Below are 922,746 nucleotides of genomic sequence, written 5' to 3'. Positions count from 1 at the left end.
GGCCGGTGTACCCCCTGTGAGTTCGAGAGAAGCTTCCGGGGGCGACGAAAGGACCGCCGAAAGGCCGTTGGTAAACTGGTTATCGGACCTGAAGAAGAGATCGTTCTGGAGCTCTATTCGTAAGGATTTTTCGCGGGCGAGGGATTCGGAGGTTCCAGCAATCAGAAAGAGCGGAATCAATAGCCCATATCTAAGGTGCGGCAAGGGATAGGCCTCTCAGGTCTCATTAATCGACGGTAATATAAAATGGCATAGATGAAATATTGGTTCAACGATCACGTGAGTGAATTATGGATTCCCGGTTTTTTCGCTCATGTTTTTCCCAGTCGATTTTCCGGAAATCAAAATTCTCAGTGAGGGACGGTTTGACTATCTGGAAATAGGGAGAGGAATCGAAATCCTTCGGTGTAAAGAGGGAGTGGTGACGAATGCTGAAGAGTTCTTTTTCGCAGCGAACACAGCGCGGGTCATCCGAGGGCAGGGTTTTGATCACCGGCAGAATCGGGTACCGGATATTCTGGAAGGCTTCCGCGATGAAAGAGGAGCAGATTGCCCGGGTCGGGTCTCCGCTGCCAAACGCAAGCATTCTGCGACGGTATCTGCCTGGAACGGGGAGGGGCACCAGATACCTGGCCAGATCGACAACATTTTTCATGTCGTACTGATGGCCGATGCGTTTTTTTGAATATTCCGCGATGCTATCAATTTCCGACTGGTCCAGACCCACCGGATGACAGACCCGGCTATGGTCATCGCGATAAAACGAAAGCGGGAGAGAGCGTATGCCATCCTCAAGGTCCGCCTCGATCAAGACGTGGGGCTCTCCGTCTTCACCGGTCGGCAGACCCGCGTCAGGCCCCAGGTAAAGGGCCGAGTGGGACCATGTTGACTGGGTCAGATACTTGATGATGCTGCTGATCCTGGTGTCGCCATCGATCAGCAGCACATCGCCAGGCGTAAGTGAGCCCCTCAGTGCCTCAAACTCCGTCGTGGTTACGGACTGGGTGCCCACCCGTTTCGTGAGAAACGCTGCGATGCGGCGGGATATCCATTCGAGGATCATCTGGTTTTCCCCTTCAGGTTTTTCCCTGGCTAAAAGATACTGAATGTAACAAACGTCTTCCCGCGAGGGCCTGATCCCCGTCTTTCATAAAACTTCTGCTGTTGCTCCCTGACAGCTAGCTTTTTCCTGCGAATTCAGGACCGATCAGGTTTTCTGCCTCTTTCATCATCGATGAAGACTCGTGAACTCTGGCAAGCCAGCTCAGCGGCACGCCGCACTCGCTTCCTGGCCTGGAGACCGCCCCCATGGCCGGCCCGATGACCCAGGCCCGGCCGCAGGAATCACCCCCGCAGTATATGTTGGCGCGGATGGCCTCGACGAAGGATCCAGCATGACTCAGGATATGAAAGATGACGGGCATTGCCTCGTGCAGGTAGCAGGTGCGACCAAACCGATCACCCGCTGATAGTGCATCAAGACGGCTGGTATTCCGGGCATCCCTCAGCTTCTCGACATCCGGGCCCTGTTCCTGGGCGAGGTCAAGCGCATCTGTCATTGGTTTGCCCTGATACAGCGCGTCCAGCAGAACCGCAACGCATCTGGCCCAGGCCACAGCCTCGTCGTTATGATTCGTCACCCGCACTGCGGCCTCGACCACCACCAGCAGGTCAGGCCTGCCGGTGTAGCAGGCAACCAGAGGCGGCAGTTTGGATACCGCGGGAAGTTGCGTATCGTCCGCTCCGCTTTCCGGCTGGAGCTGTTGATCGATGGTTTCTGCCAGAGCTACTCCGGCTTCCTGAACGCTCGACTTCTCGTAAGTCATGGCAATTGCCTTGCGCACGGGCTCGCGAAGCTGGTCGCCGCTCAGCCGGCGGGTGTAGGGCAACACCTTCTGAACCAGAATCTTCTGCTGCTTTTCGGAAAGCCCGCTTTCGTGGGCCCTTGCCCTGTCTATGGCCCCCTGCTCGTTGCGGCTGAGGTTGTCCAGCGTTATGCGGGTGGGATTGTCGATATACCCCTGCCATTGGCCACCAGGGCCGAAGAAAGCCCGGAAACGTCTCTGGTAATCACGGACCTCAAGCCGCCCTCCGTTTTCGCAGAGGCTCTGCTGCAGGACCCAAGTGGCAGCGCCATAATGGCTTATGTCACCAGACCGTTTTCCCGGGTGAGCGAAAAAGCCGAATCCACCCTCAAAATAGTCCGGGTCCGGCACCAGAAATTCCGGGCGCTCCGGGGCCACCTGCTGAATGCGGTCGCTGTCGTATAGCCAGTGCAGTCCCAGGCTGGCGGCGTCGCCAACCCAGCCGCCCGCCTGGGCAGAGACCATCCGGAAATTTGCGGCATTGGGCTGGTTGGAAGAATCATTCATCAGGTATCTCCCTGTTCTGAAAAGTGAGCAGAAAATCACCGTTTACAGCACAAGATGGCCTTTTTCTGACTCCGACATGCCTTAAGAGTCAGTCACTTAACGTCAACTCTTCATGTAGTATATTTCATTGAAACTTCCTCTCTGTCCATGGCTTTGCAGGCGGGGTCGAGCTACAACCGGCAGGTTTTTTCCTTAAGAAGTACGTTGAGAATCTCGTGATTAAGGGAATAATCTACGGGCACTTCGATCACGTGAACGCCTGGACTGGTCAGGCAGTGATCCAGGGTCTCCTGAAAATGCTCGTCCCCGGTGATCCGGTAGCCCTCGGCACCATAGCTGCGGGCGTAGGCCACAAAGTCCGGGTTGCTGTAGTCCAGACCGAACTCATCAAAACCCATGTCCTGCTGTTTCCACTTGATCATGCCAAAGGCATTGTCGTTGAGGATGATGACAACCAGATCGAGTTTGAGCCGCACTGCGGTTTCCAGTTCCTGGGAGTTCATCATGAAACCCCCATCACCGCAGATGGCCACCACCTGTGAGTCCGGGCAGACTATTCTTGCCGCCAAAGCTGAAGGCAGGCCCGCTCCCATGCTCGCCAAAGCGTTATCCAGCAGCATGGTGTTGGGCGCATAACATTTGTAGTTGCGGGCAAACCAGATTTTATAGATGCCGTTATCCAGGCTGAGCACCGCATCATCGTCAAGGGTGCTTCGAAGCAGGTGGACCAGGCGCTGAGGCAGCATTGGAAAGCGGGTATCCTCGAAATACTTTGACAGGTGGTTATCCACTTCGTCTTTCATGGTTTCGAAATAAGACAGGTCCCAGTGGGACTGTTTTCGAATACTCTGTCCCAGCTGTTCAAGGGAGGACGCTATGTCGCCAACCACATTAAGCTGGGGGAAATACACTGCATCCACCTCGGCGGGACAGAAGTTGATGTGTATGACTTGCTTGCCGCCATGCTCCATGATGAATGGCGGCTTTTCCACCACGTCATGGCCCACATTGATGACCAGATCCGCGTAGTCTATGGCGCAGTGAATAAAATCATTGCCAGAAAGAGCGGCGGTGCCCAGGTACAGGGGATGTCGTTCGTCAATGACACCCTTGCCCATCTGAGTGGTGAAAAACGGAATACCGGTCGCATTCACAAAGTCAGTCAGTGGCCCGCAGATCCGTTTGCGGTTGGCGCCGGCCCCCACCAGTAACAGGGGGTGTGTTGCCTTTTCAATCATGACCGCGGCATCGGCAAGGCTCTCGCTGTTCGCGGAAGGCCGGCGGTGATCACCTACCCCGAACACTGTGTCATCACATTCTTCCCTGGCGATATCCTCCGGTAGTTCCAGATGAACCGCGCCGGGCCTTTCTTCCAGCGATAACCGGAAAGCCTCCCGCACCAGAGGCGCTATGGTATTGCCATTCACGATCTGGCGCGTAAATCGGGTGACCGGCTGCATCAGGTCCACCACATCAAGAATCTGAAAACGCCCCTGCTTGCTTGATTTGATGGGTTTCTGGCCAGTGATCATCAGCATGGGCATGGCGCCCAGATGCGCGAATGCTGCCGGGGTTACAAGATTGGTTGCACCGGGCCCCAGGGTTGCGAGGCAGACGCCGGTCTTTTCGGTCAGGCGCCCATAAGTGGCCGCCATAAACCCGGCGCCCTGTTCGTGCCGCGTAACGACCAGGTGAATACTCGACTCCTTCAGCGAGTTCAGGAAATCGAGATTTTCTTCCCCAGGCACAGCAAAAATGTATTCGACACCTTCATTTTCGAGGGCTTTTACCAGCAGGTCTGAAGCTTTCATCGGCCTTTCCCATTTCCGGATTCACAATCATTCCTTCACGCCACCATAAACAAACAAGCGACCTGTTGTCATTCCTGGTCCATGCGGACCCGGTGCATGCATTAAAGGACGGACACAGGGATGCCTGCTCCGTTACAAAAGCAATACGCTGCCGGAGTTCCCTTGACCTCGATCAGCCGGAAGCCGAAGTTCTAAGAGCCTGCTGTGAACATCTTCTGGCCGCGGAAACAGATGATACTTACCTCGACAAAGCGCTCACCACCCTTGTGCCCCTGTGGCAGAAAGAGGCTGCAGCCGTGGCCCCGGTCCAGCGGGATTCCGGAGCCGAGGCGAAGCAACGACTGGAAACGAATGAGCAGCTGATGAGAAAACTGGGCCATTACCAGGGCGGTATGGTCTGGTTTCAGGGGGAGTGGTTCTGGGGTCTGGACCGTCTGGATCATCTGGAACAGCTGCTGATAGACACCGGGCTGGCAAATTCCGCTACTGAAACGCCAACATACACCCGGACCTGGGCCGGCCTGGCATCCAGTGCGCGCAAGCTCAAGGCGGACAACCCTGCAAGGCAGCAGCCGCTGGAGATTTTCTTTTCCATCCGTAGCCCGTATTCCCATCTGGGACTGGAGCGGGCGGTATTGCTGGCAGCGGCCTGGAAGATTCCGCTGGTCATTCGCCCGGTACTCCCGATGCTCATGCGCGGACAGCCGGTGCCAGGCAGCAAAAAGTGGTACATCTTCCACGATACGCGCCGGGAAGCGGACAAACTGGGTATTCGTTATGGCTTTGTGGCGGACCCACTGGGCGCGGGCGTTGAGCGCTGCTACGCGCTGTCCGACTACGCCAGATCGGAAGGTCGTGAGGTGCAGTACATGCTCAACTACGCCAGGGCCGTGAACGCCGAGGGCATTCGTTCAGAAACCGACAGCGGCCTGAGAATCATCGTGGAAAGAAGCGGGCTGGACTGGGAGCATGCCAGAACGCTGCCTGGTAACGAGGACTGGCGGGCCTGGGCGGAAGAAAACCGCAAAGCAATGTACGGGCTTGGTTTATGGGGCGTCCCGGGGTTTCGTTACGGTGATACCAGCTGCTGGGGCCAGGACAGACTCTGGCGCATCGAAGAGGCCATTCAAAAAAAGGGTGGAATCTGATTCCACCCAGGGTCCGAACAGGAAGTACCCCCCTCACACGGCTTCTGTGACAGGTGAGGCAGGTGCCGAATGTTTGCTCTGCGGCTATCAGCTCTCGAGAGTCTTTTTGAGTTCGCCAAGCAGATTGGCATAAATTCCATGACAGAATTCCGCCGCCTCCTTGTCCTTGCCTTGCCAGCTTGAATACCATTCCACGAAAGTTCCGCCTTCACCTTCCGTCACCGGCCGAACGAGGACGCGGCCCGTGTAATCGCTGACCTCGTCTCTGGATACCGGGGAAGGGCCGTCATCAATGCTGTAGGAAATGCTGTACTCCTGGTCATCGATATCGGTCAGTGTTTCATGGAAGGCTTCGTTGAGGATGCGTTTTGCGCCTGGCTCGTCGCCCTTCCTGTCTCCCACCGCCTCGACACTGGAAATGATATTCGGGGCCCAGCTGAGGTCATGGAAATCACGAAGCGTCGACCAGACCTTTTCAGCAGGTGCGTTGATCACGACAGACTGGTAGGTTTTTCCCATATTCGACTCCGGATTTTTCAGATGTGTGGGTTTACTCAATGCCCGATTCAGCGATCATGACGGTCAGCCAGGGCACGTTCGATCTGGCGGTCGATGCTTCGGGCATATTCTTCGCTGAGAGGCTGGCCGGAATGCCTCTCGAGCAGTTCCGTGCTGGTTCTCAGGCTTTCGATGAATGAGCGACAGCGGGGGCACATCATCAGATGCATGCGAACCGACATCCGGTTTACCCTGCCCAGTTCGTCGTCTATGTAGTCACTGGCAATGTAGGCGAGACCTCGACAGCTCAGCATTCGCCGGTCTCCTGAAAGTGTTCGACCATCAGAAAGATTCTCTGACGGGCGCGATGTATCAGCACTCTCAGGTTAGAGTGACTGATATCCAGAATGTTACAGATATCGTCAGATTTATGGTTGTGGGTCTCGTACAGCATCAGTGCCGAGCGCTGTGTCTCGGGCAATTCGGACAGGTGCTTATCCAGACAGTCCTTGAGGGCGCCGTTTTCCATCAGAACGTCTGCAGACTCATCCGTTTTCATGGCAGGAGGTTTTTGCCAGCGGCCGCTCGGGCCGTATCGGTCACTGAGTTCCGGGTCCAGGGCATCGCCGAAGTCCGTGCTTACCTCACGGTTCGTGGTTCGCAGCCGGTTCTTGGCGCGATTGGCAACAATGCGGTGTAGCCAGGTTTTCAGCCCGGACCGGCCTTCAAACTTTTTGATTGCGTCGATGACGGTTAGCCAGCATTCCTGGACTATGTCTTCGGCATTGGCGCTGGTGTGATAAAAGCGGGCGACGGCGAGCATGCCGGGTGTGTAGATCCGCACAGCGTCCTTGTAGGCAGCCTCATCGCCATTCTGCAATCGCTCAATGAGAGCCGATTCATCCCGGGAAGCCCTGGTCCGTTCCATGCTGACGTCCTTCCTTTTCAACAGCTATTCAATTCCAGCAGTCTACAAGGAAAATCGTCAAAATTGAACGACTGATCAAAAACCTGCAGCAGGATACTGAATGTCCACCAGCCTGCCATAAAGTGCCGCAGTCAGCGGACAGGTGACGCCACCACGGCTCACCTGGCATTGCTCAACCAGTATTTCGAGGGATTCTTCGATCTCCCGGAGAGTCTTTATCTTTCTCCTCACGTCTGTGAGCTTCTGTTCAGCCAGAAACTGGGCTTCCTCGCAGCCGGGACTGCCTTCAAGACGCAGGAGTTCTGAAATTTCCTCCAGGTCAAAGCCGAGCCGCTGTGCAGTTTTTATGAAGCCAAGACGCTCGATGTCGCTTTGACCATACTGCCGGATGCTTCCACGAGGGCGCTCAGGTTCCCGAAGGAGCCCTTTGCGCTGATAAAAACGGATGGTTTCAACCGTGACATCGACGGCTTGTGCGAGGGTTCCGATCGACAATTGGTTCGATCCACTTTTCATGCTATTGACTCCCTGTCAAATAGATGGATAGGAACAGCTTAGCAGCATAAAAAGCAAAGAACAGGAGTGACCATGAAATAAATCAGGTTTACTCAGCGCGGCGCAGGACCCTTTTCGCGACATGTTCGTTTCGCTTGCAGGCCGCTCTCTGAGGGGCGTCGAGCACTATCCGGACCGTCCGGTAGGATTGCGAAAGGGCTGGAGTAGCATCCGATCTATTCGCAGTTCTTCCGGGTTACGAAACGCCCCGATGCCGATAGTCATGCCGAGATGGCCGGCCTCTGGCTGATCGCGATAGGTTGAGAATATCCGGTCCCACCACGGCAGGTTAAAACCAAAATTGCTGTTGGTCTCCCGGCGAATAATCGAATGGTGCACCCGGTGCATCTCCGGGGTTACCACGATGAGCCGGAGAACCCGGTCAAGCGGGCGGGGGAGGCGGACATTCCCATGATTGAACATGCTGGTTGCGTTCAGCAGAACTTCAAAAATCAGCACTGAAATAGCCGGGGCGCCAAGCGCAGAAACCACCGCAAACTTGATGAGCATGGATATCAGAATCTCAATTGGGTGAAAACGCAAGCCGGTGGTCACATCGAATTCAAGATCTGCATGATGCATCCGGTGAAGTCGCCAGAGCCAGGGGATCGCATGAAACAGTCGATGCTGGAAATAAATGGCAAGGTCCAGAACAATCACTGAAAGCACTACTGCCAGCCATCCATTAACCCTGACCTGGTTGAAGAGTCCCCAACCCTGGTTTTCCGCGTAAAGAGCCAGGCCTACCGCAGCAAGCGGAAAAATCAGCCGCACCGAGAGAGTATCCACCAACACGATCAGAAGGTTATTGGGCCATCGGGTAAGCCGGCCAATCTGCTGGGGCCGGCGTGGCGCAACGGCCTCCCACAACATCATGGCAAGCAGCACGGCGCCAAAGACCCCCATCCGGATGACCGGTTCGGAGCTGGATATTGCCTCTGTCATTCCCGCTCCCCGCCGGTTGGGGTGTGTATCGCCGGTACAGCTATCTGCCGCTGTGCCATTTGCAGCTTCAATTTCAGCGAGGCAAGTGCCACCAGCAGAATCAGAGGCAGCATGGAAAGGTTGAGCGCATTCCAGCCGATGAAGTGGAGCAGGGCGCCTGACATCAGGGAGGCCAGGGCAACGAGGGAGAAGATGATCAGGTCGTTTACCCCCTGCACTTTCCCTCGCTCTGATTCCGAATGGACCGTGGAAAGCAGCGTGCTTCCCCCAACAAAGAGAAAATTCCAGCCGATACCCAGACATACCAGGGCGATCCAGAAATTCAGTATCCCGGCGCCCGTTGTCGCGAACAGTACCGCCCCTGCCATGAAGAGGGCTCCGGCCAGGAGTATCCAGGTAATGCCCAGTCGGGCAATCAGCGTGCCTGTAAAGAAAGAGGGCACAAACATGCCCAGAATATGCCATTGCATGACGAATGCGATCTGGGCCATCTCAAAACCCCGGGAAAGCATCGCCAGTGGGGTCGCTGTCATGATGAGAATCATCATGGCGTACCCGGCCGCCCCTGCAAACACCGCCACTCCGAATCTCGGCTGCGCGGCAATCCTTGCCATGGGCCGGCTCACGTCGCCAGGTTGGGCTTCGCCGCTGGCGGGGACCCTGAGCTGGCTGAGCAGGATCACCGCGAGCAGGGCGGCCAGGGCGATGACCAGGTAGGGGCCGCCGGAGGGAACTGAGTCAATCCAGGTAGACGCAGCGGTGGCGTTCCAGGGGCCAAGAAAAGCGGCGACCACACCTCCGGCCATGACAAAAGAAATCGCCCGGCTGCGGAACGCCGGACTCGCAACATCCACCGCAGCAAAGCGGTAGTACATGGCAAATCCCTGGTACAGACCAATAAGAAGATTGCCGATACAGAAAATCCAGAAGGATGCCATGGCGATGCCTGCAAAGCTGACCAGCCCGCCTGCCACCCCTCCAAGCGTGGCGCCGGTTATGAAGCCCCGGCGTCTGCCAACCCGCTTCATGAACAGTGAGGCGGGCAGGGTGGAAGCGACAGACCCAAGCATCATCATCGCAATGGGAAGTGTTGCAAGACCGGGCTCAGGGGTGAGCTGCTGACCAATGACACCACTCATAGTCATGACGGTGATGGAAGCCACCATGAACAGAGTCTGGCTGACAACCAGAATCAGAATGTTACGTTTTTCTCGTGGTGCTGCAGTCATGGGCGCCAACTCCGGCGTTGCTGGTCCGGGTCAGAATACCAGTACCTTGTCGGCCTGCTCGGTCGCTTCGGCAAGAGCGTCCATGGTGCTGCGTTCTGCACCGTCTGCCACTTCCTCCTCGGTAAGCCCGCGGGCATCCATACAGGTGCCACACAACAGAACCCGGCCTTTTGTGGTCACCCGTCTGATCATGCGCTCGGTATTGTAGAAGCCTTCCGGGGTTTTCTGGCCTTTTTTGGCACCGGACACTGCATCTCCCATCAGGAATACAGTAACTCGACCGTCACGTTTCATGAGGGCGTGGGCGAGACGTAGGCCGTTATACAGCCTCTCGGTTCCGTAAGGGGGGTCGTTAATAATCAGCAGGGTGTCCATGGCCTTCTCCTTCAACATTATTCTATTGAATGCTAGAATATTAAATAGTATTGGCTGCCAGGCTGTCAATGGCGCGCCTGAGCCGATTTAAAAGAGAGCATCAGAAAGAGCATTGAGGTAACCATGACAATTTCACGCCAGGATCTGTTCGATACCCTAGCGCTGGTGGGGAAAGCTCTCGGCAACGGTCACCGCCTCACGCTTCTTGAGCGACTTGCTCAGGGGGAAGCGTCGGTTGAGGCTCTGTCCAGTTGCGCCGATCTGACGATAGGCAATGCATCCCAGCATCTTCAGCACCTCCGCCGGGCCGGGCTGGTCACGGCCCGGCGTAACGGGCGGCATATTTTCTATCGCCTCACCGACCAGCGCACCACAACCCTGATCAGTCAGATGCAGCAGATAGCGGAAACCAACCTTGCTGAAATGGAGCGGCTCGTCGGCCAGCTGTTCCCGGATTCGGACGCAGCAGGTGCCCTTGAGCCGCTATCCCGGAATGCGCTGAAAACGGCTGTGGAGAATGGTGAAGTGACCCTGCTGGATGTCCGGCCGGAAGATGAGTACCGGTCAGGACACCTTCGGGGAGCCATGAATATTCCGATCGATGACCTGGAGCAGATGCTTGATCAGTTGCCAGCGGACCGGGAGATAGTGGCATACTGCCGCGGGCCATATTGCGTGCTTTCCCATGAAGCAGTACAGCTGTTACGCAATCGCGGATTCAGGGTCCGCAGGTACGAGGAAGGCTATCCCGAATGGAAGGCAGCGGGATTGCCTGTTGACTGAAATGCAGCTTCCGGAGAAACAGTCGGGACAGCTATCGCACGCTGGATGGGACGTCACACAGCGTACTTCTAAAGTGCTTGACCTTGAACCGGACTATAGAGTTATGGTGTCTGATGCGTGCAGTTCCGGTCTGGCAGACCTTGTTGCCGTTAAGGAACCGAGGTCTTCCTTCTTCCGTGATCGCTATCCTGTTTTTGTTAAAGGAGGAACGAAATCATGAAGCTCCACAGCAGCATCAGCTCAAGCGTACTGGTGGCCCTGTCTCTTGGGATGGCACCCATTGCAGTAGCGGACCTGCCCTATCAGGGGGAAGGGCACATCATGGTGCAACCTTCAGATCTGGAGTGGAAGCCGGTTGGATCCATGTCTCCCGGGGCTGAAATCACCGTCCTGGAAGGAGACCTGGGCAAAGAAGCCGCCTTTACCATGAGGCTGAAAATGCCGGCGAACTACGACCTGATGCCCCATACCCATCCAGAGTATGAAAGGGTGACGGTTCTGTCAGGTACTTTTCATTTTGCCCACGGCAAGGAATTTGATGCTGACGGCCTCAGGACTCTGCCCACAGGCAGTTTTGCCGTGATGGCGCCGGGCGAGCCCATGTACGGACGCACGGGAAAAGACGAAGTCGTCATCCAGCTTCACGGCACAGGGCCCTGGGGAATCGAATACATCGATCCCAGCCATGATCCCCGTAAATAAAACCGGTGGATCCAGCGAGCCGTTCTGACCCGGATGGGCGCCATGGCTGAAGTATGGTGTCAGGGCATCCCCCATTCGGGGTACCTCTTCGCGCTCTGCAGCCAGCGGCGAAATTGCTTGACCTTGCACCAGCCTTAACGACTAGAATCAGTATCTTAACCAGACGCATAGATACGCCAATGACCCAGATACTGGACAGAATGAGAGCACAACGCCGCCGGTCGGCGATGGTACTGCTATTCGTCTGGTTATGGTGCCTTGCTGCCGGGGTCTTCGCCCAGGGCATGGGGCCGATGAGCGAGGGGCATGCATCCGTGATTCCGGATGCAGCACAGCCTTCTTCTGTTTCCGCTCCTGAATGCTGTCCTGAAGCCAATGATCTCCTGCCTGGCAAGCTGACACAGTTCAGTCTGCTGATGGCTGCTGTGCTGTCCTGGTTTGTCCTCGCAGTCTCCGGATTACGGCCAGGTACGGGTTTCAGTTTTGGCACCCGCAGACTCATTCCCTCACCACCCCGCCGTCTTTACGTTCTTCACTGCACCTATCTGAACTGAGTTCCAGTCTCCCCGGCTGAATCTTCCGCCATTTATCCGTAATTCGATCTTTATCCGAAATAAAGGTGGCCCAGAGGCCATTTCACGGACCACGTGTGTTCTATCAATGCCATTTTGCCAGGAGTGCCCTGAATGCGTTCATGGGTTTCAGTGATCTTGATTGTTGCCGCCTTTGCGGGCGGCTGGTTTGCCAGCGGCCAAATGCCGATCCATACGATGTCCGACCTGGATAACACCTCCGGATCGGAAACCGGGAAAAAGGAGCCGCTTTACTGGGTGGCGCCCATGGATCCTGATTACCAACGGGATGCACCGGGAAAATCTCCCATGGGCATGGACCTGGTGCCAGTTTATGAGGACAGCTCCGGCGGGCCGGACGATGGGGGTGTCACCATCGCGCCCAGTGTGATTTCAAATCTGGGGGTCCGGCAGGCGGAAGTCACCCGCGGCCCCCTGGCCAAACCGATTTCCACAGTTGGCTATGTAACCTACGACGAGGACCGCCTGATGCATATACACAGCCGGGTGGCCGGTTGGGTGGAAGTCCTCAATATCAAGGCGGCGGGAGATCCGGTCAAAAAGGGAGAGACGCTGTTTGAAATCTATTCTCCCGAACTGGCGCTGGCTCAGGAAGAGTATCTGCAGGCAAGGCGAACTGGCCAGCCCGCGATGGAGCGGGGTGCCCGCCGCAAGCTGCAGTCGCTGGGTATTTCATCAGAGCAGGTGGACCAGCTCTTCGAGCGAGGGACTTCAAAAGAGACCCTTGCCATTAAAGCGCCGGTCGGCGGCCATGTGGCGGAACTTGGCATCCGCCAGGGCATGTACATCCGGCCAGACACCCAGGTAATGGCCATAGGAACCCTGGACTCTGTATGGGTCCTGGGGGAGTTCTTTGAGCGCCAGGCCGGTCTGATCGATGAAGGAAATGACGTCAGCATCACCGTTGCGGCTTTCCCGGGCCAGGAATGGGAGGGCAGCGTGGATTACCTTTATCCCCAGCTGAATCAGGATAGCCGCACCATGCAGGCACGGGTCCGGATTCTTAATAGTCCCGGTAACGAGACCCTGCGTCCGAACATGTTCGTCAATCTCGCCCTCCAGGCGCCTCTGGGAGAAGACCTGATCTCGATTCCGAAAGAAGCTCTGATTCGTGGCGGCAGGGGCGACCGGGTCATCCTGGCTGAGGGCGATGGCCGTTTCCGGCCGGTTCCAGTGAAAACAGGCACCGAGGCCGGTGACCGGGTAGTGGTGCTGGAGGGTCTTGAAGCCGGGCAACAGGTGGTGACCTCCGCCCAGTTCCTTATCGACTCGGAAAGCAATCTCGATGCAGCCTTCGCCCGCCTGAGCCCGGCTGAGGAGGCTGAAGAAGCTGAAGGAGAAAACCAGCCCATCCCCTCGACCGGACGTCTGCTGGACAAGGATCCGGAAGAGCACACGGTCACTCTCAACCACGAACCCATTCCCGCTCTTGGCTGGCCCTCCATGGAAATGGACTTCGAGCTTTCCGCAGATGTGGACATGGAGGGGCTCGAAGTGGGCTCAGAGGTCCGTTTCGAACTTCTCGAGAACACCGAAGGCGATCTGGAAATCATCTCAATACAACCCGTCAACCCTGAAAACTGAAGCAGAAGAGGAAACACACATGAAAAAATCACTCATCCAGTCCGCCATTTTGGCTTCCGCACTCCTGCTGGGCGCGCCCGCTCATGCCGAAATGAAACATGAGAAGAAAGACATGGACATGGGTAGCAGCAGCCAAAGTGCCCAGATGATCGAATCAAAAGGCACGGTCAACAAGATCATGCCCGGGAAGAACAAGGTTGTGATCACCCATGAACCGATTCCGGAACTGAAGTGGCCAACCATGAAAATGACCTTCAGCACAGCGGATGAGGTCAACCTTGATGCGCTGGATAAAGGTGATGCCGTGCGTTTTGTCATCGAAGCAAAGCAGGGCAAAAACACAATCGTCGAGATAGAACCGGCGCAGTAGCAGGCAGCCGGGCTCCACCAGGGGCCCGGCCAAATCTGACGGGATGAAACACTGAGATGATCAACGCCGTAATTCAATGGTCCCTGCACAACCGTTTTTTTGTGCTGCTAGCCACTCTGATCCTTGTGGGCTGGGGCATTTATTCCCTGCGGGAAACCCCAATCGACGCCATTCCCGACCTCTCCGATGTCCAGGTCATCGTCAAGACATCCTACCCGGGCCAGGCGCCCCAAGTGGTGGAGGATCAGGTCACCTATCCCCTGACCACAGCCATGTTGTCGGTGCCCGGCGCCCAGACAGTACGCGGCTATTCCTTCTTCGGGGACTCTTACGTCTATGTGATTTTTGAGGAGGGCACGGATCTCTACTGGGCCCGCTCACGGGTGCTGGAGTACCTCAGCCAGGTAGCGGGCAAGCTACCTGATGCCGCCAGTCCGGAGCTTGGGCCTGATGCGACCGGCGTCGGCTGGGTTTACGCCTACGCCCTGACCGACACCACCGGCAACCATGATCTGGCACAGTTGCGCTCAATTCAGGACTGGTTTCTCAAGTTTGAACTGCAGACCGTTTCCGGTGTTTCCGAAGTGGCCACCGTCGGCGGGATGGTCAAGCAGTATCAGGTGGTGGTTGATCCGAACCGCCTGCGCGCCCTGGATATCACTCTGCAGAATATTCACGCCGCCATCACCAATGCCAATCAGGAATCGGGTGCGTCGGTGATTGAAATGGCGGAAGCCGAGTACATGGTCCGGGTGACAGGTTATCTGCAGGGGGTGGACGACCTGGAGCAGGTCCCTCTGGGGGTGAGCAAAGAGGGTATCCCGATACTGCTGCGTGATGTGGCCGAAGTCCGGGTTGGACCACAGATGCGCCGTGGCATTGCGGAACTCAATGGTGAAGGAGAGGTGGTCGGCGGGATCGTCGTCATGCGCTTTGGGGAAAATGCCCTCACTACTATTGAAAACGTCAAGGAAAGGCTGGCAACACTGAAAGAAAGCCTGCCGGAGGGGGTAGAGATTGTCCCCGTGTACGATCGGTCCGAGCTGATTGAAGGCTCAATCGACAACCTGACCACCAAACTGGTGCAGGAATTCCTGGTGGTAGCGCTTATCTGCGCCGTGTTTCTTTTCCACCTGCGCTCTTCACTGGTGATCGTGCTCAGCCTTCCGGTGGGCATTCTTGGCGCCTTCATAATCATGCATTACCAGGGGCTGAACGCCAACATCATGTCGCTGGGAGGTATCGCCATTGCTATCGGTGCCATGGTGGATGGCGCTATTGTCATGGTGGAGAACGTGCACAAACACATGGAGCGAACGCCGCTCACAGATGACAACCGATGGGGCGTTATCGCACGGGCCGCGGGCGAGGTGGGGGCGCCGCTGTTCTTCTCGCTGCTGATCATCACCATGAGCTTTCTGCCGGTCTTCACCCTTGAAGCCCAGGAAGGCAAGATGTTTGCGCCCCTGGCATTCACCAAAACCTACGCCATGGCCGTGGCCGCGGGGCTTTCAATCACCCTGGTTCCCGTGCTGATGGGCTACCTGATTCGGGGCAAGGTGCTGCCGGAAAATAAAAACCCGGTCAACCGGCTGCTGATTGCGGGTTATCGGCCCATGGTGAGAGGCGTGTTGCGGGCCCCGGTTGTCGTGATCCTCGTGGGCATCCTGGTGCTTGTTGTCGGGCTCTGGCCTGCCACCAGACTGGGTAGTGAATTCATGCCACCGCTGGACGAAGGCGATCTGATGTACATGCCGACGACCTATGCCGGCATTTCTGTTGGCAAGGCCCGGCAGATCCTGCAGCAGACCGACCGCATGATTGCCACCATACCGGAAGTGGAAACCGTGTTTGGCAAAATTGGCCGGGCCGAAACCGCCACCGACCCGGCACCTCTGACCATGATTGAGACATTCATTCACTTCAAGCCCCGGGACCAGTGGCGGGAAGGCATGACGTCCGAGAAACTTCGGGAGGAGCTGGATTCGGCAGTTCAGCTGCCGGGCCTGACCAACGCCTGGGTGATGCCCATCAAGACCAGGATCGACATGCTGGCGACCGGGATAAAAACCCCGGTTGGCATCAAGGTTGCCGGACCGGATCTTGAGGTGATCGAAGAGATCGGCAAGGAGCTGGAAGAGCTTCTTCCGGCGATCCCCGGCACCGCCTCCGTCTATTCCGAAAGAGTGGCAGGAGGCCGCTACGTCAAGGTGGATATAGACCGTGAAAAGGCCGCCCGTTTCGGGCTCAACATCTCGGATGTGCAGAGAGTGGTTCAGACTGCAGTAGGTGGCGTGAATGTGACCGAAACCGTGGAGAAGCTTGAGCGCTACCCCGTTAACCTTCGCTATCCCCAGCGATACCGGGACTCTCCCGAACAGCTCAGCCTGTTGCCAATCGTGACGCCACGGGGAGACCGGATCGCTCTTGCAGACGTGGCAAGCGTCCGTGTTGAAAACGGCCCACCCATGCTCAAATCAGAAAATGCCCGCCTCAATGGCTGGACTCTGGTGGACATCGATGGCCGGGACCTGGGTTCCTGGGTCAACGAAGCCCAAGCGCTGGTGACCGATCAACTGGAACTTCCGTCTGGTTATTCACTGGCCTGGTCCGGCCAGTATGAGTACATGCTCCGGGCCAAAGACCGTCTTGCGCTGGTGGTACCCCTGACCCTGGCGATCATTGTTCTGCTGCTGTATCTGAACTTCCGGAATTTCGTGGAAGTCGGAATCATCGTCGGCACCCTTCCATTTGGCCTGCTGGGAGGCATCTGGCTGCTTTACGGGCTGGGGTACAACCTGTCCGTGGCGGTGGGTGTCGGCTTCATAGCGCTGGCCGGCGTGGCCATCGAGATAGGAGTGTTAATGCTCACCTATCTGAATCAGTCGGTAAATGAGCTTAAAAAACAGGTGGATACCGAGGACCGGAAGCTGACTGCGGAGGATCTGAAATCCGCTGTAATCGAAGGCGCGGCCCAGAGGGTGCGGCCAATCATGATGACGGTGGCCACCGTGGTTGCCGGCCTCGTACCCATCATGATGGGTGGGGGCGCAGGCTCCGAAGTAATGCAGCGCATTGCGGCGCCTATGGTGGGAGGCATGGTCAGTACCCTCATATTGACCATGCTGCTTTTGCCCGCAGTGTTTTTCCTCTGGCAGAAGCGTGTCCTTCGCCGGCAACGCGGCGAGATTCTTTCATGATTAAATTACCAGCAGTCATCATTCCTTTAATCGGTCTGTGCATGGGGGTGGGTTGATCAGCTTTGGCGCCGGGGTGGTTGACGAACCGGACTGTCAAATGCCTGCCTTCACGAGATCAGCCAGATCCTCTGCTATCAGCTCGGTTGGGAGCTCCGGGCGGAGGAGCAGTCTGATACGACCCTGGGTATCGAAGACGTAGATGGCGCTACTGTGGGAGACCTGATAATGACCGTTGCTGTCCGGCTCGCTGTATCCGAAGGTGGTACGGTATCTTTTGGCCAGCTGCCGGAGCGTGCTTTCTTCCGCAGTTAATCCAGTGATGTTGTCCCCGAAAAACGAGGCGTATTCCCCGATAAGCTCCGGAGTGTCACGCTCCGGATCAACACTTACAAACAGCACCGTCACTTTTTTCTGCAGTTCTTCGGGCATTTGACGAATCGATTTCTGGATATGGGAAAGCGCTGTCGGGCAAACGTCGGGGCAGGAGGTGAAGCCAAAAAAGAGCAGTCGCACCTGCCCGGAGTAGTCCGCGGCGGTTACCCGATCATTATTCGAGTTCACCAGTTCAAACTCCAGGTCCGGCATTACGCCGGTAATGTTTTTCCCATTCCATTCCTGCTCCCCGGAAGTACAACCGCTGATAATTGCTGCGGTCAGAACCAGGAAAAGAATCCGCCTGTTCAGCTGCTTTTTCAGATGTCGGGTAAATCCACGGTATGTCATAGCTCTCTCACTTGGGTTGGCTGAATTCGTGTTAACTGCTCAGAGAAGGTTTCTGCTCATCCAGCGGCTCGTTCTGGTTCATCAGTCGTCTGAACACTATGAACATTCCGAGAATGCTCATCATTGCCGGGGGAATCCATGTCAGCAGCCCACCCAGAACCTGGTCGGTTTCAGGGGCGATCGGCCAGGCGCGACCGCAGACTTCATAAACGTCGTATACCGCACTGCGGGAAAACACTATGTAAGCCCCGAGGACAATCTGGGGGACTGCCACCAGTGCGAGAATCAGGAGCCTTCTGCCGTAGCCGAGCACCTTTTTCGAGACTGGAGATCGGGGGTCCAGCATTAACCACCAGAAAAGCAGACCATCCAGAAGCATGCTCCAGTTCATGACCCAGTACAGATTTCGGCTGAGCATGGCGTCGAAATGCAGTGGGGGCCATAGCCAGAAGTAGATCAGCCCGACAAACAGGAAAGCCGCAAGGGCAGGCTGCTGAAGGAAGCGGTAGACAGAGCCCAGAGGGGCCAGAAGCCGTAACAGGTTATCAGGTGACCGGGAGCGCCAGTACCGGAAGACCGGCAGGGGATTGGAAAGCGCGATCAGAATTGGTCCCAGGTGGTGCAATACCAGGTGCTGGCCACGATGCACAAAGAACATGTACTGGGAGAAATAGTCGAAACGGGTCTGCATGACTGCATAACAGAGGCCAAGGCCGACCAGAAATGCTGAGACTCTCATCATTCCCGGCTTCTGGGACTTTGGGAGATACCTGAGCGCAGTTAAGTAGAGAAGCAGTACAACAAGATACGCCGTGAGCGTCAGCGGCGAGAAATCATAGGGGAGCAGCCAGGCAGACCAGGGCATCATGATCCTCCTGGATCAGGGTTGCCGGGCTGACAGCAGCCTGGGAACGGCTGGCGACCGTTGTATTGACAGAAGCTGATAGGTCTGTCGAGATCGGACTCAAGCGAAAGTTTCTTTCCTGCGGGCATTGTTCAGCTCTCTTTTCACCGGCTCAGTCCTCGGGAACGTCCTGACTTTCACGCTGCTGGTAAAGGCGCTGCTCTTCGGTCCAGAGGGTCCTGAGGTATTCGATAACCGCCCTGATTTCCTGATCGGTCAGAATGTTCTCAAAAGCTGGCATCGTAAGGCGGTCCGATTTGTTAAAAGGGTGTCGCCAGCCCTCAGCAATCATTTGAAACAGCATCCTGTCGCTGTGGCGCCAGGTATGGCCGGTCTCGTCGTGAGGCGGGGGAGGCATTTCCCCTTTTTCATCCTTCTTTTTCCAGTCGGCGGCGCCTTCGCCCTGCCATCCATGGCAGGCAGCGCAGTACTGTTCGTAGATCTTCCGCCCCTGCGCAGCCTCGCGTGACAGGTCCTCTGGCGCACCGGGTACGCCAGAGGCCGTTGCAAGCGCCGGCAGGAACATGAAGATCAGACCGCTGAGCCATTTATTCATACAGTGGAGCCCAGTCTCCGGCCGCGTTCGCTGCGAGAACCCTGCCGCTGGCGGTGCCAGCGATCAGCCCTTTTCCCGGGGAAAAGGTGAGTGCAGAGACTGCCTCCGGTGCTTTTCTGGGTTTCCAGGCCTCACCACCGTCATCACTGTGGTGAATCGCCCCGTCGATTACGACGTAGACGTTTTCCGGCTGGGCCGGATCGAAAGTGATGGCCGTTACAGTACCCCTCAAATCTCCGGCATCACCCCAGAAACAGAAACAGTCCATGGAGCGGGCCACGCCGCGGGTCGTGCCGGCGAAAAGCCAGCCGGACTCCATACTGCCAGCCATGTTCGAATGCAGGAATGCCTGAACCGGCTCCTGAGGCCCATCATCGACCCTCACCCATTTGGCACCGCCATCCTTCGACCGGAACATGCCTTTTTCCGGCATGTAGGCATAAAGGGTTTCCGGTTGGGTGGTATGGGCCGCGATTTCGCTCACCTGCAGGTCAGGCAGGGTGTCATTTAACGACTGCCAGCTCCGATTGACGCTGTCGTACACCCAGACTCCCACCCCCGGGCCGCCAAGATAGATTTTCCCGTCGGCACCGGTCACCAGGGTAGAGGGTCGCGCATCCGCTTCAAGGGCAGGCAGGGTAATAGTCTCAGGAGCGCCGGTTCCAACTGAAATCAGCGCGCCGTCACGAAGAACCAGCAGCGACTCTGCCGAAACTGCCGTCAAAGCGTTTACTGGCTGGCCCTGATCAGCCGTCTCGGCTTTTGCCAGGCTGGATGCCGCCGCAAGCAGAGCGATCAGAGGCAGGAACCAGGCTCCCGACTGAAACAGGCTAATAAAGGCTTTCATCTGGTCCGCCCTCAATAGTCTTTGTGTTCACTGAAAACGCGGGTCTGGCCATTCGAGTTGAAGGCAAGCACCTCATAGTCGTCCTTCCGGCCAGTCTCCATGCCAGGGCTGCCGTGGGGCATGCCGGGCACTGAGAGGCCCACAGTGTTGAATCGGGGATTTTCCAGGTAGGCAACAATATCGCTGGCCGGAACATGGCCTTCGATAACCAGGTCGCCAATCAGTGCCGTATGACAGGACGCTACTGAGCGAGGCACACCGTGCTCCTGCTTCACCCCGTTGAGGTTGTCGGTTTCAACAATAGTTGTTTCAAAGCCGTGGGCATCAAGGTGCTCAGCCCAGGACTGGCAGCAGCCGCAATTGGGGTTCTTGTAGATCGTGATGGCCGGTCCATCCGAGCTGACGGAGGCCAGTGGGGCTGTGGAATCAGCAGACTCGTTCGCCTGGAGGGCGAGCGTCGTTGCGCCAGCGGCGAAAACGATGGCGGCTACGCCGGTAAACAGAACGGGTTTTGTAATCTTCATGGTAATCCTCGATATTGATCAGCAATGCGCGTTTCAGGGCCCGGGTCGCCGTGGCTTCCCGGGCCATTGATGTCACTTCAGGCGAGTGTCCGAAGCATCATTGGCCGTCAGAGTTCTCGCTCTTGTCGGCGCCCATGTGGCTGTCATGGCTCTGCATCATGTTCATGCAGGCCCCCATCATGGCTTTACGATCCTCCGGAGCCATGTCGGACATCATGTTCATCATCTCCATCATGCCGCCCATGCCCTGCATGCCGTCAGAGAACATCATGCCCTTGCCTTCGCCCTCGTGGGCAAATGCAGAGAAGGTGCCAATGGTGCCGGCCAGAACAGCCGCTGTGATCGCAAGCTTGAGATTTGATTTACGCATTTGGGTTCACTCCAGTTAAAGGCCCGTGATGAATATAAGTACGGGCTTTATTTCCAATTTTTCCAGAAATCAACGTTGAAACATTTAACGTTAATGAAATCGCCGCAATGGGCAAAAATCCGGGTTGGAACTCAGGAGTGATCCTGGGGAGGGGGAGTAACGGAAACCAGGAATGGGTCCTGGTAGATCGCCGCATGGGCGTTCAATACCGGCTGGGACCCGGTATCAGTAAAAGCGGCAGGCGCTGCCAGCAGGAGAGCGAAGCTGACACCGCACTTGCTCACGCCGCCCGCGCTCGGACAGGCCATATCAGAAGCCGTGACACACCCGCCGCCGTCTGATGGGGCACTGGTGCTTTCCCCGTGATCCATCATCATGGAACCGCAATCCGCCATGGCGGACTCCGCCTGACCGCCTGGCACATCGGCGACGGCCAATACCGGCCCGCTAATCACCAGAAGCAGTGACAGCAGCACGGAAATGATTTGGCGGCTCGTTCGGGTCATTCTGATTTCTGGCACCAAACAGTGGAATTAATGGATGTGACACGCACCCGATTCTTAAGTTCACCAAAGCCTAGCAGCTTTTTATTTCAATGGCACTGCTATCTGGATATCCGAAGGTGCAAGACAGATCCCCGAATCACTGCAGGACTGTACCCGGACGGAGAGGTCCAGGGTCTCGCCATCTTCCATGGCCTTGATGGTGCCTTCGTCCGGCTCCAATCGGATCTGCGCCCCATCATCGTAGAGCTCAATCATGGTCCCGTTGAGACTCACATCGCTCTTTTTGCCCTGGGGATAGCTTGTGGGTATTTCCACTATGCGATCACCGGACCGGGCACTTACCGTGGTCGAGATCAGGAATTCCAGCGAAGCCGGTGTGGAATTAACATGCCAGCCTTCATCGATATCCAGTTCAATAACCATCGCCTGCTCTGGGCCTTCACCCTCGTAAGCAAGGTTTACCCGGACCTTGTCGGCGGAATCGGCCGGCCCTGCGGCCCCCGAAAGACTTGCCGGCGCCTCGTTCCGGGGAACTGGTGAGTCGCTTTGGAAATAGCTTTTTGCGCCAAAAGCAGCGAGAGCGATGACCAGCAATGCGGTGGCGGCCAGTGACCAGGTTGTGGTGCGCGTCATGACATTTCCTCGTGTAGATCTAATTCGTTTTTAATCTGCTGCTGTGCGCAGCGCCTGTATCAGACTTTTTTCCTCGAACAACCCCGTAAAACTGGCAACCGCCTCGCCATTCCCGTCGATGACCGCAGCAAAGGGCAATGCCTGGCCTCCTGTCTCAACCAGCAACTGGTCCTGCTCCAGCACACTTCTGGTCAGATCCACCTGAATGGGAACGACGCCCCCCTCCAAAACGGCTGCTGCAACAGCCGGAGAGCCATACACGGAGCTTTCGAGGACTTTGCAGTTGATGCACCAGTCCGCGGTAAATTCCAGAAGGTGTGGCCTGTTTTCACGACGGACTTCAGCGATCAGATCGGCCGAGTACGACTGCCACTGGATACCCTCCCCATGGTTGCCCGCCCCCCGGGGCACAGCAAGTGACAGTGGAAGCAGCAGTGCGAGAAGGCTAAAGGTGCCTGTCACCCCCCGGACCCCGCGGGTCCCCTGGTAACTTCTGATGCCAGCCCAGAGGATGACCAGCCCAAGCCAGAGCCACCAAAGAATCATGACCACTTCCTTTGGCAGAAGGCTGGTACTGAAAAACACAGCGGCTGCCAGAAGAATGAATGCCAGGACTTCACGAACGGCGCGGGTCCACGCTCCGGCCCTGGGCAACCTTGCCAGCCAGTGTGGATTGAACATCAGCAGCATATAGGGCAGGGCCAGGCCAATCCCGATGCCGGTAAACAGCATCATTATGATATGGGGTGGCTGGGTAACTGCGAAGGCCAGCACGCCGCCCAGGAACGGACCGGCGCAAGGTGCGGCAAGGACGGCACTCAACAGGCCGGAAATGTAGGCTTCCAGATATCGACGCCCCTGAGCAAGCGCCGCAAACTGCGGTACCGGAATCGAGATATCCCGCCATGTCATAAAGGCGAAGCCTGACAGCACGACCACCAGCACTGCGACAAATCCGGTTGACTGAAACAACGTGCCCCAGTTCCACTGGAGCAGGGCGGTAAGAGCCCCAAGGCCGAGGAACAGTGAGAGGGTGCCAGCGACAAAAGCCGTTGCCGCCAGGGTGCGGTGGGACCGCTGACTGCCGGACTCCCTCAGGATGGTGCGAACCTTGATGGGGATCGCTGGCAGCACACAGGGTGTCAGGTTCAGCAGGAGCCCGGCAAGTATGGCCAGTCCCATTTGCCCGGCCAGGATCAGTGACGATTCTATAAGCATCATTCAGCACTCCAGCCTGGGACCTGCTTATGAGCAGTAATTCCGGGGCTTCAGGTGATTATCGCGCTGCGTTCATGTTCGTCGGCGCGATACATTTGTCGGCAGTCGGAGTTCTTTCGGAAGCGTCAGGAGAAGGCTTTTGGAGGGTAAGGATCAGGAGCGAGGGTTACACGGAGAGCCGCGGAAGAGGGAGCGCTTCCGAATTGGGGAGACTGGGGATTGTGCTCAAATCTCTGTGTGGGAGAAACTCCATAAACAACACAGACCATGGTACAGCCGGCCATGGACAGGGACGAAACACAGCCCTTTTCGCTGGTGTGCGGATCCAGAGCAGTCGGCAATGCGGATTCGGTGCACATGAGGCTCGCCCCGGACTCCTTGCCTGGCACTTCCATCGCACCAGCCTGCGATACTGACAGAAATGCTGACAGCATCACGATGAGGCAAAAGACCTGTCTGTTAAACAAGAAGGTGCGCGTCAATCTGAAAAACCCTGTGTGAAGTCTGCCCTGGATTCAGCTGAACTGTGGTTAGAAACTATCCGAATCCTAGGTATCGCCAGGTCCTGAGTCAAGGCGCCGGCCCATGAGATTAGAGGCGCTTGCAAAAACTCTTGACCTTAAACCTTGCTTCAAGGCTATGGTTTCCAGAATGTTCAGCTTCAGGATTACTTGCCGTCAGCGGTGGGCGCAAATCCAGAACAACAATCAAGCTAAGTGAGGAGTCATACCGATGACCTGTTGTGACAAAACGAGCGGTGAAGACAGGAATAAGGCAGGTGCCGGCACTGAGCGGGGAGGCTTGATGGGTCTGTTAGCCGGACCGCGGCGCTGGTGGCTGTTTGGCGCCATCGGAGTAGCGGCTGGCCTGACCTTCGGCTGGGAACAGCTGGTTCTGTTTGGAGTCGCTCCAATACTAATCAGCCTGTTGCCCTGCCTCGTCATGTGTGGGCTTGGACTGTGCATGATGTGCAAGAGCAAGTCGAACCCGGTGAATGCAGGAGCAGAGCAGCCAGAAATCACCGCCGGGACTAACTCTGCGGCGCCTCAACCAGAGACTTCCGCTATGCCTGCCTCCACCAGAACGTTCTGAGTCCAGAAGTTTCCGGATGAGTTGGCGCCATGATAAAAACATCGAATCGTGGCGCTCAGCTGTGCACCTGAAAACACCGCATCATCACCGGGCATAACTGAAAGCGCCTTTCATCCCACTTCCGATTTGCTCCGGCCCTTTGGCAATAGCCAATGCGGGCAGGAAAAGTCCTGCGACCAATACAAAGGGAGCTTGACCTTAAATCTTACTTAAAGGTTATGGTGGCCGTGGTGATTAACAACCCCTTCGGAGGTGGGTGAATGAAAACGTTCAATATCGGTGAGCTCTCTGAGAGAAGCGGTGTGGCCAGCCAGGTGATCCGCTTTTATGAGCGGGAAAATCTGATGCCGGAGCCGGAGAGGACACAGAGCAATTACCGCCGCTATCCCGAGGATGCGATTGCGAGGCTGCAGTTCATTGTCCACGCCAAACAGTGGGGGTTCTCGCTGGATGAGATCCGTGAGCTTCTGATGCTCCAGGACGCCAATGGCGACCGGGCGGAGGCCAAACGCATCGCACGCGAGAAGCTGGAAAAAATCCGGAACCAGATCCGCAACCTGTCCCGTATCGAGGCAGTCCTGGCGAAAACCCTCGAAGAATGCTCCGGTGAGGGCGCGATGGACGGTTGCCCAATCGTCGAGGCAATCGCCCATGAGGGCTGAAACCTCCAGTTATTTTTGGGGTGAATCTCGGCATTGGCGGGGTGCATCCATGGCATGGGGAGCACTGGCAGGATGCAGAAAATAGAGATCGGTATTGAAGGAATGTCCTGCGCTTCGTGCGTAGGCCGCATCGAGCGGGCTCTGACTGCGCAGCCCGGGGTGTCGACAGCCAAAGTGAACCTGGCCACCGAAAAAGCCTCCGTGGAATTCAGCGAGCCGGCAACCCCGGCCAACCTGATCGAAGCCATCCGGGGCGCGGGATACAAGCCAAAGATACAGTCCGCGGAAGTTCCCGTTATTGGCATGACCTGCGGCTCATGTGTATCGCGGGTAGAGCGGGCACTGACCAGACAGCCCGGCATGATAAGGGCCAGTGTCAACCTGACCACCCAGAAAGCCTTTGTGGAGTTCCTCTCCGACACTTTATCGCTGCCGCGTATTCACCAGGCCATCCGGGAGACGGGCTACGAGCCCCAGGACCCAGATACCAGCGCCCAGACCGAACAGGAAGACAGTGAGGGCATCGAGCTCCGTCGAAAGGTGATCTTCGCCGCGGTTTTGACCATCCCGGTGGTTCTGATTGCCATGGGGAAGATGATTCCCGCTCTGGAGGCTCTGTACGCCGGCGTCTTGTCCCATCGGGGCTGGATGGCCATTGAGTGGCTGTTGACCACGCCTGTGATGTTTTACGCCGGGGCCCGCTTCTTCCGCTCCGGCTATGCGGAGCTACGCCATGCCAGCCCGGGCATGAACAGCCTGGTGATGATCGGCTCCAGCGCCGCCTATTTCTACTCAGTTGCGGCATTACTGATTCCCGGATTTTTCCCCGCCGGCACAGCCGAGAGCTATTTTGAGGCGGCAGCGGTGATCGTGACCCTTATTCTGCTGGGCCGCTACTTCGAGCACATCGCCAGGGGCCGGACCTCCGAAGCCATCAAAAAGCTTTTGCAGCTGCAGGCCAAAACCGCCCGGGTCATCCGGGACGGTGAGGCCGTTGAAGTGTCCATCGAAGCGGTGGTGCCCGGCGACCGCATCCAGGTGCGGCCTGGTGAGCGCATTCCGGTGGATGGCGTAGTTGCAGAAGGCCAGTCGTATGTCGACGAGTCCATGATCAGCGGCGAGCCGGTGCCTGTTGCCAAGCAGAAAGACGCCGAACTGGTGGGTGGGACCATCAACAGGAATGGCTCTCTGACTTTTCGTGCTACTCGCGTGGGGGCGGACACGGTGCTGGCGCAGATCATCAGGATGGTGGAGTCGGCCCAGGCCGAAAAGCCGCCAATTCAGGAGCTTGCAGACAGAATTGCAGGTGTTTTCGTACCCATTGTCATGGTCATCGCCAGCCTGACCTTTATCACCTGGTTCGGCTTCGGACCGGCGCCGGCCCTGTCCTTTGCTTTTGTGACGACAGTCAGCGTACTGCTGATTGCCTGCCCCTGCGCCATGGGTCTGGCCACACCGACGGCCATTATGGTGGGAACAGGGAAGGGTGCTGAAATGGGTGTGCTGTTCCGCAAAGGGGCAGCCCTCGAGACCCTGGCGCGAATGGACACCATCATCCTCGACAAAACCGGCACCCTGACACGGGGTCGGCCTGAGCTGACAGATTTTATTCCTGTCGAGGGCCAGGAGGATGAGGTGCTTGCGTGGGTCGCTGCGGGCGAGACCGAGAGCGAACACCCCATTGGGGAGGCCATCGTCAAGGGTGCCAGGGATCGAGGACTCACATTACCCTCAGTCAGTGAGTTCCAGGCGGAGCCTGGCTATGGCATTCACGCCCGGGTGGCCGGGCACAGGATCAACGTGGGGGCGGACCGCTACATGCGCCGGCTTGGTATCGACCTGAACAGTGTCCATGACAGCGCGGTGGCACTGGCGGAAAAGGCCAAAACTCCACTGTATGTTGCAGTCGATGGTCGCCTTGCGGCCTTGATCGCAGTCGCCGACCCATTGAAGGAAGGCTCGGTGGAAGCGATTGCCGCCCTCAAAGCCTCCGGGCTGAGCGTGGCCATGCTCACTGGTGACAATCGGGCCACGGCTGAGGCCATCGCGAGCCAGGTCGGTATTGAGCGGGTGCTTGCTGAGGTGCTGCCTGACCAGAAAGCGGCAGAGGTGAAGCGGCTGCAGGAGGAAGGCGCCAGGGTCGCTTTCGTGGGCGACGGCATCAATGACGCCCCGGCACTGGCCCAGGCCGACGTGGGTATTGCCATAGGCACCGGCACTGACATCGCCATCGAGGCCGGAGACGTGGTGCTGATGCGGGGCGACCTGCGGGGTATTGTCAACGCCGCCGCACTATCACGGAGTACCCGCAAGACCATCCTCGGCAATTTCGTTTGGGCTTACGGATACAACCTTGCACTTATCCCGGTGGCTGCCGGTGCGCTTTTCCCGGTCACCGGTTACTTGCTCAACCCCATGCTGGCCGCCGGTGCCATGAGCCTTTCCAGCATCTTCGTGTTGACCAACTCGCTCCGGCTGGGGCGATTCAAGCCAGAGGGGGCTGATTTTGATCAGCATCCTGGAAAATAACAGCCCCCGGAACCGAGACTGCGCGTGCTCCGGCAGGACGGCTGAAGGTGGTCCCGCTGTTCGCCCATTAACGCACTTTAGTGAGGATTTCGATGATCAAGTACCCGGACATTGATCCAGTAGCCATCTCCATAGGCCCGCTCAAGGTGCACTGGTATGGCTTGATGTACCTGGTCGGTTTCGGAGCAGCATGGTGGTTAGGACGCCGTCGGGCTCATCGAATCGGACTGAGTAAAGAGGATGTAGGGGATCTGATTTTTTATGCAGCCATAGGGGTCATGCTGGGCGGACGCTTCGGCTATGCCCTTTTTTACGGCTTTGATCAGGTTATCGAAAACCCATTTTGGCTGTTCAAGTTGTGGGAAGGGGGGATGAGCTTCCATGGTGGTCTCCTCGGCGTGCTGCTTGGAGCCTTCCTGTTCGCCCGCAAACACAATCTGACTTTTTTCCAGCTGACAGATTTTATCGCTCCACTGGTGCCAATTGGCCTGGGCGCCGGACGCATCGGAAATTTCATCAATCAGGGTTTGCCGGGCCGGGTTACAGACGTCCCCTGGGGCATGGTATTTCCCGGGGTGGGACCAGAGCCCCGCCATCCGTCTTCTCTTTATCAGTTCGCGTTAGAGGGCGTGGCGCTATTCATTATCCTGTGGTGGTTTTCTAGCAAGCCCCGGCAACGGGCAATGACGTCCGGACTTTTCCTTGTGCTGTACGGCGCATTCCGTTTCGCTGTGGAATTTGTGCGTAGGCCAGATCCGCACATCGGGTTCATCGCCTTTGACTGGTTGACCATGGGCCAGCTGTTGAGCATCCCAATGGTCCTGGCGGGACTAATCATTATTGGGTGGTCAAGCCGACTGCGGACAAGCTAGCCATGAAAGACCTCTCTTTACACTGTTTCGGCCGCAACCATTCCCACAGCAGCGTCTACTGGATGATGCGGATTAAGACCCTTTGCCCAATATCCCCCGGAGAGGGAATAAGTGACGTATCGGACCCTCGTGCTCAGGCCTGCACCACTCCCTCGCTCTTGCTGCACCATCGCAGCCGGTAAGAAGAAACCCCGGCGACAGGGCGAAGAAAACCTGTGCCCGCCATGGCCCGCAGAACAGTGCGCCGGTGGAGGCTGGTCCGGCTCATTACTTGTCCCGCAGATACTTGATCAGTGCCAGAATCGCAAGCACCAGCAGGGCGATGAGCAGAAGCCAGATAATCATCATGAATATCCCCATGATTCCCATGCCCGGCATCATGTAGCCATCCATCATGCCTTCTCCCATGCGACCGGGGCCGTCAGCAAGGGCCAAGAGGGGAAGGAAAAGTCCCACTGTCAAAATGGTCAGCGTCTCAAAAACCTTCATCGCTGTTTCTCCGATTTTCGCTTGATGAGCTAGCCTCAAAACCCTATGAAAGGCTCCTCAGATGAGTCTGAAACACCTTGTCGTATCTTGCAATCAATGAAAAACCCTTGACCTTAAAGTTAACTTCAAGGTTATGGTTGGAGTCAGTTGATAATCGGTTTGAGGTGAGTTAATGAAAACGTTCAATATCGGCGAGCTTTCTGCCAGAAGTGGCGTCGCCAGTCAGGCAATCCGCTTTTACGAGCGGGAAAATCTCATGCCCGACCCCGAGAGAACCCAGGCAAATTACCGCCGTTACCCCGAGGATGCAATTGCCAGGCTGCAGTTTATCGTGCATGCCAAGCAATGGGGTTTCACCCTTGATGAGATCCGCGAACTCCTGATGCTTCAGGATGCAAACGGTGATCGGGCCGAGGCGAAGCGTATTGCGAAAGAGAAGCTGGAAAAAATCCGGGAACAGATACGGAATCTGTCCCGGATTGAAGTCGTGGTGTCCAGGACACTGGAGGAATGTTCCGGGGAGGGATTGATGGAGGGCTGTCCAATCGTCGAAGCAATCGCTGAGAAAGCATAGGGCGGTTGTTCATATTCGCGAACAGAAACCCGACAAGCTCACATTTAAAACCAGAGAACAGAACCAGGAGATTGACAATGATGACAGGTGAAGCATGCACGTTTGGAATGGTCGGAATGGGTCTGATATCCCTTTTGCTCATTGTTGCGCTGGTACTTGGGGTTGGTGCGCTCGCCAGGTATCTGTTCGCTGGTAACAGGGCTGAAGAAGGAGCCCAGAAGCACGCGGACAACAATTATGAACGCCACGTTACAAAGTAAGAGTTGTCCAGAGCGCGGCTTGGAGACATCGGAGCGTCTTGCAGGTATGGCAATCAGGTTTGATGCGAAAGCAAAATTTATCTGGGCCCTGCTCCTGATCGTGGCACTGACGGGGGTCTACTGGCTTTTTCAGGACACCGGCGTGCTGGCCACAGTGACGAACAAGGAGGCTCTGCGGGCATGGATCGAGCAGCTGGGCCATTGGGGACCCCTGGGCATCATCGCCCTGATGATTATAGCGATCGTGCTGAGCCCTGTTCCAAGTGCCCCTATCGCCATGGTTGCCGGGGCGGCTTATGGGTCTTTCTGGGGTACGGTGACCGTTGTTATTGGCGCTGAGGCAGGCGCCCTTATAGCCTTCGCCATTGCCCGTTCCCTTGGATATGATGTTATACATCGCTGGAAACGGGTGCGGCCTGTATTGGACTGGCTTGGCAGGGATCGCTCCCAGGGCGCATTGATGCTGGTGATTTTTGCATCGCGACTGGTGCCCTTTATTTCCTTCGATGCGGTCAGCTATGGAGCGGGTCTGACCCCGCTCGCCTTCTGGCGGTTTGTGGTTGCAACCCTCGCCGGAATTATTCCAACGGCGTATCTGATCACAACGTTTGGCGGCGTGATCATGACAACCGAGTCGGGGCTTATCACTTTCGCACTGATTCTCATCAGCAGCGTCACGCTGGTGCCAATTCTGGTAAAGCTGCTTTTGGCTCAGCGCCGGAGACAAAAGGATGGTAAAGGTTAAGGGACTGAATCTCAGTTCATTGGAAGTTGGGGACTGGTTTGTCGTTCTCTGCGGTTGTTTCAGCAAACCGCGTAAACAGGACTGCAGGCCGGTCCGGAATAAACGAACAGGCAGGGAGCTATAATGACTGAACACAAGCACACTCATCATCACGATCATGACTCCGAGGATCATCAGGGGGAACACGAAGTCAAAGATCCGGTCTGCGGAATGTCGGTAGATCCCCATGAGGCGGAGCATCGCAGCCAGCATGAAGGTAAGACCTGGTACTTTTGCTCCTCACGCTGTAAGTCTCGTTTCGACGAGGATCCGGAACAGTACCTCGATGATGATGAGAAGCGCGAAGAGCCGGTAGCCCCGGGCGCCATGTACACCTGCCCAATGCATCCGGAAATCCGCCAGGAAGGTCCTGGTGACTGTCCAATCTGCGGCATGGCTCTGGAGCCGGAGCAGGTCAGCCTCGAAGAAGGACCTTCCGGGGAGCTCACGGACATGACCCGGCGATTCTGGATCGGTTTTGTGCTGGCGCTGCCAGTTGTAGTGCTCGAAATGGGCGGCCATCTTATCGGTCTTGATCAGGTTATCCCGCCCCAGGTTTCCAACTGGATTCAGCTGTTCTTCGCCACCCCTGTGGTGCTCTGGTGTGGCTGGCCATTCTTCGTCCGAGGCTGGAAATCCGTAGTCAGCCGCAACCTGAACATGTTTACGCTGATTGCTATTGGTACCGGTGTGGCGCTGATTTACAGCCTGGTGGCTACAGTGGCTCCGCAGATATTTCCGGACGCCTTCCGGCAGGCCGATGGCTCGGTCCCGGTGTATTTCGAGGCCGCCGCCGTCATCGTGGTGCTGGTGCTTCTTGGCCAGGTGCTGGAGTTGCGCGCCCGGGAAAAGACCTCTGGTGCAATAAAAGCTCTGCTGGATCTGGCGCCAGCTACCGCACGAAAACTGGACGAGGAGGGCAATGAATCCGATGTCTCCCTCGACCAGGTCACGGTGGGCGATCGCCTGAGGGTCCGCCCAGGTGACAAAGTGCCGCTGGATGGTGAAGTCCTGGAGGGCAGCTCCAATGTGGACGAGTCCATGGTAACGGGTGAGCCTCTCGCGGTCCGGAAGGAAAAGGGCGAACAGGTAATCGGTGGCAGCATCAATCAGCAGGGCAGCTTTATCATGCGGGCGGACAAGGTCGGCCGTGACACCATGCTTTCCCAGATCGTACAGATGGTGGCCAGTGCCCAGCGCAGCCGAGCGCCGATTCAGGGTCTGGCGGACAAGGTGGCCAGCTGGTTTGTGCCAGTGGTTATCGTTATCGCTGCCATTTCCTTCGTTGTCTGGTCCATTGTCGGACCAACGCCGCCGATGGCGTTCGGACTGATCGCAGCCGTCAGTGTGCTGATCATTGCCTGCCCCTGTGCTCTTGGTCTGGCAACTCCCATGTCGATCATGGTTGGTGTAGGAAGAGGCGCCCAGAGCGGCGTCCTGATCCGTGACGCGGAAGCCCTGGAGCGCATGGAAAAGGTCGACACGGTTGTGATAGACAAAACCGGTACCCTGACCGAAGGCAAACCCCAGGTAACCAGACTCGTGCCAGCTGAAGGATTCAGTGAGGAAGAGTTGATGCGTTTTGTCGGTGGCCTGGAGAAAGGCAGCGAGCATCCACTGGCCCAGGCCATTCTTGATAAAGCCAAAGCCATGGACCTGAAGCTGCCGGATGCTCAGGGATTCGACTCGCCCAACGGCAAAGGGGTGACTGGTGAAATTGATGGCCAGCAGGTGCTGGTAGGCAATCGTCTTCTGATGGAATCCGAAAATGTCGATACCTCTGACTTTGAGGAGGAGGCCGACAAGCTCCGAAAAGATGGTGCTACCGTGATTTTTGCCGCAGTGGACGGCAAAGTCTGCGGCTTGCTCGCGATTGCCGATCCGGTCAAGGAGACGACCCAGGGCGCCATTTCAGCTCTGCAAAAAGAGGGAATCCGCGTGGTAATGCTGACCGGTGACAACCGCACATCGGCCGAAGCCGTCGCCCGGAAGCTCGGTATTGATGAGGTGGAGGCCGAAATACTGCCGGAAGACAAAGGCAGAATCGTCGAGCGTCTGCAAAAAGAGGGGCGGATTGTTGCCATGGCCGGGGACGGTGTCAACGATGCGCCGGCACTGGCCACTGCCGATGTGGGCATTGCCATGGGTACAGGCACCGACGTGGCGATCGAGAGTGCGGGCATTACGCTTCTGCGGGGCGACCTGATGGGTATCGTCGAAGCCAGAAAACTGTCTCTGGCAACCATGCGGAATATACGCCAGAACCTGTTCTTTGCCTTTGTCTATAATTCAGCGGGTGTACCGATTGCGGCAGGCGTGCTTTATCCCTTCGCCGGAATTCTGCTGTCGCCCATTTTTGCAGCCGCTGCCATGTCGCTGTCGTCGGTCAGCGTTATTGGAAATGCACTAAGGTTAAGGTTGATCAAAATCTCGGGTGATTAACATCCGGCTAAACTCCATACAGAAGGAACACTATCATCAGCGTATCGGGCGGAGCCGGGCCAAGGTCAAGGCGTTATTTTGATTCACGAGGCTACTCGGCCATATGAATACCTGTTCCTCCCATTTCGGCCGGTGTGTCCTTCAGTTTCAGAACCCCGTCGTGTATAGGGAGTACCGATTCCTGGTAGTGCACATGGACTGAAGGCTGGTGTCTGAAATCAGGAATCACTGCCGCGTAGACGTCAGTCAGACCCATGGTGGGGTGGTCCGTCATCAGATGGCCACCACACTTTGTGCACCATTTACGGGAACTCCCGGGCGTCTTGTTGTACGTGCCAATGTGCTCTGAACCGGTTGTTACAGTTACGGCATCGGGCTTCCAGAGGGTGAATGCATTCACCGGCCCTGCAGACCAGTGGCGGCAGGACTCGCAATGGCAGTACCCCATGGCCTCCGGATTCCCCGTGACGGTGAACCCAACCGCTCCGCAAAAACAGCTTCCGTTATAGGACCGTTCAGTGTTCATGATGCACTCCTCCCTGTCTCGATGAATTCAACTGGCCGTTGAGGGCTGGCATTGATCTGTAAAGTGAATATGTCCGGGCGCGCATAGTGGCCGACGATGTCCAGGCTGCGTTTGGCGGCGACTGCCTCGGCAAGTTCCATATCGGCCCAGACAACACCGACTTCCTGACGCAGAGGACCTGCGACGATCTCGCCCGCCGGCGATATCACCACAGAGTCGCCCTGGTTAATCCATTCCTCGGGATCAGGATAAAGCCTTTCAATATCCGGGAAATCCGGCGGAAGATCACTGATCCTCAGGATATTGCCTGCACCCACCACCCAGCAGCCGCCTTCGCGGGCGATATGCTGGAGGCTTCGAATCCACTTGTCGCCGCTGTCGTAGGTCGGGGCTATGTAGATTTCCACGCCCTGGGCAAAAAGCGCATAGCGGGCGAGAGGCATGAAGTTTTCCCAGCACACCAGTGAGCCGACTCTTCCCAGTGGCGTGTCCACCGCTTTCAGGCCGCTGGCATCGCCAAACCCCCACACCATTCGTTCAGGGTTTGTGGGCATGAGTTTTCGGTGCCGGTTAAGCAGAGTGCCTTCCGGCCCAATGGTCAGAACCGTGTTATAGAGGGTTGCACGGCTGGTTTCGCTGTCCCGTTCATTAACACCACAAACGACTGTAACCCCCATTTCCCTGGCTGCTTCCTGCAGGGGCCGCAACTGATCAGTTTCCAACTGCACCGCATTGGCAACCAGCCGCGCATGTAACTGCTCCGACAGGCCCCAGTCCCCGCCCGGCTTCAGGCGCCATATCCAGGCGGGATAGCCGGGAATGAATGCTTCCGAAAAGACCACCAGCTCAGCGCCGTCGACGGCAGCCTTTCGGACCCAGTTGGCCGCTTTCTCAATGGTCTTTTCCCGCTCCAGAAAAACAGGGGGCTCCTGCACAATGGCTATTCTGGTCATGATACTTCTCCCAGTAGATCGAAAAGGGGCCCCGAGCGGGCCCGCCGCTCACTTAGCGGGTGCCCGCTGCCACCAGCATTTCGCAGGGCCCTTCAAACTGGCCGTCCTTTTCGAACTGACCGAGGGCCTCCTGGATTTCAGCCCAGGCGTCATCCTGTTCCGTGGCGGAGAGCCCGCCCAGCATCTGGTGCAGGGCACCGAAGGATTCCTGTTCGAACTGCATGCACTCCAGCGCCGATTCAAGTCGTAATGGCGCCTTGACCCGCGTGACCTCCACATCATGGAAGCCGGCATCTTCCAGCCGTTGGGAAAGCACGTCCGGGTCGCCCAGGCTGAAGGGACCTGGCTGACCCGGCAGGGGAGGCGGTAGCGCAGCCCTTCGACGAATAATGCTTACCGGTAACGAGAAGAAAGGATTGGCCGCTGCGCTGGCATACACCATGGCGCCAACTCGACCGCCGGGTCTCAGACGAGCACGCATGCTCTCCAGGGCTCTGTTCTGATCAGGAAAGTAAATCAGCCCAACCCGGGATATAACGGCGTCGAATGGCTCCGCCTCAAGGTCATCGAGCATTTCTCCATCCGCCACGCGGGTTTCAACATTGGTGTAGCCGGCGCGGGCTGCATTGATCGCTGCAAGAGCGAGAATCCGCTGGGACAGGTCGGTGGCAAGAACATGACCGCTGATCCCCACCCGACGGGCGGTAGCCAGGGTCTGTTCGCCGGCACCGGCAGCCACATCCAGCACCCGGCTGCCTTTTCCGACCCCGGTCATGTCCAGCATCAGTTCCGTGGCGGGGCCGAGCCACCGGGCCAGCAGAAATCCCCAGTTATCCCAGGCTGCTGCGGCGTTGTCCCACTGCAGGCGGGTGGTTTCTTTGAAGACGATGGGGTCGAAGGCTGTCGGGGTCTGAGTCTGTGCCTGAATCTGTTCCATGATGGTTCCCCTTATAAGCAGTATTTGCTTGTCTGTAGATTAAGCGGAGGCTACTGTTGACTCAATTCCCGATAAATCGACATGTGACTTGCAAAAATGCACAGCCTGAGAGGCCGTCATGCAGTGGGATGATTTGCGGATCTTTCTTGCCGTTGCCCGGGAGGGCTCCATTAGCGGTGGCGCGAAACGTCTGGGCGTTCAGCATTCAACTGTGTCCCGTCGTTTACTGGTGCTTGAGAAGAGGCTGGGCACCCGACTGCTCGAAAGAAAGACATCCGGCTATGCCCTGACCCCGGCCGGAGACGAACTGAAACGCTCGGCCATGCGCATGGAAATGGAATTTCTGGATTTCGAAAGCGCCATGGGCCAGCAGGACACCAAACTTGCAGGTGAGCTCCATGTGGCAGCGATCAATAACATGGCGTCCAGCGTGCTGATGCCGATGTTCGCCAGCTTCAGCAGAGCTTTTCCCGACATCAAGCTCCACATAGAGGTATCCAATAAGTACGTCAGCCTTGCTGATCGCCAGGCCGACATTGCGATACGCCTGACCAATGCGCCAGTGGAAACCCTGGTAGGGGTGCGGCTGACGACGGTTGCATCAACCGTTTACGGGGAAAGGGATTATGTCCGGAAACTGAGAGCATCAAGTGGCCAGCCCCAGTGGCTTGGTGTTGACTGTTGCGGTTTTCATCACGCCTGGACCAACCGGGTATGCCCGGACCACGATCACGGCTTTTTTGTGGATGACACACTGCTCACCGTCGCTGCCCTTGAGCAGGGGCTGGGGCTTGCCTATCTGCCCTGTTTCATGGGCGATGTGAATTCCGCTCTTGAACGCTTCCGTCCGCCTGAGACGGAACTCGAACTTGGTCTCTGGCTGCTTTATCACCCGGACCTGAGACACACCAGGCGTATTGTTGCGTTTCGCGAGCATATGCTGGCAGAAGTAACAGCCCAGGAAGCCCAATTTACCGGCCGGCTGGCCGGCATTCCTCATTAACTGAGACAGGCGAACCAGGTCCCTTCTGGTTTGGCTGTTTCCGCCGGGCGTTTCAGCGGACGATCATATCGAAGCGCCACCATGGTTTCTCAGATCATCCAGCCAAACAGAAGGCTGAACATATTGCCGAAAAAGCCGCCTCCGTTTTTCTGTGCCTCGGCTGGCTGTTCGGCGGTATTAACGACCGCCGCCGTTTCGACCTCCGCGACGTACTCTTCTGAAGCATCAGAGCTGGCAGTAGTATCAGCTGCAGCAAGGACATCGGAAGAGGGCGCGTTGCCTGAATTACTATCCGGTGCCGCGGACGGTTCCTGTTCAAACGCAGTAACTTCCACCTGGGGGGCTGGCGCAGTTGCTGTGTCGGTTTGAGGGGCGGACTCAAGGGCTTGCTGCGTCCGGACAGCAGGTGTTTCGACCGGCTCCCCGGCAACCGCTGGCTCCGGGGAACTGGTAACGGGTGCCTCGGTTTCCTGGCGGGCGGCAGCTGATGCACTTTCCCGGGGCTCGGGAGTCGGCTCGGTGAGCTGCCGGGCTTCTGCCGGAGCTGATGCAACTTCAACCTTTACAGGACCTGGTTCCGGTTCGGGTGCTTTCCTGATCTCCTGCTCTGGTTCAGGCTTCGGCTCGGGCGGCGCTGTCTTCACAACCTGCCGGCTGGCTCTGGGGGCCGGCGCTGCGGGTCTGAGATCCAGCGCGGCGAGGGCCGCCTTCCGGTTCGGCAGGGCGTTGTCGCTGATAACTTCTCCCGTGCTGGCTATGCCAAGCGCGGACAGAGTGTCGCCATCCAGGTTGCCAGTGTTGGAGATTCCGTCTGTTCCCGACTGGTAGCGCCTGATTGCGAGACGAAGGTCGTTGTCAAGCCAGCCATCCGCCTGACCTACATCATAACCCGCCCCATGAAGGGCATTTTCAGCAGCGAAAATAACGTTAGCCGGCGCGGCCTGAGCGGTGGCTGACAGTGAAAAGATAATGGCAGCGGCAATGCTGTCACGCTTCCAGGCGAATCGGGTGCGGCCCATGGTTAAATCCTTGCATCAAATGATTACTGAAAGTATCAGTAATCGAACAAAGGTCCCATGACCCAGTTAACACACAGGAGCCACGACGGATAGAAATGTGTAACAGTGAACAGGTTCCTGGCCCGCTCTGCGGTCAGCTTGTTTTCTTATTCCTGGTCACAATAGAGTCGATAGAGGGTCTGCAGGATTTCCAGCACCCTGGCATCGGTAATCCGGTAATAGATGTTTTTGCCCTCACGCCGCGTGGCGACGAGATTTTCCCGGCGCAGAACCCCCAGTTGCTGGGACAGGGTGGGCTGACGAATCTGCAATCGTTCTTCCATCTCGCTCACGCACAGTTCTTCCTGGGTGAGCTGGCAAAGCAGGAGCAGGCGGTCCGGGTTGCCCAGCAGCCGCAGCACTTCGGTTGCCTTGCCCGCTGAGGCCCGCATCCTCTCAACGTTCAGTTCGGTGGTATCTGGCACGGTTCGTCCTCGCGTAACTAGACGGAACATTATACAATACGACATATCATTTTACAGTATAATGACTAGCCGGTTTCAGGCCTGATGAAAGTCCGGTATGGCCGGAGCTCTCGCACTGCGCCTGGGCAGCTTTTACGATGTGTTAATCACGGGGAGGACAAGGGATGATTTTCAGGCAGCTATACGAACCCATTTCCAGCACCTATACCTATCTGCTTGGCTGCGAAGAAACCGGCCTGGCGGTCCTGGTCGATCCGGTGATTAACGCCGTGCAGCGGGATCTGGACGAAGTGCGAAAGCACGGGTTAATGCTGGCCTACACCCTGGACACGCATATCCACGCGGACCACATCACCTCCGCACTGCAACTCAAACAGAAAGTCGGGAGTAAGATTGCGGCACCAGCCATGGAAGGACTTCCCTGCACCGACGTAGGTATTGAGGAAGGAAAACTCTTTCAGGTGGGGAGTCTCAATTTCACGCCGCTTCATACCCCTGGCCACACCGATGGGCATTTTGCCTATATTTTCCAGGACCGGGTGTTCTCGGGCGATGCACTGCTGATCGATGGTTGTGGCCGTACCGACTTTCAGAACGGTGACACGGATGAGCTGTACCGCACCGTCAACGAAAAGCTTTTTGCTCTGCCAGAGGATTACCTCGTCTACCCCGCACACGATTACCACGACCGGCGGGTGTCGACAATTGCCCAGGAGAAAAATCGGAACCCGCGTCTGGGCCAGGGCAAGACCCTCGAGGAGTTCCGGGAGATCATGCGCAATCTGAATCTGGACTATCCGAAATTCATCGATTACGCAGTTCCGGGCAATCGTCAATGCGGGGTGTGTCCCCCCGATTTACCTGAACACCTGCAGGAATACTGTCAACGCATGGTGCACAGCCCCCAGGGCTAATATTTCGCTGAACTGAGACCTCTAATATGCTTCATATTGCCGGCACGCTGGTTCTCCTGATCACTCTCGCCATGCCCGTTGTGGCTCGCGCAGAAATCACATCAGAGCCTGTCCGTCGTGAGACGTTAACCGAAAGTGTACAGCTTGATGGTGTAATCGAATCAGTGCAGGGCAGCACCGTCTCTGCTCAGACCAGTGGTACCGTGCTGCGTCTTCCTTTTGATGTGGATGATTCTGTAGAGGCCGGTGAGCTGATTGTAAAACTGGAAGACAGCGAGCAACAGGCAAGGCTGAATCAGGCTGAGGGAAACCTTGAGGAAGCGAAGGCCATGCGCCGCGATGCGCGGCAGCAGTTTCAGCGAATCGAAGAGGTACATGAAAAGGGTTATGTATCACAGCAGGAGTTCGATCAGGCGCAGAACAATCTGGCTGCTGCAGAGGCCCGTCTTGAACGCGCCCGCGCTGCGGTATCGGAAGCGCAAAAACAGCTCGACTACACGACGGTGGTTGCACCATACAGCGGCATCCTGACTGAACGACACGTCGAAGTGGGGGAGTCGGTGAGTCCGGGCCAGCCGCTGCTTAGCGGAGTCTCTCTTGAGCAACTGCGGGTGGTGGTGGAGTTACCTCAGAGGTACGTTGACAGCGTCAGGACCAAACGCCGTACGCGGGTCACTCTGAATGATGGGCGGGTGCTAAGAACCGGTGAGATGACCTTTTATCCCTATGCCGATGAGCAGACCCATACGTTTCGCCTTCGACTCGCTCTGGAGGAACCCGAAGCGAGCCTGTACCCGGGAATGCTGGTGAAGGTTGAGGCGCCTGTAGCCCAGAGGCAGGCACTCTGGATACCGGCCAGCAGCCTGATTCGCCGCAGTGAGCTTCGCGCGGTATATGTGCTGGACCAGGAGGGCAGACCCCGGTTGCGGCAGATCCGGGCGGGCATCAGCCGGGATGGCCAGATCGAAATACTGGCCGGCCTGGACGAAGGCGAGCGGGTCGTAACCAATCCCGACGAGTTTCAGGGTGGGGAAGGCGTCAGGCTCAATCAGGGGCAGAATACTGCGTCCCCGGAGGCCGGCCAGTGAGCGGAGACGGCAATTCAGTCGGCCCTTCCGGTGCCATTGCGCGTGTATTCCAGGACTCAAAGCTGACACCTCTGCTTGCGTTGCTGGGCGTGATGCTTGGCATTCTGGTCATCATTATTACCCCGAAGGAAGAAGAACCACAGATAGACGTCACCATGGCGGATATCTTTGTTGCATTGCCTGGCGCCAGCGTGAGCGAGGTTGAAAGCCTGATCGCCACCCCTGCTGAACAGGTGATGAGCGAAATCAAGGGCATTGAGCACGTGTATTCCGTATCCCGCCAGGGTCAGGCGGTGATCACGGTTCAATATGAAGTGGGCATTCCCCGCCAGGAGGCTCTGGTCCGGCTTTACAACAAGGTTTACTCGAACCAGGACTGGCTGCCGGAGAATCTGGGTGCTACCCAGCCGCTGATCAAGCCCAAGGGCATAGATGATGTGCCCATCATGACCCTGACTCTCTACGACCCGGAAAATCGACACGCAGGGGAAGACCTTACCCGTCTTGCCCACATGCTGGAAGTTGAGCTGAAACGCGTCTCCGGTACCCGCGATATCTTCACCGTGGGTGGAATTCCGGACCGGGTTGATGTGCGAATAGATACCGCTCTGCTTGATGGATTCAAGCTTTCAATCGACGACCTCAGCCATGCCCTTCGGTCGGCGAATGCCAGCAGTCAGGAAGCCCGCATCACCCAGGATGGACTGTCGATACCGGTGCAGGCGGGTACTCTCCTTGAATCCGTGGAAACCGTGCGTCGGCTGGTGGTTGGCATGCAAAACGGTGCAGCGGTTTTCCTTGAGGATGTCGCCGAGGTCAGCCGTGGTGGAACAGTGGCAGACCAGAGTGTCATGATGGGGTTTGGGCCTGCTGCGGAGGGTCAGAGCGGCGTGCCCGGGGAGCTTTATCCGGCCGTCACCCTGGCCATCGCCAAAAAACCGGGTGAAAACGCGGTGGATATCACCCGCGCTATCGAATCCCGCCTCGACCTTCTGCGGAACCGGATTCTGCCAGCCAATGTCGAAGTTGTCGTTACCCGGGATTACGGGAAGACAGCCTCAGACAAGGCCAGCCAGTTAATCTCCGATCTGATATCGGCAACTGTAGCTGTCATTCTGCTGGTGCTGGCCGCCATGGGCTGGCGCCAGGCGGTGATTGTAGGCTCTGCCGTTCTCATCACGCTGCTGCTGACCCTGGTGTTTTCCTGGGCATGGGGCTTCACCCTCAACCGGGTGTCTCTCTTCGCCCTGATCTTTTCCATTGGCATTCTGGTCGACGATGGCATTGTCATTACGGAAAACATTAACCGCCGTATCCAGAACTCACGCCGGCCCCTCAGGGAGATCATCCCTCTTGCTGTAGATGAGGTGGGCACGCCAACGATCATGGCCAGCCTGACCATCATGGCCGCGCTGATTCCCATGGCTTTTGTCACGGGGCTCATGGGGCCCTACATGCAGCCCATTCCGATCAACGCCTCTGCCGGCATGGTGTTTTCCCAGATAGTTGCGTTTGTTGTTGCGCCCTGGCTTGCCCTGCGCCTTCTGCGGCATAAAAAGGGCGAGGCAGCCGAAGAGGCCGAAGAGGCCACCAATTCCGCCGAGGGTGTAAGCGCCGGGGCAATGCGGGTTTTCCGCATGGTTCTGGGTCCCTTCCTGGGTGGGCATTTCTGGCGACGCAGCTTTCTGGCCAGTGGCGTGATCGCGCTTACCCTGGTGGCGGCCTCGTTGCCGGTGTTTATGGCGGTGATTCTCAAAATGTTGCCTTTTGATAACAAGTCCGAGCTCCAGGTAGTGGTCGACATGCCAGAGCACACGCCCATGGAACAAACCCAGCGGGTACTGCTGGAAATGGGCCGCCATCTCGAGACAGTTGAGGAGGTCACTCACTGGCAGAGCTATGCAGGCACTGCCTCGCCAATTAATTTCAACGGGCTCGTCAGGCAGTATTACCTGCGTGCCGAGCCTTATCACGGAGATATCCAGATAAACCTGGCGGACAAGGAAGAGCGCACCCGCCAGTCCCACGAAATTGCACTTGACCTGCGTCCGCCGCTCCAGGAAATAGGCGAGCGTTATGGCGCCGCTGTCAAGATTGTCGAAGTGCCCCCCGGGCCCCCGGTACTGTCGCCGGTGGTTGCCGAAGTCTACGGGGTCGATGAAGCCAGGCGTGCGGAACTTGCCAGGCGTCTGGCACGGGGAATGGCTGATATCCAGGGCCTGGTGGATATTGATACCACACTCGAGGCCCCGACCCGCCGATGGGAAGTGGAGGTTGATCGCGACCGCGCCGCCCGCCTCGGCGTGTCCCAGGCCCAGGTTGTGTCTGCGTTGTCGACCCTGTTGGGCGGCCACAGCGTGAGTTATCTCCATGACGAACATGCCAAGTACGCGGTGCCGATCCGGCTTATCCTGGAGGAGGGTGACAAGGCCCAGAAATCACGGCTGCTGTCTCTCTCGGTGCGCAGCCGCAGCGGCCAACTGGTGCCCATAAGCAGCTTCGCTGAGGTCAGGGAAGCAGAATGGATGGGCGCCCGCTATCACAAGGATCTGTTGCCGGTAACCTACGTCACAGCCGATATGGCCGGGGACGTGGATTCCCCCCTTTATGGTATGTTCCGGATGGTGGAGCAGCTGGAAGAACAGGAGAACAGCCCCGGGCAATTCTTCATCAGCCAGCCTGAACTGCCCGAACTGGGCGCACTCAAGTGGGATGGCGAGTGGCAGATCACCTATGAAACCTTCCGGGACATGGGCACGGCCTATTCCGTAGGCGTGTTCATGATCTTCGTTCTGCTTGTGGCGCAATTCCGCTCCTATCTTCTGCCCCTGGTCATAATGGCGCCCATCCCGCTTACCCTGATCGGGATCATGCCAGGGCATGCCTTGCTGGGTAAAGAATTCACCGCCACCAGCATGATTGGAATGATTGCTCTGGCAGGGATTATTGTCAGAAACTCCATCCTGCTGGTCGTGTTTATCCGCCAGTTGCTGGACGAAGGTGTCGACCTTGATGAGGCTGTAATGCTGGCAGGCGCGGTACGCGTCAAACCCATTGCGCTCACCGCGATCTCGGCGATGGTGGGAGCCTGGTTCATTCTGAATGACCCAATCTTTAACGGACTGGCCATTTCACTGATTTTCGGGCTGGCCATGTCGACTCTGCTGACCCTTCTGGTAGTACCGCTCCTTTATTACGTGCTGGCCCGTAGAAACTTGCTCTAGCAAGCAGATAGAGATCGGCGCGACCTGAATACTCATCTACACGAGGGCGGCAGGTACGAACACTGATGAATAACCGTCTGATTATTTGATAAACGAGGTTCACATGGAAATTAAACAACTCGACGAACGGCTTAGCGTCACGGCGCAGCCGGGTTACGAGGATATCGAAACCCTGGCCAAGGAAGGATACCGCACCATCATTTCCAACCGGCCCCGTGGTGAAACCAGCGACCAGCCCGATATGGAGGCGCTCAAGGAGAAGGCGGAATCCCTGGGCATGACATGGCGGGAGATACCGGTTAATCCGGGAGAATATTCCGAGGCCGACATCGACGCCTTCGCAGAGGTGCTTGAATCAGCGCCTGCACCAATCATAGGCTTCTGCCGCACCGGCATGCGGGCTTCACATCTCTGGGCCTATTCCCAGGCTCCGACCTGCTCAATTGAAGATCTGCTGAAGGCCGCCGAGTCCGCTGGCCACGACCTCGAACCTCTGAAAAACGATCTGAAGCGCCATGCTGAAGATAAAAAGCGGACATAACGTTGTAACCTGCTTCTGGAAAACTGAAGACGGTGGCGATCCATTTCCGGGAGTCGCCATGTTAATTGATTCATGTCAGCGGTAGCAGGCGCAGATACGTGTAATGTTCATTTGAAATATCTGTTAATTGCTGGCCAATCTGGTTTCATTCGGTGGAATGGATGGCGCAGGTTTTCAGATGACAGAATCTGAAAAAGACGGCGGTTAACTTTCTGATTATTCGTATCCTGAATGTGCATAAGGAGATCATCATGGACCGTTTGAAAAACAAAGTGGCAATGATTACAGGTGCGGCTTTTGGCATCGGTCGGGCAGCCGCTATCCGGATGGCGGAAGAGGGCGCAGCAGTCGCCGTAACCGATGTCGACAGGGAAGAGGGTGAAGCGGTTGCTGCAAGCATCAATGACAACGGGGGGCGGGCCCGGTACTGGCACTGCGACGTTTCTGTCGAGGACGATGTGGCGAAAACCGTTGCTGCCGTGGTCGAAGAATTCGGCCATCTGGATGTCATGTTGAACAACGCAGGAATTGCGGGCACAAACAAGCCAACCCATGAAATCACCGAAGAAGAATGGGACAAAGTTCAGGCTATCAATGTCAAAGGCGTTTTCTTTTGCACCAAGCACGCCATCGCGCCCATGCGTAAGGCGGGCGGCGGCAGCATTATCAATCTTTCCTCGATTTATGGCCTGGTAAGCGCGCCGGACCTGCCGGCTTATCATGCCTCCAAGGGCGCCGTCAGTCTGATGACGAAAACAGATGCTCTGCTCTATGCTTCCGACAAGATCCGGGTCAACTCCATCCATCCCGGTTTTATCTGGACGCCTCTGGTGGACAACTTTCTCAGTGAGCAGGGCGATGTTGAGGAAGGTCGGCGCGAACTCGATAGTCGACACCCGCTCGGCCATGTTGGTGAACCGGACGATATCGCCTGGGGCGCCGTATTCCTGGCCTCGGACGAATCCAAATTCGTCACGGGCGCCCAGTTGGTGATTGATGGCGGCTACACCGCCCAATAGTCATAAAGCAGTTCAGGGCGGTCGACATGGATGATCCGAGGGGTTCAGAAAATACGGTGGGCGGGGGCAAGTCGGGCATCGCCGGAAATCCTTCGGTATCCGGAAGGCCGGGAATGGACATGGATGCTCTGTTTGGGCTCATCCGTGCGCCTTTTCTTCTGCTGGCACCTGTCTGTGTGGCGCTCGGGTGGGCGGCGGCTGATCTGGCTGGCGCTCCCGTGCAGCCGCTCGCTTTGCTGCTGGTGCTCCTTGGCGCCCTGAGTGCCCACGTGGCAGTGAATGCCTTGAATGAACACGACGACTTCCAGAGCGGGCTTGATTTTCACACCCGCCGCACCGCCTTTAGCGGGGGGAGCGGAACACTCCCTGCCAGACCCGAACTCGCTCCCTGGGCAAAACGGATCGGGCTGGGGGCCTTGCTGGTGACCGTGGTGTCAGGGCTTCTGCTGATTCCGAAGGCCGGTTACGGACTGGTGCCTCTCGGAGTCCTGGGAATAATCATCATCTACACCTACACCCGTTGGCTCAATCGCCGCCCCTGGTTGTGTCTGATTGCACCTGGGTTTGGTTTTGGGGTGTTATTTGTAATTGGAACCCACCTCGTGTTGCGGGGACAGGTGGATGCCATTGCCTTGGGGGTGTCACTGATACCCTTCCTCCTGGTCAACAATCTGCTGTTGCTGAACCAGCTCCCTGACGTGGAAGCTGACCGCAAAGCCGATCGCGTTACATTTCCAATTGCCTACGGTGTAGCGCCAACCATCATCTTGTACCTGATCTCCGGTTTACTGGCCTATGTCTGGATAATCCTGGGCTGGATGCTCGGATGGTGGCCAGCGGGTACTCTGATCGCCCTGTCGGGTTTACCGCTCATGCTGGCTGTTGCGTGGGGGGTACATGCTCACGCACCCAACATTGAGCGTTATCTGGGTATGAACGTTGTCGTGGTTCTGGGAACGCCACTTCTGTTTCTCGCAGGGATTATCGCCTGAGGCCGAATGCCCGGCACCGCCTGTACTCAGAAACGGTACCTCGCGGATAACCCCACGGCATGGATGACGTAGTCCGGGCTTTCCCGGCCGGCAGTCAGAACGTTATCCGTGGTGTCTGGCGCTACGCCGTCGATGAAAAAGTCGTCCTGCTCATAATGTTCAAGCCAGTAATCCAGACGATAGCTCCACTGGTCTGAAAGCGTATATTCCCCATAAATGCGGCTGCTGATCCTGTCAGCCTCCAGGTTGGGGAAATCCTCATCTGACGTCCGGGAGTCGATGGTTATATTTCCTCTTGACCGTGTATAAGCCAGGTCTGCGCCCAGTTCCAGATGGGGAATTATCTCCCTGGCCTGAACACCACCGCCGAATGTGTTGATGGTGTCGTCATGCTCTGCAAACCAGTCCGGGCGCCCGAAGCTTTCACTTCCAGCTATGTCCGACACGATGTTCTGGCGCGTAAAATAAACATAGGCGTTGAGGTTCTGGTCGGGAGACCAGGAGGCGTCCAGCGTGACCATCCTGTCCTCTGCTTCGGTCAGGCCAATCTCGGAGTTATGGTAGTCATCCTCGGCGTATGCAGAGTTTATTCCGAAGCTGATCTGCTCGGTCGCGTAGTAGTTGCCCGAGATTTTGATCTCGCGGCGATCGCGGTCGGCAAGATTGAATTTTCGCAGGAGCGGATTTTCCGGTGGCGATACTGCAAGCGGGTCGTAGCCGCCATCGATGTCCCGGTCTTCCCACCCCAGCCGCAGCCGGAACTCGGTTCTTTCCCAGGGTCGGGTGTGTAGTTCACCAAAATACAGATCCGTGTCTGTGGCATCCACCTCCTGGAAAGTAAACTCGGCGCGCTCTCTTCCATAACCCGTGCTTATGTCAGTGTTGCTTGTCAGCTGATATCCGGCGCTGAGTTCGCCACCGCTTTTCTCAAAACTGTATGGACGGTTCTCCCGGAGCTCTGCCACAAAAAGATCGGTATCAACCTGGCGATAACTGTCCACAGGCGTGTCGTTGTCCCGGTCATCAAAGAACCCCTCAGCCTTGAGAGTCAGCCGGCGGGTAGCGTTTCCGGTCACACGCAGGCGGGCGTTCAGCGTATTCACTTCCGCGTCCAGATCCCCGCGCGGCAGCCCGACAGGACCTATGTTCGGATTTATTGTCGCAGGAATGAAGGATTCATCCTGTTCAAGCCGGCCCACGGCAATGTGGCCCGAACCACTGAGCCATGCAGTAGGGCGGAAAGCCCCGGACAGCATCAGACGATTGAACTGATTGTCCGGCGCTGCCGCTGATCTGCCTCTCGGGGCATCACCAGGAACGATAAAGGGGTTGTCCCAGGTCAGGGACTCGTTGTCGTTGTCAAAAAACGAGCCGTGATAGGCCAGACGCAGTTGCCAGAGCTTTGCCAGATAACCGATCGAGAGGTCGAATCGGTGGGTGATGTCATCCACCGGCTCCGGTAAAATCGCGGACCGCAACAGGAAACTCCCGCCCATGAGCCGGGTGCCATCGCGCTCATCCGCAGTGTACTGAAAGTTGTAATCCCAGTTCTCTCCCTGAAAAAAACGCAGGCCAGTCGCCAGCGTCTTCCGCTCCAGCTCGATATCGATATTCCGCAAAGCGGCATCAAGCCCTGTCAGGTCTTTTGTGGTATCCCCCCGCACCCAGTTGGCGGGGAGCTCCAGGCGCTCGCTGCCGACTCCGGAAAACACGGTTTTCGTAGAGTCGTACAAGTCGTGATTCAGCTCCTGGTAGTCAAGGAAGTAATCCACTGTTCCCTGCTTGCCAGCCTGGAGCCCTGCGCTTCGGGATCCAAGACCCAGATTGTGTCCCTCCAGGGACCAGTAGCTGCCATCCTCGTTTCGATCGATCACACTTATGGCGCCGTTGAGAAAAAGGCCGTCCCGATCAAATCCCCGATAATCTGTAAACTCTGGCTCATCTTCCTCCAGCCACAGGAGACCAGCCTCAACATAACCTCGTGGTTCCCAGTCAAACGCACAGGCTTCGCATTCTTCAGCTGTATTTTCGGTTTCAGCCATCACACAGGCAGGGCTGACAGCCAGTGCCACCCCAAAAGGCAGGATCCATCGTGATTTCAGTGCCAGCATGGCTTTGACCTCCTTTGTCCCACCGCGTGTTAACGGCTCAGGTTGGCTCCCGAAGGATGATTGGAGCCGTGCACCTTGGAATGGCAATTCGCGCAGCTCCCCCCAAGAAGGAACGGCGAGGCTCGTCCGCCCGGCAGGTCGTCGGGACCGCGGGAAATACTGGGGTGGCCGATCCGGGAATGGCAACTCTGACACAACAGCGGAGGCCGCTGTTTAAGCAGTGCAGGGTGGTTGGAACCATGTGGCCTGTGACAGTTGGTGCAGTCGTCGGCTACAGGGGCGTGCTCCCAGAGAAAGGGCCCGCGCTTGTCCGCGTGACAACTGTAGCAACTGTCATTGAGTGTGGGTTCTTTCAGCATGGCCGTATTGAGTGACCCATGGGGCTGATGGCAATCCGAGCATGCCATGTCACCGAAGCGCATAGGGTGTGAGGACATCTGATGGGACTGGACCTGAACATTTCTGTGGCAGTCAGAGCAGACTTCGGCTTCGCGCTGGGCCACGGTTACCGGGTCTTCCCTGACGTGTACCTGATGGCAGTCTGCGCAAGCCACACCCTGTCGCTGATGGGTCCCGCCATCCCAGTGCATGCGCTGATCTCGCTGGTGGCAGTCGAGACAGATTCCATTCTGTTTTTCTTCCGACCAGAGCGCGTTGTCTCCGAATGCAGGAATGGGGGGGCGTTCCTGATTAAAACGGAGTCTTTTCGCGTGGTCAGCGCCTGGCCCATGGCAGGATTCGCACTGATGCTGTGCAAATGGCGTCCTTGTATCTCCCGGCACCGCATGGGGAGTCTTGAAAATGTCCATAACAGGAAATTCACCGGTTTCATCATGGCAGGCGAGGCAGGTATCGGCGCCTTCCGCTGTATATTCCAGGGACGACTCCGCTTCGTCCTGCGCCATGCCGTCAATGCCACCGGAAAACCAGCCAAATAACACCACCATGCCAGCGAGTAATAAGCGGGGGCGGTAACCCTGTTTCCGTTGGTTCCGGGCGCCGATCCTGATCACTTGTCGTTCCTTTTTAGAGCTGTTATTCCAGTGCATTGATCAGTCGTCGATATTATGAGCCTTGCGAACGTCGGCAATGCTGCCCGGGCCATGGCAAACGGCACAGCTCTCCAGATCGGCTGTATCTACCGGAACACCAAACCCAGCGCCGTTCTGCTCCATGTGGATCTGGGTAGTGCCGTCGTCATGACAGGCGGAACAGACCGATGCTGTTGGCGTTATGATCTGGTCGTCATCCTGATTGAGCGCTGCTGCAAGGGTGATGAAGTCATCAGTTCCAAAACCAGAGGCAGTGGCAACCGTCGCCTGAGTATCGATGGTTGTTCCAAGCACCGTCTCCGGGAGGGGCAACTCAAAGGTCCCCTCGGCATGGCACGCCATGCAGTCGCTGGATTCCCGGGGATAACGTACTTCACTGAAATCGTGGGGCCTGTTGCCGAAGCCATAGACAATCAAATCCCCGGTGCGCTTGTCAGCACCATGAATTGCATGGATCATCCGCTTGAAGTCGATTGGTGCCTCTTCCGCGTTATCCACCGCAGCCGTATTGATCTCGTTGTCCGTATCATCCGGGTCTGCCGGGCGCTGGGCAAGGTCAGTGGCGCGAGGGTTATGGCACATGACACACAGCTGGACATTATCGGTCCGGTTCGAGCCATGGAGCGAGAGCCCGTCATTTTCGCCATGACAGTTCTGGCAGCTGGCCAGTTCGACAACTTCACGGCGAGGCTGTGCCTGGCTGTCGGTAATCGGGAAATAGTCCACGGCGCCGGTCACCTTGACGGCTACGTCAAAGGTGCCGTCGCCATCGGGATCGGCGGCCGGGTGGCCTTCAATGGCAACTGCGCCTGAGCCGGTTACACCGTTTGCCGGTACGGCCTGGGGGGAAAGCACAGTGAAAGTGCCGTCGCCGTTGGCGGTAGAGTTGGCGAGAGCATTTATTGAAACGACCTTGGCGGGTGCATTTCCGCTTCCCTCATTGGTGTAGTCACTGGTGTCCCACGCCAGAATCACCGCCAGCCGGCTTTCGCTGCTGGTGAATTCTGGATCATTCTTCAGGTCATAAGGTTCGTCGTTGCTGGTCGGATCTGTCACGGAAAAACGGATATTTGGCTGTTCAGCCGGCCCGGTGCTGTTCACTTCAAGGATGTTGTAGCTGAACCGGCTGGCTGCGACCTTGGCAGGAATGGCATGGGATTCCAGTACCGATCCGGCAATCTTGTTCTCTGCGTGGCAGACCAGGCATTCGCTGTTGTCTGTAACGATGCCTCCGGGATGGCCGCCTGCCTCACCCGCGCTGAAGTCCACATCGTCGTGGCAGGAACCACAGGACTCAATGGTCGGGCGCATGACAATATTGCTGGCATCCGGCGTCTCGCTACTGGCGGGGTCATGGCATTTCACGCAGGTCTGCGGGCTTTGGGGGAAAGCGACATCGGAAAAGTCGTGCCTGGAATCGCGGAACCCGTAAATGACGTATTCGCCGCCGCTCTCAACACTTGGCAGCTGCTCACCCATGTGGATCTTGTGGGTAAGTACACGGAAATCCAGGCTGTTGCCACTGTTGGCATCGGTGCTTCCGGGATTATGGCAGGTGACACAGTAATCCACGTCCTGGCGGCCATTACCGTGCATGCGCAATTCTCCATGGCAGGAATCACAGGAGGCCTGGGCGACAATTTTCCGCATGGGTATGTTATCAGTCTGCCCGCTGGAGGGCTGAAAGGTGAATACTGCATTGGTTAATGGCAGAGATTCGCCGAGAAAGCTGCCCCGGATTTCGAGCCCTATGCGATGCGTCAGATCCGGTTCAAAAGGAACTGTGACAGGGTCAGTAATGGAATCCAGGTTAGCGGCAAACGTATATTCGTAGGTGCCATCGCCGTTATTGATCAGAGTCCCGTCGTTTTCCGTTCTGGCCTGGACGGCGTCCTGGGTTCCCGGCCCAACACCCGCCGGTTCTATCTCATTCAGATAGCTTTGCCAGTGGTCGCTGTCGCCACCGGTGCCCGGAACAAGCTTGGCAATTGTGAAAGATGGCTGCCCCTGGGTTAACTGGTCAAACGGGAACCCGAACTGATCCGTGGCCTCGAATCTGACAACGGGAGCGCTATTGATGGTGACATCGGTTATGCGGATCTGGAGTTCTTCGGGAACCTGGTTATAGGACCCGGGAGAGCCAGAGGGGCCGGGAGGTCCTGCCGGGCCACGATCGCCGGTATCCCCCTCGCAACCAGCGAGAACGAGAATAAAGATGAAACCCCAGATCAATCCGGCCGTCCGTGCGACGGCGCGGAACGACTGATTAATTGGCACGCAAGGTTTATGGGTTTTTATTACCCTGGCCATGCTCAATACCTCCTTGTCCGAAATGCCACCGGCCTCGGTGGTCTATTTCATGTTTTTAAAATATGCCTACTCCTGAAAAATCGCCTGGCTATTTCAACTGGGGCTGCTTACCTAATAGTGCAGCTGGCCGCACCGTTGTACAGTGTTTTTTGACAAATATGACCGGGTTTTGACTTGGGTCAAAGTCAATCCAATACTTATGATGCTAGTAATTGAATCACTTGGGACAGGCGCGTAGTTTGAAGGGAGATCCATCCCATTCACGAGTCCGGTGTGATTGGTTTCGGGCACGCGGTCACGAAGGAACCCACTCAAAAGGAGTTCGCCGATGCGTTCAGCTACTTGTCTTATTTTTGCGACCCTGGCCGCTCTCATGATGAGCGCTGGCGTTTTTGCCGAGGCACCATCAACAGCCGAAGACTGTGCCAGCTGTCATAACAAAGATGGCGTCAGTGACGACGAAGACATCCCCACCATTGCCGGTGCTTCTGCCTTCTTTCTTGAAAATCAGATGTTTGTATTCAAAGAGGGAGCCCGCCCCTGTGCGAAGGAAGAATTCGGTGAAGAGGAGCATGAAGGTATTGCGGAGGATCATTGCGACCTGGCAAAAGATCTGAGCGAGAAGGAAATTACCGAGCTCGCCGCTTACTTTTCCGATAAGCCCTTCCAGAGTGCAGATCAGAAATTCGACGCAGATCTCGCAAAAATGGGCGCACAGATCCACGAACAACGTTGCGAAAAATGCCATTCCGATGCGGGCAGCCTTGCGCTGGATGATGCGGGTATCCTGGCAGGTCAATGGAAAGCCTACCTCGTACGTACCATGAACGATTACAAGAAGGGTGACCGCTGGCAGCCGGAGAAAATGCAACCGGCGATGGAAGCGCTGAGCGAAAAGGATATCAGGGCCCTGGCCGAATACTACGCGAGAGAGGGCAAGAACTAGACTGACAGGAATTCATGCCGGATTACGGCGCCAGAACACCAGTCTGAAGGAGCGGGGCGATGGCAGTGGGAAAAGATTCGGATCCCGAAAAAAAAGGCTGGTGGCAACGTCTCTGGCAGTGGCCAAAAACGAAATACCTGCTCTGGATTCCTGCAGGAGGCTTCGTAATGCTGGCCACGGGTGCCGTGTTACTCGGCGGCTTGAATTTCACCATGGAGAAAACAAACACCCTCGAGTTTTGCACCTCCTGTCACGAAATGAGTGCCTTCGTTTATCCAGAATATAAGCAAAGCGCCCACTTCTCGAACCAGAGTGGTGTTCGCGCGGTCTGCGCAGACTGCCATGTGCCAAAAGACTGGTGGGGCAAGGTCGTTCGCAAAACAGAAGCGACGTTTAATGAAATTCCCTCCTGGATTACCGGGAAGATCGACTCGCCTGAAAAGTTCGAGGCTCATCGCCGTGAAATGGCGGAATCGGTTTGGGCGAAAATGCGCGCCAGCAACTCGGCCACCTGTCGCAGTTGTCACAGTTACGATGCCATGGCTTTGAGCATGCAGGACCGGTACGCGAAACGCAGGCATTCCCAGGAATATCGCGAGGCTACCGATAAAACCTGCATTGACTGTCATCAGGGCGTAGCCCATAACCTGCCGGAAGTAGCCGCAGAGTAGGTTTTTACACACCTTGCCATCATCTGGCAAGGTTCCAGTGCTGCAGCTCTTATCAGGCAGTGTGCAGCTTTTTTACAAAGAATTAAGGAGGATCCCATGAACAGATTTACTCGACTGATTGCATGTTCCCTGCTTGTATCCGCGCCCATGATGGCCATTGGCCAGGGCAGTCCCGGGCAGATGCCCATGAACCGGGGCGGCATGATGAATCAGGAACAGATGCAGAAAATGCAGGAAAACATGGCGCAAATGCAGGCAATGATGGAGGAGATGCGTAATGCAGAGTCCGATGCCGAGCGTCAGAGATTGAGGGAAAAGCACATGAACTCAATGCAGCAGCACATGCAGATGATGCGCGGTGGCATGATGGGCAATCGTCAGGGCATGATGAACGGCCAGGGAATGATGGGAGACGGGAAAGGAATGATGGGTGATGGAAAAGGAATGATGGGCGATGGCCAGGGAATGATGGACGGCCGGGGCAAACAGGATTCCGGTAGTGGCATGGGAAATCGGGGGGCTGACGGTGAAGGGCCTGGCACCGACCAGCGCCTGGAGATGATGGAAAGACGCATGAACCACATGCAGCTCATGATGGAGCAGATGCTGGAACAGCAGCGGCAGCAGCTGAAGTAAGTTTTGGGACTGTGTCTATGTGTAACCCGGGTTTTTGCAAATCCGGATCAGCACCGCCAACGGGAATGCTTGTGAAGCTTCCACTGAAGGGGGAGCCTGGCGCAGGTCCGGCACCGACTTTGTTGACTCAAAACCTGCGATCAGCTGGCTCACGGTTACCGGCTTGCAAAGGTAATTACTGGTGCCACGTCGCATGGTTTCTACCGCGGTGGCAATGCTGCCGTATCCGGTGAGCACCAGCAACTCGATACCGGGCTGGAGTGAAAGCAGTTCAGGCAAAAGCTGCAGGCCACTTTCCCCGCCCAGGGGCGTCCGGCTGACGCTGGACCAGACTGTTAACACTGTCTGGGACATTGCCGCCGGCGTTGATGTGAAGAGCAACACCTGGGATGCCATCATGTACAGCGGCATGGATCTGACAAAAGTCGGTTCATTCCTGTGGCCAGACGTTGAGCGGGATCGTGTCGGCGTCTTTGCTGAAACCTTCCACCGGATCCGGGAGAACATGCGTCTGGGCGGCGGCGTTCGTTATGACCGGGTGGAAATGGACGCCACCGGGCTGATGAGACATTCACCATGAAGCCCGGTGCTATGCCCATCTCGCTGGCCTCACTCTACCAAAGCGCATATGGCGTAACCGACACTGAAGCCACGGACGACAATATCAGTGGCTTCATGACTGGCGAGTGGCGGCTTTCATCAGTGACCAACCGTGAGCTGACCGCCTCCCACAGTGTCCGGTCGCCGGGTATCAACGAACGTTATGTCGCCCGGATAACAGTGAAAGATACCTGGATAGGTAACCCGGGCCTTGAGACGGAACTCGGCTGGACCAATGGCACCTGGAGCACCACCGGCAAACTGGCTCGTGGAAGGAGATCTCAGGACCCGGACTCGAGGCTCCGCCTGCTTTCCGGTACTGTGCCGCTGGTTAATTCATCAGTAAGACTGATACTGTAGCCCTGTCAAGCCAGCCTTCGTGGAGGATCAGGAATCGACGGTCACGCCAGAGTCAGGCACCGCTTTGCACCTTATCCCATTCCCTACAGCCAGTAGCATCATCATTACCAGGTTTTGTTGCGCTGGTGTGCGGTCCAGATCAAGGAAGTCGGCAAGTCATGGGCATAGGTGCATTTTTCAGGAGTTTACCCGGCATCGCAACTGGCTTGCGGTCAGCGCTGAGCGAAGGGTACGGGCTGGCCGACCTTCGCAAAGATGTCATGGCGGGGCTGACGATAGGAACAGTGGCCGTGCCGCTGTCGATGGCCCTGGCGATCGCCACCGGCGTACCCCCGCAGCACGGCCTCTACACGGCTATTGTGGCGGGCACCATAATCGCGTTGACCGGTGGGGCCCGCTTCAATGTGTCGGGGCCAACAGCCGCGTTTGTTGTCATCCTTTTCCCTATTGTTCAGCAGTACGGACTGGGCGGCCTGCTCATCGCATCAATGATGGCCGGCGTTATCCTCGTGATGCTTGGGCTTACCCGTATGGGCCGCCTTATACAGTTTGTGCCTTATCCGGTAGTACTCGGGTTTACTGCCGGTATTGCGGTGGTTATTGCCGTGTTACAGGTTCCGGATTTTCTGGGGCTGCAGACAGGGCAACTGGGACAGCACTTTGTTGAAAATGTGTCGGTTATCATCATCTCCCTGCCTACCATTAACCCACTGGAGCTGGGGGTGGGAGCCTTCGTGCTGACGGTCATGTTGCTCTGGCCACGATTTCACATACCGGTGCCTGCGCCGCTGATTGGGCTGGTCGCGGGAGCGCTTGCAGCTTATCTCATCAATCAGTGGCTGGGAGGGCAGGGGGAAACCGGGGCCGTGGAAACCATAGCGTCCCGTTTTACGTGGGAAATAAACGGAGAAACAGGCAACGGAATCCCGCCTATTCCGCCGGCGTTCATGGCTCCATGGTTATTACCCGGAGCGGACGGTAAACCCCTTCAACTCAGCTTTGAACTGATACGGGCACTTTCAGGGCCGGCATTTGCAATCGCTATGCTGGGGGCTATTGAGTCACTTTTATGCGCTGTTGTGGCAGACGGTTTAACAAAGACAAAGCATGATCCCGATGCTGAGCTGATCGGTCAGGGCCTGGGGAACATGGTTACGCCATTTTTTGGTGGAATTACCGCAACGGCAGCTCTTGCACGAACTGCAACCAATATCCGAAGTGGCGCAAGGTCGCCTGTTTCCGCGGTCATCCATTCCCTGGTTGTGCTGCTCGCGGTAGTAGCCCTTGCCGGATTACTTGGCCTGGTGCCAATGGCCGCACTGGCCGCTCTGCTCTTTATCATTGCCTGGAACATGAGTGAGGCAAGACATTTCCTGCACACCCTCCGTTCAGCCCCTGCCGGTGATGTAGCTATCCTGCTTATATGCTTTGGGCTGACGGTGATTTTCGATATGGTTCTGGCCGTAGCCGTCGGTGTTGGACTGGCCGCCGTGCTGTTTATTCGGCGGATGTCGCTGCTGACCCAGACGGTTAAGCTAGAAGCTGACAGCCATCCCGGAATAAAAAGACTTCCGGCTGGAGTGGCGGTGTATGACATCAATGGGCCGCTGTTTTTCGGAGCTGCAGAAAAAGCACTCACATCGCTTCACCTGGTCGATCCAGAAATCAGGACTGTTATTGTTGATATGTGCGATGTGCCAAGCATGGATGGCACGGCCATTGTGGCCCTTCAATCACTGACTAATGAAATGAAGCGCAATGGGGTCAGGTTGATCCTCGCAGGCCTGCATCCGAGGATGATAGTCAAACTGCGACGTGCCGGCATCCACAGGGTAGCTGGTTCACTGACCCACTGCAGAACCCTTGAACAGGCAAGAACTGTGGCCCTGCGCTGGCACGAAGAAGCAGACAAAACCCCAGCGGCAAGCAGTAGATCAGCGAATTAACCAGACGCGACACTAGACAGGGATATCAACTGCCACCCGCAATCCCCCGGCAGATCCTGTCGAGAAACTCGTCTGTCCTCCATACCGGCCGACTATATCCCGAACGATAGCGAGACCCAGTCCGTGGCCGGGGGTTTGCTCGTCAAGCCGCAGCCCCCTCTGGCCCAGGTTGGCCATCTCGGTCTCATCAACGCCAGGGCCGTCGTCAGTGACAGCTATTTGCAGAGAGCTGTAGTCCTGGTTCAGGGAGAGTTCAACGCATCGGGTGGACCATTTACCCGCGTTATCCAGCAGGTTTCCCAGTATTTCGTTCAGATCATGCTCTTCAATCGGCCACCGACTTTCCTCGGGGAGTGTGGTCGAGAGTTCGAATGATTTTTCCGTATACAGCCTGCCCAGCATCCATAAAAGGTCACGGGCCTGTTTTACCGGGTAAGCGCTTTTGCCGACCTGAGGGCCTGCAAACCGGCTCCGACGCATTTCCGCTTCAAGCTGCTTGTCGATTTCACCAAGCCGGGCGGCCATCTGATGTCGCAGACGCGTGTCCAGAGGGCGACTGGTGTCTTCCAGGATCTGTCGGACAGCGGCTATGGGAGTCTTCACTGAATGGGACAGGTTGGCCAGCGCATCCCGGGAACGCTCCAGCCGCTGGTCAAGTGAGTCGAGCAGTTGGTTGAGCTGCTGAACAAGGGGCCGGAATTCCTCGGGAGCCTGCACATCGATTCTTGATATTTCACCGCCCTGGAGTCTCTTCAATGCCGCCTGAAGTGACACCACCGGCCTCATGGAAAAATTGATACCAAACCAGATTACGGCAACCAGAAGCAGGATCAGCAGGACGGACACAACGGCAGTCCAGGCGTGAAGTTCTGCCTGGCTACGATTCAGGGCGCCCAGGTCCTCGGAAACGATCACTGTGATTGGCGTATCACCCACGCGGAAGGATTTCCTGTAGGCAAGAATATCGGTAGGCGCGCCTTCTGATTCGGCCCCCTCTACCCGGATGCTTCCCTCCCGATCGGAGCGGGTCAGGGGCGAAAGCAGGGGCGTCCAGGAAACCGGGGAGATAATCGTTCCGGAAGGTGAGTGAATGGCAAAGGCGTGATGGAATACCTCCTGAAAGTAATCACCTGTCTGCAGTGTATCTATTCTCCCGTCTGATTCCCGGATCTGGTGTTCCAGGAAAGCAACTTCATCTACCAGCCGGCTTTCCACAAACTCCCTCGACATCCGGTCCAGCAGCGACCCGTGCACCAGCCACGCCAGGCCCATCAGGCCAATGCCTGCCGGTAACAGCAGGGCGAACAGGGCGCCCTTGACGGACGTCGGCTTTCTAAACACTGTCATTGAACAGATACCCCTGACCGCGCCGTGTTGAGATGGTATCTGTGCCCACCAGCTTTCGCAGCCTTCGGATGTAGGCTTCAATAACGTTTTCACTGGGGCTGTCATTCAGGTTGTAGAGCTGCTCCATGAGCTGTTCCTTGGAGAATACCTGTCCTGGCCGACTCATGAGACAGCGAAGCAGGCGGAATTCAGTGCCAGTCAGGCTGTGCTCGGTACCATCATCGAGTTTCAGACTCTGGCGGTTTTCGTCCAGCTCAAAGCCACCGGCTTTTACCGTGGAATGGACCCTTCCTTCACTTCGCCGGACAATGGCATTGAGCCTGGCAATGAGTTCCTCTGTCTGGAATGGCTTGGCGAGGTAGTCATCGGCACCTGCCTTGAGGCCATTCACCTTGTCCTGCCAGTCACCCCTGGCGGTCAGAATCAGCACCGGGAACCGGATGTTGTTCGCGCGCCACTTTCTCAGCACGTCAAGACCGTTGCCATCGGGCAGGCCCAGGTCCAGCACCGCCGCCCGGTAGTCTTCCTGATCACCGAGAGCCATTGCCCCTTTGGCGGTATGGGTGGTGTCAACACTGAAGCCGGCTTTCTCGAGCTGGCCGGCAAGACCTTCAGCCAGAAGGTGGTCATCTTCAACGAGCAGTAAACGCATGGGTCGCTTCCATGGAAGGGAGTACACAGCCTATCAGTGTCGCTGTTCAACCTGAATCCAGGCTGAACGATAAAGAGTCTGTTATTTTCAGAAAGAATTCAGGTTGGTGAGCGATGCTGGCGTCACGCAGTAGATCAGCGAATGACCCAGACAGGACACCAGTGTTCCGACCATGGTATCCAGCTGTCAGCTTGAGCGTATCGGCGTCCCTGCCGGAAAAGTTCACAGGAGAAGTTTCAATGAATGCAGCAAAACTCGTAATCACCGCAGCCGCCCTTTCCATGTCTGCGGGGGCTTTTGCCGCCGGCGCCCATGGCGGGGGACACGGGCATGGTTCCAGCATTGGTGAACCAGGAAAGGCCTCGGAAGTCGATCGGACCGTCACCGTCGAAATGTATGACAACTACTACGAGCCGGAAACGATCGAGGTGAAGCCTGGCGAAACCGTTCGATTCGTGGTGAGCAATGAAGGCAAGCTCGTGCATGAGTTCAACATTGGCACGCCTTCCATGCATGAAGCCCATCAGAAGGAAATGATGATGATGGTCGAGCATGGGGTTATTAATGGCGGCAACATCAACCACGACATGATGGAAATGGATATGGGGAACGGCCATTCCATGAAACACGATGACCCGAACAGCGTGTTGCTGGAGCCAGGCCAGACTCAGGACATCGTCTGGACCTTCTCTGACAAGGGCAACATCGAATTTGCCTGTAACGTGCCCGGACATTATCAGGCCGGAATGTACGGTGACATGAAGGTCGGTGGCCACTGAGCCCCAGGTAAACGAGAAGCTTCCGGGCTGGCGCAACGATCCGCCCGGTTGTTTTTGCTGTTCAGTTTGGAGTTAATGCTATGAATAAAACCCTCCTGTTGGGTTTTTTGGGTCTGTTAATGCCGGCTTTGGCGCTGGCTGGCGAATATAATCTGACCGTGGACCGGGTCAGTATCGATACCGGAGATTTCGTGAAAGAGGGGATTGGCTACAACGGAGCTTCCCCCGGTCCTGTGATGCGCTTCAGGGAAGGTGAGAACGTCAGGATCAACGTGACCAACAACCTGGATGAAACCACCTCCATCCACTGGCATGGCCTCATTCTGCCTTTCACCCAGGACGGCGTACCCGGATTCAGTTTTCCTGGCATAAAGGCCGGAGAAACCTTCACCTACGAATTTCCGATTGTCCAGGCGGGAACCTACTGGTACCACAGTCATTCCGGATTTCAGGAACCCGACGGGGCATTTGGCGCCATCGTGATCGAGCCGGAGGGCCGCGAGCCATTCCGGTACGATCGCGAGTACGTGGTGCAACTGACCGACAAGCACCCTCATTCGGGGGATCGCATCATGCGGAACCTGAAAATCATGCCCGATTATTACAATCGTGAGCAGCAGACGGTCGGCGAGTTTTTCTCGGACATTTCGGAAAATGGTTTGATGAATACCGTTTCGGACCGGCTTGCCTGGGGCGACATGCGGATGATGAAGGCGGATGTCGAGGACGTTCAGGGCTTTACCGGCATGGTCAACGGCAAGGGGCCGGACCAGAACTGGACCGGTCTGTTCGAACCTGGTGAGCGAATCCGCCTGAGGTTCATCAATTCTTCCGCCATGACATATTTCGACGTGCGTATCCCGGGGCTCAATATGACCGTGGTGCAGGCGGACGGCAACAATGTCCAGCCGGTGAACGTGGATGAGTTCCGCATCGGGGTAGCGGAAACCTACGATGTGATTGTCCGGCCGAAGGATGCGCAGGCCTATACCATCTTCGCCGAGTCCATGGGACGTTCAGGCTATGCCAGGGCAACACTGGCTCCCGAAGAAGGCATGGAAGCGCCTGTTCCCGATCTGCGCAAGCCTGCACGGCTGACCATGGCCGATATGAGCGGGATGCCCGGCATGGATCATGGCGGCATGGATCATGGTGATATGGCAGCGCAGGGCGACATGGCTGGCATGGACCACTCCAGTATGTCCGGAATGGACGATTCCAGCATGGAAGGGATGGATCACAGCGCCATGACGACAGGCGGGAGCGGGGCAAGTGATCCATTTTATGCGGCGGGAAGCGGACTCACGCCAACGGCAGCGAATGGCGGCAAATTCCTTTCCTATGCGGACCTCAAAGCCCAGAATCCGCTGTACGAAGAACGCGAGCCAACCCGGGAAATTGAGCTGCGCCTGACGGGCAATATGGAGCGCTACATCTGGAGCATCAATGGCGTCAAATATCAGGATGCAGATCCCATCCGTCTGCAATATGGTGAGCGGGTTCGATTCAAATTCGTCAATGAAACCATGATGACGCACCCCATGCACCTTCACGGCATGTGGTCGATTCTCGACGTAGGCGCGGGTGAATGGAATCCCATCAAGCACACTGTCAGCGTTCAGCCGGGCACGACCGTCTATATGGAGACTGAGGTGGATGCGCCCGGCCAATGGGCATTCCACTGTCATCTGTCTTACCACGCGGCGGCCGGTATGTTCCGCAAGGTGATCGTTGAGGGCGCGCCCGAAGCATCCCGTGCCAGCACCGGGGTCGAAACTGAACTGGGAGGTGGCGCATGAGTTCTATCCGATCATTTGTCGCCATCAGCCTGCTCGGCACACTTGTTCTGCCAGCTGTCGTTCAGAGTCAGGAGAGAATCCCGGACATCACTCAGCGAAAGGAGCTTCTCAAGGTGTGGGGTGTCCAGTTCGAGGAGCTGGAATACCGCTACAGCGACGACGATGAGGAACTTGTCGCCTGGGATGCGGACATCTTCTATGGCACCGATGAGCTCAAAGCCAGATGGCTGACCAAGGGCGAGTATGCCATCGAGGAGCAGGCCTACGAGGGGCTTGAGAACCAGCTGGTCGGACAGATACCCATCTCGAAGTTCTTCGACGCCAAGGCCGGCGTACGGTTCGACACACCGGAGGGGCCGGACCGGACCTATGCGGTTCTCGGCGTTGCCGGCCTCGCCCCCCAGTGGTTTGAGATTGATGCGAACCTGTATCTGAGTGACGAGGGTGATACGTCCGCCGATCTGGACGCGGAGTACGAGCTGCTGTTTACCAATTACTGGATTCTCGCCGCCTCGCTGGATGCCACCGTGGCTTTCAGCGAAGACCGGGATATTGGTGTCGGAAAAGGTCTGGTTTCCACGGAGGCCGGCCTCAGGTTGAGCTATGACCTGGTCGATCGCGCTGTCTCACCCTACGTGGGCGTGGTGCATGAACGAAAGTACGGTGATACCGCCGATCTGGCCGAAGCCGAGGGAGGCAGTACCGAAGACTGGTTTGCGGTTATCGGGGCAAGACTCCTCTTTTAACTGCGTTAACAGCGCCTCTGAGGGCCCGGGATCATCTCTCGGGCCATTTTGAGTGCAGTCCATTCCCTTCGTCGGAGATTTCCCCCGCAGCTTTCGTTACCGGCTCGAGCGCCCGTCCAAAACTTCTCTGGCTGTTTCAGTCTTGCTGCACTGCAGCTTTTTAAACCAAAACTGTTGGATTCATTATGTTGTCAACTTTGCCTGACGGTCATTGGCGCGGGCGCACAGTCGCCAGCGGACACCGTCTGTTCTGGATTTTTCTGACGCTCGCACTGCTCGGGATGAGCGCCGATGTGCTGGCCCACGCCGTCGCCCAGGGTGACAAGGGATATATTCAGGAAATCACCGGCGTAAACCTCATTTCGTTCGTGTATCTGGGGGCCAAGCATATGGTCACCGGCTATGACCATCTCCTGTTCCTGCTGGGGGTGGTCTTCTTCCTTTACCGCATGCAGCACATCGCGATCTACGTGAGCCTGTTCGCGCTGGGCCATTCCACCACCATGCTGCTGGGCGTGTATTTCAATATCGGCATCAACAGCTACATCATCGACGCTATCATTGGTCTTTCGGTGGTCTACAAGGCACTGGACAACCTGGGGGCGTATCAGCGCTGGTTTGGCTTCCAACCCAACACCAGGGCTGCCACATTAATCTTCGGCTTCTTCCACGGCTTTGGCCTGTCTTCGAAAATCATCGAGTACGACATCTCCCCTGATGGTTTGATACCGAATCTGCTCGCATTCAACGTGGGTGTGGAAATCGGACAGCTCATTGCGCTGGCCATGATCCTGATTGTAATGAGCTTCTGGCGTAAGACCGACGGCTTTTTCCGCCATGCCTACACCGCCAATGTTGCCATGATGGGGGCAGGCTTTCTGCTCATCGGTTATCAGCTCACCGGCTACTTTATCGCTTAGTTCTGGAGATTTTTGATGTACAACAACGATATGCCCTCACGTAACGAGCTGCCCAGCTCCGCAAAGCTGGTCCGCTCTACTATCATCGCAGCCACGGTTGCACTCGTGCTCCTGGTAACCGTGGTCATGCCCGCCGAGTATGCATTGGATCCCACAGGCGCAGGCCGTGTGCTTGGCCTGATGGAAATGGGTGAAATCAAGGAACAGCTGAAGGAAGAAGCCGTGGCCGATGACGCCGCACAAATGGTAACCGTGCAGCCCTCCAGCGAGGAAACCGCTCCAGAGCCCGCCGCGCCTGCTCCGGAACCCCACTGGCAGGACGAAGTGCGAGTCGTCCTTACCCCGGGTGAAGGTACCGAATACAAACTCACCATGAAAGAAGGCGCCGTTGCTCGCTATTCCTGGGTGTCCGAGGGCGGCCCCATCAACTACGACACCCACGGTGACGGCAGTGGCCAGTCCATCTCCTACGAGAAAGGCCGGGGCGTTCCGGACGATGAAGGCGACTTGAAAGCGGCATTCACCGGCAATCACGGCTGGTTTTTCCGCAATCGTAATGATAATGACATCACTTTGGTGCTTCGCACCGATGGTGACTATGGTGAGCTGAAGAAGGCCATGTGATCGATGAAGCCTGAATAGTCAGGATCCGACCTCTCTCCAGGCGATAGGCCTGGTTGAGATGATCCACAGGTTCCCGTTCCCCGGCTGGCTTTACAGTTTTCGGTAACGTCTACACATTGATATTTGATATGGGTCAAACCTGCCGCAGTGCCTCAATTATTTTCAGGCGCAGTTCAGGTTGGAATGGTGTGATAGAGATAAAGCAACAGGGCTGAGAGGTGCAACACCATGATCAAGGCTCATAAAGCGACAAATCAGGAACAGTTTCTGCTGCGTCGGAAACTGACGATTCAGGGCCTGGGTGAGACCCAGTGGCACGATTTCATCGATGAGCTTAATCATCATCCCTGCGTCGATTCTGCTGAGCGCAAGCCTAATGGCGACCTGTGGGTCACATACGATGGCACTCACTGGTCCATTGACCAGTTGCTGGAAATGATTGACTCCCTGGGAGGCCGGTTAAAGGACGGCTGGTGGATCCGGCGCAAACTGGGGTGGTATCGATTTACGGACGACAATGTCCGTGCCAATGCGAAACATGAACCGTTTTGCTGTTCAAAAATCCCTCCCATGAAAAAATGAAAGGAGCTTCAATGAGTGGGGAGCAGGACAGAACAACACGCTACAGGGAAGGGAGTCTGACCTTACCCGGGACTGTCATGCTGGGAACCGGCGTCATGATCGGCGCCGGTATCTTTGCGCTTACCGGGCAAATGGCGCAGATGACCGGCGCTCTTTTCCCTCTGGCCTTTGTTGCTGCAGCTGTAATCGTGAGTTTCAGTGCTTACTCCTATATCAAGATCTCCGATGCTTACCCCTCCGCCGGTGGCATAGGTATGTATCTGCACAAGGCTTACGGAAACCGGCTACCTACAGCGTTTAACGCGCTGCTGATGTACTTTTCGATGGTGATCGCACAGAGCTTTCTCGCTCGCACGTTCGGGGCCTACACCATGCAGCTTTTTGGGGGCGACGAAAGCGGCCGCATGGTTCCCATTCTGGGGGTGTCACTCATCCTGCTGGCTTTCATAATCAACCTGTTGAGTAACCGAATGATTCAGGGTGTGGCCTCTGTGCTGGGCATTCTGAAAATCGGGGGCATCCTGATCTTCGGACTGGTAGGGGTCTGGCTTGCCGACAGCCTTTCGATAGACTTTTCGGAAACAGGAGAAACCGGGAGTGTGGGTAATTTCCTTGGCGCAACCGCCCTCGGCATACTGGCGTTCAAGGGCTTCACAACGATCACCAACAGCGGCTCCGAGATAAAAGACCCCCATCGTAACGTGGGTCGTGCCATCGTGATTTCCATCGCCGCCTGTGTGGTGATCTATACCCTGGTCGGGTTTGCCGTTGCCAGCAATCTTTCACTTCCGGAAATTATCGAGACACGGAACTACTCACTGGCGGCCGCTGCACGGCCCGCCCTGGGTGATTATGGTGTCTGGTTTACTGTGGGCATTGCCATGATGGCGACTGCCGGGGGTATTCTGGCTAGCATATTTGCCGTCTCCCGCATGTTGGCCATGCTGACGGAAATGAAACTGGTTCCCCACAGACACTTCAGGATGCCAGGCAGTATCCAGAAACATACGCTGGTCTACACTGTGGTTCTGGGCCTGGCTTTGACTGCATTCTTTGATCTGTCGCGGATTGCAGCCCTGGGCATCGTGTTTTACCTGATCATGGACATCGCCATCCATTGGGGTGTTCTTCGCTATCTCCGGGAGGACGTGAAGGCCAAAGCCTGGGTGCCGGCCACGGCCATTCTGCTGGATTTGCTGGCGCTCGGGGGCTTTGTCTGGGTCAAGCTGAATTCCGACCCCTTTGTCATCGGTGTGGCCATCGTCACGATGCTCGTCATTGCAGTTGCCGAACAGGTTTTCCTGAAGACCTCTGTAGCATTGCGGGAGCCAGATGTTGAGAAACCTGAAGCTCACCACCATTGATATTCTGAAATCCACACGGAGGGTAACACCATGATGGGAGATCAAATGTTCGGCCAACCCATGGGGGGAGGGCACTGGCTATGGATGCTGGTCATTGCCATCCTGGCGGTCATTCCAGCCTGGCGAATTTGCCAGCGCACCGGATACCCGGGCTGGTTGGGGCTACTGATACTGATTCCCCTGGTCAATCTGGGTTTGCTCTATTTTATTGCGTTTTCGGATTGGCCGGTGGAAAAAACCAGGAGCCAGAATGGCTGAGCGGCAGGCATAACCCTGTTTAAGGGAAACAAAAGGAGCGTGTATGGAGTCTGTTGACCCTACCTTCTGGCAGCTTTATGGCGAGGCGGCCAAGACCGCTTTGGGCTTTTTCTGGAAAGCCGGCTGGGCTTTTGTATTGGGTTACGCGATATCCTCGATGATTCAGGTGTTCGTGCCAAAACATCGGCTGGTACGTCACATGGGTGAGTTTTCCCTGCGGAGTACCGGCCTGGCAACTGCGTTCGGCACTATTTCCTCCAGCTGTTCCTTCGCCGCATTGGCGGCGGCGCGGGCCCTCTTTGCCAAGGGCGCCCACTTTATCCTTGCAGTGGCCTTTATGTTTGCCTCCACCAATCTGGTGATCGAGCTGGGCATCCTGATCCTGATTTTTCTCGGCTGGCAGTTTCTGGTGGCTGAAATTATTGGCGGCCTGATACTCATTCTGATCAGTTCCATGCTCATTCGGGCCACCTACCCCGATCGCTGGATCAAGCAGGCCCGTGACCGGGCAGAAGGCGATACGCCCGAAGAAGAAGATTTTTCGCCGCTTGACCGTATGCGCAGCGTCAAAGGCTGGCAGATGGTGGGCCATCAGTTTGTCATGGAGTGGCAGATGGTGTGGAAAGAGATCCTGATCGGCTTCACCGTCGCCGGTTTCATGAAGGTCTTTGTACCGGAGGCGTTCTGGAAAGCACTTTTCCTCCACGGCTATCAGGATAGGCTCCCGGAAATTCTGATCGTTCTGGAAAATGCCATCGTTGGCCCCTTTGTTGCGGCGCTGACCTTCATAGGTTCCATGGGCAATATCCCTCTTGCAACCGTATTGGCGGGATCGGGAGTAACTTTTGCCGGCGTGATGGCCTTCATCTATTCGGATCTGATGGTTCCGCCGCTCGTGCGGGTCAATGCCAAATACTACGGTTGGCGGGTTGCCCTGTACATTGCCGGGATCATGCTGGTTTCAATTGTCGCCACCGCGTTGATCCTGCATTTTGGGTTCGCTGCCCTTGGCCTGACACCTGATGCAGTGACGAGCACAGTGATGCACGAACAATTTGCCCTGGACTACACATTCTTTCTGAACATTGTTTTCCTTGCTTTGACTGGCGGTATGATCTTTCTGCATCGTCGGCACCAGGCTGAGGGAAAACACGGCCACCACCACGACCATGATCACGGTGGCGGGCTCTCTTTTCAGGACTGGGTAGCCATCATTTTTATTACCGGACTGATCCTGGGGGTGATCGCTTTCGGTATAACCGGTGGGGTAAGAGCCGGGGCCCAGTAAAGGGGCTCTGAACCTTATTGATACCAGGGCAGTCCTCCCTGGTCATACCTGCTTCATACCTGAAAGATGGGGGCAAATCCGCCTCCCGGCGTGCGAAAGTTGGTGGTCTGCCCTTTGTAGATGCGGGCAGCGGTAAGCAGTGTTTTGCCACCGTAGGTGTACAGGCGAATATCGACCTTTCCGGTGGTTACCGTGTCATCAATTCTGAGGCCTCGCTCCCCCCGGGGGAACGAGGTCCTGCGCAATGTAATCGCCCTCGAGAATGTTTTCAAAAACGCGGCAGGTCAGTTTGCGTCGAGATACGCACGTCTTAACGTTGCATGATGCGGGGCCTCCAGCGCGAAATCCACCAGCCTGTTGTACACCATGTCAATGCGTTGTCCTCCAGCCGTAAGCTCGCCATTGGCGTATGTGAGCTCGCCAGGGTCAAGGATCAGCGGTTGATCTCGATCAGCTGCGGACCTTCGGGCCCCAGGTGAAAGTCATAGCCCATAAATGCTCCGAGAGGGCCGGGGTCAAACTGTGCAGTGTCTGGGGCCCACGAGAGGGCTTCTGTCAGGTAAGAAGGCATCTTGCTCGCTGACTCAATCGCCTGGACAGTTCTCTCCATCGTCATAATGTCAGTTATGGGGACGAAAACGGCTGTATCAGAGAAGAAGTGGTCGAGTTCCGGGAGTGCTGTGGTCGGGAAACCGATGCCGGTGCCCGAAAATTGGTCGCGGAGGTTTGAGTTGAGGGCGTCCTGATCAAGGGTAATGCAGTAACAATGGCGATTGAGTCGAGCTGCATCGGTATTGGCTGTTTGCTGGGTATTTCTGGTTTCATTGTGCATTCGGGCATCACCACCAGGCGTTTAGCTGAAACTAAGTTTCGGTCTGATAGCCGGGCTTCTGTTAGTCAGATTGATCCACATCAAATAGATAAATCTTTGGTGATGGTTTTCAGTTCTGTTTCAGCCTGGCGTGTTCAACTCAGATTGAAGCATTTTTATGTTGGCAAGCGTGTAAACGTCGCTTATCCGACGATAAATAACCATTCCGCCGTTCCGAACACAAGGTGAGCTTATGAAATGCCAGTTACGCAAGCAGTGGTTTGCAGGTCTTACCGCCGCGCTCTTGATGAGCCTACCACTGGCAGTGTCGGCGGGAAGTAGCCGCGCCTTTATTCCCATGGGGACGACAGATTCCATAGGTGTTATGGATCTGGAAAGCCGTCGTCTGACGTCGACGATTTCCGGCACAATTAACACCCATGGTTCCGCACTGACTCCGGATGGTCGCTACCTTATTGTGGGCAGTTTGACGGCCCATGACAATCAGGAACCGCCCGTTCGTCCAGAGGGTGTCACGGAAGACGAGCATGCTGCCCACCATGGGGCACAGGGCGGCGCGGTTCCGAAACAGGCGGGTACGGGGCGTATCTACGTGGTGGATACCAGTACCAACGAAATTGACAGCGTGTTTGAAGTGCCGGGGCCTGTGCATCACGTTCTGGTAACACGGGATGGCCGTTACGCGGTCTCCACACATCCGATGGATGGCGGTATCAGTGTTGTGGATCTGGATTCCGGAGAAGTCGTTGAAGTCATCGCGACTGGCCCTTCTCCCAACTACATAGCGACGACGGGCGACGGCCAGACATTGTTCGTCAGCAATACCGGTAATGGCACCGTTAGCGAGGTGGATACGCGGAACTGGTTTGTTAAGCGAAATGTACGCATAGGCGGGGCACCCGAGCATATGGCGCTCGCCCCCGACGAGGATCATCTTTACATCAATGACGCTGCCGCCGGTGAAGCGGTTGCTCTCATGTTGTCTGAAGGTGCTGTCACGGCACGTTACGAAATCGGGGAGGCGCCTCATGGTCTGGGCCTGAGTGCCGATGGGCAGGTTCTTTTTGCGACCAGTCAGGGCGATGAAAGACTCGTTCGCATAGAGCTCCAGCCTAATTCCCGAACAAGTGTGCAACTGACACCGGCTCCCTACCACGTGGCAGTTTCTCCTGTGGATGGCCAGATTCTGGTAACCAGTCGCGGGGAGGCAAAGCTCTGGATACTGGACCCGGTTTCTCTTGCTACGGTAGATGAGATTCCACTGGACGGGATAGGTCATCAGATATCGATTGAGACCCAGTGACGTTACGGGAAACGCGACGCCAGGCCCGAAGATTACTGAGTAAGGACTTGGACGATGAGATTCTGGATAAGCGCTCTTCTTGTTTTTGCCATATCCGGTCGTCTTTTCGCGGCTACTCCCTCGGCTGTTTCTTTGATCGAAGATATGGAGCAGACCCTTTGGTCAGACAGCAGTCACGGTCGCTCCACCATGCGAATAGAGAGTGAATACTGGACCCGGGAGCTACAGCTCGAAGCCTGGATGGATCGGCCGGACCACACCCTGATCCGGATTCACTCGCCGAAAAAAGAGGCTGGCGTTGGCTCGCTGAGAATCGGTGATGCCATGTGGAATTACCTTCCCAAGGTTGATCGCACCATCAAGATTCCCCCGTCGATGATGCTGCAGCCATGGATGGGTTCCAACTTCAGCAACGATGATCTGGTCAAGGAAAGCTCCTTTGTCGACGACTACACCCATGAGGTTGCCGGGGTAGATGATTCTGGCGAGGTGCCGGTGTACCGGGTCATCTCAACGCCACGGCCCGATGCACCGGTGGTCTGGAGCCAGCTTGAATTTGAGATTCGCGCGGACGGTATTCCCGTGTCGGTGGCCTACTACGGGGAGCGGGATCAGGTCGTCAAACGGTTGACCTATGACCAGATCAAAACCATGGACGGGCGCCGGATCCCTACCCGCTGGACGATGGTTGACGCGGATAATCCCGAGTCCCGCACGGTCATCCTGATTGAATCCATTGAATTCGACATTCCTGTAGACGAAGCGCTTTTCTCATTGCGTCGCCTGCGCAACCCGGAATGAGGCTCCGCTATGAGCATCGTCAATGTCCAGCATGTGTCACGGATTTATCAGCAGGACTCAATCGCCGTCAAGGCGCTGAACGATGTATCCGTGGCGATCGAGCCCGGTGAGTTCACAACGCTGGTGGGGCCGTCGGGTTCGGGCAAGACCACCCTATTAAACCAGATCGGGGCCCTGGACGAACCGGATGCGGGGCGCATCCAGGTGGCGGGTGAGGAAATTACCGGGCTCAGCCGCAAGAAGCGCACCATGCTGCGATTATGGAAAATCGGCTTTGTGTTTCAGGAATACAACCTGATCGGCGTCTTGTCGGCTCAGGAGAATGTGGAGTACGTGCTGATGCTTCGCGGCGTTCCGTTTCGGGAGCGACGGGCAGAGGCGCGGCGTATTCTCGCGGAGGTCGGGCTGCAGGGGATGGAACAGCGTCTGCCTCACGAACTCTCCGGCGGCCAGCAACAACGGGTTGCGGTGGCCAGGGCCATCGTCAGCAAACCCGCCATTGTCCTGGCCGATGAGCCAACCGCCAATCTCGACTCCGCCACCGGTGCGGCCCTGCTGGACCTGATGCGGGGGCTGAATGCGGAGCACGGTATTACCTTTGTGTTTTCCACTCACGATCCGATGGTGATGGAGCGCGCCCGGCGGGTAATCCATCTCCGGGATGGTGGCGTTGAGCGTGAGGAGCGACGATCGTGATCGCATGGCTGCGCCTGGCGTTTGGCAACCTTCGGGTCAATCGTCGGCGTACCGGCATTACGCTGTTGTCGGTGGCCGTCGGTGTGGGTGGGCTGGTGTTTCTCTGGGCTTTTATCGATGGCATCAATGCCCAGATGATCAACAACATGACCGGTTATGTGACCGGCGACCTGAAAGTGCACCAGCGCGGATTTCACGACGACCGGGAAATGAATATTGCCGTTGCCGAGCGCTGGAACCTTGCTGAGGAAATGTCCTCCGTAACCGGTGTCGCGGCGACCACTCCCAGGGTGACGGGCAATGCGCTGGCCAGCCATGCCGACGAGTCACGGGCCTTGCAGGTAATGGGGGTCGACAGCACAACAGAGCCGCAGGTCACCCGGCTTGATCGGTCGATCATCCGCGGCCGCTATCTGGAGGGGGGCAATGAGATCGTTATGGGCGTGGACGCCGCCAGTGCCCTGAGTACCTCCCCGGGAGACGAGCTGGTGTTGGTGGTCCAGGCAGCGGACGGCTCCATTGGCGCAGACCGGTTCGAGGTGGTGGGTGTTTTCGAAACCGGCATCAAACGTATTGATGGCTTTGTAGCCCAGATGCCCCTGGCATCCGCCCAGACACTGTATGCCTTCCAGGGTCGGTTTACCGAGATTGCTGCCCGCGTAGAGCATTCAGGCCAGCTCGAGGCGGTGGTTGGAAGCCTGCGGAATCAGCTGCAGGACCACAGCGTGGAGGTTCTTGGCTGGCCGGCGCTGATGCCATCGCTGGTGCAAATGGTCACGTTTCATGACGCCGTCGCCTACATCGTCATCTTCGTGGTGTTTGTGGTGGTGGCGGCCGGCATCGTCAATACCATTCTGATGTCGGTGCTGGAGCGCGGCCGGGAATTCGGCGTAATGATGGCTCTGGGTACGCCCAGCAGCCGCATTGTCTGGCTGGTGCTTCTGGAAACAGCGATTCTGGCCGGCCTGGGCTACCTGTTGGGGCTGGTGCTGGGGCTGTCACTGACCGGCTACTTCGGTACCCAGGGGCTGGACTTCAGTGCCTATATCAAGGCCATGGATACCATGCCGGGGCTGAGCAGCATCGTCTATCCCACCATCGAAATCTCACGCCTGGTGGTGATCGGTGTCGTAGTGGTAACGGTAGCACTGCTGGCAGCGCTCCTTCCCGCCTGGAAAGCCAGCCGCAACAGCCCGCTGGAGGCGATGGGCGCACGTCGCAATGTGACCAATCGTATCCGCCGAATTCACTGGCAGGTGACGTCTGATCATCGGCTGCTGATTTTTGCGCAAATGGCATTACGTTCGGTATTCCGCAATCCAAAGCGATCAGTGATTACCGCATCTGCCACCGCGTTCGGGCTGGCCGCCTATCTGTTCCTGTACGCCTTTGCCGATGGGTTCTTCGAGCAGATGATCCACAACTCGACCCAGCAGCTTAGCGGACATGTGCAGGTGATGGAGCAGGGGCACGATGTCGATCTGTCGCCGGCCCTGCGCATTTCCGACGCTCAGGCGCTGGGTCAGCGCTTGCAGGAGCGGCCAGAAGTCGAAGCCGCCGCACCCCGGGTGGTGGTCAGAGCCATGGTGGCAAACCCGGGCAAAAGCCTGCCGGTAGAACTGGTGGGTATCGCACCGGAGCGGGAGAGGGCTGTTACGGAGCTTTCCAGGTACATGAAGCAGGGCACGTACGTTCAGTCAGGGGAGAAGGGGATTGTGATCGGCCAAAAACTTGCCGACGAGTTGAATGCTCGCCTGGGGGATAAGCTGGTCATCACGGTTCAGCAGGCTGGTGGAGATCTTGCCTCCAGCGCCCAGGCCATTCGTGGTATCTACCGCACCGGCAGTGACCTGTTCGACACAGAGTATGCATTCATCGATATCAATGCTGCCCGCAGCCTGGGAGGCCTGCAGGATGACGAAGTCTCGCGGATTGTGCTGAGACTGTCGGATCGCTCAGACAGTGCGGCCCTGGCGAATACCCTGAACGAATCGTCGCCTCTGACCAACCACGGGCTGGTGGCCCAGGACTGGGAAACCTTGCTCCCTGTGGTTGTACAGATGGTAGAGATGAGCAAGGTGGATTTCTATCTCATACTGTCGGTGGTCTTTGTGGTGGTCGCCATTGGCGTCATGAACACCATGGTGATGTCGGTGATGGAGCGCACCCGGGAACTGGGCGTCATGCTGGCATTGGGCACGAAAGGGGGACAGCTGCAACTGACGATTCTGTTTGAGGCATTCTTTCTTGCGGTACTGGGTATGGTGGCAGGAACAGTAGTTGGCAGCCTGCTCGCCTACTGGCTTGGCCAGACCGGCATTGATCTTTCCTCGATCAGCGGCGCGCTGGAGGCCATCCCGGGCATTACCGACCGGATCTATCCGGTGTTGATTTTCGATCATGTCTGGTTGCCCAGCCTGTTGTTATTCCTGTGCTCGGTGCTGGTGGCGCTGTATCCGGCGTGGCGGGCCTCACGACTGGATCCGGTGGAGGCCATTCGGCATGGTTAGTCGCGCTTCATTGGTGTTGGTGTCCATAGCCGGACTGATGCTGGCTTCAAACGCGAACGCGGAATTCAGCCATGCGGGCTCACTCAAGAATCTTAGCGTTGGCTCACGCTCGCTGGTTGACGACGATCGTTACTTCTCGAACCTTACCCGCCTGCGTCTGGAGCCCCGCTATCGATATGAAGACTGGGTTCTGGATGCTGCCTACGACCTGGAGCTGGTGACAGGCAGTTTTCTGGACAGCCCGGAATTCGCCCTGCTCAGAGATGTTCCCGACCCACGCTACTGGGATCTTCAGGGCGACGTGTATGAGTCAGGGGATGTGTTGGCGCGTCATCAACTCTACCGTGGCACGATACAGTGGCGCTCGCCAGCCGGGGATTTCCGTTTTGGGCGCCAACAGGTGAACTGGTCCACCGCCCTGATCTGGAACCCCATGGACATCCTCAATCCTGTAAGCCCCCTTCAACTGGAGCCCGATGAACGCATAGGCGTAGACGCGCTGTTGTGGGACAGCTCCTGGGGGGCGACTGGTCGAGTCAGCGCAGTTCATGCACCGCAACACAGTGACAAAGATGCCAGCACGGCGGCGAGGGCCAAGCGTTTTGTTGCCGGGGTCGATGCAGGCGTGATGGTAGGTGAGTTCGCCGGCGCTACCAAAGCGGCTGTGAGCGGCAGTGGCTCGGTGGCTGGCACCGGTTGGCGTACCGAAATCGTCTGGAGTGAGCCAGATACCGGGGACAGCTACTGGCAGGGGGTGGCAGATGTGAACTGGGCATTTCGCAACGGTTTCAACCTGGCACTGGAGTATTTCTACAACGGTCAGCCCGCCCCACCGGGAAACCTGGACCTCTTGAGGCTGGTTTCCACACAACCACTGTATACCGGGCGACATTATGGCGGGCTGCTGGCATGGCAGGATATCAATCCGTTCTGGCAGTATCGGGTGGTGGCTATTCGCAATGCGGATGATGCCAGCTGGGTGCTTTACCCGCGGTCCACATGGACACTTCCACTTAAACGGGAAATCTACCTGACTGCAGGAGCCCAGTGGTTCGGAGGTGACGACGACAGCGAATACGGGAGTTTAGAGCCGCTAGGGCTGATCGAGGTGCAGTGGTTTTTCTGATCGGTCGGGCTCTTTCCCGTGATCGTTTTGGTCTACACCTGGCTTGCCAGGCGCGAGGAGAAGCAGATGATCAGGCGGTTCGGCGATGCCTATCGAGCCTATGAACGGCGACTGCCCATGTTCATCCCGCGCTGGGGCCAATGGCGGCGACTTGCGAACGCTTCACAGGCCCGAAATCGATAACCGGGATTTCAGCTAATGCTGGGGATTGTCTTTTCACGACTGGGTGGTACGCATTTTATCATCGCTCTGGTCCTCGGCTGACTGCCTTGGCTGCGACCAGTGGAATTGGCGCTGGAGCGTAATAATATATGCTTCTTTTCTCCCCGAGCTGTCCCGCTATTGACTTGAGACAAAGTTAACCATGTATGTTTAATGCTGGTAATTGAGTCACTGAGGTTAAATGAGTAGGCTGAAAATTCAAGGTTCATCACAGGGAAATGGCGGAGCCGGGCCAGGCAAAGATGCGCGCCGAGGAAACAGGAGATTTTTTCGAATTCCGGAACCCCATTGGCTGACCCTCGATAGCGCCTGCTTTTCTCGTAACACAAAAGAAAAGGAGATTTGAATGGACTCTTCCGGGAACGAGCATAAGGGCGCTGACAGTCAGGAAGAAGGGGTGCGCGACACAAAGAGCCATGAGCATGACAAAGGGCATGAGCATGGAGATCACGACAAACATGCCGGTCATAGTGTGGCCATGTTTCGAAGCAAATTCTGGGTCTGCCTGATTCTGACTCTCCCTATCCTTTTCTTCAGCGAGAGAATCCAGAGCTGGTTTGGCTATTCAGCGCCTGATTTTACCGGTTCATGGCTGATAGCGCCGGTTCTCGGCACCGTCGTGTTTGTGTACGGCGGAATGGTTTTTCTCAAAAGCGCATGGCATGAATTTCAGGGCCGCGAGCCGGGCATGATGACGCTGATCTCTCTGGCGATCACAGTCGCCTTTGTGTTCAGTCTGGCCGTGACTCTGGGGTTTCCTGGTAAAGACCTGTGGTGGGAGCTGGCCACGCTTGTCACCATCATGCTGCTCGGCCACTGGATCGAGATGCGTTCTGTGAGCCAGGCCCAGGGCGCCCTGAAAGAATTGGCCAAGCTGATACCCGACACTGCTTTGCGGCTGGTGGATGGGAAAACGGAGGAAGTACCGGCCGACCAGCTCAGGGAAGGGGATCTCATCCTGGTAAAGCCGGGCGCGAGCGCACCTGTGGATGGCGTGGTAAAAGAAGGCCAGAGTTCCATGGACGAGTCCATGATTACGGGCGAATCCAGGCCGGTTGAAAAACGGGAAGGCGATGAGGTAGTCGGTGGTACCGTAAATGGCGAGGGCTCCCTGCGAGTTGAAGTGACCAAAGCCGGCGACGAGATGGCGCTTGCGGGCATCATGCGAATGGTGGAAGAAGCTCAGAGTTCCCGCTCACGTTCCCAGGCCCTGGCTGACCGTGCCGCTTTCTGGTTGACGATAGCGGCAGTGAGCGCGGGCGTGTTGACCTTTGCGGCCTGGCTGTTTGCCGGCGCCACCTGGGATTTCACCATCAGCCGGGTGGTGACCGTTCTGGTCATTGCCTGCCCCCACGCGCTTGGCCTGGCGGTGCCTCTGGTCACCGCAATTTCCACCACACTCGGCGCCAATAATGGCCTGCTGGTCCGGGACCGTCGCGGCCTTGAGCAGGCGCGCAATCTTCATACCGTGGTATTCGACAAGACCGGCACCTTGACCCTGGGCGAGCACCGGGTCATCGACACGGTTGCGGCAGAAGGAGAGGACCCTGATGAAGTCCTGAAGCTGGCTGCCGCGGTGGAGCAGGATTCAGAACATCCCATTGGCAAGGCGCTGTACATGAGCGCCGAAGAGCGAGAGCTTGAGATTCCCGAGGCCCGACATTTCAAGGCAAAGGCGGGAGAGGGAGTTGAGGCTGAGGTCGATTCCCGGAAGCTTCAGGTAGGGGGCCCCGCCTTGCTGGAGCAACTTGGTGTTGATGTCGCCGAGTCGCTTCAGAAGGCAGCTGAGGATTTTGGCAAGGAAGGGCAGGCTGCAATTTACCTGATCGAAGACAGGAAGGTGCTCGCGGTCTTCGCCATTGCTGATGCGATTAAAGATGAATCTTACGATGCAATCCGTGAGTTGCACGATCAAGGTATTGAGGTCGCCATGCTTACCGGAGACTCGACGGCCGTTGCCAACTCAGTTGCCCGTGAGCTGGGTATCGATACGGTATTTGCCGAGGTCCTGCCGGATCAAAAAGCGGACAAGATCAGGCAGCTGCAAAAAGAGGGCAAAATCGTTGCTATGGTCGGCGACGGTGTCAATGACGCTCCGGCATTGGCCACTGCGGATGTGGGCATCGCCATAGGTGCAGGAACAGATGTGGCGGTGGAGGCCGGCGATGTGGTTCTTGTGCGGTCCGATCCAAGAGACGTTGCAAGGATCGTTGGCCTGAGTCGCGCCAGCCACACAAAAATGGTGCAGAACCTGTGGTGGGCGGCGGGTTATAACATTGTTGCCATTCCGCTTGCGGCAGGCGTCCTTTTCTGGATGGGCATCCTTCTCTCGCCTGCGGTCGGTGCGATTTTGATGTCTGCCAGCACAGTCATTGTGGCGATTAACGCGCAACTTCTGCGCCGGGCGAAGATTTGATCAGACCCGCTGGCAGCAACACTCAGCCCTGCCTCCAGGAGGTTTTCAATGACCGAGCATAATTTTGACAAGGAAAGAAGGCGACTGCTCCAGGCGCTGGTCAGCATCGGTCTGGTCGCGGGTCTGGACACGTTATTGCCAACCTACGCACGCGCCGGCAATGCCGGAGCCATATCCCCGGCCGCGGGGCGCGTCCCGGGAGGGCCAGCGCGGGACGTGGTGATGGATCTACACATCCGGCGCCAGGCCATTGATATCGCCGGTGGCCGTGCATCGGCCATCACCGTCAATAACTCACTTCCCGGGCCGCTTGTGGAACTCTGGGAAGGGAGAAATGCGCTGTTACGCGTGCATAACCACCTGGACGAGTCGACTTCAGTTCACTGGCACGGCATTTTGCTGCCATTCACGATGGATGGGGTTCCCGGCGTCGCCTACCCCGGCATCGACCCGGGCGAGACCTTCGAAGCGCATTTTCCGGTGCGCCAGTACGGCACCTACTGGTATCACAGCCATACCGGTATACAGGAGCAGCTCGGGCAGTATGGCCCGCTTGTCATCCATCCACAGAGCCGCGAGGACCACATCCCTGCCGACCGGCAGTATGTGCTTGTGCTCAGCGACTGGACCTTCGAAGACCCGCACCATGTGCTGGCCCGGCTCAAGAAAATGAGCGATTACTACAACTTCAGCAAACGCACCGTCGAGGACCTTGCCGAAGATATTTCCCAGGCGGGGTTGCAGGCAACTGTTCGCGACAGGCTGGCATGGGGATCTATGCGCATGTCGCCACGTGATATCGCCGATGTCACCGGCTACACCTATACCTACCTGATGAATGGTATGCATCCGGAGGGTAACTGGACCGGGCTGTTCAGGCCCGGCGAACGGGTGCACCTGAGGGTGATTAATGCCTCAGCCATGAGCTACTTCAATGTACGCATTCCAGGCCTCTCCATGAGTGTAGTAGCCTCCGATGGCCAGAATGTGGAGCCGGTCGAGACGGATGAGTTTCAGATCGGTGTTGCGGAACGCTTCGATGTCGTTGTAGAACCACGGGAAGACCGGGCCTACACCATCATGGCCGAATCCATGGATCGTAGCGGCTATGCTCGAGGCACCCTGGCGCCGCGAGCTGGCATGAGCGCGGCAGTCCCATCCCTGAGAGATCAGCCTAATCGCACCATGATCGACATGGGCATGGCCATGGATAACATGAATGCCATGAAGCAGGACGGTCACGCCACATCAGGTAAGAGCGAGGACGATAGCCTCGCTCTTATGGAGCCTGCGGGCCCGATTATCGCCCACCATGGGCCGGACCAGCACGGTCCCGGCAACGTCACTGTGGCCAATGTGCAGCGCAATCGCCTGGCCGAGCGCGGCACCGGTCTGAAGGACGCTCCGCACCGGGTTCTTACATACAGCCAGCTGCGCAATACCAGGCGCATGGCGGACCGGCGCGAGCCTGGCTATACCGTCGAGATCCACCTGACCGGCAATATGGAGCGGTACATGTGGTCTTTTGATGGCGAGAAGTACACCAACGCCGACAGCCCCATTGACTTCCCCTACAGGGAGCGCGTTCGGCTGGTTCTGGTCAACGACACCATGATGGAGCACCCCATTCATCTGCATGGGATGTTCATGGAGTTGGAGAATGACCAGGGAGAGTATTTGCCCTTCAAGGACACCATCAGCGTGTTACCAGGCTCGCGGGTCTCACTCCTGATCACTGCCAACGAGCCCGGCCGCTGGGCCTTTCATTGCCACTTCCTCTACCATATGGACATGGGCATGTTTCGGGTGGTTCGCATCATCCCAACCGACAGCGAAGGAGCGCGTGATGCCTGAAACAATGTTTAAATACGCCGTTGCTGTTGCGCTGCTGAGCTTCATATCGGGCACCATCGGAGCTATGCCAGACGACAGCGGGCCAGCCGGCACTTCTGAACAGGAGGCCGGGGAAAAGGCCGACACCTTACCCGGCAGGATTATGGATCCGACCATCGTCCTGCCGCCGGGCGATCGAACTGCGTACAGCGGTGCACCGGCCGACTGGGAGAACTTCATCCCGGACTCAGAGGTTTACACTTTTACCATTTTCGATCGGCTTGAGTATGGTACGAGCGGCGAGGGTGAATCTTATCTGTGGGATATCCAGGGCTGGATCGGCGGTGATTACAACAAGTTCTGGTGGAAAACAGAAGGTGAGGGCCCAACTTCCGGCGATCCGGAAAAAGCGGAGTTCCAGGCCCTGTACAATCGTACGATCGCACCCTTCTGGGGCGTGCAGGTGGGTCTTCGTCATGACACCAGACCCGGCCCCGGTCCCGATAGAACCTACGCCGTTTTTGGGCTGCAGGGGCTCGCCCCCTACTGGTTTGAAACGGATACCTCCCTGTACGTCAGCGAAGAAACCGACCTGAGTTTCCGTGGCGAGGTCGAGTACGACTTTCTGCTGACCCAGCGTCTCATTCTTCAGCCACGGCTTGGGTTTAACCTCAGCGCCAGCGACACTCCCGAGTTGGGGCTGGCAAGCGGACTCAACAACACCGAGGCCGGACTAAGGTTGCGCTATGAGATCGTTCGGCAGTTCGCGCCGTACATCGGCGTGCGATGGAATCAGCTTTATGGCGATACCCGTGACCTCGCAGAAGACGCTGACGAGCCAACTTCGGAAACGTCGCTCGTGGCTGGTTTCCGGATCTGGTTCTGATTGGGCAACCGGGGAAACATGTTAGTGTGACCAGACGCGGTCAATAACCTCTGAATCATTGGAGACAGTCATGTCATACACGATTAACCGAATTATCAAAGATGCCGATTTCGAGGACGTGGACGAAAGAGCGCGCAAGGCGCTTGCAGATCACGGCTTCGGGATACTGACGGAAATAGACGTCAAAGCCACCATGAAGAAAAAGCTGGATAAGGATATGCCGGCCTATCGGATTCTCGGGGCCTGCAATCCCGGCATGGCCTGGGAAGCTATCGGTCTGGAACCCCGTGTAGGCGCCATGTTGCCCTGCAATGTCATTCTTCGTGAGGTTTCCGAGGGTGTAGAGGTCAGCGCGGTAGACCCCGTGGCTTCCATGTCCGCCATTGATAATGACGAACTCAAGCAGGTTGCCGGAAAAGTCAGGGACAGCCTTTCGAAGGTCGTGCAGGCAATCTGAAGCTTACAGGGAGTTCCGACCACGAGCCCTCGAGGTACACCTGCCTTAACGGTGCATGGAGCAGGTGCTGCGGCGGAACGAAAGGTATTGTGGCTAAAATTCAAACTACTATTATAAGCTCAACAGGGGCGAAAAATTCGAGGGCGGAGTCCGGATTCAGGGTGGTGGCGCGTTTTGTTGGCGAGTAAGCTCAAAGCTTGCAGTTAACATCAGCCCAAGCCCCCGACCACATGATGATGGGAGAGATTCATGATCAACCTGACCATAAACGGAGAACAGCACGAACTGGACGTCCCGGACAACATGCCCCTGCTCTGGGTTATTCGTGACGTTGTTGGGATGAAAGGAACCAAGTTCGGATGTGGTATCGCACAGTGCGGTGCCTGCATGGTTCATATGGATGGGGCGGCAGTATTATCCTGTGTAACGCCGGTTTCTGCCGCAAGAGGTGAAATCAAAACCATTGAGGCCATGGCCGACGACCCGGTTGGCAGCAAAGTCCAGCAGGCGTGGCTGGACCTGGGCGTGGCTCAGTGCGGTTTTTGCCAGGGCGGGCAGATCATGAATGCCACGGCTCTTCTGAAAAAAACACCGAAGCCGGAGACCCAGGAAATTGTCGACGGCATGGCCGGTAACCTCTGTCGCTGCGGTACCTACAATCGCATCCTGGCCGCTGTTGAGCGGGCCACAGACGAGGAGGCCAGCTCATGAGCCGATCTGACGATAAACTGCTGCTTGCCAACGTCAGCCGCCGCGGCCTTCTTAAGGGGATGGCCGGGGCCTCTGCGCTACTGCTGGCCGCGCGCTGGGATCTGGGGCTGGCCAATGAGATGGCCCAGTTCGGGGCCGGCGCCATGCCCGGTGGCTGGGTAGATAATCCAAACGTATTTATTCACATAGAGTCTGATGGCATTGTCACCATCATCAACAATCGCGCGGAGATGGGGCAGGGAATCCGTACCAGTCTGGTCATGGTAGCTGCCGATGAGCTGGGCGCGGACTGGGACCAGGTCCGTGCGGAACAGGCGGACGCAGACCAGGACAAGTACGGCAACCAGAATACCGATGGCTCCCGCAGCATGCGTCACTGGTACCAGCCCATGCGTCGTGCGGCCGCTGCCGCAAGGCTGATGCTTGAGCAAGCCGCAGCCAACGAGTGGGATGTTCCTGTGCATGAGGTGAAGGCCGGGATCCACAAAGTGGTTCACCAGCCATCGGGCAGGGAACTCGGTTTTGGCGATCTGGCAAAAGCGGCAAGGGAACTGGAGGTTCCCGGCCGGGATGCCCTGGTGCTGAAGTCCGACAGCGAACTGCGTTTCATCGGCAGGGAATCCGGGCTGATCAACGGCGAGCTGAAATCCGCGCATCCCAGGGCCATTGATGGTGAAGACATTGTCACCGGCAAGGCGGTTTTTGGTGCCGATGTGGATCTGGAGGACACCCTTTACGCGGTGGTGGCCCGTCCGCCTGTTTACGGCGCCAAGGTAAAAAGCGTCGATGACAGCGAGGCCCTCAAAGTGCCTGGCGTCAAGAAGACTGTCCGCATTGAAGGCACCGGACAGCCGGCCGCGTTCAACCCTCTCGGTGGCGTTGCCGTGGTGGCCACCAACACCTGGGCTGCCATGGAGGGTCGCAAGGCCCTCAACATTGAATGGGACATGGGCCCGGCCGGGGACAATGCCGATTACACCTCCGATGCTTACCGGGAGTCGCTGGAAAAGGCTGCGCAGTCCCCCGGAAAGGTCATCCGGCAGAGGGGCGATGTCGAGAAGGCGCTCAAAGATGCGGACCAGCGGGTTTCGGCAACCTACTACATGCCCCACATGGCGCAGGCTCCCATGGAGCCGCCGGTGGCAGTGGTGAGGGTCCAGGACGGCAAGGCTGAGGCCTGGGCGCCGGTCCAGAACCCGAGAGCGACCCGGGAGGGAATTGCAGGAGTACTGGGAGTGGACAAGGAAAATGTCACAGTTCACCAGACCCTGCTCGGGGGCGCCTTCGGACGCAAATCGAAACCGGATTTCGTCAACGAGGCGGCCCAGGTGGCGAAGGAATTCGAGGGACAACCCATCAAGCTGCAGTGGTCCCGGGAAGACGATATCCAGCACAGCTACTTCCACGCGGTATCCGTCGATCACCTGGAAGCAGGTCTGGACGGGGAAGGAAAGGCCACCAGCTGGCGACACAGGACTCTGTCTCCGAGCATCTCCTCCCTGTTTTCTCCGGATCCAAAGCACAAGGCCGAATTCGAGCTTGGCATGGGCTTCAACACCATGCCCTTCAGCATTCCCGCCATCCGACTGGAAAACCCGCCAGCGCCGGCCCATGTTCGCATCGGCTGGTTCCGCTCAGTCTACAATCTGCCTCATGCATGGGCGATCCAGAGCTTTGCCCATGAGATGGCCGTGGCGGCCGGGAAAGATCACCGGGACTATGTGCTGGATCTGCTCGGATCCGGACGTGAAATTCACAATCTGACCGTCGGCGATGGCTGGAATTACGGCGAGGATCCGGACCTGTATCCGATCGACACCGCTCGCATGCGCAGGGTAATCGAGCGCGCCACGGAAGAAGCTGGCTGGGGGCGCGAGACAACGAAGGGGCGTGGCCTTGGGCTGGCCTTTCACCACAGCTTTGTGTCCTACACTGCGATTGTCTTTGACGTGGAAGTGGACGACGGGGGCGAGCTGACCATCCACCGGGCGGACATTGCCTTCGACTGTGGACCCCAGGCCAATCCGGAGCGGATCCGGTCGCAGCTTGAAGGCTCCTGCGTGATGGGTATTGGCGTGGCCCTGAAAAGTGAGGTGACCTTCAAGGATGGCGTAGCCCAGCAGGGTAACTTCGATAGCTATCTGATTCCGAGAATGTCAGACGCACCAAAAGTGGTCCGGGTGCACCTGATCGACAATCCGGACGACGCCATGGGTGGAGCGGGTGAGCCCGGCCTTCCGCCGGTTGCTCCAGCCCTTTGCAATGCTATCTATGCCGCCAGCGGGAAACGCATACGGCGTCTTCCTGTCGGGAATCAACTGGGCGGATAGTCATGCAAAGCCTGGATTATCAGGTAGTTCAACGGGCCATCGAATGGCTGTCAAACGGCAGAACCATCTGGTTCTGCACCGTTCTGTCCACCTTTGGCTCATCGCCGAGAGAGCCGGGCTCGCTCATGGTTGCCACCTCCGAGGGGAACCACGTGGGCTCGCTCTCGGGCGGCTGCGTTGAAGAGGATTTTCTGGAGCGCCTGGCTGCTGGTGACTATGAATTACCGACAGTAATCGTACGCTACGGCGCGCCGGGCGATAGCCCCGAAAATTCCCGCATCCGCTTGCCTTGCGGTGGACTTCTGGAGGTTCTGGTAGAGCGGATGGTCGCCGACCCGGCAAACCTGTCTCACCTGGAGCAGGTCAGGGAAGCTTTGTGTGGGGAGAAGGAGCTCGCGCGCCGGGTCAGCCTTACGGATGGCAGCAGCTGGCTGGAAGAAACTGAACGGAATGGGCCCCGGGTTATCCGCGAGGAGGGCGCAGAGACCGTCCGGATTCGTGTTGGTCCCATCGCCAGACTGATTCTTGCCGGGTACTCAACAGTAGCTGACGCCTGTGCCAGATTTGCCCTCAGCCTGGGTTACCAGGTCGTACTCTGCGACCCGCGGGACGAGATCACCAGGGATCTCGAGTTGCCCGAGGGAGTTGAGTTCATCCCTCAGCTGCCTTCGCTTTACATCGGCTCAGAAGGCGCATGCACCCAGTCGACGGCGGTGGTTGCAGTCACTCACGACCCCCGCATTGATGATCTGGCCATGATGGCTGCCGTCAGAACTCCCGCCAGTTATATCGGTGTCATGGGCTCCATGCGGACGTCTCAGGCCCGCGCCGAGCGGCTCCGCCGCACGGGAGGTCTGAGCGAGGCCGAAATCGAACGCATTCACATGCCTATCGGCCTCAATCTTGGCAGCAAAACACCAGCTGAGATTGCCCTGGCCATTGTCGCGGACATGGTTCGCGTGAGGCGGGGGCGGAGTCCTGTCGACCTTTGACCTGGTGGCAGGGGACCTCGGACAAGAGACAGATACTATTATGGTGAGCGCGTATTTTCCCGCCTCCTGGCTGTGATGATATGCTCCATTCGCGGGCGAAACCCTCCACATCTCTGCTGTGTTGCGATTTCTTCCGGCAGGAGCTTCATCCAGGGCCCGCGACAGGTTTTCATGATATGGCAAAGTCCGGGTTTTTTATAACCTGGGGATTTGTTAACCGATATCACAACATTCAGACTGACGAGCAGACTTTATGAACGTAATTATCATCGGCGCGGGGATTATGGGCACCACTTTTGCCACTTTGGCAAAAGAGATGGCACCCGACCTGGATATCACCATTCTGGAGAGACTGGACGGTCCCGGGGAAGGAAACTCCTCGGCATTCTGGAACGCCGGCACGGGCCACGAAGCGAACTGCGAGCTTAACTATACCCCCGTGGATGAAGAGGTTATTTCGGTTGAGAAAGCCTTGAAGATCCATGCCCAGTTCAACGTTGCCAAGCAGTTCTGGGCCCATCTGGTTAAAAAAGGCGCTGTCAAAGAACCTGAAACGTTTATTAATCAAACCCGGCACTGCACCATTGTTTCCGAATCTGCAATTGAAGAACTCAAATTGCGATTCAGCGAAATGTCTGCTCATCACTTTTTTGAGCAGATGCGTTACTCCGAAGACTTTGATGAAATAAAAAGCTGGATCCCCTACGTCATGGAGGAACGCCCTCGCCATGAAAAAATGGCTGCCACCCTCGTTGAGACCGGCACGGACGTTAACTTTGGTGCTTTAACCGAGCAGATGGCAGAGCATGCGGTACGGGACCTGGGTGTCAGCATTAAATACGGCACTCATGTGAAGCGGGTGCACAGGAGCCCCACCGGACGCTGGGTTATTGAAGCGGACACCAGTGGTGAACCAGTCCAGTACAAGGCGGATGTGCTCTTTGTAGGCGCAGGTGGCGGTGCATTTCCATTGTTGAAAAAAAGCCACCTGCCGTTTCGGAGGCGATTTGCCGGCTTCCCTGTGGGGGGGCGATTTTTGCAGGCTCCTGTCAGCAAAGAAGAGGCCGACCATTACCGGGCCAAAACCTATGGCAAAGCGAAAGTTGGCGCGCCGCCCATGTCAGTTCCGCATCTGGACCTGCGGGTTGTGAATGGAAGACACTACTTGCTCTTTGGTCCTTTCGCGTCGTTTAAGCCGCGTCTCGAAAGGGGGCGTGGTTTCTTTGATTACCTTGCATCAATCCGTCCCCATGATATCCCTGGCTTGCTGAATGTCGCTCTGGAGCATTTCCCCCTGGTTAAATATCTTGTCTCAGAGACCTTCAAGGGTGAAAAGAGCATGTTTGAGGAACTTGACAGCTTTGCCCCTGGCCTGAGTAAAAGGTTTGACTGGAAACCGATTCAGGCCGGCCAGCGGGTGCAGATAATAAAAGACGGAGATTTGCAGATGGGTACGGAAATCCTCGTCTCCTCAGACAAAACCTACGGAACTCTGCTTGGCGCATCCCCGGGGGCTTCAGTTTCGCCCGAGGTCATGCTGCGGTGTCTGGAGCAATTATTACCGGCCATTTTTACAAAAGAGGAAGCCCGGAAAAAGAAGAATGAGATTTTTCCCGAGGATGACCTGGACCGGTTAATCAATGATCCTGATCATTACCGGGAGATTCGTGATGCAGTCAACGAACAGTTGGGGATAACCCGGTCCAGGGCGTAATGACACGACGCATGGATCCCCGCCTTTGGTCATCGGACCAGCTGCCAGGTGGCGCTTTTGCCGGGGAGAACTCAGGTTGGGCGCCTAATGGACACCTCAGCTCCGCCCAGCACGGGGCATGGTTATCAGCTGAAGCGGGCATGCTTTGTCGCGTTCGGTGACCTGCTGAAGCTGGCGCTGCAGGGCGCTTAGATCGAGAATCTCGACTTCCCGGCTACTGAATTTCACCAGGCCCGCTTTTTGAAGACGGCCGAAAATGCGGCTGACGGTTTCGACAGCGAGGCCCAGGAAATTGGCGATGTCACTCCGCGACATGGGCAGGCGAAACTTCAGGTGGGGCATCCTCCGCCTTGCGTGCCGTGATGACAGGGTCAGAACCAGGGAGACGATACGCTCCTCCGCTGTATTTACGCTTAGCAGCATACCCAGATCCTCAGCAGCGGCGATTTCCTGGCTCATGATCCGCAGCAGATAATGCTGGAGGTGGGGCAGCTCCGACATGAGTTTTTCCAGTCGCTCAAAAGGGATCTCACAAACCGAAGAACGCTCAAGAGCGTAGGCGGAGCAGGCATAGGAGCCCGCATTGACTCCATCAAGCCCAAACATTTCGCCGGGCAGATAAAACCCCAGTATTTTTTCGTCGCCACGTTTACTGGTCATAACGGTTTTTATGGCACCGCTCTTGACCACAAAACATGATGTGAACGACGCACCCTGAGAGAAAATCCTTTGTCCGCGGTCGAAAAAAACAGCTTTCCTGACGACTGCACTCAGGTATTTCATGTCGTCAGGGTGCAGTGCCAAGGGCAGGCACACGCTACTCAGACTGCAAACGTCGCACCCTGGCAAACGGGCCGGCGTGGGTGGGGTAGGAATCGATTCCATTTAAACCTCAGCGCTCGATGGCTGTCTGCCGGGTTTGTCGGAACACCTGTGTCGCCTGGTCAATCAGCTGGTTCGGGAACGGTGATGGTCCGTCCGGCGATAAAGCTTGACTAACAGAGTAGGGCATTTAGCCGGGAAAAAACATGACTGAAATTCGTACAAGGCTCTAAAGTTTCTGGAGCTGAATCAAGAAATGGTCGCACCGCTCCATTACCATGATCTGGGTCAAAAGATCCGGTTTCCGACAGGATTAGAGTATCTGTATACCCGGCATCCAGCCGGACTGGCAGAGGAGAAGGTAACGATGAATACGTTAAGCAGATACAGGGGGTCAGCGCTCGCTGCGTTTCAGGATGACCTGAACAGGCTGATGGGTCTCCGGGGCCTGCCTTTTCAAACAGAGGCAGGGGAAGAGAAGGATCTTGTAGCCTGGACGCCGGCAGTCGACATTAAAGAGGAAGAGGATTCTTATGTAATAACCGCCGATGTTCCCGGGGTCGACCCCAAGGAGATTGAGGTCACCCTGGACGCAGGCATGTTAACAATCCGGGGTAGCAGGCAAGAAGAGAAGAAAACGGAGGAAGAAGGCTATCAGCGGCTGGAACGCTTCAGCGGCAGTTTCTATCGCAGGTTTGCATTGCCTGACGCCACGGATCCCGAGAACGTGAAAGCCAAGGCGACTCATGGTGTGCTGGAAATTCGGGTTCCACGTGAGCCGGCCAAAGCTCCGAAGAGGATCAATGTCGAATCCTAGGCCCTCAGCGGTGGCCCTCGAGGGTCACCGCTTCTGCGGCATTCCCGGAATTGATAGAGGCCGGGAGCAGGCCAGGGAATTCATCCAGCATTAAGTCAGGATCCTTTCCAAAGCTGTGAATCCGCTATCCATCTCTTGTTCTGGAGTTTGCAATCATGGCTCACAAACGTCTCCTGTTTCACACCGAAGCCCGGCAGAAAATTCTGAAAGGCGTTAACGATCTGGCAAACACGATCGGGATTACTCTGGGTCCGAAGTCCAAATCGGTACTTATCCAGCGAGGCTTCGGCCCACCACTGGTTTGCAATGACGGCGTCACTATCGCCAAAGAGGCCAGTTGGGAGGATCCGGTTGAAAACCTCGGCGCCCAGATGCTCAAGCAGGCAGCGGAGAAAACAAGCGAGGCGGTTGGCGACGGAACCAGCACGGCTACTGTGCTGGCCCATGCAATTTTTGCTGACGGGGTTCGAAATGTCGTGGCTGGCGCTAGTGCAATCGACCTGAAACGGGGTCTGGATAGGGGCCTGAAAGTCTGCATTGACACCCTCAGGCAAATGTCCAGGCCGGTTCAGACCCGTCAGGAGAAAGCCCAGGTAGCCACCATATCGGCCCATAATGATACCGAAGTGGGCGAGTTGGTTGCAGAAGCCATCGAACGGGTGGGGGATGAAGGCGTTATAACTGTTGAGGAGGCCAAGACCACGGAGACCGTTCTCGACGTGGTGGAAGGAATGCAGTTTGATCGGGGTTATCTCTCACATTATTTCGTGAGTGATCCGGAAAAGATGGAATCGATTCTGGAAGAGCCTTATGTGCTGCTGAGCGATCGCAAAATAACCTCTCTGGCAGATCTGGTGCCGCTACTGGAGCAGATCGCAAAAAGTGCCAAGCCTGTTTTGATTGTCGCTGAAGATGTCGAGGGGGAGGCGCTGGCGACTCTGGTGGTCAATCAGATGAGGGGAATTCTGCACAGTGTCGCGGTTAAAGCGCCTGGGTATGGTGATCGCCGCAAGGCTATGCTGCAGGACCTCGCAGTTCTTACCGGCGGTGAGGTCGTCTCGGAAGAGGTTGGGTTGCGGCTCCAGGACACCAACCTTGACCAGTTGGGTTTCGCAAGTCGCGTGATCGTGAATCGGGAATCCACGACCATAATTGGCGGCGGAGGCGAGAGAGTCGCTCTGGATAATCGCATTGCGCAGATCCGTGCGGAGATGGATCGGACCACGAGCGATTACGACAGGGAAAAACTTCAGGAACGTCTGGCAAAACTCGCCGGGGGCGTTGGCGTGATCAGAGTGGGCGCGCCGGCGGAAGCCGAGATGAGAGCCAAAAAAGACGCACTGGATGATGCAATAGCGGCAACGAAGGCGGCTGTCGCCGAAGGCATCGTCCCCGGCGGCGGTCTGGCCTTGCTGAGATGCACCAAAGCGCTGGAGAAAGAGGAGAAGTCAGCAGGCGGCGACGAAAAAACGGGATTGCAGATCCTCCGGCGGGCGTTGGGTGCGCCCGCTCGAAAGATTGCAGAGAACTCGGAAGTCGACGCGGGCGTGGTGGTCGCCCGGATGCTTGAAAGTAAAGGCAACATCGGCTTTGACGCATCGACCAATCAGTACGTCGATCTGATGGCGACAGGTATTGTCGATCCTACCAAAGTGGTCCGTATTGCACTGGAAAATGCAGTTTCGGTCGCCAGCGTTCTGCTGCTGACTGAAGCCACAATGACAGACGTGCCTGATGACACGAAAAAGGATGACCTGCCAGAGTTCTGATAACGGGCAGGGCAGACCCTTCACTCCCCGCAGCCATGGGTCTGAAGGTAATTGACGAGGTCCTGAACGGATTGGAGTCTGGCGAATTCCGAGTCAGGAATGCTGACGCCGAGCCGCCGGTGTATGGCTATGGCAAGATTCACCGAGTCCATGGAATCCAGGTCGTATTCGTCCCGCAGGCTTTTTTCATCTTCTACTTCTGCCCGATCGATGTCTGGCGCAACATTGACCAGTTCGTCGATCACGGCGTCTCGGATTTCCTGTCTGTTCATCAGAGTTGCTCCGGGTGTTGCAACAGTTGGTCTATGTGGTCCAGGAATAACGCGCCGCGGTGGCCATCGCTGACGCGGTGGTCTGCCGCCAGGGTTGCCCTTATCACGGGTCGAACTGCAATGGCATCGTTTACAGCCCAGGGCTGCCGCAAGAGTTTGCCATAGCCGAGAATGGCGACCTGGGGAGGGTAAATAACCCCAAAAACCTCTTCCACCCCCCGTTCTCCCAGGGCGGTGACCGTTATCGTGGCACTGGTCATCTCAGAGCTGCGCAGGCCACCGGCCCGGGCCCGCCGAACCAGGTCCTGGAGGCGCTGCATCAGTTGAGGTAGCGGTAACCGGTCAGCCTCGAGAATGGCAGGTGTGATGAGACCACCTCCCCTGAGATTAATTGCCATCCCCACGTGAACCTGCTCGCTCGGCTGATACTGGTCGTTCTCATAGTAGCCGTTCATCTCGGGGTACTCACGCAGGGCCAGGGCGGAGGCTCGTATCAATAGTGTTGAAAGGAGAAGCCGCTGTTCGGGAGTCCGGCTCTCATTATATGACTCCAGCCAGCGACTGGCAGCCGTCATCTCTATTGTCGTGGCCAGGTAATAATGAGGTATCTCTCGCTTTGATTTGGCCATCGCTGCCGCGATAGCACGTCGCATACCCGCGGTGTCGAACCCTGCCCGGGGCTTTTTCTGTGCCTCTGATGGTCTGTCGGGCTGCGTCTGCTCTGGCACCCTGCCTGAAATCTGTTCCTGCGCGGCTCGATCCGTTCTGCCGAGATCCGGGGCAAGGATAGCGCCGGCTGGACCGCTCCCCTGAAGGGAGTTCAGGTCAATGCCCTGTTCCTTTGCCAGCCGGCGTGCGAAAGGAGATGCAGCCTTGCGCGTGACAGATGACACGCTGTCGCCGGACGGTTTTGCTGCCTCTCTGGCGGGTTGTTCCGGGATGACTGGAGGCGCAGAGCCGGTGGCGGGTGGGGCTTCTGTCTGTCTGACTGGTTCGGGGCGGGGCGTCTTTGCATCATCCCCGGGGACGGTTCCAATCCTGGCCATTGCCGTGCCAACCGGAACCTGGGTGTTTACGGGAGTGTAGAGTTCCTCTACCACCCCATCTTCAAAGACTTCGACCTCAATCGCGCCCTTGGCGGTTTCCACAACCGCTATGACATCGCCCTTATGTACCTGGTCCCCCGGCTTCACCGACCACTCAATGAGGTTTGCGGCGTCCATGTCTGCACCCAGGGATGGCATTACAAAATCGCTCACAGGCCACCTCTCATTACCTGCCGGCAGCTTTCCACTATCGTTTCGGTCTGGGGTAATGCTGCTGCTTCCAGATGGCCTGCGTAAGGGATGGGCACCTCCTCGCTGCAGACGCGGCTTACCGCTGCGTCCAATTCCCAGAAGGCTTCTTCCATCAGGATGGCGCTGATTTCTCCGGCCAGACTACCGGTTTTCCAGGCTTCGTCTATCACAACCGCCCGGTGAGTGCGGGCTAAAGAAGCAATCAGGGTCGGCCTGTCCAGAGGGCGCAGTACCCGCAGGTCGATCACCTCAACGTCAATACCTTCGCCGGCAAGGCCCTCTGCTGCTTCCAGCGCTTTATGGACACCGCTGCCATAGGCGATCAGGGTGACATCTGTGCCTGGGCGGCGGATGGCGGCGGTGCTTATATCCACACCCTGAGGCTGAGGGCGCAGAGTGCCAGTCATGTTGTAGAGCCGCACATGTTCGAAAATCAGGACGGGATTGGCATCCTGAAGTGCCGACCACAACATGTAGCGAGCATCCTCCAGGGTTGCCGGGGCCAGTACCTTGAGCCCGGGTACATGGGCATACCAGTTTTCAAGGCTGTGGGAGTGCTGGGCGCCGAGTTGCCGGCCCGCGCCGGTGGCCACTCGAATTACCAGAGGAACGTTGAACTGGCCACCGGACATGTGCAGCAGAGCCGCCGCCGTATTGACAATCTGGTCCATGGCCAGAAGGCTGAAATTGACCGTCATGATTTCTACGATCGGCCGCAGGCCGCCCAGGGCGGCCCCGATGCCTGCGCCGGTAAAGGCATTTTCGGATAAGGGTGTGTCCCGGACCCGGTCGGCGCCAAACTGGTCGAGTAGTCCGCGGCTCACGGCAAAACAGCCACCGTAATGGCCCACATCCTCGCCCATGAGAAATACCCGTGGGTCATACTGCAGGGCTTCCTCCAGAGCCAGCCGGCATGCCTCCCGATAGGTACTCTCAAAGGGCTCAAGATTGGCCGTGGATGGTGGCGGTGGAGGCGCAGAATTCGGGTCGGACAACTGATAGACGTGGGCGCCTAATTGCTCAACCGGCTCCCATGGTCCCTTTTCTGCAAACTCGATCGCCTGCGCAACCTCTGCTGCAATATCGTTTTCAAGATTGCTCAACTCGTCTTCGTGCAACTGGCCATTGTCAGACATCCACTGGACAAGAAGAGCAATTGGATCGCGTTTTTTCCAGCGCTCAACCTCACTTTTCTCCCGGTATAATTGAGGATCAAACATCGAGTGGGCACGGAATCGGTAAGTACGACATTCCAGAAAGCGAGGTCCTTCACCGGCCCGGATGGCATTGACTGCCTGTCTGGCCGCCGACTCGACATCCACCACGTTCATCCCATCAACCCCTTCCGAGCCCATTCCATGAGCCGCCGCCATCAGATGGACATCGGTCTGATGCTGGGAAAGCCCCAGGGCCGTTCCCATGGCATAGAGATTATTTTCGCAGACAAAAAGCACGGGGAGTTGCCACAGAGCTGCAAGATTGAGGCTCTCGTGAAAAACGCCTTCGGCAGCAGCGCCTTCGCCAAAGAAACAGGCGGTGACCCGATTCCGGCCATTGAGCTTGTCCGCCAATGCCAGGCCAACAGCCAGAGGTAGCCCACCCCCGACAATGGCGTTGCCGCCAAAAAAACGGGTCGCAGCATCAAACAGGTGCATGGAGCCGCCGCGGCCTCCGCTACAGCCTGACTGCTTGCCGAACATTTCAGCCAGAATCTTATCCATGGGTGTCCCATGGAGCAGCGCATGGCCGTGCTCGCGATAGGTTGCCACTACAGCGTCGTCCGGTTCCAGGTTGCTTAAAACGCCAGTGCCAACTGCCTCCTCGCCGATGTAAAGATGCAGAAACCCCCGTATCTTTTCCTGGGTATACAGCTCGGCGCATTTCTCTTCCATTCGGCGCACCCGCATCATCTGTCGCAGAAGTTTCATCAGATGCTCGCGGGAAACCCTTAATTTTCCTGGGTAAGTTGCCGCGGCCGCTTGCTGCAGACTTGTCATTTGCCGCTCTCCTCCAGAGTTGAAATGTCTCCTTCCGGAAGGCCCAGTTCCCGTGCCTTCAGGAGCCGGCGCATAATTTTTCCGCTGCGGGTTTTCGGCAACGTTGGTCGGAATTCCAGGGTTTTCGGCGCTACTGCCGGTCCGAGTCTCTTGCGCGCCAGACCGAGTAATTCCTTCTGTAAGACTTCAGTGCCTTCGAAACCCGGTTTCAGGGCAACAAAGGCCTTTACCGCCTCCCCACTGACTTCGTCCGGAACGCCGATAACGCCCGCTTCGGCGACAGCAGGGTGCTCCATGAAAATGCTTTCGACCTCAAAAGGTCCAATGAGATGGCCGGATGACTTGATCACGTCGTCGGCCCGGCCGACAAACCAGAAATAGCCGTCTGCGTCGCAGCGTGCCAGGTCGCCCGAAAGATACCAGTCGCCAACGAAGCATTTCCGGTAACGTTCCTCCTCATTCAAATAACCGCGGAACATCGATGGCCAGCCGGTTTTGAGCACCAGCTCTCCGGTTTCATCAGGGGTCTCGATGAACTCAATGCCGTCCGGGGTTCGATGAGCGATAGCGGCCTGGATGCCGGGCAGGGGCTTGCCCATGGAGCCGGGTTTGATGTCCATGGCTGAAATGTTGGCGATCATGATGCCGCCGGTTTCGGTTTGCCACCAGTTGTCGTGGAAGGGCAACCCGAAGGTCTCCATCCCCCATTTAACTGCTTCGGGATTCAGGGGCTCGCCCACGCTGGCCAGGAAACGTAAATCTGAAAGGTCGAACCGGTCCGCCATCTGTTTGCCATATTTCATCAGCATCCGGATGGCGGTCGGTGCGGTATACCAGACACTGACGTGCTGATCCTGGAGTATTCGGTACCACCGCTCGGCATCGAAATCCGCCTCGTCGACGATCATCGTAACGCCGTGGATCAGGGGCGCAATGATGCCGTAGGACGTCCCGGTTACCCAGCCCGGGTCGGCCGTACACCAATAGATATCCCCGGGTTGCAGATCCAGCGCAAACTCAGCCGTGATGTAATGGGCCAGAACGGCCTGGTGGACATGCAGGGCGCCTTTGGGTTTACCCGTGGTGCCGCTCGTGAAGTGAAGCAGGGCGGGCTCGTCAGGGGCCATGGCCTGGGTCGAATATTCCGGGCTGGCACCGTTCATCAGGTCGCTGAACCCGACCGTCTTGCCAGACGGTGCGGGTGGCTCGTCGTCAAGCAGGATGACGTGATTCAGATAAGGCAATTCAGGAGCCCAGTCCGCAAGTTTTTTCCGGTACAGTTTCGCCGTGGTAACCAGCACCGATGGCTGGCCAATGTCCATGCGGGATCTGATAGGCTCCGGCCCGAATGCCGAGAACAGGGGTGTGAAGGTGCAGCCGTGCTTGAGGGTTCCCAGTGCCGCAATATAGAGTCCTGGGGTCCGGCCTGAAAGGCAGTAGACCCGGTCGCCCCGCTTGACTCCAAGGGTGGCCAGAACATTGGCGAAACGGTTGGCATCTGCCAGCAACTGACCGTAACTGATGTCCTGTGGCTCCGCCTTGTCATCTTTTGAAAGGAACCTCAGGGCAACATGGCTTTCAGTTTCGGTTCCCCGGTGGCGATCCACTGCTTCAAAGCCAATGTTCAGTTTCCCCTCACCCATGCCGGCAAGCTTTTCCCTGGCCTGCTCCCAGCTGAACGTGGAATGAACGAGGTCATAGTCCTGTAGATTGGGCGGTAACGGGGAGGGATGCTCCCGCTTGGAGACGATTGGATAAGGCATTTCGGACTCCCTGTCGGCCCTGTCGGAAGACTGCGGACAGGTTGTTTAATTTACATCCTGATTTATCTTAGCGCAGAGGGAAAAGGGCGAACTTGACTCTGGTCAATCTATGTGCCGGGACACGCATTCTCGGCCAGGGTGCCAAAGCATGACAGCCCTCGCCCTGTCAGCAGATCCGTGGTAATGGATCATCCTCCAGCTCTTCCAGAATTCGCTCTCCCCCATAGTCTGTTCTTAACACGACCCGGGAATGAGTTGACTGGATTTCACCGACGATCGCAGCGCCTGAACCAGCCGACAGTCCCCGCCAGCGTTCCAGCGCCGCCGGGGCATCGGTGGCTGAAACGATGGCCATCACGCGGCCCTCGCAGGCCAGGTAGTAGGGATCGTACCCCAGCAATTCGCAAACCCCCTGAACCTGATCGCTGACTGGAATCGCGTCCTGCCAGAGTGTTATCCCAAGGCCGGTGGCTTGACAGACCTCGTGTGCAACGGTCGCCAGTCCGCCCCGCGTGGGGTCCCGCATGAAGCGAACGCCAGGCAGACCTTGCAGGGCGCGAGTCAGGGGAAGCACGCTGGCAGAATCAGAGAGCAGGCTACCGGACAGCCCGAACTGTTCCCGCGCCAGCATGACCGCGGTGCCGTGGTCGCCAATGGCGCCACTCACCAGGACCTTATCTCCCGGCCGGGAATAATTCATGCCCAGGGGCGTCGTGAAAGTCCTGGTCCCGACTCCAGTGGTGGCCAGGTAGAGGCCGCCGCACTGACCGCGGGGCAGTACTTTTGTATCACCGGCCACAACCATCACGCCCGCGAGCTTTGCAGCCTGACCGAGGCTTACCATCAGCCTGCCCAGGCGGCTTATTTCGAACCCCTCTTCGATAAACAGGTTGAGGGCAAGGTAAAGCGGTTCCGCCCCCGCGACCGCCAGATCGTTAATGGTGCCGTGAACTGCCAGTGAGCCGATGTCGCCTCCGGGGAACTCAAGGGGCTGAACCGTAAAACCATCAGTGGTAATGACCGGCAGGCCTGTAAATGCCGGAAGCATGGCGGCATCAAGCTGTGTATCCAGCATTGGATTGGCCAGAGCGGGAACGATGACCTCTTCAATTAACCAGCGCATCAGCCGGCCACCGTTGCCGTGGCATAACTGGATCAAACCGGCATCAGGAGCACTCATACAACGCCTCCAGAACCTGGCCGAACGAGATGCCCGCGTCGTTGCAGGGTACCTGTCTGTTGAGCCGGACCGTAAAGCCCTGTTCCGTGAGCAGTCGACTGGTTTGTTCGACCAGCAGGCTGTTCTGGAAAACGCCGCCGGCCAGCCCCACGTTGTTTACCCCGTGTTCCTCGCGGATCCGCAGCGCCTGCTGGACCAATGCCAGGCTCATGCTGGCATGGAACAGACCAGCCCGCGCAGCAGCACTTCGGGTGCTATCCAGGAGCAGTGGGACCAATGGCGCCCAGTCCGTGCGCCAGACACCCTGATCGTCCGGATCCATGGGCAGGGACAGGCCCGGCAGATCCGGATCGGCAATGGCTTCCAGCGCCATGGGAGCCTGGCCTTCATAGCTTGACGAATGCATCAGTCCGATCATCGCCGCGGCGGCATCAAAAAGACGCCCGCAGGAGGATGTCTCATGGCAGTTGAAGCCTTTTTGCCAGGCTTCTTTTGCCAAAGGAGGAGTGCTCCATTCAGAATTCAGGGTCCAGCACAGAGCCGCCGCACTACGCCAGGGCTCCCGTCCAGCCTGACCTGCGCCGGCGAGACGGAAAGGCCGAAACGAAGCCATTCGCCGCCACTGGCCGGGTGTGCCCCAGAGTGCTTCACCGCCCCAGAGGGTGCCATCGGGGCCCAGACCCAGTCCGTCCCAGGTGAACACCAGCCAGTTTCCCCTGCAATCAGCCCACTCCCCAACCAGCGCTGACGCGTGGGCATGATGATGCCAAACGCTCTGTACCGGCAGCCCACATCTCTTTGCCCAGCGGGTACTGGCGTAATCGGGGTGGGCATCGCAGAGAATTTTAACCGCGCTCACGTTATAAAGCCTCTGTAAAGAGGCAGCTGTCTGGGCGAAAAGAGCCTGGGAGCGCCGGGCGTCGAGATCGCCAATGTGCGGTGAAATCACCGCCCGGTTGCCCCATGCCAGAGCCAGGGTGTTTTTCAGGTGGGCGCCGGTGGCCAATACAGGGGAGGGCAGAGACCAGGGCAGCTCCAGCTCCAGCGGGGCCTGCCCTCTCCCCGTACGCATGACACGGGTGTGCTTTACGTCGGCGTGAACGACAGTGTCATCGACCGGATGCAAAATTGGCCGGTCATGGTGCAAAAAGCCATCCGCGACTGGCCCCAGGAGTGTTTCAGCCTCTTCAGGCTCGGTAACTACCGGCTCGCCGCTTGTATTGCCGGAGGTGGCGACCAGGGGACCACCAAAGTCCCGGGTTAACAACTGGTGCAGAGGACTGAAAGGCAACAGGGCGCCAATTTTTGCCAGGTCGGGCGCAATTGCATCTGCAAGGTCTGACAGTGGCCGCTTCGGCAACAGAACAATGGGCCTGTCCGGCGCCGAAAGGGCCAGCAGCGCAACCTGATCGGCGATCACCGCCTGGTGTAGCGCGGCCAGGTTGTCTGTCAGGGGAAAGAGGACTGCGAGCGGCTTATGGGGGCGGTGCTTGCGGAGCCTGAGTCTCGCCACGGCTGTTTCGTTTCGGGCATCGACCATCAGGTGGTAGCCGCCGACGCCTTTGACCGCAACGATCAGGCCAGCATGCAACTGCGCCACCGCGGCTGCAAGTGATGTGTCGTTGCCGCTGAGCGGCGCGAGTTCCGGCCCGTTAAACCGCAGCGACGGACCACAATCCGCACAGGCGATGGGCTCGGCATGGAAGCGGCGGTCATTCGGATTTTCATACTCCGCCTTGCAGGCGACGCACAGCTGAAACCTCGCCATGGAGGTGTGGGCGCGATCATAGGGCATGGCTTCGATCAGGCTGGAACGTGGTCCGCATTGGGTGCAGTTGATAAAGGGATAGCGATAGCGTCTGTTGCTGGGATCCTGCAATTCTTCAGAGCAGCTATCGCAGGGGGAGCAGTCCGGCGGCAGGTGGATGTCGGCAGTACTGGAGCGGCTCGCGACGATGCGAAAGTCCGGCCAGGGGCTGGCAGGGATCTTTTCCCACACGACCCTGGTCGGTCGTGCCGACCAGGGTGCCTGCTGCTGAATCGCTTTGGCAAAGGCATCAAGCTGGCAGGCTTTGCCCAGGGTTACGACCTCCACCGTGCCGGAGCAGTTCCGAACATAGCCCCTGAGCCCCAGCTCCCGGGCAAGGCGATACACGAACGGCCGGAATCCCACCCCCTGAACCCGGCCGCTAATCAGCCAGTGGCAGGCGACGGATTCTTCCGCGATGGTCATACCGGCGTAGCTTCCCGGTCACGGACACCACTGGCCCACCAGATCCGGCAGGCACCCTCGTCGGAAACCATGCAGGGACCAACCGGGTTTTTCGGGGTGCAGCCCCGGCCATACAGAGGGCACTGGTTGGGAGAAATCTTCCCCATTACAACCTGGGCGCAGGCGCAACCCGCCGGCATTTGTCCCATGCGACGGCGGGACGCATTCGGCTGGTCGGGAAAACGATGCCGGGCATCATGTGCGACATGGGTCTCGCGCAGATTGAACCCGGAGCAGGGGATGACACCGATGCCGCGCCAATTTGCATCAACAACGTCGAAGACATCTTTCAGTATGCGTTGCGCTGTTGTATTGCCGCCAGGCTGAGCTACCTCACCGTAGCAATTATCCAGAAAACTCCGTTTTTCCAGCGTCTGCCGGAGGGTCGAATAAATGGCCGCCAGCAGCGATTCGGGCGTGAATCCAGCCACGGCTGCCGGCAGAGCATGGCGGTGGGGCACGAATTGCCATTCTTCCGGCCCCATGATGGTAGCGACGTGGCCGGGCGCGATTAGCGCGTCAAAGCAGGGGTTCTCCGACTCGAGCAGCATCGCCACGGCAGGCCATGTCAGGCGCCCTGACAGCAGCAGTGAAAGGTTGTCGGGAAGACCTTGTGCAACCATCGCCGCGACCGGCGCCATGGTTGTCTCAAAGCCGGCCGCGAAGAAAACGACTTCGCGCTCCGGGTGCTGCCGCGCAAGTACAAGGGCATCCATGGGGCTGGCTATCGGAAGAACATCAGCGCCGGCGGCCCGGGCTGCATCCAGGGAGCGTGGCTCTGTGCGCGGCAGGTTAACCGGAACCCGCAGCATGTCACCAAACGCCACTAACAGGACATGTTCATCAAGGGCCAGCCGCATCGCGCGATAGATATCTTCCTCAGGGCAGATGCAGACTGGGCAACCCGGCCCTGGAATCAGTGCAATTTCGGGAGGCAGGACGGTTCGCAGCCCTGCCAGGCTGATGGCTCGTTCGTGGCCACCGCAGACATTCATGACCCTGACACTGTGAGGCAGAGCAAGCCCCTGAATCAGATCCAGCCAGTGTCTGGCTTCGGGAGTCATCGCCGGCCTCCATTCTCTGCCGGGATGTGTGTATCAGCGAGAAACCGCGCTCTCTCGGCATTCAGCCAGGCCAGCCACTCGTCGAGGCCGATTCCGTTGCGTGCCGACAGGGACAGGATTGGGGCCTGGCTGGCAAGGTCACGGAAAAAGTCTTCGGCCCGCTCAATCCGGAAGTCACCCACATGGGGAAGCAGGTCCAGCTTGCTGATAACCAGCAGATCTGCCGTTCTGAACATGACCGGATACTTCGCTGGTTTATCGTCGCCTTCGGTCACTGATAGCAGAACAACGTTCAGGTGCTGGCCCAGATCAAAGCTGGCAGGACAAACCAGATTGCCGACATTTTCAATAAACAGAATGTCGGTTTTGGCGAGTTCTATCTCATCCAGAGCGCGATGTATCAGCTGAGCATCCAGATGACAGGCACTGCCAGTGGTGATCTGCACCACTGGAATACCCAGGGCACGAATTCGCTGCGCGTCCAGTTCGGTCTCCAGGTCCCCCTCCAGAACTGCACAGCGGCAGCTTTCCTGGAGCACCGGAAGCGTGGCTTCCAGCAGGGCGGTTTTGCCGGCGCCGGGTGAAGACATCAGATTCAGTACCAGGGTGCGGCTTGATCGGAAATGTTCCCGATTATGGGCTGCAAGGTCCTGATTCTGCTGGTGCAGATTTCTGAACAGGGGGATGGAGGTAGTCTGTTGCGGGTTCAAAACACTTGTGGGCTGCCCGCAGCCGCAATCTACACACATGATCTGCTCCTTGAATTATCAGCACTGTATGGATCCTCCAGGCTTAACTCGACACTCTGCAGGATCAATTCGTCACCGCTGGTCAATTGTGTCGAACAGCTTCCGCAACCGGGACAGCAGAGTTGATTCGCCGCCCCCCGAAATTCCTTTTCACAGCCCGGACAATAGATCTGAACATGTGTTTTCGTCAGCTTGAGTTCCGCTGATTCTGCAATGGTGCCCGCGGCTGCCAGAGTAAAGGCGGTCTTGAGCAGTTCAGGCTCGACCCCGGCCAAAGGGCCGATTTGCAGATGCACGGCGTTTATCGCCCGGGCCCGATGCTGTTCCGCCACCTCAAGAGTCTGGCGAAGGAGCGCCCGACACAGGCTGAGTTCATGCATCTCCAGCGCGCGCCATCGCATCATGGAGTTCCCAGGCCGTGCGCGCTTCGGCCTTTGCGATCTTCTGGATGGCATACCCTACATGCACCATCACAAAGTCCCCGGGGCTCAGATCCATGCCCTCCATGAGCATCAGATTTACCTCGCGAAAGATACCCCGGGCCGTGCAGCGGGCAGTGATGCCGTCAATGGTTTCGATCTGCATTGGTACGCCTAGACACATGTTTTCACCTCCTTGGTGAGCCCCGGCTGTTCACTGCGCCATGCGCTCAATACGGTCGTCACCCGGCTGCAAAGCGCCGGAAGGGCTGCAGCAACTGCTGGCGAAATACCATCTGCAAGCGGGCCTTCCGACATCTCGACGCCCAGTATCATGAAATGCGGTGGCAGCAGCCCCAGTTCAACGGCAAGGCCCAGGGCCTCGGCTACGCCAAAGCCGTGACTGGAAAAGCGGTTATCGCATTGCATTAAATCGTCTACCGACAAGGAGTGGATGCATCCAGGTTTCCCCCTGTTCTCCAGGGCATCAACGAGAATAACCCCCTGGGCGCCCGCCATCGCGTGGATCAGGCCTGTCCCGGGCCTGTCGAGAGCCAGAGCGGTGCAGTCCCAGCCGGTGGCAACCCCAAGGGCTCCGAGATCCGCGACCAGTCGCCAACCCACCTGGTCGTCGCCAAACGGCGAGCCGATACCCAACACCCGCCAGGCCATCACAGACGCTCCGTCGATAATGTCAGGAAGTGTGTGGCGCAGGAGATACAGGGGTCATAATTGCGAATCACCTGCTCGCAATGCAGTTGCAGTTCCTGGTCTGGCCGATCCAGACCGAAGGCCGTCAGGGATTGCTGCAGGTCCTGCTGGATGCGGGCCTGGTTCTGGCTAGTGGGAGGTATGATGCGCGCCTTCAGGATCAAGCCCTGGCCATCCAGTTCATAGCGGTGCCAGAGCAGGCCGCGTGGCGCCTCGGTGGCGCCATAACCGACCCCTGCCCGGAGCTGAACCGGCACCGACGCCCTCGCGGGCTCTCCGTAATTCTCAAGAATCCGGATGGCTTCAGTCATGGCGTAAAGGATTTCAATCGAACGGGCCGTCATGCTGTGAAACATGTTGCCGCTGGGCCAATCTATCCCGGTCTTTACGGCCTGTGCCCGGACCGACTCCGGCAAAAGGTCCAGATTCTGGTTCAGGCGGGCAAGAGGGCCAACCAGATAAGGCTGTCCATCCAACAGACTGAACAGCGCCGTAGAGCCGGGAACCTGGTCCTCGACGATGTGTTGGTCATATTCCGATACGGCAAACGACTGCCCGCTGTTGCAGGCTATGTCGCCGGTGAGGATGGGATAGGTCTCCGGTTCCCGAAGGGATAGCAGGCTCATGTCATGGTTCTGCTCTGGAACCGTAATTCCTGCGCACCAGGTCACAAGGTCTTCCGCATCCTGCAGGGCGTCCTCGATTTCCACTTTCAAAGCTGTTGCGTCCCGAACGGAAGGTGCCCGATGAAAGCCCCCCATCCTGACGCCCACCGGGTTGACGGAACGGGCGCCCAGCAGGCGAATCATTTCATTACCGAGGCCCTGGAGACGCATGCCCCGCCTGATAATGTGGGGATGGTCCTTTGCCATGGCGATAGCGCTGTCATAGCCGAAGAAATCCGGCGCGGCGAGCAGATGAATATGCAGGGCATGGCTTTCGATCCATTCACCGCAGTACATGAGCCTGCGCATGGCCCGCACCCAGGGACCGGGGTCCGTCCCCGTCAGACTTTCCACGGCATTAACGGCACTCATCTGATAGGCAACCGGACAGATCCCGCAGATGCGCGCCACCAGGTCCGGCAACTCCTGATAGGACCGGCCTTCCAGAAACTTCTCAAAGAGACGGGGGGGTTCGTATATCTGCAGACGCAAGTCCTCGATCTGACCATCGCGGATACGCAAATGCAGAGCTCCCTCGCCCTCTACCCGGGCCAGCACGGGAACATGCAGGGCGACGGTCCGGTTGCTAGTGGCCATGGTTCGCATCCGTAGCGATGATTTTCCGGGCAGCGTCGCGAAACTCGGGCGCGCTATTACTCATATGACGAAAACGACGGGTGATTTCTTCCGGCAAGAGGCCAAGACCTTCAAACCAGCCCGCCAGCGAGGCGGTATTTAGCGCTTCGGCCGGGCCATAACAGGTATAGCAGTCACGTCCGAAACTCGGGCAGAGGGCGCCGCAACCGGTCCGCGTGACTGGGCCCATACAGGGCAGGCCCCTGGCCACCAGCACGCAGACCACCTGTTGGCGCTTGCACTCCAGGCAAACCTTGTCCCGGCTTTGCTGCGGCACTGTGCCGTAGAGGAACGCCCGGATGGCGCCGAGCACCTGATGACTGTTGGGTGGGCAGCCCCAGATCTCCAGGTCGACCTTGACGTGATCCGACATCGGCGTGGAGCTTGCGAGACTATCGATATACTCCGGTTTTGCGTAGACCGCACTGAGCCATTCACCGGCGTCGGAAAAATTCCGCAGGGCCTGGATACCTCCGGCCGTCGCGCAGGCGCCAAAGGCAACCATAAAACGACTGTGCGACCGAATCTGTTTGATGCGCTCCAGATCATGGGCCGTGGTGATGGAACCTTCAATAAAGGCGATATCCACCTCTGCCTCAGGAGCCACAGGACCAGCTTCCGGGAAATGCACGATGTCGACCATGTCGTTCAGCAGCAGTAGTGTCTCACCCAGGTTGAGGAAGGTGAGCTGGCAACCATCACAGGAGGCGAACTTGTGCACGGCCATCCGGGGTCTGGATTCAGGTTTCGTCAGTGCCATCAGAACCCCCTGGTGCCCAGCAGGGCTTTGAGATCGGGATAGTTGAAGATGGGCCCCTGTCGGCAGACGAACTGAGCACCAAACATGCAGTGCCCGCAATGGCCGACGGCGCACTGCATGTTGCGCTCCATGCTCAGATAAATACTTTGTTCGGATAAGCCCAGTTTCAACAGATCATTGACGCCGGCGATCATCATTGGCTCCGGGCCGCACATCATGACCGTCGTATCGGCGGGGTCGATGTGGGCCTTGTCGAACACCTCAGTCACCATGCCGACGTGGAATGGCCAAAGTGGGCCACCGTGGTCAGCCGCCAGCAGAACCTGGGTATTCGGCATGGTGCGCCAATGGTTGTATTGATCCTGCCAGATCAAATCTTCCGCATGTTTTACGCCCTGGATAATGGTCAGCTTTCCATAGAGTTGCCGGTGTTTTAGAACGTAATTTATCACCCCGACGACCGGGGCGCAGCCAAGGCCGCCGGTGATCACCAGTACATCAGAGCCTTCTGCCTGACTGAGTGGCCAGGGCCGTCCGAACGGTCCCCGAAGTCCAACCCGCCCCCCAGCAGGCAATCTGGCCATGGCCTCGGTTACCCGGCCAGCCCTCCTGATGGTATGCCCCAGCAGACCGGGCCTGCTGGGGTCCGAGGCAATGGAAATCGCCACTTCCCCGACACCGTGCAGATAAAGCATGTTGAATTGGCCCGGCTCAAAACGGTAGGCGTGTCGTTGCTCCGGGTTGGAGAGCCGAAGGCGCAGTGTGAAGACCTTGCCGGACTCCTCGATGCGGTCGATAACCTCCGCGGACATCGGCATGCGACTGCCAGCCGCGGAAAAATCTGATTTCTCTTTGCTGCCAGCCGGGGCGGAACTAACCATTACCGGCATCCTTGCAGATCGCTGCAACTTCTTCCGTCAGGTCAATCCCGACCGGACACCATGCGATACAGCGGCCGCACCCGACACAGCCACTGCGGCCATACTGGTCAATCCAACTGCCGAGTTTATGAGTAAGCCATTGCCGATAGCGCGTCCGGATATCCGGACGGATCGTGAGACCGTGGATATAGGAATGTCCCTGGCTAAAGCAGGAGCTCCACTCGCGGCTGTGGTCGCTGACCTGACCGTCCAAGCTGGGAACCTCGTTTTCGCTGGCACAGAAACAGGTGGGGCACACAGATGTACAGTTACCACAGGCCAGACAGCGCTCGGCGACGTCATCCCAGCGCGGATGATCCAGATTCTCGAAAAGGATCCGATTGAGAGGGAGATCGGGCAGGGCGCGTGTCTGGACTTCTATCGCTGTCTCTGTCTGATGACGCGCCTCATCAAGCTGATCCTGGCTGGGCTTTGATAATGTAAGCCCGCTCAGGATCTGCTCTCCACGCTCGCTGCCGGCGTCGACAATGAATCCCTCATCCAGTTCGGCCAGAGCAATGTCATAGCCGGAGGTGGCGGACGGACCGTCTCCGGTAGAGGCGCAGAAACAGGTTGATGCAGGATGGCTGCAATGGACGGCAACGATAAATATCTGTTCGCGGCGGCGCGCGTAATGTTCGTCCGGACAAGGGGGTTTGAGAAAATGCGCATCATGAATCGCAAGGGCGGCCAGATCACAGGCCCGCACGCCCAGTACCGCTATGGGTTTCGGGTCGGTGTTCTTTTCGGTAAAGCAGAGGGTGCCATCTTCTTTTTCGGTGGCCTGCCAGAGCACCTCGCGGGGGGGGAACAGGTAAGGTTTCAACGCCTGCGGACCATTGGCCCATGAAAACCACCGGGCACCGCCGTCTTCTTTCAGCCGGTAGTGCCCGGGCCCTTGCTGATCGCGAACGCCTTGCGGCAGCTCGCTAACCTTCTGGAGCCGGTCAAAGACTATGGCGCCGTCCCGGATGACTGGTCCGACGCAGCTGAACCCCTGCAAGGTCAATCCATCGATAAGCTCCTGGAAGCAGTGGCGTGGAAAGAATTGATGATCTTGAGCGTTAAGGACATCCATGTTGGGCTCCCCCGGCTCGAATCCTCGAGCTTTTGTTTGCTCTGGTCCGTCCCATGAGGCTAGTGGTTTCATTGCTGAAATGCATGCCCCAAGTGAAAAAGAGTTTCCAGCACAGCCTAACCTATGGCCCGCTGGAACCGATTCCAGTGGCCCGGGAAGGCAGGGGACGATCGGGTCTGGATTTTTGATAATTGTGCAACTGACTACTTGTGCGGCCAGGATCCATTATGTTTTTTGGAAACGACCGTCGCCGAGCGGGGGATTCGCCTCCCTGCAGGGGGTAACCACACCGCCAGACGCGGGAAGTAGCGCTGAAGGTGATAAATCAGAAATGTCAGGAACCAGTTGAGCATTGTCCGGTGCCGGACCCAGGACTGGCTGATCCGCTTTACGTCACTTTGGAATATCAAGCCTTCTATGTGCTCCCGGATATCCTGGTTAAAGCCCGGGTCCTTCACAAAGATATTGGCCTCCAGGTTGAGGGACAGGCTGATTGGATCGAGATTGCTTGATCCAATGGTGGCCCAGTCGTCGTCAAAGGCAGCTACTTTCCCGTGATAGAGATGGTCGCAGTATTCGTACACTTCGATTCCGGATTGCACGAGGAAGTCATATAGTAGTTTTTCTCCTCGCTGAGCCAGCGGTGTATCAGTGATTCCCGGGATCAGAAGGCGAACATTGACTCCGCGTCTCGCAGCGTCACGGAGCGCTTTAAGCATCCTGTAGCCCGGGTAGAAGTACGCGTTTGCAATCAGTATGTTACTGCGGGATCGTTCAATCCTTTCGAGATATTCTTTTTCAATCTCCGCGCGGAGTTTTTCATTATCCCGGGTCAGAAAAATAACGCGGGCACTGCCAGCCGCCGATGCCGGCTCAGGGGGCAGCGATGGAAGCGTAACCTCCGGGTCTAGATGTGCTGCTATCGCCTGATGCGCAAATTGCCGTATTACAGCTACGGCCGGTCCTTTCAACTCTGCGGCATAATCCACCATAAAGCTGGGTCCGGAGTCCGAAACATGGTCGTAAGTCAGGTTTATTCCGCCGATAAAGGCAATCAGGCCATCAACGACCGCTATCTTTCGGTGCAGTCTGCGAAATATATTGGTTCTGACCAGAAGCCATCTCGGCTGCGGGTGATAGACGGTATAGTGAATGCCCGCGCTCTTCAGCTCGTCGGTAACGTCTTGCGGGAGATGATAGGAGCCGAATCCATCCACCATGAGGGAAATCCAGACGCCGCGGCTGGCGGCCCCGATCAGCGCCTTGTGTATCTCCCTGCCGGATGGGTCGTCCCGAAAGATAAACGTCTCAATGAGTATTTCGCTTTTCGCCCTGTCAATCGCTTCTATCAGACGGGGAAAGAACTCATCCCCGTTTTCCAGCAGGGAGATCGAGTTGCCGGTTGTCTGTTCTGGCATCATGGCAAAGTCTCAGCGGGCAGGATGGTCTGAACCTACGGAGACAATACACGACTGCAGCAGTCTCGAAGACCCGGCAGAAAAGAGCGTGGCCAAAGTCGTCCGCTGAAGTCTGCTCAGCCCCCGCCCAGAGCCGCTTTTTCCATTTCCAGGTATACGCGATAGGCGTTGGCCCTGTTGGACGCGTCAAAGGCTGGCAGCGCTTCGTAGGGAGACCAGTCCGTTTGGGCGTAGGCATCTTCGAACTCAACCCATCCCTCAACCGCAGCGCCCATCTGATCCCGCACGTAAGCGAGATAGTCATAGGTGAAATTGAGGGCTTCCATGGCATTTTCCGATGCTCTGCCGTGGCCCGGTATCAGGATTTTCGGATTCATGCCTCTGACTCTGTCGATGGCCCTCATCCAGTTTCCGGTATCTACATCGGAACTGGCAAGGAATGGAATCCGGTCATTCTGGATAATGTCTCCGGAAAACAGAACACTGACAGGCTCCACCATCATCAGAGTGTCATCCGGGGAGTGGGCGGGGCCCGCATGCACGATACTGAACCGGTAGTCGCCAGACTCCAGCATTATTTCTTCGTCAAAGGTAACATCCGGGGTGATCAGCCTGGTGTTGTCATCTACCCAGGGTGAGAGAGCCTCCTTGCGCTGTTCCAGGCGTTGGGCTGCATCCGCGCTGTTGATGTAGACATGGGATGCCTCCTGGGCAATCACCTCCGCTTTCGTCAAGTCCCGGAAGGCCTGAAGCCCGTAAACGTGATCCGCATGATAATGGCTGATCACAACGTGAGTTATGGGCAGTTCCGTCAGTTCACGTATGTTATCGACCATTGCTGCACCCAGGCTTGGGGTTCCCAGTGCGTCGAAAACCACCACGCCTTCCTCGGTGATGACGAATCCGGCGTTGGCTGTGAAGCCTTCGTTCTGCTTATCCGGGACCCCGGACTGGCCGGAAAAATAGTAAACGTTCTCCACGCTCACAGGCTCTGCCTCAAAGGGAATCGAGAGCTGGGGATAACCGGGAGAGGATTCGGCGGCCAGCACTCCTGACCAGCCCAGCAGGGCAGCAGCCATTCCCGCGGTTCTGATACTGATTCTAATTTTTTTTGCCTCCATTTCAGCCTCTCCTTTTATGTTACGTAAGTCATAAACGCAGTATTCGACATTGATTTATATCAGGTTTCGGAAATTCAGAGCTTAGCTTTGCCAACGAAGGTCGTATGAATCCGCATTCAAAACTTACTTGTATCCTGCTCACAAGCGGTCTATAAATAAGTTATATCCTTATAACATAAACAACAAGTCCGCCGACCAGTTACGCACCGGCTGCCGGCCGAATGCCCCAGAGAGGGCATCGAAGGAGGAGAAAAATAATATGCTCGGCAAACTCCGTCGACTTAACCGGGACCTGTCAAAAGTGGCCCTGGAAGAGTCCGAACGCTTACCCTCAGAAGAACGCAGACGTTTTCTCAGAAGCGGCCTGTTTACTGCCGGTGGTGCCATGGTAGGGGGCGCTCTCGCAGGCCTGGCCCCAAAGGCTCTTGCAGCGACGCAGTATCCTCCCGGGATTCCGCCATGGACCCGATCACTGGGTGCGGGTGTGGTCGCCGATCCGTACGGTGTTCCCTCGCCCTTTGAAAAGGAGGTTATCCGGCGGAACGTACCCTGGCTGACCGCGGACAAAATTTCATCAATCAGCTTTAGCCCACTTCAGCACCTTAAAGGCATCATCACGCCCAACGGTCTTTTCTTCGAGCGCCATCATGCGGGTCGCCCGGAAATCGACCCTCAGCAGCATCGCCTGATGATTCATGGCCTTGTGGATCGCCCGATCATTCTCTCCATGGAGGATCTGCAGCGGTTTCCCAGTGTTTCCCAGATCAATTTCATCGAGTGTCCCGCTAACGGCGGCATGGAATGGCGTGGTGCCCAGCTCAATTCCCTTCAGTTCCTGCACGGTATGGTGAGTTGCGCCGAGTGGACTGGCGTTCGGCTTTCCACGCTACTGCAGGAAGTCGGTATCAAACCGGAGGGCAAATGGTTGCTGGCAGAAGGCGCAGACGGTGCCGCCATGACCAGAAGCATCCCACTCGAGAAAGCCCTTGACGATGTGATAGTGGCTTACGCCCAGAACGGCGAAGCACTTCGTCGTGAGCAGGGCTACCCGGTCCGCCTGGTGGTGCCCGGCTGGGAAGGCAATACCCATGTGAAGTGGCTGCGCCGGCTGGAAGTGGGCGACAAGCCCTGGATGCAGCGCGAGGAAACCTCCAAGTACACGGATCTGATGCCCGACGGCACAGCCCATGGCTTCACCTGGGTGATGGAAGCCAAATCAGTCATCACATCGCCGTGCCCGGAGATGCCACTGCGGGGCAAAGGTGTCTGCCAGATTGAAGGGATCGCCTGGAGTGGCCGCGGCAAGGTAAAGGCGGTCGATGTTTCGGTCGACGGTGGTCAGAACTGGCAGCAGGCGCAACTAAGGGAGCCGGTGATGTCCAAATCCCTGACGCGATTTTCCCTCGAGTGGAAGTGGGACGGCAATCCCGCACTCCTGCAATCCCGGGTTATTGATGAAACCGGGTATGTCCAGCCTACGCTGGCTCAGCTCAAGCAGGCTCGTGGCACCAACTCGATCTATCACAAGAACTCGATCCAGACCTGGCAAGTCAACGCAGACGGGAGTGTGGTCAATGTCCAGCTTTGATAAATCCCCACGCCTGCTTTCCGGATTGTGTTGCGGGGTAATGCTCGCCTCGATGTCCCTGGTTGTTGCGGCCGAGCAATCCGGCCACTACGGATATGGCGAGCCGCCAACAGAAGAACAGATTGCGGCCTGGGACATTGATGTCCGCCCTGACGGCATGGGATTGCCCGAAGGCAGCGGTTCCGTCGACGAAGGCATGGGCGTTTATGAGACTTATTGTGCATCCTGCCATGGGGCCTTCGGCGAAGGCATGGGCCGCTATCCCAAGCTTTCGGGCGGGGAGGGCAGCCTTGATCAGGACCGTCCCGAAAAAACGGTCGGTAGCTACTGGCCCTATGCCTCCACTCTCTGGGATTACATCCACAGAGCCATGCCCTTCTTTGCGCCCCAGTCGCTGACAGACGATCAGGTTTACGCCGTGACTGCCTATGTCCTGAATCTCAATTACATCGTGGAGGGCGATTTTGTCGCTAACAGGGAAACCCTGCCTGAGGTGGTGATGCCCAATCACGATGGCTTTATCTGGGAAGACCCGCGGCCGGTCGTGGACAACGATCGCTGCATGAAAGATTGCAAAGAGGAGGTAACCGTATCCGACTCGGCAGAAGGCAAAAACCTGACGCCAAGCACAACCGGCCCCCTCGATGAGGGGATAACAGAGTGAAGGCTGACCAGGAGCACAAGGCTCCACAATGCGTGCCGAGGAGGACTGCGTGATGCGAAAAGCGTTAATTTCCGTGTGCTTGACCACACTCGCACTGAGTGCCACTGCACCGGTGTTTGCCGAAACTGCCCAGGCTGATATTGACCGGGGAAAGGAGTTGGCTTTCAGCCGGAAGGATGGTAACTGCCTGGCCTGCCACCAGATGGATGATGGCAAACTGACTGGCAATATCGGCCCGGAACTGGTGGACATGAGATCCCGCTACCCCAACCGGGAGATTCTGTTCAAACGCATCTGGGACGAGACCCAGTTTAACCCGGTGACGGTAATGCCGCCATTCGGACGACACTTGATCCTGAGCAAACAGGAAATAAACCGAATCGTTGATTACCTGTATACGCTCTAAATGTGGAGGAGAAGTTACCGTGACTGACCAAAGGCGAAGAGGCTTTTTGAAGGGGATGCTCGGTGTGGGAGTTGCCGGCTTTGCGCTGGGTTCCGGCATTGTGCCACTTAGGGTCGAGGCCGCCACTGCCCCCGACGCGTCCGACTGGCCGGAGAATGCATTCAGGACTCCGGGGGTGGATGAAACTATTGCTGAACTGTACGGGATGGAAGCGACCGAATCCGATCAGATCACCATGGATCTGCCAACCATCGCCCAGAACGGCGCCGTAGTGCCCGTGACCGTCGAAACCACACTGCCGAAGGTGACCAGCATCGCATTGCTGGTGGCCAAAAATCCGAATGCTCTGGCCGCCTATTTTGATATTTCTGAGGGCGCGATGCCATTCGTATCGAATCGCCTGAAGATGGCGGAGACGACGGATGTTGTTGCAGTCGTTATTTCTGATGGCAAGGCCTACAAGGCCGCCCAGAACGTGAAAGTGACCGTTGGCGGCTGCGGCGGCTGACAGCTAACCGGACAGGAGAACAGCAATGGCGTCCAGTATCAGAGTTCGAGCAGTAGAGAATGGCGGTGTGACATCACTGAAAGCCCTGGTTCGACACCCTATGGATTCGGGGTTTGTAAAGGATTCGGCGGGTAATGTTATCCCGGCCCATTTCATCAAGGTTCTGACCATTTCCCATGGTGGCAAGGAGGTATTTGTCGCCAACTGGGGGCCGGCGGTATCCAAGGATCCGTTCCTGGAGTGTCGGTTCAAGGGAGCGAAAAAGGGTGACGATGTCACCATCAGCTGGATCGATAACGAGGGCGAGAGCGATTCAACCACTGCAACGATCACCTGAGGATTGTCGGCGGACCAGGTGCACCCTGGATCGCCGAAGAGGAGGATTGAACATGCTTAAAGCGAAAATCATTCTGATCGCTCTCGGAGCGGCACTGGTGGTGCCCCAGGCGCTGGCAGGGTCGACCCCTGAAGAAGACCGGAAAGAAACGGTTGAATACTTCAAGCAGATGTTTCCGGACGTGCCTTTCGAGGATTTCGTGAACGGCCAGTACGCGCTGAATGAAGATCGCCGCAAACAGTGGGAATCCATGCAGGATTTTCCACCCTACGAATTTGCGGTTGTCGAAGGTCAGGAGATGTTCGAGACGCCGTTTGCCAATGGCAGGACCTACGCCAACTGCTTCGAGAACGATGGCATCGGCATTCGTCAGAACTACCCCTTCTTCGACACCGAAAAGAACGAAGTTATCACGCTTGAACTCGCCATAAACCGCTGCCGTGAAGCCAATGGTGAGAAGCCGCTCGGATGGAAGAAGGGGCCGATCGCTTCGGTTTCCGCTTACATGGCGTCCACCTCCCAGGGCAAGCCCATCAACATCAAGGTCCCGGATGATCCCGATGCGATGGCTGCCTACCAGGATGGCAAGGAATTTTATTACAGCCGGCGGGGACAGCTGAATTTTTCCTGCGCAAGTTGCCATGTCCAGAATCCGGGCAAGTGGATTCGGGCCGACTTTCTGTCACCGACAGTGGGGCAGCCGGCAAACTTCCCGGTGCACCGTTCGAAGTGGGGTGAGCTGGGCACGTTGCACCGCCGGTTTGCGGGCTGCAATAACAATGTTCGGGCAGAACCACTTGCAGCGCAGAGTGAGGAATACCGCAATCTCGAGTATTTCCTGACCTACATGAGCAATGGTCTGCCAGTCGTCGGACCGGCAACCCGGCCATAGTCATGAACGGAAAGGGAGAATCGCAATGAACAGGCTTTTACTGACAATCGGTATCTCGCTTGCGCTGTCTGTGCCGCTGACCGCACAGGCGGGCCCCAAAGAGGACTTCAAAGAGGTCTACTCGAAAGCCCAGAGTATGCATCAGGATGCTGGTACCTTTCAGTGGACCGTCACCTCGGACCGCCTGAAGGCGGCACAGTCTGCTGCTGACAGCGGAGACTATGGAAAAGCCGAGTCCATGGCCCGCGAGGCCCTGAAGCTTGCTGAAGAATCCGTCGCCCAGCGTCAGCAGCAGCAGAAAGAGGATGCCTGGCGCAAAGTCGCCATAGGTGGCTGACACCGTGCGCGGCACTGGCCAGTCTGCCCGGTAAGGAATCGGATAGACTGGTTACCTCCAATAAATACAAAAGACTGCAATAACTACAAAAGAGAGGAGAGTGCAGTGACAATTTCCCGCAGAGACTTCCTCATGGCCATGCAGGCGGCAGCCCTTGCCGGGCTTGCCCCGAAGCTTGCTTTGGCACAAGGCGGCGAGGGACTGTACGACGCACCGAAGTTCGGCAACGCCCGATTGCTTCATCTCACCGATATTCATGGCCAGTTATTACCTGTTCATTTCCGTGAACCCAACGTGAACCTGGGAATTGGCCCCAGTAAGGGCAGGGTTCCGCACCTGGTCGGGAAGCACTTCCTGGACCATTTCGGAATTCCGGCAGATACCCGGCGCTCCCATGCATTCACCTATCTCAATTACACTGAGACAGCCCGGGAATACGGCAAACTCGGTGGTTTCGCACATCTGAAAACCCTCGTTGATCAACTGCGGGAGCAAGCCGGTGCGGGTAACTCGCTGCTGCTCGACGGTGGCGACCTCTGGCAGGGTTCCGGTACCGCATTCTGGACCCAGGGCGAGGATATGGTGGAAGCCAGTAACCTGCTTGGCATCGATATCCTGACGGCACACTGGGAATTCACCTATCCGGAAGAGCAGATTCGCAAGAATCTGAGCACCTTCAAGGGAGAGTTTCTCGCCCAGAACGTTTTCCTCTCTGACGAAGCCATGTTCATGGGTGCGCAAGCGTACGACGAAGCCAGTGGACGGGTCTTCAAGCCCTATACCATCCGCGAACTGGGGGGCAAGCGCGTTGCGATCATCGGCCAGGCCTTTCCCTATACCCCGATCGCCAATCCGTCTTATTTCATTCCTGACTGGCGCATGGGAATCCGCGAAGCCGAGATGCAGGCGCTGGTTAACGAGATCCGTGAGAATGAAAAGGTCAACGCGGTTGTGGTCCTTTCCCACAATGGCATGGATGTGGATCTTAAAATGGCAAGCCGCGTTACCGGCATCGATGCCATCCTGGGTGGCCACACTCACGATGCAGTCCCGCAACCTACAGAAGTCAGCAATCCCGGTGGCAAGACCCTGGTGAGCAACGCCGGCACCAACGGCAAATACATTGCTGTGCTGGATCTTGATATCGGCAATGACGGCGTTCGGGGCTACGAATACAAGCTTTTGCCGGTCTTCTCCGACCTGATCAAGGCGGACCCTGCCATGACCAGCTTCATTCAGGAAGTCCGGGCCCCCTATATGGACAAGCTCGGAGAGAAACTGGCTGTCGCCGACGAGTTGCTCTACCGGCGCGGCAACTTCAACGGCACCATGGACCAGGTGATCTGCGACGCGCAGCGCAAGGTTCTCGATGCACAGATCTCCCTCTCACCCGGGTTTCGCTGGGGTACCACCGTGCTACCGGGTGACCACATCACCATGGACGATGTGATGAACGCCACAGCCATTACCTATCCGGAAACCTATGTCCGGGAAATGTCGGGCGCCGACCTGATGCTCATCATGGAGGATGTGGCTGACAACCTGTTCAACAAGGACCCTTATTACCAGCAGGGTGGTGACATGGTACGTGTCGGTGGCATGGACTACACCTGTGATCCAACAGCCAGTATGAACAATCGAATCTCGGACATGCGCCTGGATAACGGCGAGCAGATCGAAGCCACAAAAATGTACAAAGTGGCTGGTTGGGCCACCGTGAACTCACGGGCACCGGGCCCGCCAATCTGGGACGTTGTTGCTGAGTACCTGAAATCAGAGAAGACAGTCAGGATAGACAAATTTAATAAACCAACTCTCAAGAATGTGGCCGGCAATCCCGGGATCGAAGACTACGCAGGATAAATGATGAACAGGAATTTCCTTGCAAAATCCAGCGCAGCGCTAATGGGTCTGGCGCTCCTGTTAGCGGCGGGCACGCTTCACGGGGAACCGCTGAACGAGAGCAAGCCATTTGCCGAGAAATTCCTGCTCCTTCAACTGAGCGACGATGAGGCGGAGCAGCAGAGCAGGGTGCTCAGTGTTGCCGCCAACCTGCTGGAACACTATGGGCCAGATACGATTGACATCGAGGTAACCACCTTCGGACCAGGCGTGCGCCTGATGTACGCGGACAACAGCCGGCGGGAGAGGATCAGCAGTCTCATGGCCCAGGGCGTCAGGTTCAGCGTCTGCATGAACACCATCAATACCATCGAGAGAGACACCGGAAACCGTCCGGAGCTCCACCCTGAAAGCATCCCGGTCGACGTGGGGGTTGCGCATATCCTGGATGAGGTTGAAAAAGGCTATGTTCTCGTTCGCCCATGATCGTCTGGCTCTGAAAAGGAAACCTGCCATGAAAACCAGCCTGTTGAAGCCCCTGATATTTGCATCAGCCCTTGCTGCTACCGGTATTGCCGGGGCCCAGGAGAGCGAGCAGCCAGTGATGGTGGAGATCAAAAGGCTGTCCATGGATACCGCTCTGACCATCGCGAAAACCGCAATCGACACATGCCGCGAGCAGGGCGTTCAGGTCTCCGTGACTGTGGTGGACAGGGGAGGGCACCCTCAGGTGGTACTGCGGGATGTACTCGCCATGGACCTCTCTCTTGAGGTCAGCTACCGGAAGGCATACACCGCCATGACGTTCACCTCCCCGACCTCGGCTCTGGAAGATCGCTTTACCGGGCCGTTTTCCGTTGGCAAGCTAGAGAAGGTACTGCTCTCAGCGGGGGGAGTGCCCATCCAGGCGAGCGGTGAAACCATTGGGGGCGTTGGCGTGAGTGGCGCGCCTTCTGGCGAGACAGATGAAAACTGCGCCCTGGCGGGTGTTGCCGCGGTGGAGATGGATCTGGAAATGGCGTCCTTTTGATCGTTTTATTTTAAATATAAATCGGAATCAATATGTTAAGGCACATTTTGAAGGTAGTTTCCCTGTTATTTCTGCTTCCCTCCATGGCTTTGGCAGCGTATCCGGATGCTGTCCAGGTACTGGTTGATGAGGGTCTTAAAGTGGAAGCCAGCTTCGACGCACCGGGGGGAGTGAAAGGCTTTGTCGGCCGCAGGAACGGCCATCCGGTCTCCGTTTACCTCATGCCGGACGGCGAGCACGTCGTCGTCGGCAGAATGGTCGACGGCTTTGGCCAGGATCTCAGTGCCGAGCACATCCGAAACCACCTCCCCACACCGGATTTGAGCGGAGCCTGGCAAAAACTGGCGGATGCGGCCTGGGTGTCGGAAGGGCCTGGCGATGCCAAACGTATTGTCTATGCCTTTACAGACGCCAATTGCGGCTACTGCTTGATCTTCCGGGAGAAGGCCCAGCGCTATCTGGAGCGGGGAATCGAGCTGCGGCATGTCATGGTCGGCATCATTCAACCCTCCAGCCTGGCCAAGGCGGCCAGCGTGCTCGGGGCGGATGACCCAGTCAGCAAGCTCGATTTCCACGACAGCCAGTTCCCGAGAGACTGGCTGGAATCCGAAGAAAATGTACCGCCGGAGCTTCGGAAACTGGTCCAGAGCAATAACCGGCTGATGGAAAGTCTGGCCGTAGCAGTAACGCCATCGGTGTTTTATAAAGATCCGGATGGAGACATACGCAAGATCATTGGGCTACCGGATGACTCGGCATTGTCCGAGGCAGTTTTCAGGCATCCTGAATAGCTTCGCCGTTCGCTCCGATGTGCTCTACAGGGAGAACAATTATGGGTTTTCGAGGGCTTTTTCTGGCTGTATTGATCCTTCCCGGGTCTGTCGCTGCAGATAATGATATTCCGGAGCAACTGGAACTCACCAAAGTAACGGATCGGGTCTATTCAGCCATAGGTGCGACTGCTCCTCCCACATACGAGAACCACGGCCTTAACAACAATCTCAGTTTCATCATCACGGACAAAGGTGTGGTTGTGTTCAATGGTGGTGACAACTACCTGCTTGCGGAAGCCTTCCACAACTCAATTCGAAGCATTACCGACAAAGACGTCAAATATGTGGTGAATGAAAATTCTCAGGGCCATTCCATGCTGGGCAATAGTTACTGGCGGGACCAGGGCGTTCCGGCCATTGCCCAGAACGAGGCGATTGATGAGTTCAAACACCAGGGTGAAGCCAAACTGGCCTCCATGCAGCGCAGAAATGGGGAAAAGGCCAAAGGAACCTACGTCGCGGTGCCCGATATCGGGTTCGAAGACCGGCTTGAACTCAACATGGGAGACCTGAAAATTGAGCTGCATTATTTCGGCCCCGGGCATGCGCCGGGGGATATCGTTCTGTGGATCCCTGATGAAAAGCTGCTGATAACCGGAGATCTCGGCTTCCACCAGCGCTTACTCGCCGTGTTCCCAGACACCGACACCGGTTCCTGGATTGAGTCTTTCGACAGGATGACAGCCCAGCTGGACCCGGACATTGTGATTCCGGGTCACGGTGAGCCCACCACCATTGACGTGGTTACCCGGGAAACCCGTGGCTATCTCGTGTTCCTGCGTGACGCTGTGATCGAAATTCTGGAGCGTGGGGGTGGCCTGGATGACGCCTATAACATCGACCAGTCGCAATGGTCCTACCTGGATACCTTCGAAGAGCTTGCTGCCAAGAATGCGGGGCGCGTCTACCAGGATCTGGAGTTTGAGTATTTCTGATGGGGAGTTTACCGCTCAAGCCGTCCCTTTCCTGATGTCTGCAGATGTTCCGTGCATCTTTTTGATCCTGATCAACCAGGATTTCTCCCGAGTCGTTATTCTGGATTTTAATAGCCGCAACCCCGTGATTCTCCGATGCCTACAGCCGACAGGAAGTCCCTGCTGTATCCCCGTTCTGCGCTAATTGCCAGCCTTATCTTTGTTGCCGTGGTCCTCTGGATGTTTTCCGGGGTGCTCCATGATTCAGAACCCCCAGAGATCGGAGAGGAGGTCGCGGCGAAGCAAGCTGATGAAGCAGTATCAGTGCGGGTTCTGGAGTCGCACCACCAGGTAATTCAGGATCGAATCATTATTAATGGTCGCACCCTGGCAGATCGCAGCGTGACGGTGAAAGCGGAGACGGATGGGGTAGTCGAGCAACTGTATCTGGAGCAGGGGGACCGGGTAGACCAGGGGGATCTACTGGTAGAGCTGGCGGTGGAGAGCCGGCAGGCGAGGGTACAGGAGGCCCGCTCACTGGTGGAGCAGCGCGAGATCGAGTTTCGCGCGGCGCAGCAGTTGCGCGAACGGGACTCGATTTCGGAAACCATGCTCGCCAATGCCCAGGCGCTTCTGGAATCGGCCCGGGCGCAGTTTAAGATGGCGGTATCGGAGGTCGAACGCACACAGATCAGGGCGCCCATAGAGGGTTTAATCGAGACCCGCTATGTGGAGCAGGGCGATTTTCTGAGCCGGGGCGCATCGGTGGCTACAGTAGTTGATCTGAGTCCCATCCGGGTAAGGGGGTCTCTGTCCGAGCGCCACCTGAACAGGATCGACGAGGGCGACTCGGCCGAGGTAAGACTGATTAACGATTCCGTTCATGAGGGCAAAGTGGTCTTTGTGGGTCGGGTGGCTGAGGTGGCAACCCGCACCTTTCCCGTCGAGGTGGTGATTGACAATGAGGACGGCGACATCATCGAGGGACTGACCGCTGAGGTTGCCCTCTTTGCCGACGAGCTCGTCGCCCACCGCCTGCCTGCATCGATACTGACACTGGCCGATGACGGCACCCTGGGCGTCAAAGGCGTGAGCGGGACTGGCAAGGTGCTTTTTTATCCGGTGGAGGTGGTGCGGGACACACCTGATGGTGTGTGGCTGACCGGACTTCCGGAGTCGGCGCGTGTGATCGCCGTGGGCCACGAGTTCGTGAGCGCCGGCCAGCAGGTCGAAACAGTTCCCTTTGAACGACTTGAAATTCCCGGAGTAAGGCAGTGACGGCCTGGATCGAGTGGCTGTTCAACCGCCATCGGGCCGTGTTGTCCGTTCTGGCGCTGTTACTGATCGCCGGCACCTGGGCCTATCTGGACATCGCCAAGGAAGCGGAACCAGATGTGGACATTCCCTTTGTGTTTATAAAGGTGGGCCTGGAAGGAGTGTCGCCGGAAGACGCTGAGCGTTTGCTGATCCGCCCGATGGAGGTGGAACTCCGCGGAATCGATGGACTGAAGGAGATGCGGGCCAGCGCCTCTGAGGGTGGCGGCGAGATCGTGCTGGAATTTGATGCCGGGTTTGATGCCGACGCGGTACTCCAGGACGTGAAAGACGCGGTCGACAAGGCGGAACCGGAGCTGCCGGCCGGCGCTGACGCCCCCGTGGTGCAGGAGATCAACACAAGCATTTTTCCGGTTTTGCTGGTGACACTGGCCGGAAACGTGCCCGAGCGCACCTTGCAGCATTTGGCGCGGACCACCCGTGATGAGATCGAATCGGTGCCCAGTGTGCTGGACGTGACGATCGCCGGGGAACGCGAGGAGGTGGTGGAAATCATCGTTGATCCTTTGAGGATCGAAAGCTACGGCCTGCAGGCTGGAGAGATCATCCAGTACCTGAGCCGCTCCAATCGGTTAGTGGCCACGGGCAACCTGGATACCGGCGAGGGGCGCTTTGCGATCAAGGTGCCCGGACTGGTCGAGACCACCGAAGATGTGCTCAATATGCCGGTGAAGGTCAAGGGCGAGGCCATCGTGCGCGTCCGTGACATCGCCACTGTCAACCGCACCTTCAAGGATGCCGAGGGCTACGCCAGGGTGAATGGGCTCCCGGCGGTGACCCTGGAAATCACCAAGCGCACGGGGGAGAACGTGATCGACACGGTCGCGGCGGTGCGCTCCGCAGTTGATGCTTTGAAAGCTGGCTGGCCGTCCAATCTGATAGTGAGCTACAGCCAGGATCAGTCTGAGTTCATCGAGATGATGCTCACGGATCTGGAAAACCACGTGGTAAGCGCCGTGGTGCTGGTAATGATTGTAGTGGTCGGCGTTCTTGGGTTGCGCTCTGGGCTGCTGGTCGGCATTTCCATTCCAGGTTCCTTTCTGGCCAGTATCCTCGTGCTGCACCTCCTGGGCTATACCGTGAACATGGTGGTGCTGTTCGCTCTCATCCTGGCAATCGGGGTTCTGGTAGACGGTGCCATTATGGTGGTGGAATACGCCGAGCGCCACATGGCGGCGGGTGAAGATCGTTATCGGGCCTACGCCCTTGCCGTCCGGCGCATGGGCGGCCCCATTATCTCAGCTACCCTCACCACCATGGCAGCGTTTCTGCCGATGCTGTTCTGGCCCGGCATCGTGGGCGAATTCATGCGATATTTCCCCATTACGCTCATGACCACCCTGGCCGCGTCGCTTCTGATGGCGCTGATTTTTGTACCCACCCTGGGCGCCCATCTGGGGAAGACCGGGGCCGAGGCTGAATGGCAGCGACGCAATCTCAGCGCCGCCGAATACGGCAATCTGGAAGAGATCACCGGGGCTGCCAGCTATTATCTGCGCGGGCTCAACAAGGCCCTGGATTACCCGGGCCGAGTGCTGGGGGTTACGGCGGTCGCCCTGTTCGCAGCCTGGATATTGTACGGGGCGTTCGGCAAGGGCGTTGAGTTCTTCCCCAAGGTGGAACCGGATTTCGCCACTCTGCTGGTCCACGCCCGGGGCAATCTTTCGTTAGAGCAGAAGGATGCGCTGGTCCGCGAAGTGGAGCAGGAAGTGCTGGCGTACCGGGATTCTTTTGAGAGCGTCTATGCACGCACGGCCGGCGGTGGCGGCTTAAGCTTTATGGGAGATATGGCCGAGGATGTTGTGGGTCGGATCTCGGTGGAATTCGAGGACTGGGATAAGCGCCCACCTGCCAATGAGATCTTACAGGCAATCCGCGAACGCACAGATGAGCTGGCCGGTATCCAGGTCGAGGTTCGCAGGATGGAGGCAGGCCCGCCCGTGGGTAAACCGGTGCAGCTGTTACTGAGCGCCCGCGATCCTGACAAACTGCCCGAGGCAGTGGAGATAGTGCGTCAGCGTTTTCAATCCATGGAGGGACTCACGGATATCGAAGATGACCGCCCGCTGCCCGGTATCGAGTGGGAGCTCAGGGTGGATCGGGCCCTGGCAGCAAGGTTTGGACTGGATGTCACCACTATCGGCAACGCTGCCCAACTTGTAACCAACGGTCTACGCCTGGACAGTTACCGGCCTGATGACACCGACGAGGAAATTGATATTGTTGTGCGGTATCCGGAGCGCTGGCGCACCCTGGCCCAGCTTGATCAACTACGGGTGAACACGCCTGCGGGTGCGGTGCCGATCAGTAACTTCATTGAACGCCGAGCCGAACCCAGGGTGGCCAATCTACGCCGGGTTGACTCAGCCCGAGCGATGGCGGTGCGCGCGAATACCGCCCCCGGCGTGCTGGCTGACGACAAGGTGCAGGAGCTGCGCAGTTGGCTGGCCACCGATCCTCTGCCCTCCGGGGTCAATTACGAATTCAAGGGCGAAGACGAAGAGCAGCGCGCCGCAGAGGCGTTTCTGATGCGCGCCCTGTTTGTCGCACTCTTTCTGATGGCGGTGATCCTGGTAACCCAGTTCAACAGCTTTTTCAGCGCCGCGCTGGTACTTTCGGCCGTGGTGGTGTCGACCATCGGCGCCGTGCTGGGCCTGCTGCTGACCAACCAGGCCTTCTCCATTGTGGTGACCGGTACCGGAATCATTGCGCTCGCCGGCGTCGTCGTCAACGACAACATTGTACTGATCGACACCCACGACCGGTTGCAGAAGCGCATCGCCGATCCTCGGGAAGTGATTCTGCGCACGGGCCTGTTGCGCCTGCGCCCCGTTGTGCTGACCACCGTGACCACCGTTCTGGGGCTGATGCCCATGATGCTGCGGATGAACATTGATCTGTTCAATCGGGAAATCGCGTTTGGCGCACCCATCACCCAGTGGTGGTTGAGCCTGGCAACGGCCATTGTGTTCGGTCTGGGATTTGCGACGGTGCTGACGCTGATCATTACCCCCTGTGCCTTGATGGCGCGCGTGAAGGTGCGTGAACGATTGCAGGGAAAAAGCACGGGCGTGATTCCATTACCAGAGAACAATTAAACAGAGAGGACAGGTCACCTGTTCCTGCGGTCGACTCTGGGGCCTATACTCCGGATATTTCTGGTTAATGGTGCAAGCCCTCATGCGTTTGATGTTTATCCTGATGCTGCTGACAGCGGTGGCCGGCTGTTCGCCATTCGCTGCGTCACCACCGCGTGACCAGAGCAATATCTGCGAGATTTTCCGCGAACAGCCCCAGTGGTATGACTATGCCAGGGCAAGTCAGGAGAAATGGGGCACACCCATTGCCACCCAGATGGCATTCATTCGCCAGGAATCGTCGTTCCGAAGCCATGTCCGTCCGCCACGACCCCGGCTCTGGGGCTTTATCCCCTGGTTCCGTTCGTCGTCGGCTTACGGTTACCCGCAGGCCCAGGACGCGGTCTGGGGTGAGTATCTGGACGATGAGGGTGGTTTGTTTTCACGCCGTACCCACATGAAATATGCGACGGACTTCATTGGCTGGTACAACTGGCGCAGCCATGAGCGGATCGGCATTGGGTTGTCCAACCCGAAGCACCTTTATTATGCCTACCATGAAGGGCCGACCGGCTACCGGCGCGGAACCTACGGCAACAAGCCCGGCCTGCAGCGCGTTGCTCTGAGCGTCCGCGACCGGGCCTGGGCCTACGACAATCAGCTCAAGCAGTGCGAAGCTGAATTCAAGTGCTGGCGCTTCTACCAGTTCTGGCCGTTCTGTCAGAAGTGAGAGTGTGTGACAGGTGCAGGATTATTGCCACGGTCGAACGAGGGCGTATTTCAGCATCCTTGCCGGGGAAATGATATTTTGCTCCGGACGACCGCAGAAAGTGCTAAATTTCCATATACACACGACATTCGGCTAAAGGAAAGTCAGAGATGAAACGAACACAGTTTCTGCAGGATTTGATCAGGCAGCTCTCACCGAAACTGGACTCGACGACTTATGTTTACTGCACAGTGGCTAACGCAAAGTATGGCGAGCTGGAAAGGCTCAAGCCCATTGCCAGCATTGCCGAACTGGAAGGACTAACCCTGGTGATTCCTCTGGAGCAGGCCAAAGCCGAGGGCCTGGACTACTACAGAATCTTTTGCCGTATCACGCTCGAAGGACACTCCAGTCTTGAAGCTCTGGGACTCACATCCGTGGTAACAAGCCTGCTTGCAGAGCGGGGCATTACCACCAACGTCATCGCAGGGTTTTATCACGACCACATGTTCGTACCCAGCGACCGAGCCGATGAGGCCATGGCAGCGCTGAAGGAGCTTGCCAGCCACCCCGGCGGCTGAGGGAGTATGCAGCAACGATGTCCAGGCGCCCGGGAATGACCCCAAAATTCTGGATATTATTTGCCGGCCGCCAATAGAACCTCCCGACTGGCCCGTATGCCTGACTGAAGGGCCCCGTCTAAATAGCCTGTCCACTCGGTGGCTGTTTCCGTGCCGGCCCAGTGAATGCGGCCGCAGGGTTGCCGAATTGTTTCGCCAAATGAGGTGATCGTGCCCGGGGCAGCGTGTGCTACATAGCATCCCTGGCTCCATTCCTCTTTGGTCCAGTCCTGTTCCACATAGGCTATCGGGTTGGAAGCTTCAGGCCCGAAATAATGGACCAGATCACTGATTACTTGTTTGCGGCGCGTGGACTCGTCCTTTCCGCTCATCTTGATGGCATTATCCCCGTCGATAAAACCAACAAGGATGCCGATGCCGCCGTCGCTTTGTGACTGGTCAAAAACCACGTTGAATATGCGGTCGCTACTGGCAACAGAGCCGTTCAGACCGCGTTTTCGCCAGCCGCCCAGGTCAATTTTCTGGCCACATATTTCCCCGGCATGGAGCGCCCGCCAACTCGATCCCGCGCCTCCAGAACCAGGATGCGTTTTCCAGTGTTTTTCAGTTCCAGCGCTGCTTTCAGTCCTGCGAGACCTGCGCCAATAATTATGACATCGAGCTCAGCATCAGTATGATTCATGTAAGATCGCCAACCGATTTAAAGGTTTGTGTTGGGAACTTAAAGGCGAAAAGAGTCTCATACAAATGCCGCCATAACGAGCGATGAGCGGGCCTTTGGCTTGCCACTGATCAAAACCACGCATAAGGAGCCTGCATGCGAAAGCGAGTAGCTCGCGAAACACCCACTGTCGTCGCAACCCTCGACGATCTCGCAACTCTGGCAGACTATTCGCTCGTCGATACCCTCAACTGCGATCCTGAGGGCAACGTAACCGGCGCGGATCACGCACCGCGACAGGTCTTCTCCGGCCATTATGTTCCGGTTAGTCCGACGCCCATCGAAAGTCCCGAGTACGTCGCGCACGGGAAAACCCTGTTTCGCGAACTTGGCCTCGCCGACAGCATGGCGCAGTCAGAGAACTTCGTCCGCATCTTTTCCGGTGACCTGTCGCGCGCTCCGGAGCCCATGCGCAAAGTCGGGTGGGCGTGTGGCTACGCACTTTCCATCTATGGCACAGAATTTATTCAGCAATGCCCGTTCGGGACCGGTAACGGCTACGGCGACGGTCGCGCTGTTTCCGTGTTTGAAGCCGTCATTAACGGTCAGCGCTGGGAAATGCAGCTAAAAGGAGGAGGGCGCACACCCTATTGCCGCGGCGCAGACGGCCGGGCCGTTCTGCGGTCCAGTGTCCGGGAGTTCCTTGCGCAGGAACACATGCATGCGCTCGGTGTGCCAACGTCACGGTCTTTGAGCCTGTATGTTTCGAAAACCGAAAAAGTCAGGCGCCCATGGTATTCGGAGGGCTCACGGTCCCTGGATCCAGATGTGCTCATATCCGAGCCGGTTGCCATCTCTACCCGTGTTGCACCGTCGTTTATTCGGGTAGGGCAGCTCGAGCTCTTTAGTCGTCGCGCCCGCAAGAACGAGCATCCGCAGGCGATGGAGGAGCTCGAGCAGATAGTGTTGCACCTGATTGATCGCGAGTACGATGACGTTATCGACAAAACACTGCCGACCGCCGAGAAAGCAGTGTTACTTGCCCGCGCGTTTCGCGGCCGACTGACATCCCTTATGGCGAACTGGATCCGTGTGGGCTACTGCCAGGGGAACTTCAACAGCGACAACTGTGCGGCCGGCGGCTTCACGCTCGACTATGGACCTTTTGGATTCTGCGATGTGTTTGATCCGCAGTTCCAACCCTGGACGGGTGGCGGACATCACTTCTCCTTCCTCAACCAGCCGTTGGCGGCAGAGCGCAACTTTCACTCGTTCTGTTCCGCGTTACGGCCTTTGCTGACATCACACAGGGATTGTCTGCGGCAACTCGAAGAGATTCAGAATGATTTCCCGAATGTGATGCAAGCGCAGATGGAGAAAATGTGGAGTGCCAAGCTCGGACTTGACGCTTTTGACCCAGGGTTATTCAGCGAGCTCGCAACACTGATGATGCAAACCACGGTTGATTACACCATCTTCTTCCGGGAGCTTTCATCGGTGCCCGACAACATAGAGCCACTCAGGAAAAGCTTCTACAAGGGTCGGTCTTATGCGGCCGACGCCGAAGGCATGGACAACCGCTGGGCAGCGTGGCTCTCAAAATGGCAATCGCTGACCCAGTCCCGCTCTCATGAGGAGCTTTCCGAGCAGATGAAGCTCGTCAATCCGAAGTACAGTTTGAGAGAGTGGCTGGTTGTGCCGGCCTATCAGCAAGCTGCTGCGGGGGACTACTCTTTGCTGCGGGAATTGCAGGAAGTCATGACCGAGCCATACGCCGAGCAATCGAAGAGCGTGGAGCAGAAATACTACAGGCTGAAGCCGCCGGAACTCTTTGAGGTTGGAGGATCGTCGCACTATAGCTGCTCGTCGTGAGTAAGCGCCCGGTAATCCCATCTTGAGTGTAGCGCTGCCGTCGTCAAGATAGTGTCCACTTATCTGTAGTGGACACTTGATAGGAGCAGCCTAAGCGTAACCAAGCCCTCCCAGCGTCCCGACGCAGAAGAATAACTCCATCGCCGAACTATTGCCCCACCACTGGAAGCCTGCCGCAGCTAAAAAACTCAAATCATCAGTTACCTAGTAACCCTTTTGCGAAATAGCCGGTAGCAAAAGCTAATCCGGCCGCTGCGGTACCCATTAACAATGTACGTAGTCCTGAACGCCAAACTGGCACACCATATACCGCGCTCTTAAGCATGCCGATGCCTAAAAACACCAATCCTGCAAGAGCAAGACTGGCCAGGAATTGAGTTGTGATACTGAACCCTGGCAGAGCATAGGGCAAGAGGGGCAAAGTTCCGATCAAAAGGAATGCAGCGAAGGTAGTCAGAGCCGATCGCAAAGGACTCATTCCAGCAGCAGAGAACCCATATTCTTCTCGTAACATGGTAGAGACCCATACTTCCGGATCATGACATAGAGCCTCGACTACCTTTTCAAGCAGCTCTCCCTCAAAGCCCTTCGCCTGGAACAGTTGGCGAATCTCTTCTCGCTCACCTTCTGGCACCAAGGCGATATGTTGATGTTCGATCTGTTCAGCGCTAGCAATCTGAGCCAATTGTGCCTGGCCAGCCTCGTAGTTGCTCACCGCCATGCTGAAGCCATCAGCAGCCAGGTTGGCGAAACCCAGGACTAGTGCTACTTGCGGGGAGAAGCCCGCACCGAAAGCACCGGATATCACCGCAAAGGTAGTGACACAACCATCAATACCTCCGAGTACAGCATCAGGTAACGTTGATGCTCTCATTGGCTTTGCTAGCCGGACTCGCACCGCATCAGGCTGGTGCTCATCCAGAAGCTCCTCGCGGCTGGGAGTCGGCATGTCCAAACCTCCTGGGGTCAGAATGGATAACCATAAGAGTATATCCTCAACCAGGATATCGGGCTGACCAGAAGTGTAATGTGGACTTCCCCCCTGACCATCATACATTCGGGCCCTTTGATTCATCGGTGCGGGTGGGGGTTAGGTCGTTTTCAGTCACGGGATCGGGTACGGTCCGGGGCTCCAGTTCAAACACCTTCGGGGTTGAGGAAGGCAGGTTGGTGTAAGCGCCCTTATCGACGATGTCGACCCGGGCATGGCGGTGAACATCGAGCAGGATGTAGGAGCCAGTCAGCGCCAGAGCTACCATGGCCACCAGGAAGCCCGATTCAGGTCCCATGGCGAGGGCTGCGCCGCCGGCAACGGCTGGTCCCGCCGCCGCACCTATGCCATAGCCCAACAGTAGTCCGGCACCGATATCAGCGGTATCGGTGGGCGTCCCGACTCGGTCGTTGGCATGAGCGAGGGCGAGGGGGTAAAGCGCGTACAGAATACCGTGGAGACCCGCCAGCAGGCAGTAAATCGCGACCAATCCCAGGCTCTGGCCCCAGATGAGCGTGAGTGCGAAACTGGCGCTGACCAGTATTGCGCCCGACATTACCCGGCGGCGCTCGTAACGGTCGGATAGGCTTCCCACGGGCCATTGCAGAATCAGGCCGAGAATAACGGGCACGCTCATCATAAGCGCGACGCCGGACGTATCCAGGCCCAACGAGAGCGCGTAGATCGGCCCCAGTGCGGTAAGGGCGCCCCCCGAAAAGCCGGCCGCAGTGGCCGTTGCCAGACTGACTGGCGAGACGTTTATGATGCGTCGCCAGCTGGCGGGGGCACGGGTGGGTATTGCCGGCGCATCGGTGCGCCAGAACAGTACCGGCACCGCTGCCAGGCACAGGGCGATTGCCGCAACGCTGAATGGTTGCCAGAGCGTGTCTGGCAAGAAGGTCAGAAACAGTGGCCCGATGCCAATACCTCCGTAAACTGCGAGGGTGTAGACTGCAAGCACCCGTCCGCGTGCCTCGGGGCCGGAGGCACTGACCAACCAGGCTTCAACCACAACGGCTACGGCGGCAATACTTGCGCCATGCAGTAGTCGGATCATTGCCCAGAACCAGAGGGCGTCGATCAGCGCAAGAGAAAGCACGGCAAAGATGACAATACCCAACAGGCCGCCAAATGCGCGGATATGGCCGACGCGCCGGATAAGCAGCGGGCCCAGAAAAGCACCCAGGCCGAACCCCACGAAATAACAGGCCGTGACAAAACCTGAGGCGGAGCCACTCGCGAGCCGAAGCGGAACCAGCGTATGAGTTAACCCCTGGCTTACGTACATCACCACGGTTGCCAGTAATAGAACCGCCAACGATGCGAGTTTTGGAGCGACTCGGTGGTGTGTTCTGTTGTCCTGGTGCATGGGCAATTCGCTGTTCCTTAGCAGCTGCCGCCAAGCTCTGGCTTCAGTTGGTACGGGACTCTGTCTTGAAAGACATCATAAGGGATTAGTATGGTCTATTGACTCTGGCTGGCTAATAGGTGTCCCAGTTTCTACGAGAAGCTTTTATCCAGGCACTCACGTCCAACAACATGCTCAAGCCGACAGTTCCTTCCTCTAGCACTTCGGGGCCAGCGGCTTCCCTTCGCGCGGGGCTCAGTCCTCGTGTTGTGGGCTTGACTATCCTGACGGCAGACAGCGCCGGGCTCAAAATGGGATTACCGATTTCCTCAGAAAGTACCAGACTTCGCGTCCAGGTCTTTGTCCGATTGCCGGATCAGATCGCCTTCGCTGATGATTTCGCGAAGCACTCCGGTGCAAGCCGTGATGGCCGGAGTGCCCATTGCCGCCTCAAGTTCATTCGCACGTCCCGTCCTGGTCGCCAGAAGGTTTTGTGACCATCTCCGGCTGAATCAGGGCTGCTGAAACCTGGAATCCGTCGCTACTCCTCGACTACGAACGGCCGCATCATCTCGTGGTCCTCATGCGAGAGGATGTGGCAGTGCCAGACGTAGCGTCCCGGCCGGTTGAAGGTGGCCACAATCCGTACCACCTCGCCCGGGCGAACTTGCACCGTGTCCTTCCAGCCGGCCTCGGTGGCAGCGGGAGGCTTCGGCTGGCCCCGAAGCCTTACCGTGGCCGCCCCGCCGGCACCTGGCATAAACCGGCGCACATCAAAGCCCTGGCGATTCACCACGAGGAAACGCACCAGATGTAGGTGGATGGGATGCGTGTCGGGTGTGGTGTTGTGAATCTCCCAGATCTCGGTGCTGCCGAGCACCGGTGTCTCGGTTACCGGGGCCGAGAAGTCCAGCGGGCCTTCGGCCGTGCCCAGCAGCGGCTTGAGTCGGCCCAAGCCGTCCAGGCCCTCGTAGAGGAATACCTGGCGGGTGTTCGAAACCAGGGCCAGTTCGTTGGCGAGCGAAATCGATGCTGGCTGGTCCAGACCGCCGCGCAACGTCGCCGGCAGGGCCGGGTCTGGCAGGTTCGGGTCGAGCGGGAGCGAGACCTCGAAGGCCATGATCCTGCCGGTCGTTTCCGGATCGATCACCAGCGGGCGGCGGAAGGTCCCTGGCGCATTGTTCCGCATGATGATGGTCTGGCCGGCGAGTGCAGAAAAGTCTACGACGACGTCGAAACGCTCGCCCGGCGCGACCGAGATCTGTAGTGTCGGCACTGGTGAATTCAGGAGGCCCTGATCTGTGCCGATCTGGAGGAACGGCACGCTGAAGTCGAGGAAGAGATTGTAGAAGCGAGTGTCCGAGCCGTTGAGAATACGGAAGCGGTACTTGCGTGGCTCGACCTGGAGCTTTGGCCAAGCTTTGCCGTTGACGATGATCACATCACCATAGACCTCGGCGAAGACCGTAGGGTCCGGGTAGGGTCCGGGTACTGCGGGGCCGAACAGTTGTTCGGCCAGGGCCGGGCTCGATGGATAGAATAACTGGTTGTCGAGATCGAAAATCCGGTCCTGGATCGCCAGCGGAATGTCGTAAGGGGAGGGCGGGAGACTGAGCGGGTTGCCCAGCTGCCCCGTGTCATAGTCATCACGGATGATATAGAAGCCCGCGAGGCCGGCGTAGACGTTGAGCCGGGTGATGCCCACCGCATGGTCGTGATACCAGATGGTGGCCGCTTCCTGGGAGTTGTCGTAGTCGTACAGGCTCTTGTCGAAGCCTGACCCTACCTTGGCTTCGTTGGGCGTCCACCACTGCTCCGGCAGGCCGTCGCTGTCCGATTCCGTGTCGCCCCCGTGCAGGTGCGGCACGACCCGTGGTCCTAGCTCTGCGTCAAACTCGGTCCCGTGCAAGGTCGTGTCGACCGGTAACAAATGATGAGCTCCCGGCTTTGGATAGACCGGCAGGTTGTTTTGCCACTGTACCTGAAGCGGCTCTCCGGCCTGGACTTCAAAGGTCCGACCGGGGAAGGTGGTTGCAGGAAAACCGGCGGCCTGTGCCGTCCCAGAGTAGCCCCAAACCGTGGTCGCCGGGCCGGTTGGGAGTATCTGCGCGGTCGTCTGCGACATGCCGATCGTCGGCGAGCCCGAGAGATCGAACTTGAACGCGGTTGCCAGTGGGTTCGGCAGTGGATTGAGAAACTGCGGGATGGTTGAGGGGTCAAGGGTAATTCCGGGTAGGTAAGCCGCGGCGTTTGCTGTTCGGCTGGTCAAGACCCATGGGCCAAAGGCGGCTGCCGCGCCGGCAACTACCCCTGCTTTCAGAACCCTGCGACGCGATGGATTGGCAAGCTTTTTGTCTGACATGGTTAAACCCTCCTGGTTGGTTTCCTTGTCGTCAGTTTTCGTTTTATCACCAAGTACACGAACCGTGAATCGAGTCTCTCGAGACAGGCGGGGTCTGAAAATGCGGCTGTTTATGCTTCAGGCTCAGTCGGAGAGATAGATCAGGACTGCAATTAAAAAGTTATGATCAATTATGGTCGCAGTCAATATAGCCAGAGCAATTGGTTAGACTGTTCAAGAGCTATGGGCGAAGTGCTAGCTGTGGCGGCTCTCTAGCCGTAAACACTGGACGACCACAAAAAGTACTAAACCCGCCTAACGGTAAATCAGACACTTAAAGGCCCGTGTCCACACATAGTGCTAAAGAAACTTAAAGTAATTTCTAGAATACGCGGTCGAACCGATTCTCCACACAAAGTACTAAATTCGGCGTCCAGCTCAGGAGTGCGGTCTGTCCCTGTGGTGATAATACCGAATGCGGGGGCTCTTCGGGACGTTTAAGCGAGAGCGAATTCCACCGGCGCTACCGCACTCAGAACGAAGCGCGAGCTGATCTATTCGGCTATATTGAGCGGTCCCATAACTCAAGGATGCGACGTAGAGTTGCCGATCAGGATCGGAAGTTATCCCGCCGTTTTAAAACCGTCTGTAGAATTGGAGTAGAACCCGATTCTCTTGAATGTGATTTCAACCAGTTAAACCAATTGGAGCCGTTAATGAGCCTTTCTCCCTTTCATCTTGCAATCCCAGTTTACGAGTTGTCAGCTGCTCGCGCTTTCTATAACGAAGTTCTCGGACTGGAAGAAGGCCGCTCGTCCGATCAATGGGTCGATTTCAATTTTTATGGCCATCAACTCGTAATTCACGAACATCCCAAAACCGCTTTGCAGGAAGATGTTAAGTGCAACGCAGTGGATGGGCACGATGTGCCGGTGCCGCACTTTGGTATCGTTTTGCAATGGGAACAGTGGGAGGCTCTTGCGGAACGTCTGAAATCGCTCAGTACGGAATTTGCGATTGAGCCATACATCCGTTTCGAAGGAGAAGTTGGCGAGCAGGCCACCATGTTTCTTTTCGATCCTTGTGGGAATGCGCTTGAGTTCAAAGCCTTCAAGGATATTGGGCAGTTGTTTGCGAAATGAGCAGTGGGCGGTGAGGGTGCAAAATTACCTTGTTAATTGAAAATGCATCTTGGTTGAGATACCTCGAATAACTGCCGCTGGAGGGGTGAATGAATCCAGCTACATCATTGCTTTTTGAGCAATATATTAAGGCTTATCGTGATCATATGATTTCAGATTTTCAAGATATTTTCCGCTAGGCCCTTCTATATATGTACGACCCTGGCCGACCTACCCAGCTCGGCCAGCTCCAGGGCGAATGCTATCTGTTTTCAGTGCAACGGGATCACTTAGTAATTTCTTAGTATTTGTTTAGGCAAGATTTAGCATCGCCTCTCCCAAGGACGAAGTAATCTGAACCCACTTGATCGACATCAGCAAGAGGAGTTCAGGAATGATTTCTCCAACATCTCTAAATTTCCGTCCTGCGTTTCACGCCATACTATTGGGTTCAGTGTTATTCGCCTCCGCCCCGGCCCTTGCCGCCGGGAGTGAAGTCAGCAATGACTTCATTAAGCGAGGGGAGTACCTGGCACGGGTGGCCGGGTGCAATGATTGCCACACCGCCGGCTATCCGGAATCGGGCGGCAATATTCCTCGGGACCAGTGGTTGACCGGAGTGGACGTCGGGTTTCAGGGCCCCTGGGGCACCACCTACCCCGCCAATCTGCGGCTGTACTTTGCCGATATAGACGAAGAACAGTGGCTGGCCCGGGCCCGTGCACCCATGATGCCACCCATGCCGTGGTTCGCTCTGCGGGACATGGAAGATGACGACCTGCTGGCCCTTTACCATTTCATAAGGTCCCTTGGGCCGGCAGGTGAAACGGTACCGACCGCCGTTGCCCCGAATCAACCGGTCAACACGCCATACATCGAGTTCTTTCCCAAGAATCTGCCGCTGCAAGCAGCGACGCCCTGACCCCCTTTTAGGTTGAAGACTTTGCTATGAAACGTTTGAGAGATACACCAATAACCGACCGTCAACCCCGGCTACGTGGCCTGGACACCATGATGCTGATCCGGGCATACGAAGAGCGGCTCGCTTCGCTGCAGCAGAACAACGGGGCGCCTGGTACCTGCACCAGCGTCGGGCAGGAGGCTTGCGCTGTCGGAGTGGTTGGCGCTCTGGACAGTCGCGACAGAATTATCACCAATCATCGCAGCGCTGCACACCTGCTTGCACGAGGGGCCGACCCGGGCCGCCTGATGGCGGAGGTGCTGGGACGTGTTGACGGGTATTGCGGTGGACACAGTGGCAGCCTCCATATCTCTGCGCGGGAACTGGGCGTGGTTCTGACCTCCACTATTGTGGGCGGAGGCCTGTCGCTGGCCCCGGGCGTGGCGTTAGCACAGAAGATGGGGCAGGGAGAGGAGGGCGGCGTGGTGGTTGTATTCTTTGGCGACGGTGCAGCCTGCGAAGGCATTCTGCATGAGTCGCTCAATCTGGCCGTGCAGTGGCAGCTTCCTTTGCTGTTTATCTGCGAGAACAACCAGTGGCAGGCCTATGTGCACCGGCTGGAAACCATGGCCGATGAAGCCATCTACCGCTGGGCCTGTGGCCATGGGCTCGATACCCAGCGCCTTGATGGTAACGATGCAGACCTGGTTCTTGAAGCTGCAGGGCAAGCGGTTGGAGCAATCCGCGCCGATGGCCGACCACGATTCCTGGAATTGCTGACCTATCGCCAACGCGGACACCTGGAGCCGGATGATATTGCCTACGTGGACCAGGTCGAGCGCCAGCGGTGGCTGAAACGCGACCCAATTGCGTTAATGCAGGCACGTTTGAAGGCCGAAGGCCTGTTGCAGGATAACGAGTTCAGGGCCATCGAGGAACGGATCCACCGGCAGATCGATACCGCTCAGGCCTTTGCCGAGGCAAGCCCCTGGCCTGACCCACAAAAGCTGCTTCAGCATGTATATGCCGGATAAGGAATGAAAAACATGTCGATATTGAATGTAGAACAGGCAATAAACCAGGCGCTGCAGGAAGAAATGCAGCGCGACCCCTGCGTTATGGTGATGGGTGAGGGCGTGGTTAAGTCCCGCGCTGGGCTGCTGGAGTCTTTCGGCCCGCAGCGTGTGCGCAATACACCGTTGGCAGAGGCAGTGATCAGCGGTACCGCCGTGGGAGCCGCCGCCAGTGGTTTGCGTCCTGTCGTCGACCTGCTGTTCGCGCCGTTTCTGACCTACGCCATGGACGCGCTGGTCAACAGTGCCGGCAAGTTGCGCTATCTTTCCGGCGGCCAGCACGAATTTCCGTTGGTTACCCTCAGCATGACCGGCGCTGGCTGGTGCGTTGGCGCCCAGCACAACCACAACCTGGAAGCGATGTTCGTTCATGCGCCAGGACTGAAGGTCGTCATGCCGTCTACCCCGGCGGACTTTAAAGGGCTCATAAAGACGGCCATCCGTGATAACAACCCGGTGCTCGTATTTACTGATCTGAGCCTGTTGCAATCAACTGGCGAAGTTCCCGAGGATACGGAGTGCCTAGTGCCCCTGGGCAAGGCTGTGGTGTCGCGCGACGGCACTGATGTCACCCTGGTTAGCTACGCCAAAACGGTAAATATCTGCCTGGAGTCGGCTAAACAGTTGGAGAAGCTCGGCATCAGCGCTGAGGTAATCGACCTGCGCAGCCTCAAGCCCCTGGACGAGGAAACAGTGTTGGGCTCAGTGCGCAAAACCGGGCGGCTGGTCATTGTCCAGGAAGCCAGTGGGCTGTGTGGCATGGCGGCGGAGATTGGTGCACTGGCCGTGACCCGAGCGTTTGAAGCGCTGCGGGCTCCGGTGGTGCGGTTGACCGGCCCCGACGCGCCTGCCGCAGCGTCCTGGGTGCTGGAGCAGGCGACAGTCCCAACAGCTGCAAACATTGTCCAGGCAGTGCGGGAAATGGTGCCCGACGCTGTGCCGGTGGTCAGGCATCAGATTGTGGAGCAGGCCTGATTATCCAGCGGCTTCGCGAAGTTGTAATGGGCCGGCTACCCGCAGGCGAAAGCGCCCACGACCTATTTTTTCGATTGCCAGGGCATTGCAGCGTTCAGCCAACCGACGCTGCAAAAGGATCAGCCGCGCCTCAAGATTATCGACAATATCCGGCAAGTGGAGGCTGTTATCACGACGTAACTCGCGGTTGGTGAACTCGTCGCGGCCCAACGCGCTGTGGTCCCGGACCAGCTTCCACAGGATGGCCCCGGCGACGCCTTTTATCATGTACTCGTTGTTGATAAACACGCTCTGGTCGGTCCGGTAGAAACATACGTCAACCGTCTTACTGCCGGATTTCGACATGGGCTTCCTGGTCGCGGGCTCAACGGCGAGATCGCTGCAGCGTTCCAGCGATTTGATTGCCAATGCCAGATAGTGTGAAAGCGCCACCAGCGCATCCTCGTCATCCCAGCTAAAGCGCATCTCCTCTGGACTTTCCGCATAAAGTACGGCGATCAGCTGCTTGCCGTGAAGGATGGGAACCGCTATCTGGCTGCCAGATTTAGCCAGTCCGGGCAGGGGAATGCTCCTCTCGAGATCACTAGAGGCATTATTCTGCAGATAACTTTCGCGAACCGCACAGCTATACAGATATTCGGTAGCGCAGTGGCCGATTCGAATGGGAACACCTTCACACGCCGCTACGCCGATAATTCCTTCTCCAAGGCCAATCTCTGAACCCACACCGGAATGAAGATAGCCGCGACTGGCCACGGTATAGAGTTTGTGGCCAGCGGCGTCCAGCATCAGAACCATGGCATGCTGGATGTCGAACTCCTGTGCCAGGCAGGCCAGGGCATCTGCCAGCAAGGAAGAGAGGTCCTGGCAGGCCCCAAGTCGCTCAATACTGCGCCGCAACACCGGCAAAAGGCTGGGCGCCAGCGGTTCAGCACATGGCGGCGAGGTACCCGGTACCTGCTCGATACTCTGTACCCGGTAGATATCAGAGCCTTTCAGCCGGAATACGTCACTCATGCCGCTATGGGAGGCGATGCCCGCCAGTCGCGCCTTCATCGATTCGAACAACGGGCCTTCCGAGATGGTGCGGAGATAGGAAATGTGAAGGTGATAATGCTCCGCCGTCACCGGATCCACCAGCAGAATGGTCGCAGTCGGATTTATCAGAATATTCTTGCGCGTTGTATTGAAAAACTGGAACGACAGGGCGACGTGTTCTTCGTCTATGTAATGCACCTGTGAGAGGTAAGCCACGTTGGGCATGGCGTTCTCGTCACAGGTAGCGATGACGGCAGGAACGGCGCCTTCAAAGCAGCGCCGAAGACTGCTCAGAAGCGGTTTCATGCCCCGGCTCCGAGGGGTTGGCCTGCACCAGCTCCGGGCGTCTGATCAAAACCGGCAACGGGCGTAAAACAGACACAGACAGAATCGGTAACATCAGGCGCCATCAACGCCTGAGAAAACGCAGGTACGTAACCCAGGGAAATCAGCTCGCCAGCAGCGCGCAGACCATGTCGTTCAATAAGCACCTGGTCGCCAGGCTCAAGTGGCTGAATACGCACCGCAGGAGTCTTAAGCTGCACAGTTCTGTGAGTCGCCGGGCGACTGAAGACCGCAGAGAAAGCGCCTCCGGCACGGAGGTCACGTAACACATCGGTAGAGCGTGATTCAGACAGGAACACGCAAACTTCGCCAGTGGCCCGGGATATGCGGCAACCGTAAGCCTGAGACACAGACGGCACTCGGGCTAAGCTACAGGAGCCAACTTTTATGACAATGGGGCCGAGAAGGAAATCAATGAGTTCCTGATTGAAAAGCAAAGCACCAATGGTGTTGGAGCTCATGCAATAGTTCATCCAGTCAATAAATAGACCGCGTGCCCAAGTTGAACGCAAGAGGGGTTTGAGCTCTCAAAACATTATTTCAGATTGCGATTTCCGTCAATTGGACGACCAAGCAAAGTGCTAAACCCACCTAACCACAGATCAGATACTTGTGGCTATTCTTTAGCACTTTCTGTGGTCGTCCACCAAGGGGGGCGGAAACGGCGGTAAAGTTGTCCACAACTTCGCATAATGTATATTATGTTAAATGGACTATCAGGTATGCAGAACGATCATCTGCATTTCCTCTTGCCTCGGCTACCCAATCAATGTCAAATATTCTCATTAAGACTGATGATCCCCTCGCGGATTGCATACCGGACCAGCGTCGGTATATCCCGGATCTCCAGGCGTTCCATCAGCTGGGTGCGGTGGGACTCCACGGTTTTGCTGCTCACCCCCAGGTCGTAGGCGATTTCCTTGGCACTCTTGCCAAGGGCGATCAGCCGCAGGATTTCAAGCTGACGCTGGGTCAATGTGCTCTTTTCGCTGACCGATGCTTCTCCGGCCCGTCGTGCCATCATCGCGTCGAAAACTTCCTTGGACACTCTCGGGCTCAGATACTGATGCCCTTCGACTACTGCATTCAATGCCAGCTCAAGTTCTGCTTCAGCAGCGTCTTTCACCAGATAACCCGAAGCGCCAGCTTTCAGAGCGCTAATGACAATCTCTTTGGACGCGTGCATTGAAAGCACGATAACCGGCAGGTCCGGGAAACGTTCGCGCACCTCAGGCAGGATATCAAGACCGGAAACCCGGGGCATGGCGATATCCGTCATCAGGATGTCAGGATCTTCTCTTTCCAGCAGCGCCATGGCTTCGCTGCCATCGCTACCCTCGGCAACCACTTCATAGCCCGGAATGCACTCGATCAGTGAACGCAGGCCTGCCCGCACCAGGTGGTGGTCGTCAATCAATACGATACGCTTCGTCATTACTGTTTCCACATGTTTCTTCCAGGCTGACAGGCAGCTGCACCCTCACGGATGTACCTGTCCCGGGAACAGAATGAATCCTGATACTGCCATCGGCAAGCTCCACACGCTCGCGCATGTAAACAAGCCCCATGTGTTCCGTCCGGTTTTCCAGGTCAAATCCTTCGCCATTGTCCTGAATTTCCACGTTCAGGCATAACCCACGGACTGAAAATCTTATTTGCACGTCACTGGCCCCGGAATGACGCACCGCGTTGGTCAGGCTCTCCTGTATTACCCGGAATGCCACGATTTCACTACTGGGATCCAGCTTTGGGAGATCTCTTTCGGCGCTCAGGGTCCAGTTAAGGCCGGCAGGCTCGAGCAGACGGGACGCCTGCCACTGGGTTGCCGCCACCAGACCCAGCTCGTCCAGCTGGGGTGGGCGCAACATCAGTGAGAGGTCTCTCACTTTTTCAATGATATCCGACGCAATGCTGGTTACGGTGTGGACTTTCTCGAGCGCATCCGGGGCCTCGAGTTTCCTGGAGAGCCAGCCGGAGGACAGTTTGATGGCCGTCAGGCTCTGGCCGATCTCGTCGTGAAGAGCATGAGCGATCTGCTTGCGCTCGAGCTCCAGGTCCGTGATCGTGCGGTTGGCCAACTCTCTCATCCGCTGGTTGGCTGCAACCAGGGCTTTTTTGATCCTTACCCGCTCACTGACATCGGCGACGAGCACCTGAACGAACGCCCTGCCCTCCAGATGAACTGTCCGTGTTACCAGCATTCCATCAAAGGTTTCTCCGCCAGGCGTTCTGAACCTGAGGTTCGGAATTCTGAGCGCACAGTTCACGCCATTTGCCTGCTCGACGGCGTCTATACTCTGATTATGTTCGGCTTCCGCCACCAGGCTTCTCAAGGATTGGCCTATCAGTTCATCAGTTGAGGAAACTCTGAAAATTCTGGCAGCAGCCGGGTTTGCAAACGTTATGAGTCCTTCGTAACAGAGAAGGACACCATCGGGAAGCATCTCCACCAGCTTCCGATACTGGCGCTCGCTCTCTGACAGCCTCTTTAAAGAAATGTACCGTTCAGTGAGATCGATGCAGGAACCAATCCAGAGAATGTCGTCTTCGGATTCTGCGTCCGGATCCTCTCCGTTTTCCAGCCTCTCTCCGCGCACCAGCAGGTGTCGCATTTCGTTGTTCGGCCAGTGGACCCGGTACCGTATTTCGAAGGGATCCCGGAGGTTACGGTCCCAGATCAGTTCAAGAAGATACTTTCTGTCCTTCTCGTAAACCACGCTGGATAACTGCTCTATGGTCACGGTATTGTCAGTCATGACCTGCGACAGGCCAAGTATGTAAGCCGCCCCGTCAGAGAGGTAGATCTTGTCGGATCCTCGACGGAACTCCCAGTGGCCCAGTTGACCCACCCGCTGGGCAGAATTGAGGTGTCGGAGCGCTTTCCGGCGTTCCCGACCGGCTTTTCGCCAGCCAGTCTGATCATGTATCAGAAGCAGATAAGATGCCTCACCATGAAATTCGGTAACAAGGCCATTTAACTCCACCTTCAGAGTGGAGCCGGACCGATCCCGGTGATCCATCGGGAGCCTGGCCCCTTTGCTTTCAGGAGTAGCTGAAGGTAGTTTGCTCCTGTCAAAATCCGGGGCGAGCATGGTGATGGGCCTGCTCTCAAGCTCTTCAGGTTTATAGCCATAAAGGTCACCCGCTGCTGGATTGGCCCGGAGGATATCGCCGGACTCCCGGCTGACCACCACCGAGGGAACAGGGTTTGCTTCAAACAGAATCCGATAGCTCCGCTCCGAGCGCTCCGATTCCTCGGTCAGGGATATAAGGCGGTGTTTCAGCCGGGTCAGAAGCCCATAAAGAAGTAGGGCAGTGACCAGGACAAACCCGAGGCCTTTTATCGTCGCCAGAGGTATGGCTGCTCCGGCAATAGCCGGGCCACTCTGGGGCCCGAAAACATAGTCGCTAACCAGAATCCAGATCAGTCCGAAGGCCAGATACAGAAAACTTATTTTTCCGGCAAAAGAATAGACCTTCTTTGTGTCGCTCATTGTGCCCTCCATCGGAACGAGGATAACGGATAGCACCGGATAACTCACATCCGAATGATCTGAGGTGGCACAAAAGGTTATAGTCGAAAAACCGGAGCCCGGTTCCAGCAATCAGGGGTAGCACTATGGATGACCCAGCGCTCAATGTCCGACTCATTTACTACAGTTATCGTGTGTCGGGCGCTGACAGCCGCGAAATAGAAGATATTCTGACCATCTCACTGGAGCGGAATGCGAAAGAAGGAATCACGGGGATGCTCGCCTACAGCGAAGACTTCTTCATGCAGCTGCTCGAAGGTACGGCAGGTCCGGTCAACGATTTGTACGCAGGGATTATGGGAGATCACAGGCACAACAGACTGCGCCTGATCGAATATGGACCAGCGCCGCAAAAGCGATTCACCAACTGGGCGATGGGTGTAGCGAAGTTGCCGGGTTTTCTGGGAACTTACATAAACCGGCTCCATGGTGGTTTTTATCCCCCCGCATTCTCCCCTCGGGAGGCACGGGAGTTTCTGGAAATCATCCGTGATTTTCAGGAACAGGCTTACCCGGCAGACTGATCTGCAGTGAACATTGGTTCATCAGCCGTTCGCACAGCTGAAGAACCCCACTTTGGCGTCATCACAGCCTTCGAAATCACGGGCCCAGGTCAGGGCATTCGACAGGCTTACCGGCCTGCTATAGAGATATCCCTGCCCGATGTCACACCCCAGGCGCCGTAGTTCGTCCGCCAGTTCCTGTGTTTCTATCCCCTCAGCAACCACCCTGCGACCAAATTGCCGGGAAAGGCTGATGATGGATTGCACGATCATGGCATCGTCCCGGTCCTTCATCATGTCCATGATGAAGGATTTGTCGATCTTGATTTCGTCCAGTGGCAGCTTGCGGAAATAACTCAGGGATGAGAATCCGGTCCCAAAATCATCAAGGGACACGGATACCCCCGCCTGCTGACAGGCCTTGACGGCCTCCACGGCGGCTGCCGAATCGTCCAGCGCAGTGGTTTCCAGAATTTCCAGAGTCAGACGCCGGCCCACCCGCGCCGGATAAGCCGCCAGGGTTGTCCTGAGCTCGTCAAGAAAACACTCGCTCAGAAAGTGCGACGGGCTCAGGTTGACGCTCAGGGTGTAATCAAGCCTCTGGCGGTCAAAGACCATCAGTGTCTTCATGGCCTGGCCAATAACAAAGCGGCCAAGCGTGACATCGAGATCAGAAAGTTCGATCTGGGGCAGAAACTGGTCAGGGGCAAGCAGGCCGCGGGCGGGGTGGTTCCAGCGAATCAGTGCCTCAAAGCCCTTGATGCTGTTGTCAGCAAGGTTCACTTTCGGCTGATAGAACAGCTCAAATTCGCCTGCTGGCAGCCCGCGTCTGGCTTCGTCAAGAATCTGAAGCCTCTCGGTCCGGTGCTGATGGCTGTTTACGTCAAAAACCCGGAAGTCGTTGCCGCCCTCCTCCTTCGCCTGATACATGGTCTGTTCGGCGTGCCGCAGAAGAGTGTCGGCGTCGGAAGAATCGTTCGGGTAGATGGCGATACCCATGCTGCCGGACATCTCAATAACCCCGGCTTTTGTGTGAATGGGCCTGGCTATGGCATTCAGCAGCCGCTGATAGGAGCTGTCGCTTCCTACATCCCGTTGCAATACCACGAATTCATCACCGCCTGGCCCGGCCACTACGCCTTTTTCTCCCACCTCCGCCTCAAGACGACGGGCTATGGTGCGCAGAACCTCGTCACCAGTGGCGCTGCCATGAGCATCGTTGATGGCTTTGAACTGGTCCAGATCGATGAAACAGGTGGAAACCGAGCCGCCGCGGCGCTCACAAAGTCGCAGCTCGGCCTCGAGAAGCGTGTTAAGGCGACGACGGTTGGGTAGATTGGTGACCTCGTCGCGTCCATCCTTTCTGGTGACCGCGGTCTGAATACTCTGTTTTTCACGTTCAAGACGGCGACGTTCAATAAGCGTTGCCACAATCTGAATAAGAGATGCCAGCTCAGAGTGGAGGCTTCGCGGGTATTTTTCTGACCGGCGGGCAAGCATTACCAGCCCCTCCAGATGTCCCCTGATAACCACCGGAAAACCGATAAATGAAGGGGTGTCAGGCTGTTCCAGGTCCGCCGGTACAGGACCGGCCGGATGCCCCAGCCCTGCAAGATCGAGCACCGAATCCAGCTGGCCGTCCGTGAGCGTCTCACCCAGTGGGCAGTTCCTGAAAACCGGGTGATCAGCCAGGGATTCAAACCCGGCAACCGAAGCTATTTCAAGCTGCGAGTGGGTATTCACGGAGGCCAGTTCGCCGATCATCCCAAAATCACTGCCAGTGAGGGCCATGAGCTCACGTAAAACAGGATCGAAGGATCCTTCTTCACCGGCATCGGTACTTAGTCTTATCTGACAGTGGCGAAGCGCGCGGGCAATGGCTGAGGGTGTGACCACGGAATCACCCGGTGGCTGGTCGAAACCACGTTCAAGTTCGGTCTCCGCCATGGCGGCCAACCCCCTGAGTGCCTCCATCTGGCCGTCGGTGACCTTGCGGGCAGAGGAATCAATGACACAGAGGGTGCCAATCTTGAAGCCATGGGGCTCACGAATGGGCACCCCCGCGTAGAAACGGATGTGAGGTTGACCGGTAACCAGTGAGTTACCGCTGAATCGCGGGTCCCGGCTGGCGTCCTCAACAATGAAGACATCATCCTGAAGGATCGCATGACTGCAGAACGACACTTCCCGTGGCGTCTCTTGCACATCAAGCCCCCGGCTGGATTTAAACCACTGGCGGTCGCTGTCGACCAGGCTAAGGAGGGCAATCTCCGTGCGATACACTTCCTGAGCGACCCGGGTAATACGATCGAAGCGCGACTCCCGGGGGGTGTCAAGAATCTCCATGTGTCGCAGCATCGAAATCCGGTACTTCTCATAAAGGGAGCTGTGCATGGAGTTGGCCTGATGCTGATGCTGATGCTGAGGTGCTCTCCTGTGCGTCTGGAGCGCTTATATTCCCTGACGATGTATAGTTAGTTTCAAGTCTAACCAACACCTTCACCGGCTTAAATAGGTGACTTCCGGAGGGCGAGTGAGGAAATTCCCTGGTACACAATCACCTCGGGGCATGCTCTGCCATCGTCACTTCTGCCGCCCGGAAAGCATGCCATTCAAACGCATCTGTTTTGCCTGTTTAAGTAGCCATCTCCACGGAAAAATGGTTTTCACGGTTGATACTTTGGAAATCGTCAACAATTATGTATGTAAGGCGTATCAATTCAGGCGTCCAAAAACCGCTGTAAAATAACAGGAGAAAGAATGATGAGTAAGCGCATTCTCGGCACTCTTTTTATCATATCGGGCTTTATCTTATCGGCTCTCGTGGCAACACCGACGATGGCGGCCAATGAAGCTTCCCAGAGGCAGCATGGTTCCTGGATTGTATTGAGCGGCACCGTGGCCAGTGCTGAAGCCCCGGACTCCTTCGTGCTGGATTACGGAGAAGACACGGTTCGCGTTGAGCTGGATAACTGGAACTGGGCGGAACAGCCAGGTCAGGTTGCCGAAGGTGACAAGGTCAAGGTTTACGGCAAGGTGGACCAGGACACCTATGAAACGGCCACCATTGAAGCCGACAGCGTGTACGTGGAAAACCTTGGAATACATTTTCACGGCAGCCCCGGCGACGAAGAGGCCCTCAGCGGTGCCGACCTGGAGCCCCAGCCTCCGGTGACAACTGGCGAGGTGTCTTTCACCGGCCGGGTGGAAAGCATTGATAATCGTATGTTCACAATAGATACAGGTTCACGGGAACTGACCGTGGACACCTCAGCAATGGACTACGATCCGCTGAAAAGACCCGGCCTGAGAAACCGTTCCGTCCAGGTGGAGGATCTGGTGACGGTCAGCGGCACCATGACTTCAGGTGTTTTTGAACTGCGTAACATCAAGGCCGATTCCGTCATCATCCGCAGCCGCGCCCCCATTGGCATGGAAAGGCGGGAAATGAAAGAAGGTCAACCTAAGCCAGGTGCTCCGGCAACCCAGCCGAAGCCAGTCGAGCCCTGAGGTAAGCCCTAGACGCCGCAGCCGTCGCGGGATCGGCAAAACCGGAGGAGATCGGGAAAGAACGAGAGGAAATGAGCTTCCAGGACCGGGTCCAAAAGTTCTATTTCCTCAATCATTCCGGAGAACCGGTTTTGAAAGCGGATTCTGCCGGCAATCCGGTCCAGCGCATAACCTATATTTTCAAGATCCCGGTAGGCGTTCAGCCAGTCGTTTCTGATCATCTGCCGGGTAACCTCGACCATTCGGTCAGGCATCAGGTCCTCCCCTCGCTGAAGATCTGCATATACCTCCCGGATAAACATGTGCCGTGGGGTGCTGGCAAAATCCTGCCAGTGGCGTAGCAGGTAATGATCGAAAAGAACGTCCAGCGCAACACCGGCAAAGCGCCGTCGCTGCCCCGAAAACAGCCGCTTTGCAGCAAGCACGTCGGGATGCTGATCTGTATAGGCATCCACCGCCCGGTGATTCTCCAGGCCCTCCCTCACTTCAGCTGGCAAGTCTCTGGTGACCACTCCACGGGCAAAGTCGCCCAGCAGATTCCCCACCCGGGCTTCCACGGTTGGCGGGGACAGATAGAGATGTGCGAGATGGTTCACAGTGAAAGTCTCCGGTTTTTGCGGCCTTGCTGTCGATTTTAGGCTTTCGTGAGAGTAACCTACCGGTCTTTTCAGGCTGACCGAGCACGAGTGACGCTGTTCGAATGAAAGATCTTTCGCCCGTAACCTACATTGTTAGCATCATGCTCGTGATACTGAGCATTTTTCTGTCTCTCCCCGTCATCCTGATGGGGTTTTCGGGCAGCCCCAACGCCATGGCTTTTGTTCAGTCTGCCGCTGGGTCACTGACCCTGGGTGTGCTGGGGTTGCTGGTTACCCGCGGCCAGTCACGCTACCTCAAACCACGTTACATGTTTATCCTGACCATCAGTAGCTGGTTTCTCATATCGGTTCTTGGCGCCGTCCCACTCTATCTGAGCGACCTCAACCTGTCGGCCACCGATGCCCTGTTCGAGGGTGTATCCGGAATCACCACCACGGGCTCCACCATCCTGACAGGCCTTGATGTCATGGCGCCGGATATTCTGCTGTGGCGATCCATGCTTCAATGGATAGGTGGAATCGGGATTATCGGCATGTTCGTGGCTGTTCTTCCGTTTCTGGGCATTGGCGGCATGCGCCTGTTTACCACCGAATCCTCCGAGTGGACGGACAAGGCGCTGCCCCGGATGAAAACTCTTGGCCGGGGGCTGCTCTTTGTCTATGTGTTCTTTTCCCTGCTCTGCATCCTCGTGTACTGGAGTTCGGGAATGTCATGGTTTGATGCAGTGAATCATGGCTTTACCACCGTCGCAACCGGGGGGTTTTCAACCTCGGACATGTCCATGGGCAAGTTCGCAGGCTCCAACCTGATTCTCCTGGAAGCGTCTTTTTTCATGATGGTGGGCGCCCTGCCCTTTTTCCTGTACGTCCGTGAGCTGAACGGCCAGCACGGCGTATTATGGCGGGATCAGCAGGTACGGGTATTTCTGTTTCTCATCCTCGTTGTTGCGGTGAGTATGACAACCTACCGGCTATGGAATGAAGGCGGCGACCCGCTGTCGGTATTCTCCACCAGTCTGTTTAACCTCACGTCTGTTGTGACCACGACGGGCTATGCCTCGGAGGATTACCAGCTCTGGGGTCCCTTTGCATTTGCCTCGTTCTTTTTCCTGATGTTCGTTGGCGGCTGCTCGGGCTCCACCAGCGGTGGCATGAAGATTTTCCGGTTTCAGCTTTCGATGATGGTACTCCGGGAGCAGTTCAAGCGGCTGCTTCATCCCCGCGCCGTGCTAACCCGGAAGTACAATGGCCGCCCGGTGAGCGATGAAATAATCGCTTCCATGATTGCCTATGCCTTCGTTTTCCTGGTGTGCCTGCTGGTCGGCACCCTCGCGCTGTCCATGCTGGGGATCGACTTTATCACCAGTATTAGCGGCACTTTGACAGCGCTCACGAACGTTGGTCCGGGCCTGGGAGAGATCATCGGTCCGGCAGGCAATTTTCAAAGCCTGCCGGATATCGCCAAGTGGATTCTCTGCGTTGGCATGATCGCCGGGCGCCTTGAACTGCTAAGCGTACTGGTAGTCCTGTCTCCCGGCTTCTGGCGGGGCTGACCTGACTTCAGACCAGTTTCAGGTGAGTCCTGAGAAATTCACCAATATCGATGATTTCCTCCAGGCAGACACTGTGGTCCATGGGGTAGGTTTTGTACTCGGGGCTGTAACCCATGTCCTTCAGGGTTGTTACGCTCTGGCGTCCCAGAACCTCCGGAACCATCGGGTCATGTACGCCATGGTAGATCCTGATGGGAATCTGCCGGTTGGCCTCTGAAGGGCTGATGTCTCCGGCTGAAGGGAAATAGGTGGAAAGCCCGATAATGCCAGCAAGACGCTCCGGCCACGTGAGGCCGACCTGATAGGCAACCGCGCCACCCTGGGAAAAGCCTGCAAGCACAATGCGCTCGCTCGCGATGCCTCTTTCCCGCTCCCGCTTGATGAGCTTGCCGATTTCGGCCGCGGAATGCATCAGCTCATCGGTACTGATGGAACGCTCTGTGTCGATGGCTTTTATGTCATACCAGGAAGGCATGCTCATGCCGCCGTTGATGGTTACAGGCCGCACCGGAGCGTGGGGAAATATAAATCGCACGGCAGCTTCCGGCGGCAGCTGGAGCTCCGGTACCACCGGTTCGAAGTCGTGGCCGCTGGCTCCCAGGCCATGAAGCCAGATAACCGCGGCATCCGGGGAGGGGCGGGTTTCTTTTTCGATATACTTGAGGTCGCTCACGGATAGCCTCTCTCGACTGGTTGGATTTCAGGTTCGGAACATACAATGGCAGAGGATTGTACTGTATAGCTCAGCTATCTGCAGTGGATGGGGCTGAGCCTGGTCGAAGAAATGATTATAAAGGATTACCATTAAAGTTCCGGGCAGCGTACGGGTTGCATCGGGCGAGCAGATTGACAGGAGATCCAGATGACGAATCCCACTCAGATGGCCGATGCGGGCCTGCAGGACAAGGCAACGACCGGGGGCGCCGCGCCTGCGGCAACTACCCGCAGGGAAGGTAACAACTGGCCCCTGGATTCGGTTATCCACGGCCTCCGGGAGGCCCGCTACCAATGGCGCGAAAAACATGGGCGGGAACTGGAGCTGGGCGCCCGGGAACTGCCCTCTCACGCAGCGGTTCATCAGGCCATGGAAACCCTATGCGGAATTCTTTTCCCCATGCGGCTCGGGCCGCCTGAACTGAGCAAGGAAGGGGAAGATCACTACGTGGGCTACATGCTTAACAGCGTGCTCAATGTTTTTCATGCCCAGGTAGGCCTTGAGCTTGGCTACAAGAACAATGGAAAGAGCGATAAGGATTGCGAACAGATCGTCCGGGATTTCGCCACCCAGTTGCCTCGCATCCGCAGAGCGCTGGATATGGATGTCACCGCGGCCTTCCGGGGGGACCCAGCGGCTACCTGCGTCGATGAGGTTCTGATCTCCTACCCGGGGGTTTTTGCCATCATTTATCATCGCGTAGCCCATGAATTCTACCAGCTTGGCCTGCCCCTGATCGCACGGATCATTTCGGAGAAGGCTCATTCGGCGACGGGGATCGACATCCACCCTGGCGCCACAATCGGTCAGGAGTTCTTTATCGATCACGGTACCGGTGTGGTTATCGGGGAAACAGCCATTATCGGCAAGCGCGTCCGGCTCTACCAGGCTGTCACTTTAGGTGCTGTGCGCTTTCCCGAAGATGAGAGTGGCTCCCTGAAGAAAGGGGAACCACGGCATCCCATCGTCGAGGACGACGTGGTGATTTACGCGGGGGCAACCATTCTCGGCCGGATCACCATTGGCAGGGGTACGGTTATTGGTGGCAACGTATGGCTCACCCGCAGCCTGCCTGCCAACAGCCAGATCTCCCAGGCGTCGTCCCGCAGTTCCACCGACTGTGTGACGGATGACTGTCTTGAGATGAACGGCAAAAGCAGGAAATAGGCCTGGCCTGCGGTACAGGTTTCGTCCCTTGTCGTCCGCTCAAGTCACTGTAGCCCGGCACGGATGATCCGTACCGGGCCGGAAAGGCCTCTATCGCGCCTTCAGTGAGTTGATCACCGGGTTGGCGTACATGGCCAGCAGAAAAGGCCTCAGGGCCGGGTCGCAGGCGTCCAGACGGCGCTCCATCTCCGCTTCGGCGGCTTCCATTTCCGGCTGGGACAGAGCTTCCGCCAGTTCCACCGTGTCATGGGCGACTCCCTGGAACTCTGTCGTTCGTATCTGATCGTAAGCCACCAGGTTTGACGCGTGCAGGTGATAGTTCCTGTGCATCTCCTGGTCAATGACCGCAGCCATTTCCTTCGCAGTTTCCGGAACCTCTTCAATGATCGGGCTGCCAAAGTGGACATGAACATGCCCCTTGAATCCCGTCATCCCCCTGATAATCTGATCTGAATCCTCACCTGGCTGCTTTTCATAGGTTCCAGTGCGGGCCCTGGTTTCCAGTTCCCGGGCCTTGTCCACGTCGCAGGGGTCATACTCATAGGCAATGGATACAGGTACAACCCGCAAATGCTTCATGGCTTCTGCAAAGCCCTGCCCTGCCTTTTTCTGGCTCATGTAGAACATCTTGACGATGGCCGGATCGGTCTGGTCCACGCCATTTTTGGCCCTTCCCTCCCGCTGGGCAATCCAGACGCTGTGATTCTCTGCAATCGAGTGATGGATAAACGACGACAGAGTCATGTAGCTGTCCCGCATCTCCCGCGGGCTGGTAATGCTTCTCTTGACCACGAAGCTCTTGTTGAGCCACATCATCTCGGCGAATACCCGGTTCTGCAGAAGATTGTCTCCAATGGCTATCCGGGTCGTCTGGAAGCCGTTGCCAAACAGCAGATAGTTAACCACCATTGGATCAAATACTATGTCCCGATGGTTCGAGACGAAGAGGTACGATTCGCTGCGATCAAGCGCGTCCAGGCCGGTGCATGTGACCTTCGAGGTGGTTTTCTGCACCAGTTCGTCCACAAAATGATAAAGGCGGGCCTGGAGGGCGTCGATCCGGTCAATACCGCCAAATTCCCGCTGTAGCCAGCGCCGGACCATGAGGCGGGTCAGCCCCGGAGCCCAGCGTGTCAGGCGGGGCGACTTGAAGCGACCCACCATTTCAAGGAACTCCGGATCTTTGGTCAGCCGGTCAATCGCAGCCCGGGTTTCGTCGTCCCGGTAAGGTCGAATTCCATCAAATTCCTGCATGAAAGTCCTGTTATTGTCGTAGCCTGGGCGCAAACGTACGTGAAAATCCGTTCATTGTAACCCTTTCTGGTGCTATCTGCCCATGCATCCCCGGACCCAATACTGCCCCGATTCTGGTACCATTGCCTACCCGCCGGGCACTTACCCGGATACCCCGTTTTACTGCAGGATGGAACATCATCGTCATGGATTTTGAGCAACTCAGCACCCAGCGACCGGACGCCGGTGAAACCTCTCCGGAAGCGGTGCTCAGTCAGGTTTTTGGCTATCAGAGCTTTCGCCCCCTGCAGGGTGAAGTCATCCGGGAAATTGTTGCTGGCAACAATGCCCTGGTGCTTATGCCCACCGGCGGTGGTAAATCTCTCTGTTATCAGGTTCCCGCCCTGGTCAGGCCAGGTACGGGGATTATAATTTCACCCCTGATCGCCCTGATGCAGGACCAGGTGGCAGCGCTGCAGCAGCTTGGCGTGAAAGCCGCGTTTCTTAACTCCACCATGGATCATCAGCAGGCGCGGGATACCGAAAATGCCCTGCTGACCGGTGAGCTTGATCTGCTTTATTGCGCCCCGGAGCGCCTGCTTCAGCCCCGGACACTGGATCTTCTCCATCAGGCCTCGGTGTCACTGTTTGCGATAGATGAAGCCCACTGTGTTTCCCAGTGGGGACATGATTTCCGGTCTGACTACCTCGGGCTGGATATCCTTGCGAGGGAGTTTTCCAGCGTCCCCCGTATCGCCCTCACAGCCACGGCTGATGAACGCACCCGGGTGGAAATAGCCGAGCGTCTCTCGCTGGTGGAGGCCCGGCATTTCATCAGCGGATTTGATCGCCCTAATATTCAGTACAGAATTGCACCGAAAACCAACGGTAACAGCCAGTTGGTGAGCTTTATTAAAGCGGAACATCATGAAGATTCGGGCATCGTCTACTGCCTTTCCCGCAACAAGGTGGAGGCAACCGCCAGACTGCTTGAAAGCAAAGGCTACACGGCGCTCCCCTACCACGCGGGACTGCCTGCTGAGCAGCGGGCGCGGAACCAGGAACGGTTCCTGCGGGAAGATGGCGTGATTATCGTCGCGACAATTGCATTTGGTATGGGCATCGACAAACCGGATGTAAGATTTGTCGCCCACCTGGATCTGCCCAAAAGCCTCGAAGCCTATTACCAGGAGACCGGTCGCGCCGGTCGCGACGGCAATCCCTCGACCGCCTGGATGGTCTACGGCCTGCAGGACGTCATCAAGCTGCGCCAGATGCTGGAGGGATCCACCGCCAATGATCATTTCAAGCGGGTGGAGCGCCAGAAAATGGACGCCATGCTGGGGCTCTGCGAAATCACCACCTGCCGTCGCCAGGCCCTGTTGCGCTATTTTGGGGACACTCTCGAGAAACCATGCGGAAACTGCGATACCTGCATCACGCCACCCCAGACATGGGATGGCACGGTTGCGGTGCAAAAGGCGCTCTCCTGTGTCTACCGCACAGGGCAGAGGTTCGGCGTGAACTATCTGATCGATGTGCTGCGGGGCTCGGACAACGAGCGGATTCGGCAATCCGGCCACCAGGCTGTTTCCACTTTCGGCATAGGAGCCGACCTCAGCGCTGGTGACTGGAAGTCGGTGTTCCGCCAGCTGGTCGCCAATGGCCATCTCAGAGCGGACCCGGAGGGCTATGGGGCACTGCAACTGACTGAAACCTGCCGGCCACTGCTCAAGGGAGCCGTTAAGGTGGATCTGCGCAAGGACCCTGTGCCGAAAAAGGCCGCCTCGGGACGTAGCAATGTCCGCGACCGGATAACAGATCCTTCAGGCTGGGATGCGCTGAGAGCCTGCCGCAAGGCCCTGGCGGACGAGCAGGGAGTGCCACCTTACGTGATCTTTCACGACACCACCCTGTTCGACATTCTCGAACGCCGGCCGGCCACACTGGCGGAGCTGGCAGAGATCAACGGCGTTGGCACGGCCAAGCTGGAGCGGTATGGGGAGGCTTTTCTCAAAGCCATCGCAGACCTGGATTCCGCCCCGGCCTGAACCGCAGTCAGGCGCTTTGGTTTTCAGCCCTGAAGCCCTTGCGGCGCACCCGGTAATGAGCCACGGAGGTGGCCACCAGGTCGCCCTCCGCATCGTATAACTGCCCTTCAAGGGAAAAAGCCGCCCGGCCTGTGACATCTGCCTCGGCCTTGATGGCCTCGAGAGCGTCACTGCCAATGCGGAACTCGACCGTTACGTCGGAGTTGGCAGCCTTCAGAAACTGCAGCGTCATTTCTTTGAGGATGGGCGTGTAGGCAGGGCCCAGATCGAACAGCGCCAGCACCCCTCCGGGGATTTCCGCCACCAGAAAGTAGGCCCCCGCGTACATGCTGCCAAAGTGGTTTTTGTTCCCTTTGAGGGGAATCGACGCCCGGACATGGCCCGGGCTCACCTCTTCCACGGAAAAACCATTCCGCGTGGCAAATGGAATGGACAGACCAATCACCCGGTTAAGCGCAGCGTAACCGCCCTTCTTGCGGGCCCATGCCAGGGGGTTCATCAGGGTTGCATTCGGGTCTACCCCTGCAAGCCACTGCCCTGTGGCTCCGATCACTTTGTCCATTAACGCCATCTGTTCACCTCTGAGGTAACATTCAAAAGAAGTGCACATGATTACAGCGGTGGCATGAGCGCTCAAGCACTTCGTGACATTCTGGCCGGTTTCAGACCCTGAACCGCTCCACGTTCTGCTTCAGGGACTCGCCCACAGTGCTGATCTGGCCGCTGTATACATCATTCTCAGAGGCGGCAGCCGCTGCTTCCTGGCCCTGGTCGGCAATGCGGGTGATCGACGCATTAAGCTCTTCGGTCACCGACGTCTGCTCTTCAGAGGCCGTGGCAATCTGAGTGGTCATCTGGCTGATGGAGCTGATCGCCTCGGCAATGCGACTGAGTGTCTCCATGGCATCCTGGGCTTTCTCCATGCTGACGTTCGATACGGCGGTGGAGGCCTGCATCACTTCCACAGCATCGTTGGCACCTTTCTGGAGTTTTTCGATCATCCGGTTGATCTCCCCGGTGCTCGTCTGGGTGCGCTGTGCGAGGTTGCGGACCTCATCTGCAACCACGGCAAAGCCGCGTCCGGCATCTCCTGCCCGGGCTGCTTCGATCGCAGCATTCAGAGCCAGAAGATTGGTCTGCTCCGCTATGCCCTGAATCACTTCCAGTACTGAGGTGATTTCAGATACATCCTTGCCCAGCTTGTGGATTACGGTTGTGGCGGAACCAATTTCCGCAGACAGCCGCTGGACCGCATCTTTTGAAGCTTCAACCGTGACAAGGGACTCCCGTGAGTCGCTGTCGGCCGTATTGGCCGCGTCCGCTGTCTGCTGTGCGCTCTGGGCAATTTCAGCGGCGGCGGCCGACATTTCGTTGATTGCGGCGGCGATCATGTCTATCTCGCTCTGCTGGCCCTCAACGCTGCTGCGGCTGGCACTGGCTGTCCGGCGCAGCGAAACCACGCTCTCGCCAAGTTCCGCGGCGCCCTGCTGAACATCGTTAACCACCTCGTGAATCTGGCTTACGAAGGTATTGAAGTTTTCCGCGAGCTTTCCGAACTCGTCCCGGGTCTCCACCTCCAGGCGGCGTGTCAGATCTGCATCACCCGTGCCGATGTCTGCCATGGCCGTTCCCAGTCGCCGCAGAGGAGTCATCAGCGTCCGGAGGATGAAGTGCAGCAGCACCAGGGTGATCACCAGCGCCAGAGCGGCCACTATCAGACCTGTCATCCGTGCCTCACGAACTGGCGCGCTGATCAGGCTTTCGTTGGCAAAGGTTGCCAGGTACCAGTCAACTCCGCGGGCCTGGGTGATCTCATGAAAACTTACACGCCATTGGTCGTCTTCGATGGTAAGGGCACTGGGGGTACCTGAAAGGTCCGGATTTCCTCCGATCAGTTTGTTCACTGGTTTCCCAACCAGCGTCTTGTCGGGATGGTAAAGAACGGTGCCGGACTTGCTTACAAGAGCCGCGTAACCGGTATCCGCAAGAGTAAGGGTGGACAGGATTTTCTGGATGGCCTGCAAAGTGATGTCACCACCGGCGACACCGGCGTATTCGCCATGACGGACCGGGGCAAGGGTGGAGATGATTGTTTCACCAGATGCCGCGTCGAGATAAGGCTCGGTAAAGGATCCCCGCCCCAGGGATTTGGCGAGTTTGAACCATGGGCGGGTTCTCGGGTCATAGCCGTCCGGAAGGGTTGCCGCTGATGCAGCGGTGGGCATGAGCATGCTGCCTTCATCCGTGCCGACGTAGACATCCTTGAATCCACCCCCCTGAGTGGCGGATTGCAGGATTGCCTGGGCCTGGTCATCGGTTTCTGCCGATTCCAGAGCCTTTGCCACAGCTTCGGTCATACTCAGGCGTGTGTTGAGCCATTCCGCGATGCTTGACGTACTCTGAGCGACCGCGTCGTCGATCAGCGCGTCAACATAGGTGTCGGTGGTGCGGGTGAGACGATAGTCGCCCATGATGGCGTAAGTGCCCATAACCAGCACCAGCAGTATACCGACGGCGAACAGGAGTTTCTGTCCGAATGATAGGCTTGTCATTATTTTCACTCTCCGGATGGCTTTTCGGCACTCGCAATGGCTGCCTGAACTGAATGTCGGCGGCAGCGGCGAAGTCTTTAAGGGCTTCTGTTAAAATAGGTGCAAAAGATACACCGTCCCGCAGAGGATGAGGTGTGTGAAACTGTTACGATTTGTCTTACGAATCCACATCCAGCCCTGGAACTTCTTCCGGAGGCTGATCAGGCGTTATATAGGAGTTGGCCTTTTATGCCGCACGAAGAGTTGCACCTGAATCTCAGAAACCTGACGGTGGATGATTACCCCCAGCTAAAAAACTTGATGGATCGGATTTACAACGATATTGGCGGTGCCTGGCCTGAATCCACCATCAAGGGGCTGGTCGAGCAGTTTCCGGACGGTCAGATCTGCATTGAGGATTCCGGTGAACTGATTGCAGTCGCGCTGACCGTCCTGGTCAAATATGAACGCTTCAGCAACCCGCACACCTATGACGACCTGATCCTCAAGAATGAGAAGATCTGGCATAACGACAAGGGCGATTCACTGTACGGCCTGGACGTGTTCATCGACCCGGAGTACCGGGGCTACCGTCTGGGCCGCCGACTTTACGAAGCGCGGAAGGAACTCTGTCGCTCCATGAATCTGCGAGCCATTCTCGCAGGTGGCCGTATTCCGAATTACCACAAGTACGCAGACCAGTACACGCCGGCTGAGTACATTGAGCGGGTGGACAGGAAGGACATCTACGATCCCATCCTGACCTTCCAGCTTTCCAATGATTTTCAGGTCACCCGGCTCATGCACAAGTACATGCCGGAAGATGAAAAATCACTGGGTTACGCAACTCTGCTGGAATGGAACAACATACTTTACACGCCGCCTTCTTCCGTTATCGACGTCCGGAAGACCCAGGTTCGAATGGGCGCAGTGCAGTGGCAGATGCGGGAATTCACCTCAGTGGAAGAAGTGCTGGAACAGGTGGAATATTTTGTTGACGCTCTGTCCAGCTACAAAAGTGACTTCGCCCTCTTCCCCGAGTTTTTCAACGCGCCATTGATGGGTCTGACTGACCAGTTGGACCAGAGCCGGGCTGTGCGTTTCCTGGCCGGGTTTACGGAACAGTTTCGCAATGAGATGTCGGAAATGGCCGTGAGTTACAACATCAACATCATCACCGGCTCCATGCCGCTGATAGAAGATGACCGCGTCTACAACATCTCCTATCTGTGCCATCGGGATGGCCGGGTGGATGAGCAGCGGAAGATACACATCACTCCCCACGAGCGCCGGGACTGGGTCATTGAGGGCGGCGACCGGTTCGAAGTCTTCGAAACAGATGCCGGCCGGGTGGCCATCATGATCTGCTACGACATCGAGTTTCCCGAGCTGGGCCGGATAGCAGCCAGCCAGGGCGTGGATATCATCTGCGTACCCTTCTGGACAGACACCAAAAATGGCTATCTGCGGGTGCGCCACTGCGCCCAGGCACGTGCCATCGAAAATGAATGCTATGTAGCCATCACCGGCAGCGTCGGCAATCTTCCCAAGGTCGAGAATCTGGACCTGCAGTATGCCCAGTCTTCGGTTTTCTCGCCGTCCGATTTTGCCTTCCCTCATGACGCAGTCATGGCGGAAACCACGCCGAACACGGAAATGATCATGTTTTCGGACCTGGATCTGGAAAAACTGACCCTGGTCAGGAGCGAGGGGTCGGTCAACAACCTCAAAGACAGGCGCGCTGACATGTATGAAGTTGCACCAAAGTTCACACTCCCTCCACGCAAGAAGACCTGAGCCTCTGGATGAGCGACCCGATGTATCAGCCTGAGATCATTGCCAAATGAGAGGCGGCTGGCTATTGTTTAGGCATTACGCCTGCGCCCCCGGCAGCCACTCCGCTCCCGGGCTCCGCCGGAATGCCCAGGAACCGGGGCCGGGATTGGTCCGTCAAATTTCGTGAAATCAATATGTTGAAAGACATGGAGCCGATGAAAGAACCATTGCCCGACCTGCTGGCCCGCTTCCGCGTGAAGCTGGGTCTGTTCAGGAAAGAATACATCGAGGCTGAGATTTTTGATCTTGATCAGTACGGGTGTGTGCTCAAGACGGATAAAATTTTCAATCCCGGAGACACCCTGCTGCTTGATCTGGTAATGACCATGCCCTTCGAGAATATTGAAGCCGAGGGCCTGAACGGCTTGATAACAGAGCGGAGAAAGCACTGCAGCAACTTCTTCTATTCGGTTGATTTTTCAGGACTTGATTCCAGGCCACAGAGTTCAGAGTCAGACAAGCTTCGGCGGATTCGGGATGTTGTCAACAAAAAACAGATGCTGCGTTCACGACGGAGTGGACCGGCCAGCAATCTGCGCCAGACCGGGTAAAGCAGCCTGCACCCCGCCCAGTGGGCTTTAAACCCGGATTCAGAGAAATTTCAGAAAATCCCTGCCAACAGTCATCCGATGTGCTTCTGCATCTGTATCTGTCTGTCAGGTTTCAAGGTAACCCCAGATCAGAAAGGGAGAAAGCGATCATGGCGAAGAAAGAAGCAAAAAAAGACGTGAAGAAAGATGTGAAGAAGGACGTGAAAAAGAGCAGGTCCGGCGAAGACAAAATCATCAAAAAGATGAACAAGCAGTACGAGAAGACCTCCGCTCAGGTGGAAAAAATGATAAGCGAGGCGATGAAGCAGTTTGACTCGTTGCAGTCGCAGATTCAGGAACCTGTCCGGAAAATGATCGGCGATCTTGACCAGATGCGCGACCGGGAGATGAAGCGCTTCAATGAGGAGCTGGACCGTCGCCTGAAAGAACTGCATGAGCTGCAGGAAAGCCTGATGGAGCGCCTCGGCGGCGTCACCGGCAAAGCCCGGAAGGATGCCGAGAAGACAGTTGAAAAAGCGGGTGAAACCATCGAAGAAGCCGAATCCCAGCTCCGTGAAGCTGAAACCGAAGTCAAAAAGAAGGCAGGCACTGCCAGCGGTGCAAAAACCACACGCCGGGACGCAGGCAAGATCGACAGATCCGATCTCAAGCAGGTCAAGGGAATTGGTCCGGCCACAGAAAAGAAACTTAAAAACGCCGGCATCACGTCAATCGATCAGATTGCCCACCCATCCGACGCAGACAAGGAAAAGCTGCAGGCCTTCACCAACATCAGGAATTTCGGCAACTGGTCCAATGAAGCCCGGAAACTGGTTTAATGCAGGTATCCGAACAGCCCGTCCTGCGTGACATAGTCCTTGTTGGTGGTGGACACAGTCACGTAGGCGTCCTCAAACGCTTTGCCATGAACCCCGTGCCAGGGGTCCGCCTCACCCTCATCTGCCGCGACACCCACACCCCCTATTCCGGAATGCTCCCAGGCTATGTGGCTGGGCACTACAGCTATGATGAGGTCCATATAGATCTCAGCCGGCTGGCGGAATTTGCGGGGGCGCGCTTCTACCGCGATGAAGCCGTGGGGCTTGACCGAACGAACCAGCGGGTACTCTGCCGCAACCGTCCGGCGGTTCCCTATGATCTGCTCTCTATCAATATCGGCTCCTCCCCCAGGGTTCAGGATGTTCCCGGGGCCCGTGATCACGCCGTGCCGGTGAAACCCATTCGTGGTTTTAATGACCGCTGGGTCAGTCTGCTGGAGCGCCTGGAAAACCGGTCCGGGGCAATGAACGTGGCGGTTGTGGGAGCGGGAGCCGGCGGGGTTGAGCTCACCCTCGCCATGCAGTACCGCCTCCACCGTGAAATCAAGGCACGTGGTGGCGATCCGGAAAAGTTAACCTTCCACCTGTTTGATTCAGAGCCCAGGGTGCTGCCTACCCATAACGAAAAGGTGCGGAAAATCTTTGAGAAAACCCTGAAAGCCCGCGGGGTGAAATTGCACCTGGGCACGCCAGTGAGCCAGGTGGAGGCCAACCGCCTCGTGACGGGTTCCGGAGATGCTTTTGAGGTGGACGAAGTGCTCTGGGTTACCTGGGCTGGCGGACCGGAATGGCTTAAAGACACAGGGCTGGCACTCGATGAGGGCGGGTTTATCCGGGTTCGCGATACCCTGCAGACCGAGACGGATGACAAAATCTTCGCCGCAGGTGATATCGCCAATGTGGTGAATTATCCCCGGGAAAAGGCCGGCGTGTTCGCCGTGCGCCAGGGGCCGCCGCTGGCGGACAATCTCAAAAGAGCCGCTACCGGAAAATCGCCAAAGGCCTTCCAGCCCCAGAAAAAATGGCTGGCCCTGATCAGTACCGGCGACAGATACGCGGTTGCCTCCCGCGGGGAGATGGCGCTCGCAGGGCCTCTGGTCTGGCGCTGGAAGGACTGGATCGATCATCGCTTCATGGCGAAATTCAACGATCTTCCCGATATGGAAGACACCTCTGCCCTGCCCGACACCTCTGCCGCACAGAACCCGGAAGAGGCATCCCAGGCCATTTCCGCTGTGGCCATGCGCTGTGGCGGCTGTGGGGCAAAGGTCGGCAGCACGGTGCTCTCCCGTGCGCTGGGCGAGCTCAGGCCCATTGAGCGGGATGACATTCTCGTCGGCCTTCATGCGCCGGACGATGCAGCAGTGCTCCGTGTGCCCCCTGGCAAAGCCGTGGTTCATACCGTGGACTTTTTCCGGGCCTTTATTGACGACCCCTATGTGTTCGGTCGTGTGGCCGCGAATCACAGCCTGGGCGATGTGTTTGCCATGGGTGCCGAGGCCCAGAGTGCCACGGCGGTGGCTACCGTACCCTACGGCATTGAATCCAAGGTTGAGGATATCGTTTTCCAGATGATGTCCGGAGCGGTGGATGTGCTGAATGAAGCAGGCTGTGCCCTGGTAGGCGGTCATACCGGGGAAGGCCGGGAGCTGGCGCTGGGCTTTGCGGTAAATGGCCTCATAGACCCGGACAAGGTCATGAGCAAGGGCGGCCTGAAAGCCGGCGATGTTCTCATACTGACCAAACCCATCGGAACCGGCACCCTGTTTGCCGCCCATGCAAAGCTCAAGGCCCGTGGCCGGTGGATCGATTACGCCCTCACCTCCATGATGCAGTCCAACAAGGCTGCGGCGGAGTGCCTCAGCCGGTTTGGATCAAGAGCCTGCACCGATGTTACCGGCTTTGGTCTGCTTGGCCACCTGGTGGAGATGACCCGTCCATCCGGGGTTGACGCTGAGCTCTCCCTTTCTGCAATTCCGGTGCTCCCGGGGGCAGAAGAAACCGCGGCAGCCGGAATTCTCAGCTCACTGCAGCCGGCCAATATCCGCCTGCGCCGCGGCATTCGCAATCAGGAGGAATGGGTCAAACACGAACGTTACCCCCTGATCTTCGATCCCCAGACGGCAGGCGGGCTTCTGGCCAGCATCCCGGCGGACAGGGCGGAAGCCTGCGTTGCCGAGCTGCGGGCGCTTGGCTACCCGGAAACCGCCGTCATTGGCCGGGTGCTGCCCCAGGGCGAAGCGCTGGAGCCTATTTTGATAAAGGCCTGATAAATGCCCGACCAATCGCCGCCAGCAGAGCTTTCTGCTCGGCGGCAGGGGTAAAGGCCGGGGCCTGCCGCTCGACACCCGCCTGAAGTGCAGCAAGAAACAGCGGATCAGTCTCTGCCCTGCGCAGCATCTCAGCCAGTGCAGTCTCATCACGGGCAGGGAAATAACCCGGGTAGTCGCCACCCAGCAGCCCCCGGTTGCCCGGTATGTCCGAGGCGATGACGGGCAGGCCCGCCCTGCAGGCCTCAGACACCACGTTGGCACCGCCCTCCATGATGGAACTGATCACCATAACTCTTGAGCGGCTCATCAGATCCTGGGTGGCCTCGCGTTCAAGTTCTCCCAGATATTCAAACCGGGGGTTGTCCTGCTTTTCCTGCTCAGCCGCAACCGCCCATTCTTCATTGTGGGGTTTGCCGGCCTGCAGAATGCGGATGCGGGAATTCTGTGGCAGCAGACGTGCGGCCATGGCCGCACGCAGGGAATCCTTTTCTTCCCTCAGGTGCCCGGCAACACAGACATCAAAGTGGCTGCTGTCCTTCGGCAAGGCGGCGGAAGGTTCGGGCGCCGACTGGAGAACGATGGCAAGGCGCCGGTGGAAACACTCAGGGATATCTGCAGCCACCTGTCGGTGAAGGCCGACAAGCACGTCAGCAAGCGCCATCGAATGTAACGTAGCGTCCGGATGTGTGTCCTGAAAGCGATAGACGTCCGTGCCGGTCAGCACGACTGCCAGGGGTCCCCGCGGGTAATGTTGGCGATAGGTCGCCACCGCCTCCCTGCTCCGCCAGGCATGAAGTGCGATGAGCAGGTCAGTGGGCTCGCCCTGGTACTCGGTCACTACCCGCACTCGCAACCCGGCCTCTTCGAGAAGGCGGGCCCAGCGCTCGGCAGTGGCACGATTACCGGCCTTCGAGCCTGGTGGCGCCGGGGTAATGAGAGTGACGGCGGCGGCGGCGGGAACAGCGTTCATAATAATGACTCATCCTGGCGGGTGGTGGAGCATCCGGGTGTCGATGGTGGCCGGAGACCTGAACATAAAAACAAAAATAAAGCTGTCAGGCCAGAACCGTATGTGAATGCGCGTCGTAACACAGTTCATCCTGACAATGTTTGACGGTATGCTGGTCGCCGTCCTGACTGCCAGGAAGCGTAAGAATTCAGCTGATCAATGAAAAGGAATCGTTCAATGATACATTCTGTCGTGCGGACCGCAGTGATGGGGATTGCCCTCATGTTCACTGCGACCGTCACCCTCGCCCAGGAAACGTTCATATTTACTGCCATCCCTGACGAAGATGAAACAAAACTCATGGAGCGCTTCCAGGGTGTCGCAGATTATCTCTCTGAAGAACTTGATGTTGATGTTCGTTACATTCCGGTCAAATCCTACGCCGCAGCCGTGTCTGCTTTCAGGAACAATCAGGTTCAACTCGCGTGGTTCGGTGCATTGTCCGGTGTTCAGGCCCGACGCCTGGTACCCGGTTCTGAGGCCATCGCCCAGGGCGTTGAAGATGAAACCTTCCACACCTATTTCATTGCTCACAGGGATTCAGGTCTTGAGCCCATGGACGAGCTGAATGAATCCCTGAAAGGGAAAACATTCACCTTCGGCTCAAAGGGCTCCACTTCCGGCCGCCTGATTCCGGAATTCTACGTCCGTGAAGCTTTCAACCAGTCGCCGGATGAGGTGTTCTCACGGGTTGGCTTCAGCGGCAACCACACCCGCAGCCTCCGGCTCGTTGAGGCCGGCACCTACCAGGTCGGTGTCGTCAATTTCAAGGTCTGGGACAAAGAGCTTGCAGATGGCAATATCGACGAGGACCAGGTACAGGTGATCTGGTCAACTCCCCCCTACCCGAATTACCAGTGGACCATTCGCGGCGACGTTAACGACCGTTTCGGTGAAGGGTTCAAGGACCGCGTAACCAAAGCACTGCTCACCCTTGAGGACGAGGAACTACTGAACAGTTTCCCGCGGTCAGGCTTTATTCCGGCCTCCAATGAAGGCTATGAGCCCATCCGCAAGGTCGCGGAACAGCTTGGAATCATGGATTGATGGGAGCAGCATTTAAACTGCAGGGTATAACCGCATCCTTCGGAGGAGAGCGTGTCCTTGGCCCGCTCTCACTGACGGTGAACGAGGGTGAGCGGGTCGCTCTGGTTGGCAGGAGTGGTGCGGGGAAATCCACTCTCATGCGGCTGATGTATCAGCGTGCACCGGACAGGACAGCGCTTATACCCCAGGAACTGGGCCTGGTTCAGGCCCTGTCGGTTTTTCACAATGTGTTTATGGGGCGGCTCAACGAGCATCCCACCTGGTACAATCTTGTGACTCTGGTCAAACCTTTCCAGCGGGAGAGAAGCGAGATCGAACCCCTGCTTGACCAGCTTGCAATGAAGGAAAAGCAGTGGTCACCTGTGGCCAGCGTATCCGGGGGCCAGCGCCAGCGGGTTGCAATCGCGCGAGCCGTGTACAGCCGAGCGCCTCTTCTGCTGGCAGATGAGCCGGTATCGGCACTGGACGGGCCCCTCGCCCATGCAGTCATGGCCATGCTCAAGGACTCATTCGGAACCTCGATCATTGCGTTGCACGATGTCGAGCTGGCGCTGAAATACTCCGACCGCATTGTGGGAATACTGAACGGGCAGATTGCACTGGATGAGCCAAGTTCACGGTTAAGCCCGACCGACATTCTGCCCCTGTACTGAGCGAACCATGCCCTCATCACCAACAGTGCGCGCCAGTCTGCTTTTCGTCCTTGTGGCGGTGGTGTGCCTGTTTTTCGCGGATATCGCCATTACCACGGCCAATCCCTGGCGGGATCTGGGCCGGTTTTTCATGGGCATTGCCACCCCGGACTTTTTCAGCACCGAAGGCCTCTATATTGCCATTCTGCGCACGGTCGCTTTTGCCTTTACGGGCGTGGCTCTGGGCAGCATCAGTGGTTTTCTGCTGGCGCTGGTCTACCGCTTTCGGGTTGTGCGGCTGTTCTGCGCCTTCATCCGCTCCATTCACGAGCTTTTCTGGGCACTGATTTTTCTTCAGTTTTTTGGCTTCCACCCGCTCACTGGTGTGCTTGCCATTGCCATACCCTATGCCGGCATCTTCGCCAAGGTGTACTCAGAGATACTGGACGAGGCAGATCCCGAGCCCAGAAAACTGCTGCCCTTCGGGACCGGCGTCATCTCCACTTTTCTGTACGCCAGAGTCCCGGATTGCTGGGAGCAGATCCGTACCTACACAGCTTACCGCCTTGAGTGCGGACTGCGCTCCAGTGCCATTCTGGGCTTTGTGGGCCTGCCAACCATCGGCTTTTACCTCGAGGCCTCTTTTTCCCAGGGCCAGTACTCGGAAGCCGGTGCCCTGCTTATCCTTTTCTACGTCCTGATTGCCACCATCCCCTGGTGGGTCAGACCAAAGCTGCTGCCATTCTATATCGGGGCGGCGCCCTTCTTTCTGGGCGATGGGCTCCCGATTGTGTGGGGCAATGTTGCGCGCTTTTTTACCGAGGACATAGTGCCGGCGCCTATCCGGAACAACGAGGGTCTGGGTAGTCTGGCAAGCTGGTTCAGTGACCTCATGATCACCGAAGCCCTCCCGGGCATCTGGAACACACTTGTCCTGACCCAGATTGCCCTGGTCTTCACGGGGGTACTTGCGCTGCTGGCCTTCCCGCTTATCTCAACCCATTTTGGTGGTCCAGTCAGGCGCACCACAGGCCATGTGTTTCTCGTTATCGCCCGGTCAACCCCGGAGTATATTCTGGCCTACATACTTCTGCAGCTCTGGGGGCCCTCCATGCTCCCCGCTGCGGTGGCGCTGGCGCTCCATAACGGAGGCATCATCGGACATCTGATTGGCCGTCAGAGCAGCGGCATCCGATTACGCACCGACGCTTCTTCCGGGATCAATCGCTACGCATTTGAGCTGGTGCCCAGGGTTTACCGCTCTTTTCTCGCATTTCTGTTTTATCGGTGGGAAATCATCATGCGGGAGACCGCAATACTCGGCATTCTGGGCATTGCGACTCTTGGCTTCTATGTGGATAGCGCCATCCAGAGCATCCGGTTCGACAGGGCGATGGTACTGATTCTGATCACTGCCCTGCTCAATATCGGCATTGATGCCCTTTCCCGCTACATCCGTCGGCGTCTTGCATTACAGACCATGCCAACCTGCTAGCCAGATCACGGTAACAAACTGTTACACACTCTATACTATTCCCGAATAGACCAGGCTAAAGGAAGAGAAGGGAATGAGCGGGATTGTTATCGTCACGGGATTGATGCTTGCAGGGCTGCTGACGCTGCTTGCGGTGAGAGTTCTGTCCCTGTCCAGCGGATCCCTCGCCCTGGCAGGGGAAGCACTGTCGGATACGAACCCTGGTCCATCCGTCTCGCCGGCGCCGCGGACCGGGTTGCATCGCACGGGTACCCCCGGGACCCTGAGCGGCCGCCCCGAGCTGCTTGCACGGCTTCATATTCTGTTCAGCCTGCAGGAACGGGACACAAGGGATCAGGGGCTGGATATCAGAGGTTCACGCCGGGAAGTCCGGGAATATGCGATTGCCTGGTTTTACGGTGCGGCCTGTGCTCTCGCTGCGCCCGGACAGCGCCACACGGAAGAGCTTGTGGATACCATGGCGTCACTGATGGCCAGGAAGCTTGAGATGACTGAGATGTCCACCCTGCAGGCGATCACCACATTGACGGACTGCAGCACGAGGCTTGCGTGTTTTCGCAGCGGACTGGAAGGCGCGGAAAGCTGGCTGGAAAGACGTTATGTCCCATCTCCCCATTCCCTTTACACAGTGATAACCAGCAACGCCCTTGTCTGATTCACGGGCAGGCGCTTTCTGCGGTGGGTGGAAGGGTCAGGCCCGGGCAGCTGCGTCACCATCACTGGCGAGCAGCGTCCAGTCACGGCCCAGAGGCTGTATTTCGGCAGCTTCTTCGCTACCAGCGGGAATTCCCATCAGTTCCGGCCTGTCAAAGCTGCCATCCTCAAGACGAGTCATGCTTTCAACATTGACGGACCGAACCTGCCAGACCCTGCCATCAGCCTGAACCTTTGAGCGGTGAGTCAGGCCGAAAATGAAGCGGCAATAATCAAGCTTGAGCTGCAGGAGATCCTGCTCGGCCCGGTTAATCTTCCGTATCAATACCTGTTGAACACTATCGGCATACTGCATGCTGTCTTCCGTGAAGGTTGTCTATCAGTGTCCGGTGATTTTACACCCTTGAGAGAGAGTGTCATCCTTTTGCCGGAGCTGTGAAAACGAGCTTTTCCGGCGAACCATCCAGCGGCACCAGTTCGCTGCCCTGATGAAAATCCACCCGCCAGGTCATCATCGGGTCCACTGCGCACAGAGGAACCGTAAAACTTCCGGTCCAGCCGCTGTCCGGCCCATTTCGCACAAGGGGAATCGGATATTCGCCGAGGTACATGGACTCGCCACGCAGAACCGCCGTCATCCTCCTGCTGGTTGGCGGGCCCTGGAGCCTCAGTTGCAGGCGGTCATCAACGCCGGTGGTGGTCAGCGAAGCCACCCACTGGTCGCCGGCCCATTGCCACTCACAGTAACCAGCCAACAGGTCGCAGGCCTGACTCCCGGATGATGACTCGTTGGTGCCGCTGTCCGACATGAGCCAACGCGGTCCCAGCACGGCCCCTGCCAGCAAGCCGGTAATCAGCAGAACCACGGCGATTGCCCTGAAATACATAATGAAAATCCCGGTTTTAACCTGACTGAACGCCTCTGGCGCAGAACAGGCATTATGCCGCGGCGACAACATGAAACAAAGCTTTCGCGCCGATGCACTGGCCCGGACACTACAAACCCTGCGGTCATGCGTATAATACGGGCTTTCGAAAATCCGCTCTTCGTCAATGGGATAACACCGTGCAACCGGACATTTCCGTACAGAATGTCAGCAAGACCTACTCAGGTGGTTTTCACGCCCTGAAGAATATCAGTCTCGATATCCAGCCAGGCGAGATCTTTGCCCTTCTTGGCCCCAACGGCGCGGGCAAAACAACCCTCATCAGCATGATCTGCGGCATTGTGAATGTCAGTGAAGGCCGGATTCTGGCTGCGGGGCACGACGTGGTCAGAAACTACCGGGAGGCCCGCAAAAAGATAGGACTGGTTCCCCAGGAGCTCAGTACCGATGCCTTTGAAACCGTCTGGAACACTGTGTGTTTCAGTCGTGGCCTGTTCGGCAGGCCCCCTGCTCCGGATCATCTGGAAAAAATTCTGCGGGATCTTTCGCTCTGGGACAAAAGACACAGCCGCATCATGACGCTGTCGGGAGGAATGAAGCGCCGGGTGATGATTGCCAAGGCGCTTTCCCACGAACCCGGCATTCTGTTTCTTGACGAACCAACCGCGGGGGTGGATGTAGAGCTGCGCCGGGACATGTGGGAAATGGTCCGCAAGCTCCGGGAAACCGGTGTCACCATCATACTGACCACTCATTACATCGAAGAGGCCGAAGAGATGGCTGATCGTATCGGCGTGATACGCAACGGCGAAATCATTCTGGTTGAAGAAAAAGACCGGTTAATGGCGAAACTGGGGAAGAAAGAACTGCGCCTGCATCTGAATAACCCCCTGGACTTCATCCCCGGCAGCCTGGCAAACGAGCCCATTGAGCTCTCGAAGGACGGCTATGAACTGGTGTACACCTTCGATGCGCAGCAGGAACAGGCAGGCGTGGCCCGGCTGTTGCGGCGACTGGTGGAACAGGGCATTGAATTTCGCGACCTGCAGACGCGGGAAAGCTCACTGGAGGACATTTTTGTAGGCCTTGTTCACGAGGACGCACCATGAACATTTACGGCATCCGCGCAATCTACAAATTTGAAATGGCCCGCATGTGGCGAACTCTCATGCAGAGCATCGCCTCTCCAGTGATTTCCACATCCCTGTATTTCGTGGTGTTTGGCTCCGCCATCGGCTCCCGCATGGGAGACATTGACGGCATCAGTTATGGTGCTTTCATTATTCCCGGGCTGGTCATGCTTACACTGCTGATGCAGAGCATTTCCAATGCGTCCTTCGGCATCTACATGCCCAGGTTCTCGGGCACCATATATGAAGTGCTGTCCGCACCCGTGTCCTATGTGGAGGTCGTCATTGGCTATGTGGGTGCGGCGGCGACCAAATCGATTCTGCTCGGCATCATCATACTGATCACGGCCAGGCTGTTTGTCTCCTACGAAATCCTGCACCCCTTCTGGATGTTCGCCTTCCTGGTGCTCACCTCCATTACATTCAGCCTGTTCGGCTTCATCATTGGCATCTGGGCCGACGGTTTCGAAAAGCTGCAGATTGTTCCCCTGATGATCGTCACACCACTGGTGTTCCTGGGCGGAACCTTCTACTCCATCGACATGCTGCCGGAAATCTGGCAGACCATTACCCTCTTTAACCCGGTGGTTTACCTGATCAGCGGTTTCAGGTGGGCGTTTTATGGGGTGTCCGATATCCATGTGGGGGTCAGCGTGGGCATGATCATGCTTTTTCTGATTGCCTGCATGACGGCGATCTGGTGGATTTTCAAAACCGGTTACCGCCTCAGGACCTAGTTGATCCAGAATTGGGGAGCATGAGATGACAGAAAGGTCACAGGGGGGCGTCTGGCTTAAAGCGCTCAGCTGCATGGTCCTCGGCGCCCTGCTGGCCGGTCCGGTAGCGGCGACGTACAACACAGACGGCTCAAACCAGCACCAGGCCTGCCTGTTCAGTGACACCGGGGCAGTACCCATTACTGTTGAATTGGCTGTAACGAGCGAGGAAAAGCAGCAGGGCCTGATGGAGCGCACCAGCCTCGCCGAGGATGCGGGCATGCTGTTCGTCTATGACGAGCTACGCCCGCCATCCCACGCTTTCTGGATGTACAAAACCCTCATTCCTCTGGATATAGCCTTCATTGCTCCAGAGGGCACTATTCGCGCCATCCGCTCCATGGTGCCCTGTACCAGCGGACCGAACAGCTGCGCCAGCTATCCCGCCGGCGTCTCCTTCAACCGGGCGCTGGAAATGAATGCCGGATTTTTCGGGCGCAATGACATAGGGGTGGGAGACAGGTTCGCCAGGAAGGACCACCGGGACTGTCAGGGCTGACCTGTCATGATCGGCACTGCCCGCCAGGGCCCCTGAACTGATACTCAGGGGCCCTGGCGGGGCCAGTCTCTGCTTCCTACTGATACCGATCGTGCGCGAACACGAAGTCTTCTCCCGGAGCGTTCGCATGGCAGGCGATACAGCCCGCTTTCATGTTTTTACCAACCCGGCCAGCGAGTTTCATGTCTTTGGGATTGGTATCAATACTGCCGTCAGGCTTGTATTTGGCATAGAACCAGTTGTTGTTGTCCGGGTCATAGCCCTCGCGCTGGTACATGACGGTGACGGCCTGAAGGTATTCGTCCGGGCTGTCCCAGACCTTTTCTTTGGACAGCTCTTCCCCACCGTAATTACGCTTCACGATTACGGGACCGGTATTGCCCTCCACCTTGAATGATCGCTCAATGGTGTCGAGGAAGGCTCCATGAGGATGAACGCCCTCATAGGGCGCAGACATGGTGCGGTTCTCCCCGATGAGGTTGTGCTTTTCCAGCTGTTTCCAGAGCTTCTCTGCGTAGGCTATGTCCTTTTCCCCGCCAAAAGGGGCTTCAGCCACCGCTGAAAAGCTGGTAAAAATCAATCCGATTCCAATAGCACGAAAAAAAAATTTGCGCTTCATGGCTCGTCTCCCTTTGATTATGGTCCTGAAGATACAATTGGTACTTCGATCAACCAATACATAAAACCTAGCAGCAAGGGCGGGTATGTTGCCAGGTGGAATCAGCCCTTGTGGAATCTGTGACCTGGCTTATCGGGACAAACAACAGCCGGCATATGCCGAAGATGCACAGAAAGGCTACACTTGGGCTCTATCTGTCGCGGAGTCCTCCATGAGTCAGACATCTTCTTCTGCCGCCCCGTCGATTGTCATTATCGGCACCGGCTTTGGTGGCCTTGGCATGGCCATACAGCTGAAAAAAGCCGGGATTGAATCCTTCACTCTGCTGGAAAAAGCCAGCGGAGTCGGCGGCACCTGGCGTGACAATACCTATCCCGGCGCCGCCTGCGATGTACAGTCCCATCTTTACTCATACTCGTTTGAGCCAAAACATGACTGGTCGCGAAAGTTCGGACCCCAGCAGGAAATCCAGGGGTATATGGAAAGCTGCGTGGAGAAATATGGGCTTCGCCCTCACATCCATTTCAACAGGGAAGTCACAGAAGCCAGATTCGATACCCCTGAGAACCAGTGGATCATCTCCACCGCTGATGGCGAAACCCTGGCCGCCAATGTCCTGATTACCGCCACCGGCCAGCTCAATCAGCCCGCATGGCCCAGCTTCAAAGGGATGGAATCGTTCAGGGGCAAGGTCTTTCACTCTGCCCGCTGGGATCATGAGTACGATCTCGAGGGAAAATCCGTGGCCGTCATTGGAACCGGAGCCAGCGCCATCCAGTTTGTTCCGGAGATAATTTCAAAGGTGAAACGGCTGACCCTTTTCCAGCGCTCTGCCGCCTGGGTCATCCCCAAGCCGGACCGCGCTTTCAAACCATGGGAGCAATGGCTCTTTCAGCACCTGCCCTTCCACGACCGGGTCTATCGCAACCTGATTTACTGGAAGAATGAGAGTCGCGGACTGGCGTTTACCCGCTTCAATTTCCTGCTGGAAATCTTTGCCTGGCTGGCCAAACGGGAGGTCCGAAAAAAAGTGCGGGATCCGCTAAAACGTGAAAAGCTGATCCCCGATTACCAGATTGGCTGCAAACGGATACTCATTTCGAATGACTGGGCCCCGGCCATGGACCAGGATCACCTCCACATTGAAACCTCTGCTATAGAGCGCGTATCGGAAAATGGGATAGTCACGCGCGACGGTCAGGAACATGAGGTCGACACCATCATCTTTGGCACCGGCTTCCGGGCGACAGATTTCCTCTCACCCATGAAGATCATCGGCCGGAACGGCCAGGACCTCAACCAGGTCTGGCAGGAAGGCGCGGAAGCTTTCAAGGGCATCACCGTCTCCGGTTTTCCCAACCTCTTCATGTTGTATGGACCGAACACAAACCTGGCCCATAATTCGATTCTGTTCATGCTGGAATCCCAGTTTCGCTATGTCCTTTCCTGCGTGCAGACCCTGCGCAAACAGGGGCGCGGAGCTGCCATGGACGTCCTCCCGGATCGCCAGAAAACCTATGTGGGTGACATACAGTCCCGCCTGGAAGGCACCGTGTGGGATTCCGGATGTACCTCCTGGTATCGCAACGAGCACGGCAAGAATACGGCCAACTGGCCGGGGTTCACGTTTACCTATCGCAGATCCACACGCCACCTGGACCCCGAGGACTACGAGTTCTTCCGAGCAAAAGGTTAATTTGGCGTACCGGTAATTTCCGCCAGGTTGAATTCTGATCCTCCTGACTCAACCGACCGTAAATCCACAGGGTAATCGATAGGACAAACGGAGCCGGATATGAGCGCAGGAATGAAAAGAGCAGCGAAAATTACCCTGAGTGAGCTGAAGACACGGCAAAACAGCGATATTGACCTGCTCGAAATTGTGTCCCTGGAGGGGCGCTATTATCTTGGCAGGCTGCACTTTGGCGACGAGATCCGAATTTTAACGGACAAGGCCGGAGCGCCGCTTCTTTATTACGGCACCGCAGCCCTTCAGGAGGCACTGAGTGATTTTCCCGTCAAGCGCACTGAGGTGATGCCGCCTTCGGGTTATGACGAGATGGTGGGGCTGTCCGATGAAGGAGAGCCCTTCATGAGGGTTCCCGTACAGGGCCACTAGAGCCAGGCCTGGGCCTCGCCTCAGCGGTTGGTCAGCTTAAGCTCAATACGCCGGTTTTTCCTGAGCGCCTCTTCAGTCATGCCCTCGGCCACCGGGTAAAACTCGCCGAAACCTGCTGCCGCCATGCGGTCCTGGGGCACGCCCTCCTGGGCCAGGTAGCGCACCACCGCCACAGCTCTTGCGGTGGAAAGCTCCCAGTTGGATGGAAATGCCGGCGTATTGATGGGAATCCGGTCTGTATGCCCGTCAATGCGCAGGATCCAGTCAATGTCATCTGGAATGGCTTCCGCTACGTTCAGCAGCACGTCCGCCAGCTTGTCCAGTTCTTCCATGCCGGTGAGGCCCAGACGCGCCGACCCGGAAGCGAAAAGCAGCTCTGACGGAAGCAGAAAGCGGTCACCAACCACCCGGATATTCTCGTTGTCTTCCAGAATTTCCCGCAGACGCCCGAAAAACTCGGACTGGTAGCGCTCAAGCCGGTCGACCCTTTCCGCCAGCAGAGTGTTCAGGCGCTGGCCGACTTTCGCAAGTTCAGCCTCTTTCTCCTCTGTCAGGTCTTCCTGCAGCCTGAGTGCCGCGGCGATTTTGCCCAGTTGGTTCTGCAGCGCCGCGATCTGATCGGATAGCCGCTGGATAAGGGCTCTCTGGGAAGCGCTCAGCAGTTCCTCGTCCTCCAGTTCCCGCCGGGTTTCCTCCACCGCCGACTCCATGTCCTCTATGCGCATGGCCTGGGCCTGGAGATCGTACTGCCGGGCAAGGAGGAGCTCTTCCTGTTCGTCCAGATCCTCTTTCAGCTCTTCATTTACCGCAATGCTCGCCCCCAGGCTGTTCTGAACGGACACCATGGCATCCTCCAGGGCGGCGGTTTTCTGCTCTTCCAGCCCAAGTAGCGTGGATATCTCGCTGAGCCGGTCATTGAGCCGCGCAAGTTCCGTGTTTCTGTCAGACAGTGTCTGGGAGAGGTACAGCTGACTGACGACGTATACCAGCAGCATAAAGATGACCAGCATCAGCAGTGCGGACAGGGCATCTACATACCCCGGCCAGACATTGATACTGCTTTTGGTCCTTCGCCTTGAACCAATCATGACAAGGCCTTTTTGATGCCCGGGGTCAGACTAACCATAATTTCAGTCCCTGTCCGCGAGCTGGTCTTTAAGGCGCTGGTTTTCAGCCCGCAGGTTATCCATGGCAGCCTCGCCCTCCTGCGCCGGCCCGGCCACGGTGTCGACCAGGTTGGTTACGCCTGTCAGCCATTCCTCCAGGCCATCGTAGAAGCGGTTCTGCGCCTGGCCTGCCTGAATATCCAGAAAGCCCAGAATCAGAGAGCCACCAAGACCAAGAAGCGACGAACTGAAAGCGGTGCCCATGCCCTCCAGAGGTGTGAGCAGACCCGCCTGCAGCTCCGCAAAAACAGCGCCGAAATCCCCCTGCCCCATATCCAGACCGGCGATCACGCCCCCCACAGCATTGATTGTACCCAGCAGACCCCAGAAAGTGCCGAGCAGCCCCAGGAAAACCAGCAGGCTGATGAAATACCGTGTGATCTCCCGCTGCTCGTCCATGCGGCTGTGAATACCATCAAGAACCGTGCGCAGGGACAGCGTGGACAGCGAAAACTGGTCCCGCTTGTAATCGTCTCCGAGCTGTCTTGCCAGTGGCTTCAGGAGCCGGGGCTCCTGAAGCACTGAAAGGCCTGCATGGCCCGTCCTGAACTGGGATATCCAGCGCAACTCGGGAAAAAGCACAAAGACCTGCCGGTAGCACAGCACAATGCCGATCAGCAGCACGCAGACAATCAGCAGATTGAAAACCCAGTTGGCCATAAAGGCCGTGGCCAGTGGCGCGTGGATCAGCGCACTGACAACCAGCACGACACCAAGAAAAAGGGTCATCCAGAAGAGGGTGTGTTTGGGATTACTCATCGATATCACCGGTTTTTTTCAGGATTCAGGATAAAAGCCTGGCACACTTCCAGAGTAGTAGCGTGCGGTTTCAAACAATAGGGTGCAGTAGTTCCGGAGCACGAAATTGCAATATTGCGTCCAGGGGAGATCAGACCGTCAATCCGGGCCAGAAGTTCCATAACATTTTCGCCGGATCCCGGTTCAGGACGAGACATATCGAGTAACTTTGTGTGACAATTTAAAGATATACATTCAATCCGGGTTAACCGGTCCCTGTCAGATCGGGGAAAACCGGGCAGGAAGTACCCGCAAAGCCGATTTTGCTGACGGGCCATCGCAATGGATAGCGAGCAGATACCACTTATTCACGACACCGCCATTGTCGACCCTTCCGCCCGGCTCGCCGGCGGCGTCGTCATCGGTGCCTACGCCGTTATCGGTGCTGGCGTGGATATTCAGCCCGGAACCACCGTCGGCCCCCACTCTGTCATCTACGGACCCACCCGGCTGGGCCGCAACAACCGGATCCATCCCCATGTCTGCCTTGGCGGCGCACCCCAGGACCTCGGCTACCTTGAGGAAAGCACGCGCCTGGAAATAGGCGACGGCAATACCATCCGCGAATTTGTAACCATACACAGAGGCACCCCGAAAGACCGGGCGCTGACCACCATAGGCAATGACAACCTGTTGATGGCCTACGCCCATGTCGGCCATGACTGCGTGCTGGGCAACAATATCGTCATGGCCAATGGCGCGACCCTGGCGGGCCATGTGTCCGTCGGCGACAGAGCCAACATCGCCGGCCTGGTGGCGGTGCATCAGTTTGCCCGTATCGGTCAGATTGCGATGGTGGGAGGTGGCAGCATTGTGGTCAAGGATATTCCCCCGTTCATGCTTGCCGCGGGCAACACCGCCCGGCTTTACGGTCTCAACCACCGGGGCCTGAAACGTGCCGGCCTGGATGCAGCCGGTCTGGCTGCCCTGAAGTCTGCCTATCGCACGCTCTACCGTTCCGGTCTGGGCCTGAAGCACGCCATTCGCGAGCTTGAAAGTCAGTCGCTCACACCGGAAGTCCAGCAACTGCTGGACTTCCTGAAGCAGTCAAAAAGAGGGTTAAGCCGATGAAACAGCTGAAGGCTGCAGTAGTAGGTGTTGGACATCTGGGCAAGTTCCACGCCCGGAAATACGCTGCCCTGGACAAGACCAGTCTGGAATTTGTTGTGGATGCGGACAACGAACGGGCCCGCGCCATTGCAAAGGAAAACGGGGCCCGCGTGTGCAACAGTCATCTGGAACTGACAGGAAAGGTGGATATTGCCAGCGTTGTGGTCCCCACCTCTCACCACTACCAGGTGGTGCGCGACCTTCTTGAGGCAAAAATACACGTGCTGGTGGAAAAACCGATTACCACCACGCCGGGGGAAGCGCGGGACCTCATACGAATCGCCCGGAACAAGGGATGCCTGCTGCAGGTCGGTCACCTGGAGAGATTCAATCCGGTCATGCAGGCCCTGGCGAGCCGGATCGAAACACCCATGTTCATCGAATCCCATCGCATCGCACCTTTCAAGCCACGAGCGCTGGATGTGGATGTAGTGCTTGATCTGATGATTCACGATATCGATCTCATTCTTGATCTGGTGAAATCCCCCGTCGAACGTCTCGATGCCAGCGGCAGCCGCGTTCTGTCCCAGGCGACCGATATTGCCAACGCCCGGATCCAGTTTGCCAATGGCTGCGTTGCCAATGTGACGGCAAGCCGGATCAGCCTCAAGCAGGAACGTCGCATGCGGCTGTTCCAGAGTAACGCCTATTTTTCCGCCGACCTTGCAGGCCACCGGCTGGAAATCCGCCGCAAATCGGACCGCGAGATGTTTCCCGGCATTCCGGATATCGACAGCGAAATTCCAGAGCTTGAGCCGGTGGATGCCCTTGAGAGCGAAATACGTGCCTTCGCAACCAGCGTTCTTGCGGGCCTTCCTCCCGCTGTCAGTGGCGAAGACGGCCTGCGGGCGCTGGAAATGGCCACAGCCGTGATTGCCCAGGTAGGCAGGACAACGCCGCCAGCCGGACCGGACGAACATCAACCTCACCTGATCTGGAGAAAGCACGGATGATTCCAATGGTGGACATTGCCGCTGGCCACGAATCCCTGCAGGCAGACATTGAAAACGCAGTGAGTGATGTTGTGCGGTCCGGCTCGTTCATCGGCGGACCCAATGTCCGGGCCTTCGAGAAAGAAGTGGCTGATTTTCTGGGCGTAAACCATGCCATAAGCTGCGCCTCGGGAACCGACGCGCTTCACCTGGCACTGCTGGCTGCGGGGGTTGGCCCGGCAGATGAGGTGATCACCACACCCTTCACCTTCTTTGCCACCATCGAGGCCATCCGGTATGTGGGGGCCAGGCCGGTATTCGTGGACATTGATCCCCGGACATTCAATCTCGACGTGAAAAGAGTTGAAGCGGCGATAACGCCGGCGACCAGGGCCATTCTGCCCGTTCATATATTTGGCCAGCCAGTGACCATGGAGCCCCTGACCCGACTGGCGAGAACCCATGATCTGCAGCTGATTGAAGACTGTGCCCAGTCCTTTGGCGCGCGACGGGGGCCCGGGTTTACCGGCACCCTGGGAAATGCGGGCTGCTTCAGTTTTTTTCCCACCAAGAACCTTGGCGCCTGTGGCGATGGAGGCATGATAACCACAAACTCGGCGGCAATGGCAGAGAAGCTCCAGCCCCTGTGCAATCATGGGAGCTCAAAGCGGAATCACCACAGCCAGATTGGATACAACAGCCGTCTGGACGAAATGCAGGCAGCCATTCTTCGTATCAAGCTCCGCCGCGTCAATGAAGCGAATGCGGCAAGGGCAAGAGTGGCGGAATGGTATCGGGCGGGTCTGAGCGGGCTGCCCGGCGTCGAGACGCCATTTGTCGACCCGCAGGGAGATCACGTCTACCACCAGTTTACCCTGCTGGTTCCGGAGGCTCTCCGGGAAAACCTGATAAAAAGCCTCGCCCAGGCAGGCGTTTCGACGGCAATTCATTATGCCCTCCCCGCCTACAGGCAACCCGCCCTGGGCATGGGGTATCAGGATGTCTACCTGCCCGTGGTGGAATCAGTCACCCGGCGCTGTCTATCACTGCCAATGTACCCCGAACTGGAACAGAACAAGGTGGACACTATTGTTGAGGCTGTGCGCCGGAGCCTTTGAGCTACGCTGCTGTTTTTCCGGCGTCCCCATAGCCGACATTCGACCTTCCGACCGGGTCGGGAGTTCCTGGACATTCCCGTTTTTACTGGAGGCCGCCATGACTTCCTACGAAGAAATTTTCGACGAGAGCTACGAGCGGGTCGTTCGGGAAACGCGGGGCGACGTCGACTTTTTCGAAGCATTTTACGAGCGATTTCTCGACGCAGATCCGGCAGTACGGGAAAAGTTCAGATGGACGGACATGACAGACCAGCGAAGAATACTGAAAAAGTCCTTCTACAGCCTGGTGGTCTTTTACGTCAGCGGGACCCCCGACCTGCCGCTTGAAAACATCGCCCGCTCCCACAGCGCCCGTGGTCTTGATATCAGGCCGGAGTTGTATGACCTCTGGCTGGAGTGCCTCGTGGACACCGTCCGGGAATATGACCCGCAAGCCGACGATGAGATTGAGCTGGCATGGCGCCTGGTGCTGAGCTCCGGAATAACCTACATGAAGTTCCAATACAATCGCTGCTGAACTGAACTGAACTGAAGTGCAGTTGCCAAAGGCTATAAAGGCTCGTCCGTCAGAAACCGCGAGATGCTGCCAAGAATCTCCTGGCCCTCGTCGCTGGCCATCACCTGGGCCAGTTCGCGATTGAAACTTGCCATCAACTCATCGGCCCTCTCCAGCCCTTTGGGAATGAGCAGATGATGGGTTACGTTCTCTTCCATCACCGTGAGCACCGGGAAATCCGGTGATTCGCCGAAGGTCTCTTCAATAATGTACCGCCCGGTCGCCTGATTGATCGGGATCATATCAACACGCCCCCTGGCCATCATCCGGAAACAGGACTGCATGGAGCTGGGCCTGATCCACTCAAAAAAATCGAATATCAGGTAGGGGCGCACATCCTCGTTCAGGGCATAGCCGTTTGGCCGGCAGAGGGTAACCGGCTTTTCCAGGGTTCCGGCCCGGAACCCTGCACCCGCAACCTGGGAAGCGAAAAAGCTCAGATTTACTTCAAACATCCCATCAGAATACAGAAACTCTTCTTCACGCTCCGGGGTACGGACATAGGGGAAAATGGCATCGAGCCTCAGGCCCCTCGCATCACGGATCAGACGATTCCAGGGCCTGTTTTCCAGTTCCACCGGTCGGCCCATGCGCTCAAAAACAAGCTTCACCAGCTGGGTTGCTATGCCACCGCCTTCCATGTCCCGGTCCGCGAAGGGTGGATAATCCGGCCCGGTTCCAAGCCTTATGCTGCCCTCTTCCGCAGCGGCACTGCCTGCAAAAAGCAGGATAAAACAGAAAATACATCCATACTGCCGAAATTCCATGGCGATTCCTTTGCCTGGTGACTATCTTTCGCGGGGTCCCAAGGGTTCCAAACCCGGTCTGATGTTAGTAGATTTTCACAAGAGATACATTACTCACGTTGTCCGGATCTTCGGGCGAAACCGGGGGAGCTTCCACGACCAGGCGCTCGAACCTGTCCAGATCTCTTGAAAATGCCTCATGGGCATCTGCGATCAGTTGGCGAATCTCCTCCGATACCTGGGGCTCCGGAATGATCCGCCTGTTCACAATGCCCATACCGATACGGACCAGAAAGTTATCGAGTCCTTCAAAAGCAGCGGATAAACTGAGCTGGCCCGGACCATTCAGGTCAGGCTGCACTAATGCCACCTGTGCACTCATGCCCTGCCCATTGTTCCCCTCGCAGGCCACTTTCAGAAAATCCGTAACCAGCTGATCGATGCGCTTTGGCAGGAAGCGGTTGATCAGGCCGGTTGGCACCATACCAAGTGCCCTGCCCCCTACTGTGACCCGGGGAGTTTGCCGGACCGCGGCATCGAATCTGGCCCCTGCAGTTTCGGGCAGGTATTGGATACGCGCCTGCATCCCGTGAACCCGGGCAATAACCCCCAGTATGTTCATCCGGATATCCATATCAGCTCTGAAACGGCGGCTGGTGTTGCCTTCGAGGGGCACTGCGTTCGGCACCGGCAGCCCATGGCGCACCGGAATAATCCGGCCATCCCCCACCAGCATGGACACTTCTGCCCGAAGGGTCTGGCTGTCCAGCCTCATCCGCAGCAGGCGGCCATTCCTGTCGCTGAGATCCAGCTGAACTTCCAGCAGTGAATCAATCCTTTCCAGATGGCCTGCCAGTGTGGGATACGCCTTTTCCAGACGTTCAGTATCAATGGTGAACGAGGCCTGGACTTCACGGTACGAGGCCGCGGGCAGAGGTTTGACAAAAAGGCTGTCGATCCGGCCGAGGCCCGCCATCAGGTGCCACATATCCGGAAAGGCGGCCCACAGGGGCGCAAGGGCCTCGATGTCGGAGGGAGAAAGGTCCGGGTTCATGGCACGTGCCCTCGCCCGGTAGTCGGCGGCCGCCCCGGAGACATCACCGCTGAATGCTCCGTCATCCCCTGACACCAGGCGCAGAGCCTCCTCGCTGGCCTCGAGTACGGAAGACCAGCTGACGTCGCCCACGCCAACCGCAAGTTCTCCTGTGAGAAGGTAATGGGTTGCAACTTTCGCCTCAATCCGACTGGCCCGCACACGGGCCGTGAGGTCACCAAGTTCGGGGGAGGCAGGACTGGCACTGGAGCTGAGGGGCCTGGGTCCCAGTCGATAGCGGCCGTTTTGGGCCTGCCCATATATCCGCAGCAGGCGTCCTCCGTCGTCTTCCTCTGGTAAAAGACCATGGAAGCGGTTCAGATCAAAAGCTTCCAACGAGTCCCAGAGGCCGTCGACAAAACGCCGGGTATCCTGGTCAAAATCCGTCCGGTTCATGATCAGGCGCTGAAGCGCCACATATTCCCGCAGTTGGGTCACGGCAAGCTCGCTGTCACCTGACCCCATCAGCTGGACTGGCGGCTGCCAGGCACGATCCAGCACCCCGGGCGGGACTGCCAGAGCCTGAGAAGAAAAAGCCCAGGCCAGCGCCAAAAGCCAGACTGACAATGTAAGCCTCATGCATCTCCCCAAAAATTGAACAGAAATCATCATCGATCAGAGAAAGAATCGGGTCATTATAGGCAAATGGCATCAGGGGGTTGCGTGGCGGAGCGCTCAAAGCAGAGAATGTTTGAGAAATGCGAGGTGGAGCACGCAAATGAAAGGAGTGAAAATGGCAACGGTGAAAATGAGAGGGATCACACAGCAGGCCGGCCAGAGCCGCACCATAGCATTGATCATTCTGGCAATGATCATAGCGCTGGGCGCCACATTCGCCCTCATGCAAAATGATCCAGCGACCCCAAGCGGCGGGACAACCGTTGTTGAGCCCACGCCGGAAGAACGTAGGGAAGCAGACGACTGAACTGGCTGAACTGAGAAGGGTCCCGATGCTGCTTTTCAGTGCAGGCTTTCCGCTTCTGCCAGTGTCTGTTTGATGCTGAGAAAGCGGTCCGGGGTCACGGCAATCGAGTCGACCCCGGCCTCAACCAGAAAGCGCGCGAATTCCGGATAGTCGCCCGGCGCCTGGCCACAACATCCTACCGTCCGTCCGTGGCGATGAGCAGTGGTAATCAGATCTTCTATCGCCCGGCGCACGGCGCGGTGCCGCTCATCGAAGAGCCCGCTCAGGTGTTCGGCGTCCCGGTCCACACCAAGGATCAGCTGGGTGAGGTCATTACTGCCGATGGAAAACCCATCGAAATACTCACAGAACTCCTCCGCCAGAATGATCGCGGAAGGAAGCTCTGCCATCATGTGAATTTCAAGTCCTTTGTCACCGCGTTTCAGACCGTTTCGCGCCAATTCAGCGATGACCTTTTGCGCCTCCTCCGGAGTCCGGCAAAAAGGAATCATAATCATGATGTTATCCAGCCCCATCTCATTCCTTGCCTTGAGGATGGCCCCGCACTCGAGAGCAAAACCCTCGCGATAATGCTCGCTGTAGTAGCGGCTCGCGCCCCGCCATCCCAGCATCGGGTTGGACTCTTGCGGCTCAAAGCTCTCGCCGCCGATCAGATCGGCGTATTCATTGGTTTTAAGGTCACTCATCCGGACAATGACTGGCCTGGGATACTGCGAGGCTGCAATGGTTGCCGCGCCACAGGCCAGATTGTCGATAAAATACTGGGCTTTGGACTGCCACGGCGAGGTCAGTTCTTCAATGCTGTCCCGGCTGCCCGCGCCCTCCACCTCGTCAGGACGGGCAAGGGCCATGGGGTGAATGCCAATACTCGCGCTGATAATGAACTCCATCCGCGCCGGCCCAACACCATCAGCGGGCAGGCGCCACCACCTCAAGGCAGCTTCCGGCTCAGCAAGGCTGAGCATTACCGCCGTAGTGGTTTCGGGAATGTCCTCCGGGGCATGGCTGTGGCTCTCAAAATCCGCGACCCCTTCATACACAAAGCCCTGTGCGCCTTCTGAACAGCACACGGTAACCTGTCTGCCACTGCTGAGGGTCCGGGTTGCTGTGTCTGTGCCGACAACCACGGGCAAACCCAGTTCCCGCCCCACTATGGCTGCGTGGGAGGTGTGCCCGCCTTTGTCCGTGATCAGGGCGACGGCTTTTTTCATCAGGGGAACCCACTCCTGGTCGGTCATGGTTGTAACCAGAACACCCCCTTCCCTGAACTTGCCAGCCTGATGAATGGATTCCAGAACGCAGGCGTCTCCTGCGGCAATGCCGCTGCCGGCACCCCGGCCCGTTAGAAGAAGCTCGCCCCTGTTCCGGATAGACCAGGTTTTAAGGGATCCGACTTCCTGCTGCTGTTCCCCCGCCTTGCCGCGAATCCACAGGATGAACAGTTCGCCTGCAACATCGTCCCGAAACCAGTCCAGGGTGACCGGATGAGCGAAATGCTCCTCCATGGTAACCGCCCACTGGGCAAGGCAGCAGGCTTCCTGGTCTTTCAGCACCAGACCCGGATGCTCTTGTATTCCGGGTGAATCACCGCCGGAAAAAGACGCAGATTGCCGGATACCCGATCTCTTTTCGATGACGGGAACAGTCCGTGGTTTATTCAGTAACGGCTTGAATACCCGGTAGCTATCCGGACTTCCATTTCCGGCGGTTCGAGGGAAAACTGGAGACCTTCTGGCGGTGATGAGCACGGCGCGGGGAAAGCCGGTTTCCACGTCCACTGAAAACACCTCCCCGGCGCTGGCATGATCTGTTTTCAGTCCACGCGGCTTCGTCACGTTGATGGGCACGCCCTGGTCCAGCAAATCGGGCCCATTGTTCTGCCGGGAGCCAATAACCTCGGTAGTGAGGGCCTCGACATACAGAGCCCTGCAGGCATTCACCAGGTCTTCTCCACTCCGAATTACCCGAATCGCCAGGGGCCTGACATCGGCCGGAGCAGCATTGAATGCCAACGCCGTTTCCTCGCCGCAATCCGGCTCTGCCAGTTCTCCCCAGACATCCAGAACGGCGTTTTTCAGGTCCTCTGGAAAATCAGCCTCCCGAATCAGCCTGTCAATCTCCGACGCCGCTGAATCACGATCCCCCTGCTCATTGCCCAACTGGCTCACCAGAGTCTTCAGCCTGCTCCGGATCCCCGTTCTGTCCAGAAAATGGCCGAAGGCCTGAGCTGTAATAATGAATCCATTGGGCACAGGTATTTCAGGCAGGTGCCGCCTCGCATGCGCCACAAAGCGGGCATCCGGGCCGACATGATTTGCAGCCGCATCTGCGGCCGACCGGAGGCTGGTCACAAATTCCTGTTTCAGAGTCATGGTCAACCCCGCTTCATTGACAGAATGACGGCTTGTGCCCTGGCTGGTTCCCGCGACACGGATCGGTAGATCCCGGATCCGGGATTTTTACAGAGTGCCATATTTCGAAATCAACCTCACAGGCCACCCTGAAGAAGCTTCTTATTTGTTGGTTTAAACATGGTGAGGTAACCTCAGGATTTTCGACCATAAGAAGCGCCCCTCCATGACCGTGGAAATTGCCCTCGTTTTCCTGATCACAGCCTGCGCGCTTTCGCTGTTCGCCACCCAGAAACTGCCGATAGATGTCACCGCTCTGGGGATTCTGGTGACCGTCATGGCCGTTCCACTGGTGTTCCACTCCGAGTGGCTTGTTGATCGGGGCGTGAACCTGAAAGCTGCCTTCCCAACGGTATCTGAAAGCCTCTCGGGGCTGTCAAATCCTGCAACGGTCACGGTGCTATGTATGTTTATCCTCTCCGGCGGCATACAGCGCTCCGGGATGATTCATCTGGCAGCAAAAAAGCTGATGCCAGTAGTTGGAGATTCCGAGATCCGGGAACTGGTCATCATCGGCGGGCTGATCGGGCTGATCTCCGGGTTCATCAACAATACCGCAGCTGTGGCAATCGCTATTCCCCTGATGCTCGATATGTCCAGACGCAGGGATTATACGGCGTCCAGGGTTCTGATTCCGCTCAGTTTTTTCGGAATGATGGGGGGAACCCTGACGGTGATTGGAACATCCACCAACATACTGACGTCTTCCATTCTCGCCGACAGCCCCGAGTTCGGCCGTTCCCTCTCAATGTTTGAATTTACCCATATCGGGGTGATTATTCTTTCCGTCGGGCTTCTGTATTTTCTGACCATTGGCCGGATTCTTCTGCCCAAAGAGGATGCCCGACCCGTCGCCAACGAAAAGGAGGAAGAATTTGTTGTCGAACTGTCTGTGGCTCATGACAGCGAACTGATCGGCAAAGAGCTTGATGAGACTGAATTTGAGGACAAGTCTGGCGCCAGCGTCCTGAAGCTGGTTCGGGGTGGAAGGTCCTGGATAGACAAGGCGAAAAAGACGGAGATCAAGGCTGGCGACGTGATCATCGTACATGCCACCGTCCGCCAGATCATGGATCTGGTCACTGATGACCAGGTTGAAGTACTCTCGGATTTCGATGGCACCAGGCACGCCCGGTCGGAGAGTCATGTGGTGCCGGTCCTGTTGCGAAGCCGCCAGGTTTTTGATGGCCGGAAGCCTCCCCAGGTGAACTTCTGGAAACGATACCAGGCGCGCCTCATCGGACTGGATACCCGCAGAATCCGGTCCCGGCGTCTCGCCGACGAGGAGCTTCGCGTTGGCGAAGTTGTACTGCTGGACATTTCCAGAACCGCTTTGAGCCAGTTGCATCGCAGTTTCGACGTGGTGGTGCTGGATGAATTTCGGGACTATTTCGGCCGCGGGCGGATGATAACCGCAGGGAGTATCGTCGCACTGGTGGTGCTGCTGGCTGCGCTAACACCCCTTCCCATCGTGCTCACAGCTCTTGCCGGTGTCATCGCCATGGTTGTAACCGGCTGTGTGGCCAGCAGCGACATGTACGATGACGTAGCCTGGGATGTCATTTTCCTCCTTGCCGGCGTGATTCCGCTGGGTATTGCGATGACCAAATCCGGCGGTGCGGAATGGGTAGGTTCGCTGATCGCCGTTTATACACTGGGCTGGCACCCGGTACTCGTCCTCATGGCTCTTTATGTGGTGACCACGCTACTGACCGAGATGGTAAGCAACAACGCCTCAGCCGTCATCCTGGTTCCCATCGCCATCTCGCTGTCAGAGAAGCTACCCCTGGAACCCCTGACTCTGGTTCTCACGATCATGTTTGCCGCATCCACCACCTTCCTTTCCCCCATCGGCTACCAGACCAATACGATGATCTATGGCACTGGCGCGGTGAAATTCACGGATTTTGCCCGAGTGGGGGCTCCGCTAAATGTCATCCTCATGATTGTGACCAGCTCTGCCCTTTACTGGATAGGTGTGTAGCCTCTCTACACCGGAACTATTTGCACAACACCGCCAAATGACCCACAGTTAAGCAAAAGAAGCATTTCACTTCCATTAATGAACCACACCAATCACCCGGGACTCTCAATCATGAAACTGGCGGATTATATCCGTACACACCTGGAAGACATTTTAAGGGTCTGGGAACATGACGCCGCGTCTATTCTCTCCGGCCGGAATCTGACCAGGGATGAGTTGCGCAATCACGTAAAACAGATACTGCTTGGTGTTGCGGCGGAGCTTGAGCGGCCCGAGACTGGCGAGGACCGTTCCGGCCTGTTCAATGCCAACCACCCGGACAGTGAAGCTCATGCATCCATTCACGGGGCTTCACGGCACGAACTGGGCGCCAATATTGTTCATCTTGCCAGAGAGTTTCGCGCTCTGCGCAAGACCGTAGTGCAATCATGGTTGCAGATGGACGGGCTCCCGTCCCGGGCCGACCTGGATGAAGTTGTCCGGTTCAACAACGAAATTGACAAGGCCCTCACCCGCTCAGTCGAACGCTACGCCCTGGAAACACAGAAGCAGAGCCGTCTCCTCGAGACCATGCTCTCGTCCCTCCCGGACCCCTGCTACGTCCTCAGTGCTGACGGCGAGTTCCTCTATGCCAACAGAGCCATGGCAGAGCTCTGCGACCTGTCCACGGATGAGATGTCCGGCAGGAGCCTTTCCAGCATGCCACTTCCCGCGCATTACCTGGACGACAGGCAGTTACAGCGAATCACCTCCCAGGGGGAACAGTGTCGCGGCGAGGTAGAGATTATCCGGGCTTCCGGAAATTTACACTGCTTTGAGTATGTGCATGCTCCGGTTACCGGCGAAGAAGGCCGGATTGAGGCCATCTCCGGCATAGCCCATGACGTCACAGCACGAAAGGAAACAGAGGGCCAGGTCTGGCGCCATGCCAATTATGATTTACTGACAGGCATCCCCAACCGCCGGTTGTTCCGGGACCGGCTGGATCAGCACACGGCCCATTCCGATCGGACGGGGTCTCCCTTTGCCCTGTTCTTTATTGATCTGGACAGGTTCAAGGAGATCAACGACAGGCTGGGTCATGACTCAGGTGACCAACTGCTGAAACAGGCCGCAAGCCGCATCAGTGGCTGTACCCGGCAATCGGATACTGTGGCACGCCTCGGTGGTGACGAATTCACGGTCATCCTGCTGGATACCGCCGATCTCGATCTGGTGAAGGGCATCGCCAACAAGATTCTGGCCGATCTGGAACGCCCATTCCACGTGAAGGGGGAACAGGTGATGGTATCCGGCAGTATTGGCATCACAATGTTCCCGGCAGATGCCACCTCTTCCCAGGAGATGCTGAGCAATGCCGACCAGGCGATGTATCTTGCAAAACAATCTGGCCGCAACCAGGTGTGTTTTTTCACTGAAATCATGCGGCAGGCACACAGCGCCCGACAGGCACTTATCAGGGAGCTACGCGACGCCCCCCGGGATGGACAGCTCAAGCTCTATTATCAGCCAATTGTAGAGCTCTCGAGCGGCCGCATCGCCAAGGCAGAAGCGCTGTTGCGCTGGGAACATCCCAGACAGGAACTGCTCAGGCCCGATGCTTTCCTGCCACTGGCAGAGGAAACCGGGCTGATGCCCTCCATCGAACATTGGGTTTTCGCCGAGGCGCTCTTTTATGCCGAGCGCTGGACAGATATGACGGATGGCCCCTTCCAGCTCACCATCAATGCCTCGCCGATGCAGTTTCAGCACAACGGGGATGCCACGTCCTGGGATTCACTCCTGAAAAATCTGGTCCATTCAGGAGTTAATCTGGCCATAGAACTCACAGAAAATGTCTTCCTGCATGAGTCGACCTGCCTCCGGCAGCGCCTCGAGGCCCTCAAGGAAGCAGGCGTGGAGCTGGCCCTCGACGATTTTGGGACGGGCTACTCTTCCCTTGCGTACCTGAAGCGATTCGATATCAACTACCTGAAAATTGATAAAACCATCATCCGCGATACCGAAGCCGGATCAACCAACCGGGAAATAGCCGAAGTGATAATCGTGATGGCCCATAAACTGGGGCTCAAGGTAATCGCGGAAGGGGTGGAAACAGCGGCACAGAGAGACTGGCTCCGAGAGGCTGGCTGTGACTTCGCCCAGGGGTATTTCTTTTCGCACCCTCTGGCGGCGGAGGCGTTTGGGGATTTACTCAAATCCGGAAGTTCCCGTAGCGCCCTGGCGATCGTGCCTTCGAAGCCAGCCAGTCTTGGCTAAAAAGGCCGCCCTATGAACCTTGCCCAATTTATCGAGACGGAGATGGAGCGGCTGCTGGAGGACTGGGAGGCGGCCGCCCTCGAAATCGCCCCGGAGCTGAAGGGCGAAGACACTGCTGCTCTCAGGGACCATGCCCGGGAGATGCTCGATTTTGTTGCACGGGACGTGCTAAGGCCCCAGACCAGTCAGGAAACCATCCGCAAGTCCGTTGGAAAGTTCGAGACTCCCGCTTCTGCCGCCGGCAAGCACGGCCATGGCCGCCTGGAACTGGGGCTGTCCCTGACGCAGGTCCTGCAGGAACTGCGTGCTCTGCGGGCAAGCGTTACCAGGCTCTGGACCGACGAGCAGCAGGGTCTGGCCACAAAGGATATTGCTGAGCTTGTCCGCTTCAACGAGGCCATAGACCAGCTCATCACCAACTCTGTGGCGAGCTATTCCTCCCGTAAAGAGCAGGAAACACGCCTGTTCGAAGCCATGCTGGAGGTCTCGCCTGACCCCTCTGCCATATTTGATCCTGCCGGAAGACTGCTGTATCTGAACGGTCCCATGGCGGAGCTCGTCAGTACGCCAGCCGGGGACGCCGAAGGCAAAACTCCGCTTGAGCTGGGCCTTGGCTTTGCCACCGGATTGCTTGATGCAATTGCCGATACCGTCAACACCGGCCAGGCCCAGCGCCGCGAGTTTCATTGCCACTTACCGTTGGGCCGGGATCTGTATTTTGACTCCCAGCTTGCGCCGGTCTACGACGAGCAGCACGAGATTGAAGCTGTCGTCAAGACGTCACGGGACATAACCGAGCGTAAACACGCCGAGCACCAGATCTGGAAAAGTGCCAATCTTGACTCACTCACCGGCGTCCCGAACCGCCGGCTGTTCCTCGACCGGCTTGAGCAGAACCTGCGGGAGGCCGAGCGCAAGGACAACTCCTTTGCCCTGCTGTTCATTGACCTGGACCGCTTCAAACAGGCCAATGACCAGCTTGGTCACAAGGCTGGCGACCGCTTGCTGAAACAGGTGGCCGAGCGGATAAGCGGCAGCGTCCGGGCCATGGATACGGTAGCCCGTCTTGGCGGGGATGAGTTTACTGTGATCCTGAAGGACACTTCCGGGAAGGACGCCCAAAAGGCGGCCGGTGCGGTGCTCGACAGTCTTGAACAGCCTTTTGAAATTGATTCCCGCCGGGTGAATATTTCCGGCAGCATTGGTATAACGCTCTTTCCCGACGACGGCACAGATGCCGACGAGCTGATGCATCATGCCGATCAGGCCATGTATGCCGCCAAGGAAAGCGGGGGCCACCAGCTCCAGCTCTACCAGCCTTCGATGGAAAAGAGCGAATCAGAGCATATGCGGCTGAGCAGGGAACTGGATGACGCAATGCGTGAGCACCAGTTGGAGATGTACTACCAGCCCATTGTGGACACCCACACCGGACGTATTTGCAGGGCGGAAGCCCTACTCCGATGGAATCATCCAGAGAGGGGACTGCTGTCCCCGGCCGCTTTTCTCACCATCGCCGAGCAGAGCGGCATGGCAGAAAGCATCAGCGCCTGGGTGCTCGAGCAGGCAGCGGCCTGTTCGCTCAAGTGGGGCAATGACCGGGAGGGAGCCTTTCCGGTCAACATCAACGAATCACCTGCCTCCTTTTTCACCCCCTCCCTCGTGGACCAGTGGGGGCTGCGGCTGACCGAAAGTGACCTCGGTCGGAGCCGGATCACCATGGAACTGGCTCCGGAGTGTCTGGCCAATCTCCATGCTTCCGGTTTCAGTCCGGTCAACAGTTTTGGTCAGGAAGGCTGGCAGTTCAAACTGGCGATTGACGAGTTCGGTATCGAGCCGTTCTCCATGGTTGCCCTCAGAGAATGCAAAGTGAGCATTATCAAGGTAGACAGGGCGCTCGTCAGCGACGCAGGCCAGAATCGCGAAGCCGGTCCCATACTCTCGGCCATCATGAATATGGCGCACGCCATGAATATCCGGGTGGTCGCCGAAGGTGTTGAAAAGGATGAGCAGTTGCAGTTCCTCAAGCGTATCGACTGCGATTATGCCCAGGGCTTTCTGTTCTCCCCACCCCTGCCCCGGAGTGACTTCGAGAAGCTTCTCACGCAACGTCAGTGAATGTTTTCTGATGAAGTTTGAGAGATTTACGCACTAAATCTGTTCATTTAATGCTCGACAGGCATACTTATAAGGCGTATTCTGGATACATGTTCTTACATTATCGAACATAAAGATTCATTTCCCTCGCCATCAGTGCCCCGCCCCGGCACTGTCTGCACCTCTATCACAGGCATTAACTACATGACGTTAGGTGAAGCTATCAAATGCTTCCGTAGAGCGAGAGGCCTCACGCTCGTTGAACTGGCAAAGAAGGTGAAGTCCCACGAAGGCAACCTTTCCCGCATAGAACGGAATAACGCCAACCCCAGCCTGGACCTTCTGTACCGGCTGGCGGAAACGCTGGAAACCTCAGTTGGTGACCTCTTTCAGTTCGCCGAAGGGCACATGGACGAAAGTCAGGTCTTCCTGACCGCCAATTTCAGCCGGCTGGCGCGTCCCGAGCAGCAGCTGCTGGTGGAAATTTCCAACCTGTTCGTAAGTGCGCAGGGGACGCGTAAAAAGCCGTAACTCAGCGTTCAGTATAGCGCGACAATTAACTTGGCCGGTCCGGCGACAACTATCCTGGCCGGTTGATCTGATAGGGTCCGACACAGCAGAACGGAGGAGTCGCTGTGTCGGGCAAACACATTACAGATCAACAGGTCAGGTTATTCATGCATCACCGCAAAAGCCAGACACAGACCGTCGCTGCGGCCAGGGCGGGCATCTCGGAGCGCTCCGCCCGGCGCATAGATCAGCAATTGCACCAGCCCCAGAAGCGAGAGCGCAATTGGCGTACCCGTAAAGACCCGTTGGCAGAGGTCTGGGACAGCATCGTGTTGCCGCTGCTGGAGTCATCGTCCGACCTCACGCCAGTGGGTATTTTTGACCACCTCTGTGAGTACCATACAGATCAGTTCGATCCCCGTGCGCGGCGCACATTGGAACGGCGTATTGGCCGCTGGCGACAATTACACGGGCCAGCCCAGCCGGTCATGTTCGTTCAGACCCACGAGCCTGGAGAACTGGGCATTGCTGACTTCACCTGGGTTAAAGAGCCGGTGACCATTGCGGGTGAGGCCTTGCCGCACAAGCTGTTCCATTACCGTCTGGTTGCCAGCGGCTGGGCCTACGCCCAGGTCATCTACGGTGGGGAGAGCTTCAGTGCACTGTCAGATGGCTTGCAAAAAGCCTTCCGGAACAGTGGCGGAGTGCCGCGACAATTACGCACGGACAGTCTGAGCGCCGCCTATAAGAACCGCCAGGAGCAGGAAGACTTTACCGAGCGATTTGCCGGGTTCTGTCACCACTACAACGTTCAGGCTACCCGCAACAACCGGGGCGTGGCTCATGAGAACGGTGCCATCGAATCGCCCAACAACCATATCAAGCAGCAACTCAAACAGGCCCTGCTGCTGCGCGGAAGCCATGACTTTACCACCCGTGATGCCTACGAAAACTTCGTGGAGACGGTGGTGGCACGGCGCAACCGCCGGGTCAGCACTGCGTTCAAGGCAGAGCAGCAACGTCTCCAACCACTGCCTGTTCATGACAGCAGCACCTACACTGAGCACACCTTGCGGGTCAGTCGCACCAGCACCATCGTGCTCAAGCGGGTGACCTACACGGTGCCATCACGACTGATCGGCAGCCGGCTGACGGTACGCCTGTTCGATGCCCGCCTGGAACTGTGGTGCGCTGGGGTGCAAACACTGACACTGCCCCGCATCCACGCCCGGGGACAGCAACGGCGGCGCAGCGTCAATTACCACCATGTGATCGAATCCCTGGTTAAAAAGCCCCGCGCCTTCCGCCACGCTCAGTGGCGGGATGACCTGCTACCCGGCGACGATTACCGGCGTATCTGGCAGCACGTCGATGAGGCCTTGAGTGCCGACAAGGCCTGTCACTACATCGTGAGACTGTTGCACCTGGCCAAGAAGAGCGACCGCGAAAGCGCCCTGGGTCGTTACGTGCTGGCCGGCATTGAGCGCGGCAAACTCCCCAGCCTGCTGGAATGCGAAGACCGCTTCCTGAGCCTCAAACCGGCTCTGCCGGCGATGGTGGTTCATCAGCATGCACTGGGTGACTACCAGGCGCTGCTGCACATGGGAGGCTGCCATGAGTGACGTGACGGCCTCACTACCCTTGATGCTGAAACACCTGCGCCTGGGCAGCATCAAGGATCACTGGCAACCCCTGGCGGATAAGGCCGTGACGGAACACTGGCGTCCGGAACAGTACCTGAGCGAGCTGTGTGCTCTGGAGCTTGCCTCACGGGAAGACAAGCGCTTACAGCGCTATCTGAAAGACGCCGCATTACCACCGGGCAAGCAGTTGGGCAGCTTTAACTTCGACGCGGTGACCGGGGTGACCAGGCCTCACATCAGCCAGCTGATTAACCAGCCTGACTGGGTGAAGCGCGGCGACAACCTGTTGCTGTTCGGTGCCAGCGGGATCGGCAAAACCCACCTGGCCACCAGCATCGGTTACGGCCTGATCGACGCTGGCATCCGGGTCAAGTTCATGGCCGCCACGGCGCTCGTACAAAGCCTGCAACGCGCCAAGGAAGCCCTGCGTCTTAGCGATGCTCTGGCCCGTCTCGACAAGTACGCTGTGCTCATCATCGACGACCTGGGCTATGTTCGAAAAACCGAGCAGGAAAGCAGCGTGTTGTTCGAGCTGATCGCTCATCGTTACGAGCGCCACAGCCTGATCATCACTTCCAATCAGGACTTCGAGCACTGGGACAAGCTGTTCGAAGACACCATCATGACCGTCGCAGCCATCGACCGGCTGGTTCATCACGCCACCATCCTTCAATGCGTGGGGGAAAGCTACCGGAGGAAAGCCTCACTTAAGAAGCAGACAACATAGGTTCACCGTCAACCGGCCAACTTAATTGACGCTGGACCGGCCAAGATAGTTGACGCTGCATAGTTCAGGCACTGAACGAGCGGATCTGCAATTTCTCGCTAATGGAGTGGACTGAGCCTTCTGTTCAGCAGGCGCTTAAAAAATGCCTGTGGATCGGACTGTGCAACATAGTGCCGGTAGGCCTTCACCGCGAAGACTTCCGGGGCCAGTTGAAGAAAAACCCGGCTGATCTGCCTCTCATGCTGGAACGCCGGATTATCAAATGCTGCAAGCAACTGCTGCCGAAGTGCCTCCGGGAGGGTCGCGAGTTGCACTACATAGGCGATGTATTCATGTGCCTCAAGTGACGGCTTCGACACCCGGAAGTTGGCTTGTGCCACCGCGTGAGCTACCTCATGTGCCACGAAGCTTTGCCACATCCTATGGCACATGCTCATCCGAAAGGGCGGATAGCGTTGCGCCATCAATTGCGCCTGGGGGAAGCTGGGAACCTTGATATGAAAACTCCTGGAATCGTAGGTGCCCTTCACTTCCGTGCCATGCAGGCTCAGGGGGCGATCCACCAGATCGATGGTAAACTCAGTATCGACAAGAAAACCCTGGCTTCCCATGAATTCCAGTGTTTTACCAACCGCCTGGCACGCCAGCTCACCATCGTCTGCCCGGTCGCTGAACAAGGTGACGCCTGGAACAGGGCACGCAACTCTGGTAGCGGAGTAGCCCGGAGCACTTACCAGCAACGATAGGATAAATAACAGCAACCGCATGTTTATTACCCCGCATCCCTTGACCACATCCATTGTGAAAACTCCAGGTTCTATACCTTTCAGCATTTCTCAGGCGAATTACATTGCTCGTGCAATTCTGTTGCAAAGGTCTTTCAGACTGCTTCACTGAACCAACAACTGCAAGATGGAAAAACACTGGACGTTACCGTTAAGGCATGAATTATCAGAGCAAGCATTTTTTACCTTCGGGTTTTCTACAATCACCATGCTTCCTGGTCTATATTTATTGAAGGGATGGCAGTATTGGTTAAGACCATTGGCAGTAATCTCGAACGATAAATCGATAATCCAATGAAAGGATGCTGCCATGAGAAGGATAATCGTACCGACCGCGCTCGCAAGCTGCCTCTGCCTTGGCTCTGTAACGGCATTGGCAGACTCCCACGGTAAAGACACGATGAAGCTGGCTGAAGAAAAACAGTGCACCGTTTGCCACACAAGGAGTGACGATGTACCTCGGTCGCCATCTTTTAAGAGCATCGCGCAGAAATATACGAAGGATGATGCAGACAGACTGGTTCAGGTCGTTCTGTCAGGCGGCGAAGAGCACTGGGGTTCAGCAAAGATGCCCGAAATGGGTGAACGAGCTGAAGTCAGTGAGAAAGAGGCAAGAAAGCTGGTGAACTGGATCCTGGACATGCGTTCAGGAACAATGTAAATAAACCGGAAATTAACAACTGAATCAGGCCGGTGGCAATTGAACTGCCCCGGCCGGCACTTGCTCTCAGCACATTCGACCAAGGATAAAAAATACTCAAACCCATGATCCTGGGTGAGTGATTGGGGGCAGGTCAATCATGCCACTTCCCAGGCGTCGCCCCTGGACTCGGCTATGTCGCGCTCCGCAATGTCCCCGTTTCGCGGGAAAGCCAGAATTACAACGACAGGCCGCTCAAGCTATTTGGCAGCCTGCCGTCGCATACCCGAGAATCTCGGAATTCAAGAAAATGAGAGGCCTGTCATGAGCACTAAAATCACGGAAGAGCATTTTAAACAGGAAGTTGAAGATCTGATGGCGCGTATCGATGCATCCAGGGAAAAGCGTGACTCGGTCGATAAAAGCACGGTCGTCAGAAATATTTCTTCCTTCTATTATCTGGATTATCCATCCCTTGAAAGTAACGCAGTGCCGTCCGTATCCGGCCTCTCCGTTGTGGCGGAATGCCAGGACAAATGACCTGAATATGAGCCGGATTTTTTGACAATGAGCGGTACTAAAAACGGATGAAGGTTACATTCCCTTAAGTCGCTGTTTTAAATGGTGCCCGGAGCCGGACTTAAAGCCTCCTTTATAAACAGCTAGTTACGAGACTTTGTCCAATTTGGTGTACAGGTTGGTGTACATGCTGGCGAATGCTTAAAGAATGACCAGACACGCAGGCCGTAACATGCAGGTGTTTCTTTTATCTAGGGTTGGCCCTCGCTGTCAACCAAGTTTGGACTTTTCCTGTGTGATCCACTTGGGCAAAACAGGGCTGAATAAAATCCGGGGATATTGGGTCATTTAACGCAGTCCAGCCTCGGACTGCGTGAGGTGGCTGGCAAGGCGCCTTAGACAGGCGGCCACCACATCCCTGATGAACCAGAACAGCCCGGCCTCCTAAGCGTCCCAGAGCCCTTCCGAGGCATCTTCAGAACCCTATGCAGGACATCTGCTGTCTACAACAAGACTAAGTGCCTACCCGAAATCGAGCCATGATCCGATGGTTCGTAAGCTATCCTAATGGCCTTCAACAGGGTATAACGCAGACGCAGGTGGAAGAATCCGCTGCTCAGGGCGTCCCTGGCTTTGACACCAGATTTAAGATAACTCGATGTTGGACAATAAGACACGCACTTTGTAAACCATAAAAGGTAGTAGTTTATGAAAGCAGTAGGATTCATGTTGGCGGTTTCAGTGTTTCTAGCTGCCTGTGGAGGCGGCAGCGACTCCTCAAGCGAGAAGCCCGCATCAGAGGAAGTTAATCTTTCGGATTCCACGTCCGAGTTAGTTCCGTTACGAACCTATTCTGCACCCCAAGACACATTCGGGAGTGTATCGATGACCATGCCCATGGATGGAAACATCACATTTATCGGTGCAGGAGTTGACGTATACATCTACGATTCCGGACTCAATTTTGTTGAGCGAAATTCCACACCCTTTTCGCGCTTTCAAGCTGACCTGACCGCAGGTGAGTATTTAATAGAATTCAGTTTCTGGAGTAGTAACGCCCGCCACGTGACCGCGTACTCACCGCAACTTATGCCCTTCAACGAGTTGCTGCCGTTGGAGAATAAAGTCTACTCATCTGATGTGAATAAAGCAGAATACTACCGTTTTACACCAACGACAGACACAACACTCAACCATAGTGGTAGCGGCGTTAATATCGCCATCTACGATAGCAACATGACGCTGATAGAACCGCTGCTCAACCAAAAGGCATCTCCTTACGGGATAAATGCTGGCAATTATGTTGTCGAGCTGAATTATTTTAGCAGCAATACGAAAGCGATCAGCATAAGCTCCCCGGCAATCTGAACCCCCATGCAGCACTTGGCAAGCCAACTATTGCCAACGACTGTGAGCCGGCTATCACTGAGAAGATGTGATAGTCGGGCAGTTCTGGCAAGGAGAGACTGATGCCACTCACACCCCTGCACTTTGGCGTACTGGCACCGGTGAACTACCTATTCCCGGGCAAGGTCAGTCTGGTCTCATTCACTCTGGTCAATGCCTGGATCGACATGAAGTTCATTGAGGCGGCTCTCACAGGCCAGCCACTGCCAGCCCATGGAGACATCCACAGCCTTGCTGGGGTGTTGATCGTGGGGACACTGGTGGCCATGCCAGGGGTGAGGTATGCCAAATGGGTGATCGGTGCCTATCTTGCGGCACTGTCTCACCTGCTACTGGATGGCCTGATCCATGCGGATATGCAGCCCTTCGGCTGGATTGAGGGCAACCCCTTGAGGGTGATGGACATGCAGACGCTCTCCCTGATCCTGCTGCCTTTCATGCTCTGGTTTATCGTACAGACCGTGTCATCCTCCTATGCTTGGGTGCGTATGCGCTGGGCAGCGTTGCCATTCAGAAACCATCCGCCAAAGCCTTGAAATCCACTGCCAGCTCTGTCTGGGCCTACGATACCAGCTTGCTCCATTTGCCAATGCCGGCGTAGAGTGAGACTCGATCTAACTAACCAGAACAAGAAGAGGATCAGTCATGAAAGCATTTATCACCGTCATCGGGACCTCGCTGCTACTTCTGAGTACGACAGCCGCCGCTGTATGTACTGGCTCCGGCTCGTTTAAAACCTGCACGGACAACCAGGGCAATAACTACACGGTCCAGAAGTTCGGCAACCAAACCTATACAACTGGGCACAATGGCCGCACTGGATCAAACTGGTCCTCGAATTCTACAACTATTGGTACCACCACCTTCCAGAATGGCCAGTCAGCCGACGGAAACACCTGGAACCAGACGATCCAGAACATTGGGGATACCCAATTTCGCAGCGGGACCGATAGCAACGGCAATAGCTTTAACAGCACCTGTAATCAATATGGGTGTTATTAGCAGCGCCAATAGGATCATTGTCGCTTGTTCCGGTGGTTGAGATTGCACTTACCTGACATCGCTGGACAGGGACGTTTATGAGCATCACATACACTGAAGCGGTTGAATTTCTAGGGTTGAAGAAAACCTGGAACTCAAATTCATTCCCCTGGAAGTCAAAGAATCGGGAGGGAATGGCACCCACACTGGAGAGTATTTTTACACTCAAGGACAACCACGGCGTTATGGAGGATGTGCTTGTTATTTTAAGGCATAAATCCAGTTCGATACCAGGCATCCCAAATTCCTTCAATGCTGTCTTATTGTTGAATAAGCAACGTTTGGTAAGCCTTGACGAAAATGGGTCGAGAAAACATACCAACCGGGTCGGTGTTGGAATGCCCTACTTTGGCCATACGCTCACCCATCCCCATCTTCACGTTCCAGTTCCGGATAGCATGGACGGTTATGCTGAACCGATTGATACCCGGAATGTCCAAGAAATGTGGCAGATTTTTTTAACCAGATCGGGAATTATTGGGGCTCCTGCTCTACAATTACCGACATCTGAACAGCTGGAACTTTCGTTCTGAGGCAAAATTCATGGACTGCGATCTATTACAACGACAGTGGGGATACACGTGCCAGCCTGTAGCCGATGGTGTTCTGTATGCTGAGTCTCCCTTTGTTCTTGTGGGTGACGGTTCTCATCTGGGCGCGTACATTCAGGATATCGGCTCCAACAAGGTGCGTCTGTCAGACAACGCAGACATTTTGTTCAACGCCCTGACTTACGAAGTCCAACTCCGCAAAAGCACGTTGAAAATGCTGCGGTCTATCGCCGTCAGCCGGGGGCTAGAGCTTGGCGACAATGGCGAACTGCATACGGTTTGTTCTCAGTCCCAACTGGGAGATTCTTTTGCCCGCTTCTTGGAAGCTGCCTTTATGTTCGGTGAAGTCCTTCAAAGCAAACGCCCTGAGCCAGCATCTGGGTTTGAGCGAACTATTGCTAAGATCCTCTCCAGCAAATATGGACCTAGGCTGTCACGCGCCGCCACCGTTACAGGTGCCAGTGGGCATGAGCTGCAGTTCCCGTTCGGACTGGATATCGGCCGGCCTGAGCAACAGTTCATTCAGACCATTGCTGCTAAATCTGATGGCTCCGTAAATTGGAGAAGTGTGTACCAGGCTACCGGCAAGTTTTTGGATCTTAAGAATAACGAAATTCCGGGGGGCCGTGTTGTTGTGATTGAGCCAGCAACCAATATTGAATCTATCCATCAGGCAGAAGTAATTCTCCAGAACGCCGCGAGAGTCATCGAATACACAGGACCGGATCATCTTCTGAGGGAAATCGACCTAGCGGCTTAACCTCTGGCCAGACGGCCGGTACGTAGGCTTTTTCATCTTAACCGCAATACTTCGACAGCTGCCGTTTGTATCGGTTGAACTGCCCTTCTGAGGGCTTCAGCTCGTAGACCTTCACGATCCTGACAAATCTGCTCACGTACTGACATTTGCCAGCTGGCGGAAGCCATTCCTCCGGGCCTCTAGCACCCTTCTGCCTGTTTAGCGACAACTCCGCACTCCATAGATTTACCGGGTCATTCGCGAATTTCTCACGCTTTGCCCTGGACCAGTTATCGGCTCCGTGATCCCAGGCCCACTTGAGCGGAACCACATGATCAATGTCGATCTCGCTGCTGTTCTGGATCACGTTGCCCGTGAATGGGCTGATCCAACGTCCGGTCACGACACGGCACCGTCGCTCTGAGGCAAACCGAACAGGTGTGGTAGACAGGGCTATCAGAGCCTCTGCACGGCTATCCTGGCAATCCCCATCGGTATCACTCCAACCATGGCCAAATGCCGCCCGCTCGTAGGACTGAGAGCTGGCCTGTGGTGACTGGGCCGCCTGTTTAACGGCCAACCTTGCGGGCAACCGTCCGCCACTCGCCAAGCAAGCCTCAATGGAATCAAAGGGTCTGAAGTTCCTGGTTCGCTCATAATAGGAACTGACCGGGGGATGGCAGATGCCGGAGGAGGTCTTCTTGACCGTGTCGGCGCCAACCAGTCCCGGTACTATGAGTAGCGTTAGAGCCAGTAGTAAATGCTGGAAATAGCCCAAATGCCTATTCTCTCCTTCAAGTGGTAACCGTTTAAGGGCACGGCGTCATTTCAAAGCCTGCAGCCGGCTGCAGCCTGTGTAAGACAAATCCTACACGCCTTACAGAGATGTCCGCTTACCCGGCTTAGTCGGGAAAGGGAAAATACTGGTGAGTCGTTTGATCAGGATGATCAGGACTCACCGCCGGCAGGGATGCCTGGCAACCGCGACACCTGCCCAGTGGTGTGACTGCCGGAGAGAGTTCCGGACCATCTATCCTGTCTTGCTCAATCATCAAAGCCAAGATTCTGCCTTGCGGTTAATACCGCTCGTCCTGTGGTGTTTGTGATTACTGTCCTCGAACTCTGAATCTTGAGCCTGCGTCCCTTCCCTGCTGCCACCTGATCCAGTCGGATCAAATCAAACTCAAGATGGGAGTGACGGGTCAATTGAAATAATTAGACTTTCAGCCGCTTTATTTTATCCGTCCCTGACAAATCCGGGCTAGCATGTCGAGAGGTTAGTGGTCGATGCTGGCCAAATAAGAATTTGTGTGGCGGACTATTTGAAAATCGACCAAAGCAACAAAATGAACAAGCCAACGAACACCAGTGTGTACGGATTCTCTGTTCCGGCATCGGCGGCCAAGATGATGCCAAGAGTCGCTAGTGTCCCGTCCGGGTAATCCATTTATTTATTATCAATAATGCTCAGTTTTGCTCGTGCCACTGAAGTCATAATCGATTCTGCACTTTTGTGCCACCGGAAAGGCTTGGCCAGTTTCTCATTATGGGTCTTTATATAACGGCGAATCGCCGTCTTGAGTTCGCCCACACTGGTAAAGATTCCACGGTACAAAGCGCGGCGTTCCAGCTGACCAAACCAGCCCTCCACGGCATTCAGCCAGGAGGCGCTGGTTGGTGTGAAGTGGAGCTTGAACCGGGGATGTTTCTCCAGCCAGGCTTTCACCTCTGGTGTTTTATGAGTCGAGCTGTTGTCCAGAATCAGATGAAGATCCTGCTCTTTCGGTGTTTCTCGATCAATTTGTCGCAGAAAGTCGAGAAACTCTTTGGCGCGGTGGCGTTGTGTGATGCGCCCAATCACTTCGCCGTTCAGGATATTCAGAGCCGCGTATAAACTGGTCGTACCGTGCCTCTTGTAATCGTGGGTGCGGCGCTCGATCTGGCCCGGTTTCAGTTGGAGCTTAGGCTGCGTTCGGTCCAGTGCCTGGATCTGCGTTTTCTCATCAACAGACAGTACCAGGGCGTTATCTGGCGGATTCAAGTACAGGCCAACGACATCGAAAACCTTTTCAGCAAAGTCCGGATCATTGCTTATTTTGAAGGTTTTCAGCCGGTGCGGTTTCAGGTCAGCGGCTTTCCATATCTGGTGCACTTGCCAGCGACTGACGCCGGCATATTCGGCCATTAGCCGCACGCTCCAGTGGGTTGATTCCTTGGGCAGCTTTTTTACCGTGTCATCGAGAATTGCTTTAACCTTCTTCTGGTCCAGCTTTCTGGGTTGTCCAGGTCTTGGAGCGTCCTGAAGACCGGCCAGGCCTTGTTCGATGTAACGATTGCGCCACTTGAATACAGTAGCCGTCGTGGTTTCCAGTCGCTCAGCCACGTTTTTGGGAGATTCACCGGCATTCAGAGCCAAAACGATCCGTGCTCGCTGGACGAGATTCTGGCTCAGCGTGCTTGTTCGCAACCAGCTTTCCAGTTCCAGTTGATCGTTTACCGTAAGGTCAAAGGGTGCTGGTTTCCGGGCCAAAATTGAGTCTCCAAGCTCGTGAATAACAGCTTGAATTATAGCACATTTCCGCTTAGGAATTACCCGGACGGAACACTAGCGCACCTGCTATGAGGATTCTCATTTGGTCGATTCCTCCTGACCATCAGAATTAAGAAAGTTGCCATTCCCATCGATATGACTCAGGACCTTCCCGTTCAATGTGTAACCACCGCTTTTTTCTAGTCGCAGTTCAAGTTCCCACTTCACCGATGTTAAACGCCCTGCCTGTTGTATCAGGGGCCAAGGGATGTGAAGAACCTCGAAAACACCACACTCCCGACTTACGGCACATAGATGAAAGGCCGTCGCAAGGTTCGAGGCAGAAGTTATGTACACATTTTTTGATTTGGGCCTGGCACAAGCTGTGGACACCAAAAAATGCCGGCCATGCTTGATCGCATGAAAATCGAAGGGCTCCGTAATGTCAGCAAAAGCACAGGCGTACCCGGCTGCCTTGAACAGGCCAAAGCAGATATAGGCGACGCCCTCGGCCTTATCGCTATAGGCACGCTGTTCGGTGGACTTGGGGGCGTCCGTAATGCCAAGCGCGAGCCAGCTCTCATCCACTTCCAGCAGTGCAGCCAGCTGTGAAAGGAGCTGGGGCCGCGGCCTGCTCTCGCCGGTAAACCACCGCCGCACTGCCTCCTGACTGATGCCCAAGCGCGTTGAGAGCCATGTCTGCTGTCCCTTCCCTTGGGACGGGACATGTACATTATTCTCGCAGGCAGTTTGAAGCCTCTTCGCGAAATCGCTGTGGTCTGCCATCAAACTACCTCAATATTAACGATTGTTGACCACTGAGCCTGATTTATCCCCAGCCAACAATCTCAGTATCAACATGGCAAAGGCTTTCTGGCTCTTCTCATTTTCAAGGACTTCCATCGACAGCTTTTCGTTGTCATTCATCGAATCCAGAACCAAGTCTGTCAGGCGCTTCGGAAACAGGCCATGCATCACCTGTTCAGTTGAGTGATTATCTACCTGAGCCATGACAGCCTCATCCCGGCGAACACGGTCGGCAATACCCTTCGCAAAGTAAAGCTGGTCCTCGTCACTGACCTCAGCACCAAAGATGTCATTCAACTTCTCGATGATCTCAGACAGCCGCTTCTTCTCGGGATCATACGGCTTACCCGTTCCAACCCCGGTGATCGGATCCAGTCCTTCTGGATCGTCTTCACCTTCCAGTCTGAGTTCATGTTCTTTGCGCTTCGTAATGCGGTAATGGGTCAGCTCCAGTTCGGATATGTCGATCTCCTCGTCATCCTGAATCTCCTGTCTCAGCTGGGGTACCAGGTGCTTGGCAAATACACAGAGCTGTTCCAGTTCCGGATCCTCAAAGAATACGATCTGGGACAGGAACTCGTAGGCACGGACGAAACTCGTAAGGTTCTTCTTGAACAGGTCGAGGCGATCCAGCCCTTCCCCAATCTCCTTCAGTGTTGCATCTGCCTGCTTGAGACCTACCGTGTTGCCTTCAGCTTCCGCCTGCTTCCGGGTGGCCCTCACTTCATTCCGTTCATCACGCAGGAGCTTGTAGCGTTTGTTGAAACGTTCCCGGGCCGGCTGACAGTAGTAGCTGAGTTTGGATGACTCCGCCTTGGGATCAAAAAAGGCCCGGGCGAAGGCCACGACTTCATCCCAGTGGTAAATCTGCTCGTCGTCCAGGGCTTCCTGCAGGTCGAAGACCACCCGGGCATCGGAGACACCGGTCAGTTCCGCCTTGTTGTAGTAGGGCCGGAATGACTCCAAGACCTCCTCGGAATCATTGACGAAATCCAGAATGAAGGTTTCCTTGCCCGGGAACAGGCGGTTCAGTCGGGATAGCGTCTGGACGCACTCAACGCCCTTCAGCTTTTTGTCCACATACATGGCACACAGCTTAGGCTGGTCAAACCCCGTCTGAAACTTGTTGGCCACCAGCATCACGTTGTACTCACTGGTATCGAACGCTTTGGCATGGTCGCGGCCATTCAGCCCGGGGTTCAGCAGAGAACTGGTTTCGGTGACTTCTTCCGGGATCTGGTCATCCGGCGGCAGGCTGCCAGAGAAGGCAACCAGCGGATGCACGTCCTGATAGCCCTGTTCCTTGATAAAGGCCTGCATGGCGAGCTGGTAGCGGGCCGCTTCCTGCCGGCTGCTGGTCACCACCATAGCCTTGGCCTGACCATCCAGCAGATGCCTCACGTTCGCCCTGAAGTGTTCGACGATGATCTCAACCTTCTGGCTGATGTTGTGAGGATGCAGGCGTACCCACCGGGCCAAGGTTGTTCGAGCCTTTTTGGAGTCTACCTCCTCATCTTCCGCCTCCCCGTGAGCCAGCTTCCAGGCCACCGAGTAGGTGGTGTACCGCTTCAGTACATCCAGAATAAAGCCTTCCTCGATGGCTTGGCGCATGGAGTACACATGGAACGCTTCGGGCTTGTTGGTCTCACTCCGGGGCTGCGATGGATCCGGCTCACGGCCAAATAGCTCCAGGGTCTTGGCCTTGGGTGTCGCCGTGAAGGCGTAGTAACTGATCTGCTGACTAGGCTTACGGGCTGCTACCGCTGCATCCAGCATCTCCTCGGCACTGATCTCCTCGCCTTCTGGCATCTCACCACCGAGGATGGCCTTGAGCTTGGTCGCTGAGGACCCGGTCTGGGAAGAGTGAGCCTCATCCGCTATGACGGCATACCTTCCGGCGGCCAGCCTGGGGTGTTTATCCAGGGCATCGAACAGCGCCGGGAATGTCTGGATCGTGACGATGATGATTCGGGTCTGTTCAGCCAGGGCCTCAGCCAGCTGTTCGGATTTGCTCTGATTGCCCAGATCCCGGGAAATCGGCCTTACCACGCCCTGTGCGTGCTCAAACTGGTAGATGGTGTCCTGGAGCTGACTATCCAGCACCGTACGATCAGTGACCACGATGATTGAGCTGAACAGCTTCTGGCCCTCCTCATCGTACAACTGAGCCAGCTGATGGGCGGTCCATGCAATGGAGTTGGACTTGCCGGAACCCGCGCTGTGCTGGATCAGGTAGCGTTTGCCAGCGCCCTCTTCCCGAGTGGTCTGAATGAGCTGATTCACTACATCCCACTGGTGATACCTGGGGAAGACCAGTGTTTCCTTCGTTTTCCGGTTACCGAAGAAGTCCTCCTCGGTTTTCCTCTCCAGATGCAGGAAACGACCAATCACCCTGAGCCAGGCATCCGACTGGAACAGTTGTTCCCACAGATAGGCCACCGCGTAGCTGTTTTCATCCTCGGCTCTGGGGTTCCCTGCACCCCCGTCGGCGGTACCCTTGTTGAATGGCAGGAAGAAGGTGTCCTTGCCGTTGAGCTTGGTGGTCATGGCCACCTCATCCTGGCTCACCGCAAAGTGAACCAGAGCCCCACGCTTGAACGTCAGCAGCGGTTCGGGTTTGCGCGTCAGTGGATCTTTGACCGGGCGGTCTTTCTTGTACTGGCGCTTGGCATGGTCGACCGTCTGCTTGAACTCACTTTTCAGTTCCAGTGTGGCCGTGGGAATCCCGTTCACAAACAGAACCAGATCCAGCCGGGGGTTGTACTCCCCTTCCCTGGCATGGGGTGAATAGGACACCTCCTCTACCACACGCAGCCGATTGGCCTGGTACCGGCGTTCGGTATCGGGGTTCATGCCATGATCGGGCTTAAAGCTGCACAGATCGATCTTGACCCCCGGCAGTTTGAAGCCGTGACGCAGAACATCGAGTGTGCCCTTCTTCTCCAGTTCCCGGACGGTTTTCTGAGTCAGCACCTTCTCAGGGTTCTGGGGGTTACTCTTGCATAGCTTCTCCCACCGATCCGGCCACGCTTCCTGGAAATAGCCCACCAGGTCTTCCGTGTAGACGGCATTGACCCTGTCGTACTCCGAAGCCTTGCCCACCAGCCAACCCTGGGCACTCAGGGCCGTGATGATGTCGTTCTGGAAGACTCTTTCGCGGCTGTCCGCCATGACTAACTGCTCCATGTCGCAGTCGGGATACACCCAACTTGCTTATTGTTCTGTGGTTCCAGCGGTGGTTTTCAGATCCACCTGATCACTCTGCCAAGCCCCATAGGTAACCTGGCTGTCCTTCAGCCGCCATTTCTTTCGGCCGTTCGTGTTGCGGCCAGCCACAACAGCAGCGGCTGCACTGGGACTGTTGAACTCATAGTCCTTGGTGAACAGGCGCTTCCCGTCAACTTCGTCGCCTAGCACACCATCTTTTACCAATTGATCGAACAGGTTGCCGTAGCCATTGTTTTTGGCTGTCCATTTTGGACGAGTAGTTGAACCTTTCAGTACCACAAAGCTGCCGTCGATCTCTTGGGCCTGAGCTTTGACACCAAACGTAGGAAGCTCCATCTCAAACAACGTTTTCCCTTCTTGGGAAGACGTAGAGTGCGAAGCTGTCGGATCTCTCAAGAAATCGAAACCCAATACGGGAAGAATGATTCGGACCTGTTCGATGAAGAAAGCCATATCCGCCAAGTCAGACTCTGGAAGCACCGAGTAATCGTGGGCAGTGCCGTTCATCAAACCACATCGGCCAGATTGCTTGGCGATCGCGATAAGTTGGCTTTCCAGATACTTAACATGGGATTTGGTGAGGTTCTGGTCCTTGCTGGTGATGAGGCAGACACGCTCCCAGAAGTCCTTTCCCCCTTGGTCCTCGGGGCGGTTGTGCTGTTTCAGACGCTTGGCTACGTCATCAGACTCACCAATGTAGACCAAGGGACGCATGGCGTTGTCCGGGTCTGGCCCCACGAGGAAGTAAATCCCCGTTCGACCACACTCTGGGCGCTGCACCAACTCTGTCAGCTTCGTGCGAGGCCCCGTCAGGGCATGGCCTGTCCAGTTCATGATCTCGGCGGTCAGCAGTCCATTGGGTGAGCCATCCACCAGAAACAACCGGATGCCGCGGCCATGACTCACGCGGTGGTCTCCAGCCCAGCGTGACGAACTTCTTCATCAAAAGCGCTTTCATCCGCAGGTGGCTGCCAATCTCGCACATCAATCTTGCCGGTGACCGCTGCAGAGATCAGGGCGGAGCGGCGCTCTCTTAGAATTCCAGCCATGGCAGACGCTTGCTCGGTTAAGCTCTGAAAAGAAGTTAATTCACTCTGAAGTTGATCAACAATTCTTCGCTGTTCATCAATTGGTGGCAGGGGTATCCAAACATCTTTAACGTAACCACAGTTCAAGTGAGGGTGGAGCGCCCCCGTTTGGATAGACAAGAGAGTGTTCTTACCATATGGCGAGTTCAACACCCACGATAGGTAATTACCGTCCAGAATTGGCTGAATTGCAGAGACAACAATGAGTGCGTGGCAATTACTGCCAGCGAACTCCCTCGTCACAACAGCAGATTGTCCGATATCACCAGTTTGTACAATTAGGACGTCACCCTCTTTAAGGATGGATTTTGAGTGATCATTACTCCATTCTACCGGCACGAAGTATGGCTGATTAAACCGGATTTCATTGTTTTTTATGTGGAGAGACTGGAGATAACGAACTCCCTCATCAGTAAATAGCCCCCTCGTCGGACCTACGTAGCCATTTGTGATTTTGTCAGTAATTGTAGATAGCTTCCGGATCTCCCAATGCGCCGGCACCTCACCAAGCCACTCCACCCCTGAGTCCTTCATGGGCACATCCGGATCCAGACCCTTGGTCACCGCATGTGAAATAACCGCCTGACGCTTTTCCTGAAGCAGCTCAATCAGGCGTTCCTGTTCACGGATCAGGGCGTCGATTTTGGCGGTTTCGTGGTTCAGGAAGCGGGCAATTTGTCTACGCTCCTCGCATGGCGGAACACAAATCAGAAAATCTGAGACCTGCTCAAAGTTGAGGCCCTCACGAGCTGCGCCTGTCTGATTGATGTCCACTTGACTCTTTGTGGCTGCTGACGTCATCGCCAAAGAAACCCATTTTGCATGTGATTCCGGCTGCTCTAGCCGAATAACACAAACGTGTTGGTTTACATTTGCAGGTAAGAAGCCTGCAGGAACAAGGCATGTCCTACCAATTGAGGCCCCAGTAATGTTCAAGAGAACATCCAATGGCTTCACACGAGACCAAGCCATTTCCTTATCCATTGACTCACTAATGAACACAACATCATCTAGCCTAAGCCCATCATCGTGAACATTTTGGCTTCTGATAAACACAACGCCACTCGGCACATAGGTCTCAGCCCCTCCGGTCGGAGTTTTCCCGCTTCCTATTCGACTGGAAATATAACTGAGTTTCGTAACCTCCCAGTGCGCAGGAACGTGCCCAAGCCATTCGCTGCCTGAATCCTGATATCGCGGATAGCTAGGAAAACTCACGCCGACAACTCCTCAATCATCTGCTTGATCCGGTCGGTACACTGCTTCAGATCGGCATCAATCTCCTCCAGCGGCCGGGGAGGCGTGAATTCATAGAAGTGACGATTGAACGGTATCTCAAAACCAACGATACCCACTTCTCCGTCCTTGTCATCCCGCTTGGATTCGTCGATCCAGGCATCCGGCACATGGGGCTTCACTTCCCGTTCGAAGTAGTCATACACAGACTCGCCCAGCGGCACGTTCTCATTATCCCGCAATCCAGCATCCGGCTCTGGGTTACCTTTGCTATCGGTGCAGACTTCCGCATCCGGGTCACGTTCACTCAGGGCACTAAGCAGAACCTTCAGCTGCGGGGCACTCAGGTAAACCTGGCGGTCGGTTAATGAGGACTTCAGGGCCTTCTGAAACTGCTTACGGTGACGGTATACCGTGTCAGCACCCACGGCCCGGCAGGCGGCTAAGACCTTGTCCTGGCCGTCCTGAGCCATCTTCTGGAGCGCCTTCTCCTCCAGCACACGCTCCAGGCGTTCTTCTGAGGCCTGGAAGTTCAGCCTCAGCGGACGTTCCACGGTAATTCGGCGGTAGCCGAAGGCATCCACCGGGAAGATCTTGCTCTTCTTGGTTTCCTGGAAGTCCCCGTACATGCGGACGATCTCATCCTGATCGGGCTCACTGACCAACTGGCGCTTGCTTCCCAGTGACTTCCGCATTTTGCTGGCTCGGTCAGTGGCATCAATCAGCTGAACCAGTCCCTTACGTTTGGCCGGCTTGTTGTTCGACAGGATCCAGATGTAGGTGGAAATGCCCGTGTTGTAGAACATATCCGTAGGCAAGGCGACGATGGCTTCCACCATGTCGTTTTGCAGCAGGTAACGCCGGATCTCGGACTCACCACTGCCCGCACCACCGGTAAAAAGGGGACTACCATTTAGGATGATACCAATGCGTGAACCACCCTCACGGGGATCCCGCATCTTGCTTACCAGGTGCATCAGGAAGAGAAGCGAACCATCAGAAACCCTCGGGAGGCCCGGCCCAAAGCGCCCGTCAAAGCCCCTGTGCTTATGCTCGTCGGTCACCTGCTTCTGAACCTTCTTCCACTCCACACCAAAAGGAGGATTGGATAGCATGACATCAAAAGTCTTTCCGGCCAGTTGGTCATCGGAGAGCGTGTTGCCCAACTTGATATTGGTGATGCCCTGCCCCTTGATCAGCATATCCGCCTTACAGATCGCGTAGGACTCAGGGTTCAGCTCCTGGCCATGCAGCGAGACGGTGACGCCTTGGCTGATCTGCTGGATGTACTCGTCACCTTCCGACAGGAAACCACCGGTGCCAGCGGTAGGATCGTAAATGGTGACAATGTTATTTGGCTTGAGCTTGTCATCCTGTCCAGTAAGAACCAGGGATGTAGTCAGGTGAACGATGTCCCGGGGTGTGAAGTGTTCCCCTGCTGTCTCATTGGAGCTCTCAGCAAACTTCCGGATCAACTCCTCAAAGATGATACCCATACCGAAATTACTGATGCGCTTTGGATTGAGGTCAAAGCTGGCGAACCTCTGCACCACCTGGTAGAGAAGGTCCTCAGAATTCAGCTGCTGTACAAACTCATCAAAATGGAAGTGTTCGAAGATCTCCCGGGCATCTTTGCTGAATGACTGAACGTAGCTCATCAGATCTTCTGCGGTCTGGCTGTCCGACAGTGTTGCCAGGGTAAGTGGAGATGCGTTGAAGAACTCATGACCACTGGCCCGCAACAACAGCTGTTCCCGCACTGCATCAGGCTTTGTCTGATGCTCAGTGGTGGCTGCCAGCACCTTGTCCTTCGTCGGAGCCAGTACACACTCAAGGCGCCGCAGGATCGTGAACGGCAGGATCACCCGACCGTACTGGCTCTGCTTGAAGTTGCCGCGTAACAGATCAGCCACTGACCAGATAAAAGCAGCGGTCTGTGAGTGTGTGATTTTATCTTCGGTCATCCAGGGGAAACTCCGTTGATTCAGCGGTTCTCCGGGCTCGCAAGAGGATTGGTTCCAGAGGCCACGGAGAACTGGTCAGGATAGTTTAGTACAGAGCCAAAGAACAGGTGCTGGCCCCAACCGTCATTAGGCGTGCGAATCCTGAGACTCCGGTTGGATTCAATGGTGGCAACCACTGAGTAGAATAGGACGCCGGGACCGTGTTCTCTTCTGTGACCTACAGTTTGCATATTCAAGCCGGGCAGAGTTGAGACTGACTATTACTTGAATTGCCCTTTTATAACGCACTTCCATTTGGTAAAGACATTAATTTAACTTGTCACTGTAGGGGTCGATCAATTACAGGCTCGGAGCATACAATTGATTTACCAATTAAAGGGAGTTTAGATTAACTATTAAAGAGTACTAAAGTGGCATTAAAATAATCCCCTAGCACTCTCTTATTTATTTTATGTAAATTATATTAATTAGACATAGGGCAGTTTCGGTTACCGTAAATAACTTTCACCTCGCCATCACCATACTTACAAAAAATTTTATCAGCATCCATACCTGTACCAGACCACTGATCCATTAAAGGTGATGCAAATGCTAATGCTGACCAAAAAATCAGTAATGATGTGAATAAAATTACGATTTTTTTCATTTAAATCTCCGTGCCCAGTTAAATGACAGGCTACGCGCTGGGGCAATAACGCATAACAGTGATCAGACCGATTTTTGGGGTATAGCAGAAAAGCACGATCCATATACCACTGTGTATTGCTTCCCATAGGCCCAAAGCTTGTAAATCCAGAGCAGCGTAGCCTATTCCGCCTTACGTGACCATGCGATCGGCCTGTCATCTCACAGTACACATCCAGCTGCTCGAGCACTCCCGACCAGAAAGCCTTGAGCTGGCCTTGGGGCGCGTGACTGTCCTTGCCTGCCGATCCACCCTGCAATTCCAGAAAGTCCGTGACCGATAGGCTACCTGTCCCCTCAGCGAAACCGATACACAGCCGATACACTGACCGTCACAGCATACAAAGTTGTAGGCCCGTCATGAGCGTCGTCCAGAGAAAGTCGAGAAGTTCCACAGACTTCTACAGCCGGGATACTAACTTATTGAAAATAGGGAATGACGACGATATGTACCCGATACTCTAGCGCCTTGAGTTGCCAATGACCCAAACAGTATGGCTAGCAGGTTTGTCCTCATCCGTAAGTCAACCCAGAAAGCCCACCACGGGTTGTCAGGGCCACATCGCCGACTGATCTGATGAACCATGAAGGGCTATACAATACGCAAGTGTAGGAGGCCTCAGCCCCTCGCACGAGGCACGCTTCTTGGATAGGCCTTAAACCAGTAAGATCAATACGGATTTACTCGGAATATCAGAGCCAGGGAACCGGTAACCGATGGTTGATCTTGTGGAGCTCCTGAAATGATGACCCATGAAGAATTACTGAACAACCGACGCTCGTGCAGGTTACGTATAAGAATACCCCACACAGGAGAAGGGTCAGCACCCCGTAGCGTCAGCGGCAGGGGTGCTGACATTCTGTAACAGAAATAAAACCCTTATATAATTTTTTTCACCCCTTAGCTTACCGTCTGCCACGCCCGCGCTTCGTCGGGGCCAGGCTCGCTACGCTCACGTGGCCCTCCTAACGCTACGTGGCATCGGGTAAGCGATCCATCCCCACACACAACAGACCACCGATAAAAAGGCTCATTTTCCCTTAAGACTTATTAAGGAATTTTGACACCTTTTTACCCTCACTCATTTTTATACCCCACCGATCCGGACTCTGACGCCACCTCCACTTCGCTGCAGTGTCTTGGGTCCTGCCGGTGGGGTACGAACGGATCAAACTTTACCGTTTAGCGGGAATTCAGGAAGCTGATGAAAAAAATCAGCACAACTCAATAAACCCTGAAACAATGAGCCTAAATTTAACGGAAAAGGTTCATCTTATGATTAACGAAATTTATCACGTGACCAGTCGATGTGGCGCTGGCAAAAGCCGTGCAACCATTAAAGAATTGATACGGCACATACTCGCTGAGGCGGATAGTAATCGCACCTATCTGCTAGCGTCTAAGACGAACCCACTCACCGAACAGAACTTTGAGTATGCGAAAGAGATTATTCAAGAGCATGTGAACGGAAGCGAACTGGCAATTAAGCGAGTTGATTCCACCAATGTCAAAGGAAGTGTAGTTCGAGGTCTGCTTGACTTACTAGCATCTGGTTTCAAAGGTGTAATTTTCGTTTCCCATAAAGCTCTCGCGTCTATGCCCGCTGAGAAGTTAACTGGTGTCCGCATCGTCACAGACGAAGTTCCCCAAGACTTTGCAGGCACCCTAATGGTCCAGTATGCTGCCAAGGATTCCGGCTACCCATGGGACGACTACCTCATTGAAGTGCCATCGAACCATAAAGGATATACCTGCGTTGACATCCATCCGGATGCGGACAGAAAGGACATCCGCCGCTACATCAACGCTATCAACCAAAACAGAGACACGGCTTCCTCACAGAACGTTGCAGATCTTTTGACTTTCCTAATGGAGGGTTATGAGGCAGCCTATACAACCACCACCCAGTCCGACGGATCCATCTCTCGCGTTTATCAGGCAGTCCACTATCACCGCATTAAGGAGTTGGTCGATCATGTTGATTTCCTTGCCATTCTCGCTGCCCAGTTAGACGAGACTTTGTTAGGGTTTATTACCCAGCAACGTCTTGGCTTGTCCATTGTTGAAAAAGACGTAAGTGACAGCGTAAATCTGGATCAAAAACACAAAAACCGAGTCCGTATCATTCCTTTTCTGGAAAATGGACGATGGTCTACCACCCTTAGAAGAAAGCCAGCACATGATTCTTTGACCATCGGTGATAAGCCAGTTGGCTCAAAAATCTCCGTGTGTAGTGGTCAACTAACCCCGAACAGTATTTTAAGTTTTTCTTCCGCAACCACCGGCGGCATGCCGTCATTGAACGTATGAGGGCGCTGCCGGTTGTAGTAGTCCATCAGGTAGTCGCCAATATCCTTCCTGGCATCGGGAATCGACCGATATCCAAGTGAAGGGATCCATTCGCTCTTCAAGCTTCGGAAGACCCGTTCCATCGGGGCATTGTCCCAGCAATTTCCCCGGCGACTCATGCTTTGCTCCATGCGGTAGCGCCAGAGTCTCTGACGGAATAATCGACTGGCATACTGACTGCCCTGGTCGGAGTGGAACAGAACTCCAGTGGGCTTCCCTCGTTGCTCATACGCATGATCCAGGGCTTTCACTACCAACTCAGCATCAGGCCGGTCTGATAGCGCCCAGCCGACAATCCGGCGGGCATAGAGATCGAGAACGACCGCCAGATAGCTCCATCGCTGACCAGCCCACACATAGGTGATGTCACCGCACCATGCCTGGTCCGGGTGGCTGACGCTGAACTCACGATTCAGCCGGTTTGGAATGTCCGGCCTTTCCACAGTGGCCTGCTTGTAAGCGTGAGGACCAGGTTGTTTGCAGATCAGCCCCAGCTCACTCATCAGGCGGCGAACCTTGAAGCGCCCGATCACAACGCCTTCATCATTAAGCATGGTGGTGATCATACGGCTTCCCGCTGAGCTTCGGCTCTTGCGAAAGATCCGGTTCACATCGGCCCGCAGAACCACTCGTTCGGCATCCACTACGGACCGCCTGCGGCGATACTCGTAATAGCTGGACCGCGATACTTCAAACGCTTTACAGACCATCTCAACCGGCTCCTGCTCACTCAACTGGTCTATCAGCGCGTACGATTCATCTCGTCCGACATCAAGAGAGCGGTAGCCTTTTTTAGTATCGATTTCTCCCGTTCCAGGCGCTCGCAACGCGCTTCCAGTTCCTGGATCCGCTGCTGCTCCGGCGTCAGCGCTTTGGACTTGGGTGTAAGCCCGCCACGTTCCTCTGAAAGCTGTTTTACCCATCGCCTGAGGGCGTTCTCGCCGACATTCAAAGAGCGGCCGGCCTCGGCAACAGTGTAGCCCTGGTCAAGCACCAGACAGGCGGCTTCCTGCTTGAACTCCGGCGTAAAAGATCGTCGTTTCCTGGTCATCAGACACCTCGCTTATGGTGGCGATATTACCACCTACGTTGGTGTCCGGAATCATTGAACCACTACAGTAGGCCAGTTTGCCCAAGAATTTGCAGCCCAACTTTTAGGCCAGGAAGATGCCCTAATAACGCTGAACAAAGACGAGAACCTGCACCCCAACTTGGCGCATCTTGCCGATAACCTGACATCCACTCAGGTGCATGGTATGAACCATTTCAGCCACCTTGACCATGCGATATACCTCGCTTCCAGCAACCCTACCCCTTTCGTGATCAAAACCTTTCAGATGTTCGCTGATGATCACGGGCTGGATCGGGATAAACTTATCCGCGCCGTTATGGTCGAACGTTGCTATGAAGCTGCATATCAATGCGTTGCCCGAACCAGTATCCGAAATGAACAAGTTGATCCAGACAAAGAACATCTCATCATTGTTCCCGATATGGCCTACGCAGAGTACATCCAGAGCTGGTTTGAACCAGGTTGTGCCGCCATCGACACCCAGCACTCATATCAAATTCAACGCAGCAGCAATAAGAAAGATCTGGAAAAAACAGACCGCTTTAACCTGGCCCTTCAAATCATCACACAACAGAGTCAAAAACAGCGAAAGCTTCCCGATTTGGTGAAGGCCGCCGGCACTTCCATGTCGACGTTCAAGAGATGCAGAGAAGAATTTCGGCCAGAATTTGAGCAAGCCGGCCTGATTAAGCCCAAGCGTAGGCATACTATCAAACAGATGGCCTGAACCTCTTTTGTTTCCTGTTAACAACGGCTGCACAAGGGACATGAATCAGATACTTATTAAAACTTTCTCGCAAATTCATAAGATGCCTACGCCGGCATTAATGACTGACTAAACGCCGAAAACCAAAGTACCCCCCCGGGGGTCTTCCAGGCTCTCATGTCTATGAAGCCCAGCCCCCTTCTTTTAACTGTCCGCCTGTCAGCACACCATAGATCTTGCACCACGCGTCGGTAGCCAGCGCTCCTACACCCATGCCTACACAAGCATAGCCAGTCAGATAGCGGGGCTTGTACCCGACCGGACTGACCAGATAGGCAGCTTCAGGATCACGGTCAGGGGCTTGGTCTCTGCCTCACCTTCTGACAGAAGCGTCCTCACGCATACATCAGTTCAATGACATCTACATGGGTTACAGGCGTCCTCCGGACGCTTTTGTGAGACTGTCAGGGATGACTGTGCTCGGGCTTTCTGGCTTCCGCCAAAGACGGCTCGGTACCGGAGAGCTGATGGGAATATAGGCAGGACGCCACAGGGTGGGCAATGGCACAGGAAGTGCCGACATCGCTCACCCACGCAACCCGCAGATGACAGTCAGTCATCTGTGTAACCCACACCTCCTTCTCGTTCACCTGCCGGAGCCGGTCTGACACAACGTCACCCGAGACTTCCGGCGTCGGCGTGTCGAAGAAGGGGCGCCAAGTAGTTTCATCAGGGCGCTTCGGACCCTGATGAAACCTTCACATATAGCTCGTTAACAGGCGTAAAGAAATGAACGAACAAGATAAGCGGAATGGCCATCTGCCAGCCTGCTTCCACCCAACACCACTACCCCACACAGGAACCACGATGAACCACTCAAGATTCAACCCAGCCTACGTCCAGATCTCAGCAGCTGAAGCAGCGCAGATACTCGGCATAAGTATTGAAGAACTTAATCACCGTCGGCGGACCGATAGCCAATGCCCTGCAGGGTTCGTCGAGCGTGAACACTGGATGGCATCAATGAGGTTCCGGCTGTCCGACATCTACGTCTACAGTGACGCCATCATGAAGGCTTCGATTCCCGCTTCCACACACCCGAATGTCGACAAGGCGCATGAGATAAGGGCTGTCCTTGAAAAAGTCAGGATAGGCGATGCAGAGAGGAACTCAACGTGAACGCCCATTTACCAGGGCAACAACAGCTCGGCTTTAACTCTGGTGTCCGGAAGCAGTCCGATATCCCATAAGGTTGCCAGCGAGACTGGATCGCCCTAAAGGTGGCTCTCGTTGTCCTGCTGGCTTCCACGAACGGGGTCATCCGATGGCTTCTGTACATTTCCTTCTTTGGATATTCACACGTACAACGAAGCCATCAGGCCGTTCCTATGCAGGCAGCTGCAGAACCGGATCTTTCGGTTGATCGCCTGTGCCAGCTTCCAGCGAATCCAGGTAATCCGCGTACCACTGCATCATTTCCCGGCGCTTCTCCAGGTACTGGGCCTTGTTGTAAACCCCAGCCACACCAGATTCAACATGGGCCAGCTGCACTTCCACGTAATCTCGTGGCCAGCCATGTTCCCGGAGAAGCGTGGATGCTGTGTGACGGAAACCATGGCTTACTATTCGCCCTTCGTATCCAATCTGTGCGATCACCTTTTTGATCGTGTTCTCGCTCATGGTGGGATTCTTGGGGCCAAAGCCAGGGAAGACATAACGACCAAGGCCGGTCATCTCTTTCAGCTCACGCAGATCGTCTATCGACTGCTGAGCCAATGGGACGACATGATCCCGGCGCATTTTCATCTTGTCAGCTGGTATTACCCACTCCCCTTTATCCAGGTCTATCTCAGACCATTCCGCAAAACGCGCCATCCCCGGGCGACTGGCCGTCCGCATGACCAAGCGCAGAAGAACAAGGCTGTTGAACCTGGCCACGGAATCATTCATTGCTTTTAGAAAGTCTGGCAACTCTGGTTCAAGTAAGTGCGGGTATTGTTTCTGAGCTGGCTTGTCTACGGCAATACCACGTAGCTCACTGGCTGGATTGAGTTCACATTTGCCCTGGCCGATGGCCAACGAGTATATCTGTCTGAGCCAGCCACCGACCTTACCTGCCATTACATAGGCATCACGCTTCTCCAGACGCGCCTGTATCGCCGCACAGTCCGAGCGCGTGACCTCATCCAGGGCTTTGTCACCTATGAACGGCAGTACGTCTTTATCGAGGTATATCCTCATCTGACGTGTGGTGCCTGTAGCTCGACCAGCGGCCAACTTCCGGTCGTACCACTCTTCAGCGGCTTCTCTGAATGTGGGTTTACCTTGTACACCGTTCTTGTATTCCCGCAGGTCGATGCCATCAGAAGCCAGAGCGAGCCATTCAGCAGCATCCTTACGGGCTTTCTTTGCAGACACAGCCGGGAAGCCGCCTAAACCCATCCAGGCCCATTTACCATTCGGTCGCTTGTATCGCAGCACCCAGGATTTGTGCCCGGTTTTCTTAACGGTTAAGTACAGACCACGGCTATCCCGTTCCCGATAATCTGAAGTTTCTGGCTCCAATGCTTTGATCACGCTGTCAGCCAGTGGACGACGCTTAATAGCAGTGCGTTTCATGCCCGTTCCCTTCATTTGATGTACACCGAGATTACGTGGGTACAGTCAGAGGTACAAGCCAGGGGTTGGTAACATGGGCACACTTGGGGACACTTTGTGAAGTTAAATTCCTGAATTTACAGTATTAACGATTTTATTATTTAAGTTTGGGGAGCTTAGGTTATATAAGAATGGTGCCCGGAGCCGGACTTGAACCGGCACAGCCTAACGGCCGAGGGATTTTAAGTCCCTTGTGTCTACCAATTTCACCATCCGGGCTTTTGGAGGGAATTGCCGGCAGGATTGTATAAGGCCATGCCGGTGAACGCAATTCGCATGAGCCTGTGGGCCGCGCCAGCTGCTTTAAGCTGGCTTTACCGCCCTTCCCTTGTAGATGTAGCCGGCGATTTTCGGGGCCTTGGGCACGTAAAGGTTTTCCAGCGAGCTGATTTCAAAACCCGCGGCTTCGATCAGCTCCGAGATGGGCCGGTTCAGATGGCAGCCGCCGGCGAATTTTTTCCAGGCTGGGGTGATTCTGTCCTGCCACTTGCGGACGCCACGATCCGGAGACTGGCCGTGTTCGAGAAACAGGAGTGTCCCGCCCGGCCTGAGGACTCTGTCCATCTGCTCCAGCGCTTTACCTGCATCCGGGATGGTGCACAGTGTGAAGGTCAGGACCACCGTATCAACCGAGTTGTCTGCCAGAGGTATCTTCTCACCTGGCAGGTCCAGCCATTCTACCGGAACCGGGGATTTTGCAAGATTTGAGCGGGCCTTGCGCAGCATGCCTTCCGAAGGTTCCAGGCCGTATACGAGACTGACCTTCGCGGGATCATAAAAGGAAAGATTGATCCCTGAGCCCATGCCGACTTCAAGCACTTCGCCGGCGGCCTCGGGGACTACCTGGGCCCGTAGCTTCATGATTTGCCCAAGGGAACAGGACTTGTCGATCAGATGTGGGAGTATCCGGTCATCGTAAAATCCCATTGTTCACTCCATCATGCAAAATGTGTAAGGTAATCGAGAATGCAGGAAATCGCGGGCTTGTGCAGCCTTCCCCCTGTTTTTTTGCATTCACCGTGATCACCACCGGTCAGGGGCCCCTGAGCATTTCCCCGGAACAATTACAAAAAAACGAAGTAAACAGTGCGGTGGCACAAAGTTGATTTCGTCCTTTTGTCAGGTTACCGGAGGCTCCAGTGGATCTCGATCCCATACTTCTGTCCCGTATCCAGTTCGCATTCGTAGTGTCCTTTCACGCCATTTTCCCCGTGTTCACGATCGGGCTGGCGTCGTTTATTACCCTGCTGGAAGCCCTCGCATTCAAAACCGGCAGTCCGATGTGGCAGAGCCTGTCCGGCTTCTGGACCAGGGTGTTTGCCGTGGTGTTTGGGATGGGGGTGGTGTCCGGGATTGTGATGTCGTTCCAGTTTGGCACTAACTGGAGCAACTTCTCACAGGCAACCGCCAATTTCATGGGTCCCCTGCTCAGTTACGAGGTTATCACGGCGTTTTTCCTTGAAGCCTCGTTCCTGGGCGTCCTGCTGTTTGGCCGGGACAAGGTGCCGCCCTGGATGCATCTGGTTGCGGCTCTGCTGGTGGCCCTGGGCACGCTGGCGTCTTCTTTCTGGATTCTCTCAGCGAGTAGCTGGATGCATACGCCGGCCGGCACGGCGCTGCAGGATGGCATATTCCAGGTAACCTCATGGAACGAGGCGATTTTCAATCCCTCCTTCCCCTTCCGCCTCGGCCACATGGTGCTGGCTTCCTTCCTTACAGGGGCCTTTGTGGTCGCAGGCGTGAGCGCGTGGTATCTGCTAAGGGAACGCCAGACTGAAATGCACAGCCGGGCCCTGTCGATGTGCCTCTGGCTGATTCTCATCGTTGCCCCGGCCCAAGCTGTGCTGGGAGACTTTCATGGCCTCAATACTCTGGAACATCAGCCAATGAAAGTGGCAGCCATGGAGGCCAACTGGGAGACATCCAGCCATGTTCCCCTGGTGCTTTTTGCCTGGCCGGATCAGGAGAATCAGACCAATCTCTATGAACTGAGTGTGCCAGGGCTGGCCAGTCTCATTCTTACCCATGAATGGGACGGGGTGGTGCCTGGCCTGAACGAAGTACCGCGGGCAGAGCAGCCACCGGTGGCGATTGTGTTCTGGTCTTTCCGGGTGATGGTGGGCATTGGCATTGTGATGATCCTCGTTGCCCTCACCGGCCTGGTTCTTCGGGCCGGAGGGCGTTACTGGCGCACACCCTGGTTTTTGCAGACCCTCAGAGTCATGAGTATAACGCCATTCATTGCGGTTCTGGCGGGCTGGTTCGTGACTGAAATGGGGCGTTCACCCTGGCTGGTGCAAGGCCTGATGAATCATCAGGCGGGGGTAACCCCTTCCCTGACGGGAGGCATGGCCCTGTTTACCCTGATTGGGTATATCGTCGTTTATTCGCTGGTTTTCACTGCGGGGCTCTATTATCTGATGCGGGTACTCTATGCAGGCCCGGAGGATCCGCACAACACCGAAGAATACGAGAGTGACCGGCCGAAAAGGCCGTTTTCCGCAGCCCATGTGCCTTTTGAAATCGAGGAAAAAAGCGAATTCGCCGGAAGCCCGGAACGTCGAAACACACCAGACAGCGGAGGACACTGATTATGCAGGACATTGATCTGGTCATTGTGTGGTCGTTCATCATCGGGTTCGGGGTGATCATGTATGTACTCATGGACGGTTTTGACCTCGGCGTGGGCATTCTTTTTCCGTTTGCGCCGGACGAGGAGTCCAGGGACGTTATGATGAACTCGGTCGCACCTGTGTGGGATGGCAACGAAACCTGGCTGGTGCTGGGTGGCGCGGGGCTCCTGGCCGCCTTTCCCCTGGTGTACTCGATACTGCTTCCGGCCCTTTATATTGGCGTTTTCCTCCTGCTTACCGGCCTTATATTCCGGGGCGTGGCCTTCGAGTTCCGCTTCAAGGCCAGCAGGTCCCGTTATCTGTGGAACTGGGCCTTCGCCGGTGGGTCTGCACTGGCAGCCTTTGCTCAGGGAGCGGTAGTGGGCGCTTATGTTCAGGGTTTTGACACAGCCAACCGTGTATTCGTGGGAGGCGCTCTTGACTGGCTGACTCCGTTTACCGTGTTCACCGGTTTGGGACTGCTTGTCGGCTATGCCCTGCTGGGCTCGACCTGGCTGATCCTCAAAACCGAAGGCGATCTGCAAGCCTGGGCCTACCGGGTGACCACTCCCCTGCTGGTAGCCATCCTGGTGGTGTTTGCAGTCATTGGCATCTGGACACCGTTGATCAACGAGAGCATCCGGGAACGCTGGTTTGGTGCCCTCAGTGCTCTGTGGATCCTGCCTGTTCTCACATTCCTGTGCGGGTTTCTGATTTACCGGGCAGTCCGCAAGCGCCAGGAAGCTATCCCCTTCCTCGCCACTCTTGGACTTTTCATCTTTACCTACCTTGCCCTTCTTGGCGCCCGCTGGCCCTATGTAGTGCCGCCTGACTACACGGTATGGGACGCAGCATCCGCCTATAATTCCCAGCTGTTTCTTCTGATCGGTGTGATATTCGTGGTGCCGGTTGTGCTGGCTTACACCGCCTGGACCTATTGGGTGTTTCGCGGCAAGGTCCGCCCCGGTGAGGGCTATCACTGAGTGACTCTCAGGCCCTCCGAACTGCCCCCCGATGCGGGAGCCTGGCTGAAGAGTCTCGCCGGCGAGGCCAGGGGTGAGATCCGTGCAGCGGTTGGTCTTGGTGTTGTCGCCGGTTTCGCCACCATGGCCCAGATGGCCTGCCTTGCGTACATCATTCATGACGCGGTGGTACTGGAGTATTCGGCCGAGGCACTGGCACCCTGGTTTGTCGGACTGACGACGGCACTTGGGGCACGTTTCAGCGCCCAGGCTGCTCAGGCAGGCTATATGGCCAGAAGCAGCGGTGCGGCCCGGAGCGCTGCCCGGCAGCAGCTCATGGCTGCCTGGCGGCAGGCCGGGCCGGTCAGATTGATGGACGAGTCCGCAGCCAGCCTCTCCCGGGAATGGCTGGACCATGTCGAAGCCCTGCACGGCTATTATGCCCGTTATCTACCCCAGCTCCAGCTGGCACTGCTGGTGCCCCTCGTCATTCTTTCCACCCTGGCCTGGACCGACTGGCTGGCAGCCGTCTTCCTGCTGCTTGCAGCGCCCCTGATTCCCCTTTTCATGGCCCTCGTGGGAATGGGTGCCCAGAACCTGAACCGTCGGCATTTCGAGACTATTGGCCGGCTTTCCGGGCAGTTTCTGGACCGGGTCCGGGGGCTGCCAACTCTGCAGCTGTTTGGCCAGGCCGCAGCTGAAGCCGAGGTTCTCAGGGAGAGATCTGAGGATTACAGACAAATAACCATGAAGACGCTGCGCATCGCCTTTCTGTCCTCCGCCGTGCTGGAATTCTTTGCCTCGGTGAGCATTGCCGTGGTGGCCATTTATATCGGCTTCGGGCTGCTTGGCTATATTGAATTCGGGCCTGCTCCCTCGCTGACTCTGTTCAGCGGCCTGTTTGTCCTGCTGCTGGCGCCGGAGTTTTTCCAGCCCTTGCGGCAACTGGCCCAGCACTACCATGACCGGGCAGCAGCGCTGGGCGCAGCGGAGCTGATTCTGGCGCGCCTCACCTCTGCGGCGCGACTTGCGGCTGCGCCAGCAGGAAAAGCGCCATCAGTCTCTGCGACAGCCGCCAGAGATGAAATTCTCCTTGATCATGTCTGCGTTGACTTCCCCGACGGCCGGCAGGGACTGAAGGATGTTTTTCTGCGAGTGAACCCTGGCGAACGGATCGCCATCACCGGGCCATCCGGGGCCGGTAAAAGCACCCTTCTCAACGTCCTGGCGGGGTTTATAACACCCACTCAGGGCTCTGTGAGCGTGTCTGGAAGGCCTCCCGGCGAGTGCCCATTCGGCTGGCTGGGGCAGTCACCCCACGTGGTTCATGGCACCTGGGCGGACCACCTCCGGCTGGTCGCGCCTGATGCCACCGACAGCCAGATGATCAGGGCTCTTGAATGGGCAGGTCTGGCTGAGCTTCTGGGATCCCGCTCCGAGGGATTGGCCAGCCGGATATCCGAGCTTGGTGTTGGGCTTTCTGGCGGCCAGGCCCGACGGCTCAGCCTGGCCCGGCTGTTTCTGTCTGATGCGAATCTGATTCTTCTGGACGAGCCAACCGCCGGGCTGGATGCCCACACCGAACAGCTGGTGCTGCAGGCCCTCCGGAAGCTGGCTGAAAATGGCCGCACACTGGTGTTTGTCACCCATCACGAGTCCCTGCTTGGGCTGGCAACAAGGGTGGTCCGGATGGAACAGGGAACTGTCTGTGATGGGTGAGCTGCTGCCCTGGATCCGGCTGATTGCAGGACGCAGAAATCGCCTGGTAATCGGTGCCCTGCTGATTGGCCTGACCATGCTCGCGGGGCTAGCGCTGCTCTCGCTTTCAGGCTGGTTTATCACGGCCTCCGCCGTGACTGGAATTCTTCTGGCTGCGGGCACCCAGGTCGCCTTCGATGTATACGTGCCCGGCGGCGGTATCCGCCTGTTTGCCCTCACCCGCACTCTGGCCCGATACGGCGAACGTGTGTATAACCACAACACCGTTCTGGGTCTTCTGGCGGATCTGCGGGTGTGGCTGTTTCGCAGGCTGGCCGACTCCTCTCCGGCCGGCGCCTCTGGCAGAAAGAGTTCAGAATGGCTGTCCCGGCTCACAAAGGACCTGGATGCCCTGGACACCCTGTACCTGCGACTCATGGCGCCGGCAGGCCTGGCACTGCTCATCACTCTGGCCTTTGTAGTGCTGATTGCAGGTATTTACAGCCTGCGAGCAGCTCTGGCCGTTGGTTTCCTGCTGGCGCTGGCGCTGATTACTGCAAGCGGGGGTGTTTTCAGCCGCACACAGGCCCTGTCGCGAAATCAGGCAGAGAAGCTGGAGGAACTGCGGGGCGAGGTCATTGAGCACATCGAGGCCCAGGCTGAGCTGGTCGCGGCGGGCGCTCGCGACAGACAGCAGGACAAACTTGCCAGCAACGCCCATGAGCTGGCTGAGGAGCAGGCACTGATCGACAGGCGAGTTGGCTGGCACGGCGCCCTCTCCGCTTTTTTCATGCATGCCAGCCTGGTGGCAGGGCTCTGGCTCGGCATCAGCCTGCTTCAGGCCGGGCAGATCAGCGGGCCGGTACTCGCGATCCTGCCGCTGGCACTGCTCGGGCTAAACGAAATCTATTCGGTGCTTCCGGACACCTTCGGACGTCTGGGGGGCACCCTGGGCGCGGCAAGGCGTCTGAACCGGGATATCAGTCAGCAGACGTTGCCGGAGCATCAGGCCCGCACTCAGCGCCTTCCTGAACCAGCCCCTTCCGTCTTCTGGGTGAAGGCCTCCTTTGATCACGGGGAGGCACCAGAGGTTATCAGGAACTTCTCACTTTCTGTCAGGCCGGGGGATCGGGTGGGCATAGTCGGGCGTTCCGGCAGTGGCAAATCCACTCTGGCCGATATGGCTGCAGGCCTGGTCCAGCCGACAAGGGGTCACTGCTGGCTGGGGGAGATCGAAAGCCCCCAACCGGATACCCCAACATGGCTATCCCAGGTCAGTTACCTCACCCAGTCGACGCAGCTGTTCGATGACACGCTTCGGCAGAACCTGCTGCTGGCGCGACCGGCGGCCACGGATGAACAGTTGTGGGAAGTTCTAAGTGTGGTATGTCTTGAGGGGATGGTGGCGTCCCTGCCCCGGAAGCTCGATACCTGGCTTGGTGCCTACGGGCGCCAGCTATCCGGCGGAGAAGCCCGACGCCTGGCGCTGGCCCGGGTGCTGCTGAAACCGGCCAGGCTCATCATACTCGACGAGCCATTCACCGGCCTGGATGCAGAGACCAGGGGCGCTGTCCGGCGGAACATTGAGCCCTGGATCGCGGGCCGAACCCTGCTGGCACTCGCCCACTCGACAAGAGCACTTCCGGAGGTCAGGCGGGTAGTGGTTCTGTGACTCAGCGTTCTTCAAGAAGCTCGAAGGTGAGTCCGGAATGTTCCCGCAGCCTTGTCAGCAACTGGTCGCCAAAGATTGCCGCTGGCGTCCAGAACCCGCCGGGCCGATCTTCCCGCGACACATCAAATGCCAGACAGGCACCGGCCTGTCCCAGCATCTTGCTGGTGGAGCCATAGCCCGGGTCCTGGTCCCCGGTCACCTTCGTGCGGATGGTCTGGCCATCATCGGTGCGGCCGATAAAGCGCAGGTCATAAAAGCCCTTTTCCTGCGCCATCTGGCTCGGACCCTCACCCGGCTTGGGTACTACAAACCGCTCCAGCAACCACCGGCTGGGCTTGATGGCGGAGGCCACAAGAAATCCGCCCATGGCCGCTGTAACGCCGTAGGCCGCGAGCCTGCCTTTGATTCCCTTGCCGGTCATCATGGCTTCGTCGTACAGGAACTCCCGCCCCCAGGGCGCACCCTGAATGGCATTCGTGCGGTGCACGATACGGGTATTGATGGCTGCCATGACGAAAGGCGCCAGCCAGACATCAAAATCCGGGTCATATTCGGCGGATTTCACATTGGGTTGACGCGTCTGTGACCGGTGCTCTGGCGGACACAGGGAAAACGGATTGGCCAGTTCCTTGCGCAGGGCCGGGTCCGAAGCCGCTTCTTTTGCTACGTTCATCAGACTGGCAACGGTGCCCCCGGAAAACTCGCCCTTGGCGGTGCGCACCCGCATTTTTACCTGATAACACGGCTTGCCGAGGGTTTCCTGTGCCTGCTGCTGCAGGAAAAACACACCCATGTCCGAGGGAATCGAATCAAACCCGCAGCAATGGACAATGCGAGCGCCGGATTTTTTGGCCTGGTCTTCGTATTTCTGGATCATTCTGCGGATCCATTGCACTTCGCCGGTCAGGTCGCAGTAATCGGTTCCCAGTTCAACGCAGGCTTTCACCAGTGGCTCCCCGAACAGCGCGTAGGGCCCAACGGTGGATATGACCACCCGGGTCTGCTTGCACATGTCCCTGAGCGCCTTGTCATCGTTGGCGTCTGCAATCACCACATCAAGGTTTTTGGCGGCGGCTCCCAGGTCGGTTTTCAGATTCACCAGCTTGGTTTCAGAACGCCCGGCGATGGCCCATTTCATTTTGTCGCCAGTGCCAAAGGTCTCCACCAGGTAACGGGACAGAATCTGGCCCACAAAGCTGGTGGCGCCAAATACAATCAGATCATAGCGTTGCTCGGTCATCCGGATTTCCTTTTCGAATGTCAGAATGAAAAAATAAACATATTACCGGAAAGCGTCTGGTGCTCTGCGGGCTCCCATCAGAGCGAGGAAAACAGCGAGACCCAGGCCCCAGAACCCGTTCAGGATAAGCCCCCCAATCCAGTGCTGCCCGGTAACCTCGAGGCCTTTCATCGGGAAAACCACGAGCATGGCTACCACGGTCGGGCCAATGGCGCCCAGGATAATTGAGAGCGACCAGAAGCCCAGTGCTGCCATCCGGCCGATAATTGCCCAGATAACCATGCCCCAGAGGCCCCCGAAAAAGGCGAGCGAGAGCACCGCCGGAACACCCAGTGGCGGAACCGGCGAAAGATTGAAAGGGGCCGATGGCACAACGCCAGCGTAATAAAAAACCGCAAACAGTCCCTGATGGAAGATCAGGGTTGCCAGGAAGCCGCTCACAAATGCCTTGAACCAGACCATGGTGAAAATCCTGTAAAGTTATGGGATTAGTGTTGGATTGTGAGGGAGAGAGGATTTTTCCGCAAACAATCGACGATTTTAATGAGCTTTTCCCCTTTTTCGGCTGATTTTCGGCAATTCGGCCAATCGGTTGGCCGCCCGGCTGTTCCACACTGATGCCTCTGGCTGCCATGCATCGCTTTTATTCACTTTTATCCGGAGGAACTCCAGGTGGATTACATGTTTGCATTTCTTTTTCTGGCTCTGGCGGTCGCTCTCGGGCTGCTCTATCACCAGTTTCGGATCCAGAGCCGGATGCTTCAGGAAGCACGATCCGAACTTCAGAGGCTTGACCCGGGTGCGCCGCCGGCCCGGCCACCGGAGATGTTTCTTACGGTGAAGGTAGTGGATCCGATTGCCCTGGCCAAGCGGGAGTCGAAGTCTGCCCGACTTCTTGCCGACCGGCTGCCTGTGATGGTGAAGAAAATGGTCTATCAGCAGGTAATGAAAGAGATTCGGGAAGAACTGGCGGAACGGGACATCGAGGTGGAGATCAACATCGACTATCGTTGATGTTCCGGAGCCGGATGATGAATCACGATCAACACGAGGTCTGAACATGCTGGCAGCGACTCTGACACTGCTTTTACTTTGCACAGGACTGACCCTGGCGTCTGTCTGGCAGTGCCGCCGTAACAGGCGGGTTGGCCTTGAGGTCAGATGCCAGCTGGTCCGTATTGTGGGCCGGAAGCGAAAAAGGGAACTGGAACTTCTGGAACTCAGAAACCGCAGGCGACTGCTGGAGGACACGGTGAATGGGAGTACAGCTGCAGTGGAAATGATCCACCGCACGATCAGTTCCACAACCTTCGAGATGTTTGAACGTTTTTCCAGCAGCGAAAGGACTCGCGAGAATGCCAGACAGACGCGGCTGGCCCACGATCGGGCTAGCAGTGGCATTTACCGCACGCTGCGCTCAACCAACAGGGCATTGCATGCGCTTGCCAACGTGGTAATTGACAGCAGAGCGGGCAAAAAGAGGGACAACGAGGGGAAGCCAGCGGACCGGGAGTGATGAATACCTCCCGGCCCGCAAAACTCAATCAGTCTTTGCGGGACGTTACTTCCAGCAGGTGGTAACCGAACTGGGTCTTCACCGGCCCCTGAACTTCGTTGACCGGCGCGCTGAACACCACCTTGTCAAATTCCGGAACCATCTGGCCTGGGCCAAATTCGCCCAGATCGCCGCCGTTACGGCCGGAAGGACAGGTTGAATATTCTTTTGCCAGCGCGGCGAATTCTTCCCCACCTTCGATGCGGGTTTTCAGTTCTTTGCATTTCGCTTCATCAGCCACCAGCAGGTGACGGGCAGATGCACGTGCCATCAGGACATACTCCAGTTTGAGTGAAGGGGCATAATACCCTTTTGAGCCAATTTTAAAAAGCCACAAAAAAAGGCACCCTAAGGTGCCTTTTTTTACGTTGAATCAGTGCGTTAAACCACCTTCTTCAACTCTTCCTCAAGCTGGGGAACAGCTTCAAAAAGATCAGCTACAAGCCCGTAGTCGGCAACACCAAAGATGGGAGCTTCCTCATCCTTGTTGATAGCGACGATCACCTTGGAGTCACCCATGCCTGCCAGGTGCTGGATGGCGCCGGAGATGCCCACAGCGATGTACAGCTGGGGTGCTACGATCTTGCCAGTCTGGCCAACCTGCATGTCGTTCGGCACGAAGCCGGCATCGACAGCGGCACGGGAGGCGCCAACGGCAGCGCCCAGAACATCAGCAAGGCTTTCCAGCATTTTGAAGTTCTCACCGTTCTGCATGCCGCGGCCGCCGGATACAACAATCTTCGCGCCGGCCAGCTCAGGACGGTCTGACTTGGCGATTTCTTCCTTCACAAAGGTAGAAAGGCCTGCGTCCTTGACCACATCCAGAGACTCAACAGAGGCCGAACCACCCTCGGCAGCTACCGGATCGAAACCAGTCGGGCGCACGGTGATTACCTTGATGCTGTCATTGCTCTTGACCGTCGCAATGGCATTACCGGCATAGATCGGACGAACAAAGGTGTCTTCGGATTCAACCCGCATGATGTCAGACACCTGGGCAACATCCAGCAGGGCTGCAACACGCGGCATGAAGTCTTTGCCAGTGGTTCCGGCCGAAGTCAGAATGTGGCTGTAGTTCTTGCCCACTTCTGCAACCAGTTCACCCAGGTTCTCTGCCAGAAAATGGCCGTATGCAGCATTGTCTGCGACCAGAACCCTGTTCACACCTGCGGCCTTGGCGGCTGCCTCAGCTACGGCGCCTACATTTTCACCGGCGACCAGCACATCCACATCACCGCCAATCTGCTTTGCTGCAGCCAGGACGTTCAGGGTTGCCTGCCTCAGGCTGCTATTGTCGTGCTCAGCAATTACAAGGATGCTCATTTAGATCACCTTCGCTTCGTTCTTCAGTTTATCAACCAGCTCTGCAACATCTGCCACCTTCACACCGCCCTTGCGGGCTGACGGGGCTTCAACTTTCAGAGTTGACAGGCGGGCCGCAATATCGACACCCAGGTCGGCCGGGCTCATGGACTCCAGCGGCTTTTTCTTCGCCTTCATGATATTTGGCAGGGAAGCGTAGCGGGGCTCGTTAAGACGCAGATCTGTTGTAACAACAGCTGGCAGCCCCAGCTCCACCGTCACCAGGCCGCCGTCCACTTCACGGGTAACCTTGACTTTGTCGCCCTCAACCACAACTTCGGAGGCAAAAGTGCCCTGCCCCATTCCGGTCAATGCTGCCAGCATCTGCCCAGTCTGGTTGTTGTCGGAATCGATGGACTGCTTGCCCAGAATAACGAGCTTCGGCTCTTCTTTCTCTACCACGGCCTTGAGCAGCTTGGCGGCTTCGAGTGACTGAACCTGTTCGTCAGTCTCTATGTGAATACCACGGTCTGCGCCCAGAGCCAGAGCTGTACGGATCTGCTCCTGACTGGCCTTGGGACCAATGGAAACCACGACAATCTCGGTCGCGACGCCTTTCTCTTTGAGGCGGACCGCTTCTTCAACTGCGATCTCACAGAAAGGATTCATTGCCATCTTCACGTTGGCAAGATCAACACCGGTGTTGTCCGGCTTGACGCGTACCTTGACGTTGTAGTCGATTACTCGTTTTACAGCGACCAGAACCTTCATAGATTCCTCGTTCTTCTACGATGGGTTTAATGACTCGCATCCGGCGTCGATGCCCGCTGGACTCCTGGTTGAGGGTCCAGCAGCGTTCCAGATGCCTGTCGCATCGATTCGTCCAGTGACCAATCGACCGTTAAATCAGCCTGTTTCCCGCCCCACCCCTGTGTTGGGTAAAAGGGGCGCGTGTCTCCAGAGCGCCATAATACTGACGCCAAAGGCCAAACGGGTCAATAGTCCCGCCTGCCTGCAAAACCCTGCGCAACGACCAGTGGCTTACCCGGCTCGTTGCCAGCCGGGGAAATGCTCCCTTCAGGCAGTCAGTTCACTGTGCCGGATTCGCCCCCCTGACAGGCTTGAACAGGGAGCGTCCGCCACGCCCATCAACATAAGCGCTGTGGGGGACCGTGTAACTGAAGGGTGGAGACAGTGATTCGCCTTTACAATGCCAAAGCAGGAGGCAAATTTCAAACAAACGTTTGTTTGATTCTTTAAATATTATATCCTTCCATGTATCGGCTCGGCGATTTGTCGCCCGCGAAAGTCGTTTGGGAGCGTTAATTTCGGTATCATTGCGCCCTTCATTAAAAGAGAGAACAGGATCTTTCAGCGCAGCGATATGTTTGCCAGGCGGCCATCCACAACGGCCACTGTTAGTGCAAAGAGCGTCGAAGTCCTTATATCCACTGCAAAGCTTGAGGAGACCAACGTGGAACGCGAATCGATGGAATTTGATGTTCTGATCGTCGGCGGTGGGCCCGCTGGCCTTTCGGCTGCCTGTCGTATCATGCAAATGGCTGAAGAGGCCGGCGAAGAAAAGACCGTCTGTGTTGTGGAGAAAGGCTCTGAAATCGGCGCCCACATCCTGGCAGGAACGGTATTTGAGCCCACAGCCCTGAACGAACTCTTCCCTGACTGGAAGGAAAGGGGCGCCCCCCTGAATACACCGGTCACCCGCGACGATATCTTCCTGCTGCGTAACGGTGAAAAAGCCACGAAAGTGCCTGGTGCCTTTGTTCCCAGGAGCATGCATAACCATGGCAACTATATCATCAGTCTGGGTAACCTTTGCCGATGGCTCGCCGAGCAGGCGGAGGCAATGGGCGTTGAAGTGTATCCCGGCTTCGCGGCGGCGGAAACCATCATGGAAGACGGCCAGGTCAAGGGCATCATTACCGGCGACATGGGCGTGGCCCGTGATGGAAGCGAGAAAGACAGCTATATGCCGGGCATGGAGCTCCGCGCGAAATATACCCTGTTTACCGAGGGTACCCGCGGGCACCTGACCAAACAGCTTATTCAGGATCTGAAGCTCGATGAAGGCAAGGATGCCCAGCATTATGGCATCGGCATCAAGGAACTCTGGGACATTGACCCGGAGAAGCACGAGCCGGGCCTGGTAGTGCATACTACTGGCTGGCCCCTCAGCGAAACCGGCACGACAGGGGGCTCGTTCCTTTACCATCTGGAAAACGGCCAGGCCTATGTAGGACTGATCACTGATCTGTCCTACAGCAACCCCCACCTGTCGCCATTCCACGAGTTCCAGCGGCTGAAGCTCCACCCGGAGATCCGCAAGCACCTTGAAGGCGGCAAGCGCGTGTCCTACGGCGCTCGTGCTCTCACCAAGGGTGGCTTCAACTCGCTGCCAAAAATGAGCTTTGCCGGAGGTCTGATCCTGGGCTGCTGCGCAGGAACACTGAACAGCTCCAAGATCAAGGGCTCGCACACGGCCATGAAGTCCGGCCTTCTGGGTGCGGAAGCCGTGTTCGAAGCGCTGAAGGAAGGTAAAACCGGTGAGGAAATCACCAGCTTCGAAGACAGGTTCAAGGAAAGCTGGCTCTATCGGGAGCTTTACAATGAGCGCAACTTCAGCCCGGCCATGCACAAGTTTGGCAACATCATTGGCGGTAGCATCGCGTTCCTGGAGCAGAACATCCTGCACCGCAGCCTGCCCTTCACGTTTCATGACACAGTGCCGGATTACGCCACCCTCAAGCCTGCGGACCAGTCAAAGAAAATTGACTACCCCAAGCCTGATGGCAAGCTGACTTTCGACAAACTGTCCTCGGTATTTATCTCCAACACCAACCATGAGGAAGATCAGCCGGTTCACCTGAAGCTCAGGGATCCGGAGATTCCCATAAAGGAAAACCTGCCGAAGTACGACGAACCGGCACAGCGCTACTGCCCTGCTGGCGTATACGAAGTGGTGGAGAAGGACGATGACAGTGGGAAACGGTTCCAGATAAATGCCCAGAACTGCGTTCACTGCAAGACCTGCGACATCAAGGACCCGGCCCAGAACATCACCTGGGTAACGCCGGAAGGCGGTGGCGGCCCGAACTACCCGAACATGTAACCATGTAAGAGTAAAAAAAAAGCGGCCTCAAGGAGGCCGCTTTTTTGAACCGGAGGGGTCACATCAATGAACGTGACCGTGCTCGGCTTCTTCTTCAGTGGCTTCACGGGCGTCAACAACTTCCACATCAAAGTGCAGAGTCTCTCCCGCCAGCGGGTGGTTGGCGTCAATGGTGACAGTTTCGTCGCCCACTTCAACAACGCGAACAACCTGAGGGCCGCCCGGTGTCTGCGCCTGAAACTGCATACCAGGCTCGATGGTTTCTACACCTTCGAAAGCGGTGAGCGGAACCGGCTGAACCAGTTCTTCGTTCACTTCGCCATAGCCTTCGGCCGGCTCGATGGAAACTTTCAGTTCGTCACCTGGGCCTTTTTCGACCAGGGCGTTTTCAAGTCCACCAATAATGTTCTGTGCACCTTCCAGATACGTCAACGGCTCACGGCCTTCCTCGCGGGAGGTGTCGAGCTGCTCTCCCTGGTCGTTTGTGAGTGTGTAATGGATGGTGACAACACGAGGTTGGGCCATGTGATCTCCTTGCGTGTCGCAATGACTGTGTATTTAAAGTTACGGCAATCGAAAGTGATCATGAACAGCCGGACTGCACAGAGGGACTCACGACCACCAGGCCCTTTTAAATGAGGCCGGGCTCCGAATCTACTCAGAAGCGACAGTCTAACAAGGGTCAGACTGCGTTTTCTACCGTAACAATAAGGTCGGGACAGAAGAATTCAACCCTGGCTTCCCAGTTCAAAGAAAACACCGTCACTCCAGACCCCGAGGTTATTGGGAGCCCTGTCCGGATTTTCAGTAACATATTCAACCAGATGATAAAAAGCGGTGGTCACAAGCCTGGCTTCGAGACCATGCCAGGCATAGACCAGAGGGCGCGGCTCCTCCGAGTCGGGGTAGGTATCAACACTGATGGGGTGTTTCTGCCCTATTCTGATGACCTCACCGGTATTGGTGGTCACTTCAATAATCTGTGAGGGCCCCTGGCCGGTAATGCTGGGGCTGTGGGCAATCAGCGGCGTGTCCTCCACCTCAATGCGCCATTTCTCAACCGGGGTCACCAGATAGTACTCGCCGTCTTTTTCCCGGCGAAGAATGCTGGCGAAGAGCCTGACCAGTGCTTCGCGCTGCATTTTTTCACCCTGATAGAACCATTCGCCATTACGGGCGATTCGGATATCAATGTCGCCGGAAAAATCAGGATTCCACTTTTCCAGGGGAGGACGTCCCCCGCCTTCCTTGCTGGCGTCGGCAACCTGCTCTTCGATTCTGCTGGGGTCCTGATTCATTCCCTGGCTCCTGAATGTCACTGTATTTTAAGAACTCTGTGTGCCGATTATTCTATGTCCGGCAGGAACTGGGCCTTCAGATCGGCACAACCCGGCCCCACGATGGGCATGTCCAGCAATACGGCCTGACTGGTCATGAACGGGATGCCACGCCGGTGGCCATCCACCAGGAGCGTGGACAGGCTTCCTACAAACGGCATGTGGGAAATCAGCATGAGTTTTTCAAGGTGAGTATCGAGCAGTGCCTCAAGGCATTCGGCCGGGTCATCGTCTGGCGTGATGAACAGCTTCTCTTCAACAGGGCAGTTCAGCGCTTCCGAAACAATAGCGGCGGTCTGCCGGGCCCGCACCAGCGGGCTTGCCCAGATCAGTTCGGGTCGCCAGGGCGATGCTGCAATCATACGGGCCACCGAGCCTGCTGCGAAGCGGCCCGCCTCCGTCAGTTCCCGGGCCTGATCCCTGCTGTGCCAGCCGGCTTCGCCATGACGCATAACCAGAAGATACATGGAACCTCCGGCAATTTAATGAGTGAGGGTGCGGGGAAGGATAAACTCAACGTCTGAGTTCTGCACCGCCATCATAAGGCCACTGATTACAGCGTTGATGGAGGCCCCACCATACAGAATCTGGTGCAGCCCCTTGACCAGGGGCATGTAGATACCTATTTCGTCCGCCTTTTCCTTGACCAGCAACAGAGTGTAGATACCTTCAGCGACCTGGCCGAGTTCGGCCACCGCCTCATCCAGATCCCTGCCCTTGCCCACTTCGTAGCCAATACGGAAGTTGCGACTTTTCGGAGAGGTGCAGGTCACTACCAGGTCACCGATGCCGGCAAGCCCCATGAAGGTCATTGGGTTTGCCCCAAGGCTGACGGCAAAACGGCTCATTTCAGCGAGACTGCGGGTAATCAGCATGGCTCTGGCATTTTCACCCAGTTGCATAGCCTCGGCGAGCCCGGCCACTATGGCATAGATGTTCTTGAGCGCTCCTGCCAGTTCAACCCCATACATATCCACATTGGCGTAGACCCGGAAATACTCACATCCCAGCACCGCCTGCACCGTGTGTCGCACATCCGGGTCCTTGGCGGCGATCACGGTTGCCGTCAGGTCACGATTGACGATTTCCGCCGCCAGGTTGGGGCCGCTGAGCACGCCTATGCGGGCTTTTGGAAGCTCTTCCTGGAGTATCTCGCTCATGAGCTTGAAACCCTGCTTCTCCACGCCCTTGGTCAGGCTGACGACAATCTGATCAGCGCGAAAATCGGCAACATGCTCCAGGATAACGGCACGGAAGGCTTTGCTGGGTATGGCCACGAAAACAATTTCAGCCTCGCCAACAGCCGTGGCAAAGTCCGTGGTGGGGCGTATATCCCCTGCCAGTTCAACGTTCGGCATATAACGGCTGTTGCGACGAGTGCGGGCAATCTCACTGACCTGCTCCGGGTCGCGCATCCAGAAATGGGTCGTGTGGCCGTTTTCCGCCAGTACCTTGACCATGGCGGTACCGAAGCTGCCACCGCCGAGCACCGCAACCTGACGGGCTGCTGGCGATTCCCCCTGCTTTTGTGCTCCATTTTTTTCAGACATGGAATTCCCGTCCAGACGTCAAATACGACTTGATTGAATTTAAACGGTGATGATTGCGGGGCGGTGACAGGTCCGGTTTTAGCCCGGCTCCTCGCATTCCAGCGCCCTTACCAGATTCTTGAACTCCTCCCGATTGCGGCTGTTCAGACCCATCAACACACGATGAGCGTCCAGTACCTTGTCCCGGACCTGTTGTTCGCTGGCCCTGAGAACGGGGATTTCTTCAAGTTCTTCAATGCGTGAGGCGGGCTCTTTGACAATGATGAATATCTTGTCGAATCCCATGGAAGTGATAATCCGGGTCACGTCGGGATTGGTGGAAATCAGCGTGGGCAGGAAATGGCTCTGCTTTTCGGCAGCCATGGCAATCTTGGCAAGAAGACCAAGTGTCGTGCTGTCGATGATTTCGGTTTCGGTGAGATCGATGACCACAGTCCGAAACTGGGGATCCTGGGTTATGGTTTCAACAAGATGATCCAGGGTCGAACAGAGATTCAGCCGGATCTCCCCAATGAACTTGAGAAGATATATGCCCTGTTTTTCAGCCTGCAGGATTTTATAGCCAGCCATGTTATCTGCCATTATTTCGAAACGACATCCGTTACCGATACGATAGCAATGTCATCTGGTAACTCGACGATCTGTTCAAGGTTCAGAGCATCGTTCAGAGATGCAATAGTGTGACTACCTCCCGACACGAGTTCAAGTAGCCGCTTCTCCTTTTCATCAAGCCCCTGAGCCCGGATTACCTCAAGGATGCCATCCGAGAACAGAATCAGCCGGAATGGTGAAGAAAGCGATACCTCATAGACGTCCCACTTCGGCTCCTCAAACAGGCCCACCGGCAGCCCGTTACCTTCCAGGAAGGCTGTTTTCCCTCCTTCAAAAGAGAGAATTGGCATGGGGAAATGGGCGCCAACGGCGTATCGAAGGGTTCGTTCACGCTCGGAAATTATCCCTACAAACACGGTAACATGCTTGCCCAGCCCTGTATCCAGCAACTCCGAGTTAATTCGCTCGAGAAAGCGTTCCGGGAAAAGGATGTCGTCGCTGGAGCCCCGACGCATGTTCCGCTGCAGGCGATTGGTGAGGTTCTTCAGCAGAACCGTAACAAAGGCAGAACTGGCGCCATGCCCTGAAACGTCTGCAATGTAGACAAGGGTTTTGTCGCTATCAATCCGGAAGTAATCAAGGAAATCACCACTCAGGAAAAGGGAGGGCTTGATCAGGTGATCAACAGCGCAAATACCCAGTACCTGTTCATGATCCGGCAACATGCGCAACTGAACCTTGCGCCCCGCCCTCTGGTCGGCCCTCAGTTCAGCAATGCCTGCCCGGAGATCGCGATTGGCTTCCTCCAGTTCCTGCCGGTAGAGCTGATTAAGCCGGGTTACCCGCACCCGGTCAAAGAGCTTGCTCAGCACGTCATCCAGGGCAAGTTTGTCCGAGCAGGGTTTGAGGACAAAATCCGACGCCCCGGCCCGGAGCGCAGCCACGACTTCAGAGGCTTCACGGGCATCAGAGTATGCAATGATGGGGGTCAGCGTATTCTCGTTCTCGAGGCGCTCCCTTAGCTCGCTGATGGCAGCAGGCGTCATATCGGCGAAGATGGCATCCGGGGGGTTTTCGTCAAACAGGCTGCGAGCGCCTTCCAGATCTGCGTGGCCATTGACATAAAACCCCTTGGACTCGAGGTGTCGGTCAAGTTCGGCCCGCGCCTTTTCGTCCGGGTCAATTATCAGGATGCGCTCGGTGCGCGACGTCATGGGATTCACCCTAAGCCACCAGCTTTAAACAATAAAACGGCCATTTCGCACCGTTCACAGGGCTATTCTGGCACGACCCTGTGATATAACAAGGTAAGATTGACCTTTCACTGCCGATTCTGGAGATGTTTGACTGTGCGAAGTGCTGTAAATGATCTGCTCGGGGCCTACGACAAACTGATCATGGATCCGGTGCATGGGGGCATTCCTCTTTACCGGCATGAAATCCAGGTGATCGATCACCCGCTTTTCCAGCGCCTCAGAAATATCTGCCAGAACGATATCCTCAGCCTTGTTTTCCCCGGGGCCACCCACTCCAGGTTCCTGCACAGCATCGGAGTCATGCACGTTGGGGGCCGTATGTTCCGGGCGATGATCGACGCCTACCTGCGGGAGCGTCAGCTGAGCGAACAGGTTGATCTGAGCATGAGCCAGCTGGATGCCATCGACTACTTTGCGAAAACCATCCGTCTGGCCTGCCTGCTGCATGACAGCGGCCACTCCAGCTTTTCCCACCAGTTTACCCAGGCCCGCCGGATCCACGAGCTGATGGCCAGGCCCGGCCGCTTCGAGGATCTCTGGGAAGGTGTCGATTACTCGCGATTCTACCCGGAGCAACCCGCCGAGCTTGAGCATGAGCACTATTCAGTGCGCGTCGCCTGGGATGTTCTGGAGTCCATAGACCTGGAGGCTGCGGGACTGCATCCGGAGGACATTCTGGGCATCATGGAGACCACGGACGTCATGCCCAGCGAGGCCTTTTGCCGCCACGCCCGGACTTTCTGGGGCTTTATTGCCGGGCCGGATGCGGAATCCGGCGTTCTCAGCGAAACCTCCACTCCCCGCCTGGTGATGGACCTTCTGTCTTCCGTGGTATCGGGAGAAATCGATGCGGACCGGGCGGATTACATGCTGCGGGACGGATTCCATTCTTCGGTGACTATTGGCGGCTTCAATCTTGACCATCTGCTCAGCAACCTGAGATTTGGCTGGGATGTGGAGCAGCCCTGGCTGGGCCTGGCAATCACGCACAAGGGCCTTGGCGCACTGGAAGATTTTGTTTACAGCCGGCACCAGATGTACCGCAAGGTCTACGCCCACAAAACCGCGCTGGGTTTTGACTGGCTGCTCCGGGAAGCCATCAACGAAGTGCTGGAAGACCCGGAGACCTTTGAATGGGTGGATACCTGCCTGAGCAACATGCACTACTTTGCCGAACTCACCGACAACTTTTTCTGGGAGGCTTTCCGCCGGGTGGCGCGCAGGGACAGGGGCAGCTATTCCAGGTGTATAGTTGATCGCATCAAGCTTGATCATCTTGATACCCGGGACAATCTGACAGCGCATGCCATCCAGGGACACAGTGAATGGCTGGCGGCGGCGCTGGATCTGAATCCCCGGGACGTGGTGTCCTGCTCCATGAAGGCCAGGTTCTCGAATATTCAGGACAATTTCAGCGGCATCAAGGTCCTGATCAGAGATCCTATTACCCGGGCGCGCCGGCTGCGGGGCATTACCGAAGTGAGCGCATTTTTCACCAAATTCGCGGATGACACCATCACCCACTTCTATCACCGCCCGGAACCGGTCCGGGGGAAACCTATCGAGGGCCCCGTCACCGATGTTTCAGCCGACAGCTCCTGTTAGCGTTCGAGCATGTCCTCACACTGCCAGTGGTTGATCAGGCTCTCTGCGCTGTCGAAAGCGCCCTCGACCCTACCGCCAGCCAGCCAGTCACCAAGAACCGCAATCCTGTTTTCACCGAACCACACGTGGCCGGGGCCGCCACTGGCGGAGGAGCGGGCGTAAAGCCACCGGTGACTCAGGGTCTGTTCCGGTTTCCGGTGGATGCCGGTCGCCGCTTCAAAGGCTTCAAGCAGTGCCTCTGTGATTTTCTCGGGGGCGTCATCCTGATGTTCGTCAGACCAGTCCGGCCGGCCGTGCAGTACCCACCATTCCCCCTGCTCTTTCCGTCCGGGTTTGCTGGAGTTGTTCCCGGCCCACTGAAGCACATCGCTCCGGGGCTGCAGGCCATCGTAGTCCAGCTCCAGCGCTGGCTCGTAGCGGGCGGCCAGGGTCCAGCAGGCATGCATCTGCTTCTCATCATCAGAAAACATATTAACAAGAGCCTTCAGGCCACTGTTTTTTATGATCTCTCTTGTCTGGGCCGGCGGAGCGGTGATGATTACCGCATCGAAGGGGCCGGAAGTTTCCCCACCGGTATCCAGCAATTGCCACTGGCCGCTATCCATTGCCACGAGGCGTTCGATACGAACCTGGGTCTGAATCCTGAGGGATTCAGACAGCCGACGGGAGATGGCAGTCATTCTGGGCACACCCACGTAGCGGGTGCTTTCCCTGAATGACTCCCATTTACCCTCGCTGTCCTGGTATCTCAGCCTGGCTGGCCACTGCTGGTAGCTGTCCTCGCCGGCCTTCTGGTCAAGGAAGGCGCTGAAGGCGGGATTGCGGACGGTGAAAAACTGGGCGCCGATATCCACGGAACCGTCGGAAAGTCGCTTCGAGGCCAGCCGGCCTCCGGGTCCCCGGCTCTTTTCAAAGAGTGTCACTGCCACCCCGGCGTCCTGCAGCAGGTGGCCCGCAGCCAGCCCGGCCATACCTGAACCGATGATGGCGACCTGGCGTATATGGGTTGGTGTGAAAGAATTGTCAGGCATGGTTTGTCGTGCATCCATTTTAGGGTGTGTGTACGTACACTCAGGCACCTTACCGCACAGCGGTTATCTCCATTAAATCATGAGTATGGTCACAAAAGGCAAGCAGGGTATGACCCGAGTGAAGAATTGTGTAGAAAATATCCGGAGATGGTTCGACTCAGACGCGAATCTGGACCACCTGGATACCAGGTCCCGTTCATTCAACCTCATTCGGGTGCTGCCGTTCATTGCGCTACACCTTGCCTGTCTGCTGGTGGTTTTCACAGGCGTTAGTGCATTTGCGGTGGGCTTCGCCGTGGTGTTCTTTTTTCTCCGCATGTTTGCTATCACCGGTTTCTACCATCGCTATTTCTCCCACAAGACGTTCAAAACAAATCGCTTCTGGCAGTTTCTTTTTGGTGTGCTCGGAGCCAGCGCGGCCCAGCGCGGCCCGCTCTGGTGGGCCGCCCACCACAGACACCACCACCAGCACTCCGACGGCCCGGAAGACCTGCACTCGCCGCGGCAGAGCGGATTCTGGTGGTCCCACATGGGCTGGTTCACCTGCGATGCCGGGTTCGCCATGGATGAGCGCAGGGTGCGGGACTGGCTGAAGTTTCCCGAACTCAGGTTCCTCAACCGCTTTGATGCCCTTGTTCCGGCACTGGCGGTCGCGGTCATATTCATTGGGGGAGAAGCCCTGTCAGTCTGGACCCCGGGGCTCGGCACCAACGGCTTTCAGCTGGTGGTGTGGGGTTTCTTTATTTCCACGGTTGCACTTTTCCATGCCACGGTTTCGATCAACTCTCTGGCCCACGTGTGGGGCAGCCGACGCTTTGAAACCAGCGATGACAGCCGTAACAATTTCTGGCTGGCGCTGGTCACACTCGGTGAAGGCTGGCACAACAACCATCACCGCTGGCCGCAATCCGCAAGGCAGGGATTCCGCTGGTACGAGATCGACATAACCTGGTACCTGTTGTGGTGCCTGGAAAAGCTGGGAATTATCCGGGGTCTGAATCCCCTGCCCCGTCACATCCGGGAAGAAACACTGCACCTGGACAGACTTCGGAGAAACCGAACATGAATGAGACTCTGACCGAAACCCCAGCAACGCCCAAAACGGACGTACAGTCCACGGTCGACCGTTTCAGGGACCTGTTCAACCAGATGAGCCGCGTGGAGCAGCGGGATCTGGGCACGGTGTACGGTGCCGACATCGAGTTCACCGATCCCTTTACTTCCGTGCGCGGCCTGCCGGATCTCAGGGAATATTTCAGCGGCGCCTACGCCAATGTCATTCAGTGCCACTTTGAATTTGGCGACACGCTTATTGATGACCAGGACGTCTGCCTGAGCTGGGTAATGAAGCTCAGGCACAGACGCATTCGCCGGGGTCAGGAGATCCGGGTGGATGGCATAAGTCGTCTGCGGATAGGGAACGACCGGGTTATTCTGCACCGGGACTATTTTGATGCAGGCCAGCTGCTCTACGAGAACCTGCCACTGCTTGGTGGCGCGGTGCGATGGATCAGGAGGCACGCAGCATGAGCGAACTCATGTCATCACCGATAAAGATATGGCTTACCGGGGCAACGTCGGGGATCGGTTATGCCCTGGCACAGGCGCTGCTGGACGAAGGTCATCACCTTGTTGTCACCGGGCGCAATCAGGACGCCCTGGACGAGCTTGCCAGCAAGGCGAAAGATCAGGTAACCACAGCACCCGCAGATACCACCAGCAGGGATGATCTGGCCGTTGTGCGGGGCCAGCTCCAGCAACTCGAACCCCTGCAGCTGGCAATTCTCAATGCCGGTACCTGCGAGTACCTGGATGTAGCCGAATACAGCAGTGATGTGATCGAAAAGAACATTGTGACCAACGTGATCGGCACCGCCCGCAGTGTCGAAGCTGTGCTGCCCTCTCTTCGTGCGGCCAGGGCAAAGGGCCTGCCCGCACGACTGGTGATCGTAAGTTCTTCGGCCTGGTGGTTTCCTTTCGGCCGGGCTGAAGGATATGGCGCCTCCAAGGCGGCTCTTACCTATTTCGCCCATTCACTGCGGGCCGATCTGGCTGCGGAAGGTATCGGCGTGACCGTGGTCTCCCCGGGCTTTGTAAAGACACCGCTGACCGACCGGAACGATTTCCCCATGCCTTTTCTGATCAGCGCAGAGGACGCTGCTGACCGGATTGTGAAGGGTCTGAAAAAGGACAGGGCGGAGATCCGGTTCCCGAAACGTTTTACCTGGATGCTGAGATGTTTTGGCGCTCTGCCCCAACCGCTGATTGACCGTATGGCCGCATCCATGGCCGGAAACCAGAACAGAAAGCAGGAAGAAAAGGAATGACCAGTAACCGTCAGAGTGTAGCCATCGTAGGAGCCGGGGTTTCCGGACTCACCACGGCGTGGCTTCTGGCCCAGCACCACGACGTGACTCTCTATGAGGCCAGCAGCTATGCCGGGGGTCACACCAACACCCGGACCGTGTCAGCTGGCGGCCGCTCCTGGCCTGTGAACACCGGCTTCATTGTTTTCAACGACTGGACCTATCCCAACTTCATCAGGTTGATGGACCGGCTCGGCGTGAAATCCGAAGTCAGCGACATGAGTTTCAGCGTGGACTGCGGAAAAACAGGCCTTCAGTACAACGGCACCAGTCTGAACACTCTGTTCGCCCAGCGCCGGAACCTGGCCAACCTGCCCTTTTTGAAAATGATCCGCGAGATTTTGCGGTTCAACAAAGAAGCCCGTGCCGATCTCGCGGCGGGAACCATTCCCAACGAAGAAACCCTCGGTGAGTACCTGAACCGGAATGGCTATTCCCGCTTTTTCCGGAATTTTTACATCGTGCCCATGGGCTCGGCTATCTGGTCAGCCCCGGAGCTGGTGCTGGAACGTTTTCCCATTCGATTCTTTCTTCAGTTTTTCAACAATCACGGCATGCTCTCGGTGGATGACAGGCCGACCTGGCGGGTGATCAGCGGTGGTTCTGCCAGCTATGTGGACCGCATGATGGAGTCGCTGGCTCCCCATACCCACCTCAACAGCCCGGTCACCTCGGTAACCCGGAAACCAGACGGCGTTCTGCTTGAAGTCAACGGCAGGCAGCGCAGCTTCGACCAGGTGGTGTTTGCATGTCACAGTGATCAGGCTCTGGCCATGTTGTCAGATGCCAGCAGCGCCGAGCGGGAGGTACTCGGTGCCATCCCCTACCAGAACAACGACGTGGTGCTGCATACCGACGCCTCGGTTCTGCCCTCGGAGCGCCGGGCCTGGGCCGCCTGGAATTATTTCATGCCGGAACACCGGACTGAGCCAGTGTCTGTCACCTACAACATGAATATATTGCAGAACTTCCACGACGCTCCAGAAACCTTCTGCGTCACACTCAATCGCAGTCAGGATATAGATCCGGCAAAGATCATCGAAAAATACCAGTACGCCCATCCTGCCTTCACTCTGGAGGCAGTGGCCGCCCAGCAGCGCTATCACGAAATCGGCGGTGCTAACCGGACCCACTTCTGCGGCGCCTACTGGTTCAACGGCTTCCACGAAGACGGCGTGCGCAGTGCCCTTCGGGTCACGGAAGCTTTCGGCGTGAGGCTTTGAGCGTGAAACAGCAGGAAAGGCCATTGGCCAGCCAGTTTCTCAAAGGCACCATTCGCCACCGGCGCATGCAGCCGGTCAGCCATGCATTCAAGTACAGTACAGGCATGCTGGCCCTTGATCTCGACGACTGGTCAAGGCTGGGCCGGCTGAGCCGCTTCTTTTCCCTGGAGAGGTTCAACTGGATCTCTCTGAGAAGGAGGGACTATTTCCAGCCTTCAGAGCCTGACCTGAAAAAAGCCATATCCGACCAGGTGGAGAAAGCCACTGGCTGGCGGCCGGACGGCCCTGTAGAGCTGATTACTCATCCCCGCTATTTCGGCCATGTGTTCAATCCGGTGAGCTTCTATTTCTGCCATGAGGCCGGGCAGCACCCGGCATCCGGCGCCGTGCCCAGGGTTATCGTGGCGCAGATTACCAATACTCCCTGGCTTGAGAAGCACGTTTACTGTCTTGAGCGCGGGGAAGGCTCGACCACCTCCGCTGGCTGGCACAACCAGTCCTTCAGCTTTCGCAAGCGCTTCCATGTTTCTCCCTACAACCCCATGAATCAGGATTATCAGTGGCTGTTCAGCTTCCGGGAAGACCAGCTGCGAATCCACATGAATGTCTATCAGGAGGATCAGAAGATTTTTGACGCCACTCTGGCCCTCCAGCGCACCCCCCTGACCCGTAAAGTGCTCCACCAGAGCCTGCGGCAGTTTCCGGTGGAATCCTTCAAGGTGGTATTCGGCATCTACTGGCACGCGCTGCGCCTCAAACTCAAGGGTGCCGTGTTTCATGATCACCCGGACAAGCTCGACCAGCAGAATCCCAACCACCGGCTGGGCGCGGACGACAGCGGAGAGCAGATTGATGGAGAGCCCCGCGACCGGCTCTCTGAACCAGTAACAGGCAATGCAGCAAAGGTGAGCTCATGGAGAACCTGAATTTTTCTCAAGACCAGATAACACGTCCGCAGTCTCCTTCCGCCATGACCGGCCTCGCCCGAAAGCTGGTCTGTCAGCAACTGGCCATGCTGGCAGACGGCATTCTTACGGTTCGCGAGACGGGTTTTGAAGAGCGCGTCTTTGGCGACGGTGACGCCAGCCACCCCCGGGCCGAATTGATCATTCACGATGCAAGCACATGGCGGGACCTGTTAACTGGGGGCAGTGTCGGCGCTGCAGAGTCTTTTGTGGCCGGTGACTGGTCCACCCCGGACCTGGTCGCCCTGCTTCGGTTTTTCACCCGCAATGTGGACCGGATGAACGCCTTCGAAGACAGATTCAGCTGGGTTACCAAACCCGCGCTCAAAGGCCTGCACTGGCTTAACCGGAATACACCGGCAGGCTCCCGCAAGAACATAGAAGCCCATTACGACCTGGGCAACGACCTGTTTGAAACCTTCCTCGACCCCACCATGATGTACTCAGCGGCCATTTACCCCAGGCCGGACGCCACTCTGGAAGAGGCAGCGGTGCACAAGCTGGATACCATCTGCCGCAAGCTGGATCTGCAGCCGCAAGATCAGGTCATGGAAATAGGTACTGGTTGGGGTGGGTTTGCCATTCACGCAGCCAGACATTACGGCTGCCATGTGACCACGACCACCATCAGCCAGGAGCAGTTTGATCTGGCCAGGAAACGGGTCGAGTCAGAGGGTCTGTCAGACAGAATTACCCTGCTGTTTGACGACTACCGGGACCTCACCGGCCAGTATGACAAGCTGGTTTCCATCGAAATGATCGAGGCCGTCGGCCCCCAGTATCTGGACAGCTACCTGGCTCAGATCGATAGCCTGCTCAAGCCAGACGGGCTCGCCCTGATCCAGGCTATCAACATGCCCGAACAGCGTTACCGGCGGGCACTGAAAAACGTGGATTTCATCCAGCGATTCATATTTCCCGGCAGCTTCATTCCCTCTTTTGGTGCCATCCTTGAGTCCGTGCGGCGGAAGAGTCATCTGGTTCTCAGCCACGCTGAAGATCTTGGCTTTCACTACGCCCGGACCCTCAGGGACTGGCACGAGCGGTTCACTGCCAACGAGGAGCACATTGCCGGGCTTGGCTACGGTCCTGAGTTTCAGCGCCTCTGGCATTTCTATTTTGCCTACTGCGAGGCGGGCTTCAGCGAGAGGGCCATAGGCGTTGCCCAGATTCTGCTGGCAAAACCAGGCAACAAACGTGGAAACATTCTGAGCCTATGATTCAGTCCAGCGGTCTGCGCAATCTGACCAACTTTCTGATATTTCAGGCCGGCTGGTTGGCCTGCGTGATCTGGCCGGGCATGGAGACCGCGGCGCTCGCCCTGGCCATTGTGGCAGTGCACCTGTTACTGATCAGTCAGAAGCCGGCAAGGGAGTGGCAGTTCATTCTCCTCGGCACGGTCCTTGGGTCACTGCTTGACGGAATCTGGTTCCAGACAGGTGTCATGAAAGACGCCAGCGGAACTCTGGTCTGGACACCCGTCTGGCTGATTGGGGTATGGGCTGTATTTCTGACCACCCTTTCCCATTCACTGTCCTGGATGGGCAAGCGCGCGTGGCTGCCGTTTGTGCTGGCGCCGATTGCAGGGCCTTTCGCGTACTGGAGTGCCAGCCAGCTGGGGGCCGTTGTGCTGCCGGAGCTGGTACCCTCATTACTTGCGCTGGCCCTGGGGTGGCTTGTTATCTTTCCCCTTCTGATGCATATCAAGCACCGTTTCTTTCCGGAGATTACGCCATGATGGCCAACGACTTCTCTCCAGCCAGGGCATGTTCCGGCTCACCAGAGTCTGCCTCGCTGGTTCCACGGTTATTTTTCTGGTCGCTTTTTTGCCTGCCGGTAACGTTTGCCCTGCCCGCCACCGCGGACATCTGGTCCTTTACGGGAACTGCGGTATCCCTTGATGGGGAGGAATTATACCAGGAGCGCCACACCGTCGAGGGGGAGTGCAGAGACGGACGCTGGCATTCCGAATCCCAGGAGGTTCTGTATCTGCGGCCCGGTGAAGATGAACACTTTGCCAGAAAGACGCTGGACTACCGGGAGTCCGCATTGCGGCCGAGCTTCGTGCTTGAACAACCTGAGTGGGACGAGCGCATGGAGGTCACCAACCACGACGATGAGTACCTCACCATCGACTGGCAGACGAATGAAGGTGGCAGGGAAAACTATCGGGTACCACTGGAAGGGAAAGTCGTGGTGGACTCGGGCTTCGACACTCTCGTGCGTTATGAGTGGGCCAGCATGAAAAATGAAGAGCCCGTCGATTTCCAGTTTCTGGCGCCTACCCGGGGTGAGCACTATCCGTTTGTTCTGGAGACAGGCGGGGACAATCGTGTTGCGGGAGATCAGGTTCTCCGTATACGTCCTACTGGCCTGATAATGGGCTTCCTCGTCGATCCTCTGCATCTTGCCTACAATGACAGGGGAATGCTGAAAGAGTACTTCGGTCTCACCAATATCCGGCGGGATGCAGACAACAACTACAAGGCCCGCATTGAATACAGCCACGGCCAGACCCCGGAATGCAGCCTGATTCCGTAGGCCCGGTCACCCTGTTAGCCGTTCATTCTGTGGTAAGCTTTCCGGCCCTGAGATTCTGTTCCGGATGAGACCTGTTCCATGATGTTCGTGTCATTTAACGTCAATAGCATACGTACCCGTCTGCACCAGCTTGAAGCAGTTATTGAAGCCCACCAGCCCGACATTATCGGATTGCAGGAAACCAAGGTGAATGACCCGGACTTCCCGGTCGCTGCCATAAACGCTCTGGGTTACCACGTCCACTTCCACGGCCAGAAAACCCATTACGGCGTGGCCCTGCTCTCGCGCATGGCTCCGAAACGCATATCGATGGGATTTCCCGGCGACGATGAGTTCGCCCAGAAACGCCTGATCACAGGACATTTTGATGTCAACGGCCAGCCACTGGTTGTGATCAACGGCTACTTTCCCCAGGGAGAAAGCCGCAAACATCCGGTCAAATTTCCGGCCAAGGAAAAGTTCTACGCCGACCTGATGAGCTACCTGGACGAACTGCGACAGGAGCACCCGAACATCATCGTGATGGGGGACATGAACATCTCTCCCACTGACATGGACATAGGCATTGGCGAGGACAACGCCAAACGCTGGCTACGCACCGGCAAATGCAGCTTTCTTCCGGAGGAGCGTGAATGGCTGGCCCAGGTGGAAGGCCGTGGCCTGACCGACACCTTCCGCTATCTGTATCCGGCGGATGCCAGCACCTTCAGCTGGTTTGATTACCGGAGCGGCGGATTCGACCGGGAGCCGAAGCGGGGCTTGCGTATTGACCTGATCATGGCCAGCGAGGCCCTGCTTCCAAAAGCAAAGGCGGCCGGCGTTTCCTATGAAATCCGCGCCATGGAACGCCCTTCCGATCATTGCCCGGTATGGGCCGAGTTTGATCTGTAATGGATGAATGCCGCAGGATGCGCCCATGAAAGTCAAAACACGCGACCGTATTCTTGATGCCAGCCTGTCGCTGTTTAACAGCATTGGCGAACCCAATGTGACGACTCTGCTGATTTCAGACGAAATTGATATCAGCCCCGGTAATCTCTATTACCACTTCAAAAGCAAGGGCGACATTGTTTCGGAGCTTTTCGACCGGTATGAGGCAGAACTGCTCGAGCTGGTGAGCGTTCCCGAAGATGCGGATATTTCCCTCGATCAGCAGGGGTTTTTCCTGCACATGCTGTTTGAAGCCATTGCCCGCTACCGCTTCCTGTATCAGGACCTGGTCAACGTGCTATCACGGTACGACAGCCTGCAGAACCGCTTCCGCCGTCTTCTGCGGAAAAAACAGCATGCCTTCCGGGTTATCTGCGCCAGCATGAAGCGTCAGGAAATCATGACAATTGATGAAAGAGAACTTGATGCATTGTGTGAACAGCTGACTCTAACCCTTTGTTATTGGGTCAGTTATGACAGCCTGTCCCATCTGAATGACCGGGATTCGATTGATCCCGGCCGGGGCGTCTTCCAGATGATGAACCTTCTGGCGCCCTACCTTCGCGAAGAGGAACGTCAGCAGGCCCGGGCCATGAGCATGGACTATTTCTGACCGGAACTGCCCCCTGACCTGTCTTTCTTTTTAAGCTCCTGAATCTCTGCTTCCAGGGTGTTGATGCGCTGCTCCAGGGATTCAATTTCATCCCTGCGGTGAATACCGAGACGTCTCAGGGCGCCCGACACCCTCTGGTCAAACATGTGTTCCAGCTTGTCCCAGGTTCCGTTGGCCCGGTCCCTGACATCCTCAACCCGGTGCTCCACGGACTTGACCCGCTTCTCCACCAGCCCCCGGGTTTTATTTTCCAGCTCTTCGCCTTCATTCACCAGGCGGTCGAACAAGCGACCTGCATCCTCTTCCGCCTTGGTATACGCACCCAGACCCGCCAGCCAGATCTGACGTGCAGAATCCTTTATTTTGCCGGCCAGTTGCACATCGTTGTCCGGTTTTTTGTCCTGCTGATCTGACATAAGTACACCTTTAACCCTGCAGAATAAGTTGGGCAGCCAACCTGCCCTCGCTGCATTGTATTACACCAATGGCCTGAATTCAGTGGTTTGAACCCTGGAGAAAACCGAAATGCGGCTGCGCACTGTCTATGGGCTATAAGCGCCAAATCAATATGAAAAAATGTGATCAAAGAAAGTCGGGTAAAACTTGAAGTAACCGGCAAATGATCAATACTTGATCATACCGGTGTTCTGCTGACGCCGGTTGTCTGGAAGTCTTTCATGGATACTACTCGCACGCCTCTGCCCGGCCATTGAGCCGGGCTTTTTTTGACCTGTATTTGAATCCTGACACCCGTAAGGGCATGATCCACCTCAACGATTCCTCTAAACCCAGTTGCGGGAGAATGCACACCCATGGATATCCGTAAACTCGACGACGACATCGCGGTTGCACCACAGATCAGCGTCGAAGATGTGGCAGAAGCTGCACGGCTGGGTTTTCGGACCATTGTCGCCAACCGCCCGGACCGGGAAGAGCCCGGCCAGCCGGCCATGGCCGACATTGAAGCCGCAGCCAGGAAGCATGGGCTGGAATGGGTCTACCTGCCGGTGGAATCCGGCAATATCCGGGACAGTGACATAGACCGCTTCGCGCCGGTACTGGAAGAGGCAGCCAGGCCGATCCTGGCCTTCTGTCGTTCCGGCACCCGCTGCACCGTTCTCTGGGCGCTCAGCAGCGCCCGGAAACACCCGATCGAGCCCCTCCTCATGAAAGCCGCCAATGCCGGTTACAATCTGGCCGGGGCCAAACCCAGAATGGAGCAGCAGGCCCAAGAGCACCGCGGGGAAGCCTGACCTCATGGGCAAGCTTGTACAGCGCTACTTCCCACCGGCGACCTGGCTCCGGCAGTATGACCGCCATTCGCTGACCAGCGACCTGACGGCGGCCCTGCTGGTCACCGTTATTGTCATTCCCCAGTCCCTGGCTTTTGCCCTTCTCGCCGGGCTGCCGCCGCAGGCGGGACTTTATGCGAGCATCCTGCCCTGCATCGCCTACGCGGCCTTCGGCTCCAGCAACACCCTTGCGGTGGGGCCAGTGGCTCTTATCTCGCTGATGAGTGCCGCGACAGTCAGTGAAGTGGCCACCGAGGGCACCGGCGGCTATCTGGTGGCTTCGGTTTACCTCGCCCTGCTGTCCGGAGGCATTCTCCTGCTGATGGGGGTATTTCGCCTCGGGTTTCTTTCCAATTTCATCAGCCACCCGGTCATTTCCGGTTTCATTACTGCCTCCGGCATTCTAATCGCGGCCAGTCAGCTCAAACACATACTGGGCATAGACGCGTCCGGAGATAACATGATTGAGCTGGCCTGGTCATTCCAGCAGAACATCGATGGAATGAATCCATCCACTCTCACAATCGGGGTTCCCGCCCTGGTATTTCTGTATCTTATCCGCCGTCACCTGGGGCATGTGCTGGCCTGGCTCCGGGCCAGCAACCAGGTCATCGTCATTGTGGTTCGGATGGGGCCGGTTATCGCCGTCATCCTTGCTACCGGCGCGGTTACTGTTTTTGGCCTGGAACAGCAGGGCGTAGCTGTGGTTGGCCATGTCCCGGCAGGGCTGCCCGCGCTTTCCCTGCCCCTGGGTTCGGCGGCCCTGATTCAGCAACTGCTCATTCCGGCGCTGCTGATCAGCATCGTCACTTTTGTTGAATCCGTATCCCTGGCACACAAACTGGCTGCCCGGCGCCGGGAACGAATCAGCCCGGATCAGGAGCTGCTGGGCCTGGGCATGGCCAATGTCGCCTCGGCGTTTTCCGGCGGCTTTGCCGTTGCCGGCGGCTTTTCCCGCTCCATCATCAATTACGATGCTGGTGCGAGAACCCCTGCGGCCGGTATTTTCACCGCTGCCGGCATCGGCCTGGTCACCATATTTTTCACTCCGTTTTTCGACGGCCTGCCCCAGGCCGCGCTGGCGGCCATTATCATCGTCTCGGTGCTGACCCTGGTGGATCTCACCACCATAAGGGAAACCTGGCAATATTCCCGTCACGACGGCGCCGCCCTGACGGGCACCATCGCGGTGACCCTGATATTTGGTGTTATCGCCGGAATCCTGACCGGCATTTCGCTGTCACTCGTGCTTTACCTGTGGCGCACCAGCCGTCCCCACAGTGCTCTGGTCGGCCGTATCCGGGGCTCGGAGTCCTTCCGGAACATAGAGCGCCACGACGTGGAAACCGACCCGGAGCTGATGATCCTCCGGGTGGACGAAAGCCTGTATTTCGCCAATGCCCGGCACCTGGAAGACCGTATCTACACCCTCCTGAAAGAGCAGCCGCAGCTGAAGGAATTCGTGCTCATGTGTCCCGCAGTCAACTATATCGACGCCTCAGCCCTGGAAAGCCTGGACGCAATCAACGGCCGCCTGCACGACGCCGGCATCCGGCTTCACCTGTCCGACGTCAAAGGGCCGGTGATGGACAAACTGAACCGCAGCACCTTCCTCCAGGGCCTCAACGGCGAGGTATTCATGACCACCTACCAGGCATGGTGCAAACTGCACAGAAAACGGGATAATGCGGACCCGGACAGCAGCGGGCCCCGATAAAAATCAACTCTTATTCAGGGTTGCGCCAATCTTTCAGCCTGAGCGATTCGTAGACCTGTTCACTTACCGCTGCACGAATTAATTACCCACGGATTAATAACTATGCGCTACAAAGGTGAAACCAGTTTCCGCCACAATCAGCCTGAGAGGCTAGGCATTCTGGTAACCAATCTCGGCACTCCGGATGCGCCCACGCCATCCGCTCTAAGGCGTTACCTTGGCGAATTTCTGGCGGATCCCAGAGTGGTGGAGGTGCCAAGACTGATCTGGTGGTTCATTCTCCACGGCGTCATTCTGCGTATCCGGCCCCGCAAGTCTGCCGCCGCCTACCGCACGGTCTGGGAGTCAGCTGGTTCGCCACTGCTTACCAATACCGCCGCCCAGTGCGAGGGAATCCGCAAAGCCCTGCAGAAGAAGCATGGCAAAAATGTTGTAGTGGCATTTGCCATGCGGTACGGAAATCCGTCCATTTCGAAGGTTCTGGATGAACTCAGGACCCAGGGTGCGCGCAAACTTCTGGTTCTACCCCTTTACCCCCAGTATTCGGCATCCACCTCAGCCTCCACATTTGACGCCATCGCAAAAGACTTCATGACCCGGCGCTGGATTCCCGATTTCAGGTTCATCAGCCACTATCCGGATTTTCCGCCCTACATAGAAGCCATGGCCACCCACATAGAATCCCACTGGCAGGAACACGGCCGAAAAGAGCTTCTTGTGCTCTCCTACCACGGTGTGCCACTGAAATATCTCATGAAGGGAGACCCCTACCACTGTGAATGCCACAAAACGTCCCGGCTTCTGGCTGAACGCCTTGGGCTGGAAAGCGATCAGTACATGACCACCTTCCAGTCCCGTTTTGGAGCTGAGGAATGGCTCAAGCCATACACCGATGAAACCCTGAAGTCCCTCCCCGACAAGGGCGTCCGCTCCATCGACGTATTCTGTCCCGGCTTTTCGTCAGACTGTCTGGAGACCATCGAGGAAATCAACGTGGAAAACCGCGGTTATTTCATGGAAGCCGGCGGCGCGGCATTCAGCTATATACCCTGTCTGAACGCCACCCCGGGCCACATTGATGCACTGGTAAAACTGCTTGAGCAAAACCTCCAGGGCTGGACAGTGCCGGAAAATGACCCTGACACACTGGCCAAAAGGGACCAGAGGGCTCAGGCCATCGGTGCCGAAGTCTGACACCGTCTACCCGGGTGGGTAAAAGTTGAGGTAGCATCAGAACACTGATATCAGGCTTCGGAGACACAATGAAACTGAACTGCGACCTGGGAGAAAGCTACGGCAGCTGGACCATGGGCCAGGACGAGGCGGTCATGCCGCTGATCGACATGGCCAACGTGGCCTGTGGTTTCCATGCCTCGGATCCATCCATCATGCACGACACGGTGGTGCTCGCCGCAAAATACGGCGTCATGATAGGCGCCCACCCGTCCTATCAGGATATTATTGGCTTTGGACGTCGCTCCATTCTTCATACGCCTGCAGAGGTGCGGGCGCTGATCTGGTACCAGCTCGGGGCACTGTCCGGCATTTGCGGAGCCGAGGGCCAGCAGATCGCCTATGTAAAACCCCACGGGGCTCTCAACAACGACATGATGCGGGACCCGGAGCTGCTTCAGACAGTCATGGAGGCCATGGCTACCTGGCGGCCCGGCCTTCCCCTGATGATTCCCGTCTCCCTGGATTACCCCGCCCAGCAGGAGTTTGCGGATCGCTGCGGCGTACCCCTGATTCTGGAGGCCTTTGCCGACAGGGCCTACGACGACACAGGGCAACTCGTGCCACGCAGCCAGGCGAGCGCTGTCCATGACGACCTGACCGCCATCGTTGATCAGGCACTTTCCTTCGCCTGCCGGGGCGGCGTTCACAGCCTGAGCGGCCGCTGGCTCGAACTGCCGGCCGACAGCATCTGTGTTCACGGCGACAGCGCCCACGCTCTGGCAGCGATCCGCGCCATCCGGGAAGCACTGACCAGCCCCGGCCCATGACCCTATGCGTTCCACGCTGGCACAGCGTTCTGACTCCCCCTGTCGGCAACGGAAAAACCCTGCCTGGAGGCAGGACCCATAAACTATGCTGTGAAGCAGATTAACAGGAGTTTCAAATGCCAAACCCGCTTTCCGCACTGAAAAAGAAGACCGCCTCTTCTGATCCCGAGGCGTTCAGAGACAAAGTTGTCTGGATTACCGGCGCTTCCTCCGGCATTGGAGAAGCCCTGGCCGTAGCCCTGGCGGGAAGGGGCGCCCGCGTGGTTCTCTCCGCGCGCCGTCAGGAAGAGCTGCAGCGGGTCGCCGCTCGCTGTAAACAGGAAGGAGCAAACGACAGGGACATCCTGGTTCTGCCGCTGGACGTGACCGATACGGATTTCCTTCCGGAGGCCACCAGTGCTGTTCTGGAGCATTTTCACCACATTGACCTGCTGATCAACAATGCCGGTCTTTCCCAGCGCTCCCTGTGCAAAGACACGGACATCTCCGTCTACCGGAAGCTTCTGGATGTAGACGTACTGGGCCAGATTGCTCTGACCAAGGCCGTGCTGCCCTACATGCTGGACAGGGGCACTGGGCACATTGCCGTAACTGCAAGCGTCGCAGGTAAAATAGGCGCTCCCCTTCGCACCGGCTACTGTGCCGCAAAGCATGCGGTCATGGGCTTTTTTGATGCCCTGCGTGCCGAAGTAGAGGATGACGGTGTAAAGGTCTCAACTATTGTGCCCGGGTTCATCCGGACCTCCATTGCCCGCAACGCGCTTATCGCCGATGGCGCAACCTTTGATGACGAAGACGCGAACATAGAAGGGGGGATGGATGTGGACGAGTGCGCCCAGGTGATTCTCGCGGGACTGGCAAAAGGCTCACGGGAAATCCCGGTTGGCAAAGGCAGGGAGATGGCAGCCCTCTGGGTCAAACGGCTCTCACCGGAGCTGGTTTTCAGGCTTACCAAACAGCTGGGCTAGCCAGGTAGCCAGACGGTTCCATCAGGCGCTTTTACCAGACAATGCGGCCAGGCCACCAGAACGATCCTGGTGCCCGGCCGACAGTCGTCAATTCAGGACGGAGAAAAGGCAGGCATCAATGCAGCGCGTTCTATCAGAGAAATTTTCCAGAGCCACCAGAGTCACTCCCCTTATCACCTGTGCCACCGCTCTCCTCTTTGTGATCCACGCACCAGGTCTTCAGGCGGACAGGGTTTTTCTTTCGGACGGCAGCCTGGTGAACGGCAAAGTGATCAGCCTTTACGAAGATGAGGTGCTGGTAGACACCAGCTTTGCCGGCGAAATGGAGATTGAAGCAGATCAGATAGCCGGTGTTACCACTGATGATCCCGTTGTCACCCAGCTCGCTGATGGAAACGAGCTTGTGGGTTCCCTGTCCTGGGACGAGGAGCTCGGCCAGCAGATCAGCAGCGACCTGCTCGGCACCGTCCAGATTCCATTTTCTTCCATAAGCAGCATCTGGCATGAACAGCTCACGGAGCGCCATGAAGAAACACTCTCCGAGCTCGAGGGCATCCGGGTAACACAGGAAAACGTATGGTCTGGCCGGCTGAACCTGGGCCTGGCCGGTGCCGACGGCAATACTGACAGGACCAGCTTCAACGGCAGAGTCAGTACAGCCCGGGAAACGGATTTCGATCGACTGACCTTTTCTCTGCGCAATCGCTTCGCGGAAGAGGACGGCGAGGAAACAGAAAATCAGACCGTCGCCAATGCCAGGCTGGAACGGGATATTTCAGAGAGGTTTTTCGTTTTTGGTAACCTGGGACTTGAGCGGGACAGATTCGAAAACCTGGACCTGCGCGCCGCGCTGACCGCCGGCCTGGGTTATTTCGTGATCCAGAGGGATGACCACAAATTCAAGCCCCGCGTCGGTGTCGGCTATCAGGTGGAAGCCTTCGACTCAAAGGACAATGAAAGCGAACCACTGCTTGCCCTGGGGTACGACTACCTGATCCAGTTCTACGGGGATACCGAATTCACTCACGAATTCACCTGGCTTCCCTCACTGGAAGACCCTGGCTCAGATTACAGGCTGGTCAGCGAAGCCGCGCTGATCCACCCACTTGATGAAGCCAGCACATGGAACCTTGGCGTTCGCCTCACTCATGAATTCGATGCCAACCCCTCCGCCGACGTGGAAAAGCTGGATACATTCTATTCACTGGAACTCGTGAGAACGTTTAACTGAGAAATCTTCAGCGTTCGGAATCGCAGTCAAAGGCTTTCCTGCACCCATCAAGGAACAGGAAAACCGCCGCAAGCGGCGGTTGGCGATCCGCCACTTATCATTCACCTGGCAGGTACTAACCTCCCAAGCCGCAAGAGGATCTCCTCCCTACGTCCCGAATCGGCGGTTTCCCGACTTTCTCTGGGAGGAGCTTCAAGAGCTTTGTTGAAATAGATTTCTGCCCTTGCGTTATCACCCTGCTTCAGCAGAAAGTCGGCGAAAAAATAGTTCGGGTCGATACCGTCTGGATTAATGGCCAGGGCCTTTTGCAGGTATTTTCTGGCCTGCCTGTCATCGCCGAACGATAGTGGCCACCCTGGCACCTGGTAATACAGACTCCCCAGGGACGTATAGGCCGATCCTTGCAGCGCCCGGGGATCAAGATCGAGGGCCGCTTCCAGCGAACTCCTCGCATCCTTGACCAGGCCAAGAGCTCCCAGCCCGCCTTTTGCGCCGGCATAGGTGCTCAGAATGATCCCCTGCCAGATCAGCGGTTCTGCCCGCGCCGGCCAGGCTTCCACCAGGCGCTCTGCCTCTGCAACAAGGTCTTCAAACGCTTTCTCCCGGGCGTTCTCAGGCAGTTCGTACTGAATATGTGCCCAGCGATGCTGTACGTGCGCCAGCCGGTCCTCCAGGCTCTCCGCCAGCACCGGCAGGGAAAGCACAATGGCTATGAATACAGTCAGCATTCTCATTACGCCGCCTCCGAATTCAGGAACCGTCTGATCACCGGCAGCTGTTTGCGCATTGCTCTGTCGACAAGGCGTGGCAGCAGACTATTAACAACCACAAAGAGCTTTTCTGGCCATCCCAGATAACGCCGTCGGTCATCGTGGTCCATTGCTTCGAGAATCTGGGCGGCGACCTCAGCGGGCTGATCCATGTGATTGCCAAGGGCCCTGTTGAGGGCATTCACCGCCTCCGGATTCATTGCCGTGGCGGTTGCACGCGGGGCCACATAAATCACCTGAACCTGTGTGTCGGCAAATTCCCGGCGAAGTGCCTCGGAAAATCCCCGCAAACCGAATTTGCTGGCGCAGTAGGTGGTGTACCCCGGGAAACCGATGCTGCCAAAGGTTGAACCGACGAAGACCAGGGCGCCTTTGCCTGCGTCGCGGAATCTCGGGGCAAAATGTCGCGCCACCAGTATCGGGCTGCGAAGATTTACCGCCAGTTGCATATCCATGCTTTCAACGTCCAGGCGATCGATAGCGGCAAACCGGTTCTGTCCGGCGCAATGAATCACGCCGTCAATGTCGGGGTATTCTTCGGATAGTCGCTCCAGCTGCTGGTCAAGGTCCGGTGCAGCCAGGTCCAGCTGCGCGCGCTTGATTCCCTCGCCGTCAACTTCGGCTTCTTGCCGCGACGCCACAATAACGGTCGCCCCGCCCTCAACAAGGAGATTAACCAGGACGCCACCGATACCACCGGTGCCTCCAAGCAACAGAAATTTCCGATCATGCAGCTTCATGGCGCTTGTCCTTTTCCTGAGCCGGAAGGGGAATGCTCCACAGCATGTCACCGTAGAGGCGGTAAACCATGCGAGCCGCCGAGATGATCGCAACCTGATCATCCGGGTTAATGACCTCGTTCATCAGGTTGCGAAAAAACTCGAAATGGTCCTGATCCAACGCGCCGTGGGAGTACAGATAGCTGAATGCCTGGTCGGGCAATGCCAGATGTTTCTGAATCTGCTCGGCAAGGGGGGTGGCCAGTTCAATGGAGGTGCCCTCCAGAACCTGCACCATGCCAAAGAACGCAACAGGGTTGCCACGATGGATCTGGTCGTAGAGCCAGGACACCATCAGCTCAATCGACGTATCAGGTGAACCCTGTTGTGCAACTTCCCGGTCTTCACCACAGGCTGCAAGATCATCGAGTATCCACTCGTGATGGCCGTATTCCTCTTCGATGTATTCCACCAGAGCCTTGCGGACAAATTCCAGTCGTTCTGGCAGCCGACTACCACAAGCCATCATCAGAGGTACCGTGTGTTTTACATGGTGATAGGCCTGGGTCAGAAACCAGGTGTAGCTCTTGAGGTCGAACCTGCCCTCTGCAATAGCGCGAATGACCGGCGCTCCGTTAACATGTGCCCGCGCTTCCGCAGTTTCGGCCTGAAGGGTGTCAAAAAAAGCCATGGAGTTTCCTCGTTTGTGGAGATGTATGGATTCCGTACCTGCCAGGAGCTCTGGCAGGTCATTCATGAGCCGGACACGTATCAGCCGACCGTTGTCGGTGAGGTACCCCTGCTGACTGGTCAGAGGCCGCCGCCGGATATACACCGACAGCAAACGCGCATAGTCTGGCAGTCGCCGGTTGAGCTCCTCCAGCACATCAGCGATCTGCTCTGCCGACCGGCCATCAGGAATGGTGAGCAAAGCGCTCAGAGCAGGTTCGCCATCCCCGAATACCAGGGCCTGCCGAACGCCGATGCACTGGACCAGTTCGCTTTCCAGCCACTCCGGGCTGACATTTCGCCCAAAACTGGTGATCAGAAGATTCTTGATGCGGCCATTTACCTGCAGGTAGCCATCGGCATCAAGGCTGCCCAGATCGCCGGTGGCCACCGGACCATCAGCGCCCGGTTCCTCACCGAGATAACCGAGGAATCTGCTCCCGGCCACCTGGATCTCGCCCTGGGAGTCAACATTCACTCGCACATGGCCAAGGGGGCGACCGACGGTTCCCGATCGCTCTTCGCCAGGCCGGTTCAGAGCAACCACGGAGCCACATTCCGACAAGCCATAACCTTCAAATAATGGAAGCCCGATGGCTTTGGCCCGCCTCAGAAGGTCATCGGAGACTTTGCCGCCACCAACGGCAAGGAAACGCAACCCCTTTGCTTCCAGCTGGCCATTCTCGGCTGCAGAAACCAGAACCGCCGCCAGTTCCGGGACCAGGATCATGGAATCGGGGTTATGCCGGTTGATGGTACGGATAAGCCGACCGGCATCGAGAGTGCTGCTGCCTGTCATCCCAAGACTGGCAAGTGGCTCCAGCACAACCGTTCCACCCATGGTGAGCGGCAGGTAAACACCTGCGATGTTTTCAAGTAGCGTTGCCAGCGGGAGAATGCACAGGTGCCTGCTCAGGTGCATACCCGCCAGCCGTTGACGGAGAGCATCCACTGTAGCGGTGAGATGTTCACTGGAAAGGCAGACCCCCTTTGGCTGGCCGGTACTACCCGAGGTAAACGTAACCCTGGTTGTCGCCAATGGCATAGAGGCTGGCCTTTCGCTCCCAGCCAAGGGCTCCAGCCAGACGTGTTCCGACAGCTTTTCATGATAGTCATGGCCGGCTGGGCATTGGCTCACCCACAGGAGCGCATCAAGTCCCGCCTGCTCTTTCAGGTGCTTTGTCTGCTCGCTGGAAAAGAAACCGGGTATTGGTACACACACCACACCCGCCACCAGGCACGCCAGGTCAGCAATCACCCAGCCTGGCGTGTTGTCCCCGGCCAGCCCCACACGCTCGACTCTGCAATCAGTAATAGCCTGGGCAAGGTCTGTGACCTCTCGCCAGAGCTCGCGCCATGACACACAGTTAGACGGTGAGGAAAGTGCAATCGAGTCTGGCTGGCGCAACGCCAGGTCGCCCAGTTGGTCAGGCAGTGTGGCCATAACACTCTCCCTGATCCGGCTGCGGGCTCAGCCATGCCGTTCGTCCCAGCAGACCCGCGCCGCTTAACGCCAGATACCCCTGCTGGACGTCTGCAGTCATTACTACAGGGTTATGCTGGTAATAACTCCCCCAGCCGGCACCGAGATCCGGCAACCTTAGCGGATCTGCAGGGGCGATGACCCGTGTCGCAATGCCAAGCCTCCGAAAGCTGTTCCGGAGCTGATCGGTGCCAGTAAAAGCGATCCAGCGATAACCATGGGCCCGGAGCCAAAGGGTCAGGACAGCAAACAGGAAACGGCTGATGCCCGCTTCCACGCCGGCGAGATGAGCAATTTCAGCCAGTTCATCACGTCGAACGGGGCCATCCGAACCAATCAATCTCTCCGCCGGCACATCCAGATAGTCCTCCAGGAAAAGACGCTCCTGGCCAGCACTGCGAACACCTACGGCGGCCAGCAAGCCACCCTTCTCCGAGGTGAGAGCCAGAAGTCTGGGTATGCGCAACTCCGGCGATGCACCGTAAGCCTGACAAAAGCGACGTTGCATGAATGCTGTGATGGCCTCGGCGGATGATGTCTCCGGCTTTGCCTCGCATAACAGCCGACCTGAACACTGGAGCAAAGGTTCAAGACCTGGAGCTCCTGAGAAACAAAATGCCGAAAACGTCAACGGGTCTGCCATAACGTGACTCCTCAAGGGTATGGAACCAGTCTGACGTAGCCGGCTTAACTCATACTTAAGCGCTAACGGCTTTTTCCTTAAGCCGGCATTAAGGTTTCTGTGCCAGAATCAGCAGGCGCCAATGTGAGGACAGGTCATGCGAATACTGCTTGTAGAAGACGATCACCCGCTTGCCACCACCATGCTGGGTATGCTGCGGGATGAACAAAATACGGTGGACTGGCTCGACGATGGGCAGCAGGCCCTGAACACCCTGCCCCATGAACACTTTGACCTGGTGATTCTGGATCTGACGCTGCCCCGGGTCGATGGCCTCGACATCCTGCGCAGCATTCGAAAACAGGGGATAGCAACCCCGGTCATCGTTCTAACAGCGCGCACCGATCTCGAAGAGAAACTTCAGGGCCTCGACGCCGGGGCCGACGACTACCTGACCAAGCCCTTCGCCATGTCCGAACTCAAGGCCCGCATTCGCGCGGTTACCCGCCGGGCGGAAGGCCATGCTCAATGCTGCCTGACCATCGGCCGCCTGTCGTTAACGCCGGAAACCGGTCAGCTGATGATTGGTGACGAGCGGGTCACACTGCCTCGCAGTGAATTTCAGATCCTCCATTACCTCATGCGCCATCCGGATCAGGTGGCGACACGCCGCCGGCTGGAAGAGCAGCTTTACGGCTGGGAACAGGGAGTTGAAAGCAACGCTCTGGAAGTACACATCCATCATCTTCGCCGGCGTATCGGGAAATCCCTGATCCGCACCGTTCGCGGTGTCGGCTATATGCTCGACAGCGCTGTGTCAGCCCCCGCAGGAAGCACGCCTTCATGTCCCTGACACGCACACTGACCATACTGCTCACCACCGCTGTGCTGCTGATTGCCTCTGCCGCGGCCCTGTGGAGCTATCTGGAAAGCAATCACGAGCTTGAGGAACTGTTCGACGCGGAGCTGGCCCAAAGCACCCGCATCGTCCAGGGTCTGGTACGTCATCTGGTCGGGACCCAGTCACCTGAGCAACTGTCGCGTACCCTGGAAGAAACGCTTCAGCTACCAGAGGGTGCATTTCGCGAGGAGGACTATGAGGAGATTCTGCCCGGTGGTTCCGGACACAAATATGAGAAGAAAATCGCCTTTGAAGTCTGGTCGCCCATGGGCGCCCCGGTGCTGGATACCCTGGCGGCCGAGGACAATCTTGCACTGATGCCAGGTTACACCTGGGTAGAGTCCTCCGGCTTCCGGTGGCGAACCTTCACCCTTGAGGATCCGGAGACCGGATTCTGGATCAGAACCGCCCAGCGTGAAGACATTCGTCAGGAGCTCAGCCAGGAGCTCGCCATGGGCAATGTGCTGCCTTTGCTAGTCGTGCTCCCGGTGCTTGTGATTGCAATTGTCATGACGATTCGAATCGGATTCCGGCCCCTGCGCCTCCTTGAAGGTCCGGTACGGAACATGGCCCCCGAAAGCATCCATCCACTGGATGATCAACATGCCCCAAGAGAGGTGGTCGGGCTGGTTCATGCTGTGAACGGACTGCTCAAACGTCTGGACGAGGCTCTGGAGCGGGAGCGGCGGTTCTCTGCAGATGCGTCCCATGAGCTGCGCACACCACTGTCCGCACTGCGGCTGAATCTGGAGAAGCACTGCCAAAGCAATCCAGCCGAGTACCAGCACCTTATCCAGTCGGTGGACCGCATGGTGCACCTGGTGGAACAGATGCTGCTGCTGAACAGGGTCGACTCCGGAGCCGATTTTTCGCCCGAATATCATAATCTGTCCGAAATCCTCGAGCAGAGCATCGCCGATGTCGCACCGCTGGCGCTGAAAAAGGGCATTGAACCCGTGCTCAAGGATGAGTCGTCCGGCCACGCCCCTGTCTGCTGTCATAGCGCTCTGATCACCACCCTGATGCGTTCGCTGCTCGCGAATGCCATCCAGTACAGCCCTGAACATACGGAAATAGAAACCCGTCTGTCTCCGGCGAATGACGGATACCTCGTCACCGTATCCGATGAGGGGCCGGGCATTCCTCCGCAGGAACGGGAGCGGGCCCTCAGTCGTTTTGTCCGACTGGACCAGCGTCTGGGTGCCGGGGCTGGCCTGGGGCTCGCCATCGCCCGCCGCATCGCCGAGCTCCATGGTGGCCAGCTCACTCTCAGTGGCCGCCCGGACAGACAGTCGGGTCTGCGTGCCGAGATATGGTTGCCAGTTCGCCCGGGACCCCATAAATGGAGCGGACAGGACGTCTGAATTTTGCAGCGGATATCAGGCGCACCAAAAGGCAAGCGGCTGTCCAGCGCATTAGTTGGAGCCTCTGTGACAAACATCCACCGGGAACAGAGAAAACGACTCACGGGAGGGCGTACCAGCTGATGCTCTTCGAGCGCTGAAACCCAGGGATCTTCCGAGAAATAAATTGGGGGAATTTGACTTAACACTATGAAACTGAAAATAAATTGGCGGTGGGCCAGGGATTCGAACCCCGGGACGGCTACTAACCGTCGGCGGTTTTCAAGACCGCTGCATTAAGCCACTCTGCCAGCCCACCGTTTCCATTTTCTGCCTGCTGTCGTTGCGAACAGCGGGTTGAATGATACCGGAATGGTCCTGCCTGTCAACGCCCGGACTTTTCCTTTTAAGATTAACGCGGTTTAATGGAATTAACTGGTGGATTTCACGTACTAAATGATTGAAAGTTCCGATCCTGACACTATGATATGCTTGTTCAACAATGAACAGGTTCTGACGTAACCGGAGATCAAGATGGAAAACAGACGTTTCAGTGTCCGCCAGAATGAAGCTGCCTATGATGCAGCGCAGACTGGCACTTCGACAGGCATCAGCGCAGACGCGATGAACGTGTTGCGCAACACCTACATGCTGCTGGGTATGACGCTGGCGTTTTCCGCCGTTGTGGCTTACCTGAGCATGGGGGCACAACACCCCGGCTTTATCGTAACCATCGTAGGTTACATCGGCCTGCTGTTCCTGACCTACAAACTGAAAAACAGCCCCTGGGGCATCCTCAGCGTTTTCGCACTGACCGGCTTCATGGGTTACACCCTCGGCCCGATCATTGGCTCTTTTGTGGCCGCTGGCGCTTCCCAGATTGTAGCTCAGGCCCTGACCCTCACCGCGGTCGCGTTTGTTGGTCTGTCTGCTGTGGCACTAATCAGCAAGAAAGACTTCAGCTTCATGGGCAGCTTCCTGACCGCCGGCGCGTTTGTGCTGATCGGTGCCATGGTTCTGGCCTTTGTGATGGAGAGCTCCGCTCTGCAACTGGCAGTTTCTGCCGGCTTCACCATCTTCGCCTCGATCATGATCCTGTTCGAGACCAGCCAGATCATCAAGGGCGGCGAGCGTAACTACATCATCGCCACCGTTGGGTTGTATGTTTCAATCTACAACCTGTTCCTCAGCCTGCTCCACCTGCTGTCCGCATTCAGCGGCAACGACTGAGTCTTCAGGTTGATGTCAGAGAACCCCGGTCCTGTACCGGGGTTTTTTATTTCAGGTATCCTTTAGCCATGCATCAAGCCGACTCCCTCTCCTATACCCTGGTGATCACCGGCGCGCCCTACACCAGCCAGGCACCGCAGACCGCGCTGGAATTTGCCCGGGCCCTGATTGCCGCCGGCCACCGGATTGACCGGCTATTCCTGTATGGGGACGGGGTCCATCTTGCTTCGGCGCTTTCCTGCATCCCCGGCGACGAGCCCCACTGGACCAACCTCTGGTGTGATTTTCTCAGAACTAACGGAATTTCTGCTGTGGCCTGTGTCGCCTCGGCACTGCGCCGGGGGATTCTGGATGAGAAAGAACAGAAACGGTATGAGCAGGACGCCTGCAATCTTGTGGCGCCATTTGAGATAGCCGGCCTGGGAGACTGGGTTGAGGGCGTCACCAGGTCAGACCGGACTCTCTATTTTCACCCAACGGACTGAAGACGATGCGCATTCTGGTGATCATTGACAAAGCACCCTACGGGGACTGGCGTGGCCGCGAAGCCCTGGACATGGCCTTTTCACTGGCGGCTTTTGATCAGCCCGTGAGCATCCTTTTCCGTGAGGCAGGGGTCAACTGGCTCCGGCCCGGACACCACTCTGAGCCCCTGGGACAGAAAAATGTGGAGAAGCAACTGGGTGCGGCAGGCATCTTTGGCGTTGAGGCCCTTCTGGCCGAACAGAAGGCCCTTGAGCGCTACCAGTTGGACGAAGCCTGCCTGAATGCTGCCGCGCAGGCAGTAGCCCCGGACGCGGCATTTTTTGATCAGTACGACCATGTGGTCTGCCTGTGATTCCACATGCGCCCAAACCCGAGGACCATATGCCCACATTGCATATAATGAACAAGTCCCCCGAACATCCCCGCTTCGGCAACTGCCTGGCCGCCATTGGCGAACAGGATTCCCTGCTACTGACCGGGAACGGAGTCCTGGCGCTGGCCTGCCGCCAGAATGCCCGGACCCTGCCCACTGGCACCCGCGTGTTACTGGCAGACGCTGAAGCCCGCGGCCTTGGCCAGGAGAGTCTGGCAGAAAGGGGTATTCTGGTTGACTACGCCGGTTTCGTTGAGCTCACGGCAGCCAATACAAAGATCATCAGCTGGTAGAATTTCATGTCACAGCCAGAACGGAACAGCGAAGGATTTCTTGAGAATCCGGCAGACTGGACACCCGACCTTGCGGTGGAAATTGCCCGGGAGCAGAATATCGAGCTTGATGAAAGTCATTTTGAAATCATCAGGTTACTGAGATCTTTTTATAAACGACATGACATTTCACCACCGTCCAACCGGCTGTTCGTGAAGGCAGTACGGGAAGAACTCGGCGAAGAGAAAGGCAATAGCATCTATCTCATGCAGCTTTTCCCGGGCACACCGGCAAAGACAGCGTGCCGGATCGCGGGGCTGCCCCGCCCCACCAACTGCCTGTAGGACCGCCTCAGGTGGCCGGTGTGCTCACGGCTTTTTCAGGGCTGGGAATCGGGGCCGGACGGCGGAGCTGAGCGCCCACTGCGCTTCTGAAGCTCCTCGGAGGAGCCGAGAAAACTGCTGAGACCGTTTTCAAACAGGTCGGAGCCGAACCTGAGAAACTGACGGGTACTGTCTCTTACGGTGCTTTCAGGCAGTTCCCGGAGGGAGTCGGAAAGCCCGGCCTTGACCCCCCGGGTGATGCGTGGCTCCAGGTCGTCAGCAGCCTCAATGATCTCCCGTATTTTCTGATCCAGATACGGCCGTAAAACCCAGCGGAAAAAGCCGGCGAGCACTGCCAGTACAACCAGGGCCGTTACCACAGCCTGTATCGTCAAAGTTAACCAGAACGGCATCATGTCTTCTTCCTTTTCTGGCTTTCCGTCCTGCCGGTCATGACCACCAGGTGAAAAGCCCAAGCTGGATTGCGCCTGCGACAGCGCCAAGAGCGCCGCCAACCAGCATCAGTTTGATTTCATCCTCCTTGAACGCAGGTCGCAGGACGTCCTGGAACTCTGCCGGGGCAAGGGCCTTCATCTGTTCCGATAGCACGGCAGCCACCACCGGCGCACGCTGACGGTTGAACTGGGGATCGGCGAAGACATCGTGCGTCGCAGTCACCGCCTTGTTATTCATGGCCTTCTTCAGGTCCGTATAGCCGGTCATGCCGAAAGTGACCTGCGCGCTGAGCTTCATGATGACCGAATTGTCCAGCATGGGCCGCAGGTGCTTCTGGATGATGGCCCGGGTACGGTCTCCATGCTCTCCGTTCAGCATCGCATCTGCAACCTTCTCCACGGTAATCAGCTCTTCCGCCACCAGTCGGCTCCAGACATCACTGATTTCCGGCTGGCGTTTCAGAAACAGCCCCTGCACCCGCCAGAAAAGGATTCGGCGCGGCTGCAGAGGCCGGAAGATCAGATTGATGGCCAGCCAGTTGGTGACAAACCCCACAGCAAAACCTGCCAGCGGCAAAACCCAGGGCTCCGGGTAGCGCAGCCAGAGGGGAACGATGACTGCCCCCAGCAGGCCGCCTATAACGGCACCCCACCTGATCACGGAGTTCAGTTCCACCGAACCTGCTTCCCGGAAGATGCGGTTCATCAGATCGGGATGTCGGGATAGCTCACGGCTGAGCAGGGCTTTCAGGTCCACCAGTTCGGACAGGTCGTCACCAAAATCCTCCACCAGGGATTCGATCCGCGATGGCAACTGCTCCCTGCCCCACTGGTAGATTCGCCTTCGCATGAAATTGGGCAGGTTGTCCCAGAGCACTGGCTGAATCTCATACATCACTTCGTCTATGTATTCATCCAGCCGCGGGTTCACCTGGGAAATCACCTGCTCGACAATCCGCTTCGGCTCCAGCTTGTGGTAGACCGCATTCAGATCGCCAAACTGTGCCAGCGTCCGGTCAATGCAGATGTGAGCCATTTTTTCGGCTTTGCGGGGGATAACACCCTGCCAGCCAAACCAGCCCACCCCGACAAACTGCACAGGATGGAATGACATCTGAATCGCAAGCCAGTTGGTGCACCAGCCGGTGACTGCAGCCATCAAGGGCACGGACCAGAACGCAACGTCTATCAAGACAAACCCCAGGTGACGAGGACCAGACGCATACAGCGTCAGCGTTTATCGCCCATGCTTTACTACTCATTACCAGCACGCTGCATTGGGCTACGTATAAGTCACGGGATTCTGGCGTAAACGAACGGCTCTGACATTGGCCCTGGTGCCCCCTTTACCTGGACGCCATTGCATTCAGATTATCCAGTCGCCCTTGTCGCCTGGCCTTCAGCCACAAAAAACCGGCGCAAGCCAACGGCGGCGCCGGTCTCCGGAATTCCGGAACCTGAATTACTGGTAGTAGGCGTTTTCCTTCACGGTGTGATCGGTTACGTCCCGGACCGCGGAAATTTCCGGCACCCGCTCTTTCAGTGTGCTTTCCACGCCCTGCTTCAGTGTCAGACTGACAGCGCTGCAGCCCTGACAGCCGCCCCCGAATTTGAGAACAGCAACCGACTCGTCAACCACATCAACCAGGGACACCTCTCCACCGTGGGCTGCCAGGCCCGGATTGATCTCCGATGCGAGAACATAGCGTATACGGTCAAGCAGTGGTGCATCGTCGTCTATCTGGGGCACCTTGGCATTGGGCGCCTTGATGGTCAGCTGACCGCCCATCTGGTCTTTTGAATAGTCAACATAGGCATCTTCAAGGAAAGGCACCGAGTTATGGTCCAGAAACAGGGTAAAAACGCCGAGATCCACCTGCTCGTCAGTGGGCACGATTTCGTTTGGCGGACAGTAGGCCAGACAGGTTTCAGCATGCTTGGTGCCCGGCTGGGTCACAAAGATGCGAACACCCATGCCTTCCACGTCCTGCTTGTTAATAAGTTCCGCGAGATAATCCCGCGCCGAATCAGTCACAGTTACCAGTGCCATGAGCCCTACCTGTTGGGAAATATAAAATCATTTTAAGGCAGTTCGCAGTAACTTAAAAGACCTAGTAAAATGGTCGGCTATTGCGTCGTGTATCGACTTTGCCAATCAGGCTCAGGACGGAGCCCTGCATTTTTGCTATCATCGCGCGCCCAAACGACTTAAATGAATCCCGGAAGCCTCCGTATGACCGACAATCGTGACATCCGCCTGGCACAGCTCAGACAGGCCCTGAAAGACCGCATCGTTATTCTCGACGGCGGCATGGGGACCATGATCCAGAATCTGAAGCTGGAGGAGGCAGCCTTCCGCGGTGACCGATTCGCAGATTATGATCAGGACCTGCAGGGCAACAACGACCTGCTGAACCTGACCCAGCCAGCGCTGATGCGGAACATCCACTCCGATTATCTGGCGGCTGGTGCCGACATAATCGAGACCAACACGTTCAACTCCACCCAGCTGTCGCAGGCAGACTATGGCCTCGAATCCGTCGCCCGTGAGCTGAACGTCGCCGGCGCCCGGCTTGCGCGGCAGATTGCCGATGAATTTACTGACAAAAACCCGGATAAACCCCGGTTTGTGGCGGGCGCGGTCGGTCCGACCTCCCGCACCGCCTCGATTTCCCCGGACGTCAACAATCCGGGCTATCGCAATGTGGATTTCCAGACTCTGGTAGACAACTACTACGAGTCGGTGTCCGGCCTGGTCGAGGGCGGCTGTGATCTGATCCTGATCGAGACCATTTTTGATACCCTCAACGCCAAAGCTGCGATTTACGGCGTCCAGCAGTTCTTTGAGGACAGCGGTATCACCCTGCCCATCATGATATCCGGCACCATCACTGATGCCTCCGGACGCACCCTTTCAGGGCAGACCACGGAAGCCTTCTGGAACTCCATCAAGCACGCCAGGCCCATTTCCGTTGGCCTGAACTGCGCCCTGGGCGCCGATGCCCTGCGGCCCTATGTGGAGGAGCTATCCAACAAAGCCGACACCTACGTCAGCGCCCACCCGAATGCCGGACTGCCCAATGAATTCGGGGAGTATGACCAGACCCCGGAAGAAATGGCCGAAATCATCGAGGGCTTTGCAAGGGACGGTTTTCTCAACATCATTGGCGGCTGCTGCGGCTCGACGCCGGAGCACATTGAAGCTGTTGCGGATGCGGTTGCCAAGTACCCGCCCCGGCAGATTCCCGAGCCGCCAAAAGCTCTCCGTCTGGCCGGCCTGGAGCCATTTACCGGGGACGAAAACACCCTGTTCATCAATGTGGGTGAGCGCACCAACGTAACCGGCTCCAAACGCTTCCTCCGCCTCATCAAGGAGGAACAGCACGAGGAGGCTCTCAGCGTTGCCCGCGACCAGGTTGAAAACGGTGCCCAGATCATCGACATCAACATGGACGAAGGCATGCTGGACTCGAAGGAGGTCATGGAGATCTTCCTCAAGCTGGTGGCGTCCGAGCCGGATATTTCCCGCGTTCCCATCATGATCGATTCGTCCAAATGGGACGTTATCGAGGCCGGACTGCGCTGCGTCCAGGGCAAGGCCGTAGTGAACTCCATCAGCCTGAAGGAAGGTGAAGAGGAGTTTCTGGCCCGCGCCCGCAGCTGCATGCGCTATGGTGCCGCCGTCGTGGTCATGGCCTTTGACGAACAAGGTCAGGCCGACACCTACGAGCGCAAAACCCAGATCTGCAAGCGTTCCTACGACCTGCTGATCGGCATCGGCTTCGACCCGACGGATATCATTTTCGACCCCAACATTTTTGCCATTGCCACGGGGATTGAAGAGCACAACAACTATGCGGTGGACTTCATCAATGCCACTCGCTGGATCCGTGAAAACCTGCCCCATGCTTCCATCTCCGGCGGCGTAAGCAACGTGTCCTTCTCCTTCCGGGGCAACGATGCCGTGCGGGAAGCGATTCATTCAGTATTTCTCTACCACGCCGTCAAGGCTGGCATGAACATGGGTATCGTCAATCCCGGTCAGCTGGTCATCTATGACGACATAGAGCCGGAGCTGAAGGAAATTGTGGAAGATGTAGTGCTTAACCGTCGCGAAGATGGCACTGACCGGTTGCTGGAGATCGCGGAGCGCTACAAAGGCAAGGCTGGCAAGACCCAGGAGGAAGACCTTGCATGGCGGGAATGGCCGGTGGAAAAACGCCTTGAACATTCGCTGGTCAAGGGCATCACCGGCTATATCATCGAAGACACGGAAGCCTGCCGGCAAAGAGCTGAACGCCCGATTCACGTTATCGAAGGCCCCCTGATGGACGGCATGAACGTGGTGGGTGACCTGTTCGGCGATGGCAAGATGTTCCTGCCCCAGGTGGTAAAAAGCGCGCGGGTCATGAAACAGGCGGTCGCCCACCTGATTCCCTGGATTGAAGCTGAAAAGTCCGGCGTGCAGGAGGCCAAGGGCAAAATCCTCATGGCCACGGTGAAGGGGGACGTACACGATATAGGCAAGAACATCGTGGGCGTGGTCCTGCAGTGCAACAACTATGAGGTGCTGGATCTCGGAGTGATGGTGCCCTGTGAAAAGATCCTGGAGACCGCCCGCCGGGAAAAGGTCGATATCATCGGACTCAGTGGTCTGATCACGCCCTCTCTGGACGAAATGGTGCATGTCGCAAAAGAAATGCAGCGTCTGGACTTCAACATTCCGCTGATGATTGGTGGCGCCACCACCTCCAAGGCCCACACAGCGGTGAAGATCGAGCCCCACTACAAAAACGACATCGCCCTGTACGTATCGGATGCTTCCCGTTGCGTGAACGTCGCCTCCCAGTTGCTGAGCAAAACCGCCAAGCAAGGCCTGGTGGCGGCTGCCAGAACCGAATACGACGAGGTCCGCGAACGCCGGAAAAATCGCGGGGAGCGCACGAAGCTTGTGTCCCTGAAGGAGGCTCGTGACCGGGCGCCGGATATTGATTTTGAACGCTTCACGCCGGTAAAGCCCACTTTTACCGGCCTGCGCACCTTTGACGACTATGACCTGCGCAAGCTGGTGGACTATATCGACTGGACCCCGTTCTTCATTGCCTGGGACATGGCAGGGAAATACCCCGCCATTTTCGATGATCCCAAGCGGGGGGATACAGCGCGGACCCTGTACAACGAGGGCCAGCAGATTCTCAGACGCATCATCGAAGAGAAGAGGCTCACCGCCCGGGGCGTGATTGGCTTCTGGCCCGCAAACAGGCGTGGTGATGATGTGGTGGTGTTCACAGATGAATCACGTACCGAAGAGCTCACTACTCTGCACCACCTGCGACAGCAGGACGACAAGGCGCCGGGCAAGCCCATGATGGCCCTGTCTGATTTCCTGCTGCCGGAGACTGCAGATCGGTGCGATTACATCGGAGGTTTTGCCGTGACCACCGGTATTGGCGCTGACGAGTTCACCCGTGAGTTCAAGGAGGCCAACGATGACTATAATGCCATCATGGTCCAGGCTCTGGCGGACCGTCTGGCTGAGGCGTTCGCCGAACACCTGCACGAACGGGTAAGAAAAGAGCTCTGGGGTTATGATCCTGACGAGAGCCTTGATGCCGATGACCTGATCCGCGAGCGTTACAAGGGCATCCGTCCTGCTCCCGGCTACCCTGCCTGTCCGGATCACACCGAAAAAGAAGTGCTGTTCCAGCTCCTGCAGGCTCCAGAGACAGCGGGTATAGAGCTGACGGAACATTTTGCCATGCATCCGGCTTCCGCCGTCTCCGGGTGGTACTTTGCCCACCCTCAGTCCAAATATTTTGCCGTCGGCAAAATTGGCAAGGACCAGGTGGAGGACTATGCCCAGCGCAAGGGCCAGACGGTGGCGGAGGCGGAACGCTGGCTGGCGCCCATGCTGGCCTACGACCCGGCAGAATAAACCGGAAATGCCACGGATGGCGCTTCAGCAATTCGATCGCGTCAGTAATTGGATCGCGTCAGTAATTCGATCAGAGCAACGACATGAAAGAAGAAAACAGGCAAACCGAATCGCGCAGGGACGAAACAGCTTCTGAGGGAAAATCCGGGGCTGGCCCGAAGAAAAAACCGGGTCTGCTGAAAGTCATTCAGAGCATTCTGGCCGGTGCGCTTGGCGTTCAGTCAAGCCGCCGCCACGAAGAGGATTTCGAAAGCGGCAGCCCCTGGCACTACATTGTAGGTGGGATCATCTTCGGGGCTATATTTGTGGTCACCCTGATACTGATCGTACGATGGGTGTTGGCCAGTCAGTAATCAGCGCCGGGGCGTTTTAGCGGGTTGCAACCCAGAAAACGGCTGCGACGACCACGAGACTGATCAGGGCAACGGCGGCCACTGCATCAACCTGACTGTCGCTGAGATTGCTTTTGCTCATTCGGATGCCCTCGTTTTTGTTTTAAAATCAGTTTCAAAGCAGGGTATAGACTAGGCAGATTGAAAGCAAAGTTCCAGGCACTTTTAAGCACCAAATGTAATTACCATATTTACAAAGAATCGTTTTAAGCATAAGGCGCAACTGATATCGTTGCCACCATCGCGTTGAATGTTTACTCATTTTGGGAATTCGCACTATGTACGTTTACGACGAACACGATCGGCAGATACTTGCTGAACGCGTCGCCCAGTTTCGCCACCAGACGGACCGTGCGCTGGCGGGCGACCTGGCTGAAGACGAATTTCTGCCATTACGACTGCAGAACGGGCTCTACATTCAGCGGTTTGCGCCCATGCTTCGCATCTGCGTGCCCTATGGCATGCTCAATTCCGCGCAGTTACGCCGGCTGGCGCGTATTACGCGGGATTATGACAAGGGTTATGCCCACTTCACCACCCGCCAGAACGTCCAGCTTAACTGGCCCGAAGTTGAAGATGTGCCGGATATACTCGCGGAACTGGCGGAAGTCGAAATGCACGCAAACCAGACCAGCGGCAACTGCATCCGGAACACCACCACCGATCAGTACGCTGGCGCCCAGTCCGACGAGCTCACGGACCCGCGCCCGTACTGCGAGATCATCCGGCAATGGTCCACCTACCATCCCGAGTTTGCTTTCCTGCCCCGCAAATTCAAGGTAGCAGTCAACGCTTCCGAGCACAGTGACCGGGCCGCAGTCCAGGTACATGATATCGGTCTTGAAATAGTCCGCAATGCGCAAGGCGAGCTGGGTTTCCGGGTTCACGTTGGGGGTGGTCTGGGTCGCACCCCCATGGTCGGGCCAATGATCCGGGAATTTCTGCCGGAGCTTGACCTGCTGACCTACCTGGAGGCTGTTCTTCGGGTGTACAACCGTTACGGCCGCAGGGACAACAAGTACAAAGCCCGTATCAAGATCCTGGTGAAAGCGCTTACCCCTGAAGGGTTCGCGGAAAAGGTCGAGGAAGAGTGGTCCCATATCAGGGAGTCCCCCACCCGACTGACCCGGGAAGCCATCGACAAAGTCCAGGGTTATTTCACTGAGCCTCCCTACGATGACCTTGCCGACAATCCGGAAGCCCTGGTGGCTGCCCGCGCCGAAAGCAAAGCATTCGACAACTGGGTAAAGCGCAATGTGGACAGCCACAAAAAGCCGGGTTACGGCATAGTCACCCTGACCATGAAAAAGACCGGGGTTCCGCCGGGAGACATCACGGACCGTCAGCTTGAGCAGATAGCCGATCTGGCCGACCAGTACAGCTTTGGCGAAGCCCGGGTCACCCATCAGCAGAACGTCGTGTTCGCGGATGTCCGGCAGGATCAGCTTTATGATCTCTGGCAGGCACTGAAGCCCCTGGGGTTCGCGACAGCCAACCTCAATATGCTGACGGACATCATCTGCTGCCCGGGCGGTGACTACTGCGCCCTGGCCAACGCCAAGTCCATTCCGGTGGCAGAGTCCATTCAGCGCAAGTTCGACAATCTGGATTATGTATACGATCTGGGCGAGATCGACCTCAACATTTCTGGCTGCATGAACGCCTGCGGCCATCACCATGTGGGCCATATTGGCGTGCTTGGAGTGGACAAGAAAGGCGAGGAGTTCTATCAGATCAGTCTTGGAGGATCCTCCCAGCGTGACGCCTCCATAGGGAAAATTCTGGGCCCGTCCTTTGCCCGGGAGCATATGCCGGAAGTCATCGAAAAGATTCTGGATGTCTATGTGGCGAATCGTACGGAAGAAGAGCCTTTTCTCGACACCTATCGCCGTATCGGAATTGCGCCGTTCAAGGAGCGTGTTTATGCCTGAGATCATCACACGTGACGGCGAAATAAGAGAGGACAACTGGACCCTGATTCCCCGCCCGGATGAAGGTGAATCGTTGAAGCTTCACGATACCCCTGCCATGATTCCAGCGGATCTCTGGATTGCCGGCAGGGAGCATTATCAGGGCCGTGACGACATAGGCGTTTGGCTGGAAAGCCATGATGAGCCGGGAATGCTGGCGGACTACGTGGACGAGTTGCCTATTGTTGCCATCAACTTTCCCAAGTTCACCGACGGTCGTGGTTACAGCTCCGCACGGCTGTTAAGGGAGCGGTATGGCTACCGCAACGAACTGCGCGCCGTGGGTGATGTGTTGCTGGACCAGCTCCAGTTCATGAAGCGCTGTGGCTTCGACAGCTATGTTCTGCGGCCAGACAAGGACATCAAGCTGGCAGCCCACTGCCTGAATTTCTTCAGTCAGGCCTATCAGGCCGCCGGTGACACGGAAGTGCCCCTGTTCCGCCGTCGGGCTTCATGAACTGACGATACTCGGCAGCACTTGATAAAAAAGCGGCACCTTCGCGGGCGCCGCTTTTTTAGTTACTTTGTGTGCTCAGTGGCTTCGCTAGAGCGAATGATCCAGTACGATCTTGCCCCGCGACTCGCCTTTCAGAAAAGCACTGAGGGCGTCGTCCAGGTCTGACTTGCCGATCACCCTTGCGTCCGCTTCGGTGCGCGGGCAGGCCCAGGGGCCGCTAAGTTTCTGCCAGATCGCTTTTTTGTCCGCTACCGGTATCTCAACCGAGTCGACACCCAGAAGATTGATGCCCCGTAAAATGAATGGCAGAACAGTCGTCTGGACATCGGTACCGGCTACCAGGCCGCAGCAGGACACCGATCCCCCCGGCTTTACCCGCTTGAGAAGCTCCGCCAGCACGGAACCGCCCACGGTATCAACGGCCCCCGCGTAGTCCGGCCGGAGCATTGGCTTGGGTTCTTCAGCAAGGGCATCCCGGTCCCTGATCTCCACAGCCCCGAGAGCTTTCAGCTGGGCGTCCTGCTCCCGTTTTCCGCTGATGGCCACGACCTCGAACCCGAGACCGGAAAGCAAATCCACGGCTACGCTGCCCACGGCTCCACTGGCACCGGTGACAACCACCCTGCCCTGATCCGGTTCAGCGCCCATTCTCAGCAGCTTCTCCACACACAGGCCGGCGGTAAGACCAGCGGTTCCATAGATCATGGACTGGTACGCATCCCAGCCCTCAGGCATGGGAATACACCAGCCGGCGGGCACGCGGATGTATTCGCCGAAACCACCGGGGGTATTCATGCCCAGATCGTAACCGGTCACAATAACCTGCTGTCCGGCAGCGAGCTTGCCGGTGGAATCTTCCACCACCTCCCCCGCTGCATCAATTCCCGGCGTGTGGGGAAATGAACGGGTTACGCCCCGGTTGCCAGATGCGGACAGAGCATCCTTGTAGTTCAGCGAAGAGTGGCTGACTTTGATTAGCACCTCATGATCAGGCAGATCCCCTGTCCTGCAGGTTTCAATTGCGCCTTTGAATCTGCCATCCTCCTCGTGTACCCGCCAGGCACTGTACTGGATGTTGTCTGCCATGATGCTTTCCTCCGGTGTGATGGGTGCTGTCCTGATATCGCCCTGGGTGGCGACTGGTTGATTACTGGAGCTTCTGGTTCCGGAACACACTGAACAGGCGCACGAACGCATGCTCAAGGGCGCCACTGGCCGCCAGCCCGAGTTTTTCCGGCAGGGATTTCTTCTGTTCGAATCCCACCGAAAGCACGTCCGCGCGATCGCAGGCCTCAATCAGGTACTCATCCGAGGTCTTGATTTCGTCGATCAGTTTCACATCCAGCGCCCTCTGGCCAAACCAGATGTCGCCATTGGCCACGGCCTTTATATCCAGACCCGGACGGCGCTCGCTGACGTAATCCTTGAACAGGCCGTGAGTATCCTCCAGGTCCTCCAGAAACTTCTGACGGCCCTTCTCCGTGTTTTCCCCGAACACGGTCAGGGTACGCTTGTGCTCACCCGCGGTCAGCACCTCGAAGTCCACATCATGCTTTTTGAGCAGGCGATGAAAGTTGGGCAACTGTGCCACCACTCCGATGGAACCCAGAATCGCGAACGGCGAGGCGACAATCCGGTCTGCTACACAGGCCATCATGTAACCTCCGCTGGCAGCCACCTTGTCCACACAGACGGTCAGTGGCACGCCCTTGCTACGGATCCGGTCCAGTTGTGCTGCGGCAAGTCCGTAGGAGTGCACCAGACCCCCACCACTCTCAAGCCGGACTACCACCTCGTCCCGGGCGTTGTCCGCCACGCCGAGTACTGCGGTTATGCATTTGCGCAGAGAGGCGGTATCACTGGCCTTGATGTCACCGTCGAAATCCAGCACAAAAACCCTGGGCCGGTGGGTGGGCTCGGGGTCGCTGGCCTTGAGGTTGGCCTTCTTCTTTTCTGCCTTCTGCTCGGCCTTGTGCTCTTTCTTTTTCTGCTTCTGCCAGGCCTTGCGGGCCTGCTCCCCAAGCATTTTGGCCCGAACGGACTCGTGAAGCTTGCGGTAAATGTCGTTCATCAGACGTACACGGAGTTCGCCGCCCGCTTCATCATCCCCTTTGTTTCTGTGGGCGACCGAGACAATCGCGGAGATCACCACGAGCAGCGCCACTACCAACGTCACCGCCTTGGCAACAAATAATCCAAACTCTGTCAGAAATTCCAATGCCACTCTCCAGACTGAACATGATGAAAGTCGCCTGATTGTAACCGAGGGAGAGACAGGCACAAGCGCCGCGGTTTTTTCCGCCCGGGCCGGAACCCGAAAACCGGGCGCGCAACAAATTAAAACAAGCGTTCGATCAAGCTTGACACTGCCAGGCACTGCCCCTAAAGTCGGATGACTTGACCGGCAGGTCGGTACAAGGCCGAAGTACGCCAAAGACACACACCGAGAAAGGTAAAAATAATGTCTGTAGCTCAGGTATTTGAAAAGCTCGAAAAGAACTTCAACCCGGATGCGGCCCAGGGCCTGGACCTGGTGTTTCAGTTCAACATCGAAGACGACAAGAACTACCACCTGATCATCAAGGATGGCACCTGCAACCTGGTTGAGGGTGAGCACAACGATCCTTCCGTTACCCTGATCATGAACTCAGAGACTCTTGAAGGCATCGTATCCGGCGAAACCGACGGCATGCAGGCGTTCATGGCTGGCCAGTTGCGCGCAGAAGGCGACATGATGCTGGCAACCAAGCTGGGCGAACTTTTCACCCTTCGCTAGGGCTTCGGCTGGTACAAAAAAGCCTCTGGACCTTTCGGCCAGAGGCTTTTTTCGTGCTGAAGATTGGCTGAGGGAGCGGGCGTCAGAGCCCTACATCCCCCAGCGAAGATTCCGCCAGCTTGAGCAGATCCAGATTCCTCTCATCACGTGTACCCACACTCTCGATGTAATACTCAAGAGACGTCAGGGCATCTGCCAGGGCTTCCAGTACCGCCATTGACGGTGGCTCCTTCTGATCCAGCAGCTTCTCCTGTATTGAAACAGCTACCCGCTCCAGAACGTCCGCGGCGGTGGGATCATCCAGCATGACGAATCCGCCCCAGATGGTGTGCAGGGTCGCCGGCAGGTTGGCAAGATGGAGTTTGTCGTAATCGGACTCAACGAAGGCAGTAATGGCCCGCTTTGCCAGGGTTAACGCACTTCTGGCCTCGTCGGCCACCACGATAAGCGCTTCCCGGAAATACAGGGACTCCTCTGACCTGGCGGAAGACCTGGCTTCAGCCAGGGCATCAGTTTCAGATGTAATGCCCCGGCTGACAATCTGCATGACCGCATCTTCAATGCTAAGAACTGCGTCCGCCAGCTCGTAGAGTTCGGTATCCGCTGGCAGTCGATTTTCATTTTCCCAGCGTCTGAGCCTGGCAGCCTCGCCACGGGACAGCATGGCAAGCTGACTCAGGTCGAGCATCAGTAGGGTGTTGGCCAGGCGCTCAAGGGAATCGGCAATGGTCGCAAGCTCCGCGATATCCGGCTCAATGCCACGCTCGATAATATCGAGCTTGTCCTTCAGCTGGTTCAGCTCTTCCTGAAGGGCAGTTGAAAGCGACTTGAGAACGTCCGCTCCCGGGCCATAGAGGCGCTTGCGGTGAGCCTCCAGCAGGGATTCCGGATATTCCGCAGGCGTCAGGCGCCAGGCCTCCAGAATACTCAGTACTTCCGGGTTGGAAGAGCCGCTGCGGTAAAGTATGTAGATCAGATCCTTGAAAATGGAATCCGGAGCGTCCTTGGTAGTCGCCACCTTGCCCACATAGACGATTTCCCGGCTGTACTTTTCGATCCGCATCAGCATCCGCTTGCGGGCCTTGCCAAACATCATCGACCGATCAAGAAGCGTATCAGCGGTAATTGCCAGAAGACACCACATCTGCCCCATGGGCGCGCCGTTACACAGACGAGCAAACCCCCTGGCCGCACGGCCAATGAGTTTTTTGTTAACTACGTCATTACGTTCCCGAAGCACGCCCAGAAGGCCGACCTGAAACATCAGGCGCATCCGGCGGGCATAGATTTCAAAATCCGCTTCGTTGCCTTCCACGGCGGGGAGGGTCAACATGGCGCAGGCGTCGGGACGGAGTTTCGCGTCTATTTCAAAGAAACAGGATTCAGGATAGGGCTTCTCCTTGCGGGCTTCCCGCAACTCGTTGATCACCGGCAGCAGAAGCTCCGGATGATCTGCGCGCTGCTGGTGGTAATACTCCACGTATCGCCGCAGGATGAAAAGCGCACCGCTGAGGGTGGTAAGCAGGATATTTTTGTCATCACTCGCGCCAACGGGAACATCATTGGCCATGGCCACGGCTTCCTGACACAGCATGGTGCCGCCGCGCAGCTCAACCAGGATAAAAATACCTCTGAGCTGATTCAGGAAGTCGAGGCAGTTCTGAAGATCTTCGCCACTTTCGCGATTTTCCTGGAACCTCTCGAGACTGGCTTCTGCCTGTTTTATTGTCAGTTCTATTTCGGTTTTGACCAGGTCAAACGACTGTGACTTCGTCGCTAGAGACGATTGAACCATAAATTGACGCTTCCCGTTATCGATGCGGAGAACCCTGCTTCCCGCTCTGCGGTTGCCAACTGACCGAAGGCTGAGCCAGCCGGACCGGCCGCACCGCAGCAAAGTCGGAATAATGCCCGGAAATGCCCTGAAAATTGGCTAACTTACCATTACTTATAACACAAAACCCGGGTAGCTCAAGAAACTGCAACTGTAACAGAACGTACAACCGGAACGGGTTAACATCCCGCCCTTCGGCCTTCTAGCTGTCCAGGGTTTCCGACGAGCCATCAAGGGTGCTCCACAATGGGGCGTGGCCTGCGGCGGCAATCACGTCGAGCATGGCACGGTGAGCCTTGTCTTCCGTGTCACTGGCGCGCAACACCCTGAGCGGCTTGCGGTCTGCCGGCAGGCGGCGGATGGTTGCGGTCCCGCCTTCGGTGTCCGAGCCGGCATCCAGGGAAAGATCAGTCTGCCCGCCAGTCATCAACAGATAGACATCCGCCAGGATTTCTGCGTCCAGCAGTGCGCCGTGGAGTTCACGACTGCTGTTGTCCACACCGTAGCGTTTGCACAGCGCATCAAGGCTGTTCTTCTGACCGGGATGCTTCTTCCGGGCAATGGCAAGGGTGTCCACTATGCCGCAGTGATCTGCCGTGAGCCGCCGGGTTTTCAGGCGGCCAAACTCCGAGTCCATGAAGCCAACGTCGAAAGCGGCGTTGTGGATGACCAGTTCCGCGCCCTCTATGAACTGGAAGAACTCTTCCGCCACATCACGGAACAGGGGCTTGTCCGTCAGGAACTCGTTGGTGATGCCGTGGACGGATATGGCTTCTGGTTCCACTTCCCGCTGCGGGTTCACGTAGACATGGTAATGACGCCCCGTGAGCTGTCGCTCCACCATTTCGACACAACCGATTTCAATAATCCGGTGCCCCTGAGCCGGGTCAATGCCTGTGGTTTCAGTATCAAGAACAATCTGCCGCATAAAAACTTCCTTCACCCTGCCCCGGGCACGTCTGTTTCAGATAGGAGAATCAACCGGCGCGGGCCAGCTCTTCCACGCCAAGATTGGCAAGCTGGTCAGCCAGTTCGTTATCGGGCACGCCGGTATGGCCACGCACCCAGTGCCAGTTAACCCTGTGGCGCGCCGTTTCCTCATCCAGTGCACGCCAGAGATCGTCATTCTTCACCGGTTTTCGAGCCGACGTTTTCCAGCCATTTTTCTTCCAGTTCGCCATCCATTCGGTAATGCCTTTACGCACGTACTGGGAGTCGGTGTAAAGTTCCACTTCGCAGCCCCTGCTGAGCGCCCTGAGGCCTTCAATCGCTGCAAGGAGTTCCATGCGGTTATTGGTGGTGTTGAGCTCACCGCCATGGAGTTTTCTGACTGCATCACCATACCGCAATACGGCCCCCCAGCCCCCCGGGCCCGGGTTGCCCTTGCAGGCTCCGTCGGTGTAGAGCACCACTTTATTCGCCATTTCCGTTCCCACCCTCTTTACCTGAAATCACTTGCCGGTACCCCCTGGACACGCCCAGCGATCCGCCGCCCGGAAGGCCGATCACCCTTTTTCTCCGCCACACCTGTCGCCTCTTAATGGGCGAACAGACCTGTTTGGTGGCAAGGATACAGTAATAGGCGCCTCCGGGCAGGAACCTCGCACCAGGAATTCGTCTTCTGGCAGGGTTGTTCATTCTGGCTGCGCCCTGGACCGGGAGCGTGAAGAACCGGCTGTGAACAGACTCAACCTGAAAATCCAGCAGCCTTAACCAGTCCTCCATCCTCGACCTTAGAAGGAAGCGGCCTCCCCAGGGACCGAATGTATGGCGCAGAACAAACTTTCTGACACCCCAGAGGCTGAGCGGATTAAAGCCGAGGATCAGCATCTGGCCGCCGCCTCTCAGAACCCTGGAACATTCCCTCAGGACCTGATGTGGATACGCTGAAAAATCCGCACCATGATGCAGAATCACGAGATCCATGGAATCACCGGGAAACGGCAGCTCATCCGCATCGCACACAACCACACCATCGGGAAGATGGGAATGCCACCTGGGCGTGGTCATGATGCGCTGACTGAAATCACTGCAGGTGCCCAGTGGCAGGCGATGACTGACCCCGATTTGGAGCTGCCTGGCACCTGTCAAAGGCGCAATCGAGGCATCCACGCAGGCCCTCTGATCCGCCAGAAGACCTCGCCCCAGCGGGGTCTGAAACCAGTGTTCGAAATCCGCGTGTCGCTGGGAGTAATCCACGTCCTCAAACTGCGTCATGACGTTGGCCCTGATTCATCTTTCCCGGGAAAATACCCGTTTACAGTTTCCCATTGGGACAGCCTGCTCATATGTTCTATGATAACAGTCACATTCGATCTGGCCCATGTGAGGTTTTATGCTGACCATCACACCGATTTCCGCGTTTACCGACAATTACATCTGGTGCATTGAGGACCGGGAAAACAGCAAGGCCCTGATTGTAGACCCGGGACAGGCCGATCCTGTATCAGAATACCTCCGCCAGGAGGGCCTGGAGCTGGACACCATTCTGGTCACCCACCACCACCCTGACCACACCGGCGGTATCGCCGAGCTCAGACAGCGCCATTCCCCCGAGCGGGTGACCGGCCCAGCCGACTCACCCTTCGACGGGATCACCAACCCCGTGCATCCAGGCGACACAGTGGTCTGGGGCGGCCTTGAATTCTCTGTCATCGCCGTGCCGGGCCACACTCTCGACCACATTGCCTTCTACACCCCAAACAGGGTGAACGGCGCCCCGGTTCTTTTCTGCGGTGACACCCTGTTCGCCTGCGGCTGCGGCAAAGTGTTTGAAGGCACGGCGGCCCAGATGCGGGAATCCCTCGCCAGCCTCCGGGAGCTGCCGGACAGCACAAGAGTGTTCTGCGGCCATGAGTACACCCTGGCAAATCTGAAATTTGCCCGCAGCTGGCTGCCGGACGACTCCGGCCTCGCGGACTATGAGGCAGAGTGCAAACAGATGAGGGATCGCGGTGAACCTACGCTGCCTTCCACCATGGAAAGGGAAAAAAAGCTGAACCCTTTCCTGCGCTGGGACGATCCGGACGTGATCCAGGCGGCCAAAGCCTACGGTGAACAGAAGGGCCTGAAAGTGAGCAGTGACGATGAGGTATTTGCTGCGGTCCGCCGAGGTAAAGACAGCTTCTGAGCGCACCACGGATACCCAAGGTATCATTGCTGTAACCTGAACCTTCTTGACGCTCAGAAATTCGATCACCTAGAATCCCGGCATATCAGTAGCACTGTACACCCACAAGATAACCGGGGTCTGGGAGTCATCAGGACGTCAGCCCCCTCACCCGGACCCTGTTATGACGGTAAGAAGTATCTCCGCCCTCCTTGTTGTTGCCACCCTGGCTGGCTGTTCCACCCTGGGCCTCGATGCCTTTCAGGCGGCCCCCTCTGGCGAAAAACCTTCTGCAAATCTCAGCGAGGATGCACTTCTTGAGTCGGAAACCGTCACCCTGGCTGCCGGCGACGAAGACCTGAAACGGGCCCTGGAAAAAAAAGAGTCCGGCGAGTCCATGGACGGTTCAGCAACAACAGAGCTTGATACAGCCATTGATCCGACACTGAAAGAAAAGGCAGAGCAGGCCAGAGCGCGTCTCGATACTGAGGGGGTGGATGCAGAGGGACTCGACACGGAGGAGCCGCAGGAAACCGCCGATATCTGGGTAAGGCTTCGGGGGCTCTATGCCATGGACCGCTCAGTCAAAAACGAACGCATTGAGCAACAGCTCCGGTGGTTCATTCGCCACCCGCAGTATATAGAGCGCGTGGTCGATCGCGGCAGCCGCTACCTCCATCACATTGTGAACGAAGTAGAAGCAAGAGGACTGCCCGGGGAACTGGCGCTGCTACCCATAGTGGAAAGTGCCTTTGATCCTTTTGCCTACTCTCACGGGCGCGCAGCTGGCATGTGGCAGTTCATTCCCTCCACCGGGAAATATTTCGGCCTCAAGCAGAGCTGGTGGCATGACCAGCGTCGGGACATAGTGGCCTCCACGGATGCCGCCCTCAATTACCTCGAACGCCTGAGCCAGAGATTTGATGACGATTACACCCTGGCGCTGGCCGCGTATAACAGTGGCGGCGGCACGGTTTCCAAGGCCATCCGCAAAAACACAAATCGTGGCAAGCCCACTGATTACTGGTCCCTGGGCCTCCCCCGGGAAACCAAAGCCTATGTGCCAAAACTGCTCGCGCTCGCAATGATCTTCGAAAACCCGGAGGCTTACGGCATCACCCTTCCTTCGCTGAAGGACACCCCCTACTTTGAGCAAGTGGACATCGGCTCCCAGATCGACCTGGCGCAGGCAGCGGATCTGGCCGGCGTGGATATCGATGAAATCTATCTGCTAAACCCTGCCTTCAACCGCTGGGCCACGTCCCCGAGCGGCCCTCATCGTCTGCTCGTTCCCGTGGCCAGTGCCCAGCGTTTCCGGGACGGACTCGCGGCTATTGACCCAAAAGCCCGGGTGGCCTGGCAGGACTATACCGTTGTCTCCGGCGACAGTCTGATCCGTATCGCCAACAAATTCGGCACCAGACCTTCCGTGATCCAGGAGGTCAACAATATCAAGGGCAATTTGATCCGGGCTGGCCAGCAACTGCTTATTCCGACCGCCAAAGGCGGTAGCGCAGAGTATGTTCTGAGCCAGAGCCAGCGAGTGGCCAAAAAACAGGCATCTGGCGGCCGTTCAGGCAAAGGAACAAAGGTTGAGCACGCCGTCCGCAGCGGCGACACCTTCTGGGATATCGCCCGTGAGCACAAAGTCAGCGTGCGGCAACTTGCTGCATGGAATGCGATGGCACCAGGGGACCCGCTGATTCCCGGCAAGCGGCTGGTTGTCTGGTCGAACGCCCCCACCTATGCTGCCGCCGCAACCAGCGTCCGGGACAAAAGCATGGTTCGCAAGGTTGGGTACAAGGTGCGTCGCGGTGACTCGTTGTCTGTAATTGCGAACCGGTTCTCAGTAGCCGTCAATGACATTGCCAGCTGGAACAGCCTCAACACCGGCCGGTATCTGCAGCCCGGACAAAGTCTGGTACTCTACGTGGATATCCGAACCAGCCCCTGAACCAGCACCTGAGAGACAAGCGAGACACATGGCTTCCTTTTCAAACCTGAACCGCTTTTGCTCCCTTGTTACCGGAACCCTCTTCAGTCTTGGCATAGTTGCCTGGGCGCCTGCCCAGGCCGAAGAGAACCCTGAACCGGCGCATGGAATAGCCATGCACGGGAAGACCGCCTATCAGCCGGATTTTCAACACTTTGACTACGTCAACCCGGAAGCTCCGAAGGGCGGAGTTCTGCGGATGGCTGTGGTGGCCAATGGCTATGACTCCTTTAACCCCTTTGTAATCCGGGGTATCGCGGCAGCCGGCATCACCACCTATGTATACGACACGCTTCTGGTGTCCTCCGATGATGAGCCCTTCAGTGCCTACGGCCTGATTGCAGAATCTCTTGAGACCCCGGAAGACCGCAGCTACGTCATCTTCAACCTCCGCAAGGAAGCCAGGTTCCAGGATGGCAGGCCCATCACTGCCGCAGATGTCGAATTCTCCTTCAACATGCTTACCACCGAAGGGCATCCCATGTACCGCAGCTATTATGCGGAGGTGTCCAGTGTCACGGTCATTGATGATCATCGGGTCAGATTCGATTTCGGTGAAACAGACAACCGGGAACTGCCCCTGATTCTGGGCCAGCTTCCGATTCTTCCCAGACACTACTGGGCTGAACGGGAATTTGGAAAAAACGGCCTGGTGCCGCCCGTTGCCAGCGGGCCCTACCGTATCGGCAGCTTTGACGCCGGGCGCTCAGTTACCTATGAGCGGGTGAAGGACTACTGGGCCAGCGATCTTCCGGTGCGCAAGGGGCGCTACAATTTCGACGAAGTGCGCTATGAATATTATTCAGACGATACCGTCGCGCTGGAATCCTTCAAGGCAGGAAACTACGATTTTCGTCTGGAATCCTCCGCCAAGAACTGGGCAACAGCTTATGAGGGCGACCAGTTCAGGGATGGACGAGCGGTTACCGAAGCCCTGCCCCATGAGCGGCCGGTCGGGATGCAGGCTTTCATCTTCAATACCCGCAAGCCCCAGTTCCGCGATCCCCTGGTTCGACGGGCCATCGCCTTTGCTTTTGATTTCGACTGGGCCAACCGCAATCTCTTCTATGGCCAGTACAAGCGGACAAGCAGCTATTTTGAAAACAGCGAACTGGCATCCAGCGGGCTCCCAGGAGGTGGGGAGCTCGCGGTGCTGGAACAGTTCCGGGAGCAGTTACCTGAGTCCATTTTTACGACTCCCTACGAAGTGCCCTCCACCAGTGGTGATCAGACCGTACGGGACAATCTCCGTGAGGGCCTCAGACTGCTCAGAGAGGCAGGCTATGCCATAACAGATGGCCGTATGGTGCACACCGAAACCGGCCAGCCTCTGACCTTTGAAATTCTGCTGGCCCAGAAAAACTTTGAGCGCATCGTGCTGCCTTTTGCCAGCAACCTTGAAAAGCTTGGTATCAAGGTGGATGTGCGACTGATTGACACCAATCAGTACATCCAGCGTGTACGGGGCTTTGATTTCGAGATGATCACCCAGGTGCTTCCCCAGTCAGACTCTCCCGGCAATGAACAGCGCGACTACTGGCACTCTGAAACCGCCGACGTCAATGGTTCCCGGAATTACATGGGAGTCAGCAACCCGGTAGTCGACGAGCTGGTCAGGCTGCTGATCCAGGCACCGGACAGGGAATCTCTCGTGGACCGGACCCGGGCGCTGGATCGTGTACTCCTCCACAATCACTATGTGGTGCCCCAGTGGTTTCTCGATGTAGACAGGATTGCTTACTGGAACACACTGGTCCGCCCCGGGAAAGTACCCAAGAACGGAACCGACCTGAGCAACTGGTGGGCCAGACCCTGACCGAACAAGCCCCTCTCGATTCATGCAAGGCCAGGGAGCACCACTAACCCATGGGCGGGTATATTCTCAGAAGGCTGATGCTGATCATTCCAACCCTGATCGGCATCATGCTACTCAATTTTGTCATAGTCCAGGCGGCTCCTGGCGGCCCCATCGAGCAGATGATTGCGGAGATGGAAGGCCACGGCGGCAGCGCTCTGAGCCGCGCATCCGGAGGTGGTGGCGGGCCCGAGGTTTCCGCCGGCGAAAGCCGTGGGGAGCGAGGCATCCCGCCCGAACTGCTCGAGGAACTGGAAGTACTTTACGGTTTCGACAAGCCCGCCCATGAGCGTTTTTTCAAGATGCTCGGTGATTACGCCACCTTCGATTTCGGCGAGTCCTTCTACCGGGACCGCACGGTTATCGAGCTGATTCTGGACAAGATGCCGGTCTCGATATCCCTGGGCCTGTGGTCCACCCTCATCATCTATCTCATTTCCATTCCCCTGGGTGTCCGCAAGGCGGTAACCGACGGCTCCCGTTTCGATGTCTGGACCAGCTCCGTGATCGTGGTGGGCTATGCCATCCCCGGCTTTCTGTTCGCCATCCTGCTGATCGTGCTTTTTGCCGGAGGCAGCTATTTCGACTGGTTTCCCCTGCGCGGCCTGACTTCCCCCGGTTTTGACCAGATGACGTGGTACGAACAGGTCGGTGACTATTTCTGGCATCTGGCTCTGCCGGTTTTTGCCAACGTAATCGGGGGCTTCGCCACCCTCACCCTGCTCACCAAAAACTCCTTTCTGGATGAAATTGGCAAGCAGTATGTGGTCACCGCCAGGGCAAAAGGCCTGGAGGAGCGCCAGGTGCTTTACGGCCATGTTTTCCGCAACGCCATGCTGATCGTAATTGCCAGTCTGCCAGGGGTTCTGGTGGCGCTGTTCTTCACCGGCTCACTGCTGATTGAGGTCATCTTCTCGCTGGACGGACTCGGCCTGCTGGGCTTCGAGGCGGCCCTGAACCGGGACTACCCGGTGATCTTCGGCACCCTCTACATCTTTACCCTCATGGGGCTGGTGCTGAAGCTGGTCAGCGACATTACCTACGTGCTGGTGGATCCCCGCATCGACTTCGAAAGCAGGGAGAGCTGAAATGCGGATGCCCAGGCTCTCACCCATTCAGCAGCGCCGCCTGGCCTCGTTCCGCAGGAACCGCCGGGGTTTCTGGTCTCTCTGGCTCTTCCTCGGCATTTTTGGCCTGTCCCTGTTTGCCGAGCTCATCGCCAATGACAAGCCCCTGATGATTGAATACCGGGACAGCTTCTACTTTCCGGTGGTTGAAAGCATTCCCGAGGAAACCTTTGGCGGCTTCCTGCCCACCGAAGCCGATTACCGTGACAGTTTCATCCTGGATGAAATAGAGGCCAACGGCTGGATTCTCTGGCCACCAGTCCCATTCAGCTACGACACCATCAATTACAATCTTGACCAGCCCTCCCCGGCCCCACCCTCCATGGAGAACTGGCTGGGCACGGACGACCAGGGCCGGGACGTGCTGGCAAGAGTCATCTACGGCTTCCGGATCTCCGTGCTATTCGGTCTGGTACTTACGGTGCTCAGTTGCATCGTGGGCGTCATCGTAGGCGCCATCCAGGGTTTTTACGGCGGCAAGATCGACCTGCTGGGGCAGCGTTTTATCGAGATCTGGTCCGGCCTTCCGGCCCTGTACCTTCTGATCATTCTGTCCAGCATCATCCAGCCGACCTTCTGGCTTCTTCTTGGCATCATGCTGCTGTTCAGCTGGATGGGGCTGGTGGATGTAGTGCGGGCGGAGTTCCTGCGGGCCCGCAATTTTGAATATGTGAAGGCCGCCAGGGCCCTTGGGCTGGGAAACCGGATGATCATGTTCCGGCACATACTGCCCAATGCCATGGTTGCAACTCTGACCTTCGTGCCCTTCATTCTAACCGGCGCCATTACCGGCCTTACGTCACTGGACTTCCTTGGTTTCGGCCTGCCTTCAGGCTCCCCTTCGCTGGGTGAGCTGATCGCCCAGGGCAAGACCAATCTTCATGCGCCCTGGCTCGGCATCAGCGCCTTCGTGAGTCTGGCCCTGATGCTTACTCTGCTGGTTTTCGTGGGGGAAGCCGTACGTGACGCATTCGACCCGAGAAAGAGCTGATATGGCAGACCTGCTGACGCTGGACAATCTCTCTATCGCCTTCGGTACCAATGAGCCGGTGGTCCGGGACGTGTCCCTGACCCTGAGCGAGGGCGAAACCCTGGCCTTGGTCGGAGAAAGCGGCTCAGGCAAGTCGGTCACTGCGCTGTCCATCCTCAGGCTGCTGGATGAGCGCCAGGTGTCCTATCCTGGCGGCACCATCAAGTACCAGGGCGAGGATCTGCTCAGAGTACCGATCAAACGGCTCCGCCAGATCCGTGGCCGCGCGATCAGCATGATCTTCCAGGAGCCGATGACGTCGCTCAATCCGCTGCACACGGTGGAAAAGCAGATCACGGAAACTCTCGCTCTGCACCGGGGAATGCGCGGGCCCGAGGCCAGGCGTCGCTGCCTTGAGCTACTGGATCTGGTTGGGATCCAGGACCCGGAAAGCCGCATGAACAGCTTTCCCCATCAGCTCTCCGGAGGCCAGAAACAGAGGGTCATGATCGCCATGGCGCTGGCCAACGAGCCGGACATACTGGTGGCGGATGAACCCACTACCGCCCTGGATGTGACGGTGCAGAAACAGGTGCTGGAGCTACTCAAATCCCTCCAGAAAAAGCTGGGCATGGCCATAGTTCTGATCACCCATGACCTGGCCATCGTGCGCCGCTACGCGGATCGCGTGGCCGTTATGGAACAGGGCCGTATCGTTGAACAGGCGGACACGGAGAGTCTGTTCAGAGCCCCCTCTCACGCCTATACGCGGCGGCTGCTGGATGCGGAGCCGCCGGCGTCACCGCCGGCCCTGGAATATAAGCCGGAAGCCATGCTCAGGGTCGAAGGTCTGAACGTCCAGTTTGTGATCAAAAAATCCCTTCTGGGCAAAACCAGAAAAGCCTTCCGCGCCGTGCAGGACGTCAGCTTTCAGCTGGGCAAGGGCGAAACCCTGGGGGTGGTGGGAGAAAGCGGCAGCGGCAAGACAACCATCGGCCATGCCCTGCTCAAGCTGATAGGCAGCGACGGCAACGTCCAGTTCCGGGACACCGCCCTGGGTGGGCTCAACCAGCGGCAGTTCCGGCCGTTCCGGAAACGGATTCAGATTGTCTTCCAGGACCCATTCGGCAGCCTGAGCCCGCGCATGTCCATTGCGGAAATCATCCGGGAAGGACTGGAAATCCATGAACCGGATAGCGCCGAAGCCCATGACCGGAAAGTGATTCAGGCTCTGACGGATGTCCGCCTGGATCCGGAAACCCGACACCGGTACCCTCATGAATTTTCCGGGGGCCAGCGTCAGCGTATTGCCATTGCCCGTGCTCTGGTCCTGCAGCCAGACCTGATTATCCTGGACGAGCCCACGTCAGCCCTTGACCGCACCGTACAGAAGCAGGTCATCGAACTGCTGGGAGAGTTGCAGCGGCGTTATCGGCTGAGCTATATCTTCATCAGCCACGACCTGGCAGTGGTCCGGGCCCTCAGCCATCAACTGCTGGTGCTCAAGGATGGCCAGGTAGTGGAATACGGGCCCGCGGAGCGCATTTTTGCAAGACCCCAGGCGGAATACACGAAGACCCTGCTGAGTGCTGCTCTGTATTACCAGCAGACGGAAGGGCCGGCTACGACCAATTGAGCGTTACCAGAAACCGCCGGCATCGGACATAATGGCGGCAAAACCAGAACAGGGGAGAAGAGACTCATGGGATTACTCAGCGGTAAGCGGGCACTGATCGTCGGTGTTGCCAGCAAACTATCCATCGCAGCGGGCATCGCCGAAGCATTTTACCAGCAGGGTGCCGAGCTGGCCTTCACCTATCAGAACGAAAAGCTCAAGGGCCGCGTTGAGGGGTTTGCGAAGGACTGGGGTAGCGAACTGACTTTTCCCTGTGACGTTGCAAGCGACGAGGAAATCGAAGCGGTATTCACAGAACTGGGCAAGCACTGGGACGGAATTGACATCATCGTGCATTCGGTGGGCTACGCCCCCGCCCATGAGCTCAACGGCAACTACGTTGAAGTCACCACCCGTGAGGGGTTCCGCACCGCCCACGAGATAAGCTCTTACAGCTTCGTGGCCCTGGCCAAAGCGGGCCGGAGCATGCTTCGGGAAGGTGGCTCACTGCTCACCCTGACCTATCTCGGTTCTGAAAAGGTCCTGCATAACTACAACGTCATGGGTCTGGCCAAGGCATCGCTGGAAGCCAACGTGCGCTACATGGCCGCCAGCCTCGGCGAGGAAGGTATCCGCGTCAACGCCATATCCGCCGGTCCCATCCGGACTCTGGCCGCCTCAGGTATCAAGAGTTTCCGCAAAATGCTGTCGGAAAATGCCAAACGCGCGCCCCTGCGCCGGAACGTGACGATAGAAGAAGTTGGCAACAGCGCGGCGTTCCTGAGCTCCGACATGGCCAGTGGTATCACCGGCGAGATCCTGTACGTGGATGGTGGTTTCAATGTTACTGCCATGGGCCCTGTGGAAGAGTAATCCCGCAGGATTTTAGCGCAGAATTGGCGCAGGCATGGCTCAGTCCTGAGTCATTGCCTGCGCCATGGCGTCCACCCACTCTATATAGGAAGTTTCGTCCGAGGGCAGGATTTTCAGCCCTGTAACCCAGCCGTCATGGCCTCTCGACTCACACCAGACCACCTCCACTGTAAGGGCGTAACTGCCGCCGGAACCCGCAAGGGACACGGCCATTGGCAAGAGCGCTCCGGGGGTCAGCGGTTCCCTGGTCTCGATACACAATCCGTTTACCGACAGATCGTTGGTATGGCATGCAATGCGGTTGCCGGACACGTCCTCATCCGCTTCAGGGTCGGGCGCCTCCAGCTCCAGCTCGATTCTGACACGGCCGGTCAGGCGAAACTCCGAACGCTGATCGTTCTCCGGCGAAACCTGTCCTTCCTGACCAAAGCTGTAATTGTCCTGGTTCATTCACTTCTCCCGCCAATCCCGGCTGTATGGATCAGCCCTGGCCTTTTCCCACCCGAATACGGCCAACCACCCGTGACAGGGTGTCGTCGAATTCAGCCGCCTGATTGAGCACCCGCGCCCCGCCTGCTGCAACCAGGGTCGCCAGATCCTCCACAATAAATTCTGTTCGATTCAGACCAAGCCGATCAACAAACACCAGTTTCCGGGATGCGTTGATCCTTATGGCCAGCTTTAGCCTCTGGGCTCCGGCACTGGTCCCATCACTCTGTGTCGTCGGCTGGTCTTCCCTGCGCTCGATCGCGATCCAGCCCCCAGCCTTTATGCCATCCACCTGGACCAGGGCCTCGGCAAAACGGGCTTTCTCAAGGCGCTCACGGGCCGCGGCTTCATCCTCCATGCGACGGGCATCGGCCTCAGCCTTGAGCCGCTTCTGTTCTGCCAGGGCTGCAGCCTCCTCTTCCCGGCGCCGCAGATCAGCGGCTTCCTTGTCGGCCCTCAGGGCGTCAGCCTTTGCCTTTGCCTCGGCGGCGGCTTTCTGTCTCTGACGCCGCTGGGCCAGCAGAACCCGGGCCAGAGCTTCCACGGTATCCGCCAGCACCGATGCGAAACGGTTAAGGTCCGGCAGAAGCTTCAACTGGCCCTGTTCGATCGACTCAACCACACCCAGCCAGGAACTCAGGCCGAGCTTGACCCCGAAACCATTGGTCCAGAGCACCTCGCCGGAATGCTCAAGAAGGTCCAGCAAATAGCGCCGCTGCTCCTTATTGCCCTCTCCTTCCACGAACCAGTGACCGCGGTATGTCTGCAATTTGTCCGGGTCTACTCTGGTGCTTGCCAGCCAGCGGCCATCAAATGGAAAAGGTCGTTCAGGGGAAATCGCAGGCTGCATGTCGGGCATTTCGCCCCGAAGCCTGGCTACAAGAACCGACTCTATGCCCTGGAGCGAATCTGCAGGCATGGTTTTGCCCTGGACCCGACTCCAGACATCGTTCAACTTGTCACCCAACTGCTCGCCAACCTGGTACAGCCGGTCACGGTCCCGGTCTGAAAGGCCCGGGTCGCCCACCCACACCAGCCATTCCAGAAGCTTGCTGGCATGGCGCCAGTCATTGCTGTCAGTACCGGACGCCCAGGCGACCTGTCGCAACAGAGGCAACCAGGTCTGAGTGACAAAGCTGATAACCAGTTCCGGCAATTCCCGGCCTTTGAGGGTACGGCCCACGGTGGCTCTGGCAACCTGCTCCGCCTGGCGCTGACTCGCTGCACCCTGCTCGGTTTCCAGCAACCGTTCGTGCAGCCGGACCGAGCGCTCCTGGCGCTGGGCGGCTTCCCTGTGCCAGTCGGAAGCAAACTGCCCAAAGGGCTCAAGGGACTGTGTTTCAAAACTGCGGGATACGACGATCACCAGGTTATCCAGCTGATCCAGCAGCGCCCGGGACGAACGCCCCCCGGAGTCACTCCAGCCACGCAGATCGGCAAGACTGTCGATCCAGTCACGAATACTGTCTTCAAAGGCGGATGCACCACCTTCTCCCATGCGCCAGGCCAGCAGAAAACGCAGCCGTGCTACACGCTGCACCAGCACCGGGTGCAGGCCGGAGGTGCGGAGAAAAATATCCATAATGCGGTCGGCAATATAGGCGGCATTAACCTGGGTCACGGTCCAGGTCAGGGAAACGGACTTCAACAGATGGGTAACGGATTCATCCCGCTGCTCTTTCCAGCAGGATAATAAAAGCGGGCGCCAGTCCGGCTGCTGATCCGGCTCCACCCGCCCCACCGGATAGGGCAGGTCCGGCACACGGATGCCTGTCAGGATGGCATCAATACGTTTTTTGACTTCACCGTCTGCCTGAGTGTCCGGTGATTCCGGGAGAGAGTCAGCTGCCATTCGGTCCAGTGCCATTGAGTCGGGAGTCAGAGTGGCTCAAGCGAAGTAAAACGCCACCGCCAGACATTGCAGCACGAGGCCGGGCCCGCGTCCACAATGGCTGCGTATCAGTTTGTCGCTGCGTTGCAAAGACCAGGCAAATAACGCAGTATATCCAGCACTCAAATCAGGTACTTCGCGCGCCCTCAGCCCCGGCTTTACAGCCATTACCGGCTGGCGGGCTGAACATTTCGGGGATCATAACAACATGTCCGGCAGTAAACTCGAGAACGTCAACGTGGCCAGTCAGGAAGCGCTAATCACACCGGAGGCGCTTAAAGCCGATATGCCTTTGTCCGAGAGCGCAGCTGAGACGGTAAGCCGTGGACGCCAGCAGATCTTTGACATCCTTGACCGCAAGGATCACCGCCTTTTTGTCGTGGTCGGGCCCTGCTCCATTCACGATGTCAAAGCCGCCCATGAATATGCCGGCAAACTCAAGGCCCTGGCGGATGAGCTGAGCGACACCCTGTGTATCGTCATGCGGGTGTATTTTGAAAAGCCCCGGACCACCATCGGATGGAAAGGACTTATCAACGACCCCCATCTGAATGATTCCTTTGATATCGAACAGGGGCTGCAGATCGGCCGCCGGCTTCTGCTGGACATCGCCGAGCTCGGCCTGCCAACAGCTACCGAAGCGCTGGACCCCATCTCCCCCCAGTACCTGCAGGACACCATTTCCTGGTCCGCCATCGGCGCGCGCACCACTGAATCGCAGACCCACCGGGAAATGAGCAGCGGCCTGTCCATGGCCATCGGTTTCAAGAATGGCACCGACGGAAGCCTGGATGTTGCCATCAACGCCATGAAGTCGGTCGCTCATCCCCACAGCTTCCTGGGCATTGACCAGAAAGGCCAGGTGTCGATCGTCCGGACCAGGGGCAATGCTCACGGCCACGTGGTTCTTCGCGGTGGCGGCGGCAAGCCCAACTACGATTCGGTGAGCGTCGCCCTGTGTGAACAGGCACTGGCAAAATCCGGCCTGCGCCAGTCCATCATGGTGGACTGCAGCCACGCCAACTCCAGCAAGGATCCGGGCATCCAGCCACTGGTGATCCAGGATATCGCCCATCAGATTCTTGAAGGCAACCAGTCCATCCAGAGTCTGATGGTGGAGAGCCACCTCAACTGGGGTAACCAGTCGATTCCGGAGAATCTGGAAGACCTGAAATACGGCGTATCCATCACCGACGCCTGTATTGACTGGCCGACCACGGAAAAGGCCCTGCGGGACCTGCGCGACAAGGTCAGGGATGTACTGCCGAAGCGGATCAGCTGACTCGCCTGGAAGCCAACATGAAAAACAGAAAACGCCCCGTTTAACGGGGCGTTTTTTTGGTGGGTTCCCTGCCCTGACTACTCCCGGTATTCCGGGAAGTCGGCCCCAAGCCAGTCAAGCCGTGTACGCAGGGTTACCACATGTCCGATGATAATCAGGGTCGGCGCCTGAACCCCGCTTTCACTGACTCGCTCGACAATATTGTTCAATTCACCCACCACCACCCGCTGGTCCCGCGTGGTGCCCTTCGAGATCAGTGCCACCGGCATGGCTTCGTCCATGCCGTGAGCAATCAGCTCCCGGGTGATCACAGCAAGCCCAACCAGACCCATGTAAAACACAAGGGTCTGGTTGTTCTGCACGAAATCATTCCAGGGCAGGTCGCAGGTGTCATTCTTCAGGTGGCCTGTCACGAAGCGGACCGACTGGGCATGGTCCCTGTGCGTCAGGGGTATGCCAGCGTAGGCCGCACAACCGGAGGCAGCCGTGATGCCCGGCACCACCTGAAAACGGACGCCCGCGTCCGCCAGGGTCTCTATTTCCTCACCGCCGCGGCCAAATATGAATGGATCCCCGCCTTTCAGGCGCAATACCCGGTGGCCCGCCTTTGCCAGTTCCACCAGCCGGTCATTTATCTTTTCCTGGGGCAGGGTATGCCTGGAGCGCTGTTTGCCTACGTGTATCCGCTCGGCTTCCGGTGGTATCAGGTCCAGAATCTCCGGTGAAACCAGTCGGTCGTACAGCACCACGGTAGCGGTCGTGATAATCCGCCAGGCCTTGAGCGTGAGCAGTTCAGGATCGCCGGGGCCAGCACCAACCAGAAACACCTCGCCCTCGGAGCTGTTCGGGTTTGCGGTTATCGGGTTCCCCCGATAGCGGGGCGGCAGTGCCGGCCCGGGACGCGCGTTTGCCTCTGACGGCCTGTGCTCACGATCGCTCATTGAATCTTCTCGAGACCTCCCATGTAGGGCCTGAGAACCTCGGGAATACGGATGCTGCCATCCGCCTCCTGGTAGTTTTCCATCACGGCGACCAGGGTTCTGCCCACCGCAAGGCCGGAACCATTGAGTGTATGAACCGGCTCCGGCTTGCCGGTTTGCGGGTTACGCCAGCGGGCGTGCATGCGGCGTGCCTGGAAGTCCCGGGTATTACTGCAGGAGGAAATTTCACGGTAGTTGTTCTGCCCTGGCAGCCAGACCTCAAGATCAAAAGTACGGGCCGCAGCAAAACCGATATCGCCCCCGCACAGCTCCATCACCCGGTAGGGCAGTTCCAGAAGCTGGAGTACCTTTTCCGCGTGGCCGGTCAGTTCCGTCAGGGCCTGCTCGGAGTCCCCGGGCCGGACGATGTGAATGAGCTCTACTTTGTCAAACTGGTGCTGCCGGATCAGTCCCCGCGTATCACGGCCATAGGAGCCGGCTTCACTCCGAAAACAGGGGGTATGGCAGACAAGTTTCAGGGGCAGATCTTCCGGATCAAGAATGGAGTTGCTCACCAGGTTGGTGGCCGGAACCTCAGCAGTCGGAATCAGGTAAAGACGGTTACCACCCTCGCCTTCCACGCGGAACAGATCTTCTTCGAACTTGGGCAGTTGCCCGGTGCCAAACAGGGTGTCCGCATTGACCATGTAGGGAAGGTAAGTTTCAGTATAACCATGCTTGCTGGTGTGAAGGTTCAGCATGAACTGTGCAAGGGCCCGGTGCAGGCGGGCAATCGGCCCCTGCATGACGGCAAAGCGGGATTGTGCCAGCCTGCTCGCCTTTTCAAAGTCCAGGCCGCCCAGACCCTCTCCCAGAGCCACGTGATCCTGCGCGGGAAAGTCAAAGGATGGAAGGGAGCCCCAGAGCCGGATCTCCAGGTTGTCATCTTCGCTTTTGCCTTCAGGGACGGTTTCGTCCGGCACATTGGGAATGCCGGCGAGAAAGGCATCCAGCTCTTCCTGCAGGGCCCGGAACTCTTCTTCCGCTTCGGAACGCTGTTTTTTCAGATCTTCCACTTCATCCAGCAGAGGCTGGATGTCTTCCCCTGCAGCTTTGGCCTTGCCGATGGACTTCGAGCGGCGGTTCTGCTCACTCTGCAGGGTCTCCGCCCGTATCTGAAGAGAACGGCGGCGCTCTTCCAGGGACTCGAAAGCGGGCTGATCAAAGCTGAAGTGTTTGACCGCCAGTCGGCGTGCGATCTCTTCCGTCTGATTGCGAACACGTTTGGGGTCGAGCATGGTCATCCTGTGTGGTCAATGGAATGAATCGAAAACGGCAATAGTCGACGCATTATACCCGCCCTGACCCTGGTGACCACAGCACCCGGCCAATTGTGCTGGCCGGGCCATGATCGCGAAAGCCCTCAGCGATCGCCGGAGGGGAAGCGTCTGCGGTCACTGCCCTGATTCAGGGCATCCAGTCTTGCGCGCTTCTCCGCCAGCCGGATCTCCAGACCCCGCTCCACGGGTTCATAATAACGGCGGCCTCTGATCGCCTCTGGCAGGTATTCCTCGCCAGCGGCAAAAGCGTCCGGCTCGTCGTGGGCATAACGGTATTCATCGCCATGGCCCAGACTTTTGAGCAGTTTGGTGGGGGCATTGCGCAGATGGACGGGTACTTCGTAATCAGGTTCCGCGCGGATACTGGCCACGCAGGCATTGTAGGCCTTGTAGACGGCATTGCTCTTGGGGGCCAGTGCCAGATAGGTCACAGCCTGGGCCAGAGCCAGCTCCCCTTCGGGCGACCCCAGCCGTTCCTGGGTTTCCCAGGCGTCCAGGCAAAGCCGGAGCGCCCTTGGATCCGCATTGCCTATATCCTCACTGGCAATCCGGACCAGCCGACGGGCCACATACAACGGATCGCAGCCGCCATCAAGCATCCGGCACATCCAGTAAAGCGAGCCGTCCGGATCGGACCCCCTGACAGACTTGTGGAGCGCTGAAATCTGATCGTAGAAGACATCACCGCCCTTGTCGAAGCGCCTGAGGCTGGTCTGTAACACCAGTTCCAGTTGCCGTTCGCCAATGCAGGGGACCCCGTCCCCGTCCGGCTCCGCCAGATCCGCCCCGACCTCAAGAATATTGAGCGCACGCCGGGCATCACCGCCTGCGGCCCGGGCCATCATGCCAAGCACGTCTTCCTCCACCCGAACAGAGTTATCCAGGCCCTCCGGCGCCTCCAGTGCCCGCTGCAGAAGCGTAACCAGATCTTCTTCTTCCAGGTTTTTGAGGACATAGACCCGGGTCCGGGAAAGCAGTGCACTGTTCAGTTCAAAGGAAGGGTTTTCAGTGGTGGCACCGACAAATACGAAGGTGCCGTCTTCAATGTGGGGCAGAAAGGCGTCCTGCTGGCTCTTGTTGAACCGGTGGACCTCGTCCACAAAGAGAAGCGTTTCCCTGCCTTCGCCCTGTTGCCGCAGTCTGGCCCGGTCGACAATCGCGCGAATATCCTTGACCCCGCTCATCACCGCGGACATGGTCTCAAAGGAAAGCTCGGAGAGATTGGCCAGCAGGCGGGCAAAGGTGGTCTTGCCGACGCCAGGGGGGCCCCAGAGAATCATGGAATGAAGCTGCCCCTGCTCCACCGCCCTTCTCAGAGGCTTCCCGGGCCCAACCAGATGGGCCTGGCCCACATACTCGCCAAGACTGCGGGGCCGCATGCGGGCGGCCAGAGGCTCGATGCCCCGCTTGTCCGCAAACAGGCCCTCCTGCATCAACCGGCGCCCTGGATCACATCAACGGTGTCAGGATATTCCAGCTCAAAGGCGCTGTCCGGAATTTCCTCATTAATCCGGATATTGTCGAAGTTCAGAACGCTTCTCTGTTCCAGTGAATCCTCCAGCCTCATTTCCTGCAGTTCACCGTCATAAAAGGTGAGCGTCAGGGCTAAAAACAGGGAATCCTCACTTTTCGGCACCAGGGTGTATTCCCGGGTCTTTTCACCAAAGGACCGGGAGGTGACGTCGTAGGTCGCGGCAAGATTCTCAACTTCTCCGCTGAGCAGCAGGGCTGGCGTACCGGCAACCTGTTCGTCCATCGGGTGGATGGTTACCTGCTCAAGATCCGGGTCATAGACAGTTACCCTGTCGCCGTCGGCGGAAATAAACTGCCTCATCGGCTCTTCTGTTTTCCAGTAAAAAAGCCCGGGGCGCTTTGCCTTCAGGGTGCCCCGGGCCTCCTGGACCTTCGCACCCTGGGCGTCGATGACCGTCTGGACAAAATCCGCCTGGAATGTGCGGTAGCTGCGAAGCTCTTCCGCAAGCCGTTCCGCGCTGTTCCCGCCCCCGGCTGCTGCGGTGGTGGCCGCAAGAGCGAACGCCAGACTCCAGATCCAGATGCTTTTAAGAACCATGCATATTCTCCTAATCTCTTGGGGGCGGCGGCGCGAGCACTTCCCGCGCGCCATTGTTACCGGCCGAACTCACCACTCCGGAAGCCTCCATGGCCTCCACGAGATTGGCAGCGCGGTTATAACCAATCTTGAACTTTCGCTGTACGGATGAAATGGACACCCGGCGCCCCTCTGTCACAAAAGCGACTGCTTCATCAAACAGGCTGTCGGACTCGCTGTCCCCGCCGTCGGAAAAACTCCCGGGCACGCCAGGCAGGCTTTCACCTTCCGCGCCGCTCAGGACATCATCCACATACACGGGTTCGCCCCGTTCTTTCCAGGCACTGACCACCCGGTGGACCTCGTCATCGTCTACAAAAGCGCCATGCACCCGGACTGGCAGGCCGGAACCCGGGGGCAGATACAGCATGTCCCCGTGCCCCAGAAGCTGCTCCGCCCCACCCTGATCCAGCACGGTCCGGGAATCAATCTTGGATGATACCTGGAACGACATGCGGGTGGGTATGTTCGCCTTGATCAGGCCGGTGATGACATCCACTGAGGGTCTCTGGGTGGCGAGGATGAGGTGGATGCCGGCCGCCCGGGCCTTCTGGGCGATTCTTGCTATCAGCTCTTCCACCTTTTTGCCCACGATCATCATCATGTCGGCAAATTCGTCAATAACCACAACGATGAAAGGGAGAGTCTCCAGTTCCGGCCGTAACTGCTCATCATTGTCCAGGTACTCGTCCGGCTTCCAGAAGGGGTCGAGCAGAGGCTCACCGGCCTCTGCAGCGTCCTTCACCTTGCGGTTGAAGCCGGCCAGATTACGCACCCCAAGAGTAGCCAGCAGCTTGTAGCGCCGCTCCATCTCCGCCACACACCAGCGCAGGGCGTTGGCGGCATCCTTCATGTCCGTGACCACGGGGGTCAGCAGATGGGGGATGCCGTCATAAATGCTCAGTTCGAGCATTTTCGGGTCCACCATGATGAACCGGACTTCCTCTGGAGTGGCCTTGAGCAGCATGCTCAGCAACATGGCATTCACCCCGACCGATTTGCCGGAACCGGTGGTCCCGGCGACCAGCAGGTGGGGCATTTTCGCAAGGTTGGCGACCATCGGGTTGCCACCGATATCGTTACCCAGCGCGAGAGTCAGCGGCGAGGTGGACTCAGTGAATACGCGGGCGCTGAGCACTTCACTGAGACGGACCATCTCCCGGGTTTCATTCGGAATTTCAATGCCCACCACCGACTTGCCGGGAATCACCTCCACCACCCGCACACTCAGTACGGCTAGAGAGCGGGCAAGATCTTTCGCCAGATTGGAAATCCGGCTGACTTTCACCCCGGCCGCCGGTTTGATCTCAAACCGGGTAATCACCGGGCCGGGGTTAACCTCGACCACTTCCACGGAAACACCAAAATCCGCCAGTTTTTCTTCCAGCAGGCGGGACATGTGCTCGAGAGACTCCTCGGAGTAGCCGGTTTCCTTGCGCTCATCCGGTGGGTCCAGCAGTGAAATCGGCGGGACTGACGATTCAACATCATCAAACAGCGATGGCTGCTTCTTTCCCGCTGCCTGCGCTGGCTCTTCATTCCGCTTGAACGGTGAAATTTTAAGAGCTTTTGCAATTGCCGCGGGTGTTGCTTCAGGTTCCCCCCTGCCCTGCTTTGCCGAAGGCTCTGCGGACATGGATTCCACCGGAGTCTCCGGGGCCGCATCCCGGGATGAAAAACTTTCCAGCCTTCCCGGTTCGCTGATCTGGCCCATGAGGCCATCCAGTGCTGGCTCGCGCCTCTGCGGTGGCGCTTCCTTCTTGCGCCGCACACGGCCAATGCCGAGCAGGCGCTTCCACCAGGGGCGCTCGTTACGATCGGGAACACGACTCTGGACAATCGGAGGCTCCACTGCCTTCTGGTCAGCTTTCTGGCTGTTGGCCTTTTTGCCAGTGGAAGAAGCAGAGTCATCCGCGGCTGGTTTTTTCCGGTCGGAAGAACTGAACAGGGATTTGACTGCGGCAATGAAGCCAAGAGTCATATTGCCAACCCTGTCCATGAGGCTGAACCAGGACAGGCCAACGGTTATGGTGAGTGCAAACAGGAAGATGGCCACCAGCAACAGGGTGGTGGCCGGCAGGTTAAACAGACGCACCATGGCCTCCGATACGGCGACGCCCAGGGCGCCCCCGGACGAAGCCCCCAGACCAAATACCGAGTAAAGAGACAGCAGGCTGGTCGCCGACAGGAGAATCAGCAGAAAACCGCAGAATCGTACGAGGAACAGGGGCCAGTGCAGGTCCAGGGGCTGATGCCGCAGCCGGATGAGCATCAGGGCATAACCTGCGACCATGACAGGAAACAGGAAGGCAACCTGGCCAAAGCAGTCCCGCAGCAGGCTCGCCAGCCAGGCTCCTGTCCGACCAGCTGCGTTGGAGACATGGGTTTCATGGCCGATGCTGGCCCAGCCAGGATCAGCCGGACTGAAGGTGACCAGCGCCATGGCCAGGTAGATGCAGAGTGCGATCAGCGCAATAACGGCGCCCTCCCGGGCGCCTTCAGCCACAAGGCGGCTGAAACGCTCCTGCTTTTCGGTCAGTTCTGGCGCTGTTGCTGCTTTTCTGGACTGGGCCATGGATGATCAGACTGCTCCGTTGCTTTGTCGTGGCACTCGGTTAAACGGTGTGATTAATCGGTGCGTCAGGAAGAAAATGCGGCAAAACCACGCCTGAGATCATTCCGGATATCCTCCAGCGACTCAATGCCCACTGACAGGCGGATCAGGTTGTCGGTGATTCCCGCTTTCTCTCTGTCTTCCGGAGACAGGCGGCCGTGGGTTGTCGTGCCAGGATGTGTGATGGTGGTTTTCACATCTCCCAGGTTGGCCGTAATGGAAATCATGCGGGTGGCGTCAATGAATGCCCAGGCCGCATCTTTGCCGCCGGTGACGGTAAACGACAGCACCCCGCCAAAACCGCTCTGCTGGCGCGCGGCCAGGTCATGCTGGGGATGATCTTTCAGGCCGGCGTAGAAGACCTTTTCGACCCCGGGCTGCTGTTCCAGCCAGTGTGCCAACTCTAGCGCATTCTCGCAGTGGGCGCGCATACGGATTGGTAAGGTTTCCAGTCCCTTGAGAAACACCCAGGCATTGAAAGGACTGAGAGTCGGCCCGGCTGAACGGAGGAATCCGTAGACTTCTTCCATCAGCTTGCTGGAGCCTATTACAACGCCCCCGAGGCATCGGCCCTGGCCATCCAGATACTTAGTGGCGGAGTGCATGACGATATCGGCCCCGAACTCAAACGGCCGTTGCAATACCGGTGTGCAGAAGCAGTTATCCACGACGAACAGTGCGCCCGAGGCCCGGGCCAGGGCAGCAAGTGCCGTCATGTCCGCCACTTCGCACAGGGGATTGGAGGGGGTCTCGATGAACATCATGCGGGTATTGGAACGCACCGATGCTTGCCATTCGTCCAGATCCGTGAGGCTGACAAAAGTCGTTTCAATGCCAAACCTGGCCAGGTACTTCTGGAAAAGTACATTGGTGGTGCCGAACACGCCGCGAGAGCAGATCACATGATCGCCACTCTGCAGCAGCGACATGCAGATGCTCAGGATCGCCGCCATGCCAGAGGCTGTCGCGACCGCCCGCTCACCGCCTTCCATCGCCGCAATCCTTGCTTCAAAGGCCTGCACTGTGGGGTTGGTGAACCGGGAATAGATGTTGCCAGGCTCTTCGCCAGAAAACCGGGCCGCTGCCTGGGCTGCACTGCCATAAACGAAACTGGAGGTCGGGAAGATGGCATCACCGTGCTCCAGCTGGTCGGTTCTGATCTGTCCTGCACGCACGGCAAGGGTATCAACCGAAACCCCATCGAGATCGGATTCAGGAATGGATACAAACTCTTCACGTCGCAGAGTCATAATACCGCGCCTCAGTCGTCGTCGTTATGCAGGTCAATAATCCCATTGTCCGTGTCTCTGCCCACATCGCTGTATCCCTGGGAAGCTGCTCCCGACTGGATCTCGTCACCGCGCTGGGATTCGAGTTTTTCAAGATAGGCTCGGTCAATGTCTCCTGTCACATAATGGCCGTCAAACACGGAACACTCCCAGCCCTCGATATCCGGATTGACATCGCTGACGCAGGTAATCAGGTCATCGAGATCCTGATAAAGCAGCCAGTCTGCGCCAATCAGCTCGCGGATTTCCTCGATGCTGCGATCATGGGCGATAAGTTCACTGGCCGCTGGCATATCGATGCCGTAGACGTTGGGATACCGGACAGGCGGCGCAGCGGAGGCAAAATACACCTTGCGGGCACCAGCGTCCCTGGCCATCTGCACAATCTCTTTGCAGGTCGTCCCCCGGACAATGGAGTCATCCACCAGCATTACATTCTTGCCCCGGAATTCCAGGTCGATCGGATTCAGTTTCTGGCGCACGGATTTCTTGCGCAGCTTCTGCCCTGGCATAATGAAGGTGCGGCCGATATAGCGGTTCTTGATGAACCCTTCCCGGAACTTGACCCCCAGCCGGTAAGCCATTTGCATGGCGGACGTCCGGCTCGTATCGGGAATCGGCATGACCACATCTATGTCGTGGTCCGGATTTTCCCGCAGAACCTTGTCCGCGAGGGTCTCCCCCATTCTCAGACGGGCCTTGTAGACGGAGACCCGGTCCATGATGGAGTCAGGGCGGGCAAAGTAGACATGTTCAAAGATGCAGGGAATCAGGTGATTTTCTTTTGCGCACTGGCGGGTATAAAGAGTGCCGTCCGTCTCAATGTAGACCGCCTCTCCCGGCGCTATGTCACGCACCAGGGTAAAGCCGGCGGCGCTCAGGGCGACGCTTTCCGAGGCGATCATGTACTCCTGACCGGCTTCCGTTTTCCGGACGCCGTAGCAGACGGGACGGATCCCGTTCGGATCCCGGAAGCCCACAATGCCATAGCCGGTAACCATGGCAATCACTGCATAGGCGCCCCGGCAACGCTCATGAACAGCGCTGACGGCGGAAAAGATCTCTTCCTTCGTGGGGTCCAGCTTGCCCAGCTTCTGGAGCTCATGGGCAAACACATTGAGCAGGACTTCGGAGTCGGAATTGGTGTTGATATGGCGCAGATCGGTGCGAAAGAGATCCCGGCTCAGATCGTCTGCATTGGTCAGGTTGCCATTGTGGGCCAGGGTGATGCCATAGGGGCTGTTGACGTAAAATGGCTGAGCCTCTGCAGAACTGGCACTGCCCGCTGTGGGATAGCGGACATGGCCAATACCCACGTTGCCGACCAGTCGTTGCATGTGGCGGGTGCGGAACACATCCCGCACCAGGCCGTTGTCCTTGCGCAGAAAAAACCGGTCAGCCTGAAATGTCACAATGCCGGCCGCATCCTGGCCCCGGTGCTGAAGGACGGTCAAGGCGTCGTACAACGTCTGATTCACGTTGGTGGTACTGACTACTCCTACAATTCCACACATGGGTACTGACTTCTCCAGAGCATTAAAACAGAAATATTAATGGGCGAGCGTTCCCATGACTGCGGCATCCGTGTCTGCCTCGGCAGCGGGACCGAGATACCGGCCGAATTCGTCGCCAAGGGTCCGTCTGGACCACTCTTCAACGACTGCAAGGCGGTCAATCATGATGGAGGTTCGCCACCAGGTGTCTTCCGCCAGGGGTGTGTAACGGGTGAAGGCTATAGCCACAATGACCACCACCAGCCCCCGCAGCAGACCAAACCCCATTCCCAGCACCCGATCCGTTGCCGTAAGGCCTGTGGCCTTCACCAGGTGGCCAATCATGTTGTTTATGATCGCCCCCACAATCAGCGTGCCAAAAAACAGAATGGCAAAGGCCGCCACAAGACGAACCATGGGTGTTTCCACGGTGCCTTCCAGCAGAGCCTGCATCTGGGGATGGAACGTACGTGCAATGATGAAAGCGCCAACCCAGGAAACCAGCGACAGGGCTTCCCTGACGAATCCACGTTTGAGGCTGATCAGCGTTGACACGGCAATCAGTGCGATGATGACCCAATCAATCCAGATCAGCGCATTCATGAGCAACCCGACAGTAATACGAAAGCGCGAATTCTATCAGGAATAAGGGCCACACCAAACCGGTAAAAACCTGGATCTGCCCGGCCCGCTACTCGCCGGATACGATCAGACCGTTGACCCCAAACGCCGTGTCCAGCTCACCCTTGGCTTCCCGGGCATCTTCCTTGTCGGCAAAGGGACCGGCAAATACGCGGGTGAAGGTGGTTTCACCGCCTTCTACCCGCTGTGTATGGGCGTCATAGCCTTTTTCGCGAACATTGTCCCGCAACCGGCGGGCGTTATCGGCATTGCCAAAGCTGCCGAGCTGAACCACCCAGGCGCCTTCCAGGGAGCGGGCAAATTCGACACTCTGAGCTGGCTCGGACTCCACTTCCGCTGCAGACGGAGCAGTATCCGCAACTGGTTCTTCGGAACGGCGTTCGGGCTCAACAACTGGCTTCGGCTCTTCTGCAGGGGCCGCCGCCTGTGCCCCTTCGTCGGCGTCCCTTTCAGGGACCTGCGGCGGCTCTACTTCTTCAATCCGGTAGGAAGGGGGTTCCGCAGAAGGCTCGGGGGGCCGCTCAACCTCGGGGAAAGGCGGCTCCTCAGCTATGTCCAGAACACGGGAAGAGCGCTCGACGTGAGGCTCATCAAACAGCATGGGCACGAAAATAACGGCCAGGGATATGAGCACCAGGGCTCCGATCAGCCGTTGCTTGAGACCATCCACGTTATTTACTCTCCCCTTCAGTAACTGTCCTGGGCGCCGCTCGCTATCCGAGCCGGCTCAAGTGCGGATACTAACCGGCCAGGGGTGATAACTCAAAGTCCCATAGCGTCCATGACTGAACTTTAACTGCCCTTCCCTCCGCCGAGGGTCGAGAGGAGGTAAAGGCGGGCTTCCGCCACGGTATAAAAAGAACCGAAAACAATAATCAGGTCTTCCGGGGAGGCGCGCTCCAGCGCCAGATTCACACCTTCCGTCACAGTATCACAACTATGCTGGGTACCTGCAGCCAGAAGTCCCTGCAGCCGGGACTCAAGAGCCGGCACACCCAGTCCCCGGTTTCCTGACAGACCTGCGAGAATCCAGTGGTCCACTGTACCCATGAGCTCAACCACTACCCCGGCACTGTCTTTGTCTTCAAGGCAGGCATAGACCGCGAAGACTTTCCCGGGCGGCGGGGCAATTTCGTTCATCCGAGCCGCCAGCCAGCGGGCGGCGTGCGGGTTGTGACCCACATCGAGAACAACCCGGGGATGCTCCTGAAGGCACTCGAAGCGGCCGGGCACACGGACTCTGGCAAGGGTGCTGAAAATGGTGGTATCGGAAAGATCAGGCTCAAGCCAGAGCACGGCCATTACCGCCGCCGCCAGGCTGGTGACCGGCAGTGGCGTCACCGGCAAAGGAACCCGGCGATCCAGCTCGGGGATATCAACGCGGCTGCCATCTTCGGGCACGGAGTAGTCCACGCCATAGCGCCAGAGAGGCACCTGCTGGGCCCTGGCCTGTTGCAGTACGGAACCCGGTGGCGCCTGATCGGCGTATATGGCCGGGCGCCCCTGGCGCAATATGCCGGCCTTTTCAAAACCAATGGTCTCCCGGTCATTGCCCAGCCAGGCGGCATGGTCTATGTCGACGGAGGTGATGATGGCCAGATCTGCGTCAAGGACATTGACCGCATCCAGCCTGCCGCCCAGACCCACTTCCAGCACCCAGTCATCCAGGCCTGCTTCCTGCATCACCAGAAACGCGGCCAGGGTGCCGAACTCAAAATAAGTCAGGGACACCGAACCCCGGGCCGCTTCAATCTTCTCAAACGCCGAGATCAGGGAGGCATCATCAACATCCTGCCCGTTCACCCGGATGCGTTCGTTATACCTGGTGAGATGGGGCGAGGTATAGGTACCAACGCGCCTGCCGGCGGCAAGCAGCAGCGCCTCAATGCAGGCGACGGTGCTGCCCTTGCCATTGGTGCCGCCCACGGTGATGATGCGGCCCCCGGGTCTGCCCGGCATCAGACGACGCAGGACCAAAAGGACCCGATCCAGACCCATATCGATTTCAGATGGGTGGAGAGCTTCGAGATAGCTCAACCAGGCGTCCAGAGAGGCGTCGGGGCCCGGTCTGACCGGACCCTGGCCTTTACTGCTCAGGGACATTCACTTCAGGCTTTTCCGAAGGCTCGAATTCGATCGGTGCTTCCGGCTCCGGTTTTTCCTGGCCGGTGAATTTGGCCAGAACCGATGCAATCCGGCTTCTGAGCTCGTGGCGATGGAGAATCATATCGATGGCGCCATGCTCCAGAAGAAATTCGCTACGCTGAAATCCCTCTGGCAGCTTCTCCCGAACCGTCTGCTCGATAACCCGCGGACCGGCAAAGCCGATCAGTGCGTGGGGCTCTGCAATGTTGAGGTCCCCCAGCATGGCCAGGCTGGCTGATACACCGCCGAACACGGGGTCCGTCAGTACGGAAATATAGGGAACACCCTCCTGCTTCATGCGCTCCAGCACAGCAGCAGTCTTCGCCATCTGCATGAGGGAGAGAATTGCCTCCTGCATGCGCGCGCCACCGCTGGCGGAAAAGCAGACCAGAGGAATGCGCTCCTCCAGGGCAATATTGGCGGCCCGGACAAACTTCTCCCCCACCACCTGGCCCATGGAGCCGCCAAGAAAATTGAACTCGAAAGAGCATGCCACCAGGGGCACACCGAGGGTGCGGCCCTTCATGACCACCAGCGCATCTTTTTCGCCGGTGGCTTTCTGGTTCTGGACGAGACGCTCCTTGTAGCGGCGGGTGTCCTTGAACTTCAGACGGTCCCAGGGCTCAAGGTCATTGGCAATCTCCTCCCGCTCTTCCGGGTCCAGGAATATGTCCAGCCGGCGCCTTGCGGTAACTCGCATGTGGTGATTGCACTTGGGGCAGACATCGAGGTTCTTGTCCAGCTCAGGCCTGTAAAGAAAACCGCCGCACTTGGGACACTTTTTCCAGAGCCCTTCCGGCACGCTGGTCCGCTGCTTGGAATCCGAGCGGATCATGCTCGGCATTATCTTGTCCAGCCAGTTACTCATGATGTCATCCTGTACTTTAAGGCTTTCTGTTCAGAGCGCCTGGACGCGCTGATTCAGGAGGCAAGTCCGTCCAGCGCCTCACGCATGGGGTGCAACAGATCCGTCAAAGCCCGCTTCAGCTGCTCCGGGTCGGTCTGGTTACTGGCTATTGTATCCACCAGCACACTACCAACAATTACACCATCGGATACCCTGCCAACCTCGGCAGCGGTCTGCGCATCCCTGATGCCAAACCCGACAGCCACCGGCAAAGCCGTCAGAGTATGAATATTGTTTACCCTGTCTGCCACTTCCGGGACATTGATTCCCTTTGCGCCAGTCACACCCCTGAAAGAAACATAGTACACATATCCCGAGGAGTGCTCACTGATTGCCCGGATCCGCTCATCTGTGGTAGTCGGGGAAAGCAGGAAAATGGCATCCAGCTCCCGGGCTGTAAACAGCGGTGCCACCTCATCGGCCTCTTCCGGCGGCAGGTCAACGGTCAGAATGCCGTCCACTCCGGAGTCCTTTGCTGAATCGGCGAATGCTTCGAAGCCCATGGCTTCCATGGGGTTGAGGTAGCCCATGAGCACAACGGGGGTGCGGTCGTCCGTCTCGCGGAAGCTGCGCACCATGCCCAGCACCTGCCGGAGGGAGGTGCCGTGGACAAGCGCCCGCTCGCAGGCAAGCTGGATTACCGGACCATCGGCCATGGGATCAGAAAATGGCACTCCCAGCTCAATGATGTCGGCGCCGGCCTTTACCAGCGTGTGCATGAGGCCAACTGTCTGGTCCGGAGCCGGATCCCCCGCGGTGATATACGGAATAAGAGCCTTGCGCCCCTGACCTTTCAATGCCTCAAACACACCTGCAATACGACTCATGCCTGCTCCTTTATCCCTGATGGTGGCGGTCGCAATGCCGCCCCGGTCCGCTGTTTTTAAAGTTCAATACCGTCAAGCTGGGCAACCGTGTGTATGTCCTTGTCACCGCGGCCGGAAATGTTGATCACGATCATCTTGTCACTGCTCATTGTCGGCGCAAGCTTCATGGCATAGGACACTGCATGAGCTGTCTCCAGCGCCGGCATGATGCCTTCCACCCTGGTCAGTTCCCGGAAGCCGTCCAGCGCCTCGTCATCGGTTACCGAAACATAGTGGGCGCGACCGATATCCTTCAGCCAGCTGTGCTCCGGACCCACGCCGGGGTAATCCAGACCGGCGCTGACTGAATGGGTGCCGGCAATCTGACCATTCTCGTCTTCCATCAGATAGGTCCGGTTGCCGTGCAATACCCCTGGCCGACCGGCCGACAGTGGCGCTGCGTGACGGCCGGTTTCAATACCCAGGCCGCCAGCCTCGACACCGTACATTTCGACGCTTTCGTCCGTCAGGAAGGGGTGGAACATGCCAATGGCATTGGACCCGCCGCCAACGCATGCAACCAGCGCATCAGGCAGCTTGCCGGCCTGACGCAGGGACTGCTCCCGGGTTTCCCGTCCGATCACCGACTGGAAATCCCTCACCAGCAGCGGATAGGGATGGGGGCCGGCCACGGTACCAATGATGTAAAAGGTGTCGTCCACATTGGTGACCCAGTCACGCATGGCGTCATTCATTGCGTCCTTGAGAGTGCGGGTGCCGCTGGTGACCGCATGCACCTGAGCACCAAGCAGTTTCATCCGGAAAACGTTCAGGGACTGCCGCTGGACGTCTTCTGCACCCATGAAAATGTGGCATTCAAGCCCCAGGCGGGCACACACGGTAGCCGTGGCAACACCGTGCTGACCGGCTCCTGTCTCCGCAATGATCCGCTTCTTGCCCAGAAAGCTGGCCAAAAGGGCTTGGCCGACGGTGTTGTTTACCTTGTGGGCACCGGTGTGGTTGAGGTCCTCCCGCTTGAGCCAGATCTGGGCTCCGCCCGCCTTTTTCGTCAGCCGCTCCGCAAAGTACAGCGGGCTGGGACGACCTACGTAATGCGCCAGGTCCTTGTCGAACTGGGCCTGAAAGTCCGGATCCGTTTTGAGCCGGAGATACTCCCGCTCAAGAATCATCAGTGAATCCATCAGGGTTTCCGAGACAAAGCGCCCGCCATAAGCACCAAAATGGCCGCGGGTATCCGGAAGCATGCTGAGCATTTCGTCAGTCAGTTTCATCGACACGGTGAACCTCTTTCAGGAATTCGTTAATTCGGGACACGTCTTTGATACCTTTCCGCGCATTGGGACCTTTCAGCTCCACCCCGCCACTGACATCAACCGCCCAGGGTCTCACCTGTGCAACGGCGCGAGCCACGTTATCAGAGTTCAAACCGCCGGCCAATATCAGCGGCACCGGCCTCCTGGACGGTATCAGTGACCAGTCAAAGCCCTTGCCAGTACCCCCGTAAAGGGCGGGATCCCAGGCATCCACCAGTATTCCAGACGCATTATGGTAAGTGTGAAAAGCTGCTTCAATATCCTCCCGGTTCTGCACCCGCACCGCCTTGATCCAGCGTCGCGCAAAACCCTCACAGAAGGCTGGTGTTTCATCCCCGTGAAACTGCAGTAGATCCAGGGGTACCACTTCAGTTACAGCCTTCACTTCGGCTGGCGAAGGGTTCACAAACAGCCCCACCAGATTGACAAAGGCCGGGAGCGCGCGAGCTATGTCCGCAGCCACCTCCAGGGTTACGGCCCTGGGGCTGGGCCCATAGAACACCAGACCAATGGCGTCCGCTCCGGCCGTCGCAGCTGCCACAGCGTGGTCGCGGGTTGTGATGCCACACACTTTTGTACGAGTTCTCATGGGATTTCGCTCACCTGCGTTTCAGATTTAAACCAGGGTCGCGCAAAACCCGGGCCGGGTTCGCTGGCTGGCACACCAAAAGCGGAGGGGTAACCCACGTCCACCAGGTACAGGCCATAGGGAGGCGCAGTCACTCCCGCCAGCGTCCGATTGCGAGCCCCCAGTATGTCATGAATCCAGCTCGATGGTCGCTTGCCACACCCAACCGCCATTAGCGCACCGGCAATATTCCTGACCATGTGATGAAGAAAGGCATTGGCCTGGACATCAATGACAAGGAAATCGTCATGGCGGGTTACCGTGATGTGATGGAGATTCCGGTTGGGCGTGCGGGACTGGCAGCCAGCGGCGCGGAACGAGGAAAAGTCATGCTCACCAACAAGAACCTGGGCAGCCCTGTGCATGGCACCAGCGTCCAGCGGCCGGTAGTTCCAGGAAACCTGATGGCGCAGGATACCTGGCCGAACCGGATGGTTGTATATCACATAGCGATAGCGCCGGTGATGCGCCGAGAAACGGGCGTGAAACTCATCTGCCATGTTGCCTGCCCAGTGCACGGACACCGAGCTCGGCAGGGCGGTGTTGATACCCATCACCCAGGAGCGGATATTCCGGATGGACCGGGTATCAAAATGCACCACCTGATAACTGGCATGGACTCCGGCGTCGGTCCGGCCGGCACAGACCAATTCCACCGGATGGTTTGCCACTTTGGCCACGGCCCGGCTCAGCACCCCTTCAACAGAGGGGATCCCGGATTTCTGATACTGCCAGCCATGAAAGCAGGCACCATCGTACTCAAAAACCAGAGCGACCCGGCCGCTCCCAATTGCATCATCTGTGGTCAGGTCGGGGTGGCAGACAAACAAGGAGGTTTACCAATTCTCAGGTCCGAACAAAAACAAAACGCCGGGACCCGTAAGGGTCGCCGGCGTCATGCGCGTGTCACAAACCGATTATATACGATCAGGGCAGGTTTTTAAGCATGTCCTGGGCTTCGGCCTTCTGTTCCTCGCTACCTTCGATGGCCACTTCCTCGAGAATGTCCCGGGCACCATCGGCATCGCCCATTTCCACATAGGCGCGGGCCAGATCCAGCTTGGTGGCCGCTTCGTCGGTTCCCGACAGGAAGTCGAAGTCGTCTTCTTCCCCAAGATCGGACTCCTGCAGTTCAGGAGACTCCGAAGGCCTGGCTGGTGGCTTTTCTTCTGCGGTTTCGCTCACGTCCGGGCCTTCCGGCTCAACAATGGGCGCACCCGCCAGCCGCTCTTCATCAGTGCCTGGCTCCAGCTCGAGATCCAGATCCGCGTCGCTGAGAGTATCCTCAACATCGAGTTCCAGCTCTTCCTTTTCCGCCTCTGGCTTTTCCGTTTCTTCGCCACCGCGGTCAGCAACTTCTTCCATGAGGGCAAGGTCTTCGTCCGACACGTCCAGCTCAAGGTCATCAAGCTCGTCGCCGGACAGGGAGGATAGCCCTTCAATGTCGTCTTCCCCAGCCACTTTTTCCAGCTCGGCGTCGAGTTCGTCAAGGAAAGACTCGTCCAGTGACCCGTCATCCGCCCGGATTAGGGCCTCTTCATCGTCTTTTGGCGTTTCCGTCTGGTACACCTGATCGCCGGTCTCGGCGCTGTCAATACCCACGTCCTCCGGCTTCAGTGAGGGCATTTCCTCTTCCAGATCCAGCGGTTCTTCGGTCAGCGCTCTGGGCTCAACCGCCTCTTCCGTCTCTGCAAGTTCGTCGGCTTCGTCCAGCGTGGTGTCCGATTTGAAATCGACGGTGTAGTCGTCCTCGGCGTCTTTCTCAAGCTCCAGGCTCAGATCCTCGAGATCCTTGTCGGTTGACGTGTCGATTTCCTCTTCATCGAGCTCTGACTCGTCAGGGGTAACGGACAGATCGTATTCGATCGCACCGTATTCCTCTTCCTTCTTCTCAGACTCCTCCTCGCCGGCACTCTCCAGCAGGGATTCCTCATCCAGCTCAAGATCTTCCAGCGCCGACTCAAAGTCGTCAGATTCAGGAGATTCTTCGTCCTTCACGGCCTTCTTTTCGGCCTCTGGCTCCTCCAGATCGAATCCTTCTTCAAAGTCGAAACTGTATTCATCTTCCGCCTCGGCGGCGGCCGCCTCTTTCGCAGGTTCCGCTGCCGGCGCCTCGAACGAGCCTGAACGCAATTGGGATTCCAGATCGTCGATGCTGGGTCCGGATTCAGCTTCTTCGAGCCTGTGCCTCAGGGCTTCCGCTTCTGCGATGGCCTCGCCGTCCTCGAGAGCCTCCAGTTCCCTGAGCTGTTTTTCGAAAGCACTTCTGTCCTGGCTGTCTGCATAGACGCCCAGCAGTTTCAGGCGGAGATCAGAACGGCTCGGCTCGCGGGATATGGCTCCCTCGAGGGCCTGGGCCGCCTGATCCAGACGGCCATAGGCTATGTAGACGTCTGCATCCGCGAGCGGGTCGGCGCCTTCCAGCTCTTCCGCAGCGGCGCTCTCTTCTGCAACCTCCAGGTCGAAGCTGTCCTCCTCGGTGCCCGACTCGCGATTCAGTTGCTCGTAAAACTCTTTTTCCCGATTGGCATTGCGACGAGCCAGAAGCAGAAGCAAGAACAGCAGCAGGATCAGGCCGCCGCCCAGAGCAACCTGGTAAAGTGTATTGCCCTTGATCTCATCGATTACATTGCCGGGGAAACCCTTGTCTTTGACTGGCTGTTCCGCCGCAGGAGGTGTCACCGCCGGGGCAGGTTCAGCCACGGGAGCGTCTTCCGCTTCGGCGACTTCACCGGCTTCGTCCGTGGGTTCTGCAGCAGGAGCTTCTTCGGTTACAGGCTCTGCGGCTTCATCAGCTTCTGCTGCTACCTCTGCCCCTGCTTCCTCTCGCGCTGCATCTTCAACCGGCTGCTCCGTCTCAGTCTCTTCGTCGGCAATATCCGCCGCGTCTTCATCAACCGCTACCGGCGCATCGGTGGCAGCGTCAGTGTCAGCGCCCGGCGTCATTTCCGCATCAGCCTCGGGGCCAGCTCCGTCCATTGCAGGGGGCTGTTCCGCTGGGGCGTCTTCACCAACCATTTCCTGCATTTCGGAAAGTTGGGTGTTTTTGAGCTCAATCAGACGCTGAAGGGTTTGGACCTGATCCTCCATGTCCTGCAGGCGGGACGAGAGCTCTTCGTTCTCACGACGGGTCCGGTCCAGTTCCTCCAGAGCGACCGCCTGTCCGGCTTCCGCGCCACCTGTGCCCGCATCGGTGCCAGCAACAGATCCGCCCTCGTCAGCCGTACGGCCTTCACCGTCATCGGCAGCAATGAGCCTGAGCTCATCGCCGGCCTCGGCACGGGCCGGGGCCGCTTGCTGCTCATCGTCGGCGTCCGTGGCATCCACCGGTCGCTGTCCGGCTGCAATGGCCTCATTCTGGACGCGTACCTGTCGCGCAGCTTCCGCAGGGCTTCGCTGCTGCACCTGGTCAAGGCTGGGTATGCGTAACACTTCGCCCTGCTTCAGGCGATTGATGTTGTCGCCGATAAAGGCATCGGGGTTGAGATCCTGAATGGCCAGCATCACCTGCTGCGGTGTCACCTGATTGCTGGGCCTTGCGGCCTGGGCAATCGCCCATAGCGTGTCGGAGGGACCAGTCGGGCCAAAGGCCGAGCCGGAACGGGGCGCGGAGGCAACGTTTCTGGCGGGCTCCTGGGTGGGGAGCCGTGTCGCCCTGGCCGGCTGCTGCTGGCGGGGCTGAGTCGTAGCTGGCGCCTGCACCTGCTCTTCGAGCCCTGACTGCTCGGCGTACACCGGTGGATCCAGCAACAGCGAATATTCCCGCATCAGCCGGCCACTGGGCCAGTTAACCTCGATAAGGAAGTTCAGGTAGGGCTCCCTGACAGGCTGTCTGGATGTCACATTGACAACCAGACCCCCACCGGGCGCTGAATCCACACTGAACCTGAGATTGGTCAGGAAAAAGTCCCGGTCGATACCGAGCCTTTCGAAACTCTGCGGGGATGCGAGTTCCACGATTATGTTATCCCGGCTGACGCCCTCTGTTTTGCGCAGGGGAATCTCTGCATCCAGAGGCTCATTCAGAAAGGACTGAAGTTCAACTTCTCCTAACCCCAGCGCCTGAGCAACACCAGAGCCAAGCCCCCCCGCAAGAGCCAGGGCAACCGCAAGCTTGCGTACCTTCATGCTTTTTCCTTACCAGTCTCCGTTATTCGTTACTGCTTTTTCAAACAGAATCGGACGAGGTTGGATGACTTATGCTGTAATTCGTCAGTTTTGTTTTGCTTTGTTATTGGCAAACCGGTCTATCAATTTGGGCAAGTATTGTTGATAAAGCCAGTTTTATCAATCAATCAGCTTCAATCCTTGCACCACTGGTTCACAAAGCCCATGGAACCCAATGTCTTCACTCATGGCTCTCAGGTGACAGGCATCCTTCTTCACCGCCAGAAGGCAGGCCAGTTCTGATTCCTGGCCCTGCAGGGAGCCTGGCCCAGCTTCCGGGACAGGATGAAGAAACGCCCGTGAAAATAACAGGGGCGGAGACTGAAAACAGCCTCCGCCCCCACCCGGTTAACAAAAACCGGACCCAGTTGGCATTAAGTGCCGCAGGTCACCGCTCCTGGAGGATGCGAAGCATCCGGCGCAGGGGTTCAGCGGCGCCCCAGAGCAGCTGGTCACCAACGGTGAACGCAGAGATATACTCCGGCCCCATTGCCAGCTTGCGGATGCGGCCAATCGGGATACTCAGAGTGCCTGTCACCTTTGCCGGGGTCAGTTCACTCATGGTGGCTTCCCGGTCGTTCGGCACAACTTTCACCCAGTCATTGGCCTTCGCCAGAATCGACTCTATTTCGCTTATCGGCAGGTCCTTGCGCAACTTGATAGTCAGCGCCTGGCTGTGGCTGCGCATGGCGCCGATCCGCACACAGATACCATCGATGGGGATCGGCTTGTCGGTGCGACCCAGAATCTTGTTGGTTTCGCTCTGGGCTTTCCACTCTTCCTTGCTCTGGCCGTTATCAAGCTGCTTGTCGATATAGGGGATCAGGCTGCCGGCAAGAGGCACGCCGAAGTGCTCCGTGGGAAAATCAGCGGCGCGCATCTTCTCGGTCACCAGCCGGTCAACCTGCAGAATGGCCGATGCCGGGTCAGCCAGCAGATCCGCAACGCTGTTCTGCAGTGAGCCCATCTGGTTCAGAAGCTCCCGCATGTGCTTGGCGCCTGAGCCGGAAGCCGCCTGATAGGTCATGGGGGAAACCCACTCGATCAGATCCTGCTCCAGCAGGCCACCCAGGGCCAGCATCATGAGACTGACGGTGCAGTTGCCGCCAATGTAGTCCCTGATACCTTCGTCCAGCGCCTTGTCGATCACCTTGCGGTTGACCGGATCCAGCACGATGACGGAGTGGTCCTTCATGCGCAGCGTGGATGCCGCGTCAATCCAGTAGCCTTCCCAGCCTGCGTCCCGCAGCTTTGGGTACATATCGCTGGTGTAATCGCCGCCCTGACAGGTGACGATCACGTCGAGCGGCATGAGCTCTTCCAGACTGAAGGCGTCCTTCAGGGGCGGAATGCCCGACTTGCCCACATCCGGGGCAGCGCCGCCGGCCTGTGATGTTGAGAAAAACACCGGTTCTATATCGGCGAAGTCATTTTCTTCCTGCATGCGTTGCATGAGGACAGAACCCACCATGCCACGCCAGCCAATTAGTCCAACTCGCTTCATGCGACCTTTGAACCTCATTTTATGCCCGCCCTGAACCCCTATCGCCGGCTCCGGACAGGATGGATGATCCCGCGGTAGCGGCATCGTGCCACCGTCGGGTCTGAAATATAAATAGCGTTCTTACAATGCGGCCAGTACCGCCTGCCCCATCTCACTGGTACCAACCCGACGGCCGTCAGGGGACATAATGTCGGCTGTGCGAAGCCCCTGGTCCAGGACTTTGCTGACAGCCGCTTCAATGGCGCGGGCCGCTTCTTCTGCATTCAGGCTGTACCGCAACATCATCGCCACGGAAAGAATCGTGGCCAGCGGGTTGGCAACGCCCTGGCCCGCGATATCCGGCGCTGAACCGTGACAGGGCTCGAACATGCCCTGCTTCTCGGCATTCATTGAAGCCGAGGGCAGCATCCCGATGGAGCCGGTCAGCATGGCCGCTTCGTCGGATAGAATATCACCAAACATGTTTCCGGTCACAATCACATCGAACTGCTTTGGAGCCCGGACCAGCTGCATGGCCGCGTTGTCCACGTACATGTGGCTCAGCTCGACATCCGGATATTCCTTCGCCAGATCGTTCATGATCTCGCGCCACAGTACGGTCACTTCCAGTACATTGGCCTTGTCCACCGAGCAGAGTCTGCCGTTACGCTGCCGGGCAGCTTCAAAGGCCACACGGCCGATGCGGCGGATTTCAGACTCACGGTAAACATAGGTGTTAAACCCCTGGCGCTCGCCGCCTTCCAGGGTGCGGATGCCCCGGGGCTGACCAAAATAGATGCCGCCGGTAAGCTCCCTGACAATCAGGATATCCAGCCCGGAAACAACCTCCGGCTTGAGGGAAGACGCCGACGCCAGCTGGGGATACAGAATTGCCGGGCGCAGGTTGGCAAACAGCTCCAGGCCGGAGCGCAGGCCAAGCAGCCCCTTCTCCGGACGCAGGGCCATTTCAAGATGATCCCATTTGGGACCGCCGACGGCACCCAGAAGAATCGCATCGGCCTTCTGGGCCCTCTCCATGGTTTTCTTCGGAAGGGGCTCGCCGGTCGCATCAATGGCTGCGCCGCCCACCAGACCGGACTCGAAGCGCAGGTCCAGGCCAAAATTGTCGTTGACCTCGTGGAGGACTTTCTCGGCTTCGGCAACAATTTCCGGCCCGATACCGTCACCCGGAAGCAGAAGAACAGACTGACTCATGAACATTTCCCTCTAAAATCCGTTGTTGGATTAAACTGCCGCGCAGGCCAGACCACAAAGCCCGGCCCTGCAATCAACCTGCAGCATCAAAAAGCCAGGGTGCGGTTTTTCGGCGGCTGTCTTCGTATGCCTTGATGGCATCAGCATCTTCCAGCGTAACCCCGATATCATCCAGACCGTTGAGGAGACAGTGCCGACGGAAGTCATCCACCTCAAATGTGAAGGATTCTCCGGAAGGCGTGGTAACCGTCCTGGCCTCAAGATCCACCGCCAGCTGAAAACCCTCTTCCGCCTCGGCTTCCTGAAACAGCTTGTCCACAATATTCTCTTCAAGAACAACAGGTAAAAGACCATTCTTAAAGCAGTTATTGTAGAAAATATCAGCAAAACTGGGTGCAATGATCACCCTGAAACCGAAATCATCCAGTGCCCAGGGCGCATGCTCCCGGCTTGAGCCACAGCCGAAGTTGCGGCGGGCAAGCAATACGCTGGCATTCCTGTAGCGGGGCTGATTCAGGACAAAGTCCGGGTTCTGCGGCCGCTGGGACGAATCCTGGTCCGGCTTGCCCTCATCCAGATAGCGCAGTTCATCGAACAGATTCGGGCCAAAACCCGTGCGCTTGATCGACTTGAGAAACTGTTTCGGGATGATCATGTCCGTGTCCACATTGGACCGGTCCATCGGAGCCACGACTCCGGTATGTGTTTTCAGTGCTCTCATGATTCTCTCCTCCAGCAGCTCAGTGGCTCAGTTCACTGATATCGGTGAAATGACCTGCAATCGCGGCGGCCGCGGCCATCGCCGGACTCACCAGGTGAGTGCGACCACCGAAACCCTGGCGACCCTCGAAATTACGGTTTGACGTGGAAGCGCAGTGCTCGCCCTGCCCCAGCTTGTCGGCGTTCATCGCCAGACACATGGAACAGCCCGGGTCACGCCACTCAAGGCCAGCCTCAATGAATATCCGGTCCAGCCCCTCCTGCTCAGCCTGCACCTTCACCAGGCCGGAACCTGGCACCACCATCGCCTGTTTCAGCGTTGGGGATACCTTCTTGCCCTTCACCACCGCAGCGGCTTCCCTCAGATCTTCAATCCGGGAATTGGTGCAGGAACCGATGAAAATACGGTCCAGTCTGATATCAGAAATCGGCATATTGGGCTTGAGGCCCATGTATTTCAGTGCCCGGACGATCCCTTCGCGCTTGATGGGGTCTTCCTCACGGTCCGGATCCGGAACATGACCATCCACGCCCACAACCATTTCCGGTGAAGTTCCCCAGGTAACCTGCGGTCGTATATCAGCGGCATCCAGCTCAACCACCTTGTCGAATACTGCATCCGCATCACTGTGCAGGGTCCGCCAGTGGTCTACAGCCCGCTCCCACTGATCACCTTTCGGCGAAAAGGGCCGGCCGCGGACGTAATCAATGGTCTTGTCATCAACAGCAACCATCCCCACCCGGGCACCCGCCTCGATGGACATGTTGCAGATGGTCATCCGCCCCTCCATGGACAGTTCCCGGATGGCCTCGCCACCGAACTCGATGGCGTAACCGCTGCCGCCGGCAGTCCCGATGCGACCAATGATCGCCAGAACCACATCCTTCCCGGTGACGCCGGCTGGAAGCTTTCCGTCCACCCGCACCAGCATGTTCTTCATCTTCTGCTGCACCAGGCACTGGGTCGCCAGCACATGCTCGACTTCCGAGGTCCCGATACCATGAGCCAGGGTGCCGAACGCACCGTGGGTGGATGTGTGGGAGTCGCCGCACACGATGGTCATGCCGGGAAGCGTCGCCCCCTGCTCAGGGCCAATGACATGAACAATGCCCTGCCGCTGGTCTTTTATCTTGAATTCGAGGATGCCGAATTCATCACAGTTTTTGTCGAGGGTTTCCACCTGAATCCGGGATACCGGGTCCACAATGCCCTCAATGCCGCGGGCGCGGTCCGTGGTTGGCACGTTGTGATCGGGCGTTGCCAGATTGGCGTCCAGGCGCCAGGGTTTGCGGTTGGCCAGACGCAGGCCCTCAAACGCCTGGGGCGATGTGACTTCATGCAGCAGGTGACGGTCAATGTAGATAAGCGCCGACCCGTCGTCTCTCTGCTTGACGAGATGGTCGTCCCACAATTTGTCGTACAGCGTTTTGCCTGGCATGGAAGCCTCCAAGGGCGAAAATGGGAGTGACTGAGAGGTAGAATGATACGGGCGGGATGCCATAACCTCAATTCATGTTTATTATAAATACCATTCCATTCTAGAATACCCAACGGAGCAATCCTTAACCGGAGACCAGTGACCCATGGATACCCAGGCTTTGGCCGCCTTTCTGGCCGTGGTGGATGAAGGCTCATTTTCAGCCGCGGCGGATGCGATGAACCTCACCCAGCCGGCCATCAGCAAACGTCTGGCAAGCCTGGAGCAAAGCCTTCAGGTGCCGGTTATCGACCGCTCCCAGCGCAAGCTGGCTCTCACCGACGCTGGAACCCGGCTGCTGCCCCATGCAAGACGCATTCTGGATGAGCTGCACAATGCCCGCCTGGCCCTGTCTGCGGATAACGCCGAGGTGGGTGGACACCTGTCCCTCATCGCAAGCCACCATATCGGCCTGCATCACCTGCCGGCGTGGCTGAGGCGTCTCAACCGGGACTATCCGGAGATTCATCTGGGCCTGCAGTTCATGGATTCCGAAAGCGCCTTTGACCGCATGCGAAAACGCAGGGCCGAGCTGGCCTTCGTCACCCTGAACGATGCCATGGACAGGAGCTTTGAGGTGCATGCCAGGTGGGATGACCCCATGGACTTCGTGGCAGGCAACAGCCACCCCCTGACCCGTATTGAGACGCCGGAACTGGCGGACCTGGCGGATTACAGCGCCCTGCTGCCGGACCCGGGTACCGCCACCTACCGGGCCATCAGCCGTCTGTTTCTGGAAGCGGACCTCACGCTGACGCCGGAGATGCCCACCAATTACCTGGAAACCATCAAGATGATGACCAGCGTTGGTCTGGGCTGGAGCGTTCTGCCAAGGAGCATGGTGGATGAGTCCCTCTGTGTGCTGCCTGTAGACAGGACAGTGACCCGGGTACTTGGCGCCGTGGGTCTGCGGGGGCGGCTGTTGTCACGCCCCGCCCGCTCGCTGCTTTCAATTGTGGATGAACTGCGGTGACGATTCTGGATAAGCTGCGCTGCCCACCCGGTTATCAGGCGGGGGGCTCCTGCGCCTCAGCAGGAATGGGAGGCGGACGAAGCCAGAGCCAGGCGACCACAAAAGCAACGGCCATGGCAGCCGCACTGGCCCAGAATGCCGGCGGCGTGCCCCAGGCATCCACGATGAAGCCCGACAGCGAGGCACCGGCTGCGCCGCCCGCGCCAAAGGTCAGGCCACTGTAGAGCGCCTGCCCCTGGCCATGATGCTGCTCGCCAAAATAGCCCTGGATGTAGTGCACGGAAATGGCATGCAGCGCGCCATAGGAAGCCGCGTGCAGACACTGGGCAATGAGAAGCAGCCAGAGAATCGATGACAGCTCGGCGATCATAATCCATCGGACAAGCGTCAGAAAAACCGCCACCAGAGCAATCTGCCGCACCGTGAAGCGGCGGAAGACATGGTGCATGACCAGAAACAGCCCAATCTCGGCGATCACCCCGAGCGACCAGAGCAGACCTATGGCCAGCCTGTCGTAACCCAGTTTTTCCAGGTGGATACTGAAAAAGGTGTAATAGGCGCCGTGGGAAACCTGAAGCAGGATGTTCATGGCAAAGAATGCCAGCACTGCCGGGTCAGACACTATGGCCTTCAGGCTGCCCTTCGGCGGGCGTTTCGGGCGGGTGGCTGTATCCGCAGGCACCAGCATGGCGGCCGCCACAATACCGCCAAAAAGCGGCAGCAGCAGCCAGGGAAGAGTGGCGATGGGGAGCATGTCCAGCAGCCAGCCGATGCCCGCCACCGCAAGGATAAACCCCACCGAACCCCATAAGCGGATCCGTCCGTAGCGCTCACGGTCCCGCCCGAGGCCCTGCAGGGTAATGACTTCGTACAGCGGAAGTATGGCATTCCAGAAAAAGGTAAAGGCCAGCATGACCAGCATCAGGCCGTAAAAGCCGGTATCGAGAAACACGCCGAGAAAACACATTGCACCTGCTACAGAGCCCAGCCGCACCAGCCGGACCCGCTGGCCGGTGCGGTCCCCGAGCCACCCCCAGAGATTCGGAGCAATCACCTTGGTAAGCTGGATGGTTGCCATCAGCGTGGCAATCTGCAGGTAACTGAACCCCCGCGCCTCCAGGTACAGGGACCAATAAGGCAGCAGCGCCCCCAGCAGGGCGAAGAACCAGAAGTAGAGGTTGGAAAGTCGCCAGTAGATACGCGTTACCTGCCTGTCCGGTTAGCTGGTGCGGTTGGCCTCGATATCCGGCGTGGAGACCCTCACATCCCCGTTCTGCCCCCTGTGACGCAGGTAATGATCCATCAGTACAATGGCCATCATGGCTTCGGCGATGGGCGTCGCGCGGATTCCCACGCATGGGTCGTGACGCCCGGTGGTTACCACCTCGACAGGTTCGCCATCGGCGTTGATGCTGCGCCCGGGCAGTCGAAGGCTGGAGGTCGGCTTCAGCGCAATACTGGCCCGAATGGGCTGGCCTGAGGAAATTCCTCCCAGCACACCCCCCGCATGGTTGGACAGGAAGCCCTCCGGCGTCAGCTCATCCCGGTGCTCCGTGCCCTTCTGGGCAACGCAGCCAAAGCCGGCGCCTATCTCGACACCCTTCACTGCATTGATGCTCATCAGGGCGTGAGCCAGGTCGGCATCAAGGCGATCAAACACCGGCTCCCCCAGTCCCGGCGGCACATGATCAGCCACCACATTGATCCGCGCGCCCACGGAATTGCCCTCCTTGCGCAGGGCATCCATGTAATCTTCCAGCTCCTGCACCTTGCCGGCATCCGGACAGAAAAACGGGTTCTGATGAACCTGGTCCCAGTCGAGATTTTCCACGACAATCGGCCCCAGCTGGGCAAGATAACCCCGTATACGGATACCCAGGCGCTCCGCCAGAAACTTGCGGGCCACCGCACCGGCGGCCACCCGCATGGCGGTTTCCCGGGCCGAGGAGCGTCCGCCACCCCGATAATCCCGGAAGCCATATTTGTGCATGTAGGTATAGTCGGCGTGAGCCGGCCGGAACTGATCGGAGATTTTTGAGTAGTCCTTCGAGCGCTGGTCGGTATTCTCGATCACCAGGCCGATGGGGGTTCCTGTGGTTCTGCCCTCGAAAACACCGGAAAGGATCCGCACTTCATCCGGCTCCCGACGCTGGGTGGTATGGCGGGAAGTGCCCGGCTTGCGACGATCCAGATCCTGCTGAAGGTCTGCTTCCGACAGCTCCATGCCTGGAGGACAGCCATCAATGATGCATCCCAGCGCAGGCCCGTGGCTCTCGCCAAACGTGGTCACCGTGAACAGTTTTCCAATGGTGTTTCCCGACATAATTCAATATCTTGTGTTGTTAAATTAAAGTTATTGCCACCAACTCCAGGGCAGCAAGCGGGCGGGGCTTTCCAGAACCGTCCGGAGCCATGGATGGCGGAGGCCGAGCGTACAGGGACGTATTTACAGCGTGTTCTGGAAAGCCCCGTCCGCTTGCTGACTACTCCACAGTATGCCAAAGCACCTTAGCCATTCTTCCCGGCGTGCCATTCGGCCAGATCCTCGGCGCTGAGCAGAAAAACGCCATCCCCACCCTGTTCGAACTCCAGCCAGATAAACGGAAGTTCCGGATAGGCCGCCTCCAGAGCCGGCCAGCTGTTACCCACTTCGACCAGCAGCAGACCCCGCGGAGCCAGGTGTTCATGTGCGTGAGCCAGAATCCGGTGAGCAATATCGAGACCGTCCGGCCCCGCCGCGAGGCCCAGTACCGGCTCATGATGGAACTCTTCCGGCATGCTCGCCATGTCTTCCGCGTCAACATAGGGCGGATTGCTCAGAATAAGGTCGTAACGACCGGAAATGCCCTCGAACACGTCAGCCTGAAGCGTATTCACCCGGTCGCCCACCTGATGCAGAGCGATGTTCGATCGGGCGACATCCAGCGCATCAGGGGAAATATCCGCAAGATCCACCTCGGCCTCTTCAAATACCAGGGCCGCCGCGATGCCGATGCAGCCGCTGCCGGTGCACAGATCCAGAATCCGGTTGACCTGCTTGTCTCCAATCCATGGCTGCATGCCGGACTGAAGCAGTTCTGAAAACGGTGATCTGGGTATCAGCACCCGCTCGTCAACCCGGAACGGCAGCCCCATAAACCAGGCTTCACCCAGCAGGTAGGCCAGAGGGATCCGCTCGTTTATACGGCGGTCCAGGCGTTCCAGGATCACCCCGCGCTCTTCCCGGGTCAGCCTCGCGTCCAGAAACAGGGTGTTGTTTTCAAGGGGGAGATTCACGCTTCGCATGACCAGGTGGACGGCTTCATCCCAGACGTTGTCCGTGCCATGGCCGTAAAAAAGCTCGGAACCGGCAAACCGGGTGCAGGCGAAACGCACCAGGTCACGAATGGTAAGCAGGTCATCTATGGGCTGTATCACGGGTAACCGGGTCCTTGTTGCAGAGCCGCCTTGCGCGGCGGTTATCGAAAGGTCGGCATTATACGCCTATCAGCGCGCATTCTGCAGCCGGGAAGCCCTCAACGTCAGACGGCCATGGGGCCGGAGCTGTTTTCATCCTCTTCAAACCTGTCCAGTGCCCGGGTCATCCGTTCCCGGCCAATCTGAATGAGTTCCGGGGCTTTGTGGTAATCATAGGTCCGGCTGACGTTCTTGGGCACATTCACCAGCAGGTCCGGCGGATAACCCGCGATTTTGTACTGGACCAGGGCGCTCTGCATGGTTTCAATGGTGAGGTTCATTATATCGAACTTGCCAATACCCAGGCGATCCCAGGCAATGGTCTCGGGTTCCTCCGCCTCGCGCTCCTCGTCTTCATCTTTCCTGTCAGCTTCCTCCTTGTTCTTCTTTTTCTCTTTGTCCTTCCGTGCCTGTTTCGCCGCCACGCTCGCGATCCTGTCCTCAACCGGAATTTCGTCGTCCGGCTCTTCGGAGTCGCGGCGACTCATGAACGAGCGCAGCATATCCCAGTCGAGCCAGCGCGAGGCTTTGGTGCGCATCTTTTCCATCCACTCGTCCATGTCGCTGTCGTCTTCCTGCTCGAAAACCGCGTCCGGAACCTGCTGACCACGCTCTTCTTCGCCGCTGAGGTTGACCGCAAACACAAGGTCGGCATGGGAGGAAATGGTGGGAACAATAGGCAGGGGGTTCAGAAGGGCACCGTCCACCAGCACCCGCCCATTCAACACCACCGGGGTAACAACGCCGGGAATGGCCACCGAGGCCCGAATGGCCTGGTGGAGGGGGCCTTCCTGAAACCAGATTTCCCTGTGGCCAAGAAGGTCCGTGGCAACTGCCGTGTAGGCAATGGGCAGATCCTCGATCTGGATGTTGCCAATCATTTCCCGAACGACCGAGAAGATTTTGTCCCCACGGATGGCTCCAGGGGAAGACAGGGAAACATCAAGCAGCCGGAGGACATCGAACTGGCCAAGGCCGGTGACCCAGTCCTTGTAGTCCTGCATCTTGCCGGCGGCAAAAACGCCCCCGATCAGTGCCCCCATGGAGCATCCGGAAATCGCCGTGATCTCGTAGCCCCGCTCGACCAGCACTTCTATCGCGCCAATGTGGGCATAACCTCTGGCGCCGCCGCTGCCCAGGGTGAGCGCCACGGTTCTGCCGCGACCTGATTTTTTCCGCGGGCCGCTTCGCAGGTCCTTTTTCGTGGAAGACCGCTCGGCGACACCCCTGCCAGTCTCCCCGCTTTCCGGGGAGCCTTCCTCGTTTTCGGAATCTTCAGTATTCCGGGTGTCTTTTTTTTTGCTCATCTTCTGCTGTCGCTCCCTGAAGCCGGGCTACAGTTCACGGCTGTGAAACCACCTTGAGCTCAATCCGGTTTCCAGTCCGGCCGGGTCGGTCAAGGGTCACAGCCGGGCCAATAATTACCGGGACCATCTGGTCACGGCTTACCCCGGCTTTGCCCAGCAGGGGCATAATCGCGTCGGCCGCCTGTTGCGCCCTTTCCATGGCATCGGCTACCGACTCCTTCTCTTTCAGAGTGGTAAAACTGTTGATCAGGACCCGGCTGCCCGGCTCCGCAGCCCATTCCTGCAACTGCCGGCGGGCATTGGTGCTGTATTCAAACTGGAAAGTCACCCCACCTTCCCAGGGCACCACAAGAGGGCCAAGGATTCGGGATGACCCGGCTGTGAATCCGGGCAGCATGGCGCCATCTTCGGTTTTCAGCTGTTCAACCCAGACATACTCCCGATTACTGCCACGGGTCACCGTATAGACCAGCACCACCTGGATCTGGCCTTCGTCGTCCGTGTAAGCCGCTGCAATATAGTCCTGGTCTTCATCCCGTCCGTAAAGCCTGGCTTCACCGAAAATCTGGTTTGCCCAGACGTTGCTACGACCGCAATTCCTCCCCGTACAGCGATAGAGAATGATTGCATTGCGCGCATCCAGTTCATCCAGATAATACTGCCGGGCCTGTGCCCGGCTGGCATCCGGGCGGATCTGCAGCAGCTGACCCTTGCCTTCCACATCAAGCCGTACCATGGACTCGGAACGGATTTCGTTGTTGACTTCCCGCAACGCGCTCAGGATAACAAGATGCCCCGAGGATACGATCGGTCGTTCTTTTTCCACTGTGGCCCTGGGAAACGGACTAATGGTTTCAGCCGTAGCGCCCCCGGCAGTTACCACTGCAACTGCCATGGCAACCAGCAAAAAGATAACTCCGGGACCTGATCGAAAACGTGTTTTTTCAATGCTCATTGATCAAAAAACCCCTGACTGCATCGGCCACCGGGCGGGTATCGCCATCTAGGTGGCAGTGGTGGGAACCGGGCACAACCACCTCTTTCAGAGACGGCATTGCTTCCATACGTGATTGCCAGTGCGCGGGATTGCCAAGCAGGCCCTTTTCCGCGCGGATCAGCAGGGTATCCGCCTTCACCGAGCGGATAAACGCCTGGGTCTGATCTTCGGTGTACATGGTTAGTGAGGGGTGGCGCAACCTGGGATCAGTCCGCCAGACGAAGGCGTCGCCCGCCTGTCTGAGATTCCTGCCCACCAGCTGTTCAGCCGCTTCCGGAGAAAGCGGGCTAAGTCCACCTGCGCGGGCCCGGCCCGCTTCTTTCCGGGTGGCATAACCGCCACTGCTGCCAGAGCCGGATATACGCTTGATGATGCCCCGCCGGAGCTGTGCCACCGCCTCGTCCGCAGTTTTGCTGATGGGCCCGAAACTGTCGATGAGAACCAGCTTACGCACTTTCTCCGGAAAGGCCGCGGCGTAAAGTAATGCCACTATGCCTCCCAGAGAATGGCCCACCAGGTCGACAGGCCGGGAAAAACTGGCGTCCACCATTTCAGCAAGGTCTGCCACGTAATCTACCAGCAGGTAGCTCTGCCCCTGTGGTCTGTGCCCTGAGTGGCCATGACCGGCCATATCAAGGGCGTACACATCCGCGAAACTCCGAAGCTCAGGAGCTAGCCGGACAAAGGAAAGGCAGTTGTCCAGCCAGCCGTGGAGCATCACAACGGGAGGAGCCTCTGGCTGCGGCTTTTCGCATGGCCAGTGCAGGCCGGCAAGAGTGAGGTGGCCCAGGGGCCAGCGGATTTCCTGATAGGTATCTTTGCCTTCTACGGCAGGCTTGCTGGCCAGGGAGTCGTTCATGAAACGGACGGGAGCCTTACATGGTATGAGTGGGTCTGTCGGAGCTCAGGGCACCCGCAAGGTAGGATTCAATCTTGTTCCGGGCGGATTCGTCATCTCCCGTAAACTGCACGCCGATGCCCGCAGCGCGGTTGCCCTGGGCACCCTTGGGGGTAATCCAGATCACCTTGCCCGCCACTGGAAGCTTTTCCGGCTCATCCATCAGGTTGAGCAGCAGAAATACCTCGTCTCCCAGCTGATACTGCTTCTGGGTAGGAATGAACAGGCCTCCCTGGCGGATAAATGGCATATAGGCTGCGTAAAGCACTGCCTTGTCCTTGATGGTCAGGGTCAGAATGCCACTGCGTGCGCCAAAACCAGGCCCCATAGTCAAATCCTTCGTGTCGTCTAACGTTGTGGATCAGTGTTGGTGTGATGTTCCAATCATAGCAGCCTGACCGGGCCCCGCACAGATCGCAGGAGGCCATCCGGCAATTCGCGTCAGTGCGCCTGGCTGGGCCGGCGGCGTCGCACCGGCATGAGCCCCTGCCACTGCAGCAGAAGCCGCTCCGCTTCCAGTTCGGGATTGGCATTGTAAACCAGCGCCGAACGTCCTTCCCGAACCGCATCCAGCAGCTCATGGGCCCGCCAGGGCGGGTTCACCCCAGCAAGGAAACCAAGCATGTCAGCGGCTTCCCTGTCCCGACCCTCGGCGCCAGCCTGGATTCTGGCAAGATCCGAGGCCCAGACCTCCATCAGCCAGAGAGTGGTTTCCGCGCCCAGTGCCTTGAAAGGCCGGGCGGCCTGGGAAACCGACACTTCCGATTTCATGAAACGGCGAAACACATCCAGGGCTTCCCGCCGTAGCGCCAGATAATCACCGGTCAGGTATTCCAGTGCCAGACGCGGGGCAAACCTGGCCATTTCCAGGGCCTGCCGCCGGTCATCCGCCGTCGCGGTGATCTTCGTCCCTTCCTGATCCAGCTCACCTGCCAGCCATTCCGACGCGGTTTCCACACCGGGAGTGGCAATGATCAGGCTCTGGCAGCGGGACCTGAGAGTCGGGAGCACCGGCCGGCCGGTTTCCTGCAGGAGCAGAAGCACCACGTCGGCTGTTGGCTCTTCCAGGGTTTTCAGCAGGGCATTGGCGGAGTTGATGTTGAGCTGGTCAGCCCGGTCGACAATGATGATCTTGCGCTGAGCCACCTGGGGTGAGGCCACGGCAAACGCTGACAGAGCCCGGATCTGGTCAATTTTGATCATCCGGGACTTTTCCGGGGCGTAATGACGCACGTCCGGATGGGTATCTGCCGCAATCAGCTCGCACTGCTTGCACCGGCCGCAGGGCACTGCATCCTCTCCGAGTGGCTGCTCACAGACCAGAACATGCGCCAGGTCATCGGCAAACCGGCGCTTGCCTACCCCCCGCTCACCCCCAATCAGAAGCGCATGGGGCAGCTGACCTTTCGCCAGCCTGGCGGTGACCTGCGATCTGGGCGCTGCATGCCAGCTCATGGGGTTTTGCGACTGTGCCATTGGGTTCACTCAGCTGTGGTTTTTTCCGGCGCCTTTCTGGCTGGCCCGGCCGGGATTATTCTGTTTCTGAAGGGCCTGTCTGGTGGCACGCAACAGCCTTCTCATGCGGTCAGCATCGGGACGCTTCCCGCTCCGGGAGGGCTTATAGTAATGATTGTTTACCATGGCAGCAAAGGCCTGCAGTGGCTTTCCTGCAGCGGGATGGGCCTGGCCGGCCCTGCTGGCCAACTGGTCGGGGGTTTCTCCCGACCGGGGCTCTACATCGTAGCGCTGCAACAACCTGTGCCAGCGGCCAATCATGCGTTGTACCGGATCTGACGAGCGGCCCCTGCCCTGGCGGACCAGAGTGATCAGCCCCGCCACCAGCAACGCCGCAGCAATAAGGCCCGCGGTTACATAGCCCAGCTGCCGCAGACTGAAGTTCCCCGGCAGGCGGGACATCAGGTCCATCTGGGACTGGCCCTGATAGCCTACCACCCAGCGGGACCATTGATAGTTGAGCTGGTCCAGCTTCAGGGATGCCCAGTGCACAAGGGCAATGTCGCCATAACGCTGAGCGGAAGCCCATTCGTTTTCCAGAAAGGAGCCCTCTTCTTCCATGGCCTCCCGCAGGCCGGACTCGATGCGCTCCGGGGCTATGGCCCCTGTCGGGTCGACACGAACCCAGCCGGAGCCCGGCAGCCAGGCCTCAACCCAGGCGTGGGCATCGTACTGGCGCACAATCAGGTATTCATTGTCCGCCCCCGGCGAGCCCCCCTGATACCCAACCACAACCCGGGACGGAATGCCCGCTGCCCGCAGCAGGAAGGTCATGGCGCCGGCATAATGGGCGCAGAAGCCGCGCCTGTCATCAAACAGCAGGCTGTCTATGCCGTTAACAGGCATGGCCGGAGGTCGCAGGGTATAATAGTAATCCCCGGTGTTAAGCCGGTTCAGAAACCGACTGATCAGTTCCGCCGGGCCGGATGAAGCCTGCCGCAGAGTGTCTGCCAGTGCTCTGGTCCGGCGGTTGCCGGATGACGGCAGCTGCAGGAACCGCCGACGCTCCTCCGGTGACAGGCCTCCGGTATCCGAAGCGCCGTCTCCGGCCAGGGCAAGCCGGTAACGCACAGTGGTATCTGCAGGGCGCTGCAGACGGAAAAGATCCCCCGGGGCGGGCACAATATTGTCCGAAACCGGCACCGAATCACTGAGCGCAAATACCCAGCGCTGGCTGGTAGGGTCCATCAGGATTTCGTACTCGTTGCTCTTCAGCTCGCTGACGCCTGGATCCAGATCCACCCTTGCCAGTCGTTCGAATGGCGGCTGCTGACTCTGCCGCCAGGTGTCGCCATCCAGTTCGTCCAGAATCAGGCCCCGCCAGTAACGGTCAGGGTGAGCGGGAATTTCGCTGCCAAATGTAGCCCGGAAAGCCCGCTCGCTGCTCTGGGCCAGATCGGAAATCGAGCCAGGCGTCATGGTGTCGCTTATACCCGTTCGGGCCTTGCCGGAAGCCAGGGGAACACTCCACAGGGGTTCCATACGGGGGAAAAACACAAACAGAAGCACCACTATGGGGGCCGTTTTCAGCAGCATCATGCCCAGACGGCGCGAACCCGCCATGCTCGCCCCTTTGAGATCCGGCGCATTGAGAACCTGCAATCCAATGAAGACCACCACGACGCCCGCCAGATTGACAAGGGTCCAGCCGATACCCTGCTGAAACAGGAAATTGATCGCCGCCAGGTAGATCAGGATGAAAAAGAGCACATAAAAATCCCGGGAGGACCGGGTTTCCAGCCATTTCAGGCCTACTGCCAGCACAAAGAACGACGAGGCAGTATCCACCGAAAACCGGCCCTGAACCGTGGCCAGATAAACCGCTGTCGTGGCCAGCATGACACCGAAGCGCAGCAGCCTGCCCGGGAGCCGGATGCTGCCCTGCTGGGCAAACCAGCGCCAGGCCGCCAGCAGCCCGCAGACAGCGATCAGCCAGGGAGGAAGCCGGTCCCACTGGGGCAGAACCAGCAGACCGAACCCGACCATCAGCCACAGCAGGGCTCTGGATGGCAACTGCTCCCTGTGGCCACTCATGACATTGCCTCTGCTGATTCGCCTTTGATGCCAAACAGTGCCAGCGCACGGAGGCAGCGGCGGACGTGGGACGCCCCCTGGTCAGGGTCGATAATCTGACCAGGCAGCCGCAGACCAAACAGCCGGCCGGCGCTTTCCCGGTCCAGCACCTGGGCCGCCAGATAGCTGAGACGGAGTTCCGTGTCCGCACCCGGGAAGGACCCATAATCCAGCCACTGCGGACTGCCCTGCTCCCCCTCCCAGTCAGCAATCACCATCTCCCCGGTCCGGGCATAGCGCTTCCACTGCACCCGCTGCACCATATCCCCCTGCCGCCAGGGCCGGAGTTCCGCGTGCTCATGGCCAGCCGCCGGATGGCTCGCCACGGATTCATCGCCTTCCATTTCCGGCGTTATGGCCTGGGGCGGCGTCACCGGTCTGGGATAGACCAGGCCGGAGCTTTCAGGCCGCATCCAGGACCAGGCAAACAGCAGACCAAAGGGGAAGCGTGTCTCCACCCTCACCCGGTCCAGGGCCAGGGGGCCCCGTTTCGTGGACGGAATCGTGAGGGACAGATCTCGGATTTCCCCGGCAGGAATGGTCTGAATTTCCGGTGCCGGGGCAGCCTTCTCCGGCTTTTTCTGCTTCTCCTTTTCCCCTCGGCTGTCCGGGGTCAGTTCAATGGCAATGGCATCCCGCGCAGCCGTTGCCAGGCGCAGGGTGAAGGCAATGTCCTCACCGGCAAATCCCTCGCCGGCCCGGACCAGAGTCACTCCCACACCGGACAGATTGGCGTGGGTCTGGTGCATGGCAGCCACAAACACGGCACCAAGCATAAAGGTAAGCAGGTAAATGAGGCTGTTCTGGTAGTTGATCCCTGTAATCAGCATGATCAGCAACAGAATGCCGAACACCACGCCGGCCCCGGAAGGCAGGATAAAGATGTTGCGCTGTTCGAATCGCTGGCTGTCCGTGCGGGGAATGCGGCGGTTTACCCATGCCGTCCATCGTCGTTTCAGGACTGCAGTCATGCACTGTTTCCGGGTTGGGCGGCGTTTGCCGAAAGAATCCTGCGGGCGTTACCGATTGCGGTCACAAATCCGCCAGAAACCGCTTGAATTGTGGCGTCTCTGACCAAATACTCTACCAGATAGTTCACTGTCTGCATTGCCAGTATTGAGAGGCCGATCATGATTCGTCGAAATGCCATGTACCTTGCGCTTGCCAGCGCGATGGCCCTGCCCGCTCATGCTGGAGTAAAGGCTCTGACATCCGGCGAAATGGTTGACACCTACGTAAGGGATTCCGCCATTATCGTTGTTCCCCGGGAGCAGCAGAAGCCTGCGGAAGAAAGGCAGCGGGTAATTCGTTCCCTGACCATTTCCCCTGGCGAACCTGTGATCTCGGAGTCCGAGGAACAGGCTTACCTGGACGCCCTCAGACGTTACGAAGAAAAGGGCAAGGACGATGCCCTGGTCGATGCAGAAGAGGAATTCCTGCGCCGCGCCATCCTGCTTCCCCAGGAAGAACTGGCCCGCGCCCAGCCAGCGGCCAACTTCATACCCGAAATATCACCGATCATTTTTGGCCAGCAGCTGCAGGTGCCGGATGAGCCCTTCACCCAGACCTTCCTGAACGACCAGCTGGGCATTGGCTTCGACGGCCAGAACGTCAATTTCTCCATCGGCAACCCGCCGGGGGTAGGCACCATCGACATGCCGAGAGCAATCAATGAAGGTCCGATTCGGCTGAACCCCAGGCCGGGTGGTGGGTTTGATCTCTCTATTGCGGTGCCGGATCAGTAAGTAGCCTTTCAGGTAATGAGCAGGCCTTCGGCTAATTCAGAAATGGCATCCCGGGCTGTAAAGGGGGTGCCATTTTTTATGGCTGAATAAAAACCGCGACCAGAGCCGCGGTTTTTCATTACTCCCGCCAATACCGGAACTCAGTGGCCATAGACGTTCATGTAGGCACGTGCGCTCAAGTCAGTGAGGTAGACATTGCCTATTGAGGGCGCAGTCCCAAATGTGATGTATTCCAGATCGACATCGCCGGAGAAGTCAGTGACCTCCACACGCAGGCCTTTTGCGGAATCCACGTGGGGACCGATGTCGATCTGTGCATGGGCAAAGGACGCAATATCTCCCCGGCTGTTGCTGTAGCCAAGAACATCCGCACCGCGCCCGTTGTGGATGATAAACTCCAGGCCCGTTGCAATGAAGTCGAAGCTCACAACACCAGATGCCATGAAATAGGCGTTGATATTTGTCACGCTGGAGGTGCCATCAATGACTATGTCGATTGGCCCTAGTTGAGCGTTCAGGTGCAGATTGGACATCAGCACGGTGCCCGTATTGGCAATCATGCTGATGCCTGGCCCGACGTTTGAATCGGCGAGGGAAACCCGACCGATGTTCAACGCCATATCCACGCCATCGTTCTGATCGATTGAATCCAGAGCAATAACCAGGTCCCCGTCATCGATAACCGGGGCTACCTCGCCATGATCACCAAAATTCGCCAGCTCAGTCACGTCCGGATCGTTGATTTTGGCCAAACCGTACGCCTGCCCCAGATCGCTTCCATCACCTGCAATGTCAATTCCGATCTTCAGGTTATCCAAAGCCGTGCCAGCGGCCGAGCCATCGGCATAGGTGACGCCGTTAAGTCCCACGCCTCCAATCTGGACGTCAGTCATGAACAGACTTCCCTGATCCCGATACTGGATCTCACCGATGCTGGCGTTTGCATCCAGTTCGATGGTGACACCGCCTTGGCCAGTCACACCGTTCAGATCGGTATCGTTCAGCATCTGGTACTGCGCCTGGGCGCCGAAAGATGCCATTAATATCGCCATTATTAATATTTTTTCCTTCAGGCCGTTCATGATTTCGTCCCTTGAACAGATTCATTTCCGTCGGTTTGGGTTGTGATGGATTTTTATTTGTTTTTCCTGATTACACAATTTTAATAGGCAAAACCTGCCAATTCTGCGACTGACAGCCCACTTATAGCCATTCTGGCTAAATTTCCTCACATCCAGACACAAAAAAACCGCGAGCGGAGTCGCGGTTTTTTGCCACTTCAGGAGGCTGCGTTACACAGCCTCAGGAAATGACACTTCCAACAATCGTAACAGTCGGTGTTGCTTAGTGACCGTATACGTTCATGTCAGCACGGACTGACAGATCAGTCAGGTAAACGTCACCGATGGACGGTGCCTCACCCAGAGTGATGTTCTCCAGATCGATGTCACCAGAGAAGTTCTGAACGTTTACGCGCAGACCTTTGGTGCTGTCAGCGTTCGGAGAGATATCAACCTGTGCATGGGCAAAGGAAGCGATATCGCCCCGGCTGTTGGAGTATGCCAGTACGTCGTTACCACGGCCGTTGTGGATCTTGAACTGCAGAGAGGTAGCCATGAACGGCATGGTTACCTGGCCGCCAGCCTGGAAGTAAGCGTTGATGTTCATGCTGTTAGTTTGGCCATCGATTACGATGTCGATCGGGCCCAGCTGAGCGTTCATGCGCAGGTTGGACAGCAAAACAGTGCCGGTGCCGGTAGTATAACTGTTGTCAGCCTGCATGCCCTGGCTGGAATCGCCGAGGCGAACCTCACCGATGTTAAGGGCCATGTCAACGCCATCGTTCTGGTCAATTGCGTCGAGGGCGATTACCAGATCGCCATCACTGATGGTCGGTGCAACTTCGCCCTGGCCGCCTACTTCAAAGGTAGCAAGAACAGTGCCGTCAGCAGGGTTGACCAGATCTTTAGTTGGAGCGGGTTGCGCTGCACCGCCGCCGATCAGATTCACGTCCGGATCATTGATCTTGGCCAGACCGTATGCCTGGGCCAGGTCAGTGCCGTCGCCGGCGATGTCGATTCCGATCTTCAGGTTATCGAGGGCTGTACCAGCAGCAGAGCCGTCAGCGTAGGTATAGCCGTTTAGACCGGCACCGCCAACCTGTACGTCAGTAATGAACAGGCTACCCTGATCCTTGTACTGGATCTCACCGATGTTGATGTTCGCGTCCAGCTCGATGGTCACACCGGCCTGGCCGGTCATGTTGCCCATGGCAGAATCGTCGAGTGCTTTCATTTCAGCGTGGGCGCCAAAAGAGGCGGCGCTGATTGCGGTTACAAGTGCAATTTTCTTCAGGCCTTTCATATTCTTCTCCTAAGAGTTCGATATTTCTTATCGTTTGTTTTTGCTGTAACTGAGGCCTTATTGATTTATTTTTGGCTCTCAGTTGAACTCAGTGTAATCCTCTGCCTGCATCATTCTGAGATGAACCGCACATTTCTGTTTAACATCGTTACCTGGGTTAACATCTGGTTACAGCATCACACTTTTCGCAACTTTGCCTGCATTCTGGCGCCTTTCCGGCCCAGATCACTCCGCGCCAGAAGATCCTTCTTCACCCTCGACATACTTCGATACCACCTGGGCAAATACCCTGGGTTCCATTTTCTGCTCCCCCATGCCTCTGTAGTTGACCGAGCCATCCTGCTCAATTTCATAGGGAATTCCCCGGACAATCGCATCGCCGGTTATGTATTCCAGTTCAATGTTGATCTGCTGGCCAATCAGGTTTCCGGATTCATCCACCCGGCCATACTGATAGGCGGTAGCTGTGGCGAGAAGACGCTTTTTGCTGGCGTTCCCGGCAAGGGCCTGTCTTAAAGCCGCCAGGGCAGCCGCTGGGTCGATATTGGGGTTTTCCACCTCGTTGGACACCGTCCAGGCGAAGTTGACCTTGCCACTGGGGCCTACGGCTGCGGCAAACGGGTAAAATCTGCCGTTGGATTCCAGCAGGGGCCTGGCCTTGCTCAGCACCCTGGCGGTAAGAAACTCAAAGTTGGTGTCGATTTCCCTGCGGAGCGCTTTGGCCTCGGGGCTGTCTTCCGGCAATTCGCTGAGGGGTGTTCCCTCTTTCGCGCCTTCAACGTCCAGGTTGCCTTTGTTGCCGTCCTGAGCATGAACTGGGGACGCGGCCAGAGAAGCACCCAGCATCCCGACAAAAACCATATGCTTCACATTCAGGAAAAAATCTGTTTTTCGCATGATTCCACTCCAGCTGTGGTGAAAAGTTTCGGTAGCCCTGTTCGTCCGCAATATACCCTGATAGCACAGGGATTTTCCGAAGAAACGTCACACCCCGGGAACCTGAACGCGTATAATGACAAAATCCTCATGTCCCCGTCAGGGGTGGTTTTTCCCCGGGAATCTCTGGTTTGAACGATAACTCCCCGCACGAAATCCTGACTGTTAAAAACCCGGGTGCTCTGGTTGAAGCCCTTGTCGGAAAGCCGGGCTTCACACACCTGGGCATGGCGCCCGGCGCGCATCCGGCGGAACAGGAAAGCCGGGACAGCCGGGAGAATAGTCGGTTCATCATCACCACAGCCTTTCCGGAGTTCCGCCTGCAGCTCAGGGCTGGTGGCTCGCTGGAAGACTTCCAGGCGATACAGGCAAGAGTGGAACAGCACCTGCGGGAGAGCCAGGTGGCAGTTTCCGGGGATATACCGTTTACTGGCGGTTTTATCGGCTTCGCTGCCTATGAACTGGGGTTTTTCTGCGAGCCCTCCCTGCTCCATCATGCCCGGTCCCTGCCCCGGGACATGCTTCTTCTTTCCACTGCTTTTTTTGGCTGGGCCCTTATCCAGGACCTGGAAAAGGCTGAAAGCTTCCTGCTCTTTAATCCTCAGTGCAGCGAAGCCACGAAACACACCGTAAGACAGCTGCTCGCCTCTCTGCCCGATACGCCCTCCCGTGACGCCTCCTCTCCAGCAGGGTTTTCCCTTCTCCAGCCGTTCACGCCGCTGGAGCCAGAACAGGCCTATATCGAACACTTCAACCGGGTGCAGGAGTATATTCAGGCGGGCGACTGCTATCAGGCGAATCTTGCCCAGTGCTTTGAAGCACCCTTCAGGGGAAACCCCTGGCATGCCTTCCGGACCCTGAGCAAAGCCTTCCCCACCCCTTTTTCCGCGTTTCTGGATCTGGACGAACAGCAGATCGTCAGTCTGTCTCCGGAGCGGTTTGTCCGCATAGAGGGTGGTCAGGTGGAAACAAAGCCCATCAAGGGCACCCGCCGCCGGGGCGCTACGGCCACTGAAGACGTTGCTCTGCGGGATGAACTCGTCGCCAGCGAAAAAGACCGGGCGGAAAACCTGATGATTGTGGATCTGCTGCGGAATGATCTGGGCAGGAGCTGCGCCACTGGCAGCGTCCGGGTGGAGAGTCTTTTCAGGGTTGAAAGCTACAGGAACGTCCACCATCTGGTGAGCACCATCACCGGCAGGCTCAGGGACGGCGTTACGCCCTTCAGGGCATTGATGAGGGCCTATCCCGGGGGATCAATCACCGGCGCTCCCAAAATACGCTCCATGGAGATCATACAGGAACTGGAGGCCCAGCCCCGGGGGCCCTATTGCGGCTCCATCTTCTACCTGAGTAGCCACGGCCGAATGGATAGCAGCATTGCCATACGGACGGCCTTGTGCCGCAACGGAGCGATGAGGTTCTGGGGTGGAGGGGGTGTCGTCGCCGACTCAGAAGCGGACAGTGAATACCAGGAAACTCTCACCAAGGTAAGACCAATGATGGAGGTTCTGGAGGCCGAGGCGTCCGGTTCAGAACCCCCTGCTCGGCGGAAGCCCTAGGGTCCGGACTGGTTTTCAGACCGGCAAATCCGGCTGTCCGTGCACAAGGCTTGCCTTGAGGAATTCCTGCTTCAGCTCCGGGAAGGTCTGTACCGCCGGGAACTGGGGAAACTCCTCAATCACGTTCTTCGGGGCGTGAAACAGTATGCCGGCTTCAGCCTGCCTGAGCATGGTGGTGTCGTTATAGGAATCCCCTGCCGCAATCACCCGGTAATTCAAAAGCTGGAAGGCCCGCACGGACTGGCGCTTGGGGTCACGCTGGCGCAGCAGATAGTCGATGATGCGGCCATTGTCGTCCACCTGAAGCCGGTGACACAGCAGCGTCGGGTGGCCCAGTTTGGCCATGAGCGGCATGGCGAATTCATAGAAGGTGTCGGAGAGAATGATCACCTGGAAGCGCTCCCGAAGCCAGTCAAGGAATTCAGCGGCGCCTTCCAGTGGGTCCAGTTCGCCGATAACCTCCCGAATCGCGGGCAACCCGTAGCCATGCTCGTCCAGAATCCGCAGGCGCTGCTTCATCAGCACGTCGTAATCGGGAATGTCACGCGTAGTGGCCCTGAGCTCATCAATACCGGTTTTTTCCGCAAATGCGATCCATATTTCCGGAATCAGTACTCCTTCAAGGTCAAGGCAAGCGAGTTCCACGGACATCTCCTGTAAACGGGTTCTGGTTGGGATTCTTTATTCAGGCCGGCACATGATAGGAAAAACCGCCGCAAAATGCACCGACCATGTTCCGGCCTGCCTCTTTTACTCCAGGGCATAAGGATATTCACCCAACTTCCTTCAGCCTGAAGCCCCACAGTGGTAGATTTGTCGCAAATCCCGAGATCGACAGACTTCTTATGAATGAAATCCAGCAGCTAAACGAGGAACTGGCTACCCAGTCCCCAAGAGCCATCATGAAGGCCGCCCTGACGAGGTATGACAACATCGCGATTTCCTTCAGCGGTGCCGAAGACGTGGCCCTGATTGAACTGGCCCACAAGCTGACGGACAACCTTCAGGTATTCACCCTGGACACCGGCCGCCTGCACCCGGAAACCTACGAATTCATCGAGCGGGTCCGCACGCACTACAAAATCGATATCCAGATCATGACGCCGGATGCGGCGGAGCTGGAAGAGATGGTGAGCAAAAAGGGGCTATTCAGCTTCTACGAGGACGGTCACAAGGAATGCTGCGGGATTCGCAAGATCAACCCCATGCGTCGGAAGCTGGTCACACTGGATGCCTGGGTTACCGGCCAGCGCAAGGATCAGAGCCCGGGAACCCGTCAGGACGTTCCAGTGGTGCAATTTGATGACGCTTTCTCAACGGACGAGCGCACCCTGATCAAGTTCAACCCCATGGCAAACTGGACTTCAAAGGACGTCTGGGACTATATCCGGATGACCGAGGCACCTTACAACAAGCTCCATGAAAAGGGCTTCGTGAGCATAGGCTGCCAGCCCTGCACCCGCCCCATTCTGCCTGGACAGCATGAGCGGGAGGGCCGCTGGTGGTGGGAGGAGGAAACGAAAAAGGAATGCGGCCTCCATGCCGGCAATGTGATTGCTACCGCAACCTGAACCGCCCCATGTCACAGGGCAGTCAGGCTCAGTAGGTCGGCAGTTCCAGATCCCGGAACAGCTCCTCGATCTCGGACCGGCTGCCCTGGTGCGACACAGCTTCATCGACCCGCTCCCGGGTCAGGTGAGGTGCAAAACCCTTGATAAAGTCGTACATATACCCCCGCAGGAAGGTGCCTTTCCGGAAGCCAATGCGTGTAACGCTGGGCCGAAACAGCTTTCGCGCGTCCAGGGCCACCAGATCCGAGTCTGCTTTCGGGTCCCAGGCCATGCTGGCGATAATCCCCACTCCCAGACCAAGCCGCACATAGGTCTTGATAACGTCCGCATCGGCGGCGGTAAAGACCACTTTCGGGGTCAGGCCCACGGCCTGAAAGGCTTCGTCCAGTTTTGAGCGGCCGGTAAAGCCGAACACATAGGTAACCAGCGGGTATTCTGCCAGTACCGGAAGCGTCAGCTCCCCCACCGAGGCGAGCGGGTGATTTTTGGGCACGATAACGCTGCGGTTCCAGCGATAGCAGGGCATCATGATCAGGTCGTTAAACAGCTCCATGGCCTCGGTGGCAATGGCAAAATCCACTGCGCCATTGGCGGCCATTTCAGAGATCTGCATGGGTGTGCCCTGGTGCATGTGCAGGGAAACGTCCGGGTAGGATTCAATAAAACGCCCGATGACCGGCGGCAGTGCGTACCTTGCCTGAGTGTGGGTGGTGGCAATGCTCAGATCGCCCTTGCGCTGGTTGCTGAATTCCTGGGCGATCTTCTTGATGCCCTCGACCCTGCGCAGGATTTCGCCGGCCTCCTGGATGATGGTTTCCCCACCCGGCGTGATGCGGGTCAGGTGTTTCCCGCTGCGGGCGAAGACCTCAAGCCCGAGTTCGTCCTCGAGCAGGCGGATCTGCTTGGAAATCCCCGGCTGGGAGGTGAACAGACTCTGGGCGGTGGCTGATACATTCAGATCATGGTGCGCGACTTCCCAGATATAGCGCAGCTGCTGTAGTTTCATCGGCCCGTGTGCTCCTTTTTAGACAGCTTTTCTTTTTGGGGGCAAGCTAAGGTATGGGGAAGCAAGCGGACAGGTCTTTCCAAAACCGTCCGGAGCCATGGATGGCGGAGGCCGAGCGTACAGGGACGTATTTACAGCGTGTTTTGGAAAGACCTGTCCGCTTGCTTCCTACTCCCAACCAGGATCTTATCTGCTGGCAATTCTATTCCATAACTCTGGTCATTTTTCATAAAAATGAACGCATCCATTCATTTTTCGAATAGATAATGCCTGAATAGTCAGTGTAGACCAAATCTGGGTGGATCAAGTGACAGAGCTTGACTTCGCAGTGACAAAGCACACAATCCGTAGCTTGAGGAATCACGCGCAGCGCCCGCGCGCGCAAGTGAACAGGTATACTGAAGGACACGCCGGCGTGAACCCTGGACAGACCGGCGGCCATATCGCCAGAGCCATGCAGTCAGCCCATGTTATTAACCACCAAATTTCTGCGACCCGCCCCGGATTCAGGCTCGGTACAGCGCGAGCGCCTGCTAAAGGTCCTTGCGCTGCGCCCGGCCAAGCGGCTGAACCTGGTCATAGCGCCAGCGGGTTTTGGCAAGACCACCCTGGTCAATCAGTGGTGCGACAGCCTCGGCTCCGGACAATCAGCGCCTCCCACCGTTGCCTGGCTTGCCCTGGACGAGCATGACGATGAGCCCAGGCGGTTCTGGCAGTATGTTCTGGGTGCATTTTCCAGTGCTGGCCTGGAGGGCCTGGATGAGGCCCGGCAGCATTTTAACAACTATGCCATTCATGAGCTCGAAGGCGCCATCACCGCCCTGATCAACGCCCTAGCCGCCATTGACGGCGAAACCGTGCTGGTGCTGGACGACTATCATCTGATTCACGACAACCGCATTCACCGCCAGCTCACCTTCTTTACAGACTATCTGCCGCCCGGCGTGACTCTGGTGATTGCTTCCCGGGTCGAGCCGGAGCTGCCGATCGCCCGGTGGCGGGTGCGCCAATGGATCGATGAGATTCACCCCCAGCTGCTGGCGTTTTCCGAGCTGGAATGTCAGCAGTTTTTCCAGGAAACCATGGGGCTTCCCCTCTCCTCCTCCGATGCCGCCCGGGTCTGGAAAAAGACCGAAGGCTGGGTAGCCGCGATGCAGATGGCGGCGCTTTCCGGCCGGGAGCGGGCTGCGGAAACCGGCGAGCCGGCACCGGCGGTGCATGTGAGCAGCCGCCAGATCAGCGACTATGTGCTGACGGAAATTCTGGAGCAGCAGGCACCAGATATCCGGCGCTTTCTGCTCGACACCTCCTGCTGTCCCCGGCTCTGTGCCTCTCTGTGCGATGGGATGCGTCAGAGCGACGACAGCCAGGCAATGCTGGAAACCCTGACCCGCCATAAACTCTTCCTGATCCCCCTGGACACCCGGCAGGAATGGTTCCGTTACCACGATCTGTTCCGGGAGGCTCTGTATCAGCGGGCCAGTCAGACCCAGCCGGACCGGGTGGACGAGATGCAGGTGCGGGCCATCGAGTGGCTCCTTGCGCATAATCACATCCAGGAGGCTATTGCCCAGATCGTCCAGCGCCAGGAATGGCCCTGGCTCTCGCGGGTTCTTGAAGAGCATGGCAACACCCTTATCCATGGCGGGTTCCATCTGCCGGTTCTGCACTGGCTGGAACAGTTGCCTGCCAGCGAAGTGCAGGACAATCCACGGCTGCTGATGCTGCAGATATGGGCGCTGTTTTTTGCCAACCGGGTCACCCTGATCCGGGAGCAGCTCAGCTACCTGGAGGATCTGCTCGACCGGCGAGTGGCGGACTCCCACCCGGACGCAGGCGGCGCCCTGGGGCTCCAGAGCGAAATTTCCCTGATGTGGTCCTATCTTGCCAGGTCCAGGAGCGACATTCAGAGTGCCCGTGATCTCACCAACCAGGTATTGCGGGACATAGACCACACCCAGATCCCCCTGAAGTCTGTCACCTACTACAGCCTCGGGCTTGACTACTATGGCCGTGCGGAACTGGGCGCCGCGGAAGAAGCCCTGAAATCGGCCGTGAGTCACGGTGAACGGGAGCGCCAGCCGTCTACGGTGCTTTCCAGTGGCGGCCTGCTGGCGTGGATTCAGTTCAACCGGGGTGATCTGGAACTTGCACTGCGCACCTGTACCGACGTGCGTCACTGGATTGACCAGCATTACACTGACCCGACCCAGCCCCAGCTGATTTCCTGCTGGCAGAACAGCACCCTGGTTGAGATTCACCGGGAGCGTAATGAGCACGACCTTGCGGCCTCATATCTGGCTCCTCTCACCGGCCATGTGGAGAGCGGAACGGAACCCGGGCAACATGTGATCATCCAGTACGTGCGGGGGCATCTGGCGTTCAGCCAGGGCCGTTATGAAGACGCCCTGCTGGCCCTGGAAGACGCGGAATCCATAGCGGAACGGCGACGCGAGCACATTATATTCGAGCCGCCATCCTGTGGTGCCCTGCGGGCCAGGTGTTACCTGGCCATGGGGGACCTGAAGCAGGCACGAAACTGGCTGGAGAACCGGGGAAACACGGAATTCAGCAATCCTCTGAACCGGGAACAGAGCGCCATCAGTGCGGTCAGAGTGCTGCTGGCAACGGGGGAGGCGACGGAGGCCATCGCCCTGCTCGCGCCCCTGCGGCTGAGTACCGAGCAGGGCCAGCATTACCGCCACCTGATCGAGGTCCTGGTCCTCTATGCGGAAGCATTGCAGGCGGAGGGGCGACCCCGTGAAGCCAGAACCATGCTGGTCCAGGCATTGCAGCGGGCCGCCAGAGCCGGTTTTCTGCGAATGTTTGCGGAGGAAAGCCGGACCATCCAGAAGATGATTCTCGCTCTGGAAGGCGCGAACCCGGATCTGCCTTCCGCCTGGTGGCGGGAGCTGCTCGCCATGCTGGCTGCACAACAGGGCACGGCCATGCCAGCGGACAAACAGTCCGGTTCTCCGGCGAGCGGGCTGGTGGAACCGCTGAGCCAGCGGGAGGAAGAAGTGCTGAACCTGATCAACGAAGGCCTGCCCAACAAGGACATTGCCCTGCGGATGAAGGTGGCGCCGGCCACGGTGAAAGCCCACATTCGCAATCTTTATGGCAAGCTGGACGTCAGCAGCCGCACCGAAGCCCTTGCCCGGGCAAGACAGATCGGTGTTTTGTGATCCCCGTCACGATTTTTTTGGCTATTTTGGGGGGACTACGCCCTTTGGACGATCCGGATACGCCCCCTCCTGCCCTATGATTACCCCATCGATGAGGCATTGCCCCATCACGGAATATGAAACTTCAGGCCTTCATTTTCCACTTTGTGTTGTTATTGCCGGGTTCTTTGAATAAAGACCCTGTCTTCCGAAGGTGCCACCGTTCTGGTCTGGCACTTTTTTTTGGCCTCAGCGCTCAATAATCCGGCGAAATGGTGGCAGGGCATCCAGCAGGAGCTGCCCGTAACGCCGGGTGATGATGCGCCGGTCCAGAATGGTCACCCGACCTGTGTCCTGCTCCGTGCGCAAAAGCCGGCCAACCGCCTGCACCAGTTTGATGGACGCGTCCGGCACGGTGATTTCCATGAAGGGGTTGCCACCTCTGCGGGTCACCCACTCCGCCAGGCTGGCCTCAATGGGGTCGTCCGGAACCGAAAAAGGCAGGCGGGTGATCACCACATGGCTGAGGTATCGTCCTGGCAGGTCGATGCCTTCGGCAAAACTCGCGACCCCGAACAGCACGCTTGGGCGATCCGCGTCTATCCGTTCACAGTGGCGCCTGAGCACTTCGCCCTTGGCCATGTCGTCCTGGGTCGTAATCAGGTCCGGATATTCCGGCGCCAGCCGGTCTCGGACTGCGTTCATCTGGCGCCTGGATGAAAACAGCACCAGCGTGGCCTTTTCCCCTGCCCAGAGGGCCGGAAGGCGGCTCACCAGCTCCTCCGTGAAGGCTTCATTATCTGTTGGCACAGCCGCCATGGCGGGCACTTCCACCGTTGCCATCTCGCCATAGCGGAAGGAGCTGGGCACCACCAGGAAGCGGCTGGCATCTGGCAGCCCGGCTCTGGCCTGCAACCGGTCAAAACTGCCCAGCGCCGTGAGGGTCGCGCTGGTCAATATGGCTCCGTAAACCCGTGACCAGAGGCGGGTGTAAAGCAGGCTGTCCGCCAGCACCGGGCTGCTGTAGAGGGTGATATCCTCGGTATGGTCCCAGCGCTGCCGGATCGCCCAGCGGGCCGGCGGCGGGCCTGCGCGCTTGCGCGCCTTGCCTTCCCCCGGCGTGGTTTTTTCGCACCAGGCCACCCAGAGGCGCAACTGGTCTTCCGCCCGTGCGTGAAAGCCCCCCATCATGGGGAACCAGGCCTCGGCAGTCGCGCGGTCCACATCATGTTCCCGCTTCTCATCGAATGCCTTCTGAAGCTCATCCACGAGGGTTCCCAGCTGGCGCACAAGCGCAGCTGTAACCAGCTGGGCCCCCTGGGCCAGTTCGGCCAGGGCTTCAGGCAGTTCGCCTTCGGGATAGCGCCACTGGGCGGCCTTGCGTTCGTCACTGAAGGCCCAGTCGGTGTTCTTTTCCGCCTCCTCGTAGACCTGGGCGAGTACACCGTCCACTTCCCTGGCACTGGCGCTGATTTTGTCTACGGTCTTGGCCGCGGTGGTCCCCGGGGTGAGAAAAGGCGGGATCTTGCTCAGAGCCTGGGACAGCTGTTTGAGCCACTGTCGGGTGCTGTTCAGTGGCACAGAAGCGGCGAAGTGGTTCAGGGCCTTGCCCGGCAGGTGGTGAGCCTCATCGAATATGAACAGGGCATTTTCCGGCTCTGGCAGAATCGCACCGCCACCCAGGGCCAGGTCCGCCAGCACAAGGTCGTGGTTGGCCACAATCACATCGGCGTCCTCGAGGCCTTTGCGCGCCTCGAAAAAAGCACAGCTGTCAAAGTAGCTGCAGTGACGGTTGGTGCACTGGCGGTGATCCGTGGTCACCTGGCGCCAGATATCGTCCGGAATCTGACTGGGCCAGTGGTCCCGGTCCCCGTCCCAGGCACGACTGCCATAGCGGCCCAGCATGTCCTCGAAGAACTCCCGGGTGCCCGGCTCTTCATCCCGGGGCTGGTCGACGAAGAACAGCGGCATGCTTTCGCTGTCGCCGACACCTTCCTCCTGCAGACGGCCTTCCAGCCGGGACATGCAAAGATAGCGGCCACGGCCCTTGGCGAGGGTCCAGGTGAACTCAAGAGAACTGTGGTGTTTGAGGTCCGGCAGGTCCTTGTGAACAATCTGGTCCTGCAGGGCAACCGTGGCGGTGGAGATAACCAGTTTTTTGCCCAGCGCCCGGGCCACCGGAATCGCGGAAATCAGGTAGGCCAGGGTCTTGCCGGTACCCGTGCCGGCTTCCACCACGCAGCTGCTATGGGCCGAAGTGCGCTCCCCATCACTGGCGGTAATATCCCCCATGTAACGGGCAATTTCAGCGATCATCAGGCGCTGGCCATATCGGGCACGAATGCCCTTGCCACTGAGAACGTCACGGTAGGCCTGCTGGATGTCACTCTTGACGGTATCGGAAAGGGCCATCAGCGCGGGCTTATCCAGTCACGGACAACGCCGACACGGAACTGCTGGCCATCCAGACTCAGTACTACGCCGTCAACGGTGATGTCGTCCACCCGGATTCCGGAGAAGCTTTGCCCTGTTCTGAGGTAGTTGTCATTGATCATTACCCGGCGCGCACCCGGGTCAGAGGCATAGATGTGGCTATTGAAGATAAGCGTGGGTATCCGTTTCTGAAAAGACATCGGCAGCTCCACCAGATGTGGCACCCGGGCTGAAGCTGCGCGTTCGATCGGCTGGGCCGACAGTGGAGTTTGCGGCGGATCCGTATACAGCGAAGGCGGCGACTGCCCGGGCTGGGATGGAGACTTCCAGGAGGGCACGATCACCGTTGGTTGCTCCGGCACCTTCGGACGAACGCCCGCATCCGGATCCAGCGCGGGCAGAACTTCCGGCGGCGCTGCCAGGAGCTCGACCGGTTCGCCGGCCGCCTGCTGCTCACTGCTCTTCCCTGCCGGCGCATCCGGGGACGCCGGCCCGGCAGGGGTCGTGCTGGCCGCAGGCGGGGTCTCATTACCCGCATTGTCCACCGGTGCGCCTGCCAGCCCGACCACACCCGGCCAGAAAATAACTGCCAGCACAATGGCATTGAGCACAAGCGCCAGCCCGACCCAGAACATGACAGGAATGCCCCTGCGCCGTGGCTTGTGAATAAGCTGGACCTGCTGACCCAGATCCGGAATCCTGCCCTGCTGGCGCTCGCTTTCGGATTTTCTGAGAGCATCAAGTATGTAAGACATCAGCCCTCATCCCCATGCCGGTCCAGTCCTGGCAGGTTGCGGTCCAGATCATTGGCAACCTGGATCAGGGTCATGGCCCCGGCAATGCCATCGGTGGCCAGCCCCTTGCGGCCCTGGTACCAGCGGATCTGCTCTTTCTGGCTCATGGTCTGGATCTGCTCCCGGTCCTGACTGCCCGAGGCATGAAGCTCAATCAGCTGCATCAGTCTGGCGCTCAGCCAGATTTCCTCTCCGGCACCGGCAGCGCCGGAGTCCGTGACGGGAGACAGGTAAGGGGGTAACTGCCAGAGGATGGAATAGTCACCGAGCCAGTAACGCTGGATGTCAGCAACGGGAACCTGCCGCTCGCCCTCGGCGGTGGCCAGTATTGCCAGGTTGCCGTCGATCCCGACAAGAGTGACGAAACGGTCTTCACCGGCGTGATCCCGCAGGTCCAGAATGGCGGGATGATTGAGCCGCTCCAGACTTCGCCAGCTCCCTTGCCGGTGCAGGCACCGCAAACCCCGAGCTTCCGCATAATCACAGGCAATGGGGGCAGCGGCTGGCTCATAGTCCACGCCCCAGACGCTGAACAGGGATTTGTAGGCATTCGGCAGGGACTGACCAGCCGTTACCGGATCAAACCGGGGCATTTGCCCGGCGGCGATTGATGGCTCAGCCGGCTTTGCCTGATTGTCGGCGGGCAGGTCTTCTTTCGCGTCTTTCTCGTCTTTCGCTTTCTCGTCTTTTTCCGCTTTCGCGTCTCCCGCGTCAGCGGCTTCACCGGTTTCCGGGCCCTCCTCAGGATCCTGAGCGAGTGGATTTTCAACCCTGTCCGTTTCGGCCGCAGTTGCGCCGGTTTCCGCCTCCGGGCGTTCCAGCCAGGTCACCGTCAGAAACACGGCCACGGCAATGCTGGCTCCGAAGGAAGCATAGCGCACCGACGGCTTGAGACTCTGGCCGCGCCTTTTTCCCATGCCCAGAACCTCCCGGGCGGCGCCGCGGATATGCCCGGCTTCGATGCGGTGCTCTCCCTCGGCGTAGGCCCCCAGCAGGGCGCGGTCGCTGATCAGATTGATCAGGCGCGGGACGCCTCCGCTGAGCCGGTAAAGCTTCCTGATGGCGGCAGGAGTGAAAATCTCGGAGCGCTGCCCGGCCACGCTGAGGCGATAGCGCAGATAGGCAGGCAGCTCACTGCGCTCGATGGCATCCAGATGGTAACGGGCGGTAACCCGCTGGGACAGTTGCCGGAGCTCCGGCTTTGACAGCATGTCCTGAAGCTCGGGCTGACCCAGCAGCACGATCTGCAGCAGCTTTTTTTCGGCGGTTTCCAGGTTGGTCAGCAGGCGCAGCTGCTCCAGAACCTCAGGAGAAAGGTTCTGGGCTTCATCAATCATCAGTACCTTGTGACGCCCGGCGGCATGGGCTTCCAGAAGATCGGTATTGATAAGGTCAATGAGGCGCTTGATGCTGGAGCCGGCCGGGTGGCGGATACCCAGCTCGTCGCAGATACTGGACAGCAGTTCACGGGCGGACAGCTTGGGGTTCAGGATCAACGCTATGTCCACGTGGGGCGGGACATTTTCCATAAAACATCGGCTGATGGTGGTTTTGCCTGTACCCACCTCGCCTGTGATGACAATGAAGCCGCCCTGCCCCTGCACGCCATACATGAGATGCGCCAGCGCTTCTTTGTGGCGCTCGCTCAGATACAGATAGCGGGGGTCAGGTGCAATCGAAAACGGTGGTTCCCGAAAACCGAAAAAATCGTAATACATGGGTATCCAGTCAGGTGCCAGCCGGGTTCACAATAATACAGTCAAGGATTCCGGGCTACCACCACCGTATCCGATCGCGCCATCATACCACGTGGCTCACAAGGCGACAGGGAATCAGAAGCCTTCGAGCATCAGATTTTCGTCTTCGCCCTCGGTAAAGGGGTCGGAGGACGGCTTGCCATCGTTGACCAGGTATTCCCTGCGCTGAAGGTAGGCGTTCTTTACGAAGGTATAGCTGTCGCCCGAGATAAAACCCTCCGCTGCCAGCAGGTCCGCTCTTTTATCCACGACCTGGAGCGCCCGCGCGTAATAGACTTCGGGGGAGTCAACCGAGTCCCAGGGGGAAGGCAGAACAACCTGATCCACGGCGAAACCGCTGAATCCCCTTATGGTTGAGGGGCCAAGGAAAGGCAGCATCAGATAGGGGCCTGTGTCCGCGCCCCAGTAGCCGAGGGTCTGGCCAAAATCCTCCGGGCGCTCGGGCAGGTCAAAGGCTGTGCCTACGTCAATCAGACCGCCTAGTCCAAACACCGTGTTGTAGGTAAAGCGGCCGGCCGCCACCACCGCCGACTCACCCTTGAGCTGAAACACACTGTTGGCGAAATTGCGGATTTCCGTCAGGTTGTTGAAGAAGTTGGTGACCCCCTGGTCAACCAGATCGGGGGTTACCTTCTGGTAGGCTTCCGCCACTGGCCGCAGAGCGTAGTCGTCCACTGTCTGGTTGAAGCGGAAGACTTTCCGGTTCCAGTTCTCCCAGGGGTCAGATGCCTGGGGGTACTGCTGACCCGGATCTGCCTGTTCCCAGGTTTCCGCATCTTCCTGTGTGTATTGGGCCCAGCCGAGCCCTGGCAGCAACAGCAGCGTCAGGGCGAGAAATCTTGATGGGCTTCGCATCAGGGCTAATAGATTCATGAGCTGTCCTGGAATTTTGACTTTAATGTTCATTCGTCGACAATGGCGGTGATTTCTGCACTTATATCAACTGTTACTATTGCCCGGAGAAACTCAATGCCGCAGCCCGGAAATCTCGTACATGCGCTGTCCACTCCCCTTCGCTGGGGCGACATGGATGCATACGGCCATGCAAACAATACGGTTTTCTTCCGTTTTTTTGAAGAAGCCCGTATCAACTGGCTGACATCACTTGAACTGGGACTCGAGGACGCCCCAACCGGCCCGGTCATTATCAGCACCAGCGCCACTTTTCTCAAGGAGCTGGTGCACCCGGCCACGCTGGAGGTGAAAACATACGCAGGAAAAGCAGGCAATACCAGTCTGGTAACCCACTACACGGTTACTGACGCCGATAGCGGCGATCTCTACGCCGAGGGAGAAGCGAAAATCGTATGGTTTGACCGGGAAGCGAGATCATCCGCCCCCCTTCCCGACAAACTCAGATCTCTTGCAGCTGAGTAATCTTCAGCGGTGGCGAACCACAACGCTGCCGATGGAGTAGCCGGCGCCAAATGAGCAGATGATGCCCAGATCTCCGGCTTTGAAATCGTCCCTGTGTTTATGAAAGGCGATGATGGAGCCGGCGGAGCTGGTATTGGCGTATTCATCGAGAATGACCGGCGCCTCCTCCCGGGTAGCATCCCTTCCCAGCACCCGCCGCGCGATCAGCTCGTTCATGTTCAGATTGGCCTGATGCAGCCACATGCGGCGCAGCTGTTCCGGCGCAAGATCCAGGCTGGCCAGATGGCTCTGAATGGTTTCCGCCACCAGTGGTGACACTTCCTTGAATACCTTGCGACCCTGCTGCACGAACAGCTTGTCCGGCTTGCTCACTCCTGACGGGTCCGCCCGGTTGAGAAAGCCGAAGTTGTTGCGGATGTTGTGGGAAAACCGGGTTACCAGGCGAGTGCCCAGAATCTCGAAGCCCTTGCCGGCATCCACATCCGACTCTCTCTCCACGAGAATGGCCGTGCATGCGTCACCGAAAATGAAATGGCTGTCCCTGTCCCTGAAGTTGAGGTGGCCGGAGCAGATCTCGGGGCTGACCACAAGTACCGCTCTGGCAGAGCCGTTTTCAATGGAATTGACGGCAGCCTGGAGGCCAAATGTGGCAGAGCTGCAGGCCACATTCATGTCATAGGCAAAGCCCTCAACTCCCAGTTCTTCCTGGACTTCGATGGCAATGGCCGGATAGGGCCGCTGAAAGTTTGAACAGGCAACAATTACCGCATCCACATCCGCTGGAGTCCGTCCTGCCTGCTCCAGAGCCTCCTGACACGCCGCGAGTGCCATTTCGCACTGGATGGAAGGCTCTTCATCGCTGCGGTCCGGAATATTGGGCCGCATCCGCTGGGGATCCAGAATGCCTTCCCGGTCAATCACGTGACGGCGTTTGATACCTGAGGCTTTCTCGATGAAGGCCGATGACGAGGGCTGTTTCGGCTCCATTTCTCCCCGGGCGATCTCCTGGGCGTGCTCCTCGTTGTAAAGCTTGACCCAGGCATTGAACGCCTCAACAAGCTCGTCGTTATCAATCGTTGCTGGCGGTGTATAGAGACCTGTTCCGCTAATAACGGCTTTAATCACGCGTGACCCCATAGGTTCTGTTTGGCAAGATATAGATGGGCGGTTTTGATATACAAAACGATTTTTTTACGGACCAGCCCCTGTCACTGAATATTAGCACAGTAGTCCCGGGCGCGCGGTCGCGACAATCGTCGCATTTTCAGGGAGTCGCGCTGCTTATACCCGCACATTCTGCCACTGTTTATCCAGCCGCTTGACCGAGACCGGCACCGCCGTTCCCAGCTGCTGGGCAAAAAACGATACACGGAATTCCTCAAGCATCCACCGGTAAACCGTAAGTTCCGGGTCACGAATCCCCTGACGCTGGTGTTCATCCCGCTTCTTCGCATAGCGGGCCCAGAGTGGCTCTATGGCGTGCAGAAACTCCCGTTCACGGCCCATCTCCCGGGTCATCTTTTCCAGCCGCAGGTCCGCCGCCTCGAAATAGCGCGGAAAATGGACAAACCATTCAGCCGGGGTGTTGACCAGAAAACCCGGATAGACCAGCTGCTCCATCTGGAACTTGATATCCGCCATGCTGTTGGCCTGGGCCAGGGTGATCTTGCCCTTGAGCTGCTTCATCACCCCATGATGGCCCTGCAGGGCGCTGAACAGCTGTCGGTCAGCCTCCTCCAGTGCCGGCAGAAAATCCGCCCGGCCTGCCTCATACACCTCGACGAGACCCTCTTCGGACCTAGGCGCAGGGCCTTTGAGGAAATGCTGCATGGCGGTGGCAAGCAGCAGGTCATCCAGCAACCCGCTGGCCTTTCCAACCGGAGCGAACAGCAACGCTGAGGACCGGAAGCAGGGGAGCTTGCGCTCCATTCCCTCCAGGGTATTGCCGAGGCGCTGGAGTATCAGGCGGGCAACAGCCCTGCGGGTGGCATCTTCGGCAGTGAGAGGGTCGAGGTAACGGGTCTGGCGAACGGCATCCCCGCGGTCTTCCAGTGCCGGGTAAAGAGTCACCTGCATGCCGGCCTTTTCCGTCTGGACGGTCTCCGGCAACTGGCCAAACTGCCAGTCCCGGGCCTCCACCACCGCCTCGCTGCGTTTGCCGGTTTCGACGGCATTCAGGGCCGCCTCGGCCTTCTGGTTCAGCCGGTCCTGCACCTGCTGTATGTCCCGCCCCTCGGCAATGATTTCCTCCCGGTCGTTGACCACCCGCAGGTTCATCCGCAGGTGCCGGGGCAGTTCTTCGGGCCGCCAGGCTTCCGGGTCGATCTGGACACCGGTCATGCGCCGGAGCTGTTCTCCCAGCTTGAGCGTAAGGGGCTCGTTGCAGGGTGTAAGATTGCCAAGGGCGGCATCGACAAAATCCGGCACCGGCACAAAATTGCGCCGCAGGGCCTTGGGCAGACTCTTTACCAGCGCATTACATTTTTCCCGCAGCAGACCGGGAACCAGCCATTCCAGGCGATAGCCGGGCAGCTGTTTAAGGGCCATCAGGGGCACCTGCAGGGTGACACCGTCGTCCTCGGCCGTGGGCTCAAACTGATAGCTCAGAGGATAACGGACCCCCTGCCACTCCAGCTCATCGGGGAACTGCTCCACCGTGCGTTCATCCAGGGGGCGCTGCAGGACATCCGACTCCGACAACTCAAGATCCCGCAGGCCCTCCGCATCAAGGGTCTTCCACCAGGCTTCAAAATGACTGCCGCTGACCACCGTCGCCGGAATCCGCTCATGGTAGAAATCCACCAGCACCTGCTCATCAACCAGCAGATCCCGGCGGCGGGTTTTGCGCTCAAGATTCTCCACCGTATCCAGCAGCGCCTGATTGTTGGCAATAAAAGGCGCTGCCGTGTCGTAATCCCCCTCCACCAGCGCACGGCGGATAAACAGGGTTCTGGATTCCACCGGATCCACCTTGCTGTAGGGGATCCTGCGGCGGGGAATGATATCCAGGCCATAAAGGGTGACCTTTTCGTACCCCATCACCTGACCCTGCTTGCGCTCCCAGTGGGGTTCAAAATAATGATGCTTGACCACATGGGGTGCCAGGGGCTCTACCCATTCCGGCTCAATGCGGGCCACCATGCGGGCAAACACCCGGCTGGTTTCCACGATTTCAGCGGCGACTATCCACTTTGGCGCTGTCTTTACCACTTTGGAGCCGGGGAAAATGAAAATCTTCCGGTTGCGAGTGGCCAGATACTCGCGTTTTTCCAGCTTGGTGGCCACCTGGCCCAGCAGTCCGGCAAGAATGGCCTTGTGAATGCTGTCGTAGGAAGCGACCTCGCGGTTCATTGCGAGTTTCTGTTCGCGGCATACCAGGGTCAGCTGACGGTGAACATCCCGCCACTCCCGCATTCGCATCCATGACAGAAAATTCTTCTGGCACAGCTTTTTCAGGTGATTCTGGGACAGTTCCTGGCGCTGCTCCTCGAAAAAACGCCAGATGTTCAGCAGGGTGACAAAATCGGATTCCTTGTCATTGAACGGAGCATGGGCCTGATCCGCCGCCTGCTGCTTATCCTGGGGCCGGTCCCTGGGATCCTGGATACTCAGCCCTGAAATCACCACAAGGATTTCAGCAAGACTGCCCTGCTCGGCACTGGTCATCAGCATTCTTGCCAGGCGAGGATCCACTGGCAGCCTGGCCATGGTGCGGCCCATCATGGTCAGCTCACGACGGTCATCCACCGCGCCGAGCTCTTCCAGGAGCTTGTAGCCATCATTGATGAGGCGGTTATCCGGAGCCTCCAGGAACGGAAAACGGCGGATTTCACCAAGCCCGGAGCTGGCCATCTGCAGAATGACAGAAGCAAGGTTGGTGCGCAGGATCTCCGGGTCGGTGTATTCCGGGCGGTTGATGAAGTCGGTTTCGTCATAAAGCCGGAAGCAGATCCCGGGCGCAACCCGGCCACAGCGGCCCGCCCGCTGGTTGGCACTGGCCTGGGAAATGGGCTCCACCGGCAGCCGCTGGATCTTGGACCGCACGCTGTAACGGCTGATCCTGGCCACCCCCGTGTCGACAACATAACGGATGCCTGGCACCGTAAGGGAAGTTTCCGCCACGTTGGTGGCGAGCACGATACGCCGTCCCCGGTGGGGCTGAAACACCCGGTTCTGCTCCTGGGTGCTGAGTCGGCTGTACAGGGGCACAACTTCCGTGTGCCTCAGCTCCGCATGCCGCAGGTTTTTGCTCATTGCCCGTATTTCGCGCTCCCCCGGCAGAAACACAAGAATGTCGCCCGGCGGCTGGCTGTGCTGCCGCTCGTGTGCCTCGACTTCTTCAAGAGCGGACAGTACGCCTTCGCTCCAGCTCTGATCACGGTCGTCTTCGTCCCCCGTCAATGGCAGGTAACGCACCTCCACCGGATAAGTCCGGCCGGAAACCTCGATCACAGGGGCATTATTGAAGAATTCGCTGAACCGCTCGACCTCAATGGTTGCCGAGGTAATGATGATCTTCAGATCCGGGCGCTTTGGCAGCAGCTGCTTCAGGTAGCCGAGGAGGAAATCGATATTCAGGCTGCGTTCATGGGCCTCGTCGATAATGATGGTGTCGTAGCGGTCCAGGAAACGGTCATGCTGGACCTCTGCCAGCAGTATGCCGTCGGTCATCACCTTGATCCGTGACCGTTCGGAAGTGGTGTCAGTGAAGCGGATCTGAAAGCCCACCTGTTCACCGGGAGCTTCCCCCAGCTCCTCCGCGATGCGCGCAGCGACACTCCTGGCCGCGATCCTTCGTGGCTGGGTATGGCCGATGAGCCCACGAATCCCCCGGCCTGCATTGAGGCAGATCTTGGGAATCTGGGTGGTTTTACCGGAGCCGGTTTCGCCGGCAACAATCACCACCTGGTGCTCGTCCAGGGCCTTGCGGATATCGTCCACCCGGTCCGACACCGGCAGTCCCGGAGGATAAGTGGCCGGCTTGTGTCGCGTTTCCCTCTCCTGCACCCTGGCCAGTCCGCGCTCAAGCCACTGGCCGATCTTTTCAAGGTCCTGCTGGCCCGGCCGCCCTTTGCGGCGTGCTACCAGCTTGCGGATGCGGGCTGCTTCCAGCTGATTGCAGGCGTGCAGCTGTGCCATCACGGCACTGACGGTCTCGTTCTGCACGGGGGGTTGATTCGATTCGTTCATTGAGGCTCTGATTCCAGTTCACACTAAGGTAAGCGGGCAGGTCTTTCCAAAACCGTCCGGAGCCAAGGATGGCGGAGGCCGAGCGTACATGGAAGTATTCACAGCGTGTTTTGGAAAGATCTGCCCGCTTGCCTGGCGGCACAAAGCAGAACGCCCCGGCGATCGGGGCGTTCTGCTTTACCGGGCTGAAGCTTACTTCTTCTTTATCTCTTCGTCCCGAAGTTCCCGCCGGAGGATCTTGCCAACGTTGGTCTTGGGCAGATCATCCCGGAATTCGAACTTCTTCGGCACCTTGTAGGCGGTGAGCCGCTCGCGGCAGAATTCCTTGAGCTCACTTTCCGTGAGGTCACCGGAAGACGCAACCACAAACGCCTTGACCGCCTCCCCGCTCTTGTCATCCGGTACGCCCACAACGGCACACTCGGTGACCTTGGGATGGCCGGTGATCACATCTTCGATCTCGTTGGGGAAGACATTGAAGCCGGACACAATGATCATGTCCTTTTTACGGTCAACGATGCGCATATAGCCGTCTTCCTGCACCAGCGCAATATCGCCCGTCCGGAAGAAGCCGCCTTCGGTGAAGGACTTCCTGGTCTCTTCAGGGCGCTGCCAGTAGCCACGCATGACCTGTGGGCCCTTGACGCACAGTTCGCCCGGCTCACCCAGAGGGGTCTGCTTGCCATCTTCATCCAGTGTCTGGATGACGGTGTTGCAGACCGGCAGCCCTATGGTGCCAAGCTGGATCGCGTTGGGCGGGTTGATGCTCACCACGGGTGAGGTCTCGGTAAGGCCATAGCCTTCGCTGACTTCGCAGCCGGTTACACGCTGCCAGGTCTTCGCGGTGTCCTGGGTCAGTGCCATGCCACCGGAAGAGGTCAGCTTGAGAGCACTGAAGTCCAGGTTTCTGAACTCTTCGTTGTTGCACAGCGCCACAAACAGGGTATTAAGGCCGAGGAACGCGGTGAACCTGTGGTTCTTGAGTTCCTTGACGAAGCCCGGAATATCGCGGGGATTCGGGATCAGGACGTTGTGCCCGCCCGCCTGGAGCATGATGCCGCAGTTCAGGGTGAACGAGTAGATGTGGTACAGGGGCAGAGGCGCGATGATCACCTCTTTGCCTTCTTCGATCAGACCTCCGAGCATCGGCCGGGTCTGAAGAAGGTTGGCCACGAGGTTGCCGTGGGTCAGCATGGCACCTTTTGCAACGCCGGTTGTGCCCCCGGTGTACTGCAGAACGGCAATATCATCGAGCTTCGATTCAACCGCGGTGAATTTCTCCTTCGCGCCTTCGCTCAGCACCGCCGGCAGCTTGTGGGCCTGCGGCAGATTGAAGCTCGGCACCATCTTCTTGACGTACTTGACCACCGCATTCATCAGCGTGCGCTTGAGGGGTGAATGCATGTCTGCGATCTCGGTGACGATCACATGCTCAATGCCGGTACTGGGCAGAACCTTCTCGGCGTTGTCGGCCATGTTGGCAAGGATAACCAGGGCTTTGGCGCCGGAGTCATTGAACTGGTGTTCCATCTCCCGCGTGGTGTACAGCGGGTTGGTATTCACCACAATCATACCCGCGCGCATGGCACCAAATACCACCACAGGATACTGGGTCAGGTTCGGCATCTGGACGGCGATACGGTCGCCAGGCTTGAGGTCGGTTTTGTTCTGGAGCCAGGCCGCAAACTGACGGCTGAGCCGGTCGAGATCACGATAGGTGAGAGTCACGCCAACGGCGGTAAAAGCAGGACGGTCGGCAAACTTTTTCACTGACTGCTCGAAGACATCCACCATGCTTTTGTACTGGGTGACGTCAACTTCGCTGGGAATGTCCGCAGGATACTTGTCCTTATAGAACTGCTCAAAATCCATCACTGCATCTCCTGTGTATCTCTTGTGATTATCGTCTTCGACCGGTTCGCTTTCGGCTGGAAAATACAACCAGACCAAAGTATCAGCCCAAAAAAAGATCCGTGAGAATAGCAGTTTTGTGAACGATGAGGTAGTTTTCAGCGATACCGCGCGATCACACAAAGTGGATGTAAACCATGGATCAGACCCTCGACACACTTGAAAACATCACTTATGACGAGCTTCGGGAGGGGGATGTCGCCACCTACACCCGGACACTGACCGAAGACGAGCTGGTGCTCTTTGCTGCGGTCTCCGGAGATGTAAACCCGGTGCACCTGGACGCCGCCTGGGCGGCTGATTCCATGTTCAAGGAAAGGATCGCCCATGGCATGTGGAGCGGCGCGCTCATTTCAGCGGCCCTGGCAACCGTGCTACCCGGGCCGGGCACCATTTATCTGGAGCAGAGCCTTGCGTTCAAACGGCCGGTCAAGCTGGACGATACCCTCACCATCACCCTGACGGTACTGAAGAAAGAGCCGAAGAACCGGGTAACCATGGGCTGCGACGTTCGCAATCAGGCGGGCGAGACGGTTGTCACCGGAGAGGCCAGGGTGATTGCACCGAAACAGAAGATGACAATCACCAAGCCCCGCCTGCCGAAAATCACCATCGAGCAGTAAACCTGGCTGTCAGGAAGGCAGAAAGTCGATGGGAAAACGGACAGTCCGGGTTTCCACATCCGCCTGGCCGAAATTGAACAGGCGCACCCGTCCGGCAATGCGGCTCTCAAGCTGGGGGTGATCCAGCTCCGAACTGACCACTTCGGATCGTGAGACGCTGCCGTCCGGTTCGATAACCAGCTCAAGCAGAACCTTGCCTTCGAGTGTCGGATCCTTGCGCAGCTCCCGGTTATAGATTGAATAGAGCGAGGTTTTCTGACTGTCGAATACCTGCCGGATGTTGCTCATGGACCGTTCGGAGGGCGCACTCTTCTTCTCCCCGGCCGGCTGTGCAGCCACCGCTGGCTCTGCTGGCGCCGAAACCTGTTTTACCTGATGCTCCGCCAGAGCCACATCGCGCCTGGGCCCCTCTGCTGCCTCCACGCCGCCACTCCCCTGAAGCGCCCTGCCGCCGGCCAGGTCCTGCTGACTGACCTGGCTATCCTCAGTGTCAACATTGGCCCTGAGTGTTTTCACCGGAGCTGACTCCGGCGCCCGCATCTCTGCCAGCTGATCCTGCAGCGCCAGAAGTCCGGAACGGGAGGCTTTTTCCCGTGCCTGCTCCACTGTCTGTTGCCGTGGCTGCTCTGGTTCTGGTTCAGGCTCCGGTGGCGGCGTCACCGCAACCTCGGGTTCGGGTTCTGGCTCTGGCTCCGGCTCGGGTTCAGGCTCTGGCTCTGGCTCGGGTTCAGGCTCCGGCAGAGGTTCCGGTTCCGGTGGTGGCTCCGGAAGCCGTTTCTGCTCCACCAGGCGGGCCAACTGGGGCGGCACTTCTTCGGTTTCCGAGCGTTCCTGTTCCGGCAGATCAATACCGGGAATGATCAGGGCGGCTGGCAGGAAGACAATCAGCATCAGGCCAAGCGCCAGGCCAAATCTCAGGTTCTCCCCGGGCTCGGATGACCAGGGCAGAGCCAGACGTCGATGGGACCGATCAGCCATTGTCTGCCTCCCGGGGCCGGGATTCCACAGCCAGCCGAACCTGCCGGTAATCCCCATCGACACAGGTCTGCATGACCTTGCGCAGCAGGCGGTAGTTGGTGTCGCGGCCTGCCATCACAGTCACTTCCAGACCTTCTTCGGGTATGCCGGCGTGACGCGCCCTCCGGTATGCCAGTTCTTCAGCCAGCCCCGCAATAGCCTCATCATCAGCCGCGATATCCGCCAGCCGGGCAACTTCGCGCCCCTGGACAAGAATCGCGGAACCGGTTACCTGAATCATCAGTGATTCTCTCGCCTGCCTGTCGGCGGTGGACTTGGGCAAAGGTACCGCCGCGGTGTTTTCCATGACCTTCACATCGGAAGAGTTCACCATCAGAAAGAATACGAGGATGGTGAAAATATCCATCAGTGACACCAGGTTGAGGCCTCCAGCCCGGTGCATTCGGGAATAATGGCGGGACATCCGGCGCGCGCGTGTGGATTTCTTCACAGTGCGGCTCCTTCGTCCGACATCCCCTGACTCAACTGGCGGTCATCAGGCACGTTAGCCAGCGAGACATCCGGAAACAGCTCGGCCTCAACCACGCTGGCTGCGACGACCGCCGGGTATGAACGCACCCGGTCCATCACATTGACCAGCGTCTGATAATCCACGTCGCCACCGACCTCCAGGATCAGGTCCGTTTTCTCGGGCACGCGGCTCTTGATCGCCCGCAGAATCTCCCGCAGACCCTCATAATCCTGACCCTCCTGCTTCGCGGGAAGACTTTTGATCACGCCGTTTTCGCTGTCCCTCACCTCAAGCCCCCGGGGCAGAAGCGTCACCATCAACTGGAGATTCTCGCTATCAAGTGGCTGGCCCGAGCTTTCCCCGGGGAAATTCAGTTCGATCATTCTTACCTGACTGAACACCATACCCAGCAACAGCACAGGCACCAGGACGATCATCAGGTTCATGAAAGCCGTAATGTCCAGGTCCGCATTGGCCGGCAAGCGACGATGTCTGCGTCTCATAAAAGCTCTTCCCTGCTCAGGCAGCGGCCTGATTGGTCTGGGACTGGCGGGTCTGGTCCGAAACGATATTCAGCAGTTTCACACCGGCCATTTCAAAGCTGTCGACGATCTCGTTGGTCCGGGTCTGCAGCACCGCGTGAAACATCAGCAGAGGAATGGCCGACATCAGGCCAAAAGCAGTTGTGTTCATGGCAACGGAAATGCTCTCTGACAGCAGGCTGGCCTTCTGGGAAGGATCAGCGCTGGCAACCGCGGTGAAGGCGGCAATCAGGCCGATGATTGTGCCCAGCAGACCGAGAAGTGTGGCGACGTTGGCCAGGGTGGCCAGATACTGGGTCCGTTTTTCCAGTCTTGGCAGGACTTCCATCAGGCCCTCTTCCATGGCGTATTCGATTTCTTCCCGGCGGCTGCCATTCAGCAGCCGGCCAATACCCGCCTCCATGATGGATGCAATGGCGCTGTTTGACGTGTTGGCTGCCTTCATCGCCCGGCTGTAGTCCTTTTTTCGCAGCAGCGGCAATATGCCCTGCTCAAAGGTGCGGCGGTTTTTTCGACGCACCGAACCCAGGTAGAAAAAACGCTCCAGAGTGATCGCCAGGCCAATCAGCAGTACAAGGGCGATGGGGTACATGAACGGGCCGCCTTCCTGGAAAAAACGGATAACAGTTTCAAGCATGATCAGACTCCAGCAGTTCAGTTGGACGGCCCGGGTTCAGCAGGCCGACAGGTTCAATACGGCAAATGAGGTGCTCAAAATTTCGACAGGGATGAATCAAGGTCCGGGTCAAGCGTCTGACGGAAATGCCGGTGACGCTCCAGCGTGAGCGGGTCAACAGGAACCAGCAGCCCCGGGGCCTCGGACCTGAGCTCGGTGCGCGGTCGCACAGGAAGAGACGGCGGTTGCCAGGGCAGAATGGTCAGCACCCTGGGGTCTTCATCATTGGACTGACGGGCAATGCCTGCCACCTGAAGGCCTGGCTCCACCTTTTCCTGCTCAGCGGTGGCTGCATTTTCCTGAGAGTCCGCCGCAATCGCCTGGCTGAAAAAGCCCACCGCCACCAGACCGAGCAGCCTTGCGAGATAAGGGGTTCTGTCTGTCATTGAAGCCTCCGTTCCAGATCCACAATCCAGCCCTTCACCTCACCATCTTCCGTTGCGGTGATGCGCTGGTATTCCCTGTAGTGCTCAAGGGCTGTTTCCAGATCAAGCAGGTACAGCTCCGAAAGCACGGCGAGATTGTAATGCAGCTCGGGAGCGTCACCATCATGCCTCAGGCCCTTTTTGAGCAACTGACTGGCGGCCTGGAACTCCCCGGTTTCCTGCATGATAAGGGCAAGGTTGTTGATGGCCATGGTATCCGAGGGGTCCTGTTTGAGTGCTTGCTGGTAAAGGTTTTTTGCCTCTTCCATTCGCCCCTGCTGCTGCCGGACCCAGGCCAGCCGGGCCTTGAGAAAGGGCACGTCCGGACGGCTTGCCTGCAGGGCTGACAGGTCTGAGTCTGCCTCCTGCCAGCGGCTGTTCCGGCTTGCGGCCAGAGCGGTATCAAACTGCGCCTGCTGCTCAGCGGTCAGTGGCTCGTACGTGGCGGGCTGGAATGATTCGCCTGTTTCGGTGAGCCCGTCGCCCTGCTCTGATCTTTCCGGCCCGGAGGGCGACTGGGCACAGCCAGCCACAATCAGGCTGAATACAGCCAGCAACGCAAGCCAGTTCATCCGGCCCGGCCTGGTGAAACGATCAGGCGCCATCATTGTTCTCCTGATTCCATGAAATCCAGCGACGGTCCCGGGCGTAGCGGCCAGGGAACATCTGCCCCAGGGCCTCAAGGCTCTGCCTGACCCAGCGGTCATAAACGCCTTCGGAAATCAGCTGATGATTCCGGGCGTGGAGTTCAATCGCCTTTTCCTCAAAGGGATAGGCCTGATCCTCAAGCAGGAACTGATACTGGGACATCTCCAGCTCCGTCAGGCCGGCGGGCGCATCTGATGCCATGATATCCCTGGCCATGACCCGGTAGAGTTCGGCCTGCTGGTACAGGGATTCGGACTTTGCGCGCCCGCTATCCAGCGACTCCGCCTGCCGATAGTATTCGCGGGCCCGCTCCATGGTTTCCCGCTTGCGGGCCAGCGACGCCTGCAGGGGCTGGGTCAGCCTGATTTCCCGGAACGACGCGGCGGAGGCGCCCGCGAGTACGAGGGCAGAATCTGCCGCCCAGGCCAGGGACTCCCTGGAATGCCATTCACTGGCCAGCTCCCGCTCCAGCAGCTCCCTGCGTAACCGGGATTCATCCACACCTGATTCAATAAGCCGCTGACGCATCTGCTGCTGCCCCAGGTGATTGTCCTTGCTCGCGGCTCCGCCCGCCTGGGCGAGATAGTCCTGGTAGAGCGCGTTGCGCCGGCTCTCTTCTCCCGCCTCATGAAGGAGCTCGGCTGCCTGCAACCTCTGCACCCACATGTCATCTCCCCCTCTGGCGGCGGTAATCAACTCGTCCGCCGCTCGCACCGGCTGATCGGAGGCACGGTAGGCAAATACGAGCTTGTCACCAATACCCGGTGCGAGTTCATGGTCCGGATAATCACCACGGAAACGCCTGAGCTCATTGATCGCAGCCTGCCACCGCTCAGCTTTCAGCAGCACCGTCGCGGCGTCGAAGCGGCCCTTGATGGCTGTGTCGGAGCCGGGGTGGACAGAAGCTATACGCTGAAAATGGGCCACGGCCTGATCCACTTTGCCTGCTTCGTCCGCCGCCTCGCCCTGCCGGTAAATGCTGGTTGCAAGCTGTTCACGCACCCTGGACTTCTCGACAGCATCCACGGCAGGTGCGCTGACACCTTCAAGAAGCGCCAGAACCTTCCGCCAGGCTTCTTCCGCCGCCTGAAAACGCCCGCCTGCTGCGCGGGTCTGCGCCAGAACCAGCCAGGCGCTGTAGGCATCAGCCACATCCACCCAGGGCTTTTCCACGGCACGGCTGGCAAAATCACCTGCCTCACCGGGTCGCCCGGCAGTCAGCATGCGGTTGGCAATGTCTGCCTCAAGGGCCGGCAATCTCCGGTCCTCGGGGAAGCTGGCAGCAAAGCGATCAGTGGTATCAGCCAGTTGAGTCAGGCCATCAGAGCCCGTCGCCTGCCGGTCCTGGGCATCCACCCGCAGGGTCAGGCCAGCCCAGGCCGCGTCCGCGGCGCCGTCAAAGTCCGGATCCTGGTAACCCGCCTGCTCAAACATGGCCAGCGCCTGCGATCGCTCGCCTGCCTGCAGCCAGGCGTCACCGGCCAGACGGCGGACCGGGCCAGGCTCGGGATGGTTTTGCGCCAGCAACTGGTAATACTCTGCGGCCCTGGTGAACAGGCCAGCAGCCGAGGCACCACCTTTTGCCTGCTCCGATGCCTGGTGATAGTGATAATCCCCGAGCATGCGCGCATAGTCGAACCAGCGGTCCCGATAGGATTGCGCCAGTTCCTGCAATCGCTGCTGCGACTGCCAGGCAGCCACATAGTCGGCGCGGGCGTCACGGGCCCGACCGGATTCGCCGCCACTTACCCATACATCCACGATCTGGGCACGGAAAGCCGGGGCGGTTCTGTGATCCGGTGACGTCCGGAGGAAAGCCTCTGCAACCTCCACGCTGTCTGCGTAGCGCTGCCGGCTCGCATAATAATCCGCAAGGCTGTCGTAAAGCAGATAATCATAGGACCGGCCGCCGGTCCGGGCGAGCAGGTCTGACAGGGTCTGATGACCCAGGTCATTGGCCGCCAGAATGGCAATTATCCGGAAGGTATCGCGAATCAGGTCGGCGGAAGCGGCTGGAAGACGGGCAAAGCCCTCCGAGGTGTCGGAATACTCATCAAGCACGGTGATAAAGGTCTCGCCGGCACGCTCGCTGGCTCCCTGCTTGAACTGACTCCAGCCCAGCATGTAACGGGCCTTGCTCTTCAGCAGTTCATCAACCCTGCTGGCCAGCACCTGCTTGTAGACCGATTCCGCCTCCTGGAACCGGCCCCCCGAGTAGGCGGATTCAGCGATCCGGAAACGGGCTTCGGGGGTCAGGGAGGACGAGGGGTAAAGGCCGACCAGCTGCTTCAGGCGTTCTACCGAACGCTCCTCCTGGCCGATATAGGCGTAAGCCTTGGCTGACTGATAAAGCAGCTCATCAAGCCTGCCCTGAAAGGCTCCGCTGCTGACGATCATTTCGTAACTCTCAATCGCTCCCCGGTAGATCCTCTCTTCCTGATCCGCGGTGAATTCCACTCTGTCTCCGGCAACAGCCTGAAGGTTGGCAAGCCGGTTAAGCGCATCTATCCGGACTTCCGGCTCCTCGGATTCTTCAAACAGCCGATGGTAGCGCCTGGCCACTTCACGTGGCGAGATTGTGGGCACGGCCTGGCCATCAAACCTCAGGAACACCGGCCGCATATCGCCGATGGTTTCCCCGTCTTCGCCAAGATTGACCTGAAAGGCCTCCTGGGCCGCCAGGGGAAATGCCAGGCAGGACAGCATGATCAGGAAGATGAATCTAGTCACGGGAGTCCTCCCGCTCAAGGCCTGTCAGGGCAAGATGCTCATAGAGGTGGGCGATCTGCTGTTCTGTCCGGTCCAGAGCATGGGCGATCTGCTCCCTCTGCACATCGAGAAACTCAAGGGCCAGATCATCCAGTGCCTGTTCCGCCCTTTCCCGAAGCCCGCTAACACGGCGTAAAGCGGCCTGAACATCCTGACGGCCAACCCGCGCACGTTCTGCAAGCCCCGCAAGCCGGTCCGCTGTCTCTGCCCGGCGCCGGTCAAAGCTGCCTGTGCCCCGGCTGATTTCAGTCAGAGTGAGACGAATGCTCTGCAACTCCCGCGCCTCGGCACTGCCGGGCGCAGCGTTTCCGGACAGGATCTTCCATCTGTCAGCCAGGCCCTCAAGGCCAGGTTTCAGGGCCTCGGCGCTGCCGTTGTTCCCGGATCTGAGGCGCTCCGTCAGGGCGGCGATAAAGATTTCCAGATCACGGTCCCGGGTTTTCAGCATGATATCCATGCTCTCCAGGCCGGCGATCCGGTTCACAGCCTCCTGGGCACCGGCCTGCTCCATAAAGTGCAGGAGATAGGCGACTCTTGGCTGGGTCAGGGTACGGCTGTCCGCCAGGAACCACTCCACATCATTACGACGGGCGGCCTTGACCATGGCCTCGAAGGCACCTTTCTTCTGAATCTCCTGCCTCAGGGTCTGGATGCTTACCTTTTCACTTTCAAAAGCCGAGATGGCCGCAAGATAGGCTTCGCCGGCGTGGCCGAGATAACCGGCTTCGTCGTAGCCCCGGCCCATGCCCAGCCAGGCATCTGCGGCGCCAGGGAAAGCCAGGGGAAACTTGCGTGCCCGGTGCCAGGACTGCATGGCCGCCCGATAGTTATCGTTGGCGGCATGGGCCAGACCATGGAAGTACAGAGCCTGGGGCGCCAGATAGCTGTCCAGACTGACCTTGTTGAGAAAATCCAGAGCCTTGTCGTGGTCGCCCCGGCGGTAGGAAAGCACGCCAGCCTTGACCAGTATGCGAAGGGAGAGATCATCCATCCGTCTGGCATCCGTATCCGAGGCGGCCATGGCATGGGCAACACGAAGCGATATCAGAGCCCGGGAAGGATCCCGGTCTATCCTGCCGTAATCCACCGCAAGGTTCAGATAGCCCAGGGCCGCCCAGTACCCCGGCTCCATGCGAGACAGTATTTTGCCTGCCTGGTCAAAGCGCTCCGCACCACGGGACAGCTCTGCCTGCAGGAACATAGCCTTCTGGCGCGAATCCCCCTGCGCCTGATTTACCGCCTGCCTGAGCCAGGAGGCAGCATCTTCGGTTCTGCCTTCAGAAACAGCCAGCCTGGCAAGCTCAAGACTGGCATCGCCCCGGTGGGTCTTACCCTTGGTGGCGACCTTTTCAAGAGCAGCCCTGGCCTGATCCCTGCGGCCGGTAACCAGCCATGCTCTGGCCCGCAGCAGGCTGCCATGATCGGTTTCAACACCGCTCAGCCAGCGAATCGCCTGCTCCGGCTGATCAGCGCCCAGGGCAAATATCGCCAGCCGGGACCGATCCCCGTCGCTGACGGACGCCTGGGCGGTCTGGCTCAACAGCCCTGTCAGGGCTATCAGTGCGACCGGAATCACCAGTGACCTCTGGATGTTTCGCAGCGCTCGCCGGATCATCACGATTTACTGCCATTCCCTGAGAGAGAATTCGGGCCTGTAATCCGGCGCCCGGGCTTCAAGGACAAACTGCACCTGGGTTTCGCCCCGGTTTTTGCGGACCGTGAAGCTGGCCTCACGCCGGACATAACGATCGTTGGCCCCCTGGCCATTGAAAGTGGCGCTCAACTGGTGCTCACCGGCAGGCAGGTTGCCCAGGTACAGCCTCTGAATACCACCCTCCTCAAGGGCAGCCCGCTCCTGGTCGGTATAAAGGTGGGACACGGCTGGTCGCCCGTTGATGCTCAGTTCTACCGAATCCAGGATAAACGCGTCCCGGTTGGCAAGGGACAGGTAAACCGCAAACTGGGTGTCGGCCGGATGCAGAACTTCCTCCTCCAGCTCGAAAAGATCCTGACTCAGACTGGCAACATCCGCCTTGAGCGCGGCGACCTCCTCATCCAGAGTCTGGGCAGCCACAGACTGCGCCGTCAGCGAGCCGGCCAAAGCCAGAAAAAGCACTGTGAAAAGGAGTTTTGAAGGGACCAGTGCTGAAAGGAGGCGCGTCATGAACATGGCAGGCAGTGACCCCGGAAACTTTGTAACAAATGTGGCAGGAAGAGTAACACCAGGTTTCAGTCAAGAACGGTATACAGATCACCAAATGGAAAACCGGCTTGTCGAAATCTTTTACAGGGGGGCAGGAAAACTGTGGAAAAACTGCGATGACGGGATGCTCGAAGAATGTAAAAGCATGCAAATTCAGCAATCTGAAAAAAGTGGCAGAGGGATTGCTACTTACTGAGCGCGGGAACGCCTCCGGGCAATTACCGTATGTTATGCCGAGCTTTGCCGATGCACCTCAACTGCGTCGGCTTTTTTTTGGCTTGGGTTTTTGTGAATCAGGGGTCAGATCAGGCGTGATCTGACCCCGCCAGTGCGATGGTGACCTCGGCAACGCGGCGGCCAGACCTGAAAAAGGGGTCAGATCAGGCGTGATCTGACCCCGGCAGTGCGACGGGAGCCCCGGCAAGGCGACGACCAGACCTCAAACGGTGGTAAGCTGAGCCAAAATCGAGCCAATAGCCACGTGCCCTCCCGACAATTGACACCCTGACCACCGGGTGATAATTTTCTCAGCCAAAATTTACAGACCCCTCCGGAAAAGGCGAGCATGACGCACGCCACGAATCACAAGGATCCTGTGATGCTTATCGATCATATCCTGTCTCATGCCAGGAAACTGGCTACTGCGAAAGCAAAAAAATATCTCGACGAACATGCCTCTCACGGCACTGACGCACTGCAACACATTGACGCGAGCGTGAATGGATTAGCCGTAGAAATCTACAGTTACCAGGCAAGATTCGAGGCCGCAAAAGCTGTAAGAAGCCATCCGCGTATAAAAAACACTGACTTCATTATGCACTGCGACAAGACCTTCCCTCTTCGCGAAGCTGAGGGGATCATCAAGACCTGCGACCAACTGAGAGAAATCGGCAGTGTCGCAGCCGACCTGGAAAATGCCGCGATAGCTCGGGCGCGGGCGCAGGCAAGCCGAGCCGAGGCAAGCATGAAGAAATGGGTGGAGAGGCTGGATCAGGCAGATTCCTTCAACGCTTCGTCCAGAGTGCAACGAGGCATAGCCAAGCAGCTGCGGACGGATAATCTTCAACTGGCACGCTATAAAAACAACATGCGCGAAATTGACCTTCGAGGCAATGCAATTCAGGAACTCTGCGCCAATCTGATCGCAAGACTGATGGAGATCCGTAGACAATTGCTGCAGCATCGGAGCTCATTTGTTCTCTTTTATGAAGAATGCAGTGCCTGGAAAGCCAAGCGCATTGCACAGGGTGTGTACTGACAATGAGACTCAAATTATTTAATTCTGTTGTCGTCTTCGCCACAGCAATGTTGATCATGCCCAGTACTCATGCCTGCGAGGAGAAAAATAAAAACGGCCTGATGAGTGAATGCCGTGCTCTCGTTACTGGTTATCAGATTATTCACGGTGAGGCGCCCCAGTTATACGCCTGTAGAGAGGCAGTCAATAAAGAAATAGGTGGCTCCGATGCGCATTTTTATTTCGGCAGAGTACTTTATCAGCATGGGTACATTGAAGAAGCAATTGCAGAATTTCGGAAAGCCAGGAGTGGCGGGAGCAGCAAAGGTGCTCTCGCGCTCGGATACATGATCGAACGAGGTGTCTTATCGCCTCGCGAGGCTGCCAGAAGTGAAATGGAATTCTATCAAGAGGCAATGGGGCAGAACGATCCTGTCGCCAAAATCGTGAAGGCAATTAAACTCTCATATACTCTCGATCCGCCCGGAAGGCGGGATATGCAGCGCGCCAAAGAGTTGTTTTCCGAGGCTGAAGCCCAAAATCACCCGGCTGCAAACTTTTACCTTGCCGAGCTATTGCGCTTTCCTGATGGCCAATTGAAATCAGATCTGGAACTCGCCGTGCTTCACTACCGTAAGGCTGCAGAAGGCGGTGTTGCTGATGCCATTGAGGCCCTCGAAGAAATGAGCGAGGATACCTCCATGTATGAAGGGGTTCCGATCGTCTATAGCTCAGTGGTCGAGGGACCTTTGATTATTGAAAGGCCATAGACCTACTGCGAGGCATCATCCACCAGTTCATCGCAGGGGTCAGATCACGCTTGATCTGACCCCTGCGATGAACGAATTAACCAGACGGGACACTGTATAGAGCATGCGCTATGTAGCTGCTGGTTTGGCATTACTCCAGCCCGAGCAGCCAGCCGCCCACCGCTGCTATCAGTACAAAAGCATTCCCCGACACAAAGAAGACTACCCCCAGAATTCGATCAAATCGCGTCGCATAACGTCTGACTGCTGGCACATCAATGAGGGGGTCATCCGCACGGTTCCAGTCACCCACCGGCAGCACAATCGCATAAAGGTACCAGAGCACCCTTAAACCCAGGCCGTCCCACGACGAGGGCCGGGTCAAGCCATCTTTATTCATCTCCCGCTCGATTCGCGCCATGGAAAGCCTGGCAAAAGCAATCCAGGAGAAAGACATGGCTAATGCAAAGATACCGAAGAGGGTGTAGTACCATTTTTCTGGGGAGTTCTCAGGCATTGGCAGAAGTCCGGTCAGTAAAGGTCGAACACCAGGCCACCCGCCAGCCCCGTCGCAACAAATAAAAAGCCCGACACCATCAGAATCCACCCCACAGCCCGGTCAAAGGTGGTTGCATATTTTCTCACAAGGGGTACGTCAATGAATGGATCATTGGCCTGGTTAAAGATGCCGAGCGGAAAAGCAATCGCAGAGGCATACCAAAGCGCCCGAAGGCCCAGTCCGTCCCAGGCAGCGGGGCGCGGCAGCCCCTCACTTCGCATCTTTCGTTCAATTCGTGCCATTGATAGACGGGCGAACAGGAGCCATGAGACCGACATCGTCATGGACAGGATCAGAAAAATCGGAAAAAAAATGTCTTCTGTCATCTCAGGCATTAGGTCACTGTCCATTTCGATCCCAAATCCAGGCTGTCGCTGTTTGTGCGCCACCGTCGATGTACCGCCCAGCGGTTAACCCTGCAAGTAACCCCGCCCCGACAATCACACCCAACACAGCCCAACCCACCGGCCCGGCAACTAACAGCCCGGCTTTCGCGGCCAGGGCGGTGCCGCCGATCACTGTGTACTTGCCGGTCAAGCCGCCTGCCGCTCCTCCAAGTCCAAAGCCCGCCATCTGCAATGATGATTCCCGCAACCAGTCTCCACCATCCTGGTATGTGCTGTGGATATTGTTAACGCGAAAGCCTGCATCCACTGCAATAGCAACCCGGCCGGTATTGTTCAGAAAGCGGCCAAGAGATCCCACGCGCCCGGCATCCGCAGAATCAGCCACATACAACCGTGGGTCTGGTTTGCGCCCGGCATTCCGGGTAGCGAGCGTAATGGCGCGATCGGCGTTACTGAGTGCGTTGCCGCGGTTTTTGTTGCGGAAGGATTCCGGGGAAAGCCTGTTCAGCTCTGTCTGGTAGGCTTCCCGGAGTGTGCGATAGGCATTACGCACCATGGTTTCGGCCTGAAGGCGACGCGTACCTATGCCAGGGCCTTTGGCTTTCTGAAGCTTTACCAGATTGAGTATTGCTTCCTGGTACTTCACCAGCGTTTTCTGAAAACCACTCAGCCTGGTAAATGCAGCCGTGGCTCCAGCTCCAACCAGGCCATTCACCATCGCCATCTTTTCGGGTGTCAGATTTTCTTCGTAGAAGGCTCGCAATACATGGGCTTCGTTGCCCATCGACTCTGCACTCCGGGCAATGCACATGCGATCCTGCACTGGTAATGAGTTCAGGTGGCGTAACGCTGGAAGAGTGAAAGCATCCTGCTGTTCCAGGGAGTAGGCACGGCCTGGTTGAATCGTCTCCCGGGCGCTCAGGCCATTCGTTTTCAGAAACGCTTCAAAGGCACTGCTGTCATGACCAATTAGATCGGTGATCGCGGTGGGTTTTTGCGCAAAATATACTTCAGGCATGGGCTTGTTCCTTAAGCCATTTCAGGTAAGTCCGTTTATAACCGGCGGGATCTTAGCTCCCTTCCGGGATGTTGTCCATTAGGCGCAGCTGGAAGTGGGACCGCTGACACAGAGGTCAGATCAGGGGTCAGATCAGGCATGATCTGACCCCGGCAGTGCGACGGAGACCTGGTGACGTGGTGGCCAGACCTGAAACAGGGGTCAGATCAGGCGTGATCTGACCCCTGTTTAACGCCTCACTTGCTCAGCTGACGCATGGCGGATTCCAGGCCTTCCACTGTCAGGGGGTACATGTTGTTGTTTACCAGCTGGCGGGTCATGGCGAGGGAGCCGCCGTTGCCCCAGTAGCTTTCGGGCAGCGGGTTGAGCCAGACCACTTTGCGGAAGTGATCGGTGACGCGCTGGAACCAGGTAGCGCCGGCTTCTTCGTTCCAGTGCTCGATGGAGCCACCTGGCTGGGCGACTTCGTAGGGTGCCATGGTGGCGTCTCCGACGAAGATCACTTTGTAGTCCGGGGTGTACTTGTGAAGTATGTCCCAGGTGCTGGTGGTTTCGTTCATGCGGCGGATGTTGTCGGTCCAGACACTTTCATAGATGAAGTTATGAAAGTAGAAATATTCCATGTGCTTGAACTCGACCCGGGCCGCTGAGAACAGCTCCTCGCAGACCCGCACGTGGGGATCCATGGAGCCGCCGACGTCGAAGAAGATCAGCACTTTCACGGCATTATGGCGCTCAGGCACCATTTTCAGATCCAGATAGCCGGCATTGCGGGCCGTGGAACGGATGGTGTCATCCATATCGAGCTGGTCCGCCGCGCCCTGGCGGGCAAACTTGCGCAACCGGCGCAGGGCCACCTTGATGTTGCGGATGCCCAGAGTCACGCTGTCATCCAGGTCCCGGAAATCCCGCTTCTCCCATACCTTGACGGCACGGCCATGGCGCCCGTCCTTCTGGCCAATGCGGAAGCCTTCCGGATTGTAGCCGTTGGCACCAAAGGGTGAAGTACCGCCGGTGCCAATCCATTTGTTGCCGCCGGCGTGGCGTTCCTTCTGCTCTTCCATGCGCTTTTTGAAGGTGTCGATGAGCTCGTCGAGGCCGCCAAGGGAGTCGATTTTCGCCTTCTCTTCGTCGGTGAGCTGCTTCTCGAACTCTGCCCGCAGCCAGTCGTCCGGAATCATTTCCTTGATCAGTTCGTCGAGGTTTTCAATGCCCTTGAAATAGGCATCAAAGGCCCGGTCGAACTTGTCGTAGTGGCGCTCGTCCTTCACCAGGCACAGCCGCGCGAGGTAGTAGAACTCCTCCATGTCGGCGAATGCCAGGCGGCTCTTCAGCGCTTCCAGCAGGTCCAGAAACTCACGAAGACTTGCCGGAACCCGGGCCCGGCGCACTTCCATAAAAAAATCAATCAGCATGGGCTACCCCCGAGTTTACTAACCGCGACGTCGCGCCATGAACGCCAGCTTCTGCAACAGGTGCACATCCTGTTCGTTCTTGACCAGGGCGCCGTAGAGCGGTGGCAGGGCTGAAGCCGGGTCGCGCTCCTGCAGCAGTTTGGCGGACAGCTCGTCGGCCATCAGCAGTTTGAGCCAGTCGATCAGTTCCGAGGTGGAAGGCCGCTTCTTCAGGCCCGGCACCTTGCGAACATCAAAGAATACTTCCAGGGCATCCCGCACGATGTTCTGCTGCAGATTGGGGAAATGGACATCCACGATGCTCTGCATGGTGACGTTGTCAGGGAAGCTGATGTAATGGAAGAAACACCGGCGCAGGAAGGCGTCCGGCAGTTCCTTTTCATTATTACTGGTGATGACAATAATCGGCCGCTTGTTGGCCTTGATCAGCTGTTTGGTCTCGTAAACATAGAACTCCATGCGGTCGAGTTCCAGCAGCAGATCGTTGGGGAACTCAATGTCCGCCTTGTCGATCTCGTCAATCAGCAGCACCACCTGCTCTTCAGACTCGAAAGCCTCCCAGAGCTTGCCCTTGACGATGTAATTGCTGATGTCCTTGACCTTTTCATCACCCAGCTGGGAATCCCGGAGGCGTGACACGGCATCGTACTCGTACAGTCCCTGCTGCGCCTTGGTGGTGGACTTGATATGCCAGGGAATCAGCCGCAAGCCCAGAGATGCGGCCATTTCCTCCGCCAGCAGGGTTTTACCGGTGCCCGGCTCACCCTTGATCAGAAGAGGACGCTGCAGCGCTATGGCTGCGTTAACCGCCATCTGGAGGTCGTCGGTGGCGACGTATGTTTCGGAACCGGTAAACTTCATAGCAGACTCTTCCTGTGCAAAATCATAAATAATGGCGCGTAATTATAGGGTGTTCAGCCCTTCTTATCTGTGTCTTTTTTCTGATCGCCGGTGTCATCTGGCGCTTCGATATCCGGCAGTTCGTCGATGTCTGACAGATCAAACTCCTCCATGCCAAAGATGTCATCTTCCTCTTCCGGCTCAAGCTCCTTTTCCTCAGCGGGTTCCGGCTCGCCGTCCCCGGCATCTTCGGTCGCCTCCTGCAGGAGGCGATCGATATCATCCGCTTCTTCATTCACTTCGGGAATGACTGCGTCCTCGCCCTCGGCTTCCGGCTCGACCTGAGTTTCCGGTTCGAGTTTGGGCTCCAATTCTGGCTCAGGCTCCGGATCCAGGTCCTCTGCCATCTCAGGTTCCGGATCCAGATCCGCCGCCATCTCCGGCTCAGGCTCAGCTTCCTCTTCGGGCTGATCCGCGGGGCCAGCTTCAGCTGCCGCCGCCAGGGGGATTTCGTCCGCGGCGTTTTCCATCTCCGTGACCGGATCTGGAGAATTCTCATCCAGGGAATCTCCGGCATCCGCAGCGGCTTTCCTGCGGCGACGGAAGAACCAGAAGCCGGCGCCCCCGAGAAGGGCGACAAACACTGTGCCACCTGCCGCAATGACCCAGGCCGGAATACCAGCCGCAGCCTCAGGCTCAGGGGCAGGTTCTGGTTCAGGCTCAACAGCAGCTTCCTCAAGCTGGCTCAGATCTACCGGCCCCGCTGCGGCGTCCACGGAATCCGGGCTGACGGCATCTTCCAGTCCGGCTTCGGTGACAGGCGGCTCTGACGCTGGCTGTGGTGCAGGCGTCGCTTCTGCGCCAAGGGGTATCCGGGCATTCTGTTCGCCGTCCGGGCGCGGGAAGACGGCAGTAAAGCTTTCCGGCGCCCAGCTCAGAGGCATGCCGGTTACAGTCTGCCCCTGGAACTGCAGACGCAGGATGTACTCACCCTCCCCGCCTTCGGGCGTGACAACACCCTGCCAGGCCTGCTGCTCAGGATCGAAAGGCAGCGCCACCGGTTCAGTGATCTGGCCCGGCCGGGCCACCTGCATCATTACCTGAGAGGCATCCGGATCCAGCTCCGGCTGCTCCGGTTTTACCGTCACCAGATACCGGCTGTCATCTCCTCTCCCGGTGGCACTGACCACTACGTTGACCGGCGGCCGCAGGGTTATGGTGCGGGTGAACTTGCGGGAAAAGGTCTGACCATCCGCCAGCAGGCTCAGATGATATTCCCCAGGCTCCTGAAGCCGCTGAATGGTGTCCCGGTAGACGCCATCCTCCGGGGGCTGATCTCCGGACAATACCCTGGTGCCCGAGCGCCCATCCGCAGTGGTCAGGGTCAGGGAGACCTCGATGACTTCCAGGAAGTCCGGATCGGTAATCAGGGACTGCTCTTCATAAAAGGCGGCAGTGACTTCAACCGATTCGCCCTGATAGAAACGGGCCGGCAGATCGCCCACCACAAGCCGCAGATCGCTCACCACGGTGACCCGACTGCCTTCACCGAGCTCGCCTTCAAGCTGCCATTCCCCTGCTGCCGGCCTGTCGACGGTTATCAGGTCATAACCCGGTTCACTGGCCCAGCGCAGGTTATCCGGCAGGTTATCTGACGAAATGTCGTTTCCACCCGGATCCCTGAGAACCAGAGAACCTGCCTGGTCAGCTGCGTCCCCGCCGGCAAAAATCAGGGCTGTGAACTCTTCCACACCGGAATCCACCCTGAAGGTGTTGTTTTCAATAGGTACCTGCGCCTGGGGGACGGCGGTATTAAGCGCCTCCAGAAAAACGCGGTTCAGCTCATCCGCCGACTCAGCCACCGAACTGCTACCACCTGTGGCGGTAGCCAGCCGATTCATCAGGTCCAGGTCCGCCTCTTCCGACAGCGACACGCTGTGAATGGTAGCGCCTCTGGTCTGCAGCGACGGCAGCACGTCACTGAGAATACGCTGGCGCTCGCGCTCGTTGGCGGCACCGTCCCCGGCGGCTATGTCCACCTTGCCATCGGTGAGAATGATGAAGTGGGTCCCGGTCATGTCCGCGCTGAAATAGGGGTCGCTGGCAATCTTGAGCGCCTCACCGATATTGGTGCGCATAGCCACGGAGTTAATCCGGCTGGAATCGGCGATCGCCTTCTGGCGCCAGGTATCGTCCACCTGGCCGTGGGGCACCAGCATGTTGACGTACTGGCCGAAGGTCCAGATGCCCGCCTCCGTGCCTTCCGGCAACATGCGCGCAAGCAGCCTCACAGCCGGCTGGCGGAGATTTGAAGGGTCATTCTTCTTCATGCTTCCGGAGATATCGACAAGCACACGGACATCCGATTCCTCCGGCAGGGCCGGTGCTTCCGGCACACCCTGGGCAGAGGCCAGAGCAGGCAGACAAAGGGCAAGAAGGAGGAGGGACAGCCGGCCCGGGAGCCGGGCCATACGGAAGGGTTCTGGAATCCGGGACATAGTACTGCGAACCCTGAAATTGAAAGAAAGAGCGAAAATCCTCAACGTTTCACCAGCCGGTAACGGACAAGGTCCAGAATCCAGACCAGCAGCATGGCCAGCGAGGCCAGGCCGAGATTAAGCAGCGCGCGGCTCGCCTCTTCTGCCTCCCCCAGTATCACCTCATAACCACCGTGCAGCCAGGCCGGCATCCACCAGTTGACCGCTTCGCTGGATTCAACCGGCGTCAGGAAGAAAACGACGAGGGCCGCCTGCAGGAGGGTGCGAAGGCCGTACAGGGGCAGAATCCGGAACAGCTTCGACGCCATATAGAAGAAGACCACGAATGCCACGGCATAAAGTGTCCAGAAAATGGCATAGGCCAACTGTGTATCTGCGTCCATTACCTTGTGTCCTGCCTAAAGTATCCAGTGAATGATGTGTTCTTCCCAGTCCTCTTCCGGCACCCCGGCTTCCGAGATGACCCTGTGTCTCACTGACTTTCCGGCCTCATGGACCGTCTGCGGGTCGCCGGAGCGAAGCGGGTGCCAGTCCGCCAGGGCACGGCCGTCAGCCAGAGTGCGGTAGGCACAGGTAAACGGGAGCCAATGGTAATCGTTAACCGTGCCGGGTGTCAGTACCGTGCAGGCGGGCACCTTTGCCTTGCGGGTGTCATAGACGGTGCAGCCGCAGGTGTCCTGGTCCATGTAGCGACAGGCCAGCTCGGTGTAATAGACATCACCGGTGTCTTCATCTTCCAGCTTGGCCAGACAGCATTTGCCGCAGCCGTCACAGAGGGACTCCCACTCTGCGGCCGTCATCTCATCCAGCCGCTTTCGCTGCCAGAAGGGAATCTGGGCAATCACCGGCTCGGCTGCCTCAGTGTCTGCTTGAACTCCACGAGGTAACTATCGAGTCTTTCAGGCATTTGCAGATAAAATCCCTGGTCTTCAATGGCGGACAACAACTTGTCGCCGCTCACCTTTGCCAGTTTGCGCTCGGGGGTCATGATCAGATCCATGGCGTGAACCGGCTTGCCGAATGCACTCTGGAGAGTCTCCGGCAGCTCGTCCCAGACCTGGCCGCGGCGCACATAGGCGTAGGTGTCACTGTTTTTACTGCTCCGGAATACGGAGATGAATTGCCGATCTTTGGTCATAATGTGTTCCGTACCTGTGTTCATAATTGGAAAAAACAGCCGCCCATCACTCATTCAGCAGAGCACGAACCTGCTCCTTCACCGGCGCTGTCATGGCCCCACGCCAGCCCCTGAACAGGATGCTTTTGGCCAGTGCCTCATCATCTTTCTGACCGGTCACCAGGGCTTCGATCCGACGGCGCGGCGCAATCAGCTCGACCGGCACGTCATGCTGCTCGGCGACAGCGGCGAGCTCCCGCTTGATTTTTTTGTAGGTGGCCTGCTCTTCCCGGGTCAGGGGCAGCTGTATGGTCTCGATCTTCGGCGGTTCCACCTGGGCCTCGCGAACGATCGCCAGCAGGGTTTCGCCATACCGACGAACCACAACCGGGGGCACATCCTCCAGTGCCGAGAGCGCGCCCGCGGAGCCGGGACAGGCATCGGCGATATTGATCAGGGCGTTATCGGACAGCACCCGGTTACGGGGCCGGTCGCGCCGGCGGCATTCGTCCTCCCGCCAGCTGGCCAGCGCCTGGAGAACCACCTGCCGGGCCGGGCTGAGACGCCAGCCGCCACGAATACGCAGGTAATACTGGTCACCGGCAGTCTCAGCTGCAAGATCCTCGGCAAAGCGGGTGGACTCCTCAGCCAGAGCCTCGGCCAGGCCCCTTGCCTGCAGTTGCTCCAGAACCCAGTGATAAAGCGGCTTGAGAAACCGGACGTCGTCCAGGGCGTAACGCTCCTGGGCGGGGGTCAGCGGCCTGGCAAGCCAGTCGGAACGGGTAGCGGACTTGTCCAGGGCATGGCCGAAAAGGCTTTCCACCAGGCGGGCATAACCCACCGAGAAGCCCGCGCCCGCCAGAGCCGCACCAATCTGCAGATCCAGCACACCGGCCGGTGCAATGCCCAGCCACTGGCGAAACAGTTCAAGATCCTCACTCATGGCGTACAGGAGCTTGGGCCGGTCCGGATCAGCCAGCAGCTCCCGGAATTCCCGGGACGCTTCGGCTACCGAGGGATTCACCAGACAGAATTCTTCCCCCAGCCCCAGCTGCACCAGCCCGGGAATCGGGAAAAACGTGGAGACCCGTTCAAATTCCGTGTCCAGTGCCAGCAGTTCACCGGCTCCCCGCGCCAGCCAGGCATCCAGCTCCGTGGCATCGTGAATCCAGCGGACTGGGGCGGGCTCAGGTATAGCAACCATAAACAGCTCTCGGTTGGCAGAAGCCGAATGAAATCATTCAGCCAGGGGCTTGCGCCCGCGAAATGCATGGGTAAGCGTAAAACCGTCAACATAGCCCAGCTCGCCGCCGACAGGTATGCCATGGGCAAGCCGGGTAATCAGCACCTGCCTGCCGCCGACGGGGTCGGCCAGTCTGTCGGCGATATAGTGGGCCGTGGCCTCGCCCTCAACGGTGGGGTTGGTGGCCAGTATCAGCTCACTCACGCCCTCCTGTCTCACCCGCTTGAGTAACAGATCAATGCCTATGTCGGCCGGGCCTACGCCATCGATGGGGGAAAGATGCCCCATGAGGACAAAATAGCTGCCCCGGTAATCCCCCGCCTGCTCTATGGCCAGCAGGTCTGACGGGCTCTCTACCACGCAGACCAGGCCGGTGTTGCGCTCCGGATCCTGGCAGAGTCCGCAGGTCGGCGTGTCAGAGAAGTTCTGACAGGTCTCGCAGCGACGCACGCCTGTCATGGCGCCAGCGAGAGCATCCGCCAGTCGCTCACCACCGCTGCGGCCTTTTTCCAGCAGATGGAAGGCCATGCGCTGGGCGGTCTTCTGGCCCACACCTGGCAGGCACCGCAGAGACTCGACCAGTTCATCAACCAGGGGGCTAAACAGCATTCATACTCCTTTTAACAGTTCGCGGAGCGTCAGAATGGCATCTTGAATCCGGGGGGCAGCCCCATGCCGGACGCCATACCTGACATTTTCTCTTTCTGGTTCGCTTCCACCCGCCGTACAGCATCGTTAACGGCCGCTGCCAGCAGATCTTCAAGAATATCCTTGTCTTCACTCATCAGGGACGGATCAAGATCCACCTTGCGCACATCGTGCCGCCCGGTCATGGTGACCTTCACCAGGCCGGCACCGGCTTCGCCCACCACCTCGGTTTTGGCGATCTCTTCCTGTGCCTTCTGCATCTCTTCCTGCATCTTCTGAGCTTTCTTCATCAAATCGCCCATGCCATCCATAATCCGGCTCCTTAAACGTGAAACGTGTAAATGGATAAAAACTGTTCTGATGTGGATCCGGCAGACAAAAGCTATGGCTGCTCTGCCGGTCGAATACTGCCTTCGACTACCCTGCCCTCAAAACGTTCAACAATAGACTGCACCAGCGGGTCGGACCGGATTGCATCCTCCGCCGCCTGCTGGCGGGCCCGGCGGGCATTCTCTTCGAAGATCGCCGGGGTCTGGTGACCCGGACTGCCTTCGATCACCTCAAGCTGTATTTCCTCATCAAAGAAACCTGTCAGGGCTTCACGGATCATACCCCGATGGCGCGAGGTAAGCAGCCGCGCATGGCCCTGATCCAGGGTCAGGGTGACCTGGTTTTCATTCTTCTGAAACGCGGCATTGCTGGCAAGATTCCCGGGCATTCCGACCACACCCAGACTGCGGAAATCCCTGGGCCAGCTGAATTCCTCTGCTGCGACGGCAACCGGCTGTTCGATAGTGGCTGAGGCCTGTGAGGGCCGGGTTTCGGAAACTTCTTCAGAAACCGGCAGGCTGTCCACCCAGGCCGCCTGATCGCTGAAAGGAGGCTCCTCATCCGCCCTTGGCGGCTGGCCGGCCTCCTGGGGCGTCGCGGATTCTACACTGCCCCCGGATTCCGGTGCGGGGCCGTTCGCAGGTTCCACTGCCGACTCGGGTTCAGGCTCGGGCCTGAGAGGCTGGGCCGGCCCGGCGGAAGAAGGTTGCGCAGAAGAAGCGCTTTCCCGGGCTGGCTCATCCTTGCCCGCGGCTGTGGTCTTTTTTGCCGGGTCAGGCTCCTCACTGGCTTCCGCCCTGGCCCTGGGTGCTGCAGCCGCTGGCGGCTCACGGCGGTCGGCGCCGGGCCGGAATGCCAGCATGCGCAGCAGTGCCATTTCGAAGCCCATGCGGGCATCCGGGGTAATGGCCAGGTCCTTTCTTCCCATCAGGGCGGCCTGATAGAACAGCTGGGCATCTTCCGCACTCAGCTGCCTTGCCAGAGTCTGCACCTGATCGGCATCGCCCATGGCGTTGTCCGCCGTACCGGGAACCACCTGCTCCATTGTGACCCGGTGGAACAGGGACAGCAGGTCCGTCAGTATGGCGCTGTAATCCGGGGCAAACTCGGAAATACGGGCAATTTCCGAAAGCAGCGCCGGGCCGTCATTGTGGGCCAGGGTATTGACCAGCTGCGCAATGTCACGCTGATCGATGGTCCCGAGCATGCTGCTTACATCATTGCTGGCCAGTTTCTGATTGCCGTAAGCAATGGCCTGGTCGGTCAGGCTGAGGGCATCCCGCATGCTGCCGTCGGCGGCGCGGGCCAGCTGCCAGAGTGCCGGCTCCTCGAAGGGAATTTCCTCACTGGTCAGTACATGGCGCAGGTGCCCGGCAATATGCTCTGGTGTCATCCGTTTGAGATTGAACTGGAGACAGCGGGACAGCACGGTGACCGGCAGCTTCTGGGGGTCGGTGGTGGCCAGCAGGAATTTGACGTGTTCGGGCGGCTCTTCCAGGGTTTTCAGAAAGGCATTGAACGCCGGGGTGCTGAGCATGTGCACCTCGTCAATCAGATAGACCTTGAACCGGCCCCGGGACGGGGAGTACTGGACGTTATCCGTCAGCTCCCGCATGTCATCCACGCCAGTCCGGGATGCCGCATCGATTTCAATGAGGTCGACAAACCGGCCGTCCATGATCTCCCTGCAGCTGGAACATTCACCGCAGGGTCTGGGGGAAATTCCTGCTTCACAGTTCAGACAGCGGGCCAGCAACCGTCCGATGGTGGTCTTGCCCACGCCGCGGGTGCCGGTAAAAAGATAGGCATGATGCAGGCGCTGGTTCTCAAGGGCGTGAATCAGGGCCTGAAGAACATGCTCCTGGCCGACCATATCCTCGAAGGTTTGCGGGCGCCATTTGCGGGCGAGTACCTGGTAGCTCATGTAGAGTTCAACTGCTGCTGTAAATGGGCTTAACCTTAGCACGGACCGGCACGCAGAAGAAGCAGGGAGCGGCCTCAGGGAGCGTCAGGAAGGCACGTAAAGCCAGGGAGAAAAAGACAGCAGAATCAACCGGAATGCAGCCACAATCAGGACTGACCGATGTCTGGGAAAAGGCTCTTTGAAAGAAGGTTTCTGGAACAGGAGGGCATTCAAAAACTGGGGGTGACCCCACCAGCGACACTCCGGCACACGAATCCACCGCTGCGGCTGCTCCCTTCCGGGCCTGACCGGGTTCACGGTTTATCGTTGCGGAGGCACCGGCAGGGCCACCATAACGATCCGGGACAGACATCCCGAACACGGCGCGCATACTAGCAAGTGCCAGACCAGGTATCAATCCCCGGTTTCCAAAAGACCGGATTTGGCGGTGGCCAGCCACCTCACCCGCAGCGGCCTTTTACAGAGGCAGATTACAGAGGAAGAGCAACTTCATCACAGCGGAACCAGCAGGCCAGGCTGTGGCGGGTGCGCTGGGCGGTGAGGACTTCGTGGGGGATTTCCTCGCTCATGAAAACCGCCAGCCGCCCGCCTTCCGGCAACACGGTGGCGCAGATCTCAAGGGGCGACTCGCGGTTGAAGATCTGCAGGGCCCCACCATCTGTGGCCTGCCATGCTTCATTCAGGTAGAGCACCAGACTGACAACGCGGGAGGCGCGGCCCTGGAAACTGTCCAGGTGGCGTTTGTAGAAATCCCCCGGCTCGTAGGTGGCGTAATGGGCCTCGAAACGTCTCAGGCCAAGAAACAGGCGCTCATTCAGACCCCGCTGGAGGATGGCCAGCAGGCCGAACAGTTCCGCCTGGGGAGTGGTTTCGCCTTTGAGCCAGGCAATTCTGTCCCGGCGCACGGATCGGTCCTTCACATGATCCCGCCCCCGACCAACGCCAGCGGCCGCCATTGCATTGGCCTGATTCAGCGCAATCACCTCGTCCCGCAGCCAGGTCACCAGCGCAGGGGTCAGCCAGGCAAGGCCATCGAAAGTACCCCAGCCGCGCTCGCTCAGGTCCACCGCCAACAGATCCAGCAGGTCTTCAACGGCGGCTTCGGCCGGCAAAACCCGGGGCACAACTGAGATCAGGGCAGCCGGAGGCAGCAGGGAATCGGGTAATCTGGTGGCGTCCAGGGCAGGTCTCCAGTTGATTACCTGGAGTCTAATCCCATTCGGCTCTGGACGCGCGGGCTAATTTTGAGATACAGATACGGGAATACCACTAAAACCATTGCGCATATTATGAAGGTGCCTTTTTGACAACCGCCCCGGGCCAGTGGTCTTTCACCCGCTGGACGACTATCGGTCAGCTTGAGGCCATTGAGGTCCATCACCCCCTGTTCAGTGCCCGGCTGTTTCTGCAGGGGGCTCATCTGACCCATTTTGCCCCCACCGGCCAGCCGGGCTGGCTCTGGGTCAGTGACACGGCCCGTTACGAGACAGGACGGCCCATCCGCGGCGGCATTCCGGTCTGCTGGCCCTGGTTTGGCGACCCGGCCCGCAATCCCCCGCAGGTAAAACGGCGGATTCGCTCGAAGGCCGCCCATGGCTTTGCCCGCACTGCCATCTGGCAACTGGAGGATGTCCGTGAATCCGCCCATGATGTGGAAATCAGCCTGTCGCTGGACGCCAATGAGGATTTTTCCGGCGTATGGCGGGGCCGTGCGCGGGCCCTGCTCACCGTGGGCTTTTCCGTTGAAGGCTGTCAGCTGGCACTGACCACGTTCAATGCAGGGCACGATACCCTGGCCTTCACCCAGGCACTGCACAGTTACTTTCCCACCTCCGATATACTGGCCACCCGGATCAGGGGCCTGGACGGAGCCACCTATATTGATACCCTTGATGACTGGTGCCCCCGAATCCAGAAAGGGCCGGTGGAGTTTACTGGCGAGACCGACCGTGTGTACGAATCCGGCACCCCAATGACCATCGTTACCCCCTCCGGCCTGCGCAAGCTTATTTCGGCGGGCAGCGACTCCACCGTGGTGTGGAATCCCGGGCCAGAAAAGGCGAGACGATTGTCGGATTTCCCCGATACGGCCTGGAAGGCCATGCTGTGCGTCGAAACTGCCAATGCAGCCAACGATTATCGGGTGTTGAATGAAGGCCAGAGCCATACCCTGGCCCTGATGCTCAGGCGGGGCTGAATGCCGGCCGGCAACAAACAGAACAAAAACCATTTGTGTCAGTCGCAGTTCTCGGACCGGCAGACAAGGGAAACAGATGAGCGCTACGTCATTCCTCAAGACAAAACTCGTGCCCAGGGCTCTGAGTGATCAGATCGATCGCATCCGCAAGCCCACAGGCAGCCTCGGGTATGACCCCTGGGGTTACAACAGCGAGGTGATCAAACTCGGCCTGGCGCTGACCCAGCAGCTCTATGAAAAATACTTCCGGGTCCACACCGAAGGGGTTGAAAAGGTGCCCGCGGAAGGCCCGGTTCTGATCGTCGCCAACCACAGCGGCCAGTTGCCCCTGGACGGCGTTCTCGTCGGCTACGCGCTGGCGGCACGAGAGCACAACCCCCGCATGCCCAGAGCCATGATCGAACGTTTTTTTCCAACCGTGCCCTACCTGGGCAATCTGCTTAACGAAATGGGGGCGGTACTGGGCGACCCCATCAACTGCTCCAAGATGCTGGCCAACAACGAAGCCGTGATCGTGTTTCCGGAAGGCGTGCGTGGCTCCGGCAAGCTCTACAGGGACCGTTACCAGCTCAAACGCTTTGGCAATGGTTTCATGTACCTGGCCATGAAATACGGCGCGCCTGTAGTGCCAGTTGGCGTTGTTGGCTGCGAGGAAACCATTCCTGCCATTGCCAACATCAAACCTCTCGCCAGAGCACTCGGCGTGCCCTACGCCCCGGTGGCGCTGCCGGTGGTATTTCCTGCCAAGGTGCATCTCAATTTTGGCGACCCCATGTACTTCGATAACAGGGACCTGCCCGAAGAGCAGGTGCAGGAACGGGTGGAACAGGTGAAAGCGGCAATCAGCGAGCTGATCGACAAAGGCCTCAGCGACAGGAAAAGGTTGTTCTGATGAACCAGTCAAAGAGACCCCAGATACTCGTTACCGGCGCGGCCGGGGCACTGGCCCAGAAAGTCATCGCTTTGTTGCGGAATGACTGCAACCTTGTGGCTGTGGACTTCCGGGAACAGGTATACCTGGGGGACGACATCCCGTCGTACTGCATAGACTTCAACAAGCGTGGCTTTGAAGACCTGTACCGCCGCTATGAGTTTGACGGCGTGATTCACCTGGGGCGGATCATATCGAGCCAGGAAACCCGGATGCGGCGCTACAACGCCAACGTGCTGGGTACCCAGCGGATGCTCGACCTGTGCCACAAGTACAACATTCACCAGGTGGTGATTCTGTCCACCTACCATGTCTACGGCGCCGTGCCCTACAACCCTGCCCTGATCGACGAGGATGCGCCTCTGAAGGCCGCAGGCCTCAGCATGGACCTGATCGATTCGGTTGAGCTGGAAAACCTGGCAAACATCTCGCTCTGGCGGTTTCCGGAACTCAACATCACCATCCTCCGGCCCTGCAATATTGTGGGGCCGGGGGTTCGCAACTCCATCAGCACCCTCCTTGCCAGCCAGCGCGCGCCAGTGCTGGCGGGTTTCTCCCCCATGATGCAGTTTATTCATATTGATGACATGGCCGAGGCCATTGTGCTGGCATGGAAGAAGGGACAGAAAGGGATCTATAATGTGGCTCCGGAAGACTGGGTGGCCTATCAGCACGCCCTGAAACTCTGCGGATGCACCCGCATACCCATACCATCGATACCGCCGGTGCTGCCAAAGCTGATTCTGAAAACACTCAACCTCAGGAGTTTCCCTCCCTACCTGATGAGCTTTTTCAAATATCCGGTCGTGATCGATGGCCGGTTATTTGCGAAGGAGTTTGACTTCAGGCCCAAACGATCGTTAAAAGAGATATTCCGGTTCTACCGGGAAAACAAAAACCCGGTGTGAGACCAGTCCGGCCGTAATACCCGGCCCGGACTGAAAATTGCCGGGTTCAGGGAAGTCACAGGATGTGCGTGCCATGGTTACAGATTTCAGCCTGATCAGTCATTCGGCTGCAACATTCAGCTTTGTGCTGCTGGCGCTGCTCATTGCCAGCAAGTATCTGCGCCGTGATGCCGATCGTGCCCTCCTGCTTGCCTCAATCGTGTCCGCTCTCTGGGCCGGGTCTCTTGTGGCCCAGGGTCTATGGGAACAGCCCCCGTTTTTCGTGCGCTACCTGCTCGAGCTGTTACGGGATGCGGCCTGGATAACCGTTGTTTTCGCCCTGCTCCGGGACGGCGCCCGGAACTCGCAACTGGCCGCGCGGGCCCGCAACCTGCTGGGCGCCCTGGCCGTCATTCTGCTCTCCACTCTGGTCATACTGGGCACGCTGGAATATCTGATGGGATGGCAGCTGCTCACCGGCAAAACCAAGGTAGTGGGCCAGATCGCCCTCGCTCTGCTGGGGATCTGCCTGGTAGAACAGATATGGCGCAATTCCGTGTCCTTTGGACGCTCCAGCGTCAAGTACACCTGCATTGGCATTGCCGCCATTTTTATCTTTGACTTCTTCATGTACGCCGACGCCCTGCTGTTCGGGCAGATCTCCGATGCCTTCTGGAACGCCCGAGGCGCGCTCAATGCGCTGGTGGTGCCGCTGTTCGCGGTCAACATGATCAACACCCTGCGCCAGCCGGTAAATTTCCAGCTCTCCCGCAACGCGGTTTTTCATATTGGCACTCTGGTGCTGGCCGGTGGCTACATGCTGCTGGCGGCCGCCGGCGGCTATTACGTGAAAATTCTCGGCGGCGACTGGGGGAATGCCCTGCAGGTGCTTGTGTTCTCGCTGCTGCTGGTTTTTCTGGCAACCCTGCTTGCCTCGACCCGGGTGCGCGCCCGGATGATGATGTTCATCAGCCAGAACTTCTTCGACTACAAATACGATTACCGGGACGAATGGCTTAAAATGACCCAGGTCTTCGCACACCTGAGCGACGAGCCACCCCTTCCCGAACGGGTGGTACGCATCCTGGCGGGGCTGGTGGAGAGCAATTCCGGGGTGCTCTGGATCCGGGATAACGATGGCAACTTCATCCTCAACACCACCGTCAACCTCACCCCGCCGAAATACACAGCCATAGACGGCGAATCCGAGCTGGTGAGGTTTTTCGGGGAGCGGGAGTGGATCATCGATCTCGAGGAATACCGGCTCGACCCCATCAGCTATAACCTGCTGGAGATTCCCGACCCCATCCTGAAATTCTCCGACGGCTGGCTGATTATTCCCATGTACCTGGGAGACGAGCTCTACGCCATAACGCTGATCGGCACCGCCTACGCCCGGGTGGGGCTGAACTGGGAAAATTTCGACCTTGTCCGGGTGGTGGCGCGGCAGACCACCAACCTGCTGGCCCAGGCAGACGCCCAGAACAGGCTGTCCCGGGCCATGCAGTTCGAGGCCGTCAGCAAGGCCTCCGCGTTCATGGTTCACGACCTGAAAACACTCATCGCCCAGCTCTCCCTGATGGTGCGCAATGCGCCCAGACACAGGAATAATCCCGCCTTCATCGACGACATGATCCGCACGACGGAACACTCGGTACAGAAAATGTCCAATCTGGTGGACCATATCCGCAAGCCTGGCACAGACACCACCGACGCCCAGCCGATAGAACTCTGCGAACTGGTCAAAGAGCTGGCGGATCATTACAGCCGCAGCCCCCCGGTACCTGTAGTGAAAGGATGCGACCAGCCAGTAATGGTCCGGGCCGACCCGGAACAGCTGCGCAGCATCCTCGGACACCTCATCCAGAATGCAAAGGACGCAACCCCGCCGGAGGGCGAGGTGAGCCTGACGGTGAAGATCGCCAGCGACAGCGTCGTCCTGTTTATCCAGGACACAGGCTCAGGCATGACGGAGAATTTCATCCGGACCCGGCTGTTCAAGCCCTTCGAAAGCACCAAGGGACTCACTGGCATGGGCATAGGCGCCTACCAGGCCCGGGAATACGTGCGCCAGCTGGGGGGCAACATTGATGTCACCAGCCAGACGGAGCTGGGCTCGTGTTTTTCCGTGCGCCTGCCCCTGGCCCGCTCAAGCCAGCTCCAGACGGGGCAGAAAAAGACCGACGATGGGGCCGAGCCTGAACCGCCAGTTGAAACCACACCCGGAATAGCGCAGGCTGGAAACGACAAATGATTGACGTTTTTTCCAGAAATTGATCCCGGACATTGCAATGCGTCAATTATCGGTTAAAAATCGGAGAATCCCGAACTGGCGGGCCACATGACTAAAAGGATTTTGCGTCGTTGTGAGTAAGCGTATTCTGATCGTTGAAGATGACCCGGGCCTGCAGAGCCAGATGCGATGGTGTTTCAGTGACCAGCTGGAGGTCACTGTGGCCGGCGACCGGGAAACGGCGCTGGCGGCCCTGCGCCGGCTTGAACCGGAAGTTGTGACCCTGGATCTCGGCCTTCCGCCAGACCCGGGCGGAGCCAGCGAGGGTCTTGCCCTTCTGGAAGATATTCTGCGCCTTGCGCCACAGACCAAAGTCATCGTGGTCACCGGGCGGGAAGACAAGGAAAATGCCGTCAAGGCCATCGGCATGGGCGCCAGCGATTTTTACCAGAAACCCCTGGATGCGGACATACTGAGTTTTGTGGTCAATCGTGCCCTGCGCATCTGCGAACTGGAAAAGGAAAACCGCGAACTCACCAGCCAGACCAACCGCACCTCCATCAAGGGCATAGTGGCAGCCAGCCCCCAGATGCTTGCCGTGTGCCGGACCCTTGAAAAAGTCGCCCCGGCCGACGTCACCACCCTGATCACCGGGGAAACCGGCACTGGCAAGGAACTGCTCGCCCGGGCCCTGCACGACCTGAGCCACCGCGCCAGCAAGCCTTTTGCCGCCATCAACTGTGCCGCCATTCCCGAAAACCTCCTCGAAAGCGAGCTCTTCGGTTTCGAGAAAGGCTCCTTTACCGGCGCCACGGCAGGCAAAAAAGGCAAGATCGAGACCGCCAACGGCGGCACCCTGTTCCTGGACGAAATCGGCGACATGCCCATGTCCCTGCAGGCCAAGATGCTGCGTTTTCTTCAGGAACGGGTAGTGGACCGGGTCGGCAGCAACCAGCCGGTGCCCGTTGACGTGCGGGTCGTCTGCGCCACCCACCGGGACGTGAAACAGCTGGTGGACAAAGGCGAATTCCGGGAAGACCTTTACTACCGCATCAGCGAAATCACGCTGGACGTCCCTGCCCTGCGGGACCGTGACGGCGACGCCCTGGTCATTGCCCAGTCCCTCCTCAAAAGTCTGGGCAAGCAGATGGACCGCCCCCAGCTGTCCTTCGCGGAGGACGCCATAGCCGGCATCTGCCAGTACCCCTGGCCGGGCAACATTCGGGAGATGATCAACAAGGTGAAGCGGGCCATCATCATGGCTGAGGGCAAACGCATCACCGCAGAGGATCTTGAACTACAGTGTGACAGAGAGCAGGCCGATACCCAGCTCAATCTGCGCCATGTACGGGAGACCGCGGAATCCCAGGCGATCATGCAGGCTCTGCACGCCTGCAGCTACAACATGGCACAGGCAGCGCGCATGCTCGGGGTTACCCGGCCCACGCTCTACAACCTCACCGACAAATACAGGATAGAGACTTCTCCGGAAGCCGCCGGCGTCCCCAGCTCCATCTGAAGGGGCCAGGCCGCGGCAGACACAGCCGGAAAATCAGCAAGTCCCACAAAAGGGTTACAAGGAAGCTTTTCATGACCAAACTGCCTTACCTTCTTCTGGTTACCGCCCTCGCCCTGCCTCTGCTTACAGCCTGCGGTAACAAGTCAGAGGACTCAGACGCCTCATCCCACATCAGCCGCAGCGAAACCTACGCCGACCAGGGCCAGTACCGCTCGGCACTGCTTGAGGTAAGGAACGCCATCCAGAAGGATCCGGACAACGTCGCCCACGTGGTCCGGCTTGCGGAACTGTACCTTGACCTGGGCGCCGGCAGGCAGGCCTCAGACCTGCTCAGCCCCTGGCTCAGCGACCAGAGGGAAGCGGTCGCCCTTCCCCTCGCGGAAGCCTATGTCAAACAGGGCAAGCAGCTGTCTGCGATGGAAACCCTGGAACTTGCACGGCCAGACTCCCCCCGGGAGCAGACCCGCGCGTCGCTGGTCAGAGCCGAAGCTCTCAGGCTGGCCGGAGAAAAAGCGGAAGCCCTGGCCCTGTTCCGCAGTGTGCTGGATACCAACCCCGGCAATGTGGACGCCGTAGCCGGCCAGATACGCAGCCAACTGGATCTCAACCAGATCAGCAGAGCCCTGGAGACGGCCAGTGCATGGCTGGAGCAGCAGGGAGACAATGCCCAGGTCCTGTATCTGAAAGGTCTTGCGCACTACAGGCAAAACCAGCTGGATCAGGCCGCCGATACCCTGACTGACGGCGTAGCCGCGCTCCCCGCCTCGGATATCTTCCTGCCCGTGCGGCGGAATATCCTGACGCTGCTTTCCCGGACCCTTACCGAGCAGGGCAGAATCGCAGAAGCCCAGATCTACAACCGCATTCTGGCGGAAAATACCGGCAGTGACAGCCAGCAACAGGCCCAGGCAGCCCTGACCGCCATCCAGGAAGGCCGTGTTGATGACGCCCAGAAGACACTCCGCGACATCCTCGAGATAAATCCGGACAACGAGCGGGTCGCCATGATGCTGGGGACCCTGAATCTTCAGCAGGGCAATCTGGACGAAGGCGTCAGCCTGCTTACCGAAAATCTCGACCCGGAAACCACCCCCACACCTTTCATCCGGGCGGCCACCATGGCCCAGGTCGACAAGGGTAACCGGGTTGAAGCGCTGAAAACCCTGAAACGTTCCATCGAGGCGCGGCCGAAAGACATTGAGCTGCTGGCCATGCATGGCCTGGTTGCTTTGAGCCTGCCGGAGCATCAGCCGGAAGGTGTGGCCAGCCTCAGCAAAGCCCTGAGCATGGAACCAGACCGGGCAAGGCTGCGCCTGGCCCTGGCCCAGCATTACCTCAGGGAAGATCAGCCGGAGCAGGCCCTGGCCCAGCTTCGCATGGCCTTCACCTCCCAGCCAGCCGAGTGGTCCACCACCGGCCTGTATGTGGCGCTACTGCTCCGGGAAGGAGAAACCGCTGAAGCTGCGGAAATCCGTGATTCCCTGCTCAACGGCTATCCCGATGACCCCATGGCCCAGCTCATTGCCAGCATTGCAGACGCAGGCCTGGGCAGAACAGACGTGGCCATTGCACGGCTGGAGAACCTGGTCAGCGATCATCCGGAGCGCCCCGAGCCGATGATGGCTCTGGCACGCTTCTACGTTCAGCAGGGCAACAACGACAAAGCCATTAACAGCCTGATCAGGGCAGCGAAACTCACTCCGGATGCCATCCAGCCTTTACAGCAGGCCGGCCGGCTGTACGCCAGCAATCACTCCGTCGAAGAGGTTGTCTCCTGGCTCAAAAAGACCGGCGCAGAAAACCCTGAACTCAGCCACAACACCAACGCCCTCACCTCTCTGGTGCGCATCCGCCAGGGCAGGCTGGAGGAAGCCAGGGATCTGCTGACAGAAGCTGACCAGGACGATTCGCCACTGGTCCTCAAGAAAGCAAAGGCCCAGCTGCTGGCTGCCGAGGCCACCCAGGCCGCCAGCAATGAGAACTGGCAAACCGCCCGGGCCCGGGCCGCCGAGGCCGTTTCACTGCAGCCGGACAACCTTGCCTTTGCCCTGATGCCCGTACGCATCAGCCAGCTTGAAGGAAGAATGAACGAGGCCGCCGCCGCCCTCGACGAAGTGGAAAAAACCTTTGGCGCAAAGCCGCCAGTCGTGCTGCTCAGAACAGCCATGATCCGCCAGCAGAAGAACACTGGCGAGGCTTACGAATACCTCAGGGCTCAATGGAGGGAATCCGGAGACACGGGCCTCCTGCCTGGACTTGTCGCACTGGCAAAGGAAACCGAGCCAGCAGCCCTGGACGAACTGACCCTGGCCTGGGTCGAGCAGGCACCGGAAAACACCGGGGCCCGGATGGTGCGGGCGGAGTACCTGATGAATAACCAGAAAGACGCCCAGGCAATCGATGAATACGAATCCCTCCTGGCCCGCCAGCCCGAAAACGTGGCGGCCCTTAACAACCTGGCGTGGCTGCTCCGGGAGCGTGACCGGGAGCGCGCCATTACTCTTGCTGCCCGGGCCCGGGAGCTTGCTCCCGAAAATCCCGCCGTGCTGGATACTTATGGCTGGATTCTTTATCTGAACGGGCAGCAAAAAGACGCAGTGAAACATATTGAGAAAGCCCTGGCGCTGGCGCCTGATAACGCTGAAATTGCCGAACACCTGGAAAAGGCCAAACAGGGCCTGTAAAAACACTTCATGGTTATCGCAGGATGCGACAGGCATCCCGCGATAACCAGACCAGTATCCGTCGACAAATTTAACGCTCTTTCCCTCCCGCATCACAACCACGAACCTGCGAAATAGCAGCTGGCCCTGAACGCCCTGAGGCTCAGCCAGACCAGCCTCGCATTTATATCCCCCGCGCCGGCCGATGATCACAGTGTCAGACTAATTTACACCTTGTGTTTTCCGGGAATATTAACTTCATACAAAACAGGCTGTTGGGATCATGGCACAGAGCGTGCTTAAGAGAGAGTGCTAGAGGCCTTTCTGAAAGGCACTGAACTGATCCGACATGAAATATGGAGATAGGATATGAAAAACACATTTAAAGGAATTATGGGTGTAGCGCTTCTCAGCGCCTCAAGCCTGGCACTGGCTGTTCCCAGTATTGGCGGCATCAGCTTTTCGTCGCTACCGGGCACTAACTTCACCTTTGACACTACTGCCGATACGTTCGACTTTAATGACGTTGTTCCCAATGCCAGTGTCAACACTGTTGCCGGCGACTTCGCTGACTACTTCACACCGAGTGACCAGGTAACTTTCTTTGACTTTAACTACGGTGCGGGTTTTACCCCCCAGACCATCTGGTCAGGCACAGCCAGTGTTGGCACGAACTCGGGTACTCCGATTGCATTTTTTCTGGAGAATATTACCAGTGCCACCGAAACTAGTGGCGATGGACTCACTGAAGTAAAAATCACCGGATTGGGCAACGTCAATGACGGTACTGACGCGGTTAACGGTGCCTGGACCATTACGGCAAACTCAGGTGGAGGCACTTTCAGCTGGTCATCCACCACGATAGCAGTTCCTGAGCCAGGCACTCTTGCCCTGCTCGGCCTGGGCATTGCCGGTCTTGGTGCAGCACGTCGTCGCGCCAAAGCCTGAAGTTGAGTTAACTCAGCGCTTAAAAGTCAGCTTCGGCTGACTTTTTTGTGTCTGTGTTATAGCAATACCTCTCTCCCTGGTGACGGGCTGGCCACAAGGCAGTAGTCTACTGAACCGGAACGCAATCAGGCCCTGAAAACGATGTTACGGAAGATAATCCACCAGTTTCCCCTGGCGCGTCCCTACCTGATCGCAACAGCCATTGGCGTTGTGCTGTTTTTCCCCACATGGCTGCGGCTGGCGGGAGAATGGCTGGAGTGGGAACAGGTGATTGCCCACGGCCTGCCGACCTTTCTGATTTACCTCGGGCTGATCCTTTATCACCCTCCTATTCCGAACAGCCAAGTTACCCATGGTCTGTCACTGCTCGGTGGCATTGCCCTTCTGGCAGTTACCCTCGTGTGGGCCATGCTGGAACTTGTCCGAATTGATACCCTGGCCTATCTCATGCTGCCCGCTGGCGTGGGCGCTACTGTGTGGGCTCTTTTAGGCTTAAGGGCACTTGTCGCCTTCATCCCCTATCTGCTCCTGCTGAGCCTGTCCCTGCCCTTCTGGGCGGATCTGGTTCCACCGCTGGTCTCGCTGGCGAGCCTGGTGGTTGGTGACTTCGTCAGACTGTTCGGCATGACCGCCCTGATCGAGGGCAGCAGCATCACCCTGCCCTACGGCCGCCTGGTGATTGCGGACGGCTGCTCGGGCATTCGCTATTTCGCCATCTCCATCCTGTTGGCCATGATGACCTCCATTCTCAACGACTACCGCTGGAAAGGCTGGGCCATCACCCTGGCGGCAGGCATAGCCCTGGGGCTTCTGGTTAACTGGGTGCGCATTGCAGCTCTGGTGGCTATCGCCTACGAGACCAACATGGAAAGCAGCCTGATGGACGATCACGAAACCTTCGGCTGGCTGGTCTACGCCGTCATCGTAGGGCCCGCTCTGTGGTTTGCGCCCGTCCTGCGGCGTGATGGCAATGCTCCGGCTCATTCTCCGGAGCGCATACATCGCCGGGGACTGATTTTCGTGGCAGTTGCGTTTGTTGTCGGCACCGCGGGCATCACCATGGCTCACTCAGTGGGCAACGGCCATTCCCCATGGCATTTCTCAGGAGCCGGTTTCTCCGGGAGCACAGATTTGCCTGCACAGATCAGTGCCTCCAGCCTGCCTCTTCAGATCCGCCTCCCGGATAGTCTGGAGCTCAGGGCATGGCGCCTGCAGGATGGCGTGTTCGCCTCCCTTGTCCAGACACAACGCACCACCGCCGGCGACAAGCTTGTTCCCTACCTGCCAGCACCCATCGACCGGGACGAATGGAACCTTGAGTCAGAACACGCCAACGGACGGGTCAGCGTGTACCGGAACATCGCCAGCCGGAAGCAGGTGGCTTTCAGCAAGTGGTATCAGGTGGGAAAGCACCGCACCGACAGCTACCGGGAGGCGAAGCTGCTGCAGATCCCGGCCATCCTTTCGGGAGAAACGCGTTTTGCGATGGTGGTCCTTCAGGCAAGCTGCGGAAGCCGGTCCTGTGACCGGGCCGTTGCCACACTTGTCGAGCTTGAAGGCAACCTCGGGCTGGAAGCCCCCAAGCAGTAACTTGATACACCCGGAGCGAAGAGACAACCTGGCTGCCCAAAAGCGACAAAGCCCGAACTCCTTTTGCCGGCGCTCGGCCTTTGTTGTTGACCTGCCCCCTGAAATCCATGCCGACCAAAACCAGCCTGTCTCTTTTGTCACTTTATGCCTGAAGCTTCGCGATGATAGTCTTCGCCCGCGAAACGGCCTGGCGCTTTCTCACTCGTCATGGGCTGCGCGGGGAGACCACATCAAATCCTCTGTCACGAAATGCAAGCACTCGAAACGAAACGTAAAGCTGCAGCGCTGTTCACAATTCGTACAAAAATAAACAGCTAGAGTCGTCCCACTGTGTGAGCATGGCGACACTTTAGCGACTCGCCTGCGTCGGTTCGCTGCCCTTTTGAAAGGTTACGCCCCCATCATTCGTCAAAGCACTTGGAGTCCATTTTGTCATGAACCCTTATATATCCAGGCTATTTCTAATCTCTTTTGTTACCCTGGCCGGATCTGCTCTCGCAGCGCCGCCAGGCCCGCCTCCAGGGCTGGATGACTTGCCGCCGGGCCGCGTGAAGGAAAAAATTGAAAGCTTGCCTCCAGCCGCTCAGAAACAGGCAATGGAATGGCTCGAGAGACTTTCCATCCCAGAAGAAGACTACGAGAACCTCCACATTGATGATCAGGGCGGGGTGTTTTATGTAGACCCCCAACCCAACCTTGAGGAAGAGACCTCCAGCGGCACCGACACCGCGGAGTCACAGGGCTTGAGCCTTTCCGAAGCTTTCGCACTGCATAGCAACCCGGGCGCCAGCAAAGTCATTTACCTGGATTTTGACGGACACCAAATTTCCGGTACCGCCTGGAACAGCAGCGTCGATACATTTTACGCCGCGCCCTACGATAAAGATGGCAGCCCATACAGCTTCAGCCAGTCCGAACTGGACGCTATTGGAGCTATATGGCATCGGGTGGCCGAAGACTATGCGGCTTTCAATGTAGATGTGACCACTGAAGCCCCTGCTTCAATGGGGCCGGAAACTGGTCGTATCCTCATTACCAAAAGCGTCGATGAAAACGGCGTCAGCATGCCCTACAGCTCCGCCGGCGGTGTGGCATACATTGGTGTATGGGGAAGAAGCAACTACGAGTATTACCAGCCTGCCCTGGTTTATTACAACAACCTGGGCAGCGGTCACCCACCCTACGTGGCCGAAGCGGCTTCGCATGAGATGGGTCATAATCAGGGCCTTTCCCACGACGGCACCAATAGCGGCGGAACCTACTATGCTGGCCATGGCAGCGGTTTCACCGACTGGGCGCCAATCATGGGCAACTCCTATGGTGCACAAGTTTCCCAGTGGAGCCGGGGCGATTATACGGATGCCAACAACACTCAGGACGACGTTGCCATTATGATCGGCAACCTCACGGAACGTGCCGACGATCATGGCAATGAACCAAGCGCCGCCAGCATGCTGCAGTCAGACTCAACAGGCATCGTGGTTGCAACGAATCCTGAAAGCGACCCCTTCAATAATTACAGGGGCAATAAAGGCGTGATTTCCTATTCTGCCGATCAGGATTATTTCATGATTGATGCCGGTTCAGGTGATATCAGCTTGACCATTAACCCGGCCTGGCAGGCCTACCGTAACGACAACGGGCGGGGCGCGAACCTGGACATTCAGGCAGTGTTATGGGATTCCCAGGGGCAGGCGATACAAACTGCCGATACCCAGCAGGATACGTTCGCGAGCATTCAGGCAACGGTCGCTGAGGGTACCTACTACCTTGCCATCACAGGCGTCGGCGAGGGCTCCACCTACGATAACTATGCGTCCCACGGACAGTATTTTATTAACGGTAGCGTCCCCGTTTCTTCCGGTGACACCACCAATACCAATACAGCGCCGAAGACGTCCAACGACAGTGCCACCACGAAGGTTGATACCAGCGTTACAATCGATGTGCTGAGCAACGACACGGATGCGGATGGCGACACTCTCACTATTATTGGCGTATCAACGCCGAATTACGGCACTGTGTCTATCAGTAACGGCTCGATTACCTATACACCAGGTGGAGGTTATGTCGGCAGCGATAGTTTCAGTTACACCATTGACGACGGTCAGGGTGCGACCGCAACGGCACAGGTTGCGATAACTGTGGAAGACACCACTTCGTTGCCGGAAGTGCCTTCGGGCCTGGCGGCTCAGGATAACGCCAACGGCACTGCCAGCCTCAGTTGGACTGACACCGCCAACGAGAGCGGTTACGAGATCCAGCGGGAGAGCGAGCACAAGAACCGGAACTTCTGGAACGGAACCCAGATAATCGCGGCGCCCGGGGAGAATACCACGTCAATTGTAGACAGCAGCGGCAGCGGCACCTTCCGTTATCGTATCCGCGCGTTTAACAGTGCTGGCACATCGTCCTGGTCTGCATGGGTCATTGTTACCGTCACTGACGGAGCCAGCACCGATGACAGCGGTGACACTAAAGGAAACAACGGTAAAGGGAACAGCAAATAAGGGGGAGCAGCCTCTTTAATCATTGGCAAATAGAATCCCCGGGGCACGCTGCCACGCCATGTCCCGGGGATGCAAAGTAATCGCCCGAAGAAGTGGCCCGCCGTGCCTGCCATACGCTCCAGGGAAGCCGTAAAGTTTTTCGACAAGATAGTCGGAAATCGCATCCTGGCGATTTCTCCCAGCCATCAGTGGTCTGGGCATCCTTCACGGGGTGCATGGCCCGAAGAAAGACCAGGTGCACGGCATGTTGTCCTGATGTCATAGTGCCAGTCACAAAAGCAAAGGCCCCGCATAGCGGGGCCTTTGCTTACTTTTTGGACTTAAACTTGTCAGTTAGGCGATTTTTGTCTTCCTGCGCGCGAGGCTCAGACCGGCAAGTCCTAAGCCCAGCAGAACAAGTGTGCTAGGCTCGGGAACCGGAGTTGGACCTGGACCCGGCTCGTCAGTCACGTTTCCCCAAATAGCAATGTGCGAAATTGCACCGTTACCAAGCCAGAAATCCCTAAATTCGAGCGTTGTCAAACCATCCCAGCTCGAGATGTCAAAGAAATAGTACGCCGGTTCCTGATTTCCATCCTTTACAGCGGCGTAACACGAAGGACACACAATTGATGGTAAACCATTATTTGTAATATCTGCGCCGGTCGGTTCACCCGCTGTATCCAAAATCCAACTTGTCATGTATGAATCGGCAAAACTTGCGGTCGCATCTTCGCCCTCATCAAAGTCCTCTTTATAGTACAGCTCCAGGTCCAGCGAGATTCCAAAGGCATCCTTAATTAGCTGCTCTTCCATACTGGCGGAAGTCTCATTACTCGTTTGCACTCCCGTTGTGCCCGGGCTCAGCAATAACGCATGCGCGCTAAGAGAAAACATTAACACCGTTGCGCCCAGTATAACTTTTGGCAATATCGCAGATCTTTTCATTTTAGAGTTCCTTTCGATTCACTTTGCATTCCAGGGGGGGCTGTGAAAGCCCGGCACCGACTGAACTTTGAACTTCTTGCCTCGCATTCCGTCTTCATCACGATAAAGCATATTCCGTTCCAGTATTATGGAAGTCAGTGACAACAACAGCATAGGCATGTTCATAGTTCCTCTTTTTTTAAAGTTGTAAAAAAAGCTGACGTTTAGAGCCTGACCAGAACGTTTTTGAGCTAGGCTTTCCGAACCGGCGAGAGATCGTTGCGGAATTCGCTCATGGATTCTTCGGTTGAAAAAAATGGTTCTGGCTATCCATCAATGCCACCAAGCCGATTCCCAATCGGCCACTCTCCTCGCTAGGGTAGATGGCAGCTCCATCTCGTTAAGCGAGGTTGCCAGTCACAGGATCTACAGGACCAAGGCGCACAGGGGCTTGATCACTCAGTCACGGTGGATGGCTCAGAAACCAGCACCAAAATAACAGGACTTGCATCCTGCTAATGCGCGGCGTGGTGGGCTTTACCCGATCCCAAATTGACAACCTTCTGGTATCCAAGCTCTTCGGGACCACTCAGTTGGGTGGTTACAATCTGGTGACGAGAACGGCGCAATCTCCCACGCTTCGATGTGGGCGTCAGCGGAGACACAGTTGTTCCGGAACCGGCTTCTCTGGCCCTGCTTGGCCTCGGTGCAATCGGTCTTGGCACCGCTGCTCGGCGGCGCAGGGCGTAAGCTGAATGTAGTGCTGTAAAGCCAGCTTCGGCTGGCTTTTTTTGTGTCCGAAAACTGAGATTGGAGCAGGCAAGTCCAGCGGAGTATCTCATCTGGCTATAACCAGGCCACTTACATTCAAAAACGATACAAGTCTTACGTGGCAACATTCGGCTATCGCACCGATATTTTAAAGGACGGAAGTTTTCTAACCAAGGAAAGGTGACCGCATGTCGATCAGCAAAGTTCTGGTGCTTGGATGCATCTCTCTCATCATCAGTGGTTGCCAGAGCTGGCAATTTCGCGACGTTGATTCCCTTCCTCCGACTGCCGCCCTTCCCCAAACCAGTGAACCCGGAGTTGTCGAGGCACGCTACTGGAACAATGTCAGCGGGACCTCCGTTTCGTCTCTTACCACTCTTCCAGGCTTTCCTGAGAATCCAGACGAAATAATCCAACTCACAGAGTTGCGCGGACCGACCAATCAGGGCGACAGCTACGGTGTCCTCGTGCGAGGCTTTATTATCCCCCCCGCTGACGGCCAGTATCGATTTTTTGTTAACGGCGATGATGAGACACAGTTCTGGCTCAGCCCTTCCACCGATGCAGCTGGTGCCACCAAGGTCGCCTCGGTTCCCCGGTGGGCAAGCCTTGGGGACTATACAAAATACCCCGAGCAAACCTCGCAGCTCATAGAAATGAACTCGGGCCAGAAATACTACTTTGAAATACTCTTCAAAGAAGGTAGCGGAGCAGATCACTACTCGGTTGCCTGGGAAGGCCCTAGCCTCAGCCAGCAGGTGATTGAAAGCAATCACATTGCATCTCTCGGACAAGCGCTATATCCGGATGATCAAGCGACGAAAACAGCCTACTCGTTGGGATACCGGGTTGGCTTTTTCGATGGTTCACAGGACCTGTCATTCGACCCGGGTTACCCGCCGGAAGATAACGATCAGGATGGCCTCTACGACAGCTGGGAAGTGGCACACAGGCTGGATCCCAACAACCCTGCTGATAAGACGACAGATCCGGATGACGATCTGCTCACTGCCGCGGATGAATTCCTCATTGGCACAGCCGAAAACAACCCAGACACCGACGGCGATGGCATCCCTGACGGCGTTGAATTCGCTTACGGTCTCGACCCCCGAAACCCCGCTGACGCGCTCATGGATATGGACGCAGATGGATTCACCAATCTCGCGGAGTATCAGGCCGGCACAAGCCTTGACGATCCTGCTGATACCCCAATGGAGGAGCCAGTTTATCTGCCCGGCTTTGTTGGACAATATTTCACCGGAACCGACTTTGCGAACTTTGTCCGCACCCGACATGATGGGACCGTTAATTTCAGCTGGGGGACTGGTCAGCCGATGCCTGAGCTGCCAATTGACAGTTTTAGCATCCGGTGGAGCGGTCTGTTTACGCCGCCGCACACAAGCGGCTCAAGGGAATATCGGCTCACCACCCGCACAGACGACGGCGTGAGGCTCTATTTGGATGGCAATCCGGTCATAAATCAGTGGAGAGATCAGGGCGCAACGAGCTACAGTCATACTCTGGCGCTTGGTGCAAATAGCGAGGTGCCGCTAACAATGGAATACTACGAAAGTGGCGGAGCAGCAACGGCGCTCCTGACCATAACCGATCTGACCACTGGCGAAACCGTGTCGCAGGACACAGCGGTGAGGACCCCTGATCCTGCAGACACAAGCACTGCGGACAAAGACAGGGACGGAATTCCCGACACATGGGAAATCCGGCATGGACTCAGCCCATGGATCGACGATGCGTCCGGCATTTCAAACGCCCAGGGGATCACCAACCTCCAGGCGTTTGAATCCGGACTTGATCCCTGGACCCTCGAGCCGGTGGCAACTCCAAGCGATTCTCCAACCACCACGGAGCCAGCAGTTGAAGAACCTACGCGAGCCGCGGATGGAACAGCAACCCTTTCCTGGACGGCGCCCCTCACCAGGGCAGACGGCAGTTCCATCTCGTTAAGCGAGATTGCCAGTTACAGGATCTACTATGGCCAAAGCGCACAGGGGCTTGATCAGACAGTCACGGTGGATGGTTCAGAAACCAGCACCAAAATAGAAGGGCTTGCATCCGGAACATGGTATTTTGCGATTCAGGTTATAGACACAGATGGCCTGAAAAGCCCGTTATCCGAACCAGTGGAGCATACAGTTCAGTGATTCGCCGAAGGCAGAAACAACTGGCCCGGTGGCCCACTCCATCTAAAAGCGCCGTAAAAGTTCTCAACAGCGCTACAATACACTCACTGTGTTAGCTCAAACCCTGGCAAATGGGGTTTGAGCTGATTACACGCCCATAAACCAGTTCCGTGGAGCCTCTATTTTCAGATGTCCGCCAGTCTAAAGGTTGTCAAAAGCGCTGGCCTACTCCTAAGCCTCCAACTGGTTCAACGCGGTCTCGGCATTGTCAGTACGTTAATACTGGCCCGCCTGTTAACCCCTGAGCACTTCGGCATTGTCGCCCTCGTCACCATCGCCCTGCAGTTTTTTGAACTTCTGGTTGAAACCGGTAACCAGCAATACATCATTCAAAAAGAGCAGATCGAAGATGCCGACCTGAACACCGCCTGGAGCATGGACGTCGCGATCAAAACCGGCATGGCCCTGCTCATCATCGCCTCCTCCTCCACCGTTGCCGACTATTTCGAAACCCCGGAACTCGGAGCTGCCCTGGCCGTCGCAGCCCTCGCCCTTCCCATCCGCGCACTGAAAACTCCCGGCATGATGCTGCTTGCGCGCAACATCAGCTATCGTCCGCTGTTCCGCCTTACGCTCTGGCAAAAAGGTCTTTCCTTTATTACCGTGGTCACCATCGCCTTTATCCATCCCAGCCATTGGGCCATCATCATTGGCACCCTGGTTTCGGCGGTCATAATGGCGGTGGGATCCTACCGGGTTCACTCATACCGGCCGAGTTGGACTCTGGCCCATATGCGCAAACAATGGCAATTTTCCCAATGGTTGCTGATGCGCGGCATTGTCGGCTTCACCCGATCCCAAATCGACAACCTGATGGTGTCAAAATTCTTTGGCACAACGCAGCTGGGGGGCTACAACCTGGTGCGTGAAGTCAGCCTGTTACCTGCACTCTCGGCAATCATCCCCATGAGCGAGCCCCTCCTCGCCGCCATCGCGCAGGGCAAGCAGGATGCCGAGGTACTCGCCTACCGCATAAGGCTCAGCCTGGCGTTAATGATCACGGTTCTTACACCCATCACCACCTTCATCATGCTCTACCCGGAACTGATCGTGACCGTTCTTCTTGGGGATAAATGGGAGCCTTACGCCTCACTGCTGCGGCCTTTTGGCCTGTTCTTCTTTACCTTCAGCCTGTTTTCGCTGATCAGCGACGCAGTCATCGCCCAGGGTAAAGTCAAGGCGCTCTTCTGGTTCGATGTGGCCTCAACCGCTGTTATCATTTGTGTGCTTTTGCTCACAGGCACAGATGCACTGGAAAACATGGCCTGGACCCGGGGATGGCTGGCTGTCACAACGACCATCGTCCTGTTGGCCCTGCTTAACCGCTGGGCGTCGTTCAATCCGCTGCGGCTGGTCTGGCTTTGCCTGCCGACGCTGGTGGCAAGTGCGGTAGCGGGCGGCCTTGTCGCGGCTTTGCAGTTGGCGCACCTGCCGAACCTGGGCGAGTTTCTGCTTCGTGGATCAATTTTTGTGGTGTCAGCCACCTTATTAACAGTCGCAATGGCGTCCTGGCTGCTAAAACACAGCGAGGAATGGGCGCAGCTGCGCTCGATGCCTCGTGAGCTGCGCACATAAAAAGCAACAGACAGGCAGATTGGCAGAACCTGCTCCGAATCAAGATCCAGCTTGCGTTAAGGATGGCACCACGATGACAAAAAACGGACACCGAACCCGAATTCTCCACGTTACCTTCAATATGGGTTTCGGGGGTACGGAGCAGGTCATTCGCCAGCTGGTCAGCCATCTGGACCCGGCACGGTTTGAATGCGAAATCGCCTGCATCGATGGCGAGACCGGGGCCATCGGCCAGGCGATGCAGGAAAAACAGAACATTGTTATCCATGCCCGTAAACGGGCGGAAGGGCTGGACTGGGCCACCATTGGCTGGCTACGCAAACTGATCAAAGCCGGCAAATTCGATGTAGTGCATTGCCATCAATATTCGCCCTACAGCTATGGCTGGTTCGCCCACTGGGGAACGGGTGCCAGGCTTGTATTCACGGAGCACGGCCGCTTTCATCCGGACCAACACCGCAAGAAGGCCCGTTTCATAAATCCGATCATAGCCCTTACGACCAGTCACCTTGTCGCCATATCCAGCGCCACCAGGGACGCACTCGTCGAATACGAATACATGCCCAGGAACAGGATCGAGGTCATCTACAACGGCATCGCCGGCCTTGAAGCCGACAGCGAGCGCCAGGTTGCGCTTCGGTCCAAACTGGGAATCCGGCCCGACGAACAGGTACTGGGCACGGTCGCCCGACTGGACAAAGTCAAAAACCAGAAACTGATGATCCATGCCATCCGTACGCTCATGGATAGCGGTCAGAAGGTCCGGCTGCTACTGGTGGGAGACGGCCCGGAGCGCGATGCCCTACAGGCACTCGCCACCGGTCTGGAGCTTGAGGCGGCAGTTATTTTTACAGGCTTTCAGTCACAGCCCGCCGACTACCTCAGTTTGATGGATGTCTTTCTTTTGCCCTCCTTCACCGAAGGCACCTCCATGACACTGCTTGAAGCCATGAGCCTGGGCATACCCACCGTCGCCACCCGCGTAGGTGGAACCCCGGAAATCGTCACTGACGGCGAAACCGGCATTCTGACTGAAAGTGACAACCTGGACGAGTTCACCGGCGCACTGAAGCTACTGCTTGAACAACCGGCCACACGGGAGCAGATGGCGAACAAAGCGAAAGACCGATTCAGCGAACGCTTCTCAGTGGCTCAAATGGTTGAGCAGTACCAGAAGCTTTACGAGATCAGGCGCCCAGAACCGACCGCCTTATGACCGAAAACTTGCAAGCCGTTCTGCGATCAGTGCCCATACAAACCGATACTCCACCCAATAACGCTGACCAAACCAGAGCACCAAAAGAGTGAACGCGCCATAACAGAGAACAAAAACGGTCCCCAGCACTAATAACCGGCCGTTGCCCATCGTCTTCAGCAAGTCGGGTTCCAACAACCCTGCCAGCCAGGCACTCAATGCCGCAACCGCAAAGATGGGAAGCCAACGGCACACTACCGTAAACAGAGGAAGGCGAATCTGTCGGCTCAGATACCAGTAAAACCCACCCACCAAAGCAACAGCCAGCCAGGCCCGGTAGGTCACGAACTCCTCAATGTTACTGTTGCGTACCCAGAACAGCACCATGATCAGCATTAATAAACTGCCGGCCTCGAATACCATCAGTGCTTTCACCCGCCCCAGCGCCGTAAAAACCTGCGTGAGTATCTGGCTGAACGCCATGGTAAAAAACACCAGCATCAGCGGAGGCAATAATGGATAGGCCGCAACCCACTGGCTGCCAAACATAAAATCGATAAAAGCCTCAGGCTGGGCCGCCATGAATACCGTAATTGGTATCGCCAACAGCGCCACAGCCAACAGAACCTTCTGCAACTGAAGCCGGAAGATGTCTGGCCGATCCCGGTTTTGTGATAAGGGCACCAACAATGGCTCCACAGCGGGCCAGATAACATCGTTACTGGGAATCACAGAAAGGTTCCGGGTCAGATAGAAAGCCCCGACAGCTTCGTCTGAAAACAGGCGTGTCACAAAAAAGACATCCACCTGGGCTTTGGCATAACCTAGGTTGGCTTTTATCAACAGCCAGCGGGAAAACCACCATTGTTCCCGCCACGCCACACAGGTAAAACCGGGCCGAAACGGGTGCACCAGGTAAGAGCCGATGGCCATGACGGATGCCGCAACCAGATCGCCAATGACCAGCGCCCAGTAAGACTGAAACACCGCAGCGATGCTCAGAGTCACCACAAAGGCGACCAGTTTCTGAAAAATCAGCAAACGCGTGATGGCGCCATACTTCAGGGTACGCTTGAGCAGAAACAGGCCGGGACTGCGCACAGCATTAAGCAATAGGGTAAAAGAGACAACATGCAGCACCGGGGCGAGGCGGTCGTCCTCGTAGGCATCAGCAATCCAGGGTGCGGCGAGATTCAGCACCACAAATACAGTGCCCTTAAGAGCGATATCTAACGTCCAGGCACTGTTGGCATCGGCGTCGCTGACCGCTGTTTTACGGATCAGGTAGGGCTCGCTTCCACTGGTAGACAAGGCATCGCAAAAATAGAGCACTAATGCCGAAATGGCGACTACAACGAAGTCTTCCGGCGTCAGAAGCCTTGCCAGCACAATGATGCTGATCAGGCCCAAAGCCCGCTGAAAAGACTTTGCCACCAGCAATAGCGAACTGCTTTTCAGCAAAATGGAAGATAACGCGCTCATCGCGCCCGCAGCCGCCCGTTAAAGCCGGGCTGCTAAATCCTGCTCGATGCGGTCTGAGCGAAGATAGGTCCACGAATAGTCGATGATATTGACAACTGCGTAAGCGCCCAGTAACCAGATGCCAGCTTCCAGCACGCCCAGAATATCCCAGGCCCGGGCCAGCAAATCGAAAGCGGCGACAATGGCCAGCAGGATGGTAAATCCGTTAAACGAGGTGCTGGCTGTTCTCATCTTCGATACCCAGGCCCGTGAATGGGTCGGCTTAGCGGGATTTGCGGGTTTGGCGCTGCTGGTTTCGGGGGACGGCTCCGCCCCATGCCGGGCCAGGTGTTCTTGCAGATTGCGGCGCATCATTTCTCGTTCCTGCGCAGGGTATTGGTTCAGCTCGTCAGAGAGAATGTTGGCAACCAGCTGGGAAAGCATAATGCGAAACCGGTTCCATACATACAACACCCAAACCACCAGCCAAGGCCAGATGGAACCTGTCTGTAGATACAGGCCCAGAGCCAGACAAGGGAAGGTAAAGGTTTCAACCATGAAGTGATTCCACCGATCGAGCAGTGCACCATGCACACTGGAACGGCCGTGGTGACGGGCCAGCTGGCCATCGACATAATCGAAAATATGGTGAACCAACAGCAACAGGGCACCAAAAAATACGCCCCAGGGTGGGAAAATCAGAAAAGCTGCACCAATTACCCCCGTCGCCAGCATGGTAAAAGACGCATGGTTTTCATTCAGGCCAAGCCTTAAAAACAACCGGGTAATGTGCAACGACATGGGCAACCCGAACCAGCGGGTAAAGAAGTCTCCCCTTGCCGCGCAAGATGCCCATTCCGCCTCATGAATTTTGCCGAATTCCCTATCGAGATTCACCTGACTGGACCTCTCACCCATTTCCCCTGTAGTCGACTGAAAATAGCGTGCAAAACCCTTACGTGCAAGTAATGAACTTACAAGCGCCGGAACCACAACACAGGGGGTCGTCCAGAAAGCCGTTGTCGACAAAGAGGACCTGAACACCCCGTGGAGTATGGATATCCTGATCAAGTCCTCTATTGCAGTACTGGTCATTGCCTGCTCGCCCGCACTCGCCCTCTGGTTCGACGAACCTGACCTGACTGCTGCCCTTGCACTGCCTATACGCGCCCTGAAGACACCCGGCATGATGCGTCTTGCCAGGGAGATCAACTACCGCCCGCTGTTCCGGCTAACCCTTTGGCAAAAGGGACTCTCATTCACCACTGTCCTCACCATCGCCTTCATTGAACCCAGCTACTGGGCCATCATCATCGGCAACCTGGTTTCTGCTGCCATACTCGCCATCGGATCCTACCGGGTTGACCATCACCGGCCCCAGTGGACACTCAGCCGTTTCCGGCAGCAATGGGGGTTTTCACGATGGTTACTGTTGCGGGGCATCGTCGGTTTTACCCGTTCCCAGATCGACAACCTGATGGTGTCGAAATTTTTCGGCACCACCCAACTCGGTGGTTACAACCTGGTTCGGGAAGTCAGCCTGCTGCCAGCCCTTTCTGCGATCATCCCAATGAGTGAGCCACTACTGGCAGCCATCGCGGAAGGTAAAAACTCGGCGGACGTGCTGGCCCATCGCGTGGGACTCAGCCTGAGTCTGATGATCTCAGTGCTTACCCCGTTAACCGTCTTCATGTGCCTGTACCCGGAGCTGATCATTCAGGTATTGCTCGGCAGCCAATGGAGCGACTATGCATCGCTGCTTCGCCCATTCTCACTGTTCTTTCTGACATTTTGCCTGTTTGCCCTGATCAGTGACTCAATCATTGCCCAGGGCCGGGTCAAAATGCTTTTCTGGTTCGATGTTGTATCTACCCTGGCTATCGTGGCCATCCTCTTCCAGTGGGGCACCGCAAGTCTCGACGATATGGCCTGGGTGCGGGGCTGGCTGGCCGTGGTTACAACCCTGGCCCTTCTGCTTTTCCTGAACAACCAAACTCGATTTGGCATATTTCGCCTGGCCTATCTCTGCCTCCCCGCAGCCATCGCCTCAACCGCTGCAGCCTGGCTGGTGTACCAGTTACCATCAGTATCATCGCCGGTTCTGGAACTATTGGTTCGCGGCTTCATTTTTGTTGTGCTAGCGGCAGGCCTGGCTGCTGGCTTTGCCCGACTATTGCTGTAACACTGCGAAGAGTGGCATCAGATAAAGAGTATTACGGTGTCTGCCTTCAGGAGGACCTTCTGAAAGTCACAAAGTCCCGGTAGAATGTGACATCATGTAACCAGAAGCCCGCGCACGTTTGGTGAGTACAAAAGGAATTGGCAGTAACTGACATGATAGAACCGATCATTATCAAGCTCAGGGAACGCACCACCGCAAACAGGTCTGGTGAGCCATTACGATTCGGGGTTCCGTTATCGCAGGGCGACGTCGAGTGTTCCAGCAGCTTGCAACTGGTCAGCGACGACGACACATCACTCCCGGTCCAGTCCCATTCCCTTGCTCATTGGCCTGACGGATCGGTGAAGTGGCTTTGCATTGAAACTCTGCTCCCAGCCAGCAATAAACCTCCAGAAAACCTGACACTTTCGCTGAACCCGGGCCGTGATCCGGGCGGCCCCGAACTCTCAAGAACGGAAAGCCAACTCCAGATCCGCTATGATTCCAGCCAACTGATCGTCAATCACGAAAGCCTGAACTGGCAATGGGAAGGCACGGCAGAGCAACCATTTATCTCCAGGCTGAGACTTTGCGACACAGAGGACAAACACTGTTCTGCCCGGCTTGACGATGGCTGGCAGATAGAAAGAACCGGCCCGGTAGTAACCGTTGTATCCGCCTCTGGCTGGTGGAATAGCCATCTTAAAAAACTCGCCCGTTTTCGCTGCGAGCTAAGTTTTTATGCCAACGGCCTGGTTTCGGTTGACGCGATGATTCACAATCCCCGCAGGGCACGACACCGTGGAGGGCTCTGGGATCTGGGCGACCCTGGCTCTGTGCATTTTGGAGGCATGGCTGTTGAAACGGAAATAATCAACAGCCACCATTACCGCTTCAACCTTGCACCAGCTCAGCCAGCCAGGGAATTTTATGCCGACAAACGCCTGTCGCTGCATCAGGAATCCAGTGGTGGTGAAAACTGGAACTCCCGCAATCATATCAACGCCGAGGGGCGGATTTTGCCTCGTTATCGCGGCTATCAACTTCAGTGCGGAGCGAGCGAGCCGGAAAAAGGTCTTCGGGCCAGCCCGGTGTTAGAGACCAGAACACCGGATTCCGTAATCAGCATCAGCATGCCGCATTTTTGGCAAAATTTTCCCAGTGCCCTGGAAGCAGACAATGGCAACCTCCGGGCGTGGCTCTTCCCCACCGACAGGCCAGAAGCCTACGAGCTACAGGGGGGTGAGCGTAAAACCCAGAGAGTCGTTCTGGGTTATGGTGCTTCGCTGGAACACTTGGCATGGAGCCACTCGCCAATAGTGCCAGTGTTGCCTGCAGAGCACTACGAGACCACAAAAGCTTTCCCATGGTTCCGTGCCAATCAACAAGAAACACTTCTGGATAAACTGATACTTGAAGGTCTTGATGGCCCCTCAAATTTCTTCGCCAAGCGGGAGTTGATTGACGAATACGGCTGGCGTAATTTCGGAGACGTTTTCGCCGATCACGAGACCTTGTATCAGGACGGAGAGCAGCCCCTGCATATCTCCCATTACAACAACCAGTACGATGCCATTTATGGATTCGCCAGGCAGTTTGCCCTCACCGGTGACCCTCGCTGGTTTGAGCTGATGGATGACCTGGCACGACACGTATCGGACATCGATATCTACCACACGAATGAAGATCGGGTGGAGTACAATAAGGGGCTGTTTTGGCATACGGACCATTATCTCGACGCCCAAACCTGCACCCATCGAACTTTTACCCGCCACAACAATACTAGCTCGACACCAGGGCAACTTGGCGGCGGGCCTGCGGCCGAACACTGTTACTCCACAGGTCATCTCTACCACTATTGGATCACAGGCAGCACAGAATCACGGGACACGGTTCTCGACCTTGCCCGCTGGATAACAGACCTGCACGAGGGCGAAAAAGGATTTCTTTCAGAAGTACTCGCCCTCAAGAAACAGGAATTACCAAAACTCAAGGCCATGCTTCGGGGCGCTGCTGTTACCTCGCATCGATACCCGTTTACACGTGGTACCGGCAACTACATCAACACCTTGCTCGACGCTTACCTTCTGCAACCTGATCAAGGATGGCTCGCACAAGCCGAGGGGGTTATCAAAGACACCATCCATCCCGCTGACAATATCGGGCAGCGAAAACTTCTGGACACTGAAACAGGCTGGTCCTACCTGATCTTGTTGGCGAGCATTGCCCGATATCTTTCAATCAAGGAGGAAGTGGGCGAAAGAGACCATCAGTGGCACTATGCGCGGGCTGCATTCATACACTACGTTGACTGGATGGTTGAGCACGAACGCCCCTTCCTTGAGGAGCCAGGCGACCTGGAGTTCGCTAACGACACCTGGGTCGCTCAGGATATTCGCAAAGCCAGTCTGATGTTTCAGGCTGCCCGGGAGAATCCACAAAGCGCTGCAGGCTATTCCAAAAAAGGCGAGGAATGGCTGGATTACGTAGTTTCCACCCTCAGCTCCAGTCCCGAGCATGGTCTTGCAAGGCTACAGATCATACTGATGCAAAACTACGGGCCGCAACATCAGAGTCGTCTCATCAGTGAGGGAAGCCCAGAGTGCCAGAACCGCTTCATCCTGGCCGAAATTGCACCAACTCTTGGCTGGGCAACACTCGCCCGCCAAATTGTAAGCAGACTGATTAGCGGGTTACTCCACTTCAGGCCCCGCAGGGAAAAAGCCTGGCTACAAGCGAGGCTGGACCGTTGATGCCCTTACGCGCCACCCTGAAACGAGCTATCAAATGCATTTTCCTGTTATTGGCCCTGCCATTTTTCGGGCTGTTTCTGCTCATCACCGCGGTCACAGGCTCTGATGCCAGTTTCGCCTCATTCTCCCAATGGTTTAGCCTGATCCCCGGAAAGGCCGGCGTCTATTTTCGAGCAGCTTTTTACCGCCTCGCCTGCCCCAGCACTTCAGACGAAATCTCTATTGGCTTCCTCACAATCCTGTCCCACCGCAATACGACAATTGCCCGAGGCGTCTACATTGGACCACAGTGCAATATTGGTATGTGCCAGATCGGAGAAAATACGCTTATAGGTAGCGGCGTTCACATACTGAGCGGTAATCGCCAGCACGATTTCAGCGACGTTGGCCGGCCGATCCAGGAACAGGGCGGCGAGTATCAAAAGGTCTCCATTGGGAAGGATTGCTGGGTCGGCAATGCTTCTATTCTAATGGGGGACCTTGCTGATCACTCGATTCTTGCTTCTGGAGGCGTACTCACCAAAAGGTCCTTGACCACCGGTGAAATTCTCGCAGGAAATCCTGCACAACCTAAACGCAACCGTTTTCAATTGGACGATAACGTTGAGGGTCAGATCCATGAAAAGCCATCTGCCTGAAAAAATATACCTCGCGTCGCCAGTATGGCTTCAAAACGTTTTAGTGAGCACCTATGGCGCATTTGAGCATAGACGTCGCTACAGTGGGCCACACAAAAAGTACGTTGAATATCTGCGAAAGAATGTCTTCTTGAATAAAACCGAGATAGCAGATCTCCAATCAAAGCTTCTGGAAAGAACTCTCAAACACGCCGCTCAGACCGTTCCAGCATACCAGGCCCTCAATCTGGGGCCGACGCCCAAACTTACAGATTTTCCGCTGTTAGAACGCGAATCAATCGCTATGAACGCAGAAGCCTTCTTATCCAGCAAATACAAAAAAGAAAAATTGATCACCCTCTTCACTGGAGGAAGCTCAGCAAGCCCACTTAAAATCTATATTTCAGAGGAAGCACGGCAAAAGAGTTACTCATTCTGGCAACTTTTTTACGACCGCATGGACTTTCACGTTGGAGACAGAAAAGCAACACTAGTCGGGAGGAAGATTCAAGAGCCCGACAGTAACAACCCGCCATTCTGGCGCTACAACCTCAAGGACCGACAGCTTCTGTTTTCTTCATATCACCTTAGCGAAAAGAACGTGGCTGCTTACCTCAAAAAATTAAACAGCTTCCAACCTAAAATCATCGAGGGGTACCCATTGAGCATTTATAGGTTGGCAGACCAGATCATCCAGAATTCCATAAAACTTTCTTTCACGCCAACGGGAGTAAGCACTAGCTCCGAAAACTTTACGCAGAAGCAGCGAGAAATAATTGAAGAAGCCTTTGGATGTAAAGTATTTGATCAGTACGGATCGGCAGAGTCGGTGGTTTTTGCCTCCGAATGCGAGCATGGAAATATGCACATTGAACCAGAATACGGCGTTCTGGAAGTTCTGACGAACGAAGGTAAGATCGAAAGTGAGGGGTCCGGCGAACTTATTGCCACATCCCTTTTAAACGAAGCAATGCCATTGATCAGATATCGAATCGGAGATCTAGGAGAAATTACTGAATCTAACTGCCCCTGCGGTAGAGCCTCAAAGATACTTACAGAGCTCTATGGTAAAGTCGGCGCAGTTATAATCAACGAAGGGAGGCAAGCTCCCACTGCAGCAATCGCAATAGCCTTCGAATATCTTGAGGGAATTAAAAATGCACAGATTATTCAGAACGAACCAGGTAAAGTTACTGTAAGACTGGTCAAGCGTACCAATTTCGATTCAAAATCAGAAGAATTCATGATTTGGGAGCTGAAGAAAATGCTTGGCCAATCTTTAAAAATATCCATAGATTATGTGACGGAAATTCCACCCGAACACAATGGAAAATATTGCATGGTCGTTCAAAATTATTATAAATTTACTGTCCCTGACTAAGAGCTCAACCCGTCGCTCACCACACTCATACCAAATCTCTCTATTTTACAACTATTAGGCTTGATAGAAGTGCCAATAAATTCAATCAATACTGTCAAAAACGAGCCAGAGATAAGTATTATTATTCCTGCATTTAATGAATCCAAATTCATTACGCAGACATTAACATCTGTTGCCAACTCGGAGTTCTCTCGCGAACGCTTTGAAATAATAGTGGTTGACAATGGATCAACAGACTGCACCCTCTCGCTAGCAGAGCGCTTTGCTGACGTCACGGCGATCCTTCCCGATGTCAATGTGGGAGCGGTGAGAAATTACGGGGTTAAACTGTCTTCTGGACAACTATTGATATTCATTGATGCAGACTGCGTAGTCGAGTCCACTTGGTTGCGCCAAGCTCACAAGCTTGCAATTGAGTCAAGAGATACCATCTTTGGAGGAATCTGTAAGGCTCCGAAACAAGCAAACTGGATAGAACGTTTCTGGCTATTAGATAGTGAAAATCGCAAACAGAGGGATCTAACCGGCGCATGCATAGTTGTTAGTAGAAATAACTTTGATTTAGCAGGCGGCTTTAACGAAAACATTACGTCTGGCGAAGATACCAATTTTTCAGAAAAACTGAGAAGCCTTGGAAAATCAGTAGAAATATGTCCCGACTTTTATGTGACCCATCTAGGAAATGCCGATACACTCAAAAGGTTTATATCTCGACAAGCTTGGCATGGAGAAAACTATTTCTATAACATAAAGTCGAGCTTAAGAGATCCTACATTTATTCTATGCGTTTTTGCTTTTATTATCGCAGTCCTTACTATAACCTTGCCAGTTATATTAAAGCTTAATACTTTCTATTTATTACTTATACTATTAATAATACCGGCGATATTCTCCGCAAAGAGAATTCTTTATTCAAGGTATTTCACCTTGAACCCGGTGTCATTGCTAAAAATTTACATACTTGATGGCTCTTATGTCATTGGAAGATGTCTTGGAATATTAAAATCATCTCTCCCGAGGGCCAACAAACATTAATTTCTATTTGGAAAATAATGGCATTAAGTAACCCACGCCTTTTAGCAGGGCCGGGGATTTCCTAGGAAAACCATCTGAGTGTGGCCCCATAGGACCACACTTTATTCAGGATTATGTCAGCACTGGAAATCTATATCAATCTACTGAAATTTCAGTCGGTGGGCTCGGCGCCTCTTTAGAAGGAGATGGTGATAACAGATGGGAAGGAATGTCGTTCCTCACCACAACATCATCGATCGCATACCAATCTTCAAAGCGCTGTTCATTCGGGTAAGGCTGAAGGTAATCATTTCCACCAATGGCAAAGTAATTCCAGCCACGCATTTTGGTTTCTTCTGTCCCCTTAATCCACGGAATAGCTTCAAGGGAGAGAACCCTTTGACCATTGACGAAGATCATTAGCTGCCCGTCGGCCATGTTGGGGGCCGAGTTTAGCTTCACGTAAAATCCCATCTTGGTCCAATGCTGACCGGCGCCAAAAAGCTGGTCATGGCCAATTACAACGGACGAACTTATATCCTTGAGGTAGCCGCCCATTATTTGATCCAAAACGAGAGGATCTGTATCGTCCATGCCCTCGCCCAAAGTGTGGCTGCCAAAATTCTTTGACACAAAACGAGGGAATTCGGGAGCCGATTTATTCATAAAGTAATTTCCCTCCTCGGGGTTACCGCGATAGGCCGTGACATTCCGGATACCGTAGTTGTCTCGCTTGTAATCCCATAAAAAGATAGGCCCAAGCTCTCCACCTGCCCCGTTAAAAACATCTCCTTGACCTGTCCATGACCCAACGCGGAATAACTTGGAGGAGAAACCCGAGGCATTCTGTCGCCCATACCAGTTGCTAGAAAACGCAATCCAAAACTCAACGTAAAGCTGATCATACTGTTGAGGCAGTAGCTTCAACAACTGGCTGTCAGAGGCCCAGTTTTTCCATCCCATCGAATAAGACTCGCGCCAGTTGACCATGGACTTGCCAGCCCCCCCCCTGGCTTTGTCACTGTTGGAGCCAAGGATTTCGAGAGAAGCATGATTGTCCGGATAGCCTTTTTCAGGCGACCACTGGGTACCCTGGTGCAGAGCGTCCCAATTGTCTGGAAGAACATGAGCATCTTTGTACTGACTTTGGGTCGTAGTGTGCATCGTGCTGGTGAAATCTGGCTGATTATCAAAATCCTCCTCAAAAATGACCTCACTGCTGACAGATGGACTGCCAAGCGTAATGGCAGCCGCCGCTAGCCAGGGCATAAATTTCAAATAATTCATAAAAGTTTCCTCGCTTATAACTCTGAACGAACTGCCCTGCATGGTACTGTTCACGCCAAAGTTTAGATGTAAACGGCTTACCGCTTCAAACTGGAGCTTGTGTCATTTTGTCTCTACTGAAATACCTCGTTACAAAACACGTTATTAATTGCGACAACGCTGGAATTTGCGCATTCCTCAAACCCTCAGTGCCCGTTTGTATCAGTCGTTTTCCCGGATAAGCTCGTATTTACGAGCGCGTAGGAAGGCTGTTTTTAACAGCCTTGGCCCAGTAAAAAAGACCAGGCGCTCCGCCAACCCCCGACCGGGCCGCCCACGACTTCTCAGCCAGGAACACACCCACACCATTCTCTGCCGCAGTATAGTAGAAGTTATTTTTCGAATACCTGAAAGCGTGTTCCAGGGACTTACCTTTTGCGGGATCCAAAAGGAGCTTTCCTGCCTCAAGCCTTAAAGATTGGAGACAGAGTAAGGCGCTTCTTGCAATTTCCAACCATTCTGACCGCCCCGTCCTGCTGGAATCGTGAGCCCTGTAAAAGTGTGTTAGCTGGTTCGTGTAGGCCGCGGCTCCCTGCAAAGACAGTTTTGTAAAAAAATAACGGTCCTCACTGGCCGCGAGAAACGTCGGGAAAAGCTCTGCAGCATAGGCTGCATCCCGGCGTACCACAGCACCGCTACAGGAGACAAAACTGCCATAAACAAGATGGTCAAAAAGGCTCTCCGTCACTTTGAAGATAGCTGGCATTACCTCCTCATAAGGAACTGTTTGCAGTCGCGTTTTTTCCAAAAATGGCTCATCGATAACTTCGCCGTTCTGTAAAGGCTTCCGATTACCGAAAAACAGCACCAGGTTCTCAATTGCATTGTACGCTTCAAGAGCTTGCTCCAGAAACTGTGGGGCGTATAGATCGTCTGCGTCGAGCATTGCGATCAGCGGTGTTTCAGTCAGCGAAAACCCAAGGTTTCGGGCGTTGGAGACGCCGGGGCAATCGGTGCGGACAAGCCTGACCGGAACAACACTGTTCAGCGCATAAGCTTCAATACAATCGCGGGTTTTGTCGGTGGAGGCGTTTTCAACCACGATAACGGACCACGGCCGAGCGGTTTGCGACTCAACACTTTGGAGTGCCTCGAGAATATAGCGTTCACAGTTATGGGCAGGAATAACAACCGTGATGTCGCTACCAGAATACGGCTCACTCATCCCTACCCACCCATTCTTTTAAAAGCAGTGGAAAAATATAAAAAAATGGCAATCCATGTCTCACGTCCAGTGGCTCCCGGTACAGTCAAACCTGATTCTCTGGTAAGCTCTTTTACCACGAACATGCGGCCCTGTCGCTACCCACGGAAGGTCAACAATGAAAGTGCTTACCATCTTCGGCACCCGGCCGGAGGCCATTAAAATGGCGCCGCTGGCGCTCCGACTGGCGCAGGATTCGCGCTTCGAGTCCCGGGTCTGCGTAACAGCCCAGCACAGGGAAATGCTCGACCAGGTTCTTAACCTGTTCAACCTCGTGCCCGACTACGACCTGGACATCATGAAACCCGGTCAGACCCTCTCCGAGCTTACCTGTCGAATTCTCACCGGCGTCGAATCCGTGATTACGGAATTCCGTCCAGATATCATTCTGGTTCATGGTGACACTTCCACAACCCTTTCTGCCAGCCTCGCTGCCTATTACCAGCAGGTCCCCGTTGGCCACGTCGAGGCAGGATTGCGCACCGGCAATATGTATTCCCCCTGGCCGGAAGAAGGCAACCGCAAGCTCACGGGCGCACTGAGCGCCCTGCACTTCTCTCCTACTGAATCCGCCCGGCAGAACCTTCTCGCTGAAGGGGTATCTGACCACACCATTAGCGTGACGGGCAACACGGTGGTTGATGCACTGCTGACCGTGTCGCACCGGATTGACCATGATGACGACCTCCGCCGGGAACAGGCGGAACGGTTCAGCTTCCTCGACGAGGACAAGCGCCTCATACTCGTCACAGGGCACCGCAGAGAAAGTTTCGGTGGAGGGTTTGAGAGAATCTGTGAATCGCTCGCCCGGATTTCGCTTGCCCACCCAGACTGTGAAATTCTCTATCCCGTTCACCTTAACCCGCAGGTGCAGGAGCCAGTCCGTCGCCTCTTGGGGGACAAAAGCAATATTCACCTGATCGAGCCGCAGGATTACCTGCCGTTTGTCTATCTGATGAAACGGTCGACCCTTATACTGACTGACTCTGGCGGCATTCAGGAGGAAGCACCCTCGCTGGGCAAACCTGTGCTGGTCATGCGCGATACCACCGAGCGGCCGGAAGCTGTAGACGCAGGCACTGTGCGCCTGGTGGGCACCGACATAAACGCGATCACCAGTGCGGTCAGTGAGTTGCTTACCAGCAGCTCAGCCTATGAGACGATGAGTCTGGCGCACAACCCGTACGGCGACGGCAAAGGATGTGACCGGATCATTGAGGCCCTTCTCGCCTCACCGCAGAATACCTCAGCATGAAAACCAGCGAATAAAAGGACGATTCCAATATGAGTTATCAGGCCATTGTTGTCATGGGCCTCGGCTATGTGGGCCTGCCCACGGCCGCCGTCTTTGCTTCCCGGCGAGTTCAGGTGCTTGGTGTTGATGTGAACCAGAAAGCGGTTGATATCATCAACCAGGGCAATATTCACATCGTCGAACCGTCCCTGGATATCGTGGTGCGGGCGGCAGTCACCGAGGGTTATCTGAGAGCGGCCACGCGCCCTGAACCCGCCGATGCGTTCCTGATCGCCGTACCAACACCCTTCAAGGACGGCAAAGTACCCGACATGGCCTATGTGGAATCGGCCACTCGCGCCATTGCCCCTTCACTGAAAGCCGGCAATCTGGTTGTGCTTGAGTCCACGTCGCCCGTTGGCACCACCGAATTCGTTTCTCAATGGCTCGCGGAAGAACGACCAGATCTTACCTTTCCCCATACCTCCGGAGAGGATTCAGACATACGCATTGCCCATTGTCCGGAGCGTGTGCTTCCCGGTCAGGTGATCCGGGAACTGGTGGAGAATGACCGGGTAATCGGCGGAATGACGCCGCGCTGCTCTGAAGCCGCCCGCAAACTGTATAAACAGGTAGTACAGGGCGACTGCATAACGACCACCGCCCGCACGGCGGAAATGGCCAAGCTCACGGAAAACAGCTTCCGTGACGTGAATATCGCGTTTGCGAATGAGCTGTCGCTGATTTGTGATCATCTTGATATTAATGTGTGGGAGATGATCGAACTGGCAAACCGGCACCCAAGGGTTAATATCCTCACCCCCGGCCCTGGCGTGGGCGGCCACTGTATTGCAGTTGACCCCTGGTTTATCGTCGACAGCGCACCCGAACAGGCAAGGCTCATCAAGCTGGCCCGGGAAGTCAACGACTTCAAACCCGACTGGGTATTGAACAAGGTCCGTCAGGCGGTTGACAAACTCCACGCCGAAGTCCCGTCTAAAACCAGAAGGGACATCCGTGTTGCCTGCTTCGGCGTTGCTTTCAAACCCAATATTGATGACCTCCGAGAAAGCCCTGCCCTGAAGATCACCCGTAATATCGCAGAGCTGGGCTGTCAGGTTCTGGTGGTCGAACCTAATGCAAAGGAACTTCCAGAAAGCCTCATTGCTGACAACATCCGCCAGGTGTCCACTGAGGAAGCCCTTCAAAATGCCGATGTGGTCTGCGTGCTCGTGCGCCACAGTCCATTTAACGAGCATCGCGAGCGGTTTGCCAGTGCCAGACATCTCATCGATACCGTAGGGCTCACGGGCTGATTTTCCGGCATAAATATCCTGAATCAAGGAGGGACATGACCACATGGCCGAAAATCGCGCCGATCTGCAAGGGAGAAAGGTACTGTTCATTGCCTATTTCTACCCGCCCACAGAAAGCACCGGCGTTCCCGGAAGCATGCGCACAGTTAAATTCATACGCAACCTCGAAAACGGCGAATGCCATGTACTGACAGCCCCGGCAGGGGTGACATCGGACCAAGATGCTCTGGCGCACATTTCATTGCCCGTGAACGGTGAAAAAATTCACAGGGTCGCCAGTTGGGACATTTTCCAGCTGTTGCTCTTTATTCGCGGTGGCTTGCGGCGCTTGGTGGGCACAGGCAAACAGGCGGACAATCCCCAGAGTACCGAGACGCCTTCAAGATCGACCTTTAAAAGCAGTGCTGGCTCAACGTCCGGCAGCCGAAGCCAGAAATTCAAGGATTTTGTCTATAACCTCTGCTACTTCCCTGATCAGGCAGGTCCCTGGATTATCCCCGCTGTCCTGAAGGGACGAAAGCTTGTGCGCCAGAACAACCTCGATGTGATATTTGCCACGGGCTCTCCCTGGTCCGGACTGATTGCCGGGTACCTCATCAGCAAGACCACCGGCAAGCCTCTGATTGTCGACTTCCGGGACCCATGGGTGAACAACCCCTTTCACCAGTCGAAAGGCCAACTGCTGGACCGCTGGGGCGCAACCCTTGAGGAAAAGGTCGTAAACCATGCGGCTGCGGTTTCGCTGAATACCGAACCGCTCATGGAGGAGTTCCTTCAGCGGTATCCGGACCTGGATCGCGACAAGTTCTTTGTGATGCCTAATGGTATCGACCACCGGGATTTCGAACACATCAGACAGGAAGCTCCACAAGAACGTGATGAAAACACGCTTTCTCTGTGCCACGCAGGTTTTCTCTACGGCGTGAGAGACCCGGCACCCCTGCTGGACGCCCTGCGTAAGGTCAATAAAACCCTTGAAGGCACTGACCAACGGATCGTTTTTACCCAGATCGGCGACGTTTCACTCAGTTATGACATCCGGCAAACCTACTCGGACCTGATCGACAAGGGAGTCTTTATCCTTGAGGCGGCCAAGCCTTACCAGGCCTGCCTGCAATTGCTTGCTGCCGCCGACATTGTGGTCAACATCCAGTCGGGCACGAAAACCCAGATTCCGTCAAAACTGTATGATTACCTCGCAATCAACCGCCCCATTCTGCACCTCACGCCGAAAACGGGGGCCCTCGGGCGATTGGTGGAGAAGTATCAGCTGGGCACCTGTATCGAATTCGAATCCACAGACGAACTCGAGGATTACCTGTCGGCAAAAGTCACCGAGCTGGGGCGCGGCCAACCGATCAGCGAAGACTACCCAAACCGGAACCTTTTTCTCATTGAAGAAATCAGCCAGACACTGGCCAATACTGTCACCCGGCTGGCAAAAGGATAACCTGCGATGAAACCGAACTTTATCGTGATCGGCGCAGCGCGCTCCGGAACCACAAGCCTGTTCCAGTACCTGGACCCCCATCCAGAGGTGTTCATGTCTCAAGTAAAAGAGCTCAACTTCTTCTCAAATGAAAAATACTGGAACAAGGGTTTCAAGTGGTACGAGTCTCAGTTTGCCGGTGCCGACCAACGCACACAGGCCATTGGCGAAGCTTCCACAAGCTACACAAAAGCCCCGTTTACCCAAGATGTGGTAAAACGCATTCACGACTACAAACCTGACATGAAGCTGATTTACGTGGTCCGTGATCCCATTGACCGCTACATCTCGCACTACATGAAGCGGGTGCAAACCGGCATCGAGACCAGAACGTTTGATCAAACCCTCGAAAACCTTGAGAACGAAGCCTGCGCCTGGCAGGGCCGCTACCATTACCAGATTCAAAATTACCTGGAACGGTTCCCCCGGGATCAGTTGCTTGTAATTTCCATGGCTTCAATGAAAACAAGTCCGAAACTTGTCATGGAGGACGTCTATAATTTTCTGGGACTACAGACGCTGGGCACGATATCCGGGCTTGATGCTGTGCACAACGCTACCCACCGTGTGATACGAAAGAACAAAGCCGGCTCAATGATTCTCAGACTCGGCGGTCTCCAACTCCAAGTGCAACACTCATGTCGAGAACGATATCATGCAGGTCCGTTCCTTCGACCAGCTTGCCTGGGCCGGCAAAGAAGACGCGCTGAACGTGATGAGAGGGCTGCTGCGGCGGCATCATAGGGCTGGCCATCAACCGCATGTCGTCGAAACTCCCGGCTCAAAGTGCTGGGAGAGCGCTTCAGCTCACGAGCGACGGCCCGGAGACTGGCTCCCTGACGTATCATCAACATGACCGTGACACGCTCTGTAGTGCTGAGGTGGTGATAGTGATTTTCCATGGCAACACGATACTCGGTCAGAGGGTGTTGCACTTGGTTATTGAGCGCGCGCTCTATCGGCACCACATTGAACAACGCCGAATCCCTTTTCGCTTTAAGGGATTGGTAACAGCACTTGGCGACATTGGCGGAGAAGTCATTGAAAAACCACGGCTGACTCCGGACCAGTATCAAAAGCTGATACAGTTCTTTGAAGACGATTCCGAAAGGTTTTCGTCAGATTTTAAAATTGATACAAATTCCTGGTTAAAGAGTCTCTGAGCGCTTCAGCCTAATGACATAAGAAAAACATGGATAAATAACAGATTAAACACCATAGGATTTCCTACGATGAAAATTGGCAAGCTCCACCTGAAAGAGGATGACAAACTTACCATTGCCAGCGTTGAAGTCGAATTTTCTCAGGGCAACCAGAAACTCTGGTATAGCATTGATAAATCGTTTTCACACCTTATATCAACAAAAAGCGATTCGTTCTTACTGGCACTTTTAATTCCAGCTATGGCGAATGGTGAAGATATATATATTGAGGGGACGGTTTCAGAAGTCTTACTTCATAATCTCTCCAGCACTTATCAGAAAATACTCAAACTGACAATGCCCTCTCTCAACTTGATAAAAATTCATCCGACAACTGCCTCATCTGAAAGGGACGAACGTCCAAAAGGAGTAGCTACGGGATTTTCTGGAGGAATAGATTCCTACTGTGTGCTTTCCGATCATTTTCATTCTGATGTTTCTGATTCCTTTAAAATCACACATCTCCTATTTAACAATGTCGGATCTCACGGAACAGGAGGAGAAAAACTTTTCCATGAAAGATATCAAGACCTTCTCCCTGTCACAGAATCTCTCGGTCTGCCGTTTCTAATGATAGACTCCAACCTTGATTCATTTTACGGAAAAAACTTCTTCTTTGCGCAAACTCATACACCTAGAAATGTCTCAGTGGCGCTTTTATTACAAAATGGAATCAGTAGCTACTTTTATGCCTCTTCCGTAAGTTACAAAGAGGCTTTCGTAGGGAAGACCGAGAAAATAGCGTATAGCGATAGCATTTCTCTTCCATTACTTAAGACCGAGACTTTAGAGCCGATCTCAACCAGCAGCCAATATACTCGTGTTGAAAAAACCCTAAAAGTCGCTAACATTCCTGAGTCATATTATTCCCTCGATATTTGTGTGCGTCCACGCAGCGATACAGACTTCAAGAACTGTGGCTCGTGCTGGAAGTGCCTGAGAACACTTGTGACTTTAGAGATAGCTGGCTTACTGGATAGATACTCCAAAGTATTTGATTTGTATACTTATGGTAACAATCGGGAACAGTATATGTCAAAGCTATTAGGGAGCAAAGATCTGATGCATATCGAGGTAATAGAGTTTGCTGACGAGAACGGCTTCCTTTTTCCAGCCATCTCTCGGTTTAAACATAAATGTCGCTACTATCCGATCAAAGACTTCTCAGGGCGTGCCTCTAATAAGATTAAAAAAACAGAACTCGGTCAAATAAAGAAAATATGATACTTTTTGGGTTCATGAAGTTTTAAAAATATTTATAGTTTTATTTAATCCTTCAAAGCCAAGACGTTTATTATAAACAACCCAACGATCAATTAAGTTCAATTATTCGAGCCATCCTTGTAGGATTATAAATTTTATGACACACCACGAAGAGAAAATGAATGTCTTATAAGATAAACAAACTAATTACGACCGCCCAAAATTTTTACCTTTCAACCAAAGGAAATCTATTATCAAATAAAATAGATGCCTATTGGTGGTCAGACATTAAAAACTTTGGAGATTTGCTTACGCCTTTCCTTCTAAAGAAATACAATCTAACCCCAATAAAAAAAGATGAAAATAGTTCTCACTTATTTTCAACCGGCAGCATTTTACAACGTGCACCCGAAAGCTTCTCAGGGACTATCCTGGGCTCTGGCTTAATTGAACCATCAAAACGCCGATTTCCGAATGCAAAAGTTCTCTCAGTTCGCGGACCTTTAACTCGAGATTTCATTGGTGCAGATAAAGATGTTTCGCTTGGTGATCCCGGACTACTAGTTTCTCGGTTCGTCGAAAAGCCCGACCCCTCATTTCAAGTTGGAGTAGTTCCTCATTACAAAGATAAAGAGCATCCAAAAATTAAAGAAATAATCAAATTCTTTGGAAAGGATGCCCTCCTAATTGATGTATGTAGAAAGCCGAAGGATGTTATTAACGACATCGCCAAATGCTCCGTTATTATTTCGTCCTCTCTTCACGGCTTAATTGTAGGTCATTCTTTTTGTCTGCCATGCGTGTGGCTTCGTCTCGGAAACATTCCAGGAACAGATTTTAAATACCAGGACTATTTCGCTTCGGTTGGCTTTTCCCAAGCGCCATTTTTCTCATCTGACATCAAGTCTATTACCGACTTAAAAAATAGCGCGACCGCACCACAACCCGATATAATAAGAGAAAAAATATTGGAAACGCATTTTCTATTTGAAGCCTTCAGCCGCTCTGTATTGAACTCCACTAATAGACCTTAAGATTATTTTAATGTGGGCGACCATCAGGTGGTCGCCCACCTCCTTGCCGATGACCTGCGCCTGTATTCGGAATCACCATAAGGCGACAAGAAGACGATATTATTCTGCCGATCCTCTTTTGCGAAGCCACATAAAAACACCCCTGATTTCAGCTTTGAGCGGATGGTCTAAGATAATTATTCCGATAAGCCAGACAAAAGGCAAAGTCATAGCGACCAATATTAAAGCTGCAATAATGCCAAAGGAATCCGAACCCGCCATATTATAGATTGTCCAAGCGGCCGCCCAGCACACTAGTGTCAAGATTACGTTTTTAAACCAGGATCCAAAAAATCTGATTGGCGCAAGCCCTGCGTAACGGAACAAAAGCATAGTTGTGACTAAAAGGTCGAGCGCGCTAATTGCCACAAACACACCAGCAATCGCGAACAAACCCGACGGAAAAGCTAAAATTATACCTCCCGCATATGAAATAAAGATCAGGCCCTCTTTTAGAGCAAGCATTTTTTCCATTTTCAAAGCCGTAAATAAGTCACTTGAAAAAAGATGTATGACCCGAAACATCGCCCAGAAGGCTAACATCGCGGCGGGCGGCGCCGCGGCATCCCATTGATCTCCAAAAAAAATCCGAATGGCTGGCAAACTCACTACACTTGCCACTGCAAGAACCGGCCATGTGATGCCACCTAGCATTACGCTAGCTCGCGTATAGGCCGTATTTAAATCCCCGCCAGACCGGTTAATATTTGAGAGATATGGCAGTACAACGGGCTTTATACCCATAACAATGGTCGTGGACACAAACTGAATAAAACCCAGACCTCGAGAAAACATGCCTACTTGGGTAGTTGTTCCCATCTTGCCGATGATCATGTCTGGCACTGTCACGATCAACCTCCTAAAAACACTCGCGAGAGACGTAAAAATACCAAAACTCGCGACTTCGCCAATGCCTCGGAACCGAGGGATCCACACCATGCCCTCAGGTTTCATGCTGGAAAAAAGTACGAAGCTTACCGCTGCGATTACCGTTTGACCGAAAGCAAGCGCATAATAACTTGCGCCGGCCAAAATCAAAGCTATGGTCGTTATGAAGCCTGCTAAGCTCGAAAAAAATTGAACTTTGAACTGACGGCGAAAATCCATTTTTCGGGATAATAGTGCAGCTGGAATGCTCATATAAGGCGCGAGGAAAAAACTGATTGACAGGATTGCAAAAATAGCTGCAAGCGGTGGCAAGTTATAAAAAATGGAAATCGGAAAAGCAAACGCTAATATAAGTAGTCCGAGACCCCAGGAGACAAGTACAGTTAGCCCTAAAGCCGACCGTACTTTGTCTTCGGTAATCTCGCTCTCTCTCACAAGATAACCGCCCGCGCCTAACATGCGAAATTCGCTCATTATCATGACGATCGCGCTGGCAACCGCGAACGTCCCTATTTCTTCGGGCGTTAGTAACCGGGAGACCAGCATTGTCGAGGCCAACCCCAAGAAAGTGATCACATACCGGGCGCCAGAGGAGTAGATAATCGCCTTTCGGACAGATGGCGCTGTCATTTCTGTTGTTGAATCATGTTATTGGCAAGAAACCGATACTGAATCACATCGGCGTTGAGCATTTTTTCAACTGAAAATTGCCGGTGAAAAACATCTTTGGCACGGCGCCCCATTTCATTAGCAAAATCCCGATGATTCAGCAAATATTGTATTGCGTCCGAGAACATCTGGACGTCTCCCGAGGGGGCCAACATGCCGGTAACATCATGTTCGATGATTTCCGGATTTCCGCCTACTGAGGTGACCACTGAAGGTATGCCCAGGCTCATCGTTTCCAGAAGCGTCATCGATGCCCCTTCAGAATGAGACGTAAGAAGGAAAATATCCATAGCGCAAAGGTAGCCGAGAGGTTCTGCTTTGAATCCAGTTAAAATGACCCTATGGTCTACCCTCAATTCACATGACCTACGTTCAAGCATTTCCCGATCCGGACCATCTCCGACGAGGAGTAGCCACGAATCTTGATGGATATTCAGGATGTCAGCGAATGCCTCGATCATCATAGCTTGGTTTTTTACAGGATCGAGCCTAGCGACCGTCCCCAGGACGGTGGCATTCTTTGAGATGCCTAACTCCGCTCGAACTTGCTCCCTGGTCTCTTTGTCTCTCTTCAGACCCACAATGCCGTTATAGATTACTTTTATTTTCGAACCCGGAAGAAATTCATATCGCCTCAAAGCCTGTTTGGTTGCGTTCGATATGGCAATAATAGAGTCCGTCGTTAACGCCATGATCGGGTTTATTAGCGCAGCCTTAAACCGGTAACGATCAGGGTGAAAGCGCCCATGCTCAGTAAAAACCACTTTTGCGGACGTTCCAATACGGGCTAACCAACCATACACCCAGGGCGTGTATTGGTGGCAGTGTACGATATCGACGTTCTGCTTCCGGATTTCCTTGCGAATTTGTCTTGCCAATTGCCAATCGAACCCAGGTGTACGCTTGAGGGAAAATACCCGAATACCGTGTTCGGCAATCTGTTCAACTATCTCCCCTACGTGACCATCAATACACAATACCTGGTTGGAGAATTTCTCAGCGGGTAGATTTGTCACCAATTGTCGGATTACCTGTTCTGTTCCGCCAAAGACAATGTTAAACGTTATGTGCAGTATTCTTATGGGCCTGTGGCCATTTTCTATCCCTGTTTCTTGCCTCATCGTCCACTTTTCCGGGGGTATTTGTAATGCGTTAAGCCAATACCAATAAATGGCAATGAGATTAATAGGATTGGAAGCAGCCACTTCATCACATAACTAATATTCTCGAAGATGTAGCGTTTGGTCATAAAGTGATACGTGTCATCGAATATCGCATGGCCCCTCGTGTATATCTCGAAGAGGTAATCGATTTCTTCCTCACTGTAGCCAGCTTCCAGGTACCTCTCTTTTACGCTTAGAGGTTCAAGAAGCAGTCGTTTCAGTGATGTTCCCAATGCAACACCAAAATCCGGGTCCATGAGGTGTGAGCTTCCCATTTGATCCTGATACTCCACGATCACATGACCCCGGAAAGAAATGATGCGATTGGGTATATCGTATCGATCCATCACGGAAGACAGTATGGTAGACGCGTCACCGCAGATGCCGATGCCTCGGCGGATATTGCGACGGTAATCTGCGTAATGATAGCGCTCGAACTGGGGCAGCCCGGAAAATTTACCGATGGCCCAAAGGAAATAATTCTCCCAGATGGGAACCAACTGCCGGTATTCCTGTGGATCAACTCTTTCCCAATCTACGTGTACGAGGCTTTGGTTCACCGCACTATTCGCCCGCTCTGCCAGCTGCTTGCTACTGTTAATCGTTGCAAGCCCATCAATAGCTGCAATGCTTTCTTCGTAGGTCCATACTTCGTCCGGAACAAATCGCAGCTGATCGTGATCCGATACACCGAGGCCTGGCTTTCGGATGGGCTGGGTAAGACCATAAAGATTAATACCCATCAGGATGAGACCAATAACAAGGCTGAGAATACCGAGCCAAAGAAATAAAGGCCGAATATCCTGCACGACTCGCTTTATTTTAATGTCAGGCACGTCCCCTGCTCCTTCTGTCATGACTGGTACGATCGCCACCAGAGCTCAAACGCCACCATGCTCCAAAGCTCCTGGGTATTCTCATCTCGCCCTCTCTGGTGATTTTCCCAGATCCCGCGCACTTTTTTCATGTCGAAGCATTGCGCAAGGCCGCCTTCGTCATCCTGAAACATCCCATCTGCCAGATTGAACAACTCGTTTCGCAACCACTGGGCCAGTGGCACCGAAAAGCCCATCTTCCTGCGGTACAAAACGTCTTCGGGCAACATTTTTTCAAACGCTTTCTTCAGGATGTATTTCTTTTCGCCGCCGTTGAGCTTTAAAGCGGAGGGAATATTCGCCGCGTACTCCACTACCCGGTAATCCAGCAGTGGCGCCCTGGTTTCCAGTGAGTTGGCCATACTCATTCGATCGACCTTTACCAGAATATCGCCCGGCAGATAGGTTTTTATATCGGTGTACAGAATTTTCGCAAGGTGGTCATCGGTATCAGCATTGCGGTAGTGCTGGCAGGTGATATCGGCTGGATCATACCCGTCAGTTTCTCGCTTGAACTCGCCCTGGACCAGATCATTCCACAGGCTTGTGCGGAAGAAACAATTCGTAGTGTAAAAACCCCGGTCCGCTTCCATAGCCAAAGTACTCAGCAAAGAATTGGCCTTGCGGGTTACGTTGCTATTTATACCACCTGCCAATTGCGCCAGAGATGGAAACAGCCCTCGGCGTAGTACCCCCGGGAACAGGTTACGCAGTCGGTTTTCAATGCTATCTGTGTAGTACTTACTGTAACCGGCGAAGTTTTCATCACCACCGTCTCCTGCTAACGCGACCGTAACTTGTTGTCTTGCGAGCTGCGAGACAAAGAACGTAGGCACGAATGAGGGGTCGGCAAAGGGTTCGTCGAAATATCGTGAGATGTCTGTCAGGCTACCAGGTACGTTTTCGCGAACAGTGAATTCGTGGTGATTGGTCTTAAACAGCTCCGCGACTTTTTTCGCCCAGGCCACTTCATCAAAACGTTTTGAATCGAATCCTATGGCACATGTTGTCACCGGCTGGTTGCTATGCCCCGCCATCAGCCCGACCACCGCGCTTGAGTCCACGCCGCCGCTCAGAAATGCGCCGAGGGGCACATCGCTTATCATACGAAGACGCACGGCATCATCGATCAGATTGTAGAGACCTGCTTGCAACTCATCCGGGCTGGAAGTGCTCGGATCTGCGAAAGACAGATCCCAATACTGGCCGATCTGGGTCTGCTTTCCATCCGTTTTAAGCCAGTGGCCCGGCGCAAGCTTGTGAACATTGCGGTAAATGGTCTTGGGGTCTGGTATGTACTGGTAAGCGAAGAAATCCTTGATCGCATCCGGTCTTGGCTCACAGTGCACAAATGGCAGTTTGAGCAAAGCTTTGATTTCCGAGGCAAACGCAAATTCCTGCCCGCTCTGGTAATAATACAGGGGTTTTTTTCCCAAGCGGTCCCGGGCCAGAAAAAGTTCCTCTGTTCGCCTATCCCAGATCGCGAAAGCAAACATCCCATTCAAGCGCTCAAGACAACGAATACCAAGACGCTCATATAGCTCAAGCAGAACCTCTGTATCGGTTTGGGTGCGGAACGTCAGGCCGGCTTGCTCGAGCTCCCCTCGAATCTCACGATAGTTGTAAATTTCACCATTAAAGGCAATCACGTAGCGCCCGGAGGCGGAGCTCATGGGCTGGGTTCCGGCTTCCGTGAGATCCAGAATACTCAGGCGCCGGTGCGTGATTGCCACCTGATCATCGAGAAATACTGAACTGGCATCCGGGCCACGATGGTTAATCGCCTGCCCCATAGTCTCCAGCCAGCTGCTGTGCCGCGCCCTGTCGGATTCCGTCGAATGGCGAAAAAAACCTGCCAGTCCACACATCTATTGGCAACCTTTCAGCGTTTGCTTCTCACGCATTTCGCTACCAACGGCATGCTGCCGCAACTCCAGTCCGACCTTCGCTGCCATTTTCTGGTAAAACCCACCCTTATGTTTGAGGATGAAATGGATGTAAACAATGTCTTTCTGCCGGCTCGCCAACTCTTTTGACCGACCCAGGTCGGTTGTTAACGGATAGCGATCGAAGGTAAGGGGTTTGGCATTTCTGTGCGCAAAGAAAAAGCGCCAAAGGCATTCATCACCCATGATCACGATCTCCGGGCTATTGATGACTTTCTCGGTAATATCCCGAAGCAAGCTGACCGGCATTTGCGTCTGATCGAAGCCAAATAGTCCGCCGTTGAAGCGCGGAATCACGTGAGCCTGCGGGAAATAATTAACTATTAGCTGATCAGGCATCTTTAGATTTCGAAGACGGGGAACGGCATAGAAACCGCATGGCTCACGGCCTCCAATAAAATTTATAAGCTCATCGGGCCGCTGGAGGAACAGCGTGTCAGAGTCCAGCACGATTACCCTGTCGCATTGAGCAAAAAGATGGAAGTCGAAAACCTTAAGGGCCCAAGCCCTTCGCTGCGCTTCGTATCCGGATGCCAGTCGGAAACGTTCAGGGAGTGCTTCCCGTAACCTCAAAATTTCGGGATGTTTTTCCGCCTTTTTGTCAGCCTCCTCCAGCAATACCACCCGACACCCGGGGATTTGCTCCTTTAACTTCCGGGCACCAGCCTCATCAAGACTCCGGTCGCCGTGGAAGACCACGGCCAACTGATCCGTAAACCTGAGTAAAGACTTAACCGCCAGGATGGCCATGAACAGATCCCGGCTGCAGGTAACAAGGTGGAGTTCCGCCAACGGCTTGTTCGAAGAAGGTATTGGGTCCACGCTGGCTGCTTCACGGAGCGTTTTCTCCAACGCTGCTTTATAACGCAGGTCATGCCACCGACTGACCCAGCCGTGTGGAAGCCGCCGCTCCACCAGCAGCACTCTGAAAGCGTCAGCTACGTTGTTTCTCAATCCAGCCAACATGGGCATTATTTCTCCGCCAACTGAATTGTGGGGCTCGAAGAGGATGCGCGACCAATCAACTTCAGAAAAAGTGACTCATACTCCTCAGCCATCCGACGTGCGGAATAATCTCTATCGATCTTTGCTCTGGCAGTCGATGCCAGTTCTTTTGCCATATCCGGATTATCGAGAATTTTTTGGCAACACTCGACCAGGGCATTTAGATCCCCCAAAGGGGCTAGCAGCCCCGTCTCACCGTGTTCAATTAACTGATCGACGCCGGGAATATCGTAAGCAACCACCGGGATACCCAAAGCCATCGCTTCCATCATGCACCTGGGTATTCCTTCAAGTGATGAGGTCATAATAAAGACATTGAACCGTGAAAGGCGCTCCAGACGATCACTTCGGAAGCCGAGAAATTTTATGGCCGATGCACTGTCTTTTTCTGCGGCAATGATCTCCAGTTCCTCCCTCTGACGACCATCACCGATAAGCTCGAGGCGCAAGGTTTGATCGCGAGAGTAGAGTTTGTCAAACATCTGAATTAAATCAGGGATCCCCTTCCGCGGAATCATTTGTCCTATGAAGCCAATGAGCCGTTCATCTGCTTCGTTTTCAGGGATTGTTGATGAAAAGGAAGCATTGACTTGATCAATCTCCTTGAGATCAACACCGTTCCGTACCAGTTGTGTCTTGGCTTCGGGAACTTTGAATCTCCGCATGTCTTCCAGCAGATCCTCAGAAAGCGGGGCCACCGCATCAAAATATCGCAGCGAAAATATTCCCAAACGGATAAATGCCGCGAGCTTGATCCCAACCTTACCCGAGAAGCCATGGGGGGTACTGACACACCGAATGCCTGCCTGCCTCGCCGCCAACAGACCGAGGATGTCGGACTTATATCCGTGGGTGTGGATAATGTCGATTTTACGGCTTTTTATAACATGAACCAGGCGCTTAACGATCCGCAGATCGAACCGCCCGGACATTGGTAAGAAATGGACCTCTCCGGCACTTGAAGGATATACTTCAGCGACAGTGAGGTCCTGGCCATTTCCCTCTTCGCTCACTGCCAGGTCGCAGATTACATTTTCGCTGTTGATATTATTGGCCAGGGCCAGAATCCAGCGTTCCGCACCATAAAAACCGGCTGGTGTAACAAACTGCAGAACTCTTACTTGCGACACGACGCTATTCCTTAACCATGGATTTACTGAAGATATCCTTGTTGACATTGGAACTGGCATCCTCGGTATCTGCTCGTAAATAGTACACTTTTATACCTACTGCCAGGAAAAGGATTGTCCAGTGTAAAATGTCACCCCTAAATTGATTAATAAACGAGCCGGCAACAAGGAAGCCAATGATCGCACACTCAAGCGCCAGTAAATGGAAGTATCGTTGATATTGATGTTTTTCTATCAAGAACACCCGTGCTTTCTTTGAGGTTTTATACAACGTATACAAGCCAATCAAAAACACCAGAAGTCCGTGCCAACCTACCTCAGACAGCCCCTGGAACCACATGGAGTGCACAGACCGATAAAGAGCCCCTCCTCGTTCTTCTGAGGTTAAATAAGCCGGCGCAAGTCTGTTGAAACCGTGAACCCCCATACCGAGGGGGTAATCTTCCAGCATCTCAAAAGTAGTCATCCAGAAGAGTGTCCGGCTTGAACCACTCTGTTCTGAGATTGGTTCTTTTAGCGTCGACATTCGTTCCCAGAACAGGTCATCTGTCACATAAAGCGCCCCACTTAATCCAAGAGTGACAATCATTATTGCCAACCCTCGCTGTCCTTTTTGGCGGTATTTGGAAAAAACCATGTGCAATAAAAAGAGGCCGCTGCTGACAACAGCCCCAAGAAAAGCTCCACGACTATTAAAAAGTACAAGGCCATTAGCGATAAATGCACCAAACAGGAAGCATAAAATCCTAATTTTTTTGTTGCCCATCCAGGCGTAATAAAGAAGTAATACCCCAGAAGGCACTAGAGCGGCAGCTACCCCGTTAACGTCAGACCCATCAGGCAGACTAATACCTTCAAGACGCGCTCCGGAATTCCTGCCCATGCCCGTTGCCAGATATCCAATATATGCACATCCGGTAATGTAAGCCCAAATCGAAGCATTCAGCGCGTATTCACTATTCAGGAGCTTATAAGCAACGAATACAACAATGATAAGCTTTAGATAAACAAACGTAAATTTGTCATGCAGGAATGGGTCCAACGCCCATAGTTTGGCCATGTAGAAAAAAACAACAAGAATCCCAAGACATAAAAATATTTTTTGTTCTTTCCAGGGACTCTGCTTGCTAAAATTCGTGTAATTCAGGGCTAGCACAAGAAGCATCAAACAGGCGGCGAGAAAAGAATACGGTAGCCCTGGGATCTGAACTATCCACCACCGGCCCCCCGGATTCAAAAAATAAACAATCTGGTAAAGAATAAATGCCGCAGCCCCACTATAAAATAATGCGGCGGCAGTACCACCAAAGAAAACCATCAAGAAGAGTAGCGCAATCTTTGACATTATCGCTGCCCCGGACCCGATCGAGCGCTACTCCAGGTTACCTGGGTCTCTCCTCTTAATGCTCTTAAAATACCTTTTAGCGAAAACAGGTTTACCATCACAAAATAATAGGGCACGGAAACCAGGACTGGCAGTGCGTTCTTATCCTGCACAAAATATCCTGTGGCCGCCAGCGCCAACAGCAGTAGCGCTGCAAACGTAACAAGCTGGAAAAACAGGAAGTGCTGGGTTGCCAACAGGGCACTACCTATGACTGCCAGTGCCAAAAACAAAGGAATCAGCCATCGCAACAACTTGTGTGAAATTACTTGCCAGGCAAATACGCCTACATCGGCGGGATTCATGGTGGCCTTAACCCGCATGAGGCCTCGGATACTGCGATTGACAATACGCTCCTTACGAGCAATTTCGCGGCCAAAATCTCCGGCTGTCTCTTCAAAGCAATTTGCCTCAGCTTCGAAAATCCCCCGATAGCCCTTTGCAACAATCTGCAGTGGATTCACAAAATCATTGATGTCCTGTTGCTGAAGAGGCTCCCAGAGTTCAGTCCGGATGGCGTAGATAGCCCCGTCGCCACCCACTACGGAATGCAGCCTGGATTCCATGGACTTTATGGCGAGTTCATACCGCCAATAGAGGTTCTCGTTCTTTGCGCTGGCACCCCGATCACCATCTGTATAAAGGGCCGCCCCCACGACATAACCCACGTGGGGGTCTGCCAGGTTGCGTACCAGTTTGGAGATGGCATCTGGGGCATACATCGCGTTGGCATCGCTGAAGACAGTGACCTGTTCAGATACCTGCTCCATGGCCAGGTTTATACCCATGGTTTTTCCAAGGCGCCCCTCCTGTCGGATAAGGAGAACCCCGTTATCCGAAAATTCCCGTACCATGTCATCGGTTCCGTCATCGGAACCGTCCGAGACCACAATAATGCGTAGCCGTTCTTTTGGGTAATCCAGTTCCACGGCATTGTGGAGTTTTTCGCGGATGACATCCGCCTCGTTAAAACAGGAAATAACCAACGCCACTGAGGGAAACGATTCCTCACGCAGGTGTGTGATCGCCGGCTTGCCACGGGTGAAAAGCCACAGCAGCGCCGGGTAGCCAAAATAAACGTACACCGGAATCAGCAGGGAAATTACGGTAACAACAAGTACAAAAGTCATAAGGTGATGTAGCGCCTCAGTTTAGGGCCTATCCAGTTTGCCAGTGTCAGGGGTAGCCGTCGCCAGATGCGTTCTATGAGGGGCCGCAAACGGGAGCCCGCGGTTTGCTTATGGGTCGTGTTGACGGCTTGACGGACACCATCGCCAGTTACCCAGTCTGTCCAGATCAGCTCGTAGGGCCTGGCGCCCCACTGTTTTTTGAATCGGTACGTCCCCTCCCCCATGGTTGACCGGCCAAAATCGAACAGCCGGCAGCCCTGATCGCACACATGGCTTAGAAGCGCCCAGTACAGGAGCATGTTCGGCGCCAGGTGGTTGTACTCATCCAGCGTGGATGCCCAGGGAATGGACGCCTGGCTGCCGGCCAAAAGCACTATCCCTGCCCCGACCGGCTGGTCCTCCTGGAACACCAAACCAACCAGCATCTGATCTCCGAACGCCAGTTTCAATTCCCGGAACCACGCCTGGCTGTGTACGGGGGAGCCCAGCCGTCGCATATTCCAGGCAAACACCTGGTAAAACAGATCGACCGCTTCAACGTCGGTTCGTACCTCGGCTCTCAGGCCATTTTTCTCCGCTTTGCGTATCTGGCTGCGAAGCTTGGGTTTGTAACTTTTAAAAAGTGCGTCCGAATCTTCCGGCAGCGGGCATAGCATTCGCACTTTCCCGGCAGCTGAATCGGCCTGTGCCTCTTCCAGGGCCCCGCCACCCTCGCGAATCTCCAGCAACCTCGCCTTGTTGATGCCAGCCAGAGCTTTAGCCTCAGCTACCAACAGGTACCGCACGTCGTCGTCATCGGCAAGAGGGCCGCCCAAATCACAGAAGGGCAGAGACACAAGGCTTTTCGACCCGACGGGGGGATTTACCTCTACCAATGGTAATACACCACACAAGCTGCCTTCCCGGTGCACCGTAACCACCCAACCGGTATGGTGATAGGCGCGCTCCGCGGCCTTTAACCAGCCACTGAGGTGATACGCCGTCGCTTTCGGATGGCCGGACACATAGGCATCATATTCCTCGATAGGATAAACACTCAGTCGGCACGCCCGAGCCTGCAATTCAGCGCTCATAGCCATCCCCCGCTTCCCTGATCCACCGATTCCTGGCCCGCCGGGCCACGTCTTCCAGTTTCAGTTTGAACCGGGCCCGCTGAAGCGAAACCTGCACCAGGTTCCGATGCAAGTTTCCCAAATTAGACTTGTAGCGCTCATCGCCTCCCATAAAATCGTAATAGTGAAAGCCATGGTGGCGATAGTCCTCAATACAGAGGCTGTGCCCCAGCAACCCCGGCTTCAATCGATTGTCTGTTTCCGCCTCGATACCGCCCAGGTAGAAATAAACCACCTGGTTGTAGACGAGATTGTAGAAAGAGGCAATCTCCTCATCTCCCGCCATGAGCGATACCAGGTCTACCCCCCCGTCTGGCCACTGAAAGCGGATCAGCTCACGGTGAAAGCGTACGAAGTCCGGGTTCGCGAACCCACTCTGATCCGGGCCGCCACCCCAACGCTCAAGATGTCGTGGACCAATACGGTCAAACACCGCCAGGGCACCCTCTATCGAATCGGGCCGGAGCAGCCGTACCTCGCCCTGCTGCTGGTATAGACGATGGCAGCGATTGATCTGGTGACGGGTATTTCTCGAGAGAGTATCGAGATAACGTCCTCCGGCTCGTCTGAGGTGGTCAAGATCAACCCCGAAACAGGGTGCTTCCCAGCGAAGGTGTTTGTGCAAGCCGGTAATCCGTGCGTAACGCTCTGCTTCTTCGGCATCAATCGCGCCGATGATAAACTCATCCCAATCTGGCATGGAGTTGCACAGGTACCGCAGACAAGCCTCGGCAACCACCTCTTCCTGGCCACGTTCGGCAAGAAAGCCGTTGTACTCTATCCAGATCTGGTCAAGAAGCTTATGGCCGGTTTGATGCAACCTCAGGCAGCGCGATTTCATAACGCCGTGCCGGCGTTCATCAGTTTCGACCACCAACCCCAAACCGATCAGACGCTCGCCCTGTGTTACCCGGAGAACCGATGCCCGAGGCTGATAAACATGAAGCCAGTGCCCAAGCCATTGCCATGACAGGAAAACCGTTGGCGATGCCCTGCCTTCCAGATCAAGCCAGTCATCACGGAGATCCTCGCTGCTGGCCGCTGGTTCTCTTGTCACTGTCAGCAATCCTGCTGTCATCGCGTTAGTTCCATTAGCCCTGCATCAATGTTGTGGTCTGGGGTGTTTCACCAGGAATGGCCCGATGGCGAGGTAATCGAGGGCGCCCTGCATAAAAGCACGCACCGCATCGGCCGGCGAGTTGACTATTGGCTCCTCATGCATGTTGAAGCTGGTGTTGATCAGGCTGGGAATGCCGCTCAGCTTTTCGTACTCCTTGAGGATGTCGTAATAGCCAGGATTGACCTCCCTGCGGATCAGCTGGGGTCTGGCCGTGCCATCCACGTGGACCGCTGCCGGGCAGTTTTCCCGCATGAATTCGGTACAGTCGAAGGTAACCGTCATGAATTCAGCGGCATGCTCCGCGCCCTTGAGGTTGTGATAGCACTTCTCGCCGGCCTCATAGAGGGTCACGGGCGCAAAGGGCATGAACTCGGTACGGCCGAGACGCCTGTTGAGCCACTGGTTCACTTCCGGCTCACGGGCATGGTAAAGAATGGAGCGGTTGCCCAGAGCCCGCGGGCCGTATTCCATGCGGCCATCAAACCTTGCCACCACATCACCATGGTGAATCAGCGAGGCTACCTCGGCTGCCAGATTGGCCGGCTTCTCATAGCTCAGGCCCTCTGCATCCAGGGCCCTTATAATATCCGCGTCGGAATAGTCCGGCCCAAGATAGGTGCTCTGCAGGCTCTCCTGCACACCGCCAGGCCAGCTGTGATAGAGCGCGGCACCAGTGCCGCAGCCGCCATCGCCCATGTTGGGATAGACAAAAATGTGGTTGACCCCTTCTATCTCGAAAATCCGCTGGTTGAGCTTTACGTTTGCGGTTACGCCGCCTGACAGCACAACCGTATCGATGCCGGTTTTCTCTACCCAGTGCCGCACGTAGTTGGTGGCCACCACTTCCAGAACGTACTGGTAGGCCGCCGCCACATCGATTTTGGGGAACTTGGAGGCCAGGTAACGTGAGAAATAGACGTTATTGGCTTCGTAGATCTGGAAGTCCCCGGGCAGCTGTTCTATTCGGCTCAGGAGGATGTCACCCAGAATTTTCGGGTCTCCGTAGGAGGCCAGACCAACGATCTTGCCCTCGTGACGGCTGGGCTTGAAGCCAAGTGCCGAGGTGACATGTTCATAAAGAGTGCCCAGGGAGTTGGGGTACGAAATCCCATGCAGGCGCTGGATCTTGCCGTCCCTCCCCTCGCTGACAGAACCGGCCAGACCGGAACCATAGCCGTCCAGGGTTATGCAGAGGGCCCGCTCGTAGCCGCTGCAGAGGTAGCTGTTGGCGGCGTGGGAGAGGTGGTGTTCCATACGCTTGACCGGCTTGTTCCAGCCCAGATCCGCCAGGCCCTGCTGTAGAACCTGCTCCCAGTTCTGGAATGACTCGGCCGCGTTCTCGCCCCAGCGGCGGGAGCCCTTGAGGGCCTGGCTGTTGGAGGCGATGCGCTGGGCGCCAGCCATGGAATAATAAGAGCTGTGGATCAGGCCCTTGTCCATCATGGCGTTGGGGTGTTCGAGGCCATGAATCTCCTGGTTTCGGTCCGGCACTTTGGCCAGTGCTTCTTTCACCTGCCGGCTGAGGTCCTGGGTTTCAAACCGCTTGATGAATGTTTTTTCGTCCTCGAGGTTCCTGCTGTAAAGCTTTGCCTCGTTTTCGGCCGTAAGGAAAGGATAGGTCACCAGATCAAAGTCATTCAGTGACGAGCCGGTATAAGCCAGGGCGTTTTCCAGCGCAAAATGAGGGAAGCCATCCTGCTGCTTGACACGGGAGAACCGCTCTTCACCGGCTGCATAAAGCACCTTGCCATCCTCGACGATCGAGACGGTTGCGTCCTTGTCGAGGGGGGAAATTCCTAACACTTTCATCCGGCTGTCTCCATGAGGGTGCGCATTTGGGCAGGGCTGCTCGCCTGGCCACCCAATTCATCAAAGAAAAAATCAAAATACTGTCGGAAGGAGGCAAGAAATCGTTCCAGTTCACCTTCATCCTGTACATAGGAGGTGTTGCCCGGCACGACGCTGGGGCTGTGGAAGCTCCAGGTGAAGGTGCGTACGCCACGGCCGTGCAGAAAACGGGTGAGCTTGATGTGCTCAGCCGGCGTGAAGCCCTCCGGTGAAAGCATCAGGCGGTCCACGGCGCCGAGGCGTGCGAGTATCCCGGGGGCCTTGAATGCCTTGAAGCGCATGGCGATTTCAAACAGTGGCAGGGCCATGCCATGGGCCCATCCGGCGAAACCGCCGGTACAGGGTATTTCGAGAATCCTGCGGTCCCCACCGAACCAGAAGGGCTCGGCACCAAACCGCCGGTAGTCCGGCCCGCCGTCACCGCGGGCATCCAGCGGGGGGCAGACGGAGAGATCAATGGTGAAGCCAAGATCCTCCAGAATCCGGGATGTGTTGGGTCCAAAACCGTAACGGCCGGCCTTGTAGGCAATGGGGGCCTGACCGAAGTTCTGCTCGATGGTATCCCGCAGATTTGTAAGCTTTTCCCTCTCCAGGCTCTCCGGCAGATTGCCCGGATACATGTTGGAACGGCTGAGGGGTTCGCTCACCGGCGGGTTCACCCAGGGATGGAGATGGGCTCCAATTTCGCACTGCCCCGCGTCCAGGTACTGCTTCAGCAGCCGGTAGCCCTCCGGTTTACTGGCCACGGGATAATCCACCACGTAACAGGGCCGGATGCCGTATTCATTGAAGATGTCCTGGGCCCGGCCAATATGGGCCATGGCGTTGACGGCGTTTTCCCTGGGGTCCGGGTCGGCGTTCCAGTCGAATTCCTCTTCCGTGTCGATCACCACCATCAGCTGTGGTGGACTCTCGGCAGGGAGCCTGATGTCCTCGCGCTGGTCAAACATACTCAACGTCCTGTCACAGTGATTCCGTGGGTGAGGGAAAGACGCAGCAGGGTACGATCCCGGTCCGGCTGGTCGAGGCTGGTATCGGTAAAGGAATGGCTGACGAGTACACTCACTGAGGTGTTTTCTGCCAGCGATCGCGTCCATTGCGCACTCAGCCTGTGCACCTGATCCAGCAGTTCGTCAGCATCCTTGCCAGCATCAGCAGACCAGCTGTAACCGGTACTCAGCCGCTGCAAAGGAGCCACCTGTACGCCAAGATTCACGGCCGCGCGATACTCGTGGCGGATCCGACCCGTCCGCTCAGACTCGAAAATCGAACCGCCGACCAATCCTCCAAGCGCACATCCACTACACAGCGCGCTGGTGTTGTGCCGCAATTGCAGACGATCTTCGACGCTTAGTTCCGTGATTAGCAGTGTAACCGGCTCGAAGGTCTCCACTTCAGGGAAGTCAACCGCGAGCTCCAGGGCTGTGCTGGTCAAGGCCCGGTCATACCGGATCTCAGTTGAGGTGTCTGGAGTGAGCCAGCTCCGGCTCAAATAGCCAGTCACCGCTTCACTGGTAGTCTCACTCTGACCATCAAAGTCCACCTCCGCGCTGCTCACCCCCGCCCCCACGGTGAAAAGACCTTGCTCCAGGGCGCGGCGGTAGCCAAGCTGGACCGAATCCTGGGTTATATCGCTGTTCACTTCTTCCGCCCAGGTCCTGGTTGCCGTCAGGCTGGCAGAAGACCGCTCGCTCAGACGACGGGTAAGGTCCGAACCGGCCGTGAGGCTGTCCAGATCAGGCCGGTCTCCCTGCTCAAAGGTTCTTGCGCCCTGGGTGAAAAAGCGCACGGTTGTCAGCTCCCCGGGATAGAAGCGCAGGCCGGCACCGGCATGTACCGCGTTCTGGACGTCGTAGGCCGCCGGGTCAAGCACAAAACCGGCATCAGACCTTACAGAGCGGACAGTATGACCCGCGTTGAAGTCAAATCGGTTGGCCGGAGCAAACCAGCTATAGCGTGACACTCCGGTGACACTGCTGTTATCCCGGTTCACACCCCGGACGCTGTCCCGCCGGGTCTGTACGCTGCCGCTGTAAAGGGCTGACAGCGAGCTTGCTCCGCTCTGCAGGTCTGCCCCAAGGGCGCCGGAGACACCCAGACTCGGATCCGTGCTGGTCTCGGTTCCGTCGTCTATATCCACACGGTTGTGCTCCACCTCGGTAAAGACGGAGGCTGAGGCGGTATATCCCGTGACCCTGTCATTAATGCCGCCGCCTATGCCTTCGAGACCACCGAATGTCTGGGATTGCGCCTGCAGGGGCATAAAACCAGCCAGAACCGGCAGCAGCGAACGCGCAATCACGAGACGAACAGCCATGGCATTCATTCCTGGAAAATCAGACCGGAGAATTTTTCGGTACCCAGGGCATCGACACATTCCATCACATCGTCTCCGGTCACTTCGCCAAAGGGCACACCAAGGACCACCTGATCGGCATAGCGAACCAGAATCCGTGCCTCGGCACTTCCGTGGAAGGGAGGCGCGTTGATGACAATGCAGCGGTCCGGGTAGCGTCCGCGAAGCTCAGACATCAGATCCCGCATTCTTACCGCCGAAAAAAGCTCAACCGCGGAAGACGCCTGGGTGCCGGCTGGAATAACCGTGAGGCGGTCCACGCCACTGGGATAGAGAATGTCTTTTATGCCCAGGGCGCCGTCCGCGACATAATCCGTCACGCCATGTTCCATGGCCGTGGACACCAGGCCCGGCAGGTCCCGGTTGTAGGGGTCACAGTCAACGAGCAGTGCGGAGGTGTGGGCATCCATGGCAAAGGAAGCCGCCAGGTTGTAGGCCGTCAGAACGGACACCTGCCCCTCCCCGAGCCCTGAAAGCATCATGGTGAAGTTGTCTTCCTCGTCGCTGGCACGGTTTCTTAGCTGAATCCGCACATCCCGGTAGGCTTCGAGAATCGCCTTGTCCGTCATGCCGGGATGAATGATCTTGCGTTCCCGCAGTTGCTCACGGCTCCATGGCCTGGGATTGCCAATCATGCCAAGGGTAACGGCCGAGTCGAAGACAGTGGGTGGGTGATCTTCCTGATCAGCATTAATCCTGGTGAACTCTTCGCTGGTGCCACCAGCCCCGGCAAAAGGACGCTCGGTGCGAAATTCATTGTCCGACCGCGCCTCGCCGCTTTTAAGCGCCATTTGTCTGCGCTCTTCCTGGCTTTTCAATAGCGCGTTGTAGAGCTTGCTTTCGTCCATCGGTTACCCCTGGTTCCCGAAAAGTGCCGTCAGTTTGTCGACCAGCTGTTCGGGTTGAACCCCCATAACACTGAACACCAGTACGGCAAGGTATCCCACCATGAAGATCGCCAGCAGTACTGCCAGGGAAATCACATCCTTGCGCAAAAGCCGCTCTTTCCAGGTGCTGCTGTAATGAGGTATTGAGGCCAGCACCGGAATGGACTCCGGCAGCGCCTGCTGAAGAGCCCGTGGGGAGCGGATCCGTTGGTCAAGCAACACCAGCAGGGTCAGCAGGCCCAGCACCATTCCGCTGCCGAGGAACGGTCCGGCGACGCCGACCTGGTAAAGCTGCAGCCCGTCCCACTTGGTGGGGTAGGAAGCCGGCTCCTGAATGCGGTAACTGATGCCTTCCCCCTGAACATCCAGGGTCATGGACAGGCGCGCCCTTTCCCGGCGCTGGAGCATGTCTTCATAGACGCCCCGGGTGACATTGTAGTCACGAGTCAGATCTGAAAGGTCTGCCTGATTTTCGGCCACGCGTTCCGAGCGCTCAAAGGCTTCATCAAGCAGGCGTTCCAGGGACGCAAGACGGTTCCGTTTCACTTCCAGTTGGGTGCGGGCTTCACCTAGCTGAAGTTTGAGAGCTTCATAGGCGGGGTTTTCCATGACTTCCGTCACGGCGCCCTCTCTTTCGGAATCGTCCCCGTCCTTTATCTGAGCCTCGAGATCTTCTATCTGGCCGGTGATGCTGACTATATCCGGATGGCGGTCGTGATAACGCAGGCGCAGTGAGTTCAGCTCCTGGCGCAGGCTCGCCAGGCGGCGCGCAGCAGAGGACTGGCCGGGATTAATGGTAACCCGGCGCACCGGTTCTTCCTGGGCCAGCTGCTGCTGGGTCAGTTGGACCTCGGATTCCACCTGCTGGATTTCCAGCTTGAGATTCTCGATGGACGCCCTGAGGCTCTCAATGCGGGACTGAACACTGCCTTCGCTACCATCCTGGTTAGCGGACTTGAACTCTTTCAGTCGCTGCTCTGCCTGCTCCAGCTGGCGCTGATAGGACTGGACCTGGGAATCAATGAACTCAAACGCGCCTCTGCTCTCAGCACGCTTCTTGGTTACGGTGCGCTCAATGAAGCGACTCAGAGCCGCGCTCAGCACCTGAAATGACCGCTGCGGATCGTTGCTGCGATAGGTGAGTTCCAGAAAAGTCCGATTTGAAATGCTGAGGTTCAGGCTATTCCTTAACCCTCCAATCACAGCATTCTGCTCGGAATCCGTCTCCTTGCCCTGCATGAGACCGGCATCAACGGCCACCTGCTCAAGAAAACTGCGGCTCTGCAGCATTTCCCGGGCCTCGTTAACCCGGTCAATCTGGGTAACCTCGGCCTGCCCCTGAAGCAACGGCTTCAGGATGTTGGACTGATCTGCATAAAGCAGGGCTTCGGAGGTGTAGGTTTTGGGTACCACATAACCATAAGTCAGTACGCCCGCCGTCACCAGCATGAATACAACCGCGGCACTCACCCGGTACCGGTAGAGTTCAAGCTTGACTGCCCGGAGGGTGTCGAGAATGAACTGGATATCCATCAGAGCTCTCCCCGGAACAGTTGCTTGCGGGGAACGCTGATGATGTCGCCGGGCTGCAGATCGTAGTTGAAGCTCATGTTGCCTTCTTCAAGAATGGCATCCAGGTCAAGATCGAACGCTTTGTACCCTTCGGCAGTCTCACGATGAAGAACCGCACGGCTATCGGCAGCAAAGTCAGTCGTGCCACCGGCCTGCAATATCAGATCCAGCACCGTCATGCCGGGCCGGAAGGGAGTGGACTGTGGCGAAGCCACCTGTCCGGTTATGCGAACCCGGTTGCGGAATTCCTTGCTGACCGGGTTGGTGACCATCACGGTCACTTCGGGGCTGCGGATGAGTTCGCCAAGAGCTGTTTCAATTTCATCCGCAAGAACCTCGGGCTTTTTGTCTTCGGCCTTGACGTCCCCCATCAGTGGCATGGAGATATAGCCGTCCGGGCGCACGACAATGCTCTGACTGAGCTCGGGATTTCGCCACACATGGATGGACACGTTGTCGCCCACGCCGATCCGGTAGGGCTCGGCTTCCGTCTCGGTAAGCGCCGGCGAATCTGCCGATGACAGAACCGAGCAGCCCCCCAGAATCACGGCCAGAAACACAACCAGTCCGACCCGAACGCTTTTAAAGTTGTACATAGAACTCTCCAGACCTTTTCTGTGTATCCCGGTTTTCATCAACGAACCCCTTTACCCAGCAGAATCACCTCCACGGTCTGGATCATGATGAGAAAATCCATCAGCAGACTGCGGTTCTTCGAGTAATACAGGTCGTACTCGAGCTTGCCCCGGGCATCCTCAACGGAAGCCCCATAGGGATATTTAAGCTGCGCCCAACCCATCAGGCCAGGTTTTACATAGTGTCTTGTGTCATAAAACGGAATCTTTTCCCTCAGTTCGGAAACAAACTCCGGCCGCTCGGGCCTGGGGCCAACAATGCTCATCTCGCCCTTGATGACGTTGTAGAGCTGGGGCAGCTCGTCCAGGCGGGTGTTCCTGATAAAGGCGCCAACGCGGGTAACCCGGTTGTCATTTGCGGAGGCCCATTTCGCCTTGCCATCTTTCTCCGCATCCTGCCGCATGCTCCGGAACTTGTAGATGCGGAATTCCTTTCCCAGGGTACCTACCCGCGCCTGGCTATAAAGGATAGGGCGGCCCGTCTCCAGGAAAACAGCAACCGCGGTAAGGATGATGAACGGCAACATGATGAGAAACAGCGTGAGGCTGATGGCCAGGTCTGCGACCCGCTTGCCCAGGGCCCGGCTTCTGGAGGGCCTGAAGCCCTCGGAAAACACGATCCATGAGGGGTGCACCAGATCCAGTCTGGCCTTTTTCAGTTCACGCTCGTAAAAGTCTATGGCACTGGTAACAGCGACACCACGGAGCTTGCACTCCATCAATTCGGGGACCGGCAGCCAGCCTCCCTCAGTCCGGCGACGCTCCTGCTGGGCAACCACGATTTCCGATATTCTGTTTTCCCTGCAGAATTTATAGAAGTCTTCCGGCACCGGCAGCTTCATGTCATCCGGAACCCGGGAGTCAGCAGTGTCAGGGATACAGCCTATGATCCGGACACCCAGCGCGCGAAGGTTCTGCTGATACTCGTCGAGCAGCGCCGATGCGTGATCGCCACAGCCCAGGATAACCACCCGCCGGGTCAGCTGCTCCGAATCCACCAGGCGGAGAAATACCAGCCGCATGAGCACCACACTGACGGAGCCGAGCAAGACCGCCACAAGCAGATTGGTTCTGCCAGGGTCGATCGCAGGGACAAGGGCGTAGAGCACGATCAGGCCGACACCGCCCACCAGGCAGTAGGCCACCAGAGTCCGGAAAAACAGCGAGGCAACGTTCTCATGGAACATGGCAATGTAGCCGCCCATGGCCAGAGTGCCGCAGCTCAGAACCAGGGCAAAGAGAACCGGAGCCAGGAGGTTCGCGGGAATGGGTTCGTGGGTTATTCCGGCAAGGTCCAGCACCACCGTCAGCATGGAGAAGATGGCGAACAGAACCCCGAATTCCAGCATGGCCAGCAGAAGGTAGGGGATATGGAGATAGTGCTTTCTGAAGCGTATGTATGACAAAAACAAATTCCTTGTCGTCTACCCTGAAGATCGGCGACGGCCTGACCAGTACATTGGATAAGGGTGCCAGGAGTTAAAATCCCATTAACTCGCAAAGCATTCTGCACCCAGGATGGTGCAACCTCAATACATTTGTGTCCTTTTGTAACAATCTTTTACATTGATTTCCACCATGAGGCGTAATTGTAAGTTCGTGATTGTTTTTGCAATCTCATTGAGTGAAACTTGCCCACATGTTTAATGGTTTGACCCGTCTTTAACGGTTTGAAAAGGGTAAGGAGTACCCATGAACAGGCACACCGGCCATCAGCCTGATGGGAACGAACAGGTTTTTTCTGCTTCCCGTGCAGAATCTCCCCTGCATGCGATGAGTATAGACGTGGAGGATTACTTTCATGTTGCGGCCCTCTCCGGTGTAATCCGCCCGAATCAGTGGGCCTCCCTGCCCTCCCGGGTGGAGCAGAATACCGAGCGGCTGCTGGAGCTTTTCGACCGCCATGATGTGCGGGCCACGTTTTTTGTTCTGGGCTGGGTTGCGGACCGCTACCCCGACCTGATCCGGAAGCTGGCCGATCACGGCCACGAGATCGCCTCACACGGGTACAGCCATCAGCTGATCTACAACCAGACGCCCGAGGTTTTTCGCGAGGAAACCATCCGGTCGAAAGGACTACTGGAGGACATCATCCAGAAGCCAGTGACGGGTTACCGGGCGGCCAGCTATTCCATAACGAAGGATTCACTCTGGGCCCTGGACATCCTGGCGGAGCTGGGTTTTGAATGGGACTCCAGCATCTTTCCCATCCGCCACGACCGCTACGGCATACCGGATTCCCCACGGGCACCCTACACCATCGAGACCGCCCAGGGCCGCGAGCTCAGGGAATTCCCGCTGACCACGGCGAAGCTTCTGGGAGTTACTCTGCCAGCCGCAGGCGGGGGCTATTTCAGGCAGTTCCCCTACCCCCTGTTCCGCTATCTTTTCCGGCGGGCCTCGGAAGGTGGCACCAGGCCCCAGATGTTCTACCTGCACCCCTGGGAAATTGACCCTGACCAGCCCCGTTACAATAACGCCAGTTGGTTTTCCCGGTTTCGCCACTATACGAATCTTGACCAGTGTTATGGCCGACTTGAGCGTTTGCTGACGGATTTCCGCTTCGGCACCGTCAGCGAGAGCTATAATTCCTGGGAACCTGACAAGACCATCCTGAGAGCCAACGAGATGATCCGGCTGGCGTAATTGCCCCGGACAGGGATCAACAATGTATCTGGAACACTTTGGACTCCACAGACACCCCTTCCGGATTACCCCGGAAGACGATTTCATCTACATGAGTCAGCAGCACTCCCGGGCCTATGTTTACATGTCATCGGCCATCTGGAGCCCGGAAGGCTTTGTTGTCATCAGCGGTGAGATAGGCTCCGGCAAGACCACTCTTCTGAAGAAGACCATTCGCAATCTGGATGGCAACCTCAAGCTGCTGAATATTTCCTACACCAACCTTGAGTCCAAAGACCTCTTCGGACTTATTCTCCGGAAGGCCGGACTGAAGATTGAGAGCGACAGCAAGGTGGCCATGCTGTTTCAGATAAGCGAATACCTGCAGAAGATGGCGGAAGCAGGCACACCAGTGGTGCTGGCCATAGACGAAGCCCAGAACCTGACCCGGGAAAACCTGGAGGACATCCGCATGCTGACCGGGATGGAGGGCATGGGCGGCCCTTCAATGCGGGTCATCCTGCTTGGCCAACCGGAACTTAAGCAGGGGGTCACCTCGATTCCCCAGCTTTCACAACGGGTGAAGCTGTTTTTCCACCTGGAAGGGCTGACTCTCAAGGAAACCACGGAATACATTGATTACCGGCTACTGGTGTCCGGGCACGCCGGCAATCAGCTTTTTGACAGTGATACGGTGAAAGAGATTCACCATCTGAGCAAGGGCATACCCCGGCTGATCAACAAGCTCTGTGACGGCATGATGATGTGCGCCTATTCTGAGGACCGGCCTTTTCTCGACCCCTACGACCTGCAGGGTATCCGCAAGGATCTGCTTGGCGAGGACACTCCCCTCAATCCTCCTGCAGCAGCTCAGGCCAGGAAAGGCCAGCGCACCCCGGCCGGCGGTGAGTCCGGTCGGCCGAAAGGAGGTTCTGGTTCTGGTTCTGGTTCTGGCTCCGCCGCCGAAGCCCTGATGCGGATAGCCGAGGTGCTGGAGCGGATCGAGGCCAAGCTGGATGCCGGAAACCCGCCCACCCTCTCAGATACCGGAGAGCGCAGGGAGTCATCGGATAACGTGAAGCCCCTCTCTCCCAACCGGAACAGGAAGAAGTAGACGGCACCCCTTTACTAAGGAGTAGCAGAGTAAGCGGACAGGTCCTGGAGGCAGCGCACCTGCACCATCGGCCCATACCGGATGGCACGGCAATAAGCCTCGCCCCCCGCAAGAGTGGTCGCAATGGGAACTTTTCTTCTCAGCGCTGACTTGCGTAACCCCGCGGACGCGATGGTGGCGGCGCGGCCCTCGCTGGTATTGATGATCAGCTGTACCTCACCATTCATGATGGCATCCACCACGTTGGGGCGGCCTTCTTCCAGCTTTCTCAGCCAGCCTACGACCAATCCGTGCTCCAGCAGATAATCCCTGGTGCCGGTGGTCGCAACCAGATCAAACCCCCACTCAGCCAGTGACCTGGCCACGGCCACCACCCCGGCCTTGTCTTCATCCCGCACGGAAATGAACGCAGTACCCGATACCGGCAGACATTCCCCCGCCGCCAGTTCCGCCTTGGCAAAGGCCTCATCAAAGCTGTCACCAATGCCCATCACCTCGCCGGTGGACTTCATCTCCGGACCCAGGATGGGGTCCACCGCCGGGAACTTGTTGAACGGGAACACGGATTCCTTCACGGCGTAGTAGCTCGGCACGATTTCCTTCGTGAAGCCCTGGTCCGCCAGGGAGGTGCCCGCCATGCAGCGTGCACCTATGCGGGCCAGGGAGACACCTATGGCCTTGGACACGAAGGGCACGGTGCGCGAGGCTCTGGGGTTCACCTCGATCACGTAGACCTTCTCATCCTGCCAGGCCAGCTGGACGTTCATCAGGCCGACCACGTTCAGTTCCAGTGCCATTTTGCGGACCACATCCCGCATCTCGTCCTGCACGGCGGCGGGCAGCGAATACGGCGGCAGGGAGCAGGCGGAATCGCCTGAGTGCACCCCGGCCTGTTCTATGTGCTGCATGATGCCGCCGATGACCACCTGCTGTCCGTCACAGACAGCGTCTATGTCCACTTCGATGGCGGCATTGAGGAAGTGATCCAGCAGCACCGGGCTGTCGTTGGACACCAGCACGGCGTTGCGCATGTAGCGCACCAGCTCCTGCTCGTCGTAGACGATTTCCATGGCCCGGCCGCCCAGTACGTAGGAGGGGCGCACCACCAGCGGGTAGCCGATCTCGCGGGCGGCAATGATGCCTTCCTCGTGGCTGCGCACGGTGGCGTTCTCCGGCTGCAGCAGGTCCAGCTTCTGGATCATGTGCTGGAACCTTTCCCGGTCCTCGGCCCGGTCGATGGCGTCCGGGCTGGTGCCGATGATGGGCACGCCGGCGGCTTCCAGGCCCCGGGCCAGCTTGAGCGGGGTCTGGCCGCCGTACTGGACGATCACGCCCTTCGGCTTTTCGACGTGGATGATTTCCAGCACGTCTTCCAGGGTGATGGGCTCGAAGTACAGCCGGTCGGAGGTGTCGTAGTCGGTGGACACGGTCTCCGGGTTGCAGTTGATCATGATGGTCTCATAGCCATCCTCGCGCATGGCGAGGGCGGCGTGGACGCAGCAGTAGTCGAATTCGATGCCCTGGCCGATGCGGTTGGGGCCGCCACCGATGACCACGATCTTGTCCCGGTCGGTGGGTGCGGCCTCGCACTCCTCTTCGTAGCTGGAGTACATGTAGGCGGTGGAGGAGGCAAACTCGGCGGCGCAGGTGTCCACCCGCTTGTAGACCGGGCGGATGCCCAGGTCGTGGCGCAGCCTGCGCATCTCGGCTTCGGGCACCCCGACCAGTTTTGCCAGACGGCCGTCGGAGAAGCCCTTGCGCTTGAGGCGGAACAGGCTGGCGTGATCCAGGCTGTCCCGGCCATCGATCCTGAGCTTCGCTTCCTCGCGGATCAGGTCCTCGATCTGCACCAGGTACCAAGGGTCCACTCTGGTGTGCTGGAACACCTCGTCCACGGTCATGCCGCGGCGGAAGGCGTCGCCTATGTACCAGATGCGCTCGGCGCCGGGGACGTTGAGTTCCCGGATCAGGGTGTCCTGGCCGTCGGCGGTGGTGAGGTCGACCATTTCCTCGAAGCCCTCGGAGCCCACTTCCAGGCCACGGAGGGCTTTCTGGAGGGATTCCTGGAAGGTGCGGCCGATGGCCATGACCTCACCCACCGATTTCATCTGGGTGGTCAGACGGGCGTCGGCCTGGGGGAACTTCTCGAAGGTGAACCGCGGGATCTTGGTGACCACGTAGTCGATGGACGGCTCGAACGAGGCCGGGGTGGTGCCGCCGGTGATGTCGTTCTGCAGTTCGTCCAGGGTGTAGCCCACCGCCAGCTTGGCGGCCACTTTCGCAATGGGGAAGCCGGTGGCCTTGGAGGCCAGCGCGGAGGAGCGGGACACCCTGGGGTTCATCTCGATCACCACCATGCGCCCAGTGTCCGGGTTGATGCCGAACTGGACGTTGGAGCCGCCGGTTTCGACGCCTATCTCACGCAGCACCGCCAGTGAGGCGTTGCGCATGATCTGGTATTCCCGGTCGGTCAGGGTCTGGGCCGGGGCCACGGTGATGGAGTCGCCGGTGTGCACGCCCATGGCATCGAAGTTCTCGATGGCGCAGACGATGATGCAGTTGTCCTTGCGGTCCCGCACCACTTCCATTTCATATTCTTTCCAGCCGATCAGGGATTCGTCGATCAGCAGTTCCCGGGTGGGGGACAGATCCAGACCCCGGTTGCAGATTTCCTCGAATTCGTCCCGGTTGTAGGCGATGCCGCCGCCGGAGCCGCCCATGGTGAAGGAGGGCCGGATGATGCAGGGGAAGCCGATGCTGTCCAGCACCTGAAAGGCTTCTTCCATGGAGTGGGCCATGGCGGCCCGGGGGCATTCCAGGCCGATGGACTTCATGGCCTGGTCAAAGCGTTCCCGGTCCTCGGCCTTGTCGATGGTGTCGGCGTTGGCGCCGATCATTTCCACCCCGTGCTCCGCCAGCACACCGTGCTTCTCGAGATCCAGCGCGCAGTTCAGCGCGGTCTGGCCGCCCATGGTGGGCAGCAGGGCATCGGGTTTCTCGCGCTCGATGATCCGGGCCACGGTTTCCCAGGTGATCGGCTCGATGTAGGTGGCGTCCGCCATGACCGGGTCGGTCATGATGGTGGCGGGGTTGGAGTTCACCAGGATCACCCGGTAACCCTCTTCCCGCAGGGCCTTGCAGGCCTGGGCCCCGGAGTAGTCGAACTCGCACGCCTGGCCTATGACGATGGGGCCGGCACCCAGGATCAGGATGCTTTTGATGTCGGTACGTTTTGGCATGGTGGGCAATGCTGCCATCAAAAAAGTGGGGGCGGATCTGAAAAATCCGCCCCCACTTTATAGCACATCAGCTTCTGCTTGCACCGTGCATCGACTGGATAACGACACGCCCTGCCTAGATAACAAAAAGCTCCACAAACTCGTGAACCGGCGTCTGCTCCAGTTTTTTCTGGTCCTTGCACAGCTCGAAAATCTGCCGGCTGCGCTGGCCAGGAAAGCGGGTCGCCAGGTTGTTCTGGAACTTCTTCTCAAGCAGCGGGATGCCCTCCTCCCGGCGGCGGCGATGACCTATGGGGTATTCCACCTCCACTTTCTCGGTCTTGCTCCCGTCGTTGAAGAACACCTGGATGGCATTGGCAATGGAACGCTTGTCCTGCTCCAGGTATTCCCGGCTGTAGCGCTCATCTTCCTCCACTTCCATCTTCTCCCGGACCTCATCGATGATGGGGTTCTCTTCGTGGAAGCTGTCTTCGTAGTGCTCAGCGGTGAGATTGCCGAAGATCAGGGGCACTGCGGCCATGTACTGCAGGCAGTGATCCCGGTCCGCCGCGTTGGCCAGTTTGCCTTCCTTGGAAATAATCCGGATGGCTGATTCATGGGTAGTGATCACGATTTTGTCGATCTCATCCAGCCGGTCTTTTACCGCGGGATGCAGTTTGACGGCCGCTTCTGCCGCAGTCTGGGCGTGAAACTCTGCCGGGAAGGAAATCTTGAAGAGCACGTTTTCCATTACATAGGAGCCGAAGTCCTGGGGCAGGGAAAACTGGCGTTTGTCTTCCGGCTTGACCTTGAGATCCTTATTGGTGGTGCTGAACAGCACATCGTAGAAGCCCCATTGGGATGCCGTCAGAACGCCCGGAATGCCCATTTCGCCCCGCATGGCAATGTCGGCCAGACGCACGGCACGGGAAGTGGCATCCCCTGCCGCCCAGGACTTGCGTGAACCCGCGTTGGGCGCATGACGATACGTCCGCAGGGCCTGGCCATCGGCCCAGGCGTGGGACAAGGCGGACAGCAGCTGGTCACGAGTCGCACCCATGAGCTTGGCGGTGACGGCGGTGGATGCAACCTTGACCAGAACCACGTGGTCCAGACCCACCCGATTGAAGGAGTTCTCCAGTGCAATAACCCCCTGGATCTCATGAGCCATAATCATGGCTTCCAGCGCCTGGTGCACGGTCAGGGGGTCTTTGCCCTGGGCAACACGTTTCTGGGACAGGTGGTCGGCCACGGCCAGGATGGCGCCCAGGTTGTCAGATGGATGGCCCCATTCAGCAGCCAGCCAGGTGTCGTTGTAGTCCAGCCAGCGGATGATGCAGCCAATGTCCCAGGCGGCCTTCACCGGATCCAGCCGATGTTGCGTGCCGGGCACCCGTGCGCCGTGGGGTACTATCGTTCCTTCCACAATCGGACCGAGGTGTTTGGTGCACTCGGGAAAACGCAGGGCCAGCAGCCCGCAGCCGATTGTGTCGATCAGGCAGTTGCGGGCCGTGTCCCAGGCTTCGTCGCTGTCTATTCTGTACTCGAGGACGTAGTCCGCGATTTTCTGCAGGACGTCGTCGTAGTCGGGGCGTTCGTTGGTGTCTACGTTGCTGCTCATGGCGTTCTCCTTTCCTGTTTATGGGTTAGGGTCTTGCCGCGGAAAGACAGGGGTCAGATCAAGCGTGATCTGACCCCGAACTCCCGCTCACTCGGGCAGGGTCACAGATGGGGTCAGATCAGGCTTGATCTGACCCCGGCTTCACGTCGGTGGCCAATCAGCCCGTGAAGGAATCACCGGGAATGCGCACCCAGCCTTCCATCAGTATTCTGGCACTACGGCTCATTACGGCCTTGTTGACGCACCAGCTTCCGCTTATTTGACTGGCTTCGGCGCCTACCTTCAGTGTGCCTGAGGGGTGCCCGAAACGCACGGCGGTGCGGTCTCCGCCGCCTGCGGCCAGGTTGACCAGGGTTCCGGGAATCGCTGCTGCGGTACCGATGGCAACCGCCGCTGTACCCATCATGGCGTGGTGGAGTTTGCCCATGGACAGGGCTCGCACCAGCAGGTCGACCTCACCTGCTTCCACCTTTTTGCCGCTGGAGGAGACGTAATCCGCCGGCTTCGCCACGAAAGCCACTTTCGGAGTGTGCTGGCGGGCGGCCGCTTCTGCCACATCCCTGATCAGGCCCATTTTTACTGCTCCGTGAGCGCGGATAGCTTCGAACCTTGCCAGAGCTTCCGGGTCACCATTGATGGCGCCCTGCAGTTCCGTGCCGTTGTAGCCTATGTCCTCGGCATTCACAAAAATGGTGGGTATGCCTGCATTGATCATGGTGGCCTTCAGGGTGCCAACGCCGGGTACTTCCAGATCGTCCACCAGGTTGCCGGTGGGGAAAATGGCGCCCTCCCCGTCTGCCGGGTCCATGAATTCCACCTGTATTTCTGCTGCCGGGAAAGTCACGCCATCCAGCTCGAAATCACCGGTTTCCTGCACCTCGCCATTGGTGATGGGCACATGGGTGATAATGGTTTTCTTGATGTTGGCCTGCCAGATGCGGACGGTGCAGGTGCCGTTTTGTGGAATGCGATCGGCCGGCACCAGTCCCGCGTTGATGGCGAAGGCGCCCACCGCCGCCGAAAGATTGCCGCAGTTGCCGCTCCAGTCCACAAAGGGTTTGTCGATGGAGACCTGGCCGAACAGGTAATCGACGTCGTGGTCCGGCTGGGTGGACTCAGCCAGGATGACCGTCTTGCTGGTGCTGGAGGTAGCCCCGCCCATGCCGTCAATCTGTTTTTCGTAGGGGTCTGGGCTGCCGATGACGCGCAGCAGCAGCTTGTCCCGTGCTGCACCGGGGATCCGGGCGGCTTCGGGCAGGTCCTTGAGGCTAAAGAACACGCCTTTGCTGGTGCCGCCGCGCATGTAGGTGGCGGGGATTCTGATTTGGGGTAGGTTGCTCACTTTCGGGTTGCCCTCTTTAAGATTTGTTGGCCGCGGAATCCGTGGCTAGACAGGGGTCAGATCAGGCGTGATCTGACCCCGGACTCCCGGGGGCCTGACGCAGGGGCCTGACCCCGGACTCCCGGTCACTCAGGCAGGGGTCAGATCAGGCTTGATCTGACCCCGCACTCGTCAGGCTGCGGTGGTGGACTCCAGGAAGTCCTGGGCGAACCGCTGCAGCACGCCGCCGGCTTTGTAGATTTCCAGTTCCTCGGCGGTGTCGAGGCGGCAGATCACCGGTACCCGCTCGGTGTCACCATTTTTGCGGTGGATCACCAGGGTGAGCTCGGCGCGGGGAGACGGTGTGCCTTCCACATCGAAGGTTTCGGTGCCGTCGATGCCCAGCGTCTTGCGGGTGATGCCTTCCTGGAACTGCAGGGGCATTACGCCCATGCCCACCAGGTTGGTGCGGTGAATGCGTTCGAAGCCTTCCGCCACTATGGCTTCCACTCCAGCCAGTGCGACGCCCTTGGCGGCCCAGTCCCGTGAGGAGCCCTGGCCGTAATCGGCGCCGGCGATGATGATCAGCGGCTGCTTGCGTTCCATATAGGTTTCAATGGCTTCCCACATGCGGGTGACCTTGCCTTCCGGCTCGATCCGCGCCAGTGAGCCCTGCTTCACCTTGCCGTTTTCATCCAGAACCATTTCGTTGAACAGCTTCGGGTTGGCGAATGTGGCGCGCTGGGCGGTCAGGTGATCCCCGCGGTGGGTGGCGTAGGAGTTGAAGTCTGCCTCCGGCACGCCCATTTTATGCAGATATTCACCAGACGCACTGTCCATCAGGATCGCGTTTGACGGCGACAGGTGGTCGGTGGTGATGTTGTCCGGCAGAACCGCCAGCGGGCGCATGCCCTTGAGGGCTTTCTCGCCAACCATGCCACCTTCCCAATAGGGTGGACGGCGGATATAGGTGCTCTGCGGCCGCCAGTCGTACAGCGGCTTGACCATTGTCCGTGCATCTTTGGTGAGGTCGAACATGGGGATATAGACATCCCGGAACTGTTGCGGCTTCACGCTCTTTTTGACGATGGCGTCGATTTCTTCATCGCTCGGCCAGATGTCCTTCAGGGTGATGGGCTTGCCATCAGCGTCGTAACCCAGCGCGTCTTTCTCGATGTCGAAACGGATGGTGCCGGCAATGGCATAGGCCACCACCAGCGGTGGCGACGCAAGGAAGGCCTGTTTGGCGTAGGGGTGAATGCGACCATCGAAGTTGCGGTTACCGGACAGCACGGCGGTGGAGTAGAGGTCACGGTCCATGATTTCCTGCGCGATCTTCGGATCCAGCGCACCGCTCATGCCGTTGCAGGTGGTGCATGCGAAAGCCACCACCCCGAAACCGAGGTCTTCCAGTTCGCTGAGCAGGTCGGCTTCTTCCAGATACATTTTGACGGTTTTCGAACCGGGCGCCAGGGAGGACTTCACCCAGGGCTTGCGGGTCAGGCCCAGTTTGTTGGCATTGCGGGCGATCAGGCCGGCAGCCACCATGTTGCGGGGGTTGCTGGTGTTGGTGCAGCTGGTGATGGCGGCAATGATCACCGCGCCATCGGGCATTTTGCCCTCTTCGTTTTCCACCGTACCGGAAATTCCGCGGGCGGCCAGATCAGCTGTCGGCAGCAGAGCATGGGGGTTGGATGGGCCCGCCAGGGTCCGGGGAACAGACGAGAGGTCGAATTTCAGGACGCGCTCGTATTCCGCATCTTTGAGGCTGTCGGCCCACAGGCCAGTGTGCTTTGCAAACTGCTCCACCAGTTTCACCTGGTCGTCGTCGCGGCCGGTCAGGGTAAGGTAGTCGATGGTCTGGCCGTCTATGTAGAACATGGCAGCAGTTGCGCCGTATTCCGGTGTCATGTTGGAGATGGTGGCACGATCACCAACGGTCAGGCTATCGGCGCCCTCTCCGTAAAACTCCAGGTAGGCGCCAACCACCCGCTCTTTGCGCAGGAATTCGGTCAGGGCCAGCACCATGTCGGTGCTGGTAATGCCTGGCTGCAGTTTGCCCGTCAGTTCAACGCCCACGATGTCCGGCAGGCGCATCATGGAGGCACGACCCAGCATCACACTCTCGGCCTCCAGGCCGCCAACGCCGACGGAGATAACGCCCAGGGCGTCCACCATCGGGGTGTGGCTGTCGGTGCCGACACAGGTATCCGGAAAAGCAACGCGCTTTCCTTCTCCATCCGGCTGAACCTGGATCACCGGCGACATCTTTTCCAGATTGATCTGGTGCATGATGCCGTTGCCGGGCGGAATGACATCCACATTCCGGAACGCGGTTTTGGTCCAGTTGATGAAGTGGAACCGGTCGTCGTTGCGGCGGTCTTCGATCTGGCGGTTCTTTTCGAAGGCATCCTTCTCAAAGCCGGCGTGTTCGACAGCCAGGGAGTGATCCACGATCAGCTGGGTGGGCACCACCGGGTTCACCCTGGATGGATCTCCACCCTTCTCCGCAATGGCATCCCGCAGGCCGGCCAGGTCCACCAGCGCGGTCTGGCCAAGGATGTCATGGCAGACCACCCGCGCCGGGTACCAGGGAAAGTCCATGTCCCGCTGGCGCTCGATCAATTGCCTGAGAGAGTCGGTCAGCATGGCCGGATCACAGCGGCGTACCAGCTGTTCCGCCAGGATGCGGGAGGTGTAGGGCAAGGTGTCGTAAGCGCCAGACTGGATGTCTTCCACGGCCTGGCGGGTGTCAAAATAGTCCAGGTCGGTGCCTGGGAGGTTCTTGCGGTATTGGGTGTTCATTTTGGGCTCTCTCAGGATGCTTTTTTTGCCGCGCAGACACGGGTCAGACAGGGGTCAGATCACGCTTGATCTGACCCCATACTCCCGGCCAGGCAGGGTCTTTGCCACGGAAAACACGGAAAACACGGAAGAAAAGAAAAATGATAATGGCTGTAGGTAACTCCAGGGTTCAAAGGTACCCGCCGCCAATTTCTCTTTTCTTTGTCAATTTTCCGTGTCCTTCCGTGGCTAATCATCTTTTATCTCCGCGTACTTCCGCGGATTCCGCGGCTAACAAATCCGCGGCCCCTGCTCAGACAGGGGTCAGATCACGCTTGATCTGACCCCATACTCCGGGGCCAGACAGGGGTCAGATCAGGCGTGATCTGACCCCGAATCACTTCAGTCACGCTCGTCGATCGGCACCCATTCCTGCTGGTCCGGGCCGGTGTATTCGGCGCTGGGGCGGATGATGCGGTTCTTTTCGCGCTGTTCTTTTACATGGGCGGTCCAGCCGCTGACCCGGGACATCACGAAGATGGGGGTGAACAGTTCGGTGGGGATCCCCATGAAGTGGTAGGCGGACGCGTGGAAGAAGTCGGCGTTGGCGAACAGCTTTTTCTCCCGGGACATGACTTCTTCAATGCGCTCGGAAATCTCGTAGAGCGACTCGTCCTTTGCTTCATCGGCCAGCTTTTTCGACCAGCCCTTGATGATGGCGTTGCGGGGGTCGCGCTCCTTGTAGACCGCGTGGCCGAAGCCCATGACCTTTTCCTTGCGCTCCAGCATCTTCATCAGCCCTTCTTCGGCTTCATCCGGTGTGCTGAATCTCTGGATCAGTTCCATGGCCGCTTCGTTGGCGCCGCCGTGCAGCGGGCCGCGGAGGGTGCCGATGGCGCCGGTTACAGCACTGTGAATGTCCGACAGGGTGGAGGCGCAGACCCGGGCAGCGAAGGTGGATGCATTAAACTCATGCTCGGCATACAGGATGAGGGAGACGTTCATGACCCGCTCATGCAGTTCGCTGGGAGCCTTGCCGTGCAGCAGCTCAAGGAAGTGGCCGCCGATGGAATCACTGTTGCTGTCGGTTTCGATGCGTTTGCCCTCGTGGGCGAAGCGATACCAGTAGCAGATGATGCCGGGGAAAGTCGCCAGCATGCGGTCGATCCTGTCGTCCTGCTCGCTGAAGTCTTTTTCCGTTTCCAGGTTGCCCAGCATGGAGCAGCCGGTGCGCATGACGTCCATGGGGTGGGCGTCTTTGGGAATCTGCTCCAGAACGGCCTTGAGCGGATCCGGGAGAGCCCGCAGTCCACTCAGCCTTTTCCGGTAGTCATCCAGTTCCTGGCGGTTGGGCAACTTGCCGCGAAGCAGCAGGTAGGCCACTTCTTCGAACTGGGCCTTGTCGGCGAGGTCGGTGATTTCGTAGCCCCGGTATCTCAGACCGGTGCCGCTCGCGCCCACGGTACACAGGGAAGTTTCACCCGCTACCTGCCCTCGCAGGCCCGCACTCGCAGATTGTTTCTCAGCCATGACTGTCTCCTGTTAGATTGTCTGTGATTTCCTGGCCCGGAAAACTCCGGGCCACATCAGCCTTTCTTCTGTTTAAACAGTTCGTCGAGTTTCTGTTCGAACTCGTGATAATTCAGGAATTCATACAGCTCCTTGCGGGTCTGCATGCTATCAACGACGTCTTTCTGATCGCCCTTCTCCAGAATGCTCTGGTAAACGTTGAGAGCGGCCTTGTTCATGGCGCGGAATGCACTCAGGGGATACAGAACCATATCTGCACCCGCTTCGCCAAGCTCCTTCCTGTTATACAGGGGTGTCGCACCGAATTCGGTGATGTTGGCCAGTAGCGGCACATTGAGGGCTTTGGCAAAGGCCGTGTAATGCTCAAGCTCGGTGACGGCCTCCGCGAAGATACCATCGGCACCGGCTTCGATGCAGGCCTGGGCACGGTCAATGGCGGCTTCAAGTCCTTCCTGCTGGAAGGCATCAGTGCGGGCCATGATGAAAAAGTCCTCGTCCTTCCGGGCGTCGACGCAGGCCTTGATGCGATCGACCATTTCCTCTTTTGACACTATGGCCTTGTTGGGCCGGTGGCCGCAGCGTTTCTGGGCCACCTGATCTTCAATATGAACCGCGGCAGCGCCGGCCTTTTCCATCTGCTGAATGGTCCGGGCAATGTTGAATGCCCCACCCCAGCCTGTGTCTATGTCCACCAGCAGAGGCACTGAGGTGGCATCGGTAATGCGGCGGACGTCTTCGATGACATCATTAAGGCTGGTAATACCCAGGTCCGGCAGGCCGTAGGACGCATTCGCCACACCACCGCCGGAGAGGTAAATCGCCTGATGCCCCACCTTCTCCGCCATCATGGCAGCGTAGGCGTTGACGGTGCCGACGATCTGGAGGGGTTTGTTGTCTGCAAGCGCCTTGCGAAAGCGTGCGCCGGCGGATGGTTGGTTGGTCATGGTGCTCTCCTTGGTTAACGATCCAGACCGGGGTCAGATCATGCTTGATCTGACCCCGGTGATGCATGCCGCGGGCCAAGACAGGGGTCAGATCAAGCGTGATCTGACCCCGACACTCCGGGTTCCGAGGCTAGACAGGGGTCAGATCAGGCTTGATCTGACCCCGGCGTTCCGCGGCTATTTATCAGATGTTCAGCACGCCTTCCCTGATTTTCTGTTCGATGTTTTTTCTGGCGGCGTTGATGTGGCGTTTCATCAGGAACTCCGCCAGTTCGCCGTCGCGCTGGGCGATGGCTTCGACGATTCTCCGGTGCTCTCCCAGGGCTTTCTGGGGACGGCCGGCGGAGGTGCTCAGGCGGTAGCGGTACATTCTCACCATGTAGTACAGATCACCCAGCAGCATCTGGGCAAGCTTGGCGTTCCGGCTGCCCGTGGCTATGCGGTAGTGAAAATCATAGTCGCCTTCACCCTGATAATAGGCCTGTCCCTGGGCAAGTTCGATCATTGTTTCGTGGCTGTCGAGGGTGGCCTGGAGGTCGGTGATTTCGGCATCGGTCATGCGTTCTGCAGCCTGGCGTGCCGCGAGCCCTTCCATGGCTTCCCGGATGTGGTAGAGCTCCACCAGTTCGGCGCCGCTGACGGAGACCACTTTGACCCCCGCATGGGGCCGCCGGATCAGAAGCCCTCTCGACTCCAGCCGGCCCAGAGCTTCCCGCAGAGGACCACGGGTGAGATTGAAACGTTCGCAGAGTTCCAGTTCTCCGATCTTTTCCCCGGGGGCAAGATCCCCTTTTACGATGGCCGTTTGCAGACAATCGAAGGCTTCATCGGCGCGGGTCTGGGAGTGAATCGTGGCGGCTGGCATAGGTTGTCGACAATATGAAGCAAATTTCGCTAAAAACTACTCTCGAATGCCCACTTTGTCAACAATCCACAGGTCATAGATCATACAGATTGTTGACATCCAGTCTCCCGACAGCCTTTTTGATCTCTCCCGTTCCCCGGGCAAGTCCGGTACACTTCAGTTTTCCAGCCTTTTGTCCTGAAATTCAAACTATTGATACTGAAAGGATGCCCAGATGATCAAAAAGTGCCTGTTTCCCGTTGCTGGTTATGGAACCCGGTTTTTACCCGCTACCAAAGCGATGCCCAAAGAGATCCTGCCGGTGGTCAACAAACCCCTGGTTCAGTATGGCGTTGAAGAAGCGTCGGAAGCAGGCATCCGGGAATTCGGATTTGTGACGGGCCGCGGCAAGCGCGCCATCGAGGATCACTTTGATATCAGCTATGAACTTGAGCACCAGATTGCCGGCTCCGGCAAGGAACATCTGCTGGACTCCATCCGGGAACTGATTGATAACAATTCCTTCGCCTTCACCCGCCAGAACGAGATGAAGGGTCTGGGCCATGCCATCCTGACCGGCCGCAACCTGATGGGCGACAATCCCTTTGCGGTGGTGCTTGCGGATGACCTCTGTGTTCCGGACGATGGCGACGAGGGGGTGCTGGCGCAGATGGTCAAGCTTTACAACCAGTTCCGCTGCTCCATCGTAGCCATCATGGAAGTACCGGCAGACCAGACTCACAAGTACGGCGTAATCGCCGGTGAATCAATGAAGGACGGCCTCTACAGAATCACCGACATGGTGGAAAAGCCGGCACCGGAAGATGCGCCGAGCAATCTGGCCATTATCGGCCGCTATATCCTCACCCCGGATATCTTCGACATCATCGAGCGGACCCCTGCGGGCAAAAACGGCGAAGTCCAGATCACTGACGCTCTGCTGGAACAGGCGAAGAATGGCTGCGTCCTGGCGTACCAGTTCCGGGGGCGGCGCTTTGACTGCGGCAGCATTGACGGTTTTGTTGAGGCGACCAACCACGTTTACGAACATATCTACAAGGCGGGTAAATAAAAGGCACTACCGCCCCAGCAACTGAAACACCATGCGCTGGTTTTCCGGCGAGGTATTGCGGAACCGGCGCAGCAGTTCTGCTTCCTTGTCGTTCAGTTGCAGACGGTTAATTTCCCGCTCCAGGTCCCTGAGTGACTCCGTGAGGTCACTGTCACTGCTGAACGCCAGGCCTGGCAGCTCCAGCTGGCCGGCGTCGGTTACGTCGCTGAAATCCAGCAGGACATCCAACGCAATTTCCGTTCTCAGGCAGAGATCCATCAGCTGATCGACGCCGGGATAGCGCCGCTGTTTGGGGTCAGATGCCTCCCAGGCAACAACCAGCGCTTCCTCTACATCACAGAGTTCGGCGATATCCGCCTGGGACAGCCTGCGCTCCTCCCGGAGCTGACCGAGACGCCGGTTAAATGACTGCATGTACCTCATGACGCGCTACCCCTGACCAGGCTGCACTGCCCGGTCCTGTTAAACATTACGGTAATCCTCGCCTTCCATGATCTGAACCTGCCATTCCCGTTCTGCGGCGAAGCCGGTTTCCAGTGGCCTCATGCGGGCGTGTTCGATGAGCTGTTTGCCGGCACGGCTGGCCATGGGCGTCTGGCGGCACAAAGCCTGAGCCCAGACCATGGCCGTGTTTATTATTTCTGCCGGCTCCGTCAGCTCGTCCACCAGGCCGATGCCAAGCGCCTGTTCTGCGGAGACAGGCGTCTCCATCAGAATCATCCGCTTGGCCCAGGGCTCGCCCACCAGGCGGGGTAGCAGCTGGGTACTGCCTCCGAATGGCAGAAGACCCTGGCTGCCGGCGGAAAAACGGAAAACCGCCAGGCTGCTGGTCAGCCGGAAATCACAGTTCAGGGCCAGAGACAGACCTTCATTGTGCGCATCCCCGTTAATGGCCGCAATCGTAACACCCGGGAAACGTCGGAGATTCCCGTAGGCCTGGGCAAAAAGCCGGCTCAGATTGGCACCGGTGAGCGGGTCTTCGGTCTCGAGAGCCAGGGGATCCAGCCCCAGGCTGAAACAGCTTTCGGGGGCGTCGTTTTCATTACGCTCTGCAGGGCTGTCGTCATTTCTTTTCCCGGTGATGATCAGGCAGCGGTTGGCGCTGTCCCTGGCCAGAGCCATGATCTGGCTGTTGAATTCCGTGAGTATTTCTTCGTTCCAGAGATTTCCCGGGCTTTCATCCAGCCTCAGTATCGCAATGCTGTCCTGGTTATCGACTCTCACCTGGCGTCCTTCTGCTAGTCTGGTGTAAATGAACCTTGCCAGCGGGCAGCATCAGGTGCGCTCGCAAAATTCTGCACAGGGTGACATTAACTCTGGTGCCAGGGTTTGGCAATTCAGTGAATCTTTCGCGGAGCCGTTCGTATAAAAGTCAGAGACTCTCAATCCATACACCTGCTACAGGCAACGTGAACATGGCAGAACAGTCCATTGATGCTTTATCGGCGTGGCAGCTGATTCTTGATGCAAAGGGCCGGGACTCGGTGACGCTCCCTCTCCCTGGCTCAGACACGCCGGCGCTTTCTCTGGGCACCGCTGGCGAAGACCCGAGCTGGAGCCTGCATCTTCCCGCGACAGCCGATGCAACCAGTCTGTTCAACCTGTTTCTGCCGCTGGTGCGGCCGTTTGCCGAGGGTCGGAGCCATCAGGTGGTAGGACAGATGGGACAGAGCCTCGATGGCCGGATAGCCACGGTCACCGGAGCTTCAAGATTCATCAACGGAGCAGATGGCATTACCCACCTGCACCGGCTGCGGGCGGTTTCCGAGGCGATTCTGGTGGGCGCGGGCACAGCAATGGAAGACAACCCCCGGCTGACGGTGCGCCTTGCCAGCGGGCCCAATCCGGTGCGGGTGGTAATCGACCCGCACCGAAGGGTGACGGAGACCCATCATCTGTTTACCGATGAGCAGGCCCCCACCCTCCGGCTGGTGGGTGGAGTAACCCGGCCGTCGTTCGAGTGGAAGATCCCGCCCACGGGGGTCCTGGACGTGCCCTGCCTTGGAACGCCTGGCCAGACGGCTGACCCGGGGCGGATCATTGAAATTCTGGCGAAGTTTGGACTCAGAAGGCTGTTTGTTGAAGGTGGAGGTCTTACCGTCTCATCCTTCATGAAAGCAGGGCTGCTGGACCGGCTTCATGTGATGGTGGCGCCCATGATCATTGGCAGTGGCCGGCCCGCCTTCTCCCTGCCGGAGGTGGAGACCCTGGACAAGGCCCTCTGGCCGAAGGCCCAGTTTATCAATCTTGGTTCCGATATGCTGTTCGACCTTGACCTGTCTGTACCGTCTCCCCTGTCTCGCCTGGCTCCCCTGTCTCCCCCCGCTTCCATGACTTCCCAGGCTTCCCGCGAAAACCGGTAACAAGTACCAGAACGCCCGGAAGGCTTGAGAGCAGAACCACCAGGCCATAGGCCACGCTCAGCACCACGCCCTGCTCAGCCGGCAGCCCCGCCATTGGCCACAGAACGGCCGCCACGCCTTCCCGCACACCCCAGCCTGCCACGGTCACCGGCAGCGTCATGGCCACCAGAAGACCGGCCACCAGCGGCAGAATCCTCTGCCAGTCAGTGACCATGGCGGGCTCCGTGCCGACGCCCGCCAGCCCCTGGGCCAGCAGCATGAATACCAGCAGGTAGCTGGCCACCACAAGGGTCGATGTCAGGGCCTGAATGGCCGCGGTGGGCCAGCCCAGCAGAGCCAGACGAAGATGACCCCCGAACCGCTGAAGGTAACGGACAAGGGGCTGGCGAAAAGCGATGACGAGGAACATCAGAGCCAGAATCACAAGGAGGGCAAACAGACCATTGCCCGAGCCATGTTCTGACAGGCTTCTGTGAGGAAGGGTGGAAAATGGCCAGAGCACTGTAAAAAGGCCGGCAGTGAGCAGGAGCAGCATCACCTGGCCGGACAGCCGCTCGATCACTACAGCATTGGCAGCTGCAAGCCGGTCCGGGGTTTTGCGGACCTGGCGCCAGGCCCGGTTGACGTCTCCCATGACGCCCCCTGGCAGCAGCTGGTTGAGGAAGGTGGCCAGATAATATTCCCGGATCGCGGTTGTCAGCCCCAGCTCAAGGCCAAGGCAGCCGGATGTATAGCGCCAGCGCCAGGCCGACAACGCCACCTGCACCAGGGTCACTGCCAGCGCGAGCGCCACGAAACCGGGATGGATCTGACTGAGCTGATTCAGCAGGGCCCGGGTATCAAGAAACAGCAGTACAACTGCAAGCAGAAGCAGCGTCGCCAGCCAGCGCAGAGCCAGCCTGACGCCCGGCCGCCGGGAAGCTGGCAAGGCGTCAGGCCCCAGAGGCCAGAACAGGCAGGGCCAGCAGATCCAGGTGCTTTACCCGGATGGCCAGTTCTCCCGATTCAGCCGCATGCCGGTGACGGGCCGCCCATTGATCAACGCGCACCTTCTGATCCGGGCGCTGCTCAACTGCCGCCTGCTGCCAGCCCTCAAGCAGGGCCAATTGCAATTTGCAGTCTTCTGCATCCAGGTGCCAGTCGCTGGATGCCAGCTTTACCTGGTAACCGGATGCTGTCATCCGGCTTTCCAGCTCCAGCGGTGCGGCAGGGCCCAGAGCCGCGCCCTCCCCCTTGTTGCCCTGCTGGTGAGAATTGATCAAACCCACTATCCACTGGTCATCCGGATGCGGTGGACTGAGGCGGAACTCTCCGGCATAGGAAAGGGTCACCAGTAGCCCCGACTGGGCTTTGGCAACGTAATCGCATAGCGCCTGCAGCCAGGCCGGAGTCACCAGATCAATCAGGGCGGAGGCTACAACCAGGTCCGGTTCCGGTGGCAGGTGGCGGGCAAAGCCTTCACTGGATAGACGGGACTGCAGACAGGAAACCGACCCACCAGAGGGCACATCGGACAGCTGCTGCCCGCAGATCGCGAGCAGATCGGCGTCCTGATCCACCAGCAGCCAGCGTGCGTCGCCGGGCAATCCAGGGCCCAGGTAGCGAAAATTGGATCCGCTGCCGGCGCCCAGATCCACCACCTGCGGCGAGCTTCTGCCCTGCAGCCAGCGTGCGGCCATGGCTGTGAGTTCGGCATTCCGGGACCGGTGGTCCGCTGGCTCCCGCAGGGTCAGCCAGTTCTCCTCAAAGCGGCTTGGATCAGACCGGCTATCAGCCAGGCTCTCCCGCAGGCTATGAACCGCTGCCTGAAAGTCTTTCCCCGCCATGCTCCAGGAGCGCAGATTTGCGGCTGTAGCCAATGCCTGCTCCCGCAGGCGGGCAAGCCGCTCAGGAGTTTTCAGAAGAGCCGCCAGAATGTCCCGCAGCTGCAGAACATCACCGGCCGGGTAAAGCTCGACACCGGCCCTGCGGGCAGTGTCCGCAAGGGCTCCGCCATCGGAGGAAACAACCGGAAGGCCCTGGGCCAGGGCTTCGTCGATCACCATGCCGTAGCCCTCGTAGAGCGAAGGCAATACAAAGAGGTCAGCCTCCCGCCAAGCCTGGTTCAGGGCATCCTGATCCAGCTCCCCGCTCAGGATTATCCGTTCTGCCAGGCCGGTTTCCGCCAGCATGGACCTGAGGCGGGCAGAGTATTCCGGCTGCCTGTCAGGGGATCCTGCAAGCGTACAGTGCCAGCCAGGATGTTCCAGCTGCTTCAGAGCCTCCACCAGGTGGTGCTGGGCCTTTCTTGCGCACAGGGTGCCGACACACAGGATCCTGACCGGTCCCCCGGAACTCCCTCCGCTGCCGTAGCTTCTATGTCGGCTGCCAGCCGGGGCCGGGGGTACAGGCGGCACTCCGGGTTCAATCACCCTGATGTTGCCGGGCTCAACCTCATAATCTTTCAGTTGGCGGACGGTGTGCTCACTGGTGGCAATAACCCCATGGACCTGCTGCAGAGCCCTTTTCTCGGAAGAAAAGAGCTGAGCGCGGGTCTGGGGATCAAGGCCTGTTTCCAGCGCCAGGGGATGGTGCACCAGTGCGATCATCTTCAGGCGCTGGCGGTGCTCTGCCAGGGGCTCGGGAAGTCCACCCATGGCGAGGCCATCCAGTATCACAACAGCTCCGTCCGGCAGGCTGCGCAGTGCGCTGTTCATGGCCTCCCTGGCCATGTCGTCAGCAAGGGGGAAATGCCCGGCAAGGCCTTGCAGTTCCACCGGCTGACCCAGTTCTCGCAGGGTACGGGCTATCTGTCGGACATATTCGTAACCGCCTGTACGCTGATCAGGGCTGCCGGGCACCAGCAGATTCCAGGGCCGGGCAGCTGGCGTTTCTCTCTCGGAGCTCACCACGATAGCTCAGAGCTCGCCACGATAGCTTGCCCAGGCGATATGGGATTCACTGAGAGTGACTGTGAGCGCCTGGAGCCCGCTTCCACCGGCTCCCAGGGCATTCTGTTTTATGGCAACCGCGAGATGGTCGAAAATGACTCGCGCCATGAACTCGGTGGTGGTATTGCGTCCGGCCAGCTCCGGAACCTCGTCGAGGTTTTTCATGTTGAACGTCGACAGGGTTTTTTTAAGCACTTCTCCCGCCAGGCCTATGTCCACCACCAGGTTGTCCTCATCAAGCTCAGGCCTTTCAAAACTGACGTCGACCAGATAGGTGGCTCCGTGAAGGCCCTGTGCCGGGCCGAAAATCTCACCCCGGAAACTGTGGGCGATCATCAGATGATCACGAACGGTCAGAGAGTACATTCAGGCTTGCTCCTTTTTCTGCATTGAGTGGATAACCCGGAAGCGGGATATCAGCGCCGGGCTGCCGGGTACACCACCCGGTGACAGAGCTCGCCACTGCCTGGCTGGCACACTCGTGCCATGGTTTCCGGCAGGTCCTCAAAGGCGCTCTCCCCGGAAATGAGGGAATCCAGTGCGGGTTCATCCAGCAGGGACAGGGCCAGAGCCAGCCTCCGGCTGTAGCCCCATCGCGGATTCCGGATGGGGTTGATACCTCCAACCTGGCTTGACCGGATGGTCAGCCGGCGGGCATGAAAGGCCTCTCCCAGTGGCAGGCTGACCTCACGATTGCCGAACCAGCTCATTTCGACGATTCGTGCTTCCTGACCGGCCAGCTCCAGAGCGGCTTTGAGCCCACCCGGCTGACCACTGGCATGAATGACCAGATCATAACCTGCCTCTTCAGGCTGACTCACGAGATCAAGGCCTAATGCCGCCAGCACCGGCTCACGAGCAGGATCTGTGTCGATTGCCGTCACCCGGACACCCGGTATGCGGCTGGCAAGCCATGCAACCAGGCTGCCCACAACGCCGCAGCCGATAATGGCGATCCGGTCGCCTATCCCGGGTTCCGCATCCCACAGGCTGTTGACCGCCGTCTCCATGTTGGCCGCCAGCACCGCCCGCTCTGGAGGAACGCCTTCAGGCAGGACCGTCACCGCGTCCGCGGGCACCCGATACCGGGTCTGATGGGGAAAAAGACTGAACACGGTTTTGCCGACAAGATGGGCCGGACCTGATAGCACCCGACCTACATTGGCATAGCCGTAACACACAGGGTAGGGAAATCCCCCCGCCTGGAAAGGCGCCCTCATGCGCTGGAACTCCGACTTCGGGATACGGTCGTGGAACACCAGACTCTCCGTACCCCGGCTGATGGCGGAATAGAGGGTTTCCACCTCAACCGTTTCGGGGCCGGCGGATCCGAACTGGAAAAGAGGGGTCTCGCGAATCTCCCCCCGGGCCGGGCCGATTATCCAGAAAGCCTCTGCCGCTGCTGTGTCAGTCATCGGAACTCCTGTTTTATCCTGCCGGAAGCCGTTAACCTAAGCTTGTCTATAGTGATACTGACATAACGCACGCCAGCCAGTCCTGAAGAGATGTTGGCTGAGAGGATTGCGCCCGTCAGACTCATAATACATTCTGGACAAGCTCAAAATACGTTCTGGTGCCTTTATGGATCCTCACAGCAAAGACTTTGGCTTCAGAAAGTTACTGATCCCCGATTTTGCAGCCGGGGCTGCATTGCTTGTTCTGCTGTGCTGGCTGACTGCGCTGCCCTGGCTCACCACCTTCCTCGCTCTGGTCATTTTTAGCGGCATATGCCTGCCTGTTCAGTTCGGCTGGCGCCGGATCTGGCCTGACAGGGATTTCGGCTGGGCCAACCGGGTCACCCTGCTTCGCGCCGTATTCGTCGCCTTTCTCGCCGCCCTGGTCCCTTTTCCCCAGCTGCTGTCTGGTTTTGTCTGGCTCTATGCTGTTTTGAGCCTGCTGGTTCTGGTGCTGGATGGCGTAGATGGTGGCATTGCCAGAGCAACCCGGTCCACTACCGCATTCGGCGCGCGCTTCGACATGGAACTGGACGCTTTTTTCATACTGGTGCTTTGTGGCGCCGTTCTGGCTCTGGACAAGGCTGGCTACTGGGTACTCGCTCTGGGCCTCATGCGCTACGGCTTCCTGCTTGCGGGGGCCATCTGGCCCCGCCTGACCAGGCCCCTGCCCGGCAGCGTGCGACGCAAAACCGTGTGTGTATGGCAGGCCGCAACCCTGCTGGTCGCCCTGCTACCGTTTGTGAGCAGGGGGTTTGCCAGTTGGGCGCTGGCGCTGGCGCTCGTGCTTTTAATTTACTCATTCGCTGCGGACACTGCCTGGCTTCTGCGTCACAGGCAGAGCCGCACCGAATCTGCCACCAACTGATATTGTCAGGGAGAAGGTTATGAACAGATCACTTCCTTATCGCGCGGTTATCCAGTGCCTGACTGCACTGTTTCTGGTATCCCTCGCCGGCCAGCTGTCGGCCGAGGCTCGAAAATTCAATATTGATGAGGAGCATTTCACCCTCACCTTTGAGGTGAATCATCTCGGCTATGCCAATGTGATTGGGATGTTCCTGGATGCCAGCGGATCCTTTGAATACGATGCCGAGGCCCGCACTGTTCCCTCCGGCCAGGTGACAGTGAAAAGCGAGAGCGTGTTTACCAACCACGAAAAGCGGGACGATCATCTCCGCAAGGACGATTTCCTGCATGCCAGCAAATATCCCGAAGTAACGTTTACCGTGACCGGGTTCGAAGCCACCGGCGAGGACACCGGCAAGCTGACGGGGGACCTTGAGCTTCTGGGCAAAACCCGGCCGGTTACCCTGGATGTCACCCTGAACAAGGCGGCGGAATACCCCATAGGCCATGAGGAGTACACCCTGGGTATTTCCGCAGAAACCACCATCAAACGCAGTGAGTGGGGCATGACTTATGCCCTGGATCCCCGGCTGGTGGGTGACGAAGTAAAGCTCAGGTTTGAGTTTGAGGCCATCCGGGAGTCCGGTGGCTGGTTCGGCTCATAGGGCTCGTTAGTGCACAAGCTGCGTTGTGTCATGGTTCCACTTTACTTTTTGTGAAGCAGATCACGGGGAAACAACAAAAGCACACATTTCAGGCCAAGCCGTTGCCGAAGGCGGGCGGACTGCGTATGTTTTTCATACAGGTTAAATTTTGATTCATTGTCTGACAATGATGAAAGTCTGATGGAAGGCGCCATGGCAGTTCGAGGTCTAGTGGTTGTTTCCGCGCTGATTGGCAGTGCGGCAGGTCTGGGATACCTGCTCTCCTCCGAAAACCCGGAGCAGCGGTCTGTTGCTGTTGAACAGAGCCGGGAGGCCGCGCCTTCACCGGACGCGAGGCCGGGCACCCCGGCCCCCGCTGCCTCCTCCGGGCCTTCTTCACCGGAGCCTCCACCGGACGATGCTCTCGCGTTCATGCTGACCCAGGTGTCTGAGCAGTATCAGGAAACCTCCCGCTACCCCAGTTATTCCGTGCCCCTGAGCGAATCCCAGGCGAAAGCCTATCGGGGTAATGTCTATGATCCCATCACCCTCCCCCTCTCCGACGGCGGCAGCTTCAGCGTCTCCCTGGAAAAATTCAGATTTACTCAGGGGGAGGAAATTCTTGTTGCGGCCAGCCTTTCCGGACCGGAGGTAGTGGAGCGGACCATGGACGTAAGTCTGGAATCCACTCAGGACCAGACGGAAGAAGCGGAGACCACCCTGGATTACGAGGCCGACGGCTTTTACGAAGGTACTCTCGAAAGCGACGTACCGCCGGGAGAGTACCGCCTGGTGGTGGAGGCCACCGTCGACAGCCGGCCACTGCGCCACGTATCCACACTCACCATCGAACCCGACCTGGGTGAGTTCGTGGGCATTGGAACCCCCCGGGTAAGCGGCAATGACCTGGTGATACCCGTCGAGTTCGATGCCAGTGAATCCGGCTACTACGCCCTTAGCGCCCAGCTCTACGCTGATGGACAGCCAGTCGCCCATCTCAGTGGAGAGCAGGCGCTGGATGGCACCGGCGATCAGATTGAGCTGCGGGCCCACGGATCGGTTCTTGCCGATCTCGCACACAGCGGCAATGTGGACCAGCTGCAGCTGAAAGGGCTGCAGATCCGTCGCCTTCCTGCCCAGCCCGGTGACCGCACCGATTATGCCTTTGGACCCGAAGAAGGTTTCACTTTCACGCCGCCTGATCTGGACAGCCTCAGGAATACCCGGGCGGGTGACCCCGAATCAGAACAGCGCGCCGCTCTGCTGCAAAAGCTGACGGCCGGGTTCTGATCCTGCGGCGGAGGCCGCTGGAGTTAGCAACGTAACAGTACCAATACAAAAACAATTCGCGTACAGACACGGAGCAAACGAATGAAACCACTAACGAAAGTGACCGCACTGGCTGCGCTTTCCGCCAGCCTTCTGGCGACCGGAGCCAGCGCTCAGCTGGCCGGCCACAACGTTGTACTTGTACACGGTTTTCAGCAGGAGGACCTGTCCAGTCCACCAGCTGATCTTCAGGCCGTGAAAGACGCCGGTGAAGATTACTGGCGCACCTTCTGGCTGTCCCGGTCGGAAGCAAGAATTGACTGGCCCAGCAACGGGCGGGTTGAAGGCAGCATTGCTCAGCAGGCGTACAGCCAGATTCGCTCCATCAGCCAGTCCGGCCTCTGCAGCAACTACTGCATTCTGGTCTCCCACTCCACCGGTGATCTGGTTACCCGCTACATTCTGGAGAATCAGGCACGCTGGCTGAGAAATGAAGGTCTGCAACCACTGAAGATTCTCACCGCGCTGGACTTCTCTGGTGCCGGCGGCGGTACGGAACTGGCAGACCTTGCAGTCAGTGTTGCCTACAACGACAGCTGGTATCTCGCCCCGGTGAAGGCTGCCGTCAAAGCATTTACCGGAATAGACCCGAAGCCCGGCAAACTGGGCGTGGTCAATGACCTGCAGACCAATGCCGCCCGTAACCTGGCGGTCAGCCCCAACGGCATTCCCCGGATCCGGCTGGTAGCCGGTGGCTCATCGTATGGTGGCATTACCAAGCCGTTCATTGCCGGCACCGACGACGGGGTGGTACCGACGCACTCGGCCTGCGGGGCAACAACCGCGGAAGGCGTCGACTCCTGTGTGTCCTACCTGAGCCTGAAGGGCAAGTACACCAGTCAGAATGGCCCGGATGACCTCTATTACAACCACTATCCGGTGCTGATGAACGAAGGCGTGTCTCACAGCGGTGTTCTGGGTTCCGAGACCGGAAATACGTCGGTCCCGGTTGTGAACAACACGACCCTGAACGGCTTCCAGGTGGACTTTGCCAGCCGGACCTACAACAAGCGGGCATGGTGGCAGTGGTGGGGCGCTGGAGACCGTTACATTGAGGTGCCGGGCTCGGCTCAGACTGACATGTCGAGTCTCGTATACAGCACGCTCAATAACTGATCAGGACGAGAAATGGCCCAGGGATGGGCCACGGATATTCCTCCGGGCAGCCGCCGCATGTATCAGATTCCCTGGCCGTTGGACTCTTACTTCGCATCCTACCCATGTTAAGCTTCTGTTGCCCTGACCGGTCAGAGACCCACCGTTCACAACAGGAACTCCCATAGTGCCCCTCTCCGACGCCCGGAAATCCGACCTGCTTCTGGTGGTGGTCACACTGCTTGCAGGCATAAGCTGGATGTTTTCGAAAGAAGCAGTGATGCTCATGCCGCCGCTACTCTTCATGGCGCTCCGGTTTCTGATGGCGGGAGCCATCCTGGCACTCGCTGCACCCCGCTATCTCCGTCGCCTGACGAGGGACCACCTGGTCCGCAGCATTCAGGTGGGGCTGGTGTTCGGTGTGGCCATGAGCTGCTGGATAATGGGGCTCTTCCACGCGTCTCATGTGGGCGAGGGAGCTTTTCTCACCAGCCTGGGCGTGGTGATTGTGCCGGTAATAGCCCGGGTGGTATTCCGGGAGCCCCAGCCCCTGAGCACTTGGCTCGCCCTTCCGGTGGCGGTGGCCGGCCTTGGCCTGCTCTCCCTGCAGAATGGCTTCCGTCCAGAGCCTGGGCAGCTGTTTTTTATAGCCGCAGCCAGCATTTTTGCTCTGTTTTTCATTCTGAACGCCCGGGCCGCCAACACGCGCTCAGAAACCACTCGGGCGGGCGTCACCGTTCAGCGCGAGAGGGTGCCCGCCCTGGTACTGACAGCCATCACCCTGCTTACGGTAGGCGCCTTTGCCGCACTGCTTTCCCTGCTGCTGGAGCCGGCCTGGTCCATCACATTCAGTGACTTCCCGCCAATCCTGGTGTGGTGGGTGGTTGCCAGCGCCGTGATCGGCACTGCCGGCCGGTTCTTTGTCCAGACCTACGCCCAGAGTCTTTCCGCCCACAGCCATGGAGTGGTGATCATGGTGCTGGAGCCGGTCTGGGTCGCACTGTTCGCCGCTGGCTGGTTCGACGAAACCATGAGCTTTTCACAGCTTGGGGGCTGCGCCCTGATCTTTGCCGCGCTGTTGATAAACCGCTGGAGCGTATTGTCCAGAGCGGTGCGAAGCCTGGGTCGAAAACAAAAATTCTGACGCACAAAGCCACAAAGAGGTTGACCGCCCGCGCAGGGATCAGTATATTTTCTCCCCGTTGAGATAGGACCATAGCTCAGTTGGTTAGAGCGCTGCCTTGACATGGCAGAGGTCGGCAGTTCAAATCTGCCTGGTCCTACCAGATTTGCAACAAAATGAGCCACTTAGAGCGCAAGCCAAGTGGCTTTTTTTGTGTCTTGGATAAGCCAAACCGATTTACAGCACATTTACAGCAAGGCGCGACGGTAAAGGCAAACTTATACACCATAAGACACCTCCGACTCGCCTGGAGCGCCGGAATAGTAGGCTGCCTGGTAGATTCGGATTTCGGGCCAGGTCAACCATGGCCCTTTGGAGTTAACGGCGCATGGCTCTTGTCCCCGCTAATGCGCCCAGAGCCAATGACATCAGAACCATAGAGCCGGGTTCGCTGACAATTGAAGTCGAAATTCCTATCACATTAAAACCCGCAGTAGATGCAACGCGTGACTCATAAAGCTCAAAGTATTCATCATAGCTACATTCGCAGTTAAAGATTGTGGGGCCGGCGTATACCTCGCCGCCACGCCAGTATGGGCCTTCGTCCCAGATTTCAATCTGGGCAAGATGCATAACTCCCCCCGGTGTCTGGGGGTCGGACAGAAGATTTCTTCTTGTGGCGGTCAAGCCAATAACCTCTGTTTCAGAGCTTATAGCGTATTCCCAAAAGATCGCGTTATCCCATTCCAGGAGGTAAGAGCCGACCTTATCAGTGAGGGTGAGCGATAAGTCTATAATAGAAGATTGGGTGAGGACTCCGAGCGTTCCGTCGGTCGTGATAGTCCCTTTTACTGAGCCGGTCCCGCCCGGCTGGTCAACCACGTAGACGATGGACGCATTGGCCGCGCTGGCGAGCAGGCCGGCAGCGATAAGTGAGGAGAAGAAAATCTTCCACTGTTTCATTGGGTGCCCTTAATTATTGGTGAGGTTGTTGCGGAGCACCCGGTCATGTGGCCGAATTCCATTGTAGTGGTTCAATGATTCCGGACACCAACGTAGGTGGTAATATCGCCACCATAAGCGAGGTGTCTGATGACCAGGAAACGACGATCTTTTACGCCGGAGTTCAAGCAGGAAGCCGCCTGTCTGGTGCTTGACCAGGGCTACACTGTTGCCGAGGCCGGCCGCTCTTTGAATGTCGGCGAGAACGCCCTCAGGCGATGGGTAAAACAGCTTTCAGAGGAACGTGGCGGGCTTACACCCAAGTCCAAAGCGCTGACGCCGGAGCAGCAGCGGATCCAGGAACTGGAAGCGCGTTGCGAGCGCCTGGAACGGGAGAAATCGATACTAAAAAAGGCTACCGCTCTCTTGATGTCGGACGAGATGAATCGTACGCGCTGATAGACCAGTTGAGTGAGCAGGAGCCGGTTGAGATGGTCTGTAAAGCGTTTGAAGTATCGCGGTCCAGCTATTACGAGTATCGCCGCAGGCGGTCCGTAGTGGATGCCGAACGAGTGGTTCTGCGGGCCGATGTGAACCGGATCTTTCGCAAGAGCCGAAGCTCAGCGGGAAGCCGTATGATCACCACCATGCTTAATGATGAAGGCGTTGTGATCGGGCGCTTCAAGGTTCGCCGCCTGATGAGTGAGCTGGGGCTGATCTGCAAACAACCTGGTCCTCACGCTTACAAGCAGGCCACTGTGGAAAGGCCGGACATTCCAAACCGGCTGAATCGTGAGTTCAGCGTCAGCCACCCGGACCAGGCATGGTGCGGTGACATCACCTATGTGTGGGCTGGTCAGCGATGGAGCTATCTGGCGGTCGTTCTCGATCTCTATGCCCGCCGGATTGTCGGCTGGGCGCTATCAGACCGGCCTGATGCTGAGTTGGTAGTGAAAGCCCTGGATCATGCGTATGAGCAACGAGGGAAGCCCACTGGAGTTCTGTTCCACTCCGACCAGGGCAGTCAGTATGCCAGTCGATTATTCCGTCAGAGACTCTGGCGCTACCGCATGGAGCAAAGCATGAGTCGCCGGGGAAATTGCTGGGACAATGCCCCGATGGAACGGGTCTTCCGAAGCTTGAAGAGCGAATGGATCCCTTCACTTGGATATCGGTCGATTCCCGATGCCAGGAAGGATATTGGCGACTACCTGATGGACTACTACAACCGGCAGCGCCCTCATACGTTCAATGACGGCATGCCGCCGGTGGTTGCGGAAGAAAAACTTAAAATACTGTTCGGGGTTAGTTGACCACTACACATGCTCGACATCATCAAACCTAGCAGACGCATTAAAAGAAAGAAATCGGGTCTTTATGCTTTCACAATTAGCGTTGATCGGAATTCAGAGATCGTTTCATCTCACATCGGGCAGTCTCCTCTTGCTCTATCGATTTTCCCCATACCTGGAGTTTTCGTCCGTGAGCCCGGCCCTCGGGGCGACTCCAATCTGCCCCCTCAGCTCAAGGTTGCCCCACTAATAAATACTACTGTTTACCATGATTCATCCTATTGCCCCTGCCAGGGATAACTAATCGGTCACTGGCCGCGAAATTGTGCGGTTCGTCTGGCGAGAAACGCCGACACGCCCTCTGCAAAATCTTCGGTGCGCGTCATTTCCAGGAACGCCGCCCGCTCTGCTTCCAGGTGGCTGGCCAGCTGATCGCCGAAGGCCCTGTCGGTAAGCTCGCGAAAGGCGCCAAAGGCCCTGGTGGGGCCGCTGGAAATCTTCCTGGTGATTTCGGCCAACAGATTTTCATAGTTGTCTTCCGTGGCAAAATCGGTGATCAGGCCCCAGTCTTTGGCTTCGGCTGCGCTCAGCGTCCGGCCCAGCAACATTAATTCCGCGGCCCGGCCGGCACCGATTCTGTGGGCGAGAAACCAGCTGCCGCCACAGTCGGGAACGGCGCCGATGCCGTTATAGGCGACCAGAAATTTCGCATCTTCCCGCGCAATAATCAGGTCTGCCATCAGTGCCAGGCTCAGCCCCGCTCCGGCAGCAACGCCCTTGACTGCTGCTATCACCGGGGCGTCCATACTGCGTAGCAGCAGGATGGCCGGGTTGACCGCATCCAGAATGGCGCTGATGGCTTTGCCTGCCTGCTCCGGAGAACCTGCCATGCTGGCGATATCCCCGCCTGCCATGAAGGCGCGCCCTGCGCCGGTCAGAACGATACATCGGATGCGCGGCAGGTCTTTCAGCCCCTGGACAGCGGCAAGGAAGGCTTCCGCCAGAGGCACATCGATGGCGTTCAGGGCTTTCGGGCGGTTGAAAGTAAGAGTTGCCACACCCGTTTCCTGGTCAAATTCCGTGGCTACCAGAGTGTCAGTCATTGTTAGTTGCTCTCTTGTCGCTGCAGGTCCGAAGGCCGGTTCTCTGCGTATCCGATGCAGTTGTCCGTCAGTTAACAGGTTAGATGGGTTTGCCTTATGTTGCCTGAATGGGCTAATTTAAATCCGGATCGGGTTGTTCCCGGCGATAAGAAAAAACAAAAATCAAAATCATCTTTTGGCGTGAGTCCGGTTACAGGTAAGGCACTTTAGTGTGCCTGCGTATCCGGCGCCTGGGGTGCCGGGAGGTAACGTGAGCATCCTCGATATCAGCAATCTGTCTTTGTCTTTTGGTGGTGTGAAGGCGCTGCAGGATGTCAGCTTCCAGGTGCCTGAAAACACCATAACCACCATTATCGGGCCGAATGGTGCCGGTAAGACGTCCCTCTTCAATTGCATTTCCGGTTTTTACAGACCCCAGCAGGGCACGATCAGCTATCAGGGTCAGGTGCTTTCAAGCGGTATCAAGCCGCCGCGCAGGGCAGCGCTGGGCCTGGCTCGGACTTTCCAGAATATCGCCCTGTTCCGGGGTATGACTGTACTCGATAACATCAAGCTCGGTGCCCACGTCCACATGAAAAGCGGCCTGCTCAGCGCACTCGCCTATTTCGGCCCTGCCCGCCGGGAGGAAATCGCGGTCCGCAGGAACGTAGAGCAACGGATCATCGACTTTCTGGAAATCGACCATATCCGCCGTCAATCTGTGTCGAGTCTCTCCTATGGCTTGCAGAAGCGCGTGGAGCTGGCCCGGGCACTGGCGATGCAACCGAAAGTGCTGATGCTGGATGAGCCGGTGGCCGGTATGAACCGGGAGGAAAAGGAAGACATGGCCCGCTTTATTCTGGATATCAGGGAGGAATGGGGCATTACCGTGCTGATGGTAGAGCACGACATGGGCATGGTCATGGATATTTCAGACCACATTGCGGTGCTCAATTTTGGTCAGGTCATTACCGAGGGGCTGCCGGCGGATGTCCAGAAAAATCCGGAGGTGATCAGGGCTTACCTGGGTAACAGTGACATCGACAGTTTGCGCAAGAAGCTCAATCCACAAGGGGAAGCCGCCTGATGGATTGGATGTTCTTTGGTGAAATCAGCCTGGCGGGCCTGGCCATGGGCGGGCTTTATGCGCTGATCGCCCTGGGGTTTGTGATCATCTACAAGGCGACCCGGGTGATCAATTTTGCCATTGGCGAAATAATGATGTTTGCGGCCTACCTGTTTCTGGCCTTTGCCGGCGGTATGGAGATGTCAGCCTGGATCGCGCTGCCGCTGGCGGTGGCCGGAGGCAGCATTCTGGGCGGGGTGATCGAGAAGACCATGATCCGGCCGATGCTGGGGGAATCTCCGATTTCGGTGGTGATGGTGACCATCGGTATTGCCAGTATTCTGGTGGGTCTGGTGGAGTTTATCTGGACCGCCGATCCGCAACTGCTTCCGAGCTTCCTGCCCCGGGAGCCGGTGTTTATTGGCGAGCTGTATCTGGCTCCGAAAATCGCCTACGGTTTCCTGATCGGCGCCGCCCTGCTGATTGTTTACCTGCTCTATTTCAGATTCTCGCGAGGCGGCGTAGCGTTGCGGGCGACTGCCTCGGACCAGGCAGCAGCCTATTCCATGGGCATTAATGTACGCCGGGTATTCAATATGGCCTGGGTATTCGGTTCGCTCGCTGCATCACTGGCCGGCGTCCTGGTGGCTGCCACCGGCGGACTCAGTCCGCAGTTCGGCATCATCGGACTGAGCGTGCTGGTGGTGGTCATTGTTGGTGGCCTGGACAGCATTCTGGGGGCGCTGATTGCCGGTGTGTTCATTGGCTGGCTGGAGACCGTGGCCGGTGCCTATCTCGGCGGCGAGTACAGGATGCCGGCTACTTTTCTGGTTCTGGCGGTGATTCTGGTTATTCGACCCTATGGCCTCTTTGGCACCCACGAAATAGAGCGAGTGTAAGATGCGGATCGGTGACGCAAAGCAGACTTACGAGGCCGATGAGGCGATCTGGACAACCCATACCCAAAAGCTCTGGTTTGGACTGTTCCTGCTGCTTCTGCTGGTGTTTCCGTTCATGGCGGATTCCTATCTTCTGTACCTGGGGTGTCTGGTGGGTATTGCCGTCATCAGTACCACCGGCCTGAATATCCTCACCGGTTTTACCGGCCTGATTTCCCTGGGCCAGGCAGGCTTTATGGGCGTTGGCGCCTATACCGTGGCCTGGCTCTCCGTTAATACCGCCCTGCCGTTCCCGGTAACCCTGGTGCTGGCCGGGCTCATGGCCGCTGCTGTAGGTATTCTGGTAGGCCTGCCCTCGCTGCGGGTCAAGGGACTGTACCTGGCCATTGCCACTCTGGCGGCCAGCGTTTTCCTGCATTTCATTTTTGCAGAGTGGGAATCTGTCACCGGCGGTATGGGCGGCATGAGTCTGGAACCGGCGCATCTGTTCGGGTGGTCTTTCCAGAGTGATTTCATGATGTATTTCATCATCGTGCCATTGGCGGTGCTGATGGTGCTTGCTGCCGCCAATGTGTTCCGAACCCGGATTGGCCGGGCTTTTATCGCTATTCGGGACCGGGATATTTCCGCCGAGATTCTTGGTATCGACCTGTTGCGTTACAAGTTGATGTCCTTCGCTCTCAGCTCGTTTTATGCCGGGGTGGCCGGAGGCCTGTTCGCCTATTTCTTCCGGGTGGTGACACCGGAGAGTTTCCCGCTGTCCATGTCGATTTTCTATCTTGCGGCGGTGATCGTGGGAGGCATGGGGAATTTACTCGGTGGCATACTCGGGGCGGTCTTCATGACCCTGGTGCCGGAAGCGCTGAAACTGCTGACTTCTGCACTGACGCCGTTCTATCCAAATGCTCCTGTATTCATGTCGCCAATGCTGGAGATCATTTTTGGCGCCCTGATTGTAGGCTTTCTGATTTTCGAACCCCATGGCCTCGCGGAGATATGGCATCGCATTCGCCGCTTCTTTCACCTGTGGCCATTCAGGAATTAACGGTTTTTCAACGAGAACACGAGCAACACCAACAACAACAAGCAGCAAGGAGAAGAGACATGTTCAGAAACATACTCAACAAAGGACGCCGGCTTGCCGGGCTTGGCAGCCTGATGGCTGTGTTAACCGTAGCCGCGCCGGCCATGGCCCAGGACAAGGACAAGGAGCCCATCGTGTTCGGTGGCTCCATTCCGCTGTCCGGTGTGTTTGCCTTCGCCGGTATTCACATCCACGCCGGCCTGACCGACTACACAACCTGGATTAACAGCGAAGGTGGTATCAATGGCCATCCGGTAAAGTACGTGATGGAAGATACCGCCTACGAGGTTGACCGTTCAGTGGCTGCCTTCAAGAAAATTTCCGCCAGTGAATCACCGGCCACCTATTACGGTGACAGCACCGCATTCATGAAGACCATCGCTTCGGAGCTGAACAGCCAGGGCGATACCCTGATGAGCGGAGCGTCGTTTGCGACCGCACTGACGGACAACGAGCAATACCCCTATCAGTTTATTCCGGGACCCAACTACTCCCAGATGTTCGGCATTATTCTGGAATACATTGCCTCCCAGGGTGAAGGCGGGGACATGCCAACAGTAGCCTTCGTCTATAGCGATACCGAGTTCGGTAAGGATCCGATTGAGAATGGCAAGGCCCGTGCCGCCGAGCTGGGTATTGAGGTGGTTGAGGATATCGTCACCAAACCCGGCAGCGTGGACGTGTCAGCTGAAATTCTGAAGCTGCGCCGGGTCCGTCCCGATTACGTGGTGTTCCACGGCTACGTATTATCGCCGATCAACGAGTTCATGGTTCAGATGCGCCAGATGGGACTGGATACCGAGTTCATGGGTACTTTCTGGTCCTCGGACAAGCTGATCATCGACAAGATGGGCGCGGATGCGGACGGTTACATGGGTGTTATGCCCTACAACTACTATGACAGCGAAGAAAGCGGGCCAATGCTGGATGCGCTTCGGGCCCAGGCCGAGAAGAGCGACCCGGAGGCCGGTTACCGCCCGACCGGCTACGTGCAGGCCTGGTTCAATGCCATGGTGTGGACCGAGGTGATCAAGCGTACCCTCGACGCCGACAAGGAATTGACTGCTGACAACATGGCCGAGGCACTGGCCTCCATCGAAGACTGGGATACAGGTGGCATCATCGGCATACCGGTAACCGTCAGGGACATGTCTTTCCCGGTTGGCCGTATCTGGCGGGTTAATGCCGAAGAAGGCCGTTACGAGCCGGTATCGGACTGGATTCACCTCGACTGAGGGGCTGTATGAAAGCCTTACTGGAAATCGATAACATCGAGGTGGTTTACAACAAGTCGGTGCAGGTCCTGCGGGGCCTGTCACTGCGGGTGCCGGAGGGTGCCATTGTCGCGCTCCTCGGCTCCAACGGTGCAGGCAAGTCCACCACACTGAAAAGTGTTTCCGGCCTGTTGACCCTGGAAAACGGCGAAGTGACTGCCGGGGAAGTGCGTTTCCGGGGCAAGGATGTAAAGGGTACGCCGCCCGAAAAGCTGGTGCGCAACGGCCTGTTTCATGTGATGGAAGGCCGCCGTGTGTTTGAAGACCTGACGGTGGAGGAGAATCTGGTTGCTGCCACCTATGCACTCACCGGCAATAAGCCATCCCTGAGTGACAGCTATGAACTGGTCTTTAACTACTTTCCGCGACTGCGGGAACGTCGCAAACAGCTGGCGGGCTATCTGTCCGGGGGTGAGCAACAGATGCTGGCCCTTGGCCGGGCACTGATTGCCCAGCCGCGGCTGATCATGCTGGATGAACCCTCGCTGGGGCTGGCGCCGTTGCTGGTGGAGGAAATTTTCACCATTGTGGCGCGAATCAACCGGGAGCAAGGCACCGCCATTCTGCTGGTGGAACAGAATGCCGCCGTTTCCCTGGCGATCGCGTCCTACGGTTACATTATGGAAAACGGCAAGATCGTGATTGACGGGCCGGCAGACAAACTTACCGCCAACGAGGATGTCCGGGAGTTCTACCTGGGGGTGGGTGGCAAGGAAGGCGAAGCCCGCAGTTACCGTGACATCAAGCATTACAAACGCCGCAAACGGTGGCTTTCATGACAACACCTTCGATACCCGATCTGACTCTGACCCAGATGTTGCGGGCCCATGCCAAAGAGCGGCCCGACGCGCTGGCCCTGCGCCAGAAGGATTTCGGCATCTGGCAGGCCTATGCCTGGCAGGATTACTATCGGCGGGCCCGGCATTTCGGACTGGGACTCCGTGCGCTGGGGCTCCAGGAAGGTGGCCATGTGGCCATTATCTCGGAAAACCGGGTGGAGTGGGTCATTGCCCAGATGGGTATAGGCATAGTCCGGGGAATCTGTGTGGGAGTCTATCCGACCAGTCCGTGGAACGAGGTTGCCTACGTCCTTGAGCACAGCGATGCGGAAATTGTGGTGTGTGAGGATCAGGAGCAGACGGACAAGGTGCTGCAAGCCTGGCCCGACCTGCCAAAGCTGAAGTACACCATCGCCATTGATATGAAGGGTCTTGGCTATTACCCGGAGCCACCGACGGCGTTCGAACATGTCGAAGCCAGGGGCCGGGAGTTCGACGACGAGCACCCGGGGCTGGCGGATGAACTGCTGGATGGTCAGCGGATGGACGACACCGCCCTCATGGTTTACACCTCCGGATCTACCGGCCGGCCGAAGGGGGCCATGATCAGCTGGGGTAACCTTCATGCCGCAGCCCCCGGCCTTATTGATCTGCTGAAAGCAGACGAGCATGGCTCCTGTCTTTCCTACCTCCCGCTATGCCATGTGGCAGAGCAGGCAGTTACCAACATTGCGCCGGTTTACGCGGGCAGTTCTGTCAGTTTTGGCGAGAGCCTGCGGACAATCCAGGAGGACTTGCGGGAAATTGCGCCGACCTTCTTCCTGGGGGTGCCCAGGATATGGGAGAAACTGCACTCTTCCATCTACATCAAGATCCAGGAAACCGGGCGATTCCGGCGGGCGATCTTTGACCAGGCAATCCGGATGTGTTCGCCCATGGCTACCAAACCACGGGCGCAGTGGAATCTGAAAGAAAAATGCCTGTACGGCCTCAGCTACTGGCTGGTATTCCGTGCATTGCAGAATTTCATCGGCCTGCGCCGTTGCACCCTCGCGATGACCGGAGCCGCCCCCATTTCCACCGGCATTCTGGAATTCTTCCGGACCATGGGTATTCCCCTGGTGGAAGTATACGGCCAGACGGAAAGCACAGGTGTTGCAACCGCCCAACCGGTGGATAACGTGCATCTTGGAACCGTGGGGGTTGCCATTGCCGGTGTCGAGGTAAGGCTCGGCGAGCACAACGAGATCATCATGCGTGGCGGTAGCATGTTCAAGGGCTATTACAAGAACGAGGAAACAACCGCTTCCACCCTGAAAGATGGCTGGCTGCACACTGGTGATGTGGGCGAATGGCGGGACGGCCAGCTCAAAATCGTTGATCGCCTGAAAGACATCATCATTACCGCCGGGGGCAAGAACCTTTCACCCACCGAGATTGAAAACACCATCAAGGCCAGCCCCTACATCAAGGAATGCATCGTGATTGGCGAGGCCCGGAAGTATGTCTCCGCCCTGATCCAGATCGACTTTGACACGGTTGCCAAGTGGGCCGAGCAGGAGCGGATTGCCTACACCACCTTCCGCAGCCTGACGGAACAGCAGCGGGTGCACGAACTGATTGAGGCGGAAGTGAACAAAGGCAACGCACAGCTGCCCCAGGTGGCGCAGATCAAGCGTTTCCACCTGCTCACCAAGGAACTGGACCATGACGATGATGAAGTAACGGCCACCATGAAGGTACGTCGGAGCAAGATCTACGAAAAATACACAGATGTGATCGAGTCGCTTTACGCCTGAGTCATTGAAAAGCCCAACGTTCGCAGGATTCGCCTTCCTATCTATTCAATGTGTCGCATGGTTCGAAGCCCTGGCTTTACCCAGGGCCATTTCACGCTTGACACCCCACGTGAAATTCGTCAGCTTCGAGATCTGAATAATCATAACAAGACCATGTCGATAGGCCAGTCATGCTTGCAAGATCTCGTTCGATGGGGAATTTTGACCGCTGGATAAGCGATATTAACCAGATCTGTGGTCCTTTTTCGGGGAAACCTCTGGAAACGGAGTTCTTCGGTGACATTCAAAAGATCGGTGGTGAAGCGCTGGATATGTCGCGAGTCACTATTCAAGGCGCGCAACTGGTTCGGGGTCAGAACGAGATACGACGTTGTGGAACTCCGGAGTTTTTCTGTGTTTTCCAGCTTCGTGGAGAGTCGCGAGTTGAACAGGCCGGGAATGGCTCTCTGCTGAAGGCCGGGGATATCGTTCTGGTGGACTCGTCGCTGCCGTTCAGCTTCAGCTATGGTTGTCAGTCCCACCAGATCTCCCTGATCCTCCCACGCTCGGTAATCGAGCGTACTTTGAACCTGTCGGGTATTGAGCTGGGAATCCGGATTCCCGCTCATAGCCACATTGCCAGCGTGGCCAACCGACTCATCGCGGAAGCCGCGTATTGTGACCGTCTGGACCCTGAAGAGGGCGCCGCGATCACTGACTCACTCATTATGTTGATCCGGCCATCCGTGATTCGCAGCCTCGGGGAGCAAAACCCCAATGATCGGATTTTCCTGCGTGCCGCTTCCTTTATAAGAGATAATATTGGTGAGCAGGATCTGAGCGCACGGGTCATAGGTGGGGCCACGGGTACGTCAGTGCGCGGCCTCTACCGGGCATTTGCCGCCCGCTCCCTGACCGTAGCCGGCTACATCAAGTCCCAGCGCCTGGAGATGTGTGCCGACTATCTGCAGCGCGCCAAGGGCAGGATCAACCTGACGGAAGTTGGCTACCGCTTCGGTTTCAGCAGCCCCAGTGCCTTTTCAACGGCCTTTCGGCAGCATTTTGGAATGACCGCCTCACACTATTGCCAACATGCGGCATCTTGATGGCAGGTGGTATTCTCTAAAGAAAAGATCGGTGCCAGGGATCAGGGAGAACCCCGGCAACGCCGGGGCTAGCCGCCCCATTACTTTTTCAGGCTGATAATCCGGGGCTGAGTAACGGCTTTCAGACCCTCCACGCCAAACTCCACGCCGTACCCCGATGCCTTATTACCACCAAAGGGCACCATGGGATGGATGGCACCATGCTGGTTGATCCAGACGGTGCCGGCCTCGATCTGGGCCGCCACAGTCTGCGCGTAATCCGTATCACTGGCCCAGACAGAGGCACCGAGCGCCGCATCGAGGCGATTGGCGGAAGCAATGACCTCCTCCAGCTCGTGGTAACGAATGATAGGGAGCGCAGGGCCGAATTGTTCCTCATCCACCAGTCGTAGGCCGTCGCGGGCCTCGCTCACCAGCGTCAGCGGAAGGAAATACCCCCCTTCAGGCACCTGGCCAAATTCCATGACGTTGCAGCCTTGCTCCTTAGCATCCGCCACCAGTTCTTTGACCTTATTGAACTGCATCTCGTTCTGGAGCGGGCCTATCAGATTGCTTTCATTCATGCCGTCGCCGATTGGCATTTTGCGGGCGAGTTCGCTGAGCGCTGAAACCACCGCGTCATAAACGTCGTCGTGAACATAGAGCCGCTTGATACAAGCGCAGGTCTGACCCATGTTCAGGAAGGCGCCCCAGAACAGTCCCTCGGCAATGGCGCCGGCGTCTGTACCGGGCAGGACCACGGCGGCATCATTGCCACCCAGCTCGAGGGTTATTGGCGCAAGATTGCTGGAGGAAGCGCCGATAATCTTGCGTCCTGTGGACTCACTTCCGGTGAACATGATCTTGTCGATATCGGGATGGCTGGTGAGAGCCGCGCCGATACGACCATCACCGGACACGGTGTTGAGCACACCCGGCGGGAGCACCTGATTGATAAGACGTACCATTTCCAGGGTGGCAATGGGGGTGTATTCGGAAGGCTTCAGTACCACGGTATTGCCCATGCGAATGGCGGGGATGATTTGCCAGGTGGCGATCATCAGGGGCCAGTTCCAGGGGGCGATAGCGGCCACAACACCCAGGGGAACGCGGTGCATCACGTCTTTGCGGGTGTCATCCTCATGCACCACCTCAGGCGGCAACTCCAGGGCCGCTGGCACCTGTGTCCAGGCGACGCATCCCTGCATCTCAAAGCGGGAGCCAAATCCGGACAGGGGCTTCCCCTGCTCCCGGGTAATCAGTTCAGCCAGGTATTCCGCGTTTTCTTCCAGTACCTGGGCCACACGGGACACGATGGCCCGACGTTCCTGGTCACTGACGCGGGCCCATTCCCCCTGAGCCCGACGCGCCGCCTCTACGGCAACGTCTACATCGGATTCCTGACTGAGAGGCGCAAGCCCCAGAGAGGCACCCGTTGCGGGGTTGAAGATCTCCTGATGATCCGTTGCTTCAACCAGTTTGCCACTCACCATGTTGCTATAGGTTTGCATTCAGTTGTTCTCCAGAAAGTGTTTTTGATAGCTGAAATACCGGTACCCCTGTGACTCACCCACAACCGGCCAGGCCTGTTAGCCTGAAGGTCGTGGGCGCCATGTCGTGGGTTCAGAACGGGACAATCGCAATTATCTGGGCGTAGATATTGGTGTCGTCATTTCCGATCTGGCTACCGCCTTCGGCTGCACTCCTGTCGGGATTATAGAACCCGATCAGTGGGCTGATGATCAGATGGGGGGCTGCCACCCATTCGGCGTAAATATCGATCTCCGTGGCATCCAGATTGCCTGTGCCGCCCGCTGTATCACTGAACTCGAAGAAAAGGGCTCCGACGCTCAGCGTTTCCGATGGTGTGGCCTTCAGAGCCACGTGGTGTACATCGGAATTGGAGTTGAAAGGGCCTGCATAATTGGCGGCTACTTCGCCCTGGAACCAGGTGCCATAGCCCCGGCTGAAGCCGAAAAAGAGCGGGTCGAAACTTTCATCAAAGCTCGCGTATCTGTAATTGATGCTCGGTGACCAGGGCGTCTCACTGAAAGTCCAACCTGCTTCGGCGTACCACGCGTTAGCCTCGTCAGCTGAACTGTTCCCCGCCTCCTGAAAAACAAACTCCGCGGACAGGAACAGGTTTTCAATTCCACCATTGCCCTGATAGCGCAGGCTCGTGGTCTGCTGGCCGTCCCGTGAGCCATAACCGAGGATCGGTGCAAAGGTATCGTCAACGTCCAGCCCCTCAATGTAGGCGAAACCAAAGGTACCCTCTGGGCTCACATACTCCGCATTGATGCCAGCAAGCTCCATCTCCGCTTGTGCTTTATTGTCCGAGGCCAGCCAGAACAGGTCGGCGCGCAGTCCCTCTGACCCTCCAATTCGGGCGATAGCAGTCTGGTCAAATGCTTTACGAGCCGCGAGCCAGTATGCGCCTCCCCGGTCGAAGTCCAGCCCTGGCGCACTCAGGGCATCACCAAAGTTCAGGGCATCACTGTTGATGAGGAAGCCATCGCCAATGGAGAACTGCTGGCGCCCGGCAGAAAGATCGAGACCATCGGTTCCGAGCGCCGGGATCAGATTGCCGGAGCGCCAGCCGAGGTAGGCATCTTCCAGATCGGTTTCCCGTTCATTGCCAGAAGTGATGCCTCCAGCATCACCATCGCCCCAGGTGCCCGACGAAAGTAAACTTACACCTCCATAGACACTGCTCCCTGAGCCGATGACATGGCTGCCCGACAACCCGTACTTGATGTAGCCCTCCTGCCATTCGGACTCCCCCGCTTGAGATTTGGCGCCGAGGTTGTACGTTTCCTGACTGGAGAAAACACCCACAACTGCCTCCACGTCGAGGTTCAGCTCGCTCCCATTCTGTTCGTAAAGGTTGTAGGCCGAGGCTGGCGCCGATAAGCCTGTCAAAGCCATATAGGCCGTGATTCGTACAAAATTTGTATTTGTCATTGTTCCGGAATCTCCTGAATCTGAGTTTGTAACCAGGCGCTCCCTGCCTGGCAATTCTCTCTCTGGTGAAAAGGCAGGCTCTGATGCTCTCACTCGGGCAGGTTCAGAGTCGGGGTCTCATCAAAGAAGTTCCAGGGCTTCAACATGGAATGGACATACTCTGTCGGCATGATGGGCCATTCCTCAGCCCGGGCCACGTGAGTAGCACCGGTTGTCATCCACAGCACGGTGTCGACGTTCTCAATCGACTCGTTGTCTTGCACGAAGACTTTCAAGCCAGTATCGCTTTTGGACCGGTTCGGGTAGGTTCCCTCGGGAAAACGCTCATGCTCTTTGTACCGGGTTACCCAGATTTGCTTATCCATGAAGCTGACACGCTTATACAGCCACTCGTCCTCACTGAATAACGCACCCTTGGCAATGGGATGTGTGCCCCCGGCAAAGGGTATGATCTGGTAACCGACCGGATAACCCATGCGGTTTTCCTTATTGGGGTTGGTCATCAAGCGAATGGTGGACGGGTCGAATTTCTGCACTGCTTCCTGTTCAGTAGGAACGACTCGTTCTTTTGTAATCATGACGCTCTTACGCGGGCCGCCATCGGTGTTTTTCGCAACAACGGGATCGATTTCCCTAAGGCTGTTGCCAGTGCCGTCAACATCCATATCCAGGCGGAAGTTGTAGATATGCTGATGGGTGGTGCCCACGATATTGTGGTCGATCAGGGTGCCGTAACGGGTATCTTCTTCCGCAGTTTCGTCGTGAATAGTTCGGGACTTCACAGCCTTGACGGCTTCAATGCCAGACGCTCCGACGGTGAGCTGGATATTGCCATTGGCCATGAAAATCCAGTCAAACATATAGTCGTAGTTACCAATTGTGCTTACCCAGCGCACAACCAGCTCCCTTCGCTCACGACTTGTGTTTCCCGGACTGCTGCCCAGCATTTCGGTGTGTTTGAACTCCGGCCCCGCATAGCGCTCAAAAACCGCGATGGCGTTCGGAATGGTGAAAGGCTCGCCGCCGTTATCCACCAGGGTTGCCTGCAGCAGCGTGGCGTTATTGGGCGCATCGACACCTGGCTCCAGCGGGGAGGTCAGATTGCCCATACCGTAGTCGCCGGAGTCCAGGTAGGCCTTGAAGTACCAGCCCACGTCTGGGTCGCCGTAAGGTACGATCATGCCGCCCAGCGAGCCCTCGTACATGACCTTCCGCTTTTCGCCCTTGTCATTGTACGTCAGTGTCGAAATGACGGGGCCGACACGGGAGTTCAACTTGAGATGAAAGTCCCAGTTCTGCCAACTGATGGTGTTGCCCGACATGGACACATTGGATCCTTCGGGCTGGACAACCATCAGCGGTTTTACATCAGCAATATTTTCCTGGTTACGGCCGTCGTAGGGACGAGGCGTCATCGGTACCGGGATGACGCCATCGTCCTCGATCTTCAGAATGCTCTTTTTCTCCAGGTCCACCACCGCGACGAGGTTCTCGATCGGGTGCGCCCAGTAGTTGCCGTCACCCACATCAAGGTAAGACACCACCTTCAAAAGTTTCAGCTCATGCTTGAGGTCATCGTCGCCGCCGAAGTAGCCCACCGTGAGTGGCGTTGCGACAACCTTTCCGACATCGTCAATACCACGCTTCTTCAATGCCTCTTTGTAGGCATCGCTGTTTGTGACAATTTCCTGCACAGCCAGGAAATCATCGAAGGTAACCATGCCGTGGGCGCCTTCGATATGCTCCCAGCGAAGGACCTTTTCGGATTCGAGGTCCACGGTGCCTTCAATGACCTTTCTCCCGTCCACCACCGTAAAAATGGCTTGACGTGCAAAGTCGTGGCCTTCACCAAAGGACCACTCCCACACCTTCTCTTTACCTGGGTCGGCAAGACGTATTTGGGTGAAACGGATCGAATCCTTGTAGTGTCTGGAGGTCTTGACCGCCTCTGTAGCCCTGGTAATTTCTTCGGCCGTGAGTGGATCAAGTGGATGTGTTTTATTGCCGATGGTGATGCTCTGGGAAACCTGGCTGGCGAACACATCATGGGCAAAGTTCCGCTCTGCCAGTACTTTACCCTCATGCAGTTTCACCGGGGCGGACAGCTCAATAGGTCTCTCATTGTAAAAAGCCTGGTTCTCTCCAAGAGGAACCCGGATTTCTGCATCCCCGGACTTGATCAGCAGTTCACTCTTATCGTCGCTGAGTTCGTAGCTGGCGCCAGAGGAGTTCAGCACCTCCCCTATCGGCAGATATTCCGGAGAACTGCCATGGGCCATGATGTTGGGGCTGTTTAACACCAGGGATGAAGCAAGCGCGGCGGCAAGCAGGGTCTTCTTCGTGTTCATAATTACTCCTGACACTGGTTCGTGTGTACCGTGAGGTGCGGTTGGGATGAGTCAGCGATGACAGATTCGCTGTTGCGGCAAGCACTGTTCTCCACTGTATTTTGATTTCGTCAGGTAAAGAAATATCACTCAGGACGAATTGGAGCTTTTGCGTGGGTGCCAGACCTTTGTGGAATTGTGACAACTGGAGAAAAAGTGATTTTATCGGGAACGAGATCCTGTTCGAAATGCGGGCGGCTAAACTCTCTTCACGACTACTACACCTGGCCATGGACGGAACAGCCGATCGTCAGACGACGGCTGAATGAGCCGCGGAGCAATATTATGCCCTACAACAAAAAGCCCCTGGAAAATCCCGGGTTTGATTACATAGTGGTAGGAGCTGGCACCGCGGGCTGCCTGCTGGCCAACCGCCTGAGTGCTGATCCCGGGAACCGGGTACTGCTGATCGAAGCCGGAGGCCGGGACAATTATCCCTGGATCCACATACCCGTGGGGTATCTGTACTGTATCGATAACCCACGCACCGACTGGCGCTTCCGCACCGAGCCGGACCCCGGCCTTAATGGACGGTCATTGATCTATCCCAGGGGTAAAACCCTTGGCGGCTGCTCCAGCATCAACGGAATGCTCTACATTCGCGGTCAGGCCAGGGACTACAACCAGTGGGCCGACGCCACGGACGAAGAGGCCTGGAACTGGGACAACTGCCTGCCCGATTTCATGCGTCACGAGGACCACTATCGGCTGGATGAGGATGGCGATGCCGACCCGGAGCACCACAGATATCATGGCCATGGCGGCGAGTGGCGTGTTGAGCGCCAGCGCCTTAAGTGGAAAGTGCTGGAAGACTTTGCCGAAGCCTGTGTTGAGGCCGGCGTTCCCCGGACCCGTGATTTCAACCGGGGCGATAACGAGGGCGTTGATCTGTTCGAGGTCAATCAGCGCTCAGGGTGGCGCTGGAATACCTCCAAGGCATTTCTCCGGAAAGCCGAGAAACGCCCCAACCTCACACTCTGGCATTCTACTCATGTACTCGGGCTGGAGACTGGAAACTCCGGTTCGGGCCCTCGCTGCACCGGTGTGCGGGTCAACCGGCCCGGCGAGACTGAAATCATTGCCCGGGCGACACGGGAAGTCATCCTCTCCGCCGGTGCCATCGGCTCACCCCAACTGCTTCAGCTTTCCGGCATCGGGCCTGCCGAGCTTCTGAGCGAGCACGGCATTGATCTGGTGGTCGACCTGCCCGGCGTCGGCGAAAACCTGCAGGACCATCTGCAGATCCGGTCCGTTTACAAGGTTAAGGGGGCAGCCACCCTGAACATCATGACCAGTTCGCTGACTGGCAAGGCCCGGATAGGCCTTGAATATCTTCTTACCCGGTCCGGACCCATGAGCATGGCCCCGTCCCAGCTCTGCCTGTTTACCCGGAGTTCTGGCGATTATGAATACGCCAACATCGAGTACCATGTTCAGCCGCTCAGCCTGGATGCGTTCGGCCAGCCGTTACACGACTTTTCCGCCATTACGGCCAGCGTCTGTAACCTGAATCCGACGAGCCGGGGCACGGTGCGCATCCGCAGCAACGATCCCAGACAGCCGCCTGCCATTACGCCCAATTATCTGAGCACGCCTGAGGACCGCAAAGTGGCGGCGGATTCCCTGCGGGTAACCCGGCGGATCGCTGAACAGCCAGCTTTCGCGAAATACCAGCCGGAAGAGTTCAGGCCCGGTCTGCAATACCAGACCAATGATGAATTGACCAGACTGGCCGGGGACATTGGGACAACCATTTTTCACCCGGTGGGAACTGCCCGCATGGGCCGCGCCGATGATGAACTTGCGGTGGTGGATCCGCACCTCAGGGTAAGGGGTGTTGCTGGTCTGCGGGTCGTCGATGCCAGCGTCATGCCGACCATTACCAGCGGCAACACCAACTCGCCCACCCTGATGATTGCGGAGAAAGCGTCTCGCTGGATCCTGGCCGGCTCCTGAGCCGGACCAGACTGGGCGCGCCCGGGCATTCGGCTTCGGGCGACGCGGTCAGGCCCCGTAAAACTCCCGACACCAGTCCACGAACCTTGAGACACCCTTCTCCACCGGAGTTGCCGGCGTGTAGCCAGTGATCGGTCCGTCTGTCGGTCCTCCTCCCCTGTGGAGATGATGAATCAGAGCTTAGCCACCTGTGCAAATTTAAGGGTCTATTTCAGTGTTTGACTAGGGAGCCTGCCTTTCCGGTGCCTAAAAAAATAACCGTGAACAGTGTCACGGTTATTTTTTTAGCTCAGGGACTGTTTTCACACAGCCTCCGAAGGGAGCTTCCCCATCAAGCAGAGAGCATGCCGGAATTGCGGCGACGACGCGCGGCCATCAAGCCACCCAATCCCAATGCCATCAGGCCAAGCACACCTGGTTCCGGCACAGGCGTTGGTTCGTTACCAGAGAAGCTGCCTCCCTCAAGGAAAACAGCGGAATCCAGTACTGAATCACCCGCATCTGCAATCGCGATCTTCATCTGATGAGTGCCCGCGCCCAAACCGAGGAATGACGCAAGAAGCTTGTCGGTGAAACCGTCATATTCAATATCGAATAACGGAGCGCCCTCGCTTGGATCGTTGTTGTTGAAGACCGAGCAGTTAGGAGCCGCACCTTCGCAATTGACGTTATTGATGGAAACTGCCTGGCCGTCGGGTGCTTTAGCTATGTTTACTCCGTCTACGAAGAATGCGAATACATCGTTGAAGTTGGAGTTGACGTATTCATTATACTCTTCAGACGCGAATACGTAATTGAAAAACAGATCGCCGGTGTCGGTTGTGAAATCGAACGTCAGTACAGCGGCATCATTGGTCGATTGGGGGATCAAGGCGTTAAGATCTGCATCTCCCGCACCGCCGCCAACACCCCGATTGCCAGTCGTGCCATCGCTGTTGTTTGGTCCCGGGGCCTCCAAAGCACTGCCCGTTGTCATGATCAAACCATTGTCGATGCCCAGCACGCCAGCACCGCCCGAGAAGAAGCCAGACTGGTTGCTGCCGCCGTAGTAGTTCACATTGGAAATGGTAACGCCAGACCCTACCAGCGCAGTGGCCAGGGCATTTCCATCCGTGGTTGTGGAGTCAATTACGAGCGCTGAAGCGCTCTGTGCCGCCAGCATTACGGACGCTGCGACAATCACTTTGTATCCTGTTTTCATGACATGCTCCTTGAGAAAACTGCCTTTGATAATCTTTACTTTAAACAGTCGTTGCACACGCACTGCTATGGTTGTCAGGCAATCAATGAGCCAGTCCTTACAATAAGCTTAATAATCAGCTATTTATAGTATTTTCGCCTTTGCAACTGTAAGTTTTATCGACACATTACGCTATTAATTCTCCAGTTGTTGGCTCGGGATATTTCAAAATCCGATGTATTACCATCAAAGCCTTGCCATAGGTCATTGATACAGGGATCACCGCCGAGCATGCATAGGAGCGGGCGGCTCACTCCGCCTCGAAAATCAGCGTTTCCGGATGAAAGGTATACCAGGCAAACCAGAAAGCACGGGTTGCCGGCAACAGCTTCCCGCTTTCATCCCGCATTTCTGCCGAAGGCACGTCGGGATCGTAATGAATCGTCACTGCGCTGCCGCCGACGCTGTGCTCAAGGACACTCTTGTGACGCCCCAGGTCGGAATCCCCGGAAGCCGGCCTTTGGCGCCAGAGGCTCAGACCCCGTAAAACTCCCGATACCAGTCCACGAACCTTGAGATACCCTCCTCCACCGGAGTTGCCGGCGTGTAGCCAACATCTTCCATGAGGTCATCTACGTTGGCGTAAGTTGCTGGCACGTCGCCGGGCTGCATTGGCAGGAGATTTTTCACCGCCTTGCGCCCTACTCTTTCTTCGATGATTTCGATAAAGCGGGACAGTTCCACCGGGTTGTTGCTGCCGATGTTGTAGAGTCGATACGGTGCCAGGCTGGTGCCGGGATCCGGCTGCATGCCGGACCAGGCTGGATTGGGCGTGGCGATCCTGTCCAGGGTGCGGATGACCCCTTCCACTATGTCGTCAATATAGGTGAAATCCCGGCGGTGATGGCCATGGTTGAATACATCGATGGGCTCACCGGCAAGGATCTTGCGGGTAAAGATGAACAGCGCCATGTCCGGCCGGCCCCAGGGCCCATAGACGGTAAAAAAGCGCAGGCCGGTGGTGGGCAGCTGGTACAGATGGCTGTAGGTGTGGGCCATGAGCTCATTGGCCTTCTTGGAGGCCGCATAGAGACTCAGAGGATGATCCACATTGTCATGCACCGAAAAAGGCATGGCTTCATTTGCGCCATATACCGAGCTGCTGGAGGCATACACAAGATGCTCCACCCGGTTATGACGACAGCCTTCGAGGATGTTCATGAAGCCAACGAGATTGGCGTCCACGTAGGCATTGGGGTTTTCAATGGAATACCGCACGCCGGCCTGGGCGGCCAGGTGTACCACACGCTCAGGGCGGTGCTGCTCGAACACTGCCTGCATCACGGCACGGTCGGCTATGTCTTGCCGGACTTCGGTAAAGGCCGGATGGGCCAGCAGCGGCGCGAGTCTGGCTTCCTTGAGAGAAACGTCGTAGTAGTCATTGACGTTATCGACGCCAATGACTTCATCACCCCGGGCCAATAACCGATGGGCCAGTTGGGATCCAATAAAGCCGGCTGTCCCGGTAACCAGAATTTTCAACGTTCTCTCCCTGAGTGATTGCGGCACCGCCGTAGCGGTGCCGCTTTTCTGGCGGTCAGCTCTGTCAGAAGACCAGACCGGCGCTCACGAAGGGACCACCAATCTCGATATCCAGAGTGTCGTCGTCATCTTCGTAATCGATACCCAGTTGCCGATAACCGGCGCGAAGCTGAACCACCTGGATCTCGTACTGGCCATAGGCGTTGAAGTCGTACACCGAATCCCCGTCGAAGCTGATGACGTTGCCTTCAGCGCCAACCGAGACACCAGTGAGCGGCAGGTCAAACCTGGCCGCTATGTAGGCCATGGGAACCACGGCCTTGATTTCGGTCTCGCTGGCAGCAGTGCCGCCAACCTCCTGAACCGTCAGTTCGCCGTCGAGACTGCGTCCGGTCAGGCCGAGGTCCAGATTTACCCAGTTATCCAGCACTTCGTAGTAAAGGGTGACATCGATCTGGTCCAGATCCAGCTCCGAATCCACCTGCGCCTGGGGGGTGACAATGGTGTCGAAGCCATCAACGCCAAGCTCACCTCGACCACTCAGGCTCAGGGAGGTGTAATTGAACCTTACGTTGGGCAGGGCTGGCACAGGGTGCTCAAAATGTGCTGTGAAATTGACGTTGTCGTCGCTTTCCAGATCAAGATCATTCTCGACATCAACCACGGAGCCGTCGGATTCCGCCTCACCACTGAGATCGGAGCTCCAGTAGCTCACATTGGCGCCAACGCCCAGCACGTCCGCCGACGCCAAAGGAGCAAGAAATGGAGCAATAAACGCCGCCGATGTACCGGCAGCCAGGATCAATTTACGCATGGATCACCTCTGAATTGTATGGGGGGAGCAGAGCTCCCTGGTCGGACAGTGCCTTCAGTCGAACTGAATACCCAGACGTCGACCGACCTCTTCATAGGTCTCGATAACGTCACCGAGACCCTGCCTGAAACGATCCTTGTCCATTTTCTTGCGTGTTGAGCTGTCCCAGATCCGGCAGCCATCAGGGCTGAACTCGTCGCCCAGCACGATGCGGCCGCCGGAACGGCCAAATTCCAGTTTGTAGTCCACCAGCAGCATGCCGGCTTCCTCAAAAAGGGATTTGAGCAGATCATTGACCTGGTAGGTCAGCGCCTTCATCTGTGCAAGTTCTTCTGCCGTGGCCCAGCCAAAGGTGACAGCCAGGGACTCATTGACCATGGGATCGTGAAGGGCATCATTCTTCAGAAACAGCTCATATGTCGGCGGGTTCAGCGTCTGGCCCTCTTCAACTCCAAGGCGCCTGCAAAGACTGCCGGCAGAGATATTGCGAACCACACATTCCACCGGAATCATGTCCAGCTTTCTGACCAGTGATTCCACCGGGGACAGCAGACTCTCAAAATGGGTAGGGACGCCGGCCGCTTCGAGCTTTTCCATGATGAAGGCATTAAACCGGTTATTCACCATGCCTTTGCGATTCAGCTGCTCTTTTCTTTCTCCGTCGAAGGCGGAGGTGTCATCCCGGAAAAGCAGCACGAACCGCTCCGGATCGTCCGTACGGTAGACCGACTTCGCTTTGCCTGCATAGACTTCTTCGCGTTTTTCCATTCAGTGTCTCCAGCGGCCTCTGGCGATCATTGCCAGGGCCGGATCAATTAAGGCCGGGAATCAGTAAAGATATTCAAAGAGGGTCGAGAGCAGGCGCTGGGAGCGATCGGATCCGTCGTAATCTTCCGCTTTGCCCGTGGTAACGAATATTCCGTCTTCACGCTCGTCCAGGCGAATATAGAATGTGTAGCGTGGCTCGGGCTCATCGCGGAACCAGCTGAACCAGCCGGTACTGCGCTCTTCTTCGGAACGGTAGTCCACGTAAAACTGGCCTTCGCTACGGTCCAGGTCGACCAGGGGGATACCGGCCTCATCCAGGGTGCGCCGCACTTCGGCCCAGGCCCGGTCGTAGGATACGGCCATTTCTATTCCCGCAGCCTGGTCACCCTCGGAAAGGAGCTTCACTTTCGGGGCGCTGCTCATCCGCAGCGCGGCACGGGAATAGGACTTGTTGTCCTCACGGCCCTTGAGGAATGCCGCGAAGGATTCCAGTAGCCTGCGTTCCAGCTCGGGCGCCTGGGACTGGCTCTCCCAGGCGAGCAGCTCGCCCGGAGCCTGGTCAACTTTTCTCACCCGGAACTGGACCTCAGTGGTTTTGCGCCGTATACCCGGGGCCACACGGGCCTGCACCAGGGTTACCTGATCTGCATCTGCATCGTCTGGTATCTCCAGGAGATCCCGCGCACGGCGACTGTAATTGGCAACCTGGCTCTGGATCAGGCCCAGCTGGGTGCTGTCCGTCGCGACCCCAAGGCCTTTATCATTGAGGAATGCCGACACGGAAGGCCAGACGCGGCCTGGTACCTCGTTTATCAGCACCCAGGTGTTATCGTCCAGGCTCTCGAGGAGATAATTTTCCTCCAGGATATCCGCGGTGGTATCCGGCGGCCGGGGAATTTCCCCGGGGCGCAGCCCCGCATTACCGGCGGCCCCGACATCCCGGATGGGCCAGGCTTCGCGCTTACGTACGATGGACTGGCCTTCCGGCGCCTCAAGGGGCTCTCCTTCGGGTGCATCGACATACCGCTGGGCACGATCGTCAATCATGCCGCAGCCGGCTGCCAGCAGCACCCAGGCGATGCCCAGAATTACCGCGAGAACGTGTTTGAATTGCACTTGCATCCGGCTGCTCCAGGGTGCTTCCGTCAGGAATGTGAGGTAATTCAGAGTACACCTGCCGCGTGCAGGGCTTCTTCAACTTCGCTGTGGAACTTTTCGTCGAGCGGCGTGAGTGGCAGACGGATGCCCTCTCCAATCAGCCCCATGCGTTGAAGCGCCCATTTGACCGGAATCGGGTTGGCCTCCAGAAACAGTTTGCGGTGCAATGGCATCAGCTGTTCGTTGATTCTGGCAACGTCTTCATGACGCCCGGCGATAGCCGCTTCACAGAGAGACGCCATGCCTCCTGGAGCCACATTGGCCGTGACGGATACATTACCCTTGCCACCGGCAAGCATCAGGTCCGCTGCGGTGGCGTCGTCACCGGAATAGACCACCAGCCTGCCCTCCACTGCCCGGATCAGTTCGGTCCCCCGGGGGATGTTGCCTGTGGCGTCCTTGATGCCGATGATATTGGGAATATCCGCGAGCCGCTCGACGGTTTCGTTGAGCATGTCGCAGGCGGTCCGCCCGGGCACGTTATAGAGAATCTGGTTGACGGGAACAGCTTCCGCAATGGCCCGGAAATGCCGGTAAAGGCCTTCCTGGGTGGGCTTGTTGTAATAGGGGACAACCAGCAGGCAGGCATCGGCACCGAGCTTGTGGGCCTCGGTAGTCAGCTCGATCGCTTCCCGTGTGGAGTTGCCGCCCGTACCGGCAATGACCGGTATCCGGCCATTTACCCGCTTTATGATGTGACCGACTACCTGAAGGTGCTCGTCCGGATCCAGGGTGGAAGACTCACCGGTGGTTCCCACAGCGACTATGCCGTGGGTTCCGTTGTCCAGATGGAAATCCACCAGCTTGTCCAGATGCTCCCAGTGGATTTCACCATCCGGATACATCGGGGTCACCAGTGCGACAAGACTGCCAGTAATCATAAAGACTCCGCTCAAATAAAAGGGTAATGGTAATGTTGGCTGTGAACTGACACAAGGGAGACCATGAATAAATACCCGGAGCAGAGGCGCCGATCACTCCTGGAAAATCCCGCTAGCGGCAGGCATCTGGTTTACTCTGCCGATTCGGATCCGGAGGTTTTCAGGGGGTCCCCTGTATTGACCGGCCATGCCGAGAATATTGCCTTGAGCATGGTGGCCAGGGGAATCGCAAAGAATACACCCCAGAGCCCCCATATACCGCCGAAAAACAGCACTGCGATGATGATCACCACCGGGTGCAGATTGTTCACCTCCGAAAACAGCAAAGGCACCAGCACATTGCCATCCACTGCCTGGATAACACCGTAAATGACCATTACCCAGATGAACTCAGGACCCCAGCCAAAAGCAAACAGGGCTATGACTGCTACCGGAACCGTAACCACCGCAGCACCGATATAGGGAACAACAACACTGAGGCCGACAAGCAGGGCCAGCAGTGCTGAGTAAGGCAGACCAAAAAGCTTGAAGCCGACATAGGTAGCGCCGCCAACGATCAGTATTTCAACCGCCTTGCCCCGAACGTAATTGGCGCACTGCTGGTTCACCTCCAGCCATATCTTCTCCATCATCGCGCGCCGGTGGGGCAGCATGCGGCCCACTGCAGACAGCAGTACGTTGCGGTCCTTGAGGAAGAAAAACACCAGAATTGGCAGGAGCACCATGTAAATCAGCAGGGCGAGCAGGTCCGGAATACTGGACAGGGAAAAGGAGACGATCCACTGGGTGAGATTCGCCGCCTCCGATGCCAGCTGCCGGGACAGGGTATCCAGTTGCTCAATGGAAACCAGCGCCGGATACTCCTCGGGCAAGTGCTCGATAAAGGACTGAAACTCCTTGAAGATTCTTGGGGTTTCGCTTGCAAGGCTGGCCACCTGCCCCCAGATGAGAGGCAGCAGGCCAAAGAGGAAGCCCACCAGAGTGCCAAGAAACATGAGAAAGACGCCGAGAATCGCTGCCAGTTCCGGAACGCCCAGCCGGATGAGTTTGGTCACCAGCCCCTGAAGGATAAAAGCGATAATGACTGCTGCGATGACCGGCGCCAGCATCTGGCCAAAAAAGATGACGACCAGTGTGCCTATGACAAGCAGCAGGAAAAGGATGACCGCTTCGTCATCCGAGAAGTATTTGTGGGCCAGACCACGTAAAATGCGAACCATTAAAATCTCCGGTGAATCAGGAACAATCCCTCACTGCCCGCGTCTTATCAGAAACCGGTAACACCCTTCGCTTTCCGAGGAGTCTACCAGCACATGGGAGGTGAATTTTAAAAATGATGGAATATCCCGGGCCGAGCCTGCATCCGTGGCAATGACTTCCAGCTCCTGCCCGGCTTTCATGGCACTGAGTTCGAGCTTGGTCTTGAGAAGAGGCATGGGACAGCGAAGCCCGGAGGCATCCAGGGTAACGTCTGGCATAGTGGTGGCAGGCAATCCGGTTTACTGTGAATATTGATGCATTATGCCGCTCACAAAACGGCATTGCACTGACTGCTGGAGAGTATATCAGGCAACCTATGGAATTCATTCGTGCATTTCGAGTCAGACACTGGCCCGGCACTACCACCCTCTGGCCATTATTGCTGGGACTGCTTCTTCTGCCTGTCACGACAGCCACAGGAAAAGAGGCCCCCCTGCCCACCTTTGGCGGCACCGGAGGAGGTCTCATTTCAGACCAGATGGAACAGCAGATCGGACAGCAGGTCCTGCGCTCTATCCGGCGCTCTGCTGACCAGGTAACCGACCCCCTGGTAAACGACTATATGGAGTCCATCGTCTATCAGCTGGTTCCCTCCGTTCCCCTCAAGGACAGGCAGATGTCGATCGTTGTCATCGACAGCCCGGCAATCAACGCCTTTGCCGTGCCGGGCAACGTGATTGGTGTCAACGGTGGGCTTTTTCTCAATGCCCGCACCGAGCAGCAGTTCGCGTCCGTAGTTGCCCACGAGCTTGCCCACCTGAGCCAACGGCACTTTGCGCGCCGGATGGAACAGCAGGAAACCAGTGCGCCACTCACCATTGGCGGCATGATTGCAGGGATAATATTGTCCGCGGTGACCAAGTCAGATGCGGGAATCGCAGCCATCATGGGTACCCAGGCACTGGCCGCCCAGAACATGCTGAAATACAGCCGCGCCAATGAGCAGGAGGCTGATCGGGTCGGACTGGAAATTCTGGCAGAAAGCGGCATGGACCCGCGGGGCATGCCCGAGATGTTCGAAATCATGATGCGCCAGAATCGCATGCAGGGTAATCGGATGCCTGAGTATCTTTCCACCCATCCCCTTACCCAAAGCCGGGTATCCGACACCCGCAGCCGGGCGGAACAGTTTCCGGTCCGGGGCTTTGAAGATGCCCTGGAATACCATCTGGTGCGCGCCCGCCTGCAGGTTCATTACGCCCGCAGCCCCGTCGATGCGGTGAATGTTTTTAACGACTACGTGAAAACGGAAGAGGGCCATGAAATGGCGGCAGCGCGCTACGGGCTTGCCGTTGCCCTGCTCGCTGCCGGCCGTGCGGAAGAGGCGGAAGAAAAACTGAGAGAACTCCTGGAACACAATCCGATGCGGATTACCTATCAGGTCACTCTTGCTGAGGCGCTGCTTCACCAGGACCGGATGGATGACGCCCGTGAAATGCTCAGGACTGCCCTCAGACGCAATCCTGATAACCGGGCCATCACATCCATGCTGGCCCGGGCCGAGCTTGAAGCGGATAACGCACCGAGAGCCGTGGATCACCTGCGCAACCTGACCCGGCAATATCCCGGGAAGGAACACTTCTGGCTGCGGCTGGCAGAAGCTGAAGGCCAGGCCCGGGATATCGTCGGGGTCCACAGGGCAAGAGCCGAATACGACATCCTGACAGGTGATCTGGAGGCTGCAGAGCGCCAGCTTCGGCAGGCACAGGAAAAAGTGCCTCCCGATGCCCCCGCCCGTCAGATCATAACGGAACGACTGTCACAGGTTTCAGAGGCTCTGGCCCGGAGCCGGTAGCGGCCACCGGACAGGGCCGAAAAGCGCCCTGTCAGGCGTTACCGGCCGCTTTCAGGTTCATGTCTGCAGTAAAGTCGAGCATACGGCGCAAAGGCTTCAGGGCCCGCTCTCGCAAAGCCGGATCAATGGTGATCTCCTGGTTCCCCGTCTCCAGAACCTGAAGCAGGTTTTCCAGCCCGTTCATCGCCATCCAGGGGCAGTGGGCACAGCTGCGGCAGGTAGCACCGCTGCCCGCTGTTGGGGCCTCTATCAGGGTTTTGTTGGGAGCCAGCTGCTGCATCTTGTAAAAAATGCCATTGTCCGTCGCCACGATGAACTGCTCGTTCGGCATGGTCTGAACTGCATTGATCAGCTGGGAAGTTGAACCTGCTACATCGGCCAGCTCGACCACATTCGCAGGTGATTCCGGATGCACAAGAATGGCGGCGTCCGGATAAAGGGCCTTGAGATCTTCCAGACCTCGGGCCTTGAACTCTTCATGCACAATGCAGGAGCCTTCCCAGAGCAGCATGTCAGCGCCAGTGGCCTTCTGGATGTAACTGCCGAGGTGCTTGTCCGGCGCCCAGAGGATTTTTTCGCCCCGGGCATCCAGCGCCTCCACGATGGCTGGCGCGCAGCTTGAGGTGACCACCCAGTCTGCCCTTGCCTTGACCGCAGCCGACGTATTGGCATAGACCACGACTGTCCGGTCCGGGTGCTGGTCACAGAAGGCAGCGAACTCGTCAGCAGGGCAGCCGATATCGAGAGAGCAGGTGGCCTCCAGCGTGGGCATGAGTACCCGTTTCTCCGGATTGAGGATCTTCGCAGTCTCCCCCATGAACTTGACGCCAGCCACCACCACAGTGGACGCAGAATGCTGGTTACCGAAGCGGGCCATTTCCAGGGAGTCGGCGACACAACCGCCGGTTTCCTCAGCCAGCCGCTGAATATCCGGATCCGTGTAGTAATGGGCCACCAGCACGGCATCCCGCTCCCTCAGAGCCTGACGGATCCGGTCTTCCAGACGCTGACGCTCTTCAGCGCCAAGCTGCCTGGGTTCTGCTGCGTGGGCAAGATGTTCCTGCACCAGGATACGATCTTCTGCTCGGGTCATTCAGTCTGGTCTCACTCCAGTGCCGGGATCTGTCGCCTCGTGTACATGAACTGTTCATTCAGCGAAGCTGGCCGGCACGTAAATTATATTCACGACAGTATCCGTTACATGATGTTGTAACACTCTGCCGTTACTACGTACAACATGCTTCTATGTAGTGCTGATCAGGCAAAAAAAAAGAGCCCGAAGGCTCTTTTCCGTGAAGCCGGCGCCGGGACGGAGTCTGGCAGACGGTCTTCACTTTTTTGGTGGGTCGTGATGGATTCGAACCATCGACCAATTGGTTAAAAGCCAACTGCTCTACCAACTGAGCTAACGACCCTTAAACGGTTGCCGTTCAAGGCTGCTCCGGGGTTAACAGACTGATTCGCCCTGGAGACATCTGGTAATTTGGTGGGTCGTGATGGATTCGAACCATCGACCAATTGGTTAAAAGCCAACTGCTCTACCAACTGAGCTAACGACCCAAACGAGGCGCACATAATACGGATTTTTGGGCGCCGTTCAACCCTTTTGCCGGATTATTTGTCCTGCGCCCTGCTGCCATGTATCACTGCGCCAGATACACTCTGGCAAGCTCCGCGGCTTTGGTTCCCGGATATTCATCCATAACTGACTGCATCTGCTGCCTGGCTTTGTCTTTGTCGCCAAGCCGGTCAAGAGTCACGCCCAGCTTGTAAGCTGCGTCAGCGGCCTTCCGGTGGTCCTCATAACGTGTCGCAACAATCGTAAATGCCTGTTTTGCCTGTTCCAGCTGCGGCTTGACCAGGTAAACTTCACCCAGCCAGTAGTAGGCATTGACGGTCAGATCACCCTCAGGATAACTCGAAATGAAGTCGTAAATCGCATCGATTGCGGCATCGTACTTCTTTTCTTCGTGAATCAGCTTCTGGATCCTCTGGTAGGCCTGACGCTCTTCTTCCGTTGGCTGCCGGTACTCTTTGGCGGGAACATCATTCCCAACGGACTTCTCAGCGCCGGGCCCGGCTTGCGCTGGAGCGGGTTGCGACTCAACCTTTTTCAGAACACCCAGCAGACGCTGGTCAAGGTCGATGTAACGCTCCCGCGACTGCTCGGCAAGCCGATTGAGTTGATGACGCTGCTCTTCAAGCTCGCCCTGCATGCGGCGAACTTCGGCCTGCAGCTGTTCGATCATGAAAAACAGCTCGGAATTGCCCTGGCTGTTGCCAGCCCTGTTCTGCGAGGCCGGAGCCCCCTGTTGCGCCAGCGCACTGCCGACAAGCGATAGTGCGACTGCCGCCATGAGGATTTTTCTCATGGGCGTTCCTGTTGTTGGTAGTGACCCGGTGTTACTGGTAGATCATCTCAACGCGACGGTTCTGGGACCAGACGCTTTCGCCTGAACCCATGACTGCCGGCTTTTCCTCGCCATAGCTTACTGTTTCGATCTGGTCGCGGGAAGCACCGTTGACTACGAGGAAGCGCGCGACTGCGTTGGCACGGCGCTCACCCAGGGCCAGGTTGTATTCCTTGGTTCCTCTCTCGTCGGCGTGGCCTTCCAGACGCACTTCCTGGGAAGGATTATTGGCGAGGTAACGGGCGTGAGCCGCCAGCACATCACGTGATTCGGATTTGATTTCAGCTGTATCAAAATCAAAGTAGAAGGTGGTGATTCTGCGCAGGGTTTCCTGTTCCTGCTGCTGGTCCTGTTCGCGGAGTTCGCGCTGCTCTGCCTCAGTCAGGCCCCGGGCGGATACGCCATCGCCGTCTTCGCCGCCGTAAACCGTGGTGCCATCCTGCTCACCGGTTGCAGTACCGCCTGCGCCGTAGGCCTCGTCGTCCATGGTATCGCCAGTGGAACTGCAACCGGCAACCAGACCAAGAACCAACACAAGGGCAAACGCCTTTTTCTGCATGAAAACCATCGTACATCTTCCTTATCAGTGGGTTATGTTACTCAGTTTACGAAATAATCAGCGTACGATCGGCGACCACGCGGGATCGCGGACATCGCCCTCTGTCGCTGGCAGGGTGTAGTTGGCGCCACCGTCGGTGGAAACCACCGCCAATACGCTCTCACCGCCCTGCTGGGTTGAATAGATCAGCATCTGGCCGTTGGGCGAAACGCTGGGCGACTCATCCATTTTTGAGCGGGTAAGCACAGTCTCCTGGCCCGACTCAAAATTCATCTTCGCAATGTGGAATGCTCCTTCCCGCTGGTGCACATAATAGATGAACTTCCCATCCGGCCCGAATCTTGGCCTGGCATTGTAACGACCGCTAAAAGTCAGGCGACGGGGGTCAGCGGAATCCGACGGCTGATAGTAAACCTGGGGCCCACCGGAGCGGTCCGAGGTGAAGAGAAAACCCTTGCCTTCAGGGTGCCACTCGGGCTCGGTATCTATGGACCAGTGATTGGTAAGGCGTTTCACGGCCCGGGTGGCTATGTCCATGCGATAGATCTCGGCGTTGCCATCTTTCGACAGGGTCAGCAGAAGCGAACGTCCATCCGGTGACCAGTCCGGTGCCGAATTCAGACCCGGAAAAGATGCCAGCCGGGTCCGGTCTCCCGTCTTCAGCTCATGGGTGTATATGGCCGGCCGGCCGCTTTCAAATGATACATAACCCAGGCTCTTTCCGTCCGGCGACCAGGTGGGTGAAAGGATGGGCTCGTTGCTTTCCAGCCTCACTGAGGCCCGCTTGCCGTCCACATCACTGATCTGAAGCCTGTACAGACGCCTGTCGTCCTTCATCTGCAGGGTGATATAGGCAAGCTGGGTGGAAAAGGCCCCGGGGACGCCAGTGATGGCCTCATACACCTTGTCACTGATGTAGTGTGCCAACTGACGAAGGCCTGTCAGCGATGAGGAAGCGGTTTCCCCCAGCATCCGCTGCTGGCGGTTAACATCAAAAAGCTCATAACGGACATTCACCCGATCCCCTTCCCGCACCGTCTCTCCGACCAGCAGATAGCGCTGCCCCAGCATGTTCCAGTCGCGGTAATGCACTCCTTCGCCCCGGGATGGAAGGCTGAGCATACGGGAGGGTTCCAGGGTCCTGAATTCGCCACTCATGGACAGGTCGTCCCGGACAACCTGGCTGACGTCTGCGTCCGCCGGTAGATTCCCTGTCTCGGCAAAGGGCACTACGGCCATGGGTATGGCCGACTCCGCACCTTCGGTGATGCGGATCAGCAGCTCGGCCTGGGCTGGCACTGCAATACACGCTGTCAGAAGAAGGACTGCCAGCAGGCGCCGACCGTTCCACCATTTTCTGTCTGTCAAAGTTTCGCTCATATCCCGCATTATGCTGCTCGCTGTCGCTATTTCATCTTTTCCGGGTTGAACTCAATCGTGAACTGCCGGAAGTAGCGTTCAAATGTGTCCCGGCTTTCCGGTACCGGAAAACGACTGAGGCTTTTTACGGCGCTCAGTGCCGAATTATCAAAGGCCGTGCTGCCACTGCCGCTCACAAGCTGCACTGATGCCAGCTCACCGGTGGGCAGCAGTGTAATCTGAAGCGTCGCCGTCATCTGCTCGGTCGCCGAGGGCGGCGGATACCAGGCCCGGGAAAGCCGGTCACGAATCAGGGCCTGGTAACGCTCACTTTCTGACAGCATCTCAGACTGACGGGCCTGGGCTGCCGCCTGTTCCTGCCGGCGGCGCTCTTCCGCTGCCTGCTTTTCCCGGGCATTCTGGGCCAGGGATTCCAGCTGCTGCTCCTTGAGTCGCCGCTCGGCCTCGCGGCGTTTTTGCTCAGCTTCGCGTTTTGCCTGTTCCTGGCGCTCGCGCTCAAGCCTCTCCTGCTCCTGCCTGGCCGCTTCCTCCTTTCGACGCTGGGCCTCTTCCGCCGCCTGGCGCTCGGCTTCCTGGCGTTTGCGCTCCTCTTCAGCCTTGCGTTGGGCCTGCGCTTTGGCTTCGGCCTCAGCTTTTTCCCTGGCCTCCTCGGCTTTGCGCTGCGCGGCTTCCTGCGCCTTGCGCTCGCGCTCCTTTTCGGCCTTCGCTGCCTCGGCTGCCTGCTGTTTCTCGGCCTGCCTGCGCTTTTCTTCTTCCTGGCGTTGCTGCTCTTTTTTTACAGCAGCCTGTCGGGCTTTCTCTTTTTCCTCTTTTTCTTTTTGCGCTCTGCGCTGAGCTTCTTCCTGTTTCTTTTTTTCTTCTGCCTCGTCTACCTGAGGCGGTGCCGGCTCGGGCTGTGGAGGCTCCTCACTGATCAGTCGCGCAGAGATGCTGCGGGGCGCTGGTTCAGGCTCGGGGGACCTCAGGCTGAGGCTCGTGAGGCCTACCACTATAATCAGCCCGTGAAGAACCACCGAGAGGATGACCGGCGATTTCCAGGGCGGCGTCCCTGTGCTGATAATCTCGCGGGATTGATCACTCACGTACTGTCAGCCTTACTCAACCTGGTTGTCTTCGGTAATAAGACCGACGCGGGACGCCCCTGCTCCCTGGAGTGTCGACATCAGCCGCACAACCGTACCGTAATCCACATACTCATCGCCGCGAACCAGAACTTCGCCATCCTGCCGGCCAGCCAGGATTTTGCTTACCTGCTCCCGGATATCAGCCAGAGCCATGGGGTCGCCACCTTTGCCACCCACTTCCAGAAAATAGGCGCCGTTGGCGTCCACCGAAACGATAATGGATTCCACATTTTTTTCGGGCTGAATTGCATCCGCACTGGTATTGGGAAGATCCACCTTCACACCCTGGGTCAACATGGGCGCAGTCACCATGAAGATCACCAGCAACACCAGCATGACGTCTATGTATGGCACCACGTTGATTTCCGACATCGGCTTGCGCCGCGCGTGGGGCATCATTCCCATACCTTTCATTTCAGTCTCCCACTCGCTCAGTATCCACTGTCCGTTCAGACAGAGCTGGTCTTCTCACTGCTGTGCACGCGCCGGTGCAGAATGCTTGAGAATTCTTCAGCGAAGGTCTCATAGTTTTTCAGCAGGCTATCCGAGGTGCTTGAAAACCGGTTATAGGCAATAACCGCGGGGATGGCGGCAAACAGGCCCATGGCCGTGGCAATCAGGGCCTCCGAAATCCCGGGGGCAACGGTTGCCAGCGTCGCCTGCTGGGTCTGCGCCAGACCCCGGAACGAATTCATGATGCCCCACACAGTCCCGAACAGGCCGACATAGGGGCTGGTTGAGCCGACGGTTGCCAGAAAGGGCAAATGAGCCTCCAGGCGTTCCTGCTCCCGGGAAAAGGCCACCCGCATGGCCCGCTGGGCGCCATCCATGACCGCTTCCGCATCGCGGCTCTGCTGACGGAGGCGGGAAAATTCACGAAAGCCCGAGCGGAACACCGATTCCAGGCCCGAAAAAGGCGTGGGATTGGCGGTGACGTCATGATACAGCTGGCCGAGGTCCATTCCGGACCAGAATCGTTCCTCAAAAGCCAACTGAGCCTGTCTGGCCTTTCGGAGAACCTGGTAACGCTGGAAAATCAGCGCCCAGGACACCACCGACGCGAGCGCCAGCACCAGCATGACAAGCTGGACCAGCAGGCCTGCGTCAAGTATTAAAGACCAAACTGAAAGTTCTGAATCCACCTTTAACTCCTGGCTTATTCTGGTTGATTGTTGCTAGCTGCCGCCATCAAAGCGCTTATGCTGGCGGGCAGCCGTCTGGGACGCCCCGTGTCCAGCGCTATGCAGGCTACCCTGATCCTGGCCGCGGCCAATAGCGCGTTATCCGATACCCGCACCACCTTTTGCTCAAACTCCATCCAGACCCGGCCGCACTGGACCAGATCAGCACTTACCTGAAGCAGATCATCCAGCCGACCCGGCCGGCAATAACTGATGGACAGGCTCTGGACCACGTAACTGATATTTTCTGCCAGCCCTGCACGAAGCTCGACGCCCCGGCTTCGCACCCACTCGGTCCGGGCCCGCTCCATATAATGAAGGTATTTGGCATGAAAGATAATGCCACCGGCATCGGTGTCCTCGATGTAAACCCGGATTGGCAGCTCAAACTGCCCGCCAGTCTGGGATGCCTCAGCCAAGCAGATCCTCCTGGGCGCCCTTCGGCTCCTCCGCTGCGGCTGCAATACCAAAATGCAGATAGGCATGGGATGTCACCATGCGTCCTCTGGGGGTGCGCAGCATATAGCCCTGCTGGATGAGGAATGGCTCGATCACATCCTCGATGGTGCCCCGTTCTTCGCTGATGGCTGCGGCAAGACTTTCCACACCCACTGGACCGCCATCGAACTTCTCGATCATCGCCAGCAGCAGGCGGCGATCCATGTGATCAAAGCCGCGGCTGTCGACCTTGAGCATGTTCAGAGCCTGGTCAGCAATGCCTGCGGTGATGATGCCATCGGCCCTGACTTCGGCGAAATCCCGAACCCGGCGCAGGAGACGGTTGGCAATACGGGGGGTGCCCCGGGAACGACAGGCTATTTCATGGGCTCCGGCTTCCTCGATGGACACACCGGACAGGCTGGCAGAACGCCGGATGATATGAGTCAGGTCCGCGGTATTGTAGAACTCCAGGCGCTGGACTATGCCGAAACGGTCCCGCAACGGCGATGTCAGAAGTCCAGCTCGAGTGGTGGCCCCCACCAGCGTAAAAGGAGGGAGATCGAGTTTTATTGACCGGGCTGCAGGGCCTTCCCCAATCATAATGTCGAGTTGGTAGTCTTCCATGGCCGGGTAGAGTATTTCCTCCACCGCGGCGCTGAGCCGATGAATCTCGTCGATGAACAGCACGTCGCCGGATTCAAGATTGGTCAGCATGGCCGCCAGGTCACCGGCTTTTTCCAGAACCGGGCCGGAGGTGGTCTTGATGGCCACGCCCATTTCATTGGCAATGATATTGGCCAGGGTGGTCTTGCCAAGTCCGGGCGGGCCGAATATCAGCACGTGATCCAGGGCTTCCTGCCGGCCACGGGCTGCAGAGATGAAGATATCCATCTGCTCCCGCACCGCAGGCTGGCCGACATACTCACTCAGTACATTGGGCCGGATGGCCCGGTCCTGCACTTCTTCATACTGTCCGGTCTGGGCCGAAATGAGGCGGTCCGATTCAATCATTAAAGTGCTCATTGCAGGCGTACGGCATTAAATCTTCCCGGGGATCAAAACGTGAAACATTGTACAAGGCGCATATTGACTGTCACGTTACGCTCCCGACAGGTTGACCTCCAGTTTTTTATACCAGGGCCATGATCAGCTGGCAGGTATCATCTTCTTCAATGCGAGCCGGATCAGGTCTTCCGCGCTCATGCCCTCTTCCGCCACCCGGCTGATGGCGCGGGCGGCTTCCTGGGGTCTGTACCCCAGAGCAATCAGTGCCGCTTCTGCCTCATCCGACGGACGGTGCGTGGTCGGTGCTGTGGAAGCGACGGCCGCACCGCTGGCTGCCTCGGGCATAAACTGTCCTTCAAGCTGCCCTATCCGGTCTGTCATTTCAATCATCAATCGCTCGGCGGTTTTTTTGCCGACCCCTGGCAGCTTCACCAGAGCGGCGGCGTCCCGGTTTTCCACGCAGCGGATAAACTGCTGGGCATCAAGCCCCGAGAGAATGCCGAGGCCCAACCTGGGGCCGACCCCATTGACCTTGATCAACAGGCGGAACAGATCCCGGTCCAGTCTGGCGGCAAAACCAAACAGGCTCTGGGCGTCTTCGCGGACCGAAAAGTGGGTATGAAGAATCAGTTCCTGCCCGACCTCGGGAAGATGAAAGAATGTGGTGTAGGGGATATCGACTTCGTAGCCCAGCCCCCCCGCCTCGACAAGAACCTGGCCTGGGGATTTTTCAGCCAGGGTACCGCGGATGCGACCAATCAAGACATCTTCCTCCAGGCAAAGTAATCAGTATTTCGGGATTTCACCAGAAAAGCCCGGTCAGGGCCGGATTCGACCGCCACGGACCCGGCCGCCAGCTGATATTCTTGCCACGCTCTGGCTCATGTGGGCATGACACAGGGCAATGGCCAGGGCATCTGCAGCGTCTGCCTGGGGCTTCCGGGACAGGCCGAGAATGGTCTGGACCATGTGCTGCACCTGGGCCTTGTCGGCGCCCCCGCTGCCCACCACCGCCTGTTTGACCTGCCGCGCGGAATATTCGTGCACTGCAAGGCCGCTGTTGGCGGCACTGACAATGGCAGCTCCGCGGGCCTGGCCCAGCTTGAGAGCGGAATCCGGATTGCGCGCCATGAATACCTGCTCAATGGCAAATTCGTCCGGGCGGAATTCACCGATCAGGGTGGCGAGACTGTGGAAAATGGTCTGCAGGCGCTCGGCCATGGGCTTCTCACCAACGCGGATGCAACCGCTGTCCAGATACTCGGTATTGCGCCCTTCCGAACGGATGATGCCGTAACCGGTAATACGTGAGCCAGGGTCCACACCCAGTATGATCGCCACCCTTGCTCCTTTCTATGAGGAAAGTTTCCAGCCCGGAGTCAGCCGCTGTGAGCCGCCATCACGTCTTCGCCAATCTCCGCATTGGAATAGACATTCTGGACATCGTCCAGGTCTTCCAGCATGTCCAGCAGCCTGAGTACTGCTTCCGCCATCTCGCCTTCAACCTCAGCCGTGGTGGACGGAACCATTGTTACCTCGGCGTTATCCGGAGCCAGGCCAGCCGCCACCAGGGAGTCTCTGACATCGAGAAACTGCTCGGGGGTGGTGACTATCTCCCAGGAGCCGTCGTCCTGCTGGGTTATGTCTTCAGCGCCGGATTCAAGGGTCGCCTCCAGCAGCGCTTCTTCCCCGACATCAGGACTGTAGGAGATGATGCCCTGTTTGCTGAAAAGCCAGGCCACCGAGCCGTCGGTGCCAAGGTTGCCACCCTGCCTGTTGAAGGCGTGACGCACATCGGCGACGGTGCGGTTCCTGTTGTCGGTCATCACCTCCACCAGAATTGCTACACCACCGGGACCATAGCCCTCATAGGTGAGCTCTTCATAGTTTGTGTCATCACCGCCACCGGCGCCCCGTTCAATGGCTCGCTCGATGGTGTCTTTCTTCATGTTGGCCGTGAAAGCCTTGTCCATGACGGCACGGAGCCTGGGGTTGTCCGCCGGGTTGCTGCCACCCTGACGCGCGGCAACCGTCAGTTCCCGGATCATCCTGGTGAAGATTTTGCCTTTCCTGGCGTCCTGGGCCGCTTTGCGATGCTTGATGTTGGCCCATTTGCTGTGACCCGCCATAATCTGTGCATACCCCCATTCTGTTTAATTAACGGCAGTTCGACAGTAATCTGGCGGAATCGTTCAGGATTTTCCGATTTCGTCCACCTTCATCAGGTCCTCTTCCGCCGTGATATTGCCGCCAGCTCTTTCGCTGGGCTGCCGGCGAAGCTTGATGTGCAGTTCGCGGAGCTGCTTTTCGTCGACAGTGCCCGGCGCCTGTGTCATCAGACAGGTAGCGCTCTGGGTTTTCGGGAAGGCGATAACGTCACGAATCGACGTAGCCCCGGTCATGAGCATGATCAGGCGGTCCAGGCCAAAGGCCAGGCCTCCATGGGGAGGACAGCCATACTTGAGGGCATCCAGCAGGAAGCCGAACTTGGCGCGCGCTTCTGCCTCGTCGATGCCCAGAACCCGGAAAACCGTCTGTTGCATGCTTTCATCATGAATACGAATGGACCCGCCGCCGAGTTCGGTGCCGTTCAGAACCATGTCATAGGCACGGGAAAGCGCTGTTTCCGGTGACGCCACCAGTTCCTCGGGCGTGCAGGAAGGAGCGGTAAACGGGTGGTGAATGGCATGCAGGCTGCCGTCGCCAACTTCTTCAAACATCGGGAAATCGACCACCCACAGCGGGGCCCATTCCGTGGTCAGCATATTCAGATCATGTCCCAGCCTGATACGTAAAGCGCCAAGGGCTTCATTGACCACACTGGCCTTGTCGGCACCGAAGAACACCAGGTCGCCGTCTTCCGCACCAACCCGCTCCAGTACCGCCAGGGCGACTTCATCGCCCAGGAACTTGACGATCGGTGACTGAAGGCCTTCGGCACCTTTAGCCAGTTCGTTGACCTTGATGTAAGCAAGGCCGCGGGCGCCGTAAATGCCCACGTATTTTGTATAGTCGTCAATCTGCTTGCGGGTGAGCTGATTGCCACCGGGCACACGCAGCGCAGCGACGCGGCCCTTCGGATCCTTTGCAGGGCCGGCAAACACCTTGAAGTCCACCGCCTCAACCAGATCCGCCACATCTATCAGCTCCAGCGGAATACGGAGATCCGGCTTGTCGCTGCCATAGCGCTTCATGGCTTCGGAGTATGGCATCCGGGGAAATTCGGGAAGCGCCACTTTCAGTACATCCTGGAAGAGCTCCCGGATCATGGACTCGGTCTTGTCCATCAGGAAGGCTTCATCGACAAAGGATGCCTCGATGTCGATCTGGGTGAACTCTGGCTGACGGTCGGCCCTGAGGTCTTCGTCCCGGAAACACTTGGCAATCTGGTAGTAGCGGTCGACTCCGGACACCATCAGCAACTGTTTGAACAGCTGGGGCGACTGGGGCAAGGCGAAGAAAGAGCCTTCCTGGGTGCGACTTGGAACCAGGTAATCCCTGGCGCCTTCCGGCGTGGCACGTGTCAGGATGGGTGTTTCCACATCCATGAACTCGTTGCGGTCCAGGAAGTTGCGGATATAGCTGGTAACCCGTGAGCGGAACCTCAGGCGGTTGAGCATCTCCGGGCGACGCAGGTCAATGAAGCGGTATTTGAGGCGGACGTCCTCGCCCACGTCGATGTGCTCGTCAAGCTGGAACGGGGGGGTGGCAGCTGCATTCAGGATGTTCAGCGCCTTGCCCAGCACCTCAACCTGACCGGTGGCCATGTTGGCATTTTCAGTGCCTGCCGGGCGACGACGGACGCGACCGGTCACCTGGATAACGAATTCACCGCGGACTTTCTCTGCCAGCTCGAAGCTCTCGTGGCTGTCCGGATCAAACACTACCTGGGAGATCCCGTCCCGGTCGCGCAGGTCGAGGAAGATAACACCGCCGTGGTCACGGCGGCGATGCACCCAGCCACAGAGCGTTACGTCCTGGTCGATGTGAGATTCGTTAATTCCACCGCAATAATGACTGCGCATACCCATTCCTGTTGTATCTGTGTGCGTGTTGTGTGTAATCAGCTCGCCGCTGACTCTGAGGGCTTTGACTCTGAGGGTTTTGACGACTCGCCCTTTTCGACCAGGTTCTTTTTGGTGCCGGTCTTGAAGTCGGTTTCATACCAGCCTGTGCCTGATAGCCGGAAGCCGGCCGCAGAGATGCGTTTCCTGAAGGCTTCCGCTTCACAGGATGGACACGCCTTCAGCGGCGCATCACTCATCTTCTGGATGACATCTTTCTCAAAACCACAGGCGTCACAAACATATTCGTAAATCGGCATTCTCAATACCCCATAAAATAACCAACACCAGTGTCCCTTGCGGAAACGAGCCCTGCTCATGTCATCGGATACCGCCGTGTACCCCGACCAGGCCGTGAGGGCAGGCGGGGCTATCTGGACGCAGACGTTCAGGTTCTGGCGGACCCTTCAAAAGCGCACCATTATAAACACAATCCAGCGTAAAATCAGGGCTTCTGCTTTATTCGTGACGTGTCTCCTGCCGGACGATAGAATAAGGCGCCAACCAGTAGTCCACGCCGGAGAATTCCTTGTCAGCCCGAGCCGAGCAGAAACTCAGAACCCGCCGTTCCCTCATGGATGCAGCCCTGGCACAGCTGAGTGCCGATCGCGGCTTCACCAGCCTCAGCCTCCGTGAAGTGGCCCGGGAAGCCGGTATCGCGCCTACCTCCTTTTACCGTCATTTTGGTGAGCTTGACGAGCTCGGCCTGGCTCTTGTGGATGAAAGCGGTGTCGCCCTGCGGCAGCTGATGCGACAGGCCCGCAAGCGGATTGCCCGCAACGGCAGTGCCATCAATACATCCGTCGATACGTTCATGGAGTACCTCGGGAATAACGCAAACCTGTTCCGCCTGCTACTGCGGGAGCGGACGGGCGTGTCCAAAATATTTCGCAACTCGATACAGGCGGAGATCGACCATTTTGTGACCGAACTGGCGGATGACCTGAAGCGCTTTGCCGAGGAGCAGCACAAGCCTCTCTACGATGCGCGGCTCGTGGCAGAAGCCATGGTGACGCTGGTATTCAATCATGGAGCCGAAGCCCTGGACTCAACACCCAGCGAAAAGGAAGTCCTGAAGGACAAGCTGAAGACGGAATTACGGATGATTCTGGTGGGCTCCCAGACCCTCGCGCGGCATGCGGCAGTTCAGGAAAGGAGAAGGGAAAAGAAAGCCATCAGGCCTTTCTGACAGACTCCAGAACCGGCTCAAGGACCTGCATGCGCTTGACCAGTTCCTGCTCCTGATAGGCAACTGGAGCCTGCCTGCCCCACACTGGGCCAGGCCAGGCGGGATCATCCGTAAACCGCACGATGTGATGCAGATGCAGTTGGGGAATCACGTTGCCCAGGGCTGCCAGGTTGAGCTTGTCCCCCGCGAAGACAGACATCATGCCCTTTCCCAGAATGGATGACTCCCTGAGCAGCTGTTTCTGGTCTGAATCCGTGAGCTCGTAGATTTCACGGATATCCCTGACCGCAGGAACCAGCAGCACCCAGGGCCAGGTCGAATCGTTCATCAGACGAATCTCACAGAGCGACGAGCGCCCCAGACTCAGGGTATCGGCTATCAGGCGCTCATGAAGCGTAAACATGGCGATGCTCTCCCTTGACCACCCGGACTCAGGCCGACTGGAACTGATTGCTGCCCCGACCAATGGCGTAGTACATGAGGCCGTAGCGCGTGAGCATTTCCGGCTCGTACAGGTTGCGTCCATCAAATACTACCGGCTCACGCAGAGCGGCAGCAATGGCCGGGAAATCCGGTGAACGGAATTCCTTCCATTCGGTGCAGATCACCAGCACATCCGCGCCCTTGAGGGCCTGCTCCTTGGTTCCACACAACTGCAGCCCCTCTTCGTCCGGATAGATGCGTTGCGTCTCGTCCATGGCCTCGGGATCGAAAGCCTGAACCCTGGCGTCTGCTTTCCACAGGTTCTCCATCAGGGTCCGGGCCGAGGCCTCACGCATGTCATCCGTGTTGGGCTTGAAAGCGAGACCCCAGAGTGCCACTACCTTGCCGGAGAGGTCGCCACCAAAATAATGGCTGACCTTGTCAAACAGCACATGCTTCTGGGCGGCGTTGACTGCTTCCACCGCGTTGAGCAGGCGGGATTCGTAGCCGCAGTCACGGGCCGTGCGGGACAGGGCTGTCACGTCTTTGGGAAAACAGGAACCGCCGTAGCCACAGCCCGGATAGATGAAGTGGTAGCCGATTCGGGGATCTGAACCTATGCCGCGCCGTACCGCCTCGATATCCGCACCCAGGCGCTCGGCCAGGTTGGCAATCTCGTTCATGAAGCTGATCTTGGTCGCCAGCATGGCATTGGCGGCATACTTGGTCAGCTCTGCAGAGCGACGATCCATGTAGATCATGCGGTCGTGGTTGCGGTTGAAGGGGTAGTAAACCTCCCTCAGCAGTTCCCGGGCCCGCTCGCTTTCGGTGCCAATGACAATCCGGTCCGGCTTCATGAAGTCATTGACGGCAGCCCCTTCCTTGAGGAATTCGGGGTTGGAAACCACATCCAGCTCAAGCTCCAGACCACGGTGATCAAGGGAAGCCCGTGCCGCTGCATACACCTTGTCACCAGTACCCACCGGCACCGTGGACTTGTCGATGATCACTTTGTAGTCGGTCATGTACTGGCCGATGGTCTTCGCCACGGCCGTTACATACTGCAGGTCGGCCGAGCCGTCTTCATCTGGAGGTGTACCGACCGCAATGAACTGCAGTATCCCGTGCTGGACAGCCTGTTCGGCATCCGTGGTGAAGAGCAGGCGCCCCGCTTCCACATTATGGCTGACAATTGCCTCAAGGCCAGGCTCATAGATGGGGATCTGGCCGTTTTTCAGACGCTCGATCTTGCCCTGATCAACATCCATGCAGAGCACATCGTGGCCGACGTCGGCCAGACAGGCGCCGGTCACCAGACCAACATACCCCGTTCCAAAAATTGTTACTTTCATTCCCTGATTCCTGCTTTCTGGTTGTGACTGATCACAAATGATTCAAATCGATTAGGGTGGCATGTACTTCAGCACCGCCAGGCCTTAAAACCAGTGTTCGCCAGCGGCACGCTTTGCCTGCCAGGCCTTTTCCCAGGCCAGGGCAGTGGCAACGATGGTCTCCAGGCTGTCGTGATCCGGCTGCCACCCAAGCACCCGGGTGATTTTCCTGTTGTCCGCCATCAGGGCCTCCGGATCGCCTGCCCTGCGGTCGGTTTCAGTAACCGGGAAGTCCACGCCGGAGAGGCGTTTCACCACATCGATCACTTCCCGCACGGTGAAGCCGCGGCCATAGCCACAGTTGAGCACCTGGGATTCACCACCGCCTGACATGTAATCCAGGGCCATGACGTGGGCCCGGGCCAGGTCTTCCACATGGATATAGTCCCGCACGCAGGTGCCGTCACGGGTTTCGTAATCCGTTCCGAATACACTCATCCCTTGCCGGACGCCGGTTGCGCACTCGCAGGCCACCTTGATGAGATGGGTGGCTTCCGGTGTCGCCTGGCCCAGCAGCCCCTCGGGGTTGGCACCGGCAACATTGAAGTAGCGCAGGATCACATGATTCAGGGAGGATGCGGCGGACAGATCCATGATCATCCGCTCGCTCATCATCTTGGACGCACCATAGGGATTGATTGGCGCCAGCGGCAGATCTTCCGTCAGTATGGTTTCATCCGGCATCCCATAGACCGCGGCAGTGGATGAAAACACCAGATAGGGCACCTGATGACGGTCTATTGCAGCCAGCAGATTCAGGGTATTACGGGTGTTGTTGCGATAGTATTTGAGGGGGTCGGCGACGGACTCGGGAACCACAATATTGGCGGCGAAATGCAGCACGGCTTCGAACTGGTGCTCACTGAACAGCTGTTCCAGGGCAGCTTCGTCGCCCAGGTCCCCAACGATCAGCTCGCCGCAGGTAACCGCCCAGCGATAGCCGGTAGACAGATTGTCGAAAACGGTAATGTCATGACCGGCAGCACCCAACTGACGAACAACATGGCTTCCTATATAGCCGGCACCGCCGGTAACCAGTACTTTCATGGACTATCCTCGATCTGTCCCTGATGCCGACCTGCGTTGATGCCGGATCTGGTCGCGCCGCCGGGAAAAAAATTCTGAAAGCAAATGCCCGCAGGATGATGACAGCACGCCCCCTGTCACCGCAACCCGCCAGTTCATGGCGCTGTCTTCCAGGATGCGGTTACTGGAGACAATGGCTCCGGCCTTGGGCTCAAGCGCACCGAACACAAGCCGGGATATCCGACTGTGGACCAGAGCACCGGCACACATGGTACAGGGCTCAAGGGTCACATAGAGAGTGGCGCCCGCAAGCCGGTAATTGCCCAGGCGGCGGGCCGCGTCGCGCAGGGCACGTATCTCGGCATGGGCGGTAGGATCACACTGGCTGATCGGCGCATTGTAACCTGCGCCGATTTCCCGGCCATCCAGGACCACTATGGCACCCACGGGCACCTCTCCACCCCGTCCGCCAGACTCCGCTAGCGTTAATGCCCGCTGCATCCAGTACTCGTCTTCGTTATCCATCCGTCAGGCGCCATGCACTCCGGCTACACTCATCGCCGGCCACCAATCCCACCATTATTCCCATTCAATGGTTGCTGGCGGCTTGGAGGAAATATCGTAAGTCACCCTGGATACGCCATTGATTTCATTGATGACACGATTGGAAACCGTTTCCAGAAGCTCATAAGGCAGCCGCGCCCAGCGCGCCGTCATGAAGTCCACGGTTTCCACGGCCCGCAGGGCAATGACGTATTCGTAACGCCTGGCATCGCCAACGACACCCACAGACTTGACCGGCAGAAACACGGCAAAAGCCTGGCTGGTTTTGTGGTAAAAATCGGCCCTGTGCAACTCTTCAAGGAAAATGGCATCGGCGCGACGCAGGATTTCGGCATATTCCTTCTTCACCTCGCCGAGGATGCGCACCCCCAGCCCCGGCCCCGGGAAGGGGTGCCGATATACCATGTCATAGGGCAGCCCCAGTTCGAGACCAATCCGCCGAACCTCGTCCTTGAAAAGCTCCCTCAGAGGCTCCACCAGTCTCATCTTCATGGTTTCCGGCAGCCCTCCGACATTGTGATGCGACTTGATCACGTGGGACTTTCCGGTTTTAGAGGCCGCTGACTCGATCACGTCCGGGTAGATGGTGCCCTGGGCCAGCCAGTTCACGTCCCGGATTTTCGTGGCTTCTTCATCAAACACCTCAATAAAGGTGTTGCCGATGATTTTCCGCTTCTGCTCAGGGTCATTGACGTCCTTCAGGCGTGACAGGAAGAGATCTTCCGCATCAGCGCGGATGACTTTCACACCCATGTTGCGGGCAAACATGTCCATGACCTGGTCACCTTCATGAAGGCGAAGCAGGCCGTTGTCGACAAATACACAGGTAAGCTGGTCGCCAATCGCCTTGTGCAGGAGCGCCGCGGTGACGGAGGAATCCACGCCGCCAGACAGACCTAGCAGAACCTTGTCAGTGCCAACCTGTTGCTGGATCTGACGGATCGCATCTTCCACGATCTTTGCCGGTGTCCACAGCGCCTCGCACTGACAGATTCCCAGAACAAAGTGTTCCAGCATCCGCTGGCCCTGCAGGGTGTGAGTCACTTCCGGATGGAACTGAACGGCAAACAGCTTGCGATTGAGATCCTGCATGGCAGCAATGGGGGCGGACTCGGTGGAGGCCAGCAGCTCGAACCCCTCCGGCAAGACGACCACCTTGTCGCCGTGGCTCATCCACACGTCCAGCAGGGCATCGCCAGTGGGGGTAAGGTGATCCTTGATATCCTTCAGCAGGGGCCCCTCACAGCGGACACGAACCTGGGCATAGCCAAACTCCCTTTTGTCGGAGCCGGCGACTTTGCCTCCCAGCTGCTCCGCCATGGTCTGCATGCCGTAACAGATGCCAAGCACCGGTATACCCCGCTCAAACAGTCCCGCAGGGGCTCGGGGGCAATCCAGCTGGGTGACCGATTCCGGCCCACCGGCGAGCACAATGCCTTTGGGATCGAACTCATTCAGCTCCTGGTCGGTAATATCGAAGGCCCTGACTTCACAGTAGACACCAATTTCCCGTATGCGACGGGCGATCAGCTGGGTGTACTGGGAGCCGAAATCAAGAATCAGGATGCGGTGGTCATGGATGTTCGTGGCCATGGGTTCCTCAAAAGGGAGTTGGGAAGCTCTGATCCAGCGCAACCGACAGGGGGTCAGGCCGGGCTGAATCAGAGTCTGGGAGAGGCGTCTTCAGCCGACCCGGTAATTGGGAGCTTCTTTGGTGATGGTGACATCGTGAACATGGCTCTCACGCATGCCGGCGTTGGTAATCCGGGCAAACTCTGGCTTTGTCCGCATCTCTTCCATGGTGGCGCAGCCGGTGTAGCCCATGGAGGCCCGCAGACCCCCCATCAGCTGATGGACAATATTTCGCATGGGGCCCTTGCAGGCCACCCGCCCTTCTATACCTTCCGGTACCAGTTTGTCGACGCCCTTGCTGGCATCCTGGAAGTAACGGTCGCTGGAGCCCTGGCCCATGGCTCCGATTGAGCCCATGCCACGATAGGCCTTGTAGCTGCGGCCCTGGAAAAGCTCGACTTCACCCGGGGCCTCGTCGGTGCCGGCCAGCAGGCCGCCTACCATCACACAGTAGGCGCCGGCCGCTATGGCCTTGGAGATATCTCCGGAGAAACGTACCCCTCCGTCCGCAATCAGCGGTATCCCGCGATTCCTGAGGGCTTCGGCAACATTGGAAACCGCGGTGATCTGCGGCATGCCGATACCGGCAACGATGCGAGTAGTGCAGATGGACCCGGGACCGATGCCCACCTTGACCGCATCGGCGCCGGCATCCGCCAGAGCAATAGCTGCGGCAGCAGTCGCGATATTGCCACCAATAACCTGGACTTCCGGGTAGGTTTCTTTCACCCACCGTACACGGTCGATCACGCCACGGGAGTGACCATGGGCCGTGTCCACCACAATCACGTCGACCCCGGCCTCCACCAGCGCCCTGACCCGGTCCTCTGTGTCACCGCCTGTGCCAACTGCGGCGCCAACCCGCAGGCGACCCTGTTCATCCTTGCATGCCAGGGGGTAGTCCTTGGCTTTCTGGATGTCTTTGACGGTGATCAGCCCTTTAAGCTCAAAGTCATCATTGACCACCAGCACCTTTTCTATCCGGTGTTTATGGAGGAGGTTTTTAACCTCTTCCAGATCCGCCCCTTCGAGAGCGGTTACCAGCTTTTCCTTGGGCGTCATGATGTCGGCGACCCGGGTATCCAGACGGCTTTCGAAACGGATGTCCCGTCCGGTGACGATGCCCACCAGGTCCCGGCCATCGACAACCGGCAGGCCGGAGATGTTGTTCGCTCCGGTGATATCCAGAAGCTCCCTGACGGTATTACTGGGAGATACAGTGATGGGATCCTTGACTACGCCACTCTCGTATTTCTTGACCTTGCGAACCGCCGCTGCCTGTTGCTCAACACTCATGTTTTTGTGCATGATGCCAATACCGCCCTCCTGGGCCATGGCAATAGCGAGTTCCGCTTCGGTTACCGTGTCCATCGCCGCCGAAACGAGAGGAACGTTCAGGGTGATGCCTTTCGTCAAGCGGGTTCTGAGACTGACTTCGTGAGGCAGGACTTCGGAGTATCCCGGTATTAACAGGACATCATCAAACGTGAGGGCTTCTTCAGCAATTCGCAACATCGGGACCCGCCTTAAAAACTTACTGGGTTGAGGCTCATCCAGTGGCTTTTGCCACCTGAAACACGGATGAAATCCTTAATCGGATCATTATAAAACTGCGGCAGCCCACAGTAAACCACGGTGGTCCGCAGTGCTGGTTGCATCTTTTTGAAATTTCGCTATTTTTGCCACCCAAATTTTCGGAAACTGCTTATGGATTCGCCCACTAGCCCCAGCATGATAACCCGGCCACGGGCGTTAACTGTGAGTGAACTCAACCACCAGGTCCGTCACCTGCTTGAAACCAGCTTCATGCAGGCCTGGGTAGAGGGCGAGCTTTCCAGCTTCTCAAGACCCGGCTCCGGGCACTGGTATTTCACCCTCAAGGACAACCGGTGCCAGGTTCGCTGCGCCATGTTCAAGGGTTTCAACCAGCGGATACACCCCCTGCCAAAAGAGGGCGACCAGGTCCGCATCCGTGGCAGAGTCAGCCTTTATGAAAACCGGGGTGACTTCCAGATCATTGCCGAGCACATGGAGCCGGCGGGGGCAGGGGCCCTGCAGCAGGCCTTTGAGGAACTCAAGGCGAAGCTTCAGCGCGAAGGCCTGTTCGACCCCGGCCGCAAGAAGCCCATCCCGACGCTGCCCCACCAGATTGGCGTAGTGACCTCCCCCACCGGCGCTGCCATCCACGACATTCTCACAGTGCTTGCGAGACGCTTTCCGGCCATTGGTGTCACCGTGTATCCCACAGTGGTCCAGGGGCAGGCGGCGGCAGGCAATATTGTTTCAGCCATTCAGGCGGCGGAACGGCATGGTCGGGCCGACGTCCTGATCATCGGTCGGGGCGGCGGCTCCCTGGAAGACCTCTGGTGCTTCAACGATGAAGCCGTGGCCCGGGCCATTTCAGCTTGCAGCCTGCCCACCGTCAGCGCAGTCGGACACGAGATAGACTTTACCATTGCCGACTTTGTGGCGGACCTGAGAGCCCCAACGCCCTCTGCGGCAGCGGAAAAGCTGTCACCTGACAGCCTTGACTGGCTTCGGCTGCTGGCCGATCAGCAACAGCGACTGACGTCCGGTTTTCAGGTTACCAGACGCCGGCTCGCCGCCCGGCTGGAGCACCTGGCTGCACGATTGCGGGATCCACGCCGGGAACTGCTGGAAAAGGCGCAGAGGCTGGATGAACTGGAGATGCGCCTGCATTCAGTGATGAAAACCGCCCTGACCCGTCAGAACACCAGGCTTGAGCACAGCCGCAACCGCCTGCTGGCCCAGTCCCCCAGCCGCCAGCTCGCACTCGCTGAAACCCGGCTTTCGCAGGCTTCCCTGAGACTGAAAGAAGCTGTCCGTCGGCTTCTGGCCGCCAGGCGGGAGCGCCTTTCCTGGAACAGCCAGACCCTGCACGTGGTCAGCCCCCTGGCGACCCTGGGGCGGGGATACGCCATTGTTCAGGGGCCAGACCTGCCAGTGGTGAGGAAAGCGGATGAACTGGCAACCGGTGACCTGATAAGGGCCCGGCTGGCCGAGGGGTCAGTGGAAGCCTCTGTTACACGAATCTGCCCGGCTGCCGAAACCGACAGGGACCCTGACAGCAGTAACTGAGCGGTCTGCTGCAGGACTTCCCGAAAAATTTCTGATCCTGATCAAAAGACCAGAGCACGCGTGATTAGCCGATGGTCTAGTAGCTCTCCTGCCCAGAGTCCCTAAAGTCGGAAGTCAACAACGGACAAATAACGACAGCCCGCGGCAGGGAGATAGCGCAATGAGTTACGAGGCGGAGTTTCAGCGTTCACTTGAGCAGCCGGAAGCATTCTGGCGCGAAAAGTCAGCAGACATCGAATGGATGCAGCCTCCGGAAACCATCTGGAAAGCAAAGGCCAATGGCCATGGAGAGTGGTTTCCGGATGGCGTGCTCAACACCTGCGACCTGGCCCTTGATGCCAACATCCGTGCCGGGCGGGGCGACCAGAAAGCCCTCATCTACGACTCGCCGGTCACAGGCCAGCGGCTTTCGCTGACGTACTACCAGCTTACTGAGCAGGCAGCTCTGTTTGCCGGAGCTCTCTCTGAGCAGGGCGTGACCAGGGGTGACCGGGTCATAATCTACATGCCGATGATCCCGGAAACCGTGGTAGCGATGCTTGGCTGCGCCCGGATCGGGGCGATACACAGTGTCGTGTTTGGGGGATTTGCCGCCCACGAATTGGCAGTGCGCATCAACGACGCCACCCCGAAAGTGATCGTGACCGCGTCCTGCGGAATTGAAGTCACCAGGGTCATCGCATACAAGCCAATGGTGGACAGCGCCATCGACGAAGCGCAACACAAGCCCGACTGTTGTATTGTTTTTCAGCGCCCCCAGATAACTGCAGATCTGAAAACGGGCCGTGATGTCGACTGGACAGAGATAATGGAGAAGGCCCTGCCCGTCGACCCCGTACCGGTGGGCGCCACGGATCCCCTGTACGTTCTCTACACATCGGGTACCACCGGAAAACCCAAAGGGGTGGTCAGGGACAATGGCGGTCATGCCGTTGCCCTGCGCTACAGTATGTCGCTGGTCTACGACGCAAAGCCGGGTGATGTTTTCTGGGCTGCCTCTGATGTGGGCTGGGTCGTTGGCCACAGCTATATCGTCTATGGCCCCCTGCTTGCCGGCTGCACCACCGTTCTCTATGAAGGCAAGCCGGTGAAGACACCGGACGCCGGCGCCCTCTGGCGGGTATGTCAGGACCATGGCGTCAATATCCTCTTCACCGCGCCCACTGCGTTCCGGGCCGTCCGCAAGGAAGACCCGGAGGCAGATGAACTGCGGCTTTACGACATAAGCTCTCTCAGGCGGATTTTCCTCGCCGGGGAGCGACTGGACCCTCCGACCTACGAATGGCTCCGGGAACACACTCGCCTTCCCGTCCTGGACCACTGGTGGCAGACGGAAACCGGCTGGGCCATCTGCTGCAATCCGGTAGGAATCGAACCCATGCCTTCAAAGCCCGGCTCCGCCACCGTTCCCTCTCCGGGATACGATGTGCAGGTTGTTGACGCCTCGGGCCGTCAGGTACCTCAGGGTGAACAGGGCCAGGTTGTGGTGAAGCTTCCCCTGCCGCCGGGCTGCCTGACCACTGTCTGGGGAGACGACCAGCGGTTCGTAAAAACCTACCTGGAACCGGTTCCGGGGTTCTATTTTTCCGGGGACGGCGGCTTTATCGATGAAGATGGTTATGTCTTCATCATGGGCCGCACGGACGATGTCATCAATGTGGCGGGACACAGGCTTTCCACCGGTGAAATGGAGGAAGCCATCGCCGCGCACCCTGCTGTAGCCGAATGCTGCGTAGTCGGGATTTACAATGAGCTCAAAGGCCAGATTCCCGTGGGTCTGGTACTGGTCAAGGACGGCGCCACTATCACGCCGGATGAACTGGAAGAAGAACTGGTAGAGATGGTGCGGGAACGTATCGGAGCGGTCGCCAGCCTGCGTCGGGCGATTGTGGTGGAGCGTCTTCCCAAGACCCGCTCCGGCAAGATTCTCCGCCGGGTCATTCGCCAGATCGCGGATAGCGAACCCTGGACCGTACCCTCAACGATCGATGACCCCGCCATTCTGGACGAGATCAGCGAGCATTTTCGAGGGCCAGGCCGTTGACGCGCCTGGTACACGGTCTATACTGAAATTGCTGTGAAAATACAGCTGTACTCGAAGAAAGCGTTACAACGGTCGGCTTTTTGCTATTCGTTGCTCCTTCCTGAGAACACGCATTTTCCCAGCACAGGTTGTACGGACCTGGCGGTCCGGACAATTGAACGTCCGTGAGGGCAAAATTTCGGAAATACAGGAAAGATCAATGTCTGAGACAAAAACAGGCCACGTAAAGTGGTTCAATGAGTCCAAAGGCTTCGGCTTCATTGCCCAGGATGGCGGTAGTGACGTTTTCGTTCACTACAGCGCCATAAACTCCAGCGGTTTCCGGACTCTGACCGAAGGTCAGCAGGTCCAGTTTACCGTAACCCAGGGTCCGAAAGGTCCGCAGGCGGAAAACGTCACCCCGGTCTGAGGTGATGGTGTCCGTCCAATGCCCCTCACGGGCACTGGACAGTAAAAAGCCGGCACCTGTGCCGGCTTTTTGTTTCTGAATACCCTGAAACCCGTTACTGGTCCACGGAAATGGCAATTTCCTCTGCCAGCTTGTGGGTGGCAGGATCGCTGACTTTCTGGCTGACAGCTGACAGCAGAGCCTGGAGCGTTGCCGAGGTGGTGTCCTCGGCCAGAGCCGCAGCGCTGCATGGTTCACCATCCACCTGCAGACGGATGCAGGCCAGGGCATTGGCATTGGTGCCTTCGCCCAGTGCGAACTCATCATAAGCCTCCACCGCAACCCTGATACCCCTGACGCTTTCAAGGGCGGCAACTACGGCCTCAACCGCGCCAAGCCCCCGGCCCTCCAGATTTACCAGATCCACTTCCCTGCCAAAGCTCACCCGGGCATAAACCCCTTCATTATCCCGGTGAAGATCATAGGATCTGAGCTCCCACTCTGGTTTGACCTTGAGATAGCGCTCTTCAAACAGGCGGTGAATGGTCAGGGAATCGATCTCACCACCTCCGGTTTCAGCTTCCCGCTGGACCACCTTGCTGAATTCGATCTGCAGCCACCTGGGCAGGCTGATGTTGTAGTCCCGTTCAAGTATGTAGGCGACGCCACCCTTGCCCGACTGGCTATTGATGCGGACGACCTCCTCGTAACGACGACCGAGGTCCCGGGGGTCAATGGGCAGATACGCCACCTCCCATTTGTCGTCGTCCTTCCGGCGGGCAAGGCATTTGCGGATTGCATCCTGGTGACTCCCGGAAAAGGCGGTAAATACCAGTTCGCCGGCATAAGGGTGCCGGGGATGGGTGCCGATTTCGGTACAGGCTTCCACCACATCGGTGATCTCCGCCATGCCCGACAGATCCAGCTGCGGATCCACGCCCTGGGAATAGAGGTTCATGGCCATGGTGACCAGGTCCATGTTACCCGTGCGCTCGCCATTGCCCATGAGCGTGCCTTCCACCCGGTCGGCCCCGGCCATCACAGCCAGTTCTGCAGCCGCCACGGCACAGCCCCGGTCATTATGGGTGTGGACACTGATACTGATATGTTCCCGATAACGCACGTGATCGCAGATCCATTCAATCTGGTCAGCAAAGATATTGGGAGTGGCCATTTCCACCGTTGCAGGCAGGTTGATCACCACCCGCCGGCCCTGGTCTGGCCGCCATACATCATTGACGGCATCGATGACCTCGGCTGCAAAATCCAGCTCCGTGCCGGTGAAGCTTTCAGGGCTGTACTGAAAGGTCCATTCGGTTTCAGGGTGTTTCTTCGCATGGGCCTTTACCACTTCCGCGCCTTCAACGGCTATATCCCGGATGCCCTTGCGGTCGAGCCCGAACACCTGCTCCCTCTGCACCCTGGAGGTGGAGTTGTAGACATGGACAATTGCCCGCTTTGCACCGGCAAGCGCCTCGTAGGTCCTCGCAATCAGTTCAGGCCGGGCCTGGGTCAGCACCTGGATGTGCACATGGTCCGGGATCCGGTTCTCTTCAATAAGCTTGCGACAGAAATCGAAATCCGGCTGACTTGCCGCGGGAAAACCGATCTCGATTTCCCTGAACCCCAGTTTGACCAGCAACTCGAACATGCGCTGCTTCTGGGCCACGGTCATGGGCTTGACCAGCGCCTGGTTGCCATCCCGGAGATCAACGGCACACCACTGGGGCGCCCGGGTAATGATCTGATCCGGCCAGCGGCGGTTGGTCTTCCGCACTGGCTCAAAAGGAATGTATTTGCTGTGGTCAAACGCCATGATCTCAGTCCTTACAATTTGGGTCTTGCAGTCTGCGAAGGATAACATTTCATCTACTGGTAACAGAATACGCCTCCCGCGCTGGATAATGATTGCTATTTTGGGCCTTAAATCTATTATTTTGACATCACCATCCATTTTTCACTAAATCAGCGCAATTTTATGTCAAAAAATACCAATGGGCTTATCAGGCTGGATAGTATTGACCGCAACATCCTCGAATCCATGCAGCAGGATGGCCAGCTTACCAACCAGGAGCTGGCCGACAAGGTCGGCCTGTCCCCCTCCCCCTGCCTGCGAAGGGTCAGGGCCATGGAGAAGGCAGGGATCATTGTCCGGCGGGTAACCATCCTGGATCACAAGAAACTTGGGCTGGCCCTCACCGCGATTATCCTGATCGGCATGGACCGACACACGCCGGAGCGCTTTGCGGCTTTCGAAGCGGAAGTGAGTGAATACCCGGAGGTACAGGAATGCTACCTGATCACCGGCCAGGACGCAGACTACATGCTCAAGGTGGTGGTGCCGGACATGGACCATTACCACCATTTTCTGCTTAACCGCATCACCCGGATACCCGGTGTCAGCGGCGTGCATTCAAGCTTTGTGCTAAGGCGGGTCATCGACAGCACAGCCCTGCCGCTGGGTTACCTTTCCTGAAGCACCCGGACGAAAGGCGGTCGGCGTATTAGCCCCGCGAAGGCAGAGCGTAACTGCCAGTAACATGGGCCACCAGCTGCTCCTCCTCCCCCTCGCCAGATAGCAGACGCACCTCACAGAAGGCCAGGCGGCGTCCCATTCGGAGCACCACAGCTTCGGCCACCAGATCGGCTGCCGCCGGCTTCTGGAGAAAGTTGATGGAGAGGTTGCTGGTAACCGCCATCTCCGCTTTTTCCAGGGTGGCGAGAATGGCGGCGTACATGGCTGCATCGGCGAGCGCCATCTGCGTTGGCCCGGACAGGGTGCCGCCCGGACGCAGGCTTTTCTCGCTGAACGGCACCCTTGCCCGGGCAAAACCTGGGCGGACCTTTTCCACCGTGAACCCTATATCGTCCGCCATGGGCAAACCGGCACTTATCAGCGCCTGGACTTCTTCTGCATTCAGACTCATTGGTCTAGCCTTTAGTTCATCATTTATACTGAAAGGTACAACGTAAACGGACAGGTCAGTCCGTTTACCAACGCACCTGTGTTTTGTGCATGCGCCGACCTGTACCTTGTCCGGCAGGCTCCGTACAATAACGCCCGGATATCAACAAATAAACCCTGTTCAACGCCCACGGAATCCAAGATGCGAGCCAGCCGCTACCTGATTGCCACCCAGAAAGAGACCCCCTCCGACGCTGAGATCATCAGCCACCAGCTCATGCTCCGTGCGGGGATGATCAGGAAACTGGCAGCTGGCCTGTACACCTGGCTGCCCATGGGTCTGAGAGTCCTCCGCAAGGTCGAGCGTATTGTCCGCCAGGAAATGGACAAAAGCGGCGCTCAGGAAGTGCTTATGCCGGCAGTCCAGCCGGCAGAGCTGTGGCAGGAGTCCGGCCGCTGGGAGCAGTATGGCGGCGAGCTGCTGCGGATGCAGGACCGCCACGGGCGGGACTTCTGCTTTGGCCCCACCCACGAAGAGGTGATTACCGATCTGGTTCGCAACGAGCTGAAAAGCTACAAGGAACTGCCGGCCAACTTCTATCAGATCCAGACCAAGTTCCGGGATGAACGGCGTCCCCGATTCGGCGTCATGCGGGCACGGGAGTTCATCATGAAGGACGCCTATTCCTTCCATCTGACCAGCGAGTCCCTGAACGACACCTATCAGGTGATGCACCGCACCTACTGCAACATTTTTGATCGAGTGGGCCTCGACTACCGCTCTGTTCAGGCCGATTCCGGGGCCATAGGGGGCAGCGCCTCCCATGAATTCCATGTGCTGGCACTTTCAGGCGAGGATGCGATTGTTTTCAGTACCGAGGGCAACTACGCCGCCAACATTGAAAAGGCTGAAGCCGTAGCTCCTGCCGGCGAGCGCCCGCCGGCCGCAGAGAACATGACCGAGGTAGCCACGCCCGGCCAGGAAACTATCCGGGACCTCTCCAATTTTCTCGGCGTTGACCCATCCCGTACTATCAAGACCCTGGTCGTGCGATCCAAGCCGGACGATGAGGGCAGGCCCGGGCTGGTTGCGCTTGTTCTGCGGGGCGATCATAACCTCAACGAAATCAAGGCGGAAAACCTTGAAGGCGTGGCTGAACCCCTCACCATGGCCACGGACGACGAAATCCAGGCCGCTATTGGCGCCGGCACGGGCTCTCTGGGACCCGTCGGCCTGAAGCTTCCGGTGATCGTGGATCGCAGCGCTGCCCACCTTGCAGATTTTGTCTGCGGCGCCAACCGGGATGGCTATCACCTGACCGGTGTGAACTGGGAACGGGACCTGCCTCTGGAGCGGGTCGAGGATATCCGCAACGTCGTCGAGGGGGATCCCAGCCCGGATGGCACGGGTACTCTGGAAATACGCCGGGGCATTGAAGTCGGCCATATTTTCAAACTGGGCAACAAGTACAGCCGGGCCATGAACGCCACGGTACTGGACGAGAACGGCAAAGCATCCATTCCGGAGATGGGCTGCTACGGCATCGGCGTGTCCCGGATTGTGGCTGCTGCCATAGAGCAGAACCATGACGATCGGGGAATCGTCTGGCCCGAGGCCATAGCACCCTTCGAAGTGGCTATTGTGACCCTCAATGCCCACAAGTCACCCCTGGTGATGGAGGCGGCAGAAAAGCTCTATGAACAACTGCACCAGGCGGGCTTTGACGTATTGCTGGATGACCGCAACGAACGGCCGGGTGTGAAGTTTGCAGACATGGAACTGATGGGCATCCCCCACCGCCTTGTCGTATCGGATCGCGGCCTGGCTGCTGGCACTCTGGAGTACAAGGGCCGTCAGGATGCGGACAAGCAGGACATTGCCGTAGACAAGGCCATGGCCTTTCTGGTCAATGCTTCTCCGCGCGCCGGGTTATGATTTTTCCGGGCAGCGCTGACACAGCCTGCCCGGAAGTCTTTCTGCTCTCAGGGCACGATTCTGGGTTCAATCTCCAGTGATACGCCAAACCGCTGGAAGACATCTTCACGTATACGCTCGGCAAGCGCCAGGATGTCCTGACCCGTGCCCCCGGAATGATTGATCAGGACCAGAGCCTGACGGTTGTGCACCCCCACCCTGTCAGTGCGATAGCCTTTCCAGCCACACTGATCAATCAGCCATGCTGCAGCCAGCTTCACCGAATCACCCGCCGGGTAGCCCACGATAGCCGGGTTAACACTGCGCAATTCTTCCCACCTGGCCAGGGGGACAACAGGGTTCTTGAAAAAACTGCCCACGTTGGGCAACTGTTCCGGATCGGGAAGTTTGCGCCGGCGCACCGCCATGACGCCCTCCGCGACTTCCAGTGGAGTCAGCTGTTCCGGATGCGGGTGGTCGGAGAAATAGCGGGCAAGGTCGCCGTAGCCCAGAGACAGGGGACGGCTGCGGGACAGCCGCAGTCTGACTTCCACAATGACGTAGCGGCCGCTCTGCTGCTTGAACACGCTGTCCCTGTACGCAAACCGGCAATCGCTGTTGCTCAGGGTGACCAGCTGGCCAGTGGTGCGGTCGAGCGCCGTGACGGACACCAGGGTATCACTGAGCTCCACGCCGTAGGCACCGATATTCTGGACCGGCGCCGCGCCCGTTGTGCCGGGTATCAGTGCCAGATTTTCAATCCCCCGGTAGCCGGAGGCCGCGGCGTAAAGCACCGCTGAGTGCCAGTTCTCCCCTGCGCCCAGCACAAGGGTAGCTCCGCTTTCCGAAGCCTTTTCCCACTGGCGTCCGGAAAAGGCCACGCGGATGACCAGGCCATCGAAATCCCCGGCAATGACCAGGTTACTGCCCCCGCCAAGAACAAGAGTCTCGAGGCTCCGTGCGGCCGCCCAGTCCAGGGCCTCCACCAGCTCGGCGACCCGCTTTACGGAAACATAAAACCGCGCCCTGGCAGCCACCCGAAGGGTGTTCAGTCCGCCGAGCTCGACAGATTCCTGAATACTGTCTGCGAGGCTGTTCACAGGGGGTTGTTCACAGATAGTGCTCCCGGATACTGCGAGGGGCAGTGAGTGGACGGCAGCTATTGCCAGGGCGTAAAAACAGTGTACTTTCAGCTGTGGCCAAAATCAGGGCTCCTCCGGTAATTCTCCGCGGGGCTGATTTCAGGCCTCCATCAGCCGACGCAGACGGACAAGGTCTTCTTCCGTATCCACTCCGGCCTGCGGAGGCTCACAGGCAATGCCTACGTGAATTCTGACCCCATGGTGGAGGGCCCTTAGCTGCTCCAGTGACTCAGCCCGCTCAAGGGGGGCGGGCGACCAGGTGACGAATCTCCGCAGAAAGCCCACGCGATAGCCATAAATTCCAATATGCCGGTAATGGGTCACGTTTTCGGGCAGGCTGCGCTCCGCGCCGCTATCGGACCACTGGTCCCGCGCCCAGGGAATGGGAGCGCGGCTGAAATAGTGGGCCAGACCCTGGTAATCAAATACCACCTTGACCACATTCGGATTGAAGATGGCAGAGGCATCGGCAATGGGCTCACAGAGAGTGGCAATGGCGGCATCAGGGGCGGACTCAAGATTGGCCGCCACCTGATTGATCAGGGCCGGGGGAATAAGCGGTTCATCCCCCTGAACATTGACAACCCGGGCGTCCGTGGCAAGGGAAAGATGACGGGTGACCTCCTCAAGACGGTCCGTGCCACTGTCGTGGCTGGCCGCGGTCATTACAACTTCGGCCCCAAAAGCCTGGCAGGCTTCCCGGATGCGATCATCATCCGTGGCAATGACCACTCTTGTCGCCTCGCTTTCTGTCGCCCGGTCGAACACATGCTGGATCATCGGCTTGCCAGCAATGTCTGCCAATGGTTTGCCTGGCAACCGCGTCGATGCGTATCTGGCAGGTATGACCACGGTAAATGACATAATTCCTCCCCTGGCATTCAGAGAATCAGTAGACCATCAGCGCCTGTCAAGCCGCTCATCGGTGGACAGTGTCCGGGCTTCGACCGCCAGCATGACGGGTATGCCCTCGCGGATGGGAAATGCCATGGCATCGTTGCGGCAGATAAGCTCCTGTCGCTCCCTGTCCAGAATCAGATCGCCTTTGCACACAGGGCAGGCCAGCAAGGCCACCAGTTTTTTATCCATGATCCGGTCTCATTGGTATTGAAATTGCGAAGCAAAATTGTCATCGGTGCTGCACCAGTTTCCCGAATGGGTCGCTCAAATGCCAGAGCCACCTGACATTAACTGGCATCAGCGGCGCTTGGATGTGACCGCCTCAAGCCTCTGTAACAGGGCCTTGCGGAACTCTTCCGGGAGTATTGCCCGCACTTCCAGTACCCAGCAGTCATGGTGGGCGAGCCTGCCGCATTTGACGCCGTCTTTCGCAGTCATCACCAGCTGCTCCCCTGGATCGATCGCAAGATCCTGGGGGGAGAACCTGTGATGGTCCGGCAAGGGCAGAGGCCTCACCCGGGCGCCCAGGCTTCTCAGAGTGCTGAAAAACCGGTCGGGATTGCCGATACCTGCCACTGCACGGACCGCCTTTCCATTTAGACAGTCGACCGGCCGCACCTCCCCGGAACGCAGATTCCGCAGGGTTTCCGGCTTCAGCTCCATGACATACTGATGAACGCCGGAAATTCCCTCTACTGCCTGCCCATTGGCCACCACAAAATCCACGTTTTTCAGGCGCTCCGGCCTTTCCCGGAGGGGACCAACAGGAATGGGGGCGCCATTGCCCAACCCCCTTTTTCCATCGAACACGGCCAGCTCAATATCCCGGGGCAGAGCATAATGCTGCAAGCCATCATCGCAGACCAGAACATCGCCCAGACCCTGATCCAGAGCCCAGCGCGCCGCCCGTGTCCGCCGGGGATCCACCACAACGGGACAGCCAGTGTGACGGAACAGCATGAGAGGCTCATCACCAGCTTCTTCAACCTGGGTGCCGGCACCCACCTTCAGCGGATAAGCCCTGGACTTGCCCCCGTAGCCGCGGCTCAGAATGACCGGCCGCCAGCCCTCTTCCCGAAGGCAGTCTGTCAGCCAGGCAGTGAGCGGGGACTTGCCTGTGCCCCCAACTGTTATGTTGCCCACTACGATAACCGGCGCAGAAAGGGGCGGTAACCGTGCGCGCGCCGCCAGCGCCTGCCTTCGCCGGCGCCGGGAAATCCAGAGATAGAGCCAGGCAAGCGGCCAGAGGATCCAGAGAGGGCGGCCTGATCCGTACCAGAGACGGTCAACCCAGCCGGTCATGCCGGCTCGCTGAACTGCATCTGGTGCAGCTGGGCATAAGCCCCACCCTGTGCCAGCAGCTCGTCGTGCCGGCCGGATTCCACGATCTTCCCAGCTTCCATCACGAGGATGCGATCTGCGCTCTCGATGGTTGACAGACGGTGTGCAATCACAAGGGTTGTCCGGCCTTTCATGACGGTATCCAGAGCAGCCTGGATGTAGCGCTCGGACTCAGTATCAAGAGCGGATGTGGCCTCATCCAGAATCAGGATGGGCGCATCCTTGAGGAGCGCCCGCGCAATGGCCAGGCGCTGGCGCTGACCGCCGGAAAGCATCACGCCGTTATCCCCTATCATGGTGTCAAGGCCATCCGGCATCCTGTCGATGAACTCCAGGGCGTGAGCCTTGGCAGCCGCTTCCCGGATGGCTTCCTCGCTGCAATGGCGCAGGGCGCCGTACGCGATGTTGGCACCAATCGTGTCGTTGAACAGCACTACATTCTGGGTCACCAGAGCGATCTGGGCCCGCAGGGCATCGAGGCGGAAATCTTTAATCGGATAACCGTCGATGAGAATCTCGCCTTCCGAATATTCATAAAACCGGGGTAACAGACTCACCATTGTGGACTTGCCGCTGCCAGAGCGCCCTACAAGAGCCACACTCTGGCCAGCCGGAATGCTGACGTTGATGTTCTCCAGCACGTAATCAAGCTGCTCGCGATAACGGAAGGCAACGTTGCGGAACTCCACGTCACCCCGGACCCGGCCCGGGTCCAGAGTGCCCTCGTCCTGCTCTGGCTTTTCATCAATGGTGGCAAAAACATCTGTGGCTGCAGCCACCCCTTTCTGGATCCGGGCATGAACGGAGGTCACCTGCCGGATAGGCTTGGCCATGGTGGTAGCTGCAGTTATGAAGGCCACAAGCTCGCCGGTGGACATGCCGCCGCGGATCGCCGGTGCCAGCATGGTCCAGACAAGTGAGGCAATGGCGATGGCCACCAGCACCTGGATCACCGGCACACTGATGGCCTGGGCCGTAGCCAGCTTCAGGCTCTGGCGCAGGTTGCGGCGGCTGACGTCATTGAAGCGTTCCCGCTCGTACCCTTCCCCTCCAAAAGCGCGCACCACCCGATAACCTGTGATGGCTTCGGATGAAACATGGGTGATGTCCCCCATGGACCCCTGGATGCGCCGGCTGAGCTTGCGAAAGCGCTTGCTCGCGTAGCTGACTACCAGACCGATAAGCGGACCCACTGCCAGGAAAATAAGAGTCAGTTTCCAGTTGGTGTAAAACATGAAGCCCAGCAGACCGATGATGGTCAGCCCTTCCCGCAGGGTTATGGTAACGGCCTTGGTGGTTGCATCGGCCACCTGCTCCACATTGAATGTCATTTTGGACACCAGCCGGCCGGAAGCATGCTCGTCAAAAAAGCGCGATGGCAGGGACAGCAGCCGGTCGAAGACCTGAATACGCAGCGCATTCACCACCTGGCGGCCCACGTAGCTTATGAAATACTGGCTCATGAAGGTGCCAACGCCGCGCAGGGAAAACACCCCGACAATCAGGCCGGTCAGGATGATGCGGTTTTCCGGCGACGGGTTCTCAATGGCGGTAATGACATATTCCATGGCCGCAGCCATGCCGGTGGAAGCCGCCGCGTAGATGACGTTGCCCACAATCGCCAGGGAGAATGCCACCCAGAAAGGTCTGACATAGGCAAAGAGGCGCTTGTACGTCTGCCAGCTGCTGGTTTCCCCGGCCCGCTCCTGAGGCACGGCTTCCGGATCAACCTTCATCATCATTCCGCTGTGTTGTGATACTCAGTCTGGAGAACCCAAGGCGGCCGGCCACGTCCATGGCACGCACTACGTACTGGTGTGGCGTGCCGGCGTCAGCGGTGATTATGAAAGGCAGGCTTTTGTCTCCGGCTGCCAGCTCTCGTACCGCCCTCTCCAGGGTTTCCCGCTGGTTGTTCACCAGAGGCTTGTCGTTGACGTAGTACTGTCCGTCTGCGCTGATGACCACATCCACCTGGCTTACCTCGGATTCCGCCGGCTGTCCGCTGGCTTCCGGCAGGTCAACCCGGAGATGGCTTTCACGGGTAAAGGTGGTTGATACCATGAAGAAAATCAGCAGCAGGAAAACCACATCGATCAGCGGTGTCAGGTCCACCCCGACTTCCTGACTTCTCTGGCGCTTGAACTTCACGGCCGTCAGGCTCCTTCAACGTCGATTTCGCGATCCCCGTGGACCACTTCAACCAGTTTGATCGCTTCCTGTTCCATGTTAACCACCAGCTCGTCCACGCGCCTGAGGAAATAGCGATGACAGATCAGGGCCGGAATGGCCACACTGAGGCCCGCTGCGGTAGTCATGAGCGCCTCGGAGATACCCCCCGCAAGATTACCCGCATCGCCCACGCCGGCGAGCTGAATCTCGGCAAAGACCTTGATCATCCCGATAACGGTACCCAGCAGACCGAGAAGCGGCGTAATGGTGGCAACCGTACCCAGGGGGTTGAGGAACCGCTCCAGGTCGTGAATTACCTGGGTGGCTTCGTGTTCGATGCTCTCTTTCATGATCTCACGACCATGTTTGGCATTGATCAGCCCGGCAGCCAGCACCCGCCCCATTGGCGAGGACGCCTGCAGGGCCTTGAGTTTCCGGCTGTTCAGTTCTTTCTTTTTGATCCAGCGCCAGAGCTCGTTAATGGTCGTTGCGGGTGCAACCCGAGAAACCCGCAAGGTCCAGAATCTTTCCAGAATGATGGCAAGGGCAAGGATGGAACAGGCTACTATCGGCACCATGATGATGCCACCCGCTTTCAAGAGCTCGAACACGCTTGGTCTCCCCGGTTAATGACAAGCCGCGCTACTTTAGCATAGCCGCCGCTTGAGGCCACACCCTCAGATAGCCATTTGGTTCCGGAAGCGGACCCAGTCCCGATTTCAGGGAGTACGCCACCAGGCCTCGGCCGGACGGATCCAGAAAGGTGCGCCGGAGCGCCACTCCGTAATATGGATTCCCCTGTCCGCGATGACGCCCCGTAGCGCACCCGACCAGGCTGTGTTCCAGGCCTGCGCGCCCACTGAATCAAACCGCTGGACCACATCGGCATGAGGATGGCCATATCGGTGGCGGTAGCCCGCGGTATAGACCACCGCATCCGGCTGCAAAGCCGATACCCATGCAGGGTCTGATGAGGTTTTGCTGCCATGGTGAGAGGCCACCAGGAACCGGAAGCCCTGTCCAGCCAGCAATTCACCCAGGGGAAACCGCCGCTCCACGGATGAGGAGATATCCCCGGGGAGAATGATGGCAGTGTTGCCAAAACGGGCAACAGCGACGCAGGAAGCGTCGTTGCCTTCGACCACCGGCATAACTCCGGACGCCGACTGGTCATGGCCGTCCTGCCAGAGCTCCAGGGTGACATCGCCGAGGGCAATCAGATGACCGGGAATACAGGGATGGATATCAACGCCCGTCTGCTCCGGCAATCGTTCTGCAACCCGGGCGGGCTCGCCGGATATCACCCGGCCCACCTCAAATGCATCAAACAGTGCAGGCAGGCCACCGGCATGGTCGCTGTCGCCGTGACTCACGACCAGGCTGTCGATGCGGGCAACCCCCAGTTTCCGCAGGCTGGGCACCAGCACACTCTCAACCGCAGAATACCCGGAGGGGGCTTCCGGCCCCGTGTCGTAGAGGAGCACCTGATTCCGATGACGCATCATCACCGAAAGCCCCTGGCCTACGTCGAAGATCCAGATCTCGGGTCTGGCCACAGAAGCATTGGCCCGCTCTCCGGGAGCCAGGCCTTCCGGGGCGGATAGCAGCCACAGAGCCATCATGGCACCGGCAATCCAGCGAACCGGGGAAGCCGGTACGATAATGACCAGCAGAACAAGAGCCGCCACCATGGCCGCAGCGATGGGACCGCCCTGCACAGCCGGCGCCGGCAAATCAGCCAGCACCGAGAGATACCACCATAAGGTACCCAGGACGGCGTCAAACAGCCCGCCCATCAGATTATCCAGTCCGGAACCCGGCAGCATCATCAGCAAAAGCGCACCGGCCACAAGGACCGGCATCACCACAAGGGAGAGCCAGGGTATGGCCACCAGGTTGGCCAGCCAGCCGGCGGTGGCGGGGGCTTCATCCATGAAGGCCAACATTGGCCAGAGCCCCGCGAACACAGCGCTCTGCGCAAGGAAGAGGGTCGCCACCTTTCCAGGCGGCCCGAGGCGGCCGGAAAACACGAGCAGCAGCACAGCCACGGCGCCGAAGGACAACCAGAAACCGCGATCAAGGGGAGCAAAGGGATCAATCAGAATCACCAGACCAAGGGCCAGAAGCCAGCCGGTACCCGGTGCCACCCGCCCCGCACGGAACACCAGCCAGCTACCCATGGCCACCATCAGCCAGGCGCGGCGCGTCGGTACCGTAAAACCTGCAGCCATGGCGTACGTCAGGCTGCCGCTCACCACGATTACCAGAACGATCAGGCGGCGACGGGACGGGCCCAGCCGGTGCTGCGGTAACCAGGCCAGCAGCGTACGCAGAAGCACACCGAGGCCCAGCGCAACCAGACCTATATGCAGACCGGATATGGCAACCAGGTGGATGGTCCCCGTGGCTTCCAGCGTGCGCCAGTGTTCTGGAGTCATCCGCCCCCTCTGCCCCAGCAGCAGGGCTTCGGCCAGGGAAAAATGTTCCATGGATCCCAGGCGGGCCGATAACCTCTCTGACAGCTGACGCCGCCACTGATGAAAAGAACAGGACAGGCCGCAGACACCACCAGGCCAGGCAGACAGCTCCCGGACTGTTCCCGTAGCCCGGTAGTCATTCCGGAAAAGCCAGGATTCGTAGCGAAAACCGGCCGGGTTGACCGAGCCATGAGGGCGCTTCAGCCTTACTTTGACACGAATGAGTGAGGGCAGATCAAGGTGGGCGTCGTCCCCGTACCAGGCCAGTCGGAGACGACCCGGAAGGGGTCCATGCTGAGCGAGCGCATTGCCCTCCTCCCACTGCTGGACACACAGGCTGAAACGGACACTGTTGAAGGAACCAGGGGACGGCAGGTCACAAAGGTGGCCCACAACCACCTGGTCCTCGCCTTCCGAGGCCAGGGGCAATTCTGCTTCCAGACGCTCCCCTGCCTGCCATCCGGCCCACAGAAAACCCAGAAGCAGAAAGGCCAGCGGCCCCGGAAACCGGAATCTGCCGACTGTTCCTCTCAGCAACCAGAGCACAGCCGCACAGACGGCAAGAAGCACCATTACCGATGACGGTGGAATGACGCCGCTGCAATAAAGTAAGATGGCTCCGCACGAAAACGATGCGATCCCTGCGCGCACAAGAAGCTCCCGGACAATCCCTGTCCTGTCGAATCAAAAATTCTCAGCGGGTCTTTTCGTGCCCATCACCCAGCTGGTTACACCCTGAACAGGCAGCCGTATACATGCCAAAGAAGTTCATGAAGCGCTATCTGCCATCACCGGACAAAGTGCGAGCAATCCGCTCACTGCACTTCCTTGGCGATATCCTCCATGAACCCAATCTCTGGCATATCAACCGGCATGGCGTCTCCCGCGCCTTTCTCATCGGCATTTTCTGGTGCTTTATTCCAATGCCTTTCCAGATGGTGGCCGCTGCGTTCTGCGCCATCTGGTTCAACGCCAACATGCCGCTGTCCGTGGCACTTGTCTGGATCAGCAATCCGCTCACCATGCCCCCCATGTTCTACTTCAACTACAAGATGGGCGCCTGGCTTTTGGGGCGGCCGGTCATGGAATTCGAATTCCAGTTCACCTGGGACTGGATCAGCACCCGGCTGGTAGACATAGGCATTCCACTCTATTTCGGCTCCCTGATAACAGCCACCCTGACAGCGTGTATCTCCTATGCAGTCCTCCAGTATCTGTGGCGCAGGAAGGTCAGGGCTGACTGGCGAAAGCGCAGCCAGCGATAACGCCCGCCCGACCGGTCCGTCAACCGGATGCCGGCCAGGTAATCAGGAACTCTCTTCGACCAGTTCGCCGCGTTCCAGCCGCAACACCCTGCCCAGGCTCTTTGCAATGCCCATGTCGTGGGTAACCACCACAAACGCTATGCCAAGCTGGTCCCGCAGAGACTCAATCAGCCTGCGAACACTCTCGCCCGTCCGGTCGTCCAGATTGCCCGTGGGCTCATCCATCAGGACACAGTCCGGCTCATTGACCAGAGCCCGGGCTATAGCCACCCGTTGGCGCTCGCCACCGGAAAGCTCACCGGGCTTGTGAGCCAGCCTGTCTTTCAGACCTACCTCCCCCAGGATAGCCTCTGCCCGGCGGGACGCTTCCCTGGTAGACATGCCACCGAGAACGCAGGGCATCATGACATTCTCCCGGGCGCTGAACTCCGGCAGCAGGTGATGAAACTGATAGACAAAACCCAGATAGCGGTTGCGGAATCTTGCCCGGCCCGCCTCGCTCATGCGATGGATGTCTTCACCACAGATGGCAATCTGGCCGGAGGAGGGCTTGTCCAGGCCGCCAAGAAGATTGAGCAGTGTGGTCTTCCCTGCACCGCTACTTCCCACGATGGCAACGGTCTCCCCGGCATTAACCTTGAGGGAAATGTCCGAGAAGATGGTCAGTTTGCCGGGCCCTTCGTTGTAGCTCCGGGTGATCCTCTCACACTCGATGATTCGCTTTCGGGCTGCCTGGGCGTGCTCGGTGTTACTCATAACGCAGTGCCTCCGCGGGATCGACGCGGGACGCGCGCCAGGCAGGATAGATGGTGGCAAGCAGGCTCATGGCCAGACCCGCTCCGGTAATGATAAAGACGTCCTGCCACTGCAGGTGGGATGGCAGATAACTTATGAAATAGACATCGGCGCTGAGGAACTGGTGCCCCAGAACGGCCTCAAGCCAGCTGATGAAGCTGCTTATATTCATGGCACCGAGCACCCCGAGGGTCATGCCGACCAGGGTGCCGACAATTCCAATCACCGCCCCCTGAACAATGAATATCCGCATAATGCGGCCGGGCGTAGCGCCCATGGTGCGCAGGATCGCAATGTCGGCTTTTTTGTCGGTAACCACCATGACCAGAGTGGACACGATATTGAACGCCGCCACCGCCACAATGAACATCAGCAACAGGCCGATCATGGTCTTCTCCATGCGAATGGCCTGGAACAGATTGCCGTGGGTACGGGTCCAGTCAGAGACCAGAAAACGACCGCTCATGTCCTGGGCCACTTCCCTCGCCACTCTGGGGGCCTTGAAAAGATCATCCAGCAGCAGGCGTACGCCGTGGGCCTTGCCCCCGGTTCGCATCAGGGTGGCGGCATCCGCCATGTGGACCAGTGTGTAGTTGCCGTCCAGCTCAGCACCCACACTGAAAACACCCTTCACCGTAAAGCGCTTCAGCCTGGGGAGCACACCTGCCGGGGTAACGGTGGCCTCAGGCATGACCACGGTAACCTTGTCGCCAATCTGCAGGCGCAGGCTCGCCGCCATGAGCTTGCCCACGATAATGCCAAACTCGCCGGGTTTCAGATTCCCCAGCTCACCCTCGATCATGTGGTCCTCGATGATCGAAACGGCCCGCTCCTCCTCGGGCAGAACACCGTTCAACAGGATTCCCCGCACATTACCGCCACCGGTCACCATGCCCTGCCCCTGCACGAAAGGCGCTGCTGCAATAACGGAAGCATGTTCAGTGGCGATGCGGTCCACTCTCTGCCAGTCCTCAAGCACTTCGTCGCCACGGATCACCGCATGCGGCACCATGCCCAGGATGCGCTGTTTGAGCTCACGGTCAAAGCCGTTCATGACGGAAAGCACTATAATCAGCACTGCCACCCCCAGCATCAGTCCAATCATGGACGTCAGGGAGATAAATGAGATGAAATGATTGCGTCGTTTTGCCGCGGTGTACCGCAAGCCGACGTAAAGCGATAAAGGTTTGAACATGATCTGGGACCTGCCGCTTCCCGGGTTCTCATCGGACCTCCCGGACGCCACACAGACGACGGGAAGCTGCTAAACTTATGCCAAAAAATCATACATATTCATGCGAGGCTTGATGAGCGCTAATTCACCGGAAGACCGTCGCGACTATTTTCGCATTAATGACCGGATTGGTCTCGAATTCAGAAAACTCCCACCGGACCGGGAGGATGGCAGCGATCCGTTCGATGAAGGTCACCTGGATGGCCTGCGCGCCGAACTGAAACGGCTTGATCTGGAGGTTCGTAATCAGACAATCGCTCTCGCCGAAAAAGACCGCCTGCTGGGCATGCTGTTCAAGTCTCTCAATGGCAAGATCGATATTCTGGCGCGCATTATGGCCCTTGAGCAAAATCCGTTGCAACCGGACGCATGGCAGGAGGTCACCCTCAGCGAGGGCGGAATTGCCTTTCATGCCCCCGCAGGCACCTTTGCTGTTGGTGACCTGGTAGCCCTCAGAATGACTCTGCCCCCTGAGCTTTTCAGGCCCGAAGCCGTTGGCCGGGTCATTGAAATCTCCAGCGGCGAGGGTGACGATCCGCTGTATCACGCAGAATTTACCCAGCTCCCTGAAAGCGATCGCCAGCAGATTGCCCGTCATATCATGAGACTGCAAATCCGTCATCGTCAGCAGAATGAATCCGGACAAATCTGAATTCCGCGAATATTAATTCGTGAGCCCGGCGCCCGGATTCTTTAAGATCGGCGTTTATCCACAGAAAAACAGAAGCCAGGAGTTACCTGACCATGCGAAAAACAACCCACATCTTCTTTGGCGCGACGGCTCTGCTGCTGACAGCCAGCCTGCCTCTGACCACCCTCGCCAGTGAGCAGAACCCGCGGCAGGCCCTTCCTGTTGCCCAGTCCAGTGAGCGGGCATCCCTGGAGCTGCCCCGCCGCGGGCAGACCAAAGAGGCTGTAGCGGAAAAGCTTGGCAGGCCCGAAGGCATTAAGGGACCAGTAGGAGAACCGCCAATCACCGCCTGGTTTTATGAAGGGTTTGTCGTGTACTTTGAGCACGACAGAGTCATACACTCCGTCGTAAAACCGAAGCGTTCCTCCTGAAAAGAGCTTTACAACGGTTTCAGAAAAGATTCAAAAAGGTACTTGCGACTTGAGCACGACACAGCTTATGCCAGCCGAGTGGGCGCCCCAGAGCGCTGTCATGCTGACCTGGCCCCATTCAGGAACAGACTGGTCCGGTGTTCTGGACCAGGTTGAACCGGTCTTCCACAGCATTGCCCGCGCGGTCCTCCGATATGAACATCTGCTGGTCAGCTGTGAAGATCCCGCCCGGGTGAAGCAGCTGGAGCATGGCCTGAACAGTTACGCAGCCGATGAAGGGCTGCCTGGCCGAGCCCTGGTTGTTGCGACACCGGCAGATGACACCTGGGCCCGGGATCACGGACCCATCGCGGTGTCTGGATCCGAAGGCCAGCAGCTGCTGGATTTCCGCTTCAATGCCTGGGGCGGCAAGTTTCCTTTCGGGAAGGATGACGCCCTGAACAAGGCACTTGCCCAAAAAGGCTGCTTTGGCGACACGCCGCTGGTTCCGGTCAATTTTGTTCTGGAAGGCGGCTCTCTGGAGTCTGATGGCGCTGGCACTCTGCTCACCACCAGCGAATGCATGCTGACCCCGACCCGAAATCCGAGCTTTGACCGCACGGGCATCGAACAGATGCTGGGAGAACTTCTGGGTGTAAGGCGGGTTCTGTGGCTGAATCATGGTTACCTGGCCGGAGACGACACAGACAGCCACATTGATACGCTTGCGCGCTTCTGCGCGGTCGACCATATCTGTTATGTGCGCTGCGACCAGCCCGAAGATGAGCACTACGGCGCCCTTGCGGCCATGGAGGAGGAACTCCATCAGTTCCAGCAGGAGAACGGTGCACCCTATCGCCTGACCGCCCTGCCCTGGCCGGACGCGGTTTATGGCGAGGATGGCGAGCGGCTGCCCGCAACCTATGCGAATTTTCTGATCATCAACCACGCGGTGCTTCTGCCGGTCTACGATGTGCCTCAGGATGCCGAAGCCATCCGCATCCTGGGGGAAATTTTCCCGGACCGCGAAATCATTCCCATCCAGTGTCGACCGCTGGTGGCACAGCATGGCAGTCTGCACTGTGTCACCATGCAGCTTCCTGCCGGAGTAATTCAGCCATGACCCGTGCAAGAGACGACCACTCCGCTTCCGGAAACCTGAAAATAGCTGCCGTTCAGCAGACATGCAGCAGCGACAAGCAGACCAGCCTTGCGATCACGGAACGCCTGATCCGGGAAGCGGCCGAAAAGGGCGCGGAACTGGTGGTTCTGCAGGAGCTGCACACCACTCTCTACTTCTGTCAGACAGAAGACGCAGAGGTTTTCGGGCTTGCCGAACCCATCCCCGGCCCTTCCAGCGATTACCTGGCCGGCCTGGCTGCGGAGCTGAAGATTGTACTGGTGGGCTCCATCTTCGAACGCCGGATGAACGGCGTCTATCACAACACGGCAGTGGTGTTTGAGCGGGACGGCAGCATCGCCGGCACCTACCGCAAGATGCATATCCCGGATGACCCGGGGTTCTATGAAAAATTCTACTTCACTCCGGGGGACGCCGTACGGAACGATGGCCACAGCGGCTTTACCCCGATAGACACTTCCGTTGGCCGCCTCGGGGTGCTGGTCTGCTGGGATCAGTGGTACCCGGAAGCCGCACGCCTGATGGCGCTGGCGGGGGCGGAGGTGCTGATCTACCCCACGGCCATTGGCTGGGACATGACGGACGACCCGGAAGAGCGCGAGCGCCAGCTGGAGGCCTGGGTCACGGTCCAGCGGGGTCACGCGGTGGCTAACAACCTTCCGGTTATCGCCCCAAACCGCGTGGGCGGAGAGCCCGACCCCTCCGGTCAGGGAGACGGCATTCTGTTCTGGGGCAACAGTTTCATCTGTGGCCCCCAGGGCGAATTTCTGGCCCGGGCGGACGATCACACCGAAACAGTGCTGATGGTCGAGCTCGACCGGGCCCGCAGCGAAACCATCCGCCGCATCTGGCCCCATTTCCGGGACAGACGAATCGATGCTTTTGGTGACATTCTCCGTCGTGTCAGGGACTGAAAGAACCATGAAAAAACTGACAGACGCCACCGTGGCCACGCTCAATGAAATACTTCTGGGCAAGGACGAGCAGGTGAGACTTGCCCTGTGCTGCCTTCTGGCCCAGGGCCATCTGCTGATTGAAGACATTCCGGGCATGGGTAAAACCACTCTTTCCCATGCTCTGGCGAAGGTGCTTGGGCTAAGCTATCAGCGAATACAGTTCACCAATGATCTGTTGCCCGCGGATGTACTGGGATTCTCCATCTATGACAAACAGGCCGGCAGCCTTGTGTTCCATCCTGGGCCCATTTTTGCCCATGTGGTGCTGGCCGATGAAATCAACCGGGCCTCTCCCCGCACCCAGAGTGCGTTGCTGGAAGCCATGGAGGAACGACAGGTAAGCATTGAGGGTCAAACCCGGCCGCTGCCGGCTCCCTTCTTTGTGATCGCCACCCAGAACCCCCTGGAGCAGGGTGGCACCTGGCCCTTGCCCGAATCCCAGCTTGACCGCTTTCTGATGCGGCTTCGCCTGGGGTATCCTGATCCTTCAGCGGAGCGGGCGCTGCTTGAGGGCGAGGACCGCCGGGAGCTGACATCCCGGATGCAGGCCATGATCAGCCAGGCCGACCTGGGTAGCCTGCAACAGGGCGTTGCCCGGGTCACCACCAGCCCCGCCCTGCTGGATTACGTTCAGCGCCTGCTTGAACAGAGCCGCCGCATGCCCGGCCTGGTCTATGGCCTTTCGCCCAGGGCGGGCCTGGGGCTGGTGAGAGCAGCAAGGGCATGGGCCCTGATGAACGGCCGCCACCACGTGCTGCCTGATGATATCCAGGCCGTGTTCCCGGCCGTTGCCGAGCACCGCCTTGAGCAGGGAGAATCCGGCAAAAGTGGCGACCGGGTGCGACAGCTGCTTCAATCGGTTTCCGTTATCGAGTAGATAGCCCGGTTCAATGATCCGAATTGCTTCAATCAAATGGCAAAGGCCCGCAGCCATGTTAGGCTGCACAACCTATTTGCCGGACGGTCACGGCGGGGTGTCAATGATGGCCCTCGTGACCGGTTAAAGTATCCGAAACGAGAGAGCGACCATGACCCAGAGCAAGCATTCCCGCCTGATTATTCTTGGCTCCGGCCCTGCCGGCTACACTGCTGCGGTTTATGCTGCCCGCGCCAACCTCAAGCCAACGCTGATCACCGGCATTGAAGTGGGCGGCCAGCTGACCACCACCACCGATGTTGATAACTGGCCCGGGGATAACGACGGTGTTCAGGGCCCGGAGCTTATGCAGCGCATGCTCAAGCATGCCGAGCGTTTCGAAACCGAAATCGTCTATGACACCATCAACGAAGCAGATCTCAACGATCGCCCCTACCGTCTCAAGGGCGACAGCGGCGAGTACACCTGTGACGCGCTGATCATAGCCACCGGTGCCTCCGCCATGTATCTGGGGCTGGATTCGGAAGAAGCGTTCAAGGGCAAAGGCGTGTCGGCCTGCGCGACCTGTGACGGTTTTTTCTACAAAAAACAGAAAGTGGCCGTGATCGGCGGCGGCAACACGGCGGTCGAGGAAGCTCTCTACCTCTCCAACATTGCTGCTGAGGTCACCCTGGTGCACCGCCGCGACACCCTGCGGGCGGAAAAAATTCTCCAGGACAAGCTGTTTGAAAAGGCCGAACACGGCAACGTGAACCTGGTCTGGAATCACACCCTGGATGAGGTCCTTGGTGATAATACCGGCGTTACCGGCATGCGCATTCGCAACGTGGCAGACGGCGGCACCCGGGATATCGAACTGACCGGCGTGTTTATCGCCATTGGCCACCGGCCCAACACGGAACTCTTTCAGGGTCAGCTGGAGATGGAAAACGGCTATATCAAAATCCGCTCCGGTCTGGAAGGCATGGCCACCCAGACCAGCATTCCCGGAGTATTCGCTGCCGGCGATGTTGCTGATCACGTCTACCGTCAGGCGGTTACTTCATCCGGCTTTGGCTGCATGGCTGCACTGGACGCGGAAAAGTTCCTTGATCACCATGCCCAGCTGCTTTCGGCTGAATGACACAGCATGACATCCCTCCCCTGGCTGGATCCGGATCAGCTCTGGTTTCCTGACCCTGAGGAAGCCCTTGAGGATCCGGACGGCCTGCTTGCCCTTGGAGGCGACCTGTGTCCGGAGCGGCTCGTTCTTGCCTACCGCAACGGCATTTTTCCCTGGTTTTCCGATGAGCAGCCCATCCTCTGGTGGTCGCCAGACCCGCGTTGTGTGCTCTTTCCCCGGGAAGTCCATGTCTCGCGGAGCCTGCGCAGGACCCTGAACCGGCGACCATTCCGGGTCACCTCAGACGAGGATTTCAGCGGCGTGATAGAACGCTGCGCCAACACCCGCAGCGAGGGAACCTGGATCACCCAGGACATGAAGGCGGCTTATAACCGTCTGCATCGCCTTGGCATTGCCCATTCCTTTGAAGCCTGGAATGACGCAGGGCAACTGGTCGGCGGGCTTTACGGGATTGCTCTGGGTCGCTGTTTTTTCGGCGAATCCATGTTCTCCCTTGAGACCAATGCCTCCAGGGTGCTGATGATTCATATTGCCCGGCAGCTTGAAGAGTGGGGCTATGCGCTGATGGACTGCCAGGTGGAGAGCCATCATCTGCTTACCATGGGCGCCCGTAGCATTCCACGGAGGGAATTTTTATCTATACTGGAGTCGAAGGTTGACGCTGCTCCGGCGCATACCTCATGGCGGATGCAGTGGCGCTGGCCTGGGGCAGGAACGGATTCCGGCACCAACTGAAATACCACTCGAAGAACCGGGTTGAGGTTTGGCCTATGAGCAGCCTGAAAACGCTCGTATTTTTTGCGACACCGCCCCATGAGTGCAGCTACCTGGAGGACAGGGAAGCCACCACCATGTTTGTCGACCCAAGAGCCCGAGTGGACAAAAGGCTGTACAGCCAGCTGACGGCCCTGGGTTTCCGGCGCAGTGGGTCACACTTCTACCGCCCTCACTGCGAACAGTGCAATGCCTGTATCCCTGTCCGGCTCAATGCCGGCAGGTTCAGGGCCAACCGTTCCCAGCGACGGGTGTGGCGGCGCAACGAGGATCTCAGGTTCAATCTCGTCCCCGCCCGCCTTTCCGATGAATATTACGGCCTCTACGCCAGATACATTGAGGAACGTCACGCCGACGGCGACATGTACCCGCCATCACGGGAACAATTTGGCTCTTTTCTGGTCGAAGGTGGAACAGAAAGCTGGTTTCTGGAAATGCGCAAGGACACCCGGCTCATTGGCCTGGCAGTGATCGACCTGCTTGATGATGGCCTGTCGGCCATCTACACGGTTTTCGAGCCGGGCGAAGACGGCCGGAGCCCGGGAACCCTGGCCGTTCTGTGGCAGGTCGAAGAAGCCCGCAGGCGGAACCTGCCACATGTCTATCTGGGGTACTGGATCCGCGAATGTCGTAAAATGAGCTACAAGACGCGATTCCGTCCCGTTGAAGCCCTTCTGGATGGCCGATGGCAGACTCTTCCGGAAGAATAAAACTGAAACTCTAATCCTGCTGAACGCGTATCCGGGGGCGGGACCTTTTGCCAAACGGCGCTGATTCAGGCAGAATTCGACGTTTAAAGCGAACGCACTGGGGTATTTCATCGATTTGCCGGCCTTCCGGCGTCTGTCTCGATGTCCTTAACCACCCGCCCCGGCATACCATGACTAAATGAGGTTTTTACTGAATGGCAAAATCTGATGCTATTGAAATGGAAGGGACTATCCTTGATACCCTGCCAAACACCATGTTCCGGGTCGAACTGGAGAACGGTCATGTGGTGACTGCACACATTTCTGGCAAAATGCGCAAAAACTACATCCGGATTCTCACCGGAGACAAGGTCAAGGTCGAGCTGACACCCTACGACCTGTCCAAGGGACGCATTGTGTACCGCGCCCGTTAAGACCGGCAGTTTTATCATCAGGAGCCCCGCACTGCGGGGCTTTCTGCTTTCCGGAATACAGAAAAGCCACGGTTTTCAGGCCGTGGCTTTTCTGTTTTTCACTGCTTTAAAGAGCGGACGTCCTCAATGAACGAGGGTCAGACAGCTTCTGCCGCTTCGCTCTCGTACTCAAATACCAGCTCGTCATTTTCCAGCCTGACGTACACTTCACCGCCCTTCTCCGAGAGACTGCCGAAGAGTATCTGCTCCGCCAGCGGCCGCTTGATCTTGTCCTGAATCAGGCGTCCCATCGGGCGGGCACCCATGGTGACATCATAACCCTTCTCCGCAAGCCAATGCTTGGCCTCGTCTTCCACATGCAGAACAACATGCTTCTCGTCCAGCTGCGCCTGCAGCTCGGTGAGGAACTTGTCCACCACGTGGGTGATGGTGTCCTTCTGCAGATCGGCGAACTGGATAATGCCATCCAGCCGGTTGCGGAACTCCGGAGTAAAGGTCTTGGTGATAATCTCCATGCCGTCGGTGCTGTGGTCCTGCTCGCTGAAACCAATAGAGCGTCGCGCCATGTTTTCCGCCCCTGCGTTGGTGGTCATCACCAGAATCACGTGGCGGAAATCTGCCTTGCGACCATTGTTATCGGTCAGGGTGCCGTGGTCCATTACCTGCAGCAGCAGGTTGAAGACTTCCGGATGGGCCTTTTCGATCTCGTCCAGCAACAGCACACAGTGCGGATGCTTGTTGACGGACTCGGTCAGCAGACCGCCCTGGTCGAAGCCGACATAGCCGGGAGGCGCACCAATCAGCCGTGATACGGTATGGCGCTCCATGTACTCGGACATGTCAAAACGCAGCAGCTCGATACCCAGAACCTTGGCCAGCTGACGCGTGACCTCGGTCTTGCCCACACCGGTGGGGCCGGCGAACAGGAACGCGCCCTCCGGCTTCTCCGGCGCCTTCAGGCCGGCGCGGGCCAGCTTGATGGAGGTAGACAGGGATTCGATCGCTTTGTCCTGGCCGAAGACAACCATTTTCAGGTCCCGCTCCAGGTTACGCAGCAGGTCCTTATCGCTGCTGGAGACATTCTTCGGCGGAATCCGGGCTATGGTCGCAACCACATCCTCGATGGCCGATACCCCAACCACTTTCTTGCGCTTGGCCGCCGGCATCAGACGCTGGCGCGCACCAGCCTCATCGATGACGTCTATGGCCTTGTCCGGCAGGTGGCGATCGGTGATATAGCGATCAGCCAGTTCCGCGGCCACTCTCAGGGCCTTGTCCGTGTATTTGAGATCGTGGTGCTTCTCAAAGTGGGGCTTGAGGCCCTTCAGGATCTGATAAGTATCTTCGACGCTGGGCTCGTTCACATCAATTTTCTGGAACCGGCGCGCCAGAGCCGCGTCTTTCTCGAAGATCCCCCGGAATTCGGAGAAGGTGGTGGAACCGATGCAGCGGATCTCACCGGAACTCAGCATGGGCTTGAGCAGGTTGGATGCATCCATGACCCCGCCGGATGCGGAACCGGCACCGATGATGGTATGGATCTCATCAATGAAGAGGATCGCGTGCCTCTCTTTCTTCAGCTCTGCCAGCAATCCCTTGAGACGTTTTTCAAAATCGCCCCGGTACTTGGTGCCAGCCAACAGTGCGCCCAGGTCCAGCGAATAGACTACGGCGTCAGAAATAATCTCCGGCACCTGGCCATCAACGATGCGGCGGGCAAGGCCCTCGGCGATCGCAGTCTTGCCGACACCGGCTTCCCCCACCAGCAGCGGGTTGTTCTTGCGGCGCCGCACCAGAATCTGAACCACCCGTTCAACCTCATGCTCACGGCCAATCAGCGGGTCGATCCGGCCCTGACGGGCCTGTTCATTCAGATTGGTGGCGTAACTCTCAAGGGGCCTGGAGCCGCCGTTTTCCTCGGCAGCCTCGTCCTGCGCTGCCTGGTCGGCGCCCTCCTGATCTTCCGCACCCTGCACCCGTGAAATACCATGGGAAACAAAATTCACCACATCAATACGGGCAATGCTCTGTTTCTTCAGCAGGTAAACCGCCTGGCTCTCCTGTTCGCTGAAAATGGCAACAAGCACGTTGGCGCCGGTCACCTCTTTCTTGCCGGAGGACTGCACATGGAAAACCGCGCGCTGCAGTACCCTCTGAAAGCCCAGCGTAGGCTGCGTCTCTCGCTCACTGTCGCTGCCTGGGATCAGCGGTGTTGTGGAGTCGACGAATTCAATGAGTTCGTCCTGCAGACGCTGGAGGTCAGCGCCACAGGCTTTCAGTACACCCACCGCTGACTCATTGTCCAGCAATGCCAGCAAAAGGTGCTCGACCGTCATGAATTCATGACGCTTGTCACGCGCATTTTTAAAGGCGGTGTTCAGGGTAATTTCAAGATCTTTGCTTAGCATGTGCCACCCCAAGGTTTATCAGTCCGCACGTTCAATCTCGCATAGCAGCGGATGTTCGCACTCGGAAGAGTACTGGTTCACCTGTGCTGCTTTCGTCTCCGCGATGTCTCGGGTGTATACCCCACATACGGCTTTTCCCTGCGTATGGACGAGCAGCATCACCTGCGTCGCCTTTTCTTCATTCATACCGAAAAAAGTCATCAGGACTTCCACTACGAAGTCCATGGGCGTGTAATCGTCGTTCAGCAACATGACCCTGAACCGTGCGGGACGCTTCAGGGCAGGTTTACCGGATGCTGTTTGGACATCGTCCTGCCGTCCCGGTTCCCCGCTGCTCCCCTGATTTAATACTAGTAGAGAATTTCTGATAGTCCGCATCATTACTTGCCGAATTTCGCCGTCTGAATCATAAGATGGTTCCCCGCCCTCCCTATTTCAAGGAGCGCAGGCCGTTTGGTTCATCATAACGCCTGAGGGGCAATTCCAACCAGAGCTCCCATCAGAGTTCCAAGCAGAAGCTCCAGAGGAAGCCCGGGAAACTGACTGCCGAAACCCGTCTTTATTTGACTACAATCAACTTTAGGCAAGACGACCGAAAACACTCTTGACTCTGATGAAATAATACTCAAAAGTGGTAATCACAATGTATCAATAAACCATTGGACATTGAATGGCGACAGGCAGTACCAGCCAGGTTGTGACAGGAGCGGTAACGTCCGGAGACCACAGAGCGTTACCCGTCCCGAGGCATAACAGGCAATTTGCCTGAACGTAATACGAACAAGCAAGACAATCAGGTCAACCTGGACAAGGAGTTCGACATGCCAAATGGCAAGGTAAAGTGGTTCAACAACGCCAAGGGTTACGGTTTTGTGATCGAAGATGGCTACAGCGATGATCTGTTTGCCCACTTCTCATCCATTCAGATGGATGGCTACAAGACCCTTAAAGCCGGCCAGCCCGTCACCTTTGACAAAAAGGCTGGTGAAAAAGGTATACACGCTGTAAACATCGTTCCCCTTGAACAGTCCCAGAAGCAGGAATCGCCTGCCGCTGCGCCGCAGCAGCAGGAAGGGTCGGTTGATTACCGCCTGCAGAACAGGACCGCAATGGGCTGACACGCTCGCGCCAGCAGGAGATCAGCCGGTTACCGGGTGATCTCCTGCTGGCTCCGGGTCAGCCCTCCATTTTTCCGATCACCGCGTCCCCGAACTCCGAACATTTGAGCAACGTGGCATCAGGCATCAGGCGCTCAAAATCGTAGGTCACCGTCTTCGCCGCAATCGCACCTTCCATTCCCTTTATGATCAGATCCGCAGCTTCATCCCAGCCAATATGCCGCAGCATCATTTCGGCAGAGAGGATCAGGGAACCCGGGTTGACCTTGTCCTGACCGGCGTATTTGGGCGCCGTGCCATGGGTAGCTTCAAAATTCGCAACGGATCCCCCCATGTTTGCTCCGGGCGCAATTCCTATGCCGCCTACTTCCGCCGCCAGGGCGTCCGAAATATAGTCGCCGTTGAGGTTCAGGGTGGCGATGACGCTGTAGTCGTCCGGCCGTAACAGGATCTGCTGGAGAAAGGCGTCGGCAATGACATCCTTGATGATGATTTCGCGGCCGGTGTTCGGGTTTTTCATGGTGTGCCAGGGCCCACCCTCAAGAGGCTCCGCGCCAAACCGCTCCGCAGCCAGCTCGTAACCCCAGTTTTTGAAGGCGCCCTCGGTGTATTTCATGATGTTGCCCTTGTGGACGAGGGTAACGGAAGACCGGTCCTGATCTATGGCGAACTGGATGGCCTTTCGCACGAGCCGCTGGGTACCCTCCTTTGAAACGGGCTTGATGCCAATGCCACAGGTTTCGGGGAAACGGATACTGGTGACACCCATTTCCTCCCGAAGAAAGCGGATCATTTTTTTCGCCTCGTCCGAGTCCGCCTTCCATTCTATGCCTGCGTAGATGTCCTCGGAATTCTCCCGGAAGATCACCATGTCGGTGAGCTCCGGATGGCTTACGGGGCTGGGGACGCCCTTGAAGTAGCGAACAGGCCGCACACAGGCGTAAAGGTCCAGCTGCTGGCGCAGGTACACGTTCAGGGACCTGTAACCCTCCGCTACCGGTGTGGTCAGCGGACCTTTTATGCCAACAGGGAATTCCCTGAGGGCATCCAGGGTTTCTTCCGGCATCCAGCTGTCGGGACCGTAAACCTTTGTTGCTTTTTCTCCGGCGTAGACCTCCATCCATGAAATACTACGTTTCGAGCCATAGGCATTCCGGACAGCTGCATCCACCACTTTCTGCATGACCGGGGTGACATCAGCACCCACACCATCGCCTTCAATAAACGGGATAATCGGATGATTTGGAACATTCAGCGAAAGATCCGCGTTGACCGTTATCCTGTCTCCGTCCTCAGGCACCACTATCTTCTCGAATCCCATATCTGTCTCCATGTTGGCATGACTCTGGCTGCTTTCCCCCAGGCATCGCAGCCCTGCATGAAGGTAGCATTGACTGTACTTTCCATGGGGGCAGTGGGCGGAAAAACGAGGGGTCCCGGACTGACTCAGATCACCCGGCCGATCCCCGGCTGCCCTGCAGACCAGAGGCTCCATAGTGAACCGGCTGTTTTTTTAATAGTATTGACGGCGACCACCCATTGCGCAACAGCCCTGCGGTTCTAATCCACACACCACCCCGGAGCCTGCCTGACCATGGCCACCCTGGTTTTGCTCAACAAACCCTTCAACGTGCTCTGTCAGTTTACCGACCGGGAGGGCCGCGCCACCCTCGGGAACTTCGTTCCGCTGGAAGGCGTGTATCCGGCTGGCCGGCTGGACTATGATTCCGAGGGTCTGGTCCTGCTGACAGATGAAGGCCAGCTACAGCACAGAATCGCCTCACCTGAGCACAAAATGTCAAAAACCTACTGGGTTCAGGTAGAAGGCGAGATATCAGACGAGGCGCTGGACAGACTCGAAAAGGGCGTAGAGCTCAAGGACGGCATGACGCTGCCGGCAGCAGCCTGCTCCATCCCGGCGCCGGAGATCTGGCCACGAAATCCGCCGGTCCGTGAGCGCAAGTCCATACCCACAAGCTGGCTTCAGCTCATCATCACTGAGGGCAGAAACCGTCAGGTAAGGCGCATGACTGCGGCGGTAGGCTTTCCTACCCTGCGGCTGATTCGCTATGGTATCGGGGAGTGGACACTGGATAACCTTGCGCCGGGTGCATGGCGCAGCCTCGAATTGCACCTGCCCCGGGAAAAACCCGGAAAACCACGTACCAGGCGGACAGGATCGACAGCCGCAGGCAGACCTGGCAGCGCTCACGGCGGAAAAGGGAGACGAAGATGACATGGACACCACACGTTACAGCGGCTGTGGTTATTGAGGATGGCCAGGGCAGATTTCTGCTGGTGGAAGAGGTCAGTGGCGGCAAGGTGGTTTTGAACCAGCCGGCAGGCCACGTGGAAGAAGGCGAATCCATTCTGACGGCAGCCTGCCGGGAGACGCTGGAGGAAACCGGCTGGCGGGTCGACCTGGATTACCTGCTGGGAGTCTACACCTTCGTGGCACCCGCCAATGGCGTTACCTATTACCGTTTCTGCTTTGCGGCCCGCGCCCTTGAGAAGCTCACCGATCAGCTGGACACAGAAATTATCACGACCCACTGGCTGACCCCTGAAGAAGTCCGGGACAGGCGCGACTCCCTGCGGAGCCCGCTGGTTCTCGAGTGCATAGAGGATTACCGAAAAGGCCGCCGCTACCCGCTTGATGTTCTGGTCGAGCAGCAGGCACGGAACGACTGAAAGTGATAAACTCCGGCACCTGCCGGGAATTTCCCGGCGTTCGTGTCGAAACGACTGGGCAAACCCGCTAATCTGGCTTCAAGATGATCAAACCCCATTCCCAGACCCGCGTCATTGTTGGCATGTCCGGTGGCGTTGACTCCTCCGTCGCAGCCTGGCTGCTGAAAGCGGAAGGCTACGCGGTGGAAGGCCTGTTCATGAAGAACTGGGACGAAGACGACGGCACCGAATACTGCACCGCCATGACCGATCTGGCGGATGCTCAGGCCGTGGCGGACCGCATGGGCATTACCCTGCATACTGCCAGCTTTGCGGCAGAATACTGGGATCGGGTTTTCGAGCATTTCATTTCCGAATACAGGGCCGGCCGCACGCCAAACCCGGACATCCTCTGCAACAAAGAGGTCAAATTCCGGGCTTTTCTGGACTACGCCGTCACCCTGGGCGCTGATTACATCGCCACCGGGCATTATGCCCGCCAGCGCCCCCTCAATGACGGCTCGGGCCGGGCTGAGTTGCTCAAGGGTCTGGATCCAAACAAGGACCAGAGCTATTTCCTGCATGCCGTCTCTGGTGAGAGAATCGCTCGCACCCTGTTTCCGGTTGGCGAAATCGAAAAACCCGTGGTGCGCCGGATTGCCGCCGACCAGGGATTCGTAACCCACGACAAAAAGGATTCCACCGGTATCTGTTTTATCGGTGAGCGCAAATTCCGGGACTTCCTGAAACAGTATATCCCCGCCCAGCCAGGCAACATTGAGACCCCGGATGGCCGCATCATCGGTCGCCACCAGGGGCTGATGTACCATACCATCGGGCAGCGCCAGGGGCTTGGCATTGGCGGCCTGAGCGAATTCGGCGATGAGCCCTGGTATGTGGCAGAAAAAGACCTCACCCGCAACGTCCTGATTGCGGTTCAGGGGAAACAGCATCCGCTTCTGTTCTCCCGGGGACTGACCACCGGGCCGGCTGACTGGATTGCCGGTGAGCCGCCCGCTGGGTCCTTCCGCTGCAAGGCCAAGACCCGTTACCGTCAGCCGGATCAGCCCTGCGAAGTGACGGTCTGCACCACAGGGCTGCACGTTGTCTTTGACGAGCCCCAGCGGGCAGTAACCCCCGGTCAGTCGCTGGTGCTATACCTGGACGACCTCTGCCTTGGCGGCGGCGTGATCGAACAGACCTGGCGCGACGGCGAAGCCGCGCCGGCTCTGGCAACAGCCACTGAAACCGCAGGCAGTCCCTCTTGAGCCGATCTCTCCATGACCAGACCCTCGCCCTTGCCGGGGTATTCCAGGCCGCGACCCTTGTCCAGCAGGTGGCGCATCAGGGCCAGTGTGCCGAATCCTCCCTGGAAACCAGTGTGCGCTCGCTTTTCGCCACCGAGCCGGATTCCACGCTGGCAGTCTATGGCGACCTGAAGGATCTCCGGGAGGGACTTGCCGCCCTGGTGAGCGTACTGAGCGAGCAGAGCCGGCGGGAGGATGTGGACATTCTCCGTTATGGCCTCAATCTGATCCAGCTGGAAGCCAGACTCAAGAGTCAGCCGGACATGCTGGACGTCATTTCCAGCCGTATCGAACAGGCCCGCCACACGGCCCGCCATTTTGGCTATACCCACGGCAACCTGATCAAAAACCTCGCGTCCATTTACACCGACACCATCAGCACCTTCAAGCTGCGAATCCAGGTCTCCGGTGATCCCAACAAACTCCAGATGGAAGACAATGCTGCCAGGGTCCGCGCCCTGCTGCTGGCGGGCATCCGTTCAGCTGTACTCTGGCGTCAGACCGGTGGCCGCCGCTGGCACCTGATCTTCTTCCGCAAGAGAATTGTCGCCAAGGCCCGGGAACTGGCTGAACAGGCGAATCAATCGGTTTATCACTGAATCCGGCGTGTGTGTGATGTAAACTACCGCACCTTCGACAGCTACGATTTTGAGAGGTTTTTGATGGAACTCACCGCCCTGACTGCCATTTCCCCGGTCGACGGCCGCTACGGCGACAAGGTCCGCCTCCTGCGGGAAATATTCAGCGAATACGGCCTGATCAGAAACCGGGTAACCGTCGAGATCCGCTGGCTGCAGAAGCTTGCCGCTCACCCCGGGATTGCGGAAGTGCCGGAGTTCTCCAGCGCCGCCACCAGTGTGCTGGATAAGATCGTCAGTGGTTTCAGCCTGGCGGATGCAGAAGCCATCAAGGCCATCGAGCGTACTACCAATCACGACGTAAAAGCGGTCGAGTATTTCATCAAGGAAAAGATTGCCAGCACCCCGGAATTGCACGCAGTCACCGAGTTTGTCCACTTTGCCTGCACGTCGGAGGACATCAACAACCTGTCCCATGCCCTGATGCTTCATGAAGGCTTGCACCAGGGTTTGCTGCCTGTGATGGACCGACTGGCGGACAGACTCGCGGAACTGGCTCACGAGCACGCAGATCAGCCAATGCTGGCCCGCACACACGGCCAGACGGCCTCCCCGACCACGGTTGGCAAAGAGCTGGCGAATGTGGTGCATCGGCTGCGGCGGCAGATGCGCAAAATCGGCCGTTCCGAGCTGATGGGCAAGATCAACGGCGCGGTAGGCAACTACAATGCCCATATCTCGGCCTACCCTTCTGTCGACTGGGAAAGGAACGCGAAAGATTTCGTGGAAGGCCTGGGACTGATCTGGAATCCCTACACCACCCAGATTGAGCCCCATGACTACATTGCGGAGCTCTATGACAGCCTCGCTCTGTTCAACACCGTCCTGATCGACCTGAACCGGGATATCTGGGGCTATATTTCACTGGGCTATTTCAAACAGAAGACGGTGGAAGGCGAAGTGGGCTCCTCCACCATGCCCCACAAAGTCAATCCCATCGACTTCGAGAACTCCGAGGGCAACCTGGGCATCGCCAATGCCCTGTTCAACCACCTTTCCAGCAAACTGCCGATCTCGCGCTGGCAGAGGGATCTCACCGATTCCACCGCGTTGCGCAATCTCGGGGTTGGTTTTGCTCACAGCATGATCGCCTACGAGGCGACGCTCAAGGGTCTGGGCAAGCTGGAAATCAACGCGGCGCGCCTTAATGAAGACCTGGTTCACGCCTGGGAAGTGCTGGCGGAGCCCATCCAGACCGTCATGCGGCGCTACGGCATCGAAAAGCCCTATGAAAAACTCAAGGAGCTTACCCGCGGCAAGACCATGACACCGGAACTCATCCATTCATTTGTCTCTTCCCTCGATATACCGGATGCCGCAAAAGAAGAGCTGATGGCGCTGACCCCTGCCACTTATACCGGCAACGCCGCCGCCCAGGCCAGGGCGATCTGAGCAATGAAGCTTCCGGGGGGCATGGCAGCCGATGAGTTTCTGCGCAATTACTGGCAGAAAAAGCCACTGGTGATACGACAGGCTTTTCCAGGCATGGGCAGCCCGGTCAGCGCCGACGAACTGGCGGGGCTGGCCTGTGAAGAGGCCGTGGAATCCCGCATCGTGATTGAAAACGACAAGGGCAAGCCCTGGCAGCTCTACAATGGGCCTTTTGATCCTGAGCGTTTCAGCCAGCTACCGGAAAGCCACTGGACCCTTCTGGTGCAGGGGCTGGATCACTGGGTGCCCGACGTGGCAGACCTTCTGGAACACTTCCGCTTCGTGCCCAACTGGCGGCTGGATGACATCATGGCCAGCTATGCCCCCATCGGGGGCAGCGTGGGTCCGCACTTTGACCAGTACGATGTGTTTCTGCTTCAGGCCCAGGGGCACCGACGCTGGACTTTCGGCGGTCAGTGCGATGAGACAGCCTCCCGTGTCGAGGGTACGCCGCTGCGCATACTGTCTGACTGGCAGGGGGCAGAAACCGTCACCCTGGCGCCCGGCGACATGCTCTACCTTCCCCCTGGCATTGGCCATCACGGCGTGGCCGAGGATGACTGCATTACCCTGTCCGTGGGTTTCAGGGCGCCGACAATTGACGATCTTCTGACCGGCTTCTCGGACTATCTCTGCAACCAGCCCGATGCCGGAGCCCACCTTTCGGACCCGGATCTTCAGTGCCCCGACAACCCGGGTGCGATATCCACCGATGTCATTCTGCGTCTGCAGGAACTGATCGCACGCCGGATGACGGACCCTCGCCAGATTGCTCTCTGGTTCGGCCAGTTTTCCACGGCTCCGAAAAATCCCGACATGATTGTGCCCGCCGAACCCGCGTTGACGGCGGATGAAACCCGGGAACAGCTGGCCGGAGGCGCTGCTCTGCGCTGGAACGAAGGTTCACGTTTTGCCTATCATGAGTTTGACGATGAGACTGCCCTGTTTGTTGACGGCGAGCAGTTCATCCTTCGGGGCGAAGCCCGGGCACTGGGCCCGTTGCTCTGCCGGGGCAACCGGACACAAGGTTCCGCCATCGCCGGCTTTGCGCAGGACCCCGCGCTGGGCGGGCTGATCAACACTCTGATCAATCAGGGTCACCTGTACCTTGAATAACCGGCAGGATGACTAAAGGTTACGTCAACGACCGCTGCGGGAGCAGGAAGGAGGGTCAGCGAGAATGAAACCAGGCACCGGCGTCCCGGCCATTCGCAGATACAGCTGGCAGAACGCCCCCGGGGCTGTCCGTGATATCCGCCAGAAAGTCTTTGTCGAAGAACAGCAGGTTCCAGTTGCACTTGAGTGGGATGATACGGACGCCATCGCCGACCACTACCTGACGACCACCGACGGCGACAGGCCCATCGCCGTGGCGCGGCTCTATCCTTCTGTTACGGAAACCGCCCAGATCGGCCGTATGGCGGTGTTGCCTGAATACCGGGGCCAGGGATACGGACGGCAACTCCTCCGGCACATGGTGGCAGACGCTGCCGGAGATTTTGAAGACATCTACCTCTCCGCCCAGGAGCAGGCCATCCGGTTTTACGAGCAGTCCGGTTTCCACGTCTGCTCCTCCCCCTATGACGACGCAGGCATCCCCCATGTGGATATGCGGTGTCTCGCGCCGGCCATGGTGGCCGGACAACTGGAACACAAAGCCTGGCCGATGATTTACGGCAGGGACCCGGAAGCCTGGTTCTGTGAAGATGAGCGAAGCCTGAGGGACCTGACCGATTCGGTGGCGGGCCAGGCACGGCAGCGACTCTGGCTGTATGACCGGCTGCTGAGCCATGACCTTTACGACCGGTTTCGTCTGCGGGAGATACTGTCAGCCATTGCCAGACGCCATCGTCTGAGTGATGTGCGGCTGCTTGTTCACGATGACGGACCACTGGTCAAGCGCCGACACCAGCTCGTTGAGCTGATGCGCCGGCTGCCCAGCAGTATGGAACTGCGGCTGATCAGCCCGGATCACCCGCGGGAAGAACAGCCCTTCATGATCGCCGACCGGGAGGCCCTGGTATACCGGCACAGGTTCGACAAACCGGAGGGGTTTGCAAAATTTGCCGCGCCAGGTCACGTGAGGCGTTTGCAGCAGGGCTTCCAGCGCATGTGGGATGCCGCCAGCCCTTCCCCGGAGCTGCGGCAACTACCGCTCTGACGAAAGCCTTCCCGGCATCCCGGAGGCTTCAAACTGTGTGCCAAAGGGCGCAAACTCCTGGTCTACCTCCTCGGCCACTTCGACGACCAGCCGCCTGAGCCACTGGTGGTCCGCGTTATGCTGCAGCAGCGGGCTCCATGCCATTTTGAGCTCGAAAGGCGGAATGTCAAAAGGCGGAACCTTGACCACCAGGCCCGGATTGTCCTTTTGCAGCCAGGCAGCACGACTGGGAAGCGTGGCGATGAGATCATGCTGCTCGGCGAGCAGCATCGCTACCTGATAGTGCCGGGTAAATACTGAAATCTGACGTTTTCGTCCCATACGCGAGAGAGCCTCGTCCACCCAGCCCAGGCGCTGAACATCCTTTGGATTGACGCCCACGCCAACGCCAAAGCCCGTTTTGCTCACCCAGATGTGACTGGCGCCCAGATAGGTTTCCAGGGTAAAGGGATCACGCAGGATAGGATTGCGGGCGTTCATCAGACAGGCAAAATACTCGGTCCAGAGGGTTTTCTGGTGAAATGACTGGGGAATCTTGTCGAAACGGTTGATGGCCATGTCCAGCCTGCCCTGCTCCACGTCGAGGAAACTGACATCGCTGGGAGTGAGCACATCCAGGGTAACCTGGGGCGCTTCCTGACGGATGCGCCTCAGCACCCTGGGCATCAGGCACGACTCGGCGTAATCGCTGGCCATGATGCGGAACACTCTCTGGCTTTCGAATGCGGAAAAGGGCGTTTTTTGCTGCACCGCCTGCTCTATATCCGACAGGATGCGTCTCACCAGCGGTTGCAGCTCGGAGGCACGCTCTGTCGGCGTCATTCCCTCGCTGGTTCTTACCAGCAGAGGGTCGCCGAAAAGGTCCCTCAGGCGCCGCAGGCCATTGCTCATGGCTGGCTGGGTGATGCCCATGTGGGTGGCAGCTTTGGTGACGTTTTTTTCCCGCAGAAGAACGTCGAGATAGACCAGCAGATTAAGGTCAACCCGTGAAATGTCCATGCCCTGATATCCGCCCTGGTTATTGATGTTCTGAATGCAGGGGACTCTATCAATAAAGGAAAATTATGGAAAGATTCCGACAGCAACAGCTGCGCCCCGGGAATGGCAGACATTTGCAAACCTTAACACTGTAAAGCCGGCTAACAGGGTGTTTTTCTGCTAGTCTTCCGGATACTTGCGGGCCTTCCCCTGGGCCTGGATCAACTGCTTCCATCCATAGCCGAGGTAGCTTCAAGCAGCATGGATACCACGACAATCATCATCTTTTTAGCGCTTATCGTAGCTGTCTCCATTGGGATAATCGTCATCAGCCAGATGCGCGAGCGGGCCAGGATTGAGCGGGTGCGGAGGATCACTGCGCTTGAAGACGCATACAACCGTGCGCACCGGCTGCTTGATGAAATTCCGGACCAGTACCTCACCCGGGAGCTCAAGTTGCTGCTTGCCGGCCGGATCGAGGAAATCTGCCGGGAGCTTGAGAGCCTGCGGGCAGACCTGCCGGTGAGTAAATGGCGCGCCGACGCCAGGGCGCTGAAACAGCAGGTGATCGATGGAACCGATGAAAACGTGCCCACAAAAATCGATTCCCCGGAAAAGTCAGCTTACGTCAAGGAGCTGTTGCAGAACCTGTTCAAGATGATTGAAGCCCTCCAGAAGAGCGGCCGGATCGATAGTGCCACCGCGAAGAAAAATCTCAAACATGTTCTGTTTCTGATTCACAAGACGCACGCTGACATGCACGTGTACCAGGCGCGGGAACACATCCGGCAGAACGAAATCCGCAAGGCCATCCATGCCTATCATCTGGCCAGCACGGAACTGGGTAAATCGCAGGACAATCCCATGGCTGTCAAAGCGGTCAAAAGCTTCCGTACCCGCATAAAGGAGCTTGAGCACTCCCTTGCTAACGGCGAAAAAGCCGGAACCGATGAAAAGCAGAGCCGGCTCGACAGGGAATGGGACAATTTCCTGCATGAGGACGACTGGAAAAAGAAAAAAAACGATTACGAATGAGCGGTCGCAGATTTCGCAGCAAGCAGCGGAATTGTCTGGCAGCAGGAGAGCCACGCCACAACGACAGGGATGTAACAGGTCGTGAACACACCATTTCGTAAACGTCTCTCTTTCCGGCTGACCCGGAACACGGTGCTCCTTGCCATGCTTCTGGGGCTGGCGCTGAATGTCATTCAGGTGACCCTGGATTATTTCAACGCCCGCGAAGCAATGGACCAGGACATCCGGGCGCTGATGCAGATTACCCACAGCCCGGCCTCGCAGATTGCCTACAACATCGACGCCCGTCTTGCAGAGGAACTGCTTGCCGGACTTCTGAAACACCCTGCCATCATTGATGCTCGCATCGTAGACCCGGATGGCCGGATTCTGGCCGCGGCCAGTCAGAAGACCAACCCGTCGAACTACCGCTGGCTCAGCGACATGCTTTTCGGAGCCGCGCGGTTCTACTCCGACAGCCTTCGTGTACCACAACTGGCAGAGATTCCCCTGGGGGAGCTTGCCATAACGATTGACACTTATCATTACGGAAGCAACTTCCTCACTCGTGCCGGCTACACCATCCTGAGCGGTTTCCTGAAAAGCCTGGTGCTCTCGTTTGCCCTTCTTGTCGTGTTTTACCTGGTTCTCACCCGGCCCATTTTCCGGGTCATTGACGGCTTACGGGAGGTTTCGCCGGAGACTCCGGAGCATGCTCGACTGCCGATACCTGCCACTCATGATCAGGATGAGATAGGCCTGATGGTTCAGATCATAAACCGCCATCTGGACACCCTTGGCGCCACCCTGGAGAGCCTGCGGCTGGCAGAAAGTCAACTGAAGGACTATTCAGGCAAGCTGGAACGCAAGGTGGAAGACCGCACCCGGGAAATTCTCGACAAGAACCAGGCTCTCCAGCGGGGCAACCGGGCCCTGATCCGGGCGAAAGAGGATGCTGTGCGGCGGGCCAGATCCAGGGCCAATTTTCTTGCCAGTATGAGTCACGAAATCCGAACGCCACTGAACGGCGTGCTGGGCATGCTGGAACTGACGCTCGATGGCGAACTGGAGCCCTCCCAGAGAAACCGTCTGGAGATTGCCCTGAATGCCGGCCAGAGCCTGCTGGGCCTGCTCAATGACATCCTCGACATATCCAAGGTTGAGGCGGGCAAACTGAACCTTGAAGCCATCCCCTTCGACCTGCGGGCGCTGATTGAGGAATGCGCCACCCTGCATGCCCAGCAGGCCAGGCGAGAGGACATCGACGTGGTCGCGGACATAGATCCGGCACTGCCGGAAAGATTCGTTGGTGATCCCACCCGCACCCGGCAGATACTCAACAATCTGCTGGGCAATGCCATGAAATTCACCAACGCCGGAGAGGTCCGTATTGAGGCCCGCCTGGCCGGCAACGAGGTGAAACTGAGGGTGAGGGACACCGGCATCGGCATGTCCCCGGAGAGCCTGAGGCGTATTTTTTCACCCTTTTCACAGGGGGACACAGATACAACCCGTCGCTATGGCGGCACCGGCCTTGGCCTGACCCTGTGCCGGCAACTGGTGGAACGAATGCACGGCCAGATTCAGGTAGAGTCACAGGAAAAACAGGGCACCCAGTTTACGGTGATTCTGCCACTGCCCGTTGATCTGGAAGTTGCACCGGAGAGGGAAAGGCTTCCCGGTGAACTTCTCAGGCATGGCGTCTGCCTCATGCTGGCCCCTGACCACAATCACCGCCGGCCCCTGGCGCAGCAGCTGCAGGCCTGGGGCATAAAGATGCACAATGCCGGGGAGGCTGGGTGTGCGCCGCGAAATCCGGCCGGGGCCCTTCTGATGATACTTGATCCCGCGGATCCGGATGCCCGGGCTGCGGCACTCCAATGGCCGCCGGACAGGGTGATCGCCCTGGAAGGATCAAGCCTGGACGCGCCCGAGAGTGACTGGCGGCGGCTGGCGCTACCCCTGCGCAGGGACCAGCTGCGGATGACTCTGCGCCAGGCCCTGGGAGAGCAACCTGAACAGCCGGCGTCGCTGCCGGCACCTGGTCCCGCCGGGACAGAGCAGTCCGGCGCGCGCCTGCTGCTGGTGGAGGACAACCGGGTCAATCAGATTGTCGCCAGCGGCATCCTCCGCAAGCTGGGCTACAGTGTTGATCTCGCGGAAAATGGTGAGCGGGCGCTGGACGCACTGAGCAGGAACCATTACGACGCCGTGCTGATGGACTGCCAGATGCCAGTCATGGATGGCTTCGAAGCTGCAAGGCGGATCCGGAACAACCCGGTCTGGCGGAACCTGCCGATTATTGCCGTCACTGCCAACGTCATGCAGGGAGACCGGGAGGACTGTCTCGCAGCGGGCATGGATGACTATATTACCAAGCCCTACGCCAAACAGGACCTTCGGGATACCATCGAGCGCTGGATTACCCGGCCTCCTCAAGACGACTGAGAAGAGCCCGGAGCTCGTCCCGGAGAGCGGCAACCCGGCCCGGTTCAAGGCCGCTGTCACACAGCAGGCGCCCCGGCACAGCCAGCGCGCGCTCACGAAGATCCGAGCCCCGGGCCGTCAGTGCAAGCGTCACCACCCGTTCATCCTGCGAGCTGCGGCTCCTCTTCAGGAAGCCGCGCTCCTCAAGACGCTTCAGCAAGGGTGTAAGGGTGCCTGAATCAAGCCTGAGGCGAACGCCGAGATCCGAAACCCGCAGAGCGCTTTTCCCGTCCTCTCTTTCCCACATCACCAGCATTACCAGGTATTGAGGATAGGTCAGCCCCAGCTCCGCCAGCAGCGGCCGGTAACGGGCAGTAACCGCACGGTTGGCAGCGTACAGGGCGAAACAGACCTGATTGTCGAGGGCCAGGAGGTCAGAGTCGGCCATGGCTCAGAGTATCTTCTCGATGTCAGCACGGATGGATTCGGGCTTTGCAGTGGGCGGATAGCGCCTGATTACCTCGCCTTCCCGGCTGACCAGGAACTTGGTGAAGTTCCATTTGACCTTTTCCGAGCCCAGCAGGCCCTTCGCCCGGGCCTTCAGGAAGCTGTACAGCGGATGGGTGTCGGGTCCATTTACCTCAATCTTGCTGAACATGGGGAAATCGACACCATAGTTGAGGCTGCAGAACTGGCTGATTTTGTCATCGTCTGCCGGGTCCTGGTTCATGAACTGATTGCAGGGAAAACCCAGAACTTCGAAGCCCTTGTCCCCAAGCTCGGTACGGAGTGTCTGAAGCCCCTCAAACTGTGGCGTGAAACCGCACTTGCTGGCGGTATTCACGATCAGCAGTGCCTTGCCTTTGTAGTCCTCAAGTTTACGGGCCGTGCCGTCAATGCCCCGGACTTCAATGTCGTATAGCGATTCCGCTGTCATGCTGCTCTCCTTTTTAATTTCCAGCAATTATATTGTGCACAATTTGAATCTGCAACTGCCTGTTGCGGATGCACCCTCCACCTGCCATGGGTTCTATCTTTCACCGGTAAATTGCTGCCTTCGATGCCATTTTTGATCACTATTCATCATCATTGGGCTGTCACCACCGCCCCGGGCTCCGCTAGAATAGGCCCTTCATCCTTACTTCATTCAGGAAGTTGCAGTTTATGAAGAACTACAAGAAGTCCGCCAAGCTGGACAATGTCTGCTATGAAATACGCGGCGTGGTTCTGCGTGAAGCGAGGCGCCTGGAAGAAGAAGGCCACCGGGTGCTCAAGCTGAATATTGGCAACCCGGCTGCGTTCGAGCTGGACGTACCGGAAGAAATCCAGCAGGACGTGATCTACAACATGCACTCAGCCCAGGGCTATGTAGAGTCCAAGGGCCTGTTTTCCGCCCGCAAGGCCGTGATGCACTACTGTCAGCAGCGTGGCATCGACAAGGTGGACATCGACGACATCTATCTCGGCAACGGCGTCAGCGAGATGATCGTGATGTCCATGCAGGCCCTGCTCAACACCGGCGACGAAGTCCTGATCCCGGCTCCCGACTATCCCCTGTGGACAGCTGCCGTCACCCTTTCCAGTGGCAAACCCGTGCATTACCGCTGCGACGAGCAGCAGGAGTGGTTTCCGGACATTGACGATATCAAAAGCAAAATCACTCCCCGCACCCGCGCCATCGTTCTGATCAACCCGAACAACCCGACGGGGGCCGTCTACCCGAAAGAGCTGCTGGAGCAGGTGATCGAGCTGGCCCGCCAGCACAACCTGATCATTCTGTCGGATGAGATCTACGACAAGATTCTTTACGATGGCGTTGAGCATGTATCCACCGCCTCGCTTGCGGACGACGTGCTGTTTTTTACCTTCAACGGCCTGTCCAAGAACTATCGCGCTGCCGGTTACCGTTCCGGCTGGATGATTATCAGTGGCGCCAAGCACAAGGCGCGGGATCTGGTTGAAGGCATCGACATGCTGGCTTCCATGCGGCTGTGTGCCAATGTTCCCGCCCAGCTGGCCATCCAGACCGCCCTGGGGGGCTATCAGTCCATCAAGGATCTGGTAGCCCCGGGCGGGCGGCTGTATGAACAGCGGGAAACGGCCTGGTCGCTGCTCAACGATATCCCCGGGGTGAGCTGCGTGAAGCCCAAAGGGGCGCTCTATCTTTTCCCCCACCTGGACCCGAAACGCTTCCCCATCCAGAACGATGAGAAGCTGGTGCTTGACCTGCTGGTACAGGAGAAGATTCTTCTGGTCCAGGGCTCGGCGTTCAACATTGATGACAAACAGCACCTGAGGGTGGTCTTTCTGCCCAGGGAAGACGCGCTGGAAGACGCCGTTAAACGCCTGGCACACTTCCTTTCAACCTATCAGCAGTAAACAGGCAGCCAGATGGCGGACATTCATGTCGAAGAGTTTTACAGAGACGTTGCCATAGCCCTGACGCAGCTTTACGGGGCCTTTCCACGCAGGGTAAACCTGTTTGTGGAGGATATCGCCGGGCCGGATGAGCCGGATGAGTTCGGTCTTCACAGCCGTCGCCACATGGCCTGTTTCGGCGCCCTGCTCTGGCTCGCCGAAGAAGGGCTGCTGCGTTTTGTCGATACCATCCATCAGGACGCGCTGGATCAGGCCGTTCTGACTCAGGCTGCTTTTATTCGCCTGAGTTCCCCCGCCAGTGAGGCCCTTACCGCCAGCGTGGCTCCTGGTGCCCTCAGGTCCGCTGCCGAAGCGCCACCATCCGTGAAGGAGGACTTTTCCACCCACATCCACCTGTTCCGCGAAACCATTCGCAGTGGCAGCTCCAGCCGTATCAGCGAAGTGGTACGTGCCACCTTTTTCAGCGACAGCCGCAGCTGACCGGCCCCATTAAATTGCCGTTAACTGCTTGAAGCCATGTTATTCCGGCCCAAGATTCCCCGTAAAATGACTGCGCCCATTTAACGGAAGGACTGCCTCATGCGCATTCTGTTGTTTCTTGCAACCAACCTCGCCGTCATCCTGGTGGCTGGCATCACACTCCAGCTCCTTGGAGTGGACAGCTATCTGGCTCAGGGCGGCATACAGTATCAATCGCTGCTGATTTTTGCCGCCGTTTTCGGCTTTGCCGGCTCCCTTGTGTCGCTGCTGATTTCCAAGCCCATAGCAAAATGGAGCACCAAGGCAAAGGTCATCGAAAGCCCGCGCACTGCATCTGAACGCTGGCTGGTCGATACCGTGAGGGAGCTGTCCAGAAAGGCCAATATCGGCATGCCCGATGTCGCCATTTTTCCTGCGACCCAGTCCAACGCTTTCGCCACCGGCTGGAACCGGAACAGTGCTCTGGTCGCCGTCAGTGAGGGCATGCTGCAGCGCTTCAACAAGGATGAAATACGGGCGGTTCTGGGCCACGAAATCGGTCACGTGGCAAATGGTGACATGGTCACACTGGCTCTGATTCAGGGGGTGGTTAACACCTTCGTGATCTTCGCCTCACGGATCATTGGCTCGATTGTCGACCGGGCCGTCTTCAAAAATGAAAGCGGCCACGGTCCGGGCTTTTTCGTTGTCAGTATTGTGGCCCAGATTGTACTCGGTATTCTGGCCAGCACTATCGTGTTCTGGTTCTCCCGGCGGCGGGAGTTCCGGGCCGACATCGCCGGGGCCGAGCTTGGCGGTAAAGCCGCCATGATCAGTGCCCTCAACCGGCTTAAGCGGGAGAGCGGGATTCCAGACCAGATGCCCGACAGCCTTGAAGCCTTTGCGATCAATCAGGGCGCGCGCCACGGCATCCGCGCCATGTTCATGACCCACCCGCCTCTGGAGCGCCGCATCGCCGCTCTCGAGGCGGCTTCCATCCCGTAATCTCCCTGCCCGGATCGCCTCCATCCTGTCCCAAAGTGGAATTGTGGTCTGGTATCCAACCATTTACAGTGAATTATCGACGGCAGGGAAACGCCGTCATATTTCCGACACAGTCGGAATGTAGCCTTGGGATAGTTCAGGGAAAACAGCAAGCAATAGCTGAGAGAAACCCATGAGAGAGGAAGTGAAAGTGATGCTGCAACGTGAACAGAGTAACGAGCCTTCAATGAACGGCGCTGCGATTGTACTTTCGGATGGCCGCGAGGTGCCGATTACAGACACCATGGTGCGGAAATCCCTGGAGTCTCTGGCAGAGTCCAGCTCCAGTCGGGAAGGCCGCTGTCACCGGACCGCCTGAAGCTTGCCTGTGCGGCAGTGCCGCCCATGCTTCCCGTGCTGAAGTGTTTCCTGTCCTAGAGTTTGAGCTTGAAGCCCAGTGCCCGGAACTGATCCTGCAGTGAACGGCGGGCGCCTTTGAGCTGAATCTTGACACTGGAGAACTCGCGCCTTACCGGGTAATCCCGGCGGAGCCGGTCAAATGCCCTGCCCCGCTCGCCAGGAGCCAGGGCCATCTGACGACGCAGACGGGCGTCGTCCCGTCTGGGGTCGTAACAGGCACGTATTGCGATATCCGCCGCTTCCCTCGCATGGGCGGAACGGGTGAATGCAAGTTTCCCCAGCGGAGGCTCGGGCATGAACTGCCCGGACTGCTTTCTGGCCGGCAGCCCCAGAAACAGCGAGAGGGCCTGATAGATCATCTCCGTCCCCTGGACCTTGCCTTCAAGGCTGTAACCGGCGATATGGGGCGTGGCCAGCCAGACCTGGTTCAGCAGATCGAGGTTGATTTCCGGTTCGTTTTCCCAGACATCCAGAGCAACTGTGGGCGCGTCGCTGGCATTCAGCCTGTCTGCGAGGGCGCTTTCGTCGATAACCCCTCCGCGACTGGTGTTAACCAGCAACTGCCTTGAGGTCAGACCCGCGAGCCGGCGGCCGTCAATCAGGTGTCGCGTGGGATGGCTGCCGGTATGGGTTAGCGGGGTGTGGAGTGTGATGACGTCACAGGAAAGCACTTCTTCCAGGGAGCTGAAGTCTTCCGATGCCTCATTTTCTTCCCGCAAGGGGTCACTCGCGCGAACGGTGATGCCGAGACGGTCAAGCTTTTGCCAGAGAGCACCACCAACATTTCCCGCTCCCACAATGCCGACACTGAGATTCGTCCAGTCCTGCAGATCCAGACGCTCCGCATGCAGAGACAGGACGCTCAACAGATATTCCACAACACTGTTGGCGTTGGAGCCAGGCGCTGAAGCAAAGGTGATGCCCTGCTCTTTCAGCCAGTCTACGTCGATGTGGTCGGTGCCGATGGTGGCAGTTCCAACGAATTTGACCCTGCTGCCACTCAGCAGGGCTTCGTCGACCCGGGTAACCGAGCGCACCAGAAGAATGTCGGCATCCTTTACGTCCGCTGCTGTCAGCCGGCGGCCCGGCAGCCGCCTCACGGTCCCTGTATCTTCAAAGAAAGAGTCAACAAGGGGGATGTTTTCATCGGCTACAATCAGCATGTCTGACTCCTTGCGCTCAGGTTCTGCGCGGACGCTGATTGCGCGACGGTGCCGGGCGCCGGTTGCCGCCCCGTCGGCGGGCGATGGGAGGCTTCTCCAGCGGCGTCATCAGCTCTGTTTCGGGGACTGAGGATGTCAGCTTCTGGCCAATGTAGGATTCGATGGCGGGCAGTGAAAAGGCGTCATCTTCACTGGCGAAGCTGACGGATATTCCATGCTGGCCAGCGCGACCCGTCCGGCCGATCCGGTGGACGTAATCCTCGGCACTGTCCGGCAGGTTGTAGTTGAATACGTGGCTCACCCCTTCAACATGGATGCCCCGGCCCGCCACATCTGTTGCTACCAGAACCTTGATATCGCCCTGCTTGAACTGATCCAGGGTCTTCAGACGCTTGTTCTGGGGGATCTCACCAGACATAAGAGCTGAGGTAATGCCCTGGTTCCGCAGATCCTCATCCAGATCCCGGCACTGGTCCCGCCGGTTGGCGAACACGATCGCCTTCTCGACGTTCCTGAGCTTCAGGTAATTGACCAGCACTGTCAGCTTTTCTTCCTGGCCAACAAAATAGACGGTCTGTTTGACCCGCTCGGCGGTTTTCTGCTCCGGCTCGATCTCCACGAATTCCGCACCCCGGGTCCACATGGAGGCCAGATTCAGCACATCCTGATTGAATGTGGCGCTGAACAGCAGTGTCTGCCGGTCCTCTTTGGGGGTGCATTTGCGGATGATCCGCTTGACGTCGGGAATGAAGCCCATGTCCAGCATGCGGTCCGCCTCATCCAGAATAAGCAGATCCAGCTGGTCAAGAAACACATCCTGGGAGCCCAGGAAATCGATAAGCCGACCGGGAGTCGCCACGAGGATGTCGACCACCTCATTCTGAAGCTGGTCCCGCTGTTTGTCGTAATTCATGCCGCCGACCACGGTCACCACGTTGTGGCCGGTATAGCCGCAAAGCTCCTCCGCGTCTTTGGCGATCTGCATGGCCAGTTCCCGGGTGGGTGCCAGCGCGAGCACCCGTGGCTCGGAGGCGAAGCGATCACCTGCCGGAATCGGATGCTCGAGCATGCGCTGGATGGCGCTGATCAGAAACGCGGCGGTCTTTCCGGTTCCGGTCTGGGCCTGACCGATCAGATCCTTGCCTGCCAGAGTGTACGGCAGGGTTTCCGCCTGAATGGGAGTGCAGAATTCAAATCCCATGTCGGCAATTGCATGAGCGAGCCGCTCATCCAGGTTCAGTTCTGTAAACCGGGTAAGGGTTTCCGAAACCGGAACCTGCGGGCGCTGGGCCGAGGAGGCAGATTCAGTAGTATCGGAAGAAGCCTGTCTGTGCTCGGGAGTTTCCGTCATCGATGTCATAAACGGTCTGTTTACCTTATTGCTCTGTTGATGACAGGCACTCCTGGTTCCACGCGTCGCGGAACAGCCCCTGCCGGCCGTAAAATGTCAAAAGCGCCTGGTGAACACTGGCAGCCCTTACCGGCAGGCCCTCCCGAAGGTAAGTGCCTGCCTGAATCCTCACATTTCGCCGGAAGGCGGCCTCATCCCCGCAGCCACTGCCGGTCAGGTTGTCGAGACTGATGTGAAAGCGGAAGCCGGCAGCAACCGAAAACAGCCATTCCAGCGCCTGGGGCCGCACTTCCACCTGCTCAAATGCTTTCTGCTGCTCTGCATTACGGCCATCCGGGCAATACCAGTAACCATAATCATGAAGGGTACGGCGGTACTTGCCGGCAATGCACCAGTGACTGATTTCATGCAGCGCACTGGCGTAATATCCATGTGCGAAAATGATCCGGGCGGGATTCCCGGGCGCGGTGGCAGGAATGTATTCCGGCTCTTCGCCGCCTCTGACCAGTATGGTTCGGTGACTTGACCGAAAAAGGTCGTTAAACAGCATGACAAGATCATCTGAATGGTGTTTCATGCGACCGCTATTGTGCGACTTTAAGCCCTTCAATGCCAGTGGGAACTTTATTTCTGATAACCTGTCCATCACCCTGTCGACCAATGCTGGAAAGACTTTCCGGAGGGGCCATAATAGCTCTGTAACCCCGGCTTTGCGAAGACCGTTTTCCGGACCGGCCCGATCTGATTTCTGACAGAATTCCTCACCAGGATGGAGCCATGCCACTGATGCCCAAGCCCTGCTATGTTTTGCCGGCAATACAGAGGGCAATCATGCCGCAAACGGTCCTGCAACTGCTCCTGCTGGCCGCGCTCCTGTTGCCCGCCGCGGCTTTCTCCCAGGGATCCCTGTTCGGCAGTAACAACTCTGAATTCCTGCCCGTCGACGAAGCCCTTCCCTTCAGCCATTCCACCACCAGAGAAGGCGTTATCCTGTCCTGGGCAATCGCCCCCGAACACTACCTTTATCGGGAGCGGGTCAGCATCGAGGCCAAAACTCCAGGGGTCGAAGTAGGCGAGCCAGTCTTTTCCTACGAGGGGACAGAGACGCAAGACGAGTATTTCGGCCAGGTGACGGTGTTTTTTGAGCCTGTCGAGGCCCGGGTTCCGGTCCGGATGCCAGAGGGCATGACCGAAGCAGAACTTGCGGTCACTTACCAGGGCTGCGCCAAGGCGGGGCTCTGCTATCCGCCCCAGACCCGGGACATGCTCTACTACCCGGGGGATGGCGCCAGCAGCTCCCCCGCCGGAACCGCGGTGCAAGCTTCTGCAGGTGCCGGCGCCAAACTTGATACCAGTTCGGCCAGTGGCCTGGCGGGATTTCTCGCAGAGCAATCCCTGTGGTTTGTAGCTCTAATTTTTCTGGCGCTGGGACTGGGGCTTACCTTCACGCCCTGCGTTCTGCCCATGGTGCCTATCATTTCCTCTCTGGTGTCCAGCCGCAATACCCAGACCACCACCCACGCTCTGCTCCTGGCTATCAGTTACGTGCTGGGCATGGCGCTCACCTACGCCGCAGCTGGTGTCCTTACAGGATTGCTCGGCGCCAGCTTCAATCTGCAGGCACAACTTCAGTCGCCCCTGGTGCTGGGCGTATTTGCCGGACTCTTCGTGTTCTTTGCCCTGGCGATGTTCAATGTGTACGACCTTCAGATGCCAGCCTTTATCAGGGACAGGCTCAACAGTGCGAGCGACAGACTGAGCGGCGGGCGAATGGCCAGCGTTTTCGGCATTGGCGCCGTGTCTGCCCTGATTGTATCCCCATGTGTGTCAGCACCCCTGGCGGGCAGCCTTCTTTACATCAGCACAACCCAGGATGCAGTTGCCGGGGGCATTGCACTCTTTGCCCTGGGAATTGGCATGGGTGTGCCACTCATCCTTGTCGCCGTCGGAGGGCGCACTCTGCTGCCGACCACCGGGCCCTGGATGAACGTGGTCAAGGGTTTTTACGGGGTCATGCTTCTTGGCGTCGCCATCTGGCTCATTGAACGGATGGTTGCGCCCTGGGTCTCGTTGACCCTGTGGGGCCTGCTGCTGGCTATCACCGGCGTCCAGCTGGGCGCCTTTGATCAGGCTCGCGCCGGCTGGCAGCGGACCTGGAAAGGACTCGGACTGGTATCCTTCGCCTGGGGGCTTGCTCTGCTGGCCGGCGCGCTTTCCGGTGCCACCGACCCCCTTCGCCCCCTGAGCCAGTTTGCCGGCAGCAGTCACGCCCAGGGCACACAGGCGGTGCATGCAGATTTTGAGCGATACGAGGCCCCGGACGATATCCGCCGGGAGCTGTCTGCGGCAGCAGCCCGCAACGAACCGGTGATGCTCGATTTCTATGCCGACTGGTGCATCAGCTGCAAGGTGATGGAGCGAAACGTGTTCAGCGACGCACAGGTTGTTGAGGCTCTGGCCCCTGTCACGCTGCTGCAGATAGACCTGACCGACAACACGCCACAACAGCAGGCACTGCTGGACGAGCTTGGCCTTTTCGGCCCACCCGCAATTCTGTTCTATCGTCCCGATGGTCAGGAGGCCAGGTCACTGCGAGTGCTGGGAGAAATGAACCGGGATGAGTTTCTTGCACACCTGGACGCATCCCGCAGTGTGCTTGCGCTCTGATGTACTGGAAAATAACAGAATAAGCGGACAGGTCTTTTCAAAACCCTCCAGAGCACTCTCCAGGGCACTCACGCCCCCCGCCTGATGAAGTAAACGTACTCCGTTTCCGAATGCTGCTCCGCCAACAGCTCGTGCCCAAGAAACTGGCAGAAGCGGGGCACATCCCGCGTAGTGGACGGGTCCGTCGCCACCACCCGCAACACCGCGCCCTCGGGCACTTCAGCAACCCGGCCATGGAGCATCATGACCGGTTCGGGACAGAACAGGCCGCGGGCATCCAGCTCCAGATCATACTCCGGCTGACTCATGCTTCACCTCCGGTTTCCAGCCATGCCGGACAACCGGGGCAGAACCCCTGTCCAGCGTCGGTATGCGCCTGTCGCAAACGGCATGACCGTGCTAAATTGTTGTTTACGGATATCATTATTGAACGATCTCCCCCAGGACTTGAACGAGGTCATCATGATTCGTGTACTGATTGAGCGTCATATTGCCGAAACACTTGAGTCAGCCTATGAGGAACGCTCCCGGCGAGTTCTGCGCCAGGCCCTTGGTGCGCCCGGTTTCGTGTCGGGCGAGACACTGGTGGATGAATACGACCCCAACCACCGTCTCACTCTCTGTAACTGGCGCTCGATTGCCGACTGGGAACGCTGGTACCACTCATCTGCCCGCAGGCAGCTCATGATGGACCTCAAGCCCATGATGGATCAGGACGAGAAGATTACCGTTCTCAAACACAGCTGATCAGTCCAGCCGCTCCAGGAAGCAGGTAATCTCTTCCCGGTCATGATACAGCTGGCGGGCTCTTAAACGGTAATGGACGCCTTCGGCATCCAGACGCTCCTCAATCAGCAGGCGGCAGGCCAGCCATTCCTCGTAGCGTTTCTTCATCGGCAGTTTGAGATTGAAAATGCTATAGCGGCACAGCCTGTCGGCAAACCAGCCTGCCACCAGCGCTGCTGTTTTCCGGGGCTGATCAACAATATCGCAAACCATCCAGTCCACCGCCCGGCGCGGCCGCCAGCGAAAACCGTCGGCCTTCACATGTTCGACATGGCCAGTGGCCATCAGCTCGGCGTTCATGGGGCCATTGTCCACAGCCATTACAAGCATTCCGTGGCGCACCAGCTGGGATGTCCAGCCTCCCGGCGCAGCACCCAGATCCACTGCTTTCCTTCCGCCGCCAAGTATTTCCAGCTGGCGCTCCTGCGACAGAAAAACTTTCCAGGCCTCGTCGAGCTTCAGGGCGGATCGGCTCGGAGCGTCAGCAGGCAGCCTGAGTCGCGGAATGCCGCCGGGAAACGGCGAGCGATTACCTGCCTCGCTCACGCCGACCACGGCGGCGGTAAAATCCGGAAGGAACACTTCAAGCCGTTTTGCGCCCTCTGACTCCGGCGCCGAGCTCATAAGCCCACTATCCCGCAGTGCCCGGGCAAGCGGCGCCACCCATTTTCGGGCAAAGTTACCCAGGTCCCGATCAACGTTATCGCCAGGTATACGCACTTCCAGCCGACTGCAGTGCGGAAGGTTGATGCCCGGTTCCCGGAGCCCAGCCAGCACAGCTCCAACCCGATCGGACGCTGGCAGATCAATATTCACCAGGCACTCAAACCAGTCCCTTGCGAACACCAGATCCTCAAGACCAAGGCGGCTCATCAGGTCCGCTGGGGTTTCCTCTCCCGAAAGAGAAAACCGGATATATCCATCTCCCGGTCTGGATTGAAAATAACCGAAAATGCCCTGCCACGCGGCAGCATCAGTGAGCTCTCGGCCACACTCGGTTTCAAAGCCGGAACGACAGAACACCATGATCTGATTCATTACTCACCTGCTCAGATTTAAAACTGTTTAACAGCCAGCGCGGAAATCGTGAGCTACACTCCGCTCCTCCCAAAGGACCGACAGAAGATCCAGATGGCTCTATTCCTCCGCAGCAGGGCTCTGCTGTACATGATTCTGCTGACCAGCTTCCTTTCTGGCTTTGCGCACGGCCAGGGTCAGGACAGGCATGGCATCCCGGATGGCGGTGATTGTCAGCCAGCAGGGAATCCCGGTCAATTCGCCCGCGGCCTCCCGGTCACTGATGCCAGTGCGCGCGCCGATCTGCTGGAATATGTCTGTTATTACATCGCCGCACCCGGAACCGCCGGGAGCCGGGCCGATGCACCGGCCGAAATCCGCGGGATTGCGAAATGGCAGCCCGCGGAGGGCCGTGAGCTGGTGTTCAGCAACTCACCGGCCACCTTCTGGTTTACCCTGAATCTTCACAATCCAACTCAAAATGCAGGCGTCTGGTACCTCAAGCTCAGCTATGCACCCCTTGATCACATCACCTTCTGGGTCCGCGGCGAGACTCTCATCCAGAGGCTTGATACCGGAGACCAGACCAATTTTTCCAGCCGGGCGGTAGATTACCGTTATTTTCTCGTTCCCGTCACGCTGGAAGCAGGCCAGAGCATCAATATCACAATGCGTCTGACGAGCTCCGGGGCGATCAATGTGCCCCTGTCACTGGAAGACCCGGCTTCCATGATTGCGCAAAGCAATCACCTGACCCTCACCCATGGGCTGTTTTACGGGGCGCTGCTGATTTTTGCGGTTTTCAACCTGCTGCTCTTCGTCAGCTCCTGGCGCTCTTACTATTTCTACAACAGCTTTTATATGACTTCGATGGGGCTGTTCCTGTTTGCTATGGGGGGGTTCGCTTTTCAGTATTTCTGGCCTTTCAGCCCCTGGCTTGCCAATACATCCATACCACTTTTTGAGGCTCTGGGGACCCTCGCCATGGCGCTATTCGGGCGCTCCTTTCTCGAGATTGATGCCGCACATCGGTGGCTGTCCCGGGGACTGATGGTGATCGCCGGCATCAGCGTCCTTCTGCTGGCCCTGGTGTTTTTGGTGCCCTATAACCTGGCCATTAAAATCAACACCGCTTTTGGCCTGTTCACCATCGCCTTCCTGTTCTTCACGGGCCTGCTGCGCTGGCGCCAGGGGTACGCTCCGGCGAAGTGGTACGTAATGTCCTGGACCCTCATGGTTGCCGGAGCCTGCATATATGCGCTGGCTGCTTTCGGCTACCTCGGCGACTTCATGGCTCAGGAAATACTTATGCAGGCTGCTATTGGCGGCCAGGTTATTCTTCTGAACTACGCCATTGTCCAGCGCTGGCGGCTGCTGAACGAAAAACTTCTGGCCATTGAGCACGATGCAAGACATGACCTGGAGCTCAAGGTTCACGAACGCACCTCCCAGCTCCGCGACACCATGAGGGAGCTTGAGCGGGCGAACATCCAGCTTGCCGAGCTCAGCACCCGGGACAGCCTTACCGGCCTCCATAACAGGCGTTACCTTGACTCTACCCTGACCGAAATGTGCGCCGAAGCGCGCCGAAATGGCTGCCCGGTGGCCATGATTCTGCTGGATGCCGATCATTTCAAAGCAGTCAATGACACCTGGGGACACGCCTTTGGCGATGAGTGTCTGCAGAAAATCGCCGGAGTACTGAGTCGCCATGTGCAGCGCCCGAGGGATATGGCTGCGCGTTATGGAGGAGAAGAGTTCGCTCTGGTGCTGCCAGATACGGATGCCGGTGGCGCAAGCAAGGTAGCCCAGCGAGTTCTCGATGACATGAGCGCAACCGGGATTGTTACCCCGGATGGGAAGGCCATCCATCTGTCCCTTAGCGCGGGGGTAGGTGTTCTCGCCCCGGGGGAGAATCAGCGCCGTCTCTTTGCCCGCGCGGACAAGGCTTTGTACAGGGCCAAGGCCCTGGGACGGAACCGGGTCGAGGTTGCGGTCTCTGAGGAGCAGCAGCCCGCAGACAAGAATGATCCCCATGTTCCATCCTGAAATTCACGCAGATTTAAAAAAGCCTCTATAATGGGAGTTCGCAAAGGCCGCCTTGCTGCTTCCGGTTACCTCTTCAACCGCAGTGGAAACAGCGATTCAAAAGTCCATCAAACCCCGCCATGTTACTGATTTGAGCGGCATCGTCACTTGACCTGCGTCATTGCAAACGACCCATGATTTCTCCATACTTGCGGCCTAAATTTTCCACTCTAAATCCATTGGTAAGGCTATGAGCACAGCAAATCCTGACATTACGTACAACTACAAGGTGGTAAGACAATTTGCCATCGCGACAGTGGTATGGGGAATCGTTGGCATGAGTCTCGGCGTGCTGATCGCAGCACAGCTGGTATGGCCCGCACTCAACTTTGACCTGCCCTTTACTCACTTTGGCCGCCTGAGGCCCCTCCACACCAATGCAGTGATTTTCGGCTTTGGTGGGAGCGCTCTTTTTGCCACCTCCTACTATGTTGTGCAGCGGACGTGTCAGGCGCGCCTGTTTGGTGGCGGGCTGGCCGCCGCTACATTCTGGGGCTGGCAGCTGGTTCTGGTATCGGCGGCACTGACTCTGCCCCAGGGGCTTACTTCCACCAAGGAGTACGCCGAGCTGGAATGGCCCATCGACATTCTGATAACCCTTGTGTGGGTTACCTACGCCGTCGTCTTCTTCGGCACCATCATGAAGCGCTCAACCCCCCACATCTATGTAGCCAACTGGTTTTACGGTGCATTCATCGTCACCGTGGCCGTGCTTCATATCGGCAACAACCTGGTGATACCCGTATCGGCGTTCAAGTCCTACTCCATCTACAGCGGTGTGACTGACGCCATGATGCAGTGGTGGTATGGCCACAATGCGGTTGGTTTCTTCCTGACCGCAGGCTTTCTGGGAATGATGTATTACTTCGTGCCCAAGCAGGCCGGACGTCCTGTGTATTCCTACCGCCTCTCGATCGTTCACTTCTGGGCGCTGATTGCGACCTATGTCTGGGCCGGCGGTCACCATCTGCACTACAGCGCCCTGCCCGACTGGGCCCAGACTGCAGGCATGGTCATGTCCCTGATTCTGCTCGCGCCAAGCTGGGGCGGGATGATTAACGGCATGATGACCCTTTCCGGGGCCTGGCATAAACTGCGCACCGATCCGATCCTCCGGTTCCTTGTTGTGTCCCTGTCCTTTTACGGCATGTCCACTTTCGAGGGCCCGATGATGGCCATCAAAACGGTGAATGCCCTGTCCCACAACACGGACTGGACCGTAGGCCATGTTCACTCCGGTGCCCTGGGCTGGGTGGCCATGATCAGCATTGGTGCGATCTATCACCTGGTTCCAAAACTCTGGGGCGTTCAGGCCATGTACAGCACCGCCCTGATCAACGTGCATTTCTGGCTGGCCACCATCGGCACGGTCCTGTACATCGTTGCCATGTGGGTTAACGGCATCATGCAGGGACTCATGTGGCGCGCGGTGAATGACGACGGCACACTGACCTACAGCTTTGTCGAGGCCATGCAGGCATCCGGCCCGGGTTATCTGGTCCGCATGATCGGTGGTGTGATATTCCTTTCCGGCATGTTCGTCATGGCCTACAACGTTCGCAGGACCATCAGCCAGAAAGAGGCCGTTGCGCTTGACAGCAAAGCGGCCCAGCCGGCCTGACAGGGGAAGACAGAGCAATGAAACACGAAGTTATTGAGAAAAATATCGGCCTGATGATTGTGCTGATACTGGTAGTGATCAGCGGCGGCTTCCTTGCGGAGATCGTACCCCTGTTCTTCTCCAAAGATGTCAACCAGCCGGTGTCAGGCCTGAAGCCTCTCACCGCGCTGGAATTCGAGGGGCGTGACATCTACATAAGGGAAGGCTGCCACGTCTGCCACACCCAGATGGTGCGCCCGTTCCGTGCCGAGACAGAGCGTTATGGCCATTATTCGGTGGCCGGCGAGTTTGTCTACGATTACCCCTTTCTCTGGGGCTCCAAGCGCACGGGGCCGGACCTGGCAAGGGTCGGTGGACGCTACTCGGATTCATGGCAGCGGATGCATCTGTATGATCCGCGCAGCGTAGTACCCGAATCCATTATGCCGGCCTACCCCTGGCTGTTTGAGAACACAATTGACCATACGCATACTGCAACCAAACTCCGGGCTTTCCAGACCCTGGGTGTGCCCTACTCCGATGAGGACATCGAGAAAGCCGCCAGTGAGGTTGAAGGGAAATATGAGATCGAGGCATTGGTGGCCTACCTGCAGCAGCTGGGCACCGTACTTTCAACCAAACGGTGATCGGCATGGATATTAACGATTTTCGGGGCATACACACACTGCTCGTCATGCTGGCTTTTCTTGGCATCTGCTGGTGGGCCTATAGCGCCCACCGCAAAAGACCCAACGATGAAGCCGCTCATCTTCCCTTTGATGATGATGAAATTGACAGGCGCACCCGTGAACAGGACAAAACGGAGAACAGACAATGAGTACCTTTTGGAGCATCTGGGTCATCGTGCTCACGCTCGGTACCATCTTTGGCTGCTGGTGGCTGCTCTGGGCCACCCGCAAAGGCCAAAGCACCGACCAGGAGACTGATCGAACCACTGGCCATTCCTTCGATGGGATTGAAGAGCTGGATAACCCCCTGCCCAAATGGTGGTTCTACCTGTTTCTTGGCACCGTTATCTTCAGCCTTGGCTATCTTGCGCTCTACCCCGGCCTTGGCAATTTCCAGGGATTTCTCGGATGGAGCCAGCATAACCAGTGGGAAGAGGAAGTTCAGCTTGCCGATGCCCGTTACGGCGAAATCTACGCCCGTTACGGCGATGTAGCCATCCCCGAGCTGGCCGGAAATGAAGATGCCATGCAGATGGGCCAGCGGCTGTTCGCCAACCATTGCGCGGTGTGTCACGGTTCCGCCGCCAGGGGCGCCATTGGCTTCCCTAACCTGACGGATGACGCATGGCTCTATGGCGGCAAGCCCGAGGACATTGTGGAAACACTGAACAATGGCCGGCAGGGCAACATGCCCGCCAAGGGGTTCATGCCCAACATGACGCCGACCCAGGTTGATCAGGTTGTCAATTATGTCCTCAGCTTCAGCAACCGGGCCAAAAACGAAGAAGCTGCGGAAGCCGGTGCTGCGGTCTATGCCCAGGGCTGTGCCGGCTGTCATGGGCCTGAAGCCAAGGGTAACCAGGCCATGGGGGCACCGGATCTGACCGACGATGCCTGGCTGTATGGCAGCACCTATGAATGGATCGAAGAAACCGTGCTTTATGGCCGTGAAAACATGATGCCAGCCCAGTCAGGACGTCTGAGCGAGGATCAGATTCACATCCTGGCAGCCTATGTATACAGCCTGTCCAACTGACGGGTTTCTGGGCCGTCGCGCCGCCGGCCCAGTCAGTCTTTTGAACCCTGGGTCAGAGGGATATTGATCCAGGCTTGAAAAGACTTCAAATCGGGAGGTTACCATGACCAGTCAGATACCGGTCAGACAGATAGATCCCGCGACTGACGCCTCCAACAACAAAAAATCAGCGACGGTAGACCTTTACGCCAGCCGCAAAAAAATCTACGTAAAGGAAGTAAAAGGGCTGTTCCAGAGAATACGGACGGTGAGCCTGTGGGCGCTCATGGGCATGTATTTTCTTTTCTGCTGGATTTCCATTGACGGCCAGCCGCTCATTTATTTCAATCTTCCGGCCCGGGAATTCAATCTTTTCAGCGCCACTTTCTATCCCCAGGATTTCATTCTTCTCTCGGGCATGCTCATTATTGCCGCCTTTGGCCTGTTTTTCGTAACCACCCTTTTTGGCCGCGTCTGGTGCGGCTATACCTGCCCTCAGACCGTATGGACTTTTATCTTCATGTGGGTGGAAGAGCGGATTGAAGGGAGCCGAAACAGGCGGATCAAGCTGGACAAATCTCCGAATTCAGCGGAAAAGATCACCAAAAAGTCCCTGAAGCACAGCGCGTGGCTGCTTATAGCCTTTGCCACAGGTCTGACTTTCGTCGGTTATTTTTATCCCGTCAGGGAACTAAGTACCGATCTGTTCACCTTACAGGCCAATGGCTGGGCCTATTTCTGGACGGGATTCTTTACTCTGGCAACCTACCTGAATGCCGGCTGGATGCGGGAGCAGGTTTGCCTTTACATGTGCCCCTACGCCCGCTTCCAGTCCGTCATGTACGACAGTGACACGCGCACCGTTGCCTACGACCCGGTTCGCGGCGAACCAAGAGGTGGAAGAAAAAAGAGCGCCTCAAAAGAGGAGCTTGGCCTGGGCGACTGTATTGATTGCGGCATGTGCGTGCAGGTCTGCCCTACCGGTATCGATATCCGTGACGGTCTGCAGTACGAATGCATTGGCTGCGCCCTGTGTATTGATGCCTGCGACGAAGTCATGGACAAGATGAATTACCCCCGGGGCCTGATTCGATATGCTACCGAGAACGAACTGGAGGGCAGACCATCAAAACTTCTGCGGCCACGCACCTTCGGTTACGGGGCAGCGCTGGCTTTCATGGTTGGTGCACTGATCTTTACGCTACTCACCCGGGTACCAGCTGAGCTGGATGTGGAGCGGGACCGCGGTGCCCTGTACCGCATGAATGGCAAAGGGCTGATAGAAAACTCCTACACCGTGAAACTGATCAATATGAGCGAAGTGCCCCAGACCTTTGAGCTTTCGGTGACTGGTATGAATACGATCAGCATCGTCGATAATCAGCCAGTCACCGTAGCCAGTGGTGAGGACCGAATCCTGCCCACTGTGGTTGAGGTAAGCCCGGAAGCCGTTGAACAGAGCAATACCGCCATCACTTTCCGGGCGGAATCCACGACGGACGAGTCCCTGGTGCTGGAGACTGAGAGCCGGTTCGTCGGACCCAATCGCCCCGGCCGCTGACAGAGCGCTACCCAAATTACTGAAGAGAAAGATGATGATGACTAACGACACCCCTGCTGCTCCCTGGTTCAGACAGCCCTGGTTCTGGTTTCTGCTGATCTTCCCGGGCGCTTCCATTATCTGGTGCACCATTGCCATCACGGTGGCCATGAATTCCGACCTGGCAATGGTCAGCGATGACTATTCAAAGGAAGGACGGGGCATAAACATGGCCATCGCCCGGGATGTGCAGGCGGCAGAGCTGGGCCTCAGCGCAGAGTTCGCCTTTTCCGGGGATAAAGTCAGGCTTGTGATGGCAAGCGAATCCGGCGAGAGCCAGTTTCCGTACCTGATTCTCAAATTTTTCCACCCTACACTTGAAGACAGGGATCGTACCCTGCAGCTACGCTCGCTCGGCAATGGTGAATATGCTGCAAATGCACCACGTAATCTGGACGGTCGCTGGTATGTCGACCTGCAGGGGCCATCCAATGACTGGCGTCTGAAGGGAGAATTCAACCTTCCCTCCTCTTCCGCTCTAAGACTGGAAGCGAGTGCAGGTCCCGGGTGAACCAGAGAGCCTGTTATCATTGCGGGGAGCCAGCTGAGGGCGCCCCGCCGATCAGCAGCGAGCTTGGTGGTGAACAGCGGGATTTCTGCTGCCAGGGCTGTCAGGCAGTCGCCCGGATCATTGAATCTGAAGGGCTCACTGGCTTTTACCATCACCGCACCGAGCCTGCCGTTACCCCCAGAGCCCTGAGCGAAGCAGAGCGGGAGCAGATCCGGGATCTTGACCACCCCCTGGTGCAGAAATCATTCGTGGTACCGGTCAAAGGTGGGCAGGAGGCCCAACTACTGATCGGCGGCATCACCTGTGCCGCCTGCATCTGGCTGCTGGAGAACCATCTGTCACGCCAGCCAGGGGTCATCGCTTTCTCGGTCAACCACAGCACCCAGCGGGCCCGCCTGGTCTGGTCCCCGGAGCAGACCAGCCTCAGCAGCCTGCTTTTTGCCATCCATGAGCTGGGTTATCAGGCCCGCCCCTATCAGCCAGACGAAGCAGAAAAAGCCCTGCAGGCCGAAAAGCGCTCAGCACTGATACGCCTTTGCGTTGCCGGCATCGGCTCAATGCAGACCATGATGCTGGCATTTCCCCTGTATTTTGAGCTGATAAGCGATCTCTCTGAAGATTATGTCCAGCTTTTCCGATGGTTCAGTTTTTTTGTGGCCACGCCGGTGGTGCTATACAGCGCCCGTCCTTTTTTCAGCAATGCCCTCCGCGATCTGCGTTCACGGCATCTGACCATGGACGTGCCAGTCGCCATAGCGATTGGCCTGGCCTGGGCTGCCAGTACCTGGGTCACAGTATTTGGCGGAGACGAGGTCTACTTCGAATCCGTATGCATGTTTACCTTCTTTCTTGCCCTGGGCCGGTATATCGAGATGCAGGCAAGGTACCGCGCTGGTCTCAGTGGCAACGCCCTTGGCTCCATTCAGCCCTCGGTGGCCTCGCTACTGGTCAAAGGGGGTGCGTCTGGTTCGGAAGGGAACCACGAGGTCCGCCTGGTTCCGGTCCACGAACTGCAGCCAGGAGACCTGATCCGGGTCAAGCCGGGGGAAACCATTCCAGTGGATGGAGAGATTACAGCAGGCCGATCCACTCTCAATGAGGCAGCCCTGACCGGTGAGTACATGCCCGAAACCCGGAGCGCCGGCGATTCAGCCCATGCTGGTAGCATAAACGGCGAAGGTCCCCTGACCATCCGGGTTACAAGAACCGGCGCCCAGACCCGGCTCTCAGGCATTCTGCGGATACTGGACCGGGTGCAGGCGGAGAAAGCACCTGTAGCCCTGATGGCAGACCGCATTGCCAGAGTATTCGTCAGCCGGGTGCTGATAATTGCCCCCCTCGTGTGGCTTGGCTGGTGGTGGGCCGGCGCTGACAATGCGTTCGACATCACCCTTTCAGTGCTGGTGGTCACCTGTCCCTGCGCCCTGTCACTGGCTACCCCCACGGCCATTACCAGTGCCACCATGCGGCTGCGGAAGCTTGGTTTTCTACCTACCCGTGGCCATACCCTGGAGTCGGTGGGTACAGTAGACACGGTTGTATTCGACAAAACCGGAACGCTGACCGAGGGGGAGCTTACGCTGCTCTCTGTGAAGCCTTTTTCCAGCATGGATGAAACCGAATGTTTGCGCCTGGCAGCCGGCCTGGAACAGCACTCGGAGCATCCGATAGCGCAGGTTTTTCACGGTCGGAAAGCCGCAGACGTATCCGATGTGGAAAACCATGTAGGGGACGGGCTTGCCGGCAGGATCGGTGAGCGACCGCTGTTTATCGGACATGGAGATTTCATCCGCGGCCGGACGGGACACCCGGCACCGCCCTGCCGGAGCGAAGCCGGCCTGGATATCTGGCTGGCGGACGATAAGGAATGGCTGGCGTGCTTCGTACTGGACGACCAGCCTCGAGCTGATGCCGCCAGAGCCGTCTCTGATTTACAGGCAAGAGGCATCAGGACTCTGCTTCTCAGCGGCGACCGATCGGGCCATGTGGCCAGGATTGCGGGGATCCTCGGGATAGACGAAGCCATTGGTCAGGCCTCCCCCGAACACAAGCTGGAAACCCTGCTGGACCTGAAAAAGGAAGGGCGCACAATCATGATGGTGGGGGACGGTCTTAATGACCTTCCCTCCATGGCGGGCGCCAGCGTTTCTGTCGCCATGGGCTCAGCGGCTGACCTGACCCGCGTCCGTGCGGACGCGGTTCTGCTGGACAGCCAGTTGGGCCGCCTGACCCTTGCCATGGACATCAGTAAGAGCACGCGCCGTATCATCCGCCAGAACATGGCCTGGGCGCTGGGTTACAACCTTTGCGCTCTACCCCTGGCTGCCGCCGGCCTTGTACCACCCTGGCTTGCCGCCCTGGGTATGTCTGCAAGTTCCCTGCTGGTGGTTCTCAATGCACTTAGAATCGGCCGGAAACGGCCTGTTGCCAGCCAGGATCCCGGTCGCCAGGCGCTGGTTGGCGCCGGGCCGGCAGCCTGATACGGTGCAATGGCAGATTCATGCCCGCTCCCGGGCATCAGCCGAACGAAATGAGGAGAGGCCGTGAAGATTGTTCTGATACTGGTGCCTGTCGCCCTGCTGCTGGTGGCCCTTGGGATCCTGCTTTTTTCGTGGGCTGTCCGTAACGGGCAGTATGATGATCTTGAAGGGCCAGCTCACAGAATACTTTACGATGATGACAGCGACATGATTCCGGAAGAAGCCCGCCAGGACAAAACCGGCGACCGCGGCAGCGGTGAACACCTCCCTGCCGAGGCGGAACAGCAGAGCACCAGGGTTCCCACGAAAAGGAAATCAGACAGCTAGTGGACGCCCCGCTTTACCTGAGTTATTCAAGCGCCTTCCTGATCGGCCTGCTAGGCAGCACCCACTGTCTTGGCATGTGCGGCGGCATCAGCGCATCCCTGTCCATGGCCCTGCCCACAGGTTCCGGCTTCCGGTTCCGTCAGACCCTGATGCTGCTCTGCTTCAATGGCGGCAGGATCAGCAGTTACGTGCTGCTGGCCACCCTCATTGCTTTGCTCAGCACATCGGCGGCTGATCAGTGGGCCCAGCTGGGACCAATCCTCAGAGGTATTGCCGGTGTCCTGCTGATTGCCATGGGGCTCTCCATGGCCCAGTGGTGGCAGGGAATCCGGCAGGTTGAACGCCTTGGGGCACCGGTCTGGAAACGGCTATCGCCGTTCACCCGGCATTTCATTCCAGTCAGGCGCCCTGCCCATGCTCTGGCGCTGGGCGCGCTCTGGGGCTGGCTACCCTGTGGTCTGATTTACAGTACCCTTGGCTGGGCAGCACTGCAGCCAACGGTGGGAAGTGCAGCGCTCACCATGCTCTTTTTTGGCTTGGGCACTCTTCCCTCCATGCTCGCTACAGGCTATGCCGCAAGCTGGATAAAATTGCTCCGCCAGCATTCCTGGTTCCGCCAGATCGCCGGCAGTCTTCTGATTGCGTTCGGCATCTGGACTCTTCCGCTGCATGGCCTGCTTCACCTCTGAGACCATCAGAGGTTGAGCACATCCAGCTGCTCGTACCCCGGATCCGTATCTCCCGAGTCACTGTGCTGAACGCTGGTACCCCGGACCCGGTTGGCGGAAAAGTCATAGAGCTTCGGGTCCGCGAGGTGCGAGGGCTCGACATTGCAGATGGCCCGGAACATACCTTCCAGCCGGCCTGGATGTTGACGGTCCCAGTTCTGAAGCATCTCCTTGACCACCTGGCGCTGAAGGTTTTGCTGGGAGCCACAGAGGTTGCAGGGAATGATGGGAAACTCCCGGAGAGCCGCATAACGCACCAGATCCTTCTCACGGCAATAAGCCAGCGGCCTGATCACCACGTTGCGCCCATCGTCACTGTGGAGCAGCGGCGGCATGGTTTTCAGTCTGCCGCCATGGAACATGTTGAGGAAAAGGGTTTCGAGCATGTCATCCCGATGATGCCCCAGGGCAATTTTGGTAACTCCGTGGTCTTCGGCAAAGTTGTAAAGTATGCCCCGGCGCAGCCGGGAGCACAGCCCGCAGGTGGTCTTTCCTTCCGGGATTTTGTCTTTGACAATGCTGTAGGTGTCTTTTTCAATGATGTGATATTCAATCCCGAGGGCAGCGAGATACTCTGGAAGGATGTGCTCGGGAAACCCCGGCTGTTTCTGGTCCAGATTAACAGCAATAAGCTCAAACCTGACCGGCGCGCTTTTCTGTAGCGCCATCAGGACGTCCAGCATGGCGTAGGAATCCTTGCCCCCACTGAGACAGCACATGACCTTGTCGCCGGCCTCGATCATCGAGAAATCGGCAATGGCCTGGCCAACCTCCCGACGCAGGCGTTTCTGCAGTTTGTTGTCTTCAAGCTTGCGCTTGCGATCAGCTTCGGAAAGCGGCGTATCCGCAGGAGAAAAGGCAATGGAATCGGGCATAGGGCTCGGACACTGGAAAGATGCATGGAATTGAGAGCAAGACTGGCAATTATACTTGACGAAACCGGGTCCCGTCACATGCTGCTGCAGGGAACCTTGCTCCCGGCAAGCGGCCACCACTGGCTTAAGCGGCGTCTCTCGCTTACCATGGCATCATGACTTCCCCACTGAGATCCACCGCCCCAGCCAAACCCGGGCCAGAGCCGGGCACCTCAAAGAGCAGGCTCGACCGCCAGATACAGCACCTGATGATCGCGCTGGAATCTATTCTGCGGGAAAGCCCCGGTGGGCTTTCCGAACTGGCACTGATTAAAACACTCCAGGTACCCCCCTGGGAGCTACTGGATGAGGTGGATTTCAGCAAACCGGAGAAGCTCTATCCCGTTCACTTTCTGATTTTCCACAGTCTGTACCGGCTGAGGGACGAACTGGGTGCCGCTGGCGAATCCCTGGACATCTCTCCCCTGTTGATCCGGCTGTATGCGAATGCGGTGGTTGCCGGACAGGGGCATCCCGGGGAACCCGACCGGCTACGCAGCTTCTATCTGGACCTCGACCAGTACAACCTTCCCGAAGAAAGCATCAGTGAGATGGTGGATGACTTCTGGTCAGGAAGATCAGGCCAGCATCCAGCTCCGGAAGACACCCTTCAGGCGGCCGCCGTCCTGGGGTTCGATGAACTTCCCGGGACTTTCTCCGAGGTCAAGCACCGATTCCGCCGGGCGGTCATGCAGGCGCACCCGGATCGCGGCGGCAGCACCGGAGAAGTCCAGACGCTAAACAGCGCCTTTGGAACACTGAGAGCCTTTTTCACCAGGCTGGACTGATGACCCGCCAGCCAGACCCCCTCGAGCCGATGACACCAGGAGCGTCCGTTATGTCAGTCCGTTTGTCCGGAAAATCCCTTTTCTGTCTGTTGCCGGGTCTTGCCATGTCCGCGCTGGCCAGTCTCGCCACTGCGGACCTTGTGGTACTGCAGTATCACCATGTCAGCACAGACACACCGGCCTCCACGAGCACCACACCTTCACTTTTCCGCGATCAGCTGGAGATGATCCAGAGCATGGGCCTGGAGGTCGTACCCCTTGATACGGGCACCCGGGCTGCCCTTGCCGGGGAACTGGAAAAGCGCCAACAGGTGGCCATCACCTTTGACGATGCCTATGAGTCTGTCCGGGACACGGCCGCACCCATGCTGGAAGAGTTCGGCTACCCCTTCACAGTGTTCGTCAACACGGACGCCATCGGCAAGAGGGATCACATGACCTGGGCGGAGCTAAAAGCCTGGGTGGACAACCCGGATGTACTGATTGCCAACCACAGCAAGGATCATGGCCACCTGATACAGAAGCCCCATGAGTCGGATGCCCATTGGAAAGAACGCATCAACACAAGTCTCGATGTTGCCCAGCAAACCCTCACGGAGAAGCTGGGCCCAAGGCCTCCTCTTTTTGCATACCCCTATGGGGAATTTGACGACAAGCTGGAAGCGGCCATCGCTGAGCGGGAATGGCTCGGCTATGGTCAGCAGTCAGGAGCCATTGGTGAGCCTTCAGTGCCAACCCGGCTACCACGTTTTCCCATGGCAACTGCCTATGGCCAGCTTGATCCTCTCAAAAACAAGCTCCTGAGCCGGGCCATGCCAATCAACCCTGATCAGTTGCCAGGAGGAATACTGCAGTCCAATCCGCCGGAACTGGAGCTCAGCCTGCCGGAAACCATGGATCCCGCAAGACTCACCTGCTTTGCGACCGGTCAGGGGCGGATTGACAGTCAGCAGAAGGGGAATCAAAGGGTTGTGATCCAGGCCGCTAGCCCTTTCAACAGCAGACGGCTCAGGTACAACTGCACCTACCCCATCGACAAGGGCCGATTTTACTGGCTGTCACACCAGTGGGTGGATCTGGATCAGCCGGAGGACTAGGCCTGATGATGATCAGGGCTGGATCTCGGTCAGACTGATCAGGCCCTGGTCACTATGATGCAGGGCTTTGGGGCCACGCCTGGTTTCGATAACCGTCTGGCCGGCCAGGTCTTCATCCCGGGTGTAAATCAGCAGCCAGCGTTCACGGCGCTCTGGAAGTGCTGGCACATGGGCTTCCAGATAGGCCTGGCGGTGCCAGCTTTCCGGCGTAAAGTCCATGATCATGTCTGTCACCAGGCGCAACGGCCTGAGGCTTTCATCGAGGAAAGCCACGGAAGGTACAAGAATGTCCTTCTGGGCAAAGGACCGGATGCGGATGATCAGGCTGCGGGTTTCCGCCGGGTCCGGCAGCCTGACCAGACGGTAGGCGCTGGAGCCAGAGAAAAAGCTGTGAACGGGGGTGTCTGGCTGGAATTCCACCTGAAATTCCCGGCCCGAGTTCCACTCAACCGTATCGCTGAGGGTGAGGTTATGACAGCAGGCGCCCTGCCACTGATCAAGATAGCTTTCGGCGGAAGTGCTGATGCCAAGCAGGGCAAATGCTTCCGGACGGGTAGCAGGAGCCGGGTCGACGGTCGGCACATTTTTTGAGCCGGAGGTTCCAGTTGCCTGATAGACACTGGCGGGCGTAAGGGTCACGGGCTCCCGGATCAGGCCTTTTTCAACATCCGAGCGTGTGTCCGGTCGATAATAACTGGAACGGAACCGGCCTTCGGCATCCCGCCATGTGTAATAAGGGAGCGGATCCCCGGGACGCACATAGCCGGAGGCCTCAAGCTCATTGGCATCCGGATAGTTGTCGAGACTGTATTCACTTTCCGGGGGGGTCTTTGCGGGACTGCTGCGATCTGACGGCCTGGTAACGACCGGACTGTCAGTCTTCTCCGTCCTGTCAGTCTTCTCCGTCCTGTCAGTCTTCTCCGTCCTGTCAGTCGTCCCGGCTTGATCAGTCTTGTGGTCAGCAGGCTCCAGGTCGAGGTCGGGCTCGGCCTGGCTCCTGGGCACAGGGGTGGATCTGACCTGGCCGCTCTCATCAACCCAGGTATAGTAGCCATCCCGTTCAACCAGGGGGGCATTATTCTGGCAGCCAGCCAGCAGAAGCATACCGGACACCAGGACCAGCCCGGCTCTGCGTATTGAACCCATCTCAGGCAAGGGCACCCCTCTCCCAGCGATACTGATCATCACCCTCCATCATCCTCCATCGCCCTCCGTGACCCGACTGGCATGAGGCTACCTCAGAACTTTGTCCTGAAAGCGATGCCCGCCGTGGCGACCCGCATTGACGTTTTGACATCCAGGCCCGCGTACGGGTTATAGATGATATTGGTTATATTGTCACAGTTCAGGTTGCAGCTTCCATTGGCCGGAATGGTTTCTATGGACTGCATGTAGCTGAGATTCATGTCAACCTGGGTGTTCTTGTCCCAGCGGTATCCCATGCCGATACTATAAAGATTGGCATCGCCCAGGGGTGCCATAATCGAACGCTGATCATCAGGAATGGTGGAGTCCCGGATCTCTATACCCGCCCGCAGATCCAGGCGGGAAGTGGCATGAAATTCAAGGCCGAAACCCCAGTTCCATACATCGGTCATTCCGAGCGGCAGCCTGAGCGTATCCGGCGTGGCATTCTCCGGAGACAAGATTCGGGCCGCATTGAGGAATTCCAGATTGCGATCAAACTGGAAATCAAAGGCATCCCACTGACTGTAATCCGTCCAGCCAACGTCGGCGTTTATGGTCAGTTTCGGATGGACATCGATGCTCACGCCTGTCTGAAAATGCTGGGGATAGACCAGATCCATGGACACATTGCCTGCTTCGCGGGGTGCCCCGGAAGGCAAGCTCAGGATAGCTGATCCTATGGCACCAAGCACAGAGCTGTTCAGCCGCTGCCAGAAGCCGGACCAGTCCCTGGTGTACTCAATGGCGAAGGTCCCCTTGAGGTTCATGTCCGCTTCCGAGGTATAGCTGGCGCCCCAGCTGAACCAGTCCGTCGGCTCCCAGATCACCCCCAGAGCATAGGTTGGAGACAGTGACTGCTGCAGGTCCAGACTCATTGCGCCTATTTCATCGAAGGGGCCAATATTACCGCCGCAGAGCGCAATCCAGGGAGCGAGCGGTTCATCTCCGGTTTCACAGTTGAATGCATCCTGCAGAACCTCGGCAACGCCCAGCAGCATGTTCGGCGCCCGCATGTTCTGGTTGGCGGCAAATCCCATGTGGGAAAAATGGATACCCGCCCCTACTGACCATTCATCGTTGATCTTGTAGCCCACCGTGGGAGAAAGATAGGTGACACGCTGCAATGCGGTTTCTTTGGGGAAGAAACGGCCCGGATCACCGGACTCACGAATGAACCCCGCCACCATGGGAAGGAAAAAGGCGTTTGCGAAGGTCAGCTTGGATCCTGGCGGATTGATGCTGATTCCGCCTGCAGGCAGAAGACCGGGAAGCCCTTTGGGCAGGCGCTGGATGCCCTTGCCCGGCAGGTAGGCCGCCAGCCAGTTGGTGTGGCTGCTGGAATTTGCAATCGGATCCCGCTGTTCACCGGTTAGGGGATCAATTTCTTCGCCCTCGATGTCAAAGATGTTGTAGCCCGGAGGCGCCGTGAAGTCTGCATCAATATCGAGGTAGGCGTTGATGAGATTTACTTCCAGCTGACGACCATCCAGCTTGGTCAGGCCTGCCGGATTAAAGTGTATTGCCAGGATACCGGGAGGATCCGCGGTAACCGCGTTGCCCAAAGCCTGCGCCTTTGGGTGGCTGATGAGGTTCTGCGTGAGCTGGCCATGGGCGTTGAACGAAAGCAGGCCAGCCACAATGGCACCGATCAGGCGTTTTTTCGGGATTAATGTTCCCATTTAGTTCTTCCCTTCCCAAATGACGTCGTTGGCACCCATCAATCCTTGAGGCCAGAGATGTTAATTGGCAGGGAGACACCCACGGAAAAATCAGGAGCATCCTCGGTCAGCCCGATGCCCAGGCTGGTATTGATGATCGTGGTGTCACTGATCCTGGTACCCAGCGACATGGACAGGAAACCGGTCATCTGGTCCTGGGCGACCGCTTCCGTTCCATTGCGGAAGGAAAGGACCGTTTCATCGCTGTAGCTGAGCTGGGCCGAAATACTCAGGGAAATATCATAGGACAGGGAATAGGCAAAGCCGGCAGAACCGGAGGCGCCAAAACCTGGCTCAACCTCTTCCAGAACACGAGCGCCGCGCACCTGGTTCAGTCCTTCCTCGGGAATATTGTAAGACAGGCTGAGGGAGCCAAACACAACCACCGGATCCAGCACTTTGGATGCGCTAAGGCCGCCGGCGACGGTATAGAACCCGCTGCCTGATGAAAGCTGTTCGTCAACATCGATTTCGTAGGGGCTGGTGCCGGTTTTGCTGGTCACTGTGGCGAAAAGCGTCGGTGAAACCTTGCCAGGGACATAGGCAATGGGCTGCCAGCGGGCAGTGGCGGAAACATCCCCCATATCGTAAAGGCTCAGCTCGTCCTGTGTGTCGTACTTGACGATGAGTGGCAGGCGCACGCCCACCGTCAGGTTGTCTTTCAGGCCAAAATCGTAGGAAAACGCGTTGGTAAAATTGTGAGTGGCTGAAGGAACCACATCCACATTCTGAATGCCGCCCCCCCGGATCGACAGGTCCAGCCGCTGATCTCCGGTAAATGAATAATCAAAAGAGTAAGTCAGCGCGTGAGAACCCTTCCTCTGCAGGGAATAGTTTTTTTCCGCGGCCTGGAAAACCTCTTCCAGCTGCCGGGACGAATCTTCATCCTCTGCCTGCTGGCCAAGCGCTTCCCGCGCCTTGTCGACCGTGGAATCCTGCGCCCAGCCACTGAGGGGAAGACCGACCACGGAACAGAGAAGAAAACCCCGCATTACCCAAAGATTCATCCCAGCTCCCTTTTTATCTGTCTTTTGTCGCGGCATACAGTTATCTGCCCTGTTGCGATGCGGCATGCCAGTAACATGCGAAACATCCGAAAATAGTACTGCCTCAAGGAGGCCTTAATTGCGCCGATAGAACAGCTCTTTGCGGGTATTTTCCACAGTTCCGTCAGGATTGTTTTTCTGTTGCTCAAGCAGGTTGCGGATACGCCTTTCGGTTGACTCATAGTATTCCGGCAGCTGCTCCTGCATCAGCAGGGTAAGCGTCCGGTCTTCGACGAACCGGAGGTCCTCTTCCTTGAGCTCCAGGGTGTCGAAAGGTTTGTCACTGCCAGGAAACACAATGAACAGAACGTTGTCGTCCCACTTTTCTTCAAACTGTTCAAGGGTGAACGAGAAGTTGCCAATGGCCGGGTCTGCGATGAAAACGCGCCCATCGCGAATGGCCCGGATAACCACGAAGTGTTTGAAGCCGGCATGCTGGATCGGCACTATGGCGGGGTGATCCAGTTCCTTGAGATCCTCGATGGTGGCCCTGAAACCACCCGCAGGATAACCAAGTGCGGTGACCAGTCGTTTCATGTCGAGCATCGAAAAGGCGCGACGTTCAACGATTCTTTCACTCTCGCCGTAGTGCAGCAGCCCCTCCATGACCTGGCGTTCATTGAGATCCCGACCGAGGTAATATTTCAGGACAGTCGTCAGTGCGGCACTGCCACAGCTGTAATCGTATGCCTGACGTACAATATTGCGATACTGCTGCTCAACAAGAGGCTCCACCTTCCGGTCAATCCGGAGTTCCACGGGGCCCTCATCAATATCCTGCTCGATAACGACCGTGCCCCGGGCATGGGGTTCGACAACAGTCGCTTCGTGCACCATTGCGAAGGTCAACATCGATCCTGCCAGCACCAGCAACATGATTTGGACACATCCTTTAGTATCTTTCGTAGAAACGCTGCCAGCTCGCGGGCACGGAATTGATACCCTGCTCATTCGAGCGCGAAGGAAGCCAGCTGCTTTTTTGCTCGTGTTCCGCGGCGTCGTCGGATTTCGAAGCGGGCTTTCTGTCAGATCCGGCCCTACAAAACGAGGCCGAAAAGCCGGTTACATCCTGTTACGGTAAGATACCGGATAAGGCAGGGCCTGAAAGATAACTGTGCCTCAAATCTGTCCGTGCGGAGTCGGCTGGAAGGGCCAGTTTTGAGAACTGGTTCATGACGTTGCGGGCGAAATTTCAGTCCTGGCGACGGCCTTTTCCACCGTCAGGACCATTACGGGGAGCCCTGGCTCCATGGCGGGGCCTGATCCGGCCTGTGGCACCTGGCCGGGACTCCGGCCTCACTCCGGAGCGGTCGCCTCCTCTGGGCACTGCATGCGGGTCATCGCCGGAAACGGCGGTTTTGCGGGAGCCGGCCACCGCATTCCTGATGGCGGTCATTTCCCGCTCAGTCAGGTTGCGCCACTGGCCGGGTTTCAGATGGCCGAGAGAGATCATCATGATTCTGGTCCGTTTGAGCCGCGTCACCTCATAGCCCAGGTATTCACACATCCGGCGAATCTGCCGGTTGAGACCCTGAGTCAGGATGATCCGGAACTGAAAGCGGCCCTCGATATGAACCTCACAGGGTTTTGTTACCGTGTCGAGAATCGGGACTCCGCCGGCCATGCGCTCGGCAAACTCCCTGGTCACCGGCCGGTCAACCGTCACCAGGTATTCCTTGTCGTGGGCATTTTCGGCCCGCAGGATTTTGTTCACGATATCACCATCACTGGTCAGAAAAATCAGACCCTCGGACGGCTTGTCCAGCCGACCTATGGGGAAGATCCGTTCTGGATGGCCTATGGCATCAATGATATTGCCCCGGACATGACGTTCTGTAGTGCAGGTAATACCCACCGGCTTGTGATAGGCAATATAGATGCGATCGGCCTTGTTGGTAGCCGTGGGGCGGATCAGTCTGGCGTCAACCCGGACCTCGTCATCAGGAGCGACTCGGGTACCAAGCTCGGCCGGCTGGCCATTGATGGTAACCCTGCCCTGCTCGATCAGCCGGTCGGCCTCGCGGCGGGAGCAGTAGCCGGAATCGCTGATCCACTTGTTCAGGCGCTTGTCGCTGGGGGTATTCAAAGGGCTGCTCTCTTGTCCGGAATTTCTGCGCCAGCTATTAAACCACAACCGGCACCTCAGCCGTAACCGACTGCAAAGATCCAGCCCAGGATCACCGGCATGACGAGAAGGCTGCCAAGGTTTCCAATAAGAACCAGGGAGGCAACCTTGTGGGGCTCCTGCTGATACTGCTCGGCAACGATGTAGTTGAGGACCGCTGGTGGCAGGGCCGCGAAAACCCACAGTGCAGGCAGTTGCAGGCCCGGCAGCTCCAGCAGGTGCGTGAGGGGCCAGGCAAGCAGCAGGCCACTGGCCGGACAGGCGACCGCTCCCACCAGGCCAAGCTTCCAGTCGCTGAAGTCCACGTCAAGCATTCGCACTCCCAGGGCGAACAGCATCAATGGAATACACACCCCACCCAGCATGTTCAGCGCTTCCAGCAGCCACGCGGGCAGTGGCACCCCACCTAGGTTGACGGCCAGCCCCGCAATACTGGCAATGACAATGGGCAGACGAAGGAGTCGCCACCAGGGCACTGTGCGATCCAGCATGTGGAGGCCAATGGAAAAATGCAGGAGCATTTCAACAATAAACAGCACAATCGCCGCCGGCAGCGCCGCCTCGCCAAAGGCGAGCAGCAGCAGCGGAATCCCCATGTTGCCGCTGTTATTGAACATCATCGGCGGAAGAAAGGTGCGGAGATCCAGCTTCAGCAATCGCCCCAGGGGCCACAGCAGAAGACCGGAGCCCAGGACGATCACCGTGGCCGCCAGAGCCAGGGAGGCATAATCCTGCAGGGGAGCTTTCTGGTCAGCCAGCACGGCAAACACCAGCATGGGCACAAACAGCTCCATGTTCAGGGTATTCAGCCCCTGGATGTCCGGAGTCCGGAAGCGTCCGTAAATCGCTCCGCAACCGGCAATGAGAAACACAGGCAAGAGGGTGGAGAGAATCTGTGACAGCATGGAGAGCAGGTCCCGGATTGCACCCGTGCGGTGGCCGGGCATCAGTAGCTTGATAAGCTTAGCCTGAAGCCTGACTGCCGGTGCGTCATTTCGACCTAAGTAGAATAGATCGCCCTCTTTACGGGCAACGCCTTCAGGCCGCCGCTGAAAAATCGCTGGAAAGGGGTGATCATCCTGTCAGGATCAGAGGCGCTGGCGCAGCAGGGTCTCCAGTTCACCGGCATCCAGCACCAGGGGGTTTGTTTTCATGCTGTTACCCCCGCTGGCGGCAACAATACGGGGAAAATCCGTGACCCTGACCCCAAGCTCGGACAGTCGCGGAACCCGGCAAACGGACGTCCACTCGTGGAACAGGCTGGCGAGGTACATGGGTTCGGCTGCCAGAGCATCGGCGCTGCCAGTGCTATCGGATCCGGCGCCGGAGAGAATCCTCCAGGCCTGAGCGTATTTCCGGAGGGCAGGATGACCGGGAGATCTTGCCTCAAGAAGGCGGATATTCATTTCGGTACAGGCAGCCAGCATCGTCCCGCAGGCCATGCCGTGGGGAATAGAGAAAAAGGCACCCAACGGTGATGCAAAACCATGTACTGATCCCAGTCCGGCCTGGGTAAGGCAAATGCCGGAAATCATCGCAGCATAGGCCAGTTGACTGTAATCCCTGACAGGATCCTCCAGATCCGGCCGGAAACCCCGCGCGAAGGCCCTCAGGCCGTCAATCGCCAGGGCATCCGTCAGCACACTGGCGCGGGTGGACACCCAGGATTCTACCAGCTGTGTTACAGCATCCAGCGCATTGGCCAGCATCACCCTGGCGGGACAGGTTTCCAGCAACACCGGGTCAATCAGCGCAAGCCGTGGCAGCAGCCGGTCATGCCGGAAGGATTTTTTGAAACCGCCCTCCCCTGCCTGGGTGATCACTGCATTTCGTGTCAGCTCACTGCCGGTTCCCGCCGTTGTCGGCACAGCAATAAACGGCAGGGAGGGGCCCTGATAATCAGCAGGCTCTCCCACGCCTTCCAGAAAATCCCGCACTGGGCGCTGACAGGGCAGCAGCCCCGCAACGGCCTTGCCGGCATCGAGCGCACTGCCTCCGCCAATGCCCAGGACAACCTCAATACCCCGGCCACCATGGCGCTGAACTACCGCATCGACCTGTTCCGGGCTGGGTTCGCCGCTGATTCTTTCAAGATGCCAGACAATGCCAGCCTGCTGCAGCCTTTGCTGAAGCTCCGACCAGTGCCTGCTGCCCGGAAACGACTGACCACCGGTAATGATAAGCACTTCCCGACCATAGCCGGCAATGGCTGGAACCAGGTCGTCAAAAGCCCCCCGGCCAAAAACTATGCGTGGCAATGCCGCTACCTGGAAAGGCGCAACTGTCAGTGTCTTGGATGTGTGAATCTGTTCGTGGTTCAACATGTTACGGAAAGGCTCCTGCTGGTCCGGAAAAACGGGTCACCGCGATTGCCTGCTTTCACGGTGACCCTGCTCATGAACCAGTTCTAGTTGGATGCTTCCCAGCTCCTGAGAAGATCCCTGTAGGCGACGGTTTCACTTTTCGGTTTCCTGTTTTCAAGCTTTGGTTTGGGAGCGCCCCGCTGGTCGGGCCAGGCGCCTCGGCTACAGCCGAAACACCATCTACAAACGCCTGAAGCAACTGGGTATCCGCTGACTCGAAGGCGCTAGGCGGGATGGCTCTGCAGACGATTAACTGCCTCGACCCAGCCTTCGTAGAAACCGTCGCGGCGTTCCTTGCTCATGGTCGGCATGAAACGGCGATCGCATTCCCAGAGATCTTCAAGAGCTTCCAGTGACTCGAAGAGACCGGCCTTCAGGCCGGCAAGATAAGCCACGCCCAGGGCCGTGGTTTCAATCGTCCTTGGCCGGTCCACGGTGGCACCGAGAATATCGGCAAGGAACTGAAGCACCCAGTTATTCGCCACCATGCCGCCGTCTACTCTGAGAGCAACGGGGCGCAGGCCGTCCTTTTCCATCGCCTTCTGCAGATCCTTGGTCTGGTAGCACACGGACTGCAGGCCGGCAGTCACAATCTCCTTGATGCCCGTGTCACGGGTCAGACCAAATATCGCTCCCCTTGCTTTCGGGTCCCAGTAGGGCGCTCCAAGACCGGTAAATGCCGGCAGCAGATAGACGCCGTGGTCCAGTGAGGTCTGTTCCGCCAGAGGTTCGCACTCATCCGCCATCTTGATGAGTTTGAGGCCATCCCGAAGCCACTGAATAGTAGCACCGGCAATAAAAATGCTGCCCTCCAATGCATAGGTGGTTACGCCATTGAGGCGGTAGGCGACAGTGGTCAGAAGCCGGTGCTCTGACTTCAGGGCCTGGGTGCCAGTATTGAGCATCAGAAAACAGCCGGTACCGTAGGTACTTTTCGCCATGCCCTCATGGAAACAGGTCTGCCCGAACATCGCGGCCTGCTGGTCCCCCGCCACGCCGTATATCGGCACTTCATCCCCCAGCAGATCGGCACGAATACTGCCAAAATCGTCCGAGGAATCCTTCACTTCGGGCAACAGGGCTCGCGGAACATCAAACAGTTCCAGCAACTCGGGATCCCACTGCTGCGTGTGAATATTGAACACCAGGGTGCGGCAGGCGTTGGTGGCATCAGTGAGGTGGGACTTGCCACCAGTCAGGCGCCACAACAGAAAGGTATCCACCGTGCCAAAGGCCAGCTCGCCCCGCTCCGCCCTCTCCCGGCTGCCGGGAACCTGATCGAGAATCCAGCGGATCTTCGTTGCAGAGAAATAGGGGTCCACCAGCAGCCCGGTTTTCTCGCTGATCATTTCCTCGACTCCCTCATCCTTGAGGAACTGGCAATAGGCGGCGGTCCGTCTGTCCTGCCATACAACAGCGTTGTAAATGGGCTTCCCGGTTTTGCGGTCCCAGATGATTGTGGTTTCACGCTGATTGGTTATACCGGCAGCGGCCAGATCGGATGCGCGAAGACCGCTTTTCTCCAGCACCTTGCGGCAACTCTCCACCACCGAAACCCAGATGGCTTCCGGGTCATGCTCCACCCACCCGCTCTCGGGATAGTGCTGGGCAAACTCCTGCTGACTCACCGCATGGATCTGGCCTGAGTCAGTAAAAATGATCGCCCGGGAACTGGTGGTGCCCTGATCGATCGCCAGTATATATCGAGTCATGATTTACCCCTGACTATTGGTGTTCTTATTTGTTCGTATTTTTACCATCTTTTCCGCTCAATCCAAGTAGAAATTTTCGTTTTTGATGAAAACCGTCGAATTGAACGAGTGAACAAACCCGCCCGCCCTTGACTTCAAACCCGTCAGGTTATTTCATGCCTCTCGCAATTCCCTGACTTTTTCAGAATAATCAGAGTTCGACCCGGTAACTAAAACCGGCGAAAAATAACGTAAATGCTGCGCAGTCCCCGGCCAATTCCGAAACAACCACCAGACACGGGCGTTCAGCAACTTCAGCCTAAGGTTACACCAAGAGGTACAGGCATGGCACAGAGGCACCGTCAGGACCTGATCATGGAGCTGATCCAGCGCAACGGGTTCGTCACTACTGAGCAGCTGGTGGATCATTTCCAGGTCACACCACAGACCATCCGCCGGGACCTCAACCAGCTTGCCAGGCAGAGCCGTGTGCGCCGCCACCACGGGGGTGCCGGCATTGACTCCAGCACGGTGAACACTTCCTATCAGGCCCGCAAAATCCTTGAACTCGAAGCCAAGGAGAAGATTGCCGAAACCCTCGTCCGGATAATTCCGGACAACGCCTCCCTGTTCATCAACATTGGCACCACCACCGAGACCATTGCCAGGGCCCTGCTCAACCACAATAATCTGCGCGTGGTGACCAACAACCTGCATGTGGCGTCGATTCTCGCCGCGAGAGAGGACTTCAACATCATCATCGCCGGGGGCGAGGTCCGCAACCGCGACGGCGGTATCGTGGGAGAGGCCACACGGGATTTCATCAACCAGTTCAAAATGGACTTCGGCATCATCGGCATCAGCGGCATCCATAGCGACGGCTCCCTCCTCGACTTCGACTACCGGGAAGTCCGGGTTGCCCAGACCATCATTGCAAACTCACAGAAGGTTCTGCTGGCGGCGGATCATTCCAAGTTCGGACGCAATGCCATGGTCCGGCTTGGCGACATCACCCAGGCCCACCACTTCTTCACCGACCAGCAACCGCCTGCAGAAATCGAGCAGTTGCTCCGCGAGCACGACGTCGCCCTTCACGTGGTCTGATACCGGCATTCATTCCACCCGCATTACGCATTCGCCCCTGCTCAAAAGCCCGCTCCCGTCCTGACGAGGCCTCCAGGTTGCTATCTTTTCCACTCGGACCATCCCAACCTGGCGCCCCGCAAAAATGTTCGTTTTTAATCGTTTTTTTCCTTTACGAATTACATGATTTTTCGCATAATGAAAATTCATGAACGAAATCCGGATTTTCAGCTGCAAGTGCACATAGCAGCCGTGTTACGAACGTTCGCCAGGAGATGACAGGGCATGACAACTGATAACACCATTTACGATCTGATTGTCGTCGGCGGGGGCGTTAACGGCACAGGTATTACCATGGATGCCGCCGGACGGGGCCTCAAAGTCATCCTCTGCGAAATGAATGATCTGGCATCCGCAACGTCATCCAATAGCAGCAAGCTCATACATGGCGGTCTCCGCTATCTTGAACACTATGAATTCAGGCTGGTACGACAGGCGCTGGCTGAACGGGAGTCTCTCCTCAGGAACGCGCCCCACATCATGTGGCCCATGCGTTTTATCCTGCCTCATCAGTCCCACCTTCGGCCGGCGTGGATGATCCGCACGGGACTCTTCCTTTATGATCACCTTGCCAGGCGGGAACTTCTTGAAGGCTCCAGGAGCATTAAGTTCACCCCGGATGGCCCTCTGGTTCCGGAGATCAGGAAGGGCTTCGAGTATTCCGACGGCTGGGTAGACGACGCTCGGCTGGTGGTGCTCACGGCAAAGGCCGCAGAGGAACGGGGTGCAGAGATCAAAACCCGGACAAAATGTGTGAAGGCAGAACGGGCTGGCAGGCTCTGGAATGTTACCCTGGAAGATACTCGCACCGGCACGCATCAGAGTTACCAGTGCCGGGCCCTTGTCAACGCCAGTGGGCCCTGGGTAAGCAGGCTCTTCAGCGATGCCATGACAATTCCGGCACCAAAGCAGATCCGCATGGTCAAGGGTAGCCATATAGTGGTGCCGAAGATTCACGACCAGCCGGAAGCCTACATTCTCCAGAATGCGGACAACCGGATCATCTTTGTAATCCCCTATGAAGACGATTTTTCCCTGATCGGGACCACGGACGTGGATTATGAAGGCGACCCGAAAAAAGCGAAAATATCGCCAGAGGAAGTGGATTACCTGCTATCCATCGTCAATGATCACTTCAAAAACAGGCTTTCTCCTTCCGATGTGGTCTGGTCCTATTCGGGGGTACGACCTCTGATGGATGATGAGGGCGATGCCCAGAAAGTTTCCCGGGACTACGCTTTCGAAGTGGATGGAGGCAGAAAGAACGCCCCCCTCATTTCCGTGTTCGGAGGCAAGATCACCACCTATCGCAAACTCGCCGAAGCTGCCACCGACCGCATCTGCAGCTTCTTTCCCGAGGCCGGACCGGAATGGACAAAGCATGCCCCCCTGCCGGGCGGGGACTTCACCAACCACGCTGAGTTGCTGCCGAAACTCAGACAGGAGTATCCCTGGCTGCCAGAAGGCCTTGCGCGCCGCTACGTCCGCACCTATGGAACCCGCACCAGGCTCCTGCTTGAGAACTGCAAATCCATGCTGGATATGGGACGCCACTTCGGCGCGAACCTCTACGCCAGCGAGATCCGTTATCTGGTGGATCATGAATGGGCCATTGATGCAGAAGACATTATCTGGCGGCGAACCAAACTTGGACTCCGTCTGGCCGCTGACGACATAGCCGGCATACAGGAATATCTGGAGGGCCTGCACCAGGCGGCCTGAATAGCTCTACCCGCCTCAGGCTCGATTCAACTCAGGTCCGCGTCTCAGAGAAGTTGAGCTACGCGCTCCTGCAGGGCAGGCAGCACCTCCTCCTCAAACCAGGGGTTCTGGGCCAGCCACCGGTTATTACGGGGACTGGGGTGAGGTAGTGGAACAATAGCGGGCCAGTACTCCCGCCAACGCCTGACCGATTCGGTGACGGAGCCCCTGGGCGTCCCCAGGTGCCAGGCCTGGGCCCAGGCACCAATGGCCAGCGTCAGGCGAACTTCCGTCAGGCGCTCCATCAGAAGATCTCTCCAGGCGGGGGCACATTCCGGCCTGGGTGGCAGATCACCACTGCTGCCGGTACCGGGATAACAGAATCCCATAGGCAGAATCGCCAGCCGCTGCTCGTCGTAGAACACTTCCCTGTCAATGCCCATCCACTGCCGAAGCCTGTCACCACTGGGATCGTTAAAAGGCAGCCCGGTCTGGTGGACCTTCCGTCCAGGTGCCTGGCCCACGACGAGGATCCTGGCGCTCACACTTGCCTGAACCACTGGCCGCGGGCCTTCAGGCAGGTGCTGCTGGCAGATGGTGCAGCGTCTGACACGGGCAAGCAGTTCCGGGAAAGGCTCTGTTATGGTATTCATGGTGTTTCCACGGTTTGATCGTTTATTTACCGCCACAACCAGACCCACGGCGTCACCGGGGTGTAAAGGAATAGCGATGACCCTCAGTTTTATCGAACAGCTCTGGCAGCAGATTTTACGGAACCTGACAGATTCGCTTGATGCTCTTGGAGTATCCCAGCTCGAATGGTCCGAAGTAGCGCTCCATGGGCTTGGCCAACTCGCAGTAAGTCTTATTCTCGTCGCATTTTTTGCCCTGATCTATTTCTGTATCTACGAAGCTCTCGGCCATCTCGGCCGCCAGATAACCAGGCTTGAAATCAGTGTGCGCCAGGTCCAGGCCGGCGTCAGGTATCTGTTCCTGCTATTTACTGTGCTGGCACTTCTGGCGCAATACAAGGTCCCGCTTGATGTCGTTCAGGCAACTGCCCGAGCGGGTTTCATCGCTCTTGGCTTTTACGTCCTGTGGATTGTCACGGCCCGAATCCTTCGGGAAATGCGAATTCGTTACCGGCTCGACCCCTCGATCGGACAGCTCCTGCGAAACACCCTGTCGGTGGTGCTTGTGGTACTGGCAAGCGTCACAGTTGTCAGCCAGTATGGTTTCGACGTGATTTCAATTGTGGCCGGTCTTGGCATTGTGGGTATTGCAGTAGGCTTTGCAGCTCAGTCCACCCTTTCCAACTTTATCGCGGGAGTGACCCTGCTGATTGAACGCCCTTTCCATATCGGGGACTGGGTCAGGATCAACGACCAGGAGGGCAAGGTCATCAGGATAGCCCTTCGTACCACCTGGCTGCGAACCCGCGACAACATTTTCACCATGATTCCCAACGACAGCGTGGCATCATCCGATATCATCAATTTCAGTGCCCAGGGGGAAATCAGGCTGAGGCTGCCAGTAGGCATTGCCTACAAGGAATCCTCCAGCGCCGCCCGGGAAGTGATTCTGCCCGTTTTGGAAAATCACCCCAATGTGCTCACTTCCCCCGCCCTGGCCCCCAGGGTACGCATGATCGGACTGGGCGATTCCTCCATCAATCTCGAGGCCCTGGCCTGGATCAGCCAGCAGGACATCGATGTCCGGGTGCGTATTTCTGCCGAACTCTATGAGTCCATCAAGGAAGCACTGGACGATGCCGGCATCCAGATACCCTTTCCCCATCGTCAGTTGTTCATTGATGATGCCAAAGGCCTGGCGCCGGTCCTGGCTCCCTTTTTTTCCGGTTCAGGAGAACGAACCGGCAAGCCCCCAAACCCTGATCCGGAGTCGGAATCATGACTGTCATTTCCCAGAAAAATGTTGCCGGGAAAGCACATTCCCCGCGTGCTGCCAGCGATCCATTGCCGGAGATCGATGTCGGGGAATTCCGCAAGGTGGTCCGAAGCAGGCGGTCGATACGCCGCTTCACGGACGAGCCAGTGCCTGACAGTATCCTTGATGAATGTCTGGAGCTGGCCATGCTGGCGCCCAATTCCAGCAACCTCCAGCCCTGGGAGTTCTATGTCGTGCGCACGCCAGAACTCAGAAAGAAACTCGCCACGGCCTGTCTGGGACAAAATGCTGCAAAGACGGCCCCGGTGTTGATCGGGATTGTGGCCAGGACACGGACCTGGCGTGAGAACAGTCAGCGCAACCTGGATGAATGGCCGGAAGAGAGACGACCGCCGATTGTTGAAAAATATTATTCAAAGCTTGCACCTTTTCATTACAGCCAGGGGCCTTTGGGACTTTTCGGCCTTGCCAAAAAAGCCGCCGGTTTCGTGGCCGGCCTGTCCCGCCCGGTTCCCCGCGGCCCATGGTCACCAGCCGAAATGAAAATCTGGGCAACCAAGTCGACCGCCCTGGCGGCACAGAATCTCATGCTGGCACTGCGGGCGCACGGCTACGATTCATGCCCCATGGAAGGCTTTGATGAATGCCGGGTGCAGCGCCTGCTTGGCGTTCCGGAGGACGGCCTGGTGGTCATGGTGCTGGCGGCGGGGAAACGGGCAGAGAATGGGGTTTATCACCGTCAGTACCGTTTCAGACCGGAGGACTTTATCCACCGGCTCTAAAGCGGGTAACTGCTCCGACAGCATAATTTAACAAATCTCTGATACGTCTGATGATCCGGCCGCCATATACTTTGGTCAACGTGGCTATATTCAAATCACGAAAACATTCACTGAGTGCGCCGGAATGTTTCCGGGCGGTCACTCTGCAAATGGCCGGGCATTGCCTCTGACTGAGTTGCCGGTAAGGGTTGAAATATGCAGTCGGTAGACATAGTCGAAAAGGAAATTCCCGCCGCCGACGTGCAGCTTGGCATGCATGTAACCAGGCTGGACCGCCCCTGGACAGAAACGGATTTTCCTCTCCAGGGCTTTATTGTCCGGAGTCTGGACGATATTGATGCCATCCGCGAGCAGTGCCAGACCGTCTTCATCGAAGGTCGTGTGTCATACCGGGAAAGGCTTGCCAGAAAGCTGGGCATGAAAAAGGCCACCCCGGAGGTGGTCCCCCAGGTGACCTACATCAACAAGATTGCCTTCGGCGATGAACTTGGTCACGCCATGGAAACCTTCCACCAGTGCCGGAACCTCGCAAAGAACATTCTCCAGACCGTCCGTCTTGGGCGGGTCATTGATCTGAATGAGGTGAGGCCGGTGGTGAAGGGTGTCGTGGCAAGCATCCTGCGCAACCACTCTGCCCTTCTCTGGCTGACCCAGATACGTCACAAGGATGAATACACCGCAGAGCACTCCATGAACGTCTGCGTCCTTTCGGCCGCCTTCGGTAAACACCTGGGGCTTGAGCAGAGCGAACTGGAAAGCCTTGCCCTTTGCGGACTCCTGCACGACATCGGCAAGATAAAAGTGGACGACTCAGTGCTGAACAAACCCGGCGCTTTCACTCCGGCAGAATTTGAACACATGAAGATGCACCCGGTGTTCGGGCGCCAGATCCTCATGTCCGTGAAGGGCATTGAGATGGTGGCGATAGACGTTGCCCACAGCCACCATGAGCGTATGGACGGGAAAGGATATCCGAGGGGGCTTGAGCAGCACCAGATCCCCTGGTTCGCCAAAATTGTCGGCATCGTTGATGCCTACGACGCCATTACCGGGAACCGTGTCTACGACAGCGCAAAATCATCCAGGCAGGCTCTGGACATCATATACAAATGCCGGGGCGTCCAGTTCGATGACGAACTGTCTCTGGAATTTATCCGCTTTACCGGAATCTACCCTCCTGGATCCCTGATTGAACTGTCCAGCGGCGAGATCGGGCTTATTCTGGAGTCCTGCCCCGCAAACCGACTCAGACCCAGAGTACTTGTAGTCCGGAATGCGGAAAAGGAGGTGTGCCGGGAAAAGATCCTGGACCTCATGGCGCTTCATGTTGATGACGGCACGGCAATCACCGTGCTCAGGGAGTGGCCAAATGGAAGCTTTGGCGTGGATCTCAACCGTTATCTTGAACTCGGCCTGCAATTGCGGCAGCACGACCATGCCAGTGAGGCCGGCGAAGGCCCGGACATCATGGAGTATTTCCAGCAGACTACATGAGACCGCACTTCGGCGGTTCAGAAATCGCTCATGCGTTGTGATTCCAGAAGACGCTGGCGCCCTCTTCCGGGCTGCTCGCAGAGTGTCGCATCCAGCCAAAAAGCTCCCGCCCCAATCCTGTCCGGGAAGCCCTGGAATCAACCGTTGCCGCCGCCCGGTCCACTGCCTCCTCTTCCGGGAGATCGACGCTTAGCCTGCCCTCGCCAGCATCCACACAGATCATGTCACCGTTCCGGATGCGGGCCAGCAGGCCGCCATCAAGGGCCTCCGGGTAGACATGAATGGCCGCGGGCACTTTGCCGGAAGCACCGGACATGCGGCCATCCGTCACCAGAGCCACATGAAAGCCCCGGTCCTGAACCACGCCCAGATACGGGGTGAGCTTGTGGAGCTCAGGCATGCCATTGGCCCTTGGCCCCTGGAACCGGACTACAACCACGCAGTCCCGGTTCAGATCACCGGCCTCGAAGGCTGCAGCCAGCTCATTCTGATCATTGAATACCATTGCCGGAGCCTCCACCCGGTGGTGCTCCCGGGCCACTGCGGAGACCTTGATCACGCCCCTGCCCAGGTTGCCCTCCAGCACCCTGAGCCCACCCTCCGGGGCAAATGGCTCGCGAGCGCTGCTCAGCACGGAAAGATCAGCACTTTTTTCCACTGCCGGCTTCCACACCAGCCTGTCACCCTCCAGTTCAGGCATGCGGGCATACTGCTCCAGGCCATGTCCGACGACTGTCTCTACATCATTATGCAGATAGCCGGCCTCGAGGAGTTCCCGGATCAGGAAGGGTGTTCCCCCGGCATCGTGAAACGCATTTATATCAGCCTGGCCGTTGGGATAGATACGGGTCATGGAGGGCACAACCGATGACAGCTCGGCGTAGTCATTCCAGTCAATGAGAATGCCGGCAGCCCGCGCGATGGCAATCCAGTGGATGGTGTGGTTCGTGGATCCCCCGGTCACAAGGAGGGCCACAAGAGCATTGACTATGCTTTTCTCATCCACCATGTCCGCGAGGCCCAGCGTCCCGCCATTGGGGCGGGACAGCCTGATCACCTGCTCGGTGGCTGCCCGGGTCAGCTCATCCCGCAATGGCGTATTGGGATTGGCAAAGGCGGCACCCGGCAGATGCAGCCCCATGACCTCCACCAGCATCTGGTTGCTGTTGGCGGTGCCATAAAAGGTGCAGGTGCCGGGGCTGTGGTAGGACTGGCTCTCGGCTTCCAGAAGCTCATCCCTTCCGACCTTGCCTTCCGCGTACAGCTGGCGGATCCGCTGTTTTTCCTTGTTGGGCAGCCCGGAAGGCATGGGGCCGCCGGGAATCAGCACTGTTGGCAGATAACCGAAACTCAGGGCTCCGATCAGAAGTCCGGGCACAATCTTGTCGCAGATGCCAAGCAGGGTAACCGCATCAAACATGTTATGACTCAGAGCCACTGCTGTGCTCATGGCAATGACATCCCTGGAAAACAGACTCAGCTCCATCCCTGGCTGTCCCTGGGTAACACCATCGCACATGGCTGGCGTACCGCCGGCAAACTGGGCCACCGACCCCATGCCGTGAGCCGCTTCCCGTATCAGGTCCGGAAAGCGCTCATAGGGCTGGTGGGCTGACAGCATATCGTTGTAGGCCGACACAATAGCCAGATTGGCTTTGTTCATCAGCTTGAGAGTGTCCTTGTCAGTGCTACTGCAACCGGCAAAACCATGGGCCAGATTGCCACAGGAAAGCACCTCGCGCTGGGGAGACCGGGACCTCAGCTCCTCCATCCCGCCCAGATAATCCTGCCGGCTGTCCTCGCTGCGCGCAATAATCCGTCGGGTAACCCTGTCAACCGTGGGGTGCATGATGGCCTCCTGATGCAATTCGGTTTTACGGCATGAATAATGTAAGTTTACGTTCTTTTCAGGTCTTTTTCCTATGACGACATTCAAATTTTTCTTTTTTGTTGTTATATTTACTACATAAAAAATCAGATATTTACGGCATCGGAGCCCCATCATGACTATTCGCATTGCAATCAACGGCTTCGGGCGCATCGGTCGAAACATCCTGCGCGCCCTTTACGAAAATAACTACCGGGACCGGATTCAGGTTGTGGCGATCAATGACCTGGGCGACGCTGAAACCAGCGCCCATCTGCTCAAATACGACAGCGTGCATGGCCGCTTTACCGGAGACGTCAGCCACGACTCCGAGTCCCTTTCGGTCAATGGCGACCAGATTGCCATCACAGCTATCCGTAATCCCGGGGATCTGCCGTGGAAACACTACGCCGTTGATGTGGTCATGGAGTGCACCGGTCTCTTTACCTCCAGGGACAAGGCTGCAGCCCACCTGGAAGCCGGCGCCCGCAAGGTCATCATATCCGCACCCTCGGCTGATGCTGACGCCATGATCGTGTATGGAGTCAATCACGAAACCCTGACGCCGAAGCATGACATCATTTCCAGCGCCTCCTGCACCACCAACTGCCTGGCGCCAGTCGTGCAGGCGCTTCAGGACAAAATCGGCATTGAGAGCGGGCTGATGACCACCATCCACTCCTACACCAATGACCAGACCCTGAGCGACGTCTACCACAGCGATCTTTACCGGGCGCGTTCCGCAACACAGTCCATGATTCCGACCAGAACAGGCGCCGCAGCCGCCATCGGAAAGGTTTTACCGGCGCTTGATGGCAAACTCGACGGCATGGCGGTGCGGGTGCCGACCATCAATGTGTCGCTGGTTGATTTCACCTTCGTTTCTGATCGGGAAACCACCGCTGAGGAGATCAACGAGGTAGTCAGAGCTGCCGCCGGGAACAGTCCCGTGCTTGGCTATAACAGTGAAAAACTCGTGAGTGTGGATTTCAATCACAACGCCCTGTCGAGCATTTTTGACGCAAATCAGACACGGGTTCTGGGCAGACAGGCAAAAATCATGGCCTGGTACGATAATGAGTGGGGCTTTTCCAACCGGATGCTGGACAATACACTGGCACTGATGAAAACCGCCAGCTAAGCCTGTTTTACAACCGGACCCGGAGACTGCCGCATCTGCGCGCAGGCTCTCTCTGCCTCAACTAACCGACAGAAAGGAACTGACAATGCTCAGGCGCACCAAGATAGTCGCCACGCTAGGCCCTGCCACGGATTCCATGGAATCCCTGGCTGCCATTATTGCCGCCGGCGTTGATGTGACCCGGCTGAATTTTTCCCATGGCAGCGCCGAAGATCACATCCTGCGGGCCCGCAATGTCCGGGAAGCGGCATCATCCCAGGGGCGGTTTGTTGCAATCATGGCCGATCTCCAGGGTCCCAAGCTGCGAATCGCCCGGTTCAGGGACAACAAGGTGATGCTCAAGCCTGGCCAGACCTTCGTGCTGGATGCAGCCATGGACAAGGAAGACGGCAACGAAGAGGGGGTGGGCATCGACTACGAACAGCTCATCCAGGATGTCGAACCCGGAGACACTCTGGTTCTGGATGACGGTCGCATCGAAATGACCGTCGAAAAGGTCAACGACCATAGCATCACCTCCCGGGTGACTACCGGCGGCCCTCTCTCGAACAACAAGGGACTGAACAAGCGGGGCGGCGGCCTTTCGGCAGAAGCCCTGACAGAGAAAGACAGGGAGGACATCAAGACAGCGGCAAAGCTCGGAGCCGACTATGTGGCAGTATCCTTCGTCCGCACCGCCGAGGACATGCATGTTGCCCGGGCCCTGCTGAAGGAAGCCGGCTCTTCTGCTGGCCTGGTCGCCAAGATCGAGCGGGCCGAACTGGCCCACGACAACGAGGCTCTTGACCGGGTAATCGAGGCTTCCGATGCCGTCATGGTTGCCCGGGGCGACCTGGCAGTGGAAATAGGTGACGCAGCACTCGTAGGCGTGCAGAAACATATCATCAACCGCGCCAGAGCGTTAAACCGGGTGGTTATCACGGCAACCCAGATGATGGAATCAATGATTGAGAATCCGATGCCCACCCGGGCGGAGGTGTCTGACGTTGCCAATGCGGTCTTTGACTATACCGATGCCGTGATGCTGTCGGCAGAAACCGCTGTCGGGGATTACCCGAAGGAAGCCGTGGAAGCCATGGTCCGCATCTGTATCGGAGCCGAAAAGCACCCCTCTACCCACACCTCAAAACACCGTATCCATGAGAGCATGGAACGGGTGGATGAGGCCATTGCCCTGTCGGCCATGTACGCGGCCAACCATCTGGAAGACGTGGAGGCCATTATCTGCATGAGTGAGACCGGCGCCACACCGCTGATGATGTCACGCATCAAATCCAGCCTGCCGATTTTCACCTTTTCCCGCCATCACAGCACTCAGCACCGGGTCGCCATGTATCGGGGCGTTCAGACCATACCCTTTGATACAGAGTCCCTGCCCAATGATCAGATAAACGCCAGGGCCGTGGACGAACTGGTCAGCCGGGGGGTGGTCAGGGAAGGTTCCCTGGTGGTTATGACCAAGGGGGACTACGTCAACGCCCAGGGAGGCACCAATACGATGAAAATCGTCCGCGTGGGCACCGAGATCCATTAATCGTGCCCATGACAGGGAAAGCCCGGTGAGTCCGGGCTTTCCCTGTCATGGGTCCGGCTCAGAACTGTCCGAGGCCTTTCAGACTGGCAGCGGCCAACTCGGTAATCCCTGCCCAGTCTCCGGCTTCAATGCGATCCTGTGGCGTCAGCCAGGTCCCGCCCACTGCCTTGACATTGGGTAGGGCCAGATAATCCCCTGCGGTTTCCTGCCGGATACCCCCCGTGGGACAGAATGACACGTCCGGAAACGGACCGGAAAACGCTTTCAGGGCCGCGATTCCACCGGCCACCTCGGCCGGAAAGAACTTGAACTCCCGATAGCCCATGGCATAACCCATCATCATTTCCGAAGTAGTCGAGACACCGGGCAGTAGTGGCGCATGGGCGGTAAGACCGAACTCCAGCAACTCTGCAGTAACCCCGGGGGTGATGATGAACTGGGCGCCCACAGCTTCAGCCTGTCGGTACTGGTTGGCGCCCACCACGGTCCCTGCACCCACCCAGACCTCCGGAAAGGCCCGGCGTAGCTGATGTATGGCTCCCAGGCCATGCTCCGTCCTGAGAGTCACTTCGAGAATGCGGATGCCGCCCTCGACCAGCGCCCGGCCGAGGGGCACGACATGGTCCGGATCCTGAATGCTGATGACCGGAACCAGGGGGCATGCCCCCAGCACAGACTGGATCTGATGGCGGTGCTGTGTGGAAAGCCTGGACATGGTTTTTGCCTCTTGTATAAGCAGAAATTGCCCCCTCCGGCGCGGCGAAGTTCAGGGGCTCCAGAAAACCTGGAGGCCGGGGCAGAGAAAGGCCCGCACCGGCATGTCTGTAATCCGTTGCGGGTCCCTGAAAGCTTTCTCAAGGGTGCTGAGCTTGTCTTCGCCGCGGAGATGCAGAATTCTGGTTCTGGCACCTGCCAGGACCCTTCGGGTGAGTGAAAGTCGTTCCAGATGCTGGGAAGGAGGCCTCAGCACTGCCGTCTTGCAGGGGTTTTCCGGATCCAGCGCCTCGGCCAGTTCGGGAGCATCAGGAAAAAGCGATGCCGTATGGCCGTCATTGCCCATACCAAGAACCAGGACATCAATGGGCCACTTGAAATCTGCAAGGGACGACTCGCAGGCGGCCTGGCCCTCCTGCACGGAATTCCCGGCGTGTTTCAGAGGATAGAAACGCGCCGCGGCGGCTGCCTCCCGAAGCAGGTTTTCCCTGACAAGATGGCCGTTGCTGTCAGGGCTGTCCTCCCCCACCCAGCGCTCGTCGGCAAGAGTCACATCCACCCTGCTCCACTCAATCGGCTGGGTGCGTAGCGATTTAAAGAATCTTTCTGGCGTGGAACCTCCCGACACTACGAGGCTGGCTCGGGAATCGCTTTCCAGCCTCCGTCCGAGAAGGCTGGCAACATGCTGGGCAAGACGGCGTGCAAGCACATCGGCATCAGATTCGATCACCGTTTGCACGCCAGGGGGCCAACTCAGCTCATGCATTTTCATACCAGCTCCTGCCGTCCCGGGTAATCATCGCAATCGACGCCACCGGCCCCCAGGTGCCAGCAGCGTAACGTTTCGGCCGTTCGGTCTGGTCCTCCCAGTGGGTCATGATCTGGTCGACCCAGCGCCAGGCATGTTCCACCTCGTCGCGCCGGACAAACAGATACTGGTTGCCCTTCATCACCTCCCACAGCAGGCGCTCATAGGCATCGGGAATCCGGCTGGTGCTGAAGGCTTCCGAAAAGGCCAGCTCCAGTGGGCCCTGGCGCAGACGCATGCCCTTGTCCAGACCCTGGTCCTTGGTCAGAATCTGCAGTTCCATGCCCTCGTCCGGCTGCAGCCGGATGATGAGTTTGTTGTTCGCCAGATGCTTCTGGTCTGGATCGAAGATGTAATGGGGTGCAGGCTTGAAATGAATAATGATCTGCGACAGCTTTTCAGGCAGGCGTTTCCCCGTACGAATATAGAACGGCACTCCCGACCAGCGCCAGTTCTGAATCTCTGCCTTGAGAGCCACGAAGGTCTCAGTGGTACTCCCCGGGCTCACTCCTTCCTCCTCCTGATAGCCAGGCACAGGTCGCCCTTCGCTCGTCCCTGCGGTGTACTGGCCACGAACCAGGTGCGTCTCCATCAGATCCGGGGTGATCGGCCGAAGCACCTTGAGGACCTTTACTTTTTCATCCCGGATACTGTCTGCGGAAAGGTCAGAGGGTGGATCCATGGCGATCAGACAGAGAAGTTGCAGCAGGTGGTTCTGGATCATGTCCCGCATCTGGCCGGCCTTGTCGAAGTAACCCCATCGCCCTTCAATGCCGACGCTTTCCGCCACCGTGATTTCCACATGGGATATGTGATTCTGGTTCCACTGGGTGGCAAACAGGTTGTTGGCGAACCGCAGCGCAATCAGGTTCTGCACGGTTTCCTTGCCCAGATAGTGATCAATGCGGAACAGCTGGCTTTCATTAAACACGTCGGCAAGCTGATCATTGATGACCTTCGAAGACGCCAGGTCGTGTCCGATCGGCTTCTCCACCACCACCCGTGTGCTCCCATCGCAGCAGCCCCTGTGCCGGAGGTTCCGGGCGATCATGCCGTAAATGGATGGAGGTGTGGCCATATAGACAATCAGGGCACCTCCGCCTTTTTCACGCCAGCGATTCAGGTGCTCGTAGCTGTCAGTGTCACTGAAATCAAAGCACATGTAATCAACATGGCCCAGGAGCTGCTCCAGAATGTCCTCTTCCATGTCCTCCCTGGGAACATGATGCCTGATACTCTGCTCCAGCTTTGCGCGCACCGCGGCGGTATCCAGCCTGTCCCGGGCCAAAGCCAGTATCCGGGTCTCGGCAGCCAGCAGCTTCGCACGCTCAAGCTGGTAAAGCGCCGGAAAAAGCTTGCGTTGCGCCAGGTCGCCCAGAGCCCCAAACATGATCAGGTCACAGCGGTATTCTGTTTTTTCAGCCATTTATCCGCACTCCGGAATTGGTCCATTAACCAGACGGGACACTAGCACCGTAGTAATTCCATGAAAATAATGACAGGGTTTTGCCGGTTTTCCAATGCGCCCCCATGTTCCCTGACATTTTTACTACCGCTTTTGTCTGGCGGGACCGGTATAATGCCCTCATTGCCAACGCCTCATCCGACAGGAGATTCGATCCAATGGCGGCAAAATACGCCCATCAGGACGACAACATTATTACTGTCATTCAGGAACGCCTTGACAGCCTGAACAAATCCGAGCGCAAGGTCGCAGAAGCCATTCTCCGGGATCCAACCGCAGCAACCCGCTACAGCATTGCAGCACTGGCCCGGGCAGCAAATGTGAGTGAACCCACGGTAAACCGTTTCTGCCGCAGCTTTTCAGCCACCGGCTTTCCGGATTTCAAAATCCGGCTCGCCCAGAGTATAGCCACGGGCACCCCCTACGTGGGTCAGAACATAAGTCTGGAAGACTCGGTTCGAGAATTTTCCGACAAAATCGTGCTTAACACCATCGCCAGCCTGGAGAAGGCTCGCCAGGCTCTGTCCCCGAAAGCTTTGGGGCTCGCCATTGACCACCTGATCCAGGCCAGACAGATCAACTTTTTTGGCATGGGCGGATCCGCCCCTGTGGCCATGGACGCCCAGCACAAGTTCTTCCGCTTCAATATCCCGGTGATGAGCTATGACGACCCCCTGATGCAGCGAATGGTTGCCGCTGGCAGCAGCACAGGGGATGTCATCGTGGTCATCTCCTACACCGGCCGGACCCGGGAAATGATCGAAATTGCCGGCATCGCCCGGGACACCGGCGCCACAGTGATCGGAATCACCGCCCCTGATTCACCACTGTCCCGGGTGTGCACAATTGCTCTCGAAATCACTGATGCGGAGGATACGGAGGTCTACATGCCCATGTCTTCCCGGATCATTCACCTCACGGTGATCGACATTCTGGCCACAGGGGTCACCCTCAAACGCGGCAAGGATTTCCAGCAGCATCTGAAAAAGATAAAAGACAGCCTGAAGCCGACACGTCTGCCGGTGGACTGACAGGGGTTGCGGCGCAAACGGACCGGGTTGCCGGCATGGCATGCGGAAGGTCGTCAGCCAGGGCTGACGGCATGGCATGCGGAAGGTCGTCAGCCAGGGCTGAGAACCAGCCTGAAGAAGAGAAACCCCCGGAAGCGGCGATCGCTTCCGGGGGCTGTCAGATCACAACTACCGTCAGGAAAACAGGAGCGGCATGTCCATTCAGGGGCGTTCCACCTCTGCCTGCTGACGCAGCAGTTCCCGGTAGGCAAGATACTCGCGCTGGGCGATCTGGGCGGAAACGAACTCTTCCCACTGCTCAAGCTCCTGCGCCCTGCCTTCCGGATCCCCGTCGGTGACGCCATCGAGGGCGATCACCACCTGGTTTTCACCTGCAGCGGCGAGCCCATAGGTGGTTGCCTCCCCCTGGGGCCGGGGCAGCTCGAACGCCCGCTCCAGAACCTCGCGGCTGGCCTGTTGGCTGGCACGGGTAACGCCTTCATAGCTTTCCCAGTTCTCAACGGAAACTTTCAGATCGGCAAGCGACTCTCCATCCTGCAGCCGGGCTATGAGGTCCCGACCAAGCTCAGCAAGTGCTTCCCGGGTGCGGGTTTCGATCAGCTGTTCACGGATTTGATCACGGACATCCGCGAGGGCCTGCTGGGCTGCAGGCTGGTATTCCCTGGCTCTTGCAACCACCGCGGTGCCTGCATCCAGGTCGATAACCTCAGTGTTATAGCCGTCCTGCAGAACATCCGCTGAGAAAAGCTGGCGCACGAGGCCTGGATGATTAAAGGGTGGCTCACCACCATCCCGCGTCACACCTGGCCGAACGTCAACCTCCAGCCCAAGCTCCTCCGCCGGAACCGTGAGGTTGTCCTCCTGATAGGCCAGATCGGACAGCCTGGAACGCAGCTCTGCATAGCGATCAGCTGCCTTTTCCTGAGCCAGCTCCCGCTCAAGACGGGGCCTGATTTCTTCGAAAGACGGAGCATCCGTGCTACGGACATCCAGCACCTTGATCAGATGAATACCATAAGGCGTTTCCACCGGCTCCGAGACCTCTCCCTCTTCCAGGGCAAACATGGCGTCTTCAAAGGCCGTATCAAAAACTCCCCGGCCTGCATAGCCCAGATCACCGCCGTCGGCGGCAGTGGAGATATCATCGGACCAGGCTTTGGCCAGTTCGCCAAAGTCTTCGCCGGCTTCCAGTTTCTGGCGGATCTCGCCCAGCTGCTCTTCCGCCTCCTCCACATCCTCAATCAGGATGTGAGCTGCGCGCCGTTCTTCCGATGCCAGAGTGGCAGCCTGGGTCTCGTAGTAGTCCCGTAATTCGCTCTCGCTGAGCTCAATGCTATCGGCAAGCTCTTCCAGCGACAGCCGGATCCAGGCTGCCTCCACCCGCTCCGGCTGCATGAACTGATCGGCATTGTCCTCGTAATAATCCGCAACGTCCCGGTCTGTAACCTTGACCTGCCCTGCCACTGTCTCGGGGGTAAGCGCGAAGGTTCGGAAATCACGGGTCTGATACTGGATCTGCACCAGTTGGCGGGTCACCTGCGGGCTTACAAGCCCGCTTTCCAGGATACCTGCCCGGATCTGATTGACCACATACTGTCTCCGCATCGCATCCCGGAACTCAAGGGGCCCCATGCCCATGTTCCTGATTACGGCAATGAAGCGGTCGCGATCAAACACCCCCTCAGTCTGGAACTGGGGCATCTGGGTAATCAGGCGATCGATATCATCATCCGACAGTTCCAGGCCCTGACGGGCAGCATCCTGGGTCAGGACGGTCTCCTGCACCATGGCCTCCAGAACGCCCTGACGAATTTCATCATCATTCAGCAGGGAAGGATCGGCGGTGTCCATTTCAGCCAGACGGCGCTGACGCTCCATCTGGACCAGGCGCATGAACTGGCGCTCAGTGATTTCTTCCCCATTGACGGTAGCCACTTCGGGCTCCCCGGAGAAGCCGCCGATAATGGCGTCCACACCAAACATGGAGAGAGCGACAATCAACAGTCCTACTACGATTTTGGCAATCGTGCCCTGGGCGTTCTCACGGATATCTTGAAGCATGTTCCTCCCGGATCACTGACCAACACGCCATTCCAGAGGGCTAATGGCGAGCCTGCCAGCGTCAGGCCTCTCTCTGTTTACTCGGGAAAGCCAGTACCCGCCGCGGCCTCTGAGCGGCGCGCAGGAAACTGACACGCTTAACGCAAAAAGGCGCACCCTGCAGGAATGCGCCTCGACTTCGTTTAAAGCAACCTTGACCCGCATCCACCTTCCCGAACCTTGAATAATCCGATGGGCTACCCCGGGGGTTACTCCGGCAGCATCGATTGACTGCTGCCTGGCGAAAGAGACCGTTACTTTACGGCGTCTTTCAGCGCCTTGCCTGCTTTGAATCCCGGCACTTTGGAGGCCGGAATCTTGATCTCTGCACCAGTCTGGGGGTTGCGGCCTGTACGGGCTGCACGCTCCTTGACTGAGAAAGTACCAAAACCAATCAAAGTAACCTGGTCGCCCTGCTTCAGGGCATCGGTAACAGAATTGATCATGGCATCCAGGGCACGACCGGCACTGGCTTTGGACAGGTCGGCTTGTTCGGCAACTGCATCAATAAGTTCGGACTTGTTCACACTAAACCCCTTCGATTTCAGGTTGAAGATGTTATAGGTTGGTTTGTTTTTCTCTGACGGTTCCGACTATCGCACAGGCGGTCGGACAATTCCATTTTCAGTTTTTCTGTTCTGTGTAGGTGTTCCCGGATTTTCCGAAAAGATCACATACTGCGCGGGAGCCCTTGGTATTGGCTGCTTCACGGCGAAACAGTTATACCAACGGGCTCTCTCGCATGTCAACAAGACGCAGGGTCTTTAATGTGTATTTATGCGCTCCGCACCCTCGCCGTCATCATCCCGGGAGCCACTGGATGTCGGCTTTGAACCCGTACTTTCCACCAGCGGAGCTGGCGCATACTCGAGCGCGATATCAAGGACTTCGTCAATCCACTTGGCCGGCCTGATCTCCAGCGATTCCTTGATATTCTCCGGTATCTCCCTGAGATCACGGACATTTTCGTCCGGGATAATCACCGTCTTGATTCCGCCACGATGGGCCGCGAGCAGCTTTTCCTTGAGCCCGCCAATGGCCAGCACCTGCCCCCGAAGCGTAATCTCGCCGGTCATTGCGACGTCTGCCCGAACCGGAATCCCGGTCAGTGCAGAAACCAGCGCCGTGCACATGCCTACGCCAGCACTTGGACCATCTTTCGGGGTCGCACCTTCCGGCACGTGGACATGGAGATCGTGCTTTTCATGGAAATCCTCGGCGATTCCGAGGCCGATGGCACGACTCCGCACCACCGTCAGGGCAGCCTGAATGGACTCCTGCATGACGTCACCGAGAGAGCCGGTTTTGACAACTCTGCCCTTGCCACGTGTCAGTGCGCACTCGATGGTCAGCAATTCGCCGCCCACCTGCGTCCAGGCGAGACCAGTCACCTGGCCTACCTGGTTGGTCTCGGCGGCCAGACCATATTTGTACTTCTGCACGCCGGAGTAATCCTCGAGCTGCTCGGGATTCAGTACCAGAGCTGTCTTCTCCCCCGTCTCGACATGCTCGCGAACCACCTTCCGGCAGATCCTGGCAATTTCCCGTTCAAGGCCCCGTACACCGGCTTCCCGGGTGTAATAGCGGATAAGGTCCCGAAGAGTCGCCTCCGGCACTTCCAGTTCGTTTTTCCGGAGCCCATTGGCCTTGATCTGCTTTGGCAGCAGATACTTGAGAGCAATATTCACCTTCTCATCCTCGGTGTAACCGGGGATGCGAATGATTTCCATCCGGTCCAGAAGTGCCGTCGGAATGTCCATTGAGTTTGAAGTACAGACGAACATTACATCTGAAAGGTCGTAATCCACCTCAAGGTAATGATCATTGAATGTGTGGTTCTGCTCCGGGTCCAGCACTTCAAGCAGGGCCGATGCCGGATCACCCCGATGATCCATCCCCATCTTGTCTATTTCATCAAACAGAAACAGCGGATTCTTCACCCCCACTCTGGACAGCTTCTGCAACAGCTTGCCCGGCAGAGCGCCGATGTAGGTCTTGCGGTGGCCCCGGATTTCCGCCTCGTCCCGCACGCCACCCAGCGCCATGCGGGTATACTTGCGGTTGGTGGCGCGGGCAAGGGACTGACCAAGGGATGTCTTGCCCACCCCAGGAGGCCCTACCAGACACAGCACGGGACCCTTTACCTTTTTGACCCGGCTCTGTACCGCCAGGTACTCGAGGATGCGCTTCTTGACCTCGTCGAGGCCGTAGTGGTCTTCATCCAGGATAGCCCTGGCTTTCTCGATGTCATGACGCACCCGACTGCGTTTTTTCCAGGGAATGGCCAGCATCCAGTCGATGTAACCCCTCACAACTGTGGCTTCCGCCGACATTGGAGACATCATCTTGAGCTTGCTCAGCTCAAGCTCCGTTTTCTTTTTGGCTTCCTCGGGCAGACCGGCCTCTTCCAGCCGGTTCTCCAGTTCTTCGAAGTCGTTGCCGCCCTCGCCCATGGAGCCCATCTCTTTCTGGATGGCCTTCATCTGTTCGTTCAGGTAATACTCACGCTGGCTCCGTTCCATCTGCTTCTTCACGCGACCACGGATGCGTTTTTCCACCTCAATCAGGTCGATTTCGCTGTCCAGCTTGCCCAGAAGAAGATCTACCCGGCGCCTGACGTCGAGAGCTTCCAGAAGCTCCTGCTTCTCCGGAATCCGCAACTCCAGATGAGCAGCCATTGTGTCCGCGAGACGTTCCAGCTCATGTATGCCGGTCATGGCGTTGGACACTTCTGCCGGCACCTTTCTGGACATCTTGACGTATTTTTCGAATTCCTCAGTCAGGGTTTTGACCAGAACCTCTTCCTCCCGCTCCGGCAGGACGTCTTCGTCTATCAGCATGGCCCGGGCCGTAAGGTACTCGCCCTCTGCCACGCTTTCGATCCTCACCCGGGCGTTACCCTCGACCAGCACTTTTACCGTACCGTCCGGCAGCCTGAGCATCTGCAGCACCGTTGCAAGGGTGCCCATGTCAAAGACATCTTCCGGTTCGGGGTCATCGGTCCCTGCATCCCGCTGCGCCACGAGCAGGATTTCCTTACTGCCCTCCATGGCGGCTTCCAGTGCCTGAATTGATTTCTCGCGTCCGACGAACAGCGGCACCACCATGTGGGGAAAAACCACAACATCCCTCAGGGGAAGCATGGGGTAATCGTTTGCAGACACTTCAGATGTCAGGGTCATACAGAATCCTCTGATAACATTTCTTTCAGCCAGGCTCTGTCAGCCGGACTGTATTTGCACGGGCAGGACTCGTCCGCCCGGCATACTGCTTAGATCATTTGTTGGGGCAGCCAGCCGGATTGCAATACTTCTGCAGGCCCCATGACGACAACCGTGGAGCGCCCAATTTCATCTTCCCTGGTAAAAAACAGATGAAAAAAAAAGGGCGTTGCCGCCCTTTCCTGATCTCTCCCAGAACCGGTCAGTCTTCCGGCACCACTTTCGCGTGGTCGTTACTGGCGTAGATCTTGAACGGCTCCGAGTCGCCTTTGATGACACTTTCGTCGATCACCACCTTTGAAACATCATGCTCAGAAGGAATCTGATACATGGTATCCAGCAGTGTGGCTTCCATTATGGACCTTAGCCCCCGGGCTCCCGACTTGCGGGTCATAGCCTTCCGGGCTACTGCGCGGAGCGCATCCTCACGGAAGTCAAGTTCGACACCTTCCATGTCAAAAAGTTTCTGATACTGTTTGGTGAGTGCGTTTTTTGGCTCTGTCAGTATCTGAACCAGCGCGGCCTCGTCGAGTTCGGACAGGGTCGCCACGACCGGCAGACGCCCGACGAACTCAGGAATCAGTCCATATTTTACCAGGTCGTCTGTTTCCACATCCCGAATCAGGTCGCCGGTACTCTTGCGATCTTCCTGTCCCACGACCGAGGCCGAAAAGCCGATACTGCTCCTGTCTGACCTGGCCTGAATGACTTTGTCCAGGCCCGCAAAGGCCCCACCGCAAATAAACAGGATATTACCCGTATCCACCTGCAGAAATTCCTGCTGGGGATGCTTGCGGCCGCCCTGGGGCGGAACCGAAGCCACGGTTCCCTCAATCAGCTTCAACAGAGCCTGCTGCACACCTTCACCGGACACATCCCGGGTAATCGATGGGTTGTCCGACTTGCGGGAAATCTTGTCGATTTCATCAATGTAGACAATGCCGCGCTGGGCCTTTTCAACGTCGTAATCACATTTCTGGAGCAGCTTCTGGATGATGTTCTCAACGTCTTCACCCACATAGCCCGCCTCAGTGAGAGTCGTGGCATCCGCGATGGTGAAAGGCACGTTCAGCACCCGTGCAAGGGTTTCCGCGAGAAGAGTCTTGCCGCTGCCGGTGGGACCGATGAGCAGAATGTTGCTCTTGCCAAGCTCCACATCGGTCTTGCCTTCGCCATAGCGCAGACGTTTGTAGTGGTTGTATACCGCAACAGAGAGCACAACCTTGGCGCGATCCTGACCAATCACATACTCGTTGAGTGTATCGCGGATTTCAGCGGGGGTGGGAAGACGATCCCGGCTATCTTCCTGAGCGCTTTCCTGAATCTCTTCGCGGATGATGTCATTGCAAAGGTCCACGCACTCGTCACAGATGAACACCGACGGCCCTGCTATGAGCTTTCGGACTTCATGCTGGCTCTTCCCACAAAACGAGCAGTACAGCAACTTGCCGTTATCGTCACTCCTGCCGTTTCTATCGTCTGCCATTGAATTACCTCTGTCTTTGAGTGCTGGCTTTAATCACGGATCTGACTGGATGTACGCTGCCAGAAGATGTTGCGATCAGATTCAGTATTATTTATTCGATGCACGCTTATCAAGTACCGAATCAATCAGACCGTACTCCAGTGCCTGCGCCGGATCCATGAAATAGTCCCGATCCGTGTCCTTCGCGACGGTTTCAATGTCCTGCCCGGTGTGATGGGCGAGGATCGAATTCAGGGTGTGGCGGATTTTCAGGATCTCGCGGGTATGGATCTCAATGTCCGAAGCCTGGCCCTGATAGCCTCCCAGGGGCTGATGAATCATTACCCTGGAATTTGGCAGACACGCCCGCTTCCCGGCAGCACCGCCGGCCAGCAGAAACGCTCCCATGCTGGCCGCCTGGCCCACGCAGAGGGTTGCTATATCCGGTTTCACAAACTGCATGGTGTCATAGATTGACATGCCCGCAGTAACCGAGCCGCCGGGACTGTTGATATAAAGGTGAATATCCTTGTCCGGATTCTCTGACTCAAGGAACAGAAGCTGAGCCACAATCAGGTTGGCCATATGGTCTTCGACCTGGCCAACCATGAAGATCACCCGCTCCTTGAGCAGACGTGAATAGATATCAAATGAGCGCTCACCGCGTGCGGTCTGCTCGATGACCATAGGAACCAGGCCGGAACTGGTAATCATTGCCGGGCCATCAACTGGTTTCTGCATCATGATGCGCCTGTACTCCTTCTGGATATTATAAGGTGGCATCTAACCGCCAAGATGAAAACAGCCGGATATTCCGGCTGTTTCATTAGTATGGCTCTTCAGGTCAGATTACAAGGCACCAGGCTGTTAGCGCTGCTGCTGACCGGATTTGACGGCCTCTTCGTAGTCCATTTTCTTTTCCGTGACCCTGGCCTTTTCAAGCACAAAATCGACTACCTCATCCTCAAGCACTGCTGATTCGATCTGAGCTTTCTGCTGGGGATTGCTGTTGAAATGGGCAATCACCTCCTCAGGTTCTTCGTAGGTTGAAGCAATCTCCTGGATTTTTTCGTCAACCTTTTCAGGCGGAGCCTTGAGCTCGTTCTTCTTGACCATCTCCTGGAACAACAGACCTGTCTTTACGCGACGCTCCGCCTGCTCCTGAAAAAGCTCGGCTGGTAATTGCTGGGGATCCATCTGGCCACCAAAGCGCTGAACGGCGTCCTGACGCAGGCGATCGATCTCCTGGTCCACCAGCGATTGCGGAACTTCAAGTTCAGTAGTGGCAAGAAGACCATCGACCACCTCATTCTTGACCTTGTTGGCAACTGCCTGTTTCAGCTCACGCTCCATGTTCTTGCGCACTTCCTCCCGGAAGCTGGCCTCGTCTTCCGCCTGAATGCCGAATTTTTCGAACAGGTCCTTGTCAAGCTCAGGAAGAACCGGTTCTTCCACTTCGTTGACCCTGATTTCAAATTTTGCAGGCTTTCCCGCAAGCTCTTCGTTCTGGTAGTCCTCCGGAAAGGTCACTTCAATTTCAAGCTCGTCGCCGGCCTTGGCACCGATGATGCCTTCTTCAAAGCCGGGAATCATCTGGCCGGAACCCAGAGTCAGTTTGTGACCTTCGGCTGTGCCGCCTTCGAAGACTTCACCATCGACGTAGCCCTTGAAATCAATATTGACCACATCCTTCTTTTTGGACTTGCGTTTCACCGACTTCATGGTGGCCTGCTGCTGACGCAGGCTGTCAATCATGGTGTCCACATCTTTTTCGGTGATTTCAGTCGCCGGCTTCTCAACCTCGATTTTGCTCAGGTCGCCCAGTTCGATCTCGGGCATGACCTCAAAAATCGCAACGAATTCCAGATCTTTTCCCGGCTCAATGCTCTTCGGCTCAAACTTCGGCCAGCCTGCAGGCGCGATGTCTTTCTCTTCCAGCGCCTTGACGTAGCTTTCGCGCATCACTTCACTGACCACTTCCTGGCGGACACCTTCACCAAAACGACGTCTTACTACGCTCAGGGGCACCTTGCCCGGGCGAAAACCGTTCATTTTGACGGTGCGGGCCGTGTTCTGGAGGCGCTTTTCGACCGCCTGGTCGATTTCCTGGGCGGGCACACCAATCGTCATGCGACGCTCGATGTTAGACGTCGATTCAACAGACACTTGCATGGAAGATCCTCAAATTGCAGGTTCAGTAGGTGAATGAATCACGGTGCCCAATGTGCAGTTACGTGGAAAAACCGGTCTCTGCAGGATGCCGCGAAAATTAAAAGCGATAGTTTATCACGGATTCCGGGCTGGAGAGAATCATCAAAAGGATGTTAGTGCGCGGGGACACAAAAGGAAGATAAAGCTACTAAAAAGATATCTGGCTTACTGACATAATTCATGGTCAGCAATGGTACTCCGGGAGGGACTTGAACCCCCACACCTTGCGGCAACAGGACCTAAACCTGTCGTGTCTACCAATTCCACCACCGGAGCCTGATATTTCATTACGCTTCTGACCTTCGATGTGAGTCAGAAGTTCCCGACATTACGCCGGAATTCAACAAACGCGGAACCTGATTCAAAGCAGAAAGTTGGGGTGGACGAAGGGGTTCGAACCCTCGACCGCAGGAGTCACAATCCTGAGCTCTACCAACTGAGCTACGCCCACCACATAAATTACCTGAAGAGCACGACTGGCGTGTTCTGAGCAATCACTACCACTTTCAATCCGCTAGCCTTGCGGCTTGGGTTTCAACCCTGTTCGACAATGGATCCAGGAAATTATCCGGCCTGCAGCAGATGGCGCGCCCGGCAGGGCTCGAACCTGCGACCCTCGGCTTAGAAGGCCGATGCTCTATCCAGCTGAGCTACGAGCGCCAAACCTTTCGCCTGCCTGACTATCCAGATAGGAATGGCCAGAAAAATAATGGTCGGGGTAGAGAGATTCGAACTCCCGACATCCTGCTCCCAAAGCAGGCGCGCTACCAGACTGCGCTATACCCCGATTTACCCGAACAACAAATGCCTAAGCAAAGCTGGCGCGAATAATACCGGCGGTTCTCCGGCCCGTCAACCTGCAATTGGGAAAACCCTTCGCCTGCCCTGCTCTGTCATCAGAATAACACACCCGCGGTGACTGCATTGGCGAAAATTATCAGTCATGCGACAATGCGTGCCTTTCGCGCAAGGGAGCCGGGAGCCCCTTGAATGATGCCGCCACTTCACAAGAAATCGCCATGACCGCCAAACTGATTGATGGAAAAAAGATAGCTGCCAGTGTGCGCCAGCAGGTTGCAGCTGGCGTAGAGGCCCGCCGCCTGAAGGGACTCAGGGTTCCGGGGCTGGCCGTTGTACTGGTAGGCAAGGACCCTGCATCCCAGGTGTATGTGCGCAATAAACGCAATGCGTGCGAAAAGGCAGGCATCCTTTCCCTGTCCCATGACCTGCCAGCCGACACCTCCCAGGCCGCCCTGGAAGCCCTCATCGACCAACTGAATGAAAACCCTACCATTGATGGAATCCTGGTGCAGTTGCCCCTCCCTCCCCACCTGGACGCGGACCCCATTCTCCTCAGGATCCGACCCGACAAGGACGTAGACGGTTTTCACCCCTATAATCTCGGGCGCCTGGTCCAGCGCCAGCCGGAACTGAGGCCCTGCACACCCGCAGGCATCATCGCGCTGCTGGACAGCGTTGACACCCCCTACAGAGGGCAACACGCAGTCATCGTTGGGGCATCCAATATTGTCGGCCGCCCCATGTCCATGGAGCTCCTGCTGCGTGGGGCGACCATCACTGTGACACATCGCTTCACGCCGGACCTTGCGCACTTCGTCCGGGATGCGGATATTGTCATCGCTGCGGTCGGTAAACCGGGCCTGGTCAAGGGAGAGTGGATCAAACCCGGAGCCACCGTTATTGACGTGGGTATTAACCGGATGCCCGATGGAACACTTAACGGGGACGTCGAGTTTGAAGTAGCGAGGGAGCGGGCAGCTTACATCACCCCTGTGCCAGGTGGCGTTGGCCCCATGACCATTGCCATGCTTCTGCAGAATACTCTGTACGCGGCCAACGAGTTCCACCCTGGCTGACTTCCGGGCCCGGGTCTGAGAACGTAAAAAACCCCGCCGGAGCGGGGTTTTTTATTGCAGCCACGGAGCCATCTGCGGCTCCCCCGCTTTTCTCTTACTGACCGTATTTGGCTTTTGCCTTCAGGCGGTATGCGTGCAGGAGTGGTTCGGTGTAGCCATTGGGCTGCTCGCGGCCCTTGAGCACCAGATCCAGCGCTGCCTGGAAGGCCACACTATTGTCAAAGTCAGGCGCCATTTTCCGGTACTCCGGATCATTGGCGTTCTGCCGATCAACCACTTCCGCCATCCGCTTCATGCCCTCAACCACCTGCTTCTCGGTGTAGATACCGTGATACAGCCAGTTGCAGATGTGCTGTGAGGAAATACGCAGGGTGGCACGGTCTTCCATCAGGCCCACATCATTGATGTCCGGCACCTTGGAGCAGCCTACACCCTGGTCAATCCAGCGCACCACGTATCCGAGAATGCCCTGGGCGTTGTTATCAAGCTCCTTCCTGATGTCATCTTCGGAAAGCGACTCAGGATCATCCATGACAGGCACTGTCAGAATGTCATCCAGCTTTGCGCGCTCGCGCTGAGCCAGTTCTGCCTGTACTTCAGCCACATCCACCTGATGGTAGTGCATGGCATGAAGGGTGGCCGCGGTGGGTGAAGGAACCCAGGCTGTATTGGCACCAGCCTTCGGGTGGCCAATTTTGGCGTCCATCATGTCAGCCATCTTGTCCGGCATGGGCCACATGCCCTTGCCGATCTGCGCTTTGCCCCGCAAACCGGTTTCCAGGCCAATGTCCACGTTCCAGTTTTCGTAGGCCTTGATCCATGGTTCCTGCTTCATGGCGGCCTTCGGAACCATCGGCCCCAGCTCCATGGAAGTATGGATTTCATCACCAGTGCGGTCGAGGAAGCCGGTATTAATGAATACGCAGCGGTCCTTTGCAGCCTTGATACAGGCTTTGAGGTTGACCGTAGTGCGGCGTTCCTCGTCCATGATGCCCACCTTGATGGTAAAGCGCGGCAGGCCAAGAATGTCCTCTACACGACCAAAGAGCTCGCTGGTGAACGCCACCTCTTCAGGGCCATGCATCTTGGGCTTGACGATATACACGCTGCCGGTATTGCTGTTGCGCCGGGGACCGTTACCCTTGAGGTCATGGATGGCGATCAGGGAGGTAAACATCCCGTCCATCAGACCTTCAGGCACCTCGTTGCCATCGCTGTCCAGAATGGCAGGGTTGGTCATGAGATGGCCTACATTGCGGATAAACATCAGGCTGCGACCCTTGAGCTGAAGGTCGGCACCATTGGCCGAAAGATAGCTGCGATCCGGATGCATGCTGCGGGTGACTGTTTCCCCGCCTTTTTCAAAGCTTTCCTGCAGATCCCCTTTCATCAGACCCAGCCAGTTGCGGTAGGCCAGAGCCTTGTCTGCCGCATCAACTGCTGCAACGGAATCTTCACAGTCCATGATGGTGGTGAGGGCCGACTCCATCAGGACGTCCTTGACGTGGGCGCCGTCACTCTTCCCGATCGGATGGGTGGCATCAATCTGGATTTCGAAATGCATGCCGTTTCTGGTCAGAAGAATGCCATTGGGATCGTTTTTGGTGCCTGTGTAACCGACAAAGCCAGCGGCATCCATAAGGCCAGTGGATTCGCCGTTCTGGAGTTTGACCACCAGCCGGTCACCTTCAACCGTGTATTTGACGGCATCCTTGTGACTGCCTTTGACCAGCGGCGCGGAACTGTCCAGCAGCTCCCGGGCGTATTCGATGACCTTTGCGCCGCGCACGGGATTGTAACCACGGCCCTTTTCAGCGCCGTCTTCCTCGGAAATCACGTCCGTGCCGTAAAGCGCATCGTAAAGGCTTCCCCACCGGGCATTGACCGCGTTGAGGGCGAAACGGGCATTCATCACAGGCACAACCAGCTGGGGGCCGGCCATGGTGGCGATTTCATTATCGACGTTGGCGGTGGTCACCTTGAAGTCTTCCGGCTCTTTCACCAGATAGCCGATATCCGTCAGAAAGGACCTGTATTCCTCCATGTCGAGCTTTTTGCTCTTGTGGTCGCGGTTCCAGGTATCCATTTTTTCCTGGATGTCATCACGCTTTTCCAGCAGGGACCTGTTCCGGGGCGCAAACTCCCTGACGATGTCGCCAAATCCGGACCACACCTTGTCTGCGTCCAGACCGGTACCGGGGATTGCCTCGTTGTTGATGAAGTCGTAAAGAACCTTTGCGACCTTCAGGCCGCCTGTTTCAACGCGTTCAGTCATCGTTGTCTGCCTCAGTAGTTAATGAATTCTCTTTTCCGTGAATTCCGGGGCCGTCTGCTGCTGACCCTGCCCGCCTGCACCCTGTGCAACGGGCCCTGCTGTTTTCGGGCGCAACAGTTTACGCCATAACCCTCTGAAGATCATGTCCGACTCAGCCACGGCGCCAGCTGGTGCCCTCCCGGGAGTCATCCAGAATGACACCTTTGTCCGCCAGCACATCCCGTATGCGGTCAGCTTCGGCAAAATTTTTCTGTTTCCTCGCCTCATTGCGGTCCGCAATCATCGCCTCAATGGTATGAGCCGTCAGCTCGGCCGGTGTGCCAGTCTGAAAGAAAGCCTCCGGGTCCTGCTGGAGAATGCCGAGAATTTTTCCGAGCCTTATCATGACAGCCGCGGCTTCACTGGCCTCCCTATCCCGACCCTCCCGCCGGTGAAGGTTGATGTCTGAGGCAATCGCATGAAGAACGGTCATTGCCTCCGGACTGTTGAAGTCATCGTCCATGGCCGCCCGGAAACGTTCGTCGCTGTCAGTGTCCGGTACGGATTTGGCGGGTACAAGCCCTCGCAGCGACTGATAGAGGCGGCTCAGAGTACGGGCCGCCTCCGCCAGATTCTCCTCTGAGTAATCCACCTGGCTGCGGTAATGGCTGGAAATCAGAAAATACCGCACCACCTCCGCTGGATATTTCTCCAGTATCTCGCGGATGGTGAAAAAATTACCCAGCGACTTGGACATTTTCTCTTTATTGACCCGGACCGCACCAGCATGCATCCAGACGTTGACGAATGGCTGGCCGGTGGCCGCCTCGGACTGGGCGATTTCATTTTCATGATGAGGGAACAGCAGGTCCGGCCCCCCTCCATGAATGTCAAAGGTCTCCCCCAGGCAGCAGGTGGCCATGGCGGAACACTCGATATGCCAACCCGGCCGGCCATCTCCCCAGGGCGAAGGCCAACTGACCTCCCCGGGGCCAGCCGCCTTCCAGAGCGCAAAATCGGCTGGGCTGCGCTTTGCATCCGAAATACCAACCCGGGCGCCGGCAATCAGGTCTTCCAGCTTCTTCTTGCTCAGCTTGCCATAGCCCTCAAAGGCATTGACCGCAAAGTACACATCGCCGTTGTCGGCAGGGTAAGCGTAACCCTTGCTGATCAGTACGCGGATCATTGCCAGGATTTCGCTGATATAAGCGGTTGCCCTGGGCTCCTCGGTCGGCGGCAGAATGCCCAGACGCGCTTCGTCTTCGTGCATGGCATTGATCATACGGCCGGTCAGAGCCATATAGTCCTCGCCGTTGGCGTCCGCACGCTGGAGAATCTTGTCGTCAATGTCGGTGATATTCCGCACATAGCGAACGTCGTATCCCCGATGACGGAAATAGCGGGTGATCACATCGAAGGCAGTCAGTACCCGGGCATGGCCAAGGTGGCAGTAGTCGTAGACAGTCATGCCGCAGACATACATGCGGACCTTGCCCGGCTCCAGGGGTCTGAACTCTTCCTTGCGCTGACTCAGGGTGCTGTAAACTCGGATCACGTGATAGTCGCCCGGTGGTCTCAGGAGTTGGTTTTGGCCCAGGAATCCCTGAGCGTGACAGTGCGGTTGAACGTCGGGCGGCCCTCACGGGACACCTCCGGGTCATAGAAAAAATAGCCCTCGCGCTCAAACTGGTAAGGCAGATCCTGCCCCGGAGAAGCCAGGCTTTTCTCAACCCGCGCGTCTGATACCCGAACCAGGGATTCCGGGTTAAGGTGATCCACAAAATCCCCTTCCCTGTCGCTGTCCGGTGATTCGTGATTGAACAGCCGGTCGTACAGGTTGATGTCCACCTCGACGCTCTCGCTCGCAGACACCCAGTGGATCACACCATTGGGTTTGTAACCTTCCGGATTTACCCCGAGGGTTCCAGGGTCGTATTCACAGCGCAGCTCAGTGATTTCTCCCGAGTCATCCCGCACAACTTCACGGCAGGTCATCACGTATCCGCCCCTGAGCCTTACCGCCTGGTCAGGTGCCAGCCGTTTCCACTTGCGCGGTGGTTCTTCAGCAAAATCCTCCCGGTCGATAAACAGCGTCCGGGTCCAGGGCACCTCGCGCTGGCCCATATCAGGATTCTGGGGGTGAACTGGCAGACTCAGGGTCTCTGTCTGGCCTTCAGGATAATTGACCAGAGTCACCCGCAGGGGGCGCATGACACACATGGCACGGGGTGACCGGGTGTTGAGGTCTTCCCGGATGGCATGTTCCAGCATGCCAACGTCAACCGTGCCTCCAGCCTTGCTGACACCCACCATGTCGCAGAAGGTGCGGATGGATTCCGGCGTGTAACCGCGACGGCGCATACCTGAGATGGTGGGCATGCGGGGGTCGTCCCAGCCTGTGCAGTGGCCTTCATCCACCAGGCGCCTGAGTTTGCGCTTGCTGGTGATGGTGTAGTTCAGATTGAGCCGGGCAAATTCGATCTGCCTCGGCTGACAGGGGGCGGAGATATTTTCCAGCACCCAGTCATACAGAGGACGGTGATCCTCAAACTCCAGAGTGCACAGGGAATGTGTGATGAATTCCATGGCATCGGAAATGGGGTGGGTGAAATCGTACATCGGATAGATGCACCATTTGTTTCCGGTCTGATGATGTTCTGCGTAGCGGATACGATAGAGAATCGGGTCACGCATATTCATGTTCGGCGATGCCATGTCGATTCTGGCACGGAGCACCAGCTCACCATTGGCGTACTTGCCGTCCCGCATGTCCCGGAACATCTGAAGATTCTCTTCCACTGGCCGGTCCCGATAAGGGCTGTTTCTGCCTGGCTCCGTCAGGGTGCCGCGATATTCCGCCATCTGGTCTGCGCCAAGCGCGCACACATAGGCCTTGCCCTTGCCAATCAGTTCCACCGCAAAATCATAGATGGCATCGAAATAGTCTGAGGCATAGCGCACATCGCCGGCCCACTGGTATCCGAGCCATGCGACATCTTTCCTGATGGCGTCAATGTACTCCTGGGATTCCTTTTCCGGATTGGTGTCGTCAAAGCGCAGGGTGCAGTCCCCGCCAAAAGTTTCTGCGATGCCGAAATTGAGGCAGATGGACTTGGCATGCCCTATGTGCAGATAACCGTTGGGCTCTGGCGGAAACCGCGTCACCACGGGACCGCTATGGGTTCCCTCGCGAATGCTGTCTTCAATCAGGTTGCGGATAAAATTGTGGGCTTTCTTTGACTCGGCGCTCATACGGTCTCAAATAATAAAAGAGGATGGATCTCAGGCGGGATATTATACGCATAATTGACTGCCTGACTCATGCACCGGAGCAAACTCTCCCGTACAATAAAGCCATAGTGAACCCAACGAACCACTGATAACCACCCAGAACAGGACACATGAATGATTCTGCTGAAAACCACGCATGGCGACATCAAGATTGAACTGGACTACGACAGGGCACCAGTCACCGCGAAGAACTTTGAGAAATACGTGCGTGAAGGCTTTTATGATGGCCTGATTTTCCACCGCGTGATCAGCAATTTCATGATTCAGGGCGGCGGATTTGAACCCGGCATGAAACCCCGAAAAACCGGCGAGCCGATCAAGAGCGAGGCGGACAACGGGCTCAGCAACATGGCGGGAACCGTAGCCATGGCCCGCACCATGGACCCGCACTCCGCCACCGCCCAGTTCTTCATCAATGTGGAGAACAATGGCTTCCTGGATCACACATCCAAAACCCAGGAAGGCTGGGGCTATACCGCATTTGGCAAGGTGGTCGAGGGCATGGATGTAGTCAACGATATCCGATTCGTAAAAACCACCATGAAACACGGTCACCAGGATGTTCCGGCGGAAGATGTCGTCATTGAGAAGGCGGAGGTGCTGGACGAGAAGGACAGCAACGGAGGCAAGGCTTGACCACACTTTTCATTTCAGATCTTCATTTGGAGGAATCACGGCCCGACGTCACCCGGGCCTTTCTGGACTTCCTGGCTTCCCGGGCCAGGGGTGCGGAGCGGTTGTACATCCTCGGCGACTTCTTCGAAGCCTGGATCGGCGACGATGAGCACACCCCCCTTCAGAATCAGGTTGCCGAGGCGCTGAACTCGGTCAGCAGCTCGGACACGAGGGTATTTCTGATGCACGGCAACCGGGACTTCCTGATCGGGGAAGATTTCTGTAGCCGCAGCGGCGCCCAGCTCCTTGATGACCCGGCAGTCATCGACCTGTACGGCAGCCCCACCCTGCTCATGCACGGCGACACTCTGTGTACTGCTGACGTGGATTACCAGAAATTCCGCATCAATATGCGCAATCCCCAGTGGCAGGCCGCTTTTCTGAAACGGCCACTGGCAGACCGCCAGATGGTCGCACGGCAGCTCCGTGAAATGAGCATGGCCAGGACCAAAGGCAAGCGGGAAAGCATCATGGATGTGACTCAGGAAGAAGTGGTCAGAGTCATGGAGGAGCACAATGTCCAGCAACTCATCCACGGCCACACCCATCGCCCCGCCGTTCATGAACTGGAGGCCAATGGTCGGCCTGCAAAGCGCCTGGTGCTGGGAGACTGGGCAGAAAACGTCTGGTGGATTGAATCCGCACCGGACAGGGAACCTGAACTGAAAAAAGAGCCATTGCAGACATCATGAGCATTCATCAGGGAGATACCGATCAATGAGAAAACCATACTTTTATTCCCTGCTGCTGATCTGCAGCCTGTTTCTGACCGCCTGCAGCAGTGAACCGAGAACCCCTCAGGAGGTAGCCCAGGCCTTCTGGCAATCGGTCATCAAAGGTAACGCCGGAGAGGTCGTGGAGCATTCGACCCTGCTGACGGAGGATGGCTTTGATGAATACGGCCAGCAGTGGGAGGGCGTCACTGCAGCCCTGGGCCGCGTAGTGATTGAGGGTGGCGAGGCCAGTATTGTGACCACGCTTGAAGGGCTGGAAAATTCATCCGGGGAAACAGTTCGTACGGTGACCTTTCTGGTGACGCTGGACAATCAGTGGCTGGTTGATTATCACAAAACCGGCGATGCCCTGGAACAGCGCCCCCCTCTTGATCGCTTTCTTGGCAAGCTGGAAGATCTGGGACAACAGCTGCGAAACCAGTTTCTGGATCACTCGGACGCCGCAGCAGTAAAGCTCGATGCCATGGCTGAGGAACTGGAAAGGCTGTCAGACTCCGCCAATGAACAGATTTCCACTCTGATGGAAGATTACGGAAAGAAGCTCCAGCAGACTCTGGATGAACTGGCCCGCTCCATGGAAGAAGCCCTGGAGGAAAAAGAGAAGGTGTCGCCCGAGGACAGCCGGATTCTGAATGAAGCCGTATTGCGGCTGGACCGCCAGAGCGAGCAGCTCTCTGAGCCTGACATCACCTCAGTGGCCGAAAGCAGCAAGACGCTCGCCAGAACCCAGCTCGAAATCAATCGCCTCGGTCAGGAATTTTCCACTCAAAAAGAACGCTGGCGGGCGAAGATTGGCGAAATCAGTCAGGAAATGGCCCAGATCATGTATGACGCCAGTTCCTCCTGACTGACCGGCCTCCCAGTAAGGTCTTTCGCAAAGCCATATTCAGATGGTCTTGCGAAAGACCTCCCGTGAGAGGTTTTTGTTCCGCGCACGCTTGTATTTTGTCTTGTCTTCAACGATACGCACCCGGTACTTCGGAGTTCTGAGATCTCGTTGCACAGCACTATGCTGAGTCGGCTTTCGACGTGGTTTTGCCATGAGGCACCTCCGGTTGTAATTGATTCATAACACATGCATGTTAGTGTCTGTCCCCGATGTCTGCCATCAGGGATCTCCCTGATCCGCATCCTCGCACTCGCACTCGATCAGCGGCCGCAATCCCTCCAGTTTGGCAGCAATAAACTCAAGCACCAGTCGTACCATTGCCCCCTGTCGAAGGTCATGATGGGTGAGCAGCCACAGGTCCACGCCTTCGCCTTTGAGTGGAGCAGAGAGCCTCTGAAGCTCGTGGTCGCTGTCTCCGATGTAACACGGCAGGACACCCACCCCGCTGCCCGCCCGGATCAGGCTGTACATGGAATAAAGGCCGTTGCAGCGAATGACAGGCTGGGATGCCTTGAGATTTTTCTGATACCAGCGCCCCGAAGCCAGATGGCTGAAGCTGTCGTCCGGCATCACCCAGGCCTGAGCTTCCGGACGCCCGGGATCGAAATCCGGGTTGCAGTCGATATATTGGGTAGCGCAGTAGATGGCCGACTCTATGGTAGCGACCCGCTGCCCTGAGAGGGCCTCTGGAGGCTGATTGGTCGGCTGGAGTGCAAGATCCGTATCGCGGCGACTCAGGCTGCCAATCTCGTTTCCTGTGTTGATTTCAAGCTGAATGCCAGGCCAGGCCGCCACCAGATCACTCAGTATCGGATTGATAAGACAATTAAGCAGTGTATCGGTCGTTGCAAGGCGTACTGTTCCTACAGGGTGAGCGTCCTGTCCCCTGAGTTTCTGCTCGAGGCTGGCCATATCACGGCTGAACCTTTCTGCTTCCCTGAAGGCGATCTCGCCGGCCACCGTGAGCACCAGCCCGTCACGGTTGCGCTCGAACAGCTGAACCCCCAACTGCGCCTCCATCTGATCCAGCCGTCGGAGGACGGTTGTCTGGTGCACCCCAAGAATCTCGCCAGCCCGGCTCAGGTTTCCACCACTACCGAGAGCGTGCACATATCGAAGATAATCCCAGTCCATCATAGTTGCGATTTTGCGACCCTGTATGAGTTTTAACGTATTCACGCTGCAAAAATAAAACTTTATAGTTCATTCCACAAGTCACCCGACCCATGGAGGAATTTACCATGTCAGTTCAGATTCAAAGCACCACACGCCCGGTACCCTCCAGCATTCTGCATAACAGCACGGATGTCAGGTCGCAGTATACCCGGATGGCCGCAGCCCAGGTGCGGCATGAGGCAGGCAGAAAACTTCAGGCAGTATTTAGCCGCATCCGTAATCGCGCCACATGGCAGGATCCGGCAATGCCGGAGAGTTAATGCGACCTGTCACAGCCTGATTCCGGCCCATCCATTAAAATTTATGGATAATCCGACAAAAAAAGGACCCTCCAACGGGTCCTTTTTTTGTCGCTCCGGGGTTTTTATCAGGCGTCCCGGAGGTCACCCTGGGTCGTCACTTCTCGACGAACGCCCGTTCGATAACGTAATGACCAAGGTCACCATGGCGGGATTCCATAAATCCCTGACGGTCGAGAATGGCGCAGGTATCTTTCAGCATGCTCGGGCTGCCACAGATCATGAAGCGGTCGTCTTCCAGGTTGAACTCCGGCAGACCCAGGTCGGCCATTAACTTCCCGCTTTCCATAAGGTCCGTGAGCCGGCCCTGATTACGAAACTCCTCCCGGGTGACCGTGGGATAGTACAGCAGCTTGCCCTGAACCATCTCACCGAAGAATTCATTGTTCGGCAGATCGTCGATGTCCTTCTGATATGCAAGCTCGGACACATGGCGAACACCATGGGTAAGTATGACCTTGTCGAAGTGTTCGTACACCTCGGGATCCTTGATGATGCTCAGAAAAGGCGCAAGGCCGGTACCGGTGCTGATCAGGTACAGGTTGCGCCCTGGCAGGAGATGATCCATCACCAGGGTGCCCGTTGGCTTGCGGCTTACCAGAATCTCATCCCCTACCTGGATCTGCTGAAGACGGGATGTCAGCGGGCCGTCCGGTACCTTTATGGAGAAGAACTCAAGCTCTTCCTCGTAATTGGCGCTGGCAATGCTGTAGGCACGCAGCAATGGCTTGCCGTCAGTCTGCAGGCCGATCATGGTGAAGTGGCCATTTTTGAAACGGAAACCCGGATCCCGGGTGGTGGTGAAACTGAACAGGGTGTCATTCCAGTGCCTGACACCCGTAACCTTCTCACTGTTCAGGTTGCTCATAGTCTTGCCTATCCTGGAATCGTCGAGTATGGACATTGTGTTTAAAAGTTGAGCCTATGATACCGCAAGAGTAATCTATCGACAAAATGGGATATTTTCATAACCTTATTCGGAATTATCGATAATGCGTTATTCCTTCCGCCAGCTTGAGGTTTTCCTCGCAGCAGCCCAGACCCAGAACATCACCAAAGCCGCCTCCAGTCTGGCTATGTCCCAGTCCGCGGCCAGCAGCGCACTGAAAGAGCTGGAATCCCAGTTTAACATCCAGCTCTTTGACCGGGTGGGCAAACGACTGCAGCTAAACGAGCTTGGCCGGCTTTTCCGCCCCCAGGTGGAAGCCCTTCTGGCTCAGGCCAGGGAACTGGAGCAGGGGCTGAGCAGGCATACGGAAGCAGGCGCGCTGAAGGTTGGTGCCACCCTCACCATCGGCAACTATCTTGCTGTGGGCGTCATGGCGAAATACATGAAGAGTCAGCCCCATGCCAGAGTTTCACTGGAAGTGGCCAACACCCGCACCATCGCTAAACGGGTGAATGATTTTGAACTGGACATCGGCCTGATCGAGGGCGAACTGCAGTCGCCGGATCTTGAGGTCATACCCTGGTGTCCGGACGAGTTGGTGGTGTTCTGCAGTCCGGAGCACCCCCTCGCCAGCCAGGGGTCGCTGAACGATGAAGACCTGCTCAACACCACCTGGATCATGCGGGAACCTGGTTCAGGAACCCGTCAGACCTTTGAGCGCGGCATGCATGGCCTGCTCCCGGATATAGAGATCCTGCTGGAGCTGGAGCATACCGAAGCCATAAAACGTGCGGTCGAGACCAACCTGGGTATTGGCTGCCTTTCCCAGGTTTGCCTTGCCGATGCCTTCAGGCGCGGCAGCCTTGTCCCGCTGAAGGTGCCGGAACACCGGCGTTTTGACCGCCAGTTCTATTTCATCCTTCACAAACAGAAGTACCGTAGCGCAGGGATTGCCCGCTGGATGGAGCTTTGCCGGGCGCTTTGAGGAAACTGCCATCGGGGTAAGGCAGGGGTCAGATCAGGCGTGATCTGACCCCGCGGCTACAGGGCCGCTGTGGAAACGGAACTCGGCGTCCGGCTGCTCTATCAGGTCCTTTTCCAGCGCCAGAAAAACCGCAAGACGATCGTCAATCGGGGCCCCTGCAGCCTTCTCAGCAAGGCTCAGGTAGTCGCGATAGTGCCTGGCCTCGGACTTGAGCAAGCCGGTATAGAAGGCCGCCAGGGTTGCATCCAGATGAGGCGCCAGAGCCGCAAAACGTTCGCAGGACCTGGCCTCGATGATTGCTCCTACAATAAGCATATCCACCAGCCGGCCCGGGTCCTGGGGCCGGACCGCCTGACGCAGGCCAGCGGCGTAACGGGAGGGAGTCAGATGACCATATCTGATGCCGCGCTTTTTCATGATGCCCAGCACCTGCTCAAAATGGCGCAGCTCTTCCCGGGCAAGACGGGACATTTTATTGAGCAGATCCGGGTTGTCCACGTACCGGTACATGAGGCTGAGCGCGGTAGACGCCGCCTTTTTCTCGCAATGAGCGTGATCGACAAGCATGGTATGAGGGTCGGCCAACGCGTTCTCTATCCACACATCCGGAGTCCGGCAGGGTAAAAAGGCGTGAATGGTGTCCAGATCGGTCTGCATCATGGAGTTACTGATTGCCTGCATGTGGGTTGATCCAGTGCCGCTCGGGCACCAGCCGGGCGTATTATACACGAGCGGGAAACCAGCTCAGCCTTTCGGCCAACTTAACTTCAGACGACGTTTCCTATAGAATGCAGCGCCAACTTGCGGCCTTTTCCGCCAATAAAACTCCCGCCAGCAGAAGCTGACCCAGCGGGACATCCCAACTGATGAGGGTCCTTATCGTGTTAGAAGCCTATCGTGAACACGTTGCAGAACGTGCGGCCCAGGGTATTCCCCCGAAGCCTCTGAACCCCGAGCAGACAGCTGCCCTGGTCGAACTCCTGAAGAACCCGCCGAAGGACGAGGAAGACACCCTGGTAGACCTGCTGGAAAACCGTGTTCCGCCCGGTGTCGACGAAGCTGCTTACGTAAAGGCCGGTTTTCTGAGCGCCATCGTCACTGGCGAGGCCTCTTCTCCCCTGCTGGACCGGAAAAAAGCGATTGATCTGCTGGGCATGATGCAGGGCGGCTACAACATCGTGACTCTCGTCGACATGCTGGACGATGCGGAGCTGGCGGATCAGGCCGGTGAAAAACTGAAGAAAACCCTGCTGGTGTTTGACGCCTTCAACGACGTGAAGGAAAAGATGGAAGCCGGTAACGCGGTAGCCAAAAGCGTCATGGAATCCTGGGCCAACGCCGAGTGGTTCACCGGCCGCAAGCCGGTTGCCAAAAGCACCAAAATGATCGTATTCAAGGTTACCGGCGAAACCAACACCGATGACCTGTCCCCGGCTCCTGATGCATGGTCCCGGCCGGATATTCCCCTGCATGCCCGCGCTGCCTACAAGATGCCCCGTGAAGGCCTGCAGCCGGATGAGCCGGGTGTTGTCGGCCCTATGACCCAGATCGAAGAACTCAAGGCCAAAGGCCTGCCGGTTGCCTTTGTGGGTGATGTCGTTGGCACTGGCTCCTCACGGAAGTCAGCCACCAACTCCGTTCTCTGGTTCTTCGGTGAAGACATTCCCGGCGTGCCCAACAAGCGCACTGGTGGCGTATGTATCGGCAGCAAGGTCGCCCCGATCTTCTTCAACACCATGGAAGATGCCGGCGCACTGGTATTCGAAGCCCCCGTAGACAACATGAACATGGGGGACATCATCGAGATCCGCCCCTATGAAGGCAAGGTACTGAACGAAGCCGGTGATGTGATCTCCGAGTTCAGCTTCAAGTCAGACGTAATCCTGGACGAAGTGCAGGCCGGGGGCCGCATTCCGCTGATCATCGGCCGTGGCCTGACCAACAAGGCCCGGGACGTGCTCGGCATGGGTGCCACGGACATCTTCCGTCTGCCGAAAGATCCGGCAGCTGGCACCAAGGGTTTTACCCTGGGCCAGAAGATGGTTGGCAAGGCCTGTGGTCTTCCGGAAGACAAGGGCGTGCGCCCTGGCACCTACTGCGAGCCACACATGACCACCGTGGGTTCCCAGGACACCACCGGCCCCATGACCCGGGATGAACTGAAAGATCTGGCGTGCCTGGGCTTCACTTCCGATCTGGTGATGCAGTCTTTCTGTCACACCGCCGCCTATCCCAAGCCGGTTGACGTTGAAATGCAGCACACCATGCCGGACTTTATCCGTACCCGGGGCGGTGTCTCCCTGCGACCAGGTGACGGCATCATCCACTCCTGGCTGAACCGCATGCTGCTGCCGGACACTGTCGGTACCGGTGGTGACTCCCATACCCGTTTCCCGATGGGCATCTCCTTCCCGGCCGGTTCCGGTCTGGTTGCCTTCGCCGCAGCCACCGGCGTCATGCCGCTGGACATGCCGGAGTCGGTACTGGTGCGGTTCAAGGGCGAAATGCAGCCAGGCATCACCCTCCGTGACCTGGTTCATGCGATTCCCCTTTACGGCATCAAGAATGGCCTGCTGACCGTCGAGAAGAAGGGCAAGATCAACGAATTCTCCGGACGGATCCTGGAAATTGAAGGTCTTGAGCACCTGACAGCCGAGCAGGCGTTCGAGCTGTCTGATGCGTCCGCAGAGCGTTCTGCCGCCGGTTGTACCATCAACCTGTCGGAAGAATCGGTTGCCGAATACCTGCGCTCCAACATCACCATGCTGCGCTGGATGATTGCCGAAGGTTATGGCGACCCACGTACCCTGGAACGCCGAGCCAGGCAGATGGAAGCCTGGCTGAAAGATCCCAAGCTAATGCGTGCTGACAGAGACGCCGAGTATGCCCACGTAGTCGAGATCGACCTGGCGGACATCAAAGAGCCCATCGTGTGCTGCCCGAACGACCCGGACGACGCCCGCTTCCTGTCCGAAGTGGCCGGCGACAAGGTGGACGAAGTGTTCATCGGTTCCTGCATGACCAACATCGGTCACTTCCGCGCTGCCGGCAAGCTGCTGGCCCAGAACAAGGAACCCCTGAAGACCCGTCTCTGGATGTCCCCGCCCACCAAGATGGATGAAGCCCAGCTGAAGGAAGAGGGCTACTTCAAGATCTACGGGGATGCAGGTGTTCGCACCGAGATGCCGGGATGCTCCCTGTGCATGGGTAACCAGGCAAGGGTCGAGGCGAAGAGCACTGTATTGTCCACCTCCACCCGTAACTTCCCGAACCGCCTGGGCGATGGTGCCAATGTGTACCTGACCTCTGCGGAACTGGCGGCTGTCGGCGCGGTACTGGGCAAACTGCCTACCCCGCAGGAATACATGGAGTACGCGAAGGATCTGAACAGCATGTCCGCGGACATCTACAAGTACCTGAACTTCGATCGCATGGAAAAGTACACCAGCCGTGCAGCGGAAGCCAAAGTGGCCGAAGCGGAATAACTTCGTTGATCTCTGGTTCAGAAGCGGCCTGAAAACCGGTCGCAAAAACGCCAGCCTTTGGGCTGGCGTTTTTTTGTGGCTCGCTTTTACCGCAGCAACAGCAGTTTTCCTGTCGCCCTGCCGGACTCCAGGTAAGCGTGAGCCTTCCCAACGTCGACGAACCTGAAACGCTCTGGATCCAGCAGGGGGCAAACCGCGTCTTTTTCCAGCATGTCGGTCAGCGCTGCCATCAGCCTGGGCTGGTCGTCCATGCCGACTCCGTACAGAAGAGGCACTGAACGAAAGATCACATGCAGGGTAAGATTTTTGGCATGCATCTGGGTCAGGTCGTGGGTAGAACGGGTATTGATGGAACACAGACGGCCGGAGATCGCGGTTGCCTCAATGGAGCGGTCCAGGTTCGCGCCGCCAACCGTGTCAAACACCAGGTCGAAGCCCTTTGCCTGCGTCAACCGGTCCTTGTAGGACTGAACATCCTCGTCGCCATAGAAGATAATATCGTCAGCACCCAGCTGCTCTGCAATCCGGGCCTTCTCCTGACTGGAAACGGTGGTCGCCACTCTTGCGCCCAGATGCCTGGCGATCTGAATAGCAACATGTCCCACGCCCCCTGCTCCTCCGTGAACCAGCACATGCTCGCCAGAGCCGAGCCTGGCCCGTTCAACCAGGGCCGTCCAGGCTGTCATGAATACCAGCGGCAGCGCCGCACACTCTTCCAGTGACAGGCCGATCTTCCGGGTCCGCCTGGCCAGCAGCCGGGTATCGGCGATCATGTAATCCGCCAGAGCGCCCTGCCAGCCACGCACACCGCCAGCGCAGCCAAACACTTCATCTCCCACGTTGAAATCACTGACTCCGGGGCCGATGCTGTCCACAACGCCCGACACATCGCCATTCAGAATGGCAGGCATGGCAGGTCCGGTCTTGACCAGGCCTGCGCGGATCTTGGTTTCAATCGGGTTGACACTGGACGCCACCACCCGGATGCGCACCTGGTTGATCCCCGGTTCAGGGGTGGCCACTTCCCGTTCAACGAACACTTCCGGGCCGCCAAATTCCTCAATCACCATTGCTTTCAAAATTCTGTTCCTCTGAGTCAATATTTCTGAAACCAGATCAGCCGAACCAGGATGGCTGCGACCATGATCAGCGTGATCCACTTAACCCACTGGGCACCCCGGGGGCTCATATTCACCCTGACCGCGAGCAGCGCCCCCATGATCGTGCCCAGACCCAGCAGCAATCCCACGCCCCAGCGCACCTGGCCACTGACCGCGAACACCGCCAGCGCCGGAACCGTGTAGATAAGGACGATGGCGACCTTGAAAACATTCACCTGCCGCAGGTCAATTTTCAGCATCCGGTAAAGCACCACGATAAACAGGGCTCCAACCCCTACCTGGATAAATCCACCATAGAGGCCGATCACAAACATGGCAAAGTAGATGACCGGCCTCAGACGATCAGGGGTGAGTGGTCGCGTATCAAGCTTTGGCTGGGGAAGTATCATGAACACCGAGGCGCTGATCATGGCGGCAATCAGTACCCACTCAAACATCTCGTTTGAAATCCGGGTGGCGATCCAGGCCCCGATCAGCGAGCCAAGGACGGCGGGCATGGCCAGATGCAGACTCACGGCGAGACTGCCCTGCCCGATGCGGTGGAAGCTGCCTACCGCAGCAATGCTCTGGAGTGTAATGGCCACCCTGTTGGTACCGTTAGCCACCAGCGGGGGCAGCCCGAGGAAGATCAGCAGGGGGAGCGTCAACATGGACCCGCCGGCGGAAAGCACGTTGATGAATCCGGAAAGCCCTCCAAGGGCCAATAGCGCCAGCACCTCCAGCAAAGTCATGGCCTGCACTCACTCATGCGTTAACAGTTTCCGGCGGCTGACTGCGCCGGCTACTCCAGATCAGCAGTGCAATAAAAATCACAAGCCCGGACATATCGAGCCAGAGAGTGCCATGAGGCCAGAGCATCAACGCTCCGACCGGGAACATGATCAACCGCACCCACCAGTTGAGGGGATGCTCAAGGAAACCCTCAAGGCCCGCGATAATGGCGTAGATGCCAAACAGGCCAAATGCGAAAACCCGAAGCATTTCCCCGAAATCACCAGTAATCAGTGGTGAGTAGGCAAATAGCAGCGGAACAATGTAAAGACCTTTGGCGATCTTCCAGGCGGTAAAGCCGGTGCGCATCTGGGGCGTGCCAGCAATTGCGGCCGCAGCGAAAGCGGTCAGGCAGACCGGCGGTGTCACGTTGGAATCCTGGGAGAGCCAGAAAATGATCATGTGGGCCGCCACCAGCGTCATTGCGATCATGTGCGGTGACAGGGCCTGCTCAATCAATTGCGTGCTGAAAGTATCCGGAACCAGCGCCAGCAGTTGCTGGGCCGTTGCAGTGTCCATTGGTGCATTCAGCAGGTCTACCTTGTCGGGAGCCGCGAGCATGAAGATGGCTTTGGCCTGCTCGGGGAGGTTGCCGGCTGTCAGCAGCTCCACCAGCTGACTCTGGGCAATCAGGCTGTAGATGGCCGGCGCCGAAAGAGTGGCCAGCACGATATACGCTGCGGTAACCGGCAGCCCCATGCCCAGGATCAGCGACGCCAGCGCCACCAGCGTCATGGTGATGAGCAGGCTGCCTCCCGCCCAGTCGGTAACCATCAGGGAGAAGGTGTTTCCAAGCCCCGTGGTTGACACCACCATCACGATCAGTCCAACCGTAATCAGAAGAATGGCGGTGGTCATGATATTCCGGGTGCCCAGCGCCAGAGCATCCAGAATATCCCGGAGCTTCATGGGTCGGGCGGAGAACCACGAGGCCAGGATAACCGAGAGGATGGCGATACCAGCTGCATAGGTCGGGGTGAAGCCGTAAATCAGTGCTGCGACCAGAACCACGAGGGGCAGCAGGTAATGCCAGCCGCCCTTGAGAACCTCCTTGAGGGTGGCGGCCTCATCGTCTTCCAGCTTTACCGCATGGCTGCGTTTTGCCTCGATCCGGACAAACATCGCGACCGAAAGGAAGTACAGCAAAGCCGGCAATGCCGCCACACTGATAATGGTGAGATACGACACCTGGGTGTAGGACGCCATAATAAAGGCGCCTGCCCCCATGACCGGTGGCATAAGCTGCCCCCCGGTGGACGCTGCAGCCTCCACGCCGGCGGCGAAGCGGGCGGGGAAACCTGCCTTTTTCATCAGCGGAATGGTAATGACACCAGTGGAAACCGTATTGGCTACGCTGGATCCGGATACCGAGCCCATCAATCCGGAGGCAAATACAGCCACAAAGCCTGGCCCCCCAACAAAGCGACCCGCAGCGCAGCGTGCCAGGTCCACAATGAAATCGCCAGCGCCAGACTTGACCAGGAAGGCCCCGAAAAGAATGAACATGAACACATAGGTCCAGGATATCCTGGCGATGGAGCCAAGCATGCCCTGACCGCCCATGTAGGCGCGGAACAGAACAGTTTCCCAGCTCAGACCGGGAAAGTTGAACAACCCGCTAACGTACTGTCCCCACCATGCGACATACGTGAGGGCAACAATGCACAGTAGCGGAATGAACCAGCCGGTGGTACGCCTTGCAAACTCGAGGATCAGTACCACCGCCGCAATGGAAACAACCCAGTCCGCCGTGGAGAAGATCACCCCCCGGTCATAAAGGGCGTCCTCGAATGCGGGCAGGTAAAGGGCACATCCAACGGCGGCAAGGCCCAGCGCCAGGTCCACGCCAAACACCAGGCGGCGGCCGGCTCGCGAACGGGCTGATATGAACGGCATGGTCAGGGTACACAGCAGGCCGAACATGCCGAAATGCAGCGCTGAAATCCACAGCTCTGACATGACCGAGACCGTATTGAAATACAGATGACTCAGTGCGATACCGATAGCCAGGACAAATATGACCCGGCCAATAACGGGATGCTCAAGTCTTGAGGTGTCGCCTGTCGCGCCCTCGTCCCGGACTTTTTCCAGTGGTTCGCCGACCGTGTCCGGCTGGTTTTTGGATGTGCCCACGTTAATCCCCATCAGGGAGCCAGCTCATGCTGGTTCCCTCTTGAACTGCGGATACTCCAGAGCTTCTGGATGCTATTTCGCGATCAGGCGTTCGGGAATTTCAAGCCCCTGCTCCCGATAGAAGCGCGCGGCCCCCGGATGTAATGGCATGGGCAGGCCGGCAATCGCCTTGTCCAGAGCCATGGCTTTGGTGGCCGGGTGGATGTTGTTGAGGAACGGCAGATTGGCGTAGATCGTTTTGGTGATCTGATACACATCTTCCTCTGGTACATCCGCCCTCACCGAAAGGATATTGGGCTGAGCGATTGTATCGATTGCCTTGACCTGGTTGGGGTAGGTCTCGGGAGGAATGGTATAGGGCGTCCAGAGCTCGAACTCGGAATTGACCCTGGCAAGCTGTTCCGCCGTGAAGTCCAGCGTTGTTATATCTTCCCCCATTGTGGCATAGGCACGAGTTACCGCTGATGCGGGTACGCCTGCCGGAATATTCATGCCATCAATATTGCCGTTCTGCATGGCATCAGCGCTGGGCCCATAACCGAGATAGGCCAGGTCCACCTTTTCCAGATCAACCCCAACCTTACCAAGGATAAAACGGCCGGAGCCCTCGGTTCCTGAATTTCTGGCACCAATGGAGAAGCTCTCGCCGTAGAGGTTGGTCATGTCCGCAATGGTGCCTGACTCAGCCAGGGAACTGCGGATTACGAAATGCTCGACGTTTTGCCATAACATGGAGACAGAGCGCAGGTTTTTGTAGGCTTTTGGCACTGGGCCGCTGCCATTCCATGCCCAGGCACCGTAAAGTCCCTGAAGAATGCCGAACTGAATCTGATCTTCGTCCATCAGCTTTAGGTTCTCTCCCGACCCGGCAGAACTGATGGCTGAGATGGATATATTGCTGGTGGGCTCAAGACGTACCTTGATCAGAGTTGAAAGCGCCACGCCCACTGGATAGTAGGTACCTCCGGTAGTGGCCGTACCCATCATGTAGTTGCCTTCGGCATGCAGTGGGGATGCAAAGGAAATTGCTGCCGCTGTGGCAAGGCCTATGGCCGATTTGAAAATCCGGTTCTTTTCCATGATTGTCATTCCTTACTCTTCTTGTTTTGAGCCGATTAAATTAGCCACCCCAAGAATAGCCCCTTAGCAGTGGCATCACCACGTCTGAGCGGGCAGGTTATACCTATGTACTAGAGCCCAGTAACTGCTGAGACCCTGATCGCTACTCTGACAGACCGGTCGCCAATCGGGACCGGGGAGCCATCAGGCTCCGCCCGTGCCGGGCGCACAAAAAGGGCGCCGATAAGGCGCCCTTTCTGCAAGTGCAGTATTTTTACCTGCTTTGGTCATCTCATTTTGGATTCATTGCTCTCTCAAAGCCATCCTGAACGTCCTGGGCCGGTTCACCGGTTGCCAGGGATCCGACCACGATCGCGATGGTCGCAAGAATGAACCCGGGAATGATTTCATAGAGATCAAAGATACCGCCTTCCATGTTGCCCCAGATGACGACAGTGGCACCACCCAGAACAATGCCGGCAACAGCACCCACCTTGTTCATCTTCTTCCAGTACAGGGACAGTATAAGTGCCGGGCCGAAGGCCGCACCAAACCCTGCCCAGGCATAGGACACCAGGGTGAGGACCTGACTGTCCGGGTCGAAAGCCAGGGCCGTTGCGAGAATCGCAATGCCAACCACCGCAAAACGGCCAACCCACACCAGTTCGGTCTGGGAGGCTTCTTTACGGAACAGCGCCTTGTAAAAGTCCTCCGCCAGGGCAGAAGAAGATACCAGCAGCTGGGAATCCGCAGTACTCATGATGGCCGCGAGAATGGCCGCGAGCAGAATACCGGCAATAATTGGATGGAAAAGCGCGTCAACAAGCAGGATAAAGGCTTTCTCACCATCAGGCAGGGTGGTTTCGAAGTAACCGATGGCAGCGAAGCCGACGAGAAGCGCCCCGAAAAGGCCAAATGCGCTCCAGATCACGGCGATGCGACGGGCATTGGGTACGTCTTCTTCACTGCGAATGGCCTGGAAGCGGGCCAGAATATGGGGCTGACCGAAGTAGCCGAGCCCCCAACCCAGCAGAGAAAGCACCGAGATCACACCAATGGCAGCTCCTTCTGTGGTGGTAAACGCAGAAAGCAGCTCAGGATTCAGTGCTTCCATCGCGCTTCTGGTTTCTGCCCAGCCACCGGCCTGGTTGATCGCCATGATCGGCACCAGCAGGAGAGCCGCGAACATCAACAGACCCTGGATCACATCCGTCCAGGCCACTGCAAGAAAACCACCGAAGAATGTATAGGACACAACGGCTATGGCACCGACGATAACCGCAACTTCATAGTCCAGCTGGAAAACCGTCTCAAACAGCTTGCCGCCTGCAACCAGCCCGGAGCTGGTATAGAAAAGGAAGAACAGAAGAATGAAGAATGCGGAAACCACCCGCAGGGTGCGACTTGTATCGTTGAAGCGGTTTTCGAAATAGGACGGCATGGTCAGCGAGTCGCCGGCGGCAAAAGAGTAGGTTCTCAGTCTTCTGGCGACAAACAGCCAGTTGAGCCAGGTCCCCGCCAGCAGGCCGACCGCAATCCAGATGGCTTCGTAGCCCGCAGCATAGGCATAGCCAGGAAGGCCGAGAAGCAGCCAGCCACTCATGTCGGAAGCGCCGGCACTCAGTGCCGATGGAAGAGGCCCGAGGCTTCTGCCACCCAGGATGTAATCCGAAAGGTTGGTTGTTCGCTTGTAGGCGATGTAGCCAATGACCAGCATCAGGACAAGATAAATGAGGAACGTAATCGTTACCCCAACATTGTTTCCTATCATGTTGTTATTCTCCCCGTGCGCTTTTTTTTTGCAGTGTTTTATATGTTTTTCATCGTCAGACAACTCATGACCTGACTGTTGTTCAGGCCCCGGCCAGCCCTGGAATCAGACTTGCTCTATCCCCAGAGACAACAGTGACACATTGCCACCGACAGCTGTCGTAACTCCTGCCTGCCTCCCGATGCGGGAAGCAGCTGTTTCAATGCGGACCTGAATGCAAGTTGCCAGACCATAATTCCCGGGCTGAACCAGTCACTCACGTCCTCCGGCCTTTCTGCCGGGTGTACGCATTTCCACTGAGTATTAAACTTAGTCGCATTCGGCGAATTTGGCTTACAAAAACCTCCTGTTTTTTGCAAATTCCTCCGATTTTTGACATTTCAGGCAGAAAAAATGACTTCGGAGGCAGTCAGTTACCAGAACGCAACGCGGAGGGGGTGGTGCCGCGGTGCTTGCGAAGCGCGTTGGTCAGCGCTGCCTGGCTTGAAAACCCGGCGCGGTGGCTGATCTCAGCGATTGTCAGCGAAGTGTCGATGATCAGTTTCACCGACTGTTCGAGGCGAATCTGAAGCAGGTACTGATGGGGTGTGGTGCCGGTCATGGTCCGAAAGATGTCGTGAAAACGGCTGACACTCAGGCAGGCGACGCCGGCCAGATCTCCTACCGTGATTTTCCGGTGGAGGTTTTCCAGGACATACCGCCGGATGGTATCCGGGCTGAAATGGCTTTGAGTGGCTCTGGATGGCGTGCGCACCAGTCGTTCCGACATGCAGTGAAGAATGCCGGCCGCCAGATGGCGATGCATGGCGGTATTTTCCGGAGCCAGGGCGAACTCTCCCGCGCTCAGATGAACAAGGCTCTGCAGGCGGCTATCAAATCGCAGGGCTCTGGGCCGCTCAAACAGAGGGGCCATGCGATCATAATCCTCATGACCGGGGTTGGTGAATGCGGGAAGACAGGGATCAAGATCTATCACAAGCACATGATTCCGGGCATTGCCGGAATAATCATGGAAAGCTTCCGTGGGTACCAGACATGCGCTCCAGGTATCAAGCCGTGAGCCACAGCCGTCGACGACCACCTCCGCCTCTCCACGAACACCAATCACGAGCTGGTGATGCTCATGGCGATGGTGTCCGCCTGATTCAGGCAGCTTTATAATGCGTGTGTTCAACATAACGTGCGGTGAGACACTCCACGGACTACATCCCACCATTAAAGCAGGTTCGGACCGGTGTTGCACGGAAGCCCGGCACCAGACCAGTATCAGCTCCCCTGACCCCGGTCCCGCACCAGTACCTGCATGAACGATGCAACAGCGCCGCTGACTGCCTCCAGCGATTGAGCTGCATCCACAATGTGATAGCGCTGCGGGTCCAGACGTGCCCGCGCGAGGTAGGCATCCCGGATGCGCTGGAAAAAGCCCATGGCCTCCTGCTCAAACCTGTCCAGTTCGCCGCGGTGACGGGCCCTGGACATGCCCACATCCACCGGCGCATCAAGAAGAATCACATGATCCGGGCGGAAGTCGCCCTGGACGATGCCCTCCAACTGGGCGATGCGCTCCCGGGGAACACCCCGGCCTCCGCCCTGGTAGGCAAAGGTGGCGTCGGTAAACCGGTCACAGAGCACCCACTGCCCTGCTGCCAGCCGGGGCCTGATAAGGATTTCCAGATGCTGCGCCCGGGCGGCAAACATCAGCAGAAGCTCGGTGGTTTCGTGAACCGGCTCATCCCTGCGCGCCAGCAGCACCTCCCGGATACTCTCCGCCATGGGGGTTCCCCCTGGCTCGCGGGTGACCAGAGCATCTATGCCAAGATCTTCAAGTGCAGCGGCGGCAGCGCGAATCTGAGTGGACTTTCCCACACCTTCAATGCCCTCAAAGGTAATAAACAGCCCTCTTGTGGTCATTCGTCCGTTGCCTTTTCCGCAGGAGGCGGGCTTGAACGGTAGTCCGACCGGCGCCTCATCTGGTATTCCCGGACTGCCTTCCGGTGCTCTTCAAGGGTACGGGAAAACTTGTGAGTGCCATCGCCCCTGGCCACAAAATAGAGCGTGTCACCCTCCGCAGGATTCAGAGCCGCATGGATCGCCTCCCTGCCAGCAAGGGCAATTGGTGTGGGCGGCAGCCCCGGAATGCGGTAGGTGTTATAAGGAGTTGGAGTCTGCAGGTCGCGCCGGCGAATACGCCCCTCATAGCTTTCGCCCATGCCGTAGATAACCGTCGGGTCTGTCTGAAGGCGCATGCCCCGGCGCATTCTGCGTACAAATACACCGGCAACGTCTTCCCGCTCAAACGCAGCACCGGTTTCTTTTTCCACGATGGATGCCATGATCAGCGCTTCATAAGGGCTCTCATAAGGCAGGTCATCCGCTCGGGCCTCCCATTCCTCCTCAAGCACGGTCTTCATTCTCTCGTGGGCACGCCTGAGCAGGTCCAGATCCGTGTCCGCGCTCTTGAAAAGATAGGTATCCGGGAAAAAACGTCCCTCGGGATGGCTGCCTTCAGCGCCCAGGGTGGCCATGATCTTCTCGTCAGTCCAGTCCGAGGTTACAGCTTTCAGACGCGGGTGACTGGCCAGTGCCGTCCTGACGTCCCGGAATCGCCAGCCCTCTATGAACTGGATACTCCAGCTCTTGGTCTGCCCCAGATTCATGATGGCCAGCATGTCCAGCGTATTCATCCCGGGGGTGAACTCATACTCTCCGGCTTTTACCTGAGCCTGTTCCGGAAACAGTCGGCCATAGAGCCGCAGCCACAGACTGTCTTCTACAAGACCCTGATCTTCCATGCGGCGGGCCACAGTGACGAACGCTGTCCCAGAGGGCACATCAAACAGGAGAGGCTCATCAAGTGGCGGGGTGGCATCCAGGCTTTTGAGGCCCTGCCAGCCCCAGAGACCGGTACCTGCGACCAACAACACGCCCAGGCACACCAGGGCAATCAGAAAGGATTTGATCAAGCTGTTATTCCGTAAAGAGGCTTTGAGGATCGATTGTCGCAAGCCGGGGAGCGACAGGCAACCTGACGCAACCCACGCTGCGAACAGGCACAACTCCTATAACGCTGTTCATCAACCAGAGCCCGCCGCAATCCCGGGAGGCAAGCATTGCGGGGAGCAGGTGACCTTCCCGAACCGCTTCACCGGCGCGACCCAGGGCATCCATCACCTTTGCGCGCATGATGCCCGCTACAGCGAGCCCTGATGCGGGAGGCGTCAGCCAGCGGTCGCCGAGGCGAAGGAGAAGATTGGTGCGGGTTCCTTCGAGCAGCCGGCCACAAGGGTCGGTCATCAATGCTTCATAACATCCGGGCCTTATTGACTGGCTCGCAAGTACCTGCTCGATCCGCGCCAGGGATTTCATACCGGCAAGAACGGGGTTAACCGCCAGGGTTACCGACGACATGCAGGCCGTCACTCCCGCCGAATCGGGCTTATCCGGGACGGGATGAGCGTCGAGGATCAAACGGGGGCGTGCGGATGAGGGGGGTGCATACCCTCTTCCCCCACTACCCCGGGTCAGCATTATCTTGAGAACCCAGTCCGGCTCCCGGGCATAGCGCTGGCAGGCCTCGCTGACAAGGCGTCCCAGGTCCACACCCTGCAGAGGGATGCCGAGCCTCCGGGCCCCTTCCCGCAAGCGATCCAGGTGGCGCAGAAGAAGCGATGGCTGGCCATTAAAAACCCTGATGGTCTCAAAAAGGCCATCGCCATAGGCGAGCCCGCGATCGCTCGCGGGTATATCCGCCGCCTCGGCCCAGAGAATATCCGGCATCAACCCGGTTAACCCTCGTAACGACGGAAAATCAGAGTTCCGTTGGTGCCACCGAACCCGAAGGAATTGGACAGGGCATAGCGCAGGTCGGCTGATCGTGCCTTGTGTGGCACAAAGTCCAGATCGCAGCCTTCGTCCGGATTATCAAGATTGATGGTGGGGGGCAGCACGCCTTCCTGCAGAGCCAGCACCGAAAAAATGGCCTCCACTGCTCCGGCGGCACCCAGAAGATGACCGGTCATGGATTTGGTGCTGCTGACAGCCAGTTTGTGGGCATGGGCACCGAACACGGCTTTCACTGCAGCCACTTCAGCGAGGTCACCCACCTGGGTGGAGGTGCCGTGGGCGTTGATGTAGTCGATCTCATGGCCATCTATGCCGGCATCCCGGATGGCATTCCTCATCGCCCGCTGGGCGCCTTCACCGGACTCTGGAGGAGAGGTAATGTGGTGGGCATCATCACTCATGCCAAACCCCACAACTTCGCCATGAATGGTCGCTCCCCGGCGCAGGGCATGCTCCAGCTCCTCAAGCACCAGCACACCGGCGCCGTCACTCAAGACAAAGCCGTCGCGGTCACGATCCCAGGGACGGCTCGCCTTCTGAGGTTCGTCATTGCGGGTAGACAGCGCCCGCGCGGAGGCAAATGCCGCAATACCTGTCTTTGTGGTAGCCATTTCGGAGCCACCCGCCAGCATGACATCCGCATCTCCATACATGATCGTACGGGCAGCATAGCCGATATTGTGAGTGCCCGTAGTGCAGGCTGTCGTGATCGCGATGTTCGGTCCCTGATAGCCAAAACGGATGGCCACATTACCGGCAATCATGTTGATGACCGTGGCCGGAACAAAGAAGGGTGAAACCTTGCGCGGCCCACTTTCGTTCAGGATCAGCACGTTCTTCTCGATAAATTCCAGGCCCCCGATTCCGGAACCGATGGCAACACCCACCCGTTCACGGTCAAGGGCCTCAAATTCACCGAGCCGGCTGTCATCAACAGCCTGCTGGGCCGCTACCAGACCATAATGCAGGAATGCGTCCAGCTTGCGGGCCTCCTTGGGAGACAGCCAGGCGTCCAGATCCAGATTACGGATGGCACCTCCAATCCGGGTGTTGTATCCCTCCGTATCGAAACGCTCAATCGGACCTATACCGCTTTTGCCGGCTTTAATCCCCTCCCAGCACGAAGCAACATCGTTCCCCAGGGGGGACAGCATGCCAAGACCCGTTATAACAACACGTCGTTCAGCCATAACGCTATTCACCTAAACCTCTACCCAGGTCACCGGCGCCTGCACCAGAGGTAACCGTTTGCCGGAAATGACGATAATGCCGTCCCGGACAGAGATTCCGGGAGCAATAAAAAAGCCGTCCCTGACATGTCAGGACGGCTTATGCTTGGCGTGCAAGTCGAAAAGAGTATCAGGTGTGAGCGACAATATAGTCGATCGCGTCCTGAACACTGGCGAGCTTTTCTGCTTCCTCGTCAGGAATCTCGGTTTCGAACTCTTCTTCGAGTGCCATGACCAGCTCCACGGTGTCCAGTGAGTCAGCGCCAAGGTCCTCTACAAAAGAAGACGTGTTCTGAACTTCGGACTCCTTTACGCCCAGCTGTTCACAAACGATCTTCTTTACGCGCTCTTCAATGGTACTCATAATTTCCTCACTTTGATGTCAACCAAGCAACAATAAGGTTGCCAGTTTAGTTTAAACCCTGCCCGCAAACAAGCAGGTGTGTGTGTCAAAAGTCTTGTGCTACAAGGGCTTGCGAAATGCATTAGCCCATGTACATCCCACCATTCACATGGATGGTTTCACCGGTCACATAAGCGGCCGCGTCAGAGGCGAGAAAAGCCACCACTGCCGCTACTTCTCCCGGGTCGCCGAAACGGCCAGCGGGTATGACTTCCATCATAGCGCTACGCTGGGCATCGTCCAGTTTTCGCGTCATATCCGTGTCAATAAATCCGGGTGCGACACAGTTGGCGGTGATCCCCCGGTTACCCATTTCCTTGGCCAGACTTCGGGTCAGGCCTTCAACACCGGCCTTGGCGGCGCAGTAGTTGACCTGTCCGGGATTGCCCATTCCCGCAACCACGGAGCTGATATTGATGATGCGCCCCCACCGGGCCTTGGCCATGCCACGCATGACGGCTTTGCTGGTGCGGAAGACACTGGCCAGATTGGTTTCAATGACCGACGACCAGTCGTCATCCTTCATTCTCATCAGCAGGTTATCACGGGTTATACCCGCGTTGTTGACCAGAATCAAAGGCGAGCCGGCCTTTTCCGCCACCTGCTTGAGGCCCTGGTCAATGCTTTCTGCATCTGCCACATTCATCACGATTCCACTACCATTCAGGCCCTCGGCGCTGAATGCTGCCGTGATGGCGTCCGCGCCTTCGGCACTGGTGGCAGTACCTATAACCATGGCGCCTTCTCTGGAAAGAGCCATGGCTATAGCCTTTCCTATTCCCCGGGTGGCTCCGGTAACGAGTGCAGTCTTGCCCTCAAACGACATTGCCTACTCCTTTCCTGTCGACCAGCCCTTCATTAACGATGGACTATTTTCCCTCGTTCACCGCATCCAGTGCAGCCTGAAGCGACTCAGGGGTTTCAATGCCAAAGACCGGCAGATTCCGGTCGATCCGTTTCACCAGGCCGGCCAGTACGCGGCCTGACCCGCATTCCACTGTAACGCTGACGCCCTGGTTCACCAGGGTTCGCACACAATCTGTCCAGAGTACTGGCGAATACAGCTGCTTGACCAGATTCGCCTTGAGCTTTTCCCGGTCCTGTTCAGGTGAAGCAGTGACATTCTGCACCACCGGCATGACAGCGTTGTTAAAACTGACTCCTTCGAGCGCCGAAGCCAGTTCCCCAGCCGCCCCTTTCATCAGAGCGCAGTGGGAGGGCACGCTGACAGGCAGCGGCATGGCCTTGCGGGCGCCGCGGCCCTTGCATGCTTGCATGGCCCGTTCGACGGCAGCGGTATGCCCTGCAATAACCACCTGCCCAGGGGCGTTGAAATTGACAGCTGAGACCACGTCGTTGCCGGCCGCTTCGTCACACGCCGCAACCACCTCGTCATCATCCAGACCAAGAATGGCGGCCATCCGGCCTTCGCCCGCTGGCACCGCAGTCTGCATCAGTTCGCCCCGCAGCTGAACCAGTTTTATGGCATCGGAAAAATCGAGGCTCTCAGCCGCGACGAGCGCGCTGTACTCGCCTAGACTGTGGCCTGCGAGAAGATCAGGCTGCCGGCCTCCGGCCATGAACCACTGCCGCCACAGCGCAATGCTCGCGGTGAGCAGCGCAGGCTGGGTAACCGTTGTGCTGTTAAGTTCTTCCTCCGGCCCCTTCTGACATAGCTGCCAGAGATCGTAGCCCAGCACCTCAGAGGCCTCGGAAAAAGTTCCCTCGATAATAGGCCAGTGTCCGGCGGCGGCTTCAAGCATGCCGATGGACTGGGACCCCTGTCCTGGAAAAATAAAGGCTGATTTCATAAGCGTGATCTTACCGTTATTGAGCAGACCCTGAGATTAGCCAATAGTACAAGGTATCGGCAGACAGGAGCTACGGTTGTCGATTCGGTAATCCGACCAGCTACATCAGGAGGTCATCAAGACGCTCATTGATCCGGCGCGGAACTTCAAGCTGGACTTCCTGAACTGCCTGACGGATCGCCGCCAGCATGGCGCGCTCATTGGCGTTGCCGTGACTTTTGATGACGACTCCCTGCAGTCCCAGCAGGCTCGCGCCGTTGTGTCGGCCAGGGTCCATCAGACGCAGGAGGCGGCCAAGGATCGGACGCGCAAGCCAGCCCACAAATCGCCCATATAGCCCCCTGGTAAACGCCTGTTCAAGCAGTTCGATCATCAGACCTGCCACGCCTTCCCCGGTTTTAAGGGCAATGTTTCCGACAAAACCATCGCACACCACCACATCCGCGACGTCACGAAAAAGGTCGCTGCCCTCCACATAACCTATATAGTTGAGGGTTTCGCTCTGAGCCAGCATGTGGGAGGCAAGCTTGACCTGTTCGTTGCCTTTGATCTCCTCCTCCCCCACATTCAGAAGGGCGACCCGGGGCTCCTGCAGATTGCCGAGAGCGGAAGCCATGAGAGAGCCCATGACGGCAAACTGGTAGAGATTCTCGGCGCTTGCATCAACATTGGCCCCAAGATCCAGCACGTGACAGCGGCCTCGCAGCGAAGGAATCAGCTTGGTGATGGCCGGACGTTCAATGCCGGGGTACATCCTGAGCACGGAGCGTCCGAAAGCCATCAGGGCGCCGGTGTTGCCCGCACTGACGCAGCCCTGGGCCCTTCCATCCCGGACCAGTTGCAGCGCCACTGCCATGGAGGAATTCTGTTTATGTCGCAGAGCGTGGGAAGGACGCTCATTCATTCGTACAACGTCAGCCGCCTCCACGATGTGGATACGGGGGTGCTCCAGATGCAACAAAGCCTCGAGCTCGTGCCGGCTACCCACCAGCATGATACTCAAGGCTTTGTTTTCATTCACCGCGCCAAGCGCTGCAGAGACAACTATGGCAGGGCCAAGGTCACCACTCATTGCATCAACCGCAAGGGTAACTGACATCACCTGCGGTTCCACCAGCAACGCCACCCCAGCGGCTTCATGACTTACTCTTCGCGCGCTTCGATTACCTGCTTGCCACGATAGAAACCGTCAGGCGAAACATGGTGACGGCGATGAATTTCACCGGTAGTGCTGTCTGTCGACAGTGTGGGTGCGCTCAGCGCATCGTGGGAACGACGCATGTCACGCTTCGAACGGGTCTTTCGGTTCTTCTGTACAGCCATGGTAGTGCTCCCGACCTTTCAAACTTGAGTACGTAAAACGAGGTTCCCGTGGCCGCTCAGGTGCGGCCATGAAACCTCCTGAATTAATGCCTGTCTTTTTTCAAATCCGCCAGAACGCTGAACGGATTTTCACGTTTTTCAGTGTCCGGAACCACCGCTGCAGGATCCGGCTCAAATGTTTCCAGAACAGCCGTGGCCTCACACTCACCCCGCTCATGAAGCGGAAACGGCGGTAGAACCAGTAGCAACTCGTCTTCGACAAGGTCCCAGAGGTTTGCCGTAAACCCGTCCGTCTGAAACGGCTCAAGGTCCTTTGGCAGGTTTCTGGCCTGCTCATCACTGGTAACCAGCGCCAGCATAAAGCTGGAGGACAGTCTGACCGGCATCGGCTTCATGCAGCGCTGACATTCCAGCATCACATCTGCAACCAGTTCACCGGAAACAATCCGGCGCCGCTCTTCATCTTTGCCGAATACCAGGGAAACCTGGCACTGTTCACGTGGATCAGAGGATGCCGCCCCCAGAATGGAATCGGCAAAACGCTCCAGCGCGCTCAGTGGCAGGAATCCCTCGAGCACACTCTCCTGATCCGCAAACCGGTAGGGATCGATGGTTTTGGGTAGCTCGGACTTCAGTGCTTTTGACATAGGCGCGCAATTTTAGGGCCCCGATGCACTGGTGTCAAAGACTTCATCGGGTTATTGGCTGCCAGCTGGCGGATTTCAGGGTATTTACGGATCAGGCCGGGCCCTTTGAGCCAGTATCGACTGTTCCTGCATCACAGTTTACCATCAAGGTCATTTGGAGAACAAAACAGCCATGGCAATGAAACCCCTGGTTCTGGCCTCTTCCTCCCCCTATCGGAAAGCCCTTCTCGCACGGCTGGGCATGCCCTTTACCGCAGTCAGCCCGGACGTTGATGAAAGCAGCCTGCCCCATGAGACCCCATCGAGTCTGGTCAAGCGGCTGGCAGAGGCAAAGGCGCAGGCTCTGGCCCCGGACTGGCCCGATCACTGGATTGTGGGCTCCGATCAGGTGGCATGCCTTCCGGATGGCAGCATACTGACCAAGCCGGGCGACCATGACACGGCATGCCGCCAGCTCCGCCGCAGCAGCGGCCGGACGGTCACCTTCCATACTGGCCTGGCCCTGCTGGACTCCAGCAGCGGGAGAATGGACAGTCTCTGCGAAAACTTCCAGGTTGTTTTCCGCGAACTTGACGACCAGGACATTGAGCATTACCTGCTTACCGAGCAGCCCCTGGACTGCGCCGGAAGTTTCCGGATGGAGGGCCTGGGCATCACGCTGTTTGAGAGAATGGAGGGCCGCGACCCCAACTCCCTCATTGGTCTGCCCCTCATAGCCCTGAACAGCCTGCTCAGGGCATGGGGACTGGATACCCTGGGAGAGGCTTATCGCAACTCGAGGCGGGACTGAATGACCTGGTCCGCGACCGCACCACCCACAGCTACGCCGAACCGCTCCATCAGCTGCTCAAGAGCCGGCGGCCGGCGGGTATAGTCAACCATCTCTTCCTGGCCGACAATCTCCCTGGCAACATAACTGGCGCTCCCAAGCCCATCCACCAGCCCGAGCTCGACGGACTGTTCGCCCGTCCATATAAGGCCCGAAAACAGCTCGGGATTGTCAGCCAGCCGGTCACCCCGACCTTCCCTGACCTGCTGGATAAACTGATCATGGGTATTGGCCAGCACCTGTTCCCAGAAGTTTACTTCCTCTTCTTCTTCTGGCGAGAAAGGATCAAGGAAGGACTTGTTTTCTCCCGCCGTATAAAGCCGCCTGTCAATTCCCAGCTTGTCCATCAGACCGGTGAAGCCAAAACTCCCGGAAACCACGCCTATGGAACCGACCAGACTGGCCTTGTCGGCATAGATTTCATTCGCCGCAACTGCAATGTAATAGGCTCCCGAAGCGCCAATATCCGCAATGACCGCGTAAACTTTTTTCTCCGGATATTCGCCCCGCAGTCGTTCGATCTCGTCATTGATATAACCCGACTGCACGGGGCTCCCACCAGGGCTGTTAATCCTGAGAATCAGCGCTTTCGCTGCAGGATTTTCAAAAGCCTCACGAATCGCACCAACGATTCGATCCGCACTGGCATCCGTATCTGAAGCAATGGGGCCCTCTATCTGAACCAGCGCCGTGTGCTCTTTCGCAGCCACTGGCAGTCCATCGCCAAATGGCCAGAGCAGGAACAGCAGGGCAAAGAGATAGGTGAATGTGAGCAGCTTGAAGAAAATGCCCCAGCGCCGGCTTTTGCGCTGCTCGGCCTGCTGGGACATCAGCAGCTTTTCAATGAGCTTCCGGTCGCTTCGGCTTTCCCCGCCCGAACCTTTGGCGGAAGAGGATTCCGGCGAACCCCAGCCTGGCTTTGTATCCGATTCCCAATCTGACATTGTGCCTGTACCCACCCTGGTCTGTTTTCAAAGTTGTCGTTTGTCGCAGCCCTGACTGATCGGGGCGCCCCATTTTCCGCCGGGTCAGATACCCAGTGCGAACCGCAGATCTTTCACCGAGCCCACTACTGCCCGGGGTGAGAATTGACCCAGGGCCTCCCGGTCATGGACGCCCCATTCCACGCCAATGGCCGGCATACCCAGGCGCTGGGCCATATCCATGTCGTAGACGGTGTCGCCGATCATCACGGCTTCATGGGGCTCGATACCATAAAACGCAACAATCTCGGCGAGCATCGCTGGATCAGGCTTGGACCGGGTCTCATCGGCGCAGCGTGTCAGGTCAAAATGCTGGCCCAGTTCGCTGGTCAGCAGTGCTTTCTCCAGTCCCCGGCGACTCTTGCCCGTTGCTACTGCGCATCCCCGGCCACCTGTGCGCAGGTCAGCCAGCACATCGGCCATTCCCGCGAACACGTTCTGGGGCATTGTAGCTTTGGCAAAAAAATAACGGGCATAGCCCTCCCTTATAGACGTCATCTGCTCCCTGCTCAGCCCCGGATACAGCATGTCCAGAGCCTCCACCATACCGAGTCCGATAATGTTGCGGTATGCATTGCGCTCAAGGGCCGGGAAACCAAGTTCCGTAGCCGCCTGATGGAGGCTTTCGGCAATGTGCTCTACGGAATCGACCAGCGTCCCGTCCCAGTCAAAAATGGCGACTTTAAATGCCATACAGCCTGACCTCTCTAAATGCTTACTGTCTGATTATGCCCCTGCCGGCCCTGACTTCCGACGCCCTGCCAGCTTGTCAACCAGCGCAGCAAAGGCCTCGTCCCAGGGCGCTTCGAGCTCCATGTTCCCGCCATTTCCGGGCAGCTCAAACTGAAGCGCCCTGGCATGCAGCATCAGTCGCTGCCCTCCGATGGAACGAAAGGCCCTCTGGCCTGCGTCATCCATGTACTTGTCGTCACCGGCAACCGGATGACCCATGTGCGCACAATGCACGCGAATCTGATGGGTTCGCCCGGTGACCGGGGATGCCTGGACGAGCGTGTAACCTTCGAATACGGACAGCACCTGGTAAAGAGTACGGGATGCCTTGCCGCTCTGATCAATCCGCACGCGCCGCTCCCCTGACTTTAACTCGAATCTGAGGAGGGGCTCATCAACAATGGTAACAGTCGCGGGCCAGTTGCCCTCAACCAGCGCGTGGTAATGTTTACGAACCCGCCTCTGACGTAGCTCTTCCTGCAAATGACGCAAAGCCGAGCGTTTCTTGGCAATCATCACGAGGCCGGATGTGTCCCGGTCCAACCGATGAACAAGCTCGAGAAAACGGGCGGCAGGTCTCGCGGCGCGCAGAACCTCTATGAGCCCAAAATCAAGTCCGCTTCCCCCATGCACCGCAATTCCGGAGGGCTTGTTGACCACCAGCATATCGTCGTTCTCAAAGATTACAGCGCCTTCAATCACCCCCTGAACCCGCGAACCGGGGGGCGCCTTTTCTTCCTTTGTTTTCTGGCTCAGAGGCGGCACCCGGACCTGGTCACCGGCGCGAATCCGGGTATCGGGTCGCACCCGGCCCTTGTTGATGCGCACCTCACCCTTGCGAATGACCCGGTAGATCAGGCTGCGCGGCACGCCCCGGAACAACGCCATGAGGTAATTATCCAGCCGCTGACCTTCGTTTTCCGGGTCCACGGTCAGCCACTGGACTGCGCTGCGAACAGTTTCGGGCGGACTCCCGGGCTCCGGTCCAGCCGGCGCCTGACGGCGGCCTTCAGCCGGCCCCGGTCCCTGCTTCTTACGGGTTGGACGCGCGGACTTTCCTACTCTGTAATCGGACATGGAATCCTGATGATTGACAGCACGCCAGCGTAGAGGCGCGCGGGATTGATGAGGCCATGGAATGCTGTTATATTCCGGAATGCTTCTCCATTTGTCTACGGCCTGGCCGATTCGCCTGTGGCCGGAGCGGCTGAAGTATACCGACACTAACAGAGAGTTTGAACGCCGACAGCGCAATCATCAGGGGCTGCGGCGGCAAAACGCTTCCGGTAAATGCCGGCACGCCATTTGAAAGGCGCAGCACGGAGTCGGAGGCAGGAATTTAAACCGTACGGGAAACCCGACGGACGACATCGCGAAGATTCATTACCCGCACGCAGGACCGGGCCGTCCAGCTTACGAATACGACGTGAGACCCAGGTACCCGCGTGAAATTGACATCGGAAAACATGCGTAAACAGACAATAACTGCCCGACACCTTCCCCGGCCTGCTGGCAAACGGATGGCAAGCGGTTTTTTCAGACGAGCGGGACGGTTTTCCCTCCCCGTCTGAATGGTCTGGCCGCAGGCATGACAAGCCCGCGACAGTGCGCAGGTTCTGCTTCGCAGATGCCCTCCAGTCTGGTTTTCTGTCTTCATTTAACGACAGGAAACACCCCTTTCCATGAAAAGAATGCTAATCAATGCAACTCACCCAGAAGAGTTGCGCGTCGCCCTTGTCGATGGTCAACGCCTGTTTGACCTTGATATAGAATCCAGCTCACGGGAGCAGAAGAAGTCCAATATTTACAAAGGTCGCATAACCCGCGTCGAGCCAAGCCTCGAAGCAGCCTTTGTGGACTTCGGTGCCGACCGTCACGGATTCCTCCCCCTCAAGGAAATCTCGAAGGAATACTTCCGCAAATCCCCCGGCCAGATTGAAGGCAAGGTCAATATCAAGGAAGTAGTATCTGAGGGCCAGGAAGTCATTGTCCAGGTGGACAAGGAAGAGCGCGGCAACAAGGGTGCAGCACTGACCACCTTTATTTCCCTCGCTGGCCGTTATCTTGTGCTCATGCCCAACAACGCCCGCGCCGGTGGCATTTCGCGCCGCATTGAGGGTGAAGAGCGAGCCCAACTCAAAGAAGCCATGAATGGCGTCCAGGTGCCCAAGTCCATGGGCATCATTGTGAGAACTGCCGGCATCGGGCGCACGGCGGAAGAGCTGCAGTGGGACCTGGACTATCTGGTTCAGTTCTGGGAGGCCATTACCGAGGCTTCCAAAGAGCGTAAAGCTCCCTTTCTGATCCATCAGGAAAGCAACGTCATCATCCGCGCCGTCAGGGATTATCTGCGCCAGGACATTGGTGAGGTGCTGATCGACTCGGCAGAGGTTCACGAGGATGTATTAAACTTCGTCCGTGCGGTGATGCCAAGCTTTGAGAACAAGATCAAACTGTACGAAGACGAGATCCCCCTGTTCAGCCGGTACCAGATTGAAGGCCAGATCGAAACCGCCTTTCAGCGTGAAGTAAAGCTGCCTTCAGGCGGCTCGATCGTCATTGATCCAACGGAAGCCCTGGTGTCAATTGACATCAACTCCTCCCGTGCCACCAAGGGCCATGACATTGAAGAGACTGCCCTGCAGACCAACCTGGAAGCCGCGGAAGAGATCGCCCGTCAGCTCCGGCTGAGGGACATGGGCGGCCTGATTGTCATCGACTTCATCGACATGACTCCTGCAAAACACCAGCGGGAAGTAGAGCAGAAGGTGCGCGAAGCCCTGGAAATCGACCGGGCAAGGGTTCAGGTCGGCAAGATTTCCCGCTTTGGTCTGCTGGAAATGTCACGGCAGCGGCTGCGCCCGTCCCTCGGCGAGACCCGCAGTGAAGTCTGCCCGCGCTGTAACGGTCAGGGTACCATCCGTGATATCGAATCTCTGGCGCTGAGCATCATGCGCCTCATCTATGAAGAGGCCTCCAAGGACAAAACCGGCCAGGTCAGAGCAATTGTGCCGATTTCCGTAGCCACCTTCCTGCTGAACGAAAAACGCAGGCAGATTGCGGATATCGAGACCGGTCAGGAAGTGGAAATCATGGTGGTCCCCGCCCCCCACATGGACACCCCTCACTTCGAGATCCTGCGTATGCGGGATGACGAAAGCGGTACCGAGCGCGCCTCAAGCTACCAGATTGCTCACGAATACTCCGAGCGCGAAGAAGAGGCCGCCGAGGCACCCTCAGGCAAGGAGGTTGTGCGCCAGGAAGCGGCTGTCAAAGCAGTTCGGGCCAGTGCGCCTGCACCCGCTGCGGCGCCGGCCGCAGCCCCGCAAACCCAGGAAGAAGAAGGCCTCTTCCGCAAGCTGTCCCGGAAAATCTCGAGTCTTTTCAACCCTGAAGATGAAGCAGAAGCGGGCAGCATCCAGACCCGGAGTCGCCAGACTCCCCAGCCGGGCCGGCCCAGTGCCGATCAGCGCGAAAGCCAGAAGCGACCCGAGCGCCGGAAGTCCCGCGTTGCCCGTGATGACAAGTCAGAAGGGAGACGCAGCGGCGAACGGCCTGCCGGCACGCCCCAGGCCCGCGGTGGTGATGAAGGTCGTGGCAAGGGTCGTGGTGGCCGTGATGGTGGTGGCCGCGATGGCGGTGGTCGGGGACGCGGTCGCGATCAGAGCCGCGATACCAGCACTCGAAGCCAGGGCGCGGAATCAGGACGGGCCGAATCGCCACGCTCCAGCGATCGCCCTCAAAGCGCTGGCCGTGACGAGGAGCGCAAGCCCCAGGCTGAAAAAGCCCAGGCGCCAGCGGCACGTACAGAACAGGCCGGAGGCGAAGAGAAGAAGCGTCGCCCAAGGCGTCAGCGTAACCGGGATGGATCTCCGGTAGAAGCACCGGCCAGCAAGCCGGCTGATCGTAAAGCCAGCGTCACCGAAGCGGCCGCGGAGGGCAAGACAGAGGAGCGCCGTAAGGAAGCTCCAGGCCCTCAGCGCGGACCCAGAAAGCCGGAGACAGTGAAATCAGAGCAGCCAGAACAGCCGGTTATCAGTGAGGAAAGGACCCGGACGCCAGAGGCGCCAGCGACTACCGAGCAGCCGCCCAAAGCCGAGGCTGGCAAGGCAACAGAAGCTGACAGCGGCAAGACCGGTTCTGACGTCAGCGAAACAGTTGAAGCTGAACAGGTTACCCAACCTGCTACTCCAGCTGCTGAATCTGACAAATCACTGAAAGACGAACAGGAGCAGGCCCAGCCCGGCGAACAGGCTGAAAAAAAGCCCGCCGCGAGGAGACCACGCGGCACCAGAAAGCCTCAGGCTGCGAAGAGCGAAGCCGAGCAGGCGGTAACAGCCCCAACTGCGAAAACCGAAGCGCCGGCAGAAACTGCCCCGGCTGACGTGAAGGAGCCAGTGAAAGAGCCAGCGGCAGAAAAGCCCGCGAAAGCTCCAGAGCCCGCCGAAGCCAGGCTACCGGAAGAAAGCGCCCCTGAAACGGCAACACCCGCCCCACGTGCAGACGAGGCAGCCGTTACCAGGACGGAACAACTGCCGGAGAAACCGGAGCCTGCACCTGCTCCCCAGCCAGCTGAAGCTTCACCGCCACCAGCAGATACTGCCGTTGGAACCACTCCAGGGCGGGCCTACAACGACCCCCGGGAGGTCCGTAAGCGTCAGCAGGCGGCCAGAAAGGCAGCTGCAGCAGAAGGCAAAGCCGATGACCCGGCCAACCAGAACGAACAGCACTCTGGCAGCCAGTGACCAATCTCAGGGGAGACCACGCCGGTCTCCCCTTCCCGTCATCGCAGGGCTAACCCCTGGGAGTTTTGATGTTATCCAATTCCGAAATTGAATCCCTTGAAGACATCCTCTTTGCTGACCCCTGGGGCGAAGATGCCCTGGATTTTTTTGGTCTGCATGGAGCCGTATGCGCCAGTGTAGTTGGACCGGTAGACCTTACTCCGGACATCCTCTTCAGACTGGCCACGGGACAGAATGAGGTGCCGGCCAGCGGCGTACCCAGTGCGTTCACCTCACTGGTTGAAAAACTGCAGCGGGACCTCGCCCACCACCTGGACATGGGCCAGGCCCTGGAACTGCCCGAACCCGAGGACGGGGATCCGATGAATGCGTTGGAAAACTGGTCAGCGGGATTCGTGGAGACCTTCCTGGAAAATGAGGAAGCATGGCTGGAAGAGGCGGATGAGGCGGAAACAGCAGACCTGCTGGTTCCCATGCTCACGCTGTCCGGACTGTTCGACGACGAAGATTTTCAGAAGGTCCGGGACAGCGAAAAGCTCAGCCAGCAGATGGCCGAAGCCATCCCCGATTCGCTGACCGACCTCTATCTGCTGTTCCACGCCCCGGAATAGCAGCCTTGAGGCCTCTCAGGCGGTCGACTGAACCTGTGTTGTGACCGGCGTCCGGAAGTGCTGCCAGATAGGCGTAAGGCCCTCTGGCATTGCCGGGATGACGCCCAGCTCACACCAGGGCGCCCCGGGAAAATGAAAGTCACTTCCCTGAGAGGCCAACATGCCTTCCCGCCGGCAAAGCTCGGCGAGAAAGCCCAGGTCGCCGCTGGACTGACCTGAGGTGACAACTTCAAGGGCATTGCCACCACAACGGCGAAAATCATCCACCAGGCTCCGCAGGCGGGTGGCGGTCAGCTTGTACTTCCGCGGATGCGCCAGCACCGTGAGCCCCCCGGCATTTCGCACCCAGTCAACAACCGTACCCAGTTCCGGCCAGAAGGCCTTCACGTCCCCGGGTTTTCCGGCGCCAAGGTGGCGTTTGAACGCCTGATTGAGGTCTTTCACCACTCCGGCCGCCACCAGGGCCTGGGCAAAATGGGGACGACCAGGCACATCACCATCCGCAAACTTTATGGCCTGGTCCAGCAGATCCGGAGCTTTGAGCCGCGTCAGACGCTCAGCAATGGTGCGGGCACGACGCCATCGGTTTTCATTCTGCTCGGCAATGACCCGGATCAGCGCCGGTGATCCGGCATCGAAATCCAGCCCCACCACATGAATGGTATGGCTTTTCCAGACGCAGGACAGCTCAATGCCGGTAATCAGCTCAACCCCCGTCCCGGCTGCGGCCTCACCAGCTTCGGCCAGACCATCAATGGTATCGTGATCAGTCAGGGCAAGATGGGTAACTCCCCGCTCACCGGCTCTCTGAACCAGCTCTCTGGGGGACAACTTGCCGTCTGACGCCCGGCTGTGGCAGTGAAGGTCAATGCAGGTGGATCGCGCTTGGGGTATAGTCACACATGGTCCTGTTGGGTGCGGGCCATGCCCTGCACCACGAGTCGATGGGACATCAGTTTAGCAGTTTGTTCCCAGCCACCGATACCGAAGGAGCCCAGAACTCCATGTACTATGCCATTCTCAGCGAAGACGTTGCGGACAGCCTGACTTTGCGTCAGTCAGCACGGCCTGCTCACATCCAGCGCCTGGAAGACCTGAAAAATGAGGGCCGCCTGCTGGTAGCGGGTCCGCACCCTGCCCTGGACACCGAAGAACCCAATGACGCAGGCTTCACCGGAAGCCTGGTGATCGCCGAATTCGACTCCCTGGAAGCTGCCGAGCTCTGGGCGGACGCGGATCCCTACGTTGCGGCCGGCGTCTACCAGAAGGTCACGGTCAAGCCATTCAGAGCGGTCCTGCCCTGACAGAGCAGAAATCCGTCGGGAGGCAGCCCATGAGCTTATTTTAATGTCGCCAGGCTTGATTGGTTCCGGAACTATGCCAGAATTGCCCCTCTGAAGCGCCTTCCATAAAGACCAGCAGGAATGACTTTGTGACACGATTTCGTCTGATTGCCCTGATACTACTGACCGCCCTCTGCCTTCCACTGCAGGCGAGGACGGTGTATATCGACGACACCCTTTACGCACCGCTCCGTAGCGGCGAGGGAACCCAGTTCCGCATCCTGCACAATGGCCTGCGCAGCGGCACTCCGCTGGAGCTGCTGGAGCGCAGTGAATCCGGTTACAGCCGGGTGCGGACGCCGGACGGTCTGGAAGGCTGGATTGTAACCCGGTTTCTGAGCGAGCAGCCCATCGCACGCGACCGCCTGGCCGCCGCTCAGCAGGAGCTGGAAAAAGCCAAAAGTGAGCTATCGGAACTCCGGGCAACACTGGCGCAGACCCAGGCAGAAAGGGATCAGTTGGCAGCGTCGGAACAACAGCTGGAAAACCGGTCCGGGGACCTGGCCGAGAAACTCAACGAACTTCGGGCAATATCGTCCGACGCAATAAACCTGAAAGAACGAAATGAAGAAATGCAGGAATCCATTCAGCGCCTGCGCAACGAGGTGGAGGTACTCACGGCTGAAAAAGAACGCCTTGAAGCCAAGAGTGAGTCCGATTTCATGCTGCTTGGAGCGGGCCTCGTGGTACTTGGCATAATTCTGGCTCTGCTGGTGCCCGCATTCAAGCCCTCAAAAAAGCACGACAACTGGGCCTGAACAGGCTAGAAATCCCACATATGGTGTCACAGCCGGCACCATGCCACTAAATATCTGAGTGTGGCCTCCCTTTTATGACTGTTAATTCTTTGACTGAAAATATCTCAGGCCCTATAACTATTAAAACGCAAAGCCGAGGTGTCCCAGATGTCGATGTCCATGAAAGATTACTCTGAAAAACGCGATTTTCACCGTATGCAGGTCAACACGGAAATACAGATCACCGCCAGCGATGGTCGCACATTCACTGGCGTCTGCAGGGATCTGAGCGGTACGGGAATGCAGCTTTATGTTGAGCAGCCGGCGGAGGTAGGGGAAGAATTTGCAACGCTGCTGCCATCGAGCAGCGAAAACTTCCCACCTTTCGAAACTAGCCTGCGGGTGCTCAGATGCGAGCCCGATGGCGAAGGCTATCTGCTGGGAACTGAGATTACCGAAGTAAAACGCTGATCCTCCGGGAAGAGAAAGGGACCAGCCAGGGGGAAAACTCTGGCTGGCCTGTCCGGATGTGCATCAGGCCGGGATGAGAGGCTTATCTGAAACAACAATACCGTTGTTGTCAGCATAGACATAATGCCCGGGCTCGAACGTAACCCCACCGAATGTCACCGGAAGATTCAGGTCGCCCAGACCACGCTTGTCGGTTTTACGGGGATGGGACCCCAGTGCCTGGACGCCCAGCGATGTTCTGGCAATCACGTCCACGTCCCGGATACAGCCGTAGATGATCAGCCCTGACCAGCCGTTGTCAGCGGCTTTCTCAGCGAGCATGTCGCCCAGTAGCGCCGCCCGCATGGAGCCGCCGCCATCAACCACCATGACCCGGCCATGGCCGGGCAGACCCACCTGCTCCTTGACCACCGAGTTGTCTTCAAAGCACTTCACGGTCACAATCTCGCCGCCAAAGGCCTCAACACCGCCATAGTTCCGGAATCCAGGCTCGACAACCCGCACTTCGGGAAAGTCATCGCACAAATCAGGCGTTACTATTTCAGGCACTACCGTCTCAGGCGTTACTGTCGACACTCGCATTCTCCTGTCTGTTTACTGAAACCCACTCAGGTGTCAGGCCTCCACCTGTTCTTCAGCAAGGAAGAACCAGGTATCCAGAACCGAATCCGGGTTCAGGGAAACACTGTCGATACCCTGATCCATCAGCCATTTGGCCAGATCCGGATGATCTGACGGTCCCTGACCACAGATGCCCACGTACTTGCCCGCTTTTTTGCAGGCCTGGATGGCGTTGGACAGGAGCGCCTTGACCGCTTCATTACGTTCATCAAACAGGTGAGCCACGATGCCGGAGTCCCGGTCCAGGCCAAGGGTCAGCTGGGTCAGGTCATTGGAACCGATGGAAAAGCCGTCAAATGACTCAAGGAACTCGTCAGCCAGAATGGCGTTGGCTGGCAGCTCGCACATCATGATCAGGCGGAGCCCGTTTTCGCCCCGGCGCAGGCCATTTTCCGCAAGAAGATCCACCACCTGACGGGCCTCACCCACCGTGCGGACAAAAGGCACCATGATCTCGACATTGTCGAGGCCCATCTCGTCCCGCACCCGTTTCAGGGCCCGGCATTCCAGCTCAAAACAGTCGCGGAAAGTTTCCGAGATGTAACGGGACGCACCGCGGAAGCCCAGCATCGGGTTTTCTTCGTCAGGTTCGTACAGGGTGCCGCCAATCAGGTTGGCGTACTCATTGGATTTGAAATCCGACAGACGGACGATGACTTTTTTGGGAGCAAAGGCTGCAGCAAGGGTAGAGATGCCTTCCACCAGCTTGTCCACGTAAAAGTCCACCGGCGAACTGTAGCCGGAGATGCGCTTTTCCACCGTCTGCCGGATATCCCGGGGCAGACCCTCAAAGTTGAGAAGTGCCTTGGGATGGACGCCGATCATCCGGTTGATGATGAACTCAAGCCGTGCCAAGCCAACCCCCTCGTTGGGGAGAGACTGGAAATCAAAGGCCCGATCAGGATTACCCACATTCATCATGATCTTGAAGGGGATGTCAGGCATGGATTCAACGGTGTTTTCACGCAGCTCGAAATCCAGCTGGCCCTCGTAGATCAGACCGGTATCGCCCTCGGCGCAGGAAACCGTAACGGCCTGGCCATCCTTCAGTATTTCGGTGGCATCACCGCAGCCGACTACCGCCGGAATACCCAGCTCGCGGGCAATAATGGCAGCGTGACAGGTACGGCCGCCACGGTCAGTGACAATTGCAGCCGCCCGTTTCATGACGGGTTCCCAGTCCGGGTCTGTCATGTCGGTTACCAGTACGTCACCGGCCTGCACCCGGTCCATTTCGTTGATGCTGGTGACAATCCGTACCTTGCCGCTGCCGATCTTGTGGCCGATGCTGCGACCTTCCACAATGACCTTGCCGGTCTCGTTGAGCAGATAACGCTCCATCACATTCGCGGTAGCCCGGCTCTTCACCGTTTCGGGGCGGGCCTGAACGATATAGATGCGGCCATCGTCGCCGTCCTTCGCCCACTCTATGTCCATGGGCCGCTTATAGTGGTCTTCGATGATCATGGCCTGCCTGGCCAGTTCGGAGACCTCGGTGTCGGTTATGCAGAAGCGGTTTCTTTCGTCCTGGTCCACTTTTACCGTATCAACGGAGCTTCCGGCTTCCTGATTGCCACCATAGACCATCTTGATGGCCTTGCTGCCAAGATTGCGGCGCAACACGGCCGGACGGCCGGCATTCAGCGTCGGCTTGTGGACATAGAATTCATCCGGGTTGACCGCACCCTGGACGACTGTCTCCCCCAGACCGTAGGACGCGGTAATGAACACCACATCCTGGAAGCCCGATTCCGTATCCAGGGTGAACATCACACCGCTGGCGGCAGTCTCGCTGCGAACCATTTTCTGGATGCCGGCAGAGAGGGCCACCAGCTTGTGATCAAAGCCATGGTGCACGCGATAGGAAATGGCGCGATCATTGAACAGTGAGGCGAAGACTTCCTTGACGGCCGTCTTGACCTGCTGAAGGCCGACAATATTAAGAAAGGTTTCCTGCTGGCCGGCAAAAGAGGCGTCTGGCAGGTCTTCTGCGGTGGCGGAAGAACGCACGGCAACCGCCATGTTGCTGTTGGCCGCGCGCAGCTGGTCGTAGGCCGCTTCAAGGGCCTGCTCGAGCGCCTGCGGCAGTGGCGTGTCTACCACCCACTCACGGATCTGGGCGCCAACCCGGGCAAGCTCATTGACATCACTGACGTCCAGAATATCCAGGGCGTTATCAATGCGCTCTTTCAGCCCGTCCTTGGCAAGGAATTCACGGTAGGCATAAGCTGTGGTGGCAAACCCGCCAGGCACCGTGACCCCTGCATTGGCAAGATTACTGATCATTTCCCCGAGTGAGGCATTTTTGCCTCCAACCCGGTCAACATCAGACATGCCCAGGTCCTCAAACCAGATAATGTAATCTTCCAAAGCGCATCTCCCCTGAGTCTGTATAGCAAAGAGCCAAAAATCATTCCGCTGCTCTCGAATCTGGCGGGTATCATACTGTAACCTGCAAGGATTACCTAGCCAACCAGGCCCTTACCAATGCGCTCATGCATTTGGATCCCCGCCATAATCCGTTGTAATGGAGTGAGCAAAAAACCATGAAACGAACCGCGTTTTTTATCTCCGATGGCACCGGCCTCACGGCCGAAGCGCTGGGCAACAGCCTGCTGGCCCAGTTCGAGAAAATTGAATTCGAGAGAATCACCGTGCCTTATATTGACACCGTCGAGAAAGCCGAAGACCTTGTCGCACGGATCAACCAGGCCACGGAGCTGGATGGAGACAAACCCCTGGTTTTTGACACCATCGTCAATGACACCATCCGTGAGGTCATCGCCCGGGCCAACGGTTTCATGGTGGATATTTTTGGTACCTTTCTCCACCCCCTGGAAACCGAACTCCAGGCCTCCTCCTCCTACACGGTCGGCCGCTCCCACGCGATCAACAATGAAAGCAACTATGAACGGCGGATTCACGCGGTCAATTTCGCCCTGGACAATGATGATGGCGCACGCACACGCCACTACGATGAGGCTGACCTGATACTCGTGGGCGCTTCCCGCAGCGGCAAGACGCCAACCTGCCTGTATCTGGCCCTGCAATACGGAATAAAGGCGGCGAACTATCCCATCACGGAAGAAGATCTGGATGATCAGCAGTTGCCAGCGCCGCTGCGCCCCCACAAGGAAAAGATTTTTGGCCTGACCATCGAGCCGGAGCGGCTTGCCAGCATTCGCCATGAAAGACGACCAAATTCCCGCTACTCATCCATCAAGCAGTGTCTGCATGAAGTGGAGGAAATCGAGTTGATGTACCGGCGGGAACGCATCTCCTACATGAATACCACCACCTCGTCGGTGGAGGAAATTGCCACCCGGATAATGGTCACTACGGGTCTCAAGCGCAACCGTTAGGCGGCTGCGCCTGAGACCGCAGTCGGCTCAGAGCTCCTCAATCGCCAGCCCCATGGCCTCCACCTTCTCGCGCTGTTCCGGGCTGGTAATCACGGCGGTGCTTGCCGTTTCAGGCACCAGCCAGGTCGTTGCCACCCGCCTCAGATCCTCGAGATTTACCGCAAGCACCCGCTGCCGGAAGCGCTCCTGCTGCTCCACCGTGCGCCCGAACAGACGGTTCTGGAAGTCATGACGGGCCTCACCGGCAGGCGACCTTGGCTTGTCCAGCTGGCCGATAACTCCAAGGATGGACTCTTCGAGATCCTGGGGGTCATGCTCGGCTGTCTGCAGCCATTCCAGAGCCTGGTCGAAATCCGCCAGGGTCTCTGCCAGGCGGGGATCGCGGTAGGAGAAAAAGCGGAAAGTACCATTGACGCTGTCCTGTCCGGCACCGCCGCCATAGGCGCCGCCTTTCTCCCTTATGGCCCGGTGCAGGAAGCCGTTGCGGAGAAAGCCTCCCAGCACCGTCAGCGCCGCCGCATCCGGGTGGTCCACGGGTACCGTGCTGTATGCCCGGGCGCAGAAGTTGACCTGGGTTGATGTAAGCCAGGCCTGGTTGGTCCGGTAGTTCACCGGCTCCATCTGCCAGGGCTCTCCTGCGTCTTCCTCCGCGGCTGGCCAGCAGGCCTGGAGATCGGAAACCATGGGATCAAGCTGATCCGGCTCACCAATGGCTAGAAACTGGCGCTGCTGGCGCTGGATCCGACCATGCAGCGCGGCCAGCCGCTCACACAGCCGGGAGAGTTCCTCAGGGCTTTCGAGAGCATCGTCCAGTGCCTTGATACCGCGGATAGCCTCCAGTCCACCAAGCTTGAATGACAGCCAGGCGCCCGGGCTCAGACCCTGAGAGGCGGCACTCATCGCCAGGGCATGACCACTACCAGTCACCGCCTGTTCGCGCCGCGAGCGGACCTGGGCGATCAGTTCCCGGAGCCGGCCCTGTTCATCAAACCGCGCGCCCCTGAACACATCTTTGAGCAGTCGGGTCAGTGCTCCACGATTACGGGCAAGCGCCTTGCCACTGAAAATCAGATAACCGGACAGATCCTGAACATCGTCAATCCGCCCTCTTGCAGAGACAGACGCGGAAATTCCGCCAGATTCCGCCGACACGCGATCCTGCATCTCGAGATAATCCAGCTCGCCGCAGCCCACTTCCGTCACGCAGGTGGTGTACAGGGGCAGCAACAGGAGCTCGTCCCGTTCCATTGGAGGGAGCGGCATGACCACCTGCTCATACACAAGACCATTGGTGCCCTGGGCGTAAAGCGTTGCCGGGAACCCGCCGCTGAAACGGGCCTCCGGCTCCGGCATTCTCAGGGGTACGTCAGTGAGGTCGACCTTGGGCAGGATGCTGTCGTCATCCTTCTGGTGCTGGCGCTTTTCCAGTGCCTCGGCCCGCTGGACAATTTCTGCGGTTTCCTCCTCGGTGAGCGCGGCCTTGCGCTTTTCCAGGGCCTCGCGAATAGCTGCCTGCCGACGGGACTCAAGCTGATCATCCGGCCGCAGGGTCAGGGTTACCCGGTGCGGGTTTTCCAGCAGCTTGCGGCGGATAAGGTCGGGAATGTAATCCGGATCCGTGATCTTCTCGCGCATCTGGGCAAGAACCGGCTCCAGATCCAGAAGGGCCACCGGGTCACCGCCGTGGACCATCGGCGAGATGGCTTCCATGATCAGCTGCAGGCCATACGGCATCTGATCGCCGGAGATTTCCCGCTGGTGCAGTTCCAGCTGGTGCAGGATGGCTTCAAGCCGCTCCTGGCTCACCCCTTCAGTCGCAACCTGCTCAAGCACCCCTTCAATAAGGGCCTCGACATCCCCGTGCCTCCCCGGGTCCGTGCCTTCAATCCCGCAAACAAATGTCATTTCACGGTTGGAATCTTCCAGACCACACAGCGGTGATGGAGCGCGGCCTACGTCGGTCGTCTCCAGTGCCCGTTGCAGCGGCGACGCGCTGTTTTCCAGCAGCACGCTGGCCAGCAGGTGGCCCTCGAGATTTTCCTGCAGATCAAAACTGTGACCGAGCAGCCAGCCCATCACGACGTGGGTTTTGCCCTCAACAGGCTCACCCTCACTCACAGCGTAAGCCTGCTCAACTCTGACAGGGGCAAACATGCGTTTTTCGTCACGTACAGGAAGTTCAATCTCCTGCCGGTCAAAGCGCGCCAGTGCCCGCTCCTCGAATTTCTCATGATGCTCGTGTGCCGGGATATTGCCAAAGGTGGCGAACAGCGCATTGCTCGGATGGTAATGATGACGATAGAAGCGCACCAGATCCTCATAGCCCAGATCCACTATGTGATCCGGCTCGCCACCACTGTTGTAATGGTAGGTAGTGGTGGGAAACAGGTTGGCGGAGAGGTTCTGCCAGAGCTGGGAGGTGGCAGAGCTCATGGCCCCCTTCATCTCGTTGTAGACCACACCCCGGTATACCAGCGGTGTTTCCGGGTCGTCCGGTGTTTCGAATTCCAGGCGGTGGCCTTCCTGGGCAAAATCCAGCGGATCCAGCCTGGAGAAAAATACCGAATCCAGATAGACGGACAGGAGGTTGTCGAAGTCCTTCCTGTTCTTGCTGGCAAAAGGATAGGCCGTCCAGTCACTGCTGGTAAACGCATTCATGAAGGAATTAAGGGAACGACGAATCATCATGAAAAATGGATCCCGCACGGGATATTTCTCACTGCCACAGAGTGCAGTGTGCTCGAGAATGTGAGCAACGCCGGTGGAATCCATGGGAAAGGTTCTCAGGGCGACAAAAAACACGTTCTCGTCGTTGTCAGCTGCCATGTGGAGGTGGCGGGCGCCCGTCTTCCGGTGGCGATACTCTTCAACGTCAATATTGAGGGTGGCAATGTGGTGACTGCGCAACTTCTCAAATGCCGGATGTATTTCCTTTTCGCTGCCTGCTGTCATTCAGTTTTCCCGTCTTTCTGAAATGTAGGTATGTAGGTTAACACGTCGTTTCGATTATCATGCAGAGGTTTGCCGTCACGCTACTTGAACCTGCAGTGGCTGTATAGAACATAAACCAGGCTGAGGAAGGCCAACCACCATGACCACAGATTTTCACGATGGGGCCCTGGCCGGCAGCGCTGCAAACACTGACCCGGAAGCTCTCCCGTCCGGGTACAGCAGTCACCTCTCAGGCACCGGCCATGCAAGAGAATCCTCCGCAAACCGATCAAGGGAACAAGCTACCGGGCACGCGGACAATCCGAATTCGGAGCCCAGTGTTGCCGCATACTGGGCGGCTCGCAGACGATACCTGGACAGCATCCGCAAAGTGCCGGAGCTCAGGCAGCGCTTCATCAGCGCACTGGGCATCTACATTCTCCGTCGGGCCCTCTGGTCTTTCGGCTTTTTTCCGGTAGTCATCGCGTTCTGGGTGCCTCTGGTACTTTCCAGCTTCAATCCGGTTATCCTCGTTGGCGACGTCCTGCCCACGCTTCAGGCCTTCGTGAACGCAAACCCTGAAGTCCAGGCCAACACCATCAGCACCCTTGTGATCGCCTGGCTATCCCTGGGTTTCTTCTTCCTCGTGTTTGACTTTGTCCTGACGCCCTTCAGATCTCCCTACCAGTACGAAGCGGATGTTCACATGAGGGCATGGGAGCAACGCAACCATGATGAACTTCCGGACAAAGTGTGATTTGGCCTGCAATCTCATCAACCCGGGACACATCCTGTTACATAAGCCGGCCCCAACCCGCTAAGATTGACTGGCATGATTGTCTGCGGCCTTTTCCCGGCAACGCTGTTGGGGGGTAAATCCGTTCCGGCGCCGACGGACAGCCGTGCAACCTGGCCACATTTCGGATCGATGAGGTTTTAAATGGTCGATTTCAGACCGCTACTGTTTATCAATGCACTGGCGCTCATGCTTCTGGTCACCGCGGGCTTCGCGTCCATCAGCGATGACGTGGGCAGAGCCCAGAGCCCTGCCCTGGTTGAGGCGGGCGAACCAGAACAGGCCCCGGCCACCGCTGTGCCAGAGAAAGAAGAAGAGATCGCCGTCGCAGGCCGGGCTGAACCGGAGCCCCGGAAACCTGTTGCGCAACAGGTTTCCGCCTCCACGACGGCGGCAGAGATGACCGATTCAGAGCATGATACGAAGCCATCGACGCCCCAGGTCACGCCGGACAAGCGGGAACCCGCTCCCGGGGTTGCCAGATTGTCCCCCCAGCCCGCCTTCCAGCTGCAAGAGCCTCAGGCCTGGACACCAGACCCCCTGCCAGAAGCTGCGCCTGAGCCCGAGCTGCCCTCCACAGCCAGCCTCACGCTGCGCTCCAACGTTCACGGGGACAAGGTGGTCATCAATGGTACCGAGCATGGCCCCACCAGGCTGAATCTGGACCTGAAGCCGGGCAAGTACGACGTTGCGATCACCAAAGAAGGTTACAGGCCCTGGCAGAAAACCATCGCGGTGGATGCTGGCGACCAGCTGACTCTTGTCGGACAGCTTGAAGCCTATACCAGGGTGGACCACCGCAGAGGCACCTGGGTTGGCGGCGTAAAGACCGGCGACGGCACCTTCGAAGGGAAAGACGGCCTGCGTTACGAGGGTGGCTTCATCAGCGGTCAGTTTCATGGCAAAGGCACCGCCTGGTATCCCGACGGTAGCCGTTACAAGGGTGACTGGAACAACGGCCAGCGCTCTGGAGAAGGCAGCTTTCGCGGGGCTGACGGTTCCACCTATACCGGCCAGTTCGCCAACGACAGCTTTCATGGCCAGGGCACGCTCACCAGGGCCAACGGCGATATCCTGACCGGGGCCTGGAAAAACAATCGTCTGAATGGCTACGGCTCCCTGACCACTCAGGACGGCAAGCTCTATGTTGGCGGGTTCCGCAACGACCAATTCCATGGTGAAGGGTCCCTTACCTTTCCGGACGGACGTTCCTTTGAAGGCGGTTTTTCTGAAGGGGAGTTCCACGGCACGGGCAGTGAAATCCTGGCCGGCGGCAAAAAATACCAGGGAGAGTACGTGGAAGGAAAATTCCACGGCAGGGGACTGTTGCTCAACCCCAATGGCAGCTCCATTGAGGCCACCTTCCGTTATGGCGAGCCTTATGGCCAGGTCAAACTGACCACGCCGGAAGGCGAGATATTCCGGGCCAGAACCAGCGAACCTGGCGTGTGCTACCGGGACAAGAGCTACCGTGCCACCCAGTGCCCTCCCCTCGAAGGCTGGTAACAGGAGAGGCCGGGTATTGGCAGGGCTGACGAGGGTCTCGGTTGCCAGAAAATTCAGATAATTCGACAGAGAATAACGAGAATCCGTCGGTGGGTGCGGAACTTAACAGACAACGGTGGAAAGGTTGAGGTTGTATGATGGCAATTAAAAACGCACTCCTGGTGGACGACTCAAAAGTGGCCCGCTTCGCTCTCAGCAAGCTGCTGGAGAGCCGCGAAATGCAGGTCAACATGGCAGGCTCCGCCGAAGAGGCACTGGATTTCCTCAACAACCATGACCGTCCGGACGTGATCTTCATGGATCACCTGATGCCCGGCATGAACGGCGTGGAGGCCACCAAGGCCATCAAGGGAAACCCTGCCACCGCAGGTATCCCGATTATCATGTGCACGTCCAAGAAATCGGCTTCGTTCGTGGAAGAGGCCCGCAACTTCGGCGTGTACAACGTACTGACCAAACCACCCCATACCGACGGTCTTAACCTCGTTCTTGAGCAGTTATCCAGCGATGTGGATAAGGGAACCCTGCCGGAAGCGCCCGGAGGCAGCGATTTCAAAGTTCCGGAAACTGCAGAAGATGAGTTCTCCCTGCCACAGGACGCCTCGGTGGAAATGTCGCCGAAATCGGCTGAAACCGGTCAGGGAAGCGCAGCACAACAGGGGCCTCAGGTCGTCCCCCTCACCAGCGACCTGATTGAGCAGATTGCCCGCTCGGCGGTGAAGACTCACATTAACAACCGCCTTCATGAACTCCTCAGCAGTCTTTTCGACGAGCAGTTTGACCACCTGAAACGGGCGCTGGATGACGCCGACAAAAAACAGTCTGCGGCCCTTGAAGAACGTCTCGGCAGGGTGACTGCAGCGATCGACAAACAGACCGCGTCCCTGAAGGACGAAGTGGCCGCCGAAGTGAGCCTGAACCTAGCCCGGGAGCTGTCCGAATTCCGCAAGGAGCTTTCCCGGGGCGGCGGGTTTACCAGCGAGCACATGGCCGAGCTCAAAGACCACATTACCAGCGTCCAGACTATTGATACCGAGTTCTGGCAGACCCTGCAGTCCGAGGCTATCCAGCAGGCCCATGAAATATCCCGGGAAACTGCAGAGGACATCGCCCAACGCACCATTGATCTCTATGCCAGTCAGCAGAAGGCGTCTGCCTCCCGGCTCTACACCATTGGCCTGTCGGTCAGCCTTGGCATTTTTGCGGTTGGCATCGCCTGGCTCTCCGGCCTGTTCGCCTGATGCCCTGAAAGTTTCCGCCAGTCTTCCAGGGTGTCCAGATCAAGCTCACTTCCGGGGACCCGGACACGATGGGCTGCCGCCGCTGCAAGCACGCTGGCAGCCCCCCTGTCTCCAGTGATCCTGGATATTGCCGGCCACAGGCTTCTGGGCAGCCAGGCCGGGGCGCCCGGGCGGCCATTGTAGTCCGCGGCCACGGCTCTGGCCGGATCTGCCCGCGCGTGATCCGCCAGCGGCTGTAGTGACTCCAGGGTGATCAGGGGCTGATCCACCAGCACCACAAATGCTCCGGCCGCTGCTGCCGGAAGCGCCCCCAGCCCCCTTCTCAGGGATGAAGCCATGCCCTCTTCCCACTCCGGGTTTCGCAGCCAGCCTGACGGTTGTCGCCGGCACCGGTAGCGAATCAGCGGATACCGGCAGCCGGCAACGACCCAGACCTCGTCACCCAGGCACCACGCCTGGCCCACGGCCTGATCCAGCAGATTCCCTTTCGCCCATGGCAGAAGCGCCTTGGCCCGCCCCATGCGCCGGGAAGCGCCGGCTGCCAGCACAATAGCGGGGAACCGCCGCTTCGAAAGATTGCCGGAACCCTGGCTCGCCATGCAATTTCTCACTCAGTCTGATGGATTTTTGTTAGAATTCCCGCCAATCCTGCACACCCAGGGTAGCGAACCCGGCCGTCCCCGGCCACCTGTTTGCCCGATCCCTGCAGCAACTCTTCTCAGCGGACTATCTGATGAACCACCTTTTTGTCGACAATCTGACCGTCATCGATTTTGCCTATCTTGACCCCTCCCGGGGGCTGGTGGGAGAAAGCTGGATTGTTGATGTCGTTCTCGGTGGTGAGCTCGACGACCAGGGCATGGTGTTTGATTTCAGCTCGGTCAAGCGCACCATCAAACAGATAATTGACGAGCGGGTGGACCACCGTCTTGCTGTGCCGTCCGGCTATCCGGGCCTTGAGGTCAAGCCAGAGACCCCTGACACACTCATCTGGCACCTCACGGATGGTACCCGTATTGTTCACCGGGGTCCCCAGGAAGCCTTCGTCATGGTTCCAGGAGAGACTCTCGAAGCCAAAGCCGTGGCGAAGCTCCTTGAGACCGAGCTAAAACAGGTCCTGCCAGCCAACGTTCAGGATATCCAGATCAGCCTGCGGGAGGAAGAGATCACCGGAGCCTGGTATCACTATGTCCACGGCCTCAAGAAACATCTGGGTAACTGCCAGCGGATTGCTCATGGCCACCGCTCCCCAATTGAGATCCACCGCAACGGCCAGCGCGATCCGGCACTTGAGCAGGTGTGGGCCAGGCGCTGGGAAGATATCTACGTCGGTTCCGAGGAGGACGTCAGCGAGCGCTCTGCTGACCCTGACGGCTCCCGCTACATAACCTTCAGTTACGAAGCCAACCAGGGGGAATTCAGTCTTACCATGCCTGAGAGCCGGGTCTACATGATGACTACCGACACCACGGTGGAACTGATCGCCTCCCACATTGCCGATGAGTGCAAAACAGACTTCCCGGATGACACCATCCAGGTGCGGGCATTTGAAGGGGTGGGCAAGGGTGCGCTGGCCGTTCGCTGAGGTGCCTTCAGCGGGGAACAGAGCACCGGAATTCCGGCCATAAAAAAACCGCCTCTCTCGGGCGGTTTTTTTATGGATATCCGGCTGCTGCCGGCATCCTGAATAATGGCGTCCCCTACCGGGTTCGAACCGGTGTTACCGCCGTGAAAGGGCGGTGTCCTAGGCCACTAGACGAAGGGGACACGTTGAAATGGTGGAGCCAGACGGGATCGAACCGTCGACCTCGACGCTGCCAGCGTCGCGCTCTCCCAGCTGAGCTATGGCCCCATCAACGGAGCGGTATATTAGTGATCGGTCGCCGGCCCGTCAACCCCTGACAATCGTTTTTTTCCCGCGTGAGTATCAGTGGCCGGCGATCCGTTCGTTTACTGATCAATCCAGCGGTAATGCTGCGTATTCCTTTTCCACCTTTTTTGTCTCTTTTTTCGAGAACCCGCCCAGCAGCTGCAACGCATGACGCAGCCTGGCCCTGGTCATATCTGGCCCAAGCAGGGCCATGGAGTCCATCACGGACCAGGAATTCGGCGTGCCGGCAATTGCGACGAAAACAGGAAACATGAAGTCCCCCATCTTCAGGCCAAGCGCCTTCGCCAGCATTTTGATATCGGCGAAAATGTTTTCCTTGCTCCAGTGCCGCTGAGCTTCCAGGCGCCAGAGAGTGAACTGGAGCACTCTGCGGATGTCACCCTCGTCCAGTTTGTTGTGGCTGAAGTCCTCTGGCCTGAGGTTCAGCATGCCCGAGAACATGAAGGCGGCCATGGGGGCCACATCGCTGAACACCTCCGCCCTGCCCTTCACATGGGGCACCAGAGGCGCCAGTGCCTCGGCATTGAACCACCAGTCCCGTATCCGGGCCATGAACTGCTCATCCGAGAGATCTTCCCGCAGCCACAGGCCGTTGAGCCAGCGCAGCTTTTCCACATCAAAAATGGGCCCGCCCAGGGATACGCGGCTGATGTCGAAACTGGCAATCATGTCTGCCAGCGAAAACTTTTCCCTCTCATCCGGCATGGACCACCCCATGCGGCCCAGATAGTTGAGCAGCGCCTCGGGAAGAAAGCCCATGCGCTCGTAAAAGTTAATGCTGGTGGGGTTTTTGCGTTTGGACAGCTTGCTCTTGTCCGGGTTGCGCAGCAGAGGAAGATGGCACAATACCGGCATCTGCCATCCGAAATATTCATAAAGCAGCTGGTGTTTGGGCGCCGAGTTGATCCACTCCTCGCCCCGCATCACGTGGGTGATCTCCATCAGGTGATCGTCCACCACGTTCGCCAGGTGGTAGGTGGGCATGCCATCGGATTTCAGGAGAATCTGACAGTCCACCTGCCCCCAGTCGATATCAATGGTTCCACGGAGCATATCGTCAATGTGACAGACACCCTCATCCGGCACCTTCATCCTGATAACATAGGGCTCACCAGCATCCATGCGGCGCTGCACTTCCTCTGCCGGCAACTCAAGATCGCCCTTGATGCCCGGATTCAGACCTGCAGCCCTGCGCTCCTCGCGGATAACCTCAAGCTCCTCCGGCGTGCGGAAGCAGTAAAAGGCATAGCCCTTTTCCACCAGATCCAGGGCATATTGACGGTAATCATCCCTGCGCTCGGACTGGCGGTAGGGACCATGGGGGCCGCCTACATCCGGGCCTTCGTCCCATTCCAGCCCCAGCCATCGCAGGGCCCGGAATATATCCCGTTCGGACTCTTCTGTACTGCGTACCTGGTCGGTATCCTCGATTCGCAGAATGAACTGGCCGCCATGCTGGCGTGCAAAACACAGATTGAACAGCGCAACATAGGCGGTACCGACATGTGGATCTCCGGTCGGTGAAGGCGCGATTCGGGTACGTACGGTCATGAAAGCGTCCTGGTTGGCAGGCGCCATTATCGGCAGCCCGTGGGTTTAAGGCCAGCATTATACCGGGACTGACCGTTTTCGCATAAACACCCGGGCGCGCCCTTCACGGGAGTGAATTAATGTAATATTATAACATTCTATTTATTCGAAGGACTCGACCATGAAACACGCCCATATCCTGGCCGGCAGCCTGCTCGCCGCTTTCAGCCTGTCTTCAGGCGTCGCACAGCTGCATGCGGCCGAACCTCCGCATGTTGTCACCTCCCTCAAGCCGCTGGAGCTTCTGGTCCGCGCAGTGGCAACCGACACCACGAGGGTAACCACTCTGGTGCCTTCCGGGGCCAGCCCGCATACCTACCAGATACGTCCCTCGGAACGCAAAGCCCTGGAAACGGCGGATCTGATTTTCTGGGTCGGGCCGGACATGGAGACATTTCTGGACCGGCTTCTGTCGGGAGCCGACTTCAGTGGCCGCACAGTAGCCTTTGCTCCTGATACGAAAGAAGATGAGGCGGGGGACCGTCATGACGAACACGGAACAGATCACGACCATGGCCATGGCGAAGACCCGCATATCTGGCTGGATCCAGCTCTGGCCCTGGGCATGGCAGAACAGATTCACGCCCATCTGTCAGAACTTCCGGACGCAGAGGTAAATACCCTCGACAGCAATCTTGAACGTTTCCGCAGCAATCTCGGGAAAAAGGAAAAAAGCATCCGGCAACAGCTGAAGCCGCTGAAGGATATATCCATATTTACCTATCATGATGCCTTCGGTCGCTTTGCCGAGCACTATGGCCTCTCCGTCGCCGGCGTCATGACCCACAGTCCTGAAAGGCCACCGGGAGCCCGTCACCTGGCGGAGATCCAGGCACAGCTTGCCGGAGCCAACAAGCCCTGCCTGCTGACGGAACCCCAGTTCAGTCGGAAGTGGTGGCGCTCAATCACCGAAAACCTGGAACTGACCATGAGCACCTGGGACCCACTGGCGACTGACATCACCCCCGATGCCCAGGGGTACCTCAGGTTCCAGCAGGCGCTGGCGGATGCAGCCCTGAAGTGCCTACCAGAGCAGACCCAGTAACAGCGGCACGGTCACGGTGGCCAGCAGCGTCTGGCCACTGATGATCGCCGCCATCAGGGGCGCGTCACCGCCAAGCTGGCGCGCCAGGATATAGGATGACGAGGCGGTGGGCATCGCCGCCAGCAGTATCACCACCTGCAGCATCAGACCGTCGACGCCAAGGAGCATGGCCAGGCCCAGTGTCATTACGGGAAAACAGATCAACTTGGCAAACGTGGCCACCGCGAAGGGCATCGAGGCTCCGCGCAGCGCCCGCAACTGCAGCCCCGCGCCCACGGTCATCAGGCCGAGCGGCAGGGCCAGGTTACTGAGTGGCTCCAGCATCCCTGCCAGCAGCGGATGAAAACCAATGCGAAAAAAGCTCCAGACCACCCCAAACACTGACCCGATGATCAGCGGATTGGTGACAATTGCTTTCAGCACCGGGCGAAAACGCACCGGTTCCTGATCGGCGATCAGGGCAAACATCAAGATGCACAACAGATTGAGCAGCGGCACCATCACTGCCACCGCGATGGCCATCAGTGACAGCCCCTCGTCCCCCAGCAGAAGCCCGGCCGCAGCCAGCGCCACATAAGAGTTGAAGCGGCCCGCGCCCTGGAATACTGAAGAATAGACCGGCCCGGACCAGCGCCACACCAGGCGGACAATCACCAGCAGCAGCGTCATGGCAGCCAGCATTGCAAGGATCAGCACCGCGATCTCGAAATAGGCCGACACCGGCAGCTCGGCGCTGCCCAGCTTGTAGATCAGCATGGCGGGGAAAAGCGCATAGTAGGTAAAACGTTCGGCCAGTGGCCAGAAGCCTTCTCCCGGGAACTGCCAGCGTCGGAACAGGTAACCCAGCATGATCAAACCGAAAATGGGCACCAATGCCTCTACCATGACTACCATACCGCAAGCCCCGAAACTGATTGCTGGAGACTGCGAATCATAACAGCGATTCATCCCCTGACGCACAGCAGGCACTGCCAGAAGACTGGAGCAGCACGGTGAAGCGGACTGGCAAATGGGCGTGAGAAAAAACCGGATAATAGGATTTGTCTGAGCCACAAAGCTGCGGTAGAGTCATCTTAAATACCTGTTTTGGCGACAGTCAAAACCCATGAATCCCTTCTATAAGACTGTTAAGGGAGCGAAATACGCAGCAGGGAGGACAACAATGGAACACAGACAGAGCCTGAGACTATCAACAAATGCCCAGTTGCACCTTTACAGGCATGGAACGCTGGTATGCACCGGACGCCTCAGAGAAGTAAGCAGAGACGGGCTGTTCGTGGCGACAGACACGACCGAAGTCGGATCCAACCAGGTGCTCGAATTTGTACTAACATCTGAAGAGCAGCCCTCTGGCCTATCACTGAGAGGGAAAGCCATGGTTGTCCATAAAACTGACCAGGGTCTGGGATTGATGTTTCAGGAGAGCCAACATCAGGCAGGGGTACGCCAGCTGTATTCGTGGCTTCTGCGCAAGCATCGCAATTCGCAATGCCGCGCCGCGCGCCCGACCCCTCGGCCCAGGACCGGGCTCCACGGGACTGCCAACTCCTGACAGATGGTCCGATGTTTCTTCCGGGCTTTCTTTGTTGTCAAGCCCGGAAAGCCCTGTGCGTTCGCGGACAGGCAGGGAGACCGCCATCCGCGCCGGGAAAGCACTGGCCAGCAGTTTCCAGAACCTGTATATCAAATATGAACCGACTTTTTTAGCCCAGTCTTCAGACCGTGTCTGGAGAATTTGCGGTGGGAGAGTTTTAGCGTGAACGTTGTTCCCACCACCCGTCATCAAGCATTTTTACGGCTCAGCAGAACGGTTAGCTGTCCGCACAAAAGGTGGAACTGAGCAATGAGTGAAAAGCAGCCGCGCGTCTGGCCAGGAGAACCCCAGCCACTTGGCGCGACCTGGGATGGAAACGGAGTAAATTTTGCCCTTTTTTCCGAACATGCCGAACGGGTTGAGCTCTGCCTTTTCGACCCTTCCGGCAAGCAGGAAATTGAGCGCATCGTCATGCCTGAGCGCACAGGGCTTGTATGGCATGCTTACCTGCCCCACGTGCGTCCCGAGCTACTTTATGGTTACCGGGTTCACGGGCCCTACGCTCCGAAAGACGGCCACCGCTTTAATCCGAACAAGCTTTTACTGGACCCATACACCAAAGCCATTTCCGGAGGGCTCCAGTGGAGCGATGCAATGTTTGGCTACCGCATCGGCGACAAAAAAGAAGACCTGTCCTTTGACGACAGAGACAGCGTTGAGGGTATGTTCCACTCCCGGGTCATTGATGGGAGCTTTGACTGGGAAGGAGACACTCCGCCGGCTATTCCCTGGCACGAAACTGTCCTCTACGAGCTTCATGTCAAGGGCTTTACCAGGCTGCGTTCGGACCTTCCCCAGTACGTCAGGGGAACCTATGCGGCACTGGGCACAGAGCCGGTAATCGACTACCTCAAACGGCTTGGCATTACAGCGGTCGAGCTGCTGCCCATTCACGCTTACGTCAATGACCGTCACCTGGAAGATCAGGGCCTCACCAACTACTGGGGTTACAACAGTATTGGTTTTTTTGCACCTGAGCCCGAGTACGCCAGCAGCGACCCGGTCACCGAGTTCAAAGCTGCCGTCAAAGCGTTGCACGCCGCCGGCATCGAAGTGATCCTTGATGTTGTTTATAACCATACTGGCGAAGGCAATCACCTGGGGCCCACGCTCTGCTTCCGGGGTATAGACAACCGATCCTATTACCGACTGGTGCCGGAGGACCAGCGCCATTATATGGATTACACCGGCACCGGAAACACACTCGACATGGGGCATCCGCAGGTCCTGCAACTGATCATGGACAGCCTTCGCTACTGGGTTCAGGAAATGCACGTCGACGGCTTCCGGTTTGATCTGACTGCCACCCTGGGCCGGGAGGAGCACGATTTCGACCGGTATGGGGCTTTCTTTGACATCATCCAGCAGGACCCGGTGCTGTCCCGGGTAAAGCTGATTGCCGAGCCCTGGGATCTGGGCGAAGGCGGCTATCAGGTCGGCAATTTTCCACCACTCTGGAGCGAATGGAACGACAGATACCGGGACACGGTCCGAGATTACTGGCGCGGGAAAGGCGACGTTATCGCCGAACTGGCCACGCGCCTGACCGGCTCGGCCGATCTTTTTTATTCAAAAGGCCGCAGTCCCTGCTCCAGTATCAACTTCATCACCGCTCATGATGGATTCACACTTCATGATCTTGTCAGTTATAACCAGGAGCATAATCTGGCCAATGAGCCGAATCAGGGGGGCGATGAAGAAGGAGAAGAGATAGAAGAAGGAGAAGAAACTGAAGAGGGGGAAGAAAAAGGAGAAGAGAGCGAAGGACACGGAAACCGGAGCTGGAACTGCGGGGCAGAGGGACCTTGCGATGACCCGGAGGTCCTGGCGTTGCGGGAGCGCCAGAAGCGCAACTTTCTTGCCACCCTTTTCCTCTCAACGGGCGTTCCCATGCTGGTGGCTGGTGACGAATTCGGACGCAGCCAGCAGGGAAACAGTAATCCTTACTGTCAGGACAATGAGATCAGCTGGCTGAACTGGGAACTGGGCGAGGAAGGCACCCAGCTCCTGGAGTTTACCCGTCAACTGATCCATATCCGAAAATCCCACCCTGCCTTCCGGCGCTGCCATTTTTTTCACGGTCAACCCGTCGACGACGCTGATACCCGGGATATCTACTGGCTCAACCCCGACGGCGGCGAAATGACCAAGGAGGAATGGGACACGACCTTTGCCAGGGCTCTTGGGGCACTTGTAACCGGCACTGGGCTGCCCGATGTGGACAGGCAGGGAGAACGCCTGGAAGATGACGACTTCCTGCTGTTCCTGAATGCCCATCATGACGATGTGGCTTTCACCATTCCGGAGATCGCCGGCATAGCCTCCTGGAACCTCCTGATAAACACCTTTATCCCTGACATTCCGGCCTCTTCCCAGAGCTGGGTTTCCGGCTCCGAATGCGCGGTTGGAGGCCACTCCCTGATGCTTTTCCACCATCGCAGGGATGTGAACCAGGGGGAGAAGACGTGAACCGGTTTCACGAGATGCCGTTTGGGGCCCGCATCCAGCCGGATGGCAGGGTGCATTTCGGATTCTGGGCGCCCGCGGTCTCCGGAGTCGAACTCTGTCTCCACGAGGGCAAAGACAGGACCTGTCTGCCCATGGAGGCCGGAGAAGGAGGCTGGTTCTGCCTCGAAACAGACCGCGCCGCCACCGGCTCCCTCTACAGCTACCGCATCCGGGGCAATGAGTGTGTGCCAGACCCTGCCTCGCGCTTTCAGCCGGAGGATGTCCACGGGCCGAGCGAAGTGGTCGACCCCTCAGCTTTCGCCTGGGGGGACAGGGAATGGCGCGGCCGGCCCTGGCACGAAGCCGTGATCTACGAGCTGCACGCCGGAACCTTCAGCAAAGACGGTGATTACCAGGGTATTGAAGAAAGGCTGGATTATCTGGCGGCACTTGGTATTACCGCCATTGAGCTTATGCCACTGTCGGACTTTCCGGGGCGCCGGAACTGGGGCTACGACGGCGTTCTGCTCTTTGCCCCTGATCATACCTATGGCCGCCCCGAGCAACTGAAACGCCTGATTCAGGCAGCGCATGAGCGCCAGATCATGGTCTTGCTGGATGTTGTCTACAATCATTTCGGGCCCGACGGCAATTACCTGCACCTTTATGCGCCTCATTTTTTTACCGAGCGCCATCAGACCCCCTGGGGCGCCGCGATCAATTTTGACGATGAAAACAGCCAGACCGTCCGGGAGTTTTTCATCCATAATGCCCTGTACTGGCTGGAGGAATATCATCTGGATGGCTTGAGACTGGACGCCGTTCACGCCATCCGGGACGATTCCAGCCCGTCCTTTCTTGAGGAACTCGCCACCCGGGTCCAGGAGGGCCCGGGCCGCAACCGTCAGATCCATCTGGTGCTTGAAAACGACCACAACTGCGCCCGTTACCTTTCCCGAACTCCAGAGCTATCACCCCGCTTCTATACTGCCCAGTGGAATGATGACATTCATCACTGCCTGCACCTGATGCTCACCGGCGAGAACGATGGCTACTATGCCGACTATGCCCGGAAACCAAACTGGTTTCTGGGCCGGTGTCTTGCCGAGGGGTTTGCATACCAGGGAGAAGTTTCTCCCTACAGGGGAAACGTGCACCGGGGCGAACGGAGCACCGAGCTTCCTCCCGAGGCCTTTGTGTCCTTTCTGCAAAATCACGATCAGGTGGGCAATCGCGCCTTCGGCGAACGGATCGATGCCCTTGCACCACCCGAAGCTATTGCTGCTGCCGCAGCGGTGCGTCTGCTGGCCCCCCAGCCGCCCCTGGTGTTCATGGGAGAAGAATTCGGGGCGACAACGCCCTTTCAGTTTTTCTGTGACTTTTCCGGAGAGCTCGCCGAAGCAGTAACGTCAGGGCGCCAGGCAGAATTTTCAGGGTTTGAAGATTTTTCCGAAGCTGACAACAGGGATCGCATCCCGGATCCGAATTCCGAACAGACTTTCGCTCAAAGCAAGCTCAAGTGGGACTGTCTCGAATCGCCCCACCACGCCGACCGCCACCGCCATTTCAGAGATCTGCTGGCTTTAAGGGAGAAACTCTATAGCGAAAATGGACATCGCCCTCTCTCCGGCGCGGGAACCTTCCAGGAGCAGGGTGACACGGCCCTCCAGGTAACCTGGCAGTTAAAGAATGGCTCCACGCTCACCATACTGATGAATCTCGGGCCCCTTTCCTGTGTAATTTCCGGCCCTGGGCCGGACCCGGGAGATATGGTTTATTGCCTCCCTGCCGAGTTGCCGGATGCCCTGAAGAATGGAAACCTTCTGCCCTGGTCGGTTGCCGTTTTTCTCGCTTCGGCCCGTGACGCAAATACTATCCCCACGGCCACCTATCGGATCCAGCTCAACAGGAATTTCACCTTCCGCGATGCCGGAAAGCTGATTCCCTATCTCCATGATCTGGGCATCAGCCACTGTTACTGCTCCCCCTACCTGAAGGCTCGGGCCGGCAGCAGCCATGGCTATGACATAGTTGACCATGGTGAGCTCAATCCGGAAATTGGCAGCCAGGCGGATCTCGATGACTTCGCTGCAAAACTCAAAGAACGGGATATGGGCCATATTCTCGACATGGTACCCAACCACATGGGCGTCATGGGGGACGACAACCTCCGGTGGCTGGATGTTCTGGAAAATGGCCCGGCGTCGCAGTTTGCAGATTTTTTCGACATCGACTGGACACCCCTGCGCCGGGGGATGAATAACCAGGTACTGATTCCGGTACTGGGCGACCATTACGGTGATGTTCTTGACCAGAGACAGCTAAAGCTCCGCTTTGACCCGCGCCAGGGCAGTTTTTCCGTACACTATTACGAGCACTGCTTCCCGATCGATCCGCGCCAGTACCCCCTTATTTTCAATCGGCAGCCGGGCACATTGAAGGAACGTTTTGCGGGCGAAGAGCTTGCACTGATGGAATATCAGAGCCTCGTGACAGCCTTTGAGAACCTTCCGGCCCGCAGCAACACCTGGCACGACGAGCTGACTGCGCGCAACCGGGACAAGGAACTCCTCAAGCAGCGACTTAAAGTTCTCCACGAGGACAGCCCCGCCCTGCAGCAACACCTGACGAGCGTCGTCGGGGAGATCAACAGATCCGAAACCCTGGCCGAGGAGATCAGCAGCCCGATGCATGAGCTGCTCGAGGCCCAGGCCTATCGACTGGCCTACTGGCGAGTCGCAGCTGATGAAATCAACTACCGCCGGTTTTTCGATATCAATGATCTCGCCTGTCTGCGGCAGGAAGAACATGCGGTTTTCGAAAAGACCCATAGCCTTGCATTTGATCTTGTCCGGGAGGGAAAGGTCCAGGGCCTGCGAATAGACCATCCCGACGGGCTTTATGACCCGGCACAGTACTTCAGTCGCCTGCAAGGCCCCAAACCGACCTGGCTCATCGCCGAAAAGATTCTCAGTAAAGGCGAAAGGCTGCGGCGGGACTGGCCCATTCATGGCACCACGGGCTATGAATTCGCTGCCGATTGCACTGGCCTGTTTATTGATCCCGATGCCGCAGGTGAGATGCAGGAAATCTACGAAGCCTTTGTCGGCCAAAGAATGAGCTTTGAAGACATCTGTTATCGCTCGAAAAAGCTGATTGTTCAGACATCGCTTGCCAGCGGGATGGCGGTACTTGCAAACCAGCTTGCCCGTATTGCGGATGCCGACCCGCATACGCGGGACTTTACCCTTAATGGTCTGAGGCAGGCTCTTACCGAGGTCGTCGCGTGTTTTCCGGTATATCGTACCTATATCACCGAGCGCGGTGTCAGTGAGGAGGATCGGGATCAGGTAGACCGCGCAGTCCGGGATGCCATGGGAAGGAGCCGGGCCGCCGATATCACAGCATTCCATTTCATCCGTAACGCTCTGCTTCTCGAGGTCGGCGAAGGCCAGCCCGAATCCCTGCGCCGACAGTTGATACGGTTCTCAATGGGCTTCCAGCAATATACTTCCCCGGTCACGGCCAAGGGTCTGGAGGACACCGCCCTGTACGTCTACCACCGGCTGATTGCGCTCAATGAAGTAGGCGCCGAGCCGGATGTTTTCGGGACCAGCGCTGAGGCCTTTCATCAGGCCAACCTTGAGCGCCTGGCCAACTGGCCTCACAGCATGGTCGATACCTCCACCCACGATACCAAGCGATCTGCCGATACCCGCGCGCGAATAGGAATTCTTTCTGAAATTCCGGATCAATGGCAGGAGAAGGTCAATCACTGGGCTGCCATCAATGCCCACTACAAAGACCAGGATAACGGCAGAGCCTGGCCCGATAAAAACACCGAATACCTCCTGTATCAGACCCTGGTCGGCGCCTGGCCCCTGGAGTCACTGCCTTCCCTTGACCTGGAAGCGTTCAGGGCGCGGATACGGGACTACATGCTCAAGGCGGTAAAGGAAGCCAAGCAGCATACCTCCTGGATCAACAGCAACGTCGGCTATGAGGAAAGCCTCTCCAGATTCATCGACGGTGTGCTGCAGCCGGACAACGCCGGCTTTCTGGAGGACTTCACCAGCTTTCAGAAATCGATCAGCATCCTGGGGATGCACGTCAGCCTGGCCCAGGTCCTGCTAAAAATGACAAGCCCCGGCGTGCCCGATACCTATCAGGGGGACGAGCTCTGGAACTTCAGCCTGGTGGACCCGGACAATCGCCGTGCAGTGAACTACGATCAGCGCAGGGAGATGCTTCAGGAACTGAAAGCGCAGTTTGAGACGGAGCCCGTTGAGCGCGCTGCGTTATCCGAGCTGACCGGTGACATGTCGGACGGCCGTATCAAATGCTATGTCACCTGGAGGTGTCTGTCCCTGCGACGCCAGCATCCGGAACTGTTCGGCCAGGGGGCCTATATTGCTTTGCGGACCAGAGGCGCACACGCTGACAGTCTCTTCGCTTTTGCGCGGCAACACGATGGCAAAACGCTCATCGTGGTGGTACCCAGGCTGCTCGGGCGTCTGGGAACTGCTGCAGCCGGTGGCTCCGGCAATCTCGTGAGCCGCCTGGACTGGGGGGACTCAGGTGTCGAGCTGCCTGAAGATCTGGCCACCCGTGGCTACTGGAATCGGCTGACCCGGGAGTCAGTGTCGGTTGGGAAGGGCTCATTACTGATGGCGGAACGGCTGTTCGCCGAGTTCCCGGTGGCGCTACTGGTTTCACGGACCCGGCCCTGAGAGAAAGACTCTTTCAGGGACACAGCCGCATTAATGGCGACTCAACTTAAGTTCAGCCGGTCGTGTTTCCGGAAACGGTCGAGCATCAGGCTGAGAGCTGCTTCATCCAGTGCGGAATTTCCAACCTCAACCCCGAGCCCCTCTTCTGAAATCCTGGCCACTTCAGCCTTGATGCGCCGGAAGTGCTTTTCTGGCGCATCAAGCAGTCTGATTCCAATATCCAGCGTCTGGTGAAGCTCCACATCGGTATAGTCGGTGACGATAAAAAAGCCGTGTCTGCTTGCGTCCCGGATTTTCCCGGTTGCTACCGGCATTCCCCTCCTGAAAACCAGAAGCTCAAGCCGGCCCGCCACCCGGTTGCTCAGACGTTGATTAACGCTGTCTTCTCTCATCTCTGTCCCCTTGATCTCTCTTTTCCTGAACGCGGCGCCATCGCCGGCCATGCTTTACGGGCACGGACGGCGCCCACTCCAGCCTGTTTCAGGCCGCCTCACAGGCCGTGGGGATAGTCCTGCTTCAGCATCTCCGGTGTTACCAGGACAACCCCTTTCGGGCTGACATGGAATCGTTCACGGTCCTGTTCCAGATCAATGCCTATGCGAGTCCCCTCTGGAATCCGGCAGCCCCGGTCTATGATCGCCTTGTGGATCTGGCAGTGCCGGCCGATATCAACATCGGGAAAAATCACAGAATCCCTTATTTCGCTGAAAGAATGCACACTCACCCGGGAAAACAGCAGGGAATTTCTCACTACCCCCCCGGACACAATACATCCCCCCGCCACCATCGAGTCGAGCGCCATTCCACGTCGCCCGTCTCCATCATCAAATACGAATTTGGCCGGCGGAAGCTGCTCCTGATAGGTCCATATAGGCCACTCCGGGTCGTAAAGGTTCAACTCGGGGCTGATTCCGATGAGCTCCAGGTTTGCCTGCCACAGAGCGTCGACAGTGCCGACATCCCGCCAATAGGCGCCGGTCTCGCGGGTCGGATCGCGAAAGGGAAATGCGACAACCCTGAGCCTTTTGATAACGGAAGGAATGATGTCTTTGCCAAAATCATGGGATGAGCCGTCCAGCTCATAGTCGCGCTCCAGCTCCTCGAAAAGCACGCGGGTGCTGAATACGTAGATGCCCATGGAGGCCAGGGTCCGGCCTGGCTTGTCAGGCATTTCTTTCGGATTTTCAGGTTTTTCGAGGAATTCTGTAACACGGTAATCGCCGTCCACCGACATCACGCCAAAGGCCGAGGCTTCCTCCACCGGAACCTCCACGCAGCCCACGGTCACGTCCGCTTCTTCCTCCACGTGGGCCGCAATCATGGTGCCATAGTCCATTTTGTAGACATGATCGCCCGCGAGGATCAGCACATACTCCGGGTTATGGCTTTTGATAATGTCGAGGTTCTGCATGACGGCATCCGCTGTGCCCTCGTACCAGGAAGTCTCTATTCGCTGCTGGGCTGGAAGCAGTTCCACGAATTCATCCATTTCTCCGCGGAATGAGCCCCAGCCCCTCTGAATATGACGGATGAGTGAATGGGCCTTGTACTGGGTTAAAACACCCACCCGGCTTATGCCTGAATTGATGCAGTTGGAAAGCGGGAAATCGATTATCCGGAACTTCCCCCCAAACGGCACGGCGGGTTTTGCCCGCCAGCTGGTGAGGTCATAGAGGCGGCTGCCACGGCCTCCGGCAAGTACCAGGGCAAGTGTCTGGCGGGTGAGGCGGCTTACAAAGCGCTTCGTTGCGGGCATTGATCCTTCCTTTGCTGGGGATTTGCGTCGATCACCTCCTGGGTGCCTGAGAACACCGCGAAACGACAGAGTCTGTTATTTACACATTTATCATCCGGCGCCTACGCTGTAAAGATCATGTATGTTTTTTACCCCTTTATGCTTATCAGCACCTGTGCTGGTGAGGTAAAGTTCTAGCACACCGGGTAAATCTGGCCCGCTGATACCTTTCCTGCTGAAAAGGCACAAAACCTGATGCGCGTGTTGTTCGTCACCAGCGAGGTTTATCCGATCATCAAGACTGGCGGCCTGGCGGATGTCTCGGCCAGCCTGCCGGAGGCACTCTGCAGCCTCGATATCGACGTCCGCGTACTGTTACCTGCCTACCCCGCTGCACTCCGGGTCGCCCGGGAAAAAGGTTCAAACATCATTGCCGAGCTTGAAGTCGGCGGCCATGCAGTGACCCTGCATGAAACGTCCATCCCGGGCACCTCGGTCACTGTCTGGCTCGTGAACTGTCCAGCCCTGTTTGACCGACCGGGGAACCCCTACCAGAACGACCAGGGGGAGGACTGGCAGGACAACGCCCTGCGCTATCATCTGTTCGCCAGGGTCGCTGTTCTTATCGCCCTGGGTCAGGCAGGTCTGCGATGGATGCCTGATGTGGTGCACTGCAATGACTGGCAGTCCGGCCTTGTGCCTGCCCTTCTGCCCGACGCCCCCCAGGGCCCCGCTACGGTTTTCACTATCCACAACCTGGCATATCAGGGGCTATTTTCGGCCGGCACCTTCCGGCAACTGGAACTGCCCGAAAGCCTCTGGAATTACAGCGCCCTTGAGTTCCATGGCCGCCTTTCCTTTATCAAGGGTGGTCTGGTGTTCAGCGACCGTCTTACTACAGTAAGCCCGGCTTACGCCCGGGAGATCCAGCAGCCGGAATTTGGCTACGGGCTCGATGGTCTGCTTCGGCACCGGGCCTCCGCTCTTGCCGGCGTTCTGAATGGCATAGATACCCGAATCTGGAACCCCGAAAACGATCACTTTCTTGATCACGCCTATGGCTGCGACAGCCTTGAAAACAAGCAACTGTGCCGGGCTGATCTCCAGCGGCATCTTGGCCTGGATTCCAGCCAGCCCGATTCCAGCCAACCGAGGCCCGTGCTGGGGTTCATTGGCAGGCTGGTCGAACAGAAAGGCGTGGACCTGCTTCTGCAGGTGGTTCCCGGGATGTTGCAACAGGGCTGCCAGGTAGTCGTTCTGGGTTCAGGGATGCCCCATCTTGAGCGGGATTTCCGCGCCCTTGCAGACCTCTGGCCAGGCAGCCTTTCACTCACCATTGGCTACGATGAAGCCCTGGCCCATCTCATCACGGCTGGTGCTGACATTTTCATGATGCCGTCCAGGTTCGAGCCCTGCGGCCTCAATCAGATGTACAGCCAGCACTACGGAACCGTTCCGGTGGTGCATCGGGTTGGGGGGCTGTCGGATACCGTGACCGACCCCCTGGACAGTCCGTCTTCTCTGGCCAATGGCTTCTGCTTCAGTGGGGCCGGGAGTGATGCGTTCGCAGGAGCCCTCAACCGGGCCCTGGGATGCTTTCAGGATCCGGTTGCCTGGCGACGGCTGCAGATAAATGGAATGAAGGCTGACCACTCCTGGCAACGCCGGGCCAGAACCTATACTGGAATCTATAAAGAAGCCCTGACGACGCGGCGGGCGACGTCAGGATGATCAACAGGGAATCGTCTTTTGGAGGCAGACAGAATGGACAACGCCACGGAATTTAAACTGGAAGCCCAACCCCTCATCCCCGAGTCCCTGGTCCGGCTCGCGGAGTTGGCAAATGATCTCTTTTACAGCTGGGACTACGGTCTTCGCAGCCTTTTTGTCCGTATGGATGCGGAACTGTGGGAAAAAGTAGAGCACAACCCCAAGCTGTTCCTGCGCAGGGTAGCCCAGAGCCGGCTGGACCAGGCTGCAGAAGATCGCGCTTTTCTGGCGGAGTACCGGCGGGTTCTGAGCGACTACGACTTTTATCTGGAATCTGAACCCGGAACGGAAGTGACCGAAAAGCTCGATCCCGCTACAGACCTTGTGGCCTATTTCTGCGCCGAATTCGGCTTTCACGAAAGCTTTCCCATCTATTCAGGCGGGCTTGGCATACTTGCCGGTGATCACTGCAAGGGCGCCAGCGACCTGGGCCTGCCGTTTGTGGCAGTGGGCCTGCGGTATCAGCAGGGTTATTTTATCCAGAGCATCGACCCCGAGGGGCGGCAGATAGCTCTTTATGAATCCCATTCCAGCGATGAATTGCCCATCACCCGTGTCGAACAGAACGGGGATCCTCTTCTCGTCCCGGTTCCTTTCCCGGGCAGAGAGATCCAGGCCTGTGTCTGGGAAGCACGCATCGGCCACATCCGGCTGTATCTTCTGGATACAAATGTCAACGAAAACAGCCCTGAAGACCGTGATCTCACTCTTCAGTTATACGGTGGCGACGAGACAACCCGCATAAAACAGGAAATGCTGCTGGGTATCGGTGGCGCTCGTGCGCTGGAAGCTCTGGGTCTGCAGCCTACGGTGTGGCATATCAATGAGGGACATGCCGCATTCCAGATTCTGGAGCGGTGCCGCCGCGCCATGGGCAGAGGCCTGGATTTTGAAGCGGCGCTGGAGCTTGTCGCTGGGTGCACCCTGTTCACCACCCATACGCCCGTCGCAGCCGGTCATGACATTTTTTCCCGGGAACTGACGCTTCAGAATCTGGAGGAGTACCTGCAGGTATCCGGCCTGGATTTTGAGAAGGTGTTCGCTCTTGGTGCCACAGCTGCAGGCGACGCCTTCAACATGACCAGCCTTGGCCTGCGAGGCTCGCGTTTCCACAATGGTGTCAGCCGGATTCACGGCCGCGTGGCATCGGAGATGGAGCAGCACCTTTGGCCACAGGTGCCGGCAGAAGAAAACCCTATCGACTACATCACCAATGGAGTCCATGTTTCAACATTCCTCGCACCCGAATGGTCGCGCCTGTTCGACATGCAGGCGCCCAACTGGAGAAACAGTCTCCGCGATCCGGACTTCTGGGCATTCGTGGAGCAGATCCCGGATTATAATTTCTGGAACGTTCACAAGACCCTCAAGCAGCAGTTAGCCGAATCGATTTCCCGGAGAGTCACGAGGCAGCACACCCGGAACGGAACCGGCCATACCGTGACTGACAGAATGACCAGGCACCTTCTGTCGACGGAGAAGGACACTCTGGTTGTAGGTTTTGCACGCCGGTTTGCCACCTATAAACGGGCCACCCTCATCTTCTCCGACCTTGACCGCCTGCAAAGGCTGCTGACCAATCCGGACAGGCCCGTGGTCCTCGTGTTTGCGGGCAAGGCTCATCCCCGGGACAAGCCCGGTCAGCAGTTGATCAAGGTCATCCATGACCTTTCCATGGAGCCCGAATTCATGGGCCATATCCTGCTCCTGGAAAATTACGATCAGGCCATGGCCAGACGCCTGTTGTCCGGCGTGGATGTCTGGCTGAATACTCCCGAGTATCCAAAGGAAGCAAGCGGTACGTCCGGGGAAAAGGCCGCTCTGAACGGTGCGCTCAATCTCAGTGTTCTGGACGGCTGGTGGGGTGAAGGCTATGACGGCCATAACGGCTGGGCCATTACTCCACGGGATATCGAACTGGATGCCGAATTCCGTAACAAGGAAGAGGCCCGTGACCTGCTGGACCTGCTGGAGTTTGAGGTGGCTCCGCTTTATTACGACCGGACGCACCAGGGGTATTCGCGGGGCTGGGTGGAACGCTCAAAGGCATCCATGAAGACAGTCACTCCCCGGTTTAACAGCGAGCGCATGGTGATGGACTACGTAACCAGATTTTACCAGCCCGCCAGTGAACAGGGGGGGAAGCTCGGCGCAAATGAGGGCCAGTCGGCGCGCGAACTGGCAGAATGGAAGCAGCGCGTCCGCGGAGCATGGCCGGGTGTGAGCCTGATGATGCCGGAATGTATGGATGCGAAATGCCGCCATGGCGAAAATGTCCCGCTGATTGTCAGCGCGAATCTCAATGGCATGATGCCGGAGGACGTACGAGTGGAGGGCCTGATAACACCAGACTGTACGGGCAACTCTGAGCCTCACGCGGCCACCCGATTCCTGCTGGAATTTGAAAGAGACAACAACGGCATGATGGAGTTTTCCGGGCAGATGGCTCCGTCCTATGCCGGACTTCAGACTCTCCGCCTGCGCATGTATCCCTTTCACCAGGCACTCAGCCACCCTCTGGAGATGGGGCTTATGGCCTGGATCTGAGCTTCCCGCCGGCATGTCCCATGCCGGCGGGAGTCATGCTAGTGCTCCGGGGCAAGCACCAGGACCCCGAGGGGCGGCAGTGTGAGAGAGAGGCTGGCCGGCTGACCATGAAGCGGAGTCTCTTCAGCCAGGAGTTGGCCACCGTTACCGACGTTGCTACCGCCGTACACCGCGGCATCGCTGTTGAACACTTCCGTCCAGGCTCCCTCCCGGGACACGCCGACCCGGTAGTCGCTATGGGTAAGGGGTGTCATATTGGCAACAACAAGTACCGGATTACCCAGCTGATCGAGGCGCAGCCAGGCAAATACGCTGTTTTTCCGGTCGTCGCCGATCACCCACTGGAATCCCTCCGGCGCCGCGTCAGCCTGATGTAACTCACGGGTCTGCCGGTAGAGGTGGTTGAGATCCCTCACAAGGTCCTGCACGCCTTTGTGCATCGGATAGCTGAGCAACGCCCAGTCCAGCTCGTGATCATGGCTCCACTCCCGCCACTGACCGAACTCACAGCCCATAAACAGCAGCTTTTTCCCCGGGTGCGTCCACATAAAGGACAGATAGGCCCTCAGATTGGCGAACTTCTGCCATTCATCCCCCGGCATTTTGCCGATCAGGGAGCCTTTTCCGTGGACCACTTCATCATGGGATATGGGAAGAACGAATTTTTCCGAAAAGGCATATATCAGGCCAAAGGTCAGCTTGTCGTGGCTCCAGGAGCGATAAAGCGGATCCTGGGATATATACTCCAGGGTGTCGTGCATCCAGCCCATGTTCCATTTGTAGGCAAAACCCAGGCCGCCACCCGCGGTGGACTCAGTGACGCCGGGCCAGGCAGTAGACTCCTCTGCGATAACCTGGGCGCCGGGCACGTCTTCTCTCACGACATCGTTGAGATGGCGAAGAAAGTCGACGGCTTCCAGGTTCTCCCGCCCGCCGTATTCATTGGGAATCCATTCCCCTTCCTTGCGCGAATAATCCCGGTGCAGCATGGAGGCAACGGCATCCACCCTCAGGGCATCCACATGGTAGTCACGGAGCCACTGCAGTGCGGAGGACAGCATGAAGCCATGAACCTCACGCCGACCGAGGTTGTAGATGTAGGTGTCCCAGTCCTGGTGAAAACCTTCGAATGGGTGCTCGTATTCATACAGAGCGGTACCATCAAAGCGGCCCAGGCCGTGAGGATCCGTGGGAAAGTGTGCAGGCACCCAGTCCAGGATGACCCCCAGACCGGCGCGATGGCAGGAGTCGACAAAAGCTGCAAAGTCACGGGTATTGCCAAAACGCCCGCTTGGAGCAAACTGGCTGAGGGGCTGGTAACCCCAGGAACCGCCGAAAGGGTGCTCCATGATTGGCAGCAGCTCAATATGGGTGAAGCCAAGATCGACCGCATAGGGAATCAGGTGCTCAGCCAGCGAATCCCAGTCGTATATTTCGCCCTGGTCACCGCCGTGTTTGCGCCAGGAGGCGACGTGAACCTCATACGCAGAGACGGGGCTGACAGCGGCCTGGGCTTCACCCCGCCGGGCCATCCAGTCTCCGTCATCCCACTCGAATGGGGAAGTATCAGCGACGACTGAGGCTGTGCTGGGCGGTGGCTGGGTGGCAAGCGCTACAGGATCGGCCTTGAGCACTGCCTCACCATGAACATTGAGGACCTCGTACTGATACGCCTCCCCGGGGCCAAGCCGTGGCAGGAACAGCTCCCAGACGCCGGTCGGCTGGCGCTTGCGCATGGGGTGGCGACGTCCGTCCCAGCTGTTGAAATCCCCCACTACGGATACCCGCCGGGCATTGGGAGCCCAGACTGCAAAGCGCACACCCTGTATGCCATCAACCTCGGTGGGCTGGGCGCCCAGGCAATGCCCGATTCTGCGATGTGTACCTTCGCCAACGAGATAAAGGTCCAGATCCCCCAGAAGAAGGCCAAATGAATAGGGATCCTCTGTCTCCTGTATCACACCATCGGGCCAGCGGATCCGCAGCCGGTAGGGAGCGGCATGGGGCACCAGGGCAGCGAACAGACCCGGTATCTGGATCGCCGTCAGGCTGCATCGCAGCGTACCGTCCGGGCTGTCCAGCACATCGACGCCCAGAGCGCCAGGTACATAGACCCGCAGAACCATTCCCTCTGCAGTTTCATGAATGCCAAGCACGGAAAACGGATTGCCATGACGGGCGTCCGCCAGCGCCTCCGCATCCGTTCGGGGAAGCCAGACACTCTGACTGATGGCGGTTTTTCCAGTGGCTTCAGACATTCCCTTCTCCCTTGTTCATCTGATCAGCGATGGCAGCCAGTCCGCGTAACGGTACTCTGAGCCAGGTAGGCCTGTTGGCAGCCTCGTAAGCAATTTCATAAGCGGTTTTTTCCAGCAGGAACAACTGCAGGGCAGCCTCCTCTCCCCCCGGATCCTGCCACTGGTGGGCAATACCTGCGGCGCTCTGGCGATAGTTCTGCAGAAATACCTGACTGCCGGTGCGCCGGTATTCGCCGGCTACTTCCAGACTCCGGGGGCTCGCGCTCGGGCTGGCCTCCGGTGACGCCGCCTTCTCGCCTATGACCGCGCCTGCGTAATCGAAAGATCGCAACATGCCTGCCACGTCCTTCCAGGGGCAGTCCTTCGCCCGTCTCTCGCTCAGGGGACGGGCCGGTTCTCCTTCAAAGTCGATGATATACGCATCATCCTGGGCAACCAGGACCTGGCCCAGATGCAGGTCACCATGGATTCGTGTCAGAAGGCTGCCCCTGGCAGAGTATGCCAGGTTTTCAGCAAGGCTGATCAGACTGTCACGCTGTTCAAGGATCTGGCTGGCCAGTCGCTGGTCGTCTTCTGACGCGTTCCGGGCGTGTCTGTGTAAAAGATCAAGTGCCTCCTGCACTCGCAGCCCAACCCGCCCGGCCCAGAGGCTGACCTGTTCCTCACCCGCCAGCTCAGGGCGGAATGCAGGATTTTCACTGGGCCTGGCCAGCACCTGGTGCAACTCTCCGAGACGCTGCCCCAGTTTCACGGCAAAAGCTTCCAGCTCATTAAATGGGCTGAAGCCCTTTTCCAGCGTGCCCGCGTCTTCAAGGGTCGCTTCGTGAATTGCCCGCTCCAGCCTGGTCCGGGTCCACGACCAGGCATCTCCCTGATTCTCGATATAGCCCTGGGCCAGAATCAGGGTGTGGGGCTCCTCCCCTTCTCCGTGGCGCGCTACATCGCCGTAAAAGGGCGGCACATGTGTGTAGTCATTGGCAGTAAGGTAATGGGCAATCTCGGCTTCGGGATGAATACCTGCCTCAAGGCGGCGCAACACTTTAATCACCACCTGGCGACCAATGACGATGGAACTGTTGGACTGTTCCACACCCTGTGACACAACCTCAACATCGGCGGGGAGTGCGAGATCCTGCAGCAGCGAAGTGGGCGAAAACCGTAGCTCACCACTGCCACAGGGAACCCGGGCGCCCTGGCGCAAATGCCTGAGCAGGCACAGGCCAAAATCTTCCACCGCCACTGCATCTGTGAGCAGACCGACCTTTCGCCCCCGGCGTATCCGGGCCATGGCCAGCTGCTGGGCAAGAACCTGGGGTCTGCCCCCCTCGCTGACGAAAGCGAGGGGTAACTGATAGCGATCTGATCCGCCGGTGTGACGGACCTGAATCTCACCCATCAGGAATTCGTTCCCCGGATCACCAATCGGATCCGCATACTGGATATCCACCGATTCAATCCGGGCCTGCTTCGCTCCGAACCAGCGGCGCTTCGGTAGATACTTCGGCAGAACTTCCCTCTCCAGTTCCCTGCGGGGCCCGGGCTCCAGCACTTCCTGCAGACGCCGCCGCGTGATGAGCGTGACGTAATCAGGCATGGGTTCCGGTGCCCGCATGTGCCAGGAAGGCATTTCCGACTCGCTGGCCATCAGAAACCAGAAAAATCCGTAGGGAGAGAGCGTCAGGTTGTAATGGGTTCCCTCCACTGGAGGAAATGCACTCCCCCCGGTCATTTCCACTGGAACTTTGCCCTGGAACTCGGAGAGGTCCAGCTCCACCGCCTGGGCTGTCCGGGCTACGTTGGCAACGCAGAGCAGAAATTCCGTTTCACCGCTCGCTGCGGTCAGCTCACGCATATAGGCCAGGATATTGCGGTTGGCGGGATACAGCATGCGCATGCTGCCCCGGCTGAAGGCCCGGTGCTGTCCGCGCACGGTCAACATCCGACGCATGCTGTTTAACAGGGAATGGGGATCGCCCATCTGGGCTTCTACATTGACTGACTGGAAGCCGTACAACGGATCCATGATGGGGGGCAGCACCAGACGCGCGGGATCAGCACGGGAAAAGCCCCCGTTTCGATCCATTGACCACTGCATGGGTGTGCGCACGCCGTCCCTGTCGCCCAGGTAGATGTTGTCGCCCATGCCGATTTCATCCCCGTAATAGAGAATGGGGGTGCCGGGCATGGATAAAAGCAGGCTGTTGAGAAGCTCCACCCGGCGGCGATCCCTTTCCAGCAGAGGTGCCAGGCGACGACGTATGCCCAGGTTGATCCTGGCGCGGCGATCCGCGGCGTAATGGTTCCAGAGGTAGTCCCGCTCCTCGTCGGTGACCATTTCCAGGGTCAGTTCATCATGATTGCGCAGAAAGATCGCCCACTGACAATTTTCCGGAATCTCTGGCGTCTGCCGGAGAATATCCGTAATCGGGAAGCGATCCTCCTGCGCCAGGGCCATGTACATCCGTGGCATGAGGGGAAAGTGAAATGCCATGTGGCATTCATCCCCGTCACCAAAATAGGGCCGGGTGTCCTCAGGCCACTGGTTGGCCTCGGCCAGCAGCATCCGGTCAGGATAACGCTCATCAATCACCGCACGGATGCGCTTCAGGACATCGTGGGTTTCAGGCAGGTTCTCATTGTTGGTGCCCTCCCGCTCTACCAGATAGGGGATGGCATCCAGCCGAAGCCCGTCCACTCCCATGTCCAGCCAGTATTCCATGACCTTGAGAAGTTCATCCAGCACCTGGGGATTGTCAAAATTGAGATCGGGCTGATGGGAATAGAAGCGGTGCCAGAAATAGGCATTGGCAACCGGATCCCAGGACCAGTTGGAGGTTTCCGTGTCAGTGAAGATGATCCGGGTGCCGGGGTATTTGGCATCCGTGTCTGACCATACATAAAACTCCCGCTCCGGCGATCCGGGAGGGGCCTGCCGGGCCCGCTGAAACCAGGGATGCTGGTCCGATGTATGGTTGATCACAAGCTCGGTGATAACTCTCAGACCGCGCCGGTGAGCTTCAGTGATAAACTCCTGTACGTGTTCCACCGTCCCATAGTCCTGGCTCACATTGCAGTATTCCGCAATATCGTAACCATCGTCACGGCGGGGGGACGGATAGAATGGCAACAGCCATATGGCATTGACGCCCAGGCTCACGATGTAGTCCAGCTTCTCGATCAACCCCCGGAAATCACCGATGCCATCATTGTTGGCGTCAAAAAATGACTTCACATGCACCTGGTAGATGACGGCATCCTTGTACCAGAGGGGATCATCAAGAAACGCCTCTGTTTGCGGATTCTCCTGCTCGTTTCTGGCATCCATCGTGGTGTTTGCCTCCTTGTTTCACTCAGAATTCGGGCTGTTCGTGCGGACAGTCATGATTCAGGGCAGGCTTACCCTCCAGATGCCAAAGGGAAGTCCCGAAGGGTCAAGATGGGTCCACTGCCATTTCCCGTGCCAGGTCCAGCTATGGCCGCTCATCAGATCTTCCGCATCCAGGGTGGCGTCCTCCGCGAGCCCGAACTCCCAGAGCGGCAACTCGAAACTGCCCTCCTGGGCGTCAAAGGGGTCAAGGCTGATCACCACGAAAATCACATTGCTGTTATCCGGCGTGCGTTTGCAGAAGTACAGCAGCCGGTCGTTGTTGATGAGATGAAAGCTGATCCCCAGATGAGTCTGAAACGCCGGATTCTCCCGGCGGATGCGGTTGAGCTGGGCAATCTCGTAAATAATGTTGCCCGGGGCGCTGTAGTCCCTTGGACGTATCTCGTATTTTTCCGAATGGAGGTACTCTTCCTTGCCAGGCACGGGGTCGCCTTCGCATAGCTCATAACCGGAATACATGCCCCAGGACCCTGCCCCGAGGGCGGCCAGGGCGGCCCTGATCAGAAATGCCGCGCGGCTGGAGGACTGAAGAAAATACGGATTGATATCCGGGGTATTAACAAAGAAATTGGGGCGGTAGCCGTAGCGCCAGGGTGAGCACGACAGGGTTGTCAGGTATTCCGTCAGCTCGGCTTTTGTATTGCGCCAGGTGAAGTAAGTATAGCTCTGGCTAAATCCCAGCTTGCCCAGGTGCAGCATGACTGCGGGCCGCGTAAAGGCTTCTGACAGGAAGATAATTCCCGGATCCCGGCTACGTATGTCATCGATCAGCCACTCCCAGAAGGGAAAGGGCTTGGTATGGGGATTATCGACCCGGAAAATGCGCACGCCCTGGTCGATCCAGCCCTGGACCACATCCCGCAATGCCAGCCAGAGGTCCGGTATGGCATCTTTGGCATAGAAATTTACGTTGACGATGTCCTGATATTTCTTGGGTGGATTCTCGGCATAGCGAATCGACCCATCGGGACGCCATGAAAACCAGCCGGGGTGATCCTTTAGCCAGGGGTGATCCGGGGAACACTGGATGGCAAAGTCCAGGGCAATCTCCAGACCATGGGCGGCGGCAGCTCGTTCCAGCTCCCGAAAGTCCTCAAACGTGCCCAGCTCCGGATGAATGGCGTCATGGCCCCCTTCGTCGCTGCCAATAGCGTAGGAACTGCCGACATCGCCCGGGCCTGCCTCCAGCGTGTTGTTCCTGCCCTTGCGATGGGTTCGGCCGATGGGGTGGATCGGCGGAAAATAGAGCACATCGAAGCCCATGTCCCGGATCATGGGCAACCGTTTCTGGACATCCCTGAAGGTGCCATGACGGTTTGGGTCATCGGTTTCGGAACGGGGAAACAGCTCATACCAGCTTGCAAACCTGGCTTCGACCCGGTCGACATAAAAAGGATATTTAATGGCACTGCGAACCAGGTGGCGACGGGGATCCGCTTTTTCCATGAGCCGGTGGGTATCCGGGTCCAGCATTAGTGCCACTTTGTCACTATTGGTACTGCCAGCCTCCAGCTGCTCGTGCAGGGTCTTCAGCGCTTTGCGGACTTGCCCTCTGGTGCGCTCCAGCGCTTCGGTAATCAGAAGACGGCCTTCCTCAAGTTCCAGGCCAACCGGAACGCCAGCGTGGTGCTTCTTGTAGAGCTCATCACGCCAGGTACCGAATACATCCCACCATGCTTCGATCATGAATTGATGCCGCCCCAGCTCCTCCGGCGTTATTTCCGCCTCCCACAGGTCGTTGCCAGGCGGAGTAACGGGGGCCATGGGCTGGGTCTGCCAGTCTCCGCCTTCTTTGCGCCAGCGAACCACAGCGGACAACAGATCATGGCCGTCAGAAAAAATGACGGCAGTGACGGAAAAGGTGTCGCCGACGATGGCTTTCGCTGCGAACCGTCCGTGATCAAGACGGGGTTCAACCGACTCAATGGCAATACGGGGAGCCTTCGTTGCAGCCAGTGCCCCTTCCCGGTCGTTGCCTGCTGCGCGGCCCTTCGGCGTCCTGCCCGCTTCTCTGTTCATCGGCCTGTCTCCTTTGCCTCCCTGGCAGCATACCGTTGCCGCCCGGCTCTCCGGGGCCTCGGTTCAGGCCCGGAGAAGGGGAAACTTCTCAGTATTTAACGTGAACGCACTGACGATTTTATTTCGTGCTTTTTTTCGCGGCGGTGGCAGCCGGCTTTTTGGCAGCTGCCGTCCGGGCTTTGGCGGCCGGCTCCGCTGCGCTCCGGGTTCTGCGCCTGGCCTTTGGCTTTTCGTCGGGCATCGGGCCCGGTGTTTCCTGCGGGGGGAGTTCATCTGCCCGGGGGATATTGGCAGGTGACTCGTCCGCACTGAGCATTTGCCGTGCAAGCTCCCAGTGACGCTTGTCCTGCCCGCTCGGTCGACCTTCCGATTCCCAGAGGTGGTACGCCGTTTCCTGAATTCGAACGTCCTCGCCTGTCATGTTCGCCTCCTGTTGCCTTGACAGTTTCTATTCTCAAGATGCCCTGAATCCGGTCAGATTTCCTGCTTTTAAAAAGCATCTCCGATCAGGCTCAGACAGCGGCGCATATAACCAGTATCCATTAGACGGGTTTTCGAATCAATGTCTCAGGGGGCGAGCGTTATCAAGCTCGCGCAGACGCTGGCGGACCTCTTCAACTTTCAGCATTTCCTGCGAATCCGGCGACCATCGGCGACGCCAGTTGGGATGCTCGGTAATGGTGCCCGGGAGATTCGCCTGTTCTTCAAGCCCCAGCAGGTCTTCTACCGGCAGGATAGCCAGAGGGGACGGAGTACAGCCAAGGTGGCGCGCGCAGCCGGCGAGAATGCGTGAGACGGGCATATCCGAGGCCTCGATTTCCTCAGTATCCGGATGCTCCACCAGGCCCAGCGTCCTTGCCAGCCTGACGCGGTCTTTGGCCCGGGTTTTCCGTTCAGTTTCGACCGTCTCGGTTTCAGGCAGCAGGCCAAACTTTCCCCGCCATTCGATATCACGACCAGCCCACCAGCCGGCCAGGGTAGGCAGGTCATGGGTGGAAGTCGTAGCCATTGCCTCCGGCGACCACTGATCAGCCGGCAGGAAGTCCTGCACTGCATTGCGCTCGAACCAGAGCACATTCATGCCCAGTATGCCGCGATCCGAAAGCTTCTCCCGGAAGCCGGGCGCCACCGTGCCCAGGTCCTCTCCCACAACGACTGCTTCATGCCGCACAGACTCCAGTGCTGTGAGTCTGAGAAGGTCCTCCAGTGGAAAACGTACATACCCGCCCTGGTCTGGCAGTTTTCCCTCAGGCACCAGCCACAGACGCAGAAAACCCAGAATATGATCGATCCGAAGGCCTCCGGCCTGGGCGAAGTTTGCCTGTAGCATGTCGATAAAACTCCGGAAACCTGAACGCACCAGACCATGGGGCGAGAAGGAGCAGAGCCCCCAGTCCTGACCATGCACGTTGAAGGAGTCGGGCGGCGCGCCAATGGAGACACCGGTGAGCATTTCCCCCTGCCGGCTCCAGGCCTGACTGCCGGAACCATCTGCACCCACTGCAAGGTCCGCCACCAGGCCGACTGCCATGCCGGCACCCAGGGCAGCGTCCTGCGCCCGCTGCAGGCCATCCGCAACAAGCCATTGCAGGAACGCATGGAAGCTCACCTCATCGGCGTGGTCCTGGGCAAACTTTTCCACGGCAGCGCTGCCAGGGTCGCGGAATTCCTCTGGCCAGTTTCGCCAGCTACCGGGTCCCTGCCAATTTGACAGCGCCTCGAATCTGCAATGATCCTCCAGAGTATCTCCACCCTGCTCCCGAAATTTCATGAACTGCTCGAACAGGGAGCTGTCGTTCCTGTTCCAGCTTCTGCCCTCAGCAAAGTCCTCATACAGGGCCCGCAGCCATGTGAGCTTCGCCCGCCCCACTGCGGACCAGTCAATCAACTCCAGCGATTCCAGATCTTCCAGACGCTGCTCCAGGCCGCAACGGGTGACGGCGGCCCGAACTCTCGATTCGCCGAAAACCCCCTCGGGGGCACAGTAAAGAGCATTGCGCAAAAGCCGACTCGAGGGAGAGTAGGGGCTGTAGTGGCCGGGATCTGAACTGAACATGGCGTGGGTCGGACTCACTGTCACCGACGATGCCCCCTGCTCCGCAGCATTGCGGCAGAGATGTTCCAGCGCCAGGCTGTCCCCCATTCCACCGTCACCTGGCCGGCGCAGCGAATAAAGCTGCGCGGCCAGACCCCATAGTCGCGCTGAGTGATCAGGCGGATTATCGGCATGGCCTTTTACAGCGGCTTCTGCGACAGAAAAGCATCTCGCAGGGGCAACGGCCAGAGTCAGCTGGGTATCCCCGAGTTTCAGCTGGTGATATCCCGCCTCCCCTGGATCCGGAATCCGGCCCCTTTCATCGGCCTCGCCTTCATGGCGCTGGCCACTCTCCAGCTCAATCACATACCTGGTAGCCGGAGCCAGAGGACAGGGCAATCTGATGGCAGATCCCTGGTCGGCAGTAATCAACGAAGGGAGCTGGGACGGGTCTGCGGGATGTTGAAGCCGCTCAAGCTCTTCCAGACTGCTGTGGATTTCCTGGTCGCTGCTGGCCGGAAACCCAAGAAGTGGCAGCAAAAGCTTCTGGGTATCAGGCTCCAGGTACTGGCTTTGGCCCTCGCTGTCTGTCCACTCAAGGACCAGGCCCGCAGCCAGGGCCAGTTTTCTCAAAAGACTCTCATTCATGGGCGCTCCTGATCCTGGTCGGACGTAGCGCCACACAGGCACCCTGCGTCCGGGCGTCGGGTTTCGGAAAAATGCGGCCACATGTGCCAGTTCCGGGGCAAAGACAGATAAAGCGGTAATTACAGGGAAATGATTTCAGAGTCGCAACCGAACTGGCAACAACTGTCCTGGTGAAGACCTTGCGAGCAAAGACCTGCGGCCTCCTGCTGAACCCTGCCCTGCAGGGCCTCGTCGTGGCAAGACCAACAGTTGGTTGTTGAGCGCTCAGGTTCAGTCGCTCAATAGAAGATGCTATAGAAACAACAGGCAGCCGGCAATAAACCATCCATATCGACTGGCAGGAAGCCTCACTGCGACAGGCTTAAGAGCCTTCGCTCAAGACGTCAGGAAAAGCACCAGGAATCCAGGGAGCCGAGCGGGGCATTGCAGTCCATGAGAGCGCAGACTGTGGTCATCCCGTCCTTGCCTTCTGCCGATGCAGGGCAGCGCCGAGGGAGGCAAAGTAATCAGAGAAGGCCCGACTGATCGCCTGACGATGCTCACCGGTCGGGTACAGACCCTCCACCGCTTCACGTGAATGCCGGGTGCCCCGTACGAGGAAATGACTGTCTGGCAGGGCATCCTCCACGAAGGCCTCGAAAGCACGGGCACAGAGCTCCTCCGGCCGGGCGTAATAGAGCGTGCCAAGCCCCCTGTCAGCGCGGGTGGAGTTCCGGAACAGTTCGCTGGGTGCCGTCCCATCCTCGCTGAGCAGGATGATCTTCAGGCACTCCGCCAGCCTGGCATTCAGGGAATGGGATTTCATGGCTTTGCCATCCAGCCAGGCGCTTGAGGCAAACTGGAAAGGGGCTGTCTGCATGAAAGCCCGGGCCCCCATGTAATGGTCGAAGGCGTGAAACCATTCGTGGGCCAGGCTCCCGGCACCCGCATTTTTCGCCAGAGCCAGTTGCCGAGTGGCGGGCATATAGTGAGCCGCAACTCCGGGCCGACCGCCAATTCCAAATTGCAGCCCCAGGGTCTGGCGCAGGGAAATCAGCGCCTCCGTGCCCCGCAGCACCGCCATCAGATCGTTCAAAGCTTTGGAGAAACGGATCGCGGCTCTGTCCCGTTCGGGCTCCGAGACCCAGCGCCCGATCTCAATGCTGCGAAATTCGAACTGTCTGCGCACAGCAACAAAACTCACAGCCTGGCTCATCATCCCCCTCCCCGGTTCAGCGATCGGACCACATTGGTCACCACGCCAAAAATTTCCAGCACACTCTGACCTTCCACGATGATGGGCTGAAACGCCGGGTTTCGGGGCAGCAGCCGGATCGGCGGTGGGGTTGCATGAAGCTGCCTGCCGGTCATCTCACTGTCGAGGCTGGCCACGACAATGTCGCCGTGGCGGGCTTTCAGGGCGCGGTCCACGATCAGTACATCGCCCGAGAAAGTGTCCGCCGCAATGGACTCGAGAAAGAGCGGCGCCTGGAGGTGTTTGGAAAAAGTGTTGTAATCACCCAGCAGGCTGCAGGACATACCGGTCACCAATATACTGTATATTTGAACAGTATATTGGTGGAGTATGATCAGGGAATCAAGTGGAAAGGATAATTTCAGCAGGGCGACAGCGCGCTGGCCCTGACTATGGCTTGGGGGAAGTGGCAGTATTGGACCGGGGACAGTGCTGGCAGGGGCGATTGGACAGGAGTCGTCAGATTTCGGGAGCTCTGACCTACTCGGCTTTTGCGCAGCCTCAGTTGCCGCTGGAAAATCCCGTGGCGTAATTTAATAGTGGTGTTTCCCCAACCTATCAGGACATTCATCGTTTAATCGAAAACGTGAAAAGCATCCAGAGCGACGATCACTAAAATTCCGACACCCGCCAGCGCGAAGGGCCAGACAAACAAGTGAGCCAAAAATCTATCGAACTGATTAACATGTTCCCGCAACAATTCAGCATCGGCAAAGAGCCCGCCAAGAGGGCCACCGCGAACGCGGTGTAGCAAAGACTTTGGCAGTACCAATGCCTCTGCAATGTTGAATATCCGCCAGCCACTGACGAATTCCAATCCCAGGGCCTCTTTAGTTTCCGGGTTTCTTTCCAGTTTTCTGACAGTAACCTTTGCAAAGATCAAAAAAAGTATCCAGGCCATAACAGCCATTCCGATCGCAAGGGCAATCAGGCTCGCTCTTAACTCCATAGCGAATTCAACTTTTTCATCAGCTCATCATAAATGGTGCCAGCGTCTTCCTTGACCAAATTGTTAACAGAAATCGATGCACCAGCCGCCGCTCCCGCAATCCCCACACCAGTTGCAATAAGACCCACCCAGCCAATGGGTGTCGCAGCCACAACTAAACCCATTGCCAGAAGGCCAGCTTTGGCTGTGATCGTGCCAGCTATAGTCGAGAGGGCAAAGCTGCTTGTTTCAATAAACATTTCTCTCTCCCAGTTTCCACCGCCAACATAGCTGGTATGGATTCGCCCTGCTCTGCTGCCAAAATCAATCACAGCCAGCCCATTTCCCAGGTGCGTTGCGTAGCGGGAGAATCTGACGAGGCTGTGTGCCTCAATCTGAGACATAACCTGAAGCTTTGAGGCAGAGCGGCTGCTTTTGGCGATATTCAGCCCTCTCTGCGCATCATTAAGCGGAACACCGCGGCGGGCCCGAATTCGGCTGGTGACGGCCGAAAGTTCATTTCGAAAGCCCGCCTGCATTCGCTCAGAGGCGGATCGGACAGCACGCTCCGCCTCTCGCCGCATTGACGACGGTGCCTTTGCCTGGACCAGACTCCGGTAATGGAGCAGCGCCTTCTGATATTTTTGCACAGCCTCCCCGAAAGCTCCCATTCGGCCCGCATAGACGGCCGTAGCTGCCCCGGTACCGGAAAGAGAATACTCACCAAGCTTCTCACGGATCTCCGCCAGGGCGAGAAGCTGCTCCGAGTCCAATGACATCGAAAGTTCCGCCAGCCTTCGCATGTTCGCTGGAGGGGTCGAGTCCAGGATGGCACGGATCTGACTGCCCGGGGTCGTAATTTCGCCAAGCGGAAGCACTCGCCCTGGTAAAAACATTCCATGAGACGGCGCAACGCTCGGGTCAAAATCTGAAAGGCATTCGGCGGGCAGGCTTGCGATGTGTTGGGGTCGCGTGCTGAGCAGAAAGTCAGTCATGGTGTCCTCCTCCGTGAGGTTTGATAGAAGTCGAGCCCGTCCTGGGCCGGAGCGCGCGCATTAAAGCGCTTTTATATGTTCCACGCAACCTTGCTCGTGGCCAGCTATCAGTTCAATCAGCTCCTCCGCATTTGCTTGACTCGTCGATCAACAGGGTGTCCGAGTTACAGGCTGTGCGATACCGTGTTCGCTGACGAAAACCGCAGAATTCTCGCTAAATCGGGACAAAAATTTCGCCGTAACGGGGCAATATGATTTGGAAAAATCTGCCCTACCACTGTCCCAGCAGGCAGGTCAAAAATGCGGATTCGGGAACTGATAAATCAGGTAAGCGCTGCTCTTGGAGCCCCCTGGGCTGGGCCAGGCATCAACCTTGACCCCTTTTTCCCCCGCACGGTTCATCTTCTGCAAGGCCTACCAACCAGGTTCGCCCAGTCTTTCGCCAATACCCTACGGCCAAAGGCTCTCCTTTCCTGATAAACTGTCGACCTTATCAGGGTCAGGGTTTGCATTATCGGCACCCAATTGCCGGCAGGCATGGCTGTTCCGTGGTACTGCGCGGCCTTTTTGCAGAATTTTTTTTATGAAGAACTGGTCTATTTGAGCAATATATGAACAGCTTTGAGATTCCGAAAACTGACGACATATCGACTGAAGGCAGTGGTGTGCCTGGCCTCGAACCCTCCCGCCGCTTCTGCGTCGCGCCAATGATGGACTGGACCACCACCCATTACCGGCACATGGCCCGATGCCTCAGCCGCCACGCCCTTCTGTACACGGAGATGGTGACAACCGGCGCCCTGATTCACGGCGACACCCAGCGTTTTCTGCGTCACCAGCCGCAGGAATACCCTCTTGCCCTGCAACTGGGCGGCAGTGACCCGAAGGAGCTGGCGCACTGCGCCGCCCTCGCGGAGTCCGCCGGCTACAGTGAGGTGAACCTTAACGTGGGCTGCCCCAGCGACAGGGTCCAGAACAACATGATTGGCGCCTGTCTCATGGGACACCCGGATCTCGTGGCCGAGGGCGTAAAAGCCATGATCGAAGCCACGGATCTGCCGGTTACTGTCAAGCACCGGATCGGGATCAATGGCCGGGACTCCTGGGATGAGCTTTGCGAGTTCGTAGAGAAGGTGTCCGAAGCCGGCTGCCGGACCTTTGTCGTGCACGCCCGAATTGCCGTTCTAGAAGGCCTGAGCCCGAAAGAGAACCGGGATGTTCCGCCCCTGAAATATGACTGGGTTTACCAGCTCAAGGCCCGCTACCCTCACCTTGAGATCATTATCAACGGCGGCATCAAGACCTTCGAGGAGTGCCACGAGCATCTGCGCCACACGGATGGCGTGATGCTGGGCCGTGAGGCCTATCACAACCCATGGCTGCTTGCCGGCGTGGACGCCGAATTCTTTGGTCAGGCCGGGCCCGCAGTCAGCCGTCATGACGCCTTGCGTGCCATGTATCCCTTCATCGAATCCGAACTGGCCAGAGGAGTCTATCTGGGCCACATGTCGCGCCACCTTCTGGGGCTGTTTCACAGCTGCAAGGGCGGGCGGCAGTTCCGGCGGCACATCAGTGAGAATGCCCACCGCCCCGGCGCAGGACTTGAAGTGATTGAGGACGCCATGACCCTTGTGCCGGAATTGTCCGGAGAATCGCTTTTCGCCTGAGACCTGGCGACCTGTCTGACTGTTAATGGTGCAAGCCGGGTTTGGGGCACCTTCGCCTTGTTCCTGTCAAATCCCGCGGTTATTGTAGGGGAACCCACCCGTGCTGAGGCCCGCCGGGCCCGCACCTACAATAATATCGATCAGGATGACGACTCAGAATGACAACGAAACTGGACCAGCTGAAAGCCATGACGACAGTGGTTGCCGACACAGGTGACCTCGAGGCGATTGCCAGATGGCGTCCGGAAGACGCCACGACCAACCCCTCCCTGCTGCTCAAGGCAGCGGCTTCTGACGCCTACCGGCCCATGCTGGATGCAGCTATAGCTGCATCCCTGAGTTACGGCGGGTCCGAAAGTGAGCAGCTTGGCTATGCCACGGATCTGCTGGCGGTGATGGCGGGCGAGAAGATACTCAAGCTGATTCCAGGGGTTGTTTCCACCGAAGTGGATGCCCGGCTTTCTTTTGATACCGGCGCAACGCTCAGCCGGGCCAGGCGCCTGATTGATCTGTACGACCAACGTGGCGTTGATCCCTCCCGCGTGCTCATTAAGATTGCTTCCACCTGGGAGGGAATCCGCGCTGCAGAGCAACTTGAAAAAGAAGGCATACGCTGCAATCTGACGCTGCTGTTTTCATTTGTTCAGGCCGCCGCCAGCGCGGATGCCGGCGCGTTCCTGATATCGCCTTTTGTGGGGCGGATTCTTGACTGGCACATAGCCCACAGTGACAGGGACAGCTTTGAGCCCCATGAAGATCCAGGTGTACTGTCTGTCAGCCGTATCTACAACTATTTCAAGGCCAATGGTTACGGCACGGTGATCATGGGTGCCAGCTTCCGGAATACCGGGGAAATTGAACAACTGGCCGGCTGCGACCGGCTTACAATCAGCCCGGCGCTTCTTGAGTCACTCCAGGAAGACACAGGGCACCTGCCCCGCCGCCTCTCCCCGGAGAAGGCATGCAGCGATGATCCTGTCCGACCCATGACAGAAAACCGCTTCCGGTGGGACTCCAACGAGGACGCCATGGCCACTGAAAAACTGGCCGAGGGCATAAGAAAGTTTGCCAGTGACCAGGTGGAACTTGAAAATCAGTTACGCAGGCTCTCCGCAGCAGCCTGAGACACAGCCAACCGGTACTTTTATGATTGATATTCTCAAACAGCTGTTCTCCGGGAGCGGGCCCGACCGCGAGGCACGACAGCAGCCGAGCCGTCATCAGTTAGCCGTTACCGCAACGGCATTGATGGTTCAGCTGTCCCGGGTTGACAGCGAAGAAGATGAACGGGAACTGCAGGCCATTGTCGACTGCGCCGTGGAAGCGCACGAAATCACGGAGGAAGAGGCCCGCGCGATTCTGGACGACGCCCGGGCCCATGCTGATGATGCGGTTTCGATCTATGAATTTACCGACAGGCTCAACGAACAGCTGGACCAGGAGGGCAAACAGCGGATCCTGGAGAGCATCTGGCGGGTGGCCTTTGCCGATGGCCGCATAGACAAGTACGAGGAACACCTCATCCGCCGCATGGCTGACCTGCTGCACCTGAACCACCGGGAATACATGCAGTGCCGTCACAAAGCCGAGAAGAGCATGCAATCCTGAAGGAGTATGCAATATGCTAGCGATTCTTCATCCGAACATTTCCCGGGACAGTCAGGCCTACCGGGAGACCATGCATTTTCTGGAGAATCTGCCAGGGGTTACCCTGCGGCTGCACGAAGTCCAGGGGGCCACCCAGAAGCTCACCGAGGTCTATCTGCTGGGGGAGACCAAATCCCTGGACAAGGATGAGATTGCTGCCCTTCCGGCGGTGGAGCGGGCAATCCGGATCTCGCAAGAGTACCGGATACTGGGCCGCCACCTTGACGACCTGCGCCAGAATGGTTTTACCTACAATGGCGTGACGTTTGACCAGAGCAACCTCAACATATTCGCTGGCCTGTGCGCTGTGGACAACCAGGAGCATGTCGACATGATGATGCGCTCCCTCAGCGAACACGGGCAGGAATGCACCCGCATGGGAGCCTACAAGCCCCGGACCAACCCCTATTCGTTCCAGGGCCACGGCAAGGGCTGCCTGCCCTGGGTATTTGAAACCGCAGGCAAGTACGGCATCAGGGTGATTGCCATGGAGATCACCCACGAAAGCCACATCGAGGAAATCGACAACTGCCTGGAAAAACTTGGCCGGCCCACCGGCGTCATGCTGCAGGTAGGCACCAGAAACACCCAGAACTTTGAACTTCTCAAGGCGATTGGCCGCCAGCAGACCTACCCTGTTCTGTTCAAGCGTGGTTTCGGCATTACGCTGAACGAATCCCTGAATGCTGCTGAATACCTTGCTACGGAAGGCAACGCCAAGGTCATTTTCTGCCTGCGGGGCATGAAAACCGAGGCAGGACAACCTCACCGCAACATGGTGGACTTTGCCCATGTTCCCACCGTCAAGAGGCTGACGCGGATGCCGGTATGTGTGGATCCCTCCCACTCGGTAGGCACCCGGGACCGTGCGCCCGATGGCCTTCTGGAAGTGACGCATGCCACCGCGCAGGGCGTAATCGCAGGCGCCAACATGGTTCTGGCCGACTTCCATCCGAGGCCGGAAAAAGCCCTGGTTGATGGCCCACAGGCCCTGCAGATGGACGAGCTCCCGGCCTTTCTGGCCGATATTCAGCTGTGTCATGAAACCTGGAAAAAACGGCAGCAACTCTACAGACGGCTGGAAGGAGCCGAGTGAGCATGATCGTTTATGGACACAGAGGCGCCAAGGGAGAAGCACCGGAGAACACGCTGGCGGGATTCCGTCACGCCTACCGCCACGGCATAAGGCGCTTTGAGCTGGACCTTGTCCTGTCGAAAGATGGCATTCCGGTCATCATCCACGATCTGACCCTGGAGCGCACCACAGGCAAACCGGGCAAGGTGGCGGAGCACACCGTGGGTGAGCTCTCCGGGATGGATGCCCGCACGAACACGGTCGCCTGGCCCCACCAGACCGGCATACCTTCACTGACTTCCCTGCTGGAAGCCTGCCCGGACATCGAGCACCTGCAACTCGAGGTCAAGGCCGACAAACGTCAGCGCCTGAATATACTCTGTAATCGATTGACCGAGATGATCCAGCGCAAGAACCTGAAGGACCGCGTGGTCATCACCTCTTCGGATGCCTTTTTTCTTCAGGAAACAAAACGGCGGGACCGCACCATCAAAATCGGGCTGGTAGCTGAGCGTCGATTTCCGAATCCGGTCAAGCAGGCTGTGAGGTTAAACTGTGATTTCCTGTGCCTGAACTGGCGCCTCTGCTCCAGCGCCCTGGTGGAGGCCGCCCATCACAGGGATCTTCATGTTTCCACCTGGACGGTTAACCGGATTCACGACATGGTTCAGCTGGAAAGAATGGGAGTTGACAGCATCATCACGGATTATCCAACAAGTACCTGGATCTACTTCGAAAACCGCCACGCCGTGCCCCCTCTCCGGTTGCCAGAACAGGCCGGGCAGGATGACCAGAAAAACGGAATGGCAGCCAGAAGCAGTTAACGCCACCCCGGGTCGCCGGGATGGCCCAGCCCTCAGAATATCCGGTTCAGGCCGTTCAATGCAGCCACGCGATAGGCTTCAGCCATGGTGGGGTAGTTGAACGTGGTGTTGATGAAGTAATTCAGCGAATTAGCCTCACCTTCCTGATTCATGATGGCCTGACCGATGTGAACGATTTCCGCCGCCTGGTCCCCGAAGCAGTGGATACCCAGAATCTGCCGGCTTTCCCGGTGAAACAGGATCTTCAGCATGCCTACGGCCTCACCAGTAATCTGCGCCCGCGCCAGGTCCTTGAAAAAGGCCTGCCCGATTTCGTAGGGCACGTGGGCTTCCGTCAGTTCCCTCTCCGTTTTTCCTACAGAGCTGATTTCCGGAATAGTGTAGATACCGGTTGGGACGTCTGATACGTAGCGAAAAAATTCATCATTAACTATGTCCGAGGATGCAGAACGACCCTGGTCATAAGCCGCGCTTGCAAGGCTGGGCCAGCCAATGACATCGCCGGCCGCATAGATGTGGGGAATCTGGGTCCGGTAATGCTTATCTACTGCCAACTGGCCACGGCTGTTGGGCTCAAGACCAACATTCTCAAGGTCCAGGCGGTCAGTGTTTCCCGCGCGACCGTTACACCACAGAAAAGCATCCGCCCGGATCTTTTTGCCGGACTTGAGCGAGAGCACCACGCCCTGCTCGTCTCCGTCGACCGAGTCGTATTCCTCGTTGTGCCGCACCAGAACGCCATTGTTCCGCAGGTGATAGCTCAGCGCATCGGATATCTCGTCATCCAGGAAGGTCAGGAGACGGGGACCCGGGTTAATCAGATCAACCTTGACCCCCAGCCCGGCAAAAATGGATGCGTATTCGCTGCCGATAACGCCCGCACCGTAGATAATCAGCGTCCGCGGGGTATGGGACAGGTTCAGAATCGAGTCACTGTTGTAAATACGCCGGTGCCGGAAATTTACATCAGGCGGCAGGTAGGGCCTGGAGCCGGTGGCAATAACCACGTTTTTTGCATGGAGAATCTCTTCTCCCCAGTTACTGCGAACCATGATCCGGTTGGCGTCAAGGAACGATGCCTCCCCCGTCATCAGATCAACCCGGTTCCGGGCATAAAACTGCGTTCTGAGCTTTACCTGTTTGCCAATGACTTTCTGCGCGTGCTGAAGAACCCGTGGGAAGGAAAACCAGCGTGGCTCTCCGATGTCCCGAAACATCGAGCTGGTATTGAACGTGATGATCTGCTTGACCGAGTGGCGGAGAGCCTTTGACGGGATGGTACCCCAGTGAGTGCAGTTTCCGCCGACCGTCTGTTTATCTTCAATGATTGCGACCCGCTTTCCGCTTTTCGTCGCGCTCATGGCTGCCCCTTCACCAGAAGGACCAGCACCGATAACGACGACGTCGTAATGATGTTCTGCCATGTGCGCAGTGACTCCTTATCTACGTCGTTTCAGATTGAATGCGTCAGCGCAGCAGCCGGGGGAACCGGTGCAGCAGGCAGGACGCAAAACCGGCCTTCTCGGCCGGTCTGCTGGATTACTGTTTTCTCTCCATGGCATCGTATGCCATGTCAGTACTGCCTTTTCCGGCAACACGATCATTTTCTTCTTCGCATTTTTTACTGTTGCCGCCACAGATGTCACAGGCCTGCCCCATGCCGAGAGCCCCGATTCCACCGCAGGTGCCGCTGATCGGCTTGCGACCCAGGATAACCCCAATGGACATGGCAAAAAGCAGAATACCAACAATTACCAGAACCAGCAGAAAGGTACCCATAGTCACTCCTCAGTCAAAATCGCCGTCAATCAACAATATTGGTCAATCAACAATATAGGAAGAAAATGCCGGCGTGTGCCGGCTCTCGAAGCCGAGTTCGCCACGCACAATAAAATACGCTGCCATATTCTCCCTGGTTGCCAGCGCCATGGCCTTTTCGTAGCCCATGACGTTGAAAGCTGTTGCCAGGCCGTCTGCCATCATGCAGTTTTCTGCAATAACCGAAACCGATGCCAGGTTATGTGAAATTGGCTTGCCAGACAATGGGTCAATGGTATGGGAAAACCGCTGCCCACGGGATTCGTAATAGTTCCGATAGTCTCCCGAAGTCGCCATCCCCATGTCTGCCAGAACCACTATGCGGTTAACCTGGCGCTGCTCGGCTACTGGCTCTTCAATGGCCAGCCGCCAGGGCTGGTTGCCAGGCTTCCGGCCGGTGGCCCAGACCTCACCGCCTATTTCTACAAGAAATGCATTCACCCCCTCTTTCTGGAGGTATTCGGCTACCGCGTCTACGCCGTAACCCTTGGCAATGGCCGACAGATCCACGTACTGACGGGATTCCGCACGCACCGCCGGAGGGTCGTCCCTTAGCTCCAGTGTCTCATATCCCACATTCTCCAGCACGGCAGCCAGCGCGTTATCACCCGGAACCTGTTCAGGGCGAGCCTCGGGACCGAAGCCCCAGAGGTTCACAACGGGCCCCACGGTGACATCAAAAGCGCCGCCGGAGAGTTCTGATATCTCTCGGGCAGCAGAGAGAACTTCGTAAAGCGGCCGGGAAATCTCAAACCACTGACTCTGGTCTTCTGTCCGGTTGAAGCGGGACAGTTCTGAGTCCTCTCTCCAGGTCGACATGGCCATGTCCACGTCTTTCAGAACCCCGCCTATACCGGCCGCCAGTTCGTCAAGCCGTGCGCGATCTTCCGCAAGCACCAGGTTGATGTTGTACCGGGTACCGAACACCGGCCCGCTGATCTCCCAGACTTTTTCTTCCGGCTCAAATGAATAGCCCGCCAGGACCGCGATGGCAAATGCCACCACGGCCAGGGCGGGCCGGATCCTGCTGGTGATCATGAGTAAGGATTAGCCCCCGAAATCATCCAGCATAATGTTTTCATCCTCGACACCCATGTCCTTCAGCATCTTGATTACAGATGCGTTCATGATGGGAGGGCCGCACATATAGAACTCGCAGTCCTCAGGGGCCGGATGGTCTTTCAGGTAGCGGTCATACAGCACGTTGTGAATGAAACCAGTCGGCCCTTCCCAGTTATCGTTGGGCTGGGGATCAGACAGGGCCACGTGCCATTCAAAATTGTCGTTCTCTTCAGCCAGACCATCGAAGTCTTCCACGTAGAACATCTCCCGGACACTTCGGGCACCGTACCAGAAGCTGATCTTGCGCTTCGACTTCAGCCGCTTCAGCTGGTCAAAGATGTGGGACCGCATGGGAGCCATGCCGGCACCACCACCAATAAAGACCATTTCTGCTTCGGTCTTCTTGGCGAAGAATTCGCCGAAGGGACCAAAAACGGTAATTTTGTCACCGGGCTTCAGATTGAACACGTAGCTCGACATCAGGCCGGGAGGATGGTCAGTTCCCGGAGGCGGTGTGGCAATTCGGATATTGAACTTCAGAACACCTTTTTCTTCCGGATAATTAGCCATGGAATAGGCACGAATCACCTCTTCCTTGTTGATCGCCTTGTAACGCCAGATATCGTGCTTGTCCCAGTCTTCATGGAACTCTTCTTCGATATCGAAATCCTTGAAATCGATTTCGTAGGGAGGACATTCAAGCTGGACATAGCCACCGGCCCGGAAATCCACCTCTTCGCCTTCTGGCAACTTCAGGATCAGTTCCTTGATGAAGGTGGCGACATTGTGGTTGGACTCAACGGTGCACTCCCACTTCTTCACGCCGAAGAATTCCTCCGGCACCTCTACCTTCATGTCCTGCTTCACCGGCACCTGACAGGACAGGCGCCAGCCTTCCTTTTCTTCCCGGTTGGTGAAATGGGTCTTTTCGGTGGGTATCATGGCACCGCCACCTTCCAGCACCCGGCATTTGCACTGGGCGCAGGTTCCGCCACCGCCACATGCAGACGACAGGAAAATGCCATTACTGGCCAGTGTCCCCAGCAGTTTGCCGCCAGCCTCAGTGGTCAGCGTATGCTCCGGGTCGTCATTGATTTCGATGGTCACGTCACCGGTGCTGACCAGCCTCGAGCGTGCCGCAAGGATAATCGCCACAAGCGCCAGCACGATAACGGTGAACATGACCACGCCAAGAATGATTTCAATATTCATGGTCTCGCCTTTTCGTTAAACCAGGTCAAAAGTTCGGTTACAGGGAAATGCCGGAGAAGGACATGAACCCGAGTGACATCAGCCCAACGGTGATGAAGGTGATCCCAAGGCCACGAAGGCCCTCTGGAACGTCACTGTATTTGAGTTTTTCCCGAATGCCGGCAAGTGCGAGAATCGCCAGCGCCCAGCCAAGACCGGCACCAAAGCCGTACACCACGCTCTCGCCAAATGTATAGTCACGCTCAACCATAAACAGAGAGGCACCCAGAATGGCGCAGTTCACCGTAATCAGCGGCAGGAACACACCCAGAGCGGCATAGAGAGCTGGCACATACTTGTCCAGCACCATTTCCATTATCTGGACCATGGCTGCAATAACCCCGATGTAGGTCAGCAGGCCGAGGAAGCTCAGATCAACGTTGGGCAGGCCCGCCCATGCAAGGGCGCCGTCCCGTAGCAGCTCATTGTAGATCAGGTTGTTGACCGGCACGGTGAGGGTCAGAACCACAATAACCGCAATTCCGAGACCGAAAGCAGCTTCAACCTTCTTGGAAATCGCCAGAAAGGTACACATGCCCAGGAAAAATGCCAGTGCCATGTTCTCGACGAAAACGGCCTTGATGATCAGGTTAATGTAGTGCTCCATCAGAAGGCCTCCTTCACTTTATGGCGGGACATCTTGAAGTCCGGCGCTTCGACCTGCTCAGGTTTCCAGGCGCGCAGGCCCCATATCAGCAGACCAATGATGAAGAATGCACTCGGCGGCAACAGCAGCATGCCATTGGGGTTGTACCAGCCACCATCATTGACCAGCGGCATGAGAGTGAAGCCCATCAGGGATCCGGACCCAAGGAGTTCCCGGAAGAATGCGACGATCAGAAGCAGTACCGAGTAACCAAGACCATTACCGACGCCATCAAGGAAGCTGAGCCATGGGCCGTTGTTCATGGCAAAGCCTTCGGCGCGCCCCATGACAATGCAGTTTGTGATGATAAGACCGACGAATACCGACAGCTGCTTGCTTATTTCATAGGCATAGGCCTTCAGTAGCTGATCAACGACGATAACCAGAGAGGCAATGATGGTCATCTGGACAATGATCCGGATACTGTTCGGGATCTGTGTCCGGACGAGTGACACCGCCAGGTTGGAAAAGCCGGTAACAGCGATTACCGATGCGCACATGACGAGGGTGACGCTCATGCTGGTGGTTACCGCCAGCGCTGAACAGATGCCCAGAATCTGCAGGGCAATCGGATTGTTGTTAAACACAGGTTCAAAGAGAACCTGCTTGGCTGAAGTATCTGCCATGTTCAGACCTCCCCTTGACGAAGTTTTTTCAGGTAAGTCGCGAAGCCTTGCTCACCCATCCAGTAGTTCACCAGGTTTTCAACACCCCGGCTCGTCAGTGTCGCGCCGGAAAGGGCATCGACCTTGTGCTCCCGGTTCGGCGTGTCGGCGCTTACACCACCCTTGACCACCTGAATCCGGGGCTCGGTCGGGTCTTCATCATAGAGCTTCTTGCCCTCCCACTGAGACTTCCAGCGGGGATTATCCACCTCACCCCCCAGACCCGGAGTCTCGGCATGATCGTAAAAGCCGATACCCTCGATGGTATTCATGTCACCTTCCAGTGACATGAAGCCGTAAAGTGTGGACCAGAGACCATAGCCATGAATAGGCAGAACGACCCGTTTGATCTCCCCTTCTTCCTCGATAACGTAGACCTTTGCGATATCCGGCCTGCGCTTGATGCCCGCCGGGTCGTCCTGCGCCGACAGTGCGATAGAGATTTCGGGATTGGCAGCAGCCCGGTACTGGTCGTACTTCATGATGTCCGAGACACCAACCATTTCCGGATCAACGTACTCGCCGGTATTCAGGTTCACAAGGCGGACCTCAAACTGCTGAAAGCGCTCTTCAATCATTTCAGCGCTCATACCAGGTTCACGCATGCCGGCAGCAGCCAGGATATTGCTTTTGATATCCAGGGTCTGGTTGGTGATCTGGGCCGGGCGCAGCATGACAGCCGCCGTCGACACCACTACTGAAAACACCACACAAAGCGCCAGGGCAACGCCAAGCGTTCTGGCGACTGTTTCTTTTTTCTTAGCCACGGGCAAGCCTCCGTTTGATGTTCGCCTGGACCACGTAATGGTCCATCAGAGGAGCGAATAGGTTAGCGAACAGGATGGCCAGCATCACGCCTTCCGGGAAGGCAGGATTGACTACCCGGATCAGCACGGTCATCACGCCAATCAGGATGCCGAAACACCACTTGCCTGTGTTGGTCATGGCGGCGGACACAGGGTCGGTGGCCATGAACATCATGGCAAAGGCAAAACCGCCAATGACCAGGTGCCAGTGAGGCGGAACGCTGAACATGGGGTTGGTTTCAGAGCCGACTGCATTGAACATCCAGGCCGTGGCAATCATCCCGATCAGGGTTCCGCCAACAATGCGGTAAGAGGCGATTTTCATCACCAGAATGATCAGACCACCTATCAGAATCGCCAGGGTGGAGGTTTCTCCGATAGAGCCCTGGATTGTACCCATGAAGGCGGACATCCAGCCGATCTGTGCCTCCAGTGCCTCAACACCACCGGACGCCGCCCAGCTCAGGGAAGTCGCGCCGCTGAAGCCATCTACTGCAGTCCAGACGGTATCGCCGGAGATCTGTGCCGGGTAGGCAAAGTAAAGGAACGCGCGTCCTGTGAGTGCGGGGTTGAGGAAGTTTTTTCCGGTACCGCCAAAGACTTCCTTTCCAATTACCACACCAAAGGTGATGCCCAGAGCTGCCTGCCAGAGCGGAAGATCCGGCGGACAGATCAGTGCGAAGAGCACCGAGGTTACGAAGAACCCTTCGTTCACCTCGTGACGGCGGACAGTCGCAAAAAGGACCTCCCAGAACCCCCCAACAACGAAGGTCACAAAGTAAATGGGCACAAAATAGGCAAGCCCGTGCACGAAGTTGTCCCAGATACTGCCCGGGTCATTTCCCGCCAGTAAAGAGATGAATGCCGTGCGCAGGCCCCCGTCCCCCATCAGGGCCTCAGGGGTTGCAGCCAGATAGCTGTTGGCCTGAAAACCGATGTTCCACATTCCGAAGAACATGGCAGGAAAGGTCACCGCCCACACCGTGATCATGATTCGCTTCAGGTCTATTCCGTCGCGGACATGGCTGGTGGTGGAAGTGACTTTTCCCGGAGTATAGAAAATAGTGTCCACGGCCTCATACAGCGCGTACCACCGCTCGTATTTGCCGCCTTTTTCGAAATGATGCTCGATTCCATCGAGAAACTGTCGAATAGCCATCTGATTAGCCCTCGATTTCGATACGGGTCAGATTGTCTCTGAGAATCGGACCGTATTCATATTTACCCGGGCACACGAAGGTGCACAGCGCCAGATCTTCTTCGTCCAGTTCCAGTGCGCCGAGCTTCTGTGCCGTTTCGGTGTCCCCGACAATCAGTGACCGCAACAGCTGGGTTGGCAGAATATCCAGGGGCATGACGTCTTCATAGGCACCCACCGGGACCATGGCCCTCTCACTGCCGTTGGTGCTGGTGGTCATATCGAAGAGACGGCCCTTCATGAGCTTTGAAACATAGATATTCAGCTTCGAATAGCGCCTGGGACCCGGAGACAGCCAGCCCAGGAACTCACGTTTGTAGCCCTCTTCCAGCACCGAGACCTGGTTGGCAAAGCGGCCGAGATAGGCGCAGGGACCCGCCCCGCGCCGGCCACCGAAAACGGAACCGGAGATCATGCGCACTTCGCAATCGGTTGCCACTTCGCCTTCAAGCAGCTCAGGCAGACTGGCACCGACCCGGGTGCGAACGAGACGGGGTTTCACGGCCCTGGGGCCGCCAATGGCAACAATTCGGGCCACAGGCAGTTCGCCAGTAACAAACAGTCCGCCAATATCAATCACGTCCTGGTAGCCGATGCTCCAGACCACCTTGTCGCCGACAACCGGGTCCAGATAATGGATGTGGGTTCCCACATTGCCCGCCGGATGCACACCATCGAACTGCTGGACCTCGATACCGTCCGTTTTGGGAACCGGCACATCAGACCCGGGTTTGCCCGTCACGAATACCTTGCCGGCAGTCAGCCTGGACAGAATCTGCAGCCCCTGCTCAAACGCAGCCCGGTTCTCATTGATGATAACGGTTGGATCAGCAGCCAGTGGGTTGGTGTCCATGACAGACACGAAGATGGAGTGTGGCGCCGAATCGATTTCCGGGACCTTGCTGTAAGGCCGGGTACGGAGTGCTGTCCACAAACCTGACTCAAGAAGGTTGTCGACTACCTGCTGACGCTCAAGCCCAGCCAGGTCGGATTCGCTGTAACGGGCGAATGTCTCGGCCTCGTCACCGTCGATTTCAATCACAATCGACTGGAAAACGCGCCTCTCGCCACGATTGATCTCCTTTACGACACCTGCGGCAGGTGAAGTATAACGAACGCCCTCGGTCTTCTTGTCCGTAAACAGCAGCGACCCGCGCTTGACGCGGTCCCCCTCTTTAACAGCCATCGTCGGCTTCATGCCGTTATAGTCAAAGCCGATCAATGCCACGTGGCGAACGGGTTTGCCTTCGGTGATGGTCTGTTCAGGAGCGCCACTGATGGGAAGATCCAGGCCTTTTTTGATCTTGATCATTAGCCTCATCCAATCATCAGAAACTTTTCGATGGATTTGTAACGCCGGATCCTGAAGGCGTCGCTTGTCTCTATGGCTTCGGCCGCTTTTGAGGCTATGGAGATAACCCTGACGAACCGTGAGGAACTGCGCTGTCTGCGCTCACATAAAGAAGCGAAGATACGGGATTCGAACGTACCTGAAATCGCCGCAATTATAGAGGCTGGAGCCCTGCATTTCCACCAGAACCAGCTCGACTTTGTGCCTAAACGTAAGGATCTTCAAGTACGGAGGCGGAATGCACGAAACAGAAAAACCCGGATGGCATGGGATCCATCCGGGTTTATTTCCAACGGGTCACCAGTTCAGCGACCAGCCAGCCTGTCAGTCGAGAAGCTGGTCCGGGCGCTCCCGGCTGGGGAATATCGGATAACTCACGCCGGCCATCTGGCTGACCACGCGAATAACCTGAGCACTGTACCCGGCTTCATTGTCGTACCAGACGTAGAGGATGAGGCGATTACCAGCGGTGATGGTCGCCTGGGCGTCGACAATGCCTGCGTGGCGGGAGCCAACAAAGTCCGTTGAAACAACCTCTGGCGAATTGACGAAATCAATCTGCTTCTGAAGCTCGGAATGCAGCGCCATCTCCCGCAGGTATTCGTTAACCGCATCCACGGACACTTCACTGTTCAGGTTCAGGTTCAGAATCGCCATGGAGACATTCGGAGTCGGAACGCGGATGGCATTGCCAGTGAGCTTGCCCTTGAGTTCGGGCAGGGCCTTGGCTACAGCTGTCGCGGCACCCGTTTCGGTAATTACCATGTTCAGGGGTGCACTGCGTCCACGACGGCTACCCTTGTGGTAGTTATCAATGAGATTCTGGTCGTTGGTGTAGGAGTGGACGGTTTCAACATGCCCATCCACAATCCCGTACTCATCATGAATCGCCTTCAGAACCGGCGTGATGGCGTTCGTGGTACAGGAAGCGGCAGACAGGATGCGGTCGTCGTCAGTAATCCAGCCGTGGTTGATGCCGTAAACAATGTTCTTGATGTTGCCCTTGCCCGGGGCGGTCAGCATGACCCGGCTAACACCTTTTGACTTCAGGTGGCGACCCAGGCCTTCTTCATCACGCCAGATACCGGTATTGTCGATCACGATGGCATTGTTGATGCCATAAGAGGTGTAATCCAGGGTATCCGGCCCGTCCGAGTAGATCACCTTGATGTAGTTGCCATTGGCGATGATGGCGGAGTCCTGGGTGTCGATCGAGATGGTTCCGTTGAAGGAGCCATGGACAGAATCCCGCCGCAGCAGGCTCGCCCGCTTCTCAAGATCGTTTTCAGCGCCGCCCTTGCGGACAACAATCGCCCGCAATCGCAGGTTGTTGCCGCCACCGGCTTTCTCAATCAGGATCCGCGCCAGCAGGCGTCCGATTCGGCCAAAGCCGTAAAGCACGATATCCTTGGTGTCATTTTCAGCGTTTTGCGCAGACTCGGCGCTGAACTGACCAATCACTTCACCGATTTCCCGGCGCAGAAACTCCTCAACCGGCTCGGATGCATTCTCGGCCCGGTATTTGACGGCGAGCTTGCCGATATCAATATGGGCACAGCCCAGTTCCAGCCGATCCATCGCCTCAAGGAAGGGGTAAGTGTCGTGGACGGACAGCTCGCTGTTCTCAACCTGACGCACATAACGGTGGGCACGAAGGATACCGATGACCGACTGGTTGATGATGGCCCGGCCATAAATGGAGGTCACCACATTGTTTTTCCGGTAAAGGCGACCGATCAGCGGGATCATGGCCTCTGCGGTAGACTCCCGTTCCGTCCAGTCGGACAGGTGCTCATTCATCTGTTCGTGACTCACGCGTAAACCTCGCAGTTAGCACAGGAAACCTGTTGAATAGACGAACTCTATCAGAGCCAACAGGCTATCGGAAAATTGGCTGCGCATTATCTCGCTTAATCTTGTCAGGCGCAAATAGCGGGCGGGGAAACATTGGCCGCAGAACCCGCCATGACAGCGTCATCCCGGCCCGTTAGAATAAGCACCCACAATTCATCCGCCCGGGCGGAACGGCCAGCACTGGCCAGATCCCGGCAGGAGCATAGCCTTACCCATGAGCCAAGGTACTTTTCAGGATCAGGCCAATCAGGATCAGCCCGGCACCCAGCCGACAGCCCATGCCACCGTGGCGCCGACTGGCCATCTCGTAGCGCCCGATTTTCCCGACAAGGCGGGCGAGCATCGGATCTGGAGCAATCTTCATGGCAGCAGCGAAGCACTGGCCATTTGTGAAACCGCCAGGGCACACCGGGGCCTGACACTGGTCATCACCCGCAGCACAGATGAAGCGATTAGGCTGGAACAGGCGATGCGTTTCTATCTTGGCCTGTCATTCGACGAGGATCAGCCGGCTATCAGCGCTGACGGGCTTGAGGTCTTATCGCTGCCGGACTGGGAAACCCTGCCCTACGACATGTTCTCCCCCCACCAGGACATCAGCTCCCGCCGGATCCGGACCCTGCACCGGCTACCCCGAACGGATCACGGTGTCCTTGTTGTGCCTGCCCGGACCCTGATGCACCGCCTGCCGCCGGTTGCCTATCTGCAGGGCAACACCCTGCTACTGGAAGTGGGCCAGACCCTGCATATTGACAGCTGGCGTCTTCAGCTGGAAGCCGCTGGCTACAGGCATGCGGATAACGTATACGAGCACGGCGAATATGCGGTGAGAGGCGCGATTCTGGACATCTATCCGATGGGTGCCACCCTGCCCTACCGGATCGACCTTTTCGACAATGAGATCGAAACCCTGCGCACCTTCGATCCGGAGACCCAGCGCTCCATTGACCGGATCGACAGCATCGAACTTCTCCCGGCCAACGAATTCCCATGGCACAAGGAAGCCAGGTCTGCCTTCCGGGGACGCTGGTTTGAGCAGTTCCCACGGGCTGACAAGGCCGCGCCCATATACCAGGATGTGACTCAGGGAATCACCCCGCCCGGCATCGAGTATTACCTGCCGCTGTTTTTTGATTCAACAGCCACCCTGTTTGACTACCTGCCGGCCGCCACCCGGGTATTCACCACGCCGGAGCTCGAACAGTCCGTGGACCAGTTCCAGGCTGACGCCCATGCCCGCTATGAAGATCGCCGGCACGACCGTTTCCGGCCGATTCTTGAACCGTCCCAGCTGTTTCTGCTCAAGGAGGAGCTGTTCAGCCAGCTGAAACACTTTCCCCGGGTCACCCCCCGGGCAGAACCTCTGGAGAAGCCGGACAGCCGCGAGGTCCACTGTCCTGCGGGCAGCCTCCCCAATGTGGCGATGGATGGCCGCGCTTCAGATCCCGCCCGACGCCTGCGGGAATTCGTGCAGGCCTTCGACGGGCGGGTGCTGATCTGCGCAGAATCGTCCGGCCGCCGGGAAGCCCTGCTGGACAGCCTGCGGGATAATGAGCTGGGTGCGGAGGCAGTCGACAGCTGGGAGGCGTGGCTTAACGATGCCGGCCAGCCGCTGTACATCACCATCGCTCCCATGGAAGAAGGGCTTCTTCTGCCTCAACAGGGCATTGCCCTGATTACCGAGACCGCCCTTTACGGCGAGCGGGTTCTCCAGCGCCGGCGGCGGGAAAAGCCTACGGAAGTCAATGATGGCGGTTATCGCGACCTTTCCGAGCTCCGCATGGGAGCCCCGGTTGTGCATATCGACCATGGAGTGGGCCGCTATCAGGGCCTCGAAACCATAACCCTTGAGGGGGAAGCCACGGAATTCCTGAAGCTGGAGTACGCCGGCAGCGCCAGACTTTACGTTCCCGTGTCCAGTCTTCACCTGATCTCCCGTTACACCGGCAGCGACACCGATAATGCGCCCCTTCATAAACTGGGCACCGACCGCTGGAGCCAGTCCAAACAGAAAGCCCTGGAGAAGATCAGGGACACGGCGGCTGAACTGCTGGACGTCTATGCCCGCCGGGAAGCACGCAAGGGTTTCTGCTTTGAGGATCCCGGCGAAGCTTATCGCGCCTTCGCGGCCGGCTTCCCGTTTGAGGAGACGCCGGACCAGCAGGCGGCTATTGAAGCGGTCATGGAGGACATGACTGGCGAGCGCCCGATGGACCGCCTGGTCTGCGGAGATGTAGGCTTTGGCAAGACCGAGGTGGCCATGCGCGCCGCCTTCCTGGCAACCTTTTCCGGCAAGCAGGTGGCCGTGCTGGTACCTACCACCCTGCTGGCCCAGCAGCATTACGAATCTTTCCGGGACCGCTTTTCAGATACTGCGGTCAGTATCGAACTGCTGAGCCGCTTCCGCAGTACGTCCCAGACAGCCAGCGCCATGAAAAACATCGCCGAAGGGAGAGCCGACATTGTCATTGGCACCCACAAACTGATCCAGGGTGATGTGAGATTCAAAAATCTCGGTCTGGTAATCATCGACGAGGAGCACCGGTTTGGTGTCCAGCAAAAGGAGAGGTTCAAGGCGCTGAGAGCCGAGGTAGACCTCCTGACTCTGACCGCGACGCCTATTCCCCGCACCCTGAACATGGCCATGGGGCACCTTCGCGACCTTTCCATCATTGCCACTCCGCCGGCCCGCCGGCTGTCGGTGAAAACCTTTGTCCGCCAGCGCGACGAAGCCATGGTGAAAGAAGCCATCCTCCGGGAAATTCTCCGGGGCGGGCAGGTCTATTTTCTCCACAACGAAGTCAGCACCATTCAGAAGACCGCGGAAGATCTCCGGAAACTCATTCCCGAGGCAAGGGTCGGAGTGGCCCACGGCCAGATGCGGGAGCGGGAGCTGGAGCAGATCATGTCGGATTTTTACCACAAACGGTTCAACGTGCTGGTCTGCACCACCATCATCGAAACCGGCATCGACATCCCCAGCGCCAACACCATCATCATTGAGCGAGCTGACAAGTTTGGTCTGGCCCAGATGCACCAGCTCCGGGGCCGGGTCGGACGATCCCATCACCAGGCTTACGCTTATCTGCTCACGCCACCGCCGAAAACCCTCACCAGCGACGCCCGCAAACGTCTGGACGCCATAGCCGAGGCCCAGGATCTGGGAGCCGGCTTCATGCTGGCCACCCATGACCTTGAAATCCGGGGTGCAGGTGAGCTGCTTGGGGAAGAACAGAGCGGCCAGATTGAAAGCATCGGCTTCACCCTGTACATGCAACTGCTGGAAGAAGCCGTGACCGCCATTCGCGAGGGGCGAACTCCCAATGCCGAACTGCCTCTGAGTCATGGCACCGAAATGAACCTGCGCATCCCGGCGCTGATTCCGGACGACTACCTGCCAGATGTGCATAACCGCCTGATGCTGTACAAGCGAATTTCCAGCGTTGCTTCGAAGGAAGCACTGAGAGAACTTCAGGTTGAAATGATTGACCGCTTTGGCCTTTTGCCGGAACCTGCCAAAAATCTGATGCGTCAGTCCGAACTCAGACTCCAGGCCGAAGCCCTTGGCGTTACCAAAGTGGATGCCGGCAAGGAATGGGCCCGACTGGAGTTCGGCAGTACGACCCCGGTTGATCCGCTGGTGCTCGTCAGGAAGGTTCAGCAGTCCCCGGACCAGTACCGCCTGGAAGGCGCAAACAGCTTCAGGTTCCGGCTGAAGGATATCTCAACCAGTGGTAAACTCGAGGCCGTTGCAAACATGCTGAACCAGCTGACGCCGGCTTGAAGCTTGAACGTTGAACCCTGAACAACCCTGAACAAGAGACCCGCCCGAGCTTTTGCCTGCAGAACAGGCCTGAGATCGCGGCTCAAACGCGGAGAACGCCACTTGCGATCCACAGGCATTTCATGTTCCGGCCTTACGCCACTCACCTTCATCTCCGGACTCATTCTGGCGCTGGCATCTTCTGCCCTCACCGCCCAGGAGCGGGAGCAGGATGAGGAGCGCCACCTTTACCGAGCTGAAATCGTGGTGCTTGAGCGCAGGATTGATCCCAGCCAGGTAGAAGAAAGGATGGCGGGGCGGATCCCGCCATCGCCCCCGGAGATCGAGGAAAAACTCTGGGTGGTCCCGGAAGACGGAGCAGCGGAAACCACCCTTGAACTGGTCCCCCCGGAGCGGATGCACCTGAGCGAGCCTGCCCGGAGGCTTGAAGGAAGTGGCCGATACCGGGTGCTGGTCACTGCCGCCTGGCAGGAGGATTACCCCCCAGACCACAAGGGAGAGCCCATGCGTGTGGCCGTCGGAAACTGGCTAGCCGACGCCCAGCAGAGGGAAATCGAGGGCTACATCAGCATTGACCGGCTGCGCTTCCTGCATGTAACCGCAGCCCTGAATCACTGGCAGCCGGCACCCGTACCGCCTGTCACACCCGAGCCACTGCCGCCATGGGCTCCGGGTCAGGTGGTGCCTGTTCCCGGCAGCCAGGGGCTTCTGTGGGATGACCCACTGATTCTGTCCCGGGCACTGGTTCAGCCCCTGGAACTGGTTACCTGGCTTCATGAAACCCGCCGGATGCGAAGCGGGGAAATCCACTTCATGGACTCCCCCACCATTGGCGTGCTGGTGTACTTCAAGCGGATTAGGGACGCGGGTGCCCCAGAGGATGAACCGAGCGCTCCAGAATAGCTCTGATGCCTGCCATGCCCTCATCAATGGCGGCCTGAATCTCCGCCATGGTGATGATGTGGTCGGACTTGCCGGCCGCCCAGTTGACCACCAGACCCAGACACACATAATCCATGCCCAGTTCTGCTGCCAGTGCGGCCTCAGGCATACCAGTCATGCCCACAATGTCACAACCGTCACGCTCCATCCGGAGCACTTCAGCGGCGGTCTCCAGCCTTGGCCCCTGAGTTGCACCGTAAACCCCGGACTCTGAGTAACTCAGCCCCAGATCCAGGGCGGCGCGAATCAGCTCCTGACGTCCCCGGTCACTGTAGGGGAAGGTGAAATCTATATGGGTCACCTCCTCCAGATCACCTTCGTAAAAAGTATGTCCTCTGCCCCAGGTGTAGTCGATCAACTGATCGGGAATCACGATATGGGCCGGCCCCATCGCCGGATGGATGCCGCCTACTGCGTTCACGCCGACCAGCGTTTTGACGCCCACTTCCTGCAGGGCCCAGATATTCGCCCGGTAATTGACCTCATGGGGCGGAATTCTGTGGGGATGACCATGTCGGGCCAGGAACACCACCTGTTGGCTGCCCAGGGCACCAAACACGAGGGGAGCTGATGGCGACCCCCAGGGTGTCTCAATGATCTTTTCACCGGAAATTTCCAGACCCGACAGGGTGGTCAGGCCGGTTCCGCCAAGAATGCCAATTGGCGATGGCTTATCTGTATTCATTGTGCGGCGTCTCCCTCTTCAGCCGGGCTTTCGCCCTCGTCCCCTTTCTCGGTACGCTGGCCCCGTTTGTCCACGGAGGCTTTTTCTCTGGCTGCTTTAGCGGTTTTCCTGCGGCCAGAATCCGTCTGACGATCAGCAGCCTTCTGTTTTAACTGGCCCTCTTGCTCCTCCTGTTCCTCCTGGCCTTCCTGCGGGTCCCGCTCTGCGGTCGAAGCCAGCCTGAGAGTTTCCGGCACATGCAACGTGCGGGTCGGGAAGGCCACCTCGGCACCATATCCTTCGATGATATCGCTGATTCTCAGCAGCACGTCCTGTTTCACCTCATGGAACTTCACCCACTCTCTGGTGCGGGTAAAGGTATAAACCATGATATCCAGAGACGAAGCATTGAAGGCCAGGAAATTCACAATGAGGGTCTGGCTGGAATCGATTTCTTCGTGCTGGGCCAGCATCGAACGGATGTCCCCCACAATGGAGGCCATCTGGCTCACGTCCGCATAGCGGATGCCAATCGTCTCGGAGATGCGCCGGTTAGTCATCCGCGATGGATTTTCCACGGCAATGGTGGTGAACACAGCGTTTGGTACGTAGAGCGGACGCTTGTCGAAGGTCCGGATAGTGGTCAGCCGCCAGCCGATTTTTTCCACAATCCCTTCTATATTGCGGTCAGGAGACCTCACCCAGTCTCCCACCTTGAAGGGCCGGTCAAGGTGGACAATAAATCCGCCGAAAAAGTTCGCCAGCAGGTCTTTGGCTGCAAAACCCACGGCAATGCCCCCTACGCCACCAAAGGCCAGGACGCCGGACATGCTGTAACCGAGGGTCTGCATGATAATCAGGATGGCGGTAATAATGAACACCGCCCGCAGCAGCTTGCTGATCGCTGTCACTGTATCGAAATCGAGGGGGTTTTCCAGTTTGACTGGCGAAGCCAGAATCTGCTCTCCCTGCTTTATCAGCCCGAGGAGCGTCCACACCAGTAACCAGATAAAGCCCACTTTCAGGAGGATGGCATTGGCGGAGAATATCTCCGCCTCAGAATAGCGATAGGCTATCTCCGCAGCCCAGTAGATACCCTGCAGCCAGACGAACCCAACAGCAGGCTTGCGCGCAGCGTGCAGAAGAGCGTCGTCCCAGAGATTCTTGCTGCGCATCAGACGGATTTCGAGGCGGTGTATTATCCAGCTTGCCAGAAACGCCACCGATGCTGTTGCCATCACCATCAGAAACACCACAATGGTGACCCGCCAGAAACGGGACAGCAGGTCCCAGTTCTCGATATATACCTGAAGGGCTTCGGGTGCCTGCTCAATCATGAATATCTACTGCCTCGCACAAAGGATGATTTTCAGTGCCGGAAAACAGGGCACTAACTCAGCCATGAATAAGCACAGGGGTGCCCGGCTGGACCAGATCAAACAGCTCAATCACATCCGTATTGCGCATCCGGATGCAGCCGTGGGAACGGGGAATGCCCATGGGCTCTGTTTCGGGTGTGCCGTGAATGTATATAAACCGGCGGAAGCTATCGACACCCGGGCCCCTGTTTCTGCCCCATTCGCGTCCGCAGAGCCAGAGAATACGGCTCAGTATCCAGTCCCGTGATGGCTGCATCCGCGCTAGTTCGGGGGTATGAATCTCACCGGTAGGTCGCCGTGCAATGAATACCGTGCCAGGAGGCAAGCCCCGGCCTACCATGGCGCGAATATAGTGCTGACCCCGGGGGGTGCAACCTGAGTCCTGTGCCTCACCTGAGCCACTGAGGGCAGAAGACACATGCCAGATGCGGGGAGCAGAATCGGATCCCCGGTACAAAGTGAGAACCTGCTGATCAAGATCGATGTCAATACGGGGGACCGGAGCCGGGCCGACAGCCATAACCGTTGCTCTTGCTGAAATGTCGTAACGTCGCGCTCAAGAGACTAACTGACGGCCGGGTATCAGGCAACCGAGGGCCTGGTGGACGAGGCTCCGTGCAGCTGATCACTGGCCTGCAGACCGGCGGCAAGGAAGGGCACAAGACGGCGGGCAATGTCCTGCATGGAACTCTCGACGCCCAGCTTGTTTTTCAGGATATCTCTCAGCGCATCGCTACTGGACATGGTGAATGCTGTGGCGCCCAGCATGAACTGAATCCGCCAGTAGCGCTCCACTGCGGTGAGCTGGGGTGTCCCCTCCTTGAGCAGGCGCATGAACCGGCCAAATGGTTCGCTGTACTCCTCCTCGAGAAACCGCCGCAGGTGTCCCTGGGACTGGGTATAGGCCAGACCCAACAGCCTCATGAAGATGGAAATTCCCTTCTCATTGCGCTGGGGCATTCTCACCGCACTCTCGGTCAGGGCAGTGAGTGTCTGCTCAAGTGTCGGCGGCTTGCCTTCACACTGGCGTTCAAGATCATCAAATGCCCGGTCCAGGGTGGCGGAAAAAGGCGTAAGAAAACGTGCAAACACGGCTTGAATCAGGGCGTTCTTGGAACCGAAATGGTAGTTTACCGCTGCAAGGTTCACATTGGCTTTGCTGGTAATCATGCGCAGGGATGTCTCAGAGAAGCCCCGCTCTGCGAATAGCTCTTCCGCCGCATCCAGAATCCGATCGACCGTGTCCGACTGTGCCATAACTCTTACCACGTGATTCACCAAACGTTTGTTTTAAACATACGTTTGAGACTGCTTTATGTCAAGGTAACAGACATGCGTGGGCCCAGAGTAGCGTATCACCCAGCTACGCGCTTCTTTTCCCGGGAGCAGAAGGGCTCTGTTCGTTAAAAAGGTTTCAGGCCTCCCTCGATGCAGGGGCACCGGCAGCCGACTCCCACCCCTGGTCAATGGCCTGCTGGTGACCTTCGAAATACGCATTTTCCAGTCGGCCGTACGCCTTTTCCGCCTCAAGCAGATAGATCAAATACATTCGGATATGTTCCCGCCGCACAAGCGCCCTGGCAAGCACCCTGCGTTCAGACAGATTGATCAGACCGGTAAACCGCGAGGAGCGAACAGCTGGATTGAATTCGGCCATGCGGGCACATTGCCAGACCAGCCCCGATTTACCCTCAAGGTGCGCAATGTGCTTTCGGGCATCCTGAAGCAGTCTCCGGCGGAGCATGACCAGTTCAATGTGGGACATCCTGCTGGTGAACAGTCGTCTGATTCCGGGCACACCGGCAAGGGCCATTAGCACACCAGCTCCGAACCCTCCACCAGCGACCCAGGCCGGCACGAACCCTGACATGCCACTGAGAAAGATCAGAGCAGCCAGGGTGACACTGAAAAGCCAGAGGTCGCGGTTGCGACGGGCGGCAGCAAGAGTGTAGCTGTCCGGCCACTCGGGCATGGCCAGCAGATCAAAATCCAGCAGAAGCACACGGTCACACTGCCGCAGCAGTTGCCGCAACCAGCGCTGGCGCGAAGCCGTGTGCTCGTGATCCGTGGTGGCCGGGGCATCGTCAGCAATGGGTTCAGCCTGGGGTTCTTCCGCAGACGGCCTGTCTGACGATTCCCCCTGACTGGCCGCGACGGCATTACCAGGCGGTGCTTCAGTGAATTCAGCCTCCGGGGCCGACGCCGTGGCGGCGACTGGACGCACCGGCGCCTGTGCCGGCAGCGCATCGGCGGGGCGACCACGGCGAAGCACTGGATCGTTCGGGGTAGCCACACGTTCCCGGCTCTGCATGTTATCTGTTTCAGCCATGGTCTCTTCCAGCAGAAGGGCATGGGATTCCGGCGTCCGGAATTGCACCCTGTATCTGTGTATCGCCTGCAACCGCATTTTCTTGAGGACAGTTTCGGGACCAGCCAGCCATACCGTGACTTGGCATGCATCGCAGGGGCCGTTATTCTTGGCCAGCCCGCGCCGGGTGACATGGTTCAATCAGAGGGAAAAGTATGTTCACAGGTATTGTCCAGGGTATTGCCACCATCGACTCGCTCACTGCAGATGTCGGGCTTACCACTTTTAACGTCCGCTTTCCCGGGAACCAGCTCGAGGGCATTTCGATCGGGGCCTCCGTTGCCATCAACGGTGCCTGCCTGACAGTCACCCGGCAGCACGGGGACTGCCTGAGTTTTGATGCGATGCAGGAAACTCTCGCGGTTACCACTCTGGGACGGCTGAAGGTCGGTGATGCAGTCAATTTCGAGCGCGCCGCCCGCATTGGCGACGAGATAGGCGGGCACCTGCTCTCCGGCCACGTTCATACCAGAGCCCGGGTGGTGGAGATCGAAAGACCTGAAAATAACTGCACCCTGTTTTTCGAGGTCCCCTCTGAATGGTCCCTCTATCTTTTCCCCAAGGGCTACATTGCCATCAATGGCGCCAGCCTGACCATCGGCAGGGTTGAGGGCAACCGCTTCAGTGTCCACCTGATTCCCGAGACTCTGAGGGCCACCACCTTTTCCGGGCTCCAGGTGGGCGATGAGGTCAATATTGAGATCGACAGCCAGACCCAGACCATCGTTGATACCCTGGCCCGGCTGGGCTACGACCGCCCTGCGCCCTGAGCGCCTGCCTCAAAAACCACAAAGCGGGGATCCGCATCCAGCTGGGCGACCTGGCCAAACCAGCGTCTCAGGGTGCGGTGATATCCCAGATGGCGGTTGCCCACTACCAGCACCCGGCCTCCGGGCCGGAGGCTCTGACTGGCCTGCTGGAAAAGCCGCATTGCAATGTGATCCCCCACCACCCCCGCCTCATGAAATGGCGGATTCAGCAGTATCAGATCAAAACCGCTATCGCCGGCCGGCACTCCGTCACAATGGTCGACTGAGACCTCGCGGCCCGGAAAATTGAGCGCGGCGTTGTGGCGGACACTGACAACCGCCTGGCTGGACACATCGGAAAAGGCGACATCCAGTCCCGGATGGGCATGCAGCGCAGAGAGGCCCAGAACCCCATTACCACAGGCCAGGTCCAGCAGCCTGGCCCCCTCGGTCTGCTCGCTGGCCAGTCTGGCAACCTGTGGAAGCAGCAGCCGGGCGCCAATGTCCAGCCGGTCCCGGGCGAAAACCGCTGGCAGGCCTTCAAGGCGTAAGCCGGAGTCCGGCAGATGGTACCCCAGCCACTGGCCAGACCAGCCGGCAAGCGTTTCTTCGCCCCCCTTGCACTGGATGACCCGGGCCTTTTTCCGGGCGGGAAAAACCGACTCTGTCCCCACCAGCTCGCCAAACACTGCGGCGCTGCGATCGGGAATGTGCTTGATCATTCCCCCAGCCAGTATCCGTCCTCCGGGGGCAAGAGCACTGTTGGCCCAGCGTAGCAGCCAGGAAAGGTAATCTGCCTGACGGGGTATTCTCAGCAGTATCAGGTCGAAAGGGCCTTCCGGCGGACTGAGCCAGCTTTGTGCCTTCATGACTGGCAGGCCATTGAGCGGGCCGTTGATTTCCAGTCCTGAATTCAGCATGGCGCTGTCGGCACAGGGCTGCGGCCGGAAGTCAGCAAGTGCCAGGGACAGGGCGCCGAAACTGTCATCAATCACCGCCAGGCGGCAGCCTTCAAACGCCAGGTTTCTGGCATGTTCGATCAGTTGTTCATCGGCGGCATCCCATGCTCTCAGGCCCTCAGCAGCGCCGGGGCGCACGAGCCTGAGGCCTCCCTGAGGCAATTGCAGTACGTCCATTTGTCAGTCCAGAGATGGGAATTGTTGGAAAATCGGATTTTAGGCTGATTATTCTAGAAATTAACCCTATTGTTGGTGATATGAGTTCAACCCATGTCTCCGGTTGGTCAAGGTTGCAGCCATTGAACTGGGCGCAACCCTTCTTCGCCCCTTACCCCAGGGGCTTTTTTTCGTCCGCATTTTACGTACCAGAACTCAGAGACATCCGGATTTCACAGAACGCCCAGCCTCAACGTGTTCCCCGGCGACTCAAGGAACCAGAAGGGTGCTGCGAATAGTTCAGCTCTGTGTGCGGCTCGCCTTGTAGACGGTAAAGCCCCTGGCACCACCCACTTTCTGACAGAAGCCGATATGCTGCCGAATCAGGCTTTCGTATGGAAGAAAACTGTTGGCCACGAGGATCAGCTGACCGCCAGGTTTGAGATGACGGGCCGCCTGCTGCAGGAAACTTGCCGTCATGGACGTGTCTGTTTTTACCCCTGTGTGGAAGGGGGGATTGGTCACCACTGTCTGATAGGAACCCAGGGTGTCGGGGAGGCCGTCAGAAGGGATTATGTCGCCCTGCACACCATTGCGCTGGTATGTACGGCGGGCACAAAAGACAGCCTGTGACTGCACGTCGACCCCATCAACAGTAAGCCTGCCCTGACTGCGGGCATGCAGCCAGGCTCCAACAGGCCCCGCCCCACACGCAAAGTCCAGCACCGGGCCCTGAAGCTTCATTTCAGCCAGGCTCTCCAGCAATACTCTGGTGCCTTCATCCAGGCGACCATCACTGAAAATCCCCGGCAGACCCGCAACGTCCACAGCCGTTCCCGCAACCTCAAATGAATGCCAGCTCAACCGGGCGGCAATATCGAAATGATCGGCAGCTTCTCCGTTTTTTCCAGCAGCAAGCTGCGGCTGGGCGAGCCAGACCTGACAGTGGCGGGCGCTATCGAGCTTGATGGCATCAGACGCCAGTTCCCTGAGCTGCCTGATGCCGCCGGCAATGCCCTCTCGCTTCTCGCCGATCAGCAGAATACGGCCACCGGTGGCCAGCAGAAATTTTGCCAGGTCCAGCCTGAGTGTGAGTTCGGAGCGGGCCTTGGGCAGGAAAACCACAGCTGAATCGGCCATACCCGGCTGCAGAGCCGGATCGTCATAACCGAAGGCGGGCTGCCAGCGGAGATGCCCTTGCATCTGACCGAAAACGCCGTGGTGGTCCGTCATCGCCAGACCGCCGTCGGGAAGAGCAGCCAGAAGAGCAGGATCGGTGACGCCAATCAGTGCCAGGGTGCCGGAGATGGATTTCCGGTTCCGCAGCAGAACTTCATGGCTGTTGGGGAGACTCTGGGGGGAAGCCGACATGCTGCTCAGCCCCGGATTCTTCCGGCGCGGACAGGCCGGGCAATAAGCTCTTCAATACTCTGGCGCTGAACAGCTTCCAGATCGCTTTCCGAGGTGATGCACAGGCCAAAGTCACGCAGCAAACCATCGGCTACGTCGTAAACCCAGCCATGCACGGAAAGCGGCTGGCCGCTGGCCCAGGCCTGCTGGACAATGCTGTTCTGGCAGACATGGCCCACCTGTTCCACCACGTTGAGCTCGCACAGACGGTCCACCCGGTCATTTTCCGAAGGCAGGGCGGCCAGAGCACCGGCGTGTTTGTCCCGCACGTCCTTGACGTGACGCAGCCAGTTGCCGATGAGACCAAAGCCACCGTCAGTCAGGGCCGCACGGACGCCACCGCATCCATAGTGACCCACCACCATGATGTGTTTGACCTTGAGGACATCCACCGCATACTGGAGAACCGAGAGGCAGTTGAAGTCGGTATGGACGACCACATTCGCCACATTGCGGTGTACGAACAGCTCCCCGGGTAGCAGGTCGACAATCTGGTTGGCGGGCACCCGGCTGTCTGCACAGCCGATCCACAGGTACCCGGGCGCCTGCTGGCGGGCAAGACGCTGAAAAAACTCAGGATCTTCTTTTTTTATGCCCTCCGCCCAGGCCTCATTTCTCTCAAGCAGATCTTCTAACACACGCATACTGACTCACTCCCGCCAATGGTCACCGGCACGCGGCCCGGCTCCGACATGGCCGCTGGCCAACCAGCGGGCCCGGGGTCGCTGCTGAAGACGACCCACGGGGCGAGATTGAACGGGATTTGGCCGCCAAAGGCAATACTCAAGGAGTCGGAGCCTCCTGGCTCTGCTCCGGCATCGGCACCAGAGGAGCATGCAGAGTGCTCTGGGCCAGATCCAGCAGTTCCCTGAGAGCCACGGAGAACATGGCGTATTCGGGTTCGCGCACACTTCGGAGTTCTGCGAGCATGTCTTTCCAGCGCTCGACCATGGGCTGGTACTGCTTCATCCAGGCATCAACGCACTGGTTTACATCACCCGTGCTGCCTGCCATGCGGAGCACGCCGGCTGTCAGGGCTCTCTGCTGCCAGTCCAGATCTTCCCGGAAACTCTCCCGGGCCAGTGCCTGCCAGTGGGAACTGGGGGCAAGCTTCGCAATGGCATTGGCGAACCAGTTCAGGTCCAGTTTCTCCCCCAGGCTGTAATACAGGTTGGCCACGGTTTTCAGGGATACGCTGGTGGCCTCACTGGCCTCGATAATACCCAGGGCCGCATACAGATAAGAGGTGCCAGCCAGCACACCGGCGAGATCGTCCGGGATATTCTCTTCGCGGAGGGCGTGGTAGTACTTCTGCCATTCCGCTTCCGCGTGCCCGCCAAGATATTCCGGCAGATCCGAAGTAATAAGTGAAATGTTGTCGCAGAACCTGTCCATGTGGGACTGGATGTTGAGCTCACTGCGGCGGTTGCGGAGCAGCCAGCGCACTGCCCGACGGATCAGCCGCATGAGGTCATTCATCAGACGTATCTGCAACTGCGCCGGGACCCTGTAATCCAGAGCCTCAATTCTGTCCCACCAGGTATCCAGGCGAAAGACGTCACGGGCAATGATCCACGCCAGAGCGATTGCGGGTGCCGAGGCCCCGGTGGACTGGGACAGACGCTCCACGAAGGTGATGCCCATGTGGTTGACCATGTCATTGGCAACCTGGGTGGCTATGATCTCCCGCCTGAGCTGATGATCGTGCAGCTCAGCAGTGAACTTTTTGGTCAGCGCCCCGGGAAACACCTTGTACATTTCCCTGGTCAGATCCGGATCGTCGGGAAGACTGCTGTTGACCAGGACCTGTTTCAGATCCCCCTTGACGTAAGAGATCAGCACAGAGAGCTCGGGCCGCGTCAGGCCCTGCTTTTTCGCCTTGCGCTCTGCCAGCATTTCTTCGTCCGGCAGGAATTCCAGTTGCCGATTCAGCTTGCCCTCATTCTCGAAGGCGTTCATCAGCCGGCGATACTCCTCCAGCCGGTTAGCGGCATCATAACTGGCAATACTGATGGCCTGGGTCTGGCGATAGTTATTCAGCAGGACAAGCTCAGAGACTTCATCAGTCATTTGCTCCAGCATCACATTGCGCTGTTTTTCGGTGAGATCACCGGCAGCCACCACGCGGTTCAGGAGGATTTTCATGTTCACTTCATGGTCGGAGCAGTCAACACCGCCGGCATTGTCGATAAAGTCCGTATTGAGACGTCCACCCTGGAGCGAATACTCGATTCGTCCGAGCTGGGTCATGCCAAGGTTGCCACCTTCGCCCACCACTCGGCAGCGAAGTTCGCTACCGTTAATCCGCAGGTTGTCATTGGCCTTGTCTCCCACATCAGCGTGGGACTCCTCAGTGGCTTTGACGTAGGTGCCAATGCCGCCGATCCACAGCAGGTCCGCCTGGGCCTTCAGAATGTGGCTGATCAGCATGTTCGGGGGCACGCGATCCGACTTGATATCGAGCAGCTTTTTCATCTCAGGGCTGACCGGAATGGATTTGACGTTGCGACTGAAGACGCCTCCCCCCTCGGAGATCAACTCGCTGTTGTAATCCGACCAGGCCGAACGGGGCAACTCAAACAGCCGTTTGCGTTCAGCAAAACTGCTGACCGGATCCGGACTGGGGTCGATGAAAATGTGCATATGGTTGAATGCGGCCACCAGCCGGGTCTTGTCGGAGCGCAGCAGGCCATTGCCAAACACGTCCCCGGCCATGTCGCCGATACCGATTACGGAGAACTCATCTTCGGCCGGATTGATACCCAGTTCCCGGAAATGACGCTCAGCCGAAACCCAGGCACCTTTGGCAGTGATGCCCATTTTCTTGTGGTCGTAGCCCTGGCTGCCGCCAGACGCGAAGGCATCACCCATCCAGAAGCCATACTCATCCGCGAGACCATTGGCGATATCGGAAAACGTTGCGGTGCCCTTGTCAGCCGCAACTACCAGGTAGTGATCATCGTCGTCATGGCGGATCACATGCTGTGGCGGCACAATTTCACCATCTACAAGATTGTCGGTTATGTCCAGCAGGCCCCGGATGAAGGTCTTGTAGGCCTTAATCCCCTCTTTCTGGAACGCATCCCGGTCCGAGGGACTGGGCAGCTTCTTGGCCACGAACCCGCCCTTGGCTCCAACGGGCACTATGACGGCGTTCTTGACCTGCTGGGCCTTGACCAGCCCAAGGATCTCGGTTCGATAGTCCTCAAACCGGTCCGACCAGCGCAGCCCGCCACGAGCCACCCGGCCACCACGCAGATGGACCCCTTCCACCCGCGGCGAATAAACAAAAATCTCGAACATGGGTCTGGGCAGAGGCAGATCCGGGATACGGGAGGGGTCGAACTTCAGACTGATGTAGGGCTTAACGTCTCCGGCGGCGTCGGGTTGGTAATAGTTGGTTCGAAGAGTGGCCTGCATGAGCTCGAGAAGCATGCGCAGGACCCTGTCTTCGCTCAGGTTCTCAACCTTGTCGAGGCCGGCGTTGAACTCCAGTTCCAGCCTCTGCTGGGCTGCCTGGCTCTTGCCGCTGCTCTGGTACTTTTCCGGGTTGAAACGGACTTCGAAAAACTCCAGCAGCACGGCGGTCATCGAAACATGCCGCACCAGGGTGTTGGCAATAAAGGCCTGGCTGTTCGAAACCCGGATCTGCCGCATGTAACGGGAGTAGGTGCGGAGCACCGCAATCTGCCGCCAGCTTAGATAGGAGGCCAGCACCAGGCGGTTGAAGCTGTCGTTCTCAGCCTCCCGGTGCCAGACCCGGTAGAACAGATCCTCAAGGATCGGTTTGATCCTGTGGATATCAACGGTCGCTCCGCTGGATGCCCGGAGAGAAAAGTCATGGATCCAGATGACTTTGTCGTCGGCGTCCCGAACCTCGAACGGATGCTCGCCGATGACCCGGAAGCCCAGCTTGTCAAAAACCGGCATCACATCGGACAGTGGCAGCTGTTCATCGGGATGAAACAGCTTGAAATGCAGCATGGTTTCATCTTCTTCCAGCGCCCGGTAGAAACTCATTGTCAGGCTTCTGCCACCACTGGCCACTTCAGTGATGTGTTCCAGATCTATGGCTGCACGCCGGGGTGAAAATGCATCCTGATAACTGGCAGGGAACGCCGAATGGTAAAGCCGCATCAGGTCGTTTCCACGTTCCTCGCCGTAGCTCTCATGTAATGCTTCCGCCAGTCCGTCGCGCCACGACTGGGCCAGGGCAATCACCCTTTTTTCGATTTCTTCCTTCGGCAACTGCCGGTTTTCCGCCCTGGGTACCCGAATGGTGAACTGCACGCGGGCAAGCACGGACTCCGAAAAGTGAGTGACAAATTCAACGTCCTCTGCAGCGAGCATTTCCCGCAGCACCTTTTCCACCTTCAGCCGCAGTTCCGTGTTGTAGATGTCCCTGGGGAAGAAAGAGAGACAGGTCACGAACTGGCCGTAGACATCCTCCCGCATGAACAGCTGGATCTTTCTTCGCTCCTGGATATACAGGATATCCAGCGCGGTTCTGTAGAGCTCGTCTCTCTCAATCTGGAAAAGCTCATCCCGGGGGTACATGGTCAGAATCTGATCCAGCTCCTTGCCTGCGTAATCCTCCTTGAGAAATCCTGAGCGTTCCAGAACCGCCTTGACCTTGCGACGGAGCAGCGGAATCTCGTCCGGTCGTTCGTGGTAGACACGGGAGGTATAAAGCCCAAGGAACCGCCGCTCGCCAATCACTTCTCCCTTGTCGTCGAACTTTTTCACCGCGATGTAGTCCGGGTAGGCGGGCCGGTGAACACGGGAGCGCTGGGCGGATTTGGCAAAAATGAAGATATCATCGGTGCGGGTCATTTCATGCCGGGTCCGCTTCGGCAGTTTATCCAGGCGCACCTTGTCCGCACGCTCGTTGGTGACCTTCAGAATGCCGAGCTCCGAGCCGGGCACCCGTTCCACTATCACACCCTGCTTGCCTTTGACGAAGTCGTATTCGTCGTAGCCCAGAAATGTGAAGTGGTCCTCCGCCAGCCATTTCACAAAGGCGCGGGCCTCTTCCAGCTGCTCCCCCTCGATCTTTGCCGTAGTGCTTTCAAGTTCTTCGACAATCTCCTTCGTCTTGCTTTTCATGACAGGGAAATCGCCAACCGCAATGCGTACTTCGTGCAGCACCTGCTGCAGCATCTCCTCCAGTTCGCGCCGGTCGGCATCATCGCCGTGGCGGTCGATCTCAAGTACGATCAGTGCTTCGGTGCTCGCCTTTGCTGATTTCTGGCGCCCGCTGTGCAGTTTTTTGAGCTTGCCACTGGCGTCCCGTTCCACCTGCAGTACCGAATGATAGATACTGTGAGTGCCAATTTCCCGATGGTTGATGGCGATGCGGACTGAATCGATCAGGAACGGCATGTTGGGATGCAGTATGAAAATCACCGAATGGGTGGACTGCCAGCCGTCACTCTCCAGATCCGGATTGAATACCTTGACCGGCGTTTCATCGGGTTTCCGTTTCTGAAGAAACTGCCAGGCCGCGAGAACGGAACCATAAACATCGGAGAACCGTCGCTCCAGCAGTTCCTCCAGAGGGAGGTGGGTAAAATGCTGAACGGCAAAATCGCTGATTTTTCTGGCTTCGGTTTTCTCAATCTTCTGGCTGAAAGCATCGGCCAGCCTTTTAAAGAATTCATCCTTGCTGGCCACAGTCAGCGTATTCATAGTCATCCCCACTCATTGCCCTGTGCGTGAAAGTATCGTTATTAACAGTACCGTAATTAAAAGTATCGTAATGAACAGGGGCTCCAGCTGCCGGGCAGCGCCACAGGCCCCTTTGAACCACGCCGGTTATGGCGCTGACTGGAATAAAATCCGGCGCCATCACAACAGCATAGTCAAACCCTTGATTTTTGCCCCCCAGACACAAAAACTGTGGCGACGAAAAACAGACGATTCGGGAGAATCCTCCACCAATGACCCTTCAGCATACGTTCGGTGAGCTCAAAGCTCAGTTAGCAAAACGGATAATCGGCCAGGAAGCCCTGGTTGAACGTCTTCTGATCACCCTGCTTGCCGATGGCCACCTGCTGGTGGAGGGTGCTCCGGGTCTGGCAAAGACCACGGCAATCAAAGCTCTGGCGGATCACCTTGAGGGTAACTTCCATCGGATCCAGTTCACACCCGACCTTTTGCCATCTGACGTCACTGGCAGTGAGATCTACCGTCCGGAAACAGGAGAATTCGAATTCCAGAAAGGCCCCATCTTTCACAATCTGGTGCTGGCGGATGAAATCAACCGGGCGCCAGCGAAGGTCCAGTCGGCATTGCTTGAGGCCATGGGCGAGCGCCAGGTCAGTGTGGGGATGCGCACCTTTCCCCTGGACAGTCCCTTCATGGTGATGGCGACCCAGAACCCCATTGAGCAGGAAGGCACTTACCCTCTCCCTGAGGCCCAGCTCGACCGTTTTCTGATGCACGTCAATATTGGCTACCCTTCCCCGGGCGCCGAGCGGGACATACTTCATCTCGCCCGCAACGACTACCGCCAGGGCATTCCCCAGGCCGCCGTGAGCATCAGCGCCAGCCAGGTATTTGAAGCCCGTCAGGCGATCAGTGAGATTTACATGTCGGGCGCAGTTGAGGACTACCTTCTGGCGCTGGTGCTGGCCAGCCGGGACCCGGGCAGTCTTGACCCCGAGCTGGCCCGCTGGACAGCGTTTGGCGCAAGCCCCCGTGGCACCATCGCACTTGACCGCTGCGCCCGGGCCAAAGCCTGGCTGGATGGCCGGGACTTCGTCAGCCCGGATGATATTCGCACCATGGCCTTTGATGTGCTGCGCCATCGCATGCTGCTGACGTTTGAGGCAGAAGCAGAAGGGATGACACCCGACTCCCTTATCCAGCGCCTGATTGACTGTGTTCCGGTGACCGCCTGATATGCCAGCGCACGCTGCCATCACCAGCTCCGTGCCGGGAATCCGCATTGATCTGCCTGACCTGATCCGCCTGCAGGCGGATGCCCGCGCCCTGCGTCTGCCGGGAGCCAGCCAGGTCCGTACCCGTCAGGCCGGATTGCAGGCGTCTCCCCGCCGGGGCCGGGGCATGGCTTTTGCCGAGGTGCGACTGTATCAGCCAGGGGATGACATTCGCAGTATCGACTGGCGGGTCACCGCCAGGCGGCAGGCACCCCACACCAAGCTCTATGAGGAAGAACGGGAGCGGCCGGTGCTGCTGATCTGCGATCTGGGGCCAAGCCTGTTCTTTGGCAGCCAGGGTGCCTACAAGCAGGTACGATGCGCACAACTGGCCGGCATCATTGCCTGGCTCGGGCTCTGGGCCGGCGACCAGATTGGCGGTCTGGTGTTTTCGGAAAACGACATAGCCGTGTTGCGCCCCGCCCGGCGCAAAAAGTCCGTACTCCAGCTGCTGGATGCCCTGGCACGTTTCCAGCGGGATTCAGGGTCGACTCCGGAAGGGCAAAGCCGGAGTTCCGCGAGGCCTCTGACAAGCCCCCTGGATAACGCTCTGCGGGAAGCCCGTCGCGTGGCCCACACCGGCAGCCGGATATTTGTCATCAGTGACTTTCTCTCCCTGACCGGGGACACTGCCACCCTGCTGGGCGCCCTCTCTCGCAATAACACCCTCAGCGCCCTTCAGGTGGTGGATCCGCTGGAAGAAAACCTGCCTGACCATGGCCGCTTTGCCGTGGCCGGGCCTGACGGCCCTGTGTGGTTCAATGCCTCGGACCGTCGATTCCGTCGCGCCTTTGAGGAGCGGGTGAAATCGCACCAGCAGGCGCTGGCCCACTGCTTTCGCACCTCTGCCGTCAGCCACCACCGGGTAGTCACCGGCGAAGAGCCGGCGCAGAGCCTTCGACATATACTGGGCCCCCGCGGCCGAATTGGATAACCAGGATACCGATGGAGAACGATCCACTCAGCCAGTTGCGTGATATCCACCTTCCACAGCCCGGCGGTTTCTGGCCACCGGCCCCTGGCTGGTGGCTGGTGGCTGGTGTCACTGTGGCCTTGTCCGTTGCGCTGGCGCTCTGGCTGTTTCGTCGCCACAAACGCAATCGTTGGATAGCGACTGCCAGGGAAGAACTCAGTCAGATCCACCACAGCGATCTGGCTGACAGTGAAAAACTTGCTGAGCTTAACCGGCTGCTCAAACGTGCGGCCCGCCGGCGATATCCGGAACACCGCCCCGAGAGCCTGTCCGGGGACGCCTGGATCGCGTTTCTCACCAGAACATCCCTGGCGGATGGCAACCATCTGGAGCCGGTGTTCCGTGACCTTGCCCAAAGCAGCTGGCATCCCCGCCCCGGGGTAGCCTTCGCCGAGGCCGAGCACGCAGTCAGAGCCTGGCTGGGGCAACAGAAATGCTGAGTCTGGCCTACCCCTGGTTGCTGCTGCTCATTCTGCTACCGTTGATTCCGGGCCTGAAGCGTCAGGCAGATCAGCCGGTTGAGGCTCCTGTCCTGCCCATTGGTCACTGGCTGCAGGAACTGCCCGGTGTCAGCCGCTCTGGCAGGACGGCATCCCGCTGGCGGATTCTGATGCTCATGGCTGCCTGGCTGCTACTGGTGCTTGCCCTGGCAAGGCCCCAGCATGTGGGGGAGGTGGTCGACCTGCCGGTGACCGGCCGGGATCTGCTGCTTGCCGTAGACATTTCGCCGAGCATGGAAGAGCAGGACATGATCATCCGGCAGCAGCGAATCGACCGCTTGCAGGCGGTCAAGTATGTGGTGGGGGATTTCATCAGTCAGCGGGAGGGAGATCGCATCGGGCTGCTACTGTTTGGCACCCAGCCTTACATCCAGGCCCCTCTGTCATTCGATCACAAAACCATCCGTACCCTGCTGGACGAAGCAGGCATTGGCATGGCTGGACGGGCCACCGCAATCGGCGATGCCATTGGCCTTGCCGTGAAACGCCTGCGCGACCGGCCCCAGGACCAGCGGGTGGTGATCCTCCTGACAGACGGAGCCAACACCGCAGGCGAACTGGCTCCTGACAAAGCCACCGAAATTGCAGCAGCGGCCGGAGTCCGCATTTACACCATCGGTATTGGCGCCGAATCCCTGATCCAGCAGGGCTGGCTGGGTTCACGGCAGGTCAACCCTTCCCGGGACCTGGATGAAGCTCTGCTGACGCGCATAGCGGACGAGACCGGTGGCCGGTTTTTCCGTGCCCGCAGTCTTCCTGAGCTGGAAATGATTTACGAAAGCATCAACATGCTTGAACCTGCGGACCTCGAAGGGAAACGCTATCGACCGGTCACTGAGCTCTACGCCTGGCCCGCTGGAATGGCAGTTCTGATCTGGCTGGGACTACAGCTGATTGCCCTGGCCCGCGGCCGAGAGGAGCCCCCGGCTCATGAATGATCTGCACTTTCTGCGCCCCTTCTGGCTGCTTCTGCTATTGCTGCTGCCAATGCTGCCCCTGATGGTGCGCCATGCCCGCCAACGCCACAGTGGATGGTCACGAATCATCCCCGCAGCCCTTCTCCGGCCCCTGATTCGCCCTGAGGGCACAAGCGGAAGTTCCCCCCGATCGCGACTGCCTCTGGCTTCCCTGATGCTTGCCTGGACAGTGCTGAGTGTGGCGCTGGCTGGGCCGGCCTGGCGCGAGGCACCAACGCCTCTGCAGCAGCAGAATGACAGTCTGGTGATTGCTTTGAACCTGTCACTGTCAATGCTGGCCACCGATGTCACACCGGACCGGCTGACCCGGGCAAAGCGCAAGATCCGGGATCTTCTGGCTGAGCGTGACGGAGCCCTGACCGCCCTGGTGGTCTATGCGGGTGATGCCCATGTGGTCACCCCCCTGACCGATGACCGTCAGACCATCGAGGGTCTGCTTGAGGCGGTGGACCCCGTCATGATGCCCTCCACCGGCAACCGTGCCGATCTTGCCATCACCAGAGCGAAGAACCTGCTGGACCAGGGCGCCAGAGGCAAGGGGCGGATACTCCTGATAACCGACGATATCCAGGCGCAGCACCGCTATGATATCCGGGCCCTGCTGGACGGCAGCCCCTACCCGCTCAGCGCCCTGGTGGTGGGAACTGAGGCCGGCGGACCCATACCCCTGCCCAAACAGGGCTTTATTCGTGATGATGGCAAGGTGGTGATGGTGCAGGCAGACCTGGAAGCTCTTGCGCAGCTGACTGAAAAGACCGGCGGCGCCAGCCACGAACTGACCATCGACAATACCGACCTGAAAGCCCTGGAGCTGCGAGCTGAAGACAGCGGCGACTGGACCTCCACTGAACAGGACCTCACAGTCAGCCGCTGGCAGGATGATGGCTACTGGCTGCTTTGGCTGGCTCTGCCTGTGATGCTGTTCAGCTGGCGGCGCGGGGCACTGCTGATCGTGGTGCTGGTTGTGGCTCCTGCGTTTCCCACCCCCGCCATGGCGCTGGACTGGGAGAGCCTCTGGGCGCGCCCCGATCAGCGGGGCCAGGCTCTGATCGAGCGCAATCCCGAAGCCGCCGCAGAACAGTTTGATGACCCCGTCTGGCGAGGTAGTGCACTTTACCGGGCCGAAAAATACGAAGCCGCCGCCGATGCTTTTGCACGCGCAGACAGCCCGGATGCGCATTACAACCTGGGCAATGCTCTGGCCCGGGCGGGGGAGCTTGAGAAAGCTCTCGCCGCATACGACCAGGCACTGGCGACGGACCCGGGACACGAAGATGCCCGTCACAACCGGGAACTGGTCGAAGACTTGCTGCAACAGCAGGAACAGGATCAGCAGGACCAGCAGCAGAAGGGGGGAGATGGCGATCAGCAGGATCCCGGCGACAGCCAGAATCAGGACAGCGAGGACCAGGACGGCCAGCAGGGCTCTGATTCGCAGGATTCTGGCGGCGACTCTTCCGGACAGCAGGAGGGCCAGGCGTCAGGTCAGGGCCAGCAGGAACGGCAGGAGCAGGAACAGTCCGGCGACAGCAACGGCGAGCCCCCGGAACCTGAAGCCACCCAGAATCAGCCACGCCAGCTCGACGGTACGCCCGAATCCCGGGGCACTGAGCAGCAGGAGCAGGCTGAGGGACAGGTTGGGGAGCAGCCCGGCCAGCTGAGCCAGGCACAGGAGCAGTGGCTGCGACGCATACCGGACGACCCCGGGGGCCTGCTGCGCCGCAAATTCCAGCAGCAGTATCATGAACGTGACATACAACCAGACGAGAGTGACACCCCATGGTAAGCCGCTTCACAGGCCTGTTGGCCCTGCTGATTCTCGCAGTCGCCCCTGCTCTGGGGGCGGGGAAACTCAGTGTTGAGCCAGACCGGAAAAACCTATATGAGAACGAGACCCTCACCCTGACCGTCACGGGAGAAATGGAGCTGTCGATCAATTTCGAAATGCTGTTCAGCCTCGGCAGCATGGAGCTGCCGGGACCGGACATTGAAAAGCTGGAAGAGGACTTCGACATTCTCGCACGCAACCAGAAATACAATGTGCGCACCGTCAACGGAGAAACACGGGCCGAGATCACCTGGACCTACCAGCTGGCACCCAGGAAACCAGGCCAGTTCACCATCCCGCCACTGAGTTTCAACGACGCCCGCTCGGAACCAGTCGATATCACCGTGCGCAGTGGCTCAGCGCCGGCGACGACGAGCATGCCCCGTGATGCCTTCATAGAGCTGGAGGCGGACAAAGACAGTGTCTATGTTCAGGAACAGATGCGACTTACCGTACGGCTGTTTTTCTCAGGCAATCTTGTCCGGGGCGAGCTGTCAGAGCCGGAGCATCCGGATGCCATTGTGGAGTCCCTGGGTAAACAGAAGGAGTTCAACCGTTTTGTCGATGGCCAGCGCTATCGCGTCGTGCAGCGACAGTATGCCATCTACCCCCAGACCCCCGGGGAGCTGTCGCTGGAACCCATCCGCTTTGAGGGCCGGATCCGCAATAACCAGGGGCAGCTCAGGTTCCTGAGAGACAGCGCGAGACTGTTTGCTGTGCCCGTGAAGGACATTCCGGACGGGTTTACCGGCAACACATGGTTGCCGGCCAGCGAGCTGACTCTCGCCGAAACCGGTGTCCCCGACCAGGCCAGAATCGACGTTGGCGAGAGCCTGACCAGGACCTTGACCGTTCAGGCCACAGGCCTCCAGGGCGCGGCCCTGCCGCCCCTGCCACTGGATACACCTGACGGACTGAAAAACTACCCCGAGCAGCCCAAAGTGGAAACCAGGGTGAGCGACGACACGGTAACCGGAACCCTCACCCAGACCTCGGCCATCGTTGGAGTGGAACCCGGTATCGTCACCCTTCCAGCCGCCAGCCTGACCTGGTGGGATACAGAGGCGGACCAGGAGCGTGTTGCCCGCATTCCTCCGCGGACCCTGACCGTGGTCGGCACCAGCGCCGGGGCAACCACACCATCAGCCGTGCAGCCACCAGACCCGGAGAATGAATCACCTGCCGGAACCGCGGCGCCTGCCGATAGCGCCACCGAATCCGTCGCTGACGATGGCAGTGCCGGTTTCTGGCCCTGGCTTACCGCTTTCATGGCCCTCGGCTGGGGGATGACGGTGGTCCTGTTGCGCCGGCAGACGCATCACGCCGAAAACAATGAAAGAAAACCGGATATCCGGAATCAGAGGGAGCAGGCGCTTTTCGACGCCCTGGTGCGGGCAGCAGAGCGGGGCGACGTAACAACCCTGGAGCTGCTGCCCCAATGGGCTTCCCTGCGATGTCCATCCCGGAACTTCAGCACCCTGTCGGCTGTTCTGCAATGGGCAAAGCAGCCGGGGCTCAAGGCGGGGATAGACCAGCTACAGGCGAGACACTTTGGCAGTCCAGCTTCGGCTGGTCAGGGCGAGTGGAATGGTCGGCCACTGGCGGAAGAACTTCGGACATTACGCAAACAGCTTGCGGGTTCACCCCACAGCGATAGCCTGCCCCCCCTTTATCCGCCCTCTCTGAGAGCGGGACCCGCCTGACCTGTCCTGTCAGCCGCCTGGCTGACAGGACAGGCGGAGAGCGTTTTAGCGGAGGCGTTTGTCGATTACCAGGGAGGCCGGGTCATCGGCGTCAGCACCAACCGCCACGGGACTCTCAGTACGACCCTGCCAGTCTCCGGCTTCGGGAGTGGCACTGCCGGAGCGGGACAGGCGCGCGGTCACCACGACTTCGGTGGCTTCCGAGATACGGGCGCTGGGCGACATGGACATGGCATCATCCAGGCGTAGGCGGGCTGGCAGGTCACCTGCCGTTAACCTGGCAATGGCCAGGGGTGCACCCTGGCCATTCGGACGACGAGCGAACACAAATAGCGTGGTGTCAGCCGGGACTTCCCCGGCAAATGCCGGATCCAGCTCAACCTGAACGGTCACACCCCGATCGGACAGATCGGCGGGCTTCTGTTCCACGGGCATTTCCCGGCCAAGCCGTCCATAGGCCGCGGCAATACCCTCGCGGATCGACCGCAGTTGCGGATGCTCCGGGGCCACCTCGGCGATACGCTCCCAGTAACCTATGGCCTGCTCGTAATTTTCCTTTTCAAACGCATTGATGCCCAGCAGGCCCAGCGCATTTACCTCGTCCGGGTTGAGGCTACGGGCCTTTTCTATGGCCCGGGTCACTTCCTCATCCATCGCACCCCGGCTTTCAAAATACCGCGCCTGGGCGGAGAGCCCCCAGGCTGTGGCCTCCCGTACGGAGTTATCAGACACCTGATTGGCCAGCCTCTCAAACGCCCAGGCCGCATCACCGTAGCGTTCGAGGCTCATGTAGGTTCTGCCCAGCATGGCCCAGCCGTCCGGATTGTCCGGGTTCTCTACCATCCGGTCCCGCAACTGATCGGCCAGCGCTGACATTTCGCTGGCTCTCTGCTGATCCGTGCCGGACACCTCCTGCATTGCGATCCAGTTTTCAACGTCGTCCAGCGCCCCCCACTGTTGATACAGGAACACGGAAACCAGAGGAACCAGCACCAGGCTCGCAATAACCACCAGCACCGCGCCGGTGCGCCGGTAGTCCGCCCGGATACGGCCGGTCTGTGGGTCATCCACTTCATCAAGCAGGCTGCCGGCCAGCTCGTCCTTTAGCTGGCGGTAATTGTCTGCGTCCAGGTTACCTGCCTCGTACTCGGCATCAAGCTCGGCCATACGGCCTCGATAGGCCAGCAGATTCTGCTGCTCGCGGTCAGTTTCTGCTCTTTCCCGGGGCTGCCGGAAGAACAGGGGGAACAGGATAAATGCCAGGGCCAGGCCGATCAGGACGGTTGCAGCAAGCCAGAAAGTGGTGGTCATAAAACAGCCGTTAATGAATCAGTGAATGGGAAAACTGCAGGGTCTGAAACTCTTTCCCCGGGAGGACCCGGGGGTGTCCAACGATGGCCTCAGCGGGAATCCTTCAGGATGCGCTCAGCCCGCTGACGCTGTTCCGGTGTGAGGGAACTGGCGGACTCTCCATGCCGGCGGGACCGGATAACAATGACAGCCACAGTCAGAAAACCGACAAGCACAACCAGGACGGGTGTTGCCCAGAGCATGAGCGTACGTCCATCAAACTGCGGCTTGTAACGGACAAACTCGCCAAATCGTGCAACAAGGGAATCCACCACCTGATCGTCGCTCGCGCCGTCCCGGACCATGCGATAAACCTCATCCTTCATGTCCTGGGCGATGGGCGCGTTGGAGTCTGCAATATTCTGATTCTGGCACTTGGGGCAGCGCAGCTCTTTGGTCAGTTCCTGAAAGCGCTCCTGCTTCGCCTCCGAGTCAAACGGATAGATATCGCCATCGGCCGCATTCAGCGCCAGAGGCAGCATAATCAGACATGTCAGCAGTGTCAGTCTGGACAGGGTTCCTGCCATCAGATCTCCTCCCGGTATTTGCGCACCAGCGGCTCCAGAGTCTGTTCCCAGACCTTTTCATTCACTACACCCACATGGCGATAGCGCACCACGCCCTCACTGTCAATGACATAGGTTTCCGGGGCGCCGTAAACCCCGAGGTCAAATCCGAGTTTGCCCTGGGGGTCAAAAAGATTGATCTGGTAGGGGTCGCCCAGGTTTTCCAGCCATTCAAGGGCAGCCGAGCGGTTATCCTTGTAGTTGAGGCCGATGATGGGCATCCCCTTTTCACGGGCCAGCCAGATCAGATCAGGGTGTTCATCCCGGCATGCCGGACACCATGTACCCCAGACATTCAGCAGGCTTACCTGGCCCATGAATACTTCATTGCCGAGGGTGGCCTCCGGGTTTTCCAGCTGGGCAAGCTGGAACTCGGGCACCGGTTTGCCAATCAGCGCCGATTCCAGGTAAGACGTATCCTTCCCAATGCCGGCAAAAAGCACCCAGCCCAGGGCTACTGCCAGGGCGAGCGGTACAAACAGAAACAACCGCCTCATGTAGTGGCCTCCGAAGGCTGGGCGGGCCCGGTTTGCGGTGAAGTTTTACCGGATGCCGCTTCAGCCGGACGCCGCTCCCGTATCCGGTAACGCTTGTCCGCTACGGCCAGAAAGCCACCAATGGCCATGAACAGTGCGCCGAGCCAGAGCCACCGGATAAGGGGCTTGTACTGGAGCCGCATGGCCCATGCATTGTCATCCACCTGCTCGCCAAGAGCGACGAACAGGTCCCGAAACAGGCCGGCATCAATCCCGGCCTCTGTCATAACGTTGCGCTGAACCAGATACTGACGCTTTTCCGGAAACAGGGTCGCAACCGGCTGGCCATCACGGCTGATATCAATCTGCGCCGTCTGGGCGGTAAAGTTGGGCCCTCTGCGTTCCCCTATGCCGACGAAGGCAAACTGGAGTTCGCCGATACTCGCCACGTCGCCCGGCTCCATGCGGACATCCCGCTCAACCCCGTAATTGGATACTATCGTGGCTCCGGCCATGGCAAGGGCCAGACCGAGATGCCCGAACACCATGCCATAGTAACTGCGGCTCTGGCGCTGCATGCCGTGCCACCTTCCCTGACGCGAGGATGACTTCTGCCACCAGTCCTGAAGGGTCGCCACCGCCACCCAGGCAGCCGTAAAGCTGCCAATCAGTACCCAGGGCTTGAACTCACCAAACCAGAGCACCGTCGACACTGCAATAACCAGGCTCCAGGCTCCAGGCCACAACAGATGTCTGCCAAGCCAGCCGCCATCGGTTTTCTTCCAGCGGGAAAATATGCCTGCCCCCAGCAACAGGCCTACCGCGATCGCGACCGGACTGAACGTAAGGTTATAGAAGGGCTCCCCTATGGAAAGCCGCCCCATGCCCAGGTAGTCCAGAACCAGGGGGTAAAGGGTTCCTACCAGCACCAGCAACATGGCCGCCATCAGAAGAACGTTGTTCAGCAGCAGAAACACCTCCCGGGACATCGAGCCATAGCGCACCCGGGAATGAACCACCGGCGCCCGGAATGCATAGAGGGTCAGGCTGGAAATGATAGTAATGGCGAGGAAGGCCAGCAGAAACTTGCCCCTGGCCGGGTCTGATGCAAACGCGTGCACCGATGTCAGCACACCGGAGCGCACCAGGAAGGCGCCCAGCAGGCTGAGGGAGAAAGTCAGAATGGCCAGAAGCACGGTCCAGCTCTTGAACACACCCCGTTTTTCAGTCACGGCAAGAGAGTGCATCAGCGCGGTTCCCGCCAGCCAGGGCAGCAGGGAAGCATTCTCCACCGGATCCCAGAACCACCAGCCGCCCCAGCCAAGTTCGTAATAAGCCCACCAGCTGCCCAGAGCCACCCCCAGCGTCAGAAAGGCCCAGGCCACCGTGGTCCAGGGCCGTGACCATCTCGCCCAGGCCGCATCGAGACGGCCGTTTATCAGTGCCGCGATGGCAAAAGCGAAAGCAACGGAGAAGCCCACATAGCCCATATAGAGCATGGGCGGGTGCACGATCAGGCCAAAGTCCTGCAACAGGGGATTCAGGTCCGCGCCGTCCGCGGGCACATTGGGAACCAGTCGCTCGAAGGGACTGGAGGTGACGAGCAGGAACAGGAGAAAGCCGACCGTAATGATGCCCATGACCGACAGTACCTGGGAAATCATGGCCGCTGGCAGCCGACGACTGAATATCGCCACCGCCAGGGTCCAGCCCGCCAGCATCAGAACCCATAACAGCAGGGACCCCTCATGGCCGCCCCAGACGGCACTGAATTTGTAGTACCAGGGCAACATGCTGTTGCTGTTGTTTGCCACATAGGCAACGGAGAAATCGTCCGTCACAAAGGCATGGGTCAGAATCCCGAAGGCCAGCGCGATAAACACAAACTGGCCGCTTGCCAGCGGGCGGGCAAAGGCCTGCAGACCGTCACGACCGGTCAGAGAGCCGAAAAGAGGCACCGTTGCCAGCAGGCAGGCCAGCAACAGCGCCAGTATCAGCGAAAACTGTCCAAGTTCCGGAAACATTGATTTCTCCCGTCAGGCCTAAAAAAAGATCAGTAATCGGACGCCGTGCCGGCTGCAGGTTCTTCTGCAGATTGTTTGCGCATGGCTGCCCGCTCCAGGGATTCGGTTACTTCCGGTGGCATGTACTGTTCATCGTGCTTCGCCAGAACCTGATCTGCAACAAACAGTCCATCTGGCTGCAGTCGACCGGTGGCCACCACACCCTGACCTTCCGCAAACAGGTCCGGCAGTATGCCGGTATACTGCATGGTTACGGAGGAACGGTAATCCGTCACCCGGAAGGAAACAGCAAGACTTGCCGGGTCACGCTTCACCGAACCTTCTTCCACCATGCCACCGGCCCTTATGCGGGCGTCCGTTGGCGCCTCTCCCTCGGCAATCTGACTGGGGTCGTAAAACAGGTTGATGTTCTGTCTCAGGGCGTAGGTGGTCAGGCCAATGGCTACACTCAGCCCCGCCAGCAGGAACAGCACAATAATCAGACGCTTTTTTCGTATCGGATGCATGCTCGACTCTGGTTATTCAGGTTTGTGACTGGTTTAAGGAATTCTGACCGACTGGCGTGAAGTCGCCCGGTGTTTCACTGCCCTGCCCGGTCTCCCCCGCTGTTGCCGGGGAAGATTCAAGCAGCCACTGCCGACGAAGGCGGCGCTCCAGTTCCCGGCGCTGGCGCACCGACCAGACCACCAGAATGCCAAGCAGAGCGAAAAATACACCATAACAGGTCCAGACATAGGGCCCATGTCCTCCCATGTAAATCAGGGCGCTTAACGAATCGAAAGCCATGTCAGGAAACCTCCCCGGAGCTCAGCATGGACCGGACCCAGCGGGTACGCCGCTCCCGGTGCAAAATTTCAGTCTGCATGCGGTAGAAAGCCAGCCAGCCGAAAAGCAGATAGAGGCCGAGCACCACCAGAAGCAGGGGCACCCACATCTCCGGAGGCATGGTGGGCTTCTCGGTCAGCTTGAATGTGGCTGGCTGGTGCAGTGTATTCCACCAGTCCACGGAATATTTGATGATGGGAATATTCACCACTCCTACCAGCACCAGAACCGCCACCGAACGTGCCGAGGATTTCTCATCGGAAATGGCGGCGCCCAGTGCCATCACTCCGAAATACAGAAACAGAAGAATCAGCATGGACGTCAGCCGCGCATCCCATATCCACCAGGTGCCCCAGGTGGGCTTGCCCCAGACCGCCCCGGTAACCAGGGCAAGAAAGGTCAGAACTGCGCCCACCGGAGCAACGGACTTGACGAACACGTCCGCCAGCTTCATCCGCCAGACCAGGGTGACCACTGCGGCAACTGCCATCATGATGTAGACCGACTGGGCCAGAAACGCGGTCGGCACATGAATGAAAATGATCCGGTAGCTGTTGCCCTGAAGATAGTCTCTGGGGGCGAAGCCGAGACCCCACACAATGCCAGCCAGCGACAGCAGCAGGCCTGTCCAGAGCAGCCAGGGCATGAAACGGCTGGCAATACCGTGAAACCAGCGCGGGGAACCCAGCTTGTGAAAGAATTGCCACATCAGACCATTACCCTCTCAACTTGATGACAGGCTGATTTTCAGTGCCGCCGCCGACGCAAACGGCGCCAGGGTCAGCGCCAGTGCCAGAAACGCACCCATCAGCGCCAGATAGGCGCCCACTGGCGCTCCATCCGCTGCTGCCACGACCGTGCCGGTACCAAAAATCAGTACCGGAATGTACAGCGGAATGATCAACAGCGAGAGAAGCACACCGCCGGACCTGAGGCCGAGGGTCAGAGCGGCGCCAATGGAGCCTATCAGACTCAGCACTGGTGTTCCGATTAACAGCGTTAGACACAGGATTCCAATAGAGTTCCCGTCCAGATGTACCATAACTCCCAGAAGTGGCGCCAGCATCACCAGGGGAAGACCTGTGACCAGCCAGTGGGCCAGAACTTTCGCCAGCACCAGCAGAAACAGGGGCTGGGGCTGGAGCACCAGTTGCTCCAGGGTGCCATCATCAAAATCGTGACGGTACAGGTGGTCCAGTGCCAGCAGTGTCGATAACAGAGCCGCCACCCACAGAATACCCGTCCCCGCCTGACGGAGAAATGCCACTTCCGGGCTAACACCCAGGGGGAACAGGGATACCACCATCACAAAGAAAAGGAGCGGGTTGAGCAGATCCTGGCTTTGCCGGAAGCTCACCTGCAGATCCCGCCGAAGCACCGCGCCCATGGCTGAGAGGACACCGACAGAGCGCTCAGCAATGGCAATTTTCGGGGCTGGAGAGTAAGTTGTCATGAGGCGTTCTGCGCAAGTTGCACAACCTGCATCCCCGGTGCCGACAGCGGATGATGGGTCGTAACAATCACCGCGCCTCCGGTGGCAACACGCTGCTGGAGCAATTGTTCAAGCCGGCCCACACCCTGGAAATCAATAGCGGTAAAGGCCTCGTCCAGAATCCACAGGGGCTCATCGGAAATCAGCAGCCGGGACAGGGCTACCCGGCGCTGCTGACCCGCTGACAGATTCTGGGACGGAACATCATGAAAGCCCGAAAGCCCGGAGCCATCCAGCGCAGCCCGCAGGCTCTTCTCCGGGTGTGAGTGGCGGCCCGCCATCAGGGCCCGCAGGTTCTCCAGAGGGGTCAGCATCGGCTTGATTCCCGGGCGGTGCCCTATGTAGAGCAGGTTGCGCAGGAATTCTTCACGGCGGGAAGCACGGGGCTGGCCGCGCCAAAGGACCTCACCGGAGTAACCATCATGAAGACCGGCCAGAATGCGCAGCAGGGTGGTCTTGCCGGATCCGTTCGGACCCTCGACACGGGTCAGCGTCCCGGGCACTATGGAAATTCCAAGGCCCTGAAAAAGCATACGGTCATCCCGGTCGCAGTGAAGATCGACAGCCTGTAGTAACGGCTCGGACATCGGGGCCCCATAAAGTGCGAATCCGGCACATCAGCGCCGGGCATTGAGGAAGACAGGGTCTTCAGACGGACCGTATTATAACGAAACACGGTCGGGATTACTCACCCTGTGACGAACTGGAAGAACCCGAATGGTAACCAGGTTACCCGACACAGGCCAGACGCCACCGCCATCTGACACTTCGCGTAATCTGCGCCCGCCATCCGGCGACGCAGTCGAGACCCCGGAGGCCCGATTGCGTCAGCTACCGGCGGGCCGGCAACTGGATCTGCTGCAGCTAAAGAACCGGGAAGCGGTGCTGGCACGGGTGGCGCAGATTCTCAATGCACGGAGCGGAGCGCCGGAGCAGGCGGTGCTTGAGGTAAGAGGCCGCAGCCTCCTGATCCAGCCGACCATCGGCGAGACGAAGCTGGAGACGGGCGACTGGGTCAAGGTGATGCGTGCCGGCAACGAGCTCATGCTGATGGGCAAGATGGCACCCACCGCCGACGCCAGAATTGCCCAGGCCCTGGCCCAGAGGCTGCCCTGGCAGTCCCGTCTCGACACCGGCCTGGCGGAACTCAGCACAGCCCTGAAAGCCGCCGCTGCTCCCCAGCCAGCGGCAATGCCCGGGCGTACTCCCCTGCCGGCAGCTGTGACCGAGGCGATTCAACAGCTGATGAACCAGTTACCTGCCAGCAGGAGTTTCGCCGGAACCAGGTCCACTCCTGCCGGAGAGAGTGCCATTGACCGGCCCGAAATCATGGCAGGGCGAATAAAGACCCTGATCGCCGAAAGCGGGCTGTTCACCGAGGGTCGGATTGCCCGTTCGCCCGAGCTGCCCCTCGCAGACCTCAAACTTGCCCTTGGCCGCATTGTTGCCGCCCTCCTGACCCAGCAGGGTGCTGACTCTACCGGCTTCAACCGGTACACGCCCCTGGTGAGCCACGAACTGGTGCAGGCACCTCTGCAGTTTCCCAACCAGCTGCCACCCCCTCCCCCCACCGCTGGCCGCGAGCCCCTGGAGCCAGGACAATTGCTGCGGATGCTGGCGGGTATGCTCAACCGGATCACCGTCAATCAGCTCCACAGCCAGGTACTCACCAACCGCGCCACAGCCGACGGTGCAGCCCCGGCAACGCTTCTTATCGAGCTGCCCTGGGTGACACCCCAGAATGAGCCGCGGCTGGCACAGCTGCGGATAGAGCATGATCGTCCGGACGAGGCTGATGCTGAAAACCGGAAAAACCCCCAGGTGGCCGAGTGGCGGTTTTCTCTTGCCGTGGATCTGGACGAAGCGGGGCCGGTATTCTTTGAGGTGGCTTTGCGCCAGGCCCGGGTCTCCGCGCGGGTCTGGGCAGAACAGCAGAATACCCTCAGAAAAGTGCAGGACGAGCTTGGCGATTTGCGCCGGCGCCTCGGGGAACTTGGTCTTGAGGTTGTGGACCTGGAGTGTCGCCGGGGCAGTCCCCAGAGCGCCGCCACCAGACTGGAGCAGCGGCTGGTGGATATCCGTGCGTGAGTCACAGAGAATTCGAGACAGGAATGATCAATGAGTGATGGTGCCCGAACCGGGCCGAACCAGAGGGAAACGGCGGTGGCCCTGAAATACGATGGCAGACGCGCTCCAACCATCGCTGCAAGCGGCATGGACGAAATGGCGGAGGAGATCATCCGCATCGCCCGGGAACACGGCGTGCCCCTCTATGAAAACCCCGAGCTGGCGGCGATTCTTGCAAGGCTGGAACTGGACGAGGAGATTCCGGAGACGCTTTACCGGGTAATTGCCGAAATACTGGCCTTTGCCTTCAATCTGCAGGGCAAAACCCCGGCGGATGCGGAGACACAGTAGTCAAGCAAGCGGACAGACCACTCAGGTAAGGGGGAACAAATAGTCGTCGGCTCAGGCGGCCTGCCGGCGCTTCAGCGCAATGACCAGTTCCGCTTCCGGCCTGGAGATGCCACAGGTATTCATCAGGTCTTCCACATCCGCACCCAGTTCAACCAGCCGTGACGCCTCATCGTAGGAAACTCTCAGCGGATCATTCTGGCGCATTTCGTCCAGCATGGCCTTCACTTCATGAAGCTGGCGCTCACAGGCCACCACCCGGTGCCCGACACCCATGCTCCCGCTGCCGGTGGCATGCAGTTCCCGCCCAAGGCTGTCACAACGTTCCTTGAGCTGGGCCCGCAGTTGCCGGATATGGCGATGTGCAAACCAGCCCTGCAGAAATACAAGCACAATGGCAGTTGCTGTCAGGGCCCAGGGGGCCAAATGGATCCAGTTATTCATGGTTCTATACTCCTGCGGGTTTTCAGGCCCGGATCAAAAGACACCACAAGTACCGAAAGCCGCTCCCGCAGGAGGCCCTGATGAACAGTCGCATCAGAGCGAGGCCAGTTCGGACCACTCGTGGTCGGCCAGCATCTTGTCGAACTCGACCAGAATGATGAGTTCGCCATTCTTGTTGCACACACCCTGGATAAACCGGGCGCTTTCTTCATTACCGACGTTCGGGGCTGTTTCGATCTCGCTGGACTTCAGATAAACCACTTCGGCCACCGAGTCCACCAGAATGCCCATTACCTGGTTTGACGATTCCATTACCACGATGCGGCTGGCATCGGTTACTTCGGCGTCGGCCAGACCAAAGCGGCGACGGGTATCAATGACCGTCACCACATTGCCCCGCAGGTTGATGATGCCAAGAACGTAATCCGGGGCACCGGGTACCGGAGCAATTTCGGTAAACCGGAGAACCTCCTGGATCTGCATGACACCAATACCGTAAGTCTCTTCGTCCAGGCGGAAGGTCACGTACTGAAGTACCTGATCGTCTTTGTCCTGATTCTGCTGTGCGCTCTGGGAAGCCATAATGCGTTATCTCCTCGGCAGGCGCCCATTGGGTCACCCTGATCGTCAAAAAGTCATCATCAGCGCCCATCACTATAGTTCAGGGCATAAACCATGCCAGTCCCTGCAATCTGATCCTCCCTGGGTGTCCAATGCCGGTCAATCCAGCTCGAGACGCTGCTCCCGCTCGGCACGTGCGAGCAAGGATGCCATAGTACCCACATCAATGAGTGCGCACATGTGCTTAACCACCGTCCCCGCCAGCCACGGCCGCTTGCTGCGTGCGGACCGCCAGCGCACTTCGCTGGGATCCAGCGTGAATGATTGTGCCACATCATCGCATGCCAGTGCCCATTCACTGTTATCGAGCCGGATAACCATGCGATAGTTTTCCCTCGCTCCCTCAGGCACACGGCCCGCCATGATCCACTGGGCAGTATCAACCACCCGAAGGTTGTGGTCGCGGCCGGGAAGCATCCCCATGTACCAGGCCGGCCGGCCTGGAATCGGTTTGACCCGCTCATCCATACGGTGAATTGCCCCAAGCAGCACAAGTGGCACCGCAAGCTGCAGGCCTGCCACTTTGAAAATGAGGCACTCAAACGGTTTTTCCGACCAGGACGGACGCAGGTCCGGCTCTGGAGGAGCGGCCGGCGGGCTGGCGGGAATATCCGCCACAACCGGAGCCTGCTCCCGGACCGCCTTTTCAATAACAGGTGTCGGGGGCATCGGTGGGACAACAGATACGTTCGCCGGAACAACAGGCCCAGGTGCCGAGTCAGAGGATGCCCGGGGGCGCCCGGCAGGTGCAGGCCGTGACGGCGGGCGGATCTCTGGCGCTTCCGGCTCCTGCTCCCGGGCGTTACCCACGGCGGTACTCAGCAGGTCGTCCAGGTAACTGGCAAGAGCGCTCGCAGGCTCCGCGTAGCTCATTTCCCAGGGCTTCGTCATGAACCTGAGCTCCGGCCACTCCGCCCTTTCCAGTGCGTCAAAAAACCGCCACCCATCAGCTGCCCCCCGAAGAGCTGGTCTGTTCGAGAAGATCGCTCAACAGGCGCCGATACGCCCTTACACCATGGGTTTCACTGTCGAACTCAGAGGGCACCAGGCCCGCCTGACTGGCGTCCCGGAATTTCGTATCAACCGGAATGGCGAACCGCCAGAGTTCGTCCGGGTAGCTTCGGCGCAGGGCGTTGAGGCTCTTTACAGAGGCCTGGGTACGGCGGTCATAAAGGGTCGGAACAATGGTATAGCCCAGGCGGTTTTTCTGGGAGCGCATGATCATTTCCAGGGTGTGCAGCATCCGCTCCAGGCCCTTGATCGCCAGGAATTCGGTTTGCACCGGCACCACGAGGTGCTGGGCTGCCGCCAGAGCATTGACCATCAGAACACCAAGAGAAGGGGTGTTATCCAGCAGCACATAGTCAAAGTCGTCCCAGAGCTGAGCCAGAGCCCGGGACACAATGCGCCCCATCCCTTCGACACCCACCATCCTGCGCTCCAGGGTGGCGAGCGCGGTGCTGGCAGGCAAGAGGGAAAGCCCGGAACAGCCGGTTTCCGCCAGCAACCGGGCAGGCAGGCCCTCTGGCACCCTGCCCTCATGCTGAAAAAGGTCGAAGGCGCTGTGTGCAATAGTATCCGGATCGTGACCAAACCAACTGGTCAGGGAGCCATGGGGGTCGAGATCAACCACCAGAACCCGTTTGCCGCCCCGGGCCAGCAAACCGCCAAGGGCGGCCACTGTTGTGGTTTTGCCCACACCGCCTTTCTGATTGGCTACCGCCCAGATACGCACAGATCTTCTCCAGAAATGAACTGCCCTCACGACCACATATCGGCATGAGGGCTATCGACTTGAGATCACACCGGCCAAGGCCGGAAAATGAGACACGTCATACGGCAAAAAGCTGCCTGAAAACCGACGCCGGAGGAATAAATACAGATTCCGTGCCAGGTTGCTAGCGCATCACGCCCCGGATGCTGGCGTCCCGGGAAATCAGCAGCACAACCCGGCGATTACGGCTGCGCCCCTCTGCCGCATCATTACGGGCGACCGGCTGAAACTGGCCATAACCAACCGCCGCCATCCGCTCCGGTTCTACGCCTTCCATGGCCATTACCCTGACCACGGCAGCTGCCCGTGCCGCTGACAGCTCCCAGTTCGAGGGGAAGGCCGACGTCCGTATGGGCCGGTCATCGGTAAATCCCTCGACCCGGATCGCGTTGTCCTGATCCCGAAGTATGTCGGCGATGGAGTCGATTATCTCGAAGGCGTCGAAGTGGGGCTCGGCGTCGCCGCTGCTGAACAGCAGGCTGTTTCGCAGACTCAGCTCAATCCACTGGTCACTGGTTTCCAGGGTGACCACGCCCTGATCAATAAGCTCATCAAACGCCAGTTCAAACTGGCTGGCCATGGCGCGGAAAGATTCGGAGCGGCTCTCTGCCTCCATCTCAGTGTTACGTGGCGCTTCGGTGACCGGCGGATCGATCACATCCTTTCGCTGGATTTCCGTCACCGCCGGCTCGTATTCGCCGACTTCGATGGGCTGAACCGATTTGGGTGGTGCGTTGAACACGCCGGTGAGCGTGTCGGAAAGAACCTTGTATTTGCCCTCGTTGACCGAGGATACGGAATACATCACCACAAAAAACGCAAACAGCAGGGTGATGAAATCCGCATAGGAGATCAGCCAGCGCTCCTGGTTGTGGAGATCGTCCTGGGGTTGCCGGCGACGCCTCATGAATCACCCGGCGCCTGATGAGCGACGGCCGCCATCAGTGGATGAAACCACGCAGACGGAGTTCGATGGAGCGTGGATTCTCCCCCTCGGCGATGGCGATGATCCCGTCAATCATCATGTCTTCATAGCGGGAGCGCTCCCGGACAAGGGCGCGCATTTTGTTGGCGATAGGGAAAAACAGCAGGTTGGCCAGTGCCACGCCGTAAATGGTGGCCACGAAGGCGGTGGCAATGCCGCTGCCAAGACTGCTCGGGTCTTCCAGGTTAGTCATGACCTGGATCAGGCCCATGACAGCGCCGATTATGCCAATGGTCGGGGAGTAGCCCCCCATGGCCTCGAATACTCTGGAGGCATCCAGATCCCGCTGCTCCCGGGACTCAAGATCAACCTCAAGGATACTGCGAATGGACTCAATTTCAGCACCATCTACCAGCAATTGAAGACCCTTGCGGGCAAATCTTTCAGGTTCCCGTTCCGCCAGACCTTCCAGCCCCAGCAGACCCTGTTTCCGTGCCTTGACGCTCCAGTCGATCACCTTGCCCATACCATCTTCGAGGCCGATATACGGGGGCACAAAGACCCACCGCACCTGGAGAAACGCTCTTCTCAGGGTAGGCCAGGAAGTCTGCAGGATAGTGGCGGCCAGGGTGCCACCGATCACAATCAGCGCCGCCGGCCCGTTGAAAAGGGAAGACAGGGCACCGCCTTCCAGCAGGTTGCCACCCAGAATAGCCACAAAGGCGAGGATGATCCCGAGCAGGCTGAGAATATCCATCAGACCACCGCCTCCACCAGGCGCGTCCCAATATCACCAAGGGCGAGTATCTCGTCGGTCAGCCCGGCTTTTGTCACGGCCATGGGCATGCCATAGATCACCGAGGTTTTCTCGTCCTGGGCCCAGATAAGAGAACCTGTATCCTTCATCATGCGGCACCCTTCCTTACCATCCGCTCCCATGCCAGTGAGGATCACACCCAGGGTCTTGCCGGGAAAGCTGCGCGCAAGGGAGCCAAAGGTGACGTCCGCGCAGGGCCGGTAATTTAGCCGCTCATCACCCGGCAGAATCCTGATGCGGCCCTGCCCCCCCCGGTTTTCGATCATCATCTGTTTGCCACCAGGAGCCAGCAGAGCGAGGCCCGGCCGGAGCAGGTCCCCTTCCTCGGCCTGACGGACTTCGATCTGACACAGCTTATTAAGGCGGTCAGCGAAGGCTGGGGTAAAACTCGCTGGCATGTGCTGAACCAGAACCAGGGGAGCGGGAAATCCGGCGGGCAGGCCAGTCAGTACGCGCTGCAGGGCAATCGGCCCACCGGTGGAAGTGCCAATGGCAACCACACTGAAGGATCTGGCCGCAGTGCGGCGGGCCGGAGTTTTCGGACTTTCCGATTCGCCGGGTCTGGCTGGCTGCTGCCGTCCCGGAGCGATTGGCTCCCGGGCAACAGTTGGCCGCTGAACAGAGGCCGGAGAAACTGGCGCCGGTGCCACAGGCGGCAGGCGTGCGCCGGGACTGCTTCGGGCAACATCCAGAATACGCTCGCGGAGAATTTTCTGGAGCTGACTGGAATCCCGCGCGATCTCCTCGAAATTCTTCGGCAGGAAGTCAACAGCACCGGCTTCAAGGGCATCCAGGGTGACCCTCGCGCCCTCATAGGTAAGGGAGGAGAACATCAGCACGGGAGTGGGACGGTGCTTCATGATTTCCCGTACCGCGGTGATGCCGTCCATCACCGGCATCTCGTAATCCATGGTAATGACGTCGGGCCGCAGCTTTGCCGCCATCTCGACGCCCTCACGGCCGTTGGTGGCAACACCTACCACCTTTATGTTGTCGGAGGCGTTGAGGATTTCAGTCAGTCGCTTGCGAAAAAACCCCGAATCATCAACGACCAGAACAGAAACCGTCATGCACCTCTCCTCAACGCGAACCCGGAAACCGCCACTCAGCCGTATCGCTGGAGCAGGCTGGGCACATCGATAATCAGCGCGATACGGCCGTCGCCCGTAATTGTCGCACCGGCCATGCCCGGCGTTCCCTGCAGTGCGCGCCCGAGGGGCTTGATAACCACTTCCTCCTGACCAATCAACTGATCCACCACAAAACCGACACGTCTGGTGCCCATGGCAACTATGACCACGTGGCCACTACCAGGCGGAGGCGATCCAGCAGCACCCTTCACCAGCCAGCGTTTGACATGAAAGAGGGGGAATACCTTGTCCCGCACTACGATGCATTCCCGGCCGTCTACAACATTCTTTTTGGTCAGATCCAGGTGGAAGATTTCCACTACGTTCACCAGCGGAAGGGCAAAGGACTGGTCTCCCAGCATTATCATCAGGGTCGGCATGATCGCCAGAGTCAGAGGCACCTTGATCACGATGCGTGAGCCTTTCCCCAGTTCCGACTCGACACTGATCATGCCGTTGAGCTGGCCAATTTTGGTCTTGACCACATCCATGCCCACCCCACGGCCAGACACATCGGAGATCTGGTCTTTGGTGGAGAAGCCGGCGGAGAAAATCAGATTGAAACACTCGGCGCGGCTCAGGCGGTCAGCCGCGTCCTGATCGTAAAGTCCCTTTTCGACAGCCTTCTGGCGCAGTTTCTCAGGGTCCATGCCGGCACCATCGTCTTCGATCACCAGCAGTATGTGATCGCCTTCCTGCTCCGCCGACAGCGTGACAGTTCCAACCCTTGGCTTGCCGGCCTTCTCCCGGACATCCGGCGCTTCAATACCGTGATCCACCGAATTACGGACCAGGTGAACCAGAGGGTCGGAGAGGGCTTCCACCAGGTTCTTGTCCAGATCCGTGTCCTCGCCGTGCATCACCAGACTGATTTCTTTCTGGAGGCTGCGCGCCAGGTCCCGTACCACCCTCGGGAAGCGCCCGAACACCTTTTTAATCGGCTGCATGCGTGTCTGCATGACCGCAGACTGAAGATCCGTCGTCACCACATCCAGATTGGAGACAGCTTTCTGCATGTGCTCGTCTTCGCTCTGGGAGCCCAGGCGCTGCAGCCGGTTTCGCACCAGGACAAGCTCGCCCACCATGTTCATGATGTCGTCGAGACGCTTGGTATCAACCCGGACCGTGGTCTCCCCAGCGGGCGCCGAAACATCTTTTGACGGCATCGCCACGGCCCTGGCAGGCTTGTCGTCAACCGCCGGTCCGGATGCAGGCTCCGGTCGGTCTGCCGACTTCTGTTCGCCGGCAGGCTCAGGGGCTTTCGCACTGGCTGCGGCTTTTCTGTCCTTATCCGCTTTGTCGGCAGCGGCCTTCTGCTGGGCAGCAGTGGGGCTGCCACCCTTGCCGTGAAGCTCATCCAGCAGGCTTTCAAATTCGTCGTCACTGATCAGGTCGTCACCACCGCCAGCCTGACCTTTTGTCTCCGGGGGGATGCTGCTGTCAGCAGAAGAAGCTGAAGAGGCCTGATCTGCAGGGCCGGTAAACCGGCCCTTGCCATGAAGGTCGTCCAGCAGCGCCTCAAACTCGTCGTCGGTAATTTCATCGCTGGTGGATCCGCTTTCAGGGGCAACGGGAGTTTCGCTGACCGCCGCGGCCTTTTCGTCCTCAAGGGCATTGAGCAGCTGTTCGAACTCTTCATCGGTTATATCGCCCTCTTCGGCACCCTGAGCCGGACTGGCTGGCGATTCCTCAACTGGCTTTTCGGCCGGTGCCACTCCGGAAGACGGTTCGGCGAAGCTGTCAAGCGCCCTTATCAGCTGCTCCGGCGCAGGCGTGGGGTCCTGCTGGTTGCGAACCTGTTCAAACATGGCATTGACGTGATCGAGGGTTTCAAGCACCACGTCCATCAGCTCAGAGTCCACCCGCCGCTTGTGGTTGCGCAGGGTGTCAAAGACGTTCTCGGCCGAGTGGCAACAGCGGACCAGGGCATCCAGTTGCAGGAATCCGGCGCCACCCTTGATGGTATGAAAGCCCCGGAAAATGGCATTCAGCAGGTTGCTGTCATCGGGATTCTGCTCAAGATCCACCAACTGCCCGGATAGCTTTTCAAGAATTTCACCGGCTTCCACAAGGAAGTCCTGGAGAATCTCGTCGTCAGCGTCAATTGCCATGTAATACCCTCAATTAAAAACCGAGACTGGACAGCAGGTCATCGACATCACCCTGGTCAGACACAACATCGGCCCGCCCGGTATTGATCTGCGGTCCCTGCCCTTTTTCAGCGGAGATAGCCTCCGGCTGGGCAATGTCGTGAACTGTTCCGGTGATCTTGTCGACATGGCTTGCCATGACCACAAGACTGAGCAGATGTTCTTCCACCTCCTTTACCAGGGTGGTTACTTTCTGGATCACCTGACCGGTGAGGTCCTGGAAATCCTGGGCAAGAAGGATCTCGGAGAGATTGCCGTAGATGGCCTCCGCATCGGCAGCCAGAGTTACAAAGAAATTGTCCAGCCGGTGGTAAAGCTCGCGAAACTCCGCTGGCTCCATTTCGCGCCGACGCAGGCGCTGCCAGTCGTCACGGAAAGCACTGGCCTGATCCCGAAGCGCACTCGCCCGGGGCATGGCATCTTCGACCAGATCCATGGTGCGGTTGGCGGCATTGCTGGTCATGGTGACCACGTATTCCAGCCGGTCAGAAGCATCTGACATCTTGGACAGTGCTTCCTGCTGCTCGGCATTCTGGGGGTCAATCTGAAAGTTTCGGATGGCCTCGTGCAGACTGCGGGTCAGACGGCCCACTTCCCGGTAAAGGCTCTGATCCCGAACTTCATTGAGTTCGTTGATGAGCACCATGGCACTGGCGTAGTCACCTGCGTTCACCCGCTCTACAAGTTCTGCGGCCTGAACCCTGAGCCTGTCAGTGACTTTCGCGTCGAGTTCAGGCTGCGTATCTGTATCTGTCTTGTTTTCTGCTTTCTTGCCCATGAGCGTTCGCCCGGCCCTTGTTGACTGGAGGTTTACTGAATACGTTCAAAGATTTTTTCAATCTTTTCCTTCAGTACCGCAGCCGTAAACGGCTTGACCACATAGCCATTCACGCCCGCCTGGGCGGCCGCAACTATCTGGTCCCGTTTGGCTTCGGCAGTCACCATCAACACGGGAAGGGTCTTCAGGTTTTCGTCGGCCCGGACTTCTTTCAGCAGATCAATGCCGGACATGCCAGGCATGTTCCAGTCCGTCACGAGAAAGTCGTATTTCCCGCTTTTCAGCATGGGAAGTGCCGAATTTCCGTCATCGGCTTCATCGGTATTGGTGAAGCCAAGGTCACGCAGCAGATTTTTAATGATCCTGCGCATCGTGGAAAAGTCATCCACGATCAGGATTTTCATGTTCTTGTCCAAAGGGACCTCCAGTTAATAACGCCCGGATTAAACGTCAATTCCCGGCCCGGATAGCCAGGATTTATACCGCGGGAGGCGCTGCGCCCACCCGGCTCCAGATTACATCGCCTATTGTCTTGTCTGGCGCCGCGTTGTAAAGCGCTCGTTACCAAACACTACACATCTACCTCGAAAACACTGTCACCAGTCCGCCAGACGGGCCTTGAGGCGCAGAGCGGCCTGGCTGTGTATCTGGCTGACCCGGCTTTCGCTGACCCCGATCACCGCACCGATTTCCCTGAGATTAAGCTCATCCTGGTAGTACAGGCTCAGCACCAGCTTCTCCCGGTCCGGAAGTTCGCCAATGGCCGCAGCCAGGCTTTGCCGGAATGCATCGGAGGTTACGCCTTCGAGAGGATTATCTGATGCGTCTGACTCTTCTATCGGCAGCTCGCCAGATTCATTGAGCTCATCAAGACTGAAAAGTCTGCCGGTACTGGCATCATTCAGGCAGGCATGGTACTCCGGGAGGGTCATTTCGAGCTCTTCGGCGACGTCGGCATCAAGGGCCTCGCTACCCGTGGCATTTTCAACCGCCCTGATGGCCTGGGCGATGCGGCGGGCATTGCGATGCACCGAACGGGGTACCCAGTCCCCTTTGCGCATTTCATCCACAATGGCGCCCCGGATACGGATGCCCGCATAGGTTTCAAAAGAAGCGCCCTTGGATGACTGGTATTTCTGGGCCGCCTCGAGCAGGCCAATCATTCCAGCCTGCATGAGGTCGTCCAGCTGGACCGAGGCAGGAAGCCGCGCCAGCATGTGAAGTGCGATTTTCTTGACCAGCGGAGCGTGCTGTTCAACCAGAGAGTGTGTCTGAGCCGCGCCGGTCTGCTGATAGATTCCCAGGCCTTTCGCCAACGTGATGTATCCAGTTATCTATGGTTCGGAGTGTGAGAGGACCAGAAGCCCGCTTCGGTACCAGTCATAAAAGATGTTCAGGCTTCAATCAACCGCTCAACAAAGAACTCAAGATGGCCCCGGGCGGAAGACGGTAAAGGCCAACTGTCCACTTTCTCTGCCAGCGCCTTGATAGCCAGGGATGCCTTGGCACGGGGGTAGGCATCCAGCACAGCGCGCTGTCTCTGCACAGCCTTTCTGACCGCTTCATCGTATGGGACCATGCCGACGTATTGTAGCCCAACATCGAGAAAGCGCTCCGTTACCCGGGTCAGCTTGCCAAACAGATGGCGGCCTTCCTGCTCATTGCGCACCTGGTTGGCCAGAATACGAAAACGATTGGTGCCGTAGTCCCGGTTCATAAGCTTGATCAGGGCATAGGCATCGGTGATCGACGTGGGCTCGTCGCATACAACAAGCAGCAGCTCCTGTGATGCCCGCAGAAAACTGACCACCGATTCCGAAATGCCAGCGGCGGTATCGACAATCAGCACATCAATCTGGTCCGCGAGTTCGCTGAAGGCGTGGATCAGACCAGCATGTTCCATGGAGCTGAGCTGGGTCATGTGCTGGGTGCCGGACGAGGCGGGGACGATCTTGATGCCTCCGGGACCATCCACAAGGATGTCCCTGAGATCACACCTGCCTTCGAGGACGTCGGCAATGTTCCGGTTGGAGGTAATGCCAAGCAGCACATCGATATTTGCCAGCCCGAGGTCCGCATCCAGAACCACCACCCGCCGCCCCAGCTGGGACAGCGCGATCGCCAGGTTAACGGAGATGTTGCTTTTTCCTACGCCACCTTTACCACCGGTGACTGCAATCACCTGTACCGGATGTGCTTTGCTCATGTTGGTTCTTGTCTCTTGACATGTTGTTGCTGAGCCGACCGAAGCGGTTACCCGCCTCCTCAGGCACCCTCTGCCATCGCCTGCTCACGCTGCAGCGCCTTCAGGCGCTCCACCGCAAGCCGGACCAGCGGCACCGCCTGGGCATGATGCAGATCCTGGGGGATCTTCTGGCCATCAGTGTAGTACGCAACCGGGAGCCCGGTCTCCATGGTAAAACCCAGCACTTCACCCAGAGTGAGGGACTCATCCAGCTTTGTCATCACGCAACCCGCGAGATTTGCCATCTTATAGCAATGCCACATGGATTTCATGATGCGCGGCTGGCTGGTGGCGGGCACGACCAGATGGGACTTGATGCGGTGCCGGCTCTGGGCCAGTTCCGTAAGCTGCTCCTGGTAGCCTTTATCCGACTGGGTCAGGCCGGCAGTATCGATCAGCACCAGATGGCGATCGGAAAGTTCATCGAGAATATCGTCGAGTGAATGACTTTCATCCACCACCCGCACCGGAACATTCAGAATCCGGCCGAAGACGAATAACTGCTCATGGGCAGCCACCCGGTAACGGTCCGTGGTCACCAGTGCAAGGGAGTCGGCACCATGACGCAGCACATACCGCGCCGCCATTTTCCCGATGGTGGTGGTTTTACCCGAGCCGGTCGGTCCCACAAGTGCGAAGGCGCCGCCCTCTTCCAGCCACTCAGTCTTTGATGTCCTGATGCCGGCCGCCAGTGTCTTGAGCGCAGTCTTCCAGCCATCGTCCAGACGCCCCTTGCCATGACTGCGCCCCAGCGCTGCTGCAAGGTTACGGGTCAGGCCAAATTCTTCCAGACGCTCTGTCAGCCGCTGCTGAATGGCGTCCGGGCCGGGAGCTGCGGCAGCAACCGGAGCTGGTTTTGGCTGGCCACCACCGACCAGGTCCCGCAGAGAGTTGATCTCTGCCCGCATCTCAGCCAGGGCCTGCTCGGGATAGATTTCCGCCTGCACCGGAGCTGCCGGTTCAGGGGCACGACTCGCGGGATGACGCACGGCACCTTCATCGGCACGTTTTTGCCGCACATCGCGAATTCTCTCCCGGGAGCGGCTGAGTTCGTCTTCAAGGCGGCGATGATGATCCGCCTGCATTTCTGCAAGGCGGGAGCCATTGGTGGCTTCGATCGCGGCTTCGCCAAGGCACTGGCGCGCCATGTTCTCGTCATAATCGAGTGCCGTCACAATCTCGACGCCGCCGTCTACCCGGCGATTGGAGAGAATCACCGCGTCGGCGCCCATCTGTTCCCGGACCCGTTTGAGTGCTTCCGCCATGGAGGGCGCAAAAAACCGTTTCACTTTCATACTGATTTATCCTCCACCGGTGACAGTCATTGAACCGTCGCCCTGATGGCGCCGTGTCTCTAATTGCCCACGGACGCCACAATCGTGATTTGCTTGTTTTCCGGCATCTCCTGATAGGACAGGACATGCAGGCGCTCAACACCGAAGCTGGCAAATTTGGCCATTACCGGCCTCAGGGGTGCCGATACCAGCAGGATTGCCGGCTTGCCGAGCATTTCCTGGCGCTGGGCACTCTCCTGAAGGGAGCGCTGGAGTTTTTCCACCATGCCAGGCTCCAGCACCAGACCAATGTCATCCTGACCGCCGGATTGTTGACTCTGCTGCATGGACTTAAGCAATAACTGTTCCAGCTCCGGGTCAAGGGTGATTACCGGAATCTCCGATTCGTTGCCGCAGATGCTCTGGATGATCATTCGCCGCAGGGACTGGCGGGCTGCTGTGGTCAGTACTTTCGGATCCTGGCTCTTGGGGTGGACGTTTACGACAGACTCGGCAATGGACCGCATATCCCGGATCGGCACTTCTTCCTTCAGAAGGTTCTGCAGCACCCGAAGCAGAACGCTGATGGATACGGTGGCGGGAACCAGCTCCTCTGCCAGCTTGGGGGACATCTTCTCCAGCTGATCGAGCCACTTCTGTACTTCCTCATGACCCAGCAGCTCATGGGCATGCTTCTGCAGAATCTGGTTGAGATGGGTCGCGACCACGGTGCTTGCATCCACCACCGTGTAGCCCAGGGTCTGAGCCTGGTCTTTTTTGTCCGGCTCGATCCAGCTCGCGTCCAGACCAAATGCCGGATCCTTGCCCTGGATTCCTTCGATCTTGCCAAATACCTGGCCCGGGTCGATGGCCAGCTCACGGTCCGGGTGGATTTCCGCTTCCGCGATGGTCACCCCCATCAGGGTGATGCGGTAGACATTGGGCATCAGATCCAGGTTGTCCCGGATATGGACCGAGGGCATCAGAAAGCCGAGATCCTGGGACAGCTTTTTACGCACACCCTTGATTCTGGTCAGAAGCTGGCCGCCCTGTGACTTGTCCACCAGGGGAATCAGCCGGTAGCCCACTTCCAGGCCGACAATATCCACTGTGGCAACATCTTCCCAGCCCAGATCCCGGGTTTCCCCGGGCGCCGGCAGAGCCTGCTGGCTGTCTCCGGTCAGTTGCGCGCCGCCGGAGGAAGATGCCGGCCTGGCACCTGCGCCATCGCGGGCCGGGAAGACCGCATCGTCCTCTTCCGTCTGCTGCTGTTTTTTCCAGATCAGATAAGCCATGCCGGCCGAGAGGGATCCGAGCCCCAAAAAGGCAACATGGGGCATGCCGGGAATCAGGCCCAGAACGATCAGGATGAAAGCTGCTATGCCCAGGGCCTTGGGCGCAGTGAACATCTGCTGGAGTATCTGGCCGCCCATGTCCTGGCTTGAGGTAACCCGGGTCACCATGATGGCTGCCGCCGTGGACAGCAACAGAGAGGGAATCTGGGCGACCAGACCATCACCAATGGTCAGCAGGGCGTAGTTTTCCATGGCCTGACTGAAATCCAGGCCGTGCTGGACCATGCCAATGGCAACGCCCCCGAAGAGATTGATCGCGAGGATGAGCAGCCCGGCAACAGCATCACCCTTCACGAACTTGCTGGCGCCGTCCATGGAGCCATAGAAGTCAGCTTCCTGGGCGATCTCGGAACGACGGTGCTTGGCTTCCTCCTGGTTAATCAGACCGGCGTTGAGATCGGCGTCAATGGCCATTTGTTTGCCGGGCATGGCATCAAGGGTAAAACGGGCGCTTACCTCGGAAACCCGTCCGGCACCCTTGGTGACCACCAGAAAGTTGATGATCATGAGAATGGCAAAAACCACAATACCCACGGCAAAGTTGCCGCCAATCAGAACGGCACCGAATGACTCAATGACCTTGCCTGCTGCATCGCCACCTTCGTGACCTTCAAGGAGTACGATCCGGGTGGAGGCAACGTTCAGGGCCAGACGCAGGAGTGTCGCCACCAGCAGGACCGTGGGAAAGGCCGCGAATTCCATGGGCCGCAGCGCGTATACCCCGACCAGCAGAATCACGATGGAAAGCGTGATGTTGAAAGTGAAAAGCACGTCCAGCAGAAAGGCCGGCATGGGGAGGATCATCATGCCGAGCAGCGCCATCAACAGGATGGGAACGCCAAGACTGCCGCTCGTCAGGCTTTTGACATTTCGCAGGGCTAAAGCTCTGTCCATTGCTGGAGGATCTCCCGGATTTCGCGATTAAGCAGGTCCTGCTGGTCAGATTTTTGACACAAAGACCCGTTCTGCAGGAGAGGTGGCAAGATCCATACCAGCCTGAAAGAAATTTCCCGCCGGGTTGCCTGACGGACAACCGGAGATACGGTATCCTGTCGCCCACTCTTTACATACGCCGGCGCCTGTCAGAGCCGGAACCCCGGGGTTTCAGCTAACGCAGGCGGCCGGGACACTGTCAGCCAGCCAGAGGTGAGCCATGCCGATCCATGAGGTACGACATCCCCTGATCCGTCACAAGCTTGGCCTCATGCGCCGCGCCGAGATCAGCACCAAGAATTTTCGCGAGCTCGCCCAGGAGGTCGCCGCCCTTTTGACCTACGAAGCAACCCAGGATTTCCTGCTCCAGGAAGAGACCATTGAAGGCTGGGCCGGTCCGGTAACAGTGGAGCGGATCACTGGCAAAAAGGTCACCATCGTGCCAATTCTGCGGGCCGGGCTGGGCATGCTGGATGGCGTTCTGAGCCTGATCCCGGGAGCGAGGGTCAGTGTGGTAGGACAGGTGCGCAACGAAGAGACCCTGGAGGCCAGCACCTATCTGGAGAAGCTGGTGGGCGAACTGGACCAGCGCCTCGCCATGATCATCGATCCCATGCTGGCCACCGGCGGTTCGCTGATTTCCACCATCGATCTGCTGAAGCGGGCGGGTAGCACGGAGATCCGGGCGCTGGTTCTGGTGGCGGCCCCCGAGGGCGTGGAGAAGGTTCTCAAGGCCCACCCGGATGTATCCATCTATACCGCCTCAATCGATGACTGCCTGAACGAAAAAGGTTACATCCTTCCGGGCCTCGGCGATGCCGGCGACAAGATTTTCGGAACCAAACAGAAGGATGTCTGACATGAATGAGCCCTCTTCACAACAGGCACAGGACCAGGTCCCCAGGCAGGCTCCGGAACCGGCCTGGCGCCAGGCTCTGGCCGGCTCCCAGATGCTTCTGGTGGCTTTCGGGGCACTGGTGCTCATGCCGCTTATCACCGGCCTGGATCCCAACGTTGCCCTGTTCACCGCCGGCCTTGGCACCCTGATATTCCATATCGTTACCGGCGGTCAGATTCCGATTTTTCTGGCATCCTCTTTCGCCTTCATCGCCCCGATCATGGCTGCCAATGCCCGATTCGGCCTTGAGGAAACCCTGGGCGGGCTGTTCGCCGCAGGCGCCCTCTACGTCATCCTGAGCGGTGCGGTCAAGCTCAGGGGTACAGGTTTCATTAACCGCCTGCTGCCTCCCGTGGTGATCGGCCCGGTGATCATGGTGATTGGCCTCAGCCTGGCACCGGTGGCGGTTCACATGGCCTCCGGCCGGGCCGGCGATGGCAGCGTGCAGCTGGTGCCCTACGCCACAGCCATCACCATTGCCATGATATCCCTTGGCGTCACCATCGCCGTGGCGATCTGGGCCAGAGGGCTGTTCCGCATGATCCCCATCATGTTCGGGGTTGCAGTCGGCTATATCCTTTCCGCCCTCATGGGCATAGTGGATACCAGCGTTGTGGCGGCAGCTCCCTGGTTCGCCGTTCCCAGCTTTGTTGCGCCGGCGTTCAGCTGGTCGGCCATTCTTTTCATGCTGCCGGTTGCCATTGCGCCGGCCATTGAGCACATAGGCGATGTTCTGGCCATTGGCAGCGTCACGCGCAGAAACTACATCAAAAGCCCGGGCCTCCACCGGACTCTGCTCGGCGACGGGCTGGCGACCAGCACCGCTGCCCTCCTTGGCGGCCCGCCCAACACCACCTATTCGGAGGTTACCGGCGCTGTCATGCTGACCCGCAACTTCAATCCGCGGATCATGCTCTGGGCCGCGGGCATTGGCATTGTGCTCGCCTTCGTTGGCAAGTTTGGCGCGGCCCTTCAGTCCATCCCGGTACCTGTCATGGGGGGCATCCTGTGCCTGCTGTTCGGTTCTATTGCGGTGGTTGGCCTAAACACTCTGATCCGGCACAAGGTGGACCTTTCCGAGAGGCGCAATCTGGTAATTGCCGGCGTCACACTTGTATTTGGCATAGGTGGCATGGCGGTTGGCCAGATAGAGGGCATAGCCCTGGCCGGACTGGTGGCCATCCTGCTTAACCTGGTTCTGCCTGGCAACAGGGTTGCCTGGGGAGACGCGTCTCTTGAAGAATCCTTCTGACAGCTCGGGAATCAGCTTTACTGCGCTCTACACAGGCGCTGTCTGGCATCAGAATGGCCTCTCCGATGACAGCCTCGCCACCAGTCAGGGGCGCTGGCTGTACCACCTGATGACTCCCTTCGAGGCGGCCAGCCAGCTGATTGCCGGGGGGAATCTGCGAACCTTTCTGCTGCAGCGGCATCTGATTATTGATCACCTGATCGAGAGGGCCATAAAGGAACAGGGCATTGATCAGGTGCTGGAAATTGCCTGTGGCATGTCGCCACGGGGCCTGCGGCTACGGCAGCACCACCCCACCCTGCACGTGGTCGAGGCAGACCTGCCGGACATGGCTGCCCGCAAGGCATTGCGGCTGATGGCCACCAATCGGCTGGGCCAGCATCACCAGGTAACCCCCATCGATATTCTTGCGGAAACCGGTGAGTACACCCTGGAAGCGGTAGTCGAAAGGGTGCTGGATCCCGGAAAGCCCTTCATAGTGATCACCGAGGGGCTCACCAGCTACTTTCCACTGAAGGTGATTGACGGCTTCTGGCAGCGTCTTGGGAAGGTCATGGCAAAGCAGCCAGGCTCGATCTACCTCTCGGAAAGCTATCTGATGCCACAGCAGCCGCTGATCCGGGGCGGGCTCAAAGCCTCCGCCAGTCTGCTGGGGCGCATGACCCGCAGCCAGGTTAGCTTTCATTTCGAGGATGACGAACAGGCCAGGGAGCATCTGGAAAATCAGGGTTTTCCCGAGGTCCGGGTCCACAACCCGGCGGATTTCTACGATCTCCTGCCCATTCCCCGCAGCCGGCAGGATCCGTTTGTCAGGGTTATTGAAGCCCGCAGCTGATCGCTGTTCAGCACCCAAGTGCGAGGAGCGAGCGGGCAGTTCTTTCCAAAACCGTCCGGAGCCATGGGTGAAGAGCGAGAGCTCTTCACGGGCTGGCCAGGGATGGCCAGCACCGGACCTCAGCGCGACGCAGGAGCGATAAGCGATGAGGGCGGAGGCCGAGCGTACAGGGGTGAGGCAAGCGTTTATGAAGCAAAGCTTCATGCGCAGCCGAACGACTGCAATCTGCGACTGCAGGCCGGACCCCGAAGGGGTATTTACAGCGTGTTTTGGAAAGAACTGTTCGCTTGCTCCATCCTCCGCAGAATCAGCTACCAGCTGGCCCTCTCGTCAGACATCCCTGCGCAGATCCGGCGGTATCGGGAATTTCGGCATGCCGGGCTTTGGGCCCATGCCGCGGCGAAAATTCCGCATCTGAAACAGATACGCCAGCACCTGGGCTATGGCCATATAGAGACCATCCGGAATCTCTCCACCCACTTCGGTATTGTGATAGACCGCCCGTGTAAGCGGCGGAGTCCGCAGGATGTCGATTTTGTGCTCCCGGGCAATCTCCATGATCTTGAAAGCGGTTTCATCCCCGCCCTTGGCCACCACCACCGGCGCCGCCATGGTGTTCTGGTCGTATTTCAGAGCGACTGCATAATGGGTCGGGTTGGTGATGACCACGTCCGCTCCCGGCACGTCTGACATCATCCGGCGCTGGGCCATTTCCTGCTGCAGCTGACGGATGCGTCCCTTCACCTCCGGCTTGCCTTCCGTGTCCTTGAACTCGTCCTTGACCTCCTGCTTGGTCATCCTGAGTTTCTTGGCGTGATCGTAGATCTGGAAAGGAACGTCGATCAGAGCAATCACAATGGTGGCGCAGGACAACAGAAAGAAACTCCAGCCCAGAGTCCAGAGCACATGGGCCATGGCCGGCATGGCAGGCTCATCGGCAATCGACAGCAGATCCTGGGTGCGCAGGTCCAGAATCAGAATGGCAATAACCATGACAAAGCCCACCTTGGCAATGGCCTTGACCAGCTCCACCAGAGAGCGGGCCGAGAACATCCGCCCGAGCCCCTTGATGGGGTCCATCCTGTTCAGCTTTGGGGTGATCGCCTTGCCACTGAACAGAATACCGCCAATCCCTATGGGACCGGCAATGGCCGCAATGAACAGCAGGACCATGATGGGGATCAACGCAACGGATGCATGCAGGGCTGCATCGTACAGGTGCATGGCCATCTGGCTGGTATCGAAGATGGCATCCCGTTCAATGGAGAAATTTCCCCGCATGATGTTTTCCAGCGCTGCCCCCAGGCTGCCGCCAAACATCAGCAGGCCGCCGGCACCAGCGAGCAGAACAGCCATGGTGGCCAGTTCCTTTGAACGGGCGGTCTGGCCATCCTCTTTGGCTTTTTCAAGCCTTCGGGGGGTGGCCTCTTCGGTCTTTTCCTGACTGTTGTCGTTTTCTTCAGCCATGGGTCACCATCCTGCTTTCACTCATCAGGGCTGCCCCTGGAGCTGGCGCATGAATTCGAAGGTCTCTTCCGTGTACTGCTGGAAATGCGGCAGAAAATTGGCCTGAAGCACCCAGATCGAAAACAGGCCGAACAACAGGCCGATGGGGAAACCAAGGGCAAAAATGTTCATCTGGGGCGCCGCCCGGGTCATCACGCCAAAGGCAATGTTGACAATAAGCACCGCCGTCACCGCCGGCAGCGCCAGCAGCATGGCGGATACGAAAATCCAGCTGATGCGGTGTGCCAGTGCCCAGACGCCCTCCTGACCCAGGCCTTCAAGGCCGATGGGCAGGGTCCGGAAACTCTCAAGAAACACCTCGAATGCCACGAGATGACCGTTCATCGCCAGGTACAACAGGGTCACCGTGATTGTATACAGCTGGGCCAGAACCGGAACGGTGATGCCGTTGGCGGGGTCCACCATGGATGCAAACCCGAGGCCCATCTGCATGGCAATCATCTGGCCCGCCACCACGAACAGCTGAAACAGGGCCGTGAGCGCGAAGCCCATGCCCACACCAATGAGAATCTGCTGGAGAGTAATCACCACCGCGTCTGCCGACAGCGCCTCCACCTGTGGAACGCTGTCCAGCATGGGTACCACCAGAATGGTGACCAGCAGGGCAAGACCGAGCCGGACCCGCATGGGAACCAGCTGGGTACCGATAACCGGGATGACCATCATGAAACTGGCAATACGGAACAATGGCCACAGGTGCTGCCCTACCCATTGCCCAAGTATGTCCGCACTGAGTTCAGAAGGGATCATGAATCAGCCGATGATGTAGGGAATGCTGGAAATCAGCGCATTGGCATGATCCAGCAGCTGGGTCAGCATCCAGGGCCCGGCGGCGATGATGACAATGAGGGTCACCATAAGACGGGGCAGGAAGCTCAGGGTCTGCTCGTTGATCTGGGTGGCGGCCTGAAAGGTACTCACCACCAGGCCGACCACGAGGCCGGGGCCGATGATGACGCCCGCCAGCAGCACGATCATCCAGAGTGCCTCGCGCATGATGTCGATTACGGTTTCGGGTGTCATGTTGCAGCCTCCGGTGTCAGTGCTAGATGCCGTAGCTGGCGGCCAGGGTACCCATAATGAGCGCCCAGCCGTCCACCAGCACGAACAGCATGATCTTGAATGGCAGCGAAATGATGATTGGCGACAGCATCATCATACCCATCGCCATCAGGACGCTTGCTACCACCATGTCGATGATCAGAAAGGGTATGAACAAAATGAAGCCAATCTGAAAGGCGGTTTTCAGCTCGCTGGTGACAAATGCCGGCATCAATACCCAGAAGGATACATCTTCGGGCGCATCGTACTGCTCGTCGGCAATCCTCATGAACAGCCCCAGATCATCTTCACGGGTCTGGGCCAGCATGAATTCACGAAAAGGCTGACTGGCCAGCTCAACTGCTTCCAGCGAGGTGACCTCTTCCTGCAGGTAGGGCTGGAGCCCCTGCACATTGGCTTCCTCCAGTACCGGCTTCATGATGAAAATGGTCAGAAACAGGGTAAGCCCCAGCAGAATCTGGTTGGATGGCGTGGACTGCAGACCCAGGGCCTGGCGCAGAATGGCAAAGACCACAATGATGCGGGTAAAGGACGTCATCATCATCAGCATGGCAGGCAGGAAAGTCAGCGCGGTCATCAGCGCCAGAATCTGCAGGGTGACCGAGTATTCCTCGACGCCCTCCCCTTCGCCCGGAGTTACCGTGAAGGCCGGAATGCCAGGGAGGTCCGCCAGCGCAGCCGGCGCAATAAGTGACAGCACCAGGCCTGCAAGACCTGGTAATACCTGCTTCAAAAACACGCTCATGAAGATTTTCCGTCAGACCTTCCTGGTTTGGAGGAGGAGTCAGCACCCGTTTTCGGGTTCATCAGATCGACATCCGGCGGTGGTCGCTGGGACTGCCATTTGCCGCCGATGAGGCCCTGGAGACGCTGGGCAAAATCGCTCTTGCCGCTATCCCCCGGCGTCACCACCGGCTCATCGAACACATGCAGGGTCCGGATGGCAGAGGCAGTGATACCCACCAGAATCTGGGTGCCACCAACATCAATCAGCGCTATGCGTTCCCGGGCACCCAGAGCCATTACTGAAACCACCTTGATGGCCTGGTTGTTCATACCGCTCAGGCCGCTCATCCGGCGTACAATCCAGGCACAGCCAAAAATAATGGCAATCACCGCCAGCAGGCCAAGCCCCAGGGTGACCAGCGAAATCATCTGCGAGGATCCGCCCGGGCTCTTCTGCTCGGCTTCCGCTGCCGCCGCAAGCGGAACCACGCCCATGGCAGCGCCGGACACAATGACAGCGCGCCTCAGATGACCCACGAAAGTTCCTTCTGCCATGGTTATCTGGCCAGCCTTTTGATGCGCTCGCCCGGGCTGATCACATCGGTCAGGCGAATACCGAACTTCTCGTTCACCATCACAACTTCACCATGGGCGATCAGGGTGCCGTTAACCAGCACATCCAGCGGCTCGCCGGCCAGACGGTCAAGCTCAATAACAGAGCCCTGGTTCAGTTGAAGGAGGTTGCGGATGGGAATCTCGGTATTGCCAACCTCCATGGAAATGGTCACTGGAATATCAAGAATGACATCCAGATCCGGCGAGGTAGCACCCTGGCCGAAAGACGGGCTCTCATCGAATTCCTCCATCGGAGGCTTCTTCACATTCGCCGCGTCTGTCGCAGGTGTATCACCCGCCTCCTTCATGGCCGCCGCCCACTCGTCTTCCTGGTCTCCACCCTCATCGTCGCTGTCTCCGGACTCCTCCATGGCAGCTTCCCACTCGGCAGCGAGTTTCTCGTCCTCGCTCATCTCTTTGGGGTCTTTTTTGTCGTCGGCCATTACGTTCCACCTGATTTCAGTTGCTTTTTCACTACCGGCTTTCTGGCACGGTCCCGGATCTTGAGGGCGAGCTTGCCGTCCCTGGTTCCCAGGGAGGCGTTGTAAATCGGAATGCCGTTGGCCGTGACGGTAAGGGTCTCAGGCAGCTCCACCGGAATGATGTCCCCAGCCTTGAACCGGGCCACTTCCCGAAGTGACACCTGGCGCCTGACCACTGTCGAGTTGACCGGAACCACCACTTCCTTGATGTCTTCCTGCAGGGCGTTGACCCAGCGCTCGTCAACATCATCTATGTCACTCTGGACACCCGCATCGAGCACATCCCGGATGGGCTCTATCATTGAATAGGGCAGTGCCATGTGAAGCTCGCCACCGCCACCATCCAGCTCAATATGGAAGGTGCTGATAACCACCACCTCGCTGGGGCTGACGATGTTTGCCATCGCCGGATTCACTTCCGAGCTGAGGTATTCGAAATCCACTTTCAGGACCGAGTGCCAGGCTTCCTTCATGTCCTGGAATACCTGGCCAAGCACCATCTGAACGATGCGGGTCTCTGTCGGGGTGAATTCCCGGCCCTCAATCTTGGCGTGCCGGCCTTCCCCACCGAAAAAGTTATCTACAAGCTTGAACACCAGTTTCGCGTCCAGAATAAACAGGCCGGTGCCCCGCAAAGGGCGAACCTTCACGAGGTTGAGGCTGGTGGGAACATACAGGGTGTGAATGTACTCACCGAATTTCATGATCTGGACGCCTCCGGAGGACACATCCGCATTACGTCGCATCAGATTGAAAAGGCTGATGCGGGTGTATCGGGCAAAGCGCTCGTTGATCATCTCCAGAGTCGGCATTCGGCCGCGGACAATGCGGTCCTGACTTGAGAGGTCGTAGTCTTTTACCCCCTGCTCGTCGACCTCGTCGTAAGTATCAATGTCACCGTCGTCAACGCCGTGCAAGAGGGCATCGATTTCATCTTGTGACAGTAGGTCCTGCATAGCTTGTCCTGCCCCTCAGGTCAGCCCGGTATCGGGCGTGCACACACGTTCGCGGGAACGCATTGTTACTGCAATACAAAGTTCCGGAAAAGTACCTTCTCAACCGGCGGCTCGCCCTCGCCTTCCAGCGTCTGATTGACTGTCGCAAGCATCTCGGCAATCAGCTCATCCCGGCCTTCCGGGGTCTGCAGGCCAGTGAACGTCCGGGAGCCCAGCACTGCCAGCAACTGGCTTCTGATCAGCGGCAGGTGAGTTTCGACTGCCGCCAGAGCCTCCGGGTCTGGCGAGGTGAAGGCAATATACACCTGGGCGTAACGTTGCCTTCCTTCCGCCTGGACGGTGGAAACCAGGGGCTTGCTCATCACATAGTACTGATTGGCCTGGAATACCACGGGTTCCGCTTCAGCGGGTTCTTCAGCCCCCGAAGAGTTGCCGAGAAACCAGAGAGTGCCTGCTATCGAGAGGCCCACCGCCAGAATGATGACAACCACCACCAGAATGATCAGTTTAAGCCTGCTTTTACCGGCGGTCGGCGCCGCTTCAGTGTTCTCAGCCATAAGTCGCTTCTGCCAGAAAACCGTCAACCGGAGGGTCAACTAAAGGGGTTAATGCAAACGTCAGGCCAGATTTCCCTTACGCTTCCATGGAATTGCAGTTTATCTTTCACAACAGGCTTGAGCAAAGGGGAATAACCGAGAGGGTGAATGCTGGCCCCCAGGGTGGGAGGAGTGGAGGCCAGCGGCAGGATCAGGCGTAAAGATCGACCTCCCCGCGCCAGGTGAGATCCAGGGTTCCACCTGTCTCGGCCATTTCCATTTCCCCGGCCATCGGCTCACCATTCCCGCCGGCATGTTCACCGGCCTCCTGTTCCGCCTCCCCACCGGCGTCGCGGCCCGGGGAATCGGCCACATCGAAGCTTTCGAGATCCAGGCCCTGGCCGTTCAGCATGTCCCGGAGCCTATGGCTATGCAGTTCCAGCTGGTCCCGCACTGCCGAATTGGTGGCATGAATGGTCACGCTGGCCTGATCATTCTGGACCTGCACCCGCACATCCAGCGGACCCATGTCCGGTGGAGTCAGATGGATTTCCGCCACCGACATCTTCTGGGTAGTCAGCCAGGCCAGTTTGCCCATCAGCTTGTCACCCCATTCCGCATGTCCGACCGGTAGCTCAACGCTGGTGGCATAGCCTTTCAGCGGAACCATGGCTTCGGGAATCTTCTGTCCGGCGGCGGCAAGTTGCTGGCTGGCTACGTCCAGGGCCCCCTGGAAACGGCCGGCCGTGCTGACCTCGGCAATTTTGGCGGCTTCTGCCGTCACCTGTCCCATCAGGCCGTCAACGAGACGGGCTCCCGATTCCACACTGGCCGGACTCGTCCCTTTTGACTGCCCCTTCAGCCCCACCAGATCAGCTACCATGCCCAACACCCCGGGCTGGCCCGAGGAGGCCACGCCCGGCTGCCCTGTCGCGGCTGAAGCAGCTGCTCCCGCGGGGGCCAGAGCCTGGCCACTTCCCTTCTCCACAAGAGCCTGAAGACCGGCGAAGGTGAAGACTGCTGCCGGGTCCGTCAGACCTTCCGGAGGCAGAACCGGATTCTCAATGGCAATGTCAGACCCGTTCTGTGCCGGAGCATCGATTACAGGCTCGTCCGGGTTGGTGCTGTTCTGGCTGTCAGCCGCTCTGGAGCTCTCTGCATTTTCAGGGGCCGCCCCCTGACCAGGCTTTTCGGCTGTGGCCCAAGCATCTGTCCGCTCTGGCCTCTCCGAATCAGGGCTGGCTGTCTGCTCCGTTCTTTCGGATTTCTTCGCCCGGAGCTCGGCATCCCGCTGGGCGGCATCCCGTTGGGCGACACTCCGCTCGACTGCCTCTCGCTGCTCCAGTCGCTTTTTTTCCTGCCGGGACACGGCATCGAAGGTACTGTCGCCGGCCTTGTCACGGGCCGTGGAGGCCTGTTTTGGCGGGGATGCATTCACCGCTTCAAGGGCCGGACGTGTGGGTAGTGCAGATCCTGACATGGCAACCTCTTGCCGCTTTTGGCTCAAATGGATCAATAAAGGGTTATTGATAGGAGCAAAGCAAAACTGATGCCAGGCCGTGTCAGGTTTTCAGGCTTCGTTCAAGCATATCCCGGATCGTCACGAATTCCGCATCAATCAGGCCCACCAGATCGTCGGCCTCGTGCAGCCGACGCTCACGACCGGCAGTTTCGGCCTGCTGACAGAGACTTCCCAGGCGAGGGGCACCAATATTGAAACAGCTGCCCTTGAAGCTGTGAGCTGCCTTGGTGAAAGTGTCAAAATCCGGCTGCTGCAGGGCTGCGCGAAGTGCATCGATCCGTTCCCGGGAATCCTTCAGATAGGTATTGATGAGAATGTCGAACTCCTCCTCCATGACCTCCTGCAACTCCGCCAATGCCTCTTCATCAAGATGTGGCCTTTCGTTCATCACTGACTCCCTCTGTGCAGGTATCGCTGCCTGGCTCATTGCGGGTGCTCTTTACGGCCGCGGGGTTCACTGAAGCTCCAGTGGTAAACCACCTCCACCTGATTACCGTTGCCCCTGAAGGTAAGGGAATGCGCCAGTTGCCGAAGTAGTGCAAGCCCCCTTCCCGCGTAGCGTGCCCGGCTGGCATTTTTAGCCCATGCCCCGTGGTCAAACCCTTCCCCTGAGTCTTCACATATCACAGTGAGTTCGCCTCCTGTCGGGGTTGTCACATGACGCATGGTGAAACAGATACGATGGTCCCCGGTATCCGCAAGGCGTCTCTCCCTTTCAGCATAGTACCGCCCGAAGCCTTCGGGGGAATTCTTCCAGGCCGACGGCAGCCTGAGGATACCGTGCTCCAGCGCATTGGTATAAAGCTCCGACAACAGGGTGTAAACCTCCCCGCTTCGGCGGCGCAGACCCGGCACCGCCATGCAGATATGAAGCAGCAGCGGCAGCGGATTGAAATGGCCAAGAGTTTTCTCACCAATCTCATAGGTGCACTGCCATGTCGCTGGCCCCTGCAGCGCCGACTGGGGCAGCCTGTCTGGCAGACCGGCAAGCTGATGATCCTCCACCATGGTGAGAGAGACAATCGTGAGGTCATCCTGGGCTCCCCGATCACCGGCAAACTCACTGACGCCGTCCATGACGGCATCAAATGCGTCGCCACCATCGGCTATGCCATCCAGGACCCGGAGCAGACGTTTCTCGCCAAACATTCTGCCCTTCCGGTCCGCCGCCTCTATCACGCCATCAGTGGCCACAAGAAGCGTATCGCCAATTTCTGTCCGGAAATGCTCCACTTCAGCCGCAAATCTCTCCGGGCCCAGCACACCCAGAGGCAGATGGGTGGATGGCAGGGTCACCCGCTCACCGTTGTGACGGATCAGATAACCATCAGGCATTCCGCCATTCCAGACCCGGACGTGGCTCAGATGAAAGTCCGCCTCAATGAACGCTGCGCAGCAGAACATTCCGGGAGGCAGGATGCGTTTCAGCTTCTGGTTGATCTCCCGAAGCACGTCGCTGCAACCAAAGCCCTTGCTGGTCATGCCATAGAAGATCTCTGCCACCGGCATGGCGCCAATGGCCGCAGGCAGACCGTGGCCGGTAAAATCGCCGATCAGGATGTGCATGCCGCCGGAGGGGCGGGGACAGGCAAACAGGACATCACCATTGAAGATGGCAAGGGGCGAAGCATGGTAACGGATGTTGGCGGCGTCGAGACAGCCGGTGTGGGCAATGTTGTCAAAGACCCGCTTCGCCACCCGCTGATCGCTCAGCAGCTGCTCGTTACGGGCACGAATAAGGTCCCGCTGGCGGCTGAGGGTCCGGTGCATGAGACGCATCCGGTTGAAGGCATTGATTTTGGCTTCGATGATAACCCGGTTGTAAGGCTTCGAAAGGAAATCATCGCCCCCGGATTCGAGACAGCGGGCCAGCGCATCGGCATCGGAAAGGGAGGTCAGGAAAATCACAGGCACCAGGGTCTCCCCTGCCAGAGCCTTGATTTCGCGGGCCGCCTCCATGCCATCCATGACGGGCATCATCACATCGAGGAGAACAATCTGTGGCCGTGTGGCCCGGAACTTTTCCACCGCCTCAAGGCCATCAGAGGCGACAATAACCTCGTGACCCTGACGCCGTACCATTGTTTTGAGGATCAGGCGATCACTGTCACTGTCATCAGCAATCAGGACGCGAAGTGGTCCCTGCTCGGCCAGAGGTTCGTCCAAAACCGGTCCTCCGGGCCAGTCCCGGCCCATTTGCTAGCGGATGGTGAATAGCTGTTCGAAGTTGGAGATGGTCAGGATCCGCCGGACATCACTGTTGCAGTTCTCGATCCGGATCGAGGCCGCATCACCTCCGGCATAATCCCGCAGAAGCAGAAGCATGCCGAGGGCGGAACTGTCGAGATAGGTGGTATCGGACATGTCAATGACATACTGGCTCACCTCCTGATCCCCCTGCTCGTACGCATCCCGGAACGCCTGATGGGTACTGAAGTCAAAACGGCCCTCAATTTTAATGGTCAGGGTACGACCATCTTCACTTCGTCGTGTCTGGATAGCCATGCGGCATCCTCCGTTGATCTTTTTCGCAGACAACTGCAAAGGGGGTTTGGAGCAAGGTTTACACACATGAGGATAGCTGAGAAGAGCCGATTTGCATCCGGTTTTCCGGAAGTCAGCCAATCTTTCTGTCCGGAATGCGAATTCAGGATTGTCTGCGACGGGCATGGGCCCGCCCTGACGCCTCGTCAGCCTGCTTCTGTTCCCGGGAGTCCCGTTCCCGCTGCTCCTGGATGCGGCAGGCTTCAATGTGCCTGTCCATGCCCCGGCGGCGTTCGTAAGCTTCCTGCCAGCCCCGGCGAGCCGCATCAAACCGCTCCTGGGCCTGGCGAACCTGGTGTTCCTGTTGTTCGATGACCTGATCAAGCTGAGCAATAAAGGCCTGCCAGCCCTGTAACTGACTGACAGAGACCACACCCTGCTGGCTCACGCGCATCTGGGCACGGTAGTCGGCCTGATAGCCCCGCAATTCTTCCAGCCGCTGCTGCTGCCCCTGGAAATGCTCCCGGGCGCCAGTCATGACATCAAGGGCGGCCTGTTCGCGACGCTTCTCCAGTGCAAGGACCACTTCCAGGCGTCTGGAACGGAGCATTATTCAGAGGCTCCGCGCCGCGCCTGGCGTCGCTCGGGAACCACTGCATGAAGCTGTTCGATACTCTCCCCCAGGGGCGAGCTCTTGCCCAGATCCTGACGCAGAAACTTGCGCATGTTATCTATGTGTTCAATCGCAAAGTCGGTTTCCGGGTCCGAGCCTTTGACGTAGGCGCCAACGCTTATCAGGTCTCGCGCCTGCTGATACCTGGAATAAACCTGCTTGAAGCGCTGGGCCTGGGTAAAGTGCGCCGGATCGGTGACCTGGGGCATGACCCGGCTGACGGATGCTTCTATGTCGATCGCCGGATAATGCCCCTCTTCGGCCAGACGTCGGGAAAGCACAATGTGCCCGTCAAGGATCGCCCGTGCCGCATCGGCGATGGGATCCTGCTGATCGTCGCCCTCGGTGAGTACCGTATAAAAGGCCGTGATGGAGCCTCCTCCAGGCCTCGCATTGCCAGTGCGCTCAACCAGCTGTGGCAGCTTTGCAAACACCGAGGGAGGATAACCCTTGGTTGCAGGCGGCTCGCCCACCGCGAGAGCAATCTCACGCTGGGCCTGGGCGTAACGGGTAAGGGAATCCATCAGCAACAGGACCCGCTTGCCCTGGTCCCGGAAGTACTCGGCAATCCGGGTGGTGAGCATGGCGGCCCGCAACCGCATCAGCGGCGAATCGTCGGCAGGCGAAGCTACCACCACGGAACGGGCCAGGCCCTCTTCCCCCAGAATGTCTTCGATGAATTCCTTGACTTCGCGTCCCCGCTCGCCGATCAGACCAACCACGGTGATGTCAGCGTCAGTGAACCGGGTCATCATGCCCAGCAGCATGCTCTTGCCCACCCCGCTGCCGGCAAACAGACCGAGGCGCTGGCCCTGGCCTACCGTAAGCAGTGAATTGATGGCCCGGATACCCACATCCATGGACTGGCGCACCGGTGCACGGTGCAAGGGGTTGATTATGGCGCCGCTCAATGGCACCTGGGCGGCAGCCTGGAGAGGCCCCCTGTCGTCCAGTGGTTCACCGGTGCCATTGACCACGCGTCCGAGCAGTTGGGGGCCGACGGGCACACGGCTGGCAGCAGAAAGGGGTACAACTCTGGCCCCCGGGCGGAGGCCTTCGATGGCACTGAGTGGCATCAGGTAGACACGGTCGTCTTCAAAACCGACCACTTCTGCTTCCACTGTACCAACACCCTGGCCCTGAATCAGACAGCGATCTCCCACCACCATGGGGCAGCCAACGCATTCCAGGGTCAGGCCAACCATGCGGGTCAGCCGCCCTGAGAGTTCGGGCTCAACTTTTGGCGGAAGGTAATCTTTAAAACGGCGAAGGCGTTCAGCGAGGGGGCTGGTCAATGTCTTTCCCCTCCTGTTCGCTGTCACCGTCAACCGGAGTCTGAGGGGCAGAGCCTGGAGCGGAGAGAACATCCCGGTGGAAATCCGTGAGGTCTCCCATCATGGAGTCCAGCTCGGCGCTCTCCCCTGCCCCCCCGCTGGCCAACTGCTGGTCAAGCATGCCCTGGACCGCTTTCTGGAAGCGTTTCTCAACAGTGAAATCCACCAGACTGTGGCGGGTCTCCACCTTGCAGCCGCCTTCGAGGATGTCATCATCTTCAACAACTGCGGTTTCGGCCTCAAAACGCCCGGCCACTTCCCGCACCCATTCTGCATCCGCGGGATTGACCCGGACTTTCACATTTTCCCGGGTGGAGGGAAGGCTTGCCATGGCCTGCCGGACCACCGCCTGAATGTGGGAAGAATCCATCTTGAGTTCGCGAAACACCACTGCCCGCGCAAGGACAGTGGCGAGATTGAACAGGGCTGACTCCAGTTCATCTTCATGGCGGCGGATGGGGTCAAGCAGCTCGGCCATCACCGCCTCCAGACGTTCAAGACCGGTATCCACTCCGGCTTTAGTGGCTTCAAGAGCTTCAGTATGACCGGTTTCCCGGCCCTCTTTCAGACCAGCCTCCAGACCTTCCTGATGCCCCTGGCTCCGGCCTTCTTCCCGACCTTCGGCCTGGCCGGCCTCGCGACCTTCCCCATGGCCATCATCCCAGGCTGTCTGCCGGATCTCTTCGATATCAGCGGCCGTCAGGGGTTTGACGTCACGCTCTTCTTCCCTGGCCACCTCGTTACCCTGCTGATCAAGCAGGGGCAACTCCCACTTCTCATATGCGGTCAGTTCTTCAGACGGGATGCGGTCAAGGTGGCGGCGGTCTTTCATTACATCATTTCTTCCCCGGCACCGCCGAGGGTGATTTCACCGGCCTCAGCCATGCGCCGGGCAACCGTAATAATCTCTTTCTGGGCTGTTTCCACTTCACTGACACGGACCGGCCCCTTGGCCTCCAGATCGTCCTGGAGAAGCTCGCTGGCACGCTTGGACATGTTCCGGAAGATCTTCTCCTTGACGCCTTCATCAGAGCCCTTGAGGGCAACCACCAGGACATCCGAGGACACTTCCCGCAACAGGGCCTGGATGCCCCGGTCGTCGATATCCTTGAGGTTGTCGAAAACAAACATCAGGTCTTCGATGGTGCTGGCCAGATCCGGGTCCATATCCTTGATCGAATCCAGCAGGCTGCCTTCAATGCTGCGGTCCATGAAGTTCATGATGTCCGCGGCGCGCTTGATGCCGCCAATACGGCTGGTCTGGGCTGCGGAGCCACCGGAGAACTGCTTCTCGAGAATGTCATTGAGTTCCTGCAGGGCCTGGGGCTGGATACTTTCCAGAGAGGCCACCCGCATCATCACGTCCAGCCGGACCTTTTCATCGAGAGTACCCAGAATTTCGGCAGCCTGGTCCGGGTCGAGGTATGAAATGACGATGGCCTGAATCTGGGGATGCTCATAGCGGATGATATCGCCGACCGCGCGGGGCTCCATCCATTTCAGGGTGTCCAGCCCGGTGGTGTTGCCACCAATGAGAATCCGGTCAATCAGACTCGCTGCCTTGTCATCACCCAGGGCCTGGGTCAGCATGGCGCGGATGTACTCGTCGTTGCCCACCCCCAGGCCGGTCTGGCCGCCCACGGCTTCCACGAACTGATCCAGCACGAAAGCCACATCGTCCTTGCTGACATCCTTCATCTGGGCCATGGCGACGCCCACCCGCTGAACCTCCTTGGGTCCCATGTGCTTGAGTATCTGGGCCGCATCCGCCTCACCCAGAGACATCAGCAGGATGGCAGCCTGTTCAACACGCGGAATCTTGCGCTGCATTTTGCGGGGTGCTTCAGCTGGCTGCTGAGAGGCCTGTTCGTCACTCATCCACATTTACCCACTGGCGCATCACCTGGGCAACCCGGGCCGGGTCCTCGGCGATCAAGCCTTTCAAAGCATTAAGGTGTCTATCATAGCTGTCAGTGGCGCCAGGCAACAGCAGTTCATCGCCGTCGCTCATGGCTTTTCTGAGTTCATTGTCGCTCCCTGACCCTTCCAGTCCGTCATAGCCCTCACTCCCCATCGAATCGTCCCGCTCACGGCGGGCACCGCCGGAAAGATTTTTCAGGGTGGGTCGAAGCAGACCCAGTACCAGTACCAGTATCACAAGCCCAGCCAGCACCTGTTTCATCAGGTCCCAGAACCAGGGCTGTTCCCAGAACGCGGGTTCGGCGAAGTCCATCTCTTCCTGGGCTGCAAATGCCGTGTTCATGATGGTTACACTGTCTCCCCGCGCCGCCGAGTAACCCACTGCGTCCCGGACCAGCCGGGTCAGGCGCTGGAGTTCGGCCTCGGACCAGGGCTGAAAGCTCACAGCGCCGGTTTCTGGGTCAACCGCCCGCAGATCATCTACGGCCACGGCTACGGTCAGGCGTTCAATCTTGCCCTGCTCCTGACGGATATAGCTTACCGTGCGGTCCATTTCATAATTGCGGGTGGATTCTGTTCTGACATTGATTGGCGGAGCGGCGGGCGCTTCCTCACCATCTGCCGCCGCAGCACCGGCGACTTCAGGCACCACGCCGCCGCCCGGGGGCTGATTTGCCAGAGCTCCCGGAATGCCGCCATTGGCACCACTCACCCGCTGTTCGCTGCTTTCACGCTCACTTCTTACGGCGTTCTGGCCGGGGTTAAACAGCTCCTCTGCCTGCTCCACCGAAGCAAAGTTGAGATCCGCTGTCACCTCGGCACGAAAACGTCCGGCACCGACGATGGGACTGATCATGGCTGAAATCCGGCGGGTCAGGCCGTCTTCCACCCTGGCATTGAAGTCATACTGGTCCTGCATCTGCCAGCGGTCTTCATTTTTGTCCCGTGAGGTGAGTAGGTGCCCGCTCTGATCAACAATGGTGACGTCATCCTTTGACAGCTGTGGAATACTGCCCGCCACCAGATTGGTGATCGCCGCAATCTGCTCTTCCGCCAGCCGGCGGCCAGCCAGGACTTCCAGAAATACCGAAGCAGTCGGGGCACGGGCGTCCCGCACGAACACCGACTGCTTGGGGATGGCCAGATGCACCCGGGCTCCGTTGACGTTTCTCATGCTGCTGATGGTACGGGAGAGCTCACCCTCGAGACCACGCCGGTATGTGATGTTTTCCATGAACTGGGAAGTGCCCAGGCCACGGTCCTGGTCCATGATTTCGTAACCTATGGTCTTTTCATCGGTTACACCCTGGGCTGCCAGCTGCAGCCGGGCGTTATAGACGTCTTCGGAGGGAACGAGCAGGGCACCGCTTCGGGGATCCATACGATACTGAATGCCGCTCTGGTCGAGAATTGCTGTCACTTCCTGCGGGTTATAGCTGGACAGGTCGCCCACCACCGGCTGGTAATTGGGCTCCTGGGCCCACAGAACCACAGCCAGACCAAGAGCCACACTGGCGGCCAGCCCCACCATGAGACCGATCTGACGCAACAGAGTGAGGCGGTTAAACCCGAAAAGGAGATCACTGTGGGTTTCAAGCCCGCCCGCATCGTTCTCGTCTGACCGGTTAACGGGGGTTGTCTGGGCAGGTACGCTGGCCATGGTTCAGCTCCGGGCTTAGATCGGCATATTCATGATGTCTTCGTAGGCCTGAACTACCCGGTTACGCACCTGGGTCAGGGCCTCGAAGGAAACCGAGGATTTCTGTGACGCAATCATGACACGGGTGATGTCCATGTTCGGATCGCCCTGATCGTAGGCGGTCCGCATGGCACCAGCAGTCTGCTGCAGATCGTTCACCTGATTAACCGCCTGGCTCAGCATGTCACTGAAGCCGGGAACCTCACGGGCCTGTTCGGTACGACCGGGACGATCAATCCGGTCCTGGATGGTGTTGTTCTGCCCCAGCCCCTGGTTCTGCTGCATCTGTGACCGCAGCGACCGGATATCGGAAAGCACACTGTTTATATCGGCACGTTCAACCATGATTCCCCTCCCGACAGGCCCGGCAAGAGGCGGGCCCTGTAACTGTCTTAAAATCTCTGGGGAGACCCAAGCAAGATCATGGCCAAAACTTTTTTATTATTTATTTACAAAGACTTGAACAAAAAGATTGGGACTGGACAGCATGGCGCGTCGAACTCTTGACGCAAGGCACAGGCCCAGCCGGAAATAAAAAAACGGCACACAGGGTGCCGCAGGAAGGAGTATGAAGAAAAGGCGGGGTTACGCGATAGCCAGTTCAGTGTCCGGATCAATACCGAACTCCCGCATCTGGGCAAGCTTGTAACGCAGAGTGCGGGGGCTGATGCCGAGCTTTTCCGCGGCCCTGTTACGACGCCCTCTTTCGCTTCTGAGGGTGTCAATGATGATACGAAATTCCTGCCGTCTGAGATCATGGCCGAGGGACGATGAGTCATCCCCGGCTGACTGGGGGGCTTCCGCAGCGCGCGGAGACTCCACCTGTTCCGCAATCTCCGGCATCACGGAAGCAACTGGCGCCAGACCGGAGATACCGACGCCCAGACACAGATCCTCAGCCTGGATGAGCTGGCCCTGATGCAGCACGAGAGCCCGCTGAATGGCGTTATCCAGTTCCCGCACATTGCCGGGCCAGGGGTGGGTCTTCATCGCAGCCCTGGCGTCATCGCTGAAGGTGATGCCATTGAGCTTCATTTTCCGGCAGTGCTGGTCAAGCAGAGTCCTCGCCAGAGGCAGAATGTCCAATGGGCGCTCCCGCAGGGGCCGCCACTGCATGGGAAAAACACTCAGACGGTAATAGAGGTCTTCCCGGAAGCGGCCTTCCCGGACGTAATCCGCCAGATCCCGGTTGGTGGTGGCCAGCACGCGCACATCCAGGCTGATGGTCTTGCGACCGCCGACCCGTTCAACCTCGCGCTCCTGCAGTACCCGCAACAGCTTTGACTGCAGACTCAGATCCATTTCCGAAATCTCGTCCAGCAGCAGCGTACCGCCATTGGCCTGCTCGAATTTGCCCGGGGAAGATGCGTGGGCGCCGGTAAAAGCGCCCTTCTCGTGGCCAAACAGAATGGCTTCCAGCATATTCTCGGGAATAGCCGCACAGTTAATGGCGACAAAAGGCTGATCAGCCCTCGGTGATTGCTGATGAATGTACCTGGCAAGCACCTCCTTGCCTGTCCCGCTTTCCCCGGAAATCATGACTGTCGAATCGCAGCCAGCCACCTTGCGGGCAAGCTGAAACATTCGCTGACTGATGGGATCCTCAGCTACAGGTGCATCCGAACCGCCACGACTCTGACGCTGACCTCCAGTTACCCGGGTAACTGCCTCCACCAGAACCGCCGGCTCGAAAGGCTTTACCAGATAATCAATGGCGCCCGCCTGCATCGCGGAGACCGCCTGGTTGATCTGACCGTAGGCAGTTATCAGCATCATCGGCAGGCCGGGATGCTGCTTCTGCACTTTCGCCAGCAACTGGTGCCCCGACATGCCCGGCATATTCACATCGCTGACGACCATGTCGATCGGCCCTTCTGCCAGCCGCTCAAGGGCCTGCTCGGCACAGTCGGCTTCCCGCACCCGAAACTTTGCCAGTTCCAGGGTGGTTACCAGCGCTTCACGCAGGTCGCGGTCATCTTCAACGATCAGAATCTGGGGCCTGGCCATGTTTATCTCCATTTACCTGTCATTCCTGTCACCACTTCCGGTCTGACTGCCGACGAGCGGCAGACGCACCAGAGCCAGGCTGCCGCCTTCGGCGGGTGACTCGATTGTAAATTCACCATTGTGAGCCTTCACCACCGCCTGGACCACGGCGAGACCGAGTCCGGTACCCTGGGACTTGGTGGTATAGAAAGCTTCAAGAAGCTGATCGCCCTGGTCCGGATCAAAGCCCGGGCCATTGTCGCTGACCTGAACCTCCAGGAATCCATCAGTTGTAACCAGACTGACTGAGACCTCACTTGCGCCTGCCTCCAGACTGTTATTGACCAGATTCAGACAGGCCCCGACCAGGGCATCCCGGTTGCACATCAGGGCAACTTCCCGGGCGGGCGCCGTCAGGCTGACATTTTTCTGACTGCTGACATTCAGTCCTTCAATGGCGGACGCCAGGGCACCGCAAAGCGAGGTGGAGGAAAGCTCCTCCGCCAGCCGGGTTTCGCCCCGTGCAAAGATGAGCATATCCCGCACCTGCTGCTCCAGATGAGTCAGCCTCGACATCAGCCGGGTCGCGCAGCGCTCGCGCATTTCAGCATCCAGGTCTGACTGGCAGAGATGGCCACCATAAAGAATCGCGGCTGACAGGGGGGTTCGAATCTGGTGAGCCAGCGAGGCCACCATTTTGCCCATGGCAGAGAGCCGCTGGGCGCGGGAAAGCTGTGCCTGCAACTGCCGGGTTTCGGTCAGGTCGGTAAGCAGAATAAGCTGACCGGGTTCGTTCTCCATGGAGCGGATTTCGATGCTGACGCGGCGGCCATCCTTCAGGGACACTTCGTGGCCATCGTCCCGCCGGGGTGCAAAACACCGGCGGATAACCTCCACCCAACGAACACCCTCGAGGGGCTCTCCCAGCAGATTCACCGCAGCCGGATTGCACTGGCTGACAGCGCCCTGACTGTCCAGAACCACAACGCCGGCAGGCATGACGGCAAGCAGGGTCGAAAGGCGGTCCGCAAGGCGTTCTTTTTCCTCCAGTTCATGCTGGCGCTGACGGGTTTCCGCAGAGAGTTCACCGGACAGCTGGTTAACCCGGGATTCAAGGGTGCGGTAGGAGTCGGTGATCTGGCGGGACATCTGGTTGAAAAGTTCCAGGGCGGTATCGACCGCTTCGCCTTCTTTCTGAGGCGGGAACAGCGCGGTCACCTTGTGGTTGGCATCGGCAGCTGCATCCACGCCGGATGCGGCCTGATGACGCGATGCTTCCACAATGTACTGTAACTGACTCATGGTTTCCCCCTGACAGCTGTGACGGTTTCATACCGCCCCATTCAGATTCTTCTGGGGGTTACTAAGCCAAAGTTATGCCAGAATTGATTTTTCCTTTACAAACAGTGGTTAAAGAAATCAGGGAAGAGCAAAACGACGGTTTTCCGTCGGACTGGGGGAGGCAGAATGTGAGATCAGCAGAACTTTGACGAACTTTGAGGGCTTTGACAGGAGTGCGGCGGATATCGCGGGGTTGTTATCCCCCCGCTTCTTCTTCCCGGAGACCATATTTTCGGACTTTCTCCACCAGGGTCGTCCGGCGAATCCGCAGCTTCTCCGCAGCCCGTGCCACCACGCCTCCGGCTTCATCAAGCGCCTGTTCGATCAGCTGTTTTTCGAGATTGCCCAGGTAGTCTTTCAGGTCAATACCATTGACCGGCAGTAACGCCGGCGAATCCAGTCCGACCAGACCCGGAATCCCTGCGGGCATGCCGCTGTCATCACAGGGCCTGTCCTCATCAAACTCATCCACGTAGCGGAATTTCTTCGGCAGTTCCTGAACACCGACAACACCATAGGGATGCATGATGGCCAGCCGTTCAACCAGATTCGCCAGCTCCCTGACATTGCCGGGCCAGTCATGACGGCACAGGCTCATGATGGCTGCTGAATTGAGGCGGATGGAGCCGCGCTTTTCCTTTTCCATACGGGCGGTGAGCTCGTTGATCAGCAGCGGCAGGTCTTCCACCCGTTCCCTCAGGGCAGGCATTTCAATGGGAAATACATTCAGGCGGTAGTAGAGATCTTCACGGAATTCGCCACCAGCTATCATTTCTTCCAGGTTCTTGTGGGTGGCGGCGATGATCCGCACATCCGCGCTCTGGGTGCGGTTGCTGCCCACACGCTCATAGGTCTTTTCCTGCAGCACCCGGAGAATCTTGACCTGCATACTGAGCGGCATGTCGCCAATTTCGTCGAGGAACAGCGTGCCGCCTTCTGCCAGCTCAAAACGGCCGACACGGGACGTAATGGCGCCAGTAAATGCGCCCTTTTCATGACCGAACAGCTCGCTTTCAAGGAGCTCGGCCGGTATCGCGCCACAGTTCACGGGCACAAATGGCCTGTCGCGCCGTATGGAGTGATAATGAAGATTACGGGCAACTACTTCCTTGCCTGTACCGGACTCCCCGGTGATAAGTACGCTTACTTCCTTGTCCGCAACCTGCTCCATCAGCTGACGGACCTGGTAGACACTGCGGCTTGTCCCGACGAGGCTCCGAAACAGCTGGATGCCTCGCTGGTGGCTCCGGCCCTGGCCGCGGCTGTGCTGGTCGCGAAAAACCTGAGCCCGGTAGAGAGAATCCACAAACTTGGTGTAATTGAGGGGCCAGCTGAGCCGGGCAATGATGTGGGAAGCCTGGCTTTCGGTAAGGCCCTTCAGGGGTGGGTCCCCGACCAGCAGTATCGGCAGCCCCGCGTCGGCCTCTGCCAGGGCCTGGATCTGAGCCTGGGCGCCAGCTTCCTCCCCGTTGACCACAGCCGCAGTGAACACCATCGCTGATTCCCCGTCGCGCGGAGACAGCAGATGGCCGACCTGCTCTCCCGTAATGACGTTCTCCTCACCAATAAATTCCAGGATGATTTCCAGTTCACGACGGCGGGTTTCATCCTGACTCAGCACGAGCACGTTATTATTTTCAGGCATTCAGTTGAATCTCTTGTTCAAACGGCATTAACAGTCCGGGCGATCCGCAAAAATCCGGTGGGAGGTCGCCGCTGATCTGTTGCATGGGGAGGATTACCCAGGGTTCATGAAAATTGTCTGAGGGGTATTTAAGACGGTTAAGGACTCCGAGTCAATTTTATGACGCATGATCAAGTCAGGAATCGGCCCCATTGCTAGCGCGACCGCCGGGTGGAGATATCCTCATAGGAGCGAGCGGCGCTTCGGGTCTGATTCAGACCTTTCAGGGTCGCAAGAATTTCCTCCCTGGCTGACCGGGCGCCTCGCTCAGCCTGGCCGCACAGCGCCTGGAGATCCGTCAGACGCTCTTCAACAGCCTCGGCACTGATATCGCCGGCGGCCAGTTCCGACATGGCCGCCTCAACGCGGCTGGCAACCCTGCCATTGAGGCTTGTCACTGCCTCCCAGTCTTCTTTTGTTATTTCGCGCCGGAGATCGTCAATCAGAGTATCCAGCTGTTCCAGTGCCTGAGCCATAACCACCTGCCTGTCTGCTGTTCCGGTATCAAGTGCTTTTATTTGCGGGCTGCACTGCCTTGATGTCCGCAAGGGTTTTGAAGGAGGTCTCCCGAACCGTTGCCAGGAATGCCTGCATGAAGGGTGAATCATAGTCCTCCGTCCGCACAGCCGCATAGAGATTTGACCATACTCCCGCAGTACCCAGCGGCCTGGCAGCCAGCAGCCCGGATTCAGTGTACTCCCGCAGGGCCCAGGATGGCAGCGCCGCCACCCCCCGCTGACTGGCCACCAACTGCACAATCATCATGGTCATTTCCGCGGTTCGTACCGCTGCGGCTTCACAACCGGCCGGCCACAGAAACCGTCGAAACACCTCAAGCCGCTCCGGAGCTACCGGATAGGTAATCAGTGTCTGATCCTGCAGTTGGCTGGCCTGAACGCGCCGGTGGACACAGAGAGGGTGATCCGGAGCCAGGCCCAGCAGAATCTCGAAACTGAACAGTGGCTCGTAGGTCAAGCCGGAGATCGGCTGCGGATCAGACGTCACTACCAGATCCAGTTCACTGCGCGCCAGCGCTGGCAGGGCATCAAGATGCCAGTGGCCAACAAAGTCCAGTTCCACGTCCGGCCAGTTAGGCCGATAGGCGTTAACTGACGGAATCAGCCACAGATAACAGCTGTGGCACTCAATGGCCATATGCAGGCGTCCCCGGCGTCCTTTTCCAAGCTGAAACAGCGCCGACTCGGCATCACACAGTTCCGGAAGAACGGTCGCCGCGGTCGCCAGCAGCCGCTCTCCCGCTGGCGTCAATCGAAACGGGCGGCTCTTTCTCAGAAAAAGCTGTACGCCGAACCAGTCCTCAAGATCCCGAACCTGATGAGAAAGGGCCGACTGGGTGACATGCAGCTGTTCTGCGGCCCGGGTCAGACTTCCGGTTTCACTGAGAGCCCGGATGGTTTTGAGGTGCTTGAGATCGAGCATGAATTTTACTCATGAATAACCTGAGGCATTTGATTTTGCCTCATGATTCCCGGACGGCACAATAGCCCGGCTCACAAAACATCCTCAATTCACTTCCACACAGGAAACGAGACATGGTAACGCTGCATTATATCGGGGTACCCCGGATAGGTCCGGCAAGGGAACTCAAATGGGCCACTGAAAGCTACTGGCACGGCAGATCTACTCTCGATGATCTTCGGGAAACAGGCCGCGTGCTACGTCAGACTCAATGGGAGCGTCAACGGGAAACCGGCGCGGCATTTGTGACAGTAGGTGACTTCACATGGTACGACCAGATTCTGGAGCAGTCCCTGCTGCTGGGCATTGTGCCGGAACGTTTTCGGGACATCCCTCCAGGCGAACATGAAGACAGGGTATTCAGCATCGCCCGGGGAGCCTCCGGGGCGGGTGGAAAAGACCACGCAGCCAGCCCGATGCGCAAATGGTTCGACACGAACTACCACTACCTTGTTCCGGAATGGGATGCCTCCACCCGCCCGGCTCTGGCAGCAGGCGAACTGCTGGCGCAGATAGGTGAGGCAAGGGAGGTCATGAGCGACGTCAAGGTTCAGCTCGCCGGCCCCGCCACTTACCTGTGGCTCAGCGATCTCCGTGGGCTGGAAGCCGAAGAAGCTCTTGACCGCCTCATACCGGTTTATCAGCAACTTCTGACTGTGATTCAGCAGCAAGGCGTTGCCTGGGTTCAGCTCGATGAGCCGATCCTGTGCCTTGATCTTTCCAGCCATTGGCGCAGTCTCATTGAAAAGGCCTATAACCGGCTTGCCGGCAGCCCTGTTCCACTGCTTGTGGCTACCTACTTTGGTGGCCTTGAAGACAACTTATCCCTCGCCCTTCAGTTGCCGGTCGCAGGCATTCACGTAGACCTGGTCAGTGCCCCGGATCAGCTCACGGGTGTTCTGGACCGCCTCGGGCCGAACAAGGTTCTGTCGGCAGGCGTCATCAACGGACGCAATATCTGGCGGGCAGATCTTGACCGCATTTATCAGGATCTTGCTCCTGCCCATGATCGGCTGGGAGACAGGTTATGGCTGTCCACCAGCTGTTCCCTGCTTCATGTTCCCTATAGCGCCAGCGGGGAAGCCGACAGTTCCGGACCGGTGACAGATGCCCTGGCATTCATGGAGGAGAAGCAGCTTGAGCTGGGAGCACTTGCCCGGCGCATGAATGAGAATAATCCGCGCTCATGGCAGCCTGTATTCACCCAAAACCGACAGGCCCTTGACGCGATCGCCGCCAGCAACCTCAGAACCAACCCCGAGGTGGCTGGTCGGCTGGCGGCCATCCAGGATTCCGACCGCAATCGGTCCCAGACCTTTCCCGAGCGCAAGGCGGTCCAGCATCAGCTGCTTCGGCTTCCGCCTCTTCCGACCACCACCATTGGGTCCTTTCCCCAGACTGCAGATATTCGCAGGGCCCGTCAGGAATACCGCCAGCAGATGATCAGTGAAGCGGACTATCACTGCATCATGGAGGCGGCAATTCGGGACAGTATCAAGCGTCAGGAACTCATTGGTCTCGATGTCCTTGTGCACGGAGAGCCCGAACGGAATGACATGGTGGAGTATTTCAGCGACGCCCTGGCCGGCTACACAACGACCCGGCAAGGCTGGGTCCAGAGCTATGGTACCCGGTGCGTCAAACCTCCGGTGATCTACGGCGATATCTACCGGGAATGCCCCCTCACCCTGCCCTGGGCGATCTTTGCCCAGAGTCTGAGTGACCGGCCGGTCAAGGCCATGCTCACCGGCCCCACCACCATGGTAGCCTGGGCCTTTGTAAGAGAGGATCAGCCGCTGGCCAGTGTCACCGATCAGATCGCCCTTGCGCTGCGGGACGAAATTGCCGAGCTTGAGAAGTCAGGGTTGAAGATCATCCAGGTGGATGAACCGGCTCTGAGGGAGAAACTGCCTCTGCGCAAATCCGCCCAGGCCGGATGGCTGGAGCAGGCCACAGGTGCCTTTCGCCTGGCCACAGCCGGCGTGGCGCCGGAAACACAGATTCATACCCACATGTGCTATTCACGGTTCGGGGATATTCTTGAGGGCATCAAAGCGCTGGATGCTGATGTGATCACCATCGAAGCCGCACGCAGCGACCTGGCCCTGCTGGAAGAACTGGCGGCCTCAGGTTATGCCGGCGATCTGGGACCGGGTATTTACGACATTCACAGTCCTCTGGTTCCCAATGAGGGACAGCTGACTGAGATGCTCGAAAACATCCTGGCAGCCTTCCCGGCGGAACGGCTCTGGATCAACCCGGACTGTGGCCTCAAAACCCGGGGCTGGCCGGAGGTTGAAGCTGCTCTGTCAGCCATGGTTGGGGCCGCCAGAAATGTCCGGTCCCGTCTGCTGGAGAAAACAACAGAGGCGAGCGCCTGAGCCAGAAAAAAGGCCCCGGGACACAGTGCCAGCGGGGCCCTCAAACCTTCAGACTTGTACTGTTAGCGCCCCGCCGACCGGCGCACGGCTGAAGCAGAAAACTCCCCCGGCCGGAATCCCGGCCTGAAGTCATAGGGCGCCTGGCCGTCGTCCAGGCCGTCGATGAAGTAACGCTCTGCCTTCAGATCATAGGTAAGCTCAAGCGTGGACCAGAACACCGGGACGCCGTAATAGGAAATGTTATGGGCTTCCGAAACACGCCAGAGGTTGCCCTCATTGTCAAACTCTTCCGCAGCGACAATCTGCCAGCTGTCCTCGTCCAGATAGAAACGACGCTTTTGATAGATGTGCTGGACGCCGGTTCTGAGCGTGGCCTCCACCACCCATACCCGATGAAGCTCATAACGGGTCAGCTCCGGGTTGATGTGTTTTGGCCTGATGATGTCCCTGGCGGTTGCCGCTGGCTGGTGAAGTCTGTAGGCGTTATAGGGCACCAGCATTTCCTGTTTGCCCTTGAGAATCCAGTCATACTGGTTCGGAGCACCGTTGTACATGTCCTTCTGGTCTACTGAACGCAGTGAGGAGCTATTGGGCAGATCCGTCTCATAAGCGAGGTTGGGCGAACGGCGCAGACGCCGGGAACTGCTGTCATAACGCCATGCCAGGCGCGGTGACCGTACCTGGTCCAGGGTTTCATGCACCAGGTTCAGGGTGCCCGCCAGACTCGACGGCGACATGATCCGGGTTTTCAGATAAAAAATGCGGTTATCAATGTCCTTCAGCTCCACACCCGCTTCGCTGTAGGCAAAGTAATAGTCATACTCGGTCAGAATCGGATTGAAACTGCCGTCTCTGGTGGGTGTAGCAAACGCGGACCGGAAGGAGACCTGCTCGCCACGGTAGCGCAGAGTGTGGTTCCAGATCGCTTCAAGGCCATTGCCTGGGATGGGGAACGGGCTTGTCATGATGGTATCTGTCACACCATTGCCATTCTCCAGCAGGGTTGCGCTTGTCGCATTCTGGCGCGACTTCTCGTAGACCGCTTCCGGGTAGGCCGCCGTGCGGTGCGTCCTGTAAACAGGCATCACGTACTCGGGACCGTACTGGCGAAGCAGCGCTTTGTGTCCCTCCGTGAGCCTGTCTTCATAGAGCGCCATGTTCTCGGCTGTGACCACGAAAAGCGGCTCTTCCCGGGCAAAAGGATCTATCTCAATCTGTCCGGGCTTCCAGTCTGAAGGCGGTTTCGCCAGACCGCCGGTCCAGGGCGGAATGGTTCCTGCCTCATTACCTGATCTCACCGCGCCCAGCGGGGTCAGATCGCCATTCAGGCGGGCGGCTTCCGATTCGGAGACTTTGGCGTGGGCCCCGACACTGGCAATCAGGGGTAATGCGGCCAGAGCCGCCAGTATGCGCATGCGCATGAATAATTCCTCCTGCTGACACACCCTGCCCGCACCAGGGATTCTGCCCTGAAGCTGGAGGCCTTGCGGTATGCCGATGAATGACTGTTTCGCGGTGCTTATCTGCCTGATATCGGCACGAGAGACAATAATTTTTTTGTAGTATCTTGTCAGACGCTTGTTTTTCAATTACTTCGAGCAGAGCCTGCCCCACGCATCCTGGATTTGCCCGCACCATCTGAAGTGATTCCCTGCCCATTCCGGGCGCGGATTTCGGGCGAAATCGGTCCGCAGAACTGATACAATTGGGCAACTTTAATACCCGGGACAAATCATGGTTGCAGAGTGGCACAGGCTGGCGTCACAGAAGCTCTTTCTCTCCGAAACGCTGCTACGCCAGCAGTCAGAAGCGCACGAGCCAGTTGCGGAGGCAATGCGGCAAGGCAGCATTGAGCTTGCCCTGAGGGGCCGGCAATGCCTGCTGACACTGATTGCGCGGCACTATCAGTACAAGACGGCTCAGCCCCGCTCACTGGATGAACTGGTGGAACTGATCGGCCCGGAGACGCGGGAAGCGAGGTTTCTGGCGGAACTTAACCGGCAGGCGGGCAGCTGGTGGAATCATCTTGAGCAGCTTGAGCACAGCCAGGCTTATCCCGCCGTGAAAAAAAAGACCGTCTCTGATGAAAACATCATCTCAGTGGCGGCTGAAACCGGCCCCGATCGCTCGTCGTCTGCGATAGCGGGTTCTCTGGAAGCCATGAGAAGGTTTCTCAGCGATCTGACGGCATGGCACGACGAGTGGTAACCGGAGTCTCCTCCCGGGGCATCCTGTGATTGTTCATTTATATCAGGGCTCAGAAGCCCGATTGACCAAAGGTTTTTAAAATGTCGGCATCTTTTTTTGAAATCGTGCAACTCAAGGACGGCGATTATGCACTTCGCCGCATCGACGATGACGAAAGTTCGCCTCTGGTACGTATTTCGTTTTCCAGTGAAGCGAAAGACATGCTGGATGACAGGGAAATGGGCGTGGCCAAGGCCATGATCGCGGCAGGAATTGAGGCAGCCGGCAACGCTGGCCATGATGTTGACTGGGACGAAGACGAATCCGACCGAAGCAGCGCCCGCTCCTCTCACACCCTTCACTGAAGTCTGCTGCCACTTGCTCCCTGGCGAGAGGGGGCTCTCAGCGCTGGCGCAGCACTACGCCATGGCTGTTGCCAGCAGCAGATGCTTTCTGGAGCGACTCAAACGCACGCCGCCCCAGCTTGCCGGTCCACATGACGACTGCGTGACAGGTCCCGGCGCCCAGCGCCTTCTCGGCCAGTGCCAGAGCCGAGTAATCACCGGAGGATCGCAGAACCAGAATCTCCCCCGTTATGATGCCGCGAACATTCTGCCATTTACTGAGCAGCTCCTGCGGAGGGTCGATCCAGGCCAGCCAGCGGCGCTCCTGATTGAGCTGGGTCAGCATGGGCAAAAGCAGCTGGAAGTTCTCCACCTGGCTGGCGGGAAGAATGATTTCCGTGACATTGCCTGCCGCATTTCCGGTTTCGCTGCCACTGCTTTCCGGCACCGGGCGCTGGTAACGGCCTGCCGCCATTCCAGCCATGGAAGAACCGACGTTCACAGAACCGATAACCCGGGCTTCCCCGGCACAAGCATTAACTGCCGGTCTGGCAGGCGCATAGGTCAGATTCTGGTTAAAGCTCAGCTGTTCCATGATAACCCTCGCATGTCTCTCGGCCCGCGGGCCCTTATTCAGTAAAGTCGCCTGGTTGGCGCCGGTATCAGTGCAGATCGGAGCGGCGAATAACGCCCACCCCCAGGCCTTCTATCACCAGCTCCTGCTCACGCAGGTCCACTTCAATGGGCTCAAACTCTTCATTTTCTGCGATCAGCATCACCCGGTTGCCTGAGCGCTGAAAACGCTTGACCGTGACGTCATCACCTACTCTTGCCACCACCACCTGGCCATTGTGGATATCCTGGGTGCGATGAACAGCAAGCAGATCGCCATCGAGAATGCCAATATCCTTCATGCTCATGCCCCGCACCCGCAGGAGGTAATCCGCCGCCGGGGAGAAGAAATCCGGTTGCAGGGTGCAATGGTCTTCTATGTGTTCCTGGGCGAGAATCGGGCTGCCGGCGGCGACCTGACCGACAACTGGCAGCCCCAGATACACTTCGGCTTCAGGCAGCCGGATCCCGCGGCTCGCGCCCGGCACCATCTCAATGGCACCCTTGCGTGCCAGCGCCCTGAGGTGTTCCTCTGCGGCGTTGGCAGACCTGAACCCCAGCTCGGCGGCGATTTCCGCACGTGTTGGCGGATAGCCGGTTTCTTCGATATTGCGCCGGATGATTTCCAGTACCTGTGTTTGCCGTGCTGTCAGCTTCATGACGTTTTCCTGTCTTTATATACAGTAGAGTAAATATATACAGTGTTTTATCCAGTGTAAAGTCATTATTCAGCAGCACGCATGGAACTGTCTCTACCAGACCAGGCTGGCAATACGGGCCAGTTCCTGAGGGTTTACTCCGACCATGCCGTTCAATCGGGCACTATGTTAAAGTCATGGGCTATTTGTACTGGAGACAGCCATGGACACCAGCGGCAGCTGCGCAATGCCGAAGCGAATGAATACCTCGGACGGCAGTGAGCGCCGGGTAGGCGTTGAAATCGAGATCTCGGGCCTCAGCTACGAGAAACTGGTCATTCTGGTTGCAGACCTGCTGGCCGGCGAAGCCAGACTGACTTCCCGCTACGTCAGTTCCGTGGAAACGCCCCTCGGAGAATTTACCGTCGAGCTGGATTCAGAGCCGGTGAAGGATCTGGATCTGCAGGACGAGCGCCTGCCTGAATCCGTCCGTGAACTCGGCGGACATGCGATGGATCTCATAGATGCCGCCGCTGAAAAGATTGTGCCGCTGGAGATCGTCAGTCCTCCCCTGCCGTTCAGGGAGCTGGAGCGTATAGAAGTGCTGTGCAACCGCCTTCGGGAGGCTGGCGCCGTGGGCACCCGGGAGGCGATGATTTACGCCTTTGGTCTGCAGCTGAATCCGGAAGTGCCCGACCTCAAACCAGGCACCCTTGTGGGCTATCTCCGCACATTCGCAGCGCTTTATGACTGGTTCAAGGCGCGTCACCAGCTGGATCTCAGCCGCAAGTTCACCAACTACATCGAGCCCTGGAACAGCAAGTACGTAGACAGGCTGATCGCCGAGGACTACGACCCTGACATGACCGGTCTGATGGAGGACTACCTGAAGGAGAACCCCACCCGGAACCGGGCCCTGGATCTCCTGCCCCTGTTTTCCCATATCGACGATGACCTGCTGCGCAAACACGTCAGGGACACGCGGGTGAAGGCCCGACCCACCTTCCACTATCGGCTTCCCGATTGCGACATAGACAATCCGGAATGGCATTTTTCCACGGTATGGAATGACTGGGTAATTCTGGAGGAGATCGCGGCCAGTGAATCCGAGCTGGAGGAACTGATGGAATTGTTCAGAGCCAGCAGGAAGCTGCTGAGTTTTACCAATCTGACCCATAGCTGGAAAGATCAGTGCCACCAGTGGCTGCAGAAAAAAGGTTACGTCTGACCCGCTTTCAGAGCGGGAGATGTTTTCTCAGAAGGTCCTTGAGCAGACGTGACGTCTGCCCGTCCAGAGCCGACGCCTGCAGGTGACAGTCAACCCACTCTTTAAGTTCTGCCCGTGTTGTCACATAGTGAGGGTCAGAGCCGGTGAGCTGGTGCAGCACGGCCCGCTCCCGGCCAGTGAGTCTTATCTGTTGATCATGTAATAGCATGGAGACGCTTTATGCCCCGTATCGCAAACCGTTTTGCCCAGGTAACAGCCATGGCCATCGCCCTTCCCGTCGCCGCAATGGCGGGAGAGGTCAGTCTTACCGGCGAAGGGTCCGTCAAGTATACGCCAGACAGCGCGCAACTGCAGTTTACCGCAAGTGCGGTGAACCGGGATGCCGAAGCAGCTACGCAACAGGTCAACACCAGAATCACGCAATGGAACGAAGCCATAGAGCCCCTGCGTGACCAGCTGATCGATTACACCGACGCTACGCTGAACCTTCATACCCGTAGCCTGCCTGTGGAGAACCGGGGAGAGAAACCGGAGCAGCGGGCGGTTGCCTCCCAGACCGTCAGCTTTGTGGTCCGTGATCTGGACCTTCTCAATCCGCTCATCGCCAGGGCCCAGGAACTGGGAATGGAATACCACCTGAATGCCGATAATTTTTTCCATTCCGAGGAGGAGGCCTTTCAGCGTCAGGCTCTGGGTTATGCTCTGGCCGATGCCCGGGCACAGTGCAAGTTTGTGGCGGATGAGATGCAGATGAGCTGTGGCGACGTCAAGTCCATCAACATCAACAGCGGTGGACAGCCTGTGCGCATGATGGAGGCACGGGGGGCACGGGGTCCGGTATCGGCAGTGGGGCCCCGGGAATTGCAGGTCAGCGTCAGCGCTACCTTTGAACTTGAGTGATGGGGATGATGGGAATGATAAGAGCGCCAGCGCCCCATGTCGCAGTTGGGGTCGCGGGGGCTGCCGGCCTTCCCTAGAAATCCCGGTTATAGAACAGATCCAGCGAGGCGGCCAGGCCGCTGGCTGCCTCGAGGAAGAAGTACTGCCCAAGATCGTAACGCAGTGCGACTTTGGTGATGGGCTCAAAAACACCGACTCCATAGCGCAAACTGAGCTTCTCTGAAATGTAGCCGCTGGCCACCACTGAAGCCTCGCTTCCCGCACCTTCTGTTTCCAGGGTCAGATCCTCTATCCCGAACTCCTTGCCAATGCCCCGGGTAATCTCTCCGGTCTGGGCCAGACCCATAGCGAGTGCTGCCTGCCCCAACTGCCCGTTATCACCTTCACTCTGTAAAGGCCGGCCGAGCACCAGGTAGGAGAGAGCCTCATTCTGCCTCATGGGAGGCTCTGAAAAGACCTCGGTACGAGGTTCTGACACAGGCCCGGTAAGTCGCAGCCCCGCAGTAACAGCACCTACTTCCCTGACGGCCTCGATATCCAGGTAAGGCTCGGACACCGGCCCGACAAACACCAGCCTGGCGCGGCGCAGGGTCAGCTCCTGGCCGTAGGCCTTGTAGGAGCCTTCCACAAGCTGAAGCGATCCCCGGGTATCCATGTTGTTGCCGATCCGCAGAGAGCCTTTCAGATTGCCGGTGATGCCGAAACCGGAGAATGTCACCAGGTCCTCACCCACATTGACAGTGACATCCATGTTCAGACCCTGAACGGTGTCCTGTTCCTCTTCTTCGCTGTTAACAATCACCTCGTCGTCAGAAACTGATACCGCCTGCGGTGGCAGATTACGGACTTCGATCTCGCCTCGCGGGATATCGACTTTCCCGGTAATCCTGAGATCCCCGTCCTGGAGAACAACTGAGATATCCGGCGCCATTTCGAGATGTGCGTAGGGTTCGTAGGTTATGGGCAGACGGCTGCCAGCAATGTTCAGGTCCACCGAGAGGCCATCCTGCCAGGCCAGACGGCCGTCTACCTGGCCGCTGCTTCGAGCATTGCTCTGCCAGCGACCACTGACCCGCGCTTCCTGGCCACTGAACTCAAGACTGAGCAGAACTTCTTTAAAAGGGAGAGGCAGTGACGGATCAAGCAGCCGGCCATTGGCCAGTACCAGCTCCCCCTGAAGCTCCGGGGCCAGCAGCGGGCCGGTGAATGTGCCGCTGCCGTTCAACTCGCCGCCAATCTCCTCAAGGTCGGCAAGCGCCCCCGCCAGGGAAACATCCAGACCCTGCAGCTGGAACCTGCCATCGACCGGAAGATCCGCAGCCTCAGGATCGACAGTCATCGCCATGGTGAAGCTGCCGAGTTCCGGGCCCGCCAGTTCAAGCTCGAGGTCAGCCTTGCCCGGCTTCAGAATCAGCGCGGTAGCCAGAGTGTTATAGCTGACGGTCTGCCACTGGTCCCGAATCAGGAATGACACCTCCCCAGGTGCTGCATCCAGGTTTATGCGACCATCCGGCCCTGCGTCTGTCATGGTGAGGGCCAGTTGGCCGTCGATCAGCGCCTCCCACCTGAGATTTTCCGGTAGAAGTGGCACCAGGGCCTGGGATGGGAAGTCCTGCAGACGGTAATCCAGGGCAAGGTCCGGCATGAGCATCTGGTCGCCGGCACAGACCGAGCTCTGCTGCCATTGCCAGCAGTGGCTGCCCAGGGTGACCCGACCGGCCGGGGTGTAGGTCAGCGCCGCTGCCTCAGCGAGGCTCCAGACCTGTTCCTGTTCTGCCAGCTCCAGAGTCCCTGCGGAGAGCTCACCCTCCCAGCCTTCCTGCCAGCCACCACTGAACTGCAGCTGTCCTGTGAGCTGGTCATGCACCGTACGTATGGTCAGCGAATGGGCGCTGAGAGTACCGGCGACATCAAGATCCAGTTCGGAAACCTTTTCTCCAGCTGCGGTCAGCCCCCGGCTGCGCACCTCCCCCTCAAGCCGCTGGTTCCCCGCCAGGGTGACGTCAATATCAACGCTGCTCACTGAAACCCTGTCCTGCCACTGGATGTTGCTGGCATTCAGGGCCAGGCTCCCGGCAGGGGCCTCGGGCCGGCCCCGGGCACTGATCTCGCCCCGGACACTGCCAGCGAGGTCGGGCAGAAAAACACTGAGATCGGGCAGATCGAGGGAGAGATCGGCTTCCAGCTGCTCGTGCCAGCTCCCTGCTCCGCTGATCCGGTTGTCGCCAACAATCAGCGCCAGGTCACTGACAGTCCAGCGGGAGTCTACGGCTTCCAGCTCTCCGTGGGCCTCGGTGCTCCGGCCTCTCCAGGTGCCGTCCAGATTCCAGTTGGCGATGAGGGAGGGCCGCCCCTTGTCATCGAGGCTGCCCTCGCTGGCTACCTCACCGCTCAGGTCTGCCTCCAGCTCCGGTAGCCAGAAACCGGGATTGAAACGGCTCAGAACCAGCTGCGCCTGCCAGGCCAGCTGCTGTGCAAAACCAAGGGTGGCGTCACCTTTGAGCTGGCCGGCGCCGGTATTGATTATCAGGTCGCTGAGACTGACTTCCGACATATTTCCTGCAACCGATGTGTCCAGCGTGGTAACACCAAGAGGCCCCTCTGCCTCTGCCGCCAGTGTCGCCTCGTATTCGCCGTCCCTGTAATTCGCCTCACCCGTCAGGGAACTGACCGACAGCGGAAGATCCTCGACGTCAGGAACCAGGTCATACCAAGGGAAGTGCTGAAGGTCAAAGTCGGCCGCTGCCGTCAGAGGACCCGACCAGTCCACGCTGCCAGCAACCTCCAGCTCACTCGCACCTTCGATGCGGTGGTAGGGAGCCGACAGGTTAATCCTGATGTCGTCTGCCTGTTCGGTTGTGACATGGCCCGACAGCTGGAGTTTGACCGCACCACGGGCCCCGGGGAGCGAGCTCAGGCCTTCCACCTGAAAACCATCGGCCAGGCTGCCACGCAGATCCAGTTCAACGGTTTCCAGTGCCAGTGTCGGGGGCAGGGTTTCCACTGCCAGAAAACGGGGCGAGTTTATCGCCAGCCGCGCCGGCAGATCCGGATCCAGCGGCTCCACCCGGCCTTCCAGCTCTGCATTCAGATAGCCGCTGCTCTGTCCCTGGATTCGCAGATCCCGGACACTGCCCGCCAGTGCCAGATCGAGCTGCCAGTCCTCCCCTTCCGGAGGTGGCAGAGTGGTGATCAGGTCGAGATTGACGGGCCAGTCACCTCTCATGGTGACACGTCCTGACAGGTCGAGAGTTACTGGTTCCCGGTCTACATACAGCCGGCCAATCTGCAGGGATGCTCCGGAGCCCTGGGCGGAAAGCGTCAGCTCGTTCCAGAGCAGATTCTGGTTGAAACGGAATTCTCCCAGTTCAACCTTTTCCACAACCACCGCAAGGGGAATGTCCACCACTGGAAGGCTGATTCTCTGCCGCTCTTCCGGTTCCTCTTCAGCCTCACCAGCTGGCTGAATTTGCAGATCAACTTTTTCGGCAAGCAGCGCATCCAGGCAGAGAGTTTTATGAATCAGGCAGGAAGGCCGCCACACCAGGTGCGGTCCTGTCACTTCCGCCCTGACGCCGTACCCCTGCCAGAGCAGGTGCTCGGCCTGCCAGCTGTCCACCAGCGAACCCTCGCCACCCCGGATTTCCAGTCCGTCGATCTGGGCCAGCAACCAGGCCGTTCCGGCATCGGTACGCAGGGTAAACCAGGCGCCCGCCGCCAGCAGCAGTGGAAGAATGATAATGGCTGCCAGCGAAACCAGCAGGATTCTTTTGACCCGCCTCGCCCGACTCATAGCTCAGGTCCCATCGAGAAGTGGAGGCGCCAGGACCCGCCCAGATCCTCATCCAGGCCCTTTGCCACGTCAAGTCGGAGTGGCCCCACCGGACTGATCCAGCGGATGCCCACACCAGCACCGGTAGCCAGCTTGTCAGAGAGGTCATTGATGGCATTGCCTTCATCCACAAAAGCTGCCAGCCGCCAGGACTCAGTGATCGGGAACTGATACTCCAGGCTGCCCGCGAACAGGTATTTGCCCCCCACACCGGTTCCCTCTGAATTCTCCGGGGACAGGGATTCAAAATCATAACCGCGCACACTCTGGTCACCGCCGGCAAAGAACCTCAGAGACGGCGGGACGTCAGAAAATTCATTGGAGCCAACGGCACCAGCTTTTGCTCTTGCCAGGAAACGATGGCCGTCACCCAGGGTTATAATGCCCCGGGCAAAACCGATGACCTGCACAATGTCGGCGTCAGAGAAAAAGCCGCGATGTGCTCCGGTCACCTCAAAGCCCAGACGGTACCCCCGGGAGGGGTCCAGAGGGGAATCTGCCGACAGCCTGGAGTAACTCGCACCCGGCAGCAACAGACGGCTGGTATCCGTGGTCTCATCGCCAATCTGGAACCGTTCGCCCTCAAGCCGCAGGGACAGGATCTGCTCCCAGCCGTTGTCAAGGGCATGCTGCCATTGCTGACCCAGAGTCAGGCGCTCGGATTCGATATCCTCTATGTCTTCTCTCAGGTAACCACCGGTCAATCGGATCGAGTCGCTCATGGGTGGGTCAAGCGGCAGTTCATACCACCCACTCAGGGTCTGTCTGGGAGCAGCCAGCTCCATTTTAGCACCGCGACGATGCCCCATGGGGTTGACCCAGTGTTCGGTCCAGGTGCCCGTGAGCCTTGGGCCTATGTCTGTTGAAAAGCCAATCCCTGCTGCCACTGAACGCCGGTCCCTGTGGGACAGCCTTACTGTGACCGGGATGGTACGGTCAACGGCATCCTGGGGTGAGGCATCCACCACCACCTGGGAAAAATAACCGCTGTTGGAAAGATTGCTGTTGAGTCTGGCCACCTTGTCAGCGTGATAGGCAGTGCCGGGTTCAAAGTTGATGAAACGCCTCAGGAGGTCTTCTTCCAGCTCATCACCACCGGCAAACTCGACGTCGCCGAGGCGATAGCGCTCTCCGCTCTGATAGATCAGATCAATATCCGCCGTCAGCGCCTCCGGGTCCACTTTGAGACGGCTGGTGGTAAAGCTGCCATCGAAGTAACCCCGGCGCTGGGCAAGATTGGTGATGGCGCCTTTCACAGCCTGATAATCGGCGTGGCTGAGCACATCCCCCGTTTTGAGTCGCTCCACTGGAATTGCCTGAAAGCCGGGGTCTCCGGATGCGGGCCCGAGGATCCTGACGGTGCGGGAACTGATGCGCACCGGCTTGCCCGGGTCCACAGTCAGGACAAGCCTGGGGATGTCCTCGTCCGTGACCTGCCAGTCAATTTCCGGATTGTAATAGCCAAGCGCCCGCAGGGCCTGACTCACCTGATCCACCCCGTGACTGGCAAAGCGTCGAAGCCCCTCAGCACTCCGGCCTTCCACCTTACCAAGGAAGGCCTCGGCATTTTCCCGGAGAGCCGGAAAATCACCCTTGAACCGTAGCTCCAGCTGCTCCCCAAAGGCCAGGGCAGGCAGAAAAAGGCAGCACACAAGACTGTGACGCCACCGTAAACCGCGAACCCGCCCATATCCATGCGTCATCCGGAAACCTGACCGTAAAGAACCCCGTGGTAAATGGCGAAGAAATGGCAGGTGCTGCCGCCGACCACGAAGAGATGCCAGATGGCATGATTGAAAGGAATCTGCTTTATCAGGTAAAACACTATCCCCAGAGTATAGGTAAGTCCGCCAGCAACGACCAGCCAGACTCCCAGTGTGCTCACCGTTTCCACAAGCTCTCTGGAAGCCAGCACAATCAGCCACCCCATGCCCAGATAGATGGCCATCTGCAGTGCCTTCAACCGGTGGCCGAATCCCAGCTTGAGGATAATGCCCAGAAGAGCGAGGCCCCAGATGGTGCCGAACATGATCCAGCCGGTAGTCCCGCGCATGTTAACGAGCAGAAAAGGCGTATAGGTTCCGGCAATCAGCAGGAAGATGGCGCAATGGTCGAGCATCTTGAAGACCTGTCGCGCCCGCTCCCCCTTCACAGAGTGATAAAGGGTGGAGAAAACAAACAGCAATGTCATGCTGATGCCGAATACACTGAAACTCACGATCTTCCATGCATTCGCCTCCATGGATGCCAGAACCACCAGCACAATCATTCCCGCTATGCTGGCCACCGACGCCAGCCCATGGCTCAGAACATTAAGCCGCTCTTCTGTCTTTGAATATTCTTCAGGCATAACCGCATGGTCCCTCATGAATCCCGCTTGGTTTACGCACTGGAATGATGATGAGATGCACCCCTGTCCCGGATGTCGGAAGCGACACTGTGAGCTTGCCGTCGGTAGATCAAGTTAATCGCAAGAAAGCTGCGCTTACAACCCGGCGAAGTCGTCGCAGAAACGGAAATAGGCTACTCTTGGGGGCCACTTGAAGCTTTCACAAAAAGGCCGGATCCAGAGGAATGATCAGATTTAACCGGGAAAACCTGCGTAAAGATCATCAGTTGATCTGGTTCACCCTCGATTTTCTCATGCTCGGGCTGCTGATTCTCAACCTGGCCCTGATCGTTTTCGATTTCTTCTACAGTTTCGCGGGTGTCCAGGGGCTGCTGTCGGAGTACGTGCCGATAGTGACCGATGTTTACCAGCCGGTTCATGAAAACTTCATCTTTTACGATCTCATCTTTGTCAGCATATTCCTTACCGAATTCTGTATCCGCTGGGTGCATGCCATCACAGTGCATACCTATTCCCGCTGGTATTTCTATCCGTTCATTCACTGGTACGACCTGGTTGGCTGTGTCCCTGTGGGCACCCTGCGTTTTCTGCGTCTGCTGCGCATCATTTCCATCATTTACCGCCTGCAGAAGTACAAGGTTATCGACATAACCCAGACCAAAGCATACGGGTTTTTTGCTTTTTATTACGACGCCTTCATGGAAGAGCTGTCGGACCGTATCGTTGTCAAGATTCTCTCAGGCGTACAGGATGAAATCAGCCGGGGGTCTCCCCTGTTTGACCGCATCAAGCACGACATTCTGTATCCAAGACGCACAATGATTGCTGACTGGCTGTCGGAGAGGGTGGCAGAAGCCACGCAAGAGAGCTACATGCCCAACAGGGGCGCCCTGCGCGTCTACCTTGAGGCCCGGGTGGATACGGCACTCCAGCAGAATGTCGAACTGTCCCGCCTGCGCTTCCTCCCTGTGGTGGGGCCCACAATTCAGTCGACCCTGGAGGAAGCCGTGGGCGATATTGTGGCAACCGTTATTCATCAGCTTCTCGATGACCTTGCTTCCAGCCGCAATCACGGCTTTATAGAAGACGTGGTGAACGCGTTTCTGCCAGAACGCACCACGGGGGAAGGGGAAGAGCAAGGCGAAGATGAAGCCAACGAGGCTCTTAAAAACCTGATCAATGAAATCCTGGAAGAGGTAAAAAATCAGGTACACGTCAAACACTGGCGGGGCGCGCTTTAGAACAGGAGATAATAGATGACAGCTCTGCATTACCGCCCTGCCCACGAACTGGTAGCTGACCTGAAGTCCGGCGCCCTGAGCAGCGTCCAGCTGACTCAGGCTCTGCTTGAGCGAATCAGGGAAGTCAACGGAGACATCAATGCGGTTGTTACCCTCGCCGGCGATGCCGCCCTTATCCAGGCAAAAAAGGCGGATGAGCGCCGGGAAAACGGGGAGCCACTGGGAGCTCTTCATGGGCTTCCGGTCACCGTGAAGGACACATGGGAAGTGGCTGGAATGCTATGCACTGCGGGGGCGCCGAAACTCAGCGACTACCATCCCGCGACCCACGCCGATGTCATCGAGCGGCTGACCGCCGCCGGGGCCATCATCATGGGCAAAACCAATGTGCCCATTTATGCCGGTGACATACAGAGCTACAACCGGCTCTTTGGGGTCACCCGCAACCCCCACAACCTTGAGCGCACCTCCGGCGGCTCCTCTGGCGGAAGCGCGGCAGCAACCGCAACGGGAATGACTCCCCTTGAGCTGGGCAGCGACCTGGCGGGCTCGGTCCGCATCCCGGCACACTTCTGCGGGGTATTTGGCCACAAGCCCAGCCGCGCCATACTGTCCTTCCGGGGCCACATTCCAGGGCCGCCCGGCACCCTTTCCCGGCCTGACCTGCCGGAGGGCGGTCCCATCGCCCGCACCGCCCGGGATCTGGAACTCATGCTTGGCGTCATTGCCGGTCCGGGCAAGCTGGAAGCCCGAAGCTGGGCCCTCAACCTGAGCCCTTCGAAGATCACCAGCCTTGGCGAAGCCCGGGTCGGACACTGGCTCCAGGATCCGCTCTGCCCGGTAGAACAGTCGCTGACCGAGGCTTACGAAGCTCTTGCCTCCGAGCTTGAAAAGGCCGGCGCGATGGTTGCTCCTGCCACCCACGACCTGCTGAGCATGGAACACATCATGCCGGTGTACTTCAACCTGCTGGGCAGTCTGCTGAGCGTCTCCCTGACGCCGGCGCAGAGGCGCCAGATGAAATGGGTGGCGCGGCTGGAAAAACTGCTGAGGCTGTTCTTCCCCATGACCGCAGGCTCCGCCCAATTTGGCCGGGGCGTTAACCAGCCGGTTCATGACTGGTTTGTGTGGAATGAGGTGCGGGAGAAAATGCGAAGCCGGATTGACGAACTGTTTCAGGAATTCGATGTCCTGCTTACCCCGGTGACGCCCACCACTGCTATTCCCCACGATTACGAAAGGCCGGTTTCGAGGCGCCGTATACAGGTAAACGGTGAATCGCGGGCCTATCTGGATCAGTTCTGCTGGATCGCCATGGCCACACTTCTTGGCCTGCCTGCCACCACCGTTCCCATCGGGAAGAGCCGCGAAGGCCTGCCCTACAGTGTCCAGGTGATCGGAGCGCCTGGGATGGATCTGACCACCCTCAGGTTTGCAGATCTGCTGGAGCAAAGTGGGCTGGCGGGGTTTGTGCCGCCCGAGAGTTACCCGGCCTAGATCCGGTCAGGCCACCGTTACGGCGTCGGACAGATAGACATCCTGAATTGCGTGCAATAGCTCGACGCCTTCGGCCATGGGTTTCTGGAAGGCCTTTCGCCCCGAAATCAGTCCCATGCCACCGGCACGTTTGTTGATCACGGCCGTGCGCACGGCCTGATGCAGGTCGTCACTGCCCGACGAGCCCCCCGAGTTAATAAGCCCGATGCGGCCCATGTAGCAGTTTGCGACCTGATAACGGGCAAGCTCAATTGGGTGATCGGTGGCCAGTTCGGAGTACACACGCTCGTGGGTCTTCCCGAAATTGAGCGCTTTGAAACCCCCATTTACCGTTGCCTGCTTCTGCTTGACGATATCAGCGCCGATGGTCACCGCCAGATGATTGGCCTGGCCGGTCAGATCCGCTGCGGTGTGATAATCAGCATCGTCCTGCTTGAATTCCGGGTTGCGGAGATAAGCCCAGAGCACGGTGACCATGCCCAGTTCGTGGGCGCGTTCAAACGCTTGCGAGACTTCTTCAATCTGCCGGCGGGATTCGGGCGAGCCGAAGTAGATGGTTGCGCCAACGGCAACGGCGCCGAGCTCGAACGCCTGATCGGCCGTGGCGAACAGCGTCTGGTCGTGACGATTCGGATAGGTCAGAAGTTCGTTGTGATTGAGTTTAACCAGGAATGGAATCCTGTGGGCATAGCGGCGGCTGACCGACGCCAGCACGCCGTAGGTAGATGCAATGGCATTACACCCCCCCTCAAGCGCCAGCTCCACAAGATTTCCCGGATCGAAGTACAGCGGGTTCGGTGCAAATGACGCGCCAGCGGAATGTTCCACGCCCTGATCGACCGGCAGAATCGACAAATAGCCGGTATTGCCCAGCCGGCCATGCCCCAGGATCGTCTGCAGGTTACGCAGCACGGTATTGGACCGATTACTGTCGACCAGCACCCGGGACACGTAATCTGGTCCCGGTAAATGCAGATGACCGCCGTTGATTCCCCGGCACTCATAGCCGAGCAGGGACTCAGCTTCGTCGCCGAGGATGCGTTCGATGTCATTCATTGGCTCTCCCTCAATCATGGTTCGCATACGCTACTTTCAGGATCCACCGGAAAGCCGGAAAATGCCAGGCCTGGTTGACCAGGCCCCGCTTTTCGTATCGATCCCAGCTGTAATCCTCTTTCCGTGAACTCTGTGTACAAAGGTCGTTATTTCAATATAGCTCTCAACTGCCCCGGTTAAAGATACACTGGTTTTATCACTTAAAGATTGTTAGCTTTTGAACAGGCACGGATAGAACCTGAACCAACTACAGAACGCTGCCTACAGGCGTACCCGGGTGTCAAGTCAGGATGTCAGTGACAGGCCCGATTTTCCGGTGGCCCGTCAGAGTGGTCAGAGAGTAGCCGTGCTGCTGAAAGAAGGATTTTGAATGACGTTAATTCGGGGCCATTTTCAAGTCACCCCGCGATTCACTCATCAGAGGAAGGGAGAGCCAGAAGCATGAAGACATTGACCGACCTGGATTTAACAGATTCGCGCGTCCTGGTCCGGGTGGACTTCAACGTCCCCCAGAATGACGATGGCAAGGTGCTGGACGACACCCGCATACGCGCCGCTCTGCCGACACTGCGCCACCTCCTGGACAAAAACGCCGCCTGTGTGTTGATGAGTCACCTTGGTCGGCCCAAAGGTGAGCCGGTGGCACACCTGAGCCTGGCGCCGGTTGCGGAAAAGCTCGCTGAACTGTTGCCCGACAATCGGATACGGCATTGCGAAGAGGTTGTGGGGGCGCGGGCCGAGGAGATGGCCCGGTCCCTGAGCGGTGGCGAAATCCTTTTGCTGGAGAATCTGCGATTCCATCCCGGCGAAAAGAGCAACGACGACGGGTTTGCCAGGGATCTGGCGGAGCTTGGCGATATCTATGTCAATGACGCCTTCGCCGCCTGTCACCGAAAGCACGCTTCCGTGCACGCCATTACAAAGCACTTCCCAGCGGAAAAGCGGGCGGCAGGCCAGTTGGTGGAGCGGGAAATTGAAGCCCTGGACAAGGTCGTCGCTAATCCGCAGCAACCGCTACTGGCGGTTTTCGGCGGCGCCAAAGTACCGGATAAGCTCGAAGCCATCGAGGCACTCATCGACCAGGCCGGGCAGATACTGATCGGGGGTGCCATGGCCTACACCTTCCTGCGGGCCCAGGGCGTTTCTACTGGCGCCTCCAAAGTGGAAGAAGATCGCCTCGACGCCGCCCGCGAGATCCTCGGCAAGGCAGGTGACAAACTCCTTCTGCCCACAGACCATGTCATGAGCATGGAGGATGAAGTCCGCACAGGTGAGGAAATCACCGGTGACTGGATGGGCATGGACATCGGGCCGGATACTGCTGACCGGTATTCGGAAGCCATCAGGAAGGCCGCTACGGTGGTATGGAACGGCCCCATGGGCAAGATTGAGGAGGAGAGGTTTTTCAGCGGCACACGGCAAATAGCGGAAGCCATGGCCGAGTCCTCCGGGGTCACCGTTGTTGGTGGCGGAGAAACCGGGCAAGCGGTTCACAAGATCGGGGTGGAGGACAAACTGACGCACCTTTCCACTGGTGGCGGCGCATTTCTTGACTACCTCGCCCATGGCTCACTACCCGCGCTGGATGCCCTGAAGGAGGATTAAGCAATGGATCTCAGACCCCTCCTCGCCGAGAGCGAGACAAAAATCCTCTTCGTCGTTGCGGATGGCCTCGGCGGTATTGACAGTGAAGGCCGGGGCACAGAACTGGAAGCAGCCCGGACACCCAATCTGGACAGGCTGGCGCGTCAGGGAGCCACCGGCTTGACCTACCCCGTGGCGCCCGGCATCACGCCCGGCAGCGGCCCCGGCCATCTGGGTCTTTTTGGCTATGATCCGGTGGAGCACAACATCGGACGGGGGGTTCTTACCGCACTCGGCATCAACTTCGACCTGCAGCCTGGCGACGTGGCGGCCCGCGGTAATTTCTGCACCCTTAACAGCGACGGCGATGTGACCGACCGGCGGGCCGGCCGCATTGATACCCGGGAATGCCGGCGGCTGGTGGAGATGCTCAGGGAGATTCGCCTCGACGACGTGGAGGTTTACGTGGAACCGGTCAAGGAACACCGCTTGCTGCTGGTTTTGCGGAGTAAAAAGAACACATTGGGCGCTGAGATAGACAACACGGATCCTCAGCGAACCGGCGTGCCCCCCCTGGAACCCCATGGCCGGGACGAAAACTCGCAGAAAACCGCCCGCATGGTGGGTGAGTTCCTGACGCAGGCCCGGGAAATTCTTGCCCAGGAAGATCCCGCCAACTTTGTGCTTTTGCGGGGTTTTGCACAGCTGCCCCGGTTAGCGTCGTTTAAGGAAAGCTATGGCCTGAATGGTTGCGCCCTGGCGGGGTACCCCATGTACCGGGGCATCGCCCGGCTGCTGGGCATGAAAGTCGTGGATTGTGGCCCGGATCTGGAAAGCGAAATTGAAGCGCTGGAGGCTGCCTGGTCGGACCATGATTTTCTGTTCCTGCACTTCAAGGATACGGACAGCCTCGGCGAGGATGGCGACTTCGAAGGCAAGGTAGCGGCTATCGAGGAACTGGATCAGGCAATCCCCCGAATAATGGAGCTGCGACCGGATGTCATTGTGGTAACGGGAGATCACAGTACCCCCAGCGCAATGGCCAGCCACAGCTGGCACCCCGTGCCGGTTCTCATAAGTGCAAACACCTGCCGGGTGGACGGAGTCCAGGTCTTCGGTGAAACCGCCTGCGCCGGAGGCGGGCTGGGCCATCTGCCGGCAAAACATCTGATGACCCTGGCCCTGGCCCATGCCGGCCGTCTGCGAAAATTCGGAGCCTGAGCAACAGGTTCGCACCGGGCCATACCGGTGGGCGCTGGACGGTCATGCTGTTACACATCCCCAAATCACCTGGTTGAGAAAAAGTTGAGGTTGAATCCATGACAAAGCGCAGAAAAACCATCGGCGGTAACTGGAAAATGAACCTTGACCGCAAGGGTTCCATCGCACTGGCCGAAAAGCTGGCGAGTGAGGCGGACACGGAGTCGCTGGATCTCTGTATTTACCCCGCCCTGCCCTGGCTGGACGGGGTTGCCGGGGTACTTGGCGGAGCGGCAAGTCCCATCAGGCTTGGCGCCCAGAACTTCTATGGAAAATCGAATGGCTCATTTACCGGAGAGATTTCTCTGGAGATGCTCCGGGACATCGACTGCCAGATGGTGCTGGTGGGACACTCGGAGCGACGCCACAAGCTGGGGGAGCCGGATGTCCTGGTAAATCAGAAACTCCTGACCGCTCTGGATGGCGGATTTGATGTCACTCTGTGCATCGGTGAAACTCTGAAGCAGCGGGAGGCGGATCAGACGGATGCAGTCAACACGGCGCAGCTTTGCTATGGCCTGGCGGGTGTCAGCTCGCAGCAGTTGGCACAGGTCACCATAGCCTACGAACCGGTATGGGCCATCGGTACCGGCGAGAGCGCCACGCCGGAAGATGCCGCATCCGCTCATGCCGCCATTCGTCGGTACATGGAATTCGCCTACGGTGCGGAAGCGGCCGCCGCTATCCGCATCCAGTACGGCGGCTCGGTAAAGCCGGACAACGCCGCAGATTTTTTCGCCCAGGAGGATATTGACGGAGCCCTGGTGGGGGGCGCCTCTCTGGAGGCGGAGGATTTCCTGCAGATTATCCGGCTGGCCGCATCCGCGGATGGCAACTGATCGGGAATCCATCCATTGGCTTCGACAGATGAAAGGAGAAGTAACGGCCCCCAAAAACATAACTGGCACGCTGGCGACATCGCGGATGTTCTGGCGGAGCTCGACGTCCGCACGGAAAATGGGCTGACGGACGACGAGGCCCAAGAGCGGTTGAAGCGCTACGGACCGAACCAGCTGCGGGTTGCGGAGAGCCGGCCCTGGTGGCAGATTCTGCTGGGGCAGTTTCACAGTATCGTCATCTATCTGCTGGGCGGGGCCGCCATTCTGGCGTTTGCCACCGGCCGCCTGCCAGAGGGTTTTGCGGTCCTGGCGGTGCTGCTGGTCAATACCGCTATCGGCTTTGTCAGCGAATGGAAAGCAGTAAGATCGATGGCCGCCCTGCGCCGGCTGGGAGAACACATGACCCGGGTCCGGCGGGACGGCAGAGAGCGTGAGATTGCCGCCCCGGAAATTGTGCCCGGCGATATCGTACTGCTGGAGGCCGGCGACCTGGTTCCCGCTGATTTGCGGCTGATAGAGGCGGAACACCTGAGGGTTAACGAAGCACCCCTGACCGGCGAGTCTGTTCCGGTGAGCAAATTAACCGATTCCCTGGCCGAGGATACGGACCTCGCCGATCGCAGGAACATGCTCTACAAAGGCACCAGCATTGCCGACGGTAAAGCATTGGCTGCTGTAGCGGCCACGGGCTCCGAGACGGAACTGGGCCGGGTGTCAGCGCTTGCGGAATCGGCCGAGGGAACCGTCACGCCCTTGCAGCAGCGACTGAATCAACTGGGGCGCCGCCTCGCCGTATTGACCATTTTTATTGCCATCGCGGTCGCCGCGGTGGGTTTTCTGGTGCGGGCGCAAGAGGCGGCGCTGGTGATAGAGACGGCGCTGGCCCTGGGTGTGGCGGCGATTCCTGAAGGCCTTCCCATCGTCGCCACCATTGCCCTCGCCCGCGGCATGTACCTGATGGCGGCCCGCAACGCTCTGGTAAATCAGCTCACCGCGGTGGAAACGCTGGGGGCAACCCGGGTGATTTTTTCGGACAAGACCGGCACCCTGACCGAAAACCGGATGCGGCTGCAAAAAATCGTCACCCCCACTGGTGAGCTCGTGCTGGGGGAAAGCGGGGCTGGCGAAGCACTGGCGGACAAGGAGGGAGTTCGCCGCGTCCTGGAAGTGGGCGTGCTCTGTAATGGCGCTTCCCTCAGCCAGGAACAGGGGGAAGACAATCCCCGCGGTGATCCCACTGAAGTCGCGCTTCTGGCGGGAGGAAAAGACCTGGGGCTGGAACGGGACTCGCTGCTGGAAGACCAGCCCGAGGCCCGGGTTGAAAAATTCGAGCCCCGGCTCAAGAAAATGGCCACCTTTCATGAGGATAATGGCCAGTATTATGTCGCGGTAAAAGGCGCTCCCGAGGCCGTGCTGGAGGTCTGCAGTAATATCCTGGCGGATGACGGCACGGAGCCGCTGGATGACGAGACGCGCCAAAAATGGGCCGAACGCGCCAGCCAACTGGCAGGCGAGGGTCTGCGCCTTCTGGCAATGGCTGAGAAACGGACGGAAGACAGGGATTCCGATCCCTATGAAGAGCTCTGCTTCCTCGGCCTTGCGGGCCTGCTTGACCCGCCCCGTGAAAAGGTTAAAGAGGCGATAGACACCTGTCAGGCGGCGGGCATCCGGGTGGAGATGGTGACCGGCGACCAGATAGAGACTGCCACGGCGATCGCCCGGGCCGTGGGGATCGTTGGGGGCAAGGATGACCCCGAGACAGTCAGCATGCTGGGACGCGATATCGGTTCTCCCGAAGATATCGACGAGGAGCGGCAGCAGAAGATCTACCGGGCCAACATCTTCGCCAGGGTGAGTCCTGAACAGAAGCTGGATCTGGTGACCATTTACCAGAACCAGGGAGAAATCGTGGCCATGACCGGTGACGGCGTCAATGACGCCCCCGCTCTGAAAAAAGCAGACATCGGCATTGCGATGGGCAAACGGGGCACAGAGGCGGCGAAGCAGGTCGCCGACATGGTGCTCAAGGACGACGCCTTTGAAACTATCGTGGCGGCGGTGCGCCAGGGAAGGGTCATTTTCGGCAACATCCGCAAGTCCGTTGTGTTCATGCTAACCACGAATGTGGCTGAGGTGCTGGCGGTTGCAGTAGCCACTGGCGCGGGATGGCCTTTGCCGCTGCTTCCTCTGCAGATTCTCTATCTCAATGTGCTCACCGATGTCTTTCCCGCTCTCGCTCTGGGGGTGGGTCCGGCCGGCGGAACTGAAATGAAAGAGCCGCCGCGCGACCCAGGGGAATCCGTGCTGACCCGGGCCCACTGGACGGAGATCACGGGATTTGCTGCCCTGATGGCAGCCTGTGTGCTGAGCGCTCTGCTGCTGGCAGATCACTGGCTGGGATTGACGGAGCTGGAAGCGGTAACGGTTTCTTTTCTGACTCTGGCTTTCGGCAAGCTCTGGTTTACGTTCATTCTACGGAGCCCGAAGTCCCCCATCCTGCGTAACGAAATCACACGCAACCCCTGGGTGTGGGGAGCGCTGGCACTCTGCATTGCGCTACTGGCAGCCGCGGTATACCTGCCAGTGCTCTCTGGCCTGCTGCAGACCCGGATCCTGGGCTGGCAGGCCTGGCTTCTGCTGCTGACAATGAGCGTCATTCCTTTTGTGGCGGGACAGGTGGTTCGAGAGATACAGAGGCGCCGGCTATCAGAACAAGACCGATGACAGTGGTTTATTATTTTACCGGCCTCATAAAGAAGCAGCATCGCTTTTCCATGGCGCACATCGTGGAATACCCATAACACGCAATCGATATATTCGGTCAGGACATTACACCTATCGTCGAATGAGCAGAGTCAGGTAAGCATCATGTATATTCTTTTTGATATTGGTGGGAGCACGACGCGGGTTGCGGCAAGCAGGGACTGCCATGAGCTTCAGGGCGAACCCATCGTGTTCGATAGCACAAGCAACCTGGAAGCGGACACGAAACGCATCGCCGATGCCGCCAGAACGCTTGTGGGGAGCCACAGCATCACTGCCGCTGCCGGCGGCATTGCCGGAGTTCTCGACAGCGAACGACGGACACTTCTTCGCTCGCCAAATAAGACCAGCTGGGTCGGCAAGCCCCTGGCAGAGCATCTCGAGAAGGGACTGGGCGCTCCTGTTCTGCTTGAAAACGATACCGACGTGGCCGGCCTGGGTGAGGCGCATGCCGGAGCTGGACAGGGCTATGAGATTGTCGCTTACCTGTCGGTTTCTACCGGCATTGGTGGGGGGCGGATTGTCGGCGGCATGATTGACGCCGCGCGGTCCGGGTTTGAGCCCGGCCATCAGATCATCAATCCGTATTGTCGCGTTTGTCCCGACTGTGTTGTGCGCAGTGCAGAAAGTGACAGCTGCGTCGACCTGGAAGGCCTGGCATCAGGCACGGCGCTCGGAAAGCGAACTGGCAAAAAACCCTACGAGGTAACAGACAGGGCAGAATGGCACCAGATTGCCTGCTGGCTCGCGATCGGGCTTAACAACACCATTGTCCACTGGTCCCCTGATGCCATTGTACTGGGTGGCTCGATGATGTGCGGCACGAAGGGCCGTGTTGTAAGCCTGGATGAGATAAACAGGCATCTGCGGGAAATACTCACCATTTTCCCCCGGGTTCCCGACATGCATCTGGCACAGCTTGGAGATTTTGGCGGCCTGTATGGCGCCATGGCGGTTCTGCGACAGGACATGTGACAGACCAGATTTCAGGAACTGCAGGTCAGTACAACCCTGAGCAATGGAGACTCAGAGACTGCTGGCTGAGATACCATTCTGGCAAGTGGCTGGCTGGCGGGTGGCCGGAGCCGAGTTGACAGCCAGCGAGTGGTTACCTTATTGTCATTTATCATTTTAATCATGCAGAGTTCCCGCATCTTTTAAATAAAAGGTTCTTTGTTTTTAAATAGTTAGATTCTTTTCTGCCGGCCTGTTCAAGGCCGGCCACTGACTTGATCCGTATCAGTAAATCAGGCAATGAGTGCTATTTCTGCTTCTTGCTGGACCACACTTTTATTAAGGAAGTTATCTATGACGTCATCGGTGACCGTTCAACTTCAGGTCGGCAATGCAATCCCGCCGGGTAACGAAAAGGAGACAGGCGAGATCATCGAGTTCTGGCGCCGGGCCAATGCATTCTTCGCGAATCTGCGTTTTACCGCCCAGGGACAGCTCAACGGATTGGCGGATTCCTACCGCGTCGGCCTGGATGCCGGAGAACTGATTGCAGCAATGGAAAACGCCAGAGATGAGTCCGGCTCGCTCTCCGGACACCAGGTGGCCCATCTGGAAGACCCCGCCAAAGCGATATCGGCCGGACTATCCGTTACCGTCTCCGCGGACAACCACACCACTACGGAGGAAGAGGGTTACCAGGTGGCCACCGTTTTTATTCAGCAGCTGGTGATAGCCGTGAACCTGCTCAGACCCGGCGCCATACAGCTTCTGGATACACGGTTTACCGGCGAAGGCTCCCATAAGTACGAGGCACAGAGTTACGACTCCGGAATTTATTACGGTGCCCTCAAAGCCTCCCAGGAAGACCAGTGGCCCCCATTAAAAGAGCTTTCCCTGGAACAGGTATGGGGGTGGCTGGAGGCCACTGAAAGCAGCCAGAAAGATACCGCCATAAAAAGCATCAATGAGGCGCTTTTCACTCTGCTGAAAGTGGCGGAGAAGCGCCTTGAATACAGCGCCAGAACGGCACTGCTGGTAATGTATCAGCTGGAAATACTGCTCGACTGTCGAGAGGTCAACTCCCAGGCTGACGTGTACCACCGAACCGGTTTGATCCTTGGCCAATTCCCCCACAGTGACAGCTGGCTTTCAGAGCTGCAGGGCGCCCGCAACGGCCTGTTCATGGCGAGCGTGCCGGTGCACCGTCCACCCCTGATCTGCCACACCACAGACAAGGCCCTTCGGCAACAGTTCGGGCAGCATCACTCGGCTGTCGAATCAGGCACAGCCGTTGTTCTGGCCCTTCTCCATGATCTTATTGCCCACGACGCACAGCGCTACAGATTTTCGGAAACCATGGCCCGGGCCTGAGTTCAACTGAAAAGCCCGCCAGGGGATTGAGGCCTTCCTGTTCAGGACAGCTGGAGGAATGAGATATGGGTAACGTAGCAACAGTGACAATGAATCCATCCATCGACCTTTTTGCCGAAGCCGAGCAATTGGTGGAAAACGGCAAGACCCGCTGCCACAACCCCAGCCATGAACCTGGTGGAGGCGGGATTAACGTGGCCCGCAACCTGCATCGCTTCGGTGTGGATGTGGTGGCAATTCTGACCGCAGGCGGCCTGCAGGGGGAGTTACTGAAACGAACCCTGAAGCGCGAGACATTCTCCTTTCATTGCGTCGACATCCAGGATGAGACCCGTCAATGCTTTGCGGTCACGGAGAAGGCCAGCGGCAAGCTCTTTCATCTTGTTTTACCCGGCCCCGAACTGCAGGAATCCGAGTGGCGGCAGTGCCTGGATACGTTCAACACGCTGCACCCGACCCCCGACTACCTGGTGCTCAGCGGCAGCCTTCCAGATGGTGTGCCGACTGATTTTTACGGCAATCTGGCGCGCTCAGCCGCTGACCGCGGAACCAGGGTGATACTGGATACATCCGGCAAGGCCCTTTCTCCCTCCCGCGGAAAAGGTATTTATCTCACCAAGCTCAACTTCGGAGAATTCACCGACCTGGGATATTCCGGTCCCGAGGACTACTCCAGCATCTTGCAGGCAATGGCGGAGATGGTGGATAAGGGCTTGACCGACAATCTGATTGTCACTCTGGATGCCGACGGCGCCCTGCTTGCCTCGAAGGCCGGTGAGCGGCTTCACGCCCGGCCTCCCGAAACCCGGGTAGTAAGTCACGTTGGTGCCGGAGACAGTTTCGTTTCGGTTCTGGTACACCAGCTTGATTCTGGCAAAACCGTGGCTGAGGCATTCCGCTACGGCGTGGCCGCCGCTGCCGCCAAGGTCAGCACGCCGGGTAATCAGCTCATGGACCTCGAAAAGGTTGAATCCATCGTCACAAAGGTGACGATTCGCGAGCATGATTAAAGATTCCTGTGGGGCGCGGCCAGGGCTCTTTCCCCCGGCTCAAAGGGATTTGATGCCATCCACCTCAAACCTCCAGGTCTGCTAATCGGCGCCGATATTTGATGGATAGGTTCCATTCTGTCTTCTATACTCCAGAAAGAGGCATTTAAAGTAAGGGTACTGACCAGCACTCCATAGCATTCCATAAGGGACGGAAACATGGATCAACGTCAAAAAAATATATTTATTCTTGGATATGATGAGCGCCATGGTCAGGATGTCCGGAAGATACCCGATGCTGACGCCTTTTGCTTCCACCCGCTTTTGGACGCGGACGAGGTAATACACCAGAAAAACTTCTACATCGATGACAAACTGGAAAAAGCTCGCGATGTATTGCGCAGTTTCGACGGGACAGTGGACGGGATTATCTGCCACTGGGATTTCCCGGCCACGTCCATGGCCGCAATTTTATGCGCCGAGTTCGGTTTGCTGTCGCCCTCGCTGGAGGCCGTCCTCAAGTGTTCTCACAAGTACTGGAGCCGTCTGGAACAACAGGCCGTAGTACCAGAAGCTACGCCGGGATTTTGCGCTGTCGACCCCTTCGACGAAAACGCCCCTGACAAAATCACGCTGGATTATCCTTTCTGGATAAAGCCGATCAAGGGATATGGCTCTACCCTGGGGTTTCGCATCAATAACAGGCGGGAGCTTGACCACGCTCTGGACGTAATAAAAGAAAGAATCAAACGTATCGGTGACCCCTTCAACAGGATTCTGGAAAAAGCGGATCTGCCACCTGAGCTGGGCGGGGTTGACGGTAATTACCTGATCGCCGAAAAGCTCGTCCATGGCTGGGAGTTTGCCCCCGAGGGCTATATCCAGCATGGCGAATTTCACGTACACGGCGTAATAGACATGGTTCGGGATAAAAACCGGAAGAGCTTCCTTCGCTACGAATATCCCTCCCAGGCGCCCCGCCGCATCCAGGACCGCGGTATTGCGATGGCCGAAAAAGTGCTTCGCCAGATCGGTTTCGACAATGGCTGTTTCAACATGGAATTTTTCTGGGACGAAGACAGCGACGACTTGTGGATTATCGAGATTAATCCCCGAATCTCCCAGTCTCACTGCTACCAGTTCGAAATGGTCGATGGCATGTCCAATCACGAGATAGCAGTGCATGTGGCCCTGGGAGATAGTCCGCAGTTCCAGCATCGCAGCGGGCCCTACCGGCATGCTGCGAAATTTCTGCTACGGCATTACACCCAGCAGGATGCAGTCGTTGACCGCGCACCTAATGACGAGGAGATCTCCCGTCTTGCCGAGCTGCAGCCTGATACCGAGGTAGTGTTCAAAGCACAGGAAGGAATGCGACTGTCAGAAATTCCAGACCAGGACCCCTACAGCTATATCCTCGCAGAGGTGCATGTTGCTGGCAAAACCCAGCATGAGATGGTCAAGCGTTACCACGAAGCACTTGAGTGGCTGCCCTTTGAATTCTCGCCAGTGCCGGATGACGAGGAAACATGACATGGGGGCAGGTAGCGAAAAAGCACGGCTGGACGAGATTGAGGTCGTCGAAAATGAATGGATCCCCCTTGCTGACGGCAGCCGGCTGGCGGCGCGGATCTGGCGTCCCAGGGAGGCAAAGGCACATCCCGTGCCCGCCATTCTTGAATACATACCCTACCGCAAGAGGGACCTGACCCGGGGGCGGGATGCCATCACTCAACCCTGGCTGGCGGCCCGCGGATATGCCTGCGTTCGAGTCGACTTGCGCGGTAGCGGCGACTCCGACGGCGTATTGACGGATCAGTACCGTGAGCAGGAACTCGATGACGGTATCCAGGCCATAAACTGGCTCGCACGGCAGGAGTGGTGTGACGGTAATGTCGGCATGATGGGAATCTCCTGGGGCGGCTTCAATGCACTGCAGATCGCCGCACGACGGCCATCTGCGCTAAAAGCCATCATCAGCGCCTGCTCAACCGATGACCTCTATGCCGATAACATGCACTACATGGGAGGCTGCCTGCTGACCGACAATCTCTCCGAATCAACCACCATGTTCTCCCACACCAGTTGTCCACCTGATCCCGAACTGGTTGGCGAGCGCTGGAAGGAGATGTGGCTGGCGCGGCTGAATGGAAGCGGCCTCTGGCTGGAAACCTGGCTGCGCCATCAGTGGCGAGACGACTACTGGCGCCATGGTTCCGTCTGCGAAGACTTCAGCGCCATTCAGTGTCCGGTGATGGCGGTAGGAGGCTGGGCTGACGGCTATACAAATGCCATTTTCCGCCTCCTGGCGCATCTGAAAGTGCCGCGCCAGGGACTGGTCGGCCCCTGGGGTCACAAGTATCCCCATCAGGGTATTCCCGGGCCGGCCATCGGCTTTCTCCAGGAAGCAGTCCGCTGGTGGGATCACTGGTTGAAGGGAGAATCGACCGGCATCATGGAGGAACCCATGCTGCGTGCATGGATGCAGGACAGCGTTCCCCCGACCACTTTTTACCATGAGCGTCCGGGACGCTGGGTAGGCGAATCCCAATGGCCCTCTCCGCGGATCACGGAAAAGACCTTCCTGTTCAGCCCCGGGAAAGAGCTCCTGGAGTCGGCCAGGCCGCCGGATGATGGAGCGACGGAGGCTGAGGCGTGCATCCAGTCGCCCCTGAATGTCGGACTCTTTGCCGGAAAATGGGCGTCCTACGCCGCTGCCCCTGATTTGCCGCACGATCAGCGCGAAGAAGACGGCGGTGCGCTCGTTTATGAAAGCGCCCCCTTGGCCGAGGACCTTGAAATCCTCGGCGCGCCTTCTGTGACATTGACACTTGCCAGCAATGAGCCGGTGGCAATGGTCGCGGTCCGTCTGTCCGATGTGGCGCCTGACGGCGAGGCAACGCGGGTCACCTATGGTTTACTCAATCTCAATCACCGGAGGGGCGACGAGCGCCCGGAGTTGTTGATCCCGGGAGAGTTTTTCAAAGTTGACGTATCGCTGAATCACATCGCCCAGGTCTTTCCCGCAGGGCACCGGCTACGCATCAGTATCTCAACATCCTATTGGGCCCTCGCCTGGCCACCGCCCAGGCCAGTGCGCCTGACCTTCAGGACACGAGGGTGCTCATTGCAGCTACCGGAGCGACCACCCGGGGACACAGATGCGCACATTGGTTTCGAGGATCCGGATGGGGCGCCGCCGATCGCGACGACCCTCATTGAGCCTGTCCATCACAACTGGCTGGTCCACAAGGACCTGGCAGCAGATCTGGCAACCCTTGAGGTTATCAAGGACAACGGATGTTATCGCATTGAGGAGATCAACCTTGAGGTCACCAGCCGGACCTGGGACTGGTACTCCTTTCGAGACTACGATTTCGATTCCCTCAGGGGAGAAACCAGAACTGAGCGATCGTTCCGCCGCGGAAGCTGGGCCGTCCATACCAGGACACGCACCATCCTCACGGCCGATGCAACGACATTTTACATCCAGGCGGAGCTTGATGCCTGGGAAGGCGACAAGCGGATTTTCTCCCGCAACTGGGATTCGAGCTTTCCGCGGGAATTTGTCTGACGGGCCTCATCCCAGGCGGGAATCAACTTCGATATCAGCCAGCTTGTGCAGGAAACGAAGGACTTCGGCCGGATTCCGGACATGGTAGTCAGCCAGAGAGCATGTCAGCCCATCGCCTACATAAATTCCCGGACCGTCTTCCCGGAGGGCGGAAAACGCATCTTCGTCAGTGACATCGTCACCTCCGTAGACAATGAATGGGCCCTCCTTGCCCGAAACTGGCAGAATGTCGATAAGCCATCGCAGCGCCCGCCCCTTGTTCCAGTCAACGGCTGGCTCCAGTTCCAGAACTTTCTTCCCGTTACGCTTTCTCAGGCCCGTTTGCCGGCGCATCTCCTCAACGGCTTCCTGCACCTTCTCCAGCACATCCTCGCTTTTCACTTTCCGGTAGTGAACAGCGAGTGAATAACGTTTGCGTTCGATAATCACCCCAGGCAGATCACCGACCCGCTCCCTTGCCATTTTTTCTGCATGGTCCACGTCTTTTACGGCATTATCCGCTTCCGGCAGGGTATGTTGATGGCCCTTCCCGGCAATGTCGAAGCCGTGATTTCCGGCGTAAAAGATCCCTTCCACATTGACCCGTGATTCCAGATCCTGCCGGTCCCGGCCGGAGATCACTGCCACCGGGCATGAGAAGCGCTCCAGCGCCGAACGGGCTTCTGCGGAAATCTCCGCCTGCCCGGGCTCTTCGGTGATTTCAGCCAGTGTGCCGTCAAAATCAAGAAAAACTGCCAGAGGGCGAGTGCCCTGCCAGGCCGAAATGTCTTCCATGTGATCCAGGGCGCTGGGGAGTTGCCGCAGAAAGCTCACGGCATAGACGTCGCTGGCGACACGATGAGCGCCGGCTTCCTCAAGCTTCTTTTCATTACCGTTTCGCGATACGCCCACCACCAGCCCGAACTTGCCCTCACGCCCCGCGCGGACGCCAGCGGTAGCATCTTCCAGAATAACGGCATCTGCCGGCGCCACATCCAGCCTGCGCGCAGCCTCCAGCATAATCTCCGGTTTCCCCCCGAGCTCCTGCTCCGCCGCCACCACGCCATCCACAATCACGTCCACGATGTCTGTGAGACCCGCCTGCTCGAGAACCTGCTGACCATTCCGGCTGGCAGTGATAATGGCCAGTTTCATGCCGCCACGCCGCCACCGCTTCAATGCAGCCACCGCATCCTCGAACACGTCTACTCCCTTTTCTTCCAGAAGCTGAAGAAACCGGGTGTTCTTGCGGTTGCCGAGACCGCAGATAGTGTCCTGATCGGCGGAATCCGCAGGCTTTCCGTAAGGCAGCGTCAACTGGCGGGAGTGCAGAAAATCCTCGACGCCCTGATACCTGGGCTTGCCGTCCACGTATTCGAGATAGTCGGCCCTGGAAAAGGGCTGCTGGTCGCTCTCACCGCTCAGGTAGTCATCGAACACCTGTTTCCAGGCCTGCATATGCAGATCGGCGGTGCGGGTCAATACGCCGTCCATATCAAAAATGGCGGCCTGGAATGGATGTCTTCGCTTCACGTCAAAAATCCTCCTGCCGGTAAAATCTCACGAGGTCTTCTCCCCATCCAGGCTGAAACGTTGCTGGTCACCGGCACACATTTCGTAGACCTCACCGCGGAAGCCAACGCGGGCAGCGCAGGACCAGCCTTTCTCAAAACTGACAGTTATCGCTTCGTGATCTAACTGGATGTGCAGCCAGTGCCCCCGGTAGCGGACGCAGAAGTTCAGCTCCTTGAGTTCCTTCGGCAGGCAGGGATCAAGCCAGAGCACCCCGTCGTGCATTTCAATACCGGTATAGCACCGCTGCACCATGTCCACAGTGCCGGCCATGGCTCCCAGGTGAATACCCTCTGACGTGGTGCCTCCCTGGATGTCATCCAGATCGCTGACAAGGGCTTCCTGGAAGAGGTCCCAGGAATGGTCGCGGTCTGTTCTCGCCAGAACCCAGGCATGGACAACCCGGCTGAGGCTGGAGCCATGGGACGTCCGGTCCAGATAATACCGGACGTTTTCGGGAATGCGGGCGGCATCAAAATCATAGCCGAGGCCGGAAATCAGGTCGCTGAGTTCCCTGGGGGAAAACAGAAAAAACAGCATCAGTACGTCGGCCTGCTTGGTGGCCTTGTAGCGGTTCATATCCCGGCCTTCTGCTTCCAGAATACGATCGAGACGCTGGATATCCCCGTGTTTCTCCCGCAGCCTCTCCCAGTCCAGTTCCTCCAGATTTTCCCAGCCCTCGAACTGGCTTATGAGTCCTGAAGGCTGGAAAGGTATGAACATCCGTTTGCTTACATCCTGCCAGCGGAGCAGGTCCTCGGAGGAAACACCGAGCACATGGAGGAGTTCCGCCCGCCGATCCTCCGCCAGCATTTCAAGCACTGTGCAGGCTGTCTTCAGCACCCATGCGGCCATCACGTTGGTGTAGGCGTTATTGTCCAGGCCCAGTTCTTCCCGGTCGGGGTATTTGGTGTGAAACTCGTCAGGCCCCATTACTCCCCGTATTTCATAGCGCTCGCGGTCAGTGTTGTAGGTGGCGATGCTGGCCCAGAACTGGGCGATCTCGATCAGCATCTCCGCGCCATATATGGACAGAAACTCCATATCGTCGGTGGCCTGAAAGTACTGCCACACATTGTAGGCAATGGCGGCATTCACGTGACGCTGCGTGTGGGAGTTATCGGGAATCCAGCGCCCGGATTTCGGGTTCAGGTGCAGGACCTGGCTCTCCTCCCGCCCATCACTGCCGCTTTGCCAGGGAAACATGGCGCCCTTGTAGCCAGCTTCTTTCGCCGCCCGGCGCGCCCAGCGCAGGCGTTCATAGCGGTAGAGCAGCAGGGATTCGGTCAGCTCTGGAAGCCGTAAATTGAAGTAGGGGAAGGTGAACAGCTCGTCCCAGAAGATGTGCCCGCGATAGCCCTCCCCGTGCAGCCCCCGGGCAGGAATGCTCGCGTCCCGTCTTGTCGTATGCATGGAGGCAGTCTGCAGAAGGTGGAAAAGGTGCAGGCGGAGGATTGGCTGGGCACAGGTGTCCCCCTCGCATGCCAGTTCCAGATCTGCCCGACGCCACAGTCTTTGCCACGCCTGTTGGTGCTTTTCGAGCAAAGCATCAAAATCCGCAGCATGGCGGATATCCTCACAGGCTTCAAAAGCGGGTTCGCTGGTGGCCAGATCCCGGGAAGTGTGCAGGGACAGCACCTTCTCCACCGTAATCGGCCGGTTTTTTTCTGCCTTGAGAGACAACGATTGGCCGATCCAGTTCTGCTCCGAGTGTGTGTGCCGCTCGGCAGCGGCGGGCTCATTATCTACCCAGGCCCGGGTGCGGACCGCCTGAGTCATTCGGATGTGGGACTGCAGGGTTCTGGCGGTGAGAAAAATCGCCTCCTCCCCCACCTGACCCGTTTCCTCGACCTCCAGATGCCTGCCATTGAGGTCCCGGTAGCGGGCCACTCCACTATTGGTAACACGGCCGTCAATGGCCGACCTGACCTCCACCGCACCCGACCAGTTAAGGGGGGTAAGCACCCAGCTGATGGCGGCGATATGGGGATCGCCCATGTGGACAATGCGCCGGGTTTCCAGTTCGAATTCCCGGTCCGACTGATCCCTGAGCTGAATTCGCCGATGCAGCACGCCCCGGTAAAGATCCAGCCAGTGAGTGTAGTCAAGCAGCTTTACATGGGCCAGATCGAACCATTCCCCATCATCGCAGCGGAAGGAAAGAGGCAACCAGTTGGGCCAGTTAACCATGTCCTCGTTTTCGATGATCTTTCCGCTGATTTCGCTTTCCGCGCGATTAAAGCCCCCGGCCAGATAGGTGCCCGGGTAATGGGGACCTCCGGCCGGAGATTCTTCCACCGCTCCCCGCGTAGCGAAATAGCCATTGCCCAGGGCCAACAGGGCTTCCCGGGTGGGCTGTTCCTCCGGCTTCCATTCATGGTAGACCAGTTCCCAATCCCTGAGTGACCTCTCTTTCATGAGCTTTTCTCCTCTGAAAATTCAGCGCCTGAAACGGAGGGGATTGCGTGCGCCCGCAGAATCCCGAAGCGACTTTCCAGACCTTCTACTGTGTATCCGTAACCACATTTACCGGATCGCCCCTGACGAACCGGCGAATATTTTCCACCGTAGCATCCAGGATACGCTCTACAGCTTCCTTTGTGTTAAATGCACTGTGGGGTGTGACCACCACGTTTTTCATCCGCACCAGAACCTCGTTCGCCAGCAGGGAAGAAAGGTCCTGTGTTTCTTCGTAGACGGAACGGAGCAGTTCCGCCTCTTCCCGCACCACCGGCTCATAAGGCAGAACATCCAGCCCGGCAGCCGCCACTTTCTGCTCCGCCAGTGCTCTCGCCAGAGCCCGGATGTCCACCACGTCCCCCCGGGCCGTATTGATGAGGACTACCCCGTCTTTCATCTTCGCGAACGCATCCCCGTCAATAAGATGGCGGGTCTGGGGGTTGGCGGGCACATGCAGGCTTATGACATCAGCAACCTTCAGCAACCGGTCCATATCCACATAGTCAAAGCCGAGGTCCCGGGCAGCCTCCTCGTCGGGCCTGATATCAAAAGCCAGAACATCCATGCCAAACCCCCTGGCAATGCGGATGGTTGCCAGGCCGATATCGCCGGTGCCCACAACACCCAGAGTCTTTCCCCGCAGATCGAAACCCTGCAGGCCCCGCGGGGAGAAGCCGCCCTTGCGGGTCCGCTCCACCGCTTCTTCCAGGCGATGGCTGATCATCAGCAGAAGACCAAAAACATGCTCTGCTACTGTGTTCTCGCCGTAGTCGGGGCAGTTGCATACCGTGATCCCCCGCCGTTCGCATTCCCCGATATCAATGTGGTCGAAGCCGGTGGATCTGGAGGTGATCAGTTTGAGGTCTGGCATGGCATCCAGCGCCTGCCGGTCGACCTTTGAATAAATAAAGACAGAAATGACTTCTGCTGCGGCATGCTCCCCAGCGTTGCCCGCCCTGAGCGGCTCTTCAATACAGCTCACGGTATGCTCGTCCTGCAAGGTTTCGAAGGAATCCCTTTCCCACTTTTCCACATCAAAAAACACAATGTTCATTTGCCCTCATCCCTGTTTTGATCCGCATTTCCTGCTTTCAGCCTCGTGAGTTCCGCGATACCAGCTGTTCCCGAGCTTCCCAATTCCGCCGCTCCCTTCTGGAACTGAGCAGTTTGATGGTGAAAATCTTGGCAATATTGATCAGAAGGAGCCAGACCAATGCATAGATCCAGATGCCCAGTGCCAGTTGCCAGGGTATCGGCGTAACCAGGAAACCGAAGATAGCTATCAGCGTACCCAGAACCTGGGTTGCTTCCAGGGCCAGAAACAGCGCCAGTGATGGCCAGGGCCGCTGCCAGAGCCAGCCCTCGTTGCGGGTGATATAAATCATGAAATGCCCGGCCACCAGCAGTTTCAGAAACAGGGCCGTCTGTAGCTCGCCGTGACTGATATCCATATGGGTATTGATATACCAGAGCAACACGAAGCTTCCGATAACCCCCGTAACGGCCAGCATCCCCGCCAGCGCCAGAACCCTGGGCATGTCCCATCGCACCGGCTGCTTCGGGGTCGAAGCGTTATCCCAGGCGATCGTCATGATGGGGATGTCATTAAGGATGGCCAGCAAGACAATCATGATGGGAGTGACAGGAAAAAACCCCAGCACGAGAATGGTTCCCCCAACGAACAGCAGGACCCGCAGGGTTTCGCCGATGCGAAAAATGGCGTAGCTGTTCATTCGCGTGAATATTCGCCGGGCTTCTTCCACCGCCTGGATAATTACACCCAGACCGGGTCTGGTAAGTACCAGGGATGACGCCGCCCGCGCCGCATCGGTGGCGCCGGCCACTGCAATTCCCACCTCGGCCTGCTGCAGCGCCGGGGCGTCATTGACACCATCGCCGGTCATACCCACGATCTGGTCCCGGCCCTGGAACTTCTTGATGATATGGAACTTGTCTTCCGGCGTGACCTCGGCAAAGCCGTCCGCCTCAAGCACCCGTTCTCCGGGGCGCGGCTGGTCCCTCTCATCGCCGGAAAAGAGCGCACGGGCCTTGACGATATTGCTGCCGAGCCCCACCTGCTGGGCCACCTGTCGACCGATTGCCGGGTGGTCCCCCGTTACCATGCGCAAGTCGATGCCATGTTTTTGCGCATTGCGCACAACGTCGCCAGCATCCTCACGTGGCGGATCCAGAAGGGACAGAAGCCCCAGGTAACGCCATGTCTCGCCCTTTTTCCGGGCGACCCCCATTGCCCGAAAGCCACGTTCTCCAAGTTCGTCGATTTGCTCTGACACCCGGCTACGAAGCTCCTCGTCGGGATCCACCAGATCCAGGATCACCTGTGGCGCGCCCTTGGCCACGGTCATGGCCTCGGAGTCCCGTTCGACATCAGCCTCGGCCCGCTTTCGCGTCGGATCGAACGGCCGGAAATCCTTCACCCTGAATTGCTCTGCCTCCTCACGGCTTTTCTGGGTCTGGCCTTCGATAACGGCCTTGTCGATGGGATCGTCGCTGTCCTTTTCACAGGTGAGGGCCGCGGCCACCAGTAAATCGTGTTCGTCTTCCGCCTCCAGAAGAACCGGTTCCTGAAGCTGGAGTTCGTTGAGGGTCAGGGTTCCGGTTTTATCCACACAGAGCACTTCAAGACCGGCAATTTCCTCCATGGACGCCAGTTCGGAGACAATGGCCTCCTGCCTGGCCAGCCTGTTTGCGCCCACCGACATGGTCACCGAGAGTACAGCGGGTAAGGCCTGGGGTATGCCGGCGAGAGTCAGGGCCAGGGCGAAAATGAGCACTTGGTCCCAGGGGTTGCCCTGTAAAATCCAGGTAACGAAAATAACCGTCGCCGCCACCAATGCAGTGATGCCAATGAGAAAGTAGCCGATGCGCAGGACCGCCTGCTGGAAGTGAGATTTGCTCCCTGCCGCTTCCACCAGCTCGGCGGTCCGGGAAAACCGGGTCCGGCTGCCGGTAGCGGTGACGACTGCCCGGCCCGATCCCCGCTTGACGCTCGTGCCGGAATAGACCATCTCCCCGGGTTCCTTGTCCACGGGCAGTGACTCTCCCGTCAGCGCCGACTCGTCCATGCTGACGTGCTGATCGTGCAGGAGTTTTGCATCGGCCGGCGCCACCTCTCCCATGCGGATGATTACGACATCCCCAGGCACGAGATTGGCTGCGTCAATGGTGTGTTTGCGGCCTTCCCGGATGACGTCGGCCTTTGGCGCCAGACGCTCCTTTAATGCCTTTATCGCTTTATGGGACTTGCTCTCATGCCAGTAGCCAACCCCGCCGTTTATCAGCAGCATGGTGGTGATTACGACGAAATCCTCCCAACGCCTGGCGATGGCGGAAAGAATGACCGCTGTCTCGATCATCCATGGAATAGGTCCCCAGAAGTGTTTGAGGATTTTCTTCCAGCGAGCCTCTTCCTCTTCTTCCAGTGAGTTGGGGCCGTATTGCTGAAGGCGCTTCTCCGCTTCATCCGGGGAGAGGCCGTTCTCGGGATCCGAATCCAGTTTCTCCAGCGCATCATCAACAGAGCTATCGTCCAGCTGCGAAGTATCACGGTGGGATTGCCGCTCGCCCGTTTTCAGTCCGGAGGACTCTTCCGCCCCCGGGCTGTCGCCGCCATCCCGTTTATGCTTTTTTGATTCAGCCATCCCGGCCTTTATCCTCTCGCCAGATTTCCAGTATATCCAGCACACTGTCCGGATTGAGCGAGATGGAATCGATGCCGCTATCCACCAGGAACTGTGCAAAATCCGGGTAATCACTGGGTGCCTGGCCGCAGATGCCGACTTTGCATCCGCTCCGGTGAGCCTTTTCGATCACTTGTACGATTGCGGTCTTGACCGCCTCATCCCGTTCATCGAACAGTTCGCTGAGTTCCTCAGAGTCCCGGTCTACCCCGAGCACCAGCTGGGTCAGGTCATTGCTGCCGATGGAAAAACCGTCAAACCGTTCGGCAAACTGCTCCGCGAGAAACACATTGGAGGGTATCTCGCACATCATATACAGCTGCAGGCCATTTTCGCCGCGCCCGAGCCCGTGGCCGGCCATCACTTCGATAACCCGGTCCGCCTCCCGGGGGCTGCGAACGAAGGGGATCATCACCACGATGTTATCCAGGCCGATTTCCTCCCTCGCCCTTTTTACCGCCTGGCATTCCAGGGCAAAACCGTCCCTGTAGCGATCGCTGTAATACCTGGAAGCTCCCCGGAATCCCAGCATCGGGTTCTCCTCCTCGGGCTCAAACTGCTCGCCGCCGATAAGACTGGCATACTCGTTGGTCTTGAAGTCGCTCATGCGAACGATCACCGGGTCCGGATACTGGGACGCAGCGATCATGGCGATACCGCGGCTGAGGTGCTCGATAAAGTACTCCGTTTTATCCTCGTAGCCGGCAGTGAGCTCCTCAATGCGCTTTCGCGCCTTTTTGTCTTCCACCTCATCAAACCTGGCCAGGGCCAGTGGATGAATCTTGATCACGTTATTGATGATGAATTCCATCCGGGCCAGCCCGACACCGTGAACCGGCAGCCGCCACCAGCGGAAAGCGGCATCCGGCGCGGCCAGGTTGATCATCAGCTCCACGGGGGCCTCGGGCAGATCCCCGATATCAATATCCCGCTCCTCGTAATCGAGCACTCCCTCGTAAATCCGGCCCTCGCTTCCTTCCGCGCACGACACGGTGACTTCCTGGCCATCCTTGAGGTCCCCGGTCCCGGAACCCGTCCCCACAATCGCGGGAACGCCCAGTTCCCGGCTGACGATCGCGGCGTGGCTGGTGCGGCCACCATGATCGGTGACTATCGCTGTGGCCCGTTTCATGACAGGCCCCCAGTCCGGGTCCGTCCGCTCGGTGACAAGCACATCGCCATCCTCAAAGCGGTCAATTTCTTTCGGACTCTTGAGAATCCTCACCCGGCCGGCCGCTATGGATTCCCCAATGGCCACACCCCGAACCAGCACCTTGCCTGTTTCTTCCAGCCGGTAACTCTTGAACGCCCCGGACTGCTTCTGTGAGTGGACGGTTTCTGGCCGGGCCTGGACACAGTAGAGCTCCCCGGATTCACTATCCTTGGCCCACTCCATATCCATGGGTTTTTCGTAATGCTTTTCGATGGAGACGGCCCAGCGGGCAAGGGTGAGAATTTCATCGTCGCCGAGCACCATGGCTTCCCGCTCGGCTTTTTTGGTGTTCACTGTTCTGGTGGGCGCCGATCCACGGGACGCGTAGATCATTTTTTCCTTCTTGCTGCCGCATTTTCTGGCCAGAATCGGCACCAGGTTTTTGTTCTCCAGCCCCGGTTTGAAGACCCGGTATTCATCCGGATCCACCGTCCCCTGCACCACCGTTTCCCCGAGCCCCCAGGTGGCGTTAATGACCACCACATCGGGGAATCCGGTGTCGGTATCGAGGGAGAACATCACGCCGGCGCAGGCCTTGTCCGAGCCCACCATCTTCTGCACGCCCACGGAGAGCGCGAGTTGCAGGTGATCGAAACCGCGGTGCTCCCGGTAGTTGAGGGCGCGGTCAGTGAACAAAGAGGCATAGCACTTCCGGCAGGCGTCGATGAGGTCGTCGCCGCCGCGGATATTGAGAAAGGTTTCCTGCTGTCCGGCGAAGCTCGCCTCGGGCAGGTCCTCCGCCGTGGCGCTGCTGCGCACGGCGACGGGAAGGTCCTGCTTGTCATTGCGAGCCGCAAGCTCCTCATAGGCCTCCCGGATGGCCTTTTCAATGTCTTCGGGAAACTCGCCCTTGCGGAATGCCTCGCGGATGTCCTTACCCACGTGCTTGAGAGATTTTTCCTCGCGGGCGAGCTCTTCGGTCAGCTCACGGATCGTGTCTCCCAGCTCATTGTGTTCGACATAGGCGCGGTAGGCATCCGCCGTGGTGGCAAACCCTCCCGGCACCCGCACACCCTGTTCCCGCAGGTTGCCGATCATCTCCCCCAGAGACGCGTTTTTTCCCCCAACGCTGGCGACATCCCCATTGCCAAGGTCCTCGAACCAGCGAATGTAGTTTTTTTCAGTCATGGTCAGCCCATCCGTTGCATCATATCCACGCAGCGCCGGGAAAAGGCCCACTCGTTGTCGTACCAGGCCAGCACCTTGACGAAACGGTCGCCGATCAACTGGGTGTCCCCGCTGGTTACTATGGCGCTTTCTTCCCTGCCAATAATGTCGGTGGAAACAAGAGGCAAATCGTCTACGGCGAGAATACCCTCCATGGAACCACTGGCCTGCTGGCGAAATGCATCGTTGATCCGCTCATTGCTGGCATCTGCCGCCAATAGGCAGGTCAGATCGAGCAGCGAGCCGGATTTGACCGGTGTCCGCACTGCGATGCCATCAAGCCTTCCCTCCAGCTCCGGAATGATCTTGCCGATCATCTTTGCCGCGCCAGTGGAAGTAGGTACGAGATTTTCCGCCGCAGCCCGACCCCGCCGGGGCTTCTTGTGGGGGCCATCCAGCAGATTCTGGGATGAGGTGTAGGCGTGTACGGTATTGATGAGCCCTTTCTCGATTCCGAACTCGTCATGCAGCACCTTCACCACCGGTGCCAGACAGTTGGTCGTGCAGCTTCCGATGGAAATAATGTGATGCCGCTCCGGATCGAACTGATCTCCATTGACACCAAGGATGAATTCGCCGTCGAGCTCGCTTTTTCCGGGCGCCGAAATGAGCACCTTCCGGGCGCCCGCTTCGATGTGTTTGTGGGCATCTTCCTTTTTGCGGAAAAGTCCGGTGGCTTCGAGAACCACCTCCGCACCTTTCTCCCCCCAGGGCAGGCGAGCCGGATCTTTCTCCGCGCTTACCGAAACCGTCACCCTGTCATCGATGACCAGCGTGTCTCCCTCGGCCCTTACCTGGTGAGACCATCGGCCGTAAGTGCTGTCGCAATACAGGAGGTAGGCCAGGGTTTCCGCGTCGGCCATATCATTGATGTGAACCACTTCCAGGCCGTCCTGTTCATAGGCGATGCGAAATACCTGCCGGCCTATACGGCCGAAGCCGTTTATCCCAATCTTCATGGTTACAGTCTCCTTTGCTTTCCAGGTGAGATTGTCAGACTCGCATACAGGCCAGTTTCAGAAATTACGAACCTGAGGATCGCCCGTCACTGTGGGAAAAGTACTGCTGAAATCAGGCCGCTAACCCGGATTCCTCGTGAAGGGCCAAAAAAAAAGCGGCTTAAAGTGTTCTGATTTCAGGATCTTACGCCGTCGATCAAGCACCTACTGCCGCTTTTCAAAAATGGTAACTTAAAAACAGACCTTTACGCTACTCCTTTCAGCGAGATCCCGGGAGACGGCCACCGGAGCTTTCCCCTATCAGCTCAGACTGCCAGACTGGTCTCAAGTTGCTGACGCAACAGGAACTTCTGAATCTTTCCGGTCGAGGTGGTCGGCAGCGGACCGAAGATCACTTTTTTGGGCGCCTTGAAGCGGCTGATATTCTCCCGACAGAAAGTGATCAGGGCGTCTTCGCTCAACTGACTGCCGGGACGCAGCTGGACGAAGGCCGCCGGGACTTCACCCCACTTCGCGTCCGCCATTGCCACGACGGCTGCGAGTTCGACATCGCTATGCCGCTGGATAATTTCCTCGACTTCCAGAGAGGAGATGTTTTCCCCACCCGAGATGATCACGTCCTTCAGCCGGTCGCGAATTTTGACGTAGCCATCCGGTTCCACCACCGCCAGATCCCCGGAGTGAAACCAGCCGCCAGCAAAGGCTTCGCTAGTGGCGGCTTCGTTACGCAGGTAGCCCTTCATGACGATATTGCCCCGGAACATGATCTCGCCCACCGTCTCGCCGTCTGGGGGAACGGGCTGCATCGTGACCGAGTCCATCACCGAGATGCTTTCCTGCAATGGGTAGACGACGCCCTGACGCCCGTTGAGCCGGACCCGTTCCGCCAGGGGGCGTTCATCCCAGCCATTCTGCCTGGCACATACGGAAGCGGGGCCGTAGGTCTCGGTCAGGCCATAGACGTGGGTGAGTGCGAAGCCGATCTTGTCCATCTGCTCCAGCACGGACGCCGGCGGCGCGGCACCGGCGATCAACCCCGACACCTTGTGATCGAGGGGTTCCTGCGAAGCCAGTGCAGCATCAGCGATCAACGAGTGGACGATGGGCGCACCGCAGTAGTGGCTGACCCTGTGCTGCCTGATCAGGCCCAGAATAGCCTCGGGATCGACCCGGCGCAGACAGACGCTGGTCCCACCGATTGCCGCCAGCGTCCACGGAAAGCACCAACCGTTGCAGTGAAACATCGGCAGCGTCCATAAGTAGATCACCTCCTGGGGCAGCGTCCAGGACAGAACGTTGCTGACTGCATTCAGGTAGGCACCCCGGTGGTGAGTAACGACCCCTTTGGGGTTGCCGGTGGTACCCGAGGTATAACCCAGTGCAATCGCATCCCACTCGTCGGCCGGCAGCTGCCAGTCGTACAGCTCCGGTTGCCCGGCCAGCAACGCTTCGTACTCCAGATCGCCAATCAGGCGCTCTTCGCCCTGGCTCGGGTCGGACACGTTGATCACCGTGGGCGCGGGTCCCTCCAGCCGCGCCAGGGCTTTTTCGACCACATCCGCGTACTCGGGATCAACCAGCAGCACGCGGGAGCGACTATGGTCGAGGATAAAGGCCACCGCCTCCGGATCGAGGCGGATGTTGATCGCATTCAGCACCGCTCCCAGCATGGGCACGCCGAAGTGGGCTTCGTACATGGCCGGGACATTCGGCAACATGACGGCCACCGTGTCGCCCCGGCTGATACCGAAACGCTCCAACATGGACGCCAGTCGACAGCAACGGCCATAGGTCTGATGCCAGTTGTAACGCGTCTCGTTGTAGATCAGCGCCGTTCTGTCGGGATAAACAGCGGCAGCCCGTTTGATAAAGCTCAAGGGCGAGAGCGAAACGTAATTGGCCGCCGTTTTCTCAAGAGCCTCATTAACCTGGCAGATATCACTCATGGTCGTACCCTGTTATTTTAATGAAGGGTTCAAAATCCGGCCTTTCAGCCGGCAGGATGCCGCTAGCGGGCTAGTTGCCGCTCAGCTGCTGCCAGATGGGTTTCCGCTTGGCGAGAAAGGCATCGATTCCCTCTTCTGCGTCAGGGCTTAACATGTTTTCGGCCATCACATCGCCCGCAAAGTCGTAAGCGTCGGCCAACGCCATTTGACGCTGGGGGTGGAACATGGACTTTCCAAAGCGCACCGCCGCAGGACTCTTGCTCAGGATCTGTTGCACCTTATTGGCCACGACAGCATCCAGATCGGCATCATCGGCGACGGCACTCAGCAGCCCCCACTCCAGTGCAGTATCCGCATCGATAAAGTGGCCTGACACCAACATGTCAAAGGCCCGCTTGGAAGAGATGTTGCGTGACAGCGCCACAGCAGGGGTCGAGCAGAACAGGCCCACATTGATGCCGGATACCGCGAAACTGGCCGACTGACCCGCGATGGCCAAATCGCAGCTTGCCACCAACTGGCACCCCGCCGCAGTGGCCATGCCCTGGACCTTGGCGATTACCGGGACTGGCAGCACGACGACACTTTGCATCAACCGGCTGCAGCTGCGGAATAACGACTGGTAATAGGACTGGGCGGGATTTGCGCGCATTTCCCGAAGATCGTGACCCGCGCAAAATCCACGCCCGTTGCCGCCAATCACCACACAGCGGACGGCAGGGTCGGCGGCGACCGCATCCAGCTCTCGCTGCAACGCGGCCAGCATTGCTTCGGAAAGGGTGTTGAATTTGTCCGGCCGATTCAGCGTGAGAAAGACGGCCCCTTCCCTGTCCTCTCTGAGAAGGATGTCCTCTTCATATTTACCGTAAATCATATATAACCCTCGCCGTTGGTTGCCGATTAAACGTGACTGACCGTCACCTCGGCGGTGATCGAATTACGTATTTGAGAGGTGCGCTGCCAACTGATGGCGGACTTATGGGCTGACATGGCTGATGCTCCAGCGGTGATGCTTAGTGACCCGGAAAGACAACGGTCTTGTTACCGTTGAGAAAACAGCGTTTTTCGACATGCAGCTTGATCGCCTTTGCCAGCATGAGACGTTCCGTATCACGCCCTTTTGCCACCAGGCGCTCAGGAGTATAGGTGTGATCCACCTGCTCCACGCCCTGGGTGATGATCGGGCCTTCGTCCAGAACTTCGCTAACGTAGTGGGCAGTAGCTCCCACCAGCTTCACGCCTTTGTCGTAGGCCTGATGGTAGGGCTTGGCGCCGCTGAAGCCCGGCAGCAGCGAATGGTGGATATTGATGGCACGTCCGTGCAGTTTGTGGCACATGTCCTCGGACAGCACCTGCATGTAGCGCGCCAGCACAACGAGGTCGGCCTCGGCTTCCTGAATGATCTCCCACATCCGAGCTTCCTGCTGCGGCTTGGTTTCCGCAGTAACCGGCAGGTGGTAATACGGGATGTTGTACCAGTCAGCCAGTTTTTTCAGGTCGGGGTGATTGGAGATGATCGCCGGAATCTGGATATGAAGTGCATCGGTACTATAGCGATGGAGCAGATCCTGCAGGCAGTGATCATATCTGGATACCAGAATCACCACCTTCTCGGGAACCGCCAGATCCCGCAGATCCCATTTGACTTCAAAGGCCTCGGCCTTGTCAGCAAACTGATTCCGCAGATCCTCCTCAGGGAATACACCCTTGCCTACGTGATTGAACTCCACACGGAAGAAAAACCGGCCCGTGTCGGCGTCATCAAAAGTGTGCATCTCGTACGCATAGCATTCGTGCCGATACAGGCTGCCAATTATAAGATCGAGCACACCCAGTTTGGTTGGAGAACTGCCGGTAAGGATATAGGTTGTTGTATTTGTGTTCATTCTACGGGTCCTTTGACATTTTTATTCGCCATACTGACGTTGCAGGCCACGCCGAGTTCGGAGGGGATCCTTATCAGTCCAGGCAGGCTGAGCGAAAAAGACTTCGCCCGGGGTTTTTCCGTCTGTCAGGCCGTCAGGCCTGCGGGTTCAGGAAATGAATGCGAACGACAACATGCTGTAACCGTATTGGCCAACAGGCATGCAATGGTCATCGGACCGACGCCACCGGGAACCGGTGTAATGGCCCCTGCAATGTTTTTTGCTGCTTCGTAGTCCACATCTCCGACAAGCCGCATTATCCCGTCGCCCTGATCAATGCGGTTGATCCCCACGTCAATGACTGTTGCGCCGGGCTTGATCCATTCGCCCTGGATGAACAGAGGCCGTCCCAGGGCTGCGGCAACAATATCTGCACGGCTCACGATCTCCGCGAGGTTTTGCGTACGCGAATGGACCATGGTCACCGAGCAGTTGTCTCTCAACAGCAGCTGCGCCATGGGTTTCCCCACGATGTTGGAACGCCCGATCACCACCGCATTCAGGCCTGACAGGCTGCCGTAATGTTCGCGGAGCATCATCAGACACCCCAGAGGGGTACAGGGCACCATGCCCTTCTGCCCTGTCGCAAGCAGGCCAGCGTTGGAAATATGAAACCCGTCCACGTCCTTCGCGAGGGCAATTGCATTGATCATTAACATTTCATCGAGATGCTCCGGCAACGGAAGCTGAACGAGAATGCCATGCACCTGGGGATCATTGTTAAGCTGATTGATCAGCGCCAGTAGTTCTCCTGCGGTAGTACCTGCCGGTAACTTGTGCTCGTAGGAGTTCATACCGGCTTCAATGGTTTGCTTTTCCTTCGAACGCACGTAGACCTGAGACGCAGGATCTTCCCCCACCAACACCACCGCGAGGCCGGGGGTGATCCCGTATGTCTGCTTGAGGTGCGAGACATGGCTGGCTACCCTTTCCCGCAGCGTCGCTGCGGATGCCTTGCCGTCAATGATATGTGCAGTCATGTGGTTTCCTTCTCAGTCCAGGCATCTGTGTAATATCCTGATCTCACCCGACGGAGGCAGGCCGACCCGCGGCCCCGGCATTCTCGGTGACCCAGTTCGCGTTGGTTTTGATCCCCCCCAGCGGGAAGAAATGCACCTTATCAATGCCGAAGTCCGGATGCCGCTCCTTGTGGGCAGCAAGCTCGATCAATAAGTCGGTGGGCTCGTAGGGCAAAAGCAGCTTGGTTACATCCTTTGCCCTGCGTTGCAGCACTTTCATGCTGGGACCTACGCCGCAGGACACGGCATATTTGATCAGGGTATGGAGCTGAGCCGGGCCGGCAATGCCGATATGGATTGGCAGATCAACCTCCTCGGCCGCCAGCCGGTCGGCCCAGGCGATGACGGGGCCGGCCTCAAAACAGAACTGGGTGGTGATCGCCACACGGGCATCCGTCCGCCGGGAAAAGGCCTGTTTCCATTTGATGGCCTGCATCACCATGCTGTCGGACCCATTGGGGTCGATATCACGATTGCCCTCGGGATGGCCGGCAACGTGCAGATTTGTGAAGCCGTCGAAAAGACCTGTTTCAAGAACCTGCATGGAATCCTTGAACTCGCCAACCGGAGTAGCAACACCACCGCCCACGAGCAGGCCCTGGGTTACGCCTGCCTCACCCTGGTATTGGGCGATCCATTCAGCCAGTTCGGCACGATCCTTGATGATGCGGGCGGGAAAGTGGGGCATGACGGGGAAACCCTCATCAGCCAGACGCCGGGCGGTTCGGACCATATCTTCGATCGGCGTTCCCTCGATATGGGCTATATAGACGCGGGTGCCGGCTGGCAGAATCTCGCGGAAACTCTCCACTTTGTCGGCGGTCCGCGGTATGACCTCAATCGAATAGCCGCTTAGAAAGTTTTCCAGCAAATGGGACGGCTGATTCTCTGTGCTGGCATCAGTGGATTTGTGAAGAAAAGACAACAGCCCCATAACATCTCTCCCAGGATCAAGTTGCAGCGATTTTCTTTTTAGGATCAAAGAACGGTTTTTCGACAACGGTAGCCGTTGTTTTTCCGCCTGGCGTCCCGACGTCGAAGCGTGTGCCAGGCGCAGCAAAGTCGGCACCGACCATTGCCAGTGCAATGTTCTGCTCCAGACGTGGCGAAAACACGGCAGAAGTAACCCGGCCCACCTGTTCACCATCTTTTTCCACCCCCCAGAACCTGGAGTTGGGACCAGTCAGTGCAGGGCCATCGATCACCAGACCAACCTGTCGGCGCGATACACCCTCGTCACGGATGCGTCTGAGTGCGGCTTTGCCGATGAAATCAGCCTCGATATCCAGTTCAACCAGCCGATCCAGACCCAGTTCATAGGGGTTGGTGTCTATGTCCATGTCAGCGTGGTAGGACAGCATCCCGCCCTCGATACGGCGGATTGTCGACGTATGACCCGGCCGCAGACCGAACGGAACACCGGCAGCCATGATCTTTTCCCAGAGTTCCTCACCCCTGGAGCCATCCAGCAGGTAGAGTTCGTAGCCGAGTTCGCTTGACCAGCCGGTCCGGGAAACAATCAGAGGGATACCGTCAAGGTCATACTCGCGTAGCCAGTAATACTTAAGGTCGGTGATGCTTTCGCCGAACAGCGCTTCCATGATCTTGCCGGACTTCGGACCCTGCAGCTGGAGCGGTGAAACATCCGGTTCGTGGATCCTGACATCCAGCCCAGAGTTGACAGCGACGCCCTGCGCCCACAGCAGGATGTCGCTGTCAGCCAAAGAGATCCAGAAGCGGTTTTCTTCAAGCCGAAGCAGGATGGGATCGTTCAGAATCCCACCCTGGGCATTGGTGATCAGGACGTACTTACACTGGCCCACGGCACACTTTGACAGGTCCCGCGGGGTAAGCAGCTGGACAAATTGCGCCGCGTCGGGACCGGTGATTTCTACCTGACGTTCAACGGCAACATCGCAGAGGATTGCGTCGTTAACCAGATTCCAGAAATTCTGTTCAGGGTCACCGAAATCGCGGGGGATATACATGTGGTTATATACGGAGAAGCCTTTCGCGCCCCAGCGTACCGTTGCATCGAAATATGGAGATTTCCGGATCTGTGTCCCAAAGCCAAATTCTTGTTGTTGTTCCTGCTTAGTCATTTTCCAGCCCTCGTGTTGTGAGACCATGTCCATAGCGGCGACATCAGACACCACTAAAAACGGTTTAACTGAGAAAATGATAGGAGAAATCTGCACAGAAAAAGGGCTAAACAGATGCGGAAAAAATGAACAATCGGACCTGTTTTCCGGACTTTTTAGACCATTTGGACCAAGGCCGGACATCCGCCCATCAGAAGGGTGTTGGCGGCGGACTGGACAGAGTGTGAAGGATCAGTTATTCAGCAAATTAACCAAACGGGGGACACTAGAGCCTGTTTTTATTATTCAGAAGCTTCGGCAAGTTAAGTGACGTTGCTTTAATCTCTCTGGTAATAACGTAAATAACATAGCGCTCAATACCTAACTCTTTATTGAGCAACTCATCCATTAAGTTCTGAAAATCCTGCAGGCTATTTGTTATTACTTTCATCACATAATCCGAACCACCGCCAGTCGCACTGCATTCCACAATCTCATCGATACCCTGAATGCATTTTTCAAACCGTTCAAAATCTGATCTATTGTGCGACTTCAGTGAAACCGTAACGATAACCTTTGCCAGGTCGAGAATTCTATCGACGGCAATCTCACCACGGTAACCAGTGATTAAACCGGCCTTTTTGAGTTTTGCCAGCCGAATCCAGCAGGGTGTCGGCGACAGGTTGACCAGTTCAGAAAGTCTGGCTTTGCTTATTTGTCCGTGCTGCTGCACGGCACTCAAAATGCGGACATCCACCGCATCCAATATGGTTTTTTTCATGCTTTCAGGAGCCCGGTTTTTAAATCCATTCCCCCAGCGTAGGTGATATGCGGACGTTTTGAATACTTTTTTAGGCGCTTCGGGCTTTTTACGGCTGGAATCTGCTCTGTGAGACAGGGCGGCTGACAGTCACTGAGATTTAATGGCAAAAAGCTGCGGCCAGGGCCTGGCGCAATATCGTAAAAGAGGCATTACAGAAACAGTGGCATCGCCGAAACGAAAAAAGGCAGACCAGTAACTAACTGATCTGCCTTCCTTAAATATGGTAGCGGGGGCAGGATTCGAACCTACGACCTTCGGGTTATGAGCCCGACGAGCTACCAGACTGCTCCACCCCGCATCAAACTTTCAATAATCTTCAACTTCTGAGCCACCAATCTGGCCGGGCTCAAAACCCGAAGGTCGATGACTCCCTTCGGCTTTCGTGGGTTGGGGAGCCCGACGAGCTACCAGACTGCTCCACCCCGCATCAAACTTTTGGCTTTTCGGGAACTCCCCCGATCAGCGAGAAGCGCATCTTACGGAGTGACCAGCTGCAAGTCAACGGGAAAACAGCACTTTTAAATATTATCTTTCGAGGATTGCGGTTACACCCTGGCCACCGGCCGCGCAGATGGAAATCAGGCCTCTGCCGCTGCCCTTCTGTTCAAGCTGCTTGGCCAGAGTAGCGATAATCCGGCCGCCAGTCGCCGCAAAAGGGTGGCCTGTGGCGAGGCTGCTGCCTTTCAGGTTCATCCGGTTGCGGTCGATACTCCCCAGAGGTTCATTCAGGCCCAGCTTTTCCCTGCAGAACTCCGGGCTTTCCCACGCTTTCAGGGTAGCCAGCACCTGGGCCGCGAAGGCCTCGTGAATCTCGTAGAAATCAAAATCCTGAAGAGCGGTCCCGGCCTTTTCCAGCAGTCTGGGCACGGCATAGGCCGGCGCCATCAACAGGCCTTCCTTCTTGTCCACGAAATCCACCGCTGCCACTTCGGAAAAGGTCAGGTAAGCCTGAATGGGCAGGTTGTTGGCCTTCGCCCAGTCTTCGCTTGCCAGCAGAACGCAGGAGGCACCATCGGTGAGGGCCGTGCTGTTTGCTGCGGTCATGGTACCCCGCTCCTTGTCAAAGCACGGCTTCAGCGAGGCGAGCTTCTCAAGAGTGGTATCCGGGCGGAGAATATTGTCCTTCTCAAGGCCGGCCAGGGGCGTCATCAGGTTATCAAAGAAGCCTTCCTCATAGGCCGCGGCCAGCTTCTGATGGCTTTCCAGGGTGAGCTGGTCCTGATCCTCCCGGGGTATCGCCCACTCATGGGCGGTCACCTGGCAGTGGTCTCCCATCGACATGCCAGTCCTGGGTTCGCTATTGGCTGGAATGTCTGGAACGAGGTGACTGGGGCGCAGTCGGGTGAGCAGCTTCAGGCGATCACCGGTGGTTTTCGCCCGGTTCAGGTCAAGGAGGATTTCCCGCAGTCCCTCATTTACACCGATTGGCGCATCCGAGGTGGTGTCGGTGCCTCCGGCGATCCCATACTCGATCTGGCCCAGTGCGATCTTGTTGGCAACCAGAATGGCGGCTTCCAGGCCGGTTCCGCAGGCCTGCTGGATATCGTAGGCGGGAGTTTCCGGAGCCAGCCCTGAGCTGAGCACTGCCTCCCGGGTGAGATTGAAATCCCGGGAATGCTTGATGACCGCGCCGGCGACTACTTCCCCGGGACGTTTGCCCTGCAGATCGAAGCGGTCAACCAGGCCTCTGAGGGCGGCAGTGAGGAGTTCCTGGTTGCTGATCCTGCTGTAGGCCGTATTGGAGCGTGCGAAGGGAAGCCGGTTGCCGCCGATGACGGCCACCTTGCGGATTTTTCCGGCTTCTGTTTTCGTCCTGCTGGGGGTCGTGCCTTTTTTCTCTGCCATGATCTGATCCCTGTGTGGCTGATAGTCTCTCTGCAGTCTAGCGGTGCGGGCGTCGCGCCCATTGGCACGCCTGACATCACCCTGTATCCGTTCAGTCAATACAAATCCGGGACATTACCCTACCATGGTCGAAGAATAATCTTTTCCCGCCCTTTTTCCCAAGACAAGGAGCATTCTTATGGCAGACCTTTATCTGAGGTTCGTCACCACCCCTTTTGGCAAGGCAGCCGCCCAATCCCTGGGGCTTCCCTCACCGGTCACCCTGAAGCGCCAGGAGCGGGTGGATGAGCCTTTTATCAGCGGGGATGTCCTGGTTGGGGCCACGCCTGGTGGCAAAGCCATCAGAGAGCTGGGGAGCATTCTTGCCACCGGTGACGCCAATATCTTTCATGCATCCAATGTGGAGACCCTGAGCAATTCCTCTGAGGCGGGCCAGCATTCCCAGGCCCTTGACCTTGCCGGCGAGCTGAACAACCGATTCTCCGCTCTGGTGTTTGACGCCACTGGCATCACCGACACCACCGGCCTGCGCGCGCTCTACGACTTTTTCCACCCGGCGATCGGACGCCTCGCCGGTAACGGCAGAGTACTGGTCATCGGGCTGGACCCCAATAACTGCAAATCTCCCGCGCAGGCGGCCTCACAGCGCGCACTCGAAGGCTTTGTCCGCAGCGTGGCCAAGGAAACAGGCAGGAAGGGAGCCACCGCCAACCTGATCTGGATGGCGGCTACCGCGGCAAGGCAGATCGACTCAAGCGTCCGCTTTTTTCTTTCAGCCCGCTCCGCCTATATCTCTGGCCAATTTGTCCGTATCGGTAAGGGCGCCAGCAAAGCCGTCATCCCTGACGATCCGACAGATCCCCTGGCCGGCAAGGTGGCCCTGGTAACCGGGGCATCACGGGGGATCGGCGAATCCATTGCCGAGACCCTCGCCCGGGACGGCGCCACCGTAATTGCCCTGGATATACCGGACGCAAGGGAGCAGCTGGAGGCTGTCGCCAGCCGTATCAACGGCAAGGCCCTTGCCTGCGACATAACGGATGAAGAAGCGCCCCGGCAGATCACGGAGTTCATCAGAGAGAATTTCGAAGGGCTGGACATGGTGATTCACAATGCCGGCATCACCCGCGACAAAACCCTTGGCAAAATGCCCGGGCATTTCTGGGACATGGTCATAGCAGTTAACCTGACCGCAGAGGAAGTGATCAATGATGCTCTGCTGGAGGAGGGACTCCTGCGGGAGAACGGCCGGATTGTCTGCATCTCATCGATCAGCGGCATTGCCGGCAATTTTGGCCAGACCAACTATGCCACCTCCAAGTGCGGCGTCATTGGCTACGTGGAAGCCATGGCACCAAAGCTCAGGGAAAACATGACAATCAATGCCGTAGCGCCCGGGTTCATCGAAACCCGGATGACAGCAGCCATGCCCGTGACCATTCGTGGAGCTGGCCGGCGAATGAACAGCCTGTCCCAGGGGGGGCTTCCGATTGATGTCGCCGAGACCATTGCGTGGTTCTGCAATCCTGGCTCAAACGGCATCAACGGCAATACTGTCCGGGTCTGCGGCCAGTCGCTTGTGGGTAAATAAAAGAGGTCATGCTACCGGCGATCGCATCAGGTCGTCGGAGCATTCATCCGCGACATGGGCGACAGGAAATTCAGGAGGATGCAGGGAGAAAGAAAATGGTGGGTGGTACTGGGATCGAACCAGTGACCCTCGCCTTGTAAGGGCGATGCTCTCCCAGCTGAGCTAACCACCCGGGAAAAAATGGCGGAGCGGACGGGACTCGAACCCGCGACCCCCGGCGTGACAGGCCGGTATTCTAACCAGCTGAACTACCGCTCCGCATCGTTCCATGATCTTTCGATCATCAGAACTTCTGTCCAAATGGGGCATTCGGACAAGCCAGAAAATGGTGGGTGGTACTGGGATCGAACCAGTGACCCTCGCCTTGTAAGGGCGATGCTCTCCCAGCTGAGCTAACCACCCATTTTCGCTGGCTACCTGACCGTTTCGGCTGAGCCGTCTTGATCAAGTGAGAGGCGCATTTTAAGCATTTGGCCCCGCCTGTCAAATATTTTCCGTATTTTTTGCCCATGCTCCCTCAATCAGGGATAACACCGGTCAGATTCTGGCCAATGAACTCAGGAGCTGGCCTTTTTACCGGATTTGCGCGAAGCTTTTCCTGCGGCTTTTTTCTGGCCTGCAAGTTTCGCCTTGCGCTCCAGAGCCAGGCGCCCTACCCGCCCTTTCCGGTTCTCTGGCAGTGCTCTGTCTGCGAGAGAGCGGTTGAACAGGTCCAGCTTCGCCCTTAATCGGCCCAGCCTGTCATCAATCAGCTCCCTCAGGGCGGGGATTCCCTCCGATGCCAGATGCTCGATCTGTCTGTTCACTGAATCCTTCAATGACATCTCCTGTAACCTCATGCGAACTGGTTTCAGTCAGTCTAGCGATACCAGCCTGCTGCTACAATTGGCACAGGGTTCAAGGTGCATGTTTTTCCGGGCCGGAATTCTGGCCGCTCAGAATATCCACCACCCGCCTTCGGCTGCCGCCCGGGCGGCTCTCTCTTCCTCGATTTTCCTGTAGGCGGCCTTTCTTTCATTAATCTTTCTGTCAGTCTCCAGCTCAACATCTGAGCCGCCCAAGGGCCAGTACCAGGGCGCAGGCGCAGCTTTCCCCTCGGACCTCAGGCGCTCTATCTCCTCCTCCCTGGCTGTTTCGAGCAGCACCATATCCCGCTTGTAGTCATCATCTTCATTGACCTCGATGATGGAGGCAGCCGCATGATTGGGCGCCAGCAGATCACTGTTCAGGAAGCGGGTGGTGACGATTTCCCCGGGCGCCATGGCCACGTCCCCGGTTACCAGCTGCAGATCACCGGATGCCAGAGGATGCTCGGGATCAAGCTCCGGGTGCGGAGCTTCCGGAGTAGAAACCTCGCTGTACCGGAGGTAATAGATCTCGCCGGGTTCGACCTTCAGGGGAGCATCGGCTATGAGGCTGAGACTGAAATTATCCATGCCCTCCAGGCCCAGCAGAGGACGGCGCATGGCGATCTGTCGCTCGCCCGACGCAACCTCCATCCAGGTAAAGCTGTCGTTCCGGAAGTTGAAATAATGCCGGTCATCTATGTAAACACTCGGAGACTCAATTTCTTCCGCCGCCCACTGGGAATGCGGGCGATAGAAATAGATCAGGGCATTGTCCTGGTCCCACTCGTCATTCGCTATGTGCACAAAATCGGGGCCTGATACGGGATGCAGGAAGCCACCCGTACTTTTCCCTATCGACTGGTAAATGGTGCAGCCGGAAAGCAGGCCCAGAGCCATCAGGGCGGCGGCAAGTTTCGGTAATCCTGTCAGTTCTGGCAGTCTTGCATTCATTGGCATTCAATCTCTTGATCCGCGGTGCGCAGACCGATAATACCAACTGAGCCCGGTCCGGAATGAGAGCTGGCGCAAGAGATCGATACAAACCGTTACAGTCTCTGCCGATTGGCCCAGCCCCGGCCAGGCTACCTTGCCTGACGCAACTGATCCACCTGCTCTGACAGCCTTACAAGCCTTGATGTGAGCTGAGCCCTGGCCGAATCAATGGCTTCGATCGCGCCCTCGACGCGATTCAGGCGTTGCTCCGCCTGGTTCAGCTTTCGCTGGGCCGCCTCCAGGTCCTGAAGTTCTCTCTCCAGGGCACTGACCCGCCCTTCAAGTCCGCCGGATGCCAGCTTCTGCTCCTGGACAAAGCGCTGGAGTCTGCGCTCTACCTCCTGCTTCACACTATCCAGCGATTCAGCGAGAGACTCCGCCCTGGCGGCCAGCTCTGCATCTCTGCTTTTCAGTTGCTCGAACTCACTTTCGTAACGGGCAGTTGCTTCGGCCATGCCTGACAGCCTCTGGTTCTGCTCTGACAGCGAGCCAGCCAGAGTCGTCAGCTCCGTCGACTGCGCCTCCTGTGTCTGCTGTAGCGCTGCTAACTGTTTGCCCTGAGCCTCCAGAAGGCTTGTGTGTTTTTCCAGCAAAGGCCTGTTTTTCTCGTAAGCAATCACCCACAGCTTGCGGATTTCACTGTTGGCGGTCGCGATCTGCTCTTTCTGCGCCTCCAGGCGCTGCTCCAGGGTTGAGCCCCGGTTATCGATGGTTTCTCCGGTCTCACTGAGATCGCCCTCAAAACGGGCCAGCGCCAGTTTGCTCTGCCGCATCCAGTCCTCGGTTTCCTCCAGTTCCTGAGCCATGGCTGAAATACGCTGTTGCTGCTGATACCAGGCTCCAAGACCTGCTATCGCAACCACCACCAGCAGCACATAAACCAGTCCATGGCGGGCACCGCCCCCCGGTGGCCGGCGGCCTTTGCCCTTTCCTCCCCCCTGATCCGGACCATCGGGACCGGTCTTCTCCGCTTTGGGCTGTCCAGCAGGTGCGCTGGAAGCCGGACGGCGCTCTGCTCGTAACTCGTCATCATCGGGACGAATGGGTTCCATGGTTTACCTCAGTATTAAAATGGACGCTGCGTCCGCAAAGTGCTGATAATACCGGCTCAACACCATGCCACCAAATCCGGCAGTCACATCTGGCAAAGGGCGAAAGCCGTTTGCATGGATCCCGGGCAGTCCATACAATGTCCGGCTTTCTTTCATACGCTCAGGATGTTGCTTATGCAGCCGCTCGTTGGCCTTATCATGGGTTCCAAATCGGACTGGCCCACCATGGAACACGCCGCCGATATGCTTGAAAAGCTTGGAGTTTCCTACGAGACCCGGGTGGTATCAGCGCATCGTACGCCAGACCTGCTGTTCGATTACGCCAAAACTGCAGCCGGGCGCGGCCTCAAGGTGATCATTGCCGGGGCCGGCGGAGCCGCTCACCTGCCGGGCATGGTTGCATCCCAGACCTCGCTGCCGGTGCTGGGGGTTCCAGTCCAGTCGAAGGCGCTGAATGGCCTTGATTCCCTGCTATCAATTGCCCAGATGCCTGGCGGGATCGCCGTCGGGACCCTGGCCATTGGCAAAGCCGGTGCCACCAACGCGGGCCTGCTTGCAGCCCAGATTATTGGCACATTCGACGACACCGTCCGTCAGGCCGTCGACAGCTTTCGCGCCTCCCAGACCCAGGCCGTGCTGGATAATCCGGATCCGAGGGAAACCTAGTGTTCCGACTGGCCTTTCGTGGTTGCATAATGATTAACCGGTTTATTACCACAGGAGAGCATCCATGAGAATTGGCATTCTTGGTGCCGGACAGCTTGGCCGGATGCTGGCACTGGCAGGCTATCCCCTGGCCAATACCTTTGTCTTCTATGACCTGTCCGGGAATCCCAGCGTCGGCCTGGGTGAAATCATCATCGACCGGGATGGCCAGTATCTCGAGGATTTTCTGAACCGGGTTGACCGGGTCACCTACGAGTTTGAGCATCTGCCGGTTGAAGTGGTTGAAAAAATTGCTGCGGTCCGCCCTGTCCATCCAACCCCAAGGTCGCTTCAGATCTGCCAGAACCGCGAGGCCGAGAAATCCCTGTTCGGAGAACTCGGGATACCGACACCCCAGTGGCGCATGGCCGAAAGTGAACAGGAACTGGAAAAAGCCGCGCTGGAACTCGGCTGCCCCGTTGTCGCCAAATCAAACACCGAGGGCTACGACGGCAAGGGTCAGGCAGTGCTCCATTCTGCTGAAGATGCCAGAGCCGCCTGGGCTTCAATTGGGCACAAACGGCTGATGGTGGAAAAGTTCGTGGACTTCCACCGGGAAGTCTCCGTGATCGCTGCCCGAAGTGAGGCTGGCGAGGTCGCCTTCTACCCTTTGGCCGAAAACGTTCACGAACAGGGCATTCTGCGATATTCCATCGCTCCGGCGCCAGGCCTTGCCCCCGATGTCCGCAAGGATGCCGAGCAGTACATGGCCAGAATTCTGAATGAGCTTGGCTATGTCGGCGTGATGGCCCTTGAGCTGTTTGAAACCGACACCGGCCTGGTAGCCAACGAAATGGCACCGCGGGTTCACAATTCCGGGCACTGGACCATAGAGGGCGCCTTCACCAGCCAGTTCGAAAATCACATACGGGCGGTGACCGGCCAGCCGCTGGGAAACACCGCCGCGCGCGGCGTGAGCTGCATGATCAACATCATTGGCGAGCACGGCGACCTGAAACGGATTCTGGAACTTCCCTACGCCCACGTGCACCTTTACGACAAAGCGGAACGACCGGGCAGAAAGCTGGGACACATCAACGTGCTGGCGGACGACTATCAGGAACTGAAATGGCGCGTCCGCAACTGTGCGGAACTCCTGGCCGGCGTTCCTGAATTCCATTGCTCTCTCACCCGGAGCTGATAATCCGCTGGCACAGGGGTTGAAAAGCCGGCTGACCGCCCCGACCTTTAGTGGTTAAAGCCCGGCCCTGGATGTATCAGGGCTCATGGATAAACGGCAACCCGCAGCTGAGATCCTGATCCATCCTGACTCCTCCGGACGTAAGAGGAGTCAAACGGCTTAATGTTCTGCTTTAATAAGAGTCAATCCACGAATCACGGCAGGCCCTCAGGTCGATCGTGATCAAATGAGAGAAAACAGGGAGAACGACCTCATGGCATTTGAACTTCCAGCACTGCCCTACGAAAAAAACGCTCTTGAACCGCACATTTCCGCAGAGACCCTTGAGTATCACTACGGCAAGCATCACAACACCTATGTGACCAAGCTCAACGATCTCATTGAAGGTACCGACCACGCCAGCAAGTCGCTGGAAGATATCATCAAGAGCTCGAGCGGCCCGCTGTTCAACAACGCAGCCCAGGTATGGAACCATACTTTCTACTGGAACTGCATGAGCCCCAATGGCGGAGGCGAGCCCACCGGCGCTGCCGCAGACGCCATCAACAAGGCCTTTGGCTCCTTTGAAGACTTCAAGAAGGAGTTCAACGAGAAAGCCGTTGGCAACTTTGGCTCAGGCTGGACCTGGCTGGTCAAAAAGGCGGACGGCAGCGTGGCTATCGTCAACACCAGCAACGCTGAAACCCCTCTGACCGGGGCAGACAAGCCTGTACTGACCGCCGATGTATGGGAGCACGCCTATTATATCGACTATCGGAACGCCCGGCCCAAGTACCTGGAAGGCTTCTGGAATCTCGTCAACTGGGATTTCGTAAACAGCAACCTCGCCTGATCAGGCCGTTGCCCGGAGCAGAACGCCCGCCTTTGCGGGCGTTTTTTTTGCGCCCCGCTACATTTTGAAACGGTCAGGACGGGGAATTTCTGAAAAACTGCAGTCCTGATTGGCGCAACTGTGTTCTTCTGATCCATACTCTGCTGATGCTGAGCTGCCGGTTCTGCCGCCCGGGAACTGACAGAGCAAGTAGTACAGCACCAGTAAATAATGATAATAATCGGGGCCCAATGAAGACATTCTTCGAGCTGGAACATCGTCTGGGGTATCGCATCCTGCGGTGGGTGCTCTCAGTCGCCCTCGTGAGTGGCATTGTGCTGAGTACAACACAGATCATCCTCGACGCCAGACGAGTCTCCCACGACCTGGACCAGCAGGCAGCCCAGACCCTCGCCCTGGTCCGGGACGCGGCTACCCAGGCGGTTTTCAGCATCGATAGCGAGCTCGCCCAGCAGGTGGTTGATGGGCTTTTCCAGCAGAAAGCCATCCGCTACGCCCGAATTGCCCATCCTGACGGGGAACCTCTGGCTGAAAGCGTCCGCCCACTGCAATCGGAATCCTTTCGCCCGATGACCGACCCCATTTTCAGGCCCGAGCGCATCTACTCGATCGACCTGACCCGGCGGTCCGCCCCCGATACCCGCTATGGCATATTGCAGGTTCATTACGACACGGCCCATACCGCCTACACCTGGCTTGAGCGGGCTACGCTTACGTTTACTTCCGGCATCGCCCGGGCCGTCATTCTGGGTCTGGTTCTGTATTTCGTGTACCACATGCTGTTGACCCGGCCACTGCTGCGAATCATCAGTTCACTGACCCGGGTCAACCCGGACCGCCCGGATGATCGATTGCTTGAGGTGCCGTCAGGTCACGACCGGGACGAGCTTGGCCTCTGGGTCAATGCTACCAACAATCTGCTGGTGGCCATCTCGGAAAACCAGAAAAAACACCTCGAGGCCGAAGATCGGGTCAGTCGCCTCTCAAGGTACGACCACCTGACCGGCCTGCCTATCCGCGAAACATTCCTCGGCATGCTTGGTGGAGCCATTGAAGACAATCGTCGCTCCAAACAGATTCTGGCGGTCTACTGTTGCGGTATTGATGATTTCAAGGGAATCAACGAGCAGTTTGGTTACCAGGCGGGAGACCAGATCCTGCAGGAGATCGCCCAGCGGCTGTCCAGCGACACCGGCGAGAGCCAGTTGATGGTGGGGCGCCTCGGTAGCGACCAGTTTGTACTTGTGGAGCACCATCTGAAAGACAGCTACCAGGCAGCTGCAACCGCGGAGTGGCTGCTGGGGAAAATCGGGGAGTCAATTCCTGTTGGAAGCCACGCAGTCAGGGTATCCGCAACCATGGGCATCGCCCTTTTCCCCGCCGACTCAAGCCATGCGGACCAGCTGCTGCAGCGGGCAGAACAGACCATGACCCTCGCCAAGGGCACGGGTAAAAGCGGGGATCATTTCCAGTACTATGTGGCCCGTGTCGACCAGGAAATCCGTGAGCGCAAAAAACTGGAAAAGGATCTTTCCATGGCGCTGGCGCAGCAGCAGTTTCACCTGGTCTATCAGCCACAGATCAATCTCGAAAGCCAGCGCGTCATAGGTGCCGAAGCACTGCTTCGCTGGACTCACCCCGACAGGGGGCTTATCCCTCCGGACGAATTTATTCCCCTCGCAGAGCTCAATGGCACCATTGTGGAGATAGGCGAATGGGTGCTGGATGAGGCATGTCGCCAGGCCGCGCTCTGGGCCAGGGAGGGCACGCCCATACGGATCGCGGTGAACCTGTCCGCGGTTCAGCTCAAACAGGCGAATATTGTGGAATCGGTTCTGACAACCCTGCGCAGGCACGCTATTCCGCCCGGCCGCCTTGAGCTGGAAGTGACGGAAACAAGCTTCATGGAAAATCTCGAGGATGCGGTTGACAAGCTCAAGGAGCTGCGTAGCAAAGGGATCAGCATTGCCGTGGATGATTTTGGCACGGGGTATTCGTCCCTGACCTACCTCAAGCGAATGCCTGTCCAGCACCTGAAAATTGACAAACAGTTCGTGCAGGATCTGCTGATCAACGACGAAGACACCCGGATTGCCAACACCATCATTGATCTGGGCAAGAGCCTCAACCTGACCGTTATCGCCGAGGGTGTCGAAACCGAGGAACAGGAGTATTATCTGCGCCAGCGAGGCTGCCAGCTGGCTCAGGGCTACTATTTCAGCAGGCCATTGCTGCCCGCCGATTTCGAGATATTCGTCGCAGGCTTCCACGGCAGGCTTGCAGAACACGTTACCTGAACCCGCACATTTCTGAGCAAACCCGCACACTTCCAAGCAAAGGAGTCGCCATGGACACCACCCTGATCGGCCTCGCTGTCATAGCCGGCGCAGTGATCTTTACCATCGTCATCTACAACCGTCTGGTCGCGCTGAGAAACCAGTTCAAAAATGCCTTCGCCCAGATAGATGTTCAGCTGCAGCGTCGCCATGACCTGATCCCCAACCTGGTGGAGTCTGCAAAGGCCTACATGGCTCACGAACGCAATACGCTGACCGAGGTTATGGAAGCCCGCAACAACGCCGTCAGCGCTCAGAAAGACGCTGCCCGCGACCCTGCCGATGGCAGCAGAATCCAGAAACTTGGCGGCGCCGAGAACATGTTGACCCGGGCCCTGGCCAACTTTTACGCCGTGGCAGAGAACTATCCGGACCTGAAGGCCAGCGAGACAGTACAGCAGCTGATGGAGGAGCTCGCCAGCACCGAGAACCGCGTGGCCTTCGCCAGACAGTCCTTCAACGACACGGTGATGACCTACAACACCTACCGCGAGCAGTTCCCCAATAACCTGTTGGCCGGCTTTCTTGCCTTCAAGCCAACCTCCCAGCTGGAACTTGAGTCTCCCGAGGCGCGCCAGGCCCCCAAAGTTGCGTTCTAGCCGGAGAACCTGACCCATGGCTGTTCAGGGCTTCTTCGATCGACAGGCGAGCGCCAGGCGGAATACCGGCTGGCTGGTTGTGCTCTTCTCCATCGCGGTCATCCTTATTACTCTCGCGGTGTGTGCGGTGGGCTATTTCCTCACCCGCAGCGAGTCCACCTCCTGGGCATTCACCGACTGGTTGCTCAGCCAGCATGGTCTGATCACTGCTGGCGTGGTTGTGGCGCTTATTGGGGGTGGTTCACTGGTGCGCTGGATTGACCTGGCGGACGGCGGTGAGCGGGTAGCCAAAATGGTCAATGCCCGTCTGCTGGATCCTTCAGGTCAGGATCCTGACGAGCGCCGGCTCCGCAATATAGTGGAAGAAATGGCCATTGCCAGCGGCGTGCCTGTTCCCCAGCTCTATGTGATGGACCAGGAAACCGGCATCAATGCTTTCGTGGCCGGGTACAGCCCCACCGAGGCGGTGATGGTGGTCACCCAGGGCGCTCTGACCGGACTCACCCGGGATGAGCTGCAGGGCGTGGTGGGACATGAATTCAGCCATATTCTCAATGGTGACATGCGCCTGAATGTGCGGCTGATTGCCCTACTGGCCGGCATACTCATGATCGGACAGATTGGCTCTTTTCTGTTCCGGAGTACCAGGTTCCGGACGTCCTCCCGACGCGGTCGCGACCAGGGCATTGCGGTGATTGCCGGTCTGGCGCTGATGGCCATCGGCTATGTGGGGGTGTTTTTCGGTCGGCTGATCCAGGCTGCGGTCTCCCGCCAGCGGGAAATGCTCGCCGATGCCTCCTCGGTGCAATTCACCCGGAATCCTGAAGGAATAGCCAGCGCCCTGTACAAAATCGGACTCAGGGGTGGTTACCTGGACACCACCAGCCATGCCAGTGATATGAACCACATGTGCATTGGTGAAAGCACCCCTATGACCTTCAGCCGGCTGCTGGCTTCCCATCCGCCACTTGACCAGCGAATCAACGCCATCCAGCCGGGAATGCTGGCACGGCTGAAAAGCCGCCTGCGGGACACCAAACCCGCCAGCCAGACCGGGCTTGGCGCCGTGCCCGGAATGCCGGGAATGTCGGGAGCGCCGGGCGCTGCAGCCTTTTCCGGCCGAATCGGCGATAACCTGCAGGCCATTACGGCACCTTTTGCAGGCCATTCAGAGTCCTTGGGGGAGGCATGGCCCTCGCGGCAGGCCGGCACGGTTTCACAAGCCAGTGAGCTTCACGCCGTAGCGCTGCTGGAAGGACTGCCCGCCACCTTCCGCAACCTCCTCTACACCCGCGCTGGCGCCGTACAGCTGTGCTACGCTCTGCTGCTCCAGGGTCTGGACGACGAGGCCTTTAGAGCAAGGCTTTCTCTGCTTGAAGGAAGCTCCCTGCTCGCGCCCCAGACTGACCTGCTGGACAAATTTCTGCCTACGCTCCGGAATTCTGACGGGGCCCTCGGCTTTGTGGCCCTGGAACTTGCCATGCCGGCGTTGCGCAAGCTCGACCCACAGGAAGCGGACGCCCTGATTGGTGAAGTTCACAAGCTGATACGGGCAGATGGCAGGCTGAGCCTGTTCGAATTCGCCCAGGCGAGCTTTCTGCAGCGGCACCTGAGTCCCGGTGCCGGGCGAGTGACTCCGGTTCGCTTTCGTTCATACCGGGAAGTGATGGGCAGCCTTCACTGTCTTTTCAGTCTGGCTGCGAGAGCTGCCGCCGGAACACCGGAGCAGGCAGCAAAACTGCATAAAGAGGCCATGGCAGGGTTTGCCGGAAGACAGGATGGAAACGGGGAACTGGCCAGTCGTGTGGACATTCACCAACTGAGGGATGCCCTGAAGCAGCTCAATCAGCTGTCTCCCCTTCTCAAGCCAGCAGTAATAGACGCCTGCGCTCACTGCGTTCTGGACGACAGCAAGGTCAGCAGCCGGGAATACACCGTCCTGCGACTGGTCGCAGACCAGCTGGACTGCCCGATGCCTCTGCTGATGGTCGCAAGGGACTGACCGGCAGTCAGCTCCCGGCTGTGCTGTCAGGCGTCTACTGGACGCTTTTTACCTCAGGATCCATCGAGTCCGTTTTGAACAGCGTTTCGATGGGTGGCTGGTTCTTCTCGTCGGTCAGGCCGAGCTTTTTCCTTACCCCCAGATTCACGTCCCAGAGCCCCCGGTACTTCTGTGACGTTGCAGCCACAGTATCGCCCTTGTCCAGCATGATGGTTGGCCTCAGGAAAACAAGCAGATTGCGCTTGACCCTGGTTTCGGACTCAGAAGAGAAGAGGCGGCCAAGATAGGGAATGTCTCCGAGCAGCGGCACCTGGCTCCGGTTGATCCGGTAATCCTCGGTAATCAGCCCCCCGAGCACAATTGTCTCGCCATCGTCCGCCAGCACCGTGGTCTTGATCTCCCGCTTGTTGGTGACTATGTCCGAGGCGTTCTGGATGCTGTCCGCGACGTTTTCCGTCGTCTGCTCCACTACCAGCCGCACCAGCCCATCGGCGCTGATGCTGGGTGTCACTTTCAGAGTAAGGCCTACGTCGCGACGCTCAATGGTGGTGAACGGGTTTTCGAGGCCGGCGCTGGTGTTGGTGGTCTGGCCGGTACGGAACGGAACGTTCTGCCCAACAATGATCTCGGATTCCTGGTTGTCCAGGGTGATAATGCTCGGAGTGGAGAGCAGATTCGCTGCGGCTGAGGTGGACAGAGCCTGCAACAGCACGCCCCAGGTGATGCCGTTATCGGCACGTTGCCCCGCACCCAGCGTCAGACCGCCTGTGGCAGGGGCGATCACCTGATCCGAGACTATCGCACCGACTACCTCACCCAGAGTCCGCCCTACGTTGCTGAAGTTGGAGGCAGCAATGGGAGAAGAGCTTCCCTCTTCGTCAACCACACCCACCTGGACGCCAAGATCTTCGCCAAGCTCGTCGCTGATTTCCACAATGGCGGCTTCAATCAGCACCTGGGCGCGGCGTATGTCCAGCTGGGAGACAATGGAATCCACCTCCTGCATCATGGAGGGCTCCGCCCGGACAACCAGCGCGTTCAGGCCTTCGTCCGCAAAAACGGAGAAGCCCTCGCTGCGCTGCCCCTGAGTGCCACCCTCGGCGGCCTGGGCAATGTTGCCCATGACGCCTTTCAGTATTTCAGTGAGAGACTTGGCATCGGCGTGTTTCAGCCGGATCACTGTGGTGGTGCCGCCCATTGCCGAAGGCTGATCCAGCTTGGTGATGAGCCCACGCATTTTGTCACGGAAGGTTTCGTCTCCCCGCAGAATCAGCCGATTGCTGCGCTCGTCTGCAGTTACACTGTATTTACGGGCGGCATCGCCGGAGCCACTTCCAAGCTCTGCCGGGGCCAGCTCCTGGAGCAGGGTTACCAGGTTGCCCACCCAGGCCTCTTCCAGCTGAATCACTTCCACTTCGTATTTGGACGGGCTGTCCAGCTCCCGCACTATGCTCTCGATCCGCTGAATATTGGCGGAATGATCGCTCACAATCAGGGCATTTGCCGCTGCGACACCCGCAAGGTGACCATATTTTGCAACCAGCGGACGGAGGATGGGCACCAGTTCAAGGGCGTTTGCATTATCAATCTGGATGACACGGGTGATCAGCTGTTCTGACGGGATCTCGGTAAAGCGGCTCAGAGACTCAGCGGACTGCTTGGCGTCTACCTGCTGGACGATCTTGATCACCTCCTCGCCGGGAATAGCCGTGAAGCCGTGAACCTGCAGCACCGCCAGAAACAGATCGTATATTTCATCCTTGTTCATCGGTGCGCTGGACAGAACAGTCACCTTGCCTTTCACCCGCGGATCCACCACGAAGCTGTAGCCGGTAATGTCGGCAACCTGGGTTACAAACGCGCGAATATCCGCATCCTTGAGGTTCAGACGCCAGGTTCCCTGGGTTTCCTGTGCATTGGAGGATGGCTGCGACGACGACTGGGCTGCGGCGGTCGTCACAAGCGGCAGCAGCGAAGCAAGCAGCATAATCCGCAGGGAAGATGTATTCAGGTTAATCATGCAAGAACCGCGTCCTGTTTCAAATTCCGGTAATCCGGACTGATTTTACTGTGGCAAGGCATAGCTTACTGTGAAGCGGGCACCGCCCCTTTCGATTTCTATCTCAAGCTGAGACTCGGAGCGCCAGGATTCGAGCAGCTCCCGGTCCTGCTCCAGGTTACCGAGGGTGTGGCCGTTGATTGCCTTGATGACGTCCCCCTCCTGCAGGTTGAGCGCCCGAAGCATGGGACTGGAGCCATCAAAGACATAGCCTTCTCCGGCTCCTTCCTCTACGGGACGCAGTCCAAACTGATTCAGAGCCTGCACCCCCTCGGCATCCAGCCGCTCCCGGGCCTGAGCGACAAAGTCCTCCGGCGAGGATACCGACACTGTTTCTTCTTCAGTGATCAACTCGGCAGACTCACTTTCTTCGAAAGTCAGGGTTTCAAACTGGCCATTTCGCCTGATCAGTATCCGGCCGGGCTCAACTTCCACCAGTTCGGCATTGCCGGGCAGAGTTTCACCGACGCGGTAGTGTGCCGTTACACCATCCGATCCTGCAACTATAGCACCGGACTGCTCCGGCTGCTCTGCAACAAGCACCCCTTCAAGGCGAAGACGCAGCCTGGTCTCAGGCGCTGATTTCCGTATAACCTCGGCTACCGGCGCATCCCGGGGAGGCGATCCAAACATGTTAAAAGCTGCCAGCGTGGTGTCTGGCATGGTGGCGAGCCCACCGGGTCCGCCTTCCTGCTGCACCTGCGGGATGGGGCGCTCCTGCCAGGCAATCAGCCAGGTGAGCTTTGCCAGTGCGACGGCAAAATAGATCACCAGACCGACAAGCAGGAGATTGGCCAGCCAGCGGGCCAGACGGGGGTGGTTCCCCAGCTTGATGGCAGCCATCAGCGGCTCCTTCCGGGCAGAATGGGCTGTCGAACCCGGAAAATGACATCCCCCGGCTGCGCCGCGCCGGACCAGGATTGCCCTGCCAGGTCCACCAGACGCTTGTATACACGAATCTCCAGCATGCCATCGGGGAAGACGTCCGCCTCGGCTACCGGCGTCGTCTGGCCCAACTCTGAAATCAGCAGTGCAACACGGCCTTCCTGCTCCCCCCTGTCCTGCAGTAGCGCCTGCATGGGAGGAAAATCCGCCGTCTGCATGGCATTGCCCATGGGCCAGCTCACCAGGCCGCCAGGCCAGGTGGCAAGGCCGCGCGCCCGCGCCAGACCCTCCTGGTCCAGACTGAACTGAATATTCTCAACCGTAATGTCCCCTTCAAGCATGGCACCGCCGCTTTGCCTGATCAGGTCTTCAAACTCGCGCACCCGGATGGCGCCGCTCGCGGTCACCGAAGCGCTTTCAGGCCAGGAAAGAATGGCCTCGCCATCCAGCGACGAAGAAACAGATGACAGTGAGAAGCCAACCGGTAAAGTCAGATCTGAAAGCGAGGGTGGGCGGATATTCCAGTCAACACGCAGGCGCCGATTATCAAACGACAGGGCTGCGGCGCCGTCCCAGAGCTGCCCACCCACCTGCTCGACCCTGACCTGGGGTGGCAGCTTCAACCGGGGTGCCGCCTGCTGCCAGACCCATCCGGCCGGCACGGTAGCCACCAGAACAGCTCCATAAACAAGGAGACCGACCAGAAACAGCCAGAAAACCTTCGCCGGACGAAGAAAAGAGGGGGAAGCAGAGTCGGTCATACGGGATAGAGTGCGCCGGCCATTCACGTGGAAAACATCGGAGCCCGAGTTTAACAAAGCCACCGGCCAAGTTCATGACAAAAATAAAAAAAGCCCCGCGGCCGGAGGGGCCGCGGGGCTTTCAGGTTTCAGAGCTGAGTGTCTGAAAAGCCTGGGGGCATTACATCATGCCGCCCATGCCTCCCATTCCACCCATGCCGCCCATGTCGGGCATGCCGCCGCCGGCTTTGTCATCTTCCGGCTCGTCGGTGATCATCGCCTCGGTGGTGATCATCAGACCAGCAATGGAAGCCGCAGCCTGCAGTGCAGAACGGGTCACCTTGGCGGGATCCAGGATGCCCATCTCCAGCATGTCACCATACTCGCCGGTGGCAGCGTTGTAGCCATAGGAACCTTCGCCCTTGCGGACCACGTCCATGACAACGGAAGCTTCGCCGCCGGCGTTGGTCACGATCTGACGCAGCGGTGCTTCCATGGCACGACGGAGGATGCTGACGCCGACTTTCTGGTCTTCGTTGTCAACAGCCACTTCAGTCAAGGCATGCAGCGCCCGGACCAGGCTTACGCCACCGCCGGCAACAATGCCTTCTTCAACTGCAGCACGGGTCGAGTGCAGAGCATCTTCAACACGGGCCTTCTTCTCTTTCATTTCCACTTCGGAACCAGCACCAACCTTGATGACGGCAACACCGCCGGCCAGCTTGGCAACGCGTTCCTGAAGCTTCTCTTTGTCGTAGTCGGAGCTGCTGTCTTCGATCTGCCTGCGGATCTGCTCCACACGGGCTTCGATGTCAGCGTTGGCGCCGGCACCATCGATGATGGTGGTGTTTTCCTTGGTGATGTTGATCCGCTTGGCGGTGCCCAGATCATCCAGGGTGGTGTTTTCCAGGCTCAGACCCACTTCCTCGGAAATCACGGTACCGCCGGACAGGATGGCGATATCCTGCAGCATCTCCTTGCGACGGTCACCAAAGCCGGGCGCCTTGACGGCGGCGGTTTTGACGATGCCACGCATGTTGTTCACAACCAGCGTCGCCAGAGCTTCACCTTCGATATCTTCAGCGATGATCATCAGCGGCTTGCCGGCCTTGGCCACACTTTCCAGAACAGGAAGGAGCTCACGGATGTTGGAGATCTTCTTGTCCACCAGCAGGATGTAGGGCTCATCCAGCTCGGCTGACATGTTGTCCTGGTTGTTGATGAAGTAGGGAGACAGGTAGCCACGGTCAAACTGCATACCTTCAACCACGTCCAGCTCGTCTTCCAGGCCACGGCCTTCTTCAACGGTGATGACGCCTTCCTTGCCTACACGCTCCATGGCGTCGGCAATGAGCTTGCCAATGGTCTCGTCGCCGTTGGCAGAAATGGTGCCAACCTGGGCAATGTTGCGGCTGTCGTCGCAGGGCTTGGACGCATCACGGATGGCCTTGACCGCTACCTGGGTTGCCCGGTCGATGCCGCGCTTCAGGTCCATGGGGTTCATGCCGGCGGTTACCGCCTTGATGCCTTCGTTCAGGATGGCCTGGGCCAGTACCGTGGCGGTGGTGGTGCCGTCACCGGCTGTGTCGTTGGTCTGGGAAGCAACTTCCTTGACCATCTGGGCGCCCATGTTCTCGAACTTGTCACGCAGTTCGATTTCCTTGGCAACGGATACACCGTCCTTGGTTACGGTCGGCGCGCCGTAGGACTTGTCGATAACTACATTACGGCCCTTCGGGCCAAGGGTGACCTTGACCGCGTCGGCCAGGATGTTGACGCCAGCAACCATACGCTTGCGTGCACTGTCACCAAATTTAATATCTTTAGCTGCCATATCTAACGTTTCCTATTCGTTGAAACAATCGCTGTTACGGATCTCCGGCCCGGTTAACCGGGCCGGATAAGCGGCTGGTTTACTTTTCCAGCACGCCGTAAATGTCGTTTTCGCTCATGATGAGCAGGTCTTCAGTGCCGATTTTCACGGTGTTCCCGGCGTACTGACCGAAGACCACGGTGTCACCAACGTTCACTGCCAGAGCGCGAGTCTCACCGTTTTCCAGGATGCGACCGTTACCAACGGCGATCACTTCGCCCTGGGAAGGCTTTTCCTTGGCGTTACCCGGCAGAACGATTCCACCTGCAGTTTTCTCTTCTTCTTCCTTACGACGCACGACAACACGGTCGTGTAACGGACGAATTTTCATTGCTCGTTTTCTCCAATAGCCAAGCTTGTATTTGGCGATGCAGTTGCGTGGAAAGCCGGGGCCGATAAACAGCTGTTTTGACGCGATTTATCGCCCCCGACGAAGTTGTGTTCCCTATGTGGGGCCCGGCCCAGGCATTTCAACGGGGCACCGGAAAAATTTTTACTTTTTTTCCAGCCGATCCTGGTCGTCCTTCCGGCGCCTGTCCTGCTCTTCCTCATACTCTCCCTCAATGACATCGTCCTCCCGCCCCCTGGGGGATGCGAAAGGATCCTGACCGCCGCCTCGGCCACCAAAGGGGCTGCCCGGCCCGGCCCTGAAATGAAAGCCCTGGGCCTGCGACGAAACCACCATGCGCTTGAGCAACTGCCCCGCCAGCCAGTGGCGGCTGCCAGGCACAAGGCACAGAAAGCCGACTGTGTCGGTGACAAACCCCGGGGTCAGCAGCAGAGCCCCGCCTATCGCGAGAATCAGCCCCTCCGCCACCTCCCTCGCCGGCAGCTCGCCACCGCTGAGGCGCTGGTTGGCCCTGAGCAGGGTTGCCAGTCCCTGCTGGCGCAGAAGAGCGGCGCCAATAACGGCTGTCAGCAGTACAAGGGCAACGGTGTTAAGGGCGCCGATCATGCCGCCCACCTTGATCAGGATGACCATCTCGACCACAGGCATGACAATAAAAAGGAGGAGAAATACGCTCATCAAAAGGCCTTCGTTTCCGGTATGAGTGGAGCCTGGCTGCGGGCAGCCGTAGAGGGGATATCTGGTATACTCTCCGCCCATTCTGGCACGAAATTAACTCAGATCATTACTTGGTTAGGGCACAACATGAAACTTCAAGATTCGGTGATTGTAATTACCGGCGGCGGTCAGGGCCTGGGGCGGGCCATGGCAGAATATCTGGCCGCGAAAGGCGTGAAGCTGGCACTGATTGACCTGATGCCGGAAAAGCTCGAAGAAGCCGTTGCCGCCTGCAAGGCAGCAGGAAGTGAGGCAAAAGCCTACACCTGCAATGTGGCGAAAGAAGAAGATATTGAAAAAACCTTCAAGGCCATCAACGACGATTTTGGACAAATGAACGGCCTGATCAACAACGCAGGCATTCTGCGTGACGGGCTGATGGTAAAACACAGGGACGGTGAAATCGTCAAACGCATGAGCCTCGCCGAATGGCAGGCCGTGATGGACGTGAACCTCACCGGTGTATTTCTGTGCGGACGGGAAGCCGCAACCCACATGGTCAGCAACGGCGACCAGGGCGTGATCATCAACATCGCCTCCATTTCCCGGGCCGGCAACATGGGCCAGAGCAACTACTCAGCCGCAAAAGCCGGCGTGTCAGCGCTTGTCCCGGTGTGGGCGAAAGAGCTGGCCCGCCACGGCATCCGCGTTATGGGCATTGCCCCCGGCTTCATCGAAACCGAGATGACCGCATCCATGAAAGCGGAAGCTCTGGAAAAAATGACCGCAGGCATCCCCCTGCGCCGCATGGGCAAACCAGAGGAAATCGCCTCTACTGCCGCCTTCATATTTGAAAATGACTACCTGTCTGGCCGGATGATCGAAGTCGATGGCGCACTCCGCCTCTGAAGACGGCTTCCCGGAAAACGGCACACCTTCCCGTGAGCAGATAGTCTGGCAGGTGGTCTGCATGATTCCGGAAGGCAGAGTCGCCAGCTACGGCCAGGTAGCGGAACTGGCAGGCCTCCCCGGCCTTGCCCGTTTCGTCGGCCGCGCGATGGGGCGCCTGCCGGAAGGAAGTGAGGTGCCCTGGTACCGGGTTCTGCGCAGCGATGGTCGCATTGCCATGCCAGCGGGGACTGAAGGCCATGAGCATCAGCGGCGGCTGCTTTCGGCGGAAGGCGTCAAAGTAACTGATGGCCGGGTCGCCATGAAGCTCTATCGCTGGCGTCCCTGAGGCGACTCCCCCGGCTCTTCCCTGTCTTTCTCGTTATTTGCTTCAGCGACTGCATCATTGGCGCGGGATACCTCATCAAGGCGGGCCCCGTGCCGCATCATCCAGAGCGCCAGCAGAATCGCCGGAATACCCATCAGCGCCGACACAAAAAAGAACTCCATATAACCGTAGCGGGCCACCACCATTCCCGAGAACCCCCCAAGAAATTTACCCGGCAGAGTCATCAGAGAACTGAACAGCGCGTACTGGGTCGCCGTGAATGACGCACTGGTCATGCTGGAAAGCCAGGCAATCAGCGCCACGTTGGCAATACCCCCACTGAGGTTGTCAGCGCTTACTACAACCGCCAGCAAAGCAATATCCGGTGGCTGCTGGGCAACCACCACAAACAGCAGATTGGTTGCCGCCGTCAGAACCGCCCCCGCCACCAGAATGGGCCGCACACCATATCGCACCACCAGAACCCCGCCCGTGAGCGAGCCTGCAATCGTCATGAAAAAGCCGAAAATCTTGGTGACATCCGCCACTTCCGTCTTGGAGAACCCCATGTAGGTCAGATAGAAGGGGTTGGCCATGACACCCATGGCAATATCACTGATGCGGTAGACAGCAACCAGCACCAGAATAAGTATGGCAAGCTCCCGGTAACGGCCAAAAAAGTCCACGAAAGGCCCGGCAACCGCTGCCGAAAACCAGCCGGCAAAACGCGCCATGCGTGGTGAGAGATGGGCCCGCTTTGCTGTTTCCCTGGCAACCGCATTGGCCAGGTCTTCAGCAGCGCTGAAATGATTTACCCGGGGCTCCCGGACCACCAGCACCGTGAGCACACCCACACCCACAAGCAGCGCCATGACCTCATAGGACACCTGCCAGGACCAGAATTCTGCCAGGTAAAGGGCTCCGGCACCAGCCACCAGCAGTGCCAGCCGATAACCGAATATATAGGTGGCCGCCAGTGCCGCCTGCAGCCTGGGTTCGGCAATCTCAATACGGTAGGCATCAATGGCCACGTCCTGAGTGGCAGAGGAAAACGCCACCAGCAGGCCAAACAGCGCCATCATGGTCGGGCTGACGGTTGGATCCGTCCGGGCCATGAGCACCAGGCCGGTGGCTATTCCCAGCTGGGCCAGCAGTATCCAGCTACGGCGCTTGCCCAGCAGGCGCCCCAGCACGGGCAGCGGCAGCCGGTCCACAACTGGCGCCCAGACGACCTTGATGGAATAGGTTATGCCCAGCCAGCTGAAAAAGCCAATGGTGGCGGCTTCCACCCCAACGTCCGCAAGCCGTGCGTTCAGGGTGGAAAACACCAACAGGAATGGCAGCCCGGCGGAAAAACCGAGGAACAGGAGCGCGATCACCTGCCATCGGGTGAAGGTGTAAATCGTGTCCCGCACAAACTGATGGCGCTCGGAGCTAAAGATCAGGCTTTCCTCATCAGTCCCGGAAATTGTTGAACTGAAGGGGCAGGTCCAGATCCGCCTCCCTGAGCATGGCAATGACATCCTGCAGGTCGTCACGCTTCTTGCCCGTCACCCTTACCTTGTCTCCCTGGATGGCAACCTGCACCTTGAGCTTGGCATCCTTGATCATTTTCACGATCTTTCTGGCGTCATCCGACTCTATGCCCTGGCGCAGCACTATGTGCTTTTTGATCAGCTTGCCGGATTTGGTGTCGCCTTCTTCCGACAGGGCCCGGCTGTCAATGTTGCGCTTGGCGAACGCCATGCGGAGCATGTCCATCATCTGTTCCAGCTGGAACTCCTGCTCGGCACTCAGGGTTACACCCTTCTCGTCCAGCTCGAAGGACGCGTCCACGTTCTTGAAATCCCAGCGGTTGCCCAGCTCACGATTGGCCTGGTCAACGGCGTTGGTGACTTCGTGCATGTCGATTTCAGAAACTATGTCAAAAGATGGCATGGTTATTACTCCGGAATTGCGAAAACCGTCACGTCGTGATGGATAATAGCGCCACCCCGAGGACTGATTCCGCATGTTTTACATTTATGCACAGCGGTCCTCATTTAAGGGGCTATAATGACCCTCGCCCGGAAACTTTGAAAGTTTTCAGGGACCCACTGGAAGGTGTCGAAGCATAACAAGACCGGGCTGGCACCGCACCCGAAATGGACCGACGATTAGTAGACGACAATGCCAAATCTAGATCTTCCGATTCTCGTGGTAGACGACGCCAAATTCAGCAGCATGGTTGTCGGGCGCGCCCTGCGCAAAGCCGGCTACCGCGATGTACGTATTGCCAACAATGCGCCGGACGGCCTGAAGCTGATGGAAGAGCGGGCGGTGAGCGTGCTGATTGCCGACTGGCTGATGCCGGAAATGGACGGTCTGGAACTGACCGACAGGGTGCGCCAGCAGGACGAGCAGGACAATCACTACACCTACGTGATACTGCTCACCGCCCGGGAAAGCGTTGAGGCCCTGGCGGAAGCCTTCGACCGCGGCGTGGACGATTTCATCTACAAATCCGACATGACCAAGCAGCTTATTTCCCGCATCTATGCCGCGGACCGCATGGCAGACCGTCAGAACACCCTGCTTACTGCGAATTCCCTGCTCATGGAAAACAACCGCGAGCTGGAAAAGACCAATATCATTGATCTGGAAACCGGCCTCTGCAACAACCTCTATGCCCGGGAACGGCTGTCCAAAAGCCTGCGCCAGGCCGAGTCACGGGGTGGCGCCTCCGCCTATGTTCTGGTTGGCATACGCAACTGGCAGAGCCTCAAGCGCCAGCACAGCGCCGCCACCATGAGCGAACTGGCGATTGGCATAGGCCGCCGCCTGAACCACCTGATTCGCCCAATGGATGCCCTGTGCCGGGCGGGGGACAACCAGTACGCCATCATTGCCCACTTCGACCAGAGCGACAATTGCTCCACCACGGCTTTCCGCCGCGTGTTTGACGGCATCAACCACAAGGCCCTGAAAACAACCGCCGGCTATATATCGGTGGAAGCCGGCATGGTGCTCTGCAAGGCCGACGCCCAGGGCGGCACTCCCTCGGTTCAGGAAATGGAGAGAGCAGCGGTACAGGGCCTGGTGGACGCCTACGAAACCAGAAGGTTCGTTGAGACAGCGCCCAATATGGCAGCGAGTGCGTGATACACACCGCCGGAAGCCTTTAACAATTGTTCACAACGCGACACACTTCACAGACAGACGGGAAGAGCGGCAAGCCTTATTATTGAATCGTGGATTTGAGAAGTACGCCCATGACAGAGAGGAAGTATGCAGTATCTCCGTCGCAGTATGGGTTCAAATCCGCCCGGATAACGAATTTTTCAGGCACTTTCGTTCTTTCCAGAGTATCTTTAGGCCAGCTTCTTAGCTGGCCTTTTTGTTGTGGACGAAGGGAAAGATCAAACACCACTCCATCCCCCGACCCAACCCCGACCTCAACGGGTGTGGCCTGCCTGTCCCAGCCCTGACTGCTATACTCCTGCCTTCATTAACCCGGAAATCAGACCATCATTATGTCCATCCTCGGCTCAGCATCTGTCGCCGCGCTCCGGCAGTACGTCCGGGCGGCCAGCAACCAGGGAATCGATACCGCCAGCCTGCTCTCCCAGGCCGGGCTCTCCCCTGACCTGCTTCTTTCTGATGAAGGACGCGTCGAAGGCGAGCGCTTCCAGACCTTCATCCACCTGCTCTGCGAGCACACGGGCAATCCGGTACTTGGCCTTGAAACCGGGGACTTTGTTCAGCCAGGCTCATACAGCGTGCTGGGCTACATCACCATGAGCTGCGCCACCCTGGGGGAAGCCATTGCCCGCATAGCGCCGTTTGAAAAGCTGGTGGGAGACATGGGCGTCACCCAGCTCGAGGACGCCGGGGACAACCTGCGACTGATCTGGCACTGCGCCTGGACCGACCCGCTGGTGCGCCCTCACCTGGTGGACAACGTATTTGCCTCCTGGATCCGCTATGCCCGCTGGCTGGCGGACGATACCGGGGCGGCTCCCACGGAAGTCACACTCCAGCGCGCGGCGCCCTCACCGGAGCAGACGGAGGCCTATACGGAACGCTGGGGCTGCGAGGTAAGATTCAGTGCCCCTGAAAACAGCCTGCTGCTGGCAAAAAGCCTGCTGGCCGTTCCCCTCCGCCAGCCGGATCCCTTGCTGCGCAGAACCCTCGAAGCCCATGCCAACAGCCAGCTGGCAACACTGGAGAGCGACACCGCACTGACCACGAAAGTAAAACACAGCATCCAGCAGCAGCTTCTTCAGGGCATCACCCGGCAGGACATGATCGCCGAGCACCTGGGCATGACCAGCCGCACCCTACAGCGCAAGCTGAGCCAGGAAGGCGTCTCCTATCAGGCGTTACTGGATGAGGTAAGGCAGGCCATGGCGGAAGATCTGCTGGTAAACACGGATCTGGCCATTCCGGACATAGGCGAAAGGCTCGGGTACAGCGAACCCACGTCTTTTCACAGGAAGTTCAAGGCAGTGACCGGGATAACGCCGGGGATGTTTCGAGCTGAGGCGGGGGCGGGGTCAGATCAAGCCTGATCTGACCCCTGTCTGGCAGGCCTTCGCGAAAGGGGTCAGATCACGCTTGATCTGACCCCTGTCTGTGACCCAAGTACCGGCTTAAAGCTTGCGCCCCTTGCTGGCCGCGATCCGCAGGCGCAGTGCGTTGAGCTTGATGAAGCCTTCGGCGTCTTTCTGGTCGTAGGCGCCCTGGTCTTCTTCGAAGGTGGCGATCTTCTCATCGAACAGGGAATCATCGGACTTGCGGCCGACAACGTCCACATTGCCCTTGAAGAGCTTCAGCCGAACCACGCCGTTGACGTAGGTCTGGGTCTGGTCGATCAGTGCCTGCAGGGCTTCCCGCTCCGGGGACCACCAGTAGCCGTTGTAGATCACCTCGGCGTAGCGGGGCATGATGCTGTCTTTCAGGTGAGCCACTTCCCGGTCAAGGGTGATGGACTCAATGGCACGATGGCCTTTCAGCATCACTGTGCCGCCTGGGGTTTCGTAGCAGCCCCGGGACTTCATGCCCACGTAGCGGTTCTCGACAATATCCAGCCGGCCGATGCCGTTGTCACCCGCCACTTTGTTCAGGTGGGCCAGCACTTCGTGGGCCTTCATGGCCTGACCATCGATGGCGACAATGTCACCCTTCTCGTAAGTCAGCTCAATATAAGTCGGTGTGTCCGGTGCTTTCTCTGGCGAAACCGTCCAGCGCCACATTTCTTCCTCGGCCTCGGCCCAGGGATCTTCAAGCACCATGCCTTCATAAGAGATGTGCAGCAGGTTGGCATCCATGGAGTAGGGGGACTTGCCCTTCTTCATCTCAACCGGGATATCCCGCTCCCTGCAATAGGCCAGCAGCTTCTCGCGGGAATTCAGATCCCACTCGCGCCAGGGGGCGATCACGTGTACGCCTGGTTTCAGGGCGTAGGCGCCCAGTTCAAACCGAACCTGGTCATTGCCCTTGCCGGTAGCACCGTGGGAAATGGCATCCGCGCCGGTTCTGTTGGCAATATCAATCAGCTTCTTGGCAATCAGCGGGCGGGCAATGGAGGTGCCCAGCAGGTATTCGCCCTCATATACCGTGTTGGCCCGAAACATGGGAAACACGAAATCCCGGACGAATTCCTCACGCAGATCCTCAATGAAGATCTCCTTGACCCCCAGCGCCTCGGCCTTGGCCCGCGCCGGTTCGACTTCCTCGCCCTGCCCCAGATCGGCGGTGAAAGTCACCACCTCGCAGTTGTAGGTATCCTGGAGCCAGCGCACGATGACCGAGGTATCGAGACCGCCGGAATAGGCCAGAACCACCTTGTTGATATCAGACATGCTCTTGCTCCCGCCTGAACAGAATGGATGTTTCTAAAAGAAGGCGCATATTGTACGGGAGGGGGCTGGGAATGGCTATCGCGGGGCTGCTGTCACTTCTGGCCAGTCCGGCAAACGGAATATCTCTTCCAGTTCGCCGGTCGCCCGCATCTGCCGGATGGCTTTGCGGACAGCCAGAAAAAGCTCCGGATGACGGGCCTTTCGGGACATGTAGAGAATGCCCTTCTGTTCGCTGATCACCACCCCCGCCTGGAACTGGTCAAGCGACTCGTTCATCACTTCAATCGTGTGGTAAAAAACATGATCAGTAGATACAAGCGCCCGTATCCGCCCCAGAAGCAGCATCTCCACCGCCTGGTTCAGGTCAGCCACAGCGACCTTGCGGATCTCCCGGTTGTTCGCAAAAGCCTCCCCGTACCAGGTTCCGCGAATATAACCCACCGCCTCGCCAGCAAGGCCCTCAATGTTCAGGGGAACATCGTCGGCTGCACGGCTAACAACAAGAACTCTCGTGGTTACAATCGGCTCCACTGGAATACCTGCAGCCTCGGCCCCGGGGCTCTCGAACAGGGGCACGAAATCCGCCTCGCCTGTCTCCAGTTCCCGCAGAGCACGCCGGTGGGGAAGTACCCTGTTCATCAGAGGGAGATCGGCGACGGCGGACAGCCTCTCAGCGAAGCGAACCAGGGTTCCGGCTGGCTGTTCGCCCGGCTCCTTATAGCCCCAGGGCCATACCCCGGGGGTCGCGAATATGAGCGGTGTTAACTGCTCAGGAAATGGCGAGAGGTTTTGAGGATTCAGAAGCCCACGGCGGGGCGTTTCTTCAGCAAAGGAAGCCTGGCCGGCCAGCGCCAGAAGCAGAAAGGAGAGGCAGAAAAAGCGACATCCTCTGGGAAAAAGCGCAAGTTGCATGGGTTTTGACCATTATCAGACTGGTCTGTCGTTCATTGGTGTCAGCATATCACCGACCCGGCCACTCTTTTTCATCTACCTGAAGTCAAGCACAGGTGCTGCGCTATGGCAAAGTGGCCGGGGCTTTTCGCCAAAACAGCGCTTTAGCCGATGGCCTGAGCTGTAGCAGGCTGAGTTGCCTCTTCACGGATGCCATCCCAGCCTTCCTTGATCTGGCGTAGCAGGCCGGCGACTTCGTCCAGCTTGGCCACATCGTTGCGGGCGTTGGCTTCGAACAGGGTGCGTTCCATGTATTCGTAGAGAGCCTCAAGCCGTTGTGCCAGCTCGCCGCCCTTTTCGAAATCGAGGAAGCTACGGAGGCCGCCAACGATCTCAATAGCTTTACTTATCAACTTGCCCTTACCGGCAAAATCCTTGGCCTGCATGCGGGCTTTCGCCATATTGATCCGCTCAAGCGCCCCACTGTAGAGCAGGTGGATGAGCTTGTGGGGGTCGGCATCGGTGATGCTGGTTTGGGTGTTTACCCGCTGATATGCCTGTAGACCGTTCATAATTCACCTCGTGTTTTTGACTGCGCTTTACCGCGGCTAGTTGTTTCTGTTGTTCTGGGGGGCAAGAGCTGCCAACTGCTGGGTTACGTAATCCCGGGTGCTGTTCAGCTGCGCAATAAGAGAGTCCGCCGCCGAGAACTGCTTCACCAGTCGTTCCCGGTAAGACTCGATCCGATCGTCGAGCCTCACGCGATCTTCCGCAATCCTGTCCATGGTGCGCTGCAGACTGTCTGTGCGACTTTCAAGAGAGCCATCGGATCCCACGATGTTGGTCACCAGATTAACAGTGCGCTCACCAACGCCTTCAATGAAATTAACCGATCCCCTCGCTCCGGTTGCGCCTCCGGTAATACGTACCTGGAGCCCCGAAGCCGGGCCGGCATCATTCTCCAGAAACAGTACCTGTCCATCCCCTTTGGCCGACCGACCATCAATCGTTCCTGCGGCATCAATGCCTGCGGTACCAGTTGCGACACTCAGCCCCAGATCCGCTGCTGTGTTCGTATCTACGGCCGTTATATTGACATTGGAGTCGCTGCCGAATTTGCCAGAGTTGAATGAAAGCGTCCCGGCGACTGCATCAAATGCCACTGAAACGGATCGGCCGGCGGCAGCCAGGGCGGAATTGCCATTAAGCTGTGTCTGAATCTCCGCTGCCAGTGCGTCGCGGGTATAGGTGCCAGCAGTAAGAGTGATACTGGCGGAAGTTGAACCATCGATATTGAATGAGAGTTCGTCATTGTCTGCGTTGATGGTAACGTCTGCAGTGCCAGCGTTAGCGCCGCTCAGTGCTCCGCGAGTGGCAAGCTGGGTCACATTAATATCGTATTGCCCTGCCTCGGTCTCCCCCCCGCTTCGAACAAATTCTACCTGGGAATCGGTAGCCCGGCCCTGTTCCGCGAACAGAGCCGTTACGTCATCGGGATTGGCTTTAAGCTGACTTTCAAATTTGTCCCGATCGAAATCCAGGGCACCAGTTTCGTAGTTCGTAGTAATGCCTACGTCAGCCAGACTCCGAACAGAGGCATTCTCAAGGCCCGGCACTACACGACCCAGGATACTCTGCAGTTGCCCCTGAATATTGCGCACTGTTGAATCGCCATTCAACAAGCCCCCCTGCCCGGTTTCAGCATTGAAACCGGCAAGCCCCTTGATGGTCTGCTGTAACGCGTTGAACTTGTCGACGAATGCGCCAACACGATCTGCCACAGCACCTGTGTCCTGTTCCACCTTGACGGAAGACGTTGCCCCCTCCGCTTTCACTTCGAAAGACAGGCCGTCAATTACATTCTCAATGTTGTTTGTCGGCCGGCTGACGCTGATGCCGTTGATCTGGACAACCGCATCCTGCGCAGCAACCGTCTGGGTCAGATTCTTGTCAGTGGCATTAAATGCAAATTGGGACAGGCCAGCGGCGTCTGAGTTGTTGCCATCACTATCAGTCACGCCGATGCTGATGGCATTCGCCTCCCCGGTCTCATCCGCCGACATAACCAGCCGGAAGCCACTACCAGTGTCGATCACGCCAGCCGAGGCTCCAACATTTGCCTCGTTGATTGCATTGGCGAGCCCCTGCAGTGTGTTGTTGGAGCCGTCGACGGTAATGGTTTTGGTCTGGTCGCCCACCTGCAAAGTCAGAGAACCGGTGCCGATGGTTGTCGCATCCTTGTCCGCGAAACTGCCCGAAGCCAGGGACTGGGCCTGAGCAAGCTTGTCCACCTGAATGGTATAGCTGCCGCGGCTGGCTTTGGTGCTGTCGACGGAAACCGCCACATCGCTATTGGAGGACGAGGCCGAGAAGGCTTTCAGGTTATCCGGGGAACTCAGTTGGCGCATGGGAAGCCGGAGCTCGGTAACTGCGCTTCGCAACTTGCCATAAGCAGAAATCAGCGCCTCGGTGCGCTGCTCGTTGAAAGCCAACCTTTGAGAGGCTGGTTTCCGCTCCGCAGCCACCAACTGGTCTACAAGGTCGGAGGTTAAAACGCCCGAACCAACACCGAGTGATGAAATCGCCATAATGATTGCCTCTCGAGGCTTATTGAATGTCTATAACGGTTATCGGCACCAGGCGGCAAAACTTTGCCCCATCACCTCAAATACCGGCACCGATTTGTAACAGCCTGTTACCGCAATTTTTTTGCCACGGAACCCACGGAAAGACACGGAAAAGATCTTCTTTAGCCACGGACGACACCTCGGCGCAAAGGGGTCAGATCAAGCCTGATCTGACCCCTGTCTGACCATCTCTGCCCGCCCGCATCGTTCGTGCCAATAGCCGATGTTATTTTTCTTCCGTGTTCTTCCGTGGATTCCGTGGCTAATCGAATACCCAAAACGCAGAACACCGCCGGTCCATCTCAGGTGCGGCGGTGCTGTAAAACCGTTGTCTACATCAGGCCAAAAGCGGCAAGCTTTTACACCTTGATGTTAAACAACGTCAGCGGTTCTTCCTGCTGCAAGTTCTCTGCCAACCTCAATGCAAGTTCATCGGGAATCTGACGGATAACCTGCTGGGTTTGCTGATCGACCACGCGGACAATCGTTGAGCCCTTTTCGTTATCCACTTCAAACTGAAGATCCCGCTGTACGTTCTGAACGAAATCGTTCAGCTTCGAGACGGCGCCGTCCAGCTCCTCACGCTGTGCTTCAGTTCTGGCCTCCAGCTTTTCTGCTGTGGTTTTCTCCTGAGCCAGCACAGGCTTTACAAGGGTGGTACTGTCAGCGTCGATTGCCGATTGCGAGGAGGCATTTCTGCCCTCTGCCAGAGGTGACGCAGACGCCCGAGCCGGAGCTTGTTCACTGGAGCGAACCAGCTTCAAATCCGGGCTGTTCAGATTTACGTCATTCATGGTGCACCTCACTTCCTTCCTTTAGTAGAGAACCCCACGGCCGAGAACCGGCGCCTTGCGGCACCCGTTCCGGGTGGGTCAGCCCCTTACTGCAGGAGGGACAGAACCTGCTGGGGACGGGCGTTGGCCTGTGCCAGGACCGAAATGCCGGCCTGCTGCAACACCTGAGCCTTGGAAAGTTTGGCGGTTTCGGCCGCGAAATCAGCGTCCAGGATCCGACTGTTGGCAGCACTCAGGTTTTCCGAGGTGGTTGCCAGGTTGGCGATCGTAGACTCAAATCGGTTCTGAACCGCACCCATGTCAGCACGCGCCGTGGTGACCTCCTCCAAGGCGGCATCCGCAATTTCAAGTGCCTTTTGAGCGCCTACGAAGGTGGAGATATCCAAGTCCTTAACGAACGTTTCTGTCCCGGCAGCTGCTGTCGTGCTGTCCGCGGCTGCGAAACCAGTTCCAGTTACAGTACCTGCAATTGCTAGATCCCCCCCGGCCTTCACCGAAGTCAGAGTAATAGCGTCAGCCGAAACGTCGGCATAGACGCCAGTCTGATCGAACTTGTCATTGATGGCTTTCGCAAGCTCGCCGGCCTTTGCAGCAGCATCGGTGGTATTTTCCGCTACGTCATCGATTGTGACGCCGTTAATTGTTAACCCAGAAACTGCACCAGCGCCAGGCACTGTGTTTGTAACAGAAGCAGCAAACATAGCGCTACCGAGACCGTCAGCATTGGCATCAACTATCTTGCCGATACCAATCGTCTGCCCAGCGTCCGCACCAACCTGAAACAGCTGATTGGAAAAACTTCCGTCCAGCAGACTGGTGCCGTTAAAGTTTGTCTGATTCGCCACACGATCAATTTCCGAGGCCAGCTGATCTACTTCAGCGTTCAGGGCCGCTCGATCGGAATCCGAGTTAGTCGCATTGGCAGACTGAACGGCCAGCTCCCGGATCCGCTGGAGGTTATTGCCGACTTCGACCAGTGCACCTTCTGCCGTTTGGGCCAGAGAAATACCATCGTTGGCATTACGCGAAGCAACGTCCAGGCCGCGAATCTGGGTGGAAAACCGCTGGGAAATTGCCAGACCAGCCGCATCGTCTTTTGCCGAGTTGATGCGAAGGCCGGAAGACAGACGCTCAAGCGCCTGGTTGCTCAAATCCTGGGACTTGCTCAGCTGATTCTGAGCACTGAGTGATGCAACGTTCGTGTTGATACCAAGAGCCATAACTATTCTCCTAAAAATCTTTATGAACCGAATCTATGGGTGATTACTCCAGATTCTCTATCTCTGTAGCTAGTTAACGACCAGCCAGTTCATTTCTTTAATCGGTTCAGGCGCTATTTCATAACCGGATGATTTGATCACGTATCAAGCTTCGCCTTTTGAAAGAGCGCCAGTTATTCTTACTGCAAGAGCGAAAGAACCTGCTGCGGCCGCGCGTTAGCCTGGGCAAGCACCGAAATGCCGGCCTGCTGCAGCACCTGAGCCTTGGATAGCTTCGCGGTTTCGGCAGCGAAGTCCGCATCCAGAATTCGGCTGTTGGCAGCGCTCAGGTTCTCTGATGTGGTAGCCAGGTTAGCGATCGTAGACTCAAATCTGTTTTGCACCGCACCCATGTCGGCGCGAGCTGTAGTGACCTCTTCCAAGGCAGCATCAGCGATTTCAAGCGCCTTCTGCGCACCCTCGAATGTTGAAACATCCAGATCTTTAACAAATGTTTCAGTCGAGGCCGCGGCTGTGACTAGGGTGGTGCTCAGGCCTGAAGCAGCTGGCGTACCGGTTACAGCTAAGTCTTGATTTGCTTTAACAGAATTGAGGGTAAGTTTGTCCGTGCCATCAAACTCGGCGAACACTCCAGTCTGGTCGAACTTTTCATTAATCACCCTGGCCAGTTCTGCCCCGGTCTCAGCCACACTACCTTGTGCAGCTACAGCATCAATCGAAACACCGTTAATAACTAGAGCATTCTCAGCTACATCAGTAACTGTGCCCACTGAGTCCGCAGCAAACTTGGCACCTCCAAGCGCATCTGCATTAGCGTCAACAACCTTGCCTATCCCAATCGTCTGCCCTGCATCCGCACCAACCTGAAATAGCTGATTGGAAAAACTTCCGTCCAGCAGACTCGTACCGTTAAAGTTTGTCTGATTCGCCACTCGATCAATTTCCGAAGCCAGCTGATCTACTTCAGCATTCAGGGCCGCTCGATCGGAATCCGAGTTAGTCGCATTGGCAGACTGAACGGCAAGCTCCCGGATCCGCTGCAGGTTATTGCCGACTTCGACCAGTGCACCTTCTGCCGTTTGGGCCAGAGAAATACCATCGTTGGCATTACGCGAAGCAACGTCCAGGCCGCGAATCTGGGTAGAAAAACGCTGGGAAATTGCAAGACCAGCCGCATCGTCTTTTGCCGAGTTGATGCGAAGGCCGGAGGACAGACGCTCAAGCGCCTGGTTGCTAAGATCCTGGGACTTGCTCAGCTGATTCTGAGCACTGAGTGATGCAACGTTTGTATTGATACCGAGAGCCATAATGCTTCTCCTAAAACTGTGAAGTTTCTCTATAGAGGCTCGGCGCCCGATTTCAATTTTGGGGTGCCTCTGCTGTGTTGCTTAACGACCCTCCCCCGAAAACCTTGAGAAAAGTTTTCCGCTTTATTGTTAAGGATTGTAAAAGCGGCAAGCTGTTTCCTCTTTGAGGCAGCAGGAAACCGGCAGGGCGGACTACCGAATAAATCAACCTCTGTTTTTTAATAAATAAAAACAACTGGTTGTGAACATAAAATAAACCTGGCACAGCATTCGCTTTAGGGGTTACACGAGCGTTTATTTTGAACTTCGGCCGGCACGGCGCCTTCTCATGATCAGGCACTTGGCTTCCGGCTTCTCTGAGCAAGGAGAACGACATGCCTCAGATCATTAATACCAATATTGCTTCACTGAATGCGCAACGGAATCTTGACGCTTCTCAGCGCGATGCGAACGTAGCGCTTCAGCGCCTCTCATCGGGCCTGAGAATAAACTCCGCGAAAGACGATGCGGCTGGTCTCGCCATATCGACCCGTTTCGAGTCTCAGATATCGGGCCTTAATGTAGCCCAGCGCAACGCAAACGATGGTATCTCCCTGGCGCAGACGACGGAGGGGGCACTGGACGAAGTAGTGAGTAACCTGCAGCGAATCCGTGAACTCTCGGTTCAGTCCGCCAACGCCACCAACAGCACATCTGACCGTGAGGCACTGGACGCCGAAGTCCAGCAACGCATTGAAGAAATAACTCGTATTGCTACCCAGACAACCTTTAATGGCCTGAAGGTCCTTGATGGCACCTTTGGACAGGAAACGTTCCAGGTGGGCGCGAACGCTGGCGATACGATCACCGTTAACCTGACCCAGGGCGCACGTGCAGCCGATGTCGGTAGCATAGCAACGGCGAACGCTCTTGACGTTGACTTCACCGCACCCAAAGCTGTCGATACTGGAGATACGTTTACAGTTACCGTTGGAACCGAGGTGCAAAACGTCACCTTCACTGGAAAAGAAGAGAGCATCAACGAAGTTGTTGACACAATGAACAGTCAACTCGAGGGCGTATTCGCGATCGTAAGCGAAGCCGGCGATAGCATCGAGCTGAAATCACCGGAAGATCTGAGCGCAATTGCCCTGGGCGGGACCAACACCGGCACGGCTCTAGCTGTTGACGATACTGCTGCGACAGTTGACCTGACTGTGGGCGTCGATGGGATAGACATCACCACAGTGAATGGCTCCAACGATGCCATCGTCCGAATTGACACCGCTCTGACTGCCGTCAACGGAATCAGAAGCGAACTGGGCGCCGTCCAGAACCGTTTCGAATCCACTATTGCAAACCTGAGCACCACCTCAGAAAACCTGTCAGCCGCCAACAGTCGGATCCGAGACGCGGATTTCGCAGCTGAAACAGCCGAGCTGGCCCGCACCCAGGTCCTCCAGCAGGCCGGTCTCTCCGTCCTAGCCCAGGCAAACGCCCGGCCCCAGCAGGTGTTGCAGCTACTACAGGGCTAATCCTCCCAGTAGTACTCAAAAACGGTCGGCTTTGCCGGCCGTTTTTCATTTATGCCCAAGCCAACGAGAGCCTGAAAGCCCGGTGCAACTTACTCCAGTACTTTTAAGTTGACAGTAGATCTTTCAGCCAATCGACTGAAACCTTTATCGAATGTGACTAGACATGATGTTCTGGAAATTCTGCTATTTTAGTTCCCAGCTGAACCCGGACAAACATCCCCTCAAACAAAGCCGTCCGCCGCATCACCTGTTCACCCTCATCCCGCAACCTTGCATGCTCCGGATCCAGCTCGATCAGGCCGAGGAGTTGTAGCAACGTTATCATTCTCGAGCGCAGCGCAGATCGTGCCTGCGCCTCATCGCTCATGTAGACCACCGGGTAGGCGGCAAGTGGGAGCCGGGGAAGGCCCTGAGCATGTCGTCCAGGTATTCATCCACCGGTCGCCACTCATCACCTTTCTGCGACAGCAGCCAGAAGCAGAATGGTGCTGTGTACCGTACACCCTCCAAGCCCTGGTAGTGGTCCATTGAGGCCCAGCTGAGCCGGGTTAAAGCCGTGGAGAGCAGATCCCTGTAGAGCATCAACCAGCCTTTCTTCTCCAGCCTGGTTTCTGCGGTTTTCTTGAGGGAGAGCACGCCTTTCTGCTTTTTGGTGTAGCCGGCGATTTCCAGCAACACACGGGTGAGGATGACCGCCAGCACGTGTTCTTCGGAGCGAATCGGTGAATACCGGGCCATCGGTGCCACAACAGACGCCCCGCCAGCATCGATCATCGCCTTCACATGCTTCAGTGGCAGATTGCCCTTGCCGGTCAGGCGAATGCCTTTGCCTCTCATGGCCTCCACCAGCACGCCGGCCATACGAATAACAGGGGCTGTATCGAGCCGCTCATTCACCGATTCGGCATCGAAAAGCGGATTGAAAACAGAAGGGCAGTTCAGCGGGTTTTGTAACAACTCATGCACCTGGGACGGGCTCAGCCCCTGAAAATCGCTGGCCGCGGGCGCGCCATGCTCAGGATCCTCCGGGAACCAGTCATCGCGCTCGGCAAGATCCGCATTAATCTGGTCGAGATCGACAAATTCCGGGTCGAACCAGTCGCCAAACTATTCGCGAACGTCGATGTGCTCGGGATGCGCCATATCCTCCATGGCTTCGAGGAATTCGTAGAAGCCATGCAAGCCACCCACATCCTCCGGCGGGCATTGGCGCACGGCCTTGATACAGCGTGGCAATTTTTCGTTGCCTGCCTCTCCGGATGTGATCTTCTCCAGCACTATCTGATGCTCCCAGCTGTCGCCGAAATCATACTCGTAATGCAGCGTCTGCCCTTCACTGGACAGCACAGCTGAGACAGGCACAACGGCTTCATCCCGGAAGTTCATCATGCCGTCGAAATCCTCGGCCGGGTCGCCTATCAGGGCGCCGTCTTCTGTCTGGAACAGATGCAGGTGTGAAGCCTGCCAGCCCATAGCCACCTGGATAATGCGGTGAAGGTCCTGGAAGGTGGTGCCGGGCTCAATCAACAGTCGGCGCCATATTGGCGGCCTGGCCCCGGAGAGGGTTACTTTGAGCTGGTACGCGGTTTGGGGTCCGGAAGGCATGGGAGTTCCTGAGTTGAGCGAATGTCATCAGCTTCGCAGTTTACGTTCTGGCTGGTTTGCGTGATACTTCAACGGGTTTGTGAATGATAAACCAGGCTAAACTAGCTAAGCGACTGGAGAACACAATGGAATCCGTCAACATGCACGAAGCCAAAACCCGCCTGTCGCAACTGGTTGCGCGTGCAGCCAGGGGTGAGGCTTTTATCATCGCCAAAGCGGGGAAACCCGTTGCCCGTGTCACGGCTTACGACTCCCCTGAGGAGGGCCAGCAGAAGAGGATTGGCTTCATGGCAGGTGAATTCACCGTGCCGGATGATTTCGACCGGATGGGCCAGAAGGAAATAATCGAAATGTTCGGAGGCTGACGTGAACCTGCTTCCGGACATACACAAGGATCCCTTCGACCGAATTCTGGTTGCCCAGGCAGAAACCGAGGGCTTCTTGCTAATAACCTCTGATGAGCTGGTAGCACGCTACCCGGGGCCTATCCGGCTGATTTAGGGAGCCTCTGAGTTTGTCGGATTACGGCTTCGCCTGATCCGACCTACCATACTAACTCCGCCCTTCAGTAACACTGCCCACTGCATCGCCAAACTGGCACACCTTTCGCAACACCCTCCCCATACAGCTGCAAACCATCAAAAACCTGCAGTCTCTTGCCGCCGGGCATGCCGCGGCCTGATAACAACGAGGTGTTCCATGTACGCACAAAACCATTCCCGGAATTCCGCCTCCAGCAAGGCAGCGGTTGCCCTTCTGCTTCTGGAGGCCAATGCGGCCTACGGTGAGTCCAACAGTTCCCAGCGCTCATTTGTTCAGCGCGTCCGCTCACGCCAGGAATGCCGCGGGCAACTGAATGAGGTGCTGACGCTGGAACCGGCGAATGCGGCAGCTCTCGGCCTGCTTGGCCGGGTGGAGATGGACGATGGCTCCCTGGAGCAGGCTCATGTGCTGTTTACCACCAGCCTGAGACAGGACGCACATCAGCCACAGCAATATACCAATCTGGGCTACTGGGCACTGGCGTCCGAGCGCCCTGCCCTTGCCCAGGAATATTTCCAGGAAGCCCTGGCTCTGGACCGGCAATCCGCCGCCGCTTTCTGCGGCATTGCCCACGCCAAGCGCCAGCAGGGCCTTTTTGACGTGGCCTACATGCATTACCGCAAGCTGGTGGAGCTGGAACTGGAATGGCCGTCCATTTATAGCGGCATGCTGGTCTGCGCAGAGAACCTGAAAATCGACCGGGCGGATGATGAACTGGTCCGGGACGCCGTTGCGTTGCTGCGTCGTGAGGATCTTCCCCATCAGCAACTGGGGCATTTTGTTGCCAGCATCATCCGGCACAGATACAACCTGAATGATCCGGATGCGCAGATTAACCTCGATGAGGCGGCTGACGACGAACTGTTTGTACTGGCCCTGCAGAAAACCCTGATGCCGGACCCGGCAGTGGAAGAGCTGGCCGGCATGCTACGTCGGGCTGTCATCGCCGAAGTCGCAGGCACGGCGGCGCTGCGGGAAGGCCTGCAGACGCTAGCCATGGCCCTGGCACTCTACGCCGACCGCACAGGCTATGCCCTGGCGGTCGAGGATGACGAAGCAAACCTGATTGACGCGATAAACGGTAGCATCAGCGCCCAGTTCGCCCTTGGGGAGTCCATGGACGATATGGCGGGGTCCCTCATTCTGAGCGCCATGTATGGTGCTCTGTTTCATCAGGAATTTTCGGTGCAGCTGGGCCAGTGGAATCTGGTCGACTGGTCCCCCGGCCTTCAGACACTGATGGCGAGCAGCTATTACGAGCGGGCCACTGACGAAGCCATCAAACAGAATTTCGACGAAAAAGCGGAAGAGCTTTGTCTGGACCGGATGGACGTTCCCCAGGCATGGCCCAGCTGGGCACACCTGGCCTATCGTAACGAAACCAGCCTGAAGGCACTGATGGCCAGCGAGCTCAAACTGCCCACGGCTAGCCTGCCGGATACCCTGCGCCTTATGGTCTGTGGCGCCGAGTCCGGGCAGCGAGCACTGGAACTGGCCCGCTATCTCGATGACGTCGAAGTGATCGCAGTTGATGAGTCCCTGGCCAACATCGCCAAAGCCACCCGCCGCTCCCAGGAGCTCGGTCTCAACAACGTCGTGTTCTGGCCCTGGTCCATCGCCCAGCGATTTGTTGCGGATGGCCACAAGGTGCACTGGATCGAAATCGGCCGCCTGCCCTCGGTGCACATGACCGAGGTATCGCTGCCCGCCTTGGCGAGCTGCGCCACGGAGAGCGGGAGCGTAATTCACATGCATACGGCCATTGCCGAGCAGAGCGCGGGCGACCGTCATATCCGCAAGCTGATCCAGGAGCATGGCCTGACCGCCACCCGCGCCAACCTGCGCCGGCTGCGCCGCATGGTGCTGAACAACCGCCAGGACGCCATCTGGCAGGATCTGATATCAGAGAGCGATTTCTACGGCCTCGGAGGCTGCCAGGACCGCTGGTTCCGCCCCCAGGACACCGCCCAGCTTGAACAGCTGATGGCCATGATGAGCAACGAGGTGGACTGGAAACTGGTGAAGGCCCGTGACAGCGATGGCCACAGCCTGGCTACCGGCCCGGTGCAGAAGCAGTTGCAGGCGGAAGCCCTGGGTAGCCAGGTGCAGAGTCTGATGGGGCAGTCGCTGTCTGTTTACTTTGTGCGGCGGCGGTGACAAACATGGAGGGGTCAGATCAGGCTTGATCTGACCCCGGCGTAGGTCTCGGGCAACGGGAGTCAGGGGGTCAGATCAGGCTTGATCTGACCCCCTGAGTGGGCCTGACCCCGGCGCTGCTTCCGTGTCCTTCCGTGTCTTCCGTGGCTAAAAAATCCTTACGGGCTTAAACGTAAGGAATGAGCGATTCCCCATAAAGATGCAGCTCCTCCAGGATCTGCCGCTTCGCCGGTTCCAGCTCCGGGTCGGCGGCGAGGGCCTGGAGGATCTGGAAATAGCTCTCCAGTGACCGCCAGCCCTTTTTCGGCTGCATCAGCCTCTGCTGGCGGAATTCTTCCCAGCGCTCCTGCTCTTCCGATATCAGGGTTTCCGGGTAATTGCGAGCACGGTAGCGGAAAAGAAGCTCCGCCAGCCGGCCGTCCTGGAACTGGATGTCAGTCTCCCCGAGGGTTTCCACTGGCTGCTTCAGAACCCAGTCCAGTTTCTGTCTGTCTTCTTTGCTGATAAATCCACCCGCGTATAACTGCTCGTCCGGATCGGTGAGGTCGCCTTCGTGGGGCTGGTCGAACGCCTCGGCTATGCGGGCGGCCAGATCCGGGGCCTGGCGCAGCATTGCAAGGTTCGCGCGCAGCTTTTCACCATCCAGCTCCAGCTCCTGCAGGCGTTCCGGGGAAAGGCTTTTGAGCATGGTCGCCGGGGCGAGTACCGGGCACCGGTTAAGCTGAACGCCTTTCAGCGCGAAGCGGCTAACCCGCTCCCCCAGTTCCGCCTGGGAGGTGAAAACCCGCTGGCGGATCTGCTCCGGGGTGGCCTCAATCAGTTCCGAGGGGTCTTCTCTCAGATCGTAAACAATAACCAGGTTCTTGTTGGTCGGGTGCTCCGCAAGTGGCGCGACCATGGCGCAGCAGCCGCGGGTTGCCGGGAATTTCGCAGAAATGTGAAACACCGGCTTCATGGCCACGGTATCCAGCATGGCCCGGGCGGAATGCTTGTCCTTGTTCTGCAGGACAAACTCAAACAGCCTGGGCTGCTTCTCCCGGATCAGCCGCGCGATGGCCAGGGTGGCCTCCACGTCAGACATGGCATCGTGGGCGCTTTCGTGCTTGATGCCATTGGCCACTGTAAGCTCTTCCAGGCGGAAGCTGGGGCTGCCATCTTCCTTTTTTGGCCAGTTGATGCCTTCCGGCCGGAGGGCGTAGGTGAGCCGCACCATGTCTATTACGTCCCAGCGGGAATTTCCGTTCTGCCATTCCCGGCCATAGGGATCCCGCAGGTTACGGTACAGGGTATGCCGGGTGACTTCGTCGTCAAATCGCAGGCTGTTGTAGCCCACAACGCAGGTGCCGGGCTGGCTGAAGGCTTCATTGATCTGGCTGATGAACTCAGCCTCGGGAAAACCTTCCGCCATCGCCTTCTGGGGCGTAATGCCGGTAATCAGGCAGGCCTCGGGAGCCGGCAGGTAATCATCAGAAGGCTTGCAGTAAATAACCAGGGGTTCTTCGATGATGTTCAGGTCGGCGTCGGTGCGCACCCCCGCAAACTGGGAAGGACGGTCGTGAACAGGGTCCACGCCAAAGGTTTCATAGTCATGCCAGTAAAATGAACGGATCACTTCCTGCGACTCCTGCGCCGGTTACATCGGAAAAATACCGGCGCAGTTTAGCAGTCCCGGGGTCGCAAGTCAGACCACCGGACCAACAGAAGCGTCTGGCTCAGAACAGACCCAGGCCGCGGTCAATGTGCTCGGTCCGGGCACGGGGAATTCCGCTCTGAAGGGTCGGCAGATCCAGAGTCATGCTGGTGGGCAGGTTGAAGAATACGCCGGCCTCCGCCGGGGCCTCTACCACCCCATCCACACCTGTCCATTCCACGGCCTGCTTCTGGAAAGACAGAAAGAAATCCTCTGTAAAACCGACGGTCCCGTCCGGGTTGGCAACACCCACATCCAGGGTCTTCAGGTTGGTCAGAGGCGCGCAGTTTACGCCGGTAGCGCAGTCGGTGGCTGCATCGGCAAGACCAACATGAGTGGCCCGATAGTCGGTTGCGGTGGTGGTGGAGTCAAACAGCGTAGCCTGACTGGCCGTACCAGTGTCGTCTTCAAGCTGCAGGCCGAGATCACCGCTGAAGCTGGTGATGTCCCCGGACAGGGTCCCGCGGGCCCTGTTCAGGCCAAAGCGGAACCCGGCCACCTCGCCATTCTGCTCGGCAAGTTCAAAGTAGGGGTCGGCGCCAACAAACGGCACTATGTCCCCCGCGGCGTATGTCTTGCCGTCGATCTGTACGCTGGTGGCGTCCTGCGAAATATGGCCCAGCGAGAGCTGGTTTACTGCGACATCGGCCTGTGTGCCATCGTCGCCGAGCGCCAGGGTTTCAATATTGGTCTGGATTTCAGCATCCATGCCCAGAGTAAAACGGGTGAACTGTTCGGTGGTTCCTGTGGTGCGATCCACGGCTATCATGGCCTGACCCTGAACCTGCCCCATTTCCTTCTCGGAAATGGGCGTCAGTTCCCCATGGGCGACTCCGGCCACAAGCAGGAATATCAAGCCGGGGACCGCTTTATCGAGCGCTTCCCTGATCATATTGTTCTGTCTCTGTGTAAGGGTCTTCACTGCGTTTCATGCGCCAAAGGCTGGTGGTTTTATGTTTCTATCCAGCCGCGGTCTTTTTCTTCTGATTCTTTTAGTGACTGTGTTGACACTATAACCGGGCCTCGCGGGCCAGTTTCGTGACGCCTGTCACATCGGGCCGGGACACGTCTTCTACTGTCACTGTTTTAGACGTGCATCTCAAATTCCCATAAATTTCAAATTGTTGGTACATATGTGCCACTTCCCCTAATGGTCTCATCAGCCAGACAGTGCCAGGCACTCGCGCCACGGCGAAAACAGCCCTTGACTGCTACACTTGGAACAAATTAAAGCATCTGCCGGTAACCCAGAGGTTCAAAACACTGCATGACCACGAAAGTGCTGATCTGTGACGATTCAGGACTGGCCCGCAAACAGATGGCGAGAGCCCTGCCCGGAGACTGGGGCGTGGAAACCCTGTTTGCCGTCGACGGACTTGATGGCCTGGAAAAACTCAGGGCTGGTGAAGCGGAAATCCTTTTTCTGGACCTGAACATGCCGGAGCTGGACGGCTACGGCGTCCTTGAAGCCATCAATCGCGAGGACCTGCCCGTTCTTACCGTCGTGGTGTCCGGCGACATCCAGCCCCAGGCCCGGGAACGTGTAAAAAAGATGGGGGCGATAGACTTCATCAAAAAGCCGACCGATCCCCAGGTGATTGCAAAACTGCTTCAGGACTACGGGCTTTATCGGCCCGGCGAGGAACCGGAGTCGGGGCCTGAGGTTGAGGAAAATACGGCAGCAGCGGCTCCGGCCCCCATCGGCCTCAACGAGTACCTGCAGGAGGTTTCAAACGTGGCGATGGGACGGGCGGCGGATCTTCTGGCTCGGCTGCTCAACGTCTTTGTGAAGCTGCCGGTGCCGAGGGTGGCCATGATTGCCAAATCCGAACTGAGCATGGCCCTTTCGGCGGCTGATGAGTCATCCTACTCCGCGGTCTGCCAGGGGTTTATTGGCGCTGGCATCGCAGGGGAAGCCCTGCTGCTTTTTTCAGACTCAAGCTTTGATGACATGGCCAGGCTGCTGCAATACGATGATCCTTCCTCCGAGGCGGTCCAGGTCGAAGTCCTGATGGACATGTCCAGCATACTGTTTGGCGCCTTTCTCAAGGGCCTTGGCGACCAGCTGGATCTCAAGCTGGGTCTGGGCCACCCCATGGTTCTTGGGCAGCATCGCCGGATCAGTGATCTGCTGGAACACCACAGCCGGAATCCGGAACAGCTGCTGGCGATTGAAATCAACTACCAGATTGAAGGCCAGGCCATTTCCTGTGATCTTCTGGTCCTGCTCACCGAAGATTCCATTCCCCATCTCGAAAAAGGCCTGTTTTACCTGGCGGGGTGATGTCCTGGAGGACGCAATAGATGGCAGTAAATGAAAATGAAGTCAGTGCCTTTCACTGGCTCGTCGACATGCTTGAGTCCGTCGAGATGGGGCTGGTGGTTCTGGATCTGGAATACCGGGTGCAGGTGTGGAACGGCTTCATGGAGAACCACAGCGGCATCACCGCCAACCGCATGCGGGACAGAAACCTTTTTGAAGCCTTTCCGGATCTTCCGGAAACCTGGCTCAGGCGCAAAGTGGATTCGGTCGTCCTTCTGAATACCCGCGCCTTCACCTCCTGGGAGCAACGGCCTTTCCTCTTCCGGTTCCGCAACACCCGGCCCATCACCGGCACCGAAGATTTCATGTATCAGAACCTGACCATCAGCCCCCTCGCCAGCCCCGATGGCCGGATCGAAAAAATCTGCCTGATGATCTATGACGTGACGGACGTGGCCAGCGGCCGGATGGCGCTTGAGCGGGCAAACCAGCAGCTGGAAAAACTCAGCATGACCGACCGGCTCACCGGCCTGCTGAACCGGGGCACCTGGGAAAACCTGGTGGACGCCGAATATGAGCGCTTCCGGCGCTATGGCAACCCGGTGTCCCTGGTGATGTTTGATATCGATCACTTCAAGAAGGTAAATGACACCTGGGGGCATCTTCCGGGCGACGAAGTCATAAAACACACCGCCCAGGTCACCAGGGACAGTTTGCGCCAGTCCGACAGCGCCGGGCGGTATGGTGGGGAGGAATTTGGCATCATCCTGCCGGAAACCGACCCCGAAGGCGCAAGGACCATCTGCGAGAGGATCCGGGAAACCATTGCCGCCAGCGTGGTGAAGACCTCAGCCGCTGACATCCAGTACACCGTCAGCATCGGAATAGCGCCCCTGACCGACGAGCCGGAAAACTACATGAAGTGGCTGGAGCAGGCGGACAATGCGCTCTATGCGGCCAAGGAGAGTGGCAGAAACAGAGTGGTGGTCTTTGGTGATGATGTTAACGTCCCCTGAGCAATCTGAAAGACCGCCTCACCTGCAGGGATTCAGGGCCTGCAGTGCCAGTTCTTCAGTGGCCAGTAGTCTCCTCACTTCATTTCTCCCTGGAAATATCCCGGTTTGAGAGCCAGACACTCTGGTATGGGCTGAGAGTCAGAGTACCGGAAAGATTGGTGATCGTTTCACCGGAAACAAGATCTACCCACTCGTCGGTACTGATAAGATTGATGTCCGTGAGCGCCACCTGCTGCACTTCGTCGCTGATATTGTTTATGCAGAAAATCGACTGGTCCCTGCGCATGCTCTGCCGCCAGAAGCCGAAGATCTGCAGGCCCAGGTGGAGGGTAAACTGGGTGGCATTGGGGTGAAAGGCAGGGTGCTCCCGCCGGATGGCAACCAGCCGTTTCAGTTGCCGGAAGACTTCCCGGTGGTGGCTCAGGGGGTCGGCGAGCTTTTCTTCAAGCACCCCTCTCTCCCAGCGGCTGCGATTGATGGCGCGGGAGACTCCCGTTTCCTCCACCCGCCGGTAGTCGTTCTGCGTGCCAAGAAAACTGTGAATATAGATCGCCGGAATGCCCTCCAGCGCGAGCATGATGGCGTGGGCACAGACAAATCGCTGAAGGCTCCACTGGTCTTCCCCGCCGGCAGCCGTTCCCTTGAGCGCGTCATACAGAGCTATATTCATCTCATAGGGCTGTTCAGCCCCTGTTTCCGTTCTGCGGTATGAAACCCGGGCCCCGAAGGATTCAAGGGTTGAGACCAGCTCCTGCTTTTCGGTTTCAGTAAGCAGCCCATCGGTCGGTCTCATGCCTATGCCGTCATGAGACGCAATGAAATTCAGATAGGTGGTGCCCATCTGTGCTGGCGGCAGGCTCATCAGCCAGGTCTTCAGATGCCGGCAGTTACCCGTAACCAGGGTCTGGATCAGCAGGGGCGGAAGAGAAAAGTTGTAGATGGCGTGAGCTTCGTTGGCGTTGCCGAAATAGGTGAGGTTCTCACGGTGGGGAACATTGGTTTCGGTAATAATGATCGCATCGGGCGTGTGATGCTCAATCAGGGTCCGGAGAATCTTGATAAGCTCATGGGTCTGCTGCAGGTGGATGCAGGGCGTGCCCACTTCTTTCCAGAGAAAGGCCACCGCGTCCAGACGGAAAATGGTAACGCCCCGGGCCAGATATTCCCGGATAATCTTCACAAACTCGATCAGAACCTGGGGGTTGGCAAAGTTCAGGTCCACCTGATCGGCGCTGAAGGTGCACCAGACGTACCGTTCTCCGTCTTCGGTCATTACCGGTGTCAGTAGCGGCGAAGTGCGGGGCCGCACAACCTTACTCAGATCATCGCCGGGATCTGCCTCAAAGAAGTAATCACGACCAGGATCGATCCGCTTTATGAAATTCCCGAACCACTCACTGCGCGCGGACATATGGTTTATCACCAGGTCCGCCATCAGGCTGAAATCGCCAGCGATGCGTGTGATGTCATCCCAGTCACCGTACTCTTTCCTGACGGCCAGGTAGTCAATAACTGAAAAGCCATCGTCTGAGCTGAACGGAAAAAACGGCAGTATGTGGATCCCGGTCACCGTATCCCGGAGGTGGTCCCCGAGAAAGTCGGCAAGGGTAACCAGTGGCTTTTCACCCTCTTCCAGAACCGAATCCGGGTAGGTGATGAGGAACACATCGCCCTGGTTCCAGTGATTGTCATGGGGCTCTGGCGGCTCGGCATCGGAAGCTATTCCCAGAGTCTCGATCAGCTGGTCCGCCAGGTATTCGGTGTCCAGCTCCGGATAAACCACCCTCAACATGGTTGCAAGCTTTGCGGTCAGTTCCTGTCCCATGAATGCAGCTCCGACTCCTGTTTTAACTGACTGTTTAACGGGGCGCTTAACTAACTGCCTGACTGGCTCTTCGAGGGACTGCTGAACTCCCGGTTATCCGCTTCAACAGCCTCGACCATCTGGCTCATGATATCCGGGATGGCGCTGGTAACCCGGCTCCAGCTCGCAATGAAGGGGGTATCCATGGGCTTGTCCAGAAAGTGCGCGCCTGCCCTCATGATATTCTGGGCAAAAAGCTCCACTGCCTGCTCTTCGGAGTGCCGGTCAAAGCTCAGGCCGTTGATGGCGGCCTCATTCTCGTAAGTCTCTATGAAATCCAGCGCAATCCGGTAGTACACCGCTTTTATGGTCCGGAAGGTCTCTGTGGAAAAAATCTCGCCGTTGGTAGCAAGTTTACGGAAAACCGCCTTGCTGATATCCGTGCTCATTCTTGAGAGGCCCTTGCTTGCATCCTCCGGTGACAGGTCCTGATGTTTGTGGTCGTAGTTATCCGCTATGTCCACCTGACACAGGCGAGTGGTGGCATAGTTGCGCTTCATTTCCGAAAGCACCCCCACCTCAAGCCCCCAGTCAGCGGGAATTCGGAGGTCCCGTATCACATCCGTACGGAAGGAGAACTCACCAGCAAGGGCATAGCGGAAGCTGTCGAGGTAATCGAGGAAGTCACTGGGGCCACAGACCCTTTTGAGGGCCCTGATCAAAGGGGTTACGAGAAGACGGTTGACCCTGCCATTGATTTTGCCGTCCGCAACCCGGGCGTAATAGCCCTTGCAGAACTCATAATGAAACGCAGGATTTGCCACCGGGTAGATCAGCCGGGCAAGCAGACTCCGGGAATAGGTCAGAATGTCGCAGTCGTGCAGCGCAACCGCTTCGGCCCGGTCCGACGCCAGCACATAGCCGAAACAGAACCACACATTGCGCCCTTTGCCCTTCTCCGTGGGTGCCAGACCTTCTTCCCGAAGGCGCTCGTCGATGGCCTGCATCCTGGGACCGTCATTCCAGAGCACGGTCACATCCTGGGGCAGCCCGGAAAAGTACTCAAGGGCATGGCGATATTCGGCTTCAGAGGCCCGGTCCAAGCCTATGACAATCTGCTCCAGATAAGGCACCTTCGCGAGCTCTTCCACAATATGTTGCAGGGCTGGCCCCTGCAGCTCCGAGTAGAGCGACGGTAGCACCAGTGCCATGGGTCTGGCCCCGGAAAAGCCCAGGAGCTCAGCCTCCAGCTCCTCCACCGGGCGCCGGGAAAGGTTGTGAAGAGTCGTTATGATTCCGTTCTGATAAAAGTCGCCCATACGCTGCCTCTCGCCCTGATGATGATCAATATCCCTTTCCCGCCAGAATGGTCATGACGCACTGTTTCCAGCCTTCCGGCCCCTTCCGGTCCGAATACATCACGCTGTGATCCTCCGACAGCACCAGCGGTTCCGGCCTGGCGGCCCGGATAACCACGGCTATATCCGCCTCTTCCAGCATGGGGCGGTCATTGGGGCCGTCACCAAGCGCAACTGATACCAGCTCTTCCCCTGCGTAGAACGACTGATAGCGCTTCATCAGTGCTCCGATCGGCCGCGCCTTGTCGAAGGCTCCCATGACGTGGAAGAAACGCCCCCCCTTCACAAGCTTCAGATCCTCCTGCTCCAGCGCCCGGCGGAACCCATCTATCTCCATCTGGTTGCCTTGCCACAGCACCGGCTCTGTTGCCAGGCGCTTCTTCGCCAGGGCTGCGGAAGCCGGGTCCAGCCCGGTTTCCGCAGCCAGCTGCTCTACCGACATGTCATTGAAGCCCAGGAATGAGTAGCCGTCTTCACGGAGCCGGCCCAGCACCTCGAGCAGGTCCTGCCGGGGCGAGCCAAACCGGATGATCTCGTCGCTGTCGCTGTCCCCGGCATCGGCATCGGCATCGGCAGAGCCAAAATAACCGGCCGGAATGACCAGCACCGCGCCATTTTCCGCAATGTAAGGGTGATGGTTACCGATCTCCCGGCGAAGTCTCTGGAGTTCAGCGGTGGTCTTGCTGGAATTCAGGATCAGCGGAATGCGATGCTTTTCCAGTTCTTCCAGTGCCGGCTTTGCCGGAGACCAGTCGTAGGTATCATGGTCCAGCAGAGTGCCATCAAGGTCCGTGAAGATAATAAGTCGCGGTCGGCTCATAATAGCCAGTCTCCTTCATCCTGGTGGTTCTGATACTGGCGGGCAAAACGATGGTCCTTATCCACCTCCAGCACCACATCAGCCCTGGCCGGAAGGTCAGCCAGACAACGCCGGGTGATCCGCTCGTAATGCATGATGAAACGCAACAGCTCCCTGTCACTCATTATGCGCTGGCTTGCGCTGCCCTCCGATGGTGCGGTGGTGGCGCGCTCAGCGAGCCTGTGCTCCTGAAGTGTGCGCCAGCGTACAACACAGTCCATGGAGGGAGCTTTCAGCATTATCAATCGGTCAATCTGATCAAAAAACCAGGCGTAGGCGCCCCATAGCTGGTCATTGACAAACTGGCGCCAGATACCCTCCGGATCCTCCCGGGCCTCGAGTGAATTGACCGGGCTGGCCAGACGCTCCGAATCACGGTCGGGGCCGGCACCGACACACCATCCCTCAATCAGAACGACTTTGGCCCCGCCCCGGAACAGAGGCCAGCTGGACCTGGGCAGTCGGTCATCCGAGGCCTTGTCGAATGTGGGCAGAGGGGTGAGTGAGTCCCTGTCCGCCGTGAGCAGGTGATCAATGGTCTGCTGGCCCAGCAGCAGGTCGTGGGTGCCGGGCACGCCGCGGGTCAGCAGAAGCGGGTGGACATTCTGAGCCAGCCCTTCCCGCTCCGCCCGGGTAAGATAGATGTCGTCCAGTGACAGAACCGCGCAGGGCAGATCATGATTTTCATTCAGCAGGGTTTGCAGAAACAGCGAGAGCGTCGACTTGCCTGTGCCCTGGGCTCCATGCAGGCCGGCAATCAGCGGTCGGCCCAGTCGATGCTGCCAGCCAGCAAGGGTTCTGGCCAGAGGTTTGATATGCTCATCGACGACCGCCCTGTAGGCGTCCGGCAGCCGTTCACGCTCCATGAGTTGATCAATGCCCGAATGTGATTCCTCGGATGATATTTGCACGCTCCGTCTCCCGATCCACGTTAGTGTGGCTGAGGTGCTTTCCTGACTCTGATCCGGAATTTTGCAGTTTCCATACCAGGTTTGGCCAACAGCGGTTTCCAGCCAGAAAGCGGAGAGCCGGAACAGGGGCCATATTGAGATCCTGTCTCACAGTCTGACACAATGACGGAAACAGGAAAGCGTTACGTAACAGGAAGCCAGTACTTGCCAGAAACGTATAACTATGGAGCGCCAACCACCCAGGGAGAATGACTCTGACTGACTTTCGCGTAGAACACCGGTATCTCGATCTGCCCGAGGTCTTTTACAGCCGGGTCAGACCAACGCCGCTCCACAGGCCGAAAATGGTGTGCTACAACACCGGGCTTGCCCAGGAGATGGGCTTCGCCGTGGATGAGCCGGAGCAGTGGGCCGCGCTGGGAGCGGGGCAGGAACTGCTAAAAGGCATGGACCCGGTGGCCATGAAGTACACCGGCCACCAGTTCGGCATGTACAACCCGGAGCTGGGGGATGGCCGCGGCCTGTTGCTATGGGAAACCGTAGGCCCGGACGGCCGCCGCTGGGACTGGCACCTCAAGGGTGCCGGCCAGACACCCTATTCCCGGTTTGGTGACGGCCGGGCCGTGCTGCGGTCCACCATACGGGAGTACCTGTGCAGCGAGGCGATGCACTTTCTCGGCATCCCCACCAGCCGGGCACTGTTTCTGGTCAGCGCCGCCGACCCTGTCCGCCGTGAATCCATCGAAACCGCCGCCACTTTAATGCGGGTCGCCCTGACCCACATCCGCTTTGGCCACTTTGAATTTGCCGCTCACGCCCGCAACAGGGAAACCCTCAAGACCCTGACTGACCACACCATCAACCTGCATTTCAGCCACCTGGAAGAACTCCCCGAGCAGGCTCGATACCATCGCTGGCTCAGCGAAGTGGTTGAACGCACGGCAAGGATGGTGGCGGACTGGCAGGCGGTGGGCTTCTGTCACGGTGTGATGAACAGCGACAACATGTCCATCCTGGGCGACACCTTCGATTACGGCCCTTATGCGTTTCTTGACGATTTTGATGCGGGCTACATCTGCAACCATACTGACCAGGAAGGCCGCTACGCCTACAACCGGCAGCCCCAGATCGGCTTCACCAACTGTCAGTACCTGGGCCGGGCCATGGTGCAGCTCATGGAAGAAGATGACGTGCTGGACGCCCTGAGATATTACGAAAAGGCCTACAACGACCGTTTCCTTCAGACCATGAGGAACAAGCTGGGGCTGGCCCTGAAGGAAGAAGCGGACATGGATCTGATCATGGCCACCTTCAGCATGCTCCACGAACACCACATAGATTACACCCTGTTCTTCCGAGGCCTCTCAAGGCTCCCGAGCAAAGGGGCGGGGCCTGTGCGGGATCTGTTCGTGGACCGCAAGGTTGCTGACGAGTGGCTGGAGGGTTACCAGAAAAGACTGGAGCGCGAAAGCCGACCGGACACCGAGCGGGAAGCCGCCATGTGCGCCGTGAACCCAAAATACATCCTGCGTAATTATCTGGCCCAGCAGGTCATCCAGGACGCCCAGACCGGCAACTACGAGCCGTTTCGACAGCTGATTGAAGTACTGAAAAAACCCTTCGACGAACAGCCGGAAAACGAAGCCTACGCGGCCCCGCCTCCGGACTGGGGGAAGCACCTGAACATCAGCTGCTCAAGTTAAGGAAAAGGCCGGGACGGCGGGGTCAGATCAGGCTTGATCTGACCCCTGATTCGGTGGCAAGACGGGGTCAGATCACGCCTGATCTGACCCCCTTATCTGACCCCCACTTCAGCTCTGCAATCAAACCGCCTTGGCGGCAATGATCTTCTCCTGCCACTCGGCAGGCCCTGTCTGGTGTACGGACGAGCCTTTTGAATCCACCGCCACGGTCACCGGCATGTCTTCCACCTCGAATTCGTAGATGGCTTCCATGCCCAGCTCTTCAAAAGCAACCACTTCGGCCTTCTTGATGGCTTTGGACACCAGGTAGGCGGAGCCGCCCACGGCCATGAGGTAGACAGCGCCGAATTCACGGATGGCGTCGATGGCCACCTGGCCACGTTCCGCCTTGCCGATCATGCCGGTGAGGCCGGTTTTCTCAAGCATGGTGCGGGTGAACTTGTCCATGCGGGTGGCCGTCGTCGGGCCGGCGGGACCAACCACTTCTTCCCGCACAGGGTCCACAGGGCCAACGTAATAGATGAAGCGCCCTTTCATGCTCACTGGCAATTCTTCTCCCCGCTCGATCATGTCCACCATCTTCTTGTGGGCGGCGTCGCGGCCGGTCAGCATCTTGCCGGAGAGCAGTACGGTTTCGCCGGGCTTCCAGTCTTTCACGTCTTCCGGGGTAACCGTGTCCAGATTCACCCGGCGCACGCTGTCGCCCACCTCCCAGGTGATCTCTGGCCAGTCTTCCAGGCTTGGCGGGGTCTGCAGCGACGGGCCCGAGCCATCCAGCACGAAGTGCGCATGGCGGGTAGCGGCGCAGTTGGGAATGATCGCCACCGGCTTGTTGGCGGCGTGGGTGGGATAGTCCTTTACCTTCACATCCAGCACGGTCGTCAGGCCGCCCAGGCCCTGGGCGCCAATGCCCAGATCATTGACCTTTTCGAACAGCTCCAGTCGCAGCTCTTCGGCGCGATTTGATGCGCCGCGGGCCTGGAGGTCATGAATGTCGATCGGCTCCAGCAGCGATTCCTTCGCCAGCTCCATCGCCTTCTCGGCGGTGCCGCCAATGCCAATGCCCAGCATGCCCGGCGGGCACCAGCCGGCACCCATCTGGGGAACCATTTTCAGAACCCACTCCACCACCGAGTCCGAGGGATTCAGCATGGCAAATTTCGATTTGGCTTCTGACCCACCACCCTTGGCAGCCACATGGACATCAACCGTATTGCCCGGCACCACCTTGTAGTGAATAACGGCCGGGGTGTTGTCTTTGGTATTGGCGCGCCTGCCATCCGGGTCTGCCAGTACCGATGCCCGCAGAACATTGTCCGGATGCATGTAGGCCCTGCGAACGCCTTCGTTGATGATGTCGTCCAGCGCCATGTCCGCTTCCCACTGCACATCCATGCCGATGGTCACAAACACGGTGACAATGCCGGTGTCCTGGCAGATGGGCCGCTTGCCCTGGGCGCACATCCGGGAGTTGATCAGAATCTGCGCCATCGCATCCTTCGCCGCCTGGGACTCTTCCCTCAGGTAAGCTTCGTACACGGCCTGAATAAAGTCCTTCGGGTGGTAATAGGAGATAAACTGGAGCGCATCCGCTACGCTCTCAATCAGGTCTTCCTGGCGGATTACGGTGGTCATAGGCGTCTCATCAGATTTATGGGTGGTCAGAAAAAACCCCGCGAGTTTACCAGAAATTCGGCAACTGGATGCATCAGCCCATGGTATTGCCGCAGGCAGCTGCCTCTTCCGCTTTGCGCCGGGCTGGCAATCAGGCTTTATCAAACGCCAGAATGGCCCTGTTTCATTTTTACAGGCCGCGTCAGACTGGCGGTCCAAACGTTATCAGGGAGCCCACATTGAGCGATCTCGTTCTTACCAAAACGACAGACCAAACACTGGTTGTCCGCATCAACCGGCTGAGCCGCAAAAACGCCCTCACCTGGGAGATGTACAGCGCCTTGGCCGATGCCCTCAAAACCGCCGAAGCCGACAACAACATCCGCTGCGTGCTGTTTACCGGCAGCGATGACTGCTTCACCGCCGGCAATGACCTGGGGGAGTTTGCCGAAGGACTACCGGGTGATTTTCGCAGCACCCCGGTAGGCCGGTTCCTGTTCGGTCTTGCCACCTCACTCAAGCCCGTGGTGGCCGCGGTGAACGGCCCTGCTGTTGGCATAGGCACCACCATGCTGTTGCACTGCGACCTGGTGTACGCCGGCAATAACAGCCGGTTCCAGATGCCTTTTGCCAACCTGGGGCTGTGCCCCGAGGGCGGATCGAGCCTCCTGCTGCCCCAGTGGCTGGGCCGGGTCAGGGCGGCGGAGCTTCTGATGCTGGGCGGGGCTTTCAGTGCCGATGACGCACACCGCCTGGGCCTGATCAACCGGGTCTGTGAGCCCGCTGACACGGAATCCACAGCGCTGGAGGCCTGCCAGCGGGTCTCGGCCCAGCCACCGGCCGCCATCCGGGCCACCCGTGACCTGCTTAACCGCTCCAGCTTCAAAGCTCTTGAGGCCACCATGCTGGAGGAAGGCGAACTCTTTGTGGAACGGCTGAAATCGCCGGAAGCCGCCGAAGCCTTCCGGGCCTTTGCCGAAAAGCGCAAACCGGACTTCTCCGGCTTCCGGTGAAAGCAGGGTGCGCATCTTCCGGAAATGTAAAATAAACCACAGCTTGAAGCGGCGAACCTCGACAAATGTCCTGGAGCCATCTATTTTTGAGTAAACCTCTGGGCCCCGCGGTTCAGGGACCCCGAACGGCCAACCTGCCAGGGCTCCAGTGTGAGAATCACACTTTAGAGCGATAAACAGGTTCCTTTATCTTTCGCTATAGTCAGACTGACAGAAAAGTGGCTAAAAGCGCTGGCCAGAAATCAGACATTAACCGGCCTCTGACAACGGGCTTACCGGCTGGGTCCGGCCCCGTCAGAAGCCGGCGATAACGACACAACAACAGGAAAGGGTTCCACCCATGTTCAAGAAAACTCTAATAAGCCTTGCCGTGGCGTCCTCACTCGGGCTGACCGGCTGTTTTGATGATGCAGATTCGGGGGCGAACGCCAATCCGGAACCGAAGATCGATAACCCGGCCTTTACCGGAAAAACCTGGCCAGTGTTCAACCCGGTGACCGGCGATATCCCGATTCCGAACGATCTCAACTTCGACCAGACAGCCAAAGACGGCTCTTTCGCTGTTGCCGGTGACCAGACGAATCCTGTTATTGGAGCTCTTAACAACCTGAGCGGCGCGTCCACCGTTGCGCCGATCGTAGTCCGTTTCAGCGACGATATTGATCCCGACTCTGTTGATTCTCGGGCATTCATTCTCACTGATCCGAACGACCCAACTAGCGTAATTCCGAATCCGAGGCAGAACGTTTTCCTGATCGAGCTGGCCTATGCCAGCGGAGAGCCGGTTCGCGGTTTGTCGCTCCAGGAGCCGCCGACCATTCCGATCGCGATTACTGCACAGGTTGCGGCTGGTAAAGATCCTCTGGACACCATCCCGCGTCTGGGTATCGCCGTCGATCTGCAAGGGCGCAACCAGGCGAAGGCCTTCGGCTATCTCAACAACCTTGTGGCCAACCCCGAATTCGACCACGACATAATCCAGCTTGAAGGCGATTCGGCCCTCCGTATCCGGCCAAACAAGCCTCTTAATCCACTGAGCCGTTATGTCGTTGTGGTAACCAATGAAGTCCGCGATGCCAGTGGCGACCGGATTGTCGGTTCCCCGGCCTACCAGAACCTGCGCGACCCGGACACGCGCCTTGCCAGCCCTTCTCTTGCTCCCGTCCGTACTCTTATCACACGTCTGTGGGAAACCATTGGCTCCCAGTACTTCGGGCTTAACAACCAGGCACGAGCGGACGTTGGTCTGCCCGACCTGACCAAGGACAACATTGCCCTGTCTCTCGCGATCACAACCAGCGAAGACAAGAAAGTTCTCAGCCATATTGCCAACCCGGCCAACTGGTTTGCGGATCAACTCAGGCGCTCGGTTACCACTGCAGCGGCTGGTGCTGCTGTAAAGGGTGGCGCTAGCGAATTTGGGCAGGTTTTTGCTGCCGTGGAAGGAGCCAAGGGCTCATTTACGCCGAGCGCTGCCCTGGATGAATTTCCTGCTGCCTGCGATAACGATGCCGATCCCGCAACGACAGGTTTTCAAACCAATCTGGGAGCTGGCGTCGTCACATTTGAGGATAAGTTTGGCTGTGTCGGCACGGTAGTTGCGAGCAGCTTCCCGGAAGGCACCTTCCCGAAGCCTTCGGCACAAGAGTTCGACATACTCAGAACCGACAACGCCCTTGCGGTTTCCGCGGTTCTTTCACAGCTTAATTTCAACGGGGTTGCGGTTGATGTTCATCAGGGCTCCATCGAACTGCCCTATTTCATAGCCGCTCCCGATGCCACCCAGACTGGCCCCTCGTCTTCCATTCGCACGGTAAGCTGGCGGCCGAACTCCGGTCTGGCTGAGTTTCTTGGCGGAGAACTGGGGGTGACTATTCCTCAGGCGGATCCGGAAGTGAGCCGGGTACTGAACTATAATTTCCCCTTCCCTACTGTTCAGGAAACCGTCGAAGTTCCCATGCTGATCATTACCCAAGGGGGAGCGGACCCGAGGGTTTCTGGCCAGGATCTCATCCCTGTTATTTATCAGCACGGCATAACTACGGACCGCAGTGCGGCGCTGACCTTCGGAAGTCAGTTAGTTGCCAGCGCCGCAGGTGCTGGTCTTAACGTTGCCGTTTTCGCTATCGATCAGCCTCTGCACGGCGTTGCACCAGCTACAACAGAAGAGAGACTTGAGCTGGCAGGCACTCTGCTAGCTGGCGTTGAGGATCTCGTTGATCTGCCTGAGGGTACGTTCAACACTGAAGCACTTCGAGAAGCAACAGTAGAGGGAGAGATAGAAACTCTAGTTGGAGCTGGAATCCCTCAGGCAAATGCCTTCGTCATCGTGGGCACCGTAGCCAGAGCTGGCAGCACCATCCCCGGTCTGGCACCAGCGAATACAGCAACTGGCTTCCAGCCGGGTGAAATCAACGAACGCCATTTCGGCTTTACCGCCGGCCCGGGCAACAACCCGGTTCCGATGAACTTTGAGACAGGCTTTGGTTCGTCCGGCTCACTGTTCATTAACCTGTCCAACTTCCTGAACAACCGTGACATCCTGCGTCAGGGCGCGTACGACCTGATGAACCTGACCGCAACGATCAGCACGTCCAAGAAGCTGCCAGGCATTGATGCCTCGAAGGGCGTGACCTTCATCGGCCACTCTCTGGGCACCATCAACGGGGGTGCGTTCGTAGGGGCGAGCAAAGCTAGCGGAAACTCAGATTTGCGAGTGGCAGGCAATCACCTGCTGACACCGGTAGCAGGCATCACTCGCCTTCTGGAGAACTCGCCAAGCTTCGCACCCACTATTCTAGGTGGACTGCAGGCAGCAGCTGGCCTGACCCAGGGCGATGCGGATCTGGAGACCTTCCTGAACGTGAATCAGGCAGCGCTGGATTCGGTTGATCCGATTAACTTTGCCGATGAACTGAAGGAGTCGAATACTCTACTTAGTCAGATCAATGGTGACCGCACCACTCCGAATGCGGCAGATAGCCGGTTTGGCGAGCCACCTCTGGAGATCACGCTGCCCAATGGCGTGCAGATTGATTCGCCTGCAGCTCCGCTTACAGGCTCTGAAGCGCTGGCAGCGATCATGGGCGCAACCGAAGGCCAGTTCCCTGTGGTCGACGGGCAATTCCAGGGAGGCAACACGCCCTTTCTGACACGTTACGTAGAAGGTGTGCACACAACCCCAGTGCTGCCGTTGGCAGAGATTGCTGAGCCTGGCGATGTACTGAAAGACCGCACCATCGCGCAGACCGAACAAGTCGTTGTAACTGCCGATGATGCAAAAGACACCTTCAGCAACATGATTCTGGAAACTATCTTCCTGCTTCCGACTCCGTAACCGGCGCTATAACGCGCACGATACACCGGTGGGTTAAGCACCACCGGCAGCAATTTAAAAGCCCCGTCCCTGACGGGGCTTTTTTATCACTGCATCTCCAGCGCTGCCCCAGCAAAGACCGAATTGGAGTCCTAAAGGGCACAGACCAGCATCCACATACCTGCCCCTGCAATTCTGTCATTGAAGGAATCACCAGTGCCTGACTTCGCTTCCTGGTCCCTTCCGCTCCGTATCCTGTAATTCGCTGACCTACAGAGCCCCTGAAAGCCTTGAGAGCAGGGCGCTGTGACGAAGGTTTGGGGCTCCAAGTCGAGACTTCGCAACACCATTCTCAAGGCTTTCAGGGCTCCCGAAGGGCTTGCCACTGGTGACTCTGGTCCTGTATTGCCACTCCTGATGTGGAACCACCACACCTGCGGGCTGACGCCTTGGCCAGAATCGCCAGCGGCAAGAAGTAGATCAGCAAATTAACCAGACGGGGCATTAGTGCACCGACGTTAACCTGCGGGAGGTCACCATAAGGTTCCAGCAGGACCGGCTCACAAAACATGAACAAAGCAGCGCAACGCCGGCAAGGAAAGAGGGCAAGTGCGGTAGGTTGAGAAACAGAAGGCCCCACCAGAGGTGGGGCCGGGACTGCAGACTTCGACGTTACGTTTAGTTCGAGATAGTCATCTCGCCCTGCTTCACCAGATTTGCCTCTATGTCCTCTTCGCTAAACCAGAACTGCCGGTAGTCCTTCTCGGAGTACCGCAGGCTCTGATCAAGGAAATACGGTGAGTCCGCATCAGAGGACTGGGAATAGCTGGTCAGTCCAAACGCCACCGGGCCCCGGTCAGTGAATTCGAGGCCGAAGTGAAAGCTGGTTCCGCGAGCCATCAGCCATCCCTCTCCCGGCTCGTCAGAGAGACCCGCAGTATCGTCAATGGTGTCCGGTGCGATCCGGGGCAGACGCGTGTCTTCCTTCACCGGCGAGGTGACCACACCTATGGCATTGAACACTCCATCAACACTCCCATTGCCACCGTGCCAGGGAAGCCGCCACTCAGGCTTGGTCCTGGGGGTGCCGCCCGGCGGAACGAGACCCGATGGCTGGTAGTACTGGACAGTTCCGAGGGCAACATTGTACTCAATGCCACCAAGGTCCAGCGCGTCAAGGCCGGCAGCCAGCGACTGAAGCATGGCGTCATCCGCCGTGCCCCGGTTATCGCTGGAGGGAGTCGAGGGCGTGGCGACCGGATTTGAAGGATTAAACTCTATGGTCAGCTCAGTATCCAGCTTATTCTGGTAGTCTCCAATGAAAACCCGGAACACATGGGCGCCGACGCTATCTGTGTTGTAGACACCATCCCAGCCCTGCAATACCGCACAGCCCTCGTCGACAGTCCGGCTTCCACCCTCGGCCAGATTTACCGGCGTGGTTCCGATCAGGGCACAGCGCTCGCGCAGTTCCGTCAGGAACTGCTCCGCATACCAGCTCCGATTGTTATAGATCACATTGATGAGGTTATCCGCGCTGAATTTCCCATCCTGACCCGCGGGAGCAGTGGCGCCAGGGGACACCGGCCCCGAATCCAGAGGATTCTGCAGCATGGTGATCCCCAGGCGGGTTCTAGGGTTCAGAGACTCCCTCTCCGGCCCGAACAGGGGCGAAAACCCGATCAGCGGTTCCGCCGGGTTGGCAGACCAGTGACTATCGTTCGAGTTCTGAACCCAGTCGGTGCGCACCAATTGTGGCTTTTTATCAAAGGGTACCAGCCCGCCGCATTCGCCCTCGACCCAGTCATCCGTGGACGTGCTTCCATCCAGCAGGGTAATGCCTGCCCTGAACAGCTTGTCAAACGCCGGGAACACACCACGTTTGAATTCAAGCGACGAAATTGATCCCTCTGAGAGATTTGGTACGGAGCTGCTGTCTATGTAATAGGCGTTGCCCTGATCGTCAGCATAGGTGGAATTGGTCCAGAAGGTGGTCCCGCAATTCCGGAACACATCCTGGAATTCTTCCAGAGTAGAGGCCCGGCTCATCTGCAACCAGGAATCGAGAAGGCGTTCAGTGGTCGCGTTTGCGTCGCGATAGGTGTAGGCCGCCGGCTTCCTGTTAACCAGACCGCTGTCACCCCAAGCAGGGAAGGCGTCGTTAACAAGATCGGCTGCGAGCATCGGGCCGTATTCCGAAAAGTAGAATTTCCTTTCCAGCAGCATCGGCTGCGGAGCTCCTACGTTGACCTCAATCTGAAATGTTTTTTCAGTGATGGGCTTTTTAATGCCATCCTTGATGTAGGAAAGATCATCGTCAGGCGCCAGTTCCAGTTCATACCAGGTGAATCTCCGGCCGGTTGACACCGTGTGAGACCACGCCAGATTCTCGTTGAAGTTGATCAGCGGAATGGCGGTCCCCAGCAGGCCGGAGCCGCTGACATTCAGATACCCCGGCACTGTCATCTGCATCTGGTAGAGACGACGATGGCCGGTGTAGGGAAAGTGAGGATTGGCAAGCAGGGCTCCACGGCCCTGCTCCGTCAAATCTGCACCGACGCCCCAGGCGTTGCTTGCCAGGCCGGTATCCGTGTAGTCCTCTCTCTCTGACGCCAGCCGCTGGGCGTCGCTCACAATCCGCTTCAGATTGAGCTTGCTGTCAGCAGCCGAGGCGGTCATTACGGGGACAGGGTCGGCCGAGGCTCCTGGAGGCACTGCCGCAAAGGCAGCGCCAGTGGCAAACAATGCGCCACTGGCAACCTGGCCCAGAATGCGATAATGGGCGAAAAGGTCAATCGGCGAGATTTCAAATACCCAGGGCTGATTGCGGCATTCTGCCGGGTAGTCAGCAGCGTCGGTTTCTGACACATATTTGTTGTAACCCTCCGTGAAGCCCTCCATCAGTGCCCGGCTCTCGGCGGAAAGGCCCGGAAACTCCTCGGCTGCCCTGCTTCTGATCTCCTGGGCCTTGAAACTGAAGTCGTTAATGACGTGAATGCTCTCCGGCCCGGGGCCAAAATATTTCGCCCGCTCGCTTCGCGCTTTGACAAATGCTTCGGCAAGCAGGCACACATTGTCCTGCGCCTGAGCGTAACCATGGCCAAATGCGGCAGACTTGAGGTTGTCTCCCGTGATGTGAGGAACACCATTGGTGGTCCGGCGGATAGTTGCCTGTAAACGGCCATCTGCCGGGAACAGGTCTTCGTTGACCGGTGTGTTGCTCACTGACGAAGAACTGCTGTTACCATCGGTACAGCCAGCTACCAACAGGCTTCCCATCAGAGACAGGCCAACAGCGCAGAGCCTCAGCCTCCTGCCGCGTTGAGTGGAATCAGGTAAGAGATTCATGATCGGACCTTCCTTTTATTGTCGTTGTAACGCCACGCGCAAAGCGGTGACCTACCTATCAAATTAGCAGAAAAGAAACCCCACTCAGCAAAAAACTGAGAACAGATTCATTTTTTACGCAATTCGCTCACCTTTTTTTAAAGAAAGGCATAAACTACAAAACCTGTTGTCTTTTCATACAGGAAATACAGGTTTTATCAGCCAGACTCCAGGTCAGAACCCGATCAAAAAAAACAACAGGCACCACCATGGACACTGCGCAAGCGGAACAGGCTTTCCCCCTGAACCAGCAGGAAGCGTTAAGGCCAGCAACATTCAGAGAACAGACCCTCCGCAAACGCCGGCTGGCCATGTCCTTTACCTCCTATATTGCCACCTTCTCACTGGTGGCCTTTTGCTGGTATCAGGACCTGATTCCCGGACAGGTGGTGGTTCAGTACGCCGTTTTTTCAGCACTTCTTAACGGCACTTTCCTCTGCCTGATTCAGACCAACCTCAATCTCCGGTTCCGCGACCCCAGCATGACCATCCCCCAGATGGTTCTGTCTCTGCTGCCGGCCCTGTGGGTGATGTTTTTTCTGGATTCAGGCCAGGCGCGAGCGTCCTTCCTGATGATTGCGATGGTGCCGCCCCTGTACGGCATGCTGGGCCTCAGCAGACGTCAGTTCCTGATGGTGAGCCTCACCTTCTTTGGCCTTTACGGCCTGCTTTACCTGAGTCTGTTGGCATTCCGGCCCGAAGCACTCACCGGCGCTCTGGATCTGATTCAGACCCTGGCCTTTGCCCTGGTGATGTCCCAGATTGCCATCATTGGCGGCTTTATCAGTGAGCTGCGGAGCAAGCTGAGGGAGCGTAATAAGGATCTTGGAGAGGCTATGGCAAAAATCCAGGACCTGGTCAACATGGATGCCCTGACCGGCATCTACAACCGCCGGCGCCTTTTTGAGGTAATTGCCGAAGAGTCCAATCGGTACGGCCGCTGCCCTGGCTCCTTCTCTCTGTGTCTGCTGGATATTGATCACTTCAAGGACGTGAACGACACCCACGGCCACCAGGCCGGCGATGCGATTCTCCGGTCGGTGGCACAGTGTGTTGCCAAAGGACTGCGGGTGATTGACTGCTTTGGCCGCTATGGCGGCGAGGAGTTTCTGATCATACTGCCCCAGACTCCCATCGAGGGGGCTCTGATCAAGGCGGAGCGGGTCCGCGAGTGTATCGAGGGGATTTCCTTTGATGATATCTCCGGCAGCCTCAGGGTCACCGTTTCCATTGGCGTGGCCGAGTTCCAGCGTGGAGAGGATCCGGATCAAACCCTGGCCCGGGCGGACCAGGCTCTGTATGAGGCCAAGCACAAGGGCCGCAACCAGGTGGTAACCCACGACAGCCACGGGGAACTGGCTGTCGCCGGGGAAGAGGTTGCTGGCTGATCAGCTGCCGAGAATATCCTGGTTGTCGGCGCCCAGGCTTTTGCCAGTATAAGACGACTGACAGGGCGTCCGGCTGAACTTGATGGGATGACCAATCTGCTTTTGCGGCGAGCCATCCTGCCGTGCCACTTCGATCACCATGTCCCTCGCCTGCAGCTGCGGATGCTCCGCCGCCTCCGAAATGGTCAGCACCGGCTCGACACAGGCATCCTGGCCGGCGAAGGCGTCTTCCCATTCGGCCAGGGTGCGTTTTGCAACCGCTTCGCTGATGCCCTGCTTCAGCTCCTTCTGATGTTCCGGGTTCTGGCTCAGGCCATAGCTCTTGAGCCCGGGAATGCCGAGAAGATCGCACAGACGCTGGCAGAACTGGGGTTCGAGACTGCCCACGGAAAGCCAGCGGCCATCCGCTGTCCGGTAGTAATCATAGAAGGTACCGCCGTTGAGCAGGGAGCTTTCCGGCGCAGGCTCTTCGCCGCCAGCGAGGCAGGCGGCGCCTGCCATGCCATTCAGGGCGAAAGCGGCATCGGTCATGCTGACATCCACAAACTGGCCCTCGCCGGTGTGTTGCCGGTGCACCACCGCAGCCAGTATCCCCATGACCGCATGGTGTGAACCGCCAGCCACATCCGCCACCTGGATGCCCAGCGGTGGCGGTCCGTCTCCCCGGCGTCCGCTGTGGCTGCTCACGCCCGCAAGGGCCAGGTAATTGATGTCGTGGCCAGCCCGGCTACGATAGGGCCCGGTCTGGCCATAGCCGGTGATGGCGCAGTAAATCAGTTCCGGATTGATCTCTCTGAGCGCTTCATAGCCTATTCCCAGGCGGTCCATCACCCCGGGGCGGAACTGCTCGATCACCACATCGTATTCCGCCACCAGACGGCGGATCACCTCCAGGCTCTCCGCTTTCTTGAGATCCAGCCCAAGGGAACGCTTGCCCCGGTTGAGGTAGGCGTGGGCCGTACTGACACCCCCGTCGTGGGGCGGCATGACCCGTGTCAGATCCATGCGGTCCGGTGCCTCCACCCGCAGGACATCGGCGCCCATGTCGGCCAACATCATGGTGGCGTAAGGCCCAGGCAAAAGGGTGGTGAAATCAAGGACTTTAAGTTGGCTAAGTGGCCCTGGCATGGTGTCTCCCCGGTGGGCGTAAATCGGATTCTCTGAGTGTTCTGATGCTGCCGGGTTTTTATCCCCGGGCCAACCGCCAGTTGCATCATTCCCATTGACCTTTTCTGCCAATCTGCCGGCCCCGGCTCCCCCTGCAGCAGTTGCATTGTGGCCGCAGGGTTTTATGATGGTGCTCGATTCCCGATTCAGGAAAGGCGCAATGGCGGACCTCACGGTTTCCCGACATTTTGTACAGGCTGCGCTGAGCGGGGCTGAACGCAGGGGTTTTGATACCCAGGCCATGCTCAGGGAGGCGGGTATTTCGCCTGAGCTCCTCAGGATTGACATGGCAAGGGTGAGCAGTGCCCAGTACAGCCGGCTCATGCAGGTGATCTGGACAGTCATGGAAGATGAGTTCATGGGCCTGGGCCCCAGGCAGGGCAAGCCGGGCACCTTTGCCACCATGTGTGCGCTGGTTATCGGCTGCCCCAACCTGGAAGCTGTCTATGAGCGGGCGCATCAGTTTTCCATGCTGTTTGACCCGGCGCTGGCCATGCGTCTGGAGGAAGAAGGAGACGAAGCGCGGCTGGTGGCCGTGATTGGTGGCGAAACCCATGACCCCATGCATTTTCTGCAGGAAAGCCTGCTGGTGATCTGGTATCGCCTGGGGAGCTGGCTGATTGGCCAGCCGGTGGAACTGAACAGTGCCGCCTTCGCTTATCCCACCCCTCCCCATGCCGACGAATACCGGCACATCTTCCATTGCCCCCTGAGCTTCGACGCCCCCGAAACAGAGCTGCGGTTTGACCGTCGCTTTCTCAGTGCACCGGTTATCCGGGACCTGTCGGAGATGCACCAGTTCCTCAAGACTTCCCCGGCGGATCTCCTGTCGCGACCTGACGAGAGCAATACCTGGACGGGAAAGATACGGGCACTGATCGGCAGGGATTTCTCCCGGGCCCTGCCGGATTTCGAGTGGATTGCCGCAGAACTCTACACCAGCCCCCAGACTCTGCGCCGGAGGCTCAAGCAGGAAAACACCTCGTTTCAGGAGATCAAGGACCTGCTGCGCCGGGATCTGGCGATCTATTACCTGGGCCGGCCGGAACTGCCCATCAATGACATCGCCCATCGGGTGGGCTTCACTGAGCCTTCCACCTTTCACAGGGCCTTCAAGAAGTGGACAGGGGTCACCCCCGGTGCCTATCGGGAGGGCGACCGGGGGGAGACGGTTTAATCGGGGTTTTGCAGGGTCCGGATCAGCTGCCCAAGGGTTCTGGCCACCTGGGCAACACGGTCCCGGTCGTACGCCAGCTGGAAAAGCCGTGAGCCGTCCCGGGGATCATAGACCCGGCACAGAGGCTCGCCCGTGCCCCGGCAATCCCATTTCACATCCGGGTCTATGCCATAGACCGACAGGGTCTGGACCGAAAGCCTGCGCTGGGCATCGCCGGTGGCGCCAGCCCGCCTGGTTTCCTGAATGCTGATGCGCCCCGCGTCGGCGGACACACGATAAAGAATATCAGGTGGCTGCCCCACTCTGACCACACGCTCGTCTTCCCGCCAGCCAGTCAGTTCCAGCAGGGTATTGAGGTGAATTTCCAGCGCCTGCGCGTCAGAATCTGCAAGGTACAGCTGCCTGAGCCTGTCCACACTGTCGCCGCCTGCCGGCTCGATCATCGCAATGGGCTGGCCGTTCCCATCCCCGGCGGCTGTCTTGTCTTCATCCGCCTTCTGTTTCTGCTCAATATCGGTAATCAGCTTCAGGGCATCGGTGTAGTACTGTCCGTCACTGCCGGCGCTCCCGATATAATTTTCCAGGGCTGACCTGGCCTCAGCGTAGAGACCGGCCTGAGCCATAACTCGGCCCCGGTAATACAGATAGGCATCCGGCTTCTCTGCATCCAGGCCCTGCAGACGGTTCAGAAATCCGGAGGCCTCGTCCCAGCGCTGGTTCTCAACCGCGCTTTCCGTTGCCAGCATGAGCCGGCGGACCTCATGTTCCGGCGCAAGTGCCATGGCCGGTGCTGAACACAGGAGGGTCATGGTGACAAGCCCCTGACAGAAACTGCGGCGGATCCAACTGCGTCTCGCTATCATAATGACCGTCTCACTTTTCAGTTATCCGCCCTCAGGCGGTGCAGGGAGCTGTTCATTCCCCTGTTCCGGCAGCACTTCTGCCTTGTCTGCGGCTTCCCCCACTGGCTGCTTCCGCCGCAGGACCGCCACTGGCATCGCCCTCTGAGGCCCCGGGATGCTCGTCTTCAACGTCAATTTCTGCCTGTTCCGTCACGGCCCTGGGCAGCTCTTTTTTAACACGAACCCCCAGTTCCACAAAACGGTTGGCCTGGGAGATCAGGTTTCCCCGGCCCCGGGTCAGGGTGTTCATGGCATTGTCATAGGTGCCCTGGACGGTCTGGAGCTGAACCCCCATGCGCTCCATGGCCTCCACGAATACTCTCAGTTTATCGTAGACAGCCCCTGCCTTTTCGGCAATCAGGCGGGCGTTCTGGCTCTGCCGCTCGTATCGCCAGATGTTCTCTATGGTCCTCAGGGTGGCCAGCAGGGTGGTGGGGGTGACCACAATGATCTTGCGCTCAAACGCCTCGCTGAACAGCTGCTCGTCCTGCTGGAAGGCAGCCACGAAGGCGGGCTCTATGGGCATGAACAGAAACACGAAATCCGGGGAATGCAATCCGCCAAGCTGGCTGTAGTCTTTTTCGCTCAGCGCGCGGATGTGGCTGCGGACTGCCTCGACATGGGCTCTGAGGTATCCCGCTCTGGCATTTTCATCTTCCTCCGTCACCCACTGCTGATAGGCAACGAGGGAGACCTTGGAGTCCACCACCAGGTTGCGGTTGTCCGGCAGGTGCACCACTACATCCGGCCTCATCAACTGGCCCGCGGCATCCCGGTAACTGCTCTGGGTCTCATACTCGATACCCTTGCGCAGACCGGAGCGTTCAAGCACCCGCTCGAGGATGACCTCGCCCCAATTGCCCTGTATCTTTTTGTCGCCCTTGAGGGCACGGGTAAGGTTGGCGGCCTCTTCCGTGATCTGCTGGTTCAGAGCCTGCAGGGATTTGATTTCACTGCGCAGGGCCTGGCGGTCCCGGGTCTCGGAGGTATAGACGTCCTCAACCCGCTTGCGGAAGTCCTGCAACTGGTCCCGGAATGGGTTCAGAAGAGTGTCCAGGCTGGTCTTTGTCTGCTGGGTGAAACGTTCGCTCTTCTGCTCGAAAATCCTGTTGGCCAGGTTCTCAAACTCCTGCTTCAGGGCATCCCGGTTGCGCTCCAGGAGGGACAACTTTTCATCTGTGGCGCGCCTCTCTTCTTCCAGGGTGACTTCATAGCCACGCAGTGCGACCCTGGCCTGATGGAGCTCATGGCCCAGGCTGTCGGATTTTCTCTCATGCTCCATCCGCTCCTTTTCCAGCTGGCGGATGCGCTCCTGACTGGCTTCGTTGCGGGACGCCAGGGAGGCCATGCGGTGCTCGCCCGTCGCCGCCTGCTGGCGCCAGTGCTCCACCTTTTCTCCAAGCCCGGCATTCTCCAGGTGGAGCTGTTCCAGACGCTCGCTCAACTGGCTGGTCTTCTGGTCCTGAAGAGCCTGCAGGTGCTCCCGCTGCAGGAGTTCCTGCCGGAGCCGGACAAGATCCGCATCCAGTTCCGTCAGGCTGGTTTCCCGGGCGCGGCAGCGCCTTTGCATGACTGCGAATACCAGAAGCGCCGGAACAAGCACGGCAAAAGCAAGAACTGCCGCCATTTGTGGCGAAAGCTCAGCAAGAAGAGTTTCGATCACCGGGAATTCCTTTCGGCTGGATTACTGAACAGCAGAACCTGAAAACAGAGCCCGCCCAAAACGCTGTGGACATGCAAAGTCCTCATTTGAGACATTGTACCTGCCGCAACCAATCTTTTTATGGACTTCCAGCGTAGCATACGTTAAATCATCGGAGACGGTGCAGTTCGGCGCTCCATCGACTGGAAAGGGCACATGTTAAAAGAACTCTGGCGCAAGGCTACAGGTCACCCCGCCTCTGGAGAAGATTCCGGAGACCCGGACCGCGGCGTGACCCTGGCCGCTCACATGACCCATACAGGTGAGTTTCACCTCCAGCGCCTGCTGGAGCTTGTCAGTGAACGATACGATGCGGAGTTTGGCAACACGCCAGACGAAGTGATCAGACAGCTCATCCGCTATGCCTCCCGGATCCAGGATCAGGACATACAGCGCGAGCTCCTGCTGTTCTACCTGAACTGTTCCCCTGTTATCCAGGAGTACCTCAAGTCAGGGGAAGTCTTCGGGGATGATCATTTCATTTCCCGCAAGCAGGACAGCAATCCCGACTCCTGATAGCTCTCTGCTCCTGTTACCCCCTGCTCCGGCTAACAGCACAGGCGCCGCGTGAGTAAATGTACTACGATGTCCGTTCGTTAATGGCCAGTGGCTCACACCCCCCTGGTGACTGCTGTATACTTCTGCGTTAAAAATTACACGATCCGATGGGGGACTATCGGTTCAGGCCAGAAACTGACGCCGGTTGTCCATCAGGATGCCCGGGTGTCCTCAAGTCTGAGGTTTGGAATGTTTGTACGCAGCGCCCGCTTCCCTGGTTCCGCTCTTGTTGCAGCGGCGTTGATTGCCCTGACTGCTACAGGATGCGCCAACACCGGTTTCCTGGTGGAACGTCGTGACCTCAACGAGCTCGAAGTTGCGGTTGAGAAGCAACGGGAAGAAATAGAGAAACTGCGGTCTCTCACGTTTACCCAGCAGACCCTCCTGATGGCCCAGCAGACAGAGTCCACCCAGCAGGTGCTGGAAGCCATCGATGAAAAAGTGAAAAAGCCCTCCTGTCCCCCTGCGCCAAAGCAGAAAGCCTGCCCTGCCACGGGATCCGCCGGCAACACAGGCGATAATGGCGCGCAACGGCTCAACAACAAGATCATCGTCGGTGAACTGGAACGTTTCCTGCTGGTTGGGCCGGGGCTGGTGTATGTTGCCCGGATTGACAGCGGGGCGACCACTTCGTCGATTGACGCCCGTAACATGACCCGCTTTGAGCGAAATGGCGAAAACTGGGTGAGATTTGATGTTCCCGTGCCCAATTCAGAGGGCAAGCTCGAGACCCTCGAACGAAAGATTGTGCGCAATGTGCGCATTGTCTCGGCGTCGGCGGATGAGGCTGAACGGCGGCCTGTGGTGGAGTTGCAGTTCATAATCGGCGGCCATGAGCAGAAAGCCGAATTCACTCTGGCGGAGCGGGAACACCTCTCCCATTCCGTCCTCATCGGCCGCAACATCCTGCGGGATGTCATGCTGATCGACGTGGGCAAGGAATACGCCACTGAGTTACCAGAATCCGTTGAAACTGAAGGAAGCACTTCAAATTGACCACCCGCTCCAGGCTTCCGTTCTATTTTGGCGTCGCTATTCTTATCACCGTGGGTATTGTGCTCGCGGTGCTGCGGCATGTGGAAATGGGGGTTCCCTGGCTGGCAGGTGAACAGCGTCCTGTCTGGATGGTGGAAGCGCGAATTGATTTTCTGGCCCAGGGAGAACCGGTTCTTGTCAGCCTGAACATTCCCCGGGATCCGCCAGGTTTTCGTATTCTTTCGGAACAGGCAGCCTCACCCGGCTACGGGTTCTCCATCATCGAAGACGCCGGCACCCGACGGGCTGAGTGGACCGTGCGGGATGCCACCGGCCAGCAGACCCTCTACTTCACCGCACAGATGGTTCCGGATCAGTCCCCGTTGCGCCAGAGGGAGGGGGCGGACCCTCAGCCCGACGACGTGTTCTGGGAAGAACCCGAGGCCACTGCGGTACAGGAAGTACTGCAGCAGGCAGCGGCAAAGTCCAGCACACCGGAAAGCATGACCCGGGAGCTTATCAAGCTCCTGCAGTCAGAAGATCCCGACCAGAACACCAGCCTCCTGCTGGCCGACAGTGACAGAATCCAGCTTCTCACCAGAATGCTCAACCATGCAGGCATTCCGGCTCGTATCACTGACGGATTAAAACTTGAAGACGCCAGACGGCGCCAATCCCTGCGCCCGTTTCTTCAGATCCACAACGGCGAGAAATGGCTGACATTCAACCCTCAGACCGGTGGGCAGGGGCTGCCTGAAGATGTGCTCCTGTGGCGCGAGGATTCCATCTCACTGATCGACCTCAACGGCGGCACCAACTCCCAGGTCAGCTTTTCCATGCTCCGGCAGACGGTGCCCTCCATGCAGCTGGCCCAGGACGAATCCAGCTCAAAAGGCCTTGGCCTGCTCAGTCTCTACCAGCTTCCCATCGAAGAACAGAGCATGTTCCGGATGCTGATGCTCCTGCCCCTTGGCGCCCTGGTTGTGGCATTCATGAGGATTGTCATCGGGGTGAAGACTTCGGGAACCTTCATGCCGGTGCTGATCGCTGTCGCCTTCGTGCAGACATCCCTTCTGCCCGGCCTGATCGCCTTTGTTTCGGTGGTTGCCATCGGACTGCTGCTCCGGGGGTATCTGTCCAGCCTGAACCTGCTGCTGGTTTCCCGGATTTCAGCCCTGATCATGCTGGTCATTTTCATAACCACAGGCATCGCCATCGTGGGTTATCAGATGGGCTTCAGCACGGGTATGACGGTCACCTTCTTCCCGATGGTGATCCTGGCCTGGACCATCGAGCGCATGTCCATCCTCTGGGAGGAGGAAGGTCCCCGGGAAGTTCTTACCCAGGGAACAGGCAGTCTTTTCGTGGCGACCTGCGCCTTCCTTGCAATGAGCGCTCCCCTTGCCGGCCATCTGACGTTCAATTTTCCTGAGCTGCACCTGGTGATCTTTGCCCTGGTCCTTCTCCTTGGTCAGTACACAGGCTACAAACTCAGTGAGCTGCGCCGCTTTGAGCCGATGAAGGCCTATGACAAATGAAGTGGGTATCGCCATTTCTCCTGAATCGGCTGGGCATGCTCAACATGAACCGGCGCAATGTCGATTACATTCTGCGATACAACGACCGCGCCGCCTATCCCCTTGTGGACAACAAGCTGAAAACCAAGCTGGCCGCCGCGGAAAGGGAGGTGAATAGCCCAAAACTCCTGCAGGTGGTCAGCCAGCAGCACGAAATATCCCATTTCCGGGAACGTGTCGACCAGCTTGAAGGCTTTGCCATAAAGCCTTCCAAGGGTTCTGGCGGCAAGGGCATCATGGTCATTCTCCGCCGGGAGGGGGATGACTTTATCAAGGGCTCTGGTGCCGCAGTTACCGTGGCCACCCTTGAGCGGCATCTTTCCAATATCCTCGCCGGCCTCTACTCCCTGGGCGGCGCTCCTGACGTCGCCATCGTGGAAGAACTGGTAAAGACCACGCCCGCCCTGGAGAAATTCTCTTTTCAGGGCGTGCCGGACATACGCATCGTGGTGTTCCAGGGTTATCCGGTCATGGCCATGCTGAGACTCGCAACCCGGGCATCAGACGGCAAGGCCAACCTTCACCAGGGGGCGGTTGGGGTGGGCCTGGACATAGCCACAGGCCAGTGCGTCAATGCCGTGCAGTTCAACCGGCCCGTTGTTCTGCACCCGGATACGGGGCTGAGCCTCAACAACATCGAAATTGCCGACTGGGAAAAAATGCTGGTCATGGCATCCCGCTGTTACGAGGCTACGGGCCTTGGATACATGGGGGTCGACCTTGTGGTGGACGCAGACCAGGGCCCTCTTCTGCTGGAGCTCAACGCCCGACCCGGGCTGTCAATCCAGATAGCGAATGGCTGTGGGCTGCTGCCGAGGCTGCAGAACATAGAGAGGCTCAAGAGACCTCACTTTACTGCAGAAAAGCGCGTACGTTACGCCATGGCCGAGTTCGGCCAATAGCACGAAAGGCGGGTTCACTGAAACAGAAAAGGCCCCGAATGGGGCCTTTTCTGTTTCTCTTTTACTCTTGTTCGGGCTGTTACATCTTGCCTTCGGCAATCAGCAGGGCCCGTTCGTGGGTCAGCCCCTTGAACAGGCTGTAGCACATACCCAGAAGGATGATGGTGAAGGGTAGCCCCACACTCACCGCACCGGCCTGAAGCGCACTCAGGGCGTCTGAGCCGCCGACGAAGAGCAGAACACCTGCTATGACACCCTCTGTAACCGCCCAGAAGATACGCTGAGCTTTCGGCGCGTCGATCTTGCCGCCGGAGGTGATGCTGTCGATAACCAGCGAGCCGGAGTCGGAAGAAGTGACAAAGAACACCAGCACCAGAACTATGCCGAGGAACGATGTGATGGCCGCCAGAGGAATGTTGGCCAGCATCTGGAACATCGCCAGGGATACGTCGGTCAGGCCATCGGCCGCGAGCGCGCCCACGTTGTTCTGAATCTGCTCAAGAGCGCTGCCGCCGAAGGTGCTCATCCAGACAATGGTGATCACTGTGGGAACCAGCAGCACTGCCGTGATGAACTCACGAACCGTCCGTCCCTTTGATACCCGCGCAATGAACATGCCGACGAACGGTGACCAGGAGATCCACCAGGCCCAGTAAAACACGGTCCAGCCGTGGAACCAGGTGGCGTCTTCACGACCAAACGGGTTGCTCAGTGGAATAATGTTCCCAATGTAGGCCGTCGTGGTGGTGAAGAAGGACTGCAGAATTGACATGGTCGAGCCTGCGAAAATCACAAACAGCAGCAACAGCGCCGCGAGAAACATGTTGATGTTACTCAGGAGCTTGACGCCACCTTCGATGCCCCGGATGACCGAGATGGTGGCAATCGCTGTAACACCGGCAATGATGCCTATCTGGACATTCAGACCACCGTCAATGGCGTCAGGGAACAGAAAAGCCAGGCCGGAGGCCGCCTGCTGCGCACCGAAACCGAGAGAGGTCGCGAGGCCAAAAATTGTGGCAAGCACAGCGATGATGTCGATGACATGCCCGGGCCAGCCCCAGACCCGGTCACCCAGGATGGGGAAGAATGCGGACCGGATGGTCAGCGGAAATCCCTTGTTGTAGGTAAAGAACGCCAGGGAAAGACCAACCACGGCGTAAATGGCCCAGGGATGAAGCCCCCAGTGATACATGGTGGCACCCATGGCCATACGGGCGCCTTCAGGGGTGTTCGCTGCTGCGTCCAGAGGCGTGCCATACCAGTCTGTATAGTAGGCCACGGGTTCAGCGACGGCCCAGAACATGAGACCGATACCCATGCCAGCGGCAAAGAGCATCGCAAACCAGGACAGGGTCGAAAATTCCGGTTTGGCATCAACCCCGCCGATGCGGATTTTGCCGACCGGAAGGAAGATCAGAAGCAGGGAAAAAATCACAAACAGGTTGGCGCTCAGCAAAAAGCCCCAGTCAAATATGGCGATGGCGCCGTTTTTGGCGCCATCAAGAAGTTCCTTGGATCCTGCCGGAAAGATCAGCGTTCCGACAACGAACACGATAATCAGCAGTGCCGTCACCGGGAACACAATGTTGTGCATGTCAAAACCGAAGCGGGCGATGTTGTCCTGCCCCACTACGTAATCGGTCTGGTATTCGTCTTTTAAAGCTTTGCCCACTGGGAAGCCTCCGTCGTTTTGTTGTGCAATACTGGCAGAGCCTGATCGGGAAACACGGGTGCGCCCGTCACTTGCTCAACAATTTTTCAGGTTACGAATTGGTAAGTCTATTGTTTCGGGCGCGAAATATCAAAGAAGGAAAGACCAGAAACGAAAATGCCGTCAATAGTTGACGGCATTTTGTGGGATATTCTGGTCGGGACGGCAGGATTTGAACCTGCGACCCTCTGCACCCCATGCAGATGCGCTACCAGGCTGCGCTACGCCCCGAATCACTAATAAAGCCTGTCTGGACTCTGCCAGCCGGACTTTCTGCCAAAGAGAGGGAACTCAACGGCTTAGCGGAGCGCAGTCTACACCAGCGCCCCCTAAAAATAAACACTCAAAACCGGATTATCGCGAGTTCTGAAGAAACTACCGAATCGGGCTGTTCAACACGGTGAGAACGTCTTCCAGCTCGGTGATCATCTGGCGGATAAGCTGCTTGTACTGGGAGGTGTCGTCTTTGACCTCGTGACTGCTCAGTTTCTGCTTTGCTCCACCAATAGTGTAGCCTTCCTCGTAGAGAAGACTGCGGATCTGGCGGATCGTCAGAACATCGGCACGCTGGTAATAGCGACGGTTACCGCGACGCTTGACCGGGGAAAGCTGAGGAAATTCCTGCTCCCAGTACCGGAGAACGTGAGCCTTTACAGCGCACAGTTCAGCTACCTCACCGATGGTGAAGTAGCGCTTCCCCGGAATGACGGGAAGTTCATTATTATGACTGGGTTCCAGCATACGCTTCTACTTTCTGCTTTAGTTTTTGTCCTGGACGAAACGTAACAACCCGCCGGGCACTGATGGGTATCTCTTCTCCGGTTTTAGGGTTCCGTCCCGGCCGCTGCTTCTTGTCGCGAAGGTCGAAGTTGCCAAAACCCGACAACTTTACCTGCTCGTTGTGACTGAGAGCGTCTCTGATTTCATCGAAAAAAGCTTCTACCATCTCTTTGGCTTCACGCTTGTTAAGACCCAGCTCCTCGTACAATCGCTCGGCCATTTCTGCCTTTGTCAAAGCCGCCATTCATCAACTCCTCAATGTCGCTCCAAGCTCGCTTTTCAGCGCTTCGACAACGCCGTCGAAGAGCGTCTGCACTTCGTCATCGTTGAGCGTGCGCTCCGGGTGCTGCCAGAACAGACTCAGGGCAAGGCTTCGGTTGCCCTCCCCCAGGTTTTTGCCTTCGTAAACGTCAAATGCGCGCAGTCCAGTCAGACGCTCGCCAGCAGTCTTTTCAACAATACGCTCCACGTCGGCAAACGCAACGTCACTTCCGATAATAATAGCCAAATCCCGCCGAACTTCAGGGAATTTTGAAAATTCTTTGAAATTAGGCACATATCCAGACAGGATCGGTTTCAAGAATAGCTCAAACATCAGGATCGTGCCATTGAGGTCGAGCTTTTTCTGCACCTGCGGGTGCAAAGTGCCCATCCAGCCCACGGTGATACCCCTCAGGGACAGCTTTGCGGTCTGCCCCGGATGCAGCGCGGGGTGCTCGCCCGCCGAGAATTCAACAGATACACCCAGCAGAGAGAAGAGCGACTCCAGCTCTCCCTTGAGGTCATAGAAATCCGCTGCCCGGCGGCCGTTGGCCCAGTTTTCCGGCAGATGATTTCCAGTAACCACGCCCGCCAGCATGGGCCGCTGATCAATCTCGTCGCCATAGCGGACAAACCTCAGGCCAGTCTCGAAGAGACGCACCCGGGATTGCTGCCGGTTCTGGTTATAGCCAAGGGTTTTCAACAGACCACTCCACAGGGTGGTCCGCATGACGGACAGGTCGGCGGAGATGGGGTTGGCCAGCTCAATGCCCACCTGCTCGGGATCCACAAGGGTCTGGACTCTGGGGTCCACAAAACTGTAGGTGATGGCCTCCTGGTAGCCACAGGAAACAAAATAGTTCTGAACGGCTGACAGGGGACGCTCCGCCTCGGGCTCCGGCCGCAGTTCAATGGAACCATGAGCCTGGGTCACCGGAAGGTTGTTATAGCCGTAAATCCGGCCGACCTCTTCTATCAGGTCCTCTTCAATGCTGATATCGGCCCGGAACATGGGCACCCGCACTCGCCAGCCGTTTTTCAGGAGCCTGTCGATGTGCATGCCAAGCCGGCCGAGGATTTCCTCAATCCTGGTGCGGCTTATCTCCACACCCAGCACATCCGCGACCCGCTGCTCCCTCAGATCAATTACCCTCTCAAAGGGCAGATCTTCCTCGCTGCTCACCTCCACTATTTCACCGGGCGCACCGCCGACAATGGACATCAGAAGCGCAGTGGCCCGCTCCATTGCATCACGGGTGAGATCGGGATCCACTCCCCGCTCAAACCTGTGTGACGCGTCCGTGTGCAGGCCGTAATGTCGGGCTTTTCCTGCCAGGGTGATGGGGTCGAAATAGGCCGCCTCAAGGATCAGGTCCCGGGTTTTCGGGCTGACCCCGGAATGCTCTCCCCCCATAACCCCCGCTATGGCCACCGGCTTTTCATGGTCAGCGATCAGCAGGGTACCGGGAGCAAGCTCCACTTCCTGACCATCCAGAAGTACGAGCTTCTCCCCCGCCTCGGCCATCCGGACCCTGATGCCGCCCTGGATCTCGGCCCGGTCAAACGCATGCATGGGCTGGCCCAGCTCGAGCATGACGTAGTTGGTGACGTCTACGGCTGCGTCTATCGAGCGGATACCGGAGCGTCGCAGTTTCTCCTGCATCCACAGCGGAGTCTTAACGGTGAGGTCCACATTGCTCAGAATCCGGCCGAGATAGCGTGGGCAGCCTTGCGGGTCATCCACGGCGATATCCACCGTTTCAGAATGCACGGCAGCAACGGGAGCGCAGTCTGGACCTTCCGCCAGCATTTCGTTCAGCACACCCACTTCCCGGGCAATGCCCCGGATGGACAGGCAGTCCGCCCGGTTCGGGGTCAGATCCACATCAATGGTGACATCGTTGAGCTTCAGGTAGTCAGCGAGGTCACGGCCCACTGGTGCATCATCCGGGAGCACCATGAGGCCTTCGTGATCGTCGGAAATACCCAGCTCGGATTCGGAACAGAGCATGCCATTGGATACCTGGCCCCGGAGTTTTGCTTTTTTGATGCTGAAGTCGCCCGGCAGAACAGCACCCACGGTGGCGAAAGGCACTTTCATTCCGGAACGGACATTGGGTGCACCACAGACCACCTGCACGGATGCCGCACCGCTGGAAACCTGGCAGACATTCAGCTTGTCTGCATCCGGATGGGGGCTCACGTCAGTCACTTCGCCCACAATGACACCGCTGAACCGGCCAGCAACAGGCTCAAAACCGTCCACTTCCAGACCCGCCATGGTGATCTGATGCACCAGTTCCTGGGTGTCATTGGCGGGATTAACCCATTCACGAAGCCACTGCTCACTAAATTTCATGATGTTTGCCCTGTCCTGATGCGGTCAGGTTGATGGAGGTCCTCAACCCTTTTAAATCTCTGGAGCCCTTTCCTGCGTGCTAGCGGAACTGACGCAGAAAACGCAGATCGTTGTCGAAAAACATGCGCAGGTCGTTCACGCCATAACGCAGCATGGCCAGCCGCTCCACGCCAAGACCGAACGCGAAGCCGCGATATACCTCGGGGTCCACGCCGCAATGCTCGAATACTTTGGGGTGCACCATGCCGCAGCCCATGACCTCAAGCCACTTTGTGCTACCGTCCGCTTCCCGGCCCCATTCAATGTCGACTTCTGCCGAGGGCTCTGTAAACGGGAAGTAAGAGGGCCGGAAACGCACGGCAAGGTCCCGCTCGAAAAACACCCTCAGAAACGCCTCGACGGTACTTTTTAGATCCGCAAAGCTGACGTCCTTCTCCACCAGCAGGCCTTCCACCTGGTGAAACATGGGGGTGTGGGTCATGTCCGAATCACAGCGGTACACCCGGCCGGGGCAAATCATCCGGAAAGGCGGCTCAGCTACTTCCATGGTGCGGATCTGGACCGGCGAAGTGTGGGTGCGAAGCAGCGTCCCCGGGTCAAAGTAGAAGGTGTCGTGCATGGCTCTGGCGGGGTGGTGGCCGGGAATATTCAGGGCTTCGAAGTTGTGGTAATCGTCCTCGATTTCAGGGCCCTCTTCCACGGTGTAACCGGCCCGAACGAAAAACTGTTCAATGCGCTGAAGCGTTCTGGTGACCGGGTGCAGCCCGCCGAGATCCTGGCCCCGGCCCGGAAGCGTGACATCGATGGACTCATTGGCAAGTTTTTCATCGATCGCTGAGGCTTCAAGCTGCTCCCTGCGTTCAGTAATAGCCTGCTGGATTGTTGCCTTCGCATCGTTGATCTTCTGGCCCGCGGCCGGACGCTCCTCCGCGGACAGTTGCCCGAGGGACTTAAGCTGCTGGGTCAGAACCCCTTTCTTGCCAAGATAATCCACCCGCACCTGATCAAGCACCTGCAGGCTGTCCGCCTGCTCTACTGCTGCCAGACCTTCCTGAACAAGCTGTTCAAGGTTTTCCATTGATCCTGCTCCAAATCAGAATGTGGGGGCGTCAGATTGTCCCGTTGTCATAACCGAAAAAGCCATTTACCCAAAACAAAACCGTGTGCCTAAAACAAAACCGTGTACCTGAAACAAAAATAGGGGAAGAGCATGCTCTTCCCCTATTACCGGAAGCCCCTGAGGGCTTCCCTATCGATCAGCAATCGATGAAAGAGCTTAAGCAGTCAGAGACGCTTTCGCCTTCTCGACAACAGCACTGAATGCCTGCTGCTCGTTCATGGCCAGATCGGCCAGAACCTTGCGATCAATTTCAACATTCGCCTTTTTCAGGCCAGCGATCAGACGGCTGTATGACAGGCCGTTGGCGCGGGCGCCTGCGTTGATACGGGCGATCCACAGAGCGCGGAACTGACGCTTGCGGTTACGACGGTCACGGTAAGCGTACTGACCGGCCTTGATGACCGCCTGCTTGGCAACGCGGAATACACGACTGCGAGCGCCGTAGTAACCCTTGGCCTGATCAAGAATCTTCTTGTGACGCCGACGAGCGACGACACCACGTTTTACGCGGGGCATAGTTTAATCCTTCTCTTATCCAGTAAACGCTTTACAGCGCGAGCATACGCTTGACGGAGGCCACATCGGACTTGGCAATCAGCTTGGTACCACGGAGCTGACGCTTACGCTTGGGGCTCTTCTTGGTCAAAATATGACTGGTGAAGGACTGCTTGTGCTTGAACCCTGTGGCGGTCTTCTTGAACCGCTTCAGTGCTCCGCTTTTGGTTTTCATTTTGGGCATTTTTAAAACTCCGCATTCTCTTTTGAATAACAATAGCGACACTGAACGGCAGATTCCCCGCAAACGCGGGGCAACCGGATTCGAGCGATGTCACTTCTTTTTACGGGGAGCCACGACCATGGTCATCTGGCGGCCTTCCATTTTCGGCCGCTGTTCGACCTGGGCCATATCCTCAATATCCGATTCGATGCGGTTCATGAGCTTCATACCAATTTCCTGGTGTGCCATCTCACGTCCACGGAAGCGAATAGTGATTTTGCCTCGGTCCCCGTTTTCAAGGAAACGTGTCAGGTTGCGTAGTTTTACCTGATAATCCCCTTCTTCAGTTCCTGGCCGGAACTTCACTTCTTTTACCTGAACCTGCTTCTGCTTTTTCTTGGCAGCAGCCTTGGCCTTCTTCTCTTCGAAGATCTTTTTCCCGAAGTCCATGATCTTACAGACGACCGGATCGGAATCAGTGATCTGAACCAAATCCAGAGAAGCTTCTTCCGCCCGTTTGAGGGCTTCCTCAATTGGGACTATGCCGACCTGATCCCCTTCGGCATCGATCAGTCGGACTTCTTCGGCTTGAATGTTCTCATTGATTAGCGCACGTGGTGCGCGTCCCCGGGTCGCTCGCTGTTTAATAATCAGTTCTCCGTTTTGATTTTGCCTTTGCGTCTGATTTCATCAGCCAACATGGCTTCAAACGCTTCCAGCTTCATGGTTCCCAGATCCTCCCCCTTTCGGGTGCGGATTGCCACTGATCCGGTCTCGACTTCTTTATCGCCGACCACCGCCAGGAAGGGAACCTTGTTAATAGTATGCTCGCGGATTTTAAAGCCGATCTTCTCGTTTCTCAAGTCAGCATTAACCCGATAGCCCAAAGATTCGAGGTTTTTTGCCAGTTTCTGACAATAATCCCGCTGATTGTCCGTAATATTCATCACCGCAACCTGGGTCGGCGCCAGCCAGGTCGGAAATGCACCTTCGTAATCTTCGATCAGAATTCCGATAAATCGCTCGAAAGATCCAAGGACGGCGCGGTGAAGCATGACCGGCGTGCGACGCTCGGAATTGTCGGCCACATACTGTGCCCCAAGACGGCCAGGCATGGAAAAGTCTACCTGGATGGTACCGCACTGCCAGACCCGGCCAATACAGTCTTTCAGGGAAAATTCGATCTTGGGACCGTAAAAGGCGCCCTCCCCCGGCAGCAGCTCCCATTCCACCCCTTCGGTGTTAAGGGCCTGCTCCAGCGCCGCTTCGGACTTGTCCCAGACTTCATCAGACCCCACACGCTTTTCAGGACGGGTGGAAAGCTTGTAGAGGATTTCGGTAAAGCCGAAGTCCGTGTAGACCTCATGGAGAAGCTCAATAAACCGGGACACCTCCTCCTGAATTGAATTTTCTTCACAGAAGATGTGGGCGTCGTCCTGGGTAAAGCCCCGCACCCGCATCAGGCCATGCAGCGCGCCGGAGGCTTCGTTGCGATGACAGGAACCGAACTCCGCCAGCCGCAGCGGCAGGTCCTTGTAGCTTTTCAGCCCCTGATTGAACACCTGGATGTGGCAGGGACAGTTCATGGGCTTGATGGCGAAGTCGTGTTTCTCGGATTCCGTGGTGAACATGTCATCCGCAAACTTCTCCCAATGCCCGGACTTCTCCCACAGCACCCGGGACAGCACCTGGGGGGTCTTTATTTCCTGATAGCCGTGAACCCGGAGTTTTTCACGCAGATACTGCTCAATCTGCTGGTAAATGGTCCATCCATCGGGGTGCCAGAATACCATGCCCGGAGCTTCTTCCTGCATGTGAAACAGGCCGAGTTTCTTGCCAATTTTGCGGTGGTCCCGCTTTTCCGCTTCTTCCAGCCGGTTGAGATAGGCCTTGAGGTCCTTTTTGTTGCCCCACGCGGTTCCGTAGACCCTCTGGAGCTGCTCATTGCTGGTGTCGCCCCGCCAGTAGGCGCCGGCCACCTTGGTGAGCTTGAATGCCTTGAGCTTGCCAGTGTTGGGCACGTGGGGACCGCGGCAGAGGTCGATGAAATCGCCCTGACGATAAAAAGACAGGGGTTCCTCGCCGGGAATGTCCTGAATGATGCGAACCTTGTACTCCTCGCCCATTTCATCGAACAGCCGGATAGCTTCGTCCCGGGACAGGACCGAGCGGTGAACAGGGATATCCTGCTTTGCCAGCTCTTCCATGCGCTTTTCGATCCGGCTGAGATCTTCGTTGGTAAAAGGCCGGTCGTATCTGAAGTCGTAATAAAAGCCGTTGTCCACCACAGGGCCAATGGTCACCTGGGCTTCCGGAAACAGTTCCTTGACCGCCATGGCCAGCAGATGGGCGGTGGAATGCCGGAT

810 protein-coding genes, 16 tRNA genes, 1 other RNA gene and 4 pseudogenes (2 of these 831 cut by a window edge) are annotated in these 922,746 nt (G+C 57.6%); 348 read left to right on the top strand and 483 right to left on the bottom strand.

Features of this window, described 5'->3' with window-relative positions:
• From LG327_RS14335 to LG327_RS14320, 4 genes are all read right to left on the bottom strand, one after another.
• Nucleotides 1-180, bottom strand: the start of a protein-coding gene (locus tag LG327_RS14335) for a lipid A-modifier LpxR family protein (RefSeq protein ID WP_404362880.1). Its footprint begins 813 nt before the window's first position; 180 of the gene's 993 nt are visible here — the first part of the coding sequence; the start codon lies at nt 178-180; its stop codon lies off the left edge, out of view.
• Nucleotides 181-268: 88 nt separating this feature from the next.
• A complete protein-coding gene (locus LG327_RS14330) occupies nt 269-1,063 on the bottom strand; it encodes a lipo-like protein (RefSeq protein ID WP_404362878.1) in 795 nt (264 codons plus the stop codon).
• A 115-nt stretch (nt 1,064-1,178) separates the two neighbouring features.
• Nucleotides 1,179-2,372 carry an ADP-ribosylglycohydrolase family protein gene (locus tag LG327_RS14325; RefSeq protein WP_404362876.1) on the bottom strand — a complete coding sequence of 398 codons (1,194 nt, stop codon included), beginning with the start codon at nt 2,370-2,372 and terminating at the stop codon, nt 1,179-1,181.
• Between the two features lie 170 nt (nt 2,373-2,542).
• Nucleotides 2,543-4,183, bottom strand: a complete 1,641-nt coding sequence (locus LG327_RS14320; protein WP_404362874.1) for an acetolactate synthase large subunit — start codon at nt 4,181-4,183, stop codon at nt 2,543-2,545.
• Between the two features lie 92 nt (nt 4,184-4,275).
• Between LG327_RS14320 and LG327_RS14315 the strand changes: the two genes are divergently transcribed.
• Nucleotides 4,276-5,331, top strand: a complete 1,056-nt coding sequence (locus LG327_RS14315) for a DsbA family protein (protein ID WP_404362872.1) — start codon at nt 4,276-4,278, stop codon at nt 5,329-5,331.
• A gap of 87 nt (nt 5,332-5,418) precedes the next feature.
• Here LG327_RS14315 and LG327_RS14310 read toward each other — a convergent pair whose 3' ends face one another.
• The 7 genes from LG327_RS14310 to LG327_RS14280 form a co-directional block, all read right to left on the bottom strand.
• Complete coding sequence (locus LG327_RS14310; RefSeq protein WP_404362870.1) at nt 5,419-5,850, bottom strand: SRPBCC family protein; 432 nt, start codon at nt 5,848-5,850, stop codon at nt 5,419-5,421.
• A gap of 47 nt (nt 5,851-5,897) precedes the next feature.
• Nucleotides 5,898-6,143: a zf-HC2 domain-containing protein gene (locus tag LG327_RS14305; protein WP_404362868.1), complete on the bottom strand. Its 246-nt coding sequence runs from the start codon at nt 6,141-6,143 to the stop codon at nt 5,898-5,900.
• Nucleotides 6,137-6,757 (bottom strand): RNA polymerase sigma factor, encoded by a 621-nt coding sequence (locus tag LG327_RS14300; RefSeq protein ID WP_404362866.1) that lies wholly within the window; start codon nt 6,755-6,757, stop codon nt 6,137-6,139. The genes LG327_RS14305 and LG327_RS14300 overlap by 7 nt, the downstream gene beginning before the upstream one ends.
• A gap of 75 nt (nt 6,758-6,832) precedes the next feature.
• A complete protein-coding gene (locus LG327_RS14295) occupies nt 6,833-7,273 on the bottom strand; it encodes a MerR family transcriptional regulator (RefSeq protein ID WP_404362864.1) in 441 nt (146 codons plus the stop codon).
• Nucleotides 7,274-7,438: 165 nt separating this feature from the next.
• Nucleotides 7,439-8,257: a sterol desaturase family protein gene (locus LG327_RS14290; RefSeq protein WP_404362862.1), complete on the bottom strand. Its 819-nt coding sequence runs from the start codon at nt 8,255-8,257 to the stop codon at nt 7,439-7,441.
• Complete coding sequence (locus tag LG327_RS14285; RefSeq protein ID WP_404362860.1) at nt 8,254-9,486, bottom strand: MFS transporter; 1,233 nt, start codon at nt 9,484-9,486, stop codon at nt 8,254-8,256. The genes LG327_RS14290 and LG327_RS14285 overlap by 4 nt, the downstream gene beginning before the upstream one ends.
• A 30-nt stretch (nt 9,487-9,516) precedes the next feature.
• Nucleotides 9,517-9,861 carry a DsrE/DsrF/TusD sulfur relay family protein gene (locus LG327_RS14280; protein WP_404362858.1) on the bottom strand — a complete coding sequence of 115 codons (345 nt, stop codon included), beginning with the start codon at nt 9,859-9,861 and terminating at the stop codon, nt 9,517-9,519.
• A gap of 123 nt (nt 9,862-9,984) precedes the next feature.
• Here LG327_RS14280 and LG327_RS14275 point away from each other — a divergent pair, with 123 nt between their 5' ends.
• The 6 genes from LG327_RS14275 (at nt 9,985) to LG327_RS14250 (ending at nt 17,093) form a co-directional block, all read left to right on the top strand.
• The gene (locus tag LG327_RS14275; protein ID WP_404362856.1) at nt 9,985-10,644 is read left to right on the top strand and encodes an ArsR/SmtB family transcription factor; all 660 of its coding nucleotides are present in this window, start codon (nt 9,985-9,987) and stop codon (nt 10,642-10,644) included.
• A gap of 216 nt (nt 10,645-10,860) precedes the next feature.
• A complete protein-coding gene (locus LG327_RS14270) occupies nt 10,861-11,346 on the top strand; it encodes a cupin domain-containing protein (RefSeq protein WP_404362854.1) in 486 nt (161 codons plus the stop codon).
• A 179-nt stretch (nt 11,347-11,525) separates the two neighbouring features.
• Entirely contained in the window at nt 11,526-11,900 is a 375-nt protein-coding gene (locus LG327_RS14265) for a hypothetical protein (RefSeq protein ID WP_404362852.1), read from the top strand.
• 132 nt (nt 11,901-12,032) lie between these two features.
• Nucleotides 12,033-13,523, top strand: a complete 1,491-nt coding sequence (locus LG327_RS14260; RefSeq protein WP_404362850.1) for an efflux RND transporter periplasmic adaptor subunit — start codon at nt 12,033-12,035, stop codon at nt 13,521-13,523.
• A gap of 19 nt (nt 13,524-13,542) precedes the next feature.
• Complete coding sequence (locus LG327_RS14255) at nt 13,543-13,893, top strand: copper-binding protein (RefSeq protein ID WP_404362848.1); 351 nt, start codon at nt 13,543-13,545, stop codon at nt 13,891-13,893.
• Nucleotides 13,894-13,949: 56 nt separating this feature from the next.
• Nucleotides 13,950-17,093 carry an efflux RND transporter permease subunit gene (locus LG327_RS14250; RefSeq protein WP_404362846.1) on the top strand — a complete coding sequence of 1,048 codons (3,144 nt, stop codon included), beginning with the start codon at nt 13,950-13,952 and terminating at the stop codon, nt 17,091-17,093.
• Nucleotides 17,094-17,186: 93 nt separating this feature from the next.
• On the opposite strand, the gene LG327_RS14245 is transcribed toward LG327_RS14250, so the two are convergent.
• The 9 genes from LG327_RS14245 to LG327_RS14205 form a co-directional block, all read right to left on the bottom strand.
• A complete protein-coding gene (locus LG327_RS14245; protein WP_404362844.1) occupies nt 17,187-17,816 on the bottom strand; it encodes an SCO family protein in 630 nt (209 codons plus the stop codon).
• Nucleotides 17,817-17,847: 31 nt separating this feature from the next.
• Nucleotides 17,848-18,681: a cytochrome c oxidase assembly protein gene (locus LG327_RS14240; RefSeq protein ID WP_404369440.1), complete on the bottom strand. Its 834-nt coding sequence runs from the start codon at nt 18,679-18,681 to the stop codon at nt 17,848-17,850.
• Between the two features lie 151 nt (nt 18,682-18,832).
• On the bottom strand, nt 18,833-19,276 hold the full coding sequence (locus tag LG327_RS14235; protein ID WP_404362843.1) for a c-type cytochrome: 444 nt from the start codon (nt 19,274-19,276) through the stop codon (nt 18,833-18,835).
• A complete protein-coding gene (locus LG327_RS14230) occupies nt 19,269-20,123 on the bottom strand; it encodes a hypothetical protein (protein WP_404362842.1) in 855 nt (284 codons plus the stop codon). The genes LG327_RS14235 and LG327_RS14230 overlap by 8 nt, the downstream gene beginning before the upstream one ends.
• 11 nt (nt 20,124-20,134) lie before the next feature.
• The gene (locus tag LG327_RS14225) at nt 20,135-20,647 is read right to left on the bottom strand and encodes a DUF411 domain-containing protein (RefSeq protein ID WP_404362840.1); all 513 of its coding nucleotides are present in this window, start codon (nt 20,645-20,647) and stop codon (nt 20,135-20,137) included.
• 97 nt (nt 20,648-20,744) lie between these two features.
• On the bottom strand, nt 20,745-21,017 hold the full coding sequence (locus tag LG327_RS14220; protein ID WP_404362838.1) for a hypothetical protein: 273 nt from the start codon (nt 21,015-21,017) through the stop codon (nt 20,745-20,747).
• A gap of 131 nt (nt 21,018-21,148) precedes the next feature.
• A complete protein-coding gene (locus LG327_RS14215; RefSeq protein ID WP_404362836.1) occupies nt 21,149-21,523 on the bottom strand; it encodes a hypothetical protein in 375 nt (124 codons plus the stop codon).
• Between the two features lie 81 nt (nt 21,524-21,604).
• Complete coding sequence (locus LG327_RS14210) at nt 21,605-22,156, bottom strand: protein-disulfide reductase DsbD domain-containing protein (protein WP_404362834.1); 552 nt, start codon at nt 22,154-22,156, stop codon at nt 21,605-21,607.
• A gap of 30 nt (nt 22,157-22,186) precedes the next feature.
• Nucleotides 22,187-23,377, bottom strand: coding sequence for a protein-disulfide reductase DsbD family protein (locus LG327_RS14205; protein ID WP_404362832.1), 1,191 nt, complete (start codon nt 23,375-23,377; stop codon nt 22,187-22,189).
• Between the two features lie 1,349 nt (nt 23,378-24,726).
• Between LG327_RS14205 and LG327_RS14200 the strand changes: the two genes are divergently transcribed.
• The 3 genes from LG327_RS14200 to lgt all read left to right on the top strand — a co-directional run bounded on the left by LG327_RS14200 (nt 24,727) and on the right by lgt (nt 28,529).
• The gene (locus tag LG327_RS14200) at nt 24,727-25,128 is read left to right on the top strand and encodes a MerR family transcriptional regulator (protein ID WP_404362831.1); all 402 of its coding nucleotides are present in this window, start codon (nt 24,727-24,729) and stop codon (nt 25,126-25,128) included.
• Nucleotides 25,129-25,200: 72 nt separating this feature from the next.
• Nucleotides 25,201-27,657: a heavy metal translocating P-type ATPase gene (locus LG327_RS14195; RefSeq protein ID WP_404362830.1), complete on the top strand. Its 2,457-nt coding sequence runs from the start codon at nt 25,201-25,203 to the stop codon at nt 27,655-27,657.
• A gap of 92 nt (nt 27,658-27,749) precedes the next feature.
• Nucleotides 27,750-28,529, top strand: a complete 780-nt coding sequence (lgt, locus tag LG327_RS14190; protein ID WP_404362829.1) for a prolipoprotein diacylglyceryl transferase — start codon at nt 27,750-27,752, stop codon at nt 28,527-28,529.
• Nucleotides 28,530-28,662: 133 nt separating this feature from the next.
• On the opposite strand, the gene LG327_RS14185 is transcribed toward lgt, so the two are convergent.
• Nucleotides 28,663-28,797 carry a hypothetical protein gene (locus tag LG327_RS14185; protein ID WP_404362827.1) on the bottom strand — a complete coding sequence of 45 codons (135 nt, stop codon included), beginning with the start codon at nt 28,795-28,797 and terminating at the stop codon, nt 28,663-28,665.
• The gene (locus LG327_RS14180; protein ID WP_404362825.1) at nt 28,797-29,018 is read right to left on the bottom strand and encodes a hypothetical protein; all 222 of its coding nucleotides are present in this window, start codon (nt 29,016-29,018) and stop codon (nt 28,797-28,799) included. The genes LG327_RS14185 and LG327_RS14180 overlap by 1 nt, the downstream gene beginning before the upstream one ends.
• Nucleotides 29,019-29,190: 172 nt before the next feature.
• On the opposite strand from LG327_RS14180, the gene LG327_RS14175 reads away from it, so the two are divergent.
• The 4 genes from LG327_RS14175 (at nt 29,191) to LG327_RS14160 (ending at nt 33,078) form a co-directional block, all read left to right on the top strand.
• Nucleotides 29,191-29,592 carry a MerR family transcriptional regulator gene (locus LG327_RS14175; protein ID WP_404362823.1) on the top strand — a complete coding sequence of 134 codons (402 nt, stop codon included), beginning with the start codon at nt 29,191-29,193 and terminating at the stop codon, nt 29,590-29,592.
• Nucleotides 29,593-29,669: 77 nt separating this feature from the next.
• Nucleotides 29,670-29,852, top strand: coding sequence for a hypothetical protein (locus LG327_RS14170; protein WP_404362821.1), 183 nt, complete (start codon nt 29,670-29,672; stop codon nt 29,850-29,852).
• Between the two features lie 46 nt (nt 29,853-29,898).
• Nucleotides 29,899-30,597 (top strand): TVP38/TMEM64 family protein, encoded by a 699-nt coding sequence (locus tag LG327_RS14165; protein WP_404362819.1) that lies wholly within the window; start codon nt 29,899-29,901, stop codon nt 30,595-30,597.
• A gap of 123 nt (nt 30,598-30,720) precedes the next feature.
• Nucleotides 30,721-33,078, top strand: a complete 2,358-nt coding sequence (locus LG327_RS14160) for a heavy metal translocating P-type ATPase (protein ID WP_404362817.1) — start codon at nt 30,721-30,723, stop codon at nt 33,076-33,078.
• Between the two features lie 91 nt (nt 33,079-33,169).
• Here LG327_RS14160 and LG327_RS14155 read toward each other — a convergent pair whose 3' ends face one another.
• The 3 genes from LG327_RS14155 to LG327_RS14145 are packed head-to-tail and all read right to left on the bottom strand — an operon-like array spanning nt 33,170 to nt 35,494.
• Nucleotides 33,170-33,604, bottom strand: a complete 435-nt coding sequence (locus tag LG327_RS14155) for a GFA family protein (protein WP_404362816.1) — start codon at nt 33,602-33,604, stop codon at nt 33,170-33,172.
• On the bottom strand, nt 33,601-34,557 hold the full coding sequence (locus LG327_RS14150) for a carbon-nitrogen hydrolase family protein (protein ID WP_404362814.1): 957 nt from the start codon (nt 34,555-34,557) through the stop codon (nt 33,601-33,603). The genes LG327_RS14155 and LG327_RS14150 overlap by 4 nt, the downstream gene beginning before the upstream one ends.
• A 52-nt stretch (nt 34,558-34,609) precedes the next feature.
• Complete coding sequence (locus LG327_RS14145) at nt 34,610-35,494, bottom strand: class I SAM-dependent methyltransferase (protein ID WP_404362812.1); 885 nt, start codon at nt 35,492-35,494, stop codon at nt 34,610-34,612.
• Nucleotides 35,495-35,612: 118 nt separating this feature from the next.
• Between LG327_RS14145 and LG327_RS14140 the strand changes: the two genes are divergently transcribed.
• The gene (locus LG327_RS14140) at nt 35,613-36,497 is read left to right on the top strand and encodes a LysR family transcriptional regulator (RefSeq protein WP_404362809.1); all 885 of its coding nucleotides are present in this window, start codon (nt 35,613-35,615) and stop codon (nt 36,495-36,497) included.
• 89 nt (nt 36,498-36,586) lie between these two features.
• On the opposite strand, the gene LG327_RS14135 is transcribed toward LG327_RS14140, so the two are convergent.
• Both LG327_RS14135 and LG327_RS14130 read right to left on the bottom strand, forming a co-directional pair.
• Entirely contained in the window at nt 36,587-37,516 is a 930-nt protein-coding gene (locus LG327_RS14135; protein WP_404362807.1) for a peptidoglycan-binding protein, read from the bottom strand.
• Between the two features lie 146 nt (nt 37,517-37,662).
• Nucleotides 37,663-37,947: an ArsR/SmtB family transcription factor gene (locus tag LG327_RS14130; RefSeq protein WP_404369437.1), complete on the bottom strand. Its 285-nt coding sequence runs from the start codon at nt 37,945-37,947 to the stop codon at nt 37,663-37,665.
• Between the two features lie 197 nt (nt 37,948-38,144).
• Here LG327_RS14130 and LG327_RS14125 point away from each other — a divergent pair, with 197 nt between their 5' ends.
• The 6 genes from LG327_RS14125 to LG327_RS14100 all read left to right on the top strand — a co-directional run bounded on the left by LG327_RS14125 (nt 38,145) and on the right by LG327_RS14100 (nt 45,758).
• Nucleotides 38,145-38,894, top strand: a complete 750-nt coding sequence (locus LG327_RS14125; protein WP_404362805.1) for an MBL fold metallo-hydrolase — start codon at nt 38,145-38,147, stop codon at nt 38,892-38,894.
• A 26-nt stretch (nt 38,895-38,920) separates the two neighbouring features.
• Complete coding sequence (locus tag LG327_RS14120) at nt 38,921-39,982, top strand: efflux RND transporter periplasmic adaptor subunit (protein WP_404362803.1); 1,062 nt, start codon at nt 38,921-38,923, stop codon at nt 39,980-39,982.
• Nucleotides 39,979-43,206, top strand: a complete 3,228-nt coding sequence (locus tag LG327_RS14115) for an efflux RND transporter permease subunit (RefSeq protein ID WP_404362802.1) — start codon at nt 39,979-39,981, stop codon at nt 43,204-43,206. Before LG327_RS14120 ends, LG327_RS14115 begins: the two co-directional genes overlap by 4 nt.
• Before the next feature lie 103 nt (nt 43,207-43,309).
• On the top strand, nt 43,310-43,747 hold the full coding sequence (locus tag LG327_RS14110; RefSeq protein ID WP_404362800.1) for a TIGR01244 family sulfur transferase: 438 nt from the start codon (nt 43,310-43,312) through the stop codon (nt 43,745-43,747).
• Between the two features lie 251 nt (nt 43,748-43,998).
• A complete protein-coding gene (locus tag LG327_RS14105; protein WP_404362798.1) occupies nt 43,999-44,766 on the top strand; it encodes an SDR family NAD(P)-dependent oxidoreductase in 768 nt (255 codons plus the stop codon).
• Nucleotides 44,767-44,792: 26 nt separating this feature from the next.
• Nucleotides 44,793-45,758 (top strand): prenyltransferase, encoded by a 966-nt coding sequence (locus LG327_RS14100; protein ID WP_404362796.1) that lies wholly within the window; start codon nt 44,793-44,795, stop codon nt 45,756-45,758.
• A gap of 26 nt (nt 45,759-45,784) precedes the next feature.
• Here the strand turns inward: LG327_RS14100 and LG327_RS14095 are convergent, their stop codons facing one another.
• From LG327_RS14095 to LG327_RS14085, 3 genes are all read right to left on the bottom strand, one after another.
• Nucleotides 45,785-47,869, bottom strand: a complete 2,085-nt coding sequence (locus LG327_RS14095) for an MtrB/PioB family decaheme-associated outer membrane protein (RefSeq protein WP_404362794.1) — start codon at nt 47,867-47,869, stop codon at nt 45,785-45,787.
• Between the two features lie 29 nt (nt 47,870-47,898).
• Nucleotides 47,899-48,678: a DmsE family decaheme c-type cytochrome gene (locus LG327_RS14090; RefSeq protein ID WP_404369435.1), complete on the bottom strand. Its 780-nt coding sequence runs from the start codon at nt 48,676-48,678 to the stop codon at nt 47,899-47,901.
• Nucleotides 48,679-48,921: 243 nt separating this feature from the next.
• Nucleotides 48,922-51,231, bottom strand: coding sequence for an OmcA/MtrC family decaheme c-type cytochrome (locus LG327_RS14085; RefSeq protein ID WP_404362792.1), 2,310 nt, complete (start codon nt 51,229-51,231; stop codon nt 48,922-48,924).
• A gap of 328 nt (nt 51,232-51,559) precedes the next feature.
• On the opposite strand from LG327_RS14085, the gene LG327_RS14080 reads away from it, so the two are divergent.
• The 3 genes from LG327_RS14080 (at nt 51,560) to LG327_RS14070 (ending at nt 53,484) form a co-directional block, all read left to right on the top strand.
• A complete protein-coding gene (locus LG327_RS14080) occupies nt 51,560-52,177 on the top strand; it encodes a c-type cytochrome (protein ID WP_404362790.1) in 618 nt (205 codons plus the stop codon).
• Nucleotides 52,178-52,344: 167 nt separating this feature from the next.
• Complete coding sequence (locus tag LG327_RS14075; protein ID WP_404362788.1) at nt 52,345-52,848, top strand: NapC/NirT family cytochrome c; 504 nt, start codon at nt 52,345-52,347, stop codon at nt 52,846-52,848.
• 96 nt (nt 52,849-52,944) lie between these two features.
• Nucleotides 52,945-53,484, top strand: coding sequence for a hypothetical protein (locus LG327_RS14070; RefSeq protein WP_404362786.1), 540 nt, complete (start codon nt 52,945-52,947; stop codon nt 53,482-53,484).
• A gap of 78 nt (nt 53,485-53,562) precedes the next feature.
• Here the strand turns inward: LG327_RS14070 and LG327_RS14065 are convergent.
• A pseudogene (locus tag LG327_RS14065) lies at nt 53,563-53,790 on the bottom strand (DNA-binding response regulator); the annotation flags it as partial.
• 64 nt (nt 53,791-53,854) lie between these two features.
• Between LG327_RS14065 and LG327_RS14060 the strand changes: the two are divergent.
• The 3 genes from LG327_RS14060 (at nt 53,855) to dauA (ending at nt 56,390) form a co-directional block, all read left to right on the top strand.
• Nucleotides 53,855-54,064, top strand: coding sequence for a hypothetical protein (locus tag LG327_RS14060; RefSeq protein WP_404362784.1), 210 nt, complete (start codon nt 53,855-53,857; stop codon nt 54,062-54,064).
• The gene (locus LG327_RS14055; protein ID WP_404362782.1) at nt 54,061-54,444 is read left to right on the top strand and encodes a hypothetical protein; all 384 of its coding nucleotides are present in this window, start codon (nt 54,061-54,063) and stop codon (nt 54,442-54,444) included. The genes LG327_RS14060 and LG327_RS14055 overlap by 4 nt, the downstream gene beginning before the upstream one ends.
• Before the next feature lie 158 nt (nt 54,445-54,602).
• The gene (gene dauA, locus LG327_RS14050) at nt 54,603-56,390 is read left to right on the top strand and encodes a C4-dicarboxylic acid transporter DauA (RefSeq protein ID WP_404362780.1); all 1,788 of its coding nucleotides are present in this window, start codon (nt 54,603-54,605) and stop codon (nt 56,388-56,390) included.
• A 12-nt stretch (nt 56,391-56,402) separates the two neighbouring features.
• Here dauA and LG327_RS14045 read toward each other — a convergent pair whose 3' ends face one another.
• Both LG327_RS14045 and LG327_RS14040 read right to left on the bottom strand, forming a co-directional pair.
• Entirely contained in the window at nt 56,403-57,737 is a 1,335-nt protein-coding gene (locus tag LG327_RS14045) for a sensor histidine kinase (protein WP_404362778.1), read from the bottom strand.
• A complete protein-coding gene (locus LG327_RS14040; protein WP_404362776.1) occupies nt 57,724-58,389 on the bottom strand; it encodes a response regulator transcription factor in 666 nt (221 codons plus the stop codon). The genes LG327_RS14045 and LG327_RS14040 overlap by 14 nt, the downstream gene beginning before the upstream one ends.
• Nucleotides 58,390-58,628: 239 nt before the next feature.
• Between LG327_RS14040 and LG327_RS14035 the strand changes: the two genes are divergently transcribed.
• The 9 genes from LG327_RS14035 to LG327_RS13995 all read left to right on the top strand — a co-directional run bounded on the left by LG327_RS14035 (nt 58,629) and on the right by LG327_RS13995 (nt 66,749).
• Entirely contained in the window at nt 58,629-59,168 is a 540-nt protein-coding gene (locus tag LG327_RS14035) for a cupredoxin domain-containing protein (protein ID WP_404362774.1), read from the top strand.
• Nucleotides 59,169-59,248: 80 nt separating this feature from the next.
• Nucleotides 59,249-60,967, top strand: coding sequence for a copper resistance system multicopper oxidase (locus tag LG327_RS14030; RefSeq protein ID WP_404362772.1), 1,719 nt, complete (start codon nt 59,249-59,251; stop codon nt 60,965-60,967).
• Nucleotides 60,964-61,713 carry a copper resistance protein B gene (locus LG327_RS14025; RefSeq protein WP_404362770.1) on the top strand — a complete coding sequence of 250 codons (750 nt, stop codon included), beginning with the start codon at nt 60,964-60,966 and terminating at the stop codon, nt 61,711-61,713. The genes LG327_RS14030 and LG327_RS14025 overlap by 4 nt, the downstream gene beginning before the upstream one ends.
• A gap of 185 nt (nt 61,714-61,898) precedes the next feature.
• Nucleotides 61,899-62,633 carry a HupE/UreJ family protein gene (locus LG327_RS14020; RefSeq protein WP_404362768.1) on the top strand — a complete coding sequence of 245 codons (735 nt, stop codon included), beginning with the start codon at nt 61,899-61,901 and terminating at the stop codon, nt 62,631-62,633.
• Nucleotides 62,634-62,648: 15 nt separating this feature from the next.
• Nucleotides 62,649-63,257, top strand: coding sequence for a hypothetical protein (locus LG327_RS14015; RefSeq protein ID WP_404362766.1), 609 nt, complete (start codon nt 62,649-62,651; stop codon nt 63,255-63,257).
• Between the two features lie 228 nt (nt 63,258-63,485).
• Complete coding sequence (locus LG327_RS14010; protein ID WP_404362765.1) at nt 63,486-63,839, top strand: hypothetical protein; 354 nt, start codon at nt 63,486-63,488, stop codon at nt 63,837-63,839.
• Nucleotides 63,840-63,850: 11 nt separating this feature from the next.
• Nucleotides 63,851-65,203: an APC family permease gene (locus LG327_RS14005; protein WP_404362763.1), complete on the top strand. Its 1,353-nt coding sequence runs from the start codon at nt 63,851-63,853 to the stop codon at nt 65,201-65,203.
• A 30-nt stretch (nt 65,204-65,233) separates the two neighbouring features.
• Nucleotides 65,234-65,461, top strand: coding sequence for a hypothetical protein (locus tag LG327_RS14000; RefSeq protein WP_404362761.1), 228 nt, complete (start codon nt 65,234-65,236; stop codon nt 65,459-65,461).
• 43 nt (nt 65,462-65,504) lie between these two features.
• The gene (locus tag LG327_RS13995) at nt 65,505-66,749 is read left to right on the top strand and encodes a permease (RefSeq protein WP_404362759.1); all 1,245 of its coding nucleotides are present in this window, start codon (nt 65,505-65,507) and stop codon (nt 66,747-66,749) included.
• 53 nt (nt 66,750-66,802) lie between these two features.
• Here the strand turns inward: LG327_RS13995 and LG327_RS13990 are convergent, their stop codons facing one another.
• Nucleotides 66,803-66,994: a hypothetical protein gene (locus LG327_RS13990; protein ID WP_404362757.1), complete on the bottom strand. Its 192-nt coding sequence runs from the start codon at nt 66,992-66,994 to the stop codon at nt 66,803-66,805.
• Nucleotides 66,995-67,182: 188 nt separating this feature from the next.
• Nucleotides 67,183-67,581 carry a hypothetical protein gene (locus LG327_RS13985; protein ID WP_404362755.1) on the bottom strand — a complete coding sequence of 133 codons (399 nt, stop codon included), beginning with the start codon at nt 67,579-67,581 and terminating at the stop codon, nt 67,183-67,185.
• 232 nt (nt 67,582-67,813) lie between these two features.
• On the opposite strand from LG327_RS13985, the gene LG327_RS13980 reads away from it, so the two are divergent.
• The 13 genes from LG327_RS13980 to LG327_RS13920 all read left to right on the top strand — a co-directional run bounded on the left by LG327_RS13980 (nt 67,814) and on the right by LG327_RS13920 (nt 85,578).
• Entirely contained in the window at nt 67,814-68,884 is a 1,071-nt protein-coding gene (locus LG327_RS13980) for a YncE family protein (RefSeq protein ID WP_404362753.1), read from the top strand.
• 54 nt (nt 68,885-68,938) lie between these two features.
• Nucleotides 68,939-69,685: an outer membrane lipoprotein-sorting protein gene (locus tag LG327_RS13975; protein ID WP_404362751.1), complete on the top strand. Its 747-nt coding sequence runs from the start codon at nt 68,939-68,941 to the stop codon at nt 69,683-69,685.
• A gap of 9 nt (nt 69,686-69,694) precedes the next feature.
• Nucleotides 69,695-70,381, top strand: a complete 687-nt coding sequence (locus LG327_RS13970; RefSeq protein WP_404362749.1) for an ABC transporter ATP-binding protein — start codon at nt 69,695-69,697, stop codon at nt 70,379-70,381.
• Nucleotides 70,378-72,891 (top strand): FtsX-like permease family protein, encoded by a 2,514-nt coding sequence (locus LG327_RS13965; RefSeq protein WP_404362747.1) that lies wholly within the window; start codon nt 70,378-70,380, stop codon nt 72,889-72,891. The genes LG327_RS13970 and LG327_RS13965 overlap by 4 nt, the downstream gene beginning before the upstream one ends.
• A complete protein-coding gene (locus LG327_RS13960) occupies nt 72,884-74,017 on the top strand; it encodes a hypothetical protein (protein ID WP_404362745.1) in 1,134 nt (377 codons plus the stop codon). Before LG327_RS13965 ends, LG327_RS13960 begins: the two co-directional genes overlap by 8 nt.
• A 568-nt stretch (nt 74,018-74,585) precedes the next feature.
• A complete protein-coding gene (locus LG327_RS13955; protein ID WP_404362743.1) occupies nt 74,586-76,655 on the top strand; it encodes a heavy metal translocating P-type ATPase in 2,070 nt (689 codons plus the stop codon).
• A 48-nt stretch (nt 76,656-76,703) separates the two neighbouring features.
• Nucleotides 76,704-78,509: a copper resistance system multicopper oxidase gene (locus LG327_RS13950; RefSeq protein ID WP_404362741.1), complete on the top strand. Its 1,806-nt coding sequence runs from the start codon at nt 76,704-76,706 to the stop codon at nt 78,507-78,509.
• Complete coding sequence (locus LG327_RS13945) at nt 78,502-79,374, top strand: copper resistance protein B (protein WP_404362739.1); 873 nt, start codon at nt 78,502-78,504, stop codon at nt 79,372-79,374. Before LG327_RS13950 ends, LG327_RS13945 begins: the two co-directional genes overlap by 8 nt.
• A 70-nt stretch (nt 79,375-79,444) precedes the next feature.
• Nucleotides 79,445-79,831, top strand: a complete 387-nt coding sequence (locus LG327_RS13940; RefSeq protein WP_404362737.1) for a DUF302 domain-containing protein — start codon at nt 79,445-79,447, stop codon at nt 79,829-79,831.
• Between the two features lie 249 nt (nt 79,832-80,080).
• Nucleotides 80,081-80,542, top strand: a complete 462-nt coding sequence (locus tag LG327_RS13935) for a (2Fe-2S)-binding protein (protein ID WP_404362735.1) — start codon at nt 80,081-80,083, stop codon at nt 80,540-80,542.
• Nucleotides 80,539-82,872 (top strand): molybdopterin cofactor-binding domain-containing protein, encoded by a 2,334-nt coding sequence (locus LG327_RS13930; RefSeq protein WP_404362733.1) that lies wholly within the window; start codon nt 80,539-80,541, stop codon nt 82,870-82,872. Before LG327_RS13935 ends, LG327_RS13930 begins: the two co-directional genes overlap by 4 nt.
• Before the next feature lie 2 nt (nt 82,873-82,874).
• Nucleotides 82,875-83,864 carry an XdhC family protein gene (locus LG327_RS13925; protein ID WP_404362732.1) on the top strand — a complete coding sequence of 330 codons (990 nt, stop codon included), beginning with the start codon at nt 82,875-82,877 and terminating at the stop codon, nt 83,862-83,864.
• Nucleotides 83,865-84,117: 253 nt separating this feature from the next.
• Entirely contained in the window at nt 84,118-85,578 is a 1,461-nt protein-coding gene (locus LG327_RS13920) for a malate:quinone oxidoreductase (RefSeq protein WP_404362730.1), read from the top strand.
• Nucleotides 85,579-85,674: 96 nt separating this feature from the next.
• Here the strand turns inward: LG327_RS13920 and LG327_RS13915 are convergent, their stop codons facing one another.
• Entirely contained in the window at nt 85,675-86,361 is a 687-nt protein-coding gene (locus LG327_RS13915; protein ID WP_404369432.1) for a cyclic nucleotide-binding domain-containing protein, read from the bottom strand.
• Nucleotides 86,362-86,767: 406 nt separating this feature from the next.
• Here LG327_RS13915 and LG327_RS13910 point away from each other — a divergent pair, with 406 nt between their 5' ends.
• Together LG327_RS13910 and groL (LG327_RS13905) are read left to right on the top strand one after the other, a co-directional pair.
• Complete coding sequence (locus tag LG327_RS13910) at nt 86,768-87,217, top strand: Hsp20/alpha crystallin family protein (RefSeq protein WP_404362728.1); 450 nt, start codon at nt 86,768-86,770, stop codon at nt 87,215-87,217.
• Between the two features lie 155 nt (nt 87,218-87,372).
• On the top strand, nt 87,373-88,986 hold the full coding sequence (gene groL, locus LG327_RS13905; protein WP_404362727.1) for a chaperonin GroEL: 1,614 nt from the start codon (nt 87,373-87,375) through the stop codon (nt 88,984-88,986).
• Nucleotides 88,987-89,006: 20 nt separating this feature from the next.
• On the opposite strand, the gene LG327_RS13900 is transcribed toward groL (LG327_RS13905), so the two are convergent.
• The 17 genes from LG327_RS13900 to LG327_RS13820 form a co-directional block, all read right to left on the bottom strand.
• On the bottom strand, nt 89,007-89,258 hold the full coding sequence (locus LG327_RS13900; protein WP_404362725.1) for an acyl carrier protein: 252 nt from the start codon (nt 89,256-89,258) through the stop codon (nt 89,007-89,009).
• Nucleotides 89,258-90,517, bottom strand: a complete 1,260-nt coding sequence (locus LG327_RS13895; protein ID WP_404362724.1) for a dihydrolipoamide acetyltransferase family protein — start codon at nt 90,515-90,517, stop codon at nt 89,258-89,260. The genes LG327_RS13900 and LG327_RS13895 overlap by 1 nt, the downstream gene beginning before the upstream one ends.
• Entirely contained in the window at nt 90,514-92,484 is a 1,971-nt protein-coding gene (gene pdhA / locus LG327_RS13890) for a pyruvate dehydrogenase (acetyl-transferring) E1 component subunit alpha (protein WP_404362722.1), read from the bottom strand. Before pdhA ends, LG327_RS13895 begins: the two co-directional genes overlap by 4 nt.
• Before the next feature lie 65 nt (nt 92,485-92,549).
• The gene (acsA, locus tag LG327_RS13885; protein WP_404362720.1) at nt 92,550-94,316 is read right to left on the bottom strand and encodes an acetate--CoA ligase; all 1,767 of its coding nucleotides are present in this window, start codon (nt 94,314-94,316) and stop codon (nt 92,550-92,552) included.
• 166 nt (nt 94,317-94,482) lie between these two features.
• The gene (gene hypE, locus LG327_RS13880; protein ID WP_404362718.1) at nt 94,483-95,496 is read right to left on the bottom strand and encodes a hydrogenase expression/formation protein HypE; all 1,014 of its coding nucleotides are present in this window, start codon (nt 95,494-95,496) and stop codon (nt 94,483-94,485) included.
• Nucleotides 95,483-97,729, bottom strand: a complete 2,247-nt coding sequence (hypF, locus tag LG327_RS13875) for a carbamoyltransferase HypF (protein ID WP_404362716.1) — start codon at nt 97,727-97,729, stop codon at nt 95,483-95,485. The genes hypE and hypF overlap by 14 nt, the downstream gene beginning before the upstream one ends.
• The gene (gene hypD, locus LG327_RS13870; protein WP_404362714.1) at nt 97,726-98,832 is read right to left on the bottom strand and encodes a hydrogenase formation protein HypD; all 1,107 of its coding nucleotides are present in this window, start codon (nt 98,830-98,832) and stop codon (nt 97,726-97,728) included. Before hypD ends, hypF begins: the two co-directional genes overlap by 4 nt.
• A complete protein-coding gene (gene hypB / locus LG327_RS13865; protein WP_404362712.1) occupies nt 98,829-99,581 on the bottom strand; it encodes a hydrogenase nickel incorporation protein HypB in 753 nt (250 codons plus the stop codon). The genes hypD and hypB overlap by 4 nt, the downstream gene beginning before the upstream one ends.
• Nucleotides 99,572-99,961, bottom strand: a complete 390-nt coding sequence (gene hypA / locus LG327_RS13860; protein ID WP_404369429.1) for a hydrogenase maturation nickel metallochaperone HypA — start codon at nt 99,959-99,961, stop codon at nt 99,572-99,574. Before hypA ends, hypB begins: the two co-directional genes overlap by 10 nt.
• Nucleotides 99,954-100,184, bottom strand: coding sequence for a HypC/HybG/HupF family hydrogenase formation chaperone (locus tag LG327_RS13855; RefSeq protein WP_404362710.1), 231 nt, complete (start codon nt 100,182-100,184; stop codon nt 99,954-99,956). Before LG327_RS13855 ends, hypA begins: the two co-directional genes overlap by 8 nt.
• Nucleotides 100,175-100,672: a hydrogenase maturation protease gene (locus LG327_RS13850; RefSeq protein ID WP_404362708.1), complete on the bottom strand. Its 498-nt coding sequence runs from the start codon at nt 100,670-100,672 to the stop codon at nt 100,175-100,177. Before LG327_RS13850 ends, LG327_RS13855 begins: the two co-directional genes overlap by 10 nt.
• Entirely contained in the window at nt 100,672-101,973 is a 1,302-nt protein-coding gene (locus LG327_RS13845; protein ID WP_404362706.1) for a Ni/Fe hydrogenase subunit alpha, read from the bottom strand. The genes LG327_RS13850 and LG327_RS13845 overlap by 1 nt, the downstream gene beginning before the upstream one ends.
• Nucleotides 101,963-102,772, bottom strand: coding sequence for an oxidoreductase (locus tag LG327_RS13840; protein WP_404362704.1), 810 nt, complete (start codon nt 102,770-102,772; stop codon nt 101,963-101,965). The genes LG327_RS13845 and LG327_RS13840 overlap by 11 nt, the downstream gene beginning before the upstream one ends.
• Nucleotides 102,772-103,653 carry an FAD/NAD(P)-binding protein gene (locus LG327_RS13835; protein WP_404362702.1) on the bottom strand — a complete coding sequence of 294 codons (882 nt, stop codon included), beginning with the start codon at nt 103,651-103,653 and terminating at the stop codon, nt 102,772-102,774. Before LG327_RS13835 ends, LG327_RS13840 begins: the two co-directional genes overlap by 1 nt.
• Entirely contained in the window at nt 103,646-104,770 is a 1,125-nt protein-coding gene (locus tag LG327_RS13830) for a 4Fe-4S dicluster domain-containing protein (RefSeq protein ID WP_404362701.1), read from the bottom strand. The genes LG327_RS13835 and LG327_RS13830 overlap by 8 nt, the downstream gene beginning before the upstream one ends.
• A 203-nt stretch (nt 104,771-104,973) precedes the next feature.
• The gene (clsB, locus tag LG327_RS13825) at nt 104,974-106,191 is read right to left on the bottom strand and encodes a cardiolipin synthase ClsB (protein WP_404362699.1); all 1,218 of its coding nucleotides are present in this window, start codon (nt 106,189-106,191) and stop codon (nt 104,974-104,976) included.
• 113 nt (nt 106,192-106,304) lie between these two features.
• Nucleotides 106,305-107,309 (bottom strand): MBL fold metallo-hydrolase, encoded by a 1,005-nt coding sequence (locus LG327_RS13820; protein ID WP_404362698.1) that lies wholly within the window; start codon nt 107,307-107,309, stop codon nt 106,305-106,307.
• A 259-nt stretch (nt 107,310-107,568) separates the two neighbouring features.
• Between LG327_RS13820 and soxC the strand changes: the two genes are divergently transcribed.
• The 16 genes from soxC to LG327_RS13740 all read left to right on the top strand — a co-directional run bounded on the left by soxC (nt 107,569) and on the right by LG327_RS13740 (nt 122,362).
• Complete coding sequence (gene soxC / locus LG327_RS13815) at nt 107,569-108,897, top strand: sulfite dehydrogenase (RefSeq protein ID WP_404362696.1); 1,329 nt, start codon at nt 107,569-107,571, stop codon at nt 108,895-108,897.
• On the top strand, nt 108,884-109,561 hold the full coding sequence (locus LG327_RS13810) for a c-type cytochrome (protein ID WP_404362695.1): 678 nt from the start codon (nt 108,884-108,886) through the stop codon (nt 109,559-109,561). The genes soxC and LG327_RS13810 overlap by 14 nt, the downstream gene beginning before the upstream one ends.
• A 52-nt stretch (nt 109,562-109,613) precedes the next feature.
• The gene (gene soxX / locus LG327_RS13805; protein ID WP_404362693.1) at nt 109,614-109,967 is read left to right on the top strand and encodes a sulfur oxidation c-type cytochrome SoxX; all 354 of its coding nucleotides are present in this window, start codon (nt 109,614-109,616) and stop codon (nt 109,965-109,967) included.
• A 19-nt stretch (nt 109,968-109,986) separates the two neighbouring features.
• Nucleotides 109,987-110,475: a thiosulfate oxidation carrier protein SoxY gene (gene soxY / locus LG327_RS13800; protein WP_404362691.1), complete on the top strand. Its 489-nt coding sequence runs from the start codon at nt 109,987-109,989 to the stop codon at nt 110,473-110,475.
• 25 nt (nt 110,476-110,500) lie between these two features.
• Complete coding sequence (gene soxZ / locus LG327_RS13795) at nt 110,501-110,812, top strand: thiosulfate oxidation carrier complex protein SoxZ (RefSeq protein ID WP_404362689.1); 312 nt, start codon at nt 110,501-110,503, stop codon at nt 110,810-110,812.
• A 52-nt stretch (nt 110,813-110,864) separates the two neighbouring features.
• Nucleotides 110,865-111,704 (top strand): sulfur oxidation c-type cytochrome SoxA, encoded by an 840-nt coding sequence (gene soxA, locus LG327_RS13790; protein ID WP_404362687.1) that lies wholly within the window; start codon nt 110,865-110,867, stop codon nt 111,702-111,704.
• Nucleotides 111,705-111,729: 25 nt separating this feature from the next.
• Complete coding sequence (locus LG327_RS13785; RefSeq protein ID WP_404362685.1) at nt 111,730-112,041, top strand: hypothetical protein; 312 nt, start codon at nt 111,730-111,732, stop codon at nt 112,039-112,041.
• Between the two features lie 105 nt (nt 112,042-112,146).
• The gene (gene soxB, locus LG327_RS13780; protein WP_404362684.1) at nt 112,147-113,904 is read left to right on the top strand and encodes a thiosulfohydrolase SoxB; all 1,758 of its coding nucleotides are present in this window, start codon (nt 112,147-112,149) and stop codon (nt 113,902-113,904) included.
• A 3-nt stretch (nt 113,905-113,907) separates the two neighbouring features.
• A complete protein-coding gene (locus LG327_RS13775) occupies nt 113,908-114,369 on the top strand; it encodes a hypothetical protein (RefSeq protein ID WP_404362682.1) in 462 nt (153 codons plus the stop codon).
• 28 nt (nt 114,370-114,397) lie between these two features.
• On the top strand, nt 114,398-114,913 hold the full coding sequence (locus LG327_RS13770) for a heme-binding protein (protein WP_404362681.1): 516 nt from the start codon (nt 114,398-114,400) through the stop codon (nt 114,911-114,913).
• A gap of 32 nt (nt 114,914-114,945) precedes the next feature.
• A complete protein-coding gene (gene dsbG / locus LG327_RS13765; RefSeq protein WP_404362679.1) occupies nt 114,946-115,704 on the top strand; it encodes a thiol:disulfide interchange protein DsbG in 759 nt (252 codons plus the stop codon).
• A 41-nt stretch (nt 115,705-115,745) separates the two neighbouring features.
• Nucleotides 115,746-116,681 carry an MBL fold metallo-hydrolase gene (locus tag LG327_RS13760; protein WP_404362677.1) on the top strand — a complete coding sequence of 312 codons (936 nt, stop codon included), beginning with the start codon at nt 115,746-115,748 and terminating at the stop codon, nt 116,679-116,681.
• Between the two features lie 135 nt (nt 116,682-116,816).
• Nucleotides 116,817-117,938 (top strand): efflux RND transporter periplasmic adaptor subunit, encoded by a 1,122-nt coding sequence (locus LG327_RS13755; protein WP_404362675.1) that lies wholly within the window; start codon nt 116,817-116,819, stop codon nt 117,936-117,938.
• Nucleotides 117,935-121,093 carry an efflux RND transporter permease subunit gene (locus tag LG327_RS13750; RefSeq protein WP_404362673.1) on the top strand — a complete coding sequence of 1,053 codons (3,159 nt, stop codon included), beginning with the start codon at nt 117,935-117,937 and terminating at the stop codon, nt 121,091-121,093. The genes LG327_RS13755 and LG327_RS13750 overlap by 4 nt, the downstream gene beginning before the upstream one ends.
• A gap of 82 nt (nt 121,094-121,175) precedes the next feature.
• On the top strand, nt 121,176-121,802 hold the full coding sequence (locus tag LG327_RS13745; protein WP_404362671.1) for a lysozyme-like domain containing protein: 627 nt from the start codon (nt 121,176-121,178) through the stop codon (nt 121,800-121,802).
• A 149-nt stretch (nt 121,803-121,951) separates the two neighbouring features.
• Nucleotides 121,952-122,362, top strand: coding sequence for an ACT domain-containing protein (locus LG327_RS13740; RefSeq protein WP_404362669.1), 411 nt, complete (start codon nt 121,952-121,954; stop codon nt 122,360-122,362).
• Nucleotides 122,363-122,418: 56 nt separating this feature from the next.
• Here the strand turns inward: LG327_RS13740 and LG327_RS13735 are convergent, their stop codons facing one another.
• Together LG327_RS13735 and LG327_RS13730 are read right to left on the bottom strand one after the other, a co-directional pair.
• Nucleotides 122,419-122,811, bottom strand: coding sequence for a flavin monoamine oxidase family protein (locus LG327_RS13735; protein WP_404362667.1), 393 nt, complete (start codon nt 122,809-122,811; stop codon nt 122,419-122,421).
• 95 nt (nt 122,812-122,906) lie between these two features.
• Nucleotides 122,907-123,017 (bottom strand): annotated as a pseudogene (locus LG327_RS13730) (FAD-dependent oxidoreductase); the annotation flags it as partial.
• Nucleotides 123,018-123,179: 162 nt separating this feature from the next.
• On the opposite strand from LG327_RS13730, the gene LG327_RS13725 reads away from it, so the two are divergent.
• A complete protein-coding gene (locus tag LG327_RS13725) occupies nt 123,180-124,895 on the top strand; it encodes a YdiU family protein (RefSeq protein WP_404362665.1) in 1,716 nt (571 codons plus the stop codon).
• A gap of 196 nt (nt 124,896-125,091) precedes the next feature.
• On the opposite strand, the gene LG327_RS13720 is transcribed toward LG327_RS13725, so the two are convergent.
• From LG327_RS13720 to LG327_RS13710, 3 genes are all read right to left on the bottom strand, one after another.
• The gene (locus tag LG327_RS13720; RefSeq protein ID WP_404362663.1) at nt 125,092-125,844 is read right to left on the bottom strand and encodes a VIT1/CCC1 transporter family protein; all 753 of its coding nucleotides are present in this window, start codon (nt 125,842-125,844) and stop codon (nt 125,092-125,094) included.
• 100 nt (nt 125,845-125,944) lie between these two features.
• Nucleotides 125,945-127,255, bottom strand: coding sequence for an MFS transporter (locus tag LG327_RS13715; RefSeq protein WP_404362661.1), 1,311 nt, complete (start codon nt 127,253-127,255; stop codon nt 125,945-125,947).
• A gap of 520 nt (nt 127,256-127,775) precedes the next feature.
• Nucleotides 127,776-129,596 (bottom strand): multicopper oxidase family protein, encoded by a 1,821-nt coding sequence (locus tag LG327_RS13710; RefSeq protein WP_404362659.1) that lies wholly within the window; start codon nt 129,594-129,596, stop codon nt 127,776-127,778.
• Between the two features lie 695 nt (nt 129,597-130,291).
• Between LG327_RS13710 and LG327_RS13705 the strand changes: the two genes are divergently transcribed.
• The 4 genes from LG327_RS13705 to LG327_RS13690 all read left to right on the top strand — a co-directional run bounded on the left by LG327_RS13705 (nt 130,292) and on the right by LG327_RS13690 (nt 133,645).
• On the top strand, nt 130,292-130,717 hold the full coding sequence (locus tag LG327_RS13705) for a VOC family protein (RefSeq protein WP_404362657.1): 426 nt from the start codon (nt 130,292-130,294) through the stop codon (nt 130,715-130,717).
• Between the two features lie 373 nt (nt 130,718-131,090).
• Nucleotides 131,091-131,618, top strand: coding sequence for a c-type cytochrome (locus LG327_RS13700; protein WP_404362655.1), 528 nt, complete (start codon nt 131,091-131,093; stop codon nt 131,616-131,618).
• Nucleotides 131,619-131,644: 26 nt separating this feature from the next.
• Entirely contained in the window at nt 131,645-132,631 is a 987-nt protein-coding gene (locus LG327_RS13695) for a thiamine pyrophosphate-dependent dehydrogenase E1 component subunit alpha (protein WP_404362654.1), read from the top strand.
• 12 nt (nt 132,632-132,643) lie between these two features.
• Nucleotides 132,644-133,645 (top strand): alpha-ketoacid dehydrogenase subunit beta, encoded by a 1,002-nt coding sequence (locus tag LG327_RS13690; protein ID WP_404362652.1) that lies wholly within the window; start codon nt 132,644-132,646, stop codon nt 133,643-133,645.
• Here the strand turns inward: LG327_RS13690 and LG327_RS13685 are convergent, their stop codons facing one another.
• The 3 genes from LG327_RS13685 to LG327_RS13675 all read right to left on the bottom strand — a co-directional run bounded on the left by LG327_RS13685 (nt 133,646) and on the right by LG327_RS13675 (nt 138,522).
• Nucleotides 133,646-134,989: a GAF domain-containing protein gene (locus tag LG327_RS13685; RefSeq protein ID WP_404362650.1), complete on the bottom strand. Its 1,344-nt coding sequence runs from the start codon at nt 134,987-134,989 to the stop codon at nt 133,646-133,648.
• 811 nt (nt 134,990-135,800) lie between these two features.
• Nucleotides 135,801-136,463: a response regulator gene (locus LG327_RS13680; RefSeq protein WP_404362648.1), complete on the bottom strand. Its 663-nt coding sequence runs from the start codon at nt 136,461-136,463 to the stop codon at nt 135,801-135,803.
• A complete protein-coding gene (locus LG327_RS13675) occupies nt 136,438-138,522 on the bottom strand; it encodes a PAS domain S-box protein (RefSeq protein ID WP_404362646.1) in 2,085 nt (694 codons plus the stop codon). Before LG327_RS13675 ends, LG327_RS13680 begins: the two co-directional genes overlap by 26 nt.
• Before the next feature lie 125 nt (nt 138,523-138,647).
• Between LG327_RS13675 and LG327_RS13670 the strand changes: the two genes are divergently transcribed.
• On the top strand, nt 138,648-139,085 hold the full coding sequence (locus LG327_RS13670; protein ID WP_404362644.1) for a BLUF domain-containing protein: 438 nt from the start codon (nt 138,648-138,650) through the stop codon (nt 139,083-139,085).
• 21 nt (nt 139,086-139,106) lie between these two features.
• Here the strand turns inward: LG327_RS13670 and LG327_RS13665 are convergent, their stop codons facing one another.
• Entirely contained in the window at nt 139,107-141,458 is a 2,352-nt protein-coding gene (locus LG327_RS13665; protein ID WP_404362642.1) for an EAL domain-containing protein, read from the bottom strand.
• 366 nt (nt 141,459-141,824) lie between these two features.
• On the opposite strand from LG327_RS13665, the gene LG327_RS13660 reads away from it, so the two are divergent.
• The gene (locus LG327_RS13660) at nt 141,825-142,574 is read left to right on the top strand and encodes a NirD/YgiW/YdeI family stress tolerance protein (protein ID WP_404362641.1); all 750 of its coding nucleotides are present in this window, start codon (nt 141,825-141,827) and stop codon (nt 142,572-142,574) included.
• Nucleotides 142,575-142,582: 8 nt separating this feature from the next.
• Here LG327_RS13660 and LG327_RS13655 read toward each other — a convergent pair whose 3' ends face one another.
• Nucleotides 142,583-143,170 (bottom strand): ACP phosphodiesterase, encoded by a 588-nt coding sequence (locus LG327_RS13655; RefSeq protein WP_404362640.1) that lies wholly within the window; start codon nt 143,168-143,170, stop codon nt 142,583-142,585.
• A 143-nt stretch (nt 143,171-143,313) separates the two neighbouring features.
• Here LG327_RS13655 and LG327_RS13650 point away from each other — a divergent pair, with 143 nt between their 5' ends.
• On the top strand, nt 143,314-144,726 hold the full coding sequence (locus LG327_RS13650; RefSeq protein ID WP_404369426.1) for a TrkH family potassium uptake protein: 1,413 nt from the start codon (nt 143,314-143,316) through the stop codon (nt 144,724-144,726).
• Between the two features lie 7 nt (nt 144,727-144,733).
• Here the strand turns inward: LG327_RS13650 and LG327_RS13645 are convergent, their stop codons facing one another.
• Complete coding sequence (locus tag LG327_RS13645; protein WP_404362638.1) at nt 144,734-145,399, bottom strand: alpha/beta hydrolase; 666 nt, start codon at nt 145,397-145,399, stop codon at nt 144,734-144,736.
• Between the two features lie 189 nt (nt 145,400-145,588).
• Between LG327_RS13645 and epsC the strand changes: the two genes are divergently transcribed.
• Nucleotides 145,589-146,608 (top strand): serine O-acetyltransferase EpsC, encoded by a 1,020-nt coding sequence (epsC, locus tag LG327_RS13640; protein ID WP_404362636.1) that lies wholly within the window; start codon nt 145,589-145,591, stop codon nt 146,606-146,608.
• Between the two features lie 90 nt (nt 146,609-146,698).
• On the opposite strand, the gene LG327_RS13635 is transcribed toward epsC, so the two are convergent.
• Nucleotides 146,699-147,862 carry a 1-acyl-sn-glycerol-3-phosphate acyltransferase gene (locus LG327_RS13635; protein WP_404362634.1) on the bottom strand — a complete coding sequence of 388 codons (1,164 nt, stop codon included), beginning with the start codon at nt 147,860-147,862 and terminating at the stop codon, nt 146,699-146,701.
• Nucleotides 147,863-148,047: 185 nt separating this feature from the next.
• On the opposite strand from LG327_RS13635, the gene recQ reads away from it, so the two are divergent.
• Nucleotides 148,048-149,892, top strand: a complete 1,845-nt coding sequence (gene recQ / locus LG327_RS13630) for a DNA helicase RecQ (protein WP_404362632.1) — start codon at nt 148,048-148,050, stop codon at nt 149,890-149,892.
• 7 nt (nt 149,893-149,899) lie between these two features.
• Here the strand turns inward: recQ and LG327_RS13625 are convergent, their stop codons facing one another.
• Both LG327_RS13625 and LG327_RS13620 read right to left on the bottom strand, forming a co-directional pair.
• Nucleotides 149,900-150,463: a PaaI family thioesterase gene (locus LG327_RS13625; RefSeq protein ID WP_404362630.1), complete on the bottom strand. Its 564-nt coding sequence runs from the start codon at nt 150,461-150,463 to the stop codon at nt 149,900-149,902.
• Between the two features lie 91 nt (nt 150,464-150,554).
• Entirely contained in the window at nt 150,555-152,444 is a 1,890-nt protein-coding gene (locus LG327_RS13620) for a methyl-accepting chemotaxis protein (RefSeq protein WP_404362628.1), read from the bottom strand.
• Nucleotides 152,445-152,672: 228 nt separating this feature from the next.
• Between LG327_RS13620 and LG327_RS13615 the strand changes: the two genes are divergently transcribed.
• The 4 genes from LG327_RS13615 (at nt 152,673) to selD (ending at nt 157,898) form a co-directional block, all read left to right on the top strand.
• Nucleotides 152,673-154,220, top strand: a complete 1,548-nt coding sequence (locus LG327_RS13615; RefSeq protein WP_404362626.1) for a GNAT family N-acetyltransferase — start codon at nt 152,673-152,675, stop codon at nt 154,218-154,220.
• 194 nt (nt 154,221-154,414) lie between these two features.
• Complete coding sequence (locus tag LG327_RS13610; protein WP_404369423.1) at nt 154,415-154,810, top strand: hypothetical protein; 396 nt, start codon at nt 154,415-154,417, stop codon at nt 154,808-154,810.
• Between the two features lie 149 nt (nt 154,811-154,959).
• Entirely contained in the window at nt 154,960-155,628 is a 669-nt protein-coding gene (locus LG327_RS13605) for a helix-hairpin-helix domain-containing protein (RefSeq protein WP_404362624.1), read from the top strand.
• Nucleotides 155,628-157,898, top strand: a complete 2,271-nt coding sequence (selD, locus tag LG327_RS13600) for a selenide, water dikinase SelD (protein WP_404362622.1) — start codon at nt 155,628-155,630, stop codon at nt 157,896-157,898. Before LG327_RS13605 ends, selD begins: the two co-directional genes overlap by 1 nt.
• Here the strand turns inward: selD and senB are convergent.
• Nucleotides 157,879-158,871: a selenoneine biosynthesis selenosugar synthase SenB gene (gene senB, locus LG327_RS13595; protein ID WP_404362620.1), complete on the bottom strand. Its 993-nt coding sequence runs from the start codon at nt 158,869-158,871 to the stop codon at nt 157,879-157,881. The genes selD and senB overlap by 20 nt on opposite strands.
• 216 nt (nt 158,872-159,087) lie before the next feature.
• On the opposite strand from senB, the gene LG327_RS13590 reads away from it, so the two are divergent.
• From LG327_RS13590 to LG327_RS13575, 4 genes are all read left to right on the top strand, one after another.
• The gene (locus LG327_RS13590; RefSeq protein ID WP_404362618.1) at nt 159,088-159,957 is read left to right on the top strand and encodes a putative selenate ABC transporter substrate-binding protein; all 870 of its coding nucleotides are present in this window, start codon (nt 159,088-159,090) and stop codon (nt 159,955-159,957) included.
• Nucleotides 159,957-160,610, top strand: a complete 654-nt coding sequence (locus tag LG327_RS13585) for an ATP-binding cassette domain-containing protein (protein WP_404362616.1) — start codon at nt 159,957-159,959, stop codon at nt 160,608-160,610. The genes LG327_RS13590 and LG327_RS13585 overlap by 1 nt, the downstream gene beginning before the upstream one ends.
• Before the next feature lie 7 nt (nt 160,611-160,617).
• Nucleotides 160,618-162,084 (top strand): PhnE/PtxC family ABC transporter permease, encoded by a 1,467-nt coding sequence (locus LG327_RS13580; RefSeq protein ID WP_404362614.1) that lies wholly within the window; start codon nt 160,618-160,620, stop codon nt 162,082-162,084.
• Nucleotides 162,085-162,157: 73 nt separating this feature from the next.
• Nucleotides 162,158-162,739: a hypothetical protein gene (locus tag LG327_RS13575; protein WP_404362612.1), complete on the top strand. Its 582-nt coding sequence runs from the start codon at nt 162,158-162,160 to the stop codon at nt 162,737-162,739.
• Nucleotides 162,740-162,775: 36 nt separating this feature from the next.
• Here LG327_RS13575 and LG327_RS13570 read toward each other — a convergent pair whose 3' ends face one another.
• A complete protein-coding gene (locus LG327_RS13570; protein ID WP_404362611.1) occupies nt 162,776-163,093 on the bottom strand; it encodes a hypothetical protein in 318 nt (105 codons plus the stop codon).
• A gap of 61 nt (nt 163,094-163,154) precedes the next feature.
• Nucleotides 163,155-163,625 carry a hypothetical protein gene (locus LG327_RS13565; protein WP_404362609.1) on the bottom strand — a complete coding sequence of 157 codons (471 nt, stop codon included), beginning with the start codon at nt 163,623-163,625 and terminating at the stop codon, nt 163,155-163,157.
• Between the two features lie 179 nt (nt 163,626-163,804).
• Here LG327_RS13565 and LG327_RS13560 point away from each other — a divergent pair, with 179 nt between their 5' ends.
• From LG327_RS13560 to LG327_RS13550, 3 genes are read left to right on the top strand one after another with little or no spacing between them, the layout of a single operon-like run.
• Entirely contained in the window at nt 163,805-164,734 is a 930-nt protein-coding gene (locus tag LG327_RS13560) for an ATP-binding cassette domain-containing protein (protein ID WP_404362607.1), read from the top strand.
• The gene (locus LG327_RS13555; RefSeq protein ID WP_404362605.1) at nt 164,731-165,492 is read left to right on the top strand and encodes an ABC transporter permease; all 762 of its coding nucleotides are present in this window, start codon (nt 164,731-164,733) and stop codon (nt 165,490-165,492) included. Before LG327_RS13560 ends, LG327_RS13555 begins: the two co-directional genes overlap by 4 nt.
• Nucleotides 165,493-165,517: 25 nt before the next feature.
• The gene (locus LG327_RS13550) at nt 165,518-166,030 is read left to right on the top strand and encodes a DUF192 domain-containing protein (protein WP_404362603.1); all 513 of its coding nucleotides are present in this window, start codon (nt 165,518-165,520) and stop codon (nt 166,028-166,030) included.
• A 76-nt stretch (nt 166,031-166,106) separates the two neighbouring features.
• On the opposite strand, the gene LG327_RS13545 is transcribed toward LG327_RS13550, so the two are convergent.
• Nucleotides 166,107-166,649, bottom strand: a complete 543-nt coding sequence (locus LG327_RS13545; RefSeq protein ID WP_404362601.1) for a cytochrome P460 family protein — start codon at nt 166,647-166,649, stop codon at nt 166,107-166,109.
• Nucleotides 166,650-166,860: 211 nt separating this feature from the next.
• On the opposite strand from LG327_RS13545, the gene LG327_RS13540 reads away from it, so the two are divergent.
• Together LG327_RS13540 and LG327_RS13535 are read left to right on the top strand one after the other, a co-directional pair.
• Nucleotides 166,861-168,345, top strand: a complete 1,485-nt coding sequence (locus tag LG327_RS13540) for a flavin-containing monooxygenase (RefSeq protein ID WP_404362599.1) — start codon at nt 166,861-166,863, stop codon at nt 168,343-168,345.
• 99 nt (nt 168,346-168,444) lie between these two features.
• On the top strand, nt 168,445-168,768 hold the full coding sequence (locus LG327_RS13535; RefSeq protein ID WP_404362597.1) for a DUF6482 family protein: 324 nt from the start codon (nt 168,445-168,447) through the stop codon (nt 168,766-168,768).
• A 20-nt stretch (nt 168,769-168,788) separates the two neighbouring features.
• On the opposite strand, the gene LG327_RS13530 is transcribed toward LG327_RS13535, so the two are convergent.
• Entirely contained in the window at nt 168,789-169,856 is a 1,068-nt protein-coding gene (locus LG327_RS13530; protein ID WP_404362595.1) for a peptidoglycan -binding protein, read from the bottom strand.
• A 42-nt stretch (nt 169,857-169,898) separates the two neighbouring features.
• Nucleotides 169,899-170,693, bottom strand: coding sequence for a flagellar motor protein MotA (locus tag LG327_RS13525; protein ID WP_404362593.1), 795 nt, complete (start codon nt 170,691-170,693; stop codon nt 169,899-169,901).
• A gap of 321 nt (nt 170,694-171,014) precedes the next feature.
• Here LG327_RS13525 and lpxA point away from each other — a divergent pair, with 321 nt between their 5' ends.
• The 4 genes from lpxA to LG327_RS13505 all read left to right on the top strand — a co-directional run bounded on the left by lpxA (nt 171,015) and on the right by LG327_RS13505 (nt 174,409).
• On the top strand, nt 171,015-171,803 hold the full coding sequence (gene lpxA / locus LG327_RS13520) for an acyl-ACP--UDP-N-acetylglucosamine O-acyltransferase (protein ID WP_404362592.1): 789 nt from the start codon (nt 171,015-171,017) through the stop codon (nt 171,801-171,803).
• The gene (locus tag LG327_RS13515) at nt 171,800-172,795 is read left to right on the top strand and encodes a Gfo/Idh/MocA family protein (protein ID WP_404362591.1); all 996 of its coding nucleotides are present in this window, start codon (nt 171,800-171,802) and stop codon (nt 172,793-172,795) included. Before lpxA ends, LG327_RS13515 begins: the two co-directional genes overlap by 4 nt.
• Nucleotides 172,792-173,892, top strand: coding sequence for a DegT/DnrJ/EryC1/StrS family aminotransferase (locus LG327_RS13510; RefSeq protein WP_404362589.1), 1,101 nt, complete (start codon nt 172,792-172,794; stop codon nt 173,890-173,892). Before LG327_RS13515 ends, LG327_RS13510 begins: the two co-directional genes overlap by 4 nt.
• A 97-nt stretch (nt 173,893-173,989) precedes the next feature.
• Nucleotides 173,990-174,409 carry a globin gene (locus tag LG327_RS13505; protein WP_404362587.1) on the top strand — a complete coding sequence of 140 codons (420 nt, stop codon included), beginning with the start codon at nt 173,990-173,992 and terminating at the stop codon, nt 174,407-174,409.
• Between the two features lie 32 nt (nt 174,410-174,441).
• On the opposite strand, the gene LG327_RS13500 is transcribed toward LG327_RS13505, so the two are convergent.
• Both LG327_RS13500 and LG327_RS13495 read right to left on the bottom strand, forming a co-directional pair.
• The gene (locus tag LG327_RS13500) at nt 174,442-175,215 is read right to left on the bottom strand and encodes a substrate-binding periplasmic protein (protein ID WP_404362585.1); all 774 of its coding nucleotides are present in this window, start codon (nt 175,213-175,215) and stop codon (nt 174,442-174,444) included.
• Nucleotides 175,216-175,279: 64 nt separating this feature from the next.
• On the bottom strand, nt 175,280-176,866 hold the full coding sequence (locus LG327_RS13495; RefSeq protein WP_404362583.1) for a hypothetical protein: 1,587 nt from the start codon (nt 176,864-176,866) through the stop codon (nt 175,280-175,282).
• 154 nt (nt 176,867-177,020) lie between these two features.
• Here LG327_RS13495 and LG327_RS13490 point away from each other — a divergent pair, with 154 nt between their 5' ends.
• Nucleotides 177,021-177,212: a hypothetical protein gene (locus tag LG327_RS13490; protein ID WP_404362581.1), complete on the top strand. Its 192-nt coding sequence runs from the start codon at nt 177,021-177,023 to the stop codon at nt 177,210-177,212.
• A 35-nt stretch (nt 177,213-177,247) separates the two neighbouring features.
• Here LG327_RS13490 and ppsA (LG327_RS13485) read toward each other — a convergent pair whose 3' ends face one another.
• Entirely contained in the window at nt 177,248-179,584 is a 2,337-nt protein-coding gene (gene ppsA / locus LG327_RS13485; RefSeq protein ID WP_404362580.1) for a phosphoenolpyruvate synthase, read from the bottom strand.
• A gap of 205 nt (nt 179,585-179,789) precedes the next feature.
• Between ppsA (LG327_RS13485) and LG327_RS13480 the strand changes: the two genes are divergently transcribed.
• The 6 genes from LG327_RS13480 to istB all read left to right on the top strand — a co-directional run bounded on the left by LG327_RS13480 (nt 179,790) and on the right by istB (nt 188,843).
• Nucleotides 179,790-181,607, top strand: coding sequence for an SLC13 family permease (locus tag LG327_RS13480; protein WP_404362578.1), 1,818 nt, complete (start codon nt 179,790-179,792; stop codon nt 181,605-181,607).
• A gap of 111 nt (nt 181,608-181,718) precedes the next feature.
• The gene (locus LG327_RS13475; protein ID WP_404362576.1) at nt 181,719-183,866 is read left to right on the top strand and encodes a putative bifunctional diguanylate cyclase/phosphodiesterase; all 2,148 of its coding nucleotides are present in this window, start codon (nt 181,719-181,721) and stop codon (nt 183,864-183,866) included.
• A gap of 12 nt (nt 183,867-183,878) precedes the next feature.
• The gene (locus LG327_RS13470; protein WP_404362574.1) at nt 183,879-185,984 is read left to right on the top strand and encodes a putative bifunctional diguanylate cyclase/phosphodiesterase; all 2,106 of its coding nucleotides are present in this window, start codon (nt 183,879-183,881) and stop codon (nt 185,982-185,984) included.
• A gap of 183 nt (nt 185,985-186,167) precedes the next feature.
• Complete coding sequence (locus tag LG327_RS13465) at nt 186,168-186,494, top strand: helix-turn-helix domain-containing protein (protein ID WP_404362573.1); 327 nt, start codon at nt 186,168-186,170, stop codon at nt 186,492-186,494.
• Between the two features lie 104 nt (nt 186,495-186,598).
• Nucleotides 186,599-188,095: an IS21 family transposase gene (gene istA, locus LG327_RS13460; protein WP_404361671.1), complete on the top strand. Its 1,497-nt coding sequence runs from the start codon at nt 186,599-186,601 to the stop codon at nt 188,093-188,095.
• The gene (istB, locus tag LG327_RS13455) at nt 188,088-188,843 is read left to right on the top strand and encodes an IS21-like element helper ATPase IstB (protein ID WP_404361672.1); all 756 of its coding nucleotides are present in this window, start codon (nt 188,088-188,090) and stop codon (nt 188,841-188,843) included. The genes istA and istB overlap by 8 nt, the downstream gene beginning before the upstream one ends.
• A gap of 98 nt (nt 188,844-188,941) precedes the next feature.
• Here the strand turns inward: istB and LG327_RS13450 are convergent, their stop codons facing one another.
• On the bottom strand, nt 188,942-189,643 hold the full coding sequence (locus LG327_RS13450; protein ID WP_404362571.1) for a DUF6639 family protein: 702 nt from the start codon (nt 189,641-189,643) through the stop codon (nt 188,942-188,944).
• Between the two features lie 295 nt (nt 189,644-189,938).
• On the opposite strand from LG327_RS13450, the gene LG327_RS13445 reads away from it, so the two are divergent.
• The 7 genes from LG327_RS13445 to LG327_RS13415 all read left to right on the top strand — a co-directional run bounded on the left by LG327_RS13445 (nt 189,939) and on the right by LG327_RS13415 (nt 194,546).
• On the top strand, nt 189,939-190,289 hold the full coding sequence (locus LG327_RS13445; protein ID WP_404362570.1) for a c-type cytochrome: 351 nt from the start codon (nt 189,939-189,941) through the stop codon (nt 190,287-190,289).
• Nucleotides 190,290-190,592: 303 nt separating this feature from the next.
• Complete coding sequence (locus LG327_RS13440) at nt 190,593-190,808, top strand: hypothetical protein (RefSeq protein ID WP_404362568.1); 216 nt, start codon at nt 190,593-190,595, stop codon at nt 190,806-190,808.
• Nucleotides 190,809-191,495: 687 nt separating this feature from the next.
• A complete protein-coding gene (locus LG327_RS13435) occupies nt 191,496-192,155 on the top strand; it encodes a hypothetical protein (protein WP_404362566.1) in 660 nt (219 codons plus the stop codon).
• Between the two features lie 101 nt (nt 192,156-192,256).
• A complete protein-coding gene (locus tag LG327_RS13430; protein ID WP_404362565.1) occupies nt 192,257-192,730 on the top strand; it encodes a hypothetical protein in 474 nt (157 codons plus the stop codon).
• Between the two features lie 109 nt (nt 192,731-192,839).
• Nucleotides 192,840-193,196, top strand: coding sequence for a hypothetical protein (locus tag LG327_RS13425; RefSeq protein ID WP_404362563.1), 357 nt, complete (start codon nt 192,840-192,842; stop codon nt 193,194-193,196).
• Nucleotides 193,197-193,273: 77 nt separating this feature from the next.
• Nucleotides 193,274-193,768 (top strand): hypothetical protein, encoded by a 495-nt coding sequence (locus LG327_RS13420; RefSeq protein WP_404362562.1) that lies wholly within the window; start codon nt 193,274-193,276, stop codon nt 193,766-193,768.
• A gap of 10 nt (nt 193,769-193,778) precedes the next feature.
• Nucleotides 193,779-194,546, top strand: a complete 768-nt coding sequence (locus LG327_RS13415) for a DUF1828 domain-containing protein (protein ID WP_404362560.1) — start codon at nt 193,779-193,781, stop codon at nt 194,544-194,546.
• 37 nt (nt 194,547-194,583) lie between these two features.
• Here LG327_RS13415 and LG327_RS13410 read toward each other — a convergent pair whose 3' ends face one another.
• The 8 genes from LG327_RS13410 to LG327_RS13375 all read right to left on the bottom strand — a co-directional run bounded on the left by LG327_RS13410 (nt 194,584) and on the right by LG327_RS13375 (nt 206,024).
• The gene (locus LG327_RS13410; protein WP_404369421.1) at nt 194,584-194,892 is read right to left on the bottom strand and encodes a DUF1524 domain-containing protein; all 309 of its coding nucleotides are present in this window, start codon (nt 194,890-194,892) and stop codon (nt 194,584-194,586) included.
• Nucleotides 194,893-195,972: 1,080 nt separating this feature from the next.
• Entirely contained in the window at nt 195,973-197,055 is a 1,083-nt protein-coding gene (locus LG327_RS13405; RefSeq protein ID WP_404362558.1) for an IS630 family transposase, read from the bottom strand.
• Between the two features lie 99 nt (nt 197,056-197,154).
• Nucleotides 197,155-197,841: a helix-turn-helix domain-containing protein gene (locus tag LG327_RS13400; protein ID WP_404362556.1), complete on the bottom strand. Its 687-nt coding sequence runs from the start codon at nt 197,839-197,841 to the stop codon at nt 197,155-197,157.
• Between the two features lie 15 nt (nt 197,842-197,856).
• Entirely contained in the window at nt 197,857-201,033 is a 3,177-nt protein-coding gene (locus LG327_RS13395; RefSeq protein WP_404362555.1) for a type I restriction endonuclease subunit R, read from the bottom strand.
• Nucleotides 201,034-201,075: 42 nt separating this feature from the next.
• A complete protein-coding gene (locus tag LG327_RS13390) occupies nt 201,076-201,996 on the bottom strand; it encodes a GIY-YIG nuclease family protein (protein ID WP_404362554.1) in 921 nt (306 codons plus the stop codon).
• A complete protein-coding gene (locus tag LG327_RS13385; RefSeq protein ID WP_404362552.1) occupies nt 201,993-203,396 on the bottom strand; it encodes a restriction endonuclease subunit S in 1,404 nt (467 codons plus the stop codon). The genes LG327_RS13390 and LG327_RS13385 overlap by 4 nt, the downstream gene beginning before the upstream one ends.
• Complete coding sequence (locus LG327_RS13380; protein WP_404362551.1) at nt 203,393-205,378, bottom strand: N-6 DNA methylase; 1,986 nt, start codon at nt 205,376-205,378, stop codon at nt 203,393-203,395. The genes LG327_RS13385 and LG327_RS13380 overlap by 4 nt, the downstream gene beginning before the upstream one ends.
• 463 nt (nt 205,379-205,841) lie before the next feature.
• Nucleotides 205,842-206,024 carry a hypothetical protein gene (locus LG327_RS13375; protein WP_404362549.1) on the bottom strand — a complete coding sequence of 61 codons (183 nt, stop codon included), beginning with the start codon at nt 206,022-206,024 and terminating at the stop codon, nt 205,842-205,844.
• A gap of 1,191 nt (nt 206,025-207,215) precedes the next feature.
• On the opposite strand from LG327_RS13375, the gene LG327_RS13370 reads away from it, so the two are divergent.
• On the top strand, nt 207,216-208,373 hold the full coding sequence (locus LG327_RS13370) for a hypothetical protein (RefSeq protein WP_404362548.1): 1,158 nt from the start codon (nt 207,216-207,218) through the stop codon (nt 208,371-208,373).
• On the opposite strand, the gene LG327_RS13365 is transcribed toward LG327_RS13370, so the two are convergent.
• Nucleotides 208,301-209,463, bottom strand: a protein-coding gene (locus LG327_RS13365; RefSeq protein ID WP_404362163.1) for an IS3 family transposase whose coding sequence is annotated in 2 segments (ribosomal slippage) — nt 208,301-209,208 and nt 209,208-209,463 — 1,164 coding nt in all. Because the reading frame shifts where the segments join, the coding sequence is not laid out codon by codon here. The two genes, LG327_RS13370 and LG327_RS13365, sit on opposite strands and share 73 nt — an antisense overlap.
• Nucleotides 209,464-209,668: 205 nt before the next feature.
• Here LG327_RS13365 and LG327_RS13360 point away from each other — a divergent pair.
• Nucleotides 209,669-210,211, top strand: coding sequence for a hypothetical protein (locus tag LG327_RS13360; protein ID WP_404362546.1), 543 nt, complete (start codon nt 209,669-209,671; stop codon nt 210,209-210,211).
• 443 nt (nt 210,212-210,654) lie between these two features.
• On the opposite strand, the gene LG327_RS13355 is transcribed toward LG327_RS13360, so the two are convergent.
• Nucleotides 210,655-210,810, bottom strand: a complete 156-nt coding sequence (locus LG327_RS13355; protein ID WP_404362544.1) for a hypothetical protein — start codon at nt 210,808-210,810, stop codon at nt 210,655-210,657.
• Between the two features lie 247 nt (nt 210,811-211,057).
• On the opposite strand from LG327_RS13355, the gene LG327_RS13350 reads away from it, so the two are divergent.
• Nucleotides 211,058-211,369 (top strand): hypothetical protein, encoded by a 312-nt coding sequence (locus LG327_RS13350; RefSeq protein ID WP_404362543.1) that lies wholly within the window; start codon nt 211,058-211,060, stop codon nt 211,367-211,369.
• Between the two features lie 207 nt (nt 211,370-211,576).
• Here the strand turns inward: LG327_RS13350 and LG327_RS13345 are convergent, their stop codons facing one another.
• From LG327_RS13345 to LG327_RS13335, 3 genes are all read right to left on the bottom strand, one after another.
• Entirely contained in the window at nt 211,577-212,809 is a 1,233-nt protein-coding gene (locus tag LG327_RS13345; protein WP_404362541.1) for a tyrosine-type recombinase/integrase, read from the bottom strand.
• 171 nt (nt 212,810-212,980) lie between these two features.
• Nucleotides 212,981-213,067: transfer RNA gene (locus LG327_RS13340), tRNA-Leu, on the bottom strand.
• Nucleotides 213,068-213,151: 84 nt separating this feature from the next.
• Entirely contained in the window at nt 213,152-213,775 is a 624-nt protein-coding gene (locus tag LG327_RS13335) for a class I SAM-dependent methyltransferase (RefSeq protein WP_404362539.1), read from the bottom strand.
• Nucleotides 213,776-213,987: 212 nt separating this feature from the next.
• Between LG327_RS13335 and LG327_RS13330 the strand changes: the two genes are divergently transcribed.
• From LG327_RS13330 to cydC, 4 genes are read left to right on the top strand one after another with little or no spacing between them, the layout of a single operon-like run.
• Complete coding sequence (locus tag LG327_RS13330) at nt 213,988-215,439, top strand: cytochrome ubiquinol oxidase subunit I (RefSeq protein ID WP_404362537.1); 1,452 nt, start codon at nt 213,988-213,990, stop codon at nt 215,437-215,439.
• Between the two features lie 2 nt (nt 215,440-215,441).
• Nucleotides 215,442-216,443, top strand: coding sequence for a cytochrome d ubiquinol oxidase subunit II (gene cydB / locus LG327_RS13325; protein ID WP_404362536.1), 1,002 nt, complete (start codon nt 215,442-215,444; stop codon nt 216,441-216,443).
• Nucleotides 216,444-218,141, top strand: coding sequence for a thiol reductant ABC exporter subunit CydD (gene cydD / locus LG327_RS13320; protein WP_404362534.1), 1,698 nt, complete (start codon nt 216,444-216,446; stop codon nt 218,139-218,141). It begins immediately after the preceding gene.
• Nucleotides 218,134-219,792 carry a thiol reductant ABC exporter subunit CydC gene (cydC, locus tag LG327_RS13315; protein ID WP_404362533.1) on the top strand — a complete coding sequence of 553 codons (1,659 nt, stop codon included), beginning with the start codon at nt 218,134-218,136 and terminating at the stop codon, nt 219,790-219,792. Before cydD ends, cydC begins: the two co-directional genes overlap by 8 nt.
• A 1-nt stretch (nt 219,793) precedes the next feature.
• Here the strand turns inward: cydC and LG327_RS13310 are convergent, their stop codons facing one another.
• Both LG327_RS13310 and LG327_RS13305 read right to left on the bottom strand, forming a co-directional pair.
• On the bottom strand, nt 219,794-221,032 hold the full coding sequence (locus LG327_RS13310) for a saccharopine dehydrogenase family protein (protein WP_404362531.1): 1,239 nt from the start codon (nt 221,030-221,032) through the stop codon (nt 219,794-219,796).
• A gap of 42 nt (nt 221,033-221,074) precedes the next feature.
• On the bottom strand, nt 221,075-221,494 hold the full coding sequence (locus LG327_RS13305) for a hypothetical protein (RefSeq protein WP_404362529.1): 420 nt from the start codon (nt 221,492-221,494) through the stop codon (nt 221,075-221,077).
• Between the two features lie 219 nt (nt 221,495-221,713).
• Here LG327_RS13305 and LG327_RS13300 point away from each other — a divergent pair, with 219 nt between their 5' ends.
• Both LG327_RS13300 and LG327_RS13295 read left to right on the top strand, forming a co-directional pair.
• Entirely contained in the window at nt 221,714-222,046 is a 333-nt protein-coding gene (locus LG327_RS13300) for a hypothetical protein (protein ID WP_404362528.1), read from the top strand.
• A 46-nt stretch (nt 222,047-222,092) separates the two neighbouring features.
• The gene (locus LG327_RS13295) at nt 222,093-222,548 is read left to right on the top strand and encodes a hypothetical protein (RefSeq protein ID WP_404362526.1); all 456 of its coding nucleotides are present in this window, start codon (nt 222,093-222,095) and stop codon (nt 222,546-222,548) included.
• Between the two features lie 28 nt (nt 222,549-222,576).
• On the opposite strand, the gene LG327_RS13290 is transcribed toward LG327_RS13295, so the two are convergent.
• The 3 genes from LG327_RS13290 to LG327_RS13280 all read right to left on the bottom strand — a co-directional run bounded on the left by LG327_RS13290 (nt 222,577) and on the right by LG327_RS13280 (nt 224,660).
• Nucleotides 222,577-222,858, bottom strand: coding sequence for a peptidylprolyl isomerase (locus tag LG327_RS13290; RefSeq protein ID WP_404362524.1), 282 nt, complete (start codon nt 222,856-222,858; stop codon nt 222,577-222,579).
• 110 nt (nt 222,859-222,968) lie between these two features.
• The gene (locus LG327_RS13285) at nt 222,969-223,910 is read right to left on the bottom strand and encodes an electron transfer flavoprotein subunit alpha/FixB family protein (protein WP_404362522.1); all 942 of its coding nucleotides are present in this window, start codon (nt 223,908-223,910) and stop codon (nt 222,969-222,971) included.
• Nucleotides 223,911-224,660, bottom strand: a complete 750-nt coding sequence (locus LG327_RS13280) for an electron transfer flavoprotein subunit beta/FixA family protein (protein ID WP_404362520.1) — start codon at nt 224,658-224,660, stop codon at nt 223,911-223,913.
• 703 nt (nt 224,661-225,363) lie between these two features.
• On the opposite strand from LG327_RS13280, the gene LG327_RS13275 reads away from it, so the two are divergent.
• Nucleotides 225,364-227,016 carry an electron transfer flavoprotein-ubiquinone oxidoreductase gene (locus tag LG327_RS13275; RefSeq protein WP_404362519.1) on the top strand — a complete coding sequence of 551 codons (1,653 nt, stop codon included), beginning with the start codon at nt 225,364-225,366 and terminating at the stop codon, nt 227,014-227,016.
• Between the two features lie 63 nt (nt 227,017-227,079).
• Here LG327_RS13275 and LG327_RS13270 read toward each other — a convergent pair whose 3' ends face one another.
• The 6 genes from LG327_RS13270 to LG327_RS13245 form a co-directional block, all read right to left on the bottom strand.
• Nucleotides 227,080-227,541 carry a peptidylprolyl isomerase gene (locus LG327_RS13270; RefSeq protein ID WP_404362517.1) on the bottom strand — a complete coding sequence of 154 codons (462 nt, stop codon included), beginning with the start codon at nt 227,539-227,541 and terminating at the stop codon, nt 227,080-227,082.
• A 203-nt stretch (nt 227,542-227,744) separates the two neighbouring features.
• Nucleotides 227,745-228,314: a DUF1285 domain-containing protein gene (locus tag LG327_RS13265; RefSeq protein WP_404362516.1), complete on the bottom strand. Its 570-nt coding sequence runs from the start codon at nt 228,312-228,314 to the stop codon at nt 227,745-227,747.
• Between the two features lie 47 nt (nt 228,315-228,361).
• Nucleotides 228,362-228,820, bottom strand: coding sequence for a SixA phosphatase family protein (locus LG327_RS13260; protein WP_404362514.1), 459 nt, complete (start codon nt 228,818-228,820; stop codon nt 228,362-228,364).
• 15 nt (nt 228,821-228,835) lie between these two features.
• A complete protein-coding gene (locus tag LG327_RS13255) occupies nt 228,836-229,903 on the bottom strand; it encodes an NAD(P)H-dependent glycerol-3-phosphate dehydrogenase (protein ID WP_404362512.1) in 1,068 nt (355 codons plus the stop codon).
• 78 nt (nt 229,904-229,981) lie between these two features.
• Nucleotides 229,982-230,473, bottom strand: a complete 492-nt coding sequence (locus tag LG327_RS13250; RefSeq protein WP_404362510.1) for an STAS domain-containing protein — start codon at nt 230,471-230,473, stop codon at nt 229,982-229,984.
• Between the two features lie 11 nt (nt 230,474-230,484).
• On the bottom strand, nt 230,485-231,669 hold the full coding sequence (locus tag LG327_RS13245; RefSeq protein WP_404362508.1) for a PP2C family protein-serine/threonine phosphatase: 1,185 nt from the start codon (nt 231,667-231,669) through the stop codon (nt 230,485-230,487).
• A 135-nt stretch (nt 231,670-231,804) separates the two neighbouring features.
• Here LG327_RS13245 and LG327_RS13240 point away from each other — a divergent pair, with 135 nt between their 5' ends.
• Nucleotides 231,805-233,316, top strand: a complete 1,512-nt coding sequence (locus tag LG327_RS13240) for an HD domain-containing protein (protein WP_404362506.1) — start codon at nt 231,805-231,807, stop codon at nt 233,314-233,316.
• On the opposite strand, the gene LG327_RS13235 is transcribed toward LG327_RS13240, so the two are convergent.
• Complete coding sequence (locus LG327_RS13235) at nt 233,313-234,347, bottom strand: NAD(P)/FAD-dependent oxidoreductase (RefSeq protein ID WP_404362504.1); 1,035 nt, start codon at nt 234,345-234,347, stop codon at nt 233,313-233,315. The genes LG327_RS13240 and LG327_RS13235 overlap by 4 nt on opposite strands.
• Nucleotides 234,348-234,456: 109 nt before the next feature.
• Between LG327_RS13235 and LG327_RS13230 the strand changes: the two genes are divergently transcribed.
• The 10 genes from LG327_RS13230 to LG327_RS13185 all read left to right on the top strand — a co-directional run bounded on the left by LG327_RS13230 (nt 234,457) and on the right by LG327_RS13185 (nt 242,985).
• The gene (locus LG327_RS13230) at nt 234,457-235,413 is read left to right on the top strand and encodes an acyl-CoA desaturase (protein ID WP_404362502.1); all 957 of its coding nucleotides are present in this window, start codon (nt 234,457-234,459) and stop codon (nt 235,411-235,413) included.
• The gene (locus LG327_RS13225; RefSeq protein ID WP_404362500.1) at nt 235,410-235,877 is read left to right on the top strand and encodes a nuclear transport factor 2 family protein; all 468 of its coding nucleotides are present in this window, start codon (nt 235,410-235,412) and stop codon (nt 235,875-235,877) included. Before LG327_RS13230 ends, LG327_RS13225 begins: the two co-directional genes overlap by 4 nt.
• A complete protein-coding gene (locus tag LG327_RS13220; RefSeq protein ID WP_404362498.1) occupies nt 235,874-236,674 on the top strand; it encodes an SDR family NAD(P)-dependent oxidoreductase in 801 nt (266 codons plus the stop codon). Before LG327_RS13225 ends, LG327_RS13220 begins: the two co-directional genes overlap by 4 nt.
• Complete coding sequence (locus tag LG327_RS13215) at nt 236,671-237,936, top strand: NAD(P)/FAD-dependent oxidoreductase (protein WP_404362496.1); 1,266 nt, start codon at nt 236,671-236,673, stop codon at nt 237,934-237,936. Before LG327_RS13220 ends, LG327_RS13215 begins: the two co-directional genes overlap by 4 nt.
• A gap of 23 nt (nt 237,937-237,959) precedes the next feature.
• Nucleotides 237,960-238,862 carry a DUF1365 domain-containing protein gene (locus LG327_RS13210; protein WP_404362495.1) on the top strand — a complete coding sequence of 301 codons (903 nt, stop codon included), beginning with the start codon at nt 237,960-237,962 and terminating at the stop codon, nt 238,860-238,862.
• Entirely contained in the window at nt 238,850-240,121 is a 1,272-nt protein-coding gene (locus tag LG327_RS13205; protein ID WP_404362493.1) for a class I SAM-dependent methyltransferase, read from the top strand. Before LG327_RS13210 ends, LG327_RS13205 begins: the two co-directional genes overlap by 13 nt.
• Nucleotides 240,118-240,639, top strand: a complete 522-nt coding sequence (locus tag LG327_RS13200) for a DUF2878 domain-containing protein (protein WP_404362492.1) — start codon at nt 240,118-240,120, stop codon at nt 240,637-240,639. Before LG327_RS13205 ends, LG327_RS13200 begins: the two co-directional genes overlap by 4 nt.
• The gene (locus LG327_RS13195; RefSeq protein ID WP_404362490.1) at nt 240,636-241,442 is read left to right on the top strand and encodes a hypothetical protein; all 807 of its coding nucleotides are present in this window, start codon (nt 240,636-240,638) and stop codon (nt 241,440-241,442) included. The genes LG327_RS13200 and LG327_RS13195 overlap by 4 nt, the downstream gene beginning before the upstream one ends.
• A 78-nt stretch (nt 241,443-241,520) precedes the next feature.
• The gene (xthA, locus tag LG327_RS13190) at nt 241,521-242,333 is read left to right on the top strand and encodes an exodeoxyribonuclease III (RefSeq protein ID WP_404362488.1); all 813 of its coding nucleotides are present in this window, start codon (nt 241,521-241,523) and stop codon (nt 242,331-242,333) included.
• Nucleotides 242,334-242,358: 25 nt separating this feature from the next.
• Nucleotides 242,359-242,985, top strand: coding sequence for a TetR/AcrR family transcriptional regulator (locus LG327_RS13185; protein WP_404362487.1), 627 nt, complete (start codon nt 242,359-242,361; stop codon nt 242,983-242,985).
• Here LG327_RS13185 and LG327_RS13180 read toward each other — a convergent pair.
• Complete coding sequence (locus LG327_RS13180; RefSeq protein WP_404362485.1) at nt 242,976-243,401, bottom strand: phasin family protein; 426 nt, start codon at nt 243,399-243,401, stop codon at nt 242,976-242,978. The genes LG327_RS13185 and LG327_RS13180 overlap by 10 nt on opposite strands.
• Nucleotides 243,402-243,797: 396 nt before the next feature.
• On the opposite strand from LG327_RS13180, the gene LG327_RS13175 reads away from it, so the two are divergent.
• The 6 genes from LG327_RS13175 (at nt 243,798) to LG327_RS13150 (ending at nt 250,196) form a co-directional block, all read left to right on the top strand.
• Nucleotides 243,798-244,238 carry a TIGR01244 family sulfur transferase gene (locus LG327_RS13175; RefSeq protein WP_404362483.1) on the top strand — a complete coding sequence of 147 codons (441 nt, stop codon included), beginning with the start codon at nt 243,798-243,800 and terminating at the stop codon, nt 244,236-244,238.
• A 4-nt stretch (nt 244,239-244,242) separates the two neighbouring features.
• On the top strand, nt 244,243-245,994 hold the full coding sequence (locus tag LG327_RS13170) for a SulP family inorganic anion transporter (RefSeq protein WP_404362481.1): 1,752 nt from the start codon (nt 244,243-244,245) through the stop codon (nt 245,992-245,994).
• 102 nt (nt 245,995-246,096) lie between these two features.
• Complete coding sequence (hemH, locus tag LG327_RS13165; RefSeq protein ID WP_404362479.1) at nt 246,097-247,188, top strand: ferrochelatase; 1,092 nt, start codon at nt 246,097-246,099, stop codon at nt 247,186-247,188.
• 68 nt (nt 247,189-247,256) lie between these two features.
• On the top strand, nt 247,257-247,997 hold the full coding sequence (locus tag LG327_RS13160; protein WP_404362477.1) for a 5-oxoprolinase subunit PxpA: 741 nt from the start codon (nt 247,257-247,259) through the stop codon (nt 247,995-247,997).
• Nucleotides 247,998-248,113: 116 nt separating this feature from the next.
• A complete protein-coding gene (locus LG327_RS13155; RefSeq protein WP_404362475.1) occupies nt 248,114-248,965 on the top strand; it encodes an SDR family oxidoreductase in 852 nt (283 codons plus the stop codon).
• 118 nt (nt 248,966-249,083) lie between these two features.
• Nucleotides 249,084-250,196 carry a YdiY family protein gene (locus LG327_RS13150; RefSeq protein ID WP_404362473.1) on the top strand — a complete coding sequence of 371 codons (1,113 nt, stop codon included), beginning with the start codon at nt 249,084-249,086 and terminating at the stop codon, nt 250,194-250,196.
• Nucleotides 250,197-250,297: 101 nt separating this feature from the next.
• On the opposite strand, the gene LG327_RS13145 is transcribed toward LG327_RS13150, so the two are convergent.
• From LG327_RS13145 to LG327_RS13130, 4 genes are read right to left on the bottom strand one after another with little or no spacing between them, the layout of a single operon-like run.
• Nucleotides 250,298-250,930, bottom strand: coding sequence for a tetratricopeptide repeat protein (locus LG327_RS13145; protein WP_404362471.1), 633 nt, complete (start codon nt 250,928-250,930; stop codon nt 250,298-250,300).
• Nucleotides 250,930-251,706, bottom strand: a complete 777-nt coding sequence (locus LG327_RS13140; RefSeq protein WP_404362469.1) for an SDR family oxidoreductase — start codon at nt 251,704-251,706, stop codon at nt 250,930-250,932. The genes LG327_RS13145 and LG327_RS13140 overlap by 1 nt, the downstream gene beginning before the upstream one ends.
• Nucleotides 251,693-253,858 carry an AMP-binding protein gene (locus LG327_RS13135; RefSeq protein ID WP_404362467.1) on the bottom strand — a complete coding sequence of 722 codons (2,166 nt, stop codon included), beginning with the start codon at nt 253,856-253,858 and terminating at the stop codon, nt 251,693-251,695. The genes LG327_RS13140 and LG327_RS13135 overlap by 14 nt, the downstream gene beginning before the upstream one ends.
• Nucleotides 253,842-254,405 carry a thermostable hemolysin gene (locus LG327_RS13130; protein ID WP_404362466.1) on the bottom strand — a complete coding sequence of 188 codons (564 nt, stop codon included), beginning with the start codon at nt 254,403-254,405 and terminating at the stop codon, nt 253,842-253,844. The genes LG327_RS13135 and LG327_RS13130 overlap by 17 nt, the downstream gene beginning before the upstream one ends.
• Before the next feature lie 271 nt (nt 254,406-254,676).
• Between LG327_RS13130 and LG327_RS13125 the strand changes: the two genes are divergently transcribed.
• Nucleotides 254,677-255,372 carry a response regulator transcription factor gene (locus LG327_RS13125; protein ID WP_404362465.1) on the top strand — a complete coding sequence of 232 codons (696 nt, stop codon included), beginning with the start codon at nt 254,677-254,679 and terminating at the stop codon, nt 255,370-255,372.
• Nucleotides 255,363-256,784, top strand: a complete 1,422-nt coding sequence (locus LG327_RS13120; protein WP_404362463.1) for an ATP-binding protein — start codon at nt 255,363-255,365, stop codon at nt 256,782-256,784. Before LG327_RS13125 ends, LG327_RS13120 begins: the two co-directional genes overlap by 10 nt.
• A 207-nt stretch (nt 256,785-256,991) precedes the next feature.
• Here the strand turns inward: LG327_RS13120 and LG327_RS13115 are convergent.
• Nucleotides 256,992-257,082, bottom strand: a tRNA-Ser gene (locus LG327_RS13115).
• Nucleotides 257,083-257,297: 215 nt separating this feature from the next.
• On the opposite strand from LG327_RS13115, the gene LG327_RS13110 reads away from it, so the two are divergent.
• The 5 genes from LG327_RS13110 to LG327_RS13090 all read left to right on the top strand — a co-directional run bounded on the left by LG327_RS13110 (nt 257,298) and on the right by LG327_RS13090 (nt 259,469).
• Nucleotides 257,298-257,993: a Bax inhibitor-1/YccA family protein gene (locus tag LG327_RS13110; RefSeq protein ID WP_404362461.1), complete on the top strand. Its 696-nt coding sequence runs from the start codon at nt 257,298-257,300 to the stop codon at nt 257,991-257,993.
• Between the two features lie 68 nt (nt 257,994-258,061).
• A complete protein-coding gene (gene tusD / locus LG327_RS13105; RefSeq protein WP_404362459.1) occupies nt 258,062-258,478 on the top strand; it encodes a sulfurtransferase complex subunit TusD in 417 nt (138 codons plus the stop codon).
• Between the two features lie 5 nt (nt 258,479-258,483).
• The gene (locus LG327_RS13100) at nt 258,484-258,831 is read left to right on the top strand and encodes a DsrE family protein (RefSeq protein WP_404362458.1); all 348 of its coding nucleotides are present in this window, start codon (nt 258,484-258,486) and stop codon (nt 258,829-258,831) included.
• Nucleotides 258,832-258,860: 29 nt separating this feature from the next.
• Nucleotides 258,861-259,145 carry a sulfurtransferase complex subunit TusB gene (gene tusB / locus LG327_RS13095; protein ID WP_404362456.1) on the top strand — a complete coding sequence of 95 codons (285 nt, stop codon included), beginning with the start codon at nt 258,861-258,863 and terminating at the stop codon, nt 259,143-259,145.
• A 6-nt stretch (nt 259,146-259,151) separates the two neighbouring features.
• Entirely contained in the window at nt 259,152-259,469 is a 318-nt protein-coding gene (locus LG327_RS13090; RefSeq protein WP_404362454.1) for a TusE/DsrC/DsvC family sulfur relay protein, read from the top strand.
• 35 nt (nt 259,470-259,504) lie between these two features.
• Here LG327_RS13090 and LG327_RS13085 read toward each other — a convergent pair whose 3' ends face one another.
• The 3 genes from LG327_RS13085 to nfuA form a co-directional block, all read right to left on the bottom strand.
• On the bottom strand, nt 259,505-259,864 hold the full coding sequence (locus tag LG327_RS13085) for a hypothetical protein (RefSeq protein WP_404362452.1): 360 nt from the start codon (nt 259,862-259,864) through the stop codon (nt 259,505-259,507).
• Nucleotides 259,865-259,898: 34 nt separating this feature from the next.
• Complete coding sequence (locus LG327_RS13080; protein WP_404362450.1) at nt 259,899-261,095, bottom strand: DUF445 domain-containing protein; 1,197 nt, start codon at nt 261,093-261,095, stop codon at nt 259,899-259,901.
• A gap of 270 nt (nt 261,096-261,365) precedes the next feature.
• Complete coding sequence (nfuA, locus tag LG327_RS13075) at nt 261,366-261,953, bottom strand: Fe-S biogenesis protein NfuA (protein ID WP_404362449.1); 588 nt, start codon at nt 261,951-261,953, stop codon at nt 261,366-261,368.
• Between the two features lie 183 nt (nt 261,954-262,136).
• Between nfuA and metH the strand changes: the two genes are divergently transcribed.
• The 4 genes from metH (at nt 262,137) to LG327_RS13055 (ending at nt 268,657) form a co-directional block, all read left to right on the top strand.
• Nucleotides 262,137-265,838: a methionine synthase gene (gene metH, locus LG327_RS13070; RefSeq protein WP_404362447.1), complete on the top strand. Its 3,702-nt coding sequence runs from the start codon at nt 262,137-262,139 to the stop codon at nt 265,836-265,838.
• An 83-nt stretch (nt 265,839-265,921) separates the two neighbouring features.
• Nucleotides 265,922-266,191: a DUF2970 domain-containing protein gene (locus LG327_RS13065; protein WP_404362445.1), complete on the top strand. Its 270-nt coding sequence runs from the start codon at nt 265,922-265,924 to the stop codon at nt 266,189-266,191.
• Nucleotides 266,192-266,508: 317 nt separating this feature from the next.
• Entirely contained in the window at nt 266,509-268,161 is a 1,653-nt protein-coding gene (locus LG327_RS13060) for a nitrite/sulfite reductase (RefSeq protein WP_404362443.1), read from the top strand.
• Nucleotides 268,154-268,657, top strand: a complete 504-nt coding sequence (locus tag LG327_RS13055; protein ID WP_404362442.1) for a DUF934 domain-containing protein — start codon at nt 268,154-268,156, stop codon at nt 268,655-268,657. The genes LG327_RS13060 and LG327_RS13055 overlap by 8 nt, the downstream gene beginning before the upstream one ends.
• A gap of 87 nt (nt 268,658-268,744) precedes the next feature.
• On the opposite strand, the gene LG327_RS13050 is transcribed toward LG327_RS13055, so the two are convergent.
• Together LG327_RS13050 and sohB are read right to left on the bottom strand one after the other, a co-directional pair.
• Nucleotides 268,745-269,743, bottom strand: coding sequence for a YhdH/YhfP family quinone oxidoreductase (locus tag LG327_RS13050; RefSeq protein ID WP_404362441.1), 999 nt, complete (start codon nt 269,741-269,743; stop codon nt 268,745-268,747).
• 61 nt (nt 269,744-269,804) lie between these two features.
• A complete protein-coding gene (gene sohB, locus LG327_RS13045; protein ID WP_404362440.1) occupies nt 269,805-270,875 on the bottom strand; it encodes a protease SohB in 1,071 nt (356 codons plus the stop codon).
• A 243-nt stretch (nt 270,876-271,118) separates the two neighbouring features.
• Here sohB and LG327_RS13040 point away from each other — a divergent pair, with 243 nt between their 5' ends.
• Nucleotides 271,119-271,433: an SCP2 sterol-binding domain-containing protein gene (locus LG327_RS13040; RefSeq protein WP_404362438.1), complete on the top strand. Its 315-nt coding sequence runs from the start codon at nt 271,119-271,121 to the stop codon at nt 271,431-271,433.
• A gap of 82 nt (nt 271,434-271,515) precedes the next feature.
• Here the strand turns inward: LG327_RS13040 and LG327_RS13035 are convergent, their stop codons facing one another.
• From LG327_RS13035 to LG327_RS13020, 4 genes are all read right to left on the bottom strand, one after another.
• Nucleotides 271,516-273,228, bottom strand: coding sequence for a chemotaxis protein (locus LG327_RS13035; RefSeq protein ID WP_404362436.1), 1,713 nt, complete (start codon nt 273,226-273,228; stop codon nt 271,516-271,518).
• Nucleotides 273,229-273,469: 241 nt separating this feature from the next.
• Complete coding sequence (gene dnaQ / locus LG327_RS13030; protein ID WP_404362434.1) at nt 273,470-274,195, bottom strand: DNA polymerase III subunit epsilon; 726 nt, start codon at nt 274,193-274,195, stop codon at nt 273,470-273,472.
• A gap of 49 nt (nt 274,196-274,244) precedes the next feature.
• On the bottom strand, nt 274,245-274,691 hold the full coding sequence (gene rnhA, locus LG327_RS13025; protein ID WP_404362433.1) for a ribonuclease HI: 447 nt from the start codon (nt 274,689-274,691) through the stop codon (nt 274,245-274,247).
• A complete protein-coding gene (locus LG327_RS13020; RefSeq protein ID WP_404362431.1) occupies nt 274,681-275,484 on the bottom strand; it encodes a class I SAM-dependent methyltransferase in 804 nt (267 codons plus the stop codon). The genes rnhA and LG327_RS13020 overlap by 11 nt, the downstream gene beginning before the upstream one ends.
• Nucleotides 275,485-275,602: 118 nt before the next feature.
• On the opposite strand from LG327_RS13020, the gene gloB reads away from it, so the two are divergent.
• The 7 genes from gloB (at nt 275,603) to LG327_RS12985 (ending at nt 284,809) form a co-directional block, all read left to right on the top strand.
• Nucleotides 275,603-276,397, top strand: a complete 795-nt coding sequence (gloB, locus tag LG327_RS13015; protein ID WP_404362429.1) for a hydroxyacylglutathione hydrolase — start codon at nt 275,603-275,605, stop codon at nt 276,395-276,397.
• Between the two features lie 163 nt (nt 276,398-276,560).
• Entirely contained in the window at nt 276,561-278,330 is a 1,770-nt protein-coding gene (locus LG327_RS13010) for a LysM peptidoglycan-binding domain-containing protein (RefSeq protein WP_404362427.1), read from the top strand.
• 28 nt (nt 278,331-278,358) lie between these two features.
• On the top strand, nt 278,359-280,185 hold the full coding sequence (locus LG327_RS13005; RefSeq protein ID WP_404362425.1) for an extracellular solute-binding protein: 1,827 nt from the start codon (nt 278,359-278,361) through the stop codon (nt 280,183-280,185).
• Between the two features lie 50 nt (nt 280,186-280,235).
• Nucleotides 280,236-281,312: a microcin C ABC transporter permease YejB gene (locus LG327_RS13000; RefSeq protein WP_404362423.1), complete on the top strand. Its 1,077-nt coding sequence runs from the start codon at nt 280,236-280,238 to the stop codon at nt 281,310-281,312.
• Between the two features lie 7 nt (nt 281,313-281,319).
• On the top strand, nt 281,320-282,342 hold the full coding sequence (locus LG327_RS12995; RefSeq protein WP_404369419.1) for an ABC transporter permease: 1,023 nt from the start codon (nt 281,320-281,322) through the stop codon (nt 282,340-282,342).
• A 1-nt stretch (nt 282,343) separates the two neighbouring features.
• The gene (locus LG327_RS12990; protein WP_404362421.1) at nt 282,344-283,957 is read left to right on the top strand and encodes an ABC transporter ATP-binding protein; all 1,614 of its coding nucleotides are present in this window, start codon (nt 282,344-282,346) and stop codon (nt 283,955-283,957) included.
• Nucleotides 283,958-284,023: 66 nt separating this feature from the next.
• Nucleotides 284,024-284,809, top strand: coding sequence for an enoyl-ACP reductase (locus LG327_RS12985; RefSeq protein ID WP_404362419.1), 786 nt, complete (start codon nt 284,024-284,026; stop codon nt 284,807-284,809).
• A 39-nt stretch (nt 284,810-284,848) separates the two neighbouring features.
• Here the strand turns inward: LG327_RS12985 and LG327_RS12980 are convergent, their stop codons facing one another.
• Both LG327_RS12980 and LG327_RS12975 read right to left on the bottom strand, forming a co-directional pair.
• Nucleotides 284,849-285,259 carry a PilZ domain-containing protein gene (locus LG327_RS12980; RefSeq protein WP_404362417.1) on the bottom strand — a complete coding sequence of 137 codons (411 nt, stop codon included), beginning with the start codon at nt 285,257-285,259 and terminating at the stop codon, nt 284,849-284,851.
• A gap of 31 nt (nt 285,260-285,290) precedes the next feature.
• Nucleotides 285,291-287,150 carry a DUF1631 family protein gene (locus LG327_RS12975; protein ID WP_404362416.1) on the bottom strand — a complete coding sequence of 620 codons (1,860 nt, stop codon included), beginning with the start codon at nt 287,148-287,150 and terminating at the stop codon, nt 285,291-285,293.
• A 247-nt stretch (nt 287,151-287,397) separates the two neighbouring features.
• Between LG327_RS12975 and LG327_RS12970 the strand changes: the two genes are divergently transcribed.
• The gene (locus LG327_RS12970) at nt 287,398-288,471 is read left to right on the top strand and encodes a 3-deoxy-7-phosphoheptulonate synthase (protein ID WP_404362414.1); all 1,074 of its coding nucleotides are present in this window, start codon (nt 287,398-287,400) and stop codon (nt 288,469-288,471) included.
• Nucleotides 288,472-288,548: 77 nt separating this feature from the next.
• Here LG327_RS12970 and cobA read toward each other — a convergent pair whose 3' ends face one another.
• The 20 genes from cobA to leuC all read right to left on the bottom strand — a co-directional run bounded on the left by cobA (nt 288,549) and on the right by leuC (nt 313,723).
• The gene (cobA, locus tag LG327_RS12965; protein WP_404362412.1) at nt 288,549-289,412 is read right to left on the bottom strand and encodes a uroporphyrinogen-III C-methyltransferase; all 864 of its coding nucleotides are present in this window, start codon (nt 289,410-289,412) and stop codon (nt 288,549-288,551) included.
• Nucleotides 289,409-290,689 carry a serine--tRNA ligase gene (gene serS, locus LG327_RS12960; protein WP_404362411.1) on the bottom strand — a complete coding sequence of 427 codons (1,281 nt, stop codon included), beginning with the start codon at nt 290,687-290,689 and terminating at the stop codon, nt 289,409-289,411. Before serS ends, cobA begins: the two co-directional genes overlap by 4 nt.
• Nucleotides 290,690-290,814: 125 nt before the next feature.
• Nucleotides 290,815-292,164 carry a replication-associated recombination protein A gene (locus LG327_RS12955; protein ID WP_404362409.1) on the bottom strand — a complete coding sequence of 450 codons (1,350 nt, stop codon included), beginning with the start codon at nt 292,162-292,164 and terminating at the stop codon, nt 290,815-290,817.
• Nucleotides 292,164-292,802 carry an outer membrane lipoprotein chaperone LolA gene (lolA, locus tag LG327_RS12950; protein ID WP_404362407.1) on the bottom strand — a complete coding sequence of 213 codons (639 nt, stop codon included), beginning with the start codon at nt 292,800-292,802 and terminating at the stop codon, nt 292,164-292,166. Before lolA ends, LG327_RS12955 begins: the two co-directional genes overlap by 1 nt.
• Nucleotides 292,803-292,812: 10 nt before the next feature.
• Nucleotides 292,813-295,416, bottom strand: coding sequence for a DNA translocase FtsK (locus LG327_RS12945; RefSeq protein ID WP_404362405.1), 2,604 nt, complete (start codon nt 295,414-295,416; stop codon nt 292,813-292,815).
• 65 nt (nt 295,417-295,481) lie between these two features.
• Nucleotides 295,482-296,705 (bottom strand): O-succinylhomoserine sulfhydrylase, encoded by a 1,224-nt coding sequence (locus LG327_RS12940; RefSeq protein ID WP_404362404.1) that lies wholly within the window; start codon nt 296,703-296,705, stop codon nt 295,482-295,484.
• Between the two features lie 11 nt (nt 296,706-296,716).
• A complete protein-coding gene (gene purF / locus LG327_RS12935) occupies nt 296,717-298,258 on the bottom strand; it encodes an amidophosphoribosyltransferase (RefSeq protein WP_404362402.1) in 1,542 nt (513 codons plus the stop codon).
• Between the two features lie 36 nt (nt 298,259-298,294).
• Complete coding sequence (locus tag LG327_RS12930) at nt 298,295-298,840, bottom strand: CvpA family protein (protein WP_404362400.1); 546 nt, start codon at nt 298,838-298,840, stop codon at nt 298,295-298,297.
• 88 nt (nt 298,841-298,928) lie between these two features.
• A complete protein-coding gene (locus LG327_RS12925) occupies nt 298,929-299,549 on the bottom strand; it encodes an SPOR domain-containing protein (protein ID WP_404362398.1) in 621 nt (206 codons plus the stop codon).
• A gap of 122 nt (nt 299,550-299,671) precedes the next feature.
• Entirely contained in the window at nt 299,672-300,982 is a 1,311-nt protein-coding gene (folC, locus tag LG327_RS12920; protein ID WP_404362396.1) for a bifunctional tetrahydrofolate synthase/dihydrofolate synthase, read from the bottom strand.
• Nucleotides 300,966-301,892 carry an acetyl-CoA carboxylase, carboxyltransferase subunit beta gene (gene accD, locus LG327_RS12915; protein WP_404362394.1) on the bottom strand — a complete coding sequence of 309 codons (927 nt, stop codon included), beginning with the start codon at nt 301,890-301,892 and terminating at the stop codon, nt 300,966-300,968. The genes folC and accD overlap by 17 nt, the downstream gene beginning before the upstream one ends.
• A 53-nt stretch (nt 301,893-301,945) precedes the next feature.
• Nucleotides 301,946-302,758, bottom strand: coding sequence for a tryptophan synthase subunit alpha (gene trpA / locus LG327_RS12910; RefSeq protein ID WP_404362392.1), 813 nt, complete (start codon nt 302,756-302,758; stop codon nt 301,946-301,948).
• 56 nt (nt 302,759-302,814) lie between these two features.
• Complete coding sequence (gene trpB / locus LG327_RS12905; RefSeq protein ID WP_404369416.1) at nt 302,815-304,029, bottom strand: tryptophan synthase subunit beta; 1,215 nt, start codon at nt 304,027-304,029, stop codon at nt 302,815-302,817.
• Nucleotides 304,016-304,660, bottom strand: a complete 645-nt coding sequence (locus LG327_RS12900) for a phosphoribosylanthranilate isomerase (protein WP_404362391.1) — start codon at nt 304,658-304,660, stop codon at nt 304,016-304,018. Before LG327_RS12900 ends, trpB begins: the two co-directional genes overlap by 14 nt.
• Nucleotides 304,657-305,529 carry a tRNA pseudouridine(38-40) synthase TruA gene (gene truA / locus LG327_RS12895; RefSeq protein WP_404362389.1) on the bottom strand — a complete coding sequence of 291 codons (873 nt, stop codon included), beginning with the start codon at nt 305,527-305,529 and terminating at the stop codon, nt 304,657-304,659. The genes LG327_RS12900 and truA overlap by 4 nt, the downstream gene beginning before the upstream one ends.
• Before the next feature lie 97 nt (nt 305,530-305,626).
• Nucleotides 305,627-308,827 carry a FimV/HubP family polar landmark protein gene (locus LG327_RS12890; RefSeq protein ID WP_404362387.1) on the bottom strand — a complete coding sequence of 1,067 codons (3,201 nt, stop codon included), beginning with the start codon at nt 308,825-308,827 and terminating at the stop codon, nt 305,627-305,629.
• Nucleotides 308,828-309,254: 427 nt separating this feature from the next.
• On the bottom strand, nt 309,255-310,370 hold the full coding sequence (asd, locus tag LG327_RS12885) for an aspartate-semialdehyde dehydrogenase (RefSeq protein ID WP_404362385.1): 1,116 nt from the start codon (nt 310,368-310,370) through the stop codon (nt 309,255-309,257).
• A 120-nt stretch (nt 310,371-310,490) separates the two neighbouring features.
• Nucleotides 310,491-311,564: a 3-isopropylmalate dehydrogenase gene (leuB, locus tag LG327_RS12880; protein WP_404362383.1), complete on the bottom strand. Its 1,074-nt coding sequence runs from the start codon at nt 311,562-311,564 to the stop codon at nt 310,491-310,493.
• A gap of 73 nt (nt 311,565-311,637) precedes the next feature.
• Nucleotides 311,638-312,285 carry a 3-isopropylmalate dehydratase small subunit gene (gene leuD, locus LG327_RS12875; protein WP_404362381.1) on the bottom strand — a complete coding sequence of 216 codons (648 nt, stop codon included), beginning with the start codon at nt 312,283-312,285 and terminating at the stop codon, nt 311,638-311,640.
• Between the two features lie 19 nt (nt 312,286-312,304).
• Nucleotides 312,305-313,723: a 3-isopropylmalate dehydratase large subunit gene (gene leuC / locus LG327_RS12870; RefSeq protein ID WP_404362379.1), complete on the bottom strand. Its 1,419-nt coding sequence runs from the start codon at nt 313,721-313,723 to the stop codon at nt 312,305-312,307.
• 145 nt (nt 313,724-313,868) lie between these two features.
• On the opposite strand from leuC, the gene LG327_RS12865 reads away from it, so the two are divergent.
• The gene (locus LG327_RS12865; protein WP_404362377.1) at nt 313,869-314,735 is read left to right on the top strand and encodes a LysR family transcriptional regulator; all 867 of its coding nucleotides are present in this window, start codon (nt 313,869-313,871) and stop codon (nt 314,733-314,735) included.
• Between the two features lie 34 nt (nt 314,736-314,769).
• Here LG327_RS12865 and LG327_RS12860 read toward each other — a convergent pair whose 3' ends face one another.
• The 10 genes from LG327_RS12860 to LG327_RS12815 all read right to left on the bottom strand — a co-directional run bounded on the left by LG327_RS12860 (nt 314,770) and on the right by LG327_RS12815 (nt 325,952).
• Nucleotides 314,770-315,876: an MFS transporter gene (locus LG327_RS12860; RefSeq protein ID WP_404369413.1), complete on the bottom strand. Its 1,107-nt coding sequence runs from the start codon at nt 315,874-315,876 to the stop codon at nt 314,770-314,772.
• Between the two features lie 78 nt (nt 315,877-315,954).
• On the bottom strand, nt 315,955-317,058 hold the full coding sequence (aroC, locus tag LG327_RS12855) for a chorismate synthase (RefSeq protein ID WP_404362375.1): 1,104 nt from the start codon (nt 317,056-317,058) through the stop codon (nt 315,955-315,957).
• Between the two features lie 185 nt (nt 317,059-317,243).
• Complete coding sequence (gene prmB / locus LG327_RS12850) at nt 317,244-318,152, bottom strand: 50S ribosomal protein L3 N(5)-glutamine methyltransferase (RefSeq protein ID WP_404362374.1); 909 nt, start codon at nt 318,150-318,152, stop codon at nt 317,244-317,246.
• Nucleotides 318,153-318,256: 104 nt separating this feature from the next.
• Complete coding sequence (locus LG327_RS12845) at nt 318,257-319,498, bottom strand: patatin-like phospholipase family protein (protein ID WP_404362372.1); 1,242 nt, start codon at nt 319,496-319,498, stop codon at nt 318,257-318,259.
• A 34-nt stretch (nt 319,499-319,532) separates the two neighbouring features.
• Complete coding sequence (locus LG327_RS12840; protein ID WP_404362370.1) at nt 319,533-320,453, bottom strand: DUF4892 domain-containing protein; 921 nt, start codon at nt 320,451-320,453, stop codon at nt 319,533-319,535.
• Nucleotides 320,443-321,354: an alpha/beta fold hydrolase gene (locus tag LG327_RS12835; protein ID WP_404362368.1), complete on the bottom strand. Its 912-nt coding sequence runs from the start codon at nt 321,352-321,354 to the stop codon at nt 320,443-320,445. The genes LG327_RS12840 and LG327_RS12835 overlap by 11 nt, the downstream gene beginning before the upstream one ends.
• 16 nt (nt 321,355-321,370) lie before the next feature.
• Nucleotides 321,371-321,721, bottom strand: coding sequence for a PilZ domain-containing protein (locus LG327_RS12830; RefSeq protein ID WP_404362366.1), 351 nt, complete (start codon nt 321,719-321,721; stop codon nt 321,371-321,373).
• Between the two features lie 113 nt (nt 321,722-321,834).
• Nucleotides 321,835-322,869, bottom strand: coding sequence for a DNA polymerase III subunit delta' (gene holB / locus LG327_RS12825; protein ID WP_404362364.1), 1,035 nt, complete (start codon nt 322,867-322,869; stop codon nt 321,835-321,837).
• Nucleotides 322,870-322,878: 9 nt separating this feature from the next.
• Nucleotides 322,879-324,942: a DUF3488 and DUF4129 domain-containing transglutaminase family protein gene (locus LG327_RS12820; RefSeq protein ID WP_404362362.1), complete on the bottom strand. Its 2,064-nt coding sequence runs from the start codon at nt 324,940-324,942 to the stop codon at nt 322,879-322,881.
• Nucleotides 324,939-325,952 carry a DUF58 domain-containing protein gene (locus tag LG327_RS12815; protein WP_404362360.1) on the bottom strand — a complete coding sequence of 338 codons (1,014 nt, stop codon included), beginning with the start codon at nt 325,950-325,952 and terminating at the stop codon, nt 324,939-324,941. The genes LG327_RS12820 and LG327_RS12815 overlap by 4 nt, the downstream gene beginning before the upstream one ends.
• Before the next feature lie 159 nt (nt 325,953-326,111).
• Here LG327_RS12815 and LG327_RS12810 point away from each other — a divergent pair, with 159 nt between their 5' ends.
• A complete protein-coding gene (locus LG327_RS12810) occupies nt 326,112-326,726 on the top strand; it encodes a hypothetical protein (protein ID WP_404362358.1) in 615 nt (204 codons plus the stop codon).
• A 140-nt stretch (nt 326,727-326,866) separates the two neighbouring features.
• Here the strand turns inward: LG327_RS12810 and LG327_RS12805 are convergent, their stop codons facing one another.
• The 3 genes from LG327_RS12805 to LG327_RS12795 form a co-directional block, all read right to left on the bottom strand.
• A complete protein-coding gene (locus tag LG327_RS12805) occupies nt 326,867-327,808 on the bottom strand; it encodes a DUF6160 family protein (RefSeq protein WP_404362356.1) in 942 nt (313 codons plus the stop codon).
• A gap of 262 nt (nt 327,809-328,070) precedes the next feature.
• Nucleotides 328,071-329,090, bottom strand: a complete 1,020-nt coding sequence (locus LG327_RS12800; RefSeq protein ID WP_404362355.1) for a DUF6160 family protein — start codon at nt 329,088-329,090, stop codon at nt 328,071-328,073.
• A gap of 225 nt (nt 329,091-329,315) precedes the next feature.
• Nucleotides 329,316-329,987: a hypothetical protein gene (locus tag LG327_RS12795; RefSeq protein WP_404362354.1), complete on the bottom strand. Its 672-nt coding sequence runs from the start codon at nt 329,985-329,987 to the stop codon at nt 329,316-329,318.
• 170 nt (nt 329,988-330,157) lie between these two features.
• Between LG327_RS12795 and pabB the strand changes: the two genes are divergently transcribed.
• Entirely contained in the window at nt 330,158-331,588 is a 1,431-nt protein-coding gene (pabB, locus tag LG327_RS12790) for an aminodeoxychorismate synthase component I (protein WP_404362353.1), read from the top strand.
• Between the two features lie 15 nt (nt 331,589-331,603).
• On the opposite strand, the gene thrH is transcribed toward pabB, so the two are convergent.
• Nucleotides 331,604-332,233: a bifunctional phosphoserine phosphatase/homoserine phosphotransferase ThrH gene (gene thrH, locus LG327_RS12785; protein WP_404362351.1), complete on the bottom strand. Its 630-nt coding sequence runs from the start codon at nt 332,231-332,233 to the stop codon at nt 331,604-331,606.
• A gap of 200 nt (nt 332,234-332,433) precedes the next feature.
• On the opposite strand from thrH, the gene LG327_RS12780 reads away from it, so the two are divergent.
• Complete coding sequence (locus tag LG327_RS12780) at nt 332,434-333,159, top strand: phosphoadenylyl-sulfate reductase (protein WP_404362349.1); 726 nt, start codon at nt 332,434-332,436, stop codon at nt 333,157-333,159.
• Between the two features lie 28 nt (nt 333,160-333,187).
• Here the strand turns inward: LG327_RS12780 and cysB are convergent, their stop codons facing one another.
• Nucleotides 333,188-334,165: an HTH-type transcriptional regulator CysB gene (gene cysB, locus LG327_RS12775; protein ID WP_404362347.1), complete on the bottom strand. Its 978-nt coding sequence runs from the start codon at nt 334,163-334,165 to the stop codon at nt 333,188-333,190.
• 467 nt (nt 334,166-334,632) lie between these two features.
• On the opposite strand from cysB, the gene LG327_RS12770 reads away from it, so the two are divergent.
• Nucleotides 334,633-337,350 (top strand): LuxR C-terminal-related transcriptional regulator, encoded by a 2,718-nt coding sequence (locus LG327_RS12770; RefSeq protein WP_404362345.1) that lies wholly within the window; start codon nt 334,633-334,635, stop codon nt 337,348-337,350.
• Nucleotides 337,351-337,578: 228 nt separating this feature from the next.
• Here the strand turns inward: LG327_RS12770 and dinG are convergent, their stop codons facing one another.
• From dinG to LG327_RS12750, 4 genes are all read right to left on the bottom strand, one after another.
• Entirely contained in the window at nt 337,579-339,741 is a 2,163-nt protein-coding gene (dinG, locus tag LG327_RS12765) for an ATP-dependent DNA helicase DinG (protein WP_404362343.1), read from the bottom strand.
• Nucleotides 339,741-340,517 (bottom strand): general secretion pathway protein GspB, encoded by a 777-nt coding sequence (locus LG327_RS12760; protein ID WP_404362341.1) that lies wholly within the window; start codon nt 340,515-340,517, stop codon nt 339,741-339,743. The genes dinG and LG327_RS12760 overlap by 1 nt, the downstream gene beginning before the upstream one ends.
• Complete coding sequence (locus LG327_RS12755) at nt 340,517-342,274, bottom strand: AAA family ATPase (RefSeq protein WP_404362339.1); 1,758 nt, start codon at nt 342,272-342,274, stop codon at nt 340,517-340,519. Before LG327_RS12755 ends, LG327_RS12760 begins: the two co-directional genes overlap by 1 nt.
• Nucleotides 342,275-342,388: 114 nt before the next feature.
• Complete coding sequence (locus LG327_RS12750; RefSeq protein ID WP_404362338.1) at nt 342,389-343,186, bottom strand: VacJ family lipoprotein; 798 nt, start codon at nt 343,184-343,186, stop codon at nt 342,389-342,391.
• Between the two features lie 96 nt (nt 343,187-343,282).
• Here LG327_RS12750 and LG327_RS12745 point away from each other — a divergent pair, with 96 nt between their 5' ends.
• Nucleotides 343,283-343,690 (top strand): acyl-CoA thioesterase, encoded by a 408-nt coding sequence (locus LG327_RS12745; RefSeq protein ID WP_404362336.1) that lies wholly within the window; start codon nt 343,283-343,285, stop codon nt 343,688-343,690.
• Nucleotides 343,691-343,693: 3 nt separating this feature from the next.
• On the opposite strand, the gene LG327_RS12740 is transcribed toward LG327_RS12745, so the two are convergent.
• From LG327_RS12740 to LG327_RS12730, 3 genes are all read right to left on the bottom strand, one after another.
• Nucleotides 343,694-344,815 carry a beta-ketoacyl-ACP synthase III gene (locus LG327_RS12740; RefSeq protein WP_404362334.1) on the bottom strand — a complete coding sequence of 374 codons (1,122 nt, stop codon included), beginning with the start codon at nt 344,813-344,815 and terminating at the stop codon, nt 343,694-343,696.
• 156 nt (nt 344,816-344,971) lie between these two features.
• Nucleotides 344,972-348,880, bottom strand: coding sequence for an ATP-dependent RNA helicase HrpA (hrpA, locus tag LG327_RS12735; RefSeq protein WP_404362332.1), 3,909 nt, complete (start codon nt 348,878-348,880; stop codon nt 344,972-344,974).
• A 192-nt stretch (nt 348,881-349,072) separates the two neighbouring features.
• A complete protein-coding gene (locus LG327_RS12730; protein WP_404362330.1) occupies nt 349,073-350,752 on the bottom strand; it encodes an AMP-binding protein in 1,680 nt (559 codons plus the stop codon).
• Between the two features lie 176 nt (nt 350,753-350,928).
• Between LG327_RS12730 and LG327_RS12725 the strand changes: the two genes are divergently transcribed.
• A complete protein-coding gene (locus LG327_RS12725; protein WP_404362328.1) occupies nt 350,929-351,414 on the top strand; it encodes a MaoC/PaaZ C-terminal domain-containing protein in 486 nt (161 codons plus the stop codon).
• Between the two features lie 9 nt (nt 351,415-351,423).
• Here the strand turns inward: LG327_RS12725 and LG327_RS12720 are convergent, their stop codons facing one another.
• The 9 genes from LG327_RS12720 to LG327_RS12680 all read right to left on the bottom strand — a co-directional run bounded on the left by LG327_RS12720 (nt 351,424) and on the right by LG327_RS12680 (nt 360,037).
• Nucleotides 351,424-352,392 (bottom strand): AgmX/PglI C-terminal domain-containing protein, encoded by a 969-nt coding sequence (locus tag LG327_RS12720; RefSeq protein WP_404362326.1) that lies wholly within the window; start codon nt 352,390-352,392, stop codon nt 351,424-351,426.
• Nucleotides 352,385-352,882 carry an ExbD/TolR family protein gene (locus LG327_RS12715; protein WP_404362324.1) on the bottom strand — a complete coding sequence of 166 codons (498 nt, stop codon included), beginning with the start codon at nt 352,880-352,882 and terminating at the stop codon, nt 352,385-352,387. The genes LG327_RS12720 and LG327_RS12715 overlap by 8 nt, the downstream gene beginning before the upstream one ends.
• Nucleotides 352,879-353,406 carry an ExbD/TolR family protein gene (locus tag LG327_RS12710; RefSeq protein WP_404362322.1) on the bottom strand — a complete coding sequence of 176 codons (528 nt, stop codon included), beginning with the start codon at nt 353,404-353,406 and terminating at the stop codon, nt 352,879-352,881. The genes LG327_RS12715 and LG327_RS12710 overlap by 4 nt, the downstream gene beginning before the upstream one ends.
• Before the next feature lie 16 nt (nt 353,407-353,422).
• Nucleotides 353,423-354,082, bottom strand: a complete 660-nt coding sequence (locus tag LG327_RS12705; RefSeq protein WP_404362320.1) for a MotA/TolQ/ExbB proton channel family protein — start codon at nt 354,080-354,082, stop codon at nt 353,423-353,425.
• Nucleotides 354,083-354,156: 74 nt separating this feature from the next.
• Complete coding sequence (locus tag LG327_RS12700; RefSeq protein WP_404362318.1) at nt 354,157-354,507, bottom strand: hypothetical protein; 351 nt, start codon at nt 354,505-354,507, stop codon at nt 354,157-354,159.
• Nucleotides 354,504-355,154, bottom strand: a complete 651-nt coding sequence (locus tag LG327_RS12695; RefSeq protein ID WP_404362316.1) for a tetratricopeptide repeat protein — start codon at nt 355,152-355,154, stop codon at nt 354,504-354,506. Before LG327_RS12695 ends, LG327_RS12700 begins: the two co-directional genes overlap by 4 nt.
• Nucleotides 355,141-357,924, bottom strand: coding sequence for a tetratricopeptide repeat protein (locus LG327_RS12690; RefSeq protein ID WP_404362314.1), 2,784 nt, complete (start codon nt 357,922-357,924; stop codon nt 355,141-355,143). Before LG327_RS12690 ends, LG327_RS12695 begins: the two co-directional genes overlap by 14 nt.
• Complete coding sequence (locus tag LG327_RS12685; RefSeq protein ID WP_404369410.1) at nt 357,917-359,578, bottom strand: tetratricopeptide repeat protein; 1,662 nt, start codon at nt 359,576-359,578, stop codon at nt 357,917-357,919. Before LG327_RS12685 ends, LG327_RS12690 begins: the two co-directional genes overlap by 8 nt.
• Before the next feature lie 6 nt (nt 359,579-359,584).
• Nucleotides 359,585-360,037, bottom strand: coding sequence for an AraC family transcriptional regulator (locus tag LG327_RS12680; RefSeq protein ID WP_404362313.1), 453 nt, complete (start codon nt 360,035-360,037; stop codon nt 359,585-359,587).
• An 88-nt stretch (nt 360,038-360,125) separates the two neighbouring features.
• Between LG327_RS12680 and LG327_RS12675 the strand changes: the two genes are divergently transcribed.
• The 3 genes from LG327_RS12675 to LG327_RS12665 all read left to right on the top strand — a co-directional run bounded on the left by LG327_RS12675 (nt 360,126) and on the right by LG327_RS12665 (nt 362,173).
• Nucleotides 360,126-360,362 carry a hypothetical protein gene (locus LG327_RS12675; protein WP_404362311.1) on the top strand — a complete coding sequence of 79 codons (237 nt, stop codon included), beginning with the start codon at nt 360,126-360,128 and terminating at the stop codon, nt 360,360-360,362.
• A 369-nt stretch (nt 360,363-360,731) separates the two neighbouring features.
• Nucleotides 360,732-361,424 (top strand): hypothetical protein, encoded by a 693-nt coding sequence (locus LG327_RS12670; protein WP_404362309.1) that lies wholly within the window; start codon nt 360,732-360,734, stop codon nt 361,422-361,424.
• Nucleotides 361,425-361,426: 2 nt separating this feature from the next.
• Nucleotides 361,427-362,173 carry a tetratricopeptide repeat protein gene (locus tag LG327_RS12665; protein ID WP_404362307.1) on the top strand — a complete coding sequence of 249 codons (747 nt, stop codon included), beginning with the start codon at nt 361,427-361,429 and terminating at the stop codon, nt 362,171-362,173.
• 130 nt (nt 362,174-362,303) lie between these two features.
• Here LG327_RS12665 and LG327_RS12660 read toward each other — a convergent pair whose 3' ends face one another.
• The 15 genes from LG327_RS12660 to LG327_RS12590 form a co-directional block, all read right to left on the bottom strand.
• The gene (locus LG327_RS12660) at nt 362,304-362,669 is read right to left on the bottom strand and encodes a hypothetical protein (protein ID WP_404362306.1); all 366 of its coding nucleotides are present in this window, start codon (nt 362,667-362,669) and stop codon (nt 362,304-362,306) included.
• A 14-nt stretch (nt 362,670-362,683) separates the two neighbouring features.
• Entirely contained in the window at nt 362,684-363,046 is a 363-nt protein-coding gene (locus LG327_RS12655) for a hypothetical protein (protein ID WP_404362304.1), read from the bottom strand.
• A 4-nt stretch (nt 363,047-363,050) separates the two neighbouring features.
• The gene (locus LG327_RS12650) at nt 363,051-364,076 is read right to left on the bottom strand and encodes a hypothetical protein (RefSeq protein WP_404362302.1); all 1,026 of its coding nucleotides are present in this window, start codon (nt 364,074-364,076) and stop codon (nt 363,051-363,053) included.
• 236 nt (nt 364,077-364,312) lie between these two features.
• Nucleotides 364,313-365,491, bottom strand: a complete 1,179-nt coding sequence (locus LG327_RS12645; RefSeq protein WP_404362300.1) for a VWA domain-containing protein — start codon at nt 365,489-365,491, stop codon at nt 364,313-364,315.
• A gap of 18 nt (nt 365,492-365,509) precedes the next feature.
• Nucleotides 365,510-366,352 carry an AAA family ATPase gene (locus LG327_RS12640; protein ID WP_404362298.1) on the bottom strand — a complete coding sequence of 281 codons (843 nt, stop codon included), beginning with the start codon at nt 366,350-366,352 and terminating at the stop codon, nt 365,510-365,512.
• A 53-nt stretch (nt 366,353-366,405) separates the two neighbouring features.
• A complete protein-coding gene (locus LG327_RS12635) occupies nt 366,406-368,829 on the bottom strand; it encodes a VWA domain-containing protein (protein ID WP_404362296.1) in 2,424 nt (807 codons plus the stop codon).
• A 41-nt stretch (nt 368,830-368,870) separates the two neighbouring features.
• Entirely contained in the window at nt 368,871-369,212 is a 342-nt protein-coding gene (locus LG327_RS12630; RefSeq protein ID WP_404362294.1) for a hypothetical protein, read from the bottom strand.
• A 15-nt stretch (nt 369,213-369,227) separates the two neighbouring features.
• Nucleotides 369,228-369,674 (bottom strand): YcgN family cysteine cluster protein, encoded by a 447-nt coding sequence (locus tag LG327_RS12625; RefSeq protein WP_404362292.1) that lies wholly within the window; start codon nt 369,672-369,674, stop codon nt 369,228-369,230.
• Entirely contained in the window at nt 369,671-369,967 is a 297-nt protein-coding gene (locus LG327_RS12620) for a YcgL domain-containing protein (RefSeq protein WP_404362290.1), read from the bottom strand. Before LG327_RS12620 ends, LG327_RS12625 begins: the two co-directional genes overlap by 4 nt.
• Before the next feature lie 46 nt (nt 369,968-370,013).
• The gene (locus tag LG327_RS12615; RefSeq protein WP_404362288.1) at nt 370,014-371,150 is read right to left on the bottom strand and encodes a ribonuclease D; all 1,137 of its coding nucleotides are present in this window, start codon (nt 371,148-371,150) and stop codon (nt 370,014-370,016) included.
• Nucleotides 371,151-371,183: 33 nt separating this feature from the next.
• The gene (gene recR, locus LG327_RS12610; protein WP_404362286.1) at nt 371,184-371,798 is read right to left on the bottom strand and encodes a recombination mediator RecR; all 615 of its coding nucleotides are present in this window, start codon (nt 371,796-371,798) and stop codon (nt 371,184-371,186) included.
• 29 nt (nt 371,799-371,827) lie between these two features.
• Nucleotides 371,828-372,151: a YbaB/EbfC family nucleoid-associated protein gene (locus tag LG327_RS12605; RefSeq protein ID WP_404369407.1), complete on the bottom strand. Its 324-nt coding sequence runs from the start codon at nt 372,149-372,151 to the stop codon at nt 371,828-371,830.
• Between the two features lie 68 nt (nt 372,152-372,219).
• Nucleotides 372,220-374,091, bottom strand: a complete 1,872-nt coding sequence (gene dnaX / locus LG327_RS12600) for a DNA polymerase III subunit gamma/tau (RefSeq protein WP_404362284.1) — start codon at nt 374,089-374,091, stop codon at nt 372,220-372,222.
• Between the two features lie 226 nt (nt 374,092-374,317).
• An RNA gene (gene ffs / locus LG327_RS12595) (signal recognition particle sRNA small type) lies at nt 374,318-374,414 on the bottom strand.
• A 147-nt stretch (nt 374,415-374,561) separates the two neighbouring features.
• Nucleotides 374,562-375,215, bottom strand: coding sequence for a 2OG-Fe(II) oxygenase (locus tag LG327_RS12590; RefSeq protein ID WP_404362282.1), 654 nt, complete (start codon nt 375,213-375,215; stop codon nt 374,562-374,564).
• A gap of 179 nt (nt 375,216-375,394) precedes the next feature.
• Between LG327_RS12590 and LG327_RS12585 the strand changes: the two genes are divergently transcribed.
• The 9 genes from LG327_RS12585 (at nt 375,395) to LG327_RS12545 (ending at nt 389,569) form a co-directional block, all read left to right on the top strand.
• Nucleotides 375,395-376,288: a D-hexose-6-phosphate mutarotase gene (locus tag LG327_RS12585; protein WP_404362281.1), complete on the top strand. Its 894-nt coding sequence runs from the start codon at nt 375,395-375,397 to the stop codon at nt 376,286-376,288.
• 76 nt (nt 376,289-376,364) lie between these two features.
• A complete protein-coding gene (locus LG327_RS12580) occupies nt 376,365-377,180 on the top strand; it encodes a lysophospholipid acyltransferase family protein (RefSeq protein WP_404362279.1) in 816 nt (271 codons plus the stop codon).
• Entirely contained in the window at nt 377,180-378,127 is a 948-nt protein-coding gene (locus tag LG327_RS12575; protein WP_404362277.1) for an SDR family oxidoreductase, read from the top strand. The genes LG327_RS12580 and LG327_RS12575 overlap by 1 nt, the downstream gene beginning before the upstream one ends.
• Nucleotides 378,128-378,200: 73 nt before the next feature.
• Nucleotides 378,201-380,360 carry an XrtA/PEP-CTERM system histidine kinase PrsK gene (gene prsK, locus LG327_RS12570; RefSeq protein ID WP_404362275.1) on the top strand — a complete coding sequence of 720 codons (2,160 nt, stop codon included), beginning with the start codon at nt 378,201-378,203 and terminating at the stop codon, nt 380,358-380,360.
• Nucleotides 380,361-380,472: 112 nt separating this feature from the next.
• The gene (prsR, locus tag LG327_RS12565) at nt 380,473-381,858 is read left to right on the top strand and encodes a PEP-CTERM-box response regulator transcription factor (protein WP_404362274.1); all 1,386 of its coding nucleotides are present in this window, start codon (nt 380,473-380,475) and stop codon (nt 381,856-381,858) included.
• 71 nt (nt 381,859-381,929) lie between these two features.
• The gene (locus tag LG327_RS12560) at nt 381,930-384,542 is read left to right on the top strand and encodes a tetratricopeptide repeat protein (protein WP_404362272.1); all 2,613 of its coding nucleotides are present in this window, start codon (nt 381,930-381,932) and stop codon (nt 384,540-384,542) included.
• A 348-nt stretch (nt 384,543-384,890) separates the two neighbouring features.
• A complete protein-coding gene (locus LG327_RS12555; protein ID WP_404362271.1) occupies nt 384,891-385,469 on the top strand; it encodes a PEP-CTERM sorting domain-containing protein in 579 nt (192 codons plus the stop codon).
• A gap of 141 nt (nt 385,470-385,610) precedes the next feature.
• Entirely contained in the window at nt 385,611-387,059 is a 1,449-nt protein-coding gene (locus tag LG327_RS12550; protein ID WP_404362269.1) for an exosortase/archaeosortase family protein, read from the top strand.
• A gap of 596 nt (nt 387,060-387,655) precedes the next feature.
• Nucleotides 387,656-389,569 carry an Ig-like domain-containing protein gene (locus LG327_RS12545; RefSeq protein ID WP_404362267.1) on the top strand — a complete coding sequence of 638 codons (1,914 nt, stop codon included), beginning with the start codon at nt 387,656-387,658 and terminating at the stop codon, nt 389,567-389,569.
• 333 nt (nt 389,570-389,902) lie between these two features.
• Here LG327_RS12545 and LG327_RS12540 read toward each other — a convergent pair whose 3' ends face one another.
• Nucleotides 389,903-390,496, bottom strand: a complete 594-nt coding sequence (locus LG327_RS12540) for a PEP-CTERM sorting domain-containing protein (protein ID WP_404362266.1) — start codon at nt 390,494-390,496, stop codon at nt 389,903-389,905.
• 624 nt (nt 390,497-391,120) lie between these two features.
• Between LG327_RS12540 and LG327_RS12535 the strand changes: the two genes are divergently transcribed.
• From LG327_RS12535 to LG327_RS12520, 4 genes are all read left to right on the top strand, one after another.
• The gene (locus tag LG327_RS12535; protein ID WP_404362265.1) at nt 391,121-391,225 is read left to right on the top strand and encodes a PEP-CTERM sorting domain-containing protein; all 105 of its coding nucleotides are present in this window, start codon (nt 391,121-391,123) and stop codon (nt 391,223-391,225) included.
• Nucleotides 391,226-391,434: 209 nt separating this feature from the next.
• The gene (locus LG327_RS12530) at nt 391,435-393,408 is read left to right on the top strand and encodes a PA14 domain-containing protein (RefSeq protein ID WP_404362263.1); all 1,974 of its coding nucleotides are present in this window, start codon (nt 391,435-391,437) and stop codon (nt 393,406-393,408) included.
• A gap of 168 nt (nt 393,409-393,576) precedes the next feature.
• Nucleotides 393,577-395,022 carry an oligosaccharide flippase family protein gene (locus LG327_RS12525; RefSeq protein ID WP_404362261.1) on the top strand — a complete coding sequence of 482 codons (1,446 nt, stop codon included), beginning with the start codon at nt 393,577-393,579 and terminating at the stop codon, nt 395,020-395,022.
• Nucleotides 395,023-395,095: 73 nt separating this feature from the next.
• On the top strand, nt 395,096-396,238 hold the full coding sequence (locus LG327_RS12520; protein ID WP_404362260.1) for a glycosyltransferase family 4 protein: 1,143 nt from the start codon (nt 395,096-395,098) through the stop codon (nt 396,236-396,238).
• Here LG327_RS12520 and LG327_RS12515 read toward each other — a convergent pair.
• Complete coding sequence (locus LG327_RS12515) at nt 396,233-397,651, bottom strand: oligosaccharide flippase family protein (protein WP_404362258.1); 1,419 nt, start codon at nt 397,649-397,651, stop codon at nt 396,233-396,235. The two genes, LG327_RS12520 and LG327_RS12515, sit on opposite strands and share 6 nt — an antisense overlap.
• A gap of 66 nt (nt 397,652-397,717) precedes the next feature.
• On the bottom strand, nt 397,718-398,575 hold the full coding sequence (locus LG327_RS12510) for a CDP-alcohol phosphatidyltransferase family protein (protein WP_404362256.1): 858 nt from the start codon (nt 398,573-398,575) through the stop codon (nt 397,718-397,720).
• Nucleotides 398,576-398,732: 157 nt separating this feature from the next.
• Between LG327_RS12510 and LG327_RS12505 the strand changes: the two genes are divergently transcribed.
• From LG327_RS12505 to LG327_RS12480, 6 genes and pseudogenes are all read left to right on the top strand, one after another.
• Nucleotides 398,733-399,860, top strand: a complete 1,128-nt coding sequence (locus LG327_RS12505) for an oligosaccharide flippase family protein (RefSeq protein ID WP_404362254.1) — start codon at nt 398,733-398,735, stop codon at nt 399,858-399,860.
• Nucleotides 399,861-400,012: 152 nt separating this feature from the next.
• A pseudogene (locus tag LG327_RS12500) lies at nt 400,013-400,156 on the top strand (hypothetical protein); the annotation flags it as partial.
• A gap of 534 nt (nt 400,157-400,690) precedes the next feature.
• A complete protein-coding gene (locus tag LG327_RS12495; protein ID WP_404369576.1) occupies nt 400,691-402,592 on the top strand; it encodes a hypothetical protein in 1,902 nt (633 codons plus the stop codon).
• Nucleotides 402,592-403,230, top strand: a complete 639-nt coding sequence (locus LG327_RS12490; RefSeq protein ID WP_404362252.1) for an acyltransferase — start codon at nt 402,592-402,594, stop codon at nt 403,228-403,230. Before LG327_RS12495 ends, LG327_RS12490 begins: the two co-directional genes overlap by 1 nt.
• Nucleotides 403,211-404,590 (top strand): hypothetical protein, encoded by a 1,380-nt coding sequence (locus LG327_RS12485; protein WP_404362251.1) that lies wholly within the window; start codon nt 403,211-403,213, stop codon nt 404,588-404,590. The genes LG327_RS12490 and LG327_RS12485 overlap by 20 nt, the downstream gene beginning before the upstream one ends.
• A gap of 69 nt (nt 404,591-404,659) precedes the next feature.
• Nucleotides 404,660-405,625: a glycosyltransferase gene (locus LG327_RS12480; RefSeq protein WP_404362249.1), complete on the top strand. Its 966-nt coding sequence runs from the start codon at nt 404,660-404,662 to the stop codon at nt 405,623-405,625.
• Nucleotides 405,626-405,760: 135 nt separating this feature from the next.
• Here LG327_RS12480 and LG327_RS12475 read toward each other — a convergent pair whose 3' ends face one another.
• On the bottom strand, nt 405,761-406,891 hold the full coding sequence (locus LG327_RS12475) for a hypothetical protein (RefSeq protein WP_404362247.1): 1,131 nt from the start codon (nt 406,889-406,891) through the stop codon (nt 405,761-405,763).
• A gap of 229 nt (nt 406,892-407,120) precedes the next feature.
• Complete coding sequence (locus LG327_RS12470; RefSeq protein WP_404362245.1) at nt 407,121-408,095, bottom strand: glycosyltransferase family 2 protein; 975 nt, start codon at nt 408,093-408,095, stop codon at nt 407,121-407,123.
• Between the two features lie 157 nt (nt 408,096-408,252).
• Here LG327_RS12470 and wecB point away from each other — a divergent pair, with 157 nt between their 5' ends.
• Genes wecB through LG327_RS12450 form a run of 4 tightly spaced genes read left to right on the top strand, consistent with a single transcriptional unit; the run spans nt 408,253 to nt 412,917 of the window.
• On the top strand, nt 408,253-409,389 hold the full coding sequence (gene wecB / locus LG327_RS12465; RefSeq protein WP_404362243.1) for a non-hydrolyzing UDP-N-acetylglucosamine 2-epimerase: 1,137 nt from the start codon (nt 408,253-408,255) through the stop codon (nt 409,387-409,389).
• Between the two features lie 29 nt (nt 409,390-409,418).
• Nucleotides 409,419-410,684, top strand: coding sequence for a UDP-N-acetyl-D-mannosamine dehydrogenase (gene wecC / locus LG327_RS12460; RefSeq protein ID WP_404362241.1), 1,266 nt, complete (start codon nt 409,419-409,421; stop codon nt 410,682-410,684).
• 43 nt (nt 410,685-410,727) lie between these two features.
• On the top strand, nt 410,728-412,134 hold the full coding sequence (locus LG327_RS12455) for a glycosyltransferase (protein ID WP_404362239.1): 1,407 nt from the start codon (nt 410,728-410,730) through the stop codon (nt 412,132-412,134).
• Nucleotides 412,135-412,140: 6 nt separating this feature from the next.
• Nucleotides 412,141-412,917, top strand: a complete 777-nt coding sequence (locus tag LG327_RS12450; RefSeq protein ID WP_404362237.1) for a sulfotransferase family protein — start codon at nt 412,141-412,143, stop codon at nt 412,915-412,917.
• Here the strand turns inward: LG327_RS12450 and LG327_RS12445 are convergent.
• A complete protein-coding gene (locus tag LG327_RS12445) occupies nt 412,827-413,021 on the bottom strand; it encodes a helix-turn-helix domain-containing protein (protein WP_404369404.1) in 195 nt (64 codons plus the stop codon). The two genes, LG327_RS12450 and LG327_RS12445, sit on opposite strands and share 91 nt — an antisense overlap.
• On the opposite strand from LG327_RS12445, the gene LG327_RS12440 reads away from it, so the two are divergent.
• The 3 genes from LG327_RS12440 (at nt 412,935) to LG327_RS12430 (ending at nt 415,612) form a co-directional block, all read left to right on the top strand.
• Nucleotides 412,935-413,336, top strand: coding sequence for a hypothetical protein (locus LG327_RS12440; RefSeq protein ID WP_404369573.1), 402 nt, complete (start codon nt 412,935-412,937; stop codon nt 413,334-413,336). The genes LG327_RS12445 and LG327_RS12440 overlap by 87 nt on opposite strands.
• A gap of 69 nt (nt 413,337-413,405) precedes the next feature.
• A complete protein-coding gene (locus LG327_RS12435; protein WP_404362235.1) occupies nt 413,406-414,599 on the top strand; it encodes a hypothetical protein in 1,194 nt (397 codons plus the stop codon).
• Nucleotides 414,600-414,760: 161 nt separating this feature from the next.
• On the top strand, nt 414,761-415,612 hold the full coding sequence (locus LG327_RS12430) for a polysaccharide pyruvyl transferase family protein (RefSeq protein WP_404362233.1): 852 nt from the start codon (nt 414,761-414,763) through the stop codon (nt 415,610-415,612).
• 99 nt (nt 415,613-415,711) lie between these two features.
• Here LG327_RS12430 and LG327_RS12425 read toward each other — a convergent pair whose 3' ends face one another.
• Genes LG327_RS12425 through LG327_RS12345 form a run of 17 tightly spaced genes read right to left on the bottom strand, consistent with a single transcriptional unit; the run spans nt 415,712 to nt 436,777 of the window.
• Entirely contained in the window at nt 415,712-417,169 is a 1,458-nt protein-coding gene (locus tag LG327_RS12425; RefSeq protein WP_404362231.1) for an oligosaccharide flippase family protein, read from the bottom strand.
• Entirely contained in the window at nt 417,166-418,329 is a 1,164-nt protein-coding gene (locus tag LG327_RS12420; protein WP_404362229.1) for a glycosyltransferase, read from the bottom strand. Before LG327_RS12420 ends, LG327_RS12425 begins: the two co-directional genes overlap by 4 nt.
• Nucleotides 418,326-419,207, bottom strand: a complete 882-nt coding sequence (locus tag LG327_RS12415) for a hypothetical protein (protein WP_404362227.1) — start codon at nt 419,205-419,207, stop codon at nt 418,326-418,328. The genes LG327_RS12420 and LG327_RS12415 overlap by 4 nt, the downstream gene beginning before the upstream one ends.
• Nucleotides 419,208-419,224: 17 nt before the next feature.
• A complete protein-coding gene (gene asnB, locus LG327_RS12410) occupies nt 419,225-421,114 on the bottom strand; it encodes an asparagine synthase (glutamine-hydrolyzing) (RefSeq protein WP_404362225.1) in 1,890 nt (629 codons plus the stop codon).
• The gene (locus LG327_RS12405) at nt 421,115-422,158 is read right to left on the bottom strand and encodes a hypothetical protein (RefSeq protein WP_404362223.1); all 1,044 of its coding nucleotides are present in this window, start codon (nt 422,156-422,158) and stop codon (nt 421,115-421,117) included. It abuts the gene before it with no gap.
• 5 nt (nt 422,159-422,163) lie between these two features.
• Nucleotides 422,164-423,327 (bottom strand): glycosyltransferase, encoded by a 1,164-nt coding sequence (locus LG327_RS12400; RefSeq protein WP_404362221.1) that lies wholly within the window; start codon nt 423,325-423,327, stop codon nt 422,164-422,166.
• Between the two features lie 4 nt (nt 423,328-423,331).
• A complete protein-coding gene (locus LG327_RS12395; RefSeq protein ID WP_404362219.1) occupies nt 423,332-424,672 on the bottom strand; it encodes an O-antigen ligase family protein in 1,341 nt (446 codons plus the stop codon).
• Nucleotides 424,672-425,841 carry a glycosyltransferase family 2 protein gene (locus LG327_RS12390; protein WP_404362218.1) on the bottom strand — a complete coding sequence of 390 codons (1,170 nt, stop codon included), beginning with the start codon at nt 425,839-425,841 and terminating at the stop codon, nt 424,672-424,674. Before LG327_RS12390 ends, LG327_RS12395 begins: the two co-directional genes overlap by 1 nt.
• Nucleotides 425,838-426,914, bottom strand: coding sequence for a FemAB family XrtA/PEP-CTERM system-associated protein (locus LG327_RS12385; RefSeq protein ID WP_404362216.1), 1,077 nt, complete (start codon nt 426,912-426,914; stop codon nt 425,838-425,840). Before LG327_RS12385 ends, LG327_RS12390 begins: the two co-directional genes overlap by 4 nt.
• Nucleotides 426,904-428,010, bottom strand: a complete 1,107-nt coding sequence (locus LG327_RS12380) for a GNAT family N-acetyltransferase (RefSeq protein WP_404362214.1) — start codon at nt 428,008-428,010, stop codon at nt 426,904-426,906. The genes LG327_RS12385 and LG327_RS12380 overlap by 11 nt, the downstream gene beginning before the upstream one ends.
• Nucleotides 428,011-428,055: 45 nt before the next feature.
• Entirely contained in the window at nt 428,056-429,882 is a 1,827-nt protein-coding gene (locus LG327_RS12375) for a carbamoyltransferase (protein ID WP_404362212.1), read from the bottom strand.
• A complete protein-coding gene (locus tag LG327_RS12370; RefSeq protein ID WP_404362211.1) occupies nt 429,879-430,871 on the bottom strand; it encodes a polysaccharide deacetylase family protein in 993 nt (330 codons plus the stop codon). Before LG327_RS12370 ends, LG327_RS12375 begins: the two co-directional genes overlap by 4 nt.
• Before the next feature lie 2 nt (nt 430,872-430,873).
• A complete protein-coding gene (locus LG327_RS12365) occupies nt 430,874-432,238 on the bottom strand; it encodes a hypothetical protein (RefSeq protein WP_404362209.1) in 1,365 nt (454 codons plus the stop codon).
• A 5-nt stretch (nt 432,239-432,243) separates the two neighbouring features.
• A complete protein-coding gene (locus LG327_RS12360; RefSeq protein ID WP_404362207.1) occupies nt 432,244-433,125 on the bottom strand; it encodes a polysaccharide biosynthesis protein in 882 nt (293 codons plus the stop codon).
• Nucleotides 433,126-433,128: 3 nt separating this feature from the next.
• Nucleotides 433,129-434,697, bottom strand: coding sequence for an XrtA system polysaccharide chain length determinant (locus tag LG327_RS12355; RefSeq protein ID WP_404362206.1), 1,569 nt, complete (start codon nt 434,695-434,697; stop codon nt 433,129-433,131).
• Nucleotides 434,697-435,332 carry an XrtA/PEP-CTERM system exopolysaccharide export protein gene (locus tag LG327_RS12350; protein WP_404362205.1) on the bottom strand — a complete coding sequence of 212 codons (636 nt, stop codon included), beginning with the start codon at nt 435,330-435,332 and terminating at the stop codon, nt 434,697-434,699. The genes LG327_RS12355 and LG327_RS12350 overlap by 1 nt, the downstream gene beginning before the upstream one ends.
• A gap of 38 nt (nt 435,333-435,370) precedes the next feature.
• Nucleotides 435,371-436,777 (bottom strand): TIGR03013 family XrtA/PEP-CTERM system glycosyltransferase, encoded by a 1,407-nt coding sequence (locus LG327_RS12345; protein ID WP_404362203.1) that lies wholly within the window; start codon nt 436,775-436,777, stop codon nt 435,371-435,373.
• A 286-nt stretch (nt 436,778-437,063) separates the two neighbouring features.
• Here LG327_RS12345 and LG327_RS12340 point away from each other — a divergent pair, with 286 nt between their 5' ends.
• Both LG327_RS12340 and LG327_RS12335 read left to right on the top strand, forming a co-directional pair.
• Nucleotides 437,064-438,017, top strand: a complete 954-nt coding sequence (locus LG327_RS12340; protein ID WP_404362201.1) for an XrtA system polysaccharide deacetylase — start codon at nt 437,064-437,066, stop codon at nt 438,015-438,017.
• 22 nt (nt 438,018-438,039) lie between these two features.
• Complete coding sequence (locus LG327_RS12335; protein ID WP_404362200.1) at nt 438,040-439,110, top strand: ExeA family protein; 1,071 nt, start codon at nt 438,040-438,042, stop codon at nt 439,108-439,110.
• A 14-nt stretch (nt 439,111-439,124) separates the two neighbouring features.
• Here the strand turns inward: LG327_RS12335 and carB are convergent, their stop codons facing one another.
• The 7 genes from carB to LG327_RS12300 form a co-directional block, all read right to left on the bottom strand.
• Nucleotides 439,125-442,349 carry a carbamoyl-phosphate synthase large subunit gene (gene carB / locus LG327_RS12330; protein WP_404362198.1) on the bottom strand — a complete coding sequence of 1,075 codons (3,225 nt, stop codon included), beginning with the start codon at nt 442,347-442,349 and terminating at the stop codon, nt 439,125-439,127.
• A gap of 115 nt (nt 442,350-442,464) precedes the next feature.
• Entirely contained in the window at nt 442,465-443,949 is a 1,485-nt protein-coding gene (prpD, locus tag LG327_RS12325; protein WP_404362196.1) for a 2-methylcitrate dehydratase, read from the bottom strand.
• A 157-nt stretch (nt 443,950-444,106) separates the two neighbouring features.
• Nucleotides 444,107-445,291: a 2-methylaconitate cis-trans isomerase PrpF gene (prpF, locus tag LG327_RS12320; protein WP_404362195.1), complete on the bottom strand. Its 1,185-nt coding sequence runs from the start codon at nt 445,289-445,291 to the stop codon at nt 444,107-444,109.
• Between the two features lie 171 nt (nt 445,292-445,462).
• Complete coding sequence (acnD, locus tag LG327_RS12315; protein ID WP_404362194.1) at nt 445,463-448,075, bottom strand: Fe/S-dependent 2-methylisocitrate dehydratase AcnD; 2,613 nt, start codon at nt 448,073-448,075, stop codon at nt 445,463-445,465.
• Nucleotides 448,076-448,456: 381 nt separating this feature from the next.
• Nucleotides 448,457-449,584, bottom strand: a complete 1,128-nt coding sequence (gene prpC, locus LG327_RS12310; RefSeq protein WP_404362192.1) for a 2-methylcitrate synthase — start codon at nt 449,582-449,584, stop codon at nt 448,457-448,459.
• Between the two features lie 56 nt (nt 449,585-449,640).
• Nucleotides 449,641-450,528 carry a methylisocitrate lyase gene (gene prpB / locus LG327_RS12305; RefSeq protein ID WP_404362190.1) on the bottom strand — a complete coding sequence of 296 codons (888 nt, stop codon included), beginning with the start codon at nt 450,526-450,528 and terminating at the stop codon, nt 449,641-449,643.
• 184 nt (nt 450,529-450,712) lie between these two features.
• On the bottom strand, nt 450,713-451,393 hold the full coding sequence (locus tag LG327_RS12300; protein ID WP_404362188.1) for a GntR family transcriptional regulator: 681 nt from the start codon (nt 451,391-451,393) through the stop codon (nt 450,713-450,715).
• A 214-nt stretch (nt 451,394-451,607) separates the two neighbouring features.
• Here LG327_RS12300 and galU point away from each other — a divergent pair, with 214 nt between their 5' ends.
• Nucleotides 451,608-452,444, top strand: coding sequence for a UTP--glucose-1-phosphate uridylyltransferase GalU (galU, locus tag LG327_RS12295; RefSeq protein ID WP_404362186.1), 837 nt, complete (start codon nt 451,608-451,610; stop codon nt 452,442-452,444).
• 6 nt (nt 452,445-452,450) lie between these two features.
• Here galU and LG327_RS12290 read toward each other — a convergent pair whose 3' ends face one another.
• Both LG327_RS12290 and LG327_RS12285 read right to left on the bottom strand, forming a co-directional pair.
• Nucleotides 452,451-452,858, bottom strand: coding sequence for a helix-turn-helix transcriptional regulator (locus tag LG327_RS12290; protein ID WP_404362185.1), 408 nt, complete (start codon nt 452,856-452,858; stop codon nt 452,451-452,453).
• Nucleotides 452,859-452,906: 48 nt separating this feature from the next.
• The gene (locus LG327_RS12285) at nt 452,907-453,668 is read right to left on the bottom strand and encodes an enoyl-CoA hydratase-related protein (RefSeq protein ID WP_404362183.1); all 762 of its coding nucleotides are present in this window, start codon (nt 453,666-453,668) and stop codon (nt 452,907-452,909) included.
• 191 nt (nt 453,669-453,859) lie between these two features.
• Here LG327_RS12285 and LG327_RS12280 point away from each other — a divergent pair, with 191 nt between their 5' ends.
• Nucleotides 453,860-454,807, top strand: coding sequence for a RibD family protein (locus LG327_RS12280; RefSeq protein ID WP_404362181.1), 948 nt, complete (start codon nt 453,860-453,862; stop codon nt 454,805-454,807).
• Nucleotides 454,808-454,886: 79 nt separating this feature from the next.
• Here LG327_RS12280 and LG327_RS12275 read toward each other — a convergent pair.
• From LG327_RS12275 to LG327_RS12260, 4 genes and pseudogenes are all read right to left on the bottom strand, one after another.
• Nucleotides 454,887-455,735 (bottom strand): annotated as a pseudogene (locus LG327_RS12275) (YbhN family protein); the annotation flags it as partial.
• Nucleotides 455,736-455,739: 4 nt separating this feature from the next.
• Entirely contained in the window at nt 455,740-457,695 is a 1,956-nt protein-coding gene (locus LG327_RS12270) for a glycosyltransferase (protein WP_404362179.1), read from the bottom strand.
• A 9-nt stretch (nt 457,696-457,704) separates the two neighbouring features.
• Complete coding sequence (locus tag LG327_RS12265) at nt 457,705-458,103, bottom strand: 6-pyruvoyl trahydropterin synthase family protein (RefSeq protein ID WP_404362177.1); 399 nt, start codon at nt 458,101-458,103, stop codon at nt 457,705-457,707.
• Between the two features lie 50 nt (nt 458,104-458,153).
• Entirely contained in the window at nt 458,154-459,152 is a 999-nt protein-coding gene (locus tag LG327_RS12260) for a zinc-binding alcohol dehydrogenase (protein WP_404362175.1), read from the bottom strand.
• A gap of 166 nt (nt 459,153-459,318) precedes the next feature.
• On the opposite strand from LG327_RS12260, the gene LG327_RS12255 reads away from it, so the two are divergent.
• From LG327_RS12255 to LG327_RS12230, 6 genes are all read left to right on the top strand, one after another.
• Nucleotides 459,319-460,059, top strand: a complete 741-nt coding sequence (locus LG327_RS12255; protein WP_404362174.1) for a CDP-alcohol phosphatidyltransferase family protein — start codon at nt 459,319-459,321, stop codon at nt 460,057-460,059.
• A gap of 19 nt (nt 460,060-460,078) precedes the next feature.
• A complete protein-coding gene (locus LG327_RS12250) occupies nt 460,079-460,705 on the top strand; it encodes a YceI family protein (protein ID WP_404362172.1) in 627 nt (208 codons plus the stop codon).
• Between the two features lie 192 nt (nt 460,706-460,897).
• Entirely contained in the window at nt 460,898-461,974 is a 1,077-nt protein-coding gene (locus tag LG327_RS12245; RefSeq protein ID WP_404362170.1) for a hypothetical protein, read from the top strand.
• 81 nt (nt 461,975-462,055) lie between these two features.
• Complete coding sequence (locus tag LG327_RS12240) at nt 462,056-463,129, top strand: hypothetical protein (RefSeq protein ID WP_404362168.1); 1,074 nt, start codon at nt 462,056-462,058, stop codon at nt 463,127-463,129.
• Nucleotides 463,130-463,295: 166 nt separating this feature from the next.
• Complete coding sequence (locus tag LG327_RS12235; RefSeq protein WP_404362167.1) at nt 463,296-464,252, top strand: DMT family transporter; 957 nt, start codon at nt 463,296-463,298, stop codon at nt 464,250-464,252.
• Nucleotides 464,253-464,317: 65 nt separating this feature from the next.
• Nucleotides 464,318-464,394: transfer RNA gene (locus tag LG327_RS12230), tRNA-Val, on the top strand.
• Nucleotides 464,395-464,609: 215 nt separating this feature from the next.
• Here LG327_RS12230 and LG327_RS12225 read toward each other — a convergent pair.
• Nucleotides 464,610-465,194, bottom strand: coding sequence for a hypothetical protein (locus LG327_RS12225; RefSeq protein WP_404362165.1), 585 nt, complete (start codon nt 465,192-465,194; stop codon nt 464,610-464,612).
• A 129-nt stretch (nt 465,195-465,323) separates the two neighbouring features.
• Between LG327_RS12225 and LG327_RS12220 the strand changes: the two genes are divergently transcribed.
• Nucleotides 465,324-466,486 (top strand): IS3 family transposase gene (locus LG327_RS12220; protein WP_404362163.1). Its coding sequence is split into 2 segments (ribosomal slippage): nt 465,324-465,579 and nt 465,579-466,486, totalling 1,164 coding nucleotides; the frame shifts between segments, so codons are not numbered across the junction.
• A gap of 287 nt (nt 466,487-466,773) precedes the next feature.
• On the opposite strand, the gene LG327_RS12215 is transcribed toward LG327_RS12220, so the two are convergent.
• The gene (locus LG327_RS12215; protein WP_404362161.1) at nt 466,774-467,568 is read right to left on the bottom strand and encodes an enoyl-CoA hydratase/isomerase family protein; all 795 of its coding nucleotides are present in this window, start codon (nt 467,566-467,568) and stop codon (nt 466,774-466,776) included.
• A 250-nt stretch (nt 467,569-467,818) separates the two neighbouring features.
• On the opposite strand from LG327_RS12215, the gene LG327_RS12210 reads away from it, so the two are divergent.
• From LG327_RS12210 to feaR, 7 genes are all read left to right on the top strand, one after another.
• Nucleotides 467,819-468,634 carry an ABC transporter ATP-binding protein gene (locus LG327_RS12210; RefSeq protein WP_404362159.1) on the top strand — a complete coding sequence of 272 codons (816 nt, stop codon included), beginning with the start codon at nt 467,819-467,821 and terminating at the stop codon, nt 468,632-468,634.
• The gene (locus LG327_RS12205) at nt 468,634-469,512 is read left to right on the top strand and encodes a branched-chain amino acid ABC transporter permease (protein ID WP_404362157.1); all 879 of its coding nucleotides are present in this window, start codon (nt 468,634-468,636) and stop codon (nt 469,510-469,512) included. The genes LG327_RS12210 and LG327_RS12205 overlap by 1 nt, the downstream gene beginning before the upstream one ends.
• Nucleotide 469,513: 1 nt before the next feature.
• A complete protein-coding gene (locus tag LG327_RS12200) occupies nt 469,514-470,557 on the top strand; it encodes a branched-chain amino acid ABC transporter permease (protein ID WP_404362155.1) in 1,044 nt (347 codons plus the stop codon).
• A gap of 59 nt (nt 470,558-470,616) precedes the next feature.
• Nucleotides 470,617-471,831 carry an ABC transporter substrate-binding protein gene (locus tag LG327_RS12195; RefSeq protein ID WP_404362153.1) on the top strand — a complete coding sequence of 405 codons (1,215 nt, stop codon included), beginning with the start codon at nt 470,617-470,619 and terminating at the stop codon, nt 471,829-471,831.
• An 8-nt stretch (nt 471,832-471,839) separates the two neighbouring features.
• On the top strand, nt 471,840-472,649 hold the full coding sequence (locus LG327_RS12190; RefSeq protein WP_404362152.1) for an ABC transporter ATP-binding protein: 810 nt from the start codon (nt 471,840-471,842) through the stop codon (nt 472,647-472,649).
• Complete coding sequence (locus tag LG327_RS12185; protein ID WP_404362150.1) at nt 472,646-474,448, top strand: AMP-dependent synthetase/ligase; 1,803 nt, start codon at nt 472,646-472,648, stop codon at nt 474,446-474,448. The genes LG327_RS12190 and LG327_RS12185 overlap by 4 nt, the downstream gene beginning before the upstream one ends.
• A 170-nt stretch (nt 474,449-474,618) precedes the next feature.
• Nucleotides 474,619-475,533 carry a transcriptional regulator FeaR gene (gene feaR, locus LG327_RS12180; RefSeq protein WP_404362148.1) on the top strand — a complete coding sequence of 305 codons (915 nt, stop codon included), beginning with the start codon at nt 474,619-474,621 and terminating at the stop codon, nt 475,531-475,533.
• An 80-nt stretch (nt 475,534-475,613) separates the two neighbouring features.
• Here feaR and LG327_RS12175 read toward each other — a convergent pair whose 3' ends face one another.
• From LG327_RS12175 to LG327_RS12165, 3 genes are all read right to left on the bottom strand, one after another.
• Nucleotides 475,614-477,023 carry an aldehyde dehydrogenase family protein gene (locus LG327_RS12175; protein ID WP_404362147.1) on the bottom strand — a complete coding sequence of 470 codons (1,410 nt, stop codon included), beginning with the start codon at nt 477,021-477,023 and terminating at the stop codon, nt 475,614-475,616.
• Nucleotides 477,024-477,135: 112 nt separating this feature from the next.
• Nucleotides 477,136-478,476 (bottom strand): hypothetical protein, encoded by a 1,341-nt coding sequence (locus LG327_RS12170; RefSeq protein WP_404362145.1) that lies wholly within the window; start codon nt 478,474-478,476, stop codon nt 477,136-477,138.
• Between the two features lie 89 nt (nt 478,477-478,565).
• On the bottom strand, nt 478,566-480,824 hold the full coding sequence (locus LG327_RS12165; RefSeq protein WP_404362144.1) for a stalk domain-containing protein: 2,259 nt from the start codon (nt 480,822-480,824) through the stop codon (nt 478,566-478,568).
• 324 nt (nt 480,825-481,148) lie between these two features.
• Between LG327_RS12165 and LG327_RS12160 the strand changes: the two genes are divergently transcribed.
• Nucleotides 481,149-482,819: a GMC family oxidoreductase gene (locus tag LG327_RS12160; RefSeq protein WP_404362142.1), complete on the top strand. Its 1,671-nt coding sequence runs from the start codon at nt 481,149-481,151 to the stop codon at nt 482,817-482,819.
• 331 nt (nt 482,820-483,150) lie between these two features.
• Here the strand turns inward: LG327_RS12160 and LG327_RS12155 are convergent, their stop codons facing one another.
• From LG327_RS12155 to LG327_RS12115, 9 genes are all read right to left on the bottom strand, one after another.
• A complete protein-coding gene (locus LG327_RS12155) occupies nt 483,151-484,020 on the bottom strand; it encodes a choice-of-anchor L domain-containing protein (protein ID WP_404369401.1) in 870 nt (289 codons plus the stop codon).
• A 289-nt stretch (nt 484,021-484,309) separates the two neighbouring features.
• Nucleotides 484,310-484,447, bottom strand: a complete 138-nt coding sequence (locus tag LG327_RS12150) for a hypothetical protein (RefSeq protein WP_404362141.1) — start codon at nt 484,445-484,447, stop codon at nt 484,310-484,312.
• An 86-nt stretch (nt 484,448-484,533) separates the two neighbouring features.
• Nucleotides 484,534-485,541, bottom strand: a complete 1,008-nt coding sequence (locus LG327_RS12145; protein ID WP_404362139.1) for an NAD-dependent epimerase — start codon at nt 485,539-485,541, stop codon at nt 484,534-484,536.
• Nucleotides 485,542-485,605: 64 nt separating this feature from the next.
• Nucleotides 485,606-486,355, bottom strand: coding sequence for a TIGR04219 family outer membrane beta-barrel protein (locus tag LG327_RS12140; protein ID WP_404362137.1), 750 nt, complete (start codon nt 486,353-486,355; stop codon nt 485,606-485,608).
• A gap of 54 nt (nt 486,356-486,409) precedes the next feature.
• The gene (gene purC, locus LG327_RS12135) at nt 486,410-487,123 is read right to left on the bottom strand and encodes a phosphoribosylaminoimidazolesuccinocarboxamide synthase (protein WP_404362136.1); all 714 of its coding nucleotides are present in this window, start codon (nt 487,121-487,123) and stop codon (nt 486,410-486,412) included.
• Nucleotides 487,124-487,183: 60 nt separating this feature from the next.
• Nucleotides 487,184-488,245 (bottom strand): outer membrane protein assembly factor BamC, encoded by a 1,062-nt coding sequence (gene bamC, locus LG327_RS12130; RefSeq protein WP_404362134.1) that lies wholly within the window; start codon nt 488,243-488,245, stop codon nt 487,184-487,186.
• A 41-nt stretch (nt 488,246-488,286) separates the two neighbouring features.
• Nucleotides 488,287-489,162: a 4-hydroxy-tetrahydrodipicolinate synthase gene (gene dapA, locus LG327_RS12125; protein ID WP_404362133.1), complete on the bottom strand. Its 876-nt coding sequence runs from the start codon at nt 489,160-489,162 to the stop codon at nt 488,287-488,289.
• A 131-nt stretch (nt 489,163-489,293) separates the two neighbouring features.
• Nucleotides 489,294-490,382 (bottom strand): AI-2E family transporter, encoded by a 1,089-nt coding sequence (locus LG327_RS12120; RefSeq protein WP_404362131.1) that lies wholly within the window; start codon nt 490,380-490,382, stop codon nt 489,294-489,296.
• 30 nt (nt 490,383-490,412) lie between these two features.
• On the bottom strand, nt 490,413-490,640 hold the full coding sequence (locus tag LG327_RS12115; protein ID WP_404362129.1) for a sulfurtransferase TusA family protein: 228 nt from the start codon (nt 490,638-490,640) through the stop codon (nt 490,413-490,415).
• A 98-nt stretch (nt 490,641-490,738) separates the two neighbouring features.
• Here LG327_RS12115 and LG327_RS12110 point away from each other — a divergent pair, with 98 nt between their 5' ends.
• The gene (locus tag LG327_RS12110) at nt 490,739-492,217 is read left to right on the top strand and encodes a M48 family metalloprotease (RefSeq protein WP_404362128.1); all 1,479 of its coding nucleotides are present in this window, start codon (nt 490,739-490,741) and stop codon (nt 492,215-492,217) included.
• 31 nt (nt 492,218-492,248) lie between these two features.
• On the opposite strand, the gene nadA is transcribed toward LG327_RS12110, so the two are convergent.
• The 16 genes from nadA to LG327_RS12030 form a co-directional block, all read right to left on the bottom strand.
• Nucleotides 492,249-493,310: a quinolinate synthase NadA gene (gene nadA / locus LG327_RS12105; RefSeq protein WP_404362126.1), complete on the bottom strand. Its 1,062-nt coding sequence runs from the start codon at nt 493,308-493,310 to the stop codon at nt 492,249-492,251.
• Nucleotides 493,311-493,556: 246 nt separating this feature from the next.
• Nucleotides 493,557-493,632 (bottom strand) — tRNA-Lys (locus tag LG327_RS12100).
• A gap of 69 nt (nt 493,633-493,701) precedes the next feature.
• Nucleotides 493,702-493,777: transfer RNA gene (locus LG327_RS12095), tRNA-Lys, on the bottom strand.
• An 83-nt stretch (nt 493,778-493,860) separates the two neighbouring features.
• Complete coding sequence (gene ybgF, locus LG327_RS12090; RefSeq protein WP_404362125.1) at nt 493,861-494,589, bottom strand: tol-pal system protein YbgF; 729 nt, start codon at nt 494,587-494,589, stop codon at nt 493,861-493,863.
• A gap of 31 nt (nt 494,590-494,620) precedes the next feature.
• Nucleotides 494,621-495,196 carry a peptidoglycan-associated lipoprotein Pal gene (pal, locus tag LG327_RS12085; protein ID WP_404362123.1) on the bottom strand — a complete coding sequence of 192 codons (576 nt, stop codon included), beginning with the start codon at nt 495,194-495,196 and terminating at the stop codon, nt 494,621-494,623.
• A 48-nt stretch (nt 495,197-495,244) separates the two neighbouring features.
• On the bottom strand, nt 495,245-496,567 hold the full coding sequence (gene tolB / locus LG327_RS12080) for a Tol-Pal system beta propeller repeat protein TolB (protein ID WP_404362121.1): 1,323 nt from the start codon (nt 496,565-496,567) through the stop codon (nt 495,245-495,247).
• Between the two features lie 26 nt (nt 496,568-496,593).
• Nucleotides 496,594-497,649: a cell envelope integrity protein TolA gene (tolA, locus tag LG327_RS12075; RefSeq protein WP_404362119.1), complete on the bottom strand. Its 1,056-nt coding sequence runs from the start codon at nt 497,647-497,649 to the stop codon at nt 496,594-496,596.
• 12 nt (nt 497,650-497,661) lie between these two features.
• Entirely contained in the window at nt 497,662-498,105 is a 444-nt protein-coding gene (gene tolR / locus LG327_RS12070; protein ID WP_404362117.1) for a protein TolR, read from the bottom strand.
• 35 nt (nt 498,106-498,140) lie between these two features.
• On the bottom strand, nt 498,141-498,833 hold the full coding sequence (gene tolQ / locus LG327_RS12065; protein ID WP_404362116.1) for a protein TolQ: 693 nt from the start codon (nt 498,831-498,833) through the stop codon (nt 498,141-498,143).
• 14 nt (nt 498,834-498,847) lie between these two features.
• On the bottom strand, nt 498,848-499,291 hold the full coding sequence (gene ybgC, locus LG327_RS12060) for a tol-pal system-associated acyl-CoA thioesterase (protein WP_404362114.1): 444 nt from the start codon (nt 499,289-499,291) through the stop codon (nt 498,848-498,850).
• Nucleotides 499,284-500,324, bottom strand: a complete 1,041-nt coding sequence (ruvB, locus tag LG327_RS12055) for a Holliday junction branch migration DNA helicase RuvB (RefSeq protein WP_404362112.1) — start codon at nt 500,322-500,324, stop codon at nt 499,284-499,286. The genes ybgC and ruvB overlap by 8 nt, the downstream gene beginning before the upstream one ends.
• A 135-nt stretch (nt 500,325-500,459) precedes the next feature.
• Complete coding sequence (gene ruvA / locus LG327_RS12050) at nt 500,460-501,080, bottom strand: Holliday junction branch migration protein RuvA (RefSeq protein ID WP_404362110.1); 621 nt, start codon at nt 501,078-501,080, stop codon at nt 500,460-500,462.
• Between the two features lie 57 nt (nt 501,081-501,137).
• Complete coding sequence (ruvC, locus tag LG327_RS12045; RefSeq protein WP_404362108.1) at nt 501,138-501,659, bottom strand: crossover junction endodeoxyribonuclease RuvC; 522 nt, start codon at nt 501,657-501,659, stop codon at nt 501,138-501,140.
• A 38-nt stretch (nt 501,660-501,697) separates the two neighbouring features.
• Nucleotides 501,698-502,447: a YebC/PmpR family DNA-binding transcriptional regulator gene (locus LG327_RS12040; RefSeq protein WP_404362106.1), complete on the bottom strand. Its 750-nt coding sequence runs from the start codon at nt 502,445-502,447 to the stop codon at nt 501,698-501,700.
• Nucleotides 502,448-502,510: 63 nt separating this feature from the next.
• Nucleotides 502,511-504,343 carry an aspartate--tRNA ligase gene (gene aspS, locus LG327_RS12035; RefSeq protein WP_404362104.1) on the bottom strand — a complete coding sequence of 611 codons (1,833 nt, stop codon included), beginning with the start codon at nt 504,341-504,343 and terminating at the stop codon, nt 502,511-502,513.
• Between the two features lie 38 nt (nt 504,344-504,381).
• A complete protein-coding gene (locus LG327_RS12030; RefSeq protein ID WP_404362102.1) occupies nt 504,382-504,642 on the bottom strand; it encodes an FmdB family zinc ribbon protein in 261 nt (86 codons plus the stop codon).
• A gap of 269 nt (nt 504,643-504,911) precedes the next feature.
• Between LG327_RS12030 and fabR the strand changes: the two genes are divergently transcribed.
• Nucleotides 504,912-505,571: an HTH-type transcriptional repressor FabR gene (fabR, locus tag LG327_RS12025; protein WP_404362100.1), complete on the top strand. Its 660-nt coding sequence runs from the start codon at nt 504,912-504,914 to the stop codon at nt 505,569-505,571.
• Here fabR and LG327_RS12020 read toward each other — a convergent pair.
• From LG327_RS12020 to guaB, 6 genes are all read right to left on the bottom strand, one after another.
• On the bottom strand, nt 505,558-505,974 hold the full coding sequence (locus LG327_RS12020; protein ID WP_404362098.1) for an HIT domain-containing protein: 417 nt from the start codon (nt 505,972-505,974) through the stop codon (nt 505,558-505,560). The genes fabR and LG327_RS12020 overlap by 14 nt on opposite strands.
• A gap of 28 nt (nt 505,975-506,002) precedes the next feature.
• Nucleotides 506,003-507,346, bottom strand: coding sequence for a UDP-glucose dehydrogenase family protein (locus LG327_RS12015; protein ID WP_404362096.1), 1,344 nt, complete (start codon nt 507,344-507,346; stop codon nt 506,003-506,005).
• Nucleotides 507,347-507,430: 84 nt separating this feature from the next.
• Nucleotides 507,431-508,432, bottom strand: a complete 1,002-nt coding sequence (galE, locus tag LG327_RS12010; protein ID WP_404362094.1) for a UDP-glucose 4-epimerase GalE — start codon at nt 508,430-508,432, stop codon at nt 507,431-507,433.
• Between the two features lie 3 nt (nt 508,433-508,435).
• On the bottom strand, nt 508,436-508,936 hold the full coding sequence (gene tadA / locus LG327_RS12005) for a tRNA adenosine(34) deaminase TadA (protein WP_404362093.1): 501 nt from the start codon (nt 508,934-508,936) through the stop codon (nt 508,436-508,438).
• 54 nt (nt 508,937-508,990) lie between these two features.
• Entirely contained in the window at nt 508,991-510,568 is a 1,578-nt protein-coding gene (gene guaA, locus LG327_RS12000; protein WP_404362092.1) for a glutamine-hydrolyzing GMP synthase, read from the bottom strand.
• 90 nt (nt 510,569-510,658) lie between these two features.
• The gene (gene guaB / locus LG327_RS11995; RefSeq protein ID WP_404362090.1) at nt 510,659-512,122 is read right to left on the bottom strand and encodes an IMP dehydrogenase; all 1,464 of its coding nucleotides are present in this window, start codon (nt 512,120-512,122) and stop codon (nt 510,659-510,661) included.
• A gap of 192 nt (nt 512,123-512,314) precedes the next feature.
• Here guaB and xseA point away from each other — a divergent pair, with 192 nt between their 5' ends.
• The 3 genes from xseA (at nt 512,315) to LG327_RS11980 (ending at nt 516,159) form a co-directional block, all read left to right on the top strand.
• A complete protein-coding gene (xseA, locus tag LG327_RS11990; RefSeq protein WP_404362088.1) occupies nt 512,315-513,706 on the top strand; it encodes an exodeoxyribonuclease VII large subunit in 1,392 nt (463 codons plus the stop codon).
• 160 nt (nt 513,707-513,866) lie between these two features.
• Complete coding sequence (locus tag LG327_RS11985) at nt 513,867-515,750, top strand: propionyl-CoA synthetase (RefSeq protein WP_404362086.1); 1,884 nt, start codon at nt 513,867-513,869, stop codon at nt 515,748-515,750.
• Between the two features lie 199 nt (nt 515,751-515,949).
• Complete coding sequence (locus LG327_RS11980; RefSeq protein ID WP_404362084.1) at nt 515,950-516,159, top strand: cold-shock protein; 210 nt, start codon at nt 515,950-515,952, stop codon at nt 516,157-516,159.
• A gap of 94 nt (nt 516,160-516,253) precedes the next feature.
• On the opposite strand, the gene leuA is transcribed toward LG327_RS11980, so the two are convergent.
• Nucleotides 516,254-517,954 (bottom strand): 2-isopropylmalate synthase, encoded by a 1,701-nt coding sequence (gene leuA / locus LG327_RS11975; RefSeq protein ID WP_404362083.1) that lies wholly within the window; start codon nt 517,952-517,954, stop codon nt 516,254-516,256.
• Between the two features lie 162 nt (nt 517,955-518,116).
• Here leuA and LG327_RS11970 point away from each other — a divergent pair, with 162 nt between their 5' ends.
• Nucleotides 518,117-518,614 carry an Lrp/AsnC family transcriptional regulator gene (locus LG327_RS11970; protein WP_404362081.1) on the top strand — a complete coding sequence of 166 codons (498 nt, stop codon included), beginning with the start codon at nt 518,117-518,119 and terminating at the stop codon, nt 518,612-518,614.
• Nucleotides 518,615-518,642: 28 nt separating this feature from the next.
• Here LG327_RS11970 and LG327_RS11965 read toward each other — a convergent pair whose 3' ends face one another.
• Complete coding sequence (locus LG327_RS11965) at nt 518,643-519,059, bottom strand: PaaI family thioesterase (protein ID WP_404369398.1); 417 nt, start codon at nt 519,057-519,059, stop codon at nt 518,643-518,645.
• Between the two features lie 186 nt (nt 519,060-519,245).
• On the opposite strand from LG327_RS11965, the gene LG327_RS11960 reads away from it, so the two are divergent.
• The gene (locus LG327_RS11960) at nt 519,246-520,979 is read left to right on the top strand and encodes a proline--tRNA ligase (RefSeq protein ID WP_404362079.1); all 1,734 of its coding nucleotides are present in this window, start codon (nt 519,246-519,248) and stop codon (nt 520,977-520,979) included.
• A 47-nt stretch (nt 520,980-521,026) separates the two neighbouring features.
• Here LG327_RS11960 and murB read toward each other — a convergent pair whose 3' ends face one another.
• From murB to LG327_RS11920, 8 genes are all read right to left on the bottom strand, one after another.
• Complete coding sequence (murB, locus tag LG327_RS11955) at nt 521,027-522,058, bottom strand: UDP-N-acetylmuramate dehydrogenase (RefSeq protein ID WP_404362077.1); 1,032 nt, start codon at nt 522,056-522,058, stop codon at nt 521,027-521,029.
• A 141-nt stretch (nt 522,059-522,199) separates the two neighbouring features.
• Nucleotides 522,200-522,964 (bottom strand): 3-deoxy-manno-octulosonate cytidylyltransferase, encoded by a 765-nt coding sequence (gene kdsB, locus LG327_RS11950; RefSeq protein WP_404362076.1) that lies wholly within the window; start codon nt 522,962-522,964, stop codon nt 522,200-522,202.
• Nucleotides 522,965-523,000: 36 nt separating this feature from the next.
• Complete coding sequence (locus LG327_RS11945; protein WP_404362074.1) at nt 523,001-523,189, bottom strand: Trm112 family protein; 189 nt, start codon at nt 523,187-523,189, stop codon at nt 523,001-523,003.
• A 108-nt stretch (nt 523,190-523,297) separates the two neighbouring features.
• A complete protein-coding gene (lpxK, locus tag LG327_RS11940) occupies nt 523,298-524,302 on the bottom strand; it encodes a tetraacyldisaccharide 4'-kinase (protein WP_404362073.1) in 1,005 nt (334 codons plus the stop codon).
• Nucleotides 524,299-526,077: a lipid A export permease/ATP-binding protein MsbA gene (gene msbA, locus LG327_RS11935; protein ID WP_404369395.1), complete on the bottom strand. Its 1,779-nt coding sequence runs from the start codon at nt 526,075-526,077 to the stop codon at nt 524,299-524,301. Before msbA ends, lpxK begins: the two co-directional genes overlap by 4 nt.
• Nucleotides 526,067-526,489: an ExbD/TolR family protein gene (locus tag LG327_RS11930; RefSeq protein ID WP_404362071.1), complete on the bottom strand. Its 423-nt coding sequence runs from the start codon at nt 526,487-526,489 to the stop codon at nt 526,067-526,069. Before LG327_RS11930 ends, msbA begins: the two co-directional genes overlap by 11 nt.
• A gap of 5 nt (nt 526,490-526,494) precedes the next feature.
• A complete protein-coding gene (locus tag LG327_RS11925; RefSeq protein WP_404362069.1) occupies nt 526,495-527,121 on the bottom strand; it encodes a MotA/TolQ/ExbB proton channel family protein in 627 nt (208 codons plus the stop codon).
• 108 nt (nt 527,122-527,229) lie between these two features.
• Entirely contained in the window at nt 527,230-529,560 is a 2,331-nt protein-coding gene (locus LG327_RS11920; protein WP_404362067.1) for a DNA internalization-related competence protein ComEC/Rec2, read from the bottom strand.
• Nucleotides 529,561-529,742: 182 nt separating this feature from the next.
• Here LG327_RS11920 and LG327_RS11915 point away from each other — a divergent pair, with 182 nt between their 5' ends.
• Nucleotides 529,743-530,252: a DUF2062 domain-containing protein gene (locus tag LG327_RS11915; protein ID WP_404362065.1), complete on the top strand. Its 510-nt coding sequence runs from the start codon at nt 529,743-529,745 to the stop codon at nt 530,250-530,252.
• Between the two features lie 42 nt (nt 530,253-530,294).
• Here the strand turns inward: LG327_RS11915 and LG327_RS11910 are convergent, their stop codons facing one another.
• Both LG327_RS11910 and LG327_RS11905 read right to left on the bottom strand, forming a co-directional pair.
• Complete coding sequence (locus LG327_RS11910; protein ID WP_404362063.1) at nt 530,295-531,008, bottom strand: ABC transporter ATP-binding protein; 714 nt, start codon at nt 531,006-531,008, stop codon at nt 530,295-530,297.
• A complete protein-coding gene (locus LG327_RS11905) occupies nt 531,001-532,242 on the bottom strand; it encodes a lipoprotein-releasing ABC transporter permease subunit (RefSeq protein WP_404362061.1) in 1,242 nt (413 codons plus the stop codon). Before LG327_RS11905 ends, LG327_RS11910 begins: the two co-directional genes overlap by 8 nt.
• 112 nt (nt 532,243-532,354) lie before the next feature.
• Here LG327_RS11905 and LG327_RS11900 point away from each other — a divergent pair, with 112 nt between their 5' ends.
• From LG327_RS11900 to infA, 9 genes are all read left to right on the top strand, one after another.
• Complete coding sequence (locus tag LG327_RS11900) at nt 532,355-532,933, top strand: PilZ domain-containing protein (RefSeq protein WP_404362059.1); 579 nt, start codon at nt 532,355-532,357, stop codon at nt 532,931-532,933.
• 92 nt (nt 532,934-533,025) lie between these two features.
• Nucleotides 533,026-533,343 (top strand): hypothetical protein, encoded by a 318-nt coding sequence (locus LG327_RS11895; RefSeq protein WP_404362057.1) that lies wholly within the window; start codon nt 533,026-533,028, stop codon nt 533,341-533,343.
• Between the two features lie 100 nt (nt 533,344-533,443).
• Nucleotides 533,444-534,445 (top strand): agmatine/peptidylarginine deiminase, encoded by a 1,002-nt coding sequence (locus LG327_RS11890; RefSeq protein ID WP_404369392.1) that lies wholly within the window; start codon nt 533,444-533,446, stop codon nt 534,443-534,445.
• Nucleotides 534,442-535,377: a carbon-nitrogen hydrolase gene (locus LG327_RS11885; protein ID WP_404362055.1), complete on the top strand. Its 936-nt coding sequence runs from the start codon at nt 534,442-534,444 to the stop codon at nt 535,375-535,377. The genes LG327_RS11890 and LG327_RS11885 overlap by 4 nt, the downstream gene beginning before the upstream one ends.
• A 7-nt stretch (nt 535,378-535,384) precedes the next feature.
• Nucleotides 535,385-536,296 carry an AAA family ATPase gene (locus LG327_RS11880; protein ID WP_404362053.1) on the top strand — a complete coding sequence of 304 codons (912 nt, stop codon included), beginning with the start codon at nt 535,385-535,387 and terminating at the stop codon, nt 536,294-536,296.
• Nucleotides 536,297-536,447: 151 nt separating this feature from the next.
• Entirely contained in the window at nt 536,448-537,419 is a 972-nt protein-coding gene (trxB, locus tag LG327_RS11875; protein WP_404362051.1) for a thioredoxin-disulfide reductase, read from the top strand.
• 6 nt (nt 537,420-537,425) lie between these two features.
• Complete coding sequence (gene aat / locus LG327_RS11870; protein ID WP_404362049.1) at nt 537,426-538,154, top strand: leucyl/phenylalanyl-tRNA--protein transferase; 729 nt, start codon at nt 537,426-537,428, stop codon at nt 538,152-538,154.
• 35 nt (nt 538,155-538,189) lie between these two features.
• Nucleotides 538,190-538,903, top strand: a complete 714-nt coding sequence (locus LG327_RS11865; protein ID WP_404362047.1) for an arginyltransferase — start codon at nt 538,190-538,192, stop codon at nt 538,901-538,903.
• A gap of 194 nt (nt 538,904-539,097) precedes the next feature.
• Entirely contained in the window at nt 539,098-539,316 is a 219-nt protein-coding gene (infA, locus tag LG327_RS11860; protein WP_404362045.1) for a translation initiation factor IF-1, read from the top strand.
• Between the two features lie 137 nt (nt 539,317-539,453).
• Here infA and clpA read toward each other — a convergent pair whose 3' ends face one another.
• Both clpA and clpS read right to left on the bottom strand, forming a co-directional pair.
• Nucleotides 539,454-541,724: an ATP-dependent Clp protease ATP-binding subunit ClpA gene (gene clpA, locus LG327_RS11855; protein ID WP_404362043.1), complete on the bottom strand. Its 2,271-nt coding sequence runs from the start codon at nt 541,722-541,724 to the stop codon at nt 539,454-539,456.
• 18 nt (nt 541,725-541,742) lie between these two features.
• Nucleotides 541,743-542,102, bottom strand: a complete 360-nt coding sequence (gene clpS / locus LG327_RS11850; RefSeq protein ID WP_404369389.1) for an ATP-dependent Clp protease adapter ClpS — start codon at nt 542,100-542,102, stop codon at nt 541,743-541,745.
• Between the two features lie 443 nt (nt 542,103-542,545).
• Between clpS and cspD the strand changes: the two genes are divergently transcribed.
• Complete coding sequence (gene cspD, locus LG327_RS11845) at nt 542,546-542,842, top strand: cold shock domain-containing protein CspD (protein WP_404362041.1); 297 nt, start codon at nt 542,546-542,548, stop codon at nt 542,840-542,842.
• Nucleotides 542,843-542,900: 58 nt separating this feature from the next.
• On the opposite strand, the gene icd is transcribed toward cspD, so the two are convergent.
• Nucleotides 542,901-544,163: an NADP-dependent isocitrate dehydrogenase gene (gene icd / locus LG327_RS11840; RefSeq protein ID WP_404362040.1), complete on the bottom strand. Its 1,263-nt coding sequence runs from the start codon at nt 544,161-544,163 to the stop codon at nt 542,901-542,903.
• Between the two features lie 273 nt (nt 544,164-544,436).
• Here icd and LG327_RS11835 point away from each other — a divergent pair, with 273 nt between their 5' ends.
• The 7 genes from LG327_RS11835 (at nt 544,437) to LG327_RS11805 (ending at nt 551,049) form a co-directional block, all read left to right on the top strand.
• Entirely contained in the window at nt 544,437-545,078 is a 642-nt protein-coding gene (locus LG327_RS11835; RefSeq protein ID WP_404362038.1) for a pseudouridine synthase, read from the top strand.
• Entirely contained in the window at nt 545,075-545,533 is a 459-nt protein-coding gene (locus LG327_RS11830) for an NUDIX hydrolase (RefSeq protein WP_404362036.1), read from the top strand. The genes LG327_RS11835 and LG327_RS11830 overlap by 4 nt, the downstream gene beginning before the upstream one ends.
• A gap of 83 nt (nt 545,534-545,616) precedes the next feature.
• Nucleotides 545,617-546,780 (top strand): tRNA 2-thiouridine(34) synthase MnmA, encoded by a 1,164-nt coding sequence (gene mnmA, locus LG327_RS11825; RefSeq protein WP_404362035.1) that lies wholly within the window; start codon nt 545,617-545,619, stop codon nt 546,778-546,780.
• Entirely contained in the window at nt 546,777-547,418 is a 642-nt protein-coding gene (gene hflD / locus LG327_RS11820) for a high frequency lysogenization protein HflD (RefSeq protein WP_404362033.1), read from the top strand. Before mnmA ends, hflD begins: the two co-directional genes overlap by 4 nt.
• Nucleotides 547,419-547,481: 63 nt before the next feature.
• Nucleotides 547,482-548,849 carry an adenylosuccinate lyase gene (purB, locus tag LG327_RS11815; protein ID WP_404369387.1) on the top strand — a complete coding sequence of 456 codons (1,368 nt, stop codon included), beginning with the start codon at nt 547,482-547,484 and terminating at the stop codon, nt 548,847-548,849.
• Between the two features lie 3 nt (nt 548,850-548,852).
• Nucleotides 548,853-550,004: a JmjC domain-containing protein gene (locus LG327_RS11810; protein ID WP_404362031.1), complete on the top strand. Its 1,152-nt coding sequence runs from the start codon at nt 548,853-548,855 to the stop codon at nt 550,002-550,004.
• Between the two features lie 64 nt (nt 550,005-550,068).
• Nucleotides 550,069-551,049 carry a GNAT family N-acetyltransferase gene (locus LG327_RS11805; RefSeq protein WP_404362029.1) on the top strand — a complete coding sequence of 327 codons (981 nt, stop codon included), beginning with the start codon at nt 550,069-550,071 and terminating at the stop codon, nt 551,047-551,049.
• Here the strand turns inward: LG327_RS11805 and LG327_RS11800 are convergent.
• Nucleotides 551,038-552,048 carry a LysR family transcriptional regulator gene (locus LG327_RS11800; RefSeq protein WP_404362027.1) on the bottom strand — a complete coding sequence of 337 codons (1,011 nt, stop codon included), beginning with the start codon at nt 552,046-552,048 and terminating at the stop codon, nt 551,038-551,040. The genes LG327_RS11805 and LG327_RS11800 overlap by 12 nt on opposite strands.
• A gap of 240 nt (nt 552,049-552,288) precedes the next feature.
• On the opposite strand from LG327_RS11800, the gene LG327_RS11795 reads away from it, so the two are divergent.
• The gene (locus LG327_RS11795) at nt 552,289-553,062 is read left to right on the top strand and encodes a hypothetical protein (protein WP_404362025.1); all 774 of its coding nucleotides are present in this window, start codon (nt 552,289-552,291) and stop codon (nt 553,060-553,062) included.
• An 81-nt stretch (nt 553,063-553,143) separates the two neighbouring features.
• Nucleotides 553,144-555,489: an ATP-binding protein gene (locus LG327_RS11790; RefSeq protein WP_404362023.1), complete on the top strand. Its 2,346-nt coding sequence runs from the start codon at nt 553,144-553,146 to the stop codon at nt 555,487-555,489.
• On the opposite strand, the gene LG327_RS11785 is transcribed toward LG327_RS11790, so the two are convergent.
• Together LG327_RS11785 and LG327_RS11780 are read right to left on the bottom strand one after the other, a co-directional pair.
• Nucleotides 555,464-555,916, bottom strand: coding sequence for a MarR family winged helix-turn-helix transcriptional regulator (locus tag LG327_RS11785; protein WP_404362021.1), 453 nt, complete (start codon nt 555,914-555,916; stop codon nt 555,464-555,466). The genes LG327_RS11790 and LG327_RS11785 overlap by 26 nt on opposite strands.
• A 3-nt stretch (nt 555,917-555,919) precedes the next feature.
• Nucleotides 555,920-556,405: a glutathione peroxidase gene (locus LG327_RS11780; RefSeq protein ID WP_404362019.1), complete on the bottom strand. Its 486-nt coding sequence runs from the start codon at nt 556,403-556,405 to the stop codon at nt 555,920-555,922.
• Nucleotides 556,406-556,632: 227 nt separating this feature from the next.
• Here LG327_RS11780 and LG327_RS11775 point away from each other — a divergent pair, with 227 nt between their 5' ends.
• From LG327_RS11775 to LG327_RS11760, 4 genes are all read left to right on the top strand, one after another.
• Entirely contained in the window at nt 556,633-557,847 is a 1,215-nt protein-coding gene (locus tag LG327_RS11775; protein ID WP_404362017.1) for a pyridoxal phosphate-dependent aminotransferase, read from the top strand.
• Nucleotides 557,848-557,859: 12 nt separating this feature from the next.
• Nucleotides 557,860-558,327, top strand: a complete 468-nt coding sequence (locus tag LG327_RS11770) for a hypothetical protein (RefSeq protein WP_404362015.1) — start codon at nt 557,860-557,862, stop codon at nt 558,325-558,327.
• A 99-nt stretch (nt 558,328-558,426) separates the two neighbouring features.
• Nucleotides 558,427-559,311 (top strand): protease HtpX, encoded by an 885-nt coding sequence (htpX, locus tag LG327_RS11765; RefSeq protein ID WP_404362013.1) that lies wholly within the window; start codon nt 558,427-558,429, stop codon nt 559,309-559,311.
• Between the two features lie 172 nt (nt 559,312-559,483).
• A complete protein-coding gene (locus LG327_RS11760; RefSeq protein WP_404362011.1) occupies nt 559,484-559,669 on the top strand; it encodes a PA1571 family protein in 186 nt (61 codons plus the stop codon).
• A gap of 55 nt (nt 559,670-559,724) precedes the next feature.
• On the opposite strand, the gene pdxB is transcribed toward LG327_RS11760, so the two are convergent.
• Genes pdxB through LG327_RS11745 form a run of 3 tightly spaced genes read right to left on the bottom strand, consistent with a single transcriptional unit; the run spans nt 559,725 to nt 562,801 of the window.
• On the bottom strand, nt 559,725-560,873 hold the full coding sequence (gene pdxB, locus LG327_RS11755; RefSeq protein ID WP_404362009.1) for a 4-phosphoerythronate dehydrogenase PdxB: 1,149 nt from the start codon (nt 560,871-560,873) through the stop codon (nt 559,725-559,727).
• A gap of 16 nt (nt 560,874-560,889) precedes the next feature.
• Complete coding sequence (locus LG327_RS11750; RefSeq protein ID WP_404362007.1) at nt 560,890-562,233, bottom strand: DEAD/DEAH box helicase; 1,344 nt, start codon at nt 562,231-562,233, stop codon at nt 560,890-560,892.
• Between the two features lie 16 nt (nt 562,234-562,249).
• Nucleotides 562,250-562,801: an elongation factor P hydroxylase gene (locus tag LG327_RS11745; protein ID WP_404362006.1), complete on the bottom strand. Its 552-nt coding sequence runs from the start codon at nt 562,799-562,801 to the stop codon at nt 562,250-562,252.
• Between the two features lie 254 nt (nt 562,802-563,055).
• Between LG327_RS11745 and dsbD the strand changes: the two genes are divergently transcribed.
• Nucleotides 563,056-564,891, top strand: a complete 1,836-nt coding sequence (gene dsbD / locus LG327_RS11740; RefSeq protein ID WP_404369384.1) for a protein-disulfide reductase DsbD — start codon at nt 563,056-563,058, stop codon at nt 564,889-564,891.
• A 68-nt stretch (nt 564,892-564,959) separates the two neighbouring features.
• On the opposite strand, the gene tusA is transcribed toward dsbD, so the two are convergent.
• Complete coding sequence (gene tusA / locus LG327_RS11735; RefSeq protein WP_404362004.1) at nt 564,960-565,199, bottom strand: sulfurtransferase TusA; 240 nt, start codon at nt 565,197-565,199, stop codon at nt 564,960-564,962.
• Between the two features lie 154 nt (nt 565,200-565,353).
• Here tusA and LG327_RS11730 point away from each other — a divergent pair, with 154 nt between their 5' ends.
• Nucleotides 565,354-565,638 carry an antibiotic biosynthesis monooxygenase family protein gene (locus tag LG327_RS11730; protein ID WP_404369381.1) on the top strand — a complete coding sequence of 95 codons (285 nt, stop codon included), beginning with the start codon at nt 565,354-565,356 and terminating at the stop codon, nt 565,636-565,638.
• Here LG327_RS11730 and rlmM read toward each other — a convergent pair whose 3' ends face one another.
• Nucleotides 565,639-566,715: a 23S rRNA (cytidine(2498)-2'-O)-methyltransferase RlmM gene (gene rlmM, locus LG327_RS11725; RefSeq protein ID WP_404362002.1), complete on the bottom strand. Its 1,077-nt coding sequence runs from the start codon at nt 566,713-566,715 to the stop codon at nt 565,639-565,641.
• A gap of 93 nt (nt 566,716-566,808) precedes the next feature.
• Here rlmM and LG327_RS11720 point away from each other — a divergent pair, with 93 nt between their 5' ends.
• From LG327_RS11720 to LG327_RS11675, 10 genes are all read left to right on the top strand, one after another.
• Entirely contained in the window at nt 566,809-568,743 is a 1,935-nt protein-coding gene (locus tag LG327_RS11720; RefSeq protein ID WP_404362000.1) for a diguanylate cyclase, read from the top strand.
• A gap of 229 nt (nt 568,744-568,972) precedes the next feature.
• A complete protein-coding gene (ccoN, locus tag LG327_RS11715; protein ID WP_404361998.1) occupies nt 568,973-570,403 on the top strand; it encodes a cytochrome-c oxidase, cbb3-type subunit I in 1,431 nt (476 codons plus the stop codon).
• A 17-nt stretch (nt 570,404-570,420) separates the two neighbouring features.
• Entirely contained in the window at nt 570,421-571,029 is a 609-nt protein-coding gene (gene ccoO / locus LG327_RS11710; RefSeq protein ID WP_404361996.1) for a cytochrome-c oxidase, cbb3-type subunit II, read from the top strand.
• A 5-nt stretch (nt 571,030-571,034) separates the two neighbouring features.
• The gene (locus tag LG327_RS11705; protein ID WP_404361994.1) at nt 571,035-571,220 is read left to right on the top strand and encodes a cbb3-type cytochrome oxidase subunit 3; all 186 of its coding nucleotides are present in this window, start codon (nt 571,035-571,037) and stop codon (nt 571,218-571,220) included.
• Nucleotides 571,217-572,107 carry a cytochrome-c oxidase, cbb3-type subunit III gene (gene ccoP, locus LG327_RS11700; RefSeq protein WP_404361993.1) on the top strand — a complete coding sequence of 297 codons (891 nt, stop codon included), beginning with the start codon at nt 571,217-571,219 and terminating at the stop codon, nt 572,105-572,107. Before LG327_RS11705 ends, ccoP begins: the two co-directional genes overlap by 4 nt.
• A gap of 103 nt (nt 572,108-572,210) precedes the next feature.
• Nucleotides 572,211-573,647: a cytochrome c oxidase accessory protein CcoG gene (ccoG, locus tag LG327_RS11695; RefSeq protein WP_404361991.1), complete on the top strand. Its 1,437-nt coding sequence runs from the start codon at nt 572,211-572,213 to the stop codon at nt 573,645-573,647.
• 31 nt (nt 573,648-573,678) lie between these two features.
• Complete coding sequence (locus tag LG327_RS11690) at nt 573,679-574,197, top strand: FixH family protein (RefSeq protein ID WP_404361989.1); 519 nt, start codon at nt 573,679-573,681, stop codon at nt 574,195-574,197.
• Nucleotides 574,194-576,677: a heavy metal translocating P-type ATPase gene (locus tag LG327_RS11685; RefSeq protein WP_404361988.1), complete on the top strand. Its 2,484-nt coding sequence runs from the start codon at nt 574,194-574,196 to the stop codon at nt 576,675-576,677. The genes LG327_RS11690 and LG327_RS11685 overlap by 4 nt, the downstream gene beginning before the upstream one ends.
• Before the next feature lie 63 nt (nt 576,678-576,740).
• Entirely contained in the window at nt 576,741-577,004 is a 264-nt protein-coding gene (gene ccoS / locus LG327_RS11680) for a cbb3-type cytochrome oxidase assembly protein CcoS (protein ID WP_404361987.1), read from the top strand.
• A complete protein-coding gene (locus LG327_RS11675) occupies nt 577,004-577,693 on the top strand; it encodes a sulfite exporter TauE/SafE family protein (protein ID WP_404361985.1) in 690 nt (229 codons plus the stop codon). Before ccoS ends, LG327_RS11675 begins: the two co-directional genes overlap by 1 nt.
• A 5-nt stretch (nt 577,694-577,698) precedes the next feature.
• On the opposite strand, the gene ttcA is transcribed toward LG327_RS11675, so the two are convergent.
• On the bottom strand, nt 577,699-578,607 hold the full coding sequence (gene ttcA / locus LG327_RS11670) for a tRNA 2-thiocytidine(32) synthetase TtcA (RefSeq protein WP_404361983.1): 909 nt from the start codon (nt 578,605-578,607) through the stop codon (nt 577,699-577,701).
• Nucleotides 578,608-578,762: 155 nt separating this feature from the next.
• On the opposite strand from ttcA, the gene LG327_RS11665 reads away from it, so the two are divergent.
• Nucleotides 578,763-579,434, top strand: coding sequence for a DNA-J related domain-containing protein (locus LG327_RS11665; RefSeq protein WP_404361982.1), 672 nt, complete (start codon nt 578,763-578,765; stop codon nt 579,432-579,434).
• Between the two features lie 50 nt (nt 579,435-579,484).
• Complete coding sequence (locus LG327_RS11660) at nt 579,485-580,531, top strand: polysaccharide deacetylase family protein (protein WP_404361980.1); 1,047 nt, start codon at nt 579,485-579,487, stop codon at nt 580,529-580,531.
• 12 nt (nt 580,532-580,543) lie between these two features.
• Here the strand turns inward: LG327_RS11660 and LG327_RS11655 are convergent, their stop codons facing one another.
• The 8 genes from LG327_RS11655 to glpK all read right to left on the bottom strand — a co-directional run bounded on the left by LG327_RS11655 (nt 580,544) and on the right by glpK (nt 590,683).
• On the bottom strand, nt 580,544-581,677 hold the full coding sequence (locus LG327_RS11655) for a MalM family protein (protein ID WP_404361978.1): 1,134 nt from the start codon (nt 581,675-581,677) through the stop codon (nt 580,544-580,546).
• A 92-nt stretch (nt 581,678-581,769) separates the two neighbouring features.
• Entirely contained in the window at nt 581,770-583,398 is a 1,629-nt protein-coding gene (locus LG327_RS11650) for an OmpP1/FadL family transporter (protein WP_404361976.1), read from the bottom strand.
• A 38-nt stretch (nt 583,399-583,436) separates the two neighbouring features.
• Nucleotides 583,437-584,444, bottom strand: a complete 1,008-nt coding sequence (locus LG327_RS11645) for a transporter (RefSeq protein ID WP_404361974.1) — start codon at nt 584,442-584,444, stop codon at nt 583,437-583,439.
• A gap of 114 nt (nt 584,445-584,558) precedes the next feature.
• A complete protein-coding gene (locus tag LG327_RS11640) occupies nt 584,559-585,359 on the bottom strand; it encodes a C39 family peptidase (RefSeq protein ID WP_404361972.1) in 801 nt (266 codons plus the stop codon).
• A gap of 316 nt (nt 585,360-585,675) precedes the next feature.
• The gene (gene rluF / locus LG327_RS11635; RefSeq protein WP_404361970.1) at nt 585,676-586,569 is read right to left on the bottom strand and encodes a 23S rRNA pseudouridine(2604) synthase RluF; all 894 of its coding nucleotides are present in this window, start codon (nt 586,567-586,569) and stop codon (nt 585,676-585,678) included.
• Nucleotides 586,570-586,625: 56 nt separating this feature from the next.
• Nucleotides 586,626-587,513 carry an AEC family transporter gene (locus LG327_RS11630; protein WP_404361969.1) on the bottom strand — a complete coding sequence of 296 codons (888 nt, stop codon included), beginning with the start codon at nt 587,511-587,513 and terminating at the stop codon, nt 586,626-586,628.
• 183 nt (nt 587,514-587,696) lie between these two features.
• Nucleotides 587,697-588,932, bottom strand: coding sequence for an iron-containing alcohol dehydrogenase (locus LG327_RS11625; protein WP_404361968.1), 1,236 nt, complete (start codon nt 588,930-588,932; stop codon nt 587,697-587,699).
• Nucleotides 588,933-589,195: 263 nt separating this feature from the next.
• Nucleotides 589,196-590,683, bottom strand: coding sequence for a glycerol kinase GlpK (gene glpK, locus LG327_RS11620; RefSeq protein WP_404361967.1), 1,488 nt, complete (start codon nt 590,681-590,683; stop codon nt 589,196-589,198).
• Nucleotides 590,684-591,007: 324 nt separating this feature from the next.
• On the opposite strand from glpK, the gene LG327_RS11615 reads away from it, so the two are divergent.
• Complete coding sequence (locus LG327_RS11615; RefSeq protein WP_404361966.1) at nt 591,008-591,766, top strand: DeoR/GlpR family transcriptional regulator; 759 nt, start codon at nt 591,008-591,010, stop codon at nt 591,764-591,766.
• A 264-nt stretch (nt 591,767-592,030) separates the two neighbouring features.
• A complete protein-coding gene (gene glpD, locus LG327_RS11610; protein ID WP_404361965.1) occupies nt 592,031-593,527 on the top strand; it encodes a glycerol-3-phosphate dehydrogenase in 1,497 nt (498 codons plus the stop codon).
• 44 nt (nt 593,528-593,571) lie between these two features.
• On the opposite strand, the gene LG327_RS11605 is transcribed toward glpD, so the two are convergent.
• Nucleotides 593,572-594,159: a uracil-DNA glycosylase family protein gene (locus LG327_RS11605; RefSeq protein ID WP_404361964.1), complete on the bottom strand. Its 588-nt coding sequence runs from the start codon at nt 594,157-594,159 to the stop codon at nt 593,572-593,574.
• A gap of 76 nt (nt 594,160-594,235) precedes the next feature.
• Between LG327_RS11605 and LG327_RS11600 the strand changes: the two genes are divergently transcribed.
• The 3 genes from LG327_RS11600 (at nt 594,236) to LG327_RS11590 (ending at nt 597,690) form a co-directional block, all read left to right on the top strand.
• Nucleotides 594,236-595,420, top strand: a complete 1,185-nt coding sequence (locus tag LG327_RS11600) for a mechanosensitive ion channel family protein (protein ID WP_404361963.1) — start codon at nt 594,236-594,238, stop codon at nt 595,418-595,420.
• Nucleotides 595,417-596,196 (top strand): nitroreductase family protein, encoded by a 780-nt coding sequence (locus LG327_RS11595; protein ID WP_404361962.1) that lies wholly within the window; start codon nt 595,417-595,419, stop codon nt 596,194-596,196. Before LG327_RS11600 ends, LG327_RS11595 begins: the two co-directional genes overlap by 4 nt.
• 195 nt (nt 596,197-596,391) lie before the next feature.
• The gene (locus LG327_RS11590) at nt 596,392-597,690 is read left to right on the top strand and encodes an HD-GYP domain-containing protein (RefSeq protein ID WP_404361961.1); all 1,299 of its coding nucleotides are present in this window, start codon (nt 596,392-596,394) and stop codon (nt 597,688-597,690) included.
• Nucleotides 597,691-597,718: 28 nt separating this feature from the next.
• Here LG327_RS11590 and edd read toward each other — a convergent pair whose 3' ends face one another.
• A complete protein-coding gene (edd, locus tag LG327_RS11585) occupies nt 597,719-599,539 on the bottom strand; it encodes a phosphogluconate dehydratase (RefSeq protein ID WP_404361960.1) in 1,821 nt (606 codons plus the stop codon).
• A gap of 154 nt (nt 599,540-599,693) precedes the next feature.
• Between edd and gap (LG327_RS11580) the strand changes: the two genes are divergently transcribed.
• Nucleotides 599,694-600,698 (top strand): type I glyceraldehyde-3-phosphate dehydrogenase, encoded by a 1,005-nt coding sequence (gene gap, locus LG327_RS11580; RefSeq protein ID WP_404361959.1) that lies wholly within the window; start codon nt 599,694-599,696, stop codon nt 600,696-600,698.
• Between the two features lie 85 nt (nt 600,699-600,783).
• Nucleotides 600,784-602,232 (top strand): pyruvate kinase, encoded by a 1,449-nt coding sequence (pyk, locus tag LG327_RS11575; RefSeq protein WP_404361958.1) that lies wholly within the window; start codon nt 600,784-600,786, stop codon nt 602,230-602,232.
• A gap of 58 nt (nt 602,233-602,290) precedes the next feature.
• On the opposite strand, the gene LG327_RS11570 is transcribed toward pyk, so the two are convergent.
• Genes LG327_RS11570 through zwf form a run of 3 tightly spaced genes read right to left on the bottom strand, consistent with a single transcriptional unit; the run spans nt 602,291 to nt 605,180 of the window.
• Nucleotides 602,291-602,947, bottom strand: a complete 657-nt coding sequence (locus LG327_RS11570) for a bifunctional 4-hydroxy-2-oxoglutarate aldolase/2-dehydro-3-deoxy-phosphogluconate aldolase (protein WP_404361957.1) — start codon at nt 602,945-602,947, stop codon at nt 602,291-602,293.
• 51 nt (nt 602,948-602,998) lie between these two features.
• A complete protein-coding gene (gene pgl, locus LG327_RS11565; RefSeq protein ID WP_404361956.1) occupies nt 602,999-603,718 on the bottom strand; it encodes a 6-phosphogluconolactonase in 720 nt (239 codons plus the stop codon).
• Nucleotides 603,705-605,180, bottom strand: a complete 1,476-nt coding sequence (gene zwf / locus LG327_RS11560) for a glucose-6-phosphate dehydrogenase (RefSeq protein WP_404361955.1) — start codon at nt 605,178-605,180, stop codon at nt 603,705-603,707. Before zwf ends, pgl begins: the two co-directional genes overlap by 14 nt.
• Nucleotides 605,181-605,377: 197 nt before the next feature.
• Here zwf and hexR point away from each other — a divergent pair, with 197 nt between their 5' ends.
• On the top strand, nt 605,378-606,250 hold the full coding sequence (gene hexR, locus LG327_RS11555) for a transcriptional regulator HexR (protein ID WP_404361954.1): 873 nt from the start codon (nt 605,378-605,380) through the stop codon (nt 606,248-606,250).
• A gap of 201 nt (nt 606,251-606,451) precedes the next feature.
• Here the strand turns inward: hexR and LG327_RS11550 are convergent, their stop codons facing one another.
• From LG327_RS11550 to LG327_RS11505, 10 genes are all read right to left on the bottom strand, one after another.
• On the bottom strand, nt 606,452-608,311 hold the full coding sequence (locus LG327_RS11550) for a SurA N-terminal domain-containing protein (protein WP_404361953.1): 1,860 nt from the start codon (nt 608,309-608,311) through the stop codon (nt 606,452-606,454).
• Between the two features lie 293 nt (nt 608,312-608,604).
• The gene (locus LG327_RS11545; RefSeq protein WP_404361952.1) at nt 608,605-608,877 is read right to left on the bottom strand and encodes an HU family DNA-binding protein; all 273 of its coding nucleotides are present in this window, start codon (nt 608,875-608,877) and stop codon (nt 608,605-608,607) included.
• 237 nt (nt 608,878-609,114) lie between these two features.
• The gene (gene lon / locus LG327_RS11540; protein WP_404361951.1) at nt 609,115-611,532 is read right to left on the bottom strand and encodes an endopeptidase La; all 2,418 of its coding nucleotides are present in this window, start codon (nt 611,530-611,532) and stop codon (nt 609,115-609,117) included.
• A gap of 241 nt (nt 611,533-611,773) precedes the next feature.
• Nucleotides 611,774-613,057 (bottom strand): ATP-dependent Clp protease ATP-binding subunit ClpX, encoded by a 1,284-nt coding sequence (gene clpX, locus LG327_RS11535; protein ID WP_404361950.1) that lies wholly within the window; start codon nt 613,055-613,057, stop codon nt 611,774-611,776.
• A gap of 87 nt (nt 613,058-613,144) precedes the next feature.
• Nucleotides 613,145-613,780, bottom strand: coding sequence for an ATP-dependent Clp endopeptidase proteolytic subunit ClpP (clpP, locus tag LG327_RS11530; RefSeq protein ID WP_404361949.1), 636 nt, complete (start codon nt 613,778-613,780; stop codon nt 613,145-613,147).
• A gap of 123 nt (nt 613,781-613,903) precedes the next feature.
• Nucleotides 613,904-615,208, bottom strand: a complete 1,305-nt coding sequence (gene tig, locus LG327_RS11525; RefSeq protein ID WP_404361948.1) for a trigger factor — start codon at nt 615,206-615,208, stop codon at nt 613,904-613,906.
• Nucleotides 615,209-615,438: 230 nt separating this feature from the next.
• Nucleotides 615,439-615,523, bottom strand: a tRNA-Leu gene (locus LG327_RS11520).
• A gap of 99 nt (nt 615,524-615,622) precedes the next feature.
• A tRNA-His gene (locus LG327_RS11515) sits at nt 615,623-615,698 on the bottom strand.
• 132 nt (nt 615,699-615,830) lie between these two features.
• A tRNA-Arg gene (locus LG327_RS11510) sits at nt 615,831-615,907 on the bottom strand.
• 50 nt (nt 615,908-615,957) lie between these two features.
• Nucleotides 615,958-616,034, bottom strand: a tRNA-Pro gene (locus LG327_RS11505).
• 232 nt (nt 616,035-616,266) lie between these two features.
• Here LG327_RS11505 and folD (LG327_RS11500) point away from each other — a divergent pair.
• The gene (folD, locus tag LG327_RS11500; protein WP_404361947.1) at nt 616,267-617,124 is read left to right on the top strand and encodes a bifunctional methylenetetrahydrofolate dehydrogenase/methenyltetrahydrofolate cyclohydrolase FolD; all 858 of its coding nucleotides are present in this window, start codon (nt 616,267-616,269) and stop codon (nt 617,122-617,124) included.
• 94 nt (nt 617,125-617,218) lie between these two features.
• Here folD (LG327_RS11500) and LG327_RS11495 read toward each other — a convergent pair whose 3' ends face one another.
• The 3 genes from LG327_RS11495 to LG327_RS11485 form a co-directional block, all read right to left on the bottom strand.
• Nucleotides 617,219-619,399 (bottom strand): malate synthase G, encoded by a 2,181-nt coding sequence (locus LG327_RS11495; RefSeq protein ID WP_404361946.1) that lies wholly within the window; start codon nt 619,397-619,399, stop codon nt 617,219-617,221.
• A gap of 151 nt (nt 619,400-619,550) precedes the next feature.
• Nucleotides 619,551-620,933 (bottom strand): cysteine--tRNA ligase, encoded by a 1,383-nt coding sequence (gene cysS, locus LG327_RS11490; RefSeq protein WP_404361945.1) that lies wholly within the window; start codon nt 620,931-620,933, stop codon nt 619,551-619,553.
• Nucleotides 620,934-620,953: 20 nt separating this feature from the next.
• Complete coding sequence (locus LG327_RS11485; RefSeq protein ID WP_404361944.1) at nt 620,954-622,630, bottom strand: glutamine--tRNA ligase/YqeY domain fusion protein; 1,677 nt, start codon at nt 622,628-622,630, stop codon at nt 620,954-620,956.
• A gap of 153 nt (nt 622,631-622,783) precedes the next feature.
• Here LG327_RS11485 and LG327_RS11480 point away from each other — a divergent pair, with 153 nt between their 5' ends.
• From LG327_RS11480 to LG327_RS11470, 3 genes are read left to right on the top strand one after another with little or no spacing between them, the layout of a single operon-like run.
• Nucleotides 622,784-623,305 (top strand): peptidylprolyl isomerase, encoded by a 522-nt coding sequence (locus LG327_RS11480; RefSeq protein ID WP_404361943.1) that lies wholly within the window; start codon nt 622,784-622,786, stop codon nt 623,303-623,305.
• Nucleotides 623,302-624,036, top strand: coding sequence for a UDP-2,3-diacylglucosamine diphosphatase (lpxH, locus tag LG327_RS11475; RefSeq protein WP_404361942.1), 735 nt, complete (start codon nt 623,302-623,304; stop codon nt 624,034-624,036). Before LG327_RS11480 ends, lpxH begins: the two co-directional genes overlap by 4 nt.
• Nucleotides 624,037-624,061: 25 nt before the next feature.
• Nucleotides 624,062-624,925 carry a hypothetical protein gene (locus tag LG327_RS11470; RefSeq protein ID WP_404361941.1) on the top strand — a complete coding sequence of 288 codons (864 nt, stop codon included), beginning with the start codon at nt 624,062-624,064 and terminating at the stop codon, nt 624,923-624,925.
• A 39-nt stretch (nt 624,926-624,964) separates the two neighbouring features.
• Here LG327_RS11470 and LG327_RS11465 read toward each other — a convergent pair whose 3' ends face one another.
• Both LG327_RS11465 and LG327_RS11460 read right to left on the bottom strand, forming a co-directional pair.
• Nucleotides 624,965-625,120 (bottom strand): hypothetical protein, encoded by a 156-nt coding sequence (locus tag LG327_RS11465; protein WP_404361940.1) that lies wholly within the window; start codon nt 625,118-625,120, stop codon nt 624,965-624,967.
• A gap of 66 nt (nt 625,121-625,186) precedes the next feature.
• Nucleotides 625,187-626,104, bottom strand: a complete 918-nt coding sequence (locus LG327_RS11460; protein WP_404361939.1) for a LysR family transcriptional regulator — start codon at nt 626,102-626,104, stop codon at nt 625,187-625,189.
• 104 nt (nt 626,105-626,208) lie between these two features.
• On the opposite strand from LG327_RS11460, the gene LG327_RS11455 reads away from it, so the two are divergent.
• Nucleotides 626,209-626,403, top strand: a complete 195-nt coding sequence (locus LG327_RS11455; protein WP_404361938.1) for a hypothetical protein — start codon at nt 626,209-626,211, stop codon at nt 626,401-626,403.
• Nucleotides 626,404-626,539: 136 nt separating this feature from the next.
• Here the strand turns inward: LG327_RS11455 and LG327_RS11450 are convergent, their stop codons facing one another.
• Nucleotides 626,540-627,310 carry a ferredoxin--NADP reductase gene (locus LG327_RS11450; RefSeq protein WP_404361937.1) on the bottom strand — a complete coding sequence of 257 codons (771 nt, stop codon included), beginning with the start codon at nt 627,308-627,310 and terminating at the stop codon, nt 626,540-626,542.
• 124 nt (nt 627,311-627,434) lie between these two features.
• On the opposite strand from LG327_RS11450, the gene LG327_RS11445 reads away from it, so the two are divergent.
• The gene (locus tag LG327_RS11445) at nt 627,435-628,316 is read left to right on the top strand and encodes a LysR family transcriptional regulator (RefSeq protein WP_404361936.1); all 882 of its coding nucleotides are present in this window, start codon (nt 627,435-627,437) and stop codon (nt 628,314-628,316) included.
• A 33-nt stretch (nt 628,317-628,349) separates the two neighbouring features.
• On the opposite strand, the gene LG327_RS11440 is transcribed toward LG327_RS11445, so the two are convergent.
• Nucleotides 628,350-628,997 (bottom strand): tRNA-(ms[2]io[6]A)-hydroxylase, encoded by a 648-nt coding sequence (locus tag LG327_RS11440; protein WP_404361935.1) that lies wholly within the window; start codon nt 628,995-628,997, stop codon nt 628,350-628,352.
• A 200-nt stretch (nt 628,998-629,197) separates the two neighbouring features.
• Between LG327_RS11440 and LG327_RS11435 the strand changes: the two genes are divergently transcribed.
• Nucleotides 629,198-631,801 carry a bifunctional aconitate hydratase 2/2-methylisocitrate dehydratase gene (locus LG327_RS11435; protein ID WP_404361934.1) on the top strand — a complete coding sequence of 868 codons (2,604 nt, stop codon included), beginning with the start codon at nt 629,198-629,200 and terminating at the stop codon, nt 631,799-631,801.
• An 86-nt stretch (nt 631,802-631,887) separates the two neighbouring features.
• Here the strand turns inward: LG327_RS11435 and LG327_RS11430 are convergent, their stop codons facing one another.
• From LG327_RS11430 to LG327_RS11355, 16 genes are all read right to left on the bottom strand, one after another.
• A complete protein-coding gene (locus LG327_RS11430) occupies nt 631,888-632,871 on the bottom strand; it encodes a zinc-binding dehydrogenase (RefSeq protein ID WP_404369378.1) in 984 nt (327 codons plus the stop codon).
• Between the two features lie 26 nt (nt 632,872-632,897).
• Complete coding sequence (locus tag LG327_RS11425) at nt 632,898-633,653, bottom strand: sulfite exporter TauE/SafE family protein (protein WP_404361933.1); 756 nt, start codon at nt 633,651-633,653, stop codon at nt 632,898-632,900.
• 13 nt (nt 633,654-633,666) lie between these two features.
• Nucleotides 633,667-635,826 carry a TRAP transporter permease gene (locus tag LG327_RS11420; protein ID WP_404361932.1) on the bottom strand — a complete coding sequence of 720 codons (2,160 nt, stop codon included), beginning with the start codon at nt 635,824-635,826 and terminating at the stop codon, nt 633,667-633,669.
• 72 nt (nt 635,827-635,898) lie between these two features.
• A complete protein-coding gene (locus LG327_RS11415; RefSeq protein WP_404361931.1) occupies nt 635,899-636,915 on the bottom strand; it encodes a TAXI family TRAP transporter solute-binding subunit in 1,017 nt (338 codons plus the stop codon).
• A 262-nt stretch (nt 636,916-637,177) separates the two neighbouring features.
• Complete coding sequence (gene putP, locus LG327_RS11410) at nt 637,178-638,653, bottom strand: sodium/proline symporter PutP (protein WP_404369375.1); 1,476 nt, start codon at nt 638,651-638,653, stop codon at nt 637,178-637,180.
• Between the two features lie 412 nt (nt 638,654-639,065).
• Nucleotides 639,066-639,764 carry an AraC family transcriptional regulator gene (locus LG327_RS11405; protein WP_404361930.1) on the bottom strand — a complete coding sequence of 233 codons (699 nt, stop codon included), beginning with the start codon at nt 639,762-639,764 and terminating at the stop codon, nt 639,066-639,068.
• Nucleotides 639,765-639,922: 158 nt separating this feature from the next.
• Nucleotides 639,923-640,567, bottom strand: coding sequence for a dTMP kinase (gene tmk / locus LG327_RS11400; protein ID WP_404361929.1), 645 nt, complete (start codon nt 640,565-640,567; stop codon nt 639,923-639,925).
• Nucleotides 640,564-641,619, bottom strand: a complete 1,056-nt coding sequence (gene mltG, locus LG327_RS11395) for an endolytic transglycosylase MltG (RefSeq protein WP_404361928.1) — start codon at nt 641,617-641,619, stop codon at nt 640,564-640,566. The genes tmk and mltG overlap by 4 nt, the downstream gene beginning before the upstream one ends.
• 4 nt (nt 641,620-641,623) lie before the next feature.
• Entirely contained in the window at nt 641,624-642,433 is an 810-nt protein-coding gene (pabC, locus tag LG327_RS11390; RefSeq protein WP_404361927.1) for an aminodeoxychorismate lyase, read from the bottom strand.
• An 8-nt stretch (nt 642,434-642,441) separates the two neighbouring features.
• On the bottom strand, nt 642,442-643,689 hold the full coding sequence (gene fabF, locus LG327_RS11385) for a beta-ketoacyl-ACP synthase II (RefSeq protein ID WP_404361926.1): 1,248 nt from the start codon (nt 643,687-643,689) through the stop codon (nt 642,442-642,444).
• A 169-nt stretch (nt 643,690-643,858) separates the two neighbouring features.
• On the bottom strand, nt 643,859-644,092 hold the full coding sequence (gene acpP / locus LG327_RS11380) for an acyl carrier protein (RefSeq protein ID WP_404361925.1): 234 nt from the start codon (nt 644,090-644,092) through the stop codon (nt 643,859-643,861).
• A 121-nt stretch (nt 644,093-644,213) separates the two neighbouring features.
• Nucleotides 644,214-644,957, bottom strand: a complete 744-nt coding sequence (gene fabG, locus LG327_RS11375) for a 3-oxoacyl-ACP reductase FabG (protein ID WP_404361924.1) — start codon at nt 644,955-644,957, stop codon at nt 644,214-644,216.
• 43 nt (nt 644,958-645,000) lie between these two features.
• A complete protein-coding gene (gene fabD / locus LG327_RS11370) occupies nt 645,001-645,942 on the bottom strand; it encodes an ACP S-malonyltransferase (protein ID WP_404361923.1) in 942 nt (313 codons plus the stop codon).
• Between the two features lie 100 nt (nt 645,943-646,042).
• Nucleotides 646,043-647,044: a phosphate acyltransferase PlsX gene (gene plsX / locus LG327_RS11365; RefSeq protein WP_404361922.1), complete on the bottom strand. Its 1,002-nt coding sequence runs from the start codon at nt 647,042-647,044 to the stop codon at nt 646,043-646,045.
• Between the two features lie 41 nt (nt 647,045-647,085).
• Nucleotides 647,086-647,265, bottom strand: coding sequence for a 50S ribosomal protein L32 (gene rpmF, locus LG327_RS11360; RefSeq protein WP_404361921.1), 180 nt, complete (start codon nt 647,263-647,265; stop codon nt 647,086-647,088).
• Between the two features lie 83 nt (nt 647,266-647,348).
• A complete protein-coding gene (locus LG327_RS11355; RefSeq protein ID WP_404361920.1) occupies nt 647,349-647,912 on the bottom strand; it encodes a YceD family protein in 564 nt (187 codons plus the stop codon).
• 178 nt (nt 647,913-648,090) lie between these two features.
• On the opposite strand from LG327_RS11355, the gene LG327_RS11350 reads away from it, so the two are divergent.
• Nucleotides 648,091-648,702 carry a Maf family protein gene (locus LG327_RS11350; protein ID WP_404369372.1) on the top strand — a complete coding sequence of 204 codons (612 nt, stop codon included), beginning with the start codon at nt 648,091-648,093 and terminating at the stop codon, nt 648,700-648,702.
• On the opposite strand, the gene LG327_RS11345 is transcribed toward LG327_RS11350, so the two are convergent.
• From LG327_RS11345 to rluC, 3 genes are all read right to left on the bottom strand, one after another.
• Nucleotides 648,678-649,685 carry a S49 family peptidase gene (locus LG327_RS11345; RefSeq protein WP_404361919.1) on the bottom strand — a complete coding sequence of 336 codons (1,008 nt, stop codon included), beginning with the start codon at nt 649,683-649,685 and terminating at the stop codon, nt 648,678-648,680. The two genes, LG327_RS11350 and LG327_RS11345, sit on opposite strands and share 25 nt — an antisense overlap.
• Nucleotides 649,686-649,769: 84 nt before the next feature.
• Nucleotides 649,770-650,417, bottom strand: a complete 648-nt coding sequence (locus LG327_RS11340) for an HAD family hydrolase (RefSeq protein WP_404361918.1) — start codon at nt 650,415-650,417, stop codon at nt 649,770-649,772.
• A 33-nt stretch (nt 650,418-650,450) separates the two neighbouring features.
• Nucleotides 650,451-651,533: a 23S rRNA pseudouridine(955/2504/2580) synthase RluC gene (gene rluC, locus LG327_RS11335; protein ID WP_404361917.1), complete on the bottom strand. Its 1,083-nt coding sequence runs from the start codon at nt 651,531-651,533 to the stop codon at nt 650,451-650,453.
• Nucleotides 651,534-652,138: 605 nt separating this feature from the next.
• Between rluC and rne the strand changes: the two genes are divergently transcribed.
• Both rne and LG327_RS11325 read left to right on the top strand, forming a co-directional pair.
• Nucleotides 652,139-655,201: a ribonuclease E gene (rne, locus tag LG327_RS11330; protein WP_404361916.1), complete on the top strand. Its 3,063-nt coding sequence runs from the start codon at nt 652,139-652,141 to the stop codon at nt 655,199-655,201.
• Nucleotides 655,202-655,269: 68 nt separating this feature from the next.
• Nucleotides 655,270-655,812, top strand: a complete 543-nt coding sequence (locus tag LG327_RS11325; protein WP_404361915.1) for a YecA family protein — start codon at nt 655,270-655,272, stop codon at nt 655,810-655,812.
• A gap of 15 nt (nt 655,813-655,827) precedes the next feature.
• Here the strand turns inward: LG327_RS11325 and LG327_RS11320 are convergent, their stop codons facing one another.
• Nucleotides 655,828-656,712, bottom strand: a complete 885-nt coding sequence (locus LG327_RS11320; protein WP_404361914.1) for a PHP domain-containing protein — start codon at nt 656,710-656,712, stop codon at nt 655,828-655,830.
• 104 nt (nt 656,713-656,816) lie between these two features.
• Here LG327_RS11320 and LG327_RS11315 point away from each other — a divergent pair, with 104 nt between their 5' ends.
• The 3 genes from LG327_RS11315 to LG327_RS11305 all read left to right on the top strand — a co-directional run bounded on the left by LG327_RS11315 (nt 656,817) and on the right by LG327_RS11305 (nt 658,363).
• Nucleotides 656,817-657,116, top strand: coding sequence for a YciI family protein (locus tag LG327_RS11315; protein WP_404361913.1), 300 nt, complete (start codon nt 656,817-656,819; stop codon nt 657,114-657,116).
• A 128-nt stretch (nt 657,117-657,244) separates the two neighbouring features.
• Nucleotides 657,245-657,913, top strand: a complete 669-nt coding sequence (locus LG327_RS11310; protein ID WP_404361912.1) for a TIGR04211 family SH3 domain-containing protein — start codon at nt 657,245-657,247, stop codon at nt 657,911-657,913.
• Nucleotides 657,914-658,060: 147 nt separating this feature from the next.
• The gene (locus tag LG327_RS11305; RefSeq protein WP_404361911.1) at nt 658,061-658,363 is read left to right on the top strand and encodes a PilZ domain-containing protein; all 303 of its coding nucleotides are present in this window, start codon (nt 658,061-658,063) and stop codon (nt 658,361-658,363) included.
• Between the two features lie 63 nt (nt 658,364-658,426).
• Here the strand turns inward: LG327_RS11305 and rraA are convergent, their stop codons facing one another.
• Both rraA and ppsA (LG327_RS11295) read right to left on the bottom strand, forming a co-directional pair.
• The gene (rraA, locus tag LG327_RS11300) at nt 658,427-658,945 is read right to left on the bottom strand and encodes a ribonuclease E activity regulator RraA (protein ID WP_404361910.1); all 519 of its coding nucleotides are present in this window, start codon (nt 658,943-658,945) and stop codon (nt 658,427-658,429) included.
• Nucleotides 658,946-658,978: 33 nt separating this feature from the next.
• Complete coding sequence (gene ppsA, locus LG327_RS11295) at nt 658,979-661,318, bottom strand: phosphoenolpyruvate synthase (protein WP_404369369.1); 2,340 nt, start codon at nt 661,316-661,318, stop codon at nt 658,979-658,981.
• A 212-nt stretch (nt 661,319-661,530) separates the two neighbouring features.
• Between ppsA (LG327_RS11295) and LG327_RS11290 the strand changes: the two genes are divergently transcribed.
• Nucleotides 661,531-662,346: a pyruvate, water dikinase regulatory protein gene (locus tag LG327_RS11290; protein ID WP_404361909.1), complete on the top strand. Its 816-nt coding sequence runs from the start codon at nt 661,531-661,533 to the stop codon at nt 662,344-662,346.
• A gap of 27 nt (nt 662,347-662,373) precedes the next feature.
• Here the strand turns inward: LG327_RS11290 and LG327_RS11285 are convergent, their stop codons facing one another.
• Nucleotides 662,374-665,298 (bottom strand): insulinase family protein, encoded by a 2,925-nt coding sequence (locus LG327_RS11285; RefSeq protein ID WP_404361908.1) that lies wholly within the window; start codon nt 665,296-665,298, stop codon nt 662,374-662,376.
• 139 nt (nt 665,299-665,437) lie between these two features.
• Here LG327_RS11285 and LG327_RS11280 point away from each other — a divergent pair, with 139 nt between their 5' ends.
• From LG327_RS11280 to LG327_RS11270, 3 genes are all read left to right on the top strand, one after another.
• Nucleotides 665,438-666,034 carry a hypothetical protein gene (locus tag LG327_RS11280; protein WP_404361907.1) on the top strand — a complete coding sequence of 199 codons (597 nt, stop codon included), beginning with the start codon at nt 665,438-665,440 and terminating at the stop codon, nt 666,032-666,034.
• A 183-nt stretch (nt 666,035-666,217) separates the two neighbouring features.
• Nucleotides 666,218-667,579, top strand: coding sequence for a PEGA domain-containing protein (locus LG327_RS11275; RefSeq protein ID WP_404361906.1), 1,362 nt, complete (start codon nt 666,218-666,220; stop codon nt 667,577-667,579).
• A gap of 137 nt (nt 667,580-667,716) precedes the next feature.
• Complete coding sequence (locus LG327_RS11270; protein WP_404369366.1) at nt 667,717-668,820, top strand: response regulator; 1,104 nt, start codon at nt 667,717-667,719, stop codon at nt 668,818-668,820.
• On the opposite strand, the gene LG327_RS11265 is transcribed toward LG327_RS11270, so the two are convergent.
• Nucleotides 668,745-669,419 (bottom strand): NTP transferase domain-containing protein, encoded by a 675-nt coding sequence (locus LG327_RS11265; protein WP_404361905.1) that lies wholly within the window; start codon nt 669,417-669,419, stop codon nt 668,745-668,747. The two genes, LG327_RS11270 and LG327_RS11265, sit on opposite strands and share 76 nt — an antisense overlap.
• 134 nt (nt 669,420-669,553) lie before the next feature.
• On the opposite strand from LG327_RS11265, the gene LG327_RS11260 reads away from it, so the two are divergent.
• Nucleotides 669,554-670,405: a 6-pyruvoyl trahydropterin synthase family protein gene (locus LG327_RS11260; protein WP_404361904.1), complete on the top strand. Its 852-nt coding sequence runs from the start codon at nt 669,554-669,556 to the stop codon at nt 670,403-670,405.
• 106 nt (nt 670,406-670,511) lie between these two features.
• On the opposite strand, the gene LG327_RS11255 is transcribed toward LG327_RS11260, so the two are convergent.
• The 3 genes from LG327_RS11255 to gltX form a co-directional block, all read right to left on the bottom strand.
• Nucleotides 670,512-670,587, bottom strand: a tRNA-Glu gene (locus tag LG327_RS11255).
• A gap of 9 nt (nt 670,588-670,596) precedes the next feature.
• Nucleotides 670,597-670,672, bottom strand: a tRNA-Ala gene (locus tag LG327_RS11250).
• 105 nt (nt 670,673-670,777) lie between these two features.
• Complete coding sequence (gene gltX, locus LG327_RS11245; protein WP_404361903.1) at nt 670,778-672,262, bottom strand: glutamate--tRNA ligase; 1,485 nt, start codon at nt 672,260-672,262, stop codon at nt 670,778-670,780.
• Nucleotides 672,263-672,422: 160 nt separating this feature from the next.
• Here gltX and LG327_RS11240 point away from each other — a divergent pair, with 160 nt between their 5' ends.
• Nucleotides 672,423-673,346: a zinc ABC transporter substrate-binding protein gene (locus LG327_RS11240; RefSeq protein WP_404361902.1), complete on the top strand. Its 924-nt coding sequence runs from the start codon at nt 672,423-672,425 to the stop codon at nt 673,344-673,346.
• Here LG327_RS11240 and LG327_RS11235 read toward each other — a convergent pair.
• Entirely contained in the window at nt 673,326-674,240 is a 915-nt protein-coding gene (locus LG327_RS11235) for an AEC family transporter (RefSeq protein WP_404361901.1), read from the bottom strand. The two genes, LG327_RS11240 and LG327_RS11235, sit on opposite strands and share 21 nt — an antisense overlap.
• Before the next feature lie 211 nt (nt 674,241-674,451).
• Here LG327_RS11235 and LG327_RS11230 point away from each other — a divergent pair, with 211 nt between their 5' ends.
• The 3 genes from LG327_RS11230 (at nt 674,452) to treY (ending at nt 682,118) form a co-directional block, all read left to right on the top strand.
• Nucleotides 674,452-674,898 carry a PilZ domain-containing protein gene (locus tag LG327_RS11230; protein ID WP_404361900.1) on the top strand — a complete coding sequence of 149 codons (447 nt, stop codon included), beginning with the start codon at nt 674,452-674,454 and terminating at the stop codon, nt 674,896-674,898.
• Between the two features lie 291 nt (nt 674,899-675,189).
• Entirely contained in the window at nt 675,190-677,409 is a 2,220-nt protein-coding gene (glgX, locus tag LG327_RS11225) for a glycogen debranching protein GlgX (protein ID WP_404361899.1), read from the top strand.
• Nucleotides 677,406-682,118 carry a malto-oligosyltrehalose synthase gene (gene treY, locus LG327_RS11220; protein WP_404361898.1) on the top strand — a complete coding sequence of 1,571 codons (4,713 nt, stop codon included), beginning with the start codon at nt 677,406-677,408 and terminating at the stop codon, nt 682,116-682,118. The genes glgX and treY overlap by 4 nt, the downstream gene beginning before the upstream one ends.
• A gap of 41 nt (nt 682,119-682,159) precedes the next feature.
• On the opposite strand, the gene LG327_RS11215 is transcribed toward treY, so the two are convergent.
• Both LG327_RS11215 and glgC read right to left on the bottom strand, forming a co-directional pair.
• The gene (locus LG327_RS11215) at nt 682,160-682,510 is read right to left on the bottom strand and encodes a PilZ domain-containing protein (protein ID WP_404361897.1); all 351 of its coding nucleotides are present in this window, start codon (nt 682,508-682,510) and stop codon (nt 682,160-682,162) included.
• A gap of 98 nt (nt 682,511-682,608) precedes the next feature.
• A complete protein-coding gene (glgC, locus tag LG327_RS11210; RefSeq protein WP_404361896.1) occupies nt 682,609-683,874 on the bottom strand; it encodes a glucose-1-phosphate adenylyltransferase in 1,266 nt (421 codons plus the stop codon).
• 234 nt (nt 683,875-684,108) lie between these two features.
• Between glgC and glgA the strand changes: the two genes are divergently transcribed.
• Nucleotides 684,109-685,584 carry a glycogen synthase GlgA gene (gene glgA / locus LG327_RS11205; protein WP_404361895.1) on the top strand — a complete coding sequence of 492 codons (1,476 nt, stop codon included), beginning with the start codon at nt 684,109-684,111 and terminating at the stop codon, nt 685,582-685,584.
• A gap of 33 nt (nt 685,585-685,617) precedes the next feature.
• Nucleotides 685,618-688,170 (top strand): alpha-glucan family phosphorylase, encoded by a 2,553-nt coding sequence (gene glgP, locus LG327_RS11200; RefSeq protein WP_404361894.1) that lies wholly within the window; start codon nt 685,618-685,620, stop codon nt 688,168-688,170.
• Between the two features lie 38 nt (nt 688,171-688,208).
• On the opposite strand, the gene glgB is transcribed toward glgP, so the two are convergent.
• The 9 genes from glgB to LG327_RS11155 all read right to left on the bottom strand — a co-directional run bounded on the left by glgB (nt 688,209) and on the right by LG327_RS11155 (nt 701,675).
• Complete coding sequence (gene glgB, locus LG327_RS11195) at nt 688,209-690,428, bottom strand: 1,4-alpha-glucan branching protein GlgB (protein ID WP_404361893.1); 2,220 nt, start codon at nt 690,426-690,428, stop codon at nt 688,209-688,211.
• Nucleotides 690,421-693,753, bottom strand: coding sequence for a maltose alpha-D-glucosyltransferase (gene treS / locus LG327_RS11190; RefSeq protein ID WP_404361892.1), 3,333 nt, complete (start codon nt 693,751-693,753; stop codon nt 690,421-690,423). The genes glgB and treS overlap by 8 nt, the downstream gene beginning before the upstream one ends.
• Nucleotides 693,754-693,813: 60 nt before the next feature.
• Nucleotides 693,814-695,835 (bottom strand): alpha-1,4-glucan--maltose-1-phosphate maltosyltransferase, encoded by a 2,022-nt coding sequence (locus LG327_RS11185; RefSeq protein WP_404361891.1) that lies wholly within the window; start codon nt 695,833-695,835, stop codon nt 693,814-693,816.
• Between the two features lie 118 nt (nt 695,836-695,953).
• On the bottom strand, nt 695,954-696,256 hold the full coding sequence (locus LG327_RS11180; RefSeq protein WP_404361890.1) for a DUF2934 domain-containing protein: 303 nt from the start codon (nt 696,254-696,256) through the stop codon (nt 695,954-695,956).
• Nucleotides 696,257-696,394: 138 nt separating this feature from the next.
• Complete coding sequence (gene malQ / locus LG327_RS11175) at nt 696,395-698,518, bottom strand: 4-alpha-glucanotransferase (protein WP_404361889.1); 2,124 nt, start codon at nt 698,516-698,518, stop codon at nt 696,395-696,397.
• Between the two features lie 451 nt (nt 698,519-698,969).
• A complete protein-coding gene (locus LG327_RS11170; protein WP_404361888.1) occupies nt 698,970-699,716 on the bottom strand; it encodes a CLCA_X family protein in 747 nt (248 codons plus the stop codon).
• On the bottom strand, nt 699,713-700,036 hold the full coding sequence (locus tag LG327_RS11165) for a LexA family protein (RefSeq protein WP_404361887.1): 324 nt from the start codon (nt 700,034-700,036) through the stop codon (nt 699,713-699,715). Before LG327_RS11165 ends, LG327_RS11170 begins: the two co-directional genes overlap by 4 nt.
• Nucleotides 700,037-700,326: 290 nt before the next feature.
• Nucleotides 700,327-700,653, bottom strand: a complete 327-nt coding sequence (locus LG327_RS11160; protein ID WP_404361886.1) for a hypothetical protein — start codon at nt 700,651-700,653, stop codon at nt 700,327-700,329.
• Between the two features lie 38 nt (nt 700,654-700,691).
• Nucleotides 700,692-701,675: a hypothetical protein gene (locus LG327_RS11155; RefSeq protein ID WP_404361885.1), complete on the bottom strand. Its 984-nt coding sequence runs from the start codon at nt 701,673-701,675 to the stop codon at nt 700,692-700,694.
• A 707-nt stretch (nt 701,676-702,382) separates the two neighbouring features.
• Between LG327_RS11155 and dusA the strand changes: the two genes are divergently transcribed.
• From dusA to LG327_RS11130, 5 genes are all read left to right on the top strand, one after another.
• Nucleotides 702,383-703,342: a tRNA dihydrouridine(20/20a) synthase DusA gene (dusA, locus tag LG327_RS11150; RefSeq protein ID WP_404369363.1), complete on the top strand. Its 960-nt coding sequence runs from the start codon at nt 702,383-702,385 to the stop codon at nt 703,340-703,342.
• Nucleotides 703,343-703,500: 158 nt separating this feature from the next.
• Complete coding sequence (gene tal, locus LG327_RS11145) at nt 703,501-704,466, top strand: transaldolase (RefSeq protein ID WP_404361884.1); 966 nt, start codon at nt 703,501-703,503, stop codon at nt 704,464-704,466.
• Nucleotides 704,467-704,488: 22 nt separating this feature from the next.
• On the top strand, nt 704,489-704,950 hold the full coding sequence (locus LG327_RS11140; protein WP_404361883.1) for a TerB family tellurite resistance protein: 462 nt from the start codon (nt 704,489-704,491) through the stop codon (nt 704,948-704,950).
• Nucleotides 704,951-704,963: 13 nt separating this feature from the next.
• Nucleotides 704,964-706,085, top strand: coding sequence for a 3-deoxy-7-phosphoheptulonate synthase (locus LG327_RS11135; RefSeq protein ID WP_404361882.1), 1,122 nt, complete (start codon nt 704,964-704,966; stop codon nt 706,083-706,085).
• A gap of 2 nt (nt 706,086-706,087) precedes the next feature.
• Nucleotides 706,088-706,888, top strand: a complete 801-nt coding sequence (locus LG327_RS11130) for a glycerophosphodiester phosphodiesterase (RefSeq protein ID WP_404369360.1) — start codon at nt 706,088-706,090, stop codon at nt 706,886-706,888.
• Nucleotides 706,889-706,920: 32 nt separating this feature from the next.
• On the opposite strand, the gene sthA is transcribed toward LG327_RS11130, so the two are convergent.
• From sthA to LG327_RS11080, 10 genes are all read right to left on the bottom strand, one after another.
• On the bottom strand, nt 706,921-708,312 hold the full coding sequence (gene sthA / locus LG327_RS11125; RefSeq protein WP_404361881.1) for a Si-specific NAD(P)(+) transhydrogenase: 1,392 nt from the start codon (nt 708,310-708,312) through the stop codon (nt 706,921-706,923).
• Nucleotides 708,313-708,427: 115 nt separating this feature from the next.
• A complete protein-coding gene (nqrM, locus tag LG327_RS11120; RefSeq protein WP_404361880.1) occupies nt 708,428-708,667 on the bottom strand; it encodes a (Na+)-NQR maturation NqrM in 240 nt (79 codons plus the stop codon).
• Between the two features lie 42 nt (nt 708,668-708,709).
• Nucleotides 708,710-709,744 carry an FAD:protein FMN transferase gene (locus tag LG327_RS11115; protein ID WP_404361879.1) on the bottom strand — a complete coding sequence of 345 codons (1,035 nt, stop codon included), beginning with the start codon at nt 709,742-709,744 and terminating at the stop codon, nt 708,710-708,712.
• Nucleotides 709,745-709,753: 9 nt separating this feature from the next.
• Nucleotides 709,754-710,980 carry an NADH:ubiquinone reductase (Na(+)-transporting) subunit F gene (nqrF, locus tag LG327_RS11110; protein ID WP_404361878.1) on the bottom strand — a complete coding sequence of 409 codons (1,227 nt, stop codon included), beginning with the start codon at nt 710,978-710,980 and terminating at the stop codon, nt 709,754-709,756.
• 37 nt (nt 710,981-711,017) lie between these two features.
• Nucleotides 711,018-711,626 carry an NADH:ubiquinone reductase (Na(+)-transporting) subunit E gene (gene nqrE, locus LG327_RS11105; RefSeq protein WP_404361877.1) on the bottom strand — a complete coding sequence of 203 codons (609 nt, stop codon included), beginning with the start codon at nt 711,624-711,626 and terminating at the stop codon, nt 711,018-711,020.
• Nucleotides 711,626-712,291, bottom strand: a complete 666-nt coding sequence (locus LG327_RS11100) for an NADH:ubiquinone reductase (Na(+)-transporting) subunit D (protein ID WP_404361876.1) — start codon at nt 712,289-712,291, stop codon at nt 711,626-711,628. Before LG327_RS11100 ends, nqrE begins: the two co-directional genes overlap by 1 nt.
• A 2-nt stretch (nt 712,292-712,293) precedes the next feature.
• Nucleotides 712,294-713,097, bottom strand: coding sequence for a Na(+)-translocating NADH-quinone reductase subunit C (locus LG327_RS11095; protein WP_404361875.1), 804 nt, complete (start codon nt 713,095-713,097; stop codon nt 712,294-712,296).
• Complete coding sequence (locus LG327_RS11090) at nt 713,090-714,295, bottom strand: NADH:ubiquinone reductase (Na(+)-transporting) subunit B (protein WP_404361874.1); 1,206 nt, start codon at nt 714,293-714,295, stop codon at nt 713,090-713,092. Before LG327_RS11090 ends, LG327_RS11095 begins: the two co-directional genes overlap by 8 nt.
• Nucleotides 714,296-714,299: 4 nt before the next feature.
• On the bottom strand, nt 714,300-715,646 hold the full coding sequence (locus LG327_RS11085; protein WP_404361873.1) for a Na(+)-translocating NADH-quinone reductase subunit A: 1,347 nt from the start codon (nt 715,644-715,646) through the stop codon (nt 714,300-714,302).
• Nucleotides 715,647-716,009: 363 nt separating this feature from the next.
• The gene (locus tag LG327_RS11080; RefSeq protein WP_404361872.1) at nt 716,010-717,500 is read right to left on the bottom strand and encodes a glyceraldehyde-3-phosphate dehydrogenase; all 1,491 of its coding nucleotides are present in this window, start codon (nt 717,498-717,500) and stop codon (nt 716,010-716,012) included.
• Between the two features lie 253 nt (nt 717,501-717,753).
• Here LG327_RS11080 and mfd point away from each other — a divergent pair, with 253 nt between their 5' ends.
• Nucleotides 717,754-721,323, top strand: coding sequence for a transcription-repair coupling factor (gene mfd / locus LG327_RS11075; protein WP_404361871.1), 3,570 nt, complete (start codon nt 717,754-717,756; stop codon nt 721,321-721,323).
• A gap of 102 nt (nt 721,324-721,425) precedes the next feature.
• Nucleotides 721,426-722,226 carry a CsiV family protein gene (locus LG327_RS11070; protein WP_404361870.1) on the top strand — a complete coding sequence of 267 codons (801 nt, stop codon included), beginning with the start codon at nt 721,426-721,428 and terminating at the stop codon, nt 722,224-722,226.
• Here the strand turns inward: LG327_RS11070 and LG327_RS11065 are convergent.
• The 5 genes from LG327_RS11065 to LG327_RS11045 all read right to left on the bottom strand — a co-directional run bounded on the left by LG327_RS11065 (nt 722,180) and on the right by LG327_RS11045 (nt 726,637).
• Entirely contained in the window at nt 722,180-722,950 is a 771-nt protein-coding gene (locus tag LG327_RS11065) for an S-methyl-5'-thioinosine phosphorylase (protein WP_404361869.1), read from the bottom strand. The genes LG327_RS11070 and LG327_RS11065 overlap by 47 nt on opposite strands.
• The gene (locus LG327_RS11060; protein ID WP_404361868.1) at nt 722,947-724,266 is read right to left on the bottom strand and encodes a mechanosensitive ion channel family protein; all 1,320 of its coding nucleotides are present in this window, start codon (nt 724,264-724,266) and stop codon (nt 722,947-722,949) included. The genes LG327_RS11065 and LG327_RS11060 overlap by 4 nt, the downstream gene beginning before the upstream one ends.
• A gap of 58 nt (nt 724,267-724,324) precedes the next feature.
• Nucleotides 724,325-724,828 (bottom strand): L,D-transpeptidase family protein, encoded by a 504-nt coding sequence (locus tag LG327_RS11055; RefSeq protein WP_404361867.1) that lies wholly within the window; start codon nt 724,826-724,828, stop codon nt 724,325-724,327.
• Nucleotides 724,829-724,890: 62 nt separating this feature from the next.
• Entirely contained in the window at nt 724,891-725,565 is a 675-nt protein-coding gene (locus tag LG327_RS11050) for a TetR/AcrR family transcriptional regulator (protein ID WP_404361866.1), read from the bottom strand.
• A 157-nt stretch (nt 725,566-725,722) separates the two neighbouring features.
• Nucleotides 725,723-726,637 (bottom strand): hypothetical protein, encoded by a 915-nt coding sequence (locus LG327_RS11045; RefSeq protein WP_404361865.1) that lies wholly within the window; start codon nt 726,635-726,637, stop codon nt 725,723-725,725.
• 194 nt (nt 726,638-726,831) lie between these two features.
• Between LG327_RS11045 and LG327_RS11040 the strand changes: the two genes are divergently transcribed.
• Nucleotides 726,832-727,446 carry a riboflavin synthase subunit alpha gene (locus LG327_RS11040; RefSeq protein WP_404361864.1) on the top strand — a complete coding sequence of 205 codons (615 nt, stop codon included), beginning with the start codon at nt 726,832-726,834 and terminating at the stop codon, nt 727,444-727,446.
• Here the strand turns inward: LG327_RS11040 and LG327_RS11035 are convergent.
• The 4 genes from LG327_RS11035 to LG327_RS11020 all read right to left on the bottom strand — a co-directional run bounded on the left by LG327_RS11035 (nt 727,425) and on the right by LG327_RS11020 (nt 735,638).
• Complete coding sequence (locus LG327_RS11035) at nt 727,425-728,561, bottom strand: methyltransferase (protein WP_404361863.1); 1,137 nt, start codon at nt 728,559-728,561, stop codon at nt 727,425-727,427. The genes LG327_RS11040 and LG327_RS11035 overlap by 22 nt on opposite strands.
• Before the next feature lie 279 nt (nt 728,562-728,840).
• A complete protein-coding gene (locus LG327_RS11030; protein ID WP_404361862.1) occupies nt 728,841-729,911 on the bottom strand; it encodes a methyltransferase in 1,071 nt (356 codons plus the stop codon).
• Nucleotides 729,912-729,916: 5 nt separating this feature from the next.
• Nucleotides 729,917-730,594: a carbonate dehydratase gene (can, locus tag LG327_RS11025; RefSeq protein ID WP_404361861.1), complete on the bottom strand. Its 678-nt coding sequence runs from the start codon at nt 730,592-730,594 to the stop codon at nt 729,917-729,919.
• Between the two features lie 139 nt (nt 730,595-730,733).
• Nucleotides 730,734-735,638 (bottom strand): NAD-glutamate dehydrogenase, encoded by a 4,905-nt coding sequence (locus tag LG327_RS11020; protein WP_404369358.1) that lies wholly within the window; start codon nt 735,636-735,638, stop codon nt 730,734-730,736.
• A 251-nt stretch (nt 735,639-735,889) separates the two neighbouring features.
• On the opposite strand from LG327_RS11020, the gene LG327_RS11015 reads away from it, so the two are divergent.
• The 6 genes from LG327_RS11015 to LG327_RS10990 are packed head-to-tail and all read left to right on the top strand — an operon-like array spanning nt 735,890 to nt 742,872.
• Nucleotides 735,890-736,852 carry an AAA family ATPase gene (locus tag LG327_RS11015; RefSeq protein WP_404361860.1) on the top strand — a complete coding sequence of 321 codons (963 nt, stop codon included), beginning with the start codon at nt 735,890-735,892 and terminating at the stop codon, nt 736,850-736,852.
• Nucleotide 736,853: 1 nt separating this feature from the next.
• Nucleotides 736,854-737,825, top strand: coding sequence for a DUF58 domain-containing protein (locus LG327_RS11010; RefSeq protein ID WP_404361859.1), 972 nt, complete (start codon nt 736,854-736,856; stop codon nt 737,823-737,825).
• Between the two features lie 11 nt (nt 737,826-737,836).
• A complete protein-coding gene (locus LG327_RS11005; protein ID WP_404361858.1) occupies nt 737,837-738,304 on the top strand; it encodes a DUF4381 domain-containing protein in 468 nt (155 codons plus the stop codon).
• Complete coding sequence (locus tag LG327_RS11000; protein ID WP_404361857.1) at nt 738,298-739,302, top strand: vWA domain-containing protein; 1,005 nt, start codon at nt 738,298-738,300, stop codon at nt 739,300-739,302. The genes LG327_RS11005 and LG327_RS11000 overlap by 7 nt, the downstream gene beginning before the upstream one ends.
• Complete coding sequence (locus LG327_RS10995) at nt 739,295-741,127, top strand: VWA domain-containing protein (RefSeq protein WP_404361856.1); 1,833 nt, start codon at nt 739,295-739,297, stop codon at nt 741,125-741,127. Before LG327_RS11000 ends, LG327_RS10995 begins: the two co-directional genes overlap by 8 nt.
• Nucleotides 741,121-742,872, top strand: a complete 1,752-nt coding sequence (locus LG327_RS10990) for a BatD family protein (protein ID WP_404361855.1) — start codon at nt 741,121-741,123, stop codon at nt 742,870-742,872. Before LG327_RS10995 ends, LG327_RS10990 begins: the two co-directional genes overlap by 7 nt.
• 45 nt (nt 742,873-742,917) lie before the next feature.
• Here LG327_RS10990 and ccmI read toward each other — a convergent pair whose 3' ends face one another.
• The 9 genes from ccmI to ccmA all read right to left on the bottom strand — a co-directional run bounded on the left by ccmI (nt 742,918) and on the right by ccmA (nt 750,192).
• On the bottom strand, nt 742,918-744,183 hold the full coding sequence (gene ccmI, locus LG327_RS10985; RefSeq protein WP_404361854.1) for a c-type cytochrome biogenesis protein CcmI: 1,266 nt from the start codon (nt 744,181-744,183) through the stop codon (nt 742,918-742,920).
• Nucleotides 744,184-744,272: 89 nt separating this feature from the next.
• The gene (locus tag LG327_RS10980) at nt 744,273-744,749 is read right to left on the bottom strand and encodes a cytochrome c-type biogenesis protein (RefSeq protein ID WP_404361853.1); all 477 of its coding nucleotides are present in this window, start codon (nt 744,747-744,749) and stop codon (nt 744,273-744,275) included.
• The gene (locus LG327_RS10975) at nt 744,749-745,285 is read right to left on the bottom strand and encodes a DsbE family thiol:disulfide interchange protein (RefSeq protein WP_404361852.1); all 537 of its coding nucleotides are present in this window, start codon (nt 745,283-745,285) and stop codon (nt 744,749-744,751) included. The genes LG327_RS10980 and LG327_RS10975 overlap by 1 nt, the downstream gene beginning before the upstream one ends.
• The gene (locus tag LG327_RS10970) at nt 745,282-747,288 is read right to left on the bottom strand and encodes a heme lyase CcmF/NrfE family subunit (protein WP_404361851.1); all 2,007 of its coding nucleotides are present in this window, start codon (nt 747,286-747,288) and stop codon (nt 745,282-745,284) included. The genes LG327_RS10975 and LG327_RS10970 overlap by 4 nt, the downstream gene beginning before the upstream one ends.
• A 29-nt stretch (nt 747,289-747,317) precedes the next feature.
• Nucleotides 747,318-747,794, bottom strand: coding sequence for a cytochrome c maturation protein CcmE (ccmE, locus tag LG327_RS10965; protein ID WP_404361850.1), 477 nt, complete (start codon nt 747,792-747,794; stop codon nt 747,318-747,320).
• 16 nt (nt 747,795-747,810) lie between these two features.
• The gene (gene ccmD / locus LG327_RS10960) at nt 747,811-748,074 is read right to left on the bottom strand and encodes a heme exporter protein CcmD (RefSeq protein ID WP_404361849.1); all 264 of its coding nucleotides are present in this window, start codon (nt 748,072-748,074) and stop codon (nt 747,811-747,813) included.
• A 1-nt stretch (nt 748,075) separates the two neighbouring features.
• Nucleotides 748,076-748,822 (bottom strand): heme ABC transporter permease CcmC, encoded by a 747-nt coding sequence (gene ccmC / locus LG327_RS10955; RefSeq protein ID WP_404361848.1) that lies wholly within the window; start codon nt 748,820-748,822, stop codon nt 748,076-748,078.
• Nucleotides 748,823-748,837: 15 nt separating this feature from the next.
• Complete coding sequence (gene ccmB / locus LG327_RS10950) at nt 748,838-749,566, bottom strand: heme exporter protein CcmB (protein ID WP_404361847.1); 729 nt, start codon at nt 749,564-749,566, stop codon at nt 748,838-748,840.
• Nucleotides 749,563-750,192: a cytochrome c biogenesis heme-transporting ATPase CcmA gene (gene ccmA, locus LG327_RS10945; RefSeq protein ID WP_404361846.1), complete on the bottom strand. Its 630-nt coding sequence runs from the start codon at nt 750,190-750,192 to the stop codon at nt 749,563-749,565. Before ccmA ends, ccmB begins: the two co-directional genes overlap by 4 nt.
• Before the next feature lie 130 nt (nt 750,193-750,322).
• Between ccmA and LG327_RS10940 the strand changes: the two genes are divergently transcribed.
• Nucleotides 750,323-751,693, top strand: a complete 1,371-nt coding sequence (locus LG327_RS10940) for a flagellar hook-length control protein FliK (RefSeq protein WP_404361845.1) — start codon at nt 750,323-750,325, stop codon at nt 751,691-751,693.
• A 30-nt stretch (nt 751,694-751,723) separates the two neighbouring features.
• The gene (locus LG327_RS10935) at nt 751,724-752,023 is read left to right on the top strand and encodes an EscU/YscU/HrcU family type III secretion system export apparatus switch protein (protein ID WP_404361844.1); all 300 of its coding nucleotides are present in this window, start codon (nt 751,724-751,726) and stop codon (nt 752,021-752,023) included.
• A 51-nt stretch (nt 752,024-752,074) separates the two neighbouring features.
• Here the strand turns inward: LG327_RS10935 and LG327_RS10930 are convergent, their stop codons facing one another.
• The 14 genes from LG327_RS10930 to flhA all read right to left on the bottom strand — a co-directional run bounded on the left by LG327_RS10930 (nt 752,075) and on the right by flhA (nt 766,427).
• The gene (locus tag LG327_RS10930) at nt 752,075-752,464 is read right to left on the bottom strand and encodes a DUF2802 domain-containing protein (RefSeq protein ID WP_404361843.1); all 390 of its coding nucleotides are present in this window, start codon (nt 752,462-752,464) and stop codon (nt 752,075-752,077) included.
• 93 nt (nt 752,465-752,557) lie between these two features.
• Entirely contained in the window at nt 752,558-753,046 is a 489-nt protein-coding gene (locus LG327_RS10925; RefSeq protein WP_404361842.1) for a chemotaxis protein CheW, read from the bottom strand.
• A gap of 138 nt (nt 753,047-753,184) precedes the next feature.
• Entirely contained in the window at nt 753,185-753,976 is a 792-nt protein-coding gene (locus tag LG327_RS10920) for a chemotaxis protein CheW (protein WP_404361841.1), read from the bottom strand.
• A 55-nt stretch (nt 753,977-754,031) separates the two neighbouring features.
• A complete protein-coding gene (locus LG327_RS10915; RefSeq protein WP_404361840.1) occupies nt 754,032-754,820 on the bottom strand; it encodes a ParA family protein in 789 nt (262 codons plus the stop codon).
• 163 nt (nt 754,821-754,983) lie between these two features.
• The gene (gene motD / locus LG327_RS10910) at nt 754,984-755,766 is read right to left on the bottom strand and encodes a flagellar motor protein MotD (protein ID WP_404361839.1); all 783 of its coding nucleotides are present in this window, start codon (nt 755,764-755,766) and stop codon (nt 754,984-754,986) included.
• A gap of 34 nt (nt 755,767-755,800) precedes the next feature.
• Complete coding sequence (locus LG327_RS10905; RefSeq protein WP_404361838.1) at nt 755,801-756,541, bottom strand: flagellar motor protein; 741 nt, start codon at nt 756,539-756,541, stop codon at nt 755,801-755,803.
• Entirely contained in the window at nt 756,541-757,671 is a 1,131-nt protein-coding gene (locus LG327_RS10900) for a chemotaxis response regulator protein-glutamate methylesterase (protein ID WP_404361837.1), read from the bottom strand. The genes LG327_RS10905 and LG327_RS10900 overlap by 1 nt, the downstream gene beginning before the upstream one ends.
• Nucleotides 757,672-757,706: 35 nt before the next feature.
• Nucleotides 757,707-759,842: a chemotaxis protein CheA gene (locus LG327_RS10895; RefSeq protein ID WP_404361836.1), complete on the bottom strand. Its 2,136-nt coding sequence runs from the start codon at nt 759,840-759,842 to the stop codon at nt 757,707-757,709.
• Between the two features lie 13 nt (nt 759,843-759,855).
• Complete coding sequence (locus LG327_RS10890; RefSeq protein ID WP_404361835.1) at nt 759,856-760,659, bottom strand: protein phosphatase CheZ; 804 nt, start codon at nt 760,657-760,659, stop codon at nt 759,856-759,858.
• Between the two features lie 32 nt (nt 760,660-760,691).
• On the bottom strand, nt 760,692-761,075 hold the full coding sequence (gene cheY, locus LG327_RS10885; protein WP_404361834.1) for a chemotaxis response regulator CheY: 384 nt from the start codon (nt 761,073-761,075) through the stop codon (nt 760,692-760,694).
• Nucleotides 761,076-761,255: 180 nt separating this feature from the next.
• The gene (locus LG327_RS10880) at nt 761,256-761,981 is read right to left on the bottom strand and encodes an RNA polymerase sigma factor FliA (protein ID WP_404369355.1); all 726 of its coding nucleotides are present in this window, start codon (nt 761,979-761,981) and stop codon (nt 761,256-761,258) included.
• A 71-nt stretch (nt 761,982-762,052) separates the two neighbouring features.
• On the bottom strand, nt 762,053-762,865 hold the full coding sequence (locus LG327_RS10875) for a MinD/ParA family protein (protein WP_404361833.1): 813 nt from the start codon (nt 762,863-762,865) through the stop codon (nt 762,053-762,055).
• A 59-nt stretch (nt 762,866-762,924) separates the two neighbouring features.
• Complete coding sequence (flhF, locus tag LG327_RS10870) at nt 762,925-764,199, bottom strand: flagellar biosynthesis protein FlhF (RefSeq protein WP_404361832.1); 1,275 nt, start codon at nt 764,197-764,199, stop codon at nt 762,925-762,927.
• 59 nt (nt 764,200-764,258) lie between these two features.
• Nucleotides 764,259-766,427: a flagellar biosynthesis protein FlhA gene (flhA, locus tag LG327_RS10865; RefSeq protein WP_404361831.1), complete on the bottom strand. Its 2,169-nt coding sequence runs from the start codon at nt 766,425-766,427 to the stop codon at nt 764,259-764,261.
• Nucleotides 766,428-766,686: 259 nt separating this feature from the next.
• Here flhA and upp point away from each other — a divergent pair, with 259 nt between their 5' ends.
• The 3 genes from upp to LG327_RS10850 are packed head-to-tail and all read left to right on the top strand — an operon-like array spanning nt 766,687 to nt 769,451.
• Nucleotides 766,687-767,325 (top strand): uracil phosphoribosyltransferase, encoded by a 639-nt coding sequence (gene upp, locus LG327_RS10860; RefSeq protein WP_404361830.1) that lies wholly within the window; start codon nt 766,687-766,689, stop codon nt 767,323-767,325.
• Between the two features lies 1 nt (nt 767,326).
• Nucleotides 767,327-768,616, top strand: a complete 1,290-nt coding sequence (locus tag LG327_RS10855) for a uracil-xanthine permease family protein (protein ID WP_404361829.1) — start codon at nt 767,327-767,329, stop codon at nt 768,614-768,616.
• The gene (locus LG327_RS10850; protein WP_404361828.1) at nt 768,600-769,451 is read left to right on the top strand and encodes a class I SAM-dependent methyltransferase; all 852 of its coding nucleotides are present in this window, start codon (nt 768,600-768,602) and stop codon (nt 769,449-769,451) included. The genes LG327_RS10855 and LG327_RS10850 overlap by 17 nt, the downstream gene beginning before the upstream one ends.
• Before the next feature lie 330 nt (nt 769,452-769,781).
• Here the strand turns inward: LG327_RS10850 and flhB are convergent, their stop codons facing one another.
• The 23 genes from flhB to LG327_RS10735 form a co-directional block, all read right to left on the bottom strand.
• Nucleotides 769,782-770,918, bottom strand: coding sequence for a flagellar biosynthesis protein FlhB (flhB, locus tag LG327_RS10845; RefSeq protein WP_404361827.1), 1,137 nt, complete (start codon nt 770,916-770,918; stop codon nt 769,782-769,784).
• 24 nt (nt 770,919-770,942) lie between these two features.
• Complete coding sequence (gene fliR, locus LG327_RS10840) at nt 770,943-771,728, bottom strand: flagellar biosynthetic protein FliR (protein ID WP_404361826.1); 786 nt, start codon at nt 771,726-771,728, stop codon at nt 770,943-770,945.
• 3 nt (nt 771,729-771,731) lie between these two features.
• A complete protein-coding gene (gene fliQ / locus LG327_RS10835) occupies nt 771,732-772,001 on the bottom strand; it encodes a flagellar biosynthesis protein FliQ (protein ID WP_404361825.1) in 270 nt (89 codons plus the stop codon).
• Nucleotides 772,002-772,023: 22 nt separating this feature from the next.
• On the bottom strand, nt 772,024-772,785 hold the full coding sequence (gene fliP, locus LG327_RS10830) for a flagellar type III secretion system pore protein FliP (protein WP_404361824.1): 762 nt from the start codon (nt 772,783-772,785) through the stop codon (nt 772,024-772,026).
• On the bottom strand, nt 772,782-773,195 hold the full coding sequence (gene fliO, locus LG327_RS10825; RefSeq protein WP_404369352.1) for a flagellar biosynthetic protein FliO: 414 nt from the start codon (nt 773,193-773,195) through the stop codon (nt 772,782-772,784). Before fliO ends, fliP begins: the two co-directional genes overlap by 4 nt.
• Before the next feature lie 128 nt (nt 773,196-773,323).
• Nucleotides 773,324-773,824, bottom strand: coding sequence for a flagellar motor switch protein FliN (gene fliN, locus LG327_RS10820; RefSeq protein WP_404361823.1), 501 nt, complete (start codon nt 773,822-773,824; stop codon nt 773,324-773,326).
• Nucleotides 773,824-774,819, bottom strand: coding sequence for a flagellar motor switch protein FliM (gene fliM, locus LG327_RS10815; RefSeq protein WP_404361822.1), 996 nt, complete (start codon nt 774,817-774,819; stop codon nt 773,824-773,826). The genes fliN and fliM overlap by 1 nt, the downstream gene beginning before the upstream one ends.
• Nucleotides 774,820-774,884: 65 nt before the next feature.
• Nucleotides 774,885-775,376 (bottom strand): flagellar basal body-associated protein FliL, encoded by a 492-nt coding sequence (gene fliL / locus LG327_RS10810; protein ID WP_404361821.1) that lies wholly within the window; start codon nt 775,374-775,376, stop codon nt 774,885-774,887.
• A 190-nt stretch (nt 775,377-775,566) separates the two neighbouring features.
• Nucleotides 775,567-776,835, bottom strand: coding sequence for a flagellar hook-length control protein FliK (locus LG327_RS10805; protein WP_404361820.1), 1,269 nt, complete (start codon nt 776,833-776,835; stop codon nt 775,567-775,569).
• An 82-nt stretch (nt 776,836-776,917) separates the two neighbouring features.
• Nucleotides 776,918-777,265 (bottom strand): Hpt domain-containing protein, encoded by a 348-nt coding sequence (locus tag LG327_RS10800; RefSeq protein ID WP_404361819.1) that lies wholly within the window; start codon nt 777,263-777,265, stop codon nt 776,918-776,920.
• Nucleotides 777,266-777,300: 35 nt separating this feature from the next.
• The gene (locus tag LG327_RS10795; RefSeq protein WP_404361818.1) at nt 777,301-779,043 is read right to left on the bottom strand and encodes a SpoIIE family protein phosphatase; all 1,743 of its coding nucleotides are present in this window, start codon (nt 779,041-779,043) and stop codon (nt 777,301-777,303) included.
• Between the two features lie 33 nt (nt 779,044-779,076).
• Nucleotides 779,077-779,382: an STAS domain-containing protein gene (locus tag LG327_RS10790; protein WP_404361817.1), complete on the bottom strand. Its 306-nt coding sequence runs from the start codon at nt 779,380-779,382 to the stop codon at nt 779,077-779,079.
• A 142-nt stretch (nt 779,383-779,524) separates the two neighbouring features.
• A complete protein-coding gene (fliJ, locus tag LG327_RS10785) occupies nt 779,525-779,971 on the bottom strand; it encodes a flagellar export protein FliJ (protein ID WP_404361816.1) in 447 nt (148 codons plus the stop codon).
• A complete protein-coding gene (gene fliI, locus LG327_RS10780) occupies nt 779,971-781,329 on the bottom strand; it encodes a flagellar protein export ATPase FliI (RefSeq protein ID WP_404361815.1) in 1,359 nt (452 codons plus the stop codon). The genes fliJ and fliI overlap by 1 nt, the downstream gene beginning before the upstream one ends.
• Nucleotides 781,310-782,200: a flagellar assembly protein FliH gene (locus LG327_RS10775; protein ID WP_404361814.1), complete on the bottom strand. Its 891-nt coding sequence runs from the start codon at nt 782,198-782,200 to the stop codon at nt 781,310-781,312. The genes fliI and LG327_RS10775 overlap by 20 nt, the downstream gene beginning before the upstream one ends.
• Nucleotides 782,200-783,246 carry a flagellar motor switch protein FliG gene (gene fliG, locus LG327_RS10770; protein ID WP_404361813.1) on the bottom strand — a complete coding sequence of 349 codons (1,047 nt, stop codon included), beginning with the start codon at nt 783,244-783,246 and terminating at the stop codon, nt 782,200-782,202. Before fliG ends, LG327_RS10775 begins: the two co-directional genes overlap by 1 nt.
• Nucleotides 783,239-784,948 carry a flagellar basal-body MS-ring/collar protein FliF gene (gene fliF / locus LG327_RS10765; protein ID WP_404361812.1) on the bottom strand — a complete coding sequence of 570 codons (1,710 nt, stop codon included), beginning with the start codon at nt 784,946-784,948 and terminating at the stop codon, nt 783,239-783,241. Before fliF ends, fliG begins: the two co-directional genes overlap by 8 nt.
• A 15-nt stretch (nt 784,949-784,963) precedes the next feature.
• Nucleotides 784,964-785,332 (bottom strand): flagellar hook-basal body complex protein FliE, encoded by a 369-nt coding sequence (gene fliE, locus LG327_RS10760; protein WP_404361811.1) that lies wholly within the window; start codon nt 785,330-785,332, stop codon nt 784,964-784,966.
• A 240-nt stretch (nt 785,333-785,572) separates the two neighbouring features.
• Complete coding sequence (locus LG327_RS10755) at nt 785,573-786,994, bottom strand: sigma-54-dependent transcriptional regulator (RefSeq protein WP_404361810.1); 1,422 nt, start codon at nt 786,992-786,994, stop codon at nt 785,573-785,575.
• A 12-nt stretch (nt 786,995-787,006) separates the two neighbouring features.
• Nucleotides 787,007-788,275 carry a sensor histidine kinase gene (locus tag LG327_RS10750; protein WP_404361809.1) on the bottom strand — a complete coding sequence of 423 codons (1,269 nt, stop codon included), beginning with the start codon at nt 788,273-788,275 and terminating at the stop codon, nt 787,007-787,009.
• Nucleotides 788,276-788,510: 235 nt separating this feature from the next.
• Nucleotides 788,511-789,959, bottom strand: a complete 1,449-nt coding sequence (locus LG327_RS10745) for a sigma-54 dependent transcriptional regulator (protein ID WP_404361808.1) — start codon at nt 789,957-789,959, stop codon at nt 788,511-788,513.
• Nucleotides 789,960-790,153: 194 nt separating this feature from the next.
• Nucleotides 790,154-790,474 (bottom strand): SOS cell division inhibitor, encoded by a 321-nt coding sequence (locus tag LG327_RS10740; RefSeq protein ID WP_404361807.1) that lies wholly within the window; start codon nt 790,472-790,474, stop codon nt 790,154-790,156.
• Between the two features lie 28 nt (nt 790,475-790,502).
• Entirely contained in the window at nt 790,503-791,438 is a 936-nt protein-coding gene (locus tag LG327_RS10735) for a LysR family transcriptional regulator (RefSeq protein ID WP_404361806.1), read from the bottom strand.
• A 113-nt stretch (nt 791,439-791,551) separates the two neighbouring features.
• On the opposite strand from LG327_RS10735, the gene metE reads away from it, so the two are divergent.
• Nucleotides 791,552-793,858, top strand: coding sequence for a 5-methyltetrahydropteroyltriglutamate--homocysteine S-methyltransferase (metE, locus tag LG327_RS10730; RefSeq protein WP_404361805.1), 2,307 nt, complete (start codon nt 791,552-791,554; stop codon nt 793,856-793,858).
• 62 nt (nt 793,859-793,920) lie between these two features.
• On the opposite strand, the gene LG327_RS10725 is transcribed toward metE, so the two are convergent.
• Nucleotides 793,921-795,279, bottom strand: a complete 1,359-nt coding sequence (locus LG327_RS10725; RefSeq protein ID WP_404361804.1) for a DUF1329 domain-containing protein — start codon at nt 795,277-795,279, stop codon at nt 793,921-793,923.
• 313 nt (nt 795,280-795,592) lie between these two features.
• Here LG327_RS10725 and LG327_RS10720 point away from each other — a divergent pair, with 313 nt between their 5' ends.
• Together LG327_RS10720 and LG327_RS10715 are read left to right on the top strand one after the other, a co-directional pair.
• Nucleotides 795,593-796,066: a hypothetical protein gene (locus LG327_RS10720; protein ID WP_404361803.1), complete on the top strand. Its 474-nt coding sequence runs from the start codon at nt 795,593-795,595 to the stop codon at nt 796,064-796,066.
• Between the two features lie 80 nt (nt 796,067-796,146).
• On the top strand, nt 796,147-796,410 hold the full coding sequence (locus LG327_RS10715) for a hypothetical protein (protein ID WP_404361802.1): 264 nt from the start codon (nt 796,147-796,149) through the stop codon (nt 796,408-796,410).
• A 37-nt stretch (nt 796,411-796,447) separates the two neighbouring features.
• On the opposite strand, the gene LG327_RS10710 is transcribed toward LG327_RS10715, so the two are convergent.
• Both LG327_RS10710 and lexA read right to left on the bottom strand, forming a co-directional pair.
• On the bottom strand, nt 796,448-796,984 hold the full coding sequence (locus LG327_RS10710; protein ID WP_404361801.1) for a cell division inhibitor SulA: 537 nt from the start codon (nt 796,982-796,984) through the stop codon (nt 796,448-796,450).
• Between the two features lie 67 nt (nt 796,985-797,051).
• Nucleotides 797,052-797,660: a transcriptional repressor LexA gene (gene lexA / locus LG327_RS10705; RefSeq protein WP_404361800.1), complete on the bottom strand. Its 609-nt coding sequence runs from the start codon at nt 797,658-797,660 to the stop codon at nt 797,052-797,054.
• A gap of 202 nt (nt 797,661-797,862) precedes the next feature.
• Here lexA and LG327_RS10700 point away from each other — a divergent pair, with 202 nt between their 5' ends.
• Complete coding sequence (locus LG327_RS10700; RefSeq protein ID WP_404361799.1) at nt 797,863-798,867, top strand: amidoligase family protein; 1,005 nt, start codon at nt 797,863-797,865, stop codon at nt 798,865-798,867.
• Between the two features lie 7 nt (nt 798,868-798,874).
• On the opposite strand, the gene LG327_RS10695 is transcribed toward LG327_RS10700, so the two are convergent.
• Entirely contained in the window at nt 798,875-799,075 is a 201-nt protein-coding gene (locus LG327_RS10695) for a hypothetical protein (protein ID WP_404361798.1), read from the bottom strand.
• Between the two features lie 11 nt (nt 799,076-799,086).
• Between LG327_RS10695 and LG327_RS10690 the strand changes: the two genes are divergently transcribed.
• Nucleotides 799,087-799,767, top strand: coding sequence for an SIMPL domain-containing protein (locus LG327_RS10690; RefSeq protein ID WP_404361797.1), 681 nt, complete (start codon nt 799,087-799,089; stop codon nt 799,765-799,767).
• A gap of 73 nt (nt 799,768-799,840) precedes the next feature.
• On the opposite strand, the gene LG327_RS10685 is transcribed toward LG327_RS10690, so the two are convergent.
• From LG327_RS10685 to LG327_RS10675, 3 genes are read right to left on the bottom strand one after another with little or no spacing between them, the layout of a single operon-like run.
• Nucleotides 799,841-803,560, bottom strand: coding sequence for a translocation/assembly module TamB domain-containing protein (locus LG327_RS10685; RefSeq protein ID WP_404361796.1), 3,720 nt, complete (start codon nt 803,558-803,560; stop codon nt 799,841-799,843).
• The gene (locus LG327_RS10680) at nt 803,557-805,302 is read right to left on the bottom strand and encodes an autotransporter assembly complex family protein (protein WP_404361795.1); all 1,746 of its coding nucleotides are present in this window, start codon (nt 805,300-805,302) and stop codon (nt 803,557-803,559) included. Before LG327_RS10680 ends, LG327_RS10685 begins: the two co-directional genes overlap by 4 nt.
• Entirely contained in the window at nt 805,299-805,949 is a 651-nt protein-coding gene (locus LG327_RS10675) for a hemolysin III family protein (protein ID WP_404361794.1), read from the bottom strand. The genes LG327_RS10680 and LG327_RS10675 overlap by 4 nt, the downstream gene beginning before the upstream one ends.
• 224 nt (nt 805,950-806,173) lie before the next feature.
• On the opposite strand from LG327_RS10675, the gene LG327_RS10670 reads away from it, so the two are divergent.
• A complete protein-coding gene (locus tag LG327_RS10670; protein ID WP_404361793.1) occupies nt 806,174-807,190 on the top strand; it encodes a hypothetical protein in 1,017 nt (338 codons plus the stop codon).
• Nucleotides 807,191-807,205: 15 nt separating this feature from the next.
• Nucleotides 807,206-808,687, top strand: coding sequence for an amidase (locus tag LG327_RS10665; protein ID WP_404361792.1), 1,482 nt, complete (start codon nt 807,206-807,208; stop codon nt 808,685-808,687).
• A gap of 6 nt (nt 808,688-808,693) precedes the next feature.
• Here the strand turns inward: LG327_RS10665 and LG327_RS10660 are convergent, their stop codons facing one another.
• The gene (locus tag LG327_RS10660; protein WP_404361791.1) at nt 808,694-809,743 is read right to left on the bottom strand and encodes a class I fructose-bisphosphate aldolase; all 1,050 of its coding nucleotides are present in this window, start codon (nt 809,741-809,743) and stop codon (nt 808,694-808,696) included.
• A 441-nt stretch (nt 809,744-810,184) separates the two neighbouring features.
• Between LG327_RS10660 and LG327_RS10655 the strand changes: the two genes are divergently transcribed.
• The 9 genes from LG327_RS10655 to LG327_RS10615 all read left to right on the top strand — a co-directional run bounded on the left by LG327_RS10655 (nt 810,185) and on the right by LG327_RS10615 (nt 823,077).
• Complete coding sequence (locus LG327_RS10655; RefSeq protein ID WP_404361790.1) at nt 810,185-811,348, top strand: phosphoglycerate kinase; 1,164 nt, start codon at nt 810,185-810,187, stop codon at nt 811,346-811,348.
• 3 nt (nt 811,349-811,351) lie between these two features.
• On the top strand, nt 811,352-812,548 hold the full coding sequence (locus LG327_RS10650; protein ID WP_404361789.1) for a 2,3-bisphosphoglycerate-independent phosphoglycerate mutase: 1,197 nt from the start codon (nt 811,352-811,354) through the stop codon (nt 812,546-812,548).
• Nucleotides 812,549-812,646: 98 nt separating this feature from the next.
• Nucleotides 812,647-813,426: a triose-phosphate isomerase gene (gene tpiA / locus LG327_RS10645; protein ID WP_404361788.1), complete on the top strand. Its 780-nt coding sequence runs from the start codon at nt 812,647-812,649 to the stop codon at nt 813,424-813,426.
• A 15-nt stretch (nt 813,427-813,441) separates the two neighbouring features.
• A complete protein-coding gene (locus tag LG327_RS10640) occupies nt 813,442-816,150 on the top strand; it encodes a cation-translocating P-type ATPase (RefSeq protein WP_404361787.1) in 2,709 nt (902 codons plus the stop codon).
• A 144-nt stretch (nt 816,151-816,294) separates the two neighbouring features.
• Nucleotides 816,295-817,164, top strand: a complete 870-nt coding sequence (locus LG327_RS10635; RefSeq protein WP_404361786.1) for an ROK family protein — start codon at nt 816,295-816,297, stop codon at nt 817,162-817,164.
• Nucleotides 817,165-817,497: 333 nt separating this feature from the next.
• Entirely contained in the window at nt 817,498-818,514 is a 1,017-nt protein-coding gene (locus tag LG327_RS10630) for a hypothetical protein (RefSeq protein ID WP_404361785.1), read from the top strand.
• Nucleotides 818,515-818,579: 65 nt separating this feature from the next.
• Entirely contained in the window at nt 818,580-819,524 is a 945-nt protein-coding gene (locus tag LG327_RS10625) for a 1-phosphofructokinase family hexose kinase (protein ID WP_404361784.1), read from the top strand.
• A 198-nt stretch (nt 819,525-819,722) separates the two neighbouring features.
• Entirely contained in the window at nt 819,723-821,036 is a 1,314-nt protein-coding gene (locus LG327_RS10620) for an acetyl-CoA carboxylase biotin carboxylase subunit family protein (RefSeq protein WP_404361783.1), read from the top strand.
• A 1-nt stretch (nt 821,037) separates the two neighbouring features.
• Entirely contained in the window at nt 821,038-823,077 is a 2,040-nt protein-coding gene (locus LG327_RS10615; protein WP_404361782.1) for a CocE/NonD family hydrolase, read from the top strand.
• Between the two features lie 6 nt (nt 823,078-823,083).
• Here the strand turns inward: LG327_RS10615 and otsB are convergent, their stop codons facing one another.
• The 15 genes from otsB to LG327_RS10540 form a co-directional block, all read right to left on the bottom strand.
• On the bottom strand, nt 823,084-824,589 hold the full coding sequence (gene otsB, locus LG327_RS10610; protein WP_404361781.1) for a trehalose-phosphatase: 1,506 nt from the start codon (nt 824,587-824,589) through the stop codon (nt 823,084-823,086).
• A gap of 27 nt (nt 824,590-824,616) precedes the next feature.
• A complete protein-coding gene (locus tag LG327_RS10605; protein WP_404361780.1) occupies nt 824,617-827,046 on the bottom strand; it encodes a glycoside hydrolase family 65 protein in 2,430 nt (809 codons plus the stop codon).
• 85 nt (nt 827,047-827,131) lie between these two features.
• The gene (locus tag LG327_RS10600; protein WP_404361779.1) at nt 827,132-828,142 is read right to left on the bottom strand and encodes a hydroxyacid dehydrogenase; all 1,011 of its coding nucleotides are present in this window, start codon (nt 828,140-828,142) and stop codon (nt 827,132-827,134) included.
• Between the two features lie 37 nt (nt 828,143-828,179).
• Nucleotides 828,180-830,750, bottom strand: coding sequence for a plasma-membrane proton-efflux P-type ATPase (locus LG327_RS10595; protein WP_404361778.1), 2,571 nt, complete (start codon nt 830,748-830,750; stop codon nt 828,180-828,182).
• Nucleotides 830,743-833,130 carry a phosphoenolpyruvate synthase gene (ppsA, locus tag LG327_RS10590; protein ID WP_404361777.1) on the bottom strand — a complete coding sequence of 796 codons (2,388 nt, stop codon included), beginning with the start codon at nt 833,128-833,130 and terminating at the stop codon, nt 830,743-830,745. The genes LG327_RS10595 and ppsA (LG327_RS10590) overlap by 8 nt, the downstream gene beginning before the upstream one ends.
• Nucleotides 833,131-833,132: 2 nt before the next feature.
• Nucleotides 833,133-834,128: a type I glyceraldehyde-3-phosphate dehydrogenase gene (gene gap / locus LG327_RS10585; protein ID WP_404361776.1), complete on the bottom strand. Its 996-nt coding sequence runs from the start codon at nt 834,126-834,128 to the stop codon at nt 833,133-833,135.
• A 305-nt stretch (nt 834,129-834,433) separates the two neighbouring features.
• Nucleotides 834,434-836,074, bottom strand: coding sequence for an acyl-CoA synthetase (locus tag LG327_RS10580; protein WP_404361775.1), 1,641 nt, complete (start codon nt 836,072-836,074; stop codon nt 834,434-834,436).
• A 70-nt stretch (nt 836,075-836,144) separates the two neighbouring features.
• Complete coding sequence (locus LG327_RS10575) at nt 836,145-836,948, bottom strand: enoyl-CoA hydratase (RefSeq protein WP_404361774.1); 804 nt, start codon at nt 836,946-836,948, stop codon at nt 836,145-836,147.
• A 139-nt stretch (nt 836,949-837,087) separates the two neighbouring features.
• The gene (purU, locus tag LG327_RS10570) at nt 837,088-837,960 is read right to left on the bottom strand and encodes a formyltetrahydrofolate deformylase (RefSeq protein ID WP_404361773.1); all 873 of its coding nucleotides are present in this window, start codon (nt 837,958-837,960) and stop codon (nt 837,088-837,090) included.
• Nucleotides 837,961-838,085: 125 nt separating this feature from the next.
• Nucleotides 838,086-838,979, bottom strand: a complete 894-nt coding sequence (gene folD / locus LG327_RS10565) for a bifunctional methylenetetrahydrofolate dehydrogenase/methenyltetrahydrofolate cyclohydrolase FolD (RefSeq protein ID WP_404361772.1) — start codon at nt 838,977-838,979, stop codon at nt 838,086-838,088.
• Between the two features lie 43 nt (nt 838,980-839,022).
• Nucleotides 839,023-839,952: a hypothetical protein gene (locus LG327_RS10560; protein WP_404361771.1), complete on the bottom strand. Its 930-nt coding sequence runs from the start codon at nt 839,950-839,952 to the stop codon at nt 839,023-839,025.
• Nucleotides 839,953-839,968: 16 nt separating this feature from the next.
• A complete protein-coding gene (locus LG327_RS10555) occupies nt 839,969-841,303 on the bottom strand; it encodes a glycine cleavage T C-terminal barrel domain-containing protein (RefSeq protein ID WP_404361770.1) in 1,335 nt (444 codons plus the stop codon).
• 82 nt (nt 841,304-841,385) lie between these two features.
• Nucleotides 841,386-841,880 carry an Lrp/AsnC family transcriptional regulator gene (locus LG327_RS10550; protein WP_404361769.1) on the bottom strand — a complete coding sequence of 165 codons (495 nt, stop codon included), beginning with the start codon at nt 841,878-841,880 and terminating at the stop codon, nt 841,386-841,388.
• 263 nt (nt 841,881-842,143) lie between these two features.
• A tRNA-Met gene (locus LG327_RS10545) sits at nt 842,144-842,220 on the bottom strand.
• 227 nt (nt 842,221-842,447) lie between these two features.
• A complete protein-coding gene (locus LG327_RS10540) occupies nt 842,448-843,767 on the bottom strand; it encodes an acetyl-CoA C-acetyltransferase (RefSeq protein WP_404361768.1) in 1,320 nt (439 codons plus the stop codon).
• A gap of 178 nt (nt 843,768-843,945) precedes the next feature.
• Here LG327_RS10540 and LG327_RS10535 point away from each other — a divergent pair, with 178 nt between their 5' ends.
• Nucleotides 843,946-845,358, top strand: a complete 1,413-nt coding sequence (locus LG327_RS10535) for a 3-oxoacyl-ACP reductase (RefSeq protein WP_404361767.1) — start codon at nt 843,946-843,948, stop codon at nt 845,356-845,358.
• 96 nt (nt 845,359-845,454) lie between these two features.
• Here the strand turns inward: LG327_RS10535 and LG327_RS10530 are convergent.
• From LG327_RS10530 to LG327_RS10505, 6 genes are all read right to left on the bottom strand, one after another.
• Nucleotides 845,455-845,530 (bottom strand) — tRNA-Val (locus LG327_RS10530).
• A 9-nt stretch (nt 845,531-845,539) separates the two neighbouring features.
• Nucleotides 845,540-845,616: transfer RNA gene (locus LG327_RS10525), tRNA-Asp, on the bottom strand.
• Nucleotides 845,617-845,684: 68 nt separating this feature from the next.
• A tRNA-Val gene (locus tag LG327_RS10520) sits at nt 845,685-845,760 on the bottom strand.
• Between the two features lie 155 nt (nt 845,761-845,915).
• Nucleotides 845,916-846,176: a hypothetical protein gene (locus LG327_RS10515; RefSeq protein WP_404361766.1), complete on the bottom strand. Its 261-nt coding sequence runs from the start codon at nt 846,174-846,176 to the stop codon at nt 845,916-845,918.
• 117 nt (nt 846,177-846,293) lie between these two features.
• Nucleotides 846,294-847,163, bottom strand: a complete 870-nt coding sequence (locus tag LG327_RS10510; protein WP_404361765.1) for a DUF2846 domain-containing protein — start codon at nt 847,161-847,163, stop codon at nt 846,294-846,296.
• A gap of 125 nt (nt 847,164-847,288) precedes the next feature.
• Nucleotides 847,289-848,251, bottom strand: a complete 963-nt coding sequence (locus LG327_RS10505) for a hypothetical protein (RefSeq protein ID WP_404361764.1) — start codon at nt 848,249-848,251, stop codon at nt 847,289-847,291.
• Nucleotides 848,252-848,425: 174 nt separating this feature from the next.
• Between LG327_RS10505 and purE the strand changes: the two genes are divergently transcribed.
• From purE to LG327_RS10475, 6 genes are all read left to right on the top strand, one after another.
• Entirely contained in the window at nt 848,426-848,917 is a 492-nt protein-coding gene (gene purE / locus LG327_RS10500) for a 5-(carboxyamino)imidazole ribonucleotide mutase (protein WP_404361763.1), read from the top strand.
• A 64-nt stretch (nt 848,918-848,981) separates the two neighbouring features.
• On the top strand, nt 848,982-850,097 hold the full coding sequence (locus LG327_RS10495) for a 5-(carboxyamino)imidazole ribonucleotide synthase (RefSeq protein ID WP_404361762.1): 1,116 nt from the start codon (nt 848,982-848,984) through the stop codon (nt 850,095-850,097).
• A 253-nt stretch (nt 850,098-850,350) separates the two neighbouring features.
• On the top strand, nt 850,351-850,929 hold the full coding sequence (sodB, locus tag LG327_RS10490) for a superoxide dismutase [Fe] (RefSeq protein ID WP_404361761.1): 579 nt from the start codon (nt 850,351-850,353) through the stop codon (nt 850,927-850,929).
• Between the two features lie 230 nt (nt 850,930-851,159).
• Nucleotides 851,160-853,226 (top strand): putative bifunctional diguanylate cyclase/phosphodiesterase, encoded by a 2,067-nt coding sequence (locus LG327_RS10485; RefSeq protein ID WP_404361760.1) that lies wholly within the window; start codon nt 851,160-851,162, stop codon nt 853,224-853,226.
• A 50-nt stretch (nt 853,227-853,276) separates the two neighbouring features.
• Nucleotides 853,277-853,864: a LemA family protein gene (locus tag LG327_RS10480; RefSeq protein WP_404361759.1), complete on the top strand. Its 588-nt coding sequence runs from the start codon at nt 853,277-853,279 to the stop codon at nt 853,862-853,864.
• Between the two features lie 16 nt (nt 853,865-853,880).
• Nucleotides 853,881-855,866: a M48 family metallopeptidase gene (locus LG327_RS10475; RefSeq protein ID WP_404361758.1), complete on the top strand. Its 1,986-nt coding sequence runs from the start codon at nt 853,881-853,883 to the stop codon at nt 855,864-855,866.
• A gap of 34 nt (nt 855,867-855,900) precedes the next feature.
• Here LG327_RS10475 and gspD read toward each other — a convergent pair whose 3' ends face one another.
• The 6 genes from gspD to LG327_RS10445 form a co-directional block, all read right to left on the bottom strand.
• Nucleotides 855,901-857,886: a type II secretion system secretin GspD gene (gspD, locus tag LG327_RS10470; RefSeq protein WP_404361757.1), complete on the bottom strand. Its 1,986-nt coding sequence runs from the start codon at nt 857,884-857,886 to the stop codon at nt 855,901-855,903.
• 45 nt (nt 857,887-857,931) lie between these two features.
• The gene (locus LG327_RS10465) at nt 857,932-858,768 is read right to left on the bottom strand and encodes a type II secretion system protein N (RefSeq protein ID WP_404361756.1); all 837 of its coding nucleotides are present in this window, start codon (nt 858,766-858,768) and stop codon (nt 857,932-857,934) included.
• Nucleotides 858,768-859,571 (bottom strand): type II secretion system protein N, encoded by an 804-nt coding sequence (gene gspN, locus LG327_RS10460; RefSeq protein WP_404361755.1) that lies wholly within the window; start codon nt 859,569-859,571, stop codon nt 858,768-858,770. The genes LG327_RS10465 and gspN overlap by 1 nt, the downstream gene beginning before the upstream one ends.
• A 160-nt stretch (nt 859,572-859,731) precedes the next feature.
• Nucleotides 859,732-861,384: a chaperonin GroEL gene (gene groL, locus LG327_RS10455; RefSeq protein WP_404361754.1), complete on the bottom strand. Its 1,653-nt coding sequence runs from the start codon at nt 861,382-861,384 to the stop codon at nt 859,732-859,734.
• A gap of 79 nt (nt 861,385-861,463) precedes the next feature.
• A complete protein-coding gene (groES, locus tag LG327_RS10450) occupies nt 861,464-861,754 on the bottom strand; it encodes a co-chaperone GroES (protein WP_404361753.1) in 291 nt (96 codons plus the stop codon).
• 162 nt (nt 861,755-861,916) lie between these two features.
• Nucleotides 861,917-862,450, bottom strand: a complete 534-nt coding sequence (locus tag LG327_RS10445; protein ID WP_404361752.1) for an FxsA family protein — start codon at nt 862,448-862,450, stop codon at nt 861,917-861,919.
• 126 nt (nt 862,451-862,576) lie between these two features.
• On the opposite strand from LG327_RS10445, the gene LG327_RS10440 reads away from it, so the two are divergent.
• Nucleotides 862,577-863,338 (top strand): SDR family oxidoreductase, encoded by a 762-nt coding sequence (locus LG327_RS10440; protein ID WP_404361751.1) that lies wholly within the window; start codon nt 862,577-862,579, stop codon nt 863,336-863,338.
• Nucleotides 863,319-863,666 carry an MGMT family protein gene (locus tag LG327_RS10435; RefSeq protein WP_404361750.1) on the top strand — a complete coding sequence of 116 codons (348 nt, stop codon included), beginning with the start codon at nt 863,319-863,321 and terminating at the stop codon, nt 863,664-863,666. The genes LG327_RS10440 and LG327_RS10435 overlap by 20 nt, the downstream gene beginning before the upstream one ends.
• Here LG327_RS10435 and LG327_RS10430 read toward each other — a convergent pair.
• Nucleotides 863,648-865,060, bottom strand: a complete 1,413-nt coding sequence (locus tag LG327_RS10430) for an AmpG family muropeptide MFS transporter (protein ID WP_404361749.1) — start codon at nt 865,058-865,060, stop codon at nt 863,648-863,650. The two genes, LG327_RS10435 and LG327_RS10430, sit on opposite strands and share 19 nt — an antisense overlap.
• A gap of 40 nt (nt 865,061-865,100) precedes the next feature.
• Entirely contained in the window at nt 865,101-865,583 is a 483-nt protein-coding gene (locus LG327_RS10425) for a YajQ family cyclic di-GMP-binding protein (protein ID WP_404361748.1), read from the bottom strand.
• Between the two features lie 231 nt (nt 865,584-865,814).
• Here LG327_RS10425 and LG327_RS10420 point away from each other — a divergent pair, with 231 nt between their 5' ends.
• Both LG327_RS10420 and LG327_RS10415 read left to right on the top strand, forming a co-directional pair.
• On the top strand, nt 865,815-866,786 hold the full coding sequence (locus tag LG327_RS10420; RefSeq protein ID WP_404361747.1) for a response regulator: 972 nt from the start codon (nt 865,815-865,817) through the stop codon (nt 866,784-866,786).
• A gap of 371 nt (nt 866,787-867,157) precedes the next feature.
• Complete coding sequence (locus LG327_RS10415; RefSeq protein WP_404361746.1) at nt 867,158-868,195, top strand: AraC family transcriptional regulator; 1,038 nt, start codon at nt 867,158-867,160, stop codon at nt 868,193-868,195.
• Nucleotides 868,196-868,276: 81 nt separating this feature from the next.
• Here LG327_RS10415 and LG327_RS10410 read toward each other — a convergent pair whose 3' ends face one another.
• The 7 genes from LG327_RS10410 to LG327_RS10380 form a co-directional block, all read right to left on the bottom strand.
• Nucleotides 868,277-869,488: an argininosuccinate synthase gene (locus LG327_RS10410; protein ID WP_404361745.1), complete on the bottom strand. Its 1,212-nt coding sequence runs from the start codon at nt 869,486-869,488 to the stop codon at nt 868,277-868,279.
• 75 nt (nt 869,489-869,563) lie between these two features.
• Complete coding sequence (locus LG327_RS10405) at nt 869,564-870,400, bottom strand: substrate-binding periplasmic protein (protein WP_404361744.1); 837 nt, start codon at nt 870,398-870,400, stop codon at nt 869,564-869,566.
• A gap of 143 nt (nt 870,401-870,543) precedes the next feature.
• On the bottom strand, nt 870,544-870,951 hold the full coding sequence (gene fliS / locus LG327_RS10400; RefSeq protein ID WP_404361743.1) for a flagellar export chaperone FliS: 408 nt from the start codon (nt 870,949-870,951) through the stop codon (nt 870,544-870,546).
• Nucleotides 870,952-870,987: 36 nt separating this feature from the next.
• Nucleotides 870,988-872,967 (bottom strand): flagellar filament capping protein FliD, encoded by a 1,980-nt coding sequence (gene fliD, locus LG327_RS10395; protein WP_404361742.1) that lies wholly within the window; start codon nt 872,965-872,967, stop codon nt 870,988-870,990.
• A gap of 398 nt (nt 872,968-873,365) precedes the next feature.
• Entirely contained in the window at nt 873,366-873,800 is a 435-nt protein-coding gene (locus tag LG327_RS10390) for a flagellar protein FlaG (RefSeq protein WP_404361741.1), read from the bottom strand.
• Between the two features lie 86 nt (nt 873,801-873,886).
• Nucleotides 873,887-875,020 (bottom strand): flagellin, encoded by a 1,134-nt coding sequence (locus LG327_RS10385; RefSeq protein WP_404361740.1) that lies wholly within the window; start codon nt 875,018-875,020, stop codon nt 873,887-873,889.
• 179 nt (nt 875,021-875,199) lie between these two features.
• Entirely contained in the window at nt 875,200-876,327 is a 1,128-nt protein-coding gene (locus LG327_RS10380; protein ID WP_404361739.1) for a flagellin, read from the bottom strand.
• A gap of 374 nt (nt 876,328-876,701) precedes the next feature.
• Here LG327_RS10380 and LG327_RS10375 point away from each other — a divergent pair, with 374 nt between their 5' ends.
• Nucleotides 876,702-877,841: a flagellin gene (locus LG327_RS10375; protein WP_404361738.1), complete on the top strand. Its 1,140-nt coding sequence runs from the start codon at nt 876,702-876,704 to the stop codon at nt 877,839-877,841.
• A gap of 157 nt (nt 877,842-877,998) precedes the next feature.
• Here the strand turns inward: LG327_RS10375 and LG327_RS10370 are convergent, their stop codons facing one another.
• The 3 genes from LG327_RS10370 to LG327_RS10360 form a co-directional block, all read right to left on the bottom strand.
• Nucleotides 877,999-878,208: a hypothetical protein gene (locus LG327_RS10370; RefSeq protein ID WP_404361737.1), complete on the bottom strand. Its 210-nt coding sequence runs from the start codon at nt 878,206-878,208 to the stop codon at nt 877,999-878,001.
• Nucleotides 878,205-878,798 (bottom strand): hypothetical protein, encoded by a 594-nt coding sequence (locus LG327_RS10365; protein ID WP_404361736.1) that lies wholly within the window; start codon nt 878,796-878,798, stop codon nt 878,205-878,207. Before LG327_RS10365 ends, LG327_RS10370 begins: the two co-directional genes overlap by 4 nt.
• 150 nt (nt 878,799-878,948) lie before the next feature.
• Complete coding sequence (locus tag LG327_RS10360; protein ID WP_404361735.1) at nt 878,949-879,446, bottom strand: plasmid pRiA4b ORF-3 family protein; 498 nt, start codon at nt 879,444-879,446, stop codon at nt 878,949-878,951.
• Between the two features lie 125 nt (nt 879,447-879,571).
• On the opposite strand from LG327_RS10360, the gene LG327_RS10355 reads away from it, so the two are divergent.
• From LG327_RS10355 to LG327_RS10345, 3 genes are all read left to right on the top strand, one after another.
• On the top strand, nt 879,572-879,811 hold the full coding sequence (locus LG327_RS10355) for a type II toxin-antitoxin system Phd/YefM family antitoxin (RefSeq protein WP_404361734.1): 240 nt from the start codon (nt 879,572-879,574) through the stop codon (nt 879,809-879,811).
• A 1-nt stretch (nt 879,812) separates the two neighbouring features.
• Nucleotides 879,813-879,947, top strand: coding sequence for a hypothetical protein (locus LG327_RS10350; protein ID WP_404361733.1), 135 nt, complete (start codon nt 879,813-879,815; stop codon nt 879,945-879,947).
• Nucleotides 879,948-880,145: 198 nt separating this feature from the next.
• Nucleotides 880,146-882,146: a tetratricopeptide repeat protein gene (locus LG327_RS10345; protein WP_404361732.1), complete on the top strand. Its 2,001-nt coding sequence runs from the start codon at nt 880,146-880,148 to the stop codon at nt 882,144-882,146.
• A gap of 166 nt (nt 882,147-882,312) precedes the next feature.
• On the opposite strand, the gene sbcB is transcribed toward LG327_RS10345, so the two are convergent.
• Both sbcB and LG327_RS10335 read right to left on the bottom strand, forming a co-directional pair.
• On the bottom strand, nt 882,313-883,758 hold the full coding sequence (sbcB, locus tag LG327_RS10340) for an exodeoxyribonuclease I (RefSeq protein WP_404361731.1): 1,446 nt from the start codon (nt 883,756-883,758) through the stop codon (nt 882,313-882,315).
• Between the two features lie 100 nt (nt 883,759-883,858).
• Nucleotides 883,859-884,728, bottom strand: coding sequence for a hypothetical protein (locus tag LG327_RS10335; RefSeq protein WP_404361730.1), 870 nt, complete (start codon nt 884,726-884,728; stop codon nt 883,859-883,861).
• A 375-nt stretch (nt 884,729-885,103) separates the two neighbouring features.
• Here LG327_RS10335 and LG327_RS10330 point away from each other — a divergent pair, with 375 nt between their 5' ends.
• On the top strand, nt 885,104-886,120 hold the full coding sequence (locus LG327_RS10330; protein ID WP_404361729.1) for a response regulator: 1,017 nt from the start codon (nt 885,104-885,106) through the stop codon (nt 886,118-886,120).
• Nucleotides 886,121-886,140: 20 nt separating this feature from the next.
• Nucleotides 886,141-887,115, top strand: coding sequence for a diguanylate cyclase (locus LG327_RS10325; RefSeq protein ID WP_404361728.1), 975 nt, complete (start codon nt 886,141-886,143; stop codon nt 887,113-887,115).
• Nucleotides 887,116-887,194: 79 nt separating this feature from the next.
• On the opposite strand, the gene LG327_RS10320 is transcribed toward LG327_RS10325, so the two are convergent.
• The 4 genes from LG327_RS10320 to LG327_RS10305 are packed head-to-tail and all read right to left on the bottom strand — an operon-like array spanning nt 887,195 to nt 892,047.
• The gene (locus LG327_RS10320; protein ID WP_404361727.1) at nt 887,195-888,940 is read right to left on the bottom strand and encodes a sugar phosphorylase; all 1,746 of its coding nucleotides are present in this window, start codon (nt 888,938-888,940) and stop codon (nt 887,195-887,197) included.
• 50 nt (nt 888,941-888,990) lie between these two features.
• Nucleotides 888,991-890,238 (bottom strand): glycosyl transferase, encoded by a 1,248-nt coding sequence (locus tag LG327_RS10315; protein ID WP_404361726.1) that lies wholly within the window; start codon nt 890,236-890,238, stop codon nt 888,991-888,993.
• Nucleotides 890,239-890,263: 25 nt separating this feature from the next.
• Nucleotides 890,264-891,097, bottom strand: coding sequence for an HAD-IIB family hydrolase (locus LG327_RS10310; protein WP_404361725.1), 834 nt, complete (start codon nt 891,095-891,097; stop codon nt 890,264-890,266).
• Entirely contained in the window at nt 891,094-892,047 is a 954-nt protein-coding gene (locus tag LG327_RS10305; protein ID WP_404361724.1) for a hypothetical protein, read from the bottom strand. The genes LG327_RS10310 and LG327_RS10305 overlap by 4 nt, the downstream gene beginning before the upstream one ends.
• Before the next feature lie 248 nt (nt 892,048-892,295).
• On the opposite strand from LG327_RS10305, the gene LG327_RS10300 reads away from it, so the two are divergent.
• Complete coding sequence (locus LG327_RS10300) at nt 892,296-893,750, top strand: YdiU family protein (protein WP_404361723.1); 1,455 nt, start codon at nt 892,296-892,298, stop codon at nt 893,748-893,750.
• Nucleotides 893,751-893,870: 120 nt separating this feature from the next.
• Here the strand turns inward: LG327_RS10300 and LG327_RS10295 are convergent, their stop codons facing one another.
• Nucleotides 893,871-895,385: a fumarate hydratase gene (locus tag LG327_RS10295; protein WP_404361722.1), complete on the bottom strand. Its 1,515-nt coding sequence runs from the start codon at nt 895,383-895,385 to the stop codon at nt 893,871-893,873.
• A gap of 218 nt (nt 895,386-895,603) precedes the next feature.
• Here LG327_RS10295 and LG327_RS10290 point away from each other — a divergent pair, with 218 nt between their 5' ends.
• The gene (locus LG327_RS10290; protein ID WP_404361721.1) at nt 895,604-896,377 is read left to right on the top strand and encodes an enoyl-CoA hydratase; all 774 of its coding nucleotides are present in this window, start codon (nt 895,604-895,606) and stop codon (nt 896,375-896,377) included.
• 340 nt (nt 896,378-896,717) lie between these two features.
• The gene (locus LG327_RS10285; RefSeq protein ID WP_404361720.1) at nt 896,718-899,714 is read left to right on the top strand and encodes a hypothetical protein; all 2,997 of its coding nucleotides are present in this window, start codon (nt 896,718-896,720) and stop codon (nt 899,712-899,714) included.
• Between the two features lie 657 nt (nt 899,715-900,371).
• On the opposite strand, the gene LG327_RS10280 is transcribed toward LG327_RS10285, so the two are convergent.
• Nucleotides 900,372-902,918 carry a penicillin acylase family protein gene (locus tag LG327_RS10280; RefSeq protein WP_404361719.1) on the bottom strand — a complete coding sequence of 849 codons (2,547 nt, stop codon included), beginning with the start codon at nt 902,916-902,918 and terminating at the stop codon, nt 900,372-900,374.
• A gap of 371 nt (nt 902,919-903,289) precedes the next feature.
• Between LG327_RS10280 and LG327_RS10275 the strand changes: the two genes are divergently transcribed.
• Nucleotides 903,290-904,468: a GGDEF domain-containing protein gene (locus LG327_RS10275; protein WP_404361718.1), complete on the top strand. Its 1,179-nt coding sequence runs from the start codon at nt 903,290-903,292 to the stop codon at nt 904,466-904,468.
• On the opposite strand, the gene LG327_RS10270 is transcribed toward LG327_RS10275, so the two are convergent.
• Nucleotides 904,469-905,596 (bottom strand): CaiB/BaiF CoA transferase family protein, encoded by a 1,128-nt coding sequence (locus tag LG327_RS10270; RefSeq protein WP_404361717.1) that lies wholly within the window; start codon nt 905,594-905,596, stop codon nt 904,469-904,471.
• 199 nt (nt 905,597-905,795) lie between these two features.
• Between LG327_RS10270 and LG327_RS10265 the strand changes: the two genes are divergently transcribed.
• A complete protein-coding gene (locus tag LG327_RS10265) occupies nt 905,796-906,812 on the top strand; it encodes an AraC family transcriptional regulator (protein WP_404361716.1) in 1,017 nt (338 codons plus the stop codon).
• Here LG327_RS10265 and LG327_RS10260 read toward each other — a convergent pair.
• Together LG327_RS10260 and LG327_RS10255 are read right to left on the bottom strand one after the other, a co-directional pair.
• The gene (locus LG327_RS10260) at nt 906,809-907,621 is read right to left on the bottom strand and encodes a tetratricopeptide repeat protein (protein ID WP_404361715.1); all 813 of its coding nucleotides are present in this window, start codon (nt 907,619-907,621) and stop codon (nt 906,809-906,811) included. The two genes, LG327_RS10265 and LG327_RS10260, sit on opposite strands and share 4 nt — an antisense overlap.
• A 106-nt stretch (nt 907,622-907,727) precedes the next feature.
• Nucleotides 907,728-909,062: a DNA recombination protein RmuC gene (locus LG327_RS10255; RefSeq protein WP_404369349.1), complete on the bottom strand. Its 1,335-nt coding sequence runs from the start codon at nt 909,060-909,062 to the stop codon at nt 907,728-907,730.
• Nucleotides 909,063-909,572: 510 nt separating this feature from the next.
• Here LG327_RS10255 and LG327_RS10250 point away from each other — a divergent pair.
• From LG327_RS10250 to LG327_RS10235, 4 genes are all read left to right on the top strand, one after another.
• Nucleotides 909,573-909,932: a hypothetical protein gene (locus LG327_RS10250; protein ID WP_404361714.1), complete on the top strand. Its 360-nt coding sequence runs from the start codon at nt 909,573-909,575 to the stop codon at nt 909,930-909,932.
• Between the two features lie 231 nt (nt 909,933-910,163).
• The gene (locus LG327_RS10245; protein WP_404361713.1) at nt 910,164-910,970 is read left to right on the top strand and encodes an ATP-dependent zinc protease; all 807 of its coding nucleotides are present in this window, start codon (nt 910,164-910,166) and stop codon (nt 910,968-910,970) included.
• Entirely contained in the window at nt 910,967-912,487 is a 1,521-nt protein-coding gene (locus LG327_RS10240; protein WP_404361712.1) for an inactive transglutaminase family protein, read from the top strand. Before LG327_RS10245 ends, LG327_RS10240 begins: the two co-directional genes overlap by 4 nt.
• On the top strand, nt 912,484-913,428 hold the full coding sequence (locus LG327_RS10235; RefSeq protein ID WP_404361711.1) for an alpha-L-glutamate ligase-like protein: 945 nt from the start codon (nt 912,484-912,486) through the stop codon (nt 913,426-913,428). The genes LG327_RS10240 and LG327_RS10235 overlap by 4 nt, the downstream gene beginning before the upstream one ends.
• A 79-nt stretch (nt 913,429-913,507) precedes the next feature.
• Here LG327_RS10235 and LG327_RS10230 read toward each other — a convergent pair whose 3' ends face one another.
• The 10 genes from LG327_RS10230 to thrS all read right to left on the bottom strand — a co-directional run.
• Nucleotides 913,508-915,103 (bottom strand): BCCT family transporter, encoded by a 1,596-nt coding sequence (locus LG327_RS10230; protein ID WP_404361709.1) that lies wholly within the window; start codon nt 915,101-915,103, stop codon nt 913,508-913,510.
• Nucleotides 915,104-915,296: 193 nt separating this feature from the next.
• A tRNA-Pro gene (locus tag LG327_RS10225) sits at nt 915,297-915,373 on the bottom strand.
• 144 nt (nt 915,374-915,517) lie between these two features.
• A complete protein-coding gene (locus LG327_RS10220; protein ID WP_404361708.1) occupies nt 915,518-915,883 on the bottom strand; it encodes a MerR family transcriptional regulator in 366 nt (121 codons plus the stop codon).
• A complete protein-coding gene (gene ihfA / locus LG327_RS10215; RefSeq protein WP_152206387.1) occupies nt 915,864-916,166 on the bottom strand; it encodes an integration host factor subunit alpha in 303 nt (100 codons plus the stop codon). Before ihfA ends, LG327_RS10220 begins: the two co-directional genes overlap by 20 nt.
• 3 nt (nt 916,167-916,169) lie before the next feature.
• Complete coding sequence (pheT, locus tag LG327_RS10210) at nt 916,170-918,542, bottom strand: phenylalanine--tRNA ligase subunit beta (protein ID WP_404361707.1); 2,373 nt, start codon at nt 918,540-918,542, stop codon at nt 916,170-916,172.
• A gap of 79 nt (nt 918,543-918,621) precedes the next feature.
• The gene (pheS, locus tag LG327_RS10205; protein ID WP_404361706.1) at nt 918,622-919,620 is read right to left on the bottom strand and encodes a phenylalanine--tRNA ligase subunit alpha; all 999 of its coding nucleotides are present in this window, start codon (nt 919,618-919,620) and stop codon (nt 918,622-918,624) included.
• A 198-nt stretch (nt 919,621-919,818) separates the two neighbouring features.
• Nucleotides 919,819-920,178 carry a 50S ribosomal protein L20 gene (gene rplT / locus LG327_RS10200; protein ID WP_404361705.1) on the bottom strand — a complete coding sequence of 120 codons (360 nt, stop codon included), beginning with the start codon at nt 920,176-920,178 and terminating at the stop codon, nt 919,819-919,821.
• A gap of 31 nt (nt 920,179-920,209) precedes the next feature.
• Nucleotides 920,210-920,401, bottom strand: coding sequence for a 50S ribosomal protein L35 (gene rpmI, locus LG327_RS10195; protein ID WP_404361704.1), 192 nt, complete (start codon nt 920,399-920,401; stop codon nt 920,210-920,212).
• Nucleotides 920,402-920,491: 90 nt separating this feature from the next.
• Nucleotides 920,492-921,034, bottom strand: a complete 543-nt coding sequence (infC, locus tag LG327_RS10190) for a translation initiation factor IF-3 (RefSeq protein WP_404369347.1) — start codon at nt 921,032-921,034, stop codon at nt 920,492-920,494.
• A protein-coding gene (thrS, locus tag LG327_RS10185) for a threonine--tRNA ligase (protein WP_404361703.1) crosses the window boundary here: on the bottom strand, nt 921,031-922,746 show its 3' portion. It continues 210 nt past the right edge of the window; 1,716 of the gene's 1,926 nt are visible here — the last part of the coding sequence; its start codon lies off the right edge, out of view; its stop codon occupies nt 921,031-921,033. Before thrS ends, infC begins: the two co-directional genes overlap by 4 nt.

Source organism: Marinobacter sp., assembly GCF_044799475.1.
Taxonomy (GTDB): domain Bacteria; phylum Pseudomonadota; class Gammaproteobacteria; order Pseudomonadales; family Oleiphilaceae; genus Marinobacter.
This window is presented reverse-complemented; position numbering and strand designations above follow the sequence as displayed.

Bases quoted from the DNA above. Each gene is read 5' to 3' on its own strand.
- LG327_RS10555 (WP_404361770.1), bottom strand. From the start codon at position 841,303: ATGTCCGGCCTTGGTCCAAATGGTCTAAAAAGTCCGGAAAACAGGTCC.
- LG327_RS12800 (WP_404362355.1), bottom strand. From the start codon at position 329,090: ATGAAAGGCCTGAAGAAAATTGCACTTGTAACCGCAATCAGCGCCGCC.
- LG327_RS12030 (WP_404362102.1), bottom strand. From the start codon at position 504,642: ATGCCGATTTACGAATATGTTTGTGACGCCTGTGGTTTTGAGAAAGAT.
- icd (WP_404362040.1), bottom strand. From the start codon at position 544,163: ATGGGATTCGAGAAGATAGTGGTGCCTGAGGACGGAGACAGGATAACG.
- LG327_RS10715 (WP_404361802.1), top strand. From the start codon at position 796,147: ATGTCGGCATCTTTTTTTGAAATCGTGCAACTCAAGGACGGCGATTAT.
- hypE (WP_404362718.1), bottom strand. From the start codon at position 95,496: ATGAGTGCTCCTGATGCCGGTTTGATCCAGTTATGCCACGGCAACGGT.
- LG327_RS12550 (WP_404362269.1), top strand. From the start codon at position 385,611: ATGTTACGGAAGATAATCCACCAGTTTCCCCTGGCGCGTCCCTACCTG.
- lgt (WP_404362829.1), top strand. From the start codon at position 27,750: ATGATCAAGTACCCGGACATTGATCCAGTAGCCATCTCCATAGGCCCG.
- LG327_RS10390 (WP_404361741.1), bottom strand. From the start codon at position 873,800: ATGAATGACGTAAATCTGAACAGCCCGGATTTGAAGCTGGTTCGCTCC.
- LG327_RS11745 (WP_404362006.1), bottom strand. From the start codon at position 562,801: ATGAAACACCATTCAGATGATCTTGTCATGCTGTTTAACGACCTTTTT.
- clsB (WP_404362699.1), bottom strand. From the start codon at position 106,191: ATGATGCCAGAACAGACAACCGGCAACTCGATCTCCCTGCTGGAAAAC.
- LG327_RS10560 (WP_404361771.1), bottom strand. From the start codon at position 839,952: ATGGGGCTGTTGTCTTTTCTTCACAAATCCACTGATGCCAGCACAGAG.
- LG327_RS12555 (WP_404362271.1), top strand. From the start codon at position 384,891: ATGAAAAACACATTTAAAGGAATTATGGGTGTAGCGCTTCTCAGCGCC.
- LG327_RS13675 (WP_404362646.1), bottom strand. From the start codon at position 138,522: ATGAGCGACACAAAGAAGGTCTATTCTTTTGCCGGAAAAATAAGTTTT.
- LG327_RS12360 (WP_404362207.1), bottom strand. From the start codon at position 433,125: ATGGACGAAAGCAAGCTCTACAACGCGCTATTGAAAAGCCAGGAAGAG.
- LG327_RS10275 (WP_404361718.1), top strand. From the start codon at position 903,290: ATGGACACTGCGCAAGCGGAACAGGCTTTCCCCCTGAACCAGCAGGAA.
- LG327_RS11265 (WP_404361905.1), bottom strand. From the start codon at position 669,419: ATGGCGAGCCAGGGTTCCGGCAATCTTTCGAAGCGGCGGTTCCCCGCT.
- hexR (WP_404361954.1), top strand. From the start codon at position 605,378: ATGGCGGCAAAATACGCCCATCAGGACGACAACATTATTACTGTCATT.
- LG327_RS13355 (WP_404362544.1), bottom strand. From the start codon at position 210,810: ATGACTGACTGTCATCTGCGGGTTGCGTGGGTGAGCGATGTCGGCACT.
- LG327_RS11060 (WP_404361868.1), bottom strand. From the start codon at position 724,266: ATGATTGAGCAGGCACCCGAAGCCCTTCAGGTATATATCGAGAACTGG.
- LG327_RS12375 (WP_404362212.1), bottom strand. From the start codon at position 429,882: ATGAAAGTGTTAGGAATTTCCCCCCTCGACAAGGACGCAACCGTCTCG.
- LG327_RS11605 (WP_404361964.1), bottom strand. From the start codon at position 594,159: ATGAATACCATAACAGAGCCTTTCCCGGAACTGCTTGCCCGTGTCAGA.
- LG327_RS10355 (WP_404361734.1), top strand. From the start codon at position 879,572: ATGGAATCCGTCAACATGCACGAAGCCAAAACCCGCCTGTCGCAACTG.
- LG327_RS13205 (WP_404362493.1), top strand. From the start codon at position 238,850: ATGGAGAACCTGAATTTTTCTCAAGACCAGATAACACGTCCGCAGTCT.
- LG327_RS13400 (WP_404362556.1), bottom strand. From the start codon at position 197,841: ATGGCAGACCACAGCGATTTCGCGAAGAGGCTTCAAACTGCCTGCGAG.
- LG327_RS10235 (WP_404361711.1), top strand. From the start codon at position 912,484: ATGAAGTGGGTATCGCCATTTCTCCTGAATCGGCTGGGCATGCTCAAC.
- LG327_RS13820 (WP_404362698.1), bottom strand. From the start codon at position 107,309: ATGGAGGCAAAAAAAATTAGAATCAGTATCAGAACCGCGGGAATGGCT.
- lpxA (WP_404362592.1), top strand. From the start codon at position 171,015: ATGGATAGCGAGCAGATACCACTTATTCACGACACCGCCATTGTCGAC.
- LG327_RS10220 (WP_404361708.1), bottom strand. From the start codon at position 915,883: ATGCTGGAACCCAGTCATAATAATGAACTTCCCGTCATTCCGGGGAAG.
- LG327_RS14125 (WP_404362805.1), top strand. From the start codon at position 38,145: ATGATTTTCAGGCAGCTATACGAACCCATTTCCAGCACCTATACCTAT.
- LG327_RS12720 (WP_404362326.1), bottom strand. From the start codon at position 352,392: ATGGCTGATCGGTCCCATCGACGTCTGGCTCTGCCCTGGTCATCCGAG.
- rpmF (WP_404361921.1), bottom strand. From the start codon at position 647,265: ATGGCTGTACAGAAGAACCGAAAGACCCGTTCGAAGCGTGACATGCGT.
- LG327_RS11615 (WP_404361966.1), top strand. From the start codon at position 591,008: ATGGCACAGAGGCACCGTCAGGACCTGATCATGGAGCTGATCCAGCGC.
- LG327_RS13615 (WP_404362626.1), top strand. From the start codon at position 152,673: ATGCCGCACGAAGAGTTGCACCTGAATCTCAGAAACCTGACGGTGGAT.
- LG327_RS12200 (WP_404362155.1), top strand. From the start codon at position 469,514: ATGCGGATCGGTGACGCAAAGCAGACTTACGAGGCCGATGAGGCGATC.
- LG327_RS13040 (WP_404362438.1), top strand. From the start codon at position 271,119: ATGTCTGTAGCTCAGGTATTTGAAAAGCTCGAAAAGAACTTCAACCCG.
- LG327_RS10800 (WP_404361819.1), bottom strand. From the start codon at position 777,265: ATGAACGAAAGGCCACATCTTGATGAAGAGGCATTGGCGGAGTTGCAG.
- lon (WP_404361951.1), bottom strand. From the start codon at position 611,532: ATGACCCTGACATCTGAAGTGTCTGCAAACGATTACCCCATGCTTCCC.
- LG327_RS11455 (WP_404361938.1), top strand. From the start codon at position 626,209: ATGTCAGTTCAGATTCAAAGCACCACACGCCCGGTACCCTCCAGCATT.
- ppsA (WP_404369369.1), bottom strand. From the start codon at position 661,318: ATGTCTGATGTTGACCGGGTTGGAGGCAAAAATGCCTCACTCGGGGAA.
- LG327_RS12560 (WP_404362272.1), top strand. From the start codon at position 381,930: ATGACCAAACTGCCTTACCTTCTTCTGGTTACCGCCCTCGCCCTGCCT.
- LG327_RS12485 (WP_404362251.1), top strand. From the start codon at position 403,211: ATGAAAAGCCATCTGCCTGAAAAAATATACCTCGCGTCGCCAGTATGG.
- LG327_RS13975 (WP_404362751.1), top strand. From the start codon at position 68,939: ATGAGATTCTGGATAAGCGCTCTTCTTGTTTTTGCCATATCCGGTCGT.
- LG327_RS10970 (WP_404361851.1), bottom strand. From the start codon at position 747,288: ATGTTTCCGGAACTTGGACAGTTTTCGCTGATACTGGCGCTGTTGCTG.
- LG327_RS13065 (WP_404362445.1), top strand. From the start codon at position 265,922: ATGAAAGAAGAAAACAGGCAAACCGAATCGCGCAGGGACGAAACAGCT.
- aroC (WP_404362375.1), bottom strand. From the start codon at position 317,058: ATGTCGGGAAACACCATTGGAAAACTGTTCACGGTGACCACGTTTGGC.
- LG327_RS12645 (WP_404362300.1), bottom strand. From the start codon at position 365,491: ATGCTGATTGATTTTTTTATGGAAGTGCGCCGGGCCCGGGTTCCGGCA.
- LG327_RS12155 (WP_404369401.1), bottom strand. From the start codon at position 484,020: ATGAAAACAGGATACAAAGTGATTGTCGCAGCGTCCGTAATGCTGGCG.
- LG327_RS12730 (WP_404362330.1), bottom strand. From the start codon at position 350,752: ATGGATTTTGAGCAGTTCTATAAGGACAAGTATCCTGCGGACATTCCC.
- LG327_RS10920 (WP_404361841.1), bottom strand. From the start codon at position 753,976: ATGACGAAGCCCTGGGAAATGAGCTACGCGGAGCCTGCGAGCGCTCTT.
- cysB (WP_404362347.1), bottom strand. From the start codon at position 334,165: ATGAAACTACAGCAGCTGCGCTATATCTGGGAAGTCGCGCACCATGAT.
- LG327_RS12665 (WP_404362307.1), top strand. From the start codon at position 361,427: ATGAGACTCAAATTATTTAATTCTGTTGTCGTCTTCGCCACAGCAATG.
- LG327_RS13220 (WP_404362498.1), top strand. From the start codon at position 235,874: ATGAGCGAACTCATGTCATCACCGATAAAGATATGGCTTACCGGGGCA.
- pheS (WP_404361706.1), bottom strand. From the start codon at position 919,620: ATGGAAAACCTTGAACAGCTTGTTCAGGAAGGTCTGGCAGCAGTAGAG.
- LG327_RS14025 (WP_404362770.1), top strand. From the start codon at position 60,964: ATGAGTTCTATCCGATCATTTGTCGCCATCAGCCTGCTCGGCACACTT.
- LG327_RS13170 (WP_404362481.1), top strand. From the start codon at position 244,243: ATGGGCAAGCTTGTACAGCGCTACTTCCCACCGGCGACCTGGCTCCGG.
- LG327_RS11600 (WP_404361963.1), top strand. From the start codon at position 594,236: ATGACCCTCAGTTTTATCGAACAGCTCTGGCAGCAGATTTTACGGAAC.
- mfd (WP_404361871.1), top strand. From the start codon at position 717,754: ATGAGCCAAGGTACTTTTCAGGATCAGGCCAATCAGGATCAGCCCGGC.
- LG327_RS12255 (WP_404362174.1), top strand. From the start codon at position 459,319: ATGGATCCTCACAGCAAAGACTTTGGCTTCAGAAAGTTACTGATCCCC.
- LG327_RS14170 (WP_404362821.1), top strand. From the start codon at position 29,670: ATGATGACAGGTGAAGCATGCACGTTTGGAATGGTCGGAATGGGTCTG.
- LG327_RS14080 (WP_404362790.1), top strand. From the start codon at position 51,560: ATGCGTTCAGCTACTTGTCTTATTTTTGCGACCCTGGCCGCTCTCATG.
- LG327_RS13310 (WP_404362531.1), bottom strand. From the start codon at position 221,032: ATGACCGAGCAACGCTATGATCTGATTGTATTTGGCGCCACCAGCTTT.
- LG327_RS10300 (WP_404361723.1), top strand. From the start codon at position 892,296: ATGACTCTGACTGACTTTCGCGTAGAACACCGGTATCTCGATCTGCCC.
- LG327_RS14200 (WP_404362831.1), top strand. From the start codon at position 24,727: ATGAAAACGTTCAATATCGGTGAGCTCTCTGAGAGAAGCGGTGTGGCC.
- serS (WP_404362411.1), bottom strand. From the start codon at position 290,689: ATGCTCGACCCCAAACGTGTTCGCAATCAGACGGAAGAGATCGCACGC.
- LG327_RS12670 (WP_404362309.1), top strand. From the start codon at position 360,732: ATGACGCACGCCACGAATCACAAGGATCCTGTGATGCTTATCGATCAT.
- LG327_RS10990 (WP_404361855.1), top strand. From the start codon at position 741,121: ATGGTAAGCCGCTTCACAGGCCTGTTGGCCCTGCTGATTCTCGCAGTC.
- LG327_RS12940 (WP_404362404.1), bottom strand. From the start codon at position 296,705: ATGACTCTGCGACGTGAAGAGTTTGTATCCATTCCTGAATCCGATCTC.
- LG327_RS10695 (WP_404361798.1), bottom strand. From the start codon at position 799,075: ATGCTATTACATGATCAACAGATAAGACTCACTGGCCGGGAGCGGGCC.
- LG327_RS13985 (WP_404362755.1), bottom strand. From the start codon at position 67,581: ATGCACAATGAAACCAGAAATACCCAGCAAACAGCCAATACCGATGCA.
- fliM (WP_404361822.1), bottom strand. From the start codon at position 774,819: ATGCAGGACCTACTGTCACAAGATGAAATCGATGCCCTCTTGCACGGC.
- LG327_RS13665 (WP_404362642.1), bottom strand. From the start codon at position 141,458: ATGCACAGCTCCCTTTATGAGAAGTACCGGATTTCGATGCTGCGACAC.
- LG327_RS11750 (WP_404362007.1), bottom strand. From the start codon at position 562,233: ATGACATCGATGACGGAAACTCCCGAGCACAGACAGGCTTCTTCCGAT.
- LG327_RS13350 (WP_404362543.1), top strand. From the start codon at position 211,058: ATGAACCACTCAAGATTCAACCCAGCCTACGTCCAGATCTCAGCAGCT.
- LG327_RS12245 (WP_404362170.1), top strand. From the start codon at position 460,898: ATGGCAGTTCGAGGTCTAGTGGTTGTTTCCGCGCTGATTGGCAGTGCG.
- LG327_RS14150 (WP_404362814.1), bottom strand. From the start codon at position 34,557: ATGACCAGAATAGCCATTGTGCAGGAGCCCCCTGTTTTTCTGGAGCGG.
- LG327_RS11100 (WP_404361876.1), bottom strand. From the start codon at position 712,291: ATGGCAGATACTTCAGCCAAGCAGGTTCTCTTTGAACCTGTGTTTAAC.
- LG327_RS12865 (WP_404362377.1), top strand. From the start codon at position 313,869: ATGGATACCCAGGCTTTGGCCGCCTTTCTGGCCGTGGTGGATGAAGGC.
- acpP (WP_404361925.1), bottom strand. From the start codon at position 644,092: ATGAGTACCATTGAAGAGCGCGTAAAGAAGATCGTTTGTGAACAGCTG.
- LG327_RS10335 (WP_404361730.1), bottom strand. From the start codon at position 884,728: ATGATCAGGGAAGCGCTCGATAAAGCGGTCCCCGGCTTGATATTCCTG.
- LG327_RS12470 (WP_404362245.1), bottom strand. From the start codon at position 408,095: ATGAGTGAGCCGTATTCTGGTAGCGACATCACGGTTGTTATTCCTGCC.
- tmk (WP_404361929.1), bottom strand. From the start codon at position 640,567: ATGACCACAAGAGGGCTGTTTATTACCTTTGAGGGCATTGAAGGTGTG.
- LG327_RS11020 (WP_404369358.1), bottom strand. From the start codon at position 735,638: ATGAATACGCTGACTGTGGCCAGCAAGGATGAATTCTTTAAAAGGCTG.
- LG327_RS11325 (WP_404361915.1), top strand. From the start codon at position 655,270: ATGTTATCCAATTCCGAAATTGAATCCCTTGAAGACATCCTCTTTGCT.
- LG327_RS12340 (WP_404362201.1), top strand. From the start codon at position 437,064: ATGAACAGGCACACCGGCCATCAGCCTGATGGGAACGAACAGGTTTTT.
- LG327_RS13535 (WP_404362597.1), top strand. From the start codon at position 168,445: ATGAGCGCAGGAATGAAAAGAGCAGCGAAAATTACCCTGAGTGAGCTG.
- LG327_RS12215 (WP_404362161.1), bottom strand. From the start codon at position 467,568: ATGACTGACACTCTGGTAGCCACGGAATTTGACCAGGAAACGGGTGTG.
- LG327_RS14035 (WP_404362774.1), top strand. From the start codon at position 58,629: ATGAATGCAGCAAAACTCGTAATCACCGCAGCCGCCCTTTCCATGTCT.
- hypD (WP_404362714.1), bottom strand. From the start codon at position 98,832: ATGACTCCCGAAGCCAGACACTGGCTGGATCTGATTCAGGGGCTTGCT.
- trxB (WP_404362051.1), top strand. From the start codon at position 536,448: ATGACCCAGAGCAAGCATTCCCGCCTGATTATTCTTGGCTCCGGCCCT.
- LG327_RS12290 (WP_404362185.1), bottom strand. From the start codon at position 452,858: ATGCAGTCATTTAACCGGCGTCTCGGTCAGCTCCGGGAGGAGCGCAGG.
- LG327_RS11915 (WP_404362065.1), top strand. From the start codon at position 529,743: ATGCCAAAGAAGTTCATGAAGCGCTATCTGCCATCACCGGACAAAGTG.
- LG327_RS10315 (WP_404361726.1), bottom strand. From the start codon at position 890,238: ATGGGCGACTTTTATCAGAACGGAATCATAACGACTCTTCACAACCTT.
- LG327_RS13155 (WP_404362475.1), top strand. From the start codon at position 248,114: ATGCCAAACCCGCTTTCCGCACTGAAAAAGAAGACCGCCTCTTCTGAT.
- LG327_RS14165 (WP_404362819.1), top strand. From the start codon at position 29,899: ATGGCAATCAGGTTTGATGCGAAAGCAAAATTTATCTGGGCCCTGCTC.
- LG327_RS11000 (WP_404361857.1), top strand. From the start codon at position 738,298: ATGCTGAGTCTGGCCTACCCCTGGTTGCTGCTGCTCATTCTGCTACCG.
- clpX (WP_404361950.1), bottom strand. From the start codon at position 613,057: ATGGCAGACGATAGAAACGGCAGGAGTGACGATAACGGCAAGTTGCTG.
- LG327_RS13580 (WP_404362614.1), top strand. From the start codon at position 160,618: ATGCCCTCATCACCAACAGTGCGCGCCAGTCTGCTTTTCGTCCTTGTG.
- LG327_RS12420 (WP_404362229.1), bottom strand. From the start codon at position 418,329: ATGAGGCAAGAAACAGGGATAGAAAATGGCCACAGGCCCATAAGAATA.
- LG327_RS14000 (WP_404362761.1), top strand. From the start codon at position 65,234: ATGATGGGAGATCAAATGTTCGGCCAACCCATGGGGGGAGGGCACTGG.
- LG327_RS13555 (WP_404362605.1), top strand. From the start codon at position 164,731: ATGAACATTTACGGCATCCGCGCAATCTACAAATTTGAAATGGCCCGC.
- LG327_RS13830 (WP_404362701.1), bottom strand. From the start codon at position 104,770: ATGGATGTCCTTAACGCTCAAGATCATCAATTCTTTCCACGCCACTGC.
- LG327_RS10330 (WP_404361729.1), top strand. From the start codon at position 885,104: ATGACCACGAAAGTGCTGATCTGTGACGATTCAGGACTGGCCCGCAAA.
- LG327_RS12575 (WP_404362277.1), top strand. From the start codon at position 377,180: ATGAACCAGTCAAAGAGACCCCAGATACTCGTTACCGGCGCGGCCGGG.
- LG327_RS13690 (WP_404362652.1), top strand. From the start codon at position 132,644: ATGTCGATATTGAATGTAGAACAGGCAATAAACCAGGCGCTGCAGGAA.
- LG327_RS13360 (WP_404362546.1), top strand. From the start codon at position 209,669: ATGAACCATTTCAGCCACCTTGACCATGCGATATACCTCGCTTCCAGC.
- LG327_RS13500 (WP_404362585.1), bottom strand. From the start codon at position 175,215: ATGGAATTTCGGCAGTATGGATGTATTTTCTGTTTTATCCTGCTTTTT.
- LG327_RS12655 (WP_404362304.1), bottom strand. From the start codon at position 363,046: ATGCCTGAGATGACAGAAGACATTTTTTTTCCGATTTTTCTGATCCTG.
- LG327_RS12845 (WP_404362372.1), bottom strand. From the start codon at position 319,498: ATGAGCAAAAAAAAAGACACCCGGAATACTGAAGATTCCGAAAACGAG.
- edd (WP_404361960.1), bottom strand. From the start codon at position 599,539: ATGCACCCCACGGTTGACAGGGTTACCCGACGGATTATTGCGCGCAGC.
- prpD (WP_404362196.1), bottom strand. From the start codon at position 443,949: ATGAGCAGCAACGTAGACACCAACGAACGCCCCGACTACGACGACGTC.
- LG327_RS11550 (WP_404361953.1), bottom strand. From the start codon at position 608,311: ATGCTTCAAGATATCCGTGAGAACGCCCAGGGCACGATTGCCAAAATC.
- pal (WP_404362123.1), bottom strand. From the start codon at position 495,196: ATGGTTTTCATGCAGAAAAAGGCGTTTGCCCTTGTGTTGGTTCTTGGT.
- LG327_RS11180 (WP_404361890.1), bottom strand. From the start codon at position 696,256: ATGACAGGCGAGGACGTTCGAATTCAGGAAACGGCGTACCACCTCTGG.
- LG327_RS14255 (WP_404362848.1), top strand. From the start codon at position 13,543: ATGAAAAAATCACTCATCCAGTCCGCCATTTTGGCTTCCGCACTCCTG.
- LG327_RS11945 (WP_404362074.1), bottom strand. From the start codon at position 523,189: ATGGATAAAAAACTGGTGGCCTTGCTGGCCTGCCCTGTGTGCAAAGGC.
- LG327_RS13380 (WP_404362551.1), bottom strand. From the start codon at position 205,378: ATGACCGAAGATAAAATCACACACTCACAGACCGCTGCTTTTATCTGG.
- fliD (WP_404361742.1), bottom strand. From the start codon at position 872,967: ATGGCGATTTCATCACTCGGTGTTGGTTCGGGCGTTTTAACCTCCGAC.
- LG327_RS10385 (WP_404361740.1), bottom strand. From the start codon at position 875,020: ATGGCTCTTGGTATCAACACGAACGTTGCATCACTCAGTGCTCAGAAT.
- LG327_RS12930 (WP_404362400.1), bottom strand. From the start codon at position 298,840: ATGAATGCGCTGATCTGGATTGATTGGGTCATCATCGCACTGATTGCC.
- guaA (WP_404362092.1), bottom strand. From the start codon at position 510,568: ATGGCCACGAACATCCATGACCACCGCATCCTGATTCTTGATTTCGGC.
- LG327_RS11235 (WP_404361901.1), bottom strand. From the start codon at position 674,240: ATGGTAGTCATGGTAGAGGCATTGGTGCCCATTTTCGGTTTGATCATG.
- LG327_RS12115 (WP_404362129.1), bottom strand. From the start codon at position 490,640: ATGCCAGACGTTACCCTGGATGCCTCCGGGCTTCGCTGTCCCATGCCT.
- LG327_RS12900 (WP_404362391.1), bottom strand. From the start codon at position 304,660: ATGAGAACTCGTACAAAAGTGTGTGGCATCACAACCCGCGACCACGCT.
- tig (WP_404361948.1), bottom strand. From the start codon at position 615,208: ATGCAAGTGTCTGTTGAATCGACGTCTAACATCGAGCGTCGCATGACG.
- LG327_RS13760 (WP_404362677.1), top strand. From the start codon at position 115,746: ATGGGTTTTCGAGGGCTTTTTCTGGCTGTATTGATCCTTCCCGGGTCT.
- LG327_RS13570 (WP_404362611.1), bottom strand. From the start codon at position 163,093: ATGCAGTATGCCGATAGTGTTCAACAGGTATTGATACGGAAGATTAAC.
- mnmA (WP_404362035.1), top strand. From the start codon at position 545,617: ATGATCAAACCCCATTCCCAGACCCGCGTCATTGTTGGCATGTCCGGT.
- rraA (WP_404361910.1), bottom strand. From the start codon at position 658,945: ATGCGAGTGTCGACAGTAACGCCTGAGACGGTAGTGCCTGAAATAGTA.
- LG327_RS11890 (WP_404369392.1), top strand. From the start codon at position 533,444: ATGCTGACCTGGCCCCATTCAGGAACAGACTGGTCCGGTGTTCTGGAC.
- LG327_RS14015 (WP_404362766.1), top strand. From the start codon at position 62,649: ATGTACAACAACGATATGCCCTCACGTAACGAGCTGCCCAGCTCCGCA.
- ttcA (WP_404361983.1), bottom strand. From the start codon at position 578,607: ATGCCCGATTCCATTGCCTTTTCTCCTGCGGATACGCCGCTTTCCGAA.
- wecC (WP_404362241.1), top strand. From the start codon at position 409,419: ATGAGTTATCAGGCCATTGTTGTCATGGGCCTCGGCTATGTGGGCCTG.
- LG327_RS10665 (WP_404361792.1), top strand. From the start codon at position 807,206: ATGACAGCTCTGCATTACCGCCCTGCCCACGAACTGGTAGCTGACCTG.
- LG327_RS10670 (WP_404361793.1), top strand. From the start codon at position 806,174: ATGATCAGATTTAACCGGGAAAACCTGCGTAAAGATCATCAGTTGATC.
- LG327_RS11285 (WP_404361908.1), bottom strand. From the start codon at position 665,298: ATGACAGCAGGCAGCGAAAAGGAAATACATCCGGCATTTGAGAAGTTG.
- LG327_RS14250 (WP_404362846.1), top strand. From the start codon at position 13,950: ATGATCAACGCCGTAATTCAATGGTCCCTGCACAACCGTTTTTTTGTG.
- LG327_RS10260 (WP_404361715.1), bottom strand. From the start codon at position 907,621: ATGACCCTCCTGTGTTCAGCACCGGCCATGGCACTTGCGCCGGAACAT.
- LG327_RS11810 (WP_404362031.1), top strand. From the start codon at position 548,853: ATGAAGCTTCCGGGGGGCATGGCAGCCGATGAGTTTCTGCGCAATTAC.
- fabF (WP_404361926.1), bottom strand. From the start codon at position 643,689: ATGGCTGAACGACGTGTTGTTATAACGGGTCTTGGCATGCTGTCCCCC.
- LG327_RS12370 (WP_404362211.1), bottom strand. From the start codon at position 430,871: ATGTTTGACCAGCGCGAGGACATCAGGCTCCCTGCCGAGAGTCCACCA.
- LG327_RS11340 (WP_404361918.1), bottom strand. From the start codon at position 650,417: ATGGCATTTAAAGTCGCCATTTTTGACTGGGACGGGACGCTGGTCGAT.
- fabD (WP_404361923.1), bottom strand. From the start codon at position 645,942: ATGAAATCAGCCTTTATTTTTCCAGGACAGGGGTCCCAGTCCATCGGC.
- LG327_RS10995 (WP_404361856.1), top strand. From the start codon at position 739,295: ATGAATGATCTGCACTTTCTGCGCCCCTTCTGGCTGCTTCTGCTATTG.
- asnB (WP_404362225.1), bottom strand. From the start codon at position 421,114: ATGTGTGGACTGGCAGGTTTTTTTCGCCATTCGACGGAATCCGACAGG.
- LG327_RS13375 (WP_404362549.1), bottom strand. From the start codon at position 206,024: ATGAAAAAAATCGTAATTTTATTCACATCATTACTGATTTTTTGGTCA.
- LG327_RS12725 (WP_404362328.1), top strand. From the start codon at position 350,929: ATGGATCAGACCCTCGACACACTTGAAAACATCACTTATGACGAGCTT.
- clpP (WP_404361949.1), bottom strand. From the start codon at position 613,780: ATGATGCAGAAACCAGTTGATGGCCCGGCAATGATTACCAGTTCCGGC.
- LG327_RS12805 (WP_404362356.1), bottom strand. From the start codon at position 327,808: ATGAACGGCCTGAAGGAAAAAATATTAATAATGGCGATATTAATGGCA.
- LG327_RS13915 (WP_404369432.1), bottom strand. From the start codon at position 86,361: ATGAAATACCTGAGTGCAGTCGTCAGGAAAGCTGTTTTTTTCGACCGC.
- LG327_RS13480 (WP_404362578.1), top strand. From the start codon at position 179,790: ATGACCGTGGAAATTGCCCTCGTTTTCCTGATCACAGCCTGCGCGCTT.
- acnD (WP_404362194.1), bottom strand. From the start codon at position 448,075: ATGAACACCCAATACCGCAAGAACCTCCCAGGCACCGACCTGGACTAT.
- LG327_RS13700 (WP_404362655.1), top strand. From the start codon at position 131,091: ATGATTTCTCCAACATCTCTAAATTTCCGTCCTGCGTTTCACGCCATA.
- LG327_RS10265 (WP_404361716.1), top strand. From the start codon at position 905,796: ATGGCGGACCTCACGGTTTCCCGACATTTTGTACAGGCTGCGCTGAGC.
- LG327_RS12175 (WP_404362147.1), bottom strand. From the start codon at position 477,023: ATGCAAACCTATAGCAACATGGTGAGTGGCAAACTGGTTGAAGCAACG.
- LG327_RS10475 (WP_404361758.1), top strand. From the start codon at position 853,881: ATGGCTGTTCAGGGCTTCTTCGATCGACAGGCGAGCGCCAGGCGGAAT.
- LG327_RS10550 (WP_404361769.1), bottom strand. From the start codon at position 841,880: ATGAAAAAAACCATATTGGATGCGGTGGATGTCCGCATTTTGAGTGCC.
- lolA (WP_404362407.1), bottom strand. From the start codon at position 292,802: ATGGTTCTTAAAAGCATCTGGATCTGGAGTCTGGCGTTCGCTCTTGCG.
- LG327_RS11690 (WP_404361989.1), top strand. From the start codon at position 573,679: ATGATGATGACTAACGACACCCCTGCTGCTCCCTGGTTCAGACAGCCC.
- LG327_RS11160 (WP_404361886.1), bottom strand. From the start codon at position 700,653: ATGGCCTGGATACTTTTTTTGATCTTTGCAAAGGTTACTGTCAGAAAA.
- LG327_RS14300 (WP_404362866.1), bottom strand. From the start codon at position 6,757: ATGGAACGGACCAGGGCTTCCCGGGATGAATCGGCTCTCATTGAGCGA.
- LG327_RS10270 (WP_404361717.1), bottom strand. From the start codon at position 905,596: ATGCCAGGGCCACTTAGCCAACTTAAAGTCCTTGATTTCACCACCCTT.
- LG327_RS13685 (WP_404362650.1), bottom strand. From the start codon at position 134,989: ATGAAACCGCTTCTGAGCAGTCTTCGGCGCTGCTTTGAAGGCGCCGTT.
- LG327_RS13125 (WP_404362465.1), top strand. From the start codon at position 254,677: ATGCGAATACTGCTTGTAGAAGACGATCACCCGCTTGCCACCACCATG.
- LG327_RS13130 (WP_404362466.1), bottom strand. From the start codon at position 254,405: ATGCAACGTCGCTTTTGTCAGGCTTACGGTGCATCGCCGGAGTTGCGC.
- LG327_RS12110 (WP_404362128.1), top strand. From the start codon at position 490,739: ATGGAATTCATTCGTGCATTTCGAGTCAGACACTGGCCCGGCACTACC.
- LG327_RS11470 (WP_404361941.1), top strand. From the start codon at position 624,062: ATGAGAAAACCATACTTTTATTCCCTGCTGCTGATCTGCAGCCTGTTT.
- LG327_RS14310 (WP_404362870.1), bottom strand. From the start codon at position 5,850: ATGGGAAAAACCTACCAGTCTGTCGTGATCAACGCACCTGCTGAAAAG.
- LG327_RS13090 (WP_404362454.1), top strand. From the start codon at position 259,152: ATGTCACAGCCAGAACGGAACAGCGAAGGATTTCTTGAGAATCCGGCA.
- LG327_RS12170 (WP_404362145.1), bottom strand. From the start codon at position 478,476: ATGACAAATACAAATTTTGTACGAATCACGGCCTATATGGCTTTGACA.
- LG327_RS13680 (WP_404362648.1), bottom strand. From the start codon at position 136,463: ATGACGAAGCGTATCGTATTGATTGACGACCACCACCTGGTGCGGGCA.
- fliN (WP_404361823.1), bottom strand. From the start codon at position 773,824: ATGGCCGACGACAAAAAAGACCCCAAAGAGATGAGCGAGGACGAGAAA.
- LG327_RS13270 (WP_404362517.1), bottom strand. From the start codon at position 227,541: ATGGCCCAACCTCGTGTTGTCACCATCCATTACACACTCACAAACGAC.
- LG327_RS11570 (WP_404361957.1), bottom strand. From the start codon at position 602,947: ATGTCCAGGCTTTCCACACAGCACCGCCATCAGATCCAGTCTGTGCTG.
- LG327_RS10495 (WP_404361762.1), top strand. From the start codon at position 848,982: ATGAGAATTGGCATTCTTGGTGCCGGACAGCTTGGCCGGATGCTGGCA.
- LG327_RS11655 (WP_404361978.1), bottom strand. From the start codon at position 581,677: ATGGGTTCAATACGCAGAGCCGGGCTGGTCCTGGTGTCCGGTATGCTT.
- LG327_RS13000 (WP_404362423.1), top strand. From the start codon at position 280,236: ATGGGCGGGTATATTCTCAGAAGGCTGATGCTGATCATTCCAACCCTG.
- LG327_RS12840 (WP_404362370.1), bottom strand. From the start codon at position 320,453: ATGAGCATTGAAAAAACACGTTTTCGATCAGGTCCCGGAGTTATCTTT.
- LG327_RS12445 (WP_404369404.1), bottom strand. From the start codon at position 413,021: ATGATACGTCAGGGAGCCAGTCTCCGGGCCGTCGCTCGTGAGCTGAAG.
- LG327_RS14145 (WP_404362812.1), bottom strand. From the start codon at position 35,494: ATGGAACAGATTCAGGCACAGACTCAGACCCCGACAGCCTTCGACCCC.
- asd (WP_404362385.1), bottom strand. From the start codon at position 310,370: ATGAAGCGAGTTGGACTAATTGGCTGGCGTGGCATGGTGGGTTCTGTC.
- LG327_RS14295 (WP_404362864.1), bottom strand. From the start codon at position 7,273: ATGAAAAGTGGATCGAACCAATTGTCGATCGGAACCCTCGCACAAGCC.
- LG327_RS14095 (WP_404362794.1), bottom strand. From the start codon at position 47,869: ATGCTGGCACTGAAATCACGATGGATCCTGCCTTTTGGGGTGGCACTG.
- LG327_RS13180 (WP_404362485.1), bottom strand. From the start codon at position 243,401: ATGTCAGATCAGCAGGACAAAAAACCGGACAACGATGTGCAACTGGCC.
- LG327_RS14105 (WP_404362798.1), top strand. From the start codon at position 43,999: ATGGACCGTTTGAAAAACAAAGTGGCAATGATTACAGGTGCGGCTTTT.
- hypB (WP_404362712.1), bottom strand. From the start codon at position 99,581: ATGTGTGTAGATTGCGGCTGCGGGCAGCCCACAAGTGTTTTGAACCCG.
- LG327_RS12540 (WP_404362266.1), bottom strand. From the start codon at position 390,496: ATGAAAAGATCTGCGATATTGCCAAAAGTTATACTGGGCGCAACGGTG.
- LG327_RS10325 (WP_404361728.1), top strand. From the start codon at position 886,141: ATGGCAGTAAATGAAAATGAAGTCAGTGCCTTTCACTGGCTCGTCGAC.
- LG327_RS13845 (WP_404362706.1), bottom strand. From the start codon at position 101,973: ATGGCCACTAGCAACCGGACCGTCGCCCTGCATGTTCCCGTGCTGGCC.
- LG327_RS11450 (WP_404361937.1), bottom strand. From the start codon at position 627,310: ATGAGCAACCTGAACAGTGAGAAGGTTACGGGTGTCAGGCACTGGAAT.
- ruvB (WP_404362112.1), bottom strand. From the start codon at position 500,324: ATGATTGAATCGGACCGCCTCATTTCGGCCCAGACCGGACAGTATGAA.
- LG327_RS11460 (WP_404361939.1), bottom strand. From the start codon at position 626,104: ATGATGGACTGGGATTATCTTCGATATGTGCACGCTCTCGGTAGTGGT.
- LG327_RS10615 (WP_404361782.1), top strand. From the start codon at position 821,038: ATGGGGGCAGGTAGCGAAAAAGCACGGCTGGACGAGATTGAGGTCGTC.
- ppsA (WP_404361777.1), bottom strand. From the start codon at position 833,130: ATGACTGAAAAAAACTACATTCGCTGGTTCGAGGACCTTGGCAATGGG.
- ybgF (WP_404362125.1), bottom strand. From the start codon at position 494,589: ATGAGAAAAATCCTCATGGCGGCAGTCGCACTATCGCTTGTCGGCAGT.
- nfuA (WP_404362449.1), bottom strand. From the start codon at position 261,953: ATGGCACTGGTAACTGTGACTGATTCGGCGCGGGATTATCTCGCGGAA.
- clpS (WP_404369389.1), bottom strand. From the start codon at position 542,102: ATGCGGACTATCAGAAATTCTCTACTAGTATTAAATCAGGGGAGCAGC.
- LG327_RS11640 (WP_404361972.1), bottom strand. From the start codon at position 585,359: ATGTTGCTGGTGCTGGCAGGATCGATGTTGACCTTCGCAATGGTGCAC.
- LG327_RS12770 (WP_404362345.1), top strand. From the start codon at position 334,633: ATGTTATTAACCACCAAATTTCTGCGACCCGCCCCGGATTCAGGCTCG.
- LG327_RS11445 (WP_404361936.1), top strand. From the start codon at position 627,435: ATGCGTTATTCCTTCCGCCAGCTTGAGGTTTTCCTCGCAGCAGCCCAG.
- clpA (WP_404362043.1), bottom strand. From the start codon at position 541,724: ATGCTAAGCAAAGATCTTGAAATTACCCTGAACACCGCCTTTAAAAAT.
- LG327_RS11415 (WP_404361931.1), bottom strand. From the start codon at position 636,915: ATGACAATCATGGAAAAGAACCGGATTTTCAAATCGGCCATAGGCCTT.
- treS (WP_404361892.1), bottom strand. From the start codon at position 693,753: ATGGATGCCAGAAACGAGCAGGAGAATCCGCAAACAGAGGCGTTTCTT.
- LG327_RS12015 (WP_404362096.1), bottom strand. From the start codon at position 507,346: ATGAAAGTAACAATTTTTGGAACGGGGTATGTTGGTCTGGTGACCGGC.
- fliQ (WP_404361825.1), bottom strand. From the start codon at position 772,001: ATGACACCCGAAACCGTAATCGACATCATGCGCGAGGCACTCTGGATG.
- LG327_RS13660 (WP_404362641.1), top strand. From the start codon at position 141,825: ATGATGAGTAAGCGCATTCTCGGCACTCTTTTTATCATATCGGGCTTT.
- LG327_RS14220 (WP_404362838.1), bottom strand. From the start codon at position 21,017: ATGCGTAAATCAAATCTCAAGCTTGCGATCACAGCGGCTGTTCTGGCC.
- LG327_RS14330 (WP_404362878.1), bottom strand. From the start codon at position 1,063: ATGATCCTCGAATGGATATCCCGCCGCATCGCAGCGTTTCTCACGAAA.
- LG327_RS10445 (WP_404361752.1), bottom strand. From the start codon at position 862,450: ATGAGCGTATTTCTCCTCCTTTTTATTGTCATGCCTGTGGTCGAGATG.
- LG327_RS13980 (WP_404362753.1), top strand. From the start codon at position 67,814: ATGAAATGCCAGTTACGCAAGCAGTGGTTTGCAGGTCTTACCGCCGCG.
- LG327_RS12990 (WP_404362421.1), top strand. From the start codon at position 282,344: ATGGCAGACCTGCTGACGCTGGACAATCTCTCTATCGCCTTCGGTACC.
- holB (WP_404362364.1), bottom strand. From the start codon at position 322,869: ATGGCACAGTCGCAAAACCCCATGAGCTGGCATGCAGCGCCCAGATCG.
- folD (WP_404361947.1), top strand. From the start codon at position 616,267: ATGACCGCCAAACTGATTGATGGAAAAAAGATAGCTGCCAGTGTGCGC.
- zwf (WP_404361955.1), bottom strand. From the start codon at position 605,180: ATGGCTGAAAAAACAGAATACCGCTGTGACCTGATCATGTTTGGGGCT.
- LG327_RS11090 (WP_404361874.1), bottom strand. From the start codon at position 714,295: ATGGCTATTCGACAGTTTCTCGATGGAATCGAGCATCATTTCGAAAAA.
- LG327_RS13970 (WP_404362749.1), top strand. From the start codon at position 69,695: ATGAGCATCGTCAATGTCCAGCATGTGTCACGGATTTATCAGCAGGAC.
- LG327_RS10600 (WP_404361779.1), bottom strand. From the start codon at position 828,142: ATGAACATTGTGTTTTTTGATGTGGAAAAGTGGGAAAGGGATTCCTTC.
- LG327_RS13250 (WP_404362510.1), bottom strand. From the start codon at position 230,473: ATGGCTGGCTATAAAATCCTGCAGGCTGAAAAACAGGGCATATATCTT.
- LG327_RS11900 (WP_404362059.1), top strand. From the start codon at position 532,355: ATGAGCGCTAATTCACCGGAAGACCGTCGCGACTATTTTCGCATTAAT.
- LG327_RS12660 (WP_404362306.1), bottom strand. From the start codon at position 362,669: ATGCCTGAGAACTCCCCAGAAAAATGGTACTACACCCTCTTCGGTATC.
- LG327_RS10720 (WP_404361803.1), top strand. From the start codon at position 795,593: ATGGTTGCAGAGTGGCACAGGCTGGCGTCACAGAAGCTCTTTCTCTCC.
- LG327_RS11865 (WP_404362047.1), top strand. From the start codon at position 538,190: ATGAGCAGCCTGAAAACGCTCGTATTTTTTGCGACACCGCCCCATGAG.
- LG327_RS11280 (WP_404361907.1), top strand. From the start codon at position 665,438: ATGACCACAGATTTTCACGATGGGGCCCTGGCCGGCAGCGCTGCAAAC.
- LG327_RS10345 (WP_404361732.1), top strand. From the start codon at position 880,146: ATGTACGCACAAAACCATTCCCGGAATTCCGCCTCCAGCAAGGCAGCG.
- LG327_RS10480 (WP_404361759.1), top strand. From the start codon at position 853,277: ATGGACACCACCCTGATCGGCCTCGCTGTCATAGCCGGCGCAGTGATC.
- LG327_RS13605 (WP_404362624.1), top strand. From the start codon at position 154,960: ATGGCGAAGAAAGAAGCAAAAAAAGACGTGAAGAAAGATGTGAAGAAG.
- LG327_RS14320 (WP_404362874.1), bottom strand. From the start codon at position 4,183: ATGAAAGCTTCAGACCTGCTGGTAAAAGCCCTCGAAAATGAAGGTGTC.
- LG327_RS11430 (WP_404369378.1), bottom strand. From the start codon at position 632,871: ATGGTGATTGAGGAATTTGGCGGCCCGGAAGTGTTCGTTGAACGGGAA.
- LG327_RS13230 (WP_404362502.1), top strand. From the start codon at position 234,457: ATGACCCGAGTGAAGAATTGTGTAGAAAATATCCGGAGATGGTTCGAC.
- selD (WP_404362622.1), top strand. From the start codon at position 155,628: ATGCAGGTATCCGAACAGCCCGTCCTGCGTGACATAGTCCTTGTTGGT.
- pyk (WP_404361958.1), top strand. From the start codon at position 600,784: ATGCTCAGGCGCACCAAGATAGTCGCCACGCTAGGCCCTGCCACGGAT.
- nqrF (WP_404361878.1), bottom strand. From the start codon at position 710,980: ATGAATATTGAAATCATTCTTGGCGTGGTCATGTTCACCGTTATCGTG.
- LG327_RS12830 (WP_404362366.1), bottom strand. From the start codon at position 321,721: ATGGGGCCTGGTTTTGGCGCACGCAGTGGCATTCTGACCCTGACCATC.
- fliE (WP_404361811.1), bottom strand. From the start codon at position 785,332: ATGGTTGAACGTGCCGATATAAACAGTGTGCTTTCCGATATCCGGTCG.
- gap (WP_404361776.1), bottom strand. From the start codon at position 834,128: ATGAAGATTGGGATAAACGGCTTCGGCCGTATAGGCCGGCAGGTATTT.
- LG327_RS12390 (WP_404362218.1), bottom strand. From the start codon at position 425,841: ATGACTTTTGTACTTGTTGTTACCGTAATTTCCCTGCTGATTCCGGTG.
- accD (WP_404362394.1), bottom strand. From the start codon at position 301,892: ATGAGTAACTGGCTGGACAAGATAATGCCGAGCATGATCCGCTCGGAT.
- LG327_RS10295 (WP_404361722.1), bottom strand. From the start codon at position 895,385: ATGACCACCGTAATCCGCCAGGAAGACCTGATTGAGAGCGTAGCGGAT.
- LG327_RS10250 (WP_404361714.1), top strand. From the start codon at position 909,573: ATGTTAAAAGAACTCTGGCGCAAGGCTACAGGTCACCCCGCCTCTGGA.
- LG327_RS14245 (WP_404362844.1), bottom strand. From the start codon at position 17,816: ATGACATACCGTGGATTTACCCGACATCTGAAAAAGCAGCTGAACAGG.
- aat (WP_404362049.1), top strand. From the start codon at position 537,426: ATGACATCCCTCCCCTGGCTGGATCCGGATCAGCTCTGGTTTCCTGAC.
- LG327_RS13910 (WP_404362728.1), top strand. From the start codon at position 86,768: ATGAATACGTTAAGCAGATACAGGGGGTCAGCGCTCGCTGCGTTTCAG.
- LG327_RS13610 (WP_404369423.1), top strand. From the start codon at position 154,415: ATGAAAGAACCATTGCCCGACCTGCTGGCCCGCTTCCGCGTGAAGCTG.
- LG327_RS13100 (WP_404362458.1), top strand. From the start codon at position 258,484: ATGCGCATTCTGGTGATCATTGACAAAGCACCCTACGGGGACTGGCGT.
- LG327_RS13715 (WP_404362661.1), bottom strand. From the start codon at position 127,255: ATGCACCAGGACAACAGAACACACCACCGAGTCGCTCCAAAACTCGCA.
- LG327_RS11705 (WP_404361994.1), top strand. From the start codon at position 571,035: ATGGATATTAACGATTTTCGGGGCATACACACACTGCTCGTCATGCTG.
- LG327_RS11960 (WP_404362079.1), top strand. From the start codon at position 519,246: ATGCGAGCCAGCCGCTACCTGATTGCCACCCAGAAAGAGACCCCCTCC.
- LG327_RS12970 (WP_404362414.1), top strand. From the start codon at position 287,398: ATGTCCGGCAGTAAACTCGAGAACGTCAACGTGGCCAGTCAGGAAGCG.
- LG327_RS14045 (WP_404362778.1), bottom strand. From the start codon at position 57,737: ATGACAGTGTTTAGAAAGCCGACGTCCGTCAAGGGCGCCCTGTTCGCC.
- LG327_RS13625 (WP_404362630.1), bottom strand. From the start codon at position 150,463: ATGGCGTTAATGGACAAAGTGATCGGAGCCACAGGGCAGTGGCTTGCA.
- istB (WP_404361672.1), top strand. From the start codon at position 188,088: ATGAGTGACGTGACGGCCTCACTACCCTTGATGCTGAAACACCTGCGC.
- LG327_RS11730 (WP_404369381.1), top strand. From the start codon at position 565,354: ATGATTCGTGTACTGATTGAGCGTCATATTGCCGAAACACTTGAGTCA.
- galU (WP_404362186.1), top strand. From the start codon at position 451,608: ATGATCAAAAAGTGCCTGTTTCCCGTTGCTGGTTATGGAACCCGGTTT.
- LG327_RS13440 (WP_404362568.1), top strand. From the start codon at position 190,593: ATGAGCACTAAAATCACGGAAGAGCATTTTAAACAGGAAGTTGAAGAT.
- LG327_RS13840 (WP_404362704.1), bottom strand. From the start codon at position 102,772: ATGGCACTGACGAAACCTGAATCCAGACCCCGGATGGCCGTGCACAAG.
- LG327_RS13810 (WP_404362695.1), top strand. From the start codon at position 108,884: ATGTCCAGCTTTGATAAATCCCCACGCCTGCTTTCCGGATTGTGTTGC.
- LG327_RS14005 (WP_404362763.1), top strand. From the start codon at position 63,851: ATGAGTGGGGAGCAGGACAGAACAACACGCTACAGGGAAGGGAGTCTG.
- LG327_RS13150 (WP_404362473.1), top strand. From the start codon at position 249,084: ATGCAGCGCGTTCTATCAGAGAAATTTTCCAGAGCCACCAGAGTCACT.
- LG327_RS11665 (WP_404361982.1), top strand. From the start codon at position 578,763: ATGACTTCCCCACTGAGATCCACCGCCCCAGCCAAACCCGGGCCAGAG.
- LG327_RS11425 (WP_404361933.1), bottom strand. From the start codon at position 633,653: ATGACTTTGCTGGAGGTGCTGGCGCTATTGGCCCTTGGAGGGCTTTCC.
- LG327_RS13785 (WP_404362685.1), top strand. From the start codon at position 111,730: ATGAACAGGCTTTTACTGACAATCGGTATCTCGCTTGCGCTGTCTGTG.
- cydC (WP_404362533.1), top strand. From the start codon at position 218,134: ATGGGTGAGCTGCTGCCCTGGATCCGGCTGATTGCAGGACGCAGAAAT.
- LG327_RS12635 (WP_404362296.1), bottom strand. From the start codon at position 368,829: ATGTCCCGGATTCCAGAACCCTTCCGTATGGCCCGGCTCCCGGGCCGG.
- LG327_RS12995 (WP_404369419.1), top strand. From the start codon at position 281,320: ATGCCCAGGCTCTCACCCATTCAGCAGCGCCGCCTGGCCTCGTTCCGC.
- LG327_RS10900 (WP_404361837.1), bottom strand. From the start codon at position 757,671: ATGACGGTTTCTGTTCTGGTCGTTGATGATTCGGGGTTTTTTCGCAAG.
- LG327_RS10750 (WP_404361809.1), bottom strand. From the start codon at position 788,275: ATGAGTCAGTTACAGTACATTGTGGAAGCATCGCGTCATCAGGCCGCA.
- soxX (WP_404362693.1), top strand. From the start codon at position 109,614: ATGCGAAAAGCGTTAATTTCCGTGTGCTTGACCACACTCGCACTGAGT.
- LG327_RS12205 (WP_404362157.1), top strand. From the start codon at position 468,634: ATGGATTGGATGTTCTTTGGTGAAATCAGCCTGGCGGGCCTGGCCATG.
- LG327_RS14160 (WP_404362817.1), top strand. From the start codon at position 30,721: ATGACTGAACACAAGCACACTCATCATCACGATCATGACTCCGAGGAT.
- LG327_RS11495 (WP_404361946.1), bottom strand. From the start codon at position 619,399: ATGACTGAACGCGTTGAAACAGGCGGCCTGAAGGTCGCAAAGGTTCTT.
- metE (WP_404361805.1), top strand. From the start codon at position 791,552: ATGGTAACGCTGCATTATATCGGGGTACCCCGGATAGGTCCGGCAAGG.
- LG327_RS10630 (WP_404361785.1), top strand. From the start codon at position 817,498: ATGACGTCATCGGTGACCGTTCAACTTCAGGTCGGCAATGCAATCCCG.
- LG327_RS11185 (WP_404361891.1), bottom strand. From the start codon at position 695,835: ATGAACAGAGAAGCGGGCAGGACGCCGAAGGGCCGCGCAGCAGGCAAC.
- leuD (WP_404362381.1), bottom strand. From the start codon at position 312,285: ATGAGAGCACTGAAAACACATACCGGAGTCGTGGCTCCGATGGACCGG.
- LG327_RS14305 (WP_404362868.1), bottom strand. From the start codon at position 6,143: ATGCTGAGCTGTCGAGGTCTCGCCTACATTGCCAGTGACTACATAGAC.
- LG327_RS10690 (WP_404361797.1), top strand. From the start codon at position 799,087: ATGCCCCGTATCGCAAACCGTTTTGCCCAGGTAACAGCCATGGCCATC.
- LG327_RS14090 (WP_404369435.1), bottom strand. From the start codon at position 48,678: ATGGACATTTTCAAGACTCCCCATGCGGTGCCGGGAGATACAAGGACG.
- ccoN (WP_404361998.1), top strand. From the start codon at position 568,973: ATGAGCACAGCAAATCCTGACATTACGTACAACTACAAGGTGGTAAGA.
- LG327_RS13010 (WP_404362427.1), top strand. From the start codon at position 276,561: ATGACGGTAAGAAGTATCTCCGCCCTCCTTGTTGTTGCCACCCTGGCT.
- LG327_RS11065 (WP_404361869.1), bottom strand. From the start codon at position 722,950: ATGAATACAGATAAGCCATCGCCAATTGGCATTCTTGGCGGAACCGGC.
- LG327_RS14010 (WP_404362765.1), top strand. From the start codon at position 63,486: ATGATCAAGGCTCATAAAGCGACAAATCAGGAACAGTTTCTGCTGCGT.
- LG327_RS11880 (WP_404362053.1), top strand. From the start codon at position 535,385: ATGAAAAAACTGACAGACGCCACCGTGGCCACGCTCAATGAAATACTT.
- LG327_RS13745 (WP_404362671.1), top strand. From the start codon at position 121,176: ATGCGTTTGATGTTTATCCTGATGCTGCTGACAGCGGTGGCCGGCTGT.
- cydB (WP_404362536.1), top strand. From the start codon at position 215,442: ATGCAGGACATTGATCTGGTCATTGTGTGGTCGTTCATCATCGGGTTC.
- LG327_RS11140 (WP_404361883.1), top strand. From the start codon at position 704,489: ATGATTGATATTCTCAAACAGCTGTTCTCCGGGAGCGGGCCCGACCGC.
- LG327_RS13145 (WP_404362471.1), bottom strand. From the start codon at position 250,930: ATGAGAATGCTGACTGTATTCATAGCCATTGTGCTTTCCCTGCCGGTG.
- ccmD (WP_404361849.1), bottom strand. From the start codon at position 748,074: ATGGCTTTCGATTCGTTAAGCGCCCTGATTTACATGGGAGGACATGGG.
- tolB (WP_404362121.1), bottom strand. From the start codon at position 496,567: ATGAGCGAAACTTTGACAGACAGAAAATGGTGGAACGGTCGGCGCCTG.
- LG327_RS11625 (WP_404361968.1), bottom strand. From the start codon at position 588,932: ATGTTGAACCACGAACAGATTCACACATCCAAGACACTGACAGTTGCG.
- LG327_RS13920 (WP_404362730.1), top strand. From the start codon at position 84,118: ATGAACGTAATTATCATCGGCGCGGGGATTATGGGCACCACTTTTGCC.
- LG327_RS10855 (WP_404361829.1), top strand. From the start codon at position 767,327: ATGAATGAGCCCTCTTCACAACAGGCACAGGACCAGGTCCCCAGGCAG.
- LG327_RS10360 (WP_404361735.1), bottom strand. From the start codon at position 879,446: ATGCCTTCCGGACCCCAAACCGCGTACCAGCTCAAAGTAACCCTCTCC.
- upp (WP_404361830.1), top strand. From the start codon at position 766,687: ATGCCGATCCATGAGGTACGACATCCCCTGATCCGTCACAAGCTTGGC.
- LG327_RS12820 (WP_404362362.1), bottom strand. From the start codon at position 324,942: ATGAGTGGCCACAGGGAGCAGTTGCCATCCAGAGCCCTGCTGTGGCTG.
- trpB (WP_404369416.1), bottom strand. From the start codon at position 304,029: ATGAAACTGACTGACGAAATGCTCAGCATGCTTCCGGATACCCGCGGC.
- LG327_RS10580 (WP_404361775.1), bottom strand. From the start codon at position 836,074: ATGAGTGATATCTGCCAGGTTAATGAGGCTCTTGAGAAAACGGCGGCC.
- LG327_RS11885 (WP_404362055.1), top strand. From the start codon at position 534,442: ATGACCCGTGCAAGAGACGACCACTCCGCTTCCGGAAACCTGAAAATA.
- LG327_RS14030 (WP_404362772.1), top strand. From the start codon at position 59,249: ATGAATAAAACCCTCCTGTTGGGTTTTTTGGGTCTGTTAATGCCGGCT.
- LG327_RS10650 (WP_404361789.1), top strand. From the start codon at position 811,352: ATGGATCTCAGACCCCTCCTCGCCGAGAGCGAGACAAAAATCCTCTTC.
- LG327_RS12980 (WP_404362417.1), bottom strand. From the start codon at position 285,259: ATGAACCAGGACAATTACAGCTTTGGTCAGGAAGGACAGGTTTCGCCG.
- ihfA (WP_152206387.1), bottom strand. From the start codon at position 916,166: ATGGCGGCTTTGACAAAGGCAGAAATGGCCGAGCGATTGTACGAGGAG.
- LG327_RS14260 (WP_404362850.1), top strand. From the start codon at position 12,033: ATGCGTTCATGGGTTTCAGTGATCTTGATTGTTGCCGCCTTTGCGGGC.
- LG327_RS12760 (WP_404362341.1), bottom strand. From the start codon at position 340,517: ATGTCTTACATACTTGATGCTCTCAGAAAATCCGAAAGCGAGCGCCAG.
- gspD (WP_404361757.1), bottom strand. From the start codon at position 857,886: ATGATTAACCTGAATACATCTTCCCTGCGGATTATGCTGCTTGCTTCG.
- tal (WP_404361884.1), top strand. From the start codon at position 703,501: ATGACAACGAAACTGGACCAGCTGAAAGCCATGACGACAGTGGTTGCC.
- LG327_RS11085 (WP_404361873.1), bottom strand. From the start codon at position 715,646: ATGATCAAGATCAAAAAAGGCCTGGATCTTCCCATCAGTGGCGCTCCT.
- LG327_RS13195 (WP_404362490.1), top strand. From the start codon at position 240,636: ATGATGGCCAACGACTTCTCTCCAGCCAGGGCATGTTCCGGCTCACCA.
- LG327_RS11315 (WP_404361913.1), top strand. From the start codon at position 656,817: ATGTACTATGCCATTCTCAGCGAAGACGTTGCGGACAGCCTGACTTTG.
- LG327_RS11345 (WP_404361919.1), bottom strand. From the start codon at position 649,685: ATGTCAGATTGGGAATCGGATACAAAGCCAGGCTGGGGTTCGCCGGAA.
- LG327_RS14210 (WP_404362834.1), bottom strand. From the start codon at position 22,156: ATGACGCGCACCACAACCTGGTCACTGGCCGCCACCGCATTGCTGGTC.
- LG327_RS13395 (WP_404362555.1), bottom strand. From the start codon at position 201,033: ATGGCGGACAGCCGCGAAAGAGTCTTCCAGAACGACATCATCACGGCC.
- LG327_RS13650 (WP_404369426.1), top strand. From the start codon at position 143,314: ATGCTCGTGATACTGAGCATTTTTCTGTCTCTCCCCGTCATCCTGATG.
- LG327_RS10700 (WP_404361799.1), top strand. From the start codon at position 797,863: ATGGACACCAGCGGCAGCTGCGCAATGCCGAAGCGAATGAATACCTCG.
- LG327_RS11830 (WP_404362036.1), top strand. From the start codon at position 545,075: ATGACATGGACACCACACGTTACAGCGGCTGTGGTTATTGAGGATGGC.
- purC (WP_404362136.1), bottom strand. From the start codon at position 487,123: ATGGAAAAACGCGAAGAAGTCTATGCAGGCAAAGCGAAGTCGGTCTAC.
- LG327_RS11275 (WP_404361906.1), top strand. From the start codon at position 666,218: ATGGTCGATTTCAGACCGCTACTGTTTATCAATGCACTGGCGCTCATG.
- bamC (WP_404362134.1), bottom strand. From the start codon at position 488,245: ATGCAAGTGCAATTCAAACACGTTCTCGCGGTAATTCTGGGCATCGCC.
- LG327_RS12225 (WP_404362165.1), bottom strand. From the start codon at position 465,194: ATGAAACAGTGGAAGATTTTCTTCTCCTCACTTATCGCTGCCGGCCTG.
- LG327_RS11050 (WP_404361866.1), bottom strand. From the start codon at position 725,565: ATGGCACAGTCGGACACGGTCGATCGGATTCTGGATGCGGCGGAAGAG.
- LG327_RS10285 (WP_404361720.1), top strand. From the start codon at position 896,718: ATGTTCAAGAAAACTCTAATAAGCCTTGCCGTGGCGTCCTCACTCGGG.
- LG327_RS10755 (WP_404361810.1), bottom strand. From the start codon at position 786,994: ATGGCCAGGCCCCAGATTCTGATCGTTGAAGATGACCGCGACCTGCGT.
- LG327_RS13550 (WP_404362603.1), top strand. From the start codon at position 165,518: ATGACAGAAAGGTCACAGGGGGGCGTCTGGCTTAAAGCGCTCAGCTGC.
- LG327_RS11215 (WP_404361897.1), bottom strand. From the start codon at position 682,510: ATGAGAGAAGACAGCGTTAATCAACGTCTGAGCAACCGGGTGGCGGGC.
- gap (WP_404361959.1), top strand. From the start codon at position 599,694: ATGACTATTCGCATTGCAATCAACGGCTTCGGGCGCATCGGTCGAAAC.
- LG327_RS12955 (WP_404362409.1), bottom strand. From the start codon at position 292,164: ATGCAGGAGGGCCTGTTTGCGGACAAGCGGGGCATCGAGCCTCTGGCC.
- LG327_RS11595 (WP_404361962.1), top strand. From the start codon at position 595,417: ATGACTGTCATTTCCCAGAAAAATGTTGCCGGGAAAGCACATTCCCCG.
- prpC (WP_404362192.1), bottom strand. From the start codon at position 449,584: ATGGCTGAGAAACAATCTGCGAGTGCGGGCCTGCGAGGGCAGGTAGCG.
- LG327_RS12120 (WP_404362131.1), bottom strand. From the start codon at position 490,382: ATGGTTCGCATTTTACGTGGTCTGGCCCACAAATACTTCTCGGATGAC.
- LG327_RS12975 (WP_404362416.1), bottom strand. From the start codon at position 287,150: ATGGCAGCTGACTCTCTCCCGGAATCACCGGACACTCAGGCAGACGGT.
- LG327_RS10655 (WP_404361790.1), top strand. From the start codon at position 810,185: ATGAAGACATTGACCGACCTGGATTTAACAGATTCGCGCGTCCTGGTC.
- msbA (WP_404369395.1), bottom strand. From the start codon at position 526,077: ATGAAGGTTGATCCGGAAGCCGTGCCTCAGGAGCGGGCCGGGGAAACC.
- dinG (WP_404362343.1), bottom strand. From the start codon at position 339,741: ATGGCCCTTTCCGATACCGTCAAGAGTGACATCCAGCAGGCCTACCGT.
- LG327_RS11260 (WP_404361904.1), top strand. From the start codon at position 669,554: ATGAACCACCTTTTTGTCGACAATCTGACCGTCATCGATTTTGCCTAT.
- hypA (WP_404369429.1), bottom strand. From the start codon at position 99,961: ATGCATGAACTCAGCCTGTGTCGGGCGCTCCTTCGCCAGACTCTTGAG.
- groES (WP_404361753.1), bottom strand. From the start codon at position 861,754: ATGAAAATTCGTCCGTTACACGACCGTGTTGTCGTGCGTCGTAAGGAA.
- sthA (WP_404361881.1), bottom strand. From the start codon at position 708,312: ATGGCAGAACATCATTACGACGTCGTCGTTATCGGTGCTGGTCCTTCT.
- LG327_RS14100 (WP_404362796.1), top strand. From the start codon at position 44,793: ATGGATGATCCGAGGGGTTCAGAAAATACGGTGGGCGGGGGCAAGTCG.
- LG327_RS11970 (WP_404362081.1), top strand. From the start codon at position 518,117: ATGTCAAAAAATACCAATGGGCTTATCAGGCTGGATAGTATTGACCGC.
- tolR (WP_404362117.1), bottom strand. From the start codon at position 498,105: ATGAAAGGTATGGGAATGATGCCCCACGCGCGGCGCAAGCCGATGTCG.
- LG327_RS12675 (WP_404362311.1), top strand. From the start codon at position 360,126: ATGAACATGGCAGGCAGTGACCCCGGAAACTTTGTAACAAATGTGGCA.
- LG327_RS11980 (WP_404362084.1), top strand. From the start codon at position 515,950: ATGTCTGAGACAAAAACAGGCCACGTAAAGTGGTTCAATGAGTCCAAA.
- ccoO (WP_404361996.1), top strand. From the start codon at position 570,421: ATGAAACACGAAGTTATTGAGAAAAATATCGGCCTGATGATTGTGCTG.
- LG327_RS12435 (WP_404362235.1), top strand. From the start codon at position 413,406: ATGAAAATTGGCAAGCTCCACCTGAAAGAGGATGACAAACTTACCATT.
- fabG (WP_404361924.1), bottom strand. From the start codon at position 644,957: ATGTCGTTTGAGGGCAAGACTGCACTCGTTACCGGAGCCACCCGGGGA.
- LG327_RS10980 (WP_404361853.1), bottom strand. From the start codon at position 744,749: ATGGCAGGAACCCTGTCCAGACTGACACTGCTGACATGTCTGATTATG.
- dsbD (WP_404369384.1), top strand. From the start codon at position 563,056: ATGCCGCAAACGGTCCTGCAACTGCTCCTGCTGGCCGCGCTCCTGTTG.
- LG327_RS11035 (WP_404361863.1), bottom strand. From the start codon at position 728,561: ATGGACGTACTGCAATTGCCTCAGGGAGGCCTCAGGCTCGTGCGCCCC.
- LG327_RS11045 (WP_404361865.1), bottom strand. From the start codon at position 726,637: ATGGCTGAAACAGATAACATGCAGAGCCGGGAACGTGTGGCTACCCCG.
- prsK (WP_404362275.1), top strand. From the start codon at position 378,201: ATGGTTACAGATTTCAGCCTGATCAGTCATTCGGCTGCAACATTCAGC.
- flhF (WP_404361832.1), bottom strand. From the start codon at position 764,199: ATGAAAGTGAAACGGTTTTTTGCGCCCTCCATGGCGGAAGCACTCAAA.
- LG327_RS13470 (WP_404362574.1), top strand. From the start codon at position 183,879: ATGAACCTTGCCCAATTTATCGAGACGGAGATGGAGCGGCTGCTGGAG.
- lexA (WP_404361800.1), bottom strand. From the start codon at position 797,660: ATGAAGCTGACAGCACGGCAAACACAGGTACTGGAAATCATCCGGCGC.
- LG327_RS13280 (WP_404362520.1), bottom strand. From the start codon at position 224,660: ATGAAGGTTCTGGTCGCTGTAAAACGAGTAATCGACTACAACGTCAAG.
- LG327_RS12710 (WP_404362322.1), bottom strand. From the start codon at position 353,406: ATGAGACGCAGACATCGTCGCTTGCCGGCCAATGCGGACCTGGACATT.
- LG327_RS11230 (WP_404361900.1), top strand. From the start codon at position 674,452: ATGAATCCCTTCTATAAGACTGTTAAGGGAGCGAAATACGCAGCAGGG.
- LG327_RS13940 (WP_404362737.1), top strand. From the start codon at position 79,445: ATGTCATACACGATTAACCGAATTATCAAAGATGCCGATTTCGAGGAC.
- fliS (WP_404361743.1), bottom strand. From the start codon at position 870,951: ATGAACGGTCTACAGGCATATCAGCGGGTAAACACCCAAACCAGCATC.
- LG327_RS12350 (WP_404362205.1), bottom strand. From the start codon at position 435,332: ATGTACAACTTTAAAAGCGTTCGGGTCGGACTGGTTGTGTTTCTGGCC.
- LG327_RS12795 (WP_404362354.1), bottom strand. From the start codon at position 329,987: ATGCGAAAAACAGATTTTTTCCTGAATGTGAAGCATATGGTTTTTGTC.
- LG327_RS12300 (WP_404362188.1), bottom strand. From the start codon at position 451,393: ATGCCAGCCGCCACGATTCACTCCCAGACCCGCGCCGATGAAGCCTTC.
- LG327_RS12615 (WP_404362288.1), bottom strand. From the start codon at position 371,150: ATGGTTGCTATACCTGAGCCCGCCCCAGTCCGCTGGATTCACGATGCC.
- ccmA (WP_404361846.1), bottom strand. From the start codon at position 750,192: ATGTCCGAGCCGTTACTACAGGCTGTCGATCTTCACTGCGACCGGGAT.
- rpmI (WP_404361704.1), bottom strand. From the start codon at position 920,401: ATGCCCAAAATGAAAACCAAAAGCGGAGCACTGAAGCGGTTCAAGAAG.
- LG327_RS14140 (WP_404362809.1), top strand. From the start codon at position 35,613: ATGCAGTGGGATGATTTGCGGATCTTTCTTGCCGTTGCCCGGGAGGGC.
- LG327_RS13020 (WP_404362431.1), bottom strand. From the start codon at position 275,484: ATGACGCAGTTTGAGGACGTGGATTACTCCCAGCGACACGCGGATTTC.
- cobA (WP_404362412.1), bottom strand. From the start codon at position 289,412: ATGAGCGATCGTGAGCACAGGCCGTCAGAGGCAAACGCGCGTCCCGGG.
- LG327_RS12815 (WP_404362360.1), bottom strand. From the start codon at position 325,952: ATGACTGCAGTCCTGAAACGACGATGGACGGCATGGGTAAACCGCCGC.
- LG327_RS12525 (WP_404362261.1), top strand. From the start codon at position 393,577: ATGTCCGCCAGTCTAAAGGTTGTCAAAAGCGCTGGCCTACTCCTAAGC.
- LG327_RS13450 (WP_404362571.1), bottom strand. From the start codon at position 189,643: ATGGATGTGGTCAAGGGATGCGGGGTAATAAACATGCGGTTGCTGTTA.
- LG327_RS14230 (WP_404362842.1), bottom strand. From the start codon at position 20,123: ATGAAAGCCTTTATTAGCCTGTTTCAGTCGGGAGCCTGGTTCCTGCCT.
- LG327_RS10675 (WP_404361794.1), bottom strand. From the start codon at position 805,949: ATGCCTGAAGAATATTCAAAGACAGAAGAGCGGCTTAATGTTCTGAGC.
- LG327_RS10535 (WP_404361767.1), top strand. From the start codon at position 843,946: ATGGCAGACCTTTATCTGAGGTTCGTCACCACCCCTTTTGGCAAGGCA.
- LG327_RS14235 (WP_404362843.1), bottom strand. From the start codon at position 19,276: ATGAATAAATGGCTCAGCGGTCTGATCTTCATGTTCCTGCCGGCGCTT.
- LG327_RS12165 (WP_404362144.1), bottom strand. From the start codon at position 480,824: ATGAACACGAAGAAGACCCTGCTTGCCGCCGCGCTTGCTTCATCCCTG.
- ccoG (WP_404361991.1), top strand. From the start codon at position 572,211: ATGACCAGTCAGATACCGGTCAGACAGATAGATCCCGCGACTGACGCC.
- LG327_RS11760 (WP_404362011.1), top strand. From the start codon at position 559,484: ATGAGAGAGGAAGTGAAAGTGATGCTGCAACGTGAACAGAGTAACGAG.
- LG327_RS12185 (WP_404362150.1), top strand. From the start codon at position 472,646: ATGACAACACCTTCGATACCCGATCTGACTCTGACCCAGATGTTGCGG.
- LG327_RS14240 (WP_404369440.1), bottom strand. From the start codon at position 18,681: ATGCCCTGGTCTGCCTGGCTGCTCCCCTATGATTTCTCGCCGCTGACG.
- dapA (WP_404362133.1), bottom strand. From the start codon at position 489,162: ATGATTACTGGCAGTCTTGTCGCACTGGTGACCCCGATGTATCCGGAT.
- LG327_RS13635 (WP_404362634.1), bottom strand. From the start codon at position 147,862: ATGCAGGAATTTGATGGAATTCGACCTTACCGGGACGACGAAACCCGG.
- pabC (WP_404361927.1), bottom strand. From the start codon at position 642,433: ATGCCGGATATTCTCTGGGCCGAGGCGGCGGATATACCCGCGAGCGAT.
- LG327_RS12260 (WP_404362175.1), bottom strand. From the start codon at position 459,152: ATGACTGACACAGCAGCGGCAGAGGCTTTCTGGATAATCGGCCCGGCC.
- LG327_RS13725 (WP_404362665.1), top strand. From the start codon at position 123,180: ATGCGAAAGCGAGTAGCTCGCGAAACACCCACTGTCGTCGCAACCCTC.
- LG327_RS13710 (WP_404362659.1), bottom strand. From the start codon at position 129,596: ATGTCAGACAAAAAGCTTGCCAATCCATCGCGTCGCAGGGTTCTGAAA.
- LG327_RS10575 (WP_404361774.1), bottom strand. From the start codon at position 836,948: ATGATTTACGGTAAATATGAAGAGGACATCCTTCTCAGAGAGGACAGG.
- LG327_RS10925 (WP_404361842.1), bottom strand. From the start codon at position 753,046: ATGGCTTCCCAGAGCGCACAGCAGAATCAGGACAAAGACGATCAGGTA.
- LG327_RS13515 (WP_404362591.1), top strand. From the start codon at position 171,800: ATGAAACAGCTGAAGGCTGCAGTAGTAGGTGTTGGACATCTGGGCAAG.
- LG327_RS13475 (WP_404362576.1), top strand. From the start codon at position 181,719: ATGAAACTGGCGGATTATATCCGTACACACCTGGAAGACATTTTAAGG.
- LG327_RS11785 (WP_404362021.1), bottom strand. From the start codon at position 555,916: ATGGCCGACTCTGACCTCCTGGCCCTCGACAATCAGGTCTGTTTCGCC.
- senB (WP_404362620.1), bottom strand. From the start codon at position 158,871: ATGAACGCTGTTCCCGCCGCCGCCGCCGTCACTCTCATTACCCCGGCG.
- LG327_RS10505 (WP_404361764.1), bottom strand. From the start codon at position 848,251: ATGGAACCCATTCGTCCCGATGATGACGAGTTACGAGCAGAGCGCCGT.
- LG327_RS10380 (WP_404361739.1), bottom strand. From the start codon at position 876,327: ATGGCTCTCGGTATCAATACAAACGTTGCATCACTCAGTGCTCAGAAT.
- gltX (WP_404361903.1), bottom strand. From the start codon at position 672,262: ATGACCGTACGTACCCGAATCGCGCCTTCACCGACCGGAGATCCACAT.
- LG327_RS13140 (WP_404362469.1), bottom strand. From the start codon at position 251,706: ATGAAGCTGCATGATCGGAAATTTCTGTTGCTTGGAGGCACCGGTGGT.
- LG327_RS13255 (WP_404362512.1), bottom strand. From the start codon at position 229,903: ATGTCTGAAAAAAATGGAGCACAAAAGCAGGGGGAATCGCCAGCAGCC.
- LG327_RS14040 (WP_404362776.1), bottom strand. From the start codon at position 58,389: ATGCGTTTACTGCTCGTTGAAGATGACCACCTTCTGGCTGAAGGTCTT.
- LG327_RS12355 (WP_404362206.1), bottom strand. From the start codon at position 434,697: ATGGATATCCAGTTCATTCTCGACACCCTCCGGGCAGTCAAGCTTGAA.
- trpA (WP_404362392.1), bottom strand. From the start codon at position 302,758: ATGAGTCGTATTGCAGGTGTGTTTGAGGCATTGAAAGGTCAGGGGCGC.
- pgl (WP_404361956.1), bottom strand. From the start codon at position 603,718: ATGAAAATGCATGAGCTGAGTTGGCCCCCTGGCGTGCAAACGGTGATC.
- LG327_RS10930 (WP_404361843.1), bottom strand. From the start codon at position 752,464: ATGAATAACTGGATCCATTTGGCCCCCTGGGCCCTGACAGCAACTGCC.
- LG327_RS13620 (WP_404362628.1), bottom strand. From the start codon at position 152,444: ATGACAAGCCTATCATTCGGACAGAAACTCCTGTTCGCCGTCGGTATA.
- LG327_RS10680 (WP_404361795.1), bottom strand. From the start codon at position 805,302: ATGACGCATGGATATGGGCGGGTTCGCGGTTTACGGTGGCGTCACAGT.
- LG327_RS10605 (WP_404361780.1), bottom strand. From the start codon at position 827,046: ATGAAAGAGAGGTCACTCAGGGATTGGGAACTGGTCTACCATGAATGG.
- LG327_RS11480 (WP_404361943.1), top strand. From the start codon at position 622,784: ATGATTCTGCTGAAAACCACGCATGGCGACATCAAGATTGAACTGGAC.
- nadA (WP_404362126.1), bottom strand. From the start codon at position 493,310: ATGACCCGAGCAGAAGATCGTATCCTGGTGCAGGAACATCTTGCCCAC.
- LG327_RS14225 (WP_404362840.1), bottom strand. From the start codon at position 20,647: ATGAAGATTACAAAACCCGTTCTGTTTACCGGCGTAGCCGCCATCGTT.
- LG327_RS11720 (WP_404362000.1), top strand. From the start codon at position 566,809: ATGGCTCTATTCCTCCGCAGCAGGGCTCTGCTGTACATGATTCTGCTG.
- LG327_RS13505 (WP_404362587.1), top strand. From the start codon at position 173,990: ATGACTTCCTACGAAGAAATTTTCGACGAGAGCTACGAGCGGGTCGTT.
- LG327_RS13285 (WP_404362522.1), bottom strand. From the start codon at position 223,910: ATGAGCATCCTTGTAATTGCTGAGCACGACAATAGCAGCCTGAGGCAG.
- nqrM (WP_404361880.1), bottom strand. From the start codon at position 708,667: ATGGGTACCTTTCTGCTGGTTCTGGTAATTGTTGGTATTCTGCTTTTT.
- LG327_RS10410 (WP_404361745.1), bottom strand. From the start codon at position 869,488: ATGTCTGATATCAACAAGGTGGTTCTGGCCTATTCCGGCGGTCTCGAT.
- LG327_RS13225 (WP_404362500.1), top strand. From the start codon at position 235,410: ATGAATGAGACTCTGACCGAAACCCCAGCAACGCCCAAAACGGACGTA.
- LG327_RS12835 (WP_404362368.1), bottom strand. From the start codon at position 321,354: ATGAACGACTCCCTGGCCAGCAAGCCTGCCGTAGAAGGCAAAGATACC.
- galE (WP_404362094.1), bottom strand. From the start codon at position 508,432: ATGAAAGTACTGGTTACCGGCGGTGCCGGCTATATAGGAAGCCATGTT.
- LG327_RS14055 (WP_404362782.1), top strand. From the start codon at position 54,061: ATGAAGCCCGGTGCTATGCCCATCTCGCTGGCCTCACTCTACCAAAGC.
- LG327_RS10625 (WP_404361784.1), top strand. From the start codon at position 818,580: ATGGGTAACGTAGCAACAGTGACAATGAATCCATCCATCGACCTTTTT.
- LG327_RS10415 (WP_404361746.1), top strand. From the start codon at position 867,158: ATGTCCATCCTCGGCTCAGCATCTGTCGCCGCGCTCCGGCAGTACGTC.
- LG327_RS11590 (WP_404361961.1), top strand. From the start codon at position 596,392: ATGCAGTCGGTAGACATAGTCGAAAAGGAAATTCCCGCCGCCGACGTG.
- LG327_RS10440 (WP_404361751.1), top strand. From the start codon at position 862,577: ATGAAACTTCAAGATTCGGTGATTGTAATTACCGGCGGCGGTCAGGGC.
- infA (WP_404362045.1), top strand. From the start codon at position 539,098: ATGGCAAAATCTGATGCTATTGAAATGGAAGGGACTATCCTTGATACC.
- glgP (WP_404361894.1), top strand. From the start codon at position 685,618: ATGGACAACGCCACGGAATTTAAACTGGAAGCCCAACCCCTCATCCCC.
- tusD (WP_404362459.1), top strand. From the start codon at position 258,062: ATGCATCAAGCCGACTCCCTCTCCTATACCCTGGTGATCACCGGCGCG.
- LG327_RS10485 (WP_404361760.1), top strand. From the start codon at position 851,160: ATGAAGACATTCTTCGAGCTGGAACATCGTCTGGGGTATCGCATCCTG.
- fliL (WP_404361821.1), bottom strand. From the start codon at position 775,376: ATGGCTGAGAACACTGAAGCGGCGCCGACCGCCGGTAAAAGCAGGCTT.
- LG327_RS10905 (WP_404361838.1), bottom strand. From the start codon at position 756,541: ATGGATATTCTCAGCCTGCTCGGGATCATCCTCGCCTTTGTGGCTATT.
- dauA (WP_404362780.1), top strand. From the start codon at position 54,603: ATGGGCATAGGTGCATTTTTCAGGAGTTTACCCGGCATCGCAACTGGC.
- sodB (WP_404361761.1), top strand. From the start codon at position 850,351: ATGGCATTTGAACTTCCAGCACTGCCCTACGAAAAAAACGCTCTTGAA.
- LG327_RS13495 (WP_404362583.1), bottom strand. From the start codon at position 176,866: ATGAGGCTTACATTGTCAGTCTGGCTTTTGGCGCTGGCCTGGGCTTTT.
- LG327_RS12195 (WP_404362153.1), top strand. From the start codon at position 470,617: ATGTTCAGAAACATACTCAACAAAGGACGCCGGCTTGCCGGGCTTGGC.
- recQ (WP_404362632.1), top strand. From the start codon at position 148,048: ATGGATTTTGAGCAACTCAGCACCCAGCGACCGGACGCCGGTGAAACC.
- LG327_RS13415 (WP_404362560.1), top strand. From the start codon at position 193,779: ATGGACTGCGATCTATTACAACGACAGTGGGGATACACGTGCCAGCCT.
- LG327_RS13740 (WP_404362669.1), top strand. From the start codon at position 121,952: ATGAAACGAACACAGTTTCTGCAGGATTTGATCAGGCAGCTCTCACCG.
- LG327_RS13770 (WP_404362681.1), top strand. From the start codon at position 114,398: ATGAAAACCAGCCTGTTGAAGCCCCTGATATTTGCATCAGCCCTTGCT.
- LG327_RS10595 (WP_404361778.1), bottom strand. From the start codon at position 830,750: ATGGCTGAATCAAAAAAGCATAAACGGGATGGCGGCGACAGCCCGGGG.
- LG327_RS11135 (WP_404361882.1), top strand. From the start codon at position 704,964: ATGCTAGCGATTCTTCATCCGAACATTTCCCGGGACAGTCAGGCCTAC.
- LG327_RS13720 (WP_404362663.1), bottom strand. From the start codon at position 125,844: ATGCCGACTCCCAGCCGCGAGGAGCTTCTGGATGAGCACCAGCCTGAT.
- LG327_RS10255 (WP_404369349.1), bottom strand. From the start codon at position 909,062: ATGGCCTCCCTGGCGTCCCGCAACGAAGCCAGTCAGGAGCGCATCCGC.
- feaR (WP_404362148.1), top strand. From the start codon at position 474,619: ATGCTTGCAAGATCTCGTTCGATGGGGAATTTTGACCGCTGGATAAGC.
- LG327_RS13705 (WP_404362657.1), top strand. From the start codon at position 130,292: ATGAGCCTTTCTCCCTTTCATCTTGCAATCCCAGTTTACGAGTTGTCA.
- LG327_RS13995 (WP_404362759.1), top strand. From the start codon at position 65,505: ATGGAGTCTGTTGACCCTACCTTCTGGCAGCTTTATGGCGAGGCGGCC.
- LG327_RS12455 (WP_404362239.1), top strand. From the start codon at position 410,728: ATGGCCGAAAATCGCGCCGATCTGCAAGGGAGAAAGGTACTGTTCATT.
- LG327_RS11805 (WP_404362029.1), top strand. From the start codon at position 550,069: ATGAAACCAGGCACCGGCGTCCCGGCCATTCGCAGATACAGCTGGCAG.
- LG327_RS10310 (WP_404361725.1), bottom strand. From the start codon at position 891,097: ATGAGCCGACCGCGACTTATTATCTTCACGGACCTTGATGGCACTCTG.
- LG327_RS13060 (WP_404362443.1), top strand. From the start codon at position 266,509: ATGTACGTTTACGACGAACACGATCGGCAGATACTTGCTGAACGCGTC.
- LG327_RS13445 (WP_404362570.1), top strand. From the start codon at position 189,939: ATGAGAAGGATAATCGTACCGACCGCGCTCGCAAGCTGCCTCTGCCTT.
- rluC (WP_404361917.1), bottom strand. From the start codon at position 651,533: ATGTCCGATTACAGAGTAGGAAAGTCCGCGCGTCCAACCCGTAAGAAG.
- LG327_RS14110 (WP_404362800.1), top strand. From the start codon at position 43,310: ATGGAAATTAAACAACTCGACGAACGGCTTAGCGTCACGGCGCAGCCG.
- LG327_RS13900 (WP_404362725.1), bottom strand. From the start codon at position 89,258: ATGAACAGACAGGAAATCCGAGACGCCGTGATCGACGAACTGGTCAAT.
- LG327_RS12545 (WP_404362267.1), top strand. From the start codon at position 387,656: ATGGAATGGCTCGAGAGACTTTCCATCCCAGAAGAAGACTACGAGAAC.
- LG327_RS13245 (WP_404362508.1), bottom strand. From the start codon at position 231,669: ATGACGTCGCGCACCGAGCGCATCCTGATAATTGACCCGGACGAAAAG.
- LG327_RS13590 (WP_404362618.1), top strand. From the start codon at position 159,088: ATGATACATTCTGTCGTGCGGACCGCAGTGATGGGGATTGCCCTCATG.
- LG327_RS13945 (WP_404362739.1), top strand. From the start codon at position 78,502: ATGCCTGAAACAATGTTTAAATACGCCGTTGCTGTTGCGCTGCTGAGC.
- hemH (WP_404362479.1), top strand. From the start codon at position 246,097: ATGCGCTACAAAGGTGAAACCAGTTTCCGCCACAATCAGCCTGAGAGG.
- LG327_RS11005 (WP_404361858.1), top strand. From the start codon at position 737,837: ATGGAGAACGATCCACTCAGCCAGTTGCGTGATATCCACCTTCCACAG.
- LG327_RS13695 (WP_404362654.1), top strand. From the start codon at position 131,645: ATGAAACGTTTGAGAGATACACCAATAACCGACCGTCAACCCCGGCTA.
- LG327_RS12755 (WP_404362339.1), bottom strand. From the start codon at position 342,274: ATGTATTACGATTTTTTCGGTTTTCGGGAACCACCGTTTTCGATTGCA.
- LG327_RS12810 (WP_404362358.1), top strand. From the start codon at position 326,112: ATGATTCGTCGAAATGCCATGTACCTTGCGCTTGCCAGCGCGATGGCC.
- LG327_RS13435 (WP_404362566.1), top strand. From the start codon at position 191,496: ATGAAAGCAGTAGGATTCATGTTGGCGGTTTCAGTGTTTCTAGCTGCC.
- LG327_RS11780 (WP_404362019.1), bottom strand. From the start codon at position 556,405: ATGACAGCGGAATCGCTATACGACATTGAAGTCCGGGGCATTGACGGC.
- glpK (WP_404361967.1), bottom strand. From the start codon at position 590,683: ATGACTCGATATATACTGGCGATCGATCAGGGCACCACCAGTTCCCGG.
- LG327_RS13545 (WP_404362601.1), bottom strand. From the start codon at position 166,649: ATGAAGCGCAAATTTTTTTTTCGTGCTATTGGAATCGGATTGATTTTT.
- pdhA (WP_404362722.1), bottom strand. From the start codon at position 92,484: ATGAAACTTCTGCGACAGATGATGCGGGTGCGCCGAATGGAAGAGAAA.
- gloB (WP_404362429.1), top strand. From the start codon at position 275,603: ATGCTGACCATCACACCGATTTCCGCGTTTACCGACAATTACATCTGG.
- LG327_RS14265 (WP_404362852.1), top strand. From the start codon at position 11,526: ATGACCCAGATACTGGACAGAATGAGAGCACAACGCCGCCGGTCGGCG.
- fliO (WP_404369352.1), bottom strand. From the start codon at position 773,195: ATGATTTCGCTGGTCACCCTGGGGCTTGGCCTGCTGGCGGTGATTGCC.
- LG327_RS12160 (WP_404362142.1), top strand. From the start codon at position 481,149: ATGCCCTACAACAAAAAGCCCCTGGAAAATCCCGGGTTTGATTACATA.
- glgA (WP_404361895.1), top strand. From the start codon at position 684,109: ATGCGCGTGTTGTTCGTCACCAGCGAGGTTTATCCGATCATCAAGACT.
- LG327_RS12630 (WP_404362294.1), bottom strand. From the start codon at position 369,212: ATGGACGCAGATACACAGTTGGCCTATGCCATTTTCTGGACACTTTAT.
- malQ (WP_404361889.1), bottom strand. From the start codon at position 698,518: ATGAATGAGAGTCTTTTGAGAAAACTGGCCCTGGCTGCGGGCCTGGTC.
- LG327_RS10940 (WP_404361845.1), top strand. From the start codon at position 750,323: ATGGTAACCAGGTTACCCGACACAGGCCAGACGCCACCGCCATCTGAC.
- LG327_RS13260 (WP_404362514.1), bottom strand. From the start codon at position 228,820: ATGTATCTTCTGGTTATGCGTCATGGCGAAGCCGGCTGGCACAGCAGG.
- epsC (WP_404362636.1), top strand. From the start codon at position 145,589: ATGACGAATCCCACTCAGATGGCCGATGCGGGCCTGCAGGACAAGGCA.
- LG327_RS12685 (WP_404369410.1), bottom strand. From the start codon at position 359,578: ATGATCCGGCGAGCGCTGCGAAACATCCAGAGGTCACTGGTGATTCCG.
- LG327_RS11155 (WP_404361885.1), bottom strand. From the start codon at position 701,675: ATGACTGACTTTCTGCTCAGCACGCGACCCCAACACATCGCAAGCCTG.
- LG327_RS14195 (WP_404362830.1), top strand. From the start codon at position 25,201: ATGCAGAAAATAGAGATCGGTATTGAAGGAATGTCCTGCGCTTCGTGC.
- can (WP_404361861.1), bottom strand. From the start codon at position 730,594: ATGCGTGTGTTAGAAGATCTGCTTGAGAGAAATGAGGCCTGGGCGGAG.
- LG327_RS10635 (WP_404361786.1), top strand. From the start codon at position 816,295: ATGTATATTCTTTTTGATATTGGTGGGAGCACGACGCGGGTTGCGGCA.
- LG327_RS13345 (WP_404362541.1), bottom strand. From the start codon at position 212,809: ATGAAACGCACTGCTATTAAGCGTCGTCCACTGGCTGACAGCGTGATC.
- LG327_RS11985 (WP_404362086.1), top strand. From the start codon at position 513,867: ATGAGTTACGAGGCGGAGTTTCAGCGTTCACTTGAGCAGCCGGAAGCA.
- LG327_RS13235 (WP_404362504.1), bottom strand. From the start codon at position 234,347: ATGCCTGACAATTCTTTCACACCAACCCATATACGCCAGGTCGCCATC.
- LG327_RS13135 (WP_404362467.1), bottom strand. From the start codon at position 253,858: ATGGCCACACTGCCTGACCAACTGGGCGACCTGGCGTTGCGCCAGCCA.
- cspD (WP_404362041.1), top strand. From the start codon at position 542,546: ATGCCAAATGGCAAGGTAAAGTGGTTCAACAACGCCAAGGGTTACGGT.
- LG327_RS12650 (WP_404362302.1), bottom strand. From the start codon at position 364,076: ATGCCTGAAGTATATTTTGCGCAAAAACCCACCGCGATCACCGATCTA.
- aspS (WP_404362104.1), bottom strand. From the start codon at position 504,343: ATGCGCAGTCATTATTGCGGTGGAATTAACGAATCTCACATCGACCAG.
- xthA (WP_404362488.1), top strand. From the start codon at position 241,521: ATGATGTTCGTGTCATTTAACGTCAATAGCATACGTACCCGTCTGCAC.
- fliF (WP_404361812.1), bottom strand. From the start codon at position 784,948: ATGGCCAGCGTACCTGCCCAGACAACCCCCGTTAACCGGTCAGACGAG.
- soxZ (WP_404362689.1), top strand. From the start codon at position 110,501: ATGGCGTCCAGTATCAGAGTTCGAGCAGTAGAGAATGGCGGTGTGACA.
- LG327_RS10465 (WP_404361756.1), bottom strand. From the start codon at position 858,768: ATGGCTGCCATCAAGCTGGGGAACCACCCCCGTCTGGCCCGCTGGCTG.
- LG327_RS10660 (WP_404361791.1), bottom strand. From the start codon at position 809,743: ATGAATGACATCGAACGCATCCTCGGCGACGAAGCTGAGTCCCTGCTC.
- LG327_RS13420 (WP_404362562.1), top strand. From the start codon at position 193,274: ATGAGCATCACATACACTGAAGCGGTTGAATTTCTAGGGTTGAAGAAA.
- glgB (WP_404361893.1), bottom strand. From the start codon at position 690,428: ATGTCTGAAGCCACTGGAAAAACCGCCATCAGTCAGAGTGTCTGGCTT.
- acsA (WP_404362720.1), bottom strand. From the start codon at position 94,316: ATGCCTTATCCAATCGTCTCCAAGCGGGAGCATCCCTCCCCGTTACCG.
- LG327_RS13200 (WP_404362492.1), top strand. From the start codon at position 240,118: ATGATTCAGTCCAGCGGTCTGCGCAATCTGACCAACTTTCTGATATTT.
- LG327_RS13005 (WP_404362425.1), top strand. From the start codon at position 278,359: ATGGCTTCCTTTTCAAACCTGAACCGCTTTTGCTCCCTTGTTACCGGA.
- LG327_RS11355 (WP_404361920.1), bottom strand. From the start codon at position 647,912: ATGTCAAAAGCACTGAAGTCCGAGCTACCCAAAACCATCGATCCCTAC.
- LG327_RS13305 (WP_404362529.1), bottom strand. From the start codon at position 221,494: ATGGTCTGGTTCAAGGCATTTGTGAGCGGCTTCCTGGCAACCCTGATC.
- LG327_RS14290 (WP_404362862.1), bottom strand. From the start codon at position 8,257: ATGACAGAGGCAATATCCAGCTCCGAACCGGTCATCCGGATGGGGGTC.
- LG327_RS11650 (WP_404361976.1), bottom strand. From the start codon at position 583,398: ATGGGAACATTAATCCCGAAAAAACGCCTGATCGGTGCCATTGTGGCT.
- LG327_RS14155 (WP_404362816.1), bottom strand. From the start codon at position 33,604: ATGAACACTGAACGGTCCTATAACGGAAGCTGTTTTTGCGGAGCGGTT.
- LG327_RS12520 (WP_404362260.1), top strand. From the start codon at position 395,096: ATGACAAAAAACGGACACCGAACCCGAATTCTCCACGTTACCTTCAAT.
- LG327_RS10435 (WP_404361750.1), top strand. From the start codon at position 863,319: ATGGCGCACTCCGCCTCTGAAGACGGCTTCCCGGAAAACGGCACACCT.
- LG327_RS12140 (WP_404362137.1), bottom strand. From the start codon at position 486,355: ATGCGTAAATTGATCCTGGCTGCCGGTACATCGGCGGCGTTTATTGCT.
- ccmI (WP_404361854.1), bottom strand. From the start codon at position 744,183: ATGACCACCACTTTCTGGCTTGCTGCAACCGTCCTGATCGGCCTGGCC.
- LG327_RS10425 (WP_404361748.1), bottom strand. From the start codon at position 865,583: ATGCCATCTTTTGACATAGTTTCTGAAATCGACATGCACGAAGTCACC.
- htpX (WP_404362013.1), top strand. From the start codon at position 558,427: ATGCGCATTCTGTTGTTTCTTGCAACCAACCTCGCCGTCATCCTGGTG.
- LG327_RS13185 (WP_404362487.1), top strand. From the start codon at position 242,359: ATGAAAGTCAAAACACGCGACCGTATTCTTGATGCCAGCCTGTCGCTG.
- LG327_RS12700 (WP_404362318.1), bottom strand. From the start codon at position 354,507: ATGACAGACAGAACCCCTTATCTCGCAAGGCTGCTCGGTCTGGTGGCG.
- LG327_RS13120 (WP_404362463.1), top strand. From the start codon at position 255,363: ATGTCCCTGACACGCACACTGACCATACTGCTCACCACCGCTGTGCTG.
- LG327_RS14285 (WP_404362860.1), bottom strand. From the start codon at position 9,486: ATGACTGCAGCACCACGAGAAAAACGTAACATTCTGATTCTGGTTGTC.
- carB (WP_404362198.1), bottom strand. From the start codon at position 442,349: ATGCCAAAACGTACCGACATCAAAAGCATCCTGATCCTGGGTGCCGGC.
- tusA (WP_404362004.1), bottom strand. From the start codon at position 565,199: ATGAGTCAGCCGGAGTATGATCTGGAGCTGGATGCCCGCGGCCTGTTC.
- LG327_RS12040 (WP_404362106.1), bottom strand. From the start codon at position 502,447: ATGGCGGGTCACAGCAAATGGGCCAACATCAAGCATCGCAAAGCGGCC.
- LG327_RS11010 (WP_404361859.1), top strand. From the start codon at position 736,854: ATGCCAGCGCACGCTGCCATCACCAGCTCCGTGCCGGGAATCCGCATT.
- tpiA (WP_404361788.1), top strand. From the start codon at position 812,647: ATGACAAAGCGCAGAAAAACCATCGGCGGTAACTGGAAAATGAACCTT.
- ppsA (WP_404362580.1), bottom strand. From the start codon at position 179,584: ATGACTCTGAAACAGGAATTTGTGACCAGCCTCCGGTCGGCCGCAGAT.
- LG327_RS10685 (WP_404361796.1), bottom strand. From the start codon at position 803,560: ATGAGTCGGGCGAGGCGGGTCAAAAGAATCCTGCTGGTTTCGCTGGCA.
- LG327_RS11240 (WP_404361902.1), top strand. From the start codon at position 672,423: ATGAAACACGCCCATATCCTGGCCGGCAGCCTGCTCGCCGCTTTCAGC.
- LG327_RS12365 (WP_404362209.1), bottom strand. From the start codon at position 432,238: ATGGCTGTTCGTCTCGTGATTGCGCGTTCGCTGCTGCCGGTTCTGGCT.
- LG327_RS11350 (WP_404369372.1), top strand. From the start codon at position 648,091: ATGAAACCCCTGGTTCTGGCCTCTTCCTCCCCCTATCGGAAAGCCCTT.
- LG327_RS14215 (WP_404362836.1), bottom strand. From the start codon at position 21,523: ATGACCCGAACGAGCCGCCAAATCATTTCCGTGCTGCTGTCACTGCTT.
- folC (WP_404362396.1), bottom strand. From the start codon at position 300,982: ATGTCCCTGAGCAGTAAAGGCCAGGGTCCGGTCAGACCGGGCCCCGAC.
- LG327_RS11040 (WP_404361864.1), top strand. From the start codon at position 726,832: ATGTTCACAGGTATTGTCCAGGGTATTGCCACCATCGACTCGCTCACT.
- LG327_RS13265 (WP_404362516.1), bottom strand. From the start codon at position 228,314: ATGAATCAGGACCCCAGCAGAATCGAAGAGCAGGTTGCCGACGCCAGC.
- LG327_RS14075 (WP_404362788.1), top strand. From the start codon at position 52,345: ATGCTGGCCACGGGTGCCGTGTTACTCGGCGGCTTGAATTTCACCATG.
- LG327_RS11015 (WP_404361860.1), top strand. From the start codon at position 735,890: ATGACCCTTCAGCATACGTTCGGTGAGCTCAAAGCTCAGTTAGCAAAA.
- lpxK (WP_404362073.1), bottom strand. From the start codon at position 524,302: ATGACCGGCTGGGTTGACCGTCTCTGGTACGGATCAGGCCGCCCTCTC.
- LG327_RS13540 (WP_404362599.1), top strand. From the start codon at position 166,861: ATGAGTCAGACATCTTCTTCTGCCGCCCCGTCGATTGTCATTATCGGC.
- LG327_RS12425 (WP_404362231.1), bottom strand. From the start codon at position 417,169: ATGACAGCGCCATCTGTCCGAAAGGCGATTATCTACTCCTCTGGCGCC.
- LG327_RS11170 (WP_404361888.1), bottom strand. From the start codon at position 699,716: ATGATGAGCCAGGCTGTGAGTTTTGTTGCTGTGCGCAGACAGTTCGAA.
- LG327_RS13290 (WP_404362524.1), bottom strand. From the start codon at position 222,858: ATGGCACGTGCATCTGCCCGTCACCTGCTGGTGGCTGATGAAGCGAAA.
- glpD (WP_404361965.1), top strand. From the start codon at position 592,031: ATGACAACTGATAACACCATTTACGATCTGATTGTCGTCGGCGGGGGC.
- LG327_RS12890 (WP_404362387.1), bottom strand. From the start codon at position 308,827: ATGAAGGTACGCAAGCTTGCGGTTGCCCTGGCTCTTGCGGGGGGGCTT.
- LG327_RS13775 (WP_404362682.1), top strand. From the start codon at position 113,908: ATGAACAGGAATTTCCTTGCAAAATCCAGCGCAGCGCTAATGGGTCTG.
- LG327_RS13585 (WP_404362616.1), top strand. From the start codon at position 159,957: ATGGGAGCAGCATTTAAACTGCAGGGTATAACCGCATCCTTCGGAGGA.
- LG327_RS10775 (WP_404361814.1), bottom strand. From the start codon at position 782,200: ATGAAAGACCGCCGCCACCTTGACCGCATCCCGTCTGAAGAACTGACC.
- ccmB (WP_404361847.1), bottom strand. From the start codon at position 749,566: ATGACAACTTACTCTCCAGCCCCGAAAATTGCCATTGCTGAGCGCTCT.
- LG327_RS13055 (WP_404362442.1), top strand. From the start codon at position 268,154: ATGCCTGAGATCATCACACGTGACGGCGAAATAAGAGAGGACAACTGG.
- rne (WP_404361916.1), top strand. From the start codon at position 652,139: ATGAAAAGAATGCTAATCAATGCAACTCACCCAGAAGAGTTGCGCGTC.
- fliJ (WP_404361816.1), bottom strand. From the start codon at position 779,971: ATGCTCCGTTCCAGACGCCTGGAAGTGGTCCTTGCACTGGAGAAGCGT.
- LG327_RS14270 (WP_404362854.1), top strand. From the start codon at position 10,861: ATGAAGCTCCACAGCAGCATCAGCTCAAGCGTACTGGTGGCCCTGTCT.
- LG327_RS13510 (WP_404362589.1), top strand. From the start codon at position 172,792: ATGATTCCAATGGTGGACATTGCCGCTGGCCACGAATCCCTGCAGGCA.
- dnaQ (WP_404362434.1), bottom strand. From the start codon at position 274,195: ATGCGGCAGATTGTTCTTGATACTGAAACCACAGGCATTGACCCGGCT.
- LG327_RS11910 (WP_404362063.1), bottom strand. From the start codon at position 531,008: ATGAGTAACACCGAGCACGCCCAGGCAGCCCGAAAGCGAATCATCGAG.
- LG327_RS13950 (WP_404362741.1), top strand. From the start codon at position 76,704: ATGACCGAGCATAATTTTGACAAGGAAAGAAGGCGACTGCTCCAGGCG.
- LG327_RS11165 (WP_404361887.1), bottom strand. From the start codon at position 700,036: ATGTCCTGCAGCCTGCTGGGTGATTACAACACTTTTTCCAAACACCTC.
- purU (WP_404361773.1), bottom strand. From the start codon at position 837,960: ATGAACACAAATACAACAACCTATATCCTTACCGGCAGTTCTCCAACC.
- LG327_RS13490 (WP_404362581.1), top strand. From the start codon at position 177,021: ATGGCAACGGTGAAAATGAGAGGGATCACACAGCAGGCCGGCCAGAGC.
- tusB (WP_404362456.1), top strand. From the start codon at position 258,861: ATGCCCACATTGCATATAATGAACAAGTCCCCCGAACATCCCCGCTTC.
- LG327_RS13035 (WP_404362436.1), bottom strand. From the start codon at position 273,228: ATGGTTCAATCGTCTCTAGCGACGAAGTCACAGTCGTTTGACCTGGTC.
- LG327_RS11895 (WP_404362057.1), top strand. From the start codon at position 533,026: ATGCGAAAAACAACCCACATCTTCTTTGGCGCGACGGCTCTGCTGCTG.
- LG327_RS12695 (WP_404362316.1), bottom strand. From the start codon at position 355,154: ATGATGGCGCCTGATCGTTTCACCAGGCCGGGCCGGATGAACTGGCTT.
- LG327_RS13850 (WP_404362708.1), bottom strand. From the start codon at position 100,672: ATGGCCTGGCGGGTGTTGGGTATCGGCTCGCCGTTTGGCGACGACCAG.
- leuA (WP_404362083.1), bottom strand. From the start codon at position 517,954: ATGGCGTTTGACCACAGCAAATACATTCCTTTTGAGCCAGTGCGGAAG.
- LG327_RS12190 (WP_404362152.1), top strand. From the start codon at position 471,840: ATGAAAGCCTTACTGGAAATCGATAACATCGAGGTGGTTTACAACAAG.
- ccmC (WP_404361848.1), bottom strand. From the start codon at position 748,822: ATGTGGCAATTCTTTCACAAGCTGGGTTCCCCGCGCTGGTTTCACGGT.
- LG327_RS11130 (WP_404369360.1), top strand. From the start codon at position 706,088: ATGATCGTTTATGGACACAGAGGCGCCAAGGGAGAAGCACCGGAGAAC.
- LG327_RS11630 (WP_404361969.1), bottom strand. From the start codon at position 587,513: ATGCTGTCACAGATTCTCTCCACCCTCTTGCCTGTGTTTCTCATTGCC.
- LG327_RS10405 (WP_404361744.1), bottom strand. From the start codon at position 870,400: ATGCAACTTGCGCTTTTTCCCAGAGGATGTCGCTTTTTCTGCCTCTCC.
- pheT (WP_404361707.1), bottom strand. From the start codon at position 918,542: ATGAAATTTAGTGAGCAGTGGCTTCGTGAATGGGTTAATCCCGCCAAT.
- dnaX (WP_404362284.1), bottom strand. From the start codon at position 374,091: ATGAGCTACCAGGTACTCGCCCGCAAATGGCGCCCGCAAACCTTCGAG.
- LG327_RS12395 (WP_404362219.1), bottom strand. From the start codon at position 424,672: ATGTCAAAGATTGCGCTACTCTTCTTGATGGTTTTCTTTGGTGGTACT.
- LG327_RS10745 (WP_404361808.1), bottom strand. From the start codon at position 789,959: ATGCCTGAAAATAATAACGTGCTCGTGCTGAGTCAGGATGAAACCCGC.
- leuB (WP_404362383.1), bottom strand. From the start codon at position 311,564: ATGAGTCAGTCTGTTCTTCTGCTTCCGGGTGACGGTATCGGGCCGGAA.
- gspN (WP_404361755.1), bottom strand. From the start codon at position 859,571: ATGACCGACTCTGCTTCCCCCTCTTTTCTTCGTCCGGCGAAGGTTTTC.
- LG327_RS12745 (WP_404362336.1), top strand. From the start codon at position 343,283: ATGCCGCAGCCCGGAAATCTCGTACATGCGCTGTCCACTCCCCTTCGC.
- glgC (WP_404361896.1), bottom strand. From the start codon at position 683,874: ATGCCCGCAACGAAGCGCTTTGTAAGCCGCCTCACCCGCCAGACACTT.
- kdsB (WP_404362076.1), bottom strand. From the start codon at position 522,964: ATGTCATTTACCGTGGTCATACCTGCCAGATACGCATCGACGCGGTTG.
- LG327_RS11800 (WP_404362027.1), bottom strand. From the start codon at position 552,048: ATGGACATTTCACGGGTTGACCTTAATCTGCTGGTCTATCTCGACGTT.
- LG327_RS11795 (WP_404362025.1), top strand. From the start codon at position 552,289: ATGGATACCACGACAATCATCATCTTTTTAGCGCTTATCGTAGCTGTC.
- LG327_RS13110 (WP_404362461.1), top strand. From the start codon at position 257,298: ATGGAAAACAGACGTTTCAGTGTCCGCCAGAATGAAGCTGCCTATGAT.
- LG327_RS11660 (WP_404361980.1), top strand. From the start codon at position 579,485: ATGTCAGTCCGTTTGTCCGGAAAATCCCTTTTCTGTCTGTTGCCGGGT.
- LG327_RS11645 (WP_404361974.1), bottom strand. From the start codon at position 584,444: ATGAATCTTTGGGTAATGCGGGGTTTTCTTCTCTGTTCCGTGGTCGGT.
- LG327_RS12620 (WP_404362290.1), bottom strand. From the start codon at position 369,967: ATGACCAAAGATCGGCAATTCATCTCCGTATTCCGGAGCAGTAAAAAC.
- LG327_RS10510 (WP_404361765.1), bottom strand. From the start codon at position 847,163: ATGCCAATGAATGCAAGACTGCCAGAACTGACAGGATTACCGAAACTT.
- ccmE (WP_404361850.1), bottom strand. From the start codon at position 747,794: ATGCATCCGATACGAAAAAAGCGTCTGATTATTGTGCTGTTCCTGCTG.
- LG327_RS13300 (WP_404362528.1), top strand. From the start codon at position 221,714: ATGTTTGCATTTCTTTTTCTGGCTCTGGCGGTCGCTCTCGGGCTGCTC.
- LG327_RS13930 (WP_404362733.1), top strand. From the start codon at position 80,539: ATGAGCCGATCTGACGATAAACTGCTGCTTGCCAACGTCAGCCGCCGC.
- rlmM (WP_404362002.1), bottom strand. From the start codon at position 566,715: ATGAATCAGATCATGGTGTTCTGTCGTTCCGGCTTTGAAACCGAGTGT.
- LG327_RS11905 (WP_404362061.1), bottom strand. From the start codon at position 532,242: ATGTTCAAACCTTTATCGCTTTACGTCGGCTTGCGGTACACCGCGGCA.
- LG327_RS12985 (WP_404362419.1), top strand. From the start codon at position 284,024: ATGGGATTACTCAGCGGTAAGCGGGCACTGATCGTCGGTGTTGCCAGC.
- LG327_RS12265 (WP_404362177.1), bottom strand. From the start codon at position 458,103: ATGTACTCTCTGACCGTTCGTGATCATCTGATGATCGCCCACAGTTTC.
- fliG (WP_404361813.1), bottom strand. From the start codon at position 783,246: ATGAGTGACGAACAGGCCTCTCAGCAGCCAGCTGAAGCACCCCGCAAA.
- LG327_RS12430 (WP_404362233.1), top strand. From the start codon at position 414,761: ATGTCTTATAAGATAAACAAACTAATTACGACCGCCCAAAATTTTTAC.
- wecB (WP_404362243.1), top strand. From the start codon at position 408,253: ATGAAAGTGCTTACCATCTTCGGCACCCGGCCGGAGGCCATTAAAATG.
- guaB (WP_404362090.1), bottom strand. From the start codon at position 512,122: ATGTTGCGAATTGCTGAAGAAGCCCTCACGTTTGATGATGTCCTGTTA.
- LG327_RS13855 (WP_404362710.1), bottom strand. From the start codon at position 100,184: ATGTGTCTAGGCGTACCAATGCAGATCGAAACCATTGACGGCATCACT.
- LG327_RS10935 (WP_404361844.1), top strand. From the start codon at position 751,724: ATGAGTGATGGTGCCCGAACCGGGCCGAACCAGAGGGAAACGGCGGTG.
- nqrE (WP_404361877.1), bottom strand. From the start codon at position 711,626: ATGGAGCACTACATTAACCTGATCATCAAGGCCGTTTTCGTCGAGAAC.
- LG327_RS10975 (WP_404361852.1), bottom strand. From the start codon at position 745,285: ATGAGGCGGTTGTTTCTGTTTGTACCGCTCGCCCTGGCAGTAGCCCTG.
- LG327_RS14020 (WP_404362768.1), top strand. From the start codon at position 61,899: ATGTTGTCAACTTTGCCTGACGGTCATTGGCGCGGGCGCACAGTCGCC.
- LG327_RS10805 (WP_404361820.1), bottom strand. From the start codon at position 776,835: ATGTCAGGATCTGCACTACCCACACGTCCGGCCCTTGAAGCGGTGAAT.
- LG327_RS13935 (WP_404362735.1), top strand. From the start codon at position 80,081: ATGATCAACCTGACCATAAACGGAGAACAGCACGAACTGGACGTCCCG.
- rnhA (WP_404362433.1), bottom strand. From the start codon at position 274,691: ATGGCGAATAAAGTGGTGCTCTACACCGACGGAGCCTGCAAGGGCAAC.
- LG327_RS10740 (WP_404361807.1), bottom strand. From the start codon at position 790,474: ATGGCTCAGGCACTGGAACAGCTGGATACTCTGATTGACGATCTCCGG.
- LG327_RS13430 (WP_404362565.1), top strand. From the start codon at position 192,257: ATGCCACTCACACCCCTGCACTTTGGCGTACTGGCACCGGTGAACTAC.
- folD (WP_404361772.1), bottom strand. From the start codon at position 838,979: ATGACTGCACATATCATTGACGGCAAGGCATCCGCAGCGACGCTGCGG.
- LG327_RS11835 (WP_404362038.1), top strand. From the start codon at position 544,437: ATGGCCACCCTGGTTTTGCTCAACAAACCCTTCAACGTGCTCTGTCAG.
- LG327_RS12780 (WP_404362349.1), top strand. From the start codon at position 332,434: ATGAATGAAATCCAGCAGCTAAACGAGGAACTGGCTACCCAGTCCCCA.
- LG327_RS12405 (WP_404362223.1), bottom strand. From the start codon at position 422,158: ATGTTGGCTGGATTGAGAAACAACGTAGCTGACGCTTTCAGAGTGCTG.
- LG327_RS13425 (WP_404362563.1), top strand. From the start codon at position 192,840: ATGAAAGCATTTATCACCGTCATCGGGACCTCGCTGCTACTTCTGAGT.
- LG327_RS10375 (WP_404361738.1), top strand. From the start codon at position 876,702: ATGCCTCAGATCATTAATACCAATATTGCTTCACTGAATGCGCAACGG.
- flhA (WP_404361831.1), bottom strand. From the start codon at position 766,427: ATGGACAGAGCTTTAGCCCTGCGAAATGTCAAAAGCCTGACGAGCGGC.
- purE (WP_404361763.1), top strand. From the start codon at position 848,426: ATGCAGCCGCTCGTTGGCCTTATCATGGGTTCCAAATCGGACTGGCCC.
- fliP (WP_404361824.1), bottom strand. From the start codon at position 772,785: ATGAGCGTGTTTTTGAAGCAGGTATTACCAGGTCTTGCAGGCCTGGTG.
- LG327_RS13955 (WP_404362743.1), top strand. From the start codon at position 74,586: ATGGACTCTTCCGGGAACGAGCATAAGGGCGCTGACAGTCAGGAAGAA.
- LG327_RS12440 (WP_404369573.1), top strand. From the start codon at position 412,935: ATGTCGTCGAAACTCCCGGCTCAAAGTGCTGGGAGAGCGCTTCAGCTC.
- rplT (WP_404361705.1), bottom strand. From the start codon at position 920,178: ATGCCCCGCGTAAAACGTGGTGTCGTCGCTCGTCGGCGTCACAAGAAG.
- LG327_RS14185 (WP_404362827.1), bottom strand. From the start codon at position 28,797: ATGAGCCGGACCAGCCTCCACCGGCGCACTGTTCTGCGGGCCATGGCG.
- LG327_RS10370 (WP_404361737.1), bottom strand. From the start codon at position 878,208: ATGAGCGATGAGGCGCAGGCACGATCTGCGCTGCGCTCGAGAATGATA.
- LG327_RS13335 (WP_404362539.1), bottom strand. From the start codon at position 213,775: ATGGGATTTTACGATGACCGGATACTCCCACATCTGATCGACAAGTCC.
- flhB (WP_404361827.1), bottom strand. From the start codon at position 770,918: ATGGCTGAAGAAAACGACAACAGTCAGGAAAAGACCGAAGAGGCCACC.
- groL (WP_404362727.1), top strand. From the start codon at position 87,373: ATGGCTCACAAACGTCTCCTGTTTCACACCGAAGCCCGGCAGAAAATT.
- LG327_RS11920 (WP_404362067.1), bottom strand. From the start codon at position 529,560: ATGGTGCTTCTTGCCGTCTGTGCGGCTGTGCTCTGGTTGCTGAGAGGA.
- LG327_RS10245 (WP_404361713.1), top strand. From the start codon at position 910,164: ATGTTTGTACGCAGCGCCCGCTTCCCTGGTTCCGCTCTTGTTGCAGCG.
- LG327_RS11055 (WP_404361867.1), bottom strand. From the start codon at position 724,828: ATGGCTGTCGGCCCGGCTCCGGTCCCCCGTATTGACATCGATCTTGAT.
- LG327_RS13755 (WP_404362675.1), top strand. From the start codon at position 116,817: ATGCCTACAGCCGACAGGAAGTCCCTGCTGTATCCCCGTTCTGCGCTA.
- LG327_RS14180 (WP_404362825.1), bottom strand. From the start codon at position 29,018: ATGAAGGTTTTTGAGACGCTGACCATTTTGACAGTGGGACTTTTCCTT.
- LG327_RS13215 (WP_404362496.1), top strand. From the start codon at position 236,671: ATGACCAGTAACCGTCAGAGTGTAGCCATCGTAGGAGCCGGGGTTTCC.
- LG327_RS12945 (WP_404362405.1), bottom strand. From the start codon at position 295,416: ATGGCCCAGTCCAGAAAAGCAGCAACAGCGCCAGAACTGACCGAAAAG.
- LG327_RS12580 (WP_404362279.1), top strand. From the start codon at position 376,365: ATGAGCGCTACGTCATTCCTCAAGACAAAACTCGTGCCCAGGGCTCTG.
- LG327_RS12530 (WP_404362263.1), top strand. From the start codon at position 391,435: ATGTCGATCAGCAAAGTTCTGGTGCTTGGATGCATCTCTCTCATCATC.
- soxC (WP_404362696.1), top strand. From the start codon at position 107,569: ATGCTCGGCAAACTCCGTCGACTTAACCGGGACCTGTCAAAAGTGGCC.
- tadA (WP_404362093.1), bottom strand. From the start codon at position 508,936: ATGGATAACGAAGACGAGTACTGGATGCAGCGGGCATTAACGCTAGCG.
- LG327_RS12450 (WP_404362237.1), top strand. From the start codon at position 412,141: ATGAAACCGAACTTTATCGTGATCGGCGCAGCGCGCTCCGGAACCACA.
- LG327_RS13960 (WP_404362745.1), top strand. From the start codon at position 72,884: ATGGTTAGTCGCGCTTCATTGGTGTTGGTGTCCATAGCCGGACTGATG.
- LG327_RS12385 (WP_404362216.1), bottom strand. From the start codon at position 426,914: ATGAGCGCTGAATTGCAGGCTCGGGCGTGCCGACTGAGTGTTTATCCT.
- LG327_RS10790 (WP_404361817.1), bottom strand. From the start codon at position 779,382: ATGGCTATCCAGACACGACGAAGTGAAGATGGTCGTACCCTGACCATT.
- hypF (WP_404362716.1), bottom strand. From the start codon at position 97,729: ATGACCATCGCGGAAGAATCCGTCGCCTGCCACTGGCTGATTAGCGGC.
- LG327_RS12335 (WP_404362200.1), top strand. From the start codon at position 438,040: ATGTATCTGGAACACTTTGGACTCCACAGACACCCCTTCCGGATTACC.
- LG327_RS12495 (WP_404369576.1), top strand. From the start codon at position 400,691: ATGGCTGTTGAAACGGAAATAATCAACAGCCACCATTACCGCTTCAAC.
- LG327_RS10890 (WP_404361835.1), bottom strand. From the start codon at position 760,659: ATGGGCAAGAAAGCAGAAAACAAGACAGATACAGATACGCAGCCTGAA.
- xseA (WP_404362088.1), top strand. From the start codon at position 512,315: ATGGATTCGCCCACTAGCCCCAGCATGATAACCCGGCCACGGGCGTTA.
- LG327_RS13160 (WP_404362477.1), top strand. From the start codon at position 247,257: ATGAAACTGAACTGCGACCTGGGAGAAAGCTACGGCAGCTGGACCATG.
- LG327_RS10725 (WP_404361804.1), bottom strand. From the start codon at position 795,279: ATGCGCATGCGCATACTGGCGGCTCTGGCCGCATTACCCCTGATTGCC.
- dsbG (WP_404362679.1), top strand. From the start codon at position 114,946: ATGTTAAGGCACATTTTGAAGGTAGTTTCCCTGTTATTTCTGCTTCCC.
- LG327_RS12020 (WP_404362098.1), bottom strand. From the start codon at position 505,974: ATGTTTACGCTTCATGAGCGCCTGATAGCCGATACCCTGAGTCTGGGG.
- LG327_RS11775 (WP_404362017.1), top strand. From the start codon at position 556,633: ATGAAGAACTACAAGAAGTCCGCCAAGCTGGACAATGTCTGCTATGAA.
- metH (WP_404362447.1), top strand. From the start codon at position 262,137: ATGACCGACAATCGTGACATCCGCCTGGCACAGCTCAGACAGGCCCTG.
- LG327_RS14205 (WP_404362832.1), bottom strand. From the start codon at position 23,377: ATGATGCTTATAGAATCGTCACTGATCCTGGCCGGGCAAATGGGACTG.
- LG327_RS12240 (WP_404362168.1), top strand. From the start codon at position 462,056: ATGAAACCACTAACGAAAGTGACCGCACTGGCTGCGCTTTCCGCCAGC.
- LG327_RS11440 (WP_404361935.1), bottom strand. From the start codon at position 628,997: ATGCAGGCAATCAGTAACTCCATGATGCAGACCGATCTGGACACCATT.
- LG327_RS10735 (WP_404361806.1), bottom strand. From the start codon at position 791,438: ATGCTCGATCTCAAGCACCTCAAAACCATCCGGGCTCTCAGTGAAACC.
- LG327_RS13565 (WP_404362609.1), bottom strand. From the start codon at position 163,625: ATGTATTTCAGGGCAATCGCCGTGGTTCTGCTGATTACCGGCTTGCTG.
- LG327_RS13670 (WP_404362644.1), top strand. From the start codon at position 138,648: ATGGATGACCCAGCGCTCAATGTCCGACTCATTTACTACAGTTATCGT.
- LG327_RS12705 (WP_404362320.1), bottom strand. From the start codon at position 354,082: ATGCTTGAAACTGTTATCCGTTTTTTCCAGGAAGGCGGCCCGTTCATG.
- LG327_RS14280 (WP_404362858.1), bottom strand. From the start codon at position 9,861: ATGGACACCCTGCTGATTATTAACGACCCCCCTTACGGAACCGAGAGG.
- LG327_RS11770 (WP_404362015.1), top strand. From the start codon at position 557,860: ATGGCGGACATTCATGTCGAAGAGTTTTACAGAGACGTTGCCATAGCC.
- LG327_RS12640 (WP_404362298.1), bottom strand. From the start codon at position 366,352: ATGAAGTTTACCGGTTCCGAAACATACGTCGCCACCGACGACCTCCAG.
- motD (WP_404361839.1), bottom strand. From the start codon at position 755,766: ATGAGGCGTCGCCGGCAACCCCAGGACGATCTCCACAACCAGGAGCGC.
- hrpA (WP_404362332.1), bottom strand. From the start codon at position 348,880: ATGAACGAATCGAATCAACCCCCCGTGCAGAACGAGACCGTCAGTGCC.
- LG327_RS12490 (WP_404362252.1), top strand. From the start codon at position 402,592: ATGCCCTTACGCGCCACCCTGAAACGAGCTATCAAATGCATTTTCCTG.
- LG327_RS14120 (WP_404362803.1), top strand. From the start codon at position 38,921: ATGCTTCATATTGCCGGCACGCTGGTTCTCCTGATCACTCTCGCCATG.
- LG327_RS13175 (WP_404362483.1), top strand. From the start codon at position 243,798: ATGGATATCCGTAAACTCGACGACGACATCGCGGTTGCACCACAGATC.
- LG327_RS11290 (WP_404361909.1), top strand. From the start codon at position 661,531: ATGAAACGAACCGCGTTTTTTATCTCCGATGGCACCGGCCTCACGGCC.
- LG327_RS14130 (WP_404369437.1), bottom strand. From the start codon at position 37,947: ATGCGGGCCTCAGCGGGCAAGGCAACCGAAGTGCTGCGGCTGCTGGGC.
- LG327_RS13530 (WP_404362595.1), bottom strand. From the start codon at position 169,856: ATGATTGGTTCAAGGCGAAGGACCAAAAGCAGTATCAATGTCTGGCCG.
- prpB (WP_404362190.1), bottom strand. From the start codon at position 450,528: ATGACCAACCAACCATCCGCCGGCGCACGCTTTCGCAAGGCGCTTGCA.
- LG327_RS11465 (WP_404361940.1), bottom strand. From the start codon at position 625,120: ATGGCAAAACCACGTCGAAAGCCGACTCAGCATAGTGCTGTGCAACGA.
- LG327_RS14175 (WP_404362823.1), top strand. From the start codon at position 29,191: ATGAAAACGTTCAATATCGGCGAGCTTTCTGCCAGAAGTGGCGTCGCC.
- LG327_RS14275 (WP_404362856.1), top strand. From the start codon at position 9,985: ATGACAATTTCACGCCAGGATCTGTTCGATACCCTAGCGCTGGTGGGG.
- LG327_RS13925 (WP_404362732.1), top strand. From the start codon at position 82,875: ATGCAAAGCCTGGATTATCAGGTAGTTCAACGGGCCATCGAATGGCTG.
- LG327_RS13050 (WP_404362441.1), bottom strand. From the start codon at position 269,743: ATGGCAGACAACATCCAGTACAGTGCCTGGCGGGTACACGAGGAGGAT.
- soxA (WP_404362687.1), top strand. From the start codon at position 110,865: ATGCTTAAAGCGAAAATCATTCTGATCGCTCTCGGAGCGGCACTGGTG.
- LG327_RS14325 (WP_404362876.1), bottom strand. From the start codon at position 2,372: ATGAATGATTCTTCCAACCAGCCCAATGCCGCAAATTTCCGGATGGTC.
- LG327_RS10420 (WP_404361747.1), top strand. From the start codon at position 865,815: ATGCCAAATCTAGATCTTCCGATTCTCGTGGTAGACGACGCCAAATTC.
- recR (WP_404362286.1), bottom strand. From the start codon at position 371,798: ATGCTGTTTAGCCCCCTGGTTGATGAACTGGTCGAGTCTCTGCGGTGC.
- LG327_RS10875 (WP_404361833.1), bottom strand. From the start codon at position 762,865: ATGAGCAAAGCACATCCGGTACAGGTGATTGCAGTCACCGGTGGTAAA.
- LG327_RS12475 (WP_404362247.1), bottom strand. From the start codon at position 406,891: ATGAATTATTTGAAATTTATGCCCTGGCTAGCGGCGGCTGCCATTACG.
- LG327_RS12280 (WP_404362181.1), top strand. From the start codon at position 453,860: ATGGCAGAACAGTCCATTGATGCTTTATCGGCGTGGCAGCTGATTCTT.
- dusA (WP_404369363.1), top strand. From the start codon at position 702,383: ATGATGGACTGGACCACCACCCATTACCGGCACATGGCCCGATGCCTC.
- LG327_RS10710 (WP_404361801.1), bottom strand. From the start codon at position 796,984: ATGGAACAGCTGAGCTTTAACCAGAATCTGACCTATGCGCCTGCCAGA.
- leuC (WP_404362379.1), bottom strand. From the start codon at position 313,723: ATGCCAGGCAAAACGCTGTACGACAAATTGTGGGACGACCATCTCGTC.
- LG327_RS11305 (WP_404361911.1), top strand. From the start codon at position 658,061: ATGTCGATGTCCATGAAAGATTACTCTGAAAAACGCGATTTTCACCGT.
- LG327_RS10895 (WP_404361836.1), bottom strand. From the start codon at position 759,842: ATGGCAATTGACGCTGACGACGAGATTCTCCAGGACTTCCTTGTGGAA.
- pdxB (WP_404362009.1), bottom strand. From the start codon at position 560,873: ATGCTGATTGTAGCCGATGAAAACATCCCCCTTGTTGACTCTTTCTTT.
- LG327_RS11485 (WP_404361944.1), bottom strand. From the start codon at position 622,630: ATGAGCGCCGAGTCAAAGAAAGCCCACAATTTTATCCGCAACCTGATT.
- glgX (WP_404361899.1), top strand. From the start codon at position 675,190: ATGAGTGAAAAGCAGCCGCGCGTCTGGCCAGGAGAACCCCAGCCACTT.
- LG327_RS14085 (WP_404362792.1), bottom strand. From the start codon at position 51,231: ATGGCCAGGGTAATAAAAACCCATAAACCTTGCGTGCCAATTAATCAG.
- ccoP (WP_404361993.1), top strand. From the start codon at position 571,217: ATGAGTACCTTTTGGAGCATCTGGGTCATCGTGCTCACGCTCGGTACC.
- LG327_RS10320 (WP_404361727.1), bottom strand. From the start codon at position 888,940: ATGGGACAGGAACTGACCGCAAAGCTTGCAACCATGTTGAGGGTGGTT.
- LG327_RS14135 (WP_404362807.1), bottom strand. From the start codon at position 37,516: ATGGGCCGCACCCGATTCGCCTGGAAGCGTGACAGCATTGCCGCTGCC.
- LG327_RS10620 (WP_404361783.1), top strand. From the start codon at position 819,723: ATGGATCAACGTCAAAAAAATATATTTATTCTTGGATATGATGAGCGC.
- purF (WP_404362402.1), bottom strand. From the start codon at position 298,258: ATGTGTGGAATTGTAGGAGTAGTCAGTACCACCAACGTGAATCAGACG.
- LG327_RS11030 (WP_404361862.1), bottom strand. From the start codon at position 729,911: ATGTCGGCTTCCCCCCAGAGTCTCCCCAACAGCCATGAAGTTCTGCTG.
- LG327_RS11270 (WP_404369366.1), top strand. From the start codon at position 667,717: ATGGCAATTAAAAACGCACTCCTGGTGGACGACTCAAAAGTGGCCCGC.
- LG327_RS13295 (WP_404362526.1), top strand. From the start codon at position 222,093: ATGCTGGCAGCGACTCTGACACTGCTTTTACTTTGCACAGGACTGACC.
- LG327_RS12250 (WP_404362172.1), top strand. From the start codon at position 460,079: ATGAACAGATCACTTCCTTATCGCGCGGTTATCCAGTGCCTGACTGCA.
- LG327_RS13465 (WP_404362573.1), top strand. From the start codon at position 186,168: ATGACGTTAGGTGAAGCTATCAAATGCTTCCGTAGAGCGAGAGGCCTC.
- LG327_RS14070 (WP_404362786.1), top strand. From the start codon at position 52,945: ATGAACAGATTTACTCGACTGATTGCATGTTCCCTGCTTGTATCCGCG.
- LG327_RS12505 (WP_404362254.1), top strand. From the start codon at position 398,733: ATGGATATCCTGATCAAGTCCTCTATTGCAGTACTGGTCATTGCCTGC.
- LG327_RS12750 (WP_404362338.1), bottom strand. From the start codon at position 343,186: ATGAATCTATTAGCCCTGATGCGAAGCCCATCAAGATTTCTCGCCCTG.
- purB (WP_404369387.1), top strand. From the start codon at position 547,482: ATGGAACTCACCGCCCTGACTGCCATTTCCCCGGTCGACGGCCGCTAC.
- LG327_RS13835 (WP_404362702.1), bottom strand. From the start codon at position 103,653: ATGGTTAGTTCCGCCCCGGCTGGCAGCAAAGAGAAATCAGATTTTTCC.
- LG327_RS11115 (WP_404361879.1), bottom strand. From the start codon at position 709,744: ATGATCACCAGCAGGATCCGGCCCGCCCTGGCCGTGGTGGCATTTGCC.
- LG327_RS13525 (WP_404362593.1), bottom strand. From the start codon at position 170,693: ATGAGTAATCCCAAACACACCCTCTTCTGGATGACCCTTTTTCTTGGT.
- groL (WP_404361754.1), bottom strand. From the start codon at position 861,384: ATGGCAGCTAAAGATATTAAATTTGGTGACAGTGCACGCAAGCGTATG.
- LG327_RS13085 (WP_404362452.1), bottom strand. From the start codon at position 259,864: ATGATGCCGTTCTGGTTAACTTTGACGATACAGGCTGTGGTAACGGCC.
- LG327_RS13575 (WP_404362612.1), top strand. From the start codon at position 162,158: ATGAGCGGGATTGTTATCGTCACGGGATTGATGCTTGCAGGGCTGCTG.
- fliR (WP_404361826.1), bottom strand. From the start codon at position 771,728: ATGATCCCTTCTGAACTCAGTGCGGACATACTTGGGCAATGGGTAGGG.
- LG327_RS10540 (WP_404361768.1), bottom strand. From the start codon at position 843,767: ATGGCAGAGAAAAAAGGCACGACCCCCAGCAGGACGAAAACAGAAGCC.